The organism is Streptomyces sclerotialus (genome assembly GCF_040907265.1).
GTDB lineage: Bacteria > Actinomycetota > Actinomycetes > Streptomycetales > Streptomycetaceae > Streptomyces > Streptomyces sclerotialus.
In genome coordinates this window covers 5,975,177-6,897,922 of the sequence record NZ_JBFOHP010000002.1, presented here as the reverse complement: position 1 = coordinate 6,897,922, position 922,746 = coordinate 5,975,177, and the positions used below count along the sequence as shown (strand labels likewise).

Below are 922,746 nucleotides of genomic sequence, written 5' to 3'. Positions count from 1 at the left end.
CGCTGGTCGGGTACTTCGTCCTGGCCCTGTGTCCGTTCGCCCGTGAGCCGTACGAGGAGGTGCTGCGGATGCTGACCAGCGGTATCCCAGGAAGCCGGGCCGTCGCGCGGGTGAACCGGTCGTCGCTGCACCGGGCTCGCTCCCGCCTCGGGGAGGACGTGCTGGAGACCGTGTTCCGCACCGCGACGGCGAACGCAGCCTCGCCTACCCGCTGGCCAGCTCCAGCGGCCTCGGAGACCTGGTCATCGCTGACCGCGGCTTCTGGTCGGTCGAGTTCGCTCACGCCTTCACCTGGCGGGCGCGGATCTGCTGGTCAGGCTCCAGTCCAACCACCTCGGCACCGCCCAGGAGGAACTTCCGGGCGGCTCGTGCCTGTCGATGGCGCGGCCGGGCAAAGAGGTCCGGCTCCGAGCCGCACGAGAGGGCCGAGCCTGCCCAAGCACGCGATCCAAGCCGAAGAGCACCCGCCGGGCCGGGAGGCCGGCATGCGAGGGGCAGCAGAACCCGCCGCCCTGAGTGCCTGCGTCTGAGCCCGTTGCTTGGCGTCCCTTTGCCGTCGCAGGGTGGTGGCATGATGCAGCGTCATGGTGAGCTTTACAGATCTCAAAGGTTTACCGCCCGCCTACAGCCGCACGGTCGCCCTCAGCGGAGTGATGGTCGCCATCCCGGGCCAGGTCCTGGTGGACAGTGATGACGTCATCGGCCGTCTCAGCGGCGTCCTCGCTGCTCGCGATGGCGTCTTGACCACTGGTCCGGCCGACCGGGACACGGTCGCTGACTGATGGGCACGCTGTTCTGGGTTGCGGGCGTGGTGATCGCGCTGTGCGTTGCGGTGTTCCTGGCGGATCGCGTTCTGCTGGCGATGGAGGCCCGGGGCTGGATCTACTGGCGCAAGACCAAGCGCCTGTCGTCCATCGGCGTCGATCTCGTACAGGAAGGCAGCCCTGGGGCTCAGGCCGCCAAGCGGGCCATGGAACAGGAACGTGTGCGCAAGAACGTCCGGCCGGCAGCAGACCCACCAGCGCCTCTTCGTGTGGACCTGGACGCCGGAACGGTGCACATTCGCCGTCAGGACGGCGATGCGCGAGAACAGTGAACAGTGGCGTGACGTCGGCCCGAGACGTCCTGTGTCCCGGCCCGGGTTCGGGCAAAGGGCCGCTCAACTGCCTGTCGTATCGGGGGTGTTAAGCTGCGGATCTTCACGGACAGCGGTCGTCATGATGGGGGCGGAAGGCTGCATGGGGACGGGAACGGCAACCGGCGGCCTGTGGGGTCGCCTTGCGTGCTGCTGGGCGATCCTCTTCGCCGGTCTGCATGTCTACTGGGCTGTGGGGGGCGCGCGTGGCCTGAGCGTCTCTGCCGGGCAGGAACTGGCCAGCGAACGTCCGCTGTGGTTCGTTGCGCTCGGTCTGTGGGGCATGGCAGCTTTGTGCCTGGTCGGTGGCATGTTGGGGTGGCTGCTCACCCGGTCATCACTGTCAGGGTTTCTCGGAGCAGCGGTGAAGTGCCTGGGCTGGGGGGCAGCCGCGCTGCTCATGATCCGCGGACTTGCGATCGAGGTCGTCATACTGGCCGATGCCGCGTTTCTGGACAGTTCCGTCAGCGCGGAGCAGAGATTCTGGTCGCTGGTCTTGTGGAATCCATGGTTCGTCCTCGGAGGGTTGGTCTTCGGGCTGGCCGCCTGGGGAAGCCACCGGCGTCGCCCGGCTGCCGCTGTCTGAACCGACTCGCCACGATTGACGGTCCGGATCAGGCAGCCTCCGGCATCATCACGTAATCGTGGGCACGTCACGGCGCTCGGCGGGACGGACCCTGCAGGCGGGTGAGCCGGCGCGTCGTGAAGGTGATGGCGGCCCAGGCGATCAGCGCTTCACCTGCCTCCGGCAGACGTTCGTGGCCGCGACACTTACAACCGCATCGGCCTCCCGAGGCCCCCACCGCCCGCACCGCACCCGTACCGCGATCCTCCACCGCCCTCCACCCCACCCATCTATACATCGCATGTATACGTGGCATGTATAGTCCCCGGCATCCGGCGAACCCGCCTCACGTTGGAGAACTACGCATGGCTTCGAAGAAGAACCTGGTCGCCAACCGCGCCGCCCTCGCCCACAAAGTGCGGTACGCCATGGGCCACCCGCAGCGGATAGCGCCGTACGTCAAGCGGGCGGCCCGGGACCGCTGGCTGGCCTTCAAGCACCCCGACCACGTCGGCTACTACCGGGCCGTCATGGCGTCCGACACCCGGCGCAACCCCGAGGCCGCCGTCGGCAGCCAGACCCACGACCGCTGGCTCGCGCTCGGCCGGATGCAGTTCGACTACCTCCGCGAACACGGCCTGAAGCCGGAGTCCCGCATGCTCGACATCGGCTGCGGCAACCTCCGCGCCGGGTGGCACTTCATCGAGTACCTCGACACCGGCAACTACTACGGCATCGACATCTCCCCCGACATCCTCATCTCCGCCAAGCAGACGCTGACCACCCAGGGCCTCCAGGCCAAGCTCCCGCACCTGACCATCACGCAGGACCTGACCCTGGACTTCCTGCCCGACGCGCACTTCGACGTCGTGCACGCGCACAGCGTCTTCTCGCACTCCCCCATCGAGGTCATCGACGAGTGCCTGGCCCACGTCGGACGGGTGCTCGCCCCCGGCGGCTTCTTCGACTTCACCTTCGACCGCACCACCGGGACCGAACACCACGTCCTGCGCGAGGACTTCTACTACCGCACCGAGACCCTCGTCGATCTCGCCGCGAAGCACGGCCTGACGGCCCGCTTCATGGACGACTGGGAGACCCGCCGGCACGGCCAGTCCAAGATCCGCGTCACCGCGCCCTGACCGGTCAGCGGTTCCGGGGCGCTGTCCAGTCCAGCGCACGACCGGTCAGCGGGCGCGGAACCGCGCCCACACCGTCTTCCCCGGTGCCCCGGCGCGCGGCCGCATCCCCCAGGCGTCGGCCAGCGCCGCGACCAGGAGCAGCCCCCGACCGGACTCGGCGTCCGCGGGGGCCTCGGCCACTCCGCCGACGACCGGGGCCCCCGGATCGGGCATCCGCTCACCGCGGGTATCGGTCACCTCGACACACAGCCTGTCGCCGCCCTCTTCGGTGAGCCGCAGATGGAAGTCCCTCCCCGGTACGTGTCCGTGCCGCACGGCGTTCGCGGCCAGCTCGGCGGCGATGAGGGTCACCACCTCGTTGGCCGTCGAGTCGTACGGGTGGCCCCAGTCGTCGAGCCGGTGCGAGACGAGCCGCCGTGCGAGGCGTGCGCCTCTAGGGGTGGAGGTGAACCGCATACCGAAGTCACGCTCACCGGCTGCGGGTTGCCGTCCCGCTGTCACGTAAGGAGGAATTGCTCCGTTCATGCGAGAGACCCTCCCGGCGTGTGCGTACGGTGACCAGCAGGGAGGCGCTGACGGGTACGGACTGTACGCGTCGGCGCAGGTCTTGTACGCGGCACGACGCGTGCCCGTGGACGGAGCTGCGCGTTGGGGCTACGAACGCGTGGCTCGCAACGGTGCGGGAGGGTCGGTACATGGACGATCAGCAGCTGCCGGGGCACGAGGGCGCAGGCGAGCACGAGTACGAACCCGGCTCAGGCACGCTGCACGTCTTCGGGCAGCAGCTCAAACTGTGCCGTCTGCGTGCGGGGATGGAGCGGTCCCGGCTCGGAGCGCTGACGGGGTACTCCGCGTCCACGATCGCCTCGTTCGAGCAGGGCCGCCGCATTCCGCCCCCGAAGTTCATCGACAAGGTGGACGACGTACTGGACGCGGGCGGAATCCTGAAGGCCGGCAAGGAGGAGGTCGCGCGGGCACAGTACCCGGCGTTCTTCCGCGATGCGGCGCGGTTGGAGGCGGAGGCGGTTGAGCTGAATTCGTACGACACCCATGTCGTCAAAGGGCTCTTGCAGACGGAGGAGTACACGCGGGCACTCCTGGCAATGCGGCGGCCGCTCCTGGACGAGGAGACGATCGAGCAACGGGTCGCCGCACGTTTGGCTCGCAAGGACATCTTCCATAGGCAACCTGCCCCTCTACTGAGCTTCGTGGTGGAGGAGCCCGTGCTGAGACGTCCTCTCGGCGGCAAGCTGGTCCAGCGGGGACAACTGGAACAGATCTTGCTCACCGGCCAGAAGCGCAACGTCGAGATCCAGGTCATGCCACTCGACCAAGAGGACAACGCCGGGGTGGACGGACCCTTCACCGTACTGACTCGGCGAGGAGGCGAGCAGGTCGCTTACATGGAGGCGCAAGGGCGGAGCACACTGGTGACCGACCGACAAGCGGTCCATGCCCTTGCGGCGCGCTATGGGATCATCCGTGCGCAGGCTCTCACTCCGCGTGAGTCGCTGGCCTTCGTCGAGAAGTTGCTGGGAGAGGTATGAACGTCGAAGAACTCGGACAGACGACCGTTGCCGAGTCGGCCTGGTTCAAGAGCAGCTACAGCGGTGCTGAGGGCGGCGACTGTGTCGAGATGGTGGCGAGCGCGGAAGCGATTCACATCCGTGACTCGAAGGACAAGGCGGGGCCGGTGTTGTCCATAGGCCCCGCCGGATGGGCGGCATTCGTCGCGTTCGCCGCGCGGGGGTGACCGCGCACGGCAACGGGGGGCGGCGTCCCGCCCCCGAGAGTCGCTGGCCCACGTCGAGAAGCTGCTGGGAGCGAGATGAGCGTCAACGAATGCGTCGGGGCACTGCCCGAGCGGGCCTGGTTCAAGAGCAGCTACAGCAGTGGTGAAGGCGGCGAATGCGTAGAGATGGCGCAGAGCGCCGGCAAAGTCCGCATCCGTGACTCGAAGGACAAGGCGGGGCCGGTGTTGTCCATAGCCCCAGCCGGATGGGCGGCCTTCGTGGAGTTCGCCGAGCAGGCCTGGATCAAGAGCAGCTACAGCACCGGCTCGGGCGGCGAATGCGTAGAGGTGGCGCAGAGTGCCGACATGGTCCGCATCCGTGACTCGAAGGACAAGGCGGGGCCGGTGTTGTCCATAGGCCCCGCCGGATGGGCGGCATTCGTCGCGTTCGCCGCGCGGGGGTGACCGCGCGGCGCCGCCTTCGTGCGCGTCAGGACTTCTTGACCGGGCGGCGGTCCTGGGGCCGCTGAAGGGCACGGAAGTCGTCGAAGAAGCCGTAGTTGTGGGCCGGCAGGCCGCCTTCGGGCCGCTCCACGGTGCGGTTCGCGTAGAGGCTGTTCAGCAGCCAGGGGTCCTTCTGCGGCCCGAAGTCCTGGGCCATGGCGGCGGCCTGGGTCACGCCGTACGTCGCCACGGCCAGCTGCCCGGTGTCCCGGAACTTCTGCACCTGGTTCCGCAGGAAGTGCTTGTGGTTCTCGAACCAGGGGCTCATGGCGAGGAAGTCCTGCCACTGCTTCGCCGGTACGGGGTGCGCGAGGGCATCCTTGATCACCTGCCATACCGGGGTGTCCGGCGCGAGGTGGTAGCGGCTCGCGTACTCGGCCGGGACGGTGTCCGTCAGGTGCTGCTTCCACAGCCGCACCAGAGAGAACTCGGTGACCAGGAACTTCTGGTCCTTGCGCAGCCGGGGCAAGGTGTAGTCGAGGTAGGCCTGCACCTTCTCGGGACCGTCCACATGGGGGTGGATGTACGCGCCCTCGATCTCCGGCGTGGCGCGCGCGTAGGCCAGCCAGCGGTCGGTGGCCTTCGTGCGCTTGTCCGGCTGGTCGAGGAAATTGAGCGCGCCCATGTAGAGGTGGGTGCGGCAGCCCTTGGGGAAGTGCTTCTTGCGGTACGCGATGACGTGTGCGGCGACCTCCTCGTAGAAGGCGTTCAGCGCGCCCGAGTCGCGGTCCTGCTGCACGCTCTCGATGAACGGCTCGTTGCCGATGGCCAGGACGTCGACGGTGTCGAGGACGGCGTGCAGGACGCGGTCGACCCGGTCCAGCTCGGCGGTCATGTCGGGGCTGTCGGGCCGGGGCAGCGCCCGGTTGTTGTACGGGAACTTCAGCGACAGCACCGTGCGATAGCCCTGCTTCCGGGCGTCCAGCAGCTTCTTGACGGCCCGCTGCTGGGTGGCGTCGGCCTTGACCTCGGGCATCGGCACGAACCCACGGAGCCAGCCGGTGGTGAGGTCGCTCAGCTCGTCGAACGTCACGCTGTCGGGGTCCTCGTTGAAGTTCGCCCCCAGCGCGCCGCTCGGTGCCGCGGCCGCGCTTCTTCCGGCGACGTCCTGGCCGGTGTCGTGTTCCGCTGACCGTTTTCCACCGGCCGGAGTCGAGCACCCCGCAGCCACCAGAGCCGCCCCGCCCGACAGTGCCAGTAGACGCCGACGCGTAACCAAGTCCCACTCACTTTCCTGCTGGCGCATGCGTTCGACCGCGACATGCCGTCGGCCGCCGCGGTCCCACCGGTCACCGTAGTCCCTGGACTGGGCCCCGGCCCCGCCCGGCCACGTCACCCGTACGCACTCTGCCCTCAAGTACATCCGTGCCCGCCGGTCGGGCAAGGACCGGCGGGCACAGGAGGGAGACCTTATGGGGTTATTCGTCGCCCTTCCGCTCGTGGTGCCGTGGCAGCCGGCCGTGGCGCAGCCCGATCCAGACGTCGCGGGCGCGGCGGCCGGCGCGGGTGCGGCTGTGGGCCACCAGCTGGCGGGCCTGCGCTTCGTCCTCGACCATGTGCGAGGAGCCGCGGAGCGGCTTGCCGGCGGTCTCGCGCAGGAAGAACGCCGAGATCACACCGATGATGCCGGCCGCCATGAGGTAGTAGGCAGGCACCATCTTGTCGCCCGTGGACTCCACCATCGCCGAGGCGATCAGGGGGGTCGTACCGCCGAAGAGCGAGACGGAGACGTTGAAGGCGACGGAGAGGCCGCCGTACCGCAGATGGGTGGGGAAGAGGGCCGGCAGCGTGGACGCGCTCGTGCCCGCGAAGCAGACGAGCAGCAGGCCGAGGATCACGCAGCCGATGGCGGGCATCAGGATGCCGCCCTGCTTGATGAGGAGGAAGGCGGGGATCGCCAGTACGACCATCGCGGCGCCTGCCCAGAGGAACATCGGGCGGCGTCCGAAGCGGTCCGAGGACCGTCCGACGGTGGTGATCGTCAGGACGACCAGGACCATCGTGCCGAGGACGAGCAGCTGGGCGGTCAGGCTCGGTTCGCCGAGGGTGCTGGTCATGTAGGTGGGCAGGTAGGAGGTGACCATGTAGTTGGTCACGTTGTAGAGCAGCACCAGGCCCATGCAGATGAGGATGGCCTCCCAGTGGTGCGTGAACAGCTCCTTCAGACGGCCCTTGCCGGACATCCGGGCCTGCTCGACCGGGTCCTCCTCCGTGCCGCCGTCCTGCGCCTCCTTGTGCTTGGCCTCGACCTCCTGGAAGGCCGGGGTCTCCTCCAGCTTCATCCGCATGTAGAGGCCGATGAGGCCGAGCGGCCCGGCGACGTAGAAGGGGATGCGCCAGCCCCACGAGAGCATCTGGTCCTCGCTGAGCACGGCGGTCAGCACGGTGACGAGGCTGGAGCCGAGCGAGTAGCCGACGAAGGTGCCGAAGTCGAGCCAGCTCCCGAGGAAGCCGCGTTTGCGGTCCGGTGAGTACTCGGCGATGTACGTCGTGGCGCCCGCGTACTCGCCGCCGGTCGAGAAGCCCTGGACCAGCCGGCAGAGGAGGAGCAGCAGCGGCGCTGCCAGGCCGATGGCGTCGTAGCTCGGCAGGAAGCCCACCGCGAAGGTGCTGATCGCCATCATGATCATGGTGGCGGCGAGCACCCGCTGCCGGCCGATGCGGTCGCCCAGCGGTCCGAAGACCAGGCCGCCGAGCGGACGCACCAGGAACGCCGCGGCGAACGTGGCGAACGTGGAGATCACCTGCGCGCCGGGCGAACTGGAGGGGAAGAAGACCTTGCCGAGGGTGGCGGCGACGTAGGCGTAGACGCCGAAGTCGAACCACTCCATCGTGTTGCCCAGCGCCGCGGCCGACACCGCCCGCCTGACCTGGGGTTTGTCGACGACGGTGACGTCCTCGGGGTCCACCGAACTCTTACGTCGGCGCAGCAGCGTGCGCACCATGCGCTCGGTCCGTACGCTGCCCGATCCGTACCCGGCGGACTGCGTTGCCTTGCGCGCTTGCCTGGATCGTTCGTTCTGCCCGTGTTTCATGGCTCCGCGTACTCGTCGTCGGTCGGGTGGCATGGGCGGGTGCCGTCCGGAGCGCGGATGACCGCAACGACTGGCACGCTTTCGTCATCCTATTGCCGCTTTGCCCCACTGGGCACTGTTTGCCAACTCGCGCGCCGTGCGTACCGTAAGCTCCCACCTGTCCCCGCCTTACCCGCATGGACGCAGGCAAACGACCTTGCGGGGGTTCCGGTTCCGGTCGGGCGGCGCCGCGCGCGCCGGACTCTCCGTCACCCGATAGGACGCGTCGCACCGAGCGCGCCGCGATCGGCCGACCGGGGGTGCTCCTCCCGGGTCAGCCGCGGAACACCGCGGGAGTCACCCCGTACACCCGCTGGAACCAGCGGGTGAAGTGGGGCTGGTCGGCGAAGCCGGTGGCGGCAGCGGCCTCGGCCGGGGTCGCGCCGGTGCGCAGCAGCGACCGGGCGCGGCGCAGGCGCAGTTGGCGCTGGTAGTCGCTGGGGGCGAGGCCGTACTCGGCACGGAAGGCCCGATAGAGCGCGAACCGGCTGCAGCCGGCGGCGGCCGCCAGCAGCTCGGCGGGCACCGGGTCCAGGTACCGCTCGTCCAGGAACGCGCGCGCCCGCCGGGCGGCCTGGCGCCGCGCCCGGTCGGTGGGCGTACGCACGGCGAGGGCCGCGGGCCGCGAGCCGGTGGCACCGCGGCGGGCCATGGCCGTGACGGCGGCGGTCAGGCGTTCGTCGCGGATCAGCGGATCGGTGGTCCCGGCCAGCGCGGCGTGCAGCCGGGCCAGCGCGTCCGCGAGCGCGGGGTCGGTCAGCACCGGGTGCGGGAACAGCGGCAGGGCACCGGACCGGCCGTCGGTGACGTCGGCGAGCACCTCGCTCACCACGGAGGGGCCGAGGTGCACGATGCGGTACCGGTAGCCCAGCTCCGCCGCGGCCCGGCCGTCGTGCACCTCGTCCGGATTGAACGCCATCACCATCCCGGCGCCGCTGGTGTGCGCGCCGCCGCGGCAGCGGAAGCGCTGGGCGCCGGCGTCGGTGATGCCGAAGGAGTACGTGTCGTGGCTGTGCGGCGGGTAGACGTGGTCACGGAAGTGTGCGTGCATGGCCTCCACGGGACGGGTGCCGTCCCGCCAGTACCGCACCCAGTTGCCGTGCGTCGCCATGGACGCATTATGGCCCGGGGCGCGCACCAGCGTTCAAGACGGGGCGGGGTGCCGGGGGCCAGAGTCGGGGCATGCCAGGGAAGAAGGGCGTGCACAGCCCGTATCTGATGTTGTCGGTCACGATGGTGCTGTGGGGCAGCGCCTTCGCCAGTTCCAAGTCGGTGGTGGAGTACGTACCGCACTCGGTCGCCGCTCTGCTGCGCTTCGGAGGTGCCGCGCTGGCGCTGCTGGTGGCGCTGCGGCTGCTCGGCGACCGCCGGAAGGAGGCCGCCGTACCGCCGGGTGCGGGCCGGCGTGCGGCCCTGGCGGGCGTCCTCGGGGTCTTCGCCTACAACAGCGCCTTCTTCTGGGGGCTTTCGCTCGCGCCCTCCCTCGATGCCGGAATTCTCATACCGGTGATGAGCCCGGTACTCACCAGCCTGTTCCTGCTGGTCACCAAGCGCGAACGGGCCTCGTGGGCGCGGCTCGCGGGGCTGGCGCTCGGGCTCACCGGCGCGGTGATCTTCTTCCTGGGCGCGGGCGGCAGCGCCGGGGGAAGCCCGACGCGGCTCGCCGGTGACGCGCTGTTCCTGCTCAGCGCGGCGTGCTGGGCCGCGTACACGCTGGCCGGGCCGCGCGTGCTGGCCGGTGTCGACCCGCTGCGCGCCACGACGTACGCCACCTGCGCGGGCGCCGTACTGCTGGGCCTGGTCGCAGCACCCGCCGTACCGGACGTGCACTGGGGCGAACTGCCGTCGGGCGTCTGGCTGAACGCGGTGTACCTGGCGCTGGGCGCCGCCGCCGTCGCCAACCTCCTGTACTACCGCGGAGTGGCCGCGGTGGGCCCCGCCTCGGCCTCCCTGATGATGTTCACCGTCCCCGTGATCAACACCCTCTGCGGCACGCTCTTCCTCGGCGAGTCCTTCGGCGCGGTACAGGCCGTGGGCGCGGTGGTGCTGCTGTGCGGTGCGGTACTCGCCGCGACACAGGGCCGGTTGCCGTGGCGCCGCCCGTCCGCGCCGGCGCCCTCCGCACCGGCTCCTCCCGGTGAGCCGGCGCGCCGGTGACCGCTGCGGCGCCGCCACATCCGGTACGTCCCTCGGGCACCGCCATATCTCGCGCGTGACGGGGCACTGGAGCCGTCGTCCGACGGAACGGAGGCGGCGACGAGATGACGGAACGACGCGCGGCACAGCGGCAGCGGTCCCCGGGCCCCGACGGGAGACCCGGGGACCGGCCCGTGCCGGACACCGGATTCCTCGGACACCCCAAAGGGCTCGCGGTCCTGTTCTTCACCGAGGCCTGGGAGCGCTTCTCGTACTACGGGATGCGCGCCATCCTGCTCTTCTACATGTACGAGCGGGTCGCCGACGGCGGCCTCGGCATTCCGCGCGCCACCGCGACCTCCCTGATCGCCGTGTACGGCGCTTCCGTCTACCTGGCCGCGATCGCGGGCGGCTGGGTGAGCGACCGGCTGCTGGGCGCGTGGCGCGGCACGCTGTACGGCGGTGTGCTGATCATGTGCGGCCATCTCTGCCTGGCGGTGCCGGCCGGCGCGCCCGCGCTGTACGCGTCGATGGTGTGCATCGTCGCCGGTACGGGGCTCCTCAAGCCCAATGTGTCCACGTCCGTGGGGAGCCTCTACGGCGCCGACGACTCCCGCAGGGACGCGGGCTTCAGCCTGTACTACATGGGCATCAGCGTCGGTGCGGTACTCGCGCCCCTCGTGGTCGGCACGCTCGGGCAGCGGTACGACTACCACCTCGGGTTCGGCGTCGCCGCCGCCGGGATGGCCGTGGGCCTGCTGGTCTACGTACGCGGCCGCCGCCACCTCAGCCCGGCCGACCTCCGCCCCGCCCATCCGCTCCGGCGGGCCGACCTGCGCGCCGGCCCCCTCGTGGGGCTCCTGGCCGCGCCGGCCGTCCTGGTCGCCGCCGCGCTGGTCCTGTCCGCCCGCGGCGCCCTGACCGCCGGTCTGGTCGTGGACGTCATCAGCGTGTCGGCCGTCGCCCTGCCGGTCGTACTCTTCACGCACATGCTGCGCAGCCCGCGCACGACCGCCCGGGAGCGGGCCGGTGTCCGGGCCTACCTCCCCCTCTTCGTCGCCGCCGTGTTCTTCTGGCTCATCCAGGAACAGGGGGCGAGCGTGCTGGCCCAGTACGCCGACCGGAGCACGGACCTCGACGCGCTGGGCTTCCCCATCCCCTCGTCGTGGTTCCAGTCGACCGGGTCGCTGGTGCTGATCTGCCTCACGCCCTTCGCCGCCGCGCTGTGGATGCGGCTCGGCCCGCGGCAGCCCGGCGCGCCCGCGAAGTTCGGCCTCGGGCTGGTGCTCGCCGGGCTGTCGTACGCCCTGCTGGTGCACCCGGCGCTGCAGCCCGGCCGCAGCAACCCGCTGTGGCTCTTCGGCAGCTTCGCCGTGGTCACCGTCGGCGAGATCCTGCTCTCCCCCATCGGCCTGTCGGTGACCACGAGCCTCGCGCCCGCCGCGTTCAGCGGCCGCACAATGGGGCTGTGGCTCGCCTCCAACGCGGCAGCGCAAGGGATATCCGCGCAGGTCGTACGCCTCTACGACCGCCACAGCGCCGCCCAGTACTTCGGCGTGGTCGGCGGTGTGAGCGTGGCCCTGGGCATCCTCCTGCTCACCGCAGCGCCCGCGCTCACCCGCCGCATGTCAGCGGCCCGAGGCCCGGCCGTCTGACCTCCGCCTAGTAGCGCTTCGGGGCCGGCCCGGGCTTCTCCCCGCGCTCCGACGGCTGGTCCGCGTTCACCTCTTCGGCGCTGCGGTCCCGCTCGTCCTCGGCGGGCTCGCGCCGCTGCGCGGGCGCCGGCTCCTCCTCTCGCCGCTCCCCCTGCCGGCCCCGGCCCGTACCTGCCTCACCCATACGTCCTCCAGCCACGTGACGAACGGAACCGGCAACGCCGCCGGCCCCACTCCATCCCCTCACGAGCAGCCGCCCCCGGCGAGACGCGGCCACCCCGCACTGCTCCGTACGGCGGACGGACGACACCGCACACGCGCCCGGCGACTCCCAGTAGGATCGCGCCGGCGACAGCCGAGCAACGGGGGCGAGCATGGCGACGCACACAGGACGGCTCTTCCGCACCAGACGGTTCTGCGCACTCCTCACGACCGCTCTCCTGCTGACCGGCTGCGGCTCCGGCTCCGACGCCCCGCCCGACAGCAGGGTGAGCCTCACCGTCACCGGCGGCATCGCCGGCGTCCAGCACGGCATCGAGGTACGCCCCGACGGCTCGGTCTCCCTGCACGACCGCCAGGGCACTCACGCAGCACGCGCCCTCTCGGCCACCGAGCGGAAGAAGCTCACCTCTCTGCTCGGCACCGCCGAATTCCCGAGCTTCCGCTCCCGCTTCGTCTCCGGCCGGTCCTACGACCTCTTCGAATACCGGCTGACCTACGGCGGCCGCACCGTGACCACCGACCGCACCACGGACCTGGGCCCCACCGACGACCTCATCGACCACCTGAACCACTGCCTCCAGGAGCGTCGATCCCGGTCAGGCGGGTGATGGTGCGGGTGAGGTGGGTGGCGTAGGGGCGGAGACGGGGATGCAGGTCGGTCCAGTGGTCGGGGTGCTGGTCCAGGTAGACGGCTCGGGCGCGGGCCGGGACGGGGCGGTGCCGGGGCGGGAGGCGGGGTAGCGCCCAGTCGACGGCCGCGTCCTTGGTGGTGAAGGTGCCGGTGGCGAGGGTGTGCCAGATACGGGCGAGGGTCAGGACGACGTTGCGGGTGTCCTCCTCCAGGTCGGCCAGGAGTTCCGGGATGCCGGTGACCATGGCACGGCGGAGGTCGTGGGGCGGGACGGGCGCGAGTGTGTGGTGCGGTGGAGGTCCGGCCAGTGGGGTGTTGCCCAGGAGCACCATCGTGATCAGCGGTGCGAGGTCGGGGCTCGGGGACGGTGCCGGCACCACGCCGCGCTCGTACTCGGGGCGCAGCCACTCGCCGTACTGGAATTCGCAGCGCGGCGGGTAGCGCCACGGGCGGACGTCGTCCTGGACCACGACGGTCAGTTCGACGGGCCGGACGGGGCCGGGCCGGTCGCTCGGGCCGGAGATCCGCAACAGGCCGTCCACCAGCGCCCGCCGCTCGTCCGGCGTGGTGCGCCGACGCGTGACGGCGAGTACGTCGACATCACTGCGCGGTCGCGTACCTCCGAGGACGGCGGAGCCGTGCCGGTAGACGCCCGCGACGGCGTCCTCGCCCAGCACGGTGTGCACCAGCTGCGCGGTGTCTTCGGCCTGTGTCAACCAGCCCTCGCCTCCCGTCCGTTGCGTCTCCCGGTCGAGTCTCTCAAGGGCTTCGGCCGAAAGGGGGGCGACTGGGGCCGCGCTCGGTGGGCACACGTCACGGCACAAGCCGGGCGACGGGAGATCGGGCATGGAAGCTTCAAGCATCATCGGCGCCATCGTGATCGGCATTGTCATCGGCGCCCTGGGCAGGCTCGTCGTTCCGGGGCGACAGCACATCGGCATCCTGTGGACGATCCTGATCGGCATCATCGCCGCCTTCGTCGGGGCGTGGCTCGCGATGGGGCTCGGTGTCGCCGCCACCAGGGGCGTCGACTGGATCGAGTGGATCATTCAGATCGCCCTGGCGGCCCTCGGCGTCATCGCCCTGGACCGCGCCAAGGTACGCCGTTGACCGAAGACCTGTGGACCGATCGAGACGATCGAGACCTGTGCGCCCCGCCCGGGCTCACAGGTCGAAGTCCGCCCACAGGCCGAAGTCCGCTCACAGGTCGAAGTCCCCGGGGTCCAGTCCCAGTGTCTGGCACACCTCACGGACGACGGCCCGCTCGCTCTCGACGAACTGGCCGTCGGCTCCGCCTATGACGATGCCGATCTGTATGACGGCCCTGGCCTCGGACGGCTTCTTCACCTTGGCCACCTCGTGCAGTACGGCGGCCTTTCCCGCGGTGAAGTCGGGGGCCAGCCGGTCGAGGCTCTCCTCGAAACGGCGCTGGAGATCGTCCGCCGCGAAGTTCTGCAGCACCTCGTTCGTGGCGATCAGCTGTGTGACCCGGCTCCGTTCGGCCGGGTCGATGATGCCGTCGGCGGCGGCGACCAGGGCGCACATGGCCATGCTCGCGTCACGGAAGGCACCGCTCCTCAGCTCGTTCTTGCGTGCCGCGAGCTGCGCCTGCATGGCCGAGACGGACTCCTTGAGGCGGTCCCATACGGTGGGGCGTACCTCCGGAGCCACCGGCGGTACCCGGCAGTGGTCGAGGTAGTCGCGCAGCACCGCCAGGTGCTGGTCGACCGTGGGGCTGTCGATGCGGTAGTAGATCTGTTTGCCCGCCTTGCGGGCGTCCACCAGCCCACCGCGCAGCAGCAGGCGCAGATGCTCGGAGGCGGTGGAGGGCCGCAGTCCGCTGCGTTCGGCGATCTCTCCGGCGGTGAGCTCGCCGACGCCCGAGAACTGCGCCAGCATCTGCTGACGGGTGTCGCTCGCGAGTGCCTTGAGGAAGACCGCTGTCGCCTCGTCCATCGCCGCCTCCTCATGGCGCTGTTGACCATGGCGCTGTCCACGCCGTCGCACACCGCACGGACACGCCGATGCCCCGGTCGGCGGCCGGACGGTCGTGTGGAGGAGTTCACCCTCTCATGCCCGCAGGTCACCCTCTCATGCCCGCGGGCGCACCACCGGCCCGGCTTCCCCGCACGGCCCTCACCCTTCTCAGACAGCTTTCAGACGGCTCTCAGACGCCGTGGCTAGGGTGCACGGGCTTTTCGATCCCTCACGCATCCATTCCCCTTCAGACGGCAGAGCTGCCTTTCAGGTTGCTTCAAGGAGGCCCTCACGTGACTCCTGACCGGGCGGACACCGGAGGCGGGCTGCGGACGGCGCCGCCGCCCCCGCTCCCTGACGCCCCGAAAACTGCACAGCGGACCGCACAGCACGCGCACGCACCGGGCAAGCGGCGCGACGCGTTCTTCGACAACGCCAAGTACCTGGCGATCGTGCTGGTCGCCGTCGGCCACTCATGGGAACCGCTCCGCGCGGGCAGCCCCACCGCCGCCGCCCTGTACGACTTCGTCTTCGCCCTGCACATGCCGGCCTTCATCATCGTCTCCGGCTACATGTCGCGCAGCTTCGAACCGAGCGGAGTGCGGCTCCAGCGCCTGGTCACCGGCGTCGCGGTGCCGTACCTGGTCTTCGAGACCGGGTACTCCCTCTTCAAACGCTTCGCGGACCACGACCCGGGCTTCGCCGTCAGCCTGCTGGACCCGTGGTACCTCACCTGGTTCCTGATCTGCCTCTTCGTCTGGCGCCTGACGACGCCGCTCTGGAAGGCGGTGCGGTGGCCCGTACCGCTGTCCCTCCTCATCGCCTGCCTCGCGTCCGTCTCCCCGAGCATCGGTGACGACCTGGACATGCAGCGCCTCCTGCAGTTCCTGCCGTACTTCGTCCTCGGGCTGAACCTCCGGGCCGAACACTTCGCCCTGCTGCGCAGCCGGCGCGCCCGGACCATCGCCGTGCCCGTCCTCGCCGCCGCCGTCGCCTTCTCCTTCTGGGCGGCGCCGCGCATGAACTCCTCCTGGCTCAACCACCGGGACGCGGCGCAGGAACTGGGCGCGCCCTGGTGGGCGGGGCCGGTGATGACGCTGGCGACCTTCGGCTGTTCGCTCGTGCTCGTCGCCTGCTTCCTGTCGTGGGTCCCCGGCCGCAGGCTGTGGTGCACGGCCCTGGGCGCGGGCACGCTGTACGGCTACCTGCTGCACGGTTTCGTCGTCCAGGGGTCCCGCATCTGGAACTGGTACGACGCCGCCTGGGTGCACACCGGCTGGGGCATGGCCGCGGTCACCGGTATCGCCGCCGCGGTGGTGACCCTGCTGTGCACGGCCCCGGTACGGCGCCTCTTCCGCGGCGTCATGGAGCCGACGATGAACTGGGCGTTCAGAGCGGATCCGGTACAGGCCGCCGCACGGCAACGAGCGCACTGAGGTCAGGCCGCCGAGCCGCCCAGCTTCCCACCTGCCCAGCCGCCCAGCCGCCCAGCCGCCCAGCCGCCCAGCCGCCCAGCCGCCCAGGGGCACGATCGCCGTGATCTTCTACAGTGTTGTAGATTTTGCGTGCGAACGATGCGAACGACGCGCACGATGCGAACGACGGATCACGGAACACCGACGGAGGAGAGCGACGTGGCGATCACCCTGGCCAAGGGCGGCAATGTCTCACTCAGCAAGGAAGCACCGGGGCTGACCGCGGTCGTCATCGGCCTGGGCTGGGACGTCCGTACCACCACGGGCACCGACCACGACCTCGACGCCAGCGCACTGCTCTGCGGCGAGTCCGGCAAGGTCGTCTCCGACCAGCACTTCGTCTTCTACAACAACCTCAAGAGCCCGGACGGCTCGGTCGAGCACACCGGTGACAACCTCACCGGCGAGGGCGAGGGCGACGACGAGCAGATCAAGGTCGACCTCGCCGCCGTGCCGGCGGACGTGGCCAGGGTCGTGTTCCCGGTCTCCATCCACGACGCCGAGGCCCGCGCGCAGAACTTCGGCCAGGTACGCAACGCCTACATCCGGGTGGTCAATCAGGCGGACGGCCAGGAGATCGCCCGTTACGACCTGAGCGAGGACGCCGCGACGGAGACGGCGATGGTCTTCGGCGAGCTGTACCGGCACGGCGGGGAGTGGAAGTTCCGCGCCGTCGGCCAGGGTTACGCGTCCGGCCTGGCCGGTATCGCCACGGACTACGGCGTCAACGTCTGACGCCGCCGCCGACGGCGGTCAGGGACAGGTCCGCGCCGGGTCGAAGGCCGTCACCGGGAGCGGTTCGCCGTCGTAGCGTTCGATGTCGACGAGGGTGGTACCGGACGTCGGCCCCTGGGCGAGGCGGGACGTACCGATGTCCCGGGTGAGCACGTTGGGGTTGCCGTGCTTGTCAAGGCTGCCGTCGGCGCGGGTGCCGGCCGGGTCGTACCAGGCGCCGGTCGGCAGGGCGAGGACACCGGGGCGGATGTCGTCGGACAGCACGGCGCCGGCGAGGCACGCGCCCCGGTCGTTGTAGACCCGCACCACGTCGCCGTCCGCGATCCCGCGTGCGGCGGCGTCCTGGCGGTTGACCGTCAGGGCTTCCCGGTCCCGTACCTTGGCCGACCTGCTGTGCGTGCCGTGGTCGTACTGGCTGTGCAGCCGGTGCGCGGGCTGCGGTGAGATCAGGTCGAAGGGGTGGCGCCGCTGTGCGTCGCCCTCCCATTCGCGGGGCTCCAGCCACACGGGATGGCCCGGGCAGTCGTCGTAACCGAAACCGGCGACCGTCCGGGAGAACACCTCGATGCGGCCGGACGGCGTGGCGAGCGGATGGGTGTCGGGGTCTTCCCGCAGGAGCCTGTACTGATTGGGCCGGTCCTGCGGCGGCGGTGTGACGAGGTGCCCCCGTCCGTCCGCCCAGAACTCCGCGAACTCGGGGAGGGTCACGCCGTCGTCGGCCAGCCGGTCGCGGGTCCGCTCGTACAGTTCCTCGACCCACTCGTCCGCCGACCGCCCCTCGGTGAACTCCTTCTGCAGCCCCAGCTTCCCGGCGATCGTGGCGAAGGCGTCGTAGTCGGTGCGGCTCTGCCCCGGCGGTTCGGTGGCCCGGTGCATGGCGGAGAGCGTCAGGTCGGTCTTGCCGGCGGCGAAGTCGTTGCGTTCCAGCATGGTCGCGGCGGGCAGCACGATGTCGCAGTGGCGGGCCAGCGGGTTCCACCAGGGCTCGTGGCAGATGACGGTTTCCGGGCGCTGCCAGGCCCGGACCAGGCGGTTCAGGTCCTGGTGGTGGTGGAAGGGGTTGCCGCCGGCCCAGTAGACGAGCCGGATGTCCGGGTAGCTGAGCCGTCGGCCGTCGTAGTCGAACGGCTCTCCCGGGTGCAGCAGCATGTCGGCGATGCGCGCGACCGGGATGAACGTCTCGACGGGGTTGTGGCCCTGGGGCAGGGCGGCGACGGCGTGCCGCCGGCGCTCCACCCCGGTCTGCGAGATGCCCAGCGCGGCGGCGAAGCCCCCGCCCGGGCGTCCCATCGAGCCGGAGAGTGCCGCCAGCACGGTGGCCGTCCAGTACGGCTGCTCGCCGTGGTCCTGCCGCTGGACGGAGAGGCTGACGTTGAGGACGGTGCGGTGCCGGGCGATCCGCCTGGCCAGGCGGATGATGGTGGCGGCGTCGACGCCGGTGAGTTCCGCGGCCCAGCCCGGGGCCTTGGGGAGGCCGTCGCTCCGGCCCAGCACGTACCGCTCGAACACCTCGAAGCCCGTGCAGCACCGCCGCACGAAATCGGCGTCGTACCGCTCCTCCGTGATCAGTACGTACGCCAGCGCGAGCATGAGCGGCACATCGGTGTTGGGCCGCAGTGGCACCCACTCCGCTTCGAGCGCGTCGTCCGCGTCCGACCGCCACGGCGAGACGTTGACGAACGCCACGCCGTTGTCCCGGCAGCGCCGCTGCTGGTCGACGTTCTGGTGGCGGCCGACCCCGCCGGAGTTCGCCTGGGCGTTCCTGGCGGCCAGGCCGCCGAAGGAGACGACCAGCTCACCGTGGTCGGCGATCTCCTGCCAGAGCGGACTCTGCTCGACGGCGTTCCACGGCCCGCCGCCGATCACGTGCGGCATGACCGCTTCCATGGCCGCGGCGCTGTAGGAGCCGACGGAGGAGGTGAATCCGCCGAGGACGTTCAGGAAGCGGTGCACCTGGCTCTGGGCGTGGTGGAACCGCCCCGCGCTCCCCCACCCGTACGACCCGCCGTAGATCGCCTCGTTGCCGTACGTGTGGCGTACCCGGTCCAGCTCGGCGGCGATCAGTCCGGCGGCGTCGTCCCAGGAGACGGGGACGAAGGGCTCGGCGCCCCGGCCGCCGCCGTCGTACCGCGGCCCGTGCTCCAGCCAGCCCCGGCGCACCATGGGCTGGAGGATCCGGTTGGGGGCGTGGTGGGCGGCCGCCACGCCCCGCCCGATGGGCGAGGGGCGGGGGTCGTCCGCCGCGGGCTCCAGCGCCTTGACGTCACCGTCACTGTCCGTGACGACCTCGTAGTTGCCCCAGTGCGTGGCCGTGGGAGAGCGCAGCTGCCGGGGGCTGCCGTCATCAGGGTTCGAGGTCGAGGTCACTGTTTCGCCTCACGTCTGTCCGGTCGTGCGGGGTAGCGGGTCTGCGGGTCGAGGTGGTATCGACCGGGTGCCCGGCAATCACCGCAGGTATCAGCCAGGCGTCGGGTACGCCCCGAACGGATGCCGAAGCGGAGCCGTGCGCGCGGCGGTGTGCTGCCCCTCGCGGACTACCGTTCCGGCGGCGGCGTCGTGCTCTCGCGTACCACGAGGCGGGTCGGTACGAGGGTCGTGCCGCGGGCCGGTTCGTTCCGGCGGACCTGGCGGAGCACTCCCTCGACGCAGCGGCGGCCCACCTCGGCGAAGTCCTGGTGGACGGTGGTCAGGGGCGGCAGGAAGGAGCCGGCTTCCGGGATGTCGTCGAAGCCGATGACGGAGACGTCGTGGGGGACCGAGCGGCCGCGCTCGTGGAGGGCGCGGAGGAGGCCGAGGGCCATCTGGTCGTTGGCGGCGAACACGGCGGTGCAGTCGCGCTGTTCGGCGATGCGGAGTCCGGCGCGGTATCCGGACTCGGCGGTCCAGTCGCCGCGCACCGGCTCGGGCACGGCGCGGCCCGCCTCGGCCAGCGCGGCCCGCCAGGCGTCGGACCTGCGCTGTGCGGCGTAGGACTCCTCGGGCCCCGCCAGGTGCCACACCGTGCGGTGGCCCAGGTCGAGCAGGTGGCGGACGGCGGCCCGGGTGCCGCCCGTCTGGTCGGTGTCGACGACGGTGTAGCGGTCGCCGGCGTCCGAGTCCGCCACGACGACCGTCACGTGCGGTGGCAGCGTGAGGCGGGCGGCGTCCAGGAGGTGCACCTCCATGATGACGATGACCGCGTCGACGGCGAGCTCGCCCAACCGCGTGAAGGCACCGCGTACTTCGTCCTGGCTGGGCACGGCGACGGGGAGCAGGGTGACCGCGTAGCCCTCCTCCGCCGCTGAGGTGGCGATCGCCTCCAGTGTGCGGACGTTGCCCGTGGTGGAGAGCGTGAAGGTGATGACGCCGATGGTGCGGAAGTCGCCGCGCTTGAGGGCGCGTGCCGCGCTGTTGGGGCGGTAGCCCAGTTCCTTCATCGCGGCGAGGACCCGCTGCCGGGTCTCCTCGTTGACGCCGGCGAAGCCGTTCGCGACGCGGGACACCGTCTGCGAGGAGACGCCCGCGACCCGCGCGACGTCGGCCATGGACGCGTTCTGCGTACCGCGCCAGGTGCCGGTCCTGCCCCGCGCCGGGGCGCTGTCCGTTGCTTCCACCGTCTCCCTCACCCGTTGCGCCGTTCCGCTGCCGAGCGACGACCCTTGACCGCCGTCAGCGACGCAGTGTAGACATGCCGCCACCGAATGTTTACGCAAACATAACACCTTGCGGCAGCCCGCGAAGGCCCCTTCGCGCGCCACGATGTTTGCGTAAACATCGAGCTGCCGCCCGTGGGAACCAACGAGCGAGGGACGCGTGATGACGACGCTGCAACCATCGGCGGCCGCAGGGCGGCGCCCGGACAGACCACCGGCACGAGGCGGCCGCCGCTCCCCCGCACGCAGCCGCCGCGCCCTCGTGGGATGGGGTTTCCTCGGCCCCTTCGTGACCGTCTTCGCCCTGGTCTTCCTCGCGCCGCTCGCGTACTCCGGCTACCTGAGCCTGTTCCGCGACCAGCTCATCGGCGGCACCGCCTTCGTGGGCCTGGAGAACTACCGACAGGCGCTCGGGGACAGCGAGTTCTGGGCCGGGCTGGGGCGCGTCTCCCTCTTCCTCGCCGTACAGGTGCCGATCATGCTGGGCATCGCCCTGTTCGCCGCGCTCGCCCTCGACAGCGGACGCCTCTACGGCAAGGACTTCTTCCGGATCTCGGTCTTCCTGCCGTACGCGGTACCCGCCGTCGTCGCCTCCCTCATGTGGGGCTTCCTGTACGGCACCCGCTTCGGCCTGGTCGGCGACCTGAACGACGCGTTCGGCATCTCACTGCCCGACCCGCTCTCGCCCGATCTGGTCCTCGCCTCCCTCGGCAACATCGTGACCTGGGAGTTCGCGGGCTACAACATGCTCATCCTGTACGCCGCGCTGCGCGTCGTCCCGCACTCGCTCTACGAGGCGGCGGAGCTCGACGGCGCGGGCCAGCTCCGTGTCATCACGGCCATCAAGCTCCCGGCCATCCGCGGCGCCCTCGTCATCGCCGCTGTCTTCTCGGTGATCGGCAGCTTCCAGCTCTTCAACGAGCCCAGCATCCTGCAGAACCTCGCCCCGAACGCCATCACCACCTCGTACACCCCCAACCTCTACACGTACTCACTGTCCTTCTCGGGCCGGCAGCACAACTACTCCGCGACGGTCGCCATCGTCATGGGCCTGATCACCATGGCCGTCGCCTACGTCGTCCAGCTGCGCGGCATGCGCAAGGGAGCGTGAACCGATGAGCGGCCCCGCCACCACCGCCTCCCGGCCCGGCACACCACCCCACAGACCCGCGAGCCGCCCGCCCCGCCCGCGGGCGCCGCGCCGCCACACCCCCGGCCGCCCCCGGCGCAGTGTCCCGCTCACCCTCCTCACCGGCCTCGTCCTGCTCTACAGCCTGCTACCGCTGGTGTGGCTGCTGCTGAGCGCGACGAAGACACAGCAGGGCCTGGCCGGTTCGTTCGGCCTGTGGTTCGACGGCGACTTCGCCCTGTGGGACAACGTCGCCGCCACGTTCACGTACCAGGACGGCGTCTTCGTCCGATGGCTGCTCAACACCCTCCTGTACGTGGCCCTCGGCGCGGGCGGCGCCACCTTCCTGGCCGTCCTCGGCGGATACGCGCTCGCCACGTTCGACTTCCCCGGCAAGCGCGCCGTCCTCGCGGTCGTCATCGGCGCGGTCGCCGTACCGGGGACGGCCCTCGCGGTGCCGACCTTCCTCATGTTCAGCGAGATGGGCCTGACCGACACCCCGTGGGCGGTCATCATCCCGTCGCTGATCTCGCCGTTCGGCCTCTACCTGATGTGGGTGTTCGCCGCCGAGGCGATCCCCGCCGAGCTGATGGAGGCCGCCCGCATCGACGGCGCGGGCGAGCTGCGCACCTTCTTCCGGGTCGCCCTGCCGCTGCTCGCGCCCGGCACCGTCACCGTCCTGCTGTTCACGACGGTGGCGACCTGGAACAACTACTTCCTGCCGCTGATCATGCTCAAGGACCCGGACTGGTACCCGCTGACCCTCGGCCTCAGCAGCTGGAACGCGCAGGCCGCCACGGCCGGCGGCGAGGCCGTCTTCCACCTGGTCGTCACCGGCTCGCTGCTCACCGTCGTGCCGCTGATCGCCGCCTTCCTGCTGCTCCAGAAGTACTGGCAGTCCGGACTCGCCGCCGGAAGCGTCAAGGAGTGATCACACGATGCCCGCATACTCTCTTCCCCTCCGCCGCCGGCTGCGCGGCACGGTGCTCGCCTGCGTCCTCGCTCTCGGGGCCACCGCCTGCGGCGGCTCGGGCGACGGTGCCACCGGAGCCGCTCAGAAGCAGGTCGGCCCGGCGGACATCCGGAAGGCCCTGAAGAAGGGCGGCACCCTCACCGTGTGGGCGTGGGAGCCCACGCTGAAGAAGGTCGCCGCCGACTTCGAGAAGGAACACCCCGGCGTCCACGTGAACCTGGTCAACGCGGGTACCAACAACGACCAGTACACCGCACTCGAGAACGCGATCTCCGCGGAGAAGGGCGTCCCCGACGTCGCGCAGATCGAGTACTACGCACTCGGCCAGTACGCGCTGACCAAGTCCGTCACCGACCTGCGCGCCTTCGGCGCCGGCAAGCTCGCCGGCGCCTACTCCCCCGGCCCGTGGAACTCCGTGAAGTCGGGTGCCGGCATCTACGGCCTGCCGATGGACTCCGGGCCGATGGCGCTCTTCTACAACAAGAAGGTCTTCGACAAGTACGCCATCGAGGTGCCCACCACCTGGGACGAGTACGTCGAGGCCGCGCGCAAGCTGCACAAGGCGAACCCGAAGGCGTACATCACCAGCGACAACGGTGACGCGGGCCTGACCACCAGCCTGCTGTGGCAGGCCGGGTCGCACCCGTACCAGGTCGACGGCACGAAGGTCCGCATCGACTTCACCGACCGGGGCGCGCGGCAGTACACCAGAACCTGGCAGCAGCTCATCGACGAGAAGCTCCTCGCGTCCTTCACGCCCTGGAGCGACGACTGGTACAAGGCGCTCGGTGACGGCACCCTCGCCACCCTGCCGGCCGGCTCCTGGATGCCCGCCAACTTCGCGTCCGGCGTGCGGGACGCCGCGGGCGACTGGCGCGCGGCGCCGCTGCCGCAGTGGACCGAGGGCGCCGAGGCCGGCGCGGAGAACGGCGGCAGCTCCCTCGCCCTGCCCACACTCGGCAAGAACAAGGAACTCGCCTACGCGTTCGTGGAGTACGCCAACGCCGGCAAGGGCGTGCAGACCCGCATCGACGGCGGGGCGTTCCCGGCGACCACCGAGGACCTGAACTCCGAGGAGTTCCGGAACACCGAATTCCCGTACTTCGGCGGGCAGCAGGCCAACAAGGTCTTCGCCGAGGCCGCGGCGAACGTCGGCACCGACTGGAAGTACCTGCCGTACCAGGTGTACGCCAACTCGGTCTTCAACGACACCGTCGGCAAGGCCTACGTCTCCGGCACCCCGCTGTCCGAGGGCCTGAAGGCATGGCAGGACGCGTCCGCCAAGTACGGCACGGAGCAGGGCTTCACCGTCCGGAAGTGACCGCAGCCCGGCCGCACCCGAACACCACCGGAAGGACCCGCATGACCTCCCGCCACCCGTCCCGGTTCCCCTACGCACCGGGCAGCGACGGCACCCCGCGTCTCTCCTACGGCGCCGACTACAACCCCGAGCAGTGGCCACGGGCGGTGTGGGAGGAGGACGTCCGGCTGATGCGCGAGGCCGGCGTGAACATCGTCTCCCTGGGGATCTTCTCCTGGGCCCGCCTCCAGCCGGCCGAGCACACCTGGGACTTCGGCTGGCTCGACGAGGTGATGGACCTCCTCCACGAAGGCGGTATCCGGGCCGACCTGGCCACCGCCACCGCGTCCCCGCCGCCCTGGCTCACCACAGCGCACCCGGAGGTCCTCCCGGTGACCGCCACCGGTGAGACGGTGTGGCCGGGCGCGCGGCAGCACTGGCGGCCCACCTCGCCGGTCTTCCGCACCCACGCACTGCGTCTCGTGCGCACCCTCGCCACCCGGTACGCCGGCCACCCCGCGCTCGCGGCCTGGCACGTCAACAACGAGCTGGGCTGCCACAACGTCTACGACTACTCCGACGACGCCGCGCGTGCCTTCCGTGCCTGGCTGCGCGCACGCTACGCCACGCTCGACGCGCTCAACGACGCCTGGGGCACGTCCTTCTGGTCACAGCACTACAGCGACTGGGAGCAGATCCTGCCCCCGCGGCTCGCCGCCTCCCACCCCAATCCGACACAGCAACTGGACTTCAAGCGGTTCTCCTCCGATGCGCTCAAGGACCATCTGCGCGCGGAGCGGGAGGTACTGCGGGAGATCACCCCGGACGTGCCCGTCACCACCAACTTCATGGTCATGCCCGGCATCAAGGGCATGGACTACGCCGACTGGGCCGGCGAGGTCGACTTCGTCGCCAACGACCACTACGTCGTGCCCGGCCCGCAGGACCGTGACGAGCTGTCCTTCTCCGCCAACCTCACCTCCGGCATCGCGGGCCACCGGCCGTGGTTCCTGATGGAGCACTCCACCAGCGCGGTGAACTGGCAGCCCGTCAACGTGCCCAAGCGCCCGGGTGACCTCGCCCGCGACTCGCTGCTGCACGTCGCGCACGGCGCCGACGCCGTGTGCTTCTTCCAGTGGCGGCAGTCCGCGGCGGGCGCGGAGAAGTACCACTCGGCGATGGTGCCGCACGCCGGGCCCGACAGCGAGGTGTTCCGCGCGGTCACCGGCCTCGGCCGGACGCTGCGGGCGCTCGCGCCGGTGGCCGGCTCCGAGCGTGAGCCGGCCCGCGTCGCGGTGCTCTTCGACTGGGACTCGTGGTGGGCGAGTGAACAGGACTCCCACCCCACGTCCCGCCTCGCCTACCACCGCGAAGCCCTCGACTGGTACTCGGCGCTGCTCCGCCTCGGCATCCGTACCGACGTCGTGCCCGCGCACCGCACCGACCTCGCCACGTACGACCTCGTGATCGCGCCCGTACTGCACGTCGTCCCCGCCGCGCTCGCCAAGGAACTGACCCACTACGTGGAGGGCGGCGGCCACCTCGTCACCACCTACTTCTCCGGCATCGTCGACGAGAACGACCACATCTGGCTGGGCGGCTACCCCGGCGCCCTGCGCGACCTGCTCGGCATCCGCGTCGAGGAGTTCGGGCCGCTGCCGGACGGCGAGTCCGTCGCCCTCGACAACGCGACGACCGGCACGCTGTGGACCGACCGCATCACCGTCACCGCGCCCGACGTGGAAGTCCTCGCCCGGTACCGCACCGGGGCGTACGCGGCACGCGCCGCGGTGACCCGCCGTACGCCGGGGCGGGGCTCGGCCACGTACGTCTCCACCCGCCTCGGCGCCGACGGTCTCACCGGACTGCTGCCCGAGCTGCTGGCGCCTGCCGGGGTGACCGGTGAACTGCCCTCGGCAGCGGCCGGCGCGGTGGAACTGACGGTGCGTCGGGACGCGGCGAACCGCTATCTGTTCCTGGTCAACCGCACCGACGAACCCGTCGCGCTGCCCGGCCTGACGGGCGACGTGCTCGCCGGCCCGGCGGCGGACGACGGCCTGGTCCTGCCGCCCCGGGAGGTCGCCGTCCTGCGGCAGCCCCGCCCTGAGCGGTGACAGCACGCACCCACCCGCACCAACGACCCGCCCAGTGGACGAGTTGGGAGTACACGTTGGCACGCCGTACCCGCACGAGACGATTCCTCGGAGTCACCGGAACCGCAGCGCTGGCGACCGCGGCCGCCCTGCTCACGGTCCCGCCACCGGCCGCGGCGGCGCCCTCCGCCGTCACCGTCCGGCCCGACCCTTCGTACCAGCAGGAGAAGTTCGAGGGCTGGGGCACCAGCCTCGTCTGGTTCGCGAACGTCACCGGCGGCTATCCCGAGCCGATCCGCGAGAAGCTCGCGGACCTCCTCTTCGGCGACGACGGCCTCGCGCTGAACATCGCCCGTTACAACATCGGCGGCGGCAACGCGCCCGACGTCAAGGACTACCTGCGGGCCGGCGGCGCCGTCGAAGGCTGGTGGCAGGCGCCGGAGGGCACCACCCGCGACGACACGGACTGGTGGGACGCCGACGACCCGGCGGACTGGAAGCCGGACGCCGACGCGACACAGCGCTGGTGGGTGGAGCGGATCAAGGACGACGTGGACCACTGGGAGACGTTCAGCAACTCGCCGCCGTACTTCATGACGGAGAGCGGCTACGTCTCCGGCGGCTTCGACGCCGGTACCGACCAGCTCAAGGAGGAGTCCGTCCGCGACTTCGCCGCCTACCTCGCGGGCGCCACCGAGCGCCTGGAGAAGGCCGAGGGCATCACGGTCGACACCGTCGACCCGTTCAACGAGCCCGACACCACCTACTGGAGCACCCGGCTGGGCGCCGACGGCGAGCCGGTCGGCGGCCGCCAGGAAGGCGCCCACATCGGCCCCGAACTGCAGCAGAAGGTCATACGTGCCCTCGCGCCCGCACTGAAGAAGGCGAAGACCCGCGCGCGGATATCCGCGATGGACGAGACCAACCCCACCATTTTCGCGCGCAACTGGAACACCTACCCCGCCGACGTACGCGACCGCGTCACACGGATGAACGTCCACACCTACGGCACCGGCGGCCGTACCACGGTCCGCGACCTCGCCAAGGCCGCGGGCAAGCCGCTGTGGATGAGTGAGGTCGGCGGCGACTGGGGCGACGGGCAGTCCTTCACCGACATGCGGCCCGGCCTCGGCCTCGCCCAGCAGATCGTCGACGACCTGCGCGAACTGGAGCCGCGTGCCTGGGTGTTCTGGCAGCCCGTCGAGGACTACGACAACATGAAGCCGGGCGGTGAGTCCGCGAAGGGCGGCAACTGGGGCAGCATCCAGATCCCGTTCAGCTGCACCGCGGAGGACACCCTGGAGACGTGCCCGCTCCGCACGAACACGAAGTTCGACACGGCACGCAACTTCACCCACTTCATCAAGCCCGGCGACCGCCTGGTCAAGGTCGACGACACCGCCAGCGCCGCCGCCGTCTCCCGCTCGGGCGACGCCGCCACCGTCGTCCACGTCAACCGCACCACGGACACCCGAACGGTGACCCTCGACCTCTCGAAGTTCCGGCGCATCGCCCCGGGAGCCACCGTCACCCCGGTCGTGACCAGCGCGGACGGCGGACTCCAACGGCACGACGCCCTGCCGGTCAGCGGCCGCAAAGCCACCTTCACGGTGCCCGCGCAGTCGGTGACCTCCTTCCTCGTCGACGGGGTGTCCGGCGTCGCGAAGGACGCACCGCTGCTGCGCGAGGGCCGTACGTACGAACTGACCGGCGTGCAGAGCGGCAAGGCCCTCACCGCAGCCGACGACGGAAAGCACCTGGTCGTCACCGGTGCGGACCCGTCCGGAACCGACCGGCGGTGGCGGCTGCGCCAGACCGGCGGCGGTGACCACAGCAACCGGCAGCAGTACGTCTTCACCGATGCGGCGGGCGACAGGCGCCTGGCCGTCCGGGACGACGTCCCGGTCCTCGAACGCGACACCGGCCGGCGCGACGCGGCCACCCAGTGGACGATGTCGACCACCGGCGACGGCACCTGGACCCTGGTCAACGCCGCCACCGGCAAGCTCCTGGAAGTCGGCGGCCAGGCCACGCACGACGGCGCCGCCGTCACCACCTGGCAGCCCAACTCCGGCGCCAACCAGCGCTGGAAGCTGACCGACGTCACCTGACGGGCTGCCAGGCGCGCGGCACGACGGGCACGTCCGTGTCGGTGGCCGCCCCGGACAGCCGGGGCGGCCACCGGGTGCCGTCCGGTGTCGTTCAGTGCCGCTCAGTGGATGTGCGACCCGCCGTTGATGTCGTAGGTGACGCCGGTGAGGTAGCCGGACGCGGGGCGGGCCAGGAAGGCGATGACGTCGGCGACGTCGGTGACGCTGCCGGCGCGGCGCATCGGGATGTCCTCGATCATGGCGGCCTTGCGTGCGGGGTCGAGCTTGCCCGCGGTGATGTCGGTGTCGATCAGGCCGGGTGCGACGGAGTTGACGGTGACGCCGGAGGGACCGAGTTCGCGGGCCAGCGCGCGGGAGAAGCCGAGGAGTGCCGCCTTGGCCGCCGAGTAGGCGACGCCGCCGAAGACGCCGCCACCCCGTTCGGCCGAGACCGACGACAGGTGGATGATGCGGCCGAAGCCGCGCTCGGCCATGCCCGGGGCCACCCGGCGGGTGATGAGGAAGCTGCCGCGCACGTTGACGTCGAAGATGCGGTCCCATTCCTCGGCCGAGACGTCGAGGAAGCGGGTCGGCGAGGTGATGCCGGCGTTGTTGACCAGGGCGCCGACCGGCGGCAGCGCGGCCTCGGCGGATGCCACCGCGGCGTCGACCCCGTCCGGGTCGGTCACGTCGGCGGCGAGGCCCAGCGCCTGCACGCCGTGCGCCTCGGCCACCTGAGCGGCGGCGTCCTCGGCGGCCTCCTTGTCCAGGTCCAGTACGGCGAGGTGGTAACCGTCGGCGGCCAGCGCGTGCGCGGTGGCCCGGCCGATGCCCCGGCGGGAACCGGCGCCGGTGACGATGGCGGTGCGGGGGGTGGCGGAGGCGGTGGTCATGTGTACGTCCTTCGGGATTCAGTGTGCGGGCGGGAAGGCGTTGCGCAGCAGGCCGGAGAGCACCGCGCCGGCCCTGGCGGCTTCGGCGGGGCGCTGGTCGTCGGTGACGTCGTGGGTTTCGAGTTCGAGGCTGTAGTGGCCGTCGTAGCCGGTCGTCGTCAGGTGGCGGACCAGGGCGGCGAAGTCCACGTCCCCGCGGCCGATGCTGCGGTGGATGTCGCCCGGTACGGCGTCGCGGAGGTGGACATGGGCGAGGCGGCCGCCGAAGGCACGCGCGGCCTCGACGCAGTCGCCACCGGAGGCCACGACGTGGCTGGTGTCCAGCACCATCCCGACCGGGGCGGTGCCCGACGCCTCGGCCGGCCGCCGGGCACGGGTGAGGTCGCTGCACAGCCGGAGCACGTGCGGGGCCTCGGCGTACAGGGCCACGCCCACGGAGGTCGTGGCCTGCGCCGCGAGCGTCAGGGCACGAGCGACGGCCCGTACGGCGTCCTCGTCGTCGGCGTGGTCGCGGCTGTGCGTGCCATGCGCTCCGCAGGGCAGTGTGATCGCCGGTGCGCCGGTCGCCTGAGCGAGGCGGATCAGGGGGCGCAAACGGTCCTCGATCAGTTCGGGGGCCGACGCCAGTTCTTCCAGCGGGCCGATGTCGGCGTTGACCGTGCGGACACGCAGTCCGCTCGCCCGCACCACGTCGGCGATCGGCTCGACGCGCTGCTCGGGCAGCGGAACGGGCACGTGGTCGCAGACGCCGGGCAGGGCACCCAGGTCGACCTCGGTGAAACCGCCCGCGGCGATGTGGCGGAGGGCATCGTCCAGGGGCAGGCCGCGCAGCGAGATGGTGCTGCAGCCGACCCGCGGGTCGATGGCGGCCGTACCGGTGCCGGTGCCGGGTACCGCCGCCGTCACAGTTCTTCCCGTACGCGGGCCTTGATGGCGGCCACCGACAGTCCGTACCGGTCGTGCAGAGTGGGCAGCGCGCCCGCGGCCAGGAACTCGTCGGGCAGGCCGATGGGCACGATGCGTACGCCCGCTCCGGCACAGGCCAGGCAGGAGGCCACGGACTCGGCCAGGCCGCCGATGACGGTGTGGTTCTCCAGGGTGACCACGAGCCGGCCCTTCGCCGTCTCGCGCAGGATCGCCTCGGTGTCCAGCGGCTTGACGGTCGGTACGTGCAGGACGGCCACGTCGACGTGGTCGGCGGCCAGTTCCTGCGCCGCGGTCAGGGCACGTGTCGTCATCAGGCCCGTCGAGATGAACAGCACGTCGCGGCCGGTGCGCAGCTCCGCGGCCTTCCCGAGTTCGAAGCGGTAGCCGTACTCGTCGAGCACGGTCGGCACGGCGCCGCGCAACAGCCGCAGGTAGGTCGGTCCGGGGCTGGCGGCCAGGGCCGGTACGGCCTGTTCGATGTCCACGGAGTCGGCCGGGTCGACGATGGTGAGGCCGGGGATGCCACGCAGGATGGCCAGGTCCTCGGTGGCCTGGTGGCTGGGTCCGTAACCGGTGGTGAGGCCCGGCAGCGCGCCCACCACATTGACGTTGAGTCCCGGCTCGGCGATGTCCAGGCACAGGAAGTCGTAGGCGCGGCGGGTGGCGAAGACGGAGTACGTGGAGGCGAACGGTACGAGTCCCACCTCCGCCAGGCCGGCGGCGGCGCCCAGCATGGACTGTTCCGCCATGCCCATCTGGAAGAACCGGTCCGGGTGGGCCTCCCGGAAGATGTGCATGTCGGTGTACTTGGCCAGGTCGGCGGAGAGCCCGACGATCTCGGGCCGCTCTTCGGCGAGCCGGGCCAGCGCGTGCCCGAAGGGCGCCTTGGTGGTGCGCTGCCCCTCCTCCGCGATCGAGGCGATCATCGCTGAGGTGGTGAGCTTGCGGGGCGTGTTCGTGGCGGTGGCGGGGGCGGTCATGCGTCGGTTCCCTTCCGGGCGGAGTGGTAGGACTGGTCCAACTGGTCGCGGGCGACCTGCCATTCGTGCTCCTCGACCCGCATGAAGTGCGCCTTCTCGCGGGTCTCCAGCAGGGGCACGCCGCGCCCGATGCGGGTGTCGCAGATCAGTACCGAGGGCGAGCCGCGGTGGGCGCGCAGGGTGTCGAAGGCGGTGACGAGCGCGTCGATGTCGTTGCCGTCCACCCGGATCGCGTGCCAGCCGAACGCCTCCCACTTCTCGGTGACGGGCTCGGTGCGCAGCACACCCGCGGTCGGGCCGTCCGCCTGGAGGGCGTTGACGTCGACGACGGCGGTGACGTTGTCCAGGCCGTGGTGGGCGCCGGCCAGCGCCGCCTCCCAGGTGGAACCCTCGTCGAGTTCGCCGTCGGAGAGCAGGTTGTAGACACGTGCCGGGCTGCCCTGGTGGCGCAGGCCCAGTGCCATGCCGACCGCGACACCGAGGCCGTGGCCGAGCGAGCCGCCGGAGATCTCCATGCCGGGGGTGTAGGAGGCCATGCCCGACATGGGCAGCCGCGAGTCGTCGCTGCCGTACGTGGACAGCTCTTCGACGTCCAGGATTCCGGCCTCGGCCAGCGCGGCGTACAGGGCGATGGCGTAGTGGCCGATGGAGAGCAGGAACCGGTCCCGCTCCGGCCACGTGGGCTCGTCCGGACGGTAGTTGAGTACGTCCTTGTAGGCGACGGCGAGGACGTCCGCGACGCCGAGTGCCTGGCCGATGTACCCCTGGCCCTGGACCTCGCCCATGTCCAGGGCGTGCCGCCGGATGCGGTGGGCCGCGTCGTGCAGGGCGCTGACGCGTTGCGTGCGGTCGGTGCCGCCGGCGGCGTCCGTACGGGCGGGGGCGGCCGCGCGGCCGGGGCTGAGGGTGGTTTCGGTGGAGGTCACTTCCCGTGCTCCTTGGTGATGAGGTGACGACGCACGCGGGGCGGGCGTCGGGATCGGTCGAGGCAGGGGGCCGCCGGTCACCGGCCTCCGGCTCCCGCGGGGGCGGATATCGCCGAAGGCGCCTCTTCGCTCTCGGCGCGGACGGCCGCTGCCCGGTCCCGTGCGCCCCAGGTCTCACGGGTCACGAGCGTCGCCAGCAGTCCGAGCAGGCCGTAGAAGCTGAACAGGACGGCGGGGCCCGCCCAGCCGGTGGCGGAGTACAGGGCGGTGGCGATCATGGGGGTGAAGCCGGAGACGACCGCGGAGAGCTGGTAGGCGAGGGAGGTGCCGGCCGTACGGGTCTTGGTGGCGAACAGCTCGGAGAACCAGGCGCCCTGCACGCCGGCCAGGGCGTTCTGGCAGACGCAGTAGCTGACGACGAAGGTCAGCAGCACGAGCGCCGCGCTTTCGGTGCCCACGAGCAGGAACATGGGCACGCCCCACAGCAGGGTGACCGCCGAGCCCAGCAGGTAGACCGGGCGCCGCCCGATGCGGTCGGAGAGGCCGCCCCAGAAGACGGTGGCGAGTATGCCGAGGGCCGCGGCCGTCACCAGGGCGGTGAGGGAGACGGTTCCCGAGACGTCCGGCGCGGTGTCGTCGTCCAGGTAGGACAGGACGAAGGTGACGGAGACGGCGTAGCCGGCGGTCTCGGCGGCACGGAGGCAGAAGGCGCGCAGGACGTTGCGCCAGTCGTCGCGGAGCACCTCCAGGAGCGGGTTCTTGGCGACCTCGCCGGACTCCTTGAGCTCCTCGAACTCCGGCGACTCGTCGATCTTCAGCCGGATGAGGATGCCGACGACGATCAGTACGGCGCTCAGCAGGAAGGGGACCCGCCAGGCCCAGGAGCCGTCCAGCGTGCGGGTGCTGACCAGGAACGCGAGGTTGGAGAGCAGCAGCCCGACGGGGAACCCGGCCTGCGTGATGCCGGTGTAGAGGCCGCGTTTGCGCCATGGCGCGTGCTCGAAGGTCATCAGGATGGCGCCGCCCCACTCGGCACCGAAGGCGAGCCCCTGCACGATGCGGACGACGACCAGCAGGATCGGCGCCCACAGGCCGATCTGCTGGTACGTGGGCAGACACCCGATGAGGACGGTCGCGACGCCCATGATCAGCAGGGAGCCGACGAGGACCGGCTTGCGGCCGATGCGGTCCCCGAGGTGGCCGGCGATGATGCCGCCCAGGGGGCGGGCGGCGAAGCCGATGCCCAGGGTGGCGAACGACAGCAGCGTCGCGGCCAGCGGCTCGGAGCCGGGGAAGAAGACGTCCCCGAAGTAGAGCGCGGCCGCCGTACCGAAGCCGATGAAGTCGTACGTCTCGATGACCGCGCCGACGCCGCAGCCGACGGCGACCCTGCGGCGTTCCGGTGAACCTTCCGCCCGTGGCCGGGCCGGTGGTGGCTGGGGTGGTGGGATGGAGCTGACCATGCGGATCCTCCTCGATCGCCATGCGTCCGCCTGCGCTGTTGACTGTTAACAGTCAACAGATGCCGTCGATACTGGGCGCCGCTGTGGCGCTTGTCAACGCTCCGGAAGCACCTTCTTCACTTGGGCGTTACACGCGGTTGCCGCGGCGACGGAGGAGGCGCGGGCACGCGATGACCACCACGTCCGCATGGTCGGACGTCATGCCGGACGTGATGCCGGACGTGATGCCGGACGTTGACTGTTGACAGTAGACTTCCCGGGACCGCGGGCCGCCGTATCCGCGCAGGCATCACCGCACAGCACTGAAGGGGGAAACGGCGTGACCGTACCGGCATTGCCGAATCTGGACCGGTCGACGTTGCGCGAGCGCGCGTTGGTCGCCTTGCGCGCCGCGATCACCACGGGCCGTTACCGCCCCGGCGACCACCTGGGCGAGGTGGAGATCGCCTCGCGTATGTCCGTCAGCCGCGGCACCGTGCGGGAGGCGCTGCGTCACCTGCAGCAGGAAGGGCTGGTCGTCGCCGGCGCCCGCGGCATGCTGCGGGTCCGCGCCCTGTCACCGCGGGAAGTGCGCGAGCTGTTCCAGGTGCGGGAAGCCCTCGAAGGCCTCGCCGTCGCGCAGGTCATCGCCTCCCCCGACCGCGCTGCGGCGGTGACGGCGCTGCGCGAGGCGCTGCACCGCCTGGAGAAGGCCTTCGGTCCGTCCGGCGGCCTGGAGGACCAGGTGGAGGCCGATCTCGCCTTCCACCTTCTCCTCTGCGAGCTCTCCCGGAACTCGATGCTGGTGACGACGTGGCGCCACCTGGAGGGCCCCACCCGCGTCGTCGTGATGAGCGCCGCCGGCGAGCAGCGCAAGGTCACCATGTCCGCCGCCCACCACGCACCCATCGTCGACGCCATAGAACGCGCGGACACCGACGCCGCACTGGCCATCCTGCACGACCACATGAGCAGCGCCATGGCCAACCTGCAGACCTCGGCCCCCGGGAACGACGCCTGACGAGCGCGGCGGGACGGACCGCGCTCGTCTTTCAGCCGTTCAGCTGCCCAGCTCCGCCTCGAACTCGGCGGCCTCCAGGATCTGCTTGACCGTGGTCAGGTAGCGGGCGGCGTCCGCGCCGTCCACCAGACGGTGGTCGTAGGAGAGCGACAGGTACGTCATGTGGCGCACCGCGATCGTCTCGCCCAGCTCCGGGTGGTCCACGACCACCGGACGCTTGACGGTGGCACCGATACCCAGGATGGCGACCTGGTTCGGCGGCACGATGACGGTGTCGAACAGTGCACCGCGCGAGCCGGTGTTGGAGATGGTGAAGCTCGCACCCGACAGGTCGTCCGGGCTGATCTTGCTCTCGCGGACCTTGCCGGCCAGCTCGGCGGTCTTCTTCGCGATGCCCGCGATGTTCAGGTCACCGGCGCCCTTGATGACCGGGGTCATCAGGCCCTTCTCGTTGTCCACCGCGATTCCGACGTTCTCGGAGTCGAAGTAGGTGATGGTGCCCTCGTCCTCGTTGATCCGGGCGTTGATGACCGGGTGGGCCTTCAGCGCCTGGACCGCGGCCTTGACGAAGAACGGCATCGGCGACAGCTTCACGCCCTCACGGGCGGCGAAGCCGGCCTTGGCCTTCTCACGCATCCGCATGATCTTGGTGATGTCCACCTCGACCACGGAGGTCAGCTGCGCCTGGCCGTGCAGGGCCTTCATCATGTTGTCGCCGATGACCTTGCGCATCCGCGGCATCTTGACCGTCTGGCCACGCAGCGGCGAGGCCTCCAGGACCGGAGCCTTCGGCGCGGCGGAGGCGGCCGGGGCAGAGGGCGCGCCGGCTCCGGTGGAGCCGGTGCTTGCACCGGGGGCCGGAGCGGCGGTCTTCGCGGCCTCGGCGGCGGCGATGACGTCCTGCTTGCGGATGCGGCCACCGACGCCGGTGCCCCGGACCGTGGTGAGAGCGACCCCGTGCGCCGATGCCAGCCCGCGGACGACCGGGGTGACGTACGGGGCGGAACCTGCGGTCATCGGCGGTGTGACGTCCGTGCTCACGGTCAGCCCTCCAGCCCGTAGTGCCTGACGGCTTTCCGTACGGACTCCGGGTCGACCTCGCCCCGCCGGGCCAGCGTGGCCAGCGCCTGCACGGCGATCGACGGGGCGTCCACCCCGAAGTACCGGCGGGCGTTCTCCCGGCTGTCGGACAGGCCGAAGCCGTCCGTACCGATGGACACCCACTCCTGCTCGACCCAGGGGGCGATCTGGTCCGGTACGGCCCGCATCCAGTCGCTGACCGCGACGACCGGGCCCTCGGCACCGGCCAGCGCGCGGGTCACGTACGGCGTCCGGTCCTCGCCCTTCAGGCGTGCGGCGTCGCACTCCAAGGCGTCCCGGCGCAGCTCCGTCCAGGACGGCGCGGACCAGACGTCGGCCGCCACGTTCCAGTCCTCGGCCAGCAGCGCCTGGGCGTCGAGTGCCCAGTGGATGGCCGTACCGGAGGCGAGCAGCTGCAGCCGCGGCGCTTCCCCGGCGGCGTTCCCGGCCGCCTTGTACCGGTAGAGGCCGCGCAGGATGCCCTGCTCGTCCAGTCCCTCGGGCATGGGCGGCTGCACCTTGGTCTCGTTGTAGACCGTCAGGTAGTAGAAGACGTCCTCGGCGTTCTCGCCGTACATCCGGCGGAGGCCGTCCTTGACGATCACCGCGACCTCGTACGCGAAGGCGGGGTCGTAGGAGACGGCGGCCGGGTTGGTGGAGGCGATGAGGTGCGAGTGGCCGTCGGCATGCTGCAGGCCCTCCCCCGTCATCGTCGTGCGCCCCGCCGTCGCGCCGATCACGAAACCGCGGCCGAGCTGGTCGCCCAGCGCCCAGAACTGGTCGGCCGTCCGCTGCCATCCGAACATCGAGTAGAAGATGTAGAACGGGATCATCGGCTCGGCGTGCGTCGCGTACGAGGTCGCGGCAGCGGTCAGCGAGGCGAGCGAACCGGCTTCCGTGATTCCCTCGTTGAGAATCTGACCGTTCTTGGCCTCCTTGTAGTAGAGGAGCTGATCGCGGTCGACCGGGTCGTACGTCTGGCCGAGCGGCGAGTAGATCCCCGCACTCGGGAAGAGCGACTCCATGCCGAAGGTACGGGCCTCGTCCGGGACGACGGGAACCCAGCGCTTACCGGTCTCCTTGTCCCGCATCAGGTCCTTGACCAGCCGGACGAACGCCATGGTCGTGGCGATCTCCTGACTGCCCGACCCCTTCTTCAGCGCGTCGAAGGCCTTGTCGGCGGGCATGGGGAGGGGTTTCGGAGTGACCTTGCGGGCCGGGGCCGGGCCGCCCAGCGCGGCGCGCCGCTCCCTCAGGTACGCGATTTCGGGGGAGTCCGCCCCCGGGTGCGCGTACGGCACCAGCTCGTCGTTCAACCTGCTGTCGGGAATCGGCAGTTCGAGCAGGTCGCGCATCGCCCGGAACTCCTTGCCCGACAGTTTTTTCATCTGATGGTTGGCGTTGCGTGATGCGAAGCCGGGGCCGAGCGTCCAGCCCTTGACGGTCTGCGCCAGGATGACGGTCGGCGCACCTTTGTGCTCGACGGCGGCCTGGTACGCGGCGTACACCTTGCGCGGCTCGTGGCCGGCCCGCGACGTGCCGACGATCTCCTCCAGCCGTGCGTCGGTGAGCCGCTCCCCGAGGTGGCTCAGTTCCGGCCGCCCGCCGAGGAAGTGCTCACGGATGTACGCACCGTCGCGGGCGGCGAAGGTCTGGAACTGCCCGTCGGGGATGCTGCCGAGGTGCCGTACGAGCGCGCCGTCCGTGTCCTGTCCGAGCAGGTCGTCCCAGGCCCGGCCCCACAGCGACTTGATGACGTGCCAGCCCGCGGCCCGGAACTGCCGCTCCAGTTCCTGCACGATTTTGAAGTTGCCGCGGACGGGGCCGTCCAGGCGCTGGAGGTTGCAGTTGATGACGAAGGTCAGATTGTCCAGACCCTCGCGCGCGGCGAGCGCCAGCGCGGCGGTCGACTCGGGCTCGTCCATCTCGCCGTCGCCCAGGAACGCCCAGACGTGCGAGTGCGAGGTGTCCTTGATGCCGCGGTGGTGGAGGTAGCGGTTGAACCGTGCCTGGTAGATCGCGGAGAGCGGGCCGAGGCCCATCGATACGGTCGGGAACTCCCACAGCCAGGGCAGCCGCCGCGGGTGCGGGTAGGACGGCAGTCCCTGCCCGCCCGCCTCCTGCCGGAAGCGGTCCAACTGGCCTTCGCTCAGGCGGCCTTCGAGAAACGCGCGGGCATAGACCCCGGGTGACGCATGCCCCTGTACGTACAGCTGGTCACCGCTGCCGTCCGCCTCCTTCCCGCGGAAGAAGTGCTGGAATCCGAGCTCGTAGAGCCAGGCCGCCGAGGCGAAGGTGGCCATGTGGCCGCCGAGTCCGCCGCGCTGGTTGCCGCGGGTGACCATCGCCGCCGCGTTCCACCGGTTCCAGGCGGTGATCCGCGCCTCCATGGCCTCGTCGCCCGGGTACTCGGGCTCGGCGGCGGTGGGGATGGTGTTGATGTACGGGGTCTCCAGGAGCGGCGGAAGGCCGATGGCGTTTCGTTCGGCGTGCTCCGCGACGCGGCGCAGCAGGTAGGCGGCCCGGTGCGGACCGCCGGTGCGCGCGGCGCCGTCCAGCGATTCGCGCCACTCGGCGACCTCGGCCGGGTCGCTGTCGGGCAGTTGGTCGAGCTGGGACACGGTGATCCCCTTTCACGTTCCTGGGTGAGGAACCGGAGGTGCCGCGCGCTTCCGCGGCATCTCCGGCGGTCGGACGGACGGCCGGCGATGGGGGTGGACCGGTCGACGGCGACCTCAACTGGCGCCACCACATGGGTGACTTCACTTCCTGGCCTTCCGAATTACGGAACCTCTGTTCCGCACAACAGAACGTAGAGACCGCCGATCGCCACGGTCAATAGCTACCGCCGAGTAATGATCGATGATCGATCAAACGGGCCACTCGCCGCCCCCTCGCGCTCGCTTGCCTTCGCTTGCCCTCCGCGTGTCACCTCGCACAGCAACCTCTTGAAAGGCGAACGCCCCGGGGCCCGGCCTGCTCGGCAGGCCGGGCCCCGGGGCGGTGGCGGTCGGAAGTCGGTCAGGCTGTCGGCGAAAGGTCCGGCCGACGACGGTACGGCGGACAACCGTCAGGCTGTCGGCGAACGGTCAGACCGACAACGGTACGGCGGACAACCGTCAGGCTGTCGGCGAACGGTCAGACCGACAACGGTGAGGCTGTCGGCGAACGGCCAGACCGGCCGGGGACGTCGGGGCCGCTGAGGCCGCCAGGGCCACCGCAGCCACGGCGGCCGCCGGAGCCATCGGATTCGCCGAGGTCACCGACCCGACCCGTTCGATCTCCCGTCCAGGTTCGCCTTGGCGACCGCGGCCGCGAGGTGTTCCTGTACACCCGCGGGCAGCACGTCCCCCTGGACGGTGCCGACCAGGTCATGGGCCAGCCGGTGCAGCTTCGTGTTGGTGTTCTGGGAAGCCGTGACCAGCACCTGCCAGGCCGCTTCGGGGCTCAGACTGAAGGAGGCCATCAGGATGCCCCGGGCCAGGTCGATGGTCGGCCGGGTCTGCATGGCCCGCCGCAGTTGGGCGACCAGGGTGTGCAGGTCCTGGCCGGTGTGGGGGTCGGTACCCACGCAGGGGCCGCCGTCGGGTGCGGCAGGATGTGTCATGGTCTCGCCGTCTGGGTTCGGGGGCGTGAAGAGTTCCCGCGAGCCGGTCAGGTCGAGCACCCGCTCGACCGCCCGGCTCCCGGAACGCATGGTGACTGTCTTGCACTGCTCCATGGCCCGCCGGTGCAGGCTGAGCAGCAGATTGAGGCCTGAGCAGTCGCAGAACTCGACCTCGCGCAGGTGCAGGTCGATGCCGCTGACCGAGTAGCCGAGGGCATGGCGCAGGTCGGGCCGGAACCGCTGGGCGGCATCCAGGTCGAGCTCCCCCCGTATCGACACGCTCACCCGGTCGCCGTCCGGTGCGATGCCGATCGTCGCGGGCACCGGCGGGACCGACGCCGGGGTGCGGGGGCTCGTGGGCACGACTGCTTCCCCGCCGAGGGACTGCTCAGAGTGCGCAGGCTCCGGCATGACCTCTCTCCCTCGTCTGTGCCAGACCGCCGGTATCAGGCTGCCCTCCGCAGACTACACACGTCAATAAATACCTGAAACTCAGTACGTGCTTTTGAATGCGCGTATGCTCGGTCGCTAGAGTTGGCACATGGATGGAGTGCCCGAGCCACACACCGGATGGACGTTCGTCACCAATCACGCCCGAGTACTGGCGGCCATTGCCGACAACCACAGTGCCCGCATCCGCGACATCGCCGTACACTGCCGCCTCACCGAACGCGCCGTCCAGAAGATCATTTCCGACCTGGAGCGGGACGGCTACCTCTCCCACACACGGGAGGGACGGACGAACACGTACCGGATCGATCCGAGCAAGGTGCTGCGCCACCCGGCCGAATCCGGTCTGACCGTGGCAGCGCTGCTCTCACTGCTCGTCCAGGACGAGGTCGACCGCTCGCCGGTCACCGACACCAACGTCCGCTCCCACGCCAGGACCTGACCCCGACGCCCGGGGCCCGTACGGTGTTCGCGCCCGTACGGTGATTCACGTCCGTACGGTGATTCACGCCCGCATGGTGATTCACGTCCGCATGGTGATTCACGTCCGCACGGTGATTCACGTCCGCACGGTGATTCACGTCCGCACGGTGATTCACGTCCGCACGGTGATTCCCCGCTCTGCGTCACTCCGCCTCGTCCGGTGTCCGCGTCGTCCGGTGTCTGCGCCCTGCCGCAGCGAGCTGCCGCAGTGAGCTGCCGCGGGGAAGGGTCCGCCCCCCGTGAGCGGCGGCCGAAAAGCAGTCGCCGAGCAGCCCGGTGTTCCGGTTCACAGACCGGATGGCCAACCCTCCGTACCCGCTGCGCAGTGTCACCGACGACGAGTTCGTGCCCTGGGCGCGGATGATCGCCGGTACCTACGGCACGGACCGCTCCGAGGAGGAGCTGGCCGACCAGCGGGCCGCGACGGAGCTGGAGCGGACCCTCGCCGTGTTCGACGAAGACCGGCCGGTGGCCGGTGCCTCCGTCTGCAGCCGGGTACTGACCGTCCCCGGGGGCGTCATGCCGGTGGCGGGCGTCGCCTTCGTGGGCGTGGCCCCGACGCACCGGCGCCGCGCCCTCCTCACCTCGATGATGCGCCGGCAGCTGACGGAGCTGTACGAGAACGGCCGGTAGCCGATCGCCGCACTCCGGCCTTCCGAAGCCGGCATCTACGGACGTTACGGCTACGGCCGCGCCACGCTCGGGAACCGGCTGCGCTGCGACCGGCGTGCCCTGCGCTTCCGCCCGAGCGTGGATTTCGGCAACGGAACCGTCCAGTTGCCGGACGTCAACCGGTCCCGCCCCGTCAACGAGAAGGTCCACGACGAGGCGCGAGCCGCGACGGCCGGCCGGCCCGACCGGCAGGAGAGCCACTGGCGGGTCCGCCTCGCCGACCGGCCGCAGACGCGCGGCACGGCCACGTCCCTGCGTTCCGCGGTGCATCAGGACAGCGACGGCCGAGCCACCGGCTACGCGCTCTACCGCCACCGGTCCGTACCCGACGCACACGGCGGCGACAGCACCGGTGTAATGCAGGTGCTGGAACTGGCGGCTCTCTCGCTCCAGTCGTACGCCGCGCTGTGGCACTTCCTCGCCGGGATCGACCTGGCCGCCTGGATCGAGTACGAGGGCGCAGCGGACGAACCGCTGCCGCACCTGCTCGCCGAGCCTCGGACGGTCCACTCCACCCTGACCGATCGGCTCTAGGTGCGGCCGGCCGACATCGACCGAGCCTTGGCAGGACGGCGTTACGCGATGCCGGTCGACCTCGTCCTGGACGTGCAAGATCCCTTCTGCCCCTGGAACACCGGGCGCCACCGGCTCCGGGCGGAGGGCGAGAACGTCAGCTGTGAGCCGACGTCCGCCCCCGCCGACCTGCGTATGACGGCAGCGGAACCGGGCGCCGCATTCCTCGGCGGCAGCACACCGGCGGCCCTCGCCGCCGCGGACCTCGCCGCCGCGGGCCTCGCCGCCGCGGGCCTCGTCGAGGAACTGCGTCCCGGCGCACTGCGCCTCGCCTCGGCCGCCTTCCGCGGAGAACGCGAACCCTGGTACCCCGGCGGCTGGGCCTCCCCGCTCTACTGAGCGTCCGCCTATGGACCCAGCGCCTTACGCGACCGTGCTGACGTACCGACCTCCGGACTCGCTACCGCGCCCCGTTGGGGCATGCCCTGACCAACTGCATGCCGGCGCTGCGCAGCGGTCGCAGGTCGGGCTCGCGGTTCTGGGCGAGCGCCGCGCGCACCTCGCCTGCCGCCGCGCCTACGGCGGAGGCGGCCTCCCGCACCTCCGCGCCGGACGACCGCTCCGTGAGTTCAGCGACCGCCGCGTCGAGAGCATCCACCGCCGCGTCCGCCTCCTGGTCGAGGGCGGATTCCAGTACGGCATGCTCGAGGTCCCCGATGGCGTCGGACACGGCCAGCGCGAACCGCGCACAACCCACGGCCCGGTCCTGCCCCTCCGTCATGTCGCACCCCGCGAGCAGCGCGACCGCCAACACCACCGCCACGGCACCTGCTGACCGGCGCATGCCGTCACATCCCTCCGGTGAACCGTCAGGTGAGCCAGGTGAGTCAGGCGAGCCACGAGAGGGAAACACCACCGCCCGCCCGTCCCGGAGAGATCCTACGAACGTCGACTCCGTCCGAGGAGACGTTTTCCCGCACATGACGCCAAAGACGGTCACCTTCCGCCATAAACGGCACATCCCAGCCAGCCTGCCGCCCGAGGGGGTGACCGAGGTCGACCGAGGCGAACCGGCTTGCCCTGGCGACCACCTTGGCAACCGCCTTGGCGACCATCACGTTGACTACTACGTTGACCACCAGGCGAGACGAGGTGTCTTGGCATGCGGATGCGAGCGTAGGTTGAGTGGGCGTCGGGCTGGGTGCCGGGATGGGCGTGGTCCGGCGGCTGACCGCGTTCCGACCGCAGATGAGGAGCATGCGCCATGGCTTCCCCCGTTCCGTCCGCCGGGCCCTCCGTAGCGGAAAGCCCCGTCGAGAACCGCCGCGGGCGGCCCTGGCTGATGCTCGTACTGGGGACCGCGGCGCAGACGGCGTCGTTCGTCTTCGTCTACGGCGTGCCCTACCTCGTACCCACGCTGCGCGAAAAGGACGGCCTGACGCTGACCCAGTCGGGCCTCCTGGTGGCCTGTCCGACGGCCGGGCTGCTTCTCACGCTGGTCCTGTGGGGTGCCGCCGCCGACCGGTACGGGGAGCGCCGTGTGCTGACCACCGGGCTGGGGCTGATGACGCTCGCCCTGCTCGGCACCCTCCTGGCACACGGCCCCGTGGCATGGGGAGCGATGTTCGTCGCGGCGGGCGCCGCCGGGGCTTCGGTGTCCGCGGCCAGCGGCCGGGTGGTACTGGGCTGGTTCTCGGCGCGGCAGCGCGGGCTGGCGATGGGGGTACGGCAGACCTCCACGCCCCTCGGCATGGGCCTGGCGGCACTGGTGATGCCGCCCCTGGCCGCGCACAGCGGTGTTCTCGGCGCGCTCGGCTTCGCCGCGGCGCTCACCGGCGCGGTGACGGTGCTGGTCGCCCTGTTCGTCGTGGATCCGCCACGGGCCACGGCTGCGGAGAAGACCGGGCGGCGCACCGCGAACCCGTACCGCGATCCCCGGCTGTGGCGGACCCATGGCGGCAGCGCGCTGATGGTGTGGCCGCAGTTCACCGCCGGCGCGTTCGGGCTGGTCTTCCTGACCGACGTACTGCACTGGTCGGCGACGGACGCCGGACGGCTGATGGCGCTGGGCCAACTGACGGGAGCGGCCTGCCGGATCGGCGTGGGCCGGTGGTCGGACCGGATAGGCAGCCGTTTGCGCCCGATGCGTCAACTGGCGTGCGTCGTAGGGGTGCTGTCGCTCTGTCTGGCCGTGTGTGCCGTCCGGCCGGGCTGGGCGGCAGGGGTCGTACTGGTACTCACGTGCGGCCTGTCCGCCAGTACCAACGGCCTGTCCTTCACCCAGGTCGCCGAACTGGCCGGGTCCGACTGGGCCGGGCGCGCCATGGGCGTACAGAACACCGGGCAGAACCTCACCGCTTCGCTGACCCCGCCGGTCGCCGGTGCCCTGATCACGGCCACCGGGTACGCACCCGCATTCGTCCTCGCCGGCGTCTGCGCGCTGGCAGCCACCGTGGTCACACCCCGCGAGGACGGCTGAAGAGGAACCTCGCGGTCAGACATTGCGGGCGCTGCGATCCGGCCACGCTGGACGCCCGGGCCGCGGACAGTTGCGATCAGCCGCCGTTGCATATGCCGTTCTCCCAGGCCCAGGCGGCGATTTCGACGCGGTTCCGGGCGGCGAGCTTGCGCTGGATGCTGCCCAGGTGGGTCTTGACCGTGGAGAGGGACACGTACAGTTCGGCGGCCAGTTCCTCGTTGGTGCGGCCTCGGGCGACCAGCCGGACGACGTCGGTCTCCCGCGGGGTCAGGGGTTCGGTGGGGCGGGCGGTCCCCTGGGCCGGCGTCGGCTCCGGCGACCGGGACCCGCCCCGGGCGGCCCTCCCCTCCGCGCCGTTCGGCCCGGAAGCGGTGTCGGGGGGAGTCATGTGCTGCAGGAGGCGGACGGTGATGGAGGGGGAGATCATGGCGTTGCCCGAGGCTGCCGCGCGTACGGCCTCGACGAGGAGCGCCGGGGAGCCGTCCTTCAGGAGGAAACCGCAGGCACCGTTGCGCAGCGCCCGGTAGACGTACTCGTCCAGGTCGAAGGTGGTGGCGATGAGGACGTTCAACGGTTGCTGCGCTCCTGGACCCGCCAGGAGCCGGGTGGCCTCCAGTCCGTCGAGGCCCGGCATACGGATGTCGAGCAGGCATACGTCGGGGCGCAGCCGCCGCGCCTCCTCGACGGCCGCGGTGCCGTCGGCCGCTTCGGCGACGACCTCCATGTCCGGCTGGGAGTCGAGGATCATGCGGAAGGCGGAGCGGATCATTTCCTGGTCGTCGGCGATGAGCAGCCTGATCGTCATGCCGTCAGGGTCGCAGAGTGTCGTCGTCGGCGGCGGTCCGGAGGGACGCGGGTGAGCTCCGGAGGGATGCGGATGAGCTCCGAAGGGATGCGGGTGAGCTTCGGAAAGACGCGGGTGAGGTTCGGAGGGATGCGGATGAGAAGGGAACATCCGCGCAGACGGTCCAGCCGGTACCGCCCCGCCGGCCGGCGGTGAGCTGCCCGCCGAGTGCTTCGACCCGCTCCGCCAGCCCAATGAGGCCGTAGCCATTTTCCGGGCCGTACTCCTTCTCCGGGCCGTAGCCCTTCTCCGGGGCGTACCCCTTCTCCGGGCCGTAGCCCTTCTCCGGGGCGTACCCCTTCTCCGGGGCGTACTCGTTTCTCAGGTTTCTCAGGTTGTCCTCCTTCTCCAGGTCGTGCTTCTCCAGGTCGTACTTTCCCAGGTCATGCTCCTTTCCCAGGCAGTCGTCAGCCTTGTGGCCGTCAGGCTTGCGGCCGCTGTACTTGTGGCTGCCGGACTTGCGGCCGTCGGACTTGTGGCCGTCGGACTTGCGGCCGTCGGCGTCCCGGCCCGTTCGTACGAGGTGTTCGGCGCGTGCGGTCCGGCCCCGCCCGTCATCGGTCACCGACACCTGGAGCCGTTGCGGGGTGACGTCGTCGCGCAGGCGGACGTCGATGGTCACGGCGGTCGTTCCCTGGGCGTGCTTACGGACGTTGGTCAGCGCCTCGCGCACCACGTGGTGCACGGTGGTGCTGGTGCCGGGCGGCAGGCCGTGGTCGGCGAGCCGGGGGTCGAGCGCCAGCGTGGCGGCCGGGCCGGTGGCGGAGAAGTCGGCCGTGAGCTCGCGCAGTGTGCCGAGGTCACCGGCGGGGCGGGTGGCGGCGGTCCGGCCGCTGTCGCGTAGTACGGAGACCATGCTGCGCATCGAGTCCATCGCCTGCGACCCGGCCTTTTCGATGCCGGCCAGCATCCGGTCCAGCTCCTCCGGCTCCGGGGCGTTGCCCGCGGCGGAGGCGAACCGTACGGCCTTGGTCTGGGCGATGATCGCGGTGACGTGATGAGCCACGAAGTCGTGCAGTTCTCGGGCGTATTCCAGCCGCTGGGCCTGGAGACCGGCGTCGTGCTCACGCGCCCGGAGGGTGTCCAGGAGACGGAGGTAGAGGCCGAGCCCCGCCATGAGCAGCGCCCCGAACCAGATGAGGGGGACGACGAAGGTGCCTACGGTGGGCCACTGCTCGGCGGGCAGCCGGAACATGATCACGGTGGTGGTGACCGCCACGCCCAACGCCAGCACCGATGCCGGGAGCAGCGGACGCTGCCACAACGCACGGGCGATGTTCAGCAGCAGTGCGCACAGTTCTATGAAGCCGAAGGTGACGTCCGGTCGCTGTCCAAGCTGCGCGTTCACCAAGGTCACCAGGCAGGAGGCCGCCACAGCGGCGAAGCCGACCAGCGTGAAGCGGTGACGGGGTACGGCAAGGGCCGCCAGGGACAGTCCGCCGGAGACGATCCAGGCCGCTGCCACCAGCACGGAGTGGGTGTCGAGCCCCTCCAGCACGAGGCCGACGAGCAGGACGCCCGCCGCCAGGCAGCGCAGAGCCTGCCGAAGGCGGGGCCGGTCACCGAAAAAGTGGTTCATGCCATGGAACGCTACGGCGTCCGGCCGGGCCGCCGCCTCGGCCGAACGGCCGAGTGCCCGCGGCGGCGGGGCGGCGACGGATCGGCGTTCCGGCTGATTCGCCGGACCCCGGCCGCGTCCGATGATCGGTGAGCAGGTGCCGGCGGATCACCGCCACCGCACGAGCTCGCACCTTTCCTCGCACGAGCAACCGCCGGAGTCGACCATGATCACGCACAGCCGCGACATGACCACGCAGCCCGAGACCGCGCCGGTGGTGGCGTCGGCCGAGAACCTGACCAAGGTTTATGGGGAAGGCGAAACAAGGGTCGAGGCGCTCAAGGGTGTCTCGGCCGCCTTCCGCAAAGGGGAGTTCACCGCGATCATGGGACCCTCCGGGTCGGGCAAGTCCACCTTCATGCACTGCCTGGCCGGCCTGGACACACCGACCTCCGGTACGGCACGGATCGGCGGCATCGAGCTGGGCACGCTGAACGACAGACAGCTCACCCGCGTACGGCGCGAGCGCGTCGGGTTCGTGTTCCAGGCGTACAACCTGCTGAGCACGCTCACCGCTCGCGAGAACATCACCCTGTCGTCCCGCCTCGCCGGCCGTACCGTCGATCCGGAGTGGCTGGACCTTCTGGTGACAGCGGTCGGGTTGAACGACCGCCTCGACCACCGGCCCGATCAGCTCTCCGGCGGGCAGCAGCAGCGCGTCGCCTGTGCCCGGGCGCTCGCCCCGCGTCCCGCGGTGGTCTTCGCCGACGAGCCCACCGGAAACCTCGACTCCCGCGCGGGCGCCGACGTCCTGGCGTTCCTGAAGATATCGGCGCGCGAGTTCGGCCAGTCCATCGTGATGGTCACGCACGATCCGGTGGCCGCCGCCTACGCCGAGCGTGCCCTCTTCCTCGCCGACGGCCGCATCGTCGACGAGATGGCCGGCCCCACGGCGGACGGCGTACTGGACCGGCTGAAGTCCCTGGACGCCCGTGAGCCGGCCGGCACCCGCTGACGCGGAGTCGCACCTGCCGGGCCACGACTGCCGCTCCCGCCGGGCCACGATTGCCGCGCCCCGCCGGGCCACGGCCTCGACTCCCGCTCGCCTGACCTCTCGTCCTCCCTCTCCCGAAGGCCTCCGATGTTCCGTACCGCCCTGCGTTCCGTGCGGCGCCACAAGTTGCGTTTCGCGCTGCCCGTCCTCGCCGTCCTGCTCGGTGTGGCCTGTGTCAGCGGTTCCCTGCTCTACAGCCAGTCCCTGCGGCAGGCGATGACCGATGAACAGGCTGCCTCGCGCCCCGATGTGTCCGTCGAGGTACGCGCCGATCCGGACGCTCCGGGACCGCACTCCTCCGACGCCGCCCCGCCGCTGGACGAGGACTTGAGAGAACGGCTGGCCGCGCTGCCCTGTGCCGCGGCGGCGCGCGGCACTCTGGAGGGGCGCGCGCTCCTCGTCGGCCCGGACGGCGAGCTGGTCGGCTCTCCGTCGGCCGGCGGAGGCGTCAACTACGTACCGGACCGCCACGGCGCCGATCCGCGGTACCCGATGACGTCAGGGCGCGGGCCGCGTTCCGCCGACGAGGTCGCCATCGACCAGCAGTCCGCCGACAGCACCGGCTACCGGGTGGGCGACGAGGTACGCGTCATCGTGAACGGCAAGGTCCGCGACGTCCGGCTCGCCGGCGTCTTCACGGCACATGACCCGCGGCTCGCCGGCGGCGGCACTCTCACCGCTTTCGACAACGCCACGGCCGGGCGGCAGTTCGCGCCCGCACCCGGCGCGTACGCCTCCCTCACCCTGACCGCCGCCTCCGGCACCTCCCCCGCCGTCCTGGCCGAGCGTGCCGCGAAGCTGCTGCCGTCGGGGCTCCAGGCGGTCACCCGGGCCCAGTTGGACGCCGAGGCCGCCGACAGCCCGGACAGCAAGAAGCTCGGCACGCTGCTGCTGATCTTCGCAGGTATCGCCCTGCTCATCTCCAGCTTCCTGGTCGGCAACACCTTCGCCATGCTCAGCGCCGCCCGGGCTCGCGAGCACGCCCTGCTGCGTGCCATCGGGGCCACCCGCCGCTACGTCCTGCGGATGGCGCTGACCGAAGCGGTCCTGGTCGGAGCGGTCGCCTCCCTCGCGGGGTATGCGGCGGGCATCGGCGTCGCCACCGCGCTGGGGAGCCTTTTCGGTGCCACCGGCGACGTGGCCACCGCCGCCGCACCGCTGCGGCCCCTCTCTCCCACCCCACTGCTGGCCGCCTTCGGTGTCGGCATCGGCGTCACCTGCCTCTCCGCTTACGTCCCCGCGCGCCGGGCCGCCGCCGTGCCTCCGGTGGCGGCACTGCGTACGTCCGTGCCCCCGACCAGCGCCTCGTTGCGCCGCCGTCACCGCATCGGGTTCGCGGTCACCGCGGCAGGCGTGCTGCTCGTCCTCGCCGCCACCGGCAGCACCGACCTCTTCGCCCTCGCCGTGCCGGTCCTGCTGGCCGGGCTGATGATCCTCACCCCGCTGCTCGCGCTGGGTGTCACCCGGCTGCTGCGTACCCCGATGATCCGGCTGGCCGGTGTGCGGGGCACGCTCGCGCTGGCCAACGTGCGCCGCAATCCGCGGCGTACGGCCGCCACCGCCACCGCTCTGACCGTCGGTCTCACCCTGATCAGCGCCGTCACCGTGGCCCTGTACTCGCTGAGTGCCATGGCCGAGCGGGAGGCGGAAGCCGGCATGCCGACGGATCTGCGGATCACCGCGGTCGACTTCGCCGAGATCGGTGACGACACGGCGGACCGCGTCGCCCGGCTGCCGCACGTGGCAGCCGTCACCCCGACCGTGGACGCGCCGCTGGAACTCGCCGACGGGTCCTTCCTCCCTGCCACGGCCATCGACCCGGGCGCGGTCGGCCGGATCGACGGCATCACCGTGCGCGAGGGCTCACTGGACCGCCTCGGCCAGGGCATCGCCGTCACCGCCGAGACCGCCGCGGCACACGGCTGGCAGGTCGGCGACCGGGTGACCGGAGCCCTGGACCTGAGTTCCGGGGAGAGCGGCGAGAAGGCCGGCGCGGCTGACACGGCCGGCCACCGCATCGTCGCGGTCTACGACGGTCCCGAAGCCCTGTCCCCCGCGCTGCTGCCCACCGATGCCCTGCCCTCAGCAGGCCGCACCGGGCCGGGCGGGCTGCCCGCCGCCGCACTGACGTCAGTCCTGGTGGAGGCGGAGCCCGGCCACCTCGGTGCGTTGAAGGAGGAGATACGTCAGGCCCTCGACAACCCGGCCCTGCTCGTGCAGGACCACGCCGACGCGGGCCGGGAAGCCGCGCGTGCCTACGCGCCCATGCTCACCACCATGTACGCCATGCTGAGCGTCACGGTGGTGATCGGAGCCCTGGGCGTGGCCAACACCATGGGCATGGCCGTGTTCGAACGCATACGGGAGGTCGGCATGCTGCGCGCCATCGGCCTGGACCGCCGCGGCGTCGGCTCCCTGCTCCGGTTGGAGTCGGTGGTGGTGTCCCTGCTGGGATCGGGGCTCGGTCTCCTGGCCGGCAGTGCGGTCGGCGCGGCGGCCGTCGCGAGTCAGGAGGGCGCCGTCCTGGTCATGCCGTGGGGCCGACTGCTGGTGTTCTTCGCCGCGACCGCCGCGATCGGGGTACTCGCCTCCCTGTGGCCAGGACGCCGAGCCGCCGCCATACCGATCCTGCGGGCCATACGTACGAACACCGAATGAACACCACGGCTCCGCACGACACGCCCTCACCGGAAACGGCCTCACGCGCCACGGCTCCACACGACACGACCCCACCGGAAACGGCCCCACACGCCACGGCTCCACACGACACGACCCCACCGGAAACGGCCCCACACGCCACGGCTCCACACGACACGACCCCACCGGAAACGGCCCCACACGCCACGGCTCCACACGACACGACCCCACCGGAAACGGCCTCACATGCAACGGCTCCGCACCCACAGGGGCGCGGGACACGGCGCACAACCGACATCCGCTCCCCGTAGGCGCGGGCCACGGCAAGCACCCGCCCCCCCCCCCCGCGTCCTCGCTCATGAGGCGGTGGCGTCGCGCCACAGGCTCCAGGCGAGTCCGAGGCCGGCGAGGGCCACCGCCACCCGCAGTGGGGTTTCGGGGACCCGTCGGACGACTGCCGGGCCGATCCAGGCGCCCGCGAAGCAGCCGAGGCCGAGCATGAGCGCAGCGCCCCAGTCGACGGGGGCGAGGAAGGCGTAGGCGAGGGCCGCGGTGATGTTGGCGGCGCCGGTGACGATGTTCTTGACGGCGTTGGTCACCGGCAGCGGCTCGGCCGCCGACAGGGAGAGCACGGCCAGCATGAGTACGCCGGCCGCTGCGCCGAAGTAGCCGCCGTACAGACCGACCAGCAACACCGCTGCCGCCATGGGAAGTTGAGGTACGGCGGTGCCGCCGGTACCGCGCCGTGCGATCAGGCGCCGCAGGGGTTCGCGTGCCAGGATCAGCACCGAGCCGAGGGCGATGAGCCACGGTACGGCCAGCTCGAAGGCGGACGACGGTGTGCCGAGGAGCAGCGCGGCGCCGATCGCCCCGCCCAGTGCGGCGATGCAGGCGAGCCGGACGAGTCGGCGGCGCTGGCCGCGGAGCTCCGCGCGCGAACCGGCGGCGGTGCCCACGGTGTTGGAGAAGAGGGCCACGGTGTTGGTGACGTTGGCGGCGACGGGCGGAAGGCCGGCGGCGAGCAGCGCGGGATAACTGAACAGCGAGGCGAGCCCGGCGATCGAGCCGGCGAGTCCGGCGGCGACCCCGGCAGCGAGGAGGAGCACCGCGGAGGCGAGGGCCGGATGTCCGGCGATCAGCTCTGTCATATGACCGGGCCCCCGGGCGGCATGGTGTGCGGCATGTTGTACGGCGTGACCACCTGGATGGCCGAGGGCAGCGGTGGGCCTCCGTCGGGCAGCGCTCCGTGGGCCCGCATGATGATCTGGCAGGCGCGGCGCATGTCCTGGCGGAGGTCGTGGTGGAGGACGGCGGAGAGGCGGCCTTCGCGCAGCAGCCGGGTGTTGTCCTGGTCGAGGTCGTGCGCGATGAACACCGCACACTCCCGGCCCAGGTCCTCGAAGGCGTCCACGGTCGCCGCGTTCCCGCCGCCCATCGAGTAGACCGCGTTGATGGCCGGATCGCGCTCCAGCGCCGCCAGGACCAGCTCCCGCTGGGTGGCGTCCAGACCGTCGCTGTCGGTGACCTCCACCAGGGTGCGGTGCGGCTGGGTGGTGCGCATGGCGCTGCGGAAGCCCATCTCGCGCTCCTCCTCACCCCGGAAGAAGCCCCGGCTGATGGTGGTGAGGACGTTCTCCGGACGCTCGCCCAGCCACTGGCCGACGAGGTAGGCGGCCGTGGTGCCGGCGGCCCGGTTGTCGATCCCCACGTACGCGCGGCGCGCACTGCCGGGCAGATCGGTGACCAGCGTGACGACGGGGATGCCGGCGGCCGTCAGCCGGCCGACGGCCGCGACGACCTCCGGGACATCCGGCGCCTTGAGGACGACGCCCTGCGAACCACGCTCACCGATCCTGTCCAGCGTCGCGACCAGCTCACACACCCGCCCGGTCTCCCGGAAGTGGAAGCGGGCACGCACCACCGCCGGGCGCAGGGCGGGCAGTTCGGCCTCCAGCGCGGCGCGCACCGCGGACGAGAACCGTTCCGGCGCCTGCATCACCATGTCGATCATGAACGTGCGGCCGCCGATCCGCACCTGCGTCCGCTGCCGCTCCAGGTCCCTGACCGCCTGGTGCACCTCCATGACGGTGCTCTCCCGTACGCCGCCCCGGTCGTTGAGGACCCGGTCCACGGTGGCCTCGCTCAGTCCGGCCTGACGGGCGATCTCCCTGATCGGATAGGGATGCCGCATGACTCTTTCCAGGAATCGTTGGAGGCCTTGAGGGGCCTCGAGGAGACGTGAGGGCTTTTTGATGGCTCGATGAGGATTGTATGAGGTTGACGAGTTGATCAGACTGACAGGAAGGCAAGCACGGCGAAAGGACCGTCATGTCCCTCACGGATGCGGGATCACGTGCGTGGCTGAGCGAGGACGACTGCGATCTGGAGTCGTTCCGTTCGCTGGTCGAGCAGCGCACCGATCCCGGCGAGCATCCCTCCGCCGAGGGGATCGAGCAGAACGTGCCCCTGTACGACAGCGCCCGGCTGCGTGATCTCACCGGCACTCCGGAAGGGCGCCGTGCCGTACAGGAGGAGCTGGTCCGGGCCCTTCTCGACGGCCCCGGCATCGTGGTCCTCCAGCGCGCCTTCACGGATGCCGCCGTCGTGGACCGGGCGTCAGCGGCCTTCGACGCGCTGATCGAGGAGGAGCGTGCGGCGGGCGGGGCGCGCGGCGACCACTTCGCCGCGCCGGGCGCCAACGACCGGGTCTGGAACGCGCTGGACAAGATGGCCGTCCGGGAACCGGAGGCGTTCGCCGACTACTACGCCAACGACATGCTGGCACTGGTGGCCGAGGCCTGGCTCGGCCCCGCGTACCAGGTGACCTCGCAGATCAACGTGGTCAACCCCGGCGGCGCCGCCCAGCAGGTACACCGCGACTACCACCTCGGCTTCCTCACCCAGGAGCAGGCCGCGGCCTACCCGGCGCACGTCCACCGCCTCTCCCCCGTCCTGACCCTGCAGGGCGCGGTGGCCCACTGCGACATGCCGGTCGAGTCGGGACCGACGCTCTACCTGCCGCACTCGCAGAAGTACGAACCGGGCTACCTCGCCTGGCGGCGCCCGGAGTTCGTCGCGTACTTCGATGACCACCACGTCCAGCTCCCGCTGCTCAAGGGCGACGCGGTGTTCTTCAACCCCGCGCTCTTCCACGCCGCGGGCCGCAACCGCTCGGCGGACATCAGGCGGATGGCCAACCTGCTCCAGGTCTCCTCCGCCTTCGGGCGCGCGATGGAGACCGTCGACCGGGAGGCGATGGTCGACGCGGTCTTCCCGGTGCTGCTGCGCCGCAAGGCCGAGGGGGCCGGTGAGGACTGGCTGCGCCGGGTGGTCACCGTCATGGCCGAGGGGTATCCCTTCCCCACCAACCTGGACCTCGATCCGCCGGTCGGCGGGCTCGCTCCGCCCTCCCAGGCGGACACCGTCCGGCAGGCCGTGGCCGAGGAGTGGGCCCCGGGCCGGCTCCGCCAGGAACTGCGGGCCGGCGCGAAGCGCCGCCGGAGCTGACGCCAGGACCGAAGGAGAGACAGCACATGGGACTGCTCGACACCCCTCTGCTCAACGACCGGGTCGTCCTCGTCAACGGCGGCAGCCAGGGCGTCGGCGCGGGCGTCGTCCGGGCGGCCGTACGCGAAGGCGCGACCGTCGTCTTCACCGGACGCCGGAGCGAGGTCGGCGAGAAGCTCGCCGCGGACACGGGCGCGCGCTTCCTGCGGGCCGACCTGGCGGACCCGGTACAGGCGGGGGGCAGCGTCACGCACACGGTGAGGGCACACGGGCGCATCGACTGCCTGGTCAACGCCGCCGGGCTGACCTCCCGCGGTTCGCTGCTGGACACGACGCCGGAGCTGTTCGACGCGCATATGGCGGTCAATCTGCGGGCGCCGTTCTTCGCCATGCAGGCCGCGGTGGCGGACATGAAGGGCCGGAAGGCGCCGGGCACCATCGTCAACGTCGGCTCCAACTGCGCGCACGGCGGGCCGCCCCACCTGGCTCCGTACTCCGCCGCCAAGGCCGGTCTCGCCGGACTGACCAAGAACGCCGCGCACGCCCACCGCTGGGACCGCATCCGTATCAACGGCCTCAACATCGGCTGGACGGACACCGAGGGCGAGGACGCGACCCAGCGCGCCTACCACGGCGCGGGCGACGACTGGCGCGAGAAGGCCGCCCGGGCACAGCCGATGGGCAGACTCGGCCAGGTGGACGAGATCGCCGACTTCGTCGTCCTCCTGCTCTCCGACCGCAGTGGTGTGGTGACCGGCTCGGTCATCGACTGGGACCAGAACGTCGTCGGCGGACTCGACCAGACCGGCCCTCGGGGCTGAAAGGGCGTCATTTCATGCGCATGGGCATCATGGGGCTGGGCCGCATCGGTTCGTTCCACGCGGAGACCCTGTCCGGGCTGGACGTGGTGGACTCGCTGGTGGTCACCGACCCGGTGGCCGCGACCGCCGCCTCCGCGGCAGAGCGGTTCGGAGCCACCCCGGCCGACTCCCCCGAGGCGGTACTCGCCGCCGGTGTCGACGGCGTCGTCATCGCCGCCGCGACCGACGCACATCCGGAGCTGATCCTCGCTGCCGTCAAGGCCGGTATCCCCGTCTTCTGCGAGAAGCCGGTGGCCCGCGGCACCGAGGAGAGCCTGGCGGTGCTGCGCGCGGTCGAGGGCAGCGGCGTCGAGGTGCACATCGGCTACAACCGGCGGTTCGACGCGGGCTGTACGTCCGCGCGGGCGGCCGTGCTGAGCGGCGAACTCGGCCCGCTGCACACCGTACGGTCCACCACGCTGGACCCGGCGCCCCCGCCGCCCGCGTACGTGGCGGTCTCCGGCGGCATCTTCCGCGACTGCAGCGTGCACGATTTCGACCTCGTCCGCTGGGTCACCGGCCGCGAGGTCACGGAGGTGTACGCCGCCGGCGGCAACCGTGGCGCGGACTTCATCGCCGCAGCCGGCGACGTCGACACCGCTTCGGCGCTGCTCACCCTCGACGACGGGACGATCGCCGTCGTCTCCAACACGCGTCACAACGCCCGTGGTTACGACGTGCGCCTGGAACTGCACGGCATGAAGGACAGCATCGCCGTGGGCCTGGAGGACAAACTGCCGCTGCGCTCCGCCGAGCCCGGCGCCACCTTCCCCGGCGGTCCCCCGCACCAGTTCTTCATGGACCGCTTCGCCGCCGCCTACCGCGCCGAACTCACCGCCTTCACCGAGGTCGTCGCGGGTGCCCGGCCCTCCCCCTGCACCGTTGCCGACGCCGTCGAAGCGAGCTGGATCGCGGAAGCGTGCACCCTGTCGTTGCGCGAGCACCGACCCGTGACGATCGACGAGGTGCGTGCCGCATGACGGACGAGCCCATGCGTATCGGCATCCTCGGCGCGGCCCGCATCGCCGAGCGGGCCCTCGTCACACCGGCCCGTACGGCCGGCCACCGCCTCGTCGCCGTGGCCGCCCGCGACCACGCCAGAGCCACCGCCTTCGCGCGGCAGCACGGTGTCGAGCGGGTGGCCCGCTCGTACGCCGACCTCATCGCCGACCCGGAGGTCGAGGTCGTCTACAACCCGCTGCCGAACGGCCTGCACGGGCCGTGGAACCTGGCGGCGCTGGCCGCGGGCAAGCACGTACTGACCGAGAAGCCGTCCGCGAGCAACGCGGCGGAGGCCGCCGAGGTCCAGAAGGCGGCGGCCGGGGCGGGCACCGTCTTCATGGAGGGCTTCCACTACCTGTTCCACCCGGTCACCCGCCGGCTGCACGCACTGCTGGACAGCGGGGAGCTGGGCGAACTACGGCACGTGGAGACCGTGGTGGCGATGCCCGCGCCGGCGGAGAGCGATGTGCGCTGGTCGCTGCCGCTGGCGGGCGGTGCCCTCATGGACCTCGGCTGCTACGGCCTGCACGCCCAGCGGATGCTCGCTCCGTGGGCGGGCGGCGCGCCACGGCTGGTCACCGCGCGCGGTGGCGAACGGGCCGATGCGCCCGGGGTCGACGAATGGCTCGACGCCGACCTGGAGTTCCCGGGCGGCGCGACCGGCAGCGTCCGCTGCCACATGGCGTACGACTCGTGGCAGGCGAGCTGCCGGATCGTGGGGACGCGGGGCGAGGCCACCGCGGCCGACTTCGTACTGCCGCACCAGGACGACCGGATCACCGTGCGCACGGCCGCCGGCGAACGCACCGAGGAGCTCGGGCGCCGGTCCTCGTACGCCTACCAGCTCGACGCGTTCGCGGCGCACCTGCGCCATGGCGCGCCGCCGGTCCTCGGTGCCGAGGACGCGCTGACCACCATGGCGCTCATCGACGGCTGTTACCGGGCGGCCGGGTTCCCGGTCCGGCCGCGTACGGTCCTTCCGGCCACGGGGTGAGGGACAGCGGGGAGCGGGTCGGCCGCGGTGCCGTCCCGCCCCCCTTGCCGCCTACCGCAGCAGTTCAGCGGCGGTCCGGTACGCCGCGTCGGCGGCCTGACGCACCGGCAGCGCACGGTGTGCGTCGGAGAGGATCTCCACTCCCCAGGGTCCGTTCCAGCCGGCCGTGCGGAGCGCGGTGACGAGGTCCGGCAGCGCGAAGGAGCCCTCGCCGCACAGCCGGCGGTGCCGGACCGTGTCCTCGACGAGGGTGCCGACGACCTCGCTGTCCGCGTCGCTGAGCTCCACGCCCACGATGCGTGACGCAGGTACGTCCGCCAGATCGGCCGGCGGGGTCTGCGCGCGTTCGGTGTGCCAGACGTCGATGATGAGGCCGCCCGCCGGGTGACCGGCCGCCGCGACGAGTTCCAGCCCGTCGCGCACGGTCCTGATGTTGGACCAGGGCAGGAACTCGATCCCGAGCCGGGCTCCCACACCGTCCGCCTGTGCGGCCAGGCCGGCGAACTCCTCGGCCCACACGTCGAGGTCCCACGGCCCGTCCCCGACATCGGGGCCGACCTTGATGTGGCGCGCGCCGAGCGTCTCCGCGGCCCGCAGGAGGTCCCGGCGCACCACGTCCGACGCGGCACGCCGGGGTCCTTCGGTCCACCAGTCCAGCAGGAACTCCAGCTCCACGTGCACGAGCCCGTTGTCCTCGAAGAGAGCGCGGACGCCCGGGAGCCCGTACGTACGCTCGGCCTCCACCAGGTCCGCGTAGAGCAGGCCGAAGCCCGTGAACCCGGCGGCACCCGCCGCTTCCGCCCGCTCCCGCAGCCTCAGCGGGCTGCGCTGGTCGCGCGAGTCGGGCGCGGCGGCGCCCGCGGTGGTCCAGCAGGTGGCCAGCAGGTCCTCGGTGGTCATATCCGGTGCTCTCCCTCAGCGGACGACATCGGCGCACTCACAGTGCCGGCCCTTCAGCGCACCCGCAGTGCCGGCCCGCGCCTACGCCGGTGTCAGCGGCCCTGGAGTGCCCTGACGTTGTCGCCGAAGGTCCAGCCCTTGGAGCCGTCCCAGTTGAGGGACCAGGTCATCAGTCCCTTCAGGCGGTTGCCGTAGGTGTTCCAGGCCTGCGCTACCTGACTGGTGGTCAGGTAGCCGCCGCCCGCGCCCGGTTGCGCGGGCAGGCCCGGTACCTGCTTGTCGTAGGGGACCTTGATGGTGGTGCCCTGGACTACCAGCCCCTTGTTCAGGCAGTCCGTCTGCGCGGTGAACCCGGCGACCGTGCCGGCGGAGTAGGAGTCGCCGGAGCAGCCGTACATGCTGCCGTTGTAGTACTGCATGTTGAGCCACCACAGGCGCCCGTTGTCCGCGTACTTCTTGACGACGGGGAGGTACGCGCCCCAGATCGAGCCGTACGTCACGCTGCCGCCGGTGACGTAAGCGGTCTCGGGGGCCATGGTCAGGCCGAAGTTCGAGGGCATCCGGGCGAGGACGCCGTCGATGATGCGGATCAGGTGGGACTGCGAGGCCGAGAGCTGGTTGATGTTGCCACTGCCGGTGAGGCCGGTCTCGATGTCGATGTCGATGCCGTCGAAGTTGTACTTCTTCAGGATCGGCACGATGGTCTCGACGAACCGGTCGGCGACCGCGGCGGAGCTGAGGTCGATACCGGCCGCGGCGCCGCCGATGGACATCAGGAGCGTGGCGCCGTTCGCCTTCGCCTGGCACATCTCGGCGGGCGTCGCGACCTTCACCGTGGCGTCCATGCCGTCCTCCCAGAGGACGGTGCCGTCCGAACGGATCACGGGGAACGCCGCGTTGATCACGTTGTAACCGTGGGCGCCGATGCGCGGGTCGGTGATCGGGATCCAGCCGAGGCCGGGGTGGACGCCGTTGGCCGCGCCGTCCCAGTTCTCCCAGTACCCCTGCAGCACTTTGCCGGTGGGGCGGGACTTCACCGGGCAGGTGTCGGCCTGCGGCACGGCGGGTGCGGCGGCAGCCGGAAGCTGCGCGGCGAGAACGAGCGCAAGTCCAGTACCCAGCAGTCGGAGGGCCTTACCGATCATGGGGTGTCCTCTCTTGCCGCGACGGGTGGGGGAGCGTCACGGCCGGGATGAGTGGCCACACCGTAGATTGGTCCAGACCTGAGGTCAATGGGTCTGGACCACTTGCGGCGGCCGGGCCGCGAAGGATTCCCGCCGTTCTCGGCGCGCCCGCGCCCCGCCGTCAGGGTGCCGGTGCCCGGAGTTCGCCGACTTCCGGGCGGCCCGCCGGGGTGACTCAATCGCGCTGCGTGCTCCGCCTGGACTGTCGACCGGCTTCGTTGCCCGCTGCTTCACTTGAGCGGCCGGGCTCCGGTGCCGAGGCAACCCGCACGGGGCTTCTTGTGCTGCACGCGATATCGATGCCGTACGCGTCACCGATGCCGTACGCGCTGCCGATGCCGCACGCGTGACCGACACCGCGGGAAGGGACCTTGGGATGACCACCGCCCAGACGCCGGAACAGCAAGGGCAGCCGGAACAGAACGGAGGCCGGGCGCAGTTGAGCCTCGGCGTCGCCGCCGCACGGAATCTGACGACCACCACCAAGACCGTGCCGCAGATGCAGGGCATCAGCTCGCGCTGGCTGCTGCGCATGCTGCCGTGGGTCGAGGTGAGCGGCGGTACGTACCGGGTCAACAGGCGCCTGGTGTACGCGGTCGGTGACGGCCGGGTGACCTTCGTCCAGGAGGGCGCCGATGTCCGGGTCGTCCCCGCGGAACTGGGGGAACTGTCGCTGTTACGCGGCTTCGACGACCCCGAGGCGCTGCGCGCCCTGGCCGAGCGGTTCCAGCAGCGGGAGTACGAGCCGGGCCAGGTGATCGCCGAGGAGGGGCAGCCCGCCGACCAGGTCCTCCTGATCGCACACGGCAAGGTGGAGCGCCTCGGGACCGGCAAGTACGGCGAGCAGACCCGGCTCGGCGTCGTCGCCGACGGCGGGTTCTTCGGTGGTCAGGTGATCGGTGCCGAGCCCGGCAGCTGGGAATTCACGGCGCGTGCGGTGACCGCCTGCACGGTGCTGGCCCTGCCGCGCCAGGCGTACGAGGAAGTGGCCGGGCAGCACGAGCGGCTGCGCGACCACGTCCAGCGGCGCCAGGCCGAGGGGCAACGGCCGCAGAACAGGCGCGGCGAGGCCGATGTCGCGCTCGCCGCCGGGCACACCGGCGAGCCCGTGCTGCCGGGCACGTTCGTGGACTACGAACTGGAGCCCCGCGAATACCAGTTGAGCGTCGCGCAGACCGTGCTGAAGGTGCACAGCCGGGTCGCCGACCTCTACAACGACCCGATGAACCAGGTCGAGCAGCAACTGCGGCTGACCATCGAGGCGTTGCGCGAACGCCAGGAACACGAGCTGGTGAACAACCGCGAGTTCGGGCTGCTGCACAACGCCGACCACAGCCAGCGCATCTCGCCCCGCTCCGGCCCGCCCACCCCGGACGACATGGACGAGCTGCTGAGCATGCGGCGCCAGACGAGGTACTTCTTCGCGCACCCGCGCACCATCGCCGCCTTCGGCCGGGAGTGCAACAAGCGCGGGCTCTACTTCGGCGACACCGACGTCAACGGCCACCGCATCCCCTCCTGGCGCGGCGTACCGATCTTCCCGTGCGGCAAGATCGAGGTCACGCCCCAGGGCACCTCCGCGATCCTCGCGATGCGTACCGGCGAGGCGGCCGAGGGCGTGGTGGGCCTGCGCCAGACCGGCATCCCGGACGAGTACGAGCCGGGCCTGAACGTACGGTTCATGGGCATCAACGACCAGGCCGTCATCTCCTACCTGGTCAGCACCTACCACTCCGCGGCCGTACTGGTCCCCGACGCCCTCGGCGTGCTGGAGAACGTCGAGGTCGCCCGGCCGGCCGACTGACGCCCCGCCGCACTCCCGGCCCCGCCCTGGTGGCGGCGCGCCCTGAGCAGGGGAGACCTCGTTCGCCGTCGCCGCGATCCTCGTCGCCGCCGCCGTCACCTGGGCTCTGCGCGCCCTGCCCTTCGCCGTGCTCGCGCCGCTGCGCGCGAGCCCGACCGTCCAGTACCTCAGCGGGCGCATGCCCGCCGGCGTCATGGTGATCCTGGTCGTCCACTGCCTGCGCGACCTGCCCCTCACGGAACCGCGCGCCACGGGCCCCGCTCGCCGCTCCGGCCGTCACCGCCGGCCTGCACCTGTGGCGCCGCAACGCCCTGCTCAGCATCCTCGGCGGGACGACCGTCCATGTCGCCCTGGCCAGCACGGTCTTCGCCCACTGAGGACCGGCTGTCCGCATCCCCCGCCCGGGGTCGCGCGTCGGCGTTGCCGTTTCCGCAACAACTGTTGTCGTTCCGGCGCGGTGGTCGCAGTCTGCTGCCCGACCGGCCGAAGGCCGGCGACAGCAGCGAACGGAGGCCACACGATGACCGCTTACCGAGACGCCGGCCCCACCCCGAGCGGCGGCGGCAACCGGCCGCCGGGCAACCGCGTCCACCACGTCCGGGCCGGTGAGCTGGACGGCCACACGGCCATCAGCGGCAGCACGGTCGGCTCGAAGAAGCTCTGGATGGGACTGGTGGAGAACCCACCGCTGAGCGCGACGGACAACCACCACCACGGCGCGTCGGAGGCCGGGATCTACGTGGTCAGCGGCCACCCCGTGTTCGTCTTCCACGACGGCGAACAGGAGGTACGGATCTCCGCGGGCCCCGGCGACTTCCTCCTCGTGCCGCCGTTCGTCCCGCACCGCGAGGAGAACCCCGACCCGGACGAGCCCGTGGTCGTCGTGATCGCACGGACCACGCAAGAGCCGGTCAAGGTACCTCTTCCCGAGCTGTACCAGCTCAAGGAGACGGACCCGCACCAGGACGAAGAAGCGGCCCGGGCGCTCGGCTGACCCGCGCCGCCGCGAGGCCGCCGGCCGGGATCACTCCTCCCGCGGCGGCCCGCTCGTCCCCCGTACCACCAGCTTCGGATCGATCACGGCCTCGCGCGGCTCCCGGTCCCCCGCCGCCAGCCGCTCCACGGCGAACCGCACCGCGTGCTCAGCCATGAGTACCGGGTCCTGGCGGACCGTCGTCAGGCCGACCGGCATCACGTGCGACAGGTGACTGTCGTCGTAGCCGACGACCGACACCTCGCCCGGGACGTCCACGCCGGCCCGGGCGAAGGCCATCAACACGCCCATCGCGCACCGGTCGTTGCCCGCCAGGATCGCCGTGGGCAGCGGCTCCCCCCGGTCGCGCTCGGCGAGCAGCAGGCGCCCCGCCTCGATACCGGCGCCCTCGTCGTGCGCACCCGGGATCACCCGTATCCCCTCGGCCAGCCCGTGCCGGCGCATCGCGGCGCGGTAGGCGCGGCGCCGCTCCACCGAGCCGGACTGCCGGCCGCCGTCGATGTGCACGATGCGCCGGTGGCCCAGTTCGGCGAGGTGGTCCATGGCCTGCCGAACGCCCTTGCTCTCGGCCGAGTGCACGCTGTCGACGCGTGCCCCCGGCACCCTCCGGCCGACCGAGACGGTCGCCGTGCGGTGCCCCAGCGCGTCCAGGTCCGCGGTGTCGGACGACGCGCCCAGCAGGATCAGCGCCTCGCAGCGGTGGCTGATCAGCGCTTCGATCGACTTGGCCTCGTCGCGGCCGGGCGCGTTGGCGGAGAGCAGTACGTCGTAGCCGTGGCGCTCGGCCTGGGGGTAGAGGCTCTCCACGAGGTCCGCCTGGAACGGCTGGTGCAGGGTGCACATCACGCCCAGCGTGCGGCTGTGGCCACGCGCGAGCAGCCGGGCCGCGTTGTCGGGGCGGTAGCCGATCTCGGCGGCGACGCGCAGCACCCGGTCGCGGGTCTCCTGGCTCGCGCCCGGCCGGCCACGGAAGACGATCGAGACCAGTGCCCGGGAGACGCCTGCTTCCGCCGCAACGTCCGCCATCGTGGGGCGCTGCTTGCCCGATACATCCACCCGTGCTCCCGCCCTTCGACTCCGCCCACCTTACGAGCAGGCTCGCAATCCCCCGGCAACAACCTATTGACATGACATTTGAGCAAGGCTCATCGTACTCAACTAGCGCGCTCTAGTAGAGCGCGCTAGCCCGCCTCCCCCTGGGAACTTTCCGGAGTCCCACAGCGAAGGGAAAAGCCGCCATGGACATCAGGGACGACGCCGGCCCGGCCCCCGCCCCGGTCGCCGCCGCCACCGGCACCGCCCCGCGTGCGGTGACCCGGCGACTGCGGCTCATCACCGTCATCGCCACCTTCGGCGGACTCCTCTTCGGTTACGACACCGGCGTCATCAACGGCGCCCTCCCCTACATGACCGAGGACCTGGGCCTGTCCCCGGTCACCGAAGGCATGGTCACCAGCTCGCTGCTGCTCGGCGCGGCGTTCGGCTCGCTCTTCGGCGGCAAGCTGTCGGACGCCCGCGGCCGGCGCCGGAACATCCTGCTCCTCGCCGTGCTCTTCTTCGCCGGAGCGCTGGCCTGCACCCTGGCCCCGACCACGGAGTTCATGATCGTGGCGCGGTTCGTGCTCGGCCTCGCGGTCGGCGGCGCCTCCGTGACCGTGCCGGTCTACCTGGCGGAGATCTCCCCCGCGGAGCGCCGCGGCGGCCTGGTCACCCGCAACGAACTGATGATCGTCAGCGGTCAGCTGGCCGCCTTCACCTTCAACGCGGTCATCGCCGGCGTGGGCGGGGAGGCGGCCGGCATCTGGCGCTGGATGCTGGTGGTGGCCACCCTGCCCGCCGTGGTGCTCTGGTTCGGCATGCTGGTGATGCCGGAGAGCCCGCGCTGGCTGGCCTCCAAGGCGCGGTACGCCGACGCGCTGGAGGTGCTGAAGCAGGTCCGGTCCCAGCAGCGCGCCGAGGCGGAGCTGCGCGAGGTCACCGCGCTCGCCGTCGAGGACGAGAAGGCGAAGCTGGGCGGCTGGTCCGACCTGAAGGTGCCGTGGGTGCGCAAGCTGGTCGGGGTCGGCATCGGCATCGCGATCGTCATGCAGATCACCGGCGTGAACACGATCATGTACTACGGCACGGCGATCCTCACCGACGCCGGTTTCGCCGCCGACGGTGCCCTCACCGCGAACATCGCGAACGGTGTGATCTCCGTGCTCGCCACCTTCGCCGGCATCTACCTGCTGGGCAGGGTGAACCGGCGCCCCATGCTGATGGCCGGTCAGCTCGGTACCATCGCGGCGCAGTTGCTGATCGGCGTCTTCTCCCTCGTACTGCCCGCCGGCGACGGCCGCGCCTTCGCGGTCCTCGCCATGACCGTCACCTTCCTCGCCTTCCAGCAGGGCGCGATCTCCCCGGTGACCTGGCTGATGCTCTCCGAGGTCTTCCCGCTGAAGCTGCGCGGCTTCGGCCTCGGCATCGCGGCCTTCGCCCTGTGGATCACCAACTTCCTGGTGGGCCTGACCTTCCCGGTCCTGGTCGACGCGATCGGCGTCTCCCACACGTTCTTCGTCTTCGTCGCTCTCGGGCTCATGGCGCTGGCGTTCGTCCACCGGTACGTCCCCGAGACGGGCGGCCGCACCCTCGAAACCCTGGAGACGGAGCTGAAGGCCCGCTTCTCCTGACCCTTGTCCCCTGTTCCCTTGTCCCCTCCCCCTGTCACGTCCTGGGCCGCCACCGGCCCGGGAACCCGAGAAAGGATCTGCCATGACTGTGCGCGTGGGCGTCATCGGCGCCGGCTGGATCGGCCAGGAACACATCCGGCGTCTCACCGACGTCGTCACCGGCGCCGAGGTCACCGCGGTCACCGACATCGACTCCGCACGCGCCGAGCGAGCCGCGGCACGGACCGGGGCCCGGGTGTACGCCACCGGCGCCGAGCTGATCGCGGCGGACGAGGTCGACGCCGTACTCGTCACCTCGTGGGGCCCGACCCACGCCGAACACGTACTGACCGCGATCGCCGCCGGTAAGCCGGTGTTCTGCGAGAAGCCCCTGGCCACCACGGCCGAGGACTGCCTGAGGATCGTCGAGGCCGAGATGGCGCACGGCAGCCGTCTCGTGCAGGTCGGTTTCATGCGCCGCTACGACCAGGGCTACCGGCAGATGAAGGAGGTCATCGCGGCCGGCCGGATCGGCGAGCCGCTGGTGGTGCACTGCGCCCACCGCAACCCGACCGTTCCCGAGTCGTACACCTCCGACATGGCCGCGCTCGACACGGCGGTGCACGAGATCGACGTACTGCGCTGGCTGCTCGACGACGAGATCGTCTCCGCCCAGGTCGTCACGCCGCGCGCCACGAGCAAGCGGTTCGCGCACCTGAAGGACCCGCAGATCATGCTCTTCGAGACCGCGCAGGGGGCCCGGATCGACCTGGAGGTCTTCGTCAACTGCCAGTACGGCTACGACATCCAGTGCGAGGCGGTCGGCGAGGAAGGCCTCGTGCGGCTGCCCGACCCGGCCTCGGTCGGGGTGCGCACGGCGGGGCAGCACAGCACGACGGTGCTCACCGACTGGGTGGGCCGCTTCGCCGACGCCTTCGACACCGAGTTCCGCGAGTGGATCGCGCAGCTCGCCACGGGCGACGGCCCCACCGGCCCGTCCGCGTGGGACGGTTACGCCGCGACCGTCATCACCAGCGCCACCGCGGAGGCCCTCGACTCGGGCCGCGTCGTCGCCACGGACATGAAGCCCCGCCCCGCCTTCTACGGAGGGACCGCCTGAGCCTGCCCGACGCGGGCGGCGCGAGCTGCTGCACCCACGACGGTGTCCCCCGCGCCTGAGGGGGCCGCCGCCGTGGGTCCGGGCTCGGCCGGTGTTTCAGCTGCCGCCGGTGAGGGTGGCGTGGAGCAGTGCCGACAGGTCGGCCGGTGCCACCTCGCCGAGTTCGCCGAAGGCGCCGGAGCGCCGCCCCAGCACGATCCCGATGACCGCCGCGACCACCATCTCGGCACGCAGCCGGGGGCGCGGCAGCCCTTCCGCGGTGAAGCGCCGGTGCAGCGGCTCCACCAGCCGGGCGTGCAGCGCGGCGCGGGCGGCCTCGTCCGCCTCCGGGTCCCCCAGGCGCTGGACGGCGACCTGGAGGATGGGGACGAGCCCCCGGCGGTCGGCCCGCTCCAGGACCCGCAGCAGGCGCGCCGGATCGAGCAGGTCGTCCAGTTCGGCATCGCCCCGCTCGGCCTCCAGGGTGGCCAGGTACAGCTGTGTCTTGCCCCCGAAGTAGCGGGCGATGAGGGCCGCGTCCACGCCCGCGCGCCGGCCGATGTCCCGCGTGGTGGTGCGGTCGAACCCGCGCTCGGTGAACAGCTCGCCCGCCGCGCGCAGCAGCAACTCGCGGCTGAGCGCGGAATCCCTGCGGCGAGCCTCTTGTCTCCCGCTCACCGGTGCCCCTTCGTGTCGTGTCCGTCCGCGTCGGGAGCTCACGCTCCGTTGCTCGTCACCCTACGTGCCTCGGCGGCCGGTGCCGTACCGGCCGGTCCGGACACCTGCCGGGGCGGGGTGGTGGTGCGCTGGGCGCGGGCCAGCAGGTAGCCGGCCAGGGCGGTGACCACCCAGACCACGCAGCCGGCGAGCGCGGCGGCCCGGTAGCCGTCCTCCGCCGGCAGCCCGCCGCCACCGGGGTGCGCCGCGAGCACGGCCGCGCTGAGCGCACTGCCCATGGAGTACCCGATGTACTTCACCACCTGGTTGAAGCTCATCGCGCTGCCGGTCTCGTGCGGCGGTACCGCGCCCACGATCAGCGCGGGCATCACCGACATGGTGACGCCGGCGCCCACGCCGATGAGCCCCATGCCGACGAGCACCTCCCACAGCCCGTCGTGCGCGCAGGCGAACAGCACCGTCGCGCACAGGGAGACCAGGCAGCCCAGGGGCAGCAGCCGGGCGGGCGGCACGGTACGGGAGGCCAGCCGCACGAGGCGGCCCGCGACCATGCTGCCCGCCGAGAAGGGCACCAGCGCCAGACCGGCGACCACGACCGAGGCGCCGAACCCGTACCCGGCCGCCTCCGGCGTCTGCACGAACTGCGTCACCAGCGACAGCATCACGTACATCGCCACGCCGGAGAGCAGCGCGGTGAGGTCCGCCGCGAGCACCGCCCGGTCCCGGACCAGCCGCACGTCGACCAGCGGGTGCGGGGTGCGCAGCTCGTGCAGTACCCACCAGACCAGCAGCAGTACGGAAACGGCGACCAGCCCGAGCAGCCGCGCGGAGCCCCAGCCCCAGTTCTCCCCCACGGTGGTCGCGTAGAGCAGTCCGGCCATTCCCGCGGCCAGCAGTACCGCTCCCAGGACGTCCAGCGGACGCTTGGGCCGGTCGGGCGATGCGGGATGGACCACGGAGATGGCGGCCAGCGCCAGCGCCGCGGCGATCGCCGCGAACCAGAACCCGGCGTGCATCCCCAGGTACTCGGCGAGTATGCCGGTCAGCGGGTAGCCCAGCCCCACGCCGGCGGCGGAGGTGAGGGACAGGGTGGCGACGGCGTGCCGGGCGCGCTCGGGCGGCAGTGCGTCCCGCGCGGTGGCCATGGCGAGGGGGGTGAGCCCGATGCCGACGCCCTGCAGCGCCCGCCCCACGACCAGGCCGGCGAAGCCCGTCGGCAGTGCCGCCAGCAGGCTGCCCACGAGCACCACCGCCAGCCCGCCGAGCATCACGCCGCGTCGCTGCGGCCCGTCGCCCAGTCGCCCGATCAGCGGCGTGGCCACCGCGCCGACCAGCATGGTCACGGTCAGCGACCACTGGGCGACGCCCAGGGACACCTGGTCCACCCGCGCGATCGTCGGGATGAGCGGTGCGCCGAGACTACTGATGACCGCCACCAGCATCCCCACCGAGAGCAGCACGGGCAGCAGTGCCCGCTCCCTCCGCGAGGGGGTCGTATCTGCGGCTTCCACTGCGGAGTCCTCCTGTCGGCACGTTGTCATCAGCTGATGTCATCATACGATGACAAGTGACACTGCCGGTCGGCGCGCACAAACGGTCGGCACGGTGATGTCCCACTTCCTCAAGAACCCTTCGGACCCGCAGTACCGCGAGGACGCACGCCGGACGGCCCGGCCACGGAGGGCCGGCAGCCCCTATCGGCCTGACGGCCACAGGTACAGCCACAGGTACAGCCACACGTCAGCCACGTATACGCCCGCGTCGGCACACGCATACGCCCGCGCCGGCAGCGGACCGGTCTCCCCGCTGCCTGTCCGGGGGGGGACACAGGCTCTCAGCCGGTGCTGGTCCGGAAGCGGCGCCGGTACTCGGTCGGAGTGGTGTCGAGCCGGCGGCGGAACGCCCTGACGAGGGTGTCGACGGTGCCGAACCCGCAGGCGGACGCGACGCGTTCGAGTGTGGCGTCGGTGGATTCGAGCTGGTGGCGCGCCATCTCGACGCGGACCGATTCGATGTAGGCGTGCGGCGTCATGCCGAGTTCGGTCTTGAAGACCCGGGTGAGCTGCCGGTCGCTGACGTGGGCGCACGCGGCGAGGTCAGCGACGGTGAGCGGTTCGCCGATGTGGCGCATGATGTGGTGGCGGAGGTCCTCGATACGCCGTGTCGTGGCCACCTGCTGCAGCGGAGCACTGAACTGACTCTGCCCGCTCGGCCGTTTCAGGTACATCACGAGCTGCTGGGCGACGCGCAACGCGATGGCCTCGCCGAGGTCGTCGGCGATGAGGGCGAGTGACAGGTCGAGGCAGGCACTGATACCCGCGCCGGTCCACACATCGCCCTCGCGAATGAAGATCGGGTCGGCGTCGACCTCGACGGCCGGATGGTCGGTGGCCAGCTGCTGCGCGGTCGACCAGTGCGTGGTGGCGCGCTTGCCGTCGAGGAGCCCGGCCGCCGCGAGGATGTGCGCGCCGACGCACACGGAGGTGACCCTGCGCGTCCGGCCGGCGAGTCGTTTCACCCAGCTCACCACGGCGGGATCGACGAGCGGACGTACGCAGCGATCGCCGTCGACCTCGACCGAGCCGGGCACGACGAGTGTGTCGATGCTCTTCGCCGACAGCACCTCGAAGGTCGTGTCGGGGAGGATGCGGACGCCGGCGGCGGTGGTGACCGGGCCCATGGTCTCGGCGGCCAGCACCACGTCGTAGCCCGCCGCTTCGTCCGTCTCGCGTCGCGCGAGGGAGAACACCTCCGGCGGCCCGGTGACGTCGAGCAGGTCGACGCCATCGAAAAGGACGATGACGATCAGTCGTCTGACGGTCTCCACAACACTCCCCCGTGGTCGGCAACTTCCGTACCGGTAAGCGACATCCATGTCAGCATCTGCATGTCGGTATCTGCATGTTAGATGACATTGCCGACACATGGTCCTGCCCGTAGCGTCATAGGCGCAGGTCACCGCACCGGTGGGCTGCCTCCCCCGACACGCGATCCCCAGGCGGTTCCCCATGCCCAGAACGACGCTGCGTCAGCTCAACGGCCTTGACGACACACCCGCGAAGCTCGCCGACTCCACCCTGGTCCTCATCGACTACCAGAACACCTACACGACCGGTGTGATGGAACTGGACGGCTGGCAGGACGCGCTCGACGCCGCCGCCCAACTCCTGGCGCGGGCCCGCCAGGAGGGCGCGAAGGTCATCCACGTCATCAACGACGGCGGCGAAGGCACCCCGTACGACATCCGGGCCGAGATCGGCCAGATCCACCCGAGCGTCGCGCCGGTCGACGGTGAGCCCGTCGTCGTGAAGCAGGCCCCGAACGCCTTCCTCGGTACCGACCTGGACCAGCACGTCGATGCCGCGGGCAGGAACAACCTCGTCATCGCCGGGTTCATGACGCACATGTGCGTGGCGTTCACCGCCCAGGGCGCCTTCCTGCGGGGCAACCACCCCACCGTCGTGGCCGATGCCAGTGCCACCCGCGCGCTGCCGGTCGCAGGCACCGAACTGGACGCCGGCCAGGTGCACAGCAGCGCTCTCGCCACCATCGCCGACCTGTACGGAGTCGTCGTTCCGTCGCAGAAGGAGATCGTCTGATGAAGCTGCTCCGTACCGCCGCCGCCCTGGGCACCGCCGTCGTGCTCGCGGCCACCGTCACCGCGTGCGGCGGAAGTTCCGAGGCCGCCTCCAAGGAGGACAAGCCGACGTCTCCCGCCGCTGAGAAGAACATCGCGAAGGACACCACGACGCTGCGGCAGCTCAACGACTTCAAGGAGACTCCGGCCAAGCTCTCCGACGCGACGCTCATCCTCGTCGACTACCAGAACACCTACACCGAGGGTGTGATGGAACTCGACGGGTGGAAGCCGGCGGTGGACAACGCCGAGGCGCTGCTGAAGCGGGCCCGCAAGGCCGGCACCCCGGTCATCCACATCGTCGACAAGGGCTACGACCTGAAGTCGGAGGCGGGGCAGATCATTCCGGCGCTCGCGCCGGTCAAGGGCGAGCCGGTCGTCGAGAAGAGCGTCCCCAACGGCTTCCACGGCACCGACCTCGCCGACGAGGTCAAGAAGGCCGGGAACGAGAACGTCATCATCGCCGGCTTCATGACGAACATGTGCACCCTGTTCACCACCCAGGGCGCCTTCCTCAACGGCAACAAGCCGACCGTGGTGGCCGACGCCTCCGCGACCCGGCCGCTGCCGCTGAAGGGCAACCCGAACGGCATCCCCGCGAAGCAGGTACACGAATCCGCCCTCGCCACGGTCCAGGACCTCTACGGGGTCGTGGTGCCGTCGCAGAAGTCGCTGGCCTCGTAACTCGCTGACGCCGGGATGCGCGCCCACTACGCATCCCTGAGGCCGAGCTGATCAAGCAGCTCAGCCCGGTGATCGTCGTCGAGAACAACGCCGTCGGCGAGATGGTCTTCAACACCGACCTCAAGGTCGCTGACGCCCTCAAGGGCAAGGAGGACCTGCTCTCGGACGAGATCCTCCAGCAGATCGGCGGCACGGCCCCCAGCACCGAGACCGCCGCCTTCAGCGCGGCGGCCGCCGGTACCTGCCCGATCACCGGACACACCGCAGCAGTGTGATCACCGGACACACCGCAGTGGTGTGATCACCGGAACCACCGCAGTGGTGTGACGACCGGGCGCCCCTCCACCCCCACCCCCTGGGCCGGAGGGGCGCCCCCACACCTGCTCCGCCGTGTGAGGCCGTGCCCCTAGGATGCAGACACCACCAAGGCCATGATCACTAAGGGGCATGTGAAGGTGCACGACACGCCGGCCGCCGCATCGGACACCGCCTCATCGGACGCCGCCTCATGACGTCGGCACTCGTCGTCGGCGGCGGGCCCAACGGACTCACCGCCGCGGCGCTCCTGGCCAAGGCCGGCGTACGGGTCACTCTGCTGGAGGCCGCCGACGAGGTCGGCGGCGGCACCCGAAGCCACGAAGCGCTGCTGCCGGGACTGCTGCACGACCACTGTTCCGCCATCCACCCGATGGCGGTCACCTCCCCCGCGTTCCGCTCCCTCGGTCTGGAACGGCACGGACTGCGCTGGCGCCTGCCGGAGGTCGACTGCGTGCACCCGCTGGACGACGGCTCGGCCGGGGTGCTGCTGCGTTCCGTCGAGGACACCGCCCGCACGCTCGGAGCCGACGCGGGCCGGTACCGGGCCTTCATGGCCCCTTCGCGGCGGTGGGACGAGCTCGCCGGTGACGTGCTGGGGCCGCTGCTCGGCGTTCCCGCGCATCCCCTGCTCCTCGCGCGATTCGGCGCGCCGACCGTACTCCCGGCGGCCCTCCTCGCACGCGTCTTCCGCACCCCGCAGGCCCGGGCGCTGTGGGCCGGCGTCGCGGCACACGCCCTGCGCCCGCTCTCCCACCCGTTCAGCTCGGCCATCGGCCTCGGTCTCCTCACCGCAGGCCACCGCGCCGGCTGGGCCGTCGCCGAAGGCGGCTCGCGGGCCATCGCCCGCAGTCTGGAGAAAGCCCTGCGCGCGCACGGGGGCGAGGTGCGCACCGGCGTCCGCGTCACGGACGCCACGCAGCTGCCGCCCGCCGACGTCACCCTCCTCGATCTGGACCCCGGCCAGGTCGCCCGCATCTACGGCGACCGGCTGCCCGGCCGGGTACGCACCGCCTACCGGCGGTTCCGCCGCGGACCCGGCGCGTACAAGGTCGATCTGGCCGTCGAGGGCGGTGTGCCGTGGACCAACGAGCACGCGCACCGCGCCGGTACGGTGCACCTCGGCGGCACCCTGCCCGAGGTCGCCCAGGCCGAGCGGGACGTGGCGGCCGGGCGGATGCCCGCGCGGCCGTTCGTGCTCGCCTGCCAGCAGTACCTGGCCGACCCCTCCCGGTCCGCCGGGGACGTGCACCCCGTCTGGACGTACGCCCATGTCCCGCACGGGTACGACGGCGACGCCACCGAGGCCGTCCTGAGCCAGCTGGAACGCTTCGCACCGGGCGTCCGGGAACGCATCGTGGGCATGCGGGTCACCCGGCCCGCCGACTTCGCCGCCGCCAACCCCAACTTCGCCGGCGGCGACATCCTCACCGGCGCGGAGACCGTCCCCCGCCTCGTCTTCGGGGCACGGCCCACGCACAACCCGTACTCGACCGGCCTCCCCGGGGTCTTCCTGTGCTCGGCGGCCGCTCCCCCGGGCCCCGGCGCACACGGCATGTGCGGCGCCGGCGCCGCGAGATCGGCGCTGCGCCATCTCGGTGTCCCGGCGGTGTGAGCTTCAGTGATCGGTACGGCCGGTACGGCCGGCCTCGTCGGTACTGCTGAGCCGGCCGGCCAGCCGTTCGGCGCGAGCGGTCGCGTCGTCCGCGGCGCGCCGCGCCTCGCTCGTCGCCCGTTCGGCCTTCCGCAGCCGGTCGCCGGCCTTACGCTGCGCCGCCCGCGCGTCCTTCTCCTCGCGCCCGGCGTCCTTGAGCAGCCCCTTGAGTTCCGCGATGCGCTGCTGGGCCCGGTGCCGTCGGTCTTCGGCGTCCTCCGCCGCCTGCCGCGCCGTCCCGAGTGCGTCCTCGCGGGAGTGCAGCGCGTCCCCGGCGTCCGCCGCCTGCCGCTGGGCGCGCCGCCACTCCTCCCGCCGCTCCCGGCGGGCGCGAGCGGCGGCCAGGTCCGTCACCCGGTCGGCGGAGCCCTTGCCACCGGCCTTGGCTCCGGTCCTGCCACCGGCCTTGGCGCCGGTCTTCGCCGAGGCCGCCGACTTCCGGGGGCGGTCGTCGGCGGCCTGCCCAGTACGGTGGTCCGTCGACGGGGCGGGGGCCGTCCCGGTGACGGCGGGGAATCCGGTCGGGGCGGTCAGCGCCCGGGTGAGCCGCCCCTGCGCCCACTGCTCCGCGGCCTCCGGGTCGGCGAGCACCGCGTGCAGCGTTCCCTCCACCTCGCGCTGGGCCGCCTGGCCGAGGCGCTGCCCGGCCCGGTCGGCCAGCTGTTGCGCCTGCCGGGCGAGCGCGGAGACGAGCTGCCGTTGCCGCGCGGACAGCTCCCGCAGCTGCCCGCCCGCCAGGTCCCGGTGCGCGCGCCGCATTTCCGCACCGAGCTCCAGCAGCGGACCGACCTCGTCCGGCTGCTCCCGTACCAGGAGGTTCCCGGCCCACGCGGCCAGGGTCGGCCGCCGCAGCCGGCGGATCTCGGCCGCCAGCCCGCGGTCACCGGACTGCTGGGCCGCCTTGGCGCGTGCGTCGCGGGCGGCGGTGAACTCGCCCGGCGGCAGTCCGTACAGCTCATCGGCCACCGCATCCAGCTCCACCGGACCTCCTGCCTGCGCGGCGTCGACGCCCGCGTGGCCCTCGCACACTGACACGCTCCTCAAGCGTGACAGCAGGTGTACGGACGCGCACGCACAGGCGCGGGACCTGCCCCGCACGGCGCCGTCAGCAGTTGGTTACCGCTTCCGGTTCCGGTTCCGGTCCCAGGTGGTCGAGGAGCTGGAGGTGGTGCAGCTCCGCTATGGGGGCGAGCAGGTCCGGATGGCGCAGCAGTGCCGCCGCCCGGCGATCGCTTTCATCGGGCGCGGTCAGGCGGCGGAATTCGACCGCCACCCCGTCCATGTGCCAAGAGCCGGCGAGGGCGGTCACCGCGGCCACGGCCAGCTCCGGACTGCTGAGCAGGGACGCCGCCCAGCTCGCGACCACCTCGTCCACCCAGGTGCGCCATGCGTCCTCGTCCGCGCTGTCCGCGCGGTCCGCGCCGTCCGGCCCGGCGGCATCCGCGCCCGTCAGCCAATCGAGGCGGGCCGATCCGCCCGGCCCGGCCATCGTCACCAGCTCGATGTCCACCGGTGTCGGATAGCGCAGCCACGCCGCGACCGTCACGGCCTGACGCGCCTGCGCCTCCACGAGGGCGCAGCTCAGGGGGCCGCCACTGGAGGGGTACGCATACGTCAGCCACTGGGCCGTGGCAGCGATGAGGGGAGAGAGATCTGCGGGCATTACCGAGCCGTCCGAGTCCAAAAGGGGCCGAAGGATCCCAGAACGGTATCGCCGCGGCCTCCTGCCGGAAATGACGCACATCACGGCAAGCGCGTGGCCTCCGGTCCCCTCGCTTTCGTGCTGCGTCGGGCGGTGAAACCGGAACTCGTGGGTACGCGCGGGGTGGCACACGACGAACGGTACCCCTCGCACCACAGGTCACTGATGAGAGGCATGTCATGCTCCTTCCCCTCCTGGGTCTCCTGTTGACGGAGGGTCTGATGGGCGCTTCGGCTCACGCGCCGCCTTCCGTCACGTTGCCGGCCGCCGTCCTCATCGGCTGCTGGCTCCTCGCGTTCGCCGTCCGTGAGCGGGCCCGCAGCCGGCACCACCGACCCACAGGAGCCGAATGATGGAGGTCACCTGATGGAGGTCACCGCTTCCGCCCGCAGGCGCACCGGACTCCGCGACGCCGACGGCATGGCCGTCGCCTCGTTCGTCATGGGCCTTCTCGGGCTGCTGGTCCTCAACCTCGTCCTCGGGCCGGTCGCCATCGTCCTGGCCTGCCTCGCGCTGAAACGTGCCACGAGCCGCCGCCCCCGCGCACTGCTGGGCCTGGGCCTCGGAGTCGCCGACCTGGTGGTGTACGCCGTCCTGGTCGCAAGCGACAACGCAGCGTCATGGACGTTCAGCGGATAACCGAGGCCGTTCAGCGGCTGGCCATGGACGTGCAGCGGCCAGCCATGGCAGTGGAGGAAGGCCCGGCCGGGGCGCGGACGTGAGCAGTAGTAGCTGCTGTGGCACCGCTACCCGGGGTCACGAGGAAAGCGGCGCAGCAGCAGCCGCCACACCGCAGTCGCCGAGACCTGCTGCAACGCGGTCCGCTCGCGCTCTCCCCCGGTCACGGCCCACAGTCCGTCGGCGGTGCCGAGAACCCGCAGGGTGCCCGTGTGCGGGGTGCCCGCCGCATCGGGCCACCGCGTCACCACCTCCCACCACCGCGCGCCGTCCGCGGCGGAAGCCCCGACCGCCTCCAGCACCGGGTGCCCGGCCGGCGGACCGCCGTACGGTGCGGCACCGAACAGTTCCGCCACCTCCGCGGCGGGCACCGGAACCGCAGCCGCGCCGGGCACCGGCCGGGGCGCGAGCCCGACCACGCGGGCCACCGCGGCCGGCACGGAACCCGGGGCCATGCCGGCCAGTTCCACCAGGTCGTCGGGGACGTCCAGGAGCAGTGCCGCGGACTCCGCGCCCAGCCGGCCCGCACCGTGCACGCCGCTGCCGTCCGCTGCGGCGCCGCGGACGGAGAGTACGCACACCGGCTCGGCCATGGCGTCCACCACCGGTGCGACGGCCGGGTGCGGCTTCCCGTCGGACAGCACCCCGGCGTCCGACATCGCACGCAGCGCTTCGCCGTCGGCCCGCTCGCCTTCCGCCCAGTCGTAGAACGCTTCGAACAGCTCCGGGGACAGGCGCAGCCGTCCGCTGCCCCCGTCGAAGTGCGTCGCGGTCATGAGGACACTCCCCGAGGACGGAAACAGCCGGCCATCGAGGCGAACAGGTCCGCCTTCACGTCGTAGTCGAACGTGGCGGCCGAGGCGGTCACGGTGAACCCCTGGCGCCCGGCCGTCCACGACCACTGCTCCGCGGTGATGGCCCCGGCCTCGGGAAGGACGTGGTGGAAGAGCCGCCGCGTGCCGGAGCCCGCCGGCTGCTCGTCCATCAGGAAGTACTCCTGGAGGTGGTCCTCCAGCGCCCGGCCGACGGCCCGCTGCCACTGCCGCTCGTCCTCGATGTCCTCGGCCGTGACGACGACGTTGGCACGGAACGCCGCGCCGTCTCCCGGCTCCGCCGCGATCAGGGCGACCGGCGGTCCCGGCGGCTCCACCGTTTCCCAGTGCGCCGGAAGCGCGATATGGAATTCCTGCTCGTCGTACGGCCGCAGTGCGCTGCCGGTCATGCGAGCTGCCCCGCCCGTTCCTTGATGAAGGCGGCCACCTGGCGCGCCCTGCCCCTGGCCACATCGAATACGTAGGCGTCGCTCGCGGTCCGTACGACCAGCCTGGGGAATGGCGAACGCATCCGGATTCCGGGTCGCGGGCGGCCGTCCGCGCCCGCCCGCGCGGGCACCACCTCCACATCGGTGACCTGCTCCGCGGGAATCGTCACCACGGTCGGCTTTCCGCGAAGCGCATCCTCCCGCTTGGTCGCGGCGAATCCCAGGCCTTGCGGATACCAGGCCAGCTCGCCCTCGACCGTTCCCTTGCGCGTCAGTCCGTGAGCCTGCTCGTCGGTATCCGGATCGTGCACCCAGCCGCCTTTCCACTGCGCCACGGGCCCGGAAACGTTCCCGAAGCTCCTGCCCATCTCCTCCCGGCTCGGCACGGCGGGAGTCGCCGCGGCGAAGGACTCCGCCAGGGTCCCCAGAGCGCCCTGGAGCGACGCTTTCGGGACAACCCTGACCCGGCCCTGCCCCCGAAAATGCGCGCCTGCTATTGAGGGGGATGTCGGATACCGGGCGAATATCGAAGTGCGGGTGTCGTCACGCCCTCACTGGCCGGCGAGGCCGGTGTGGGCGATGCCTCGGACGATCTGCCGCTGGAAGAGCATGAACACCACCAGGAGCGGAAGTCCGGCGATCACGAGGGAGGCCATGATCTGCGCGTACCGGACGCCGAACGAGGACTGGACGTTGACCAGGCCCACGGGCAGCGTCATGCCGTTCGGGTCGGTGGTCACCAGGAACGGCCACAGGAAGTTGTTCCAGGTGGAGATGAAGGTGAAGATCGCGACGGCGGCGAGCACCGGCCGCGACAGCGGCATCACGATCGTCCAGAACACCCGCCAGCGTCCCGCCCCGTCGACGAAGGCCGCTTCCTCCAGCTCGCGCGGTACCCCGTCGAAGAACTTCACCAGGATGAACACCATGGCGGGGGCGGCCACTTGCGGCAGGATCACTCCCCAGTAGGTGTCGACGAGGCCGAGCTGCACCATCTCCGTGAACAGCGGAGCGATCAGCACCTGCGGCGGGACCATGATGCCGGCGAGCACCAGGCCGTACAGCAGCCTGCGGCCGCGGAAGTCGGTACGGATGAACCCGTACGCGGCCATGGCGCACAGCACCACCGTCAGCAGGGTCGTGACCACGGACACGAACAGCGAGTTGACGGTCCACTGCAGCAGGTCGCCGGATTCCCACACCTTCGCGTACGCCTCGAAAGTGATCTTCGAGCCGATCCACTCCAGGGGGGTCTTCGTCGTCTCGCCCTCCGGTTTGAGGGACGTGGCGACGGCCCAGACCAGTGGCAGCAGCCAGGCCGCGACGAGGAACAGGGCGACGACGAGCAGGGCGGTCCGGCCGGGGGTCAAGCGCGGACGTCTGCCCGACGCGCCGCCCGTATGTGTGGTGGTAGCGGTGCTCACTTGGCGGCCTCCTCAGCTCGGCGTCGCCGGGCCAGCACGGGCTGCGCCAAGGAGACGAGCAGGATCAGGGCGAAGAAGATGTACGAGACAGCCGAGGCGTAACCGATCCGGTAGCCGGTGAAGCCCTGCTGGTACACGTACTGGAGGATGGGGCGGGTCGAGTCGTCGGGGCCGCCGCCGGTCAGCAGGTAGACCTGGTCGAAGATCTTGAGCGAGGCGAGCACCTGGAGGACGAGCAGGAGCCCGGTGGTGCGGTTCAGCAGTGGCAGCGTGATGTGCCACAGCCGCCGCCAGGCGCTCGCCCCGTCCAGCTCCGCCGCCTCGTACAGGTGCGGCGGAATGGCCTGGAGGGCCGACAGGTAGAGCAGGAAGTTGAAGCCGACGGTCCACCAGACGGTGGTCAGGACGATGGAGAGCATGGCGTAGCGCTCGTCGGTGAGCCAGCCGATGCCCGGTTCGAGGCCGACGGAGGCCAGCAGCTGGTCGGCCAGGCCGAAGCCGGAGGGGTAGATCATGTAGAGGAACAGCATGCAGACCACGCCCGACGGCAGCAGGAACGGCGCGAACCAGCCGATCCGCCACAGCCACTGCACCACGCGCAGCTCGTTGGCCAGCAGGGCGAGCACCAGGCCGACGACGACGAGCGGGACCGTGGACAGCACGGTGAACCACACCGTGTTCCACAGGGACGCCCATACGGCGGGGTCGCCGAACGCCTCCGCGTAGTTGTCCAGGCCGACGAACTCACCGCCCACGCCGGTGATGTCGACATCGGTGAAGCTCATGCCGAGGCCCGAGACGAGCGGCCAGATCAGGAAGAGGGCGTAGACGACCAGGAAGGGCGCGACGAACACCAGGCCGTGCTCGGTCCAGCTGCGCCGGGCCCGGCCCGTGGTGCGGGTACCGCTCGCGGGGGTGGCCCGGCCCGCGTGGGACGCGGGCGCCGAGGTGGGGCTGAGCGTGGTCATGACGCGACTCCGGCGAGGGGGTTCGGGGTGTCGAGGAGCGCGCGCAGCCGCTGCTTGGCCTCGTCCAGCGCGCCGCGCGGGGTACGGGAGCCGGTGAGCACACCGGAGAAGACCGCGCCGAGCTCGATCCACATGCGGGAGGCGGAGCCGGTGAACCAGGCAGGCTCGTCGAGGGCGACGTCGTCGATGACGTCGCGGTACTCCGACTGGGGTTCCAGCTTCAGGTAGGCGGGGTCCTTGAGGACGGGCGCGTACGCGGGCACGTGGCCGCCCTCGGCCCAGTCGACCGAGTGCTTCAAAAGCCAGGCGACCAGGGTGTGAGCGGCCCGGTCGGGCGCGCCGCCGCGGTCCGCCTGGTGCGGCAGTACGAAGGCGTGGCAGTCGGCCTGGGCGGTGGGGCGGCCGAAGAGCGGTGGCACCCGGGTCATGGAGAACTTCAGGCCCGTGGGGCGGAAGGAAGGGATCTCCCACTCGCCGTTGAGGTGGAAGGCGGTCCGGCCCTCGTTGAACAGGCCGATGGAGGCGGTGTAGTCGGCGCGCCGCACCCACAGCCCCTCCTCGACGAGGGACGCCATGTATTCCAGTACCTTCAGCGCCTTGGCGTCGTCCAGGGCCAGCCGTCTGCCGTCCGCGGAGAGCACCTTGGCGCCGGTCTGCGAGTAGAAGGTGGCGAACAGCCGCCACGGGATGATGCAGTCCACGCCGAGCGTCTCGGTGACGAGGCCGGGCCGCCCGGTGACTTTCTTGGCCGCGCGCAGGGCGTCTGCGAACTCCTCGGCGCCGCGGATGGGTCTGAGCTTCCCGCCCGCCAGCAGCCCGGCCTTCTCGCACACCTCGGTCTGGTAGTAGAGGACGGTCGGGTGGGTGTCGAGCGGTACGGCGAACTGCCGGCCGTGTGCCTGCCCGCGCCGCCAGATGTTCTCGGGGAAGTCCCGCTGCCGTACGCCCAGTTCGGCCAGCAGGTCGAGGTCGAAGGGGTCGAGGAGGCGGCCGGGGCCGAACCCGGCGAGCCGGGCGAGGTGCAGCACGGCCAGCTCGGGCGCCCGTCCGCCCGCGCCGGCCATGCCCAGCTTGGTGTAGTACGGGGCGCCCCACTGGAGGGTCGCGGCCTGCACGTCGATCTCCGGATGCGCCGTGCTGAACTTCCGGAGCAGCGACTGCATGGTGAGCCCGTCACCGCCGCCGAACAGATGCCAGTAGCGCAGCCTGGTCCTGCCGGAAGCACTGGCCGACGGGGCGGCGCACCCCGCGGCCAACGGGCCCATAGCGGCCAGGGCCCCGAGGCCACCGGCGAGAACGGCCCGGCGCCGGGGCGGCGGGGTCACCCCGGCCGTCCGGGAGGTGTCGAGTGGTTGCATGGCGGCTCGCCCTTCGAGGAGTGGGTGGACCGGGGTCCCGGGCAGCGGCTCCGGTCAGGACAGCCGGATCACGGTCCAGGAGAGCGGCTCAAGGGTCACGGCCAGCTCGCCGTCCCTGAGCACGGCGCCCACGCCGGGGTGCGGCGTGACCCGCTCGGGGTCGGTGAGGGTGTTACGGGCGTCCGGGTCCGCGTCACTGAGCACGCTGTGCTCGGTGACCTGCGTCACCGGCAGGCCGTGCAGGGTGACGTGGAGCGGCAGCGACTCGCTCCGGCTGCGGTTGACGGCGAACACGGTGACCGCCCCGGTGCCGGTGTCCCGCACCGCCGTGGCGTGCAGCAGCGGCACCTCGCCGTACTTCCGCGTCTCGTACGTGGGCGAGTCCACGCGCAGGTCGAGCACCTGCCCGCGCCCGTACCGGGACGCCTGCGCGAAGGGGTAGAACGTGGTCTGCCGCCAGGCGGGGCCGCCCGGCTCGGTCATGATGGGGGCGATGACGTTGACGAGCTGGGCGAGGCACGCCACGGCCACCCGGTCCGCGTGCCGCAGCAGCGCGATGAGCAGCGAGCCGAAGACGACGGCGTCCGTGACGGAGTAGTTGTCCTCCAGCAGGCGCGGGGCCTCGGGCCAGTCGAGCGGGCCGGCCGCGGTCTCCGCCTGGAAGCGGCTCTGGTACCAGACGTTCCACTCGTCGAAGGACAGGTTGATCTTCTTCTTCGACTTCAGCCGGGCACCGACGTGGTCGCAGGTGGCGACGACGTTCTCGATGAACGACTCCATGTCGACGGCCGAGGCGAGGAACGAGTCGCGGTCGCCGTCGAGTTCCTCGTAGTAGGCGTGCAGCGAGACGTAGTCCACCAGGTCGTACGTCTCGGCCAGCACCGTCGCCTCCCACGCGGCGAAGGTGTCCATGGCCTGGCTGGAGGAGCCGCAGGCGACCAGCTCGACGTCCCCGTCCAGCTGCCGCATGGCGCGGGCGGTCTCGGCGGCCACCCGCCCGTACTCCTCGGCCGTCTTGTGCCCGGTCTGCCAGGGCCCGTCCATCTCGTTGCCCAGGCACCACAGCCGGATCCCGAACGGTTCCTTGTCGCCGTGCGCGACCCGCCGGTCCGAAAGCTCGGTTCCGCCGGGGTGGTTGGCGTACTCCTGGAGCTGCAGCGCCTCGGCCACTCCCCTGGTGCCGAGGTTGACGGCCATCATCGGCTCGGCCTGCGGCCCGGCCTTCCTGACGAAGTCCACGAACTCGCTCAGCCCGAAACGGTTCGTCTCCGTGGACCGCCAGGCCAGGTCGAGACGGCGCGGACGCTCGTCGACCGGCCCGACGGAGTCCTCCCACCGGTAGCCGGACACGTAGTTGCCGCCCGGGTAACGCAGCGCGGTGACGCCGAGTTCGCGGACCAGGGCGAGCACGTCGCCGCGCAGACCCGCCTCGTCCGCGGTGGGATGGTCCGGCTCGAAGATGCCGGTGTAGACGCAGCGCCCCAAATGCTCGACGAACGAACCGAACAGCCGCGGGTCGACCTCGCCCACGGTGAAGGCCGGATCCAGCACGAACCGAGCCGGCCGTACACCGGCAGACGGGGCGGTCCGGTCCTGGGGTGCGGAGTGCGACATGGTGCCCTCTCGGTAGTACGGATGGCGGGGCGGAGCACGTCGACGCACAGCGCGTCGCGTCCACGAGTCCGGTACATCCGTCATTCGACATCGTTCGTTCGAGATGCCGAACAACGCACGTGACTTCGAACCGGAAAGTAGACGCGACGGAAACCCAACGTCAATGCCTTGGACGGAACTTGTCGCCCCGAACCCCTCCGTCCGCACCCCCGAAGACGGCGGACCGCGTCACCGACTCACCGATCCTGGACAGGCGGGCAGTAGCCGGTCTCCTCGCCGATCGTGTTGATCTCGGCGTTGGACCGCGGGTCCCCCGCGTAGTCGACCTGGTCCGTACAGCTCACGCCGTCCTTCTTGGGGGTACCCGAGGGCTTGCCCTCCTTCTGCGGCGCCGGGCAGTGACCGGTCTCCGCGCCGATCGAGTTGATCTCGGCATTGGACCGCGGGTCCCCCGCGTAGTCGATCCGGTCCGTACAGCTCACGTCGGACTCCGCGGGCGTACCTGACGTCGCGTCATCGGACGCACCCTGGGTCTTCTCGGCCGCGGAAGTGGGGGACTGCGAGGCACTCGGCGAGGAGTGCGCGGCACTCGAAGAACTCGAAGAAGAGGAGGGCGCGGAGTCGGTACCACCGTCCTGGCATGCGGTGAGTCCGAGCGCGGCGACAGCGATCACCATGGCGGCGGCGGCCTTGCGGGCGTAACGGACTGTGGTGCGGTGCGACATGGGTCTTCCCCGTTCTCCAAGTGGTGTTCCGGACTCGTGAGAACAAGACTGGGGATCGTGGCTGATGATCCACCGCTGTACGGCTAACGTCCCGCTAACGTCCGAAGGCGCAGTTCAACGGCTCAACCGGCCCACGGCTGTCAACGGCTGTCAATGACTGTCAACGGCGAAGCTCGGCATCCAGCATGCGGATCAGCTCGCCGACCCGTCCGCCACCGGCCGGCGCCGCCGGGAACCGCTCGAGCACGTCCACGACGACCGGTGTCGCCCGGCGCGCCGCTCGTCCGACGTGTGCGGCACCGACGGCCCGCTCATCGCCGGCGATCAGCTCGGCCGCTCTGGCTGCGTAGGCGCCCGCTCCGAGGATGTGCTTGACCTGGGTGGCCTTGGCCAGCGGATGCAGATAGGCGGCGCCCGCCGCGGACATCGCCGCCCGCGCCGCCTCGCGCCCCGCGGCAGTGTCCGCGCTCTTGGCCGCCTTGAGTGCCGCCCAGGCCGTGTCACGCAGGGACGTGCCGCGCTCACCACCCCGAGCGAACACCCACGCGGTATCGATCGCCTTTCGCGGCCGCGAATCCTCCGGCTGATCGGCCTCGAACACCTCGAGCACCGCCTCCGCACACGCCGCGGCGAACGCGGTGACCTCACGAAGATCCTGCTCACTCAGAACGATCTCGCTCACTTCTCCTGCCATGGCCCCATCTTGGTGGAGGTAAAGCTGCGGTAACACTCTTCCGGTCCCCCTCCCCCAGCAGGCCTTTTACTGGCACCGTCTGGCACAGGTGTGCGCTTGCGTTCCATGAGGCGCATGCCCGTTCCAGTACGACCCGGGTGCGGTTCCGCCCGGGATCCCCACGCGTACGGCCGTACCCCCACACGGCCGGGAACGAGGAGCACCAGTGCGAGGCACCACCCCCCACACCTCCATATCTGCGGCAATCGCCGAAGCCCGGAGCGCGTTCCGCGCGCCCTTCGCCGGGTGTCACCGCGACAGACGCGGTGCGAAAGGCGCCATCGACGGATAGCCACTGGACGTAGCCGCCGACGCGGTCGGCGAGGAGCGTACTCATGTGGCCTTCCCGGCCTGCCGGGAGGGCCACTGTCGCATGCCGGATCATTCCGCGTTTTCGGAGTATTGCGTTCCAGTGCAAACCGGGCTTTTGGGCTCGGCACCCCCACGATATCGGCCCCGTACGCGCGGCCGCGGATTCAGGAGTACTGAGTGCGAGGCACTCCCCACATAGCGAACAGGCCGGAAGCCGAGGGCTTCCCCCATATCTCTCATATCTCGTCCATGACACACCCCTCGCGCCGCGCGGAACAGTCGTCGCAACCAGTGTTCATCGGCAATTCAGGGTGGCGCAGGAAACTCTCGCGCTTGCTCGCGGTCGCCGTCGGCTGTGCGTGCGTCGGGTATCTGGTGCTCGTCGGCATGCTGATCGGCGGGCTGTTGCAGCCCGTCGGGTCGCAGCCGCCCAGCACCACGGGCCCGCTACCGGCCGCCCCCCAGCGGCCGGTAGCCGGAGAGCCCGGCCCGGGGCCCGACCGGCCGGTCGCCGGAAGGTCCAGCCCGGGCCCCGACGGAGCGCAGCGCATCGACGCTCCGCGCGGGGGCGCTGAGAGGTGAGCCGGCATGCGATGCGCCGGCCCCCGCGCGGGCACTGGGCGCTGCTGCTGCTCGTCCTCACCGTGGTCATCACCGCCCTCGCCTTCGAGGGGTGGACCACGCACGAAGTCGACTCGGCGCGCTCGAAGCGCCCGTGCAGCACGCCCATCCCGCGCGCGGCGGACACCGGAGATCCGGTACTCCGGATCGGCGACGGCCGGATCGAGACGGCGGGCATGCCGGCCGGTACCGTGGCGCTCACCTTCGACGGGGGCCCGGACCCGCAGTGGACGCCGCGCGTGCTCGGTCTGCTGCGCGCGTACCACGTGAAGGCCACGTTCTTCGTCCACGGCTCGCGCGCGGCCCGGCACCCGGAGCTGATGCGGCGGATCCGCGACGAGGGGCACGAGATCGGCTCGTACACCTACACCGGTGGCGACCTCGGCGCCGCCTCTCCCCTGCGGGCACGCCTGGAGCTGTCCCTCACGCAGACCGCGCTGGCGGGCACGGCGGGTGTCCGCACCCGGCTGCTGCGGCTGCCGCACACCACCGCGGCCGACACGCTCTGCGGCGCCGAGTGGGCGGCCGCCGAACGGGCCGCCGCGGAGGGCTATCTGCTGGTGGCCGCCGACCGCACATCGCGCAAGCCGTGGCAGGGCGTGGTGTCGCAGTTCAGTCAGACGGAGCTCGGCTACCGTGAGGCGAAGGCGCTGCTGCGGGACCGGAGCGTACAGCGGTTCACCACCGTCACCGGCGGGCTCGGCCGTCCCTTCCGGAACACGCAGGCCCCGCTCGCCCAGCGGCTGGAGGGCAAAGGACTGATCTGGGCGCAGGACCTCGGGCACGCCTTCACCACCGTGATGGCCTGGGCCCTCGGTGTCGCGGGCGCGCTCAGCGTGCTGCGGCTGCTCATGCTCGTCGTCTTCGCCCGCGCACACGTACGGCGACTGCACCGGTTCCGGCCCGGCACCCCGCGGCTGAGAGCCGTGACCGAGCCGGTGACGGTACTGGTGCCCGCGTACAACGAGGAAGCGGGCATCGCCGCCACCGTCCACTCGCTGCTCGCCTCCACCCATCCGCATCTGCAGATCGTCGTCATCGACGACGGCTCGACGGACGGCACGGCGGCGATCGCCGAGAGCATCGGCGACCCCCGTGTGACGGTGGTGCGGCAGCCCAACGGCGGCAAACCCAGCGCCCTCAACACCGGTCTGGCGCACACCCGGTACGACATCGTCGTGATGGTCGACGCCGACACCGTCTTCGAGCCGGAAGCGCTGGCCCGGCTCGTCCAGCCGCTCGCCCACCCGGCAGTCGGCGCGGTCAGCGGCAACACCAAGGTCGGTAACCGCCGTGGGCTGCTGGGGAGATGGCAGCACCTGGAGTACGTCATCGGCTTCAACCTCGACCGGCGGATGTTCGAGGTCCTGGAGTGCATGCCGACGGTACCGGGAGCCATCGGTGCCTTCCGCAGGGACGCGCTGATGGGCATCGGCGGTGTCAGCGATGACACGCTGGCCGAGGACACCGACCTCACGATGGCGCTGTGGCGGGCCGGCTGGCGCGTCGTCTACGAGCAGTCGGCCGTGGCCTGGACGGAGGTGCCCGGCTCGCTCGGCCAGCTGTGGCGGCAGCGCTACCGGTGGTGCTACGGCACGCTCCAGTCCATGTGGAAGCACCGGCGCTCGGTCCTCGAGATGGGGCCGGCGGGGCGCTTCGGCCGCCGGGCGCTGTCCTACCTCTGCCTCTTCCAGATCCTGCTGCCGCTGTTCGCGCCCGTGGTGGACGTGTTCGCGCTGTACGGCGTGCTGTTCCGGGACCCGACGCAGGCGATCGTCGTCTGGCTCGGCTGCCTCGCCGTACAGATGGTCACCGCCGCGTACGCGTTGCGGCTGGACCGGGAGAAGCTGAGCGCGATGTGGACGCTGCCGCTCCAGCTCTTCGTCTACCGGCAGCTGCTGTACCTCGTGGTCATCCAGTCGGTGATCACCGCCCTGCTCGGCACCCGGCTGAAGTGGCACACCATGCACCGCGCCGGCACCGCCGATCCCTACCTGCTGGAGGACGTCCCGGACCGGGACCTGTTGACGAAATGACCGACGGACCGACGGGCGTACCGAGCTACGCCGACCGCCCCTCCTCCCACTACGGGCCGCGACGCGCCCACGCCCGCAGACCCCGGAAGCGACACCGGCTGTGGCGGGCCGCGTTCGGCCTCGTCGCCGCCGTCCTCGCGGGCGCCGTCGGCACCTACGGCTGGGCCGAGGCCAAACTCAACCGCGACGTCGACCTCGACTCGTACGGGAACCGCCCCCCGCGCGGCAAGGGCACCAACTACCTGATCGTCGGCTCCGACAGCCGTGCCGGGCTCTCCCAGGACGACCTGAAGGACCTGCACGCGGGCGGAGGCGGCGGCCGCCGCACGGACTCGATGATCCTGCTGCACACCGGCGCCCACGGCACCAGCATGGTCAGCCTCCCCCGCGACTCCTGGGTCACCGTGCCCCGCCGTACCGACCCGACAACGGGCAAGACCTCAGGTCCCACCGGGGACAAGCTCAACGCCGCCTTCTCCTACGGCGGGCCCCAACTCCTCGCCCGCACCATCGAGTACAACACCGGGCTGCGGATCGACCACTACGCGGAGATCGGCTTCGCGGGCTTCGTGAACATCGTCGACGCCGTCGGCGGCGTCCGGATGTGCCTGGAGCGCGGCATCAAGGACGAGAAGTCCGGCGCCGACCTCAAGAAGGGCTGCCAGACCCTCGACGGCAAGCAGGCACTCGCGTTCGTCCGCCAGCGGCACCAGGAAGCCGAGGGCGACCTGGGACGCACGAAGAACCAGCAGAAGTTCCTCGCGTCCCTCGCCCACCAGGCCGCCGAGCCCGGCACCCTCCTCGACCCGGCCGAGATCTACCCGACCGTCGACGCGGGCCTGGACACCCTCGTCGTCGACAAGGGCACGGACCTGCGGGACCTCACAAGGCTGTTCCGCGCGGTCCGGAGCGTCACCGGCGGCAAGGGCAAGCAGATCAACGTCCCCGTCTCCGGCATCGGCGTCCCCACCCGCAAGGGCAGCGTCATCACGTGGGACGAGGAACAGTCCCGGCGGCTCTTCGCCGAACTCAGACACGACCGCCCGGTGACGACACCGACAAGGCGCCCGAGCAGATAGCGGGACCGGCGGCCGGTGGCTGCTGGCTCCCAGCACCTCGGCCGCCCTTGGGCTCGCGGCGCGCAGCCGCCCGCCCCACCCTGGACCAGGTCCCCCTCACCCCGGGCCACGGCCGCTCGGACCCGCGCGTGCCGCACGGCCTTCCGTGGGAGCGGGCGCTCTCCCACCGTGGCGCGGAGGTGTGGGGCGCCCACGCGGTCAGGCGAGGTGGTGGACCTCCTGCAGGCCGTAGACCGGGGTGGGGAGGCCTTCGTAGCGCGCCTTCAGCTGCAGGGCGAGGTAGAGCGAGTAGTGGCGGGACTGGTGCAGGTTCCCGCCGTGGAACCACAGACCCGGCTGCTGGGTGGGCTTCCACATGTTGCGCTGTTCGCCTTCCCACGGGCCGGGGTCCTTGGTCGTGTCCGAGCCCAGTCCCCAGCACTTGCCGACCCGGTCCGCCATCTCCTGGCCGCACAGGTCGGCGACCCAGCCGTTCATGGAGCCGTAGCCGGTCGCGTAGACGACGAGGTCGGCGTCCAGTTCGGTGCCGTCGGCGAGTACGACACCGGTACGGGTGAGGTGGTCGACCTGGCCGTGGGCGAGCTTGATCCGGCCGTCGGCCACCAGCTCTGCCGCGCCCACGTCGATGTAGTAGCCGGAGCCGCGGCGCAGGTACTTCATGAACAGGCCCGACCCGTCGTCGCCCCAGTCGTGCGCGAAACCGGCCTTGGCGAGGCGTGCGTAGAAGTCGGCGTCGCGTTCGCGGATCTTGTCGTAGACCGGGATCTGGAACTCGTGCATGATCCGGTAGGGCAGCGAGGCGAACACCATGTCGGCCTTCTCGGTGGTCACCCCGGCGCGTACTGCGCGTTCGGAGTAGAGGTCCCCGAGGCCCAGCTCCATCAGGGACTCCGACCGTACGACGTGCGTCGAGGAGCGCTGCACCATCGTCACGTCGGCGCCGTGCTCCCACAGCGCCGCGCAGATGTCGTGCGCGGAGTTGTTCGAGCCGATGACGACGGCCTTCTTGCCCGCGTACCGGTCCGGGCCCGGGTGCTGTGAGGAGTGGTGCTGCTCGCCCGCGAACTGGTCCATGCCGGGGAACGAGGGCAGGTGGGGCTTGCCCGACACGCCGGTGGCGAACACGAGGTGGCGCGGGGTGAGGACGACCTCCTCGCCGTCCCGGTCCACCAGGACCCGCCAGGTCCCGGTCGTCTCGTCGTACGCGGCCGAGGTGACCTCCGACCGCGTCCAGTACGGCACGTCCATCACGCGGGTGTACATCTCCAGCCAGTCCGCGATCTTGTCCTTCGGCGCGAACACCGGCCAGTTGTCCGGGAAGGGCAGGTAGGGAAGGTGGTCGTACCAGACGGGGTCGTGCAGGCACAGGCTCTTGTACCGCTTGCGCCAGGAGTCGCCCGGCCGGTCGTTGCGCTCCACGACCAGGGACGGCACGCCGAGCTGGCGCAGCCGGGCACCGAGCGCGATACCGCCCTGCCCGCCACCGATGACCACCACGTACGGCTGCCGGTCGTACCCCAGCTGTGCCTGCTCCAGTTCCCGTTCCTCGGCCCAGGAGCGGCGGTCGGCGATCGCGCCGTGCCGCGTGCCCTTGGGCCGCAGGTCGCCCCGCGGTTCGGGGAAGTCCTTGAGCTCGCGAAGGCTGGTCAGCAGCGTCCACGCGCCCTCGTCCGTCAGCCGCAGATGGCCCTTCCCCCGCCCCACCGCGGTCTCGAACTCGATCCACGCCTCGGTGACGCCACCGGCCTCCGCCGGGGGCTCGGTGGTGCGGAACCCGGACGGCTCGGTGGTGGCGAGGCAGCCGGTGAGCAGGTCCGCGACGCCGGCCCGCCCCTCCACGGTCTTGATGTTCCAGGTGAAGGCCACCAGGTCCCGCCAGTAGCTGTCGGTGGCGAACAGCGCGGCCGCTGCCGCCACGTCCCGAGCCGCGAGTGCGGACTCGAAGCGGGCGAGCCAGTCGTCCACCCGCGCCTGAGGTGAACGGTCCTGCTGCACCGCGTCCAGCGTCTGTGTCATCGGAACTCCCTCCGACCGGCATCCATGCTGTAGCGCCGATCACACTGTGTCCGGGGGTCCGGCGGCAAGGGTTGCGCCGAATTGCACACGTGCAGGACCGTGGCGGTCGCCCCGGCCGGCTCCTATCCTGAACCGGCCGACGCGACGGTGCGCCAGGCCGGGAGGTGGTACGCGTGCACGGCGCCGTCCCACCCGGCCGGAGCCTCCCGATCCACGCCCGGGACCTGGTCCGGATGCACGAAGCGGTCATGGCCGGCACCCGCCCGCCGGTACGTCCGCGCGACATCGTCTCCCACTCCTGGTCGCGGATGCGGCAGCTCGGCCTGATCGCGGACCGCGTCAACGAGCGCGACTTCTTCGCGGCGGACGAGGTCGCGCGGCGGCGGTCCGCCTCACCGTTGCGCGACGTCGTCGACCGCATCGCCGGTATGTTCACCGCCACCTCGGACGCGGCGACCATGATGCTCGTGGTGACCGATGCCGACGGCGCCGTCCTGTGGCGGGCGGGCGCTGCCGCGGTCCGCCGCCGGGCCGACGCACTCGGGTTCACCGAAGGCGCGGACTGGACCGAGGCCAAGGTCGGCACGAACGCGATCGGCACCGCGCTGGCCGAGGCCGCGCCGGTCGAGCTCCTCGCCGGCGAGCACTTCGAACAGGGCCAGCACGCTTGGTACTGCAGTGCTCATCCGGTCCACGACCCGCGCACCGGTGAGGTGCTCGGAGTCATCGACATCAGCGGCCCGGCGCTGTCCCTGCACCCCGCGGTCGGCGTGCTGGTCGAGACGGCGACACGGCTGGCCGAGGCGGAGCTGTGGCGGTCGCACCAGGAACGGCTGGCCGCGCTGCGGCAGCTGGCCGAACCGCTGCTGGCCGGGGGCACGGGCCCGGCCCTGGTCGTGGACGACGACGGCTGGGTCGCGCACCGTGCGGGCGTCGCCGTGGGCGACCGGATCGCCGCACCGCGGGCCGGCCAGGCCGTCGCCGTACCCGGGCTCGGCGCCTGGCTGCCGGAGAAGCTGGCCGACGGCTGGCTGGTCCGCCCGGTGGGCAGCGGCCGCACCGTGCTGCTCGATCTCGACCTGTCCGGGACGCCGGTACTGCGGGCGAGTTCCGGCGACACCGCCTGGTGCCGGAGCATCACCAGGCGCCACGCCGAGATCCTGTCCCTGCTGCACGCGGCGGGCCCGGCCGGCCTGACCGCGGCCGCGCTGAGCCGGTCGATGTTCGGCGATCCCGGCCACCTCGTCACGGTGCGGGCGGAGGTGAGCCGGCTCCGCCGGCTCCTCGGAGCCGTCGTGGCCACCCGTCCCTACCGGCTCGCCGAGGGCGTACGGCTCACCCTTCGCCCCGGACGGTGAGAGGCTGCGCCCGCTTCGCGTGACCGGCCGGGACGGCCCGAGGCGACGCCCGGGAGTACAGACGTCGCCGGACCCTGCTCCCCGTCGGTGCCGCCGGCCTGCCACTGCCTCGGAGCGGTCGGGAGCACTCGGTGTCCGGTCCGGGGCGTCGGCCGTGTCCCTCGTCCAGAGCGGCTTGAGCCGGTACGTCAGCAGGTAGATGAGCGAGCCCGCACCGGCGGCGACGAACGCCCTCAAGGTCGCCGGCTTCCGGGAACGCCTTCGCGAACGGTCCCGTGTAGAGGTCGGACCGCCAGAAGGGCACCGACGCGGCAGCGCCGCCGACCCACGCCACGAAGCCCCGGTCCAGCACCCGGGACCGGTCGTAGAGCTCGGGGATACGGCGTGTGTCGGAACGGCCGCCGAGGCAGTGGTCGAGCGGCAGCACCGCGGCGAAGGGGGCGATGGCGACGACGGCGGCGGCGACACGATGGCGGCGACGGCGGCGGGGAGTCATGGGTCATGCCGTACTCCTGACTGGGGCGTGTTCCAGCTCACCCTCCGAATGCCGGACGGGACCCGCCGCGCCGCTGACCGGTCCCTTAGGGTGACCCGTGCAGCTGGTTCGCCCCGTCCGCCAGGCGGGAGGCGTCGTAAGAGGGAACCCGGTGGGAATCCGGGACTGCCCCGCAGCGGTGAGCGGGAACGACCGCCGTCATACGCACTGGGCCCGAAGGGCCTGGGAAGCGACGGCCAGTAGGTGTCCTCGTCGGTACCGATGAGGACGTGCTCGCGAGTCCGAAGACCTGCCACTGCCCGTGCACGGACGACTCGTGCGCGGACATCCCGGTGACCCCGAGGGCGGGTCGGCGTGCATACCAGGCGGCTGGCCGCGCATTGCCGCGCGAGGCCGGACCGCCTGGTCCGTCACCCTTCGCGCTCTCGTCCCGTTGCCGGGATCTCAGGGATTCATCTCGCGAAGGAGATCTCCGTGACAGCGAAGTCCGCAGCCGCGGCAGCACGGGCCACCGTGTACGGCTACCCCCGCCAGGGCCGGAACCGCGAACTGAAGAAGGCCGTCGAGGGCTACTGGAAGGGCCGGGTGACCGCCGACGTCCTCCGCGGCACCGCCGCCGGACTGCGCCGCACCAACTGGCAGCAGCTCGCCGGGGCCGGCATCCACGAGGTCCCCACCGGCGACTTCTCGTACTACGACCACGTGCTGGACACCACCGTCATGGTGGGTGCGATCCCCGACCGCCACCGGGAAGCCGTCGCGGCGGACGCCCTGGACGGCTACTTCGCCATGGCGCGCGGCACCCAGGACGTCGCACCGCTGGAGATGACCAAGTGGTTCGACACCAACTACCACTACCTGGTCCCGGAGCTGGGCCCGGACACGGTGTTCACCGCTGACTCCGCCAAGCAGGTCACCGAGCTCAAGGAGGCCGTGGCCCTGGGCCTCCCGGCCCGGCCGGTCCTGGTCGGCCCCGTCACCTACCTCCTGCTCGCCAAGCCCGCCCCGGGCGTGGCCCCGGACTTCGACCCGCTGACGCTGCTGGACCGGCTGCTCCCGGTCTACGCCGAGGTCCTCGCCGACCTGCGTGCCGCCGGCGCCGAGTGGGTACAGCTGGACGAACCCGCCCTCGTCCAGGACCGCACGCCGGCCGAGCTGAACGCCGCCGAACGCGCCTTCCGCGACCTCGGCGCCCTCACCGACCGGCCCCGGCTGCTCGTCGCCTCCTACTTCGACCGGCTCGGCAACGCCCTGCCGGTACTCGCGAAGGCGCCGGTCGAGGGCCTGGCGCTGGACTTCACGGAGGCCGCAGCCGCCAACCTCGACGCGCTCGCCGCCGTCGGCGGACTGCCCGGGAAGCGCCTGGTCGCCGGTGTCGTCAACGGCCGCAACGTCTGGGTGGGCGACCTGGAGAACGCCCTCGCCACGCTCGGCACCCTCCTCGGCCTCGCCGACCGCGTCGACGTGTCCGCCTCCTGCTCCCTGCTGCACGTCCCGCTCGACACGGCCCCCGAGCGGGACATCGACCCGCAGATCCTGCGGTGGCTGGCCTTCGCCCGCCAGAAGACCGCCGAGATCGTCACCCTCGCCAAGGGCCTCGCGCACGGCACCGACACCATCGCCGCCGAACTCGCCGCGAACCGCGCCGACCTGGCCACCCGTGCCCACTCCCCCCTCACCCGCGACCCGGCCGTCCGCGCCCGTACCGCCGCCGTCACCGAGGCCGACACCCGCCGCTCGCAGCCGTACGACAACCGGGCCGCGGCCCAGCGTGCCCACCTCCGCCTGCCGCTGCTGCCCACCACGACCATCGGCTCCTTCCCGCAGACCGGCGAACTGCGCACCGCCCGCGCCGATCTGCGGGCAGGCAGGATCGACACGGCCGGGTACGAGGAGCGCATCAAGGCCGAGATCCAGGAGGTCATCTCCTTCCAGGAGAAGGCCGGGCTGGACGTCCTGGTGCACGGCGAGGCAGAACGCAACGACATGGTGCAGTACTTCGCCGAGCAGCTGACGGGGTACCTCGCCACGCAGCACGGCTGGGTGCAGTCCTACGGCACCCGCTACGTCCGCCCGCCGATCCTGGCCGGTGACATCTCCCGCGCCGAGCCGATGACCGCGCGCTGGACGACGTACGCCCAATCGCTGACCGACCGGCCCGTCAAGGGCATGCTCACCGGCCCCGTCACCATGCTCGCCTGGTCCTTCGTCCGCGACGACCAGCCCCTGGGCGACACCGCCCGGCAGGTCGCCCTCGCCCTGCGCGACGAGGTGAACGACCTGGAGGCGGCAGGCGTTTCCGTCATCCAGGTGGACGAGCCGGCGCTGCGCGAGACGCTGCCGCTGCGCGCCGCCGACCGCCCGGCGTACCTGGCGTGGGCCACGGAGGCGTTCCGGCTCAGCACGTCCGGCGTGCGTCCGGAGACCCAGATCCACACCCACATGTGCTACGCCGAGTTCGGCGACGTCGTCCAGGCCATCGACGACCTCGACGCGGACGTCATCAGCCTGGAGGCCGCCCGCTCCCACATGCAGGTCGCCCGCGAACTGGCCGCCCACGGTTACCCGCGCGAGGCCGGCCCGGGCGTGTACGACATCCACTCCCCGCGCGTACCGAGCGCGGAGGAGGCGGCCGGCCTGCTCCGTACCGGCCTTCAGGCCATCCCCGCCGAACGGCTGTGGGTCAAACCCGACTGCGGCCTGAAGACCCGCGGCTGGCCCGAGACCCGCGCCGCGCTGGAGAACCTGGTCGCCGCGGCGCACACCGTCCGCGCGGAACTGCTCACGCGCTGACCGCGGGCGCCCTGCCGCAGGGCACACAAAGCACACACGGGTCCGGGGCACCGACGAGTGCCCCGGGCCCGGCCCCGGCGCCGACGTGCCGGCGTCCTCGGACGCGACGGCGAAGCCGTACGCCGCCCCCGGCGCACCCCGCCATGCCGGTCCTCGGCATGCCGGCCCTCGGCATGCCGGAGGAGCACCCGTATGTCCGTCCTGACCAGCGCGTCCGGGCGGTCCCCGCACGGTGACCGTTCGTGCGTCATCTGCCGACTGCGCTTCCGCCTGGGCTGAGGTCGCGTCTGCCGCCTTCGCGGAATGCGCAGGGAAAGCGCCCGATGAGCCCGCATTGAGGGAGAACGGCCGATGATCACCTTGTCGGCCGCCGGCTACGGACGCCCGGGCGGCCCCGGTGAGCGGATCCCCGCCCACGCGCCCCTCGCTGCGCATCGGTAGGGTTACGCTGAATCGAGCCACCCCGGCGGCCACACGACGCCGCCCCGGTCGCCCAGAAGGAGCCCTAGCCCCATGACACGCAGGTCGCCGTTCCGGGTGCCCGTCGCGGTGATCACCGCGAGCGCGGCACTGCTCACGCTCAGCGGATGCATGACGGTGCACGGTGAGCTGGCGGTCATCCCGGCCGTCCCGGCCAAGGGCGAGGCACAGAAGGCCCTGGAGCAGTTCGTCGCCGGGTACAACAAGGCGAACACGGCCGACGACCCGGCGGCGACCGCCACGTACGAAACGGGCCCGCTGCAGGACATCGACGAGGCCGTCATCAAGGTCGAGCGCCGGACCAACGCCCCCTTCGGTCCGCTGGAACTGCGTGATCCGAAGTTCATCATTCCGAAGATGGCGGGCTGGCCGAAGTTCTTCATGGCCGATGCGCTCAGCAACCGCAGGAACGCCCGCTGGCTCCTCACCTTCACCCGCAACAGCCCGCAGGACAAGTGGAAGGCCGCTTACCTCCTGCCGACGCCCGCGAAACTGCCGGAGTTCGCCACGGACAAGGACGGCTACGCCGAGGCGGTACCGGCCGACGCGGGGGCCGCCGGCCTGACGATCGCCCCGGGCAAGCTGAGCGCGGCCTACGCGAACTACCTCAAGACCGGCGAAGGCGACATCTTCGCACCCGGACCGGCCACCGACCGCGTGCGGCAGGACCGCGCGGCCGTCGCCAAGCAGCCGGGCCAGCGCATCGACACCATCGACCAGGCCTACAAGTTCCCGGCGATGGCGCTGCGTACGAAGGACGGCGGCGCGCTGGCCTTCTTCGGGACGCGTTTCTTCCAGCACAAGACGCTGTCGGAGGGCAGCACGATCGGCATCACCCCGAAGATCGAGGCGGTGCTGGAGGGGCCGAAGAAGAAGACCAACAGGATGAGCTTCACGAACGTCTCCGAGCAGCTCGTGAAGGTGCCGGCCAAGAAGAACGGCGGCCAGGTGACCTTCCTCCGCCAGCTGCACAAGCAGACAGCCGCCAAGGCCGAGTGACATCTGCCCCGCGCCGAGCGACACCGCCGGCGTGACGCGCCGAAGCGGCCGGCGGGGGCGTCTCCCCGCCGGCCGCTCGGTATCGGTACTGGCGTGTGCCGGTATTGACGGTATTGCCGGTATATGTCCCGGTGCGGTCCGGGGTCAGGCGGTGCCGAGACGGCCCTGGACCCATTCGTGGAACTCGCCGATGTGGTGTTCGCTCGGCACCAGGACGCCGCCCTTGGCGTACAGGCGCGAGCTCATCGCCGGCTGGCAGCGCTCGCAGGCGTCGAAGTCCTGCCGGTTGACCCGGTCGAACAGCTCGACGGAGCGGCTGACGTCCTTGCCGGACGCCACGACGTGCGGCAGGTACAGCCAGTCGCACTCCACGATCGTACGGTCGGCCGCCACCGGGTACATCCTGTGGAAGATGACGTGGTCGGGGACGAGGTTGATGAACACCTGCGGCCGCACCGTGATCGCGTAGTACCGGCGGTCCTGGTCCTCGGAGACACCCGGAATGCGGTCCAGGCCCTCCGAGCCGTCGACGGTGAAGCCCTGGACGTCCTCGCCGAACTCCGCGCCGTGCCCCACGTAGTACTGCGCCGCGAAGCCGTCGGCGAACTCCGGCAGTACCTCGGTGAGTTCGGGGTGGATCGTCGCGCAGTGGTAGCACTCCATGAAGTTCTCGATGATCAGCTTCCAGTTCGCCTGCACGTCGTAGACGATCCGCTTGCCGAGCTCCAGGTTCTCGATGTCGTACGCGCTGATCGACTCCGCGTCGCCCAGGCGCGCCACCACGTCCTGGATCACCGACTCCTCGAACGACGGCGGGTTCTCGGCCAGGCACACCCACACATAACCCAGCCACTCACGGACCGCCACGTGCGCCAGGCCGTACTCGGTCCGGCCGATGTCCGGCATCTTCGTGAGGTTCGGGGCCGCGACGAGCTTGCCCGTGAGGTCGTACGTCCAGGCGTGGTACGGGCACTGGAACGCCCGCTTCACCTCGCCGGACTCCTCCGTGCACAGCTTGGCGCCCCGGTGCCGGCACACGTTGAAGAAGGCCCGGACGGCGTTGTCCCGCGACCGGGTCAGCAGGACGCTCTCCCGCCCGACGTCCACGGTCCTGAACGCGCCCGGCTTGGCCAGATCCGCGGAGCGCGCCGCGCAGAACCACATCGACTCGAAGACGCGCTCCTGCTCCAGGCGGAAGATCTCCGGGTCCGTGTAGTGGTCACCGGGGAGAGTCGCGATCAGGCTCTCCGGAAGTCCGGTCGTAGTCATAGTTCACCTCGAAGAGAAGTGCCTTGGATAAGTCTCGAAGAGAAGTGCCTTGGATAAGTGGGGAAGGACGGTGGAAACCGCACACGGGGGCTTGCGTTCAGCTCCCCGGGCCGGACGGCTGCGCGAGCTGCTCCGTCGCGGCGTCGAGGAACCGGTCGGCGAGCCGGCCGACGGAGGAAGAACGGACCCGCACCCGGAACAGCGTGGTGCGCTGAGACGCCGACGGCTGCGGCGTGCTCGTCACCGATCGCGGTGCACCCGGGGCCCGAGGGCTCATCACGCCTCTCCTGGTGCGCCCGGGGAGAGGCCCGCGGCGCGTTCCGCCGCCTCGACGACGTTGGCGAGCAGCATCGCCCGCGTCATGGGGCCGACGCCGCCGGGCATCGGCGCGAGCCAGCCGGCGACCGCGGCGACGTCCGGATGTACGTCACCGAGCAGGCCCTCGTCCGTGCGGGTGATGCCGACGTCCAGGACGGCGGCGCCCGGCCGGACCATGTCCGCAGTGATCAGCCCCGCCGAACCGGCCGCCGCGACGACGATGTCCGCCTCGCGGACGTGCCAGGGCAGGCCCTTGGTACCGGTGTGGCAGAGCGTCACCGTCGCGTTCTCCGACCTGCGGGTGAGCAGCAGTCCGATGGGCCGGCCGACCGTGACGCCGCGGCCGATCACGCAGACCCGGGCTCCGGCGAGCGGGACGTCGTGGCGGCGCAGCAGTTCGACGATGCCGCGCGGGGTGCAGGGCAGCGGGCTGTCGACGCCGAGGACCAGACGGCCCAGGCTGACCGGGTGCAGGCCGTCGGCGTCCTTCGCCGGGTCCATCCGCTCCAGTACGGCGTTGGCGTCGAGCCCGCGCGGCAAGGGTAGTTGGACGATGTAGCCGGTGCAGGCCGGGTCGGCGTTCAGTTCGTCGATGACCGTCTCGACCTGGTCCTGGGTGGCGTCGGCCGGCAGCTCACGGCGGATCGAGGTGATGCCGACCTGTGCGCAGTCGCGGTGTTTGCCGCCCACGTACGCGTGGCTGCCGGGGTCGTCACCGACCAGCACCGTACCGAGGCCGGGCACGGCGCCGTGCCCGGCCAACACCGCTACTCGCGCGGTGAGTTCGGCGCGGATGGCGGCCGCGGTGCGACGTCCGTCAAGGATGTTCGCGCTCATGTTCCTCCCCTTCCTGGATGGACCCGGCCTAGCCGCGAAGGCGCCGCATCTTCGGGTCGAACAGCGGTTCCTCGGCGACGACCGCCGGGACGGCCTGGTCGAAGTAGCCGATGTGCAGGGCGCGGCCGGGCGTGGCCAGTTCGGCGGGCAGCCATGCGTAGGCGATGCCCTTGCCGATCGTGTATCCGTACGCGGCGCTGGTGACGTAGCCGACGGCGCAGTCCCCGTCGTAGACCGGTTCCTTGCCCATGACCACGGCAGTGGGGTCGTCGATGGTCAGGCAGGTCAGGCGGCGCCGCACCTGCTCCGCGCGCAGCTTCAGCGCTTCGCGGCCGAGGAAGTCGCCCTTGTCCATCTTGACCGCGAAGCCCACGCCGGCCTCGTACGGGTCGTGCTCGTACGTCATGTCGGTGCCGAAGGACCGGTAACCCTTCTCCAGCCGCAGGCTGTTGAACGCGCCCCGGCCGGCCGCGATGCCGCCGTACGGCCGCGCCGCCTCCCGGAGTGTGTCCCAGAGCTTCAGGCCCATGTCGGCGGTGGTGTACAGCTCCCAGCCGAGCTCGCCGACGTAGGAGAGCCGCATCGCGGTGACGGGGACGGAACCGATGTACGCCTGCGTCGCGCGGAAGTAGCGCAGTCCGTCGTGGGAGAAGTCCGCGTCGGTCAGCGGCTGGAGCACCTCCCGCGCCTTCGGGCCCCACAGGCCGATGCAGCAGGTCCCGGCGGTGATGTCGCGCACCGACACGGAGCCGTCCGCCGGGAGGTGCCGGGTGAGCCAGTCCAGGTCGAGCGCGCCGTTCGCGCCGACCTGGAAGCGGTTGCGTCCCAGCCGGGCGACCGTCACATCGCTGCGGATGCCGCCGTCCACGTCCAGCATCAGTGTGTACGTGACCGAGCCCACCGACTTGTCGACGTTCCCCGTCGTCAGGCGCTGCAGGAAGGCCGCGGCGCCCCGCCCGGTGACCTCCAGCCGCTTCAGCGCGGTCATGTCGTACAGTGCGACGCCCTCGCGGGTCGCCTGGGCCTCGGCGCCCACGATCGGCGACCAGTGGCGGGCTGCCCAGTCGTTCGGTGTGGGGATCTCCCGCCCCGCCAGCAGGGGCTCGTTGGCCGCGTACCACTGGGGCCGCTCAAAGCCCGATGCTTCCAGGAAGTACGCGCCGAGCTCCTGCTGGCGGGGGTGGAAGGGGCTGGTGCGCAGGGGTCGTGGCGCACCAGCCGGCTGGAGGGGGTGGAGGATGTCGTAGACCTCGTCGAAGTTCCGGCAGTCCCGCGCCAGGACGTACTCGGGAGCCAGCTGGTGCGGCTCGAACCGGTTGACGTCGCACTCGTGCAGGTCGAACGAGGAGCAGTGCCCGTCCACCAGCCACTCGGCGACGGCCCGGCCCACGCCCGCGGAGTGGGTCACCCACACCGCCTCCGCCACCCAGAAACCCTTCACCTGCGGCGACTCGCCCAGCAGTGGCATTCCGTCGGTGGTGAAGGAGAACAGTCCATTGATCCCCTCTTCGACCTTGGCCTCCTGCGTCGCCGGGAGCAGCGACTGCGTCTCGGTCCAGGCCTCGGCGAAGTCGTCGGGGGTGAAGCGCAGGACGGAGGGCATCTCTTCGGCCTCGTTCACCGAGACGATGTCGTCGGCCGACACGGGCATCGCGCGGTGCCCGTAATAGCCGATGCCCAGCCGGTCGTAGCGGTCCCGGTAGTAAAGGTCGGCGTCCTGGTGCCGCAGGATCGGACGTACGGCCTCCTCGTCCTGACCCGCCAGCGCCGGCACCGGCCCCGTCCAGGCCAGCTGGTGGGCGAGCGGGGTCAGCGGGAGGTCCATGCCGACCATACGGGCGACCTTCGGCCCCCAGATGCCGGCACAGCACACCACGATGTCCGCCGCGAGCTCGCCGCGGTCGGTGACCACCGAGGTCACCCGTTCACCGCCGGTTCCGTCGTCCTCGGTGCGGATGTCCAGGACCTCGTGCTCGCCCAGGAGGCGCGCTCCGCGCTCCTCGGCCGCCTTCAGCTGCGCCTCGACCGCCGGCACCGCTTTCGCCAGGCCATCGGTCGGGATCAGCAGGCCGCCCAGGACCCGCTCGGCGTTCACCAGCGGATGCAGCCGGACGCATTCCTCCGGGTCCAGCAGCCGCGCCTCGACGCCCCACGACGTCACCCAGCCGTGCCGGCGCTGCAACTCCGCCAGCCGTTCCGGCGACGTGGCGATCTCCAGTCCTCCCACCGGCAGGAAGCACGGCTCCCCGGCCACCTCCAGTGACGAGAACTTCTCCACCGTGTAGCGGGCCATCTCCGTCAGGGCTTTCGAGGCGTTCGTCTGGAACACCAGGCCCGGAGCGTGTGACGACGACCCGCCGGTGGCCGGCAGGGGTCCCTGATCGACCACCGTCACCTCGGTCCAGCCCCGGACGGACAGCTCGTCGGCCAGCGCCGCCCCCACGACACCCGCACCGATGATGACCACGCGCGGTCCCGCCATCGCCACCACCCTCCCATCAAGAAGTCGGAAGTTGCTCAATACGCAACACGCCTCGAGTTGCGCAACACACAGTGCAGCCCGCCCAGACCCCTGTCAAGAGGTGATCCCGGAGCGTCGAGAGCGCGCCGTCCGGCGGACCGAGGACGGTCACCCCGCCGGCCCCGACGCGGCAACTCCCTGATGAGCGAGGTCGATCAGAGCCCTTGACCGCAGGCCGCCCCATCCGGACCATGTTGCGTATCGAACATGCTGTTGCGTAATGCGCACTTACCAGGAGGCCTCAGTGTCCCTTCGACAGCAGCCCCACCGCGAGTTCGTCCTCACCGTCTCGTGCCCCGACCGCTCCGGCCTCGTCCACGCCGTCACCGGCTTCGTCGTCCAGCACTCCGGCAACATCCAGGAGAGCCGGCAGTTCGACGACCCCCTCCAGGACCGCTTCTTCCTGCGCATGCGCTTCAGCGTCCCGGACCCGGACATCACACTGGACGTCCTGCATTCCGGCTTCGCGCCCGTGGCGGAGGCGTACCGGATCTCCTGGAACCTGTACGACGCGTCGACGCCGACCCGTACGCTGATCATGGTGTCGAAGTTCGGCCACTGCCTGAACGACCTGCTCTTCCGGCGCAGCACCGGCGCCCTCAACATCGAGGTGCCGGCGATCGTCTCCAACCACCGCGACTTCGAACCCCTCGCGGAGAGCCACGGGATCCCGTTCCACCACATCCCCGTGACCAAGGAGACGAAGCCCGAGGCGGAGGCGCGACTGCTGGAGCTCGTCGACGAGCTCGACATCGACCTGGTGGTCCTCGCCCGCTACATGCAGATCCTGTCGAACGACCTGTGCAAGCAGCTCGAAGGCCGGGCGATCAACATCCACCACTCGTTCCTGCCGAGCTTCAAGGGCGCACGGCCGTACAACCAGGCGCACGAGCGCGGCGTCAAGCTCGTCGGCGCCACGGCACACTACGTCACCCCGGACCTCGACGAGGGCCCCATCATCGAACAGGACGTCGTCCGCGTGGACCACTCACAGGGCCCCGACACCCTGGTCACCCTCGGCCGCGACGTCGAGGCACAGGTCCTCGCCCGGGCCGTGAAGTGGCACAGCGAGAGCCGGATCATGGTCAACGGCAACCGCACGGTCGTACTCCGCTGACGTTCTTCGCTGACCGGCGGCCTCGCCCCTCGGCGGGCGCCCCGTCGGGCGCCCGCCGAGGGGCCTCCGAAGGCCCTCCGAGAGCCCTCCGAGGGCTCCCTTTCCGGTCAGCGCTTCCGCCGACCGGCGCCCGTATAGTTCCGCTATGAGCAACTACAGCACCGAGCCCGCGGGCGCTTCCGGCGGCGTGCAGTCCGTCGACCGGGCTGTCTCCGTGTTGGAGCTACTGGCCCAGCACGGCGAGGCCGGCGTGAGTGACGTGGCCGCGGCGCTCGGCGTGCACAAGTCCACCGCGTTCCGTCTGCTCGGCGCCCTGGAAGCGCGCGGGATGGTCGAGCAGGAGAGCGAGCGCGGAAAGTACCGGCTGGGCTTCGGGATCGTACGGCTGGCCGGTGCGGTGACGGCCCGCATCGACGTCGCCAAACACGGCCGGAAGATCTGCGAACGCCTCGCCGGGAAACTGGGCGAGACGATGAACATCGCGGTGCTCGAATCCCACCACGTGATCAACCTCGACCAGGTACGCGGCCCGTCCGCCATCACCGCGCAGAACTGGGTCGGACGGCTGACGCCGGTCCACTCCACGGCGAGCGGAAAGGTCCTCCTGGCCCACCTCTCCCCCGAGCGCCGGTCCGAACTCCTCACCGGTACCAGGCTCGCCCGGATGACGCCCCGCACACTGACCTCGAAGAAGAAGCTGGAGGCAGCGCTGGCGGAAACCCGGGAGCGCGGTTACGCCGTCACGGTGGAGGAGTACGAGGAGGGGCTGAACGCCATGGCGGCACCGGTCCGCTCCCGCGACGGCGAGACCGTCGCGGCGCTGACCGCCTCCGGGCCGGCCTTCCGCTTCACCGAGGAACGCATGCACGAACTCGCACCTGCGCTGGTCGAAGGAGCGGACGAGCTCAGCCGCCGCCTCGGCCACCTGGGCTGAAGCCCGGGCAAGCCCCTCAGAACAAGGGCGTACCCGGCGTCACGGCCGTGACGTCGCGGCCCCAGCGGGCGGTCACACGTACCGCGTCGGCCGTCGAGGCGACGTCGTGCACGCGCACGCACCAGGCCCCCTGCGTGGCGGCCAGCACGGACACCGCGGAAGTGGCCGCGTCCCGCTGGTCCGCCGGACGGGGCAGGCCCGTCGCCGGGTCCGCCAGCAGCTGCCCCAGGAAGGACTTGCGGGCCGCGCCCACGAGAACCGGATGGCCGAGCGCGGCGACCTCCTGGAGACGTCCCAGCAACTGCCAGTTGTGCTCAGGTGACTTGGCGAACCCCAGCCCCGGGTCGAGCACGATGCGGTCCGGCGCGATCCCGGCGTGCACCGCCGCTTCGACCCGCCACCGCAACTCGTCGACCACGTCCGCGACGACATCGTCGTACACGGCGTTCGCCTGCATGCCGGCGGAGTGCCCGCGCCAGTGCATGGCCACGTACGGCACCCCGGCCTGAGCCATCAGCGGAAGCATCGCGGGGTCGGCGAGACCGCCCGAGACATCGTTGACCAGCGTGGCGCCGGCCTCGACGGCGCGAGCGGCGACCTCGGCCCGCATGGTGTCGACACTGACGTATGCACCCGCGGCGGCGAGCTCACGGACGACCGGCAGCACACGTCGCAGCTCCTCCTCGGCCGACGGGCGCACCGCACCGGGGCGGGTCGACTCGCCGCCCACGTCCAGGATGTCCGCGCCCTCGTCGAGCAGCGCGAGACCGTGCGCGACGGCCCGCCCCGGGTCGTACCACCGCCCGCCGTCGGAGAACGAGTCGGGCGTGACGTTCACGATTCCCATGACGAGCGTCCGGGCGGGCCGGGGAAGCCCGCCCGGGTACAGCGCGGGAACTCCCTGGCTCGGCCTGGTCGCCGTGCTCATGCGGTTGCGCCTCGCGCCACCGAGGTGGCGAGCTGCTTGCGCCGGCGCGTGAAGAGCTTGGTCCGGTCCACGCCCAGTACGGCGACCGGCTCGCCGGCGCGACGGTAGACCGCGAGGAAACTGCGGTCGGCAGGGCTGCCGTCCTCGACGGTCACACTGTCGGCCCGCGCCGCGTTCCCGACGAACTGGATGCGTACTCCGTACTGATCGGACCAGAAGTAGGGCGGGCGCGGCGGGGCGGGCGGGGCGGTGCCGCCGGACAGCAGGGCCGCTACGGCCGCCGCCGGGCGCTCGTTGGCGCCGGTCCAGTGCTCGACCCTGCGATGGGTGGCGGAAGCCGCGTCGTACCAGGCCGCGCAGTCACCGACCGCGACGACGCCCGGAACGCTCGTGGTGCCGTCGGCCCCGCACCGCACACCGTTGTCGAGCGCGACGCCCGACCCTTCGAGCCAGTCGGTGCAGGCGACCGCGCCGATGCCCACGACGACGATGTCGGCAGGGATGCTGCGGCCGTCGTCGAGCACCACCGCTCCCACCCTGCCCCGCCCAGCCGCTCCCCCGGAAACCTCCGTGGCCTCCGCCCCTCTCAACCCCGAAGGCAACACGGCCGGTGACGCCCCCTTACCCACCAGCCCCCGCACACCAGTACCACACAGCAGGCGAACACCATGATCGGCATGAAGCACGGAGACAGCTGCCGCCATGTCGGGCCCCAGCGGACCGGCGAGCGGCGTGGGCCCGGCCACCACGAACGTCACGTCCAGCCCCATGACGGCGGCGGTCGAGGCCACCTCGGCGCCGACGAAACCACCACCGATGACGACCAGCCGACCACCGCGCGCCAGGTCGTCCCGCAGCCCCCGCGCATCGTCGAGCGTACGCAGCACATGCACACCGGCCGGCCCGTCACCACCGGGCAGGGTCCGCGCGGCCGCTCCCGTGGCGATCACGACACCATCCGCGCGCACCGCCCTCCCGTCGGCGAGCCGCACCGACCGCTCCCCCGTTTCCAGACCGACGGCGCACGCCCCGAGAACCCACTCGGCGGCGAGATCCTCACCATCGGCCTCCAGCGCGAGTTCGGCCTCGGCCACCTTCCCGGTGAGGAACTCCTTCGACAACGGCGGTCTGTCATAGGGCCGGTGGGTCTCCGCACCGACGATGACGAGACGCCCGTCATAGCCCTGCTCACGCAGCGAACGGGAGGCGGAGAGCCCGGCGAGCGACGCACCGATGACAGCCACCGTCCTCATGCCACACCTCCGGCCAGCCGGGCGGCGACACAGGGCGGCAGGTTCGGCGGGGCATCGGACAGCGCGACGTAGACCGTACCGTCCTCGAGGAGCACCTGGTGCGTACGCACGGGCAGCCTGGCCGGCGGCGCGTCCACGGCACCGGTACGAAGGTCGAACTTCGAGGCGTGCAGCGGGTATTCCACCTCACGCCCTTCCAGCCAGCCGTCGGGCAACGAGGCGTCCTGATGGGTGCAGGTGTCGTCGATCGCATAGACCTCGCCGTCCTCGGTGCGGAACACCGCAACGGGCGGACCGGTCTCGAGCCGGCAGGACTCGCCTCGCGGAATGCCGGCGAGACGACACGCGGGATTCATCATGACACCTCGTTGCGCATAAAGAAACAGAGAGCGTCTTCCGCAACGAGTCTGCGACCGCCCCTGGGGGCTGTCAAGGCACTTGGGGGATCAGCTCACCGGCGGCGACTACACCGACCTGAGCCGGCTGTGGCTGAACGCCCGCCACCTCAGCCGGTGCAAGGCGCGGCTGCGACAGGCGGTCCAAGGGGGTGAGCTCGCCGTCGGGTGCGGCTGGGGTGTCAGCCACGAGGAGGCCGACGAGGCAGGGCGACGACGCCTGACCGGCCGCGTGCCTGCGGCAACGGATTTCTGCACCATACCCACGCTGTCCGCGTGGCTGGGCGGCGAGGGGGCGCAGTGGTGTGCGGACCACGGTTTCGCCGCCTGACCCGATTGCTGCGTGAGTACACTCGCCCACCATGCGTGAGGCCAGTCGGTACACAAGACGGCAGGGAATACAGGTTCATCGGCCGTGCGCCGATGGCTCCGTGCGGGGCGGTGAGGGTCGAGGACGCCCCGATCAGGTTGCGGTGACCGGCAGTTCGGCCGGGGCGTGAGGCGCCGCTCGAGACGGGGCCGGCATGCGCTGTCCCGTGACCCGCGCGGGCACTGGCTGCTGCTGGTCCTCGTGCTCCCTGTGACGTTCGGTGCCCTGCTCTTCGAGGGCTGGACCACCCATGAGGTCGATGCCGCGAAGACCCGGCGTGACTGCACCACGCCCGTGCCGCAGGCCGTGGACGAAGGGGGCCCGGTGGTGCGCATCGACGGCGGTACGGTGAAGTCCGCCGCGATGCCCGCCCGTACCGTGGCACTCACCTACGACGGCGGACCCGACCCCGTATGGACTCCGCGCCTGCTCGGCCTGTTGCGCCGGCACGATGCGCACGCCACCTTCTTCCTGCGCGGCGCCGAGGCGGCCGAACGCCCGGACCTGGTACGGCGGATACGCGCCGAGGGGCATGAGATCGGCTCGAACACGTACACCGGCGCCGCCATGGGCGAGGCATCGCCGTTGCGTGCGCGGCTGGAGCTGTCGCTCACGCAGAAGGCGCTGGCCGGCTCAGCAGGCATCAGCACCCGGCTGCTGCGCCTGCCGCTGACCAGCGCGGTGGACACGATGTGCGGCCCCGAATGGCCGGCGGCGCGGGACGCCGCGGCGCAGGGGTACACACTGGTCGCCGCCGACCGGTGGTTCCGCAAACCGGCGCAGGGCGTGATCCGGCAGTACGCGCAGAGCCGTATCGCGTACGAGGAGACGGAGAAGCTGCTGGGCGACCGGAGCGTGAAGGAGTTCACCACGGTGACGGCCGGGGCCGGGCTGCCCCGGGCCGACCGGCCGGTCTCCGTCCTGGAACGGTGGCAGGGCACGGGCCTGATCTGGGTTAAGGCCCTCGGCCACGCGTTCGTGAGCATCATGACCTGGGTCCTGGTGACCGCCGGCGCGCTGGGCGTGCTGCGGCTGGCGCTGCTCGTCCTCTTCGCCCGTGCCCACGTCCGGCGTCTGACCCGGTTCCGCCCGGGCGCGCCCTGGCTGCGGGAGGTCACGGCCCCGGTGACCGTCCTGGTACCCGCCTACAACGAAGAGGCGGGCATCGAGTCCACCGTCCGGTCGCTGCTCGCCTCCTCGCACCGGCAGCTGCAGGTCATCGTGATCGACGACGGGTCGACGGACCGGACGGCGGACCTCGCCACCTGGATCGACGATCCGCGTGTGCAGGTGATCCGCCAGGCCAATGCGGGGAAGGCCGCTGCCCTCAACACGGGCCTGGCCCACGCGAGATGCGACATCGTGGTCATGGTCGATGCCGACACCGTCTTCGAGCCGGATGCCGTGCACCGGCTCATCCAGCCGCTCGCGCACCCGGCCGTGGGTGCGGTCAGCGGTAACACCAAGGTCGGCAACCGGCGGGGCCTGCTGGGCAGATGGCAGCACCTGGAGTACGTCTTCGGGTTCAACCTGGACCGCCGGATGTTCGAGGTGCTGGAGTGCATGCCGACGGTGCCCGGCGCCATCGGCGCCTTCCGCAGGGACGCGCTGATGGGCGTCGGCGGGGTCAGCGCGGACACCCTCGCCGAGGACACCGACCTCACCATGGCGCTGTGGGAGGCCGGTTGGCGGGTGGTCTACGAGGAGAGCGCCCTCGCCTGGACGGAAGTACCCAGCTCGCTGCGCCAGTTGTGGCGGCAGCGGTACCGGTGGTGTTACGGCACGCTGCAGGCCATGTGGAAGCACCGCCGTGCGGTGGCCGAGGTGGGCCCTGCCGGGCGGTTCGGCCGCCGCGGGCTGAGTTACCTCACGCTCTTCCAGGTGGCCCTGCCCCTGCTCGCGCCGGTCGTCGATGTGTTCGCGCTGTACGGGGCGCTCTTCCGCAGCCCCGTGCAGTCGGCCGGGGTGTGGCTGGCCTTCCTCGCCCTTCAGCTGGCCGTCGCGGGGTACGCGCTGCGGCTGGACGGGGAGCGGGTGCGGGCGTTGTGGTCGATGCCGTTCCAGCTCCTCGTCTACCGGCAGCTGATGTACCTGGTGGTCATTCAGTCCGTAGTGGCGTTCCTTCTCGGCACCCGGCTGAAGTGGCAGCGCATGCACCGCTCGGGCACCGCAGCCGAGCAGATCGGCGAGCAGCCCGGGCAGCAGCCGGTCGCGTACGGGAGCCTCCCGCCGCGGTGACCGGGGGTGCGCGTCAGCCCTAGCACAGCCATCGTGTCCTTCCGGGAGGATCTCCGGAAGATCCGGTGCGGAGCCTCGTGAGGTGCACACTGCCGTCCATGGACGATCGGTTGGACGGGTGGCCCTTCGGGAACCGGTACGGCGGTGACCACATCGCCGGCGGTGGTGACCACATGGCCGGCGGTGGTGACGACGGCGTCGGGGTACGTACCGGCAGCCACGTCCTCAGGGCCCCCAGGGGAAGGACCGCCCCGGCCCGCCCCGGCCGGCGGCGACGGTTCGCGCGGACGGCCGTCCTCCTGACCGGCGCGCTGCTCCTGACGGCCTGCGGTACGTACCTCTGGGCCGACACCAGGCTCAGCCGCGACGTCGACCTCGGCAGGATCGCGGACCGCCCGCCGCCGGGCCGCGGAACCAACTACCTGATCGTGGGCTCCGACAGCCGTGTGGGCCTGTCCGACCGGGCCAAGGAGGACCTGCACACCGGCGGTTCGGCCGACGCGGGCCGCCGCACCGACTCGATGATCCTGCTGCACACCGGCGCGCACGGCACCACGATGATGAGTCTGCCCCGCGACTCCTGGGTGACCGTCCCGCCGTACATCCGCCCCGATACGGGCAAGCGCTACCGAGCGTCGAAGAACAAGCTCAACGCGGCGTTCTCGTTCGGCGGCCCCGACCTCCTCGTCCGGACCATCGAGTACAACACAGGCCTGCGCATCGACCACTACACGGAGATCGGCTTCGCGGGTTTCGTGGGTGTCGTGGACGCGGTCGGCGGCGTACGGATGTGCGTGGACAGGGACATCAAGGACGAGAAGTCGGGGCTGGACCTGAAGAAGGGCTGCCATACGCTCGACGGCCGCAACGCCCTCGCGTTCGTCCGCCAGCGCCACCAGGAGGCCCGGGGCGATCTCGGGCGCAGCCGGAACCAGCAGCTGTTCCTGTCCGCGTTGGCCGAGAAGGCCGCCGCCCCGGACACTCTCCTCGACCCGACGAAGGTCTACCCGACCATGAGGGCGGGACTGGACACACTCGTCGTGGACAAGGACACGGACCTGCGGACCCTCACCTCACTGTTCGAGGCGGTGAAAGGCGTCACGGCCGGGAACGGCAAGCGCCTCAATGTTCCCGTGTCCAGCGCCGGCTTCCAGACCGCCAAGGGCAGCGCCGTGCAGTGGGACCTGCCGCAGGCGAAGAAACTCTTCGGTGAGCTGCGGGACGACCGGCCGGTGACCGTCGACGGAGGCGACGGAGGCGAAGGAGGCGAAGGAGGCAGCTGAGTCGACCGGCCGGCGGCCGCAATGCCTACTCACGACCGCAACGTCTCCGAAGGCGACTCCCCGAACCGTTGGCGGTACGCGAGTGAGAAGCGGCCCGGGTGGAAGAAGCCCCAGCGGGACGCGACGGCGGTGACGGTCGTGGCGCCCGGGTGGGAGGCCAGGAGTTCCTTGCGTACGCGGTCCAGGCGGACCTCGCGCAGGTACGCGATCGGTGTCGTGTCGAGGTGCCGGCGGAAGCCTTCCTGGAGGGCCCGTACGCCGACGCCGACGCATTCCGCGATCTCCGCGACCGTGAGCGGCTCGGCGGCGTGCCCCTCGATGACCTCCATGGCGCGGCGGACCGCGGGCGGTGCGACGCGCGGCTGTTCGCCGAGCAGCGCCGGCGTGTAGTTGTGGGGCTGGGTCATCAGCAGCTGGGTCATGAGGAGCGATTCGAGCTGCTTCATCACGATGGGCTGGCTCGTCATGCCGGCAGGCCCCTCCGCCTCCCGGCGCATGAGGTCGACGACGTTGAGCCAGGAGCGGGAGCCCGGTGTCGTGAGGTTCATGCCGAGTGAGAAGAGGATCGGGCGGCGTACGGTGCGGCCGAGCAGACTGCCCAGGTGCGCTTCCAGGGACGTTCGGTCGAACCACACGATCAGCTGCGGGTTGCCGCCGCCCCAGCGCATGTCCAGCTTTCCGGTCGGAGAGGGGACGGAAGCGAGTTCGGGGGTGGAAATGATCTCCTCGCGGCCACAGGTGATCTCGGCGTGACCCGCGAGCGGGATCTGGACGAGGAAGAAGCTCTCCAGGTCGCCCGGTGTGATCCGGACTTCCGTTCCGTAATCGAGGTAATACAGGCCCGTCCGGTCGAAGGACGCACCGTGCAGCCGGGCGTCGAGCGTCGCCGAGCGCTGCGTGATGCGCAGCTCGTGCGGGCAGAAGGCGCGGCCGACCTCGGCTCGCGCCTCCCAAATGTCCGCCGTGTGGAACTGCTGGTGATTCGCCAGGGGGAGAAGGGGGAGCTCTTCAGCGGGCATGTGCACCTCCACCTGAACCTCCGTCGCCGAGACGCGCGGTCGGGACAGTGACTCTCGTGATCCGGATAGCGGCGATGATCTTGCCATACCAAGGTTGACTCCCGACCGCCGCGGACCCGAGAAGAAACCAGGGAATCAACGATGCAGGGAGTGCCGGGCCGGACTGCGCTCGCCACGGGCGGAATCACGCCCAGCAGGCAGCCGGTCACATGCGTGCTGCGTCGCGTGCTGCGTCGCGTGCCGAGCGCGACCGGCGCGGCGACGGCCGCCGGCGCGGTGAGAAACGCCGACGCTGTGAGAAGCGCCGGCGCGGTGAGAGCCGCCGAGGCCGTACCCCGCACGTCGCGGCGCCCTCGCCGCTGCGGCCCCGGCCCGCCGACCCGGCCGGGCCCCTTCAGCCAGCCGGGTGACCCGGGACCCCTCCCCCGGTCCCATGGGTGACCCAGCTTCCCGCGGCTGCCCGCCGGCCCCCCTCCGGCGGGCAGCCGCATTCCGCATGACCGAACCCCCACTCGTTGACGCCACCACGTCACCGAAACGCTGAACCAGCACACGGCAACCCGCGGCACTGCACCGTACGGCACGGCATGTGCACCGCACGGCACCTGCACCGCACCGCTCGACACCGCACGACACCGCACGACCGAACCCCCGGAGGCCCCCCTCATGCGCAAGATCACCATTGTCGGAGCAGGCCAGGCAGGCCTCCAGCTCGGTATCGGCCTGCTCGACCACGGTTACGACGTCACCATCGTGTCCAACCGCACCGGGGATCAGATCCGCGCGGGCCGGGTCATGTCCAGCCAGGCCATGTTCGGCACCGCGCTGGCCCACGAGCGCAACCTCGGCCTCGACTTCTGGGGCGGCGCCTGCCCGCCGATCGCCGGGCTCGGCGTGAACGTCGCCGACGGCCAGGGCGGCCGGGCGCTCTCCTTCGGCGCCCGCCTGGAGGCCACAGCGCGCTCGGTCGACCAGCGCGTCAAAATGCCGCTCTGGATGGGCGAGTTCTCGCGCCGCGGCGGCCGTCTGGACATCCGCGAGGCCGGCATCGAGGACCTGGAGCACTTCGCCGCCGAGTCCGACCTGGTGATCGTCGCGGCCGGCAAGGGCGAGATCGCCGGGCTGTTCGAGCGGGACGCCGAGCGTTCCCCGTACGGCGCTCCGCAGCGCGCGCTGGCCCTGGCGTACGTCACCGGCATGGCGCCGCTGCCCGACCGCCCCGGCGTCAGCTTCAACGTCATCCCCGGTGTGGGCGAGTACTTCACCATGCCCAGCCTCACCACCAGCGGCCCCTGCGACATCATGTTCTTCGAGGGCATCCCGGGCGGCCCGCTCGACTGCTTCGACGGGCTCACCCCCGACCAGCAGCTGGCAACGTTCCAGGAGCTGCTGCGGACGTACGTCCCGTGGGAGGCCGAGCGCTGCACCGATGTCGCGCTCACCGACCAGAACGGCACCCTCGCGGGCCGCTTCGCGCCGACCGTCCGCAAGCCCGTCGCCACACTGCCCTCGGGCAGGCAGGTGCTCGGTCTCGCCGACGTCGTCGTCCTCAACGACCCGGTCACCGGGCAGGGGTCCAACAACGCCTCGAAGTGCGCGGCCTCCTACCTCGCCACCATCCTGGACCACGGCGAGCGCCCGTACGACGCCGCCTTCATGGAGCTGGCCTTCGGCCGCTTCTGGGACAACGCGCGGTCCGCCACGGCCTGGACCAACGCCATGCTCGGCGCCCCGCCGCAGCACGTACTGGAGCTCTTCGGCGCGGCGAGCACCAACTCCCGTGTCGCCGCGCGCTTCGTCAACGGCTTCGACGACCCGCGCGACTTCTTCCACTGGTTCATGGACCCGGCCGCCGCGAAGAACTACCTGGCGGAGGTCAGCGTATGAGTGCCGCGCCCGTCGGGATCAGCAACCTGCCGGCGCGTCAGCGGCGCGGCGGCCGTACGTGACGAGAGCAGGACGGCAGGACCATGAGAAGGATCGCGGTGATCGGCGCCGGGCAGGCGGGTGCCCAGCTCGCCCTGGGACTCCAGAAGCACGGCTACGACGTCACCCTGGTCACCGACCGCGGCCCCGACGAGATACGTCACGGCCCGGTGATGTCCAGCCAGTGCATGTTCGACACCGCGCTGCAGAGCGAGCGCGAACTCGGCCTGCACCACTGGGAGGACCAGGCCCCGGACATCACCGGCATCGCGTTCTCGCTCATCGGCCCGCACGGCACACCGGAAGTCTCCTGGCGCGCGCCGCTGGAGGGTCCCGCGCACTCCGTCGACCAGCGGGTCAAGTGCGCTGCCTGGACAGAGCAGTTCGCGGAGGGCAGCCGCGGCGAGATAGTGCTGCACGACGTGGGCGTCAACGACCTCGAGTGGTACGCCCGTACGCACGATCTCGTCGTGGTCTCCACCGGCAAGGGCGAGCTGAGCCGGCTCTTCCCGCGCAACGCCGAACTGTCCCCGTACGACCGGCCGCGCCGTGTGCTGGCTCTGACGTACGTCACGGGAGCGGCACCGCGGGAGGGGGCGGCCGCTGCCCGTGAGGCCGCTCCCCGTGAGGCCGCTGCCCGTGAAGCCGCTGCCCGTGAAGCCGCCGTCCACTACCGCATGGTCCCCGGCGTCGGCGAATACATCTCCTTCCCCGCCCTCACCACCACCGGACCCTGCGACATCATGGTCTTCGCAGGCGTCCCCGGCGGCCCGATGGACTGCTGGGACGACATCCACACGCCCGAAGGCCACCTCACCCGCTCGCTGGAAGTCCTCCACCGGTTCTTCCCCGACGAGCACGAGCGCTACCGGAACGCCCGACTCACCGACGCCGGCGGTGTGCTGCGCGGACGGATCACTCCGACCGTCCGGCACCCCGTCGCCCGCCTCGCCTCCGGTCGGCACGTCCTCGGCATGGCCGACGCCGTCGTGCTCAACGACCCGATCACCGGCCAGGGTTCGAACAACGCGGCCCAGGCCGCGACCCACTACCTCCACAGCATCCTCCGCCATGGCACCGCCGAATTCACCCCGCAATGGATGCAGCGCACCTTCGACAACTTCTGGCGCGGCTGGGCGCAGTGGGCCGTCGGCTGGACCAACTCACTCCTGACCGACCTGAGGCCCCACCACCGTCAACTCCTCACCGCGGCGGCCGACGTCCCCTCGGTCGCCGGCGCACTCGCCACCGGATTCGACGACCCGCGCACGCTGTACCGCTGGTGGTTCGAGGAGGCCGAGGCACACCGCTTCCTCGCCGAGAAGCGCGCCCGGCACGCCGCCCGCTTCGACAGCCGCGAACTGCGCCGCGCGCTGGGGCAGTACGCCACCGGTGTCACCGTGGTGACGGCCCGCTCCCCTGACGGCCGTAACGTCGGCATGACCGCGAACTCCTTCACCTCCGTCTCCCTGGACCCGCCCCTCGTCCTGTGGTGCCCCGGCAAGAACGCCCCGAGCCTGCCGGACTTCACCGACGCCTCGCACTTCGCCGTCCACGTACTGGCCGCCGACCAGCACCACCTCTCCCGCCAGTTCGCCACCCCGGCCGACGACAAGTTCCGCGGTGTCCCCACCACCCCCGGCATCGCCGGCACCCCCTCCTGGACGGCGCGGTCGCCCGCTTCCAATGCCGCACCGTCCAACGCATGGACGCCGGCGACCACGTCATCTTCCTCGGCGAGGTCGAGCAGTACGAGTCCGACGGCGGCGCTCCTCTGGTGTTCCACTCGGGGTACTACCACGTGGCGACGGAGCACCCGGACCTGTGAACGTGTGGGCGGCACCGCGCTGGTGCACGGGACGCCACCACATCACCCGGGCTCAGTTCCCGGCACCGCGGCGGAGTCACCGTCGTTCGCGGTCCGGGTCCGTCGGGCCCGAGGCCGTCACGGTGTGCGGTAGCCGCGGAAGGTCACCTGCGTACGCGTCCGGAAGCCGAGCCGCTCATACAGGGCGATCGCGCCCGTGTTCGCCTCGGCCACATGCAGGAAGGGACGTTCGTTGCGCGCCGTGATGCGTGTGACCAGCGCGCTGATCAGGCGCGCTGCGTGGCCGCGGCCCCGTGCCTCCGGAGCGGTGCACACGGCGCTGATCTCGGTGCATCCCGGAGGGCGCAGTCGTTCACCCGCCATCGCCACCAGCGTGCCGTTGTCGCGGATACCGAGGTAGGTGCCGAGCTCGTGGGTGCGCGGCCAGAAGGGCCCCGGTTGGGTCCGCGCGACGAGGTCCGCCATTTCCGGCACGGCGTCCGCGCCCAGTGCCACCACATCTTCCGCCACACCATCCACCGCGCCTTCCACCACACCGGTGCTGCCGGGCACGGCATCAGCGCTGTCGGAACAGCCGGTGCCGGACCAGGTCATCTGCCGCCCTTCGAGCGCGAAGACCGGCTCCCAGTCCGGTGGCGGGGCGGCCGGACAGCTGAACATGTCGGCCAGCTGCCCCCGGCCGAGCAGCCGGGCGAGATCGGTCCAGTCCGCCGCGTCCGCGTCGGCGGGAACGGCGGCGAAGGTCGCGACACCCGGCAGGTAGGTGGCAGCCCGGCCGAGCCGGCGGGCCAGGCGGGCGTGGTGACCGCGGAGCGACGTCCCCACCGGGTCATCGAGCGCGACGGCGTCGCTGTCCACCCTCATACAAACCTTTCGTGTGTTGCGTGTGTGGCAAGGAAGCCGGCCGTCAAGGATGCCACTCGAGAGCGGAGCGTCCTCGGCCGGGCACGCCCGACGCGCCTTCACGGCGATGTGAGGTCAGGGCTCCGCCCGCCGGGGAGCTTTACGCGATGCCCAGTTCTGAGCGGCTGCAGGTCCAGGATGGCCTGTAGTAGCAGGGGCGCGCGATGGCCGCGCGGCCCTACCGTGAAGGCGACCCTACCGGCGAGCTGCCGGCGCACTGCGACCGAATCCGTGAACGGCTCATCGCCTCGCCGGTCTCCTACCGGAAAGCTCTCCGAATCATGATCATGAAGAGCACCAGTGCGCTCTCCGGCACTTACTCATGGTCCGCAGTGGATGTGCCGTTCCTCCGCCAGGTCACGAGGCTGGCAGGGACCCCTGAAGGACGGCGGCTCCATCAGCACCTGTCGTGGCGGGGCACTTCCGGACAGCCGTCACTGACGCACGGAGTACCGCTGCGACTGCATTCGGGGTGGCGGGCGCGTCTGGCCGCATTCGTCACCGCTTACCACCGGCTGATCGAGACCATCGTGGCCGCCCACCCCACCGACGAGCGCCTGCAGCAGGTGATCCACATCCCTGACGCCTGGGCTCGGGACGTTGTGGCCGCCGACGATGCCCGGGTGCACTTTTTCCGGGTCGATCTGCTGCCGCAGCCCGACAACGGGATCAAGGCTCTGGAGACGAACGCCAACAGTCCGGCCGGACTGCGAAGCACCGGGATCGACCGTGCCTGTTGGCGGCCGTTCCTCACCGAGCGGGGGATCCGGCTCCCCGGGGCGTTGCCGTCGGACGCACGGATGTGGGCCGGTCAGTGGTTCCTCGATCTCGCGGAGCAGGAGACCGGCACCCGGCCCGAGACGGTGGCCGTGCTGCGTCCGCGAAAGACCGCCAGCGGCAGCACGGACGGCATCGTCGCGGACCTCGGCCAGGCCGGAGTGCGAGTACTCGTCGGCGATCCACGTGACCTGCGTACGGAGAACGGGGGCGTGACGCTGGACGGCGAGCCGGTGCGCTGTGCCTACCTCAAGGTCAGGATCGCGCACCTGCTGCGCATGCGCCGCGACCTCGGCCCGTTCGTCAAGGCGGTACGTGATCGCACGCTGTTCGTTCAGAACGGCCTCTGCGGCCGACTGATCGGGGAGAACAAACTGTGCCTTGCCGTACTGTCCGACCCGCGGTTCGCCGGCCTGTTCCCGCCCGCGGAATACACCCTCGTCAAGCCCAGTATTCCCTGGTCACGCAATATCGCCAGGTGCGACGCCGCGACCGTACAGGAGATCCGGGCCTGCCCGGAGCGGTACGTACTCAAGAAGCCGTTGGACTCACGCGGGGCGGGGGTGGTGGTGGGCAGGGAGGAGCCGGTCTCCTCGGTGTGGGAGGACGCCGTCTCTCTGGCGATCGCGGAGCGGTGGCTGGTACAGGAATACTGCCCTGCCCCCTGGATCGGCATGGACCCGCACGGACAGCCGAGCAAGCACGATCTCGCGCTGGGGGTCGTCGACGGTCAACTCGCCGCGGCGTTCAGCAGGACCGGTACGGAAGAGCGCCTCAACACCGCGCTTTCCGGGCGTATTCATCCCGTCTACCTATGACTGCCGACCGGTACGGTAAAAATCATCCGTACAGTCGTCCGATATCTCTACAGGCAACAGGACAACTCGACCGGGCTCGAGGGCTCTTGGCGACGCTGCCGGACCTCTTTACAATGGGCGCTTCCGCAAGCATGACGACCCGTGCAGCCGCAATTGCCTCACTGGAACCCTGGGCAGCCCGCCCGGATCTGCGTCACCAGCGCACATTCAACTGGAGGGCATCGTGTCCGTCTCGGTCGAAAAACTCTGTGATGTAGCGAGCGAGCTCCTGCGCACCACCCGCTACATGACGCTGGGCACCGCTTCGACCGCAGGAGTGCCGATGGCGACTCCGCTGGCCCACGCCTGGGACGACCAGGACGCTTTCTACTGGATTTCCGCAACGGACGCCGTGCATTCTGCGAACATCGAGCGCAATCCGGTGGTTTCGATCGTCGTATTTGATTCCAACCCGTCCGACGGGGGCGGCCAGGGTCTCTACGCATTCGGCCGGGCCGAGGTGCTCCAGGGCGACGCGCTGACCGAAGGCTGCGAGCTCTACTTCTCCCGCCGTTACCCTGACCCGGCCGCGCGTGCGAAGCGGTACCAGCCGCCCGCCCAGTTCCGGGACCCCGCACCCAACCGGCTGTACCGGGCGCGGATCGAGTCGTACTCGGTACTGAGCCCCGAGGGCCACCCCGTGCATGGAAACGGGGTCAGCCACCGGGTCACCATCCCGTTCCGGACCGGGCGCCTCAGCGGTACCACGTGAGCCTCCCACCCGGCACGAGCGCCGTCCTCGGTCTCGACATCGGCGGTACGGCGATCAAGTCGGCCCTGGTCGCCCCGGACGGCACACCGCTGACCCCGGTCGCACGCCACCCGGCCCGGACCACCAGACGCAGGCCGGAGGCAGCCGTCGACGCCGTGCTCGATCGCGCCGCGGCCCTCCTCGACGCAGCGGTGGCGGAGGGCGTGGTGGTCCGCGCCCTCGGCGTCGCGGCCTGCGGGGTGATCGACGAGTCGGCCGGTGTCGCCGTCTTCTCGGCTTCCTTCGGCTGGCGGGACGTACCGCTGCGGAGGCTGCTGGCCGAGCGCACCGGCCTGCCCGTCGTACTGGGACACGATGTACGGGCCGGAGGTGTCGCCGAGGCGCGGCTCGGGTCCGGCCGCGGGCACGAGGTGTTCCTCTTCATGCCCGTCGGCACCGGGGTCGGGGCGGCGATCATGCTCGGCGGACGGCCGTTCACCGGGGAGCACTCGCGGGCCGGCGAACTCGGGCATGTGGTGGTGCGGCCCGGCGGCGACAGGTGCGGCTGCGGCCGGCGCGGCTGCGTGAGCACGCTCGCGGGTGGGCCCGCTGTCGTCAGGCGTTACCGGCAGCTGGCCGGATCGGACGGCGGGGCCCCGGCGGATGCCGCCGCTGTGGCCCGGCTGGCCACCGAGGGGGACCGACTCGCGGCCAGGGTGTGGGCGGATGCGGTGGCGGCGTTGGCCGATTCGCTCACCGTCTGCCTCGCGCTCTTCGCGCCTTCGGCCGTCGTCGTGGGCGGCGGACTCGGCCGGTCCGAGGCATTCCTGCTGACTCCCCTGCGTGAACAGCTCGCCGAGCGGCTGCCGTCGCGGGTGATGCCGGAGGTGCTGCCCGCCGCCCTGCAGGACGATGCGGGCTGCCTGGGGGCGGGACTGCTCGCCTGGGAGGCGCTCGGTGACCACACCGCCACCGCACCGAAGGCCTGAGAAGACAGGCGGAGAGACGCATAATGCCCGGCGAATTGAAACCCTTTCGAGTTGATCCGCGCCCATGCAGGCGCATTTCATACTTGCCGAATTAATAGGCCGAAAAGCGTCGCCACGGCAGCCTTGTGTTCAATCCTCCCAGCCACGCACACTCAGCCGAGGAATGGTTCCTTGGTGAGCACCACAAGGAATCAATTCTCCTTCACGCAATTCACGTGATTTCCCTCCGTTCACGCGAGGAGACCTGCATGGCCACTCCCAAGGTCATCGGAGGTAACACTCCGATCAACGACTGGAAGCAGCACGAGGAGGAGGAGAACGGAATCGGCATCTACATCGATGTCGACACCTCGGCAGGAAACTTCGCCAAGACCCCGGTCTACACGGCCAACTTGTGCGGTCGAGACTCCATGTGGACGACCACCGGCGGAAACACCATCTACACGCCCACTCCCAAGGGATTCCGGATCTACGTGAGGTGGCAGGACGGCCGCCCGCTGACGGTGGAATACGCCGTCAGCCATGACTGGTACATCAGCTGGATGGCCATGGAGGTCTGAGTTCCACACGCCGACGGCCCGGTAACGCCGCCCTCGCCCGCTTCTTCGCCGGACAAGGGCGGCTCCCGTGGCGACCGCGACGAGTACGTTCACCACGCCGCCACGCGACCGCGCCCAGGCACGAGCGACCGGTCCAGGAGGTTTGATGGACGTACAGGCCCTGCACGTGTGCGAACTGCAGCGGTTCCGCGGACGCGCCGTCCCGTACCCGGCGGACCGTTCCGTGGCCGGCCTCGTCGAAGCCGCCGCGATACGCCACCCCGAGGCACCTGCGGTCGAGTACGGCAACCAGGTCCTGACCTACCGCCGGCTGATGACCGGCGTCGTTTCCCTGGCCGGCCGGCTGGCCGCCTCGGGAGTACGGCGCGGCGCACTCGTTCCGCTGGTGATGCGCAACGGCCCCGAACTGCCGCTCGCCATGCTGGCGGTTGTGAAGGCCGGCGCCGCGTTCGTACCGCTCGCCGAGCAGTGGCCCGAACCGCGGTTGCGCACCATGGTGAGCGCCTGCGCGCCCGAGGTCGTCCTGTTGTCCCCGGGCGGCCCCGAGGGGGTCTGTGACGGAGTCCCCTCCTTGACGGTCGACGTGCTCCGGCCCGGGGCCGGACCGGAGGGCCCGGCCCATCCGCCGGTCGGCCCGGAAGACCTTGCTTACGGCTTCTACACGTCCGGCTCGACCGGCACACCCAAGTGCGCCCTGAACCTCCACAGGGGGCTGGTCAACCGCCTGCACCACATGAGCCGTCGCTTCCTTGACCCGCACGAGCGGCCCATCGTTCTGCAGAACAGCCGGCATACCTTCGACTCGTCCCTGTGGCAGCTGCTGTGGCCGCTCAGCTGTGGCGGCCGGGTCGTCATCCCCGAACGGCAGGGCCTGCTCGACCTGCCCGCGACGGTAGCGGCCGTCGAGCGGCACCAGGTGACGATGACGGACTTCGTCCCGACGATCCTGAACTCGCTGGTCGAACTGTTGCGCTCACGGCCGGACCTGGTCCCGCGGCTGGCCTCGCTGCGTACGCTGCTGGTCGGCGGCGAAGAGATCAACCACGGCAGCGTCCGGGCGCTGCAGGAGATGCTGCCGGGCTTGCGGATCACCAACACGTACGGCCCCACAGAGGCCGCCATCGGCATGGTGTTCCACGATGTGGCCCGCGACGACTCCGCGCCCCTTCCGATCGGACGCCCCATCGACAACACGTGGGCCGCTGTCCTGGACGGGGAGCTGCGGCCGGCTGCCCCTGGCACGGTCGGTGAGATCTGGATCGGCGGCGACTGTCTGGGCGCCGGTTACCTGGGCGACCCCGAGCGGACCGCTCGGGCGTTCGTGCCGAACCCCTTCCCGCAGCTGCCGGGACCTTTGATGTACCGCACCGGGGACCGGGGCCACTACGGCGCCGACGACCTGCTCTACTTCGACGGGCGCGCGGACCAGCAGGTGAAGATAGGCGGCGTGCGCGTGGAGCTCTCCGAGGTCGAGCAGGCGCTCGCCGCGCATCCGCAGGTACGTGAGGCCAAGGTGGTGGTCCACGAGCACGGTGGCAGGTCACACCTGGCGGCATTCGTCACCGCGCACAGCGGTCCGTCGGCGAACGGTTTCCCTGCGGCCGGCGCCCTGACAGCCGCCGAACTGAAGCGCCACGTCAGGACACTGCTGCCAGGGGAGCTGACGCCCAGGCGGTTCACCGTCCTGGAGTCGATGCCGGTCAACGGCAACGGCAAAGCGGACCGCCGGGCGCTCGCCGACCTGCTCGACGCCACGGCGCGGGCGACCGCGCCCGCTGCGGTACCGGCGCGCAACGCCACGGAGCGGACTCTGCTGGAGCTCTGGGCGACGGTCCTCCCGGCGCCCGTGAGCAGCCCGCAGGACGACTTCTTCGAGAGCGGCGGCGACTCACTCTGCGCCCTCCAGCTCGCACTGGCCATCACCGAACGATTCGGCACCGCCTTCTCCGTCGGTGACGTGGTGGCCATGTCCACGGTCGATGCGCAGGCAGCCCACCTGGGGGCCGCGACGGCGGGACACGGACGCACGGCCGCTCCCCCGCAACGCCCGCTGGCCCCGTCCGACTTCCCGGCGGACCTGCACCTGCCGGCGGACATCGACGTCACCGCCGCCCACGCCCCCTCCCCTGTGGTCGAACGGGTACTGCTCACCGGAGCCACCGGTTTCATCGGGGCCCAGCTGCTGCACGACGTGCTCCGGCGCACCGGCGCGACCGTCCACTGCCTCGTCCGCGCCGACAGCCCGCAAGCCGCCCTCCGGCGCCTCACCGCGCATCTCCAGCGGTACCGACTGTGGTCGGACGAGACGGCCGGCCGTATCGACGCGGTCCCCGGCGACCTCACCCGGCCCTGGCTCGGCCTGACGCCTGCGGACCGCCGACGGCTGTCCGAAGACGTCGACACGGTGGTGCACGCCGGCGCCCTGGTCAATCTCGTACGTGGCTACGCTGCCCACCGCGGCACCAACGTGACCGGTACGGTCGAGCTGCTCCGGCTGGCGGCCACCGCCCGGCCCAAGCACGTGCACTTCGTGTCCACCCTCTCCGCCTGCCCGGGCCAGGTGAGGGAGGCGGTGACGCCGGCCGCCGGAGAGGTGGCTCCTTCCCTCGTACCGGAGGCGCGGTTCGACGGCTCGGAGCCGCCCGGAACCGGTTACGGCCAGTCCAAGTGGGTGGCGGAGCGGCTGGTGCAGGAAGCGGCGGACCGCGGGCTGACCGTTGCCGTCCACCGTCTCGGTGAGGTCATGCCCTCGGCCCGCACCGGTGTCCCCAATGCCGGGGCGTGCATCGAACTGCTGGTCAGGGCATGCCTACGGACAGGCACGTACGTCACCGGCGACGTGTCCGTCGACTACACACCGGTCGACCATGTGGGAGCACTCCTGCTCACCGCCCTCACCGACCACCGGGACGGCTACTTCCACCTGCTGCGTCCGCACGGTCTCGCACTCGACGAACTGCTGGGCGCCTTCGGGCACGCCTTCGGTCTGCACAAGGCGACCTATGAGGAGTTCTGGCACCTCCTGCACGCGGCGTCCATGGACGATCCGCGAGACGGGGACCTGGCCCGTGCCCTGGCAGTCCTGCCCGTGCCGTCGAACGGGCACGAGGACGTACCCGGGCAAGGACTCGCCGAGCTGTTCCACGACAGCACCGCACTGTTCAGCACGGACCGTGCAACCGAGCTGGCCGAGCGCGCCGGACTGCGTACGGCCCCCGTGGGCCCGGCCGAGATCGAGCTTTATGTCGCTCACCACCGGGAACGCTTCCGGTGAACGCGCCCGAGCGCATCGCGTCGACCGTTGACGCCCCATGAACACCTATGCTGCGCGCTGACGCAGTGAGCCCCCCCGGGCCGGCCTCGGCAGGATCACGGTCGGCCCAGCGGCCGGCGCCGGGGCTCTCCGGCGGGCTGCCACCGGCAGCACGCCCGGCGCGCAGCACCTCTGACCGAAGGGTGAGCAGTGCGATCGGTGCACATCCGCGTGTCCTGCCGACGGGCGCTGCGAGCACTCCTCGCCGCAGCGGTCATCGGCCTCACATCATGTTCACCCGCCGGGAGGACGGAGGGGCCCGTCACACTGACCTTCGCGTCGTGGGTGCCCCACATCGAGAAGGCCGTCCAGACGTGGAATGCCACGCACGACCGGGTGAAAGTGGAGTACCAGGCCATCTCGGGCGATGACCAGACGAAGATCCAGACGGCGATCGACGCCGGCGCCGGTCCCGACGTCACGCAGATCAGCCAGTTCCTGGTACCCGACTATGCCATCAGCGGCCGGGCCGCACCCATCAGCTCCTACATCGGTGACGCCGCCGGCCGGTTCTCCCCGGCCGCGTGGCGGTCGGTCGCCTTCGGTGGAGAGGTGTACGGCGTCCCGCAGGACACCGGTCCGACGGTCCTGTACTACCGGAAGGACCTCTTCGCCAAGTACGGCATCTCCGTGCCGCGTACGTGGGAGGACTTCCGGGTCACCGCCGCGGCCGTGCGCAGGGCCGACCCCGGCGCCTACTTGGCAGCGATCCCGCCGAACGATGAGCGGTGGTGGCAGGGACTGTTGTGGCAGTCCGGCACGCAGTGGTCCGGGATCCACGGACAATCGTGGCTGGCCTCCATCAACACTCCGGCATCACAACGTGTGGCCAGGTACTGGCAGGCGCTGCTCGACGGCGGTCTGGTGGTACCGCGCCAGGCTTACGGTCCCGCCACCTGGAACGCCATCCAGCGGAACGAGATCCTCACCATTTCACACGCTTCCTGGTTCTCCGAGGTCCTCTCGACCAACGTGCCCGACCAGGCCGGCAAGTGGGCGGTGGCTCCGGTTCCCACCTGGGAGGGTTCGGAGGCGACCGGTGACACCGGGGGCAGCGCCGGCATCGTCTCCGCCGCGTCGGACCACCCTCGCGAGGCCGCGGAATTCGCGCTCTGGCTCAACACCGACCCGGACAGCCTTCGGACCCTGGTCAACGTCTCGGGGCTCCTGCCCGCGGCCACGGCAGGCCTGCGCCTCGCCGCCACTGCACCGGGGGCCGAGTACTTCGGGAACCAGCAGATCAACCGCGTCTTCGTCGACGCGGCGAAGAGACTGTCGACGAGCTGGTCCTACGGCCCCGGCATGGAACATTCGTACGCGGTGTTCAACGGCGGCCTGGCCGAGGTGGTCGACGGACGACGCAAGCTGCCTCGCCTGATCGAGGAAGTACAGACCGCGACCGTCGAGCTGCTGACAGCGAAAGGACTCAGTGTGACCGTGCCCCACCACGCCCATGACACCGCTGACACCGCGCTGTCGCGCCAGGAGACACGGACATGAGCGGCCCACGGGGACGCACCGCACGCAAAGCCCGGCCCGCCACCGGCCGTCAGCGCCGGACCGACCGCGTGGCCTATCTGTTCCTCGCCCCCTTCCTCGCACTGTTCATCGTCTTCACCGTCCTGCCGATCGCCCTCGCCGCGTACGACAGCCTCTTCGCCGTCCGGTATTCAGGGCTGGGCCTCGGCGGAGGCACGCTGCGCTTCGTCGGCCTCCAGAACTACGGGGCCGCGCTGACCTCGCCCGACCTGCTCTCCGGCGTACTGCGGATGATCGTGTTCGGGCTGGTGCAGGTGCCGGTCATGCTCGGCGTCGCCCTGGCTCTCGCCCTCGTCCTCGACTCCTCCGCGTACCGTCTGCATTCCGCGCTGCGCACCGTCTACCTACTGCCGTACGCGGTGCCGATCGTGATCGGCACCCTCGCGTGGGGCTTCCTCTACACGCCACAGATGAGCCCGTTGAGCGATGCCGTCAAGGCGCTGGGCGGCCCTGCCGACCTCTTGGGCGAGACCACCGTGCTGTGGTCGATGGGCAACGTCGTGACGTGGTCCTACACCGGCATCAACATGACGATCCTCTACACGTCCCTGCGCGGTCTGCCGCGCGACGTCTACGAGGCAGCCCGTCTGGACGGCGCCGGAGAATTCCGGATCGCGTGGTCGGTCAAGGTTCCCCAGTTGGTGCCCGCACTCATCATGACCACCATCATGTCGGTCATCGGAACACTCCAGATCTTCACCGAGCCGACCATTCTGGGGAACCTGACACCGGCCATCTCCCCCACCTACACGCCGAACATGACGATCCAGACGGTCGCCATCGGGCAGCAGAACCCGCAACTCGCCGCCGCGACGGCGATCGTCCTCGCCGCGGTCACCTTCCTCCTCTCCCTCGGATTCCTCACCTTGGCCGAGCGAAGGAGCTCCCGGTGACCAGTGGTACGCGCAAGCCCCCCGGAGGACGGTCACCCCGCCCCCACGCTCCCGGCCGCCTCGCGGAAAACGGGCCGCGCAAGCGGCTGTGGTGGGGCCTGACCACAGTGCTGTTGCTCATCATCGCGGCGTACTTCCTGCTGCCGGTCTACTGGTTGTCCCTGGCCGCGGCGAAGAGCCGCTCGGACCTCTACGGCACTCCCGGGCTCCTCCCCGGAGAATTCCGCCTGTGGGACAACCTGGCCGCCCTGAGCGACTACGACGGCGGCATCTTCTGGCGCTGGATGCTCAACTCGGTGCTGTACACCGGCGGTGGCGCCGTCGCCTGCGCGCTCATCTGCGCCCTCGCGGGCTACGCACTCGCGGTCTACGACTTCCGGCTCAAGAGGCAGGTGTTCGCCACCATCATCGCCAGCGTGCTGATCCCGAACACGGTGCTGGCGCTGCCCGTCTTCCAGCTGGAGCGAAAACTGAACATGGTGGACACCTATGGGGGAATGCTGCTCCCCCTCCTGGTGCTGCCGTTCGGGGTCTACCTCGCGCGGGTGTACGCGGAGAGCTCCCTCCCCGTCGAACTCCTCGAGGCCGGCCGTGTCGACGGCGCCGGCGAGTTCCGGCTGTTCCTCAAGGTCGGCTTCCGGCTGATACTGCCGGGCGTCCTGCTCGTTTTCCTGTACGCCTTCATCAGCATCTGGAACAACTTCTTCCTCCCCCTGATCCTCCTCTACGACGAGCGGCGTTATCCGTTGACGCTCGGCCTGAACAGCTGGAACGAGAACGGATTGACCGAGCCCCAGCTGCAACACCTGGTCGTGGTGGGTTCCTTCGTGTCGATGATCCCCCTGGTCATCCTGTTCCTGACGTTGCAGGACCACTGGAAGTCGGGGATCACAGTGGGCGGCCGGACGTTCTGACGACGATCCGGTCACCGTACTGGTCGGCGAGGTCACTCCCGCCGACACCCGACTCGAACCGCTCGCGGAGAAAACGGCACACACCCACCACGCGGTGCTGCCGGCCCACCACGGCCCGGTAGTGGCCTCGGCGGCCTTCGGGCAGGCCGCCGACGCCACCGAGGCCGCCCGCTGCCCCGAGCAGGCTGTCGCGCCGGCACCTTCCCCGAGACGGCCGGCCCGCCGCCATCGCGCCAGAAGACCCTCCGGAGGGTGGATTGCGCCGATCAGGTGATCGCCCCGGGCGCAACGCCGACCGCGGGAATAGCCGCCCGGCCATCGTCCTTGTCCGAACCATGACTGTCACCGAAGACATCGGCACCATCGGTATCTGGACCGGAGCGTACGGGGCACGGTACTCGGACGACGCGACGCGCCGAGCGGAGATCGCGGACGCCGCGGCGGAGCTGGACGAACTGGGCTACGGAACGCTCTGGCTCGGGGGAAATCCGGGCGTGGCGAACGCCGTACCGGTCCTGGAGGCCACCCGGAACCTCCGCGTCGCCACCGGCATCCTCAGCATCTGGGAACACGAGCCGGCCGCCGTCGCCGCTCAGTTCGCGGAGGCCGACGCCGCCTTCGGCCACCGCTTCCTGCTGGGGCTGGGCGTCAGCCACGCGCAGCTCGCCGACGCGTACGCCCGCCCGTACTCCGCCATGAAGGAGTTCCTGACCGGTCTGGACGAGGCACCGGTACCCGTACCGGCCGGCCGACGGGTGCTGGCCGCCCTCGGCCCCAAGATGTTGAAACTCTCCCACGACCGGGCGGCGGGCGCGCACCCGTACCTGGTCACGGTCGAGTACACCGCCCAGGCCCGGGCAGTGCTCGGCGAGCACGCGACGCTCGCCCCGGAGCACAAGGTCGTCCTCGACACCGACCTCTCCCGCGGCCGCCGGACAGCCCGCGACTACCTCTCCTTCTATCTGCCGATGCCCAACTACACCAACAATCTCCAACGGCTCGGCTTCACCGAGGACGACTTCAAGGACGGCGGCAGCGACCGGCTCATCGACGCCCTCTTCGCCATCGGCGACGTCGACACGGTCCGCCGGCGCACCGACGAATTCCTCGCGGCCGGCGCGGACCACGTCGCACTCCAGGTCGTCACCGCCGACCCACTGGGCGACATCCCACGCGCCGAATGGCGACGACTGGCGGAAGCCCTGCCGCTCACCTCCCGCTGACCACCTACGGTGCAGCTGACCACCTACGGTGCAGCTGACCGCCTACGGCGCAACTGACCGCCTACGGCGCAGAGGACACCGCATCCCGCAACGGTCCCCTTTGCAGGAGACCTGACGCCCCGGCGATGGCATCCGAACGCTAGCCGCCTGCGAGCGCGCGGCTTCCGCCGTCCGGTCGACCGCGGCCTGCGGCGGGAAGCGGTGCCCGCCGTGTTCCACTCGGCCCCCGCGGTGGCGACCCCTCACAACAGTGGGGCCGCCTCTCGGCAGGAGCCGATGCGCCGGCGGTCGAAAGCATCTGCCGGCGGTCACCCGACGTTCACCGCGGAGTCGGCCAGGGGGCATGACCGGCACGGAAGTGCTCCTCGATCTGTTCGAGGGAGCGATTGCGGGTCTCGGGGATCTTCTTGGCGGCTGCCGCGGCGGCGAGCACGTTGACCGCGGCGAAGAGCAGGAAGGTGGCGGTGCCGCCGACGCCGGCCAGCAGGATCGGGAAGGTGAAGGTGACCAGGGCGTTGACGAGCCAGAGCAGCAGTACGGCGGCGCCCATGCCGAGGCCGCGGATCTTGATGGGGAAGATCTCGGACAGCATGACCCAGGTGACGGGCGAGACGGCCGCCTGCGTGGAAGACGAGGAAGGCCAGCATGCAGGCCAGGATGGAGTGACTGCGCAGGGTCGATGCGCCGGTACCAGGCTCGGCGTGAAAGGAGAAGGCGACGCCGATGGCGATGAGCGAGGCGACGATGCCGAGTTGGTCGGTGAGCAGGAGAGGTCGGCGTCCGATGCGGCCGATGAGGTAGAGGCTCAAGGCGGAGGTAGCGACGGCTACGACACCGTTGGCAATGGTCACGGTGAGCACGGCCTGCGAGCCGAGCCCCGTCTGGTGCAGGATGGCCGGCGCGAAGTACATGATCGTATTAATGCCGGTGATCTGCTGGATGACGGCGAGTCCGATGCCGATGAAGAACACCCGGCGTACCCACGGCACGGCCAGCTCCGACCAGCCACCGCCGGTGCAGACCGCCTCCTTCTCCTCCTCGATGACCTCGCGCATCCGGTCCAGTCCGGCGTCCACCACGCCGGCATCACGGATGCGGAACAGGGCGCTGCGCGCTTCGGTGAAGCGTTCCTTCGAGGCGTACCAGCGCGGGGGCTCCGGCATCAGCAGCATGCCGAGGTAGAGCAGGGTGGAGGGGATGGTGGCCAGCGCCAGCATCCAGCGCCAGGTCCGCGCGCCGCCCCAGGTGGCGGCCAGGGCCGCATTGGAGCTGTACGCGATCACCTGACCGTTGACGATCATGAGTTGGTCGACGGCGACCAGCCGTCCTCGCGCGCGGGCGGGGGCGATCTCCGCGAGGTGGACGGGGACGGTGGTGGAGGCCGCGCCGACCGCGATGCCGAGTACGGCACGGGCCACCACCATGATCCCGGTGTCCGGGGCGAGGGCGGTGCCGAGGGCACCGATGATGAAGACGAAGGCCAGGGCCAGGAAGTTGTGGCGGCGACCGTAACGGTCGAACAGGCGACCGCCCAACGCGGCGCCCGCGGCGGCCCCCAGCAGCAGGGACGCGGTGACCAACCTCTCGGTCACGGGTGTCAGGCTCAGCCCGCCGGCGGACGCGGACATCGTCATGAACGGCAGGGCACCGGCGATGACGCCGGTGTCGTAGCCGAAGGACAGCCCACCCAGGGTGGCGACGGCGGCGATGGCCGTCATCGACCGCCCTCCCTTGACGGGCTGCGGTGGGGAGGCGGCGTGGGCGGCATCGGCGAACCCTGGGAACGGGGCGGCCCGGCGGGACGTGCGCCTCAAAAGCCCCTGGCAGAACGCGTCGTTCGGAGCGCGGTCGGTGCCCTCGTCTCCCGACACTGCGGTGCGCGCTGCCCTAAAGTCGCGGCATGCGGCGAAGGACAGGAATGGCCATGGCTGGGGTTGCGTTCCTGGCCTGGGGCGAGTGGTTGAACTGGCGTTGGTCTCGAGCTCTCGTGGGGAACAGTGGGGGCGTTGCCGAGGCGGTGGTCGTGTTGGGTTACCGCAACCCCCAAGCGACGGCGAACTTCATCAACCGATGGCGGGTACGCGCGGCAATCCGCTCCGTCGCCGCTGACAGTGCGCACGGCACTCGCGTGATCTTCAGCGGCGGTGCGCCCAGCGGTACCGCCACCGAGGCTCAGTTGATGGCTGACTACGCGAAGTCGGTGCTCGCGTTCGACGGCACAGTGATACTCGAAGATCAAAGCGAGACGACGTGGCAGAACATCAGGAACGTGATCCCACTGCTCGAGGACGTCGATCGCATCAAAATCGCTTCCCAGCCTGCTCACGCTCTCAAGGCCCGCGCGTACTTGCGGCGGCAGCGCCCTGATCTCGCCGAGAAGCTGGTGCGTGCGGATGACTACCGCCCTGGCGAGTGGATGCTCCTCAAACCACTGCTCGCTCTGTACGGACTTTGGGCACTCCGCAGCCTCAAGGCCGGCGAACGGAAGCTCTCGCTGCAGACAGCCGCTGTCGCGCCGGCGTCGCACGCCGGACCGCCTTGGACGGTGAAGCCGATCCCGTCGTGGTAACCGGGTGGATCAATGAAGCGCAAGCCGAGCAGCACGTCGCCCAGCAGCAGCTCCGCACGGTCACCAACCCACAGGGCCTGACGTGGAGGTACGACTACGATCCGGCGGGCCGCCTGGCAGCGGAAACGGACTTCGACGAACGCACGCTGTCGTACACCCACGACGCGGCCGGCCGGTTGGCGAGCCATACGGCCGCGGCGGGAGGCGAATCCGCTTCGAGCGAGACGTCCTCGGCCGCACGGTGACGAAGGACACGGCGGGTGCGCTCACGCGGTACACGTACGACGGGTCGGGCGGCCTGGCGGAGGCAGTGGGCCCGGACGCGACGCTGACACTGGAGCGCGACGCGATGGGCCGGGTGACGACGGAAACAGTCAACGGCCGCACACTGAACTACATCTATGACGGGAACCTGCACATCAGCCGCGAAGATTCCCCTCAGCCCCGTCCCCCGTCCCGCACTTCGCCGACGCCTCTCCCAGCACATCGCGCTCCCTCCTTCGCGGCCGGAACATGCTCGCACGGAACGTGATCAAGTCGTGAGCGTGGGGCCAGGGCCCTCCCAGTTGCGCGCCAGCCCTTTCCCACTCGACCCACGACCGGATCTGGCGCGACGACGCGGATACCAGGCGAGCGCCTTGCCCCGAGGCGGCGCGTCACCCCGGTACCGCCCGGCCCGACGGAGTACACCTCGATACCGGTTCCCGGAGTCGCCGCTGCGCCACCGGATCCAGCCGATGGGCCGCGCTGCCGCAATGCCGCTGACCAGCCCAAAAGTCGCTGTGCGGCGTGATCGGGCGCTGCAATGCAAGCACTGGACCCGTGCGCCGGGTCGCAGCCGGCACCTCCTGGGTAGGGTCAAGCGGGGAAGAATCGGTGAATGGGGGCTGCTGCTCATGGGGTGGCGTGAGGAGATTGCTACGGCACTGGGCGAGGCGATCACGGCCATGGGCGGCACAGGTAAACCTCCTCGTTGGCAGCGCGTGGGGCGCGCAGTGCGTACCGGTGAGCCGGGACAGTACGCGGTCGACCTCCGTGGCTCCGACATCGGACCGGATCAGCTGGACGGACTGCGGCTCGCGGGCCCGGAGCCGGTCGGCATCGAGGCCGACGGTTTCTCCGTGTCCCAGGTCGTACAGAACGGCTCTTTGCTCACGGTGAAAGTGGCGGAGTTCGCCGACCTGACGAACCCCTACTTGTGGATACTGAAGCAGCCACCGACCTTTCTCATCGAGGCGCTACGCGACGGGATTGCAGGACTGCAAGAGGCTCCTCTGGCCGACGCGCTCGCCGCCGGAACTATCGGCGGGGAGGTGTTTCCAGCCCCCGACCCACCCGGCTTTCATCCTGCGCAAGGCGATGCCTACCGCGCGTGCCTCGGCAAGGGTGTACATCTGGTGTGGGGGCCGCCAGGCACGGGGAAGACCACGGTGCTCAAACGCGCCATCGGCGACCTCATTGCTCGTGGCAATCGCGTTCTACTGGTCTCGGCCACCAATGTCGCCGTGGACAACGCCCTGCTCGGGGTGGTGAAGGAAAACCGGCACAGCCCCGGTGACATCGTCCGGGTAGGTCCTCCACAGCTGAGAGAAGTCGCCGAGAACCGCGAGATCTCGCTCCCTCTCATGGTCCGTGACCGGCTTTCGGCGACAGCCGAGCGTCGTCGCGCCGTCGAGACCTCGCTGGTGGAGATGCGGGAACGGGCCGCGGAGCTCAACGCCCTGGATGCGGAACTCGCACGCTTCGATCCTTCCGCGTACTTCGCGGCACTGAAGTTGCTGCGAACGCCGGGCCAAGATCTGGACTCCCTACGGGAGCGGGTCTCGGAAGCCGAGGCACGGGCGGAAAGATCAGCGGGCCGGTGCCGAGCCGCCGAACAGGACGTCACGGACGCGGAGTCGTGCGTTGACGAGGCTCAGGAATCGCGTCAGCAGTGGGCCGACGCCGCAGAACTGCGCAAGGAGCAACTCCGCGTCCGGCAGGCAGCAGACCGGAAGGAGGCCGACGTCCTGATGGCGGAAGGTGACCTTCAGGAGCTGCAGGACGAACTACGCCAGCTCGACAGCAAGGGCGCCGTGGCTCGATGGCGCGTCCGCGAGAGGCGCCAGAAACTGCTCGATCGGCTTGCGGACACCCAGGGCAGCATTGCCGACAAACACGATGAAGCCCGGAAAGCACGGTCCACCGCGAACGCCCACGTCACCACGCTCGACATACAGCTGGCAGATCTGATCGCTGGAATCGCCCACTCACCAGAGGAGATCAACGCGTTCGACACGGCGCTCCGCGAGGCACGGGCCACGAGAGACATCGCCAGGGAGCAGGCGTCTGCCTGCCGTCGGGAAGTCGCCCGTCTGAAGCAGCTCGCGGAGCAGGTCGAGGAGGCAGAAACCCTCACTGCCCACGCTGAACAGCGACAGTGGCCGATGCGCCACGCGCGCGCGGAAGCGCTCCGCCCACAAGTGGCGGCCGACACCGAACAACGCCCCTCTCTGGAGAAGCAGTTCCAGCAGCTCCAGGGCGAGTACGAACGCCTCGCACGCAATGCTCAAGGCGAGATCATCAAGGCTGCCAAGCTCGTGGCCACAACCCTGGCCCGGTTCCGTACGAACAAGGCGGTCTACGAAGGTCCATACGATGTTGTCCTGGTCGATGAGGCAGGTGCAGCCACCCTGCCTGAGGTGCTTCTCGCCACTGCAAAGGCGACGCGGACAGCCGTCCTGCTCGGCGACTTCATGCAGCTCGGTCCCGTCATCGAGCAGAGGCTGAAGGATCTCGACCGCCCGGACGTGAAGCGATGGTTGCTTCCCGACGTCTTCCAGCACTGCGGGATACGAGACCCACAGGAAGCACAGCGGCATCCGGCCTGTATCACCCTGTTCGAACAGCATCGTTTCGGCCCGGCGGTCATGCGACTGGCCAACGCGCTGGCGTACGGCGGCGTGCTGAAGGGCGGCACACAATCTCTGGCACCGAGACCGCTGGACGACCCCGAGATCGTCGTGGTCGACACGGACGGACTGCATGAACTGGCCAGAGCGCACCTGACCGGCAGCCGCAAAGGCTGGTGGCCGGCCAGCGCGCTGATCGCCAGAGCTCTGGTAGAACTCCACCGCGAAGGCGGCGAAGAAGCAGGCGTTGTCACACCTTACGGCGTGCAGGCGGAAGCCACTCTGGAGGCGTTGCGGGACGTAGAAGCCCAGGGCGGATCACTGGCCGAAGTGGGTACAGCGCACCGCTTCCAGGGCCGGGAGTTTCCGGTGGTCATCTTTGACACCGTTGAAGGTGCAGACAGCCGCGAATTATGGATGGCGCTGGCGCGCCGAGGGACGGGCGCCAGCACCTGGGAGCGGGACGGTGTACGGCTGTTCAATGTCGCGGCAACTCGCGTCCAGACCCGCCTGTACATCATCGCCAGCTGGGAGCGCATCAGCACGGCAACCGGCGACAGGGCATTCACGCACCTGGCCGAGTTGGTCAACACCCCCGGAGTACGTCGGCTCCAGGCCAAACGCCTGATCACACCGCCCCAGGAAGACAATCGACTGCTGGGCGGATTCGGCTCCGCGCTCGCCGAGGTCCTGGGCCGACACGTCGAAGTGACAGACATCCAGGACGAGCGCTCCTTCTACAGCACCTTCGAAGACGAGATCCGCAAGGCCCGCGCATCGATATGGCTGTGGGCCCCTTGGGTCGCCAACAGGGTACGCAGCATCCTTCCCCTTCTGCGTGAGGCAGTGCAGCGCGGCGTACGAGTCACGGTCTTCATACGCGACGACACCGACCAAGTTCAGAACACCCCGAAGAATCAAGCTCTCATCGCAGATCTGCATGCCGTGGTGCACACGGTGGTCCCCGTCAACGTCATGCACCAGAAGATCGTGGTGATCGACGAACACACGGTGATGATCGGCAGCCTCAACACGCTCTCTCAGCACTGGACCCGGGAGGTGATGGTGACCATGCGCGGCGGGTACTTCGCTCGCAAGATCCTCGAACATGAGCATGCCGAGCTCTTCGCTCAACCACCGAAATGCGGCCGCTGTGGAGGCAGCTACATCGAGCTCCGCCGACGGAAAAACGGCACCTGGTACTGGCGCTGTTACGAGGCCTCCTGCAAGACGACGCCGACGGGCAGGAGCAATGCCTGGAACAAGGACATCCGGCTGTGAGGCACCTTCGGGCGCTCAGGCTGGCGCCCCCTCATAGCCGAGTGATCGCCGGAGAGGCTGCTGACCGTCGTGGCCCAGGTGAGTGCCATGCTCGTTCGCATGGTGCAGAGTCCAGAATGCACCCGGCCTTTCCAGAACACCCGTAGCGACCCGAGATGGCCTCACGCCTGCTGACCTCGGAACGTGTTCGCTCCGTGGTCGGGCGTGATCTCGTGCTCGTACGAATGATCTACCTGCTGACCACACGGATCTTCGCGTGACTCGCGCTGTGCTGATCCACCACAGCGAAGAACGCTGAGATCCTTACCTGCGGCACGAGATCACGGCGCTGCGTCGCCAGGCCGCCGCGCCCCGACCTGCTGACCTCTTCCCTTGCACCCTGCTCGCACCCAATGTCTCGCAATGTATTGCCGCCCCCCGGTTGGCGTACGGCCGAGAAGTATTGACAGCTGAGGCGCCGGCTCACCTACGACTCGGCACGGATGACCATACGGGCCGAGGCCGCCCCGGCCCCCACGGGCCAAAGAGCTCCACCAACGACACCCACCACCCCCCTCTCAGAGGGTCCTTGGGGCAATAGTGCGTGTTCAAGGGGGACTTGGACCGATGCTCCACGAATTCCACCACTAATGACTGAATTGATTGGCAACGTTATGCAGTAGCGACCGTCATAGCCAGTAAGCACAGTTCATTCGCTTCATCACGGCCGCCCCCGTATCTCCTTCACTGCGGATCAGAGAGATTCTTGTTGCCATTACCGGGAAGTTCACAGACTCCGACTGGTGTGCGATGATCGTTTGCCTTGTCACGGAGCCAGGGGCACGCGCCGCGCACGCGAGCGAGGCGTCACAGCCCGGGGGAAGGCACGATGTCGGATCTGAAGAAGGACGCGGAGAGTATCCGCACGGGGGCGCAGGCGTTGCGCCGGGTTACGCATCACACCCACCGTCCGGTGCAGGCGTTTTCGCAGCAGGCGCACGATCTGTCCGCGCTCGGCGCCCTCGGGTCGCTGTTGGGCGCGAAGGACGACATCGCCGAGGCCATGGGCACCCTGGACCGGCTCACCCGCGAGTTGAACGAGGAGTGGCGAGAGCAAGCCACGGCGATGACGGAGATCTCCGACGCCTTCGACGCGCTCGATGCGCTGCTGGGCGGGGACGACAAGGGCTGAGCCGGCGCGCACACGGATCGGCAGCACACATTTCTGACGGGGGAGGATCCACGGCGCCGTGGTCGACCTGAATCCATTGCACTACATCAACCAGGTCAACCACGCCATGGGCGAGTCCATGGCGAGCGTCCTGGAGTTCCTGGGTATCTCCGACCCGGCCGTCGACCCCGACGGCGTCCGCGAGATCGCCAAGAAGTGGCGGGAGTTGGCCGGGGCGTTGGAGGACGCCAGCCGGGATGCCGGCGCGGCACTTGAGGACGTGGAGTGGGAGGGCAAGGCCGCCGAGGCGTTCCATCTGCGGGCGAAGAAGGCGCGTGATCAGGCCGATCAGATGGCCGGCTCGCTGCGCAACGGCGCGAAGGCGCTGGATCAGTTCGCGGACGAGGCCCACGAGATGATCACCGAGATCGGTGTGATCTGTGTGGAGATCGTCGAGATGGAGGTGGCCGGGCTGGCGTTGTCGGTGCTGACCGCGGGGATGTCGACGGTGGCGACGACTCTCGCGTCGGGCGCGCGGGCAGCGCGGATCATCGCGTTGATCGCGCGGATCGAGGAGTCCGGGGCCGCGCTGGCTCGCACGATCCGTGCGGTGGTGGAGGTCATCCGGGGCCTGTCGCGGGCGCTGCGCGCGCTGAAGGAGATCAAGGGCGTCGCCACCGTGGGGCGGATGGCCGGCGAGGGCATGAAGTTCTCCGTCCTGGATGCCGCGCTGCAGGACCCGGACGCGTTCAAGGACCCAGGCAAGTTGGCGCACGTGCTGGGCGAGGGTGCTGTCCTGGGCGTCGGCGGCGGTGTGCTGGGCAAGGCCCTGGGCAAGGGGCTCAAGTCGCTCAAGCCCAGTGAGCTGGGCCGCCTCGGCAAGGCGCTGGGTATGGAAGGCTCCGGGCTGTCGCGGGCGAAGTTGCGACCGGCGGCGATGGAACAGTTGCGGGCGTCGATCCGCTCGGCGTTCAAGCGCTGCGAGCTCGACCCGATCGATGTCGCCACCGGCGACATGCTACTGCACCAGGTCGATGTCTCGCTGCCCGGCACCCTGCCGCTGCTCGTCGAGCGCACGCACCTGTCCTCCTACCGCTACGGCGGTTGGCTCGGTACCACCTGGGCCTCGACGCTGGATCAGCGGCTGCAGGCCGACGACGAGTCCATCACCTACGCCGCCCCCGACGGTGCCCGCCTCGTCTACCCCATGCCGGGGCCGGACACCACCGAGCCCCTCCAACCGCTCACCGGCACCGGCCCCGCTCTGACCTGGGACGACGAGACCGACGGCGGGTTGCGCCTGACCGACTCCGACGCCGGCCTCGCGTACGTCTTTCACTCCCCGCGTCCGATCGACGACGAGACGGCCGTGGACCTGCCCTTGCAGGCGATCGTCGACCGCAACGGCAACCGCATCGCCGTCCACTACACCGACGACGGCACCCCGTACGAGATATCCCACTCCGGTGGTTACCGCCTCGCGCTCGACCGCCACCGCACCCTGCCACGCATCGCAGCGATCCGCCTCCTCGACCCGAAGCATCCGGAAGCAGCGGGCACCACCGTCGTCGCCTACGGCTACGACGAACACGGCCACCTGACCGAGGTGACCAACTCCTCCGGACTGCCACTGCGTTTCACCTACGATGCCGTCGGCCGCATCACCTCCTGGACCGACCGCAACAACTCCGCGTACCACTACACCTACGACGAGGCCGGCCGGGTCATCCGCACCGAGGGCAGCGCCGGGCACCTCACCGGCACCCTGGTCTACGACGACGCCACCCACACCACCGAGGTCACCGACTCCCTGGGGCATGTACGGCGCTACGAGCACAACGACGCCTACCGCCTGATCCGCGAGACCGACCCCCTGGGCAACACCACACACCAGGACTGGAACGAGGATCATCGACGGATCGCGGTCACCGACCCACTCGGCCACACCACCAGGTACACCTACGACGACCGCGGTCATCCGACCGGCGTCATCCGCCCCGACGGCCACACGATCACGGTCACCCACAATGATCTCGGCTTGCCCGTCGAGGCTGTCAACGCCGACGGCGCCACGTGGCGCCGCGAGTACGACACCCGCGGCAACCTGACGGCGGTGACCGACCCCACCGGCGCCACAATCCGCTGCACCCACACACCCGAAGGCCACCTCAGCACCGTCATTGATGCGCTTGGCAACACCACTCGTGTCGAGTGCGACAGGGTGGGCCTGCCGCTGAAGGTCATCGACCCTCTGGGCGCGGTGACCAGCTACACCCGCGATGCCTTCGGCCGCCCGACATGCATCACGGACCCGCTCGGCTCGATGACCCGCCTGGAGTGGACACCCGAGGGCAAGCTCGTCCGGCAGCAGGATCCAGACGGTGCAGTGCAGCTGTGGACGTACGACGGCGAAGGCAACTGTCTGACCCACACCGACGCGCTCGGCCAGACAACCACCTTCGAATACACCGACTTCGACCTTCTGACCGCCCGCGTCGATCCCGACGGTAGCCGCTACACCTTCACCCACGACCACGAGCTACGCCTGACCCAGGTCACCAACCCCCAGGGCCTGAAGTGGGACTACACCTACGACCCGGCTGGCCGCCTGACAGCCGAGACCGACTTCGACGACCGCACCATCACCTACACCCACGACGCCGCAGGCCGCACCACCGCACGCACCACTCCCCTCGGCGATGTCGTCCGCTACACCTACGACGCGCTCGGTCGGCTCACGGAGAAGGACGCCGCCGGACTCCTCACTCGATACAGCTACGATCCGACCGGGCGAATGCTGGCAGCCGCCAACACGCACCACGAGCTGGCTCTTACTTACGACTCCGCAGGCCGCCTCACCGCTGAGGCGGTCGACGGGCGTACCGTCCGGCACACTTATGACGCCGTGGGGCGCCCCGTGCGCCGCACGACGCCGACGGGTGCCACGACCAGCTACGCGTACGACGCGGCAGGTAACCGCACCGAACTGGTCACTCCCACCGGGCATGCCCTCAGCTCCAGCCACGACCTCGCCGGGCAGGAACTCCTGCGCACCCTGGACGATGGCACCCTGACCATCGCCCAGTCCTGGGACCCCACCGGCCGCCTGGCCCAGCAACGCCTGGTCAGTGGGACGGGCACCCCCCGCACCCGCGACTACAGCTACCGAGCCGATGGCTACCTCGCGCTTCTGGAGGACAGCCACGGCGGCCCCAGCCGCTACGCCCTCGACCCGCTTGGCCGGGTCACGGGTGTGAGCGCGCGCGAGTGGTCCGAAACCTACGCCTACGACGCCGCCGGCAACCAAACCGCGGCTGCCTGGCCGGACACCCACCCAGAAGACGACGCCCGCGGCGAACGGAACTACAACGGCACCCGTCTCAACACCGCGGGCAGTATCCGCTACGAATACGACGCCGCTGGCCGCCTTACTCTCCGGCAGAAGACTCGCCTCTCCCGCAAGCCCGACACCTGGCACTACGTCTGGAACTCCGACAACCAACTTACGGAGGTCACCACACCTGACGGAACTCGCTGGCGCTATACCTACGATCCTCTCGGGCGGCGAACCGCGAAGCTGCGTCTCGCTGAGGATGGTGATTCGACCGTCGAGCAGACCACGTTCACCTGGGCCGGCTCGGTCCTCATCGAGCAAGTCACCACCGCTCCGGAACAATCGCAGAGCTCCGTCGCCCTCACCTGGGACCACGATGGCCTGCACCCGGTCGGGCAGACAGAACGTCGTCTGGATGCGATCACACAGGAAGAGATCGACGCCCGATTCTTCGCGATAGCCACAGACCTCGTCGGCACCCCGACCGAGCTGATCGACACCGCCGGCAACATTGCGTGGCACACGCGCACCACTCTGTGGGGCACTACTACCTGGTCCCGACAGAGCTCCGCATACACCCCCTTGCGTTTCCCGGGGCAATACTTCGACCGGGAAACCGGCCATCACTACAACGTTCACCGCTACTACGACCCTGCCACCGCCCGCTATCTCACACCTGACCCGCTCGGCCTTACCCCAGCCCCCAACGCGGTAACGTACGTGCGCAACCCCATGGCATGGGCGGACCCCATGGGCCTGGCGCCTTGCCTCGCCCTGGGGCTGAGTAACAAGGGGGAGCTAGCGCGATTCGCGGATGAACATGGTTTCAGGAATCTCATGCATATCCATGACAGAAACGATGTGTTGGCCATGGTGCGGCATATCGCGCACGAGCAGCCGAGCCGAAATATTCACGTGCGGCTGGACGGATTCATGATGGAGAGCGGAAAGAAGGGGACGCCGCAGGAACTATTCGAGGACTTCTATAAGGCTGGGCGAGTCGGCGGAAATTGGATCACGACACAACGTGAGATGAACATCCTGGGAGAAGCTGTGCGACGCGGCGACAGGGACTGGAGCTCCATAACCTTCTGGCAGAATGGCGAGCGGGTCCATCTGACCCAGCCAGACTTTGCTGCACTGCGCCGCGCCGCGGGCATGGTTTAGGGCACCGCAAGGCCGTGGGGCACGCAAATTAGCGCGCGAAGACGAATACGGAGCATCAAGAATGCAAATCGCCAGCTGGGAACGCGAATTTCAGGTTTGGCACTACACGTTCAGCTATGCGCAGCTTTTGCTGCGAAGCGGGCAGCGAAATGACATGGACAAGCGCATCGACGTGCTGTTCTCGAGAGTTCGCCACATGGAGCTCCCGCACGAGTTGAATGGGCTCACCATCGATGAACTCCCAGTTTCGGAGAAAGACCTACCTGCAGGCGCTTCCATCGAATACGGCGTCCCATGCAAGCTTTTCCTGATCAACGGCGGAATTGGGAAAATTTACGCCGGAGGCTGCAAATGGCATGAAGATTATGAATGGCTCGATGCGCCATCGCATTTCGGTCCTCTTCGAGGGGTCAAGTGACGGATCACCGCACAAGAACGTTCTCCGTGGATACTCGGTGTTCACATCGCGCATCCGAGAGGCATCCTCTGTGCGGCGAGGAAGGTAATACAACTCTGGTGAGCCTCTGAGGAGTGTGGACTCCAGGATTCCGTCGAGGCCCTCTCCAGGAGGGTGCGCGTGTGGATCTCTTCCCCGAAGAATTCCCGGACTCTCCAACATGCCAGCCCTATGCCTTTTGACACCGACCCTGCTTCCGTGGTGCAGCCGTGGCCGTCGCCGTCCTGCGCCTCGGTCGGCGCAGGACGGCGACGGTCACGGCTTACCGCGTCAGATGGTTCGGGCCGCGGAAGGGGAAGCTGGCCTCGCGAATCGAGTCCAGGCCGAGCAGCACCATCAGTACCCGGTCCACGCCCATGGCCCGTTCTTCGACATCGGCCAGTCCCGCGCACTGCCGTGGAAGCGTCGCCCCCGCGCCCTCGGGCTGATGGCCGCACTCACCGACCCACGGCGCGGCTTCAATGCCGTCGTCATCGGTGAACCCCAGCGCGCCTTCTACGGCAGCCGGTTCGGCAACACCTTTCCGCACTTCACCCACTACGGCGTTCCGCTAGGGGTGCCGGAGGTCGGTGGGGCCATCGATCCGGACAACGAGGCGCACGACCTGATCACGTCCGTGTTCTGCGGCATGTCCAAGGACGAGCGCAACCGCACCAAGATTCGCGTGCATTCGGCGATGGCCGCCCCGGCCCCCATGGAGGGCCGGTTCCTTGGGCGGCCGCCCGCCCTACGGCTACCGGCTCGTGGACCTGGGCCCTCATCCCAACCCCGGCAAGGCCGCCACCGGCAAGCGTCTGTACGGTCTGGCGCCCAACGCGGACGCTGCCGCCATCATGGTGCGGATCTTCGCCGAGTCCCTACGTGGACTGGGGATCTTCGCCATCGCCGAGAGGCTGACCCGGGGACGGCATCCCCAGCCCGTCCGCCCACGACCCGGCCCGCAACCGCCACCGCCACCGCCACCGCCAACGGGACACCCGGGCCTGGGCCAAGAGCGCGGTCCGCGCCATTCTCGGCAGCCCCCGCTACACCGGCCGCCAGGTCTGGAACCGGCAGCGCAAGCACGAGAGCCTGCTGGACATCGAGGACGTCACCCTGGGCTATACGACCGTAATGCGCTGGAACAACCAGCATGGCTGGGTCGTCTCCAAGCAGCTCGTGCACACCCCACTGATCGACGACGACACCTTCGCCCGGGCACAGGCCCTCCTGAGCGTCCGCGCCACCAGCGGTACTTCGCACACGGCGCACCGCACTGCCCACCCCTACCTCTTCCGCGGTCTGATCACCCACGGGCTGTGCGATCGCCGGATGCAGGACCAGTGGTCGCACGGCGACGCCTACTACCGCTGTCGGTTCCCCGAGGAGTACGCCCTGGCCAACCGCGTCGAGCACCCCCGCAACGTCCATCTGCGGGAGAGCTGGCTCGTCCCGCCGCTGGACGACTGGCTGCGCAAAGTCTTCGCCCCGCACCGGCTGCACGGCACCATCGACCTGATGACCACCGCCGCGGACGCCCCCAGCCGGGAAGACGCGGCACTCGTTGCGGCTCGGGCGACGATCACCGACTGCGATGCCAAGCTCGCCACGCACCGTGCGACCCTCGAAGCGGGCGCAGACCCCCTCCTCGTCACCCGCTGGATCGCCGAAACCCAGGCGAAACGCGCCGCCGCCGAAGCCACCCTGCGCGCCGCCACCGGCGGGCCGGACACGCCGATGAGCCGGGACGAGATCGCCCGGCTGGTGCACGGGATCAGCGATCTCGTTGCCGTCGTGCGCCGGCCCGCCCCGAGGACAAGGCCGAGATCTACCGTCAGCTGGGGCTCCGGCTCACCTACGATTCCGCACGAAGACCGTGCGGGCTGAGATCACTCCCGTTCCGCACAGGCCACAGAGCCCCAGCAACGGCAAATCCCCACGGTCTCGAAGAAACCGTGGGGAAATGATCTGTGTCCGAGGGGGGACTTGAACCCCCACGCCCGATAAAGGGCACTAGCACCTCAAGCTAGCGCGTCTGCCATTCCGCCACCCGGACTAGGTGTCGTCGGCGCGGGGCCTTGCCCGCGGCGACATGGACAACAATACCAAGGTTTCGGAGTGGGTTTCACACCCGTATCCGGAGGGCATAAGTGGGGCTTATGAGTACGCCCGGGGAGCGGGACACGAGGGGGCGGCGCCCCATTTGCGCTGGTCACGACGTGTAATGCGCGGCAGTACGTACTGTGATCGTGGCGCGAGTCGGCAGGTGAGCGGGGGGGGCGGGCGGGTGGGCCGGGGGCCACCTGGCGACCAGCCGGCCCGAAGCGCCGCAGCGGCCCGTTTTCCAAGGGCGTCCCAAGAATCGGTCGATCGTTGCGCACCCTCTGGACATCGATCAGCCGGTGCGGGATAACAAGGTTCATACAGTATTCGTCGACTGTATGCAGTCGGCAGTCGCGTGCGGCGGAGATGTCTGTTCTGTTCCCTGCTTCACAGCTTCGCCTCCCCTCTCCCCCGTCGCCCATCGCCCCCCCCCACGAAGGGACGCGTTTCGTCATGGCCAAGGTCAATGATCAAGGTGTTCAGTCCGCCGAGTCCTCTCAGCCTGCTTCTGAGCCCATCTCCCGGCCTACCTCCCGGCCCACCTCCCAGTCCGCCCCCCGATCCGATGGGTCCGCCCCTCCCTCCCCGTCCACCCAAGACCTCATTTCCGGAGGTCATCTCGTCGCCAAGGCGCTCAAGGCGGAGGGAGTCGAGGTGATCTACACGCTCTGCGGGGGGCACATCATCGACATCTACGACGGGTGTGTGGACGAGGGCATCGACGTCATCGACGTACGGCATGAGCAGGTGGCGGCGCATGCTGCTGACGCGTATGCGCGGATCACCGGTAAGCCGGGGTGTGCCGTGGTGACCGCCGGGCCCGGTACCACCGATGCGGTCACCGGGGTCGCGAATGCGTTCCGGGCCGAGTCGCCGATGCTGCTGATCGGCGGGCAGGGGGCTCACACGCAGCACAAGATGGGGTCGCTGCAGGATCTGCCGCACGTGGACATGATGGCGCCGATCACCAAGTTCGCCGCCACCGTGCCGGACACCGCGCGCGCCGCCGACATGGTGTCGATGGCGTTCCGCGAGTGCTTCCACGGGGCGCCCGGGCCGTCGTTCCTGGAGATACCGCGCGATGTGCTGGACGCGAAGGTGCCGCGGGAGAAGGCGCGGGTGCCGAAGGCGGGGCAGTACCGCGCCTCGACGCGGTCGGGCGGCGATCCGGACGCCGTCGAGAAGCTGGCCGATCTGCTGATGCACGCGGAGAAGCCGGCGATCCTGCTCGGGAGTCAGGTGTGGACGACGCGCGGGACGGACGCCGCGGTGAAGCTCGTACGGACGCTGAACGTTCCCGCCTACATGAACGGTGCGGGGCGTGGGACGCTGCCGCCCGGCGATCCGCACCACTTCCAGCTGTCGCGGCGGTACGCGTTCGCCAACGCCGACCTGATCGTGATCGTCGGGACGCCGTTCGACTTCCGTATGGGGTACGGGAAGCGGCTCTCGCCCGACGCGACGGTCGTGCAGATCGATCTGGACTACCGGACGGTGGGGAAGAACCGGGACGTCGATCTGGGGATCGTGGGGGATGCCGGCCTGGTCCTGAAGCAGGTGACCGAGGCGACGAGCGGTCGCGTCAACGGGGGTGCGGTCAAGCGGAAGGCGTGGCTGGATGAGCTGCGCGCCGCCGAGCAGACGGCGATCGGGAAGCGGCTGCCGCAGCTGCGGTCCGATGCTGTGCCGATCCATCCGTACCGGCTGGTCAGCGAGATCAACGACTTCCTGACGGAGGACTCGATCTTCATCGGGGACGGTGGGGACATCGTCACGTTCTCCGGGCAGGTCGTGCAGCCCAAGTCGCCGGGGCACTGGATGGATCCGGGGCCGCTGGGGACGCTCGGCGTCGGCGTGCCGTTCGTGATGGCGGCGAAGAAGGCGCGGCCGGACAAGGAGGTCGTGGCGCTCTTCGGGGACGGTGCGTTCTCGCTGACGGGGTGGGATTTTGACACGCTGGTGCGCTTCGACCTGCCGTTCGTCGGGATCGTCGGCAACAACTCCTCGATGAATCAGATCCGTTACGGGCAGCGCGCCAAGTACGGGGACGCGCGGGAGCGGGTCGGCAACACGCTCGGGGACGTGCCGTACGACCAGTTCGCGCGGATGCTCGGCGGTTATGGCGAGGAGGTCCGCGATCCCGCCGATATCGGGCCGGCGCTGCGGCGGGCGCGCGAGTCCGGGAAGCCGTCGCTGATCAACGTCTGGGTCGATCCCGACGCGTACGCCCCCGGAACGATGAACCAGACCATGTACAAGTGAACATGCAGGTGAGGAGCCCTGTCATGGCCAAGGATCGAAGCGACCGAACGGCCGGGGACCGGAACGATCGACCGGCCGGGGTCCGACGTGACCGAACGGCCGGGGAGCGGAACGACCAACCGGCCGGGGTCCGACGTGACCGAACAGCCGGGGGCCGGAACGACCAACCGGCCGGGGACCGGAGCGGCCGACCGGCTGGGGACCGGAGCGACCGACCGGCCCAGAACCGGAGCCGCCGGTCGGCCGAGGAGCGCCCGGGGAAGGCTCTCGCCGGCGTGCGCGTCCTCGACATGACGCACGTGCAGTCCGGCCCGTCCGCCACTCAGCTGCTCGCCTGGCTGGGCGCTGACGTGGTCAAGCTGGAGGCGCCGAGCGGTGACATCACCCGCCGGCAGCTGCGCGACCTGCCCGACGTCGACTCCCTCTACTTCACGATGCTCAACTGCAACAAGCGGAGCATCACGCTCAACACCAAGACCGAGCGCGGGAAGGAGATCCTGACGGAGCTGATCGGGCGCAGTGATGTGATGGTGGAGAACTTCGGGCCGGGCGCCGTGGACCGGATGGGGTTCTCCTGGGAGCGGATCCAGGAGATCAATCCGAGGATCGTCTATGCCTCCATCAAGGGGTTCGGCGAGGGGCCGTACACCAAATTCAAGGCGTACGAGGTGGTGGCACAGGCCATGGGCGGATCCATGGCCACGACCGGCTTCGAGGACGGGCCGCCGCTGGCCACCGGGGCGCAGATCGGCGACTCGGGGACCGGGGTGCACGCGGTGGCCGGCATCCTCGCCGCGCTGTACCAGCGCGAGCACACCGGGCGGGGCCAGCGGGTCAACGTGGCCATGCAGCACGCCGTGCTGAACCTCTGCCGGGTCAAGCTGCGCGATCAGCAGCGGCTGGCGCACGGGCCGTTGGCGGAGTATCCGAACAAGGACTTCGGCGACGAGGTACCTCGCTCGGGCAATGCCAGCGGTGGCGGGCAGCCGGGGTGGGCCGTGAAGTGCGCACCCGGCGGGCCGAACGACTACGTGTATGTGATTGTCCAGCCCGTCGGCTGGCGGCCGATCACCTCCCTCATAGGCCGGCCCGAACTGGCCGACGATCCGGAATGGGCGACACCGGAGGCCCGGCTGCCCAAACTCGGCAAGATGTTCCAGCTCATCGAGGAGTGGAGCAGCACCCTGCCCAAGTGGGAGGTGCTGGAGCGGCTCAACGCCCACGACGTCCCGTGCGGACCGATCCTGTCGACGAGGGAGATCGTCGAGGACGCGTCGCTGGCCGAGAACGGCATGGTCGTCGAGGTCGAGCACCCCGAACGCGGTCGTTTCACCACGGTCGGCTCCCCCTTGAAGCTGTCCGACTCCCCCGTCGACATCGAGCGCTCGCCGCTGCTCGGTGAACACAACGAGGCGGTGTACGTCGGCGAGCTCGGGCTGGGTGACGAGGAAGTGGCACTGCTCAGGGCGGACGGGGTGATCTGACCGATGGCGCAGCAGAGCACAGGAACCACGGCGCAGCAGGGTACTGGAACCATGTCAGAGGGCGCAGGAACCGTGGCAGCAGGCGCAGGAACCGTGGCAGCGAGCGCCGGAGCCAGGGCAGCGGGCACGGCCGCCGTGGCGGACGTGGCCCAGGACGCCGTGACGGACGCGGACCAGGACACCGTGACGAACGCGGACAGGAACGCCGTGGCGGACGTGGACAAGGAGGCCGTGCGGGCCGTGCTACGGGCCGCGCGCGCCGAGGGGCGGAGCGCGCTCACCGCTCCCGAAGGCAAGCGGATCGCGGACGCGTACGGGATTCCGACGCCGGCCGAGGGGCTGGCGGAGTGCGCGGACGAGGCCGTCGCGCTGGCGGACCGGATCGGGTTCCCCGTGGTACTCAAGATCGTCTCGCCGGACATCCTGCACAAGACGGATGCGGGCGGGGTACGGGTGGGCCTGGGTTCGGCGGCGGAGGTGCGGGACGCCTTCAGTGCGATCGTGAGCAATGCCAGGGCGTACGACCCGGCGGCGCGGATCACCGGCGTGCAGGTGCAGCAGATGGTGCCCGCGGGCGGCCAGGAAGTGATCGTCGGGGCGGTCACCGATCCGACGTTCGGGAAGGTCGTGGCCTTCGGGCTCGGTGGCGTGCTCGTGGAGGTGCTGAAGGACGTCACCTTCCGGCTGGCGCCTGTCTCGCGGGCGGACGCCGAGTCGATGCTGGACGGTATCCGGGCGGCGGAGGTGCTGCGCGGCGTACGGGGCGGGCCGCCCGTGAACCGCGACGCGCTGGCCGGACTGCTCGTCCGGGCCTCCCACCTGGCCGCCGACTTCCCGGAGATCGCGGAGGTCGACCTCAATCCGGTGTTCGCCTCGGCGGACGGCGTGCTCGCCGCTGACGTGCGCGTACTGCTCGGTGCCGGTCCGGGCACGGCGCGCCGGCGGTACTCGCGTGCGGAGATCCTCGGTGCGATGCGGCGGCTGATGCGGCCGCGGTCCGTGGCGGTCGTCGGGGCCTCCGGCGAGCCGGGGAAGATCGGCAACTCGGTGATGCGCAACCTCATCGACGGCGGCTTCCCCGGGGCCATCCATCCGGTGAACCCCAGGGCCGACGACATCCTCGGCCGGAAGGCGTACCGGACGGTGCTGGACGTACCGGGTGAGGTGGACGTGGCGGTCTTCGCGATCCCCGCGAAGTTCGTGCCCGCGGCTCTGGAGGAGGTCGGCAGGAAGGGGATTCCGAACGCCGTGCTGATCCCGTCGGGCTTCGCGGAGACCGGCGAGCACGCGCTGCAGGATCGCATCGTGTCGATCGCCGAGGAGCACGGCGTACGTCTGCTCGGGCCGAACATCTACGGCTACTACTCGACCTGGCAGGACCTGTGCGCCACCTTCTGCACGCCCTACGACGTGAAGGGGCCCGTCGCGCTGACCTCGCAGTCCGGAGGCATCGGCATGGCGATCCTGGGCTTCGCCAGGTCCACGAAGACCGGCGTCTCGGCGATCGTCGGGCTCGGCAACAAGTCGGACGTGGACGAGGACGACCTGCTCACCTACTTCGGCGAGGACGAGAACACCAGGTGCATCGCGATGCACCTGGAGGACCTCAAGGACGGCCGGGCCTTCGTCGAGGCGGCGCGGGAGACCGTACGCAAGAAGCCGATCGTGGTGCTCAAGGCGGGGCGCACCGGCGCGGGGGCACGGGCCGCCGGCTCGCACACCGGCGCGCTCGCGGGCGATGACGCGGTGTACGACGACATCCTGCGGCAGGCGGGCGTCATCCGGGCGCCGGGCCTGAACGACATGCTCGAGTACGCGCGGGCGCTGCCGGTGCTGCCCACACCGCGCGGGGACAACGTCGTCATCATCACCGGCGCCGGCGGCTCGGGGGTGCTGCTCTCCGACGCGATCGTGGACAACGGGCTGTCGCTGATGGCGATCCCGGACGACCTGGACGCGGCTTTCCGGCGCTTCATCCCGCCGTTCGGCGCGGCGGGCAACCCGGTCGACATCACCGGCGGCGAGCCGCCTTCGACCTATGAGGCGACGATCCGGCTGGGCATGCGGGACCCGCGCATCCACGCGCTGGTGCTGGGTTACTGGCATACGATCGTCACCCCTCCCATGGTCTTCGCCGAGCTAACGGCCCGCGTCGTCGCGGAGTTCCGCGCCCAGGGAATCGAGAAGCCGGTGGTGGCGTCGCTCGCCGGGGACACCGAGGTCGAGGAAGCCTGCGCGTACCTCTTCGCGCGCGGCGTGGTCGCGTACCCCTACACCACCGAGCGCCCGGTCGCGGTGCTCGGCGCGAAATACCGCTGGGCCCGGGCCGCGGGGCTGCTGTGAGGCGCCCTCTACATCCCGAGTCCTGTGCATCCATCCAGCTCGTCTGCATCCGTCCAGCTCATCTGCATCCATCCAGCTCGTCCGTATGTGACCGACAGGGAGGCGAAGTGAGATGACCGCCGAGGAGATCACGGCCCCGCGACCAGGACGGGTACGTGACATCACCGACGAACAGGGAAGGGTCTACCGGGTCGGTGCCACGGACCGGGAGATCCTCGGCTATCCGCGCTGGACCATGGTGCTGCTCCCGTGGGTGGCCATGATGGGGATCAGCGTGTTCGAGTACGCCTACGGTGCCGCCGAAGCGACGCTCTCCGAAGCACATCACTGGAGCCACACCGGCACGTTCTGGGTGCTGAGCGTATGGGTCTTCTTCCAGGCGGCGGTGGCCTTCCCCGCCGGCCGGCTGCGGGAGAAGGGCTTACTTTCCAGCCGGGCGGCCATGCTGACCGGCTCGGGCCTGGCGCTGCTGGGCTTCGTCAGCCTCGCGCACGCCCCGTCCATCTGGTGGGCGATCGCCGGCTTCGGTGTGCTCGGTGGCACCGGCTCCGGCCTCGTGTACGCCACGTGCATCAACACGGTCGGCAAGTGGTATCCGGAGCGCCGGGGCGGCAAGACGGGGTTCGTCAACGGCGGCTTCGCCTACGGGGCCGTGCCCTTCATCTTCCTCTTCTCGTACGGCTTCGACGCCGGGAACTACCGGCAGGTGCTCGACCTGGTGGGCCTGTACGTCCTGCTGGTGACGGCGGTGGCGGGGATGTTCTTCAAGGACCCGCCGAAGAACTGGTGGCCGGCGCACGTCGACCCGCTCGCACGCCCCACTCAGGGGCGTACCGCGCAGGCACTGCGCAAGAATCCGCCCGCCGCGGGCCAGTTCACGCCCCGCGAGGCGATACGTACGGGCATGCTGCCCCTCATGTGGGCCTGCCTGCTCTGTACTGCGGGCGTCTCCATCTTCGGCATCTCCTTCCAGGTGCCGTTCGCCAAGGACGTCGGATTCGGTCCCCTTGTCGCGGCGTCCTCCATGGGCATCATGTCCGTCGTCAACGGCACCGGGCGCGGTGTCGTGGGCTGGCTCTCGGACCGCCTCGGGCGCCGGGTGACGCTCACGTACGTGTGCCTCGTCCTGGGGCTCGCCCAGTTCGGCGTCCTGTGGGCCGGTGAGACCGCCGACGAGCCGCTGTTCCTGGTCTTCGCCTTCGTGTCCGGCTTCGGCGGCGGCGCGTTCTTCCCGCTCTTCGCCGCCCTTGTGCCGGACTACTTCGGGGAGAACAACAACGCCTCCAACTACGGCCTGGTCTACAGCTCGAAGCTGGTCTCCGGGCTGATCGGCGGCGGCCTGGGCGCTGCGGTGGTGGCGTCGTGGGGCTACGAGGGCGCGTACGCGACGGCCGGCTGTGTGGGGCTGCTGGCGGCCGGGCTGTCGCTGTTCCTGAAGAGGCCTGCGAACCGGCCCGGGGTGACGGTCCGCGCCCCCTAGGCTCTCCGTATGAGTGTACGAGCCAGTGACCTGGAACCGACCGGACCGTTCCCGCCCGGTCTCACAGTGCGGCATCCGCGCCCCTCGGACCACTCGGTGCTCCAAGGGGCGCTGACCGACTGGTGGGGCGGTCAGGGCGGCGAGGCAGGCGCCCAGCAGCGCCGTCTTCTGGTGCCCCGGCTGTTCCTCCAGCACTTCTCGGAGACGAGTCTCCTCGTGGAGGAGCCCGGCCCGGCGGGCTCGGAGGGCGAGACGCCCGGCGGAGCCGATGGGGCCGTGCTACGGGCGTTCCTCATCGGCTTCCTGTCCCAGACCGACCCGGGGACGGCGTACATCCACTTCGTGGGTGTGCACCCGGAGGCGCAGCGCGGCGGCCTGGGCAGCGCCCTTTACCAGCGCTTCTTCGACATCGCCCGCGGCCACGGCCGGTCCCGCGTACGCTCCGTCACCAGCCCCGTGAACCGGAACTCCATCGCGTACCACGCCCGGATGGGCTTCCGGATCGAGCCGGGCGACCGTACGGAGGACGGTGTGGCGGTGCACTCGGACTACGACGGCCCGGGGCTGGACCGGGTCTCCTTCGTGCGGGACCTGTGACGGCCGTGCCCGGTGACGGCGTCAGACGTTCTTTTCTTCCGCTTCCGCTTCCGCGTTCTGTGCGATCGCTTTGTGGTGCCGGACGACCTCTTCGATGATGAAGTTGAGGAACTTCTCGGCGAAGGCCGGATCGAGTCTGGCGTCCTCGGCGAGCCGGCGCAGCCGGGCGATCTGAGTGGCCTCGCGGGCCGGGTCGGCGGGCGGCAGGCTGTGCCGGGCCTTGAGCTCGCCGACCTGCTGCGTGCACTTGAAGCGCTCGGCGAGCAGGTGCACCAGCGCGGCGTCGAGGTTGTCGATGCTGCCGCGCAGGTACAGCAGCCGCTCCCGCGCCGCCTCGTCCGATACGGAGGCCGCGTGGGAGCGCGGGTCTCCGCCGGCCGTGGTCGGCACCGCGGGCGTCCACTCGCTCATGTCGTGTCGCCAATCTGGGTCGGGTAGTGCGTGATCGTGGGGCACACTACCCGGCCCGGACGAGGAGTACGTAAGGGACGGAACCGCGGTCTCACGGAGTGGTTCGTCCGGAGCGGCGGTCGGCCGTGTGACGCGCGGGCCCGGCTATCCCCGCAGGCGGCGGAGGTGGGAAGCGGAGCGGCGGGCGGTGGTGAGGGAGCCTGCGGGGTTGACCGCGGGGTCCACGGCGTCGTCACGTTCGACGAGCCAGTTGTGGTACTTCCGGCCGGGGAGGCGACCCACGCGGCTGATGAAGCGCCGGTAGTCGATGTCGCCGTCGCCCACGTCGACCATCCGGTAGCCGTCGCGCTCCGCGTCGTCGTGCTCGCCGTCCTTCACATGGAAGAGCGGGTAGCGGGCCGGGTCGGCGAGCACGTAGTCGAGCGGCTCGAAGGGCGCGGGAGTGCCGTCCGGACGCCTGGAGAAACGGTACTGGGCGACGTAGGCCCAGTAGATGTCCATCTCCAGCCGTACGAGGTCGGGGTCGGTCTCCGCCAGGAGTACGTCGTAGAGCCGCACCTTCGGGTTGTCCGTGGCGAAGGCGAACTCCTCCGCGTGATTGTGCTGGTAGAAGTGCATGCCGCGGGCCTTCGCCGCCGCTCCGTAGGTGTTGAAGTCCTCGGCGGCGCGCTTCCAGCCGTCGACGGTGTTCCCGTAGCGGTTGGGCCCGGACGCCGTGCCGACGTACGGCAGGCCCAGGGCCTGGGCGTCGTCGAGCACCTTCGTGAGGTTGGTGGCGAAGGTGTAGGCGTTCGGATCGGACGAGTAGTAGCCCACATGGCTGCCGATGCCGCGCAGCCCGTTGTTCCTCATCAGGCGCTTCAGCTGGGCCAGGCTGATGGGCCCGGCCGAGCCCTGCGTGTACCCGGCGAACTCCACCTCGTCGTACCCGTAGCGGGCCAGCTCTTCGAAGACTCTGGCGAAGCCGAGGGTCGAGGTCTTGTCGCGGAGTGTGTAGAGCTGGATGCCGAGGCGGCCGGGCGGGACGACGGGGCGGTGGCCGTGCGCGGTGGCGGGCCCGGGCCGTCCGCCGGACTGTGCGGCCTGTGCCTGCGAGGCGCCGAGGACGGCTGCCGCGGTGGCGCCGGCGGCCACGCCGAGGAACCCGCGGCGGGCGAGGGTGCGGGCGAGCTCGGGGTGGCGGGAGGTGCGCGGGTTGGGAACGTCGCTGGTCATTGCGGCTCCAGAGTGGATTGTCAGTGCCGTGCGGCAAGCTTGAGGAGCAAGGACTTCACGTCGGTCGCGGCGAAGGGGGTGGTGAGCGTGCCTGCGGTGGAGCAGATCAGGACGGGCCCGTCGTCCTCGTGGTCCGGGATACGTCCGTGACTGCCGCGCACGGGCTCGGGGTCGAGGGGGACGACGGCCATGCGGTAACGCATGCCGGTCTTCTTGCGGGCCAGCGCGGTGGCGGCGCGTAGCCGTACGTAGGGGTCGCGCGGGTCCATGAAGAGCTCGGCGGGGTCGTAGCCGGGCTTGCGGTGGATCTCGACCAGGCGCGCGAAGTCCGGTGCGCGCTCGTCGTCGAGCCAGTAGTAGTACGTGAACCACGCGTCGGGATCGGCGACGGCGACGAGTTCGCCGGCGCGCGGGTGGTCCAGTCCGTGCTGCTTCTTCCCCGCGTCGTCGAGGAGTTCGGCGATTCCCGGCAGGTCCGCCAGGGCCTCCCGGGTCGCGTCGAGGTCTTCGGGACGGCGGACGTAGACGTGCGCGATCTGGTGGTCGGCGACGGCGAACGCACGGGACGCGGTCGGGTCGAGGTACTCCATCCCGTCCTGGGTGTGTACCTCCAGCAGACCGGCGCGGCGCAGTGCGCGGTTGATGTCGACGGGGCGGCGGGCGCGGGTGATGCCGTACTCGGAGAGGGCGACGACGGTGACGCCGGCCGAGCGGGCGTCGTCGAGGAGGGGGGCTATGACGGTGTCGAGTTCGGCGGCGGCCGCGTGCGAGCGGGGGTCGTCGGGTCCGTACCGCTGCAGGTCGTAGTCGAGATGCGGAAGGTAGCTGAGGGTGAGGTCGGGGTGGCGAGTACGCAGGAGATGACGGGTGGCTTCGGTGATCCACCGGGAGGAGGTGATGGAGGCCGTGGGCCCCCAGTAGGTGAAGAGCGGGAAGGGACCGAGCAGTTCGGTGAGTTCGTCGTGGAGGGCGGGCGGCCGGGTGTAGCAGTCGGGTTCCTTGCGGCCGTCGGCGTAGTAGATGGGCCGAGGAGTGACGGTCCAGTCGACGTCCGCGCCCATGGCGTACCACCAGCAGACGTTGGCGACGGTGTAGCCGGGGTGGGCGCGGCGGGCCGCGTCCCAGAGTTTGTCGCCGCCGACGAGGGCGTTGTGCTGCCGCCAGAGGTGCACCTCACCCACGTCACGGAAGTACCAGCCGTTGCCGACGATGCCGTGCTGGGAGGGCAGTGCGCCGGTGAGGAACGTCGACTGGACGGTGCAGGTGACGGCCGGCAGGACGGTACGCAGCGGTACGTACGAGCCGCCTGTCGCCAGCGCCTTGAGGTGCGGCATGTGGTCGAGGAGCCGGGGGGTGAGGCCGACGACGTCGAGGACCAGGAGGGGCTGCGGCGGTGACGCGTCGGCCGGGGGCTCCGCGGTGGCGCCGGTGCTGCTCTCGTGCGCGGTCATGGCAGTTCCTTGAGGCCGAGGTCGGTGAGCAGGTCGCGGGCGAGGGCGAGTTCGGCGGCGATGCCGTCGGCGAGCCGGGCGCGGGTGCGCGGTCGCAGCTCGGGCGGCAGGGCCTGCCAGGTGTAGGTCTCGACCTCCAGGTGATGGGTGCGTGGCGGTGCGGCCGGGCCGACGAGGCGGGCGAGGGTGTCCTGGAGTACCGGCAGGGTGGAGGTGAGCGGGGGCTGCGGCGGCGCGTGGAGCGGCACGTGGAAGTGGGCACGCCAAGGCGTCCCGGTGGGCAATCCGGTGGGCAGGCCTAGCGCCCCGTCGTCCCCTTCCTGGCCGAGGGCTCCGCCTTCCTGGCCGGGGGCTTCCTCTCGCCGGCCGAGGGCTTCGTCGAGGTCGTCCGTGGCGAGGAGCACGCCGTCGGCGGTCCGGGTGCGGGCCTGGTGCAGGAAGCGTGGTTCGGCGAAGGCGGCGAGCGCGGCCCGTACGTCGGCACGTTCGGGGTGCTCGGCGTGCAGGGCGGCGGACAGCTGGCTCTTGACGACGGGGATGCCCGCACGGTCCAGCGCGTCCAGCGCCGGCCCCGGTTCTTCGAAGGAGGTGGCCAGATGACAGGTGTCGACGCAGACACCGATGCGGTGGGCGGGGACGCCTGGCTCACCGGTCAGGGCGTCGAGGGCATCGGCCAGGGTCTCGACCGTGCAGCCCGGCTCCGGCTCCAGGCCCACGCGGACGCTGCGGCCAGTGGTGTCCTGAAGCGCGTCCAGGCGCGCGGCGAGCGTGCGCAGCGCGTCCAGTGCGGTCGTGCGCCGGTGGTCGTCGAAGTTCGTACGCCAGGCGAGCGGAAGGGTGGAGATGGTGCCCTCAGCGACGTCGTCGGGCAGCAGCGCGGTGAGCAACCGGGCGAGATCGGCGGTGTATTCCAGGCGGGCCGGTTCGGTCCAGTCCGGGCGGTACACCCGGTACTTGACGTCGCTGTCGCCGAACCCTTCGTACGGGAATCCGTTGAGCGTGACGACCTCCAGGCCGCGCGAGTCCAGCTCCTTGCGCAGGAGCCGGAGCGCCGAGGGGTCGACGGTCAGCACGCGGGCCGCGGCGCGGGCCAGCCACAGGCCGATGCCGAGCCGGTCCCGGCCGAGCCGTTTGCGTACGGGCTCGCAGTGATCGCGGAGTTGGGCGAGTACACCGTCCAGGGTTTCGGCTGGATGGACGTTGGTGCAGTACGCGAGGTGGACGGTGGAGCCGTCGGGGTGCCGGAAGCGCATCGGTCCGCCGCCTCCTCATTCCCCGCCGCGGAGGATGGAGTTGCCCTCGTGCAGGGCGCCGGGGTCGGCGATGTCGAGGTTCAGCCGGCCGCTCTGGCCGTAGAACGCGACGGGGTTGCGCCACAGCACCTGGTCCACGTCGTCGTCGGAGAAGCCGGCGGCGAGCATGGCCTCGCCGACGTGACGGGTCTTGAGCGGGTCGCTCCGTCCCCAGTCCGCCGCGGAGTTCACGAGCACCCGCTCCGTGCCGTGCACGCGGAGGATCCGCACCATCCGCTCCGGGTCCATCTTGGTGTCCGGATAGATGGAAAAGCCCAGCCAGCAGCCACTGTCAGTGGCGTCCCCTACGGTTGTCTCATTGAGATGGTCCAGGACGACGCGATCGGGGGGCAGGTCGGATTCGCGCAGGACGTCGAGGGTGCGTTTGAGCCCGGCGGCCTTGTCGCGGTGGGGGGTGTGGACGAGGGCCGGGAGGCCGTGGTCCACGGCGAGTTGGAGCTGAGCGGCCAGGGCATTGTCCTCGGCCGGGGTCATCGAGTCGTAGCCGATCTCGCCGACGGCGACGACCGAGTCTTTTACGAGGTAGCGGGGCAAGGCGTCGAGGACGGGGGTACAGCGGGGGTCGTTCGCCTCTTTGGGGTTGAGCGCGATGGTGCAGTGATGGGCGATGCCGTGCTGGGCGGCCCGGAAGGGCTCCCAGCCGAGAAGGGAGTCGAAGTAGTCGAAGAAGCTCGCCGGTGAGGTCCGTGGCTGTCCCAGCCAGAAGGCCGGCTCGACGAGGGCGCGCACGCCCGCCGCGTACATGGCCTCGTAGTCGTCGGTGGTACGGGAGGTCATGTGGATGTGCGGATCGAAGATACGCATCGGGGTTACGCCTCCTCGGAAGACGGGATGGCGGACGGGCCGGTGGAGGGACCGGCGGACGGGCCGGCGGGTGCGCCGGCAGAGAGGGGGGACAGCTGGGTGAGAGCGAGAACGCGCGGGAGATCGTCGGGTACGGGACGACCGGCCGAGGTGCGTTCACGGGCGTAGTCGCCGAGCATGCGGGCGAGTTCGGCGTCACCGCGGGAACGTTCGGCGAGACCGGTGACGGCGTCCACCGACACGCCGGTGAACAGGCACTTGAGTACGGCGTGCCGCCAGGCGTGCGCATCGAGGTGCTGTGCGGCGTACGGGCCCACGGCCGCGGCGACCAGCCGCGTGTCGTTCGTCCGCAAGGCGTCCTCGACGAGCGGCAGGCCGTCCCGGCCCTCCGTACCCAACGGCAGCTGCGGCAGTGCGAGGAGCACGGCCCGGCGTTCGGCGGCCGTGCCGTGCTCGTACAGCCGGGTGACGGTGGCGCCGTCGGCTCGGGCGGCGCACAGGATCAGCACCCGCGCGACCTCGGCGGCCTCCGGGTCGGCATGATGCGGCGGTTCCCTCCGCACGCAGTGCCGCCCGGCGGACGCGAACCGCATCTCCCATACGGGAGGGGTGGATGGCCTCGGGGCGGGGCGGGCCGGGGTGACTTCGGTGTCGGCGCCCGCGGGGGTGACTCCGGCGGTGGGGGCGGTTCCCACGGGGGATGCGGCTCCGGTGGCGTGGGCGGTGGCTTCGGCGAGGGCCTCGTCCAGCCAGGCGCGGGCACTGCCACCGAGGCGGTCTCGGAGCGCCTTGTCGAGACGAGCGACCCAGGCGTCGTCGGGGGTCAGCACGGGACACCTCCGTTGCGGCCGGCGGGGGCGGCCGGGTGCCCTGGCGGTCGCACTGGGGCTCCCGCGGCCGGGGCCGACCCCGGGGCTGGGGCCGACCCCAGGGCTGGGCTCGGGGCCGATTCCGAGGGCGGGGCCGATTCCGAGGCCGGGGCCGTTTTCGAGGGCGGGGCTGGCTCCGTCGCCGGGTCCGGGCCCGCGGCTGGGGGCGGGGGTGGGGTCGAATTTGGGGGTGGGGCGGCGGAGTTGGGGAGGTGGGAGCGGAGGTAGTGGAGGGAGGTGCGGGCCTGGGTGGGGCCGGCGTGGGAGTGGCGGGGGAGCTCGACGCTCACCAGGCCCTGGTAGGCGGTATCGCGGAGGGCGGCGAGCACGGGCGGGAAGTCGATCTCGCCGTCCCCGAAGGGGAGGTGCTCGTGGACCCCACGGCGCATGTCCTCCAGCTGGACGTGCCGGGTCCAGGGGGCGGCGGCACGTACGCAGTCGGCGGGCGGCAGCGGTTCCAGGCACTGGCAGTGGCCGATGTCCAGGGTCAGCCCGAGTACGTCCGGGTCGGGCGCGCCCATGAGCGTACGGAGGCGGTGGAAGCCGGCGAGGTCGGAGAGGAGGTGGCCGGGTTCTGGTTCGACGGCGAGCGGCAGGCCGGCGTCGGAGGCTGCCTCGGCTACCGGGGCCAGGGCGGCGGCCAGGCGCTGCCAGGAGTCGGGGTCCGGGCTGCCGGGGTCGCGTACGCCGCTGAAGCAGTGGACGGCGGTGGCGCCGAGGTCCGCGCCGATGCGGACGGCGGTGCGTAGGAGGGCGGCGCGGGCCGCGCGGGCTTCCGGGTCGGGGTCGATGAGAGTGGGGTGGTGTTTGCGGCGCGGGTCGAGTACATAGCGGGCGCCGGTCTCGATGGCGACGGCGAGGTTCGTGGCCCGTAGCGCTTCGGCCACTCGCGCGGTGCGGGCGGCCAGGCCCGGGGCGAGGGGGTCGAGGTGCATGTGGTCGAGGGTGAGCGCGACGCCGTCGTAGCCGAGATCGGAGAGGAGGGAGAGGGCGTCGGTCAGGCGGAGGTCGGTGAGGCCGTTGGTCCCGTAAGCGAGGCGTAGGGGTCGTCGCGGGGCGGGAGTGGCGGATGCCGAGGGGGCGGCGAACGTCGAGGGGACGGCGGACACCGAAGGGACGGCGGACACCGAAGGGGCGATGGACGCCGAAGGGGTGACGGACGCCGAGGGGGTGGGGAGGGGCGAGGGCGACGCGTCCGGAGGTGTGGACTGGGCCGGGGGTCGTAGGGGGCGGGTGGCCTCGGCAGGGGGCCGCGGGGGTGTGGGGGTCATGTCGGACTGACCTTCCGGGACAGGCGACGGGCGACGGGGATGAGCGCGAGCACCGCGGCTCCGGTGGCCGGGGCACCGGCTCGCGCGGCGAGGGCCGCCTGTAGCGGGATCATCGCGCGGATGCCGCCGCCGACGGCCCGCTGGAGGAAGTGGGGCGAGGGGTTGAGCGTGGCGACGAGGAGGGGGCGGGCGGCGGTGGCGGCGTACCCGGCCGCGAGGAACCGGGTCACCAGCGCGGTGGAGGTGGGCCGTGTGGAGGTGAACCGTGTGGGAGTGGGCCGTGTGGGAGCGGGGGCGGTGGCAGGGGGCTTGGTGGCTGGGGGTGAGCCCGGGGTTCGGAGGTGGAAGGGGGGACGCGCCGCTGTGGTGTGGGCGAGGGCGGTGACGGCGGCCAGGGAGAGAAGGGGCAGGGAGGAGGAAGAGCCTTGGGCCTCGCGGCGGGAGACCGTGGTGATGGTGAGTGTGTGGGCGCCGAGCAGAGCGGCTGCGGGGAGGGCGTGAAGAGCGGCAGGCCGTGCGGGAGAGCCGGGGTCGGTGGTGGCGATGGCGCCTTGGAGGAGGTCGAGGGTGCGGGCGCAGGCCATGGCTGTGGGACCGGCGGGGGTGTTCTTGAGGTACAGGTCGTAGGCCCAGACGGTGGCGGCCAGGGCGGTGGCGGTGGCCAGGGCCGGGCGGCCGGCAGCCGCCGCGCACGCCAGACCGGCAGCCGTCAGGCCGCCGGCTGCGGCGAGTGCCGCGCCGGGGGCGATGCGGCCTGAGGGGATGGGGCGCTGCGGGCGTTCCAGGGCGTCGATGTCGCGGTCGGCCCAGTCGTTCAGGGCCATGCCGGCTTCGTACAGGAAGAGGGAGGAGAGGGTGGCAAGGGCGGTACGGGAGTTGGGGCGCAGACCGGCTGCCGCGGCACCGGCGAGGAGGTCGCCGGGGACGCTGGCCGGCGCCGAGACGCGGAGCAGCTCCGCCCAGTCGCGGAGGGGGTGGGAGGGCTGCCGTGGCTCCTCGCCGGCTTGTCCTGTCGGCCCGTTGCCGGGTCGGGCGGCTCGCCGGACGGTTCGCCGGGCGGCTCGCCGGGCGGTTCGCTGGGCAATTCGCCGGGCAGCTCGCCGGGTCGGGGTCCGGGCCGATGCCGAGACCGGGGCCAGGCCCGAAACCGGGACCGAGGCCGGAACCGATGCCGAGGTCGAGGTCGAGTGCGGGGTGGCGTCCGACCCGGTGCCGCCGTCAGTCCCGGTGCCGCCGTTAGTCCCAGTGCCGCCGTTAGTCCCAGTGCCGCCGTCCGCCTCGGCTGCCGGGTCGGCATGGGCGTGGGTGCCTCGAAGCCAGCCGCTCAAGCGGTCCCGATGGCTCGAGCGGTTTCGACGGCTCAAGCGGTTCCGGCGGCGTGTGCGGCCCCGGAAGGGGCCGGTGCCGTGGGGTAGGCCGCCGGGGGTGTTCAGGTCGGTCATGCGGTGGCGGGGAGGGGTGGAGGGGCGGAGGAAGTTCGGGAGGGGCGGGAGGGGGATCATGCTTGGGCCTCCCGCAGGCGGGCGGCGAAGGTGGTGGTGAGGGCGGTGTACTGGTCGGCCAGGGCGGCCGGGCCACCGTCCGGGTCCTTGAAGTAGAAGCCGAGCCCGGGGAGCGGGCCGCTGAGGCCGGCCGCGTGGGCGGCAGCCACCAGGCGGGCCAGGTCGAGGACGAGCGGGGCGGCGAGGGCCGAGTCGCAGCCCTGCCAGATGGTCTGGAGGATCACCCGGCTGCCGAGGAAGCCGTCGACGGCGATGTGGTCCCAGGCCGTCTTCCAGTCGCCCAGTGCCGGGACGTTGTCGATGTGGAGGTCGCCGGGCGGCAGTTCGCCGAGGGTGTCGCGGAGTACGGCGGCCTTGCCCGCCTCCTTCGCGGCGGCCGCGGCCGGGTCGGCGAGTGCCGCGCCGTCTCCGCCGCCGAGCAGGTTCGTGCCGGACCAGGCCCGTACGGTCAGCGCGCGCTGCGCCATCATCGGGGCGAGGACGGAACGCAGCAGGGTCTGGCCGGTCTTGCCGTCGCGGCCCGCGTACGGGAGGCCGCTGCAGCGGGCCATGTCCCGGAGGAGGGGGTGGTGCAGGCCGGTGGAGGGGGTGAAGTTGACGTACGGGCAGCCGGCACGGAGTGCGGCGAGCGCGTAGAGGGAGCTGGTGGGGAGGTGGTCAGTGGGCGGCCGCTGCCCGCGCGACGGCGCCGGGTCCGGCCGGCCGGTGCCCGACTCACCGGAGCCCCACTGCCCGGTGCCCGACTCGCCGGAGCCCGGCTGACCGTCGTCCGACTGCCCCACATCTGCCTGGCCGGAGACCGGTGCCGGTAGGGCTTCCGTGGAGGCGACGTTGATGACGATCACGCGGTCCAGGGCGTGGGTGCGGCGGAACGTGCGCAGGTCCGTCGCGAAGGCGGCCACCAGGGCGTCGTCGTCGCGGGTGTCGCCCGGCATCGGGCCGCCGGGGCGGATCTCGGCGTCGGCGGCGGCGAGTTCGGCCTGTACGGAGCGGGGCAGGCCGTGCGGCAGGACACCACCGGCGGCCAGCTGTTCGGCGCGTTTCGGCAGCGGGCAGGAGGTGATGTCGTGGCCGCCGAACACCAGGGAGGCGAGCGGTGGCAGCGGGACGCCGGCGAAGGCCGCCGTCTCGGTGATCATGCCCGTCGGCTCGTGCAGGCCCGCGGCGAGTGCCGCGCAGCCGGCGACGACGGTCGTGGCGACCGAGCCCCGCGCGCCGATCAGCCACACCCCGGTGCGGCCACCACCCGAGCCGGTCCCATCTCCCGCATTCGTACCAGCCGCACTCGTACCAGCCGCACCCGTATCCGTACCCATGCACCCTCCCACATCCGTGCCCGAAGCGCCGTCCCTGCGCGCGTACCTACGCCGTCCCTGCGCCGTACCTGCGCCGTACCTGTCGGAAGTCCCGCCCTTGGCCGAAGCTCAGCCGTCAGGCAGCAGCCCGCCTCCTCACCCCAGCGGCTTGATCCGGATGTGCCGGAACGCGACCTTGTCCTCGGGGCCGTGGTTCTGGATGCCGAGGTAGCCCTGGCGGAGGGAGCGTGCCGGGTCGCGGTTGGTGAAGTCGTTGATCTTGCGACCGTTGAGGAACACCTTCAGGCGTTCGCCCTGGACGCGGATCTCGTAGGTGTTCCACTCCCCCGGCGGGTTCAGGGCCGCGTCCCTGGCCTTGATGTCCGCGGCCTTGAAGCCGTAGACGGAGCCGGTGGTGTGGTCGGGGGTGTCGGTGGCGTCGATCTGGATCTCGTAGCCCTTGTTCACCGCGGACCAGGGGTCGTCGGAGGCCGGGAAGCCGACGTAGACGCCGGAGTTGTCGTCCCCGGACTCGCTCGCCATCTTCCAGTCCAGCTTCACCGAGTACGCCTGCTGCTCCTTGGCGGCGTACCAGAGCATGCCCATGCCACCGTCGGAGGTGAGCGTCCCGTCGTCCTCGTTCAGGGTGAAGGAGCCGGGGCCCGCCTGCTTCCAGCCCTCCAGGCTCGTCCGCGTACCGTCGAAGAGCGGCGTGTAGCCCTGCTCCGGGCGGCAGTCGGCCTGGGCGAGGCCCGCGGCGTAGCGGATGCCGCCGAGGAGGTGGGTGCGGAAAGCTGGGTCGGCGTAGGACTCCTTGGTGTGGCCGGCGCCGGTGTAGAAGGCGCGGCCGCCGCGGTACTCCTGGCACCAGGCGAGCGGGTGGTCGTCGCCCATCGTGCCGCCGGTGTACGTCGTCTCGTCGAGGGTGGCGAGGACGTGGGCCCGCTCGCGCGGGTTGGTGCGGTAGTTGTACCACTCGTCGGTGCGGTCCCAGGCCGCCGCGAGGTGTGCGGTGGCGGGGTGGGCGCGGTCCTCGACGCGTACGGTGGCGGGCTGGATCGCCGGGTGCGACTGGAAGTAGGCGCCGGCCAGGCCGCCGTAGAAGGGCCAGTCGTACTCGGTGTCGGCCGCCGCGTGCACGCCTACGTAGCCGCCGCCCGCTGCGATGTACTTCTCGAACGCGGCCTGTTGGGTGGCGTTGAGGACGTCTCCGGTGGTCGACAGCCACACGACCGCGTCGTACCGGGCGAGGTTGCCGGGCGTGAAGGCGCCGGCGTTCTCCGTCGCGTCGACGGCGAAGCCGTGCTGCGCGCCGAGGTCCTTGACCGTGGCGATGCCCTCGGGGATCGAGTCGTGGCGGAAGCCGGCGGTCTTGGAGAAGACCAGGACGCGGGCGCCGTCGGCCGCCGTCCCGCCCGGTTGCGGTGCGGCGGCGCCGGGCAGCGCCGTCGTGGCGAGCAGGGCCGCGGCGGCGGCAGCGGTGACGCCGAGCCGCCGTACGGCCTGCCGTCTCGCGGTGGACTGGTGCGGGTGCATGTGCGGAGTCCTTCCTCCAGCGGCGGGGGGGTGGCTGGGCAAGGGGCCGCTGAGCGGGTGTGTTCAGGTGAAAGGCCGCTGAGCGGGTGTGATCGGGTGAGGGGCGGACGCTACGGGTGGTCCGCCCTACGGGTGGTCCGCCCGCCCCTCACCGGTCGTGCGCTACTTCGTCGTGATCTCGAAGTCGTCCACGTCGTACAGCGCTCCCGTGCTGCTGCCCTTGAAGACGAGGTAGAGCGTCGTCGTCCCGGCGGGCGGCTTGGCGATGGCGGTGCTGACGTCGGTGTACGTCTCCCAGCCGCCGGTCACCGGCACCTTGGCGGTGCCGAGCAGCCTGCCGTCGGGCTTGCCGCTGCGGACCTCCAGCGTGCCGCCGGCGCCGGCCGAGGCGACCCGCGCGGTCAGCTCGGTGGCGTTGGAGACGATGTAGGGGGTGAAGCCGATCCAGTCGCCGTTGTGGATGTCACCGACGGTCTTGCCGCCGTGTGCCGGCGTGTGGTCGACCGCCTTGACGCCCTTGGACGTCTTGAAGTGCTCGGCCTGGCGGTGCTTGGGCTGGGTGACGTTCTGGTCGTGAGTGGTCAGCGCGGGCTGGCCGTTCGCGCCCTTGTCGGTGTACTCGGCGTCGAAGACACCGAAGATGTTGGCGTTGGGGTCGTGCTCGCCGTCGGCCAGCGTCTGGATGGTGCCCTCGCAGCCGTTGGCCGAGGTCACGGCGTGGCCGTGGTTGTCGTGGCCGAGGATGTGGGTGACGGTGACCTTGGAGCAGTCGATCTGCCCGTCCTCGGGGTCGGTGACCTTGACCTTGAAGGGCACCTTGTCGCCGAAGGTGAAGAGCTGTCCGTCACCGGGGAGTTCGAGCGTGACCTTGGGGGCGGTGTTGCCGACGGTCAGGTGGACGCTGGCCGAGCCGGTGCGGCCGGAGGAGTCCTTGGCGGTGACGGTCGCCGTGTAGGTGCCGTTCTTCTTGTACGTGTGGGCGGGGTTCTGCGCCGTGGAGGTGGCGCCGTCGCCGAAGTCCCAGGCGTAGGTGAGCGCGTCACCGTCCTGGTCGGTGGCGGTCGCGCTGAACTTCGCCTTCAGGGGCGCCTGGCCCGAGGTGCGGTCGACCTTCGCCTCGGCGACCGGCGAGTGGCCGTCGGTGGCGTTCTCGATGCGGTACAGCGCGGAGTGCTCGTCGCCGCCGAACCAGCTCAGCCCGTAGTCCAGCACGTACAGCGCGCCGTCCGGGCCGAAGGACATGTCCATGATCTGGGTGCCGCTCCAGGGGACCGGGTTGATCGACTGGACCTTGCCGTCGGCGTCCTGCTCGATCCGCTTGATCCACTGCCGGCCGAACTCCCCGGCGAAGAAGTCACCGTCGTAGGACTCGGGGAACTTCACCTTGGAGTCCGACGCGGCGTCGTAGCGGTAGACCGGGCCGGCCATCGGGGACTCCGAGCCGCTGCCGAACTCCGGTACGGAGTCGTTGTCGTACGGGATCCAGGCGGGCTGGGCCGGGGGCAGGTCGGTCAGGCCGGTGTTGTGCGGCGAGGTGTTCTTGGGCGCGGCGCAGTCGAAGGGCTCGCCGGAGGTGCCGGTGGCGAAGTCGTAGTCGACGTAGGCGTCGTTGTCGCCGGTGCAGTACGGCCAGCCGTAGTTGCCGGCCTTGGTGACACGGGCGAACTCGACCTGGCCGGCCGGGCCGCGGGTGGGGCTGGCGGCGCCAGCGTCGGGACCGTAGTCGCCGACGTAGACGATGCCGGTGGTCTTGTCGACGCTCATCCGGAAGGGGTTGCGGAAGCCCATGGCGTAGATCTCTGGCCGGGTCTTCTCGGTGCCGGGCGCGAAGAGGTTGCCCTCGGGGATGTCGTACGAGCCGTCGGCGTTGACCTTGATGCGCAGGATCTTGCCGCGCAGGTCGTTGGTGTTGCCGGAGCTGCGCTGGGCGTCGTACGCGGGGTTGCGGTCGGCGCGCTCGTCGATGGGCGTGTAGCCGTCGGAGGAGAACGGGTTGGAGTCGTCGCCGGTGGAGAGGTAGAGGTTGCCCTGCGCGTCGAAGTCGATGTCGCCGCCGACGTGGCAGCAGGTGCCGCGGGAGGTGGCGACCTCCAGGATCTTCTTCTCGCTGGCGGTGTCCAGCGTGCCGTCGGCCTTCAGGACGAAGCGGGAGAGACGGTTCACGCCGTCGAACTTGGCGAAGTCGGCGGCGGTGCCGTTGTCCGGCGCGTCGCCCGCGGGGGTGTCCAGCGGGGGCGCGTAGAAGAGGTAGATGAAGCGGTTGTCCTTGAAGCCGGGGTCGACGCCGACGCCCTGGAGGCCCTCTTCGTCGTGGGTGTAGACGGGCAGCTTGCCGGCGACCTTGGTGTCACCGGCGGCGTTGGTCAGCCGGAGCGTGCCGTCGCGGGAGGTGTGCAGGACGGAGCGGTCGGGGAGGACGGCGAGCGACATGGGCTCGCCCACCTCCGCCGCACCCTTGGCGAGGGTGACCTGCTGGAAGTCCTCGGCGAGCGGGGCCGCGTCGGCGGCCGGGGCGGCGACCGAGGGGGTGCTGCCGAGCGAGAGCGAGCCGGCTGCGAGCAGGCCGCCGGCGAAGAGTGCGAGTGCGGAGCGGATTCTGAGACGTCTTCTGTGCACGCGGTGCCTCCCGGGCGGGTCGATTGCCGTGCGGTGGGCGGTGCTGGGGAGTTCAGTGCGCTGTGCGAGCCGTCATGTACGTGTACGTGACACAAGAGGCGAAGGTAGTCGCATCGGCTCGCTACGGATAGACCTTTGCAGTCGCTGGTACGTACTTCTGCCCGCAGAAGGACAAAGAAGGGCGAGCTGTCAGCTGTCCGAGCTGCCGAACGCCGCGTCGAACGACGCCGTCGGCGGCTCGTAGTCGTACGCCTTGAGCCTGGTCAGCGCCTCGGGAGCGCCCTGCCGGCGGTCCATGCCCGCGTCCTCCCACTCCACCGACACCGGCCCGTCGTAGCCGATCGAGCGCAGCATCCGGAAGCAGTCCTCCCACGGGACGTCGCCGTGCCCGGCCGAGACGAAGTCCCAGCCGCGCCGCGGGTCGCCCCAGGGGAGATGGGAGCCGAGCCGGCCGTTGCGGCCGTCCAGGCGCTTCCTGGCCTCCTTGCAGTCGACGTGGTAGATCCGGTCGCGGAAGTCCCAGAGGAAGGCGACCGGGTCCAGGTCCTGCCACACGAAGTGGGAGGGGTCGAAGTTGAGGCCGAAGGCGGGCCGGTGGCCGACGGCTTCCAGGGCCCGGTGGGTGGTCCAGTAGTCGTACGCGATCTCGCTCGGGTGGACCTCGTGGGCGAAGCGGACGCCTTCGGCGTCGAAGACGTCGAGGATGGGGTTCCAGCGCGTGGCGAAGTCCTCGTAGCCGCGCTCGATCATCGCCTCGGGGGCCGGCGGGAACATGGCGACCAGGTGCCAGATCGACGAGCCGGTGAAGCCGATGACGGTGTCGACGCCGAACGCGGCGGCCGCGCGCGCCGTGTCCTTGATCTCGGCGGCGGCGCGCTGCCGTACGCCCTCGGCCTCGCCGTCGCCCCAGATGCGGGCGGGCAGGATCGCCTCGTGGCGCTCGTCGATGATGGCGTCGCAGACCGCCTGGCCGACCAGGTGGTTGGAGATCGCCCAGCACTTGAGGCCGTACTTGTCGAGCAGCGCGTGGCGCGAGTCGAGATAGGCGGGGTCGGCGAGCGCCTTGTCGACCTCGAAGTGGTCGCCCCAGCAGGCGAGTTCCAGCCCGTCGTAGCCGAAGTCGCGAGCCATGCGGCAGACCTCCTCCAGAGGGAGGTCTGCCCACTGACCGGTGAAGAGAGTGAACTGGCGTGGCACGGTACGGGACCTCCTCAGGCCGATACGGGGGTGTAGACGCAGTTCTTCGCGGCGCTCTCCTCCACCGCTGCCAGTACGCGCTGCACACGCAGCCCGTCGGCGAAGGTGGGCGCGGGGTCGGTACCGGCGGCGATGGCATGCACCAGGTCGCGGGCCTGGTGCACGAAGGTGTGCTCGTACCCGAGGCCGTGGCCCGGCGGCCACCAGCCCTCCAGGTACGGGTGGTCCGGCTCGGTGACCAGGATGCGGCGGAAGCCGGCCGCGACGGACGGTTCGGTGTGGTCGTGGAAGGACAGCTCGTTGAGGCGTTCCAGGTCGAAGGAGAGCGAGCCGCGGTCGCCGTTCATCTCGATGCGGAGCGAGTTCTTTCGTCCGGCGGCGACCCGGCTGGCCTCGAAGGACCCCAGCGCACCCGAGGCGAAGCGGCCGGTGAACAGCGCCGCGTCGTCCACGGTCACCTCGTCCGTACCGCCCGAGGGCAGCGGCCGGTGCCGTACGAACGTCTCGGTGACGGCCGAGACGCCCGTCAGCGGCTCCCCCGCCAGATGCTGCGCGAGGTCGACGATGTGGGCGCCGAGGTCGCCCAGGGCGCCGGAACCGGCGCTGTCCTTGCGCAGCCGCCAGGTCATCGGTGCCTGCTCGTCGACCAGCCAGTCCTGGAGGTACGTCGCGCGCAGGTGGCGCAGCCGGCCGATCCGGCCCTCCGCCACGAACCGGCGGGCGAGCGCGGTGGCCGGCGTACGGCGGTAGTTGAAGCCGGTCATGGCGATCCGGCCGCGGGCCCGCGCCGTCTCGGCCGCCGCCACCATGGCCTCCGCCTCCGCGACCGTGTTGGCCAGCGGCTTCTCGCACAGCACGTGCTTGCCGGCTTCGAGGGCCGCGACGGCGATCTCGGCGTGGCTGTCGCCGGGTGTGCAGATGTCGACCAGGTCGACGTCGTCGCGGGCGATCAGGGCCCGCCAGTCGGTCTCCGCCGCGCCCCAGCCGAGGCGGTCGGCGGCGGCGCGTACGGCACCGGCGTCCCGGCCGCAGACGGCGTTCATGGCCGGGCGGAGCGGCAGGTCGAAGGCGCGGGCGACGGTGCGCCAGCCCTGGGAGTGCGCCGCGCCCATGAAGGCGTAGCCGACCATGCCGATCCCCAGCGCGGGGCGGCCGTCGGAGGTGGGGTCCTTCGCGTTGTCGTCCATGCATCACCTCATCGGTGGTGGTCAGGTGTGGGGGTACGGGGCGCGGCCGGGCTCACGAGGCTCCGGCGGGGCGCTCCGTGTCAGTTGAAGCCGGTCGGGAGGTAGTCGTCGACGTTGTCCTTGGTGACGACGGCGGAGTACAGGGTGATGGAGGCGGGGATCTCCAGCTCGGCCATGCCGCCGATGCCCTTGCCCTGGCCGAGCGCGCGGGCCAGGTCGATGGCGGAGGCGGACATGGTGGGCGGGTAGAGCACGGTGGCCTTCAGGACGGAGTTGTCCGCCTTGATGGTGTCCATGACCTTGCGGGAGCCGGCGCCGCCGACCATGAGGAAGCCGTCGCGGCCCGCCTGTTCGATGGCCCGCTCGGCGCCCACGCCCTGGTCGTCGTCGTGGTTCCACAGGGCGTCGAAGTCGGGGTGCGCCTGGAGCAGCCCGGCCATCTTGGACTGGCCGGACTCGACGGTGAACTCGGCGGCCTGCCGCCCCACCTTCTTGATGTTGGGGTAGTTCTTCAGCGCGTCGTCGAAGCCCTGGGTGCGCTGCCGGGTCAGTTCCAGGTTGTCGATCCCGGCCAGCTCGACGACCTTGGCGTTCTTCTTGTCCTTGAGCTGCTCGCCGATGTAGTGCCCGGCATTGAGGCCCATGCCGTAGTTGTCGCCGCCGACCCAGCAGCGGTAGGCCTGCTGGGAGGCGAAGACCCGGTCGAGGTTGACGACGGGGATGCCGGCCCGCATGGCCTTCAGCCCTACCTGGGTGAGCGCCTTGCCGTCGGCGGGCAGGACGACCAGCACGTCGACCTTCTTGTTGATCAGGGTCTCGATCTGCCCGATCTGCTGCGCTGTGTCGTTCGACCCCTCGGTGATCTCCAGGGTGACGTCCTCGTACTGCTTCGCACGGTCCTTGGCGTTCTGGTTGATCGCGTTCAGCCAGCCGTGGTCGGCCTGCGGTCCGGCGAAGCCGATGGTGACCTTCTTGCCGGGCTTGTCGTCGACCCCGCCGGCCTGCTGCTGCTTGCCTGTGCCGGCCGAGGCGTTGTTCTCGTTGCTGGTGCAGGCGGTGAGGAAGGCGCCCGCGGAGACGGCGGCGGCGCCGAAGAGCATGTTCCTGCGGCTGGTTCCGGGAATCCGTGGGGTGTGCTCGGTCATGGCGTGCGGCCCTTCTGTACCAGTACGGCGGCGACGATGATGGCGCCCTTGGCGATCTGCTGGACGGCGGTCTCCAGGTTGTTCAGGGCGAAGAGGTTGGTGATGGTGGTGAAGACGAGGACGCCCAGGACGGAGCCGGTGATGGTGCCGCGGCCGCCGCTGAGCAGGGTGCCGCCGATGATGGCCGCGGCGATGGCGTCGAGCTCGTAGAGGTTTCCGTTGGTGTTCTGTCCGGAGCCGGTCAGCACGATCAGCAGGAACGCCGCGATGCCGCAGCACAGTCCGGACAGCAGGTAGAGCAGCAGCCGCTGGCGGCGTACGTCGATGCCGGCCAGCCGGGCGGCCTCGGGGTTGCCGCCGACCGCGACGGTGCGCCGCCCGAAGGTCGTACGGTTCAGCAGCAGCCAGCCGATGACGGTGACGACGGCGAAGACCAGCACGATGGGCGGGATGCCGAGCAGGTACGCGTCCCGGCGGCCCAGCGCGAGCACCGGGTCGACGGACACGACCTGGGTGCGGCCGTCGCTGATCTGGAGTGCCAGGCCGCGGGCCGAGGCCAGCATGGCGAGGGTGGCGATGAAGGGCACGATCCCGCCGAGCGACACCAGCAGGCCGTTGACCAGCCCGCAGCCCAGGCCCACGCACAGCGCGCACAGCAGGATGCCGCTGAGCCCGAACTGCTGGGTGGCCACGGTCGTCGCCCAGACGGTGGCGAGCGCGACCATCGCGCCGACCGACAGGTCGATGCCGCCGCCGATGATGACGAAGGTGACACCGACGGTGACGACACCGATCACGGATGCCTGGGTGAGCACGAGTTGGAGGTTCTGCACGCTCAGGAACTGCTCGGGCTTGGTGAGCGCGCCGACCAGGACGAGCGCGGCGAGCACGCCGAGCAGCGAGAGGTTGCGGATGTCGGGACGGCGCCGGGCGCGGGTGCCCGGTGCTTCCTTGGCGGGCGGCACGGCCGGGCCCGGCGGTGCGGAGCCCGCCTCGGCCGGGAGGGCGTGTCCTTCGGAGGTGTTCACGGGCGGTCTCCTCGCGGTGTCGGGGCCGGCGTCTCCTCGGGCGCGGTACCTGCCGGGGCCGGTACGGGCCCCGGTCCTTCGCTCATGACCAGGTCGAGCACCCGGTGCTCGTCCAGTGCCGCCGCGTCCCCCTCGTGCACGACCCGGCCCTCGCGCAGGACGAGCACCCGGTCGGCGAGCCCGAGCACTTCGGGCACCTCGCTGGAGACCAGCAGCACGGCCATGCCCTCGTCGGCCAGCCGCCGGATCACCGCGTACAGCTCGGCACGCGCGCCGACGTCCACGCCGCGGGTCGGCTCGTCCAGCAGCAGGACCCGGCAGCCACGGAGCAGCCAGCGGGCCAGTACGGCCTTCTGCTGGTTGCCGCCGGAGAGGGTGCGGACCGGGCGGTCGGGGTCGTCGGGGCGCAGCGACAGGTCACGGGTGGCGGCGCGGGCACCGGCCCGTTCGGCGTGCCGGTCCAGCCAGCCGGCGCGTGCGAAGCGGGGCAGCGAGGAGAGGGAGACGTTACGGCTGACGGACTCCAGGAGCAGCAGCGCCTGGGACTTGCGTTCTTCGGGGGCGAGGCCGATTCCGGCGCGTACGGCGGCGGTGACGCTGCCGGGGCGCAGCGGCCGGCCGTCGACCAGTACCCGGCCCGCGGTGGGCCGCCGGGCGCCGAAGACGGTCTCCAGGATCTCCGAGCGGCCGGAGCCGACGAGCCCGGCGAGGCCGAGGATCTCGCCGGGGTGCAGCTGGAAGTCGACCGGCGCGAACTCGCCCTCGCGGGCGAGGCCTTCGACGCTGAGGACGGGGGCCGGGCGGTCGGTGGCCGCGCGCCGTTCGGGGAAGACGTACTCGACGTCGCGGCCGGTCATCAGGGCGACGATGTCGCGGGTGGGGGTGGCGTGCGCGTCTAGGCCGCGGGCAGCCGTACGGCCGTCCTTCAGTACGGTCACCCGGTCGCCGATCCGGCGGATCTCCTCCAGGCGGTGGGAGATGTAGACGACGGCGACGCCGGCGGAGGTGAGGGCCGTGACGATACGGAAGAGGTTGTCGACCTCGTCGGGGTCGAGCGCGGCGGACGGCTCGTCCATGACGATCAGCCGTACGTCGTGCGAGAGGGCGCGGGCCATCGACGCGATCTGCTGGCCGGCGGCGGAGAGCTCGCCGACGGGGGTGGCGGGATCGATCTCGGGGTGGCCCAGCCGGGCGAGCAGCTCGGCGGTCCGGTCGCGGGCCTCGCCGGTGCGGACGAAGCCGCCGGTGGCGCGTTCGTGGCCGAGGAAGACGTTCTCGGCGACGGACATGTGCTCGACCAGGTCCAGTTCCTGGTAGATGGTGGCGATGCCGAGCCGCATCGCGGCGATCGGGGACTTCAGGGTGACGGTCTCGCCGCGCCAGCGGATCTCGCCGCCGTCCGGCTGGTGCGCTCCGGCCAGCACCTTGATCAGGGTGGACTTGCCCGCACCGTTCTGGCCGAGCAGGCAGTGCACCTCCCCCGCCACCACGTCCAGGTCCACGCCGTCCAGCGCGCGGACGCCGGGGAAGGACTTGGTGATGCCGGTCATGGTGAGCAGCGGTCCGGTGGCTTCGTGCGCCGCGGACGGCGGAGGTGCGGGGCGGTGCGCTGGTGCCATGGCGGGCCTCCTCGGCGGTACGCCGGCGAGCGGGCAGGGCGGATCAGGGCGGAGCGCGTACGGGCGTGCGGCATCGCGAACTGACGATGCGTCACTCAGACAGTGCAGTGATGGCGCAGAGGTGGTGCACGTGCACAGGTGGAGCGGAGGCGGTACGGCGGTGGTGCGGCGGTGCTTCCCCGGTCCCTGCGGTGCCGGGGACATGACTCAGGCCGGTGAGAACAAGTGGTCGCTGATCAGCCGGGCCGCGCCGGTCACACCGGCCAGCGGGCCCAGCTCGCCCAGGACGATAGGGAGGTTGCCGGTCGCCAGGGGCAGCGACTGGTGGTACACCTGCGTGCGGATCGCGGCCAGCAGTGTGTGGCCGAGGCCGGTCACCCCGCCGCCGATCACCACGAGGCCCGGATTGAAGAAGCTGACGAGCCCGGCGATGACCTGCCCGGTGCGGGTGCCACCGGCCTTGATCAGTTCCAGCGCGGTGGCGTCGCCGGCGGAGGCGGCCACGGACACGTCCGAGGCGGCGAGCGCGCCCGCCGCCTCGAGCCGGGCCGCGAGCGTGGCCGACCGGCCCTCGCGCGCCGCGTCCTCCGCGTCCCGGGCGAGCGCGGCACCGCCGAAGTAGGCCTCCAGGCAGCCGGCATTGCCGCAGGCGCAGCGGCGGCCGTCGGGCTCGACCTGGATGTGGCCGATGTCGCCGGCGCTGCCGGTGGTGCCGCGGTAGACCGCGCCGCCGACGACGATGCCGCAGCCGATGCCCGTACCGATCTTGACGCAGAGGAAATCCTGCGAGGTGCGGGCCACCCCCGCGTGCTGCTCCCCCAGCGCCATCAGGTTCACGTCGTTGTCGACCATGACCGGGCAGCCCAGCTCCTGGCTGAGCGCTTCCCGTACGGGGAAGCCGTCCCAGCCCGGCATGATCGGCGGTGCGACGGGCACGCCTTCGGGGAAGCGGACCGGGCCCGGCACGCCGATGCCCGCGCCGTCGAACCCCTCGGCGAGCCCGCTGTCCTTCAACTTGTCCGCCAGCGCGAGGACTTGCTCGAAGACGGCGACCGGCCCGTCCCGGACGTCCATCGGCTGGGTGAGGTGACCGAGTACCTCCAGTTCGGCGTTGGTGACCGCCACGTCGACCGAGGTCGCGCCGATGTCCACGCCGAGGAAGCGCAGCGAGGGCGCGAGCCGGATGTTGTGGGAGCGACGGCCGCCGCGGGAGGCGGCCAGGCCGTCGGCGACGACGAGGCCGGTCTCCAGCAGCCGGTCGACCTCCACCGCCAGCTTGGAACGCGACAGGTCGACCTGGTCACCCAGCTGAGCACGGGAGTTGGGCCCCTGGTCGCGCAGCAGGTGAAGGAGCCGCGCCTGGTGCGCGTTCGCGGGCCTGGCTGTCATGCGCCTCACGCCGCCCCTCCAGCCGTCCTCGGCATAGACCGTCATCGAGAGCCACCGGCGGGAGTTGGCGGGAAACCGCACACCGTCTCGCCGGGCTTTCGAGGGGAACGTAGCAGCGCTTGTCCGCACGAGGAAGTACTACGGACCGAATCCGTACGGACTTTCTCCTGACTCAGGACAAAGCCCGGCTCAGAACCCGGCCCGACTCAGGACAAGGAAGGGTCCGGCGCGCCACGACCGGCGCCTGCCCGCCTGGACGGGACGCCCGTGACGGCTCAGGCTCGCATGCCGCCGTCGACGCGGAGGACCGTGCCGGTGACGTAGGAGGAGCGGTCGCTGAGGAGCCAGGCGGCAGCCTGGGCGATCTCGTCCGGATCGGCGGCGCGGCCCAGCGGGGTCCGGGCGTTGAGCTGCTCGATGGTGCCGGGGGATTTCTCGTCCCACTCGTACAGCATCTCGGTGAGTGTGGTGCCGGGCGCGATGGCGTTGACGCGGATGTTTTCCGGGCCGTAGGTGACGGCTGCCGACGCGGTGAGGCTGTTGACCGCCCGCTTCGCTGCGCCGTAGGCGGGCAATGCGGGGTTGCCCATCAGGCTGCCGACGCTGGAGGTGTTGACGATGGCCCCGCGCTTCGCGGTGGCGCGGATGGCGGCGATCTCGGCGGTCATGGCCAGCCACGGGCCCTTGAGGTTGACGGCGCAGACGTGGTCGAACTCGGCCTCCGAGAGCTGGTCCATCGGGCCGGGCGGCTGGCCCGTCGCGCCGTTGTTGAAGGCCACGTCGAGCCGGCCGTACAGCTCCACGCAGCGGTCGACGGCGGCCCGGACGCTTGCCGGATCGGCCAGGTCGCACACCACGTGGTCCGCGGTGCCGCCGGCCGTCCGGATCTCCTCGGTCACCGCTTCGAGCTGGGTCTGCGTGCGGGCCGCGAGCAGCACTCGGGCCCCCTCCCGGGCGAACAGCCGTGCCGCTGCCGCGCCGATACCGCGACCGGCGCCGGTGAGGAAGGCGACCTTGCCGGCGAGCAGGCCCGAGGCCGTGGTGGAGGTGGTGGAGGTGTTCGGTGTGTGGGTCATGCTGAGGAGCCTGTGTCCGGCCACCGCGATCATCCAGGCACCGGCAGTACCTGGCTGGGCACCGTCACCCCGCGCACACTGGGGGCATGGATCGACGAGAACTGGCTGCCTTCCTGCGCAGCAGGCGCGAGCGCATCACCCCTGGCGACGTGGGGCTGCCTGCCGGGCCGCGCCGCCGCACCCCGGGACTGCGCCGCGAGGAGGTGGCGCAGCTGGCGTTCATCTCGACCGAGTACTACACGCGCCTGGAGCAGGGCCGCGCCCCGCATCCCTCCCGTGAGGTGCTGGGCCAACTCGCCCGTGCGCTGCGCCTGTCGGACGCGGAGCGCGACCATCTCCATCACCTCGCCGGTGCGCCTCCCGCACCCCCGGCCGGGCCTTCGCGGGAAGTGCGGCAGAGCATCGTCGACCTGCTGCACCGGCTGCCGGAGGCCGCGGCCGTCGTGTTGTCGGCGACGTATGAGGTCATCGCCTGGAACGAGCTGGCCGCTGCCTTGCTGGAGGACTTCTCCGTCCTGTCGCGCCGGGACCGGAACCTCATCCGACGCGCCTTCCTCGGTCCGTACCGGCACGGCCGACGGCTGTACGGCGTCTCGGACGCGGACGAGTTCACCCGGACCTCGGTCCAGCACCTGCGCGCCGCGGCAGCTCGCTATCCCAACGACCCTGAAGTGACCGGCCTGGTCAAGGAGCTCCTCGCCGGCAGTGAGGAGTTCGCCGGGCTCTGGGCCACCCACGACGTGACCGCTCGGCCCACCCTCTGCAAGACTTTCGCGCACCCCCTCGTCGGCCCCGTCGCCGTCAACTGCGACGTCCTGGACATCGCTGACCGGGACCAGCGAGTCGTCCTCTACACCGCTGCCCCCGGCTCACCGTCGGAAGAGGCACTGCGGCTGCTGTCCGTCGTCGGCACGCAGCGCATGGGCGTACCCGGCTGACCTGCCCCCAGCCGTGGCCGAGATGCTGTGGGCACCGGTCCCGGGGCGCTCACCGCCTGGCAGAGCGTCTACGACCGCTTCGTCCCGTGTCGCGACGCGGGCGCCCTCGAGGCACCGCTCGACGGAACGATCACGACGACGGCGCCCTCCGCCCCGCCACATGGCCACGGCTGGAGACAGGCCCTACTTCGCCCCCTCGCGCTCGTGGTACGTGCGGCGGGTGTGCTCGGTGTGGGCACGCATAATCTCGGTGGCGCGCTGTCCGTCGCCCTTGGCGATGGCGTCGATCAGCTCGCGGTGCTCGGCCCAGGACCGCTTGCCGCGCTGCCGGGCGACCGGGGTGTAGTACCAGCGCACCCGCCGGCCGACCTGCTCGGCCAGCCCGGCCAGTACGGTGTTGCCCGCCAGGTCCATCACCTTGGCGTGGAAGGCCGCGTTGGTGGCGACGGCGAGGTCCACGTCGTCGTCACGGACCGCCTGTTCACCCCGGTCGCACAGCGCCGCCAGCTCCTCGACGCCCGCCTCCGAGGCGTTGGCGGCGGCCAGCCGGGCCGCCTCGGCCTCCAGCAGCGTGCGCACGCCGAGCAGCTGGTCGGCCTCCTCCTCGGTCGGCTCGTGCACGAATGCGCCCTGGGCAGGGCGCAGATCGACCCAGCCGTCGGTGTTCAGCCGCTGCAGCGCCTCGCGCACCGGCTGGCGGGAGACGCCCAGATGCCCGGCGAGCTCGCTCTCGACGAGGTGCTGACCCGGCTGGAGCGCGCGGGTCGTGATCAGTTCGAGCAGCGCTTCGTAGACCCGTTCGCGCAGCGGGCCGGGGCGTTCGAGCTTCGGCACGGTCCCCTGCGGCAGTCCAGCGGACAGCATCGCGGTCCCCCTCTACGACTCGGATCCGAAACGATCCAGGTGATCCAGGATGATCCAGGACTCACCGGATTGGTTATCGTCTACAGTCTACCGAGCGCCACCGACCCGCCACCGCACGCTCCGGTGATCTGCGTCACCCGGACACTCCGGGCACGGCTCCGTTTTCCCCGTGTCGCCGCGACTTCCCTGTGTCGACCCCGACTGCACGGGTACGCGGGGAGCCCTGCACGTTCCCAGAGAGGAGGAGCCCGGACCATGTCGAAGATCGAAGAGTCGGTCGAGGTTGCCGTCCCGGTGACGAAGGCCTACAACCAGTGGACACAGTTCGAGGAATTCCCCCGCTTCATGGACGGGGTCGAGCGCATCGAGCAGCGCACACCGAAGCTCACGCACTGGGTCACCAAGATCGGCGGAGTGACCCGCGAGTTCGACGCGGAGATCACCGAGCAGATTCCCGACGAGCGGATCGCCTGGACCACGGTGGCCGGTGAGACGCGCCAGGCCGGTGTGGTGACCTTCCACCGCCTCGACGACCAGCACACCAAGGTCATGCTCCAGCTCGACCACGACCCCGAGGGCATCGCCGACACGGTCGGCGACAAGCTCGGCTTCATACGCAGCAAGGCCACCACGGACCTGAAGAACTTCAAGAAGTTCATCGAGTCACGTGGCACGGAGACCGGCGCCTGGCGCGGCGAGGTCTGACCCGGACACCGCCGCCGCGGAACCTTGGGTACGGCGGCCCGGCCGGACTCACCTCCGGCCGGGCCGCCGGCGTGTGCCCGGACGCCGTCGGGTCTCCGCGTGCGTACGCCGGAACATCCCCTGGAGAACGGGCGTTGCGGCGACCATGGAACCGCGACTCACACTCCCGGACGGCACCCGGATCGCCCACGACGCGACGGACACACCGGGCACCGGTGCGGGTACCGGTACCGGCACTGAGGCACCGCTCGCCGTGTACGCCCACGGCATGTCGCTCAGCCGCGACGTCGAGGCCGGGATGGACCTGTTCGGCTGGGACGCGGTGCGCCGGCTGCCCGGCCGGCGGCTGGTCCGCTACGACGCGCGGGGACACGGTGCGTCGACGGGCGGCGCGGACGCGTCCGGCTACACCTACCGGCACTTCGCCGACGACCTGCTCGCACTGCTCGACCGCCTCTCCCCCGGCCGGCCCGTCACCGGCATGGGGTCCTCGCTCGGCAGTGCGACCGTACTGACCGCCGCGGTACGGGAACCCGCACGCTTCGACCGGCTCGTCCTGCTGATCCCGCCGACCGCCTGGGAGACCCGCGCCGCGCAGGCCGGCCTCTACCGCAAGCTCGCCGACGCCACGGAGAAGGGCGGCCCGGAACTGCTCGCCAAGGTCACGGCAGCGGCGCCCGTGCCGTCCTCCCTCGCCGGCGCCCCCGGCTACCCGGCGCGCTCGCTCGGCGTGCACCGCGAGGCGCTGCCTTCCCTGCTGCGCGGTGCCGCGCTGTCCGACCTGCCGGCCCGTGCGGAGATCGCCCGGCTGACCCGGCCGGCCCTGGTGCTCGCATGGGCCGACGACCCGGGCCATCCCGTCTCCACCGCTGAGCAGCTCGCCGGGCTGCTGCCCGGGGCACGGTTGCACGTCTCGGAGGACGCCGCCGACATCCGCACCTGGGGCGACCGCATCGCGGAGTTCCTGGCCGACTGAGCGGACGGCCGACCGAGCGGACGGCCGACCGGGCGGCGGGGCCGGGCGGACGGCTGGGCGGTGGGGGCTGTGGCCGCCGATCTCGCGTACAGGACAATGAGGGGCGAGGGCCGTTCCGGCGGCTGCCACCACCTACAGAACCGGGACTGATCAGTATGGGCAGGGTCACCGAGCGACGGCGCGTCATCCGCATCCGCGACGGAGCCGTGAGCACCCGCCCGGACACCCTGGTCGCCGAGGAGCCGCTGGAGATCCGGCTCGGCGGCAAGCCGCTGGCCATCACGATGCGCACCCCCGGCGACGACTTCGCGCTCGCGGCCGGCTTCCTGGTCAGCGAGGGCGTGCTCGGCAGCGCGGCGGAGCTGGCGAACATCGTGTACTGCGCGGGCGCCACGGAGGAGGGCAGCAACACGTACAACGTGGTCGACGTGCAGCTCGCGCCCGGCGTCGCGGTCCCGGACATCTCCCTCGAACGCAACGTCTACACGACGTCCTCCTGCGGGCTGTGCGGCAAGGCCAGCCTGGACGCCGTGCGGACCACCGCGCGCTTCGCGCTGAAGGACGACGACGGCATGACCGTCGAGCCGGCCACGCTCTCCGTACTGCCCGACCGGCTGCGCGCCGCCCAGCGGGTGTTCGACCGCACCGGCGGGCTGCATGCGGCGGGGCTGTTCTCGGCCGACGGGGAACTGCTGGACCTGCGGGAGGACGTGGGCCGGCACAACGCGGTCGACAAGGTCGTCGGGCGGGCACTGCAACAGGACCGGCTGCCGTTGTCCGACACCGTTCTGATGGTCTCCGGGCGTGCCTCCTTCGAACTCGCCCAGAAGGCCGTGATGGCGGGCATCCCCGTACTCGCCGCGGTCTCCGCGCCCTCCTCACTCGCGGTCGATCTGGCGGCGGAGACCGGCCTGACCCTGGTCGGCTTCCTGCGCGGCAGCTCGATGAACATCTACGCGGGCGAGCACCGCATAGCCCTGGACCCGCTGGGCTGAGGGCCTGTCAGACCCGGCGGGGGCCCCCGGGTCTGACGGTCCGACAGCCGCCGCTCTCAGGTGCCGCGGTCGTCCAGGCCCGGTGCGGCTATCCGGGTGAGCAGGTCGACGAGCTGGTCGCGTTCGGCGGGGGTGAGGGCCGCGGTCAGTTCCGCGTTGGCCGTGTCGCCGAGTTTTTGAGTACGGCGCAGCGTGCGGGTGCCGGCCGGGGAGATGGTGACGGCGTTCTTGCGGCGGTCGCGTGGGTCGGGCGCGCGGACGACCAGTTCCTCCGCGACCAGGTCGTTGACGATCGTGACCATGTCCTTGGGGTCGATGCTCAGGCTGCGGCCCAGGTCCGCCTGGGAGACCGGGCCCAGTTCGGCGACGGCCGACAGCACGGCGTGGTGCATCATCCGCATGCCCTCGCGGGCGAGCGCCTCGGCGACGAGCCGGTGACCGCGGGCGGCGGCGCGGCCGAGGAGCCAGCTGGGCAGAGCACGAATGCGCGCGGGTGTGTAGGGGGTTTCGGCCATGCCTTCAGCGTATCGAGCGGACGCAAAGCCATTGGGGGCTCCAACGTTTCTGCCGTCGGCGGGCCTGCCACCTCCCCACGGCGTACGAGAGGTACACGTGCGGCGTGCGGGCAGGCCCGCTTCCGGCCAATCCGAGTGACGCACACTCCTTGCCGGGGCGCCTGCGGGACAAGTACCTTCCTCCGCACGAACATGGGACGTGGGATGTCCATACGTGGGATGTCCAGATGACCCGTCCGGCGGGCCACCGGGAGCCTCCCGGACCCGTCGCGCGGCCGACGCCGATGCCTCGCCGATGCCTCGAAGGGCAGGTCGGACCATGACGTCAGATCCGAGCGCACTCAACAGTCCCGGCCCGAGACCCGGGCGACGCCGCTGGTGGGCCACGCTGGCCACAGCGGCGATCGCCTTCCTCCCCCCGATTCCCGCGAACGCCCAACCCCCCACCGAGGCCGCCCCCGTCGGTCTCGACCAGCAGGTGCTCTTCAAGGCCTCCCAGGAGAAGGGCTACTCCTGCTTCCGTATCCCCGCGATCGTGACGACCCCGCGCGGCACGCTCCTGGCCTTCGCCGAGGGCCGGGTGGACAACTGTGGGGACGCCGGCGACATAGACCTGGTGATGAAACGGTCCACCGACGGCGGCCGCACCTGGAGTCCGCTCCAGGTCGTCAATGAGGGCGGCGGCGACACGCACGGCAACCCGGCACCGGTCGTGGACCGCCGCACCGGGCGCGTCGTCCTCGCCGAGACCTACAACAAGGGCCGGGACGACGCCGCCAACTGCGACGTGCCCTGCGACCGCAGACCGCACATGCAGATCAGCGACGACGACGGGCGCACCTGGTCGAAGCCGAAGGACATGACCCCCGCGCTCCGGCCGCCGTCGTGGAACTCCTGGTACGCGACCGGCCCCGTGCACGGCATCCAGCTGACCCGCGGGCGGCACGCCGGGCGGCTGGTCTACACCGTCAACGCCGAAAGCTACGGAGGCGGCCGTATAACGGCCAACCACGCCGCCCTCATGTACAGCGACGACGGCGGCAGGACCTGGCGCACCGGTGCGCTCGACACCTGGCGCACCGCTTCTGACGGAACGTTCCGTCAGAAGCCGTCTGAGATGACGCTCGTGGAGCGCTCGGACGGGACGATCTACGTCAACGGGCGCGAGCAGGACGGCACCGACCTGGGCCACCGTACGGCGGCCGTCAGCCGGGACGGCGGCAAGTCCTTCGCCCGGCCGTTCGAGGCCATTCCCGACCTGTACTCGCCCATGGTCCAGGGCTCGATGCTGCGGCTGCAGCCGCGGTCGCCCGGCAGCCCGGGCCGGCTGCTGTTCGCCGCGCCGGCCGACCCGGACCGGCGGCGCACCATGACCATCCGTTCCTCGTACGACGAGGGCCGTACATGGGAGGGGGTGGACCGGGGCGCCCGGATCACCACCGACTGGTCGGGCTACTCGGACCTGGCGAACATCAGGCCTGGCGAGGTCGGGCTGCTCTACGAGGGCGGCGCGGTGGACGCGCGGGACGAGATCCGCTTCGCGCGGTTCACCGAGGAGTGGCTCGGGCCGCGCCGCGGTCCGGACCCGACCACGCCGGACCACGGGTTCGGCGCCCGGCCGGCCGCCGTCCTGGGCGGCGCCCGCGCCACCGAGGGCCGTTTCGGGCAGGCGCTGGCGTTCGACGGCAAGGACGATGCCGTCCGGCTGCCGTTCCGCTCCTCGCTGCCGCTGGGCGACCGCGACTTCACGTGCAGCCTCTGGTTCCGGTACGAGGCGAAGAGCGGCGAGCAGCCGCTGCTGTGGATGGGCGGCGTGGGCAGCAGGGCGCCGCAGGTGGCGCTGCGCGCCGACCCCGCCAAGGACCGGCTGACGGCGGACCTCACGGCGCTGACCGGCGCCGGGCCCGCGAAGTCGGCGCAGGTCACCGCGGCCGGCGCGGCCAACGACGGACGCTGGCACCACCTGGCGCTGCGCCGGTCGGGCGGCCGGCTGACGCTCACGGTGGACGGGACCAGGACCACGTCGGTGGCGGACGTTCCCGGGTCGGTCAGCCGGAACGACACGTTCGGGGTGCACCTCGGCCAGAAGCCGGACTCCCGGTCGCACTTCACCGGCGCGCTGGACGACGTACGCGTCTACCGGCGGGCCCTGAGCGACCGTGAGCTGGCCGATGTCCGCGAGCGCAACCTGCCGGCCGCGGCGCCGGCCGTGCTCCGGCTGCCGCTGGACCGGGTGCGGGGGAACTGAGGGGGTGCGGAGGGGGCGGCCGGTCAGCGGGTCTGGGTGCGCTGCGCCAGGTCCGGATAGCCGACGATCAGGCCGTCCCCGTCGCACTCCAGGTCACGCTGGAAGGCGCCCGAGGTGTACCGCACCCGGGCGCCTTCCTCCGTACGGGCGAGGTGCTCGTACCGCTGCGGGGAGGGCTGGACCGCCAGCTCCGGCACCGACACCCACGCCATCACGAAGTCGTGTTCACCCGGGGAGCGGTGCAGCCCGTGGCGCAGCAGCGGCATCGTGTTGGTGAGGGGGCACAGTCCGAGGTCGCAGTCGAGCGCGGCGGCCAGTCCCGCCAGCGGCTCACCGCCCGCCGTCCACCGGCCCTCGTCGTCCCGCCGCAGGTCCAGCTCGCGGCTGCCGGCCGCGCTCTCGGCACGTACCCGCAGCCGCCGCGTCACGAAGTCCTCGCCGGTCTCCAGCTCGTACGTGATCCAGTAGGCCTCCGGTACGGTGCCCACCGCCCGGCCGTGCGCGGACAGCGTCCGCTCGCCGAGGTCGACCCACGCGGTCTCGATGCCCTTGCTCGCGGTGACGTCCCAGGTGAGAACGTGATGGCCCGTCATGCAGGCACCCTAGCGGCGCGCTCCCACCGCGTCGTCGGCCGACACGGCGCCGGGCCCGCCGTCCTGGCCGGGCCCGCCGTCCGCCGCCTGCTCCGCCGCTTCGGCCGCCGCCGCCTGGCGGGCGTACCGCTTGGAGATCACCGCGCACACCATCAGCTGCATCTGATGGAAGAGCATCAGCGGCAGCACGGCGAGGCTGGCCTGCGCGCCGAACAGCACGCTGGCCATCGGCAGCCCGGCCGCCAGGCTCTTCTTGGAGCCCGCGAACGTGATCGCGATGCGGTCGGCGCGCGGGAAGCCGAGCTTCCGCGAGCCGTACGTGGTGAGCGTCAGCATCACGGCCAGCAGGACGGCCTCCACGGCCACCAGCTCCACCAGCCGCCAGAAGGAGACCTTGCTCCAGATGCCCTGGACCATGCCGGTGCTGAACGCGGTGTAGACGACCAGCAGGATCGAGCCGCGGTCGACGTAGCCGAGCACCTTCTTGTACCGGGTCAGGAAGCCGGATATCCAGCGGCGGAGCAGCTGTCCGGCGAGGAACGGCACCAGCAGCTGGAAGACGATCGAGAGCAGCGAGTCGGCGGAGAAGCCGCCGCCGTCGCCGCCGAGCAGCACCGCCGCGAGCAGCGGCGTGATCACGATGCCGACCAGGCTGGAGAAGGAGCCCGCGCAGATCGCCGCCGCGACGTTGCCGCGCGCGATGGAGGTGAACGCGATCGAGGACTGGATCGTGGAGGGCACCAGGCACAGGAAGAGCAGCCCGGTGTAGAGCTGCGGCGTCAGCAGGTACGGCACGAGGCCGCGGGCCGCGAGGCCGAGCAGGGGGAAGACGGCGAAGGTGAACGCCAGCACCGTGAGGTGCAGGCGCCAGTGGCGCAGTCCGTCCATCGCCTCACTCGTGGACAGCCGGGCGCCGTACAGGAAGAACAGCAGGGCGACGGCGCCGGTCGAGGCGCCCTCCGCGCCGGTGGCCACGGGGCCTCTGGCGGGCAGCAGCGCCGCCAGCACGACCGTGCCGATGAGCGCGAGGATGTATCCGTCCACGGGGAGCCAGGAGGGGATCTTCAGCTGAGGGCGGCGCATGGTCTCTCTATCGGTCGGCGGCTCGGGCCGGGGCGTGGTGTCTGTCGCGCCCCGGGGCATGGACGGTGCCCTCTCCAGGGTGCGCCTGATCACGGCCATCGGGAAGCCCTCTTACCGTAGTCACTGCCATGTCGGAACGTGATGGGCGGGTACGCTCGTGGTGTGTTCGATCCGGTACAGCTGCGGACCTTCCTGGCCGTGGCGCAGACCCTGAGCTTCACGCAGGCCGCGCAGCGCCTCGGTGTGCAGCAGTCGACCGTCAGCCAGCACGTACGGAAGCTGGAGGCGGCGGCCGGGCGCCGGCTGTTCGCGCGGGACACCCACGGGGTGGACCTGACGGAGGACGGCGAGGCGATGCTCGGCTTCGCGCGCACGATCCTGGAGGCCAACGAGCGGGCCGCGGGCTTCTTCGCGGGGACGCGGCTGCGCGGCCGGCTGCGGTTCGGCGCGTCCGAGGACTTCGTGCTGACCCGGCTGCCGGAGGTGCTGGAGGGCTTCCGCCGGGACCATCCGGAGGTCGACCTGGAGCTGACGGTCGAGCTGTCGGGGACGCTGCACGAGCGGCTGGCGGCCGGGCGGCTGGACCTGATCCTGGCCAAGCGGCGGCCGGAGGACCCACGGGGACGGCTGATCTGGCGGGACAAGCTGGTGTGGATCGGCAGCGAGCGGCTGCGGCTGGACCCGCAGCGGCCGGTACCGCTGGTGCTGTTCCCCCAGCCGGCGGTGACCCGGGGCCGTGCGCTCCAGGCACTGGAGGCACAGGGCCGCGAGTGGCGCATCGCCTGTACGAGCGGCAGCCTGAACGGCCTGATCGCGGCGACCCGCGCCGGGCTCGGCGTGATGGCGCACTCGCTCGGCATGATCCCGCCCGGGCTGGTCCGGGTGCCGTCCCGGGCGGGCCTGCCCGACCTCGGCGGCGTCGACTTCGTCCTGGTGCACGGCCGTCCCGACGGACCGGCGAGCCGCCCGGCCGAGGCACTGGCCGCCGCGATCCTGGCGGGCGGCGACCGGCTGCACCTCTGACCGCCGCGACGGTGCACCGGCGATCAGAAGCCGCTGTCGTCGAACTGGTCCAGGAGAACGTCGGCGGGGGTCTCGTCCGGTACCGCGCTCGCGCCGTTGAGCGGCTGTTCCGTCCAGATCACCTTGCCGCCGGGGACGTACCGGGTGCCCCACCGCTGCGCCAGGTGCGCCACCAGGAACAGCCCGCGGCCGCCCTCGTCCATGCTGGTCGCCCGGCGCAGGTGCGGCGCCGTGCTGTTGCCGTCCGCCACCTCGCAGACCAGGCTGCGGTCGCGGAGCAGCCGGAGGCTGATCGGCGGCGCGCCGTACCGGATCGCGTTGGTGATCAGCTCGCTGAGGATCAGCTCGGTGCTGAACCCGATGTCGGACAGCCCCCACTCGCGCAGCTTCGCGCCGCACTCCGCGCGCAGCCGGCCCACCTCCGCCGGGTCCTGCGCCACCTCCCAGTCCGCGACCCGCGACGGATCGAGCAGGCAGGTGCGGGCGATCAGCAGCGCGATGTCGTCGGACGGGTGCTCGGGCACCATGGCCTCGACGGCCGCCCGGCACATCTCGTCCGGGCTGCGCCCTGCGGCGCCCGCGAGTGCCGTGCGCAGCATGGCGAGGCCGGTGTCGATGTCCTGGCCGCGGTCCTCGACCAGGCCGTCGGTGAACAGCACCAGGTCGGTGCCCTCGGGCAGGCGCAGCTCGGTGGTCTCGAAGGGGTGGCCGCCCAGGCCGAGGGGCGGGGAGGGCGGTACATCCGGATGGCTGACCGTGCCGTCCGGGCCCACGAGGGCGGGGCCCGGGTGGCCCGCCCTGGCCATCGTGCACAGCCCGCTGACCGAGTCGTAGATGGCGTACAGGCAGGTCGCTCCGGTGACGCCTTCCCAGCCGCGCCGCGCCTGGCCGGTGTCCTCCTCGCTGTCGATACGGGTGACCAGCTCGTCCAGGTGGCCGAGCAGTTCGTCCACCGGCAGGTCGAGCGAGGAGAAGTTGTGCACGGCGGTCCGCAGCCGTCCCATCGTCGCCGCGGCGTGCAGCCCGTGCCCCACCACGTCCCCGACCACCAGCGCCACCCTGGCACCCGGCAGCGGGATGACGTCGAACCAGTCGCCGCCCACCCCGGCCTGGGCCGGCAGGTACCGCCAGGCCACGTCCAGCGCGTCCTGCTCCGGGAGGCCGCGGGGCAGCAGGCTGCGCTGGAGGGTTACGGCCATGGCGTGCTCGCGGGCGTAGCGGCGGGCGTTGTCGATGCAGACCGCGGCGCGTGCGGTGACCTCCTCGGCGAAGGACAGGTCCTCCTCCTCGAAGGGCGGCGAGTCCGCCGACCGCCAGAAATTGACCATGCCCAGGACCACGCCGCGGGCCCGCAGCGGAACCGTCACCAGGGAGCGCACGCCGGCCTCCAGCAGCGCGGCGCCCCGGACCCGGTCCTGGTCGGACCACTCGACCGCCCGGGTCAGGTCCGCCACGAGCGCCGCCCGGCCGCCTTCCAGGGCCCGCACCTGAGGGGTGGTCGACACGAAGTCGATCAGCTCACCGACGGGATAGATGCCGGGCTCGCCCGGTCCGCCCTTGGCCGCCGTCCGCCGCATCCGCCACCCGGAGTGCACCGACGGCTCGTCGCCCTCCGTCACCGCCTCCAGCAGGTCGACGGTGACGATGTCGGCGAACCGCGGCGCCGCCACCTCCGCCAGCTCCTCCGCCGTGCGCACCACGTCCAGCGTCGTACCGATGCGCACACCCGACTCGTACAGCAGCTTCAGCCGTTCCCTCGCGAGCTCGGCGCGGCCGGTCAGCGCGGCCAGTTCGGTGGTGTCGCGCAGGGTGGTGACGCTGCCGCGCGGTCCGCCGGCGCGTTCGGTGGACCGTACGTTGACGGCCAGCAGGCGGTTGCCCGCGTGGTGCACCTCGTCGGTGGCCGACCGGCCGGACCGCATGAGCTCCACCAGCCGGTCCGGCAGCCCGATCTCGTCGACGGTCCGCCCCTCGACGGCGTCGGGCAGGTCCAGCAGGCGCCGCGCCTCGTCGTTGACCAGTTGCAGCCGGCCTTCCGGGCCGAGGATCACCACGCCTTCCCGTACGGCGTGCAGGACCGCGTCGTGGTGCTCGTACATCCGGGTCATCTCGGCCTGGCCCAGGCCGTGCGTCTGGCGGCGGAGCCGCCGCGTCACCAGGGCCGTGCTGCCGGCGGCCACTACCAGCCCCAGTCCGGCGGCGCCGAGCAGCACCGGCATCTGGCGGTCCACGGTGTTCTCCGCGCGCTCCAGGGTGATGCCGGCCGAGACCCCGCCGACGAGGGAGCCGTCGGGGCGGTTGACGGGGGCCGTGGTGTCCACGGCGGGCCCGACCGGGCCGTCGTCGATGACCTCGGTGAACGGACGGCCGTCGCGGGCGGCGTCCATGGCCGCGCCGAAGGCGCCGACCACGTGCTTGCCGATCAGTTTCCGGTCGGGGTGGGTGATGCGGATGCCGTCCAGATCGAAGACGACGAGGTAGTCCAGGCCCGTCCGTTTGCGCACGGCCTCGGCCTGCGGCTGGAGCACCGCCGTGGGGTCGCGGCTGTCCATGGCCCGGGCCACGGCGGGCGAGGACGCGAAGGTCTCGGCCACGGACAGGGACCGCCGCTCGGCCGCCTGCTTGCTGTCCCGCTTGGCCTGGAGGGCCAGGGCCGTCACCGCGGCGACCACCAGCAGCACCACGATCACGGCCTGGAGGATGAAGACCTGCCCGGCGAGGCTGCGCGGATTCAGCAGGGAGCGCGGCCACGCCCATGACCGCTGCCGAATCCGACGAAGTCCCGTCATATCCAATTCTTAACACTGCTGCCCCCCCCACGCCGCAGAGCCGCGCGCCCGGCTCACACCTGACCGGCCGTCACCCGGGGAGCGCCGGCACCGGCTCGGGGACGGGCCCCGGACGGCCTGCGCAGGGCGACGCCGGTCGCCGTGCATGGATCGGTGGTACGGGGTACCTCGGACACCGGGCGGTCACCACCTGGCGCGGACCGGGGGCCGGCTGTCGGGGCGGAGCCCCCGGCAGGCTGCCTGCTCGGCGTCCCGCGTGACAGGACCGGACGAGGGTCGTCAGGAGGAGTCCGGCGGCCCGGTGGCCGTACCGGCCCGGCCCTTCCCGGGGTGCGGGCCGGCAAGGGGTGGGGCAGCGTGGTTGCCGTCCCGCCGAACGAGACGAAGGAGTGCCGGCATGGCTGACAAGGGCGCGATGGACAAGCTCAAGGGCAAGGCCAAGGAGATGGCCGGCAAGGCCACCGGCGACCGCCGGATGAAGGGTGAGGGCCGCGCCGACCAGACCAAGGGCAAGGCCAAGGACGCGGTGGACGAGACCAAGAACCAGGCCAAGGGGGTCAAGGACTCCCTGACGGACCGTGACCGCACCGACGAGACCTGACGTCCCGCTCCGCACCACGCGGCCCGGCGCCCCGCTCCTTCACGAGCGGTCGCCGGGCCGTCTCGTGTCCGCCCTTCGGCCGGACACGCTGTGCGGCGACCGGAAGGCCGCGGCACCGACGCGAACCGGTCAGCGATGCAGACCCCCGTCCAGCACCACCGACCGCCCCACCTGCACAGCGCGGGGTGTCACACATGAAACAGGCCACCCACCCAGTCAGTCAAATATCCTTTAGTGAGTGAGGGGCACCTAACGATCCTTTGGCACTCGGTAGAGTGGGGCGATGCCCACCTCGGAGAGAGACCTCGCAGTATGAAAGATTCCACGCCATTTGCAGCGAAACTGAACCTGCTGTTCCAGGCCAGTGCGTATCTGCACCCGGACCGGCCGGGTGAGCGTGTCGAGTACACGAACAAGCAGGTGGCGGACAAGATCGCCGAGGACGAGGGCAAGGGGAAGATCACCGCGGCGTACATCGGCATGCTGCGGCGGGAGGACGGCCCCAACCCGTCGCTGGAGAAGGCCGGGCTCCTCGCACGGTTCTTCAAGGTCCCGCTCGACTACTTCACCGACGGGCCCACGGCCGACGCGGTCCTGGAGGAGCTGCGCCGCCTGGTCGCCTCCCGCGCCGCCGAGTCCGCGCCCGCGCCGGCCGGCGACGACGAGCAGATCAGCCTCCTCGCGCGCAGTGCCCGCCGGCTGTCGCCCGACAGCCTGCGCCTTAGCCTGGAGTTCGTCCAGAGACTGGGGGATCTGGAGGAGAAGGCACCCGACCGGCCCTGACGCATGAGGATCGACAGCAGTGAAGCATCGCCGCACGCGGCACATCGAGACCGTGCTCGACACCCTCGATCTGCCTGAGCCGCTGACTTTTGACGCTCTCTTCGAAGCCGTGCGGGACCAGCACGTGCGGCCGCTGAAGCTGCACCGCGATCCGCACCCGATGATGCTCAGCCGCCCCTGCGGCCTGTGGTGGCGCGGCCCGGACGGCACCGACCACATCTGGGTCGCACCGGAGACCCGCGGCGCCCAGGAACTGCACATCCTCGGTCACGAGATCGGGCACATGCTGCTCGACCACCCGCCGATGGAGCTGCCGCCCACCATGGCGCCCGACATACCCGAGCCGCCCCCGGAGGCGGCCCAGCCCTTCAAGTACCTCCCGCCCGAATACCTCGACGCGGGCCCCGCCCTCCTCGGCCGCGCCCGCGCCCAGGCCGCCCGGCAGGATCCCGAGTACGTCCGCCGGGAGGACGAGGCCGAGGCGTTCGCCTCGCTCCTGCGCCGGCGGGCCGCCGCCGGCACCCGGACCGGCTCCACCGACCCCTTCCTCGACCGGCTGAGACACAGCCTGTGACCACTAGGCAGCCCCACCTGTGACCGACGACGACGCGATAGCCCTGCTCACGATCATTCCGCTGTGGGGCGTGTGCCTGTACCGCCTGCGCCACCGTGACACGGCCGGCAAGCGTGCCCTCCTCTACACCTTCCTCGCCCTGGCGATCGGCGCCACGCTGCGCCTGAGCCTGCTCTCGGACCTCCTCGACGACCTCACCGGCATCCAGAACAGCGCGGTCCTGCCCAAGCACCTCTCGGTCAGCGTCTCCTGCGTGCTGCTCACCGGCTGGGTCGACTCCTGCGTACTGCCCCGGGTCCCCGAACCGCGCTGGCGCAAGCTCACCTCCCCGCGGGCCCGCATCATCGTCATGGCCCTCGCCGCCACCGGGCTGTGCGCGCTCTTCCCGTTCACCGCGCCCGCCGACGCCACGCCCGACGGGAACGTCAACTTCATCGGCGCCCAGGCCGGGCACCTCCCCGGCACCGCCTACCTGGCGTTCTACCTCCTGCCGATGGCGTTCGCGCTGCTGCTGTGCGCCCTGTTGTGCAGGGTGGCGAGCCATCACCCGGACAGCACCCGGCTGTTCAAGCTCTGCATGCGCTTCATGGCCGTCGGCTGCTGGTTCGGCGCCGTCTACCCCTGGTACCGCGGTTTCTTCCTCGTGTACGGGCTGACCGGCGCTTCGCTCCCCCTCGACCCCGACGCCGTCGACAAGGTGGCCAGCCTCATCCAGGTCGCCACCATCCTGCCCGTCATCGCCGGCAGCAGTGTGCGCGTGGTCGACATGGCCGCCGACCGTATCCGCTACCGCCGCTGGCTCCTCGCGATCCGCCCGCTGTGGCTCGACCTCATCGCGGTGCTCCCCGAGGACGTGATGGCCGCGAAGCTCACCGCCGCGCCGTCACGGGCCGCCGACCGCAGGCGGTTCCGGAATCTGTGGCACCGCCTCGACCAGCGCGTACTGGAGATCAGCGACGCCGCCTACGAACTCCTGCCGTGGATCGACGGCGACCTGCCGCGCCGCGGCCTGGCGGCGGCGCGCGCACGCGGGCTGCACGGCGCGGACGCCCGCGCGGCCGCCGAGGCGGTGTGCCTGCGCGTCGCGCGCCGCGCTGCCGCCCAGGACGCACCCCCCGCCGAGGACCGTCCCGCCGCGCCGTACTCTCCGATCCGGATGTCCACCGACCTCGCGACCAACGCCCGGTGGCTGGCCCGCGTGGCCGGCCACTACACCTCGCCCCTCCTCGACGAGATCGAGGAGACGCTGACCGCCTCAAGGACGACGCACCGATGAACGCCACCCCCGCCCCCGCCCCCACTCCCGCGCCGGCCGACGCGACCGCCGCCCCCACCCGCCGGACGCGCGTCGCCCGGGCCGTCACCGACGGCATGGACCCCAAGAACGTCATCCTGCTGGTCTGCCTGGCCGTCGGCGCCGCCCAGGAGAACGTCCTGACCGGACTGGGCTGGGCACTCGAAGCCATCGTCTTCTCGGCACTCATCCCGCTGGCCTACATCAAGCGCGGCATCAAGGCCGGCGACTGGGAGGACCGGCACGTGGGCCAGCGCGCCCGCCGGATGCGGCTCATCCCCGTCATCATGGCGTCGGTCGGCGCCGGCGTCGCCCTCATGCTCTGGTTCGACGCACCGCGCCAGATGATCGCGCTGGTCGCCGCCATGCTCGCCACGCTCGCGGTGATCCTGCCGATCACCGCGGCCTGGAAGGTCAGCGTGCACACCGCGGTCTCCGCCGGGGCCCTGGCCATGCTCGCCGTCACGTACGGGCCGCTCACCTGGATCGCCGCGCCGCTCGTCGCCGTCATCGCCTGGTCCCGGGTCGCCCTCCGCGACCACACACTCGCCCAGACCGTCGTCGGAGCCCTCGTCGGCGTCGCGGCGGCCGGCGCCGTCTTCACCTGGGTGAGCGGCTGACGGGAGCGAGTCAGCCACATTCGGGCTTGTCCTGGCCGGATCCAATCGGAAAGATTTGGTGCAGAAACAGTCCCTGTGGCGTGATCGTTCCGCATGTTACTCACGGGTTCATGTCCGGGGTTCTCCGAAGTAGCCCGTTTTCGCCGGATGACCTGGGCCTATGACGACGGTTCGGGCGTTTGGCAGCCACTGCCGTTTAGTGGTTCTCGTGGGGTACGGTCTCGGCGCTGCTAGGAGCACCACGAGGAGCGGTCATTGCGCGAGTACTCCGTCCCCCCACTGGCGACGGCGCCCCGGGTCGGTGGTCTGGCGGACGTCGTCTTCGAGAACGCCGAGTCCGGCCCCGACCGGGTCGCGCTCTGCCGTAAGGACGCCGCGGGACGCTGGGAGGAAGTCAGCGCCGCGCGGTTCCGCGACGAGGTGATGGCGCTCGCCAAGGGCCTGCTGGCACAGGGCGTACGATTCGGCGACCGCGTCGGCATCATGTCGCGGACGCGGTACGAATGGACCCTGTTCGACTTCGCCCTGTGGTCGATCGGCGCGCAGCCCGTACCGCTGTACCCGACCTCCTCGGCCGAGCAGGTCTTCTGGATGCTGCACGACTCGGCCGTCTCCTCCTGCCTGGTCGAGCACGAGGACCACGCGATGACCATCGGGTCCGTCATCGACCGGCTGCCGCACCTGCGCCTGCTCTGGCAACTGGACGCGGACCCGGTCACCGAGCTGACCGAGGCCGGCCGGCACATCGAGGACGACGTGGTGCACCGGCACCGCATGGCGGTCACCCCGGACGCCCCCGCGACCATCATCTACACCTCCGGCACCACCGGCCGCCCCAAGGGCTGCGTGATCAGCCACGCCAATTTCATGGCCGAGGCCGACAACGTCGTCGAACGGTACGAGAAGGTCTTCCACTCCAAGCCGGGTGACGAGGCGTCCACCCTGCTCTTCCTGCCGCTGGCGCACGTCTTCGGGCGGATGGTGCAGGTCGCCGCGATTCGCGGCCGGGTCAAGCTCGGCCACCAGCCGAACCTCTCGGCCACCGCACTCCTCCCGGACCTGCAGTCCTTCAAGCCGAGCTTCATCCTCGCGGTGCCCTACATCTTCGAGAAGGTGTTCGCGGCGGCACGCCGGAAGGCCGAGAGCGAGGGCAAGGTCGGCCCGTTCGACAAGGCCGTGGACGTGGCGCGGCGGTACGCCGAGGCGTTGGAGCACAAGGCCTTCGGCACCGGCTCAGGGCCTGGCCCGGGCCTGCGCATGCAGCACCAGCTCTTCGACAAGCTGGTCTACAGCAAGGTGCGGGAGGCGATGGGCGGCCGGGTGCGGCACGCGATGTCGGGCGGCTCGGCGATGGAACGCCGGCTCGGCCTCTTCTGGGAAGGCGCGGGCGTCACCATCTACGAGGGGTACGGCCTGACGGAGTCCACCGCGGCGGCCACCGCGAACCCGCCCGAGCGGACCCGGTTCGGCACGGTCGGCCTGCCCATCCCCGGTACGACCGTGCACATCGCCGACGACAACGAGGTGTGGATCCACGGCGGCCAGGTCTTCCAGGGCTACCTCAACGACCCCAAGGCCACCGACGCCGTGCTGCACGACGGCTGGCTCGCCACCGGCGACCTCGGCCAGCTCGACGAGGACGGCTACCTCACGATCATCGGCCGCAAGAAGGAGGTCCTGGTGACCTCCGGCGGCAAGACGATCTCACCGGTGCCCCTGGAGGAGCGGGTCAGGGCGCACCCGCTGGTCGCCCAGTGCATCGTCGTCGGCAACGACCGGCCGTACGTCGCCGCGCTGGTCACGCTCGACGCCGAGGCCGTGACGCACTGGCTGCAGATGCGCGGCAAGCCGTCCATGCCGCCGACCGACCTGGTGCGCGACCCGGATCTGGAGACCGAGATCCGGCGCGCGGTGGTCGCCGCGAACACGCTCGTCTCGCAGGCCGAGTCGATCCGTACGTTCCGGATACTGGCCAGCCAGTTCAGCGAGGAGCACGGGCTGCTGACGCCGTCGCTGAAGCTGAAGCGGAAGGCGATCGAGACGGCGTACGAGGCCGAGGTGGCGGCGCTGTACGGGTGACGGCGGATCCCACGGGCGGATCTCCTGGCGTGCACGGGAATGCCTGACTCCAGATGATCGTTGAGTCCGGTAGAACCTGTACGCCGACAAGAAGGATCGAATCGCTCGTGAGCAAGGTCCCCCACATCACCCTCAACAACGGCGTCACCATGCCGCAGCTCGGCTTCGGCGTCTGGCAGATCCCGGACGACGAGGCGTTCAAGGCTGTCGGCCACGCCCTGGAGGCCGGGTACCGCAGCATCGACACCGCCGCGATCTACGGCAACGAGGAGGGCACGGGGAAGGCCCTCGCCGCGTCCGGCATCGCCCGTGACGAGCTGTTCGTCACCACCAAGCTGTGGAACACGGAACAGGGCTACGACTCCACCCTGCGCGCGTTCGACGCCTCGCTGGCCAAGCTGGGCCTGGACTACGTCGACCTGTACCTCATCCACTGGCCGCTGCCGGCCCGGGACACCTACGTCGACACCTACAAGGCGTTCGAGAAGATCCAGGCCGACGGCCGCGCCAAGGCCATCGGTGTCTCCAACTTCCAGCCGCCGCACCTCCAGCGGCTGCTGAACGAGACCTCGGTCGTCCCCGCGGTCAACCAGATCGAGCTGCACCCCGAGCTCCAGCAGAGCGACAGCCGCGCCTTCCACGCCGAGCACGACATCGCCACCGAGGCCTGGTCCCCGCTGGGCCAGGGCAAGGGCCTCCTGGAGAACGCCACGATCGGCAAGCTCGCCGAGAAGCACGGCAAGACCCCCGCGCAGATCGTGCTCCGCTGGCACCTCCAGCTCGGCAACGTCGTCATCCCGAAGTCCGCGACCCCGTCCCGGATCAAGGAGAACTTCGACGTCTTCGGCTTCGAGCTGGACGCCGACGACATGAAGACCATCGCCGGCCTCGACGCGGGCAACCGCCTCGGCCCGGACCCGGACACCTTCGACCTGGCCTGAGCCCCGGCTCACCGCGCACGGCGCCGCCGCCCCCATGATGGGCGGCGGCGCCGTCGTCGTCCTCCGGGCCTCGGCTGCCCATGGGCCGGGCTCCGCCACGGACTCCTCATCCGTATGGCCTACACCGAAGGAGCGCCCCGCGTCGCCTGCGCGCTCTGGAAGCAGGAGCAGGACGACCAGCGCAAAGAGTGTTTGCCATGCACAAGCAACAGCTGTACGACATGGACACGTCCACGGTGGAGTGGCGCAAGAGCAGCAGGAGTGGTCCCGAACAGTACTGCGTCGGGGTAGCCGAGCTGGGCGGTGGCGCCATGGCGGTGCGGGACTCCAAGAATCCCCAGCGCAGTGACCTGCGCTTCACCCCCGAGGAGTGGGCCGCGTTCCGCGACGGCGTGCGTGACGGCGAATTCGGCTGAACGGGGACGCTTCGCGGGCGGGACCCGGCCACGGGCGGGTCAGGCGTAGTTGACGCCGTTCCTGCTGAGGACGAGGAGTTCGCCGATGTCGAGGAGGGACCTCCCGTCCTCAGCGGAATCGTCCGGCGCAGCGGACGACGCGGCGTCGGACGAAGCGGCGTCGGACGAGTCGGCCGGTGCCGGCGGAGGTGCCGCCGCGGCGGCGCCCGCAGCGCCCAGTACGACGAGGGCCGAGAGCACGGTCGCGGCGACCGCTGTACGCACACGCATGAACGTTCTCCTTCGATCGGAACGTCACTTCCTTGACCCGGTGCGGATACGGGGTAACGGGTACGCCGCCGGGACCACCCGAACAGCCGCGGGGAGAGGGGGCACGGCGCACCCTCCGGCCCAACTGTCATACGATCTGCGTCGGTCGACGGAGCTTGGGGGCAAAGGTGTCGGGGCGGGGAAAGCGATGGCTGGCCGTGGCGTGGGGAGCGCTGGTGATCGGCGGGGGCGGGATGACGTTGTGGCTGAACGGCGGCCCTGACACGCCCGCGCCGGAGCCGGACTTCGGGTGGTTCCCGATGTCTCCCGGGCCGTCTCCGGTCGGGGCCTCGCCCGAGCCGTGCCCGGCGCACCGCACGCCGTCCCCGCCGCCCACGCCGCAGCCCAAGGTCGGGCCGACGGATGACACGGACACACGGTTCGGTGAGTACGACGAATCCCGCCTGACGGTCATCGCCGTCGATTGCGCGGAGGCCGCCGACTGACGGTGCATCAGAAGGAGTGGCGGCCGGTCACTCCGCCCGGCCCGCGTGGACCGTCTGGGCCGAGAGCAGGAACGCGTCGGGGCGGTGGGCGATGCCGGCCTCGTCCTCGGGGTCGGTGAGGCGGGCCAGCACCGCACGGTCCGATGCGTCGAGCAGGTCGCCGTACATGTCGGCGGCGCGGGAGAGCCGGGCCGCGACATGGTCGCGCGCGGCGCCCGTGAGCGGCGCCGGCAGGTCGAGCAGGAAGGTGCGCGCTGCGGTGTCGCGCAGTCCCGCGGCGGCCAGCATCGCCGGCCAGTCCTCGACGGTCCCGCGGTGCCCCGGCAGCGCCGCGCGCATCTCCGCGAACCACTCCTCCTGCGCCGCGTCCATCCTGGCCTGCAGCCCCGGCCGCCCGATGCCGATGTCCCGCGGCAGCATCCGGTCCGGCAGCCCGCCCTCGGCCACCGCGAGCACACCGCCGGGCCGCAGCCGCCCGGCCAGCAGCGCCACCGCAGCCTGCTGGTCGCCGACGTGGTGCAGCACCTTGCTGGTCCAGACGAGGTCGGCCGCGCCCAGCCCTTCGAGGCCGCCGGGCAGCTCCGCCTCGTGGGTGCGGACCCGGTCGGCCAGGCCGAGCCGCGCGGCGCGGTCGCGGACCCGGGCCAGCAGCGCCGGTGCGGGGTCGACCGCCACCGCCTCGGCACCGGGGAAGGCCCGCGCCAGCAGGCAGGTGAGGACGCCGGGGCCGGAGCCGACGTCCCAGATCCGGCGTACGGGCGCCTCTCCCGTCGCGTGCTCCTCCGCGCCGCCCAGGAGCGTGCGCAGCCAGTCGGCGGCCTGTTCGTACATCGGCGTGGCGATCTCGGCCTGGCGCTCCAGGACCGGGGCCAGTTCGTCCCAGTCCACCTGCGTGGCGTCGGGCCCGTGGCCGTGGCCGTGGCCGTGGGCGGGTCCGTTTCCGTGTCCGTCGCCGTGGCCGTGCGAGTGGGGGTGCGGGTGCGCGTCGGTCATGGCACGAGCCTCCGGCACCGGCCGCCGGAGGGCAACGACCGCCGCGGCCCGGCAGGCGGCGGAGCCGGGCGGCCCCCGGGCGCTCAGGCCAGGTCCGTCACCGTCACCGTGACCGTGAACGACGCGACGCCGTGGTGTTCCGGACCCTCCGGCGCGAACGCGCGCTCGACCGCGGCCGTCACCTCGGCGCGTACCGCGCGGGTGACGTCCAGCGCCCGGTGGCCGCGGCGTACCGCGAGGTGGACCCGCAGCCGCCACAGGCCCGGTGCGTCGCCCGGCTCCGCGCGGACGCCCGCGACACGTGGTCCCTCGGCGGGAGCGAGCAGCGGGACCGCGCCCCGTACGAGGTCGCCCAGGCCGGGGCGGAGGAACGCCACCCCGGACGTGTTCCGGGCGGCTTCGGCGGCGGTCCGCTGGAGGAGCGTCCGCAGCTCCCGGTCGGTCCTGCCCCGCCCCTCCGCCTGCTGTGCGCCGCTCATGCCGACTCCTCCCCCGCGTCCGCTTCGATGAGGTCGACGACGGCGACGTCCACGGTGGAGACGGCCATGCCGACCGCCTCGTCCGCCGCAGCGCGCACCCGCCGGCGTACCTGCTCCGCCAGCTCCGGCAGTTCCCGGCCCGGCCCCACCGCGACCTCCAGGCTCACCGCCATCGGGCCGCCGGGCGCCGTCAGTGTGACCTTGCAGCTGCCCGCGAAGACGGCGGGCAGCGTCTCGGCCGCCGCGCGGAACGCCTTCGCGGCCGCCGCCTCGGTGATCCAGGCGTCGTCCGCCGGCTCGCCCAGCGGCAGCGTGCGGCCGGGCCGCAGTTCGGTTCTGACCAGGTCCATCACCCGCGCCGTGAGCCGCTCGGCGGCTTCGGCGTCCGCCGCTTCGGCGGCCTCGCCGGCGGCGCCGTTCCGGGCCTGGCGTACGTAGTCGTCCAGCACCCCGAGCTGCGCCAGGGCTTCCTGGCAGTGCGGGCAGCCGGCCGTGTGCGGGTCGTCCGGTGCCTCCTCCGCCGTCTCCCAGACCTCCGAGAGCGTGCGGCCGCACGGCAGCGCCGGGTCCTCTTCGTACGCGTCGCCTACCGCCATGCGCCCATCGCCTCCGTCAGATAGCGGCGTGCCCGGAAAACCCTGCCGCGCACCGCCTGGTGCGTGCTGCCGACGATCTCGGCGATCTCGTCGTAGGACAGCCCCTGCAGTTCACGCAGGACCCAGCAGGCGCGCTGTTCGGGGGTGAGTCCCCGCATGGCGTCGCCCAGCGCCCGGACGGCCGCGTGCGACTCGGCGGCGCGTACCGGTGACGAGGCGTGCTCGGGCGCGGGCGGCTCGGGCACCGAGCCGAGGTCCTGGGTGGGGCGGCGGGCACGCAGGACGTTCAGGCAGCGGTTGGTGACGATGCGGTACATCCACGTCGAGAACGAGGCGTCGCCGCGGAACTCCGGAATCCGCCGCCAGGCGTTGACGAACGCGTCCTGCACGGCGTCCTCCGCGTCGGTCCTGCTGCCCAGGAGACGGGTCGCCAGGCGCAGCAGCGACGGGCCGTGCCGCCGTACGAGCACCTCGAACGCCCCTTCGTCCCCCTCGGCGGCCCGCGCGGCCAGGAGGCCATCGCCGGGTTCGGGCACCCGTCCGCTCCTCTCCGTCGGTACCGCGGAACATCCGTGCCAGGCATCACTGCCCCGTGGCCCATTGGGGCACGCCTCGCGCCCGATGTCCCGGTACGGCACGCAGAAAGGGCTCCGATTACGCCCATTATCCGATCCTTCGCCCGGTACGGAGGCCCTGGCGCGGTACGGAGACGTCGCCGGACGGGGCAGGATGGGGCCTGGGCCGGAAGCGGAACGGTCCGTACGGAAAGGAAGACCAGCACGATGGAGGTCGGCGATGAGCGCCGGGTACCGGGGCAGCAGACGCCGGAGCGGACCGGACCGGACACCAAGGCGGGGCGCTCGCTGCCGGGCTGGCGCCAGTGGCGCACCGCCCTGCGCCGTACGCCGCTGTCCGTGTGGAACGACGACCTGACGGACTGGGCCGCGAGCCTGACGTACTACTCGGTGCTGGCGCTGCTGCCCGCGATGATCGTCACGGTGTCGCTGATCGGGCTGGCCGACCCGCCCGCGACCGGGCAGCTGATCGCCCACATCAGCGCGCTGGCACCGGCCCAGTCCGGTGACACCCTGCACCGCGCACTGGTCTCCATGTCCCATCAGCGGACCGCCGCCTGGCTGGTGGTGGGCGGCGCGACGGTCAGCGCCGTGTGGTCCTCGTGCAGCTACCTCGCGGTGTTCCGGCGGGCGCTGCACGCCATGCACCGGGTCAAGGACGACCGGCCGCCGTGGCGCAAGGCGCCGCGCATCCTCGGTACGGCGCTGGTGCTGCTCGCCTCGCTCATCGGCAGCGCGGTGGCCCTGCTGGCCAGCGGGCCGCTGGCGCGTGCGATGGGGCGGGCCGTGGGCCTGGGCCATGCCGCCGAGGCGACCTGGAACGTGGTGAAGTGGCCGTTCCTGCTGTGCATCGTGACCGTGCTGGTGCTGGTGCTCTTCCGGTCGGGGCCGCCGGCCTCGCGCGGGGTGCGGCGCGGGGCGCCCGGCGGCGTCCTCGCGGTCCTGCTGTGGCTGGTCTCGTCGGCGGGGTTCGCGCTCTACGCGTCCGCAGTCGGCACGTTCAACCGGCTGTACGGTTCGCTCGCGGGGCCGGTGGTGTTCCTCATCTGGCTGTGGTTCTCCCACCTGTCCCTGCTGACCGGCGCGCAGTTCAACGCGGAGCTGACGCGCGCTGCACCGCACCTCGCGCGGGGCCGGGTCAGCGGGCCCCGTGGCCCGCTGCGACGGCTTCGATCCGCTGTGCGAGGACGAAGTCCCGCTCGGTGACCCGGCCGCCCGCGCTGTGGGTGTTCACCGCGATGGTCAGCTTGTTGTAGCCCAGCGTCTGTTCGGAGTGGTGGTCCAGCTCCTCCTGGATCTGGGCCACGTGGATGACCATCGCGGCCGCCGGGAGGTGGCTGTCGAAGCCGTACGTCCTGGTCAGCAGGTTGTCGGCCACGGACCAGCCGGGCAGCTCCGCCAGCCGGTCCTCGATCTCCTTGTCGGTGAGCGGGTCCACCTGACCGTTCATGCCGTGCCGCCTCTCAGCCGTCGCGTGCGTACGTGCGTTCCAGCTTTTCCCCCAGCCTCGCACGCCGAACCCGCTTTCGCGCCAATGTGCGCACGGGTCGGCGGGGTACCGGGGGGGAGTCAGCCCTCCTGGCGCGCGGCGACCAGCGCGGCCACCCGCTCGACCGCGAAGGCGTAGCCCTGGACGCCGCAGCCCGCGATGACGCCGTCGGCGCGGTGCGAGACGTAGGAGTGGTGCCGGAACTCCTCGCGGTGGTGGATGTTGGAGATGTGCACCTCGATGACGGGCAGGCCGTCGCAGGTGTTCAGGGCGTCCAGGATCGCGACCGAGGTGTGGGAGTACGCGGCCGGGTTGATCACGATGCCGGCGTGCGCCGTGCGGGCCTCGTGGATCCAGTCGACGATCTCGCCCTCGTGGTTGGACTGCCGGCAGTCGACGGTGCCGCCGTGCGCCTCGGCGGTCCTGGCGCACAGCGCCTCGACGTCGGCGAGGGTGTCGGAGCCGTAGATCTCCGGCTGTCGCTGCCCGAGGAGGTTCAGATTGGGGCCGTTGAGGACCAGGATCGGCGCGGTGGCGAGGGTACGGGGCATCGTGCTCTCAACTCTCCGTTCGGTACGGCGCTGTCAGGGCGCCAGTATCCCCTCCGGCGCCTCTTCGGCCGCCGCGGGGCCCTCGGCGGCCTCGCGCTCGCGCACCGTGCGCCGCGCCCGCATCCACGCGTACACCAGGATGCCGGCGAAGAGGAACAGCACGCCCTGGTAGATCGCCGCGTACCCGGCGCCGGCCACCAGCCAGAAGGTGAAGCCGAAGGCGACCAGCGCGAGGATCAGGTCGCGGGCGAAGCGGCCTGGCCGTACCTCGTCGCGGCGGCCGGTGAGCAGGTAGTAGATCTGCGCGGCGGCGGCGAGGAGGTAGGGGACGGTGGCCGAGAAGGTGGTGATCAGGACGAGGATCTCGAAGACGCCGCCGGCGCCGGAGACGTAGTTGATCACGGTCAGCGCGCTGGCCAGGACCGCCGAGGCGAGCACGCCGAAGGTCGGCACGCCGCGCCGCTTCTTCTGGAAGGCGGCCGGGAAGAGGCCGTCCTGCGCCGCGGCGTACGGGGACTGGGCGCTCATCAGCGTCCAGCCGTTCAGCGCGCCGACGATGGAGATCACCGCGGCGGCGGCGACCAGCATGCCGCCCCAGTGGCCGCCGAACATCACGTTGATGGCGTCGGAGAACGGCGCCTTGGAGTCGACCAGCTTGTCGTGCGGGACGGTGCCGAAGACGGAGACCGTGCCGAGGAGGTAGACGACCGCGGCGCCGACGACGCCGAGGACGGTGGCCCGGCCGACGTTCCGCTGCGGGTTGCGCACCTCGCCCGCGCTCATCGCGGCGGACTCCAGGCCGAGGTAGCTGTAGAGCAGGAAGGCGGCCGCCGCGGACAGCCCGCCCAGTGCGCTGCCGCCGCCCGCGTTGAACGAGCCGAGGTTGTCCGCGTCGAAGAAGAACAGCCCCGCGACCGCGATGAAGAGGAGCGGGATGAACTTCAGGATCGTGGCGACCAGCTGGACGGCACCGACGTAGCGGGTGCCCGCGAGGTTGGACAGCGCCGGGAGCCAGAGCGCGGCCAGCGCGACGGTCAGGTCCAGGCCCGTGGAGGCGTGGCCGGGGAAGAGCACGTGGACGTAGCCGACGGCCGCGACGGCGAGCGCCGCGTTGCTGACCCAGGCCATGGTCCAGTACGACCAGGCGGACAGGAAGCCGGCGAAGTCGCCGAACGCCTCGCGGGCGTAGACGTACGGGCCGCCGGTGTCGGGGTGGCGCTGCGCCAGCCGCCCGAAGACCAGGGCGAGCGCGATGGCGCCCAGGGTCAGGACGCCGAAGGCGACGAGGCTGACGGTGCCGAAGGGGGCGACCGAGGCGGGCAGCAGGAAGATGCCGCCCCCGATGATGTTGCCCATCACCAGGGCGGTGGCGGTCCCCAGACCGAAGCGGCGGGTGTGCCGGTCGTGCATGGCGCGTGGTGGCTCTCTCTTGTGCTCTGCGCCCGAGGTCGCCGGGCGCCCTGCGCACCGGGGCCGGGGTCCGGCATCCGGGCGCGCCGCGCCCGGCCGGGTGGCAGCGGGCGCCCCACCATGGTCCGGGACCGCGGAGGCCGCCTCCAAATCAGCGCTGTTTGTCCTGCGGGCCGCCACCGGCAGGCGGAAAAGCTTCGGGCCCGGCGTCCCGCCGCCGCATTTCGTCCACGACGGGCCGAACGCCCCCGGCGGCCGAAGGCTCTCCGGTGACCAGCGGTTTCCCGGCGGCCGACGGCCTCTCCGCGTCCGGCCGCGTCCCGGTGGCGGGCGGTTCCCCCATCGGTACCGCCGGCCCGCCGCCCTCGGTCAGCCAGCGGCGGAAGACATGGTGCAGGCGCTCGGCACCGACCAGTTCCGTACCTTCCGCCACGGGCGGGGTGAGGCCCTCGGGCCACAGGAGGAACGGCCGGGACTGCTCACCGCCGAGACCGCCGTGCGAACCGATCTGCTCCTCGAACGCGTGCACCTCGCCCGTCTCCGGGTCGCAGGACGAGTTGATCATGATGTCGGCGACGTGCGGGAAGCCGTCGGTCCGGCGTACCGCGTCCGCAGCGCCCGGCCCGAACGGCGCCAGCGGGTCCTCGCCGATCACCAGCCCGCTGTCGAGGTGGTGGGCGCCGCCGCGCGGTCCGAGCACCACCGCGCCGTGCTCCTCGGACCGGACGAGCAGGAAGCCGATGCCGGGGTGCTCGGCGAGCGTGCTCAGCAGCGCCGGATTGCGCCGGTCGATCTGCTCGCGGGTGGCCCGGCCCGCTGTCGACGGGAAGGACACCAGGCCGAGGTTGCCGGAGGCGAGCACGATCGGCTCGGCGGCCCGGCGCGCTCGCCGGGTGGTCTCCTCGGGCTCCTCCTCGGGGCGGCGCAGCGCGGCGCGCGCGGTGTTCCTGGCCTCGGCGCCGGTGGGGCTGCGGCGCGCCCGCCGGGACACCGGCAGTCCGCAGCCTGCCCGCACCAGGTCCTCCAGCGTCAGCCCGTACCGCCCGGCGAAGGTCTCGCCCGGGCTCTGGCCGTGGTCGGAGAGGAGCACGATGCGGTAGGGACGCGGGGCGTGCCGGGCCACCTTGGCGATCAGCGCGAGCGAGCGGTCCAGGCGCCGCAGCACCAGCCGGGCGTCCCGGCTCTCCGGTCCCGAGTGATGCGCGACCTCGTCGTACGCGACCAGGTCGGCGTAGATGGCGGTACGGCCCACGAGCATGTCGCCGATCACCGCGGCGACGACCACGTCCCGTTCGACGACGGTGGCGAAGGCCCGTACGAAGGGGTAGAGGCCGCCGCGCTTGACCCGGGGGCCGTCGCCGCGGAAACGGGCCCGCAGCGACTGGCCGATCTCGCGGAAGACCTCGACGAAGAAGGAGGCGGCGGTGCGGGTGGCGTTCGCCGGGTCGGAGAAGTACGCGAAGTAGCCGGCCCGGGAGCGGTTGTACCGGCCGCGCCGGGCGGCGACCGAGAGCACCAGCGCGAGCTGCGCGGCGCCGCCGCTGAAGAGGTTGCCGCGGCTGGCGCCGTCCACGGTGAGCAGACCGCCCCTGCCGGTCCTGACCACGGCGCGGCGCTGGAGCTCGGCGGCGCTGGTCGGGCGGTTGCTGACGATCACCTCGCCGGTGTCCTTCTCGTACCAGCGGAAGGCGGGCAGGTCATGGTTGGTGCCGTGCAGGATGCCGAGCTGGCTGGCGCCGGTCTGGCTGGACCAGTCGGTGCGCCAGGGGGTGAGCGTGTGGGTCGTACCGGCCCAGGCCGCGACGGTGGGCATGACGGGGTCGGGGCCCGCCAGCGCGTCGGCGAGCACGTCGTGCCCGACGCCGTCGAGCTGGAGGAAGAGGGTGCCGGCCGGGGCGCCCGCCGGGTCCTGCACCACCGGCCTGCGGCGCCGGAGGGCGAGCCGGGCCAGCCGCCGGCGGTAGGCGTCGTCGTCCCCGACGGCGAGGGCCGCGCCGGTCGCGGAGGAGACGGCGGACATCACGGCGGCGACCACCACCGCGGTCTCCGGGGAGGCGGCGCCGCGTCCGTCGGGGATCAGCCAGAGCGCGACCAGCAGCAGGGAGCCGTTGAGCGCGAAGACCAGCAGGCCGAGCACGAGCGCGGGCACCAGCAGCAGGGTCCGGACGAGCAGCGGCCACACCAGGGCGCCGAGCAGGCCGTAGGCGCCGGCGGCGAGTGCCGCGGTGATCGCGATGCGGGTGGCGCTGTCACCGTCGGCGGACTGCAGCCGGAAGTCGGGCAGCGCACCGGCGAGCACGAGCATGGCGACGGTCGAGACCGCCCAGACCGCGATCATCCGCAGCAGGCCGCTGCCCGCGCTCCGCCACCGGGGTCGCCGCACTCCGCACTCACCTTTCCTCGCCGATGTCCGGCGCAGCCGATGTCCGGTACCGGTGTCCGGTACGCGCCTCAGCGTGCCACACCGCCCGGAGAGACCGGATCGCGGCGTTACGGCACGGGTGCGCATCGGGCATGAGGACGGTGACGGCAGAGCGGGCGGCCTCGCGGGCAGCCTCGGGAAGTGTTTCCGCCCGGCGGTCCGATGCGTGGATTTGGCAGGATGAGGCGTGATCACTTTGCATACGCAGCGGCTTGCACTGCGCCGCTGGCTCCCCGGGGACCTTGAGCCGATGGCGGCCGTGAACGCCGATCCCGAAGTGATGCGCTGGATCGGGAGCGGCGCGACGCGCAGCCTGACGCAGACCGCGTCCGGGATCTCCGCCTGGGAGCAGGAGTGGGACATCGAGGGCTTCGGGCTGTTCGCCGTTGAGCTGCGGGATTCGGGGGAGCTGGCGGGGTTCACCGGCCTGTCCGTACCGCACTTCCTGCCGGAGGTGCTGCCCGCCGTGGAGATCGGCTGGCGGCTGGGGCGGCCGTACTGGGGACGCGGCATCGCCACGGAGGCGGCACGGGCCGCGCTGGACTACGGGTTCCGCGAGCGCGGCCTGGAGCGGATCATCAGCATCGCGCAGCGCGGCAACGAAGCGTCCGAACGGATCATGCGGAAGCTGGGCATGCGCCCGTACCGCGAGACGGTGGACCCGACGTGCGGCCGGGCGGTCCGGGTGTACGTCATCGACGCGCCCGGCTCCGCCGTCGGCCGGCCGGCTCCGCGGTCGGCCGACGTCAGCGGTACGGGTGGCTCCGGCACGGCTGACAGCTAACGGCCGACCCGCGCCCAGACCGTCTTGCCGATCTGCCGGTCCCGCACGCCCCAGGCGGCGGCCAGCGCCGCGACGAGCACGAGGCCGCGCCCGGTCTCGGCCTCCGCGTCGGCTTCCCCGAGGACCGGGTACGTCTCCCCCGCGTCCGACACCTCCACGGTGATCTCCTTCTCGCCGTCCAGCCCGATCCGGACCTCGAAGAGCCGGCCGGGAACGCGGCCGTGCCGGACGGCGTTGGCCGCCAGCTCCGAGACGACGAGGACGACCGTGTCGGCCGTGTCCGGCGCGACGCCGTGCGCGAGCAGCGCCCCGCGGACGGCCCGGCGGGCCGCACCGACGGACCGCGGTACGGACGTGAACGTTCGCCGCCAGGGGTGACCGGGATGACTTTGCGCATTCATGGGTCCACTGTCAGTGGCAGTCACTACGCTCGGTAGTGGTTTCGCGTCGAGCGTTGACCGACTGTTGAAGCACGTTGAGCGGCACATCGAGGGGGTGGCTGCAATGGGGCAGCCGAAGAAGAAGGCCGTGAGCCCGGCACAGCAGTACCTCGCGGAGGTGCTCCGCCTCCTGCGCACGGCCCGCGGCCTGTCACAGACCGAGCTGGGCACGCTGATGAGCTACACGGGCGCGGCGGTGAGCGCGGTGGAGACGTGCGCGAAACCCGCGACGGACGAGTTCCTGGAACGGGCGGAGGAGGCGCTGGAAGCGGGCGGGGTGATCCTCGCGGCGGCGAAGTACCTGCGGTTGGAGCGGTATCCGGAGCATTTCCGGGGCGTGGTGCAGCTGGAGCAGCAGGCGCTGAGCCTGTCCTCGTACTGCACGCAGCTGATCCACGGACTGCTCCAGACCGAGGAGTACACGCGTGCGCTGCTGGGCTGCGCCTTCCCGCCACTGGAAGAGGAGGAGATCGAGGATCTGGCAAGGGCACGGATGGAGCGCTGGGCGCTCCTCGACCGCAAACCGATGTGCTGCATCAGCATCATTCACGAGGAGGCCGCTCTGCGGCGGCGGCTCGGCGGCCTGGACATCATGCGGCGCCAGTATGAGCACCTCATCGAGTGCGCTCAGCGTCCCAATGTCGCGCTCCAGGTGATGCCGATGAGCGAGGGCGAGCACGCAGGGCTCCCGGGCCCCATGACGGTGATCGAGACCTCGGAGCCCACGACCCTGGTCTACACGGAAGTGGAGGGGCAGAGCACTCTGGTATCGCGCCCGGAAGACGTCGGAGTACTGACGCGGCGCTATGCCATGATCGGGCGCCAGGCCCTCCGGCCGGAGGACTCTGTGAAGCTGATCGAGCAGTTGAGGGATGAGCTATGAGCGACCTGAAGTGGTTCAAGAGCAGCTACAGCGACTCCACGGGCGGCGAGTGCGTCGAGGTCGCCTATACGTGGCGCAAGAGCTCGTACAGCGACTCCTCTGGAGGTGACTGCGTCGAGGTCGCCCTCGCGCCGGCCACTGTCCACGTCCGGGACTCCAAGGACCCCGAGGGGCCGTCCCTCGGGGCCGGGCCGGACGCCTGGGCGGCCTTCATAGCCTTCGCGGCTCGTCGCTGACCGTAAGGCGTACGCTCGGGAGCGGGCGCGGCAGCCGCCGCGCGCGCACGGAGCGTACGGAGGTCATAGGTGTCGGTGGAGGTCACCTGGTGGGGGCATGCCACCACGACGGTCGAGGACTCCGGCACCCGGCTGCTGACCGACCCGCTCTTCGTCCGGCGCCTGGCCCACCTGCGGCGGCGGCGCGGCGCCGTACCGGACGGCCGCGCGGCGACGGCCGACGCCGTCCTCATCTCCCACCTGCACTCCGACCACCTCCACCTGCCCTCGCTGGCCCGGCTCGCGCCCGGCACCCGGCTGATCGTGCCGCGCGGCGCGCAGGACGCGCTGCCGGGGCTGCGCCGCACCGCGGCCGCGCGCGGGCTGCCCGTGACGGAGCTCGGCGTCGGCGAGGAGACGGTGGTCGGCGAGCTGACCGTGCGGGCGGTGCGCGCCGAGCACGACGGGCGGCGGCTGCCGTACGGGCCGCACCGCGTCCCGGCGCTGGGCTATGTGGTCCGGGGCTCGGCCACGACGTACTTCGCGGGGGACACCGGGCTCTTCGACGGGATGGCGGACGAGGTCGGGAAGTGTGACGTGGCGCTGCTGCCGGTGGGCGGCTGGGGTCCGTTCCTCGGGCACGGGCACCTGGACGCGCACCGCGCCGCGGTGGCGGCGGCCCGGCTCGCGCCGCGCGACGCGGTGCCGGTGCACTACGGCACGTACTGGCCGATCGGCATGGACGCGGTGCGGCCGCACGAATTCCACGCGCCGGGGCAGGAGTTCGTACGGCAGTCGGCGCTGCTGGCTCCCGAGGTGACGGTGCATCAGCTGCAGCACGGGGCGCACGTACGGCTGGCGGCAGGCCGGTGAACGTCCGCCCGGCGGCCGGTGCGCTCACTGAACTCGCCTCCCAAGCACCGCAGTTGACCGACCAGCTGGCGGCTCTGGTGCCGCCGGAGACCACCCAGCAGGCGGCCGGTTACCCCTCCCTCTTCGTCCTGGTGGTCCTCGGCTCGCTGGTGCCGGTGGTCCCGACGGGCGCACTGGTCAGCTCCGCCGCTGCGGTCGCCTTCCACCACACCGCGCCGTTCTCGCTACTGCTGGTCTTCCTTATCGCGTCGGCCGCCGCGTTCCTCGGCGACATGGGGCTGTACTGGCTGGGGGCGCGTGGGGTGCGGTCGAAGAACGGCTCGCGCTGGCTGGAGCGGCTGCGCGAGCGGTCGGCGCCGGAGCGGCTCGCGCAGGCCCAGGCCCGGCTGGACGAGCACGGCGTCCTGGTGCTCGTGCTGTCCCGGCTGGTGCCGGCCGGGCGCATCCCGATCATGCTGGCGTGCCTGCTGGCGAAGCTGCCGGTCCGCTGGTTCGCCCGCGGCGACCTGCCGGCCTGCCTGGCCTGGGCGGCGACGTACCAGCTCATCGGCATACTGGGCGGCTCGCTCTTCAGTGAGCCGTGGCAGGGCGTGGCCGCGGCGGTGGGCCTGACGGTCCTGCTGAGCGCGGCACCGGCACTCTGGCGCCGGATCCGCCGGATCCCGCGGCCGCACGACCGGTCGCTCTGACGCGCACCGCCGGACGACGAGGCGGGCGTACCGTCCTGTCGGTGCGTCACCCGCCTGACGACGATGCTCGTGCATCGGGCCCGACGGCGTGTCACCCGCCGCCCGTTGCGGCCCCCTCCACCCCGGCCTCGATGCCGCGCCCAGCTCCCACCACGACTCGGCCACGTCGACCTGACGCGCACCACCGGACGACGATGCTCGTGCACCGGGCTCGACGGCGCGTCACCCGCCGCCCGTTGCGGCCCCCTCCCCCCGGCCTCGATGCCGCGCCCAGCTCCCACCACGACTCGGCCACGTCGACCTGACGCGCGTCACCGGACGACGATGCTCGTGCATCGGGCCCGACAGCGTGTCACCCGCCGCCCGTGGCAGACCCCTCCCCCGGCCTCAGCGCGGCGCCCAGCTCCCGCAACGAGTCGGCCACGTCGGACACTTCGAGCGGGTCCGGGGCGGCCAGCAGGCGCCGTCGGCGGTCACCGTCCGCGGCGAGCAGCGCTTCCGTGCTCAGCCGGACGCGCAGCGCCTTGGGGTCGTCGCCGAAGCGGTGGCCCCCGCGGGCCGCCCAGGGAGCCAGCGCCCGTTCCAGCGCGGCGGGTCCCGTCACGCCGTGGGCGGCGAACACGGGACGCAGCGGTTCGAGGTCGGCGTACAGGTGGCTCCCGGCGTGCGGCGGCCGGCACACGGCTCCGGCGGCGGTGAGCGTGCGGTGCAGTCCGGCGGCGAGCCGGCCGTGCAGCCGGGCCGCCGCCGCGGTGCGCTCGCGGACGGCGGCCGGCTCGGCGAGCGCATGGCCGACGGCGGCGGCGAGCGGCCCCGGCAGCGGGGTCGCGAGCCCGGCCAGCGCGTCGAGCGTGGCGGCGCACAGCGCCTCGCCGGGGCCGGTGGCGGGAAACCGGGCGAGCGCGGCGGGCCAGGAGGCCGGTACGAGCGTGGCCCGCAGGTCGGCGAGGACCACGACGCTGCCGGGCAGCATCTCGCCAGGACTCAGCACCACCGTGTCGTGCGGATCGTGCAGCAGGTCGCGGCGGGTCTCGTCGCTGACGATCCACAGCCCCTCGTCGGCCGCCGCCTCGCACACCTCGTGCAGCTGCTCGGGCGGCGGGCAGGTACCGGTGGGGTCGTCGGCCACGGACAGCAGCAGCACCCGCGGGTCGCCGCCCGCGTCCCGGGCCCGGTGCACGGCCTCCAGGAGGGTGAACGGGTCCGGTACGCCGCCGGACTCGGCCGGTACCGGCGCCGGGTGCACGGCGCGGCCCAGCAGCCGGGCCTGCGGCGCGTACCACGCGGCGCACGGCCGCGGCAGCACGACGTCACCGCCGGCCGCGGCGAGCAGCGCGAGCAGCAGGGCGGGCGCGCCGGGCCCGGCCAGTACGCGGTCGGCGGCGGTCCCCAGGCCGCGGCGCTCGAAGTAGCCGCAGGCCGCGGCGCGCAGCGGCCGGGCGCCGCCGGGCGGTTCGGGCACGGTGCGGTCCGCGGCGGCGGCGAGGTGCGCGGCCAGTTCCGGGAGGACGGGCAGTCCCATGGGCGGATCCGGATCCGGGCGCGGCTCCGGGGCGCTCGGCTGCATCCGTACCTCCACTCTCCACGGCAGGTCGTCGGGGCCCGCGCGGTGCACGGGCCCCGACCACCCTCGCAGATCACGGGGGTGCCGGGCGGGAGGACACGTCACCGCCCGGGGCGCGGGCCTGCCGTCAGCGCCGGCCGTCCTTCTCCCGCAGGACGCGCAGCTCCCGTTCCAGGCCGCGGCCGCGCGTCTCCACGACGGCGGCGGCCAGGTCGTGCAGCTTGCGGTTGGTGCGCTGGGAGAGCCGGCGCAGCATGCCGAACGCCTCCTCCGCGTCGCAGCCCAGGACGTACATCATGATTCCGCAGGCCTGGTCCACGACGGGGCGGGAGCGCAGCGCGGCGTCCAGCCGGCCGACCTCGGCCAGTGCCCGGCGGTAGTTGCGGTCGCGGGCCAGCCCGGTGGCGGCGAGGTCGCCGAGCGCCGCGGTCGCGCAGTCTCCGGTGTCGGCGGTCAGGCCGGGCCGGAAGCCGTAGACGGTGACGGTGACCGCCATTCCGTCGCGGAGGTACGGCAGGGTGGTGCTGGAGCGTACGCCGGCCTCCAGCGCCTCGGCGCGGTAGGCGGGCCAGCGGTCGTCGTGCAGCAGGTCTCCGGAGGCGACGGGCCGCCCGGAGGTGAGGGCGGCCTGGATGGGCCCTTCGCCGGTCTCCCACTGGACGCTGACCAGTGAGGACAGGTCGGGGTGGGTGACGGCGGCGGGCGGGTCGGCCGCCGCCTCGCCGGTGGTGACGGTGGCCGTGGCGCCGCAGCTGTCCGGGGTGCACCGCGCGGCCACGTCCGCGAGGTTCGCCAGGCTCCGGGCGGACGAGACCTGCGGGTCGCCGGATTCGTCCACCGGGCAGAGGGTGTGGGTCGCCATTGCTAGTCATTCCCTCGGTCGGTGCGTCGAGCGAGCGGCGCAGCATGCGTGCTGCGCCGCGGCCGTCCCCGCATATGTCGGGGGCCCGGCCCGTAGGGGGTCGGATTCCCTCCGGGAGGGCACGGAAACGCCGGTATCACGCCGGTGTCCCGCCGTTCGGAGGGCGAGCGCCGAGGACCGGCCCACCCGCCCCTCGTTTCCCGAGCGTACGTCTTCCGGACGTGATGGGTTCCGGGCGGAGCCGGTACCGGCCGGTCCGGATACGGTGTGGACATGGCCGGGGTAGAACAGTCAGCTGGCGGAGAGCTCGCGGACTTCCGCAAGCGGGTGGAGGAGCTGCGGAGCGCGCGCACGCTTCCGTCGCACGAGCAGCAGTCCACGCTGGACGCTGCCCTTTTCGAGCTGCAGCACGTCGTCGACGTGCTGCTGCCGCGGTACGAGGGGCTGGCAGCGGCCGGCCGCCAGAACGGCTCGCGTGCGGGGACGGAGGAGCAGCAGCTGCTGCGGGCGCTGTTCCAGCGGACGCCGTGCGTGGTCGCGCTGCTGGACCCGGACACGGTGGTACGGCGGCTGAACTTCGCCGGGACCATCCTCTTCGGGATGCGCGCGGGGTACGCCACCGGGCGTCCGCTCACCGGTTCCCTGGCTCCCGAGGTCCGGGCCGCCTTCCGGTCGCAGGTCGCCGCGGTGGCCCGGAACGAGGGCGACCGCAGCATGGTCGTCCGGCTGCTGCGGACGCCGGACGGGCCCGGCGAGCCGCTGCGGGCGACGATGACGGCGCTGCGCCCGCCGCAGGAGCCCGGCACCGCCGTCCTCACCGTCTTCCACACGGGAGGCGGTGCTTTTCCGACGCGCGAAATACCGTCACTTAACGGGATGTGGCGCGAGGACGAACAGCGGGAGGACCGTACGGAACAGCGTCGCGGCGGCCACCCGGCACCGCCCGCGCAGCGCGCCGCGCCGTCGGCCCGGCGGCTGCCGGACACGCCCCGGCCCGTCCCGCGCGCGCACCTCGCGGAGGTGACACAGGGCGCCGAGCTGATGGACCTGCTGGACGACACGACCACCGCGCTGCTGTCCGGTCCGGCGGGCGCGGCGCCGGACGCCGGCCGTCCGCCGGCCGCGGTGGAGCGGGCGGTGCGGGAGCTGAACGGCCGGTTCGCCGACTGGGTGGTCCTGGACGAGGCGGCAGCCGGAGCGGACTCGGAAACGGACGGGCACGCGCCCCCCGTGCTGCGCCGCGCGCTGGTCCTCGGTCCGGAGGACAGCGACGACCTCACGGCGGCCCTGGCCGGGCAGGACCCCGCGGGCTGTCCGCTCGCCGAGGACACCGCGCGGACCGGCAGCTCGGCCCTCCAGGTGCGGCCCGACGACATGGCGGCCTTCGGGCACGACCCGGAGGGCGCACCGCTGCTGGCGCGCGCCGCCGTCACGTCGCTGCTGTGCGTACCGCTGCGCGAGCCGGGCGGTCCCGTACGGGGTGTGCTGACGCTCTTCCGTACGGGCGCCCGGCGCGCGTTCAGTCTCGCGGAGGCCGGTGTCGTCGACCGGTTGTCGCGTCACCTGGGGCTGGCGCTGCGCGACGACCGGCCCTGAGGGCCGGCCGGGCGCCGCGGTCAGGATGCCGCGTACTCGCTCTGCCGCGCGCCGACCTGGTCGGCGAGGCGGCGGCAGGTCCGGCTGATGATCCGCGAGACGTGCATCTGGGAGATGCCGAGCCGGTCCGCGATCCGGCTCTGCGTCATGTCGCAGAAGAACCGCATGTAGAGGATCTCCCGCTCCCGCTCCGGCAGTTTGCGGAGCTTGGGCTTGACCGCCTCACGGTCCAGCACGAGGTCGAAGCCGGACTCGGGGGAGCCGAGCGTGTCGGCCAGTGAGTAGCCGTCGTCGGCGCCGGGCAGTTCGGCGTCCAGGGACAGCGTGGTGAAGCTCTCCAGCGCCTGGCTGCCGAGCAGCACCTCCTCCAGGGACATGCCGGTGTGGTCGGCGATCTCCTCGGGGGTGGGCCCGCGGTCGTCCACGCTGCGGGTCAGTTCCTGCCGCGCGGCACGGACGCGGTTGCGCAGCTCCTGCACCCGGCGGGGTACGTGCAGTCCCCACATGTGGTCGCGGAAGTGGCGCTTGACCTCGCCGACGATGGTCGGCACGGCGAAGCTCTCGAAGGCGCAGCCACGCTCGGGGTCGTACCGGTCCACCGCCTTGACCAGGCCGAGCGCCGCGACCTGCTGGAGGTCCTCGGCGGCCTCGCCGCGGTTGCGGAACCGCAGCGCGAGCCGTTCGGACATGGGGAGCCAGGCGCAGACGACGCGTCCCCGCAGCTCCTCGCGCTCGGGGCCGTCCGGCATGGAGACCAGCCGCTGGAAGTCCCCCGCGGTGTCGGGTGCGTCGTGGTGGGAATGGCGGCCGCGCTGCCGGACGCCGGGGGGAGGTTTGCCTGCCGAGGCCCGGCGCGGCTTGCTGCGGTGGGCCGGTTTGCCGGGCGGCCGGCTCGGTGCCTGCTCGCTTCGCCGGCGGGCGCCGCGCTGCTCGGTGCGTTCTATGGTCGTGTGCTGTTCTTCGGCCTGGGATGTCATGGGCATGGTCTGGGCTCCCTGATCCGTCGACTCAGAGTCCGTCGACCCGCGGAAGCGCTGCCGGTACAGGCGCGCCCGTCATCAGTCACACGACTTCCGCGGGCGTGCCTCCGGTCCGAAGCACGGTTAGTCGCGTGCCCGGCCCCCCTGCCCGTAAACACGGTCAGGCGAAGACAGTTCGCCGTGCGCGCCGTACATCCGCCCCCGGCCGGCCCCCCGACCGGCCGTACTCCCCGCAGTGGTTACCGCTCACCGTTTTCCCACACCCCCCGCCCGGTACGAAGAACCGCCAACGGCGCCTCCTGCGCCGGCCCCAGCCGGTTCAGCCGTCCGTCCGGAGTCCGGCCACGGGCGCTTCGTAGTACCGGACCGTGACCGGCGCCGGCCCGCCCCAGTCCTGCTGTTCGCTGCGGACGGGCAGCCAGCCCTGCCGCTCGTACAGCGCTGTCGCGGCCGTGTCGGCGGTGTGCACGGCCAGTACCGGCGGCAGCCCGCCGGATGCCGCGGCCGCCGCGGCCGTCACCGACCGCAGCAGCCGGCCGCCCAGGCCCTGACCGCGCGCCGCCGGGGAGACGTAGAGCCGGCTCACCTCGCGCCCGCGCAGCGCCGCATGGCCGACGACGCGGCCCTGCCCGTCCTCGGCGACCCACGCCCCGGTCAGTCCGTCAGGGGTCAGCCAGCCGGCCGGATCGGCCGGCCAGGTGTACGGATATCCACTGTGCACATGCACCGCGCGCAGCACGCGTACCAGCTCGGGAAGGTCCGCCGCGGTCCGTGGTCTGATCATCCGGCCATCGAACCACGCGGCGGGCATGGCGGGGGGCCTCCCGGGTACAGCCTCCAGCATCCCCCGCAGGAGGCCGGCCATGGGTGCAGGAGAAGGAAGAAGGCGATCAGGCAATGGCACAGTTGGTACGGGAAGTCATGACGCCGGCCGTGACCGCGGTGCATCCCGACGCGTCGCTCGTGGAAGCGGCGCAGCTCATGCGCGCACACGACATCGGTGACGTCCTGGTCGCGGAGGACGGCAAGCTGGTGGGCGTGGTCACCGACCGGGACATCGTGCTGCGCGCGGTGGCGGACGGGGTGGATCCGCTGAGCGTGCCCTGTCACTCGGTGTGCACTCCGGAACCGGTCACCGTCGGTCCGGAGGAACCGGTTTCGGCCGCGGTGACGCTGCTGCGCAGGAACGCGGTACGGCGGCTGCCGGTCGTCCGGGACGGTGCTCCGGTGGGCATGGTGAGCATCGGCGACCTGGCCCGTGAGCGGGACCCGGACTCCGCGCTGGCGGACATCAGCCGCGCCGCACCGGACGGGGCGCCGGACCGGCGATGACGCGTCCGGGACCGCTGCCGTCTGCGGTGGTCCCCCTGGGGTACATGTGGCTCATGCGCACTGTACTGAGCACCTGGGACCACAAGACGTTCAACGGGGTCGCCACCCGGCACTGGCCCGGCGCCGATCGGGTACTGCCGAAGCTGAGCCGGGCCGCCGACCACGGCCTGCTGTGGCTGGGGTCGGCGGCCGCCGCCGCGGCGTGCGGCGGCCGGCCCGCGCGCCGGGCCGCGCTGCGCGGCGTCGCCTCGCTGGCGGTCGCGTCCCTGACCGTGAACACCCTGGGCAAGCGCTCGGTACGGCGGGAGCGGCCGCTGCTGGACGCGGTGCCGGTGATACGGCAGCTCGCCCGGCAGCCCTTCACGACCTCCTTCCCGTCGGGACACGCCGCCTCCGCCGTGGCGTTCGCGACCGGTGTGGCGTTCGAGAACAAGTGGTGGGGGCTGACGGTGGCGCCGGTCGCCGCCGCTGTCGCCTTCTCCCGGGTCTACACCGGTGTCCACTACCCGGGCGACGTGCTGGCGGGCGCGGCGCTGGGCGCGGGCGCGGCGTTCGCGGTCCGCGGGTTCGCGCCGACCCGGGCCCAGATGGCGCCGCCCGCCAGGCCGCGGGCCGACGCGCCCGCGCTGCCGGACGGCGACGGGCTGTACGTCGTCACCAACCAGGGTTCGGGCCAGCGCACCGGCGCGCACAGCGACCAGGCCCAGGTCATCCATGACGTGCTGCCGCGGGCCGAGGTGACCGAGTGCGGCCATCAGGGCGCGGTGCCGCTGGACAAGGCGCTCCAGGTGTCGGCCGAGCGGGCCGCCGAGCGCGGGGGTGCGCTCGGCGTGCTGGGCGGGGACGGCACGATCAACGCCGCGGCCACGGTCGCCAAGCGGCACGGCGTGCCGCTCGCGGTGCTGCCGGGCGGCACCCACAACCACTTCGCGTACGACCTGGGCGTGGAGACGATCGCCGAGGCGGCCCGGGCGGTGGAGACCGGCGAGGCGGTGGCGGTGGACCTGGCGCGGTTCCGGCTGGGCTCGGGGCAGGAGTCGACGTACTTCCTCAACACCTTCTCCATCGGCGCCTATCCGGAGCTGGTGCGGATCAGGGAGGAGTGGGCCGGGAAGATCGGCGCCTGGCCGGCCGGGGTGCTGGCGGCCTGGCAGGTGCTGCGGACCGCGGCGCCGGTGACCGTGGAGATCAACGGCAGGCGCCGCGAGCTGTGGACCCTGTTCGTCGGCAACTGCGCCTACCGGGGGCTGGGTTCGGCGCCGGTACGGCGGCACGACCTGGCGGACGGCGTGCTGGACGTACGGATGGTGCACGGCGGCCGGCTGGCCCGCACCCGGCTGCTCACCGCGGCGCTGACGGGTGCGCTGAAGCACTCCCCCGTACTGAGCGAGGCCCGGCTGCGGACGCTGCGGATCGGCGGCCTCGCGCCCGGCACCGACCTCGCCTACGACGGCGAAGTGGCGCCCGCATCGCCGGAGTTGGCGTTCGACAAGGAGAACGAAGCACTGATCGTCTACCGCCTGCTCCCCGACTGAACCTCCCCACCCGCTCGAATAATGAGACGGGACTCTCATACTCCGAGATAGCGACGTACGGTACGGAGCACGGTGCGGAAGCGCACCGTGCCCGCACCGAGCATGCGAAGGAGCAGCCATGTCGCAGGAGTCCGCCGTCTACACCCACGGCCACCACGAGTCCGTACTGCGCTCACACACCTGGCGCACCGCCGCCAACTCCGCCGCTTACCTGCTGGACTCGCTGAAGCCGCACATGAAGGTCCTGGACGTCGGCTGCGGCCCCGGCACCATCACCGCCGACCTGGCGGCCCTGGTGCCGGAAGGCTCGGTGACCGGCCTGGAGCACGCGCCGGGCGTGCTGGAGCAGGCCCGGGCGGTGGCGGACGAACGCGGCCTGGCCAACGTCCACTTCGCGGTCGGCGACGTCCACGCACTGGACTACCCGGACGACACCTTCTGCGTCGTCCACGCCCACCAGGTACTGCAACACGTCGGCGACCCCGTACAGGCGCTGCGCGAGATGCGCCGGGTCACCGCACCGGGCGGCATCGTCGCCGTGCGCGACAGCGACTACGCCACGATGACCTGGCACCCGGCGGTCCCGGGCATGGACGAGTGGCTGGACCTGTACCGGCGCGTGGCGCGCGCCAACGGCGGCGAACCGGACGCCGGGCGCCGGCTGCGCGCCTGGGCGCTCGCGGCCGGCTTCGCACCGGACGCGGTCACCTCCTCCGCGAGCGCCTGGTGCTACGCGACCGACGAGGAACGGGCCTGGTGGAGCGGCCTGTGGGCGGACCGCACCCTGGCCTCGTCCTACGCGGACCGGGCGACCGGGGGCGGGCACGCGACGCGGGCGGAACTGGAAGCGATCAGCGCCGCCTGGCGGGAGTGGGGGACCCGGGAGGACGGCTGGTTCGGCGTGCTGCACAGCGAGATCCTGTGCCGCGTGTGAGGACTCTCTGGAGGTCCGTCCGGCGATCCCTTCGGATGATCGCGTCGTCACGCCGGGACAACTAGGCTCCTCCCCATGGACATTCTGGGAACCTCACTGCGCGTGTGCGTCGACGACCTCGATGCCGCGATCCCCGTGTACGAGCGGCTGACGGGCGCAGAGGCGCAGCGCTTCCAGCGCGGTGGCGTCGCCGTCGCCGCGGTCGGCTGCTTCTTCCTGATGAGCGGCCCCGAGGCGGAGCTGTCCGTACTACGCAAGATCACCGCGACGATCGCGGTGACCAACGTGGACCAGGCCGTGGACGACCTGAAGGCGGTGGGCGGCCAGGTCATCGCGGGTCCCCTGGCCGGCTCCGCCGGCCGCAACATGGTCGCCCGCCACCCGGACGGCTCGATCTTCGAGTACGTGGACCGGGTGGCGATCAGCTGACGGCGGTCAGGAGAGGGAGAGGTCGAGCACGATCTTGCCGCGGGCACGGCCCGACTGACTGCGGCGGAAGGCCTCGGCGGCCTGCGCCAGCGGAAGTGCCGTGTCGATGTTGACGGTGAGCTTGCCGGCGTCGGCGAGCTCGGCGAGCGCGGTGAGGTCGGCGCTGTCGGGCCGCACCCACACCAGGTGGCCGCCCTTGCCGACGACCTCGTTGTCGACGACCGACGCCACCCGCTTCGGGTCCTTGAGCACCTGCTGGGAGACGTCGACCGCCTCGCCGCCGACGAAGTCGGCCGCCGCGTCCACGCCGCCGGGAGCCAGCGCGCGCACCCGGTCGGCGAGGCCGTCGCCGTACGTCACCGGCTCGGCGCCCAGCGAGCGCAGGAAGTCGTGGTTGTGCTCGCCCGCCGTGCCGATGACGCGGGCGCCCCAGGCCACCGCGATCTGCACGGCGAACGCGCCGACGCCGCCCGCCGCCGCGTGCACCAGCACCGTGTCGCCGCTGCCCACGCCGAGCCGCTTCAGGGCCTGGTACGCCGTGAGCCCGGCCAGCGGCACGCCGGCCGCCTGCTGCCAGTCCAGCGCCGCCGGCTTGCGCGCGAGGGTGCGCACCGGCGCGGCGACCAGCTCGGCGAAGGTGCCGTGCTGCACCTCGTCCTTGCGCACGTACCCCATCACCTCGTCGCCGACCTGGTACTCGGTGGCGTCCATGCCGACCGCCTCGACGACGCCCGCCACGTCCCAGCCGGGGGTCAGCGGGAAGTGCACGTGCATGATCGGGTCGAGGTAACCGGCGAGGATCTTCCAGTCGACCGGGTTGACGCCGGCCGCCTTCACCCGGATCAGGACCGAGTCGGGCGCCACCTTCGGGTCCGGCTGGTCGGTGAGTTCGAGGACGTCGGGGTCGCCGTAGCTGCTGCTGGTGATTGCCTTCATGTCCCGGTGAACGAGCGGCGGCCGCTGATCATTCCGTCCGGCGCGCGTACGGGTGAGGTCCCGGCCCGGGGGCGGGCGCTCAGGCGGGCCGCATCCGGTACTCGTACCGCTCCGGGAGGGGATGCTCCGTCCGCGCCCGGGCCCGCACCTCGTCCGTGATCCGCCCCTCCCCCGCGACGAGCCGTTCGGCGATGGCGTACCAGGTGTCGCTGAGCGTCTCGTCGCCCTCGCGGAGGTCCGCGACCTCGAGGCCGTCGTCGAAGACCGCGCGGGCGCCGGTCACGTCCCCTTGCGCGAGCCGGACCTGCGCAGTGAGCAGCCGGAAGCGGCCGCGGACACGGTCCTCGGGGCGCAGCCGGGCGAGGACGGCCGCCGCTTCGTCGGCGCGGCCCGCCGCGATCAGGGCGGGCACCGCCTCCCTGGCCAGCGCGGGCAGCACCGGGAGCCAGGAACGGGCCCGCCGGGCCGCCTCCCTGTCCGCGCCGTCCCCCGTCGCCGCGCGTTCCGCCCGGCCGGCCTGTTCGTCCGCGCACGCGACGGCCTCGGCGTACCGCTGGGCCGCCCGGCCCGTCTCCCCCGCCGCGGCCTCGGCCACCGCCAGGCAGTACAGCGGCCAGCAGCTCCGGCCGGCGGCCAGCGCGCGCTCCCAGCTGCGGACGGCCTGGGCACGGTCGCCCGCGTGCCACTGGGCGACGCCGAGGTGGAAGTCGGTGGTGGGGCCGGGCCGCGCGGACTCCAGGAGATCGCGCCAGGCCGGTGCGACCAGCGACGGACCCGGTACGCCCGGCTCGTCGGGCAGGTCCCCGGTCCGCAGCAGCTCCCGCCACGGCTCCTGTTCCGCGCCCAGGGTGTCCTCGGTGAAGGGCAGGCCCGGCAGGTCGTACCCGGCGCGGGCCACCTCCAGCGCGCCCCACCCGGACCCGGTGGCCAGCCGCTCCTTCGGGTCGAGGTCGGCGTACGGGCGCCAGGCGGCGTACGCGGCGTCCACGGCGGCGCGCGGCAGTACCGCTTCGAGACGGTCGGCGACCGCACCACGGGCCGCGCTCCAGTCCGCCCCGTGCACCGTGCGCGGGTCGGCGGCCAGCGGCCCGTACGCCTCCAGCCACGCGAACTCCGCCCCGGCTTCGAGGGGTACGTACTCCAGCTGGGTGCGCGCCGGTCCGGCCTGGATCTCGGCGTATCCGGAGGTGCCCGGCTCGGTCAGCCACTCCTGCCAGTGCCGGCCGGCCCGGCCCGCGCCCCAGAGGAAGAGCTTCCGGCCGCGCAGGGTGTCGGTGGAGGTGTGCACGAGGCCGTGGCCGCCGGCGTCGAGGGAGGCGATCCACCGCCGCTCCGCCGCCGCGATCTCGTAGAAGTAGTCGGCGGGGTACTCGCTGCGCAGCGGGTACGTGCGGTCGACGCCGCCGGACTCGGGGACCGGGACGCGGCGCAGCGTGCGCTCGTATCCGAAGTGCCACGCCTCGTCGGCGGGGGCGAGGACGCGGGTCCCCGCGTCCTCGGGGACGGCGATGTTGGACCACCAGTAGACGGGTGCGGTGTGGTGGTGGGGATTCTGTATGCGAACGCCCACATACAGAAAGTCGGATCCGTCCGGCAGCCAGAGGTCGACCTGGAAGGGCAGGTCGCGCAGGCGCTCCCACTCCCACAGGCGCAGCATCTCCCCGCCGTCCGGCGCCGGCACGCGTGCGGCGTGGACGGGAGCGCAGGAGAGCGTGGTGTGTCCGGTCGCGCCGATGTTCCATTCGATGCCGCCGGAGAACCACGCGCCGTTGAGCGCGAAGTCGGCGGGCTGGAACACGGGGTTGCGGTAGAGCAGTTCGCGTCCGGTGGGCTTGTGGTGCAGCGAGTGGACGCGGCCGCCGAGGCCCGGCAGGACGGTGGCGCGCAGCCGGTCGTTCTCGATGACCAGCGCGTCGAGGTCGGTGGGTGTGCGGTGCCGGCCGTAGCCGTCCCGGCGGCGTACGGGGAGCAGCGAGTCCAGCGGGCGGTACCCGAGCTGCCGGGCCATGTCGGCGGGCAGGCCCGCGTCCTGGGGGACGGTGACGCGGTGCACGTCGCGGGGGCCGGCCAGCGCGGGCAGCGGATTGTCCGGGCCCAGGGCAGCGGCGGGCAGGGTGAGGGTGGTGCGTCGCACGCTCGTGGCCACAGCGCCTCGCAGTCGGAGCGGGCCGCCCCGGTCGCGGCGGCCGTCTGGTGACCATGGAACCTTCTCACGGCCGCCCTGAACAGGGCGGCCTCCGGTCAGCGTTGCGCGAGAAGAATTCGCGCGACAAGCCGTCCGGGGATGATGGATGCTGAACTCGTACACCGTACGAGACGTGCGGGGCAGGCCCGGCGAAGGCGAGGACGAGGGATGGTCACCGAGCACACCTACCGTGTGATCGTGCGCGGCAAGTGGGACGGGCTGACCGAGGAGGCGCGGGCCCGGCTGCTGGCGGCGGCCGGGGACCACGGCCTGGCACAGGTGCGGTTCACCCCGGAGGGCTCGCTCGCCTACGACACCCCGCTGTCGTCCTTCACGTACCGGTACGTCGTCGTCTCGGACGCGGCGGACGGCGAGGAGATGGCCGCCGCGCTCGCCGAGGAGAAGGCCGAGGAGGCGCTGCGCGCTGCCGGGTACGGCTGGCGCGACCTGCGGTCCTCGGCCACGGACATGGACACCATGAAGGTCAACCGGCGGCGGCGCTGAGGAGGCGGGCCGGCGATGGGCGGATCACGGCACTCGAGGACGGTCCATCTCGCTGGTGATCGCCCAGCGCTCATGGTCCCGCCAGGCGCCGTCGACGAAGAGGAAGTCGGGCGAGTAGCCCTCCTTCCGGAAGCCGTTGCGCCGGGCGAGCGCGATCGACGCGGTGTTCTCCGGCTGGACGTTGACCTCGATGCGGTGCAGCCCGAGCGGCCCGAAGGCGTACCCCAGGACCAGCTGGAGACCCTCGCTCATCAGCCCGCGGCCCGCCGCGTGCGCGAAGGCTCCGTAACCGGCGGCGCCGCAGCGGAAGCCGCCGTGCACGATGTTGTTGATGGTGAGGTAGCCCGCGATCCGGCCGTCGGCGAGCTCGCAGATCAGGAAGCCCTCGCGCTGCGGCTCCCGGAGCCGGTCGAGGTAGGCGTCGTAGGCGGCCTCGTCGGCGGGCGGGAAGAGCCAGGGCCGGTGCAGCCCGGTGCTCTCCCGCGCCCGTGCGGTGAACTCCGCCCGGTCCTCGGACCGGAACGGCCGGATGCCCACGCGCGGACCGCGCGCGAGGTAGAGGTCGGACTCCGGTGCGGTACCGGCAGCGGAACGTCGGTCGTCGGCCATCGTCGGATGATATCGGCCGGGTGTACGAGGCACCCCGTGCCCCGGAAGGTCCTGTCCTCACCACCACGCGGGTGCGTCCGCGCCCCACTCCCCGGGCGGCCGGGCCCAGTTGACCGGTCCGCCGTCGAAGGAGACGGGTGGCAGCGCGTGCCGCAGGCGGCCCGCGGGGCTGTCGCACTCGGCGAGCCGCACGGCCGGGTCGTACGCGTCGGCGGGGGCGGGGACGCGCCGCGGCAGGACGTCGGTGAGCAGCGCCGCGGTCCGGGTGAGTGCCAGCGTGGCCAGCCGTGCACCGCCCGTACGGGACCGTTCGGTGAGCGCCCGCAGCACGGCGGCGGCGAGCAGGTAGCCGGTGGCGTGGTCCAGCGCCTGCGCGGGCAGCGCGCCGGGGGTGCCGTCGGCCGCCGCCTCGGTCACGGCGATGCCGGTGGCGGCCTGGACGAGGCTGTCGAAGCCGCGGCGGGCGCCCCAGGGGCCGTGGTCGCCCCAGGCGGACAGCCTCGCGACGACGATGCCGGGGCGGCGCTCGGCGAGCGCTTCGGGGGCCAGCCCGAAGCGGTCCAGGGCGCCCGGCCGGTAGCCGGTGACCACCACGTCCGCGGCCGACAGCAGCTCCTCGAACGTCCCGCGCCCCGCCCGCGAACCCAGGTCCAGTACGGCGGAGCGCTTCCCGAAACCGGTGTCGGCGTGCGCCTCCCGGCTCTCCGGCAGGCCCGGTGCGTCAAGACGCAGCACGTCGGCGCCGAGCAGCGCGAGCGTACGGGTGGCGACCGGCCCGGCGATCACCCGTGTCAGGTCCAGCACCCGCAGCCCGGCGGCGGGCAGCAGCGGGCCGCCGGCCAGGCCCGGCGGCCGGACCGGTGGCGTGCCGGCGCCGATCCTGTCGAGGGTGAGCAGCGGCTGCCGGGCCACGGCCGCGCCCTGCGGGTGGCCGGACCACTCCTCCGGGGCCCGCACGGCCACGGCGAGGCCGCCCGCCGCGTACACCGTCTCCTCGGTCTCCGCCGCGCCACGACCGGCCAGTTCGGCGGCGAGCGTTTCGGGCCCGGCGGTGTCCGGCAGGCCGAGGGCCGCGAGCAGCCGGTCGCGGTGGTGCGGATAGTTGGCGTGGGTGCGCACGTGGCCGTCGGCGGTGCGCCAGAAGCCGGAGAGCGGCGCGAACGACGCGGGTGCCCGGCCGTCGATCCGCAGGTGCCGCTCGCTGAGGAAGGCGGTGGCCACGGCGCCGTCGTCGACCCGTACGGCCGGCAGCGCACCACCGGTGCGGGCCGCGGCGAGCTCGGCGCCGGCCAGTGCGCACCCCGCGACGGCCGCTCCGGCCAGGTCCATGACCGGCAGCCGCGCCGGCAGCAGCCCCCGCGCACCGCCGTGGCGCACCCGCCCGGCCAGTCCGGCCTCGCCGCCGAGCGCGGCCCAGACCAGGGCCGTCGCGTCCGCTCGGTGCCCCGTGTCGTCGTCCATCCGGCCAGTGTGGCACTGAGTGCCATTCGCGGGAAGGGCACTGATCGGGACGGTGGCCGGAGCCGGATCGGCGCGAAGCGTTCCCCCGCACCCGGCACTTCTCGGCCAGGCACGGACCGGGCGGACGGGGTCAGTCGGGCACAGCGGTCCCACCCGGCAGGCGCCACACCCCCGCACTCCGCCCCGTACGCCCTGCTCAGCGTCCCTCTAGCAGACACTCCGGAAACTCGTGTCAGTAAGCGACGGCTTGGCCGAACTTGGCGTAGTGATTTCTCCTGACAAGACGTGAAATGAGAAAGGCACAACCGAGTTAGCGCACCGGAGGTACGCCGTGTCGGAAGCCATATCGGAAGCGGTGCCGGGAACCGTCGCGTTCCCGCAGGACCGCACCTGTCCCTACCACCCGCCCACCGCCTACGCGCCCCTGCGCGAGCAGGGGCCGCTCTCCCGTGTCCACCTCTACGACGGACGGGAGGTGTGGGTTGTGACAGGGCACGCCGAGGCACGCGCCCTGCTCACCGACCAGCGGCTGTCGTCCGACCGGCTGAACCCCGACTTCCCGGTCCCCAGCGCCCGGTTCGAAGGGCTGCGCGACGAGGACCGCAAGAGCCGCGCCACGCTCCTCGGGGTGGACGACCCCGAGCACAACGTCCAGCGGCGCATGCTGATCCCCAGCTTCGGCCTGAAGCGGATCGCGGCGATGCGCCCGCGCATCCAGCAGATCGTCGACCGCCTGCTGGACGACATGGCGACTGCCGGGCAGCCGGCCGAGCTGGTCACCGCGTTCGCGCTGCCGGTGCCGTCCATGGTCATCTGCGAGCTCCTCGGTGTCCCGTACGCCGACCACGAGTTCTTCGAGGCCGCGTCGCGGCGGCTGCTGCGCGGGCCGACCGCGGACGACTCGCGTAAGGCCCTGGACGACCTGGAGGCCTACTTCGGCGAACTGATCACCCGGAAGGAGGCCGAACCGGGCGACGGGCTGCTGGACGAGCTGATCGCCGACCGGCTGCGCACCGGCGAGCTGCCGCGCGACGAGCTGGTGGGCATGGCGATGATCCTGCTGATCGCCGGGCACGAGACGACCGCCAACATGATCTCGCTGGGCACGTTCACGCTGCTCCAGCAGCCCGAGAAGCTGGCGGCGCTGCGCGCGGACCCGTCGCTCATGCCGACCGCGGTCGAGGAGCTGCTGCGCTACCTCTCCATCGCGGACGGGATGCTGCGGGTGGCGACCGCGGACATCGAGATCGGCGGGGTGACCGTCAAGGCCGGTGAGGGCGTGGTCCTGTCCACCTCACTGATCAACCGTGACGCCGCGGCGTACGCGTCGCCGGACGAGCTGGACTGGGACCGCTCCGCGCGGCACCACGTCGCGTTCGGTTTCGGCATCCACCAGTGCCTCGGACAGAACCTCGCCCGTGCCGAACTGGAGATCGCGCTGCACTCGCTCTTCGCCCGGTTCCCCGGCCTCCGCCTCGCGGCCCCGGCCGAGGACATCCCGTTCAAGCCCGGCGACACCATCCAGGGCATGGTGGAACTCCCCGTCGCCTGGTAGCAGTTGGTACACCGCTCACCGCACCACGGCCGGCCCCGTCCCCGACACGGCAGCACCTCCCACCGCGCCGGGCCGGCTCCTCCGCAGCAGCCCCCCTACGGACCGAGGGAAGCCACCATGCCGAACCCGTACATCGACATCGACACGAGCGTCTGCATCGGCGCGGGCCAGTGCGCCCTCACCGCGCCCGACACCTTCACGCAGGACGACGACGGCTTCAGCGCGCTGGTGCCGCGCGCCGCCGACGCGCCCGCCGACCCGCTCGTCCACGAGGCGGCCCGGGCCTGCCCGGTGGGCGCGATCACGGTGAAGGACTGACGGGCCCCGCGCCCGGCTACCGCCCCGCCAGCGGGAGTTCGACCGTGCCCGTGTCGTCCGGCGCGCTGACGACGGTCACCGGCTTGACGCCCCGGTTGCCGTAGTACGCCGTGTCGCTCGCCGCGATGACGAACCGCAGGCGGTGGCCGGGCTGGTAGCGGTGCACGACGGCCGGCAGCTCGACGGTGAAGGGACGGGTCACGTCCGGCACCCGCGCGGGCGCCACCAGCCGGTGCACCAGCGTCTTGGACCCGTCCGGCGCGACGTCGTACAGCTTGGCGAAGAGGACCAGCTTGTCGGCGGCGTCACCGGAGTCCTGCACCTTCTCCGTACGCGGTGAGACGACCTCGAGGGTGGCCTTCGGGGCGCCCACCACGTCGACGGGCCCGCCCTCGACCGGCTCCGAGGTCCAGTCCAGGTACGTGCCCCTGATGTCGTACGGAGCGGGGTCCGGCAGACCGAGGAGACCCGCGAGCTGGCTCTCCGAATGACTGGTGGGCAGCAGCCGGTTGCGGTACTCACGGCTGCCGCGCGCCACCTTCGCACGGTCGTCGACGAGCTTGCCGTCGCCGGACAGGTACAGCTTCCAGGAGTCGCCGCTCGCGGGGAAGGCGGCCGACGTGCCGTACGTCTGCCCGGCGGGCATCCAGTCGCGGTAGTAGGCGAACGCGGGCCCCGTGTCGATGCCCTTCCTGTGCTGGAGGTAGCGGTCGAACCAGGCGAGGATGCGCTGCCCGACGTAGCTCGTCTCCAGATTGCCCTCGGCGAGGTTCAGTTCGCCGGACGCCGGGTCGGTCATGCCGCCGCTGTGACCCCAGGACTGCCAGATCATCTTGGTCTCGGTGCCCTGCGCCTTCAGCGTCCGGTACGTGGCCGCCGCCTCGTTGAGGTTGAACAGGCTGTCCGCCTGGCCCTGCACCAGCAGGGTCGGCGCCTTCACGTCCTTCAGGTACGAGACCGGGCTGACGCTGCGCGCGTAGTCGAGCATCCGCTTCGTCCTGTCGGCGGGGTAACGCCCCGAGTCCAGCAGGCGCTTGGTCTCGCAGGCCTTCGCGACGAAGTGCAGACAGCCGGCGCCGCCGAGCCGGGACGGGTCCAGGCTCGGATTGAGCAGCCCCTGCGCCTCGCCGATCAGGAAGAAGCCGTTCGTCCACTGCTTCTTGTAGACACCGGGGACGTCGTTGCTGACGCTGCCCGCGGGCTGGTCGGCGTTGTTGGGGTCCAGCGCGTACGCCAGGTCGTTCCAGGTGATCATCGGCACGAGCGCGTCCACGCGGTCGTCGACGGCCGCGGTGGCCATCTGGATGGCGCCGCCGTACGAGCCGCCGATCATTCCGACGCGCGGGTCGGTGGCCTTCGTCCCGTCCGCGCCTTCTTTGGTGACGTAGTCGACGCGGGTGCCGTCGTCGGCGGTGCGGGTGCCGGCGAGGAAGTCGATGAGCCGGCCGGCGGCCTTGCCGTCGATCGTCGGGTCGTCGAGCGAGATCGGGCAGCCGGACTTCCCGAAGCCGAGGCCCGAGTAGGAGAGCGCGACGTAGCCGCGGGCGGCGAACGCCCGGGCCGTGGCGGCGGTCGAGCCGTCCACCTTGTTGCCGCCGAAGCCGTTGGTGGTCAGGATCGCGGGGGCTGGGTGCGCCGCGTCGACGCCTGCCGGACGGTACAGGTCGGCGTCGACCGTGCAGTCGCGGTCACCGGCCCGCACGGTCAGCTTCACGGCGGTGACGTCGAAGGGGTCGGCGGCCGCTGCCGGGCCGGCGAGCGCGAGCGGGGCCGCCAGGGAGACCGCGGCCAACAGGGCGAGTGATGTACGCAGAACGGGGCGGGACACTGCTCGGTACACGCTGACCTCCACAGGGACACGCCATACCTACCAGTCAGTACGGCGCGCTCATGGTCCGGCATGCGTTTTGAACATGTCAACGGAGTCGACACAACTTCTTACCGGCGCGTCAGCTACGGCCGGTCGCACGGTCGTTGACCGGTTCGTCAGAGCAGCGGCGGCACGTCGAACGTCAGGGTGCCCGCGTCCGCGTCCAGGGTGGCCGGCACGCCCAGCGGCACCGTGAGCGCCGAGTCGCCGTGCCCGAACCCGAACTCCTCGACGACCGGCACCCCGAGCCCGCCCAGCCGGTCCGCCAGCACCGCGCGGATCCGGTCGTACGGACCGCAGCGCGCCCAGGAACCGAGCACGACCCCGGCGACGCCGGCCAGCGTGCCGGAGCGCAGCAACTGGGTCAGCGCCCGGTCGACGGAGTACGGCTGCTCCCCCACGTCCTCCAGCAGCAGGAGGCCGCCGGCCGCGTCCTGGCGGGCGGCCGGGGTGCCCACCTCGCTCGCCAGCAGCGCCAGGCAGCCACCGAAGGTGACGCCGTGCGCCCGCCCGGGGAAGAGCGTGCGCGCCGTGCCGGGTGCCAGGGTCGTCACGGCCGTGTCCCCGGGGGTGAAGAGCGTGCGCCGCAGGTGCTCGCGGGTCGGCTCGTCCTTGAGGAAGACCTCGCCAGCCACCGCGGGGCCGTGCAGCGTCGCCACCCCGGCGCGCAGCGCGAACGCCTCGTGCACCACCGTCACATCGCTGAACCCGATCAGCGGCTTGGGCCGCGCCGCCCGGACCGCCGCCCAGTCCAGCAGGTCGACCATGCGCTGGGCGCCGTACCCGCCGCGCGCCGCGAAGACCGCGGCCGTCCCGGGGTCGCACCAGGCGTCCTGGAGATCACGGGCGCGGCACTCGTCCGGCGCCGCGAGGTGAGGCAGCCCGGGGTGGCCGGTGCCCACATGGGGCGACAGGACCGGGTCGAGGTCCCAGCCGCGCAGGATGTCCAGACCCGCGTCCAGCCGCTCGGGGGCGACCGGGCCGCTGGGCGCGACCACGGCCACCCGGTCCCCGGGGCGCAGCCGCGGCGGCCTGGCCGCGGGACGCACGGTCACCGCGGCCCCTCTCCCGCGCGCCCGCCCCGCGCTCGCCCGGGACCGGTCACATGCCCAGCCACTCGCTCGGCTACGGTCACTTGCCCAGCCACTCGCTCGGCTACGGTCACTTGCCCAGCTCCAGCATCGGCACGTCCGTACGCGCGATGCCGAAGGTCTGCGCGTACAGCGAGAGTTCGGCCTCGACGGCGCGGACGATGGTCTCGTCCCGGCGGAAGCCGTGCCCCTCCCCCTCGAACGTCAGACAGGCGTGCGGGATGCCGCAGCGGGCCACCTCGGCGAGGAACCGCTCGGCCTGCGCGGGCGGGCAGATCACATCGTCCAGGCCCTGGAGCAGCAGGAACGGCACGGAGATCCGGTCGGCCTGGTGCAGCGGCGAACGGTCCCGGTACCGGTCGGGGACCTCGGCCGCGGGGCCGACCAGCGACTCCAGGTACCGCGACTCGAAGTCGTGGGTCTCCCCCGCCGGCCCAGCCCGCCAGGTCCAGCACCGGGTAGCTGATCGTGCCGCAGGCGTAGAGGTCCGTACCGGCCAGCGACGCGGCGGTGGTCCAGCCGCCGGCGCTGCCGCCGCGGACGGCGAGCCGGGAGCGGTCGGCGGTGCCCTCGTCGGCCAGCGCCCGGGCGACCGCGGCGCAGTCCTCGACGTCCACCACGCCCCACTGCTCGCGCAGCCGCTCGCGGTACTCCCTGCCGTACCCCGTCGAGCCGCCGTAGTTGACCTCCGCGACGCCGAAGCCGCGCGAGGTGAAGTAGGCGATCTCCAGGTCCAGGACGAGCGGGGCGTGGCCGGTCGGGCCGCCGTGCGCCCACACCACGAAGGGCGCCGGCTCGCCGTCCGGCGCGGTGTGCGTGGGGCTGTGCGGCGGGTAGACGTGGGCGTGGATCTCCCGGCCGTCCGGGCCGGTGAACGTGCGCTCCTGCGGCTCGGGGTAGTACGCCGGGTCCAGCACGTCGGTGTGCCGGGCCGCTATCACCCGCGCGCGGCCCGTCACCGTGTCCAGTTCCACGATCTCGTACGCGCTGCGCGGGCTCGCGGCGATGCCGATGACCCGGCTGCCGTGCGCGGCGAGCGAGGGCGCCCACTCGGTCCACGGCCCCACCGCGTCGACCAGCTCGCCGCTGACCGGGTCGAGGATGCCCAGCGCGGTGGTGCCGTGGCCGTGGAGCACCGCGACGGTGCCGTCGGCCAGCGGCAGGAACCAGCGGTGGCCGATCTTCCACAGCGGCCCGCCGAACTCCTCCCGTCGCCCCGGACACAGCCGGGTCGCCGAAGCGGCCCCGCCGTCCACCGCGTCGGGATGCATGCGCTGCAGCTCCCACCAGCCGGCGGGGTCGGACACGAACAGCAGTGAACCGTCGGCGGCCCACTCGATCTGCGCGACGGACTCGTCGGTGCCGCCCACGAGGGGCCGGATGCCGGTGAAGCCACCGCCCTCGGTGATCTCCGCGTGCATCACGACCGTGCCGTCCCACGGCATCTGCGGGTGGTCCCAGGCGATCCAGGCGACGCGGCGGCCGTCCGGGGAGAGCCGCGGGCCCGTGACGAAGCGGTGCCGGTCGTCGCTCAGCTCGCGCACGGCCGCGCGGTCCTGCGCCGCCGAGCCGTCCAGCGGCACGGCGGCGATCAGCCGACGCACGTCCGAAGGGCCCTCGCCGGTGAACTCCTCCAGTACGCACCAGACCTCACCGCGGTCCGGCAGCACCACCGGGTCCGCCCACCGCAGGCCGCCGCCCACGGCGGAGAGCGGGGTGAGCGGCCGGGGCTCGCCGCCCCCGTCCGGCGCGTACGCGTACAGCCGCTGGTCGGCGAAGTGGACGAAGACGAGGAGCGGCGCGCCCTGCGCGTCCTGGGCACCGGCCCAGGGCTGGCCGCCGTACTCGATGACCCGGCTGCGGACGTTCCACGGCGGTGGCAGCACCGACTCCTCGGCGCCCTCCGGACGGCGCCGGACCAGCGCGCGGCGGCCGCCCTCCTCGGGCCGCGGCGCGGTCCACCAGACCTCCTCACCCACCACGCCGAGGTACTCCGGACGGCCGTCGTGGGCGGCCACCAGGCGGGCGTCGATGGGTGACGGCCAGGTCCCGTAGGGCGCCGTGGTCACCATGGCGGTGTTCCTCTCAGTCCGTTCGTCTCCGGCAGCGCGCGGCGGGCCGCTCCCGCGCGCGCTCATCCCCTGCTGTGCACCATGAAGTCGTCCAGCACCCGCACCCCGAAGTGCAGCGCCTCCACCGGCACCCGCTCGTCGACGCCGTGGAAGAGCGCCTGGTAGTCGAAGCCCTCGGGCAGCTTCAGCGGCGAGAAGCCGTACCCCCTGATGCCCAGCCGGGAGAACTGCTTGGCGTCCGTGCCGCCCGACATGCAGTACGGCACGACCTTGGCCTGCGGGTCGAAGCGCTCGACCGAGGCCCGCATCGCGGCGTACGTCGGCCCGTCCACCGGGGCCTCCAGTGCCACCTCTCCGTGGTGGAACTCCCACGCCACGTCCGGCCCGGTGAGCCGGTCGAGCGTGGCGCGGAACTCCTCTTCGCCGCCGGGCAGCACCCGCCCGTCCACGAAGGCCGTGGCACTCCCCGGGATGACGTTGACCTTGTAACCGGCGTCCAGCATCGTCGGGTTGGCGCTGTTGCGCACCGTCGGCGCGACCAGGTCGGCGGCCGGCCCGAGGGCGGCCAGCAGCGCGTCGACGTCCCGCGCGAGGGCGTGCGGGTCGGTGGCGTCCAGCCGGGCCTCGACCCCGTGCAGCGCGGCCAGCTCGCTCAGCGCGGCGCGGACGGTGGGGGTGAGCCGCACCGGCCATTCGTGTGCGCCGATGCGGGCGACGGCGGCGGCGAGCCGGCTCACGGCGTTGCTGCGGTTCACCTTGGAGCCGTGGCCCGCCTTGCCGTTCGCGGTGAGCTTCAGCCAGGCCGTGCCGCGCTCCCCCGCCGCGATCGGGTACAGCTGGAGACCGTCGTTCGCGTGGAAGGTGAAGGCGCCGGACTCGCTGATGCCTTCCGTACAGCCCTCGAAGAGGCCGGGGTGCGCGTCGGCGAGGAAGCCGGAGCCGTCCTCGGCGCTGGCCTCCTCGTCGGCGGTGAAGGCGAGCACGATGTCCCGCCGGGGGCGGACCCCGGACCGCGCCCAGGCCCGCACCGCTGCCAGCACCATCGCGTCCATGTTCTTCATGTCGATCGCGCCGCGGCCCCAGACCACGCCGTCCCGGACCTCGCCGGAGAAGGGGTGCACGCTCCAGTCGTGCGGCGCGGCGGGCACCACGTCCAGATGGCCGTGGACCAGCAGCGCGTCGGCGCACCGGTCGGTGCCCTCGATGCGGGCCACCACATTCGTCCGGCCGGGGCTGCGCTCCAGCAGGATGGGCTCGATACCCGCCTCCGCCAGCCGCGCCGCGACGTACTCGGCGGCCGGCCGCTCCCGGCAGTCCCCGCCGCCCCGGTTGGTGGTGTCGATCCGGATCAGCTCCGAGGTGAAGCGGACCACCTCCTCCAGCGCCAGGTCGTCGACGGCACTGTCCGGCCGGGCGGCCGGCGCGGTTCTTTCGCCGTCGATCAGCTCCGCCTCATCGGTCATCTGCTCAGCCATACTGCTCCTCAACGGCGGACGAGACGAGGGTGGTGACCGCTTTGAAGCAGCGGATACCTTCGTACATGGTCGGGCTCTCGTAACGGACGCGGCGGGTGCCGCTGCGCTCCACGCCCGGCACGACCGTGGCGGCGCCCACGAGGTGCTCGGCGTCGAACTCCACCTCGACGGTGAACGGGCCGCGTCGCACGGGCTCGTGCCGCCGCGCCAGCGCCGCCGCTTCCCTGGCCCCCGCCCTGATGTCGGCGGCGGTGCGGGCCGGCGGGCGGCACACCGCCGCGTACCGCGACACGTAGTCCTTGACTGCGATGCCCCGCGCGTCGGGTGCGTACCCCTTCGCGTCGGCGCACGTCCGGTCGTCGCCGGTCACCAGCACCACCGGGACGCCGTACTCGGCGACCACGAGGGAGTTCAGGTAGCCCTCGCTCGCCGGGGTGCCGTCGACCCAGACGCCCGTGATCGAATTGGCGAGGTAGGTGTGCGCCAGCACGCCTTCCGTGCCGGCGCCGGTGTGATAGCCGACGAAGGCTATGCCGTCCACGTCGCCGTGCTGCACGCCCTCGACCATGCTCAGCGACTTGTGCTTCCCGGTCAGCAGCTGCGCCCGCTCGTCCAGCTTCTCCAGGAGCAGATTGCGCATCGTCCAGTGCGCCTCGTTCACGAGCACCTCGTCGGCACCGCCGTCGAAGAACCCGGCGATCGCCGCATTGACGTCGGAGGTGAACAGGTGACGGCAGCGCTCCCACTGGCTCGCCCCCGGCAGCACGTCCGCAGGCCAGGTCACGCCGGTGGCGCCCTCCATGTCCGCAGAGATGAGGATCTTCACCATGCACCAGTCCTATCGCAGGTCACGGGCCTGACGCCGACGACCCCCGCACGGCGCGGGGATCTTCACACCTCGTCACGTTACGCGAGGCGATCCGCCCGGGCCATGCCTGTGGAAAACTCCTGAGGTCCAGTCCACCGAAGAAGCGGGAGGAGCAGTGCCCGGACCCGTCGGCGAGGTCGTGACCTGCGGTGACGATGTCCCCTCTCGGGTCGCGGCGCGCCGCCTCCGCGGCACGCGGGTACCAGAGTGCTGCGGCTTCCCCTTCCCTACCTTGGCGAGCGCCGGTGCTTCCCCATTCACTCCGTCTTTTCCGTTACGTCTCCGCACACGACCGCTGGACCCCGCAGGAGGTCTGCGAGCAGCTCGGCATGACCGCCGACGAGGTGGCAGAGGCCCAGGAGGAGCTGCTGCGCCTCGGTCTGCTGCGGCACTCCGAGGAGCAGCGCACGGCCCCACGGGCGACCGCCCCCGAGGCGGCGCTGCTGCGGCTGCTCGCCGCCGAGGACGAGCTGACCGGCCGGCTCGCGGAGCGGATCCGCGACGTGCACGGGCAGATCAGGGAGTTGCGCGAGGCGTTCCTGCCCCTCCAGCTGGCCCGGGCGGCAGGCCCCGGCCTGGACCTCGTCACCGGGGACGAGCGGATCACCTCGATGCTCAACGACATCGTGGACACGGCCTCGTCCGAAGTCCTCGCCATGCATCCGGGGCGGGTACTGCCCACGGAGGACCTGGACTTCCGCACCCGCCGCTACCGCAAGCTCCTGGAGCGCGGGGTGATCGTACGCAGCATGCACCTGCACCCGATGACCCGGCTCGCGCAGACGACCGCCCACCTGGAGGACCTTCGGGCGGCCGGTGCGCAGGTGCGTCTCGCCACCGCCCTGCCGTTCCGCCTGGTGGTCGTCGACCGGGTGCAGGCGCTGGTACCGGCGCTGCACATGGACGTCCCGGACACCATGATGGTGGTCAGGGGCGAGGAGCTGACATCCCTTCTGACCAAGGTCTTCACGATGTTCTGGGCGACCGCGACGCCGCTGGGGAGCTTCGGTCCGGGCGGCGGAGGCACCGAGCTCACCCCGCAGCACCGTGCCACGCTGCGGCTGCTGGCCGCGGGGCGCAAGGACGAGGCGGTGGCGCGCGAACTCGGCATCTCCCTCCGGACGCTGCGGCGGCTGACGGCCGATCTGATGGCGCGGCTCGGGGCGAAGAGCCGCTTCCAGGCCGGGGTCGAGGCGGTGCTGCAGGGACTGCTCGACTGAGCCGGACCGTACGGGCGGCGGGTCAGCGCGCACCCGAAGGCGCTTCGGCCAGCGCCGCGCCGAAGCGGCGCATCCCCTCGGCGATGCCCTCCGGTGGGTAGCTGCTGAAGGAGAGGCGCAGCGTCGCACGGTCGGGCTCGCCGGGGTAGAAGGCGGCGCCGGGCACGAAGGCCACGTCGTGCCGGAGCGCCGTCCGCAACAGTGCGGCGCTGTCCGTGCCTTCGGGCAGCCGCACCCAGAGGAACATGCCGCCGTCGGGGTCGCTCCAGGTGGTGCCGGGCGGCGTGACCTCGGCGAGGGCCTTCGTCATGGCGTCGCGGCGCGGCAGGTAGGTGTCCCGGAGGGTGCGCACCCGGGCGTCGAGGTCGGTCCCGGCCAGGTAGTGCGCCACCGCGGCCTGGTCGACGGTGGAGGTGTGCAGGTCCGTGGCCTGCTTGGTGATGGTGAGGGCGCGCAGCAGTTCCCCGGGGGCGCGCAGCCAGCCGAGGCGCAGGCCGGGCGCGCCGATCTTGGAGAAGCTGCCCAGGTGGACCGAGTTCTCCTGGCCGCCCGGGTACGCGCTGAGCGGCGGCAGGGCCTCGCCCCGGTAGCGCAGCTCGCCGTAGGGATCGTCCTCCAGGATCCAGAACCCGTGCTCGTGGGCGAGCCCGGCCACCTCGCGGCGCCGTTCGCCGGTCAGGGTGCGGCCGGTCGGGTTGGCGAAGGTCGGCACCAGGTAGAGCAGCGTGGGCCGGTGCCGCTCGACGGCCTCCCGCAGGGCGGCCGGGTCGAGGCCGTCCTCGTCGCTGCGGACCGGCACGACGGTGGCGCCGGCCAGCCGGAAGCACTGGAGTGCGGCGAGGTAGGTGGGCTCCTCGACCAGGACGACGTCACCGGGCTCCAGGAGGGCGGTCGCGACGAGGGAGATGGCCTGCTGGGAGCCGGTGGTCACCAGCAGGTCGTCGGCCGTGGACGGAAGGCCGCGCACGGTCAGCCGGCGGGCGAGCAGGCCGCGCAGTGCCGGATCGCCCTCGGTCGGCGAGTACTGCAGGGCGCGGCGTCCCGTGGCCGGCGAGAGGACGTCGTGGAAGGACCGCCGGAGCCCGTCGAGGTCGAAGAGTTCGGGCGAGGGCAGGCCGCCCGCGAAGGAGATCACCTCGGGCCGGTCGATGAGCGCGAGCAGGTCCCGCACGGGGGAGCTCTGCACGCCGCCCAGCCGGCCCGCCATCGGGCTCTTGGGGGCAGTGGTTCGGGGGATGGTGGTCATACGGTGTCCTCCAGGCACAGTTGCGTCGGCGATGCGGTGAGCACGCAAGGGGTCAGCACGTCCACGCGCAGGGGGGCGGGTGCGGCCGGGTGCCGGCGGTCACCTCGGGCGCGGTCGGCCCGGCCGTCACGAGGTGGCCTGCCAGGTACCGCAGTTCTTCGGGGTGTGCACCACTCTGCCCTGCCGGTACGGCGGTCACCGGCCGGAAGACCGGCAGCGAGGTGCCGTGGCACGGAGCGGCCAATCCGGTACCGGGCGACGGGAACGCGGCCGACGGACGGTGCTCCTCGGTACCGTGATGGTGTGACCGGAACCTGGGAGCACACCGACGCGGGCGTGCTGCGCCTGCCCTCCGGGCGGCTGGTGCGCGGCCGGGGGCTGCGCCGGCCGCTGCCCGCCGGGCCGTCGCCCGCGTACGGCATCTATCTGCTCGGCAAGCGGCCACCGGAGCTGCCCTGGGAGTCCCGGTGGCTGCGCTGGCCGGACTTCTGGCTGCCCAGCGACCGTGCTCAGGCACGTGCGGCGCTCGGTGAGGCGTGGGACCGGGCCGGTGCCGAGCGGGTCGAGGTCGCCTGCGACGGGGGCCGCGGCCGCACGGGCACGGCCCTGGCCTGTCTCGCCGTGCTGGACGGCGTACCGGCGGACCGGGCGGTGGAGTTCGTGCGCCGCCACTACGACCGGCACGCCGTCGAAACGCCGTGGCAGCGGTGGTACGTCCGCCGCTTCGCCGGCTGAGGCTCAGGGGAGCAGCCGCTCCACGAGCAGCAGTGCGCCGATCACGATCATGGCGGCGCCGGAGAGGCGGGTGACCGCGCGGGCGACGACGGGCCGGGCGCGCAGCACGGTGCGGGCCAGTACGCCGACGCCCGTGTAGACCGCGCCGCAGTTGGCCATGTGCACCAGGCCCAGCACGCCGATCTGGGCCGCCAGGGGCCAGCTGCTGCCGCCCGTGTGGGCGGCGGCGAACTGCGGGAGCAGGGCGATGTAGAGCAGCAGCGCCTTGGGGTTGAGGCCGCTGATGCCGGCGCCCTTGAGGATCCGCGCCCCGGGCGCCGCACCGGCCGGCACCTCGGCCGGGTCGGCCGACGCGGGTGCCGCGGGTGCCGCGGGCCGGGCCAGGGTCGTGACCCCGAGCCAGATCAGGTACAGGGCGCCGAGCACCGTCAGGGTGGTGAGCACCGGAGGGTTGTCCGCGACCACGGCTGCCACACCGGCGACGACCACGAGGGTGAGCCCCACGTAGCCGAGCATCAGGCCGCCGACCGCCGGGAGGACGGACCGGTCGCGGAGGCCGGCGGTGATGGCGTACGCCCAGTCCGCGCCCGGCACGAGGACGAGGAGGACGGACACCGCCCAGAAGGCGGCTATGGAACTGGCAGCCATGACGTGGTTCTCGCTGGTTCTCTCTGTGCGGACGGCGGCAGAGAGGGAGATTAGTCGCGAGAGACCGGAAAGTGTTCCCCGACAGTGTCGTCCCGGTAGCCATCTGTGGAAGGATTTTCCCCATGGACGACTTGGACCGGACAATTCTTGCGGAGCTCCAGGAGGACGGCCGGCTCACGGTCACGGAGCTGGCGGCGCGGGTCGGGCTCAGCCTCTCGCCGTGCCACCGCCGGCTGCGTGAGCTGGAGCGCAGCGGCGCGATCCGCGGCTACCGCGCGGTCGTGGACGCCGAGGCGGTCGGGCTGAAGTTCGAGGCGCTGGTCTTCGTGACCATGCGCCAGGAGGACCGCAGCACCGTCTCCGCCTTCGAGGAGGCCGTCGCGGACATCCCTCAGGTGCTGCAGGCGCAGCGCCTCTTCGGCGACCCCGACTACCTGCTGCGCATCGTCAGCACCGACCTGCCGGCCTTCCAGCGGCTCTACGACGAGAAGCTGGCCACGCTCCCGGGCGTGCAGCGGCTCAGCTCCACCCTCGTGATGAAGCACGTGGTGTACGAGCGGCCGCTCCCGGCGTGACCACCGGACGGCCCGGGGCGCGGACGGCTCGACGGCCGCCCGCGCCCCGGGCCGTACCCGAAGGCCTCAACCGGCGGTGTCGGCACCCGTGGGGAGCGGCGGCTCGGCCTCGATGCGGGCCAGTTCCCCGTCGGTGAGCAGCCGGGAGCGGATGAGGAAGCGGACCCCCTCGGGGGCCTCCAGCGAGAAGCCGCTGCCCCTGCCCGGTACGACGTCGACGGTGAGGTGGGTGTGCTGCCAGTAGGCGAACTGGTCGGCGCTCATCCAGAACGGCACGTCCTCGGAGACGTGGCCGAGGAGGACGTCGGCGGCCCCGACCTTGAACTCACCGCGCGGGTAGCACATCGGGGCGCTGCCGTCGCAGCAGCCGCCGGACTGGTGGAACATCACCGGACCGTGCGTCTCCGTCAGCCGGCACACCAGATCCTCGGCGGCCGGCGTCAGTTCGACACGTCGGGTGCGGGTCCCCATCAGAAGAACCCGAGCTTCTTCGCCGAGTAGCTGACCAGCAGGTTCTTGGTCTGCTGATAGTGGTCGAGCATCATCTTGTGGTTCTCCCGGCCGATGCCGGAGTTCTTGTAGCCGCCGAACGCCGCGTGCGCGGGGTAGGCGTGGTAGCAGTTGGTCCACACCCGGCCGGCCTTGATCTCGCGGCCGAGGCGGTAGGCGGTGTTGCCGTCGCGGGTCCACACGCCGGCGCCGAGGCCGTAGAGCGTGTCGTTGGCGATCTTCAGGGCTTCGTCGACCGAGTCGTACGTGGTCACCGAGACGACCGGGCCGAAGATCTCCTCCTGGAAGATCCGCATGTCGTTGGTGCCGCGGAAGATCGTCGGCTCGATGTAGTAACCGCCCTCGTAGCCCTCGACGGTCCGGGAGGCACCGCCCGTGACCAGCTCGGCGCCCTCCTTCTTGCCGATGTCGATGTAGGAGAGGATCTTCTCGAACTGGTCGTTGCTGGCCTGCGCGCCGATCATGGTCGCCGGGTCCAGCGGGCTGCCGCTGGTGATCGCCTTCGTCCGCTCGACGGCGCGGGCCATGAACTCGTCGTAGATCGAGGCGTGGATGAGCGCCCGGGACGGGCAGGTGCACACCTCGCCCTGGTTGAGTGCGAACATCACGAAGCCCTCGACGGCCTTGTCCAGGAAGTCGTCGTCGGCGGCCATGACGTCGGGCAGGAAGATGTTCGGGCTCTTGCCGCCCAGCTCCAGCGTGACGGGGATGATGTTCTCGCTGGCGTACTGCATGATCAGGCGGCCCGTGGTGGTCTCGCCGGTGAACGCGACCTTGGCGATCCGCGGGCTGGACGCCAGCGGCTTGCCGGCCTCCACGCCGAAGCCGTTGACGACGTTGACCACGCCCGGCGGCAGCAGGTCGGCGATCAGGTCGATGAGGACCAGGATGCTGGCCGGGGTCTGCTCGGCGGGCTTGATGACCACGCAGTTGCCGGCCGCCAGCGCGGGAGCGAGCTTCCAGGTGGCCATCAGCAGCGGGAAGTTCCACGGGATGATCTGGCCGACGACGCCGAGCGGCTCGTGGAAGTGGTACGCGACGGTGTCGGCGTCGATCTCGGAGATCGAGCCCTCCTGGCCGCGTACGGCGCCCGCGAAGTAGCGGAAGTGGTCCACGGCCAGCGGCAGGTCGGCGGCCAGCGTCTCGCGGACCGGCTTGCCGTTCTCCCAGGTCTCGGCGACCGCGAGCTTTTCGAGGTGCTCCTCGATGCGATCGGCGATCTTGTTGAGGAGGTTGGCGCGCTCCGTGGTGGAGGTGCGGCTCCACTTCGGCGCGGCCGCGTGCGCGGCGTCCAGCGCGAGCTCGACGTCGGCCGCGGTGGACCGCGCGACCTGCGTGAACGTCCGGCCGTCCACCGGTGAGGGGTTGTCGAAGTACTGGCCCTTCACCGGCGCGACCCAGTCGCCGCCGATGAAATTGTCGTAACGCTGCTCGAAGCTGACGACGCTGCCTTCTGTGCCGGGCTGCGCGTACACCATTGTGGCGCTCCTCGGGAGTACGGGTACGGGGTGCGGCCCACTCTCACCCCGTGAGGTTGGCGAAAGGTTGGCGCGGTGTGTCAGCCGCGCAGCGCGGTGTTCAGTCGCGCAGCGCGGTGCTCAGGCGGCCCGCCGCGAGGGCCCGGCGGGGGTCGCCCGGTGGCAGGACACAGAGCGCGTGCTGGTGGATCTCGGCGTCGTGCGGGGCGCGCGCTCCGTAGTCGAGCGCGTGTTCCGGTACGGCGCTGGCCAGCACCGCCTCGCGCACCGCGACCTCCAGGTGCTCGCGCCAGGCGACGATGCCCGGCGCCTCGGACTGCGGCAGCAGCGGGCCTCTGTACCGGGACAGCGCCCCGTCCAGGTCGCCCGCCGCCAGCGCCCGCAGCACCTCGGCGGCGTCGCAGGCGACGGGCGTGGTCAGCGCGTATCTGCGGGTGGCGACCGCGCCGCCGAGGGCGCGCCGCAGGTGGGACACCTCCGCCTTGAACGTCGAGGCGGTCACCGGGCGTTCGCCGTACAGCGCGTCCCGCAGCCGCTCCGGGGTGTACCCCGCCGGCTCCAGCGCGAGCAGGGTGAGGATCTCCAGCTGGCGGGGGCGCAGCCGCATTCGGGCGCCGCCGCGTACGGCCTCCTCCGTACCGAGACAGGTCAGCCGGACGCCGGACGCGCCGGTCGCCGCCGTACCGCTTCGCCGTCGCTCACCGAGGTCGGCGCGGAGCCGGGTCTCGATGGTGGAGACCAGGGTGCGGACGGTGGACATGGCGAGCGGGTGCGAGCGGTCCCAGGTCGTCGACAGGTCCAGGACACCGAGGATGCGGCCGTCGGGGGCGTGGATCGGGGCGCAGTAGCAGGCCCAGCCGTGCAGCGCGGCGACCAGGTGCTCGGCGGAGAAGACGGCGCTGGGACGGCCGGTGCGCAGCGCGAGGGAGAGGGCGTTGGTGCCCATGGCCTGCTCGTCCCAGCGGCCGCCGGGCGCGAAGTTGACCCGCTCGGCGCGCCGCCGCATGACGCGGCCGCCGCAGGTCCACAGGAGGGTGCCGGACTCGTCCGTGACGCCGGCGACGAATCCGGCGTCGTCGGCGATGCTGTTCAGCTCGTCGGCGAGGTCGTCGACCGGCCGCCGCAGCGGCGACTCCGCCCACCGGGGCCGTACCTCACCGCCGTCGGTGACCGGGGCGCTGCCGACGCCGGGGTCCACCGTATGCAGCGAGCGGACCCAGGACTCGGTCACCTCGCGGCGCAGCGGTGCCTTCCCGTCCACCGCCCGCCGGGCCGTCCGCAGCTCCGGGACCCAGCGGGACCATTCGTTCTCCAGCGCGGCTCTGCGCTGCCGGAGGTCACTCCGCACTGCTGACATGGGCGTTCCCGAACGTTGTCGTCTTCAGCAGGGTCATCGACCTTGTCGTCTCCAGCAGGGTCAACCAATAATCGTCCCCCGGCAGCTTCCGTAGCGCACCTGTCCGACCGGACAGGATCTCCCCGTCCCGGTGGACGGTATTGCGCCCACCCCCGCCGCCTCTAGCGTTGTGCGCATGTGACGAGGGTGTTATTGATCGGTGAACCGTAAAAATACTGCGCTCCGCGCCCGGAGCACAGACCCCCATTCCAGGAGGGTGCATGCCGCTGTCGAACGGCACCGTGACGGCCGGCGGTACGGAAGCGGCCCCCGCACAACTGGCCAAGTTCCATGCGCCCGAGGTCGTGTTCGGGCCCGGTTCGCTGGCGGAGCTGGGCCACTGCGCGCTGCGTATCGGAGGCCGCCGCCCGTTCCTCGTCACGGACCCGGGCCTGATCGAGGCGGGCTGGGTGGACGAGGCGGTCGGTCATCTGCGGCAGGTGGGGCTGCGCCCCGTGGTGTGGCACGCGGTGACGCCGAACCCGAAGGACCACGAGGTGGAGGCCGGTTTCCAGTGCTACGCGGAGAGCGGCAGCGATGTGATCATCGCGCTGGGCGGCGGGTCGTGCATCGACGCGGCGAAGGGCGTGGCGATCCTCGCCAGCAACGGCGGCCGGATCCTGGACTTCGAGGGCGTGGACCTGGTGGGGCTGCCGATCCCGCCGACGGTGATGGTGCCGTCCACGTCCGGTACGGGCGCGGACGTCTCACAGTTCGCGGTGATCACGGACACCGCGGAGCAGGTGAAGATCACGATCATCAGCCGGACGCTGGTGCCGGAGATCTCGCTGATCGATCCGCGGCTGCTGACCACCATGCCGGACTGGCTGAACGCCGCGACCGGCCTGGACGCCCTCACGCACGCCATCGAGTCGTTCGTCTCCCGGGCGCACAATCCGCTCACCGACACCCTCGCGCTGCACGCCGTCCAGCTGATCACCGGCCACCTGGTGGGCACACAGGTACGGCCCAAAGAGGTCAGCCCGCGGCTGGCGATGGCGCAGGGCTCGCTGGAGGCGGGGATGGCCTTCACCAACGCGATCCTGGGCGCGACGCATGCGATGAGCCACCAGGTCGGCGGCCTGCTGGACGCACCGCACGGCGTGGTCAACGGCGTGCTGCTGCCGCATGTGATCCGCTTCAACGCGGCGGCCCGCCCGGACCGCTTCGTCGCGCTGGCGGAAGCGGCCGGACTGCCCACCGACGGGGTACCGCCGGAGGAAGCGGCACTGGCGCTGGCCGAACGGGTCCGGGCGCTCGCGGACGACGTGGGCGTGCCGAAGGGCCTGGCCAGCCTCGGCGTCGCCGAGACCGATCTGCCGCGGCTGGCCAGGACCACGCTCAAGGACGCCTGCCTGGCCACCAATCCGCGGGACGCCGGGGCGCAGGACATCGAGGCGCTCTTCCGCGCGGCGCTGTGAGGCGGTCGCGATGAACTACGCAGGTCAGGGACCAGGAACAGGTGTCGGGACGGATGCAGGTCAGCGGCCGGGCGCCGGGACGGATACCCGTCAGGGTCCAGGCGCCGGGACGGATCTGGGCGCGCTCACAGGTCTGCGCTCGGGAAAACGGTCCTTCTACCCGGCGTACGTCCGCTCCACCGAACGCCTGGAGCGGGCCGTGGAGGCGCTGGACGGCATCTCCCGCGCCCTGGTCCGTACGGCCGAAGGCCCGCGGGCGCTGGTCGAGGCGGTGGTACGGGCAGCGGCCGAGCACCTTCAGGCGCGCCGGCTGCTGCTGGCGGTGGCGGACGGTGCGCTGCGCGCCGCCCGGCCGCGGTTCCTGCTGCTCGCCGACGACGTGCTGATCGACGACGAGACCAGGCTGCCCGCCGACGTACGCGCGCACCTGGTGGTGCTGCGGACCCGGCCGTGGGAGGCGGAGGCGGCGGGCGGCGGCGACGGCTGGGTGCGGGCCCCGATGACGCTGGACGACGAGCCGGTGGGCGGCATCGCGGCACAGCCCGGCAGTGGGCTCGAAGTGGCCGACACCGACCTGGCGATCCTGCGCGTCCTCGCGAACCAGGCGGCCGTCGCACTGCACAACTCCTACCTCTTCCACTCCGCGACCCGGCTGCGCGGCCGTACGGAACAGCTCTCCGAGGCCGCCGCCCGGCAGGCGAAGGACCTCGCGGCACGCAGCGCCGAGCTGGCGGAGACGCAGGCGCGGCTGGTCGAGGCGATGCAGCGGCAGGCGCTGGACGACGAACGCCACCGCATCGCCCGGGAGTTGCACGACAGCGTCACGCAGTACGTGCTCAGCGCGGGCATGACGATGGAGGTGTGCCGGGCCGAACTGGCCGCGCTGGGCGGCCCGGTGGCGGATGTCGCCGACCGGCTCTCGGCCGCCAAGGACCTCAACCGGCAGGCCGTGGAACAGCTGCGGGCCGCGATCTACGCGCTGCACCACACCTCCGACGAGCCGCCGGGACCGCTCCCGGTGATGCTGGAACGCCTGTCGTCGGTCCATCTCCGGTCCGAGCTGGAGGTGCGCGTACGGGTGGCGGGCAGTCCCGTGCCACTGCCACCGCATGCCGAGCAGTCACTCCTGCGGCTGGCCGGCGAGGCGCTGTTCAACGCGGCGGCGCACGGCGGGGCCGGCCGGGCCGTGATCCATCTGGGATACCGCCCGGACACCGTCGTGCTGAGCGTGTCGGACGACGGTACCGGCGACCCGGCGCAGCTCCGGCGGGCGCTGCGGCTGTGCCGGGCCGCCGACCTGTCGGGCCGCCACCGCGGGCTGGCCAACATGCTGGCCAGGGCCGAGGAACTGGGCGGCGCCCTGTCCATCCGGCGGGCGCGGCTGGGCGGCATCCAGCTGCGGGTGGAGATTCCGCTGCCGGTCCGTGCCGATCCGGAGGACCCCGATGACCAGTGAGACGACCCCGATGACCACAGAGCAGCGCACGTCCGACGCGCCGGCCGCCGCGGCCGCCGAGGCCACCGCACGGGTGCGGGTCGTCCTCGTCGACGACCACGCGATCGTCCGGCAGGGGCTGCGCTCCATCCTGGAGCGGGAGCCGGATTTGGAGATCGTCGGGGAGGCCAGCACGGCGGCGGAGGCCGTCGCCGTCACCGAGCGCACCGGCCCCGACATCGTGCTGCTGGACCTGAAGCTGTCCACCGGGGCCGACGCGGAGGGCCTGGAGCTGTGCGCGCGGCTCACCGAGCGCCATCCGGGCCTCGCGGTCCTCGTCCTCACCACCTTCCTCGACGACGCGCTGGTGGTGGGCGCGATCCAGCACGGCGCGCGCGGCTATGTGGTCAAGGACGTGGACACCACCGAACTGCTGCGCTCCATCCGGGCCGTGGCCCGCAACGAGAGCGCCTTCGACTCCCGCTCGGCGGCCGCGATGGTGCGGTCCATGCGGCCGCCGGCCGACCGGCCGGTCTTCACCGAGCGGGAACTGCGGGTGCTGGAACTGCTCGCCCGGGGGCTGAGCAACCGCGACATCGGCACCCGGCTCTACATCTCCGAGACCACGGTGAAGTTCCACGTCCGCAACATCATGCGGAAGCTGGACGCGGCGAGCCGGGCCGAGGCGGTGTACGAGGCGAGCAAGATGGGTGTGATCTGACGGGGCCCGCCCGCTGTGCTCAGGCCGGATCGAGCACCAGCCAGCCGCCGTGGAAGTCCGTGACGGTGAAAGGGCGCCCGGTGGCCCGGCCGAGCGCGGTGAGCTGGTCCCGGTCGAAGCTGCGGACGTGCCCGTACGCCGCGGTCGGCTCGTCCTCGTACGGCACCGCGATCACCACCCGCCGCCGGGCCAGCCGCAGGGCTTCGGTCACGACCGCGGTGCCGTGCCGAGGGTCGAGATGTTCCAGCAGGTGGATGGCGGTGACGGTGTCCACGGAGCGGTCCGGGAGCGGCACCCGCGCGGCGTCGCAGGCGAGGGTGCGCAACGGCGTCCCGCGGGCCTCCGCGACCGCTTCGAGCAGCCGCATCGTGCCGGGTGACACGTCGGAGGCGAGGACGGTGTGCGTGTCCCGCGGCCGCCGTCCGACGAGCAGCAGGGCGAGGAAGCCGAAGCAGGCGCCGAGGTCCAGGACGGTGCCGGGCGGCACCAGGTCCAGGGTGCGGCGGTAGACCGGCGTGAACCCGGCGATCGAGGAGTGCCCGGCGGGCTCCGCCGCCTCCCAGCAGGCGCGGATGCGGGCCAGGGTGTTGTCGTAGAACCGGCTCCAGGAGCGGACCGGGCCGTCCACGCAGGAGCGCACCACCCCCGTGAAGACCCGCTCGAAGACGTCGGGCCCGGACAGCCAGCCGGGCGCGAACAGCTCCCCGGCGAGCAGCCCGGCCAGATCGTTGTCGAGCGCTTCCGGGGCGATCCGGTGGGTCACCTCGATCCGGTGGGCACGGCGGCGCAAGCAGAAATGGTCCGTCCGTACGACCGGGGGTTCCGGGGCGCCGGCATTCTCGCGGGTGCCCGCGCGGACCACGCTGACCAGATGGTCGGCGTAGTGGCCAGGGCGGTGCGGGGCGAGCGGGTCGATGGCGGTGGCGGCGAGCCGGAGCCGGTCGGGCGCGGTCACCGGCCCGTCACCTCCGCCGCGATGCGGTCGGCCGTGCGCCGCAGCCCGGCGAGGTCGCCGACGACCTGCACGCGGTCGCAGAACTCCGCGTACCGCGGCAGGTCGCACGCGCCCAGGCCCCAGGAGTAGCGCGGCTCGGGGGTGAGCCACAGGGTCTGCCGGACGCGGCGGGTCAGCTCGGCGAAGGCGTCGATGCCCGGGTCGTTGCCGTTGCCGCGGCCGTCGCCGAGTACGAGGAACGTGGTGCGGCGGTTGAAGGCGCCGCCGTGGTCCGCCAGGAGCAGGTCGAAGGCGCGGCCGTAGTCGGAGTTGGCGTCGGTGTCGAGCAGGCCGCCGGCCGGGAGGCCGTCGAAGACCAGGCCGAGCGCGCGCTCCAGCGGGTGCTCGGCGAACAGCTCGGTGATCTCGGTCGGTTCGTCGACGAAGGCGAAGGTCCGCACCTGCGCGAAGAGCGACTGCAGGCCGTGCACGAGGTGCAGGGTGAAGCGGGCGGTGGACCGTACGGAGAGCGAGACGTCGGCGAGGACGACGAGGCGCGGCTTGTCCTCGGCGCGGGTGACGGTGACCGGGCGGAACGGTACGCCGTCGTACCGCATGTTCCGGCGCATCGTGCGGCCCGGGTGCACCCGGCCGCGCGGGGTCGGGCGCTTCCGGCTGGTCAGCGCGCCGTGCAGGGACCGCGCCACCCGGCGCAGCGCCTCCTCCAGTTCGGCCCGCTCGTCCTCGTCGACGCGCTCGGCCCGTACCTGCTCGGCGATCCGGGTCTCCACGGCGGCCGACTCCAGCTCGGCGAGCCGGTCGAGGTGGCGTTTCAGCAGCTCGGGAAGGTTGTCGAGGGTGCCTGCGAGACGGCGGCGCAGCGCGTCCAGCGCCTCCCGGTCCAGGTCGTCCGTGTCGTCACCGGTCGCGAGCCACCCGAGGAGGGCGTCCTGCTGGGCGACCGACAGTTCGGTGTCGATCCGGTGGCCGGTCGCGGCGGACAGCTCGCCGGGGATGCCCGCGCCGTGCAGCCGCTCGGTCTCCAGCTGCACGGAGGGCACGTCCTCACCGCCCGCCCGCGCGCCGTCCTTGGACAGCACGATCTCGTCCGTCATCGACGCCAGGTCGATCTTGTTGGCCTCCTGGTGGAGGTTGTACTGCTCGGCCAGGTCACGCTGGTCGAAGTAGTCCCGGATGTCGGCCGGCTTGCCGTGGCTGTGCCCCTGCTGCGGGGTCTCCGAGGGCTCCTCGGAGACGGTGAAGGACTCCAGGGCTCCGGTGTCGGTGAGGTCGTCGTGCTCATGGGTGTGCCCGTGCCCGTCGTCCCGTTCGCCGAGCGGGCGCAGCGAGAAGAACGCGGTGAACAGCTCGTCGAACACCGCGTCGTCCCGCCGGTCCTTCACCAGCGCCAGCCGCAGCGCCTCGCGCAGCGTCTCCCGGTCGGCCAGCACGCCGGGCTGGGCCGCGCAGCGCATCGCGTCCATCGCCTCCGACACCGACACCCGCAGGCCGTACAGGCGCAGGATGCGCACGAACCGGTGCAGGCCGCTCTCCACGTCACCGCCCCCTCACGCCTTGCGGCGGGTGATCGCGGAAAAGGCGCGGGCGCCCTGGCCGGAGCTGTCGTGGTCATGGTGGTGGCCGTGTCCGTGGCCGTGGCCGTGTCCGTGTCCGTGTCCGTGTCCGTTGTGGTGATCGTCCGGTACGGGCAGCTCCGCGTTCGGGTCGACGAGCCGGGGCAGCACCTCCAGCGCCCGGTCCATGTCACGCTCGTACTTCAGGACCACGTTCGCAGTCTCGGCGAGCACCTGGGCGTCCAGCTCCTCGACACCGAGGACGGCGAGGGTGCGGGCCCAGTCGACGGTCTCGGAGATGCTGGGGCTCTTGCGCAGGTCCAGCTCGCGCAGCCCGCGCACGACCTCCACCAGCCGGCGCACCGCGGCCTCCGGCAGCCCGGTCTCCTTGGACCGCAGGATCGCCAGCTCCCGTTCCGCGTCCGGGTAGTCCAGGAAGAGGTGCAGGCAGCGGCGCTTGAGCGCGGCGGACAGGTCGCGGGTGTTGTTGGAGGTGAGCACGACGTACGGCGGGACCTTCGCGGTGTACGTACCGATCTCCGGCACCGAGACCTGGAACTCCGCCAGGCACTCCAGCAGCACCGCCTCCAGCGCCTCGTCCGCGCGGTCCACCTCGTCGATCAGCAGCACGGCGGGCTGCTCGCCGCGGATGGCGTCCAGCAGCGGGCGCGGGGCGAGGAAGCGGTCGGAGAAGAAGACGCTGTCCTGCCCGCCGATGCGCTGCACGGCGCTCGCCAGGTCGGGTGCGTCGGCGGTGATCTCGCCGATCTTGTCGCGCAGCATCTGGGTGTAGAGCAGCTGCTTGCCGTAGTCCCACTCGTACAGCGCCTTGCTCTCGTCCTGGCCTTCGTAGCACTGCAGGCGGAGCAGGCGGCGGCCGGTGGCCGCGGCGAGGGTCTTGGCGAGCTCGGTCTTGCCGACGCCGGCCGGGCCCTCCAGCAGCACCGGCTTGTCCAGCCGGGACAGCAGGAACACGGTCGTGGCCAGGCGCCGATCGGCGATGTAACCGTGGGCGGCGAACCGCTCGGTCACCTCCTCGACCGAGGCGAACACGGTGGTGGTGTCGGTGAGCGCCTCATCGGTGAGCGCCTCATCGGTGGGTGTTTCGTCGGTGGGTGTTTCGTCGGTGGGTGTTTCGTCGGTGGGGGCGGGTGTGGCGGGCACGGCTCCTCCGTCCGTCCGGGGGCGGGGCACGGGGCCGGTGTGCGGCCGGCCCCGCCCGACGCGGCTGTGGGTCGGACTCGGCTGCGGTTCAGCCGAGCAAGTCGTCCAGGTCACCGGTCATGCAGTGCTCGACGACCGGCCGGACGGTGTCGAAGGTGCACTCCTTGGCGTTGCCCGGGGTGCAGGCGTCGCCGAGGACGTGGTGCGTGATGCGGTCGACGTCGGCGGCGTCACCGCTGATCACGGAGGCCTTCGCGTAGTACGCGGTCGGGCCCTGGCCCAGGCGGTTCTTGGCATACGAGTCCTGCTTGACGTCCACGAACCGCTCGGGGATGCCGACGTCGCGGAGCAGCCGGATCCCGGCCTCCAGCGCCGCCTCGGCGGCCCGCACCTTGGTCATGCCGTGCGTGTCCACGCCCATCGCCTCGGCGATGTCGGCGAACCGCTCGTACTGCGCCGGCATGTTGAAAGCCCACACCCGGGGCAGCGCGATGGCGTTGTTGAGCCCGTGGTGGGTGTCGTAGAACGCGCTGACCGCGTGCGAGATGGAGTGGATGATGCCCAGGCCGCCGGAGTTGAAGGCCTGCGCCGCGATGTACTGCGCGTACATCATGCCCTCGCGCCCGGCCAGGTCCTGGCCGTTCCACACCGCCTGCCGCAGGTGCTGCGCGGTGAGCTTGATCGAGTGCAGCGCGTTGCCCAGCGAGGGCTGGAAGTTGAGCCGGGAGACGTACGGCTCGGAGGCGTGCGCGAGGACGTCGAAGCCGCACTGGGCGGTGTAGTCCAGCGGGCAGTCGTAGTACAGCGTCGGGTCGTCGATCGCGAGGGTGGCGACCGAGGCGTCGTCGAACGCCACGTACTTGTGCGGGTTCTCCGGGTCGGTCGTGGTGTCGGTGATGACGTAAGCCCACGAGGTCTCCGAGCCGGTGCCGGCGGTGGTGGAGACCGCGATGTGCGGCGGGTTCTTGGGGTTCTCCGACTTGTTGAAGCCCTCGAACTCGTTGACGCTGCGGCCGTCGTGGGCCACCGAGATCCGCGCGCCCTTGCAGGCGTCGTGCGAGGAGCCGCCGCCGATCGAGACGAAGGAGTCGCACTTGTTCCGCTGGTACAGCGCCACGGCGTCCATGACGTTGTAGTCCTTGGGGTTGGACTCGACCTGGTCGTACACCACGACCTCCAGGCCGTGGTACTTCATCGACTCCACGATCTTGTGCACGGTGTCGCTGCCGCGCAGCCCGGTGGTCATCACCAGCACCCGCCGGAAGCCCAGCTTCTTCGCCTCGGGGCCGATCAGCTCGTGGGCTCCGGGGCCCAGCAGCGCCCGCGGGAACGGGTGGAACTCCTTGATCGGGAACGGCTTGAGAAGTTCGTCTACCTGCATCGGGACACGTTTCCTCTCCGCGGTGGGGAGCTCGGACGGGCCGAACGTAGGGGGCCCGCTTCCCGCCCCGGAAGCGGTGCGGGAGCGATCCCGGTCGGCCGGACGCCCGGACGGCACGGACGCAGGGCACGGGCCCCGTCCGATCGGAGGGGGCGACGGCGGCCGAAGGCACGGCGAGACGGGACGGGCCGCCGCCCTAGCGTCGTTCCAGGAGCCCGACGGCTCCCCCACTCACCCGTCCAGAGAGGACTTGAGATGTACGAGGACGCCCGTACCACCGAGCCCGCCACCGCCGCCGACCGGCCCGCCACCGCAGCGGAGGACGGCATCGTCGAAGAGGTCCTCGTCGAGGAGGTCTCCATCGACGGCATGTGCGGCGTCTACTAGGCCACCGCCGTGCCCTCCCCCTGTGGCCCCTTCGACGCCGGACGGCCCTACCGGCTCAACCCGAGTGTCGCACTGCGCCCCGAGCCGTTCGGGGCGCTGGCGTACCACTTCGGCAACCGGCGGCTGTCCTTCCTGAAGGCACCCGAACTCGTCGAGCTCGTCACCGGGCTCGACCGGCACCCCAGCGTGACCGAGGCGCTGGACCGCGTCCCCGGGCAGCGGCGCACCGCCTTCCTGCGCGCCCTCGCCTCGCTGGCCGCCGCGGACATGATCATCCCGCAGTGATGCGGACGAGAAGCAGAACCTGATGCGGAAGAGAAGCGGAAGAGAAGCGGAAGAGGAGTCCGGTGATGACCACCCTCTACGAAGCCCCGCCCGAAGCCCCGCACGACGGGCCGGTCCCGGCCCTGGTCGAGCAGTTCAAGGGCGGCCTGCACGCCCCGATCTGCCTGACCTGGGAGTGGACCTACGCGTGCAACCTGTCCTGCGCCCACTGCCTGTCCTCCTCGGGCCGGCGGGACCCGATGGAGCTGACCACCGACGAGATCAAGTCGGTGATCCGGGAACTGCAGCGGATGCAGGTGTTCTACGTGAACGTCGGCGGCGGCGAGCCGACCGTACGCCCGGACTTCTGGGAACTGCTGGACTACGCGATCGCACACCAGGTGGGCGTGAAGTTCTCCACCAACGGGCTGCGGCTCACCCCGGAGCGCGCCGCGCGGCTGGCCGCCACCGACTACGTCGACGTCCAGATCTCCCTGGACGGTGCGACCCGCGAGGTCAACGACGCGGTACGCGGGCCCGGTTCGTACGACATGGCGCTGCGCGCGATGGAGAACCTGGCGGCGGCCGGCTTCGCCGACTTCAAGATCTCGGTGGTGATGACCCGTCAGAACATCCCGCAGCTCGACGCCTTCGCCGCCCTCGCCGACCGGTTCGGGGCGCAGCTCCGCCTCACCCGGCTGCGCCCCTCGGGCCGCGGCGCTGACGTGTGGGACGAGCTGCACCCCACGGACGCGCAGCAGCGCGAGCTGTACCGGTGGCTGGTCGCCAACGGCGAGAAGGTGCTGACCGGCGACTCCTTCTTCCACCTCAACGCGCTCGGCTCGACGCCGATACCCGGCCTGAACCTGTGCGGCGCCGGGCGGGTGGTCTGCCTGATCGACCCGGTGGGCGACGTGTACGCCTGCCCGTTCGCCCTCCACGACGCCTTCAAGGCGGGGAACGTCCGCTCGCCCGGCGGCTTCGACGAGGTGTGGCGTTCCTCGGCGCTCTTCGCGCGGCTGCGCGGCGAGCAGGCCGCCGGCGCGTGCACGTCCTGTTCGGCGTTCGACGTCTGCCAGGGCGGCTGCATGGCCGCGAAGTTCTTCACCGGGCTGCCGCTGGACGGCCCGGACCCGGAGTGCGTCAAGGGCCACGGCACCGCCGCGCTGGCCGCCGTCGACCGGCAGGCGCTGCCGCCGCAGGGCAAGGACCACTCGCACCGTACGAGCCCCACGCCGCGCCCGGTGTCCCTGGGCATGCCGTCCGTACGCGTCCCGGCCAAGCCGTGCGACACCAGCCCGCTCTTCGACGTGGACCCGCGGTGAGTGAGCAGTCGCCACGTCGCGCGACCGGACACCGAACAGAGACGACGAAAGAGAGAAGACCATGAGCGGTTGGTTCGAGACGGTGGCGGAGGCCCAGCGCAGGGCCAGGAAGCGGCTGCCGAAATCCGTCTACAGCGCGTTGCTCGCCGGTTCCGAGAAGGGCGTCTCCTACGACGACAACACCGCGGCCTTCGCGCAGCTCGGGTTCGCCCCGCACGTCGCCGGGCTGTCGGCCAAGCGGGAGATGGCGACGACGGTCCTGGGCGAGCAGCTGGCGCTGCCGGTGATCATCTCCCCGACCGGTGTGCAGGCGGTGCACCCCGACGGCGAGGTGGCCGTGGCCCGCGCGGCCGCGGCCCGCGGCACGGCGATGGGCCTGAGCTCCTTCGCCAGCAAGCCGCTGGAGGACGTCGTCGCGGCCAACCCGCGGACGTTCTTCCAGATGTACTGGATGGGGACCCGGGACGCCATGCTCCGGCGGATGGCACACGCCCGCGAGGCCGGGGCCAAGGCGCTGATCGTCACGCTCGACTGGTCCTTCTCGCACGGCCGGGACTGGGGCAGCCCGAAGATTCCCGAGCGGCTGGACCTCAAGGCGATGGCGCGGTTCGCCCCGGAGGCGCTCGCGCGCCCGCGCTGGCTGCGTGACTTCGTCAGGTCCCGCAGCCTGCCCGACCTGACGACACCCAACCTCAGCGAGCCGGGGCAGGACGCGCCCACGTTCTTCGGGGCCTACGGCGAGTGGATGCAGACCCCGCCGCCCTCGTGGGAGGACGTGCGCTGGCTGCGCGAGCAGTGGGACGGGCCGTTCCTGCTCAAGGGCGTCTGCCGGGTGGACGATGCCCGGCGCGCGGTGGACGCCGGGGTCACCGCGATCTCGGTGACCAACCACGGCGGCAACAACCTCGACGGCACCCCGGCCCCGATCCGCGTACTGCCGGCCGTCGCGGACGCGGTGGGCGACCGGATCGAGGTGCTGCTGGACAGCGGTGTCCGCCGGGGCAGCGACGTGGTCAAGGCGCTGGCGCTCGGCGCGAAGGCCGTCATGATCGGCCGCGCCTACCTGTGGGGCCTGGCCGCGAACGGCCAGGCGGGGGTGGAGAACGTGCTCGACATCCTGCGCGGCGGCATCGACTCCGCCCTGCTGGGCCTCGGCCGCTCGTCCGTCCACGAGCTGACCCGCGACGACGTGGTGGTCCCGCCCGGCTTCACCCGCACCCTGGGCGCGGTCTGAGATGCCGGCCGCGCACCTTGCCGGCCTGGCCTGGCCGGACCTCACGGACCGCGGCCCCCTCGTACTCCTCCCCCTCGGCTCCTGCGAGCAGCACGGCCCGCACCTGCCGCTGGACACCGACGCCGCGGTGGCGGGCGCCGTCGCCGAGCGGTCCGCGGCGCGGCTCGTGGCCGCGGCAGCCCCGGTGGACGTGGTGGTCGCGCCGGTCCAGCCGTACGGGGCGAGCGGCGAGCACGAAGGGTTCGCCGGCACGGTCTCCCTCGGGCAGGCCGCGCTGGAACTGCTGGTCCTGGAGCTCGGGCGCTCGCTGCTGCGCTGGGCCGGGCGGCTGCTGCTGGTGAACGGCCACGGCGGCAACGTCGAGGCGCTGTCCCGGGCGGTGGCACGGCTGCGGTACGAGGGCCGGGACGCCGCCTGGTGGCCGTGCGTACCGCCGGGCTCCGACGCGCACGCCGGGCGCACCGAGACGTCGATGATGCTGCGGCTGCGGCCGGAGGCGGTACGCACCGGCCGCGCGGTCGCCGGGGCCACCGATCCCCTCGGCCAACTGCTGCCGCGGCTGAGGGCGAGCTCCGTCCGCGCGGTCAGCCCCTCGGGCGTACTCGGTGACCCGGCCGGGGCGCACGCGTCGGAAGGGGAACGGCTGCTCGCCGGGATGGCCGAGCGGCTGGCGGCGGACGCGGGCGGCTGGCAGGTGGACGAGGGCGGCCGGCTGGGTTCCCGGCGCGCACAGCGGCCCGGCGCGGTGCCGGAGGGAGCACGATGACGCGGCCGGAACGGCGGGTGGCCGTGGTCACCGGCGCCGCACGGGGCATCGGCGCCGCGGTCGTACGGCGACTGGCGGGCGAGGGCTGGGCGGTGGTCGCGGTCGACGCCTGCGCGGACGACCCCGGTGTGCCCTACCCCCTGGCGAACCCTCAGCAACTTGCCGCCCTGGAAGACGAGTTCACCGACGTACGCGCCGTACGGGCCGACGTGCGCGACGCCGGCGCGCTCGGCCGTGCCGTCGAGCTGGCCGAGCGGGAGTTCGGCGGGCTGGACGCGGCGGTGGCGGCGGCCGCGGTCATCCTGGGCGGCGGCCCGGTCTGGGAACAGCCCGAAGCGGACTGGCGGACGCTCTTCGACGTGGACGTCACCGGCGTACTGAATCTGGCGCGCGCCGCCGTGCCCGCGCTGCTGCGCAGGCCCGAGCCCCGGCACGGCCGGTTCGTGGCACTCGCCTCGGCGGCCGCGCACCGCGGCCTGTGGGGCCTGGGCGGCTACTGCGCTGCCAAGCACGCCGTGCTGGGCCTGGTCCGCGGCCTCGCCTGCGACCTCCAGGGCACCGGCGTCAACGCGGTCGCGGTCTCCCCGGGCTCCACCGACACCGCCATGCTGCGCGCCACCGCCGACCTCTACCACCTCGACGACACCGCCGACCTGGCCAGGAGCCAGCTGGTCGGGCGGGTGCTGGCGCCGGAAGAGATAGCCACGGTGGTCGCGTGGGCCTGCGCCCGCGAGGCCGGGGCCGTCACCGGCTCGGTCCTGCACGCGGACGGAGGCTTCAACGGATGACCAGCACGGCCAGGACGGCCAGGACGGCCGAGACGCCTGCCCCCACCCCCCTGCCGGGTCCCTGGGACACCCGGCTGCCCGTCGGCTTCGCCGTCGAACTCGCCGCCGACGCGCACCGCTCGCGTGACGGGCGGCTGCTGCTCGGCGGCGCGCCGCCCCGCCTGCTCCGGCTCGGGCCGACGGCCGCGCGGCTGCTCGACGGGGGCCGGTTCACCGTGACCGGCCCGACCTCGGCGGCGCTCGCCCGGCGGCTGCTGGACACCGGCGTGGTGCACCCGCGGCCGCCCGCCGGCGCCGTACCCGCGCGCCCGGAGAACGGTACGGAGAACGCGCACACCACCGTCGTCGTCCCCGCCCGCGGCCGGGCCGGCCTCGTGGACCGGTTGCTGGCCCGGCTGCGGGCCGACCCGCAGACCGCCCGGCTGCCGGTGGTCGTCGTCGACGACGGGTCGCGGGAGCCCGCGGCGCTGGCGCGCGCGGCGGCCCGGCACGGCGCCACCCTGCTGAGCCACCCCCGCAACCTCGGCCCCGCCGCGGCCCGCAACACCGGGCTGCGGCACGCCACCACCCCGTACCTCGCCTTCCTCGACTCCGACGTGGCGCCCGAACCGGGCTGGCTGGCACCGCTGCTGGCCCAGTTCGCCGACCCCGCTGTGGCGCTCGCCGCGCCCCGCATCATCGCGGCGCCCCTGGGCCCCGGCGTGCGGCGCGGCGTCCTAGACCGGTACGAAGCCGTCAGGTCGCCGCTGGACATGGGCCCGCGGGAAGGACCCGTCGTACCGCTGTCGGCGCTCGCGTACGTGCCGAGCGCGACGCTCGTCGTGCGGCGGGCCGCGCTCGGCGCCGGCTTCGACCACCGGCTCCGCGTCGCCGAGGACGTGGACCTCTGCATGCGGCTGTACGCGGCGGGCTGGCGGCTGCGGTACGTACCCGGCGCCACCGTGGGCCACCACCACCGCACCGGCCTGCGCGGTTGGCTCGGGCAGCGCGCCGGGTACGGCACCGGTGCCGCCGAACTGGCCCTGCGGCACCCCGGGCAGGTGCCGCCGCTGCACGCCGCGCCCTGGTCGGTGGCCGCCTGCGCGCTGCTGCTGCGCGGGCGGCCGCTGCCGGCCGCCGCCGCGGTGGCGCTGACCGGGGTGACCGCGGCGCGGCTGGCCCGCCGGATGCCGGACGCCGACACGCCGGTACGGGCTGCCGCGCTGCTCACGCTCGCCGGGCTGCGCGGCACCGCCGAACAGCTGCTGCGCTGCGCGACCCGGCACCACTGGCCGCTGGCGCTGGCGGCCGGCGCGGCGAGTCGCCGGGCCCGTCGGGTACTGCTCGCCGCCGCGCTGGCCGAGGGGCTGCTCGACCACCGGCGGGCCGCCTCGGGCCTGGATCCGCTGACGCACGTGGCGGTCCGGCGGCTGGACGACTTCGCGTACGGCTGGGGCGTGTGGCGCGGCGCGCTGCGCCGGCGGACCGCGGGGCCGCTGCTGCCGCGCATCGTACGGGCCGCCACCGTGCCCGCCCGGCGCCCCGCCGGTGGCCGGTCAGCCCCGTCACGGCAGGCCGCGCGCCCCGCGCACCAACCTTCCGCCAACCTCCCCGCGCCACATTGAGCGCACTCCCCGCTCGCCTGAGCGCATCACCTGTCCCGACGCCCGCCCCCGGAGGCCCCCTCATGTCCGTCCCGCCGCCCACCGAAGAGTCCGCCGTCGCCGCAGCGACCGGCCCGGCAGGTGATCCGCGCCCGCAGACCGACGACGAACTCACGGCCTTCTGGGCCGGGCAGGCCAGGCGGCTGCACTGGGAGACGCCGTGGGCCGAGGTGCTGGACTGGTCCGACGCGCCGTTCGCGCAGTGGTTCTCCGGCGGCCGGCTGAACGTCGCGTACAACTGCGTCGACCGCCATGTCGCGGAAGGCCACGGCGACCAGGTCGCCTTCCACTGGGAGGGCGAGCCGGGCGACACCCGCACGATCACCTATTCCGACCTCCAGCGCGAGGTCTGCCGGACCGCCAACGCGCTGCTCTCGCTGGGCCTGACCGCCGGAGACCGGGTGGCGGTCCAGCTGCCGATGATCCCCGAGGCGGTCTTCGCGATGCTCGCCTGCGCGCGGCTCGGGCTGCCGCACAGCGTGGTGTTCGGCGGGTTCTCACCGGCGGCGCTGCGGTCCCGCATCGAGGACGCCGAGGCGAAGCTGCTGATCACGGCGGACGGGCAGTACCGGCGGGGTACGGCCGTACCGATGAAGGACGGTACGGACGAGGCCACCGCGCACACGCCCAGCATCGAGCACGTCCTCGTCGTCCGGCGCACCGGCAGCGACGTGGCGTGGACCGAGGGGCGGGACCTGTGGTGGCACGAGCTGGTGGACGCACAGCCGGACCAGCACGAGGCGACGGCGTTCGACGCCGAGCACCCGTTGTTCCTCCTCTACACCTCGGGCACGACCGGTAAGCCCAAGGGCATCCTGCACACCACCGGCGGCTACCTCACCCAGGCCGCGTACACCCACCGCACCGTCTTCGACCACCGTCCAGGCCAGGACGTCTACTGGTGCACCGCCGACATCGGCTGGATCACCGGGCACACGTACCTCGTGTACGGGCCGCTGGCCAACCGCGCGACCTCCGTGCTGTACGAGGGCACGCCCCACACCCCGCACGAAGGCCGGCACTTCGAGATCATCCAGAAGTACGGGGTGTCGATCTACTACACAGCGCCGACGCTCATCCGGTCGTTCATGAAGTGGGGCGAGGACATACCGGCCCGGTACGACCTGTCCTCGCTGCGCGTCCTCGGCAGCGTCGGCGAGCCGATCAACCCCGAGGCCTGGCGCTGGTACCGCGAGCACCTCGGCGCCGGACGGGCGCCGGTCGTGGACACCTGGTGGCAGACCGAGACCGGCGCCATCATGATCTCGCCGCTGCCTTCACAGGCCGGGGCGAAGCCGCCGAAACCCGGCTCCGCGCAGGCCCCGCTGCCCGGCACATCGGTGCGGGTGGTGGACGACCAGGGCGTGCCGGTCGGCAAGGGCGAGAGCGGCTACCTCGTACTGGACCGGCCGTGGCCCGCGATGCTGCGCGGGATCTGGGGTGACGAGGAGCGGTTCCGGGAGACGTACTGGTCACGGTTCGCACGCCAGGGTTACTACTTCGCGGGCGACGGCGCGCGGTACGACGAGGACGGCGACATCTGGCTGCTGGGCCGGGTCGACGACGTCATGAACGTCTCCGGGCACCGGATCTCCACCGCCGAGGTCGAGTCGGCGCTGGTCTCGCACCCGAGCGTGGCCGAGGCCGCGGTGGTCGGCGCGGCCGACGCGACGACCGGGCAGGCCATCGTCGCGTTCGTCGTCCTGCGCGGCAGCGCGGCGGGCGCGGGCACGGACATCGCGGGCCCGCTGCGCACGCACGTGGCCCAGGAGATCGGGCCGATCGCCAAGCCCCGGCAGATCACGGTCGTGCCGGAGCTGCCGAAGACCCGCTCGGGCAAGATCATGCGCCGGCTGCTGCGGGACGTGGCGGAGAACCGCGAGATCGGCGACGTCACGACCCTGGCCGACGCCTCCGTCATGGGCTCGATCAACGCGGGCCTCGACGGCCGGTGACGCGTCCGCTCCCCGCCCGCCCCTCCCCGAAAGGCACCCTCACCCATGCGCTTCGTCCTCGTGGGCCCGCCCGGTGCGGGCAAAGGCACCCAGGCCGCCCTGCTCAGCGAACGGCTCGGCGTGCCGCACCTCTCCACCGGCGACCTGTTCAGGCAACACCTGGCCGATGACACCCGGCTGGGCCGCGCCGCCCGCCGCTACCTCGACGCGGGCGAACTCGTCCCCGACGAGCTGACCGACGACATGGTCCGCGGCCGGCTGGCCGAGCCGGACGCCCGCGACGGTTTCCTGCTCGACGGATACCCGCGCACCGTCCGGCAGGCCGACGTGCTCGCGGACCTCCTCGCCGCGGACGGCACCGCGCTGACCGCCGTACTCGAATTCGCCGTGGCCGAGGAGGTCGTGGTGGACCGCCTGCTCGGCCGCGGCCGTCCCGACGACACCGAGGACGTCATCCGCAACCGGCTGCGGGTGTACCGCAGGCAGACCGCGCCGCTGCTCGCGACGTACGCGGACCTGCTCCTGACGGTCGACGCCGACGGCACGGTGGCGGAGATCGCCGAACGGGTACGGAACGCCGTCGCCGCCGCCGCGGGCCGTGCGTGAAGCCGGTACCGCCCTCACACCTCCCGGGGCCCCGCCAGCAGCCAGTTGGTGGGGACCTCGACGGGGGTGCCGTCGGAGCCGGTCTCGGTGGTGATCAGGGGGAGGCGGCCGGAGCCGGACATCTCCAGGCCGTGTGCGGCCAGCAGGTCCGGTACGGCACCGTCGGGCATCTCGGCGGGCGCGATGCCGTGGGAGAAGATGGCGCGTACCTTGGGCGGCGGGCCGTCCGGGCGCTGGACCAGGGACATCAAAACCGCCTTCGCGGCCTCGGAGGGCTCCACGAGGAAGACCCGGCCGCGTCTGCCGAGGAGACGGGCGATGCCGGCGACGACGCGCGGCCGGTCCTCGGGTGCGCACTGGTGCAGTACGCCGCGTACGTAGACGTTCGCCTCGCCCACGTCCTCGTGCAGCGCCTGCACCTGTGCGGCGTCCGCCGCGTCCACCTGGCGGTATTCGGCCACCTGCGCCGGATCCTCCCGACGGGCCCGGTCAATTGCGGACGCCGAGACGTCAACACCGATCACGCGCGGATAGCGTTCGGCCAAAAAGCGGGTCTGTGTACCGTTCCCACACCCCAGATCGATCACCGGCAGCGCCGGGTCGAAGTGGTCGGCGAAGAGCGGGAGGTGGCGTGCGGCCGCCAGGGCCGGCGCCGCGTCCCAGAAGACCTCGCCCTCGCCTGCCGGCGCATCGCGCCAGAAGCCTTCCCATGCCGTCGGACCGTGGCTCGATGCGCTCATGGCCAATTGCTACTGCCCGGTCTCGGCACCCCGCAAGAGTGGCAACGATTCTTTCAGAAGTGGTGGACGCTCTTTCACCTGATGTTCGAACGTGATACTGGACGCGCCTGCGGCAGCGACTGCTCGAACCACACCGTCTTGCCCGTGGCCGTCCGGCTCGTGCCCCACTCACGGGCCAGCCGGCTCACCACCCGCAGGCCGCGCCCGTACTCGTCCTCGTCCCGCACGCTCAGCAGCTGCGGCAGGCTGTGGTCGTCGTCCGACACCTCGCAGAGCAGCGCGTCCGTCCGCACCAGGCGCAGGACGACATGCTCGGAGTGGGCGTGCCGTACGGCATTGGTCACGACCTCGCTGACCAGGATCTCGGCGGTATCGGCCGCGGACTCCAGACCCCAGCGCGCGAGCTGGTCACGGACCAGCCGGCGGGCCCGGGAGACCTCGCGCGCCGCTATGGGCAGCCGCCACTCGGCCACGTCCGCACGCGCGATGCCGTTCAGCCGGGCCATCAGCAGCGCCACGTCGTCCTTGCGGCCGCCCCGCCCCGCGTTCAGCGTGGCCGCCAGCGACCGGATGATCGTGTCGCAGGCGTCGTCCATGGAGGCGGCCGGATGGGCGGCGGACTCCGCGAGCGCGGCCAGCCCGACGCCGATGTCCTTGCCGCGCACCTCCACCAGGCCGTCCGTGCACAGCACGAGCCGGTCACCGGGCGCGACGGGCACGGTCACCGCGTCGAACGGCACGCCGCCCACCCCGATCGGCGCGCCCGTCGGCAGGTCCAGCAGCTCGCTGCGCCCGTCCACGGCGCGGACGACGACCGGCGGGATGTGCCCGGCGTTGGCGATGGTCAGCCGGGACCCGATCGGGTCGTAGACGACGTACAGACACGTCGCGAGGTAGTTGTCGCCGAGGCGCTGGGCGAGGTCGTCCAGACTGCGGAGCAGCTGCGCGGGCGGCATGTCGATGGCGGCCATCGTCTGCACGGCCGTCCGCAACTGGCCCATCATCGCCGCGGAGTTCAGACCGTGTCCCATGACGTCGCCGACCACCAGCGCCGTACGGGAACCGGGCAGCTTGATGGTGTCGAACCAGTCGCCGCCGACCCGGCCGAGGCGGGTGCCGGGCAGATAGCGGGTGGCCGTGTCGCAGCCCGCCATCCGGGGCTCGATGTGCGGGAGCATGCTGTCCTGGAGCGTCTCCGCGACGTTCTCCTGGTACGTGTACATGCGGGCGTTGTCGAGCACCAGGCCCGCGCGGGCCGCCAGTTCGGCACCCGTGACCCGGTCCATGTCGTTGAACTCCGCGCGCTCCGGATGGCGCAGCAGGATCATGAAGCCCAGGACGACGTTCCGTGCCTTCAGCGGGACGACCAGCATGGAGCGCAGGTTGATCAGCGGGCTGATGTCACGCTTCTCGAACTGCGCGGCGATGGCGTTGCCCATCTCCTCGCTGATCCGCGGGATCAGCACGGGCTCGCCGGTGGTCATGCACTGGAAGAACGGGGTGTGCGCCGGGAACGGCATCGACTCGCCGACCGGCACCACGTCGTCCCAGCGGCCCGGCTCGTCGTTGTGCTCCACGGCGACGCGATGCCACATCGTCGTGGTGTCCGGCGGGCCGTCGGGGAAGCCCTCACCCGCGATGACCTGCTCACGCAGGTACGTCCCCGCGACGTCCGTGAAGCGGGGCACGACCGCCTCGCTGACCTCCTGGATCGTCCGGGCCAGATCGAGGGAGGAGCCGATGCGGCCACTGACCTCGTTCAGGAACTCCAGCCGCTCGCGGACCGCGGCGTACTCCAGATCCGACTCCAGTTCGGCGGCGGCCGCCGCGGCGGCCTGCGGATCACCGGCCGCCCCGGAGGCGGCGCGGAGCAGCCGTGCCCGCCGCTCCACCCGCCGGGGCACGCCCCAGTCGGGCGTGACCGGGAAGCGCTCCTGCTGGCTGATCTCCAGTACGGGATAGCCCAGTTCGAGCACCTGGGAGACGATCCGGGCGCTCTCCTGCGGGCTCATGCTCGGCAGGATCTCGGGCAGCCGCCGGGCCAGCTCCTGGGAGCCGGGGAAGTCCGTGTGCAGCGCGAAGGCCGGCGCGAACCGCTCGCCCTCCCGGCCCTCGTCCGCCGCGCCCTCGCCGTGCAGCCGACCCGCGTCGGCCGCCAGCACGAGCAGCCGCTCGGCGCCCGGCCCGACCAGGGGGTACGCCCACCACAGTATGTCGACCCTGCCGCGCTCCGGATCGGCCGTACGGGCCCGCCCGGCCCGCGGGTAGGAGGTCTCGCCGCCGAGGGCCGACTCCAGGTCGGGGCCGTGCCCGTCCTCGGCACCGTCCGGACCGCGCCACTCGTCGGAGCCCAGCGCGCCCGAGACGGGCATCAGGTCGACGGCGGGCGCGCCCACCGCCTCCTCGCGCGAGGGACCGAAGAGCCGGCATGCGCCCCTGCTCCAGTGGGACACCAGGCCGCGGGCGTCGACCACGACGACGGCCAGGGGAATCCGGCCGGGCTCGGGGCCCCGCGGCGCGGGCACCCCTGGTGCCGCGCTCACCATGTCGTCGCCGTGCGACGGGCCACGCTCCATGGGCGGTTGCTCCTTCGTACGCGTCCGCATGATCTGCGTCCCGCTACCACGGTACGGCCACACGCTGCCTGGCGGGGCGCATTCCGGGAAGTGCGGTACGGGGCGCGAACACCGTCCTGCCTCGCATTACTCCACGGCACGCGCGTCTTTCCCATCCCCCGCTCACCTCCCGCCGGCCCCGTGGACGACCGTCGTCCACGAGCACGGGACCGTAGCGGAAAGAAGCGCCGCGCGGTGGCCGCAGAAGCGCGAAGGTGCATATTTCCGCCGAGTGCGCATCCCTGATGCACGTGCGCTCCGGAAGGCGCGCCTGTCCGGCTCACCGTGGCGTGCCTCCGGAGCCCAGCGGTCAGTCCTCGTGCCCCAGTTGCAGATCGCGCTCCGTGCGGCCGCCGCCCGCGACCTGGAGGACCGTGGCGACCGGTGGGTAGCCCGCGGCGACCACGGTGTACTCACCGGCGGCCATGTCCACGAAGCGGAACAGGCCGTCGGGTCCGGTGGTCGCGGTGTCCACCACGTTGCCGCCCGCGTCCAGGAGCGTGACCCGGGCGTCCTCGACGGGCCGTCCGCCGCCCGCCCGTACGGTGCCGCGCAGCACGGCGCCGCCCGCCAGTTCGACGTCCTGGCGGGTCTCACGGGACGCGTGGACGGTCACCGGCAGGGCCGCCGGCCGGAAGGCGGGGGCGCTGGAGGCGAGCGTGTACTCCCCCGCCACCAGCTCGCCGATCACGTACCCGCCCTCACGCCCGCTGCGCGTCGTCGCCACCACCTCGCCGCGCACGTCCGTCAGCGTCACCATGGCGTCGCGTACGGGCGTGCCGTCGGCCGTGGTGACGGTGCCCGCGAGCCGTCCCGCGCCGCCCAGGACGACGTCCAGGTCGACCGGCCGGTCCCCGACGGTGACGGTGACGGCCTGTGGCTGGTGCCCGCCGGCCGACGCGATCAGCACGTACGCCCCGGAGCCCGGGGTGCTCAGCGCGTACCGCCCGTCCTCACCGGTCGCGCCGCGCCCGATCTGCCGCCCGGCGACGTCGATGAGGGTGAGCGCGGCGCGCGGGACGGCGGAGCCGTCGTGATGCCGCACGGCGCCGCAGACCGGTACGCCGGCCGGGGCGTACCGGTCGGCGGCGGCGGATGCGGTGCGGGCGGCGGGGACCGTCGCGACGGCCTCGCCGCCGCCCCCGCCGGGTGCGCTCTGCGGGCCGTGCGGGGAGTAGGCAGCGTGGGACACCGAGGAGTTCTCCTTGAGGAAGAAGGCAAGCAGGAGCCCGAGGAGGAGCACGGGCACGAGAGGACGGAAGAGGCCGGGCACGGCCTCCGCGTAGGCGGCGGGGTAGCCGTCGTGGAGCGGGCCCGCGGCGCGTCCGGCGAGCACGGCGCCGAGGACGGCCGTACCGGCGGCGGCGCCGAGCTGCCGGGCGTACGTACTGGCGGCGAGGGCGGTGGCGCCGTCGGCGGGGCGCACGGCGTGCCGCAGGGCGACGGGGAGGACCGGCAGGACGAAGCCGGCACCGAGGCCGAGGATGCCCGCCCAGAGCGCGCACGTGGCGCGTGCGGTGTCGGGCTGGAGGTGGGACAGGAGCCACATACCCTCGGCGGCCAGCGCGCAGCCCAGTACCGGGAACAGCTTGTGGTGCCCGGTGCGTCCGGCGAGCCGGCCGGAGACGGCGGCACCGAGGAGGATGCCGCCCGCCATCAGGAGCAGCGGCAGCCCGGCCCCGGTGGCCGGGGCGCCGGGGCCCTGGAGGAAGACCGGGAGGTACACGACGGCCCCGAAGAGCGCGGCGCCGGTCACGCCGCCGACCACGCCGTTGGCGAGAAAGGCACGGTCGCGGAGGAGGCGCGGCGGCAGGATCGGTTCGGCGGTGACGTGTCCGACCGCCACGAGGAGCAGGGCGCTGCCGAGCGTGCCGCAGCAGAGACCGAGGACGACGCGCGAGTCCCAGGCGTACTCCGTGCCCGCCCAGCAGGCCAGCAGGAGCGCGCACACGGAGAAGAGCGCGAGCAGCAGGACGCCCACCGGGTCGGTGCCCGGACGGCGGGCGGGCCGGGGTGCCTTCAGGGCGACGGCCACCACGAGGAAGGCGGCCAGCCCCAGGGGGACGTTCACGGCGAAGCACCAGCGCCAGGAGGCGTGTTCGGCGAGGAGGCCCCCGACGAGCGGGCCCGCCACTGTGGCGAGGCCGTAGCCGGCGCCCGTGAGGACCAGGGCGCGGACGCGCGCCCGGTGCGGCGCGGTGTCCGCGGCCAGCGCCTGTACGCCGCCCATGATCCCGCCGGCGCCGAGGCCCTGGAGGGCGCGGCCGGCGAGCAGTCCGTCCACCGTGTGCGCCCGTGCGGCCAGCGCGGATCCGGCCACGAAGACGAGGAGGGCGAGGAGGAGCGCCGGCTTGCGCCCGAAGCGGTCACCGGGTCTGCCGAACAGGGGCAGCGCGACGGCCGAGGCCAGGAGGTACGCCGGGACCACCCAGGACATCCGGCCGGCGCCGTGCAGCCGGCCGGCGATCTCCGGGAGCGGCACGGCCACGACGGTCTGGCCCAGCGCCGCGAGCAGCAGCGCCGGACCCAGGCCGAGAACGGCCGCGAGGCGGACGCGGCGGGGTCCGGGCCGGTCCTCCTCGGCGGGGCCGGGCTCCGCGAACCGCCCCGCTCCCTCCGTGGCCGTCGTCCTCCCGGACGCCGGCCCCGACGCCTCATCCGGCTCCGCCAGGGTGGTCACACGCACGTGCTGCTCCCCTCGTCACGCCTGTAGCCGCGCCCTGTTCTCGCATCGGGCGACAAGTGCGATCAAGCGTGACGAAACGGCGTGTACGGGTGGGATCGGCCGTCAACCGCCGTACGGGGGAGCCGCGTCGGGCCCTCATCAGGGCTTTAAGCCGTCGGCCCCGGGCGGCGCGCGTCATGCGGACGCGGTGGGAAACCACCCGATCCGGTGAGCGCTCGGAGCCCGGCCCCCGCTCCCCGGCGGGCGCCGTTCACCCCTGGGCGGGCGCCGTCACTTCTTCATGTGCGCCTCGAGGTTGGTGAGCAGCGCGTCGTAGATCCGGCCGAGGCCCTTGGGCGCGAAGGTCCGCTCGAAGAAGCCGCCGACGCCGCCCGCGCCCTGCCAGGTGGTGGTGACGACGACCCGGGCGCGCTGCTCGCCCGCCGGGGTGACGGTCCAGGTGGTGACCATCGAGGAGTTGCGGTCCTTCTCGACCAGCTGCCCGTCGGTCGGCTCGTCGACGTCGAGCAGGCAGTCCCGCACGCGCTTGCTGGTCGCCTGGAGCTTCCAGTGCACCAGGGTGCCCTTGCCGTCACCGCCCTCGCGGACCTCGTACTCGCTGAAGTGCTCGGGCAGCAGCTTCGGGCGGGTGCCGGAGTAGTCCGCGAGCGCGTCGAAGACGTCCTCCGGGTCCGCCGCGATCTCGCGCTGGGTGGTGGCTTCGACCTGGCCCATGTGTGCTGTCCTCCAGGGTGCTCGCTTGCTGGTGGTGCGGTGTGCGGCAAGCCAACCACTCCGGCGCTGCGCGCCCAAATCCGGGTTGACAGCACCGAAGGGAACGCCTGTTCTATTATCTTCGGCGGGGGGCCGCAGCACCCATGAGGAGGCGCGATGCGCTGGGAGAACTTGAGCGAAGGCTCGGCGGACCCGTCAGGTCCGCCGCGGACGCCCGCGCTCTTCGGTACGGACGTGGTCAGCCGGACCATCGACACCCCGGAGTTCCGCGGAGTGACGTTCCACGAGGTACGAGCCAGGTCGATCGTGAACCGGGTGCCGGGCGCCTCCCGTATGCCGTTCGAATGGACGGTGAACCCCTACCGGGGCTGTACGCACGCCTGCGTGTACTGCTTCGCCCGGCGCACCCACAGCTACCTCGACCTGGACACCGGGCTCGGCTTCGACAGCCAGATCGTGGTCAAGGTCAACGCGCCGGACCTGCTGAGACGCGAGCTGTCCGGAAGACGCTGGCGCGGCGAGCACATCGCCATGGGCACCAACGTCGACTGCTACCAGCGGGCCGAGGGCCGGTACCGCCTGATGCCCGGCATCATCGGCGCCCTCCGCGACCACGCGAACCCGTTCTCCATCCTCACCAAGGGCACGCTGATCCTCCGCGACCTGGACCTGCTGCGCGAGGCGGCCGAGGTCACCGACGTCGGCATCTCGATGTCGGTCGGCTTCCTGGACCGCGAGCTGTGGCGCACGGTGGAGCCCGGCACACCGTCCCCGGAGCGCCGCCTGGACACCGTCCGCACCCTCACCGCGCACGGCATCGGCTGCGGCGTCCTGATGGCCCCCGTCATCCCCTTCCTGGGCGACCACCCCGACCAGCTGCGCGCCACCGTGCGCGCCGTCGCGGCGGCCGGCGCGTCCTCCGTGACGCCGCTGGTGCTGCACCTCAGGCCGGGCGCCCGCGAATGGTTCATGGCCTGGCTGGCGCGGCACCACCCCCTCTGGTGCGGCGGTACGAGCGCCTGTACGCGGACGGCGCGTACGCCCCGAAGTGGTACCAGCGGCGGATCACCCGCCAGGTGCACGAACTGGCCGCCGAGTACGGCATCGGCCCCGCACGCGCCGCGGCGCACCGCCGCATCACGCCTCGCCCGGCCCACCGGGTACCGGCACAGGCCGGGCCGGCGGACGCGGCCGGCCCCACGGGCGCGGCGTCCGGAGCCACCCAGCTGACGCTGCTCTGACCACACTTCCGGCGCCCACGGGACGGTGATCGTCTAGGGTGACGAGTCGCCCACCGGTGGCGGGCGGCGTACGGGGAGACACGCCACGGCACCCGGGCCGACGGGAGCCGGGGGCGCCGCGGAGCACAACAGGGGGATGGCACATGAGTGTCCGGCAGCGCATCAGTACGGCCCGTTCCGGGATACCCGGCCCCTTCGCCGCTGCCGCCGCGCTGACCACCCCGACCCGCCCCGACCGGATCGAGGACCCGCTGATCGCACGGGTCCGGGTGGCCCGTACGGCGCTGGGGCTGGCGGCGACGGCGTGGCTGCTGTTCACGTATCCGCTGCGCGAGGGGCGCGCCGACTACCTGTTCGACCAGGCACTGAACCTGCTCTTCGGGTGCGGTGTCCTGTTGGTGAGCGGCACGGTGGGAGTTACCGTGTTCTGTCTGGCCGCCCGGCAGCCGCTGGGCCGCATGTACGCCCGCCGGGTAGGCGGCCCGCTCCGTGCGCTGGCCGCGCTGCCTCTGGGGGCAGGGCTGGTCTGGCTGATGTCCGCCGTCCTGCGGGGCGAGGTCGTCTCGACCTCGATGATCGGTGCGCACGATGTCTTCGGGGGCTTCTTCGGCACCACGGTCGGCACGCTGCTCACCGGACTGTTCATGGCCGCGCTGTTCCTCCTGGGCGGCCTCGTGTGCGTGGTGGTACTGGTCTCGGCCGCCTGCTTCACGCTCGTGGCCGCCGTCCGGGGCCTCAACTCGTGCTTCCGCACCGCGGACGTCCACGAGCTGCTGCCCCCGGTGCTCTCCCCGCTCCTGGTCTGGTCGCTGTTCGTCGTGCAGCTCGTCGACGGCCCCGACGTGGTCGCTCCGCCCGAGGTCTTCCTCCCCTTCCTCCTCGGCGGCCCGCTGTCCGTCACCGCCCTGGCCTTCTGGGAGGTGCGCAGGCTGCGCACCCTGTACGGCGTGACGCTGCGGTCGACGTGGGGGCGCTAGTGGCTCGTCTCACATTGTTGACCGGACAATCGACGTGCCTGCCGTCGGTCAGCAGACCGGCTTCAGGACCTGATCTTGGAGGTGGTCGTGGGACGTCGAGCGAGCGCGTTCGTCCGGCCGGCGAGTATGGAGGAAGGCCGCAAGCTGCAGCGGATCAACAAGCCTCTGAGGTGATCAACCGCTTAAGGCAGTCACGGCCGACATGCGGAACGCGGCCACCAGTCGGCTGCTGTCCGCGGCCCGGGTTGCCACGACGATGTGGCTCGGTTCGACGCCGTGCAGCGGGATGGCGGTGAGGTCGGGTCGGTTGCCGCCGGTGTGCAGGGCGGCCGGGATGATGGCCACGGCCTGCCCGGCGGCTATGTATTCGAGCTTGTCCTCGATGGTCTCGACCGAGGGTCCGTCGGGTGCGGGGCGGCCTCCCGGCCGCGGGTCGATGCGCCAGTACGCGTCCCATTCCGGATCCGGGAAGCGGGGGATCGGCTCGCCCTCGATGTCGTCGAGCGTGACCGACTCCTTGCCCGCCAGCCGGTGTCCGACCGGTACGAGCAGCATCTTCGGCTCGTTGTAGAGAACCGTCACGTCCAGGCCGTCGCTCTGCAGCGGCAGCCGGGTGATCGCCGCGTCGACCCGCCGGTCGAGCAGGGCCTCGCGCGGCTCGTTCCACTTCAGGTGCAGCGTGCGTACATCGGCGTCGGGGTGTTGATGCCGCAGGTTCCGCACCACCGGGGTGACGATCAGGCCCGCGGTGTAGCCGACGGTGATCCGGGTGGGCCGCGCGGCGGCCCGGGCGGCGGCCGTGGCCTGCTGGGCCGAGCGCACCAAGGCGCGTGCGTGGGGGAGGAAGGCCTCACCCGCTTCGGTGAGCCGCGTGCCTTGTCGCGTCCGGTCGAAAAGCCGCGCACCCACCTGGGCCTCGAGCCGGCTGATCTGCCGGCTCAGCGACGGCTGCGCGATGTGCAGTTCGGCCGCGGCTCGGCCGTAGTGCAGATGTGACGCGACGGTGGTGAAGTAGCGCACCAGCCGAAGGTCGAGATCCGTCATGTCTGAATGGTATGACGTGTTCCGGAACAGGTCTTTGATGACCGGGAGTCCGCGTCCCTACCGTGAGATCCATGGCAAACGACAACGAAATCGCGGTCCGGCGCTTCTACGAGGCACTCTCCACCGGTGACAGCGCGCTGGTCGACGAGGCCCTCGCCGCCGGCTGGGAGGCCGTCCCGCCCCTGCGCACCGGGGGCGGCCCAGAGGGATGGAAAGCGAGCATTGCTCACCTTCGTGGTGTGTTCAGTGACCTGACCGTCGAGATCGAGCACGTCGTCGTGGACCGGGACATGGTCGCAGTGCGGGCGGTCAGCCGCGGGAAGCACACCGGCGAGCTGCTCGGCGTCGAGGGCACCGGCCGCGAGGTCGAGTTCCGGGCGGCCGACTTCCACCAGGTGGCCGACGGCCGCATCGTGCGCACCTGGCACCTGGAGGACTACTTCTCGATCGCCACCCAGATCGGACTGGAGTTCACCCGTGGCGCTTGACGGAAAGACGGCGGTGGTGACGGGGGCGGTCCGGGGCATCGGATACGCCTACTGCCGGCGGCTCGCCGCGGACGGCGCGCACGTGGTCGCCGTCGACGTCGACGACCCGGTGGACGCCGTGAGCGAGCTGCCGGGCGGCGGCGACAAGCTGGGACTGGTGTGCGACATCAGTGAGCCGTCGCAGGTCGACGCCGTGACCCGCACGGTCCTCGACCGGTACGGGCGCTGCGACATCCTCGTCAACAATGCCGGCGTCTTCCCCTTCACCGATCTCGAGCACATGTCGATCGAGCTGTGGCGCAAGGTGCAGGCGGTCAACGTCGAGTCGATCCTGCTCTTCGCCCGGGCGTTCGCGCCGGGGATGCGGGCCGCAGGGTGGGGGCGCATCGTCAATACCGGCTCAGGCATCACCCTGACCCAGAACCGCGACCTCGCGTACCTGACCAGCAAGGGCACCGTGCACGTGCTGACCCGGGCGCTCGCCAACGAACTCGGCGAGAGCGGCATCACGGTCAACGCGATAGCACCCGGTCTGGTGGCGACCCAGGGCTTCCTGGGCCGGGCCCGGCCGGGCGGCCCGACAACCGACGAGGTGTTCGCCCGTGTGACGGCCCTGCAGACCATCAAGCGCCAGTCGGACGCGGCGGACCTCGGTAACGCCCTGGGCTTCCTGGTCTCCGACGACGCCGACTTCATCACCGGCCAGATCCTGCACGTCGACGGCGGCATGACACGTACGGGAGCCTGACATGCTCGAAGCCATCGCCGACCGTTTCAGCACCTCGCCACGCTCGCCCGTGCTGCACTACCCCGCCGAGCACGGGCTGGACTTCGAGGACGTCACGTTCCCCTCCGAGGACGGAATTCCACTCGAAGGCTGGTTCGTGCCGCCCCCGGCTCCGACCGGATCGTGATCGTCAACCATCCACGGTTCTTCAGCCGTTCGGGGCTGCCGTCCCATCTGGAGCCCTGGCGGTCGGTCAACGGCGAGACCGGCAATGACATCGAGGTCGACTTGGTGCCGGACATCGCGCTCCTGCACGCCGCCGGCTACCACGTCCTCGCCTACGACCTGCGCAACTTCGGCCTCAGCGGCGCCGCCAACGGTGGCGTGACCACCAGCGGCAGATTCGAGTCGCGCGACGTCGTCGGGTCCCTGCGGTATGCGCGGTCGCGTCCTGACCTGCGCGGGTCGCGGATCGCGCTGTTCAGCCGCTGCCTGGGCGCCGATGCCACGCTGTTCGCGATGCAGCGGGCCCCGCAGGAGTTCACGGACGTCTGCTGCCTGGTCGCGTGCCAGCCGCTGTCGCCGCGCGCGGTTCTGGAGCGAACGCTCGAGCGGCGCTGCATCCCGGCCGAGCGGATGGAGGAGCTGGACCGGCTGATCAGACTCCGCACCGGCTTCGGCCTCGACGAGATGTCCCCGGTCGAGACCGGCGCGGCCGGCAGTGTCCGGGTGCCGACGCTCGTCTACCAGGTCCACGACGACCTCATGACGCGGCCGGCCGATGTCCAGTCCATGTTCGACGCCATCCCCTCGGACGTGCCGAAGGAGTTGTTCTGGATCCACGGCACCACGCGCCGCTGGGACGGATACCTGCACTTCCAGAAAGACCCGGACCGCATTCTGGAGTGGCTTGCCGGCCACATGGGCTAGTGGTTTGTCCTGCGGACTTGGCCGGGTATTCGGTCCGCTGCCGGATCGGTGACTCGGGCGCGAAGCGGACCTTCGGCTCGGCGCGGCCGTTCCGGCAGCGTATGAAGGCGGCGATGGCGGCGTTCTGCTCGTCGTGGGTGCGGTGGCCGGTGCCGTTCAACGCGAAGTAGCGCAGGGCCGCAAAGGCCGACTCGATCCAGTTCAACCACGAGCCGTAGGTCGGTAAGAAGACCAGTTCGATGTCGTTATCAGCCGCCCAGGTGCGGACCTCGGCGTGCCGGTGCGGGGAGAAGTTGTCCAGCACGATGTACAGCTTCTCCCCGGCCCAGCGCTTGCGCAGTGCCTTGAGCAGGCCGAGGAATGCGCGCCACCGCTTGCGCTGGCGGATCCGGTAGTAGATCTTGCCGGTGGCCAGGTCGAGGGCGGCGAGCATGTGCATCACCCCGTCGTAGCGGTTGTAGGTCGCCCGCAGCCGACGGGACACCCGTCGATCACCCGGTCAATGATGCGAGGCGAGTCACTAGCCGCGGAGCGGCCCGCCTCGTACGCTGCTCCGGTGCGGATCGGGGAACTGGCCGCGGCCACGGGGACGACCCCGCGGGCGCTGCGCCACTACGAACAAGAGGGGCTGATCGGCTCCGTACGCGAGGCCAACGGCTACCGCGACTACGACGAGCGGGCGGTCGCGCGCGTCCGGAACATCCGGCACCTGCTCGACGCCGGGCTCACGCTGGCCGACGTGCGCTGCTTCGCGGGCTGCCTGGACGGCGACATGACGACCGCGCCGCCGTCCCCCGAGGGCCTGCGGATCGCCCGGGAGCGGCTGGCCGCGATCGACGCGCGGCTCGCCGCCCAGACCGAGGCCCGCGACCGGCTGGCCCGCGCGCTGGCCGCGGCACAGGCCCCGCCCGGGCAACCGCTCACGCCACCATCGCTCCCCCGTCCACCGGCAGGATCGCGCCCGTGACGAACGCGGCCTCCGGGGCGGCCAGCCGCAGCACGGCGGCCGCCACCTCCTCCGGACGGCCCAGCCGTCCCAGCGGGGTGTGTGCGAGCTGCCAGGCGCGCACGGCCGCCAGCCGGTCCGCCGAGAGCCCCTGGTGTTCGCCGATCGGCGTCTCGACGGCGCCCGGCGCGACGCCCACCACCCGTACGCCACGCGGCGCCAGCTCCACCGCCCAGCTGCGGGTCAGCGTGTCCAGACCGGCCTTGCTCGCGGCGTAGACGGCGTTGCCGGGCCAGGCCCGCTGCCCCACCGCCGTCGAGATGTTGACCACCACGCCCCCGGCGCGTTCCAGGTGCGGCAGCGCCGCCTGGGTCAGCAGCACGGGTGCCACCAGGTTGGTCGCCAGCTGCGGCCCGATCGATTCCGCCGTGAAGGACCCCAGCGCCCCGCTCCGCACGATCCCCGCGTTGTTGACCAGGACGTCCAGCCGTCCGTACGTCCCGGCCACGTGGTCCGCGATCCGGTCCGCCGCCCCGTCGGCGGTGATGTCGGCCGCGTACGGCGTGATCCCGGGGCTGCCCGCCGCGGCCTCCGCCAGCGGCTCCGGCCGCCGCCCGACGGCCACCACGCGCGCCCCCGCCGCCGCGAAGGCCCGTGCGGTGGCCCGCCCGATGCCGGTCCCGGCTCCGGTGACCACCACGACCCGCCCGTCGCATTCCTGTTGCTGTTCGCTCATGCCGGCGAGTCTGGAACCCTGCCACCTACGTCAAGGTCAACCCACGGGCGGCCCGGCCCGGAAACGTCCACGACACCGGGCCACCGCGCACCTAGCCTGCCCCCATGGGTGAGCTGCGGATACGACGGATGACCGAGGACGACATCGGCGCGGTCTGCGCGATCAGGATCCGCGGCTGGCAGTGGGCCTACGCCGGGCTGGTACCGCAGGCCTACCTCGACGGGCTGGACGTCGCCGAAGAGACCGAGCGGCGCCGGGAGTTCTTCACCGAGGCGCCCGCCGAGGTGGTCGACCTCGTGGCGGAGCGCGCCGGTTCGGTCGCGGGATGGGCCGCCTTCGGGCCGTACCGCGACGCGGCGACCGGCCGGCGGGACGACGCGCAGGCCGAGCTGTACGCCCTGTACGTCCGGCCCGAGCAGGTGGGCACGGGCATCGGCCGCGCACTGATGGACGCGTCGCTCGGCCTCACCCGGGCGCACGGCTACTCCGGGATGCGCCTGTGGGTGCTCCGGGACAACAGCCGCGCGCGGCGCTTCTACGAGCGTGCGGGCTTCGCCCCGGACGGCGCTGCGGAGGCCGAGGAAGTCGCGGGCGCCCTCGTACCGGAGGTCCGGTACGCGCGGCCCCTGTAGTCCGGCTCGGGCCCGCCCCGAGGCACGGCAGGTGCTCAGCCCTTCCCGTTGCCCCTGCTGCGCCTGACGTCCAGCCGTGCCAGCGAGGCCGCCGCCGCTGCCGCCAGGCGCGGGTGGTCCAGGGCCGAGGTCAGGGCCGGGACGGCGCGCCGGTCGCCGAGCGCGCCCAGGCCCTCCACGCAGGCCAGGGCGACGCGCCAGTACGGGGTGTGCGGGGTCAGGAGGCGTTCGAGGGTGGAGATCAGCGCCGGGACGGACTCGGGGGCACGGAGGTCGGCCAGCAGGCGTACGGGGTGCAGGGCGTAGGCGGTGCGGAGGGGGTTGGTGGCGAGGGCCGCGGCGGCGCGCGCCGTGCGGGGGTCGCCGAGCCGGGCCAGCGCGTGCGCGGCCGTGGCGCAGCGGACCGGGTCGCGGTAGTTCAGCAGCAGGACGAGCGTCTCGAAGGCGCGGCGGTCGCCGGCGCAGCCGAGCGAGAAGGCGGCGATCTCGCGGATCCACAGGGGCCGCTCGACGGCGGTGAGCATTCTGGCCAGCTCTTCTCTGCCCGCCGGGGTGTTCTTGCGGGCGAGGCCCAGCAGGCGTTCGTAGGTGACGAGATCGGCCGGTGACCGCAGCTCGCCCCGTACCCGGTCGGTCAACTCGTGGAATTGGTCTTCCATTTGCGATGCTCCTCCCCCGCTGCCTCGGCGTGGCCCGCGCCACAGATTAATTCCCCCTTTTCCCCCTGGCGCTTGCCATTACCCGCGAGTTAATCTGCCGGTACGAGCAGCACCCCTGCTCCGGCGGCCTGGTGACGCAGCCGCCATGAGTGAAGTCGGTTCGGCACCGCACAGCACGACACACAGCAGAGTGACCGGCAGCGACCCCGGGACAGGGTCCGCCGCACAGCTCCCTCCGTACGCGCCCTTCGTCCGCGTCGGCCGCGTGTGCGCCTCACCCTCAGTCGTCACTTCTCCCCTGCCCGCAGGGGAACACCCTCTGGAGTCTCGTGATGGGCTTCTCGTCCACCCCTGATTCGCCCCTGTCCCCCGCCACCGCCGCATCCGGTATCGCGACCGTCGCCGTCGTCGGCCTGGGCACGATGGGCACCGGCATCGCCGAGGTGCTCGCCCGCGCCGGCCGTGAGGTCATCGGCATCGACATCGACGACGCCGCGGTCCGCCGCGCCGTCACCGCACTGGAATCGTCCACCGCCCGCGCCGTGCGCCGCGAGCGGATCACCGAGCGCGAGCGGGCCGGCGTGCTGGCCCGGTTCCGCACCTTCTCCGACCTGCAGGCCGCCGCCGAGGCGGACCTGGTGATCGAGGTGGTGCCGGAGGACTACGAGCTCAAGCGGCAGATCATCACCGCGCTGGACGGCATCGTCCGCCCGGACGCCGTGCTGGCCACCGGCACCAACTCGCTCTCGGTGACCCGGCTGGCCGCCGACTCGCAGCGTCCCGAGCGCGTGCTCGGCCTGCACTTCTTCAACCCGGCGCCCGCCATGCGGCTGGTCGAGGTGGCCTCCTCGGTGCTCACCGCGCCCACCGCCGTCGCCGCCGTCACCGAGCTCGCCCGCGAGCTGGGCAAGGACCCGATCGCGGTGGGCGACCGGCCCGGCTTCGTCGCCGACGGCCTGCTCTTCGGGTACCTGAACCAGGCCGCCGCGATGTACGAGGCGAAGTACGCGACCCGTGAGGACATCGACGCGGCCATGAAGCTGGGCTGCGGCCTGCCCATGGGCCCGCTCGCGCTGCTGGACCTGATCGGTATCGACACCGCCCGTACGGTGCTCGAGGCGATGTACGCGGCCTCGCACGACCGGCTGCACGCTCCCGCGCCCATCCTCGGCCAGCTCGCCGAGGCGGGGCTGACCGGCCGCAAGGCGGGCCGCGGCTTCTACACGTACGAGACGCCCGGCTCCGCGACGGTCGTGCCGGACGCCGAGAGCCCCACGGACCGGCACGAGCAGGCAGCCTCGCGCACGGTGCGCAGCGTCGGCGTGGCCGGGTCCGGGACGATGGCGAGCGGCATCGCGGAGGTCTTCGCCAAGTCCGGTTTCCAGGTCGTGCTGGCGGCCCGCAGCCAGGAGAAGGCGGAGGCGGCCAAGGCCCGCGTCGAGAAGTCGCTGAACCGGTCGGTGGCCAAGGGCCGGCTGACCGAGGAGGCCCGGGACACGGCGCTGGCGGCGATCACCCCGGCGGACACCCTGGACGCCTTCGCCGACGTGGACCTGGCCGTCGAGGCGGTGGCCGAGGACCTGGAGATCAAGCAGCAGCTGTTCGGGACGCTGGACAAGGTCTGCAAGCCGGGCGCGGTGCTGGCCACCACGACCTCCTCACTGCCGGTCGTGGCGTGCGCGCGGGCCACCTCGCGGCCCCAGGACGTCATCGGGGTGCACTTCTTCAACCCGGCACCCGCCATGAAGCTGGTGGAGGTCGTGCGGACGGTGCTGACCGCCGACGACGTGCACGCGACGGTGCGCGCCGTGTGCGCCAAGGTCCGCAAGCACCCCGTGGACTGCGGCGACCGGGCGGGCTTCATCGTGAACGCGCTGCTCTTCCCGTACCTGAACAACGCGGTGAAGATGGTCCAGGAGCACTACGCCTCGCTGGACGACATCGACGCCGCGATGAAGCTGGGCGGCGGCTACCCGATGGGCCCGTTCGAACTGCTCGACGTGGTGGGCCTGGACGTCTCGCTGGCCATCGAGAAGGTGCTGCACCAGGAGTTCCGCGACCCGGGCCTGGCCCCGGCGCCGCTCCTGGAGCACCTCGTCGCCGCGGGCTGCCTCGGCCGCAAGACCGGCCGCGGCTTCCGTGAGTACGCCAAGCGCTGACGCCGGGGGTGGCTGGGGCGGGCTGCTCGACCCTCTGGGCGGCTCGCCCGCGGCCTTCCGGCCGCCCGTTCCCCGGGCGAATGCCGCAGGCCGCGGGAATATGAAGTACCGTCCCCACATGTCCCAGCCCGCTCGTACGCAGCCTTCCGACGGAAACGACACCACCCCCGGCTCCCGCCGCGCGGCCGCCCAGCGGCTCAAGATGCGCCGCGAATTGGCCGCGGCGGCGATGGAACTGTTCGCCACGAAGGGCTACGAAGCGACGACAGTCGACGAGATCGCCGCGGCGGCGGGCGTCGCCCGGCGGACGTTCTTCCGCCACTTCCGCTCCAAGGAAGAGGCGATCTTCCCCGACCACGACGACACCCTCGTACGGGCAGAGGCGGTGCTGGACGCGGCACCCGCGCACGAGAACCCGCTGGACACGGTGTGCCGCGGCATCAAGGAAGTCATGCGCATGTACGCGGCCTCGCCGGCCGTGTCGGTGGCCCGCTACCGCCTGACCCGTGAGGTGCCCACGCTGCGCGAGGCGGAGATCGCCTCGGTGGCCCGCTACGAGCGCCTCTTCACCCGGTACCTCCTGGGCCACTTCGACGAGGGCGCGCACCGCGAGGGCAACGACGACCCGCTGCTGGCCGAGGTCGCCGCATCCGCGGTGGTCACCGCGCACAACCACGTACTGCGGCGCTGGCTGCGGGCGGGCGCGCAGGGGGACGTGGAGGCGCAGCTCGACCACGCCTTCGCGATCGTCCGCGAGACGTTCGGCACGGGCATCGGGGCCGGCCGTACGCCCGCGAGCCCGCCACCCGCCGCGACGGCGGCCCGGGAGGGCGAGGTACTGGTGACGGTGGCCCGTACGGACGCCCCGCTCAGCGAGGTCATGCGCACGATCCAGAAGGCGCTGCGCGAGCACAACAGCTGAGCAGCGGACCGCGGAAGCGCCGTCACGCCCTGGGCGTGGCGGCGCTTCGTCATGCGACCCGCGAGTAACAAACATCACCCCCTCCCGCCTCACAGCACCGGATCGTCCGCTTTGCGGTGGTTCTTGTTGCTCATGCGTGCCGCCCAGGTGTCATCTGAGGGAAATTGTTGGCACGCAGTGCCTTGTCGACTGGCACGCGGTGTCATACGTTGATGTTGTCCGGGCGGCCGGTACACCCGATCTTCGGCGTACCGGTTGTCCCCGCGTACCACTGGTCCGCGCGCCCGGATGCCTGCGTCACAGGCAACCTCCCGCGCACACCCGCGCCTGCCGAGCACCACCTCAGCCGAACCGACGGCACCGCCTTCGCACCACCCCCGACGTTCCCTCAAGCCGTTCCCTCAACAGGCTTCGCCGGAGGCACACCGTGAACCACATTCTTGACGCGATCACCGCGCCCGACAGCACCCGCGAGGACTTCGCGAACCTGTCCCTCCCCGAGTCGTACCGCGCGGTCACCGTGCACAAGGACGAGGCCGACATGTTCGCCGGCCTCCCCAGCAAGGAGAAGGACCCGCGCAAGTCGCTGCACGTCGAGGACGTGCCGGTGCCGGAGCTCGGCCCGGGCGAGGCCCTGGTGGCCGTGATGGCCTCCTCGGTCAACTACAACTCCGTCTGGACCTCGATCTTCGAGCCGCTGTCGACCTTCGCCTTCCTGGAGCGCTACGGCAAGCTCTCGCCGCTCGCCAAGCGCCACGACCTGCCGTACCACGTCATCGGCTCCGACCTGGCCGGCGTCGTGCTCCGCACCGGCCCCGGCGTGAACTCCTGGCACCCCGGCGACGAGGTCGTCGCGCACTGCCTCTCGGTCGAGCTGGAGTCCTCCGACGGCCACAACGACACGATGCTCGACCCCGAGCAGCGGATCTGGGGCTTCGAGACCAACTTCGGCGGCCTCGCCGAGATCGCGCTCGTGAAGTCCAACCAGCTGATGCCCAAGCCCGACCACCTGAGCTGGGAGGAGGCGGCGGCCCCGGGGCTGGTCAACTCCACCGCCTACCGCCAGCTGGTCTCCCGCAACGGCGCCGGCATGAAGCAGGGCGACAACGTCCTGATCTGGGGCGCGTCCGGCGGCCTCGGCTCGTACGCGACCCAGTTCGCGCTGGCCGGCGGCGCCAACCCGGTCTGCGTCGTCTCCAGCGAGGACAAGGCGGAGATCTGCCGGAAGATGGGCGCCGAGGCGATCATCGACCGCAAGGCCGAGGGCTACAAGTTCTGGAAGGACGAGCAGACCCAGGACCCGCGCGAGTGGAAGCGCTTCGGCAAGCGCATCCGCGAGCTCACCGGCGGCGAGGACATCGACATCGTCTTCGAGCACCCAGGGCGTGAGACCTTCGGCGCCTCCGTGTACGTCACCCGCAAGGGCGGCACCATCACCACCTGCGCCTCGACCTCCGGCTACATGCACGAGTACGACAACCGGTACCTGTGGATGTCGCTCAAGCGCATCATCGGCTCGCACTTCGCCAACTACCGCGAGGCGTGGGAGGCCAACCGCCTGATCGCCAAGGGCAAGATCCACCCGACGCTGTCGAAGACGTACTCCCTGGAGGAGACCGGCCAGGCCGCGTACGACGTGCACCGCAACCTCCACCAGGGCAAGGTCGGCGTCCTCGCGCTGGCCCCGGAGGAGGGCATGGGCGTCCGCGACCACGAGAAGCGCGCGAAGCACCTCGACGCCATCAACCGCTTCCGGAACGTCTGAACCGTCTAAGAGGGCGAAGACACATGACTGAGCGTCAGAAGGATCGTCCGTGGCTGATGCGGACGTACGCCGGGCACTCCACCGCCGAGGCGTCCAACGAGCTGTACCGGCGTAACCTCGCCAAGGGCCAGACCGGCCTGTCGGTCGCGTTCGACCTCCCGACGCAGACCGGTTACGACCCCGACCACGTGCTCGCCCGCGGCGAGGTCGGGCGGGTCGGGGTCCCGGTCTCCCACCTCGGCGACATGCGCCGGCTGTTCCAGGACATCCCCCTGGAGCAGATGAACACCTCGATGACCATCAACGCCACCGCGATGTGGCTGCTGGCGCTGTACGAGGTGGTCGCCGAGGAGCAGGGCGCGGACATCTCCAAGCTGTCCGGGACCACGCAGAACGACATCGTGAAGGAGTACCTGTCGCGGGGCACGCACGTGTTCCCTCCCGGGCCTTCGCTGCGGCTGACCACCGACATGATCACGTACACGGTGGCGCACATCCCGAAGTGGAACCCGATCAACATCTGCAGCTACCACCTGCAGGAGGCCGGGGCCACGCCGGTGCAGGAGATCGCGTACGCGATGTCCACCGCCGTCGCGGTGCTGGACGCCGTACGGGACTCCGGGCAGGTGCCGGCGGAGAAGTTCGGCGACGTCGTCGCGCGGATCTCCTTCTTCGTGAACGCGGGCGTCCGCTTCGTCGAGGAGATGTGCAAGATGCGCGCCTTCGGCCGCATCTGGGACAGGATCACCCGCGAGCGGTACGGCGTCGAGAACCCCAAGCAGCGCCGCTTCCGCTACGGCGTCCAGGTCAACTCCCTCGGCCTCACCGAGGCGCAGCCGGAGAACAACGTCCAGCGGATCGTGCTGGAGATGCTGGCCGTGACGCTCTCCAAGGACGCGCGGGCACGTGCCGTACAGCTCCCGGCCTGGAACGAGGCGCTGGGCCTGCCCCGCCCCTGGGACCAGCAGTGGTCGCTCCGCATCCAGCAGGTCCTCGCGCACGAGTCGGACCTGCTGGAGTACGAGGACATCTTCACCGGGTCGCACGTGATCGAGGCGAAGGTGGACGCGCTGGTCGAGGAGGCGCTGGCCGAGATCGACCGGATCCAGGAGATGGGCGGCGCGATGGCCGCCGTGGAGTCCGGCTACCTCAAGTCCCAGCTGGTCGCCTCGCACGCGGAGCGGCGCGGCCGGATCGAGTCCGGCGAGGAGAAGATCGTCGGCGTCAACTGCTACGAGTCCACCGAACCCAACCCGCTCACCGCAGACCTGGACACCGCCATCATGACGGTGGACCCGGCCAACGAGGCGCGGGTGGTGCGGGCGCTGCACGAGTGGCGGGACGCCCGCGACGAGGCCCGCGCCCAGGAGGCCCTGTCGGCGCTGAAGAAGGCGGCGGCCGGGGACACCAACCTCTTCGCGGCCACCCTGGAGTGCGCCAGGGCCGGTGTGACGACCGGGGAGTGGGCCTGGGCCCTCCGGGACGTCTTCGGCGAGTTCCGGGCCCCCACGGGCGTCTCCAGCGCCCCGCTGGCCGTCCCCGCCGAGGAGGGCAGCCCGCTCGCGGCGGTCCGCGAGAAGGTCGCCCGTACCGCCGAGGAGCTGGGCAGCGGCAAGCTGCGCCTGCTGGTCGGCAAGCCAGGGCTGGACGGGCACAGCAACGGTGCCGAGCAGATCGCCGTACGGGCCCGCGACGCCGGCTTCGAAGTGGTCTACCAGGGCATCCGGCTGACCCCCGAGCAGATCGTCTCGGCGGCCGTCGCCGAGGACGTGCACTGCGTCGGCCTGTCCATCCTCTCCGGCTCGCACGCCGAGCTGGTGCCGGACGTACTGGCCCGGCTGCGCCGCACCGGCGTCGACGACATCCCCGTCATCGTCGGCGGCATCATCCCCTCGGCCGACGCGGCAGCGCTGCGCGAGGCCGGTGTCGCCGCCGTCTTCACCCCGAAGGACTTCGGTATCACGGAGATCATCGGCCGTATCGTCGACGAGATCCGTACCGCGAACAAGCTCGACCCCCTGGAGGTCCCCGCATGACCAGCCCCGTGAACCGTCTGCGTCCGCGCCGCTCCTGCCTCGCGGTCCCGGGCAGCAACCCGCGCTTCCTGGAGAAGGCCCAGGGCCTCGCCGCCGACCAGGTCTTCCTGGACCTGGAGGACGCCTGCGCGCCGCTCGCCAAGCCGGACGCCCGGCACAACATCGTGAAGGCGCTGAACGAGGGCGACTGGACCGGCAAGACGCGCGTGGTGCGGGTCAACGACTGGACCACCCACTGGACGTACCGGGACGTCATCACGGTCGTCGAGGGCGCGGGCCCGAACCTGGACTGCATCATGCTGCCGAAGGTGCAGGACGCCCAGCAGGTCGTGGCGCTGGACCTGCTCCTCACCCAGATCGAGAAGACGATGGGCTTCGAGGTCGGCCGGATCGGCATCGAGGCGCAGATCGAGAACGCCCGGGGCCTGAACAACGTCAACGAGATCGCGGAGGCGTCGCCCCGCATCGAGACGATCATCTTCGGCCCGGCCGACTTCATGGCGTCCATCAACATGAAGTCGCTGGTCGTCGGCGAGCAGCCGCCCGGCTACTCGGCGGACGCCTACCACTACATCCTGATGAAGATCCTGATGGCGGCGCGCGCCAACGACCTCCAGGCGATCGACGGCCCCTACCTGCAGATCAAGAACGTGGACGGCTTCCGCGAGGTCGCCGGGCGCGCCGCGGCGCTGGGCTTCGACGGCAAGTGGGTGCTGCACCCGGGCCAGGTCGAGGCGGCCAACGAGGTCTTCTCGCCCTCCCAGGAGGACTACGACCACGCCGAGCTGATCCTCGACGCGTACGAGTACTACACGTCCGAGGCGGGCGGCAAGAAGGGCTCCGCGATGCTCGGCGACGAGATGATCGACGAGGCCAGCCGCAAGATGGCGCTGGTCGTGGCCGGCAAGGGCCGGGCCGCGGGCATGCGGCGCACCAGCAAGTTCGAGGCCCCGGAGGCGTAAGACATGCAGTTCGGCCGCACCTACGAAGAGTTCACCGTCGGCGACGTGTACAAGCACTGGCCGGGCAAGACGGTCACCGAGTACGACGACCATCTGTTCTGCCTGCTGACGATGAACCACCACCCGCTCCACATGGACGCGAACTACGCGGAGTCCACGACCGACTTCGGAAAGAACGTGGTGGTCGGCAACTACATCTACTCCCTCCTGCTCGGCATGTCCGTGCCGGACGTCTCCGGGAAGGCCATCGCCAACCTGGAGATCGAGTCGCTGAAGCACGTGGCGCCGACCTTCCACGGCGACACGATCTACGGCGAGACGACCGTCCTGGACAAGACGCCGTCGAAGTCGAAGAACGACCGCGGCATCGTGCACGTCGAGACCAGGGGCTACAAGCAGGACGGCACGCTCGTCTGCGTCTTCCGCCGCAAGGTGATGGTGCCGACGGCCACGTACATCAAGGAGCGCGGCGGCGAGCAGCCCGGCCGCCCGGAGCTGAAGACCCCCGCGGCGAAGGAGAAGTAGCCATGGCGCGCCTGGCACAGACCGAGGGCCTGACGGACATCCAGCGGGAAATCCTCTCCACCGTCCGCGATTTCGTGGACAAGGAGATCCTTCCGGTCGCCACCGAGCTGGAGCACAAGGACGAGTACCCGGCGCAGATCGTCGAGGGCCTCAAGGAACTGGGCGTCTTCGGGCTGATGATCCCCGAGGAGTACGGCGGCCTCGGCGAGTCGCTGCTGACGTACGCCCTGACGGTCGAGGAGATCGCCCGCGGCTGGATGTCGGTGTCCGGCATCATCAACACCCACTTCATCGTGGCGTACATGCTCAAGCAGCACGGCACGCAGGAGCAGAAGGACCACTTCCTGCCGAGGATGGCGGCCGGTGAGATACGGGGCGCCTTCTCGATGTCGGAGCCGGCGCTCGGCTCGGACGTCTCGGCGATCTCCTCCAAGGGCGTACGGGACGGCGCGGAGTACGTCCTGAACGGCCAGAAGATGTGGCTCACCAACGGCGGTTCGTCGACGCTGGTGGCAGTGCTCTGCCGGACGGACGAGGGGCATCCGGAAGGCACGCCGCCGCACAAGTCGATGACGACGTTCCTCGTGGAGAAGGAGCCCGGATTCGGCGAGGTGCGCCCCGGACTGACCATCCCGGGCAAGATCGAGAAGATGGGCTACAAGGGCGTCGACACGACCGAGCTCATCATGCAGGACCTCCGGATCCCCGCGAACCGGGTGCTCGGCGGCGAGACCGGACGTGGTTTCTATCACATGATGGACGGCGTCGAGGTCGGCCGGGTGAACGTCGCGGCGCGTGGCTGCGGCGTCGCACAGCGTGCGTTCGAACTGGGTGTGGAGTACGCACAGCAGCGCCACACCTTCGGCAAGCCGATCGCACAGCATCAGGCCATCCAGTTCAAATTGGCCGAAATGGCGACAAAGGTTGAGGCGGCCCATGCCATGATGGTCAACGCCGCCCGCAAGAAGGACTCGGGTCAGCGGAACGACCTGGAAGCAGGGATGGCGAAGTACCTCGCCTCCGAGTACTGCAAGGAGGTGGTGGAGGACGCCTTCCGCATCCACGGCGGATACGGCTTCTCCAAGGAATATGAAATCGAACGCCTGTACCGCGAGGCGCCCATGCTGCTCATCGGTGAAGGTACCGCTGAGATCCAGAAAATGATCATTGGGCGCCGGCTACTGGAGGAGTACCGAATCCAGGGCTAAATGTCCGTTTCGGGGTGTTTTCTTCGAGAAGAAGATCACACCCCGTCACGGCACTTCGGCCACGGATTGGCGTTGGCTCTTGGCCAGTTGCCGCTCGCAACCGATAGCATCCCCGGAAAGCCGCGCGTCCCCCATTCCTACGCGGCATCCTCCGCTACGAAGGTCATCCATGCCCCACAGCCAATCCTCTGCTCACCGCGGTCGCGTCCGCCTCGCGCGCGGAGCGTCGCCGTGGCTCCTGCCGACCGTCGCGACGGCAGCGGTCAGCCTGGCCCGCTCCCGGCGCTCGGGACGCTGGGCCGCCGTCGCCGTGCCCACCACCGCCCTGGCGGCGGGCATGCTGTGGTTCTTCCGCGACCCCGAGCGCGACATCGCGCAGGGCCGCGTCATCTCGCCGGCCGACGGCGTGGTGCAGAGCATCATGCCGTGGAAGGACGGACGCACCCGCGTCGCGATCTTCATGAGCCCGCTGAACGTCCACGTGAACCGCGCCCCGCTGGCCGGCACGGTCACGTCCGTCGAGCACATCCCCGGCGGCTTCGTTCCCGCGTTCAACAAGGAGAGCGAGAACAACGAGCGGGTCGTCTGGCACTTCGACACCGAGCTCGGTGACGTGGAGATGGTGCAGATCGCCGGTGCGGTGGCCCGCCGCATCGTTCCTTACGTCCCGCAGGGCACCAAGGTCGAGCAGGGCGAGCGCATCGGTCTGATCCGCTTCGGCTCGCGCGTGGACGTGTACCTGCCCGAGGGCGTCGAGGCCGCGGTCGAGGTCGGCCAGGCCACCACAGCGGGGGTGACTCGTCTTGACCGTGATTGATCCCGATACCCAGGCGGGCTGGGTGGCCGAGGAAGAGGAGGACGACGACATGCCGCTGTCCACGCGGCTGTCGATAGCGGACACGCTCACCCTCGGCAACGCGATCTGCGGCTTCATGGCCGTCTACTTCACGACCACCGGCGTCCTCATCCCGCACCTCACGGGCATGGACGACGGCGGCATGGCGCGGCACAGCGCCGCCATGGCCGTGATCCTGATGCTGCTGGCCTCGGTCTTCGACCTGTTCGACGGCCTGGTCGCACGCAAGCTGCGGGCCTCGGCGATGGGGGCCGAGCTCGACAACCTCTCCGACCTGATCAGCTTCGGCCTGGCACCCGCGTACTTCGTCGTGACCTGGGGCATGGTCGCCCAGGACGCGAACCAGCGGGTGTCGGTGGTCGCGGCGGTGGTGGTGCTGCTGGCGGTGATCCTCCGCCTGGCGCGCTTCTCGTGCGTACCGGTACCGAACGGCATGTTCCAGGGCATGCCGGGCCCCTTCGGGGCGCTCACCGTCGTCGCGATCGTGCTGCTGGAGCTGCCCTTCCTGCCCACGCTGCTCGCCATCATCGGCGTCGCGTGGCTGATGGTCAGCCGGGTGGAGTACCCGAAGCCGCGCGGGCGGCTCGCGGTGGCGGTGCTCTCCTGGATCGTGCTGAGCATGGGATTGCTCGCGGCGTGGGCGCTCGACGCGCCGGGCGGCCAGCTGCTGCTGCAGACGGGCTGCGCGCTCCAGATCGTGACGGGCGCGATGATCCCGCTCTTCGCGACGGCCCGCCGGGTGAACACGTTCCGGGACAACCGCCGCGAGGCGAGGGCAGCGCAGCTGCCGTAAGTTCCGGCGGCGGGTGACCGACGTACGGAGGCCCGGTACGAACCCAAGGTTCGTACCGGGCCTCCGGCGTTGTGGGGGCCGCCGCCGCGAACGGCGCCCAGGGGGCGCGGGGAACTGCGCGAGCGACCACTGCGGCGCCGCAGTGGGCCCACGACGGGACCGGCCCCGCGAGGCCGGTGGCCCCTGCGGGAGCGTGTGGGCCGGGCGCGCAGTTCCCCCCGCGCCCCTGACGGGGCTAGGCCAGGAAGTCCCGGGCGAGGGACTCCGCCGCCTGCTCAAGGAGCGGGCCCGCGAGGGCCATGCAGCGCGCAGGGTCCGGCTCCAGCGCCGTCAGCGGGTACGCGCGTTCGATCCCGGCCTGGAGGAGCGCCGACGGCGGCAGGAGCAGCCGTCCGCAGACCGCGACGACGGTCAGCCCACGGGCCCGCGCCGCGGCAGCGACCCCCGCCGGCGCCTTACCGTGCAGCGTCTGCTCGTCCAGCGAGCCCTCGCCGGTGATGACGAACGTGGCCCGCTCCAGGGCCGGGCCGAAGCCGAGCACGTCGAGCATGACGTCGATGCCGGGCCGGAACTGGGCGCCCAGCCCGACGAGCGCGCCGTAGCCGATGCCGCCCGCGGCCCCCGCGCCGGGCGCCACCGCGTACTCGGCGGCCTTCGGGCCCACCGCCGCTTCCAGTACCTTCGCGTAGTGGGCCAGCGCCGCGTCCAGCGTGGCGACGTCCGCCTCGCTCGCGCCCTTCTGCGGCCCGTAGACAGCGGGTGCGCCCTTCGGTCCGGTCAGCGGGTTGTCCACGTCGCTGGCCAGCACGATCTCCGTGGCGGCCAGTCGCGGGTCCAGGCCGCTGAGGTCCGCGGTCGCGAGGCCGGCGAGCGGTCCGCCGCCCGGCGCGACGGGCTCGCCCGCACGGTCCAGGAAGCGCGCGCCGAGCGCGGCGAGCATGCCGGCGCCACCGTCGTTCGTGGCGCTGCCGCCCACGCCGAACACGATGTTCCGGGCACCCGCGTCCAGCGCGGCGAGCAGCAGCTCTCCCGTGCCGTACGTGGTGGCCGTGAGCGGTGCGAAGACACCCTCCGGGAGGTGCTGGAGGCCGGACGCCTCGGCCATCTCCACCACGGCCGTACCGTCGGCGCTCAGCGCGAACGTGGCCGTGACGGGCGTACCGGTGGGCCCGGTGACCCGCGCCTCGTGCCGGGCGAAGCCGGCGGCCAGCGCCGCCGCGACCGTGCCGTCGCCGCCGTCGGCGACCGGGACGGCCGCCACGGACAGCTCCGGTACGGCACGCCGCAGGCCGGCCGTGACGTGCTCGGCGACCTGGACGGCCGTCAGCGAGCCCTTGAACTTGTCCGCGGCGATCAGCACGTGTGCTGCCGGTGCCCCTGTCGTTGCTGCGTCCACGTCCGCCACCCTGACTCCCCTTGCCGTCGAACTGCAGTCGCGCCGCTGTGACCCTATCCGGCGGCGGACGGGGAGAACAGAGACACCGCTCCAGTTTTCCGCGAAGCGGATATTTTTTTCCGCTTCCGTACGGTCGTACGGTACCCCGGCTCCGCGCACGGCGTCCCGGGTCGGCGTGTTCGCGTCCGCACGCACCCCGGCGGTCTTCGGTACACCTGAAGGCATGAAGCCGTCGCACAGCAGTGCCGCCCCGACCGCTCCGCGGCCCGGCCTGGCCGACCGGATCCACGGCGGCTGGCTCGGCCGGATCGCCGGGAACATGCTCGGCAAGCCCGTCGAACGCGGTGACCTCTGGACCCGCGAGCGCATCGACCGCTACCTGCGCCGCGCCGGCGCGCTGCCGCTCGCCGACTACCTCCCCCGCCGCCGAGCGCCGGGGACGCCGCGGAGCTGCGCCCGGAGTGGCGGGAGTGCGTACGCGGCGGGGTCGACGGCAGCTGCCGCGACGACGACGTCGACTACTCCGTGCTCGTCCTGGACCTGCTGGAGACCCACGGCACGGACTTCACCACCGAACAGGTCGGCACTCTCTGGCTGCGCCGGCTGCCGTACCTGCAGACCTTCACCGCCGAGCGCGCCACGTACCGCAACCTCGCCGCCGGCATCCATCCCCCGCTCGCCGCCACCACCGACAACCCGTACCAGGAGTGGATCGGCGCGCTGATCCGGGCGGACGTCTACGGCTGGGTGTCACCCGGGCAGCCCCGCCGGGCGGCCGCGCTGGCCCGCCGGGACGCGGTCCTCTCGCACACCGGAAACGGCGTGTACGGCGCGATGTGGGCGGCGGCGCTGATCGCGGCGGCGTTCGAGGCGAGCGGTCCGCGCGAGGCCGTGGAGGCGGCGCTGGCCCGCATCCCCGCGAGCAGCCGGCTGGCCCGTACGGTGCGGCACACCGCGGCACTGTACGAAGCAGGCGCCGGGTGGTCCGACACGCTCGACGAGATGGAGCGCGAACTCGGCCACCTGCACTGGATCCACGTCGTCCGCAACGCCGCCGTCCTCACCGCCGGGCTGCTCTACGGCGAGGGCGACTTCACCTCGACGATCGGGCTGACCGTACGCGGCGGCCTGGACACCGACTCCAACGGCGCGACGGCCGGTTCGGTCGCGGGCGTGCTGTGCGGTGCGGCGGCCATCCCGCCGCAGTGGACGGAACCGCTGCACGACCGCCTGCGTACGGCCGTGTTCGGCTTCGACGGCGTACGGATCAGCGAACTGGCCGCACGGACGTACCGGCTGGCGGTCGCCGGCGGGGCGCCGCCGGAGTGACCGGTCCTGCCCTCAACTCGCCGGTTCTGTCCAGTGGTAGGTCTGGTGTGCGGTGCGTCCGTCCGACGTGGTGCTGATGTGCTCCAGCACGTCTTCCAGCAGGTCCACGTCGCCGGTGCGGACCAACGGCCCGGTGCTCGGGCCGTGGACGACGTGGGGGGCGGCGCCGCCCGTCACGGCGAACGCCGCCGCCAGGCCGAACGCCGCGTACGCCGGGCGTCTCATCGTGGTGCTCCGTCCGTCGTTACGGGTGGGACCCATGGTGCCAACAGCGCACGCGGTGCGGGCGTTAGGCTCGCGGGGTGACCTTGGATTACGCCGCATACATCGCAAGCCTGCCGCGGGTTCTCGCGGGCGCGGGCACCGTCTTCCGTGACGGCGCCGGGCGCGTCCTGCTCGTCGAGCCCAACTACAAGGACCACTGGATCCTGCCCGGCGGGACGGTGGAGTCCGACCAGGGCGAGTCACCGCGCCAGGCGGCCCGCCGGGAGACCGCCGAGGAGATCGGCCTGGACATCGAGCCGGGCCCGCTGCTGGCAGTTGACTGGGTACGCGGAGAGCAGCGCCCGCCGCTGGTGTCGTACCTCTTCGACGGCGGGGTGCTGGACGAGGACCAGCTCGCCGCGATCCGCCTCCAGGAGGAGGAGCTGCTGTCCTGGCGCCTGGTCGAACAGGCGGAGCTGGCCGACTACGTGGACGCGCGGATGGCGCTGCGGCTCGGCGCGGCGCTGCGGGCCCTGGCCGACGGCCGCGGACCGGCCGAACTGGAGGACGGCGTACCGCCGCAGCGCCCGGCGTAGCCCGCGGGCCGCGGCGGCCGTCGTGTCACACGGCCGCCGCGTCACACGGTCCCGGTCACCCGCTCGCGCGTCACACGGCCGTCGCCCGCTCGAAGTCCAGCAGGTGGCGCTTGCGTTGCAGGCCGCCGCCGTAGCCGGTCAGGCTGCCGCTCGCGCCGACGACGCGGTGGCAGGGCACGATGATCCCGACCGGGTTCTTGCCGTTGGCCAGCCCCACGGCACGGGCCGCCGACGGCTTGCCGAGCCGGCCGGCGAGCTCCCCGTACGAGACCGTCGCGCCGTACGGGATCTCGCACAGCGCCGCCCACACGCGCCGCTGGAAGGGCGTGCCGTCGAGGTGGAGCGGCAGGTCGAAGGCGGTCAGCTCGCCCGCGAAGTAGGCCTGGAGCTGCTTGATCGCGGTGGCGAAGGGCTCGGCACCGGGCTCCTCGGGATGCCCGAAGCTCTCCTGCGGCGGCCGGTGCCGCTGGTCGGTCATGTAGAGGCCGGTGAGCGCGCCGTCCTGGGCGACCAGGGTGAGCGGCCCGACCGGCGTACCGGTCATGACGGTGTGCGTACGCACGGGGACGGTGCCGGCGGACAGGGCGTGGACAGACATGGCGTATCCCTCAGTACGTCCCACCGTCGGTGGGGAGATGGTTGATCGGATGGTCGTCGGTGGCCCAGAGGTACTGGACCGCGTAGGCCCGCCAGGGGCGCCAGGCGGCGGCGCGTGCGTGCAGCGCTGCCGGTGTGCCGGGCAGCCCCAGTCCCTGCGCCGCGCGGCGCACGCCGAGGTCGGTGGCGGTGAAGGCGTCGGGGTCGCCGAGCGCCCGCATCGCGATGCACTCGACCGTCCAGGGGCCGAACCCGGGCAACGCGGCGAGGGCGGCGCGGGCCTGCTCGCGGTCGCCGCCGGGCCCGAGTTGCAGCTCTCCGGCGGCCAGCGCGGCCACCAGTCCGGTGAGCGTGGCACGCCGGGAACGGGGCATGGCCAGGGTCTCCGGGTCGAGTCCGGCCAGCGCCGCCGCGCTCGGGAAGAGGTGGGTGAGGCCGCCCTCGGGGTCGTCGATCCGCTCCCCGTAGGCGGCGGCCAGCCGCCCCGCGTGGGTACGGGCCGCCGCGGTGGAGACCTGCTGTCCGATCACCGCCCGTACGGCGAACTCGTCCGCGTCCACCGTGCGCGGCACCCGCCGCCCGGGCGCCTTGGCGACGAGCGGCGCCAGTACCGGGTCCTCGGCCAGCAGCCCGTCCACCGCCTCGGGGTCGGCGTCCAGGTCGAGCAGCCGCCGGCAGCGCGCGATGGCACCCGCGAGGTCCCGCAGGTCGGTCAGGGACAGCCGGCACTCCACGTGCTCCGGGCGCGGCGTGAGCGCCACGATGCCGTGCCCGTACGGGAGGCGCAGGGTGCGGCGGTACGCGCCGTCCCGCCACTCCTCGACGCCGGGGACCGCGGTGGCGGCGAGGTGCCCGAAGAGGTTGTCCGGGCACAGCGGCTTGCGGAAGGGGAGACGGAGGGTGAGCGTGGTGCGGGCCGGCGGGCCCGGTGCTCCGGGTCGCGCCGCCGGGGCCACGGGGCGCGTGGGCCGCGCCCGCTGCCGCAGGTCGCCCGGCGACAGCGCGAAGACCTCCCGCACGGTGTCGTTGAACGCGCGGATACTGCCGAAACCCGCGGCGAAGGCGATCTCCGCCATCGGCAGCGCGGTGGTCTCGATGAGCAGCCGCGCGGTCTGGGCGCGCTGGGCCCGCGCGAGGGCGAGCGGTCCGGCGCCCAGCTCGGCCAGCAGCTGCCGTTCGACCTGCCGCGGGCTGTACCCGAGGCGCGCGGCCAGCCCCGGTACCCCGTCCCGGTCCACCACCCCGTCGGCGATCAGCCGCATGGCCCGCGCGACCAGGTCGGCGCGCTCGTCCCACTGCGGGGAGCCGGGCGCGGCGTCCGGCCGGCACCGCTTGCACGCCCGGAACCCGGCCTGCTGCGCGGCGGCGGCGCTGGGGTAGAACCGCATGTGGGCGGGTTTGGGAGGGACCACCGGGCAGCTGGGCCGGCAGTAGATCTTCGTCGTGGTGACGGCGGTGAAGAACCACCCGTCGAAACGGGCGTCCTTGGACTGCACGGCGCGTACGCACCGCTCGGTGTCGGTGTGCATGCCTCAAGGATTCCGCAGGCGGCAGCGGGTGGCTGGCGAGAATCCGACATGAACGTGGCGGCCCGGCCTACCCCTCCAGCGCCGCCGCGAAGGCCGCACGCGCCCGGTCGTCGAACACGACGAAGCGCACCTCGTCGAACGGTCCGGTGCCGCCGGCGAGCGCCTCGCGCACCGTCCGCACGGCGATCCGCGCCCCGTCCTCCAGCGGCCAGCCGTACACCCCCGTCGAGATCGCGGGGAAGGCCACCGTCCGGGCGCCCAGCCCGGCCGCGACTCCCAGCGATTCCCGGTAGCAGGAGGCGAGCAGCGCGGACCGGTCCTCCTCCCGCGAGTACACGGGCCCCACCGTGTGCACCACCCACCGCGCCGGCAGCTCCCCCGCCGTCGTGGCCACGGCCTGCCCGGTCGGCAGCCCCCGCCCGTACCGCGAGGCCCGCAACGCCCGGCACTCCTCCAGGATGCGCGGCCCGCCCTTCCGGTGGATCGCCCCGTCCACGCCCCCGCCGCCCAGCAGCGAGGAGTTCGCCGCGTTCACGACGACATCCACGTCCTGCTCGGTGATGTCCCCCGGCACGAGCGTCAGCCGCCCGTCCTCGCCGTACTTCTCCGCGGTTTTGCCCATGGAGGCATCATGACGCAGCCGACGCGCCTGCCGCAGGACACGCGGCTCCCGTCAGCGCCTGGTCTGCCGGATGCGCCGCCAGGCCGCCCTGGCGGCGTTGTGGCCGCACATGCCGTGGACGCCGCCGCCTGGCGGGGTGGCGGAGGAGCAGAGGAAGACGGCGGGGTGGGAGGTGGCGTAGGGGATGCGCCGGGGCTTGGGGCGGAGGAGGGTCTGCAGGCCGGAGAAGGCGCCTACGCCGATGTCGCCGCCGACGTAGTTGGCGTTGCGCGCGGCCAGTTCGGGCGGGCCGGCGGTGGCGCGGGCCAGGACGAGGTCGCGGAAGCCGGGGGCGAAGCGTTCCAGCTGGGCCTCGACGGCGTCGGTGAGGTCGCCCGTCCAGCCGTTGGGGACGTGACCGTACGCCCAGAAGGTGTGCTTGCCCTCGGGGGCGCGGCTCGGGTCGGTCAGGGTCGGCTGCGAGGTGATCAGGAAGGGGCGTTCGGGGGCGCGGCCCTGATGGACGTCGCGCAGGGCGCGGCCGATGTCGTCCGCGGTGGGGCCGACGTGGACCGTACCGGCCCGGCGGGCCTCCTGCGAGGTCCACGGGACGGGCCCGGACAGCGCATAGTCGATCTTGAAGGCGGCGGGGCCGTAGCGGTAGTGGGCGAAGGCGTTGCCGAGGCCCGCGATGCGCGCCAGCGCCGTCGGTGAGGTGTCGAAGATGTACGCGCGGGCGGGCGGCAGGTCGTCCAGCCGCTTGACCTCGTACTCCGTGTGGATCTCGCCGCCCTGGTCCCGGAGGTACCCGGCCAGCGCGTCGGGGACGGCCTGCGAACCGCCGCGCGCGACGGGCCAGCCGTGGGCGTGCGCGGCCAGCGCGAAGGTCAGGGCGATGGCACCGGTGGCGATGCCGGTGAGGGGATGGATGACGTGGGCCGCGCAGCCGGCGAGGACGGCGCGTGCCTTCTCGTCCCGGAAGCGGCGGTTCAGCACGGACAGCGGGGGGATGCCGGCCAGGCCGAAGCGGGCGAGCGTCACCGGGTCGCGGGGGAACCCTTCGAGGACGCCGCGCATCATGTCCCGCGCGAGCGTGTCCCACTTGCCGCGGAAGGGGTCGACCAGGCGGCGGTACGCGCCGGCGTCGCGGACGCCGAAGGACCTCGCGGTCTCGCCGACGGAACGGGACAGCACGGCGGCGCTGCCGTCCGGGAACGGGTGCGCCATGGGGAGTTCGGGGTGCAGCCACTCCAGGCCGTACCGCTCCAGGGGGAGGTCACGGAAGGCGGGCGAGCCGATGCCGGTGGGGTGGACGGCCGAGCAGGGGTCGTGCCGGAAGCCCGGCAGGGTCAGCTCCTCCGTACGGGCGCCGCCTCCGATGGTGTCGCGGGCCTCGAAGACCTCGACGGACATGCCACGGCGGGCCAGTTCGACCGCCGCGGTCAGGCCGTTCGGTCCGGCCCCGATCACCACGGCATCGAGCATCGTCGGCACCTGCGCCACTCCCCTCGTGTCGGTCCTCCGCGTCGAGGACCGGTCGGCGGCTGCCGGCAGGGGTCAGTCGGCGGCTGCCAGCAGGTCGAGGATACGCCGGGCGGTCGCCGCGTCCCGCGCCGCCGTGAACGGCAGGGTGTTGCCCCCGGCTATGCGGAACGGCGCGCCGGACAGCGTCATGCTGCTGCCGCCCGCCTCGTGGACGAGCAGCAGGCCGGCCGCGTGGTCCCAGGGGTTCTCCCAGGTGAAGGCGATGGCCTCCAGCGTGCCGCGGGCGATGGCGAGGTACTCCAGGCCCGCCGAGCCGCAGGGGCGCGCCGCGATGCCCTCGCAGACCAGGCCGGACAGCGCGCGCTTCTCGGCGACGGTGGTGAAGTCGTGGTGGGACATGGCGACTTCGAGGGTCTTGCCCTCGTGCGGCGAACCGGCCAGCAGCTTCCGGCCGTTCAGCCGGGCACCGCCGCCGCGCACCGCGACGGCCATCTCGTCCAGCGCGGGCGCGTACGTCCAGGAGGCCAGCAGCTCGCCGCGGTGGGCGAGCGCGACCAGGGTCGCGAAGCCGGGGTCGCCGTGCACGAACTGCCGGGTGCCGTCGACCGGGTCGACGATCCACACCGGCGCGTCGCCGTGCAGCGCCGCCAGCACCGCGGGGTCGGCGTGCACCGCTTCCTCGCCCACCACGGCCGAGCCGGGGAGCAGCGCCGTCAGGGCTGCCGTGAGGTGTTCCTCGGCGCGCCGGTCGGCGACGGTGACCAGGTCGTGCGGGCCGTTCTTCTCGACCACCTCGTGGGCGGCGAGCTGCCGGAAGCGCGGCAGGATCTCCGCCGCCGCTGCCTCGCGGACGGCCTTCTCGACGGCGTCCAGGTCGACCGCTGCGAGGACCGCGTCGGCCGCCGTCCCGGCGGTCGCGCCGGCCGCCCCGGCCGGCCCCGTCACGTCCGTCCTGTCCGCCCTGTCCGTCCTGTCGTCGTTGTTTGCAGGAATCGCAGGAATTGCTTCGATCATGTCTCCATGGAAACACGGGGCACTGACACGGCAGCTGGAATGCAGGTGAACCGGGGGTGAAGCGGGTCAGGCGCGTTCGGCGGTGACCAGCCAGGCGGTGCTGCGCATCCAGACCCCGCCGCCGGGCCGCTCGTACCGGCGCAGGGCGTCCGCGAGGGCCGTACGGGCGCGACCGGCGGCCGGCCCCGCGGCCTCCAGAGCGGCGCGCCCCGGGCCCGACTCGCACAGGAAGCGCGTCGCGTCCTCGGCGTCATCGCCCCAGCGGCCCTGTGCCGCCGTCTCCCCCGCCCGTACGGAGCGGAAGCCGGCGCCGGTGAGCACGTCCTCGATGCGCGCCGGATCGGCCAGCGAGAACATACCGGGCGCGCCGGGCGAGAAGTCGGGGCCGGGCCCCGGTACGTGAGCGGCGAGGCCGGCGAAGACCTGCGCCCAGTCGTTGCGCCCGGGGTCGGCCATGCACACGAAGGCGAGCCGGCCACCGGGCCGCAGGGCGCGGCCGACGTGGCGGAACGCGGCGGACGGGTCGGCGAAGAACATGATGCCGAAGCGGCTGACGGCGGCGTCGAAGGCGGCTTCCGGGAGCGGGTGCGCCTGTGCGTCACCCTGCTCGAACGCCACGTTCTCCAGGCCCTCCGCGGCTGCGAGCGCCCGCGCCCTGGCCAGCATGGGGCCCGAGAGGTCCAGGCCCAGGACGTGCCCCTCGCGGGCCGTGCGCGCGGCGAGCCGGCTGGTCTGCCCGGCGCCGCAGCCGATGTCCAGTACGCGGGATCCGGCCTCGATCCCGGCCGCGGCCAGCAGCGGACCGTTGAACCCCTCGTTCACCGCGTTCCAGCGGTCGTGGTGGTCGGCCCAGTGGGCCCCTTCCGCGCCGTTCCACGCGGAGAACTGCCCGGTGTTGACGACCTCGTGCATCACGATCTCCCCTGTCGTTACGGGTCATCGGCGCCTAGAATGGGCGCCTGCCCAAACAGTATGGGCGATCGCCCATACTGGCAAGGACTGCGCCCGGGGCCGGGCCGGCACGGACTGCGGACGACAGGGAGGACGTACGGATGTCACCGCGAGGTGTGGCCATCACCGATGTCAGGGAGCGGCTGTTCGACGCCGCCGAACGGGTGCTGCTCCGGGACGGCCCGGGCGGGCTGACCAACCGGGCGATCACGGGAGAGGCCGGCTGCGCCAAGGGCCTGCTCTACCACCACTTCTCCGACCTGGACGACTTCACCGCCCAGCTCTGCCTGCACCACTTCGAGCGCGCGGCCGCCCGGGCGACCGCGGTCCTGGGGCGGCCGGGCGCCGCGACGGTCACGGAGAACGTCACCGCCGCCGCGCATGCCCTGCTCGGCACGAGCGGCCCGCGGATCGCCGCCCTGGCCCTCACCCGCGCGCCGGTGACCGAACGGGTACGCGCCGCCATGCGGGACGGCGCCCCGGGGCTCGGCACCGTGGAGGAAGCGCTGACCGCCTACATCGAAGCGGAGCAGGCCCTCGGCCGCGTCGCCCGGGGCACCGACAGCGCCGCGCTGGCGCTCGCCGTGGTCGGCACCACCCACCACCTGCTGATGACGGGCTGGACGTCAGCGCCCGATCCGGGCGAACGCGTATCCGCCCTGGTCGAGGCCTTGCTCGGGAACGTCGCCCCGGGCGGCGCATGACCGGAGGCGCTGCGGCCGGCCGGCCGAAGCGGTCGAGCGGTTACCGAGGCGCCTCTCAGCGGCCGACCGCGTACCCCTGCATGCCGCGCGGGTTGGCCCCGGCGGAGAGCACACCGGTCTCCGGGTCGCGGGCGACCGCGCACAGCCGCCCCTCGGACCAGGCGTCACCCACCGTCACGTCGTGACCACGCGCGCGCAGCCCCTCGACGACCTCCCCGCCGATCCGGGACTCCACGGTCACGCTGCCCGGCCGCATGGCGCGCGGGAAGAACGATCCCGGGAAGGAGTCGGTGTGCCAGTTCGGCGCGTCGATGGCGCCCTGGAGGTCGAGCCCGCCGCGTACGGGGGCGCGCTCCGTCACGGCCAGGAAGAAGTGCAGCTGCCACTGGTCCTGCTGGTCCCCGCCGGGCGTACCGAAGGCCATCACCGGCACCCCGCCGCGCAGGGCGAGGGACGGCGTCAGGGTGGTGCGGGGGCGGCGGCCCGGGGTGAGGGAGTTCGGCAGCCCCTCCTCCAGCCAGGCCATCTGCAGCCGCGTGCCGAGCGGGAAGCCGAGGCCCGGGATCACCGGGTTGGACTGCAGCCAGCCGCCGGAGGGCGTCGCCGAGACCATGTTGCCCCAGCGGTCGACGACGTCGATGTGGCAGGTGTCGCCCCGGGTGGCCCCACTGCGGTCCACCTCGGGGGCGACGGCGGGCGGCGCCGCGGCCTCTTGTGCCGCGGCCTCTTGTGCTGCGGCCTCCCGTGATGCGGCGCCCGTCCCCTTGGCCACGGTGGGCTCGCCCGCGCCGCTCCCGGAGACGCCCAGCGCGTCGAAGCCCGGCTCCCCGGCGGCGACCGCGGCGGCGTGCTTGCTGAGGCGCGGGGCGCGGCCCCCTGGGCTGCCGGGGCGCAGCTCGTACGAGGCGGTGTCGGTGATCAGCTCCCGGCGCGCGGCGTTGTACTCCGGGGAGAGCAGCGTCTCCACGGGGACGTCGGCCGCCCCGGCGTCCTCCGCGTCGCCGTACCAGGCCTCGCGGTCCGCCATGGCCAGCTTGGTGCCCTCCACGAGGGTGTGGACGTACTCGGCGCTCCCGTGTGCGGGCAGTTCCCCGGGGAGCAGCGCGAGCTGCTGGAGGAATGCCGGGCCCTGGGACCAGGCGCCCGCCTTGGCGACGGTCCAGCCGTTCCGGTCGTATGTCACGGGCGCCTCGTACGTGGCCCGGAAGGCGGCGAGGTCGTCGCCGGTCAGGGTGCCGGCGTGCCGCTCGCCCGAGGTGTCCATGGCCGGGCGCGCGGCCTGCGCCGCCATGGCCTCGCCGATGAAGCCCTCGCGCCAGATCCGGCGGGCCGCGTCGATCTGCGTCTCGCGCCCGGGACCGGCCGCCTCGGCCTCGCGGACCAGCCGCTCCCAGGTGTCGGCGAGCGGCCGGTTGCGCAGGAGGCCGCCGGGGGCCACGGAGCGGCCGCCGGGCAGGTACACCTCCGCCGAGGTCGTCCACTCGGTCTCGAAGAGCTCACGGACGGTCTCCACGGTCTCGCCGACGCGTTCGACGGCCGGGTGGCCGTGCCGCGCGTACCCGACGGCGTACGACAGGACCTCGGCGAGCGTCTTCGTGCCGTGGTCGCGGAGCAGCACCATCCAGGCGTCGAACGCGCCCGGCACGGCGGCGGCGAGCGGCCCCGTACCGGGGACCAGGTCGAGGCCGAGGGAGGTGTAGTGCGCGACGGTGGCGCCGGCCGGGGCGGGCCCCTGGCCGCACAGCACCTGTACGGGGCCGCCGGCCGGGGCGAGGATGATCGGGACCTCGCCGGCCGGGCCGTTCAGGTGCGGCTCGACGACGTGCAGCACGAAGCCGGCGGCGACCGCGGCGTCGTAGGCGTTGCCGCCGCCCTCCAGGACCGCCATGGCGGACTGGGAGGCCAGCCAGTGGGTCGAGGAAGCCATCCCGAACGTGCCGTTGAGGGTCGGGCGAGTGGTGAACAAGCTTGCTCCTGTCGGTGGATCGGTGGTCATTCGGCTGCCAGGTGGCACGCCACCCGGCGGCTCCCCGGCAGCTCCCGTAGCTCCGGCGCTTCTGTGCGGCAGCGGTCGACCGCCACCGGGCACCGCGTATGGAAGTGACAGCCCGGAGGCGGTGCGAGGGGGCTCGGGAGGTCGCCGCTGAGGACGATGCGTTCGCGGGTGCGCTGGAGTGCGGGGTGCGGTACCGGGGCCGCGGAGAGGAGCGCCTGCGTGTACGGGTGCAGGGCGGCCGCGAAGAGGCGGTCCGTCGGGGCCTCCTCGACGATGCGGCCGAGGTACATCACGGCGATCCGGTCCGCCAGGAACTCCACGGCGGCCAGGTCGTGGGTGATGAACAGGCAGCCGAAGCCGCGGTCCCGCTGCAGGTCGGCGAGGAGGTTGAGGACCGAGGCCTGGACGGAGACGTCCAGCGCGGAGGTCGGCTCGTCGGCGATCAGCAGGTCCGGACCGACGGAGAGCGCGCGGGCGAGGGAGATGCGCTGGCGCTGGCCCCCGGAGAGCTCGTGCGGATGCCGGTCGGCGTGTTCGGGGCGCAGCCCGACCTGGCCGAGCAGCTCCTCGACGCGGGCCCGCAGGCCGGCCCTGGGGACCAGGCGGTGCAGCCGCAGCGGCTCGGCGACGATCTGCCCGACGGTCATGCGCGGGTCGAGCGAGGAGGACGGGTCCTGGAAGACCAGGTGCATGTCGGTGCGGAGGGGGCGCAGGGCACGGCGTGAGAGGTGGGTGATGTCGGTGCCCTTGAGGGCGACACGGCCGCCGGTCGGCTCGTCCAGGCGGACCACGCAGCGGCCGACGGTGGACTTGCCGCTGCCGGACTCCCCCACCAGACCGAGGACTTCACCGCGCCCGATGGTCAGGCTGACGCCGTCCACGGCCCGTACGGTGCCGCCGGGCGCGGTGAAGTGGCGGCACAGGTCGCGCACTTCGAGGACGGGCGTGGCGCCCGCTTCATATGCGGAGGCGCCCGGCCCTCCCTCGCGCGGGGCCGGGATCTCGTGCACGGCGCTCATCGGGCGGCCTCCTCGTACGGGGTGGTGACGGGGTGCCAGCAGGCCACCTGGTGGTCCGGGTCGGGGGTCAGCCGCGGCCGCGCCGTCCCGCACCGGTCGTCCGCGTGCGCGCAGCGTTCGGCGAAGGTGCAGGCGTCCGGCTGGACGGTCAGGCTGGGCACCAGTCCGGGGATCTCCGGCAGCCGGCGCTTCCCTTCCTGGCCGGGCCGCAGTACCGCACTGAGCAGCCCTCGGGTGTACGGGTGCCGGGGTGCGGTGAACAGCTCGTCCACCGGCGCCTGTTCGACGGCCCGGCCCGCGTACATCACGAGCACCCGGTCGGCGGCATCGGCGACGACGCCGAGGTCGTGGGTGATGAGGACGATGGCGGTGCCGAGGCGTTCGCGCAGCGTCTGGAGGACTTCGAGGATGCCGGCCTGGACGGTGACGTCGAGGGCTGTGGTCGGCTCGTCGGCGATGAGGACGGCCGGGTCGCAGGCGACCGCGATGGCGATCATGACGCGCTGCCGCATGCCGCCGCTGAGCTGGTGCGGGTACTCCGCCACCCGGCGCTCCGGCGCGGGGATGCCGACCAGCGCGAGCAGTTCGACGGCGCGCTCCCTGGCCTCCTTGCGGCTCAGGCCCTGGTGGCGGCGGAGCACCTCGCCGATCTGCCGGCCGATGGTGAGGACCGGGTTCAGCGAGGTCATCGGCTCCTGGAAGATCATGGCGAGGTCCTTGCCGCGGACCTTCGCCAGCTCCTTCTCGGCGGCCCCGGCCAGCTCCCGGCCGCCGAGCCGTACCGAGCCGGTGACGGTCGCGGTGGCCGGGAGCAGGCCCATGACGGCCATGGAGGTGACCGACTTGCCGCAGCCCGACTCGCCGACGACGGCCAGGACCTCGCCGGCCGCCACGTCGTACGACAGGGAGTCGACGGCGTGCACCGTACGGGTGTCGGAGCGGAAGGAGACGGAGAGGTCGCGGACGCTCAGTACGGGCGCGTCGGACGCGCCGGGCGCGTCAACGGCGTGGTGCACGGTGCTCATCGGGTGCCTCCGCGGGGGTCGAGGACGTCCCGCAGGCCGTCACCGAGCAGGTTGAAGGCCAGCGTCGCGGCGACGATGGCGAGGCCGGGGAAGACCGCCATCCAGGGCGCGGGACCGAGGAAGGGCTGGGCGCCGGAGAGCATCACGCCGAGCGAGGGGGCCGGCGGCTGGACACCGAGGCCGAGGAAGCTCAGCAGCGCCTCGCCGATGATCGCGGCGGGGATGCCGACCGTGGCCTGCACGATCAGCGCGGAGGTGGCGTTGGGCAGGATGTGCCGGAAGAGGACGGTGCCGTCGCCGCCGCCGTTGACGAGCGCGGCCCCCACGTAGTCCAGGTGTTTCAGGCGCAGCGTCTCGGCGCGGGCGATGCGGATGACGGCCGGCACCTGTGAGATGCCGATGGCGATGGTGGCGTTGAGCAGGGACGGGCCGAGGACGGCCGCCAGGCCCACCGCGAGGACGAGGAACGGGAAGGCGAGCAGGGTGTCGGTGAGCCGGGAGACGGCAGAGTCGGCGTACCTGCCGTAGTACCCGGCGGCCAGGCCCAGCGGTACGCCGACGAGGAAGGCCAGCAGTACGGCGAGCAGGCCCACCTGCATGGAGGCGCGGGCGCCGTGGATCACCCGGGAGAGCTGGTCGCGGCCGAGGTCGTCGGTGCCGAGCCAGTGCGCCCAGGAGGGCGGCGCGAGGGCGGCGCCGAAGTCGGCGCGTGCCGGGTCGTACGGGGCGATCAGCGGGGCGCAGAGCGCGGCCAGCACGAAGACCGCGGCGATCACGGCACCGGTGAGCGCGAGCCGGTTCCGGCGCAGGGCGCGCAGCCGGGTGCGCAGGGTGCCGGCGCGCGGCGCCGCCGCGGGCCCGTCCGGGGCGGCCGGGGTGCCCGTGCCGGCCGCGGAGCCGGTGGTGTCCGGGGTGGCAGTCATCGGGCGCCTCCGAGCCGGATCCGCGGGTCGATGACCGAATACAGCACGTCGACCGCGAGGTTGATGAGGATGTAGGCGGCGGAGGTGCACAGCACCACGCCCTGGAGCATCGTGTAGTCGCGGGTGAAGACGGCGTCGATGGTGAGCTTGCCGAAACCGGGCAGGACGAAGATCTGCTCGGTGACGACGGCGCCGGAGATCAGGTGGCCGAGCTGGAGGCCGAGGACGGTCACCACCGTCACCAGGCTGTTGCGCAGCGCGTGCCCGCCGATGACCTGGCGCCGCGAGAGCCCCTTGGCGCGCGCTGTGCGCACGTAGTCCGCTGAGAGGTTGTCGAGCATCGCGCCGCGGGTCTGCCGCATCACGACGGCCGCCAGCCCGGAGCCGAGGACGACGGCGGGCAGGACCATGCGCCGCAGGTTGTCGACCGGGTCGGTGCCGAAGGGCACGTAACCGGAGGCCGCGAAGACCGGTACGGCGATGGCGAAGGCCAGGACGAGGACGATGCCGAGCCAGAAGGTGGGGACGGAGAGGCCCAGCAGGGCGATCGCGTTGGCCAGCCATTCCGTGGCCTTGCCGCGCCGGACGGCCGCGAGCACCCCGGCGCCGATGCCGAGGACGACCGCCAGGAGGAGGGAGAGCGCGGCCAGTTCGAGCGTCACCGGGAGGGCGTTGCGGATCGAGTCCAGGACGGGGAGGCCGGTGCGGGCGGAGGTGCCGAGGTCGCCGGTGAGGGCGTGGCCGACGAACCGCCCGTACTGGATCACGATGTTGTCGTTCAGCCCGTACGCCTCGCGGACCGCGGCCAGCGCCTCGGGGCTGCGTTCCTCGCCGGCCAGCGCGAGGGCCGGGTCGCCGGGGAGCGCGCGGATGCCGGCGAAGACGACGACGCTGACGAGGAAGAGGGTGATGACCGATTGCCGGAGCCGGGTGAGGAGGTATCTGCTCATCGGGCGTACCCCGCATCCTTGACGCGCACCAGTCCGTCGCCGTAGACGCGTACGCCGGCCACGTCCTGCCGCGCCACGACGTAGTTCTTCTGCCGGTAGAGGTAGATCAGGGCGTGCTGGTCGCGGATGTGGTCGGTGAGCTGCCCGTAGACACGGGCGCGTGCCGCCGGGTCCTGGGTGGTGCGGCCCTCCGCGATCAGCCGGTCGATGTCCGGGTCGGAGATGCCGTAGGTGTTCATGGCGCCCGCCGTGCCGACGAAGGAGGCGATGTTGCCGTCCGGGTCGAGCCGCCCGGACCAGCCGCTGACGTACGCGTCGTACTGCCCGGCGTCGGTCTCCTCCAGGAGCGTCGCGTACTCCATGGGCCGCAGCCGTACGTCGAAGCCGGCCTCGCGGGCCATGGCCTGGATCACCTGGCCGAGGCGGCTGTCCTCGGGCGAGGTGGAGACCTTCAGCTCGATCCGGACGGGCAGTCCGACGCCGGCCTCCTTCAACAGCCGCTTGGCGCGCGGGAGATCGCGCTCCGGGCAGTCGGCGGTCCCCGGTGCGATGGCCGACTCGGGTGAGACAGGCCCGCAGGCCGGCTCGTACATGCCCTGGAAGACGACCTTGTTGATCAGTCTGCGGTCCAGGGCGAGCGCGAAGGCCTCACGGACGCGCGGCTCGCGGGCGAGGACCGTGTGGAGCTTGCCCGGCTTCTGCCCCGTGCCGTGGACGTTGCCCGTGTTGAAGCCGAGGCCCTGGTAGCCCAGCGAGGGCGAGTTGAAGAGCTGGAGCTGTGACTCGGTCAGCGAACTGCGTACCTCCACCGGGCCCATCTGGTCGCCGACCTGGACGTCGCCGGAGCGGAGGTTGGCCAGCCGGACGTTGCCGTCGGTGATCGTCTTGTAGACGACCCGGTCGAGGTGGACCGTGTCCGCGTCGTAGTAGCGGGGGTCCTTCGCGAGCACGATGCGGTCGCCCGCGACGCGCTCGACGTACTTGAACGGGCCGACGCAGGAGGGGTGGTTGGTGAAGTTCTTGCCGTACCTCTCCAGTGCCGTGGGCGACATGACCATCCCCGCGCGGTCGGCGAGCACGCCGGTGAGCGGGACGTACGGCTCCTTGAGGCGGATGCGGACGGTGTACTTCCCCGTCGCCTCGGCCTTGACCAGCGGGCCGAGTTCGGTGGCGCGGGCCGATCCGGGAAGGGTGCGGTGGCGTTCCAGGGAGCGCGCGACGGCGGCGGCGTCGAGCCGGGTGCCGTCACTGAACGTCAGGCCGTGGCGCACCCTGATGGTCACCGTCCGGCCGCCGTCGGAGGTCTTCGGCAGGGCCGCCGCCAGTTGCGGTACGACCTCGCCGGTGCGGTCGGTGTCGTACAGCTTCTCGCACATGCCGGCGAAGACGGTGCGGCCGACGAGGGTCTGGGCCAGGGTCGGATCCAGTTTGTCGGGGTCGGCCTTGAGGGCGACGGTGAGTGTGCCGCCGTCCCGTACCGGGCGCGGGTCGGTCATCCGGACCCCGCCCACCTCGGTGGCGGACGAGGTCAGCGACCCGCACCCCACGGTTCCGGCCATCAGCCCTGCCGCCCCCAGAACAGCCGCTGTTCGGCGCACGTGGTCCTACCTCCCGCATGAGTGGTGCAGACGGCGAACGATCAACTTGCGTGGGTGGTGCGTCACACGATCGGCCGGCTCGCATGACGATGCGGTCGCGAACGATCACGAGGAACGAATGCAGCAGACCGTATTTCGCATACAGATGACCGGCAAGAGGTTGTCCCGGATCTTGGGCAGTTTCTGGTTACAGCTAAATAACCGGGCCCGACAACTCGCCCGAGTCCCCCGCCGCCACCCGCCCCGCCCTGCGTACGCTGGCCGCATGAGCAGCACGGTCGACTCCCCCGACGGCGCGGCCCGGCACCCCCTGGTCGCCCTCCTCAGCGGCGCCGGGATCTCCACCGACTCCGGCATCCCCGACTACCGCGGCCCGAACGGGGTGTGGCGCCGCGACCCGGAGGCCGAGAAGCTCGTCACGTACGACTACTACATGACCGACCCCGAGATCCGGCGCCGGTCCTGGCTGATGCGGCGGGACGGCCCGGCGCTGCGCGCCCGGCCGAACGCCGCGCACGAGGCCGTCACCCGGCTGGAGCGCTCCGGCGTCCCCGTCCGCGTCATCACCCAGAACGTCGACGGGCTGCACCAGCTCGCCGGGACGCCCGACCACAAGGTCCTGGAGCTGCACGGCACCGCCCGCACCGCGGTCTGCACCCAATGCCACGCCCGGACACCGATGACCGACGCGCTGGCCAGGGTGACCGCCGGTGACCCGGACCCGAAATGCCTCGACTGCGGCGGCATCATGAAGTCGGCGACCGTGATGTTCGGCGAGAGCCTGGACCCGGAGGTACTGGACGCGGCGATCACGGTGGCGAAGAGCTGCGACGTCTTCGTGGCGGTGGGCACGAGCCTGTCGGTCCAGCCGGCTGCCTCCCTCGCGGGCCTGGCCGCCGAGCACGGCGCCCGCCTGATCATCGTCAACGCCGAACCCACCCCGTACGACGCACTGGCCGACGAGATCATCCGCGACCCGATCGGCGAAGCCCTCCCCCGGCTGCTGGACCGTTTGCACCCGTGACCCGGCAGCTCGCCCCCTTTGCCGGGAATGACAGGTCCGGCGTTACGGTTGTCCGGGCGGACGGCCGGTCGGGCGGCCCGCGAGAACGTGGAGGGTGAGCGCCGTGCAGAGCAGGCATCACGGTGAGTACAAGGTGCCCGGCGGCAAGCTGGTCGTCGTCGATCTGGAGGTGACGGACGGCGCGCTGCGCCACGTCCGGGTCGCCGGGGACTTCTTCCTGGAGCCGGACGACGCGCTGCTCGACATCAACGCTGCGCTGGAAGGCGCGCCCGCCGACACCGGGGCGCGGGGCCTGGCGGACCGCATCGAGGCCGCGCTGCCCGCCGGCGTCGCCCTGATCGGCTTCACCGCGGAGGCGGTCGGCATCGCGGTCCGCCGGGCCGTCGCGCAGGCCACCGACTGGACCGACCACGACTGGCAGATCATCCACGAACCGCCGCAGGAGCCCGCGCTGCACATGGCGCTGGACGAGGTGCTGACCACCGAGGTCGCCGAGGGGCGGCGCCCGCCGACGCTCCGGGTCTGGGAGTGGGACCGCCCCGCCGTGATCATCGGCAGCTTCCAGTCGCTGCGCAACGAGGTGGACCCGGCGGGCGCCGAACGGCACGGCATCACGGTCGTCCGCCGGATCAGCGGCGGCGGGGCCATGTTCGTGGAACCCGGCAACACCATCACCTACTCGCTCTGCGTCCCCGAGTCCCTGGTCCACGGGCTGACCTTCGCGGAGAGCTACGCGTACCTCGACGACTGGGTGCTCGGGGCCCTCGGCGACATGGGCATCAACGCCTGGTACAAGCCGCTGAACGACATCGCGACGGACGCCGGGAAGATCGCCGGCGCCGCCCAGAAGCGGATCGTCGCCGGCTCCGGCGCCGTCCTCCACCACGTGACCATGTCCTACGACATCGACGCGGACAAGATGGTCGAGGTCCTGCGCATCGGCAAGGAGAAGCTCTCCGACAAGGGCACCACCAGCGCCAAGAAACGCGTGGACCCGCTCCGCCGCCAGACCGGCCTGCCCCGCTCCGAGGTCATCACCCGCATGATCGCCTCCTTCCGCGCCCGCTACGGCGGCACGGACGGCACGGTGACGGAGGCGGAGTTCACCCGCGCACGCGAACTGGCGGCGGGCAAGTTCAGCTCTCCGGAGTGGACGACGCGGGTGCCGTAAGAGCGGCACCCCGCGCGGCGGTCGACGCACGGGCCACGGCGCGCGCCACCCGTAATGCAGGGGCGCGCCCGTAGGCAGGCCGGGCGCGCCCGTAGAAGGTCACGGAGTACGCAGCATCGTCGTGGTCGAACGCGGCGAGCTCGGCAGCGGCAGCTCGGGCAAGCCCATCGGCGGGATACGCGCCCACTTCTCCGGCCCGCTCGACATCGAACTCGGCAACCGGAGCCTGCGCGCCTACCAGGACTTCCCGCGCCGCCCGGGCGCCGACATCCGCCTCGAAACGCCGGCTGTCGGCGGGCGGCAACCGGCGGCGGCCGCGAATCCGGCTCCGATGCCTGGCGCGGCTACATGCGCCCGGCCGCCAACACCATCAGCTACTCCAGCCACCTCGCGCCGGCCCAGGACGTCAGCTTCCTTCAGTCCCGCTGACCGCCGCCTCCCCGCACCGGCGCCGCCCCTGCCCGTAGCGAAACCGTACTTCCCCATGTCCGGTGCCGCGGAGGCTTGCTCAACCTGGGCCTGAGGGGTGCCGAGCCGGGCCCTTCACGGGCTCACGAGGGGCCGTGGGCGCCAGCCACGATGAGAATAATCGGCGCCGAACCGAGCAGAGGGAGGAATCGTGGCGTTGCCCACGGCATCGGATGCGGACGCCGTGCCTGAACGCGCCGACGCCCAACCGGTCATCGAAACCCGAGGGCTGCGGATGCGCTACGGCTCGAAGGACGTGCTGCGCGGCGTGGATTTCCACGTACGCCGTGGCGAGGTGCTCGCGTTGCTGGGACCGAACGGGGCCGGCAAGACGACCACCATCGAAATCCTCGAAGGGTTCCGCAAGCGCTCGGCCGGTGAGGTCCGTGTGCTGGGAACCGACCCGGACGACGGTGACGAGGCGTGGCGGGCCCGACTGGGGATCGTGCTGCAGTCCTGGCGTGACCACAGTTGGTGGAAGGTCCGTGAACTGCTCGATCACCTCGGCCGCTACTACGCGCCGTACGGCACACCGCTTCGCAACCGGCCTTATGACCTCGACGAGATGATCGGCCTGGTCGGGCTGACCGAGCATGTGAACGCCCGGGTCGGTGCGTTGTCCGGTGGGCAGCGGCGCAGGCTGGACGTGGCCGTCGGCCTGATAGGCAACCCGGACCTGCTCTTCCTCGACGAGCCGACCACCGGTTTCGACCCGGAGGCCCGCCAGGAGTTCCACGGGCTGGTGCAGCGGCTGTCGGATCTGGAGGACACGACGATCCTGCTCACCACGCACGACCTGGGCGAGGCCGAGAAGCTGGCCGACCGGATCGTGATTCTGGCGGGCGGCCGGATCAGGGCCGACGGCACGGCGGCCGAGCTGGCGCACCAAGTGGTGAGCAGGACCGAGGTCCGGTACACGCTCCACGGCAGGCCGCGAGTGGAGTCGGTCGAGGACGCGACCCGGTATGTGCGGGGACTGTTCGAGGAGCACGGCGACGCGATCGGTGACCTTGAGGTGCGCCGGGCGAGTCTGGAAGACGTCTACCTGGCCATGGTGCGGGAGATGGAGGAGGCATGAAGCCAGGCGCGGTCGCTCTGCGTACGGGGCTGCAACGTGGCTGGATCGAGTTCCGGCAGACGGTGACCAACGGGGGACAGCTCATCGGCTGGCTGTTCTGGCCGGCCATCGCGCTGGCCGTCATGTATTTCATGCGGGACACCACAGTGCCCGGCACCGACTTCTCCCTCGGCACCCATGCGGTCCCCGGGATCCTCGGGATCAACACACTCTTCACCGGCCTGGTCGGGCTGGCGTTCACCTTGATCACCGACCGGGAGGACGGCACGTTGCTGCGTGCCAAGGCGACGCCGAACGGCATGCTCGGCTACGTCACCGGCAAAGTGCTCGCGCAGGCCGGTACCACCGTGGCGGTGCTGCTCATACTGCTGGTTCCGGTGGCGTTCCTCTTCGACGGCCTGCAGTTGGACGCGGTGTCGTCGTGGGTGACCCTGGTGTGGGTGCTCGCGCTCGGCATGCTGGCGATCCTGCCGGTCGGCGCGATCCTCGGCTCACTCTTCCGCAGCACCCAAGGACTTGTTCCGATCATGGTCCTGATCATGGTGCTCGTCGGCTTCTCCGGGGTGTTCTACCCGGTCACCGCGCTGCCCGAGTGGGTGCAGTGGATCGCGCAGGTCTTCCCGGTCTACTGGCTCGGCCTCGGACTGCGCGCCGCGTTCCTGCCGGACGCCCTGGCCGCGTCGGAGATCGGCGAATCCTGGCGGTTCCTGGAGATGGCCGGCGTGCTCGGGGTGTGGGGAGTCGTCGGCTTCCTGGTGGCACCGGGCGTACTGCGCCGGATGGCGCGACGTGAGTCCGGCTCGGCCGTGGCGGCCCGCCGCGAGAGCGTCGCCAGGCGAGCGGCGTGAACCGAACACATGGGGAGGCACAACGATGAGCACGGCGTTCGCACAGCGGAACAATCTCGATCCGCGCCAGTTCTGGCTGCACGGCAAGGAGCCCGACGAGCCGGTCAGCTTCGACGAGCAGTCCGGGATGTGGAACGTCTACGGACATCAGGAAGTGCTCGATGTCCTCGCCGACACCACGACCTTCTCCTCCGACACCGCGCGGCTGGTGCCCATCGAGGGTGAGTTCTCCCGGGGCAACCTGCTCAAGATGGATCCGCCCGAGCACAACAAGTTGCGCAAGCTGGTCGGCCACGCGTTCACCTCGAAGATGATTGCGAGCCTGGAGCCGAGGATCGTCGATCTGACGCACGAACTGCTCGACACATCCGCCGGTTCCGGGCGGATGGAAGTGGTCGAGGACCTGGCGTACCCGCTGCCGGTGATCGTCATCGCCGACCTGCTCGGCCTGCCCAACAGCGACCGGGACCTGTTCAAGCGGTGGGTCGGTGAGGTCTTCGAGCGGCCCGAGGGATTCACCCGCGGCGAGCCCACACCGGAGTCCACGCAGAACGCCGTGGACCAGATGGGCAAGCTGATCGCCTACCTGCACGAGCACGCCACCGAACGCCGGGTGAAACCGAGGAACGACCTGCTGACCAGGCTCGTCGAGGCCGAGGTGGACGGTGAGCGGCTGAGCGACACCGAGGTGGCGAACTTCGGTGCCGTGCTGCTGATCGCGGGGCACATCACCACGACGATGCTGCTGGGCAACACCGTGCTGTGCATGGACACGTTCCCGGAGGCGCGGGCGGCCGTGCAGTCGGACCGGTCGCGGATCCCCGGGATGATCGAGGAGTCCCTGCGGTACCTGAGTTCGTTCGCGGCCATCTCGCGCTGCACCAACCGGCCCGGCCGGGTCGGTGGCAGAACCATCGAGGCCGACCAACTGGTGCTGCTGTGGCTCGCGGCCGCCAACCGTGACCCGAGGCGGTTCGACCGGCCGCACGAGTTCGACATCACCAGGGACCCCAATCCGCATCTGGCCTTCGGGCGCGGCGTGCACTACTGCATCGGCACTCAGCTGGCCCGGATGGAAGGCAGGGTGGCGATGAACGTGCTCTTCGACCGGTTCCCCCACTTCCGCGTGGATCCCGATGACGCGCCGCAGTTCCAGCCGAGCCCGTACATGACGGGCGTCACCAGGCTGTCGCTACTGACCGACTAAGGGAGGAAGAGCATGCTGGGCAGGGTTGGAGTACGGCCCGCTGAGGTCGACAACCATCCGTGGGCCGAAGTCGTCGACGCGGTCGCCGAGTTCGAAGACCTCGGTTACGGCACGGTGTGGACGGCCGAAGGGTTCGGACGGGACGCGCCGACCCAGGCGGCACTGCTGCTGTCCGCGACGTCACGGATCACCGTGGCCAGCGGCGTCGCCAACATCTACCGGCACAACCCGTACACCTTGGCGCAGGCGCACCGCACGCTGACCGAGGCCTTCCCGGACCGGTACCTGCTCGGCCTCGGGGTGGGCGTGCCGCATCTGGCCGAAATGGTGGGCGGGACGTGGGGCCCGCCCGGTGTGATGATGCGTGACTTCCTCGACCGGATGGACGCGGCGATGTACGCGGCCACCCCGCCGCGGACCGAACTCAGAACGGTCCTCGGCGCGGTGGGCCCGAGAATGCTCGCGCTCGCCGGGGAACGTACCTGGGGAGCGCACCCGTACTTCCTGCCGGCCGAACACACCGCTTACGCGCGGGAGATCCTCGGCCCGGACAAGGTCCTCGCCGTACAACAAGGCGTCGTGCTGAACTCGGACGGAGCAGCCGCACGCGAGACCGCCAGGGAGAACGTGCGGTACTGGATCGAGCACAGCTCCCAGCTGCCGTCCCGCTGGCACGCGGTGCGTGACCTGCTCGGCTTCACCGAGGACGACCTGCTCGACGGTGGCAGTGACCGGCTCGTGCACGCGATGGTCGCCCACGGTGACGTCGGTGCTGTCGCCCGACGGGTACAGCAGCAGTTCGACGCCGGCGCCGACCACGTCTGCATAGAGATCCTCTCCGCCCCGGGGGCCGAGCCCACCCTGGCCAGGAAGCAGTACGCGGAGCTCGCCGCCGCTCTGGTGTGAGCGCGCTCGTCGGTGGTCATCGGGGTGCGGACCCCGATGACCACCGACGAGGGATCATGCCGGGGCCCCGACTTCGGCGGGGTGGTCGGGAACGGTCCCGGACCTGCGGGGCAACGCGGCGGCGACGAGCACGGCGAACAGTCCGACGAGGACGCTGATGATCAGCATCGTCGTCACGGCGGACCACGTCGGAAGGGTGGTCGACGGGATCACGTCGCTGGCCAGCGTGGCGCCGCCGACCTGCGCGCCGAGGCTTCCGCCGACGGCGCGGACGACGAACATCAGCCCGGTCACGCTCGTCACCCTGGCAGCCGGGACCGCCGTCACGACGAGGTTCATCGCCTGCGTCAGCCCGAGCCCGATGCCCAGGCCCATCAGCGCCGACGAGGTGATGAGCAGGCCGAGTGACGGCCGGTCGAGCAGCAGCACTCCCGGCGCGCCCAGGATCGGCACGCACGACAACACCATGAGCGCCTTCGCGCCGACCAGACGTTCCAGCGGACGGACGACGAACGCGCTGACGCCGGCGAGCACACCGGACGGCACCAGGATCCAGCCTGTCACGGTCGCGTCGGACGCGAGCCCGTAACCGGTCGCGGTGGGAGCCGCGGTGATCGTCGGGAGGGCGGTGTACGTGGCGAAGACGGCCCAGCCGACGGCGAACGAAACGGCACAGACGACGAAGACGGTCCGCCCGCGCACCCGCAGATCGATCAGCGGATTCGCCAGCCGCCGCTGCGTCATGACGAAGGCGGCGAGCAGCACCGCCGCGCCGGCTGCCGTGGCGATGAACCCGCCGGAAGCCCAGCCCCACGTCGGGGCGAGCGTCAGACCGGTCAGCAGCACCAGCAGGCCGCCGCTGAGCAGTCCGGCGCCCAGCCAGTCCACGCTGCCGCGTGTCGTGGCCACGGTCGCCGGAAGCGCCGGGAAGGCCAGGCCGATCAGGGCGACCAGGAGGACGAACGGCAGCCAGAAGAGCCAGCGGTACGACATCACGGACGTCAGGGGGCCGGCCAGCAGCGGACCCGCGACGACACCCAGCGACGAGGTCCCGATGATCAGTGCGTTGCCGCTCTTGACCCGGTCCTCCGGCAGGGCCTCGCGCATCAGGCCGATCGACAACGGCGTGAGTCCCAGTCCCGCGCCCTGCATCATCTGGCCGATCGCCAGCACGGGCACGTTCGTCGCCAGCCCGGCCAGTGCGGTGCCGAGCGCAACGACCGCCAGAACGATGAGGAACAGTTTCTTCTTGTCGTAGAGGTCACCGAGGCGGCCGATCAGCGGGGTGCACACGGCCCCCGACAGCAGCAGTCCCGTGAACACCCAGGCGATGGACGACGACGTACCACCGACGCCCGCCTGGATGAGCGGGAGCGCCGGTGCGAGCATCGCTTCGAGCGTGCTGTAGACGAACGTGACACCACCGACGACGATGAGCATCGGCATGAGGACTCCGTAGGGGATCAGGCCGGGACGGCTTCGACGACCGACGCGGCTCCTGCGGTGGGCACCACGCGGCGCAGTGCGAACCCCGCAGTGGCGAGCAGCCGGCGGTACTCCTCGGCCGTGCGGTGCCTGCCGCCGAACTCCAGGAGCAGGTCCAGGTCCACGACCTTGCCGAGATGCGGCGAGTTGTCATCCGGCAGGACCAGTGCCACCAGCAGCAGTTCGCCGTTCTCGCCGATGGACGCCCGCACCGAGCGCAGGATGTCCACCGCCTTGTCCTCCGGCCAGTCGTGCAGGACGTGCTTCAGTATGTAGGCGTCCCCGCCGGTCGGCACGGCGTCGAAGAAGGACCCGCTGTGGATGGTGCAGCGGTCGGCCACTCCCGCTTCCGCCAGCACCGGCGGTGCGCTCGCGGTGACCGACTCGATGTCCAGCAGTACGCCGTTGGCGTCCGGCGTGGCCTGCAGGATCGCGGCCAGCAGCCGTCCCTGCCCGCCGCCGACGTCCACGATCGTGCGGAACCGGCTGAAGTCGTACGCCTCCAGGATGGTGGGGATCTCGATGCTGGAGCTGAACGTCATCGCCTGGTTGAACAGGTCGGCGTACTCCTCGTCACGGGCCAGGTACTCGAACACTCGCATGCCGCGCAGTTTCCAGAACGCCGGCTCACCGGTGACGACCGAGTGGGTCAGCCGGCCCCAGGTCTCCCACGTGATGGGATGGCCGGCCATCAGCACCAGGGCACGCACGGAGTTCGGTGCGTCGGAGCGCAGTGCGTCGGCCATCGGTGTGAGGGTGAAGCGTTTGCCCGGCTCTTCGGCGAAGATCGCCCGCGTGGTGAGGGCGCGGAGCAGACGGTAGACGCCGTCCGGGTCCGCCTCGACCTTGGCGGCGATCTCTTCGGCGGTCCTGGGGCCTTCGGCGAGCACGTCCGCGATCCCGAGTTTCGCGGCGGTGTAGATGGCTTGCGCGGTACAGCCTCCGACCACCATCTCCATGAGGTCGTCGGTGGGACTCTGGGTTTCGACGTCACCGGGCATACGCACTCCTTGCGGGTGTGGGCTCGTGTCCGTTCCGAGACGTCAAACTAACGAGCCGTACCGGTAGCGGGCGGACACGCCGAAGAGCTGCCGACACCGCCACTGCCGCAGGTCAGCCCCCGTCTGCTGCCGTGGTGCTGTTTCGCTACGGAAGCCGGAACCCGCGCGGCCGCCGCAGGGCGTGCGGCGGCCGCGCGGGTTCCCCGGTGCCGGTACCGGTCAGCCGTGCCGGGTCACCTGCCGTGCTCCCCCTTCCCGGTGCTGAGCTGCTCGGCCAGGCGCCGCAGTTCGGCCTCGTCGAGTGCGGCATGCGCACCGAACTCGCGGGCGAGCGCGGCCCGCAGCCGCTCACTGACGGAAGCCTCCGCCGGGTCGGCGACCGTGACCACCACGCGGCCGATGAGGGCCCGGTCCTCCTTGAGCGCGTAGGCCTCGGCAACCCGGTCGAACGGCAGGACGTGGGTGACGGTGGGGGTGACCTTGCCGGAAGCGAGGTGCTCGGCGGCGACACGGAGCACTTCGTCCCGGCGGTCCGCGTGCCGCAGGAAGAACTTCTTGGTGTTGAAGCTGTGGAAGCTCTGGTTGTCGACGAGCCGTGACAGGTCCGGCCCGGAGGATGCCTGGAGCCCGAACACCGCGATCTCGACGTACCGGCCGTCCGGGGCGAGGACGTCGATGCCCTGCTGCGCGGCACCGTCTCCGAGGGTGTTCACCACGACGTCGACGCCCGCACCGTCCGTGCGCCGCAGCACTTCGCCGACCACGTCGGCGCGGCGGTGGTCGATGGCGTCCCGCACCCCGAGCCCGGCCAGGTGGGCGATCTTGTGCTCACCGCCCGCCGTGGCGATGACCTCGGCACCCGCGAGCCCGGCCAGCTGCACCGCGATCAGACCGGTGGTGCCGGTGGCCGCGGGGATGAGCACCCGCTCGCCGGCCCGCACCCCTGCCCGCTCGAACGCCAGGTACATGGCCAGGAACGGGACCAGGAAGCCGCACGCCTCCTCATGGCTCACGTGCGGGGGCTTGGCCACTGCGAAGTCCTCACCGGTCACCACCACCGAGGCCTGGCCCCCCATCTCGGGCCGGGTCAGGGCGATCACCTCGTCCCCGGGGGAGAACCGGGTCACCCCCGGCCCGACCCTGCGGACCACCCCCGACACCTCCACGCCGGGGGTGAAGGGGAAGTCCGGCATCATCGGGTAGAGCCCCTTGGCGAGCAGGAAGTCCGAGAAGTTGATCGGGAACGCCCTGACCTGGACCTCGATCTCACCCCGGCCGGGCGCCACCGGCTCGATCGGCACGATCCGCAGATGCTGCGGGCTGCCGGGCCGCTCGAACCGGACGGCTCGGAACCCCGCGGGCGCGCCCTGCGCAGGGGTGGGGCCGGGGCCGGGCACCGCGTCCGGTACGGGGGCGGGCGCGGTCTCCCGCGTGCTCCGCTCCGGCCGGGGGCGCGGCGCGGGCTCCGGAGCGACGCGGTTGCCGTACTCCTCGACGATGTGCGCCGTGAGCGCGTCGACCGACGGATGCTCGAAGACCACGATCGTCTTCAGCACGACGCCGAGGGCGTCGTTGAGCTGGTTGGTCAGCTCGACGGCGACGATCGAGTCGATGCCGAGGTCGGACAGCGGGAAGTCCGGCCGGACCTCGCTGACCGGCAGGCCCAGGCATCCGGCCACCCTTTCGGTGATGAGCGCGCGGACCTCCTCGTCGCTGCGTCCTCCTGGTGCCACGGACCCGGCGGAGCGAGCGGCGGCGGCCACGGCGCCGGCCGTGCGGGACTCGGCGGACGCGGGCTCCGCGGACGTGCGTCCAGCGGACGCGGGCTCTGTGGTCGCGGCCCGGCGCACCGGGCGAACGGCTGCCGCCGGGTGCTCCCCGGCGGTAGCGACGATCACCCGTTGCGGGAGGGCCCCCGGCCCGGCCGGCGTGCCGAGGACGGCCACGTCCCGGAAGCCCGCCCACTCCAGCCGGTCGCGCCACATGTGCGGGTCCAGCAGGGGCGAACCGGGGAGCCTGCGATGGGCGTCGTCGAACCGCCACCAGCCGTCCAGCAGGCCGAACGTCACGGTGTGGAACGGCTGTACGGCGGTCACCTCGCTCAGCACCAGCCGCCCGCCCGGAGCGACCAGGCCCCGCACCTCCTCCAGCACGGCGTCCAGGTCACGGGTGGCGTGCAGGACGTTCCCCGCCACCACCACGTCGTACCGCTCCCCGGCGAACCCCTGCGCGTCGGCGGGGCGCTCGATGTCCAGGACCCGGAACCGCACACCCGGCCGTTCCAGCCGGGCCCGGGCCTGCCGGAGGAGGCCCGCGGAGACGTCGGAGACGTCGTACTCCACCGCCGTGCCCGCCTCGGCCAGCGCGGACAGCACGGCCTCGGTGGTACTGCCCGTCCCCGCGCCGATCTCCAGCACCCGCAAGCTGTCCCCGGCCTGGGCGATGACCTGCCCGGCGACCAGCGCGTTGCAGTGGTCGACGAGCGACTCGCCCCGGTAGACGGCGGTGACCAGGTCCGCGGACCCACCGGGGAACAGCACCTCGGTGGCCTCCCGGGCGCCGGTGAGCACTTCGGGCATGGCGTCGAGACAGCGCACCACCAGGTCCAGCCGGGCGCCGAGGTTCGGGAACCGGGCGCGGAGCGGCGCCGGGTCGGGCGGCGCGGGCCGCGCGGCCGTCACCGGGACGGTCACCGCTCCCCCGTCCTGTACGAGGTGGCCGCTGCGCACCATGAGGTGCACCAGCGCCGTGACCAGCCGCCGGTACCGGGGCAGTGCGCCGAGCAGGTCCGGCAGGTCCTCGACCCGGTACCGCTCGTGGGGGCGGGCGAACAGGCCGAGCCCGCCCATGGCATGCGAGAGGGCTTCCCCGATGAAGGCGTCCAGCGCCTCCCGTTCGGCGGGGTCCCCGTCATGAGCGGGAACCGGAGGAGCCGCGGGGGCCACCGGGCCGCGCTCGACACCGATCGCGGCAAGTACCGGCTCGTCCGCGCGCAGCGCCACCACTCCGCGCTCGCCGCAGGCCAGTACACGCTCGATCGCGTCGATGCCGTCCTCCGGTTCGATCGGCCGGTATCCCCTGGCGCTGAGGCTCTCGTGGTGGTCGGCGACCCGGCCGACCCGCGCCCACGGACCGAACCCGATGAACTGCACGGGGAAGGGCAATGACGTGGCGAGCCGGTGTGCGTGGGCGTCCTGAGCGGTGGAGGCGGCGGCGTAGTTGGCCTGTCCCGCCGCACCGGTGAACGACTGCACCGAGGACAGCACCAGAAGGAAGTCCAGCGGATCGGCCGCGAACACCTCACCGAGCACGCGCGTCCCGTCGGTCTTGGGGGCGAGGACGGCGTCGAACGCCTCGTCACTCAGCCGCTCCACGATCCCGTCGCGCAGCACCATCGCCGCGTGCACCACTCCGTGCAGCGGGCCGTGCGTGCGCGCCTTGGCCGCCACCGCGCGCATCGCGTCCAGGTCGGTGACGTCCGCCTGGTGGTACGTGCCCCGCCCGCCCAGCCGGGCCAGCCGGGCCAGCGCCCGGTCGATCCGTTCGTCCTGCGGGCGGCGTCCGACGAGGAAGATCCGGGCGGAGACGGTCTTCGCGAGGTGTTCCGCGAGAGCGAGGCCGATGCCGCCCGCCCCGCCGACGATCAGGTAACTGCCGCCGTCCCGGAACACCTGCCGCGCGGGCGGTGGCAGCTGGACCGGGCGCAGCCCGCGGACCAGCCGACGGCCGCCCAGGAGAGCGACCTCCCGGTTGTCCTGGTGAGCGGGTTCCGCCAGCAGCGCGTCGGCGGCCTGCTCAGCGCTCATCGCCGGGTCCGCGAGATCGACGCAGCTCACCCCGGCCCGCGGGTACTCCTTGGCGAGGGCCTTGCTCATCCCGGTCAGCTCAGCGGCGGTCGGGTCGGTGACCCGCCTGCCCCACACGTCCTGTGCGCCGGAGGTGACCGAGCGGATGGACCGCACCTGCTGGATCATGTCGGCCTCGGCAAGTCCGCGGACCAGCCGGAACAGTGCCTTCGCGCCCTCACCGGCGCCGGCCGCCAGGGCCAGGAACCACAGATGCCGCACCTCCCCGAGCCCGCGCAGGCGGTCCGCCAGGCCAGGGCGGGCGATCTCCGCCACGCTGAGCAGGCGCACCGGGTCCTCATGGCGAGCGGCCAGCGCGTCGGCCAGTTCGGCCGAACCGGCCGAGTGGACGATCAGGGCAGACCCGTGCACCGGCTCGGCGGGCGCCGCCTCGGCACGCCGCCAACAGGGCCGGTAGAACAGGCCGTGCCGCTCCGCGCGCACGACGACCTCGCGCAACAGCACGCACGGACGGCCGGTCCCGTCCAGCACCGTCACATCGTGCCCGCCCGCACCCCGTGCGCGCACGTGCACGTATCCCGTGGCCGGCGCCGGGGCCAGCAGCTCGACCGACTCGGCCGCGAACGGCAGCCGGGTGGTGCCCGGCTCCGCGCCCGTGAGCACGGTGACGGCCTGCAGCGCGGCGTCCAGGACGGTCGGGTGGAAGGTCATGCGGTACGGCACGGGGGCCTCGGCGGTGAACCGGGCCAGCAGCTCCCCCTCACCGACGGCCGCGTGCTGCAGTCCGCGGAACAGCTCGCCGTAGACGATGCCGATCTCTTCGAAGGTGCGGTAGATCTCCTCCCGGCCGTGCTCCTCGGCACACCTGCGCCGGACGGCGTCCAGGTCGTACGGCGCGGGTGGTTCCGCGGCACCGCCGCCGGGCACCCACAGTCCGGTGCTGTACGTGGTGCCGTCGGCCGTACGGAGCTCGTGGGCGATGCCTCCGTCCCGCTCGGTGAGACGGATCAGCACCTCGCATCCCTCGTCGGGCACCACCAGCGGACGCAGCCAGGCCATCCGGGTCAACCGGCGTGGCCCGCCACGGTGTGCGGCCAGCGCGGCAGCGGCCAGCTCGGCCTGCACGACGCCGGCGAGCACGGGCGAGCCGTGCACCCGGTGTTCGTCGACGAGGCGGTCCCCGCGGCGCAGACGGGTGCGGTAGACCGTGCCGTCGCCGTCCGGCGTGCCCGGCCCGTCCACCAGCGGGCGCGGTCCGGGCCCGGTCGACCCCGGTACCCAGTAGCGGTCGCGGGCGAACGGATACGTGGGCAGGCTGAGCCGCCTCGGGGACCGCCCCGCGTGCAGAGCCGTCCAGTCGGGCACGGCCCCGGCGACCCATCCCTCGGCCAGCTCGTCCGGGCCGCCCACGACGGCGGGTCCACGACCGCCTTCGGCCACGCCCACCCGGGTGTGCGGCCCTGGCACGCCGGTGGCGGCGAACGCCGCCAGTTCGTCGGCGAGTTCGGCTGCCGATCCGGTGACCACGGCAAGGCGGTGCGCCATCGGTTCACGGCCGTGCTGGAGCGTGTACGCGATGTCGGCGAGCCGGCCCGCCGGGGAGGGCGCGTCCTGGTCGCCCGGTGCCGTCTCCGTGGCCAGCTCGGCCACCGTCCTGGCGGGCAGCGTGTCCGGATGCCCGCCGGGCAGGCCTGCCGCATCCAGCCGGCCGGCGAGCAGACGGGCTTGGTGCCTGGTCATTCCTAGGTCGGCCAGCGGTTCGTCGTACGGCACCTCTTCCGGGTCCACGCCGAGGACGGCAGCGACCTCGGCGACCAGCTCCGGACCCGGCTCCGCCGGCTTCGGCCCGGCCTGGTCATGCGGTCGTACCGCCTCCGCGAGGAGGGCGGCGTACGCGCGCAGTCGTTCCTCGCCCTGGGCGGAGAGTACGAACACCTGCTTGCCGGACGGGGCGGGCCCGGCCTCGGGAGCGACGTACTCCTCCAGGAGCACGTGCCCGTTGACCCCGCCGAAGCCGAAGGAGCTGACCCCCGCGCGACGGGGCAGTCGGGTGCCGTCGGCGGCCTTCGGCCGGGGCCAGGGCATGGTGCGGTCCACAATGGACAGCGGGGAGCCGTCGAGCCGGATCTGCCGGTTCACCTCGTCCAGGTGCAGGTTCCCGGGTATACGGCCGTGTTTCATGGCCAGCACCACTTTGAAGATCCCGGCCAGTCCGGCGGCCGCTTCGAGGTGGCCGATGTTCGACTTGACCGAGCCGATGAGCGTGGTCGGTTCGGTGAGCCGCGGCAGCCCGGCACGGTCGCGCAGCTCGGTGAAGGCCCGCTTCACCCCGTTGACCTCGATCGGGTCACCGAGCGCCGTGCCGGTGCCGTGGAGCTCCAGGTATCCGACGGTGGCCGGATCGGCGTCCGCCTCCTCGAAGGCGCGCACGATGAGGTCCGCCTGCGCGTTCGGGTTGGGCGTGGTCAGGGTGTTGACCTTGCCGCCGTGGTTGACGGCGCTGCCCCGGATGACCGCGTGGATGTGGTCGCCGTCCCGCTCCGCCTGCGCAAGCGGCTTGAGCAGCAGGGCGCCCACCCCTTCCGCCCGCACGTACCCGTCGGCTCCCGCGTCGAAGGTGCGGCAGCGGCCGGTGGGGCTGAGCATGCCCGCGCGCGCGAACGAGATGAAGACGGTCGGTGACAGCAGCAGGTTGACCCCGCCGACGAGCGCGGTGTCGCAACTGCCAGCACGGATCGATTCCACCGCGGAGCGCAGCGCCACCAGCGAACTGGAGCATGCGGTGTCGATGGGGAAGCTCGGTCCGGTGAGGCCGAGCAGGTACGACACCCGGTTGGCGAGAATGGCGTGGAACATGCCCGTGGTGGTGAACGCCTCGACCGGCACCCCTGCCTCGCACAGCAGGTCGTAGTAGTCGTGGCCGGCGGCGCCGACGAACAGGCCGGTGCGGCCCTTCGCCAGGTCGGACGGACGGTAGCCCGCCTCCTCCACCGTCTTGTACGCGGTCTCCAGGAACAGCCGCTGCTGCGGGTCCATCAACTCGGCCTCGCGTGGCGAGATGCCGAAGAACCGGGCGTCGAACCGGTCCACCTGGGGAACGAAGCCGCCCCACCGGCTGTTCGTCCGGCCCGGACCGGCGGTGGAGTGGTAGTAGTCGCGCCAGTCCCACCGGTCGGCGGGGATTTCGGTGACCATGTCGTGTCCGGCATCCAGATGGCGCCAGAACTCGGACAGGTCGGAGCTGCCCGGCAGCATGCCGTGCATGCCGATGATCGCGATCGGTTCGGTCCCGGACGGGCGGGCGGGGGGTTCATGGACCGTGACCGTGGTCGCCGCCGGACCGGGGGCCGGCCGGCGGGCCGGGGTGAGCCGGGCCGCCAGTTCCGCCGAGTAGGTACCGGCCAGATGGCGGGCGACGTCCTCCACCGTCGTGTACTCGAAGAACAGCGCCGGGGTGAGGTCCACTCCGAGCCGCTCCACCAGCCGGTTGGCCAGCGTGGTGAAGGACAGCGAGTCGAAGCCGTAGTCCCCGATCGGCCGTTCCCGGTCGATCCGCGACGGATCGAGCTTGGTGATGGCCGCCACCTCCGTGACGAGCACCTCCGCGACGGCGGCGGCGAAGTCGCCGGAGTCGTCCTCCGCCGCTCCGGCCCGCTCCCCGGGACCGGCCGCGGGCACCACCGCGGGCACGGATGACACGGCGGTGGCGGGCCCGGCCGTCCCGCCGAGTGCGCGCGCCAGTACGGCTCCGTCACCCGGAGCGACCAGAAGCTGCCGGTCCTCGCCGGCGAGCACCGAGGCCAGTGCTGCCAGTCCCGTGCCGGTGGCGAGCGGGTGCAGTCCGAACGCCACCCGCAGCGCCTCGGCGGCCTCGGCGTCCACCCCCATCCCGCCGTCGGCCCACAGCGGCCAGCCGACCGAGACGGTCCGGCCGGGGCGCTGCTCGGCGAAGGCGTCGAGGAAGGCGTTGGCGTAGGCGTACCCCGCCTGTCCCGCACTGCCCACAGCGGCGGCCACGGAGGAGAACAGACAGAAGAAGTCCAGCTGGTGGTCTGCCACCGCCGCGTCGAGGTGCACGGCACCGAGCGCCTTCGCGGCGACGACGTCGCGCAGCCGCCCGGGATCCTGGTGCACCAGGTATCCGTCCCGCAGCACGCCGGCGCAGTGGAACACTCCGTGCGGCGCGCCGAACGCGGTCTCGGCCGCGCGCACCGCGGTGCGCGCGCCCTCAGCGGTGGACACGTCGGCGCGGACGTAACACGCCTGGCCGCCCGCTGCCCGCACCTGGTCGATGATCCTGGTGACGCGCTCGTCCTCGGCGGAGCGGCCGGCAAGCACCACCCGGGCACCGGCGGTCTCCGCGAGCCGGCGGGCGACATGGGCGCCCAGACCACCGGCACCGCCGGTGATCAGGTAGACACCACCGTTCCGCACCGCCGGGGCCGTCGCGGGCGCGGGAGTGTGACGCCGCCACCGCCGCACCGTACGGCTGCCGCCACGGTGGCGTACCTCGACGCCGTCAGCCGTACCGAGCGTCTCGGCCGCCAGTTGCTCCGGCGTGGCGCCGGCGACCAGCACGTGCGAGATACGGGGGCTTTCCCTGGTGAGCGTACGCAGGAAGCCCCCGAGGGCCTGGTACCCGGGCACGCCGTCCGGAACGGCGCACACCAGCCGCACGGGCCGCTTGTCACCGGAGCGCAGCATCGCCCGGACGAGGCGGGACAGCGGCAGCAGTCCGTCGGCCAGCTGTGCCTCCAGGTCGCCCTCCCCGGCCTGCGGCCATGCGAAGAGCACGGTGTCCACCGGTCCTGCCGCCGCCAGCAGGGCATCGAAGTCCGCGTCGGAGTCCGGGTGCGGCGCGAAGGGACCCGCTTCCGTGCCGTCCTCCGGGCGGGGCACCGCCACGGACGAGGTCACCGGCGCTCCGGCCTGCCGGGACAGCTCACCGGTCAGCCGCGCGCCCGCGTGGTCCGTGGGCGCCAGGACCAGCACGGAATCCGGGACGGTGGTCGCGCCCAGCTCCTCCTCGGTCCATTCGGGGCGGAAGCAGGACCACGTCTCTCCGCCGGTCCAGGGACGGACCCAGAAGTCCAGCGCCCGCAGCACGGTACGGCCGGACTCGTCGGCGAGGTGCACCTCCAGCTTGCAGCCCTCGGCGGCCGCCTTGCGCACCACCACGTGCGCCACGGCGGTGGCGGGTACGTCCCCGAAGATCTCGATGGTGCCGATGCTGAACGGCAGGTACAACCGCTCGAACCGCTGCCCCAGCAGCCACAGCGAGGCCTGGAACGCGGAGTCGAGCAGGCCGGGGTGGAGCACGCAGCCGTGGCCGCCGGCCGGCAGGCGGAGTTCGGACAGCGCCTCGTCACCGTTCCAGTGCAGCCGCTCGACGCCCTGGTAGAAGGGCCCGAGGTCGAGGCCGCGCTCGCGGACCGCGGAGTAGAGGCGTTCCCCGCTCGCCGTCTCCGTGCACCGGGCCCGGATCGCCGGCACGTCCAGGGGCGGCAGGTCGTCGGCAGGCGCCGTCTCGACCTTGCCGGTGACGTGGGTGGCCCCCGGGCCGGTGACCTCGTAGTCGCCGTGGTCCCCGGCCCGTAGTGCCACCCGCAGGGTGCGGGGCTCCGGCACGGCGATCGGCGTCGACCACACGTTGTTGCGCAGCCGGACCACGCGGCCTGCGCCCGGCTCGGCGTGCGCCGCTGCGCGGACCAGTTCCACGCAGCCCGCGGCGGGGAAGACCGGGGTCCCGTCCACCTTGTGCTGCGCCAGCACGCCCTCGTCCCCGGTGAACTCGACGGTGACGCCGTCCTCCGACCGTTCACGTACCCAGGGGTGTGCGGTCTGCGGTGCCGCAGGCGGGGCGCTCAGGGGCGCTGCCGTCGCCACGCGGGGTGTCTCGGGCAGCCGGCAGCGCTCCCGCGCGAACGGGTAGCCGGGCAGCCGCACGTGCGGCGCCGGGCCGTCGTGCAGCGACTCCCACGGCACGTCGGCACCCGCCGCCCACGCTCCGGCCACCGCGGCCCAGTCGCGCCGGGCGAGCGCCTCGGGCAGCCGCGCCAGCAAGCGCGTACGGGCGTCGCGGTCCCGTACGGTGGTCCAGTGGTCGCCCGCCGGCTCCCGGCCCGCGGCGAAGGCGGCGAGCCGGTCCGCGAGTGCCGACGGATCGCCGACCAGGAGAGCCAGCCGCTCGGACTGCGGCTCGCGGCGCACCTGAAGCTGGTAGGCGATCTCGGACACGCGCAGCTCGTCCGCACGGGCCCGGATCGCCTCGGACAGGTTGGCGCAGTGCTCGGCGAGCCGTGCACGGTCGTCCGCGGAGACCACGACCAGGTGCTCGCCGTGCTCGGTGCCGCGCGGGTGCTCCTGGCGCGGTGCCTCCTCCACGACCACGTGCGCGTTGGCGCCGCCCGCCCCGAAGGCGCTGATGCCCGCGCGCCGGGGCAGACCGCGCCCGGCCGCGCGGGGCCAGTCGGCCACCTCGTGCTGGACGGTGAACGGCGTGGCGGAGAAGTCGATACGCGGGTTCGGCTCCGCACTGTGCAGAGAGGGCACGAGGGTGCCGGACTCCATCTGCAGGAGCACCTTGGTCAGTCCCGCCATGCCCGCCGCCGACTCGAGATGCCCGACGTTGGTCTTCACCGAACCGATCGCGCAGCTCCCCGCCGGTACCCCGGCGAAGGCCCGGGTGAGCCCCGTGATCTCGACCGGGTCGCCGAGGGCGGTGCCGGTGCCGTGCGCCTCGACGTATCCGACGGTGGCCGGTTCGACCCCGGCGTCCGCGAGCGCGGCGGAGACGACCTCGGCCTGCGCGGCCGGGCTGGGCACGGTGTACCCGGTGGTGCGGCCGCCGTGGCCGACCGCGCTGCCCTTGATCACTCCACGGATCGGGTCGCCGTCCGCGAGGGCGGCACGCAGCGGCTTGAGCAGCGCCGCGCCCACTCCCTCACCGGGCACGAACCCGTCCGCTCCGGCGCCGAAGGTATGGCAACGGCCGGTACGTGACAGCATCTGGAGGCTGCACAGCCAGTCGTACTTGGCCGGGTGGAGGTAGAGGTTGACGCCGCCGACGAGAGCCATCCGGCACTCTCCGCGTGCCATGCTGCGCGCCGCGAGGTGGATGGCCGTCAGCGAGGACGCGCAGGCGGTGTCCACCGGCATGCTGGGCCCGTGCAGGTCGAGCCAGTAGGAAACCCGGTTGGCGACGGACCACTGCGGCGACGGCGGCACCACCGGATTGCCGGCGCGCTGCTGGTCCGGCCCCCACAGCAGGTGCGTCTGCGTGGTGACACCGACGAACACGCCCACCGAGCGCGCGCCCGGCACCTCCGGGTCGCCGAGGCGGCGCGGTGGGTACCCGGCGTCCTCGAACGCGTGCCACGCGGTCTGGAGGAAAAGACGTTCCTGCGGGTCCATCAGCTCCGCCTCGCGCGGGGAGATGTTGAAGAACAGCGGGTCGAACGCGTCGACGTCGTCGAGGAACGCGCCCGACTCGCAGTAGGTCTCGGGGCCGGGGGTCCAGCGGGACCGTGGTATCCCGGTCACGCAGTCGCGGCCCCGCAGCAGATTGCGCCAGAAGGCGTCCAGGTCCGGGGCTTCGGGATAGCGCCCGGCGAGCCCGATGACCGCCACGTCACCGTCCGCCACGTCACCGTCCGCCACGTCACCGTCCGCCAGACCGGCGGCACCGGGCACCGTCACGCCGGCGCCGGGGCGCTCGGCCGCTGGACGGTCGTCGGTGACGCGGACGGCCGGGGACTCCGGCGTGGTGGCGGCTGCGCCGTAGTGGGCGGTCAGTTCCGCCGGGCGCAGCTGCGCGATCCGTTCCGCGGCGGCTCCGAGCGTGCGGCTCTCGAAGAGCAGCGTCTCGCCGACGGAGCCGATCCGCGCCTCGGTCCGGGCGTTGAACTCGCTGATCACGATGGAGTCCAGTCCGTACTTGTCCAGCGTCAGGTCCAGGTCCACGTCCTCGGCGGGGACCCCACGCAGCTCCCCGATGACGTCGGCCACGTGCTCCTTGGCCCAGGCGACCAGCTGGTCCTGGTCGGCCTCCGGTGCCGGGGCGGTGTTCCGCTCCGCCGGTTCACCGGCCGGGGTGACCGGGCCCGGGGCGGGGTCGAGCAGCTCGGGCACCCGGTGCGGGACGCCGTGGACGAACGACCGGGCGCCGGTGGCACCCGCGAGCAGGCGGTCGAGTACCGCCAGTGCGGTGGCGGTCGGCATGGGCAGCACCCCCGCCTCGGGGCTGAGCACGCCCCGGTCCGTGACGGTCATGCCTCCGTCGCGCCATACCGGCCAGCCGATCGACAGGGTACGCCCGGACCGTTCTCCCACGGTTCGCAGTGCTTCCCGCACTTCGGCGAACTGGTCCAGGAAGGCGTTGGCGGCCGCGTAGTCGGCCTGTCCCGGGTTGCCGACCGCGGCGACCATCGACGAGAACAGCACGAACAGTTCCAGCGGCTCGTCCCGGGTGGCCTGGTCCAGGTTGACCGCGCCGAGCACCTTCGGTGCGAACACCGCGCGCAGGTCTGCGGAGGACTTCTGCGCCAGGTACCCGTCCCGCAGCACACCGGCGGCGTGCAGGACCCCGGTCAGCGTGCCGAAGCGCTCACGTACCCGGCCGACCACCTCGCGCGCCTCGGTGGGGTCCGACACGTCTGCCTGGAAGTAGGCCAGCCGGTCCGGCCCGCGATCCCCGGAATCCGGCGAACGGCCCACGACGGCGACCCGCACCCCCGGTACGGCCAGCAGATGCTCGGCGACCAGCCGGCCGAGGCCGCCGGTGCCGCCGGTGAGCAGGTAGACACCGCCGGGGCGGACGCCCGGAGCTCCGGGGGTGGCGGGAGCGGCCGGCCGGGCGGGGACGTAGCGGCGGGTGAGCCGGCCGCCCGCCGCGTGCCGGACGAGCTCCGTGCCGTCCGACCGCCCGAGTTCCTCGGCGACGAGCTCCCAGGTGGCGCGGGCACCGAGGTCGCCGGGGACCGCGACCACGCGGAACGGTACGGTGTGGGTCTCCCGCGCCAGGCTCCTGGCGAGGCCGGTGAGGGCGGCCAGTTCGGGCGAGACCAGACCGCCCACCAGCGGGCCGACCGCGAGCACTCGCGTGCCCCGGCCGTACACCGCGTTCGCCACCCGCAGTGCCGCGACGGCCGTGTCGGTGGCGGACCCGGTGCAGCAGAGGACCACCGCATCGGGCGGCACGCCTTCGTCGAGGGTCCGACGCCACGCTCCGGGGTCGTCGTCCGGCAACGCCGCCATGTCGACGGTGCGTACCCGGCCGGGCAGGCACTCACCGGGGAGGTGCGTGCCGGCGGCACCGGACGGGACGAGCACCAGCACCGAGTCCACGGCGGGCGCGGGCACCCGCTCGGTGGTCTCCCACTCGGCACACAGCTCGACGACGCCTTCCTCCGCGGTCGCCTCCGCGGCGCCGGAGGCGACGGGTCCCGGCCCGCTCCCGTCGGCGGATTCCGGGGCGGCAGGCGCCGGCACTCCCCGTCCGGCCGGCGGGACCCGGTGCTCCACGCTGTCGAACCGCGTCGTGGGCAGGGGAACCTTGGCACCGGCGGTGGCCACCGGGTGGTCCGCCCAGCGCACCTCCACCCCGCGCCGCCACAGCTCCGTCAAGGGCTCGGTGAACGGGTCGGCACCGGAGGTGACCAGGACGTCGCCGACGCCCTCCCCCACGCCCACCACCGAGTGTCCGTCGGGCGCCGCCACGGCGGACCCGGGGAGCTCGGCGAACCGGGTCCAGGCATCGGCACCGGCCAGGTCGTCCGGCAGGCCGCTGAGCCGGCGCAGTGCCGGATAGCGGTCCTCGTCCGCCAGGTCGGCACGGTCGGGGTGACGGGGGGCGACGGCTTCGCCGGCCAGCAGGCCGAGCACGTCGCCCGGTTCGACCACGCCGTCGAGCAGCAGGTCCAGCAGTTCCACCGCGCTCGTGTCCGCCATGTGCCGGGTCAGTGGCAGGCCCCACTTGCGGTTCAGCCGGTCCGAGGCGTTCTGCGTGGCCAGGGCGACCACGAGCGGATCGGTGATCCGGTCCGGTTCCCGCGTCAGTTCGTCGTCCCGGCCACGCTCCCGCAGCGCCCGGCGCCAGTCCGCCAGGTTGTGCTGGTACGTCCGCTGGGCGTCCAGTCTGCTCGCCAGCTCCACCAGGCGGGTCAGCTCCGCGGTGTCCACCGCCGCCCCGCGCAGCCGAGCGAGATAAGCGGCATCCACCCTGAGCGGGGTGACCACTCGGCCGGTACCCGGCACGGCCAGCGGCAGCGAGGGGGCACGCAACGTGCCCTGTGCCGTTCCGCCCGCGGCCAGGTCGGCCGCGGTCCGCGGGTCCAGCGCCCCCAGCGCGGCCAGCGCCGGCCAGATGCCCGGCCCGCTCGCCAGCACCTGAGCCGGCCGCAGGCCGAAGCGCAGCAGCGCCGACGTCACCGCGGTGGTGTACGCGCACTGCTGCCGCGGACCTCCGTCGGCCGCACGCAGCATCTCGGCCAGCGGTGCGTCGATCACCTGGGAATACGTGTCCACGAACGCCTCGACGCCGTCGGGGACGTCCAGCAGGCCGACCCGCAGCGCCCAGGGACCGTCCGGCGCGGTCTCCGGCGCCTTCCCCGCCAGCAGGGCCGTGATGTCCTCGATCCCCGTGACCACGCCCCCGATCCGGTGCGGCAGATGCGTCCGGCCGACCGCGAGCGTGGTGCACATGTCCCCGACCGGGCTCCGCGGGCGGGTCCGCCGCCAGCTCTCGGTGAGCTTCTCCAGCGACGTCGCCGAGGCCGCGGACAGCAGGAACGGCAGGGGGCCTGCGGGCCCGGACGGGCGTTCGCCGGGCAGGTACTCCTCGACGACGAGGTGCGCGTTCACCCCGCCGAAGCCGAACGAGCTGACCCCGGCCAGCCGGGGCATCCCCGGAGCGGACGGGTGCCAGTCGGCGTTGTCCGAGGCCAGGCGGAACGGTGAGCCCTCCAGCCGGATGAGCGGGTTGAGCGTACGCATGTGCAGGTTGGGCACGATGCGGCGCTCGGACATCATCATGAGTACCTTGATCAGCCCCGCGACGCCTGCCGCGCCCTCCAGGTGCCCGATGCTGGACTTGACGGCGCCCAGCGTGCACCAGCCGGTGCCGCGCGAGGCCGGTGCGAACACCTGGCGCAGCGCCTCCACTTCGATCGGGTCGCCCAGTGACGTGCCGGTGCCGTGGGTCTCGACGAACGTGATGTCCGCCGGACTCACGCCCGCCCGCTCGATCGCCTCGGAGACCACCTCGCGCTGGGAGGCCACGGTGGGCGCGGTGATGGTGGCACGCTTGCGCCCGTGGTTGACGGCGCTGCCGCGGAGGACCCCGTAGACGTGGTCGCCGTCGCGTACGGCGTCGTCGAGCCTGCGCAGCAGCACCATGCCGACACCGTCGCCGGGCACGAACCCGTCGGCGTCCCGGTCGAAGGTGCGGCAGCGGCCGGTGGGACTGAGCATCTTGGACTTGGAGAATCCGATGTACTTCCACGGGTGCAGGTTCAGGTTCACGCCGCCCGCCAGCACGTGGTCCGCCTCGCCCGTGGCCAGCGCCTGCATCCCCAGGTGCACGGCCACCAGCGACGAGGCGCACGCGGCGTCCACCGCCAGACTGGCACCGCTCAGTCCGAACACCTGGGACAGCCGGTTGGCCAGCAGGCAGTCGTAGACGCCGAGGACCGAGTGACTCTCCACGGTGTGTCCGGGACTGGTCAGCTCGGCCATGTGGTCGCGTTCCATGTTGCCCACGTAGACCGAGGTGCGGGACGCGCCCAGCGCGGCGACCGTGGTGCCGGCGTCCTCCACACAGTGCTGGGTGACCTCCATCAGCAGCCGCTGCAGCGGATCCAGGAGACGGGCCTCACGCGGTGAGACGCCGAAGAACTCGTGGTCGAAGTCGTACGGGCGGTCGATCAGGCCACACCATTTGCTGACGGAGCGATCGGGAGCGCTCCGGTCCGGGTCGTACAGCTCGGAGGCGTCCCACCGGTCGGCAGGGATCTCGCGGACGGCGTCGATCCGCTCGGTGAGGTTGGTGAGGAACTCACGGTGATCGCTCGCTCCGGGGAGGCGGCATCCGATGCCGACGACCGCAATCCCTGCGTTCCGCGGCTGCTTGCTCATTGGCTCACTCCTGCGAGATGGTCGGCTGCGGCAGTCATCAGCCGGTCCGCGATGTGGTCGATGTGGCGGTCGGGCCAGCGCTCCAGGTCCGTACCGGCAACCCAGTCGTTGAAGGCGGCGAGTGCCGGTCCGCACTGGATCTGGAAGTCGACGCGGCGGTCCTCGTCGCCCTCGATCGCCAGGCGCTGGCTCTCCGCGAGGTACCAGCGGAACACCAGGGCCATCCGGTGGTGCGGATCGCGTTCGGCGCGCTCCGCCTCCCCCGGGTCGTGCGCTGCGAAGTACGCCCGGGTGTCACGCCAGACCTCTTCCAGCGGGCGGCGGAACCACCGCTGTTCGAGCATGTCGCGGGTCCGCTCGTCGAGCTCCTCCAGCGAGGCGTGCGCACGGTGGAGTTCGAGCAGCTTGCGTGCCCGTGCCGGGAAGAAGACACCGTGCCGCAGCACCTGGGTCTGCCCGCCCGTCTCAAAGGCCCCGGCACTCGGGACGTAGTCCGTGTCACCGGCCCCGAGGCGCTCCAGCATGTCCTTGGCCACGCCGCTGATCCCCGACTCGGCCGTGCACAGGTTCACCGACCCGGTGAGGACGAAGTCCGCACCGAGCAGGAACGCGGCGGCGACCGCCTCCGGCGTGCCGAGCCCGCCCGCTGCGCCCAGCCGCACTCGTTCCGCTCCGCGGCGCGCCCGCAGCCGCAGCGCCGTGGGGAGCAGCACCGTGAGCACACCACGGTCGGTGTGACCGCCGGAGTCCGCCTCCAGGCAGATGTCGTCGGCGGCAGGCAGGAGCGCGGCGAGCTCGGCCTGCTCCGCTGTGACCGCGCCCCTGCCGCGCAACGCGCGCACCAGCTTCTCCGGCACCGGACGCAGGAACGCCTCGACCGCCTCGGGCCTGGTGACCTTGGCCAGGACACGGTGGCGCGCCACCACCTCGCCGTCGGCTCCCCGGGCCAGGCCACGCAGCCGGTAGCGCGCGAGTGCCGGAGTGACATCGGTGGCACCCGACGCCTCCAGCACGCTCACTTCATGGGAGAGCAGCAGGTCCACCAGCCGCTCCGCGCCCGGTCCCGCCGGCAGGTTCACCCCGAAGGTGCGGTCGCCCACCTGGGACCGCAGCCGGCCCAGCGCCGCGTCGACCGCCTCCGGAGCCAGTCCCCCCGCGCCGTAGAAGGCGAGCAGTCCGGCTCGGGCGGCCCTGGCGACCATGGCCTCGGACGCGATGCCGCGGAACATGGACCCGCACACATAGGCGTGCCGGACCCCGTACTCGGCACGGAACCGGTCGCTGCCCAGGGCACGTCCCGGTGCGGAGGTACCGGTCGTGCCCGCCCCGCGGCCGCCGGTGACCGGCTTCCGCTCCGGTGGCGCCGCCGGGGCGGGCACGGTCGGTCCGGCCGCGCGGATCTTGTCCACCAACCTGGTGAGCACCGTCCCGGGGCCCACCTCCACGAGCTCGGGAACCCGCTGGGAGAGCAGATACCGCACGCTGTCCTCCCAGCGCACGGGCTGGACGAGCTGGGCCGTGAGTACGGGGCGGATGTCGCCGTCGGGGTACGGCGCACCGGTGGTGTTGGCGATCACCGGCAGCCGGGGCGCCCGCAGGTCCGCAGTCGCGAGGAAACCGGCGAAGTCCCGCGCGGCGGCCGCCATCCGGCGGGAGTGGAAGGCGCCGCTCACACGCAGCGGGACGTACCCGGTGGCACCGGCGGCCAGGAAGGCGGCCCTGGCGCCGAGCACCGCCTGGCGGGGGCCGGACACCACCACCTGACCGGCGCCGTTGAGGTTGGCGACGTCGACGGCGGACAGCTCGCCGTCCGACAGCACGCCTCGGACCTGGTCCTCGTCCAGCCCGACCACCGCGGCCATGGCACCCTCGGGCGCCGCGGCCATCAACGCGCCGCGCTTGCGCACCAGTCGCAGCCCGGTGCCGAAGTCGAAGGCGCCCGCCGCCCACAGAGCGGAGTACTCGCCGAGGCTGTGGCCCGCGAGGAACGCCGCCCGGTCACCGTGTTCGCGCTGCCAGGCGCGGTAGTGCAGCGCGTTGGCGACGAACAGCGCGGGCTGGGTGAACTCGGTACGGTCCAGCTCACCTCTCGGGTCGTCCCGGCAGAGCTCCTCGACCGAGTAGCCGAGGATGTCGTCCGCCTCCGCGACCAGGTCGGGGAACTCCTGGAACAGCCCGTCGGCCATTCCCCGCCGCTGGGAGCCCTGGCCGGGGAACAGCAACGCCACCGGCTCGACGGGCCGGCGGGCCGGGGCGGGGGCAGGGGCAGGGGCCGGGCGGCAGATCTCCCTGATTTTCGCCAGCGCCGTGTCGGGAGGCACGAAGGGGTGGAGCAGTGCCTCCGCCCGCGCTCCGGAGCCGGTACGGAAGGACTGCGCGGCGAAGTTCGCCAGCGTCGGGGACGGGCCGAGGTCGACGTAGCGCACCCCGTCGTGCTTCGCCTCCAGCGTCCGGATCGCTTCCTGGAAGCGGATCGGGCCGCGCACCGTGTTCCACATGTGCTCGGGCGTGACCCGGTCGGTGACCGCGCCGGTCGCGCAGGAGACCAGCTCCACCTTGGGGGCGCTCAGCGGGATGGCCGCCATCATCCGCTGATACGGCTCAGCCACCACATCCACCTGGGCGGAGTGGAAGGCGTAGCGCACCGGCAGGCGTTGACAGGCCGTGCCCTCGGCGCCCAGTGCCCGCTCGGCCGCGTCCAGCGCGTCGGGGGCGCCGGACACCACGAAGTGCCGCGCGTAGTTGACCGCCGCCAGCTCCAGCCCCCGCCAGCGGGGCAGTTCCGGGTCGAACCGGGTGACGTCGGTGAGCACGGCGAGCATACCGCCGGGCGGGCACAGGTCCTCGGTGAGCCGTACCTGGGCGGCGACCGCGCGGGTGAGGTCTTCGCGGTCCAGCACCCCCGCGGCGGCCGCGGCGGCGTACTCGCCCAGACTGGTGCCGAGTACGTAGTCCGGCGTGATGCCCTCGGCCAGCAGCACGTCCAGCAGGCCCAGTTCGACCATGAGGATCGCCGGGTGGGTGTGGGCGAAGCGGTCGAAGGGGTCGCGCAGCCCCCTGTCGGTGCGGTACAGCTCGTCCAGCTGCCCCGGCAGCCCGGCGTCGGCGAACATGGTGTCGAGCGACCGCAACGTGTGGTCGAACACCGGATGTGTCGCGCGCAGTTCCCTGCCCATGCCGTAGAACTGCGAGCCCTGCCCCGCGAACATGAACACCATCGGGTTCGCCACGGTGATTCCCTCCTCAGTGGTCAGGCGGACGACGACGTAGCAGCGGGCAGGCCGGCGTCCGGGCTCATCGTCGCGGAGCCGGATGGCGGCGGCGGGCCATCCGGCTGCCCTGCCGCTCCCCGTGAACCCGCTGGTCGGCGCGTGGTCGGCGCGGACCTTATGGGCCTGCTACGGGACCGGCCGGGGGCGCCGGGGTCCGGTAGCGGTCACGCAGCCGGTGCTTCAGCACCTTGCCCGCGCCGGACAACGGCAGTTCGTCGAGGAAGTCGTAGCCGCGCGGGACCTTGTAGCCCGCCAGCCGGCTGCGCAGGTGGGCGTCGAGTTCGGCGGCCGTGGGCCGCCGGCCGGGGGCCGGCACCACCACGGCGTGCACCCGTTCGCCGTACCGGTCGTCAGGGACACCGATCACCGCGCAGGACGATACGCAGGGATGCGCGTGCAGGGCGTCCTCCACCTCGGCGGACCAGACGTTCTCGCCGCCGGTGATGATCATGTCCTTGATCCGGTCGACCACGTACAGGTAGCCGTCGGGGTCCAGGAAGCCCGCGTCGCCGGTGTGCATCCAACCGTCCCGTACCGCCTCGGTGGTCGGTCCGGGCATGCCCCAGTACCCCTGCATGACGTGCCCGCCCCGGCAGAGGATCTCCCCGACCTGGCCGGCAGGTGCCTCCTCGCCGTCCGAGGTGGCCACGCGGACCTCGGCGTGCGGCGCGGCCCGGCCGGCCGAGTAACGGTGCGGCCCGCCGTGGTCGGCGGGACCGAGCAGGGTGACCGCGGGCGACAGCTCCGTCATGCCGTACGCCTGCACCAGTTCGACGTGCGGGAGCAGGCGTACCACCCGGTCCAGCAGCTCCCTCGGCATCGGCGAGGCCGCGTACACCAGTCGCCGCAGGCCGGCGAGGGCTTTCGGGTCGAAATCCGGGTGATCGAGCAGCAGCCGCAGCATCGTCGGCACCAGGAACAGGTCGGTGACGCCGTGCTCGGGCAGCGCGCTGAGCAGCGCGGGCGGGTCGAAGCCCGGGAGGGTCACCTGGGTGTTGCCCGCCACCGACTGCATGACCCAGTGTGCGAGGTCACCGAGGTGGAACATCGGCGCGGTGTGCAGGAAACGGCCGCCGGGGGTGGCGAGGAACCCCGATGCCAGGCAGCCCAGCGCAGAGGTGAGCAGGTTCGTGTGGCTGAGCATGACGCCCTTCGGCGCACCCGTCGTGCCGCCGGTGTAGAACAGCGCGGCCAGCGCGTCACCCTGCCGGCGCGCGTCCGGCACCGGTGCGCTCGCGGCGATCAGCTCCTCGTAGTCCCAGCAGCCCTCGGGGGCCGGGCCCTCGCCCGCGTACACGACCTGCCGGACACCCGGGCAGTTCTCGCGCAGCGCCGGCACCGTACCGGCGAACGCGTCGTCCACGATGAGCACCCGGGCGTCGCAGTCGTTCAGTGCGAGCGCCACCTCCGGTGCGGCCCACCGGGTGTTCACCGGGGCGAGTACCGCGTCCGCCCACGGTACGGCCATGAGGTGTTCGAGGTAGCGGTCGGAATTCAACGCGTACATGGCGACCCGGTCGCCGGAGGTGACGCCGAGCGCGCGCAGCCCGGCCGCCAGCCGGGCCACGCGGTCGACGTGGGTGGCGAAATCACGCGCGCGGCCGCCGTGGACGGTGGCGGTCCTGTCCGGGTACTGCTGGCGGGCCCTGTGCAGTGGCTGGGTCAGATACATCGGGGCCCCTTATCGGTGGGGTGCGCAGAAGAGGGGAGCGGGCAGCGGGAACTCCGCCGCGGTGGCGCCGCATTCGAGCGCCCACAGCGCGGCCTCGGGGCCCTGCTCGCGGGCGTACCGGCGGATGAGTTCCGGATCGGGTGCCAGGGCCGCGACGTCCGCGACGCCGCTCGCGAACGCGTCGACGTCCGGTCCGGGCGTGGCCGCGCCGTCGTACGGGCGGGTGCGCTCCGCCATGGACCGCACGGTGCCGGCGTCGAACCGCCCGGTGAGTCCGAGTGCCGCATAGGCCCGCTCGCCTGTGACGGCACCCATGAACGCGGACGCCGCAGGGCCGGGCGTGACCGCTTCCCGGCGGCCGACGGCCCGCTCGCGGCGGGGCGGCACACCGGAGGCGGCCCAGCGCGCCGCCCACTGGGCGACGATGCCCGCGGCATTGCGGTCGGCCGGGTTGTGCAGTCGCATCATGTCCCACTTGTTGGCCATGGCCACCACGACCAGATCGAGGTGCGGGTAGACCCGCGCGTCCCACCAGTACCCCCACGGGTAGGCGGCGGAGTGGCCCCACCACCACAGCCGGCCGTCGCGCTCCGGGTCGCTCATCTCCAGGCCCGTCCCCGCGAACGTGTCCGGGGTGACCGGGCTGGACCGGGTGACCCTCGGGCGCAGCATCGCCTCCAGGCCCGCGGGGCTGACCACGCCGTCCGCGCCCTTGCCGGTACGCAGCAGCGACTGGAACAGCCGGGCGTAGTCGAGGGGTGAGGTCACCAGCCCCGCGCCCGGGTAGGTCGCCGAGTGGTAGACGGGCGAGGGTACGCACCACGGCCCGAACCCCATGTACCCGGTGGCGTGGCCGGCGGAGTCCACCAGCTCGTCCCACCGGGACGGCTGTCCGGAGCCGGTGGGCAGGGCGGAGGAGTCCATGGCCAGCGCCTTGAAGACCGAACGGTCCACGTAGGACGCGTAGTTCTCACCCGTGACCTGCTCGACGGCGCAGCCCACCACGGACATCCCGAAGCTGGAGTAGGCGAACCGGCCCGGCGGGCCGTAGAGCGGGCACACCCCGCCGTACTCCGGAGTGGTGCCGGCCTCGTGGCGCAGCGCGACGTACTCGGCGATCGGGCGGGGCCGGGTCAGCTCGGCGTCGATGATGTCGGTGCGGTAGCCCCCGATGTGCGCGGTGAGCATCCCCGCCGTGATGGGCTGCTCGGCCTCCGGGTTGGCGGGCCGGGCACCCGGGGGCAGGAACGGTGCGATCGGGCCGTCCACCTCGATCTCCCCCGCTTCGGCGAGGCGGGTGAGCGACAGCCCGACCAGCGGCTTGCTCAGGGAGCCGGCGGTCGCGGACGAGGAGCCCGTCATCGGCACTCCGCCGGCCAGGTCCGCGTACCCCGCGCCCATTCCCCGCAGTTCGGTGCTCGTGGCGAGGGCGACCGCCACACCGGGGGTGCTCGTGGCGGCCAGGATCTCCGGCAACATCTCTTCCAGCGCGTCGGCCAGGTCGTGGAACATGCGCCCTCCGGGCGGTCAGGACGCGCGGGTGGCGTCGATGCGGGTCATGACGTCGGCGAGCGAGGTGCACGCCGGATCGGTGATCGCGGTCAGCGCGGCGGTCAGGCCGCGCCCGACGCGGTCCACCTGGTCCCTGTCGAACCGGCCGTTGTCGAACATCAGCCGCACCGCGGGCTGGGGACCGTCCTCGACGATCAGCGTCAGCGGGTAGTTGTTGGAGTCCGCGACCCGCAGCGCCCCGGCCGGGCCGCCGCCGTGCAGGGCCGCCCGGACCTCGTCGGCGACCGGATAGTTCTCGAACACCACGACCGTGCTGAACAGCGGTTGGCGCCTGCTGACCTCGGCACAGCGCGCGACGGTCGTGAGCGGGGTGTGCTCCGAGGGCATCCGGCCCCGCGCTTCCTGGATGTCGCGGAGCCAGCCGTCCAGCGGACCGGCGGACCTGATACGCACGCGCAGGGGCAGCGTGTTGATGAACATGCCGATCATCTGCTCGATGCCCGCCAGTCCCGACCGGCCGGAGACGGTGGCGCCGAAAACCACGTCGTCCGTACGGGCGTGGCAGGCGAGGACCAGTCCCCAGGCGGCCTGGAAGACGGTGTTGCGGGTGAGCCGCGCGGCCCGGACGAACGCCGTCAGCCGTTCGCCGAGCCCCGCCGGCAGTCCGACGTCGTACAGCTCGTGGCCACCGGGCCCACCGGGGTCCCGGCCGGGCGGCAGCGGGGTGGGCCGGGTGAATCCGGCCAGGTAACGCGTCCAGAACTGCTGGTCCGGCGTGCGGTCCTGGTCGGCCAGCCAGGCCAGGTAGTCGCGGAACGGCCTGCGGGCCGGGCGTCGCACCGGAGCGTCGTCGCGGATGGCTCGGTACAGCGTCAGTACGTCGTCGACGAGGATCGCACTGCTCCACCCGTCGATCACCAGGTGGTGGGCCTCCATCAGCACGCGCCATCCGTCGGGGCCCTCGTCGATCAGCGTGATCCGCACCAGTGGGCCCTGCTCCAGGTCGAACTCCCTGCCGGCAGTGAGCAGTTCGTCGAGCGCCCGGTCCCGTTCGGCGGCCGGCCGCGCGGACCAGTCCAGCCGGGCGACGGGGAACCGCACCCGTTCGGAGACCACCTGGAGCGGCCGGTCCACCAGCCGCCACATGACCCGGGTCCGCAGCACCGGCACCCGGCTCGCCGTCTCCTGCCAGGCCTGGGTGAACGCGTCCGGGTCCAGCTCGCCCGCCCGCCAGGACAGGCGGGTCGTGTAGAGCCGGGAGTCACCGCCCTGCACCGTGTGGAAGAGGATGCCCTCCTGCACCGGGGAGAGCGGGTAGATGTCCTCGATGCCCCGGCACGAGCCGAACTGCCGCGCCAGGTCGGCAGTGGACAGTCCGGCCAGCGGGAAGTCCGCGCCGATGCGGAAGCCGGTGTCCGGACGAGCGGCGGCCCCGGCGATCTCGGCCAGGGCCGTGACGATTCCGGCGGCCACCGCTTCCATGCTCGTCGCCTCGAACGCCCCGGTGTCGTAGGACACCGCGACCCGCAGCCGGTCACCGGCCACCCACGCGACGACCTCGACCGGGTAGGGGCGGGGCCGGGTGCTCGCACCGAGAGCGCGCACCGGCTCACCGACGGGGGTGAACCGATCGTGTCCGGAGCCGGTGTCGTCCGTACGGCCCAGGTAGTTCAGCTGTACCTCGGCGCGGGCGAGCCCGGCCAGCAGGCCGTCGGCGCCCAGGCCGGACAGCAGACCGTAGCCGATGCCGCGGCCGGGCACCGCCGCTGCCGCCTCCCGCACCGCGGCCAGGCAGCCCACCACGTCCTCCTGGTCGTCGACCCGTACGGCGACCGGATGCACGGCGGTGAACCAGCCGACGGTGCGTGTCAGGTCGACATCGGTGAAGAGCGGCTCCCTGCCGTGGCCCTCCACGTCCACGAGGACGTCCGGTGAGCCGGTCCAGCGCCGCAGCGCCAGCGCGAGTGCCGCCAGTACGGTGTCCTTCGCCTCGGCCTGGAAGGCGGCAGGCACCTCGGCGAACAAGGCGCGGGTGGCCTCCTCGGAGAGCTCGGCCCCGACGACCGCCATGGCCTCGCGCGTGCCCGCCTCCCCCGGCTTGCCGCGCTCGCGCGGGAGCGGCCGCGGGACCGTGGGCAGGAGTGCCCGCCACGTTTCCGCCTCCCGCCCGAGCTCCGGGTCGGCGGCCCGCTCGTGCAACCGGTTCGCCCAGGTCCGGAAGGACGTGGTCTTCGGAGGCAGGTCGCCGCCCTGGCAAAGGGTGACCAGGTCCTCCAGCAGCACCCGCCAGGACACCACGTCCACGCACAGATGGTGCACGGCGAGCACCAGGATCCGGCCGGTCAGCGTGGCGCGCAGGACCACGCCGGCACCGAGGTCGAAGCCGTCGACCGCGTGGCGCAGTGCGGCCTCGACTCCGGCGGCCGGCTCCAGGTGCTCGATGTGGTGCCGGGGCTTGTGCGGGCGGATCTCCTGCACCCAGCCGTCGTCGGTCCGGAAGAACGCGGCGCGCAGCTGGTCGTGGTGCGCGACCAGTGCGTCGAGTGCGGCGTCCACGGTGGACGGCTCGAGGCCGGGCGCCAGGTCGAGCACCGTGTACTGGGTGAGGTGATCGCGCTCCGGATCGCCCTCCGCGAAGAAGGCGTGCTGGACCGGTGTCAGCGGGCTCCTGCCGGTGATCTCTTCCTGCTCCGCGACCGGTGCCGTGCCGTCCTCGGACAAGGTCGCCTCGGCGGCCAGGTCGGCCAGGACCTGATGCCGGAACAGCTGGTTGGGCGTGATCCGGTAACCCGCAGCGCCGGCGCGCGAAGCCACGTCGATGGCCCGCAGCGAGTCCCCGCCGAGGGCGAAGAAGTTCTCGTCGGCACCGACCTCGTCCAGCCCGAGCACCGCACACCAGATGTCGGCGAACACCCGCTCCTCCCGGGTGCGCGGCCGCACCAGCGCCTCCCGCGCGGTGACGGCGGGCTCGGGCAGCGCCCGCTGGTCCACCTTGCCGTTGCGGTTGAGCGGCAGCGCGTCGAGCCGCACGATCACGCTGGGCACCATGTACTCGGGCACTCTCTCGGTCAGGTGCGCGCGCAGCCGGGGGACCACGGACTCGTCCGCGGCCACGACGTAGGCGACGAGCCGGTTGTCCCCGGACGGGCCGCTACGGGCGACGACGACCGCCTCCCGCACCTCGGGGTGGGCTGTGAGGTGCCCCTCCACCTCCCCCGGCTCGATCCGGAAGCCGCGGATCTTCACCTGGTGGTCGGCACGGCCGACGAACTCCAGGTTGCCGTCACCGATCCAGCGCACCAGGTCGCCGGTGCGGTACATCCGGCTGCCGGGACGGCCGAAAGGATCGGGCAGGAACCGCTCGGCGGTCAGTCCGGGCTTGCCGTGGTAGCCACGGGCCACGCCCGTGCCCGCCAGGTACAGCTCACCGGTCACGCCCTGGGGCACCGGGGCGCCGTGCCGGTCGAGGACGTACATCCGCGTGTTCCAAGCCGCGCGCCCGAGCGGGACGCGGGTGATTCCCGGCTCCAGCCGCCAGAAGTTCGTCTGGCCCGACACCTCGGCCGGCCCGTACTGGTTGTGCAGCTCCACCCCTGGCAGCACCTCGTGGAAGCGGTCCACCAGGCCCGGTGTGATCGCCTCGCCGCCACAGTGCACCTGCCGCAACGACGTGCACTGCGCGGCCCGCGGCGTACCGAGGAACGCGCGCAGCATCACGGGCACGAAGTGGACCAGCGTCACCTGCTCGTCCTGGATGAGCCTGGCCAGGTAGTCCGGGTCCCGCTGGCCTCCGGGGCGGGCGACGACGACGGTGGCGCCCGCGGTCAGCGGCCAGATCACCTCCCACATGGACGCGTCGAAGGTGAACGGTGCCTTCTGCAGCAGCCGGTCGCCGGGGCCGAGGCCGTACTCGGCGGTGTCGCACGCGATGAGGTTCGCCGCACCGCGGTGCGGGGTGAGGATGCACTTGGGCTCGCCCGTCGAGCCGGACGTGTAGACGGCGTGCGCGATGTTGTCGGGAGTCACGCCGGTGACCGGTGCGGTGGTGGGCAGGCCCGTCAGCGCCTTCAGGTCCGGGTCCAGCTCGACGACGGGGACGACGTCCCGCGGCAGGCCGGGCCGCCCTTCGCGCTGTGTGACCACGGCCAGGGCGCCGGTGTCGGCCAGCAGGTGGCGCAGCCGCGACTCCGGCTGCTCCGGGTCGAGGACGACGACGACAGCGCCGGCCTTCATCACCCCCACGAGCGCGACGACAGCCTCCACCGACCGCTCGGCGCAGACCGCGACGATGCGCTCCGGCCCGGCACCGAGCGCGCGCAGCCGGTGCGCCAGGGCATTGGCGCAGGCGTCGAGCCGGCCGTACGTCAGCTCACGGTCCGCGTCGCGCACGGCGATCCGTTCCGGCCTGCTGCGGGCCTGTCCGGCGATCAGGTCGTGCAGGCAGGACTGGTCGGCGTCGGGCCGCGCCGTGTCGTTCCACTCCTCCAGCACCCGGACCCGCTCCCGCTCGCTGAGCAGCGGCAGCTGGGAGACCGGGGTGTCGGGGGCGGCGACCGCGGCCCGGGCGAAGGTGCGGAAGCTGTCCCCGAAGCGTTCGATGGTTTCCGCGTCGTAGAGGTCGGTCGAGTATTCCAGCCGCGCCACCAGTCCGTCCGGCCCTTCGGCCAGTCCCATGGCGAGGTCGAAGTGGTTGGTGCCGGTACCGGTGGGGAACGCGGACACCTCGACGTCCGGCAGGGTCGGCGCGACCTCGCCCACGCCGCCCTCGACCTGGGCCAGCAGCAGGTCCGCCGACCGGCTGTTCCGCTCGGTGACCTGGAAGCTGATCTGGTGAAGCGGGTGGACGCTCAGCTGCCGCACCGGCTGCAGCCGTTCGACCAGCATGTCGAACGGCAGCTTCTGGTGGTCGAAGGCGTCCAGCGCCGTACGCCGGACCCGGCCGACCAGTTCGCGGAAGGTGGGGTCGCCCGACAGGTCGGTACGGAGGTTGACGCTGTTGATGAAGAACCCGATCAACGGCTCCAGCTCAGCGAGGTCGCGCCCGGCCACCGGCGAGCCGACGACCACGTCGTCCTCCCCGGTGTAGCGGGCCAGGAGCGCGTCCAGCACCGCGAGCAGCACCATGAACAGCGTGGCGTGCTCCGCCGCCGCCAGCTCCCGCAGCGCCGCGGTGGTCCCGCCGTCCACCGTGAACAGGTGCTCAGCGCCCTTGTACGTGGGCACGACCGGGCGGGGCCGGTCCCGCGGCAGGGTGACGATCTGCGGCGCGTCGCGCAGGGCCGCGACCCAGTGCTCCAGGTCGGCAGCGAAGCGTTCGCGGGTGGCCGCGGAGCGCTGCCATGCGGCGAAGTCGGCGTACTGCACGCGCAGTTCGGGGAGGTCGCAGGCGCGCCCCGCGAGGTGGGCCTCGTAAGCGGTGCGCAGTTCACGGAAGAGTACGCCCAGCGACCAGCTGTCGACGACGATGTGATGCATGCTCAGCAGCAGCACGTGGTCGTCGGGGGCCATGGCGAGCAGGGTGACGCGCAGCAGCGGCCCGCTTTCGAGGTCGAAGGGCCGCGCCGCCTCCTCGCGGGCCAGTCGGCGCGCCGCCGTCTCGGCGTCGGGCTGCCCGGTCAGGTCGGCCACGGTGACCGGAACCGGCGCCGGATCGTCGATCACCTGCACGGGTTCGGTGCCGTGCGTGGTGAACCTGGTGCGCAGCACCTCGTGCCGCGCGACCACTTCGGTGAACGCGGCACGCAGCGCGGACACGGCGAGCGGCCCGCGTATCCGGTAGGCCAGCGGGGCGGTGTAAACGGGGCTGCCCCCGATCAGCCGGTCCAGTACCCACAGCCGCTGCTGGGCGAAGGAGAGGGGAAGCGGGTGATCGCGAGAGGCCCGCCCGATCGTGTCCGACGCGAGACCGTCGCGGCGCAGGAGCAGACCGAGGAGTTCCCGGCGGCGCGCCGCCGACTGATTTCCTGCCGTCATGTGTGCATCGTCGTGGAGCCGTACGGCGCCCGGGGGGCACCCGGTTGACGCGCCACCGGAGGGAAATCTCCTGATCGGCCCGGGCCGCCGGGCCGGCCTATGGGCGCGCTACGGAAAAGCGCTCCCGGACGGGACGGCGCGCGGCGATTCCGTAGTCGACTCGCGGCCACCGCCGCAACACGCGGCCCACCTGCGGATTCGCCCGGACATGACGCCGAGCCCGTGTCGTCTCCCCGGCAGGTGTGCCCTCCAGCATGGGCGTGAAGCCCAGCCGGAGGAAGTATGACGACCGAAGTCACCTCACCGTCGATCACAGGCGAGGCCCTGCCCGCCGACCAGTTCCAGCTGCACGAGAGCGAAGGCACGCTCGACATCGAACGTGTCCTGGATGTCCTGAACGGCAGACTGGCCGCCTATCGGGTACGGCATTTCGTGCCCGCGGCCGAGTGCGCCACCCTCACACGCAATTTCTGGGACTCCCCGCACCGCACCCCGCGGCACGGCGAGGGTGCCGACGGCGTCGAGGCCTACATTCTCGGCGCGTCACACATCGAGCGGTCCACCCTGGACTACTTGACGGCCGCCGAGGCCGCGCGGGAGGCGGTGGACGCACTGTACGCCGGCGCGTCCGACCCGATCGCGCGACTGCGGGATGCGCTGGCCGGGCGGCTCGACGTCGCCCGCGCCGCCGAGCACGACGGCCGGAAGGCCGGTTCCTCCAAGGCGGTGTGCTGGAACAACGACTCCCGTGAGTTCCTGCTGCTGCCTCACGACGATCTCGCACAGCTCAGCGACCCGCTGCAGGCGGACTTCGAAGTCCAGCGCATCCGGCGGGTGATGGCGGTCAACGTCTACCCGCACGTCCCCGGTGGGCGCGGTCAGTTGCGGCTGTGGAACGTCGCGCCCGACGACCGCACCCGCGCGCGCCTCGGCGTCCGCCACAGCGGCTACCCGTACCCACCGGAGCTGCTGACGGACCACGCCTCGCTGACCGTCCCGGTGGCGACGGGCGACCTGTGTGTGATCAATGGCAATCTGGTGCACGCCGTGCTCGGCGGCGGCTCGGCGGCCGAGCGCGGCAGGCTCCTGCTGACCTGTTTCACCGGCCTGGCAGGTGATGAATTCCTCTGGTGGACCTGACCTCCGGGACACGGGACCGAGGCGGGACCGCGTGCGGAGGCCGGCCGCCGGCTACGCCTCCTCCGCGGTCATCCGCTCCCGCAGGCTCTTGGGCCGCATGTCCGTCCACACCGCGTCGATGTGGTCCAGGCACTCCTGCTTGGATCCGGCCGTTCCGGTCTCCCGCCAGCCCGCCGGCACCTCCCGGTGCGCAGGCCAGATCGAGTACTGCTCCTCATCGTTGATCACGACGGTGTAGCGGGTCCCGCTCTCGTCGCCGGTGCCGTTGCCCGTACTCATGTCGTTCCCTCTCCCATCTGTGCTGTCACTGCGTCCCGGAATTCGCCGAACGACGGGGTCTCCCACACCTGCACCATGTCCACCTCGACGCCCAGTTCGCGCCGCAGGTAGGACACGATCCGGGTCACCATGATCGAGTCACCGCCGAGCTCGAAGAAGTCGTCGTCATCGGTGAGCGCCGGCACGTCGAGCACCGCACGCCAGGAGTCGGCGATCACCGCCGGGGCGCCGGTGGGGGCGGCCGTCACAGGGTCGGTTCCTGCTCGGTCAGACATAGTTGCTCTCCGTCCGCAACTGGGCGGCGCCGTCGAATCGCTGCGCATCGAGGGGGCTGACGTCGACGAACGGCTCCTTGTTCAGCACCAGGTCACGCACGATCTCTCCGGCCGCCGGCCCCTGCATGAAGCCGTGCCCGGAGAACCCGGTGGTGTAGAGGAAGCGGCCGACGTCGGGGGACTCGCCGATCAGGGCGTTGTGGTCCGGCGTCACTTCGTACAGGCCCGCCCATCCGCCGGTGATACCGGTGCCCAGCAGACCGGGCACCCGCGTGGCCATCTTCTCCGCGAGCTTGGACAGCCATTCGTCCGTACGGTTCATCCGGAAGCCCGGCAGCTCGTCCGGGTCGGACATGCCGAACATCAGGCCCCGGCCCTCGCGGCGGAAGTAGAAGGCCGAGGTGAAGTCGAGTGTCATCGGCACCCGCACGTCCGGGTCGACCGGCTCGGTGAACGCCAGCTGCCTGCGGTACGGGGTGACCGGCAGCCGCACGCCCACCATCTCCCCCACCGCGGACGACCAGGCACCCGCCGCGCACACCACCGTCGATGTCTCGATGCGGCCGCCGGTGGTCTGCACGGCGCGGATCTCGCCGCCGCGGGTGTCGATCCCGAGCACCTCGCAACCGGTCAGGAGCGTGGCGCCGTGGCGTCTGGCACCGACGGCGTACCCGAGGACGACCGACTCCGGCGTGCAGTAGCCGTCCTCCGGCGAGAACGCAGCCGCCAGCAGTCCGTCCGTCTCGATCAGCGGGGACAGGCGCTTGGCCTCGTCCGGCCCCACCATCCGGCTGGGCACGCCCAGTTCGTTCTGCAGGGCGACGCCTGCCTCGAAGGAGGCCACGTCCTCCGGACGCGACAGCAGGAACAGGTAGCCCACGGTGTGCAGGTCGATGTGCTGCCCCGGCTGCCTGCCGAAGTGATGGTAGGCGGCCAGGCTACGGGCACTGAGCTGGATGTTGAGCGCGTCGGAGAACTGCGCGCGGACCCCGCCGGCGGCCTTGCACGTGGAGCCGGACCCCAGCTCGTCCCGCTCGACCAGGACCACGTCGCGTACGCCCGCCTCGGCGAGGTGGAACGCGACGCTCGTGCCCATGACCCCGCCACCGACGATCACCACCTCGGCAGAGGATGGAACGTCCATTCCAGACTCCCTCACGCTCGCTCGCACAGGCCGGTCCTCATCGTCGCCGGGTGGCCTGACACCTCTCGGCCGTCTCGGGTGCCGCCCCCGTGCGACGGAGCCCGAGACCAGACGGCCGTCCGGTGAGGCGGCAGTGGATTCGGTACGGGAACCGACGTGGTCGCGCGTCCGATGGGCGTCCCGGCGCCGTCCGCCGTGGGACTCCCGTATCCCCCCTGCCGGAGCGGCCCTGAGCAGAGACGATCGCCCGGCCGGGACGTCGGCGGCTGCCACCTCCGTGCGCATGTCCCGGGACACCATGACGTCTCGTGGCAGGCGCAAGAGCAACAGCGAGCGCGACCATCGGTCGCGCCTTCAACGGTCCTCCGCACACAGCCCACGGCGGGTATGCGTGCGCCGTCTTCGCCCGGGCTTCCGGTCTGGAGCCGCCGGTGGCTGTGACGCTGCTCGCCGCACCGCCGCTGGAAACCCCGATGGCGGTCGCGGGCGTCGGCAAGCGTGTCTGCGTCCGTACGAGTGACACCCTGGTCGCCACGGTTTCCTCGGTGGCCCGGTCGCCGGGGGCGGTACCTCCGGTCGACCTCACCACCGCACGGATCGCGGCCCACGGTTTCCCCGGCCGCACCGGGCACCCGTTCCCGAGCTGCTTCGTGTGCGGCCCCGACCGGGCGGACGGGCTGCACCTGGCTCCCGGCCCCGTTCCCGGCCGGCCGCACACCGTGGCCTGTCCCTGGACCCCGCGCAGCGACGACCCGGACATGTTGTGGTGCGTGCTCGACTGTCCCGGCGGCTGGGTCGACGGGCGTCCGTCCCCGTTGGTGCTCAGCAGGCTCTCGGTCGTCATCCCCGGCCGGGTCGAGCCGGGCGCTCCCCACGTGGTGGTCGCCACGCGGCTCGGCGCGCACGGCCGCACGGTGAGCGTCGGCAGCTCGGTCCACACCCCGTCCGGACAGCTGATCGCCACCGCCGCCGCGGTATGGACGGCGGTCCCCGACGGGCTGCGGTACAGCGACTGACCCACCCGGCCGGCGAAGCAGGAGAGCCCAGCAGAGGAGGACTGCATGCATCACGCGAGCACCATCACCGCCGCGTTCGCCCGTCAAGTGGCGGCCCGGCCCGACGCCGTCGCGGTCAGCGCACCCGACGCCACCCTCACGTACTCCGAACTGGACGCGCGCGCCGGCCTCCTGGCCGGGCGGCTGCGCGGACTCGGTGTGGTCCCCGAGTCCCGCGTCGCCGTCGACCTGCCACGGTCGGCCGACCTGGTGGTGACTCTGCTGGCCGTACTCAAGGCGGGCGGCTGCTACCTCGCCCTGGACCCGCAGCAGCCCGAGGAGCGCCGCGCGCTGGTGCTCAAGGACGCGGGCGCACAGGTGGTGGTGACGCCCGATCTGCTGGCGGCCACCGCCGGGACGCCCCCGGACACGGTGCCGCCGCCGGACACCGTCCCCGAGAGCACGGCGTACGTCGCCTACACCTCCGGTTCGACCGGCGTCCCGAAAGGCGTGTGCGTCCCGCACCGCGCGGTGGCGCGGCTCGTACGGGGGCAGGAGCTGCTGCCGATACGGCCCGACGACGTGTTCCTGCTCCTGGCACCCGTGGCCTTCGACGCGTCGACACTGGAGCTGTGGGGTCCGCTGCTCAACGGCGCCCGCCTGGTCGTGGCTCCCCCGGAGGACCTGTCCCCGGCCGATATCGAGGAACTGGTCCGGCGGGAAGGCGTCACCACGCTGTGGCTGACCGCCGGGCTGTTCCACTCGGTGGTGACCGCTCACCGGCTGCGGGGCATGCGCGGGCTGCGCCACCTGATCGCCGGCGGCGACGTGCTCTCCACCGCTCACGTCGACCGAGCACTGCGTGAACTGCCGGACACCCGGCTGGTCAACGGGTACGGCCCCACCGAGAACACCACGTTCACGGCCTGTCATGTGCTCACCGAGCCGGTCGGCGAAGGCCGGGTGCCCATCGGGGTGCCGGTCACCGGTACCACCGTGCACCTCCTCGACGACCAGCTGCGGCCGGTACCCGACGGCCAGGCCGGGGAGCTGTACGCGGGCGGGTCCGGTCTCGCGCACGGCTACCAGGGCGACCCGGCGCTGACCGCGGCGCGCTTCCTCCCCGACCCGTTCGGCGCCACCGCGGGCGGGCGGCTCTACCGCACCGGGGATGTGGCCCGTCGCCGTCCCGACGGGGCGCTGGAGTTCCTCGGCCGCACCGACGCCCAGCTCAAGATCCGCGGCTTCCGGGTCGAGCCGAACGAGATAGAGGCGGCCCTGTGCACCCACCCGGAGATCGACGACGCCGCGGTCGTCGCCCAGCGGCCGCACGGCGAACAGCTCCTCGCCGCCTTCTACGTGACCGAGCGCACGCTCACCACGGCCGAGCTCCGCGCCCATCTCGCCGCACTCGTGCCGCGCTACATGATCCCCGCGGTCTACCTGCGCGTCGACGAGCTGCCGCTGAACCGCAACGGCAAGACCGACCGGGCCCGGCTCGCCGCGACGACCCTGCCCGGTCGCCCGGAGCTGAGCACCGACTACCGCCCCCCGGGCAACGAGCACGAGGCGTGGCTCGCCGAGCTGTGGGCCGACCTGCTGCAGATCGACGAGGTGGGCGTGGACGACGACTTCTTCGAGCTGGGCGGGCATTCGCTGATGGCCACCCGGATCACCGTCGAGATCGACGAGCGGTACGGACGCGCGGTACCCCCGGTCGCCTTCTACGAACACCCGACCATCGCGGAACTCGCCGAGATGCTCACCACCGGGGAGGAGAACCAGTGAGGATCACCGCTCCGTCCCACGACGCCGGCGTCGACCTCGGCACGGTCGACCTGGCGGACCACGACTTCTACGCCGCCGGGGACCCGCACCCGGTCTGGGCCCATATGCGCCGCCACGCCCCTGTGCACCGCAGCACGCTCCCGGACGGGCGCTCCTTCTGGTCGGTGACCCGCTACCACGACGTCGACGCCGTACTGCGGGACCACACCAGGTTCACCTCCAGCAGGGGCACACTGCTCTCGGTGCTGGGCGGCACGGACCCCGCGGGCAACAAGATGATGGCCGCCAGCGATCCACCGGTGCACACCGCGCTGCGCAAGCCGATGTCCAAGGTGCTCTCCCACCGCGCGCTGCAGCCGCACAACCCGCAGATCCGCCGCGTGGTGCACCGCATGCTCGCGCCGCTGCTCGACGGCGGCGTGTGGGACGTCGCCGCGGCGGGCTCGGGCTTCCCGATGGCGTTCACCGGCACGCTGATGGGCCTCCCGGAAGAGGACTGGGCCCAGCTGGCCCGGCTGACCACGACGGCCGTCGCACCGCAGGACGCCGACTACCGGCGTTCCGAGGGGCACGGCACGCTGGCCGCGGCCCACCACGAGCTGTTCGCGTACTTCTCCGGGCAGGTGCGCAGGCGCCGCCGCGACCCGGGCGACGACCTGGTGGGGTTCCTGGTCGAGATGGAGGCGGACGGCCGCAAACTACGCCACGACGAGATCGTCTACAACTGTTACAGCCTGCTGCTCGGCGCGAACGTGACCACACCGCATGCCGTCGCCGCGACCGTCCTGGCGCTCATCGAGAACCCGCGGGAGTGGGACCGCTGGCGGGCCGACCCGCCGCTGACCCCCACCGCGGTCGAGGAGGGACTGCGCTGGTCGTCCCCGGCCAACCACTTCATGCGCTACGCCACCCGCGACATGGTGCTGCACGGGCAGCGCATCCAGGAGGGCGAGGCGGTGGTGGCCTGGCTCGGCTCGGCCAATCGCGACGAGGACGTCTTCGCCGACCCGTACCGGTTCGACATCACCCGCAGCCCCAACCGGCATGTGGCCTTCGGCTTCGGGCCGCACTACTGCATCGGCGCACCGCTGGCGAGGATCGCGCTGGCCGCGCTGTTCCACGTGCTCGTCACCGCCGTGGAACGGTTCACGGTCGCCGGTCCCGTGGAGCACCTGGCGTCCAACTTCGTGGCCGGCATCAAGAGCCTGCCGCTGACCGCGCGGCTGTCCCCGGAGGCGGGCCGCGCCATCGAGGCGGCGGTGGCCGAGGACGGGCCGGTGGTCGTGTGAAGCCCCGGCGCGACAAGACCTTCCTGCGGCCCCCGCGTGACGACTGCCCGACGCGGCTGTTCTGCTTCCCCTACTCCGGGCTCGGTGCGTCGATGTTCAACCGGTGGCCCCGCCGGATCACGGACGGCGGCTCGGACATCGAGGTGTGCCTGCTGCAACCGCCCGGCCGGGAGAACCGCCTGCGCGAGCCGCACTACGGCACCTACGAGGAGCTGGCCGAGCAGCTCGCCGACAGCCTGGAGCCCTACCTGGACCGTCCGTACGGCTTCTTCGGCCACTGCGGGGGCGCGCTGGCCGGGTTCGCCACCGCGGCGATGATTGCCGGCAGCCGGCTCCCCGCCCCGGCATGCGTGTTCGTCTCCTCCCAGGTCGCGCCGCACCTGGGGCCGTACGGCCGGTACCTGTCGATGACCGACCAGCAGCTGACCGTCGAACTCGAACGTCTGACCCGCGCCATGGGAGGCGAGCCGCACCCGGCCATCCTGGCGATGAACCTGCGGGTGATGCGTGCCGACATCACAGCCAACCAGCTGTACCGCCTCGACGAGCCGGTCGTCCTGCCCAGCGACGTGTGGTCGATCGGCTGGCGGTACGACGTGGAGATCCGCCCGCAGCAGATGGTCGGCTGGGCCACGTACGCCGCGCCAGGACAGTTCCGGCACGTCGAGCTCCCCGGGACGCACCACGCGTTCCTGACTGCGCCCGAGGCGCTGCGGCGGGAGCTCGCCGCAGGTTTCGCCCGCACTACCGAGAGGCAGATCCGATGACTGAGCAGAACGGCACCGCCGCGACCGGGCCCGTGCGCTCGTACACCGAGTGGGACCCGCTGGAGGAGGTCATCGTCGGGATCGTCGACGACGCCAGCTTCCCGCCCTGGCACGAGGCGCTGCCTCCGGTGCTGCCGCAGGACATGCACGAGACGTTCCGCCGGCACGCGGGCCGGCCGTTCCCGGCCGAGCGGGTCGAGGCCGCGCGCCGGGAACTGGACGAGTTCGCGCACATCCTCGAAGCGGAGGGCGTGACCGTACGGCGCCCGGAACCGATTCCGCAGCGCACGACCTACAGCACACTGCACTGGTCCAGCAGCGGCATGTACGCCGCCATGCCGCGCGATGCGCTGCTGGTGGTCGGCGACGACATCATCGAGTGCCCGATGGCCTGGCGCTCCCGCTACTACGAATCGCTGGCCTACCGGCCGCTGCTCAAGGAGTACTTCCGGGGCGGCGCCAAGTGGAGCGCCGGCCCGAAGCCCGAGCTGCCGGACGAGCAGTTCGACCAGGAGTGGACGGACGGACCCGGACCGGACGGCTCCCCGCGCCTGGTCGTCACCGAGTTCGAGCCGACCTTCGACGCCGCGGACTTCACCCGCTGCGGCCGCGACATCATCGCGCAGAAGAGCAACGTGACCAACGACTTCGGCATCGAGTGGCTGCGGCGCCACCTCGGTGACGAGTACCGCATCCACGTGTTCGAGTTCAACGACACGCACCCCATGCACATCGACGCGACCCTGGTGCCGATGGCCCCCGGGAAACTGCTCATCAACCCGGAGCGGGTGCCGAAGGTCCCGGACCTCTTCAAGGACTGGGACGTCATGGCCGCTCCCCAGCCGGTCATGCCGGACGCTCACCCGCTGTACATGACCAGCAAGTGGATCAACATGAACATCCTGATGCTGGACGAGGACCGGGTGATCGTGGAGCGTCAGGACGAGCCGATGATCCAGGCGCTCAAGAACTTCGGCTTCACCCCGGTCCTGTGCAACTTCCGGAACTTCAACAGCTTCGGCGGCTCGTTCCACTGCGCGACGCTCGACGTGCGCCGCCGCGGATCGCTGCGCTCGTACCTCTGAGGAGTCACCGTGCGGATCTGGAAGCACACGCCCAAGGACGCCTTACTGCTCGGCTACAGCATTGCGCAGCCGGTGCTGACCGTCCGGGCGGCGACACTGTGGGACTCGTCCCCGGTATGGGCCGGGGTGGGCGGCGGGGTGCTCGTCGCGGTGCTGACCGCGTACAACATCATCGTGGTCTCCCATCTGTTCACCCATGTCCCGTGGTTCACGTCCGCCCGGCTGAACGCGGTGGGGTCACTGCTGAACTCCGTCAACATCGGGCAGTCCGTGCAGGCGTACCACCTGACGCATGTGCGGAACCACCACCGCTTCAACAACGACCCGATCGGCGAGGACGGCACCACCCGAGACACATCGTCGACCTACCGCGACGGCCGGGACGGTGAACACGCCCCACTGCTCCGCTACATCGTCCTCGGCGCGCTGGAGACGTTCGCGGACCGGGGCAGAGAAGTGCTGATGGTGCACCGGCTGTGGCGGGTCGGGCCGCGCGAGCGGAAGCTGCTCTCGCTCGCGCACAACCGGGAGCCGAGACGCACCCGCGAACTCCGTCAGATACAGGCCGACCGCGCCGCGCACTGCCTGGCGCTCGCCGGGCTCGCCTGGATCTCCTGGCAGTGGACGCTGCTGGTCTACCTGCCGGCCTTCTTCGTCGCGCTGGTACTCGTCAACGTCCAGAACTACTACCGGCACTACGGTGCCGACCCCTCCGACCGGACTGCCGACTCGGTCAGTTACTACGGCAGGTTCTACAACCTCATCGCGTTCAACGACGGTTACCACCAAGAACACCACCTCAGCCCGGCCAGCCACTGGTCGCAGCTGCCGGACGTACGCGAACGGCGCCTCGACGGCCTGGACTCCCCGCCCCGGATCATCAGTCCCGTGCCCGCCATGCTGGGCTTCCTGCACCGCAGCCGTCCGCTGCTGCACCGCCGCGAGGCCGGGAGCACCCGGTGACCGCCCTCGTCCACCATCGGATCGCGGCGCGCGCGGCCGCCCGGCCCGAGGCCCCCGCGGTCGCGAGCGGCGCCGGAGTGCTGCGCTACCGGGAGCTGGAGGAGCGCGCCAACCAGCTGGCGCACCACCTGGCCGGTCTCGGCGTCGGGCCGGAGTCGCGGGTCGCCGTCCACCTGCACCGGTCCGCCGAGTCGATCGTCGTGCAGCTCGCCGTGCTCAAGGCAGGCGGGGCGTACGTCCCGGTGGACCCGGCCCAGCCGCCCGGCCGGATCGAGCACGTACTGGCGGACGCCGCGCCGGCGGTCCTGGTCACCCAGGGACCGGCGCCGGTGCCGGCCCCGGCCGGATCGGCGCTCCTGGACCTGACCCGCGACGCGGCGGCCGTCGCCGCCCGGCCGGTGCACGCACCGCACGTGCCGGTACTGCCGGACAACCTGGCCTACGTCATTCACACCTCGGGCTCGACCGGGACTCCCAAGGGCGTCATGGTGCCGCACTCCGGTCTGGCCAACCTCGTCGCGTGGCACGTGCGCCGTTACGGACTCGGACCGGGCGAGCACACCGCGCACGTCGCGGCACTCGGCTTCGACGCCTCGGTATGGGAGGTGTGGCCCACCCTCTCCTCGGGCGCTCTGCTGCACCTGCCGGACGAGGAGGACCGGTCGCGGCCGGACCGGCTGCTCGCGTGGCTGGCAGCAGAGGGGATCACCGTGACGTTCCTGCCCACGCCGCTGGCGCAGGAAGTGCTCCGGCTGCCCGCCCCGTCCTCGCGGCTGCGCACGGTGCTCACCGGTGGGGACGCGCTCACCGCCGCCCCTGCTCCCGGCACTCCGTACGCCCTGGTCAACCACTACGGGCCGACCGAAGCCAGCGTCGTCACCACGGCGGCCACCGTACCGGCGGGGGCACCCGGCGTGCCGCCCATCGGCAAGCCGGTCACGGGGGTCCGGGTGCAGCTGCTCGACGAGGACGCGCAGCCGGTCGCCGACGGGGCGCGCGGCGAGCTGTACGTCGGCGGGGCCGGGATCGCCCGCGGCTACCTGGGCCGCCCCGGCCTGACGGCCGAGCGGTTCCTGCCCGACCCGTCGGGGCCGCCGGGCAGCCGCCGCTACCGCACCGGTGACCTGGCCGCCAGGCTGCCGGACGGCGCCCTGTGCTTCCACGGCCGGACCGATGACCAGGTGCAGGTCCGTGGCTTCCGTGTCGAGCCCGCCGAAGTCACAGCGGTGCTGTCCGAGCACCCCGAGGTGGCGCGGGCCGCGGTCGTCGTCCGGTCCGGCCGCCTGCTCGGGTACGTGGTGCCGCGCGCCGGGGACGGCCACGGACTGGCGGAGGCAGTACTGAGACATGCCGCGGCACGGTTGCCCGAGCACATGGTGCCCGCGCTCGTCCGCGTACTCGATGAGCTGCCGCTGACCGTCAACGGCAAGATCGACCGGGACGCCCTTCCCGACCCGCTGCCGCCGGCGCCGGACACCGTCGTCGGTCCCAGGGACGCGCTGGAGGAGCTGATCGCCGAAACCTGGTACGACGTACTGGAGCTGCCCGACCGCCCGGCGCACGTCCACGACGACTTCTACGCCCTGGGCGGCCACTCCCTCCTGGCGAGCCGGCTGACCGTCCGCCTGAGCGACCTGTTCGGCGTGGACCTGCCTCTTCAGACCACGTTCGGCGCCGCCACGATCGCCGCCCTGGCCCGGGAGGTGCGTGCGCGGGAACCCGCCCCCGGGCACCTCGCCGACGTCATGGCCCGGCACCGCCAGGTGGCGGCGATGTCCGACGAGGAGGTCGAGAAGCTCCTCGCCGAACTGGGGGATGCCTGAGGTGGTGCGGGCCGGGCCGGCCGGTCAGCTCTTGCGCGGTACGACGTTGACCAGCCCGGGCGGGCGGACGATCACACGGGTGACCTCGGCGCCCCCCAGCGCCTCCACGACCTTCTCCGAGGCCAGGGCCAGGGAGCGCAGCTCGTCCTCGCCGATCGAGGGGGCGACCTCCAGGCGGTCGCGGACCTTGCCCGCCACCTGCACCACGCAGGTCACCTTCTCGTCCGCGGCCAGCGCGGGGTCGGCCTCCGGCCAGCCGTGCTCGATCACCGAGGCCGTGCCGCCGAGTCGCTCCCACGCCTCCTCCGCGGTGAACGGCGCGAAGCAGGACAGCATCCTGGCCAGAGCCTCGGCACCCTCGCGTACGGCGGGGTCGGCCGGCCCGGGCCCGGTGTCGACGGCCTTGCGCAGCGCGCTGGTCAGCTCCATCAGCCGGGCGACGGCCACGTTGAAGCGCTTACGCTCCATCAGCCCCGTGGTCTCGGCCACCAGCCGGTGCACCCGCCGGCGCACCTCCAGGTCGCCCTCGTCGGCCGTGCCCCGGCTCTCCGGCGCGACGTCGCCGCAGAGCCGCCACACCCGCGCGAGCCACTTCACCGAGCCGGTCGGGGACACGTCCGCCCAGTCGATGTCGTCCTCGGGCGGGCCCGCGAACACCATGGTGACCCGGACGGCGTCAGGACCGTACCGGGCGATCTGGTCCTGGAGGTTGACCAGGTTGCCCAGGCTCTTGCTCATCGCCTTGCCATCCATGATCACCTGGCCCTGGTTGGTCAGCCGGGTGAAGGGTTCGACGAAGTCGACCATGCCCAGGTCGTAGAGGACCTTGGTGATGAACCGGGCGTACATCAGGTGCCCGGTGGCGTGCTCCTTGCCGCCGACGTACTCGTCGACCGGCAGCCACCGCCGCACGCCCTCCGGGTCGAACGGGCCGTCGGCGTAGTCCGGGTTCGGGTAGCGCAGGAAGTACCAGGACGAGTCGACGAAGGTGTCCATCGTGTCGGTGTCCCGCTCGGCCTCCGCACCACAGCGGGGGCAGGGCACCCGGGCCCACTCGACGGCGCTCGCCAGCGGCGACACCCCGCTCTCCGGGCGGAGCTCGTACCCGCTCTCCGGCAGGCGTACGGGCAGCTGGTCGTCGGGGACCGGCACCTCACCGCAGGAGGAGCAGTGGACGATCGGGATCGGCGTGCCCCAGTACCGCTGCCGGGACAGCAGCCAGTCGCGCAGCCGGTAGTTCACCGCCGCCTCGCCGGCACCGCGCTCGGCCAGCTCGGCGGTGACGGCGGCGATCGCCTCCTGCTTGCCGAGGCCGTCGAACGCACCGGAGTTGACCAGCGTGCCGTCCCCGGTGGTGGCCACTCCGGTCTCGGCGGGGTCCGGCTCGCCGGTGTCCAGGACCACCCGCACGGGGAGGCCCATCACCTTGGCGAAGTCCAGATCACGCTGGTCATGGGCGGGCACCGCCATGACCGCGCCGGTGCCGTAGCCGGCGAGCACGTAGTCGGCGGCGTAGATCGGGAGCTTCTCCCCGTTGAGGGGGTTCACCGCACAGCGGTTCAGTGCGACGCCGGTCTTGGGCCGGTCCGTGGCCAGCCGCTCGACATCACTCCGGGCGCGCACCTTCTGCAGGTACTCGTCGAACTCGGCCCGCTGCTCCGGAGCGCACACCTCCGCCGCCAGCGGGGAGTCGGCGGCCACCACGAAGAACGTGGCGCCGTACAGGGTGTCGGGCCGGGTGCTGAACACCCGTACGGGCTCGTCCCGGCCCTCGACCGCGAAGTCGATGTACGCCCCCTCGGAGCGGCCGATCCAGTTGCGCTGCATGGCCAGGATCTCGTCCGGCCACTTGCCCTCCAGCTCGGCCATGTCGTCGAGCAGCCGCTGCGCGTAGTCCGTGGTGCGGAAGAACCACTGCGTGAGCTCACGGGGCTCGACGTCCGTGCCGCACCGTTCGCACTTCCCCTGGAGGACCTGCTCGTTGGCGAGCACGGTCTTGTCCACCGGGCACCAGTTGACCCCCGCGGACTTGCGGTAGGCGAGCCCCTTCTCGAACAGGCGGAGGAACAGCCACTGGTTCCAGCGATAGTACTCGGGGTCCGACGTGTGCAGCCGGGTGCGCCAGTCGAAGGAGACCCCGATACGACGGAACGACTCGGCCTGGACGTCGATATTGCCGTAGGTCCAGTCCCGGGGATCCAGGTTGCGCCTGAGGGCGGCGTTCTCCGCCGGCAGACCGAAGGAGTCCCAGCCGATCGGGTTCAGGACGTTGTCGCCGCACAGCCGGGCGAACCGGGCCGAGGCGTCGCTGATCGAGTACACCTCGGCATGGCCCATGTGCAGGTCACCGGAGGGGTACGGGTACATGCTGACGAGGAAGGAGCGGAGCCGCTCGCCGTCCTCGTCAGCGGTGAGGCCCTGTGCCTCGAACACCCGGCGCTCCTCCCACACCCGGATCCACTTGTCGATCACGGAGTGCGGGTCGTACCCGTCGTGGCTGATCGTCTCTTGCGCGGGCACTTTCTACCTCATCGCTGAATGTGTGTACGGACAGGGAATGACAAGCGGCTGCGAAGCGGAATGTGTCCCGACCTGGGCCCGGCAGCATAGGAAAGCACGCTACTCACAGGAATGCTCCTAGTCCAATACCCTCCACCCCCATGCACAGTTGGGGACCCGCGACACGGACACCACCGTGCCGGGCGGCCTGGAACCGCGGTGGCCGGAAATCCACGGCAGGGCATCGGTCACCTTCGCTCTCGCGCCGGCGGAGCCGGGAGAAATCCGGTCCGGAGGAAGTACTCCAGGTACCGGTCCAGCAGTTGTACGTCGACTTCGGCGGCCGGCACGGCGGCGCCCGCCAGTGCGCGCTCGGTGTTGTCCCGGGCGAACACGACGGTGCCGAGCGCGCCGGAGACCTCGGTCTGCGCGGCGACCAGGCTCAGCGAGGGGTCCCCGGCGGCTGCCGAGGACAACCGGTCCTGCCACTGCGCGGCCGGGAGCAGCGCCAGCGGGTGGCCCGTCGCCCGCAGCCGGTCGACGACCAGGCCGACCGGTACCGGCCGCGGGTTCGTCAGGTGGAACGTGGTGCCGAGGGAGCCGGACCGGCGCGAGAGGTGAACGATCGCGCCCGCCACGTGGTCGACCGGCACCAGGTCGGCGGCGAGCTCGACATCGGGGGCCGCACCGATGCGGCACATCGCACGCACGAGGTTCCAGAACGCGTCGTCCGTGCCCGCGGCACCGGTGCCGGAGTGGCCGCTCACCCGGCCCGGACGGTACGTGACGACCGGTACGCCGCGCTCGCCGGCGGCACGGACCAGTTCCTCGGCCACCCACTTGCTGGCCACATAACCGTTGGGCAGCACTTCGGCCGGCGGCACCCGCCGGTCCTCGGCCAGCACCGGCGGGTTGTCGCCGGTGCCGTAGGCCAGGCCGGTCGTGGACACGAAGTGCACCGGCTTCAGCCGCCGGGTGGTGGCCAGGCGCAGGATCTCCTGCGTGCCGGACACGTTCGGTGACCGCAACCGGCCGTAGGACTCCAGGTGGTTCACCCGCGCGCCGTTGTGGTGAATGGTGTCCAGCGTGACCGCCAGGCCGGCGAACCGCTCCTCGCCGAGGCCGAGCAGCGGGAGACCCAGGTCCCCCGCGAGGACGGTCGTCCGTGCGGGCACCGTGTCGTCCCACAGCCGGAACGACCGCAGTACGTCCTCGACGCGCTGCGTGGCCACCGCGTCGTCAGCCGCCCGGACCAGGCAGTACACGTGCGCGCGCGTACGGTCCAGCAGCTCGCGCAGCAGGAAAGCGCCCACGAAGCCGGTGGCGCCGGTGAGCAGCACGTGCCGCGGGTCGGCGACACGCTCCGGGACGACCGGTTCCGTACCGTCCACGGTGATCGCCGGATCGAGCCGGGCATCGGCGGCGAGCGGCAACTCACGCCCGCCGGTGCCGTGCTCGGTGGCACCGGCCACGCGCTCGGCCAGCTCGGCCATCGACCGCGCTTCGAACACGGCGCGTACGTCCGCCCCGGTGCCGAACTCCCGGCCCAGCCGATAGGCCAGCTCGGCGGCGCGCAACGACGTTCCGCCCAGGTGGAAGAAGTCGTCGTCGGCCCACACCCGTTCCAGGCCGAGCAGTTCGGCGACGCAGCCGGTGACGGTCCGCTCCGCACCGGTGCGTGGCGGTACGCGCCGCCCCGCCCGCTCCGGTGCCGGGGCCACCGGCGGCGGCAGCGCCCGAGTGTCGACCTTGCCGTTCTCCGTCAGGGGGAGAGCGGGCAGGCACACGTACCGGGACGGCACCAGCTGCCGGGGCAGCGCCGCGGCTGCCGCGCTCCGCACCGCCGCCACGTCCACCCGCGCCCCGGGCAGTGGCACGACGTAGGCGACGAGGTGGCGGAGATCCGCTTCGGCGTGCTCGGTGACATGGGCCTGCGCCACGTCCGGATGGCTCTCCAGCACCGCCTGGATCTCGCCGGGCTCGATGCGCACACCGTCCCGCTTGAGCTGCCGGTCCGCCCGGCCCGCGTAGTACAGGCTGCCGTCCCGGCACCTCCGCACGAGATCCCCGGTGCGGTACAGGCGTGCCCCGGGCACGGTGCTGAACGGGTCGGGTACGAACCGCTCCGCGGTCAGGGCGGGCCTACCGGGGTAGCCGCACTCCGGGGTGACTGCGTTCCCGCCCTGGTACAGCTCGCCCCGGCTGCCCGCCGGCAGCGGCCGCAGCGCGGCGTCGAGGACGTGGCCGCGTACCCCGGGCCTGGGCACGCCGACCGGCACCTCGGCCGGCACGTCCTCCTCCGGTGGGAGGGACCAGGTGGTGGCGTAGATCGACGCCTCGGTCGCACCGTAGATGTTGACCAGGGTGACGTCCGGCGCGAACTCCCGCACCCGTCGGATCAGCTCCGGGGTGAGCGCTTCGCCGGTGCAGAACAGTGCCCGCAAGTGCGGCAGCGCCGGCGGGCCGGCGGCCAGGAACGCGCGGACCAGCGAGGGCACCAGGAACATCGCGGTCACCTGCTGCGCCTCGGCGAGCCGGGCCAGGGCCCGCACGTCCGCGACCGCGTCCGGTGGCACGACGACCACCGTGGCGCCGGAGCACAGTGGCCAGAACAGCTCCATGACGGAGACGTCGAACGTCAGCGGCGCCCGGTGCTGCACCCGGTCGCCGACGCCGAGCGGCAGGATGCTCTGCTGGTGGCGGACCACGTCCACGACGCTCCGGTGCGGAATGGTGGCCGCCTTGGGCCGGCCGGTGGATCCGGATGTGTACATGACGTAGGCGTAGTCCGCGCCGGACCCGTGCCCGGCGGGTTCCCCACCGGGATCCTTCAGCCGTGCGTGCCAGCCGGGCTCCAGCGGCACCACGGGCCCGGCCGTCGGCGGCAGGGCCGGTGCGAGCCCGGCGGAGGTGACCACCGCTGCGGGCGCGGTATCGGCCAGCAGGAACTCGGTGCGGGCGAGCGGCACATCGGGGTCCAGCGGTACGTAGTACCCGCCCGCCCGGAACACGGCCAGCGCGACGATCGCGAAGTCGATCGAGCGGCCGAGATACACGCCGACCGCGTCACCGCGGCGCACGCCCTGATCACGCAGTACCCGGGCGAGCAGGTCCGCCCGCTCCCCCAGCTCCCGGTAGGACACCGATTCGGCGCCGCACACCAACGCGGTCGCCTCGGGCACGCGGGCGATCCGATCGGCGAGCAGCTCATGCACCGTGCCCGCCGGCTCGTCGCCCGGCGCGGTCCCCGCTGCCCGTGTCAGCTCCGCCTGCTCGCCGTCCACCAGCAACGGCAGCTCGGAGAGCGGCCGTTCGGGGTCGGCGCAGGCCGCCGACATGACCTGTGCCAGCCTGCGCAGCAGCCGGTTCGCCGCGAGTTCGTCGAACACGCCGGTGTTGTAGGCCGCGACCAGTTCCAGCCCGGCCGGTTGCTCCCACGCCACCAGGTCGAGCTTCTCCTTGGCGGCCCCACTGTGCAGCTCGACGACTTCGCCGTGCACCCCCGGCAGGTCCAGCAGCGACGCATCGGTGGCGTTCTGGAAGCCGAGCCGCACCTGGTCCAGCGGGTTGCGGCCGGCATCACGGTCGATACCGAGTTCGCGCACCAGCCACTCGAACGGCAGCCCGGCGTGGCGGAACGCGCGCAGCGCCTTCGCCCGTACCTGATGCAGCAACGCGCGGAAGGACGGATCGTCCGCGCAGTCGGTACGCAGCACGAGCTGATTGACGAACAGCCCGATGAGGTTCTCCAGCTCGGCCGCGTCCCGGTTGGCCGACGGGAACACGGTGGCCACCTTCGGCACACCGGTGAGCCGGTGCAGCACCGCGTGCAGCGCCGTTTTGAGCATCATGAAGAGCGACACCCGCTCGGCGCGGGCGAACGCCCGGACCGAGCGCAACTCAGGCTCGAATACGAGGAGTTGCGTCACACCGCCCGCGTGGCCCCGGTCGCCCCCGGCCGGCAGGACCCGGGGCAGCTCGAACGGCGCCAGGTCGCCCGACAGCTCCGCACGCCAGTGGTCGAGATCGGCGGACGCGCTGCCGCCGGCGGTGAACCGGTCGCGCTGCCACAGGGTGTAGTCCGCGTACTGGACCGGCAGCACGGGCAGGTCCGGCCTGCCGCCGGCGACCCGTGCCCGGTAGCACTCCGAGAGGTCCCGGAAGAAGACACTGATGGACCAGCCGTCCCAGACCAGGTGATGCACCGCCAGGAACAGCAGGTGGTCGTCGTCGGCGAGCCGGTACAGGTGGAACCGGCCCATCGGCCCGGCGGGGTCGATGTACTGCGTGGCCCGCTCCGTGGCGTCCGCCAGGGCGGCCGGGTACCGTTCCGCCGGCGCCGCCCCGGTGAGGTCCGTGGTGGCCACCGCCGGTGCCCCGGCCGCCCGGACGTACTGCAACGGCCTGCCCTCGGGGGCGTGGATGGTGGTGCGCAACACCTCGTGCCGCGCCACGATGTCGTCGATGGCCCCGGTCAGTGCGGCCCGGCGGAGCGGCCCGCGCAACCGCACCGCCATCGGCGTGGTGTAGGTGGGCTCGCCGGGGCGCAGCTGGTCGGCGATCCAGATGCCGTCCTGGGCGAACGACAGCGGCACGGGCCCGCCGGACGTGGCGCGGCGCTGGATGAGCCGGCCCACGGCGCTCACCTGCTCCCCTCGTCGGCCCCCGCGGCGACCGCGAGCGGTGCGGCGTCAGCCGTGCTGTCCAGGTACCAGACCCGGAGCAGGCCGTCGTCGCCGACGTGCGCACTGCCCGGCAGCTGCCAGCTGGGGGTCCACTTGAGGCGGTCCTCGTAGGAGTAGCCGGACGCCAGCAGCACCCGGCCGTTCTCGTCCCGGTCCAGGATGGTGCCCTCGTACAGCGTGATCTTGCCGATGTCGGTCATCACGGTGAACATCGGCTTCGCCCGGCCCGACGTCAGTCCGGACGAGGTGAGCCTGCGGGCCAGCCGCAGTCCCTCGTCCAGCGTGGTGCGGTGGTGGTCCATGCCGCGGAGCGGTACGCAGTGGAACAGGTAGTGCATCTCGATGCGCAGCCCGCGGAGCTCCTCGACCAGGTCGACCAGGGTTCCCAGGTCGTCGTTGACGCCCCGCAGCAGCACGGTCTGGTCGTAGACGGTCACCCCGGCCTCGAAGAGCCGCTGGTAGGCCTCCCGCACCTCGGGAAAGAGCTCACCCGGATGATTGACGTGGGTGGCGATCTCGATCCGGAACGTCGATCTGGGCCGCAGGGCACGGACCATCCGGTCGTCCACGCGGCGCGGGTCCTGCAGCGGGACCCGGGTGCCGATGCGCACCATCTCCACGTTGGGCGCGTGCCGCTCCAGCGCGTCCAGCAGGAAGTCGAGCTGTTTGACCAGCATCAGCGGGTCACCGCCGGTGACGAGGACCTCGCGTACCTCCGCGTTCTCCGGCGCCGTCCCGCAGTACCGGGCTATCAGTTCGAGTTCGTCCTCGCGCAGGGTGAAGGTGTCGTACTGGCCGCGGATGCACCAGCGGCAGTGCGCCGCACACACGCTCGTCGGCTCGACCAGCACGGTACGCCGGTACAGCTTCTCCACCCCGCGCAGCACCCTGCCCTCGAAGAGCGCCTCGACCTCGGAGTGGTAGTGCCGGTCGACCTCCAAGGGCTTGCTCGACGGCTCGGCCGGGTCCACGAGGTACTGCCGCCGCAGGAAGTCGGCCGGGGTCCCGGCCAGCTTCTCGCGCAGGAACGGCGAGGTCTTCTCGTGGAACACTCCGTTGGTCGCTCCGGCCATGACGTGCTGCCTCCTCGCAATCAGGGCTTGCCCACGGGGTCGGGGCGGTGACCGCCACACGGCGGTGTGCATCCGGTCCGCCTTCCGCGGGGGTGCGCCTTCGCACCCCGGTCGGTCATGGTTCTCCCCGCTGCGGTCGGATCAGAGGTTCCATCGTGGTGGGGGAACGGGTCGCGCGCGGGCGCGCGACGGCCGGGTCCGCCCCGCGAGCCGCCCTGGTGACGCGCGGGATCACGCGGCGAAACAGGGCTCACTGCGGTTTTCCTACGGGACCCGGGGCAGCGGATCACCCACCGGCCGGTCTCGTGCCCGAGCTCCGTAGCGCATCCGCCGCAGCGCCGTCGCGGCGCGGTTGACCAGCGTGCCCGGTGCCGCGCTCACCGCAAGAGGTGTTCGCCGGCCGTCGGGACGCCGGACCACTATGGGTGACCGAGGAACGCGTTCGAGCGTCCTCGGCAGAGCAGCGGCTCGACTTGGAAAGGACCGCTATGTCAGGCAACACCACTCTGAGCAGCCCCGCACGTACCGTCGCGGACGCACTGTCCGGGACCGGCGAGCACCTGGTGGCTTCCCGGGAACTGTCGGAGATCATCGGTGCCACCGTCGAGGACTGGCGGCGGTTCGCCAGGAACTGGGACGACCTCAAGATCGACACGTTCATGGCGGACGGGGGTACCTATCGCTACCGCCGCTACGGCCAGTACGAATACAGCCCGAGCACCGAAGAGCTCACTCTCCTGCCGCACGAACCGTACCGGCAGGAGAAGTTCTTCAACCACCTCAACGGTGGCGTCGACCGGGTGTACGAGCCGCTCACCGACGCCTTCACCAGCGACCCGCTGCTGCCCCGTCTGCTGACCTCGCTCGGCCGGATCTTCACCGAGGTCGACGACACCCGCCGGTGGCTGATCAAGCTGCATCCGGTGCGCATCATCGCCGGCGAGAAGATAGGCCGGCCCGCACCCGAGGGCCGCCACCGCGACGGTGTCACCTTCGTCGGCTCGCTGCTGATCGACCGGCTCAACGTCACCGGTGGTGAGAGCACCACGTACGACGAGAAGCAGAACCTGCTGCGCACCGTCACCCTGTCCGAGCCCGGTGACCTGCTGCTCGGGGACGACCAGCGCACCTATCACCAGGTCACGCCGATCGAAGCGGTCGACCCGGGTCAGGTGGGACACCGTGACGTCCTCGTGCTCAACTACTGTGCGCTGCCCGGGAGGCTGTCATGATCACCCGCGCCCTGGGCAGCCACGGCCTCACCGCCTCGGCCATCGGCCTGGGCTGCATGGGCATGTCGCAGGATTACGGGCCCGCCGACGACAGTGAGTCCGTACGCACCATCCAGCAGGCGGTCGACCTCGGGGTGACGCTCATCGACACCTCGATGAGCTACGGCGCCGGGCACAACGAGGAGCTCGTCGGCCGCGCCGTTGCCGGCAGGCGTGATCAGGTCGTACTGGCCACGAAATTCGGCATCTGGCGGGAGAAGCAAGGGGACCCGCCCAGCCTCGACGCCCGTCCGGACCGGATCCGCACCTTCTGCGAGGACTCGCTCGCGCGCCTGGGCACCGACTGCATCGACCTGTACTACCTGCACCGGGTCGACCCGACGGTGCCGGTGGAGGAGAGCGTCGGAGCCATGGCCGAGCTGGTGGCCGAAGGCAAGGTGCGCTACCTCGGTCTCTCCGAGAGCAGCCCGGAGGAGCTGGAGCGGGCCGCGGCCGCGGCCCCGATCAGTGCCATCCAGTACGAGTGGTCGCTGTTCTGGCGGGAGCTGGAGGACGATGTGGTGCCTCTCGCACGGCGGCTCGGCATCGGCATCGTCGGCTTCAGCCCGCTCGGCCGGGGCTACCTCACCGGCAAGCTCAAGCTGGAGGAGCTGGGCACCGACGACGACCGCCTTCCCGACCAGCGTTTCCAGGGCGACGCGTTGGCGACCAACAACGCAAGCCTCGCCGAGCTGGCGAAGCTGAGTGAGGAACTCGGCATCACCCCGGGACAGCTGGCTCTCGCCTGGCTGCTGGCACAGGGTGACGACGTAGCAGCCATCCCTGGTACACGCAGCCCGGTCAGGCTCGCGGAGAACGTCGCCGCGGCGGACGTGACCCTGTCCCCCGAGGTCCTCGAACGGCTCGACGCCGTCGTGTCCCGCTCGGCGTGGGCGGGGGACAGGTTCTCCTACGCCGTCCCCCGCACTTCCCGCACGTAACCTCGGCGCCTGGGCCCGGTGACGGCCGGCTCAAGCGGTGCTCACGAGATGTGCCGTAAGGGGCTGTCGGCCTCCCACATGGTCGGCAGGTACCCCTCGCGCAATTCCTTGGCCAGGACCGACAGCGACAGCCGAGGATCGGTGAGCGCCCGGGTCGCCACCGCGGCCAGCGCCGCGGGCAGCCCTTCGCACAGGGCCAGGATCTCGCGCATGGCACCCGGCTCGGCCATGGCGCGGGCCGCGCCCAACCGGCGCTGAAGCAAGGTCAGCGAGTCGGCCTCCGGCAGTGTGTCCACGATGAGCGGCCGGGCCCCTTCCGAGGCGACCAGCCCGCAGAGCGGGTCGCGGCTGGTCACCAGCGCCGCGCAACCGCGCGAACCGGGCAGCAGCGGACGCACCTGGTCGGTGCTGACAGCGTTGTCGAGTACCATCAGCACGCGCTTGCCGGTCAGCAGGCTGCGCAACAGCGCCGACCGGCTGACCAGGCTGTCCGGCACTTGTCCGGGCCCGACCCCCAGCGCGAGCAGGAAGTCGCGCACCACGTCGCCCGGGCGGGAGTCGCCCAATTCGGCGTAGAGCTGCCCGTCGGGGAACTTCTCGGCGACGCGGTGCGCCCAGTGCACCGCGAGGCTGGACTTGCCGACCCCCGGCCTGCCCGGCAGGGTCGCGATCACCACTGCCGGCTGGGCCTGGCCCTGCTCCCAGATCGCGTCGAGGTGGGCAAGCTCCTCGCTCCGGCCGGAGAAGCCGTTGACGTCGGCCGGAAGCTGGGTCGGAACCGGCTGCGACGGGTCCACGCTCGCCTGCAACGGCGGCACCGACACCAACTGCGCCCGCGCGGGCACACCACGCAGGATGGCCTGATGCGTCTCGCGCACCAACTCCCCCGGGTCTACGCCCAGTTCGTCGGCCAGCTGGTTGCGCAGCGTCTCGAACAGCTCCAGCGCGACGGCGGGCTGGCCGGAGCCCGCCAGTGCGGTCATCAGCCGGGCGTGCACGGACTCGTGCAGGGGGTTGGACTCCGCGAAGCGGTACAGCGGAGTGAGCACCTCCTCGTGCCGGCCGATGCCGGCCGCGGAGTCGGCGTACTCCAGCAGCGCCGTCTCCAGCTCGCGCCGGAGCCCCGCCATCATGGGCAGCTCCTGCACCCCGGGCAGGTCCGCGAGCGGCTTGTCCCGCAACAGGCCCATGGCCTGCCGATAGGTGATCACCGCGGCCTCGGTCCGGCCCGCCTCGCAGTCGCGCCGGGCGGAGGCCACCAGCCGGCGGAAGACCAGCAGATCGAGCTGGCCGTCGTCCACCTGCAGTGCGTACCCACCGTTCATCGAGACCAGCACCGGTTCCTTCCGGTCCCTGGGCTGGATCCGCCGACGCAGCCGCGACATCTGCGAACGGACCAGGTCCACCTTGGGGACCGGCCCCTCGCCCCAGGCGGCGTCGATCAGGGAATCCAGGCTGATCGGGACGCCGGGTGAGATCGCGAGCAGCGCGAGCATCGTGCGCTGCCGTTCCGAACCGAGATTGACCGGCTCGCCGTCGACCGAGATCGACTGCGGCCCGAGCACACGGAGACACAGGTCGTGGGCGAGCATCGGCCCCAGTGACCCGACGCGCACGAGCTCGTGCGTCTCGGCCGGGGACAGCTCCAAGGCCGCCGCGATACGGCGGAGCGTGCTGACCCTCGGCCGCGTCACCCGCCGTTGCTCCAGGTCGCGGAGGCCGGCCACGCTGATCTTGGCGCGCTCCGCCATTTCCCGCTGGGTGAGACCAGCGTTCCGTCTCAATTGATGAATGAGTTCAGCGAGCTCCCAGGGCGCCTCGTTACCGAACATCGAGCCCCCTGGCGCCTATGTCCTGTAAACGCGAAGATGCCCAATGTAAACATCGCATAAACACCCCGTAGAATCGACGCGCTAAGCACATGCCCCGTGAGTTCGATTTCGCGAAGCCGTGGTCGGCCGGCTCCGGATCCGAAGAATGGCACCGGGCATGCGCTGGTCAAGGACTGGTCAAGCCTCAAGCTAGCACAGCGACACGTGAATCGGGGGCCCCGGCGGAAGGTTTAATTCCTTGCATACGAAGCCGCCCCGACCGGTACCCATGCACCACCGGCCCAGCGAGGGAGAACACCGAACTTGGACGACCACACGAAATCGCTGGGCCGGCACCGGTTTTCCACCGGTGAACTCAATGCATGCCGTCCGGGCCCACTCGGTTCGCCAATACCGACCCGCGCGTAGGGTTTCGGAGTTGCCCCGATATTCCGGACACCGAACCGTTTTCGACCTGCCGGGTCACCTGGCACATACGCACACACCTGGGCCGAGTCATCCGGTCTGCCGTCGCCCTGCCGGAGGCGGCGGCCCCCAGGACGAGGCCGCCGACCCCGCGGCGCGACGGACACATACCGAACCGGCTGTCACCGGACGGACGCCGAGCTGTCACGGGAAGCCCGTGCGACTCATGGGCGGGCCCCATTGCGCAGACCCGAGCGCGCCGGTCATCGGAGCCGGGAGTCCGGGTTCCACCGGAAACCGCAGGTTTCTGCGCCGAACGCCTCGCATGAATCTACCGCCCGGCCCCTCTTCCCCGGGGCACCGACGGCGTACGGAACGCGCCCCGTGGTCCGAATCGGTGACCGATACTCCTCTCCCCTTCGTGCCGCAGCCCGTCATGCGGAGCGCATTCGTCGCGGCCGGATTCCCGGACTCCGCACCACCGCACGCGAAGCCGTGGTCGCAGCGCGGCGCTGCCGGCCGAACACGATCAGCGACAGTGGAGCCACCGCCTCCGGGAATTGGCGGGGTCCGCACCGGGAGCCGCGCAGGGCGGCACAGCCGCGGTGGCCGGAAGAGCTTTTGCGACCAGGAAAGATGCCACCGGCCCGGCGGCGGGAAGGCCACTGTCCGCCGGTACGCCACGGAGTGACCGAATGGGATGAGCGGTGCGGCCGGGAAACGGTACAAGCGGATATTCACTGCCGGTCGCGGGAAATAATTCCCGTTTCCGAATGGGCGGAAGTAACACCCCGCGAATCCGGTGGAGTAAACGGCTACAAGAATTACTTCCACCCGGGAAAACATCGGACAGGTACGTGGCACATTACTCTCGGCACCGGATGTCCGAAGCACTCGGAAAGCAGCCACCGGCCCTGGACGAACGAAGCAGGGGAATCCAACTTCACGCAGCGGCTCGGGTCCGGCATGTCGCAGAAGGCTCGGAGGGAGCCCTCGTGGCCCATGGCGTCAATGACGGAGCCGGCCTGCGGGATGCAGGCCGGCTCCGTGGCGACGGTCGTGAAGGAGGTCCAGGTACTGACTTGGTGCTGACTTCGTGCCGGCCTCTCCGGGCGAGTGGTTCACCCGCGCCCGCGAGCCCTGGTCCCCGCCATCAGCGCCACGTACACCACCAGCGAGGCGGCCAGGCCCACCGCCCAGCCGTAGTCCGCGAGCGGCTTGAGGAAGGGGAGCAGCCCGTCGGCGGGGAACGGGCCCTTTCCCGGTGCGGAGTACGAGCCGCCGACCGCGAGCAGGCCGCCCGTGGCGAAGGCGAGGACGGCCCGCCAGTTCCAGCCGGCCGTGTACCAGTAGCGGCCGCCGGGCCGGTAGAGGGCGGCGAGGTCGAGGACGGTACGGCGGACGAGCCAGTAGTCGGCGATGAGGATGCCGGCGACGGTGCCGAGGAGGCCGCCGACCACGCCGAGCCAGGTGAAGATGTAGAGCTCGGGCGTGGCGGTGAGCTTCCAGGGGAGGACGAGGACGCCGATCACGCCGGTGATCAGCGCGCCGCGGCGGAAGGTGAGGAAGCGCGGGGCGAGGTTGGCCAGGTCGTACGCCGGGGAGACGACGTTGGCCGCGATGTTGACGCTCACCGTCGCGATCAGGACCGTGACCAGCGCGAAGAGCAGGCCGAAGACGTTGTCGGCCTTGCCCGCGAGGGCTACCGGATCCCAGATCGGCACGCCGTACACCGCCTGGGAGCCGGAGGTGACCAGGACGGAGAGCAGCGCGAAGGCGGTCATGGTGGTGGGCAGGCCGAGGGTCTGGCCCCAGACCTGGGCCCGCTGCCCGGCCCCGAAGCGGGTGAAGTCGGGGATGTTCAGGGAGAGCGTCGCCCAGAAGCCGATCATGCCCATGAGGGACGGGAAGAAGACCGGCCAGAAGTCGGCGCCCCAGCCCAGCTTGCTCGGCTGGTCCAGGAGCGGGCCGAGGCCGCCCGCCTTCGCGGCGATCCAGATGAGCAGGACCACCGCGCCGACCAGTACGAAGGGCGCCGCCCAGTTCTCGAAGCGGCGCAGGGTCTCCATGCCCCGCGCGATGATGGCCAGTTCGAGCGCCCAGAAGACGGCGAAGCAGAGCCAGAGCGTCCAGGGATACCCGGCGACAGGCGCAGCCTTCTCCCACCCCCCACCGAAGATCTTGCCGAGCAGGATGTAGATGCCCTGGCCGCCGATCCAGGTCTGGATGCCGAACCAGCAGCAGGCCACGGCGGCCCGCAGCAGCGCGGGGAGGTTCGCCCCGCGCAGCCCGAAGGAGGCGCGGGCCAGGACGGGGAACGGTATGCCGTACTTGGGTCCGGCGTGCCCCGTGAGCAGCATCGGGAACAGCACGATGACGTTGGCGAGGGCGATGGTCAGGACCGCCTGCTTCCCGTCCATGCCGAGTGCCACCAGGCCGGAGGCCAGCGTCCAGGAGGGGATGTTGTGGGCCATGCCGACCCAGAGCGCGGCGAAGTTGTACGTGGTCCAGTGGCGGTCGGCGGCGGGCACGGGGCGCAGGTCGGCGTTGCTGAACGGGCCGTCGGCGGGTATCGCGTCCGGCGGGAGTTCGACGCGGCCGTCGGCGCCGGGCGGCCCGTCGTCGCGGCTGCCCGGTGGCACGGCAGGGCTTCTCACCCCGCCGCCAGGGCCGGGATGACCTGGGTGCCGTACGTGTCGATGGTGGCTTCCTTGTTGTCGTGCATGGCGTACAGGGCGAACTGGTCGACGCCCAGGCCGCGGAGGGTGCGGAGCTTCTCGATGTGGGCCTCGGGCGGGCCGAGGACGCAGAAGCGGTCGACGATCTCGTCGGGGACGAAGGCGGTGTCCGGGTTGCCGGCCCGGCCGTGGTGGGCGTAGTCGTACTTCTCGCGGGTCTTGATGTACGCGGTCAGTTCCTCCGGGACCATGCCGGAGTGCTCGCCGTAGCGGCTCACCAGGTCGGCGACGTGGTTGCCGACCATGCCGCCGAACCACCGGCACTGCTCGCGGGCGTGTGCCAGGTCCGCGCCGATGTACGCGGGGGCCGCCACGCAGATCGTCAGCGCGTCGGGGTCGCGCCCGGCCTCGGTGGCCGCGTCCCGTACCGCCTTGACCATCCATTCGGTGAGGAAGGGGTCGGCGAGCTGGAGGATGAAGCCGTCGGCGAGGCGGCCGGCCATGGCCAGCGCCTTGGGCCCGTACGCGGCCATCCAGACCGGCAGTTTCCCGTCGCGGACCCACGGCAGCCGCAGCGGCTGCCCGTCGACGGTGGCCTCGCGGCCCTCGGCGAGGTCGCGGATGACGGTGATGGCCTCGCCGAGGCGGGCGAGGGTGTTCGGGCGGCGCCCGGCCACCCGCATCGCCGAGTCGCCGCGCCCGATGCCGCAGACGGTGCGGTTGCCGTACATCTCGTTGAGGGTGGCGAAGGTGGAGGCGGTGACCTCCCAGGTGCGGGTGCCCGGGTTGGTGACCATCGGTCCGACGGTCAGCCGCTCGGTGTGTTCCAGGATGCGGCTGTGGATGACGAACGGCTCCTGCCAGAGCACGGCGGAGTCGAAGGTCCAGCCGTAGCGGAAGCCCTGCCGTTCGGCGCGGCGCATGAGCCCGACCACGGCGGAGCCGGGCGGATCGGTCTGCAGGACGACTCCGAAGTCCATCTCTTCAACTCCCTGGTGTAGAGCCGGTGATGATGACCGACGTCCCGGGTGGTGCTCGGGCGGGGTCAGGAGAGGTACTGGCAGGTGGCCCGCGGGGTGTACTGGCCGTGGCCCGCGTGGCCGGTGAACTCGCGTCGGTCGATGACGAGTTCGCCGCGGGAGAGGACAGTCTCCACCTGACCGGTGACCCGCCGCCCCTCGTACGCGGAGTAGTCCACGTTCATGTGGTGGGTTTCGGCCGACATGACCTGCTCGGCGTGCGGGTCGTAGATCACGATGTCGGCGTCGGCGCCGGGTGTGATGGTGCCCTTCTTCGGATACAGCCCGAACATCCGCGCGGGCGTGGCGCAGGCGATCTCGATCCAGCGGCGGCGGCTGATGTGGCCGTCCAGTACGGCCTGATGGAGCAGGTCCATGCGGTTCTCGACGCCCGGCATGCCATTCGGGATCTTCGAGAAGTCGCCGCGGCCCAGCTCCTTCTGGCCACGGAAGCAGAAGGGGCAGTGGTCGGTGGAGACGACCTGGAGGTCGTTGGTGCGCAGGCCGCGCCAGAGCGCGGCCTGGTGTTCGCGCGGCCGCAGTGGTGTGCTGCAGACGTACTTCGCGCCCTCGAAGTCCGGCTCGGCGAGGTTGTCGGTGGAGAGGAAGAGGTACTGCGGGCAGGTCTCGCCGAAGACGGGCAGGCCCTTGTCGCGGGCCTGCGTCAGCTCGGCGACGGCTTCCTCGGCCGAGACGTGGACGACGTAGAGCGGGGACCCGGCGACCCTGGCGAGCTGGATCGTCCGGTGCGTGGCCTCGGCCTCCAGCAGCGCGCGCCGCACCTCGCCGTGGTAGCGCGGATCGGTCCGGCCCTCGGCCAGCGCCTGCTGGACGAGCACGTCGATGGCGATGCCGTTCTCGGCGTGCATCATCACCAGTCCGCCGTTCCCGGCGGCCCGCTGCATCGCGCGCAGGATCTGCCCGTCGTCGCTGTAGAACACCCCGGGGTAGGCCGTGAACAGCTTGAAGGAGGTCAGTCCTTCTGCGACCAGCAGATCCATCTCCTTCAGTACATGCTCGTTCACGTCGGAGAGGATCATGTGGAAGCCGTAGTCGATCGCGCACCGGCCGTCTGCTTTGGCGTGCCAGGCGTCCAGGCCCTCGCGCAGCGAGTTCCCCTTGCCCTGGATCGCGAAGTCGATGATCGTCGTGGTGCCGCCCCACGCCGCCGCGCGGGTGCCCGTCTCGAAGGTGTCCGAGGCGAAGGTGCCGCCGAAGGGCATCTCCATATGCGTGTGAGCGTCGACGCCACCCGGGATGACGTACTTGTAGGCAGCGTCGATCACCCGGTCCGCGGTCCACTCCTGCGTACCCGGGGCCGCGAGGGCCGCGATACGGCCATGCTCGATGAGCACGTCAGCGTGGACCTCATCGGCTGCCGTGATGACGAGGCCACCAGTGATCAGCGTGCGGGTCATCCTTCGCCCCTCCCTGTGCCGGGCGCCCGTCCGCCTTCCCGGCCTGCTTGTCGATGGGTCTGAGTGTGCGCCTCACCTGCCGCGCCCCGGCATCATGTCGGCGTGTCGGGTGCGTCGCCCACGAGGCACCCCTGGTCACCTTCGCCAACGGGACTCCTGAACGGGCTCGCTCCCCCCCCGGCCAGGACGCCTGCGTGGCTCTCGTCGGCGGCGGTGATGACCAGGCCGACCCGGATGAGCGTCCGTGCCATGGCTGTCGCCCCCTCCCCGCTACTCGCGTCGCGGCACGGGATTCAGGGTCGTCGCACGCCGGGCGGCTGGCAATACCGCAGAGCCTGAACCCTCAGCCCTGACGGTGGCCGGCGTGGCACACCGGCCGCCCGCCGGATGACCGACGGCGGCGTGGCACGCGCCGATGACAAGGCAGGCACGCCACAGCCGGGCCCGGTGCTCGCTGTCGGTCGGGACACCGGGGTGCCTTGGCTCAGCCTCGTGCGTCCATCAAGGCGGTGACATAGGCGTCCAGCCGTTCCGCCACGACTCGCGTCGTCAGCTCCGTCCTGCCTGCCTCCCGCCATGGCTGCGCCACCTGCCGCACTTCTTCCGAGCACGCCAAGGCGTCTCGCACCTGCCAGTACAGCCGCTCGCTCGCGGCCGCGGCCAGCGCCCCGCCGGCCTCCTCGTACGCCTCGGCGAACCGCAGCCCCCACACCGGGCCATGCAGCAGCGCGAGATTGGTGGAGCAGTGCGCCACATCGAGATCTGCCGGGCCCCAGGAGGTCGCTGCCCAGTCGACGACGCCGGTGATCCGGGCACCGGCCGACCGTGAAGGCGGCACGTCGAACAGCACATTGCCGGGTTGGAAGTCCCGGTGCAGGAATCGCCCTTCATAGGGTGGCGCGGGTTCGCGGATCACGTCGATCGCTGCGGCCCATGCCGCCTCGTCGGCGCCCTTCGGCATGACGACGGTGTCGGCGGTCGTCAACGTCACATACTCACGGGGCGGCTCGAGGGGGCGCACCGCGTGGATCGCCACGAGTTGACGGGCCAGCAGGGGGACGCGCGTCCTCAATCCCTCGTCGCCGAGGACCGTCCGGCCCGCCAGATGGGTCATCAGGAGCGATGGATACTCGCAGTGCGCTGCAGTCGGATCGACCGCGATCAGCCCAGGAGCCGGCACGCCGGTGCTCGTGAGGAGGGTCAGGGCGTCGGCCTCCCGGTTCAGCCAGTCCTCGGCGTGCCCCACGTAGCGCGGGTCGACGAAGCTCCGCAGTACCACGTCACGGGTGGCTCCGTGCCGCGTGCCGATGGTCAGCCTCAGCATGTCGGCAGTGATGCCGCCGCGCAGCGCCTCGGCTTCGACGATCCGTTCGCCGACATCCAGGTGCCGGCGCACCCAAGCCAGTGTCAGCGGTCGGACAGCCGCCGCCTCACCGTGGTCGGTCACCGTGCCACCTCATCATCCGGCCGGTGACCCGCGCAAAGGTCTTCGTCGGAGGTGGTGGCAACACTGCTCTGCCCCTCTCGCGGCTGCGGCAGGCGAAAATCTCGCCGGAGTCCTGATGTGTCCGGCGGCGGCATCCCGTTCGGGAGAGCGGGCCAAGGCCTCCTTCAGTGCGGCGCGCGCGTTCTCGCTCAGGGGCGCTGGGTGGCGGGTGAGCCGTCCGGTGGCAGCCGGGCGCCGGCACGTCCGGCGAGTGCGAGCCCGATGCGCTCCAGGACGTGGCCAACCGCATGGTGAAGCGCGTACGGGGCGGTCAGCTGCGCGAACGACTCGGCGAGCGTGCGACGCGGGCATCAGGCGTGTTCGGGTGCCGGCACCCGGCCGCGCTCACCGATCAGCGGCCAGCACTGCCGCGAGGCCCTCTTGCAGGTCTTTGACGAAGTACTCGGGAACCTCCAGCGACGGGAAATGTCCCCCGGTTTCGGGCGACCTCCACCGGACGATCCGCCGGTACCGCTCCTGTGCCCAGGGCCGCGGACACTTCTCGACGTCGCGGGGGTACATGGTGAGTGCCGACGGGACGTCGACCCGGAGTTCGGGGTCGAGCGAGTTGTGGCTTTCGTAGTAGATGCGGGCCGTCGATGCGCCGGTCCGCGTCAGCCAGTACAGGGTGACGTCGTCGAGGACGCGGTCTCTGGAGATCGTCTCGAACGGGCTGTCCCCGGTGTCCGACCACTCGGCGAACTTGTCGAGGATCCAGGCAAGAAGCCCGACCGGTGAGTCGACGAGCGAGTAGCCGATGGTCTGCGGCCGGGTGGCCTGCTGCTTCGCGTACGCCGCGCGGTGGCGCCAGAAATCGCGGGTCTCCTCGGTCCACTTGCGCTCGGCCGCCGTCAGCCCGTCCGTTGACAACCCGGGCGGCGCCTCCGCGAACGTGGTGTGGATGCCGAGGACGTGCTCCGGGAACCTGCCGCCGAGGACCGTGGTGATATTGCCTCCCCAGTCGCCGCCGTGGGCTACGAACTTGCCGTAGCCGAGCCTTCCCATCAGCTCCACCCATGCGGCAGCGATCTTCTCGGTCCCCCACCCGGTGGTGGCCGGCCTGTCGCTGTAACCGAAGCCTGGCAGCGAGGGAACCACGACGTGGAACGCCGGCGCGTCCGCGTCTTTCGGATCTGCCAGCTCGTCCACTACATCGACGAACCGGACAATGCTGTCCGGCCAGCCGTGCGTCAGGAGCAGAGGAGTGGCATCCGCGCGCGCGGACCGGCGGTGCAGGAAGTGGATGCCCAGATCGTCGATGGTCGTGCGGAACTGGCCGATCCGGTTGAGGAGCGCTTCGAACGACCGCCAGTCGTACCCGGTGCGCCAGTAGTTCACGACGTCGACGAGGTCGGCGAGCGGAACGCCCTGTTCCCACCGGCGGGGGCCGGGCGCGGCGCCATGGACCGTCTCGGCCTCCGGCAGTCGCGCCGCGGCCAGTCGCGCGCGCAGATCGTCGAGGTCGGCGTCGGTCGCGTGGGTTTCACATGCTTGCACGTCGCTGGTCGGACGGGGCATGAGGCCTCCTGGCCGTCGTGGAACCGGCTACGACCTGTCGCGAACCGGCTATGACGGTTCTAGCAGGACTCCGAAGCACGCCGCAACCGGCTAAGGTGGTTCCATGCGTGCCGGATTCCCTGACTTCCGCCTCGGTAAGGTGCTGGCGACCAGCTTCACCGGGACTCTGTCGGAGCGTCATGGCGTCCCCGTGGAGCGCATCCCCACGCCGCGCCGACTCATCGACTGGCTGACGGTGAGCGGCCTCGCCGTGGACTCCTGCACCACCGCCCAACTCGACCTCGCCCGGGAACTGAGGGAGTCGATCCACGCCGCCGCGACAGCGGCCGCGGTCCAGGACGCTCTCCCCGCATCGGCTGTCCACGTCATCAATGACTGCAGCGCCCAGGGTCGGGCCGCGGCGATCCTGACGGCCGAGGGCAAGCGGCGATGGCGGCTCAGCTCGGCCTCCTGTGTGGAGGACGCCCTCAGCGTGATCGCCGCCGACGCGATCAGCATCATCGCGGGCGAACGCGACGGAAAACTGGCCCTGTGTGCCTCACCGACCTGCCGAGCCGCCTTCTTCGACGCCAGCCGGAGCCGCACCCGCAGATGGTGCGACATGAACACCTGCGGGAATCGTCAGAAGAAAGCACGCTTCCACGCCAACCAGCGCAGAAACCCCGGATCAGCGGAGTGATCATTACCTCGGTGCACCCAAGTGGGCCGGTGCCGTCCCAGGCCGCCGCCTGGGCGCCGGTCGCGAAGGTGCCGGAGGGCGCCGTCCCGCCGGAACGGGCGCTCTCGTCATCCTGCGGCCGTCACGCAGAGTGGATGGTCGGTACGTGGTGTCGCCCTCTCCGGCTCGGAGTGCATATGTGCCGTTATGCCGGGAACATGGACGGTAACCGTGAGGCGCGAGGAGGCGGCATGGACAAGCAATCCCGGCCCGAGCCCGATGATCTCCGTACTCCGGACCGCAGTCTGCACAGCGGTCCGGCGGCGGACGTGAGCCCGGAGGACCTGGTGATGGCGACCGGGCGTGATCTCACGCCGAAGAATCTGGAATGGGCGCGCCGCAAGCTGGCCGACGAGGGGCGCGCGGCCGTGGAGAAGATCCTGCCCTGAAGGTGGTGGAGGCGGGAGGGCCTGCCGGCGGCTGCCGACGGGCCCTCCGGCGCGTGCGGCCGGGTCAGCCCACGGGCTGCGGCCGCGGGACCCGGAACGCTGCAGTACCGATTCCTCCGGGTGCCGACAGGCTCCGGGGAACGGCAGCCGGAGCCGGCTCCGCCGTCCTGTGGTGGCGAATGAGGTCCGCCTCCGTGTAGCGGCGGCAGTCGTGGTGCCACCGGAGGATGCCGGACAGCCAGTCGTGCATCTCGGAAATGTAGTTGCCGAGGGACTGTCTGGCCTCCTCCGACAGGCCGAAGTCGGCGTAGAGCACCGGGAGTTCATGGGCCACGATGTGCTCGAACTGGTCCAGCCGGCTGTTCATGAGGTCGTCGACGATGCGCAGTCCGGTGGGATAGTCGACGTCGAAGAAGTTCTGGACCACGAGGATCGCGTTGTGCACCTCGCCCTCGTACTCGATCTCCTTCTGGTACGAGAAGACGTCGTTGAGCAGGCAGGCGTAGTCGATGACGGCGTTCTCCAGCGCCCGCCACGGCCCGCTCTCGTAGATCTCCTGGGGGACGGCGTTGCCGTGGCTGATCCGGGAGAGGTTCAACGTCATGTCGGAGCCGAAGGTGTGCCGGCGCATCTCGATGTAGTCGACCGGGTCGGGGATGCGGTTCTGCACCATGTTGTCCAGCTCCCAGAGCCAGCTCCTGGTCATCACCCGTACCGCATCACGGAAGCGGCGGCGGTTGTCCGCGCTCATCGGGCCGGCCGTGCGCTGCCACAGATCGGCCAGGCCGCGTTCGAGTGCGTGCGTGGCCGGCGGGGGCGGGCTGCAGTCCAGCGGCATGCAGGCCGCCAGCCGCTCGTCCATCGCCTTCGCCCCGGCCAGGTCGCCCCGGCGGCCGAAGACCACGGGGTAGTAGTCGTCGCCGTACGTGCCCCAGGCCAGCCAGGCCGAGCTGAGGTCCAGCTCCTCCAGGGTGGCGTCCGGGTCCAGGCCGGCGGCGCACAGCGGCAGGTCGTAGTCGAGGAGCTTCTCCTCGGTCCAGACGCGCGAACCGGGAATGCCGGGCTGCTCGTCCAGGATGCCCGTCCGGTGGGCCCACGCCACGAGGTTGCGCCGGGAGGTGTCCAGGTGCGGGCAGAGCTTGGCGGGCAGCGGCTGTCTGAAATGCGGCAGCCGGGACGGGCCGACCTTCCGGAACGGTACGTGGGTGAAGGTGCGGGCGCGGGCCGCCTCGGCGCGCGCCGTGGTCGGCGCGCCCTGGGTGACGTTCAGCGCGGAGAGGCCGAGGGCGCCCAGCGGCAGCGAGAAGAAGCGCGGCGGCGCGGCGGAGGTGCCCTCCTCCCCCGCGCCGTTCATGTACCGGCTGGAGACCATGTGCCATTCCTGGCCGCCCGACTGCCAGTCCTGGAGGCCCTTGACGTAGGCCAGGACCGCGGCCTGCTCGTCCGGGCCGAGGGCGTGCTCGGCGAAGAGCGGCTCCAGCTCGGTGAGCGCGGTGTGCTCGAACTGCTGGAGCCGGGAGGTCAGCAGGTCGTTGACGGCTTCGGCGGCCTCCTGGGTCGAGCAGCCCAGGAAGCGCTCCAGGACCAGGATGCCGTTGCTCAGCTCGCCTTCGTCCTCGACCTCGCGCTGGTAGGAGAAGATGTCGTTGCGCAGGTGCACGGCGTCGGAGAAGGCGTCGCGCAGCACCCGCAGCGGCCGGGAGCCCGCGACGCGGGCGGGGACCTCGGCCCGCGCCGCGTACTCGATCAGCCCGGCCGACCAGGGGGCACCGCCGACCTTGCGGCGCATTTCGATGTACTCCACCGGGTTCGCCACCCGGTGTGCGTTGATGTTCGACAGCTCCCAGAGGGATTCGTTGAGGAGGTTGACCGTGCTCTCCGCGAACCGCTCGCGCCACTTCGGGGACATCGCGGGGACCGTACGGGTCCACAGGTCGGCGAGCCCGGCCTCGACGGGGTTGGTCGGCTCGGGCATGCCCTGGGCGAGGTCCATCGGCATGAAGGCGGGCAGCCGGTCGAGGTAGGCCTTGCCGCCGGCGCGGTCGCCGGTGCGCTTGAAGATCTCCAGGAAGTGGTCGTCGAAGAAGAACACCCAGACGTACCAGTCGGTGACCAGGGCGAGGTCGTCGGCGGTGCAGTCGGGGTGGGTGTAGGCGCACAGCAGGGCGTAGTCGTGCGCGTCGAGGTCGCGCTGCTCCCAGATGCCGGACCCTTCGAGCATGTTCATCTCGCGCGCCCATTGCCTGCTGTGCGTGCGGGCCGCTTCGAGGTGCGGGTTCAGGCGCGCCGGATACGGCGTGTAGAAGTCCGGCAGTTGGAAGGGCTGTGTCACGGGTCCCCGGCCTTTCTCGACGGTGCCGGGGGGCAGGCATGACGGGCACCCGCGAACGGATGCCCGCGCCCCCCGGCGTGCGTCCGGGGACTACCCATCCGGCGGCCCGAAAAGCGGGATACCGGAGGAGTCACCCGTACGAGTGATCGAGATACAGCCGTACCGGATCAGGCGTCAGCGGACGTTGATCGCGGCCCAGGCGGCGTTCACCGCCTTGTACTCGGCGCTGGTGGCGCCGTAGAGGTCGGTCGCCGCCGACAGCGTGGCGGTGCGGGCCGCCGCGTAGTTGGTCGTGGAGGTCATGTACGTGGTCAGCGCGCGGTACCAGATCTTCTCGACCTTGGCGCGGCCGATCCCGGTGACGGCCTTGCCGTCGTAGGTCGGGCTGTTGTAGCTCACGCCGTTGATGGTCTTGGCGCCGCTGCCCTCGGAGAGCAGGTAGTACCAGTGGTTGGCCGGGCCCGAGGAGTAGTGGACGTCGATCCGGCCCAGGTCCTTGGACCAGTAGTCGCGCGAGGCGCCGTCCTTGCTGGGCTTGTCCATGTAGCGCAGCGGGGTGCCGTCCCCGTTGATGTCGATCTTCTCGCCGATGAGGTAGTCGCCCGGGTCCTTGGTGTTCTTGGCGTACCACTCCACGGAGGTGCCGAAGATGTCGGAGGTGGCCTCGTTCAGGCCGCCGGACTCGCCGCTGTAGCGCAGGCCCGCGGTGTTCGAGGTGACGCCGTGGCTCATTTCGTGCGCCGCCACGTCCAGGGAGGTGAGCGGGTTGGCGTTGCCCGACCCGTCGCCGTAGGTCATGCAGAAGCAGCTGTCGGACCAGAAGGCGTTGACGTAGTTGTTGCCGTAGTGGACCCGGCTGTACGCGCCGACGCCGTCGCCCTTGATGCCGCTGCGGCCCAGTACGTTCTTGTAGAAGTCCCAGGTGGTGGCGGCGCCGTAGTGGGCGTCGACGGCGGCGGACTGGCGGCCGCCGCCCCAGACGTCGTCGGCGTCGTTGAAGAGGGTGCCGGTCCCGGAAGTGCCCTGGTTCAGGTCGTACGTGCGGTGGCCGCCGCGGGCGCCGTCCTTGAGGTCGAACGTCGCGCCGTTGGGCGTGGTGCCGAGGGTGACGGTGCCGTTGTAGTCGCCCGTGCCGGTGCCGGTCTCGATGCGCTCGTCGGCGAAGAGCTGCTTGCCGGTGGCGGCGTCGGTGACGACGTGCAGCTCGCTCGGGGTGCCGTCCTTCTGGACGCCCTCGACGACGGTCTCGTACGCGAGGACCGGCTTGCCGGTGGCCGCCCAGATCACCTTGCGCGGCGCCCGCTCGGCGTCGGCCTCGGTGTTCTCCTCGGCCGCCGAGGCCTTCAGCGCGGTCTTCTCCGCGCTCGCCGCGGGGAGTTCGGCCTTGGTGGTCGGCACGGCTATTCGGGCCGTGGTGGCCTTGGTGACCTTGCGCGCGCCGCTCTTCTTCTCGTGGACGACGAGGTCACCGCCGAGGACCGGCAGGCCGTCGTAGGTCCGCTCGTAGCGGGTGTGCACCGTGCCGTCGGCGTCCTTGATGACGTCCCGGGCGACGAGCTTCTCCTTGCCGCCGAGGCCGATGGCCCGGGCGGTGGCGCCGGACTGGGCGTCCTGGACGGCGGCGGCGCGCTGGCCGGCCGACAGGGCGACGGCGCCGGTCTCCTGGCCGGTCTGCGCGCCGGCCGGTGCGCTCTGCACGCCGAGTACGACGGTGGCCGCCGACGCGACCAGGGCCGCGGCGCGGAGGGCGTACGTGCGTCTGTGGGAGGTGCCTCTCACTCGGTCTCCTTGGTACGGGGCCGCGGGGTGGCGGCCCGTCGAGGGGGGCGGGCGGCCATGGGTCGTGGCCGCCGCTGTACGAGTCGTACGGAGTGGTGCGGGTGGTGCCGAGGCGGAGCGGGGTTCCGCCTCCGAACAGGCGGAACCAGACCCTCCCGTTGTGAAGCAGCGGTCGGGACGGACAGAGCGTGCCACCTTCCGACCGTTTCGAACAGATCAGCAACGTAAATTTGACCGCCCGTTATCCGTACAGCGATCACCGCGTCACGGTCACCGGCCTCGCAGATGCTCCGCCGCCGGCGAGCCGACATGGTCCAGGAGGTCCCGCGGCCGGCCGGTGACCAGGACCCCGCCGCCCCGGCGGCCGCCCTCCGCCGAGGCCGGTCACCCGGTCCGCGTGCCGGACGACGACCATGTCGTGCTCGATGACCAGCACCGTGCTGCCCGCGTCGACCAGCCGGTCCAGCAGCGCCGGCAGCCCGTCCACGTCGGCCCTGTGCAGCCCGGTGCTCGGCTCGTCGAAGACGTACGTCATGCCGGTCAGGCTGGAGCCGAGGTGGCGTGCGGTCTTCAGCCGCCGGCTCTCGCCGCCGGAGAGGGTGCCGGTCTCCCGGTCCGGGCTCAGGTGACCGAGGCCGCTGTCGGCGATGCGTGCCGGCCCCGCCACCCGCGTCGTGCGGGCTGCTTCGTCGAGCCGTGCGCCGTCGCACTCCGGGGAGACGTCCTCGCGCACGAAGCGGCGCACGGCGTCCCGCAGCCGGTCGCTCAGGCCGGAGGGGTCGCGGTGGACGTACTGCCGCTGGAAGCCGACGACCAGCCCCTCGTAGGAGTTGTCGTTCGACGCGCGGGCCCGCCCGACCTTGCGCCCGGTGTCGCCGCGGTCCGCCGGGCGCGCGCTGCCCGCGGCCGACGCGGCCTCCTACATGGCCGAGTCGGTCACCGGTCACCGTGCCCGGCACCGTGCGGTGGTCACCCCGCACACCTCGTCCGAGGACGCGGCGCGGCGGGTGCCGCCGGGCAGCGGCGTGCTGGAACCGCTGCCCGACGGCCGTTGCCGGCTGCTCACCGGCGGTGATGCGCTGGACTGGCTCGCCTTCCGGCTCGCCCTGCTCGGCGTGGCGTTCGAGGTGCACGAACCGCCCGAGCTGATCGCGTACCTGCGGAAGCCGGGCGGCCGGATGGTGGCCGCCGCGTCGGGCGGCGGCCCCGCCTGACCGTGCGTACGGTCACCAGATCGCGTCGACCCACTCCGGGTGGTCGATGAACGGGTTCCTGTTGTGCTGGTACGTGTCGAAGATGACCTCGTTGCGGTTCTTCTCGAAGTCGTCCGGCGGGTCCTGCTCGCTCCAGGTCTTCAGGACGCTGAGCCGGCCGATGGCGGGCGCCGAGCCGTTGTCCACCTTGTCGTTGGGCTCCAGGTCGGGGAAGCCGTCGTCGCCGTCGTAGCGGACGGCCATGTAGAGGATCATGCGGGCGACGTCGCCCTTGACCGCGTCGCGGGGCTCGAAGGAGTCGCCGTCGGTGTAGTTGCCGGGCGCCTCGCCGACCTCGCTGCCGCCGTTGTCGAAGTCCTTGTTGCCGCGGGTGCTGTTGACCGAGACATCGGTCGGGCGGAGGTGGTGGATGTCGGTGCCGGGCCCTGTGGCGGTGCCGAAGTCGCCGTGCGACTTGGCCCAGACGTGCTCGCGGTTCCACTGGTCGGGGTCGCCGCCGTTGTCGTCCTTGCTCTGCGAACGGCCGGTGTAGAGCAGGATGACGTTCGAGGAGTTCTCGGGGTCCTGGTCGGTGGCCTTCAGGGCGTCCCAGACCTGGCTGTAGCTGAGCTTGCTGACGCCGGAGCTGATGATGGTGTGCAGCGCGGACTTGAGCTCCGGGCCGGTCTTGCCGAGCGCGTCCTTGTAGTACGTGTCGTCGTACGCGGTGGTGACGTACGCCGCGGCGGAGGCGGCGGGGGTACGCGGGGCCGGTTCGGGCGCTGCGGTGGCCGGTACCTGGACGGCCAGGCCGAGCAGGGCGGTACCGGTGAGTGCCGTGACGATTCTGCGCCGAGCGGTGGTACGGGATGTGTCCACGAGTGGTGTCCTCTCCCCCATGCGCGTGGACCGGTCCGCCGGAGTGTGGGGGGTGCGGACCGGGGCCGGCCGGTGAATGACCGGCCGCAGGCAGCCTGCCACCGTCACAATTCCCACCGGGTGACCATTGCGGTGTGATTATGTGTCAAGAAAGTGGAGATCTACATGCGTAGAGCGGCAGGGACCGGAGAAGACCGGTCCTGCCCGGTCAGCGCGAGATCTCCGCGAGTTGCGGGAACTCCTGCGAGAGCAGCACGCACACCAGCGAGACCAGCACCGCGGCCACGATCACCCCGAGGCAGCCCAGCACGTCCCGCAGCGTGCTCGCGAGCGGGCCGAGCCGGGGGCGCAGCGGTGCGGGCGGCAGCCGGCGCGGCGCGCTACCCCTGGACGCGGTCGACATGGGAGTCGTCCGAGGCGGCGCCGGCGTTCCTGGGCCGTGGCACGCCGTCCGCACGCGGCACGCCGTTCGTCCCGTCCATCCCGTACTGCGCGGCCTGGAGTTCGTACATGGCGCGGTACAGGCCGCCCGGTTCGGACATCAGCTCGCGGTGGGTGCCGGCACCGGCCAGCCGGCCGTGGTCCAGTACGTAGATCAGGTCGGCGGTGGCGGTGGCCGCCAGCCGGTGGGTGATCAGCAGGACGGTCGTGCCGTCGTCGGCGAGCGAGCGCAGCGACCGGAAGGCCTCGACCTCGGCCTGCGGATCGAGGGCCGCGGTCGGCTCGTCGACGATCAGCAGTGGCGCGCCGCGGTACCGGGCGCGTGCGCTGCCGAGCCGCTGCCACTGGCCGCCGGAGAGGTCCGTACCGCGCTCGAAGCCCTTGACCACCAGGCTGTCCCAGCCGTGCGGCAGCCCCTCGACCAGGCCGGCGGCGCCCGCCTCGGACGCGGCCCGCTCGATGCGTTCCTGGTCGGGCAGCTGGTCGCTGCGGCCGATGTGGACGTTGGCGCGTGCGGTCATGGGCCAGCGCGGGAAGTCCTGTCCCAACACCGCCACCTGGTCGAACACCGCGTCCCTGTCCGCCTCGCGCAGATCGACGCCGTTCCAGGTGAGCCGTCCGGCGGTCGGCAGGTACAGGCCCGCGACGAGCTTGGCGAGCGTCGTCTTGCCCGAGCCGTTCGCACCGACCAGGGCGACGACCTTGCCGTGCGGGATCGTCAGGCTGACGTCGCGCAGCGCGGGTTCCGGTGCGCCGGGGTAGGTGAAGCTCACGTCCGTCAGCCGGATCTCGGTGAGCGGCCGCGGGACCGGGGTGCCGCCGGCCGGGATGGCATGCCGCTCGGCGCCCTCGCAGGCGTCCTGGAGATCCTTGAGGTACATGGCCTCTTCGTAGAGGCGGTTGACCTGGAGGACGAGGGCGGTCAGGCCCGCGCCCGCGCTGCGTACCGCGATCACGGCCGTGCCGGCCACCGCCAGCGGCATGCCGCCGCCGGTGAGCAGCAGCCACAGGACGCCGTAGGCGGCAACCGTGGCGAGGCCGGAGACGGCGGCCGCCACGGTCTGGGTGACGGCCTCGGCGGTGGCCAGCCGCTGCTGTTCCCGCTCCATCGTCGCGGACATGTCGTCGTAGGCGTCGGTCAGCATCCGGCCCGCGCCGTGCGCGCGCAGTTCGGGGGCGCAGTCGTGGTCGGTGATCTTCTGGGTGACGACGGAGATCGCGCGCCGGTGCTCGATCCAGGCGTGCCGCGAGGCGTACTGCCGGCGCGCCGAGAGGACCGCCCCCCACCCCTTGGGCGCGGCAATCAGCACCAGCATCAGGACGAGCAGCGGGTGCAGACAGGCCAGTACGACGGCGGAGGCGAGCAGCGCGATCAGGGCGTTGACGACCGTGACGGAGGACCGGAGCATCATGCGGACGGAGTCGGTGCCGAAGCGCCCGGCGTCCAGCGTGCGGTGGAAGTCGGCGTCCTCCAGCGCCGCCAGCTCCACCCGGACGGCGCCGCGGTAGAAGCGGGCGGTGCAGACCCGCTCGACCTTGGGCTCCAGGCGTCCGGAGGCGGCGACCGAGACCGCCGAGAGGAGCGCGGCCACGGCCGCGACGGCGCAGCCGGCGAGCAGCGCCGGCAGCGCCTGGCGTAATCGCTCCACGGTCGGCCCGCCGGCGAACAGCGCGACCAGCACCCGGTTGGTCGCCACCAGGACGAACGCGCGGGTCAGCCCCTGCCCCACCTCGGCACCGAGCAGTGCCAGCAGGGCGCGCGGGTCCTCCCGCCAGGCGGCCCGGCCCACGAGGGCCGCCATCGCGGGGAACTGCCGTGCCATCTGCCAGAACGTCAGCCGCAGCAGCGGCTGTTCGTGCCGGGTGAACGACAGGTCGTAGCGCAGCGCGCCGCCGAACATCAGCCGTTCACTGCGCGTCACGGGCAGCGCACCCGGCTTCCCTCGCCGGATGCGCCTCATTCCTCGGCTCACGGGCCCCACCCCCACAACCGTCCGCCACCGTCACCGGACGCCTGTTCTCATTGTCCGGGGGCCGCGCGCAACGGGGACCTGTTTTCGGCTCGGTGCGCAGGGGGCACGGAGTGCCGCGATCAGCGGGGTGGCCTGCCCCGTCACATATTGATCATGTGCCCCGCGAGTCCGTGCACGGCTTCCTTGACGGCCTCGCCGAGGGTCGGGTGCGCGTGCACGTTCCTGGCCACCTCGTGGACGGTCAGGTCCCACTGCTGAGCCAGCGTCAGTTCCGGGAGCAGTTCGGTCACTTCGGGGCCGATGAGATGGGCGCCGAGCAGCTCGCCGTACCGGGCGTCGCTGAGGATCTTGACGAATCCGGTGCTGTCGCCGAGGCCGTGCGCCTTGCCGTTCGCGGTGAACGGGAACTTGGCGACCTGGACGTCGAAGCCCTGCTCGCGGGCCTGCTCCTCGGTCCATCCGAAGCTGGCGATCTGTGGCTGGCAGTACGTCGCGCGCGGGATCATGACGTAGTCCAGCTCCATCGTCTCGGCGTCCGCGATCGTCTCCGCGGCGACGATGCCCATGGCCTCGGCGGCGTGCGCGAGCATCAGCTTCGCGGTGACGTCGCCGATGGCGAAGAGGTGCGGCACGCTCGTACGGCAGCGCCCGTCGACATCGATGGCGCCGCGCTCGGTGAGCTTCACGCCGGTGTTCTCCAGGCCGTAGCCCTCGACGCGCGGCTGGAAGCCGATCGCCTGGAGGACCTTGCCGGTCTCCAGGGTCTGCTGCTGCCCGCCCGTGCTGACGTGCACCTTCACCGTGCCGCTGCCGTCGTCGTCGATGCCCTCGACGCGGGTCCCGGTCAGCAGCTTGATGCCCAGGCGCTTGTACCGCTTGGCCAGCTCGGCGGAGACCTCGGCGTCCTCCAGGGGCACCAGCCGGTCCAGGAACTCCACGATCGTGACGTCCACGCCGTAGTTGCGCAGCACGTAGGCGAACTCCACGCCGATCGCGCCGGCCCCCGCGATGACGATGCTGCGCGGCAGCTCCGCGCTGAGGATCTGCTCCTCGTACGTCACCACCCGCTCGCTCAGGGAGGTGCCCGGCAGCAGCTTGGTGGTGGCGCCCGCGGCGATGATGCAGTGGTCGAAGGTGACGGTCTCGGAGCCGCCGCCGGACAGCGCGACCTGGAGGGTGTGCGGGTCGGCGAAGGTGCCGCGGCCCTCGTACTGCGTGATCTTGTTCTTCTTCATGAGGTAGTGCACGCCCTTGACGCGCCCGTCCGCGACCTTGCGGCTGCGGGTGTAGGCCGCGCCGTAGTCGAAGGTCACCTCGCCACTGGACCGGATGCCGAAGGTCTTCGCCTCCTGCGTGAAGAGGTGCGCCAGCTCGGCGTTGCGCAGCAGGGCCTTGGAGGGGATGCAGCCCACGTTGAGGCAGACCCCGCCCCAGTACTTCTCCTCGATGACCGCCACGCTGCGGCCGAGCTGGGCCGCGCGGATCGCGGCGACGTACCCACCGGGGCCCGCGCCGAGGACGACGACGTCAAAGTGTGCACTCATACGGGCAGCGTAGGTCGGCTCCTGCGGCGTGCGCAGGGCATTGAAGATCCACGATGCGCCCGGCGCCGGACCGGGCCACCCTGGAGGAGGCCCCGACGCCCGGCCGCCCACCCTCCTGGAGGCCCCGGTGGACATGCAGGCAGCCGACGACCTGACCGTGACGGCGCTGGTGACCGACGCGATCGCCGCACCGTCGATGCACAACGCCCAGCCCTGGCGGTTCAGCTGCTCACCCGGCTGCCGCACGCTGCGGCTGTGGGCGGACCCGGAGCGCGCGCTGCCGCAGGCGGACCCCGACGACCGCGCGCTGCACATCGGCTGCGGGGCCGCCCTGTTCAACCTGCGGGTGTCGGCCGCCCACGCCGGCCTGCCCGTCCGTACGACGCTGCTGCCCGACCCCGAGCGGCCCGCGCTGCTGGCCGCCGTGGAGCTGGCGGCCGAAGGGGAGGCGGACGGGGGTACGGAGCGGCTGCGCCGGCTGCACCCGGCGGTCCACGAGCGGCACACCAGCCGGTACCCCTTCGAGGAGACCGGCCTGAGCGCCGCCCAGCTCACCGCGTTGCGGCACGCCGCCGAGCAGGAGGGCGCGACGCTCTCCTTCCCGGTCGGCTGGCACCTGCAGCTGGTGCTGGAGCTGGCCGACGAGGGCGAGCTGCGGGACCGTACGGCGGTGCGGGACGACGCGGCCGGGGGCGGCGCGGGCGCCGGTACGGACCCGCCGGCCGGCGGCGCGGGCGACGACCGGGAACCGGCACCGGCCCGCCCGGACCTCGCGCAGTGGACCCGGATCGGCGCGGCGGCGGAGACGGCGGACGACGGGGTGCCCGCGTACGCCTTCGGGCCGCGGCGGCGCGGCGGGCGGGCCCCGGTGCGGGACTTCGCGGCCGGTACGGAGGTGCCGGGACGGGAGACCGCCGCCTTCGAGAGCCATCCGCACCTCGCGCTGCTCAGCACCGAGCGGGACCGCCCCGAGGACTGGCTGCGCGCGGGCCAGGCGATGCAGCGCACCCTCCTCGCGGCCACCCTGGACGGGCTCTCCAGTTCGTTCGTCACGCAGTCCCTGGAGTGGCCGGAGCTGCGCTGGCCGCTGCGGGAGCCGGTCTCCGGGCACGGCCTGGTCCAGATGGTCCTGCGCTTCGGGTACGGGCCGCGGGGTACGGCGACGCCCCGGCGTCCGGTGGAGGAAGTCCTGGAGTTCGACCCGGCGTAGGCCGTCCGGCCAGACGGGACCTGCGCCGTACGGCGGGACACGGCGTAGGCCGCTCGGCGCACCGCGTCCGGAAAGGGGGAAGCCCCGGCCAGACGGGGGAAGCCGGCCGGGGCTGGTGTGGGGGGCGCGGCCGCGGTTGCCGCGGGTGCGCCGGAGAGCGAGGCCGTCGGCGGTGCCGTGTCCGTCCCTCACTTCCCTTGAATAGTAAACCATCGTTAGCGGCCGGGGCGAATCGGGGGCCGCCGGGTGGCACGGGGGGACGGGCCGCGGGCCGTATCGGGCCGTACGGCACCTCGCGACGGCGCCGCGTGGCCGTCGTGATCGGCTTGATCCGGTCCGCCGTGGGCGTACGCCGGTGAGGTGGCGTGTGCCCGGTCCGGGCGCATGTACGCCCGACAGCGCCGGTCGCCCCCTGAGGTGTGCGTGTTCACTCCGTCACAGCGGGTCGGCAAACGGGTTGCCGATGGTTGGCGCGGCGGCGAGCGGGAATGACCGCTCCCGTCGGCAGGCCGTGCGTGATCGCACCGGCCACGGGTGGAGGGGGCGACGCAGTGACCGGAGTCCCTCCGCCACCGTCAAGGGAGGGAGTGGGAGCCATGCACGCGAGCAGGAACCGCGCCACGCGCGTCGAGTACGCGCTGCCGCGGGAGGTCGCGTCGGCCCGCTGGGCCAGGAGGCTGACCAGTGGTTTCCTCGGCCATCCGGCGATGCCCGCCGGGGTGTCGGGCCGGGTGGACGAAGCGGTACTGATCGTGTCCGAGCTGGTCACCAACGCGGTACGGCACGGCAACAGCCGCTGCCGGCTGCGGCTCAGCGCCGCGTCGAGCGGCGTCACCATCGAGGTGCACGACGACGACCCGCGCACCCCCACCGTCAAGCCGCTCACCGAAGAGGCGGTCGGCGGCCGGGGCATGGCCATCGTGGAGCTGCTGGCCCGGCAGTTCGACATCACCGCGGACCGCGGTGGCGGCAAGACCGTACGGGCGGTCCTCGCGGGCACGTGAAGGGCCGCGGGCAGTGCGCCGTCGCCGTGCCGCGCAGGCACCACCGGGGCCGGGACCCCGCCCCGACATCCGCGACGACATCCGCGACGACGACCGCGCGAGCCGCCGCCCGGCCCTGCCGCTCAGCCGGCCTTGCGGCGTGACGCGGTCCGTTTCGCCGGGGTCTTCTTCGCCGCCGTCTTCTTCGCCGAGCCGCCCTGTCCGGCGGCCGCACTCTTCTTCGAGGTCTTCGAGGTCTTCGAGGTGTCCGGCTTCGCGGCAGCCGGCTTCTTGGCCGCGGCCTTCTTCCCGGCCGGCTTCGTGGCGGACCGCGCGGCGGCCTTACGGGCCGGCCGCTCCGTACCGCCCTCCGCCGCCTTGCCGTCCTCCCCGTCCTCGCCGGACTTCCGGCGCAGCCGGGTGACGGACCCGCCGGAGCCCTCCTCCTCGTCCGTGCCGCGCTCCTGCTGAGCGGCCCGCACGCTGTCCTCCAGTGCCGCCATCAGGTCGATGACCTTGCCGCCGCGCCGGGGGCCTTCCGAGGGCACGGCCGGCTCGCCGCCCTCCAGCTTCGCGGAGACCAGCTCCTCGACCGCGTCCCGGTAGTCGTCGTGCAGCTCGGCCGGGTCCAGCTCGCCGAGCGAGTCCATCAGGGTCTCGGCGAGGGTCAGCTCGTTCTCCCGGATCTGGACGTTCTCCTTGGGGGCCAGCCCCTGCGGGGAGCGGATCTGGTCCGGCCACAGCAGCGCGTGCATGACGATCGCGTCGTCGTGCACCCGCAGCATGGCCAGCGTCTCGCGGTTGCGCAGCGCCACCTTGCCGATGGCGACCTTCTGGTGATGCACCAGCGCGTCGCGCAGCAGGACGTACGGCTTGGCGGCGGACGGGCCGTTGGCGCCGAGGTAGTACGCCTTGTCCATCTGGAGCGGGTCGATGTCGGCGGCGTCGACGAACGCCAGGATGGTCAGCGTCTTGGCGGTGGGCAGCGGCAGCTGGGCGAGGTCGGCGTCGGTGAGCGGGACGATCATGTCGGAGGCGGCCTGGTACCCCTTGCCGATCTCGTCCTGGGACACCTCCTCGCCGTCCAGCTCGCACACCTTGCGGTAGCGGATGCGGCCGCCGTCCTTCTCGTGGATCTGGACGAAGGAGACCGCCGAGGCGCTGTCCGTCGCGCTGTACATCTTCACCGGGATGCTGACCAGGCCGAAGGAGATCGACCCGTTCCAGATGGATCTCATGCGCGCACCCCTTGACGTTCGTCCTTTATGTCATGATTCGTGGGACTCTCAGGGTATGCCGATCACCGAGATCGAGGGACGCCGGCTGACGGTCACCCGTCTGGACAAGGTGCTCTACCCGGCCACCGGGACGACCAAGGGCGAGGTGCTGCACTACTACGCGCTGACCGCGGGCGCGATGCTCGCCCACCTCCACGACCGCCCGGTCTCCTTCCTGCGCTACCCCGACGGCCCGGACGGCGAGACGTTCTTCACCAAGAACGTCCCGCCCGGTACGCCCGCCTGGGTGAAGACCGTCGATCTGACCCGCCGGAGCGGCAAGACCGGCCGCCAGGTGGTGCTCCAGGACACCGCGTCCCTGATGTGGGCGGCGAACCTGGTCGTCGAGCTGCACACCCCGCAGTGGCGCACGGACGACCCCGGGGTGGCCGACCGGCTGGTGCTGGACCTGGACCCCGGCGCGCCGGCCACGGTCGTCGACTGCTGCGCGGTCGCCGGATGGCTGCGCGAGCGGCTGTCGGCCGACGGCCTGAACGTGTACGCCAAGACCTCCGGGTCCAAGGGGCTGCACCTGCTCGTGCCCATCGAGCCCACCCCGTCGGACGACGTCACCGCGTACGCCAAGGGCATCGCGGTGGAGGCCGAGCACGCACTGCCCGAGCGGGTGGTGCACCGGATGACCAAGGCGCTGCGGCCGGGCAAGGTCTTCATCGACTTCAGCCAGAACAGCGCGGCGAAGACCACGGCCACGCCGTACACGGTGCGCGCCCGCGCCGAGCCGACCGTCTCCACGCCGGTGACCTGGGACGAGATCGACGGCTGTACGGACCCCGCCGACCTGCACTTCCTCATCGGCGACATCGCGGAGCGCCGGGAGCGGTACGGCGACCTGCTCGGCCCGCTGATCAACCTCAACCGCGCGAAGCCGCTGCCGCATACGAAGCGGCGGCGGTGAGGGGGCGGTCAGTCCAGCCGCGTGAGGTCGGGGCGGAGGCGGTGCCAGGTGGGGTGGCGGAGGCGGCCCTGCGACGTCCAGCCGGAGTGGCCGACCTCGGCGACCAGCCGTGGCTCCACCCAGTGCGCGCCCGGCACCTCCACGGGGCCGGTGAACGGGGACGTACCGCGCGCGAGGACCTCGAAGTACCGGGCCAGCTCGCGCCGTTCGTGGCCGGAGAGCCCGGAGCCGACCGAGCCCGCGTACCGCAGCCCGTCCGCCTCCTCGATCCCCGCCAGCACGGAGCCGGGCAGCCCGGTGATCCCGCCGCGCCCCTCCCACCAGCCGCCGATCACCACGTCGAGGGTGTGGACGTGCTTGGTCTTGCGCCAGTCGGCGGACCGCAGGCCGGGGGTGTAGGGGGAGCCGAGCCGCTTGGCGACCACCCCCTCCAGGCCGTTGCGCAGCGTCGTCTCCCACACCTCGGAGCCCTGACCCACGACATGGCCGGGGGTGGACCACGCCGGGGCCGCCAGTTCCAAGCCGGACAGCAGCTCCCTGCGCTCCTCGTACGGGGCGTCCAGCAGCGGCCGTCCGTCCAGGTACAGCAGGTCGAAGAGGACGAGGTGGACGGGGTGGCCGGTCAGCAGCCGGCCGGCGCGGCGCGCGTCCGAGACGTTCATACGGCGCTGGAGCCGCCCGAAGTCCGGCCGCCCCTCCTCGTCGAGCACGACGACCTCGCCGTCCAGGACGGCGGGCCTGCCGCGCAGCGCGTCGCCGAGGGCGGTCAGCTCGGGGTAGGTCCGGGTGGCGTCGTTGCCCGCGCGGGTGACGAGCCGCAGGGACCCGTCGCCCGGTGCCTCCGCGAGGCAGCGCACGCCGTCCCACTTCACCTCGTACGCCCAGGCCGGGTCGGCGCCGTCGGCGGGCAGCGGCCCTGGCGTGGCGAGCATGGGCCGCAGCCCGGGCGGAGGTATGGCCATACCTCCGATGATCAGCGGTCGGGCCGACCCTCGCGACTTCGGCCGACGTCGTCGGCGGGTCCCCGCCGTAGGGTTCGCGCCGGTCCCCGACTGTCCCACCGCGTGGGCCGCTCGCGCAGTTCCCCGCGCCCCTGGGGGGCGCGGGGAACTGCGCGAACCCCTGCGGCGGTCAGCCGGTGAGCTGTTTACGTGCCTCCTGGAGCGCTTCCGCGAGGAGCCCCGCGCCCTCCTCCGCCTCCGCGACGGTCAGCGACAGCGGGGGCGCGATGCGCAGGGCGGCGCCGTTCAGGCCGCCCTTGCCGATGAGCAGTCCGCGTTCGCGCGCCGCTTCCGTGACGGCCGCGGCGGCCCGGGGTGACGGCTCGTCCGTGCCCGGCTCGACCAGCTCGATGCCGATCATCAGACCGCGCCCGCGTACCTCGCGTACGACGTCCAGGCCGGCGGTCACCGCCCGCAGCCGCTCGATGAGCAGGCCCCCGACGCGCCGGGCGTTGCCCTGGAGGTCGTGCTCGAGGAGGTAGGTGAGGTTGGCCAGGCCCGCCGCCATGGTGACCGGGCTGCCGCCGAAGGTCGAGATGGAGTGGGCGGAGAGGCAGTTCATCACCTCGGCGCGGGCCACCACGCCGCCGATGGACATGCCGTTGCCGATGCCCTTGGCGAAGGTCAGCAGGTCGGGCGGGCCGCTCGCGGCGTGCGCCTGCCAGCCCCAGAAGTGGTCACCCGTACGGCCCCAGCCGGTCTGCACCTCGTCGCTGATCCAGAGGATGCCGCGCTCGGCCAGTACCTCGCGGAACGCCGCGTACAGCCCGTCGGGCGGTGCGGTGAAGCCGCCGACGCCCTGGACGGGCTCGGCGATCAGCGCGGCCACCCCGCCCGCCGTCTGCTGGAGCACGTCCTTGAGGTCCGCGACGCACGCCTCGATGTACTGCGCGTCGCTGAGGTGCGCGAACGGGCCGCGGCTGCGCACCCCGCCGTGCACCCACAGCGTCTGGAGCGGCGAGAGGCTGGTCGGCGACCAGCTCTGGTTGCCGGTGATGCCGACGGCCGAGAAGGACCGGCCGTGGTAGCTGTTGCGCATCGCCAGGATCTGGTTCGAGCGGCGGTACGCGGTCGCCAGCAGCAGCGCCGCGTCGTTGGCCTCCGTACCGGACGTGGTGAAGAAGACCCGCGCGTCGGGGATGCCGGACAGGGCCGTGATCCGCTCCGCCAGCTCCACCATCGGGCGGGAGAGGTAGAGGGTCGAGGTGTGGACGATGCGGCCGGCCTGCTCGGCGACGGCCTTGGTGACCTCGGGCAGCGCGTGTGCGGTCATCGTGGTGAGGATGCCGCCGAAGAAGTCGAGGTAGCGGTTGCCGTCCGAGTCCCAGACGTGCCGGCCCTCGCCGTGGGTCAGCTCGATGGGGCGGTCGTAGAGCAGGCTCAGCCACTCGGGGAGGACGGAGCGGTGCCGGGCGTGCAGGTTCGCGGCGTCGTTGAGGTGATCGGTCACGGCCGGACCAGCCCTTCGTAGGCGTCGGGACGGCGGTCGCGGTAGAACGCCCACTGCTGCCGGACCTCGTCGATCAGCCCGAAGTCCAGGTCGCGGACGACCAGTTCCTCCTTGCTGTCACTGGCCACGTCGCCGACGAACTGCCCGCGCGGGTCGACGAAGTAGCTGGTGCCGTAGAAGTCGTTGTCGCCGTACTCCTCGACACCGACACGGTTGATCGCGGCGACGAAGTACTCGTTGGCGACCGCGGCGGCCGGCTGCTCCAGCTGCCAGAGGTAGGCGGAGAGGCCGCGGGAGGTGGCGGAGGGGTTGAAGACCAGCTGCGCGCCGTTCAGGCCGAGCTGCCGCCAGCCCTCGGGGAAGTGCCGGTCGTAGCAGATGTAGACGCCGACCTTGCCGACCGCGGTGTCGAACACCGGCCAGCCCTTGTTGCCCGGTTTGAAGTAGTACTTCTCCCAGAACCCCTTGACCTGTGGGATGTGGTGCTTGCGGTACGTACCGAGGACGTGGCCGTCGGCGTCGATGACGGCGGCGGTGTTGTAGTAGAAGCCGGACTGCTCGACCTCGAAGACCGGGACGACGATCACCATGCCGGTCTCGCGGGCCAGCTCCTGCATCCGGCGGACGGTCGGACCGTCGGGCACCGGCTCGGCCCAGCGGTAGTGCTCCGGCTCCTGCACCTGGCAGAAGTACGGGGCGTTGAAGACCTCCTGGAAGCCGATCACCTTCGCGCCCTGTGCGGCCGCGGCGCGGGCGTGCTCCTCATGTTTGGCGATCATCGATTCGGTATCGCCGGTCCAGGTCGCCTGCACGATTGCGGCACGTACAACATCGGCCATGAGCTGCTCCTTTGTCAGGGCGTCAGACAACCGGTACGCGCGGGCTCTACGCGTGTGGAGGTGACCGTAGGCCGCCTTCCGCACCGTGGCAAGACCATCTCTGCCGCGCCGTCCGGCCGATTCCGCGCCCGCCGGGAACGGGTGCACGAGCGACCGTGCACCGTGGTGCGCACGGGTCAGCGGACACCGATGAGGCGGTCGGACACCCCGGCCGTCCGCAGCGCGTGCACGAGATCCCGCCGGCGGTGCTCGGAGACCGAATCCGCCGCCTCCAGCAGCAGCGGCAGCAGCACCTCGGGCGCGTCCGTGGTGCCCGCGAGACCGGCCGCCTCCGCCGCGGTCCGCGCCCGGACCATCGCGGCCAGCAGCTCCCGCGCCTCGGCCGTACGGCCCGCCGCCCGCAGCGCCAGCGCGGCGTCCCCCACCTCGCCGACCGGACGGGCCACGCCCTGCCGCAGCAGGCTCACGCAGTCCTGGACGCGGCCCGCGGCGGCCAGCGCCCCGGCCGCGGCGGCCAGCGGCTCCGGCGGCAGACAGGCCACCTCCCACAGCAGCGTGGACACATCGGCGGCGAGGCCGCTGCGCTCCAGCTCCTCGGCGATGTACGGCAGTTCCTCGGCGGGGCGGCGCGCCGCCGCGCACAGGACGGCGTGCGCCTCGCCGCCGCGCTCGGCGGCCCGCAGCTCCGCGAGGTGGGTCACGGCGGAGGTGACGGCCTGGCGCGCCTGGGGCGGCAGCGGCGGCAGGGACGACGGTCCGCTACCAGAACCGGCCGCCGGCCGCTCGCCCTGCTTGGCCGATTCCCGACCGTCGCCCTCTCCGGCGCCTCTTCTCGCGGCCGGTGGCTCCTGCTCCGCCTCGGGGGGCTCCGCCACGAACTCGTACGCCGCGGGGGGATCGGGCTCGTACACGGCGTCCTCGGCCACCGGCACGTACGCCGCCGGCCCCCCGACCAGGGGGGCGTGCGGTGCGAGGGCCCCCTCGGCGGACTCCGGGACGACCGCCCCTTCGGCCCCCTCGCCCCCTTCCTGCTCTGCGATCCGCTGCCGCAGCTCCCGCACGCGGGCCTGCGCGCGGGCCACGTCGTCGGCGGCCCAGGCCAGTTCGCCGCTGAGCGCGGCCGTGTCCGTCGCGGGGTCGGCCTGTTCCAGCGCGGCGCGCAGGTCACGCTCGCGGTCGGTGGCGTGGCGGAGTTCGCCGAGCATGGCGTCCAGGCGCTCGCGGACCACTTCCGGGCCGCCGGTCAGCGCGTCGTACGCGGCCATCGCCGTGCCGTGCAGCTGCCGGGCACGGGCCCCGGCCTCGGCCGCGGCCTGTTCGCCGTGGCGCCCGGCCAGGTCGTGCAGGAGCGACTCGACCACGTCCCACGGCGGCACCTCGCGCCCCTCCAGGCAGGCCCGCAGCCCCTCGGGGTCGCGCTGCGCGAACACGCCGTACCAGCCTTCGGCCGGGTCCAGCGCGGCCGTCAGCTCGCCCAGGAAGTACGCGAAACCGTCCACGGAGTCCCGCAGTCGTGCCTCTGCCATGCCGTCCCCTCTCCCCCCGTGGCCACCCGCGCGCCGCCGCGCCGGTGCCGCGATCGCACACCAGCCGTGTCACGTCCTCTGTCACAGAGCGACTACGGGGAGTTTTCCATTCCTGACGGGGGGAGGGCGCGGGGATCACGGAAACACGGCGTGATCACCACGGTCGACAGGGAAACTTGCAAGTTTTCCTGTCGTCTTCCTACGCTGGCGTCATGCCAGGCAGGGAGCACGAGGAACTCGCCACGGACCTCGGCGCGGCCGTCGGGCTGCTGATGCGCCGGCTGCGCGCCGAGTCGCCGGGCGACGGGATCACGCCGACCCAGCGCGCGGTCTGCGCCCGGCTGGACCTCGAAGGCCCCGCCACCACGGCGGCGCTGGCCAGGGCGGAGCTGGTCCGTCCGCAGTCGATGCGGATGACGCTGGCAGCGCTGGAGGAGCGCGGCGTCGTCGCGCGCAGCCCGCACCCCACCGACGGCCGCCAGGTCGTCTTCGCGCTCACCGAGGAGGGCCGCCGGGTACTGGCCGGTCTCCGGCGGGCCAAGCAGGACTGGCTCGGCGTGGCCCTCGCCGAGCACACCACCCCCGAGGAGCGGCGCGTACTGGCCGAAGCGGCCGCGCTGCTGAAACGACTGACGGAGAACTGACCATGACCGCCACCACGCTCGACCCGAAGACCGCCCTGGTCCTCATCGACCTCCAGAAGGGCATCGTCGCGCTGCCCACCGCACACCCCGCCGCCGAGGTCGTCGAGCGGAGCGCGCGGCTGGCCGCCGCGTTCCGCGACCGCGGCCTGCCCGTCGTGCTGGTCAACGTCACCGGCGGCGCCCCCGGCCGCACCGAGGGCCCGGCCCGCGCCGGCAACCCGCCGGCCGACTGGGCCGACCTGGTCCCCGAGCTCGATCAGCAGCCGTCCGACCTCCTCGTCACCAAGAAGACCTGGGGCGCCTTCCACGGCACCGCGCTGGACATGGAGCTGCGCCGCCTCGGCGTCACGCAGATCGTGCTGGGCGGTATCGCGACCAGCATCGGCGTGGAGTCCACGGCCCGCAGCGCGTACGAGCACGGCTACCACGTGACCGTCGCGACCGACGCGGTGACGGACATGGACGCCGAAGCGCACCGCAACAGCGTGGCGAAGATCTTCCCGCGGCTGGGCGAGACGGACACCACCGACGCGATCCTCGAGCTGCTGGGCTGACCGCCGACGGGCCGCCCGCCCGGCGGCTCACGCCCCCGCTCTCAGCCGCGGCCACTTCTCGTGCCACCGCAGGTCGTCCTCCAGCTGCGAGGCGAGGGAGACCAGCCGGGCCTCGCCGCCCTCCGGGCCCAGGAGCTGGGCGCCGAGCGGCAGTCCGGCCGAGCTGAAGCCCGCCGGCACGCTCACGCCCGGCCAGCCGAGCACGTTCCACGGCCAGGCGTACGGGCAGGCCGCGATCATCGCCCGGTCGGTGCGCCAGCCGTTCATCGCGACGAGCGTGCCGACCCGCGGCGGCGGAGTGGCGGTGGTCGGTGTGAGCACGACGTCGTACCGGCCGAAGATCGCGCCCACCCGCTTCTGCTGGCGCGCCTCGGCGGCCCGCGCCAGTTTCAGCGCGCGCCCGCTCAGCAGCCGGCCCAGCCGCGCGGCGTCCCGGGTCCTGCGGTCCAGCAGGGAGCGGTCCGGCACCCGTTCGGTCCACTCCCGTACGCCCGTGGTCGCGCGCGGTACGAAGGCGAGGCCGATCAGCCCGTAGTCCGGCTCGGCCTCCTCGACGAAGTGGCCGAGGCGGGCGAGGGTGCGGGCGAGGTCCGTCACGGCGGCGCGTACTTCGGGGTGGAGCGGGCGCGGCGTGCCGGTCCAGGCGGCCTTCCAGGACAGCGCGATGCGCAGCCGTCCCGGGTCCCGGCCGACCGCGGCGCGGACCGCGACCGGCGCCGGGCGGTGCAGGTCGTGCCGGTGGCTGCCGCTGGACACGTCCAGCAGCAGCGCCGCGTCCTCGACCGTACGGGCCAGCGGGCCGAGGGTGGTGATGCCCTGGAACGCCTCCGGTTCGGGCCAGGTGGAGATCCGGCCGCGCTGCGGTTTGATGCCGACCAGGTGGGTCCAGGCCGCGGGTATGCGGACCGAGCCCGCGCCGTCCGTGCCGAGCGCGGCGGGGACGAGCCCGGCGGCGACCGCGGCGGCCGAACCGCCCGAGGAGCCGCCGGGGGTGTGCGCAGGACTCCAGGGATTACGGGTGTCGCCGAAGGCCGGGCCTTCGGTGAACGGCCACTGGCCCAGTTCGCAGGCGTTGGTCTTGCCGACCACGATCGCGCCGGCCGCGCGCAGCCGCCGTACCACCTCGGAGTCCTCGGTCTTGGGCGGGAAGGTGCCCACGCAGCCGAACGCGGTGGGCTCGCCCGCCACATCGGTGTCGTCCTTGACCGCGACCGGCACGCCGAGCAGCGGCAGCCGCTCCCCCGCCGCGAGCCTGCGGTCGGCGGCCTCGGCCTCGGCGAGCGCCGCCTCGGCCCGTACGAGCCGGAAGGCGTTCACGGTGCCCCTGGTCGCCTCGATGCGCTCCAGCGAGCGGCCGACCAGCTCCACTGACGTGGTGTCACCGTCACTGAGTGCCCTGGCCTGTTCGGCCAGCCCCTCGAACCTGTCCCCCATTGCCCTCACGCCTGCCTCTCGCCCTGACGTTCCGTTCCGACGGAGGGGCGCAGAGTAACCACGTGCCCGAGCCGGTATCAACCGTCTCCGGCGCGCTGCGAACACCGGAGACGGCTGTTCCGTATACGGTCAGCGGCCGTTCGCGTGGCCGTGGGGGTGGACGACCATGGCCGAGCCGCCGCCGCGGCGCACCTTCTCGGCGGCCGCGAGCCAGCGTCCGTCCGGCAGCCGCTGGACGCCGGTGGCCGCGCCGATCTCGGGGTTCTTCTTGAAGGAGTGGCCGAGCGCTTCCAGTTCCTTGCGCAGCTCGCCGTCGTACAGGCCCGGTTCGAGCTCGGTCTGCGCGGCGTTGCGCTGGCTGGCGCGGGGCGCGGCGATGGCGTCGACGAGCGGCAGGCCGCGGTCGAGGTGGCCGAGAAGCGTCTGCAGAACTGTCGTGATGATGGTGGCTCCGCCGGGCGAGCCGACGGCCAGCACCGGCTTGCCGTGGTCGAGGACGACGGTCGGCGACATGGAGGAACGGGGCCGCTTGGCGGGGCCGGGGAGGTTCGGGTCGGGGACGCCGGGGGTCGCCGGGGTGAAGGAGAAGTCGGTCAGTTCGTTGTTGAGGAGGAAGCCGCGGCCGGGGACGGTGATGCCGCTGCCGCCGGTCTGCTCGATGGTGAGGGTGTAGGCGACGACGTTGCCCCACTTGTCGGCGACGGTGAGGTGGGTGGTGCTGTCGCCCTCGTACGTGGTCGGTGCGGCCTTGTCGCCGGCCGCGCAGGGCTCCGGGTGACGCGGGTCGCCGGGCGCGACCGGGCTCTTCAGCACCGCGTCGTCCTTGATCAGGCAGGCCCGGGAGTCGGCGAACTTCTGCGAGGTCAGTTCCTTGGTGGGCACCTGCTGCGCGGCCGGGTCGCCGACCCAGCGGCCGCGGTCGGCGAACGCGATGCGGCTGGCCTCGATGTAGCGGTGCAGGTACTGCTTCTCGCTCAGCTTCGCTACGTCGTAGTTCTCCAGGATGTTGAGCGCCTCGGCGACGCTCGTGCCTCCGGAGGAGGACGGCGCCATGCCGTAGACGTCCAGGCCGCGGTACTTCGTCTTCGTCGGCGCCTGGACCTTGGTCTCGTACGCGTCCAGGTCGGCGGCGGTCAGGTCGCCGGGCCGCACCTTGCGGGTGGCACCCGGACGCACGGGCGGCTGCTCGACGGTGCGGGTGATGTCCTCGCCCAGCCGTCCGCGGTACAGCGCGTCCACGCCCTTCTTCGCCAACTCGTCGTAGGTGCGCGCGAGATCGGTGTTGCGCATCGTGGAGCCGACCACCGGGAGCTGCCCGCCGGGCAGGAACAGCTTCGCGCTGGCGGGGAAGTCGCGGAAGCGGTCGGCGTTGTCCGCGGTCTGCTTCCGGAAGGTCTCGTCGACGGTGAAGCCGTCGCGGGCGATACGGGTGGCGGGCGCGAGGACCTGGCCGAGGGACCGGCTGCCCCACTTGTCCAGCGCCTTGTCCCAGGTGGCGGGCGTACCGGGGGTGCCGACGCTCAGGCCGCTGGTGACGGCCTCGTCGAAGGGGATCGGCTTGCCGTTCTCCAGGAAGAGGTCCTTGCCGGCGGTCAGCGGCGCGGTCTCGCGGCCGTCGATCGTCTGCACGGAGCGCTTCTTGGCGTTGTAGTAGACGAAGTAGCCGCCGCCTCCGACGCCCGCGGAGTACGGCTCGGTGACACCCAGCGCCGCCGCGGTGGCGACCGCCGCGTCCACGGCGTTGCCGCCCTTCCTCAGTACCTCGATGCCGGCCGCCGAGGCGTCGGGGTCGACGCTGGAGACCGCGCCGCCGGAGCCCACCGCGACCGGGGTCTTGGGCGGGGCTTCGGTCGCGGGGGCCGCCGCGGGCCGGGCACTGGCCGGCACGGAGGCCAGCGAACCGGCCAGCGCGGCCGTCACGGCCAGCACCGACAGGCGTCGGACATGCGTCATCTCTGCCATCCCTCCATCGGACCCTCCATCGGTATCGCGCCAGGGGCCGGAGCCTACCCGCGGCCCCACGGGCGCGACAGGGCGACGAACCGGGACAACCGCACCAGTACTCGGCCGCCTCTCGATGCCCACCCGAACGGCCGCTACCCTCCCGGCCCATGGACAACCCCCTCCTCCCCGTCATCGCCGCCGCCGCTGCCCTGCTCCTCGGTCTCGCGGGCGGCTGGGCCTTACGGTCCGCCGCGAGCCGCCGCCGACTGGCCCGCGAGCGCGCCTTCTTCGGGCTGCCGGACGGCGCCGAGTGCGTCCTGGTCACCCACCGGGACAGCACCTCGGCGCACTGGAGCATCCCCCGCCACGACGCGCTGGCGCTGCTCGGGCTCGCCTCCGTCATCGAGACCTGCGGGGCGCACGCCGAGGTGGCGCCGCACGACACCGGGCTCCAGGGCTTCGGCGCGCGCACGGAGTTCTGCGTCGGCGACCCGACCGCGCACCGGCGGCTCGCCGCCCATCTGGCGAACCTGCTGCCGGGCGTGCGGGTGCAGCCGGGCGACGCCTCGGGGGCCGGGCGCGGGACGTTCACCGTCGGCGGGACGAGTTACGCGATGGAGCCGGGCGCCGTGGAGTACGTGCTGCTGGCGCGGCTGACGGCGGGCGAGGGCGGCCGACCGGTGTTCCTGGCTGCGGGCCAGCGGCCGGTCACGCACCGCGCCGCCGTCCGCCACCTGGTGCGCAACCGGGCCCGGCTGGCCCGCAGGCACGGCGCCGACGGGCAGTTCTGTCTGCTGCTGAAGGTGGTCAACTCGCAGTCGTACGGGCCGGACGTGGTGGAGCAGGTCGCGGAGGTGACGAAGGAGGCGCTGACGAAGGCGGCCGCACACAAGGCATGAGATCTTTACTGTTGCGTAACCTACCGACGGGTTACCTCCGGTAACGGCCGCACCTTACTCTCCAGTCACTTCGACACCGACCCCTCCGGTGTTCCCCCACGCCGAGACTGGAGCAGTAGATGACGCCCTCCCGCACGACGCTGCGCGCCGCGATCGGTACCGTCTCCGCGGCCGTCCTCGCCACCACCCTCACGGCCACGGCCCCCGCCGCCCAGGCGGCACCGGCCGCCGCCACCGCCCCCGCTTCCGTGCGGTTCGTCGACATCGAGGGCGACGGCGGCATCACGCTCAAGGCCAACGTCTTCACGCCCGGCGACGCCGACGGCGGCGAGAAGTACCCGGTGATCGTCCTGCCCACCAGCTGGGGCATGCCGCAGATCGAGTACGTCGCACAGGCCAAGAAGCTGGCGGACTCCGGGTACGTCGTCGTCGGGTACAACTCGCGCGGCTTCTGGCAGTCCGGCGGGAACATCGAGACCGCGGGCCCGCAGGACGTCGCCGACGCCCGCAAGGTCGTCGACTGGGCGCTCGCCCACACCCCGGCCGACCCGGACAAGGTCGGTATGGCCGGGGTGAGTTACGGCGCCGGGATCTCCCTGCTCGCCGCTGCCTTCGACCCGCGCATCAAGGCGGTCGGGGCGCTCAGCGGCTGGGCGAACCTGATCGACTCCATCTACAGCGGGCGCACCCAGCACGCCCAGGCCGCCGGGCTGCTGGCCGGCGCCGGCCGGATCACCGGGCGGCCCAGCGCCGAACTCCAGACGATCATGAAGGACTTCCTCGGCTCCAACCTGGACAAGGAGGACGAGATGATCGCGTGGGGGAAGAAGCGCTCCCCCGCGGCCTACCTCGACCGGATCAACGAGAACGGCGCGGCGATCATGCTGGGCAACGCCTGGGGCGACTCGATCTTCCCGCCGAACCAGTACGCCGACTTCTTCGAGAAGCTCAAGGGCCCCAAGCGGCTGGAGTTCCGGCCCGGCGACCACGCCACCGCGGAGGCCACCGGCCTGCTCGGGCTGCCCAACGACACCTGGACGCACACCAAGCGCTGGTTCGACCACTACCTCAAGGGCGCCGACAACGGCGTCGACCGCGAGTCCCCGGTGCTGCTCAAGTCCCGCTCCACCGGCGCCTACGAGGGGTACGCGAGCTGGAAGGACGTGCCCTCGGCCCAGCGGCGGATCCCGCTGAACGGCACGCACGAGATCGCCACGAACCGCAACAGCGGCGCGGACGGCGGCACCATCTTCCTCTCCAGCATGCTGGACCAGCTCTTCCGGCTCCCGCCGACGGCCTCGATCCCACTGCTGCCCCGCTCGGCCGCGGCCGTCTGGCGGTCCGAGCGGTACGAGACACAACAGCGGGTGCGCGGCACCACGAAGCTGCACACCACGGTCACCAGCACCGCCGGGAGCGGTACCGCCGTCGCCTACCTCTACGACGTCGGCCCGCTCGGCACCGGCAAGCTCATCACCCACGCGCCGTTCACCTTCCACGACAAGCAGCCGGGCGAGCCGTTCGCGATGGACCTGGACCTCTTCTCCACCGCGTACGACGTGCCCGCCGGGCACCGGCTGGCGCTCGTCGTGGACTCCGTCGACCCGCTCTACATCGAGCACAACCCGGACGGCGCGAAGCTCACCTTCTCCTCGCCGGCCGCCGACCCGTCGTGGGTGTCGGTACCGGTGCGGGACTGACACCGGCCGGGGGACGCGCCGTCAGAGCGGGGGATTGCCCGGCATCAGATTGCCCGGCTCGGCGGCGCCGACCTCGCCCTCGACCTTCGGGTTGCGCCGCTGGCGCCTGCCCACCCAGTTGGCGAGCCAGGACAGCAGCATGCACATCCCGATGTAGATCGGGGAGATGACCAGGACGACGGGGATGAACGGCAGGTCGTAGTCGAGGTTGGAGGCGATCAGCTTCCCCGCGTGCAGGAACTCCTCGTAGGTGATGAGGAAGCCGAGCGAGGTGTCCTTCAGCGCGACGACGAGCTGGCTGATGATCGTGGGCAGCATGGCCCGGACCGCCTGCGGGACCAGGACGTGCGTCATGACCTGTGTCTTGCGCATGCCCAGCGCGTACGCCGCCTCGCGCTGGCCGCGCTCGACGGAGTTGACGCCGGAGCGGAAGACCTCGGCGAGCACCGAGCCGTTGTAGAGCGTCAGACCGACGACCAGCGCGGTCAGCGGCTCGGCCCGCAGCGCCACGTAGATGAAGAAGATCATCACCAGCACGGGCATGGCACGGAAGAACTCCACCAGCAGGGTGCACAGCCGGCGGACCGGCCGGTGGTCGGAGAGCCGCCCCGCGGCCAGCACCGCGCCCAGCGCGAGCGAGAGCACCGCCGCGACCGCGAACGCCTTGAGCGTGTTGCCCAGCCCCCGCAGCAGCAGCTCCTGGATGCCCTGGTACTCGAAGGGCGTCCACTTCCGCCCCTCGAACTGGCCCGTGTCGACCAGGAGGTAGCAGACCCAGGCGAGGACGGCGAGGATCACCAGGGTCGCCATGACGCCGTAGAGGCGGTGGCGGGCGCGGGTTCTCGGGCCCGGTACGTCGTAGAGGGCGGTGCTGCTCATCGGACGACTCCCCAGCGCTTCTCCAGCACGTTGAACAGCGCGCTGATGGTCAGGGTCACGATCAGATAGCCGACGGCGATCCAGAGGAAGGACCAGATGATGCTGTAGCCCAGCTCGTTGAGGGTCTTGTAGGTGCCGAGCAGCTCGACGACGCTGAAGGAGCCGGCGATCGCGGAGTTCTTGGCCAGCGCGATCAGGGTGGAGCCGACGGGCGGGACGACCGTACGGAACGCCTGCGGCAGCACCACCGTGCCCAGCGTCTGCCCGAACGTCATGCCCAGGCTCCGGGCCGCCTCCCCCTGGCCCGTCGGCACGGTGTTGATGCCGGAGCGCACCGCCTCGCAGATGAAGGCGGAGGTGTAGCAGCCCAGCGCCAGGATCGCGAAGACGTCGAAGGGCAGTGCCAGACCGAAGCGCGGCAGGCCGAGCAGCACCGCGAAGAACAGCAGCGTCAGCGGGGTGTTGCGGAGCACCGTCACCCACACCGTGCCGAAGACGCGCAGCGAGCCGACCGGTGCGACCCGGAAGCCCGCCATGATCACGCCGAGTACGAGGGCGAGCAACGAGGCGAAGACGGTGAGCTCGACGGTGCCGAGCAGGCCCTTGCCGTAGAGGGACCAGTTGTGGGTCAGTACGTCCATGGGTGACGGGGCTCCCTCAGCTCACCGTGTAGCGGTCGATCCTGGGCGGCTTCGGCGCGGGCACTCCGGACAGCCCGAGGGTGGCGTCATAGGCCTTCTTCCAGTTGCCGTTCTTCTCGTCGGCGGCGAGCGCGTCGTCCAGCGCGAAGCGCAGCGCCGGGTCGTTCAGCGGGAGGCCGACGCCGTAGGGCTCCTTCGAGAACGGCTTGCCGACCAGCTTCATCTCGTCGGGCGCCTTGGCGGCGTAGCCGAGCAGGATCGCGTCGTCGGTGGTGACCGCGTCGACCTGGTAGGTGAGCAGGTTGTCGACGCAGACGGAGTAGGTGTCGTACGCGACGAGCACCGCCTCGGGGTAGTCGGCCTTGATGCGCTGGTACGGGGTCGAGCCGGCGGCGGAGCAGACCCGCTTGCCGGCCAGGTCCCCCGGTCCCTTGATGTCCCGCTCGTCCTTGCGTACCAGCAGGCCCTGGCCCGCCAGGTAGTACGGGCCCGCGAAGCCGACCTGCTTCTTGCGCAGGTCGTTGATGGTGTAGGTGCCGACGTAGTAGTCGATCTGGCCGTTCTGGAGGGCGGTCTCGCGGTTGGCCGAGGCGATCGTCCGGTAGTCCAGGGTCCTGGGGTCGAAGCCGAGCGCGGCGGAGAGCATCTTGGCGATCTCGATGTCGAAGCCGCGGTACTCGCCGGAGGCCGGGTCGCGTTCGCCCAGGTAGGGCTGGTCCTCCTTGACGCCGACGACCAGGTGGCCGCGGCTCTCGGCCTTCTTCCAGGTCGACGAGTCGGGCAGCTGGAAGCGGGTCTGTACCGGGTACTTCGGGAGCTCGTCGCCGCGCGGGCCCTTGGCGGGCGGGCTGCCGGGCTTGCCGCAGGCGGCGGCGAGGACGGCGAGCAGGCCGAGCAGCACGGCCGCCGCGGCCCGAGGAAACGTCTTCACTGCGGTCACCCCCCGCTTCAGTGCTTGAGGATCTTGGAGAGGAAGTCCTTGGCGCGGTCGCTCTCCGGCGCGGTGAAGAAGTCCTCGGGGGTGCGGTCCTCCACCACGCAGCCGTCCGCCATGAACACCACGCGGTTGGCGGCCGAGCGCGCGAAACCCATCTCGTGGGTGACCACGACCATCGTCATGCCGTCCCGGGCGAGCTGCCGCATGACCTCCAGCACCTCGTTGATCATCTCCGGGTCCAGCGCCGAGGTCGGCTCGTCGAAGAGGAGCGCCTTGGGTTCCATGGCCAGCGCGCGGGCGATGGCCACCCGCTGCTGCTGGCCGCCGGACAGCTGGGCCGGGTACTTGTCGGCGTGGGCCGCGAGCCCGACCCGGTCCAGGAGTTCACGGGCCCGCTGCTCGGCCTCCTCCTTCCGCTTCCTGCGTACCTTCACCGGCGCGAGCACGACGTTGGCCAGCACCGTCTTGTGCGCGAAGAGGTTGAAGGACTGGAAGACCATGCCGACGTCCGCGCGCAGCCGGGCCAGCTCGCGGCCTTCTTCGGGGAGCGGTCGGCCGTCCAGGGTGATGGAGCCGGACTGGATCGGTTCGAGGCGGTTGATCGTGCGGCAGAGGGTCGACTTGCCGGAGCCGGAGGGGCCGATGACGACGACCACCTCGCCGCGGCCGACGGTGAGGTCGATGTCCTGGAGGACGTGGAGGTTCCCGTAGTACTTGTTGACCCTGCGCATCTCGATCAGCGCGTCACCGGCCATATGCAGCCCTGCTCACTCTCGTCCGTACCAGCAGAGAGTTCGCAAACTACCCCAATCAACACCTCACGGGCGATCGGGGACACGCCCGGAACGGCAGCGGGAAATCCCCGCCGGATGGGCGGTTTTCTCCCGAGTCCCTAGGTACACAGAACGCGCCTGCGTACCTAGCCTGTCGGGCATGGGTGAGCACCGGCCTGTCTTCCAGCGCATCGCCGACGACCTGCGGCGGCAGATCGACGAGGGCGTCCTCGCGGTCGGCGCCCGCATCCCCTCCCGCGCCGAGCTGAAGCGGGCTTACGAGGCCAGCGACCAGACCGTGGACCGGGCGGTACGGATGCTGAAGGCGGCAGGGTACGCGGAAGGCCAGTTCGGGCGCGGGGTGTTCGTCGCGGACCGGGCGCCGCTGGGCACCCTGCTGCGCTCCACCGGCGCGGTCGACTCCCCCTTCGCCGCGCGTATCACCCTTGCGAAGTGTCCGGACGGCACGCCGTTGACGTGGGAGGCGACGTCCACGACCGAGCGGGCGACGGAGCCGGTGGCCCGGCGGCTGGGGATCGCGCAGGGCGACCCGGTGGTCTGCTCGGCCTACGAATACCTCGCCGACCGCCAGCCCGTGCAGCTCGCCACCAGCTGGGAGCCGCTGGCCATCACCGAGGGCACGGATGTGGTGTTCCCGGAGTGCGGGCCCTACGCGCGCCGCGGCGTGCGCGGACGGATGGCCGCGATCGGCATCCGGGTGGTACGCGCCGAGGAGCGGGTCGGCTCACGGCCGGCCTCCAGCGCCGAGGCGGAGTCCCTGGGCTGCCCGGCGGGCAGCTGCGTCACGGTCGTCGAGCGCACCCACTTCGACGCGGACGGGCGTGCGGTGGAGACCTCGGACATCGTCGTACGGGCCGACCGCTGGCAGCTGGCGTACGACATCGCGTTCGTCTAGCCGGGGCACCGACGGCCGCTCAGCTGCCGGCGACCTCGGTGTAGAGGCGGGAGAGTTCGGGGGCGCCGCTGGCCGCCCATTCCAGGCCCGCGGCCACGACGTCCACCTCACGCCCGGAGGGCATCCGCACCACCGGCTGCCCGTCGGGCCACATCTTCCAGGCGGCGCCCCGGACCGTGCGCACGAGGACCGTGCCGAGGTAGAGACCCGCGTCGTTGCCGAGCCAGGGCTCCACCTCCGGGTCCTCGCGCCAGACCGGGCGCAGCTGGTCCAGGTCCGCCAACGACCGCGGGGAGTCGTCCAGTTCGACGCCCTCCGACTCGGCCTGGGCACGTAGCAGCTCGCACTCCGACAGCAGTTCGGCGATGGCCTCCGGGTCGGCGTTCACCCCGCCGGGGGCTACGGGATGCTTGCGCCACTTGTCCAGGAAAGACATGTTCATGTGGTGCAGCGTCCCACTCCCACCCGGGCGGCGGCCACAGGCGCGCGGTGCCCGGGTCGTCCGGTCGTCACTCCGTCCTTCCTTGACGCCCCCCACCCGTCTCTCTACGTTCATGGCGCTCGTGTCGGCTCGACCGGATCGTGCTCATCCCCTGGCTCACCCGCCTCCCGAGGAGACGTCTGATGCGCGTACGACAATGGAGCACCACCGTTCCGTTCGCTCTCGCCCTCACGGTCGCGGGGACCGCCGTCCCGGCGACCGCCGCCGTTCCACAACGCGACGCCGCGCCCCGGCCGTTGGCGAGACTCTTCGACAACACCGCGGTCAGCGACGACACCAGAACCGGCGGCGCGGACTTCGACGGCGCCGGCAACTCCCTGTCGGCCCAGGACCTCGCCGCGGCCGGCTGGACGCCCGGCCGGCCGCTGGACATCGACGCGACCCGGCTGACCTGGCCGCGCACCGCGCCCGGCAAGCCGGACAACGTACGGGCCGACGGGCAGGCGGTCCTCCTGCCGGGCAGCGGCACCGCACTGACCTTCCTGGTCGCCGCGACCGGCGGGGACGTCACCGGCACCGGCACGGTCCGGTACCAGGACGGGTCGCGCAGCACGTACGAGCTGACCGCGCCCGACTGGCGGACCGGGCCGCTCAGCACCAAGGCGGTGGCGCTCCCGCACGTGAACTCCGCGGCAGGACAGCGCGCGGAAACGGTCCGGCTGTACGCGGTGACGGTGCCGGTGCGTCGCGGTCTGAAGGTGCGCTCGGTCGTCCTTCCCAAGGACCCCGGGCCCGGCCGTGACCTGCATGTCTTCTCGGCGGCGCTGCGCCGTGACACCCCTGGCTGGACCGGGAGTTGGGCGGCCAGCAGCGCCGGCTACACCAAGGTCGGGCCGTGGCGGGACCAGACGCTGCGGCTGGTGGTGCACGCCGGGGCCGGCGGCAAGCAGGCCCGCATCCGGCTGGAGAACACCTTCGCGGCCACACCCGTGGACATCGGCGCGGCGAGCGTCGCCGTCCAGGGCAGCGGCGCGCAGGCGGCCGGCAAGCCCGTACCGCTCACCTTCGGCGGCGAGCGCGGCACCCGTATCCCCGCCGGAGCACAGGCCTTCAGCGATCCCGTCCGGTTCACCGTCCCCGCCGACACCAACCTCCTGGTGAGCTTCCACCTCGCCGGTCCGGTCGGCGCCGCGCCCGTGCACAAGGAGGCCATCCAGCGGTCGTACGTGACCGCGACCGGCAGCGGGGACCGTACCCGCGACGCGGACGCGGCGGCCTTCACCGGCACCCTCACCACCTGGCCGTTCCTCTCCGGCGTCGACGTCACCGGCGGACCGGGGTCGATCGTGGCGCTGGGCGACTCGATCACCGACGGCGTGAAGTCGACGCAGGGCGCCAACCGGCGCTGGCCGGACACCCTGGCGCGGCGTTTCCAGAACCAGACCGCACTGCCCAAATACGGCGTGATCAACCACGGCATCTCGGCGAACCGCATCGTCACCGACCGCTACAAGGGCGACGGGATCAGCACCGACACCGGCGGCGTCAGCGCGCAGCACCGGCTGGAGCGGGACGTACTGGCCCAGACCTCGGCCCGTACCGTCGTGGTCTTCGAGGGGATCAACGACGTGCGGTCCGGCACCTCGGCCGCCGAGGTGATCGAGGGCCTCCGGAACATCGCGCGGCGGGCGCACGAGCGGGGGCTGCGCGTGGTCGCCGCGACGGTCGCGCCCTGCGAGGGCTACCCCGACTGCTACCCGGAGGTCGACCAGCGGCGGCAGGCGGTCAACGCGTTCATCCGGAACAGCGGCGGGACCGTCGACGCCGTACTGGACTTCGACGCGGTCATCCGTGACCCGCAGCGGCCGCAGCGGATGCTGCCGGCCTACGACAGCGGCGACCACCTGCACCCCGGCGACGAGGGGCTCAAGGCCCTCGCGGAGTCGGTGGAGCTGCGCAAGCTCGTGCCGTGACGGCGGCGCGGGGGCGTCGGCGGACGCCCCCGCCCGGCCCTCACACGTCCAGGTCGACGACCACCGGCGCGTGGTCCGAAGCGCCCTTGCCCTTGCGCTCCTCGCGGTCGACGTAGGAGTCGGAGACGGCCTTGGCGAACGGCTCGTTGCCGTAGACCAGGTCGATGCGCATGCCGCGGTTCTTCGGGAAGCACAGGGCGCGGTAGTCCCAGTACGTGAAGGGACGGTCGTACTTCAGGGGGCGCGGCACGATGTCCGTCAGGCCCGCGCCCCGCAGGTCGGCGAGGGCCGCGCGCTCGGCCGGCGTGACGTGCGTGGCGCCTTCGAAGGCCGTGATGTCGTGGACGTCGTCGTCCGTCGGCGCGACGTTGTAGTCACCGAGGACGGCGAACGGGCGGCTGCCGGCGGCGTCGCCCGCGACCGCGGCCTTCAGCGCCTCGAACCACTGGAGCTTGTAGGCGTAGTGCGGGTGCTCGACCTCGCGGCCGTTGGGGACGTACACCGACCAGACGCGGACCGGGCCGCAGGTCGCCGAGACGGCGCGCGGCTCGGCGACGCCGTCGTACGTCGGGTCGCCGGGCAGGCCCTCGACCACGTCCGCCAGGCCCGCCTTGGACAGGATGGCCACGCCGTTCCACCGGCCCGTGGCGTGCACCGCCGCCTCGTACCCCAGCTCGCGCAGTTCGTCGAAGGGGAACTGCTCCTTGGAGCACTTGGTCTCCTGCACGCACAGCACGTCCGTGCCGGTGTTCTCCAGCCAGGCCAGCAGCCGGGGAAGGCGGGCGGTGATCGAATTGACGTTCCAGGTCGCGATGCGCATGAGTGCCAACCTACCGTCCGCCTCCGACAGTCGCCGTCCTCAGCCCAGGGACGCGGCCTGACCAGGGGTGAGGCGGCCGTGGTCGGTGCCGCCGAGCTGGTCGATCATGCGGTCGTAGACCGGCCGGGCGTGGTCCTGGAGCAGGCTGTCGTGGACGTCGATGGCGTGCCGCGGCTTGACCTCGCGCACGTAGTCGATGATCTCGGAGACCTTGTTCCAGGGGGCGTGCACGGGCAGCAGCAGGGTGTCGACCGGGCGGCCCGGGACGGTGAGCGCGTCGCCGGGGTGGAAGACGGTGCCGTCGACGAAGTAGCCGACGTTGGTGATCCGCGGGATGTCGGGGTGGATCACGGCGTGCAGCTGCCCGTGCACCTCCACCTCGAAGCCGGCCGCGGTGAAGGTGTCGCCCTCGCCGACGGTGTGCACCCGGCCGGGGAACGCGGCCGAGATCTGCTCGGCGACGGATGACAGGGTCCAGATCTCGGCGGCGGGGTTGGCCTCCATGGCGGCCCGCAGCCGGTCCTCGGCGAAGTGGTCGGGGTGCTCGTGGGTGATCAGGATCGCGTCCGCGCCGACGGCCGCGTCCTGCTCGCTGAAGCCACCGGGGTCGATGACCAGGGTCCGCCCGTCCTTGGCCAGCCGGACACAGGCGTGGGTCTTCTTGGTGAGTTCGAGTGCCATGGCCCCATCCTGCCGCGCGGACCTGTGCGACCGCGGAACCGGCGGGGTCGGTCCTCCGGCAGGGTCACTCCTCCGGCGTGGTCTCCTCGCGGATGACGCGCTGGGCGATCGTGAAGGCGGCGCCCGCGGCCGGCATACCGGCGTAGACCGCGGTGTGGATCAGGGTCTCCTTGATCTCCGCGGGGGTGAGGCCGTTGCGGAGCGCGGCGCGGACGTGGACGGCCAGGTCGTCCAGATGGCCGCCGGTGACCAGTGCGGTGAGCGTGATGACGCTGCGGGTACGGCGGTCCAGGCCCGACCGGGTCCACACCTCGCCCCAGGTGAAGCGGGTGAGGAAGTCCTGGAAGTCGCCGGTGAAGTCGTCGGCGGCGGCCTCCGCGCGGTCCACGTGCGCGTCGCCCAGCACCGCGCGGCGGACCTTCATGCCCTCCTCGTACGAGCCGGTGCGCACCATCTGGGGCTGCTCGGCGGCGGCTTCGATGGCGACGGCCGGCGGCTGGGGCTGTGCCTGCGGCGGGGCCGGGTCGAGGACGGGCTTGGGCGGGGTCGCGCCGAGCGCGGCCTGGCCGGCCGGCTTGTCCTGCCAGGCGGTGGAGAAGTGCCGGATGAGCAGTTCGGTGACGGCGGCCGGCTGCTCGACCGGGGCGAGGTGGGAGGTGCCGGGCACCAGGGCGAGACCCGCGTCCTGTATGCCGGCGACGAGGGTGCGGGCGTCGGCGGTCGGGGTGACCAGGTCCTCGGAGCCGACGACCACGAGGGTGGGCGCCGAGATCCGGCCGAGCTCGTTGCGGATGTCGAAGGCGGCCAGCGCCTCGCAGGCGGCGATGTAGCAGCCGGGGTCGGTGGTGCGCACCATCTGTACGGCCCACTCGATGATGGCGGGCTGGGCCGCGGCGAAGCCGGGCGTGAACCACCGCTCGGGCGCGCTGCGGGCGATCGGATCGAGGCCGTTGGTGCGGATCACCACGCCGCGCTGCCGCCAGGCGTCGGCGGTGCCGAAGCGGGGGGAGGCCGAGACCAGCGCGAGCGAGGTGAGGCGCTGGGGGTGGGCGAGCGCGAGCTGGGCGCCGATGGCCGCACCCATGGCGCAGCCGGCGTAGCCGAAGCGGTCGATGCCGAGGCCGTCGAGGGTGGCGATCAGGCGGTCGGCGAGCTCGGCGACCGAGGCGGCGGGGTAAGCGGGAGAGCCGCCGTGGCCCGGCAGGTCGAAGCGGATGACGCGCCACTGGCGGGTCAGTTCGGGTATCTGCCGGTCCCACATGTGCCAGGTGGTGCCCAGTGAGGCACCCAGGACGAGTACGGGCGCGTCGTCGGGGCCGTCGATCCGGTGCTGCAGGGTCTTCTCGCTCACCCGGCCACGCTACCCAATCAAACCGCCCACTCCTGACACCCGGGTCAGCAATCGGACGTCACCGTGGCCGGATCAGTCGGTCATGGCGGTGGAATCGGCTCATACCCGGCTGGCCGGGATCGCCCGAGTGTGATCAGGTCGGCGTTCTCCATCAGAGTTTCGCCACCGGAACCCGGCCGTCCGCGCTGTCCGCTGCGGCCGGCGGCGGCTCAGAACCTGGTCGTGGACACCACGTACACCACGGGGTGGCCGTCCTCGGCGAAGTCGACCGTTATCCGCTGCGTGGGCCGCGGCGCCTTCTGCTCGTGCACCATGCCCGCGTAGCCGTCCCCGATCGTGAAGTCCCACTTGACCCGCTTCGCCTGCTCCGGCGAGATCGTGACGTCGTCCTTCTTCAGGTCGGCGCGGGTGCGCCCGTAGTTCCCCAGGAACTGGTCCAGGCCCTCCTGGGAGGTACGGAACGTCACGTACAGCGAGCTGGTCCGGAAGGAGTTCGTCTCGAAGAAGGCGACCGGGTACGAGTAGGCCGGTATCCGCACGTCGTAGATGCGCCGCTGCACCTTGGAGGGCCAGTGCCAGGTGAGGCCCGCCATGGCGGCCCGCTCCTCCTTCTCCTGGCCGCTGTCGCGGCTCTGCGCGGCGGAGATCGCGAGGTACCCGGCCGGGATGACGATCAGCAGGAAGACGACGAACGCGGTCAGCCAGCGGCGGCGCCGGCTCGGCGGCGGCGCGTGTGCCCCGCCCTCGGGGGCTGCGGGCCCGTCGGGGCCGGAGGGGCCGGACGGCCCGGGGCGGCCCGGGTCGTCGGCGGCCCCGTCGCGGTCGGGGCGCTCGGGGTGCTCGCTCACAGGTGCCTGTTCCAGGTCGGTCATCGGCGGCCGGCCCGCTCGTAGCGTTCGTAGCGCTCCACGCGGCGGCGGTTGGCGCGGCGGAAGCGGCGGGCCACCAGCCGGGCGAGGTCGGCCGCGCCGACCATGCCGGCCTCGGGGCCGAGCTGGGCCAGCGCGATACGGGCCTCGGGGCGGTAGCCGCGCCCGGTGAGGGTGCGCCGGAAGGCGTCCCGGGCCGGGCCGATGAGCAGGTCGTCGGCGGCGCTGACGCCGCCGCCGATGACGAAGCAGGACGGGTCGAGCGCGGCGGCGAGGTTGGCGATGCCCACGCCCAGCCACTGGCCGATCTCCGCGAGCAGTTCGACGCACATCGCGTCGCCCTCGCGGGCCAGCTCGGTGATCAGCGGTCCGGTGATGTCCGGGATGTGCCCGCCGACCCGCTCGATGATGTTGTACGCGACCGGGGAGTCGGCGGCGGCCAGCTCGCGCGCCTCGCGCACCAGGGCGTTGCCGGAGCTGTACTGCTCCCAGCAGCCTCGGTTGCCGCACGGGCAGCGGTGGCCGCTCGGCACGACCTGCATGTGCCCGAACTCGCCGGCCACGCCGTACTTGCCCCGCTTGACCTGGCCGTCCTCCAGGATCGCGCCGCCGATGCCGGTACCGAGCGTGATCATCACGAGGTGGTCCTCGTTGCGCCCGGCGCCGAAGCGCCACTCGGCCCAGGCCGCGGTGTTGGCGTCGTTGTCGACCATGACGGGCACCGCGAGGCGGCCCGCGAGCCGGTCGCGCAGCGGCTCGTTGCGCCAGTTCAGATGCGGGGCGAAGAGGACGCGGCTGCGGTCGGCGTCGACCCAGCCGGCCGCGCCGATGCCCACCGCGTGCACGTCGTGCCGGTCGGAGAGGTCCAGCACCAGTTCGGTGATGGTGTCTTCGACGACCTTGGGGCTCTTGGACTTGTCCGGCGTCTCGGTGCGGACCTTCTCCAGGATGTTCCCGTCGGCGTCCACGACGCCTGCCATGACCTTCGTGCCGCCGATGTCGATGCCGACGGTGGGCACGCGGGGCGCGCTGAGGTGCGAACGGCGTTCCCGGGTGCCGACCGTGCGCAGCACGGTCGCCCGCGCCGATCCACGGTGCACCCTGTCCCGGTACGTACTCATGCTCGGCTCGTCACGTCCCTGTGCGGTCTCGGGAGGCCATGGGCCTCGGGTCACATCCGGGCAGGCGCAGCCCACCTGCCGTGCGATTGTGCATCAAAGCCGCCCCACGGCGCACCGCAACCCTCTGACCTGTGGGCTTTCTCAAAGTCCGGGATCTTCGGGAACCGCGGGCGCCGGTGCGCCGCGGGCTGCCGGGCCGCCGCCCGGTCAGTCCTGGCCGAGCCAGAGGTCGGGGCCGAAGACCTCGTAGTGGACCGCCTCGGCGGGGACGCCGCGGCGCAGCAGGTCACCGCGGACGGCGCGCAGGAACGGCAGCGGGCCGCACAGGTAGGCGGTCAGCCCCTCGGGCAGGCCCAGGTCGGCGACGGTGGGCCGGCCGGCCGTGGCCTCGGGCGCCGCGTCGCCGGGCTCCTCGTAGAAGAGGTGCAGCTCGGCGGCCGGGAGCGCGCCGGCCAGTGCGCGCAGCTCGTCCCGGTGGGCGTGGGCCTCCGGGCTGCGGTCGCCGTGCAGCACGACCACCGGGCGGGTGGAGCCGGTGGCGGCGAGGTGGCCGAGGATGGCCAGCACGGGCGTGCTGCCGATGCCGGCGGAGGCCAGCAGCAGCGGGCCTTCCCCCTCGGGCAGCACCACGTCGCCGAAGGGCGCGGAGACGGAGAGCACGTCACCGGGGCGCGCGTGCGCGTGCAGCCAGGAGGAGACCTCGCCCGCCGGGTCGCCCGCCGCCCGCTTGACGGTGATCCGCCACTGGGGGCCGCCGGGGGCTGCGGAGAGGCTGTACTGGCGGATCTGCCGGGCACCGTCGGGCAGCTCCACCCGGACGCTGACGTACTGGCCGGGGGTGAAGGGGCCGGCGGGGCCGCCGTCGGCGGGCCGCAGGAGGAAGGAGACCACGTCGGGGGTCTCCTCGTGCCGCTCGGCGATCTCCATGGGCCGCCAGGTGCCGCCTTCGGGGACGCCGGCCTCCTGGTAGAGGCGGGTCTCGGTGGCGATCAGGGCGTTGGCCATCAGCCAGTAGACCTCGTCCCAGGCGGCGGCGACCTCGGGGGCCACGGCGTCGCCGAGCACCTCGGCGATGGCCGCGAAGAGGTGCTGGTGGACGAGTTTGTACTGCTCGGAGGTGATGCCGAGGGAGGCGTGCTTGTGGGCGATACGGCCGAGCAGCGCGTCGGGCCGTGCGTCGGGGCGCTCCAGGAGCAGTCCGGCGAAGGCGGCGATCGACCCGGCGAGGGCCTGCTGCTGCTCGCCGGTGGCCTGGTTCCCGCGGTTGAAGAGGTCGCGCAGCAGTTCCGGCCGGTCGGTGAAGAGCTTGCGGTAGAAGAGCTCGGTGATCTCACCGATGGCCGCGCCGACCGCGGGGAGGGTGGCGCGGACGACGGAGCGGGACTGTTCCGAGAGCACGACGACTCCTTAATTTGCTTCTTGGATTCGCATTTATCTGCGTGGGTGGCCGCATCCCTGCGGTGGACCTACGGAATCCGGGGCCGCGCCCGGGTCACTCCGGCGGGCGGTCCGCCAGGCCGACCAGCACCGGGCCGGTCGGCGAGGAGACCAGGTCGGCCACGGTGAGCGGGTCGAGGGTGGCGTAGAACGCCTCCTGCGCCTCACGCAGCGCGCGCCGCAGCCGGCAGGCACCACGCAGTGGACAAGGGGCGTCGCCCTCGCAGGTCACGACCTCGCCCGGGCCCTCCAACTCGCGTACCAGCCAGCCCACCGAGGCCTGCCGGCCGAGCACGGTCAGCCCGAGCCCGCCGCCGCGGCCCCGCCGGGCCTCGACGACACCGAGGTGCTGGAGGCGCGTGACGGCCTTCGCCGTGTGGGTGTACGGGACGTTCATCGCGTCCGCGACCTCACGGGTGGCCGGGTACGCGCCTTCTTCGGAAACCGCCAGGCGCATCACGGCACGGAGCGCCAGGTCGGTGAACTTCGTCAGCCGCACGACCGCACCGTATCAAATACACATACAAGAATCGCCTTTGGGGCGTGTGGCCGGGAATGCCCCTTTGAGGCGCTGCACCGCCCCCGCGTCCGGCAGTTGGGGGACCCGAAGAAAGCCCAGGTCACAGGCGTTTTTCTGGGGCGGTATGCCCCTGACGGGCGTACTCGACGGGCCGCGGTGGCCGCAGTGGGTTGTGATGGGACACGTTGATGTTCCGCCCTCTGTGAGGAGAACGCTATGCGCATCCGTACCACCGCAGCTGCGGCCGTCCTGGCCACTGCCGCCATCGTCGGTGGCGCCGGCGCCGCCGCCGCCGACTCGGGCGCTCAGGGCAGCAGCCACCAGTCGCCGGGGCTCATCTCCGGCCCCGTCCAGGTGCCGGTCCACGTGCCCCTCAACGTCTGCGGCACGGGGGTCCACGTGATCTCGCTGCTCAACCCCACGAGCGGGCAGTGCGCCAACAAGTGACCTGACGCCTCGTCCCACCGTGGTGCCGGCCCCTCGTGGGCCGGCACCACCCTTCTGACGTCAGGCCCCCGCCGTCACCGCTTCAATCACCGCGGAGCGCCGTACCAGCGCCACTTCGTGAGCCGCGGACGGCCGGGCAGCTCCGTACGGCCGGTGCACCACAGCAGCGCCGACCAGCGGTCGGGGCCGTCGGGCGCGTCCGGGAAGAGCCGGGCCAGCACCCGGCCGCACAGATCCTCCGGCGGCGTGAAGGCGAGACCGAGTCCCTCGGCGATGTCGTGCGTATGGACCAGGGTCTCGACGACCCCCATCGCCGCGAATCCCTCCGGGTCGGACACCCCGAAGACATGGTAGGCGCGCTTGTCCGGCGACGCCGTGCGGACGACGGCTGCCAGGATCCCCCCGCTCGCCTCCAGCAGCCCGAGCAGCCCGGCCGGGCCCGCCGCGCGGTCGGCGAAGAACGCGTTCCCCGGACCGCCGGGCCGTGCCTGCGTCCACCGGAACGGCACGTGCGTGTCCACCGGCGGCACGTCCGGGCTCAGTTGGGCCGCGTAGGCGAAGTGGTCGTCCGCGAGGTGCTCGGCGGTCTCCCAGCAGTCCCATTCCAGGGAGCCGGCCGGCACGCTCCAGTCCGCGGCGACCGCGCTGCGCAAGGTGCTGACCGCCAGGCGTACGGCCTGCTCGACGTCGGCGGCGATGACGGGGCCGACGGGTGTTCCGGTTGAGTGGGACATGACCGGACGCTACCAACGCCCACCCGTTCGGAGTACATGTTTTACCGGCCGTCAGGTGGTACCGGACGACGCACCGGAGGAGAGTCGGACCATGGCTGCGCACGCACGGGACGAACGGCAGTACGACGTCGTGGTCATCGGCGGCGGGGCGGCGGGGCTCAGCGGCGCGCTGACCCTGGCACGGGCACGCCGCTCCGTCCTGGTGCTCGACGACGGCCGGCCGCGCAACGCGACGGCGGAGCGTACCCACAACTTCCTGTCCCGCGACGGCACTCCCCCGGCCGAGCTGCTGGCGGCCGGCCGCGCCGAGGTGACCGCGCACGGCGGCGAGATCGCACCGGGCGTGGCGGTGGCGGCCGAACGGCGGGCCGGCTGCTTCCGCGTCTCCCTGGAGTCGGGTCCGCCGGTCACGGCCCGCCGGCTGCTGGTCGCCACCGGCCTCGTCGACGAGCTGCCCGACGTGCCGGGGCTGGCGGAGCGGTGGGGCCGGGACGTGCTGCACTGCCCGTACTGCCACGGCTGGGAGGTACGGGACCGGGCGATCGGGGTGCTGGCCACCGGGCCGCTCGCCGCCCGGCAGGCCCTGATGTGGCGCCAGTGGAGCGCCGATGTGACGCTGCTGCTGCACCTCTCGCCGGAGCCCGGCGCCGAGGAGTACGAGCGGCTGGCCGCCCGCGGCGTCTGCGTGGTGCCGGGGCCGGCGGCCGGCCTGGAGGCGGTGGACGGCCGGCTGGCCGGGGTGCGGCTGGCGGACGGCCGGCGGGTGCCCTGTCAGGCTCTGGTGGTCGAGCCGCGGTTCACCGCACGCGCCGGTGTCCTCGCGTCCCTGGGGGTGGCCGCCGAGGAGGAGCGGTCGGCCGGGGAGGTGGTGGGCAGCTCCGTACCGGCGGCTCCCTCGGGCGCCACGGACGTCCCCGGGGTGTGGGTGGCCGGCAACGTCACCTCCCTGAGCGACCAGGTCATCGGTGCCGCGGCGGCAGGGGTACAGGCCGCCCAGGAGATCAACTCGGACCTGGTCGACGAGGACACCCGGCAGGCGGTCGCGGCCCGCCGGGGGCCGGGCTGAGAATGTCCCGATTCCCTGGGCACCCGGCCGGGCGGCTACGCTCGGGCTGGCGGACACAAGATCCGTAACGGCTTCTCGGAGTGAACAGGGGGCGGGCGATGCGCGAGGACGCACTCGTACAGGTCGGCACCGGTACGTACCTGGTGCACGGCTCGAACACGAACTGGGTGATCCTGGAGGACGGCGACGCCGTGACGCTGGTGGACACCGGCTACCCCGGCGACCACGACCAGGTGGTGGCGTCGCTGGCCGCGCTGGGCCACCGGCCGTCCGCCGTGGCGGCGATCCTGGTCACCCACGCGCACAGCGACCACATCGGCTCGGCCGACCGGTTCGCGCGCGACCACCGGGTCCCGGTACTGATGCACGAGGCGGAGGTGCCGCACGCACGGCGGGAGTTCCTGCACCAGGTGTCGGTCGGAGAGGTGGCGAAGAACGCCTGGCGGCCCGGCGTCCTCCCCTGGATCGTGCACGCCGTACGGTCGGGCGGCCTCACGGACGTACGGGTGACCGACCCGCAGCCGTTCCCCGGGGACGGCGCGCTGGACCTGCCGGGCCGCCCGGTACCGGTGCACACGCCGGGGCACACCGGCGGGCACTGCGCGTACCACCTGCCGGAGACCGGCGTGGTGATCACCGGCGACGGGCTGGTGACCGGCCACCCCACGGCACGGCTGCGCGGCCCGCAGCTCCTCCCCCGGATGTTCGACACCGACCGCGCGCGGGCGCTGGAGTCGCTGGCGATCGTGGAGAAGCTGGACGCCGACGTCGTGCTGCCCGGGCACGGCCCGGTGCACCGTGGCGCGGCCGCCGCGGCGGCGCGGCACGCCAGGGAACTGGAGCTGTCGAAGCGCTGACGTACCGCGGGCGGCGCCGTGCGGCCGTCGCGCGCCGTCAGTCCGTCACGCGCAGGACGAGCTTGCCGCGGGTGCGGCCCGTCTCGCCGCGGCGGTGCGCCTCGGCCGCGTGCGCCAGCGGGAGCACGTCCTCCACCGCCACCTTCACCACGCCCTCGTCGATCAGCTCGGCGATCCTGGTCAGGGCCGCGCCGTCCGGTTCCACGAGGAAGCCGCACGCCCGCAGGCCCAGCTGGCGGGCGGTGTCCACCAGCTCGGGCGCGACGCCGGAGGGCACGGCGATCAGCAGGCCGCCGGAGCGGAGCGTGCCCAGCGACCGGGTGCTGGTGTCGTCCTTGTCGTCGCCGACCAGGTCGATGACGACGTCGACGTCGCTCACCGCCTCCTCGAACCGTACGGCGGTGTAGTCGACCAGCTCGTCCGCGCCCAGGCCGCGCAGCCAGTCGTGCTTGGCAGCGCTCGCGGTGCCGATGACATGGGCACCGAGGTACTTGGCGAACTGCACGGCGAAGTGGCCGACGCCGCCGGCCGCCGCGTGGACCAGCACCCGCTGCCCCGGGGTCACCTGGGCCGCGTCGACCAGCGTCTGCCAGGCGGTGAGCGCGGCGAGCGGCACCGCCGCCGCGTGCTCGTGGTCCAGCAGGGCCGGCTTGCGGGCGAACTGCCGGGAGGGGGCCGTGACGTACTCGGCGTAGGCGGCGGCCTGGCGCGGGAACCACGGCATCCCGTACACCTCGTCGCCCACCGCGAGGGTGTGCACGCCGAAGCCGACCGCCTCGACCACGCCGGAGACGTCCCAGCCCACGGTGAACGGCGGGTCGCCGAGCACGCCGAGGCCGCCGCTCTGGCGGGTCTTCCAGTCGATGGGGTTCACGCCGGCCGCGTGCACCCGTACGAGCACCTCGGTCGGCAGCGGTTCGGGCCGCGTCACCTCGGTCATCCGCAGCACGTCCGGGCCGCCGAGGGCGTCCTGGGTGATCGCGCGCATGGTGGTCTCGCCACTCGGGGCACTGGTCATGTCGGGCCTCCTGTGCGGGTGCGGTACGGGGCGGGCGCCGCGGGGCGCGGACGCCCGCACCGCGAAGCTACCGCCGGGAACCGGTGCCCTCGCGGAAGCCGCCCCGCGCGCCGCACCGGTACCCGCGTACCCTCGCCGCGCTCCCGGCCCGTACGCCGCACAGGCTCTCAGTGCCGGGGGTGGCCGCCCAGGTGCTCCGGGGACGGCGCGCGCTCCAGTTCGTGGCTGAGCTGCTCCAGCTCGCTGCCGCCGGCCATCTGGCGGGTCAGCTCCTCCAGCGCGATCTCCGACTTCAGGTGGCTGCCGGCCATGGTGCCGCGCTTGAGGAGGACGAAGCGGTCACCGACGAGGTAGGCGTGGTGCGGGTTGTGGGTGATCAGCACCACGCCGAGGCCCGCGTCCCGGGCGGCGGCGACGTACTTGAGGACCACGCCGGACTGCTTGACGCCGAGCGCCGCGGTCGGCTCGTCCAGGACGAGCACCTTCGCGCCGAAGTAGACCGCGCGGGCGATGGCCACGCACTGCCGCTCACCGCCGGAGAGAGTACCGATGGGCTGGTCCACGTCGCGCAGGTCGATGCCCATGCGCAGCAGCTCGGACCGGGTGGTCTCGCGCATCGTCCGGGCGTCGAGGTGCCGGAAGGGGCCGACGCCCTTCGTCGGCTCGGAGCCGAGGAAGAAGTTCCGCCAGACCGGCATCAGGGGGACGACGGCGAGGTCCTGGTAGACGGTGGCGATGCCGCGGTCCAGGGCCTCGCGCGGGGAGGAGAGCCGGGTCTCCTCGCCCTCGACGGTGAAGGTGCCGGCGTCGTGCTGGTGCAGCCCCGCGATGATCTTGATGAGGGTGGACTTGCCGGCGCCGTTGTCACCGAGGACGCAGGAGATCTCACCGGGGTGCACCTCCAGCGAGACCCCTTCGAGGGCCTTGACGTTGCCGTAGAACTTGCTGACGTCCCTCAGCTCGACGAGCGGCGTACGGGACGCGTCGGTACGGGCGTCCCCGTCGGTCGCGGTACTCACTTGTTCGCCTCCGCTCGCTTGCGTACCCAGGCGTTCAGGAGCGTGGCGAGCAGCAGCATCGCTCCGAGGAAGAACTTGTACCAGTCCGGGTTCCACTGGGCGTACACGATGCCCTTGCTGGTCATGCCGAAGATGAAGGCACCGACCGCGGCGCCGATCGCCGAGCCGTAGCCGCCGGTCATCAGGCAGCCGCCGACGGCCGCCGCGATGATGTAGAGGAACTCGTTGCCGACGCCGTCGCCGGACTGGATCGCGTCGTAGGAGAACAGCAGGTGCTGTCCCGAGACCCAGGCGGCGAAGGCGACGCCCATGTAGAGGCCGATCTTGGTCTTGGTGACCGGGACGCCGACCGCGCGGGCCGCGTCCGCGTTGCCGCCCACCGCGAAGATCCAGTTGCCGACGCGGGTGCGGAGCAGGATCCAGGTGGCGAGCGCGATCAGCGCGATCCACCAGATGATCGTGACCTGGATGTCCACGCCGCCGATCGTGAGGTGGGAGGCGAAGAGCACCCGGGCCGACTCGAAGCCCTCCATGTCGGCGATGGACTTCGTGGAGACCGTGCCGCTGATCAGCTTGGTGAAGCCGAGGTTCAGGCCGGTCAGCATGAAGAACGTACCGAGCGTGATGATGAAGCTGGGCAGCTTCGTCCGGGTCAGCAGCACGCCGTTGAACACCCCGATGGCGAGGGTGACCAGCAGGGACACCCCGACGCCCACCCAGGTGTTGGCGGTCATCTGGTAGCTGAACATCGACGAGACCAGCGCCGAGCTGACGACCATCACGCCGGCCGACAGGTCGAACTCGCCGCCGATCATCAGCAGCGCGACCGGTACGGCCATGATGCCGATCGTCGAGGAGGCGTACAGCACCGTCGAGAGGCTGCCGGCCCGCAGGAAGGTGTCGGCAGCGAACGAGAAGAACAGGAAGACGGCGATCGCGCCGACCACCGCGCCCAGCTCGGGGCGGCCCATCAGGCGGCGGGCGAGCGAGCGGTGCACGAGGCGCTCGTCCGGGCCCTCGGTCGGCTTCGTGGGCTGCGGTTCCGCTGGTGGTGCGGCGGTGCTCATCGGGTCCCCCGCTTCGTGTATTCGGCCAGCGCGCCGGCGTCCTTCCTGGTGACCACCTGAGGTCCGGTGAGCACGGGACGGCCGCCGCCGAGGACGTCGGAGTTGTACTTGTACAGCCAGAGCAGGTCCACCGCCTGGTAGCCCTGGAGGTAGGGCTGCTGGTCGACGGCGAAGCCCAGCGAGCCGTCCTTCAGGCCGTCGGCGACCTGCGCGTTCAGGTCGAAGGTGTCGATCTCGGCGTCGCTGTTCGCCTGCTCCTTGGCCTTCACCGCGGTGGCGGCGAAGGGCGCGCCCAGCGTGACCACGGAGTCGATCTTCGGGTCGGCCTGGAGCTGGGACTCCACGGAGGACTGCACGTCGGGCATGTTGGTGCCCTCCACGTACAGCCGCTTCAGCGTGCCGTCGAAGGTCTTCTCGGCGCCGTCGCAGCGCTGCTCGTGGCCCACGTTGCCCTGCTCGTGCAGGACGCACAGGGCCTTCTTCTTGTGGCGCTTGTTCAGCTCCTCGCCGACCGCCTCACCCGCGATGGACTCGTCCTGGCCGACGTGGGTGAGCGCGCCGTACTTCTCGGAGACCTCGGAACCGGAGTTCACGGTGATCACCGGGATGCCGGCCTTCTCGGCCTTGGCCAGCGCGCCCTTCATGGCGTCCGGCTTGGCGAGCGTGACGATCAGCCCGTCGACCTTCTGGTCGATGTAGGACTGCACGAGCTGCGCCTGCCGGCTGCCCTCCTCGTCGTGCCCGTAGACGAACTTGATGTTGTCCTTGGCGGCCGCCTGCTCGGCGCCGTTCTGCACGATGTCCCAGAAGGTGTCGCCGTCACCCGAGTGGCTGACCATGGCGAAGGTCCACTTCGGGGTGTTCACGGCCGCCCGGCCGCCGGCCGCCTGGGCCTCGCGCGCCTCCTCGGCCCGCTTGCCGCCGGTGGCGCTGCAGCCCGCCAGGGCCAGGCCGAGCACCCCTGCCAGCACCGCGCCGAGCGCGCGTGCCCCTGTCCGAACCCTTGCCACGAGGTCGTGCCCTTCTCGTTGGATCGCTGGATCGCTTCTCTTCGGATCGGTGGATCGCTGTGGATCTCACTGTCCGTGGTCATTCCGTGGGCCCGACGGATCGGGCCCAACCGCCAAGTATCCGTTATGCCTGTTCGTCCTGGGGTCAGCGGGTCCCGCGAGCGGTGTACTTCTCCAGCGCGGGTACGTCCTTGCCGGTGACGACGGCGGGCCCGGTGAGCACCGGACGGCCGCCGCCCAGTACGTTCGCATTGGTCCGGTTCAGCCAGAGCAGATCGACCGCTTCGTACCCCTGGAGGTAGGGCTGCTGGTCGACGGCGAAGGTGATGTCCTTCGCCTTCAGGCTCCTGACCACGGCGGCGTTCAGGTCGAAGGTCGCGATCTGCGCGGCGCTGCCGGCCTGCTCCCGGGCCTTGACCGAGATCGCCGCGAGGGGTGCGCCCAGCGTGACGATCGCGTCGACGTCCTTGTCCGACTGGAGCTTCGCCTCGATCGACGACTGCGAGGACGGGGCGTTGGTCCCGTCGACGTTCAGGTTCTCGACCGTACCGTCGAAAGCTTTCTTCACACCGGCGCAGCGGTCCTCCAGGGAGACGTTGCCCTGCTCGTGGATGACGCACAGCGCCTTCTTGCGGTCCCGCGCGTTCAGCTCCTCGCCGACCGCCCGGCCCGCGACGGACTCGTCCTGGCCGATGTGGGTGAGGGCGCCGTACGGCGCGGAGAACTCACCGCCGGAGTTGATGGTGATCACCGGTATGCCGGCTTTCACGGCGGCCCGGACGGCCGACTTCAGGGCCTGCGGCTTGGCAAGCGTCACGATCAGCCCGTCGACCTTCTGGTCGGTCATGCTGCGGACCAGCTCCGCCTGGCGGGACCCCTCCTTGTCGTTGGCGTAGAGGAATGTCACACCGTCCTTCCTCGCCGCCTGTTCGGCGCCGGTCTGGACGATGTCCCAGAAGGTGTCGCCCTCGCCGGAGTGGCTGACCATGCCGATCGTCATGCGGGGCGCGCCGGCGGCCTTCCCGGAGGCGCCGGACGCGGCCCCCTCGGACCGCTTCCCTCCGGAGCCGCTGCAGCCGGCGGCGAGCGCGAGCGCCGCGAGGACCGCCGCGGCGGCGCGCACCCTCCGGCGGGTCGTACGGGTCGTACGTACGGTACGCATCGTGGACCGCCTCCGTTCCCCCGCCGCCCGGTTGCGGCAGGAGGAGTTCTAGCGGCGTGCGACACACCACGTCAATGGTTTGTCAGAACATTCGTACGCGATACGCCGCGAGCGGGCACGGCGGGGCCGTCACCGGGTGGTCGCCTCCACCTCGCGCAACTCCCGCAGCAGTTCGCTCTGCCCGGCCAGCAGCTCGGTCAGGATGCGCCGGGCGGCCCGCAGCAGGTCCGCGACGTCGCCGCCCGCCAGCGCGTAGATCACCGTCGAGCCCTGCCGGGTGGCCGTGACGATGCCCGACCGCCGCAGCACCGCCAGTTGCTGGGAGAGGCTGGGCGGCTCGACGTCGATCGCCGCCCGCAGCTCCCGGACCGGCATCGGGCCGTCCTGGAGCAGCTCCAGCACCCGGATCCGCACCGGATGCCCCAGCATCCGGAAGAACTCGGCCTTCGCCTGGTAAAGGGGCACCTGCACCGTGGTCAGCTCCCGTCCGTCACCTCCGTGCGACGAGTCCACCACCGTCCACGTCCGGCGCACCCGCTGCCGCACTCCTTGAGGACACTGTCCCACTGTGTGCCCGTGCCGATGAATACCGGCTGCGGAGCACTGGGGATTCCCCGGCCGGCTCCGGTCCGGCACATCCCGGCCCCCGTGGCCTCAGGGCCGTACGAGGAGCTGGAACTCGAAGGCGTACCGCGAGGCGCGGTAGACGTGCGAGCCGAATTCGACGGGGCGGCCGGTGTCGTCGAAGGTCGTGCGCTGCATCGTGAGCAGCGGGGCGCCCTCCTCCTCGGCCAGCCGCTCGGCCTCCGCCGCGTCGGCCACCCGGGCGCCGACCGCCTGCCGGGCGCTGTGCAGGGTGATCCCGGCGCCGCGCATGAGGCGGTACAGGCCGGTGGTCTCCAGCTGCTCGGTCTCCAGGTCGATCAGCCCGAGGGGGAGGTGGTTGCGCAGGTGCGCCATGGGCTCGCCGTGGGTGAGCCGGAGCCGTTCGACGAGCGCGACCTCCGCGCCCTCGGCGACGCCGAGCGCGGCGGCGACCTCGGCGGTGGCCTCGGTGGTGGTGTTGAGCAGCACCTTCGTGGCGGGCTTCTGGCCGGCCGCCTCCAGGTCGTCGTAGAGACTGCTCAGCTCCAGCGGGCGCTTGACCTGGCTGTGCACGACCTGGGTGCCGATGCCGCGGCGGCGGACGAGCAGCCCCTTGTCCACCAGCGACTGGATGGCCTGCCGGACGGTCGGCCGGGACAGGCCCAGCCGGCCCGCCAGCTCGATCTCGTTGCCGAGCAGACTGCCCGGGGCCAGCTTGCCGGTCTCGATCGCGGCCTCCAGCTGCTGGGACAGCTGGAAGTACAGCGGGACCGGGCTGCTCCGGTCGACGCTGAACTGGACAGGGCCCTCGGCGCCCTCGGTCACTGCTTCTCGTTTCCCCACGCGGTCGAGGGTATCCGCCCACGCCCATGACGGGAAGTCCAGAGGTCACAATGTCCTGACATAGGATTGCTGCGCTCCGGCCTCTCCGGCTCCCGGCCCGACGGTACGTTCCTGCACGGGCGCGCGGCGGCCGGCCGGCTCCTGACGCCTGGCCATCTCCGCGTCCTGACGCGCCCGGATCGCGAGAAACGGGTGGCCACAGAGGTGGCAGACGGCACAATGGACGGATGCCGGAGTACGCCGAACTGCACCTGTCCGACCAGACGTTGGTCCGCCTCACCCTCGCCCCCGTCGGGACGCCGGCGCCCACCGTGCCGGCCGCCCGGCCGGATCTGCCCGACGGCGCGGGCACCGTCGAGCCGGTGGGCCGGGCCCGCGAGCGGGTGGCCGCGCTCGCCGGGGACGGGCTGCGCGCGGTGCTCAGCCCGCTCGGCCCGCTCCTCCAGGAGGTCCACGACTCCGTCGCGCGCACGGAGAACCCCCCGCACGACCTCTCCGTGGAGTTCGGCGTGCAGATCGGGCAGGACCTCAAGCTCGGCATCGCCGGGGGCAGCACCCAGGCCGCCATGAAGATCACCGCCAGCTGGCAGCTGCCGGGCACCGCCCCCCAGGACGGCTGAGCGTGCGGTGGTTCGGCGCGGGCCCGGACGCCACCGGGGAGGACGCCGCGCCGGACGAGCGGGCCGGGCTGGTCACGGTGTACGGCACGGACGACGGCCCGGCGGGCGGCGGACAGCGGCCCGCGCGGCCGGCGCCCGCCGCCGCGCCGTTCGCGGCCACCCCGGTCGGCGGCGGCGCGCTCGGCACGTACCCCGCCGGTTCCCGTACGGCGCCGCGGAGCGGTGTCCGCACGGTCGGCGCCGGCGTCTGCCTCACCCCGCGGCACGTCCTCACCTGCGCCCATGTCGTCAACCTCGCGGTCGGCCGGGACCGCCTGGAGCACGCGCACCCCGGCGCCGTGGAGCTGACGGTCGGCTTCCCCGGCGCCGCCCACGGCGCCCGCGGCACCGCCCGGCTCACCCACTGGATACCGCCGCGCGACGAGCAGTGCCCCGAGCGCCCCTCCCCCGTACCGCCCGGTGCCCGGCGCTGGCGCGGCGACCTCGCCGTACTGGAGCTGGCCTGCGACCCGCCGCCCGGCGTCGCGCCGCCCCGCTGGGCCCCGATGTCCGGCTCCCAGACGGTGCGCGCCCGGTACGGCACCGGCGATCCCGAGCACACCGCGTACGGCCGGGTCGCCTCCTTCGAGGGCGGCATCGGCTACGTGCACGGGGGTTCCACCGGCGCGGCGATCCGCGGCGGTTACAGCGGCGGCCCGGTCTGGTCGGTGGCCGACCAGCGCGCCGTCGGGCTGGTCGTCGCCATGGTCACGCACGGCACCGGACCGTACGACCCCACCATGACCAACAGGCTCAGCTGGTCGTTCTCCTGGCAGGTCGTCAAGGAGGAGCTGACCGCCGCGGGCGCGGGCGGCCTGCTGCCGGAGTGCGCGGACCGGGTGCACCGGCAGCGCGCCCCCGACCGGCTCCGCGAGGACCTCCGCCTCCTCCTGGACCGCGCGCTGCCCGACGAGGCACACGTCCGCAAGCACGCGGCACGCTTCGCCGAACGGTGCCGCCTGCCGCACCCCGAGGACGGCTCGCTGCCGACCCTGGAGGAGTGGACGGAGGTACTGATGACCGTCGACCGGGCGGTGCCCGCGCTCGCCGAGGTGCTCACCCCGTACGACCCGGCGGGCGCCCGCGCGCTCCGCGACCTGGCCCGGCTCACCCCGCGCCTGGCCGACCGCTGGATGTCGCCGTTCGAGGAGCAGGCGCTGCTGCACCTGCTCGGCACGCTCCCGGACGACGTCCGGCGGCGCGTCCCCGAGGCCACCCGCAGCGCGTTCCCGTACCCGCTCCCCGACGAGGTCGTGGACGGCACGGGCCTGAGCGACCCCAGGGTCTTCGCCGCGTACGCGCGGCGCTGGGTGACCGCCCTGGAGAGCCGCGCGGGCGACGGTCGGCAGGTGCCGGCCGGTACCCCGGGCGTGCCCGCCCTGCTGCGCGCGGTGGAGTTCGTCGCCGCCCTCAGCAATCCGCTGGACCGGCGCGACGCACTGCGGCGGTGGAACGAGCGGATGGCGGGCCACCTGGGCATCGACGGCGCCACGCTGGCCGACCGGCGCGCCGACGCCGACCAGTGGGCACAGACCTCGGTGAGCGCGCCCCCGCGGCTGGTGGTCGAGCTGACCGGCGGCACGGGCCACGGCCGCACCCGCCGGTACGACGTGGGGTTCTGGACGGACGTGGGAGACGGGCGGCTCCAGCCCGCCGCGGGCGCGGGCGCCGACCCGCTGGCCCCGGCCGAGATCGTCAAGATCCTGCACAAGCACCTCGACCGGCTGGCCGGTGCCTCGGTCGGGCAGGCCTGGCCGACCGTCGAACTGATCGTGGAACACGGCGACCTGGAGATCGACCTGGACTCCCTGGGCGCGGCGGACGCGGGCCCGCTGCCGCCCAAGGTGGTCGGCACCCGCTACCCGATGGTGCTGCGCTGCCCCAGCATCCGGCGGCTGGCCGACAGCGACGGGGTGTGGCGGCGGCGCTGGCGGGCATTGGGCAGGAAAGGCGCGCTGCGGCTGGACGCGGCGCACGACGACCCGGGCCGGGTGGCCGGCCTGCTGGACGAGGACCTGGACGCGTCCGTCGTGGTGATCGGCACCCCGCACGGCACCCGCGCCAGGACCGCCACGTGGTGCCTGGCCTGCGGGGTGCCGGTACTGCTGTGGGACCGGGCCGGGCACGCCGCCGACGGCGCCGGCGTCTTCCGGCTCGACCCGCCCTCGCGGGTGCACCAACTCCCCGACACAGTGCGGGAGTACCGCGCCAAGGCCCGCAGCTCCCCCGACGAGCACCGGGCCCGGCCGGTCCTGGTGTGGGACGACCCGGGCCGCCCGCTGCCGCTGACCGCGCATCTGACCGACCCCTCCGAGCGAGCGGAACTGTAGGAAGCCCAGGGAGCCATGAGCACCGAGAACGCATCCGCCGATCCCCACCAGGCCCCGGACGCCGCCGTCCCCGGGCCCGCCCGGCCGGTCCGCGGCTCCGGCGCCGCGGACGGCTGGCGGCTGTTCCGCGGCGACGGCGTGGCCCGCCGGCCCGCGATGCCCGAGGCGCCGCCCTGGCGCCGCTTCGGCCACGCCCGTACGGAGGCGTCCGGCGGCGCGGGCCCGGGCGGCGGCCCGTACCTGATCGGCCCGGAGCAGGCCGACGTGGTGAGCGCCGCGCTGCACCTGCGCCGCCCGCTGCTGGTCACCGGCCACCCCGGTACGGGCAAGTCCTCGCTCGCCCAGGCCGTCGCGCACGAGCTGTCGCTCGGCCCGGTGCTGCACTGGCCGGTCAACAGCCGCGCCACGCTGCAGGACGCGCTGTACCGCTACGACGCGGTGGGCCGGCTGCGCGAGGCGTCGCTCCGCCGGGACCGGGACGAACCGGAGCCGCACATCGGCACGTTCGTCCGGCTCGGCCCGCTCGGCACGGCCCTCGCGCCCCGCGACCGGCCGCGCGTGCTGCTCGTCGACGAGCTGGACAAGGGCGACGTGGACCTGCCCAACGATCTGCTCGCGGTCTTCGAGAGCGGCGAGTTCGAGATCCCGGAGCTGGCCCGGCTGCCCGAGGACCAGGCCGACGTGGACGTGCTCACCGCCGATCCGGGCGTGACCGAGCCGGTGCACCGCGGCCGGGTCCACTGCCGGGAGTTCCCGGTCGTGGTGATCACCAGCAACGGCGAGCGGGACTTCCCGCCCGCCTTCCTGCGCCGCTGCGTCCGGCTGGACCTGCCCGACCCGGACGAGACCCGGCTGCGCGAGATCATCGCCGCCCATCTCGGCCCGGACGTCCTGCCCGAGGTCGACGACCTGCTCACCGCGTTCCTCAACCGCCGCGCGCTCGGCGAACTCGCCACCGACCAGCTGCTCAACGCCGTCTTCCTGCGCGCGGGCGGCGTGGACATCGACGCCGAGGCGGTACGCAAGGCCGTACTGCACCGGCTCGGCGGGACGGTGTAACCACGATGCCGGAGCGGGCCCGCCGCATCCTGGGCGACAGCGGACTGCCGCTGTCGCCGCAGGAGTTGCTGGACGCGCTCTGGCTGGCCACCCGGTTGCCCGCGCCCGAGGAGGAGACCGGGGCCCCGGAGCCGCCGTCCGAGGACGGCGGCACGCCACCGGAGTCCGGCGGCACCGAGCGGCCGGCCGGGCCCGCCGGGCCGGCGTCCGGGCTGCCGAGCCGCGCCCCGGGCCGCACCGCCCACCCCTCACCGCCCGCCCGTACGCCCCGCCGCGCGGACGCCGGACACGGCCTGCACGGCGGCTCGCAGCACACTCCCCCGCCCGGCCGGAAAGGCGGCCGCCCGGCGATGTCCGTACGCGCCCCCCGAAGGCAAGGCCGTCACCGACGCGCTCGCCCTCTCCCGCGCCCTGCGCCCACTCCAGCAGCAGCGCCCGAGCCCGGTCCGTACGGAGGTCGACGAGGCCGCGACGGTCGACGCGATGGCCGAGACCGGGCTCCCGGACGTCGCGATCCTCCCGGCCCGCGAACGCTGGCTGGATCTGGCCCTGGTCATCGACGACGGCACGTCCATGCTGCTGTGGCAGCGGCTCTGCGGCGAGCTGCGCGGCGTGCTGGAACGACTCGGCGCCTTCCGGGACGTCCGCGTGTACGGGCTGCACACCCGCGGCGGCGGACGGCCTGCGCTGCGCGGCAGCCCGTTCGGGGACGGCCCGGCCAACGGCGATCCGGCGGTGCTCGCCGACCCCTCCGGCGCCACGATGGTGCTCGTCGTCACCGACGGCATCGGCTCGGCGTGGCGCAGCGGCCTCATGACGGACGTGCTCGCCGGGTGGGGCCAGTGCGGCCCGACCGCCGTGCTCCAGGTGCTGCCGCCGCAGATGTGGAAGGGCTCGGGGGTACGCGCCGACCGGTGGGAGGTCACCTCGCGCGGCCGGGCCTCGGCCAACGCCACCTGGCAGGTCACCGCCTCCGGACTGCCGCCGGAGCTGGCCTCCTTCCGGGGCGTGCCGATCCCCGTACTGGCCCCGCGCCCGGCCTCGGTCGCGGAGTGGGCCCGGCTGGTCGCCTCGCCCGGCGGCACGGCCGTACTGCCCCTGCTGCGCACCGCGCCGGCGGCGGACGACGGGCTCGGCGAGGTCACCGCCGCGGCGTCCGCTCCGCCGCCGGGCGCCGACGCCGCGGCCTCGGCCGTGCTGCGCTTCCGGGACACCGTCTCGCCCGAGGCGTACCGTCTCGCCGCCCACCTCGCGGCGCTCGCACCGGTGTCGGTGCCGGCCATGCGGCTGGTGCAGGAGTCGGTGCCCTGGCCGGCCGAGACCGCGCACCTCGCGGAGGTCTTCTCCGGAGGGCTGCTGCGCGCGGTGCCGCGCCCGGCGGAGTACGACGTGCCCGAGCGGCTGCGGCAGTTCGACTTCCCCGCCGCGACGAAGGCCATACTGTTCGACACCGTCCCCACCGCCGAACTGCTGGAGACCGGGCTGACGGTGGGCCGCCGGATGGACGAACTGGTCGGCCGCTCCCCCGACTTCCCCGCCTGGCTCGCCCACCCGCACGGCCCCGACCGGCTGCCGGCCCACGCCAGGGCCTTCGCCTGGGTGAACGACGCGCTGCTGGTCCGGCTGGGGATCGGACGCGCCGACACCACCCTGCCGCGGCGGCCGGCGCACGCGCCCTGGCAGGAGACCCCGGCGGACACCGGCCGGCCCCGCGTCACCCCGCCGTCGCCCGTCCGTGTCCCCCCGGCCGCCGCCAGGCAGCCGGCGCGCGGCGTCCTCCCCGGCCCGCGCGTCCCCGACGGCGCCGCCTCCGTACCCTGGCCCGGTGCCGTACCCCTGGACGGCGCGCGCGGTGAGCTGCTGCTGAAGGCGGCGGTGCTGGAATCGCTGGACCGCGGCCCGCACGCGCACAGCGAGCTGCCCTCCTATCTCTTCCTCGCGCCGCCCGGCGGCGGCAAGACGACGCTGCTGCGGCAGCTGGCGGCGCGCGCCCAGGAGCTGGGCGCGCCGCTGGCCTGGCTGGACCTGGACGGCCCGGACGGCACGTACGCCTCGGTCACCGAACTGGCGCTGGAGGCCGCCCGCCAGTTCCACCTGCCCGTCCCCCGGCAGCCGGCGCTCACCTTCCCCTCCTTCGCCGGGCTGCTCATCGCCTTCGCCCTGGCGCCCGCGCCGCGGCCGCTGCGGGAGCTGGGCGAGGCGGCACGCGGCGTGCTCGGGCGCTTCCCGCTCGGCGACATCGCCGGGACCGTGCGCAAGGGCCTGCAGACCGGCCTCGACGCGCTCGCCGACGGGCAGCCGCCGCCCGGCATCGGGACGCTGCTGCCGCTGATCGGCGAGCCGCGGCTGCGGCTGCGGTCCCTGGAGCGGGCGCTGGCCGCGGTCGCCCGGCGCAGCGGCGGCACCCACCGCGACCTGCTGGAGCACCTGCGGCGGCAGCTCGCGGGCCGCCCGGGCGACGCGGGGATCGTCGACGAGGTGCTGCTCCGGGCACTGCTGTCGGACCTGCGGACGGCCTACCGAGACGGCTCCCCGCACCGGCGCGCCACGCACTGCCTGCTGCTGCTGGACAACGCCGACTGCCCGGTGGGCGAGGAGTTCCTCCAGGCGCTGGCCGAGGCGCGGGCGCTGGACAGCGGGTTCACCCCGGCCTGGGACCCGCTGCTGGCCGTGGCCACCGCCGGGACCGTGCCCCGGCAGGTCGACCCGGAGCAGCTGGCCGGGCCCGACCTGCGGTACCAGCTCACCCACTGGCGGCTGACGCACCGTCAAGAGACCCGGACGGCGGACGACCTGGTGGTCGCGCAGCTCGCCGGGGCGTCCCTGGAGGAGGTCACCGAGCTGGCCGCCGAGATGCTGGACAGCACCCGCGGCCTGCCCCGGCCACCCGTCGCGCGCCCGGCTGCCTGGCTCGGCCGCCTCGTGCACGACCTGACGCGCGGCCACCCCGGCGCGGTCGCCGCGCTGCTGGACGCGCTGCCCCTCTTCCCCGAGGACACCGACTGGGCGTACCGGCTGCGCAGGCTGCTCACCCCGGCCGGACAGCGGCCCGACGGCGACGGCTGGGACCTCGCCGGGGACCTGCTCGACACACTGCTCCGGGACGTGCCTCCGGAGGTCCGGGAGCTGCTGCCGCGGGCCGCCGCCGCGGTCGACCTGGACCACGCCTTCACCGCCTGGGGGCTGTGGGGCGACACCGGCACGGGCACGCAGGGCGCGCTGGCGCACTTCCGTTCGCACGGCCTGCTCACCCCGCCGGTGCAGGACAGCCAGTCCGACCAGCTGCACCCCTTGCTGCGCCACCTGCTCCTGCGCGATCTGGCGGGGCGGCCGGAGAACGACGCGTTCACCTGGTGGCACGCGCACGACGCACTGCGGCTGCGGGCCCGCGACCACGGCCAGGGCGCGGTCGCCGCGTACCACGCGCTGGCACTGGGCGACCTGCCCGCCGCAGCCGCGTTCCTCGGCCGGGTCTTCGAAGGGACGACCGACCCGGCCGCCAGGAACGAGGCGTTCGACCTGGTCCGGCGTGCGCCCGTGCGCGACTACGTCCTCTTCTCCGAGGACTCACCGGTCCGCAGGTACCACCGCCTCGTCCGCCCGTTCGCCCAGTCCGACCCGTCGGTGCTGATGGCACGGGCCCTGAGCGCCGCCTGGCTCGGCCCGGAGCCGGCCCGGCCCCCGGCCGGCCCGCCGGCGGCCGCCGACCGCCCCGGCGCCCTGCCCGGCCACCCCTACTTCGACCCGCTGACCGACCCGTACGGCACCCTGCTCCCCGCCCTGACGAACGCCCTCGCCGTCCTCGACGTCCGCTACCCGGGCGGCTGGGGCACGGCCTGCGCGGCCCGCTACGACCCGGACGGCTGACGCCGCGCCGGGGCGGCGGGCGCCGGGGTCACTTCATCCATTCGTCCTCGTACTTCTCGTACGTGCCGTCGTGCGTCGCCAGGTGGACGAACTGGTCGACGTACTCCTTGAACTGGGTGTCCTTGCGCGGCAGTGCGTAGGCCTTCTCGGCGAAGGTGAAGGGCTTGTCCGGGTGCACGGAGCACAGTTCGGGGTGCAGCTTCGACTGATAGAGGGTTTCGCTGGCGTCGGTCATCATCACGTCGGCCCGGCCCTCGACGATCTCGTCGAAGATCGTGTTGTTGTCGTTGTGGACCTTGATCTTCGCCTTCTCGATGTGGGCCCTGGCGAACTCCTCGTTGGTCCCGCCCGGGTTCACGACGACCGTCGTCTCCGGCTCGTCGATGTCCTTCAGCGTGCGGTACTTCTTCTTGTCCTCGCAGCGCACGATCGGCGTCTTGCCGTCCGTGCGGGTCGGCTCGCTGAAGGCGAGCTTGCGGGCGCGCGGCAGGGTGATCGAGACGCCGCCCACGGCTATGTCGCAGCGTCCGCCGTCGAGGTCGGCGACCAGGCTCGCCCAGGTGGTGGGCACGAACGTCGCCTTGGCGTCCAGGCTCTTCGCCAGGTCCCGCGCCATGTCGATGTCGATGCCGCTGTACTTCTCGGTCTTACGGTCGTAGGACGTGAAGGGGCGGTAGTCGCCGGTGGTGCAGACCCGCAGGGTGCCGCGGCGCGGGACGGTGTCCAGGAGGCTGGGCGCGGGCTCGGCCACCACCTTCTTCTTCGTGGCCTTCGCCGCCGGCGCGGCGGACGCGTCCGGCGAGGCGTCGCCGGCGAAGGCGGTGGGCGCGGCGGCGGTGGCGGCGAGAAGGCAGGCGAGGGCGGACAGCGTGACGGCACGCTTCATGGCGGACTCCTGATGCGGCGGGGGCTGCGGGCAAGCTCAAGGGCCGGCCTGGCCGACCGGGCCAGGCAAGATCAAGAGCTTAAGCCCGCACCGCCTTTCAGCGCACGCGTACCGGGAGGCGGACGGGGCCGCGCATGAGGATGCCGGGCCGCCAGGCCAGCGTGCCGGGGTCGGCGTCCAGGGCCAGGTCCGGGCAGCGTTCCAGGAGGGTGCGGACGGCGATCCGGCCCTCCAGGCGGGCCAGCGGGGCGCCGAGGCAGTAGTGGATGCCGTGCCCGAAGGCCAGGTGGCCGCGGGTGTCGCGGGTGATGTCGAAACGGTCGGCGGTCTCGAACCGGGCAGCGTCCCGCGCGGCCGAGGACAGCCCGACGACCACCGTGTCCCCGGCGGGCAGCACCGTGCCGCCGATCTCCACCGGCTCGCCGGCGTACCGCCAGGTGCTGGTCTCCACGGGCCCGTCGTACCGCAGCATCTCCTCGACGGCGTTGTCGAGCAGACCGAAGTCGGCACGGAGCGCGGCGAGCTGGTCCGGATGGCGGAGCAGCGCGAGCACGCCGTTGGCGATCAATCCCACGGTGGTTTCGTGACCGGCCACGAGCAGGAGGAAGGCCATGCCCACCAGTTCCTCGCCGGAGAGCCGGTCGCCGTCCTCGTCGGTGGTCCGGACGAGCGTGCTGAAGAGGTCGGGGCCCGGGGAGCGCCGCTTGGCCTCGACGAGCTGTGCCATGTAGCGGGCGAGCTCGGCCTCCGCGCCGTTCCCGCCGTCCCTGCCGGACGGCCCGTTCGCGGTGACGAACGCGTTCGACCAGTGCCGGAAACGTTCCCGGTCCAGGTCCGGCACGCCGAGCAGCTCGCAGATCACCGTCATGGGCAGCGGGTAGGCGAGCGATTCGACGAGGTCGGCGCGGCCGTCCTGCGCCGCCTTCGCCAGCATGGTGTCGATCAGGCCGTCGGTGATCTGCTGGACGGCCGGGCGCAGCGCGTCGACGGCACCGGGGGTGAAGGCCCTGCTGACCAGTCTCCGCAGCCGGGTGTGGCGTGGCGGGTCGCTCTGCAGCATGTTGGCGAGGAGCTGGCCGGCGCCTGCCGCCGGCTGCCACTGCGGGTGGGCGGACCAGTCCTTTCTCAGCCGTGGGTCCACGAGGGCGGCTCTGGCCTCGTCGTGGCCGACGATCAGCCAGACCTCCTGGCCGTCGGACAGCCGCACCCGGTGCACCGGGCCCCGGGCGCGGAGTGCGGCGTAGTGCGGGTGCGGGTCGCTGTTGAAGTCCGGTACGAGCGTGTCGAGTTCGACGATGTCGGTCACGTGTGCTCCCCCTTGCCGCCGGGCCACCGGTAATTCGGTTGGTCACGTCCGGCACACGAGGCTACGGTGGTGTCATGCCTCACCACCAGATCTACGGCTGACACCGCCCCGGCGGCGGTTCCGTCCCGCCGCGCCGCCCGCCCGCGCCCGCATTCGCCCTGGCGCCGGGCCGCTGTGTCCTGCCCTCCGTAGACCTGAAGTGAGTGATCTTTCATGACCTCTCGTACGTCTCGTACCTCCCGTACCTCCGGTACGTCGCCGCGCCGTGCGCACATCGCGATGATCGGTAATCCCGTCATCAGCCACACCCTCCCCGGCATCGAGATCATCCGGGAGCTGGTGGCCCGCGGCCATCGCGTCACGTACGCCAACGACCCGTTCCTGGGCGACCTGGTGACCGCGACCGGCGCCGAGCTGCGCCCGTACCGCTCCACCCTGCCCCCGGTGACCGGCGGCACCTGGCCCGAGGACCCGGTCGGGGGGATGACCGTCTTCCTCGACGACGCCGTCCAGATGCTGCCGCAGCTGCACGAGCTGTACGACGACGACCCCGCCGACCTGTACCTGTACGACATCGGCGGCTACGCGGGCCGCGCGCTCGCCGAGTCCCAGGGGCGGCCCACGCTCCAGCTCTCGCCCACGTACGTGGGGTGGAGCGGCACGGGCGAGGACGACATCGACGCGCAGATCCGGGCACTCCCCGGGGCCGACGCGTACTTCGCGAAGTTCGCCGACTGGCTGGCCGGCAACGGGGCCACGACGCGGGAACCCGGCGAGTTCTCCGGGCGCCCCGCGCGGGCGGTGGCGATGATCCCGCGGGCCATGCAGCCGCACGCCGACAAGGTCGACACCGAAGCGGTGACCTTCGTCGGGCCCTGTTTCGGCGACCGGAGCGACCAGGGCACCTGGACCCGCCCCGCGGACGCCGGGAAGGTCCTGCTGATCTCGCTGGGCTCGGCCTACACCCGGCTGCCGGAGTTCTACCGGCGGTGCCTCGCGGCCTTCGGGGACCTGCCGGACTGGCACGTCGTCCTGCAGATCGGGAAGCACACCGACCCGGCGGAGCTGGGCACGGTCCCGTCGAACGTCGAAGTGCATTCCTGGGTGCCTCAGTTGGCGATCCTGGAGCAGGCCGACGCGTTCGTCACGCACGCCGGGATGGGCGGCTCCAGTGAGGGGCTGTACGCGGGCCTGCCGATGATCGCGGTGCCGCAGAGCGCCGATCAGTTCGGCAACGCGGACCAGCTGGTGTCGCTGGGCGTGGCCCGGCGGATCGACACCGCGGACGCCACTCCTGAGGCGCTGCGCACCGCGCTGCTGACGCTGACCTCCGATCCGGAGGTGGCCCGGCGGTCGGCGGAGCTGCGTGCCGAGCTCCGCACCGAGGGCGGTACGGCGCGGGCCGCCGATGTCGCGGAGTCGTTGCTGCCCTGACCGGGCGGAGGGCCGGTGCCGGTCGGTACCGGCCCTCCCACGGCGCCGGCTCCGGGCCGCCACCTATCTCCAGCGCGCTGCCGGTGATCATGTCTTCCTGGCCGCCGGCCAGGCCCCGGCGGCCGGCCTCGGCCAGGACGCCGTGCCCCGCGCCCGCTTCCGCCCGGCCCAGCTCGCCCGGCCGTCCGCACGGCGGCCCTGGGGCTGTCACGGATGCTGCGCGGGGGCGTCCGAGCCCTACGTGCCTCAGGCGTCGTACAGGTCCAGTGAGCCGAGGCCCGGCGTCATGGACGGCGGGGCGGCGTCGGTGAGGAGCGGGAGGAGGGCGGCGGCGCGCTTGGTGACCGTGTCGCGGTCGCCGGCGGAGAGCGCGGAGCCCATGCCGACCGCGACCGCGCCGGCGGCGATCCACTCCGGGGCGTTCTCGACCGTCACCCCGCCCGTCGGCACCAGCGGCGCCTGCGGCAGCGCCGCGCGCACGTCCCTGAGCCAGCCGGGGCTGTGGCCGGAGGCCGGGAAGAGCTTCAGCGCGTCGGCGCCCAGCTCCAGGCCGTGGACGATCTCGGTGGGTGTGCTGACGCCGGCGAAGACCGGGACGCCGTACCGATGGCCCGTACGGATCACCTCGGCGTCCAGATGGGGCGAGACCAGGAAGCGGGCGCCCGCGTCCACGGCCATCCGTGCGGAGGCCGCGTCCAGGACCGTGCCCGCGCCTATGATCGCGTCGTCGCCCAGCTCACGCGTGAGCGTGGTGACCGCCTCCAGCGCGAACGGCGTGGTCAGAGAGATCTCCAGGCTGGTGATGCCGGCCGACAGCAGTGTGTCGGCGGTGGCGCTGGCCTCGTCGTAGGTCTCACTGCGGACGATGGCGAAAACGCGCTGAGCCAGTGCGGCCCGGGTGATCTCCCAGCGGTACACGACAGCTCGCCGCCCTTTCCTGATCCGTCCCGCACACGGCTTCGTGGCCGTGCCCCCCGGGAACTGTTCCGGTGCGCCGGTGGTCGGGCTCCGCCGCAGGTGGCCGCCTTGAGGCCACTTTCGCCGCCGATGCCCGCCCGGTCGCTGTTTCCACCGAAACGCTACCGGCAACGGCTGACAATCCCTCAGTGGGGGGTGCGCCCCGGATGTCTGGCGCCGCCCGCGGGCCCGGTACGCCGGAGTACGGGCCGTCGGGCGCGACTTCGGACGCGACGGGAAGCGGCCAGGGAACGCGGCGGCGGCCGGGGCGCACGCCCCGGCCGCCGCACTGGTCCCGGCCGCGTCAGCAGCCGCGGTCCACCAGGTCGAAGGTCTCGTAGTGGTCGGCGGTGTAGTAGTCCTCGTCGGTCTGCTCGCCGGTGACGATGCGGCGGGCGCCGCGGTCCGGGGAGCCCGGGGTCTCGACGGTGTACTCGTGGTAGTAGCCGCTGGGCTGCTGCGGCAGGACGCCTTCCCGGTTGGAGAAGACGCCGCCGTCCTGCGGATAGGGGTAGGGGCCGCCCTCGGCGATGAGGTCCAGCGTCTCGTGGGCCTCGGCGGGCAGCTTCGAGTAGCAGATGTCGCCGACGGCGGCCGCGTGGACGGGCGCGGCGTGCGACACCGCGGCGGCGGGAGCGGTGGCGGTGGGCGTCGCGGCGACGGCGGGGCCCGCGAGGAACAGGGCCGAGGCGAGGGCGCCGAGGGCGCCGATCCGGGTGATCCGTGGGGGGATTCTCATGGCGTACAGCATGACGCGCGTAGACATGTTCCTGTCAATGCAAGTGCCGGAAATTCGCCGGGAGTTCACAGGAGAAGGGCGGGCAGGGACGGCGGACCGGTGAGCGCGTCGCCGTTTTTGCCTCAGAGGCAAAACTTTTGCCCCTTCGGTCCGGTCTGGCTATACCAGAGTCATGACCGAACCTCTGGACCACGAGGCCGACAGCCCGGCCGAGGAGCTGCCCGTCGTCGCGCCACGCCTGCGTGACCTGCGGCGACGCGCCGGCCTCACGCTGGAGACCGCGGCCCGGCGGGTCGGTCTGTCCCCCGCGCACCTCTCCCGCCTGGAGACCGGGCGCCGCCAGCCTTCGCTGCCGATGCTGCTCTCCTTGGCGCGGACGTACGCCACCACGGTATCCGACCTGCTCGGCGAGACGGCACCGGAGCGGGAGCCCGTGTTCCGGGGCGCCGAGGCCGAGCCCTCGGAGGCCGGCGGCTGGACGTACTGGCCGATGGGCGGCGCCGGGCGGGCGATGCAGGCCCTGCGGGTCTTCGTCCCGGCGCACGACGGCCAGGCCGGGCTGGTGCGGGTGCACCCCGGCGAGGAGTGGCTGTACGTCCTCAAGGGGCGCCTGCGGCTCACCCTCGGCGAGACGGTACAGCTCCTGGACCCCGGGGACGCGGCGCACTTCGACTCGCTCACCCCGCACCGCATCGCCGCCGCCGACGGCAGCGGCGCGGAGCTCCTCTTCGTCCACACCCTCATGCAGAGCGCCACGGCCGAGCTGTGCCTGGGCGGCAGTGCCCGCCGCGGCCTGTGACCCGCTCCCCAGGAAGGACCAGCACCGTGACCGAGCAGCCCGCCTCCCCGCCGGCGTCCGCCGGGGCCCGCAGGAACGACGTCGAGGACCGGGCCCCGCGCGGCCTGTCCGTACGCGTCTTCCTCTACGTCGTCGGCACGCACGTCCTCCTGGCGTTCCTCAGCTTCATCGTGGTCATGCTGAGGTCCGCCACCTGAGGACACCTGAGGAGCCGCGCCGCGCCTACCGCGTCACCACCCCCGGGTAGAAGTCCCGCCGCCGGCCGCTGCCGTCCCTCAGCCGGTACAGCAGGCTCGACGGGTACTCCACGACCCAGTAGCTCGCCGTCGCGAACGGCACCGCCACCAGCAGGACGACCGCCACGGCGCCCCAGAAGCCGCCCGGGCGGCCCGGCAGCAGCCCCCACCGGAACAGCTGGAGCATGACCGGCTCGTGCCAGATGAAGAGGCTGTAGCTGACCAGGCCGAGGTGGGTGAGCCAGCGGGCCCGCAGCAGCCCGTGCCAGCGCACCGTGCCACGTACGTGCAGGACACCGAGGAGCAGCGCCACCCACAGCAGCGAGGCGAGCGGGTGGTAGAAGGTGAACGTGACGTTCTCCGGCCGGGAGTCCCAGGACAGCCAGTACACCCCGGCCACCGCCAGGACGGCGAGGGCCGTTCCCGGTACGGGCCGCAGCCGGCCCCGCCCGCCGAGCGCGACCGTCAGGACCGCGAGGCCCATGCCGGCCGCGAAGCCGCCGAACCGGGCCTGCGGGCCGAAGTACACCGTCCAGTCGGTGTGCGGGACGCCGTACCCGTACCGCGCGACGGCCACCCACACCACCGGCAGTACGAACAGCACCAGGCAGCCCCCGGCGCACACCGCGGCGCGCGCGCCGCGGCGGCGCAGCGGACGGCAGGCCCGTACGGCGAGCGGCCCCAGCGCGACGAGCACGAGGTAGAACGCGACTTCCAGGGACAGCGACCAGGCCGGGCCGAGGGTGTAGAAGATCTGCCGCTGGTCGAAGACGTGGGTGAAGGTGAGGTGCTCGGCCAGGTCGAGCCAGTTGCCGCCCGGGCCGGGGTTACGGCTCGCCCAGACGACGAGGACGGCGAGGAAGTACAGCGGGACGATCCGCACCGCACGGCGGAAGAGGAAGAGCCGGCCGGGGCGGGTGGTGCCGCCGTCGATCGCGGCCCGTGCGTACGAGAGCGTGAGCAGGTAGGCGGAGACCACGAAGAAGAAGTCGATGACTTCGAGGGAGAGCAGCGCGGCGAGGTACGGGCCGGCCACCGGCGGGTGCGCGCCGGCCGCGTCGTACACGTGGTACTGCTGCCAGACGTGGAAGACCACCGTGCTCAGCGCGGCGATACCGCGGAAGCCCTGAAGTTCCTTCGCCTTGCTCCGGACCGCCGTCGACTCCTCGCCGCGTGCACCGGATCGCGTCACCGTCACGGGCGCTCCCCCGCCGCCGCGGTCTGTGCGGCCGCCGCGCGCGGGGTGACCCGCCACCGCCGGTCCCCCAGCGCCTCCTTCACGCAGGCCTGGCGCGCGAGCAGGTTCTTGAAGTGTGTGTAGAAGAACGTCGAGAGGACCGCGTAGCTCCAGAACCAGCCGAGGCTGCGGCGCAGTTCGGGCGCGGCCAGCCGCCAGGCGAACGCCGCCTGCACCAGGCCCGCCGAGAGCGTGCAGGCCGTCGCCAGCAGACAGACCGGCACGGTCCAGTCCAGCCCGCCCGGGCCGCCGGCCTGCCACACCGCGTACATCAGGACGGGCAGCATCTGGAGCGTCAGCCAGGGCTGGACCTCGCGCCAGCCCAGCAGCACGAGCAGCCCGGCCTTCTGGCGGGGCGTGAACCGCGGCGACCGCAGGCTGCGCCACAGGTGCTTGAGCGAGACCTGGAGCCAGCCCTGCGCCCAGCGCGAGCGCTGGTTCCACAGCGGCTTGAGCATGGTGGGGGCCAGCTCCCGGGAGATCAGGGTGCGGTCGACGGCGAAGCGTGCGCCCTCGCCCAGCGCGCGCATCGTGGAGTCGATGTCCTCGGTGAGCATCGAGCCGTGCATACGGGTGCGGGCGAGCAGGTCGGTGCGCCAGAAGCCGTTGGAGCCGCCGAAGACGCCGAAGCCGTAGAGCCGGGTGCGGCCGGGGTGGCTGACCGCGTAGATCGCCTCGAACTCCACGGCCACCAGCTTCGCCACCCAGGAGCTGTCGCCGTTGCGTACCACGCAGTGGCCCTGGACGACGTCGTAGCCGTGCGAGAGCCAGTGCCAGGCGTGCCGGAAGGCGTCCCGGGCCGGGTGATGGTCCGCGTCGAAGATCCCGACGAACTCGCCGCGCACCCGGGTCACCGCCGCGTTGACGTTCTGCGCCTTGGAGGTGGAGCCCGCGACCGGCAGCAGCACCAGCCGGGGATCGCGCGCCGCGATCTCACGCAGGGTGTCCTCGATCGGCAGCGGGTGCGGCGTGTTGTACGCGAGCACCACCTCGAAGTCGTCGGGGTAGTCCAGGCGGAGGAAGGACTCCACGGTGTCGACGATGGTCGCGGCCTCGTTCGGCAGGTACGCGGCGATGATCGCGGCGGCGGGCGGGTACGGCTGCGCCGGCTTCTCCGGGCGGTGCGGCGCGTCCAGCGAGAAGAGGCACTCCACCACGATCAGCGCGGCCGAGACCAGCAGCCCGGCCACCACCACCCAGTACATCACCGAGCCCAGGTCCCAGCCCCAGCCGTACGTCTGCCGGTAGACGAGGAACGGCAGGCCCGCGCCGAGCAGCAGGACGGCCGGCGTGGACCAGGCCGTCAGACGGGCGCGGAGGGCGGCGCCGAAGGGGGTGCGGCGGCGGTGCGGGGCGCGCATCCAGGGGGCGTACGCCACCGGGCGCAGGTCACGGTGGCCGGCGGCCTCGGCGGCCGCGGCGAGGGCGTTCGCCATGGCCTGGTCGGGCCCGGTGCGGTCGGCGAGCGGCACGAAGCCGATGGCCGGGGTGAGCCGCACGTTCTCGTCGGCGACGACGAAGCGGGTGGCGGCGACGGCGTGCGCGAACTTCTCCAGACCGCGCCGGGCGGTCTCCTCGTCGACGCCGGGCAGCAGCATCAGCAGATGACCGGCCTCGTCCCGGCCGAAGCGGTCGCAGGTGCCGCCGAGCCGTTCCGCGACGCCGGCCAGCCGCTCGGCGACCTCGCGGCGCACGCGGTGGCCCAACCGGTGTTCCAGGGCGCTCATCTCGGCGACGGCGACCACGGCCATGACGCCCGAAGGGCCGGCGCGGCGCCCCGTGCCCGGGCGCCGGCACTCCCGGTCCAGCTCGTCCAGGAAGTGCCGGCGGGAGTACAGCCCGGTACGCGGATCCAGCAGCAGCTGTTCCACCGGTACGGGGACGCGGTGCAGCTTCGCCTCGATGCGGGCGGCGAGTTCGACCGGGTCGGAGCCGTCGGGGACGCAGTCGTCGGCACCGTGCCGCAGCAGGTCGGCGACCTCGGCGGGGCCGGACCCGGAGGTGACCATGACGAGCGGCAGCGCGCGGCCCGCGGGTGCCGCGCGGACCTCGCGGATCACCTCCAGGCCGCCGCGGTCGTCGGCCAGGGCGACCACGGCGTCCGGCGCGGTCTGCCGTACCTGCGTGCTCACCCGGCCCGGCACGACCTGCCGTACCTCGTGGCCGGTGGTTCGCAGGGTGTGCGTGAGCCGGTCGAGCCGGGGGCCCGGCATGCCGACGGCGAGTACCCGGCCGGCGACGGGGCCGGCCACGTTCACCGGTGGACTCAGCGTGCCGACGGACGAGTTGCCGGACAGGCCGGCTTCGTTCTCCGGGTGCGATATGAGCACCTTGTTGGTTCCTTCCTTGCGTGAGGCGCGCGAAGAACCGGGCCGGGCCGCGACATGGGCGGCCCCGGGCCCGGGCTGTTGTGGGTCTCTCAGCCGCGGTGGCCGGTTCTTCGGCGGGACACGCACGGGCCGGCGCAGCGGGCGCCGGCGCGGGAAGGACGTGCCTGGGGAATGCGCATCTGTGTGGTCCCATCCTGTGCGGATCGTGGGGGGAGGACCGGTTGTCCGGGTGATGTCCTGTCCGGGTGGTGCGTCGTGCTCACCGGCGCACGCGTGGGGGCGGACACCGGCTTCACCAGCCTCACCCGGCACTGTGACACCACACCTACGGATGCGTAACGCACTGATTAAGGACCCGTGTGCGCGGCCACGCGCTCACAGCGCGGCACGGACACGGGCGAACGCCTGGTCCAGGACCGCCGGATGGGCCGCGGCGTTGATCCGGAAGCAGCGGCCGTACCGCTCCCCGCCGAACGCCTCCCCCGGCAGTACGTGTACGCCGCCGCTGCGCAGCGCCTCGGCGAACCGTCCGGCGTGGTCGCCGTGCGGGAACCCCGCCCAGACCAGGTACGTGGCCTCCGGCGCCGGCACCTCGGCCGTCAGCGGAAGGTCCCGCAACGCCGTCAGGAGCTGCGTCACGCGCCGGGCGAGGTCGGCACGTCGAGGGCCGCCCAGTCGTACCGGCAGCCGCGCGCGTCCCGCGCCAGGGGAACCGGCAGCGGGGTGCGCCCGGCCTCCCGTACGACGGTGAACAGGTCGCCGTAGGCCGGGGTTTCGACGTATCACCGGGGAGCCGGGCGGCAGCTCCGGACGCAGCACCGTGCGCAGCCCGGCCGGCACGTCCGTGGTGCAGCGGACGGCCGCCACCGCGGCGCGGTGGTGCGTACGCAGACAGGTGCGGCAGGCCGCCGCCTGCTCCTCGCACAGCCCGTACCCCGTCTCCCCGAGCGCGACGGCCCGCTCCAGCGCGTCCCGCAGGAACGGGGACGTGCTGACGTCCATTTCGGCGACGCCCAGGCGCCTTGGAGCTCTTCCCCGGCGGCCGGTTCTTGAACACGGTACCCACGCTGGATCTTCCAGCAGGTGCTGAGCGAGGGCGGGCAGCGCCTGGTGCGCCGGCGCGTTGCACACCAGGTCGCCGTCCTGCGGTCCTTCCAGCGGGTAGGGGTGGAAGACGCTGTCGTGCTGGAAGCCCTCAGGATCGAGATGGATCACCTGCATGCCGCGGGCGCGGGCGGCGACCTGGCGGCGGTCCGCGTGCAGTCCGATCACCAGCAGCGCCTTGGCGCCGTCGACGAACTCCACGTCGGGGACCATCTGGTCGTAACGGCGGACGAAACATTCGGCCAGTCCGGCGCGGGCGGCGAGCACGTCGAAGTTGTGGGTGAGGACCGGGCCGGTCATGTACCCGGCGTCGTGCAGCTCCTTCAGCGCGTGCAGGGCGGGGTGGGGCGGGCCTGGAAGCAGGCGCGGTACATCTCCACGTATTCCTCGGTCTTCTCCTCCGAGGAGGTGAGGAACTCCCGCAGCAGCGGGTCGTCCTGCGGACGCAGGACGAAGTCGTGGGTGCCGGGGCGTCGTCCTCCCGGGTGGTGACTCGATAGATCTCGTGCAGCCGGTGCAGGGCGGGGATGCCGGCCTCCCAGCTCGTGCCGCACCCGATCTCGACCTGGAAGGGCAGGTAGTCGGCCAGCGGCGACAGGTCGGGGATGCGCTGGAAAGTGCCAGGGGTGGCCTTGTGGCGGATGCCGCTGGCCAGCACCTCCCACGGGCGGCGGCGCAGTGCCGGCGGCGGGGCATAGTCGGCGGAGGTGATCTGCACGTCCAGGGAGGTGTATCCGCCTGGCAGGATGTGGCCCGCGCGGAGGTCTTCGGGGTGCGGGCGGGTGTGCAGCATCCGGTGTGACGTGCAGGTCGCTGTGCGTGAACGTGCTTCCCCCGGCGTCCAGCCGCCGTCGCGCAGGGCGGCGCGGACCGCGTCCCAGTGCACGTCGATCTCCTCAGCCGGTGCGGCGGCGTGGTGGTACAGGTACAACTGGCGCAGCGCCAGCGCGGATGCGCCGGTGGTGGGGGCGAGCCCGTACCGGTAGCGGTAGTGCACCATGCGGCGCCGTGCGTCGCCGGACTGCCACGCGGACTGTGTGGCGGTCTCCTGCTGCTGGGTGCGGCGCCAGATTCCTTCCTCTACGTCGCGGGGCCGGTCGGCGCCGGAGGTAGCGAAGTGCCTGTGCCACAGCTGTTCCTGCTCGGGAGTGAGCTGGTCGACCACGATGAAAGGCATGTCCATGAGGGGACCTCTCGCTGTGAGGAGGAGTTGTACTCCAGGCCCGGGCGCTGGTGCTCGCTGCGGCCGGGACCACTACAGCACCAGGTCCGCCCGGAGGCTGCCCAGCCGGTGAAGCACGGCGCACGGCGGCGAACCACAGCAGCAGGCCCCGGTGGGGGCCCGGCGAAAACCCGGCGAATTGCGCGATGCTGTTCCTGTCGGCTGGCGCGCCCCGTAGGCTCAACAGTTTCGATGGTCATGGCGGAAGGGCCCGGAATCGGACAGGCCGGGAAGCGGCTGCCCAAGCAGCCGAATGTGCTCCTGAGTGACTTAATGGAACGCGCGGAGCTGTCCAATGCCCAGCTCGCGCAGAAGGTGACCGCGCGGCACGGGCTGCGGGGCACCGGCACATCAATCCTGATGAAAGCCGGGTGCGGCGCTGGCGACGCGGCGAACACCCGAGGGCGCCCGTGCCGCAGCTGATCGCGGATGTGCTCGGCGCACACCTCGCTCTCCCCCTCACGCCTGCGGACGTGGGCTTTCCAGGGCCGCAGCAGCCCCCTGGCTACGGCGCTGACGTGCCCTGGCAGCACGCCGCCACCATCGCCGCCATCGCTCGCCTGACCCGGAGTGATCTGATGCTGCCGCATAACCGCACCACCGACGACGCCGCCCAGATCCAGGCCGCCAAAGCATTGCTGGAACCGTTGCGGCGCTGGCCCTCCGCGAAACCAGCCGCCCTGCGGGAAAGGCCGTTGCCAGGGAGCTTGGCACCGCCCAGGTCGAGGCCGTCGAACAACTCACCGCTTCTTTCCGGGATGCAGACAACCGGCACGGCGGTGTGCTCTCCCGCCGGGCGGCCGTAGCGCAGATGAGCGAGAGCAACGATCTGCTGGCGACCTGCTCCTACACCGAGGACACCGGGCGCCGACTGTTCCGCGCCGTGGCCGACCTGGGCAGCGTCGCTGGATGGATGTCCTTCGACGCCGGACGGCACTCCAGCGCCCAACGGCTCTTCGTCGCCGCGGTGCACGCGGCCAGCGAGGGCGGGGACCGGCAGCTGGGAGCGCACATCCTCCAATGCATGGCCCGGCAGATGTCCCACCTCGGACACGTCGAGGACGCCCTCGAACTGGTCGCCCTCGCGCAGTACGGCGCACGTCGGCACGCCAGCCCCGGAACCCGCGCCGTCCTCGCCGCCCTCCAGTCCCGCTTCAGCGCCATGTGCGGCGAGCTAGAAGAAAACCGGCGAGCCGCCAGGGAGACCGAAGACGCCTTCACCCGGATCGTCCCCGACGACGAACCGCCGCACACCCGCTTCTTTGACGAAGCGGAGCTGTCGGCCGCTCTCGGCGTCGCCCACCAGATCGCCGCCAAGCAAGCCACTGGCAGGCATCGCGCCGAACGTGCCGAGCAGTCCCTCGCCATGCTGGCCAATGCGCTGCGGCTGCGTCCCGAGGGACGCCTACGGTCCAAGACGTTTGACCACATCGGCCTCGCTCGTACCCATCTGGCTGTTGGTGAACTTGCCGGGGCCTATCAGGAGGCGACCACCGCGCTCACGATCGCCGAGGGGCTGCACAGCACACGCGTCGCGGACCGGCTCAGTGAGCTGTACGAGGAGACCGAGCCGCACGCTTCCGACAGCGCCATCAGCGATCTGCGGGACCGCCTGGAACACGCGGTCGCCGCCGCACACTGAACCGCCTGCCGCGGTGCCGTTACAAGGTCCTGCAAAGCAACACCGCCGGAGGCGACATCCGGCGCGGAGCTGCGGCACCAGCGCCTCGGGAGTGCCGGGGTGTCCGGCGGCGCGCTCGGGGACGACGCTGACCTCGACGAGACCGGGGTGTGCTCGGCGCTGACCAAGGCGCCAGGCGGCAGCTCAGCACCGAACGCGCCCTGTACGGTCAGTCGATCGGTCCCCAGGCCCGATGCGGCACATGCCCGGAGGCGTTCCGCCCGGCGCCCACCGTTGGCGGCGCGCCGGGGCGCCTCGCTCGCAGAAGGCACACCGCCACGACGAGGACGATCGCCACAGGAAGGAGGAGCATGGCGGCGAACATCAGGGTGATGACCGCTACCGCGGTCTTTCCATCCTGCACGGCGCCGATGCCGGTGGCGGCGAAGGCGCCACCGAGGACGATCGGCGGCAGCAGCCAGGGCCACGGATGCGGTTCGGGAACGGGCTGGGAAGTCCGTCCCTCCTGGAAGGCGGCGTACCAGTAGCGGGCGCCCCACCAGGCGACGGCGTACGCCGACAGCGCAGCCGAGCCGAAGCCGATCAACGGCCCGGGCTGCTTGTACATACTCACGGCCGTGGCGCTCAGCGCCACGCCCATCAGGGCCATGAACGGCGTGAGGAGCGACCCCATGACCAGGCGATGTCGGCGGTTGCCACTGAGAGCGCTGGAGCGCAAGAACATGATCAGCACCCTAACCATGCGTGCTTGGTAGTTCTCACGCGGGCCTCGGGCGTCGCTCGGACCAGCAGGCCACGGCCGTGAACGCCGAGGCGCCGAGCGCCAGGACGGAGGCCGCGGTCCAGCCGAGGGGCCCGGCTCCGAGAAGGGCGTAGTCGGTCAGGAGCGAGACAGGGAGCGCGAGGAAGGCCCAGCCCAGGGCCGTGGCGCGCACCAGGCCGTTCGTCCGGCCGCTCAGCGCCGACCAGATGGCCAGGCCGAGCAGCAGCCGGCGGCAGCACACGCATGTCTCGGTGCTCTCGCGGATGGATCCGCTCGCGAGCGGATCGGGGTGGTAGCGGAAGGTGGGCAGGTCGGCGCTCACGGATGCAGTCTGCGCGCGAGGCAGCCTCATGATCAAGCGGTGAGGTCGTATTCCCGTTGGCCGGGTGTCGGATGGAGTGATCGCCGCGGCAATCGAGCCCCTGGACGGCTTCGCACGAACACTCCGGCTTCCCGGGACGACTCACTGACCGGCACCGCCGGGTGCACCACCCGCGAGATCGGCCTCGACACCGGCATGAGCCGCGCCCAGGTCTTGCCTGCTCAGCGGCGTGGTGCCGGTAGGAGGCTTGGGAGGTGGAACGGCTTCGGGGGAGCTGGCGGCGTTGTTACCGAGGTATTTAGTTCGCTACCGCGGCGGGGTCAGCGTCGCTGGGGCGAGTGTTACCTGCGGGGACTGAGCTGGACGGTCGACACAAGTCGATCCAGCCGCTGGGCGAGCGGCTGCCGGATGGTGCGCACCAGCTTGCCCCGGCCGCGAGGCACGCGGCGGCCACTTGCCGCACCCCTCAAGGCAAGACATAGAAAGGTCGCTGGCTCAACGCCCGGGGGCAGCACGATAGGCGGTCACGGCCTGGCCGAGTGCCGGAGCCAGCAAGCCCGCCGCTGCGACCCACCACCGCCAAGCCCCGTCCTCGTGCACGAGCAACAGCACACCCATGCACACCAGCGCCGTCACCAGCCCGGCCAGCAGTGATTTCGACACCGTCGTCGGCCAGCCGGCCCCGAAGTCGAGAAGCTCGGTACGCCGCCCCGGGTCAGCATGCGCCGGTACCGGCGGAGCCTCGCGGACGAACTGGTCGGCGGCCTGCGCCGGCACCGCCCCCGGCAATTGCCAGCCGTCATCGCCGACGAACTCCGCCAGAACGTCCTTGCCCCGCCGTCGGACGGGATGCCACAGCAACCATCCCTTCGCGTTCAAGAGAGCGGCAGCCGCATGAACGGTAGACATCTGCGAGTGGAACGGCAGTCGGTACTCGTCACCCTCCACTTCCAGGAGCACGCACGCCAACCGCCGGCTCCTCTCCCGGCGCCTACGCTCGGCGGCCGGGCCGACGCCCTCGCCCTGTGGGGCATCGACGTGCTGTCCCGTACCCGTCACGGTGACGCGGCTGGCCACCCACCCGGAGTCGACGGTGCGCGACGGGCGCCGCATACTGCCCTGCACCCACCAGCCGATGACCAGCGCCAGCGTCACCAGCAGCCAGAATGCGGCAACCGCCGATGCCGTTCCCCACTCCACGGTTCTTCCGGCCAACTGCCGTTCGACCTCGGAGCGCTGGTCGTCGCCGACGGCACCCAGCTCCGGACGGTCCGGTGCGTACCCCACGTACAGTTCACTGCCGATATCCTTCCGGCGATAGACGTCCGCGGTGAAGGTCGCCGGCACACTGGGCCGCCCGGCATCGGCCGCAGGGAGCAACACGCGGTAATCGGCCGTCGCGCCTTCTCGTCGCCCCCGTCCCTGGACCTCTTCGTTCTCGATCGCGACGATGGGGCGCTTCTCTATCGTCACGCCGGCCTCGACCAGCGCGGCATTCTTCTCGGGGTAGCGCGGATCGGCGGCGCCCAGAGCGATCCACAGGGCCAGCAGTGTGGGAACGGACGCGAGAACAGCGACATAGCGGATTGCCTGTCCCCGCCCCCCGGCCAGCCGTGCGGGGACCGTGCCCGGGCCCTGCCCCGGCGTCACCGACGCCGCCCGCGCGGCGTTCGCGTACGACTGCGAGCGCGACAGGCTTCCGGCACGTACCGCCGCCGTTCCGACGATCAGCACACACGCGCCGAGACACCCCGCGCAGCCCCAGACCACGAAGTCACGGAGCCGGCCGGAACCGAGGAAGAGCCATACGGCGGTCAGCACCACTAGCGCGATCGGTGCCACAACGGCCACCAGTTGGCCGCTTCGCCTCCATATCGCCCCGCGCGTCCCGGCTTCCCCCGCCTTCCCCGAGCCCACCTGCGCCAACCAGTTCGGCATTCGCCTGTCGTCGCTGTTGTCGTTCACGCAGGTTTCCAACGCGCGCCCCCGTGTTGCTGGCCTGTGGCTGCTCTCGGTGATCCTCCTCAGGAGGGCTCCTGCCGGTCAAGCCCGGTCAGCGCCGTGGTATCAAGGGCTCCGCGGCGGGCGTGAAGGCCGCTGTGCTTGCGGTCCCGTCACGGGGCCCTCCTCGACGACGCGGCGACCAGTGGCGCGCTCGTCCGGTTCACCACCTATCACGAGGCCGCCGGGTGACGTGACGGCACTCAGCACGCAGCCCCGGCTCATCGCTGTGTTCCAGCGTCGGGGGATGGCAGCCGTCCGGATCGCCCGCGTCTCGTTGTCGATGCTGCGGGCGTGATGCATGGGGTGCTCACTCGTACTCGTACAATTCACGGCTGTCGTTGTACGCCTCGTCGAGTACGAGGCGGTAGTGTTCCGCGTCGCCGGGCTTGATGTGCCGCTGGTCGACCCACCGGTCGTAGAGGTCGAGGATCTGGTGGTGGCCGTCCGCGAAGTACTTGCGGTGCGCGCTCACGGCAGGGCGCGCGGCGATCGTGCCAGCGGCGGGGGTGGTGGTGATCTGATGGGACGCCGCGCGGTAGGCGCCCTTGCTGGCCTTGAACGCGGCGTCGTCGAACGCTGTCAGGTCGCCGGGCTCGCCACGGTCCCAAAGATCCTTGCGGGTGGTCATCAAGGCGGCGATCATCCGACCGGCCGCTTTCAGCTCCAGTTCCGTGCCCAGCGGCGCGTACTTCTTCCCGTGCACAGCGGGCTGTACGGCGTCTTGGTCCAGGCGCTCCAGGTAGTAGGCCAGATAGGCGCGCTCGGCGTCGTACAGCACGGCGAAGGACTCGGGGTTGCTCGCCAGTGCGCGTACGACGTTGGTGAGGGCTTGACTGTCCCAGCGCCGGCTGAAGACGGCGTGGGCCTCGCCGGGGTATGGGTAGGCTGCGGCCCAATTGCCGCTCTCGTGCATGTCCTCGTAGTGTGCCTCCTCGCTCAGCACTGCCGGGATGGTCTTGTGGGTCGTACCGGTGATGTCCCGATGCGCATCGGCGATGTAGGCGGCGAGAATGCGGGCCAGGTAGGGCTTGAGGCCGTCCGGGACATCCGTTTCCCCGTATTCCTCGCCGACGGTCATCACGGCTGCGTGCGCGACGCGCGCCATGGGCATGGTGTGCAGCCGCCCCTCGCCCGCCGCGGCCGCCACCAGCGCGCGCCCGGCCACCTCCACGCCGTCCTTGCCACCGCACAGCGGCTTCTCCTGGCTGCCGAGCAGCTTCTTCACCCGCCCGATGCGGGCCAGGTCCTGGCCAGGGTCCAGGGCGCGGGTTGCCGCGCGGGGGTCCTTCGCCAGTTCGCGGGCCGAGGCCGGAGCAGCCTGGCAGCTGGGCCCTCCGGCCTTGGTGAGGGCCGGTACCAGGGCGGCGGCCGCGCCCAGGACGAGAATGACCGCCAGGATCCCGAGCCATCCGCGGCGGCTGATGTTCGGTATGCGCTTGTTTGCGCCGATCTCCATCACTGGCCCCCGTGCTGCTCGTCCGTGGCGTATGACGCTGATCATTCTCAGGGGGACTCGCGCAGGTCAAGCCGGGCCAGCGTCGTGGTACCAAAGCAGGAATCGAAGCGACGGGCGTCGAGAGAGCCACGACCAGAAAGAACTGATGGAAACCGAAAGGCAGCACATACCGTCCTCACGTACCGCGAAGCCGCTGGACGAGCCCGTGCTGCGTCCGAGGGGCCAATCGCGTCCAGGGCTGGACATCGTCCGCAACTGCCGGGTCGGCTATGACGGTTCTGCACTGGTGTTTGAGGACCGAGGCGGTACACGACGCAGCTTTCCCGTAGGAAAGAGCGGCATTGTACGAGCCGTCCTGGTGGACTCCCAGGCGCCGGACGTCAGTGGCCGGGTAGGACCGCCGATTCCGGGCGGCTGGGGCGAACTGCTGTTCTGCGACGCGACGGACAGCGTGGTGGCCCGGCTGCGCCTGGACCACTGGGTACCGGAGGCCGACCGTCTTGCCGTCCGGCCGACTGGCGGCGAGCGGCTACTGGCGCGCAGCGGCGCTGCGGCGTTGCTGAAGAAGGCGGGCATCCCGGTCACGATCGTCCAGGAGCGGCAGCAGGTCACTGGTCCCACGATGCGGGTGCCGAATGCGCTTCCCACCTGGTACGCGGCAGTGCGAGGCGTTGCTGTGGTGATCTGGGCGGTGTCGTGGGCGCTGGGGCTGATGTTGAAGTCTGACGCGCCGTGGCTGCTTGTGCCGGCGGCCGCAGCGGCACTGGCCGGGCCTGCGGCGTACCTGGCGGTCCGAGCGGCGTCCCGCAAGCAGAAGGCGGGCCGCGAGGGCATCCGTATCGCACCCGCGCCCGCGCAGAAGTCCGGAGCATCGGTGCGGTTCTGCACCACGGCATCGGTTTATATCGAGGCGCGCGACCTCGTACTCGTGGACGGTGCCGGAGGCGAGCGCCGACTGGCACGCTCCGGTGCGCACGGGGTCACTTCGCTGGTGCTGCGGACGGGCCACAAGGGTAGTGAGCGGCTCGGTGTGGAGTTGGCCGGGCCGGACGGACAGGTGCGGGCCGCGCTGCCGTGGCAGTGGTGGTTCGCCGGCTCCGAGGGCGAGCAGCGCTGGCAAGAGCTCAAGGCGGCCACCGGCTTGCCGGTCGAGGAACGTGCCCTGCGGAAGGGCGCGTCGTGGCCGGCTGATCCCGTGGCTCAGGCCGATGCCCACCTGATGCGGCCGCTACCGGGGCCGTTGGCCCGTTCGGCGAGTGCCTTTCCCGAGTCGACGCTGGGCGGCGCGAACAAGTGGATCATGGCCATGATGGCCGTCTTCAGCCTCGGTGCTGGGGCGACCCTGTTCGGCTCGCCGCATCTTCGCGTGGGCGTGCTGGTGCTGTCCGTGCTGGCGTTGTGCGGAGCGCTGCTGCCTGCCCTTGCGCACCACGTAGTCGGTCGTGTGCGGCTGGATCGCCCTGCACCGGGGCTAGAGCCCGTCGAGTGACGGAGCTGGAGGGTCGCCCACATCCGATCCGCCCCGACGTGGGAGCCGTCGAGCAGCAGACCGGCCTACTCGATCACGGGCGGTGGCGGCCAGACCGCACGCATCTGCACGGCTGCGCTGGAGGAGTCCTTCAGGGCCGGATCTGGCCCAGGAGCACCATGGCGACCTCCGCCACCGCCAGGGCTGCCAGGCCGTAGCCGACGAACCGGGGGCCGCCGCGCGGCAGGAAGAGCCCCACAAGGGTGGCCACCGCGATCACCGGCACCCCTGCCCACCCCAGCACCATCACCGCTGGTACGAACGGGGAGTTGTTGATGCCCCCTGAACAGGAGTTGCACATCACGGCAAGCAGCGGGCCCGCGAATGCCGTAAAGAAGGCGACAAACACGATCAGCAACGCGAGAAACGCCCGCCACAGCCACTCAGCTACCAGCGTCCGACGCACTCCGGGGCGACCGACGTCGTCCAGCTCCGGGGATACAGGATCAGGCGCGGCAGACATCTTTCCCATACGAGGACGCTAGAGCGGTCCCGCCGGTGTCCGGTATCCGTCGGCGTACTCACTCGCCCGCCAACCAGGAGCCCGAGGCGGAAGGCCCGGCAGCGTGCTCCGCTCAAGAAGATAAGCATCCGTACCCACGCTGCGGGCGCCACCTCGTTAGAGGGCCCTCCCATGAGGACGACCTTCGCGCTCCTGGCTGCGCTCACCGCCGTCTCCGCGACGGGTGCGGATGGAGACCCGGGGACCCGGCGGCGCTCTCCCGGCGCCTGACGGACCGCGCGCGTGGGTGTATGACCGGATGGTGGACCTGCCCGGCCACCACCCTCTTCCTGACCGGCTACACCCATGCGTGAAGATTCCCCCGTCGGCGACCGACACATCGCCAGGAACCTGGGCCCCGCGCACCTCCGGACATGGCGCACTGGCACCGACGCGAAGCGGACGACGGTGGCCCGCCTCGACCAGCCCCCGCCTGATCGACCCGGCCCCCACACCGCCTGAAGGTGGCGACCGCCGCACACTCACACACAGAACCAGGTGTACCTGACCATGCTCGATGTCCACGACCCGCACCAGCGCTCGGTGATCAGATTGGCCCTGCCCGCCACCGCGGGCCAGCACGCCGGCGTCCTCGGCGATGCCCAAGAGTTCGGGCGCACCGTCCGCCCGGACACCGGGGAGGTGTGACAGATGGGCCTGTTCGACAAGCTGACCGGCACGCGGTACCCCGACAGCGGAATCGCACCGCGCTCGGCCGCCGACCTCCGGGCCGCGCTGCTCGATCTGAACCAGCCGGACAACCCCTGGGTCGTACGCAATGCCACCACCAAGGGCGTCGATCTGGTGGCGGAGTGGCGGACGAGGGAACCGGCCTGGCAGGCGTTCTTCGTCCAGCACCGGCTGAGCCGTGAGGTGCAGATTTCACATGCGCCTGGCCGCCGCAGACCGTGTGGTGCGCGCTGTCGACCAGCAGTGGGAGGTCACCTGGGTCGGTGACACCCCCAGGCGGGCGGTGCCACGCCAATACGGCCGCGGACCGGCGAAGACGGTCTCCCGGCACTGGACGATCGGCGAGGGACCGGACGGCCGCCTTCAGGCGACGGAGACATTCCGTTTCAACAGCTCGGACATGAAAGATCCTCTACGGGACGCGGTCCTTGCAGCCGGATGGACCTGGCGCGGGGTGATCTTCGGCAATCTGTGAGCAGCCGACGGACATCAGGATCTGACACGGCTATCAGTGAAGTAAACGGCGATGGGTGTAGCTCGCAGGCTCTAAGAACCGGAGGCAGGGTAGCGCGCTGTGGTGGGGCGGTGCGGTCGGGTCTCAGTGCGATGGTGCCGACAGGGCGCGTCGGTCGGGTTCTTGTTGAGGCGGTGCTGGATTGGCGACCCAAGGCTTCCACGTGTGCCGACCCCGCCGGCCGGATGCTCAGTACGGCAACGACCGGGCCGGGACGCTGTTCATCTCCCTGGTTGCACGGGCACGATGTCGACCGCGCTCACGCTCTCAGTGCTCGACAGGTCGTCGGCACGCCTTCAGCGCTCGACTTGTCGTACCTCACGACCGAATTCCACTTCTTGCCGTTCTCTGTCCATTAGTTCTCCATGCTGTGCTCCTTTGGCAAGATCCGCCCTGAGCAGGACGGGCTCTACAGGTTATGGGCGGGGTCTGACACACGGCGATGGTGGCAGGTCAGCCGTCCGGGCTGGCGCCGGCTGTCCCCGTTGTGGGGTGGGCGAGCGCGGCCGCCGGAGCAGAGGGGCGGGTGATGGCGGGAACCTGTGGCGGCGCCGCACGCCAAAATGGACTTCGACGAGAAGATCAAGGACACCCTGACTCGCGAAACTGGAAGTACATGGCAACACGCCGCAGGGGCTCGGTGAGGCCCGATTGACGCACTTCGGGTGTAGCCGAATCTCAAACCGAAACCCTAGGAGGAGCACCCAGTGTCGGTATATGCAGAACTAAGCCGAAAAGAATCCAGAGGCATGAAGCTTGTCGCCACGTTCACGTTGCTTCCGGTACTCTGCATGGCCTTCGTCGACATCGGCGGAAGGGTCAGCGACATCGACTGGTTCACCCGCGATTTCGTGGCATGGCCCCTCATGCTCGCACCGGCGGGATTTCTGTTCGTGTTCGTAACGTACCGGGAATCAACCTTTAGTTCACCGAGCGGCTCGCACCTTAACCGGACGACCAAGGTCGTTTCTGGCATGTACCTGGTCTTGAACCTCATCACGGCGCTCGCTTACAGCTGGCTGGCCGTGTTTTCCGTACTCATCTGCCTCTCGATCCTAGTGACAGGTCCAATTCTGAAAAGGCGAGCACCTAGGTGACCGATTCCGATCTCGCGCAGCAACCGCCCGGAGCGCTGCTACTGCTGCCCCATGGCCAGCGGATCGTCCTTGAGCCCGCTGAGCTTGAGGTCGCGGTCGCCGGCCATCATGGCCGCGTACTTGGCGGTGTCGGGCAGAGCGCGTCGATGGCCTGCTCGGTCTCCGGCTCCATGCTGACGTCCAGACGCCGGTTGATGGCCTGGAGTCGGAGCGACCGCGCTTCGGGGCCACGTGATGCTGGGAAAGTGCCCTGGGGCTGATGCGGGAACACCTGGATGACCTGGGCCAGGAACGTGTCCCCAGTGAGACCATGCCCCATCACACGCAGGGCCACCGTGTGCGGCGCGGGATGATCCCCACATGGAGAACGTCATAGATGTCGATGAGGTGGCTGCCGTCCTGGCTGAGCGGGCCGTGGCCTGGAGGTCGACCAGCCTCGAAGTAGGCCAGCTGTCCTGGAGAGATACAGCGGCGCCCTGGCCACGACCTACAGACAGGGCTCGGGAGCAGGACCCCGACTCGGTCGGTGGTGATATCCGGTCCGGCGGGAGCCGAACTGTCGGTTGTGGTCTTCCGGGGCGGCTGGGCCGACGTGGACTTCATCGCCGACAGTGACGACGCCGGCTGTCTCCCGGCTTCGGACATCACCTCGGCCTCCACCTTCGGGACTCGGATGGATCAGTGGGTGAGGCGAGCCTTCGGCGTCCTCAGCACTCAGTGAAGGGCTCCGACCAAGCAGCCCCGGACTGCTCGGTCCGCGGCTGCTCGCTTCGTACGCCCACAGCTGCCGGCAAGGACCGCAAGTTCCGTCGCCGACTGCGCACTGTCGTGCAGCGCCCCATAGCCACAACAACCGACCCAAGCAGACGGCAAACACCTGCCTGGTTCGGACACATGCCTAGGTTGTGATGGCGAAGATTCACAGGTGAGGGTCGGGACCAGGCAGAATCACGTAGTGGACGATGGCGCTACGGGTCGTGATGACGCGTACCGTCTCGTCCATTTCGTACCTGTCGGCCTGCGGCCACGACCACGGGACCTGGCAGGCCCGTTCCAGCGCGGCACGCAGCTCCTCCCGGTCCGGGAGAGGAAGGCCGCGGATCACCCGGCCCACCGAGGCTGCGAACCGCGCCGGGATCGCGGTCACCGTCCGAAGACCTCCGACATGCTCATCGCGCCGTCTTCCGGTCGCCCGGCAGCGTTCCAACGACGGTAGGCGCCGCGCGCCAGCTCCAAAGCGCGCTCCTCGCGGTGGGGCCCCGCCGGTGTCTCCGCCGCCTGCAACACCCGCGCCACGTACTCATCCACCGGCAGTCCATACCGGTCGGCGGACCGGTTGACCTTGGCCGCCAGGTCCTCATCCACGGAGACCGTCAACTTAGCCATGCGTTGAGAGTAGCGAGCGGCGCTCCGCCGCGGCAGGGGAGCTCACACGGGTGTTACGAAGGACGGATCGTTTCCCAGGAGTGATGCCGAGCGCGGGCGCGGAGCAGAGGGGCCAGTGATGGCGGGGACCTGTGGCGGCGCCGCACAGGCTCAGACCGGGTCGTAGACGGTCACAGGCACGCCGCGGCGGGCCAGGTGGTCGTGCAGCAGGGGCAAGATCTGGTCCCACGATCCGCCGGCCAGACCACAACCGATGCGCGGCATATGGACGCTGGCCTCCCACTGCAAGCAGTGGCTGCCCACCTCTTCCAGCGCCTGAGCAATCGCTTCATAGCGCACCGGCGCATCGGTGCGGCCGCGCCGTGCTGTTCCGTGCTGGCCGATCATGTTCGCCACCCGCAGGTCGACGTCGACGTCGACGAACTGCACCGCTCCCAATCGGAAGCCGGCCTCTGTTCCCTGTCGTGCCCAGGCCCGATATGCCGTCTCCGGACCGGGCCAGCGGCGCGAGATCGCGGTGACAAAACCCCTGCCCCAGCCACCCTGATCATTGCAAACATGGACCAGCAGTTTTCTCCCCCCGCCCAGCGGGGCTGTCGCATCACCCGTCACGTACCGCACCAGTTCAGCTATCCGGTCAGCCTAGAAGACCCCACCGGCACCGTGCCTCCAGGCGCTAGGCCAGCGGCTGGCGAAGGAGTCGCCGTCAGGAGCCCTTCAGCCGCGCGGCCATCTGTTGGCCAACCGCCTGGGCGCCCGGGCACGGGATCCCTGACACGACGACACAACAAGGGACGGCGATGACCCGGACCACCCCGCCGCGGCCCCTGGACATCGAGCAGATCTTCCCCGAGCTGGCGGCCCACCGTGCGACCAGTACCCGCCTCCACCCCCGGCCCGGGGCGCCGAAACCCCACGACAGCTCCATCGGCGGGCCGCTGTTGTGGCCGGCGGACGAGCCCTGGCCCACCTGCCAACACGCGCACCCGCGCAGCCGGGGCCGACGAGTACCGGATGTGTATCGCGAGCGGGCCATGCTGCGCGAGGCGGAGAATCTTGCTCCCGGGACCGGTTTCAGCGAAGAGGACCGGGCGCTGCTGGCCGGCCTGCGCGAAGAGCACCAGGTCTCCGACGTCGGTGAGACCGCGCCGGTCCCGCTGTTGCCGGTAGCCCAGTTCTTCACCAAGGGCGTCCCCGGGCTGGAGGCACCGCGAGGTACCGATCTGGTTCAGGTGTTGTGGTGCCCGTTTGATGGTCACGGCCCACAGGGGACGGTCGCCGTCGACGTGCGGTGGCGCGACTCCTCACGGTGTGGGCAGGTCCTGGCGACGCCCCCGCTCCCGGAGGTCGTCGGATTCGACGGCTACGTACCGGAGCCCTGTGCCATCGCCCCCGAACAGGTCGTGGAGCACGAATACATCGAACTGCTCGACGCCGACCTGCAAGAGCGCATCGAGGAATGGGAGATGCGGCTTGAAGAGGAGGCCGAGGACGATGACGAGGGCCTCCTCAGCTACCAGGGCGACCTGTCCATCGCCCCCGGGTGGAAGGTCGGAGGCTTCGCGGCGTGGAACGTGACCGGCCCGGCAGAGATCACCTGCTCGTGCGGCAGTCCCATGCGGCTCTTCCTCACCATCGCCACCTATGAATGGGGCGGCATCGTCTCCAGCTGGACCCCGCTGGAAGACCGCCGGACTCCCGCCCCTCAGGACAACAAGCACCCCACGGCGGTCCTTCCTGGCAGGGACGGCGCGCTGAACGTCTTCGCGTGCGCGACCGACCCCCGGCACGAACACCTACTCGTTCCGCAGTGACCTGACCGTTGGGCTTGCTCACGATCAGCAGCTCGCCCTCCGAAGCTACGCCCGGAGCACCCGCACGCCCGCCGCGGCAAAGGCGGCCGCCAGGAGCTTGTGCTGGGGCGTACGAAGCTCGATCGCCTCCCCGGTGTGCAGAAACACATCCAGCGAGCCGTCGGCGAGCCACGGCGCCGGGACGGTGTGCACCGCGCCGAGGACGTCGGCCGGGGCGACGTCCAGGGCGGCGTCGGCCGGGCCGCGCAGTTGCAGGGCTGAGTCGGTGAGCGCCGCAGCGCCGGCGCGGACGGGACCGCGGTCCCAAGCGGCCGGCCCCGTGACTGTGTCGTCGGCTGCATCCCCGTTCAGGCCGACGTTTACCGCGTAGTGGGTGCCGGCAGGGAGAGTGGCCGCTGCTGTCCGGGCCCCCGCGCGCAGGGTGCGCCGTTCGCGTAGGCGTGCCACCAGGACGAAGGGCAGCAGCAGGAGGACGATGCCCAGCGCCCCCGCGGCGGGTGGATCGGAACAAGGTGCTCGGCAAACTGCAGGACCCCGCCGTCCTGGTGCGGGTGCAGATTCTGGTGCGCTGCTCCTCTACGCGGGCCGGGCGCCAAGCAGCGGCTGAGCCATATCGCGGCCGCGCTGGATGTATGGGCCGGCGGCAACCGGCTCCTGCACACCGGGCAGCGGCTGGGCCCCTGGCGGATCGGTCCGGACAACGCGCCCTACCGCAAGAGTTTTGACAAGCGGTGGAGGACGGGACAGATCACCGGTCCGCGCCCCTCGTGGGTGCGGGTGGATGAGCTGGCCGGACTGCTCAAGCCGCCCACCCGGCATTGCGTGCTGCCGGTCTTGGCCAGCGACCTTCCCACCTGCACCCCGGGCACGAGCGGCGTGATGCTGCAGGGCTGGTATCAGGGCCCGGACGGGCGGGAACGGCTGATCGCCTCGCCCCTGCCGGAGACCCTGTTCAGCCTGCGGGTGGGCAAGAGCAATTACGGCAAGACCGAACAGGCGTTGTGCCAGTTCAAGGGGGCTGGCGCACGCCGGCGAGGGAGGCCTGTACATCGACCCGCATGGCGATGCCTACCTCCGGGCCAGAAAGTACCTGGCCCACAGCGCGATCATGCGGCGGGTGTGGCACCTGGACCTGACCGGCCGCCACGGCGACCAGGCCCGCATCGGCACCTGGAATCCGCTGGGCGCCGAGCGCGGCCAGGACCCCGAGCGGGTACAGCAGGCGGTCGTGGACGCCTGCGCCTCCGTGCTGGGCTGGAGCGATGCCACCCATCCGCGGGCGCTGACGGTGCTGACCAAGTGTGTGGAGGCCCTGGTGGAGGTCAACCGCCAGGCGGTGGCCGAGCAGCATCCGGAGCGCCAGACGACGTTGCTGCAGGTCCCGACGCTGCTGGGGGACGCTCTCTTCCGTGCCTGGGTCATCGGCTCACTGCCGGCGGAGACAGCCCGCTGGTGAAAGAGCGAGTTCCCCACGCTGCCGGCGGAGGCCATGCCCACCGTCACCAACCCCATCGCGCGGCTGGCGGCCAACAAGGTCCCCCGGGCGCTGCTGGGCAGCCCGATGAGCAGCTACAGCGTCCGGACCGCGATGGATGAGGGCAAGCTGGTGTGGATCCGCCCCTCCGCTTCCGGCCCCACCGACCGGCTGCTGGTCAACCTGTTGTTCCAGGACCTGTACCGGGCCACGCTCGCCCGCCGGGAAATGCCCGAGGAGCACCGCCGTCCCTTCCATGTCTTCGTCGATGAGCTGATCAGCATCGACGGGGCCTCCGGCAGCGTGCTGGCCGGGATCAGCGAGGAGCTGCGGTCATTCGGGGCCCGGCTGCATACCATGACTCAGCTGCTGCAGCAGGTGAGTACCGCGACACGGGAGTCGATCGTGCAGAACTCCTCGACCCTGTCCAGCACCGCAGGCTCCCGGGACGCGGTGATGCTGATCGCCAAGGAGTGGGACGACCTGGTGGATCCAGGCGAGATCACCACCCTGCCGCGCTTCCACCACTACCTGACCCTCACCAGCAACGGCCGCCGGCTCGGGCCACTGCGCATCCGTGGCCCGAGCTGGAGGAGGTCTTCTCCAGCCTGGCCCGGTCGAAGAAGATCCAGGCGCTGCAGCGCGCAGCCGACACCAATCTCGCAGCGGCCGCGGTCGGTGAACTGGCCGAGCGAGCCCGCGCGCACGACGCCGCATTCGCCGGGTCCTCGCGAGGACAGCGGGCTGCGGCGGTCCCCTGGAGAAGGCACCGGCCGCGGCGGACGGGGAAGGTCCGGTCTCCCCGGAGGTGTTCTGACGCCGCCCGGCGGCTGACGTGACCACAGGCCAGAACTATCTCCGTAAGGGCTCACAGCTCAGATGTCTGTGAGCCCTCAGCCTGCGGCAGCAATGAGACGGATCTTGAAGAGCGCCGCCCACACGACCTGCGGCAATGCCGACTTGGCGTCACTTTCTGGCCGATAACTATCGGGCCATGGTGTACGCGACGCGAGCCTCGATAGCTTCCTGTTCCATGACCGAAACCCACCACGAATGCCCGGACCTGGACCGGCTACTGCGCCTCATCGGCATCCTGGGATCCCCGGCCGACCCTGGCTTTTGGGACCGCTGGCAGACCGAGGACGGCGGCTACGGCTTCAAGAAGATCAAGGCGGGCATCGCCCAGCTCGCCCAGCCCGCCGACGAGCGGCACAGCTACTGGGCGCGGGACTTCGCCGACTACGTCCTGATGCTCTTCGCCACCGAGACCCCAGAGGAGGAAAGAAAGCTGGCCGACGAGATCGGGCGCCACATCACCTCGGGCTCGCACATGGCCGTCGGCACCCAGTTCCTCGCGGATTTGCGCGCCACTGCCTGGCAGGTGTGGCGCGACCACCACGGCGTCGACTCCGCTGCCGTAATCCGGCAGTGGGGGCAGGTGCCCTACCCCGGCGAACGCTCGTAAGCCCTGTTCGCTACTTTGCGCCGTAGGCCATAGGTAGGAAACCGAGGCATACCAGCGGAGCGGTACGGCTCGTCGCTGGTGTCTGAACTCTTGATCAGTAACTGTCTGTGGTCAACGGAAGCGAGCCAGGGAACAGCGTTCGGCCAGCCTCCGACGGCCGGCAGGGGCTAGCTGACCGGCCGTCGAGTCCGCCAGACGGGAGTCGCTGCCTGCGCAAGGCGCCGGCACAGCCGGCCGGGGCAATCCTTCAGTGCGGCTTCGTGCTTGAGCGGCGGAACTGGGCGGCTTTGGCGCGGTTCCCGCACGTGGCCATCGAGCACCAGCGTCGACGGCGTGCCGCTGACCGGTCGACGAACAGGGCGCTGCACGGTGCCGACGCACAGACTCGTACGGTGTCGCGTGCGCTCGTGCCCATGAGTTCCGCGGCGTCGAGCGCGATGTGGCACAGGGCGTCCCGCGCATCGGACGGTGCGGTTGCGGTCCGCAGAACCGGAATGCGCTCACGTACATCGAGATACGGCGGGCGGTCGGCCGCGCGTGCCAACCACGCGTTGATGACCTGCGCCGACTCCGCCGGGACGCGCTCCTCGGCCAGGACCGCTCTGATTCCCTGATCGATTGCCTCGCGCAGTTCCTTGGCCTGCCGGAGCAGCCCGTGGTCCACGGCCAGGGGGTGCGCGCTGATTTCCGCGGCAACGAACCACTCCGCGAGGTCTGCAGGGCTTTCCAGGAGCTCCCGCCAAGTGGTGGCGCGCTCTCGGACCGTGTTGACGAAGTCGACGCCGGGGCGCCCGCCGAACCACGCCCAGGGTCGAGTGCCTTCAAGCTGACTCCCGTTCATAACCACATGATAGGTTACCCGCTCAGTAACCGAATAACCGGTTATGTAGTTACCCAGGAAGGAAGGAGCGGTCCGATGGTTCACGGACCAGGGACAACGGAGGCCCGCTCGGCAGGGGCCCGGATATGGCTGCTGGCGCTGGGGATGTTCGCGATCGGCACCGACCTGTTCATCGTCTCCGGGCTGCTCCCCGCAGTCGGGCACGACCTACGCCTGTCAACCGCCGCCGCCGGCCAGACAGTGACCGCCTTCGCGATCACCTACGCCATCGCGGCGCCGGTCCTCGCCGGCGTCACGTCGAAGGTGGACCGGCGGGTTCTGCTCTTCGCCGTCCTGCTCGTCTTCGCCGTCGGCAACGCCCTCTCGGCGCTCGCGCCGTCCTTCGCCGTTCTACTGACCAGCCGGATCGTCGCGGGAGCGGGCGCGGCGCTGTTCGCGGCGACCGCATCGGCGGTAGCTGCGCGGATCGCCGTGCCGGAGCGACGCGGCCGGGCGCTGGCGATCGTGTACGCGGGCATGACCAGCGCCATCGCTCTCGGCGTCCCCCTGGGGAACGCGATCGGAAACCTGTCGTCCTGGCGGTGGGCCTTCACCTTCGTCGTCCTCCTGGCCCTCATCACCGCGGTCGGGCTGTGGTTCACCCTTCCGCCCCTGCCCGGCTCCGCGGGGACCGGCATCCGCGACCGGCTCACGGCCATCCGCATCGGGCGGGTCCCCACAGCCATGCTGACGACCATCCTGTGGGTGGTCGGAACATTCGTGGTCTACACCTACCTCGGCAGCATCCTGGTCACCGTCACTCATGCCAGCGCTTCCGACCGCACCTGGCTGTTGCTCGCCTTCGGTATCGGCAGCTTCGCCGGAGTCATGGCCGGGGGCCGCCTCGCGGATCGCACCAGCCCCACCGCCGGCCTGACAGTGACGATCGCGTTGCTCGCGGTCGTCCTGGCAGGGCTCGGCATCGCCGTGCACTCCCTCCCCGGAGCCGCTGTGGCACTCGCCATCTGGGGGCTGGTCCACTGGGCGAGCTTCCCGCTCATCCAGCACCGGCTCCTGGCCATCGGCGGCCGCAACGCCGACATGCTCCTGGCCCTCAACAACAGCGCCGTCTATATCGGTCAGACCGTGGCCGCCGTCGTCGGCGGTCTTCTGGTGGGAGCAGGGCTGCTCTCCCGGCTCCCGCTGGCCGGAGCCGCCTTCGAAGTCCTGGCCCTGCTCGCTCTCGCGCTCAGCGCGGGTGCACACCGCTCAGCCACTCACCCGGAAACGGACGTGGCGCATGCCGAACGCCAGACCGCCACGAGCTGAAACGCTGCCCACTTGAGGCCTTACGGCCCGGTACCGCAAGCCCCGATCACCACAGACGCCGGACAGCGTCGGCGCACGGAAGGTGATCGAATCCAACCTGGAAATCGCCGCAGGCTCCTGACCCCGCTTACCTCCTCCGGCAAACGATCACTGCGTGAGCGGGAAGCGATCTTTCGCCTCCTCCTGTCGCCGCAGGCTGTACGTACTCGTGAACACCCCGTGGTTGCGGCGGCCGTAGCCGATCTGCCCCTCGCCACCCCCTTCTCGTGGGCGCCCTCGATGCCCGGCCAGCGTGCCGCTGGTTAGGTGCTGCCGGCTTCATCCCTTCCAGCACTTCGCCACGGCCTGCGCGTGAGCCACCCGGTGGTCGAGCCTGTCGCCCCGGGCCCGGAATCGGCCGCGCGCGGACTCGGTCATGGCCGACCGGCCGAAGAGCGCACCCTGCCGTTTCCAGGCCGTCCGCAGCGGGGCACCGATGTCGTCGGCGGGCAGGTCGGCCAGCGCCAGGCCGACCTGCCACAGCAGGACCAATGGCAGCAGCGCCAGACACAGGAGCAACGACGGAACCGTCCCCTCCCGTCCGTGCAGCACCGTCCCATCGGGCAGGTGAATCTCGCACAAGGGCCGCCATCGCTTCTTCCGCGGCGGCAGGCGCAGTTCGGCCAAGCGCCCCCGCCGCCTCAGCCGGCCGCGGCACGGTCGAGGTCGATGTAGAGGCGGATGCCTTGACGGCCCTTGGTGCGGCGGCGCACCCGGACCGATCCCTGGATCTCCTTGGGATGGCGGACGTGGATGCCGCCGCACGGGATGACGATGTCGCCCGACCGCCACACGAACACGTCGTGGGTGTCCGGCAGCGGGGTGACGGTGGCCTCCGGGGAGGAGGCCAGCAGCTCCCGCACGCGGTCCTCGACGACGGCCGCCGCCTCGCCGGGGATGGCGCAGCCGAAGTCGAAGCGGGCGGAGTCGTCGCTGATGTGACAGCCGCGGGTGGACCGGGTCCGCCCCTGCGACTCCAGGTATCGCCGGTGGCGTGGAAGAGGAAGTGCGCCAGGGTGTGCATCTGCATGTTGCGGAACCGCCGGTCCCAGTCGATCTCCATCGTCACCTGGTCACCGGGGGTCAGCGTGCACGGCTCGGCGAACTCGTGGCAGACGCCCGACGAGCCTCCGACGCTGATCCCGCGTGCCGCGAGGCCCGTACGGCCTGGCACGCCTGGGCGTCGCTGCCGCGGTGGACACCGCTCATGCGGGTCCGGGCGGCGTCGATGTTCGGTCTTCACGCGGGTCACGTCGGGGATCCCGGGGTCGGACACGAGGTGGACGGGGTGCCCCAGGAGCCGTCCGGTGACGGCCAGGCCGAGGCCCCGCGAGCCGGAGGTGGACTCGACCACCGGCTGCCCCTCGGCCGGCAGGCCCCGTTCCCGCGCCAGGAGCAGCAGGCCCAGCCCCAGGAGGGACTTGAAGCTGGTCTCGGTGGCGGTGCTGCCGTGTACGGCACGCAGCCGTGACCGGCCGGCCGGCGGCCCGCAGTCGATCGTCGTGACCCGGGCCAGCTCCTCGATGACCTCGTAGGGGTCTTCTCGCTGTGCGACGGGGTGCACGGTGCTCACTTCGAGCCCTCCAGAAGGTTCTTGGCCCAGTAGATGGAGACCAGCAGGAGCGCGATCCCGCCCAGCTGGACCAGGCTCAGCCGCTGGTCGAAGAGGAAGAATCCGTAGCCGGCGGCGGCGACGGGCTGCAGGAGCACGAAGAGCGCGGTCAGTTGGAGCGGCAGGAACTTCACCGCGTGTGCCATGAGGGTCTGGCCGAACACCTGCGAGGTGATCGCCAGGCCGATGAGCAGCAGCCAGCCCTGTGCGCCGGTGGGCCAGATCTTCTCCCCGAGCAGGCCGGCGACGGCGAAGCACGCCACGGCGCAGACCAGGCTGAGGGTGGCCATGATGCGGGTGGCCTCGTGGCGGTCGCGCAGCCCCTTGGCCACGACCAGGAACAGGGCGTAGAACACCGCCGTGGCCAGGGCCAGGAGGTCGCCGCGCAGGTGCGTGGGGTCGAGGCCGGTGCCGAGGATGACCAGGACGTACAGGCCGCCGAGGGCGAGGACCGCGGGGAAGGCGAGCTTCCAGGGCAGCCGGTCGCCCCAGAGGAAGAAGGCGAGCGGCGCGATGACGAACGGCATCAGGTTGGCGAGGAGGTTGGCCTCCGCCAGCGAGGTGGAGAGGAAGGAGATGTTCCACAGGCACAGGTCGGCCGCGAGGAACAGCCCGCCCAGCGCGACGAGCGCGAGGTCCCGCCCGCTCATGCGCGTGCGCCGCCGTACGCCCCCGGCCCTCTTCTCCGCCGGCGAGCGGCGCGTCATGGCGACGGAGACCGCGAGGAGCATGGGCGTGGCGAACAGGGAGCGGTAGGCGCCGGTGGCCACGGGGCCGACCTCGCTGACCCGGACGAAGACGCCGCCCAGGGCCAGGCAGCACACGGCGACCAGCACCATGATCTGGTAGCGGGCCCGGCCGGCCTTCCGGGATTCCGGTGGGGTCCCGCCCGTACCGTGCCCGGTGTCCGGGGTCTCCGGCGCCTGCCGGTCGTGGCCGGGGGTCGTGGTCGCGCCGCTCATGGACGGCTCGCCTCCTCGAGGGTGAACGTGGACCCGGTGTAGCCGTGGGCGTCCAGCGCGCCGCGGCACCCCGCGACCCGTGCGTCGTGGTCGGACTGGTGCCGGGAGAAGACGAGGCCGGCCAGCGTGCCGCTGTGGGCGACGCGGATACCGAGCGCCCCGAAGTCCCGCTGGAGCGCGGTCAGATCGCTGAGCGACTCCTTCGGCAGCCGGTCGTTGTGCAGCTCCGCGCTGCGTGTGGCGATCCGCGCGGCGGCCGGTCCGTCGCCGGCGCGCAGGGCCGTGTCCAGTTCGCCGAAGAGCTGCTCGTGGACGTCCGCCGTGCCCGGGTCCTCGGGGAGTTGGCGGTGGAAGTCCTCGGTGTGCACGTAACCGCCCTCGTCCACGCCGACGATCGTCCACCGCAGGTCGGTGTGGTACGCGGTGATCAGCTGCTGGGAGCGCTGGGCGCACGCCGCGATGCCGGGGTGCACCAGGTAGTCGCCGTACTCCAGTCGGCGCGCTGCGGACAGGGCGAGGGCGTGGGCGGCCTCTTCCGGGATGTCGGGGCACGCCTCGGAGAGGCACAGCAGCGCGCCGGCGAGTATGTCGGTGGTGGAACTGGCGTGCCCTTTCGCCACCGGAATGTCGGACTCGATCTCCAGTACGCCGCCGTGGCCGCGCTGCCGCAGATCGGTGCTGAGCGAGGTGTGGACGCGCAGTGCCTTGACCCGGCCGGCGGGTCTGACGGTGAGCGGGGCCGCCCCGGACCGGTTCTCCCGTCCGATGCGGGCCTGGCAGCGGAGTTCTTCCACCGGGGCCGTGAAAAGGAAATGGCCGTATCCGGCCGCTCCGCGCGTATACCTCTGGAGTAATTCCCCGAAGGTGCCGTGGACGGTACGAGTAATCCTGGTCCGCATGGCGAGAAGTTGTACTCGAAAGCCGGGCCCCACGGCAATCCAACAATTCCTTTGTGCAGCCAGAAAGAACCCTTTGAGGCCACCGAATGTCGCGCATAACCGGATTAATATGAACCACGTTGAGGTGATGTGACCGCCTTTGCCCCCACCGCCGTCCCGGCAGGCCCGCGGGACGCCCGCCGCGCGACGGGCCCGCATGTTGCCCACTTCACTTCAACTCCCTACTGTGCGCCTGTGCTTGAGCCACGCCCTCTCCGCGTCCTGCGCGCCGTCGCCCGGACCGGTTCCTTCGCGTCGGCCGCGCGCCCTGGACTGCACCCAGCCGGCCGTACGCCGGCAGATAACGGCACTGGAGAATTCCGCACGGTCCCCGCTGGTCGTACGCAGCGCGAATGCCGGAGATTCCGGAGAGGAAATATGGCTCACCGCGGCCGGAGAAATCCTGAACGGCCGTTCCGGGCGTATTCTGACCCGGCTGCACGCCGCCGAGGAGGAATGGGCGTACCTCACCGAGGCACGCCTCGGCCGGGTCCGGCTCGTGTCCTTCCTCAGCGGTATGTCGGACCTGGTGCCGACGGCGCCGGCAGGGCTGCGCGCCGCCCGTCCCGGCCCCGAGGTGACCTTCGCCGAGGCCGCGCCGCCGCGCTCCGTGGAGATGCTGCGCGAGGGTGACTGCGACATCGCGCTCGCCTTCCGCTGTCCGGAGCTCCCCAGGGCCGGCCGCCCCCCCCAGCGGACGACTGGGACGGCCTGGTCGTCCATCCCCTGCCGACCGACCGCCTGGTCGTCGCGGTCCCCTCGGGGCACCGCCTCGCGGGCACCGCGGACACCGGGGAGATCACGCCGGCGCAGCTGGCCGACCAGACCTGGATAGCGGGGTGCGCGCGGTGTCACGGCCATCTGGTCGACCTCTGCCCGGCCGAGGGCTTCGCACCCCGGATCGACATGGTGACCGACGACCACCTCACCGCGGTCGCCCTCGTCCGCACGGGGCTGGGCGTGGCCGTCCTGCCGGAGCTCGCCCTCACCCCGGCGACCGGCGCCGTCCGGCTGCTGCGGCTCGCGCCGGCGGTGCCCCGCGAGATCGCCGCGCCGCCCCTGCCGGAGTACGCCGCCCTGCCCGCGGTCCGGGCCATGCTCGCCGAACTGACGTCCGCCGCCACCGTCCAGGCCGCCGCTCTGCCGTCCCTGTCCGCCCTCCCCGGCCGGGCACCTGACGGCACCGCCGCCCGTGCGGTCCGGGAGACACCGACGGCACCCGTCGGCCGGCGTTGCCGCCCCGCCGGCCCGTGCTGCCGCCACACTGGAGGGGACCACGCGGGGCGCCGCCCCGCCCGCCGTCCGAGGAGGCCGCCCATGGCCCGTTCCGCGTCCGACGTCCTCGACACCGCCGTACGGGAACTGACCCCCGCACCCGGCGCCAACCCCCTCGTCCCCGCCATCGCCGCGGGCGAGGCCCCGCGCGAGGTGTTCGCCACGCTCGCCCTGGAGCAGCACCACGTCATCACCTCGGACCGCCGCAGCTTCCGCCACCTCGCGGGGCGGGCCGCCGCCGAGCCGCCGGTCGCCGCCTTCTTCACCCACCTCGCCGACGGCGAGCGCATCGTGCTGGAGCACGTCCGCACCCTCGCCACCGCCTGCGGCCTGAAGGAGCAGGAGACCGCCGGGTACGAACCGCGGCCCGGCTGCCAGGCCTACCCCGCCTACGCGGCCTGGCTCGCCCTCGGCGCCGAACCGGCCGACGCCGTACTGGCCTTCGCCGCCAACTTCCGGGCCTGGGGCGACTACTGCCGCGCCGTCGGACAGGCGATGCGGCACCGCTACGGCTTCACCGACGAGGCCTGCGCCTTCTTCGACTTCTTCGCGACCCCCGCACCGGACCTGACCGACCGCGCCCTGACCGCGCTCCGGCACGGCCTGGACTCCGGGGCCCTGGACATCCCCCTGGCCCACCGCTACGGCCGTCTCCTCCAGGCGTACGAGGAGATGTTCTGGCGGACGGCGGCGGAAGCGTGAGTCACGCCAGCCAGTGCCGGCCGTACAGCGTCCTCGCCTCGCGCAGGTTCTCGGTGACGTTCTCCGCGACGGCCTCCGTGTGCGGGCTGTACGGATGCTCCCACTGGGCCCACAGCAGGTGCACCAGCGCGTAGGTCGCGAGGAAGAGGTAGTGGGGGTGGGTGTAGGTCTTCAGGCTCGCCGTGCTGCTGTAGAAGGGGGAGAAGGACTCGCCGTGGTACCGCTCGTTCCTGGCCGTGTAGAGAAGTCCGCCGAGGAGCAGCCGCGACCGGGCCCGCGCGCTCAGCAGCACCTCTTCCGCTCCGATCCGCAGCCGCTCACCGGCCAGCGCGCGGCGCAGCAGCATCGCCCGCCGGCGGTTGGCGTCCAGGTCGGCGCCCGGGGCGTGCGCCAGGTCGAGGAAGGTTCTGAGCTCGGCAGCGGTCGCGTCCTGGGCGCCGCCCGTCAGCCGCTGCCCGACCCTTCTGCCCTTCTCGGTGGCGGCCTCCAGGACGACCTTCTTGAAGAGGTACTCGCACGTCTGGCTCGGCACCTCCGCGGTCATCGCCTCGAACACCGCACCGTCCAGCGCCACGTGGTCGCTGACGTACCGCAGGGACTCGGTGATGTTGCGGCGCCTGCCCGTCCTGGTGGCCACGGTCCGGACGGCCGTCGATTCGAAGACCTTCCACACCGAGTCGAAGGCCAGGTCGGGCCGGTGCGGCAGCGCGTCGTACGCCTCCAGCAGATGGGAGACCTGGGTGTTGTACCAGGGGTCGTCCGAGTAGGCGAGGCCCAGGGGCACGAAGAGCCGGGAGCCCGTGCGGGAGACCCGGTCCCGGAACTGCTGCTCGACGGGGAGGCTGCGGCGTTCCGCCAGCACCCCCGTGCGGCTCCACTCCTCGATGATGCGCAGTCTCTCGCGCCGGTGATGCGTCCTGTCGCCCATCGACCGTTCCCCCCGTGATCGTTCCCCTACTGCCTGGCCGGCTCATCATGCGGCATGGCGGCCCGTTGCGGGCGGGACAGGAGGAAAGACCCGTTCCCCGGCCGGGGAACGGGTCTTCGCGGCGGCGCTTCCTACGGGCGTACGAGCAGCTCGCCCGTGGGCTCCGTCAGGGCGCCGGCGTCGTTGATCTTCCGGCCGCGGAGCCAGGTGGAGCGGACCACGCCGTGCAGGGTCCTGCCCGCATAGGCGGTGATCTTGTTGCGGTGCTGGAGGTGCGCCGGGTCGACCGTGAAGGTCGCCTCCGGGTCCAGGACCGCGAAGTCGGCGTCGCGGCCCGGGGCGATGGCGCCCTTGCGGTCCAGGCCGACCAGGGCCGCGGGGGCCGCCGCCATCCAGCGGACCACGTCCTCCAGCGAGTGGCCGCGGGCCCGCGCCGCCGTCCAGATCGCGGGCAGGCCGAGCTGGAGGGAGGAGATGCCGCCCCAGGCGTCGCCGAAGTCCGGGGTCTTCAGGTCGGTGGTGGAGGGCGAGTGGTCGGAGACGATGCAGTCGATCGTGCCGTCGGCCAGGCCCTGCCACAGCGCGTCCTGGTTCGCGGACTCACGGATCGGCGGGCAGCACTTGAACTCCGTCGCGCCGTCCGGGATTTCCTCGGCGGTCAGGGTGAGGAAGTGCGGGCAGGTCTCGACCGTGAGCTTGACGCCCTCCGCCTTGGCCGCCGCGATGAGCGGCAGCGCGTCGGAGGAGGAGAGGTGCAGGACGTGCACCCGGGCGTCCAGGCGCTTGGCCAGCGCGATCAGGCCGGCGATCGCCTCGTCCTCGGAGACCCGCGGGCGGGAGGCGAGGAAGTCGGCGTACTTGGGACCGCTGACCGGCGGCGCGCTCTCCAGGTGGCCCGGGTCCTCCGCGTGCACGATCAGCAGGCCGTCGAAGCCGGCGATCTCCCCCATGGCGGCGGCCAGCTGCTCCTGGTCCAGCTGCGGGAACTCGTCCACGCCGGAGGGCGAGAGGAAGCACTTGAAGCCGAAGACGCCGGCGTCGTACAGCGGACGCAGGTCCTTGACGTTGCCCGGTACGGCGCCGCCCCAGAAGCCGACGTCGATGTGCGCCTTGGACCGGGCGACCTCGCGCTTGATGTCGAGGTTCTCGGCCGTGGTGGTCGGCGGGAGGCTGTTGAGCGGCATGTCCACGAGGGTGGTGATGCCGCCGGCCGCGGCCGCGCGGGTGGCGGTCCAGAAGCCCTCCCACTCCGTACGGCCCGGGTCGTTGACGTGGACGTGGGTGTCGACGAGCCCGGGGAGGAGGACGTCGTCGCCGAAGTCCTCGACCCGCGCCCCGGCGGGGGGCTCGGCGTCGTGCGGCAGCACCTCGGCGATCCTGCCGTCCCTGACCGTGACGGACGCCGCGCGCGTCCCCTCCGGTGTGATGACTCGCGTGGAGCGGAGCATCAGCTCTGCGTCGGACACCCGGTCCCCTTCCTCGTGTACGTGTTCCTCGTGGTGCATGCAGTGACGGGATCTTCCGCACTGCGGAATTCAACGAACTGTTGAAGAGTCTTCACTTCGGGCGGCGGCCCGTCAAGACCCCTCAGGAGCCCTCGGCGGCCGCCACCCGCACCTCGTCCGCCGCGGGCGCCGGAGTGGCCGATACCTCCCTGACCTGCGAGGGGATGATCGAGTCCGGGATCGCGCCGCCGACCACCCGGCCGTTCCGGGACACCGCGTAGTACAGCGCTCCGGCCACGCCCATGCCGAACACCCAGGAGAACGGCGCGACGGCACCGAAGGCGGGCACCAGCGCGAGCACGGCGGAGACCGCGGCGGACGGCACGAAGGCGAGGACCGCCTTGGGGTTGTAGCCCTTGCGGTAGTGGTACGCGCCCGCCGCGTCGGCCGCGAACAGCGCGTCCACGTCGATCCGGCCGCGGCGGATGAGGTAGTAGTCCACCAGCAGGATCGCCACCAGCGGCCCGAGGAACGCGCCGAGGCCGCCCAGGAAGTACTGGATCACCAGCGCCGAGGAGTACAGCTTCCACGGCAGCACCACGACCGCGAGGACCGCCGTGATCAGCCCGCCGCGCTTGAAGTTCAGGTACTTGGGCGCGAGGTTGGCGAAGTCGTACGCGGGCGAGACGAAGTTGGCGACGACGTTGATGCCGATCGTGGCCACGATGAAGGAGAGGGCGCCGATCACCGTCACGACCGGGTTGTCGATCTTCTCGATCACCTTCACCGGGTCATAGATCGCCTCGCCGAACACCGAGATCGTGCCCGCCGTGACGAGGACGGCGACCACCGCGAAGGCGGTGAAGTTCACCGGCAGGCCGATGAGGTTGCCGCGCCGGTAGGAACGGTGGTCGGGCGTGAACCGCGCGAAGTCGGCGTAGTTCAGGACGAGCGTGAGGAAGGTGGCGACCGTGAGGCTGACCGCGATCAGGCTCTCGCGCGCCTGCTCCGCGCCGCTCAGGCCGGTCAGGCTGCGGGTGAGCGAGATGTCGCCGCCGGCCTCGACCAGCAGGTAGACGGCGAGCGCGAGGACGACGAGCCAGACCACCGGCCCGGTCGCGTAGTCCTGGACCTTGCGGATGAACTCCATGCCGCGGGTCAGCAGGACCGCCTGGAGCCCCCACATGAGCATGAACGAGGCCCAGCCCAGCGTGGACAGGCCCAGGAACGAGTTGTGGTGGTACGCGGCGAGGCCCGGCGCCACCTGGATCGCGAGCAGCACCACCGCCGTGGAGGCGAGCCAGGTCTGGATGCCGTACCAGGCGACGGCCATCACGGCCCGGAGGAGCGCGGGGATGTTCGCGCCGTACACGCCCCAGCTCGCCCGTGCGAGCACGGGGTACGGGACGCCGGTGCGGTGGCCCGCGTGCCCCATGCGGTTCATCAGCCAGTACACGATCGTGATGCCGGCCAGCAGCGCGAGGAAGACCTCCCAGGCCGGCAGGCCGAGCACGAAGAGACTGGACGCGAAGGCGTAGTTGCTGATCGCGTGGGTGTCGGACATCCACAGCGCGAAGACGCTGTACGTGCCCCACTTGCGCTCCGGGGCCGGGGCCAGGTCCTCGTTGAAGAGGCGGGGGTCCGGCTGCGGGGGTGGTGATGCCACATGAGCCTCCCGGGGTGGGACCCAGATACTGCAGACATCAGATGCCTGATGTCTAGAGACAGAGCTACAGCTCAGATGTCAGATGCCTGATGTCTCCGCGGAAAAATCTGCGTTACGCGCGGACGGAACGACCGAAAGGGACAGATGCGTACTGAGCGGCCAGGAGCCGATGCGCTTCGGACGCGGTGCGGCGAAACTCCGTACGGCGCTGGTGGCGAGCCCCAGCCCGGCCACCGCCTCGGCGAACTTCACGGCGGCCGCGACGCCGTCGACGACCGGTACGCCCAGCTCGCCCGAGACCCGCTCCTGGAGCCCGGCCATCCCGCCGCAGCCCAGGCAGATCACCTCGGCACCGTCCCGTACGGCCTCGCGGGCCGTCTCGACGATGATCCGGGCGGTCCGCTCCGGGTCCTCCTCCAGCTCCAGTACGCCCAGGCCGGTGCCGCGGACGCCGGCGCAGCGCTGCAGCAGGCCCGCGGTCAGCAGCCGGTCGCGGATCTGCGGCACGGCGCGGTCCAGGGTGGTGACGACGCCGTAGGAGTGGCCGAGCATCATGGCCATCTGGGCGGCGCTCTCGGTGATGTCCAGGACGGGCACGTCCAGCAGTTCCTGGGCGCCTTCCCGGCCCGGCTCCCCGAACCCGGCCATGACCAGGGCGTCGAAGGGGGTGTCCAGGGTGGTGAGGCGGTCCAGTACGGCCGCCGCGCTGAGGTAGCCCTCGAAGTGGCCCTCGATCGACTCCGGGCCCCAGAGCGGCTCGGTGGCGATGATCTCGGTGCCGGGGGACGCGACGGCGGTGGCGGTGGTGCGGATCGATGCGGTCATGGAAGCCGTGGTATTCGGGTTCATGACAAGAATGCGCATGACACTCCAGGAAGCCGGAGGCTCCGAACGCGGGAAGCGGTACGGGGTCTTGGTGCCGGCCCGGGAGGGGCGACGGCAGCGGGAAGCCCGGCGCTTCGGTGAATTGGAGGATTCCACAGAATGGGCGGTAGCTTTCGAGTTGCAGAACGTAGCTTCGCCCACTAGGACCGTCAAGGGATCCTGACGAGTAACCCAGGTCGCACCCCCGGTCAGCCGCCAAACGGGGGCTGACCGGCGGGAACGACTGTGCGATAGACAGTGTGTCGACAGGAGGGGAACGGTAGGCTGCTCCCGGTCGGACGCGGAACTCTCCCTCTGCACGCGCCGGGCCCGACACCACCTGATCCGAAAGGAACGCGACGTGCCGCCGTCCAGCGCCAGCACTTCCGACGCAGCCAAGCCCGCAGCCGCGAGCGGGGGCGTCCAGTCCCTCGAGCGCGCCTTCGACCTGCTGGAACGGATGGCAGATGCCGGCGGCGAGGTCGGCCTCAGCGAGCTGTCGGCCAGCAGCGGGCTGCCGCTGCCCACCATCCACCGCCTGATGCGCACGCTGGTGGCCTGCGGATACGTCCGCCAGCAGCCCAACCGCCGGTACGCGCTCGGCCCCCGCCTGATCCGCCTCGGCGAGAGCGCCTCGCGGCTGCTGGGCACCTGGGCCCGCCCGTACCTGGCCCGCCTGGTCGAGGAGACCGGCGAGACGGCGAACATGGCGCTGCTGGACGGCGACGAGATCGTGTACGTCGCCCAGGTCCCGTCCCGGCACGCGGTACGCATGTTCACCGAGGTCGGCCGCCGGGTGCTGCCGCACACCACGGGCGTGGGCAAGGCGCTGCTGGCGGGCCACGCGCCGGAGGAGGTCCGCGCGCTGCTCGGGCGGACGGGCATGCCGGCCGCGACCGAGAAGACCATCACCGAGCCGGACGCCTTCCTGCACGCCCTCGAAGAGGTGCGCGGGCAGGGCTTCGCCGTGGACGACAACGAGCAGGAGATCGGCGTGCGCTGCATCGCCGTGCCGGTCCCGGACTCGCCCACCGCCGCGGCCATCTCGATCTCCGGCCCGACCGGCCGGGTCACCGAGGCCGCCACGGACAAGATCGTGCCGGTCCTCCAGGAGGTCGCCCGCGAGCTGTCGGTGGCACTGGCGAACCAGAACCCGGCATAGCGGGCAGCCGCACACCGCGGACGTACGAAGCGGGGCGCGGGGCTCGTCGCCCCGCGCCCCGCTTCGTGGGCTATCCCCCTCAGCCCCGTGGCAGATCGCCGAAGAGGTCGATGACCTTGCGTACCTCGGTGAGCGTCGGCGACAGCGCACTGACCGACCCCACGGCCCCCGCGATCAGCAGCAGTGAGCGGCGCAGCCGTGGCACTTCCGGCGTGCCGCCGGTCACCATCGCGTCCAGCGCGGCCAGCTCGTCCTCGGCGACGCCCCGGTCGGGCAGCTCCGCCGGGTAAGCGGCCAGTTCACGGCGGAGCCGGGCGACGGCGACGCGCAGCGCTTCGACGCGCGGATCGTCCTCGACCCCGGTCTCCTGCCTCGGCCTCGGCCTCTGCCTCTGCCACTGCTCCACAACGACGGCACCCTCCACGGCCGTTGGTTCGCACCGCACCACATCGCCCCCTCACCCGGCCCCGCTCCATCGGGAAGCCGCGGATCAGTTAACGCCACGGTGCGCTATTCGCGCCATACGGAGAGCGAAATTCAGTTGGACCTCCGGACGGCCACGAGATGACGCCCGACCGGCCCGACGGCTGCCGGGCCCCGTCCTCGCGCCCCCGCGGCCGGGAGCGCCGCGACCGTGACCGGCGCCGTTCGCCTCGTACTCATGGGCAAATCTGTCGCAGAATCGTCGCTGCTCCGGATATCACTTGACTTTCGGTGCGCGCCCGTGGTGCGCCCGGCGCTCTACGAGTACGCGCACCACCGCGTGCCGCAATGCGCCGGGATGCGGTAAGCCAGTCCCCATGACGAGCTCCGGCGCCGACGCGCACCCCACCACTCCCCCGCTCCCTCCGCACCCGGCCGCCGGGCGGCCGCCCGTCGCCGGACTGCTGCTCGCGGCCGGCGGCGGACGGCGGCTGGGCGGGCGCCCGAAGGCGCTGCTGGACTTCCGCGGCCGGCCGCTGGTCGAGAACGCCGCGCGGGTGCTGCGGGAGGGCGGCTGCGGGCCGGTGCACATCGTGCTGGGCGCGGCGGCGGGCACCGTCCGCGAGCGGGCCGAGCTGTCCGCGTACGCCGTCACCGAGAACCCGGACTGGGCGGCGGGCATGGGCACGTCCCTCCGTGCCGGGCTCGCCGCGCTGGCCGGTACGGGCGCGGGCGCCGTGGTGGTCTCGCTGGTCGATCAGCCGGGCATCGGGTCCGCCGCGGTGGCCCGGCTGGTGGCGGCGTACGAGGCGGGCGCGGACCTGGCGGCGGCCGCGTACGAGGGACGGCGCGGGCATCCCGTGCTGTTCGGCGCGGAGCGCTGGGCGGCGGTGGCGGCGGGCGCGGCGGGCGACCGGGGCGCCCGGGACTATCTCGCGGCGCACGCCGGAGCCCTCACGCTCGTGGAGTGCGCCGACGTGGCCGAGCCGTACGACATCGACACCCCGGCCGACCTGCCCCGGCTCGACGCTTCTGGACGGGGGGCCGGACAGTGATGGAGCGTGACCGCGATGGCACTCAGCGCCATTCGATCACCTCATCTGTCGATCAAAAGAATCTCGACGTCAACAAACCATTGAACTTCCGCTATAAGGAAACTACTCTCCACTGGTCAGAAGCGCCCTGAACCCCAGACGGCGCCCGCGACCGTATCTCGGAGCCCTCGGCACCCAGTGCCGCCAGGGCGACCCGGCGGCCGTCAGGCACCGCCGCTGAATTGGAGTGACAGCCCATGTCCGCACCAGCGCCGTCCCCGCTGGCCATCGTCGACGCCGAGCCCCTGGAGCGCCAGGACGAGGTCCTCACCGAGGCCGCCCTGGCCTTTGTGGCTGAGCTGCACCGCCGGTTCACCCCGCGCCGCGACGAACTCCTCGCCCGGCGCGACGAGCGCCGTGCGGAGATCGCCCGGACCAGCACGCTGGACTTCCTCCCCGAGACCGCGCACATCCGCGCGGACGACTCCTGGAAGGTCGCCGAGGCCCCCGCGGCCCTCAACGACCGCCGCGTGGAGATCACCGGTCCCACCGACCGCAAGATGACCATCAACGCGCTCAACTCGGGCGCGAAGGTCTGGCTCGCCGACTTCGAGGACGCCTCCGCCCCCACCTGGGAGAACGTCGTCCTCGGCCAGCTCAACCTGATCGACGCCTATGAGCGCCGGATCGACTTCACCGACGCGCGCAGCGGCAAGTCGTACGCGCTGAAGCCCGCCGAGGAGCTCGCGACCGTCGTGATGCGCCCCCGCGGCTGGCACCTCGACGAGCGCCACCTCCAGCTCGACGGCAAGGCCGTCCCGGGCGCCCTCGTCGACTTCGGCCTGTACTTCTTCCACAACGCCAAGCGCCTGCTCGACCTCGGCAAGGGCCCGTACTTCTACCTGCCGAAGACCGAGTCGCACCTGGAGGCCCGCCTCTGGAACGAGATCTTCGTCTTCGCCCAGGACTACGTCGGCGTCCCGCAGGGCACCATCCGCGCCACCGTCCTCATCGAGACGATCACCGCGGCGTACGAGATGGAGGAGATCCTCTACGAGCTCCGCGACCACGCCTCCGGCCTGAACGCCGGCCGCTGGGACTACCTCTTCTCCATCGTCAAGAACTTCCGTGACGGCGGCGCCAAGTTCGTCCTCCCGGACCGCAACGCGGTGACGATGACCGCGCCGTTCATGCGCGCGTACACCGAACTCCTCGTCCGCACCTGCCACAAGCGCGGCGCGCACGCGATCGGCGGCATGGCGGCCTTCATCCCGTCCCGGCGCGACGCCGAGGTCAACAAGGTCGCGTTCGAGAAGGTCCGCGCCGACAAGGACCGCGAGGCCGGCGACGGCTTCGACGGCTCCTGGGTGGCCCACCCCGACCTCGTCCCGATCGCGATGGAGTCCTTCGACAAGGTCCTCGGCGAGAAGCCGAACCAGAAGGACCGCCTGCGCGAGGACGTCGACGTCAAGGCCGCCGACCTGATCGCCATCGACTCGCTCGACGCGAAGCCCACCTACGACGGGCTCGTCAACGCCGTCCAGGTCGGCATCCGTTACATCGAGGCGTGGCTGCGCGGCCTCGGCGCCGTGGCCATCTTCAACCTCATGGAGGACGCGGCCACCGCCGAGATCTCCCGCTCCCAGATCTGGCAGTGGATCAACGCGGGCGTGGAGTTCGAGAACGGCAAGAAGGCCACCGCCGACCTCGCCCGCGAGGTCGCCGCGGAGGAACTCGCCGCCATCCGCAAGGAGATCGGCGAGGAGGCCTTCGCCGCCGGCAAGTGGCAGCAGGCCCACGACCTCCTCCTCCAGGTCTCCCTCGACACCGACTACGCCGCCTTCCTCACCCTCCCGGCGTACGACCAGCTGCGCTGACGCGCCACGTACACCGAGCGCCCCCGCCGCACCCCGCGGCGGGGGCGTTCGCGTCGCGCCCAACTCCCCGCGTCCTGACGGGTATACGTCAACTCGCGGGTCTGGTAGGAAAGCTTCCTAACGATTGGGGAACCCCCCACGGAACTCTCCTGTCTGGAGGCGATCCACCATGCGCACCCGATCGAAAGCCGCGGTGACCGGCAGGACGGCCGCCGGTGCCGTCCTCGGTATCGCCCTCCTCACCGCGCCCGCGGCGGCACACGCCGCGCCGGCCGGGCTCGACGATCCGGCGAAGAAGGAGATCGCCATGCAGCTGGTGTCCAGCGCGGAGAACTCCTCGCTGGACTGGAAGGCGCAGTACGGGTACATCGAGGACATCGGGGACGGCCGCGGGTACACCGGCGGGATCATCGGGTTCTGCTCCGGTACGCACGACATGCTGGAGCTGGTGGAGCTGTACACCCAGCGGAAGCCGGGGAACGTGCTCGCGAAGTACCTGCCCGCGCTGCGGGAGGTGGACGGCAGCGATTCGCACGAGGGGCTGGACCCGGGCTTCACCAAGGACTGGAGGACCGCCGCCAAGGACCCGGCGTTCCGGAAGGCGCAGAACGACGAGCGGGACCGGGTGTACTTCGACCCGGCGGTGAAGCAGGGGAAGGCCGACGGGGTCGGCGTGCTGGGGCAGTTCGCGTACTACGACGCCATCGTGATGCACGGCGGCGGGAACGACGCCACCAGCTTCGGCAGCATACGGAAGAAGGCCCTGGCGAAGGCCGAGCCGCCGGCCCAGGGCGGGGACGAGAAGACGTACCTGAGCGCCTTCCTGGACGCGCGCGTGTGGGCGATGAAGCAGGAGGAGGCGCACAGCGACACGAGCCGGGTGGACACCGCGCAGCGGGTCTTCCTCACCAAGGGGAACCTGAACCTCGACCCGCCGCTGGACTGGAAGGTGTACGGGGATCCGTACCACATCGGCTGAGCGGCGGTCACGGTGTGCGGCGGGCGGGGCGGCTCGCGCGCCCCGCCCGCCGCACGGCCGTCAGTGGGCCGCTGCCGGTTCCTCCGCCGCCGTGCGGGCGCGCTTGCCCAGGTGGTTGAAGACCAGGTTCAGGGTGACCGCCAGGAGGCAGCCGGTGGAGATGCCCGAGCCGAGGACGATCTGCGCCCAGGACGGGAACGCGTCGTAGAAGCCCTTGGAGAGGGCGGGCGCGAGGCCGGCGCCGAGGGTGACGACGACGATCAGGGCGTTGTCGCCGCGGTGCAGGTCGGCCTGGAGCAGGGTCTGGATGCCGCTGACGGCGATGGAGCCGAAGAGGAAGAGGCTGACGGCGGCCAGTACCGGCATGGGGACGACGGAGATCAGCGCCGCGGCGGCCGGGCTGAGGCCGATGAGGACGAGGAGACCGCCGCTCAGGGCCACGACGAAGCGGCTGCGGACGTTGGAGATGACGACCAGGCCGATGTTCTGCGCGAACGCGCTGGCGTGGAAGGCGTTGAAGAGCGGGCTGAGCGCGGAGCCGAGGCTGTCGGCGCGCAGGCCGCGGGCGATGGTCTTCTCGTCGACGTCCTTATCGACGATCTTGCCCAGGGCGATCATGTCGGCGGTGGACTCGGTGAGGATCACGAGCATCACCACGCACATGGAGATGATCGCGGGGAGGGAGAACTGGGGGGCGCCGAAGTGGAGGGGGGCCGGGACGCCGAACGCGGTGGCGCCGTCCAGCTTCGAGAAGTCGGCGAGGCCCATCGGGATCGCCAGCAGGGTGCCGAAGAGCATCGCGAAGAGCATGCTGATCTGCTTGAGGAAGCCGCGCGTGAAGCGCTGGAGGAGCAGCATCATCACGATGGTGGCGGCGGCCAGGGCGATGTTCTTCGGGTCCGGGGTGCCGGACGGCGCGCCGTCCACGACCCACTCGTAGGCGACCGGGATCAGGGAGACGCCGATGAGGAGGATGACGGAGCCGGTGACGACCGGTGGGAAGAAGCGTACGAGGCGCGAGAAGTACGAACTCACCAGGAAGCCGAAGAGGCTGGAGACGATGACGGCGCCGAAGACGACGGGCATCCCCGCCTGCACCCCGCCCTCGGTCGTCAGGATCGTCAGCATCACGCCGACGCCCGCGAAGGAGACGCCGTTGACGAACGGCAGCCGGGAACCGATGAAGTTGCCGAGGCCGAGCGTCTGGAGGAGCGTCGCGATACCGGCCATCAGGAGGCTGCCGCCCATCAGGACGGCGGTGTCGGCGGCGGACATCTTGGCCGCGACCGCGACGACGAGCGGTACGGAGACGGCACCGGCGTACATCGAGGCGACGTGCTGGAGGCTCGCGACGAGCATGCGGCCCGCCGGCAGCACCTCGTCGACGGGGTGAACGGCGGCGGTGCCGCTCGTGGGTGGCGCGGGGGCGTCGGACGGGACGCGGGCAGAACTCATGGGTGGCGCTTCTTCCGTCTCGTACGGGATGCGGCCGGCGCCGCCCGTGGGCTCCGTGCGCGTACGGATGCGCACGGCATGCACGCGGCATGCGTACGGCGTGCGCACGGATGCGTACGGGAGCCCAGGGCGGGCCGACCTCAAGACTGGAAAGTAACTTCCGTCTGCGCTGTGGCGGGACGACGTTACGTCAGTGCACCCCGGCAGCGGAAGACCCTTCGGCCGGCCGCTGTGACGGAATTCCATCCTCCAGAAGTCCCGCCGACGCCTCCTGTTCACCTTCACGGCCTGCGCGAAGGTGGTTGAAAAGCAGGTTGAGGACGATGGCGACGAGACAGCCGGTGGAGATGCCGGAGTCCAGCACGACCAGCAGGTCCTTGGGGAAGTTGTGGTAGAAGTCGGGCGCCGCGATCGGTATCAGGCCGATGCCGACGGCCGCCGCGACGATCAGCGCGTTCTCGCCCTTCTCCAGGGCCGCGGTCGCCAGGGTCTGGATGCCGCTGGCGGCGACCGAGCCGAAGAGCACGATGCCCGCGCCGCCCAGGACCGGCAGCGGGACGAGGGAGATCACGGAAGCGGCGACCGGACAGAGGCCGAGGACGATGAGGATCAGGCCGCCGGTGGCGACGACGAAGCGGCTGCGTACCTTGGTCATCGCGACCAGGCCGATGTTCTGTGCGAACGCGCTGCACGCGAAGCCGTTGAAGACCGGGCTGATCGCCGTGCCGAGGGTGTCGGCGCGCAGGCCGCCCTCGATGGTCCGCTCGTCGGCGGGCCGTCCGACGATCTTCCCGAGCGCCAGCATGTCGGCGGTCGACTCGGTCATGCAGACCAGCATCACGATGCACATCGAGACGATCGCGGCGATCTCGAACTGCGGGGCACCGAAGTGGAAGGGGGTCGGGAAGCCGACGACGTCGGCCTCGGCGATCACGCTGAAGTCGGTGATGCCGACGGGTATCGCGATCAGGGTGCCGGCGATCAGGCCGAGCAGGATGGATATCTGCTGGAGGAAGCCGCGCAGGGTGCGCCGCAGGACCAGCACGATCACGAACGTCAGGGCCGCCATGCCGATGTTGGTCAGCGAACCGTAGTCCGGTGCCGCCGCGTTGCCGCCCTGGGACCAGTTGAAGGCCACCGGGAGCAGCGAGACGCCGATCAGGGTGATGACGGTGCCGGTGACCACCGGCGGGAAGAAGCGGACCAGCTTGGAGAAGTACGGCGCGACGAGGAAGCCCAGTACGCCGGCGACGATCACCGCTCCGAAGATGATCGGCAGCGCGTTCTCCGGGCTCTGCGCCTTGCCGATGGCGACCATCGGGGTCACACCGGCGAACGAGACGCCGTTGACGAACGGGAGTTTCGCGCCGATCTTCCAGAAGCCGAGCGTCTGGAGCAGGGTCGCGATGCCGGCGGTGAAGAGGCTGGCGCCCATGAGGAACGCGGTCTCGGTCGCACTCAGCCCGCAGGCCGGTCCGACGATCATCGGCGGGGCCACCACACCCGCGTACATCGCGGCCACATGCTGCAGGCCGCTGGTGAACATTCTGAAGGGCGGAAGGGTCTCGTCGACCGGGTGTTTCCGGTCCCCCTCCACGTGCTGCCCGGGAGTTGCGGCCACTGCGGGCCTCCTTCGATTTCTGTGCCACCGGGCCGGTGGCACGAGCCTGTCACGGAGGGCTTGCCATGTGATGCCGTGCGGGTGCGGGTGGGATGCAGATACAGGTGGCGCTCGTGGCGCACGTGGGGGGAGGTGCGTGGGTGACGCTGAGGGAGCGGAAGGGGTGGGATACCGGCCCCAGGGACGCGGGTTCGTGCCCGCGTCCCCGGGAGCGGCGCTCGTGGATCCCGCTCGGATCCACAAGCTCAGCCGGAGGCCGTCCCCTCCGGCCGAGTCTGCGGTCGTACTGCGCCGGGGCGGGTCAGCCCGCGGCGGCGATCCGGGCGAGCCGCTGCGACTCGTCCCGGGCGGTGCGTGCGATGGCGTCCTCGTCGACGGTGAGGAGGCGGGCGTCCTCGACCACCGGCTTTCCGTTGACGAGCGAGAGCGTCACCGGGGCCGCGGCGCCGAAGACCAGCGCGGTGACCGGGTCGGCGATGGTGGAGTGGCCCAGGCCGTCCAGCTTCCACAGCACCAGGTCGGCGAGCTTGCCCTCCTCCACCGAGCCGATCTGCGCCGCCCGGCCGAGCACCCGCGCGCCGCCGTACGTGCCCAGGCGCAGCGCCTGACGGGCGTTCAGGGCGGCCTCGCGGTGCGCGCCGAGGCGGTTGATGAGCAGCGCGTTGCGCAGTTCGGTGTGGAGCTCACCGGACTCGTTGGAGGCGGTGCCGTCCACGCCGAGGCCGACCGGGACGCCGGCCGCGAGCATGTCGGGGACGCGGGCGATGCCGGCCGCGAGGCGCGCGTTGGACGACGGGCAGTGCGCCACGCCGGTACCCGTACGGCCGAAGGCGGCGATGTCGGAGTCGTTCATGTGGACGCAGTGCGCCATCCACACGTCCTCGCCGAGCCAGCCGGTGGACTCGAAGTAGTCGGTCGGGCCCATGCCGAACAGCTCGTGGCAGAACTTCTCCTCCTCCACGGTCTCGCTGCCGTGGGTGTGGAGGCGTACGCCCTTGCGGCGGGCCAGTTCGGCGCCCTGCTTGAGGAGGTCGGTGGAGACCGAGAACGGCGAGCAGGGCGCGACGGCGACCTGCGTCATCGCGTCGAAGGAGGCGTCGTGGTGCCGGTCGATGGTCTCCTCGGTGGCCGCGAGCGCGCCCTCCAGGGACTCCACGGCGAAGTCCGGCGGCAGACCGCCGTCGGACTCCCCGCGGTCCATCGAGCCACGGGCGAGCGTGAAGCGTACGCCCATGTCGGACGCGGCCTTGATGATGGCGCCCGAGAGGTCGCCGGAGCCGCGCGGGTAGACGTAGTGGTGGTCCATGGCGGTGGTGACGCCGCCGCGGGCCATCATCGCCAGCGAGCCCTGCGCGGCCGCCGCGGCCATCGGCTCGTCGATGCGGGCCCAGGTGGGGTAGAGCGCGACCAGCCAGTTGAAGAGGTTGTGGTCGGTCGCGAGGCCGCGGGTGATCCACTGGTAGAAGTGGTGATGGGTGTTGACCAGGCCGGGGGTGAGCAGGTGGCCGGTGCCGTCGACACGGCGGACGACACCGTCCAGGCCCTCGGGCGCGGGACCCGCGCCCACCGACTCGATCCGGTTGCCGGCGACGACGACATGTCCGCTCGCGTACTCGGTGTCGTCGGCGTCGACGGTCGCGATCGCGCAGTTCTCGATGATGATGCGCGCGACCGCGCTGTCAGGGGATGCCGATGCTGCCATGGCGGTTCCTTCGATCTTTGGCGGTTTTGGGCACGGCATGGCCCTACGGGATTTGAGTGCCGGAGCCGGGCGAGGCAGCTGACAGTACTGCCGCCCGTGTGGTGCTCCGGGTGCCGAGATGATGGAAGAACAGGTTGAGCAGGACCGCGACGAGCGCTCCGGCGCTGATTCCGGAGCCGAGGACGGTCTGCGCCCAGGCGGGGAAGTCCGCGTAGAAGGTCGGCGCGGCGAGCGGGATGATCCCGGCACCGAGCGACACGGCCACGAGGATGATGTTGGAGCTGTCGTCCAGGCCGGCCTCGGAGAGCGTGCGGATACCGCTGACCGCTATGGAACCGAAGAGGACGATGCCGGCGCCGCCGAGGACGGGCATCGGGACCAGGTTGACGAGCGCGCCGAGCACGGGGAAGGCGCCGAGGACGATGAGGGCACCGCCGGCGACGGCCACGACGTAGCGGCTGCGCACCTTCGTCAGCGACACGACACCCACGTTCTGGGCGAAGGCGCTGGTGGGGAAGCCGCCGAAGACCGGTCCGATGAGGGTGGCGATGCCGTCCGTGCGCAGGCCGCGGGTGATGGTCCGGCTGGTGCACTCACGGTCGCAGATCTCGCCGAGGGCGAGCATGCCGGCCGACGACTCGGTCATCAGGACGAGCATCACGATGCACAGCGAGAGGATCGCGGCGGGCTGGAACTCGGGCGGGCCGAAGGCGAAGGGGGTGGGCAGCGCGGCGACGGGCGCCTCGCGGATCGCGGAGAAGTCCGCCATGCCGAAGGGGATCGCGGCGAGGGTGCCGATGACCAGGCCGAGCAGGAGCGCGATCTGCTTGATGAAGCCCTGGAAGAAGCGCTGGATGAGCAGGATGACGACGAGCGTGAAGCCGGCCAGTGCCAGGTACTTCATGTCGCCGTGGTCGGCGGCGTGCGCGTCGCCGCCCTGTGCCCAGCCGACGGGTACGGGCATCAGCGTCACCCCGATGAGGGTGATCACGACGCCGGTGACCAGCGGCGGGAAGAATCTCAGGAGCTTGCCGAAGAAGGGGCCGACGGCCAGGCAGAAGACGCCGGCGACCATGACGGCGCCGTAGATCGCGGGCAGCTGGTGCCCTTCGGCGCTGGTCTCGGCGATGGCGAGCATGGGGGTGATGCCGGCCGAGGAGGCGGCGTTCACGAACGGCAGCCGGTTGCCGGCGAACTTGCCGAGGCCGAGCGTCTGCAGGAGCGTGGCGAGGCCGGCGATGAGGAGACTCGCGGCGATCAGCCGGGTCTGCTGGGACGGGTCCAGGTGGGCGGCCTGGCCGATGATGAGCGGAGGGGTGACCACACCGGCGTACATGGCGGCGATGTGCTGGAGGGCGGCGGGGACGAGCCGCTTGGGCCCCAGCTTCTCGTCCACGGGGTGGACGGGGGCGGGCGGTACGGGGTGTTTCTCTACGTGCGCTTGCTGTGCCATGGGTCGTTCCCCTCAGGATTCGCGGCCCCCTCCCGCCGTGCGGGTGAACGGGAGGGGGAAACGAGGCACTTCGCGGCGTGGGAGAGCCGTCAGAGGTTGGTCATGTCCACCGGGATGCGTGCGTCGACGCCGTCGCGCAGGATGGTGGCTTCGATGAGCCCGTACGGGCGGTCCGCCGCGTAGTAGACGGCTCCGTCCTTCGCCTCGTTGTCGAGGCCGAAGGGGGAGAGGTCCTGGCGGAAGTGGTGCTTGTTCGGCGCGGAGAAGCGGATCTCGTCTATCTCGCTGCGGTTGTTGATGACCCGCGAACCCATTTGGTAGAGGGTCTGCTGCAGCGAGAGGGAGTACGTCTCGACGAAGGCCTGGAGGATGTGCTTCTTGGCCTGCTCGTAGGACTTGTCCCACTGGGGCATCCGCTGTTCGTCGGACGTCCAGTTGTGCCGCCACCAGGTGGACAGCGAGGTGGCGAGGATCCGGTCGTAGTCCTCCTGGAGCGTCGTGTACTTGTCCTTGATGTAGCCCCAGAACTCGGAGTTCGTGGAGTTCATCACGGTCAGGTCCTTGAGGCCCGAGAGGATCTCGAACTTCTCGCCGTCGTACGTGATCTGCGCGAGGCGGACCTCCTGGCCCTTGCGGACGAAGGAGTGCTTGACCTCGTCGGCGCCGATGAACTTGGAGTTGGCGTCGGAGCCGGCGATGCGCTCCCAGGCGTACTCCTCGATGCGGATGCGCGCCCGGTGGATGGACGGCTGGCTGTCGACGAAGTGCCGGGCGAGGTGGATGCCGTACTGCTCGGCGGACTCGATGCCGTATTCCTTGGCGAACGCGAAGCAGGTGTTCTTCGTCGTGTCCGTCGGCAGGCAGTTGGCGTTGGACCCCGACAGGTGGACCTCCTCCAGGTCGCCGGAGAGGGCGACGGAGACGTTGAGGTCCTTGATGTGGTGGGTGTCCCCGTCCCGGGTGATCTTGACGACCCGGTTTTCCGCCTTGCCGTACTGGTTCTGGCCGAGAATCGTGGGCATGTCGGTGCTAGCTCCCTCGGTATACGGAGTAGCCGAACGGGTTGAGCAGCAGCGGTACGTGGTAGTGCTCGCCCGGCTTGACGGCAAAGGTGATTGCCACCTCCGGGAAGAAGGCTCCGCTGTCCCGTAGCGCGGGGGCGTCCTGCTGTTCCTCGGCTTGCTTGTTCGAACTCTGCTGGTGGGCAGAGAAGTACGCCTCGGTCTCGAAGTCGAGGCGCACATGGGTGGTGCCTTCCGGCAGGGCCGGCAGGTCCTTGCAACGCCCGTCCGCGTCCGTCTTGGAAGCGCCGTGTGCGGTCCACGCCCCCTCGAAGCCGGAGCGCACCGAGAGCGTGAGGGCCACTCCCTCGGCGGGGCGGCCGACGCTGGTGTCCAGGATGTGCGTGGACACCGACGTACGGTCGGCAGCCGTGTCGCTGCTCATGCTGCGTCTCCTTCGGCAAGACGGGTGAGGCGGATGCGGTTGATCTTGACGAGCTCTCCACGCACGATCTCTCGTTCGTGTTCCGGCGCGTTGTCGATCCTGTTACGTACGGCGTCCCGCATCTGCTCGCCGGTCAGGCCGGTGGCGCAGATGAGGAAGACGTGCCCGAAGCGCTCGTGGTAGGCCAGGTTCAGTTCGAGCATCTCGGCCTTGAGCTCTTCGGAAGCCCCCGCCATCCCGCGCTGCTCGCGCGAGGAGGTGGGGTCACCCGGCTTGGGGCGGCCGATCGGCGGGTGCCCCGCCATCGCCTCCGCCAGGTCCTCGGCGGTCAGCTCGGCCATGGCGGCGTCACTGGCGGCGAAGAGGGCGTCGGCGTCGGCGTAGGGGCGCTGCGCGAGGATCTTGCTCCCCCACGCCTCGCTGGCACACACCTCGTGCAGCGCGGCCCTGGCCTCGCTGACGTCGGCGGTGTTGAACCGGGTGAGCCCCGGAGTCGAACTCGAAGACACGGGAAGCCTCCGTGGCTGCGTCGTGCTGTGCGTTGAACGGGCTGGCCATAGCTAAGTCCCCCGGCAACACCACGTCAACACTTTGTTGAAAACTCGGCAACACAAAAGCCGCCGCTCCGGAAACCCGGAACGACGGCTTGTGCCACTTTGCCGCGAGGTAAAGGACGGACACCCGTCAGCTTTCGCTCTTGGCCGCGTTCTCCCTGTTCAGGTAGTTGTAGACGGTGAACCGCGACACCCCGAGGGCACTCGCGACCGTCTCCACGCCATGCCGTACGGAGAAGGCGCCGCGGGTCTCCAGGATGCGCACGACCGACTGTTTGGTCTTGCGGTCCAGCTCGGCCAGCGGGCAGCCGTGCCGGCGTTCCAGGTCCGCCAGCAGATGATCGAGGGAGTCGGAGAGGTGCGGCAGCCGTACGGCGACCCGGTCGGCCCCCTCCCACGTCAGCACGACGTCGTCACCCCGCGCCAGCTCCGGCGCGACCATCTCCCCGCCCATCGCATCCACCAGCGGCTTCACCGCCCGGACGAACGGGTGGTCGGCAGGCCCGGTCACCGCTCCGCCTCCTCGCCGCCGCCGGCCGCGCCGTCGGGGACGACGTTGACCTGGAGCGAGACGCGGGTGGCACCGGCCGCCAGGGACTGCCGCAGCAGCGCGTCCACCGCGGTGAGCACCCGCTCCGCCTCGCCCTCGGCGGTGTTGCCGAAGGGGCCGACGTCGACGGCGTCCAGCTCGGCGCCCGTGACGACCTCGCGGGCCACCACGGCGTGGTCCGGGGCCTCGTCCAGATCGAACGGTTCCGTCGTGAACTCAACTCTCAATCGCACACCGTCAACCTACTGCCGACCTCGCGCCGGTCACCACAATCGGCCGCCGGAGACCCCTTGACAGCTTTTCCCTCCGGGGGCAGTCTTCCAATAAGCAGAAAGAAAGTTTCGTAATACGGAAGGCGCTTACCCCGCATGGGCTTCACCGACACGCGCTTCGACGTCAACCTGTCGATCCTCTTCACCGAGCTCCCGCTGCTGGAGCGGCCCGCCGCGGCGGCCGCCGCCGGTTTCACCGCGGTCGAGCTGTGGTGGCCGTGGGTCGACGCGCCGGTGCCGGCCCAGGCCGAGCTGGACGCGCTGCGGGACGCGCTGAACGACGCCGGTACCCGGCTGGTCGGCCTCAACTTCTACGCCGGGCAGCTGCCCGGGCCCGACCGCGGCGCGCTCTCCCTGCCCGGCGAGGAGTCCGAGAAGTTCCGCGCCAACGTGCCCGTGGCGGTGGAGTTCGCCCGCACGATGGGCTGCAAGGCGCTCAACGCGCTCTACGGCAACCGCATCGAGGGCGTCGATCCGGCCCTCCAGGACGAGGTGGCCCTCGCCAACCTCACGCTGGCAGCGCGTGCCGCCGACTCCATCGGCGCGACCCTGCTGGTCGAGGCGCTGAACCGGCCCGAGTCGCCGCGCTGCCCGATCGTCTCGGCGCCCAAGGCCATCGAGGTCGTCGACAAGGTCAACGCGGCGACGGGCCTGGGCAACGCCAAGTTCCTGATGGACCTGTACCACCTGGCCATGAACGGCGAGGACCTCAACGAGGTCATCGACACGTACACGGACAAGACCGGGCACGTGCAGATCGCCGACAACCCCGGCCGCGGCGCGCCCGGCACCGGCCACCTGGACTTCACCGACCTGGTCAACCGCCTGAAGAAGGCCGGTTACGACGGCTGGGTCGGCCTGGAGTACAAGCCCGGCGACCGCCCGAGCGCCGGCGCCTTCGAGTGGCTCCCCGCCCCGCTGCGCGCCGCTGACCAGCACTGATCCCGACCGTCGAAAGGCAGCACTCGTGAGTACTCTCCCCAAGGTCGCGTGGATCGGTCTGGGCATCATGGGCTCCCCGATGGCGGAGAACCTGATCAAGGCCGGCTACTCCGTCACCGGCTACACCCTGGAGCAGGACAAGCTCGACCGGCTCGCCAAGGCCGGCGGCACCGCGGCCGCCTCCATCGCCGAGGCCGTCAAGGACGCCGACGTCGTCGTCACCATGGTCCCCGCCTCCCCGCAGGTCGAGGCCGTCGCCTACGGCCCCGACGGCATCCTGGAAAACGCCAAGGCCGGCGCGCTGCTGATCGACATGTCCTCGATCACCCCGCAGACCTCCATCGACCTCGCCCGCGCCGCGGCGGAGAAGAACCTCCGCGTCCTGGACGCCCCCGTCTCCGGCGGCGAGGCCGGCGCCATCGAGGCCGTCCTCTCCATCATGGTCGGCGGCGAGCAGGCCGACTTCGACGCCGCCAAGCCGCTGCTGGAGGCCCTGGGCAAGACCATCGTGCTGTGCGGCCCGCACGGCGCCGGCCAGACCGTCAAGGCCGCCAACCAGCTCATCGTCGCCGTCAACATCCAGGCCTGCGCCGAAGCCGTGGTCTTCCTGGAGAAGTCCGGCGTGGACCTCGGTGCCGCGCTGGACGTCCTCAACGGGGGACTGGCCGGCTCCACCGTCCTGACCCGCAAGAAGGACAACTTCAAGAACCGCGACTTCCAGCCCGGCTTCCGCATCGACCTGCACCACAAGGACATGGGCATCGTCACCGACGCCGCCCGCAACGTCGGCGCGGCCCTGCCCGTCGGCGCGGTCGTCGCCAACCTGGTGGCCTCGCTGCGCGCCCAGGGCGACGGCGGCCTGGACCACTCAGCCCTCCTCCGCGGCGTCGAACGCCTCTCCGGACAGCCCGTCAAGGACTGACGGACGGGCCGGGGGGAGCGACCGATGCCGATGCCGACGACGACCGCCGCTGCGGTGGCCGCTCGGATCGTCCGGGACGAGGGTGCCGATCACGCCTTCGGGTGCCCGGACGCGCCCGGCCACCCGCTCTACGCGGCGCTCGCGGCGGACGGCATCGGCCGCCTGACGGCCCGGCTCCCCCAGTCCGCCGTGCACATGGCCGACGGCTGGGCCCGTACGGGCGGCCGGACCGGAGTGGTCGTCGCGGGCGCGGCGTCCGGGCCCGGACTGGTGCCCGGCCTGCACACCGCGCGTGCCGACGGCGTACCGCTGGTCTGCCTCGCCGCGGGCCCCGGCTCCGCCGGACCGGCCCGGCCGGTGACCAAGCGGGTCCTGCGGGCCGCCTCGCCCGCCCGCCTGCCCTGGGCGCTGCGCGAGGCGTTCCGTACGGCCCGCGAGGGGCGGCCGGGACCGGTCCTGGTGGAGCTGTCGGCGGAAGCGGCCGAGGCCGACGTCGCCGGCGGACCGGCGGCCGGCGCACCACTGCCGGTACGGAGCGGCGCGCCCCGGCCGGCGCAGGTGGCAGCCGTGCTGGAGCTGCTGCCGGCCGCGCGCCGGCCGCTGCTGCTGGCGGGCGGCGGGGTGCCGGAGTCAGGGGCCGGCACCGCGCTGTGCGCGCTGGCGGAGTGGCTGCGGACACCGTTCGCCGACACCCCCAGGGGCCGCGGCTGCGCGGGCGACGGGCACGGCTGCTACGTGGGGACCCTCGGGAGCCCCGCGGCGGACCGGGCGCTGGAGGCGGCGGACTGCGTGCTCGCGATCGGCACCGGACGGAGCGCCGGCCTCCTCGCGGGGGTGCGGACGGTGGTCCAGGTGGACGCCGACCCGTCGGCGCTCGGCGGGTACGGCACGTCAGGACTCGGGATCGTCGCCGACGCGCGGCTGTTCCTGGAGGCGCTGCTCGGCGCGGCCCGTGCGGGCACGCGGCGGCGCTCCCGCTCCTGGGCCGGGCCCGCCGGACCCGCCGGGGCCGCGGTCCGGGCGGAGGGGCCGGGCGGTGGCCCGATCCCGGCCGCGCGGGTGCACGCGGAGATCGACGCGGTCTTCGGTACGGACCCCGACACCTGCTTCGTCCTCACGGAGGAGGTGTACGCGGAGTGGGGCGGCGCGCGGTTACCGGTCCGCCGACCGCGGCGGCTGCTGCTCCGGGGCCGCGGCGGACCGCCGGGCTGGGAGATCCCCGCCGCGCTCGGGGCCCGGGCCGCGCTGGCCGCCGTGGCACCGGACGCCGTGGTGGTCGGCATCGGCGCGGGTGACGGACTGCCGTCCCCGTCCGACGAGTTGGCGGTCGCGGCGGAGTACGGAGTGCCGTACGTGCAGCTGCTGCTCGGCCGGGACGAGCGCGGTCCGGACACCGTGCGCATCGCCGAGGCGTACGGCTGCTCGGGGCGCCGGGTCACCGGCCGGGAGGACCTGCGCTCGGCACTGGCGTGGGCCCGCAAGGAGACCGTCTCCACGCGGCGCCCGGCGCTGGTCACCGTCCTGGCCGCGCCCGAGGCCTGACGCCTCGCACACAGACTCCGGCGGCGGCGCCGACACCTGTCCTGTCGCGCCCAGGTGCCGCCGCCGGGACCCTTTTCCGGCCGCTCCGTGCGGTGGTAGAAGGACCCCAGCAAGTTTTCAACAAACTGTTGACGTTTGGTTGGAGCCCTCCATACGCTCCAACATGCGGAAGTCGGCTTCCGCGCTCTTCGTACGGAAGGTCACCATGTCGAAGCCCACGCTGACGGCGCGCACACTCACCACGGAGTCGGGCGCCCCCGTCGCCGACAACCAGAACTCCGCCACCGCCGGCGTCGGTGGCCCGATCGTCCTGCAGGACCAGCACCTCATCGAGAAGCTCGCCCGCTTCAACCGGGAGCGCATCCCGGAGCGTGTGGTGCACGCCCGCGGTTCCGGCGCCTACGGCTACTTCGAGGTGACCGACGACGTCACCGGCTTCACCCGCGCCGACTTCCTCAACACCATCGGCAAGCGGACCGAGCTGTTCATCCGCTTCTCGACCGTCGCCGACAACCTCGGCGGCCCGGACGCCGCGCGTGACCCGCGCGGCTTCGCGGTCAAGTTCTACACCGAGGAGGGCAACTACGACCTCGTCGGCAACAACACCCCGGTGTTCTTCATCAAGGACCCGCTGAAGTTCCCCGACTTCATCCACTCCCAGAAGCGCGACCCCTTCACGGGCAAGCAGGAGCCGGACAACGTCTGGGACTTCTGGGCGCACTCCCCCGAGGCGACCCACCAGATCACCTGGCTGATGGGCGACCGCGGCATCCCCGCGTCCTACCGCCACATGCACGGCTTCGGTTCGCACACGTACCAGTGGACCAACGCCAAGGGCGAGCAGTTCTTCGTCAAGTACCACTTCAAGACCAACCAGGGCATCCGCTGCCTGGACGCCGACCAGGGCGCCGAGCTGTCCGGCAAGGACCCCAACAGCCACCAGACCGACCTGCTCCAGTCCATCGAGCGCGGCGTGTACCCGTCCTGGACGCTGTACGTGCAGATCATGCCGGCGGCCGAGGCGGCGGACTACCGCTTCAACCCGTTCGACCTCACCAAGGTGTGGCCGCACAAGGACTACCCGCTGCAGCGCGTCGGCCGGATGGTCCTGGACCGCAACCCGGACAACGTCTTCGCCGAGGTCGAGCAGTCCGCGTTCTCGCCGAACAACTTCGTGCCCGGCATCGGCCCGTCCCCCGACAAGATGCTCCAGGGCCGGCTCTTCGCCTACGCCGACGCGCAGCGCTACCGCCTGGGCGTCAACCACACCCAGCTGCCGGTCAACGCCCCCAAGGCGACCGTCGCCAACAACTACGGCCGCGACGGCCTGATGGCGTCCAACTCCCAGGGCCGGCACGCCAAGAACTACGAGCCGAACAGCTACGACGGCCCGGTCCAGACGAACGATGCGCTGTCCGCCCCGTTCGCGGTCACCGGCCACACCGGCACCCACGAGGCGCCGCAGCACACCAAGGACGACGACTTCTTCCAGGCCGGCGAGCTCTACCGGCTGATGTCGGAGGAGGAGAAGCAGCGGCTGGTGGCGAACATCGCCGGCGGGCTCTCGCAGGTCTCCCGCGACGACGTCATCGAGAAGATGATCGCGCACTTCAGCGCGGCCGACCAGGACTACGGCAAGCGTGTGGAGGCCAAGGTCCGCGAGCTGCGGGAGGACTGACAACGGTCCGGAAGGGCCCGTGAGGGCCCGTAAGGGCCCGTAAGGGTCCCTGAGGACCGGTACCGGTCCGACAAGCTGCGTGAGGGCTGACGGGAGGTCAGCAACCTTGCGCGTCCGTACCGTCCGGCCCGTTGAGGGGTGGCCGGGCGGTACGGACCGGCCGGCGGCCACGGCCGCCGGCCGACGGTGGCTCCGCGGTGCAACGGGAGAAGCCAGTGCGGTGGTACGGGCGCGTCTCATAGGGAAGGACGCGTCCTCTCCCCCGCACCGCGGAGCACCCCGTCCCCAGCTACCCCTCCTCACAGACTCCGTCCGGTGGCGCGTGTCCTGTCGCGCCTGTAACCCGTGCCACCGGGCGGGAACCACCCGCAGCGCCCGGCGCCTCCGTACGGTCACGGAGGTGCCGGGCACTGTGTCTTTCTCGTCGCGTTTCGCCGCGCGAACGACGTGTTCCGGGGGACCATGGACGGTGATGGACCGACCAACCCGCCGGGAGCCGAACATGGCCGACAGCGTGCCGGTGCGCTGCCCTACGTGCCGCCGCGAGAACGCCTTCACGCCGCCCACCTTCCCGTGTGCCTGCGGGGCGCCGCTGACCATGCCCGTGCTGCGCGGCGGGGTGCCCGTGGAGATCCAGCACCGCACCTGGCAGAGCTCCTGGGTCGAGGTACGGTGCGAGTCCTGCGGCCGGCTGGACGAGTGGCCGGCACCGGAGTCGGCGTGCGCCTGCGGCACGGTCGTCCGGGTTCCGGTGGTGCCGGCGCCGGGCCCGCCGGCACCGGAGACCATCCCGCCCGGGCGTGCGGCGCAGCGCTACCGCTCCCCCGTGCGGCCGGCCGTACTGCGGCCCGCCTTCCGGCCCGTGACGATACGGACGGCCCGGGACTGCGTCACCGCCGCCGTGCAGTACCTGAAGTGGCTGGGCTTCACCGAGCTCGTACGGGCTCCGGAGCGCAGCTCGTCGGGGGTGGACGTGCGCGGCAGCGGGCTGGTGGCACAGGTCGATCCGACCACGCGGCCGACGCGGCTGCGGGAGATCGAGACGGTGTGGCTGAACGGGCTCAACGACTCCGCGCTCGCGGTGTTCTTCTCGCTGGCGGGGTACGCCCAGGATGCCCGGGCCCGCGCGGATGCGCTGCACTTGCCGCTGTTCGTCATGGATCTCACGGGTACGCCGCAGCCGGTGAACGATGCGGCGGATGAGTTGATCCGGAACGGACCGTGATCGGGGGGGGGCGGCCTCGGTTGCGTCGTGGTGGCGGGGCCGGGGGCTGCGGGGTGGGGTCCTGGACCCATGATTTACGGCCCGTGCGGCGCCGTCGCCCCTCCCTCCCCCGTTGGGCCACACATCACGGGCAGTCGTCCAGGACCCCACCCCTCCGCCCCCGTCCCCTCCCGTCGCTGGAAGGGCCGCGCCCCGGTGGGGCCCGTTGATTGACGTACACGCGGGCGGCTCGTTGGGCGGGGCCGCCACCCCGACGGCCCGTCTTTCCACCCACCACCGACGGGAGGGGACGGGCCGGAGCGGTAGGGGGTCCGGACTGCTTCGCTTTACGTCCGGACCCCCTGCCGCGGAGGCCCGTCCCCGTAACGCCAAGCCCCGCGCAGCGGCACCGCGCGTCACAGGACGAACCCCTCGGGGAAGGGGTCCCGCGGATCCAGTACGTAATTCGCCATGGCGGTGATCCACGCGCGGCCCGTGAACTCCGGGAGGACGGCGGGTAGTTCGCCTACTTCCGTGGTGCCGACGAGCCGGCCCGTGAAGCGCGTGCCGATGAATGACTCGTTCACGAACTCAGCGTGGAGAGGGAGTTCGCCTCGGGCGTGCAGTTGCGCCATCCGCGCCGAGGTACCGGTGCCGCACGGGGAGCGGTCGAACCAGCCGGGGTGGATGGCCATGGCGTTGCGTGAGTGCCGGGCGTCCGAGCCGGGGGCGAGGAACTGGACGTGCTTGCAGCCGGAGATGTGGGGGTCAGTGGGGTGGGTGGGCGGGTTCTGGTCGTTGACCGCCTGCATGATCGCCAGGCCTGCGGACAGGATGTCGTTCTTGTGGGCCCGGTCGAAGGGCAGGCCGATGTCGGCCAGTTCCACGATCGCGTAGAAGTTGCCGCCGTACGCCATGTCGTAGCGGACCTCGCCCAGGCCCGGTACGTCCACCTTGGCGTCCTGTTCGAGCGCGAAGGCGGCCACGTTGCGCAGGGTGACCTGCTCGGCGGCGCCGTCGCGGACCCTGACCCGCGCCTCGACGAGGCCGGCCGGGGTGTCCAGCCGGACGACGGTCTCCGGTTCGGTGACCGGGACCATGCCGGTCTCGACCAGGACGGTGGCGACACCGATCGTGCCGTGTCCGCACATCGGCAGGAAGCCGCTGACTTCGAGGTAGAGGACGCCCCAGTCGGCGTCGGGACGGGTGGGCGGCTGGAGCAGGGCGCCGCTCATCGCGGGATGGCCGCGCGGCTCGTCGACGAGGAAGCGGCGCAGGCCGTCGAGGTGTTCCACGGCGTACCGGCGGCGGTCGGCCATGGTGGCGCCCGGGACAGGGGCTACGCCGCCGGTCACCACCCGGGTGGGCATGCCCTCGGTGTGGGAGTCGACGGCGCTGAGGGTGCGGATCGAGCGCATCAGGCGGCCGCCGGCTTCTCGAGGGCGGTGATGGCGCGGGCCATGTCGGCATGGACCTGGGCGCGGTGCTCGGGGACGAGCGGGCCGCGCGGTGGGCGGCAGGGGCCGCCGTACCGGCCGACCTGGTCCATGCCCGCCTTGATGGCCTGCACGAACTCGGTGCGGGAGTCCCAGCGGAAGGCGGCGACCAGCGGCTCGTACAGGGCCTTGGCCTCCGCCAGGTGACCGGCCCTGGCGAGGGCGTAGAGCTTCGCCGATTCGGCGGGGAAGACGTTCGGGAAGCCGGCGAACCAGCCGACGGCACCCATCAGCAGGCTCTCCAGGACGACGTCGTCCGCGCCGCTGATGACGTCGAGTTTCGGTGTTTGTTCCTTGATCTCCAGTACGCGGCGGACGTCGCCGGAGAACTCCTTGACCGCTACGACGTTGTCGATCCGGGCGATTTCGGCGAGGAGTTGTGGGGTGAGGTCGACCTTGGTGTCTGTGGGGTTGTTGTAGACCATGACGGGGAGGCCTACGGCGGCCACCGCCTCGAAGTGGGCGAGGACTTCGCCGGGGTTGGCGCGGTACATCGTCGGCGGCAGGCAGAGGACGCCGTCGGCGCCGTCCTCGGCTGCCAGCTCGGCCCAGTGGCGGGCCTGGTGGCTGCCGGCGCCGTGCACGCCGACGATGACGGTGCCGTCCCCGTTCGCCGCTTCCACCGCCGTCCGGGCGACCGCGCGGCGCTCGGCGTCCGTGAGGGAGGAGTACTCGCCCAGGGAGCCGTTCGGGCCGATGCCGTCGCAGCCGCTGTCCAGCAGCCAGCGGCAGTGCTCGGCGTAGCGGTCCAGGTCGACCGCGAGGCCGGCGGGCGCTGCGGGGTCCTCGCGGTACGGGAGCGCGGTGGCGACGACCACGCCGCCGAGGCCTGCGGGGCGGCGGGAGGCGGTGCTTGTCATGCGGTGCTCTCCTTCGGGTCGGGTTCCGGTCCGTCGGGGGTACGGGCCAGCTCGCCCAGGCGGATGGGCTGGGCGAGGGGGCGGCGGTGCGGCGCGGCGGGTGGCAGGCCCTCCGCCGGGCGGCCCGGCGGAGGGCTGTGCAGGCGGGCGGTGAGTTCGGCGACGGTGGGGCCGCAGATCCTGGCCTGGCAGGGGCCGAGGCCCGCGCGGGTGGCGAGTTTGATGACGCGGGGCGCGGCGCCGGACGCGTCGGTGGCGGCGCTGCGGAGCGTGCCGTAGTCCGTCTCCTCGCAGCGGCAGATCACCGTCTCCGGGCGCAGCCAGCCCGGCCAGGCGGGGCCGACGGGGTGGGCGGCGGCGAGCCGCGCGGCGAAGGCGCGGCCACGCTCGCGGTTGCGGCGGACCCGGTGCAGCGCGGGGGCCGCGGGGTCGCCGCCGGCCGCGCACCAGCCGGCCAGTGCGCCTTCGGTACGGGCGGCGGGCGCGCCCGCGATACCGGTGATCTCCCCGGCCGCGTAGACGCCGGGCATGGTGGTGCGCTGGTCGGCGTCGACGGCGACGAACTCGCCGGCCGGGGTGCGCAGCAGTGCGCACCCCGCGGCGAGCGGGAGTTCCAGCTGCGGAGTGAAGCCGTGGGTGACGCAGAGCGCGTCCACGGGGACGGTCCGCTCGCTGCCCGGGACCACCGACCAGTCGGGCCGCAGCCGCGCGGTGACCGCTTCCTCGACGCGGCCGTCCCCGCGTGCCTCGATGACGGTCCGGCCCATGCGGTACGGGACCCGGTGGCGGACCAACAGGGCTGTGCAGCGGGCCAGTTCGGCGGCCTTGGCCGGTTGCGCCGCGAGTTGCCAGGGGCGGCGCGTCCAGCCGGCGGCCACCGTCTTGGGCGTGTTGGCCTCCAGTACTTCGCGTACGCCGGCGCCTGCCGTCAGCAGGGCGGTGGCGACCGGGAGCAGGAAGGGGCCGCTGCCCGCGAGCAGCACGTCGTCGCCGACCGCCAGCCGCTCGCCCTTGACGAGGGCCTGCGCGGCACCGGCCGCGTACACCCCGGGCAGCTCCCACCCGGGGAAGGGCAGGACGCGGTCGTGGGCGCCGGGGGCGAGGACCAGGGCGTCGGGGGTGAGGACGCGGCGGGGCCGGTCGTTGCCGTCGGCGGGGCCGGTCAGGGTGTGGACGCGGGGCGGGCCCGGCTGCTCGGGGTCCGGCCGTTCCAGTGCCCAGACGGACGTTTCCGCGAGCCAGGTGCAGTGGGGGTGGTCCAGGACGCGGCGGCGCAGTCGGGCGAAGTGGGACCCGCCGTCGCGCGGCCCGCCGAACTCCTCGGGGAGCGTGCGGTGGTACTGGCCGCCGGGCCGCTCCGCCGCGTCGGCGAGGGTGACCCGGGCCCCGGCGGCCAGCGCGGAACCGGCGGCGGCGAGGCCCGCTGGTCCGGCCCCTACGACGACCACGTGGCGGCGGTCCTCCGTGCGGGGTGCGGCCGTCATGCCCCGGCCTCCCCGTTGTCCGCCGCCGCACGCGTCTGGGTGGTCACCACGTCTCCGTCCGTTGCGCGGCGGCGGCAGGCGCGTACGTCGGGGACGCCGTTGACGGTCAGTACGCAGTCGAAGCAGACGCCGATGCCGCAGAACACGCCGCGCGGGGCGCCCGAGCGTGCCGTGCGCCAGGAGGTGCGGCCGGCCGCGAGCAGTATCCCCGCGATGCTCCGGCCCGCGACGCCCTCTACGGGATCGCCGTCCACGGTGATCTGCAGGGGCCGTTCGGGGGCGCCGGGCGCGGTGCGGACCGGTCGGGGACTCATGCGCTCTCCTCACTCGGGGCCGTCAGCGGTGCGCCCAGTACGGCCGGGCGGTCCACCCGGAACGGGGCCGGGTCGATCTCCGGTTCGGCGCCGCTCACCAGGTCACGCAGGAGGCGGGCGGTGCCGAGCGAGAGGCCGATGCCGGCGCCCTCGTGGCCGCTCGCGTGCCACAGGCCCGGCAGCCGCGGGTCGGCGCCGATGACGGGGAGGTGGTCGGGTACGTACGGGCGGAAGCCGCCGTAGGCGCGCATCACGGCCACGTCGGCGAGGCCCGGGAAGAGCCGGAGGGCCTTGGCGGCGACGGCGGACAGCACCTCGGGGCGCAGCCGGTCGTCGAAACCGGCGCGGCGGCGGGAGGAGCCGAGCAGCACGCTGCCGCCGCGGGTGGCCTCGACGACCGCCGAGGTCTGCAGCTCCTCGGCGCTGCTGCCGACCGCGCCCACGTAGTCCGCGTCGTAGACCTTGTGGAAGACGGTGGGCGGCAGCGGGGTGGTGACGAGGATGTCGCCGCGGCGCGGGCGGACGTCGACGGGGGCGCCGAGGCGGGTGGCGAGCCGTCCGGACCAGGGGCCCGCCGCGTTGACGAACAGGTCGGCGGCGAGGTCGCCTTCGGTGGTGCGGACCGCGGTGAGCCGGCCGCCGCGGGTGCGGGCGGCGAGGACTTCGCAGCCGGTGCGGAGGGTGGCGCCGTGCGCGAGGGCGTCGCCGAGCAGCGCGGTGGCCGCGGCCGCGGGCTGGACCTGGGCGTCCTCGGGGTAGTGCAGGGCCGCGGTGTGGTCGCGGGTGAGGTGCGGCTCGGCCGCGGCGAGCGCGGCGGCGTCCAGGGGGTCGGCCCGTACGCCGGCCGTGCGCTGGGCGGCCGCGAAGCGGGTGAGCTCCGCGGCGCCGGTTCCGGTGGTGGCGACGACGATGCCGCCCTTGGGGTCCCACTCGACGGCGCGTACGGCGTCGGCGGCGCGGGGCGAGCGGCCGGCCACGGCGGCCAGTGTCTCCGGCCAGAGGCGGCGGGAGAGCTGGGCGAGCCGGAGTTCGGGGCCCGGCCCCTTGTCGGAGACGAGCACGTTGCCCTCGCCGTGTGCGGTGGTCGCTTCGGCTGCGCCGCCCCGGTCCACGACGGTCACCAGGAAGCCGTCGGTCAGGGCCAGTTCGCGGGCGCAGGCCGCGCCGATGATGCCGGCGCCGAGCACCACCACTCGCGTTCCGTTCATCGACCGCATGGGCCGCTCCTTCGTTCGCTTTACCGAACGCTGTGAGGCTAGGAGCGGCCCAGGGGAATGGTCAATGGGAGGAGCGTGATTCGGCCTGTAAGAAAGTCAGGACCCGGGAGCGGTCGCCTCTCAGGCGTGCGGGCCCGGGGGCGTGTGCGGGGCCGTGTGTGCGTCCGCGCCCTCCGGTCGCCGGTCCGTCCGGTACTGGAGCAGCAGGACGGAGCGGACCGGTCCGCCGAGCGCCGTGTAGGCGTGCGGCCGCGAGGCGTCGAAGCCGATGTAGTCCCCGGGCCCGAGCTCGATGCGCTCGCCCTCGACGTCCACCGCCAGCCGGCCGGCCTGGACGACGGTGTGCTCGGTGCCGACGTGGCCCAGCGAGTCCTGCCGGGCGCCCTCGCGTACCTGCTGGTCGTACACCTCGAAGCCGCCCTCGCCCAGCTCGAAGCGGCGCAGCGGCCGCAGGTCGACCGCGTCACCGCTGAGCACCTCCACGTCCGCGGCGCGCACCACGGTCGGGCCGTCGGCCGGGCGGGTGTCCAGCAGCCCGGAGATCGGCACCTCCAGCGCGCGCGAGAGGCTGAACACCGTCTCGATGGTGGGGTTTCCGGTACCGGACTCCAGCTGCGACAGCGTCGCCTTGCCGATCCTGGAGCGCCGGGAGAGCTCGGAGAGCGAGAGTCCCCGCTGCGCCCTGGCGCGCTTCAGGTTCGCCGCCAGCATGTCCCGGATCGAGCCCTCGGGGACGCTCACCTGTCCCGCCCTTTCCACCGCGGCCGGCCGCGCGCCCGTTCCGTCGAGCGAACGGTGGCAGCCGTACGTGCCGTTCGTCTTGCCGAACAGTCTACGGAGTGCCCCGCCCGCGGGAAGGGCGCACGGACCAGCCGTGATCCAGCCGGTACCGTGCGCCCGTTCTGTCGCGTCATACCCCATTCGCCCCTGGCGGAACGGCGGGCGAGAGTTATCCCACAGCGGCCGCCTCGCCCTGTGCGGCGGCCGGCGGCATCGGGCCGGCCGACGAGCCGCCGTCCACGGCGATCTCGGCGCCGGTGAGGTAGGCCGAGGCGTCCGAGGCGAGGAAGGCGACCAGACCCGCGACGTCCTCCGGCAGGCCGATGCGGCCCAGCGCGACGCCCGGGTGGGCGCCCGACTCCGGCATGGCGGCGACCTCCGCGACCATCGGGGTGTCGATGACGCCGGGGTGCACGGAGTTGACCCGGATGCCGTACCGGCCGAGCTCCAGCGCGGCGATCTTCGTCAGGCCGCGCAGCCCCCACTTGGAGGCGCCGTAGCCGCCCGTCCGGGGGATGCCGGTGAGGCCGCCCACGGAGGAGATGTTGACGATCGAGCCGCCGCCGGCCGCGACCATCGCCCCCTGGACCGCCTTGATGCCGAGGAACGGGCCGACGAGGTTGATCCGCAGCGTGCGCTCGAAGTTCTCCACGGACTCGTCGGCCAGCGGCATCGAGCGGAGCACGCCCGCATTGTTGATCAGTACGTCCACGCCGCCGAACTCCGCTGTCGCGGTGGCCACGACCGTCTGCCAGCCCGCCTCGTCGGTGACGTCGAGGTGGACGTAGCGTGCCGCCTCGCCGATCTCGTCGGCCACCCGCTTCCCGGGCTCGTCCAGCACGTCGGCCAGGATCACCCGCCCGCCGAGCCGGGCGAACAGGCGGGCCTCGGCCGCGCCCTGGCCACGGGCCGCACCCGTGATGATCGCGGTCTTGCCTTCGAGCGTGAGCACAGGGCTTTCCTCCATCACCTCGTCAAGGCCTTTCAATCAGCCATATGACGAGGCGTCAGGTCAAGGGCTCTGCGCGATCAGCCGTCCCGGGCGCCGCCTGCCGGGGCCTTCCCCTCCGGCCGGGTGAACTTGGCCGGGTAAGTCCTTGTGAGCGCAGCACCCTTTTCCTCGCCCGTGCACGGCCGCCGCCGGCCCGGACGATGCGGTTCGCCCGCTTCTCGGCACAATGACCGCATGTTCGATCACCGCGCCCTGCGCGCCTTCTGCCTGGAATTCAACGGCTCGGTGGAGGAGTTCCCCTTCCCCAGCGCCCCCGACCTGGCGGTCTACAAGGTCGGCGGAAAGATCTTCGCTCTCTCCTCGCTGGACGCCGCCGACCCGCTCACCGTCAGCCTCAAGTGCGACCCGGAGGAAGCGGTACGGCTCCGCGCGGCGTACCCCGAGGTCGTCCCCGGCTACCACCTCAACAAGCGGCACTGGAACACCGTCTCGCTCGCCGGGGCCCTCCCGGACGGCCTGGTCCGCGACCTGATCGAGGACTCCTACGACCTGGTCGTCGCGGGCCTGCCCCGAGCGGAACGGCTGCGGCTGGACCGGCCTTGAGCCCCGGCGGTCCGAGAGGACCTTGAATTATGTAGACCAGTCGGTCTAGGGTCCTCGCCATGACACGTTCAGGGGGACAAGAGACGCGCGCACGCATCCTGCGTACCGCCGCCGAGCTGTTCCGGCGGCAGGGGTACGGCGCCACCGGGCTCAACCAGATCCTCACTGCGAGCGGCGCGCCCAAGGGATCGCTGTACTTCCATTTCCCGGGCGGCAAGGAGCAGTTGGCGGCCGAGGCGATGGCGCTGGCCGGGAGCGATCTGGGCCGGCGGATGGCCGTGGCGGTGGCCGCTGCGGACGGGCCGCGCGCCGCGGTGACCGCGCTCGGCGGCGTGCTGGCCGACGGGCTGGCGGACTCCGGCTACCGGGACGGCTGCCCGGTCGCCACCGTCGCGCTGGAGCGGGCGGGCGAGGCGGGGCCGGTCCAGGACGCCTGCGCGGCGGCGTACGAAGGCTGGCTGGCGGAGCTGCGGGAACAGCTGAAGGGGTGGGGAGCGCCCGAGGACACGGCCGCCGAACTGGCCGACCTCGCGCTCTCCTCCGTACAGGGCGCCCTGCTGCTCGCCCAGGTGCGCCGGGACACCGGCGTCCTGCACACCATCGCCGGCCAGGTCGGCGCGCACATCGAGGCACGGCTCGCGACGGCCGCCACCGGAGGGGAAGCATGAAGGTCCACCACCTCAACTGCGGCTCGATGACCACCATCGAGGCGACCTACGCGGGGCCGCGCCCGCTGCCCGTCGTCTGCCACTGCCTGCTCGTCGAGACGGCAGCGGACGGGCTGGTGCTGGTCGAGAGCGGGCTGGGTACGGAGGACGTGCGCCGTCCGCAGGACACCCTGGACCCGGTGTGGCGGGAGCTGGCGTCGCCCGCGCTGGACCCCGCCGAACCGGCCGTACGGCAGGTCGAACGGCTCGGGTTCCGGGCCGAGGACGTCCGGCACGTCGCGGTGACCCATCTGGACGTGGACCACACCGGCGGGCTGCCCGACTTCCCCGCCGCGCGGGTCCATGTACGGGCCGAGGAGCTGGCGGCCGCCGCGGCGGAAGCCCCCAGCCGCCGCTACCGCCCCGCCCACTGGGCGCACGGCCCGCGCTGGGAGACGTACGAAGGGAGCGGCGGCGACACCTGGGCCGGCTTCGCGGGCGTCCGCGAACTGGCGGGGCTCGGCCCGGACTTCCTCCTCGTGCCGCTGGGCGGGCACAGCGCGGGGCACGCCGGGATCGCCGTGCGCGCCGGGGACCGGTGGCTGCTGCACGCGGGGGACGCCTACTTCTACCACCGGGAGATCGCCGCCGAGGACCCGTCCTCCCACCCGCTGCTGGACTTCATCCAGCTCGACGCCCAGGTGGACGCGGGGCTGCGGATCGCCAACCAGCGAAGGCTGGCCGGGGCCGCGCGCGAAGAGGGCATCACGGTGCTCAACGCGCACGACCCGTGGACGTTCCTACGCCTGGCCGGGTGAGCCGCCGGCCGTCTCCCCCGCCAGCCGGGCGCGGAGTTCGACCTTGCGGACCTTGCCGCTGACCGTCATCGGGAAGGAGTCGAGGATGTCGAGGTAGCGGGGGATCTTGTAGTGGGCGAGGCGGTCGCGGCAGAAGTCGGCGAGCTCCGCCTGCGTGAGGGTGGCCGCCGGGTCCTTGAGGATGACGCAGGCGGCGATCTCCTCGCCGTACTTCTCGTCCGGTACGCCGACGACCTGGACGTCCGCGATCTTCGGGTGGGAGTAGAGGAACTCCTCGATCTCCCGCGGATAGACGTTCTCGCCACCCCGGATGATCATGTCCTTGATGCGGCCGACGATGCGGAGATAGCCGTCGTCGTTCATGACGGCCAGGTCACCGGTGTGCATCCAGCCGTCCGCGTCGACGGCCTCGGCGGTGCGCTCCGGCTCCTCCCAGTAGCCGAGCATCACGCTGTACGCACGGGTGCACAGTTCGCCCGGTTCACCGCGCGGCACCGTCTCCCCCGACGCCGGGTCGACGACCTTCACCTCGACGTGCGGCAGCACCCGGCCGACGGTCTCCGTGCGGTGCTCCAGGTCGTCGTCGCGGCGGGTCTGGGTGGAGACCGGCGAGGTCTCGGTCATGCCGTAGCAGATGGAGACCTCCGCCATGTGCATCTCGGCGACCACCCGCTTCATGACCTCCACCGGGCAGGGCGAGCCCGCCATGATGCCGGTCCGCAGCGAACTCAGGTCGTACGAGGCGAAGTCGGGGAGGTTCAGCTCGGCGATGAACATCGTCGGGACGCCGTAGAGGGAGGTGCAGCGTTCCTGCTGGACGGCGCGGAGCGTCGCGGCCGGGTCGAAGGCGGGGGCCGGGATGACGGAGCAGGCGCCGTGCGTGGTGATCGCGAGGTTGCCCATGACCATGCCGAAGCAGTGGTAGAAGGGCACCGGCAGGCAGACCCGGTCCTGTTCGGTGTAGCCGACGGTCTCGCCCACCCAGTAGCCGTTGTTGAGGATGTTGCGGTGGGAGAGGGTGGCGCCCTTGGGGAAGCCGGTGGTGCCGGAGGTGTACTGGATGTTGATCGGGTCGTCGGGGGTGAGGGTGGCCGCGATCTCCACCAGGCGGGCGGCGGGTACCGCGGTACCCGCCGCCAGCAGTTCCTCCCAGGTGGGGTCGGCGATGTACACGACCTCGCGGAGGCGGGCCGCGTCCGGGCGCACCTCCGCCACCATCCGCCGGTAGTCGCTGGACTTGTGCGCGGTCGCGGAGACCAGCACCTCGATGCCCGACTGGTTCAGCACGTAGGCCAGTTCGTGCACCCGGTAGGCCGGGTTGATGTTGACCATGACGGCGCCGATGCGGGCCGTGGCGTACTGGACCAGCGTCCATTCGGGGCAGTTGGGCGCCCAGATGCCCACCCGGTCACCCTTGGTGACGCCCTTGGCGAGCAGGCCGAGCGCGACCTCGTCGACGGCGCGGCCGAACTGCTCGTACGTCCAGCGCCGGCCGCCGGTCACGTCGACCATCGCCTCGCGGTCGCCGAACCGCTCGATGGCCAGCTCCAGATCGGCGCCGATCGTGCGGTCCAGCAGCGGGCGGTCGCGCTCGCCGCTCTCGTAGGACAGCGGACGGCCGTCCGGTGCCGTGGTCTTCTCGGGGGCGCTCATCGGTAATCCTCCTCGCGGTACTCGGCGCCGCGGTCGCCGTGGGCGGTGCGCTCGCGCAGCTCGATGCGGCGGATCTTGCCGGAGACGGTCTTGGGCAGCTCGGCGAACTCCAGGACCCGGACGCGCTTGTACGGGGCCAGCACCTCGCGGGAGTGCGCGAAGAGCGCCTCGGCGGTCTCCGGGCCCGGCTCCCAGCCCGCGGCCAGCACGATGTACGCCTTGGGCACGGCGAGCCGCAGCGGGTCGGGCGCGGGCACGACGGCGGCCTCGGCGACGGCCTCGTGCTCCAGCAGCGCGCTCTCCAGCTCGAACGGGCTGATCTTGTAGTCGGAGGCCTTGAAGACGTCGTCGGCGCGGCCGATGTACGTGAGGTAGCCGTCGCCGTCCCGGGATCCGATGTCGCCGGTGCGGTAGTAGCCGCCGGCCATCGCCTCGGCGGTGCGCTCCGGGTCGCCGTGGTAGCCGGCCAGCACGCCGACCGGGCGGCCGCGCAGGTCGAGCGCGATCTCGCCCTCGTCGCCCGGCTCGCCGGTCACCGGGTCCAGCAGCACCACGTCGTAGCCGGGCGTGGGGCGGCCCATGGAGCCGGGCTTCAGCGGCTGGCCCGGGGTGTTGGCGACCTGGACGGCCGTCTCGGTCTGGCCGAAGCCGTCGCGGATGGTCACGCCCCAGCTCTGCCGTACCTGCTCGATGATCTCCGGGTTGAGCGGCTCGCCGGCCGCGACGACCTCGCGGGGCGCGGTCTTCAGCGCGGACAGGTCGGCCTGGATGAGCATCCGCCAGACGGTGGGCGGTGCGCAGAAGCTGGTGACGCGCGCCCGGTCCATCTCCGCCATCAGCCGCGCCGCGTCGAACCGGGCGTAGTTGTGGAGGAAGACGGTGGCCTCGGCGTTCCAGGGCGCGAAGAGGTTGGACCAGGCGTGCTTGGCCCAGCCCGGCGAGGAGATGTTCAGGTGCACGTCGCCGGGCTTGAGCCCGATCCAGTACATCGTCGCCAGGTGGCCGACCGGGTACGAGACGTGGGTGTGCTCCACCAGCTTGGGGCGGGCCGTCGTCCCGGAGGTGAAGTACAGCATCAACGGGTCGTCCGGCGCGGTCTCCCCCGTGGCCTCGAAGGTGTCGGGGCTGTCGTACGCCTCCTCGTACGACAGCCAGCCCGGCGCCGCGCCGCCCACCGCGATGCGGGTGTAGTCGCCGGGTACGCCGTCGAACTTGGCGGTGTCGGCGGACCGCACGATCACATGGCGGGCCCGGCCGCGCTCGACGCGGTCGGTGAGGTCGGCGGGGCCGAGCAGCGGCGTCGCGGGGATGACGACGGCGCGCAGCTTCATCGCGGCGAGCGCGGTCTCCCACAGCTCGGCCTGGTTGCCGAGCATGACGATGATGCGGTCGCCGGCGCGTACCCCTTTCGAGGCAAGCCAGTTCGCCGCCCGGTTCGACCGGCGGCGCATCTCCTCGAAGGTCAGCCGGGTCTCCCGGCCGTCCTCCTCGACGATGTGCAGCGCGAGCCGTTCGTTGTCACGGGCGATGGCGTCGAACCAGTCCAGCGCCCAGTTGAAGCGCTCGAAGCGGGGCCAGCTGAACCCCTCGCGTGCCGCGTCGTAGTCCTCCCGGTGCCGCAGCAGGAAGTCCCGTGCTGCCCGGAACCGCTCCGTCGCGCTCGTCCCGCGCGTGTCCGCCATGTGTCCTCCTCATTGCCCCACGGCTTCCGGCCATCGTGTAATCAGTGACCCAGGTCTCACCACCCCCGAACGGGGGGAAGCGGAGGTTGACGGGTGGAGAACGACGCGGAACGGAGCGGATCCGCGGAGGTCAGGGCGGCACTCCAGCGGCTGCGCAGGGCCAGCGGCCTGCCCGTGGCCTTCGGCGGCCTGCTCTCGGGCACGAACCGCTTCCGCATCGGCGAGACGACCGGTACCGCCACCACCGCGCTGCGCGGCCTGCACATCCACTCGGGCAACGGGCTGGGCGGCAAGGCCGCGGCCCGCTCCCGGCCCTTCGCCGTGACCGACTACCAGGCCTCCGTGGTGATCAGCCACGAGTACGACGCGGCGGTGGCGGCCGAGGGGCTGAAGTCCGTGCTGGCGGTGCCGGTGGTGGTGCGGCGGCGGGTGCGCGGCGTGCTGTACGGGGCACTGCGGCAGCCGCTGCAACTGGGCGACCGGCCGCTGTCCGCCGCGCTGGAGGCGGCCAGGGAGCTGGAGCAGGCGCTGGTGGTGCAGGACGAGGCGGAGCGGCTGCTGTCGGTGGCCCGGCAGCCGACGGCCGCCGACCCGGTGATGTGGGAAGAGGTCAGGGAGGCGCACAGCGCGCTGCGCACCCTGGCCCAGCGGGTCGGCGACCCGCTGCTGCGGCAGGAGATGCTGGCGGCCTGCGGCCGGCTCGCGGCGGCCTCGGGCGGATCCCGCGAGGACAGCACGGTGAGCCTGTCGCCGCGCGAGGTGGACGTGCTCTCCTGCGTGGCCTCCGGCGCGACGAACGCCGCGGTCGCCGAGCGGCTGGGGCTGCGCCCGGAGACGGTCAAGGGGTACCTGCGCTCCGCCATGCGCAAGCTGGGCGCCCACACCCGGCTGCAGGCCGTGGTCGAGGCCCGCCGGGCCGGGCTGCTGCCCTGACGCCCACCGCCGCGGGCCGCGCGGACACCACTCCCCCGGGGCTCCGGGCAGGCCACGGCCGCCATCCTGCGAGACGCTGGAGATGGTCGTCGGTCAGTGTGGCGTGAGTGAGGAGGGCCGCCCGTGTCAGGTCCCGCGACCGGGAGCGAGACTGCGTCCGTGGTGCTCGCCGGGCTGACGGCCGGCGTCTACGTCCAGGACGGCTTCGGCCGGATCTCCCTGGTGAACGCCAGGGCCGAGGAGCTGCTGCACCGCCCGGCCGCCGAGCTGCTGGGCGCCGACCCGCACGAGCTGCTGCACCGCAGACCGGACGGCACCCGGCTGCCGCGGCCGAACTGCCGTCTGCTGCAGGCGTTCCTGGCGGGCGAGAGCGTGTCCCTGGACGGCTGCCAGTGGTTCGCGCGCGGGGACGGGGAGCTGATCTGCGTCGGCGGGCTGTCCGTGCCGTACCACGTGGACGGGGCGCGGGACGGCGCCGTCGTGATCTTCTTCGAGCGGCCGCCGGAGGAGGAGCACGAGCCCGCCGACGCGGAGAACGTCGCGGCCCTCACCGACCTCGCCGACCGGCTGACCATGGTCGCCGAGACCACCGCGGTGCTCACCTCCACCCTGGACCTGGACGAATCGCTGAAGCGGCTCGTACGGCTGGTCGTGCCCCGATTGGCGGACTGGGCGGTGGTGGATCTGCTGGAGGAGCAGAACTCGCTGCGCCGGGTCGCCGTCGTGCACCACGTGAAAGGGCAGCACGTACGGGTCGACGAGCTGGCCGGCCCGATGCCGCCGGTGCTGGAGACGTCGCGGATGCCGCTGTCCAGCGTGCTGCGCGGGGCCGCGCCGCGGATCGTCTCGCCGGACGACTACGCGGGACCGCCGGACTCCGGCGTCGCCGTCCAGCAGCGCGAGATGTTCCAGGCGATCGGCATGCGGTCCGCGGTGATCGCGCCGCTGCGCGGGCCCGGCAAGGTGCTGGGCGCGCTGACCCTGGTCCGTACGGAGCAGCAGAAGCCGTTCGACGCCGCCGAGCTGGCGCTGGTCGACGACATCGCCCGCCGGGCCGGGCTCGCCGTGGACAACGCGCAGCTGTACGAGCGGCAGCGGCGGGTCGCCGAGACCATGCAGCGCCATCTGCTGCCGCCGCTCCCCCACCTCGAGGGCCTGGAGATGACGGTGCGTTACCACCCGGCGCCGCACGCCTCCCGGGTCGGCGGCGACTGGTACGACGTGTTCCGGCTGCCCGGCGGGGCGACGGCGCTGGTCATCGGGGACGTGGTGGGCCACGACCTGCAGGCGGCGGCCTGCATGGCGCAGGTACGCAACATGCTGCGCGCCTTCGCCTGGGAGCACACCGAGGCGCCGTCGGTCACCGTCGACCGGCTGGACCGGGCGATGGTGCACATCAGCGACGTCCAGCTGGCGACCATGATCCTCGCTCATGTCGAGCGGGACGGCGACTGGCGGCTGCGCTGGACCAACGCCGGGCATCCGCCGCCGCTGCTGGTCCACGACGACGGCCGGGTGTGCTTCCTGGAGCAGGACGCCGCCGACCTGGTACTCGGTACGGAGCTGTCGCCGGAGCGCACCGACTTCGTGCAGGCACTGCCGCCGCGCAGCACGGTCGTGCTCTACACCGACGGCCTGATCGAGGCGCGTGGCCTGCCGCTGAGCGAGGGCCTGGAGCAGCTGGCCGGCTTCGCCGCCGCGCTCGCCGACCACTCCCTGGACGAGTTCTGCGACCAGCTCATCAGCCGGGCCCTGTACGCCGCGAACGAGGACGACGTGGCCCTGCTGGCGCTGCGCGTACCCGGTGACTGAAGCCCCGGGCACGCGGTCGCCCGCGTGCCCGGGTACTACTGCGCCGAGGGCGCGGGCATGCCGAAGTCCAGTACTTCGTTGGCTTCCCGCTCGGTCTTCTCGGCGTACTCGCGCGCCTCGGTGGCGACGTCACCCTGCTCGGCGAGGAGCTGGTCGTAGATCGGGGTGAGGGGTCTGTCCGGCGAGTTCATCGTGCAGTGTTCCTTCGTTCTCGGACATGGCGACAGCCGCCCACGGATGGCGCGGACGGCCGGCCGCCGATCTTATCGTCCACTTACCGGCAGCGGCACCCGCTGTCTCAGGCAACGGAACCGATACGGCGTGCGGTGACCGACGTGTCGTGATGGATCGGGGTATGCGCACCGGTGAGGGGCACGCCCGTGCCCCCGCGCCGGGCGGCGACGATCTCGGCCGCGATCGACAGTGCGGTCTCCTCGGGCGTACGGGCGCCGAGGTCGAGGCCGATCGGGGAGCGGAGCCGGCCGGTCTCCAGGTCGGTCAGGCCCGCCTCGCGGAGGCGGCGCAGCCGGTCCAGGTGGGTGCGGCGGGAGCCCATGGCGCCGACGTAGGCGACGGGGAGCCGCAGGGCGCGCTCCAGCAGCGGTACGTCGAACTTGGCGTCGTGGGTGAGCACGCAGAGCACCGCGCGGGAGTCCAGCTCCTGGGTGTCGAGGTAGCGGTGCGGCCAGTCGACCACGATCTCGTCGGCGTCGGGGAAGCGCGCCTTGGTGGCGAAGACGGGCCGGGCGTCGCAGACGGTGACGTGGTACCCGAGGAACTTGCCGGCCCGCACCAGGGCTGCGGCGAAGTCGATGGCCCCGAAGACGAGCATTCGCGGGGGCGGCACGGACGACTCGACGAGCAGGGTCAGCGGGACGCCGCACTGGCTGCCGTCCGCGCCGATCTCCACGGTGGCCGTGCGGCCGGCGTCCAGCAGGGCACGGGCGTGCGCGACCGCGGTGCGGTCCAGCGCGGGGTGGCCGCCGAGGCTGCCGGTGTGGCTGCCGTCGGCGCGGACGAGGAGGGCGCGGCCGAGGAGTCCGGCCGGGCCGGAGACGATGCGCGCGAGGGCCGCCGCCTCGGCGGTGACGGCGGCGGCCACCGCGGCCACGAGCGTCCTGGAGGTGCTGTCCACCGGGGCCGGGGGGTCGTCCGGCCCCTCCGATGGCTCCAGGGCGCCCGCGCGTACCGGGGTGACGAGGATGTCGATGATGCCGCCGCAGGTCAGGCCGACCGCGAAGGCGTCCTCGTCGCTGTAGCCGAACTGCTCCAGGACCGGTTCGCCGGTCTCCAGGGCCTGTTGGCACAGCTCGTACACCGCGCCCTCCACGCAACCGCCGGAGACGGACCCGATCGCCGTGCCGTCGCGGTCGACGGCGAGGGCGGCGCCCGGTTGCCGGGGCGCGCTGCCGCCGACGCCCACCACGGTGGCCACGGCGAAGTCGCGTCCCTGCTCGACCCACCGGTTCAGCTCGTCGGCGATGTCCAGCATGTCCAGCTCCTTTTCTGCGAGGGCGCGGAGGGCCGATGCGGCCGCTCCGCCCGGGCACGGTGCCCGGCGCGGGTGGGCTGCCCTACCCGATGTCGTTGAAGGCGAAGTTGGCGATGAACACCAGCGAGAGGATCCACATCAGCGGACCCGGCTCGCGCCACTTGCCCTGCGCGAGCTTGATCGCGCAGTACGAGATGACGCCCACCGCCACACCGTTCACGATCGAGTACGTGAACGGCATGATCACCACGGTCAGGAAGACCGGGATCGCCACGGACCGGTCGCGCCAGTCCACGTGCCGTGCGTTCTGCATCATCATCGAACCGATGACGACCAGCGCGGCGGACGCGACCTGGGCGGGCACGATCTCCGCCAGCGGGGTGAAGAGCAGCGCCGCGCCGAAGAGCAGGCCGGTGACGGTGGCCGAGAGGCCGGTACGGGCTCCCTCGCCGACGCCGCTGGCGGACTCGATGAAGACGGTCTGGCCCGAGGCGCCGGAGACGCCGCCGATCGCGCCGCCCGCGCCGTCGATGAGCAGCGCCTTGTTCAGGCCCGGCATCCGGCCGAGGTGGTCGGCGAGCTTGGCCTCCTGGCCGACGGCGATGATCGTCGCCATGGCGTCGAAGAAGCCGGCCAGGACCAGGGTGAAGACGACCATCGCCACGGTGGTGGCGCCGAGCTCGGCGAAGCCGCCGAACTCGATCTTGCCGAACAGGCCGAAGTCGGGGGTGGAGACGACGGTGTCCGGGAGCTCCGGCGTGGCCAGGCCCCACTGCTTGTCGCCCAGCCCGAAGGCCGCGGTGACGATCAGCGAGAAGACGGTGCCGACGGCGATGCCGATCAGGATCGCGCCGGGCACGTTGCGGGCCAGCAGCATGAAGATGACGACGAGGGTGATGCAGAAGGCCAGGACGGGCCAGCCGGAGAGGTGGCCGTGCACGCCGAGGGTGACCGGCGCCGAGGCGTTGCCGATGCCGACGAACCCGGCCTTGACCAGGCCGATCATGGTGACGAAGAGCCCGATGCCGATGGTGATGGCGTGCTTGAGGCCGAGCGGGATCGCGTTCATGATCTTCTCGCGGAGACCGCTGATCACCAGGAGCATGATCACCACGCCGTAGATCACACACATGCCCATGGCCTGCGGCCAGGACATGTCGCTGATCACCTGGGTGCCGAGGACGCCCGAGACGCTCAGGCCGGCGGCGAGGGCCAGCGGCACCTTGCCGACGATGCCCATGAGCAGCGTCGCGAGGGCGGCCGCGAAGGCCGTCGCCGTGATCACGGCACTGGGGGCGAGCGTGCCGCCCACCGCGTCCTTGCCGCTGAGCAGGACGGGGTTGAGCAGGAGGATGTACGCCATCGCCATGAAGGTGGTGATGCCGCCGCGCAGCTCCCGGCCGAGGGTCGAGCCGCGCTCGGATATGTGGAAGTACCGGTCGAGCCACGACCGGCCGGCGGGCTGGCGCGTACCCGCGCCGGCGTCCTCCGCCGTGGTCGGCTCGATGGTGGGCTGGGTCATGGTGCCTATCTCCCAAGGTTCATAGGGGCACTCACAAGGGGGGAATTGTGAGATTTGGGATGGAGCGGGCCGCACGACCCGGGGGACGGCCCGAGACGAACGTTTTTCAGCCAGATGCGGCGCCGAGGACGGATCCTAGGAGGCGTGGCTGACGTGGGGGAAACTCCGGGCGGTACGAACCGCGGGAGGACGGACAGGACACCCCAAACCGTCCGCACCGCCCGGAGGACTCACGTGCCGGTGAGGTGTTCGGGCCGCACCGGCGTCTTCGTGAGTGCCAGACCGGTCGCCGCCCGGATCGCGGAGAGGACTGCCGGGGTCGACGACAGGGTCGGCGCCTCGCCGACGCCACGCAGCCCGTAAGGCGCGTGCTCATCGGCAAGTTCGAGGACATCCACCGGAATGGTGGGGGTGTCCAAAATCGTGGGGATCAGGTAGTCGGTGAACGAGGGGTTGCGTACCTTCGCGGTCTTCGGGTCGACGACGATCTCCTCCATGACCGCCACGCCCAGGCCCTGGGTGGTGCCGCCCTGGATCTGGCCGACGACGGACAGCGGGTTGAGCGCCTTGCCGACGTCCTGCGCGCACGCCAGCTCGATGACCTTGACCAGGCCGAGCTCGGTGTCGACCTCGACGACCGCGCGGTGCGCCGCGAAGGAGTACTGCACGTGGCCGTTGCCCTGGCCGGTCTTCAGATCGAACGCCTCGGTGGGGCGGTGCCGCCACTCCAGCTCGACCTCGACGGCCTCCTCGCCCAGGACGTCCACGAGGTCGGCGAGCACCTCGCCGCCGTCGGTGACGACCTTGCCGCCCTCCAGCAGCAGCTCGGCGGTGGCCCACGCCGGGTGGTACGTGCCGAACTTGAGCCGGCCCATCTGCAGGACCTGCTCGCGCACCGCCTCGCAGCTGTTCTTCACCGCGCCGCCGGTGACATAGGTCTGCCGGGAGGCGGAGGTGGAGCCGGCCGAGCCGACCTGGGTGTCGGCCGGCTGGATGGTGACCTGCTGGACGCCCAGCTCGGTACGGGCGATCTGCGCGTGGACGGTGACGCCGCCCTGGCCGACCTCGGCCATCGCGGTGTGCACGGTCGCGACCGGCTCACCGTTGATGACCTCCATGCGGACCCGCGCGGTGGAGTAGTCGTCGAAGCCCTCGGAGAAGCCGACGTTCTTGATGCCGACGGCGTAGCCGATGCCGCGGACGACGCCCTCACCGTGGGTGGTGTTGGACAGGCCGCCCGGCAGCGCGCGGACGTCGGCGCCCTCGGTGGTCTCCCACTGGTTCTCCGGCGGCAGCGGCATGGCCTTCACGCGGCGCAGCAGCTCGGCGACCGGCGCCGGCGAGTCGACGACCTGCCCGGTCGGCAGCAGCGTGCCCTGCTCCATGGCGTTGATCTGCCGGAGCTCGACGGGGTCCATGTCGAGCGCCTTGGCCAGCTTGTCCATCTGCGCCTCGTACGCGAAGCACGCCTGGACCGCGCCGAAGCCGCGCATGGCGCCGCACGGCGGGTTGTTCGTGTAGAGCGCGATGGCCTCGATGTCCACGTCGTCGACGGCGTACGGGCCGACGGCGAGCGAGGAGGCGTTGCCGACCACGGCCGGGGAGGCGGAGGCGTACGCGCCGCCGTCCAGCACGATCCGGCACTTCAGGTGGGTCAGCTTGCCGTCCTTGGTCGCGCCGTGCTCGTACCAGAGCTTGGCCGGGTGCCGGTGGACGTGCCCGAAGAAGGACTCGAACCGGTTGTAGACGATCTTCACGGGCTTGCCGGTACGGAGCGCCAGCAGGCAGCCGTGGATCTGCATCGAGATGTCCTCGCGGCCGCCGAAGGCGCCGCCGACACCGGAGAGCGTCATCCGGACCTTCTCCGGCGGCAGACCGAGGACGGGAGCGATCTGCTTCAGGTCGGAGTGCAGCCACTGGGTGGCGACGTAGAGGTCGACGCCGCCGTCCTCGGCCGGCACGGCGAGGCCGGACTCCGGGCCCAGGAACGCCTGGTCCTGCATGCCGAACTCGTACTCGCCGGTGACGATCACGTCAGCGCGCTCGGCGGCCTCGTCGGCGTCGCCGCGGACGATCGGCTGGCGGTGGACGATGTTCGGGTGCGGTACGTGGTCCGCGTGGTGGTCCTTGCGGCCCGGGTGGAGCAGCGGCGCGTCCTCGGCGGTGGCGCTGGCCTCGTCGGTGACGACCGGCAGCTCCGCGTAGTCGATCTTGATCTTGGCTGCGGCGCGCCGCGCGGTCTCCGGATGGTCGGCGGCGACCAGCGCGACCGGCTCGCCGTGGTGCCGCACCCGGCCGTTGGCCAGTACCGGGGTGTCCTGGATCTCCAGGCCGTAGTTCTTCACCGCGGTCGGCAGATCGTCATAGGTGAGGACCGCGTGGACACCGGCCTGGGCGAGCGCCTCGGAGGTGTCGATGGAGCGGATCTCGGCGTGCGCGACGGTGCTGCGCAGGGTGTAGCCCCACAGCATGTCCTCGTGCCACATGTCCGAGGAGTACGCGAACTCACCGGTGACCTTCAGGGTGCCGTCCGGGCGGAGCGTGGAGGCCCCGATGCCGGCCGGGGTGGTGCTGCCCTGGGTGAGCTTCGTCGGTGTCCGGGTGACTCCGGCCATGGTCAGGCCCCCGTTCCTGCGGTCTCGGTCTCGCCGCGGGCAGCCGCGAGGCGGACCGCGTCGAGGATCTTCTCGTAGCCCGTGCAGCGGCACAGGTTGCCCGACAGCGCCTCGCGGATGTCGGCGTCGGACGGCTGGGCGTTCCGCTCCAGCAGCTCGTCGGCGGCGACCAGCAGGCCCGGCGTGCAGAAGCCGCACTGCACGGCGCCCGCGTCGATGAAGGCCTGCTGGATCGGCGAGAGCCGTACCTGCTCACCCGCCTGGCTGTCGCCCGTACCGGTGGGCCTGGCGGCCCAGCCCTTGGCCTCGTCCAGCGTCGTGCCCTTGCCGCCGCAGACCCCCGTACCGCAGCCGGCGCGCTCGGCGCGCTGCTGGGCGAAGTCGGCCAGGCCCTCGACGGTGACCACGTCGCGGCCCTCGACCTGCCCGGCCGCGACCAGGCAGGAGCACACCGGCACCCCGTCCAGGCGGACCGTGCAGGAACCGCACTCGCCCTGCTCGCAGGCGTTCTTCGAACCCGGCAGGCCCATCCGCTCGCGGAGCACGTACAGCAGGCTCTCGCCTTCCCAGACGTCGTCGGCCGTCTGCTCGCGGCCGTTGACGGTGAACTTCACGCGCACTGTGCGCCTCCCTGTGCAGTGCGGCCGTTGCCGCGGTAGGACTCCCAGACCCAGCCGAGCGTGCGGCGGGCCATCACGCCGACCGCGTGCCGGCGGTACTTCGCGCTGCCGCGCACGTCGTCGATCGGGTTGCAGGCCCCGGTCGCCAGCTGGGCGAACTGCTTCGCCACGGACACCGGGACCGGCTCGCCGGACTCCCAGAGCCCGGCCTCCTCCAGCGCCGCGGCGAGGAAGGTCTCGGCCTCCTTGGCGCGTACCGGGGTGGGCGCCGCGGACCCGATGCCGGTCCGTACGGTCTTCGTCTCCGGGTGCAGCGCGATGCCGAACGCGCACACCGCGATGACCATGGCGTTGCGCGTGCCGACCTTGGAGAACTGCTGCGGCCCGGTGGCCTTCGGCAGGTGGACGGCGCGGATCAGCTCGTCCGGCGCCATGGCGTTGCGCTTCACGCCGACGTAGAACTCGTCGATGGGGATCATGCGGACGCCACGGGCCGCCGACTCCACCTCGACCTCGCCGCCGGAGGCCAGCAGCGCGGGGTGCGCGTCGCCCGCGGGGGACGCGGTGCCGAGGTTGCCGCCGACGCCGCCGCGGTTACGGATCTGCGGGGAGGCGACGGTGTGCGAGGCGAGCGCCAGGCCGGGCAGCTCGGTCCGCAGGTTCTCCATGATCTGCGTGTACGGCACGGAGGCACCCAGCCGGACGGTGTCCGCACCGACCTCCCACTCCCGCAGATCACCGATGCGGTTCAGATCCATCAGGTACTCGGGGCGGCGGTGGTCGAAGTTGATCTCGACCATCACGTCCGTGCCGCCCGCAATCGGCACAGCGGTGGGGTGCTCGGCCTTGACGGCGAGCGCCTCCTCCCAGCTGGCGGGGCGAAGGAAGTCCATGTGTGGCTCTCTTCTACGAAAATCGTGCCGTAATTACTACGGTCTTCGGTGTCAACGGGGCCTACGGCAACAGGAGCGCCGCCGAAGCCATCCGGCCGCCGTCCCTCGGGTTGTTCCTCTGCCGTTCACGCGATGTGACCCAGTACACGCGCCCGGCGGCTGCCCGGTGCAGTCACCGAAACCATGAAGCGGTTGGCTGGCCAGGGCACCCGTCTTGTAGATTCGAACGAAAAGCGGGGCGCGGCAACCTCGCGGTATTCCACCGGCAACACGAGACGGAAAGATCGGCGGGCGAAGGTCATGCGGCTCCGCGCACTTCTGGACACCGACTCCCTTGGCCTGCGGCTTCTCGGGGGCGAGGACGAACTGGACCGCACGGTGCGGGGTGTGATGACCACCGACCTGCGGGATCCCAGCCGCTACCTCTCCGGGGGCGAGCTGGTCCTCTCCGGCCTCGCCTGGCGGCGGGAGCCCGGGGACTCCGAGAATTTCGTCCGGATCCTTGCGACGGCCGGGGTGGCCGGGCTGGCGGCCGGCGAGGCGGAGCTCGGCTCCGTCCCCGAGGACCTGGTCCTGGCCTGCGCGCGGCACCGCCTGCCGCTCTTCTCCGTCTCCGAGGCGGTCTCCTTCGCCTCGATCACCGAGTACGTCGTACGGCAGGTCTCCGGCGAGCGCGCCGGCGACCTGGCCGCCGTCGTGGACCGGCACCGCCGCCTGATGACCTCGGGCCCGGCGGGCGGCGGCCCCGAGGTCGTCCTGGACCTCCTCGGCTCCGACCTCGACCTGCGCGCCTGGGTGCTCTCCCCCACCGGACGGCGGATCGCGGGCGCGGTGCCCGACGACGAGGCCGGGGGCGTCGGGGAGGCCGCGGCCGCCGCCCAGCTGGCGGGCGAGCACCTGGCGGCGGCCCGCAGCGGGCGCCGCAGCCCGCACCGCGTCCTGCTCGGCAACACCACCTACTCCCTCTTCCCCATCCGCAGCGGCGGCCGCGACCTGCGCGAGACCGTGCTCTCGGACTGGCTGCTGGCGGTCGAGGCCGACGCCGGTGACTGGCCGGCCGAACGGCTGGACCTGCTGCACGGCGTCACCCAGCTGATCGCCGTCGAGCGGGACCGGCGCGACGCGGCCCGTACGGTGCGCCGCCGGCTCGCCCAGGAGGTCCTGGAGCTCGTCCAGACCGGCGCCCCGCCCGCCGAGATCGCGGCCCGGCTGCGGGTCGCCGCGCCCGTGCTGCTGCCGGGCCTGGGCACCGCGCCGCACTGGCAGGTCGTGGTCGCACGCGTGGAGTGGGAGGGCGGCGACGTCCCCGGTGGCCCGGTCGCCCAGTCCCTCCTCGAAGAGATCCTGGTCGACCCCGGCAGCGCGGGCCCCGACCCGGCCGACCGAATCGCCGTGGCGCACACCGGGGACGAGGCGGTCGCGCTGGTACCGCTGCCCGCCCTGCACGACGACGACTCCGACGCCAAGACCGAGGGGCTGCACGCCGACGCGCTGCTCGCCGCGGTCCAGGAGCCGCTCTCCCGCGGGCTGGCCGACGACGGCCGGCTCACCCTCGGCGTCAGCGCCGCCGTCCACTCGGCGGAAGGCCTGCGCGGCGCCCTGGAGGAGGCCCGGCACGCCCGCCGGGTCGCGGCGGCCCGGCCCGGCCCGGTGTGCGCCGCCGGCCACGAGGAGCTGGCCTCGCACGTCCTGCTGCTGCCCTTCGTCCCCGACGACGTGCGCCGCGCCTTCACCGCCCGGCTGCTGGACCCGCTCCGGGACTACGACCGGCGGCACCGCGCCGAGCTGATCCCCACCCTGGAGGCGTTCCTCGACAGCGACGGCTCCTGGACCCGCTGCGCCGGCCGGCTCCACCTGCACGTCAACACCCTCCGCTACCGCGTCGGCCGCATCGAGCAGCTCACCGGCCGCGACCTGTCCCGCCTGGAGGACAAGCTGGACTTCTTCCTGGCCCTGCGGATGACGTGAGCCCGGTCCGGCAGGTGCCGCCCGGCCCGTGATCACGGCTCGATAAGGTTTTCCCATGGCAATGACGGACGGGCCGGAGGCGGCCGCCGAGCAGGGACCGGCGGAACCGGCGGCCCCCGCCTGGCAGGCCCCGAGCGAGGTCGAGCAGCAGCTGTACGACGCGAAGGCGCGCGGCGACTGGTCCGCGTACTTCGACGTACTGGCCCGCACCGAGCTGTTCATCGCCGACTCCCGGGCCGCGGCCGACGCGCACCCGGGGACGGTGCGCTTCCAGCCGTACTGGGACCAGCGGACCGGTACGCCCTGCCTGGCCGCGTTCACCATCGGCATGCTGCCCGCGCCCGCCCCCGACCCGGTCTTCTGGTGCGGCTCGCTGGACTGGTACGCGCGCAACTGGGAAGCGCACGACCCGCCGTGGCTGGCCGTCAACCCCGGCAGCCCGTGCGAAGCGTACTTCCCGACCTCGCCCGAGCACCGCGCCCTGTGGCAGCGGCACGCGGCGGCGGCCGCCGCCTCCGGGCAGGAGCAGATCAGGCTGCGCGCCCTGCACGTGGGCGGACCGCTGCACGGCCCGGTGGCGCACGGCCTCGCCTGCGGGGCGCTGCTGTTCGTCAACAACGGCGAGCCGTGGAACGCCATGGCGTACCACGGCGGCGGCTACTACCCCGCGAAGAAGCTGCTCGCCGACCACTGGGGCGTCACCGACCGGGCGACCTGGCAGCAGGCCCAGGAGCGGCTGACCGCCGCCGACATGGTCAGCGAGGTCTGGGAGTTCGCGCTCGCCGTACGGCGCTCGCTCGCACTGGACTTCGCGGGTGCCGTGAGCGTGGACCACTGGCGCAGCGTGGCCGAACGGGTACTGCGGCACAACGCCGAGAGGGGCGCCGAGGTCAAGCTCACCCCGGAGGGCGTGACGAAGACCGAGCCGCCCGGTGAGGCGGAGGTCGCCTCGCAGGTCGCGGGCGTGCAGCGGCTGATCGGCCGGATCGCGCGCTACGAGGCGCGGTTCCGCGCGGACGGTGTGCTGCCCGAGGGCAGGTTCGTCCGCTCCGTCGAGGCGTGGGACCACGGGCGCGCCTCGTGCATGGCCCGCTGGGGTCTCGGCGCGCGCTACTGCGACCTCCAGGAGGCGGAACAGGCCGTGCTGCACGCCGGCCGGGCGAGCCGGAACGCGTACCGCTCCTGGGAGGACTTCTCCGCCGGCTTCATCCTCGGCCGCTGCCTCCAGTTCGACGAGGAGGAGTTCGGCCACTGGTACGCGGACATGGTCACGGCGCACCGCATCCTCACCACCGACCCGGCCAGCCCGTGGCGGAACATCCCCTGGGAGTGACGCCCGGCCGCCGGTGACACCCGCGCTTCGACGCATGCGTCATCCGGCGCTCGTCCCGGCGCCCGCTGCCCGCCCCCCGATCCGGTGGTCCGGTCCCCGTCAGGCGTCCACCGGCGCGTCCGTCAGCGGGACCGGCTGACGGGATCACCGGACGGCGCGAACGGCAGGCAGCCGGCGCGTCCGCCGGGCCCGCCCCCGGATCATCCGATCGGGCGGCTTTCCCCCACCGCCGCGACCGCCACCGAAGCGCCAGGTCAGGGCATCCGGCCCCAGCTGCCCCCCGGTCACGCACCCCTCCCGACGGCCGCAATCGCCTCCGCCGGCGGCCTCGCTCCGCGCTGTACACGGTCCACGGGAGATTGTGAAATCATTCACCCAGCCCCTTGGCCCCACGCCGAAATTCGTGCTGAGATTCGCCCACTGCTTCCAGTCCAGCTCAAAGGTGCGCTCGGGGAGGGCAACGTGGCGGATACCGCCATGCCGGAATCTGCGGAAACCGACGGGTCGGAAGGATCTGTCGAACGACTGCCGGTGCCGGAGGCACCGGGGGCGGCAGTGCCGGCCGCCAGGACGGCCGACCGGACCGCCGACGGGGACGGCCCACTGGACCGGGCCGTATGGCGGCTCCGCTCCCGCGGCTGCTGGGAGGACGCGGCCGCACTGCTGGAACCACACGCCGCCGGGCACGCGCCCGCCGCGCTGCGCCGCGCCGCACTGCTCGTCGAGCGCTGCATGTTCACCTGTGCCGGCTGGGCCGAGGCCGAGGACGCCCTGCGGTACGCCGAGGCCCGCGCGGCCACCGACGACGAACGCGGCGACGCGGCCTGCGAACGCGGCCATCTCGCCTACGCGGCCACGGTCCTGGGCGTACGGGACCGCGCCGACGAGGCCAGGGCGGCACTCGGCCGCGCCGCCGCCCTGCTGCGCCCGGCAGCGCCGGGGCGCGCGCTGCTGGACTTCCGGCGCGGCCTGATGGCCGAGCACCTCGCCGACAGCCCGCAGTCGGCCCGCGCCGCCTACCGCCGCGCACACGCCGCCGCCACCGCGCACGACGACCTGCTGCTGCTCTCCTTCACCTGGCGCCACCTGGCCGGACTCGCCCTTCGCGACGGGGAGTTGGCCGAGGCCCGGCACGGCTTCGCCGAATCCCTCCGCATCCGCGAGGAACTGGGCTACCTCATCGGCACGGCCCCGGCCCTCGCCGCCCTCGCCGACGCCGCCCCCGAAGAGGAAGCCCCCCGCCTCCGCGCCGAAGCCGCCCGCCTCTTCCGCCTCATGGACGGCATCCCCACCTGGCTCGCCGACCACCTGCCGACGGCGGCCTGAAGCAGCACCCCGAGGACCCGGCCGGGTCCGGGAGGACGCGGCCGGCGCGCGGCCCGCGCAGAGGGGACCACGGAGCGCCGTTCGTGGCTCAGTGGAGGAAGCGGGTGCCTGTGAGGTGGTCGCGGGTGATGCGTTCGGCGAGGGGGTGGTCCTGGGCGCCGAGGGCGTCGAGGAGGGCCATGTGGTCGGCGGCGTCGGCCAGGAGGTCGGCGACGCCCACCGCCGCGCCGCCGCAGGGCCAGGCCGTACGGCGGTGCAGGTCGTCGGCGACGAGGGGCAGCTGGCGGTTGCCGGTCAGGGCGAGGAGGGCGCGGTGGAAGGCGCGGTCCGCCTCCGCGTACGCCACGCAGTCGCCGTGGCCCGCGGCCGTGACGGTCGCGGCGGCCAGTGGGCGCAGCTCCTCCCAGCGTTCGGCGGGCAGCGTGCGGGCCAGCCGCAGGACGGCCGGCACCTCCAGCATGGCCCGCACCTCGGCCAGCTCGGCGAGGTCGCGGGGGGTGCGTTCGGCGACCCGGAAGCCGCGGTTGGGGACGACCTCGACCGCGCCTTCGACGGCGAGCTGCTGCATCGCCTCGCGTACCGGGGTCGGTGACACGCCGAAACTCTCGGCGAGCGCGGGCGCGGAGTAGACGGCGCCGGGCGCCAGCTCGCCGGAGAGCAGGGAGTCCCGCAGCGCCGCGAGGACCTGCGCGCGGACGGAGTGCCGCTGCGGCTTGCGTACGGGCGCGGCGGGGGCCGGCCCGGCCACGGCGTGGGTCAGGGCGGCGGGCTCGGCGTCCGCGCGCGTGCCGACGCCCGGCGCCGGTGCGGCCGGTACCCGCTGTGCGCCGTCCGCGTCGGCCGGGTGGCGGCCGCGTACGGCCTCGGCGTGCCCCTGGGCGGGCACGCGGGCGCGTATCCGCGAGGGCTGCTCCGCCGCGCGCTGCTCCATGGGGTACCTCCTGACGTCCTTGTGCACCATAGGCGGCCCCCGCCGCAGGTCAAACCCCGGAGTCTTCCGCTAAGGTAAGCCTTACCTGCCAACGACAGCGATTCGGTGGTCCCCCGCATGTCTTCTTCCGCGCTCGCCGCCCCGCCGTCCCCTTCCCCCGTGACCAGCTCCTATGCCCGGCTCACCGAGGTGTTCCCCCATCTGCGGATCACCGAGCTCGGCCCGGAGGACAGGGACCCGACGGGCGGCGGCTGGCTCAGCGCGGCGGAGCTGGCGGCCGGCGGCGAGGCCCTGGAGACCTTCCTCGCCTGGGACGGCGCGCAGGTGGTCGAGAACTACGGCAAGCAGGCCCGGCCCGACGTGGTCGCCGGCTTCGGTCTGCACCGCTACGCCTGGCCGGCCTGCCTGTTGATCACCATGCCGTGGTTCCTGCACCGCAGGGTGCCGCGGCTGCCCGCCGGCGCCGTCTTCTTCCCGCGCGAGCTGGGCCGCACGGCCGTACGGATCACGACCTTCGCGTGCCTGCCCGGGGACCCGGCGGCCGCGCTGCCGGGCGCCGTGGTCGTGGCCGACGAGGAGGCGCTGCGCGCCGAGGTGCGGGCCGCGGTCGCCGAGCACCTCGGGCCCGTACTGGACGGCTTCCGCACCCGTGTGCGGCGCGGTCCGCGCGCCCTGTGGGGCATGGCGACGGACGAGATCGTCGAGGGCCTGTGGTACCTGGGCCATCTGCTCGGCGAGGAGCCGCGCGCGGTGGCCGAAGTGGAGCGGCTGCTGCCGGGCGCGACGACTCCGTACGTCGGCGGCGCCGGCTTCCGCGAGCTGACCGGGCCGGCCGGGGAGTCCCTGCAGACCCGGGACCGCGCGAGCTGCTGCATGTTCTACACGGTGCGCCCGGAGGACACCTGCGTCACCTGCCCGCGCACCTGCGACGCGGACCGGATCGCGCGCCTCACCGCGAGCGCCTGACGGAAACCACCCACCACGCCCGTCACCCGATCGGGTGGCGGTAATCGAACTCAACTGCCGCTCATCTCAAGGGTGTACGAACAGTTTGCCCCTCCCGGCGGCCCACCGCGCCCCCTTGGCGTTCTCTTGCCCCGAAAGCCCCTGCGGAACCAGCCGGCTCCGCCAGGATGTCGCGCGAAAACGCGTACCGCGATGCAAGGGGTCCCAGATGGCAATGACGGACATATCGCTGGACTGGCTCGTCCCGGGAGCCCTGCTGCTCATCGGCGTCTCGGGGGCCGTGGCGGTGGTCCTGCGCGGCAAGCGCGGCGCGGAGAAGGCGGGGGCCGACGACTCCTGGGAACGCAGCGAGGAGCGGCGGCGCCGCAAGGAGGCGGTCTACGGCTCGGCGTCCTACCTGCTGCTCTTCTGCTGCGCCGCGGTGGCCGCCGCGCTCTCCTTCCACGGCCTGGTCGGCTTCGGCCGGCAGAACCTCGACCTCTCCGGGGGCTGGGAGTACCTGGTCCCGTTCGGCCTGGACGGCGCCGCGATGTTCTGCTCCGTACTGGCCGTGCGCGAGGCCAGCCACGGTGACGCGGCGCTCGGCTCCCGGATGCTGGTGTGGACGTTCGCGGGCGCGGCCGCGTGGTTCAACTGGGTGCACGCGCCGCGCGGCCTGGACCACGCGGGGGCGCCGCAGTTCTTCGCGGGCATGTCGCTGTCGGCCGCGGTCCTCTTCGACCGCGCGCTGAAGCAGACCCGCCGGGCGGCGCTGCGCGAGCAGGGCCTGGTGCCCCGGCCGCTGCCGCAGATCCGGATGGTACGCTGGCTGCGCGCCCCGCGCGAGACCTTCGCCGCCTGGTCGCTGATGCTGCTGGAGGGCGTACGGAGCCTGGACGAGGCGGTCGAGGAGGTACGCGAGGACCGTCGCGAGCGGGAGCGGACCCGGCGGCGCCGGCGCGAGCACCGGAAGCTGGACCGGGCCCGGGTACGGGCGCTGAACCGGCAGCACCGCTGGGGCCGCGGCGCCCGGCAGGTACCGGCGGTGGAGACCGGGCGGCCCGTGGCACAGCAGTCCGAGGCGCCGGCCATCGAGGGCCAGGCGATAGGCGCTCCGGCGGCCGGGGGCCGGAGCACCGAGGGCCCCGCACTCGACGGCCGCACGGTCGAGGCCGACGCCGCCGCCGGCACCCGGTCGGGGCTCCGCCCCACGCTGAAGGCCGTGACCGGCCGCGCCGGCGGCTCCGAGGGGCACGGCCGCCGGACCGTGGACCTCACCGCCGAGGACGACACGCAGACGATCCCGCGGCTGGATTCCCTGGAGGAGAAGCTCGCCGAGATCGAGCGGCAGTTCGGCTGAGCGGACCGGAAGCGCGATGCGGCGGGCCGTCCCCGAGGGGGCGGCCCGCCGTTCGTCGACCGTGCCGGGCACCGGCCCTCAGGCCGTGGTGCCGCCCAGTTCGAACCACACGCTCTTGCCGACCCCGTGCATCCGTATGCCCCAGGAGTCGGCGAGCGAGCGGACCAGCATGAGTCCTCTCCCCGAAGTGCCTTCGGTGGTCGGTCTGCGGGACAGTGGCCGCCGGGACACGAAGTCCCGTACCTCCACCCGCAGGCGGTCGGTCACCGTGGCGGTCACCACGGCGCCCCGGTCGGTGTGCACCAGAGCGTTGGTCACCAGCTCGCTGATGAGCAGCTCGGCGATGTCCGACCTGCCGGTCTCCCCCCAGTGGAGCAGCAGTTGGCGCAGGTCCTTGCGGACGTCCGCCACCGCCGTGAGGTCGGCGCGGCGCAGCCGCGCCGGATGGCCCTCGGCCGCTGCCCCTCGGTCCATGTGTCGATACGGCCGTCGACAGGTCCGGTGATCGGCCCGTCGACCCGTCCGTGCAGTTGCTCGCCCCGTACAGGCTGACGCTTCATCCTCCCCGCCCCGAGCGTTTCCGTGTCCCCGATCTTCCGGACAACCTCACGGCGATCCATGCCCAACGGGTTGCTTTCCAAGCTTCGCCCCATGCTTCCGCATATGCCATGCGATGCCCGGTTGGTACCGACCAAGGACCGGCCGGGCGGTCATGACAAGGGCGGGAGGACGGCTGTGGCGCCGCCGTCCGTAGGGCGAATTCGTTCCCGCTGCCGACCGGTCCGCTGCGCAGCCGGTGCGCCACTTCCCGGTGGAGCCGTCGAGACGGCGGGTACGCCGAGCGGCCCGGTGCGACTACGTCCCGCGTCCGGCCGACTACGTCGGGTCGGCGCACGCCGGAAGCTCCTGACCGCTCCCGCCGACGCCGGGCACAGGTGCGGGGCATGTGCCCGGCTGCGCGGTGACGACTCACATGCGCGGGATGTTGCGGAGGTTGGACCGGGCCATCTGCACCATCCGGCCCACTCCGCCGTCCAGCACGATCTTGCCCGCGGAGAGCGCGAATCCGGTCACCATGTCCGCGCTGATCTTCGGCGGGATGGACAGCGCGTTCGGGTCGGTGACGACGTCGACGAGCGCGGGACCGTTGTGCTTGAAGGCGTCCCGCAGCGCGCCCCGCAACTGCTTGGGCTTCTCCACCCGGACGCCGTACGCGCCCGCCGCCCTGGCGATGGCGGCGAAGTCGGGGTTGTGGTTGTCGGTGCCGTACGAAGGCAGCCCGGCCACCAGCATCTCCAGCTCGACCATGCCGAGCGAGGAGTTGTTGAACAGCACGACCTTCACCGGCAGCTTGTGCTGCACCAGGGTGAGGAAGTCGCCCATGAGCATGGAGAATCCGCCGTCGCCCGACATCGAGACGACCTGCCGCCGGCGGTCGGTCAGCTGCGCGCCGATGGCCTGCGGCAGCGCGTTGGCCATCGAGCCGTGGGTGAACGAACCGATGACGCGGCGGCGCCCGTTGGGCGTGAGGTAGCGGGCCGCCCAGACGTTGCACATTCCCGTGTCGACCGTGAAGACCGCGTCGTCGGACGCCTCCTCGTCCAGCACGGAGGCGACGAACTCGGGGTGGATCGGCACGTGCTTGTCGACCTTGCGGGTGTAGGCCTTCACCACCCCCTCCAGCGCGTCGGCGTGCTTCTTCAGCATCCGGTCCAGGAACCGGCGGCTCTTCTTCTCCGCGACCAGCGGGGTCAGGCAGCGCAGCGTCTCGCGGACGTCGCCCCAGACGGCCAGGTCCAGCGTGGAACGGCGGCCGAGGTGCTCGGCGCGCACGTCCACCTGCACGATCGGCACGTCCTTCGGCAGGAAGGCGTTGTACGGGAAGTCCGTGCCGAGCAGGATCAGCAGATCGCACTCGTGCGTGGCTTCGTAGGCGGCGCCGTACCCGAGCAGACCGCTCATGCCCACGTCGTACGGATTGTCGTACTGGATCCACTCCTTGCCGCGCAGGGCGTGCCCGACCGGCGACTTGATCTTCTCGGCCAGTTCCATGACCTCGGCGTGCGCGCCCGCCGTACCGCTGCCGCAGAACAGCGTCACCTTGCCGGCCTGGTCGATCATGCGGGCCAGCTGTGCGATCTCGGCGTCGCCCGGCCGTACGGTCGGCCGTGAGGTGACGAGCGCGTGCTCCTCGGCGCGCTCGGGGGCGGCTCGCCCGCGATGTCGCCGGGCAGCGCGACCACCGAGACGCCGCTGCGGCCCACCGCGTGCTGGATCGCGGTCTGCAGGACGCGCGGCATCTGGCGGGTGTGGGAGATCAGCTCGCAGTAGTGGCTGCACTCCTGGAAGAGCTGGTCGGGGTGGGTCTCCTGGAAGAAGCCGGTACCGATCTCGCTGGAGGGGATGTGCGAGGCCAGGGCCAGGACGGGGGCCATCGAACGGTGTGCGTCGAACAGGCCGTTGATCAGGTGGAGGTTGCCCGGGCCGCAGGACCCGGCGCAGGCCGCGAGCCGGCCGGTGATCTGGGCCTCGGCCCCGGCCGCGAACGCCGCGACCTCCTCGTGCCGGACCTGCACCCATTCGACGGCAGAGGTGCGGCGGATGGCGTCGACGACCGGGTTCAGGCTGTCGCCGACGACGCCGTAGAGCCGCTTGACCCCGGCCCGCGCCAGGATGTCGACGAACTGCTCGGCCACGGTCTGCTTCGCCATCGCGCGCACGCCCTTCGGGTGGGGATCAGTGGCTCGCGCCGCCGCCGGGCGTTTTGCCCGGCTTCGCGGCATCGGTTCGGTTCTACCACTCCACCCGGGGCGGCCCCGGAAGGCGTGCTGCGGGGCGGGCACCGGCGTACCCCGGCCCGCCCCGTCAGCTGTCCCAGACGGCCGCTGCCGTACGGTCCTTCGCGTACCCCTTGATGCGCAGCTGGGCGTCGGCCAGGAAGGCGGCCAGGCCCGGCGGCTCGGTCTCGGCCCACCGCCCGGCCAGCCGCGCGGCGAAGTCGGGCGCCTCGCGCAGCGGCTCGGCCAGGCCCGCGCTGCACAGCAGGAGGGTGTCGCCGGAGCGGGCCACGGAGGCCCGGAAACGGAACCCAGCGCCGACGGCTTCGCGGGCGTCCGGCTGCTCGGCGGCGTCGGCGGCCCCGGCGAGGCCCAGGTCCATGGTCGGCTCCGGACCGGCGACGCCGAGGTCCATCGTCGGCTCCGGGTCGGCGAGACCGCGCTGCGCCGGAATGCCGGGCGGCGGCGCGCCGTACCCGACGACCGGTCCGCCGGCCGTCCGCTCCGGCGGCAGCGGCTCCAGGTCCTGCCAGACGCCGTCCCGCAGCCGGAAGAGGCCACCTCCGCCGAGGCCGAAGAAGACCCGGGTACGGCAGGCGGGATCGGCGGGCAGCAGCAGGCAGCGCAGCGAGGCGGTGTAGTCGCGCGGTTCCAGGCCCAGCTCGGCGGCGCGGGCCCGCAGCCGGCCGTACCCCCGGTCGGTGAGCCGCTGCAGCCCGGACTTGAGGGCCCCGCGGTGTCCGCTGCGGATGTCGTCGGCCAGCCGGGCGCTGGAGCGGCCGACGGCGGCGCCGATCCAGTGGCAGGCGTCCCGCGCCGCGCGGTGGCCCTCGGGCGAGCGTGGCGCGCCGGAGGCGACGGCCACCAGGATCAGGGTCTGCCGGCCCGCGCCGAAGCGGGCGGTGAGCAGGGCGTCCCGGCGCGGGTCGCCGCGGTACCGGGCGGAGTCGCCGCGTACGGAGACGGCGCGCACCGTGAGCGTGCCGTACTGCGCGCCGTCCAGCTCGGTGTCCGGCACCAGCCCGGCGAGGTCGGCCGGGTCGGCCGCGGGCAGCGCGACCGGCTCGGACGCGTACGTGGGCGGCCGGTCCCCGACGAACTCCACGGCGGGCGCGGGGCCGGGCGGGGGAGGCGCGGCGGGCGGCGGCTGCGCGACCCGTCCGGCACCGGTCGCGCGGACCGTGCGCAGGGCGGAGTCGACCCGGTCGTCGAGCGAGTCGCGCGCGGCCGAGGGCCCCGCGTCGGCGGGCTTCCCGTCACCCGCTCCGTACAGCTCGCGCCACCAGTCGTCCTCATGTCCGCGGGTGTCCCCCTGCTGGCTCATGCCCCGTATTGTCCACGGACGGCCGGGCGGGAAACAGAGCACGAAAGGGTGCTCGACGACGTGTCAGCCGAGCGCGGCGCCGCCCTCCAGGGACAGCAGCGCGCGCTTGCGGTCCAGGCCGCCCGCGTAGCCGGTGAGGGAGCCGTCGGCGCCGATGACGCGGTGGCAGGGGCGCAGGACCAGCAGCGGGTTGGCGCCGATCGCGGTGCCGACGGCCCGGACGGCGGGCCGGGTGGCACCGATGCGGCGGGCGACCTCGCCGTAACTGACGGTCTCGCCGTACGGAACGCCGTCCAGCGCCGCCCAGACGCGCTCACGGAAGGCCGTGCCGCGCGCGGCCAGCGACAGGCCGAACTCCCGGCGCTCGCCGGCGAAGTACTCCGTCAGCTGCCGCTCCGCCTCGGTGAAGGCGGCCGGTTCACGGATCCAGTCCGCCGCGGGCACGACGCCGCCCTTCTGGTCAGGCACGGAGAGCGCGGTCAGCACCGTGCCGCCGGGGGCGTCGGCCGACGGCTCGCCCACGAGGGTCAGCCGGCCGAGCGGACTGTCGAGCAGTGTGTAGAGCGGCATGGTCGCCGGTGTCCTTCGGGTCGTGGTCCTCGGAGTGGTGGGCGGCACCGGCCCTGGGGCCCGCGTGCCGGAGGTACTGCAGGGCGTACGAGCGCCACGGCCGCCGGTGCTCGGCGCCGGGGCCGGCGTCCGGTCCCACGTCGGGGTCGCCCAGCGCGCGCCTCCTGATGACCGCGGCGGCGGCCGGGCCGACGCCGGGGAGCGCGGCGAGGGCGCGTTCGGCGGCGTCCCGGTCCGCGCCCGCCGCGAGGTCGACCGTGCCGTCGGCGAGCGCGGCGCAGAGCGCCCGCAGCCCCTCGTCCAGGTCGGCGCCGGACAGCTCCTGGGGTGTCGGGAAGAGGTGGGTGAGGGTGCCGTCGGGCGCGTCCAGGGGCTTGCCGTACGCCCGCACGAGGGCGGCGGCGCGCTCCGGTGGCCCGCCGAGCACGGTCCGTACCGCCAGCTCGGCGGGGTCGGCCGCGCCCGGCGAGCGCAGCCCGGGGCGGGCGGCGACCAGCGGCCGCAGCAGCGGGTCGGCCGACAGCCGCGCTGCGACCGCGTACGGATCGGCGTCCAGGTCGAACAGGCGGCGCAGCCGCTGGCTCGCGGTCGGCAGGTCACGCAGGTCGGTGAGGTGCAGCCGGCAGTCGAGCCAGCCGGAGGCGGCCGGTCCGCCGGGCCTGCCGGGCCGCTCGCCGACCTCGGCGACGGCGGTGCCGTACGTCAGGCGCAGGGTACGGCGGTACGTACGGGTGCCGGGCGCGCCGGTGATCTCCTCGATGCCGGGTACGGCCGCTTCCTGGAGGTCGTCGAAGAGCTCCCGGGCGGCGTAGGGGCCGCGGAAGGCCAGCCGCAGCGGGATGCCGCCGGGGGTACCGCCGTCGCGCGCCGTACGGGCCGCGGCCGTGCGGCCGCGGGCGGCGGCGCGCAGCGCACTGGGCGTGCTGCCGTAGATCTCCCGCATCGTGGCGTTGAACTGGCGGATGCTGGCGAACCCGGCGGCGAAGGCCAGCTCCGTGACCGGCAGCGCCGTGGTCTGCAGCAGGATGCGGGCGGTGTGCGCGCGGCGGGCGCGGGCCAGGGCGACCGGGCCCGCGCCCAGCTCGGCGGTGAGCTGGCGCTGCACCTGCCGGGCGCTGTAGCCGAGCCGGTCGGCGAGGCCGCCGACGCCCTCGCGGTCGACGACACCGTCGTCGATGAAGCGCATCGCGCGGCCCACCGGGTCGGCCCGGACGTTCCAGTCCGCCGAGCCGGGGACGGCGTCCGGGCGGCAGCGGCGGCAGGCCCGGAAGCCCGCGCCCTGGGCGGCGGCAGCGGACGGGTAGAACCGTACGTTGACGCGCTTCGGGGTGACCGCCGGGCAGCTCGGGCGGCAGTAGATCCCGGTCGTCACCACGGCGAAGAAGAATTCTCCGTCGAAGCGCGCGTCCCGGCTCGCCACCGCCTCGTACCTGCTGCTTTCGTCCTTCACACCGTCCAGTGTGCGGGATCGCGGCGGCCGCTTCCGGCGGGAATCGGACATGGCGTTCGGGCCGCCCGCGCGCGAGCGACCCGAAGCCCCTGTCTCACCGCCGCTGCCCCCGCTTCCGCTCGCCCATGTGGCGGCCGAGCGCCTGCTTCTGCTTCCAGTCCCTGCGCAGCTCGGCGCGGAGCCGGGCGTCGGTCCTGGCGGCCAGGTACTGGTTCTCGCGGAGCAGCTTGCGGTAGCTGTCCAGGCGGCGTTCCGCGAGCTCGCCGGCGTCCACGGCCGCCAGCACCGCGCAGCCGGGCTCGGTGGTGTGCGCGCAGTCGTGGAACCGGCAGCCGTCGGCCAGCTCCTCGACGTCGGTGAAGGTACGCGCGAGGCCGCCCTCCGCGTCCCACATGCCGACCCCGCGCAGCCCGGGGGTGTCGATCAGCACCCCGCCGGCGGGCAGCACCAGCAGGTCACGGGTGGTCGTGGTGTGCCGCCCCTTGCCGTCCCGGTCGCGTACCGCGTGCACGTGCTGCACGTCGGTGCCGATCACGGCGTTGGCGAGGGTGGACTTGCCGGCACCGGACCGGCCGAGCAGGACGGCGGTGCCGCCGGACAGCACGGCGGTGAGGACGTCCAGGCCCGCGCCCGTGGCGGCGCTCACCGCCAGTACCTGCACGCCGGGCGCGGCGCCCTCGGTGTCGGCGACGAGGTGGGCCAGGCCCGCCCCGTCCGGCACCAGGTCCGCCTTGGTCAGGGCGACGAGCGGGGTCGCGCCGCTCTCCCAGGCCAGGGACACGAAGCGTTCGACGCGTCCGAGGTCGAGGGGCTCGGCGAGCGAGACGGCGACGACGGCGGTGTCGACGTTGGCGGCCAGGATCTGGCCCTCGGACCGCTTGGAGGACGCGGAGCGCACCAGGGCGGTGCGCCGCGGGAGCAGGGCACGGACGACGGCGTCCGGGCCGCTGCCGGGATCGATGACGGCCCAGTCGCCGGTGCAGGGCACCTTGAGCGGGTCGCCGGTGGCCACCGGCGCGGTGGACGCCAGGACGGTACGGACGCCGTCCGCGTCGGGCACGACGGCGTCCACCCTGCCGCGGTCGATGCGGACCAGGCGGCCGGGCAGCAGGCCGCGCTCGGCGTACGGGGTGAACTCCTGCGCACGGCCCGCGTCCCAGCCGTAGGCGGTGAGGGGGTGCGCAGCGGTGATGTCGGACAACGGGATGGACCCTTCGAAGCGGGTGGTCCCGGCGGCGGGCACGCGGCAGTGGCGTGCCGGGAAGAAGGAGAGGTCAGCCGGGGACCACGGAGGCGGGATTGATGATCTTGCGAATGCGGGCAGCGCCCAGCGCAATGACAGCCATCGGTCCACACCTCCTCGTTCGTCGTCCGTGAAGTCCACGGGTGCCGTGGACGTTGCTCACCTTAAGCGGGGCCGCCCGGCACCGCCAGCGCTTTTCCCGTCGGGCCCGGACGCGCCCTTGCCGAGAACGTGTTGACGGACCGTCAGCAAAAAAATTAGTTGCTTGAGTTCCTGGTTTCGGTCCATGGGGCACGTGAGTAAGGTGTGGCGTCAGCCAGGGCCCCCGGAGGATTTCCGGCTGCGGCGCCGGCTCGGAATTCCATATCGCCAGGTGACGGGGAAGGATCGGCACGCAGCATGGCCGCTGGCCTGTTCGAAGGGCAGTACGTATGGCATCCGGCGGCCGACGATCGCCGGCTGGCGAGTGCCTGCGTGGACGTACGCGCCGGACGCTACTTCAGCGCACGCGAGGTACTGAAGGAGACCCGCCGCGATTTCGGCGTACGGGCCCACCGTTCTCTGGTACTCGCCTCCGAAGCGGCCGATTCGGACCTGACGGAGCGCTGGCTCGCCGAGGAACCGGGCACCGAGGCCGCCCTGTTGTGGGCGCGGGTCGCCGCGCTGCGCGCCTGCCGCGCCGCCGAGAAGCAGGACCGGCACGCCACCACGCTGAGCCGGATAGCGCTGACCGCCTGCGACCGGGCGGCGGAGCTGGCACCGCTGGACCCCACTCCGTGGGTCGCCAAGCTCTCGCTGGCCCGCTTCCAGCGCCATCTGGACCCGGCTCCGGAAGGGCTGATCACCGCGCCGCCCGGCCCGTGGTCGCTGTTCTCGCACATCCTGCGGCTGGACCCCTGGCACCGTGAGGGCCACCACCGCTTCCTGGCCTGCTTCTTCGCCCGGCACGGCGGTTCGGCGGGCGCCGCCTGGGACGTCGCCGCCTTCCTCGCCCAGCGCGCGCCCGCCACGTCCGCGCTGCGGCTGCTGCCGCTGGTGGCCGTGGTCGAGGAGTACGACCCGCGCGCGCCGCTGGCCGACCGTACGTGGGAGCAGCCGCAGTGGCGGCAGACGGCGCTGCGGATCTACCGGCACTGGCTGCCGGAGGTGGCCGGCTACCGCTTCACGCCCGTGCTGGACCTGGCGTACCTGGCGCACGCGCTGTGGATGGCGCGGCACGAGTTCGAGGCGCGGGCGGTCTTCACCGCCATGGGCCCGTACGCCTCACGGATGCCCTGGAGCGCGTTCGGTGATCCGGCCGAGCAGCTGAGCAGGGCACGGCGCCGGTGCGGGCTGCCGGTCCCGCACGCGCCGGACTCCTCCTGAACCGGTCCCGATCCGCCGGCTCCCCCCACTGTTGCCGGCCGCACCGCCCACCCCCCAGAAAGGTACGTCCGTGTCCGACTCCGCGTCCGATTCCGCATTCCTCTCACGGGTGCGCACGCGAAAAGCACGTACTCAGCAGCCGACGGCTCAGCCGGGCGGCCTGGACGACGACGCCACACTGCACGCGATGGGATATCCGCGGAAACTCACCCGGAGATTCCGGGCCTTCGACAATTTCGCGATCTCCTTCACGATCATCAACATCATATCCGGGATCTTCTCGTCGTTCGGTTTCGGCATGAATGCCGGCGGGCCGCGCATCCTGGTGTTCGGCTGGATCGCCGTCTCGATCCTCGTGCTGTTCATCGGCGCCTCGATGGCGGAAATCACCTCCGCCTATCCCACGAGCGGCGCGCTGTATTTCTCGGCGGGCAAACTCGCCAAGCGGCACCGCGGCGCCTGGTCCTGGTACACGGGCTGGCTGAACTTCGTGGGCCAGGTCGGCGGGACGGCCGCCACCGGCTACGCGGCGGCCACCTTCATCCAGGCGTTCCTCGCGATGCAGTGGCCGTCCTACGAGGTCTCCGAGCAGCGCACGGTCCTCATCACGGCGGCGATCCTGCTGGTCCAGGCGCTGGCCAACACCTACACCGTGCACCTGGTCGCGATCCTGAACCGCATCTCGGTGTGGTGGCTGCTGATCGGCATGGTGGTCATCGTGACGGCCCTGACCGTGCTGCCGGAACACCACCAGCCGGCCTCGTTCGTGACGCATTTCGCCAACAACACCGGCTTCACGAACGGGCTTTACGGTGCGCTGCTGGGCCTGCTCGTCACCAGCTGGACGTTCACCGGATTCGACGGCAGTTTCCACATGTCGGAGGAAACGGTGGGCGCCACCGTCAACGCGCCCAAGGGAATCATGCGGGCGATCGGCTACTCCGCCGTCACCGGCCTGATCCTGATGCTTGCGCTGGTCTACGCGATCACTGATTACCGTACGGAAGCGAGTGCTGACGCACCGCCCGTACAGATTCTCATCGATGCGCTCGGCACCGGCACCGCCAAGTTCCTGCTGCTGATCGTGATCGGCGCGATGCTCTTCTGCGGCCTGGCCAATATGACGAGCAACACCCGGCAGATCTTCGCCTTTTCGCGGGACGGCGCGATGCCCGGCTCCCGCTGGTGGCACTCGGTCTCCGCGCGTACCCGTACGCCCGTCAAGGCCGTCTGGCTCGCGGCCGCCTGCTCGCTGGTACTGGTGATCCCCGGCTGGTGGTCGCACACCGCCTTCACCGCCATCGTCAGCGTCAACGTCGTCGGCCTCTTCCTCGCGTACGGCGTGCCGATCTTCCTGCGGCTGCGCCTGGACACCTTCGAGCCGGGGCCGTGGAACCTGGGCCGCTGGGGCAGGCCCGTCGCGGCCGTCGCGGTGGTCTGGATCGTCCTCAGCAACGTGCTCTTCATGCTGCCGCAGGCCTCCCCCATCACGCCCGGTTCCTTCAACTACGCGCCGATCGCGCTGGCGGTGGTGCTGATCATCGCCACGGTGTGGTGGTTCGCCACCGCCCGGCACCGCTTCCAGGGCCCGGTCAGCTACGGCCGCCCCGACGAGGTGGCGGCGATGGACCTGATCTGACGGACCGCGGCCGGCGCCGACGGCTCCGTGCCGTCGGCGCCGCCGTGTCACCGGCCCCGGACGGTGACGCCGAGGATCCGCGCCCCCGTCTCCGTCCGCGGCCGGTGGCTGCTGCCCGGCGCGAACACCACGTACGTGCCGGGCCCGTGCCGCTCGTCGCCCTCGATGACCTCCCCGTCGAGCACGAAGTACCGCTCCTCGGTGGGATGGTGGTCCACCACGGGCCACTCCGCGCCCGGGGCGAACTCGATCAGCCAGCTGCGCGCGTGCTCGGTCCGCTGGAACCGGCGGGCCACGACGCCGGGGCCGATCTCCTGCACCTGCGCGTCCTCGATGTGCAGCACCGTCTTCAGCGCTTGTCCTGCGCTCTGTTCACTCATGGCGCCAGCCTCGCCGGACGCGGCGCGCCGGACGAGAGTCTGAAAAGACATCACCGGGTACTTTTCTGTCATGACTCCGCACCGCGTGGTGGCCCTGCTCCGTGAGCCGCAGGGCGCCTTCGAACTCGCCGGTGCCGCCGAGGTGTTCGGCGCACCGCGGGACGGCACGCCGCCGTACTACGACTTCTCGGTGTGCGCCGAGCGGCCCGGCCCGCTGCGCACCACCGCCGGGTACACGATGCTCGTCGAGGCCGGGCTCGGCGCGCTGGAGACCGCCGACACCGTGCTCGTTCCGGGCTGGCTGCCGACCGGCGTGCCCGCCTCGCCCGCCGTACGGGACGCGCTGCGGGCCGCGCACGGCCGGGGCACCCGGATCGCGAGCATCTGCAGCGGCGCGTTCGCGCTGGCCGAGGCGGGGCTGCTGGACGGCCGCGGCGCGACCACGCACTGGCGGCGCACCGCCCGGCTCGCCGCCGAGTTCCCCGCCGTACGGGTCGAGGCCGACGTGCTGTACGTGGACCACGGGGACGTGGCGACCAGCGCGGGCAGCGGCGCCGGCATCGACCTGTGCCTGCATCTGGTGCGCAAGGACCACGGTGCCGCGTACGCCGCGCGGATCGCCCGCGGCATGGTGCTGCCGCCGCACCGGGAGGGCAGCCAGCTCCAGTACGCGGCGGAGCCGTCCGCGCCGGCCCGCGCGGACGCCTCGCTGGCGCCGGTGCTGGAGTGGGCGCTGACCCGGCTGGGCGACGGGCTGAGCGTGGCCCGGCTCGCCGAGCGGGCCGGGCTGTCCGAGCGGACGCTCGCCCGCCGGTTCGCCGAGCAGCTCGGCGTCAGTCCGGGGCAGTGGCTGCTGGCCCGGCGCATCGACGCGGCGCGGGTCCTGCTGGAGGAGACCGACCTCGCGGTGGACGCGGTCGCCGCCCGGGTCGGGCTCTCCTCGGCGGTCAACCTGCGGCGCCGCTTCCGCGCGGCACTGGGGACGACGCCGGGCGCGTACCGGCGGGTGTTCGGCGAGCGGCGGTGAGGCGGGGGCGGCGAGGCGGGGGCGGTGATCCGCCTGTCCCGCCCGGGCCCCGGCGCGCTCACTCCTCCTTCCGGGGGGTGATGCCGCCCCTCTTCCTCGGAGTCCTGGCCGCCGTCCTCCTCGGCGCCCTCCCCGCCGTCCTCCTCGGGGTCCTCGTCGTCCAGTTCGTGCTCCCGCTCGGCCTCCTCCCGGGCGTGGCGCAGCAGTTCGGCCTCCTCGCGGCGGCGCTCCTCGCGTTCGGCGCGGCCCGCCGCGGTGGCGAGCGAGGGCCAGACGCGGTCCAGGGCCGCGTTGACCGCCGCGCCGACCAGCACCGCGAAGGCGGAGACGCCGATCCACAGCAGGACCGCGACCGGCGCGGCGAGCGAACCGTAGATGGTCGGGCCCTCGACCGTGGAGGCGAGGTAGACGCGCAGCAGCGCGCTGCCCAGTACCCACATCGCGAGCGCGACGACGGCACCGGGGATGTCCTCCTGCCACGGGGAGCGGACCGGGACGGACACGTGGTAGAGCGTGGTGAGGAAGACGACCGAGAGCAGCAGGACGACCGGCCAGTACAGCACCCGGACGGCGTTCTCGCTGGCGGGCAGCAGGTGCACCACCGTGTCCGGGCCCGCGACCATCAGCGGCAGCGCGATCGCGCCGAGGACCAGCGCGACGAGGTACAGGAAGAACGCCAGCAGGCGGGTGGCGACGATGCCCCGCTCGCCCTCCAGGCCGTACATGATCGTGATGGTGTCGACGAAGACGTTCAGGGCGCGGGAGCCGGACCACAGGGCGATGGCGAAGCCGATCGAGATGACGTCGGGCCGCCCGCCGCGGAAGACGTCGTCCAGCAGCGGCCGGGCGATCTGGTCGACACCCTTGTCGGAGAGCACGGCGGCGGACGCGTCGAGGATGTTCTGCCGGACGGTCTCGATGGTGTCGTGGCCGATCCACGGCTCCATGTAGCCCAGCAGCCCGATCAGGCCGAGGAGCAGCGGGGGCAGTGAGAGCAGGCAGAAGAAGGCGGCTTCCGCCGCGAGTCCGGTGACGCGGTACTCCATGCAGGAGTGGACGGTGTCCTTGAGCAGCAGCCAGCCGAGGCGTCGTTTCGATACATGGCGGTACAGGACGCGAGCCCTGTGCAGACGGCCCCGGGGACGCTCGGCTGGTTCGTTCGCTTGCTGCACCTCCTCACCGTATCCGGCAGGAAAGGTACGGCTCGCACCATGACCGGCCCGGTCGTGGCCGGTCATCGGCGGGGCGCGCGGCGGGCGGAGGGGGCGCGGCGGGGGCGCCGTGCCTCTGCTCGGGGTGAGAGGCTCGGCGGCCGGCCGCCGCGCCCGGCGCGGAAGCGGTGCCGCGCCGACTCGGCACCGCTTCCGACAGGACAGCCGGACGTGACACGGGCGGCCCGGCACGGAGGCACGGGCACCCGGGGCACGGGGACGGCTCGCGCCCAGCATTTCCGCCCCTGGCAGGGCGGACAACCGTTGCACGACGTTGCAACGGATCTCCCGATTCCGCCCTCCGCCGGGGCCCGGCAGCGGCACCATGGGCCGCGGCTATTCACCAGAACTGCACAAGCGGAGCGACGTTGAGCACACGGCATCACGACAGGACCCGGACCCCCGTCCTGGCAACGCCGCCGGCCCCCCGGGAAGCGGCCCGCCGGCTGGCTTCCGTACGAGAGGCCGCCCTTGCGGGGGACCAGCCACCCGACGGCCTCCGTACGGTGATCGGGGAATCCTGGCGGCGGGTGCTCGACAGGGGCCTGGACCCGGACCGGGACCGCCGCGAACGGCCGCTGTCCCTCGCCGAGCTGGAGGAGCGCCGGCACCGTTCGCAGCTCGCGCAGCTGCTGCCGGTGCTCCACTCCCACCTCCTCCCGTCCGCCGAGGCCGCGCAGCAGATCCTGGTGGTGACCGACCCCGAGGGCCGGGTGCTGTGGCGCGAGGGCTCGGCGGCGGTACGCCGGATGGCCGACCGGCACGGTTTCGAACCGGGCGCCGACTGGACCGAGGACGTGGTCGGCACCAACGGGATCGGTACCGCGCTGGTCACCCGGCAGCCAGTGCTCGTGCACTCCGCCGAGCACTACGTCCGCACCCACCACAAGTGGACCTGCGCGGGCGCTCCGCTGCACGACCCGCGCGACGGGCGGCTGCTGGGCGTGGTGGACCTCAGCGGCCCGGCGCACTCCTTCCACCCGACCACGCTCCCGCTGGTCACCGCGGTCGCCAGGCTCGCCGAGTCCGAGCAGCGCACCCGCCACCTGGCGGCGCTGGACCGGCTGCGGGCGAGCGCCGTGCCGCTGCTCGCCCGGCTCGGCGGCCGGGCGCTGGCGGTGGACCGGGACGGCTGGACCGCGGCGGCCACCGGCACGGCACCGCCCGAGCGGGTGGCGCTGCCCCGTTCCCCGCAGGCCGGCCCGCTCTGGCTGCCCCGGTACGGCTCCTGCGTGCTGGAGCCGCTGCCGGGCGGCTGGCTGGTACGCATCGGGGACACCGGGCCGCTGGACCCGGCGCCGAGCCGGGTGGTGCTGGACGTCAGCGGCCGGGACGGCTGGACGGTGACGGTCGGCGGCCCGGCCGGCAGCTGGTCGCACGAGCTGAGCCCACGCCACGCCGAGCTCCTCTTCGTCCTGGCCACCCACCCCGACGGGCGTACCGCCGCGCAGCTCTCCCTCGACCTGTTCGGCGACGCCCGCCGCACCACGACGGTCCGCGCGGAACTCTCCCGGCTGCGCCGCACCCTCGGCTGCGTCCTCTCCCACCGCCCGTACCGCTTCGCCGACGGCATCGAGGTCGACCTGGTCCGCCCGGACCGTCCCGCGGCGCTCCTCCCCCACTCCACGGCACCGGCCGTGCTGGCGGCCCGGACCGAGTCGGCGCCGCCACGCTCGCCGGCACCCGACCGGGCGCCCTGATCCGCTCCTCGGTATGACGGCCCCCGGTGTGCCGCAAGCCTGTCCGTCCCCTCCCGCGCCCGCGGCTGCGGTTCGCGGTGGAACCGGAACGTGCGGTGGCGGGAGTCGGCGGTTTCCCGCGGTGCGGTCGCCGTTCCGGTCCGCCTGGCGTGCGCAGGCCGCTGGCGCGCATCCGATCCGGGGACCGGCGGCCCGCGCCGGTCCCCGCCATGATTGGGTGACCGCCATGACCGTCACTGTCACCACGTGGTACCTGGAGCAGACCGCCCCCTCGGATCTCGTGCCCGCCGCCGAGCCGCCTGCCGAGCAGGACGTCCGGATCGTCCGGTCCGGGACGCCGTTGCCGGAGTTCAGCCGCTTCCTCTACACGGCGGTGGGCGGGGACGTCACGTGGACCGACCGGCTGCCGTGGACGTACGCGGAGTGGGCGGCGCACCTCGGGCGGCCCGGTACGGAGACCTGGGTGGCGTACGAGCGGGGGACGCCGGCCGGGTTCATCGAGCTGCAGGCGGACTCCGAGGGGTCGGTGGAGATCGTCTATTTCGGGCTGATACCGGCGTTCCGGGGGCGGCGGATCGGCGGTCACCTCCTCTCCTACGGGCTCGCGCGCGCGTGGGACCTGGCCGAGCGGTGGCCGGAGTGCGCGCCGACGAAGCGGGTGTGGGTGCACACCTGCAGCAAGGACGGGGAGTACGCGATGGACAACTACCGGCGGCGCGGTTTCCGGCTGTACGACACGACCGTGGAGGAAGAGCCCGAGGTCGCCACGCCGGGGCCGTGGCCGGGCGCCTGAGCCGGACCTCCTCGGCGCCGGTCACGGCAAGCGGAACGTGACCGGCGCCACAATGTCTCACAAAGCAAGACATAGCCGTCCGTATTTTGGACAATGGTGGACTGGCCCAAGACCGTCGTGACACGCTTCCGTCATGTCTCGAGCTGGAATTGCCTTGGTGAGTCGGCGCCACGTCGACCTTGCGCGCGTGTCCAGCGCCATCTGTCAGGCGCGCTGACGCTGTACCCCACGGGGACTCATCACCCCTGACAGCACCCAGCTCCACCGACTTTCCCTCGCCGTCCCCATCGTCGCGGACGTGCGACCACCCCTGATCCGGCAAGCCATGCCAAGGCGCGCTGCGACGCGTCGCGAACAGGCATGTCTTCGCAGGTCACAGTGGGTGCACCCGGCCTGAAACCGCTTCAGCCCGCATTTCCTGCAGCCGCCGAGAAGGACGTATTCACCATGGCCGCCACTCCCGAACGCCCCGCCACGACCCGCCGCAAGGCCGGACGCCACCGCGGTGAGGGCCAGTGGGCCGTTGGTCACTTCACTCCGCTCAACGGCAACGAGCAGTTCAAGAAGGACGACGACGGTCTCAATGTGCGGACACGCATTGAGACGATCTACTCCAAGCGCGGCTTCGACTCGATCGACCCCAACGACCTGCGCGGCCGGATGCGCTGGTGGGGCCTGTACACCCAGCGCCGGCCCGGCATCGACGGCGGCAAGACCGCGGTCCTGGAGCCGGAGGAGCTGGAGGACAAGTACTTCATGCTGCGCGTGCGCGTGGACGGCGGCCGGCTGACCGTCGCCCAGCTGCGCGCCATCGGCGAGGTCTCCGAGCAGTACGCCCGCGGCACCGCGGACATCACCGACCGGCAGAACATCCAGCTGCACTGGGTACGCATCGAGGACGTGCCCGCCATCTGGGACAAGCTGGAGTCCGTCGGGCTGTCCACGACCGAGGCGTGCGGCGACTGCCCGCGTGTGATCATCGGCTCCCCCGTGGCCGGTATCGCCGCCGACGAGATCATCGACGGCACCCCCGCCGTGAACGAGATCCACGAGCGCTACATCGGCAGCAAGGAGTTCTCCAACCTGCCGCGCAAGTTCAAGACCGCGGTCTCGGGCTCCCCTGTCCAGGATGTGGTACACGAGATCAACGACGTGGCCTTCGTCGGCGTGAACCACCCCGAGCACGGCCCCGGCTTCGACCTCTGGGTCGGCGGCGGCCTGTCCACCAACCCCAAGCTCGCGCAGCGGCTGGGCACGTGGGTGCCGCTGGACGAGGTCGCGGACGTCTGGGCCGGAGTGGTCGGCATCTTCCGTGACTACGGCTACCGCCGGCTGCGCAACCGCGCCCGCCTGAAGTTCCTGGTCGCCGACTGGGGCGTGGAGAAGTTCCGCCAGGTGCTGGAGGACGAGTACCTCCAGCGCAAGATGGTGGACGGCCCGGCGCCCGAGGCGCCGACCTCGAAGTGGCGCGACCACATCGGCGTCCACAAGCAGCAGGACGGCCGCTTCTACGTCGGCTTCGCACCGCGCGTCGGCCGCGTCGACGGCAAGACCCTCACCAAGATCGCCGAGCTGGCCGCCGAGCACGGCTCGGACCGGCTGAACACCACCGTCGAGCAGAAGATGATCATCCTCGACGTGGCCGAGGACCAGGTCGACTCGCTGGTCGCCGGGCTGGAGGCGCTGGACTTCCAGGTCAAGCCCTCGCCGTTCCGGCGCGGCACCATGGCCTGCACCGGTATCGAGTTCTGCAAGCTGGCCATCGTCGAGACCAAGGGCCGCGGCGCGTCCCTCATCGACGAGCTGGAGCGCCGGATGCCGGACTTCCAGGAGCCGGTCACCATCAACCTCAACGGCTGCCCGAACGCCTGCGCCCGTATCCAGACCGCGGACATCGGTCTCAAGGGCCAGCTGGTCCTGGACGCCGACGGCAATCAGGTCGAGGGCTTCCAGGTGCACCTGGGCGGCGCGCTGGCCCTGGAGGCCGGCTTCGGCCGCAAGGTGCGCGGCCTGAAGGTCACCGCCGACGAACTCCCCGACTACGTCGAGCGGGTGCTGCGCAACTTCGAGGCGGAGCGCACCGAGGGCGAGCGGTTCGCCCAGTGGGCGGCCCGCGCCGAAGAGGGTGCTCTCAAGTGACGGAACGCGCAGCACCGTTCTTCTGCCCGTACTGCGGGGACGAGGACCTGCGGCCCTCCGAGGAGGGCCACGGGGCCTGGGAATGCCGGTCCTGCAGCCGTGCGTTCCGGCTCAAGTTCCTGGGCCTGCTGGCCCCGGGCGTGTCCGGCAAGTCCCCTTCCGACGGAGGTGAGTCGTGACCACCGCAACCACCGCAGCCGACCTTCAGCAGCTCGCCGAGCAGGCGGGCCGCGACCTGGAGGACGCTCCGGCCCTGGAGATCCTCGAGTGGGCCGCCGAGACCTTCGGTCCGCGCTTCTGCGTCACCTCCTCGATGGAGGACGCGGTCGTCGCGCACCTGGCCTCGCGTGCCTTTCCCGGCGTGGACGTGGTGTTCCTGGACACCGGTTACCACTTCCCGGAGACCCTCGGCACCCGGGACGCGGTCGCGGAGGTGATGGACGTCAACGTCATCACCCTGACGCCGCGTCAGTCCGTGGCCGAGCAGGACGCCGAGTACGGCCCGAAGCTGCACGACCGCGACCCCGACCTGTGCTGCGCGCTGCGCAAGGTCAAGCCCCTCGAAGAGGGCCTGGCCGGGTACGACGCGTGGGCGACGGGCCTGCGCCGGGACGAGTCGCCCACCCGGGCGAACACCCCGGTCGTCGGCTGGGACGCCAAGCGGCAGAAGGTGAAGGTCTCGCCGATCGCGAAGTGGACGCAGGCGGACGTGGACGCGTACGTCACCGAGCACGGCGTGCTCACCAACCCGCTGCTCCAGGACGGCTACGCCTCGGTCGGCTGCGCGCCCTGCACGCGGCGCGTGCTGGAAGGCGAGGACGTCAGGGCCGGCCGCTGGGCCGGCAGCAACAAGACCGAGTGCGGACTGCACGGATAGGGCCGCTGACCGCACGATGACGGACACTCAGGAGATACGAATGACGGGCGCCACGATCTGGCTGACCGGTCTGCCGAGCGCGGGCAAGACGACCATCGCGCACGAGCTGGCCGGGAAGCTGCGCGGCGAGGGCCACCGCGTCGAGGTGCTCGACGGCGACGAGATCCGGGAGTTCCTCTCCGCGGGTCTCGGCTTCAGCCGGGAGGACCGGCACACCAACGTGCAGCGGATCGGCTTCGTCGCCGAGCTGCTGGCCAGCAACGGCGTCAAGGCCCTGGTGCCGGTGATCGCGCCGTACGCGGACAGCCGGGAGGCGGTGCGCAAGCGCCACCAGCAGGAGGGCACGCCCTACCTGGAGGTGCACGTCGCCACGCCCGTCGAGGTCTGCTCCGAGCGGGACGTGAAAGGCCTGTACGCCAAGCAGGCGGCGGGCGAGCTCACCGGGCTGACCGGTGTGGACGACCCGTACGAGGCTCCCGAGTCGCCCGATCTGCGGATCGAGTCGCACACCCAGACCGTGCAGGAGTCCGCGGCGGCGCTGTACGCGCTGCTCACCGAAAGGGGACTGGCATGACGACGGCAGCAACGACCCGCACCGGTACCGGCCCGGTACCGGAGGGCGACGACTCTCCGTACGCGCTGTCCCACCTGGACGCGCTGGAGTCGGAGGCGGTCCACATCTTCCGCGAGGTGGCGGGCGAGTTCGAGCGCCCGGTGATCCTCTTCTCCGGCGGCAAGGACTCCATCGTCATGCTGCACCTGGCGCTCAAGGCGTTCGCGCCCGCGCCGGTGCCGTTCTCCCTGCTGCACGTGGACACCGGGCACAACTTCCCGGAGGTCCTGGAGTACCGGGACCGTACGGTCGAGAAGCACGGGCTGCGCCTGCACGTCGCGTCCGTACAGGACTTCATCGACCGCGGCGAGCTGCGCGAGCGCCCGGACGGCACCCGCAACCCGCTGCAGACCGTCCCGCTGCTGGACGCCATCGACAAGGGCCGCTACGACGCGGTCTTCGGCGGCGGCCGCCGGGACGAGGAGAAGGCCCGCGCCAAGGAGCGCGTCTTCTCCCTGCGGACCGAGTTCGGCGGCTGGGACCCGCGCCGGCAGCGCCCGGAGCTGTGGCAGCTCTACAACGGCCGGCACTCCCCCGGTGAGCACGTCCGGGTGTTCCCGCTGTCCAACTGGACCGAGCTGGACGTCTGGCAGTACATCGGCCGGGAGAACATCGAGCTGCCCGCGATCTACTACGCGCACGAGCGCGAGGTCTTCGCCCGCAACGGCATGTGGCTGGCGCCGGGCGAGTGGGGCGGCCCCAAGGAGGGCGAGCGGGTCGAGAAGCGGCGGGTGCGCTACCGCACCGTCGGCGACATGTCCTGCACCGGCGCCGTCGACTCCGACGCGGCCGACAACGACGCCGTGATCGCGGAGATCGCCGCGTCCCGGCTCACCGAGCGGGGCGCCACGCGGGCCGACGACAAGATGTCCGAGGCCGCCATGGAGGACCGTAAGCGCGAGGGGTACTTCTAACCATGACCACTGTTACCGACGGCGTCCTGGACGCCGGCGCCACCTCCCTGCTGCGCTTCGCCACCGCCGGCTCCGTCGACGACGGCAAGTCCACCCTGGTCGGGCGGCTGCTGCACGACTCCAAGTCGGTCCTGACCGACCAGCTGGAGGCGGTCGAGCGCGCCTCCGCCAGCCGCGGCCAGGAGACACCGGACCTGGCGCTGCTGACCGACGGGCTGCGGGCCGAGCGCGAGCAGGGCATCACCATCGATGTCGCCTACCGCTACTTCGCCACGCCCCGGCGGCGGTTCATCCTCGCCGACACCCCGGGCCATGTGCAGTACACCCGCAACATGGTCACCGGCGCTTCGACCGCCGAACTGGCGGTCGTCCTGGTCGACGCCCGCAACGGCGTCGTCGAGCAGACCCGCCGGCACGCGGCCGTCGCCGCGCTGCTGCGCGTGCCGCACGTGGTGCTGGCCGTGAACAAGATGGACCTGGTGGACTACCAGGAGTCGGTCTTCGCGGCCATCGCCGAGGAGTTCACGAAGTACGCCGCCTCGCTGGGCGTCCCGGAGATCACCACGATCCCGATCTCGGCGCTGGCCGGGGACAACGTCGTGACGCCGTCCGCCAACATGGACTGGTACGGCGGCCCGACGGTGCTGGAGCACCTGGAGACGGTCCCGGTCGTCACCGACCCGTCGAACGACGCGGCGCGCTTCCCCGTGCAGTACGTCATCCGGCCGCAGACCGCCGAGCACCCCGACTACCGCGGTTACGCGGGCCAGATCGCCGCCGGCGTGCTGCGCGTCGGCGACGAGGTGACGGTGCTGCCGTCCGGCGCCACCTCCACCATCGAGGGCATCGACGCGCTGGGCGAGTCCGTGGACGTGGCCTGGGCGCCGCAGTCGGTGACCGTGCGGCTCGCCGACGACATCGACGTCTCGCGCGGCGACCTGATCGCCCCGGCCGCCGCGGCCCCGGCCGTGTCGCAGGACATCGAGGCGACCATCTGCCACGTGGCGGACCGGCCGCTGGTCGAGGGCCAGCGGGTGCTGCTGAAGCACACCACCCGTACGGTCAAGGCGATCGTCAAGGAGATCCGCTCCCGGCTCACGCTGGACGACCTGTCCCAGCACCCGGCGCCGGGCGAGCTGGTCGCCAACGACATCGGCCGGATCAGGGTCCGCACAGCCGAGCCGCTGCCGGTGGACGCCTACGCGGACTCCCGGCGCACCGGTTCGTTCCTGCTCATCGACCCGTCCGACGGGACGACGCTGACCGCCGGCATGGCGGGCACGGCGTTCGCCGAGGACGCCGAGGCGGCCCGCGCCCAGCAGGCCGACGACGAGGGCTGGGACTTCTGACCATGGCGGGCGAGGCGTTCTCGACGTTCGCGAAGGAGGGCGGCCGGATCGGCAGCGGCCTCCTCGGCAGCGGACAGGGCGGAGTCGGCCGATGTGTGCGCTGACCCCGCTCCGCCTCGCCCTGCCCGCCGGCCCCTTCCGAAGACCACCTGACCTGCCGGGCGCGCCCTAGCCAAGGGGCGCGTACCGTCCCGGCCCACCGAGAGGAAACCCTCCCGTGCTGCCTGCCGCTCGCCCCCGCTCCACCGCCCGCCGCCTGCTCGCGGCGGCCGCCACCGTCCCGCTGCTGATCGGGGCGCTGGGGGCCTGCGGTTACGGGTCCAAGGCGCCGAAGAGCACCGAGGCGGTGGCGGCGAAGGGGCCGAAGACCGACGGGCTGGACGCGGTGAAGATCGGCTACTTCGGGAACGTCACGCACGCGACGCCCATGGTGGACCGGCAGCAGGGCTTCCTCCAGAAGGAACTGGGCGGTACGCAGGTCAAGCCGTACATCTTCAACGCCGGGCCCTCGGAGATCGAGGCGCTGAACTCGAAGACGATCGACATCGGCTGGATCGGGCCGTCCCCCGCGATCAACGGCTACGTGCAGTCGCACGGCGACAACCTGAAGATCATCGGGGGCTCCGCCTCGGGCGGCGTCTCGCTGGTCGTGAACCCCAGGAAGATCAAGTCCCTGAAGGACCTCAAGGGCAAGCGGATCGCCTCGCCGCAGCTCGGCAACACCCAGGACGTGGCGCTCCTCAACTACCTGCGCGAAAAGGGCTACCAGGTCGACCCGGACACCGGGAAGGGCGAGGTCGGGGTCCTCCGGCAGGACAACAAGGAGATCCCCGCCACCTTCCGGCAGGGCGGCGTCGACGGCGCGTGGGTGCCCGAGCCGACCGCCTCCAAGCTGGTCGCCGAGGGCGGCCGGAAGCTGCTGGACGAGAAGCAGCTCTGGAAGGACGGCAAGTTCGTCATCACGAACATCGTCGTCCGCAAGCAGTTCCTCGAGGAGCACCCCAAGGCCGTCGAGGCGGTACTGCGCGGCTCGGTGAAGACCAACGACTGGATCAAGGGCCACCCGGGCGAGGCCGCCCAGGCGGTCAACACCTCGCTCGCCGACCCCAAGGTGTCCGGCACCCGGCTGCCGGACCAGGTCCTGAACTCCGCCTTCCGGAACGTGCAGGTCACCGACGACCCGCTGGCCTCCACCCTCAAGGACCAGGCGGACCACGCGGTCAAGGCCGGACTGCTCAAGAAGCCCGATTTGAACGGCATCTACGACCTGCGGCTGCTCAACAAGGTCCTCAAGGCCGAGGGCAGGCCACCGGTGGACGCCGCCGGGCTCGGCGCACAGTAACCGATCGATCCGTACGGTCCCCAGGAGGTGACACCGATGACGACCCCTACCCTCACGAAGCAGGCCGCCACGGCCGGCACGAAGGAGACGGCGGGCTACGCGGCGCGTATCGACCACGTCTCGAAGTCCTTCGGCCGCCCCGGCGCGCAGCAGCACGTACTGGACGACATCACGGTCGATGTCGCGCCGGGCGAGTTCGTCTGCCTCCTGGGCGCGTCGGGCTGCGGCAAGTCCACGCTGCTCAACCTCGTGGCCGGGCTGGACGAGCCGACCACCGGGACCATCGACGTGCCCGGCAGCCGCCCGGCCCTGATGTTCCAGGAGCACGCGCTCTTCCCCTGGCTCACCGCCGGCAAGAACATCGAACTGGCCCTGAAGCTGCGCGGCATGCCGCGCGCCGAGCGCCGTAACGAGGCCGAGCGGCTGCTGGAGCTGGTCCGGCTCAAGGGCGCCTACGGCAAGCGGGTGCACGAGCTGTCCGGCGGTATGCGGCAGCGGGTCGCGATGGCCCGCGCGCTCGCCCAGGACAGCGGGCTGCTGCTGATGGACGAGCCGTTCGCCGCGCTGGACGCCATCACCCGTGACGTGCTGCACGACGAGCTGACCCGCATCTGGGAAGAGACGAATCTGTCCGTCCTCTTCGTCACGCACAACGTCCGCGAGGCGGTCCGGCTGGCGGAGCGCGTCGTGCTGCTGTCCTCCCGGCCCGGCCGCATCGCCCGGCAGTGGGAGGTCGACATCCCGCAGCCGCGCCGCATCGAGGACGCCGCCGTCGCCGAACTCTCCGTAGAGATCACCGAACAGCTCCGTGGGGAGATCCGCCGCCATGGCCAGCACTGAGACCACCACCGAGACCCGCAACGCGGCCGACGCGAAGGCGGCGGACGCGCGCGGGAGCGAGACCGCCGGGCTGGAGGCCGGGCTGGACGCGCTGGAGACGCATGTCGTCAGCCGGCCGCCCGTGCTGCGCACGCTGCTCTCCAAGGCGCTGCCGCCGGTCGTCGCCGTCGTGATCGTGCTGGCGCTCTGGCAGCTCGCGTACCACTTCGAGGTCAAGCCGCACTACCAGCTGCCCAGCCCGGTGGACGTGTGGGGCTCGCTCCGCGAGAAGTGGCTGGAGGGCACGCTCCTCAGCTACGTGTGGGAGTCCGTCTCGCGCGGCGCGCTCGGCTTCGTCGCCTCACTGATCATCGGTACGCCGCTGGGCCTCCTGGTCGCCCGGGTCCGCCCGGTGCGCGCGGCGATCGGCCCGATCCTCTCAGGCCTCCAGTCGCTGCCGTCGGTGGCGTGGGTGCCCGCCGCGATCATCTGGTTCGGCATCACCGACGCCACGATCTACGCGGTCGTGCTGCTGGGCGCCGTGCCGTCCATCGCCAACGGCCTGGTCTCCGGAGTCGACCGCATCCCGCCGCTGTTCCTGCGTGCCGGCCGGACGATCGGCGCGACCGGGATGAAGGGCGTACGCCACGTGCTGCTGCCCGCCGCGCTGCCCGGCTACATCTCAGGCCTCAAGCAGGGCTGGGCGTTCTCCTGGCGCTCCCTGATGGCCGCCGAGCTGATCGCCACCTCGCCCGACCTGGGCGCAGGCCTCGGCCAGCTGCTGGACCAGGGCCGGGTCGGCTCCGACATGTCCCTCGTGCTCGCCGCGATCCTGCTCATCCTGATCGTCGGCATCGGCATCGAGCTGCTGATCTTCGCCCCGATCGAGCGCCGCGTGCTGCGCAGCCGCGGTCTGCTCACCCATACCCGCTGACCCCCGCCGAATCCTCCGAACGGAAGCACCATGCGACCCCACCTGCTCGCCCCCACATCGGGAACCGCCTCGGCGGCCGGCCGATGCGCGCGGCCCGCGCTGCTGGTGATCGCGCACGGCAGCCGGGACCCGCGGCACGCGGCGACCGTCGGCGCGCTGTGCGCACGGGTCCGCGCGCTCCACCCGGAGCTGCGCGTCGAGGTCGGCTACCTGGACTTCAACGCGCCGAGCGTGCCCCAGGTGCTGGAGCGGCTGCACGCGGACGGCGTACGGGACGTGGTGGCGCTGCCGCTGCTGCTCACCCGCGCCTTCCACGCCAAGACCGACATCCCTTCGGTGCTGCGCGAGGCGTGCGCGCGGCTGCCCCGCCTGACCGTCCAGCAGGCCGATGTCCTCGGCCCCGCGCCGCTGCTGGTGGGCGCGCTGGAGCGGCGGCTGACCGAGGCGGGGCTCGCCCCCGCCGACCGTGCCTCGACCGGGGTCGTACTGGCCTCGGCGGGCTCTTCGGACCCGGAGGCGATCGCAGTGATCGCTGAAATCGCGCGGGAGTGGCGGCGTACCACTGGTTGGTATGCCGTGCGGCCTGCGTTCGCCTCCGCATCCCTTCCCCGTACGGCGGACGCCGTGCGGGAACTGCGGGCCGAGGGCGTCGCGCGCGTCGCCGTCGCGCCGTACGTCATCGCGCCCGGCCGGCTGCCGGACCGGATCGTGGCCGGAGCCCGGGAGGCGGGCGCCGATGTGCTCGCCGACGTGCTGGGCCCGGCCCCGGAGCTGGCGCACCTGCTGGCCCTGCGGTACGCGGAGGCCCTGCAGCGGCCGGCGGCCGCGCTGACCGCCTGAGCCGGACGCGGTCCGCGAGCCAGGCGCTACTCCTGCCAGTGGGCGGGGCGGGCCAGGGACTCGGGCAGCGCGGTCCGCGCGTCCCCCCTGGCCGCGTTCAGCTGGATCTGGGTGAGGAAGACGCTGCCGGTCAGGTCGGCGCCGCTCAGGTCGGCGTCCCGGAAGTCGGCGCCGATGACGTCGGCGGACCGCAGGTCGGCACCGCTGAGGTCCGCGGCGATCAGGCATGCGCCGCGGAGGGAGGCACCGCGCAGCTCGGCATTGCGCAGCCGGGCTCCGAAGAGGTCGGCGCCGCGGTGGTTCTTCTTCTTGCCGGGCACGCCGGCCCGCACCAGGTCCCCGGCGCGCAGGAGCAGCGTGTTGACCTCCTGCCGGACCGCCTCGGTGTCCAGCTCCGCCAGCACGTCGGCGGGGCTGAGCGTGAGCCGTTCCAGGTCCGCCAGCGCCGTGCGGAGCCCGGTGTGCACCGGCCGGCACTCGGGCCGGTCCAGCGCCTCGGTGACGTACGCGAGCAGTTCGTGCAGCTGCCGCATCACGGGGAAGACCGCGAACATCTGCCGGGCGGTGTCCGGGTGCTGCCGCCAGTCCCGGCCGCCGAAGGTGACCTGCGAGACCTGCTGCCCCGCGCCGAAGCAGTCGAAGACGGTGCAGCCGCGGAAGCCCGCCTCGCGCAGCCGGTCGTGGATGCCGCAGCGGAAGTCCGCCTGGAGGTTGGCGCACGGCGTCCCGCCTTCCTTGTCCGCCGCGAAGTCGTTCGAGGCGGCGAAGGGCAGGGCGACGCAGCACAGGCCGAAGCACTGCGCGCAGTCCGCCTGGAGGTCGGCTGGGGGCATGGGGGTTCGTTCTCCTGCCGCGGGGGTGGGCGCGGCTCCCTACCGCGCCCGGGTCGAACTGTCATTCTCCCCCACGGCCGCCGGGCTCAGCGCACCCCGAAGTGGTGCACGGTCGTCGTCCGGTAGGTCTGCCCCGGGCGCAGCACCGTCGAGGGGAACGACGGCCGGTTGGGCGAGTCGGGGAAGTGCTGGGTCTCCAGGCAGAGGCCGTCGGCCTGCCGGTAGAGGGTGCCCGAGGTGCCGCGCAGGGTGCCGTCCAGGCCGTTGCCGCTGTAGAACTGCACGCCGGGTTCGGTGGTGGCGATGTCCATGACGCGGCCGGACGCCGGGTCGGCGAGGGTGATCGCGGTCTCGGGGCGTGCGGTGACGCCCTTGTCCAGTACGAAGTTGTGGTCGTAGCCGCCGCCGAAGACGAGCTGCCGGTGGCCCTTGCGGATGTCCTGGCCGATCGGCTTGGCCCGCCGGAAGTCGAAGGGGGTGCCCGCGACCTTCGGCAGCTCACCGGTCGGGATGAGGGTCTCGTCGACGGGGGTGTAGCGGGACGCGGCGATGCGCAGGGTGTGGCCGAGGACGTCGCCGTTCCCCTCGCCCGCCAGGTTGAAGTAGGTGTGGTTGGTGAGGTTGACGACCGTGGCCTTGTCCGTCGTCGCCTCGTACGTGATGCGGAGGTCGCCGCGCCGGTCGAGGACGTAGTCGACGCGGACGGTCAGGGTGCCCGGATAGCCCATCTCACCGTCCGGACTGACGCGCCGGAGAGTGAGACCGGTGCCGGAGTCCCCGGCGTACGGCTCGACGTCCCACACCCGCTTGTCGAAGCCCTGGTCCCCGCCGTGCAGGCTGTTCGGGCCGTCGTTGACGGGCAGCCGGTACGTCCGGCCGTCCAGGGTGAAGGTGCCGCGCGCGATGCGGTTGCCGTAGCGGCCGATGAGGGCGCCGAAGTACGTTCCCGCGGTGAGGTAGGGGGCGAGTTCGCCGAAGCCGAGCGACACATTGGCCCGGCGGCCGTGCCGGTCGGGGAGCTCCAGGGTCTGGACGATGCCGCCGTAGGACAGCACGCCGAGCCGGGTACCGCCGCTCGCCACCGTCCAGCGGTCGACGCGGGTGCCGTCGGGGAGGGTGCCGAAGTGCTCCTTGTACGGCCGTCCGCCGCCCGCGGCGGGTGCCGCGGCGAAGGCCGGTCCGGTGCCGACGGCGGTGGCCGTGAGTCCGGCGGCCGCCGCGGCCACCACGGTACGTCTGCTGGTCGTCATGGCTGTCTCCTAGGGAAGTCCGGGTGCGGGGCAGGGCGGCCCCGCGTGGTCAGGAACCGGCCTTGCGCTTGTTGTAGATGTCGAAGCCGACCGCGGCGAGCAGCACCAGGCCCTTGATGACCTGCTGGTAGTCGGTGCCGATGCCGACCAGCGACATGCCGTTGTTGAGGACGCCGAGGACGAGGCCGCCGATCACGGCGCCCATCACCGTGCCGACACCGCCGCTCATCGAGGCGCCGCCGATGAACGACGCGGCGATCGCCTCCAGTTCGAAGTTCAGGCCGGCCTGCGTGGTGCCCGCGTTCAGCCGCGCCGCGTACACGCAGCCCGCGAGCGCCGCCAGGACGCCCATGTTGACGAAGACCAGGAAGGTGACGCGCTTGTCCTTGACGCCGGAGAGCTTCGCGGCGGCCTTGTTGCCGCCCAGCGCGTACACATGGCGCCCGATGACCGCGTTGCGCATGACGTACCCGAGGCCGAGCAGCAGCGCGCACATCACCAGCATCACGACCGGTACGCCGTGGAAGCTGGCCAGGGTCAGCGTGAAGGCGACGACGGCCGCGGTGAGCGCGACGCACTTGGTGACCCACAGCCCGGTGGGCAGCACGTCCAGCTCCAGGGCGAGCTGGCGGCGCCGGTCCCGCCACTCGCGCAGCAGCAGGAAGACGACGGCGGCGAGCCCGAGGAGCAGCGTGGGGTTGTGGTACTGGGTGTACGGGCCCATCTCGGGGATGAAGCCCTTGGCGAGGTTCTGGAAGCCCTCGGGGAACGGGGCGATGGACTGGCCCTCGAGCACGATCTGGGTCAGGCCGCGGAAGAGCAGCATGCCGGCCAGGGTGACGATGAAGGACGGGATGCCGACGTAGGCGATGAAGAAGCCCTGCCAGGCACCCGCGACCGCGCCGATCAGGAGTGACAGCACCAGTGCCAGGACCCAGGGCACGTCCTGTTTCACCATCATCACCGCCGACATGGCGCCGACGAAGGCGACCAGTGAGCCGACGGACAGGTCGATGTGGCCCGCGATGATGACGATCATCATGCCCATGGCCAGGATCAGGATGTAGCTGTTCTGCTGGATCAGGTTGGAGACGTTGTTCGGCAGCAGCAGCGTGCCGTCGGTCCATATCTGGAACAGCACGACGATGAAGGCCAGCGCGGTGAGCATGCCGTACTGGCGCATGTTGTTCCGCACGCTCCGCACCAGCAGCGCGCCGGCCGAGCGGACGGCGGACGGCGCCGCGGCGTCGGAGTCCTTGGGTGGAGTGGTCGTGGTCGTCATCGCGGGCCTCAGCTTCTGTTCATGGTCATCTGGCGCATCAGGACTTCCTGCGTGGCATCGGCGCGAGCGACCTCACCGGTCAGCCGGCCCTCGGCCATCGTGTAGATCCGGTCGCACATGCCGAGCAGTTCGGGCAGTTCGGAGGAGATGAAGAGCACCGCCTTGCCCTGTGCGGCGAGCCGGTCGATGACGGTGTAGATCTCGTATTTGGCGCCGACGTCGATGCCGCGGGTCGGCTCGTCGAGGATCAGCACCTCGGGGTCGGCGTGGATCCACTTGCTCAGTACGACCTTCTGCTGGTTGCCGCCGGAGAGCCGCCCCACCTGCTCGAAGACCGTGGGCGCCTTGATGTTCATCGACGTGCGGTAGCGCTCGGCGACGGACCGCTCGTGGTGCTCGTCGACGGCGCCCCGGCGGGTCATGCCGCGCAGCGAGGCCAGCGAGACGTTGCGGTGGATGGTGTCGATCAGGTTCAGGCCGTACTGCTTGCGGTCCTCGGTGACGTACGCGATCCCGGCGGCGATGGCGGCCGGCACCGTGGCGGTGTTCACCTCGCGGCCGCCGACCTGGACGGTGCCGCCCTCGTGGATGCCGTACGAGCGGCCGAAGACGGACATCGCCAGTTCGGTACGCCCTGCGCCCATCAGGCCCGCGATGCCGACGATCTCGCCGCGCCGGACGGTCAGCGACGCGCCGTCGACCACCTTGCGGGCCCGGTCGACGGGGTGCCGTACGGTCCAGTCCCGCACGGTCAGCGCGATCTGCCCGGCGTCCTCGCCCGCGTACTCCGTGCGGTCGGGGAAGCGGTGGTCGAGGTCGCGGCCGACCATGCCGCGGATGATGCGGTCCTCGGACAGCTCCGGCTCGGCCTCCGGGGTCGCGCGGACGGGCAGCGTCTCGATGGTGCGGCCGTCGCGCAGGATCGTCACCGCGTCGGCGATCTCCCGGATCTCGTTCAGCTTGTGGGAGATGATGATGCAGGCGATGTCCTGGTCCCGCAGCTCGCGGATCAGGCTGAGCAGGGTGGCGCTGTCCTCGTCGTTGAGGGCCGCGGTCGGCTCGTCGAGGATGAGCAGCCGTACCTCCTTCGACAGCGCCTTGGCGATCTCCACGAGCTGCTGCTTGCCCACGCCGATGTCGGCGACCGGAGTCTGCGGGTTCTCGCGCAGCCCGACCCGCTTGAGCAGCTTGGCGGCGCCGCTGAGGGTGGTGGGCCAGTCGATGATGCCGCGCCGGCCCTGCTCGTTGCCGAGGTAGATGTTCTCCGCGATCGAGAGGAAGGGGACGAGCGCCAGCTCCTGGTGGATGATGACGATGCCGCGCCGTTCGCTGGCGTTGATGTCCTTGAAGGCCACCGGCTCGCCCGCGAAGCGGATCTCGCCCTCGTAACTGCCGTGCGGATGCACCCCGCTGAGGACCTTCATCAGCGTGGACTTGCCCGCGCCGTTCTCGCCGCAGATCGCGTGGATCTCGCCGGCCCGCACGGTCAGGTTCACCTCGGAGAGGGCCGTCACCCCGGGGAAGGTCTTGGTGATGCCGCGCATCTCCAGTACGGGACGCTCCGGCACGGTGCCGCGGCCCGTCACTTCAGCTGTCCCGCGGTGAAGTAGCCCTCGTCGACGAGGAGCTGGGTGTTGGACCTGTCGACGGAGACGGGGTCGAGCAGGTAGGCCGGGACGACCCGCTTGCCGTTGTCGTAGTCGGTGGTGTTGTTGACCTCCGGCTTCTTGCCGGTGAGCACCGCGTCGCCCATCTGGACGGCCTGCTTGGCGAGCTTGCGGGTGTCCTTGAAGACCGTCTGGGTCTGCTCGCCCCGGGCGATGGACTTCACCGAGGCCAGCTCGGCGTCCTGCCCGGTGACGACCGGCAGGTCCTTGCCGCTGTAACCGGCGCTCTTCAGCGCGGAGATGATGCCGAGCGACATGCCGTCGTACGGGGACAGCACGGCGTCGACCTTCTCCTCGCCGTAGCTCTTGCTGATGAGGTCGTCCATGCGCTTCTGCGCGATGCCGCCGTTCCAGTCCTGTGTGGTCGCCTGGTTCATCTGCGTCTGCTTGCTGCGCACGACGAGCTGTCCGGAGTCGAAGAAGGGCTTGAGGACCTTCATGGCCCCGCCCCAGAAGTACTTCGTGTTGTTGTCGTTCGGCGAACCGGCGAACAGTTCGACGTTGTAGTGCTCGCTCGCGCCCTTGTCGGGTTTCTTCAGCTTCAACCGGTCGAGGATGTACTGCCCTTGGAGGCGGCCGACCTTCTCGTTGTCGAAGGACGCGTAGTAGTCGACGTACGGCGTGCCCATGATGAGCCGGTCGTACGAGATCACGGGGATGCCCGCGTCGTGCGCGCGCTGGAGGACGTCGGTGAGCGCGGAGCCGTTGATCGCCGCGATCACCAGCAGCCGGTGCCCCTTGGCGATCATGTTCTCGATCTGGGCGACCTGGTTCTCGACCTTGTCGTCACCGTACTGGAGGTCGGTCTTGTACCCGGCCTTGCGGAACTGCTCCGCCATGTTCTTGCCGTCGGCGATCCACCGCTCGGAGGACTTGGTGGGCATCGCCAGGCCGATCGTGCCGCCCTTGCCCGTCTCGGGCTTGTAGCGGCTGCCGCCGCGGGCCTCCTGTCCGCAGGCGGTGAGCGAGCCGATGAGGAGGACGGCGGCCAGAGCGGCGGCTCGTCTGCGGGTGGGCATGGGTGGTTCCCTTCGAGGTAGGGCTGGGGCGAAGCATCAGGTGCCCGGCCGCGGGGCCGGGCGGAGCGGCGGGAGGGCCGGGCTCACGGGTGCAGCAGGACCTTCCCCGCGCCCGGCCCGCCGGCGATCTCCATCGCCTCGGCGAAGCCGTCCAGCGGCATGCGGTGGGTGACCAGCGGCAGCAGGTCCAGCAGCCCGGCGTCGAAGGCGCGTACGGCGTGGGCCCAGGCGGCGGGCGGGGCGCCGAAGACGGTCCGCACCTCGGCCTGGCGGACCACCAGTTCCGTGGGGTCCAGGCCGGTGGCGCCCGGGGCCGGGAGGCCGGTGAGGACCAGCCGGCCGCCACGCCGCAGCAGCCCGAGCGCCGCGCAGGCCGCTTCGGCCGACCCGGCGGCCTCGATCACCACGTCGAAGTCGTCCGGCAGCGCCTCGTCCGCCGTACGGAAGGACGTCGCCCCGAAGTCGAGCGCGAGCTTCTCCCGCTCCCGGCCGGTGCCGACGGCCAGCAGCTCGGCGGGCGAGGCGGCGGCGAGGAACTGTACGGCGATCATGCCGAGCGTGCCCGTGCCGACCACCGCCACCCGGTCGCCGGGCCGGGCCTCCGCCTTCAGCGCGGCGGCCGCGACACAGGCGGCGGGCTCCAGCAGCGCGGCGGCCGTGAGGTCGGCGCCGTCCGCGAGCGGGTGCAGCAGCCGGGCGGGCAGCACCAGCGTGTCCGCCATCGCGCCCGGCTGCGTGAACCCGGTCTCCTCGTACCCGGCCGTGCACAGCGTGGTCTCGCCCGCGTGGCAGCGGGCGCACACCTGGCAGTTGCGGAAGCCCTCGCCGACGGTCTTCCGGCCGAGCAGTGCCTCCGGTACGCCCGCGCCGACCGCCTCGACGGTGCCGGACCACTCGTGCCCGGGAACCACCGGGTACCGCACGTACCCGGCAGGCCGGTTCCCCTGCCACAGCTCGCGGTCGCTGCCGCAGACACCGGACGCGTGCACCCTGACGCGCGCCTCGCCCGGGCCGGGCTCGGCCGGGGCCGCGTCGGTGAGGCGGTACGCGCCGGGCCCGTCCAGGACGAGCGCGCGGCCGGTCACCGGCCGGCCCTGGCGGGGTCGCGCTTCTCCCAGCCCTCGGCCCAGAGGTCGAACCGGGCCTGCTGCTGGGGGAACTCGGCGGCGGCCTCGGTGTCCAGCTCGACGCCGAGGCCCGGTGCGTCGGACAGTTCGAAGTAGCCGTCGACGACCTGCGGGGCGCCCTTGACCACCTTCTTGATCTCCGCGTCGGCGAAGTCGTTGAAGTGCTCCAGGATCTTGAAATTGGGGGTGCAGCCGGCGACCTGGAGGGAGGCGGCGGTGAGCACCGAGCCGCCGACGTTGTGCGGCGCGACCAGCATGTAGTGGGTCTCGGCGGTGGCGGCGAGCTTGCGGGTCTCCAGGATGCCGCCGAGGTGGCCGACGTCGGGCTGGATGATGTCGGCGGCCTGCGACTCGAAGAGCTCGCGGAACTCGATGCGGTCGTGGATGCGCTCACCGGTGGCGACCGGCATGTCCACCTTCGCGGCGACCTTCTCCAGCGCCTTGAGGTTCTCCGGCGGTACCGGCTCCTCCAGCCAGGCGGGCTTGAACGGCGCCATCTCGTGGGCCAGCCGGACCGCGGTGGACGGGCTGAAGCGGCCGTGCATCTCCAGCATCAGCTCGCGCTCGGGCCCGATCGCGTCGCGTACCGCCTCGATCAGGGAGACCGCGTACACGGTCTGTTCGTGGTCGAGCTCGAAGTGGCCGGTGCCGAACGGGTCGATCTTCAGGGCCTGGTAGCCGCGCTCCACGACCGCCTGCGCGGCCTTGTGGTACGCCTCCGGGGTGCGCTCGGTGGTGTACCAGCCGTTGGCGTACGCCTTGACCCTGTCGGTGACCTTGCCGCCCAGCAGCTGCCAGACGGGCACCCCCAGCGCCTTGCCCTTGATGTCCCAGCAGGCCATCTCCACGCAGGCGATGCCGGACATCACGATCTCGCCGGCCCGCCCGTAGTCGCCGTACTTCATGCGGCGCACCAGGTCCTCCACGGCGAACGGGTCGGAGCCCGCGATGTGGTTGGCCTCCGCCTCGCGGAGGTAGCCGAGGAGCGCGTCGGTGTGGCCGAGCATGCGGGTCTCGCCGACTCCGGTGAGCCCCTCGTCGGTGTGGACCTGGACGTACGTCAGGTTGCGCCAGGGCGTTCCGACGACGTGAGTGGTGATTCCGGTGATGCGCACGGGAGGTGCCCCTTCGCGGCTCGCGGTGTCCGACTGCTTCGCGTTCGAGATTTCGTCACACGTTCGAAATGCTGCGAGATAGGTAATGCCACGACGCGAGCGGTGTCAACGGTCTGGGCACGGATTTCCCGGATACGCAGGGGTGTTGACGGCACGACGGGGCGACAGCCATCCTCACCGGGCGATATCCCGAGCACTGTCCGGTATTTCGAACAGCCTGTCAGGAGCGCACCATGCCCACCACGGCACCCGCATCCGCCACCCCCCGGCGCCGGCCGCGAAGACGCGCGCGGCTCACCCTCCTCACCGGGACGCTGGTCGCCGCGCTCGCGGTGCCCGCCCTCGCCGCTCCCCCGGCGGCGGCGGACGTCACCGACTACACCCTGGACGTCACGGACGGCGGCACGGGCCCCGCCCTCGACGACACCATGTACGGCGTCTTCTTCGAGGACATCAACCGCGCCGCGGACGGCGGCCTGTACGCCGAGCAGGTCCAGAACCGCTCCTTCGAGTACGACCGGGCCGACAACGCCGCGTACACACCGCTGACGTCGTGGGAGACGACCGGGTCGGCGAAGGTCGTGAACGACGACGGCCGGCTGAACGCGCGCAACCGCAACTACCTCTCCCTGGGCGCCGGTTCCTCCGTCACCAACACCGGCTACGGCACCGGCATCGCGGTACGCAAGGGCGAGCGGTACGACTTCTCGGTCTGGGCCCGCGCCGGCGGGGCGGCGGGCGCGCCGCTCACTCTCACCCTGCGGGACTCCTCGGGCGAGCTCGCCGCCGCCCGCCGCGTCACCGCGCGCGGCGGCTGGACCAAGTACACGGCGTCCTTCACCGCCACCCGCACCTCCGCCGCCGGCCGGCTCACCGTCGCGTCCGGCGCCCCCGTCGCACTCGACATGATCTCCCTCTTCCCCCGCGACACCTACAAGCACCGCCCGAACGGGCTGCGCAAGGACCTCGCCGAGAAGATCGCCGCGCTCGACCCGGGCTTCGTGCGGTTCCCCGGCGGCTGCCTGGTCAACACCGGCAGCCACGAGGGGTACGACGAGGCGTCCGGCTACCAGCGCAAGCGCTCGTACCAGTGGAAGGACACCATCGGACCCGTCGAGCAGCGCGCCACCAACGCCAACTTCTGGGGCTACAACCAGTCCTACGGCCTCGGCTACTACGAGTACTTCCAGTTCGCCGAGGACATCGGCGCGATGCCGCTGCCGGTCGTCCCGGCCCTGGTCACCGGCTGCGGCCAGAACAAGGCCACCGACGACCCGGCGCTGCTGAAGCGGCACGTCCAGGACACCCTGGACCTGATCGAGTTCGCCAACGGCCCGGTGACCTCCGAGTGGGGCAAGAAGCGCGCCGAGATGGGCCACCCGAAGCCCTTCGGCCTCACCCACCTGGCGGTCGGCAACGAGGAGAACCTCCCCGACGAGTTCTTCGCGCGCTTCAAGGAGTTCCGCGCCGCCATCGAGGCGAAGTACCCCGACATCACCGTCATCAGCAACTCGGGCCCCGACGACAGCGGCACCACCTTCGACCGCGCCTGGCAGCTCAACCGCGAGGGCAAGGTCGACATGGTCGACGAGCACTACTACAACAGCCCGCAGTGGTTCCTGGAGAACAACGAGCGGTACGACTCCTACGACCGCAACGGGCCCAAGGTCTTCCTCGGCGAGTACGCCTCCCAGGACAACCGCTTCCGCAACGCGCTGTCCGAAGCCGCGTTCATGACGGGCCTGGAACGCAACGCCGACGTCGTGAAGCTCGCCTCGTACGCCCCGCTGCTCGCGCGTACCGACTCCGTGCAGTGGCGCCCCGACATGATCTGGTTCGACGGCCGGAAGTCCTGGGGCTCGACGAGCTACGAGGTCCAGAAGCTGTTCATGAACAACACCGGCGACCGGGTCGTCCCGAGCACCGCCTCCGGCACCCCGGCCACCACCGCGCCGATCACCGGCGCCGTCGGCCTGTCCACCTGGGCCACCACCGCCGCGTACGACGACGTGAAGGTCACCGGCGCGGACGGCAGGACGCTGTTCGAGGACGACTTCTCGGGCGGTGCCGGCAAGTGGACCGAGGCGGCCGGACGCGGCTCGTGGAAGGCCGAGGACGGCGCGTACGTCCAGTCCGACGCCGCGGCCGAGAACACCCTCGTCACCGCGGGTGACCCCGGCTGGCGCGACTACGACCTGCACGTGAAGGCCACCAAGCGGTCCGGCAAGGAAGGCTTCCTGGTCGCCTTCGGCGTCCAGGACACCGGCAATCACTACTGGTGGAACCTCGGCGGCTGGGGCAACACCCGCTCCGCCGTGGAGAAGACCACCGACGGCGCCAAGCAGACGATGGCCGGGACCGAGGACGGCACGAAGATCGAGACCGGCCGGACGTACGACCTGAAGGTGCAGGTCCGCGGGCGGCAGGTGACGCTGTACCTCGACGGCAGGAAGTGGGGCGGGTTCACCGACGACGCCGAGGCCGAGCCGTTCCGCCAGGTCGTGACCGAGGACAGGAAGACCGGCGAGCTGATCGTCAAGGTCGTCAACGCGCAGGACTCGGCCGCCCGTACGCGCATCGACCTCGGCAAGCGGAAGGTGGCGCCGACCGCCCGCCTGACCACGCTCCAGGGCGACCCGGCCGCCGAGAACACCGCGGAGGACCGGCCGATCGCGCCCCGCCACTCGACCCTGCGCGGCGTCGCCCCGCAGTTCACGCACACCTTCCCGGCCCACTCCGTCACCTTCATGCGGATCAGGAGCCACGGCTGACGTTCCCCGGGCGGCCGCCGGACCGGCGGCCGCCCCACCGAGCCCCACGAGGAGAGCACCATGCACGCACCCGGCCGAAGAGGCGTCCTACTGGGCACCCTGGCCATGGGCGCGGCCGCCGCCCTGCCGGGCACGGCACACGCCGCCACCGGCCGGCGCCGCCCCGCGGCGCCGTACCCCAACCCCCTCGTCCGTCAGCACGCCGACCCGCACATCTTCCGGCACACCAACGGCTTCTACTACTTCACCGCGACCGTCCCGGAGTACGACCGCATCGTCCTGCGCCGCTCCCGCACGCTGCGCGGCCTCGCGGACGCGCCCGAGGCGGTGCTGTGGCGCAAGCACACCACCGGCGAGATGGGCGCCCACATCTGGGCGCCGGAGATCCACCACATCGACGGCCGCTGGTACCTCTACTTCGCCGCGGGCAGCGCCGAGGACGTCTGGAAGATCCGGATGTACGTCCTGGAGAACCGCCACCCCGACCCCTTCAAGGGGACCTGGACGGAGAAGGGCCGCCTCCTCACCCCCTGGGACACCTTCTCCCTCGACGCCTCCACCTTCACCCACCGCGGCGTCCGCTACCTGACCTGGGCCCAGCAGGAGCCGGGCATCGTGAACAACTCCAACCTCTACCTCGCGCGGCTGCGCAACCCCTGGACGCTCGGCAGCCCGCCGGTACGGCTCTCCTCCCCGGTCCTGGACTGGGAGACCCGCGGCTTCAAGGTGAACGAGGGCCCCTCGGTCCTCATCCGCAACGGCCGGGTCTTCATGACGTACTCCGCCAGCGCCACCGACAGCAACTACTGCATGGGGCTGCTCACCGCGGACGCGCGCGCCGACCTGCTCGACCCGGCCTCCTGGACCAAGTCGCCGGTACCGGTCTTCACCAGCAACGAGACCACCGGTCAGTACGGCCCGGGGCACAACAGCTTCACGGTCGCCGAGGACGGCCGCACCGACGTGCTCGTGTACCACGCACGGCAGTACCGGGACATCACCGGCGATCCTCTGCACGACCCCAACCGGCACACCCGCATCCAGAAGCTGGGATGGCACGCGGACGGCACGCCGGACTTCGGGGTGCCGGTGGCGGACACGGTCCCGTAGGGCCGTCTGCGGGCCGGGCGGCCCGGCCGGCTCTCTCAGGCGCGGCCCGGAAGGGTGGACGCACGGACGACCAGCTCCGGCGCGAGCACGACCTGGCGGTGCTCGTGGGCCGCCGCCAGGTCGCCGGTCTCCTCGAGGAGCATCTCGGCCGCCGTCCGGCCCATCTGCCGGGCCGGCTGCCGTACGGAGGTGAGCGGCACGGCGGCGGCCGCGGCGAACTCGATGTCGTCGTACCCCACCAGCGCGATGTCCTCCGGGACCGCCACCCCGGCGCCGTAGAGCGCCTGGAACACCCCGAGGGCGAGCAGGTCGTTGGCGCAGAACACGGCGGTCGGCCGGGGCGACATGCCCAGCAGCCGGGCGCCGGCGTCCCGGCCCGCCGCCACGTCCATCCGCTCGGTCTCGATGTGCCGCAGGGCCGACTCCGGCAGGCCCGCCTCGCGCAGCGCCTGCAGCGCCCCGGTCCGCCGGTCCTGGCACTGGGTCAGGAACATCGGCCCGCTGACGTAGACCAGCCCTTCGTGGCCCTGCTCGACCAGGTGCCGGGCCGCCAGCGCGCCGCCCGCCACGTCGTCCACGGAGACCGAGCAGCCCTCACCGCTGCCGAGGACGCGGTCGACGAAGACGAGCGGGATGCCGCGGGGCCGGAACCGGGCGAGCGTGCCGCCGGTGAGATCGGCCGGGGTGATCAGTACGCCGCGCACCTGCTGCTCGGCGAAGAGGGAGAGGTACTCCGCCTCCTCGGCCGGGCTCTGGGCGCTGTTGCAGAGCATCACGCCGAGCCCCGCCTTGCGCGCGGCACGCTCCGCGCCCGCCGCGACGTCCACGAAGAAGGGGTTGGCCATGTCCAGCACGAGCAGCGCGATGATCCGGCTGCGGCCAGCGCGCAGCTGGCGCGCCGACTCGCTGCGGACGTAGCCCAGCGCGGTGATCGCCGCCTGTACGCGCTCCCGGGTCTCCTTGGCGACCATGTCGGGACGGTTGATCACGTTGGAGACCGTGCCGATGGAGACGCCGGCCTGACGTGCGACATCCTTGATACCCACCGTATGCGCCACGCGTGCCATGCTACGCACTCCGCTTCACGCGCTCGAAGCCGCCGGCCGCCACGCCCCGTGGGGGCGGGCGCGGCGGCCGGCGGCGGTGCCCGGCCGGTTCCCCGGCCGGGCGGCGTCGGGGAACCTACTCGACGATCTTCAGCAGCTTGTTCGGCGTGCCCTCACCCGGGTTGGCGATCTTGTCCGGGGTGGCGCCGTCGGTCAGCGCCTTGGCGACGTCGGCGGGCTTGGCGTCCTGGTGTCCGGCCAGGTAGACCGCGGCGGCGCCCACGACGTGCGGGGTGGCCATCGAGGTGCCCGAGATGGTGTTGGTGGCGTCGTCACCCTCGTTCCAGTCCGAGGTGATGTCGGTGCCGGGGGCGTAGAGGTCGACGACGCTGCCGTAGTTGGAGTAGTCGGCCTGGTTGTCGTCCTTGTCGCTGGCGGCCACGGTGATGGCCTCCTTGACGCGGGACGGCGAGCCCTGGCCGGCGTCGGTCGACTCGTTGCCGGCCGCGACACCGAAGGTGACACCGGCCTCGATGGCCTTCTGCACGGCCGCGTCGAGGGCCTCGTCGGCCCCGCCGCCGAGGGACATGTTCGCGACCGAGGGGCCCTTGTGGTTCTTGGTCACCCAGTCGATGCCCGCCACGACCTGCTCGGTGGTGCCGGAGCCCTGGTCGTCCAGCACCCGGACGCCCACGATCTTGGCCTTCTTGGCGACACCGTGCGCGGCGCCGGCGATGGTGCCCGCGACGTGCGTGCCGTGGCCGTTGCCGTCGTCGGCGTTGTCGTCACCGTCGACCGCGTCGAAGCCGGAGGACGCGCGGCCCTCGAAGTCCTTGTGCGTGGTGCGCACGCCGGTGTCGATGACGTACGCGGTGACACCCTCACCCGCGCTGTCCGGGTAGGTGTACTTGCTGTCGCCCGCGGTGTCCTCCTGGTCGATGCGGTCCAGGCCCCACGACGGCGGGCTGTCCTGGGTGGCGTCGATGGAGAACTTCTTGTTCTGGACGACCTTGTCGACGGCCGGGTCGGCCGCGAGCCGCTTGGCCTCGGTCTCGTTCAGGCCGGTCGCGGAGAAGCCGTCGAGGGCGGCGCTGTAGGTGCGCTCGACCTTGCCGCCGTACTCCGCGGCGAGGTCCTTGCTCTCGGCCGTACGCGCCTGGTCCTTGAGCATGACGATGTAGCTGCCGCTGACGGCGGACTTGGCGCTCGCGCCGTAGATCTTCCCCTCTGCGGGGGAGGCGTCGGCGGTGACCGCGGTGACGGCCGCGATGCCGGTGGCGGCGACGACGGCGGTTATGCCGGTGATCAGCCGCTTCTTGCTGGAACGCTTGTGAGCCATGGCGAGGGTTCTCCTCGTTCGTGGTGTGGGGGGAAAGCGTTGCGTGATCACCCGGGGAAACGAGAAGATCTCCTCCGGGCTGGCTCGAAACCCTGACTGATTGACGCGTCCAATTCAAGGCTCCCCCGCGGGTGTGACATAGGCAACAACCCTGCAAAAATGCAAATCCCGTCACACTCGGTCAAATTGAGCACTCAAGCTGACGGTGGTTGCCTCAACTCGCGTCACAGTGCAGCAACATGGGGAAATAAATGCCCTGTGAGAGACGCGTGACACTCAGCTCTGGTAAAGGGCGTAAAGGGCGTGGAGACTCAGCGCTGGTACCGGGCGAGCACGAGGTTGCCGTCCTCGACCAGCCGGCCGCGCAGCTCCGCCAGACCGATCGCGCCGCTGTAGTACTCCTGCAGCCCCGGCGTGGCGATCTTGTCCTTCCACTCCGGATAGCCGCGCACGGACTGCGCGGGCGCGGCGTGCAGCGTGCCGGCCAGCGCCGTACCGGTGGCCCAGCCGTACTTCCGCACCCGCAGCCGGGGATCGCGGAGCGCGGCGGTGCCCGTGGGCAGCATCCAGTCGCCGAGCGCGAGGCGCACCATGTTCGCCGGGCGCAGCAGAAAGGCGACGAACGCCATCGCCTCCTCCTTGCGCGGGCAGTCGGCGGCGATCGACAGCGTCTGCGGGCTCACGCCTTGGGCGTGCGCGCTCCCCGTGGGCGCCGGCAGCACCGTCCACGCGAACCCTTCAGGGGCTTGCTGAACGATCTGCTGCCGGTACGAGAACCCGAGCGGCACCATCGCGTACCGCCCGGCGAAGAACCCGGGGAGCGTGTCCGAGCCGCCCATGCCCAGGGTGGTGCGTGCCGCGCTGCCGTCGACGTTCACCTGGTCGTGGACCGTTCGCGGCACGACCTGGTCGGCGGCGTCGAAACGGATCTCGGCACGGCCGTCGGCGCGGCGGTGGAAGAGCCGGCCACCAGTCGACAGCGCGAGGTTGAGGGTCGCCGACACCGGTTCCTTGAGCGGCCAGGCGACGCCGTACCGCCGCCCGTTCCCGTCCGTGTCCCGGTCCCGGCGCCCGTCGCGGTCCCCTCCGCCGCCCCCTTCGCGGCTCAGCTCCTTGGCCGCCGCACGGAATTCCTCCCAGCTCCAGGGGTCCTCCGGGGTCGGCACGCGCACTCCGGAGGCGGCGCGCAGCAGCTTCCGGTTGGCGATCAGGACGCGCGGCTCCTGGAGGAACGGCACTCCGTACACCCGCCCGCCGAAGGTGCCCGTCCGCCAACTGTGCTCCGGGATGTCGGCGGTGAGCCGGTCCGGCAGCAGACCGGTGAGATCGGCGAGGTGACCGCCGTACGCGAAGTCCGCGAGGTCGTCGGAGGCGTCGTGGATGATGTCGGGCGCCTCGCCGCCCTCGAAGGCGGTCAGCAGCTGGTCGTGGACGGTGGGCCAGGCGCCCTGTACGTACTCCACCGGACTGCGGGGGTGCAGCCGGTTCCACTCGGCCACCAGCGCCTTGTTGGCCCGTACGGACTCCGCCTGCCAGGCCAGCGACTGGAAGCGCAGGGGGCGCCGGGAGCCGGACGCCTTTCCGCCCCCGGAACAGCCGGCGAGTACGGGGGCGGCCGCGACGCCCAGCGAGGCGGCGGCGCCGAGAAACGTACGGCGGCGCATCGCAGCGCGCGGCGGCGTGGGCATCAGTGCTTCACCGCCCCGGCCAGCATGCCACCCGTGATGCGGCGCTGGATGACGGCGAAGAGGACCAGCCCTGGCAGGGTGGCGAGCAGGGCGGCGGCCGCGAGCGGACCGAGGTCGGCGACGCCCTCGGCGCCGAGGAAGTGCGTGAGGACGACCGGCATCGTCTGCTTCTCCGGCGACTTGAGCAGGACGAGCGCGAAGAAGAACTCGTTCCATGCGGTGATGAAGGCGAACAGCGCGGTGGCGACGATCCCGGGCATGAGGAGCGGCGCGGTCACGGACACCAGGGTGCGGACCCGGCCGGCCCCGTCCACGGCCGCCGCCTCCTCCAGTTCGGCGGGCACGGCACGTACGTACCCGGTGAGCATCCACAGGGCGAAGGGCAGTGACCACACGAGGTAGACGAGGGTGAGCCCGCCGAGCGAGTCCACCAGGTGCACCGCCTTCAGCAGCAGGAACAGCGGAATGATCACCAGCACCAGCGGGAACGCCTGGCTGACCACCACCCACCCGGTCGCGGCGCGCGCCATCCGGGTACGGAAGCGCGCGAGGACGTACGCCATCGGCGTGGCCACCACGACGGCCAGCACCGCGGCCCCGGCCGCCGCCGCGAGGCTGTTGGCGGCCGAGCGCAGCAGCGGCTGCTCGTCGAACGTGGCCCGGAAGTTGGCGAGGGTGGGCTCGTGCGGGATCCAGGTGGGATCGATGCTGCCCAGCTCGCGCGGGGGCTTGAAGGCGGTGGAGAGCAGCCACAGGAACGGCAGGAGCAGGAAGAGCAGATAGCCGAGCAGGGCCAGGTACTGGCCGGCGCGGGCGGCGGCGGTACGTCCGCGGCGGGCGGTCATCGGTCGTCCTCCCCTGCCCGCAGGCGGCCTGCCAGGTAGACAGCCAGCAGGACGGCGATGACGGCGACCATCGCGAGCCCCATCGCCGCCGCGTAGCCGAACTGCCCGTACCGGAACGCCTCCTCGTACGCGAACAGCATCGGCAATCTGGTGCGGCCGCCGGGCCCGCCGTCCGTCAGCACGAAGACCAGCGCGAAGGAGTTGAAGTTCCAGATGAAGTTCAGCGCGGTGATCGCCAGCGCCACCGGACGCAGCGCGGGCCAGGTGACCGTACGGAACCGCCGCCAGGCGCCGGCCCCGTCCATGGCCGCCGCCTCGTGCAGCTCGCGCGGCACGTTCTGCAGGCCGGCCAGCAGCGGCACGGTCGTCTGCGGCAGACCGGCCCAGACGCCCACGACGATGACGGCGGGCAGCGCGGTGGCCAGGCCGCTCAGCCAGTCGCGGCCCTCGCCGAGCCCGAAGCCGCGCAGCGTCTCGTTGAGCACGCCCGCGTCCGGGTGGTAGACGAGCCGCCACATGATGCCGACCACGACCTCGGGCATCGCCCACGGCACGATGGCCAGCGCCCGGGCCGGCCAGCGCAGCCGCAGCTTCTCGTTGAGCAGCAGGGCGAGGCCGAGCGCGAGGAAGAACTGCGGGACGGTGACGCCCACCGCCCAGACGAGCCCGATGCGGAAGGACTCCCAGAAGAGGGTGTCCTCGAGCAGGTCACCGAAGTTGAGCAGCCCCACCCAGCGGGTGGGCTCGGTACGTCCCGACTGCGCGTCCGTGAAGGCCAGCGACACGCCGTACAACAGGGGGCCGACGCTCAGCACGAGGATCGGGATCAGCGCGGGCAGCACGAGGAACCACACGCCGCGGTCGCGGCGCGGTCCGGCACCGGCCGGGCGGCGGGCGGACCGCCGTGGCGCGGTCGCGAGGGTCACGGCAGGGCTCCTTGGCGCGGCTCGGTCCGAAACGTCCGGTACATCCGATACGGAACGGCCGCGCGCGCCCGTACGCGCGGACAGCCGTCGTCATCGTCGTGACCCCGGGGGACGCCGTCAAGACGCCTCAGCAGGGAAGACCGGAAGGATCTGTCCGGGAGGGGGGAGCGGCACACGCGGGAGGGCTGGCAGCGGCACACGCGGGAGGGCGGGGAGCGGCACCCGCCGAACTTTGGGTGTCGGACCCGCCTGAGAGACTGTGGGGGATCGAGACATCGGGGCGGCCCGGGGAGCCGGAGCGCGCCGGGGTGCTCACGGAGCGCAGGAGGCAGCACCATGACCGAGGCGAGTGGCGGAGCCGGTTCCGCGCCGGGCACGCCCTTCACGGAGTCGCGCGCACGGGACGTGCTGGCCGCGGCCGGGCGGCCGGACGCCGCGGCGGACGCGAAGCTGCTCGCCCTCGGCGAGAACGCCGTCTTCGCGCTCGGTGAGACCGGCCCCGTGATCCGCGTGGGCCGCAGCGCCGAACTGCTCGCGCGCGCCGAGCGGGAGCTGCGGGTGGCGCGCTGGCTGGCCGAGGCGGGCGTACCGGCGGTGCGCGCCGCCGAGCCGGCGGCCCGGCTGGTGGACGGCCACCCCGTCACCTACTGGGAGCGGCTGCCCGAGCCGGTACGGCCCGCCGGGCCCGCCGACCTCGCCGAGCTGCTGCGGCTGGTGCACGCCCTGCCCGAGCCGCCGTTCGAGCTGCCCCGGCGGGAGCTGCTGGGCGGCGTGGAGCGCTGGCTGCGGCTGGCGGGGGACGCGGTGTCGCGGGAGGACGCGGAGTACCTGCGCGGCCGGCGGGACGCGTTCGCCGCCGCGGCGACGGCCCTGGAGCCGCACCTGCCGCGCGGCCCCCTCCACGGTGACGCGCTGCCGCGCAACGTCCATGTCGGCCCGGACGGCCCGGTCCTGGTCGACCTGGAGACCTTCTCCCGCGACCTGCGCGAGCACGACCTGGTGGTCATGGCCCTCAGCCGGGACCGGTACGGCCTGGGCGCCGAGGCGTACGACACGTTCGTACGGGCCTACGGCTGGGACGTACGGGACTGGGAGGGCTGCGCCGTACTGCGCGGCTCCCGCGAGACCGCCAGCTGCGCCTGGGTCTCCCAGCACGCCCCGGGCAACCCCGCGGCCCTGAAGGAGTTCCGCCGCCGCATCGCCTCCCTCCGCGAAGGCGACGCGTCGGTGCGCTGGTACCCCTTCTGACAGCCGCCTGCCCGCTGTCCGGTGTCCCTGCGGACGGCCGCGCGCCCGATATTCGGTACCGGGCGCGGGCTGTCGCGGGCTAACGTCCCGCCCCATGCCCGACAACACGCCTCCCGCACCTTCCGCATCTCCCGCAGACGTGGCGCTGCCGACGCCCGGCCACGGACCGGGCTCCGGGCCCGGTGGTGACGGGCCGCCCCGGCTGACCCGGCTCGACTTCCACGGGCCGCTGTCCGAGGAGCGGGCGGGGCGGATGGTGCAGCGGCTCGCCGCGGCCCGCCCGGCCACCGTGCTCGACATCGGCTGCGGCTGGGGGGAGTTCATGCTGCGGATGCTCGACGCCACGCCCGGCGCCACCGGCATCGGCATCGACCTCGCCGCGGACGACCTGGCCAGGGGCCGGGCGAACGCCGCGGCCCGCGGCCTCGCCGACCGCGTGGAGTTCGCCGAGGAGTCCGGGCACGGGACCACGCGGGGCCCCGCCGACCTCGTGCTCTGCCTCGGCGCCGGCCATGCCGTGAGCGGTCCCGAGTCGCCGCACAACTTCCGCACCGTACTGCGCGAGCTGCGCCGGCTCGTCGCCCCCGGCGGCCGCGTGCTGTACGGCGAGGGCTTCTGGCAGCGCCCGCCGGCCGCGGCGGAGCTGGCGCGGATGTGGCCGGATGCCGCCCCCGAGGAACATGTGAGCCTGGCCGAACTCGTCGACCTCGCCGTCGACGCGGGCTTCCGCCCGGCATGGGTGGAGACGGCGAACGGCGACGAGTGGGAGGCGTTCGAATCGGCCTACCGCTGCGACGTGGAGGAGTGGCTGGCCGCCCACCCCGGCCATCCGCTCGCCCCCGAGACCTGCGCACGGGCCGACGCCCACCGCAGGTCCTGGCTCGCCGGCTACCGCGACCTCCTCGGCATCGCCTACCTCACCCTCGTCCCGGCCGAGCCCCTGCCGAATCCGTAAGAGCCTGTGTCCTCACCCCGGCCGGGCGCCCGCCGCCTGGCACTTCCCCAAGCTCTCGGCTTCGCTCGAGCAGAGGAGACCCCATCCTCGCGGCGATACCGAAACGCCCTGGTAGCTCCTCCCCCAAGGCCTTGAGGGCCAGGGAGGTGCCCCCTCGAGGCTTCCAGCCGCCTTGCGATCGCACGCACCGGACGACGTTCGCTGATCCGACCGGGGCGATGGCACAGGCTCTCAGCGTCCCGGTCTTTCCTGCCCGGCCCGCCCCTTCCCGGTGTCCGCCGCGAGCCGACCGTCCCCCTGCGGAATCAGCCCCGCGGTATCAGCGGCCAGGCCGGCTCGACGCGGGCCGACGGGTCGGTACGGCGCAAGTAGCGCTGGAAGGAGGCGGCCTGGTCGGCCGCCGCCGTGCGCTGGAGGCCGTGCAGCGCGGGCAGCGTCAGCCCGGCGACCTCCGGGTGCTTCGCACCTATCCGGCGGGCCACGCCGACCGCGGCCACGGCGTCCGCGCCCGCTTCGTGCGCCGCGTCCAGCACCACGCCGTAGTGCGCGCACAGCGCCTGGAGCGTGCGCTTGCCCTTCCGGTAGGGGTCGAGGTGCTTGTCGAGGACGAGCGGGTCGACGACCGGCGCCGGGTCCGCGCCGAGCCGGTCGGACAGCGGCGCGACGCCGTGCCGGCGGCACTCGCGGTCCAGCAGCGAGAGGTCGTACCGGGCGTTCATCACCACGAGCGGGATGCCCGTGCCCAGCGCCGCCGCGAGCGCTTCCGTGATCTCCGCCAGACCTGCCGCGGCCGGGCGGCCGTGCCGCCGCACGAAGTCGGTCGAGTAGCCGTGAATGGCCGCCGCTTCGGACGGTATCGGCACTCCGGGGTCGAGGACCCAGCTCAGTGCCGGTGCGGCCACTCCGGCCGCGTCGAGCCGGATGACGGCGGCGGTGACGACCCGGTCGGTCTCGACGTCGGTGCCCGTGGTCTCCAGGTCGAAGCCGACCAGTGGTTCCTTGTGCCAGCTCATGCGGCCTCCTTCGATGGTGCGTCCCCCGTGTCGCACGCGACCGCCCGCCGCGTCCCGCACGGCCGCGTTCCCGTGTTCCCTCACTCTCCCACGCACCACTGACAACGCCCCCGGCTTCTGCCCTTCGCGCCCCTCGTCCCCAGGGTTTCCCTCATGGACCTGCAACTGGCCGGACGGCGGGCGTTGGTGACGGGAAGCAGTGGCGGCATCGGCGCGGCGGTCGCCGGGATGCCGGCGGCCGAGGGCTGTGACGTACTGGCGCACGGGCGGAACGCGGACGCCGCGGCGGAGGTCGCGCGCCGGGCGGCGGCGCACGGCGTACGCGCGGAGGTGGTACTCGGCGACCTGGGTGAGCCGGACGGCGCGGCGCGGGTGGCCGCCGTGGCCCGTGACTCCGGCGTGCACCTCCTGGTCAACAACGCCGGACCGTTCGCCGAGCACGACTGGGACGGCGTGCGGCCCGCGGACCGGCAGCGGGCGTTCGAGGGGAACGTGTTCTCGGCGGCGCGGACGACGCAGGCGCTGCTGCCCGCGCTCCGCGCGCACGGCTGGGGCCGGGTGGTCGACATCGGCAGCCGGGCGGTGCGCACGCCGCTGCCGAACATGGTCGAGTGCTCCGCCGCCAAGGCCGCGGTGGTGAACATGACGACCACCCTGGCCCGGCACCTGGCCGGCACGGGGGTCACGGCGAACCGCGTCAGCCCGGGCGTCATCGAAACGCCCTCGACGCGCCGGATGTTCGAGGAGCGCGGCGAGCCGGCGGCAGAGGCCGCGGCCCGGTACGCGCCCAACCCCGTCGGCCGGCTGGGGCGCGCGGAGGACATCGCGGGCGCGGTGCTGTACCTCGCGAGCCCCTCGCCGACTACGTGAACGGCATCGAGATGCGGGGCGACGGCGGGATCAGGGGCACGCCCTGAGCCGGTGGCCGCCACGGGCGGGCGGGGCGGCTCACGACACCGGCCGCGCGTCCGCCCACACGCTCTCGAACTCCTCGCGGTACACCTCGAAGAGCCCGTGGTCGCTCTCCCGGCCGTCCTCGTGCCGGACGACCTCCCGGCCGCCGCCGCGCAGCACCAGGACCGGCACCTCCATGCCCCGGCTCCTGCGCAGGTAGGACTGGACCACGGCTATGCCGTCCGGGCCGTCGCCGTCGACGAGGTACGCCGTGAAGCGCGGGGTCTCGTCGAAGACCTGGATCTCGAAGGCGCCGGGGTCGCGCAGCCGGGCCCGCACCCGCCGCATGTGCATGATGTTCATCTCGATCGACCGGCTCATCTCGCCCTTCTTCAGGCCCAGCTCCCGCTCGCGGCGGCGGACCGCGCTGCTGGCCGGGTTGAGGAAGAGCAGCCGTACCCGGCAGCCGGACTCGGCCAGCCGGACCAGCCGGCGGCCCGAGTAGTTCTGGACGAGCAGGTTCAGCCCTATGCCGACCGCGTCGAGCCGCCGCGCGCCCCCGAAGAGGTCCTCGGCGGGCAGCTGGCGCTGGAGGCGCACCCGGTCGGGGTGGACGCCCACGACGTCGGCGTAGCGGTCGCCCACCAGGTCCTCGACCGCGTCGATGGGCAGCCGCCCGGCCGTACGGGTGCCGATGCCGGAGCCCAGTATCTCCAGGAGGCGCGCGGAGGCGCGTTCGGCCTGGGCGAGCACCGTCTCGGAGAGCGCGCGGTTGCGGGAGACGATGTTGCGGGCGACCTCCAGCTCGTCGAGGGCCAGCTCGACATCGCGCCGGTCGTCGAAGTACGGCTCGAAGCAGGGCCAGTGCTGGACCATCAGCTCGCGCAGCTGCGGGAGGGTGAGGAAGCTGATGATGTTGTCGTCGGCGGGATCGAGGAGGTACCCCTTGCGGCGGCTGACCTCGCGCACGGCGACGGCGCGCTGCACCCACTCCTGACCGGCGGGCCCGGCCGCCGCGACCACCCATTCGTCGCCGTGCACCGGCTCGTAGATGGGGCGCAGCACGGCCGCGACGACGGCGCGCAGCCGTTGTTCGACGAGATTCAGCCAGATGTAGGCACGCCCGGCGCGTCTGGCGCGGGTACGTACCTCGCTCCAGGCCTCGGCACCCCACTCCAGCTCCGCCCCGATCTCCAGGGGGCGTGCGAGGGACACCGCGCCGGGCGGTGCGTCGATGGAGCCGCCCTCATGACCATCGTCACCAGGAGGCAACTCCAACCCGCCCGAGCTCACCTGTACACCGCCTTCCGAACCCCCACGCCAACGATCAAGGCACCCTACTGCGGGTCCGGGAGGGGGTGCAGCCGGATGCGCCGACTCTTCCACCAACTCCCCTTATTCGCCGTGCCCGTTGTGTCCGGAAAGGGAAACGGGCGTGAGCGGAGTCATAGTGGGGCCACCGGGAGCCACGCCGGAGTCCCGGCGGACTCTCCCCTCGTCACGCCCCTCGTCAGGAGGCCGGCGGGACATCGGAGGCCACCGGGAAGGAGGCCGAAAGTGATTGCTCAGGAGTCGCGACACGCCCAGGACACCCCTTCTCTCGCGCTATGTCGCTATACATGAGGATTGCGGTCGGACACCTGATCGTTCCCCCGGTCGGAGGACCCTCTTTCGCGGCAGGTTGCCTGCCTTTCGGCGAAGATCTCGCGAACGTCCCACTGTTCGCCGCTCATCGGGGAAGAATTCCGGTTCGGTCCGCGGTCGTCAGTCCGTCGCGGCGCCCCTCTAGGAAGTGGAAGAGTCGACGCATGCAGGTCTGGCCGGGACAGGCGTATCCGCTAGGTGCCACGTACGACGGTGCGGGCACCAATTTCGCGGTGTTCTCCGAGGCGGCACAACGTATCGAGCTGTGTCTGCTGCACGACGACGGTTCGGAAACGGCGGTCGAGCTCCGCGAGTCCGACGCGTTCGTCCGTCACGCGTATCTGCCCGGCATCATGCCGGGGCAGCGGTACGGCTTCCGGGCGCACGGCCCGTACGAGCCGGACCGGGGTCTCCGCTGCAATTCCGCGAAGCTGCTGCTGGATCCCTACGCCAGGGCGGTCAGCGGCACCATCGACTGGGACGAGGCGGTCTACGGCTACCACTTCGGCAAGCCGGACAGCCGTAACGACCTGGACTCGGCCCCGCACACGATGGCGTCGGTCGTCGTCAACCCGTATTTCGACTGGGGCGACGACCGGCCGCCACGTACGGACTACCACGAGACCGTGATGTACGAGGCGCACGTCAAGGGCCTGACGATGCTGCACCCTGAGCTCCCCCAGGAGCTGCGCGGCACGTACGCGGCGCTGGCGCACCCCGTGATCATCGACCATCTGCGGGAGCTGGGGGTCACGGCACTGGAGCTGATGCCCGTACACCAGTTCGTCAACGATCACCGTCTGGTGGACGAGGGACTGGCGAACTACTGGGGCTACAACACCATCGGCTTCTTCGCGCCGCACAACGCGTACGCCTCCTGGGGCGACCGCGGCCAGCAGGTGCTGGAGTTCAAGTCGGCGGTGCGCGCGCTGCACCAGGCGGGCATCGAGGTCATCCTCGACGTGGTCTACAACCACACCGCCGAGGGTAACCACATGGGCCCCACGCTGTCCTTCCGTGGTCTGGACAACCTCTCGTACTACCGGCTGACCGACGACCCGCGGTACTACATGGACACCACGGGCACCGGCAACAGCCTCCTGATGCGCAGCCCGCACGTACTCCAGCTGATCATGGACTCGCTGCGCTACTGGGTGACCGAGATGCGGGTGGACGGCTTCCGCTTCGACCTCGCGGCGACCCTCGCCCGGCAGTTCCACGAGGTGGACCGGCTGTCGTCCTTCTTCGACCTGGTGCAGCAGGACCCGGTGGTCAGCCAGGTGAAGCTGATCGCCGAGCCCTGGGACGTCGGCGAGGGCGGCTACCAGGTGGGCAACTTCCCGCCGCTGTGGACGGAGTGGAACGGCAAGTACCGCGACACCGTGCGCGACCTCTGGCGCGGCGAGCCCCGTACGCTCGCGGAGTTCGGGTCCCGGCTGACCGGCTCCTCCGACCTCTACCAGGGTGACGGGCGCCGGCCGCTGGCCTCCGTCAACTTCGTGACCTGCCACGACGGCTTCACGCTGCACGACCTGGTGTCGTACAACGAGAAGCACAACGAGGCCAACGGCGAGGAGAACCGGGACGGCGAGAGCTTCAACCGCTCCTGGAACTGCGGCGCCGAGGGCGAGACGGACGACCCCGAGGTGCTGGAGCTGCGCGCCCGGCAGATCCGGAACTTCATCGCCACCCTGATGTTCTCGCAGGGCGTGCCGATGCTCAGCCACGGGGACGAGTTCGGGCGCACCCAGCAGGGCAACAACAACGCCTACTGCCAGGACAACGAGCTGGCGTGGGTGCACTGGCCCAAAGAGGGCGAGGGCGGCGAGGGCAAGGAAGCGCTGGAGCTGCTGGAGTTCGTGCGCCAGATGGTGTGGCTGCGGCGGGACCACCCGGTGTTCCGGCGGCGCCGCTTCTTCCACGGCCGCCCCATGGAGGGCACGCACGACGAGCTGTCGGACATCGCGTGGTTCACGGCCGAGGGCGAGGAGATGCGGCAGCGCGACTGGCAGGCGGCGCACGCCAAGTCCCTGATGGTGTTCCTCAACGGCAGCGCGATCTCCGAGCCGGGCAAGCGCGGGGAGCGGATCTCCGACGACTCGTTCCTGCTGCTGTTCAACGCGCACGGCGAGGAGAAGGAGTTCACCGTCCCGATCGACCACGGGCGGCAGTGGCAGGCCGTGGTCGACACCGCGGACCCGAAGGCGGTCGCCGAGGGCGGCCCCAAGGTGCGCGCCGGCGACACGCTCACCCTGGTGGGGCGGAGTCTGATGGTGCTCCAGCGGCCGGCCTGACTTCCTGGCCGGCCGGAGCCGCGTCCTGGCCTCCGGAGGCCGTGTCCGTGCCGCCGCCCGGCCGGGCTCCCGCGTACGCCGGGGCGCCCGGCCGGGTACGGAGGCGGACGGTCAGCGCCAGGCACAGCACGAGGACGGCGGCGGCGACCGCGACGGCGAAGGCGGCGGCCGGGCCGTACGACTCGGCCAGCCGCCCCGAGAGGGCCAGCGCGAGCGCCTGCCCGCCGACGACCGAGCTGGTCAGGAAGGCCATCGATTCGGCCATCCGGCGGGCGGGCACCAGCCGTTCGGTGAGCGCGAAGATCGTGATGAGGTGCGGCGCGAAGGCCGCGCCGAGGACCACGACCACCGCGTACAGCGTCCCCAGGGAGCCGACGAACAGCAGCGGTACGGAGAGCACGGTCAGGCCCGCCGCGGCGGCCCGCCAGCGGGTCGGCAGGCCGATCCGGGCCGGTACGAGGGCGAGCGACAGTCCGGCCACGGCGCTCATCACGCCCATCGCCGCGTAGACCAGGCCCGCGTGGCCGGGGGCGCCGAGCCGTTCGGTCAGTGCGGTGATGCCGGCCTGCGAGGCGCCGAACATGGCGCCCTGAAGGGCCATGGAGACGCGCAGGGCGTGTACGGCTCCCGGAATGCCGGGGCGGCCGCGCCGGGCCGCCCTGCGGCGTTCTCGCGCCTCGGCGCACCGCCGCCGCCAGGGACCTCGTGCGGTGTGCCCGCGCGCGGGGGACGCGTCCGCCTCCCGCGTCCCCGGAGCCGTCACACCCGAGGTCGGGTGCAGCGCGAACGCCGTACCGCACGTGGCCAGGAGCAGCGCCGCCAGTCCCAGCGCGGCGGCCGGACGGGCGGCCGCCGCGGCCACGCCCACCAGCGCCGGACCCAGCACGAAGGAGACCTCGTCGAGGGTGCCCTCCCAGGAGAGCGCGGCGTTCACCGTGCGCTCGTCCGCTCCGGCCCGCCGCACCAGGGCGACCAGCCGGGTCCTGGCCAGCGGCCCCACCTGGGGGACGGTGAGCCCGGCGAGCAGCGCCAGGAGGGCCAGCGGCAGCGTGGCCACGTGGGACAGCGCGGCGAGTACGAGGGCGGTGACGGCGAGGGCGTTGGCCCAGCAGGCGGCCAGGACCACCGGACGCTGGCCGCGCCGGTCGGCGAGCCTGCCGATGAGCGGCCCGGCCACGGTCTGCCCGGCGGCCAGCGCGCCGCCCGCCACGCCCGCCGTCGCCAGGCTGCCGCTGGTCTCGGCGACCAGCAGGACGCTGCCGAGCTGGCACATGGCAGTGGGCAGCCGGCCGAGGAAGGAGACGGCGGGCAGCACCGGGCCGCTCGTCGCGAGCACGGTGCGGTAGGTGGCCAGTACAGCGGTCATCGCCCGACGCTATCGGCACGGCCGCCCCGGCCAGTATGGGCAGGACGTACGAACGAAAATCGGGGCACACCCCGCCCGATCGGATGAAGCAACAAGGCACCGCGCGGGTACGTGTGTCCCCATGACGCCCGAATTCAGCGCGCCGCCCACCGCCACCTACCGGTTGCAGCTCCAGCCCGGCTTCCCGTTCGCCGCGGCCGAGAAGGCCGTGCCGTACCTGGCCGACCTGGGCGTCTCGCACCTGCACCTCTCCCCCGTGCTCGGCGCCGTCCCCGGTTCCGCGCATGGGTACGACGTGGTGGACCACTCCGTGGTGCGCGCCGAACTGGGCGGCGAGGAGGGGCTGCGCGCGCTGGCGCGGGTCGCCGCCGCGCACGGCCTGCGGCTCGTGGTGGACCTGGTGCCCAATCACATGGCCCGGCCCGCCCCCGTCTCCTTGAACGGGCCGCTGTGGTCCGTTCTGCGGGACGGTCCCGCCTCGCCGTACGCCCGCTGGTTCGACATCGACTGGGAGGGCGGGCACGGCGGGCGGCTGCTGATGCCCGTACTGGGCGGCCGGCTGGCCGACGAGCTGCCCCGGATGCGCATCCAGGGGGACGTGCTGCGCTACCACGAACACGCCTTCCCCATCCGCCCCGGTACGGAGCGGCTGCCGCTCCCGCAGCTCCTCGATGCGCAGTGGTACCGGCTCTCCTGGTGGCGGCTGGCCCGCACGGAGCTGAACTACCGGCGCTTCTTCACCATCTCCGAGCTGATCGCGGTCCGCGTCGAGGACCCAGAGGTCTTCCGGGCGACGCACGCGACGGTGCTGCGGCTCGTCGAGGACGGCGTGATCGACGGGCTGCGCATCGACCATCCGGACGGGCTCGCGGACCCCGCGGGCTACCTGGCGCGGCTGCGGCAGGCCACGGGCGGCCGCTGGACGGTCGTGGAGAAGATCCTCACCGGCGACGAACGGCTGCCGCGGAGCTGGGCGTGCGCGGGCACCACGGGCTACGACGCGCTGCGCCACATCGACGGGCTCTTCGTGTGCCCGGAGGGCGCCGACCTGCTCTACGGGGTCTACCGCGACACCGTGGCCCCCCTGGCGGACCGGGGCGGCGACTGGGAGGAAACGGTACGGCAGGCCGCCTACGAAGTCGTCACCCACGAACTGTCCGCCGAGATCGACCGCTTGGTGCGTACGGCCGCGCGCATCAGCGAGCGCGCGCCGCACCACGGCGACCACGCCCCCTGGGCCCTGCGCCAGGCGCTGCACGAACTGCTCGTCCGGCTGCCCGTGTACCGCCCGTACGCACAGGACCCGTGGTGCGCCGAGCGGGACGCCGAGATGCTGGACGCGGCGGCGGAGGGCGCCGCCGCGTCCTTCGAGGTACCCGAGGAGGCCCGCTCCGTCGCGCTGGTACGCGATCTCGCGCTGGGCCGTCCGGGCGACGGCTCCGAGGGCGACGAGGCGGCGGACCACGCCGACTTCGCCGCCCGCTTCGCGCAGACCGCCTCGGCACTGCACGCCAAGTCGGTCGAGGACCGCGCCTTCTACCGGTACACGCCGCTGCTCTCGGCCTGCGAGGTCGGCGGCGATCCCGGCTGCCCGGCGGTCACCGTGGACGCGTTCCACGCCTTCTGCTCCCGCCTGCAGGAGGCCTGGCCGGCGTCCGGGACGGTCCTGTCCACCCATGACACCAAGCGCAGCGCGGACGTCCGGGCCCGCATCGCGGCGCTGAGCGAGTGCCCCGAAGGCTGGCGTGAGGTCCTGTCCCGCCTGAACACCCGCACGGCCCTCGCCCTGGAGAGCCCGGAGCCCGACCCCCAGATGGCGTGGACGGCCTGGCAGACGGCCTTCGGGCTGGCGCGCCCGGAGACCGCGGCGGACACCGGCGCGGCGGCCTCTCCGGGGCCGGACACCGGCGTCCCCTCGTCGTGCGGGCACGACGGCATCTCCTTCGGACGGCTCGCGCCCGCCGTCCTGAAGGCCGTGCGGGAGGCCGGGCTGCACACCACCTGGACCGAGCAGGACTCCGCCTACGAGGAGTCGGTCACGGACTTCCTGGAGGCGGGGCCGTGCAGTCCCGGTGCCGCGGCGGAACTGGCCGCGTTCGCCGACGAGCTGGCCCCCTTCGTACGCGCCAACGTGCTCGGCGCGGCGCTGCTGCACCTCACGATGCCCGGCGTGCCGGACCTCTACCAGGGCACGGAGCGCGAGTTCACGGCGCTGGTCGACCCCGACAACCGGGCGCCGGCGCGCTTCTCCCCGGAGTTCCTGGCCGACGTGGACGGCGGCGGGGCCGCGGCCGGTGACCCGCACGGGTACCCGGACCTCTCCGCCGAGAAGCTGCGGCTGACCGCCGCCGCGCTGCGGCTGCGCCGGGCGCATCCGGAGTGGTACGGCCCGCAGGGCACGTACCGGCCGCTGCGCAGCACCGGAGACCCGCACGGCCACTGCGTGGCGTTCGCCCGCGCCGACCGTGCGGTGACCGTCGCCACCCGGCTGTCGCTGCGTCTCGCGGAGTCCGGCGGCTGGCACGCGGCCGCCCTGCGGCTGCCGGACGCGCCATCCGGGGTCTGGCACGACCTGCTCACGGGCCGGGACTTCGAGGGCCCGTCCGTGCCGCTGGCCGCCCTCCTGGACCGGCTGCCGGTCGCGCTCCTCGTGCTCAGGGCCCCGTGAGCACGTAGGCCATGCTGCCGAAGGTGACGTGGTCGCCGGGCTGCACGACGACCTCTCCGAGGACGCGGCGGCCGTTGACGTAGGTGCCGTTCATGGAGCCGAGGTCGCGCAGCAGCCAGGTGTCCCCCGCGGCGCGGAGCTGTGCGTGCGAGCGGGAGACCGTGTCGTGGTTCAGGCGCAGCCCCGCGCCCGGGGCGCGGCCGATCAGGAGGGGGTACGGCCCGGGGGCGGGCAGCAGGAGCTTGGGGAGGCGCTCCGTGCGCCAGGCTCTGCGGAGCGTGAGGTGGAAGGCGGACGCCTTGCCCACCGCGCGCAGCACGGCGGCCTCGAAGCGGCCGCGGGTGGCCAAGTCACCGGTCGCCCGCTCCAGTTCGCTGCGGTGGCGGGCGCTGAGCACCAGTTCCAGGCGGCGCAGGAAGGTGTCCTGGGACAGCCGTCCGTCGGCCGCGCCCTCGCGCAGCAGTTCCAGCGCGCGGTCCCGCTCGGCATCCGACAACCGGGCCGGCACTGCCGGGAATTCGAGCGATGACATGTTCATGATTCTCCGGCCCGGCCCGTGTTCCTGTCCAGACGAGGCCCGTCCGACACCCGGCCTCCACCTCGGAGGACGGCATCCGGACCCGATCAGTTCCGAAGAAATTCCCTGGCGCTCCGCACAGGGGAACGGTTAGTGTCCACGGCACAGCACGGAAGCACGAGCGGAAGGAGGCGGAACGGCATGTACGGCACGGCTATCGACCTGTTCGCGCGCTCCCGCGCCGCCCGCTCCATACGCTGACGGGCCGTCGGGAGCGTGCCTCCCGAGAGGACCCGACTCCCATGACCGACCTGGTCATCCGCGCGCTCACCGAAGGCGACGCGCATCTCTTCCACACGCTGCACGACCCCACAGCGCCGCTGCTGGGCCACGACCTCTTCGGCCGTCCCTACGCCACGCGCGCGGCCGGCGGCGAGTACCGCCCCGACTGGACGTGGGTCGCGCTGCGCGACGGCGTCGTCGTGGCGCGCGCCGCGTGGTGGGCCGGCCCCGACGACATCCGCCCGCTCGCCCTGGACCGGCTGGACTTCGCGCCCGGCGAGGCGGCCGCCGCGACGGAGATCCTGCGTACCGCGCCGCTGTCGGCCGAGTACGCGCTGATGCTGCCACCCGGGTGGCGCGAGCAGCCCGCCGTACGGGCAGCCGCCGAAGCCCGCACCGCCGCCGTACGGGCAGCCGGGCTGCGCCCGATGGTCGAGCGCTTCCGGTACACCTGGACACCGCGGTGCGGCGTGCCGGCGGCCCCGGGACGGCTGGTCTTCCGGCCGGAGCCGGACGACGACGTGATCCTGGACGTGCTCCGCGAGGTGGAGCGGGGCTCACTGGACGCGCACGCCCGTCGGGCGATCGCCGAGGGCGGCATCGAGCAGGCCGCCCGCGAGGAGCTGGAGCTCTTCCACTGGTGCCCGTCGCCGCGCGAGTGGTGGCGGCTGGCGTACACGCCCGGGGGCGAGCTCGTCGGCCTGCACGTCCCCGCGCGCAACCACACCTCGCCCGTCGTGGGCTTCATCGGGGTGGTTCCCGGCCAACGCGGCCACGGTTACGCCTACGACCTGCTGGCCGACTGCACACGCCAGCTGGCCTCGCTCGGCGTGGACCGGATCGTCGCCGACACGGACCAGCACAACACCCCAATGGCGGCGGCATTCGCCAAGGCGGGGTATCCCGTCACCCAGGAGCGTGCTTTCTTCGACAGGTAGGCGTGCGGACGCATCGGTGTCCCGGGGGCGTGCCGCCGTGCCGTGGCGAGGAGGGAGAGGCCGTCGTGCTCTTCGAGGTGTGGGCGCCGGACGCCGGGCGGGTCGAGCTGGAGTGGACGGGCGGCGACGGGGGTGGGCACACGGCCCCCGTAACCGTCCCCCTGACCCGCTGCCCCTCCCGTACGGGCTGGTGGCAGGGGGACGCACCGGCCCGCCACGGGGACCGGTACGCCTTCCGGCTGGACGGCGGCGGGCCGCTGCCCGACCCGCGCGCCGCCCGGCTGCCGGACGGCCCCGGCGGCCCCGCCGCTGTCGTGGACCACGCCCGGTATGCCTGGCGGCACGACTGGCAGGGCCGCGGGCTGCCCGGCGCGGTCCTCTACGAGCTGCACATCGGGACGTTCACGCCCGGCGGCACGTTCGACACGGCGGTCGAACGGCTGCCGCACCTGAAGGACCTCGGCGTCACGCACCTCGAACTGATGCCGGTCTGCCCGTTCCCCGGTACCCACGGGTGGGGGTACGAAGGCATCGCGCCCTGGGCGGTGCACGAGCCGTACGGCGGCCCGGACGGACTGAAGCGCTTCGTGGACGCCGCGCACGCCCACGGGCTCGGCGTCGTCCTGGACGTCGTGCACAACCACCTCGGCCCGTACGGCAACCATCTGCCCGCCTTCGGGCCGTACTTCACCGACACCCACCACACCCCCTGGGGCGCCGCCGTCAACCTCGACGCCCCCGGTTCCGACGAGGTGCGCGCCTACTTCCTGGGCAGCGCCCTGTCCTGGCTGCGTGACTACCGCATCGACGGGCTGCGCCTGGATGCCGTGCACGCGCTGCACGACACCCGGGCGCGGCACTTCCTCGCCGAGCTGTCGGAGGCGGTGGACGCGCTCGGCACGCAGCTGCGCCGGCCGCTGTTCCTGATCGCCGAGTCCGACCTCAACGACCCGCGCACCACGGCGCCCCGTCCGTATGGGGGCCACGGCCTGCACGCCCAGTGGAACGACGACTTCCACCACGCCCTGCACGCCGCGCTCACGGGAGAGTCCCAGGGCTACTACGCCGACTTCGCGCGCGCCCCGATGGCGGCCCTGGCGACCACTCTGACCAGTGGCTTCTTCCACGCCGATACGTACTCCAGCTTCCGGGAGCGCAGGCACGGCGCGCCGCTCGACATACGCGCCACCCCCGCACACCGATTGCTCGGCTACACGCAGACGCACGACCAGATCGGTAACCGCGCGCTCGGCGACCGCCTCTCGGAGCAGCTCTCGCCCGCCCTCCAGGCGTGCGCCGCGGCCCTCGTGCTGTGCGCCCCGTACACGCCGATGCTCTTCATGGGGGAGGAGTGGGGCGCGGGCACGCCCTGGCAGTTCTTCACCGACCACACCGACCCGGAGCTGGCGGCGGCGGTACGCAACGGGCGGCGCCGGGAGTTCGCCGCGCACGGCTGGCAGGCCGAGGACATCCCCGACCCGCAGGACCCGGCCACCCGGGAGCGGTCCTGCCTGGACTGGAGCGAACCGGAGCGGGCGCCGCACAGCGCGCTGCTCGACTGGTACCGCACGCTTCTCGCACTCCGCCGCGACCTCCCGGCCCTCACGGACCCGGACCTGACCCGTACGCGCGTGGCGTACGACGAGGAGGACCGGTGGCTGCGGCTGGACCGGCTGACGCCCCGAGGCCCCGGGAGCGTGCACCTCGCGGTGAATCTGCACCCTTCCCGTACCGCGGCGGTCCCGCTGCCGTGCGAGGGCGTACAGACGCTCACAGGCCGCCCTGCGCCCCCGGAACGGGGCGCGGACGGCCTGCTGCGGCTGGAGCCCGCCGCGGTGGCGGTGCTCAGGAGCTGACGGCCCCCTGCGCGACGGCCGACTCGCGGTCCTCCGGCTCGCCGTCCAGCTCGCGCTCGCTCGCCTCGACCGCGACCTGCTCAGCGGTCAGGTCGAGGCTGCGGTTGAGCAGGTAGTACAGGCCGCCGCCGATGATCAGCCCGGGTACGAAGGACAGGTCGGCGCCGCCCAGCGCCTTGGCGGCCGGGCCTTCGTAGGCGTGCGTGGCGAAGAACGGGATCATCGTGACGAAGCCGACGGCGTAGGAGACGATGCCGCGCCAGGACCAGCGGCCGTAGATGCCGCCCTGGGAGTCGAAGATCGCGGTGACCGCGTAGTGGCCGCGCCGCACGCAGTAGAAGTCCACCAGGTTGACCGCGGTCCACGGCACCAGGAAGTACAGCATCATCAGCACGAAGGTGTTGAAGCTCTCCAGGTAGTTCTCCGGGAGCAGCATGGCGACGGTGAAGATCACGACGCCCACCGCCGTGATACCGGCGACCCGCAGCCGGACGGTCGGCTTGACCGTACGGAAGGCGTCCACGGCGCTGGTGGTGGTGAGCATCGCGCCGTACGCGTTGACGGCTGTGATGCCGATCAGGGCGACGGAGGAGACCACCACGGCGAAGGTGCCGAAGCCGGGCAGGACGGCGTTGCCGACCTGGCGGATACCGGTGATCGCGCCCGGCTCGGGCAGCGCGGAGGACAGCAGCGCGCCGAGCGACATCAGCCAGACGGCGGAGCCGGCCGCGCCGGCGTAGGTCCACCAGATGACCTTGCGGGCCGAGACGTCGCGCGGCAGGTAGCGGGAGTAGTCGGAGACGTAGATCGCGTAGCTGATCTGGTAGCCGGCCGCGGCGGAGAAGACGACCAGGAAGGAGGTCCAGGTCGAGCCGCCTCCGGAGGCCGCGGCGTGCGCGGTACCCGGGTCGAGCTGGACGATCGCTCCGACGGTGAGGACGCCGAAGACGGCGATCAGTACGTACGTCAGCCAGCGCTGGACGAGGTGCAGCAGGTCGTGGCCGACGACCGCGAGGACGATCGCGACGGCGATGATCAGGGCGTACCAGAGGGTGGTGCCACCGGGCAGGACCGTCTGCAGCCCCTCTGTGGCCAGCACCACGTTGAAGACGTTGAAGCCGACGTACACGAAGACGACGGCGGCGAACGGCACGATGGCGCCGCGGGTGCCGAACTGGGCCCGCGACTGGATCATCTGCGGCAGGCCCATCCGGGGGCCCTGGTTGGCGTGGAATGCCATGAAGAAGGTGCCGAAGCAGGCGCCGAGGACGACGGCCAGCACGGACATACCCAGGCCCAGGCCCAGTTCGGGGCCGAGGAAGCCGGTGACCATCGTGGTGAGCACGAAGTTCCCGGTGAACCAGAACGGCCCCTGGTGCCAGACCTTGCCGTGGCGCTCGCGCACGGGCACGTAGTCGATCGATCGTTGTTCGATGACCCTGGGGGCGGCCATGGGTCCTCCTCGGGTGGTGCGGTGATCGGCTCGGAGGCCGTACTGGGGGCGGTGGGTGGCCGGCGGGGGTGGTGCGGCCTGCGGCTGAGCGCGGTGGTGTGAACCTACGGGCCCGTTCGGAGCCGCTTCGATCGCCCGATCGTCCATCCGATAGTTATGTGGTGGACACTATGTCTATGCCGCTGTACCTCACCGACCTCCTCGCCCGTGCCGACCTGAACCTCTCGGTCACCGGCGACCCGGCGCCCGGGCTGCTGGACCGCACGATCGAGGCCGCCACCGTCTCCGACCTGCTGCATCCCGGAGAGTGGCTGCAGGGCGGCGAGCTGCTGATGACCATCGGACTGCTGCTCCCGATGGAACCGGCGGACTGCCGGGCGTACGTCGCCGACGTGGCGGCCGGCGGCGCCGCGGCCCTCGCGCTCGGTCTCGGGCACGGGCTCCCGTACCAGGCGGCGCCGCAGCCCCTCGTGGACGCGGCGCAGGAGGCCGGGCTGCCGCTGCTCACCGTCCCGGACGAGGTGCCGTTCATCGCCGTCACGAAGGCGGTCTTCGAGGCGCGCGCCCATGAGGAGCGGCAGGTGCTCCAGCGGGCCTTCGCCACCCAGCGCCGGCTGACCGCCGCGGCAACGGACAACGGGCTGCGCCCGATGCTGGCGGAGTGGACGGCCGCCACCGGGGTCGGCGCCGCCGTCCTGGACCCCCTGGGCCGGCTCCTCGCCTCGGGCGGACCGGACGCCGAGCCCCTGCTGGACGACGCCCGTGACCTCATCGACCGGGTGGCCTCCCGGGGGCTGCGCGGCAGCGCCGCCAGTACGGCCGGCGGACGGCAACTGGAAGTGCAGCCGCTCGGCGCCCGTAGGCTGCGCGGGCTGCTCCTCCTGAGCGGCGGCCCCGACGCCTCGGCCCGCGCCGTCGTGCCCGGCCTGATCTCCCTGCTCTCCCTGGAGCTCGAACGGCGCCACCTCATGGACGAGCCGGAACGGCGCCGGCGCTCCGCCCTGCTCGCCGAGCTGCTCGCCGAGCCGGAGGCCGGCCAGGAACGGGCGGCGGGCCGCGCGCGGGACATCCTCGCCTCGGTGGGCCTGGCCGCCGACCGCGTCCGTGGCGTCGTGGTCGAAGCGCCCCGGGAGACCGCCCAGGAAGCGGCCGCCGACCTCGCCCTGGCCGTACCGGGCGGACTCGTACGGGTCACCGAGGGCGGCGGTCTGGTCGAGGCCGTGGTCGGCGAGGAGCTGGACGTACGCGACGTCCTCGGCCGCTTCGCACCCGGCTGCCCGGCCGGCCTCGGCCCCCTGGCAGCCCCGGAGGCGGTACGGACGTCCCTGCGGCAGGCCACCGGACTGCTGGGCCTGAGCCGGGCCGCCGGCGAGCCGGTCGAGGCCCGCGAGAGTCAGGCCAGCCGGCTGCTCCTGGAGCTCGGCGACCGGCGCACCCTCCTCGGCTACGCGGACACCGTCCTCGGCCCCCTCGACCTCGCGGACAGCGGCGAGGAACTGATCTCGACGCTGGCCGCCTGGCTGGAGTCCGGCGGCTCCTGGGACACCACCAGCCGCCGCCTCGGCGTCCACCGGCACACCGTCCGCAACCGCCTCGACAAGGCCATGGCCCTCACCGGCCGCCGCCTCGACGACGCCGACGACCGCTTCGACCTGTGGCTGGCGACCCGCATCCGGCGCGGCGGTCGGGTGTGACGCGGGAACACCGGCCGGCACACGCTCCTCAGCGCGCTCCTCAGTGCCGTGCGCGGCTCGGCTGGACGCGGGTGGGCTCGCCGGGCGCCTTCGGGTGGTCGGGCGGGTAGGGCAGGTCGCCGAGTTCGGTGTCGCGCTCAGCGAGTGCGAAGACCCGTTCGAGCCCGAAGGCGTGATCGGCCATGTCGGCGTGCACGTCGCCCCGTTCCGCGTACCGGGCCGGCATGGTCGCGAGGTCGAAGTCGGCCGGCCGGGCGTCGTCCAGTTCGTCCCAGCGCAGCGGCGCGGACACGGTGGCCTGCGGCCGCGGGCGTACCGAGTAGGCGGAGGCGATGGTGCGGTCCCGCGCCATCTGGTTGTAGTCGACGAAGATGCGGGCGCCGCGCTCCTCCTTCCACCACGCCGTGGTCACCTCGTCCGGCATCCGGCGGGCCAGCTCGCGGCCGATGGCGATGGCGGCGCGCCGTACCTCGGTGAACGTCCAGCGCGGCTCGATCGGCACGTAGACGTGCAGGCCGCGGCCGCCGGAGGTCTTCGGCCAGCCGCGCAGCCCCAGCTCGTCCAGGAGCCCGTGCAGCTCCCGGGCCGCCCGTACGGCGTCCTCGTAGTCGGTGCCCGGCTGCGGGTCGAGGTCGATGCGCAGCTCGTCGGGGTGGTCGGGCCGGTCACGGCGGACCGGCCACGGGTGGAAGGTGAGGCAGCCCAGGTTCGCCGCCCAGATCACGGCGGCGATCCCGGTGGGACAGATCTCGTCGGCGGACCGGCCGCTGGGGAAGGTGATGTGCGCTGTCGGGAGCCAGTCGGGCTTGTTCTTCGGGGCGCGCTTCTGGAAGAACGACTCGCCGGTGACGCCGTCCGGGTACCGCTCCAGGGTCGTCGGCCGGTCGTGCAGCGCACGGGCGATGCCGTCGCCGACGGCGAGGTAGTACCGCGCCACGTCGAGCTTGGTGAAGCCGCGCTCCGGGAAGTAGACCTTGTCCGGGTGCGACAGCCGTACGGTACGGCCGCCGGCCTCGATCTCCACCGCCGCGCCGCCCGCACCTTTGGCACCACGGGCCGATCCGGCACCTTCAGCACCGCTCGCCGGTCCGGCACCTTTCGTACCGCCCATGGGCGCCACGGTAAGGGCGCGCGGCCGGGCGCGCTCGTCGGGCGACGTAAGGGACGTACGCGCACAATCGAGGCATGGATCTCCCGGTGATGCCACCCGTGAAGCCGATGCTGGCGAAGCCGGCGGCGAAGATCCCGCCCGGCATGCAGTACGAGGCCAAATGGGACGGCTTCCGGGCGATCGCCTACCGGGACGGCGACGAGGTCGAGCTCGGCAGCCGTACCGGCAAGACCCTCACCCGCTACTTCCCCGAGCTGGTCGAGGCGCTGCGCGCCAACCTGCCCGCGCGCTGCGTACTCGACGGCGAGATCGTGATCGCACGCGGCGACCGGCTGGACTTCGACGCGCTCACCGAGCGCATCCACCCCGCCAAGTCCCGGGTCGACCTGCTCGCCGAGCGCACCCCGGCCGGCTTCGTCGCGTTCGACCTGCTGGCGCTGGACGACGAGGACCTGCTCCGCGCGCCCCAGAAGGAGCGGCGGGCCCGGCTGACCGAAGCGCTGCGGGGCGCCGAGGCCCCCGTGCACCTCGCACCCGCCACCACGGACCGCGACGTCGCCGCTGAGTGGTTCACGCAGTACGAGGGCGCCGGCCTGGACGGCGTGCTCGCCAAGCCGCTGGACATGCCGTACCGGCCCGGCGAACGGGTCATGGTCAAGATCAAGCACGAGCGCACGGCCGACTGCGTGCTGGCCGGCTTCCGGTACCACAAGAGCGGCCCGGTGGTCGGCTCACTGCTGCTGGGCCTGTACGACGCGGCCGGCGCGCTGCAACACGTCGGGGTGTGCGCCGCGTTCTCCACGAAGCGCCGTGCGGAACTGGTGGCGGAGCTGGCGCCGCTGCGCATGGAGTCGGCGGCGGGCCACCCCTGGGCCGACTGGGCGGACGAGGAGGCGCACGAGTCGGCCCGGATGCCCGGCGCGCCCAGCCGCTGGAGCGGCAAGAAGGACCTGTCGTGGGTGCCGCTGCGCCCGGAGCGGGTCCTGGAGGTGGCGTACGACCACATGGAGAACGGGCAGCGCTTCCGCCACACCGCCCAGTTCCGCCGCTGGCGCCCGGACCGCACCCCGGAAAGCTGCACCTACGCCCAGCTGGAGGAGCCGGTCCGGTACGACCTGGGGAAGGTGCTCAGGCGCACGGTGGACTGAGACCTCGTGTCACCGGTGCCGGGTGTCACCGGATACCTGGTGTCACCGGCCCCGTCCCGGGGTCAGCCCTCGTCCGGAGCCAGCCGCAGGGAGATCGAGTTGATGCAGTAGCGCTGGTCCGTGGGGGTGGGGTAGCCCTCGCCCTCGAAGACGTGGCCGAGGTGGGAGCCGCAGCGGGAGCAGCGGACCTCGGTGCGGACCATGCCGTGGGAGCGGTCCTCGATCAGCTCGACGGCGTCGGAGTCCTTCGGGTCGTAGAAGGACGGCCAGCCGCAGTGGCTGGCGAACTTCGTGTCCGAGCGGAACAGTTCGGCGCCGCACGCCCGGCAGGAGTAGACGCCGGGGGTCTCGGTGTCGGTGTACTCACCGACGAAGGCGGGCTCCGTGCCGGCCTCGCGCAGGACGTGGTACTCCGCGGGGGTCAGCTCGGCGCGCCACTGCTCGTCGGGCTTGTCGATCTCGTAGGCCATGGTCTCGCTCCTTCGGGCCGGTGGGTGTGCCGGCCCTGTGGGTGTCCGGTGGGGCGCGTCAGGCGCCGAGGCGGGCCAGGATCTCCGGTCCCAGCTCCGTCACGTCGCCCGCGCCCATGGTCAGAACAAGGTCACCGGGCCCGGCCATTCCTGCGACGACGTCGGGAATCGCGGTCTTGTCGTGCTCGGCGGCCACCGTCGCGCCGGCCGCCTCGGCGGCCTTGACGATCAGGTCGCTGGTCACGCCGGGGATCGGGTCCTCGCGGGCCGGGTAGATGTCCAGGACCACGGAGGCGTCGGCCAGCGCCAGCGCCTGGCCCATCTCCCGGCCCAGCTCCTGGGTGCGGGAGAAGAGGTGCGGCTGGAAGACGACGAGCACGCGGGAGCCGGCGGCGGCGCCCCGGATCGCCTCCAGGTCGGCGGTCATCTCGGTGGGGTGGTGCGCGTAGGAGTCGATGACCTGGATGCCCTTGGCCTCGCCCTTGAGCTGGAGGCGGCGCTTGACGCCGGTGTACGAGCCGATGGCGGCGGCGAGGTCGGCGGCCGGCACGCCGAGGGCCACGCCGGCGGCCAGTGCGGCCACGGCGTTCAGCGCGTAGTGCCGGCCGGGGACGGAGACGGTGAAGGCCAGGCGCTCACCGGTGGGGAGCTCCGCGGTGACCTCGCTGGTCAGGCCGCGCGGGGTGATGTCCAGGACCCGCAGGCCGGCGTCGTCCGCCTCGCCGTACGTGACGACCGTGAGGTCCGCGCGGTCACGGACACGGGTGGTCAGCTCGCGGGCGCCGGGGTGGTCGGCGGAGATCACGAGGGTGCCGCCGGGGCGCACCTTGCCGACGAACGTCTCGAAGGACTCGTAGATCTCGTCCATCGAGGCGTAGTTGGCGTGGTGGTCCAGCTCGACGTTGAGGATGATCGCGACTTCCGGCGCGTACTTGTGGAAGCTGCGGTCCGACTCGTCGGCCTCGGCCACGAAGATCTCGCCCGCGCCGTGCCGGGCGTTGGAGCCGGGCGCGTCCAGGTCGCCACCGATGGCGTACGAGGGGTCCAGGCCCAGGGTGGTGAGGGCGACGGCCAGCATGGAGGTGGTGGTCGTCTTGCCGTGCGTGCCGGCGACGGCGAGAGGGCGGGCGCCGTCCATCAGGGCGGCGAGGGCGTCGGAGCGGTGCACCACCGGGATGCCGCGCTCGGCCGCCGCGGCCAGCTCGGGGTTGTCGGCGCGGATGGCGGAGGAGACGACGACGCTGGTGGCGTCCGCTGCGAGGTGCTCGGCGGCATGGCCGATGTGGACCGTGGCGCCGGCCTCGCGCAGCGCCAGGACGGTCGCCGACTCCCTGGCGTCGCTGCCCGCGACGGCGGCGCCGCGCTGCGCCAGGATCTTCGCGATGCCGGACATGCCGGCGCCGCCGATGCCGATGAAGTGCGGTCGGTCCATCGCGGCGGGGATGCCGGGTGCCATCGTGACGTCTCCCTGGTCGGTCTGCTCGGACGGGCGGCCGGCGGACGCCGGTCAGCTTGTCGGTCGGGCACGATTCTCGCACCCCGCACCGACAATCCAGGCCACGGCCGGTCGGCACCCGCCACCCGGCCGCCTCAGCGCCGGATCAGCCCCTGTGCCGTCGCCGCCGCGACCGCGGACGTACGCGAGTCGACCCCGAGCTTGGTGTAGATGTGCACCAGGTGGGACTTCACGGTCGCCTGGCTGAGGAAGAGCCGCTTGCTGATCTGCGCGTTGGACAGGCCGTCGGCGACCAGCTGGAGCACCTCGGTCTCACGGCGCGAGAGGGCGGCGGCCGGGGCGCGCATGCGGTCCATCAGGCGCAGCGCGACGGCCGGTGCGAGCGCGGACTTCCCCGCTGCGGCGGCACGGACCGCGGCCGCCAGCTCCTCCGGCGGCGCGTCCTTGAGGAGGTAGCCGGTGGCACCGGCCTCGATCGCGGCGAGGATGTCGGCGTCCGTGTCGTACGTGGTGAGCACCAGGACCCGGGGCGCGCCGGCCCGGGCGGTGATCTCGGCGGTGGCCTGCGGGCCGCGCATCTCGCCGGCGAACTGGAGGTCCATGAGGACCACGTCGATGCCGGGCCGGGCCGCGAGCGTCACGGACTCCTCGGCGGTGGGGACGTCGGCGACCACCTCGAAGTCCGGCTCGGTCTCCAGTACGGCCCGCAGACCGGCGCGTACGACAGGGTGGTCGTCGGCCAGGAGGAGACGGATTCTGTCGGTCATGTGCGGGCCTGTCCGGAGGAGTCGGGCGGGGCGGTGGCAGCGGCGGGCGGGTGCGCGAGGGGCAGGGTGACCGCGACGGCCGTGCCCTCCCCCGGCGCCGACTCGACCACGAAGGTGCCGTGCAGGGCCCGCGCCCGGGCGCGCATGGCGGCGAGACCGAAGCCGGAGCCCGCGGTGTCCGCACCGGGAGCCGGGACCTCGGCGGGCCGGAATCCCGTGCCGTCGTCGACGACGTCGAGGGCGACCTCGGTGCCCATGTAGCTGAGCGTCAGCTCGGCCCGGTGCGCCGCGGCGTGCTGCACCGTGTTGGCCAGCGCCGACTGGGCGATGCGCAGCAGGGCGACCTCCTGCGGGGTGGGCAGCACGGCGGGCGTGCCGGACACGTGGCAGTGCACGGCGAGACCGCCGGCGCGCGCCGTCGTGGCGCACAGCCGCTCCAGGGCGGCGGGCAGCGAGTCCTGGTCCAGGCCGGGCGGGCTCAGGGCGTGGACGAAGCGGCGGGCCTCGGCCAGGTTGTCGACGGCGGCCTCGCGGGCGTGCCGTACGTGGCCGAGCGCGCTCTCGGGGCGGTCGGGCAGGGAGCGTTCCGCGGCACGCAGGAGCAGCTGGATGCTGGACAGGCCCTGGGCGAGGGTGTCGTGGATCTCGCGGGCGAGCCGCTCACGCTCGGCCAGGACGCCCGCGGTGCGTTCGGCGGCGGCCAGGTCGCTGCGGGCCTCGGTCAGCTCCTCGACGATGCGGCGCCGCTGCTCGCTCTCCCGGTACAGCGCCTGGTACCCGAGGACGACGGCGACAGCGACGGCCGCCCCGAGGGCGGGCCCGAGGACCGTACCGACGGTGAGGGTGCCGGCGTGCCACCCGAAGCCCGCGACGGCGACGGCGGTGGTGACCGCGACGAGGGACAGCGCCCACCTCAGGGGCAGCAGATGGAGCTGTACGAAGAAGAGCGGGAAGGCGAGCCAGACGCCGTCCGGGGTGAGCAGGACCAGGGACGCCCATACGGCCAGCACGGCGGCGAGCCAGAGGGCGGCGGCAGCGGGCGCCGCGGAGACCTTCGGGAGGACGGGGCCGAGCGCGTACACGAGGGCGAGCACGGCGGCCGCTCCGATGACGGCCGGCGCGTCGGACGCGTGACCGGCGACCGCGCGGACGGCGGCGAGCGCCAGCAGCGCGGCGACCAGCAGATGCAGGCAGAGGCGCAGCACACGGAGGACGGGGGTGAGGGAGTGCGGGTTCACGACGCGTTCACGTGCTCATTCCGGGTCTTCGTGTGCTCGTACGGTGCTCCGCTCACCTGTACCGGGCTTCATGGCGTACCGGTGCCGGGGCGGGCCCAGGAGGCCGACGGGGCGCTTCTCAAGGCTAGGCGGCGCCCGGCGCTCCGGCATCAACCGAAAGATTGACCGGTCCCGCGCCCTTTCGATCCCCGTGAAGCCGTCCCGGGCGCGATGCCCGGCACCCCCTGTGGCGGCGAGGTTGGGAGCAGCCGCCGGGCACCGGGCCCGGCACCGTGCGCAGAGGATGTCCGAGGACCGTGTTCGTCGCCTGGAGAGACCTGAGATCCGCCAAGGGCCGGTTCGCCCTGATGGGGTCCGTCATCGTGCTGATCACCGTGCTGGTGGGGCTGCTGTCCGGGCTGACGGCCGGCCTCGGCCGCGAGAACACCTCGGCCGTCACCTCGCTCCCCGCCGACCACCTCGTCTTCTCCGCGCCCGCCGGGAAGGACGACGTGGCGTTCACGGACTCGCACATCGATGCGGAGACCGCCGAGAGCTGGGCTTCCGTACCCGGGGTGGAGCGGGCCGAGCCGCTGGGCATCGCCACCACGAAGGCCGGGTCCGGGGCGCGGACCGCGGCGCTCTCCGCCTTCGGGGTACGTCCCGGATCCCCGCTGGCCCCCGAGGCGGAGCGGCTCGTGCCCGGTGCCGCCGTGCTCTCCGGGAAGGCCGCCGAGGAGCTGGGCGTACGGGCCGGGGACCGGTTCACGCTGGCCGGGCAGCGGCTGCGGGTCGCCGCCGTGTCGGGCGAGGCGATGTACAGCCACACGCCCGTCGTGTGGACGGCCCTGGACGACTGGCAGCGGGTGGGCGGCGGCCCGGCCGCCACCGAGGCGCAGGGCGGCGCGACCGTCCTCGCGCTGACCACCCGGGACGCCGATCCGGCCGGTCTCGCGGCCGCCGACAAGAAGCTCGGTACCCGGACGGTGACGTCCGCCGACGCCCTTCGGGCCATCGGCTCCTTCACCGCCGAGAACGGCTCGCTGCAACTGATGCGCGGCTTCCTCTTCGCCATCTCGGCGCTGGTCATCGGCGCGTTCTTCACCGTGTGGACCATTCAGCGCAGCGGCGACGTGGCCGTACTGAAGGCGCTCGGCGCCTCGACGCGCTACCTCCTCAGGGACGCGCTCGGCCAGGCCGTCGTCCTGCTCGTCGCCGGTACGGGCCTGGGCACCGCCGTCGCCGCCGGGGTGGGCGCGGCGGTCGGCGGCACCGTGCCCTTCGTGCTGGAGCCGGCCACCGTTCTGGTCCCCGCTCTGATCATGATCGCGCTGGGTGCGGTGGGCGCCGCGCTGTCCATCCGCCGCATCACCGCCGTGGACCCGCTGACGGCCCTGGGGAGCGCCCGGTGACGCCCCGCGACCGCCGCCGCCCCCGTACCGCCCTGAACGCCCCGTGGAGCGCCCGATGAGCCTCGACCTGACCGACGTCACCCTCACCTACCCCGACGGCGACGGGCGGCTGACCGCGCTGGACGCGGTGTCGCTGCACGTGCCCGCCGGCTCGATGACCGCCGTGCTCGGCCCCTCGGGGTCCGGCAAGTCCAGCCTCCTGGCGGTGGCCGCCACGCTGATCGCTCCGGACCGCGGCACCGTCACGATCGACGGCGTGGCCACCACCGGGATGAGCCGGGCGAAGCTGACCGCGCTCCGCCGCGACAAGATCGGCATGGTCTTCCAGCAGCCCAACCTGCTGCCCGCGCTGACCGCGGCCGAACAGTTGCAGGCGATGGCCCACCTGGCCGGGCGGTCGCCCCGGGCGGCCGCGGCACGGGCGGAGGAGCTGCTGGCCGCGGTGGGCCTGGCGGAGCAGGCGGACCGGCGGCCGCACCAGCTCTCGGGCGGCCAGCGCCAGCGGGTCAACATCGCCCGGGCCCTGATGAACGACCCGGCCGTCCTCCTGGTGGACGAGCCGACCAGCGCGCTGGACCAGGAGCGCGGCGCGGCCGTCCTGGACCTGCTGACCACACTCACGCACCGGCGCGCCACGGCCACGGTGCTGGTCACGCACGACCGGTCGCACCTGGAGACGGTGGACGCCGTCGTGGAGGTCCTGGACGGCCGTATCGGCGCAAGGACGCCGACGGGCACCTGACGTCCCGCTCGGGGAAACCCCGACGGCCCCTGTCTTTCCACCCACCACCGACGGGAGGGGACGGGCCGGAGCGGTAGGGGGTCCGGACGTAAAGCGAAGCAGTCCGGACCCCCTGCCGCGGAGGCCCGTCCCCGTAACGCCAAGCCCCGCGCAGCGGCACCGCCCGCCGCAGGCGAAACGGCGCCGCACCCGGCAACGGACACGCACCCGGCAACGGACACGCACCCGCACCCGACACCGAAGGCGCACTCGACACCGAAGGCGCACCCGGCACCGGAGACGCACCCGGCACCGGAGACGCACCCGGCAACGGCCCCGGCGGCCGCTCAGCCCCCGGCTGCCTCGCCCCGCTCCCCCGCCTGCTCCCCGGGAGCATGCGAGAACAGCTTCAGTACGGGCACGCCGACCTTGTGGCGCGCGCGGGAGGCCCAGTCGCGGTGGAAGAACTCCTCCACGAAGTGCGGGGCCGTCAGCACGATCACCTCGTCGGCGCCCGTCTGGTCGACGACCGAGCGCAACAGGTCCAGCGGATGGTTCTCGACCACCTGTCCGATGGCCTCGGCGCCCGCGTCCCGCAGCTGCTGCAGGGTGTACGACAGGGCCCGCTCCGCAGGCGGCTCCGCCTGCTCGCCCTCGGGCTCGTCGCCCTCCCGTACCGCCTCGTCGAACTCGCCGAGGGCGACGTCGTCGATGGCCCGCAGCAAGACGTCCTGCTCGCCGCGCGGCTGCATGAGGACGACGAAGGAGACCTCGTCGTCGCCGTGCAGCGTGGTCACGAACTCCACGTCCGCGGGCGTGAGAGGCTTCTCGATCATCAATACGCTCGTGAACACGACGCGTGCCCTTCTTCTCCGCTTCACTGGACCGCTCCGGGGAACGGTCCGACAGAAACCATCCTGCCCCGCCACGGGACGGGGCCTTCGTTCCTTCAGTGTGCCCAATGGACGCTAAGCGGAACGACGAATTCCGCCGAACGCCGAGGACGTGCGGTGACACGGTTCACGGCCGGCAGTACCGGGTGAACAGGAACCCGTCGTCCTCCAGCACGGACGCCAGCCGGAACCGTTCCGGGACCGCCAGGCCGGGCGCGTTCATGATCCGCGGCGCGTCCCCCGCCGCCACCAGCGGCGCCAGCGACAGGCACAGCTCGTCCAGCGCGCCCGCCGCGGCGAACTGGCCGAGCAGCCGCGGCCCGCCCTCCGTCAGCAGCCGGGTGTACCCCCGGCCGGCGAGCGCGCCGGTGACCCGCGCCGGGTCCACGGTCGCTCCTTCCCCGACGAAGACCACCTCCGCACCGGCCGCACGCGCGGCCCGTACGCGGTCCTCGTCGGCTGCCGCGCCGGTGAGCACCACCGTGGGCACGAGCGGCCGCGTGAACAGCGGCAGCGAGAAGTCCAGGTCCAGGCTGGCGGTCACCACGGCGATCGCCGGGGCCGGTCCCTGCCCGGCCGCGGCCCGCCGGGCGGCGAAGGCCTCACGCGCCTTGGCCGGCCGGTAGCCCTCCTTGCGCACCGTCTCGGCGCCGACCACCACCGCGTCGGCCAGCCCCCGCAGCACCCCGAAGATCCGCATGTCGGCGTCGCTGGAGAGCGGCTGCGAGCGGCCTTCGTGATGCGCGGCGCCGTCCACGGAGGACACCATGTTGGCGCGCAGCCATCCGTGTGCCGCCTCCGTGTGCGCAGCCTCCGCGGGCTCCGGATACGCATAGGCCTCCGCCAGCTCGTCCAGCGTCCACTCCCGGTCTTCCATCCACCCCCGGTACCCGTTCGGCGGCGAGCATCCCACCACGTCGGCGGTTCCTTCGGGCGGTACGGTTCCGGACGGCGCGGACTGGGTCGGAGAAGGGAACAGACGTCGCATAGGCCGCAGTGTGGCACGGACACGGCCGTGTGACATGCCTCGCTCAGCTGTCCGGCCCCTGCTCCGCAGCGACTACCCTGGAGCGCTGTGTCGCCTTCGAACCCCTCGTCGCCCTCGCAGCCCGCTCCGATATCCGGTCCGGCCGCCGCCGGCGCCCCGGACGACGCGGCCCCGGCCGCGCTGACCGCGCGCGCCCCGCACGTCCCCGCCGACCGGCTGGTCGCGGAGATGGTGCCGCCGCCGCGCTTCCAGAGCGCGCGCTTCGAGACGTACATCCCGGACCCGGCACAGCCCAGCCAGGCCGAGGCGGTACAGGTGCTCAGCTCCTTCGCGGCGAGCATCGGGGGCCCGGCGAGCCCTTCGGGGGGCAGGCGCCGCTGGTTCTCGAAGAAGCCCGAGGCGCCCAAGGGGCCGCGCGGCGTCTACTTGGACGGCGGTTACGGCGTCGGCAAGACCCACCTGCTGGCCTCCCTGTGGCACGCCACGCCGGCCGCCCCGGAACTCAAGGCGTTCGGCACCTTCGTGGAGCTGACCAACCTGGTCGGCGCGCTCGGCTTCCAGGAGACGGTCCGCACCCTCAGCGGCCACCGCCTGCTGTGCATCGACGAGTTCGAGCTGGACGACCCCGGCGACACCGTGCTGGTCTCCTCCCTGCTGGCCAAGCTGGTCGAGCACGGCGTGGCACTGGCCGCCACCTCCAACACCCTTCCGGGCAAGCTCGGCGAGGGCCGTTTCGCCGCCGCCGACTTCCTGCGCGAGATCCAGGGCCTGAGCGCGCACTTCCGGCCGCTGCGCATCGACGGCGAGGACTACCGCCACCGCGGCCTGCCCGAGGCGCCCGCGCCGTTCGACGAGCAGACCGTCACCCGGGTCGCGTACGCCACGCCCGGCGCCTCGCTCGACGGCTTCCCCGCGCTGCTGGACCATCTCTCGAAGGTGCACCCGAGCCGGTACGGCGCGATGTGCGACGGCATTCGGGCGGTGTGCCTCACCGACGTGCAGGCGGTGCCGGACCAGTCCACGGCGCTGCGGCTGGTCGTGCTGGCCGACCGGCTCTACGACCGCGAGGTGCCGGTGCTGGCGTCCGGCAAGCCGTTCGACGAGCTGTTCAGCGAGGACATGCTCAAGGGCGGCTACCGCAAGAAGTACTTCCGCGCGATCTCGCGTCTGACGGCACTGGCACGCGACGCGAAGCAACTGACGGAGAAGTGACCTCAGGCGCCCCCCGCCAGGGCGCCTGAGCCCCTGCCACGGCTTCCCGCGCCACCTCTACGCGCGTGGTTCCCGGCGGCGTTGTGACGTGGTACACACGTGCGGTCACATCACCTGTCCGCCAGCAGGGAGTTGCCTCATGTCCGCAACACGACGTCAGATCCTCGCGAGAACCGGCGCGGTGGGAGCGGGGATCGTCTTCTCCGGCGCCGTCCAGGAGATCTTCGCCGGCACCGCCAGCGCCCAGCCGATGGGCCGGAACGGCTACGGACCGCTGGCCCCCGATCCGGACGGTCTGCTCGACCTCCCCAAGGGCTTCCGCTACAAGGTGCTTTCGAAGGAGGGCGACCCGCTGCTCTCAGGAGAGGGCAGGATACCAAGCAACTGTGACGGCATGGCGGCCTTCCGCGGCCGCCGGGGCCACACCCACCTCGTGCGGAACCACGAGAACCGCCGCAGGTCCCGTGCCGCCGTGCCCACCGTGCCCGGCCTCACGTACGACCCGGTGGGCGAGGGCGGCTGTACGGCCATCGAGGTCGACGCGCACCAGCACGTGGTCTCCGAACGGGTCGCCATAGCCGGCACCTCCACCAACTGCGCGGGCGGCCCCACCCCTTGGAACACCTGGTTGACCTGCGAGGAGACCGAGTTCAAGGCGGGCGAGGAGGGGTACACCAAGGACCACGGCTTCATATTCGAGGTCGACCCGTACGACCCGCGCCGCACCGGGGCCGTTCCGCTCACGGACATGGGGCGCTTCCAGCACGAGGCGATCGCGGTCGACCCGCGGGACGGCACGGTCTACGAGACCGAGGACGCCTTCGAGAAGCCCTTCGGGCTCTTCTACCGCTTCCACCCGAACAAGCCGATGGGCGGCATCGGTTCGCTGCGCGCGGGCGGGCGGCTGCAGGCGATGCGCGTCCCCGGGGTACGGGACCTCTCCGCCATCCAGGAGACGGGCGCGACGTTCGACCGCATCGAATGGGTGGACGTCCCGGACCCGCTGGCGAAGCAGACCGCCATCCGCTTCCAGGACTTCGGGCGCAAGGGCATCACGCACGCCCAGAAGCTGGAGGGCTGCTACTGGGGCGGCTCCTGCGTGTACTTCGTGTCCAGCTTCGCGCACCGGGACGAGGGCTCCGCCGCCGACCACTACGGGCAGGTGTGGAAGTACGACCCGAAGGCGCGGCGGCTGACACTCGTGGTCGTCTTCGGGCCCGACTCGGACCTCCAGCTGCCCGGCGAGTCCCCCGACAACATCTGCCTGGCGCCCAGCGGCGGCCTGATGGTGTGCGAGGACGGCGACGGCGCGCAGCACGTCTTCGGTGTGTCGCGGAAGGGCGCGGTGTACCCGATGGCGCGCGGCCGGCAGAACATCGGGACGCCGGAGAAGCCGGAGTGGGGCGAGTTCGCCGGCGTCACCTTCGCGCCGGACGGACGCACGATGTACGTGAACTGCTACACGCCGGGCACCACGTTCGCGGTGACCGGGCCGTTCTGACCCCGGTCACCCTGAGAGCCTGTGTCAGGAGTGATCCGCACCGCCTGTCCGGTCAGCCCGAACAGGCGGTGCGCTGGGCCTCCTGCCACTCGCAGCGCGGGCACAGGACGACGCCCCGCGTGGACTCCGGGTACTCGGTGGGCTCACGGCACAGGACGCACTCGGCGAACGGCTCTCCCCCGGAGGCGGCGGGCGTCTCCGCTTCGGGGGCGGACGGCGCATCTTCGGGGGCGGGGCACTGACTGGCGGACGACATGGTCCCGAGCCTACGGCCTGGCTCCGGGTCCCGGCCGCGCTCAGCCACGCCGTGAGCTGAGCGCGCAGGCCACCGCGACGGCCGCCGCCGCGATCAGGACGGCGGCGCACAGCGGCAGCCAGGGGACGGTCACCGTGCCGTGCGGCGAGCCGGTGACCAGCCCGCTGACGGCGGCGTTCGCGGGCGACACCGCGACGACGAGCAGCAGCAGGGCGGCCAGCGCGCCGCTGGGGATCGCCCATCCGGGGCTGCGCACCACCGGCCGGTTGGCCAGCGCCCCGACGGCCGTACCCAGCAGGACGCAGCAGAGGGCCGTCAGCGCCGCGGCGAGGGTCGCCTCTCCCATCGGCACCCGGACGCGGTGATCGGCGCTGTGCGGGTCGGAGACGAGCGCGGTGAAGGCCGTACCGAGCGCCCCGAGCACCGTCGTGGCGAGCGCGGCGGCCGCGACGGCCGCCAGGTGCGCGCGGCCGGGCCCGGCGGCCGCCGCGGTGCAGACCCGGGCGGCGGGCGGCTCACCGGTCACCGCGGCCCGCACCAGCCACGCGGCCACGGGCAGCAGCGGGGCGGCCGTGTACGCGAATCCGTCGAGTACCGGGTCGCCCGCCCGGATGCCGATCGCCACGTACGCGGCGTACAGGACGGTGGGCGGCAGCCAGCGGTGCGCGCCGATGAGCAGCGCGAAGTGGTAGCGGAGCAGAGGAATCACAGGGAATCCGGCCTCGGTGCGGTCCTGTCGGGACGGGCTTCTTCGGGGGTCACGGCGTGGATGTGCCAGGGCGGGCGGGCCGTGAGCAGCGCGTGCAGCAGGGTGTCGGAGTGCGCGGCGGGCACGGTGAGCCGGGTCGTACCGTCCGGACCGGGTGCGGTGACCGGCGCCCCTGGAAGGCCGGGCGGCGGGACCGCACCGGGCGGGCCCTGCGCCTCCACGGTGACGCGCGGCCCCGGAGCGGCGTCCGGCGCGTACGGGGACGCGTCCTGCCGCAGCAGGCCGGTGTCCACGACCCGGTAGCAGGCGTCCGCCGCACCGGCCAGCCGGGCCGGATCGTGGTCGACGAACACGACGGTGCCGCCCGCCGCGACGCGCTCGGCCACCGCGCGGTCGAGCGTGCCGCGCGCGGCGCGGTCCAGGCCGGTCCACGCCTCGTCCAGGACGAGCAGCTCGGGCTCGGCGAGCAGCGCCTGGGCGACGGCCACCTTCTGGCTGGTGCCCTTGGAGAGCTCGTCGAGCGGCGTACGGGCGTGTCCCGCCGCGCCGAAGCGCTCCAGCCATTCCGTGGCCCTGCGGGCCGGCGCGGCACCCCGCAGCCCGTGGACGCGGCCGAGGTGGCTGAGGTATCCGAGAGCGGTGAAGGGCAGCGCGGCGGGGAAGCGCTCCGGTACGTACGCGGTGCGAGGGCGCCCCGTGACGCGACCCGTGGTCGGCGCGTCGATCCCCGCGAGCAGGCGCAGCAGCGTGGACTTGCCGCTGCCGTTCGCCCCCTCGAAGCGCAGCAGCGACGCGCGTGCCACCTCCAGGTCGATGCCGCGCAGCACCCAGGGGCCGCGCAGTCCGTAGCGCCGCCCCACCTTGTGCAGCCTCATGCCGGTGTCCGCCTCCGGGCCGGTGTCCGCGCCTCAGCCGTTCGAGGCCTGGGCGGGCTTGGCCTCACTCGGACGTACGATCACGAACCCCTCGCCGTCCAGGCGCAGCTGCACGGCCTCGCCCGAGCCGCCGCGGATCATCGACCCGACGCTCTGCGAGCGGTGCAGCGAGGTGTTCAGGGCCGCGCTCCAGCCGACCACCGCGTCGGTGTCGACGAAGACCGGCAGCTGCGGGCTGACGGGGATGACGATCGGGTTGCCCTCGCACATCACGCCGAGCTGGCCGTGGCCGGTGAACACGGAGTTGAAGAGCCCGCCGCCGGTCATCCCGGCGCCCTTCACGACCTTTATCTCGTAGGACAGGGTGGCGTCGAAGCACAGGACGTTGCGGCCGTTGAGGGTGATGCTGTCACCGGGGGCGAGGTCGACGATGAAGCAGTTCTGCGCCTCGTGGGCGAACCACACCTCCCCCTGGCCGCGCACGGCCATCAGGGCCAGCCCCTCGCCGGTGACCGCGCGCTTGAGGAACTTGCCGACCCCCTGGCCCTGCTTCTCGAACTGGAGGTTGCCGCGGAAGGCCACCATGGAGCCCTGGCGCGCGTAGCACTCGCCGTCCACCGCGTACTTGATCGACTTGGCGTTCTGCAGCGTCATACCGGGGGCGGTGGCCGGCGTGACCAAGTTCTCGGACGAGAAGAGTTCGCTCTGCATGACGAGGATGATCACCCGGAACGCTGCGCTCCGCCAAGGCCGTCCCGCCGGACGGCGGGCCGCGGGCGGCGCGGGCTCCCGGCGGGAGTGTCGGTGGCGGCTGGCAGACTGACGACGTGAGCAACACCGAGACCACCGTGAGCAGCACCAGCACCCCGGGCACCCCGGACGCGCCGGACACCCCCGCAGGGGCGGACGGCGGGACGCCGTCCGCCGCTCCGCGCCGTGCGGAGACCGACCGCGACGCGGCGCCGCAGTTCGTGCTGCCGCTGGTCGTCCGCCTGGAGAAGACCGCACCGCCGGCGCGTACGGACGCGCTGGAGACGGCCGCGCGTGCGGTGCTGACACTGCTCTCGGACGCGCGTGCGCAGGGTGCGGGCGAGTGGGCCGCTGCCGTACGGGACTGGCAGGACGCCCGCATCCGCAAGGTCGTGCGCCGGGCACGGGGCGCCGAGTGGCGCCGCGCCGAGGCACTGCCCGGCATCACGGTCAGCGGCGGCTCCGCCGAGGTGCGCGTCTTCCCGCCGGTGCCGCTGGACGGCTGGCCCAAGGAGCTGGCCAGGCTCCAGGTCTCCGGGACGGAGCTGGACGGCCCGGAGCCGCCGGCCGCGCCCGGTCCGGACGGTCCGGTGCTGTGGCTGAGCCCGGAGCTGGAGATGTCGGCGGGCAAGGCGATGGCCCAGGCGGGCCACGGTGCGCAGCTCGCCTGGTGGGAGCTGTCCGGGGCCGAGCGGGACGCCTGGCGGGCGGCGGGCTTCCCGCTGTCCGTGCGGACGGCGGATCCGGACCACTGGGCGGACCTGACCCGCAGCGGCCTCCCCGTCGTCCGCGACGCGGGCTTCACGGAGATCGCTCCCGGTTCCTGCACGGTCGTCGCCGACCACCCGGCGCTGCGGTAGGCGGCCTCGGGACCTCACGCGGCCCCGGCGCCGGGCACGGCCCGGAGGGGCCGTCCAGGTGTCCTCACAGCCCGTTCCACGTGCGTCGGTTGCGGGCCACCGTGTGGATCCGCTCGACGGTCGCGGGGGCCAGGACGCCGCCGAGCGCGCCGAGCGCCATGACCGCCTGCGCGCCGGCCACGAGGCGTACCTCCGGCTCGGTGGCCGCGTCCGCCTCCTGCGGCTCCGGCAGCCGTTCGACGTGGCGGGGGCCTACGAGGACGAGCACGGGGCGGACGGACACCGGGAAGCCGCAGCCGCGGGACAGCGCGTACGTCGCGCGCACGGCACGCTGACGGGCCCTGCGCACGTACGGCTGCGGGCGCCTGCCGCGCCCCGGGCGCACGTCGGTGGCGTCGGCCCGTACGCGCGCGCCGCGTACCGGCTCCGTGGCGAGGCAGAAGACGCCGCCCGGCCCGATGAGGAGATGGCTGATCTCGCTGCCGGGCGGCAGCGGCAGGGAGTGCAGCACGTGCCAGCCGCCGCGGCCCAGCCGCTCCAGCTCCGCGCCCACCGCGCTCTCCGCGGCAAGCCGGCGCCGCCAGTCGTCCTGCACGGGGCGGCGGCCGAGCAACCGGGCGCCGAGGAGCGCGGGGCCGTCCAAGGGGTGTTCGGCGAGGAAGGTGCGCAGGATCTCGCCCGGACGGTTCGGCGCGAGGTCGTCGTCCGGAGGGAGGAAGAGCCGGTCGGGGTCGTCCGGTGTCAGCTTCACGGACATCACCCCTTGCGGGACTCGCCTCCGGCGGGAGACCGCCGCACTGCGGGACCCGCCCCTCACCCATGGGACCAGGCGCGTGCGGGGCGGGGCAAGAGCGAGTGCGGCTACGCCAGAAGGGGCCGGTGAACGTCCACAGAGGGGTGGGAACGGGCGTCCGGGCGTGGTACATCGTGACGATGCCGATGTCGACGTTGAAGGAAGCGGACCTCGCGGATCCGTCCCGGCTCGAAGCCGCGCTGCGCGCCAACCTGGCGGCGTTCGCGCGGCGCGAGGTGCCCGTACCGGAGGGCGTACGCAGCGCCGCCGTCTGCCTCACCGTGGTCCCGTTCCGCGACGAACCACACGTCCTGGTCATCAAGCGGGCGCCACGCGGCCGCAACGCCGGACAGTGGGCACTCCCGGGCGGCCGCCTGGACGAGGCGGAGACGGCGGAGACGGCTGCGCTGCGGGAACTGGCCGAGGAGACCGCCGTCGAGGCCGGCCCCGGGGAGGTCGCCGGGCTGCTGGACGACTTCCGTACCGACTCCGGGTTCGTCATCACGCCGCTGGTCGTGATCCCCCGCGGACCCGTACGGCCGCGGCCCGACCCGAAGGAGGTCCAGTCGCTGCACCACGTACCGCTGCGGCGGCTGATGAAGCCGGACCTGCCGCGGTGGGCCACGGCTCCGGACGGCGGACCGCTGCTCCAGATGCCGCTGCGCCCGGGGATGGTGATCCACGCGCCGACCGGTGCGCTGCTGTGGCAGTTCCGGGAGGTGGCCCTTCTCGGGCGCGCGACCCGGGTCGACATGGTGACCCAGCCGGAGTTCACCCGGCGGTGAGCCCGCGGCCGGCCGGGCCCCGCCGAGCACGTACCGTTCCTTACGCCCACCGGTTCGTGCGCTGCGCATTCGTACGCCGCGCAAAGGCCGGGAAAAGCTCAGATCCGGCTCTGAACCCGGTGCGTGGACGGTTCGTCCTCCTCAGAGGGGTGATGAGTACGGAAACACCCGGGAGTCGGAGCGTAGGGGGAACGATGGAGCAGCCAGGGCGTACCGGGCATACGGAAGACCGGGAGCGGCGGGCCCGCCGGGAGAACCGGGTCCGGCTGGGCACCGGTATCGGATGGCGGCCCGAGATCGCCGACGGGATCGCGGGCCTGCCCGGCATCGACTGGGTCGAGGTCGTCGCGGAGAACGTCTGCCCCGGCCATCTCCCGCCCGCTCTCGAAGCGCTGCGCGCGCGGGGCACCACCGTCGTCCCGCACGGCGTCTCGCTCGGGCTGGGCGGCGCCGAGCGGCCGGACGCCGGGCGGCTCGCCGCGCTGGCCGAGCGCGCCGAAGCCCTCGCCGCGCCTCTCGTCACCGAGCACATCGCCTTCGTACGGGCCGGCGGCGAGCTGACCGGCGGGCCGCGCATGGAGGCGGGGCACCTGCTGCCCGTGCCCCGGACGTACGACGCACTGGACGTGCTGTGCGAGAACGTACGCATCGCGCAGGAAGCGCTGCCGGTCCCGCTCGCCCTGGAGAACATCGCGGCGCTCGTCAACTGGCCCGGCGAGGAGCTCACCGAAGGACAGTTCCTCGCCGAACTCGTCGAGCGGACCGGCGTGCGGCTCCTCATCGACGTGGCGAACCTGCACACCAACCGGGTGAACCGGGGCGAGGACCCGGCGGCCGCCCTGGACGCGCTGCCCGTCGAGGCCATCGCGTACGTGCACGTCGCGGGCGGGTTCGAACGGGACGGGGTGTGGCACGACAGCCACGCGCACCCCGTGACGCAGCCCGTCCTGGACGTACTGGCCGAGCTGTGCGCCCGCGTCAGTCCGCCGGGCGTCCTCCTGGAGCGCGACGAGAACTTCCCTCCCGTGGACGAACTCGCCGCCGAACTGGACGCCGTCCGAGCCGTCGTGAAGGAGGCCGCGCCCCATGCCCGAGCGACTGCCTGAGATGCGGCCCGGCGAGCGGGGAACACCCGCTCCTGAAGGCACCGAGGCGGCGCGGCTGCGGCTGGCCGCGGCACAGGAAGAGCTGCTGGCGGCGCTGGTGGCGGACGGACCCGACCCGGCGGGGTTCGACACCGAGCGGCTGTCCGTGCAGCGGCGCGCGCTGGCCGGCAAGCGCGCTGACGTGGTCGCCGCGGTGGCGCCGGAGCTGCCCGGCATACTCGGAGCGGACTACCGCACCGCCTTCCTGGACTACGCGCAGGGCCGGCCGATGCGCGGCGGCCACCGCCGCGACGCGCTGGACTTCGCCGGTCATCTGCTCGCCCTCGGCCTGCCGGCGCATCCCGCCGCGCGGCGGGAGCTGACACAGTGGTGGCGCGAGCGCGCGGGCCCCACCCCGCCGTCGGACCGTCCCGCCGCGCGGCTGGCCCGGCTGGCCCGCACGCTCACCGGCCTGCTGCCCCGGCCCGGGGGCGGCGCGGCGGGCGGCGGCCGGAGCGGGCCCCTGAACGTGCCGGAAGGTGCCTCGCGGGTGGAGTATGTCGACAGACCCCGGAGTGGGAGGTAATCACGTTGTCCTTCGCGCAGTTGGTGTACCTGGCCGTCGCCGCCTCCTCAGTGGTGCTCATCGCCGGTACGGTCCACACCCGCCGCGCCACGCCGTCCCCCCGGACGGTGCTCGTCGACGTGCCCTCGCACGACCTCTGGGAGAACGCCTTTCTCGCCGGCGGTCCCGGCCGGGTCGCCGACGCGGCGATCGCCGGGATGCATGGCGACGGCAGGCTGGTGATCGGCGGCCCCGGCACGGTCACCGCGCGCCGCCCGGCCGTCTCGCACGACCCGGTCGAGTCCGCGGTCCTGGAAGCGCTCGCGCGGACGCCGGGCGGCTCACTGGCGCGGCTGCGCCCCACGGTCATGCGCAGCGCGGCCGTCCAGCAGATCGGCGACCGGCTGGCGGACCGCGGTCTGCTGCGCCGCCCGGAGGCCGGCCGGCCGTGGCGGCAGCTGGCCCGGCTGCAGATCGGCGCGTGCATGGGCGTCTTCTTCCTCGGCATCTTCCAGTCGGTGACCGGCGCGCTGGACGACGGTGCTCCGCAGTACCCGCAGAACCTGCCGTTCGTGCTCAAGGTGACGCCCGCGGTATTCGCCGGGATCTTCATCGGCACGCTGTGCCGGAATGCCGTACGCCGCCGCATCACGAAGACCGGGAAGCGCGCCCTGAAGCGCTTCCGCACCGCGAACAGGGCGGCCGCCGCCGGCCCGGCGGGCCGGCCCGCCGCGCTCGCCGTGGCCGTCGGGGGTGCGGCGCTGCTGACGGACCAGGTGCTGCGCGAGTACCTGCTGGAGGCACAGCGGGCCGCTGCAGGGACCGCGGCCGCCGCCGCGGTGGCCTCGTCCGGAACAGGGGCGGGAACGGGCTGGAGCGCCGCGGGAGACACCGGCGGGATGTGGTGCGGCTCCTCCGGGGGCGGTACGGGCTGCGGCGGCTCTTCGTGCGGCGGCTCCGCCTCGGGCAGCGGGACGGGCGGCTCCTCGTGCGGCGGCGGCTCCTCCTCCGGTGGCTCGTCCTGCGGGGGCTCCAGCGGCTGAGCCACCCCTTCGAGGGCACGGTGTACGCACGGCCTCCAAGGGCGGCGCGCGCAGCACACGGTATGCGGCGGGCCGACGGCCCCTGGCGCAGCGGGATCGCTGCCCGTATGCGGGGCCGGTCCGCCCCCGTATGCGGTGAGCCGGTCCGCCCCGTATGCAGTGTGTCGGTCCGGCCTCGTATGCGGCGGGCCCGGAAACCAGTCAACGTACCAACGTTCGACGTCCGTTGAGCCGGGCTTCGAGGAACGCGGGGTGCGGGCGGGACCGGCCGGATTAGCGTGCGGGACCGCACCAGGAGGCACCATGCGATCCGTCACCGGAACAGGTCTCGTCGTCGCCGCACTCGTCGCGACGGCAGCCGCACTGCTCTTCCCCATCCTGTCCTTCGCCGGACTGTCGGCGGCCGGCACCGACATCAACGCGGGCACCGTGGCCACCCGCTTCGGCCCGCTGTCCGCCCTCGACCGCGACTTCGTCAACAAGGTCCGGCTGGCCGGGCTGTGGGAGCTGCCCGCCGGACAGCAGGCGCAGGAACGCGGCACCACCAAGGCCGTACGGACCGCGGGCGAGCACCTCGTGACCGGCCACGAGGAACTCGACCGGAACGTACGGCAGGTGGCAGCGCAGCTCGATGTCGACCTGCCCAACCAGCCCAACGCCCAGCAGCGGGGCTGGCTCTCGGAGCTGGAGGCGGTGCGCGGCACCGAGTACGACCGGAAGTTCGCCAACATCCTGCGGCTGGCCCACGGCAAGGTCTTCACGGTCGTCGCCCAGGTCCGTGCGACCACCCGCAACTCGCTGGTCCGCGGGCTGGCGGACGCCGCCAACACGACCGTGCTCGACCACATCACCGTGCTGGAACGCACCGGCGTGGTGGACTTCGACAGCATCGCCCGGGACACGCAGGCCACCGGCTCGCCGACGCCGCCGGCCGCGCCCACGCCCGCACCGCCCGCCCCCGTACCGCCGCCGCCCGCCGCCGCGCCGTCGGCGCCGCCCGCAGTGCCCGAGGCCGCCACGCCGTCCGCGACGTACCCCCTGCCGCCGGCCGCCTCGGCACCTCCGCCACAGGCCTCCGACCGCGGGGAGGGCAACGGACGTGGGGAGGGTGACGGCCGCGGGAACGGCGACGGACGTGGGAACGGCGCGGGCCGTGAGAACGGCCAAGGGCGTGAGAACGGCCAAGGGCGTGAGGGCCGCGGCGAGCGGGAGGGAGTAGGCGGCCCCGGGAGCCGTGAGAATCCTGCGGGCCGCGCCGGCTCCGGGGGGCGCGCCGGCTCCGAAGGCCGCGCCGGCTCGTCCCACGGGTAGCACGGCGAGGGGACGGGATGCCCCGTCCGGGCGTGCGGTGGCCTCGAGGCACCCACCGCGCGCCCCCTTGCGGTCTCTTCCGGGGCATCCCTTCCGACACCGGCGCCCGGTGCTTTACATCGTCAAACCCCCGCTCAAGTATCCCTTTTGTCACACCCGGTGACGCCATTCGGAGGCGGCACGGTGACCCACGAAGGGACGGCTTGTGAAGGCAGTAGCGTTGTTCGGCACCATCGGGTCACTGGTTCTGGGCAGCCTGGCAGCCGCTCCGGCGGCCGGGCTCCCCGCAGCCGCGCCAGCTCCTGCACCCGCACCCGCACCCGCCCCCACGCCCGCGAAGATCTCCTGGGGCCGCTGCCCCGCCGTGGAGCACCTGCCGTCCGGCGTGCAGTGCGGCAAGGTCCGCGTACCCCTGGACTACGCACACCCCGAGGGCAAGAAGATCGACCTCACGGTCAGCAGGCGGCGCGCCACCGGCCCCGAGAAGGAGCGGCAGGGCGCGCTCCTGTACAACCCCGGCGGCCCCGGGGGCAGCGCGATGGCCTTCCCCCTGTACGCCGAGCTGCCCGAGTGGCGCCGCACGGCCAGGGCGTACGACTTCGTGGGCTACGCGCCGCGCGGGGTGGGCCGGTCGGCCCCGCTGTCCTGCGAGGACCCGAAGAAGGCGGCCGCCGAGGCGCCCTCGGACAACCCGGTGCATCCCTCGGAGCGCTTCAAGCAGCGGAAGATCAAGGAGGCGCGCGAGTACGCCGAGGGCTGCGCGCGCCGGGCCGGGGCGGCACTGAAGCACTACGACACGCTGAACAACGCGCGTGACCTCGAGATGCTGCGGGCCGCACTGGGCGAGAAGAAGCTCACCTTCATGGGCGCGTCGTACGGCACCTACCTGGGAGCGGTGTACGCGACGCTCTACCCGGGGCACGTGCGCCGCATGGTCTTCGACAGCGTCGTGAACCCGGACCCGGACAAGGTCTGGTACCGCAACAACCTCGAACAGAACATCGCATTCGAGAGGCGCTGGAAGGACTGGCGCACCTGGGTGGCCAAGCACCACAAGACCTACCGCCTCGGGACGACGGCGGAGGCGGTCGGCCGGTCGTACGACCGGGCGGCCGCACAGCTGCGGCGCAAGCCGGCGGGCGGCAAGGTCGGCCCGGCGGAACTCCAGTCCGCCTTCCTGACGGCCGGGTACAGCGACCACTACTGGCCCATCCGGGCGGCGGCGCTGGCCAAGTACCTCAAGGGCGACCCGAAGCCGCTGATCGCGCAGGCGGCGCCGGACCCGGCGGACGCGGTGTCGGACGAGAACGGCGACGCGGTCTACGCGGCCGTGGAGTGCAACGACGCCGCCTGGCCGCGGGACTGGGCCACGTGGGACCGCGACAACACCATGGTGGCGCAGATCGCGCCCTTCGAGACGTGGGACAACGCCTGGCTGAACCTGCCCTGCGCCTTCTGGCCGCGCTCCGCGCAGGAAGAGCACCGGCGCCCGCTGGACGTCCGTACGGTCCCCGGGGCGCTGCCCCCCGTACTGCTGCTGGCGGCGGAGCGGGACGGCGCCACGCCGTACGCGGGCGCGCTGGAGCTGCGCCGGCGGCTGGCGGGGTCGAAGCTGGTCACCGAGCGCGACGCGGGCACGCACGGCATCGCCTTCAGCAAGAACGACTGCGTGAACAAGTACACCGAGGACTACCTGCTCACCGGGCGGGTCCCGGCGGACGACGCGTCCTGCGCGCCGCACGCGGAGCCCGAGCCCGGTGAGAAGTGAGCCCTGGCACGCCCTCGGTGAACGTGCCCCCGGTGCCCCCTGGAGCGCCCTTGGGGCCGGTCAGGCCAGACCGGCCACCAGCTCCGACACCGGCTTGCGGCGGCCGGTGTAGAACGGGACCTCCTCGCGGACGTGCAGCCGCGCCTCGGAGCCGCGCAGGTGACGCATGAGGTCGACGATGCGGTACAGCTCGTCGGCCTCGAAGGCGAGGATCCACTCGTAGTCGCCGAGCGAGAAGGACGGCACGGTGTTGGCGCGCACGTCCGGGAAGCCGCGGGCCATCTTGCCGTGGTCCGCGAGCATCCGGCGGCGGTCCTCGTCGGGCAGGAGGTACCAGTCGTACGAGCGCACGAACGGGTAGACGCTGACGTAGTCACGCGCCTGCTCGTCGGCCAGGAAGGCCGGGATGTGCGACTTGTTGAACTCGGCGGGGCGGTGCAGCGCCATGTTCGACCAGACCGGCTCCAGGGCACGGCCGAGCTTGGTGCGGCGGAAGAGGTTGTACGCCTCCTGGAGCGCGTCCGAGCTCTCCGAGTGCCACCAGATCATCACGTCGGCGTCGGCGCGCAGACCGGACACGTCGTACGTGCCGCGGACCACGACGTCCTTGGCGGCGAGCTGCTCGAACAGCTCGTCGACCTCTTCGGCGTAGCCGCTGCGGTCCTCCGGGAGGGCGGCACGCAGCTTGAACACCGACCAGAGGGTGTAGCGGATGACCTCGTTCAGGTCCTTCGCCTTCTTGCCGGCGTTCGGGGTCTTCTCGGGCGCGGGCCCAGGGGTGGCGTCAGTCATGTCGTCCATTCTCACTCGCCCGCCGGGGTGCCCGGCGCCGGGGTCGCCGCGTCGCGCGGCATCAGGGTGGCCAGTACGGCGTCGGCGGCCTTCCTGGCGCTCGCGATGCAGGCCGGGATGCCGACGCCTTCGTAGAGCGCGCCGCACACCCGGAGGCCGGGGCGCCGGCCGACGGCTTCGTGGATGCGCGCCACCCGCTCCAGGTGGCCGACGGGGTACTGCGGCAGGCCGCCGTTCCACCGGGTGACCGTGGTGTCGACGGGCCGGGCGGCCAGGCCCACCGCCTCCCCCAGGTCGCGCAGCGAGAGGTCGACCAGCTCGGCGTCCTCACGGGCCAGGTCGGCGGTGTCCCCGTGGCGCCCGACGGAGGTGCGGAGCACGAAGAGGTCCGGGTCGGCGGCGTCGATCCAGCCCCACTTGTTGGCGGCGAACGTCGCCGCCTTGATCTTGTGGCCGTCGACCGGCGGCACGAGGAAGCCGCTGCCGGTGAGCTGCCCCTCGACGTCGGCACGCCGGAAGGCCATGGTGACCAGCGCCATGGAGGCGTACTCGACGCCGTCCAGCTCCGTGGCGGCGGCCGGGCAGTCGTGCCGGAGGATGCGGGCGGCGGCGGGCGCGGGGCAGGCCAGTACGACCGCGTCGGCCGCCATGACGCGGTCCTCGACACGGACCTCCCAGCCGTCGTCGCCGCGCCACCGCACCTCCTCCACGGCCGTGTTCAGGAGGATCCCGCCGCCCTTGGCCCGTACCGCGTCGGCGACCGCGCCCGGCAGCGTCCCGATGCCGCCGTCGATGCCCATGAAGACCGGCCCGGAGGCAGCGGGCCCGGTCTGATGCTGAGTGGCCGCCGAGCGCGCCTGAATGGCCCGTACGCCCTCCGTCAGAGAGCGGTGCGTACGCGCGGCCTCGAAGAGCTGCGGGACGGCGGCCCGCATGGAGATGCGGTACGCGTCGCCCGCGTACACCCCGCCCAGCAGCGGCTCGACGAGCCGGTCGACGACCTCACGGCCCAGGCGCTCGGCGACGTACGCGCCGACCGCCACGTCCTCGCCGACCTCGGTGCGCGGCAGTTCCGCGTCCTCCTCGATGCGCGCGAGGCCGGCCTCGGAGAGCACTCCGGAGGCGGCCAGCGGCGCCGCCCCCCGGGCACGCCCATGACGTGGCCCTTGGGCATCGGGCGCAGGGCACCGCGCGTCCAGAGGGACGCGGTGGCCGTGGTCGGCGGCTGCAGCCGGTCGCCGAGGCCGACGGCCCGCGCGAGCTCGACCGCCTCCGGGCGCCTGGCCAGCATGGACTCGGCGCCGAGGTCGACCGGTACGCCCGCGACCGCGCCGGCCTTCAGCTTGCCGCCGAGCCGGCCGGACGCCTCCAGTACGGTCACCCGCGCGCCGCCGTCGAGCGCGCGGTGCGCCGCGGCGAGCCCCGAGATGCCGCCGCCGATCACGACGACGTGGCCGGGCGCGTGGCCCGTACGACCGGGCGCCTGGCCCGTACCGGTATGCGCAGTGCTCATGCCCCCACTCTCTCAGAGCCCGGCGGGCGCCCCGACGCGACCTCCCGCGGGGTGGACCGCCCGGCTCCGGCGGACCTCTGGGCGGCCGTCCGGCTTTCACCTATGCTCACGGCGCACGTACGGACCGACCTGAGGTGGAGGCGGATGGCCCTGCTCGACCCGCAGGCCGGGCCGCCCGGGCGCCGCGGTCCCGAGCGGTCGGCGGCCGACCGGGTGCTCGCGCTGCTCGGTGCCTTCGACGACGCGCACCGGAGCCTGACCCTGACCGCGCTGGCCCGCCGGGCCGGTCTGCCGCTGGCCACCGCGCACCGGCTCGCGGGCAAGCTGACGGACTGGGGCGCGCTGGAGCGCCGCGCGGACGGCCGGTACGAGATCGGGCTGCGGCTGTGGGAGATCGCCGTGCTCGCGCGGCGTGGCGTGGGGCTGCGGCAGGCCGCGCTGCCCTTCATGGAGGACCTGTACGAGGCGACGCACGAGAACGTGCAACTCGCCGTGCGGGACGGCCTGGAGACGGTCTACATCGAGCTGATCTCGGGGCGCTCCGCAGTCGGGGTACGCACCCGGGTCGGCGCGCGCTGGCCGCTGCACGCCACCGGCGTGGGCCTCGCGCTCCTGGCGTACGCACCGCCCTCCGTGGTCGCACAGGTGTGCGCCGCGCCGCTGCGCCGCTTCACCGAGCGCACGATCGGCGACCCGGCCCTGCTGCGGTCGGTCCTCGCCGACGTGCGCACCTCCGGAGTCGCGGTCAGCGAGCGCCAGATCACGATGGACGCGGTGTCCGTGGCGGCGCCCGTACGCGGTCCGGACGGGCGCGCGGTCGCCGCGCTGTCGGTCGTCGTCCCGGTGAGCGAGGGCCGCGCGGCCCTCCTGGCACCCGCGGTACGCGTCGCCGCGCAGGGCATCGCCCGCAGCCTGCCCGTCCTCTGAAGCGGTCCTTGCGTACCTGGCGTACCTGAAGCGTCCGTCGCACGCCTGAGGCGTCCGTCCGCGCGCCTGAAACGGCCCTTGCGTACGAGACGGGCGGTGCGCAACCCCCGTGCACGCATGTTTCCAGCTGCTGGAAGGGCCCCTTGCCCGCTTCCGAGGCGCGTCGCACAGTTCCTGGACGCAGGGGCCCGCCGGGCCCCGGTACGGACGGCTGTGCGTCGAGGAGGCCATGTCATGCCCGTTCCCACCGCGTTCGCCCGCGACCAGTGGTACGTCGCCGCGTACGGCAGCGAGGTCGGCGGCGAGGAGATCCTCGCCCGTACGGTCTGCGGGGAGCCGATGGCGCTCTACCGCACGCCGGACGGCCACGCCGTCGCGCTCGCCGACCGCTGCGTCCACCGCCGCTACCCGCTCTCCGAAGGCACGCTGGAGGACGGCCGGCTGGTCTGCGGTTACCACGGCTTCACCTACGACCGGGCCGGCGCCTGCGTCTCCGTACCTGGCCAGACCCGCGTGCCGCGCACCGCGCGCGTCACCTCGTACCCGCTCGCCGAGCTGGACGGGTTCGTGTGGGTGTGGATCGGCGACCCGGCGCGCGCCGACGTGTCCGCCGTACCGCGCGCCCCCTGGCTCGCCGACCCCGCCTGGACGGTCGTCCGCGGCATGGAACCGCTCAACGCCCGCTACGGCCTGCTCGTCGACAACCTCCTGGACCTCTCGCACGAGACGTTTCTGCACGCCGGGTACATCGGCACCCCGGAGGTCGCCGCCACCCCGATCACCACGGAGGCCGACGAGGAGCGCGGCATCGTCCGGGTGAGCCGGCACATGGACGACGCCGAGTGCCCGCCCTTCTACGCCGACTCCACGGGCCTGAAGGGCCGCGTCAGCCGATGGCAGGACATCGAGTACCACGCGCCCTGCCTGTACCTGCTGCACAGCCGCATCGCGCCGGTCGGCTCGGTACCGGGCGCCGACGGCAGCGACCCGGACGCCTTCCACACCGAGGTCGCGTACGCCATCACGCCGTCCACGGAGACCACGACCTACGACTTCTGGCTGGTGGCGCGGGACTTCGCCCGTGAGGACGAGGGCGTCAGCGCCTTCCTTCACGACTTCAACCGCACCGTCGTCCTTCAGGACGTGACGGCGCTGGACATCCTGGAGCGCGTCACGGCCGAGGAAGAAGGCCGCCGGGTCCAGGAGCTGAGCATCGGCATCGACGCGGGCGGACTCGCGGCGCGCCGGGTGCTGGAACGGATGATCGCCCGCTCGGCGAAGCGCGATGAGGGCGCGCCGGCGGCCGGGGTGCCGGGCGCGGCGACGGCCGCTGTGGCGGTCGCGCCGGAAGCGGGGGCGGCCCGATGAGTGACGCCCTCCTCGGACTCCTCGTCGCGGGCAAGCGGACCGTCGCCGAGGGCGTGTGCGAGCTGTCGCTGCGCCGCCCGGACGGCGGCGCGCTGCCCGCCTGGACCCCCGGCGCCCACCTGGACCTCCACCTGACGCCGGACCTGGCCCGCTCGTACTCCCTGTGCGGCGACCCGGCAGAACGGACCGAGTGGCGGGTCGCGGTGCTGCGTGAGACCGCGGGCACGGGCGGTTCCGCGTACGTGCACGACCGGCTCGCGGCCGGCGACACGGTCACCGTCTCGGCGCCCCGCAACCACTTCCCCTTCGAGCCCCCGGCCGGCCCTGCCGCCCGCTGTCTCTTCCTCGCCGGCGGCATCGGCATCACCCCGCTGCTGCCCATGATCGCCCGCGCACAGGCGGCCGGGACGGACTGGCGGCTGCTCTACGGTGGCCGGACCCGCGCCTCGATGGCGTACGCCGACCGGCTCTCCGCCTACGGGGAGCGCGTCACGCTGCGCCCCGAGGACGAGCACGGCCTCCTGGACCTGGCGGGCTACCTACGGCCCGCCGACACGGCCACGGACACGGACACGGCCACCCACGTGTACGCCTGTGGCCCCGAAGCGCTGCTCGCCGCCACCGAAGAACAGTGCCGGGCGGCGGGACTCCCCGCCGACTCACTGCACGTGGAACGCTTCCGCCCGGCGCCCGCCGAGGGCCCTTCCTTCGAAGTGGAGCTGGCCGACTCGGGGCGCACCGTCCGCGTACCGCCCGGGCGTTCGATCCTGGAGACGCTGGAGGAGGCCGGCGTACAGGTGCTCTCCTCGTGCCGTGCGGGCACCTGCGGCACCTGCGAGACCGAGGTCCTGTCCGGCACCCCCGACCACCGCGACCACCTCCTCACGGACGCGGAACGCGCGGCGGGCGACACCATGCTCATCTGCGTGTCCCGCTCCCACGGTCCCCGCCTGGTGCTCGCCCTCTGACCGCTCCGTCAGCGGTCCGTGCGCCAGTCCTCCGTGAGCCGCCCCTCGTCGTCCCACCGGCGCTCTTCCCGCCTCCGGAAACCGTCCTCGGAGAACCTCGAAGCCAGGGGCGGCGCGCTCGGTGATGTCGAAGAACGGCCACTCGTCCTCGGCACCGTACTCACGCGCCCAGAGAGCCGCACGGCGCAGGTACTCCCGCATGAGCAGAGCACGCGACCGCCGGTGACTGTTCGCCTTGTCCCAGCCGCCGCACCAGTCCACTGTTGCACTTCTCCAGAACGACGCGTGGCAGATCGACACCCGCTACGGACACCGGTGCGGCCTTCGACGACATGACGTCATCCTTGAGCATCTCGAGCGCCATCTCCACCAGCTCTTCGGCGGCTCGCGCCGCTGTGCGGCCTCACCGGCCGTGGAACGTCGTCGATCAACGGAGGCCACAGACGCGTCCGCTACAGCCTGGCCTGAACATACTTCGCGATTTCCACCAACTGCGGCTCATCCTCCGCCGGCATGAAGTAGTCATTCTCCCGGATGCGCGCGAGGAATTGGTCAGGGAGTTTCACGTGGTGGGTCCAGACGTAGAACCAGAGGTCACCTCGCCAGAGCCACTCTCCGTCGGAGAGAATCGAATCACCCCCCAATACGGTCTCCCCGGATCCCAGAACGTCTTCGGAGGAACCCATGACGCTGAAGATCTCATGCCCCGCCAGTAGGTACTCCGTGATTTTCTTAGCGTCTTCGTAAGGTACGGGAGAGAGGAAATCCCGTACGCTCCCCACCGGCGTTCCGAACGAGGGCGCCCAGAGCTCCTCGAAGAAGTCCGCGATCTGCATGCTAGTCACCTTCTGTCAGCGCACCATGGGCAGGAACGTCCGCCAGTATCCCCCACCGAAGATTGTCGGGGTTTGCCCGGGGCCCAGCCTGCCGCTCACGCCGACTTTGTTCGTAGGAGCCATCACAGGGACTCCCAGTTCATTGGCGACGGACTGGGCAGCGGGGATGTCCAGCGCGCCCTCAGCAACCGTGCCGGTGTGGCACGACACCAGTCGCACGGGGCCCCCGTCGTAACTCGGATTGGCACGAATCGCATCAGCGATGTGCGTCGGATGAGTGTCCCCCGCGGGGAAGCCAGCTCCGGCCTCATTGACCCGGCCAGGCTCGAAGAAGCCTTGGTTGTTTCCATGTACGACCACGTCGTGATATCCGTCGAGGGGCTTCACGTAGTCGAAATTGACTCGGGTGTTCCTGTCGTAGCCGATAGCCGTCCTACCCTCCCTGAAGTAGACCGGGTCACCGGTGGACAGGACCAGATCACCGGGCTCCTTGGGCGGTGCCGGAATCGTGGATTCAGGCGCGACTCGGGCTTCGTAGCCTCGTCGGGTGCCCATGTCGGCTGCGTCCCGCCCGAAGGCGTCGACCGGTTCCGAAGGATGCGAGCCGTCGTGACCGTCAGGTACGTGATCCGCACCGCCGTCAGGTGCGTGCCTTCCGCTGCCGTCAGGCGTGTGGTCGCTGCCCACGTGCTCGTCGGAGGGGGGATGATGGCCGTCCGGGCCGTGTGCATGCGGCCCGTCGGGCGTGTGACCGGTGGCGCGCCCGGCATCAGAGGCATGATCCCCGCCATGCACCGTTCCGTCACCGGAGTGGCCGCTATGGACAGGCTGGGCATAAGCGCCCCGGTCAGCCGAAGCCCCGGTGGAGTGCGTGGTTTCACGGGCGGCGCTGTCACCAGTACGGCCGGCATCGTCCAGGGCACGCGAGCCCTCTCCGACGAGAGCCGGTTCCTTGACCGGGCTGTCCACATGGGACATCTCGGTCGGCTTGATGTTGGAGTCACCCAGCCGCTGAGGCGCATCGACAGCATGCTGGACGGTGTTGCCGTGCTCGTCCAGCAGGTTGCCGTCGCCGTCGAAGTAGCGGGCCGGCTCGCCCGGGTCGGTCGGCAGCTTGGCGGCGTTCTCCGGCAGGGCCGGGACATCGTCGGGGAGCTTGACGTTGCCGTCGGGCAGCTTGGTCGCGCCCGCCGGTACGGCCGCGCCCTCGGGCAGGCTCACCGTGCCGTCGGACAGCCTCACAGAACCCTCGGGCAGCTTGATCGCGTCCGCGGGCAGGGCCGGCACATCGATCCTGCCGATGCCCTTGATGCTCTTGGCGATGTCGCCGATCTTCGACAGGCCCGCGCCCGCGCCCTTGGCGACGTAGGTCATGGGGTCGATGACCTTGCCGGCCTTGCCCGCCACGGAGAGGGCCTTGGCCACCGCGCCGGCCTTGCCCGCACCGGCGGCCGCGCCGCCGGCGCCGCCGGTGAAGACGGTGGTGACCACGTTGAAGGTCACCGCCCCCGCCGCCCGGCCGGGATTCTTGCCCCACTCGTCCCAGGCCACCAGCGCCTTGCCGGTCTCCTTCATCGCGGTGCGCGAATCCCGCAGCCAGCTCGGCATCTTGTCATCCGGCAGCGCCCAGAACGCGGTGCCCACCCCGGGGATGGAGGAGATCGCCAGCCCGGTGGCCAGCTGCGCCAGGCCCTTCCAGGCCTGGCCCATGGCATCCCAGCCGCCGAAGCCCACCAGGGTGCCCAACCCCTTGATGGTGCCCCAGATCCCGTCCACGATCAGGCCGTCCCACACAAAGGACTTCACCCAGTGGCCGACCTCGTACCAGTGGTGCTTCTCCTCCACCGGGTTGCCCCAGGGGAGCTTGGCGTTCTTCATGTCCTCGGCGGAGAAGCCGTACTGGTTCTTCTTCTCCGAACCGTCCCCCGCCACCATCTTCGGGCCGTTCCACAGGGCGACGATCTTGTTGTGGCAGGTCCGCTCGGCCGCCCAGAAGGCCGCCACGGTGGCGGTGATGTCGTCGCGGATCCGGTTGTGCTCGGCGATCAGATCCTCGTCGTAGTCGCCGTCCTCATCGTCCTTGTGGTCCCGGATGAAGGCCTCGGCCTTGCGCTTGAGCGCTTGCAGCTTCGGCACCAGGGGGCGGATCTCCTCGGCATAGGCCGACAGGGCCGAGGCCACCGTCTCCAGGCCGTCGGCGAACTCATCCGCCCGGGTCTGCACCGGCTTGGTGGAGGCGAACAGCTGCCCGGCCTCGGGCGCCTTGTAGTACGCCGACAGGCCCTGGAAGCGGGAGTGGACCTCCGCACCGGTGGTGCGGAGGTGCCCGGCGTCCGCCTTCAGCGCCGCATGGTCCTTCTCCAGCTCCGGCAGGTTGCCGGTGTACTGCGGAATCTGCTCGGGCTTCAGGTCGATCTTCACCGCTCCTGGGCCCCCGGCTTCGTCGGATCCACATCCACCGCGCCCAGCGCCTTGCGCTGCGCCTCCGCGGCCATCTCCAGATCCCCGTCGGTATAGGCGGTGGTGGCATCCACCGCGCCGTTGAGGGACTTGCCCGCCCGCATCGCGATGAACTTCAGATCGTTCAGGGTGTGCTCGGAGAACTGCGACAGCGCCAGCGCCACCAGCCCCCCGGCCGGCTTCTCCCCCTTGCCCCCGCCGCCGTGCGCCTCGCCCTCGGCGGCGATGGTGCCCGCATGGGCCGCCGCGGACTGCAGATGCTCCCCGTACGCCTTGGTATGCGTCTCGATCTTCCCGGCCACCTCGCCGGTCGTCTTCAGCACACCCGAAATGCCCTGCGGATCCAGATCCCAGCCGGCCATGCGCTACCCCTGCTCCCCGTAACCAGCCACACCCACCGAAAAAGGTCAGCCGATGTTGTCCACCGCGGCCTTCGCCTTGGACAGCGTGTGCTGCGCCGTCCCGTCGTTCTTCTCCAGCGTCGTCCTCAGCAGCTGGATGATGTTCTTGACCTCCTGCGAGGCCCGGTTCCAGCGCATCTCCTTGCCGTGGTACTCATCCGCCACGCCATCGGCGGTGAAGTCCGCCATCGCCGCCTTCACCTGACCGTCCCGCGCCGTGATCACCTGCTCCAGCCGCGCGATCACCGTCTGGATGTTCCCCTGCGCATCCGCCGACGCACCCGTGTCGTACGAACGACGATCCTGACCCGCACCCATGAACGCTCACTCCCGTCATGCCGTCAGGCACCGGCCCGCCGGGCGGGCCGGATGATGATTGGTCAGCGGCCGCCGAAACGGGCCGCGTCGAAGTTGGCCGCGGACATCTGCTGCCGCGCGTTGTCGCCGTGCTCCTGGTCACCGGAGCTGAACGCCGACTCCATGCCGGACTGACCGCCCAGGATCGCGGACAGCGAGCTCTGCAGCGACGAAGCGATCTCGTCCGAACGCGCCTTGAACTGGTCGAAGGCCGCCTTGCCCGAACCGTTGAACTTGCCCTCCAGCGGCGCCGCCGCGTCCACCAGCTGACGGATCAGCGAACCCAGGTCCTCACTCGACCCGCGCGACTTCGACTGCAGGTTCGACAGCACCTGCGAACCCATGTCGAACTTCATCAGGTTCCCCCTGCCACGAGCTGAACGGTTGATTGCGGATACATCGTGGCAACCCAGGGGCATCGGTGCCAACAGTGGACACAGTGCTGTGACAGACGCGTGACGCGGCGCGGGGCCGGGGTAGCGGGTACGGCAAGCCGTAGCCTTTTGCGGTGCCGGGCGGGGGCCACGTCCGGCTGTCGGTGGAGCGGGAAAGCGGAGCGGGAAAGGGGCCGTCATGGCGGAACGACTGGTGGTCATCGGCGGGGACGCGACCGGGATGTCCGCCGCGTCGCAGGCCCGCAGGCTGCGCAAGCCCGACGAGCTGGAGATCGTCGCGTTCGAGCGCGGCACCTTCACGTCGTACTCGGCCTGCGGCATCCCGTACTGGGTCGGCGGGGTCGTGGACGAGCGGGACGCGCTGATCGCTCGGACCGCGCAGCAGCACCGGGAGCGGGACATCGACCTGCGGATGCGGACGGAGGTCACCGAGCTCGACGTCGACAAGCGGCGGGTGCGCTCGCGCGACCTCGAAACCGGCGCCGAGGAGTGGACGGAGTACGACAAGCTCGTGATCGCGACCGGCGCGACGCCGCTCCGCCCGCCGCTGCCGGGCATCGACGCGCCGGGCGTGCACGGCGTGCAGACCCTCGACGACGGGCAGGCGCTGCTGGACACGCTCTCCCGTACGGAGGGGCGGCGCGCGGTCGTCGTGGGCGCCGGGTACATCGGTGTGGAGATGGCCGAGGCGCTGATCCAGCGCGGGTACGAGGTCACGGTCGTCAACCGTGGCGCGGAGCCGATGTCGACGCTGGACCCGGACATGGGCTGTCTGGTGCACGACGCGATGACGGGACTCGGCATCGAGATGGTCAACGGTGCCGAGGTGACGGAGATCCGTACCGGGGACGACGGACGGGCCTGTGCGGTGGTGACGCCGGAGAAGGAGTACCCGGCGGATGTGGTGGTGCTGGGGCTCGGTGTACGGCCCGAGACCACGCTCGCCGAGGCGGCCGGGCTGCCGCTGGGCGCGTCCGGCGGGATCCTGACCGACCTGGCGATGCGGGTGCGCGGGCACGAGGACATCTGGGCGGGCGGTGACTGCGTGGAGGTGCTGGACCTGGTCTCCGGGCGGGACCGGCACATCGCGCTCGGTACGCACGCCAACAAGCACGGGCAGGTCATCGGCTCGGGGGTGGGCGGCGGCTACGCGACCTTCCCCGGTGTGGTCGGCACGGCCGTCAGCAAGGTCTGCGACCTGGAGATCGCCCGTACCGGGCTGCGCGAGAAGGACGCGCGGGCGGTGGGGCTGCAGTACGTGGCCGTCACGGTCGAGTCGACGAGCCGGGTCGGGTACTTCCCGAACGCCGCGCCGATGACGGTGAAGATGCTCGCCGAGCGGCTGTCGGGGCGGCTGCTGGGCGTGCAGATCGTCGGGCGGGAGGGCGCGGCGAAGCGGGTGGACATCGCTGCGGTGGCGCTGACGGCGAAGATGACGGTCGAGCAGATGACGGCGCTGGACCTGGGCTACGCGCCGCCGTTCTCACCGGTGTGGGACCCGGTGCTGGTGGCGGCGCGCAAGGCCGTGCAGGCGGTACGGGCGGACGCCGCGCCGCAGTAGCGGCAGGGGGGCCGGGGCGCCGGCCGTGCGGCGGGCGCCCCGGCGCGCCTCAGCGCGCCGTCTGCTCGTGGACGTACTCGACCAGGCGGGTCAGCGCCTCGGGGTCGGTGTTCGGGAGGACGCCGTGGCCGAGGTTGAAGATGTGGCCCTCCAGGCCGGCGGCGGCGTCCAGCACCTCGCGGGCCTTGGCCTCCACCGCCTCGCGCGGGGCGAAGAGGACGGCCGGGTCGATGTTGCCCTGCAGCGCCTTCCCGGGGCCGACCCGGCGCGCCGCCTCGTCCATCGGCACCCGCCAGTCGACGCCCACGACGTCGGCGCCGGCCTCGCCCATCAGGCCGAGCAGCTCGCCGGTGCCCACACCGAAGTGGATACGCGGGACGCCGTAGCCCGCGACGGACTCGAAGACCTTCGCGGAGGCCGGCATGACCGAGCGGCGGTAGTCGGCCGGGGCGAGCGCGCCGACCCAGGAGTCGAAGAGCTGTACGGCGCTGGCGCCGGCCTCGATCTGCACCTTCAGGAAGGACGCGGTGATCTCGGCGAGGCGGTCCAGGAGGTCGGCCCACAGCTGCGGGTCGCCGTACATGAGCGCCTTGGTGTGCTCGTGGTTGCGGGAGGGGCCGCCCTCGACGAGGTAGCTGGCGAGGGTGAAGGGGGCGCCCGCGAAGCCGATGAGCGGAGTGGAGCCCAGCTCGCCGACGAGCATGCGGACCGCCTCGGAGACGTACGAGACGTCCTCGGGGGTCAGGTCGCGCAGCCGCGCCAGGTCCGCGCGACTGCGGATCGGCTCGGCGACGACCGGGCCCACACCCGGCTTGATGTCCAGGTCGATGCCGATGGCCTTGAGCGGGACGACGATGTCGCTGAAGTAGATCGCGGCGTCGACGTCGTGCCGGCGGACCGGCTGCAGCGTGATCTCGGTGACCAGCTCGGGCCGCATGCAGGAGTCGAGCATGGCGATGCCCTCGCGGACCTTGCGGTACTCCGGCAGTGAGCGCCCGGCCTGGCGCATGAACCACACAGGGGTGTGCGGGACCGGCTCCCGTCGGCAGGCCTTGAGGAAAGCGGACTCGCGTGCGCTCTCCGGGGCGAACGAGGCGGTTGGCTGCTGGCCCGTCATCGGGGTCTCCCCTGCTCGGTCGGCGTGGAGAGCGCGGGCAACGTCGTTGGCACTCACGCCTCAAATCTTCGCACGCGCGGTGGGAGCCCGGGGCCGAGCCCCGGTCTGCCGGACGGCGGGCGGCCGGCCGGGGCTCGGTCCCAGGCTCCAGGACACCTCCGAACGGGCGACCCGCCCAGCGGGTGTCCTCCGCATATGAACGGCGCATTGCGCCTAACCTTCCCAGCATGGCAGCGGCTCACGAACACCTCGCGGACAGCGCGGACGACACCCCGATCGCCTTCCGTCAGGCGGTCGAGGCCCTCCACGCGACCCGGCTGCGACCCGAGATCGAGATCGCGCCGATGCCCGCGCCGAAGCGGCTGGCGCCGTTCGCGTACGCGCTGGAGGCGACGGTCGTCGAACGGGACGCGGAGGGCGACACGGACCTGGCCGACGGGCGGCTCGTCCTGCTGCACGACCCGGCGGGCCACGACGCCTGGCACGGCACCTTCCGGGTGGTGACGCTGGCCCGCGCCGAGCTGGAGCCGGAGATGGCCACCGATCCGCTGCTGCCGGAGGTGTGCTGGTCCTGGCTGACGGGGGCACTGGAGGCGCGCGGCGTGCCGTACGGGGAGCCGAGCGGCACGGTCACGCGTGCGGGCTCGTACTACTTCGGCGGCCTCGGTGACCGGGCGCCGGACAGCCAGATCGAGCTGCGCGCCTCGTGGACGCCGGCCGAGGGGCCGCACGGGGTGCGGGACGCGGGGGTGCATCTGACGGCGTGGTGCGACCTGCTGTGCCAGGTGGCCGGGCTGCCGCCGGCGCCGGTCGAGCCGACGACGCGGGGCGGCGTGGTGCCGCTGCCGCAGCGACGGGGGCCGCAGCCCCGCTGATCACGTCTCTTCGCCACGCGCCACTCGGCTCGCGCCGCCTCCGGGGCGGTTCCGGGCCGTACGCGTGCTGCCCCGACCGTCGATCACCCATCCGATTTGCCCGGTTTGATCCCAATTAAATCGTGATCAAACTCTAAAGTCCGGCCGGATTACTGCCGAAGAGGTCTGTGACCCTTCAAACACGGGAGCACTCCGGCTCACTCCCCTGAAGCCGGCTTCCGTCCCCGCCACTCCCCAGGAGGCCCGGTGTCTGTTCTCCTCGAGCAACCTTCGAGCCTGGTCGCCTACCGCCCGAACAAGCCGACGGCCATGGTCGTCGTGGCCGACCCGCGCGTCCGTTCCACCGTGACCCGCCACCTGTGGGCACTCGGAGTACGCGACGTGATCGAGGCATCGTCCATCGCGGAGGCCCGCCCCCGCGTCGGCAACCCGCGTGACATCTGCGTGGCCGACGTCCATCTTCCCGACGGCTCCGGCCTCACCCTGCTGTCCGAGACCCGGGCGGCGGGCTGGCCCAACGGCCTGGCGCTCTCCGCCGCCGACGACATCGGCGCGGTACGCAACGCCCTCGCCGGCGGCGTCAAGGGCTACGTCGTCACCGGCACCCGCACCAACCTCGGCATCCCGGGCCGTCCCGGCGCCGCGCCCATCGGCGCCGGCGCGGCCCGCATGCACCGCCGCCCGCCCGGCGCCCCCGGCCACCCCGGCGGCTACCGCGAGCTCTCGGGGCGCGAGGTGGAGGTGCTGAGACTGGTCGCCGAGGGCCAGTCCAACAAGGCCATCGGCGTCTCCATGGGCCTGTCGGCCCTGACGGTCAAGAGCCACCTCGCCCGCATCGCCCGCAAGCTCGGCACGGGCGACCGGGCCGGCATGGTCGCCGTCGCACTGCGTACCGGGATCATCCACTGAGTACCAGGACCGTCCGCTGAGAACCGGGACAGTCCGCTGAGCACCGGGATCGTCCTTCGAGGCCGTCCGGCCGCCCGCCCGCCCCGTCCATCGAGCCTTTACACAGGCGCAGCGTCCGTCGAGGTAACGTTCCCTCGGCGGACGTGGTGCATACACCGATACCCTTGACTGGTGACCGACGCCCAAAAGACCGCAGAAGACTCGACACTGCGAACCCCCGGGGACGCAACGGAAGACCCCCGGCCGGCGCCGGTTCCGCTTCTCGAACCCCGCGAGGGCATCCCGCCCGTGACCGCGACCGACGAGGACCTCGCGCAGGTCGTCGCGGCTTTCGCGGCCGGCAGCGGCCCGGTCGCCGTCGACGCCGAGCGGGCCTCCGGGTACCGCTACGGCCAGCGCGCCTATCTCGTCCAGCTGCGCCGCGAGGGCGCCGGCAGCGTCCTGATCGACCCGGTCGCCTGCCCCGACCTGAGCACGCTGGGTGAGGCGATCGCCGACGCCGAGTGGGTGCTGCACGCGGCGACCCAGGACCTGCCCTGTCTGCGTGACATAGGGATGGTCCCCGCCTCGCTCTTCGACACCGAGCTGGCCGGGCGGCTGGCCGGCTTCGCCCGGGTCGGCCTCGGCGCCATGGTCGAGAACGTCCTCGGCTACGCGCTGGAGAAGGGCCACTCCGCGGTGGACTGGTCCACCCGCCCGCTGCCCGAGCCCTGGCTGCGGTACGCCGCGCTCGACGTGGAGCTGCTGGTCGACCTGCGGGACGCGCTGGAGGAGGAGCTGGACCGGCAGGGGAAGCTGGACTGGGCCCGGCAGGAGTTCGCGGCCATCGCCGCCGCTCCGCCGGCACCGCCCCGGAAGGACCCCTGGCGCCGTACGTCCGGAATGCACAAGGTCCGGCGACGGCGGCAGATGGCAGTCGTACGGGAGCTGTGGACGGCCCGCGACCGGGTCGCGCAGAAGCGGGACGTCTCGCCGGGCAAGGTGCTGGGCGACGCGGCGATCGTGGAGGCCGCGCTGAACGTCCCGACGAACACGCACGCGCTCGCCGCGCTGCCCGGCTTCGGGCACCGGATGGGCCGCCGGCAGTTGGAGCAGTGGCAGGCGGCCGTCGACCGGGCCCGGGCGCTGCCCGAGTCCGAGCTGCCGCAGCCGGGCCAGCCGCTGAACGGCCCGCCGCCGCCGCGCGCCTGGGCCGACAAGGACCCGGCGGCCGCGGCGCGGCTCTCCGCGGCCCGCGCGGCGGTGACCGCGCTCGCCGAGGAGCTGCACCTGCCGCAGGAGAACCTGATCACGCCGGACACGGTGCGCAGGGTGTGCTGGGAGCCGCCGGAGCCGACCTCGGCGGCGGTCTCCGAGGCGCTGGCCGGGTACGGTGCTCGGCCTTGGCAGGTCGAGCTGGTGACGCCGCTGCTGGTGGAGGCGCTGAGTACCTCGTCCGCGGGCTGACGCCTGCCGGACGTCTTGTCCTCGATCGGCCGAATTCGCCGGACGGGCTGGTGGTGCACCGGCCCGTCCGGCGTTTTCGCCCCCACGGGCCGGCTTCTGCTCAGTCCGTGTCGACGTGGGTGCGGAGCACCTTCTTGTCGGCCGCGTCGATGTCGTACGTCGTCTTGTTCCAGTCGTCGGTGGTGACGACGTCGACGGACCAGATCTCCTTGCCCTGGTCGTTGTCGTCCAGCTCGATCGAGCTGACCGTGCCCTTCTTCTTGTCCGTGGCCACCTTGGCCGCCTCCTGGGCGGTGACCGTGGCCTTCTTGAGCCAGCCGGCGAGCTTCTTCTTGTCGTCGCTGTCCTCGTCGCTGTCGGTCCGGGGCTTGGCCGCCTTCCCGGAGACCGCGTCGACGCTGACCATGCTCTTGGTGCCGTCGGTCGTGGCGACCTCGGTCTCCCAGACCGGCTTGTTGCCGGAGTCACGCTTCAGTTCCGCCTTGACGGGCTTGGAGCCGGACACGGCGCCGGTGGCGGCCGACAGCGCCTTGTCGTAGGTGATCTTGGCCTTGGGGATGAGGGCCTTGCGCTCGGTCTGGTCCTCGGTGAGCTTGCCGGTCGCGCCGGGAGAGGCGGTGGCGGCCGCGGACTTGCCGCCGCCGGACGGCGACGGGGACGAAGAGCCGCCACCGCCGCTGCTCTTGTCGTCGCCGCACCCGGTGATCAGCGCGCCCGCCACGGCGACGGCACACACCACGCCGGCCGCGCGGAGCCCCGCCGTACGGTTCCTGTGCGCGAGCATTCCGCTTCGCTTCGTATCCATGGGGGCAGAGTAGGGCCGGTACGTCCCTGTACGTCCGCGACGCAGCGAAGACCGGCCGAAGCCACCCGGAACGCGTGAAGCCTCATGACATCCCCGGAGCAACACCCCTTGAATGTGACGTTCGCCGCTCCGGCCGAGGGGGCTGGGCAGGCTGGTTACCCGCAAGTAGCATGACGGTGGGCAGCACGCCATGAGCGTGCCCCGCAGCAGTGCCACCCCGCACCTGGAGGAGAGCCAACGTGCCTCGTACCGCTAGGGACGTCGTCTTCGTCGACGGCGTCCGCACCCCGTTCGGCAAGGCGGGCCCGAAGGGCATCTACCACGAGACCCGCGCCGACGACCTGGTCGTCAAGTGCATCCGGGAGCTGCTGCGCCGCAACCCGGACCTGGACCCGGCCCGTATCGACGAGGTCGCGCTCGCCGCGACGACGCAGATCGGTGACCAGGGCCTGACCCTGGGCCGGACCGCCGGAATTCTGGCCGGTCTGCCGCAGTCCGTACCCGGTTTCTCGATCGACCGGATGTGTGCGGGTGCGATGACCGCCGTGACGTCCGTCGCGGGCGGCGTCTCCTTCGGCGCGTACGACATCGCCGTGGCCGGCGGCGTCGAGCACATGGGCCGGCACCCCATGGGCGAGGGCGTCGACCCGAACCCGCGGTTCGTGAGTGAGAAGCTCGTCGACCAGTCCGCCCTGTTCATGGGGATGACCGCCGAGAACCTGCACGACCGGCTGCCGCACCTCACCAAGCAGCGCGCCGACGAGTACGCCGTGCGCAGCCAGGAGAAGGCGGCCAAGGCGTACGCGGACGGGAAGATCCAGGCCGACCTGGTGCCGATCTCCGTGCGCCGGACCAACGAGGAGGCGGGCGAGACCGGCTGGGGTCTGGCCACCGCCGACGAGCCGATGCGGCCGGGCACCACGCTGGAGAACCTCGCGGGCCTCAAGACCCCGTTCCGCGCGCACGGCCGGGTGACGGCCGGTAACGCGGCCGGTCTGAACGACGGCGCCACCGCCTCGCTGATCGCCGCCGAGGACGTGGCGCGCGAGCTGGGCCTGCCGGTCAAGATGCGCCTCGTGGACTACGCGTTCGCCGGTGTGGAGCCGGAGGTCATGGGCATCGGCCCGGTCCCGGCCACCGAGAAGGCGCTGGCCAAGGCCGGCCTGACGATCGACGACATCGGCCTCTTCGAGATCAACGAGGCGTTCGCCGTCCAGGTGCTGTCGCTGCTGGACCACTACGGCATCGCCGACGACGACCCGCGCGTCAACCAGTACGGCGGCGCGATCGCGTTCGGCCACCCGCTGGCCTCCTCCGGCGTGCGTCTGATGACGCAGCTGGCGCGGCAGTTCGAGGAGCAGCCGCACGTCCGCTACGGCATCACCACCATGTGCGTCGGCTTCGGCATGGGCGGCACCGTGATCTGGGAGAACCCGCACTTCGAGGGGAACAAGTGACTACCACCGCAGAGCTTCTGAAGGGCGCGGCCGAGCTCTTCCCCGACGAGGTCGTGACCCAGGCGCACGTGCGCCACTTCGACCTCCCGCTGGGCGCCGGCCGGTTCGCGCTCATCACGCTGGACAACGGCCTGGACCACACCAAGCCGACCACCTTCGGGCCGCAGTCGCTCGCCAACCTCAACGTGGCGATCGACCAGGTCGAGAAGGAGGCCGCGGACGGTGACATCGTCGGTGTGGGCATCACCGGCAAGCCGTTCATCTTCGCCGTCGGCGCCGACCTCAAGGGCGTCGAGCTGCTGAAGAAGCACGAGGACGCGCTCGCCATCGGCAAGGGCGGCCACGACGTCTTCAAGCGGCTGTCCGCGCTCGCCGTGCCGACCTTCGCGTACTACAACGGCGCGGCCATGGGCGGCGGCGTCGAGGTCGGCCTGCACTGCTCGTACCGCACCGTCTCCAAGGCGCTGCCCGCCTTCTCGCTGCCCGAGGTCTTCCTCGGCCTGGTGCCCGGCTGGGGCGGCTGCGTGCTGCTGCCGAACCTCATCGGCGCCGACCGCGCGGTCTCAGTGATCATCGAGAACTCGCTCAACCAGAACAAGCAGCTCAAGGGCCAGCAGGTCTACGACCTGGGGATCGCCGACGCGATCTTCGAGGGCGCCGACTTCCTGGAGCAGTCGCTGCTGTGGACCGCCTCCGTCCTCAAGGGCGACGTCGAGGTCGTCCGTCCCGAGCTGGACCGCGGCGACGCCTGGGACCAGGCCGTGGCGCGCGGCAAGGCCATCGCCGACGGCAAGGTGCACGGTGCGGCCCCGGCCGCCTACCGCGCGCTGGACATCATCGCCAAGGCCAAGAACGGCGACCTGCGCCAGGGCTTCGACGCCGAGGACCAGGCCCTCGCGGACCTGATCATGGGCGGCGAGCTGCGCAGCGGCATCTACTCGTTCAACCTGGTGCAGAAGCGCGCCAAGCGCCCGGCCGGCGCCCCGGACAAGAACCTGGCCCGCCCGGTCACCAAGGTCGGCGTGGTCGGCGCCGGTCTGATGGCCTCCCAGCTGGCGCTCCTCTTCGCCCGCCGCCTGGAGGTGCCGGTCGTCCTGACCGACATCGACCAGGAGCGCATCGACAAGGGCGTGAAGTACGTCCACGACGAGATCGACAAGCTGCTGCTCAAGGGCCGCGTCAACCAGGACAAGGCGAACCGCCTCAAGGGCCTGGTCTCCGGCGTCCTGGACAAGGCGGACGGCTTCGCGGACGCGGACTTCGTCATCGAGGCCGTGTTCGAGGAGATGAGCGTCAAGCAGCAGGTGTTCGCCGAGGTCGAGGCGGTCGCCCCGGCGCACGCCATCCTCGCCACCAACACCTCCTCCCTCTCCGTCTCGGAGATGGCGTCGAAGCTGAAGCACCCCGAGCGGGTCGTGGGCTTCCACTTCTTCAACCCGGTCGCGATCCTGCCGCTGCTGGAGATCGTCCGCGGTGAGAAGACGGACGACGCGTCGCTGGCGACGGCCTTCTCGGTCGCCAAGTCGCTGAAGAAGACGGCCGTCCTCTGCAAGGACGCGCCCGCCTTCGTCGTGAACCGCATCCTCACCCGCTTCATGGGCGAGATCCAGAACGTCATCGACGAGGGCACCCCGGTGGCCACCGCCGAGAAGGCGATCGAGCCGCTCGGTCTCCCGATGTCGCCGCTGGTGCTGCTGGAGCTGGTCGGCCCGGCCATCGGCCTGCACGTCTCGGAGACCCTGAACCGCGCGTTCCCGGAGCGCTTCACGGTCTCGCCGAACCTCAAGGCCGTCGTGGACGCCGGCAAGCGCGGCTTCTACGTGTACGACTCGGGCGCGCCCCAGCTGGACCCGGAGGTCGCGGCGCTCCTCCAGCAGGGCGACACGGTCCTCACCGAGCAGCAGGTCCGCGACCGCGTCCTGGACGCCGTCGCGCAGGAGATCGGCCTGATGCTGGACGAGGGTGTCGTCGCCGAGGCGCAGGACATCGACCTGTGCCTGATCACCGGCGCCGGCTGGCCCTTCCACCTGGGCGGCATCACGCCGTACCTGGACCGTGAGGGCGTCTCCGAGCGGGTCAACGGCAAGAAGTTCCTCGCCCCGGGCGTCGCGAGCGTCCCCGCGTAGGTCCGCGGAGCGGGCGTACGCCCCCCACGGGTCACTGCCCCGGCACCATCCCTCAGTGGTGCCGGGGCAGTTCCGTATGTGCGGGTGCGACTCTGTGCGCGACGTCGCCGCTCAGTGGTGCCAGGGCAGCCGTACCGGCTCCGCGGGCAGCCGGCCCGCCAGGATGTCCGTGAGGAGGCCCGCGAGGCCGTACGGGTGGACCGCCTCCTCGGGCGCCGCCAGCTCCTCGGCCGTCCACCACCGGTGGTCCACGATCGTCGCCCGTTCATGGGCCTCGAAGCCGCCGGTGTCCACGTCGTGCCGGGCGACCCGGTACACGTAGAAGACGTCCTCGAACATCCCGGCGCGCCAGCCCAGGTCGGCGTGTCCGGAGGTGCGGGCGACCGGTCCGGTCAGCGCCGTGTGCGGCACCGACAGGCCGGTCTCCTCGGCGAGTTCACGCGCCGCGGCCCGCGCGGTTCGTTCCCAGCGGTGCACTCCCCCGCCGGGCGTGATCCAGCAGTACCCGGCCGCGGGCTCCCCGGGGACCAGCGGCGACCGGAAGAGGAGTGTCCGGCCGTCGCCGTCGATGAGCAGGACCCGGGCGGAGCGCCGGGTCCCGGACCGTCTGAGTATCGGCATCGGCGCAGCCTACAGCGCACCGGTCCTGGCGGGCGCGCACCGCCGCGACGCTGACGGCCCGTCACTCGGCCTTGCGGGCCGCCATGAGAGCTTCCAGGGCCTCGGTGACCCACGCCTCGGTGGCCTCCTTGGTGACCCCGAGCCGGGTCAGGACGCCGTCGCCGTCCTCCTGTTCCAGCAGGGCGAGCAGCAGGTGCTCGGTGCCGACGTAGTTGTGGCCCAGCCGCAGGGCCTCGCGGAAGGTCAGCTCCAGGGCCTTCTTCGCCGCGGCGTCGAACGGGATGAGGGCGGGCAGCGTGCCCTCGGCGGCCGGCGGCAGCGCGGCGGTGACCGCCTCCCGCACGGCCTCGGGCGTGACGTCCTGGGCGATCAGGGCGCGCACGGCGAGCCCCTCCGGTTCGGCGAGGAGGCCGAGCGTCAGGTGCCCGGTCGTGATCTCGGCGTGCCCGGCCGCCCTGGTCTCGTTCTGGGCGCTGACGATCACGTTGCGGGCGCGCGGGGTGTAGCGGCCGAAACCCTCGTTCGGGTCGAGGTCCGAGGTCGCGGGACCCTTCGGGACGAAGCGCTTCTGGGCCGCCTGCTTGGTGACGCCCATGCTCTTGCCGATCTCCGTCCAGGAGGCGCCCGAGCGCCGCGCCTGGTCCACGAAGTGGCCGATCAGGTGGTCGGCCACGTCACCGAGGTGGTCGGCGGCGAGGACCGCGTCGGTCAGCTGGTCGAGGGCGTCGGTGTGCACCTTCTTGATGGCCTCGATCAGGTCGTCGAGGCGTACGGGATGCGTGCTGCGTACGGGTTCCACGGAATCTGCCATGCGTCAACCATAGGTTGACGATCTCCCTACCGTCAACCCCGGGTTGTCGATCGGTGCGTAACGGCAGCCCATACCGCCGCATCGGTGCCACGATGAACCCATGACAGCGACAACCACCCTCATCGTCGACGGCGCCAACGTCGTCGGCTCGGTGCCCGACGGCTGGTGGCACGACCGGCGGGGCGCGGCCGAGCGGCTGCGCGACGGACTCGTGGCGTACGCCGGGAGCGGCCTGCCCGGGATCGCCGATCCGCCCGTGGAGCTGGTGCTCGTCGTGGAGGGCGCGGCGCGCGGCGTGCCCGGCGTCGAGGGCGTACGGGTGGAGTCGGCCGACGGCAGCGGCGACGACCGCATCGTGGAACTGGTCGCCGGGCTGCCCGCCGGACGGCCCTGCGTGGTCGTGACGGCCGACCGCGGGCTGCGCGCCCGGGTGGAGGCGCTGGGCGCCCAGGTGACCGGCCCGCGCTCGGTACGCCCGGCCGGCACCGGCGGCCGGGCGTACCGAGGCTGAGGGCTCGTCAGTCGCGGCGGCCCATCCGGCTGTGCGACCGTCCGTACACGAAGTAGAAGACGAGGCCGACGGCCATCCAGACGGCGAACCGCAGCCAGGTCTCCGCGGTCAGGTTCACCATCAGCCACAGGGACGCCAGCACCGACAGCACCGGCACCAGCGGCACCAGCGGGGTACGGAAGGAACGCGGCAGGTCGGGCCGGGTACGGCGGAGGATGATCACGCCCACCGCGACCACGACGAACGCGAACAGGGTGCCGATGTTGACCAGTTCGGCCAGCACGTCGATGGACGTGAACCCCGCGACCACGGCGACCACCACGCCGAGCGCGATCGTGGACCGGTAGGGCGTGCCGAAGCGCGGGTGGACCGTGGAGAACACCCGGGGCAGCAGCCCGTCGCGGCTCATCGCGAAGAAGACCCGGCTCTGGCCGAGCAGCAGGATCATGCAGACGGAAGTGAGGCCGACGGCCGCGCCGAAGCTGATCAGGCCGGCCCAGAAGGGGTGCCCCACGTCCTTGAAGGCGTCGGCGAGCGGCGCGTCCGTGGACAGCTGACTGTACTTCCGCATGCCGGTGACGACGACGGACACGGCGACGTAGAGGACCGTGCAGATCAGCAGCGAGCCGAGGATGCCGCGCGGCACGTCGCGCTGCGGGTTGCGGGCCTCCTCGGCGGCGGTGGCGACGATGTCGAAGCCGATGAAGGCGAAGAACACCACGGCGGCCGCCGCGAAGACGCCCATCAGGCCGAAGCTCGCCGGGGTGAAGCCGAACACCAACTGGGCCAGCGGCGCCTGCCAGCCGCTGCCGCCCTCGCTGGGCACGGACTCCGGCACGAACGGCTCGTAGTTGGCGCCGTTGACGAAGAAGGCGCCGACGATGATGACGAGCAGCACGACGGTGACCTTGACGCCGACGACCACCGCGGTCACCCGCGAGGACAGCTTCATGCCGGCGACCAGGACGGCCGTCAGGACCAGGACGAGGATGCAGGCCAGCAGGTCGAACCCGAACTGCCCCTCATGGGTGCCGGAGAGTCCCTGCGGGAGGTGGAACCCCGCGGTGTCGAGCAGCGAGCGGATGTACCCGGACCAGCCGACCGACACCACCGCACACGCCAGCGCCAGTTCCAGGACCAGGTCCCAGCCGATGATCCAGGCGGGGAATTCGCCCAGCGACGCGTAGGAGAAGGTGTAAGCGGAACCGGCGACCGGGACGGTGGAGGCGAACTCGGCGTAGCACAGCGCTGCCAGCGCGCAGACCACACCGGCGACGATGAAGGAGACGGCGACCGCCGGGCCCGCCGACTCCTTGGCGATCTTGCCGGTGAGGACGAAGATGCCGGTGCCGATGATCACGCCGACGCCGAAGACCGTGAGGTCCAGTGCGGACAGTGACTTCCTGAGCGCGTGCTCGGGCTCCTCCGTGTCCCGGATCGACTCCTCGACCGTCTTGGTCCGGAAGAGGCCGCGGCGGCGGCCCTCCGGCTCTGGCAACGAACTGCTCATGTGCGAACCTCCGCCTGGGCGACCGTCATGAATCACCGACTGACCGAGTTTCGGTAATTACCGGAATGGCTCATGAACGGCTTGCCCGGGCGGGCCCGAGATCACTCGATATGCCGATGGGCCGCTCAGCACTCGGCGGAGTGCTGACCGGCCCGTCACGGGCTCGGGTCAGTCCTGGGCGACCTGGGCCGGCTCGGCGGTACGGGCGCCCCCGGCGTCCTCGTAACGGCCGTCGATCTTCGCGACCAGGCCGGTGACCTGACGGGCGATGTCCGGCGCGGTGAGGCCGATCTCCGCCATGATCTCCTTGCGCGACGCGTGGTCGAGGAACTTCTCGGGGATGCCGAAGTCACGCAGCGGCACGTCCACGCCCGCGTCCCGCAGCGCCTGCGCGACCGCGCAGCCGACACCGCCGGAGCGGATGTTGTCCTCGACGGTGACCACGACGCGGTGCCGGTCGGCCAGGCCCGGCAGCGCGGCGTCGACCGGCTTGACCCAGCGCGGGTCGACGACGGTGGTGGAGATGCCCTGCTTGTCGAGGAGGCCGGCGATCTCCAGGCACATGGGGGCGAGCGCGCCGACGGACACCAGGAGGACGTCCGGGCGCTCGGCGGAGCTCTCGCGGAGGACGTCCATGCCGCCGATGCGGCCGACGGCCTCCACGGCCGGGCCGACCGCGCCCTTGGAGTAGCGCACCACGGTCGGCGCGTCGTCGACCTCGACGGCCTCCCGCAGCTGGGCGCGTACCTGGTCGGCGTCGCGCGGCGCGGCGATCCGCAGGCCCGGGACGACCTGGAGGATCGACATGTCCCACATGCCGTTGTGCGAGGCGCCGTCGGTGCCGGTGACGCCGGAGCGGTCCAGGACGAACGTGACGCCGCACTTGTGCAGCGCCACGTCCATCAGGACCTGGTCGAAGGCGCGGTTCAGGAACGTGGCGTACAGCGCGAAGACCGGGTGCAGGCCGCCGGTGGCCAGGCCGGCGGCGGAGACCGCGCCGTGCTGCTCGGCGATGCCCACGTCGTAGATGCGGTCGGGGAAGGCCTGGGCGAACTTCTTCAGGCCGACCGGCTGGAGCATGGCCGCGGTGATCGCGACGATGTCCTCGCGCTCCCGGCCGAGCTTGACCATCTCCTCACCGAAGACGGAGGTCCAGTCGGCGCCGGAGGCCGACACCGGGAGGCCGGTGTCCGGGTGGATCACACCGATGCCGTGGAAGCGGTCGGCCTCGTCCTGCTCGGCGGGCTCGTAGCCGCGGCCCTTCTCGGTGAGGCAGTGCACGATGACCGGGCCGCCGAAGCGCTTGGCACGCTGCAGCGCGGACTCCAGCGCCTCGATATCGTGGCCGTCGATGGGACCGACGTACTTCAGTCCCAGGTCCTCGAACATGCCCTGCGGGGCGATGAAGTCCTTCAGCCCCTTCTTCGCGCCGTGCAGCGTCTCGTAGAGCGGCTTGCCGACGACCGGGGTGCGCTCCAGCAGGTCCTTGCCGCGGGCGAGGAAGCGCTCGTAGCCGTCGGTCGTACGCAGCGTGGCGAGGTGGTCGGCGAGGCCGCCGATGGTCGGCGCGTACGAACGCTCGTTGTCGTTGACGACGATGACCAGCGGGCGGTCCTTGGCGACCGCGATGTTGTTCAGCGCCTCCCAGGCCATGCCGCCGGTCAGCGCGCCGTCACCGATCACCGCGACGACGTGGTCGTCGCTGCCGCGGACCTGGTTGGCCTTGGCGAGGCCGTCGGCCCAGCCCAGCACCGTGGAGGCGTGGCTGTTCTCGATGACGTCGTGCTCGGACTCGGCGCGCGAGGGGTAGCCGGACAGGCCGCCCTTGGCCCGCAGCTTGCCGAAGTCCTGGCGCCCGGTGAGCAGCTTGTGGACGTAGGACTGGTGCCCGGTGTCGAAGAGGACCTTGTCCTTGGGCGACTCGAAGACGCGGTGCAGGGCGATGGTCAGCTCGACCACGCCGAGGTTCGGGCCGAGGTGTCCGCCGGTCTTGGAGACGGCGTCGACAAGGAACGTACGGATCTCTCCCGCGAGCTGCTCCAGCTGCTCCGGGCCCAGCCGGTCCAGATCGCGCGGTCCCCTGATGCGGGTCAGCAGGTCCCGCCCGTCACCCGCCACCGCCCCAGCATGACGCGCTGCGCGCGGCACCTTGTCCACTGTGCCTCCTTGCATTCGAGCGTTGTTCGAACCCGTCGCCGGTTCGAGCTTGATCGAGCTTGCCGATCAGTCGAGTCTAATGTTCCGCTCCGCGCACCGATGCGCGGCCCGTGCGATCTATATCACCCGTACGGCCCCGCCGGACACGTCATGCCTGGCAGGGCCGTTACGGGCGGACGGAAGGGACACGCACGGGCCCTCCGGGGGCCCGTGCGTGTCCGATTCCGTGGCAGAGCTGTTACGTGCGGCCGGCCGTCTTCTGGGTCCGGCGGGAGACCGAGTCGATCACGACGGCGGCCAGCAGCACCGCACCCGTGATCATGAACTGGATCTCGCTGGCCATGCCCAGCAGGTTCAGCCCCTGCTGGATGGACTGGATGACCAGCATGCCCAGCAGCGCCGACCAGATCTTGCCGCGGCCGCCGAAGAGGCTGGTACCGCCGATGACCGCCGCGGCGATCACGTTCATGAGCGTGTTGCCCGCGCCGAGGTTCTTCGTGGCACCGCCCTGCAGGCTGGCGATGAAGAGCCCGCCGAACACGGCGAGCATCCCGGAGATCGCGAAGACCGTGATCCGGACCTTGTCGACGTTGATGCCGGCCCGGCGGGCCGCCTCCGCGTTGCCGCCGACCGCGAAGATCTGCCGGCCGTAGCCGGTCCGGCGGACCACGAAGTCGGCGATCACCAGGACGGCCAGGAAGAGCACGAGGGCCAGCGGCAGGCCGCGCGCGCCCGCCGGCTCGTTCAGCACGTACGCGACGACGAAGGCGATCACCGCGACCACGGCGGTGCGCAGCCCCACCTCGCTCAGCGGCCGCGAGGGCAGCCCGGCGGCCTTGCGCCGCTTGGTGTCCAGCAGCAGCGAGCCCGCGTACGCCAGGACGGCGACCAGCGCCAGGCCGTACGCCGCGGCCTTGTCCTCGAAGTAGTAGCCGGTGAGGTAGGCGACCAGGCTGTCGTCCGGCGTGTTGATGGAGCCTTCACTGCCCATCAGCCAGATCTGCAGGCCGCTCCAGCCGAGGAAGCCGGCCAGGGTGACCACGAAGGCGGGCACGCCGATCTTGGCGAAGAAGAAGCCGTGCAGCGCGCCGATGAGCAGCCCGCAGGCGAGGGCGATCAGTACGGACAGCCAGTCGTTCAGGCCGTTGGTGACGCTGAGCACGGCCCAGACCGCGGCGCCCACACCGGCCACCGAGCCGACCGAGAGGTCGATCTCCCCCAGCAGCAGGACGAAGACGATGCCGACGGCCATGATGCCGAGGCCGGAGGTGTAGACCCCGATGTTGGCGAGGGAGCCGGCCGACAGGAAGCTGCTGGTCTGGAGCTGGAAGATGACCGCGATGACGATCAGACCGAGGACGACCGGCAGCGACCCCAGCTCGCCGCCGCGCATCCGCCGGGTGAAGTCGGTCCAGTAGCCCTTGAAGCCCTGCTCGCGGACGAGCAGGCGGGGGTCGACGGCGGCGGCCGGTACGGCGCTCTTCTCCACCGGCTGCTCCGCCGGGGCGCCCGCCGCGCTCTTGGTGAGGTCGCTGCTCATGACGCGCCCTGCTCCTTCTTCACCTGGTCCGTACGCGCCTTGCGGCGGGTGACGGCGTTGTCCGAGGCGCCGGTGATCGCGGCAATGATCTCTTCGTGGGAGGTGTCCGCCACGGGGAAGACGCCGTTGTTGCGGCCGAGGCGCAGCACCGCGACGCGGTCCGCGACGGCCTGTACGTCGGCCATGTTGTGGCTGATCAGGATCACGCCGTGGCCGCGCTCGCGGAGCCGCTCGACGAGGTCGAGGACCTGCGCGGTCTGCTCGACGCCGAGCGCCGCGGTGGGCTCGTCGAGGATGACGACCTTGGGGTCGCCGATCAGCGCGCGGGCGATGGCGACGACCTGGCGCTGGCCGCCGGAGAGCGCCGCGACGGGGATGCGGACGCTGGGGATGCGGATGGACAGGGTGTCCAGCAGCTCCTTGGCGCGCTTCTCCATGGCGATCTCGTCCAGGACGGAGGCGCGGCGCAGCTCGCTGCCGAGGAAGAGGTTGGCGACCACGTCGAGGTTGTCGCAGAGCGCGAGGTCCTGGTAGACGGTGGCGACGCCGAGCTCCTGGGCGTCGTGCGGCCGGTTGATGCGGACCGGGCGCCCTTCCCACTCGATGGTGCCTTCGTCGATGGGGTGGACCCCGGCGATGGTCTTGACGAGGGTCGACTTGCCGGCGCCGTTGTCGCCGACCAGGGCGACCACCTCACCGGCTTCGATCTCCAGCGTGACGTCCGTGAGCGCCTGGACGGCGCCGAACCGCTTGGAGACCGAGCGCAACGCCAGCACGGGCGCAGCGGACACGTGAATCATCTCCTTCGCCGCCTGTCGGGCGGGAATGGTGCGTACGAGGCTGCCTGGCGGCCCGCGCCTCTCGGAGCGCGGGCCGCGGCCGGGGCGGGCGCGCACCGTCCGTGCGCGGGCCGCCCGAGGGGGCTACTTGATGCCGGCTTCCTCGCAGGCCTTCTTGTAGTCCGCGGTGCAGATCTGGCTGGCCTTGTAGACCTTGTCCTTGATGATCGTGTCCTTGATGTCGTCCTTGGTCACGATCTCCGCGTCGTACAGCTTCGCGGGGATGCCCTTGACGTCACCGCTGAGGCTGTCGACCTTGTCGGGGGTGACGGAGCCGAGCTTCTCGCCCTTGAGGAGCTTGACGGCGACCTCGGCGGTGGTCTCGGCCTGCGGCTTGATCTGCTTGTAGACGGTGAAGGCCTGCTCGCCCTTCAGGATCCGCTGCAGACCGGCCAGCTCGGCGTCCTGGCCGCCGACCGGGACGTCGACCTTGCGCTGCTTCAGCGCGGTGATGATGCCGCCGGCCATGCCGTCGTTGGCGGAGTAGACGCCCTGGAAGCCGTCCTTGCCGACCGCGTCGATCGCCGAGTTCATCTTCTTGTTGGCCTCGTCCGGCGACCAGTCCGGGATGTCCTGCTCGTAGACGACCTTCTTGACCTGCTTGTCGAGGACGGCGTGCGCACCCTTCTTGAAGAAGGGGGCGTTCGGGTCGGTCGGCGAACCGTTGATCATGACAACGTTGGCGTCCTTGGCGTCGCTGCCCAGGGCCTTGACCAGGCCCTCGCCCTGGAGGCGGCCGATCTTCTCGTTGTCGTAGGAGACGTATGCCGAAATGTCGCCCTCGGCGAGGCGGTCGTACGCGACGACCTGCACGCCCTTCTTGGCGGCCTGGTTCACCCAGGACTTGGTGGCCTTGTAATCGACCGCGTCCAGGATGATGACCTTGACGCCCTGCGTGATCAGCGCGTCGAACTGCTTCTTCTGGGTCTCGGTCTCCTGCGCGGCGTTGTTGTACTTCACGACGCAGTCCGAGCAGAGCTCTTCGATCTTCTGCTCGATGAAGGGGCGGTCGAAGGTCTCGTAGCGCGTGGTCTTGTTCTCCGGCAGCAACAGACCGATGGTCTTGTTGTCACCACCGTCGTCTCCGCCACTGCCGGCCTTGCCGCAGGCGGCCACGGTCGCGGCCATGGAGACCGCGGTGGTGGCTATGACGACGCGACGCACAAATGCGTTCATGGGGATGGCCCTCCCTGACATGGCCGCGTCCTTGCGGCCGAGGTGCTTGGAGTCAACTCGGCCGCCCGCAGGGCGTCAAGGAGTAAATCCTTAACGAGATGACAACGGTGCCATCCGTTAGCTGTGTGAACTCAGAGTGCGCCTCAGCAGCGCTGAGGCACCCCGTTCGCTTCAGGCAATGGCGGGAGTGTCCTGGCCGAGCGAACCGTCCAGCAGCGTGGAGTCCCCCATCTCGCTGAGCACCAGCGCCAGCGCGCCCAGTACCTCGGCCCGGCCGCCCAGCGTGCCCGGTACGACGCTCAGCTGCCGCGCCGCGCTCGGAATGGCGTACCGGGACACCGACTCCCGTATCGGCGCCAGCACCAGCTCCCCGGCCTCGGCGAGGTCCCCGCCGAGCACCACCCGGCTGGGGTTCAGCAGGTTGCACAGGTTCGCCACGCCGCTGCCGATGTGCCGGCCGACGTCCGCGATCACCCGGCGGCAGCCCGGGTCGCCCTCGCGGGCCAGCTGGACGACGCCCGGCATGGTCAGATCCGGGCCGTGGGCCGGCTGGAGCAACGGCAGCACGTACCGGGCCGAGGCGAAGGTCTCCAGGCAGCCGCGGTTGCCGCAGCGGCACACCGGCCCCGACTCGTCCAGCGTGATGTGCCCGATCTCGCCCGCCGTGCCGCCCGGGCCGCGGTAGATCTGCCCGCTGATCACCAGCCCGGCGCCGACGCCGCTGGCCACCTTGATGTACGCGAGGTCGGCGGCGCCCCGCCCGGCGCCCCACACCAGCTCGCCGAGCGCGCCGAGGTTGGCGTCGTTGTCGACGTGCACGGGCACGCCGAGCCGGTCCGACAGCTCCTCGCCGGGGTTCGTGCCGGTCCAGCCCGGCAGGATCGCGGTCGAGCCGAGCGTCCCGGAGACCACGTCGATCGGGCCCGGTACGCCGAGGCCCACCCCGACGACCTTGGACCGGTCGATGCCGGTGGTCTCCACCAGCCGGCTGACGAGCTGCTCGGCCCGGTCGAAGCCCTCTGCGGCGGAGGCGTCCACGTCGATCGGCTCGGACTCCTCGGCGAGCACCTGGTGCGCGAGGTTGCCGACCGCGACCCGCAGGTGCGAATGGCCGAAGTCGACGCCGACCACGACCCCGGCGTCGCCGGAGAGGGAGACGCTGCGGGCCCGGCGGCCGCCCGCGGAGGTGGGCGTGACCTCGACGGTGCCGCCGTCCTTCAGTTCCCGCACGATGTTGGAGACCGTGGCCGCCGACAGCCCTGTGGTCCGGGCGATCTCCGCCTGGGTGAGCGATCCCGCCATCCGTACGGCGCGCACGACCCGCTCAAGATTGGCCCGGTGCAGCGAGGACTGCGACCCCGGAGTCTCCATCGACTCATCCACTCCCGCCTGCCGCGGGCGGCACGACGACCGCCCGCCGGCCGGGCCGCGTCAACGGGGCCCGGCTTGTCTCCAACATGTGAATCTAAGCTGAGCTGCCCGGGTCCGCTCCCGTCAAGTCCTCGACCGCAGGAGGGCGTATATCCACGCACGACGGCCGACCCTCCGCGTGGACACGCCCAGGGGCCTCCCGCCGCGCGCCGGCGGCGGAAGGCCCTCGAAGGTCCGGACGGACGGCCGGCCCGCTACTTCACCGCCCCCGCGGTCAGACCCGCGACCACCTGGCGCTGGAAGATGATGTACGCCGCGAGCACCGGCAGCATGGCGATGGTCAGGCCCGCGAACAGCCCCGACCAGTCACCCTTGTAGCCCTGGCTGACCGCCAGCGCGACCAGACCCTGGGTCAGCACCTTCTTGTCGGGGTCGCCGACGTTGAGGACCGTGGGCAGCAGGTACTGGTTCCACTGCCCCAGGAAGTTGAAGATGCCGACACTGATCAGGCCGGGCTTGGCCATCGGCAGCATCACCTGGAAGAAGGTCCTGGCGTGCGAGGCCCCGTCGATGAGCGCGGCCTCCGCCACCGACGACGGCAGCGTGCGGAAGAAGCCGCTCAGGAAGAAGACGGTGAACGGCAGCGAATAGGCGATGTAGACCAGGATCAGGCCGTGGTACGTGTCCAGCAGCGCCATGTTCTTCATGACGAAGAACAGCGGCACCAGCGCGAGGATCACGGGGAAGCCCATGCCGCCGACGAACAGGAAGTAGATGAAGCGGTTGCCGCGGAACTCGAACCGGGCGAGGACGTACGCGGCCATCGAGCCGAGCAGCATCGTGCCGACCAGCGAACCGCCCACCACGATCAGCGAGTTCGCGAAGTACTGGGCCATGTTGGCCTTTTCCCAGGCCCGCGCCCAGTTCTCGAAGTGCAGCGCGGAGGGCAGCCCCCAGGGGGAGCCGAAGATCTCCGTGTCGTCCTTGAAGGAGCTGACCACCGCCCACAGCAGCGGCATGGTGACGAGGACGCCCCAGATGACCAGCACACCGTGCGAGAAGACGTTCAGTACGCCGCCCTCGCCGCCGTTCCGCCGGGGGCCCCGGCCGTCGGCGGCGACGTGCGGCTCCGGCGCGGCCGCGCCGCCCGCTCCCGTACCGCCGGCCCGCGCGACGCCCGGCGCTGCGCCCTTCGTGACGCCCTGGAGCTCGGGGGGATCGGTCTGTGCGGTCATCAGAACTCCAGTCGCTCTCGACGGCCCAGCCGCATGACGACGGCCGCGAAGATCAGGGTGACGATGAGCAGCGAGACGCCGATCGCGGTGGCGTAGCCGGCCTGACCGTCACGGAAGGTCTTCTGGTAGACGTACAGCGGCAGTACTTCCGTCGAGTAGTCCGGGCCGCCCGGGCCGACGCTCATGATCTGCACGAACGCGAAGGCCGACACGTCCAGGGCCAGGATTCCCATGTAGATCCAGCCGGTCTGCACGGTGTCCCAGAGCAGCGGCAGGGTGATGCGGAAGAACGTGTTCGCGCGGCCCGCGCCGTCCAGCAGCGCGGCCTCGTAGAAGTCCTTCGGGATGGAGCTCATCCCGGCGGAGAAGAGGACGACGTAGAAGCCGACGTTGGCCCACACCATCGCCGCCATGACGCACCACAGCGCGAGCTGCGGGTCGCCCAGCCAGTTGGGCCGGACACCGTCCAGACCGACGGCGGAGAAGAAGGAGTTGAGCGCGCCGCTCTCCGGGTTGTACGCGAACTGGAACAGCAGGGCGACGATCGGCACCGACAGCACCTGCGGGAAGAAATAGAGAATCTTGTACGCGCCCGAACCGCGCACCCCGCCGATGACCGCCTTCTTCGTGCGGCGGCCACCGACGTTGAGCATGAACGCGAAGAACAGCGCGAGCGAAATCGTCACCACCGGCAGCAGCACCAGCAGGGTCACGCTGTTGCCCACGGCCGCCCAGAACACGCCGTCCTGGAAAAGCCGCGTGTAGTTGTCGATCCCGACCATCTCGAAATCGGGGCTCAGACCCGTCCAGTCCGTGAAGGAGTAATAGATGGCCTGCACGAACGGGGAGATCACGAAGACCGCGTAGATGGCCAGCGGAAGGACCAGGAACCCGGCGATGAAACGGTATTTACCGTGCTGCATGACGTACGATTCCGTTCTTATCCTGCGGCGGCTGCCGCTGGTGACACAGCGAATTCGTCGGTCAGCGCTTGTACTTCTTGATGCTGGCGTCCTTCCGGGTCTCGTCCGCGTACTTCTGGATCTTGTTGATGGCCTCCGCGGGCGTCATCCGGCCGGCCATCATCTCGCCGATGCAGCCGACGCCGATCTTCTCCTTCTGCAGGGCCACGTACCAGTCCTGGAGGCGCGGGTTGAGGACGTTCTTGCCCGCCTTCTCCAGGGCCGCCTGCGCGGACGACAGGCCCGGCGGGAGCGTCAGCCCCTCGGTCCCGCCGTTCAGCGAGGTGAGCGAGGAGACCTGCTTGGTGAAGTTCTTGGACGCCTTCTCCCCGAGCATGATGCGCAGCAGCTCCATGCCGCCCTCGGGGTTGTTCGCCTGCTTGGGCACGATGAACGGCTCGCCGCCGGACGCCCACAGGGTGCCGAACGGCATCTTGTCGGAGGAGTCGAGGCCGGAGGGGGCACCCACGGCGAGGTCGAAGTCGCCGGCCTTGTCGATCTGCTTGCCGGACTCGTTCTCCACCCAGGAGCCGTTGGGGATGAACAGCGCCTTGCCCTCGGCCCACGCCTTCTGCGACTGGAGGTGGTCCAGGCCCGGGCTGCCCTGGAGGATGTACCCCTTCTTGTAGAGCTCGTAGTACGCCTCGAACGCGGCGCGGACCGCGGGGTCCTTCCAGGCCCCCGGCTCCAGGTTGTCGATCCGGCGCAGCACCTCGGAGCCGCCGATCTTCGCGATGAAGGGGTAGAGGCTGAACGGCACGTAGTACGGGTACTTGCCGGGGTACGTCCAGCCCGCGACGCCCTTCTTCTTCGCCTTCGCGCAGAGCGCGAGCATGTCGTCCCAGGTCTCGGGGTACTCCGCGTCCAGCTTCTTGAGGTTGGTCCTGGAGTACCACACGCCGTAGACCGTGTAGGCGTAGTAGAGCGTCAGGATCTCCGAGCCGCCGAACTGCCCCATCTCCACGACGCCGGGCCGCAGCGTGTCGCGGACCTTCTTCTTCGGGTCGTCGATCGACGGCGCGTCGAGCAGCGGCGTCAGGTCCGTCAGCTGGTCCTTGCCGACGAGGGTGCTGAAGTCCATCTGTTCCGCACCGGAGTTGTCGACCAGGTCCGGCGGGTTGCCGCCGTTGAAACGGGGCTGCAGGGTGGACTGGATCTTCTGCGTGGAGGCGTGCTTGATCTTGCCCTTGGTCTTGGGATAAGCGGCCACGTACAGGGCCTCGGCGTCCTTGGCGTATTTCTCACCGAAACCGCCGTCGAAGATGACCACGTCCAACGGCGCGCTGTCATTGACGGCGAGCGGGTTCTTCGCGGACTTGGTGCCCTTCTCTACCTTGTCACCGCCGCCGCTGTCACCGCCGCTCGCGCACGACGCGAGCACGCCCATCGTCGGAACGGCGAACACTCCGAGCGCCACGGACCGCTTGATCAGATCGCGACGGCTGGTTTCTGAGGTGGATCCCATGCTCAAGTCCTCGCCTTCTCCAGGACTCAGGCGGTGTACCGGAGCCACCCCGGCACCGCGGGTCAGATGCAGCTGAGTTGTACGGGATGTGCACCGGGTGCGCTAGAGATACGCAGGGAAAACGTGTGGTCCCCGCTGAAGTCCCCCGGATCCGGACGGCTCGAAGCGCACAGCCATTCGGACGCCGACAGGTATAGTCCACTTCACGCGAGCGGGGCAAGATCGAAAGCAGCTTTTGCCGCCAGTCTTTCCCGAGTTGAGACCTCCCCGGCATGCACGGAAGAGGCGGGCAACATTTCCGCCACCTCATCCGGCTCCCTTGACACCAAAGGCCGCACGGCTGTTGGTTATCTCTGCACCGCAGATATGACAACGATGTCAGCAGACGATGCCGGAAGAGTGGAGAAGCTCGCGTGCGGCTCAGACACCTGCGTGGGATCAACCGCCCCGCCGCCCTGGCGGCGGCCGCCCTCCTGATCGTGACGGCCCAGGGCGCGGCAGTGGCCGCCCCCTCCGCCCCACCCGCATCCCCCGAAGCGGCACAGGAATTCAGCTCGTCCTTCGAATCGGGTGAGCCCGCGCCGGACTGGCGCGACACCGTCGAGACCACCCCCAGCGGCACCCCGAAGTCCTCCGGAGTCCGCCCCGAGAGCGGCCCGGCACCCGGCATGACCAGCCGCGTCGACACCGGCCCCACCGACTCCCCCACCGCGAAGCAGAACGCCGGCTTCACGGGGACCCGCGCGCTGCGTTACGGCGGCACCCACACCGCCGAGGGCCACGGCTACGCGTACAACAAGCTCTTCGACGTGGACGTCACGGTCGGACCTGACACCGTTCTCTCCTACAAGCTCTTCCCCGAAATGGCCGGATCCGCGCGTGACTACCGCGCCACCCAGGTCTCCGTCGACCTCGCCTTCACCGACGGCAGTTACCTCAGCGACCTGAAGCCGGCCGACGCGAGCGGCGCCCCGCTGACCCCGCAGGGCCAGGGCGCGGCCAAGACCCTCTACGTCAATCAGTGGAACGACAGGACCGCACGGATCGGAGCGGTGGCCGCCGGGAAGACGGTCGACCGCGTCCTCCTCGCGTACGACGCGCCCCGGGGCACCGGTGACTTCCGCGGCTGGCTGGACGATGTGTCGCTGGCGCCCGCGAAGCCCGAGGAGCCCCTCGCACACCTCGCCGACCACGTCTCGACCGTCCGCGGCACGCACTCCAGCGGCAGCTTCTCCCGCGGCAACACCTTCCCCGCGACCGCCGTCCCCAACGGCTTCAACTTCTGGACGCCGGTGACCAACGCCGGCTCGCAGGACTGGCTTTACGAGTACGCGCGCAAGAACAACGCCGACAACCTGCCGACCCTGCAGGCCTTCAGCGCCAGCCACGAGCCCAGCCCCTGGATGGGCGACCGGCAGACCTTCCAGGTGATGCCGTCCGCCGCGAGCGGCACCCCCGACGCCTCCCGCACCGCCCGCGCGCTCCCCTTCCACCACTCCCGTGAGACGGCGAAGCCGCACCACTACAGCGTCACCTTCGACAACGGGCTGAAGACCGAGATCGCTCCCACCGACCACGCCGCGATGATGCGGTTCACCTTTCCCGGTGCGGACGCGAGCCTGATCTTCGACAACGTCAACAACAAGGGCGGGCTGACGCTCGACACCGAGAACGGCGTGGTCACCGGCTTTTCCGACGTCAAGAGCGGGCTGTCCACCGGCGCCACCCGGATGTTCGTGTACGCGGTCTTCGACGCGCCGGTCACCGCCGGCGGCAAGCTCTCCGGAGGCGGCGGCGCCGACGTGACCGGCTATCTGCGGTTCGCGCCCGGTGCCGACCGTACGGTCACGATGCGCATCGCCACCTCGCTCATCAGCGTGGACCAGGCGAAGGACAACCTCCGCCAGGAGATCGCGGCGGACGCCTCGTTCGCCTCCGTCCGGGACCGGGCCCGCGCGCAGTGGGACGACATCCTCGGCCGCATCGAGGTCGAGGGCGCGAGCCGTGACCAGCTCACCACCCTGTACTCCAGCCTTTACCGGCTCTACCTCTACCCCAACTCCGGTTCGGAGAAGGTCGGCGGCAAGGTCCGCTACGCCAGCCCCTTCTCCCCCGCGACCGGTCCCGACACCCCCACGCACACCGGCTCGAAGATCGTCGACGGCCAGGTCCACGTCAACAACGGCTTCTGGGACACCTACCGGACCACCTGGCCCGCGTACTCCTTCCTCACCCCGGAGCGGGCCGGGAAGATGGTCGACGGCTTCGTCCAGCAGTACAAGGACGGCGGCTGGATCTCCCGCTGGTCCTCCCCCGGCTACGCGGACCTGATGACCGGCACCAGCTCCGACGTGGCGTTCGCCGACGCCTACGCCAAGGGGGTGCGCTTCGACGCGAAGGCGGCGTACGAGGCGGCGCTGAAGAACGCCACGGTCGCCCCGCCCAGCTCGGGCGTCGGCCGCAAGGGCATGAACACCTCCCCCTTCCTCGGCTACACCTCGACGAAGACCAAGGAAGGCCTGTCCTGGGCCCTGGAGGGCTACCTCAACGACTTCGGCATCGCCCGGATGGGCCAGGCGCTGTACGAGAAGACCCACGAGAAGCGCTACAAGGAGGAGTCGGCGTACTTCCTGAACCGCGCCCGGGACTACGTCAAGCTCTTCGACGACCAGGTCGGCTTCTTCCAGGGCAAGGACGAGAAGGGCAACTGGCGGCTGTCGCCGGACGCGTACGACCCGCGCGTCTGGGGCCACGACTACACCGAGACCAACGGCTGGTCCTTCGCCTTCACGGCCCCGCAGGACCTGAAGGGGCTCGCCAACCTCTACGGCGGCCGGGCGGGCCTGGCGAAGAAGCTCGACACCTACTTCGCCACGCCCGAGACCGGTACCAAGGAGTTCGCGGGCAGCTACGGCAACGTGATCCACGAGATGACGGAGGCCCGCGACACCCGGATGGGCATGTACGGCCACAGCAACCAGCCCTCGCACCACATCGCGTACGCCTACGACGCGGCCGGGCAGCCGTGGAAGACCCAGGAGAAGGTCCGCGAGGTGCTGTCCCGGCTCTACCTCGGCAGCGAGATCGGCCAGGGCTATCCGGGTGACGAGGACAACGGCGAGATGTCCGCCTGGTACGTCTTCAGCGCCCTCGGTTTCTACCCGCTGGTGATGGGTCAGCCGGAGTACGCGATCGGTTCACCGCTCTTCACGAAGGCCACCGTCCACCTGGAGAACGGCCGTGACCTGGTCATCAGGGCGCCGAAGAACAGCGCGCGGAACGTCTACGTGCAGGGCGTGAAGGTCAACGGCAAGCCGTGGAACTCGACGGCGCTGCCGCACTCCGTACTCGCCCGCGGCGGCACGCTCGACTTCGCCATGGGCCCGGAGCCGTCCCGCTGGGGCACCGGCGCGCACGCGGCCCCGACGTCGATCACCAAGGGCGACGCGGTGCCCGCCCCGGCCGGTGACGTCACCGCACCGGACGGCTCGGCGCTCTTCGACAACACCTCGGACACGTCGGCGTCCTTCGGGACGGCGGCCGCCGACCTCACGGAGGCGTCCCGCGTCACCTCGTACACGCTGACCTCGGCGGCCAGGGCCGACGCGCCGGACGGATGGGTGCTGGAGGGCTCCCGTGACGGCCGGCGGTGGACCACCGTGGACCGCCGTTCCGCCGAGAGCTTCACGTGGGACAAGCAGACCCGCGTCTTCTCGGTCGGGCATCCGGGCACGTACCGGCACTACCGTCTGGTCCCGAGCGGCCGGGCCACTCTCGCCGAGGTCGAACTGCTCTCCTGACCCCGCGCCGCGCCACAGGGCCGCACCGGCCGGAAGGAGGGTGCGGCCCTGTGCGGCTCGGGACTGCTCAGAGGAGACCGTTGAGGAGGCTGCTGAGCAGGCCGCTGCCGTAGCCGTGGCCCCAGCCGCCTCGTCCCCAGTCGCCCCAGTCGCCGCGGCCGTCGTCGCGGCCGCCGTCGTCCCGGCCCTTGCCGTCGTCCCGGCCGCCGTCGTCCTTGTCCTTGCACTTGCAGTCACGGTCGTGGTGGTGCGACGCCGTGCTGGCCGGTGCCTTCGGGGCGGCCTGGGCGACGCCGGAGACCGGGACGACGACGGCGGCGGCGAGGACGGCGGCCGCAACGGAACGGCCGATGGTCTTGCGCATGTGAATTCTCCTGTCGGCGAAGAAGTCGGACGACGCAGATCTACCGCGCCTCGCCGTCGTCACCACCATGCTCCGCGTGACTCCACTCCACCGGTCTATGCGGAAGGGCCGCACCCCGGTATCGGGGTGCGGCCCTTCCTGCTGCTACGGGCTAGCCGTTGATCACTTGCGGATCAGGCTGCGCAGCACGTACTGCATGATGCCGCCGTTGCGGTAGTAGTCGGCCTCACCGGGGGTGTCGATGCGGACCTTGGCGTCGAACTCCACGTCGCCCGCCTTGACCTTCACGGTCTCCGGGATGCCGCCGTCGTTCAGGGCGGTGATGCCGGTGATGGAGAAGGTCTCCTCGCCGGTCAGGCCCAGGGACTGGGCGGAGGCGCCCTCGGGGAACTGCAGGGGCAGGACGCCCATGCCGATCAGGTTCGAGCGGTGGATGCGCTCGTAGGACTCGGCGATGACGGCCTTGACGCCGAGGAGCGCGGTGCCCTTGGCGGCCCAGTCGCGGGAGGAGCCGGAGCCGTACTCCTTGCCGGCCAGGATGACCAGCGGGATGCCGGCCGCCTGGTAGTTCTGCGACGCGTCGTAGATGAAGGAGACCGGGCCGTCCTCCTGCGTGAAGTCACGCGTGAAGCCGCCCTCGGTGCCCGGCGCGATCTGGTTGCGCAGGCGGATGTTGGCGAAGGTGCCGCGGATCATGACCTCGTGGTTACCACGGCGGGAGCCGTAGGAGTTGAAGTCGCGACGCTCGACGCCGTGCTCGGTGAGGTACTTGCCGGCCGGGGTGTCGGCCTTGATCGCACCGGCCGGGGAGATGTGGTCGGTGGTGACCGAGTCGCCCAGCTTGGCCAGGACGCGGGCGCCCGCGATGTCCTCGACCGGGGACGGCTCCATCTGCATGCCCTCGAAGTACGGGGGCTTGCGGACGTAGGTGGACTCGGCGTCCCACTCGAAGGTGTTGCCGGTCGGGATCGGCAGCGCCTGCCACTGGGCGTCACCGGCGAAGACGTCCTCGTAGGACTTGGAGAACATGTCCTGGCCGATGGCGTTGGCGACGACGTCGTTGACCTCGGCCTCGGAGGGCCAGATGTCCTTGAGGTAGACCGGGTTGCCCTCGGTGTCGTTGCCGATGGCCTCCTCGGTGATGTTCACCTTCATGGAGCCGGCGATGGCGTACGCGACGACCAGCGGCGGGGACGCCAGGTAGTTCATCTTGACGTCGGGGTTGATCCGGCCCTCGAAGTTGCGGTTGCCGGAGAGCACCGAGGTGACGGCGAGGTCGGCCTCGTTGATCGCCTTGGAGATCTCCTCGTCCAGCGGGCCGGAGTTGCCGATGCAGGTGGTGCAGCCGTAGCCGACCAGGTTGAAGCCCAGCTTGTCCAGGTACGGGGTCAGGCCGGCCTTGTCGAAGTAGTCGGTGACGACCTTCGAGCCGGGGGCCAGGGTGGTCTTGACCCAGGGCTTGCGGGTCAGGCCCTTCTCGACCGCCTTCTTCGCCACGAGCGCCGCGGCGACCATGACGTAGGGGTTCGAGGTGTTGGTGCAGGAGGTGATCGCGGCGACGGTCACGGCGCCGTGGTCGATCTCGAAGACCGAGCCGTCGGCGGCGACGACCTGGGTCGGCTTGCTCGGCACGCCGTTGGTGCGGGCCGGCGCGTCGGAGGCCGGGAAGGACTCCTTGCCCGCCTCCTCGTCGTCCGAGACGTAGTTGCGCACGTCCTGCGCGAACTGCTCGGCGGCCTCGGCCAGGACGATGCGGTCCTGCGGGCGCTTCGGGCCGGCGATCGACGGGACGACCGTCGAGAGGTCCAGCTCCAGCTTCTCGGAGAAGTCGGGCTCGGCGGCCGGGTCGAGCCAGAGGCCCTGCTCCTTGGCGTACGCCTCGACCAGCGCGACCTGCTGCTCGCTGCGGCCGGTGAGCTTGAGGTAGTTCAGGGTCTCGTCGTCGATCGGGAAGATCGCGGCGGTGGAGCCGAACTCCGGCGACATGTTGCCGATGGTGGCGCGGTTCGCGAGCGAGGTGGCGGCGACGCCCTCACCGTAGAACTCGACGAACTTGCCGACGACACCGTGCTTGCGCAGCATCTCGGTGATGGTCAGCACCAGGTCGGTGGCGGTCGTGCCGGGCTTGAGCTCACCGGTCAGCTTGAAGCCGACCACGCGCGGGATCAGCATGGAGACCGGCTGGCCGAGCATCGCGGCCTCGGCCTCGATGCCGCCGACGCCCCAGCCCAGGACGCCCAGGCCGTTGACCATCGTGGTGTGCGAGTCGGTGCCGACGAGGGTGTCGGGGTAGGCCTGGCCGTTGCGGACCATGACCGTACGGGCCAGGTGCTCGATGTTCACCTGGTGGACGATGCCGGTACCGGGCGGGACGACCTTGAACTCGTCGAACGCGGTCTGGCCCCAGCGCAGGAACTGGTAGCGCTCCTTGTTGCGGCCGTACTCCAGCTCGACGTTCTGGGTGAACGCGTCGTGGGTGCCGAACTTGTCGGCGATGACGGAGTGGTCGATGACCAGCTCGGCCGGGGCGAGCGGGTTGATCTTCGCCGGGTCGCCGCCGAGCTCCTTGACGGCCTCACGCATGGTGGCGAGGTCCACGACGCAGGGCACGCCGGTGAAGTCCTGCATGATCACGCGGGCCGGGGTGAACTGGATCTCCTGGCTGGGCTGCGCCTGGGAGTCCCAGTTGCCCAGGGCCCGGATGTGGTCGGCGGTGATGTTCGCGCCGTCCTCGGTGCGGAGCAGGTTCTCCAGCAGCACCTTCAGGCTGTACGGGAGGCGCGCTGCGCCCTCCACCTTGTCCAGCCGGAAGATCTCGTACGACTCGTCGCCCACCTGCAGGGTGCTGCGGGCGTCGAAGCTGTTCGCCGACACGACAGTCTCCTTCATGCATGAATTCGCGCGTACCACCGCAATCCTGCCGTCACCGGCCCCAGCCGATCAGCTAAGGTAAGGCTTAGTTAGGGGAGCCTTACTAGCGCGGCAGCGGTACGCCTCTCGGCAGATATCTCGATGTCGAGATAACTCTAGTACATCGCCGCCGCGCGGTCATGCTCTGCCCACCCGCTGTCCGCTTCGCGCGCCGTGCACCCCGGTGTCCGGTTCCGCCGGGGTCGAGGGAGCGGGTGGGCCCTCACCAGGGACGGCCCGCCGGCAGGCCGGCGAGGTGGGGCGCCGAGAGATGGAGGACCTCGTAGCGGTCGGTGTCGTCGGTGCCGTCGGGGACGGTGTCCGACCAGAGGACGAAGCGCAGCAGCTGCCAGTCGCGGGGGTCGACGGCGAGGGCCGCGGTGTGGACGCCGGGGTGCCGGGCCAGCTCGTGCAGGGCGTCCGTCTCCTGTTCCAGGAGGCGGACGAGGGCCAGGCCGTCGGGGTCCGGGCCGGGGCCCGCGGGGAGGGTGGTGAGGCGGCGGGCGGCGGCGCGCGGCGGCGTCCCGCGGGCCGGGCCGGCCAGGACGGCCGCGCCCGTCCAGTGGCGTACGGCGGGGCGGCCGAAGTCGCGGACGATGTTCTGGAAGCCGCCCCCGCCGAGCAGGAAGCGGCCCATCGCGCCCGTGTCCCGCCAGAGGTAGAACGGGGCGTACTGGTTGACCGGCGAGCCGTGCACGCCGCGTTCGCGGAGCAGATACGCCTTCAGGGCCAGTCCGGCGCGGTCGTCGAGCACGTGCCCGCCGGCCGCCACCCGCTCACGGATGATGCCCATGTCGTGGCCGGCGGGCAGGGTGATCTCGTACTGCGCGGCGTACATCAGCGGCTCCCGGTGGCGGCATGGCCGGCGATCAGGGCGAGCACGCCGGTGACGGCCTGGTCGAAGGCGGCCGGCGAACCGGCGGCGCGGGCCAGGACGTAGCCGCCCTGGACCACCGCGACCACGCTCGCGGCCGTGACGGCCGGGTCCAGCTCCGCGTCCAGTTCGCCGCGCTCGCGGCCCTCGGCCAGCACCTCCGCGAGGCGGTTGCGCAGCCAGTCGAAGGTCTCGTCGACCGGTGCGCGCAGCGCCGGGTCGGCCATCACGTCCGGGTCCTGGGTGAGCCGCCCGACGGGGCAGCCCTTGAGGGTGTCGCGCTCGCGGCGCAGGTACGCGCCGACCCGGTCCAGCGCCGTACCGGGCCCGTCCAGCAGCCGCGCCACCTCGGCCCGCATCTCCCCGGCGGTCCGGCGGATGGCGGCCAGCGCGAGGTCCGGCTTGCCGCTGAAGTGGTGGTACATGCTGCCCTGGCCGGCGTTGGCGCGCCGCAGGATCGCCTTGGGGCTGGTACCGACGTAGCCGCGCTCCCACAGCAGTTCGCGGGTGCTCTCGATGAGGCGCTCCGAGGTACTGGCCGTCGCGCCGCCGGGCGGTGTGGTCTCCGGTGTCATACGGGCAGCATACATACCAGTAGGTACAGAAGTGGGAACGGATCGCACGGCTGCGGGGAGACCGCCGTGTCACGTTTCCCCGGGTGCGATCCGTCGGGGGGTGAAGCAGCCGGCAGGCCGAGCAGGCCACTGACGGAGGAGCACACCATGCAGGCACGGATGAAGAACCCTGCGGGCCCTCTTCCCCGAGACGGTGCCGGCCGTACAGCAGCTGCTGAAGGCGGCCAGGTCCGGCGGGGTGCCCGAGTCGACCCTCGAACTGGTCCACCTGCGGGCGAGCCGGATCAACGGCCGCAGCTTCTGCGTCGTCGGCGGGGCGCTCAACGCCAAGAAGGCGGGCGAGACCGACGGGCGGCTCCACGCGCGGTGGCGGCCTGGCGCGAGGCGCCGTTCTTCACGGACGCCGAACGCGCCGCGCCGGCGCTCGCCGAGGCCGCGACCCGGCTCGCCGACCGGCCGGACCCGGTGCCGGACGAGATCTGGGACGCGGCCGCCGACCACTTCGACGCGCGGCAGCTGGCGTCGATCGTCCTGATGACCGGCCTGACCAACCTCTTCCACCGGATCAACGCGGCGACGCGGCAGGCGGCCGGGCCGACCTGGTGAGCGTCAGCCGGTACCCAGCGGCCTGCCCAGGCCCGTACGGACCAGGGAGACGATCTCATCGTCCGAGAGGCCGAGGGCACGGGCCTGGGTGATCAGGCCGGCGGCGGCGTCGGTGAGGCGGGCGCGGGCGGGGGACGCCGCGCCGGTCACCACCGCGCCGCGGCCGCGCCGCAGTTCGATCAGCCCCTCCTCCTTCAGGCGCTGGTAGCCCCTCAGGACGGTGTGCACGTTGACGCCGAGGGAGCCGGCGAGGGTGCGGGCCGCGGGCAGCCGCTCCCCCGCGCGGACCGAGCCGTCGGCTATCGCGCCGCGTACGGAAGCGGCGATCTGGTCGCCCAGCGGTACGGAGGAGGCCGGGTCGATACGGACGAGCATCAGGCAGCACCCTCCGGGCCGTCCGCGCGGTCGACGAGGGTGTTCAGCAGGGCGGCTGCGGTGGCCGCGTCGCCGACCGTCACCACGAACTCCTTGCCGCCCGCCAGCCGCAGGGACAGCGCCTCGCCGGACCGGAGGACGAAGCCGCTGCTGCCGGGCCGCATCCGGTAGCCCCAGCCGCCGAACTCCCGCAGCGCGGCGATCTCCCGGCTGTCGGCCTCCCGGATGCGCGTCAGCGGTATGCGCATCCGGGGGTACGGGAGGAACGGCGGGGTGACGGTGAGGCCCCGGCGGTCGGCGGTGACCCGCAGTCCGGCGAGCGGGAGGACGACCAGCGCGCCGAGCATCAGCCCCGGCGCCGCCGACCAGCCGACGGCCGGGCCCATGACCAGGCCGGCGAGGAGGAGCGCCAGGCCGAGGGCGTACAGCAACGGCGAGCTGATCGTCCGGGACCAGCCGGCGACCTCGGAGTCGGCGAGGGCGAGGCGGGGCGCGCCGCCGCGGACGCCGTCGTCCGGCAGCGGTGCGTCCTTGCCGGCCAGCAGCCAGCCGAGCACGCCGGCCGCCGCGCCGGCGCCGAGGACCGCGGCGATCTGCCACGGCGGGAGGGCGGCCGCGGCCTCGTCCCCGCCGGCCGCCGCGTTGACGTGGAGCGTGACCGTGAAGGCGTATCCCAGCACGCCGGCGAGGGCGTAGCCGAGGGTGATGACGGCGCGGGCCTGTCCGGGCGCGGAGCCCGGGCGCCGGTCCGGGGCGGGCGCCGGGCGCCGGTCCGCGCCCGGTACGCCGTCCGCACGAACCCCCTCCGCCGTTCGCCGGGCGGCGCCCCTACGCCGTCCGGCCGTCGGCACGAGGACGAGGAGCCCGAAAACTGCGCCGAATACGAGGAGCAGGCCGAGCCCGACGGAGAGGAAGCCGCCGGCCGAGGAGAAGCCGTCGGCGTGTCCGTCGGCGCGGAAGTGCGTGGCCAGCGTGTCGGGCAGCCGTTCGGCGAGCCTTCCGTACGCCGTTGCGACGATTGCGGCGGCCACCGGAAAGGGTGCCGTCGCGACGATCGCCCGCCGGACGGCAGCGCCCTTGCCCGTGCCCCCTGCGTCACCCTGCTGTCCTGCGGCGATTCCCCCGTGACCGGCCATGTCAGGACTCCCCCTCCTGTGCGTCCGCAGGCGTCGCGGCACTCCTGTCACTGCCGCCGTACGGCCTATTGTTTGCATAGTAGTAGAACAAGAGGTGATTGAACATCCATCTCATATCTGAGATACCGTTCTCCTCATGGCAGACGACTACCTCGTACGCATCGGCAAGCTCATCCGTGATGCCCGCCAACACCGGGGCTGGACACAGACGCAGCTGGCAGAGGCGCTCGGCACCAGCCAGAGCGCGGTGAACCGCATCGAGCGCGGTAATCAGAACATCAGCCTTGAGATGATCGCCCGAATCGGCGAGGCGCTCGACAGTGAAATCGTCTCCCTGGGGTACGCAGGACCCATGCACCTCCGCGTCGTCGGCGGCAGGCAGCTGTCCGGCAGCATCGACGTCAAGACGAGCAAGAACGCCTGTGTGGCCTTGCTCTGCGCGACGCTGCTGAACGCCGGCCGCACCACACTGCGCCGCGTCGCCCGGATCGAGGAGGTCTACCGCATCCTCGAAGTGCTGGGCTCGATCGGCGTCCGTACGCGCTGGATCAACGACGGCAACGACCTGGAGGTCGTCCCGCCCGCCGAGCTGGACCTCGACTCCATGGACACCGAGGCGGCCCGGCGCACCCGCAGCGTCATCATGTTCCTGGGTCCGCTGCTGCACCGCATGGACCACTTCAAGATCCCCTACGCGGGCGGCTGCGACCTCGGCACCCGTACGGTCACCCCGCACATGACCGCGCTGCGCCACTTCGGCCTGGAGGTCACCGCCACCGAGGGCACGTACCACGCGCACGTCGACCGGGCCGTGGCGCCCAAGCGCGCGATCGTGCTGACCGAGCGCGGCGACACCGTCACCGAGAACGCGCTGCTCGCCGCGGCCCGGCACGACGGCGTCACGGTCATCCGCAACGCCTCCTCCAACTACATGGTCCAGGACCTGTGCTTCTTCCTGGAGCAGCTGGGCGTACGGGTCGAGGGCATCGGCACCACCACCCTCACCGTGCACGGCGTCGCGCACATCGACCGGGACGTGGACTACGCGCCGTCGGAGGACCCGGTCGAGGCGATGAGCCTGCTGGCCGCCGCCGTGGTCACCGAGTCCGAACTGACGATCCGCCGGGTTCCGGTGGAGTTCCTGGAGATCGAGCTCGCGGTCCTGGAGGAGATGGGCCTGGACCACGAGCGCAGCGAGGAGTACACCGCCGACAACGGCCGTACCCGGCTGATCGACCTCACCGTCCGCCCCTCCAAGCTCAGCGCCCCGATCGACAAGATCCACCCGATGCCGTTCCCGGGCCTGAACATCGACAACGTGCCGTTCTTCGCGGCGATCGCGGCCAGCGCCCAGGGCCAGACCCTCATCCACGACTGGGTGTACGACAACCGCGCGATCTACCTGACGGACCTCAACCGCCTCGGCGCCCAGGTCAAGCTGCTCGACCCGCACCGTGTCCTGGTCGACGGCCCGACCCGCTGGCGCTCGGCGGAGATGATGTGCCCGCCGGCCCTGCGCCCCGCCGTCGTCGTCCTCCTCGCGATGATGGCCGCCGAGGGCACGTCCGTCCTCCGCAACGTCTACGTCATCAACCGGGGTTACGAAGACCTCGCCGAGCGCCTGAACTCCCTGGGCGCCCAGATCGAGATCTTCCGGGACATCTGAGTGGCGGCTGCGGTCCAGGGGCCCCGGCCCGCGGCACCCGGGCGCGTCCCGCACGCGCCCGGGTGCTCGCGGGATGAGGACTTCTTCATCTCCGGCTCATCGTGACGGTGCGGTACGTCCCGCAGGCTCGTCGCCATGGCCTTCTCGCAACGCATGGCGGCGCTCGCCGCGGTCGTGGCGATACCGCTCGGTATCGCGGCGACCAGCTACGCCCTCACCGACAGCCCGGAATCCCCCAAGGTTCCCCCGAAGGTCGAGCTGGACAGCGGTTCCCCGTCGGCCGGCCCGACGCGTCCGGAGCCGGCGCCCAGCGACGAGGTGGTCCCGCGGCCCCCGGTGAGCGACGACAGCTCCGGGCACACCTCCCACGAGCCGGCCGACGATGCCTCCGATGACGGCGCCGACGACTCCTCCGACGACGGTGACGACCGCGGTGCCGGAGACCGTGACGACGGATGACGCGGCACCGCGCAGGCGCATATCCGCCCGCGTCCGCATCCTGCTCTGGCTCCTGGTGGTGATGGCCGTCGCGCTCACCGCCGTGGCCGCCACCACCCGTTCCATCCTGCTGCGCGACGTGGAGCACCGGATCACCCGGCTGCTCGCGCAGGAGACGGGCGAGTTCGCGCACTTCGAGGAACAGGGCTTCGACCCGGAGACCGGCCGCAGGTTCACCGAACCCGACCGGCTGCTCCGGGTCTTCCTGGCACGGCAGTACGCCGACGCCGACGAGGAACTGATCGGCCTGGTACGGCGGGCGGGCCGCGACCCCGCGAAGCTGGTCCAGCCGCGCGAGATCCCCACCGGGCGGCCGCTGCGCGACGACGCCGCGGCCCGCCGGGCCATCTTCGCCGCCGAGGGGCCGACCGGCACCCTGCACCGCGCCGGCGGTGAGATCCGCTGGGCCAAGGTCGACGTCGCCCGGCACGGTGACAGCCCCGAGGCCGCCTTCGTCGTCGCCTTCCACCCGGAACGCGAACGCGCCAAGGCCGACGAGGTGTTCCGGATCCTGCTCGCCATCTCGGGAGTCGCCCTGCTGATGACGACCGGCATCGGCTGGGCCGTCGCCGGCCGCATACTCAAGCCCGTACGGGTGGTGCGCACCGCCGCAGCGCAGCTCACCGAGCAGGATCTGACCCGGCGGATCCCCGTGCAGGGACGGGACGACATCGCCGCGCTGGCCGACACGTTCAACGGGATGCTGGACCGCCTGGAGCGCGCCTTCGCCGCGCAGCGCGAGTTCGTCGACGACGCGGGGCACGAACTGCGCACCCCCATCACGATCGTGCGCGGCCACCTGGAGCTGATGGGGGACGATCCGGCCGAGCGCGAGGAGACCGTACGCCTGGTCACCGACGAGCTGGACCGGATGAGCCGGATCGTCGAGGACCTGCTGCTCCTCGCCAAGGCCGAGCGGCCGGACTTCGTGAGCCCGGAGCCGGTGCAGCTCGCCGAGCTCACCGCCGACGTCTTCGTCAAGGCCCGTACGCTGGGCGAGCGCCGCTGGGTGCTGGACGGGGTCGCCGACCGCGCGGCCCGGCTGGATCCGCAGCGCATCACCCAGGCGATGGTGCAGCTCGCGCAGAACGCCGTGCAGCACACCACGCAGGGGCAGACGATCCGGATCGGCTCGCGCGCCGTGGGCCGCCGCGTCGAACTGTACGTCGCCGACTCGGGCCCCGGCGTGCAGCCGCAGGACGCCGCGGTGATCTTCGAGCGGTTCCGGCGCGGTACGGCCCGCCGCGGGGCACGTACCAGCGGGGCCGGGCTCGGCCTGGCCATCGTCCGCGCGATCGCCGAGGGCCACCGGGGCCGGGTCCGGCTGCACGGCACCGAGGGCGGCGGGGCCACCTTCGTCCTGGAGATCGAGGACGCCGAGAAGAACACGGAGAGGAACGGGGCGGACAGTTGAAGCGGATACTCATCGTCGAGGACGAGGAGCGGATCGCCTCGTTCGTCGAGAAGGGCCTGCGCGCCAACGGCTTCACCACGACGGTCGTCGGCGACGGCGACGAGGCCTACGAGTACGCGCTCACCGGCGGCTTCGACCTGATGGTGCTCGACATCGGGCTGCCGGGCCGGGACGGCTTCACCGTACTGCGGCAGCTGCGCGAGGACCGGGTCACCGTGCCGGTCATCGTGCTCACCGCACGCGACTCCGTACGGGACACGGTGGCGGGCCTGGAGGGCGGCGCCGACGACTGGATGACCAAGCCGTTCCGCTTCGAGGAACTGCTCGCCCGGGTGCGGCTGCGGCTGCGCACGGCGGCGCGGGCGCCCGAGGTGACGGTGCTGCGCAGCGGCGGACTGACGCTCGACCTGCGGACCCGGCGGGCGCGTTCGGGCGACCGGCTGGTGGACCTGACCGCCCGGGAGTTCGTGCTGCTGGAACTGTTCCTGCGCCACCCTGGGCAGGTCCTCTCGCGCGAGCAGATCCTCTCCCACGTCTGGGGCTACGACTTCGACCCCGGCTCCAACATCGTGGACGTCTACGTACGGGCGCTGCGCAAGAAGCTGGGCGCCGAGCGGGTGGAGACGGTACGCGGGATGGGGTACCGGCTGCCCGCGTGAAGTTCCCTTCATGTACGGCTCATCGATGACTCACGGCACCGCCCGACGCTGTGAGGGTGAGAGTCGACCTCCGCCACGCCGCGGCCCTGTGCGTGGCCCTCAGCCTCTGCGCCCTGCTCGTCGTGCCCGGGAACTTCCCCGGGCTCACCGGTGACGCGCGCCTGACCCTCGCCGTCTTCGCGCTGGCGGCCTGCGCCTGGATCGGCACGCCGATCGACGACACGTACATCGCCCTCGGCGCCGGTCTCGCGCTCACGGCGACCGGGGTGATCAGCAGCGAGACGCTGTTCGGCACCCTGGGCGACGCCACGGTGTGGCTGCTCATCTGCGCCTTCGTGCTCGCCGCCGCCGTGACGCGCACCGGGCTCGCGGGGCGGGCCGCGGCCTTCCTGGTCAGCGGGGCGCGCAGCGTCCGCCAGTTGACCCATCTGACGACCGCGGCCCTGGTGGTCACGGCCTTCGCGGTGCCGGCCACCTCGGGCCGCGCCGCGCTCGCGCTGCCGGTGTTCCTGGCGCTCGCCAAGGTGCTCGCCGGCCGCAGGCGCCTGGTCGTCATGCTCGCGCTGCTCTTCCCCACCGTGATCCTGCTCTCCGCGGTGGCGACCCTGATCGGCGCCGGCGCGCACCTGATCACCGTGTCGGTGCTGTGGGAGGCGACCGGTGAGCGCATCGGCTTCACCCGGTGGCTGCTGCTCGGCCTGCCGCTCGCCGTCGCCTCGTCCCATCTGGCCGCGGAGGCCGTGCTGCTGACGACGACCCGGCGGGCCGACCGCCGCGGCCCCGTGCGGATCACCGCCGAGCAGATCCAGGAGCACAGCGACAAGCCGGTCACCGGCCCGCTCAGCACCGACGAGACCCGCTGCGCGCTGCTGCTCGGCACGGTGGTCGCCCTGTGGTGCAGCGAGCCGCTGCACCAGGTGCCGCCCGCGGTGGTGGCCCTGACCGGCGCGGTCGTCGCGGCCTCCCCGGCCCTGGGCACGGTACGCCTGAAGGACGCGCTGAAGTCCGTGCCCTGGTCGCTGCTGCTGTTCATGGCCGCGACGATGGCGATGGGCGTCGCGCTCGCCGACTCCGGCGCCGCCCGGTGGCTGGTATCCGGCCTGCCCGTCGCGGTACCGCCCGGCCTCTTCCTGGCCGCCGTGGTCGTCCTCAGTACGGCCGCCCATCTGGTCCTGCAGTCCCGCTCGGCCCGCTCCTCGGTCCTCGTGCCGCTCGTCGTGGCCGCCGCCGTGGGTGCCGGGGTCAATCCGGTGGCCGCGGCGCTCGCGTCGACCGCGGCGGCCGGGTTCTGCCACACCCTGCCCGCCTCCGCGAAGCCGGTCGCACTGTTCGCCGAGATTCCCGGGGCGCCCACCTACACCCCGCGTGACCTGCTGCGGCTGTCGGCCGTACTGGCCCCGCTGACCGCAGCGCTGGTCCTGCTGTTCGCCCTCGCGGTGTGGCCACTGCTCGGCGTACCGCTCCTCGACTCCCCAGCCGCTCCCTGAGCCCGGCCCTTCCGGAAGGAACACCGTCATGCTGACCCGATTCGCCGTCGCCCCCAGCGGTTTCAAGGAGTCGCTCTCCGCCCAGGACGCGGCGAGGGCCATCGCCGCCGGTGTACGCCGGGTGGTCCCCGGGGCCGAGGTCGACCTGATCCCGCTGGTGGACGGCGGTGAGGGCACGGCCGCCGCGCTGGCCGCCGCGACCGGCGGGCGGCTGGTGTCCCGGCCCGCGACCGGCCCGGTCGGCGAGCCCGTCGGCACCCACTTCGCGCTGCTGGACTCCGGCACGGCCGTCGTCGAGATGGCCGCCGTCGCCGGGCTCTCCCTGGTGCCGCACGGGCGCCGCGACCCGGGAGCCACCACCACGTACGGCGTGGGCGAACTGATCCGCGCCGCCCTCGACACGGGCGTACGCCGCATCCTCATCGGCTGCGGCGACTCCGGCACGTCCGACGGCGGCGCCGGCGCGCTCCAGGCCCTCGGCGCCCGGCTGCTCACCGCGAAGGGGTACGAACTGCCGCCCGGCGGGCGCGAACTGGGCCGGCTCGACCGGATCGACCCGGCGCTCCTGGATGCCCGCCTCAAGGACGTCGAGCTGGTCGTCGCGTGCAATCCCTTCAACGTCCTGTGCGGCGAGCGCGGTGTCGCCCGCGTCTTCGGCCCGCAGAAGGGCGCGACGCCGCGGCAGGTGGCGGAGCTCTCGGCCGCCCTGGAACGCTGGGCGTACGTCCTGGGGCGCGATCTGTCCTGCGGCACCGACCTCCGGCTCGGCCCGGGGACCGGCGCGTCCGGCGGCCTGGGCGCGGGGCTCGCGGCCCTCGGCGCCCGGCTGCTCCCCCGCTTCGACGTCCTCCTCGACCACCTGGACCTGGACGCCCGGCTGGCCCGCGCCGACCTGGTGGTCACCGCCGAGGGCGCGCTCGACCACCAGACGCCGCGCGGCAAGGTGCCGGCCGAGGTGGCCCGGCGCGCCAAGCGGTTCGGACGCCCGGTCCTGGCGCTCGCGGGCACCATCGGCGAGGGCGCGCACCAGGTCGAGGCCGTGGGCGTGGACGCGTACAGCTCGATCCTGCCGGCCCCCGTGTCGCTGCACGAAGCGCTCGGCAGAGGCGCCGAGTTCCTCACGGACGCGACCGAGCGGGCCCTCCGGATGGTGCTGCTCGGGGCCCGGCTGGCCGCGTGACCGGTACGGGAGCCCCGGACCGGTTTCCGCGGAAGGACAAGAACCCCGGTCTCCGTGCGGGGAGACCGGGGTTCGTCGCGAGCGCTGGGCAGGCCTTGCACCTGCATTTCCCCGCAGGAAGCGGAGCGTCTTTCCTTGGACCACCAACGCCGGGCCGTGCGCCGGGTTTCCGGCGGCGAGCTCAAGATCGACTGTACCCCACGGCGGCGGCCTTCCGCATCTCCGGCTGTGCCACCAGCGCCCGGCGGACGAAGTCGATCAGGAGTTCCCGCAGCACGGAGACCGTCATCCGCGGCGCTCCGGTGCGGACCTGGACCGCGACGCCGTCGGTGAAGGCGGTCAGCCGGAGCGCGACGCCCTCCAGGTCGACGTCGGAGCGGAAGACGCCCTGCCGCCGGCCGCGCAGCACGATGCGGAGCACGGCGTCCTGCCGGCGAGCGCAGAACTCCTCGTGCGCGGCGCGGAGTTCCAGGCGCACCACCGCCTCGGCCCAGTACCGGGCCCGCAGCCGGGGCTGCCGCGGACGGTCCAGGTCTCCGCCGCGGTGTACCTGCCGGCCTGCCGGTCGCTGGGCCTGACGGCGGAGCGCGCGGCGGTGGCCGCGGCGGACGCGGGGCGGAAGGACGGCGGGGCGGCCGCCGCGGGCGGGGTACCGGTCAGCGGTACAGCTCCCGCGCGATGATCGTCCGCTGCACCTCCGTGGCGCCCTCGTAGATGCGCGGCGCGCGCACCTCCCGGTAGAGGTGTTCGAGAAGGTGGCCGCGGCGCAGCGCGCGGGCACCGTGGACCTGTACGGCGGCGTCGACGGCCTCCTGGGCGGTCTCGGTGGCGAGCAGCTTGGCCATGGCGGCGCGCTTGGCGATGCCGGGCGCGTCCGCGTCGTAGGCCGCGGCCGCCGCGTACACCAGCAGCCGGGCCGCCTCGACGCGGGTCGCGAGGTCGGCGAGGCGGTGCGAGACGGACTGCAGGTCCTTCAGCGGTCCGCCGAACGCGGTGCGGGTGGCGGCGTGTTCGAGTGCGGCGTCCAGCGCCGCCTGGGCCATGCCGACGGCGAAGGCGCCGACGCTGGGCCGGAAGAGGTTCAGGGTGCGCATCGCGACACCGAAGCCGCGGCCCGGCTCGCCCAGGACGTCGGCGCGGGTCACGGGCACGCCGTCGAAGACCAGGGTGCCGATGGGGTGCGGGCTGAGCATCTCCAGGTGCTCACCGCTCAGTCCGGGCCGGTCGGCGGGGACGAGGAAGGCGGTGACGCCGCGGGCTCCCGGCACCTCGCCGGTGCGCGCGAACACGGTGGCGAAGTCCGCCTCGGGCGCGTTGGAGATCCAGCACTTCTCGCCGGTGAGCCGCCAGCCGTCGCGCCCGCTGGTGCGGTCCGGCTCGGCGGCCAGGGTGAGCGCCGCCGCGTCGGAGCCCGCGCCGGGCTCGCTCAGCGCGAAGGCCGCGACGGCGCGCCCGGCGGTGACCTCCGGCAGCCAGCGCGCCCGCTGCTCCCCGGTGCCGGACTGGAGTACCGGGTACGCGCCCAGCCCCTGGAGGGCCAGCGCGGTCTCCGCCTCCGTGCACTCCTGTGCCAGCGACTCCCGCAGCAGGCAGAGGTCCAGGGCGCGGACGGTGCCGCCGGCGGGGAAGAGGCGGCGCAGCAGGCCCAGCTCGCCGAGCGCGGCCACGAGGGGGCGGTTGACCCTGCCCGGCTCGCCCTTCTCGGCGAGCGGGCGCAGATGCGCGGCGGTCAGGGCCCGGAGTTCGGCGCACCAGGCCACGTCCTCGGGGTCGAGCGCGAATGCGGTCACGGGGCGACTCCCTCAACACGGTCTGCTTTATCGCGGTCTGTTGACTGCCGTCACGAACACGTTACGCTGACGAGGCGTCCGTACGGCAGCCCCCGGCGGCCCCGGACACCACGGCCGAGCGTCACGAGGGGGCGCATGCGTCATGGATCTCCAGCCATCGGCCCACGCCGACACCTTCGCCCGCGACCACCTCCCGCCACCCGGTCAGTGGCCCGTGCTGACCGATGCGGGCTACCCGCCCCGGCTCAACTGCGGCACCGAGCTGCTGGACGGCTCACTGCACCGGTTCGGCGCCGGACGGCCCGCCGTACGCCACGGCGACGGCACGGTCTGGACGTACGGAGAACTGCGCGTACGCGTCAACCGCCTCGCCCACGTCCTCAGCGACGACCTCGGGGTACGGCCCGGTGAACGGGTCCTGCTGCGCGGCCCCACCTCACCGGAGCTGGCCGCCTGCTGGCTGGCGGTCATGAAGGCGGGCGCGATCGCCGTGACCGTGCCGGCCGCGCAGCGCGCCCACGAACTGGCCGTCATCTGCGACCTGGCACGGATACGCCACGCGGTGTGCGACGTCCGGTCGGTGGACGACCTCACCAAGGCGGAGGTGCCCGGCCTCACGGTCACCGCGTACGGCGGCGAGGCGCCCGAGGACCTGCTGCGCCGGGCCGCCGGCAAGCCCGCCGACTACCCCGCGGTGGACACCGCGGCCGACGACGTCGCGCTGATCGCCTTCACCTCCGGCACCACGGGGCGCCCCAAGGGCTGTATGCACTTCCACCGGGACGTGCTCGCCATCGCCGACACCTTCTCGGCACACGTCCTGCGCCCCGAGCCCGACGACGTCTTCGCCGGCACCCCGCCGCTGGGCTTCACCTTCGGCCTCGGCGGGCTGGTGGTCTTCCCGCTGCGGGCCGGAGCCTGCACGCTGCTCACCGAGGCGGGCGGCCCCCGCGGACTCCTGCAGCACATCGCGGCGCACCGCGTCTCCGTCCTGTTCACCGCGCCCACCGCCTACCGCGCGATGCTGTCCGACCTGGCCGGACACGACGTCACCTCGCTGCGCCGCTGCGTCTCCGCCGGCGAGAACCTGCCCGCCGCGACCTGGCACGCCTGGCACGCCGCGACCGGACTGCGGCTCATCAACGGCATCGGCGCGACGGAGCTGCTGCACATCTTCCTCTCGGCCGCCGACGAGGAGGCCCGTCCGGGGACGACCGGGGTGCCGGTGCCGGGGTACGAGGCGCGGGTGGTGGACGCGGCGGGCGCTCCCGTACCGGACGGCGAACCGGGGCTGCTGGCCGTGCGCGGCCCGACCGGCTGCCGCTACCTCGCCGACCCGCGCCAGCTGGAGTACGTACGGCACGGCTGGAACGTCACCGGCGACACCTACGTGCGCGAACCGGACGGCTACTACCGCTATGTCGCCCGCGCCGACGACATGATCATCTCGGCCGGGTACAACATCGCGGGACCCGAGGTGGAGGAGGCGCTGCTGCGGCATCCGGCGGTGGCCGAGGCCGCCGTGGTGGGCCGTCCCGACACGGAGCGCGGCCAGGTCGTCGTCGCCCACGTGGTGCTCGCCGCCGGCCTCCCCCGTACGGACGAAACCGTCCTGGCCCTGCGGGAGTTCACCAAGGCCGAGATCGCCCCGTACAAGTGCCCGCGCGAGATCGTCTTCCACGACGCGCTCCCCCGCACCCCGACCGGCAAACTCCAGCGCTTCCGGCTCCGCGCGTCCCTCTAGAGTGACGACGTGAGTGATCCGCAGCCGCAGCGCACCCCACGGTCCCTGATCGTCAGTTTCTACGGCGCGTACGGACGCGACGCGAAGGGCGAGCCGCTGGGTCCGGTGCCGGTGGCCGCGCTCATCACGCTGCTGGGCGAGGTGGGCGTGGACCCGCCGTCGGTGCGCTCGGCCGTGTCCCGGCTGAAGCGCCGCGGGCTGCTGGTGCCCGCGCGCACAGCGGCGGGCGCGGCGGGGTACGCGCTGTCGGCGGACGCGCGTGAGCTGCTGGCCGACGGTGACCGGCGGATCTACGGACGGCCGACGCCCCGCGCGGGCGACGGCTGGGTGCTCGCGGTGTTCTCCGTCCCCGAGGAGGAGCGGCACAAGCGGCACCTGCTGCGCTCCCGGCTGGCCCGGCTCGGCTTCGGCACCGCGGCGCCCGGCGTGTGGATCGCCCCGGGGCACCTCTACGAGGAGACCCGGCACGTCCTGCGGCGCCTGCAACTCGATCCGTACGTCGACCTCTTCACCGGCGCGCACGCCGGGTTCGCGCCGACGGCGGAGGCGGTGGCGCGCTGGTGGGACCTGCCCGCGCTCGCCGCCCGGCACCGTGCGTTCCTCGACGCGCAGGAGCCGGTGCTCGGACGCTGGAGCCGCCGGCGCAATACGGAGCCCAGGACGGCGTACCGCGACTACCTGATGGCCCTGGACGCCTGGCGGCTGCTGCCGTACGCCGATCCGGGCCTGCCCGCCACCCTGCTGCCGGACGACTGGCCTGGTGGCCGTGGTGCGACGGTCTTCGGCCGTCTGCACCGGAGACTGCACGCGGCGGGCGCGGAGTTCGTCAGCGAGGTACTGGGCGAACGGAGCACGCCGGGCGCCCGGTGAGCACAGCACCTCCCGCCGATGGCCTTCCCACCGATGGCGCTTCCCACCGATGACGGTTTCCGCATGACGTTTCCCGCCGCGCGATGTGACGCGGCCCATCCCGAACGCCCTACGTCCCCGAGGAGTTGCCGTGCAGCGTTCCCAGACCCCGGCCGTCACCGAGTTCCCCGTGGCGGACGAGAAGGCCGGCCCTTACGGCATCGCGGCGGGCCCCGACGGCGCCCTGTGGCTCACCCTCGTCCACAGCGGCCGCATCGCGCGCCTCGGCCGCGACGGCGAACTCCGGGAATTCCCCCTGGACCCGTCCACGTGCGGCCCCACGGTCATCACGCCGGGACCCGACGGGGCCCTGTGGTTCAGCCGGTTCCAGGACCACCGGATCGGCCGGATCACGGTCGACGGCGAACGGACGGCCTACCCCACGCCGACACCGGACAGCGGCCCCTACGGCATCACCGCCGGCCCGGACGGCGCGGTGTGGTTCACGCAGCTCCAGGCCGACCGCATCGGCCGCGTCACCGGCGACGGCGAGATCACCGAATTCCCCCTGCCCACCGAGGGCGGCTGCCCTTCGGCGATCACCGCGGGCCCGGACGGGGCCCTCTGGTTCACGCTCAACCAGGCGAACGCGATCGGCCGCAGCACCGTGGACGGCGACGTCACCCTGTACCCGCTGCCGACTCCCGGCGCCGCGCCGGTGGGCATCGCCGGTGACGGCACCGCCCTGTGGTTCGTCGAGATCGGGGCGGGACAGATCGGCAGGATCTCGGTGGACGGCCGGATCGAGGAGTTCCCGCTCCCCGATCGCACGGCCGGACCGCACGCCGTGGTCGCGGCCTCCGCCGGGGAGTGCTGGTTCACCGAATGGCGGGCGAACCGCGTCGGTCACCTCACCGCGAACGGCGGGATCACCGAGATCACCGAGTACGCGCTGCCGTCGCCGTCCTCCGAACCGCACGGCATCACCGTGGGTCCCGACGGCGCTCTCTGGGTGGCGCTGGAAACGGGGTCGGTCGCGCGGGTGGCTCTGTAGGACGCGGGGGCTCTGTAGGACGCGGGTGTTCTGTGACTCTGCAGGACTCTGTGGGGCAGGACGCGGTGCGGGGCCGGCGGGCCGGCTTCCGCATGGGGGGTCCGGCGTGCCTCGGGGCGGGGGAACGGCCGCGGGTGGCGGCGCGTCCCGCCATGGGGCACGTCGTGCGGAGCAGTCGTCGTGGCGGGCGTCGGGCGCCCCGGACGGCGTACGGGCGGTCTACGGGCCGCGTCTTCCGGTCGCGCGGGACCGCAGCGGGTGCCTCCTGGGCGCCGGTACGGCAGCGGGGCGAGGGACACCGGCGGAGCGGGACAGGCATCCCGTCCGGCGGCGGGAGCGCGGTACCGAGGAGCGCGCTCCGTGCGAGGCGCGCGTCAGCGCATCCGGGGGTAGCCCGCGGCCATCTCGACCGGGCGGGGGCGGGAGGCGGCCACCGCGGCGACCACGTCACGGAAGGAGCTGCACATCCGGGTACCGGCCACCGCGGCCAGCTCCCCGAAGCGGCCCACGCCGTAGGTGACGGCGATCGGGGCCATATGGGCGGTCACGGCCATGCGCATGTCGCCGACGGTGTCCCCCACGTACGCGCTCTCGCGCGGCGAGACACCGAGCTGCGCGACGGCGCGCAGCGCCATCTCCGGGTGCGGCTTGCCGCGCCGCACCATGTCGTGGCAGATGACCGGGCCGACCAGGTCGCGGATGCCCATCACGTCCAGCAGCGCCTCGGCGCTGCGCGAGACCTTGGACGTGGCGACGGCCAGTTCTATGCCGTGCGCGCGCAGCGCCGACAGGCCCGAGGAGACGCCGGGGAACAGCAGGCGCGGCCCCTCGCGGAGCACTTCATGGGCGAACAGTTCGCGATAGCGACCCATCGCGGTGAGCACCGCCTCGTCCGTCTCGGGACGGCCGAGCAGCTGGCCGAACGCGGCGGGGGCGGGCTTGCCGACCGCGGCGGCGGCCTGCCGGGGCGTCACCCGGCGGCCCTGCTCCGCGACCACCTTGGACAGCAGCCGGCCGATGGCGGGCAGCGTGTCGGCGAGGGTGCCGTCCAGGTCGAAAACGACAGCCCGGATCGGGACCGTGCCGGCGCCGCGCTGCGCCCCCCCGAGACCTTCGCCGACGTCCGCTGAATCGCGCATTGCTCGATACCTTTCCGATGCGTTGACGGGCCGGCCGGGGTCCAGGACTCCCACCGGCCATGCGGGTTGAAAACGATGGCATGTGTGAAGAGTGGAACGGTTCCGTCGGTGCGCAACGCCGCGGGGGCCTGGCGGGGAAGCGTCCTAACGGGGTTTCATGGAGGCAACGCGTCCCGTTGCTCGCCTTTGCAGATTTAAAAACCGCCTGCGCTGTTTGTCAATGCGCTGAGCCACACCTCACACACAACCCGTACACGGCCGCAACGCCTGGGACGCCCGGGACGAGCCACTGTCACGTGCGTCACAGGTCATGGATCACAGGGGTGCGGCTTCGGCCAACGGTTCTTCCGGGGCGCGGCCGGTTACGGCACCGGATCACGCCAAGCCGTTGCAAAGTTGAAACCGCATGGTTGGTTTTCTCTATAGTCTTTGACCATCGAACCACCCAGCCGTCGGCCCCAGCGGCCGCCGGACCACCGGCTCCGCCACCACCTGAGCCGGACGAGAGACAGGACGGACACAGTGCCCACGCAGCACCGCGCGATCCAGAGCCGCCAGGCGCTCATCCGCTCGGCCGCCCAGAGCTTCATCGACAAGGGCGTCTCCGCGTCCGGCATGGTCGACATCAGCCGGCGCGCAAGACTCAGCAAAGGCGCCCTCTACTTCCATTTCGAGTCCAAGGAAGAGCTGACCCTCGCCGTACGGGACGAGGCGCTCGGCGCGCTGCGGGAGCTGGAGGAGCAGCTGCTGCGCACCCCCGACCCGGTGCTGAGCGCGTCCCGGGAGTTCGCCGTGGCCCTGCTGGAGCGGGTGGACCGGGACGTCGTCGTCCGGGCCGGGCTCCAGATACGTCCGGAGACCGACCCCGAGCCCAGCGGCGCCCTGCTGCATCGCCGGTGGTGCGCGCTCTTCCTGGAGAAGGCCGCTGCCGACCGCTCCGCGGCGCGGCTGCCCCCGGAGACCGACCCGCAGCGCCTCGCGCGGGCGCTGACCACGATGCTGGTGGGACTGCTGGAGCTCGGCCACGCGGACCGGACGTGGTGGAGCCGGGAGGCGGTGACGGACCTGTGGCGGCAGCTGGTGCCGGCCTCCCGCGCGGTGCCCGCCGGGCGCGCATTACGTGCCAGCGCCCCGGGCGGACCGCGGGCCGCCGCCGTACCGCAGCCCGCCCTGCGCGGCGCCGGGGTGCGCGACACCGCCGGCTTCGCCGCGCGCCGTATGCCGCCGCGCTGAGGCGGCGCCGCGGCGAGCCGCGGCACCCGCGTACTCCCCCGGCACCCGCTGCCGGCCGTCCGCTTACGGACGCGGCGGTCGTCGGGCCGACGGCCGCCGCGTCCGGGTGCGGGCGGGAACCCTGTCAGGGCGGGCCCCGCCGGCTGCCGCGCGGCCCGCCCCCCGGCGGGCCGCACGGAGTTCACAGTTCGACCAGCACCGCTCCGGTATGGCGGCCCTGGACGAGTTCACGCAGCGCCTCCGGGGCCTGGTCCAGGCCGCGCAGCCGGCTGTGCGCGAAGATCAGCGTGCCGTCGCGCAGGCCGCGCCCGAACTCCTCGGTCCACTCCTGCACCAGCGCCGGATGGTCGCGTACCGAGAAGCCGCGCAGCGAGACCCGCCGGGAGACCACCAGGCCGGCGTCCAGCTCGACCGGCGCCGTCAGCCCGTCGCCGCCCTCCCCCAGCTGCGCCGACAGCGCGCCCACGAGCGCGAACCTGGCCCCGGTACGGGCCGATTCGAGCGCCGCCGCCAGCTGCTCACCGGCCACGGTGTCCAGCAGTACGTCGATGCCGTTGGGCGCCGCGCGGCGCAGCTGCTCACCGACCGGCCCGGCGCCGCGGAGCACCACCTCGTCGTAGCCCAGCTCCTTCACCAGGTACTCGGCCTTGTGCGCGGAGCCGGTGGAGCCGATGACCCGGCGCGCCCCCAGGCGCCGGGCTATCTGGCCCGCGATGCTGCCGACGCCGCCGGCGGCACCCGTGATGAACACGGTGTCACCGGGGCGGACCTGCGCGACGTGCACGAGGGCGCCCCAGGCGGTGGCGCCCTGCGAGAGGTGGGCCGCCGGGTCGGGCAGCGCCTCGGGGTCGATCCGGCGCGCCCGCGCGGCGTCCACCAGGGCGTACTCCCGCCAGCCGTAGTCGTGCCGGACGAGGTCGCCGGGCGCGAAGCCGCCGCCGGGCGCCTCGACGACCTCGCCGATCGCCGCGCCCCACAGCGCCCGGCCGGGCACGAACGACGGAATGGGCAGGTCGGCCGAGCCCATCATCGTGCGCATCACCGCGGTGACGGCCATGACCCGGTTACGTACCAGTACCGTGCCCGGGACCGGCACCGGGAGCGGCGCGTCGGCCACCGTGAAGTGGTCCGGGGCGAGGGCGCCGTCGGCGCGGGCGGCGAGGCGGACCTCGCGGTGGGTTGCGGGGTGGACGGGCGCGGCCATGGGGGGAGGCTCCTGGGGGTAGGGGGCTGCCGGGGTGCACAAGTCCCGTACGCACGCGCCGCGTCGGGGCTCGACGGCCGACCGAGGGTGACCGGTACGACCGGAACGAAGCTTTCCCAAATCTCCACGACAGATCAATACCGTCTGGTTGGATTATTGTTTGCGCCGTCAATAGAATTCGGCCAGATCCGCCGAAGGCGGACCCCAGTCAGGAGCGAACACGCGGAGGACGGCCGGTGGCCAAACAGGAACGGGCAGTGCGCACTCGACAGGCCGTCCTCGTGGCGGCGGCCGAGGTCATCGGCGAGCGCGGGTACGAGGCGGCCACCATCGCGGAGATCATCCAGCGGGCCAAGGTCACCAAGGGCGCGCTGTACTTCCACTTCCCGTCGAAGGACGCACTGGCCCGCGCGGTGATCGCGGAGCAGACCGAGATGCTGGTCCCGCAGCCGAGCGAGTCGCGGGTGCAGGACGCCATCGACTTCAGCCACCGGGTCGCCGAGGCGCTGCGCACCGATCCGGTCCTGCAGGCCGGCACCCGGATCGCCATCGAGACCACCTTCAACTCCGAGCCGTTGGTGCCGTACCAGGACTGGATCACCATCGCGACCGGCATGTTCACCGAGGCGCGCGACCGGGGCGAGCTGCTGCCCGCGGTGAATCCCGCGAAGGCCGCGGAGTTCTTCGTCTCGGCGTACATGGGCGTGCAGCTCTTCTCGCTGGCCGCCAGCAACCGGGACGACCTGCACGAGCGGATCGTCCAGCTGTGGCGGCACATCCTCCCCGGCCTGGCGTCGCCGGGCGCGATGAGCCACCTGGACCCCAACGGCCGCCTGGCGCGCGAAGCCGCCTGATCACGCCCGTCACCTGCGCTCGGTGGCCCTCCGGCCCACCCCTCCCGCCATGCACTCCGGCCGATTTCCACCCGGCCGGAAAGGACCATCGAGTCGTATCCCTTCCGTCACACGTAACACTTCTACCCAAAGATTCACTCTGAAGCACTAGAAAACAAACCATCCGGTTTGTATCTTGGGCGCGTCGACGCACGTCCACCGGCGCAGAGTACGGGCGCGGCCAGCGCCCGCCAGGGAGGGAAAACCCATGACCGTCGCTCTGACCGTGCCGCCTTCGGCGCCCGACCGCGGTACGGGACCGACCGGCCGGGACCCCGGCCTCACCTCGCTGCGACGGCTGACCACGACGGTGCCCCGGGAGTACGTGCACCGCAGCGCGATCACCGAGGTCTTCCTCACCGACTGGCGCAGCAGCGGCCCGGACAGCTGGACCGTCACCGCCCAATGGCCGCGCGCCCACTCCTTCTACGGGCCCGCGCACGGCATGCACGACCCGGTGATGCTGGCGGAGACCGTCCGCCAGAGCGCCATCCTGCTCAGCCACGTCGGGCACGGCGTGCCGCTCGGCCATCCGGCGATCTGGGGCCGCCTGCGGTACTCCGTCTCGCCCGCGGCGCTGACCCTCAACAGCACCCCCGCCGACCTCGAACTGCACGTCAGCGACCACGACATCGTCCGAAGAGGCCGCCGGCTGTCCACGATGCGGCAGGTCTTCCGCATCCTCCGGGACGGCCGGGACCTGGGCAGCGTCGAGGGCACCCTCAGCTGCCACACCCCCGCGGTGTACCGGCGGCTGCGCGGCGCGCACGCCGACCTCGAACGCGCCCTCGCCACACAGCTCCCGCTGCCCGAGGCCGTCGACCCGGCGCTGGTCGGCCGGGACCGGGCCACGGACGTGGTGCTCGCCCCCTCGGCCGGGGAGAACCGCTGGCAGCTGCGGGTCGACACCTCCCACCCGGTGCTCTTCGACCACCCCGTGGACCACGCCCCCGGCATGCTGATGATCGAGGCCGCCCGGCAGGCCGCGTACGCCACCATGGGCACCGCCCCGTCGATCGCCGCCGCGATGGACTGCTCCTTCGTCCGCTACGCCGAGCTGGACGCCCCGTGCTGGATACGGGCCGAGGCCGCCCGGCACGACTACGCCGGCCTGCCCCGCGTCGCGGTGACCGCGGAACAGAACGACCGCCCTGTTTTCACCGCCATGGTGACCTGCGCGCCCGTCGGCTGAACGGCCGCCCGCCACGGCCGCGTTCGCCGGCCGCTCCGCCCGGCCCGTCCGCCGGGCACCTCACCGCCCCAGCGACAACCGCTGTTTGGGGCCGTCCGTACGCCCGGTCGGCGGGGTGCGGCTGCCCGCCCGGTACGGAGCCGGCCACGGCGCGGCACGGCCGGAATACCCCTGTTCCGCGGCCGCGTGCAGGGTCCAGTGCGGGTCGTAGAGGTGCGGCCGGGCCAGCGCGCACAGGTCGGCGCGTCCCGCGAGGACGAGCGAATTGACGTCGTCCCAGGACGAGATCGCCCCGACGGCGATCACCGGAATTCCCACCACGTTGCGGATGCGATCAGCGAACGGCGTCTGGTACGAGCGTCCGAACGCGGGCTGCTCGTCCGCCACGACCTGTCCCGTGGAGACATCGACGGCGTCGGCCCCGTGCACGGCGAAGGCCCGCGCGATCTCCACCGCGTCCTCGGCGGTGGTGCCGCCCGCCGCCCAGTCGGTGGCGGAGATCCGTACCGTCATGGGCCGTCCGTCCGGCCAGACGGCCCGGACCGCGTCGAAGACCTCCAGCGGGAAGCGCAGCCGCCCGTCGAGGTCACCGCCGTAGGCGTCGGTGCGCAGGTTGGTGAGCGGCGAGAGGAAGCCGGACAGCAGATAGCCGTGCGCGCAGTGCAGTTCGAGCAGGTCGAACCCGGCGCGCGCGGCACGCTCGGCGGCGCGTACGAAGTCCTCCCGTACGCCGGCCAGCTCGTCGGCCGTGAGCGCGTGCGGCACCTGGTTGACGCCCGCGCGGTACGGAAGCGCCGAGGCGGCCACCAGCGGCCAGTTGCCCTCCGGGAGCGGCTGGTCGATGCCCTCCCACATCAGCCGGGTGGAGCCCTTGCGGCCCGAGTGGCCGAGCTGGACGCCGATCGCGGCACTGGGCGCACTGGTGTGCACGAAGTCGGTGACCCGGCGCCACGCTGCCTCGTGCTCCGGCGCGTACAAGCCCGTGCACGCGGGCGTAATGCGCCCCTCGGGACTGACGCAGACCATCTCCGTCATCACCAGTCCCGCGCCGCCGAGGGCCCGGGCGCCGAGGTGGACGAGGTGGAAATCGCCCGGCGTGCCGTCGGGCCCCGCGCTGTACATGTCCATCGGAGAGACGACGACGCGGTTGCGCAGGGTGAGACCGGCAAGCGTGAAGGGCGTGAACATCGGCGGAGTACCCGGCTCCACACCGGCCTCCGCCTCGACCGCGGCGACGAAGCCGGGATCACGCAGCCTGAGGTTGTCGTGGGTGACCCGGCGGCTGCGGGTGAGGAGGTTGAAGGCGAAGCGGTGCGGCGGCTGGTCGGTGTACTGCGCGAGGTTCTCGAACCACTCCAGGCTGGCGCGGGCCGCGCGCTGGGTGGACTCGACGACGGGCCGCCGCTCGGCCTCGTACGCGGCGAGCGCACCGGGCAGCGTGGAATGCTCCTCGAGACAGGCGGCGAGCGCGAGGGCGTCCTCGACGGCGAGCTTGGTGCCGGACCCGATGGAGAAGTGGGCGGTGTGCGCGGCATCGCCGAGCAGCACGACGTTGCCGTGCGACCAGCGGGCGTTGGTGACCGTACGGAAGGCGGTCCAGGCCGAGTTGTTCGAGCGCAGCGGGCGGCCGCCCAGCGCGTCCGCGAAGATCTTGGCGCACTGCTCGACGGACTGCTCGACGGGGCAGGCGTCCCAGCCGGCCCGCCGCCAGACGTCCTCGTGCGCCTCGACGATGACGGTGCTCGACCGCTCCCCGTACGGGTAACCGTGCAGTTGCAGCACCCCGTACGCCGTCTCCGCGATGTCGAAGCGGAAGGCGCCGAAGGCGAGGTCGGCGGAGAGCCAGATGTAGCGGCAGCGGTGGGTGACCAGCTGCGGGCGGAAGACGTCGGCGTGCGCATCACGGGTCGCGCTGTGCACGCCGTCGGCGGCGATCACCAGGTCGTGGTCGCGGGCGAGGACCCTGGCGGGCGGCGCCTCGGTACGGAAGCGCAGCCGTACCCCGAGCTCGCGGCAGCGGTCGTGCAGCAGCTGGAGGAGACGGCGGCGCCCGATGGCGGCGAAGCCGTGGCCGCCGGAGGTGAGGGTGTGGCCGCGGTGCACGATGTCGATGTCGTCCCAGCGCACGTACTCGCGGCGCAGCGCTTCGTGGACGACCGGGTCGGCCTGCTCGATGCCGCCCAGCGTCTCGTCCGAGAGGACCACGCCGAAGCCGAAGGTGTCGTCGGGCGCGTTGCGCTCCCAGACGGTGACCTCGCGGGCCGGGTCCAGCCGCTTGAGCAGGACCGCCGCGTACAGACCGCCGGGCCCGCCCCCGACGACCGCGATCCGGCCGCCGGGCAGCGCCCCTGTCTCCGGGCTCATTTCCCCTGCCACTTCGGGCTGCGCTTGGCGGTGAACGCGGCGTGGAACTCCGCGTAGTCCGCGCTGTTCATCAGCAGCGCCTGGGTCGCCGCGTCCATCTCGACGGCCGCCGCGAGCGGCATGTCCAGCTCGGCGGTGAGCAGCGCCTTGGTCTGGGCGTGGGCGAGCGCCGGCCCGGCCGCGAGCCGGCGGGCGAGCGCGGCGGCGGCCTCGTGGGCCTTGCCCTCCTCGGCCAGTTCGCTGATCAGCCCGATGCGCTCGGCCTCGGGGGCGCGTACGGCCTCGCCCAGCATCAGCAGCCGGGTGGCGTGCCCGAGACCGACCACGCGGGGCAGCAGGTACGCCGCGCCCATGTCGCCGCCGGACAGTCCGACCTTGGTGAAGAGGAAGGCGAAGCGCGCCGAGGGGTCGGCGACGCGGAAGTCCGCGGCGAGCGCGAGGACGGCCCCGGCCCCGGCGGCCACCCCGTGCACGGCCGCGACCACCGGGAACGGGCACTCCCGCAGCGCCCGTACGACCTGCCCGGTCATGCGGTTGAAGTCCAGCAGCTGCCCGGTGTCCATCTCCAGCGTGGCGCCGATGATCTCCTCGACGTCGCCGCCGGAGCAGAAGCCGCGGCCCTCGCCGCCGAGGACCAGGGCGCGTACGGCACGCTCGCGGGAGAGTTCGGCGAGCAGGTCACGGAGGTCGGCGTAGGCGCCGAAGGTGAGGGAGTTCAGGGTGTCGGGGCGGGCGAGGGTGACGGTGGCGACACCGTCCTCCCTGGTCACGCGGAGGTGTTCCCATGCATCGGTGGTGCGCGCTGAACCTGTGAACGGACTCATGGGCGTCGTGCCCCCTTCGGCCGGAGGGCTGGTGCCTGCCCGGCGAAGTTATCACGCTGATGTGACCGCCGTCACGAGTACGCGATAAGACAGCTGGCGTGAGGAGGCCCGGGGACGCTCCGCGTCACCACGGTCGGTAACAGGCCGTTTGCGGCGGAGATTCGTACCGTTATAGGAGGACATGCCGCCCTCGGACCGCCCCCATCCACCCCGATCTGCCCCGTACCGTCCCCGTGAACGGAAGCGCACCTTGCCGGAGCCAGCCGCCCCGTCGTCCTGGCGGATCACGCTGCCGCACACCACAGCCGCGGTGCCGATCGCGCGTGCCCTGATCCGCAAGGCCTTCGCCGACATGCGGGTACCGGCGGACAGCGACACGGCCGAGCTGCTCACCGCCGAGCTGGTGGCCAACGCGGTCGAGCACACCGCGGGCGACAAGCCGATCGAGCTGGTCGTCGAGGTCCTGCCGAGCGGTCATCAGCACGTGGAGGTGCACGACAACGATCCGGCGCCGGTCGAGGGGCTGGGCGACGACGCCTTCCCGGAGACGGACCTGCTGGACGAGGGCGGCCGGGGCCTGCTGCTGATCCGCACCCTCAGCGCGGACTCCGGCTACCGGCCGACCGAGCAGGGCAAGGTGGTGTGGTTCCGGCTGCCGGCGGAGCCGCCGGCTTGAGGTGGGGGTTATCCACAGGGGGGCGAGGGGGCGGGTCGGGGGCGGTACGGTCGGGGGGTGCGGTGGAGGTGGGGGAGGGGCCTGCCGCCGGTGGTTGGGGAGAGGGAGGGGCCCTGCCAGGGAAATTCACCCCTTCGGCGTCACTCAGCCCACCGATTCCACCCCAGCCCCCCCAAGCCGCGAATGCCGCCGCCCGTACAGCGCGTACACCAGCGCGCCGACCACCAGGAAGGCGGCGAACTGCAGCCAGGTGGCCGGGCCCGTGCCGTAGATCAGGTACAGGCAGAACGCGATGCCCAGCAGCGGGCTGACCGGAAAGAGCGGCACCCGGAAGCGGCGCGGCAGGTCGGGCCGGGTGCGGCGCAGCCGCATGACGCAGACGTTGACCACGGCCATGACCGCGAGGGTCCCGATGGTGGTCAGATTCATGACCACGTCCAGCGGCACCACGGCGGCCGGGATCGCGAAGACGACGGCGACGATCCAGGTGCCCTGGACCGGCGTCGACGTCTTCGGCGAGATCCGTTCGAAGACCCGCGGGATCAGCCCGTCCCGGGACATCGACATCAGGATGCGGGTCTGGCCGTACATCACCGCGAGGACGACGGACGCGATCGCCACCACCGCGCCGAAGGCGATGATCCCGCCGCCCAGCGCGGACCCGGTGACCCGGTCGACGATCAGGGAGAGCGCGGCGGGCTTGTCGGCCACGTCGTCGGCGGAGAGCGCGCCGATCGCGGCGAGGGCGACCAGGCAGTACAGCACGGTGACCACGCCGATGCAGATCAGGATCGCGGCGGGCACGTTCCGCCGCGGATTCCTGACCTCCTCGCCCGCCGTGGTGACCGCGTCGAAGCCGATGTACGAGAAGAACGCGACGGAGGCGCCGGACGTGACGCCTGCGACACCCTGCGCGGCGAACGGCGACAGATTGCCGTCCTGGAACGCGGTGAACGCGATCGCGCAGAACAGGACCAGCACGCCGATCTTCAGGACGGCCATCGCCGCGGTGGCCCGGGCGCTCTCCCGGATGCCGCGTACCAGGAGCGTGGCAGCGAGCAGCATCACGACGACGGCCGGGACGTTGACGATGCCGCCGTCACCGGGCGGCGCGGACAGCGCGGCGGGCAGCTGCCAGCCGACCAGGCTGTCCAGCAGCTCGTTCAGGTACTGGCCCCAGCCCACCGAGACCGCCGAGACCGACACGCCGTACTCCAGGAGCAGGCACCAGCCGACGAGGAAGGCGGTGCGCTCGCCGAGCGTGGCGTACGCATAGGAGTACGAGCTGCCGGAGACCGGGATCGCGCCGCCCAGCTCCGCGAAGGAGAAGGCGGTGAAGACGCAGGTGATCGCGGCGAGCACGAACGAGACGACGACGGCCGGGCCGGCCTCGGCGACGGTGTCGGACAGCCCGACGAAGATGCCGGTGCCGACGATCGCCCCCACCCCGAAGCAGACCAGCTGGAAGAGGCCCATGGTGCGCTTGAGGCCATGGCCTTCGAGGTCCGTGCCGGATTCGGCGACGAGCAGGTCAGGGGACTTGATGCGCAGTCCGGACACGGACATGGGGTGGTTCTCTTCCTGGTGGTGCGAGGTGCCCGGTGCGGGTGAGCGGACACGAGAAGGGGACGGGCCGGTGGGCCCGTCCCCCGAGGTTCGATTGCGATGGTAACCGAATCGGTGCATGATCGCCCATTAGGGCGTATTTGTATGCGACCCATGCGATCCCTGCGGCCGGCCGCGACCGGGCCGCGGAGGTCAGCGGAGGTCAGCGGCCCAGCGTGGCCACCATGACCGCCTTGATCGTGTGCATGCGGTTCTCCGCCTCGTCGAAGACCACGGAGTGCTCCGACTCGAAGACCTCGTCCGTGACCTCCAGCGACTCCAGGCCGTGCTGGGCGTAGATCTCCCGGCCCACCGCCGTGCCGAGGTCGTGGAAGGCCGGCAGGCAGTGCAGGAACTTCACGTCCTCCTTGCCCGTGGCGCGCAGTACGTCCATCGTCACGGCGTACGGGCTGAGCAGCGCGATCCGCTCGTCCCAGACCTCCTTCGGCTCGCCCATCGACACCCAGATGTCGGTGGCGACGAAGTCCGCGCCGCGCACGCCTTCGGTGACGTCCTCGGTCAGGGTGACCCGGGCGCCGCTCCGCTCCGCCAGCTTCCGGGCGCTCGCGATCACCGACTCCTCGGGCCAGAGCTTCTTCGGCGCGACGATGCGTACGTCCATGCCGAGCAGGGCGCCGGTGACCAGGTAGGAGTTGCCCATGTTGTAGCGGGCGTCACCGAGGTACGCGAAGGCCAGCCCGGACAGCTCCCGGCCGGGGCTGTGCTCGATCATGGTGAGTACGTCGGCGAGCATCTGGGTGGGGTGCCACTCGTCGGTGAGGCCGTTGTAGACGGGCACGCCGGCGTGGGCCGCCAGCTCCTCGACGTTCTCCTGCGCGCTGCCCCGGTACTCGATCGCGTCGAACATCCGGCCGAGCACGCGGGCCGTGTCCTTCACCGACTCCTTGTGCCCGATCTGCGAGCCGGAGGGGTCCAGGTACGTCGTGCGGGCGCCCTGGTCGGCGGCCGCGACCTCGAAGGAGCAGCGTGTACGGGTGGAGGTCTTCTCGAAGATCAGGGCGATGTTGCGGCCCTTCAGCCGCTGCTCCTCGGTACCCGCACGCTTGGCGGCCTTCAGCTCCGCGGCGAGGTCGATCAGGCTGCGGAACTCCTCGGCGGTGAAGTCCAGCTCCTTGAGGAAGTGGCGGCCCGTGAGGTTGATCGCCATGGCAGGCTCCTAGGTCGCGGCGAACGGGAACGGTCGAATGATGGAATCATATACGACTAACCGTATGTCTATACGAAGGGTACCTCCGGACACCCGTCCCAGGGCGGCGGCGGCCCCTGGGCCGGGACTGCCGCCGCCCACCCGGCCCCGCCGCTCACCCGGCCCCCGCACCTCCCGGCCCGCCGCTCACCCGATCCCCTCCACCCGGCCCCGGCCGCTCACCCGATCCCGTCACGCTCCACCGGGCAGCTCATGCAGCGCGGTCCACCGCGCCCCCGCCCCAGTTCGCTCCCCGGGATCGTGATGACCTCGATGCCGCGCTTGCGCAGAAACGTATTGGTCGTGACGTTCCGCTCGTACGCCACGACCACCCCGGGCTCCACCGCCAGCACGTTGCAGCCGTCGTCCCACTGCTCGCGCTCCGCGGCATGCACGTCCTGCGTCGCGGTCAGCACCCGCACACCGTCCAGGCCGAGCGCCGCCGCGATCGCCCGGTGCATGTGCTCCGGCGGATGGTCGGTGACCTTCAGCTCCTGCTCGTTCGCGCCCGGCTCGATCGTGTACGAGCGCAGCATCCCCAGGCCCGCGTACTGGGTGAACGTATCGCCGTCCACCATCGTCATCACCGTGTCCAGATGCATGAAGGCCCGTCGTTTGGGCATGTCCAGCGCCACGATCGTCTGCGCCGAACCGGCCGCGAACAGCCCGCGTGCCAGCATCTCCACCGCCTGCGGCGTGGTCCGCTCGCTCATCCCGATCAGCACGGCGCCGTTGCCGATCACCAGTACGTCGCCGCCCTCGATGGTCGACGGGTACGCCGCCTGGCCCTCGGACCACACATGGAACCGTTCGTGCGTGAACAGCGGATGGTGCCGGTAGATCGCCTCGTAGTGGACCGTCTCGCGCTGCCGGGCCGGCCACCGCATCGCGTTCACCGACACCCCGTCGTACACCCACGCCGAGGTGTCCCGCGTGAAGAGATGGTTCGGCAGCGGCGGCAGCAGGAAGTCGTCCAGGTCCATCACATGGAAGCGCACCGAGGTCGGCTCGGGCGTGCGCTCCAGGAACTCCCGCTTCGTCATCCCCCCGATCAGCGCCTCCACCAGCTCCGCGAGCGGCAGCTCGGCGAACGCCGCGCGGATGTGATCGGTCGCCAGCGGCCCGTACTCCTTCTCGTCGAAGACCCGGTCCAGCACCAGCTCCCGCGCCTCGGGGACCCGCAGGCTCTCCGCCAGCAGGTCCCCGAACAGGTGCACCTCGACGCCGCGGTCGCGCAGGGTGTCGGCGAAGGCGTCGTGCTCGGCCCGCGCGCGGCGTACCCACAGCACGTCGTCGAAGAGCAACGCGTCCTTGTTGGACGGGGTGAGCCGCTTCAGCTCCAGGTCGGGACGGTGCAGGATGACCCGGCGGAGATGACCGACCTCTGAGTCGACATGGAATCCCATCCCCCCATCCTGGCCGGATTCGACGATGATCACTCGGCTTACACCGAGCCGGGTGCGGCGCGGTCCGCTCCGCGGCGCTTCCCGCACCCCACATTCACCACCGGGGTACGGGCGGGGACGCGCGAGCCGCCTGCTCGCACAGCCCCGCCCGCCCGGCGCAAGGGCTTCCCCGGCCGACGGGTCGTACCACCCCAGCCGGCTCCTGCCTCACTGGCCCTTACCGCAGCTGGCTCTGGACCTGCGAGGAAATGATCTCCAGGTGGTCGAGGTCGTCGAGGTCCAGCATCTGGAGGTAGATCCGGGAGGCACCCGCCTCCGCGTACCGGCCGATCTTGTCGACCACCTCGGCCGGCGAACCCGCCAGACCGTTGGCCTTCAGCTCCTCCACCTCGCGCCCGATCACCGCGGCACGGCGCGCCACCTCGGCGTCGTCCTTGCCCACGCAGGCGACCAACGCGTTGGAGTACACCAGGTCGTCGCCCTTACGGCCCACCTCCTCGGCCGCGGCCCGCACCCGCCCGAACTGCCGCCGGGTGTCGTCCAGCGAGGCGAACGGGATGTTGAACTCGTCGGCGTACCGGGCGGCCAGCCGCGGGGTGCGCGTCGCGCCGTGCCCGCCGATCAGCACCGGCACCTTCGTCTGCGCGGGCTTGGGCAGCGCCGGGGACTTCTCCAGCTGGTAGTACGTCCCGTCGTACGAGAACTCCTCGCCGACCGGCGTGCCCCACAGTCCGGTGACGATCGCCAGCTGCTCCTCCAGCCGACCGAACTTCTCCTTGGGGAACGGGATGCCGTACGCCTTGTGCTCCTCCTCGAACCAGCCCGCGCCCAGGCCGAGCTCGACCCGGCCGCCGGACATCTGGTCCACCTGCGCGACCTGGATCGCGAGCACGCCGGGCAGCCGGAACGTACCGGCGGTCATCAGCGTGCCGAGCCGGATGCGCCTGGTCTCACGGGCGAGCCCGGCGAGGGTGATCCAGGCGTCGGTGGGGCCGGGCAGCCCGTCCACCGCGCCCATCCGCAGGTAATGGTCCGACCGGAAGAACGCGTCGAAGCCGAGGTCCTCGGTGGCCTTGGCGACGGTGAGGAGGGTGTCGTAGCTGGCGCCTTGCTGGGGCTCGGTGAAGATTCGCAGATCCATGCCTCCCATCTTCCCCCGCCCCCTCCCCCCACCCCCGCACCACCACCCCTTCACCCCGCCCGGTCCCCCACCGTTCCCCCGGGAGCCCGAACTCGTCGTACGGCAGACGACGGAGTCGCAGCGCTCGGCGTCGCGGGTCAGGCCGGGTCGTGGTCGTGGAGGCGGTCCCGGACCAGGAGTTGCTTGAGGATCGCGGCGGCGCGGTCCCGGGACTCGTCGGCCGCGTCCATCGCCTCCACACACGTCCAGTACAGTCCGTCCTCCTCCGCCGCGCAGACGACGCCCACCAGCGCTTCGCACACCTCGGCCAGCAGTCCGCACAGGTCGGTCAACGCGACCTTGTGATCCTGGACTTCGGACAGCTGGGCCGCCCTGGGGCCGTAGGATCTCGGTACCGGACACAGCACTGCTGCGCCCGACCGGCCTCCCGCCTCGCCCAGCCTTCGCGCTTTGGCCCGCACCTCGAACGGTCCGGATATCGCCAGGAGACTGCCGACCGCCTCCGCCAAGGCCTGCGCCTGCCACGCCTCTATGACGATGTCCTGGACCGTCCGCGCCTGGGCCAGACCGTGCCGACTGGCCGCGATGATCCGCACCGCATCCATGCACGACCCCTTCCCTTGCCCCTCGTCCACTGCCTTGCGCACACCTTCCACTACCCAGAGTGAACTGAAACCGCCGAAAGCGCTAGAGTAATTCGCAAATCTGTGGACAACTAAGGCGAGTTTGCGAGATCCATCACTCCGGAGAGTGACGATCGGGTCGATTCGCGGGGAATCGTTCCTCATTGCGCTCGATCTTCGCGGCCAGCGCGGCCGCCGCGTCGATGCCCAGTACGCCGCAGAACTGGAGCAGGTACGCCAGCACATCGGCCACTTCGTCCTCGACGCGGGCGGCGGATTCCGGATCGGTCATGATCTTGGCGGACTGCTCAGGGGTCAGCCACTGGAAAATCTCGACCAGTTCGGACGCCTCGACGCTGAGCGCCGCGGCGAGGTTCTTGGGGGTGTGGTACTGCTGCCAGTCGCGGGCCGCCGCGAAATCGGCCAGCCTGCGCTGCAGGGTCCGAAGATCTTCACTCATGCTCCCAGGTGTAGCACCTTGATTCCGGGCAGCCGCGCGGCGGCCGAGGCATCCGTCACCGTCCCCAGCAGCCGGACGTGTCCGCGCGCCGCCATCCGTACGGCCAGCTCGAACAGCGCTGCCGACTGCCGCCGGTCCAGGCAGCGGTCCAGTCCGTCCGCCACCACGGTCAGCACCTGACGGGCCGGCAGCACCTCGGCCACCGGGTCGACGGCGAGCACGCCGGGGCCGGTCAGCAGTACCAGCGCCAGCGCGAGGTAGCGCAGTTCGCCGTCGCCCAGCCGGTCCACCGGCATCGCCCCGAGCCCACCGCCCCGCTCCAGCACGGCCCGCACCGCCGCCGCGTCGCCGCGACGCACTTCGTCCCGCTGTACCTCGTCGTGCCGTACGCCGGTGTCCGTCCCCACGTCCGTCCGTACGCCGGTCCGTACGTCAGCCCGTACGTCCGTCACCGGGCCCGAGCAGCCGGCACGCACCGCGTCGACGAGCGCCGCGTGACGGGTGGCGCACTCCCGGCTCGTGCGCTCCAGTACGGCGGCGAGGTTGCCGCAGTCCGGGCGCAGCCGGGCCGCCTCCGCGTGCTGCTGCTGCGGCGGCCGGCCCGCAGGGCCTGACGCACCACCGGAACCCGCCTCGGCGTTGCTGCCGGGACTCGCCGCAGCAGCCGCCCCCGCACCGGCCCCCGCCCCCGTCCGCCCCGTTCGGCCCACGCCCCGTGTGCAGGCCCGTACGGCCTCGGGCCGTGGGTCGCAGGGGAAGGAGGAGCGCAGGGCGATCAGGGTCTGTTCGGCGGCGGCCAGGACGAGGCGCTGGCCCGCTGTCGTGCCCGCGACGCGCAGCGGCAGCAGTGCGGTGCCCAGCCGGTCGTCGGGGAGCGGCGCGCGGGTGACCGGCACGGGGCCGGCGGTGTGCCACGCGGCCTGGACGGTGCGGCGGCCGGGGTCGGTGAGGGCTGTGGTGAACAGGGTGCGGCCGCTGCCGGTGAGCCGTTCGCCGGCGAACCGCAGCTCGGGCTCGGTCTGTACGGCGACGTCGAGGCGCACCGGGCCGGCCGGCCCGTCGACGGTGCAGCCGATGCGGAAGCCGCGTCTGCCCTGCTCGTCCGGCGCCGCGCGGTCCGGTACGCAGGCCGCAGCACCGCCCGGTACGGCGCCGAGCGCGCGGTCCAGCGGGTCGCCGGCGCCGAGCCGGACGAGCAGGCCGTACGCCTGGAGGGCGCTGGACTTGCCGCTGCCGCTGGGGCCGGCGAAGAGGGTGAGCGGGCCGAGCGGGTAGGTGGCGCCGCGGTGGGACTTGAAGGCGGAGAGCCGGAGTTCGGTGATGAGGGGGCGCGGGGGCGGTACGGTCGCCTCGGTGTCCGGTGCGGCGAGGCCGGGCCGGTCGGCTCTCACCGGCACGGGCGGGCTCGGGTCCGCCGTGCGGGTCGTGGTGTCCTCGTCGGTGCCGTCGGTGCGGCTCCAGGGGTCCATGGCAGGAACGCTAGAGAGCCGGCGTGCGAAGAACCGTTACGCCGGAAAGCCCTTCCTACGAACGGGGGACGCGGGCGCGGCGCCTACGGGTGCGGCCCGCGCCCTTCGGGAGTGGCCCGTCGTCGCACATCAGGGCGCGGTTCGGCGCCCGCGCACCTGCCGGCGCGCCCCCGCGCTCACTGGTGCGGGACCGTTCCCGCGCGCGGCTCGTCGACCTCGGTGCCCACCGGGGCGAGCAGGAAGACGTTGGTGTCGACGCGGTGCATGCCGCTGCCGATGCCGAAGACGACGCCGCTGGAGAAGTCGAGGATGCGCTTGGCCACGTCGGTGTCGGCGCTGCTCAGGTCGAGCAGGACGGGCACCTGGGCCATGAGGTGTTCGGCGACCTCGCGGGCGTCCGCGAAGGTCTGGACGCGGATCACGATGAACCGCCGGGAGGCCTCGCCCGGCTCGTCGTCCGGGAGGGCCCGGTGGTCGGGCCACGAGGGCCACTCGCGGCCACCTCGCAGCGGGACGACCTCAGCGAGGCCCTCCCACTGTTCGTCGGTGGCGTCGGGGCGGGTCACCGGATCACCTCGCTCGCAAGGGCGCTGGGCATCTGCGATATCTGCATCGAGCAATTCTAGGGATATACATACAAAACTGACCGCGCGTGACACGCGTTCGGCGTCATCCGCTGCCCCCATCCTGCACCATGACGCCTGGCCAGCGCATACTCTGCGACATTTGTCCGACCTTCCCCGGACGTACGGACCAGGCGTACGGATCAGGTGTACGGACCGGGCGTACGGACCAGTCGAAAGGATCCATCCTGAACTCCCCCTTCGCGGAGGCGCTCTCCGCGGTTCTGCTCGTCGTCGTGCTCGTGTGTGCGGTGGTACGGCCGTTCCGGCTGCCGGAGGCGGCCGTCGCGGTGCCGGCCGCGGCTGTCGTCGTCGCGGCGGGGGCGATCCCGCTGGACCACGCGCGTGAGGAGGCCGCGCGGCTCGGCCCGGTGATCGGCTTCCTGGCGGCGGTGCTGGTGCTGGCGCGGCTGTGCGCCGACGAAGGGCTCTTCGAGGCGTGCGGCGCCTGGATGGCCCGCGCGGCCGCCGGCCGGCCCCGGAAGCTGCTGGCCGCGGTGTTCGTTCTCGCCTCGGCGATCACTGCCGTACTGAGCCTGGACGCCACCGTCGTGCTGCTGACCCCGGTCGTCCTCGCGACGGCCGCCCGGCTGGGCGCCCGTGCGCGGCCGCACGTCTACGCCTGCGCGCACCTGTCGAACACCGCCTCGTTGCTGCTGCCGGTCTCCAACCTGACCAATCTGCTCGCGTTCACGGCGAGCGGGCTGAGCTTCACGCGGTTCGCCGCGCTCATGGTGCTGCCGTGGCTGGTCGCCATCGGTACCGAATACCTGGTGTTCCGCCGGTACTTCGCCGCCGACCTCGATGCGAAGTCGCCGTCGGCGAGTGCTGCGGAGGCGCCGGAGGTGCCGATGTTCGCGCTGGTCACCGTGGTCTGCACGCTGGCGGGTTTCGTCGTCGCCTCCGCGTTCGGCATCGAGCCGGCATGGGCGGCGGCCGCCGGCGCGCTGGTGCTCGCGGTGCGTACGCTCAGCCGCCGCCGGACGACCGTCCGTGCGCTGCTGGGCTCGGTCTCGCTGCCGTTCCTCGCCTTCGTCCTGGCGCTGGGCATCGTGGTGCGCGCGGTGGTCGACAACGGGCTCGCCGACGCGCTCGGCCGTCTGGTCCCGGACGGTACGTCGCTGCCGGCGCTGCTCGGCGCCGCGGCGCTGGCGGCCGTACTGGCCAATGTGATCAACAACCTGCCGGCCGTCCTCGTCCTGGTCCCGCTGGCCGCGCCGGCCGGTCCGGGTGCGGTGCTCGCGGTCCTGCTCGGTGTCAACATCGGTCCGAATCTGACCTATGCCGGTTCCCTGGCCACGCTCCTGTGGCGGCGCATCCTGCACACGCACGACACCGATGTGATGCTGAAGGACTTCACCCGGCTCGGGCTGATCACGGTGCCCGCCACGCTGTCCCTGGCGGTGGTGGCGCTCTGGGGGGCGCTGCGGGTGCTCGGCGGCGGCTGACGGCGGGCGGAGCGACGGGCCGGACCGCCGACGAGGGGACCGGGGCGGTGCGCGGCGTGTGCCCTGCGCGGGCGCGAAGCGCAGGTCGCGTGCCGGGTATGTGCCCGTCCGCCGCAGGGTATGGACAGGCTGTTGTCATGGACGCTTAATGTGACTCGCCATCAGCGCGCCGGGGCGCCGGGCGCTGCCCTGCTGTCCGAGGAGTCCGATGAGATCGAGACCGCGTCTCGCCACCGGTGTCATAGCCACGGCGGCGGCCGCACTGGTCGCCGCCGTCCTGCCCGCGACCGCCACCGCCCGGCCCGCTCCCGACCGCGCCGAGGCCGTGCGCAGCGCCGACTCCGCGCTCGCCGCGCACGCCACCCAGCTCGCCGTCACCGCCGCCCAGAAGACCTCCGTACGCGATGTCGTCATCGACCCCGACGGCAGCCGGCACGTCCGCTACGACCGGTCCTTCGGCGGACTGCCCGTGCTCGGCGGCGACCTGGTGGTCCACCTCGCCCCCGACGGCACGTACCGCGGCGCCTCCCGCGCCACCCGCAGCGACCTCGCCGTCCCCACCGTCGAGCCCGCGGTCAGCGCGACGAAGGCGGCGGGGCTGGGCACCGCCGCGCTGCGTACCGCGCACCGCGGCACCACGCTGCGCAAGGTCGCCGCCAAGCCGCTGCTGGTCATCGACGCGCTGCACGGCGCTCCGCAGCTCGCCTGGCGGACCACGGCGGCCGGGCAGGACGCGAAGGGCAACCCCGAGGCACACGTCGTGCTCACCAACGCCCTCACCGGCAAGGAGATCGACTCCTGGGACCGGCTGAACACCGTGGCGGGGGACGGGAAGTCGCTGTACGGCGGGACCGTGCCGCTGGAGACCAGCAGGTCCGGCGACACGTATCAGCTCAAGGACGCCACCCGCGGCGGCACCTACACCGGCGACGCGCGGAACAGGACCGACTCCTGCATCCTCGGCATCTGCTGGGGCCGCGCCCCGGCCGACCTCTTCACCGACGCCGACAACCACTGGGGCAGCGGCACCACCGCCGACCGCGCCTCGGCCGCGGTCGACGCCCAGTACGGTACGGACACCACCTGGGACTACTTCAAGAACGTGCACGCGCGGAACGGCATCGCCGGGGACGGCAAGGGCTCCTACAACCGCGTGCACTACGGGAACGGCTACAACAACGCCTTCTGGGACGACACCTGCTTCTGCATGACCTACGGGGACGGCGACGGCAAGGTCTTCGGGCCGCTGGTCGCGCTCGACGTGGCCGGGCACGAGATGTCCCACGGCGTCACAGCGGCGACCGCGAACCTCACGTACAGCGGTGAGTCCGGCGGCCTGAACGAGGCGACGTCCGACATCTTCGGCACGCTCGTGGAGTTCTACGCGAAGAACGCGAACGACCCCGGTGACTACCTCATCGGCGAGAAGATCGTCCGGCCGGACTTCGGGCAGGCCGCGCTGCGCTACATGGACAAGCCGTCCAAGGACACCAAGTCGGCGGACTGCTGGAACTCGTCGGTGAAGAACCTGGACGTGCACCACTCGTCCGGGGTCGCCAACCACTTCGCGTACCTGCTCGCCGAGGGCAGCGGCCAGAAGGTCATCGGCGGGGTCACGCACACCTCCCCCACCTGCAACGGAAGCACCGTGCAGGGCATCGGCAAGGACAAGCTCGGCACGATCTGGTACCGGGCGCTGACGGTCTACATGACCTCCGGCACGAACTACGCCGCAGCGCGCACCGCCACGCTGAACGCGGCGCGGGACCTGTACGGCGCGGACAGCGCCGAGCGGAACGCGGTGGCCGCGGCCTGGTCGGCGGTCTCCGTCGGCTGAGCCGGTACGCCCCGCGGGGCCCGTACCGGCCGGGCGTCCCCTCCGCCCGGCCGGTACGGTTGCCGACCATGGCCGAAAGCACCCTGTGGACCCTGTCGATCGCCGCGGTCACCGGCGGTACCGCCGTGCTGGCCAGCTGGGTCACCAGCCGCGGCAGCACGCGGGCCGCCCGCATCCAGGCCGAGACCGCGGCCGACTCCCAGCGCCGCGAACGGCTCCGGGAGAGCCGCCGCACCGCCTACTTGGATCTGATCGAACAGACGCACCGGATGGGCGAGTTGTTGTGGGAGGTCTCGGACGTGCTGCGGGAGCCGGACGCCGATGGGAGCACGGCGACCCTGGAGCAGCTCCGCGAGCGGCAGGTGGCGGAGTACGCCAAGATCCGCCGCTGTGTGCGGGTCGTGGAGCTGGAGGGGCCGCTGCCGGCGGCCGCCGCGGCGCTCCGCATCCAGAAGTCGACGGGCGACTTCCACGCCGCGATCAAGCAGGCGCTGGCGGCCGGCCCGGGCGGGGCGGACTGGGCCGCCGCCGAAGCACGGTTCGACGCCGCGTACTCCCCCTTCTGGGCCGCGCTGGAGGCGTTCGTCGACACCGCGCGCGACGCCCACCAGGGGAAATAATCCCGATCCCTCAGCGGCGGTGCGCCTGCGAGGGCAGCACGCCGTAACGGGCGCGGTAGGCGGCGGCGAAGCGGCCCAGGTGCGTGAAGCCCCAGCGGCCCGCGATCTCGGTGACCGACCCGGCGGGGCCGTGGCAGGCCAGGTCGCGGTGGGCGCGCTCCAGCCGCAGCCGGCGCAGGTACGCCATCGGCGTCGTCTCCAGGTGCTGCTGGAAACCGGCCTGCAGGGAGCGGGGCGCGACCCCGGCGAGCCGGGCCAGTTCCCGCAGCGTGAAGGGGTGCGCGGGGTCGGCCTGCATGGCGTCGACGGCCCGCTTGACCGGGCGGGGGCAGGTGCGCGTCGCCGGAGAGGCCAGCTCCTCGCGGTACTGGTGCGGGGCGGCGTACAGCATCGTCGTGAGGAGCGAGTCCGCGAGTCCGGTGGCCACCGGCGGGTGTGCCAGGAGGCCGGTGGGTGCGCGCAGTTCGCCGGCGACGACCCCGGCCAGCGCGGTCAGGGTCTGCCCGCGGCCCCGGTGGGGGTCCAGGCCGCCGGGGAAGTGCAGGGGCCGTACCGAGTGTTCGAGGTGTTCCTCCAGAGCGCTCTCCACGGCCTGCCGGTCGAAGCTCAGGGCCAGTACCTCGGCCTCGGCGTCCAGTTCGCCGGTGAGGGCGCCGGTCGGTTCGAAGACCGGGACCCGGCCGTCGGTAGCCGTGGCCCGGAACACCTCGCCCCGGTGCGACTGCACCGCCTGCCCGCTGACCGGCACGTTGACGTGGTACGCGCTGCCCAGCCCCTCGCTCTTGCTGAGTACGTCGGTGCCGTAGCTGACCGTGGCGAAGGTGACCTGGCCCAGTCGTACCGCGCTCGTGGTGAAGGCGAAGTCCGCGGGGTCCGTGAGGGGGTCGAGCGCCACCGGATAGGACAGGGTGTCGGCGATCCAGGCGCGGGCCCGCTCGACGTCGGTGGTGCGGAACGCCGGCACGGGGCCGCTTCCCACCGCTGTCGTCCGCGGTGCCCTGCCGCCGCGTTCCCCGGGCATCACTGCTCCCTTCTTCGGCCGTCCGCCGTCAGCGCACGGTGAGCAGCCGACTGCGCTTGGTGTACTTACCCTACGCATAGTGGATATCGGCGGGCTTGCCCCGGGCATTGACTGTTCTGATGGAGGCTTTTCCCGCGCCGCGCCTCGCCATGGACGCGGCGGATCCGGACGGCCCGCGAGGCCCGTCAGCCGCTCCTGCGGGCCCTGAGCGCGAACGGCTGCTGACCGGGGCGCTGCTGGATCTTGCCTCGTCCGCCGACCGGGAGCCGGCCCGGCACGCCGCGGCCCTGATCGGTTACGTGGGCCTGCTGGGCGGCCGGACCGCGCCGGAAGCGGTGGCCGTGCTGGCCGGGCGGCCACCCGTCACCGCCGCCTCGGGACAGCGGGCCGAGGCGCTGGGTGAGCTGGAGGAGAAACTCGGTCAGGGCCCGGTACGGGACTGCCTGGCCGGCGCTCCCGCGGACGAGGTACCGCTGGCGGACGCGGCGGCCACCACCCGCTGGCCGCGGTTCGCCGCGCGGGCGCAGGAGCTGGGGATCCGCCGGGTCAGTGCGGTGCCGCTGACGGTGGCCGGGCCGGAGGACACGCCGGCCGCGGGCGGCCGGCTCGGGCCGGCGCTGGGCGCGCTGGTGCTCTATCACGACTCGGACGCCTCCCTGCCGCCGGAGCGCGCGGTTCCGGCGCGGGCGCTGGCCGAGGCCGCCGCGCTGCACCTGCGGCACCGCCGCACCCGGGACCAGGTCGGCCAGCTGGAACAGGCGCTGCGCAGCCGGATCGTCATCGAGCAGGCCAAGGGGATGCTCGCGGAGCGTTTCGGCGTTCCTACGGACGGGGCGTTCACGGAGCTGCGCCGGTACGCGCGTGCGCACCAGCGCAATCTCCACGACCTCGCGCGCTCGGTCGTGGACGGCTCCCCGCCCGACCCGTTCCGCAAGAAGGGCCCCAAGGAGAGGCGTTAGCGGGCGGCGTCCTCCTTCAGCAGGTCGGCGCACTTCTCGCCGATCATCATCGTGGTGATGCAGGGGTTGACGGTGACCAGGTCCGACATGACCGAGCCGTCCGCGACGCGCAGTCCCTGGATCCCCTTGACCCGGAGCCGGGCGTCCAGCGGTGCCATGGCGTCGTCGTCCGCGCCCATCTTCACCGTGCAGGCCGGGTGGTAGACGGTGTTGTGCGTCTTGGCGATGTAGTCCAGCAGCTCCTCGTCGGTCCGGACGTCCGGGCCGGGGGCCAGTTCGGCGCCCGCCCAGTCCGCGAGCGCCGGCTGTGCGGCGATCTCCCGGGCGAGGCGCAGCCCGTAGGTCATCACCCGTACGTCGTGCTCGTGGGTGAAGTAGCGGGGGTCGACCTTCGGCTTGTCGCGGAAGTCGCGGGTGCGCAGCCGGACCGTGCCGCGGGAGCGGGCGCGGGTGACGTTCGGGGTGAGGCAGAAGGCGTTCTCGGAGGTGGGGTAGCCGTGCCGGGCGGTGTTCAGGTCGAAGGGCACGGAGCCGTAGTGGAACATCAGGTCCGGGCGGTCCAGGCCCGGTTCGGTGTCGGCGAAGATGCCGATCTCCCACCATTGGTGGGAGCTGGTCACCATGGGCTGTTTCGCCTCCCACATGATGACGCCCTCGGGGTGGTCCTGGAGGTTCTCGCCGACGCCGGGTGAGTCCACGAGGACGTCCACGCCGGTGTCGCGCAGGTGGGCGGCGGGTCCGATGCCGGAGAGCATCAGCAGCTTGGGGGTGTCGATGGCGCCGCAGGAGACGATGACTTCGCGGCGGGCACGGACGGTACGGGTGTGGATCAGGTCGGGGTCGAGGTAGCTCGCGCCGGTGCAGCGGCGGCTCTCGTCGATGATCAGCTGCTTGGCGCGGACGCCGGTGCGGACCTCCAGGTTGGGGCGGCGGCCGAGGATCGGGTGGAGGTAGGCCACGGACGAGGACTGGCGGATGTTGTGCTCGTCGGAGTTGATCTGGAACCAGTTGGCGCCGCGGAGCACGGTCGTGCCGGTGTTGAACGGGGTGGTGGGGATGCCGTGCTGGGCGCAGGCCGCCAGGAGGGCGCTGCCGCAGGGGTCGGCACCCTTGATGGTGCGCAGGGTGACGGGGCCGGTGCGGCCGTGGTGGTCGCCGGGCGCGTCGTTGGACTCCAGGCGCCGGTAGAGCGGGAAGGTGTCCTTCGCGCCCCAGCCCGTACAACCGCCCGCCGCCCAGTCGTCGAGGTCCTCGGCCGGGGCCCAGAAGGCGATGCAGGAGTTGTGGGAGGAACAGCCGCCCAGCACCTTCGCTCTGGCGTGCCGCATGAAGCTGTTGCCGTTCTCCTGGGGCTCGACGGGGTAGTCCCAGTCGTAACCGGATTCCAGCAGGCCCATCCAGCGTTCCAGGCGGAGCACGTTGTCGTCGCCGACGTCGGAGGGGCCGGCCTCCAGGAGGCAGACGGTGACGGCGGGATCCTCGCTGAGCCGGGCGGCGACGACGTTGCCGGCCGTGCCGCCGCCGACGACGACGTAGTCGAACTCTTCGGCTTCACCGGACATGGGTGGGCGTCCTCTCCTCGTTGTCGGATGCGGGCTGCCGGGCGGCGTGTTCGGCGAGCACGCCCGTGCGGTGGCGCTGGACGAACCAGTAGTAGGCGAAGCCGCCGAGGGCGACGGCGCCCACGAAGAGGACGGCGCCCCAGCGCAGGTACCAGTGGTGCGGCGGGGTCGCGTTGTAGACGGCCTCGCGGGGCCAGGCGAGGTTGACGATCATGCCGATGCCCCACAGGACGGCGAGGACGTTGACCGGCAGGCCCCAGCGGCCGAGGGAGAAGCGGCCGGGGGCCGGCCGCCAGCGGCCGCGCAGCCGGGCGATCAGCATCGGCGTGGTGACCAGCAGATAGGCGCCGTAGATCATGATGATGCCGATGCTGGTGACGACGGAGAAGATCTGCGGCTGGCGGATGTTGATCAGCAGGACGCCGAGGGAGAGCGCGCCGACGAGCACGGCGGGCAGCACGGGCGTTTGAAACCGCGGGCTGACCCGGGCGAGCAGCGCGGCGGCGGGCAGGTTGTTGTCCCGCGACATGGCGAAGGCCAGCCGGATGGCGGCGGTGTGCACGGCCAGCGCGCAGACCGTCACGGCGATCAGGACGCACCACAGCATCGCCTTGCCGACGGTGTCGCCGAGCACGTCCAGCACGACGTACTGGAGGCCGTCGGTGGCCAGTCCCTCGCCGTTCAGGCTGCGCACGCTCATCAGGGCGAGCAGCAGGATCAGGCCGCCGAGGACGAAGGAGGCGAGCAGCGCGCGGAGGATGGCGCGGGGCGCGTTGCGGGAGGGGTCGAGGGACTCCTCGCCCAGCGAGGCCGCGGTGTCGAAGCCGTACATGACGTAGGCGGAGGCGAGCGAGGCGGTGAGGAAGGCGCCCAGGTAGCCGAAGCTCTGGCCGTTCCCGGCGTGGTGGGTCTCCAGGACGACGTCCGGGCCGCGCACCACGTGCACGGCGAACAGCACGATCAGCACGACGGTGGCGATCAGCTCGATGAAGACGCCCGCGGTGTTGATGCGGGCCATCAGCTTCACGCCGAAGGCGTTGACCAGGGTGGTGAAGAGGATCAGGACGCCGGCGAGCAGCACGCCGTTGGTGGCGGTGTCGTACCGGCCGCTGCCGTCCCCGACGATCTGGAAGGCGCTGGAGATCTGCGGCAGCGTGAGCTGGTACGCGAGCGCCACGGCGGAGAGCGAGACGATGGAGGCGACGAGCATCATCCAGCCGGCGAGCCAGCCGATGTGCGGGTTGCCGAGCCGTTTCGCCCAGTTGTAGACCGAGCCGGCGACGGGGTGGCGGGCCGCGAGCTCGGCGAAGGACAGCGCGATCATCAGCTGGCCCGCGAAGACCAGGGGCCAGGACCACCAGTAGGCGGGGCCGCCGTGCCCGTAGCCGAAGTAGAAGAGCTGGAAGGTGCCGGTCAGGATGGAGATGTAGCTGATCCCGGCGGCGAAGGTGTGGAAGTTGCCGAGGGTGCGTTTCAGTTCGGGCCGGTAGCCGAACTCGGCCAGCCCGGCGTCGTCCTGCGCTGATCTTTCGTCGTCGGAGAGCGGCAAGGGCGTTCCTCCTCAGTCGAACCAGTACTGCGCCTTCGGTGCGGTGTTGCGCCAGACGTGCTTGGTCTCGCGGTACTCGGCGAGCCCGCTGGGGCCCAGTTCGCGCCCGGTGCCGGACTGCTTGAAGCCGCCCCACTCCGCCTGCGGCAGGTAGGGGTGGTAGTCGTTGATCCAGACGGTGCCGAGCCGCAGCCGGGCGGCGACCCGGCCGGCGCGTACGGGGTCGGTGGTCCACACGGCGCCCGCCAGTCCGTAGACGGTGTCGTCGGCGAGCCGTACCGCCTCGTCCTCGCCGGTGAAGCGTTCGACGGTGAGGACCGGGCCGAAGGACTCCTCGCGCACCACGGACATGCCGGAGGTGCACTCGTCCAGGACGGTCGGCAGGTAGTAGTGGCCGTCCGCGAGGGCTGGGTCGTCCGGGCGCGCGCCGCCGCAGCGCAGGACGGCGCCCTCGGCGAGCCCGGCGGCGACGTACGCCTCGACCTTGTCGCGGTGCGCCGCGGAGATCAGCGGTCCGGTGCGGGCGTCCGGGTCGAAGGGGCCGCCGAGCCGGATGCCGCGGGCCCGGCGTACCACCTCGTCGACGAAGCGGTCGTGCAGGGCGTCCTCGACCAGCAGCCGGGCGCCGGCCGAGCAGACCTGCCCGGAGTGCAGGAAGACGGCGGTCAGGGCGTGGTCGACGGCGGTGTCGAAGTCGGCGTCGGCGAAGACGATGTTGGGGTTCTTGCCACCGAGTTCCAGGGCGACGCGCTTGACGGTGGCGGAGGCGGCGGCCATGATCCGCCGCCCGGTGGCCAGGCCGCCGGTGAAGGAGACCAGGTCCACGTCGGGGTGGTCGGTGAGCGGCGCGCCCGCCTCCGGTCCGCTGCCGAGGACGAGGTTGGCGACGCCGTCGGGCAGCCCGGACTCGGCGAGCAGCCGCATCAGGTGGATCGCGGTGTGCGGGGTGAGCTCGCTGGGCTTGAGGACGAAGGTGTTGCCCGCGGCGAGGGCCGGGGCGACCTTCCAGGCGGTCTGCAGCAGCGGGTAGTTCCACGGGGTGATCAGCGCGCAGACACCCACCGGCTCCTGGACGACGCGGCTCTCGACCGTGGCGCTGCCCGCGTCGACGGTCCGGCCGCCGTCGCCCTCCTCGGTGACCAGCTTGCCGAAGTAGCGGAAGCAGGCAGCGATGTCGTCGATGTCGAACTCGCTCTCCACCAGGCGTTTCCCGGTGTCCAGCGATTCGGCGCGGGCCAGGGCCGGCTTGTCCCGCTCCAGGAGGGAGGCGACCCGCAGCAGCTTGGCGCCGCGCTGGGCGGCGGTGGTGTGCGGCCAGGGCCCGGTGTCGAAGGCGCGCCGGGCGGCGGCCACGGCCGCCCGGGCGTCCTCGGCGCCGCCCTCGTCGACCACCGCGACGAGGGCCTGGTCGGCGGGGCAGCGGATCTCGCGGGTGCGCCCGCCGGCCGCCGCCTGCCACCGCCCGTCGATGAACAGGTCAGGCACGCTTGTCCTCCAGCTGCTCGGTGACCCACTGGTGGAAGGCGCCGATGTGGTGCTCGCTGGGCACGAGGACGCCGCCGTCCCGGTACGCACGCGAGTCCATGGCCGGCTGGGTCCGCTCGCACGCCTCGAAGTCCTGCTGGTTGACGCGGTGGAACAGCTCGACGGAGGGGGAGACGTCGGCGCCGGACCCGACCACCTCGGGGAGGTAGAGCCAGTCGCACTCGACGACGGTGCGGTCGGCGGCCATCGGGAACATCCGGTGGAGGATCACGTGGTCGGGCACGAGGTTGACGAAGACCTGCGGCCGTACCGTGATCGCGTAGTACCGGCGGTCCTGGTCCTCGGCGATCTCCGGGAGCCGCCCGAAGCCGCCCTTGCCGTCGACCGTGAAGCCCTCCGCCTCGGGGGCGAACTCCGCACCGTGCCCGACGTAGTACTGGGCGGCGAACCCGTCGGCGAACTCCGGCAGCACGTCGGTCAGTTCGGGGTGGATCGTGGCGCAGTGGTAGCACTCCATGAAGTTCTCGATGATGAGCTTCCAGTTGGCCGCCACGTCGTAGGTGATGCGCTTGCCCAGGGCCAGGCCCTCGGTGCGGTACCGCTCGATGGAGGCGGCGTCGCCGAGCCGCTCGACGGCCGCGCCGATCACGGTGTCCTCGAAGGAGGGCGGCGCGTCGGCCAGGCAGACCCAGGCGTAGCCGAGCCATTCGCGCAAGGGGACGGTGACCAGGCCGCGTTCGGTGCGGTCGAGGTCCGGCATCGACGTCAGATTGGGCGCGGCGACGAGCTTGCCGTCGAAGTCGTAGGTCCAGGCGTGGTAAGGGCATTGGAGGTTACGGCGGGCCTGGCCCGACTCCTCGGTGCATAGGCGGGCGCCGCGGTGCCGGCAGATGTTCAGGAAGGCGCGGAGTTCGCCGCGGCGGTTGCGGGTGATCAGTACGTTCTCCCGGCCGACCTGCACGGTGCGGAAGGCACCGGGCTTGTCCAGGTCGGCGCTGCGCACCGCGCAGAACCACAGGCGCTCGAAGATCTTCTCCTGCTCCTGCCGGAACGTCTCCGGGTCGGTGTAGGCGGTGCCGGGCAGGGTGGTGAGCAGCGAAGACGTGGGCGCGAGTTCGGGTGTGGTCGTCATGTGTACGGTCTCCTCAAGCGGGCTCGGGGTGGTCCCCTACTTGCGGATGCGGGTCATGCGCGGGTCGAACAGCGGCTCCTCGGCGACGGTCGCGGGAACCTTGTCGCCGAAGTACTCCACGTGCACGGCGGTGCCGGGGACGGCGGCCGCGGCCGGCAGCCAGGCGTACGCGACACAGCGGCCGACGGTGTAGCCGTAGGAGGCGGAGGTGACGTAACCGGCGGGCGCACCGTCCACATACACCGGTTCCTTGCCGAGGACGACGGCGGCGGGGTCGTCGAGGGTGAGGCAGGTGAGCCGGCGGCGGGCGGTCTCCGCGCTGCGGCCCTCCAGTGCGGCGCGCCCGATGAAGTCGCCCTTGGCGGGGCGGACGGCGAAGCCGACGCCCGCTTCGTAGGGGTCGTGTTCGGTGGTCATGTCGTGGCCCCAGGCGCGGTAGCCCTTCTCCAGCCGGAGGCTGTTGAAGGCGGACCGCCCGGCGGCGATCACGCCGTGCTCCTGCCCTGCCTCCCACAGCGTGTCCCACAGGCGCAGGCCCAGGTCGGCGGTGGTGTAGAGCTCCCAGCCCAGCTCGCCGACGTAGGACAGCCGCATGGCGGTGACGGGTACGTGGCCGAGGTAGGTCCGCTTGGCCTTGAAGTAGCCGAAGCGCTCGTGGGAGAAGTCGTCGCGGGTGAGCGGCTGGACGAGGTCGCGGGCGAGCGGGCCCCAGACGCCGATGCAGCAGGTGCCGGAGGTGATGTCCTGGATGTGGACTCCCTCGGGTGCGTGCCGCAGCAGCCAGTCCAGGTCGGAGCCGCTGTTGGCGCCGATCTGGAAGCGGTCGGGCGCGAGCCGGGCCACCGTGAGGTCGGAGCGGATACCGCCCGTCTCGTCCAGCAGCAGGGTGTACGTCACCGCGCCGGGCTTCTTGTCCAGCTGGTTGGTGGTCATGCGCTGGAGGAAGGCGAGCGCACCGGGGCCGGTGACCTCCAGCCGGCGCAGTGGCGTCATGTCGTACAGCGCGACCTTCTCGCGCGTGGCTTTCGCCTCGGCCGCGGCGATCGGCGACCAGTAGCGCGCGGCCCAGGCGTCGCGCTCCGGCAGGTCCAGGCCCTCGGCGAGCGGGGCGTTGGCCTCGTACCAGTGCGGGCGCTCCCAGCCGCCGCCCTCCAGGAAGTACGCGCCCAGCTCCTGCTGGCGGGCGTGGAAGGGGCTGACCCGCAGCGGGCGGGGCTGCGCCATGGGCTGGAGGGGGTGGATGACGTCGTAGACCTCGACGAAGTTCTGGGCGCCGCGGTCCTCGATGTACGCGGGTGAGCGCTGGGCTTCCTCGAAGCGGTACAGGTCGCACTCGTGGACGTCGGTGGACGGGCGGCCGTCGGTCATCCACTCGGCGACGGCCTTGGCCACGCCCGCGGAGTGGGTGACCCAGACCGCCTCGGCGAGCCAGAATCCGCGCAGGTCGCGGGATTCGCCGAGGACGGGCATGCCGTCGGGGGTGAAGGAGAAGACGCCGTTGAAGCCCTCCTCGACGCGGGACTCCCCCAGCGCGGGGAGCAGGCCGACGCTGTCCTGCCAGCTCGGCGCGAAGTCCTCCTCGGTGAAGGGCAGCGAGGACGGCATGACCGGCGCGTCGTCGAAGGCGGGCACGGTGAAGGGGTCCACGGGCATCGGGCGGTGCGCGTAGGAGCCGATGCCGATGCGGTCGGTGTGTTCGCGGTAGTACAGGTCGCGGTCCTGGAAGCGCAGGATCGGCTTGCTCGCCTCGGTCACCGGGTCGTTGACGCCTTCGAGCTCGGGCAGCGGCGCGGTCCTGGCGTACTGGTGGGCGAGCGGCAGCAGCGGCACGTCCACGCCGGCCATCTTCCCGATCACCGGGCCCCAGAAGCCGGCCGCGGAGACGACGTGGTCGGCGGGGAAGGTGCCGCGGTCGGTGACGACGCCGGTGACCCGGCCGTCCGCGCGCTCGATGCCGGTGACGGTGTGCCGCTCCAGGAAGCGGGCCCCGCGCGCTTCCGCGCGGGCGATCTGGGCGCGGCAGGCGAGGACGGCACGGGCCAGGCCGTCCTCGGGGGTGTAGAGCCCGCCGAGGACCTTGTCCTCGTCGAGCATCGGCCAGTACTTCTTGCACTCGGCCGGGGTGATCAGTTCGGCCCGTACGCCCCAGGAGGCGGCGAGCCCGGCCTTGCGGTGCAGGTCGGCCCAGCGCTCGGGGGTGGTGGCGAGCTCCAGCCCGCCCAGCGGGTTGAAGCAGGGCAGCCCGTCGACCTCGAGGGAGGTGAACTTCTCGACGGTGTACGCGGCGAACTCGGTCATGGTCTTGGAGGGCCCGGTCCGGAAGACCAGCCCGGGGGCGTGTGAGGTGGAGCCGCCGGGGGCCGGCAGCGGGCCCTGTTCGAGGACGGTGACGTCGCGCCAGCCGCGTGCGGTGAGTTCGTCGGCGAGCGAGCAGCCGACGATGCCGGCGCCGATCACGACCACGCGGGCCTGGGTGGCGGGTGTGCGGGACATGCCCCTCCTTCGGGTCGGGCAGGACGTACGGACCGGTCGCGGGCGGTCGGCCCTCAGAGGACGACCACGGAGCGCAGGACGCGGCCGTCGCGCATCGTGTCGAAGGCGGCCTCCACCTCGTCCAGCGAGATCCGCTCGGTGACGAACCCTTCGAGGTCGAGCCGGCCGCTGAGGTAGCGGTCGATGAGCACGGGGAAGTCCCGGCTGGGCAGGCAGTCGCCGTACCAGGACGACTTCAGGGCGCCGCCGCGCGAGAACACCTCGATCAGCGGCAGGTCGAGACGCATGTCCGGCTCGGGCACCCCCACCAGGACCAGCGTCCCGGCCAGGTCGCGCATCTCGAAGGCCTGGCGGTAGGTCTCGGGCCGCCCGACGGCGTCGATGACGACGTCGGCGCCGTGGCCGCCGGTGAGCTGGCGGACCGCCTCGACCGGGTCGGTGCCGCGGGAGTTGACGGTGTGGGTGGCGCCGAAGCGGATCGCGCCGTCCAGTTTGCGGTCGTCGATGTCGACGGCGATGACTCTGCGGGCGCCCGCGATCGAGGCCCCGGCGACCGCCGCGTTGCCCACTCCCCCGCAGCCGATGACGGCGACGGTGTCACCGCTGCCGACGCCGCCGGTGTGCACGGCGGCGCCGTACCCGGCCATCACACCGCAGCCGATCAGCCCGGCGGCCTCCGGACGCGCCGCCGCGTCGACCTTGACCGCCTGCCCGGCCGCGACCAGCGTCTTCTCGGCGAACGCGCCGATGCCCAGGGCGGGGTTGAGCGGCGTCCCGTCGAGCAGGGTCATCGGCTGGGCCGCGTTGCGGGAGTCGAAGCAGTACCAGGGGCGGCCGCGGCGACAGGAGCGGCAGGCACCGCAGGGCGCGCGCCAGGCGAGGACCACGTAGTCACCGGGGACGAGGTCGGTGACGCCGGGCCCCACCTCCTCGACCACCCCGGCCGCCTCGTGTCCGAGCAGGAAGGGGAAGCCGTCGTCGACGGCGCCTTCCCGGTAGTGCAGATCCGTGTGGCAGACCCCGCAGGCCTGGACGGAGACGAGTGCTTCCCCCGGGCCGGGGTCCGGTACCAGAATCGGCTGCACCTCGACCGGTGCACCCTTTTTCGTCGCGACCACAGCACGGACTTCGTGTGGCATGCCCCTACCCCTCAGTGTTGCGCACTGCACGACTCGTTGCGCGATGGGAGACATACTGGGAACGCCCCACGGCGCCGTCAAGGGGTACGAGTTAACCCTTGGTAAAAGGGCCGGTACGGTCGGCGCACACGAAAGCGGGGCCGGTGGACACCGGCCCCGCAACGTCCCTGCGTACGGTCGAACCGCCTACCCGGCGGCGCTCAACTCCCGTACCCCATCCGGCGGGAGAGTTCCTGGGCCGCCTCGACCGTGCGCTTGGCGACCTCCGGGATACGCTCGGGCTCCAGCCGGTAGGCGGGCGCCGAGACGCTGATCGCGCCGATGACCTGGCCGTCGTGCGCGCGCACGGGTGCCGCGACCGCGTGCAGCCCCAGCTCCAGTTCCTCGATCGCCACGGCGAAACCGTTACGCACCACCTCGGCCAGCTGGGCACGCAGCTCGGCGACGGAGGTGATGGTCCGCTCGGTCAGCCGCGGCAGCTTACGGGCGAGCGCCGCGTCCTGCACCGGGCCCGGCTGGAACGCCAGCAGCGCCTTGCCGCTGGAGGTGGCGTGCAGCGGGGTACGGCGGCCGAGCCAGTTCTGCGCGGTGACCGAGGCCGGGCCGCGGGCCTGCATGATGTTGACCGCGGCGCCGTTGTCGAGGACCGCGATGTTGGCCGTCTCGCCCAGCTCCTCGGCGAGCTGCCGGCACATCGGCGCGCCCTCCTGCGAGATGTCCAGGCGCACCGCGGCGGCACCGGCCAGCCGCAGCACCCCGGCGCCGAGGTAGTACTTGCCGCGCTCCTGCTCCTGGGAGACCAGGCCGCGGTTCTCCAGCACGCCGAGCAGCCGGAAGGCCGTCGACTTGTGGACGCCGAGCTCGTCGGCGACCTCGGTCACCCCCGCCTCGCCGTGCCGGGCGAGGATCTCCAGCACGGTGACCGCGCGGTCCACCGACTGCACCGAACTCCCCGCCCCGCGGGCCGATTTCTCCGCTGAGCTGGCCTCCGGAGTGCCCTTCGCCTTGTCCGTCATCCGATCTCACCACCTGGCGCGACCCGATGCGGGCCGGCATCTGAAGGGAGGCGCTTGACGCGCAAGCTCCCGGCTTGGATTCTGTTGCGCAGAGCGCTTCGCCGTGCGCATCGCGGAACTCAACTATACCGAACAGTAATGAGGGGTGCCCCGTGATTCCCGTCTGCCACCTCACCGACCTGCCCGCAGGCGAGTCCGTACGCATCGACACCGCACCTCCGATCGCCGTCTTCAACGCCGACGGCGAGATCTACGCCATCGACGACACCTGCACCCACCAGGACGCCTCCCTCGCCGACGGCTGGCTGGAGGGCTGCCTGGTCGAATGCCCGCTGCACGCCGCGTCCTTCGACCTGCGCACCGGCATGCCGACCTGCCTGCCCGCCCGGCGGGCCGTCCGCACCCACCCCGTCACCGTGGAGGACGGCATGATCTACGTCCACCACGCCGCCGAGGAAGGCACCGCCGCATGAGGACGGTCACCGTCGTCGGAGCTTCGCTGGCCGGACTGTACGCCGCGCGGGCGCTCCGCTCCCAGGGGTTCCAGGGCCGCCTCGTGATCGTAGGGGACGAGCACCACCGCCCGTACGACCGGCCGCCGCTGTCCAAGGACTTCCTGAAGGGCGAGACCGGGCAGGAGCAGCTGGCCCTCGCGGACGCCGAGGAAATCGCCGAGCTGGACGCCGAGTGGGTGCTGGGGACCCGTGCCGCCGGGCTCGACGACGAAGGCCGGACGGTACGGCTGGCAGGCGGCCGGGCCCTCGCCACGGACGGGGTGGTCATCGCCACCGGCGCCACCCCGCGCCGGCTGCCCGGACCCGAACTGTCCGGGGTGCACACCCTGCGCACCCTCGACGACGCGCAGGCGCTCCGCGCCGACCTGGCCGGCGGCCCTGGCCGGGTCGTGGTGATCGGCGGCGGGTTCATCGGCGCCGAGGTCGCCTCCTCCTGTGCCGCGCTCGGCCATGACGTCACGGTCGTCGAGGCCGCGCCGCTCCCGCTGCTGCCGCAGCTCGGCGAGGAGATGGCCGGCGTCTGCGCCGCTCTGCACGGTGATCACGGGGTGGCGCTGGTCACCGGTACGGGCGTGGCCGCACTGCGGGGCGAGCCGGGCGGCCGGGTCACCGGGGTCGAGCTGGCCGACGGGCGGCTGCTGCCCGCCGACACGGTCGTGGTCGGCATCGGCGTCCGCCCGAACACCGACTGGCTCGCCGGGTCGGGCATCGCCGTGGCCGACGGGGTGGTCTGCGACGCCGGATGCGTGACCGCGCTCCCCCACGTCGTCGCGGTCGGCGACGTGGCCCGGGCCGGCGGCTCCCGTACCGAGCACTGGACCAGCGCGACCGAACAGGCCGCCGTCGCCGTGCACAACCTGCTCGCGGGCGCCACCCTCATGGCGCACCGCGCGGTCCCGTACTTCTGGTCCGACCAGTACGGCGTGCGGATCCAGTTCGCCGGGCGGCGGCTGCCCACCGACACCGTGCGGATCGTGGAGGGCTCCCCCGAGGACCGCAGCTTCCTGGCCGCCTACGAGCGCGACGGGCGCACCACCGCCGTCCTCGCGCTGAACCGGCCGCGCCCGTTCATGAAGCAGCGCCGCGAGCTGATGCGTGCGGCCCAGCCGGTCGCGAGCTGAGCCTCCGCCCCACCGGGGCAGGACGGACGAGGGCGGGGTGCCACGGGGCACCCCGCCCTCGTCGTCACGGTGCGCGACATGGCACGCCCATGACCACCCAAAGGCCTCTCGTATACCGGCACTTGGCGTCCCCTATACCTCCCGCCCGATCGGCCAGGTCCGGCCCGCCGGGCCCTGTTGACGGATGACATCCGCACGTCACATGCTCGATACATAGGTGCTCGATACACATGACCCTGGGTGTCCGGCCGGTGACCCCTGCCGGTTTCCGGCCGCCCCCCGACGCACCGGCCCAGGGTCGGATTCGGAGGAGCAGCATGTGCGGAATCGCCGGATGGGTCGCCTACCAGCGTGACCTGCGGACCGAACAGGCCACCGTCGACGCGATGACCGAGACCATGTCCTGCCGGGGCCCGGACGACGCCGGTACCTGGGTCCAGGGCCCGGCGGCCCTCGGCCACCGCCGGCTCGCCATCATCGACCTGCCGGGCGGCCGCCAGCCGATGAGCGTCGACACCCCCGACGGCCCGGTCGCGATGGTCTACTCAGGAGAGGCGTACAACTTCTCCGAGCTGCGCAAGGAGCTGGCCTCGCGCGGCCACCGCTTCGTCACCGACTCCGACACCGAGGTCGTGCTCCACGGCTACCTGGAGTGGGGCGAGGCCGTCGCCGAACGCCTCAACGGCATGTACGCCTTCGCCATCTGGGACAGCCGCGAGCAGAAGCTCGTGATGATCCGCGACCGGATGGGCATCAAGCCCTTCTACTACCACCCCACCGACGACGGCGTGCTCTTCGGCTCCGAGCCCAAGGCCATCCTCGCCAACCCCCAGGTCACCCCCACCGTGACGCTGGACGGGCTGCGCGAGCTGTTCGCCTTCGTCAAGACGCCCGGCCACGCCGTGTACGAGGGCATGCGCGAGGTCGAGCCCGGCACCGTCGTCACGCTGACCCGCAACGGCCTGCGCACCCGCGTGTACTGGCAGCTGGAGACCCGGGAGCACACCGACGACCAGGAGACCTCGATCGCGCACGTGCGCACGCTGCTGGACGACATCGTGCGCCGCCAGCTCGTCGCCGACGTACCGCGCTGCACCCTGCTCTCCGGCGGCCTGGACTCCTCCGCGATGACCGCGCTGGCCGCGCAGCAGCTGGCCGCCGAGGACAAGACGGTCCGCAGCTTCGCCGTCGACTTCGTCGGCCAGACCGAGAACTTCACCCCGGACGCGCTGCGCGACACCCCGGACACCCCCTTCGTGCACGACGTGGCACGTGCCTCGAGGACCGAGCACCAGGACATCGTCCTGAACTCGGACCAGCTCGCCGACCCCGAGGTGCGCTCCAAGATGATCCGGGCCCGGGACATGCCGATGGGCCTGGGCGACATGGACGCCTCGCTGTACCTGCTGTTCAAGGCCATCCGCGAGCACTCGACGGTGGCCCTGTCCGGCGAGTCGGCGGACGAGGTCTTCGGCGGGTACAAGCAGTTCTTCGACCCCAAGGCGCGCGAGGCGGACACCTTCCCCTGGCTCGTGCAGTTCGCCGAGCACTTCGGTGACGACGGCAACATCCTCACCGACCACGTCACCAAGGCCATGGACCTGGGCAGCTACATCCAGGACAGCTACGACACGGCCGTCAAGGACGTCCGGCGGCTCGACGGCGAGAGCGACTTCGAGTACCGCATGCGCAAGATCTGCTACCTGCACCTCACCCGCTTCGTCCGGGTCCTGCTGGACCGCAAGGACCGGGCGAGCATGGCCGTCGGCCTGGAGGTCCGGGTGCCGTTCTGCGACCACCGGCTCGTGGAGTACGTCTACAACACCCCGTGGAGCCTGAAGTCGTTCGACGGCCGGGAGAAGAGCCTGCTGCGCGAGGCCACCGCCGACGTCCTGCCGAAGTCGGTGTACGACCGGGTGAAGAGCCCGTACCCCTCCACGCAGGACCCGAAGTACGCCGTCGCGCTCCAGGGGCACCTCAAGGACCTGCTCGCCAAGCCCTCGCATCCCGTGTTCGACCTGGTCAGCCGGGACTGGCTGCAGCGCGCCGTCGAGGTCGACGTCCCGCAGATCACCCAGGCCTCCCGGCGCGGCCTCGAACGCACCCTGGACCTGGCCCTCTGGATGGACATGTACTCCCCGGCCATTACACTCTCTTGACCTGATCGAGGCAGTTCGATGGACGAGAGATAGGCGGACGGTGGCGTGGCGGTCGGCGAGGAGACAGCGCTGAGCGCGGTCGGCGAGGAAGCCGCCCTGGAGCTGGTCGTGACCCTGCACCGGCTGCTGCGCAGCCTGGGCAGGGCCGTCCCTGACCGCCGCATCCCGCCCACCCAGCTCATCGTCCTCGCCCTGCTGACCCAGCTCGGCCCCTCCCGCATCGGCGTACTGGCCGACCGGATCCCGTGCTCGCAGCCGACGGCCACCGCCGCGGTGGCGAGCCTGGAGTCGGCCGGGCTGGTACGCCGGGAGCCGGACCCGACCGACGGGCGCGCGGCACGCGTGGTCGTCACCGAGGAGGGGGTCCGGGCGCTGAACGACGTGGCGCACAGTGAGGCCGAGGCGCTCGCCGGGCGTCTCGGCACGCTGCCTCCGGAGGACGTGCGGCGCGTCCTCGAAGCGGGCACGCTGCTGCGGCGGCTCACGGAGCCGGGCGACTGATCCTGCCGCCGCACCGTCTTTTCCGGCCGCACCGTATTTTGGGCCGGTCCGTCTTTTTCCGGCCGGTCTTGCGGCCTAATAGCCCTGCGGCGGGCTGCCCGCATCGGCCTGCTGTACGCGGGAGATGTCGCCGTACTGGGCCTTGATGTAATTCACCGCCGCCGCGCAGTTCGCCACCGGGTCGTTGATGTCCCATGCGGTACCGGGCTGATGGTGCGTCCGGAATGTCGGCCAGGTCGTCTGGAAAAGTCCCCGGGAAGGCTCGCCGGCCGCCGCGTTGGCGTCCCATCCGTTGAAGGCGCTGGGGTTGAAGCCGGATTCCCTGCGGGCGATCGTCCACAATCCCCCGTACCAGTGTCCCGGTGATCCGGTGACCCGCAGACAGGCCCGGATCCAGCCGGCCGGCCCTGCCGCCGTCAGCTGCCGCCTGGCCGCTTCGCGCCGCTCGGCGCGCAATTCGGCGCGCCGCCGTTCGAGCGCCGCCGATCTGGCCTCCGAGCTGGCCCGGGAGGCCCGCGCCGCGGCCTCGTACCGCTGCTCCGTCAGCCCTGCCGCGACGAAGGTGGCGACCTGCCCCTCCAGCGCCGCCGGGGAGACCCGGGCCTTCCGGCAGGGCGTGGCGGGCGCCCGACGGCCCGCCCGTGCGGTGTCCTGCCGGGTTTTCCCGGCGTGCACCGCGGCTTCTTCCGTTCGCGTCCCGGCCTCACCGGGGCGCATATCCCCCATTCCCTCGAAGGCGATCGCGGCAGGCATTATCAGTGCGAGGACAGATGAAAGGGCGGTGGTCGCAGTCCTGGCCATGTGCATGGGAGATCATCGCCTTCCCGTCGAGCCGCCGGCTCTCTTGAGAGGCGTCCTATCAGCCGGCAGAAAGACCCGCCGAGAAGGAGGGCCGGGTCGGGCGGGTCCGAGCGGAATGACGATATCTTCGAAGTTTCGCGTGACGAGTGCGGGCGCACGGGCCGGACGGGGCGGGCGGTACCGCACGTGCGGAGTGGTCCGGCGGGTCTATCGTGGCCCCATGTCCGCCCCTGAGCTGATCCGTATCGTCTCCCGCTCCTCCCCCATGGCCCTGGCCCAGGTCGAGCGCGTCCGTGCCGAACTGGCCGCGCTGCACCCGGGTGTGGCCACCGAGGTCGTCCCGGTCACGACCACCGGTGACCGCTGGATGGGTGATCTCTCACAGGTGGAGGGCAAGGGCGCGTTCACCAAGGAGGTCGACGCCGCCCTTCTTTCGGGCGAGGCCGACGTCGCGGTGCACTGCGTCAAGGACATCCCGGCCGACCGGCCGCTGCCCGCCGGTACGACGTTCGCCGCTTTCCTGGAGCGGGACGACGTGCGGGACGCCCTCGTCCACCCCGGCGGGCTCACCCTCGACCAGCTGCCCGCCGGCACCCGCATCGGCACCTCCTCCGTACGCCGCCGGGCGCAGCTCGCCGCCTCGCACCCGCATCTGGAGACGGTCCCGATGCGCGGCAACGCCAACCGGCGGATGGAGAAACTGCACGCCGGGGAGGCCGACGCGCTGCTCCTCGCGGTCTCCGGGCTGCACCGCATCGGGCGCCCCGACGTCATCACCGAAGTCCTGTCCGTCGAGACGATGTGCCCGCCGATCGGCGCCGGCGTGCTCGCCCTGCAGTGCCGCGAGGACGACACCACGACCGTCGACGCCGTCTCCGGGCTCGGCCACCCGGACACCTACCGCGAGACCCAAGCCGAACGCATGTTCCTGCACGTCCTCCAGGGGCACTGCAACTCCCCGATCGCCGGGTACGCCAGGGCCGAGCGCGGCGGCGACCTGTCGCTGCGGGCCTGCGTGTTCACCCCCGACGGCAAGACCGTCCTCAACGCGCACGAGTGGGCGGGCCGGCTGGACCCGGCCACCCTCGGCACGTCCGTCGCCGTCGCCCTCCTCCGCCAGGGCGCCCGGGAACTGATCGACGGCATCCCGCACTGAGGCGGGTCCCGCACTGAGGCGGGAGCGCCGTCCCGCCCGTGTCAGGGCCGCAGTCCCTCGGTCACCACCGCCTCGGCCGTGCCGCGCAGCTTGATGCCGCGGTTGCGGGCGTACCGGCGCATGCATTCGAACGCCTCGGCGGGTGAGATCCGGCGCTCGGCAGCGAGCATGCCCTTGGCCTGTTCGATGACGACGCGGCTCTCCAGCGCGTGCTCCAGCTGGCTCACCGTGGTGCGGTGCCGGTTCAGCTCCTCGGCCTGGGCGAGGTAGGTGACGGCCATGTCGGTCAGCACGCGTACGGCGTCGAGGTCCTCAGGGGGCCAGGGCCGCTGTGCGGTGTGGTAGAGGTCCAGCGTGCCCAGTGGGTGTCCGTCCATGTGCAGCGGGACACTGGCGGTCGCGGCCAGGCCGAGACCGAGGGCCCGCTCGCCGTAACCGGGCCAGCGCATGACGTCCCGTTCCAGGTCGGTGCTGATGACCGGCCGTACGGTGCGCAGCGCTTCGCTGCACGGCCCGGGCTGCTCCACCTGCACCGCGGCCAGCTCGGCGGCCATCCGGTCCAGTGCGGCGACGGGCCGCAGCCGGCCGTCGCGGACGAGGGAGACACCGGTGCTGCGCACCGCGAGCGCCGCGGCGGACCGCCCGGCCAGGTTCTGGAGCGCGACGCCGACGGGAGGCCGGGTCGCGAGGAGGGCCGCGAACCGCGACACCTCACCCAAGAATCGTTGATGGTCAGCCATCGGCTCGGCTCCCTCTCCCCCCCCGGCTCACGCGTGCCGTATGCCTGCGTCCGACGGTAGACGCAGGACCGGCAGGTGAGGAGCCCGCAAACGGTCCGACCGTGCCCCCTCAAATGGGGTGGTTCTCCGGGTCGGCGGGCAGTAGTCCGGTCCGGGTCGCCGCGACGACCGCCTCCAGTTGACTGTGCGCGCCCAGTTTCATCAGGACCTTCTTCACGTGTCCGCGGGCCGTGTGCCGGCTGATGACCAGGCGCTCCGCGATCGCCTGTGGCCCCAGGCCGTCCCCCAGCAGCCGCAGTACCTGGAGCTCACGGGCCGTCAGGCGGACGGGGGGCACCGGCCCGCGCGTCTCCCGGCCGCCGCCTGCCGGGCCGAGCAGCGCGACGAGGGCGGTGCCCTCGACGAGCAGCGGCCCGCCGGCCGGGGCGCGCAGCGCGGCCAGGATGTCGGGGAGCCGGCTGTCCTTGGACAGGAAGCCGGCGGCGCCGGCCGCGGTGGCGGCCGCCAGCACCGCGGGGTCGGGGTCGGCGGTGAGGATCAGCACCCTGGCCTCCGGGTGGGCCGCCTTGAGCGCGGCGGTGCCTTCGATGCCGTTGATGCCGGGCAGGTGAACATCCATCAGGACGGTGTCGGCCCCCGCGGCGGCGAGCGGCAGCGCGGCCTCGACCGTGCCGACCGCGCCCACGCACTCCAGGTCCGGCTGGGAGCCGATGGCCAGTTCCAGGGCGTCCGCGAGCGCCCGCTGGTCCTCGACCACCAATACCTTGATCATCGTGGCCACCCCGTCCTTCCGGCTGTCGCGTGAGGGGCCTGGTCCCCCCTCTCGTCACGCGCGGCTTCACGAGTGCCCGCCCCGCCGGACCGGACGCACGCGAGGACCGGCTTCCGCTCTGGCAGCGGGACGGCGCACGGAGGACAGTAGGGCACGACGGGCGGCGGGGGATCGGGAGGACGTCCCATATGACCACGTACTCGTTCACTCTCTATGTCGCCGGACGGACGCCGCGCTCCGAGGAGGCGGTGTCGAATCTGCGGCGCTTGTGCGACGGGCTACTGCACGGAGCGTACGAATTGCAGATCGTCGATGCCGTCGAACGTCCGGAACTGGCCGAGGAGGGACGCGTCCTGGCCACACCGACGGTGATCCGGCTGGCCCCGCCGCCGAAGCGGCGGGTGATCGGCGACCTGTCCGACCACCGCCGCGCCGCCGCTGCCCTGGGCCTGCCCGGCCCGCACGAATTCTTGACAGAGGTGCAGCCATGACGACCGGCAGGGAATCTCTCCGACGTGTCCCCACGGCCATCAACGGATTCGACCATGTCGCACTGGGCGGCTTGCCCGCGGGCCGGAGCACCCTGGTCACCGGCACGGCCGGCAGCGGGAAGACGCTGTTCGCGCTGGAGTTCCTGGCGCGCGGGCTCCAGTTCCACGACGAACCGGCGGTCTTCGTCTCCTTCGAGGAGCCGTCGGCGGACATCCGCCGCAACGCCGCCTCGCTCGGGTTCCCCCTCACGGAGTGGGAGGCGGCGGGGAAGTGGGTGTTCGTCGACGCGTCCGCCGTGAGCGACGACGAGGTGCTGACCGTGGGCGCCTTCGACTTCGGGGCGCTGGCTGCGCGGATCAGTCACGCGGTGCGCGCGGCCGGCGCCAAGCGGGTGGCGCTGGACTCGCTCGGTGCGGTGTTCATGCGCTTTCCCGACCCGGGGACCGTCCGGCACGAACTGTTCCGCATCGCCGTCCTGCTGGAGGCGCTCGGCGTGACCTCCGTGATCACTGCCGAGCGGGAGTCGGAGTACGGCGGCATCTCCCGGCATGCCGTGGAGGAGTTCGTCCTCCACAACGTCATCGTCCTGCGCAACACGCTGTACCAGGAGCGGCGGCGCCGGACCGTCGAGATCGTCAAGCTCCGTGGCTGCCCGCACCGCACCGGCGAATGGCTGTTCACCATCGATCCGCAGGACGGCATCGTCGTCATCCCCCTGGCGTTCCTCGCCCCGCACGAGGGCCCGGTGATCCACGACCGGATCTCCCTGGGCGTCCCCGAGCTGGACTCGATGTGCGGCGGCGGGGTCTACCGCGACGCGGTCGTCCTCCTCACCGGGCCGACGGGGGTGGGCAAGACGCTGGCCGCCCTGCGGTTCGCGGTGGCCGCTACCGAGGTCGGCGAACGCTGTCTGCTGTACACCTTCGACGAGACGCGGCAGCAGCTGGTCCGCAACGCCTCGGGATGGGGGCTGGACCTGCCGGCGCTGGAGGCCTCGGGGCTGCTGCGGGCGGTGTCCGAGTATCCGGAGACCTCTTCGCTGGAGGACCACTTCATCCTGCTCCGCCGGTCGGTCGAGGAGTTCCGCCCCACCCGCCTGGTCATCGACAACCTCTCCGCGCTGGAGCGCATCACCACCGCGCGGGCGCTGCTGGACTTCGTGATCGCGCTGGGAGGTGTGCTGCGGCCGCGCCGGATCACCACCTTGCTCACCACGCTGCCCGCCGACCGCGTCCCCTGGCAGACGGCGTCCATCAGCACCCAGATCGTCAGCCTCACCGACACCACGATCCTGCTGCGCTACGTGGAGTCGCCGGGCCGGACGAAGCGGGCCGTCGCGGTCCTCCAGACCCGTGGCTCGCCCCACGACCACCACGTACGCGAAGTGACCATCGACGCCGCCGGCATGCACATCGGCGCGCCGCTGGTCGGGGTCTCCTCCGTACTGGCCGGGTACGGCGCCCCGCTGGTCGCCGCCGACACGGCTGGCCGGAGCGACAGCTCCCCGCCCGCACCGCCGGCGGACGCCGATGGCTGACAGCGGCCGCCCCGGTGCCGATGACGACCACCTCCATCAGGTGGTCGTCGCGGTGGCGGCGGACGGCATCCTCGCGGTCGACGAGGACGGCCGGGTGGTGCTCTGCAACCCGGCGGCCGAGGAGCTGTTCCGCCGCCCGGCCGACCGGCTGGTCGGCTCCGACTTCGGCTTCCCGCTCGTCACCGGAGAGACGACCATCGACCTGATGCTGCCGGAAGGCGGTACCCGGGTGGTGGAGATGCGGGTCACCACCGCGCTCCTGGAGGACCGCAAGCTCTACGTCGCGGCGCTGCGCGACATCACCCGCAGGCGGCAGACCGAACGTGCGCTGAAGGCGGCGCTGGAGCGGCAGAACGTCATCGTGGCGGTGGCGGCGCACCAGCTGCACAACCCGCTGGCCACGATCGCCGTCCTCGTCGACCTGCTCCGCGACACCCGGGCCGTGCTCCCGGACAAGAAGCGGGACGAGGCGGTGGAACGGATCGCCGAGCGCACCGCCCACCTCCAGAACCTGGTGCGCAAGCTGCTCACCGCCGCGCGGCTCGATGCCGCCGGGCCGCACGCGGCGCCCGAGAGGATTCCCGTGCTGCCGTTCCTGGTCGAACGCCTGGGTGACATCGTCGAGCGGGCCGACGAGGTGCGGCTGACGTGCCCGGCCGACCTGGTCGCGCAGGTGGACCGGGCCGCCTTCGCGGAGATGCTCGCCAACATCCTGGAGAACGCCTTCGCCTACGGCCGGCCGCCGATCGAGGTCCGGGCGGCGGCCAAGGACCGTCAGTGGCTGAGGGTGTCGGTGCGCGACCACGGTGACGGGGTACCGGAGGATTTCGTACCGCACCTGTTCAAGCGGTTCAGCCGGGCACCGGGCACCGAGCGGCAGAGCGAGGGCACGGGGCTCGGCCTGTGGGTGGTACGCAGCCTGGCCCGGGCGAACCGCGGCGACGCCTGGTACGAACCGGTTCCGGGCGGCGGTGCGTGTTTCCGGCTGCGGCTCCCCCGGGCACCGGCCGGCGACGGGAGCCGCGGTGCGGACCCGGCCGGCGGTCCTCACGCCTGACGGACGCCGGCGGCTCCGGTCAGGACGCGGTGGACCAGGCGGGCGCCGGTGCGGGCCGTGCGGTGGTCGGTGTCCAGGTCCGGGTTGAGCTCGGCGACGTCGCAGACGGCCAGCTGCCCGCTCGTGGCGACCTTGGCGCAGACGTGTTCCACCACCTCCAGCGGGACCCCGTACGCGGCGGGGGCGCTGACGCCCGGTGCCACGGCCGCGGGCAGGACGTCCAGGTCGATGCTGAGGTGCACCAGGTCGCAGCTCGCGAGGAAGTCGTCCACGAAGGCGTCGACGCGGTGCATGCTCAGCAGGCCGCAGCCGGTGTCGGGGAGGTAGCGCACGCCGAGCCGGTCGGCGGTGCGGTACAGCCGCTCGGTGTTGCTCGGCGCGCTCACCCCGAGCACCCAGTAGTTCAGCTCCCGGCCCCTGGCCTCCTCGTCCGCCGCCATCTGCAGGAACGGCGTGCCGGAGCTGGGCCGGACGTCGTCGCGCAGGTCGAAGTGGGCGTCGAGGTTGAGCACGCCGAGGCGGGCGCCGTCGCGCAGCGCACGGCTGCCCGCCAGTCCGAGGTAGCTGCCGTACGCGAGCTCGTGGCCGCCGCCCAGCACGGCCACCGGGCGGCCGCGGTCGAGGAGGGCGGCGACGGCGCGGCCCAGGCGGCGCTGCCCGGCCTCCAGGTCGCCGTCGCGTACCTCGACGTCCCCGGCGTCGAGCGCGCGCAGCGGCGTCTGCAGCGCCATCGGGGCGAGCGCGCGGCGCAGCGCTCCGGGGCCGTCGGCCGCGCCCGGCCGACCCTTGTTGCGGCGTACGCCCTCGTCGCTGCGGAAGCCCACGAAGGCGGCGTCCCGGTCGCCGGCCGCGCTCCGGTGCCGGTCCCCGGCCTGGCCGGTGGCCGGGTACGGCGTCACCGCGTGGTGCCAGCGCAGGTGCTCGGTGCCGGGGCCGTCGTCGCGGCCGGTCCACGGTTCGGCGGCGGCGTCCACCGCCGGCTCCGGGTGCGTGCCCGGGTCGGGTCCGGTGCCGGGGCCCCGGCCCGGGTCCGGGTCGATGGCGCGGGCGGCCTGCTGCACGGTGCTCGTCACGGTTCCTCAGCTCCTCGGTGTTCCGCCGCCATCACACCCGCGTACCGGCCGGCGGACCAGTACGGGCGGCCCGGTTCCTCGGATCCGAGACCCACTAGGATTCCGGTGCCCGCGTCACCCGCGAGGAGCGTGTGACCACGAGTGCGAGGGACGGTGAACGGCTTGGCCGGTGAGGTGGCCGACCTCGCGCGGCGGTACCACGAGCAGGCGTCCCGTTCCGTGCCCGCGTACCAGCGCGTGAAGGACCTCGTGACCGAGCAGATCATGAGCGGGCGGTGGCGGGAGGGGGACGCGCTCCCGTCGGAGAGCCAGTTCGTCGCGTCGCTGGGGCTGTCCCGGATGACGGTGAACCGCGCGCTGCGGGAGCTGGCCGCCCAGGGCCTGATCCGCCGGGTGATGGGCGTGGGCAGCTTCGTGGCGCTGCACAAGGGCAGTTCGGCGCTGGTGGAGGTGCACAACATCGCCGACGAGGTGCGCCATCGCGGGCACCGGTACCGCGCCGAGGTGCTGTACGTACGCGCGGAGACCGCCGACGCGGAGGTCGGCGCGCAGTTCGGGCCGGGCGCCGGGCGCCGGGTCTTCCGGTCCCGGGTGGTGCACTTCGAGGACGACGTGGCGATCCAGCTGGAGGACCGGTACGTCCATCCGGACTTCGCGCCCGGCTATCTGGAACAGGACTTCACCCGGCGTACCCCCTTCACGTTCCTGTCTGAGGTGGCGCCGCTGGGCAAGGGCGAGCACGTGGTGGAGGCGGTGCTGCCGTCGGCGGAGGAGTGCGCGGTCCTCGGCGTGCCCGAGTCCGAGCCGTGCCTGCTGATCCACCGCCGCACCTGGTCGGGCGACGCGCTGGTGAGCATCGCGCGGCTGCTGCACCCGGGCTCCCGCTACCGGCTCCAGGGCACCTTCGACAACCGCTGAGCCCGTTCTGCGGGCCGTCCTACGGGGCGTCCTACGGGGCGGGCGCGCGTCCCGAGACCGCGTGCGTCAGCCGGGCCGCGCCCTTGCGCAGCAGGTCGCGTACGTACGCCTCGTCGCGCGGCCGGTGGTGGCGGTACCAGGTGCTGCTGAGGGCCGCGACGGGCCGCCCGTGGTGGTCGAACGCCGCCACCCCGACCGACCGGAAGCCCGCCGAGATCAGCTCGGTCTCCTCCGACCAGCCGCGCGCCCGGTCCCTGGCCAGCAGGTCGCGCAGTTCGCCCAGCGACCGGGGGCCCTTGCCGGTACGGGTGATGAGATCGCCGGGGCGCGGGAAGAGCGCCTTGAGCTGGGCCTCGCCGACGTGGGCGAGGAGCGCCCGGCCGCTGGCCGTGAGGTGCGCCGGGAGCCGGACGCCGACCTCGGTGACCAGCGGGACCGCGGCGGCGCCCGGCCGTCCCTCCGCGGGCTGCTCCTTGAGCAGGTACACGGTCTCCGCGCCGTGCAGCACCCCGAGGTGGACCGGCTGGGCGAGGCGGGTCGCGAGGGTGCGCAGGATCGGGCGGGCCAGCCGTTCGAGCGGTTCGTGCCGGAGGTAGGCGGAGCCGATCTCGAAGGCGGCGACGCCCAGCCCGTAGGCCTGCTCGTGCGGGAGGTAGGTGACGAAGCCGCGCCCGGCCAGCACGGTGAGGATGTGGTACGCCGACGAGCGCGGGATGCCGAGGTCGCGGGCGAGCGTCGCGACGCGTACGGGGCCGGAGCGGCCGGCGAGGTGGGTGAGGATGTCCAGCGCGCGGCCGACGGCCGGCGAGGTGCTGGAGGCGGCTGCCGCCGTACCGGGCTCCCTCATCGCCGCGCCCCCTGCCCCGCGGCCCCGCCCACTCCCCGGATCGACTCTTGACGGTCCTGTCTATACAGGCATATACATGCGGCGCCTGTGGTCAAGTGAGACGCGACGACAGCCGCTCCCGCCAGGCAACGGCCCATGTCGCACGCCAGGGACGGGCGTGCTGTTCCCGAAGGAGAGGGCATCTTGTGAGCACCGAAAAAACGACCTTGCAGCGAGGGCTGAGGTCCCGGCACATCCGATTCATCGCCCTCGGGTCGGCCATCGGCACCGGGCTCTTCTACGGCTCCTCGGAAGCCATCCAGGCCGGCGGCCCCGCGGTGCTGCTGGCCTACCTGATCGGCGGCGGGGCCGTCTTCCTCGTCCTGCGCTCCCTCGGCGAGATGGCGGTGAACCACCCCACCGCCGGCTCCTTCGGCGAGTACGCGACCCGGCACCTGGGGCGGCTGGCGGGCTTCACGACCGGCTGGACCTTCGCCTTCGAAATGGTCATCGTCTGTATCGCCGACATCACCGCGCTCGGCGTCTACATGGGATTCTGGTTCCCCGACGTACCGCGCTGGATCTGGCTGCTCGCCGCGATCGGCGTCATCGGCATTCTGAACCTCTTCCCCGTGAAGGTCTTCGGCGAGCTGGAATTCTGGCTCTCGCTCGTGAAGATCGTGGCCATCTGCGCGATGATCGTGGCCGGTCTCGCCCTTCTCGTCCTGGGCATCGGCGGCGGTGGGACGCATGTCGGAGTGTCCAACCTCTGGGACAACGGCGGATTCTTCGCGCACGGCGTCCAGGGATTCGTCCTGTCCTTCGCGGTCGTGATGTTCGCCTTCGGCGGCACCGAGATCATCGGCGTCACGGCGGGCGAGGCCGAGAATCCGGAGAAGACGATCCCCAGCGCGGTGAATTCCATCCCGCTGCGCATCGTGCTGTTCTACGTACTGACCCTCGCCGTCATCATGTCGCTGAACCCGTGGCAGGAGATCGGCTCGGACGCCAGCCCGTTCGTGCAGATCTTCGCCGGGCTCGGCATCAAGTCCGCCGCCGCCGTCCTGAACGTCGTCGTGGTGGCCGCCGCGCTCTCCGCCATCAACAGCGACATCTTCGCCGCGGGCCGCGTCATGTACGGCATGGCCGAGCGCCGCCAGGCCCCGTCGGTCATGCGCCGGCTCTCGCGCAACGGCGTGCCGACCCTGACCGTCGGCATCATGATCGGTTCGCTGCTGCTCGGCGTGGTGCTGAACTACCTGATACCCGACCGCGTCTTCCTCATCATCTCCTCGATAGCCACCTTCGCCACCGTCTGGGTATGGCTGATGATTCTGGCCACGCAGTACGCGGCACGCCGGAAGATGTCCCGGGAGGAAGTGGCCGGACTCGCCTACAAGGTCCCGTTCTGGCCGTACGGGCAGATCGTCGCCATGGTGTTCATGGCAGCCGTGCTGGTGCTGCTCGCCTTTTCCGCGAGCACCCGAATCGCGCTGATCGTCGGGGCCGTGTGGCTGGCTCTGCTGTCGGTGGTTCATTTCCTCTGGGTCCGTCCTCGTTCCGCCGCACCGGCCGCCGCGGAGAACGCGCCAGCCGAGGCCCGGGAGAACGCCGGGGCCTGACGGGCCCCGGACGTGAAGGGAAAGGCCGCCGACGTCATCGGCGGCGGCCTTTCCCGACGGGGAACGGTTACGCGGAGGGAGCCTCGCGCATCGGGATACGCACGCCCCGCTCGTCGGCAACCGTGTCGGCGATGTCGTATCCGGCGTCGACGTGCCGGATGACCCCCATACCGGGGTCGTTCGTCAGCACCCGGCGGATCTTCTCGCCCGCGAGCTTGGTGCCGTCGGCGACGGACACCTGACCCGCATGGATCGACCGCCCCATGCCGACCCCGCCACCGTGGTGCAACGACACCCAGGACGCACCGGAGGCGACGTTGACCATGGCGTTGAGGAGGGGCCAGTCCGCGATGGCGTCGGAGCCGTCGAGCATGGCCTCGGTCTCCCGGTAGGGCGAGGCCACCGAACCGCAGTCCAGATGGTCCCGGCCGATGGCCAGCGGCGCCCGCAGCTCACCGGACGCCACCATCTCGTTGAACCGCTCACCGGCCTTGTCCCGCTCCCCGTACCCCAGCCAGCAGATCCGCGCCGGCAGCCCCTGGAAGTGCACCCGCTCCCCGGCCATCTTGATCCACCGGGCCAGCGACTCGTTCTCCGGGAACAACTCCAGGATCGCCTTGTCCGTGGCGGCGATGTCCTTCGGATCACCCGACAGCGCCGCCCACCGGAAGGGCCCCTTACCCTCACAGAACAACGGCCGGATATAGGCCGGCACGAAACCGGGGAAGGCAAACGCGCGGTCGTACCCGGCGAGCTGCGCCTCGCCCCGGATGGAGTTGCCGTAGTCGAAGACCTCCGCCCCCGCGTCCATGAAGCCCACCATCGCCTCCACGTGCCGGGCCATGGACTCCCGGGCACGGATGGTGAACCCGGCCGGATCCTTCGCCGCCGCCTCCGCCATGTCCTCGAACGCCACGCCCACCGGCAGGTAGGACAGCGGATCGTGCGCGGAGGTCTGGTCGGTGACGATGTCGATCGGCGCGCCCTCGGCCAGCATCCGCGGCAGCAGCTCCGCCGCATTGCCCAGCAGCCCGATCGACAGCGGCTTGCGCGCATCGCGGGCCTCGGTGGCCAGCTGCAGCGCCTGCGCCAGATCGTCGGCCTTCACATCCAGGTACCGGTGCTCGATCCGCCGCTCGATCGCCCGCGGATCGCAGTCGATACAGATCGCCACGCCGTCGTTCATCGTCACCGCCAGCGGCTGGGCACCGCCCATCCCGCCCAGCCCCGCCGTCAGCGTGATCGTGCCCGCCAGGGTGCCGCCGAACTTCTTCGCCGCCACCGCCGCGAACGTCTCGTACGTGCCCTGCAGAATGCCCTGGGTACCGATGTAGATCCACGAACCGGCCGTCATCTGCCCGTACATCGTCAGCCCCAGCTGCTCCAGCCGCCGGAACTCCTCCCAGTTCGCCCAGTCCCCCACCAGGTTGGAGTTGGCGATCAGCACCCGCGGCGCCCACTCATGGGTCTGCATCACACCCACCGGACGGCCCGACTGCACCAGCATCGTCTCGTCCTGCTTCAGCGACCGCAGCGTACGCACCATCGCATCGAACGAGCGCCAGTCCCGCGCCGCCTTACCGGTCCCGCCGTAGACCACCAGCTTGTCCGGATGCTCGGCCACCTCCGGATCCAGATTGTTCTGCAGCATCCGCAGGGCGGCCTCCTGCTGCCAGCCGAGAGCGGAGAGGTCGGTGCCGCGGGCGGCACGGACGGGGCGGGGACCTGTCATGGTGTTGTCCTTTCGGAGTGTGGAGTGGCCGGGTGTCAGCGGAGCCGGCCGGCGACCGACTCGGCAGCGCGCAGGGCCTCGCCCGAGGCCACGTACTGCACGGCCGCCTCGATCTCGGGGGCGAGGTAGCGGTCGGTGCCGGGGCCCTGCACGTCGGCGCGCAGACCGGCGACGACCGCGGCGGTGGCGGGGGCCGGGGTGAGCGGGGCGCGGAGGTCCAGGGCGCGGGCCGCGGTGAGGAGCTCGATCGCGAGCACGCGGGTGAGGCCGTCGAGGGCCTTGCGCAGCTTGCGGGCCGCGGCCCAGCCCATGGAGACGTGGTCCTCCTGCATGGCGGAGGACGGGATGGAGTCCACGGAGGCGGGCGCCGCGAGCCGCTTGAGCTCGGACACGATGGCGGCCTGGGTGTACTGGGCGATCATGTGGCCGGAGTCGACGCCGGGGTCGTCGGCGAGGAACGCGTTGAGGCCGTGGTTGCGGGCCACGTCCAGGAAGCGGTCCGTACGGCGCTCCGCTATCGAGGCGACGTCCGCGACGGAGATCGCGAGGAAGTCCAGGACGGCGGCGACGGGGGCGCCGTGGAAGTTGCCGTTGGACTCGACGCGGCCGTCGAGGGTGACGACGGGGTTGTCGACGGCGGCGGCCAGCTCGCGGGAGGCCACCAGCTCGGCGTGGCCGAGGGTGTCCCGCGCGGTGCCGTGCACCTGGGGCGAGCAGCGGAGCGAGTACGCGTCCTGGACGCGGGTGCACTCCGGGCCGCGGTGGCTGGCGACGATCGCGGAGTCGGCGAGGACGGCGCGCAGGTTCGCGGCGCTGTCGGCCTGGCCGGGGTGCGGGCGCAGGGCCTGGAGGTCGGCGGCGAAGACCGCGTCCGTGCCGAGCTGGCCCTCGACGCTCATGGCGGCGCTGATGTCCGCGGTGGCGAGCAGGCGACGCAGGTCGTGGGCGGCCAGGACGAGGGTGCCGAGCATCCCGTCGGTGCCGTTGATGAGGGCCAGGCCCTCCTTCTCGTGCAGGGTGACCGGCGCGATGCCGGCGGCGGCGAGCGCCTCGGCGGCCGGGCGCAGCTCGCCGTCGGCGTCGCGGACCTCGCCCTCACCCATGACGGCGAGCGCGCAGTGGGCGAGCGGGGCGAGGTCGCCGGAGCAGCCGAGCGAACCGTACTCGCGGACGACCGGGGTGATGCCGGCGTTGAGCAGCGCGGCGTACGCCTCGGCGGTCTCCAGGCGGACACCGGTACGGCCGGTGGCGAGGGTGGACAGGCGCAGCAGCATGAGCGCGCGTACCACCTCGCGCTCGACCTCGGGGCCGGAGCCCGCGGCGTGCGAGCGGACCAGGCTGCGCTGGAGCTGAGCACGGAGTTCGGTGGGGATGTGGCGGGTGGCGAGGGCGCCGAAGCCGGTGGAGACGCCGTAGTGCGGGGTGACGTCGTCGGCCAGGGCCTCGATGACCTTGCGGCTGCGGGTGATCTCCTCCTGGGCTGCGGGGGAGAGCGTGACGGGGGCGTCGTGGCGCGCGACGGCCACGACGTCGCCGGCGGAAAGTGCGCCGACATCAATGACAACTACTGGTGACATGCCTCAATGAAGCACCAGGTCAGACCCGCTGTTCCAGGCTCCACAGGAGCATTGTGTCTGGTATCCCAGACGTTTGCGAGGGGTGTGGCCGCCTTGGTGACGCCCTTCGGGGAGCGCCCCGTCAGGGGCCGCGGGGAACTGCGCGAGCAACCACGACGGCGCGGCACGAGGCCGCCTTCCCGCACCCCCACGGCGGAAGCCGGCGGCCGCACGAGGCCGCCGGACCGCACCCCGACGCCGGTTAACCTCAATCGCATGGCAATCGTTCCCGCAGCCGCCCAGGTCCTGGCGATCCTGCGGTATCTCGCCGGCCAGCTCGGGCCGGTCCCCGCGGCCGCGATCAGCCGCGACGTGGGACTGCCCCGTTCGACGACGTACCACCTGCTCGACACCCTCGCCCAGGACGGCTTCGTGGTGCACCTGGCGGACGAACGGCGGTACGGCCTGGGCGTCAGCGCCTTCGAGCTGGCCTCCGGCTACAGCCGTCAGGCGCCCTTCCAGCGGCTGGCCCGGGCGCCCCTCACCGCCCTGGTCGACCGGACGGGGCACAGCGCGCACCTCGCGGTGCTGCACGGCCGGGAGGTCATCTACGTCATCGAGGAGCGGGCGCCGGGCCGGGCGCCGCTGGTGACGGAGGTCGGCGTGCGGCTGCCCGCGCACCTGACGGCGAGCGGCCGGGCCATGCTGGCGCGGCTGCCGCACGCCCAGGTACGCGCGCTCTTCCCGGACCCGTCCGCCTTCGTGGTCCGCCACGGGCACGGTCCCGGCTCGCTCTCCGCGCTCCGCCACCTGCTGGTGGAGGTGCGGCGCCGCGGCTACGCCACGGAGGAGGGCGAGGTCACCCCGGGATTCTCCTCGGTCGCCGCGCCGGTGCTGGACCACAGCGCGCACCCGGTCGCCGGGGTGGCCGTCACGTACCCCGCCGCCGAGGTACCGGCGGACCAGCGGACGGGCATCGCCGAGCAGGTCGCCCGTACCGCCCGCGACCTGACCCTGCGCATCGGCGGCACGCTGCCGGTTCCGTAGCAGCGGTGGGTACGGGGCCGTCATGGGAACAGTACGGCCGCCGCCTCACCCGTGCATGCGCGCGCCCTTGACGATCTTGTCGACGGCGTTCTTCGGGCCGTACACCGCGATGCCCACGAGGTCGAGCGCGTCCTGGCCGACCGCCCGCACCGCGGCCCGGTTGTCCCGGTCGTTACCGGTCGCGAAGAGGTCCGAGGTGAACACCGAGAGGGCGACGCCCCGGCTCAGCGCACGGCCGTGCGCGGCGGTCAGCGTCTCCTTCGTCCCCTCGAAGACCAGCACGGGCTGGCGGAACATCCGCAGGTAGTCGTTGCCGTCGGCGTCCTCGTACGGCTCCCCGATCACGTCGGGAATCTCCGTACCGATGCCGCTGACGAGGAAGGCGGTGACGTTCAGCCGCTGCCAGGTCTCCAGGTCCGCACGGAGCAGGACGGCGATCTTGGTGTCGAAGCGGACGGGTGCGGACGCGTCCGGAGACGCGGTGTGCGGTGCGGTGTTCGGGGCGGTGTTCGGGGATTCCATATCGTGGATCCTTCCGGACCGGCCCCGGCCCGGTCTTGTACGTTCTTTGCATGGTCCGCCGTATTCCTCCAGAGGTCAGGGCCTGGCGCCCGGCGGTGACCGGCATCGCCGAGGTCTACCACGCACATCTGACCGGCCACGCCTATCCCCTGCACACGCACGGCGCGTGGACGCTGCTCATCCTGGACGACGGCATGGTGCGGTACGACCTGGACGGGCACGAGCACGGTGCCCTGCGCACCGGGGTCACGCTGCTGCCCCCGCACGTGCCGCACAACGGCTCACCCGCCACCCCGGAGGGCTTCCGCAAGCGCGTGCTCTACCTCGAACCGGAGGCGGCGGGGCTCGGCGAGGAGTACATCGGGCTCGCGGTCGACTCGCCCGTACTGGAGGACGCCGCGCTGCGCCACCGGATCCACCGGCTGCACGACGCCCTCGTCCTGCCCGGCGAGGAGCTGGAGTCCGAGAGCCGGCTCGTGTTCGTCGCCGAGCGGCTGCGGCGGCACCTGCGGCGGCGGGGCGGACCGGCCGCACCGGCCGCGGCTCCCGGTCTCGCCCGGCAGCTGCGGGACCTGCTCGACGCGCGGCTGTCCGAAGGGCTGACCCTCAAGGAGGCGTCCGGCCTGCTGCACGCCCATCCGGCGCACCTGGTACGGGCGTTCAGCCGCGAGTTCGCGATCAGCCCGCACCAGTACCTCACCGCGCGCCGCGTCGACCTCGCCCGGCGGCTGCTGCTGGACGGCATGGCCCCTCGGGACGCGGCTGCCGCCGCCGGCTTCCACGACCAGCCGCATCTCACCCGGCACTTCACGCGCATCCTCGGCGTTCCGCCGGGACGCTTCACGGGCCGGAGCCCGGCGCCCGTCACAGGCCGGTGCCCGGCTCCAACGCCGTCACGCTGAACTCACCACCGCAGACCCGCAGTTCGTCGGTGCGGAGGGTCATCGCCTCCGTGGACCCGGGCGGGTAGGTCTGGAGGAGGTACGGGCTCTTCCAGCACGGCTCGTCCTTCAGCCCGTCCTGGATGGTGTGCAGCACGGCGTACGCGCTGCCGCCCGGCTTCAGGGTGACGGCCTTGCCCATGGCGCCCTCGCGGGTGGCGGGCTTGCCGATCATCTGGCCGTCGCGCTGGATCAGCGAGACGCCGGGGAACCCCTTGAGCGTGCAGGAGCTCTTGCCGTTGTTGGTGAACACCAGCGGGGTGTGGATGTTGCCCGCGCCGACATCGGCGCGCCCCAGGCGCAGCCCCAGCTCGGAGGCCGTGCAGCGGTCGGACGAACTGTCGGCGGACGCGGAGGCGGCGGTACGCGCGGAGGCGGTACGGGCGACGGTCGCCTCGGTCTTGCCGGACGAGGCCTGCGAGTCCCCCTGCGCGGCGTCCTGCCCACCGGTGCTGCCGCCCTCGGGCGCGGCGGAGGAGCCGCTGGACGACGGGCCGGCCGACGACGCCGAGCCGGATTCGGCACCGGAGGACCCGGCACCCGCGGCACCGGTCCCGGAGTCGCAGGCGGTGAGCGCGATCGCCGCGGCGGCGGCGACCAGCGTGGCGGTGGCGGCCTTGCGGCCGCGGCGAAGGCTGGTGTGGTACGACATGGGGCCATCTCCTCGTCGGATCGGTGCGTGCGGTCTTCGGTCCCGCACCATCCACCTTGCCGAGTCCCACTGATGCACCACTAACAAGCCACTAACGCGCCGTTCACGCCACCGGCCCACGCGGCCGCACAGCCGTGCCGGCAACTCGTCCAGCTCCTCCTGGCCCGGCGCCACGGTCGTCGGACCGGCCGTCAGGCGGTCGTCGGGCCGCTCGTGAGGGAGACCTCCGCGCCGTTCTGCCGCGTCCCCCACCCCGTCTTCGCGCAGGTGGCGATGCCGTACCAGCGGAGCCAGCGCAGCAGGGTCCAGGCGAGGACGATCGCGCCCGGCATCGCCAGCCAGGTGACCAGCCGGGAGCGGATGCGTTCGTCGGAGCGGATGATGCTCAGGTACCGCAGCCCCTGCGCCCAGCCGATGAGGAACGGCACGACCAGCATGGTCGCCGGCGGCATGTTGCGGTACACGAGCGGTTCGACGACCAGCATCCACACGGTGACCATCTGGGTGAGCACCATCTGGATCCACCGCATGGTGTGCAGCCAGAACGCGGGCCGCGCCGGGGAGAGGTACCGCATCCGCCAGACGGAGCGGATCGTGGAGCCGCGCATCCACCGCAGGTACATGCGGTTGAAGTGGGACCACTTCTCCGGCATGGCGGTGAAGCAGATGGCGGAGGGCTGCTGGACCGTGAGGCCGCGCTCCTGCGCGTACAGGGTCAGCATGGAGTCGTCGGAGAAGTTCACGGGGCGGCCCATGAACGTCTCGTTGAGGTAGCCGTCGAGGTTGTCGCGGATGATGCCGGCGCGGTACGCGGCCAGCGGACCGGAGTTGACCATGACGGCGCCGACCGCGGACTGGCCGGAGCGGTCGACGAGCTGGCAGACCACGAACCACAGGTCAGTGATGCGCACCAGCCAGTTGGCCCGGTTGTTGGTCGCGATGACGATGCCCGCGACGGACTGCACCCGTGGCCGGGAGAACGGTACGAGTGCCTGCTCCAGTGCGTTGGGCGCGAAGCAGCTGTCGCTGTCGCAGGTGACGTAGACGTCGGCCTCGGGGCTGACCCGTACGGCGTGGGCCTGGGCGTGCCGCTTGCCGCCGTTGGGGACGCGCTGCCAGGTGGTGGTGACGCCGGCCTGCCGCGCGGCCCGCTCCCACCAGGCCCGTACCTCGGCGTAGTCGCCGCTGGTGGAACCGTCGTCGACGATGTGGACGGAGTCCGGCAGGCGGGTCTGGCGGAGGAAGGACGCGAGGCCGAGGCGGAGGTAGCCGGGGTCCTCGTTGTAGACGGGGACGAGGATGGCCACGTGCAGCGCTTCGAGCTGCCGGGTGAGGCGGGACGTGAGCTTCCGCGGGCGTTCGAGGTGGTACATGAACGTCTGCAGCAGGAAGATCAGGAACAGTGCGATCCAGACGACCGTGAGGCGGCTGGCCAGCGCGCCGTCGTGGGCGATGGCGAACGCGCTGAGCGCGTGGTGGCCGGCCCACGCGGCCGCCGCCAGCATGACGACGATGCCGAGCAGAACGGTCGCGGACCGGTGCTGATGAGCGGCCAGCACCGGTTCGCGTCGGCGTCTGCCGCCGCTCGTCGACGGAGTCGACGGAGTCGACGGCCCGCCCGGCACCGGTCAACGGCACCGGCAAGCGGCACCGGGAGCAGGGCCGTACGGTGTGCGAAGGGGCCCGCCGGCCTGCTCCGTGACTCCTGAGTCGCGTCACTCGCGTGGAGCGGAGCTTGGGCGCGAGGCACTTTCCACCCGGCCCCCGTGGCGCCACGGGGGCGCGGGACAGCGCTGCGCGGAGCCCGGTCCGGCCCGCCCCGGGCGCTGGGCCCGCCGCCCGCCCCCAGCGTGACCGGCGCGCGTTGCCGCGCCGCGGCGGCCCGGTCGGTCGCTGCGGGCCGACCAGGCCCACCGTCAGCGGTCGTTGTTCGCGACCCTGCCGCGTACCAGGTACCAGCCGCCGACCAGCGCGGCCGCGATCAGCGGCACGCAGGCCACCGACCACGCGGCGTCTCCGCCGTCCACGCACATCAGGACCACGACGGCGGCCAGGAAGGCGAGGGTCAGCCAGGAGGTGAAGGGCGCGCCCGGCAGCCGGAAGGCGGGCTGCTCGACCTCGCCGCGTGCGGCCCGGCGGCGCAGCACCATCTGGCAGATCATGATCATCACCCAGGTGCCGATCATCGTGATCGCCGAGAAGTTCAGGACGATGGAGAACGCCCGCTCCGGCACGACGTAGTTGAGGACGATGCCGAGGATGTAGCAGGACGCGGTCAGCAGGATGCCGCCGTACGGCACGCCGCGCTTGTTCATCAGCGTGGTGAACTTCGGCGCCGACCCCGCGAGCCCCATCGACCGCAGCACGCGGCCCGTCGAGTACAGGCCCGAGTTGCAGCTCGACAGCGCCGCCGTGAGGATCACGAAGTTCATCACCCCGCTGACGCCGGGCACGCCCAGCTTGCCGAGGAGCGTGACGAACGGGGACTCCCCCGCCTTGTACGCGCTCCAGGGCAGCAGCAGGACGAGCAGCAGCACGGTACCGACGTAGAAGACGACGATGCGCCAGGAGACGGAGTTGATGGCGCGCGGGATGACCTTGCGCGGGTTCTCGGTCTCACCGGCCGCGATGCCGACCATCTCGATCGCGGCGTACGCGAAGACCACGCCCTGGATCAGCACCACGGAGGCGAGCAGGCCGTTGGGCATCATGCCGCCGTTGTCGGCGATCAGCTGCGGGCCGGTGCTGTGGCCGTCGACGGGGTGCCGGCTGGCCAGCAGCCAGCAGCCGATGGCGAGGAACGCGAGGATCGCGGCGACCTTGATGATCGCGAACCAGAACTCGAACTCGCCGAACCAGCGCACCGAGATGAGGTTGGCGGCGAGCACCACGAGCAGCGCGAAGAGCGCGAGCGTCCACTGGGGGATGCCGCGGAAGGCGCCCCAGTACTGGAGGTACATGGCGACCGCGGTGATCTCCGCGATGCCACTGCACACCCAGTGCAGGAAGTAGACCCAGCCGGCCGTGTACGCCGCCTTCTCGCCCAGGAACTCCCGGGAGTACGAGACGAACGAGCCGGAGGTCGGGCGGTGCATGACGAGCTCGCCCATGGCGCGGGCGATGAAGAAGGCGAACAGGCCGGTGATCGCGAAGACCACGACCAGGATCGGGCCCGCCGCGTGCAGCCGCTCGCCGGCGCCGAGGAAGAGGCCGGTGCCGATGGCGCCGCCGACCGCGATCATCTGGACCTGGCGGTTGCGCAGGCCCGCGGCGTAGCCGCCCTCGCGGACCGGGGCGCCGGAGGCCGCGGCGGTCCCGGAAGCCGGGGTGGCCCCGGAAGCAGCCGGCGTGGGCGGTGCCGTCCGCTCGGCTTCTGCTGTGTGCTCCATGGTTCTCCGTGCATAGCGGTACGCCGCACACCGCCCTCCCGGAGCGTGCGCGGGTCGCGCGCATACAGCACGGCGTACCTGTTGAAGTGGGCCGGCGCCGGTAGGCAGGGCCGGTTTGTCCATAGGGTGTCCGGGCCACCCTAAACCGTTAGCTCAGGCAACTATTAACTGGCGGGTAGCTACCGGTCGGCTACCGCGCCGCTACTGCGCCGCGCGCAGCCCGGTGAGCGCCGCGGCCTGCCCGGCGCCGCTCTCCGCCAGCACCTCCGCCACCGTCTGCGCAGGCCTGACCTGCGCGAACGTCACCCTGCCCGAATCGTCCACGACATACCCGACGACGGCCGGGCGCGGCAGGCTGTTGTAGTGGAAGTGGGTCGAGAAGTAGTAGGCCCCCGTGTCGTACAGCGCGACCAGATCACCCGGCGCCAGCTCCGGCAGCTCCCGCCCGCGGGCCACCAGGTCCCCCGCGAAGCAGCACGGCCCCGCCACGTCCTGCACCAGGCCGGGCGCCGTCTTGGGGCGGCCCTGCGCGTCGAAGGCGCCGACCCGCAGCGGCCAGGACTCGGGCACGAAGACCGTACGGGTCGCCACCTGCGCACCGGCGTGCGTGACGGCGATCCGCCGGCCACCGGAGGTCTTGGTGTACTCCACGTGCGCGGCGATCAGCCCCTGCTTGGCCAGCAGCGCGCGGCCGAACTCCGTCACCAGCGCGTACCGCCCGTCGAACAGCCCCGGCACGGTCTCCCGCAGCAGCGCCGCGTACTCGGCGAAGGACGGCGTGACCTCCTCCGACGCGAAGTTCACGGGCAGGCCGCCGCCGATGTCGAGCGTGTCGATCTGCTGCCGCCCCGCCTGCGCGTTGATCTTCTCGGCCAGTTCGTACACCACCCGTACGCCCTCGGCCATCAGCTCCAGCGGCACGCCCTGCGAGCCGGTGTGCGTGTGCAGCCGGGTCAGCCACGGACGGGCACGGAAGGCGTCGAGTATCCACTGCTCCGCGCCCTCGTCCCGCAGCGCGACGCCGAACTTCGAGGTGGCCGTCGCCGTGCTCATCGCCCCGATGGAACCGGTTCCGACCTGCGGGTTCACCCGAATCCCGACCGGCGAGAGCACCGGCCCGGCCGCCTCGGCGACGAGCGCGTCGATCCGGGCCAGCTCCTGCGCGTTGTCGGCGTTCACCGCGATGCCGTGCGTGAGCGCGTCCCGCAGTTCACCGGCCGTCTTGGCCGGCGAGTCGAAGACGATCCGCTCGGCGGGCACCCCCGCCGCACGCGCCAGCTCCAGCTCCCCGGGGCTGGCCACCTCGGCGCCCACCCCCTCCTCGTTCAGCAGCGCCAGTACCGGCACCAGCGAGGCCGCCTTCACGGCGAAGGTGTGCAGCACGGGCCCGGCACCCTCGCCGGCGAACGCCTCCCGCAGCTCCCGCACCGTAGCCCGGACACCGTCCACGTCGAGCAGCCCGAGCACGGGCGCGTCCGGGCCGACGAGCCCCTGCTCGACGGCGGCGCGCACGGCCGCTTCCCTGCGGGCGACGGAATCAAGAGCCATGAGGGGGCCTGCCTTCTGTACGGGGGAAGGGGGAGGGACCGGGCGGAGAGTCGGAAGCCGACCTCGTCCTCGTCACTGTGCAGTCCGACGCAAGGCGGTGTCTGCGTGCCGGAGCACGAAGTCATGTCCCCGGTCACTGTCGGAGCGCACAACGGCCGGGCGGCGGCCCGGTCTCCGTGGTGCAGGAACACAACAACCGGACGGCCGCCTGGTGTCCCCGCACAACGGCCCACACAACGGCCCGCCCAACGGACCCCGACCGCCCCTCACCCCGGCGGAATCGATCCGGGCCGAACCGCTTCCTGGCCTCGTTCAGCCCGGCGGAATCAACCCGGCCCTCCGCAGCCCCAGCTCGGTCAGCAGCCGCACATCCGGATCCTCCAGGTCCAGCCCGAACAGCTCCCGCACCCGCCGCAGCCGGTAACGCAACGTATTGGGGTGGATCCCCAGCCGCCGCGCGGTAGCGGCCGCATCCCCGAAGAACGCGAGGTGCACGGCGACGGTCCGCGGCAGATCCGTCCCGTGCTCCGCCTCGTACGCGAGCAGCTCACGCACCGCGTCCGTCGCCGACGGACTGAGCGCGGCCACCGCGTCGACCACCCGCAGGGCGTCCAGCGCGTACCGCACGTCCGTCGCGGAGGCGACCTCGGGCGCGCCCCGCTCCCGCAGGACGCGCAGCACGAGAGCCGCCTCGGCCCGGGACCCGGCCGCCTCCCCCAGCCCCGCGCCGACGGGCCCGACGGCGACCAGCGGCCGTACGCCGCTGCCGCGCAGCACGGTGGCCAGCTCGGCCCCGAAGCGGTGGGCCGCACCGGGCGCCGGGTCGGTGAGGAGTACGTCGAGCCGGTCGCCCTCGCGGTGGCCGAAGGCCGGGGTGTGGTGCACGGCGGCGCGCAGGGACGCGAGGTGCAGGGCGCGGTCGAGTACGTCGGGGGCGGGCACCGGAGCCGCGGCCGTGACGGTGAGGACGGCGCAGGCGACCTGCGGTTCGACCTCCAGGGCCGCGGCCGAGGCCGGCACGTCCGGCTGCCGCCCTTCGAGAAGGGCACGTACCGCCTGCTTGCGGCGGGACGCGGCGGACCTGGACCGCAGCCGGTGGTGCAGCAGATGCGGGACGGCGGTGACCGCCGCGGCCCGCAGCGCGTCCCGGGCCCGCTCCGGCAGCGGATCGCCGTCGGCAGCGGCCCACAACGACCCCAGGATCTCGTCCCCGGCCCGCACGGCGATGGCGAGCCGCTCAGGAAACCGCCCGTCGGCAGGCCGGTGCACCACGTCCGGCGTGGCCCACAAGGTACTCAGAAACCCGCTCTCGGCCAGCTCCGCCACCCGCCACCGGGGCACCCGCCGCCCCAGAATCGTCAGCCGCCGCAAGGGATCGGCAGTGTCAGCGGTAGGCGAATAAGCGAGCACGTTCGAGTCCGGGTCCTCAATGGTGATCGCCCCGCCGACCAGCGCCGCAAGCGCCACGGCGAGCCCCGGCAGATCCCCGAGCGCCACGTCGACGGCCGCCTCCGACCGCGCCCCGCTCCGGCTGAGCGCCGCCCGCAGCAGCCCTATCAGCTCCCCCCACTCGATCCACGCCGCCCGCGCGAGCAGGGCGGTCCCGCACTCACCGGCCTCCGCGAGCAGCCGCTCCGACACCCCGCCCGCACCCCGCCGCATCACCAGCGCGGCAGCCCCGGCCCGGTCCGCGTCCCGCAACACCCCAGGCGCATCCGCCGACGAGGTGTCCACCCCCACCGCGACGAGGATCTGCCCCGATGCCTCCAAGGTCTCCCCGGCATCGAACACCCCGACCCCGCGCACCGGCACCGCCAGCCCCTGCGGCGCGTGCACCACCTCGACGATCTCCATGCCCCCGGCTCCTAGCACCTGCCCGAGCGAGGGCGCCCCGCCCTGCGAGCCGGCAGCGAAGGAATCGTCGGAGGTCGGGGAGTCCATGGGGCCAGTGTCGCCGATGAGAGGAAGGCGACGCAGCTTCCGCTTCAGGACGACGGCACCTTCGCCCACGGCCGGACGCCGAGCACTCCCGTGGGGCCGAGGTCGAGCTCCGGCGTCACCGTCACGGGCGGGGCGCCGACCTCAACCCTGACCCTGACGTACGGAACGTTCACGGCGACGCCGGCGCCGGTGGTGTTGCGCCACATCAGGCCGGCGGAGGCTGCCTCGCCCGGCTACAGGCTCACCGGCCGGGGCGGGGCGTCGATGCCGGTCACGGTGGCGATACCGCCGCCGGGGGCCGGGTCCCTCTCCTCGTCGAGCAGGGCGAGCTCCGGGGAGCCGTCGAGGCGGTACGGTCGCGTCCCGCAGTTCTCCAGGCGCAGCCCTACGACCCGGAGCCCCATGGCCGCTTCGCCGTCGTCGGCCGTGATCCGTACCCCGGACGGCGGACAGGTCCCCGCCTCGGCCGGCACCTCGGCCGAGGGGACGCGCCTGACCTGCTCGATCCGCACGCGTACCCGATCGGACGCATCCGGCGGCCCGGTGTCGATGCGGACGGTACGCCGTACGGTCCGGCTGGGGCGCACGGAGCGCACCGTCTGCTGCGCATTGCCCAGCACCACTCCGGACTCGGCCAGCAGCGCGAAGTCGACCGTGCACGTGAAGGGCTCGACCTCGGGGTTGGTGACCTCGAACTCGGCGGAGACCACGGACGTCCCCGCCTCGCGGGCTTCTCCACCGCCGCTCATGCCGGTGATCCGGACGCCGTCCTTCGCCAGGTCGGCGGGGTCGCCGGGGGACGTCCGGGCCGCCGGCCGCGCCGGCCTGCCGCGGACCGTCACCCGGCGCACCGGCGGTCTCGATTCCGCACCCGGCCAGAAGCAGGGCACTCGCGAGAACGACGGGCAGGGCGCGGGGGGATGCTGGTACGCATCCTGTCGCCTCACCAACGACCGCCCGCCGCCGACCGTGGTGGAAGCCACACCTCCTGTCACGGACGTGCCACAAAATCGGCCGTGCACGCCGAGCGCGTGCCTGCGAGCTCAGCCTTGCTTCCCCTCCGGCACCAGAATCGCCACGCACTCCACATGATGCGTCATCGAAATACATCACAAGGAGCGGGAGACAACATATCCGCAGGGCGCCTCGGCTCTGTCGGTCGCCTCGAACAAGCGTCACGACCAGCCAGGACAGCGCTCTTGCCAAGCCGAACCAGCGAGGTTCTTCGGCGCTTTGCAGTTGAGGGTGTAGTCGGGCTGCGCACCTTGCGGCCGGTCGGCGCTCACTCAGCCTTCCTCGTCGTCGTGTTCCTTTTCCGTCCCGCGCCGACGGCGCGCTCGCTCGGCGAGCGCGCTGGAGAGCTTGCCCTTTACCGAGCTGGCCCTGTCGAGGGTCTCGTTGCCGAGGCTTCTGGCGGCATCGACGCCCTTTGCTCCTGTCTTGAGCGCCTTGTCCCTCGCCTCCGCGGCCGCTTCCCCCCATCGTCTCGCCTCCGGTGAATGGCGACCAGACTCGATGCCGAGCCGCCCGTGGAAGTCATCGATGCCGGTCGCGACATGGTTGCTCGACTGGACTACGGCCGGGGACTTGGTCGGGTGCAGCAGCACCTTCGCGTTGGCCGTGCCGGCAGCCGCATTCATACAGGCCACCAGACGCTCGGTTCTCCGCGATATGTGTTCCAGCCGGTCCAACCGGGCGGCCTTCAATCCGAGGCGATGCCCATCCAGCTCCTCCGGAGACGCGTCCAGCACCCGATCGAGTTCGAGCACGGCGATCGCGTCCTGCAGTTGGAAGCAGCGAGCCAGAACAGCCAGCCACTCCCGAACCGCGGACTCAGCGCCCTTGGCCGTCGTGGCGAGATCACCGACCTTGGTCTTTCGCTCGATCTTCTCCGCGAGTGCGTCGAGTTGTCGCAATGCGTACGCCTGCGTTTCTGCGATCGTCGCCGGCGCGGCCTGCACCTTCGACCACGTAACCTCGTCGACCCTGCCTCTCTTCTCTCGGATGGTCATGGCCTCCTCGATGACGAAACCCCCTCCGGTCATGCGGGCCAACACAGCATCCTTCTGGGCACGCAGCACGTCATCGACCTTCTCGTCGATCGTGGCGAGATAGTCGGTGATCTCATCCATGGTCTGTTGCATCGCAACCTGCGCCATGATCCGAGCAGCACCAGCAACAATCGCCGGGTTGGTCAGAAGCGATCGGGGACCCTTCACGAATTCGACGAATCCCCTGATCTGACCGTTGTGCCTTCTCACCACACCTGTGCTGAGACCCGTCTTCGAGCTTTCCCTCAGCCCGTACTTCCTGACGAGCTGTGCCGACTCGGAAGTCAACTTCACCCAGCGACCGGAGTCGGCGGCAATCACCGCACCTTCCTGCCCGACTACAGCCCCGGTACCGACGACGGACTTGAGCCGTTGCAGTCCGAGGTCTTTCGACGGCAGTCCCTCAGAGGCGAGGAAGCGTTCGACATCCGTCGCATTCCCGATGACCGCCAGTCCATCACCATCACTGATCAGTTGAACCTCGTTGTTCATCACCCGCTCCTGAAGTGGCTTTTCGCAGTTGAGGGTAATCGGGGTGCGCCCGACGATCACAGGGCAGGAGCCGAGGTCTTCCGATGAAGAGAGGTTGAGTGCCGGCCGGACAGGACCAGGGTGCACTGCCCTTGCGCCAGCGCGAAGCCGGCGCCCGGGCCGGCACCAGTTCTTCATAAGGGAAAGAAAAGGTCAGCGCATCGTTGGACCGGTGAAGGGGAAGCAGATACAGGTGCCGGAAGCTCCGCCGATTCCCAAGCCGTTGCCAGCACCCAAGGCCAGGGTGCCGGAAGGACAGGGCCCCCTGTTTAGACAGAACCTAAACCTCCGGCCGGATCTTACTGCCGATGTGGGCGAGGCGGATCGTCCGCTCCTCCGGGACCAGGCGGAAGTGGATGCGGCCGACACCCGGGGTGAATCGGGCGTGCAGGTCAAAGGTGCGCGTTTCCCCGTCCAGATCGGTGAAACGGCACACGCGCTTACGGGTCTCGCCCTCCGGGCTCACCTTGGTCCGCCACTCGGGCTCGGCCACGCTCACCGGGTCCCACGCGGCGACGGCTTCCTCCAGACGCTCCAGAGCCCGCCGTACGGGTACCACCCACTGCGGGTTCAGGCCTCTGAGCTGGCCCTCGACCCGCGGCAGGAACGTGAGGTGCGGATAGAGATCGGCGCAGCTGTCCCAGATCCTCGAGCCGGTGGTGACGCCCTTCCGGCGCGCCACCCGGATCCAGTCCAGATGCACGTCGAGATGCGGCTCGGCGGACAGATGCCGGACGTCGACGGTATCGTGCCGCATTTCCAGCGTGCCGTCGTCGTCTTCGGTGAGTTCGCTGCGCTCCAGGGTGACGCTGTCGGCCTGCCACTGCCGAGCCACCGGAAGGCTGACGGCGATGCCGTCCATGAAGTGCGCGGCGCCCAGGCCGTGGACGACCTCGCCGTTGTGACGGTATTCCAGATGGTCGGCGGCGTCCTCCGCGGGGAAGACGCTCCGCACAGGCGAGCGGCCCTGTAAGGCCCGGAGGCGCTGCCAGAGGGCGCGGTTTCGCGGACTGGCGCCGATCCACTTGTTGACGGGATAACCATCGGCGATGTCCAGTGCCTTGACGTCCACCTCGCTCACGAGGGCCGTGCCTCCCGCAGCTGCGGCGGCACGCACGACGGCCACGAAGTCAGCCATGGCCCGCTCGGCCTGTGCCGGGTCGGAGGCCGTCCCCCAAGACTTCTCATTCAGAAACAGCAGTGGCACTCTTTCCCCCTGTGTCGTCCCGTGCCGTCAGTCCAGCAGCTGGTCGAGCGAGTTCTCCCACTCGTCGAAGAAGCCCTCTGGCCATTGTTCGAGCATGCCGTCCCTGTCGATGCGGGGGGTGACGACCTCGGTGCCCGCCCCATTGCCACGGAAGTAGTGCACGACTGCGTCATGCGGCTGAAGAGCGCCGCGTTTCACGGCGACGCGGACGCCGTTCAGCACGTGGTCGCTGTGCGTCTCGACGATCAGCTGGGCACCGGTGGCGGCGGCCGCGGAGAGCAAAGCGGCCATCCTGCTCTGCCCCCTCGGGTGCAAGTGGGCCTCAGGGTTCTCCAGCAGAATCAGGCTCTCGGGCGTCGCGGTGAGGCAGGCGACGACGATGGGCAGCGCATAGGTCAGACCGAAGCCCACGTGGGTGGGCCGGCGGCGGCGGGTGGCGTTGATGCCGGCGGTGCCGCCGAAGCCGTAGGAGAGACGGACCGAGTCGGTGCCTTCGACGGGGTCTGTCTCAATGTTGACCCCCGGACACAGCTCCTGCATCCAGGCGATCGTCTGGTCCAGGAGCTGGGGAGACGTGGCACCGCGATGCCGGAGCGGACCGTCCGGCACTTCCGTGGGCACGTCCTGCTCCGTGTGGTGGCGTAGGTAGTTGACGGTGTGCTCGCCTCGCACGCCGAGGAACCCGCGCGCGATGGCGATCTGGTGGGAGCGCGGGTAGGTCACCGCCGGGGTGATGCGGTCGGCGTGCAGGTACTGAAACGGCTGCTCGGCCAGATGCGAGCGGACCGACCTCTCCGCCAGGGGCATGACGTCCCGGTCCGGATGACGAATGTCGTATGCGGCGGCCCACGTGCGTTGCTCGCCGTCCTCCTCGATGACGAAGCCGACGAGCGGCTCGTCGACGGCGGGGAGTTCTTCCACGGGGCCGAAGTCTTCGTGCAGGACGTCTTGCGCGGTGCCCAGGTCCACGAGATCGCCGTTGAGCAGCAACCCGCCTCCGGCGCGTTTGGTCCGGATGAGCATCTGGGTCTCGTACGACTGCCGCAGCAACCCCAGTGCCTGCAGAACGCTGCTCTTGCCCGAGGAATTGAGACCGGTGAGGAGGGTCAGCGGGCCGAGGGGAAGTTCCAGACGCCGGAACGCCTTGAAGTTGATCAGCTTGATGTGATTGATCACTGCTCGGTGTCTCTCCGTGCCTCGCTGAGCGCATTCTCGAACAGTTCCCTGACGGCGTCGAACCGCTTGCGCACCTTCCTGGCGTCTCCAGTGCCCACAGAGATGGCACGCTCGAACTCCGCGTCCTCCATGAGCTCCGCGAAGGCGTCGAGGACGTCGGCCTGCCGCAGCGCCTCACGATCGTTGTCGCCGAGGCTCGCGAGATTGACGGCGACCGCCTCGAAGAGCGCTTTGTTGATGGGTGACTTGCGCTGTTGGTTTCGGCGGTACTTCCGGAAGGCGTGGGGACCGAAAATCTCCCTGGCCGCGAGCATCGCCGTGACGAACTCGGTCCGCAGCCGGTCCTCGTCCGCGCTGTCGAGACGGTTCACTTGGTGCATCGCCTCGGCGAGGAACGCGTCGAAGTCACCGGGCTTGTATGCATGGAGGGAAGTCATCCGGAAAGCCAGGAAGCGGAGGACCATCTCCCGGTCGGCCATCCGGTCGCCGACGACGCTGTAACCGGTGGCCTGCTGGAACTCCTTGGTCTCTGCGAGCTCCGCGAGGAGCGTGCGGGCCCGTCCCGGGATGAGCGCGTGCCGAATCTCCTGCCGGGTCAGGGGTTCGCCTCCGGTGTTGATGCGCGCGAAGACGTTGAACATCACCGGCTCGGGTGTGCCACGTCGGATGACGTGAACGACGACCTCCGTCTCACGCAGTCTGATCTGGAGCTTCCCGGAGAGGTCCGCGAAGCCAGCCTCATCGAAGTTACGCAGGTACTCCAGGCCCGTCAGCTGCAGTGGATCGGCGCCGACCGTCTGCGGCTCCAAGAATCGGGCGATGGACGTGAGGCGCTGGATACCGTCGACGATGGCCCAACTGCCGTCCTTTTTTTCGGCGGCGTAGAAAGACGGGATGGGGATGCGCAGCAGCAGTGACTCGATGAGACGGCTCTGCTTGCCATCGGTCCAGATGCCCGCCTTGCGCTGGAAGTCCGGGGCGAGGTCGATCATCTCGTTGCGCAGCCGGGACAGCAGCAGATCGACAGTCGTCGTCCGGGTGTCGATGTCGATGTGCTCGGGATCGAAGGGAGAGGTGATCTGCTCGATCACCTCCTCCTCGGCCTCCTCACGCTCGATGTCGGTCGGCCGACCGTCAGCGGTGACCTCCACGGAGAACAGAGAGGAATCAAGCTCCCCTGCGTCGGCCGCCGCATCCTGATACCGCTCGAAGACCGACCGTTGGCCCCGCGTACGCCCCTGACTCTCCTCCAGCGCCACCATGTCCTCTCGTCGCCCTCCCCCTCGTGCTCGTGTCTTGCGGAAATCACCGTGTCTGCTGCGATCGTCTCTCAACCCTACCGTCCGTGATTCGGCGGTGACGGCCGATCGACTCGAGCAGTGGGGCAGTGGGTGTGATGGGGGACTGTACGGACGGCTCGGCTCTTCGTACGTGGCTTTTCGTCCCTCACGAGGTCGCGGCACAGCGCTTCTCATCCGCGCACCGCAGCGCGAAGCCGCAGATGAGACGCGCAGCGGAAGCCTGCGAGAGGCCCCACGCGGTGCACTTCGGGAAACAGGTCAAGCGCCCCGGTCGGACCCGAACATTTCAAAGAAAACGCAGGTCATCCCCGCTTCGCCCGCTCCAGAATCGCCACGCACTCCACATGGTGCGTCATCGGGAACAGGTCGAAGGCCTGGAGGCGCTTCGGGACGTAGCCGGCCGCGGCGAAGTAGGAGAGGTCGCGGGCCAGGGCGGCCGGGTCGCAGGCGACGTAGGCGATGCGGCGGGGGGTGAGGGAGGCGAGGTGGTCGACGGTCTTGCGGCCGGCGCCGGCGCGGGGCGGGTCGAGGACGACGAGGTCGACGTCGGTGATGCCGGTACGGGGGAGGATCTGGTCGACCTTGCCGTGTTCGATGCGGACGCGGTCGTCGTCGGCGAGGTTGTGGCGGGCGTCCTCCACCGCGCGCTTGCCGGACTCGATGCCGAGGACGGCGCCCTTGTCGCCGACGCGGTCGGCCAGCGCGCCCGCGAAGAGGCCGACGCCGCAGTAGAGGTCCAGGGCCATGTCGCCCTTCTTGGGCATCAGGCCGCGCATGACCGCTTCGACGAGGAGGTCGGCGGCCTGCGGGTGGACCTGCCAGAAGCCGCCGTTGCCGACGCGCCAGGTGCGGTCGGCGGCGCGTTCGCGGACGAAGGGGCGGCCGTGGACGCGGTGGACGCCCTTGTCCTTCTCGCCGACGCGCATGACCGAGACCGGCTTGTCGAGTTCGACGAGGGGGAGGCGGCCGCCGGGCTTCGGGGTGAGGATGACCTGGCGGTCGTTCGAGCCGGTGGCGGCGATGGCCTCGACGGTGGCGATCCCCGGCCACTCGCGCTTCTCGATGCCGAGTTCCGAGACGCCGGGGGCGGCGATCAGGCAGCGGTCGATGGGCTGGACCTCGTGGGAGCGGTGCTTGCGGAGGCCCGCGCGGCCCTCGGCGTCGATGGCGTACTGGACGCGGGTGCGCCAGGACGGGACCTCGCCGGCGGGGACCTTGTCGCCGGGGGCCGGTACGACCGTGCCGTCCCAGCCGGCCTCCTCGGGGGTGAGGCCCGCGAGGCGCTGGAGCTGTTCGGCGATGACCTCGCCCTTGAGGCGGCGCTGGGCGCCCGGCTTGGCGTGCTGCCAGTCGCAGCCGCCGCAGCGGCCGGGGCCGGAGAAGGGGCAGGGGGCCTCGACGCGGTCCTTGGAGGCGGACAGGATCCGTACCGCGTCGGTGCGGAGGAAGCGGGCGCCTTCCTCGCCGTCGGTGACCTTGGCGATCACGCGCTCGCCGGGGAGGGCGTGGCGTACGAAGAGGACCTGGCCCTCGTCCGTGCGGGCGATGCAGTGGCCGCCGTGCGCCACGGGGCCGACCTCGACCTCGTACTCCTCGCCGACCAGGGACTTCCGCTCGGTGCCGGCCTGCGGGTTCTTCGGTTCTTGCGGCATGGCGAGCGAGCTCCAGAGAAAGTGCGGAAGGGGGGTGCGGCGGACAACAGCCTTCTAGTCTACGGCCCGCCGTACCCCCCTCATGACCACCGGGGAGCGTGCTCCCTACTTCTTCGTGGCCGCCTTCTCCTTCTTCGGCTGGGCGACCGGGCCGCGGCGGACCGAGCCGGGCGCGTTCCACTCGGCGCGCTTGCGGGCGCGGACCTTGGCGGCCTCGGAGGAGTCCAGCTGCCAGGGGACGGAGGTGACCATCACGCCCGGGGTGAAGAGCAGCCGGCCCTTCAGGCGCAGCGCGGACTGGTTGTGCAGCAGATGCTCGTACCAGTGGCCGACGACGTACTCCGGGATGAAGACGGAGACCGCGTCGCGCGGGCTCTCCTTGCGCAGCGACTTCACGTACTCGATGAAGGGGCGGGTGATCTCCCGGTAGGGGGAGGCCAGGACCTTCAGCGGGACCTCGATGCCGCGGCGCTCCCACTCCTCGCGCAGCGCCCTGGTCTCGGCCTGGTCGACGTCCACACTGACCGCTTCGAGGGAGTCGGAGCGCATCAGCTTGGCGTAGTTCAGGGCACGCAGGGTCGGCTTGTGGACCTTGGAGACCAGGACGATGGAGTGCACGCGGGAGGGGCGGGCGACCTCGTCGTCGGGCGAGTCGGCCGCGGCGATCTCCTCGGCGACCCGGTCGTAGTGCTTACGGATCGCGGTCATCGTCACGTAGAAGATGACCATGCCGAGCAGGGCGACCCAGGCGCCGTGGCTGAACTTCGTCACCAGGACGACGACCAGGACGAGGCCGGTGAAGGTGGCGCCGAACGCGTTGATCGCGCGGGAGCGGTGCATCCGGCGGCGCTTGGCCGGCTCCTTCTCCGTGGTCAGGTGGCGGTTCCAGTGCCGGACCATGCCGATCTGGCTGAGCGTGAAGGAGACGAAGACGCCCACGATGTAGAGCTGGATCAGGCGCGTGGAGTCGGCACCGTAGATGTAGACGAGTATCACCGCGGCGCCGGCGAGCAGCACGATGCCGTTGGAGAACGCGAGCCGGTCGCCGCGGGTGTGCAGCTGGCGCGGCAGGTAGCGGTCCTGCGCGAGGATCGAGCCGAGCAGCGGGAAGCCGTTGTAGGCGGTGTTCGCGGCGAGGAAGAGGACCAGTGCGGTGGCGGCGGCCAGGATGATGAAGGGCAGCGTGCCGTCGCCGAAGACGGCGGCCGCGACCTGCGAGATCACCGGGTTCTGGGTGTAGCCGGAGCCGACCGGGTGTCCGTTGTGCAGCAGGTCGGTGGCGGGCTTCTCGGCCATCTTCACGCCGGTGACCATGGCCAGCACGATGATGCCGCAGAACATGGTGACGGCCAGGCCGCCCATGAGCGCCAGCGTCGTGGCGGCGTTCCGCGACTTCGGCTTGCGGAAGGCGGGCACGCCGTTGGAGATCGCCTCGACGCCGGTGAGCGCCGCACAGCCGGAGGAGAACGCGCGCAGCAGGAGGAAGACCAGCGCGAAGCCCGCGAGGCCGCCCTGCTCGGCGTGGATGGTGTAGTCGGCGGTGGGGGCCTTCATGGAGTCGCCGAGGATCACGCCGCGGAAGGCGCCCCAGATGATCATGGCGAAGACGCCGACGACGAAGATGTACGTCGGGATGGCGAAGAGCTTGCCGGACTCCTTCACACCACGCAGGTTCATCAGGGTCAGCAGGACGATCATCGTGATGGCGCAGAGCGTCTTGTGCTCGACCACGAAGGGGATCGCCGACCCCAGGTTCTCCACTCCGGAGGAGATGGAGACGGCGACGGTGAGGACGTAGTCGACCAACAGCGCACTGGCCACGGTGAGCCCCGCCTTGGGGCCGAGGTTGGTGTTGGCCACCTCGTAGTCGCCGCCGCCGCTCGGGTACGCGTGCACGTTCTGCCGGTACGACGCCACGACCGTGAACATCAGCACCACGACGGCGAGCGCGATCCACGGGCTGAAGTGGTACGCGGACACGCCTGCCACGGACAGGACGAGCAGCACCTCCCCGGGCGCGTACGCCACGGAGGAGAGCGGGTCGGAGGCGAAGACGGGGAGTGCGATGCGCTTCGGGAGAAGGGTCTCTCCCAGCTTGTCGCTGCGCAGTGCGCGCCCGATCAAGATGCGTTTGGGCACGTCGGTCAGTTTGGACACGCAGAGGATGCTAAGCCTTCGTCAAGGCCGCCGCCCACCCGCCACCCGAGGGGGTAATGCGGCTGCCGGAGGACACCGCCCGACTGGTCCGCACGGCTCTCACGGGCCCCTCCGGGGGTACGGAATCCGTTGTTCCCACGGCTCGATCCAGCCGCGTACGGACCTTTTCCGCACCCCTCGAAAGGCGGAACTGCCTGCCCCGAGCGGGGTGTCCGCACCCTCACCCCCGTGGAGGGTGCCGACATCCGATCCGCTGCGGGGCGCGCGGACCCCTGACGCCGCGCCGCCCGCCGTACACCCGCCGGTGCGCCCCGATCGTGGCATTCGCCACGGCCTCGGCACATTGCCGGTTCCCGGCAATCTTTACGCGTTTTTGATGGCGTACCGGCCTGCGCTTGCCCTGCCGGACGGCGCGTGGGGAGCCGACACGGACCGGACGGCCCGGGGATTCACAGCGGCCGGTCCGGCCAGCCCAGTACGCGCGCGCCCATCGCCGCCGTCTCCAGCGTGTAGCGCTGCAGTCCGTCGGCCGGGTCGTAGCCGGTCAGCTCCTTGATGCGGGCCAGCCGGTAGGAGAGGGTGCGCACGCTGACCTGGAGCCGGCGGGCCGCCTCGGCGTTGACGTACGCCGTCGCCGCGCAGGCCCAGATCGTCTCCAGCAGCGGCCGCGCGCCGCCGCGCCCCTCGGTCAGCGGCCCCAGCACGCTGCGCACGAGGTCGGCCATGGCGGCCCGGTCCCGCAGCAGGACGGGGAAGACCAGCAGGTCGGCCGCGTACAGCACGGGGTCTGCCAGCTCCAGCTGGACCGCGAGCTCCAGTGCGCCCAGTGCCTCTTCGTACGAGGTGACCACGCCGCCTGCGCCGGCGTGCGGCCGGCCGAGCGCGACCCGCTGCGCGGCGCGCCCGCCGGGGCCTTCGGTACGCGCGTACGTCGCGAAGGCGTCCAGGGCGCCGTCCCGGCCGCCCGGCGCCACGCACACCAGCCGCCCGTCCTTGGTGGCGACCAGCACGTCCCGGTCGCCGAAGCGGCCGAGCAGCTCGCGCTCCACGCGCCGGGCCACCGGGTGCAGGTCGTCGAAGCGCTCCGGGCCCTCGGCGACGGCCACCGCGTGCTCCCCCGCCAGCCGCAGCCCGAAGCGCTCGGCCCGTTCGGCGAGGCGGCCCAGGTCGCTGCGCCCGTAGAGCAGGTCGTCGACGAATTCGCGGCGGGCTGCCTCCTCCTGCCGGACCGCGAGGCGCTGCGCCCGCTCATGGCCCTCGCCGAGCGCGGCGACCGCCGCCTCGACGGCCGCGAGCAGCGCGTCGCCCGTACGGGCCCGCTCGACGGCCCCGGCGGCCCGCGCCACGCCGGGCAGCGTGCCCCACAGCCTGCGGGTCTCCGCCAGGTAGCGGCCGATCAGCTCGCGCAGACCCACGCCGTCCTCGGCGGCCTGTTCCCCCAGCTCACGCAGGGCGTCCAGCTCCTCGCGGCGGGGCAGCCGCCCGGTCCGCGACACCTCGCCGAGGAGGTCGGCGTACCTGCCGAGGCCGTGCGGTTCCGCTGCGCCGCGCTCCACGTGTTCGTGCTCCCTGCCGCTGCTCGTTCCGGCCCCCCGTGGGCCGCCTCCGGGGCTTTGATTGCCGATTCCCGGACAGCAGGACGGTATCAATCCTGCCGGATCCCGGCAGATTGCCTCCGGTCCTCTCCGGCTCTCTTCGGTTTTCTCCGGCTCTCTTCGGTCTTCTCCGGCTCTCTCCGGACCTCTCTGGCTCTCTTCGGTCCTCTCTGCCTCTCTCCGGTTCACTCCGGCGGGTGCCCGGCGGGGTACGGCCGGCGCCCCAGCAGCTCCCCCAGCCCCTCGCGGGTGGCGGCGATGACCACGCGGTCCTGGGGCCGCAGGACGTAGCCGGGCGGCAGGTCGCGGAGCAGCCGGGCGGGCTCCCAGTCCTGGCCGCCGTGGGCCGGCCCGGCCTCCGGGTCCTCGGCCGGGTCGGGGGACGCGCCGCTGTTCACGGCCACCACGCGCAGCCGGCCGGCCCGGAACACGTCCTCGGGCTTGCGGCCCACCAGCTCGGCCTGGCCGCGTACGTCCACATGCGCGACGAGCAGCAGCCGGCGTTCGACGGGGATGGCGCCGAGTATCTGGCGGCCCATCATGGCGCCGGCGAAGGCGGGCGCCGCCAGGAACGAGACGCTGCGGCTGCGGGTGACGGCCGTGGGGTGGGCGGCGCGCAGGGTGCGGTAGACGGCGGTGGCGAACCGGTCGTCGAAGAGGCGCAGCGTCACGCGCAGCTGCGGCTTGACCGACCTGGCGTACAGCGACGCCTCCAGGTTCGTACTGTCCTCGCTGGTCAGGGCGAGGAGGGTACGGGCGCGGGCGATACCGGCCGCCTCCAGCACGCCGTCCTCGGTGGCGTCGCCCAGGACGGTCGGCACCCGCAGCCGGCGGGCCAGCGGGATGCCCCGTGCCTCGGGGTCCTCCTCCACGCAGACGACCGGGACGCCCATCTCGCGCAGCCGGGACAGGACGCGGGTGCCAACCTTGCCGAGGCCGAGGAGGACGACGTGCCCGGAGAGGCCGCGCGGCGGGCGGCGCAGCGAGGCGGCGTTGCGGAAGGTGCCGAGCGCTTCGAGGGCCGCGGCGACCAGGACCGGCAGCAGGAGCAGGCCGGTGACGCCGGACAGCAGTTGCAGCACCTTGCGGGCCATGGGGTCGTCGAGCGCGGGTTCGTTGATCGCGAAGAGGTCGAGGAGGGAGAGGTAGACGGCATGCATCGGCTGCTCCCCGGTGAGCAGCATGGAGAGGACGGCCAGGGTCAGCACGGTGGCGACCAGGCCGGCGACGGCCCAGCGCAGCCGCGGCGAGAACAGCGAGCCGAGCGGGGCGCCGCGGCCGTTGAGGCGGCGCGCGGGTGGCCTGCGGCCGCGGTAGGAGACGGTCTCCAGCGCGACCGTGGCCCGGCCGGTGGCCGCCGCGGCCGCGGCGTCGTCCGGCAGCAGCGTGGGCCCGTCGTCCTCGGCCTGGTGCCGGTGGCCGTGGCGGCCGCCGTGCCGGTGCCGGCCCGGCGGGGGCGGGGCCGGTGCGGGCCCGCCCTCCTGGGCCTCCTCGTCCGAGGCGGAGGGGGAGAGCAGGGCGAGGGTGGCCAGGCTGCGGTCGGCGCGCGGCGACGCCGCCGCGCCCGGGGTGTGCTCCACTGCGCGCAGCAGCAGTCCGTCGACCTCGATGACCTTGGAGGTGCCGGCCACGGCGGTGGCGGTGAGCGCGGGCGCGACCGTGTCGGCGTCGGAGAGGACGGTGGTGGAGGCGTCGATGTCGGAGGTGTCGGACCAGACCACGGCGGCCGCCTGGTCCAGCAGCTCCTCCAGGTGCTGTCCGAGGCGGCGGTTGTAGAGGCGGATGACCAGCCGGAGCCGGGGGTTCATGCGGCGGGCGCGCAGCGCGGCGTGGATGTTGGTCTCGTCGTCGTCGTAGACGAGGGCCAGCGCACCGGCCTCCTCCACCCCGGCTTCGGTGAGCGTCTCGTCGTCGGGCTCCGGCGCCTGCAGTACGTGGAGCGGCCCGGTGTCCTCCGGAACGTCCGGCCCGCCCGTACCGTCGGCGGGTCTCCCGCCGTCCGCCGTGCCCGTACGGCCCACGGCCGCGGTCACCCGTCCGAAGAGCGCGCTCGCCCGGCCGAGCCCGCCGCGCGCCGGTTCGGGGACGCGGGGGCCGTGCGGGTCGCGTACGGAGGGTACGACGAGGGTGACCCGCCGGCGGTAGACCTCGCGGAGTTCGACGGCGAGCCGGTGGGCCAGTGAGTCGTCGCCGCACACCACCATGTGCGGCGCCGGCGGGTTCGGTTCGGACTGCTGTGGCACGGGTGACAGTGAGGACACGTCGAACAGGATGCCTGTTCGAAGATCATCAAGTCAGCCCGTTCCGCCCTGACGGAAGGAGTTCGCGATGACCGACCGCACCGGCGCTTCGGACCAAAGGCCCGGCCATCCCGCGCCGCCCTGGCGGGCCCGCGGCACCCTGTGGCTCTCCCTCTTCACCGCGCGCGAGGCGCTGCCGCTCCCCGCCGACCTCGCGCCCCTCGGCAGCCGGCACGCGCTCGCCGTGCTGCTCGTGCGGTACGAGGAGGGGACGCTGCGGTACGACGAGCTCGCGGTCGGCTCCCCGGCCCGGCGCGGCCGGCGGGTGGGCGTGTACTGCCACCGCATCTGGGTGGACTCGGCGGCATCCCTGCGCGGCGGCCGCCTGCTGTGGGGCATCCCGAAGGAGATGGCCCGCTTCACCTGGGACGAGGGAACCGTACGCATCGCCGACGACACCGGGACGCTCGCGGCCCTCCGCGTGGCTCCGCCCGTCAGGGGGCGCCTCCCCGTGCCGTACCTGCCCGGCAACGCCTTCGGGCGGATCGGCGAGGACCGGACCTACCTCGGCGGGCGGCTCGCCGGCCGCCTGGGAACCGGCCGGATCGGCGTCCTGGAGTGGACCGGCCGGCTGCCGGAACTGAAGCGCCCGGAGCCCCGCTGCACGGTCACCGTCTCCCCCGCGCGCTTCTTCTTCCCGGCGGGCACCCGGCTGGGCCGGGCCGGCAGCCCGGGCGGGCCCCGCTGAACAGGGGCCGGCACGTCCGGGAAGGGCAGCAGTCCGTACGTCCGGCCTGCCGGTTACGGTGGTGTCGCACATCAGCGGGGGCAACTTCCCCGTTGCCGCATAAGCTCGTGACCGGGCGTTGCCGGGGCCGGGTGCCCCGGACGGGCCGGTACGCCGGAAAGAAAGTTGTGAGCAGGGTGTTGAGGCAGGCCAGCGGGCCTACGAGGAGTGCGGGGTAAGCGGGACGATGCACATCGTCATCATGGGCTGCGGGCGCGTGGGATCCGCGCTCGCACAGACCCTGGAGAACCAGGGCCACACGATCGCCGTGGTCGACCAGGACCCCACCGCCTTCCGGCGGCTGGGCTCCTCCTTCGGCGGCCGCCGGGTGACCGGCGTCGGCTTCGACCAGGACACGCTGCGCGAGGCGGGCATCGAGGAGGCCGGTGCGTTCGCCGCGGTCAGCAGCGGCGACAACTCCAACATCATCGCCGCCCGGGTGGCCCGCGAGATGTTCGGCGTGGAGAACGTCGCGGCCCGCATCTACGACCCGCGCCGCGCCGAGGTCTACCAGCGCCTGGGCATCCCGACCGTGGCGACCGTCCGCTGGACGGCGGACCAGATGCTGCGCCGGCTGCTGCCCTCGGGCGCCGAGCCGCTGTGGCGGGATCCCAGCGGCGGTGTGCAGCTCGCCGAGGTGCACATCGACGCGTCCTGGGTCGGCCACAAGGTCAGCCGCCTCCAGGAGGAGACCGGCGTACGGGTCGCGTTCCTCACCCGGCTGGGTGAGGCGATACTGCCGACCTCGCAGACCGTCCTGCAGGAAGGCGATCTGGTGCACGTGATGATGCGCACCGACGAGGTGGAGAAGGTCGAGGCGGCGTTCGCCGAGGGGCCCGAGGAGGCAGGCGCATGAGGGTCGCGATCGCTGGTGCGGGAGCCGTGGGACGTTCCATCGCGGGCGAGCTCCTGGAGAACGGCCACGAGATCCTGCTCATCGACAAGGCGCCGACGGCGATCTCGGTGGAGCGGGTGCCGCAGGCCGAGTGGCTGCTGGCCGACGCGTGCGAGATCACCTCGCTGGACGAGGCGGCGCTGCAGCGGTGCAACGTCGTCATCGCGGCGACCGGTGACGACAAGGTCAACCTCGTCGTCTCGCTGCTGGCCAAGACCGAGTACGGGGTGCCGCGGGTGGTCGCCCGCGTCAACAACCCCAAGAACGAGTGGCTCTTCAACGAGGCCTGGGGCGTCGACGTGGCGGTCTCCACGCCGCGCCTGATGTCCGCGCTGGTCGAGGAGGCGGTGAGCGTCGGCGACCTCGTACGGCTGCTGCGCTTCAGCCACGGCGACGCCAACCTCGTCGAGCTGACGCTGCCCCCGGAGGCGGCGCTGGCGGGCACCCAGGTGGGCGACGTGGAGTGGCCCGAGGACACCTCGCTGGTGACGATCATCCGCGGGACGCGGGTGCTCACGCCGAACAAGGAGGACGCGCTGGAGGCCGGCGACGAGCTGCTGTTCGTCGCGGCGCAGGCGCGGGAGGAGCAGCTGGAGGACCTGCTGTCGATGCGGAGGCCTACGGAGTAGGCGGCGCGCCGACGTACGAAGGGCCCGGGACCGTCGTGGTCCCGGGCCCTCGTCGTACGCGGGTTGCTCAGGCGCTGGGCGCATCGGCCCCGGCGGCCTCGGCCTTCTCCTTCTCCTCCAGCTCCGCGATCACGTCGATCGGGGCCGGGGCCTTCGCGAGGAAGATCCAGGTGAGGTAGACGCAGAGCAGGAACGGGGGGATGCCGAGCGCGACCTTGACCCAGCCGAGCTGCGTCGCGTCGCCCCACCAGTACAGCGGGAAGAGGATCGCGGACTTGGCGAGCAGGATGATGCCCCAGGCCCAGGTGGACTTGGTGTACGCCGTGAAGCGGCCGGGGTTGCGGGTGCGCCAGGAGAGGTTCTCGCGCAGGATCGGGCCGAGCAGGACGCCGATGAGCGGGTACCGGAAGACAGCCGAGAGGATGTAGACGACCGCGAGGCCCAGCGTGTAGAGCATACCGGGCAGGTAGAAGTTCTTGGCGTCGCCCGACATCATCGCGAAGACCGCGCCGAAGGCCACGCCGAAGACGCCGCTGAAGGCGTGCTTGAGCGTCTGCCTGCGCGCCAGCCGGACCAGCGCGAGGACGACCGTGAGGCCGAGGGCCACGATCGCGGCGGTGTGGATGTCCCGCTTGATCGTGTAGATGAGGACGAAGACCAGGCCGGGCACGGTGGTGTCCACCATGCCCCAGAACCCGCCGAACGCCTCCAGGAGGGCCTTCTCGGCGGATTCCTTGCCGGGCGCGTGCGCTCCCCGGCGACGGCCGGGCGGCGCCGCCGCTTCGCCCGCGGGCTGGTCCTCGTTGCTCGTGGTCGTCTTCTCGAACGACGTCACCGGCTACTCCTGTCCGAGCGGTCGGAGTTCGTACTTCGGATTGAACAGCACCCGGCGTCCGTGGCTCATGGAGATCCGGCCGGAGGCGATGAGCTTACGGCCCGGTTCTATGCCGGTGATGGCGCGGCGGCCCAGCCAGACCACGTCCAGCGCCGCCGAGCCGTCGAACAGCTCGGCCTCCAGCGCCGGCACCCCGGCCCGGGGACGCAGCGTGACGTGCCGCAGCGTGCCCGTGACCTTCACGATCTGGCGGTCGTCGCAGTCGCAGATCCGCGTACAGCCCGCGTCCTGCGCGTCCTGCTGCAGCTCGGCGGACTGCAGCTCCTCCTCCGAGGAGGACAGCCTGTCGAGCATCCGGCGGAAGCGTCCGGCCGGCTTCTCGGAACGGGTCCCAGCACTCATACAGCCAGCGTACCGGCCGCCTCCCGGCCGGATCACGGGCCCGAGCCCGGGAAGCGGGCCCACCAGGGCAGATTCCGGATCACTGTTCGAAGCGGTAGCCCATGCCCGGTTCGGTGACGAAGTGCCGCGGATGCGACGGATCGGCCTCCAGCTTGCGCCGCAGCTGGGCCATGTAGACCCGCAGATAGTTGGATTCCGTGCCGTACGAGGGGCCCCAGACCTCCTGGAGCAGCTGCTTCTGGCTGACCAGGCGGCCCGTGTTGCGGACCAGGACCTCCAGCAGGTGCCACTCGGTGGGGGTGAGCCGGACGTCGCGGCCGCCGCGGTTGACCTTCTTGGCGGCGAGATCCACGGTGAAGCCCTCGGTCTCGACCAGGACGGCGGCGTCGGCCGGCCCGGTGGGCTCGGCGCGGCGCACGGCGGCGCGCAGCCGGGCCAGCAGCTCGTCCATGCCGAAGGGCTTGGTGACGTAGTCGTCGGCGCCCGCGTCCAGCGCCTCGACCTTCTCGTCGGAGGTCTGCCGGGCGGAGAGCACCAGGATCGGCACCCGGGTCCAGCCGCGCAGGCCCTTGATCACGTCCACGCCGTCCATGTCGGGCAGGCCGAGGTCCAGGACGACCACGTCGGGGTGGCGGGCGGCGGCGAGCCGGAGCGCGGTGGCGCCGTCGGGCGCGGCGTCCACCTCGTACTTGCGCGCCTTGAGGTTGATCACGAGGGCGCGGACGATCTGCGGCTCGTCGTCGACCACGAGCACCCGGTTCATCGGGCCTGCCTTTCCCGCGGACGGCCGGTCGGCCGCCGCAGTCGGTGTACGGGGAGGGGGCGCGGTCATGTCGTCGCCCGGGCGGGGAGGCCGGAGCTGACCGGCGGGTGGCCGGGCGCGGCGCGCAGGGTCAGGACCATGGTCAGACCGCCTCCCGGGGTGTCCTCGGCGGCGAGGGTGCCGCCCATGGCTTCCGCGAAGCCGCGGGAGACCGCGAGGCCGAGGCCGACGCCGGCGCCGCGCGGGGCGTCCCCGTACCGCTGGAACGGCTCGAAGATCCGGTCCTTGGCGGGGTCGGGGACACCGGGGCCGCGGTCCACGATGCGCACCTCGACGCGCTCGCCGAGCGCGCTGGCGGCGACCGTGACACGTGCGCCGTCCGGGCTGTACTTCACGGCGTTCTCGACGAGGTTGGCGACGCACCGCTCCAGCAGGCCGGGGTCGACGGCGACGATGGGCAGCTCCTCGGGGATGTCCAGGCAGACGCTGCCTTCGGGGACGCCGCCGAGCGCCATCGGGACGACCTCGTCCAGGTCGGTGTCGCGGATCAGCGGGGTGACCGTGCCGGTCTGCAGCCGGGACATGTCCAGGAGGTTGCCCACCAGGTGGTCCAGCCGGTCGGCGCCGTCCTCGATGCCCGCCAGCAGCTCGGCCTCGTCCTCGTCGGACCAGGCCACGTCGTCGGAGCGGAGCGAGGTGACGGCGGCCTTGATGCCGGCGAGGGGGGTGCGCAGGTCGTGGCTGACGGCGGCGAGCAGGGCCGTGCGGATGCGGTTGCCCTCGGCCAGCTCGCGGGCCCGCTCGGCCTCGCCGACCAGCCGCTGGCGGTCCAGGACGACGGCGGCCTGGGCGGCGAAGGCGCCGAGCACCCGGCGGTCCTCGGCGGGCAGCTTGCGGCCGGTGAGGGCGAGGGTCATGTGCTCGTTGACGGGCATGTCCACATCCGCGTCCTCGGGGCGGCGCGGTGCCGTGCCCTCGCCGACGCTGCCCGCGCAGGTCCAGGGCTCGACGTCGCTCGCGCGTTCGAGGAGGGCGACGGCGTCCATGGCGAAGGTCTCGCGTACCCGCTCCAGCAGGGCGTCCAGCGTGGTCTCGCCGCGCAGCACGCTGCCGGCCAGGAAGGACAGGATCTCCGCCTCGGCACGCAGCCGGGCCGCCTGGTGCGTACGGCGGGCCGCGAGGTCCACCACCGAGGCGACGGCCACCCCCACCGCGAAGAAGATCGCGATGGCGACGATGTTCTCGGGGTCGGCGATGGTGATGCTGTGGGTGGGCGGTGTGAAGTAGAAGTTCAGCAGGACCGAGCCGACCGCGGCGGCGGCGAGCGCGGCGAGCAGCCCGCCGAGCAGCGCGGCCGCCACGGTCAGGAACAGGAAGAGCAGCACGTCGTTGGCGAGCCCCGGGCCGTTCTCCAGGTTGTACAGCAGCAGCGTGAGCAGGACCGGGCCGAGTACGCCGGTGAGCCAGCCGGCCAGCACCCGGGAGCGGCTGAGCCGGGCGCCGCGCGTCCCCGGCAGGCCGCGCCCCTTGGCGACCTCGTCGTGGGTGACGATGTGGACGTCCAGGTCGGGACCCGAGTCGCGGGCGACGGTGGCGCCGACGCCCGGCCCGAAGACGTACTGCCAGGCCTTGCGGCGGCTGGAGCCCAGCACGATCTGGGTGGCGTTCACCCCGCGCGCGAACTCCAGCAGGGCGCTCGGGACGTCGTCGCCGATGACGTGGTGGAAGCTGCCGCCCAGGTCCTCGACCAGGGTGCGCTGTACGGCCAGCTCCTTGGGCGAGGCGCCGGTCAGTCCGTCGCTGCGCGCGATGTAGACGGCCAGCACCTCGCTGCCGGAGCCCTTGGCGGCCATCCGCGCGGCACGGCGCAGCAGGGTCTTGCCCTCGGGGCCGCCGGTGAGGCCGACGACGATGCGTTCCCGTGCCTGCCAGGTGGAGCGGATGGAGTGCTCGGCACGGTACTGCTGGAGGTACTCGTCGACCCGGTCGGCCACCCACAGCAGCGCCAGCTCACGCAGCGCGGTGAGGTTGCCGGGCCGGAAGTAGTTGGACAGCGCGGCGTCGACCTTGTCCGAGGCGTACACGTTGCCGTGCGCCATGCGGCGGCGCAGCGCCTGGGGCGACATGTCGACCAGCTCGATCTGGTCGGCGCGGCGGACCACCTCGTCGGGGACGGTCTCGCGCTGCCGGACGCCCGTTATCGACTCCACCACGTCACCGAGTGATTCCAGGTGCTGGATGTTGACGGTGGAGATCACGTCGATGCCGGCTTCGAGCAGCTCTTCGATGTCCTGCCAGCGCTTGGCGTTACGGGAGCCGGGGACGTTGGTGTGGGCCAGCTCGTCGACCAGCGCGACGGCGGGCGCCCGGGCCAGCACCGCGTCCACGTCCATCTCGGTGAACACCGTGCCCCGGTGGCTCAGCTCCCGGCGCCCGAGCTCCTCCAGACCGTGCAGCAGCACCTCCGTACGCGGCCGGTCGTAGTGCTCGACGAACGCGACGACGACGTCCGTGCCGCGCTCCAGGCGCCGGTGCGCCTCGGAGAGCATCGCGTACGTCTTGCCGACGCCCGGTGCCGCGCCGAGATAGATGCGAAGCTTGCCGCGTCCCATGGCCCCATTGTCTTACCTGTGAGCTGCCCATGACCGGGCCGTTTCCGCTGCCGACCTTACCGAGCGGGAACGGGACGAAGGCCGCATAGGGGGAGCGGGCGGGCCGGTTTTGACGCGACCCTGACGGGCCGCTCGGGCGGCGGGGTTGTCGGTGCCGCGGTGTCGGTACCGCCCACTACTGTGTTGAGAAGGGGACCTCAATGCACCCCTATAGGGGGAGCGAGGGGCGAAACGGTACGGCATCGCGCGGCCCGCGCCGCCCCTGCCGTACGGGGCGTCGCGGGCCGCAGGGATGCGTACGGACGCGGTCAGCGGATCTCGGTGATCTCCGGGCCGCGCTCCAGGCGCTCCACGCCGCCGCCGAAGCGGGACTGCGAGGCGTCGTCCTGCTGGACGCCCTCGGGCACCATCTGCGCGTCGTCGGGGAGCTTGAGGACGATCGGGTCGCGGGGCGCCATCGGGCCCTCGCCGCGCACCACGACCGTGTCCCGGAAGATCTGCTCCAGCAGCCCGGCGGCCTGCGGCTGCACCGCGCCCTGGCCCGAGATCACGCCGCGCAGGAACCAGCGCGGGCCGTCCACGCCGACGAAGCGTACGACCTGCACGCCGTTGGTCCCGTCCGGCAGCTGGACCGGCACCTGGGCGCGCAGCTCCCAGCCCAGCGGACCGTCGACCTCGTCGATGACCCCGCCCTGCTGGGTGATGCCGGAGGCGATCTCCGCGCGGACCTCGCCCCAGATGCCCTCGTTCTTCGGCGCCGCGAACGCCTGCAGCTGCACGGCGCTGTCCTGCAGCACGATGGTCGCGGCGACGATCGCGTCACCGGCGACCTCCACCCGCAGCTCCATGCCCTCCACGCCCGGCACGAAGAGGCCGCCCAGGTCCACCCGGCCCTCGCCCGGATTGCCGACCTCGGAGATGTCCCAGGGGCCGTCGGGGCGCGGGGCCGGCGGGAGGCTCACGCCGTAGCTCTCCTCGTCCTCGGCGGACTCGTCCGACGTCGCCTCCTCGGCAGGATCGACCGCCTCGACCGCGTCGTCTGGAGCCTCGTTCTTCTTGCGACGTCCGAACACGTCACTGTCCTTCCCGGTCGGCACCGACCGATGCGTATCCATTCCCGCCCGTGGGGCCGCCCACCGCCGCATGACCGCCGGTGGACCCGAATCCCCCCTCGGCCCGCGCCGAGCCGGGAAGCTCCGCCACCTCGTGGAAGCGCACCTTCTCGACCTGCTGGACGACCAGTTGGGCGATCCGGTCGAACCTCTCGAACCGCACGGTCTCGCGCGGGTCCAGATTGACCACGATCACCTTGATCTCCCCACGGTACCCGGCATCCACCGTCCCGGGGGCATTCACGAGCGCCACACCGCAGCGGGCGGCGAGGCCCGACCGCGGGTGCACGAACGCGGCGTACCCCTCGGGCAGCGCGATGGCCATCCCCGTGGGCAGCACCGTGCGCTCCCCCGGGGCCAGTTCGGCCGCCTCGGTGGTGACGAGGTCGGCCCCCGCGTCGCCCGGGTGCCCGTATGCGGGCAGCGGAACCTCCGGATCGACCCGCCGGATCTGTACGTCCACCGGAGTCCGTACCGGCTCTGCCTGATGGGCCACGTCTGCCTGACGGGTCACGGGTTCACCTCGAATGCGCGGGCGCGGCGTACCTGGTCGGGGTCGGCCATCGCGGCGCGGATCTCCTCCGGCCGGCCGTTGTCGATGAAGTGCTCGACCTTCACCTCGATGAAGACCGCCTCGGCGCGGACCGCCACGGGACCCTCGGGGCCGCCGATCCGGCCTTCGGCGCGCGAGTAGATCTTCCGTCCGTGCACCGCGGTGACCTCGGCGTCCAGGTACAGGACCGTGCCGACCGGTACCGGCCGCAGGAAGTCGGTCTCCAGGCGGCCGGTCACCGCGATCGCCTGCAGGAGCCAGTTGAGCGAGCCGAGCGTCTCGTCCAGGGCCGTGGCGAGCACACCGCCGTGCGCGAGGCCCGGAGCGCCCTGATGGGCCTCCTTGACGGTGAACTCCGCGCTGACCCGCACGCCCTCGCCGGCCCGCGCCTCCAGATGCAGGCCGTGCGGCTGCTCCCCTCCGCATCCGAAGCACCGGTCGTAGTGCGCGCCGAGCAGCTCGCCGGGCGCCGGCGCTCCGGGGTGCCGCACCGGCGCGGTGGCGTCCGCGGGCGGCGTCAGCGATGTTCTGTCTCCACTCACAGGTGGAGACCCTACCCGCGCGCGCGGAGCACGCGCGCGCACGTGCCAAGCTGGAGCCATGCAGTCGTACGAAGAACGTCTCACCGCTCCCCGCTCCTGGTGGGTGATCGCCGCCGCCGTCGGCGTCGCCTGCGCCCTGATGCTGCTGCCGCTCGGGACGCTCCCGATGCTCGGCGGGCTGATCGGCGGAGCGGCGCTGGCCGCGGTCGCGGTGAGCTCGTACGGTTCCGCGCGCATCCGGGTCGTGGCCGGGTCGCTGATCGCGGGGAACGCGAAGATCCCGGCCGAGGCACTGGGCGAGGCGCACGTCCTGGACGCCGAGGGGGCGCGGGCGTGGCGTACGTACAAGGCCGACACCCGCGCGTTCATGGTGATGCGGAGCTACATCCCGACGGCAGTGCGGGTCGAGGTGACCGATCCGGCGGACCCGACGCCGTACGTCTACCTGTCGACACGGCATCCGGAGGAGCTGTCGGCGGCCCTGGCGGCGATCCGGGCCTGAGGGCGGTACGAGGGGGAGCTGCGGGGCCGGGGTCAGTCGTCCCGGCCGGGCTCCTGGCGGCCGGTGAGGCCTGGCTCCCGGCGGCCCGTGAGGCCGGGCCGGGCGCGGCCGTTGAGCCGCTTGCGGGCGGGGGCCGGGGGCGGGTCCGGGAGCGCGTCCCAGGGGATCTGACGGCGCCGCAGGTCCTGGCGCACCTTGCCGGCCAGCTTCGCGGTGTCCCGGCGGTTCATGAACGCGCCGACCGCGGCGCCCACCATGAACGGCGTCATGCTCGGCAGGTTCCGCATCATGCGCTTCATGATCTGCTGGCGCAGCTCGCGCTTCATCTGGCCGCCGAGCGCGAGGTTCAGCGTGGCGGGTCTGGCGACGTCGACGCCGCGCTCCTCCGTCCAGGCCTGGACGTACGCCAGGCCACGGGCTCTGAGGCCGCCCTGCGGACGCAGGCCGTACACCTCGTGCAGCTCGGCGATGAGCTTGATCTCGACCGTGGCGACGCCGACGACCTCGGCGGCCAGCTCGGCCGGCATCGCGGGCGGTACCGGCATCATGGCCGCGGCGCCCACTCCGGCACCGACGGTCGCGGTGCCCCTCGTCGCCCCCGCGACGAGCTTGTCGGCCAGCTCCTCGGGGGTCAGGCCGGGGAACTGGCGGCGCAGCGTGGCCAGGTCACGGACCGGGATCCGCGGGGCGGCGTCGATGATCCGGTCGGCGGTCCAGGAGAGACCCGACCGCACCGTGACGCCGCGCTTGCGCGCGCCGTCGACCGTTCTGGCCGCGAGCGTGGCCGCACGGCCACGCTCCCTCAGCGCTTCGGTGCCCCGCTCCGCGGGGAGGGCGGCCTGGTCGGCGGGCACGGGCGCGGTTTCCTCGCGTGTTCGTGCGCCGGCCGCCGGACCGGTCTCACCCTGCTTGCCTCTACGGAACGGTTTCACTGAGCTTCACCTCACGCTGTCGTCCCGGTGACCGCAGCTCTGTGCGGCGTCTGCCCGGGAGACCACCGGTCTCCCTCGCGGGGCCGTACGCGCCACGGTCTCGGCCCGCCCTCAGGCCGCGCAGTCGCGGCAGATGGGCTGACCGTTCTTGTCCTCCGCCGCCAGCTGGCTGCGGTGGTGGACCAGGAAGCAGCTCATGCAGGTGAACTCGTCCTGCTGCTTGGGCAGGACCCGTACGGCGAGCTCTTCGTTGGACAGGTCGGCGCCGGGCAGCTCCAGGCCTTCGGCCTGCTCGAACTCGTCGACGTCGACGGCCGAGGCGGACTTGTCGTTCCGCCGCGACTTCAGCTCTTCGATGCTGTCCTCGTTGAGGTCGTCATCGGTCTTGCGTGGTGTGTCGTAATCCGTAGCCATGGTCGCTCTCCCCCTCTGGGTGTCTGCGGTGTCTCAGCGCTCGTAACGCGTGAGAGGCCGGACTTGTGCCCGACCTGAGGCGGAGATTTTGCCTCACATCAAGGTCTGTTACTCAATCGACACCCAACCGCACCCCTGAAGAGGTGATCGGATTGGATGGCGATAGGACCGTACACGGTCCTAAAGTCGCACCTCGCGCTTGCCATCACGTGTACTTCCCGTGATCGGACCCCCGGGAAACCCGGATTTTCCCGGCCTTCCGAGGGTCCTGACGATCACGGAGAGTAGACGGCCCGGAATTCGCGCCTGTGAGCGATCACACACGTCCGGACCAACGAACGGACCGGTCGAATTCCGCGCAAAGCGAACTCGGGGCGAAGGATGACCGGCCGCCCCTGGCCGCGTCAAGCCGGACCCGCGGAAGCGGTGGCCGGAACTCTCACACCGGCAGCACCACGCGCATGTCCAGGCCTCCGCCCTCCCGCGGCACGGCCGTGATCGTGCCGTCGTGCGCCCGGACGACGGACCGCACGATGGACAGGCCGAGGCCCACCCCCTTGTCGCTGCCCGTGCGCTCCGTACGCAGCCGCCGGAACGGCTCGAAGATGTTCTCCACCTCATAGGCGGGGACCACCGGTCCCGTGTTGGAGACCACCAGCACCGCCCACCCGGGCTGCGCCTCGGTGGTCACCTCCACGAAGCCTTCCTCGGGCACGTTGTACCGCACGGCGTTCTGTACGAGGTTCAGCGCGATGCGCTCCAGGAGGACGCCGTTGCCCTGTACGAAGACCTGCTTGCGTACGCCGCGCAGCTCCACGCCCTTGGCCTGGGCCTCGCCCCGGGACTGCTCGATGGCCTGCGAGGCCACCTCGGCGAGATCGACCGGTCTCCGGTCCACGATCTTGTTCTCGCTGCGCGCGAGCAGCAGCAGGCCCTCGACGAGCTGTTCGCTGCGCTCGTTGGTCGCCAGCAGGGTCTTGCCCAGCTGGGACAGCTCCGGCGAGGCGTCCGGGTCGGCGAGCTGCACTTCGAGGAGCGTGCGGTTGATCGCCAGCGGCGTACGCAGCTCGTGCGAGGCGTTGGCCACGAAGCGCCGCTGCGACTCGAACGCGCGGTCCAGCCGGTCCAGCATCTCGTCGAACGTGTCGGCGAGCTCCTTGAGCTCGTCGTCCGGACCGCCCAGCTCGATGCGCCGGTGCAGGTCGGAGCCGGCCACCCGCTGCGCGGTCCGCGTGATGCGGCCCAGCGGCGACAGGACACGGCCCGCCATCGCGTACCCGAAGGCGAACGCGACGACGGTCAGGCCGACCAGCGCCATCAGGGAGCGGTTCAGGAGGTTGTTCAGGGCCACCGCGCGCTGCTGCGAGATGCAGGTGTTGATGGCCGAGTTCAGCTCGTCGACGTTGTTGGTGGCCGCGCCGGGGCAGCGGTCGGTGACGATCCGGAAGTCCGAACCGATGATCTTGAAAGGCAGCTGGTTGCCGTCCTGGAGGGCGTTGGCCGCCAGCATGTAGATGATGGCCAGCAGCACGATGCCCGCCATCAGGAACATCCCGCCGTACAACAGGGTGAGCCGTATGCGGATGGTCGGGCGCAGCCAGGGGAACGGGCGGACCGGCGGCTTCGGGTCCCAGGTGGGCTTGGGCGGTGCGGGCGGCGACTGAGGCGCCGCGGGTGTCGAGGCCATGCTGCTCAGATCCGGTAACCGGAGCCCGGTACGGTCACGATCACCGCGGGCTCGCCCAGCTTGCGGCGCAGCGTCATGACGGTCACCCGGACCACGTTCGTGAACGGGTCGGTGTTCTCGTCCCACGCCTTCTCCAGCAGCTGCTCGGCCGAGACGACCGTGCCCTCGCTGCGCATCAGGACCTCCAGCACCGCGAACTCCTTCGGCGCGAGCTGGACCTCCTTGCCGTCGCGGAAGACCTCGCGGCGGTTCGGGTCGAGCTTGATGCCGGCCCGCTCCAGGACCGGCGGCAGCGCCACGGTCGTACGGCGCCCGAGGGCCCGTACGCGGGCGGTCAGCTCGGTGAAGGCGAAGGGCTTGGGGAGGTAGTCGTCGGCGCCGATCTCCAGGCCCTCGACACGGTCGCTGACGTCGCCGGAGGCGGTCAGCATCAGGACGCGGGTGGGCATGCCCAGCTCGACGATCTTGCGGCAGACGTCGTCGCCGTGGACCAGCGGCAGGTCGCGGTCCAGCACGACGACGTCGTAGTCGTTGACCGCGATGCGCTCCAGCGCGGCCGCGCCGTCGTACACCACGTCGACCGCCATGGCCTCCCGGCGCAGTCCGGTGGCCACCGCATCGGCGAGCAGCTGCTCGTCCTCGACGACGAGTACACGCACGTCGCTAGTCCTTCCTCACGGCCCCGTCGAGCAGGGCACACACGATTTTTCGAGCACATCCATCCTGCCCCGAGAAGCCGTAAACCGGCTGTAAGCGGAGGTGCGGAGGCACATGGCGGGACTGCGGCTACCCGATTGGCAGCGATTCACCGCCTCCTTGAGGTTTCCGTGAGGTTCGGCATGGGGAGGACGATTGCACACTCGCGATCACGCCCTGCACGACGCCGTACCCGCGACCGGACGGCAGCCCGCAGGGACCACGCCGTGATCTCCCTCTGCCACACCCCCGTGGACGAGGGGCCCACACCCGTCGGCACACCCCCGTGCCACCGACCCACGACGAGGGGGCGCACCATGGACGCGTTCACCGCAGGCATTCTGCAGCGCATAAAGAACACCGAAGCCGACCTGGACCGGGCCCGCGAAACCGGCGACGACTTCCTCGCCGACGTCGAGCAGGCCGAGCTGGAGGACCTGCAGCGACTGGCCTCCGAGCACGGTGTGGAGGTCGGCGCGCCCAGCGCCTGACCCCGCACACGCGCGAGGAAGCGCCCCGGCACCGAGGGGACGGTGCCGGGGCGCTTCGTCGTGTCCGGACGCGTACACGGGCCGTACGGCGCGTACGCGGACCCGCAGGCCTGCCCGGGCCCCGGTCAGTCGTGCCAGGCGCCCAGGTCCTCCAGCAGCGGCTGCAGCGCCTCGAAGACGGCCGGGGACGCGGCGACGGTGAGCTCGTGGGACACCGGGGCGCCGGGGCGGCCGCCGGTACGCGCGCCGGCCTCACGGGCGATCAGCTCGCCCGCCGCGAAGTCCCACGGGTTCAGCCCGCGCTCGTAGTAGGCGTCCAGCCGGCCGCAGGCCACGTCGCACAGGTCGATCGCGGCCGAGCCGCCCCGCCGTATGTCGCGCACCTGCGGGATCAGTGAGCCCAGCACGGCCGCCTGCGCGGCGCGCCGCTCGGCCACGTAGCCGAAGCCGGTGCCGACCAGCGCCTGGGAGAGCGGCGGCGCGGGCCGCACCCGGACCGGCGCGTTGTTCAGGAAGGCGCCGCCGCCGAGGACGGCGTGGCAGGTCTCGCCGCGCATCGGTGCGGCGACCACCCCGACGACCGTCTCGCCGTCCTTCTCGGCGGCGATGGACACCGCCCACGAAGGCAGCCCGTAGAGGTAGTTGACGGTGCCGTCGATCGGGTCGATCACCCAGCGCACCCCGCTGGAACCCTCGGAGCTGGCGCCCTCCTCCCCCAGGAAACCGTCCTCGGGGCGGCGCTCGGAGAGGAAGCCGGTGATCAGCTTCTCGGAGGCGATGTCCATCTCGGTGACGACGTCGATGGGGCTGCTCTTCGTGGCGGCGACCCCGAGGTCGGCGGGGCGGCCGTCGCGCAGCAGCTCACCGGCCCGGCGGGCGGCCTCCAGAGCCAGCGAGAGAAGTTCGTCCTTCAGTTCACCGCTGTGCAGCGGGGCGTCCTTCAGGGGATCGGACACGGTGCTCCTTGTTCGTACGAAGAGGTGGCTCTCAGGGGGCTGCCGAGCCCCTAGGCTCCCGCCGGCGCGCCGGTCCGGTCGGCACCCGCCGCGGCGGGCCGGGGGCTGCGGGCGGGGCAGCAGCCGACCGGGCAGAGGTCGTGGCTCGGCCCCAGGGCGCCCAGCGCGCAGCGCTCCGGGGAGCGGCCGCGCTCGGCCGCCGCGCGCTCCAGGAGCAGGTCGCGGACGGCCGCGGCGAACCGCGGGTCGGCACCGACGGTGGCGGAGCGGGCGACCGGCAGGCCCAGCTCGGCGGCCTTGGCGGTGGCCTCCGTGTCGAGGTCGTACTTGACCTCCATGTGGTCCGAGACGAAGCCGATGGGGGCCATCACGACGGCCGGGACGCCCTGGGTGTGCAGTGTCTCCAGGTGGTCGCAGATGTCGGGCTCCAGCCAGGGGATGTGCGGGGCGCCGCTGCGGGACTGGTAGACGAGCTGCCAGGGATGGGCGACGCCGGTCTCCTCCCGGACCGCCTCGGCGATCACCTCGGCCACGTCCAGGTGCTGGGCGACGTACGCGCCGCCCTCGCCGTCCTCGGTGTGCTCCTCGGGGCGTCCCGAGGTGTCGGCGGCGGCGGTGGGGATGGAGTGCGTGGTGAAGGCGATGTGGGCGCCCGCGCGGACGTCCTCGGGCAGCTCGGCGAGGGAGGCGAGGACACCGTCGACCATGGGGCGGACGAAGCCGGGGTGGTTGAAGTAGTGCCGCAACTTGTCGACCTGCGGCACCTCCAGCCCCTCGGCCTCCAGGGCGGCGAGCGCGTCGGCCAGGTTCTCGCGGTACTGGCGGCAGCCCGAGTACGAGGCGTACGCGCTGGTGGCCAGCACGGCGATGCGGCGGCGGCCGTCGCGGACCATCTCGCGCAGGGTGTCGGTGAGGTACGGCGCCCAGTTGCGGTTGCCCCAGTACACGGGCAGGTCCAGGCCGTGCTCGGCGAAGTCCTTGCGCAGCGCGTCCAGGAGCTCACGGTTCTGCGCGTTGATCGGGCTCACGCCGCCGAACAGGAAGTAGTGCTGTCCCACCTCCTTGAGGCGCTCACGGGGGATACCGCGGCCGCGCGTCACGTTCTCCAGGAACGGGACCACGTCGTCGGGGCCTTCGGGCCCCCCGAAGGAGAGGAGGAGCAGGGCGTCGTAGGGAGCAGGCACTGGCTGTTCGGGCATGTTTCGATCCTCCCACCCGCCACTGACAGCCGGAAAACCGGAGGCACCGTTCGCGTGCCACCCGTAAGCTGTATCGCTGCAGTACGTTCCTTACTGCCGTCCTGACCCGGCTCACCGCGGTCCCCGCGGATCCTCACCTGGCGGAGCGCCCCCTTGCCCAGTCCCTACCGCGCCCTGTTCGCCCGGCCCGGCACGAAGTCCTTCACCGCCGCCGGGTTCCTGGGGCGCATGCCGCTCTCCATGACCGGCATCGGCATCGTCACGATGGTCTCCCAGCTCACCGGCCGGTACGGGCTGGCGGGCGCGCTCTCGGCGACCGTCGCGCTGTCCGCCGCGGTGCTCGGCCCGCAGATCTCCCGGCTGGTGGACCGGCACGGCCAGCGCCGGGTCCTGCGCCCGGCCACCCTCGCCGCGCTCGCCGCGCTCGCCGCCCTGCTGGTCGCCGCCCAGCAGCGCTGGCCCGACTGGACGCTCTTCGTCTTCGCGGCCTGCGCGGGCTGTGTGCCCAGCGTCGGCGCGATGGTCCGCTCCCGGTGGGCGGAGGTGCACCGCGGCTCCCCCGAGATGCTGCACGCCGCGTACTCCTGGGAGTCGATCGTCGACGAGTTCTGCTTCATCGTCGGGCCGATCCTCGCCATCGGGCTCTCCACGTCGTGGTTCCCCGAGGCCGGGCCGCTGCTGGCCGCCGTCTTCCTGGCGGCGGGCGTGTTCTGGCTGACCGCGCAGCGCGCCACCGAGCCCGTACCGCACCCGCGCGAGCACCACACCAAGGGCTCCGCGCTCCGCTCCCGGGGCCTGCAGGTCCTCGTGGTCACCTTCACCGCCACCGGCGCGATCTTCGGGGCGATCGACGTGGTGACGGTGGCCTTCGCGGAGGCGGAGGGCCACAAGGGCGCGGCCAGCCTCGTCCTGGCGATCTACGCGCTGGGGTCCTGCCTGGCCGGCGCGGTCTTCGGGATGCTGCGTCCGGCCGGCCCGGCGGCCCGCCGCTGGGTACTGGGTGTCCTCGCCATGGCCGTGAGTATGATCCCGCTCCAACTGGTCGGGAACCTGCCGTTCCTGGCCGTGGCGCTCTTCGTCGCGGGCCTGACCATCGCACCCACGATGGTGACCACCATGGCCCTGGTCGAGCAGCACGTACCACGCGCGCAACTGACCGAGGGCATGACCTGGACGAGCACCGGGCTCGCGGTCGGGGTGGCGCTCGGCTCGTCGGCCGCCGGCTGGGTGGTGGACGCGGCCGGGGCCCGTACGGGGTACGTCGTGCCGGCCGTGGCCGGAGCGCTCGCGGCCGCGGTCGCGTTCCTCGGATACCGCCGGCTGCGGCCGGCGCCGACGCGGGCGGGGGCACCCCTGCCCCCGGTTACGGGAGGGCTGGGCACGCATGACAGTGGTTCGAGCGACGCGGGAGAGCGTGTGGCGTAACTGGGCGGGGAACGTCGAGGCCCGCCCCGTACGGAGCGTGGCACCGGCCTCCACGGAGGAGCTGGCGGCGGCGGTACGGGAGGCGGCCGCCGACGGGCTCACCGTGAAGGCGGCCGGCACCGGCCACTCCTTCACCCCGGCCGCCGCCACCGAAGGCCTCCTGATACGCCCTGAGCGGCTGACGGGCATACGGAAGGTGGACCGCGCCGCCGGCACCGTCACCGTGGCCGCCGGCACGCCCCTGAAGGACATGAACGCGGCGCTCTCCGGGCACGGCCTGTCGCTGGCCAACATGGGCGACATCATGGAGCAGACGGTCGCCGGGGCCACCAGCACCGGCACCCACGGCACCGGCCGGGACTCCGCCTCGCTCTCCGCCCAGATCGTCGGCCTGGAGCTGGTCACCGCCGACGGCTCCGTACTGCGCTGCTCGGCCCGGGAGAACGCGGACGTCTTCGCGGCGGCCCGGCTGGGCCTGGGCGCGCTCGGCGTCCTCACGGAGCTGACCTTCGCGGTCGAACCGGAGTTCCTGCTCACCGCCCGGGAAGAGCCGATGGCCTTCGACCGGGTGACCGAGGACTTCGACGCCCTCGTCGCGGAGAACGAGCACTTCGAGTTCTACTGGTTCCCGCACACCGGGAACTGCAACACCAAGCGCAACAACCGCAGCCAGGGCCCCGCCGCGCCGAACGGCACCGTCAGCGGCTGGGTCGACGACGAGCTGCTCTCCAACGGCGTCTTCCAGGTCGCCTGCGCCGTCGGCAGGGCACTGCCCGCCACCATCCCCGGCATCGCCAAGCTGTCCAGCCGCGCGCTCTCCGCCCGTACGTACACCGACATCCCGTACAAGGTGTTCACCAGCCCGCGCCGGGTGCGCTTCGTGGAGATGGAGTACGCCGTCCCCCGGGAAGCGGCGGTCGCGGCACTACGGGAGCTGCGCGCGCTGGTGGAGCGCTCCGGCTTCCGCATCAGCTTCCCCGTGGAGGTGCGCACCGCACCCGCCGACGACATCCCGCTCTCCACGGCCTCCGGGCGGGACACCGCCTACATAGCGATGCACATGTACCGGGGCACGCCCCACGAGGCGTACTTCACGGCCGCCGAGCGCATCATGACCGCGCACGGCGGCCGCCCGCACTGGGGCAAGCTGCACACCCGGGACGCGGAACACCTGGCGGCGGCGTACCCGCGCTTCGGGGAGTTCACCGCCCTCCGGGACCGGCTGGACCCGGAGCGGGTGTTCGCCAACCCGTACCTCCGGCGCGTACTCGGGGACTGAGGCGCGGCGCCGGTCCCGGGCGGGCCCCGGGACCGGCGTCCGGCTTCAGGAGGAGCCGGGGGCCGGGGTCTGTCCGCCGTCCCGGGCGCTGCCGGTCCCCTCCCCCGCGTCCTGGTCGCCGCCCGCACCGTCGTCGGCACCGTCGGTCGGCGTGGGCGTCGGCTCCACGGAGGAGTCGTCGCCGTCGCTCGGCGACGGACTGGGCGTCGTGGACGCGCCGTCCGAGCCGCTTCCCGTCCCGGTGTCCTGGTCCGTGTCCGAACCGGACGGGGAACCGGTGCCGCCGTCCGTGGCGTCCGGCTGCGGCGTCGGCGACTCGGAGGCGCCGCCGCCCTGCTCCGTGTCCCCGGTGGACGTGCTCGGCGACGGCGTCGGCGTCGTCGGGGCGCTGCCGCCGCCCCCGCCGGACCGGAAGAGGTGGGAGACCGACGTGCCGTTGCCGCCCGCCGCGTCGTGCCCGGTGGCCAGCTCGAAGGCGGTGACCCCGGCCATCGCGAGCAGGAAGACCGCGAGCCCGACGAGCCAGGTGCGGCGCCGGCCGCGCCACCGGGTCCCGTAGAGGGTCCGGCCGGCCTCCTCGGCCGAGGTCTCCGCCACGGAGGCACCGGCGGGCGGCTCCGCCGTGCGCAGCGCCACCGTACGCGCGTCGTGCCGCGGTACCGGACGGGTCTCGTCCTCCGCACCCTCGGGTGCGGTGGGGCACAGCGCCCGGGTGGCCACCTCCGACAGGACGGGCAGCGCCCGTGTCGCGTCCCCCGCTCCGGAAGCGCCGTCGGCGCTCGTGGCCGGCCCCCGCTCGGCGGCCCGGTCCATGGCCGCCGCGACGGACGTGATCTCGTCCTCCGCGCCGTCCCTGCCGAACGTGGGCAGCACCATCGTGGCGTCGGCCGGGCTCCCCGGGGGCGTACCGGACGCGGACCGCGTACCGGTCGGCGTACCGGACCGGGTGGTGCTCCGACCGAGCTCCTGGCGGCGGCGCGGCCTGGGCCGGGTGCTGACCGTCGCCTCCTTGACCTGTTCACCGGTGCGGCGGAAGAGGTGCTGGAAGATCGACCCGCCCGTGGTGGCGACCACGCTCACCACGCCGGCACCGATGACCGTTCCGTAGACGCCCAGCCGACCGGCCAGGTAGGCGGCGACCGCCGCGGCGAGCGCACTGCCCGCCACCTGGGGGACGCTCAGGTCGAGCCGTTTCTCCTTCCCGGTCTTCTTTGTCTGCCTATCGGTTGTGTCGTCCATTCCACGCCCTTGATCGACGCTTCGATCGGTCTTGCACACAGAAGGGACATTTGGGCGGACTGGATAGTTCCACTTCTGACGGTTTTGTGAAGCAGGCCACATTTCTGGTGAATCTCGCCCACCGCCCCGGAAGTAGAGAGGTCGACAAGGCGACCCAGCTCCGCTGTCCAGCGAAAACTTGGCGGCGCGGCGCACCGCTCCGGTGGTCCGAATGGAGTACTGTTGCGAATCCTGGCCCCGGTTTCCCGTCCGGCTGCCCGGACCCACGGGAGGGGCCTACCAAGGCGGCACTCGCCCCGGGGCGCCGTCACTCGGCACGGGGTGCTGGTAGACAGGGCAACCGGTACGGTCACCGGAGGTTGCAAACTGGTTACCGTGTCATAACGGCGTTTCAGGGCCACAGCCTGACACGCCGGGCAACTCGGCAATGTTGTGGCAGGCTGCACCCGGGCAGGCCACACTCGACTAGCGGAAGCAGCGACGCACGTGACGTCGGCAGGCACCACCCGGGAGGTCCCCATGCCCGAACTGCGTGTCGTGGCCGTCTCGAACGACGGCACACGGCTGGTGCTCAAGGCTGCGGACAGCACCGAGTACACGCTGCCGATCGACGAGCGGCTGCGTGCCGCGGTGCGTAACGACCGCGCACGCCTGGGCCAGATCGAGATCGAGGTGGAGAGCCACCTCAGGCCACGCGACATCCAGGCCCGTATACGGGCCGGTGCGTCCGCCGAGGAGGTCGCCCAGCTCGCCGGCATCCCCGTCGACCGGGTGCGGCGCTTCGAGGGCCCCGTACTGGCGGAACGCGCGTTCATGGCCGAGCGCGCCCGGAAGACACCCGTACGCCGCCCCGGCGAGAACACCGGTCCGCAGCTGGGCGAGGCGGTCGCCGAGCGGCTGCTGCTGCGCGGCGCCGACAAGGACAGCGTGCAGTGGGACTCCTGGCGCCGGGACGACGGCACCTGGGAGGTGCTGCTGGTCTACCGCGTCGCGGCCGAGCCGCACTCCGCGAGCTGGACGTACGACCCGCCCCGGCGGCTCGTGCAGGCCGTGGACGACGAGGCCCGTGCGCTGATCGGCGAGACCGACGACACCCCGGAGCCCAGCTTCCCGTTCGTGCCGCGGATCGCCCGGCTGCCCCGGGACCGGCCGCTGGACCGCTCCCTGGACCAACCGCAGTCCGCCGAGCGTCCGGCGCCGCCGGACGACGAGGACGACGTGCCCGCGGCCTCGGCCGAGGACCTCGAGGAGCGGGACCCGCGCGACTCGCTCACCAGCCTCCTGGAGGCGGTGCCGAGCTTCCGCGGCGACCTGGTCGTCCCCGAGCCGAAGACGCCGCCGGACGACGAACCGTCGACGGAGACCGAGGTCGAGGAGCCGCCGGCGGCGAGCGCCGGCGCGGGCTCCGCGTACGCCGACGTACTGATGCCGCGCTCGGTCGCGGGGCACCGGGACCGGCTGAAGGGCACCACCGACCGCCAGGCCGAAGCGGACGGCGTCCGCCCCGGCCGCCGCGCCGCCGTGCCCAGCTGGGACGAGATCGTCTTCGGTACGCGGCGCAAGAAGCCGGACGCCTGACCGCCCAGCGGTCAGGCGGCGACGGCCAGAGGCCCGGTTACGGCTTCGACAGGCCGGACCCACGGTGCAGAAACGGTCCTCTGGGCACACCGCCCAAGGCCGTGCCTCGAGACGGCTCACGTGGCGTCCCGGCGACTGCGTGCACCCGCGCCTTCTTCCGGAGCTTCTTCCGGAGCCCCTTTCGGAGCTTCTGAGCGGCAGGCCGGTGCTCCGGAGGCCGTACACCGTGGCCGTACGCCGTCCACGGCGAGCGGCCGTGGACGGTGAGCGGCCATGGACGGCGAGCGGCCATGGACGGCGAGCGGCCATGGACGGCGCCTGCACGCCCGCCACCGGTACGGACCGGCAGCGGTGTGCACCGACAGCAGGCAGCGGACAGCGGACGGACTGCGGCAGCAGACAGCGGTACGGACCAGCCCCGGTAGTGGGCCGGTGACGGTCAGCCCGCGTCCGGGCCCGTCGCGACCGGGCGCGACGGGTCGGCCGACCACTCGCTCCAGGAGCCGACATACAGGGCGGCCGGTACGCCCGCCACGGCCAGCGCCAGGACCTCCTGGGCCGCCGAGACCCCCGAGCCGCAGTAGACGCCGACCTCGGCGCCCGGCACGGCACCCAGAGCGGTGAAGCGCTCGGCCAGTTCGGCGGCCGGCCGGAGCGTGCCGTCGGCGGTGACGTTCTCGGTCGTCGGCGCGGAGCGCGCCCCGGGGATGTGGCCGCCGACCCGGTCGATCGGCTCCACGTCGCCCCGGTAACGCTCCGCCGCCCGCGCGTCCAGAAGCACCCCGCGACGGGCCAGAGCGGCCGCCTCGTCGGCGTTCAGCACCGGCAGCGCACCGGGCGCCACCGTGAAGTCCCCGGGCTCCGGAGCGGGTTCCTCGTCGGTCAGCTCACCGCCCGCCGCCCGCCACGCCGCCAGGCCGCCGTCCAGTACGCGGACGGACTCGTGCCCCGCCCAGCGCAGCAGCCACCAGGCGCGGGCCGCCGCCCAGCCCTGCGCGCCGTCGTACACGACCACCTCGCTGTCCTTGGAGACCCCGGCCGCGCGCATCGCGGCGGCGAAGACCTCCGGGTCCGGCAGCGGATGGCGGCCCGCGTCGCCCGCGGGCCCGGCCAGTTCGGTGTCCAGGGCGACGTAGACGGCGCCGGGCAGGTGGCCCTTCTCGTATTCGGGACGCCCGGGCGGGCCGCCGAGCTGCCAGCGGACATCGAGGAGCACCGGAGGCGTACCGCCCGCAAGCTCGCTCGCCAGTTCGGAAGCGGAGATGATGGCATTCATGGGCCCATCCTCGCGCAGTCACGGCCGGGCCACGCCGACCGTGGCCGAGTCCGTGCGGGTGTGCCTGAACCCGTTCATGACGTTCATGAGGAGGTCCGTCACGCCGGACGGTGACATCGGCAGAAACGAACCTGCGTCATCACATCGGGCGCTCTCCGGCCCGCCGCACACCCGGTTCGCGCGACCGGCGGCGCGGCCGACCCGCGCCACGCACCCGAGGGTGCGAGCATCTGCCCAGCACAGCCCTTACCCGTACGGTCCCACCCCCTTATGGCCCGAGGAGCGAGCGACGATGACGACCGAGGCAGCGAGTCGGCGGGTGCCCGGCACCCCTTGCTGGGTGAGTCTCATGGTGCACGGCCTGTCCGCGACACAGGACTTCTACAGTGCGCTGTTCGCCTGGGAGTTCCGCCCCGGGCCGCAGCAACTCGGGCCCTACGTACGGGCGCTGCTCGCCGGCCGTGAGGTGGCGGGCATCGGCGTGCTGCCTCCGGAGCGGCACCTGTCCATCGCCTGGACCCCCTACCTCGCGAGCGACGACGCGGACGCCGTCACGGAGCGCATCCACGCCTGCGGCGGCACGATCGGGGTCGGCCCGCTGGACGCCGACCGGGCGGGGCGGATGGCGCTCGCCTCGGACCCGCAGGGCGCGGTCTTCGGGATCTGGCAGGGGCACACGATGAAGGGCACGGCGGTGGTCGGCGAACCCGGCACCCTGGCGTGGAACGAACTGGTGACCCAGGAGGCCGCCACGGCCGCCAGATTCTACGAGCACGTCTTCGGCTTCGAGGCGGAGGCGGACGGCGGGCCCGGCTCCGACCACGTGACGCTGCGCCTCAAGGGGCGCCCGGTGGCGGGCATCCGGGGCGTGGGCGATGCGCTCCCCGGAGACCGGGGGCCGCACTGGACGACGTACTTCGCGGTCTCCGACACGGACGCCGCGGCCCGCCGGGTCGTGGAGCTGGGCGGACGGGTGACCGGCGGTCCCCAGGACTCGTCCTACGGGCGGCTGGCGGTGGTCGCCGACCCGGAGGGGGCCGAGTTCACGGTGATCCAGCGGCCTGCGGGATGACCGCGAAGGGCACGCCTGCGTGGTGACCGCGGAGGGCACACCTGCAGGGGTGACCGCAGGGAGCCGTACCGTTCGGCCGCTCTCCCCTCACTCCGCCACGTCGACCGGGACGGCCGGGTCGACCGGGTCGGGGTCGGCCGGGTCGACCGGGAGGACGTCCGGGGAGAGCGCCGCGGCGTGCGCGGACGCGGCGGTCTGGCGGCGCCTGTGGTGGCGTCGGCAGAGGACCTCGTACCCGACCTCGGTCCCGGCCGCGTACACGTCCCCCACGACCACCTGGTCGCCCTCGACGACCATCTGCCCGCCGACCGTACGGGCGTTGTGCGTGGCGCGGGCGCCGCACCAGCACAGTGCCTCGACCTGAAGCACCTCTATGCGGTCGGCCAGTTCGACCAGCCGCTGGGACCCGGGGAAGAGCTTGCTGCGGAAGTCGGTGGTGATCCCGAAGGCGAAGACGTCCAGTTCCAGGTCGTCCACCACACGGGCCAGCTGCTCGATCTGGTCGGGGGTCAGGAACTGCGCCTCGTCGGCGATGACGTAGTCGACCCGGGCGCCGGAGCTGATGCGGCCGACGACGTAGGCGTAGAAGTCCAGGTCGTCGGCGACCTCGACGGCGTCGACGGCGAGACCCAGCCGCGAGGAGAGCCGGCCGCTGCCGGCCCGGTCGTCCCGGGTGCAGATGATGCCCTGCAGACCGCGTGCGGAGCGGTTGTGCTCGATCTGCAGCGCGAGCGTCGACTTCCCGCAGTCCATCGTGCCGCTGAAGAACACCAGTTCAGCCATGGGGGATGTGGTCGCCTTTCGGGCGCGCGCCGGACCGTACCGACGTCCATCGGGTCGTACAAGGGGGTTATGGGAAGGGGGTCACGAGGGGGCGGAGCCAGGAGGACACGGCCGCTCGCCACGGCCGCTCGCCGTATCGATTCGCCCCCCCACTTCCCCCATGGGGGAACGGAGAGCCCCTGCTCAGCACAGTAACGGGTGCCACTGACAACGCATGCCGTGCGCGTCAGGTGCGGACTTCCAGGAGGGGGACGAGCTGTTCGACCGGGGTCATGGAGCCGTGCATGCCGACCATCGCCGATTCCCGCGGTTCGTTCTCGCTCGCGATGATCACCATGTCGGCATGCGCGGCGGCCACCACATCACCGATCCTGCTCCGTACCCGGTCGTCGACGTGCGGTCCGAACCACCCGGCGGCGATCGCCTCCTCGCGTCCGGCCACCCACATCCGGTCGCCGACCACCTCGCGCCAGACCGCGAGCACGTCGTCGGCCGCGCCCGGATGCGCGTACACATGGCGGCAGCGGCCCTCGCCGCCCAGCAGGCGCACGCCCGCACGCAGTTCCCAGTCCTCGTCGAAGTCGACGCGGGACTCGGGGTCGAACGGGATGTCGAGCATGCCGTGGTCGGCGGTGATGTAGAGGGCTGAGCGGGGCGGGAGCTGCTCGGCGAGGCGCTCGGCGAGCCGGTCCACGTACATCAGCTGGCCGCGCCAGGCGTCGGAGTCGACGCCGTAGCGGTGGCCCTTGCCGTCGACCTCGGAGTAGTACGTGTAGACGAGCGAACGGTCGCCGGCGGCCAGCTGCTCGGCGGCCAGGTCCATCCGGTCCTCACCGGAGAGCCGGCCGTGGAACGTGCCGCCGCTGAGCGCGATCCGGGTGAGCGGGGTGCGCTCGAAGTCGGGCGCCGAGACCTGGCAGGTGTGGATGCCCGCGGCGTGCGCCTGCTGGAAGACCGTGGGGTACGGCTGCCAGGCGTGCGGGTCGGTCCAGGGGTACCAGCGCAGCTGGTTCATCAGCGCCCCGGTGGCCGGGTCCTGGACGGTGTACCCGGCGAGGCCGTGCGCGCCCGGCGGCAGGCCCGTGCCGACCGAGGCGAGCGAGGTGGCCGTGGTGGACGGGAAACCGGCCGTCATCGGGCGCCCGGTGCCGTTCATGGAGGTACCGAGCAGCGAGGTGAGGAACGGCGCCTCGTCCGGATGCGCGCGCAGCACCTCCCAGCCCAGCCCGTCGATCAGGAAGACGCAGGCGCGGTCGGCGGGCGCCAGCTCCAGGCTCGTCGGCTGCGCGTGGGCCAGGCCCTGGCCGGCGGTGACGGCGGGCAGCAGGTCGGCGAGCGAGCCGGTGCCGTAGCGGGGCACCGGCGCGGTGGCGAGGTCCAGCGGTTCGGGCCAGGCGGACGCCGGGTCCACGGCGTAACCCGCCATCAGCGGGCGCCGGAGGCTGCGGTGGCTTCGGAGAGCGCCTGGGCGAAGGCGAGCGTCTGCCGGACGGTGTCCGGGCCGTCGCCAGCCTCGCTGACGCGCAGCGAGAGGTCGTCGGCGGTGGAGGAGCCGGTGTAGCCGTGGTCGGCCTCGCAGTTCGGGTCGCCGCAGCTGGCGGGCTCCAGGTCGAGCCGGGAGACGGCGCCCCAGCCGATGGTCAGCACGACCTCGCGGGGCAGCTGGCCCGGGGTGTACGCCTCCGGGTTGGCGACGACGCGGCTGAGCACCACGGAGGAGATGCGGCCGAGCTTCACCGACTCCGTGGAGGTGGTGGCGTACGGCGTCGGCGACGTGGCGTCGGCGGCCTGCTCGTCGGTGTGGCTGACGATGAAGCGGGTGTCCGTGAGGACCAGGACCGTGACGTGGCGGCGTACTTCGTTGGCGTCGAAGGTCGTCTCCTGGTGGACCACGTACGACACCACGGGCTCGCCGCCGATCGCGGCCTGCACCGCCTCGGCCACGAGTGCCGGGTAATAGCCGCTGCGCTCGATCGCCGCGCGCAGCCCCTGGGTCGTCGTACCGGTCTTAGCCATGGGATCCATCCTACGGGGCGCCGGGCCCGGTACGGGCCGCAGGCGGGCGGGCCGGGGGTCAGTACACGGGGAGGCGGCGGGGGCCGAGGTCGGTGGTGGCCGGGGGGCGTGCCAGGCGTACGGAGGCGCTGAGGACGGAGAGCCCCTGGGGGGCGACGACGACCGGTTCCAGGTCGATGCCGACGACCTCGGGGTGGTCGTCGACGAGCCGGGAGACGCGCAGCAGCAGTTCCTCCAGGGCCGCGCTGTCCACGGGCTGCGAGCCGCGCCACCCGAAGAGCAGCGGTGCGCTCCGGATGGAGCGGATCTGTTCGGCGACGTCGCGGTCGGTGGCGGGGATGAGGCGGTGTGCGGTGTCGCCGAGGAGCTGGGAGGGGGCGCCGGCCAGCCCGAAGGAGAGGACGGCACCGGCCGCGGGGTCGATGGAGGCCCGGATGAGGGTGTCGACGCCGCGCGGGACCATGGCCTGCACCACGGGGCGCAGCTCTTCGGGCTTCCCGAGGAAGTCGGTCAGCTCCTGATAGGCGCGGCGCAGGGCGCGTTCCCCCGGGAGGTCGAGGCGCACGCCCCCGAGGTCGGCGCGGTGCCGCAGGTGCGGCGCCGTGGTCTTCAGGGCGACCGGGTAGCCCAGGGCCTCGGCGGCGCGCACGGCGGCGTCCGCGTCGGGAGCGGGGAGGGCGGCGCGTACGCGGATGCCGTAGCGGCCGAGCAGGGCCGCGGCCTCGTCGGCGGGCAGCGCCACGGAGCGGTGGGGTTCGGCGTCGGCGGTGAGCTCGTCGAGGAGCCGCTCGATGTCGGCGCCTGCCGCGGCCTCCTGGATGTCGTCGTACTCGGGGACCTTGCCGGGCGCCGCGGACTCGCGGCGCCAGGTCGCGTACCGGACGGCCTCGGCGAGGGACCGTACGGCCCGCTCGGCTGCGGGGTAGGCGGGGATGCGGGGCAGCCCGGAGGGGCGCTCCCGCGGCGTCCCGGAGGTGTCCTCGGCGGCTTCCTGCTCGCCCGTGCTTCCCGGCGTCTGCGGAGATTCCGCCGTGTCCGAGAGCGCCCCCGCCAGTTCGTCCATCGCCAGGTGGACGACGGTGACCGGCTTGGCGGGGCCTTCGGCCGCGGCCTCGCGCAGGGCCGTGGCGAGGGCCGCGATCTCCTCGGGGTCCGCGCTGCTGCCCTCGGCGACCCACGGGATCGCGGTGAGGAGGACCGCGTCGATGCGGTCACCGGCGAGGGCGTCGGCCAGTGCGGCACGGAACTCGGCCGTCGTGGCGGCGAAGGGCAGTACATGAGGGCGCTGCGGGCGCAGCCCCTCGGTGAGGCACGCGTCGTACGCGAGGAGGGCGAGCGCTTCGGAGTTGCCGAGGATCGCGACCCGGGGGCCGGCGGGCAGCGGCTGGGAGGCGAGCAGCAGTCCCGCGTCGATCAGCTCGGTGACGGTGCCGACCCGGATGACGCCGGCCTGCCGCATGAGGGCGGAGACCGTGGCGTCGGGGATGCGGGTGGCGGGGACGGTGTGGCCGAGCGGGACGGTGCCGCTGTGCCGGGCGCCCTTGACGACCACGACGGGCTTGGCGGCGGCGGTGCGGCGGGCGAGCCGGGTGAACTTGCGGGGGTTGCCGATCGACTCCAGGTACAGCAGGGCGACGTCGGTGGCGGGGTCCTCGTACCAGTACTGGAGCAGGTCGTTGCCGGAGACGTCGGCGCGGTTGCCGGCCGACACGAAGGTGGAGACCCCGGCGATGGCGCCGTCCCCGGAGCCGCGCTCGTGGAGGGCGCTGAGCAGTCCGATGCCGATCGCGCCGGACTGGGTGAAGAGGCCGACGCGGCCCGCGCCGGGCAGCCGGGGCGACAGGGAGGCGTTGAGGCGGACGCCGGGGGCGGTGTTGATCAGTCCGAAGGCGTTCGGGCCGACCAGCCGCATGCCGTACGAGCGGGCCTGGCGCAGCAGTGCGCGCTGCTTCTCGCGCCCTTCGGGGCCGGCCTCCGCGTACCCGGAGGTGAGGATGACCAGCCCCTGGACGCCGTGTTCGCCGCAGTCGCGGACGACGTCGGGGACATGCTCGGCGGGTACGGCGACGACGGCCAGGTCGACGGGGCCGGGGATGTCCCGGAGCGAGCGGTAGGCGGGTACGCCCTCCGGGTCCAGCGTGCTGCCGCCTTCGGGGAAGGCGCGGTTGACGGCGTACGTGTGGCCGGTGAAGCCGGCGTCCAGGATGTTGCGCAGGGCGGAGCGACCGACGCCTCCGGGGGCGCGCCCCGTACCGATGACGGCGACCGACCCCGGGGCGAGCAGCCGCTGTACGGAGCGGGCCTCGGCGCGGTGCTCGCGGCCGCGCATGACGGCGACGGACTGCTCGGTGGGTTCCAGGCCGAATTCGAGGCGGACGACGCCGTCCTCGAAGGTGCGCTTCTGGGTGTAGCCGGCGTCCGTGAACACCTTGATCATCTTGGTGTTGGCGGGCAGGATCTCGGCGACGAAGCGGCGGATGCCGCGCTCGCGGGCGACCGCGGCGATGTGCTCCATGAGCGCGGAGGCGACGCCGCGGCCCTGCTGGTCGTCCTGGACGAGGAAGGCGACCTCGGCCTGGTCGGCGTCAGGCCCGGTGGCGGGCCGGCCGTCGGCGCTGATGCGGTCGTACCGGACGGTGGCGATCATCTCGCCGCCCACGAAGGCGGCGAGCCCTACCCGGTCGACGTAGTCGTGGTGGGTGAAGCGGTGCACGTCGCGGTCGGAGAGCCGGGGGTAGGGCGCGAAGAAGCGGTAGTACTTCGACTCGTCGGAGACCTGCTCGTAGAAGGAGACCAGGCGTTCCGCGTCGTCCGGGGTGATGGGGCGGATCCGGGCGGTGCCGCCGTCACGCAGCACCACGTCGGCTTCCCAGTGGGCGGGGTAGGCGGCGGCATCCGACGGCGTCTCCATGCGGACAGCGTACGACCGGCTGCGTATCAGGGGGCGGCCGAAGTGCCGGAGGGCGCCTCGGACACGACCGTACGTACCCCGCGGCGGGACGGTGCGTACGAGCGGGTCTCAGCATGCGTACAGCCTGGGCGTGACGCAGGCTTGGGCTTCTAGGATCCGAGCGCTCGTGCGGGCTGGGCACACCGGACCACCGGTGCCCGCGTGAGACACTGGTCTAGACAACTTTTCCGACCCGAAGGGCAACACAATGGCTGAGCGCCGCGTCAATGTCGGATGGGCCGAGGGTCTGCACGCCCGCCCCGCCTCGATCTTCGTCCGTGCGGCCACCGCTTCCGGCGTGCCGGTCACGATCGCCAAGGGCGACGGCAACCCCGTCAACGCCGCTTCCATGCTCGCGGTCCTGGGCCTGGGCGCCCAGGGTGGCGAGGAGATCGTGCTGGCTTCGGACGCCGAGGGCGCCGACGCCGCGCTGGACCGCCTGGCGAAGCTCGTCTCCGAGGGCCTCGAGGAGCTCCCGGAGACGGTCTGACCCTTCGGGCAGGCCGGCGGCCGCACGCCGCCCGGCACCGCCTTCACGGCCCCGCCACGGTGACTCCCGCAGGAGTCACGGGCGGGGCCGTTTCGCACGGTGGCGGGCCGGACCCGTCACCCGCCGTCCCGCCGCTGCAGTCGCCGAGGAATTCTTCACCCGCCCCGCCTGCAGACGGCTTACGCGGCACACCCGAATTTCCCTTTTCGAAGCCGCGCGAGAATATTCGGGCACGCCGAACCAGGGGGGCTGAATTCCCCAGGAGTTGTATACGGCAGCGGTGTTAATTCTGGACGCGCGCCATGTTTACGGGCTGTTTCGCTTCCCTCACCCCCGGCGCGGGATGGCGCAGCCGGTAGGCGGGCAGTGCGCGCTCCACATGTGCGGTGGTCAGCGCACGGGCGCGTTCGGCGTCGCCGCGCGCCACCGCGTCCACGATCGCGCCGTGCTCCTGCCAGTACCGGCCCACGTCACCGGGCGGCGTCCGGCCCAGGTCGACCGCGTACACCCAGTCGATCTTGCGGCGCACCTGGGTGAGCAGCGCCGTCATGCTGGCGCTGCCCGTCGCCTGGGCGAGCGTCTCATGGAACCAGCCGTCCAGCTGCCGCAGGTCGGCAGGGTTGCCGTGGGGGGCCCTCGCGCGCCCGATGCGCACCAGACCGCGCAGCACCTTCAGGTGCGCGGTGGAGCGGCGGGTCGCGGCACGGGCGGCGCCCAGGGGCTCCAGGAGGAGCCGGATGTCCAGGAGGTCGGCGGCCTCCTGCTCGGTCGGCTCGGCCACGCACGCGCCGGCGTGCCGCCGGGTGGTGACGAACCCCTCGGACTCCAGGGTGCGCAGCGCCTCTCTCACGGGGACGCGGGAGACGCCGTACCGGGAGGCGAGCAGCTCCTCGATCAGCCGGGAACCGGGCGGGAACACACCGGAGACGATGTCGTCGCGAATCGCCGTGCAGACCGCATGCGCCGAAATGTTCCCTCGCATCGTCCGTGCCTCCGCCGCAATCCTCTGGAAACGCCGCCGGGCGACGCCTTTTCCGCGACTCTATGACACCGGACGGCCATTTCCGACGGCCGTGACGAATTCATGGATAATTTTTGGCCGGTGAACGGGTATTCGCGGGGAAGCGGGGACGCGAGCGCGTCCGGAAACGCCGGAACCCCGGCCGGTGGGCCGGGGTTCCGAGGGGCACGCGGGGTGCGCCGTACGATGCGGGCCGCCTCAGACGTTGACGCCGTGCGAGCGCAGGTACGCGATCGGGTCGATGTCCGAGCCGTAGTCCGGGCCGGTGCGCGCCTCGAAGTGCAGGTGCGGGCCGGTGGTGTTGCCGGTGTTGCCGGACAGCGCGATCTGCTGGTTCGCGGAGACCTTCTGGCCGACCGAGACGCTGATGGACGACAGGTGGCCGTACTGGGTGTACGTGCCGTCGTCCATCTTGAGGACGACGTTGTTGCCGTACGCGCCGCCCCAGCCGGCCTCGACGACGGTGCCCGCGCCGACGGCGTGGACGGCGGTGCCGGAGGCGGCGTGGAAGTCGATGCCGGTGTGGCTGCCGGAGGACCACAGGCCGCTGGAGGCCTTGTACGGCGTGGAGACGTAGCTGCCGGCGATCGGCGAGACGTAACCGGAGGCGCTGAGGGTGGTACGGGCGTCCGAGCGCGAGGCGCGGGTCTCGCCGGCCTTCTTGGCCGCGGCCTTCTTCTCGGCGGCCTCGGCGGCGGCCTTGCGCCGCTCCTCCTGGGCCTTCTTCTTGGCGGCCTCGGCGCTCTTGACGGCGGCGTCCTCGACCTGGGCGCGGGCGGCGGCGACCTCGGCGGCCTCCTCCTGCGCGTCGGCCTGCGCGACGATGTTGTCGGCGACCCGGTCACCGGTGTCGGCGATGGCGCGGGTCAGACCGGCGTCGGTGACGGTGGCGGCCGGCTCCTCGCCCGCGGCCAGCGCCGGGGAGGCGATGGAGACGGCGACGCCGGTCGCCGCGGCTATGCCGGCGATGTTGCGGGTGGTCCGGGCAGCACGGCCGGGGCGGCGATGCTTGCCGGTGGCACGGGTGAACGCCATGACCGGCGCACTCCTTTCCTTCCTTCTCGCCTACCGGGTTAGCTGACGGGTTCGGAGCAGGAAGGTCTCCTACGGCCCCCTCCGGAGAGGGCGCCGATTCACCCCAAGGGACATGTGGGTCCCCGGCTCCCCTGGCTCGCGCCGTACGGGGACTCGGCGATGACTGCCCGGCGGCCGCGGGTGCGGCGCACTTCTGTCGAACAGCCGGACCGACGCTAAACGGGACATCTCGCGATCAGCAAACAGAATCGGGAGTTTGTGCCGGACGCCACACGGGGCACAGGCAACCACCTACTGCATTCCGGACAAAAGCGAAGATCCCGGGCCGCATTGGCGACCCGGGACCCGTTATGTCCTGGTATACGGGCGGCGTTGACAGGCTTCACGCCACCGTCGACGGCACCGGTACGACGTGCTCCGGTCCGTGCTCGCACCCTGCCGGGCAGGCGACGTTCACACCCGCTACCGCAACGGCCGGCAGCGGTCCGCTTCCGCCGCCGGTCCCTCCTGATCAGCCCTTGACGACCGACACCTCGCCGATGCCCAGCTTCCGTACCGGCTCCGCGATCTGCGCCGCGTCACCGACGAGGACCGTGACGAGCCGGTCCACCGGGAAGGCGTTGACCACGGCGGCGGTCGCCTCGACCGTGCCGGTCTCGGCCATGCGCCGGTACAGCTCCGCCTGGAAGTCGTCGGGGAGGTGCTGCTCGACCTGGTCGGCGAGCGTCCCTGCGACGGCCGCGGCCGTCTCGTACTTCAGCGGCGCCACACCGACCAGGTTCTGCACCGCCACGTCGCGCTCGGCGTCGGTCAGCCCCTCGGCGGCCAGCGTCCGCAGCACCTTCCAGAGGTCGGCCAGCGCCGGCTCCGTGGACTCGGTGTCCACCGAGCCGCTGATGGCCAGCATCGCGGCGCCCGTGCCGTCAGCGGAGGAGCGCAGCACCTGACCGAACGCCCGCACGCCGTAGGTGTAGCCCTTCTCCTCGCGCAGCACACGGTCCAGCCGGGACGTGAGCGTGCCGCCCAGGCAGTAGGTGCCGAGCACCTGCGCCGGCCACACGCGGTCGTGCCGGTCGGCACCGATCCGGCCGATGAGCAGCTGCGTCTGGACGGCGCCGGGCCGGTCCACGATGACGACACGGCCGGTGTCGTCGGCGACGATGGGCGAGGCCGCGACCGGCTCGGCGGTGGAGCCCGTCCACGCCCCGAGGGTCTCCGCCAGCGCCGCGTCCAGGTCCACCCCGGTGAAGTCCCCGACGACCACGGCGGTGGCCGTGGCGGGGCGTACGTGCGCCTCGTAGAAGGCACGCACCGCGGCGGCGTCGATACGCGCCACCGTCTCCTCGGTGCCCTGGCGCGGCCGGGACATCCGGGAGGCGGCCGGGAACAGCTCCTTGGACAGCGCCATCGCGGCCCGCCGGCCGGGATTGGCGAGCTCGTGCGGGATCTCGTCCAGGCGGTTGCGCACCAGGCGCTCGATCTCGCTGTCCGGGAAGGCCGGGGCACGCAGGGCGTCGGCGAGCAGCCCGAGCGCCTTGGTGAGACGGGAGGCCGGCACTTCGAGGGAGACGCGGACACCGGGGTGGTCGGCGTGCGCGTCCAGGGTGGCGCCGCACCGCTCCAGCTCGGCGGCGAACTCCTCGGCGTCGTGCTTGTCGGTGCCCTCGGAGAACGCGCGCGCCATGATGGTGGCGACGCCGTCCAGGCCCTCGGGCTCGGCCTCCAGCGGCGCGACGAGGTTGATCTCGACGGCGACGACCTGCTGGCCCGGCCGGTCGGCGCGCAGCACCGTCAGGCCGTTGCCGAGCGTGCCGCGCACCGGTGCCGGGAACGCCCACGGCTTCGGCTGTCCGGCCTGCGGCTGCGGGTGGAAGGTCATGGTGGGGGTCACGGCGTCGGTCACTGGGCCGCCTCCTCGGTCTCGGTCTCGTGCTGGGCGGCGGCCGCGTCGGCCTCGGTGGCCTCCACGGCGGCGGCCTCGGCGGGCCCGGTCGGCTCGTAGACCAGCACCGCACGGTTGTCCGGGCGCAGCCGGGCCTGGGCGACCGCCTGCACCTCCTCGGGAGTGATCTCCAGGACGCGCTGTACGGCGCTCAGCGCGAGCTGCGGGTCGCCGAACAGCACCGCGTACCGGCACAGTTCGTCCGCGCGCCCGGCGACCGTCTCCAGGCGGTCCAGCCACTCGCGCTCCAACTGGGCCTGCGCGCGCTCCATCTCCTCGGCGGTCGGCCCCTCCTCGGCGAAGCGCTTCAGCTCCTCGTCCACCGCCCGCTCGATGGCGGGGACCTCCACGCCGGCCGACGTCTTCACGTCCAGCCAGCCCAGCGAGGGCGCGCCCGCCAGGCGCAGCAGTCCGAAGCCCGCCGCGACGGCGCTGCGGTCGCGGCGCACGAGGCGGTTGTAGAGCCGGGAGGACTCGCCGCCGCCCAGGATCGTCAACGCGACGTCCGCGGCATCAGCCTCACGGGTGTTGTCGTGCGGCAGCCGGTACGCCGCCATGAGGGCCCGCGAGGGCACCTCCTCGTGCACGACCTCGCGCAGCTCCTTGCCCATGATCTCGGGCAGCGAGCCGTCCCGCGGCGGCTGCTTGCCCTCGTGGCCGGGGATGGTGCCGAAGTACTTCTCCACCCAGGCGAGCGTCTGCTCGGGGTCGATGTCGCCCACGATGGACAGCACGGCGTTGTTGGGCGCGTAGTACGTACGGAAGAAGTTCCGCGCGTCCTCCAGGGAGGCGGCGTCCAGGTCGGCCATGGACCCGATGGGCGTGTGGTGGTACGGGTGGCCCTCCGGGTAGGCCATCGCCGTCAGCTTCTCGAACGCCGTCCCGTAAGGCACGTTGTCGTACCGCTGGCGGCGCTCGTTCTTCACCACGTCGCGCTGGTTCTCCAGCGACTCCTCGTCCAGCGCGGTCAGCAGCGAGCCCATCCGGTCCGCCTCCAGCCACAGGGCGAGCTCCAGCTGGTGGGCCGGCATGGTCTCGAAGTAGTTCGTGCGCTCGAAGCTCGTGGTGCCGTTGAGCGAGCCGCCGGCGCCCTGCACCAGCTCGAAGTGACCGTTGCCCTTGACCTGCGCCGATCCCTGGAACATCAGGTGCTCGAAGAGGTGCGCCAGGCCCGTACGGCCCTTCACCTCGTGGCGGGAGCCGACGTCGTACCACAGGCAGACCGCCGCGACGGGGGTCAGGTGGTCCTCGGAGAGCACCACGCGCAGGCCGTTGGCCAGCCGGTGCTCGGTCGCTGTCAGGCCGCCGGACCCGGCTTGTTCTGTGGCCGTGTGACCCATGGGCATGTACGTCCCTTCGATCCGCTTGCGAGGAAGTTCTGTCACTGTATGCAAGCGCGCCGACATCTGGCGAAGTTCCCGCCCGGCACCCCGCCGCAAGGAGATTCCCCGGAACGAGGCCCGCCGCACATCCGGCTCGGACGGGCGTACGGACGGGTCGCGGTCGGCGTTGTCAGACCCGCGGGCCACAATGGTCCGCAACAGGCTCAGCCGTTGAGCATCCAGCACCGGCCGCTGAGCCTGCCCGGCAGGACGGGAGCACCCGCCCCGGCCCGCCGGCCAGCAGACGCCGTAGCCGTAAGCGAAGCAGAGTTCGAGCGAAGGAGCCGCAGCCGCGATGGCCCGCCGCAGCACGAAGACCCGACCCTCAGGGGGCACCCCGGAGCCCCAGGACTTCGAGGAGCGGATCCTCGACATCGACGTCGTCGATGAGATGCAGGGTTCCTTCCTGGAGTACGCGTATTCGGTCATCTACTCGCGCGCCCTGCCCGACGCACGCGACGGCCTCAAGCCCGTGCACCGCCGCATCCTGTACCAGATGAACGAGATGGGCCTGCGCCCCGACCGCGGGTACGTGAAGTGCGCCCGCGTCGTCGGCGAGGTCATGGGTAAGCTCCACCCGCACGGCGACGCGTCGATCTACGACGCGCTGGTGCGCATGGCGCAGCCCTTCTCCATGCGGCTGCCGCTGGTCGACGGCCACGGCAACTTCGGCTCGCTCGGCAACGACGACCCGCCCGCCGCCATGCGGTACACCGAGTGCCGGATGGACTCCGCGACGTCCCTGATGACGGAGTCCATCGACGAGGACACCGTCGACTTCCAGCCCAACTACGACGGCCAGGAGCAGGAGCCGGTCGCCCTCCCGGCGGCGTACCCGAACCTCCTCGTCAACGGCACCTCCGGCATCGCCGTCGGCATGGCGACGAACATGCCGCCGCACAACCTCGGCGAGGTCATCGCCGCCGCCCGGCACCTCATCAAGCACCCGAACGCCGACCTCGAGACGCTGATGAAGTACGTCCCGGGGCCTGACCTGCCCACCGGCGGCCGCATCGTCGGCCTCTCCGGCATCCGTGACGCGTACGAGAAGGGCCGCGGCTCCTTCAAGATGCGCGCCACCGCGACCGTCGAGAACGTCACGGCCCGCCGCAAGGGCCTGGTCGTCACGGAACTGCCCTTCACGGTCGGCCCCGAGAAGGTCATCTCCAAGATCAAGGACCTGGTCGGCTCGAAGAAGCTGCAGGGCATCGCCGACGTCAAGGACCTCACCGACCGCGAGCACGGCCTCCGCCTCGTCATCGAGATCAAGAACGGCTTCAACCCCGAAGCCGTCCTGGAGACCCTCTACAAGCTCACGCCCATGGAGGAGTCCTTCGGCATCAACAACGTCGCGCTGGTCGACGGCCAGCCCCTGACGCTGGGCCTGAAGGAGCTGCTGGAGGTCTACGTCGACCACCGCTTCACGGTGGTCCGGCGCCGCAGCGAGTTCCGCCGCACCAAGAAGCGCGACCGGCTGCACCTCGTCGAGGGCCTGCTCACCGCCCTTGTCGACATCGACGAGGTCATCCGCCTCATCCGCTCCAGCGAGAACAGCGCCGAGGCCAAGCAGCGTCTGATGGAGCGCTTCGGGCTGAGCGACATCCAGACGCAGTACATTCTCGACACCCCGCTGCGCCGCCTCACCAAGTTCGACCGCATCGAGCTGGAGTCCGAGCGCGACACCCTCCGCGCCGACATCGACAAGCTGACCAAGATTCTCGAATCGGACGCCGAGCTGCGGAAGCTGGTCTCCTCCGAACTGGCCGCGGTCGCCAAGAAGTACGGCACCGACCGCCGCACGGTCCTGCTGGAGTCCTCCGGCGCCACCGCCGCCGCGGTGCCCCTGGAGGTCGCCGACGACCCGTGCCGCGTCCTGCTGTCCTCCACGGGCCTCCTCGCCCGTACGGCGGGCGGCGAGGGCGCCTTCGACACCGACGCCAAGCGCGCCAAGCACGACGTCATCGTCTCCGCCGTGCCCGCCACCGCCCGCGCCGAGGTCGGTGCGGTCACCTCCGCCGGACGGCTGCTGCGCCTGTCGGTCATCGACCTGCCCCAGCTGCCGGAGACCGCCTCGGCCCCCAGTCTGTCCGGCGGCGCGAAGGTCTCCGAGTTCCTGACGCTGGCGGACGGCGAGGAGCTGGTCTGCCTCACCACCCTCGACGAGTCCTCACCAGGCCTCGCCCTCGGTACGGAACAGGGCGTGGTGAAGAGAGTCGTCCCCGACTATCCGGCCCACAAGGAAGTGCTGGAAGTCATCACCCTCAAGGACGGCGACCGCATCGTCGGCGCCGTCGAGCTGCGCACCGGCGAGGAGGATCTCGTCTTCATCACCGACGAGGCCCAGCTGCTGCGTTACCCGGCCTCGCAGGTACGCCCGCAGGGCCGCGCCGCCGGCGGCATGACCGGCATCAAGCTCGGCTCCGACGCGAAGGTGATCTCCTTCACCGCCGTCGACCCGGCGGCGGACGCGGTGGTCTTCACCGTCTCCGGCTCGCACGGCACGCTGGACGACGGGGTCAGCACTGCCAAGCTCACCCCGTTCGACCAGTACCCGCGCAAGGGCCGGGCGACCGGCGGCGTCCGCTGCCAGCGCTTCCTGAAGGGTGAGGACCACCTCACCCTGGCCTGGGCCGGCGCCGCCCCGGCCCGCGCCGCGGACGCCAAGGGCAACCCGGTACCCCTCCCGGAACCGGACCCGCGCCGCGACGGCTCGGGCGTACCCCTCGCAAAGCCGGTGACCGCGCTGGCGGGCCCGGTGTAAGCACCACCGGTGTAAGCACCACAGCAGGCCACAGCCCTGGCGTCGTACGGGCCCTCCTGGGACCCGTACGACGCCGGAGCCGTGGTGCGGGGTAGGAGCGGCAGAGTCAGGGGCAGGGGCGGCGTGCGGCCCTTCCCGGCCGTCTACCGCTCGTCGTCCTCGGTCTCCTCCGGCTCCTCGTCGGAGGCGGTCGACGGTACGTACCGCAGCACGCCCCACATCGCGTGCGGGTCGGTCTCCCCGGGCGCCGTGTCGCGGCAGGCGTCCAGCTCCTTGCGCAGGCCCGGCCCATCGATGCCGGACCCGATGAGCACCAGCTGCGTCAGCCGTTCCTCCCCCTCGTCCCACTCCCCGGGGTAGAACCGCAGGAAGTTGCCGACCGCGTGCACGGTGAACTTCTGCCCGCTCCCCTCCACCCCGAAGTGCACGAACCCCTTGATGCGGTACAGCCCCGCGGGCCGCGCGTCCAGGAACTCGATCAACCGCCGCGGGTGCATCGGCTCGGCCGAGGTGAACTCGACCGTCTCGTAGGCCGAGTGCAGATGCCGCCGGTGACGGTGCCCGTCACCGCACTCCCGCCCGCCGTCGTCACTGCCCCCGTCAGCAGCGCTGCACCCGTCACCGGTGCCGGTACCGCCCTCGCCTGCCGTGCACTCCTCGTGCTCGGCCTCCTCCCTGAGCAGGTCCTCGAAGGAGAGCTGCCCCTCGGACACGCCTTCCCGGGGGCGCCGCTCGAAGAGCAGCTCCGGATCGACCCGGCCGTACGCGGCGGGCACCACGGGCGTACCGGGTGCCAGTTCACCGAGGGTGCCCAGCAGCTCCGCTCGCCGCGCGTCACCGATCCGGTCGGCCTTGTTGAGGACGACCAGGTCCGCGATGCCCAGGTGCCGGTCCAGCTCCGGGTGGCGGACGCGGGTGTTCTCGAACTCCGCCGCGTCGACCACCTCGACCAGCCCGCCGTACACGATCCGGTCGCTCTCGCCGGCCAGGACCATCCGGATGAGCTCCTGCGGCTCGGCCAGGCCGCTCGCCTCGATGACGATGACGTCGATGCGGGAGGACGGCCGCGCCAGCCGCTCCAGGTACGTGTCCAGCTCGCTGGTGTCGACCGCGCAGCACAGGCACCCGTTCCCCAGCGACACCATCGAGTCGACCTGTCCCGCGACCAGCATCGCGTCGATCTCGATCGCCCCGAAGTCGTTCACGACCGCCCCGATCCGGGTGCCTCCGCTCCGGCTCAGCAGGTGGTTGAGCAGGGTGGTCTTGCCGGACCCCAGGAATCCGGCGAGCACGACGACCGGAATCTGCGGCGCCACGGCGCCCCCGGCAGCCGGAACCGCATCCCGATCCGCACCCGGGCTCCGCCCCGGGTCGTCCTGCCCCACGGCCAGGCCCCCACCCGGCCTCTGCCCCGGGGCGGTCGGTCCTCCAGCCAGGTCCGGGCGCGGGGCGGCCGGGCTCCCCTCCGGGCCCGGGCCCGAGGCGGTCGGGTGCTGCGTGCTGCTGGTCAAGGGGGCGCCTCCAGTGTGTCCGGTCGGTCCGCGGTATGCGGTCGGTCCGCTGGGCACGGACGATCCGCCGTGCGAGCACGGGCCGCTGCGCACGGTCGGGCCGCGCACGCCTGCCGGTGCCGGCCGTGGCGTACGTCGGTCGGGTGCGGCGGGCACGGACCGGCCGGCGGACGGTCACCGCGAGGCGCACCGCCGCCCGGACGCCCCGTCGGAAGACCCGTCGGGAGATCCGGAGGTCCTGAAGAATCCGGAAGCCCTGGATGCTCCGTGAGCCCGTCGCCTGCTCCAGGATATTGGCCCCACCAGCCGCCTCCGAGCCACCCGCGGACGGCTGTCCGCGGCCCGCCCAACCCCTCGCACCACCTGCGACGGACACCCACTCCTTCCTCGGCCACCTCCCGTACGACGCCGTCGAGCGGAAGCGGAAGCCGAACCTCCCGCCCTCGCCCGAACGGCGGAAAGCGGTCATTCGGTGCCGGTGGCCCGGAGCCGGGCCACGGCGAGCACGGGCTCGGCAGCGGGGATCGGCCATTGCTGCCGCGGTGTCCTCCGGGGGTGCGGTACTCAGGTTAGGGTCACCTATGTGAGTACCTGCGCAACCGCCTCCCGCATGGCGGCCGAACCCCTGGCCGGTACGGCGGCCACCGCCCGGACCTGGCTGCTCATCGAGCAGAGCGGCCCCTGGGGCGCCGAGGCACTCACCGACAGCCGACTCGACCCGGCCGTCGGCCGCGCCCTGGAAGCCGCTTCCGCGAACACCGGCGTACGCGTGGCCCTCATACGCCGTCCCGGCCGCCACGCCGACCACCAGAGCCGCGCCCCGCGCCAGGCTCTTCTCGCCCACACCGCGCCGGGCCGGTCCTGGATGCGCGCGACCCGCACCGCCGATCCCGCCGCCCTCCTCGGCCTGGACTTCACGGCGCTGGGCGCGGGCGAGCACGGCGGGATCTGGGAGGCGTACACAGGCGGGCCGCCGGTCCTCGTGTGCACCAACGGCAAGCGTGACCGCTGCTGCGCCGTGCTCGGCCGGCCGCTCGCCGCGGAGCTGGCGGCGGACGGCATGGAGGCGTGGGAGGTCACGCACATCGGCGGTCATCGCTTCTCCCCCACGCTCTTCGTGCTGCCGTACGGATACGCGTACGGCAGGGCGGAAGGGCCGCTCGTGAAGGACGCCGTCGTGGCGGCGCGGGACGGCCGGATCGTCACCGACCACTGCCGCGGCCGCTCCACCTGGGACCGCCCGGCACAGGCCGCCGATCTCGCGGTCCGCGACCTGATCCGCGAGGACCGCGCCGACGTCCTCGATGTCACCGCCACCGAAGTCCGCTCGCGCGCGGACGGCACGGCACCTTCCTGGACCCTCAGGCTGGCCCATGCCGACGGCCGTGCCTGGCACGTCACCGTCGAGCAGCGCACCGCCGATACCGCCACCCCGGCCAGCTGCGGGGCCCCTCTCGGTCCGCCGGCGTACATGCATGTCACGGACATCACTGCCCTCACCCCCGTCGTCGGTGCGGCCCGGTCGCCGCTGTCACTCAGTCACTCTCTGTGATCACATCTGAAGGTTAGACGACTTCGGCCCGGGCGTGGTGGGCCTGTGGACAACTCTCGTCGGGCCCAGATCACCGGCCGGTCTCCGCCGGCCGGCGGCCCGCCCCGGCCCCCGCGGCTACCCCACCCCGACCGCCCCGCTTACTGTTCGTTCATATGGGCGACAGAGACGGAGAGAGAGCAGGCGGGCCCGACGCGGCCGGTGAGTCGCGGGGCGGCGGCCGGACGCGGCTGCGGCTGCGCTGGCCACGCCGCGTGTTCGCACAGGTCCTGCTGGTGCAGCTGGCCATCGCCGCCGGCGTGACGGCGCTGGCGACCGGCCTCTTCCTCGCGCCGCTCAGCGCGCAGCTCGACGACCAGGCCATGCGCCGTGCCCTGGCCATCGCCCAGACCACCGCGGCCCAGCCGCGTCTGGACGACGCGCTGGCGGCCTCCCGTCCCTCCTCCGGCGGGCCCGTGCAGGCGACCGCCGAGCGGATCCGCCGGGCGACCGGCGCCGAGTACGTCGTGATCATGGACAAGCGTGGCGTGCGCTGGTCGCACACCGAACCGGAGGAGATCGGCCGGCACGTCTCCACGGACCCCAGCGCCGCCCTCTCCGGCCGGGAGGTCATGCAGATCGACGAGGGCACCCTCGGTCGCTCGGCACGCGGCAAGGTCCCGTTGCGGGACGACCACGGCCGCATCGTCGGCGCCGTGTCCGTCGGCATCGCGTACGAGAGCGTGCAGCAGCGGCTGCTGTCCACCGTGCCCGATCTCCTGGCGTACGCGGGCGGGGCGCTCGCGGTGGGCGCGCTGGCCGCCTACCTCGTCGCCCGCAGGCTCCAGCGCCGCACCCACGACCTCGCCTTCTCCGACATCTCCGCGCTGCTCGCCGAGCGGGAGGCGATGCTGCACGGTATCCGTGAGGGGTTCGTCGCGCTGGACGGGCAGGGGCGCATCCGGCTGCTGAACGACGAGGCGCAGCGGCTGCTCGACCTGCGCGCCGAGGACACCGGCCGCCCCCTGGAGTCCGTACTGCCGCCGGGCCGCACGACGGACGTCCTGGCGGGCCGGGCCTCCGGCGCCGATCTGCTCACCGTCAGCGGGCAGCGCGTCCTCGTGGCGAACCGGATGCCGACCGACGACGGCGGTGCCGTGGTCACCCTGCGGGACCGTACGGAGCTGGAGCGGCTGGGGCGCGAACTGGACGGCACCAAGGGGCTGATCGACGCCCTGCGCGCCCAGGACCACGAGCACGCCAACCGGCTGCACACGCTCCTCGGGCTGCTCGAACTGGGGCTGTACGAGGAGGCGGTCGAGTTCGTGACGCACGCGGTCGGCGTGCACCGGGCGACGGCCGAGCAGGTCACCGAGCGGGTGCACGACCCGCTGCTGGCTGCGCTGCTGGTGGGCAAGGCGACGGTCGCGACCGAGCGCGGCGTCTCGCTGAGCATCGCGACGACGACCCGGCTGCCGGACCGGGTGGTCGACCCGCACGGTCTCGTCACCGTGGTCGGCAACCTGGTCGACAACGCGCTCGACGCGGCGGCCGGTGAGCGGGACGGGCAGGTCGAGGTGGAAGTCCGCGCCGAGGGCCGTACGGCGCTCGTGCGGGTCAGCGACAACGGCCCCGGTGTGCCGGAGGAGCGGCGCCAGGAGATCTTCACGGCGGGCTGGACGACGAAGGAGCCGCCGGCCCACGGGCAGCGCGGGATCGGGCTGGTCCTCGTGCGGCGGCTCGCCGAGCGCTACGGGGGCCGCGCGGAGGTGGACGAGCGTCCGGGTGGCGGTGCGCGGTTCACGGTCACGCTCCCCGACGCGCTCGCGGACGCCCTCTCCGGAACGCATGGCTCCCCCGCGGACGGGGAGCCGCTGCCGCACCCCATGGGAGGCGCACGATGATCGACGTGCTCGTCGTCGACGACGACGCCCGGGTGGCCGGCATCAACGCCGCGTACGTCGCGAAGATCGCCGGCTTCCGGGTCGTCGCGCAGGCGCACTCCGCAGCCGAGGCGCTGGCCGTCCTGGAGAGCACGCCCGTCGACCTCGTCCTGCTGGACCACTACCTCCCGGACGAGACGGGGCTGCACCTCGTGGCGCGGCTGCGGCAGCACGGCCTGCACACGGACGTGATCATGGTGACGGCCGCCCGTGACGTCGCCACCGTACGGGCCGCGATGCGGCACGGCGCGCTCCAGTACCTGGTCAAGCCGTTCACGTTCGCCGGGCTGCGGTCGAAGCTGGAGGGCTACGCGGCGCTGCGGCGGACCTTCGAGGACGGCGGGCAGGCGGAGCAGTCCGAGGTGGACCGGATCTTCGGTGCGCTGGGCGCCGCCAACGCCGGCCCGGCCGAGCTGCCCAAAGGACACTCCACGGCCACCGCCGACCGCGTACGGTCCGTCCTGCGCTCCGCCGACAGCTCACTGTCCGCCCAGGAGGTGGCCCGGCAGGCCGGCCTGAGCCGGCAGACCGCCCAGCGTTACCTGAAGCTCCTGGAGCGGGCCGGGCGCGTCAGGCTGACGCTGCGGTACGGCGAGACCGGCCGCCCGGAGCACCGGTACGACTGGGTCTGAGCCCGCTCGGGGCGGGTGTGCGGTCTCATGCCGCGCCCGCGCCCGTCAGCGCCCGCACCTCCGTCTCCGCGTGCCGGGCCGCGGCGTCCGCCGTCTCAGGGGAGGTGACCGTACCGAGCCAGCCGCACACGAAGCCCAGCGGGACGGAGACGATGCCGGGGTTCTCCAGGGGGAAGAACTGGAAGTCCAGGCCGGGGAAGATCGCCGCTGGGCTCCCGGAGACGACCGGTGAGAGCACCACGAGGACGAGCGCGGGGAGCAGGCCTCCGTAGACGGACCAGACGGCGCCCCGGGTGGTGAAGCGGCGCCAGAAGAGGGCGTAGAGCAGCACGGGGAGGTTCGCCGAGGCGGCGACCGCGAAGGCGAGGCCCACGAGGAAGGCGACGTTCAGGTCCTGCGCGAGCAGGGCGAGGCCGATGGCCACCGCTCCGACGAGCGCGGCGGCGACGCGGGCCACGGCGACCTCCCGGAAGCCCGCGCGGCGCTCCGGTGAGGCCCCGCCCCGTTCCGAGCGGCGACCGCGCCGCAGGGCGCCGTACAGGTCGTGTGCGACCGAGGCGGACGAGGCCAGGGTGATGCCGGCGACGACGGCGAGGATCGTGGCGAAGGCGACCGCGGCGACGACGGCGAAAAGGATCGTTCCTCCAGCGGAGCCCGGCCCGCCGCCCAGGTCGAGGGCGAGCAGCGGTACGGCGGTGTTGCCGGCCGGATTGGCGGCCCGTACGGCGCCGGTCCCGAGAACCGCCGCGGCACCGAAGCCGAGCACGATCGTCATCAGGTAGAAGCCGCCGATCAGGCCGATCGACCAGACCACGGAGCGGCGGGCGGCGCGGGCGGTGGGCACGGTGTAGAAGCGGGACAGGATGTGCGGCAGGCCCGCGGTCCCGAGGACGAGCGCGAGCCCGAGACTCAGGAAGTCCAGCCGGGCGGTCCAGCTGCCGCCGTACTTGAGGCCCGGCGCGAGGAAGTCCGCACCGTGGCCGCTGCGTTGCGCCGCCGTCGTGAGCAGCGTGCCGAGCTCCCCGTGGAAGCGGATCAGCACGAGGAGGGTCAAGGTGAGGGCGCCGCCCATGAGGAGCACGGCCTTGATGATCTGGATCCAGGTCGTGGCCCGCATGCCGCCGAAGATCACGTAGGTGACCATGAGGGCACCGACGCCGATGACCGTCCACGTACGCGCCGTGTGGTCCGTTCCGCCGAGCAGCAGGGCGACGAGGCTGCCGGCGCCGACCATCTGGGCCACGAGGTAGAGCACGGAGACGGTGACGGACGAGGCGCCGGCGGCGATGCGTACGGGGCGGTGGCGCATACGGGAGGCGACGACGTCGGCGAGCGTGAAGCGGCCGCAGTTGCGGACCAGTTCGGCGACCAGGAAGAGGACCAGGAGCCAGGCGACGAGGAACCCCACGGAGTAGAGCAGGCCGTCGTACCCGAAGAGGGCGATGAGACCGGAGATGCCCAGGAAGGAGGCCGCCGACATGTAGTCACCGGCGATGGCGAAACCGTTTTCCATGGGCGAGAAGAGTCTGCCGCCGGCGTAGAACTCCTCTGCGGAGCCGTGTCTGCGGCGGCCGGCCCAGGCGGTGACCGCGAGGGTGACGGCGACGACGGCGCTGAAGAGGACCAGGGTCAGGATCTGGTGTCCGTCGGCCGCCGCGGAGGCGGCGAGGACGGGAGGACGGCTGGTCAACGGACGTGACCTCCTGTCATCTCCTGGGTCTCCCAGCGCAGTTCGAGCGCGGCACGGTCCCGGCGTAGCCGGGCGTGCCGGGCGTAGGCCCAGGTGAGCAGGAAGGTGGTGACGAACTGCCCGAGGCCGGCGAGCATGGCGACGTTGAGCGGACCCACCACTTGACGGGCCATCAGCCCGGGGGCGGCGACGGCGGCGATGACGTACGCGAGGTACCAGGCGAGGAAGAGGCCGGTGGCGGGGACGACGAAGCTGCGATAGCGGCGTCGTACCTCCTGGAAGGCGGCGCTGCGCTGCACCGTCAGGTAGACGTCGGCGTGGGCGGGCTCACCGGGCGCCCCAGGAACGTCCGTGCGCTGCGCCGGAAGGCCGGGCCACGCCAGGGCGGAGGGCGTCGGGCCGGCCGGGGCGTCGGCGGGCACCGGCTCCGCGTCCTCCGCGTGCGTACGTGCGGCCGGCTCCTGCGCCGGTGCCTCCTCCCCCGCGTCCTCCCGTTCGGCCGTCCCTCGTGCGCCCCGTCCCGAGGCGAGGGTGTCGTACCAGGGGTCGTCGAGCCGTACGGCTCCGGCCGGGCGGCCGTCGCGCTTCTCCACCGGGTTTCTCCTTGATCCACGGCCTGTCTGGCCGTGGGCCCAAGGATGGACAGACTTGGTGGTTCCCGGACATCCATTGCGAATCCTTCACCCCATCAGGTGACGGACCAACTGGGAGGTTTCACAGCCCCGTTGAGCACCTACCGGAGAGCTGCCGGGGTGCGCCGGGTCACCCCGGGGGCTGCGCGATGCCGTGCCGGTACGCGTAGTGGATCGCCTGTGCCCGGTCACGCAGCCCGGCCTTGGCGAAGAGGTTGTTGATATGGGTCTTCACCGTGGCGGTGGAGACGTGCAGCCGGCGGGCGATCTCGGGGTTGGACAGCCCTTCGGCGACCAGCGCGAGCACTTCGGTCTCACGGGCGGTGAGGCCGTCGGGCGGATTCGCCTCAGCATGCGCGGCAGGTGCTGCCCTCGGTACGGGCGGGGTCTCGGCGAACCGTTCCAGCAGCCGCCGCTGGATATGCGGGGAGAGCCCCGCCTGCCCCGACACGACGTCCTCGACGGCCCGTACGATCTCGTCGCCGTCGGCGTCCTTCGTGAGGTACCCACGGGCGCCGGCCTGGAGCGCAGGGAAGAGGGATTCGTCGTCGGCGTACGTCGTCAGCACGACGACCTGGGTGGCGGGGTGCCGCTCCCGGATGCGGCGCGTCGCCTCCACGCCGTCGCAGCGCGGCATCCGGAGGTCCATCAGGACGACGTCCGGCGCCAGTTCGGCGGTCATGCGCACCGCTTCGTCCCCGTCGGCCGCCGAGCCGACGACCTCGATGCCGGGCAGCAGCCCCAGCAGCATCACGATGCCCTCGCGCACCACGGTCTGGTCGTCGGCGACCACCACGCGCGCGGTCACGCCGGCACTCGCAGCCACACCACGAAACCCTCCTCGTCGGGGCCGGACTCCAGCGTCCCGCCGAGCAGTTCGGCGCGCTCCCGCATCCCCCGCAGACCGTATCCGGAGCCGCTGGCCGCGAGCTCGCCGGGCGCGCCGCCGCCCCCGAAGTCACGCACCCGCAGCGCCACCTCGCCCGCCGCGTACTCAAGGCGCAGCTCCGCGCGCGCCCCGGGAGCGTGCTTGCGGACATTGGTCAGCGCCTCCTGGGCGACCCTGCGCACCGCGAGGCCGGCTTCCGGGGGCAGCGTGCGGCTCTCCCCCACCACGTCCAGCCGTGCGCCCTCCGTGGCGGCCAGTTCGCGCAGGAAGGCCTCCACGGGCGCCATCTCGCCCCGCAGCGCGGACAGGGCCTGCCGGGTACCGGCCAGCCCCTCACGGGCCATCTTGCGGGCCGCCGTCACCCGTTCGAGTACCTCTTCGCGGGAACCCTCCAGGTCAGGGCTGCGTTGGATGAGCAGACGGGCGGCTTCCAGGTGTACGAGCTGGGCGCTGAGGCTGTGCGCGAGCACGTCGTGGATCTCGCGGGCGATCCGGCCGCGCTCGGCCAGCGCCGCTGATTCGGCCTCGGCGGCACGGGCCTCGGCCTCGGCCGCGCGGGCGGCGCGTTCCTGGGCGAGGAGGCGCTGGGCGTTGCCGCGTGCCTCGGCGTCCATCCGCAGGACGTAGCCGGCGAGGGCCAGCCCGGCGGTGGTGATCGCTGTGGACCACAGGCCGTCGTCGTTGAGCAGGGCGTACGCGGCGAGGGCGACGGCGGTGCAGGGGATCGCGGCGGCCGGCGGCAGGCGCTCCAGCGCCGTGACGGCGCAGGCGCACCAGAGCACGACGGCGGGCACCGTCAGCCCCGCCTCGTGGAAGCCGAAGGCCCCGGCCTCCATGAGGAGCAGCAGGGCCACGGAAGGCCACAGCAGGTGGCGGAGAGTGGCCCGGAAGAAGGCCCAGAAGGCGACGCCGGCGGCGAGGATGCCGGCGGCTCCGGCGGAGGCGACCCAGCCGCGTACGTCCGTGTCATGGGCCGCGCTCCACAGCAGGGCGCCCAGCACGACGCCGCGCACGGCCCAGCCGAGCCGCCGGCGCACGGGGCTGGCGCCCTCGCGGGACAGCGCTTCACGCAGCGGCCAGCGCGTCCAGGAGTGCAGGGACACGGTCAGCGGCACGGACGCACGCTCCTGTTCCTCGTGGATCACCTGGGGGCAGCAACACCGTACGCCGGGGTGAACGCGCCCGCCCTCCAGGCCAGCGCTCCGGACCGGGCGAGCAGCAGGGCGGCGACGGTGAGGGTGATGGCCTGGCCGTTCAGATGGACGCCGAGGAGCGCGCCGATGCCCACGAGGCCGAGGCGTACGGCGACGCCCACCACCCAGACCACGGCCGTCACGGCGCGTCCCTTGGACCACACCACGCCGTCCTGGTCGGTCCACAGGCGCGTGGTCCAGGCGACCCCCGCGCCCGTGGCGAGCCCGGCGGCGATACCGGCGCCGAGGAGGACCGCGGAGCCGGCGGGGTGGGCGGGGTCCAGCACCGAGCCACCGGACCGGCTGAGCGCCACGTAGCCCAGTACGGCGGGGAGCACCCACCAGCTCCTGCGGTCCGCGGCGACCTTCCGCGCGCCGAACTGCCGGACGACGACGAGGGCGGCGACCGCCGCGATGACGAGGATTGCGGGCGCGCCGCCCATTCGAGCCTCCGTTTGCGGGGACGATTTCGACGCTTCCCACGCTAGGAACGCGCGGCGGCGTACGGATCGGCCCGCGGGTGGGACCCGGGTGGAGATGCGGCGAGGGCCGTCCACCCGTGGGTGGACGGCCCTCTCGCGAGGCGGTGCTCAGGTGTCGATGCGGGAGAGGTCCAGCGACGCGGCGGAGTTGGTGATGAACTCCTTGCGCGGCGCGACCTCGTTGCCCATGAGCAGGTCGAACGCCTTCTCGGCGGCTTCCAGGTCGCTGATGTTGATCCGGCGCAGGGTGCGGTGGCGCGGGTCCATCGTGGTCTCGGCGAGCTGGTCGGCGTCCATCTCGCCCAGGCCCTTGTAGCGCTGGATGCTGTCCTTGAAACGGACCTTCTTGCGCTGGAGTTCCAGCAGGGTCTGCCGCAGTTCGTTGTCCGAGTACGTGTAGATGTACTTGTCCTGGCCCTTCTTGGGGTTGATCAGCTCCACGCGGTGCAGCGGCGGCACGGCGGAGAAGACCCGGCCCTGTTCGATCATCGGGCGCATGTACCGCTGGAAGAGCGTGAGCAGCAGGGTACGGATGTGCGCGCCGTCGACATCGGCGTCGGCGAGGAAGATGACCTTGCCGTAGCGGGCCGCGTCGATGTCGAAGGTGCGGCCCGAGCCGGCCCCTATCACCTGGATGATCGCGCCGCACTCGGCGTTCTTCAGCATGTCCGAGACCGAGGACTTCTGGACGTTCAGGATCTTGCCGCGGATCGGCAGCAGCGCCTGGAACTCCGAATTGCGGGCGAGCTTGGCCGTACCGAGCGCCGAGTCACCCTCGACGATGAACAGTTCACTGCGGTCGACGTCGTCACTGCGGCAGTCGGCCAGCTTGGCGGGCAGCGAGGAGGACTCCAGCGCGGTCTTTCTGCGCTGCGCCTCCTTGTGCTGCCGGGCGGCGATACGGGTACGGGCGGCGGCCACGGCCTTGTCCAGTACGGCGCGGGCCTGCGCCTTCGCGTCGCGCTTGGTGGAGGTCAGGAACGCCTTGAGTTCCTTGGCCACCACGTTGGCAACGATGCGGTTGGCCGCCGACGTACCGAGCACTTCCTTGGTCTGGCCCTCGAACTGGGGCTCGGCCAGCCGGACGGTGACGACCGCGGTGAGGCCTTCGAGGGCGTCGTCCTTGACGATGTCGTCCTCGGCGACGCGCAGCAACTTGGCCGAGCGCAGTACCTCATTGACCGTCTTGGTCACGGAACGTTCGAAACCCGTGACGTGGGTGCCGCCCTTCGGGGTGGCGATGATGTTCACGAACGACTTGATGGTCGTGTCGTACCCGGTGCCCCAGCGCAGCGCGACGTCCACGCCGAGCTCCCGGGTCACCTCGGTGGGCGTCATGTGGCCGCGGTCGTCCAGGACCGGCACGGTCTCCTTGAAGGTGCCCTGCCCCGAGAGGCGCAGCACGTCGCAGACGGCCTTGTCCTGGGCGAGGTACTCGCAGAACTCGCTGATGCCGCCGTCGTAGTGGAAGGTCTCCTCGGTCGGGCCCTCGGACTCGATGCCGCGCTCGTCCCGTACGACGAGGGTGAGGCCGGGCACGAGGAAGGCGGTCTGGCGGGCGCGGGCGTGCAGCGTCTCCAGGGAGAGCTTGGCGTCCTTGAGGAAGATCTGACGGTCGGCCCAGTAGCGCACCCGGGTGCCCGTACGCGTCTTCGGGATGCGCTTGCCCTTGATGAGGCCGCCGGTGGGGTCGAAGGGCGCCTCGGGGCCCGACTCGGTGAAGATGCCCGGGACGCCGCGCCGGAAGCTGATCGAGTGGGTCTTGGAGTTGCGGTCGACCTCCACGTCCAGGCGGGCGGAGAGGGCGTTGACCACGGACGCGCCGACGCCGTGCAGGCCGCCGGAGGCCGCGTAGGAACCGCCGCCGAACTTGCCGCCGGCGTGCAGCTTGGTCATGACGACCTCGACGCCGCTGAGGCCGGTTTTCGGCTCGACATCGACGGGAATGCCGCGGCCGTTGTCCTTGACCTCCACGGAGCCGTCGTCGTGCAGGACGACCTCGATGCGGTCGCAGTAGCCGCCCAGGGCCTCGTCGACGGAGTTGTCGATGATTTCCCACAGGCAGTGCATCAGACCGCGGCTGTCGGTGGAGCCGATGTACATGCCGGGGCGCTTGCGGACGGCCTCCAGGCCCTCCAGTACGAGCAGGTGCCGCGCGGTGTAGTTGGATCCGTCCCGGTCTGCCCCGGTCAGCACGGCGGTGGACGGCACGGACATCTCGGCGGTCACGCGGTTCGCTCCTCGCTGAATTTCTGGCGGTCCGCGTTCCGCGGACCCTGGTGTGGCGGTGTCGCCGGTCAGAGGGTACCGAGGCCCGGTAGAGCCGATGTGACGCCACCCGTAAGCGGGCCCATGCTAGTAGGTTTTCGCTCGTACGTTCTATTCCTCGTGTGCGTGACGTGAACATCACGTTCCCTTCGAGGCATGAACCATTTAGGCTCCGGGCACGTCCTCATCAACGACCGGCAACCCAGCCGGCGAGGACAAGGCCCGACAGACCCCTTGAAGACCACCACGCAATACGGCTCATTCGCCGCCACCCGGCAGCACCCGGCCACCTCGGAAAAAAAATTTCGAGGAAAAGCCACGAGCGGGAACGTTTTCGGCCTGGTTGGATGTTGACCCTGGTACGACAGCTCGTCGAGCTAGAGAAGAGGCGACGTGACTACTGTTCTGACCCCCGCGAGCCCGCTGACGGCCGCTGACCGCTGCGACCGCTGCGGCGCACAGGCATATCTGCGCGTCGTCCTGATGTCCGGCGGCGAACTGCTCTTCTGCGCCCACCACGGTCGCAAGTTCGAGCCAGAACTCAAGAAGATCGCCGCGGAGATACAGGACGAGACGGAGCGGCTGACCGCCACTCCGGCGTCCGCGTCCGAAGAGGAACGCTGACACATCGCACCGACGACGAGCGAGTAACGGCTACGAGCCGTGCGCGGGCGGTTTCCCCCGGTATCACGCCGGGGAGGCCGCCCGCACTCGTACTCGTCCTCACCTGACCCACGGCGTCCGGCGTCCGTGGCCCCGTCAGGGGCCCGCACCGCCCCGCCCGGGACTTCCCCCCGTCGAGGGACGCCCCGGGCCCTCACACGGCTTCCCAGCCACCCTCCTGCCCCCTTCGTCACCCGCGGCCCGCGAAGCCGCCTGAGCCGCCCTGGGCCATCACCGCCTGCTTGGCGGCGGAGACACGGGTGTAAACACCCGGCTTGCCCGGCTCACCGCAGCCGGTGCCCCAGGAGACCAGTCCCACCAGCCGGCCGTTCGCCACGAGCGGTCCGCCGCTGTCCCCCTGACAGGCGTCGTGCCCACCCCGCTCCGTGCCCGCGCACAGCATCGAGGCCGGGTCGTACGTACCGTCCACGCTCTTCGGGTAGGCCCGTCGGCAGGACGAGTCCTGCATGACCTGCACCTGTGCCGCGCGCAGCACCGACGAATACGTACCGTTCCCGGTCGTGTCACCCCACCCGTAGACCGCCGCCGACGTACCCGGCCGGTAGGCGCGGTCGTACGTGCCCGCCATCGGCAGCGCCCGCACGGGAGCGGTCCCGCGCAGCTTCACCACGGCGAAGTCCCCGGCATTCGTGGTCGCGTCGTAGGAGGGATTGATCCAGACGCTGCGGGTCGCCATCTCCCTGCCCGTCTGACCCCGCAGATCGGTACGCCCGACGATCACTCGCAGGTCCTGCACCGCGTCCGGCGACGCGCCCAGCACGTCCTTGCCCATGCAATGCGCTGCGGTCAGTACCGTCGAAGGACCCACCAGGACACCACCGCAGAACTGCCCGGAGCGTTCGTCCCCGAAGCGCTCGCGGCTCGACAGCGCCACGACCCAGGGGCTCGACGAAGCCGACACCTGCCGCCCCCCGACGATGACGCTGTCGGCGGCAGCTGGCCCCGGCACCCCGAGCGCGGCGACGACCGGCGCAATGACGGCGAGGACCGTGGTGACAGCGCGGGTGCGGTTGCGCATACCGACTCCTGACTCTGGGGGAGCTTGCGTACACCCAGAGTGAGTCAGCGCGTCGCGCGCCGCACCCCGGACACGCCGAGGGCCCGGCCACCCGCCGTAGCGGGTGACCGGGCCCGTATGCCCTTTGACCTGCGACGTCAGTCGAGGTAGTCGCGCAGCACCTGCGAACGCGAGGGGTGCCGCAGCTTCGACATCGTCTTGGATTCGATCTGACGGATACGCTCACGCGTGACGCCGTAGACCTTGCCGATCTCGTCCAGCGTCTTGGGCTGGCCGTCGGTGAGGCCGAAGCGCATCGAGACGACACCCGCCTCACGCTCCGAGAGCGTGTCAAGGACCGAGTGGAGCTGTTCCTGCAGAAGAGTGAAGCTGACCGCGTCGGCCGGCACGACGGCCTCGGAGTCCTCGATGAGGTCACCGAACTCGCTGTCGCCGTCCTCGCCCAGCGGGGTGTGCAGCGAGATGGGCTCGCGGCCGTACTTCTGGACCTCGATGACCTTCTCGGGGGTCATGTCGAGCTCCTTGGCCAGCTCCTCCGGGGTGGGCTCGCGGCCCAGGTCCTGGAGCATCTGGCGCTGCACACGGGCGAGCTTGTTGATGACCTCGACCATGTGCACAGGGATACGGATCGTACGCGCCTGGTCGGCCATGGCGCGGGTGATCGCCTGGCGGATCCACCACGTCGCGTACGTGGAGAACTTGTAACCCTTGGTGTAGTCGAACTTCTCGACCGCACGGATCAGACCGAGGTTGCCCTCCTGGATCAGGTCCAGGAAGAGCATGCCGCGGCCGGTGTAGCGCTTGGCCAGGGAGACCACGAGACGGAGGTTGGCCTCCAGCAGGTGGTTCTTGGCGCGGCGCCCGTCCTCGGCGATGATCTCCAGCTCACGCTTCAGCTTCGGCGCGAGCTTGTCGGAGTTCGCCAGCTTGTCCTCGGCGAACAGGCCCGCCTCGATGCGCTTGGCGAGCTCGACCTCCTGCTCGGCGTTGAGCAGCGGGACCTTGCCGATCTGCTTGAGGTAGTCCTTGACCGGGTCGGCGGTGGCGCCGGCCGCGGCGACCTGCTGCGCGGGGGCGTCGTCCTCGTCCTCGTCCGACAGCACGAAACCCGCGGCCTCGGTGCCCTCGGCCGCCTCGGGCGCGTCGCCCTTGCCCGGCGCAGCCGCCGGGGTCTCCTCGAGGTTCTCCTCTTCGAGGATCTCGTCGACGGCGTCCTTCTTGGCGGCCTTCTTCGCCGTCGTCTTCTTCGCGGCCGTCTTCTTGGCCGTCGCCTTCTTGGCGGTGGCCTTCTTGGCCGTCGCCTTCTTCGCCGGGGCGGGCTCCGCCTCGGCACCGGGCCCGTCCGCCGCCGCGGCCGAGGCCAGGGGCATGGCCGGCGCGGCCGCGGTGGTCTTCTTCACCGCGGCCGTCTTGGCCGCGACGGTCTTGGTGGCGGTGCGCTTTGCCGGACTCTTCGCTGCGACGCTCTTGCGGGTGCGCTTGGGCGCCTCTGCGGCACTGACCATCAGCGTCACACCCTCCTCGTCGAGGATCTGGTTGAGGCTGCGCAGAACGTTCTTCCACTGGGTTGGCGGAATCTGGTCAGCCTCGAAGGCCCGACGCACGTCATCGCCGGCGATCTGCCCATCAGCCTTTCCCCGCTCGATGAGCGCCATCACAGACTCGGACTCGGCGATCTCCGGCGGGAGCGTACGGGATGTGCTGGCCGACACGAACAACCTCTCGGAACGATGGAAACGGCTTCCGACCCCGTCCACTATGGACCGGAGCCGACGACCGTCGACGGGGGTGGGCCGACGGCGCAAGGGCAACCAGGGAGTTGAACAGCGCCGCGAACGGTCGCCGTATTCCCTCCTCGGCTATCACCTCTTAAGTCATCGCGCTTCCCCGCAGAGCGTTACGCCCAATCCGCGTGGCCCGAGTCACACCCCATAACGCCGCATTTCCAGCGATGTGGGGGCGTACTGGAGGGAAACCGGCGATAGACGGTGCCCCCGCTGACCCCGGGCCTCGAGAGAAGCGAGGGGGAGGCCGGGCGGGCGGCCGGCGCCGGTACCTTTCGCCGCGCCGACGACTGCGCGGGCGGCGCGGCCGGGCAGTCGGCCGCTCCGCGCGGCGACGGACGGTTCGGCGGCGCACCGCCGCCCGGCGACGTACTGTCCGGCGACCGCCCCACTGACGCGTACGGGCCCTGCGGCACGTACGCGGTCCATCCTTCTTCTCCCTTGTCCTGCGTGCGATACGTGCGGTGCGTGTGGCGCATCCTTGCTTCGCCGTACCGCTGCTCCGCTGCATCGAGCGATCGCCGGCTGGGCTGCCGGGCCGTGTCGCGTGCTGCTTGCCGCCTGCTGCTTGCCGTTCGTCGTGCGCTGCTGCTCATGCCGCGTCGCGGGCCTTCGTGCAGGCGCCTCGCGGGAGGGGTCCGGCGGGCGGGCGCCTCGGCCTTCGCCCCGCGGAGGCGAAGGCGCCTCCGCCGAGAGCGGCCGGTCGGGTGCGGGTGCGGATGCGGGGCGCGAGGTGCGGAATGCAGCACGGCGTACGGTTTCTGCCGGGTGGGAGCCCGGAGTGTCACTGGCTGGGCCCGGCCCCGCTCGGCGCTCGGCGCACGCGGCAGAGCGGCGTCTTCAGTGCTCGCGGGGTGCGGGCACCACGTGATCCGCTCCACCGCCCGCGCCGGGCACCCCGGTTTCCCCGTCGCTCGCGAGGAGCTGGCGCATCGCGGCCTCCGCGCCGGCCGCGTCGCCCGCACCGATCGCGTCGATGATCTTCATGTGCTGGCCGACGGACGTCTCCACGGGGTGCTCGCAGCCGAGGGACGAGCCGCCGGAGACCTGGAGGGCTGCGGAGACGATGCCGGAGAGGTGCTCCAGCATGCGGTTACCGGTGAGCTGGAGGAGCAGCGAGTGGAACTCCGCGTCCGCGCGGGCGAACGTCAGGGAGTCGCCCTGCGCCGCTGCATGACCCATGATCTCGACCATGTCGGCGAGGCGCTGCTGTACGTCCTCGCGGCCGTGCCCGGCCGCGAGACGGGCGGCGAGCGGCTCGATGGTCCAGCGCAGCTCGCACAGCTCCCGGCGCTGGTCGTCACGCTGGGGCCCGTACGCCCGCCACTCGATGATGTCGGGGTCGAGGAGGTTCCAGTCGCTGACCGGGCGGACCCGGGTGCCGACGTTCGGGCGCGCGCTGACCAGGCCCTTGGCCTCCAGGACGCGCAGCGATTCACGGACGACGGTGCGGGAGACCTCGAAGCGCTGGCCGATCTCTTCGGGTACGAGCGGACGGTCGGCCCCGAGGTCACCGGAGACGATCATCTGGCCGAGCTGCTGGACCAGTTGGCCGTGCAGGCCACGGCCGCGGCTGCCGGCGGTGCGGCGGCCGACCCGGCCCATCTCGCTGTCATGGCCGTCCCATACGGGAGCCACGCGGTCGGCGCGCTCGCCGCCGACGGCGTCGGCGTAGGGGTAGCGGTCGAGCTCGCCCGGGCCGGTGAGGCCGGAGTCGGCGGGGCGAGTCGCGGTCATCATGGTGTGCGCAAGGGTACTCACGCATCCTTTGTCGGCGACGTGCCGGAGAGCCTTGAGGTCTTTGGTGAAAAGCACACGAAAGGGTGATCGCCCATCACCCTACAATTGACGCTTTATCGGAAGGAACCAGACGCATTGCGCGAACTTCTAGACAGTTCGCGCAGTTCACAGCACCGAAGGTGTCGGCACCTCATGCGTTCGCGCCGCGCCCGGCCTGTCCCTCACCGGCCCTCACCTCGACTTTCCCCTGTTCTTCGCCTTCTCACCCGATGCCCGGCTCGCGCTTCGCCGCGCGCCTCACCCCACCCTTCTCCGCAGGGCCGTCAGGACATACGCGCAGAGCAGGACAGCGAGTGAAACCCCCATCGCACCGACCACCGGCTGCGCCGCCAGCCGCCACGCGGTGTCGGTCAGCTCGCCGACTCCGGACGGCCACCGGACCGCGGCCGTCGCCTGCATCCGCGCCGGGAAACCGACCACCGATCGCGTCGTCGGATCGCTCAACACTCCCTGTACGAGCGGAACCACGGCGACGGGCACCGCCAGTACCGCCGCCAATCCCATGGCCGTCGACCGGAAGATCCCGGCCGCCAGGAGGCCCGCCCATGCGGCCCCTACCAGAAGGGCGCCCCAACCGAGCGAGAGAAGCGGCCAGTCGGCGACCGACGGCAGCGCCTGCACACCGAAGACATAACCCACGGTCACACCGTTGACGAAGGCTGAAGTGATCGCCAGGAAGAGCACGCTCACCGCGCTGACCAGCAGCTTGGCACCCAGCAACCGCAACCGGCGCGGCACGGAGCCCTGTTCCGGCGCCAGCGCCGGGTACCGGAACTCCTGCCCGAACGCGAGCGCTCCGATCAGCCCGGCCCCCACTGCGGCGGGCGGGAACGGCAGCCGGTCCGGCCACCCCGCCAGCGCGCGTGCCGCCGACACGTCACCGCCGCGCGCCAGCACCCACGCCAGAGCGAGCGAGACCACCAGTACGAGCAGCCCTACGCCCCGCGCCGTACGGTCACTGGCCGCGCGCCGCACCTCGTAACGCACCGGCCACGCCGGTCCCGGTGCGGGCAGCCGCGGCAACTCCAGCCGAGCTGCCTGAATCCTGCCGCGCACGGTCGAAGAGGGGCGCGGCGTACGAGGAGCCGCGCCGTCGGCCGTCTCCTCGGCCGCTGTTCCATGCGGCGTTCCATGCGGCGTTCCATGCGGCGGGATGACGGGCGACTTCCCGGTCGAGGCGCCGCTGCTGTCGTCGGCGGACACGACCGGAAGTTCGAGCGTCGTGGTGAGTTCGCTGCCGCGATCCGCCACCGAGAGGGCCCGTCCCGACGCGGTGACGCCCCTTCCCGCCCCCGCGAGGCCGCCGGCCCGCCCCGGACCCTGCTCACCACCGGGCCAGGAGACGAGCGCACAGTGCCCTCCGGCGTCCCTGCGCACCACTTCACCGGTGTACCGGCGCTCCCTGGTCGTTCCGGTGTGCGCCTGAGCGGTCACCTCGGTGCTCGTCCCGGCACTCGTCTCGGCGTTCGCCTCGGTGCTCGTCTCTGCACTCGTCCCCGTACTCGTCCCGGCGTTCGCCCCGGTGCTCGTCCCAGTGTGCGCTTCGGCGTTCGCCTCGACGGGGGCCCCTGAGCCGCCGGCGTCGGAGTACGCCTCCGCGTACCTGGCGTCGTTCTTCTCGTACTCTTCCTCGCCCTTGCCGGCCTCCGCGGTCACCACCGCTCCATGACCGGCCGTCAGCCTCGTCGCCGGCCGGCCGTCGGTCCGGTTGAGGGGGATGACCGGCCTCGCGTCGCCCACCTCGTCCGCGAGCTGATGCATCAGGATGCCGTGCCGGAACGCCGTGTCCCCCACCAGCGCGCAGCTGCTCCCGTACACGGCGATGCGATTACCGCTCTCCCGTACGACCTCCAGCGCCTGTTCCGCACGCGGGTCCACGGCCGGGTCGGCGCGCTGCCACTCGTCGACCAGGATCGCCGCCAGCCGGTCGGCGTGCGGGGTCTGCACGCTGACGCGTGGCCGCAGTCGCGTGTGCGCGAAGGCCCCGACCTCCTGGTCAGCGACCAGCCTGCCGTCCTCGATCGTGACGATCCGGTCACCCAGGCGGGCGGCGGCCTTGGCGTCCGAAGCCGTGACGAGCACGCTTCCGCCCTGCGCGGCGAACCCCCGCAGCAGTCCGTACAGCCATGCCGCCTCGCGGGGCGAGACCCCGTCAGCCGGTTCGTCCAGAATCAGCGTGTGCGGATCGCCGAGCAGCGCAGCCGCCATACCCAGCCGACGGTCCATCCCCCGCGAGAACTCGCCCAGCCGCTGCTCCTCCAGGCCACTGAGGCCGACGATCTCCAGGACCTCCTCGGCACGGTCCGGCGGGACCCCGGCCGCCGCGGTGAGCATCCTCAGGTGCGACCGGGCCGTACGAGCGGGGTGGCCCGGTACGTCGCCGAGCAGCACGCCCAGCTCCCGCGCCGGATTCGGCAGGCGGTGCAGGGTACGGCCGCGGAAGAGGGTGATGCCTCTCCCTCGCTCCATCCGCAGCATCAGACGCAGGGCCGTGGTCTTGCCCGCTCCCCTGGCTCCCAGGAGGACGGTGACCTCACCGGCCGGCGCCTCGAAGCTCAGGTCGTCGACGGCCGGTGGCAGGCCGCGACGGGCTTCGCTGGTCAGTCCGACGGCCTGGATCATCGCAGACCTCGCTCGGTCCACAGCCGCCCGGCAACGGGCCCGAGGGCAGGAGCCGGGACAGGTGGGACGACGGCGCTCGGGGAGAGCGCGAGAGCAGGGCCGTACGGGAGGGTGGGGCCGGACGGGAGGGTGAGGGCGGATGCGAGCGCTGCGGGGACTGGAGGACTCACCCCGCCACGGTAACCCGGAATGTCCCATTTGACCGCAATGTCGAGCTGCTTGCTGTGCTCGTGCCCCCGGAAGGACTCCTGCTCACACCTCCGGACGGAGCAGGCCCCCTCCTCGACTCATACCTCGGGGCGGAGCATGGGCGGATTCAGGAGCGTGGCGCCTCCCGCCCTGAACAGCTGGGCCGGGCGGCCTCCCTGACGGGTCGTCGTACCGCCGGTCGGGACGAGGAACCCTGGCGTGCCGGTCACCTTGCGGTGGAAGTTCCGGGGATCCAGGGCCACGCCCCAGACCGCTTCGTACACCCGGCGCAGCTCCCCGACGGTGAACTCCTGCGGGCAGAACGCGGTGGCGAGCGAGGAGTACTCGATCTTGGAGCGGGCCCGTTCGACGCCGTCCCCGAGGATGCGCGCGTGGTCGAAGGCCAGGGGCGCGGCCTGTTCGCCGTCCCGGACGAGGCCGTTCTCCTGCTCCAGCAGCGTGTCGACGGGGGCCCAGCGGGCGCTGTGCGCATCGCCGCCCGCCCGCGGGGCGGGCAGGTCGGGGGCGAGCACCAGGTGGGCGACGCTGACCACCCGCATCCTCGGGTCGCGCTTGGGGTCTCCGTACGTGGCGAGCTGTTCGAGGTGGGCACCGGGGACCGGCTGGGGGCCCGCGGGGCCGTGCGCGTGCAGGCCGGTCTCCTCGGCGAGTTCCCTGGCCGCCGCGGTCTCCAGATCCTCGTCGGCCCGTACGAATCCACCGGGCAGCGCCCACCGCCCCTGGAACGGTGACTCACCGCGACGCACGGCCAACGCGCACAGCGCGTGTTTGCGCACGGTGAGCACGACCAGATCGACGGTGACGGCGAACGGGGGGAAGGCCGACGGGTCGTAGGGAGGCATGTCGCGATCATAGTCGTCCGCTTGACGATAAACAGGCCGTCCTCTGCTTCACGCCCCCAGTTGCAGGCCATCTGCCGCCTCCTCCACCATTCCCAGGCCACGGCTGCTGACATGTACGGAGAAAGGCTGCTCCGCAACGGCCAGACCGGTGACATGCATGGCGCCCAGGGGCGTGCCTGCGAACGGCCGTACGGCGAGCGTGCCGCCCGGGACGTCCGGGCGGATGCCCACCAGGGTGAGAAGGGCGTACACCGCGCCGGCGGCCGCCACCGCGGCCGGTCGGCAGGCCGTGGGATGCGGCACGGGAGCGCCGTCACCCGTGCGCTGCTGCCCCGCGTACATCTCCGGAAGGCGGTACCCGAAGCTCTCCGCGGCGTCCAGCAGCCCTCTGATCAACGACGTCGCTTCCGCTTCGCGGCCCGCGGCTGCCAGCGCCGACGCGGCGACGGCGGTCTCCTGGACCCGGACCGCCCCGCTGCGGTGGCCGAAGGGGTTGTAGCCGTCCTCCTTGCTGCCGAGGCCGCGCAGCCCCCATCCGGTGTCCAGTACGGGGCTGTTCAGCAGTTTCGCGACCTGTTCCGTGCGGACGCCGTCCAGCAGACCGGGGGCGTGCGTCCCACCGCCGAGCAGTCCGGTGTCCAGGAGGTGAGCGGCGCCGGACACGAGGCGCGTGAGCGATCGCCCGTCGGGCGCGCACAGGGCAGCGGGGCGGCCACCGCCGGGGTCGTCGATCCAGAAGTCCTCCCGGAAGCAGCGGCGCAGTTCGGCGGCCCAGTCACGGAGCGCGTCGGCTCCGGGGCGGTTGCAGGCTTCGAGGAGGTCGGCGCCGAGCAGTGCGGCACGGTGGGCGTGCGCCTGCGTCTCGCAGCGGTAGGGACCGGCGGGCGCCGGATCAGGTACGTACCCGGCGCGAGCCGTGGCATCGGAGGCAGGCTCTGCCGTACGGCGCAGCCAGGCGAGGCATCGTTCGGCGGCGGGCAGCAGCCGTTCGACTTCGGGGGCGGGCAGGCCCCACCGACGGGCCTCGGCGAGGACTGCGGGGAACAGCAGGGTCGCCTCGATGCCCGTACAACTCGGCGGTGCATACGGGCCGGCGTCGCGCAAGGGGCCAGGGATTCGTCCGAAATCCGGCCCTGGGTCCGCATGTTGGCTGCGGGCGAGGGTGCGGAGGGTGCTCGCGGCGAGCCTGGTGCCCAGCGGGAGGAGCATGCGGGCCGCGGCCAGGGCTTCGGCCGGGGCCGGACCGCACCGCCAGGGCACACCGGCCGCGAGTCCGGTGTCGGCAGGAACCGAGGGGTCCCGGATCAGCAGGCCGTGCAGATCGTCGAGCGCGGTGGCGAGCAGGGTTCCGGCACGGGGGTCGTCGCACCGGAGCCGGGCGGCCGACCAAGGGCGGGGCGGGCGAGCGGCACTCGCTCCGGTGTGCGTGGGAACGGCGCCGCCTGTGGATGCCGGGCGCGCCGGCCCGGTGGCGCCGCCGCGGATACGCAGTTCGACGGCGCGGTGGGCGCCGGGTGGCAGTTCCAGGCCCCAGCGGAGCAGCCCGGCAGCGGCGAGCGCGTCGTCCGGCGGCGGATCCGCCGTGACGGTGGCGTGGACCGTGTCGCTGGTCCAGCGCAGTCCGGCGTCATGGACGGAGGCGGGCAGGTCGGGCCCGGGGAGCCCGAGGGCGACGGCGCTCAGCTCGGCGAGGTCGGTGGCGAAGGTGATCTCCAATGGGAGGCGCAGGACTCGTGGAGTGTTGTTGTGCAGGGTGATGCGTTCGGTGCCGTCGGCATTGCGCAGGCGCTCGACGAGGAGGCCGGGGTCGGGCCCGGGATCGTGTGGCGTACGGATGGTGCCCGTGAAGCGGACGCGGTCGGCGCCCAGCTGCTTGGCCTGCACGGTGAGCGGCTGGGCGCCTGCCACTCGTAGGACGCAGCGGGCGAGCACACGTCTGCCGGAGAGGTAGAACCCTTCCATGCCGCTGCCGGTGAGCTGCCCGTGGGTGCTGGAGGAGATGACGAGCGCGGGCAGCGCGACGCAGGTCAGGGCGGTGTGGACGGGTTGTGGCTCGGGTGGCCGGGGAGGGGGCGCGGCGCGTTGCCGTGCGGGGGCCGGGTGGGTTTGCGGAGTGGTGGGGAACATGCCTGCCATGGGGGGTGCTCCCTGAGAGGGTGGGGATTCCGGACGGTCTGCGCCACATAGGGAAACGCTGCGGCCGATGCGCAGGTCACGCCGGAATGCGTGCTCGGGCGGGCTCATCGTGGGCTCCGGTCGTCCCGGCGGCCTCCCGTGGGACCGGTACGCGGATGGGGGCGGCCTGTGTGAGGGCGGGCCGCGGGGCGGGTGCGCGCTCGGGGGCCCGCAGGGCGATCGAGGCGCGGGCGGCGGAACGGTGTGCGGCCGGTGCGCGGGGCGGTCGTTCCGCTGCCGGACTCGTCGTCAGCGGTGGTGGGCAGGTCGGCGGGGGTGTCGGATGTGCGGCTCGTCGCCTGCTCCGGCTCCGGCGCGGTGCCGGCCCCGGAGATGGAGTCGGTCCCAGGGATGGTGTCGGCCCCGGGGGTGGCTGCAGAGGCTGCGGGGCGGGCCGTGGCACGAAGGCAGCGGCGGAGTTTCTCGGGGTCGAGGTCTTCGTCCAGGCCACGGTGGAGGAGCTGGGCGAAGAGGTAGTCGGGGTCGAGGGTGAGGGCGCGGCACAGGGCCACCCGGGCGGAAGCCGCGTCGCCGGTCGCCCAGGAGACCCAGCCGGCCAGGGTGAGCGGGGCGGCGGCATGGGTTTCATAGGCGTCGGGGCAGCGACGGGCCAGCGCGCGCCAGAGCCGCAGGGCCGGCGCGGCGTCCGGGCCCTCCATCCACGCGGCGGCACGGTCCCTGGTGAGGCGGTCCTGGAGCCCGAGGATCATCTCGGCGGCCTCGCCATGGCTGAGGAGGGCGTCGTCGCAGGCGTCCTTGGCGCGGTGGCTGCCGGACGGCGGGTCGTCGCGGAAGGTGTGGAGGGCGCGCGTGAGGAGGGCGAGGGTCTCTTCTCGTACCGTTTGGGGGTCCTGGGTCGAGAGCATGCGCGGGACGAGCGCGGCCGCCGCGGCGTCGAGGGCTTTGACCTGGTCAACAGCGCGGGAGCCGGTCAGCGGGGACAACCGGGCTTCGATCTCCTTGAGCGATCCGCGGACCTGGACGCCGGAGTAGGCGGCGGCCGCTGCCATGACGGACGTACCGGGCACGGCGAGGGGTGTGCCGGCGGCGGGGCAGCAGCGCTCGTCGGGGCAGACGTAGGACCAGAAATGACCGTGGGAGATGCACAGGGCTTCCATGACGGGGACGTCCCGGCTGCCGCAGGCGATGCGCAGTCGCTGGGCGAGCGGTTCGAGGCGGTCCCGTACTTCCCGGCCGGTCTCGGCGGTCGACGGGTCCTGGCAGAGGAAGGCGATGATGCCGCTGGGCGGCGTACCGCGCTCCCGGCCCGAGGTGATCAGGCAGTCGGCGAGCTGGTCGGCGATGTAGGGCCACTGGCCGGTGTCGGTGGGAATGCCGAGCCGGACCCGGCCGCCGAAGCGTCCGCGATCGCCGTGGAGGGCGACGAGGACGACGCTGTCGTCGGGATAGAAGCCGAGCAAGTACGGCAGAGCGTCCGCGAGTTCGGCGGGGCCGCGCAGGGTCACCCGGGTCTCGGGGGTGTTCCGGGAAGTGGTGGGGCGGGGGTCTGCCGGGTTGGCCGGCTCGATGTGGTGGGTCATGGGTCGAAGGTGCCGTGGTTCGCCGCGCCGCTGCGACCCCTGTGGATAACTCGCGGGTGACGGGAGTTGTCCACAGGACGATGCGGCCGGTCGCGCGGTGTCAGTGGCATCGGGTTGCATGGAGTCATGAGCAACGAACAGCTGCGTGCCTCGGCCGATGCCGTCCTCTCCCGTCTCGTCGGGGATCCGGGCGGCACCGCCCGGCTGCGCGAGGATCAGTGGCGGGCGATCGAGGCGCTGGTCGCCGACCATCGCCGCGCGCTGGTGGTGCAGCGCACGGGCTGGGGCAAGTCGGCGGTGTATTTCGTCGCGACCGCGCTGCTGCGGCAGCGCGGCAGCGGCCCGACGGTGATCGTCTCGCCGCTGCTGGCGCTGATGCGCAACCAGGTCGAGGCGGCCGCGCGGGCGGGCATCCGCGCGCGCACGATCAATTCCTCCAACACCGAGGAGTGGGACACCGTCCAGGCCGAGGTGGCGGCGGGCGAGGTGGATGTGCTGCTGGTGAGTCCGGAGCGGCTGAACAATCCGGACTTTCGCGACCAGGTGCTGCCCAAGCTCGCCGCTGCGACCGGTCTGCTGGTGGTCGACGAGGCGCACTGCATCTCGGACTGGGGCCATGATTTCCGGCCCGACTACCGCCGGCTGCGTACGATGCTCGCCGATCTGCCGCCGGGCGTCCCGGTCCTGGCCACGACGGCTACGGCCAATGCCCGGGTGACCGCCGACGTGGCCGAGCAGCTCGGCACCGGCGGCAGCTCGGACGCCCTGGTCCTGCGCGGCCCGCTGGACCGGGAGAGCCTGAGCCTGGGCGTGCTCCAGCTGCCCGATGCCGCGCACCGCATGGCCTGGCTCGCCGAGCATCTGAACGATCTCCCGGGCTCCGGGATCATCTACACGCTCACGGTGGCCGCCGCCGAGGAGGTGACGGCCTTCCTGCGGCAGTGCGGGCACACGGTCGCCTCGTACACCGGCAAGACCGAGAACGCGGACCGCCAGCAGGCCGAGGAGGATCTGCTCGCCAACCGCGTCAAGGCGCTGGTCGCCACCTCCGCGCTCGGTATGGGGTTCGACAAGCCCGACCTGGGGTTCGTCGTCCACCTCGGTTCACCGTCCTCTCCCATCGCGTACTACCAGCAGGTCGGCCGTGCCGGGCGTGGCGTGGAGCATGCCGAGGTGCTGCTGCTGCCCGGCCGGGAGGACCAGGCGATCTGGGAGTACTTCGCCTCCATCGCCTTCCCTCCCGAGGAGCTCGTGCGCCGGACGATCGACGTGCTCGCCCACGCCGACAGGCCGCTGTCGCTGCCCGCGCTGGAGCCTCTGGTGGAGCTGCGCCGCTCCCGCCTGGAGACGATGCTGAAGGTCCTCGACGTGGACGGCGCGGTCCGGCGGGTCAAGGGCGGCTGGACCGCCACGGGACAGCCGTGGACGTACGACGCGGAGCGGTACGCATGGGTGGCGCGGCAGCGGGAGGCCGAACAGCAGGCGATGCGTGAGTACGCCGCGACCGCCGGCTGCCGGATGGAGTTCCTGCAGCGGCAGCTGGACGACGAGGGCGCGGCGCCCTGCGGCCGCTGCGACAACTGCGCGGGGCCGCGGTTCACCGCCGACGTGTCACCCGCGGCGCTGGACGCGGCGCGCGGTGAACTGGGCCGGGCGGGCGTCGTCGTCGAGCCTCGTCGTATGTGGCCGACGGGACTGCCCGCGATCGGTGTCGACCTCAAGGGCCGCATCCCGGCGGGTGAGCAGGCCGCGGCGGGGCGGGCCCTCGGCCGGCTCTCGGACATCGGCTGGGGCAACCGGCTGCGGCCGCTCCTCGCGCCGCAGGCCCCGGACGGTCCCGTGCCGGCCGATGTGCTCGACGCCGTGGTCGGCGTACTGGCCGACTGGGCGAAGGGGCCGGGCGGCTGGGCGAGCGGTGATCCGGAAGCGCCCGTCCGGCCCGTCGGGGTCGTCACCATGGCTTCCCGTACCAGGCCGCAGCTGATCGAGTCCCTCGGCGCCCGGGTGGCCGAGATCGGCCGGATGCCGCTGCTGGGTTCGATCGCGTACACGGATGCCGGTGGCGACACCCCCCTGCCGCGGTCGAACAGCGCTCAGCGGCTGCGCGCCCTCGACGGGGCGCTGGCCGTTCCACCGCAGCTCGCCGAGGCGCTGCGCGCAGCGGGCGGCCCGGTGCTCCTCGTGGACGACTCGACCGAGACCGGCTGGACGCTCGCGGTGGCCGCGCGGCTGCTGCGCCGGGCGGGGGCGGGAGGTGTACTGCCGCTGGTGCTCGCCGTGCAGGGCTGACCGAGGCCGGCTGCCGGGAGCCAGGCGCTCCATCGGGGCCGGCGCAAGGTCCGACGGCCGGCGGGCGGACGGGGGCCGTGTTCCCTGAGGTCGCCCTGTGCGGAAAGAGGCTCGTGCGCCGGTGCGCGCTTCGGCGGGCGGCTGAGCGGGAAGGATGAGGACGACGCACTCGTCGATTCCGGAACACCGCGGCGGATTTTTCATTGCCGCATGCGTGTACGACCGCGAGAATCGGAGTGCTTCCCCATTCCAGCCGTCCGCGGCTCAACAGGAGTGTGTCGTGGTGCGACGGTGCGCCCGGCCGCTCCGGCTGCCGCCGCGTCGACGAAGGGAGGACCGTGACCTTCGGCATCACTGCGCCCCTGACCACGTCCCAGCCTTCCTCGGCCACATCGGCCGCCCGGCTGGGCCGGATGCTGGAGCCCTCGGAGTGGGCCTCGGCGGCGATCCCCTTGCTGAGCAACCCTCGTGAGATCGTCACCGGTCTCCATGACCGTCATCTGCCCGGACCGTCCACCGCCGTGGTCGCGGTGCTCGATCCGGAGGAGCGGGTGACGGCGAGCGCGTCCTTCGTCCTGCGTACGGACGCGCCCGACGGCTGGGACTTCCGCAACGCGCTGCTGACGCAGCTGCGCCGGGTGATACCGCACGATCTGCGGTTACGCGTACCGGTACGGACGGCCGTGCTGCTCTACTGCCGCGACGGCGAGCCGTTGTGGACGGAGGCGGACGGCGCCTGGATGTGGGGGCTGCGCGACGCCTGCACGTTGCACGGGCTGCGCTGCGGCGCCTACATCACGCTGACCCGCGACGGCTGGCAGGTGTTCGGCGAAGGCCGCGGCGGGCGGAGGCCGTACATCGGGTCACGGCCGGAGCGTCCTCAGCCGTCGGAGCCGACCCATGAGCGGCACGGCGGCGGTGTGCCCGCGAGGCCACCGCGGCGCACGGGAGGCGGAGCGGTGGAGGCCCGTCGGCGTACTGCCGCCCGCTGAGCCGGTACGGACGGCCGGCCCGCGCTTCCGGACAGCCGCAGGCACGTCCGTACGGTGCACCGGGCGCGGCCGGCGGCGTCGGGAACGCCGGAGGACAGCGGGCGGTACGGAGCGAGCCCGGCGGCCTTGGTGACCGGGCCGGGTCGCTCCGAGCCGGCTCGCTTACGCCTTCGCGCCGATGAGGGCGTTGATGCGCTGCGGGTCACCGCAGACGATCAGCAGGGCGCCGGCCCGGGCCATGGCGGCGGGCAGGGCCTTGGCGACCGCGTCGTCCGAGCCGCCGTTGACCGCGACGACCACCACGGGACGGCCCTTGGCGCGCTCGGCACCGGCATCCGCGTAGAACACGTCGTCCGCGGCGTCGTGCTGCGCCCAGTAGGACGCCTCGCCGAAGGACAGCTCGTGCGTGGCCCAGGGGTGCTGGTCGCCGGTGGTCAGGACGAGCACCTCGTTCGGGGCGCGTCCGGAGTCCAGCAGCAGGTCGACCGCCTCGTCGGCGGCATCGACGGCACCCTCGGCCGGCGCGGGGATCAGCTGCAGCTGCGCTTCGGCAGCGGCGGCACCCGGCGCGGCCGGCTTGGGAGCCGTGCGCTGCGGGGGCGGGGCGGCGGCCGGTCCGCGGGAGGGGCCGGGCTTGCCGGGACGGGCGCTGGCCGCGGGGGCGCCGCGCGGAGGCGCGGGGCGGGGACCGGGACCAGGTACGGGACGGGGGGTCGACGCGGTGCGGCCGGCGGCCGGAGTTGCGCGGGGACCCGGGACACTCTCGTGAATCTGAGGCTCCTCGGGGATGAGAGGCATGAAGTGATGTCTATCAAACGTAGGTACGGGACATGTCAGGGGGTACCGGATTCACATCCGTACCGCTCAGAAGTCGAAGCCGAGTTGGCCACCGGCCTCCAGAGCGGCTGCTTCGGGGGTGACACGCACCTTCTTCAGGTGCTGCCAGCGGGGCAGGGCGTCCATGTAGGACCACGACACCCTGTGATGTGGGGTCGGGCCCCACTCCTCCAGGGCCGCGCGGTGCACCGGTGAGGGGTAACCGGCGTTGTCCGCGAAGCCGAAGTGCTCGTGTTCCAGGCCCAGTTCGGCCATCATCGTGTCGCGCTTCACCTTCGCGATGACGGAGGCGGCGGCGACGGCGACGCAGGACTGGTCGCCCTTGATGACCGTACGGACCCTCCAAGGGGCGCCGAGGTAGTCGTGCTTGCCGTCGAGGATGACCGCGTCGGGCCGGACCGGAAGGGCCTCCAGCGCGCGGACGGCGGCCAGCCGCAGGGCGGCGGTCATGCCCAGGTCGTCGATCTCCTCGGGACTGGCGTGGCCGAGGGCGTGACAGGTGACCCAGTCGCTCAGCACGGCGGCGAGTTCGTCGCGACGCTTGGGGGTCAGCAGCTTGGAGTCGGTGAGTCCGGCGGGCGGGCGGCGCAGTCCGGTCACGGCGGCGCAGACGCTCACCGGGCCGGCCCAGGCTCCGCGCCCGACCTCGTCCACTCCTGCGATGATCTTGGCGCCGGTCGTGGCGCGCAGCGATCGCTCGACGGTGTGAGTTGGGGGCTCGTAGGGCATGGCGCCAGACAGAGTACGCCCCCGCCCGCAGCCGCTTCGCACCGCGGGTGCCTCTCGTGCGATTCGTCCCGCACGGCCGGTGTCCTCACCGCCCGGAACGGGGCGCTCGGAGCCTTCCCGCGACGGCCCCTGGTACTTCGTACGCATGCCCTTGGCTTTCAGCGGGCGATCACGAGGACCGTGGTGCCGCGGTCCTTGTGTCGCCGGTTCTCCTCGTTGTCACCGGCGCGGTCACCGGGCCCGGAGACCCGGAGGTCTCCGGCGGTGCGGGCCGGTTCCCTCGGCGCCGGTCACCGGACAGCGTGCCCGAGGCCCCGGTGGCGCCGGGACTGTCAAGGGTACGCCGCACGAGCGTCAGGAGGGTCCGGCCGGCATCCAGGAAGGGAGGTCCTCGGTGTGGGCCAGCCACTCCTGCGGCGGCGCGCCTGTCGGGCCGGCCGCCACGATGCCTCCGACGATCGCGCAGGTGGTGTCCACATCGCCGCCCGCGTGGGCGGTGGTCCAGAACGCCTGCTCGTAGCTGCCGAGGTTCCGCGCGGCGGCCCACAGGGCGAACGGCACGGTGTCGTGCGCCGTGGTGCGCCGGCCGCAGCCGAGCACCGCGGCGACGGTGCCGGCGTCGCCGTAGTCGAGCATGTCGCGGGCGCGGCGCAGCCCCGCCTGGACGGCGCTGCGCGGGATGAGTTCCACGACGGCGTCGAGCAGCGCTTCGGGACCTGCGGCGCGGCCCGGGTCGGCGACGAGCGCGGCGGCGGCCGCGACCGCCATCGTCCCGACGACCGCCTCACGGTGCTGGTGGGTGACGTACGCGGAGATCTCCGCCTGGTGGGTGGCCTGCTCGGGATCGTCGGCGTACCAGGCACCGAGCGGGGCGATGCGCATCGCGGCACCGTTGCCCCACGACCCCTGGCCGTTGAAGAGCGCCGACGCCAGCTCGCGCCAGTCCCGGCCGTCCCGCACCTGCCGGAGCAGACGGTCCACGGCGGGGCCGTACGCCCGGTCCTCGTCGTGGCGCTCGGCGAAGGAGCGGGCGAGGGCGTCCTGGTCGATGCGGCCGTGCTCGGTCAGCACGGTCAGCACCGAGGCGGCCATCTCGGTGTCGTCGGTCCACCGCCAGGGAGCCGGCGGCAGTGCGCGGCGCTTGAGCGCGGGGTAATGGGCGGGCACGAAGAACTGGGAACCCAGGGCGTCGCCCACGGCGAGCCCCCGCAGGCTCTCCAGGGCCCGCGCGAAGCGCTGTGCGTCACGGTGATCGGCGGTCATCGAGTGCACTCTAACCGCTGGCGCCGTACGACTGCGGTGTGCACCAGCTCTCGAACGGCCGGTCCAGGCGGTACCGCCCGTCCGGCCCGAGCAGCAGGGTGCGGTGATCCGCGTTGTGCGGATTGGAGAGCGACTCGAATTCGGCGACGGTCCAGTGGAACCACCTCATGCAGAACAGCCGCATGGTCAGCCCGTGCGTGACGATCAGGACGTTCGGCGGGTGATCGGGGGCCTCGAAGCTGCGCCACAGGCTCTCCAGGAACGCCCCGACGCGGTCGTAGACGTCCGCCCCCGACTCACCCTGGGCGAAGCGGTAGAAGAAGTGGCCGTAGGCGTCGCGGTAGGCCTTCTGGAGCCGTACGTCGTCCCGGTCCTGCCAGTTTCCCCAGTCCTGCTCGCGCAGCCGCGGCTCCTCGCGCACCCGGACCAGGTTCTCGTCCAGGCCGAGCGCCCGGAACGTCTGGTGCGTGCGACGGTACGGAGAGACGTACGCGGATATTCGCTCGTCCCCGAACATGGCCCGCAGCCGCTCGCCGGCCTCCTCGGCCTGCTTGATGCCGCGCTCGGTCAGGCTCAGGGCGTGGTCCGGCTCCCGCTCGTACACCGTGTCGTCGATATTTCCGTCGGACTCTCCGTGTCTGATGAGGACGATGCGTCGGGGGCGTGCCATGCCGCCAGCCTAAAACGCGGCGACGGCACCCGCCCGGAGCGCCACCGCTCGCGGCCCCCTGTCCCGCCGCGGGCGCGGGGGCCTGCGGGAAGCGCGGCCGCCCGACCGCGAAGCACGGGCAGCCACGCGAACGAGGAGAGCAGAGAGAGTAAGGAGAACAGGATGGTCAGAGTGGTGAGGACGATGAGAGACGTCCGGAGAATGTGAGCGGGCATTGCTGCCTCCCCCGAGGCCGCACTGGTCGGCCGATCGGCCGGACAGCCGATCGACCCGGAACGTAACGCAACTACTGTCGCGTTACGCTGCCGATGGTGACACGCCTCGTCGACTGACGCAACTGGAGTAGCTTTTGCCTGTGGAAAACGGACCGTCCGGAGCCGGGCACGACGTCGGCACCGGCCGGCCTGGCACCCGGCGGCCCGGCGGACGTACCGCCCGCACGCGCGCGGCCGTCCGCGACGCCGTGCTGGCCGGGCTCGCCGAGCACGGCTACCCCGGACTGACCGTCGAGTACGTCGCCGAACACTCCGGCGTGCACAAGACGACGCTGTACCGCCGCTGGGGCGGGGTCGACGGGCTGCTCGTCGACACGCTCGGCCTGGCCGGCGAGGACAGCTGGACGCCGCCCGACACCGGCACGCTCGAAGGCGACCTTCGCGCGCTCGCGATGGAGGTGGTGCGCTCGTTCGCCGATCCCGGAACCGCCGCGCCCAGCTCTGCCGTCATCGCCGCCGCCTTCCAGTCCGAGCAGGCCGCGCAGGCGCTCCGCGCGTACTACGCCGAACGATTCGCACGCTGCGAAGTGATCGTGGACCGGGCCGTCGACCGCGGTGAGCTGTCCGGCCCGCGATCGGCCGTCGACGGCGGTGCGCTGGTGCGCGCCGCCGCGGCACCGCTCTTCCTCCGGCTGTTCATCACGCGCGAGGGACTCGACGGGACGGCGGCCGAGCAGGCGGTGGCCGTCACGCTGGCAGCGGCACACGCCGGAGCGTTCACGACGAGCGGCTGATCACGAATTCCGCCGGACGAGCACCCCGGCAAGCAGCGGACCGGCTCCAGGCCGCCGACCGAGGCGACGGTGATCACCAGTGCGGCGAAGTACGCCGTACGCAACGCGGAGCTGCACCGCATCGTGTACGGGTCGGCGAACGCCCCCGCGCTGGAGTTGTGCAAACAGGCCAACCGACGCGTCATCGACCTGATGTGTGCCTTCGTGGCGGAAGGTGCGGAGGCCGGTGCCTTTCAGGCGCGCGATGCGCGGCTCGCGTTCCGGATGGTCCATCACGCGGCCGACGGGCTCCTCGACGACCTCATCGCCGAGGGGGGCGACCTCGACATGGGGCAGGTCACCGCGACGGTGCTGGAGCTGGCCCATCGGGCGCTCGGCGACGCCGGCTACCGGGCGGGCGGCTGAACGGCATCCAGGGAGTACGGCGCCGGAGCGCGCACCCGTGTCCGTCGGCACGCGTGTCTCACACCGTCCAGGACGGCTCCAGGTCCACCACGTCCCCGGTGACCCCCGCGATGTCCGCGGCCATCTGGGCCCGCAGAGCGAGCCGTTCGATGCGCTCGGGGCGGTACTTGCCGCGCTCGGCGGCCGACTGCCACAGCGACAGGACCAGGAACTCCTCCCCCGGGGCGCGCCCCAGCAGGCCGCGCAGCATCCCTGGGGAGCCCGCCATGGCGGGGTTCCAGACCTTCTCCTGCATCAGCTTGTAGTGATCGACCCGGTCCTGCTTGACCTGGCAGTACGCGAGCCGCAGGACGTCGGCGTCCGCGAAAACGGGGCGGAAGCCGACCTTGACGTCCAGCTCGTGCTCGAAGAGGCGGGTCTGGCTGTTCTTGTACGTGCCGATCTGGGCGGCGGCCAGGCGGTCGTGCGATCTCGCCATGAACGAGTCGTAGAACGCTCTGCTCTCCCAGAAAGCCACGAGGTGCGCCACGCCGGGCCGGGTACGGCTCCAGCCGCCTCCCTGCCCCCGAAAGCCCGGCTCCCCGGGCAGCCCCGCCCATTTGCGCTGCCCCCGTTCGAACCCCCGGCGGTCCACGACGGTGCAGCGAATCCACTTGACCAGCACCGCGCCATCGTACGGCCCCTTGTGTCCCTCGTGTTACTACGCGTCACAGAACGCGCACCTCAACTCACGCGCCCTGCACCCGCAGTTCCGGCGCGCGTGCCGGTTCCGGGCTCCGGCGTACGACCCGATTCCCGCCGCGCGCCCGGCGGTTGTCAGTGACGGCCGTTACGCTCCGGGCAAATGAACGCACTGCGTGTCGCACCGCCGTGGCAGCATGGGTGACTCATGTGAAGCAGCAGGTTGGGTAAGTCTGGGGAAGCAGCCGGTGTTTGGCCACCGGAGCGGTCCCCACCGGAACACCGGCGGCAGGCGGGCAGCTCCGGGAACGGTGCCCAGGTCCGAGGAAGGGAAGTCTGGTGAGCAGTCTCAACAAGGGGATCGACAAGGCCGAGGTCACGCTGAAATGGGACCCGAGCCCCCAGGGTGAGCCCGCCAACGACCTCGACATCATCGCCGCGACGTACCTCAAGGACTCCGTGTGCGGCGAGCCCGACTACCTCGTGCACTTCGACCAGCGCTCCCCCGACGGGACCATCACGCTGAACCGGGACAGCAGGACCGGGCAGGGTTTCGGTGTGGACGAGGCGATGACGCTGGAGTTCTCGCGGCTGGCGGACCGGTACGGCCGGGTGGTGGTGGGTGTCGCCATTCAGCAGCGGAACGGGAAGCGTACCTTCGGCGACATACCGAACACGCTGGTCCGCATCCTCGAGGGCTATGACGTGCTGGCGGAGGACGACTTCGGTGCGGTCGCCGACTCCACCGCCGCGGTGGTCGCGGAATTCGTGCGGGACGAGGACGGCGAGTGGCAGCTCGTGCGCGGGGTCCGCGGCTTCGGCGGTGATCCCGACGAATTCGCCTCGTGGATGGGGCGCAGGCCCGCCGCCGGGTGACGTGGAACGAACACCGGGGGCGGTGGCGGCGAGACCCCGCCACCACCGCCCCCAGCGGCTACTTCACGCCCCCTGAGGGGCGGATCGTCAGCTGCAGCCGCTGGTGGAGCCGCAGCCCTCGCAGAGGTAGCAGCTGCCGGCGCGCTGCATCTTCGTACCGCAGGAGAAGCACAGCGGGGCGTCGGCGTTGATGCCCAGCTGCATCTCGACCAGCTCCGCATTGGTGTGCGCCTGCTTCGGGGCCGGCGCGGCGGTCTCCTCGACGACCTCCTCGGTGGAGGTCGGCGCGGAGTTCTGGGCCGCCGGGGTCAGCGGCGCGGACTGCGCCAGACCCTGGATGTCGACCTCGTCCTCGGCCGGCTCGTACGAACCGGTCTCCAGGTGGCGCTGACGCTCCTCGACGGAGTGGATGCCGAGCGCCGAGCGGGTCTCGAAGGGCAGGAAGTCCAGCGCCAGGCGGCGGAAGATGTAGTCGACGATCGACTGCGCCATCCGCACGTCCGGGTCGTCCGTCATGCCGGCCGGCTCGAAGCGCATGTTGGTGAACTTCGAGACGTAGGTCTCCAGCGGCACGCCGTACTGGAGGCCGACCGAGACCGCGATGGAGAAGGCGTCCATCATGCCCGCGAGGGTCGAGCCCTGCTTGGACATCTTCAGGAAGACCTCGCCCAGGCCGTCGTCCGGGTAGGAGTTGGCCGTCATGTAACCCTCGGCGCCGCCGACGGTGAAGGAGGTGGTGATGCCGGGACGGCCCTTCGGGAGACGCTTGCGGACCGGGCGGTACTCGACGACCTTCTTCTCGGCGACCGGCTCGGCCTTCTTCTCCTCCTCCTTCTTCTTGGCGGAGAGCGGCTGGCCGACCTTGCAGTTGTCGCGGTAGATCGCGAGCGCCTTCAGGCCGAGCTTCCAGCCCTGGAAGTAGACGTCCTCGATCTCCTCGACGGTGGCCGACTCCGGGACGTTGACCGTCTTGGAGATCGCGCCGGAGAGGAACGGCTGGGCGGCCGCCATCATGCGGACGTGGCCCATCGCAGAGATGGAGCGCTCGCCCATCGCGCAGTCGAAGACCTCGTAGTGCTCCGGCTTGAGGGCCGGCGCGTCGATCACGTTGCCGTGCTCGGCGATGTGGGCCACGATCGCCTCGACCTGCTCGGGCTGGTAGCCCAGGCGCTTGAGGGCCTTGGGGACCGTGTTGTTGACGATCTGCATCGAGCCGCCGCCGACGAGCTTCTTGAACTTGACCAGGGCCAGGTCCGGCTCGACGCCCGTGGTGTCGCAGTCCATCATCAGGCCGATGGTGCCGGTGGGGGCCAGCACGGAGGCCTGCGCGTTACGGAAGCCGTTCTTCTCGCCGAGGCGGATGACGTCCTGCCAGGCCTCGGTGGCCGCGGCCCACACCGGGGTGTCCAGGTCGTCCATGCGCGTGGCGGCACCGTTGGCGTCCGCGTGCTGCTTCATGACGCGCTTGTGGGCGTCGGCGTTGCGGGCGTAACCGTCGTACGGGCCGACGACCGCGGCCAGCTCGGCGGAGCGCTTGTACGAGGTACCGGTCATCAGTGAGGTGATGGCACCGGCCAGCGCACGGCCGCCGTCGGAGTCGTAGGCGTGACCGGTGGCCATGAGCAGGGCGCCGAGGTTGGCGTAGCCGATGCCCAGCTGGCGGAAGGCGCGGGTGGTCTCGCCGATCTTCTCGGTCGGGAAGTCCGCGAAGCAGATGGAGATGTCCATCGCGGTGATGACCAGCTCGACGACCTTGGCGAAGCGCTCCGCGTCGAACGACTGGTTGCCCTTGTCGTCGTCGCGCAGGAACTTCATGAGGTTGAGCGAGGCGAGGTTGCACGAGGAGTTGTCCAGGTGCATGTACTCGCTGCAGGGGTTCGAGGCGGTGATCCGGCCCGACTCCGGCGAGGTGTGCCAGTGGTTGATCGTGTCGTCGTACTGGATACCGGGGTCGGCGCAGGCCCAGGCGGCCTCGGCCATCTTGCGGAACAGGCCCTTGGCGTCGACCTCCTCGATGACCTCGTTGTCCATGCGGCCGCGCAGGCCGAACTTCGAGCCGGTCTCGACCGCCTTCATGAACTCGTCGTTCACCCGGACGGAGTTGTTGGCGTTCTGGTACTGGACGGACGTGATGTCGTCGCCGCCCAGGTCCATGTCGAAGCCCGCGTCGCGCAGCGCGCGGACCTTCTCCTCCTCCTTCACCTTGGTCTCGATGAAGGCCTCGACGTCCGGGTGGTCCACGTCCAGGACGACCATCTTGGCGGCGCGGCGGGTGGCGCCGCCCGACTTGATCGTTCCGGCGGACGCGTCGGCGCCGCGCATGAAGGAGACCGGCCCTGAGGCGTTGCCGCCGGAGGAGAGCAGCTCCTTGGAGGAGCGGATGCGGGAGAGGTTCAGGCCGGCGCCGGAGCCGCCCTTGAAGATCATCCCCTCTTCCTTGTACCAGTCGAGGATCGACTCCATGGAGTCGTCGACCGAGAGGATGAAGCAGGCGCTGACCTGCTGCGGCTGCTTGGTGCCGACGTTGAACCAGACCGGCGAGTTGAAGCTGAAGATCTGGTGCAGGAGGGCGTAGGCCAGCTCGTGCTCGAAGATCTCGGCGTCGGCCGGGGAAGCGAAGTAACCGTTCTCCTCGCCGGACTTCCGGTACGTCTTCACCACGCGGTCGATGAGCTGCTTGAGGCTCTTCTCACGGTCCGGAGAGCCGACCGCACCACGGAAGTACTTGCTTGTGACGATGTTGACCGCGTTCACCGACCAGAACTCGGGGAACTCGACGCCACGCTGCTCGAAGTTGACCGAGCCGTCGCGCCAGTTGGTCATGACGACGTCACGGCTCTCCCACGCCACCTCGTCGTACGGATGCACGCCGGGGGTGGTGTGGATGCGCTCGATACGCAGACCCTTGCTCGCCTTGCTTCCCTTGCGGGAGCCTCGCGCCGGGCCGCTCGTCGTCTCTGTCATGCCGCCTCCCTGTACAGGCGTAAACGCCCTGATGTGCACACTTCTTCCCGTGGCACGGTGTATGTCTTGCTGCGCCGGGGCTCCTGCTCAGCCCCGGCGAGGTCCGGATGCGCGCCGAGCTCAGTCGGCGGCGGGGGCGGGCACGGGGACCGCCGAATTCTCGGCCTCCCCGCAGTTCCCGCAGTGGTGCGAGGGCGGCCGCTGCTCACGCAGCTCCGCGATGGCCGCCTCGAAATCCTCGAGCGAATCGAACGCCCGGTACACGCTCGCGAAGCGCAGGTACGCGACGAGGTCCAGCTCCTGCAGCGGGCCCAGTATGGCGAGCCCGACGTCATGGGTGGACAGCTCGGCGCTGCCGGTCGCGCGGACCGCCTCCTCGACCCGCTGGCCGAGCTTGGCGAGCGCGTCCTCGGTGACCGGCCGGCCCTGGCACGCCTTGCGCACGCCGGCGATCACCTTGTCGCGGCTGAAGGGCTCGGTGACCCCGCTCCGCTTGATCACCGTGAGTGACGCCGTCTCGATCGTCGTGAACCGCCGGGAGCAGTCGGGGCACTGCCGGCGGCGCCGGATCGAGGTGCCGTCGTCGGTGGTGCGGCTGTCCACGACCCGGCTGTCGGGGTGCCTGCAGAAGGGGCAGTGCATGGCTTCACCCTCCTCACCCTCGAAAACGGACGTACGCCACTGAATCCGGCGTACGGCTGATAGCCCGGACAGGGCCCGAACGGGGGCCTCCGGAGCGACCACAAGCATAGGCGATCCGCAGGCCGTGAAAGACCATGGACCACAACGTCTGGTGGCTGTCGCCCATCCAAGCACTACATGTGGTGCCGGGCGAGAAAATGCACACACCGCGTGTCGCGGCGGCGCAGCAGCCACGAGCGTACGTGAGACCCCCCGGTGACCGCTGCGGCGGGGCGGCAATGACAGACTTGGGCAGGTCACGGCGGTGGCGCCGTGATCGTCCGCGGAACCTCGGCGGAACGGGCACCCGGCGCGGGGAATTCCCGGCCGGAACGGTACCGTAATGCCCGTTATCACCTTTCGGCGGCCCGTCGGCTATACACCCGTTCTCCTGATCAGGTCAGCTAATCCGCGAATTTTCACTCGAACGTGTGTTTGGCGCAACCTTTCGAAAGCAACTACCGTTGGCTAACTAGGGAGAACATTCCGAGAGGGGCCGACGTGACCACCACCGCAGACAGCGCCATCATCGCCGCACAGAGCCACTCCCAGGGCCGCTTCGAGCCGACCCAGAAAACACCGATGGACGAGGCCACGACGCACCCGGAGGGCCAGAAGCCGGCGCGCTCGCTGCCCGGGCGCCCTCCAGGAATCCGCGCGGACAGCTCCGGCCTCACCGACCGGCAGCGACGGGTGATCGAGGTCATCCGGGACTCCGTCCAACGCCGGGGATACCCGCCGTCCATGCGCGAGATCGGCCAGGCGGTGGGCCTGTCGAGCACGTCGTCGGTGGCCCACCAGCTGATGGCCCTGGAGCGTAAGGGCTTCCTCCGCCGCGACCCGCACCGGCCGCGTGCCTATGAGGTCCGCGGCTCCGACCAGCCCGCCGCGGCCCCCGCCGACACCACGGGCAAGCCCGCGGCCTCGTACGTCCCCCTGGTGGGCCGGATCGCCGCCGGTGGCCCCATCCTCGCCGAGGAGTCCGTCGAGGACGTCTTCCCCCTCCCCCGGCAGCTCGTGGGCGACGGCGAGCTCTTCGTGCTGAAGGTCGTCGGTGACTCCATGGTCGAAGCCGCGATCTGCGACGGCGACTGGGTCACCGTCCGCCGCCAGCCGGTCGCGGAGAACGGCGACATCGTCGCCGCGATGCTGGACGGCGAGGCCACGGTCAAGCGCTTCAAGCGCGAGGACGGCCACGTGTGGCTGCTCCCGCACAACGCCGCCTACCAACCCATCCCCGGCGACGAGGCGACCATCCTCGGCAAGGTGGTGGCGGTGCTCCGCCGGGTCTGAGTGCCGCGGCCGGCCCGCGACGCCTCTCCCCGGAGCCGACCGCTCCCCCGGAGCCGTTCGCGGTGAACGCTACGGGCCCCGTATACCGACCGGTGTACGGGGCCCGCGTTCGTGCGTACGGGCATGGCTCGCCCATGCTGCGCGCGTGGGCTACCGGCGTACGGCCGGAGGCCCCGGAGGCCTCAGGAAAGCCCGCACCGCCCTCCTAGGCGTCTGCCGTGGCCGGCTCCTCCGCCGTCCCCTCCGGGACCTCCTCGGCGGCCTTCTCGGCCGCCTGGGCCGCCGCGTCGATGGCGGCCAGAGAGCGGCGCACCTGATTGCGGTCGGTGGTGTACCAGAAGCCGGGCATGGAGGCGCGCAGGAACGAGCCGTACCGCGCCCGCTCGACCCGCGGGTCCAGGCAGGCGACCACACCACGGTCACCGGAGGCACGGATCAGCCGTCCCGCGCCCTGGGCCATCAGCAGCGCCGCATGCGTCGCCGCGACCGCCATGAAGCCGTTGCCCCCGGCTTCCTCCACGGCCTTCTGGCGGGCGCTCATCAGCGGGTCGTCGGGGCGCGGGAACGGCACCCGGTCCATGACCACCAGCTGGCAGTTCGGCCCCGGTACGTCCACGCCCTGCCACAGGGACAGGGTCCCGAACAGACACGTACGGGGATCGGCCGCGAACGCCCGGATCAGCTCGCCGAGCGTCTCCTCGCCCTGCAGCAGGATCGGCACGTCCAGGCGGCCGCGCAGCTCCTCGGCGGCGGCCTGCGCGGCCCGCATCGAGGAGAACAGCCCGAGCGTCCGCCCGCCGGCCGCCTCCACCAGCTCCGCCAGCTCGTCCAGCATGTCCGTACGGGTGCCCTCGCGCCCCGGCTGGTTCAGATGCTTCGCGACGTACAGGATGCCCTGCTTCGCGTAGTCGAACGGGGAGCCGACGTCCAGGCCCTTCCAGGGCGGCGCGTCCTCACCCTGGGTGCCCTCGGGGGCCAGGCCCAGCGAGGCCGCCACGCCGTTGAAGTCGCCGCCGAGCTTCAGGGTCGCCGAGGTCAGTACGACCGAGCGGTCCTCGAAGAGCTTCTCGCGCAGCAGCCCGGACACCGACAGCGGGGCGACGCGCAGCGAGGCACCGAAGCGGTCGTGCCGCTCGTACCAGACCACGTCGTACTCGGAGCCGTTCGCGATCCGCTCGGCGACCGCGTGCACGTTCTCCACCGAGGCCAGCGCCTGCTTACGGACGGCGTCCTCGTCCTGGACCGACTTGTCACGGGTCGAGCCGAGCGCGGAGATCACCGTACGGGCGGCGTCACGCAGCGCCATCAGGCAGTAGCCCAGATCCTCCGGGATCTCCTCCAGGCGGCCGGGCAGCGCCAGCTCCATCAGCCGCTCGAACGTCTCGGCGGCGGTCTGCAGCTGATCGGCCGCCTTCTCGTTGACGAGCTTGGCCGCCCGCCGGACCGCGCGGTTGACCTGGCCCGGGGTGAGCTCCCCCGTGGCCACGCCGGTGACCCGGGAGACCAGCTCATGGGCCTCGTCGATGATCAGCACCTCGTGCTGCGGCAGGACCGGCGCGCCCTCGATGGCGTCGATCGCGAGCAGCGCGTGGTTCGTGACCACCACGTCGGCGAGCTTGGCGCGCTCGCGGGCGGCCTCCGCGAAGCACTCCGCGCCGTACGCGCACTTCGATGCGCCCAGGCACTCCCGCGAGGACACCGAGACCTGGCCCCAGGCCCGGTCGGAGACGCCGGGGGTCAGCGCGTCCCGGTCGCCGGTCTCCGTCTCGTCCGCCCAGTCCCGCAGCCGCAGCAGATCCTTGCCGAGCTTGCTGGTGGCCGTGGCCTGCTCGAAGGGGTCGAACAGGCCCTCCTCCTCGTCCTGCGGCACGCCCTCGTGCAGGCGGTGCAGGCAGAGATAGTTCGACCGGCCCTTGAGCATGGCGAACTGCGGGCGGCGGCGCAGCTGCGGATGCAGCGCGTCGACCGTACGCGGCAGGTCGCGCTCGACCAGCTGGCGCTGGAGCGCCAGGGTGGCCGTGGCGATCACCACTCGCTCACCGTGTGCCAGCGCCGGCACCAGATAGCCGAGGGACTTTCCGGTGCCGGTGCCGGCCTGGGCGAGCAGGTGGGTGCCGTCGTCGACGGCCTCGGCGACCGCCTCGGCCATGGCGACCTGGCCGGGGCGCTCGGTGCCGCCGACGGCGGTGACGGCGGCATGGAGCAGTTCGGGGAGGGAGGGCTTCGTCATAGCGGTGCCAGCCTACGCGGGCCCACTGACACTCCGCCCGGTCCCGGCCGCCCCGTGGCCGGTCGCACGGTCGTGTCAGGGGGCGTACAGCGGATTCGGGATCATGCCGTGTACGGCGGCGTGCGGGCGGTGCGGGCGATCACGGTAACCGTCCAGGTGGAGACGGTTGCGGTTGAGGCAGAGCCGTTCGATCTCCGGCGTGAGCAGGTCGAACATGGCATGGCGCTCCTTGAGGTGCGGGAAGCGCTCGTGGTGGCGCAGGATCTCGGCCCGCACGAGTGACCAGAAGTCGCCCTCGGGTACGCCCAGTTGTTCCTCGCACAGCGGCGCCAGATAACGGAACACGCCGACGAACAGCCCGGAATGGATGAACTGCGTCAGGAAGGCGGGCGGTTCGGTGAGCAGGATCTCGCGTACGTCCGCGGGCATGGCGGCCAGTTCCGGCAGCGGGCCGTCGGTGGTGTTGACGTCGTCGACGAAGTCCTTGACCGCGAGGCGGGTGGGAACGTCCTGCGCGTCGAAACAGACGATCGCGTTCTCGCCGTGCGGGGAGAAGACGGTGCCGTACTGGTAGAGGAAGTGCAGCAGCGGCGGCAGCAGGGCGGCGAAGAGGTGGCGCAGCCAGATGTGCGGCGCGAGTCCGGAACGGTGGACCAGCTCGGCGGTGAGGGCGCGGCCGTCCCGGTCGGTCTGGAGCAGCGAGGCGAGGGTGCGGGCACGCTCGCCCGGGTCGAGCAGCGGGTGGATCGGCTCGCGCCAGATGCAGCCGAGGAGCTCCTTGTACTGGTACGGGACGCCGGGGATGCGGTCGTACAGGGGGTGCTCGACGGTGACGGACGCGGTCTCGCCGAGGAGGATCACTCGGGTCTCGTCGCGGAGGAACGGGTCGGCGTCGCGCACGCCCTGGACCCAGGCGGTGACGGCGGGGGCTGCGAGGGTGCGTTCGGTGGGCAGGCCGCGCCAGACGAGGGTGTTGAGGACGGACAGCGGGAGCTTGACTGTGCGGGCGTGCGGGCGGCTGGTGTTGAGGAAGGTCCGGATGGACTGCTGCGGCAACCGGAGGTCGTTGTCAGTGGTGAGTGGGACGATGAATTTGCCGGCGATGTGAGGGGCGTACAGCGGGGCGATGGTCTCGTCCCACTGCCAGGGGTGGACGGGGAGGTAGAGGTAGTCGGCGGGGTCGAGGCCCTGGCCGGTGAGGGTGCGGGCGAAGGTGTCGCGGAGGTCGGGGGTGAGTTCTTCGGAGTAGAGGCGGTCGGGGGTGGCCAGCGGGCCCGTGCCGCGGTAGCGGGCGAGGTCGCGGTGGGCGGCGATCCAGGGCAGCCGGCAGGGGGTGCGGGCTTCGGGGGCCCAGCGTTCGGCGTCGGCGGCGGAGAAACCGAGCCGTCCCTTGTTGGCGATCAGCCAGGGGTGTCCCGTCTGGTGGCCTTCGAGGGCCGCGTAGTCCAGGTCGGCCAGCTCGGCGGCGGTGAGGGCGGTGGCGTCCAGGCGGGTGTCGGCGGCAAGGGTGGCGGTCAGTTCACGGATGAGGTGGCCGGTGGTGTCACCGCTCAGGCCCAGGACGGTGTCGTGGGCGTGGAAGAGGAAATGCAAGGGGTCGCCGGTGGGCGTGAGCGAGTCCGGGTCGACGCGCCAGTGTCCGTACGCGCCGCGGCGGGCGTGGAAGCGGTAAGTGACGTCGGGGGTGAGGGGAAGGCGGTAGCGCGGGGTGCCGCAGGGGGCGGTGCCGTCCGGCTCGGGGGTGATGACCTCCTCGTACGCCAGTTCCGCGAGGGTCTTGGCGAGGAGGCGGCGGGCGGCGTGCTGCCAGGCGGCGTCGGACGGGCCGGCCGAGGCGGACGGGCGGGGCGGGCCGGACGGGGCGGTGGCGCCCGTCAGGCCTGAGGCGCCCGTCGGGTCGGTGGGGCCGGTGGTATGGGCGGGCCGGGCGGACGATGACAAGGCTGGCTCCTCGGTGCTCGGGGTGAGCGGCATAAGGGAATTCGCAGCGGGTCGTTGACGGAGGGAGCGGATACGGGGGTGCCGTGACCGGAGCTGGCCGGGGTCCGGGGCCGGTGGCGGGTCACAGGACGGTGCGCAGTGCGCGGTCGCGGATCATCAGGGCGGCGCGCTTGTCGGGCAGGTCGGTCTCCGCGGCGAAGCGGAAGCCGGCGCTGAGGAAGGCTGCTACGGAGGGGGTGTTGCGCAGGTCGGGTTCGGCCACGATCCGGTCGCACCGGGGGCGGTGGTCCAGGATGAGGTCGGCGGTGGCCCGCAGCAGGGACGTGCCCAGGCCGCGGCCGCGGTCGGCGACGCCCCCGATGAGGAGGTGGATGCCGGTGTCGTGCGGGCGGGCCGGGTAGTGGCGGGCGAGCGGGTCGAGGTCGGCGCGGTAGATCTCCCAGTAGCTCATGGGGACGCCCGCCAGCACGCCCAGGCAGGGCACGCTGCGGCCGTCGCCGTCCAGCTGGGCGCGCAGGTGGGCGGCGGTCCTGCCGGGCGGTCCCGCCAGCTCCCAGAAAGCGGCCACGGCGGGGTCGTTCATCCAGCCGGAGATCAGCGCGAGGTCGCGCTCCAGCCGGACCGGTACGAGCTGGAAGGTACCGGCCGCTGTCTCGGCGGGCCCCCACCCGGCGAGTCCGTCGAGGAGCGGGCCGGCCGCCGGGTCACCGGGCGACAGCCGCGGCTCGGTGTCCTCGGCCCCCAGGGCAGCGAGCTCGGGGGGCAGCTTGAGGTCGAGGGTGTCGCCGAGCACGTCACCGGGGGCGGAGGCGGCCTCGCCGAGCACGTCCCCCGGGGCGGGAGCGGCCTCGCCGAGCACGTCCCCCGAGGCGGGAGCGGCCTCGCCGAGCACGTGGTCGGCGTCGGGCGGGGCCTCCCCCGGGGCCGGGTCGGCCGCAGGCCCACCGCCGGCTGCGGGACGCGGCACAGGCCTGATGACGGGAGCCGTGGCGGTGGCAGGCGCCGTGGCGGTGGCAGGCGCCGTGACGGTGGCAGGCGCCGTGACGGTGGCAGGCGCCGTGACGGTATCGGAAGCCGTGACAGTGGCGGGAGCCACGGCAGTGGCGGAAGCCGTGGCAGACGCCGTGGCGGCGGGAGCCGTGGCAGACGCCGTGCCGGCGGCGGGAGCCGTGGCAGGCGCCGTGGCGGAAGGCGGTTCGGCAGGGGGCACGGCGAGTGCTCCTCTCGTGGCCTCGGAGGGACACGGATCAGTGGCCTCGGGGGTCACGTGGCGAGGGGGTTGGGGATGGTGACGTAGACGGACTGGGTGTCGACCGGGCCGACGAGTTCGTCCAGGCCGTGCAGCCGGGTGAGGAGGTTGGCCTTGCACCGCAGGGCCGGGGTGGCGAGGAGGTGTTCGGGCAGCGGCGAGCGGTGCGCCGCCGGCTCGGCGGCGGCTCCGGCCAGGAAGCGCCGGAACGCCGCGAGGAGCACGCCTTCGTCCGCGAGCTGCTGGGCGCCGAACGCGCCGATCAGGCCGAGGACGTTGTTGATGCCGAGGTAGTAGGCGAACCGCTCGTCGGTGACACCGTCGGGGACGAACGTGTCGCTCTCGACGCCGATGCCGGGCAGCCGCCGGTCCAGTTCGGCGCGGTGCGACTCGCGGAAGTAGTAGCCCTGGTTGTCGCGGTACCGGCCGCCCGCCGGCCAGCCGTCCGCGTCGAGCAGGACGAGGGTGTTCTGCTGGTGCGCCTCCAGGGCCACGCCCGCGGTGCCGTCCAGCCAGAGGACGGGGCGGACGACGGTGTGGAGGTAGCGCAGGAACCACTCGGCGGCGACGGCTCCGGTGGGCCGCCCGGTACGCGCGGTCAGCGTGCCGATGAGATCGGCGAGGCGGGAGCGCATGCCGTCGTGGCCCGGCCAGGGCCGCGGGGAGGTGAGCCCGGCGAGGCACACGGCGTCGTGGTCCGGGCCGAAGGGGTTGTGACGGAGGATGACGTCGAGGCCGCGTACGGGGGTGCCGTCGGTGCCGGTGACGGCGAGCCAGGCCGGGTCGCGGACGATGTCGAAGCCCGGGTGCGCCGCGCGCCACTCCTCGGCGAGGCCGCTGCGGAGGAGGCGGTGGACCTCGACGCCGCGCTGCAGCTCCTTACGGAGGTTCTCCCGGCGGGAGTTGGTGATCCGGAGCCCGACGGAGAGCTTGAGCATGGCGTCCGCGCCGGGGCGGTGGACGGTGCGTACGGAGGAGGTGGGGTGCCAGTGCGCGCCGTGCTGTCCGAGGTCGTGCAGCAGGCCGGCGTCCAGGAGCGTGGCGACCTCGGGACGGTGCCGTACCTCGCGGGCCTGCCAGGGGTGCAGCGGCAATGCGGCCGTATCGGCCGGGAGCGTGAGGCCGTCGCCAGCGAGGCCGGCGGTGAGGTGGTCGGCCGGCACGGTGCGGCCGCGGGCGGTCCAGGCGGAGTCCGTGGCCAGCACGGAGCGGTGCACGGCCAGCCAGTGCAGCGGGAAGGAGCCGCGCAGCTCCGGGGAGTACGCGTGGATCTCCCCTTCCGAGAGGCCTTCGCGGCTCTTCGGGGTGGGGTGCAGCGGGTGGCCCAGGATCAGTGACTGCTCGCCTTCGAGGAAGCGGTCGCGGTGCGGGGACGCGGCGCTGGACCGCCGCTCGGCGAGGATGACGGCGGTGCACCGTACGGAGTTGGCCACCCGGCCGATCAGCTCGGCGGCGTCCTCGGCGGAGATGTCCTTCTCCCGGGAGGCGGTGGTGCGGCCGTGTGCGGGGGCTGCTCCGTTCCTGCGCGCCGGTCCGTGCGCCGGCATGCCACTTGGCGCCGGTACGTGCGCGCTCACACCGTTCACCGCGGGCCGGTCGGCGGCCGGTGTCTCCCACGGCGCCGTCGGCGCCGTCCCGTCCACCGCTCCGCCCACCGTCGCCTCGCGGCGCAACAGGGCGGCGAGGGTGACGGCGTCGAGGGGCGGGGCGCCTGCCGGGGCCTGTTCCAGTACGGGCGGGCCGAAGCGGTGGCAGCCGGTGGCCGACCAGTAACGGACGGGGACGCGGAGGGCGGTGCCGCTGGCGTCGAGCGGGAGGCGCAGGTGTGCGCCGGCCGGACGCGGGATGCCGGTCTCCCGGACCCAGCAGCGGAGGAGGTTCTCGGTGCCCGCGGCGTCCGCGGCCCTGGCCGGGTCGGGGTGATCCAAGGGGTCGGGCCCCGCCACGGCAGCCGCTGCGAGACGCGTAGCGGGTCCGGCCTCGACGGTGTCGACCGACACCCCGCCGCCTTCCGCCGGCAGGCCCGCCTCGCACACATGGCCGATACGCCGTGCCTGACGCGGGACGCTGGGTTCGTCGGCGGCCGGCGCACCGGACGCCGTACCAGCGCTGTCATCGGCGTCGTGTCGTACGTCGGGCGACGGCTCCGCCTCCCGGTCGGGGCCGGCCACCTCACTGCCGCCCTGCGGGGTAGCCGCTGAAGCGGCGGCCGGCGAGGCCTCCGACGATTCAGCGGAAGGCGAGGCCTCCGGCGACTCGGCGGAAGGGGCCGTGGCGGACGCTTCCGCCGAGGACGCCGCCGCGTCCGGGCCCTCCGCCGGGGGCTGTGTCGCGTGCGTTTCGTCCGCCGGGGTGCCCGCCGCGGGGGCAGCGTCCGGAGAGGGGCCGGCCGGCCCGTTCGTCGCGGGGCCAAGGCGTTCGGTCATGGGGTGGTGCCTCGCATCGTGGGGAGTGGGGAACCCGTCGGTCCGGGGGTGGCGCTGACCGCCGCCGCGATGGCGTCGGCGAGGCGGTCGAGTACGGCGTCGGCCTGTTCGTCGGTGAGGGTGAGCGGCGGGAGCAGGCGGACGACGGCGGCGCCGCGGCCGCCCAGCTCCACGATCAGTCCGCGGTCGAGGCACTGCTGCTGGACCTCGGCGGCCAGCTGGGAGGCGGGCGGCGGGGCTCCGTCGGCGCCCACGGGCCCCTCCGGGTCGACCAGTTCCACGCCGAGCATCAGGCCGCGGCCACGGACGTCGCCGATGCAGTCGTGGTGCGCGGCCAGGCCGCGCAACCGGGCGAGCATCCGTGCGCCCAGCTCGGCGGCGTGGGCGGCGAGGCCGTTCTCGCGTACGTACGCGAGCGTCGCGGCGCCTGCCGCCATCGCGAGCTGGTTGCCGCGGAAGGTGCCGGCGTGCGCGCCGGGGCGCCAGGTGTCCAGCTCCTCGCGGTACACGATCACCGCGAGCGGGAGGCTGCCGCCGATGGCCTTGGAGAGGACGAGGACGTCCGGGACGATGCCGCTGTGGTCGACGGCCCAGAAGGCGCCGGTACGGCCGACTCCGGTCTGCACCTCGTCGACGATGAGCGGGACGTCGTGCGCCGCGGTGATCTCGCGCATCCGGCGCAGCCAGCTGTCGGGCGCGGGGATCACGCCGCCCTCGCCCTGCACGGGCTCCACGATCATGCCTGCCGGGCGCGGCACGCCGCTCTTGGGATCGGCGAGGGCGTTCTCCGCCCAGCGGGCGGCCAGTTCGGCGCCGTGCTCGGCGGCTTCCTCTGCGGAGCGCCCGTCGGCTCCCTCTCCTGCGCCGCGTCCGCCGGTCCCGAAGGGGCAGCGGTAGGCGTACGGATACGGGAGGCGGGTCACTGAGGTGTCCCGCGCGCCCCCGGATGCGGCGAGCGCCCCCGCCGTCATGCCGTGGTACGCGCCGGAGAACGCCATCAGACCGCCGCGGCCGGTCGCGGTCCGTACGAGCGTCAGCGCGGCCTCGACGGCGTCCGTGCCCGCCGGGCCGCAGAACTGCACCTTCCCGTGCTCGGCCAGCTCCCTGGGCAGGGTGGCGAACAGCTCGGTGGTGAAGGCGTCCTTCACCGGGGTCGCGAGATCCAGGACGTGCAGCGGGGCGCCGGAGTCCAGGACGGCACGGATCGCTTCCAGTACGACGGGGTGGTTGTGCCCCAGTGCCAGGGTGCCGGCACCGGAGAGGCAGTCGAGGTAGCGGCGGCCGTCCGCGCCCTCGATCGTCAGCCCGCGGGCGCGGACCGGGACGACGGGCAGCGAACGCGCGTACGTACGGGCGGCGGATTCGCGGAGCGACTGCCTCCGCAGGATCTGCTCATGGGCCAGCGGCGGTGCCATCGGCGGAGGCTGGATCAAGGCCACGGCGGTGTTGTCCTCCTGCTGTTCAACGGGCCACCGGAGCACTGTTCGGCGCCGGTCGCCGGCTGCGTGGGCCGTCCCGTGAACACGGGGCGACCGTCCCCCGTACGTACCAACGACGTCACGGGCACCGGAACACGGCCTCGGCAAAGATCCTTGACGACCGGAACCGCGGACCCGCCCGGTGCCGTCCCCCACGGCACCGGCATAGTGGGGCTCTGCATTCCGGACCGGCCACCACAACCAGCGGAGCGGTCCAAACAAGTCCATACCGATCGTCAACGGTCGCCGAACGATCACCTTCATGGTCGCCGCGATCGCCGTACGGTCGCTGAACACACCCAGGGGGAAGCCACTCATGCGATCCATCCGCCCGTCCGCCGCCCGGCCGCGTGCCGGCCGGAGAACCACACGCGGTATGCGCCCCGCCGTCGCCGCGGCCGCGCTGGTCGGCGCGCTGGCGTTGACCGCCACCGCCTGCGGCCCCTCGGAGGACGACGCCGGTTCGCAGCCGGACCAGACCGCCGTGGACCAGCCGGGCGGCGGCAAGCTGAAGATCCCCCAGGAGCTGCAGGACAAGCTCAAGGACCTCGGCGTGAACCTGGACGACTGGAAGCACGGCGAGTGGAAGAACTGGGACAAGGACAAGTGGCTGCGTGAGGCGGGCCAGTTCGTCAACCCCTACATCAAGGGGCTGTGGGACCCGGACCGTATGAAGGACGCCGAGCAGCCCGACAAGCACGTCGAGCCGGAGGACATCTCCGGCGACCAGGGCGTCACCGACCCCGAGCCGGCACCCGTGACGGCACAGCCGGTGAGCGCGCCGTACAGCACCGACGCGCCCGGCGTCGGCAAGGTGTTCTTCGACAGCCCCGAGGGCTCGATGGTCTGCTCGGGCGCGGTGGTCGAGGACCCGGCGAACCCCGGCAAGTCGAACATGGTGTGGACGGCGGGCCACTGCGTGCACGCCGGCAAGAGCGGCGGCTGGTACCGGAACATCGCGTTCGTGCCCTCGTACAACGACAGCGGCAAGTCGGCGGCCGAGCTGCAGGGCGCCACGAAGGAACAGCTGGCCCCGAAGGGCGTGTTCTGGGCCGACGCGGCGCAGACCTCGCAGCAGTGGATCGACGAGGGCGCGAAGTCCGGCGGCCAGGGTGCGCCGTACGACTTCGCCGTGCTGCACGTGAAGCCGGAGGCGGGGAACACCAAGTCGCTGGAGGAGACGGTCGGCACGGCGTACCCGGTGCAGTTCAACGCGCCGGCCGTGCCGAAGATCCCCTCGATGACCGCGCAGGGCTACCCGGCCGTGAAGCCGTTCGACGGCCAGACGATGCAGGAGTGCCCGTCGAAGCCCGGCCGGCTGTCGCTGGACGCGGCGCAGCCGACGATGTACCGCATCGGCTGCACGATGACCGCCGGGTCCTCCGGCGGCCCCTGGTTCGCCAAGGACCAGCAGGGCCGGACGGCGCTGGTGTCCAACACCTCGATCGGCCCCGTGACGGCCGACTGGCTGGCCGGCCCGCACCTGGGCGCGGAGGCCAAGGGCGTGTACGAGGCCGTCAGCAAGAAGTTCGCGAACCAGTGACCGGCACGGCGACCCCGTAGCGGACATGCGCGAGGGCCCGCTCCCCAACGTGGGGAGCGGGCCCTCGTACGTCGGCCGTACGCGCTGCCGGCCCGTGCGGGTCAGCCGCCCGCGGCCGCCGGGACGTACGGCTGCAGCTCAGCGGCCAGCTCTTCATGGACGCGGGCCTTGAGGACGGTGCCCTCCGCGGTGTGCTCCTCGGAGATCACCTCGCCCTCGGCGTGCGTCCGGGAGACCAGCTGGCCGTGGGTGTACGGCACCAGCGCCTCGATCTCGACGCTGGGCCGCGGCAGCTCCTCGTCGATCAGGGCGAGCAGCTCGTCGATGCCCTGGCCCGTACGGGCCGAGACCAGCATGGCGTGCTTCTCCTGGCGCAGCAGGCGCTGCAGCACGAGCGGGTCGGCCGCGTCCGCCTTGTTGACGACCACGATCTCCGGCACGTCGGTCGCGCCGACGTCGCGGATCACCTCGCGGACGGCCGCCAGCTGCTCCTCGGGCACCGGGTGCGAGCCGTCGACCACGTGCAGGATGAGGTCGGAGTCGCCGACCTCCTCCATCGTGGAGCGGAACGCCTCGACGAGGTGGTGCGGGAGGTGCCGGACGAAGCCGACCGTGTCGGCCAGGGTGTAGAGCCGCCCGCTGGGCGTCTCGGCCCGCCGGACGGTCGGGTCCAGGGTGGCGAACAGGGCGTTCTCCACCAGGACGCCGGCGCCGGTGAGGCGGTTGAGCAGCGAGGACTTGCCCGCGTTGGTGTAACCGGCGATGGCGACCGAGGGGACCTTGTTGCGCCGGCGCTCCTGGCGCTTGATGTCGCGCCCGGTCTTCATCTCCGCGATCTCCCGGCGCATCTTCGCCATCTTCTCGCGGATCCGCCGCCGGTCCGTCTCGATCTTGGTCTCACCGGGACCACGGGTGGCCATACCGCCGCCCGCCGAACCGGAGCCACCGCCACCCATCTGCCGGGACAGCGACTGACCCCAGCCGCGCAGCCGGGGCAGCATGTACTGCATCTGCGCCAGCGACACCTGCGCCTTGCCCTCCCGGGACTTGGCGTGCTGGGCGAAGATGTCGAGGATCAGGGCGGTCCGGTCGACCACCTTGACCTTGACGACGTCCTCCAGGTGGATCAGCTGGCCGGGGCTCAGCTCACCGTCGCAGACGACGGTGTCGGCGCCGGTCTCCAGCACGATGTCGCGCAGCTCCTGCGCCTTGCCGGAGCCGATGTACGTCGCCGGGTCCGGCTTGTCGCGGCGCTGGACCACACCGTCCAGCACCATCGCGCCCGCGGTCTCGGCCAGGGCGGCCAGCTCCGCGAGGGAATTCTCCGCGTCGTGGACCGTCCCGGAGGTCCATACGCCCACCAGCACCACGCGCTCCAGGCGCAGCTGCCGGTACTCGACCTCGGTGACGTCCTCGAGCTCGGTGGAAAGGCCCGCCACACGGCGCAGGGCCGCGCGGTCGGAGCGGTCGTACTGGTCGCCGTCACGCGCCCCGTCGATCTCGTGGCTCCAGGCGACGTCCTCTTCCATCAGGGCGTCGGCCCGAAGGCTCTCGTGGAGGCGCTGTCGGTCCTGCTGAGGAAGGGAAGAAGAGGAGGTCATTTGATCCTTTGTGTCGTTGGGACGTCCCGGAACGGGCCCTTGTCAGGCCCGGGGACTCTCGATCGTGACAACGTCCGGACGCCCCGGGAGATTCCCGGCGGTCCCGGCGTCGGCCCGACGATGGTCGCACGGCGGGTGAAGCCCGTCACGCGAGTTTTCCTGCCCGGCCATTGTCCCTGGTGAGCACAGCGGTGCCGGTCCCGGGGTACAGCGGTGCCGGTCCCGGGGTCAGGAGGAGTGCGCCTTGGGCCCCGCCTCCTGCCCGCCCTTCTTGACGTGCCAGTCCGGGTGGCCGGGCATCGGGGGCGTACGGGTCCCGTACAGCCAGCCGTGCAGGAAACCGGACAGGTCCTCACCGTGGACGCGGGAGGCCAGCGCGACGAAGTCGGCGGTGCCGACGACGCCGTCGCGGTGCTGCTGGAACCAGGCGCGCTCCAGACGGTCGAAGGCGGCGGCACCCATGCGCTCCCGCAGCGCATACAGGACGAGCGCGCTGCCGTCGTAGACGACGGGGCGGAAGATGCCGGTCTTCTGGCCCTTCTCCGGCACCTTCGGGGCCGCCGGGGGCCCGCCGGCCGCCCGCCAGGCGTCGGACTCCTCGTAGGCGCGCTTCATGCGCTCCTCCATGGCGGCCGTGCCCCGGCTCGCGCGGTCCGCGTAGAGCGCTTCGTACCAGGTGGCGTGCGACTCGCTGAGCCACACGTCGGACCAGGTACGGGGCGTGACGCTGTCACCGAACCACTGGTGTGCCAGCTCGTGCACCATCAGTGACTCCACGTACCAGGCCGGGAGCTTGTCGTTGGTGAAGAGGTGCTTCTCGAAGAGGGAGAGCGTCTGGGTCTCCAGCTCGAATCCGGTCGAGGCGTCGGCCAGCAGCACGCCGTACGTCTCGAAGGGATAGCGGCCCACCTTGCGCTCCAGCCAGGCGATCTGCCCGGGTGTCTTGGCGAGCCAGGGCTCCAGCTTGTGGCGCTCGGCTGCCGGTACGACGTCCCGCAGGGGCAGCCCGTGCGGCCCCTGGCGCCGTACGACAGCGGATTTCCCGAGGGACACCTGGGCCAGCTCGGTGGCCATCGGGTGCAGCGAGCGGTACGTCCAGGTGGCGGCGGGGCCGCGGGCGCTGCGCCCGAGAGGCACGCCGTTGGCGACGGCGGTGATGCCCCTAGGCGCGGTGATCCGGAAGGTGAAGTCGGCCTTGTCGGAGGGGTGGTCGTTGCACGGGAAGACGCGGTGCGCGGCGTCCGCCTGGTTGGCCATCACCAGCCCGTCGCCCGTACGGACCCAGCCGCCGTCCTTGGCGCCCTTGGGATCGCTGGTGTGCCGGACGACGATCCGCATGACCTGGCCCGGCCCGACGGATCGCGCCGGGGTGACCACGAGGTCCTCGCCGTGCGTGGCGTGGCGTGCGGGGGCGCCGTTGACCTGCACGGACCGCACGGTGCCACGGGTGAAGTCGAGGTTGACGCGGTCCAGGTGGCCGGTGGCCCGGGCGGTGATCGTGGTGACGGCGTCCAGCGGGACGTCGTTCCTCCCGGAGTACTCCATGGCGATGTCGTACGCGGCGACGTCGTAGCCGGGGTTGCCGAGGTACGGGTAGAGGCGGTCGCCGAGCCCCTCGGGGCCGGGCTCCGGCGCGCCCGCCGCCAGGAGGGCGCCGACGGCCAGCACTGCCGGTACGGAGCGGCGGCAGGCCACGAGGCGGTGCGGCGCGGAGGGGCGTGGCAGGTCCGGCGCCTGGCGGGTGGGGGACACGGTACGGCGGGACGTAAAGGGCATGCGGTTACCGCTACCAGCACGGCCGTCCCGCTGAGCGGCGGCGCGGCAGCGCAGCACCCGAACGAGCGGTTCCGGCCGCTTCCCGGGCGCGTCGCCGGGAAGCGGCCCTGTCACTTCCGGGAAGCGGGCGGCCGGCCTTCAGAAGCGGAGGGACGCGGCCGGCTGGTCGCGTCCCGCGCGCAGCACATCGAAGACACCCGGCACCTGGCGCATGGCCCGCATCAGGGAGGGCAGTTCGGCGGCGTCCGGAAGGCGCAGCGTGTACGTGTGCCGCACCCGCTGCTCGCGCGGCGGTTCCACGTCGGCGGAGACCACGGCGGCGCCCTGCGCGGCGATGGCTTCGGTGAGGTCGGCCAGCAGCCGCGGCCGGCTGAACGCCTCGGCGAGCAACGTGACCCGGCAGCCCTGGTCCGGCGCGGCCGAGCGGCGCCAGTGCACCCCGACGGGCGGCCGCCCGGCCGCCGCCATCCGGGCCACGGCCGGGCACAGGGCGCGGTGCACGGTCACCATGCCGCCGCGTACGGCGAAGCCGGTGACCTTGTCGGGCGGTACCGGCGTGCAGCAGCCGGCCAGCCGGACCGTCGCGTCGGGGAGGTCGGCGACGGCGGGGACGGACGGGCGCGGGCGATGCTCCTCGGAGGCCGCACAGGCGTCTTCAGGGGCGGCGGCGCCCGCCTCGAAGGCACGGCCCCGCCCGGTGGCCGGGGACGCCTCTGCGGCCCCCTCGGCGGCGTGGTCCGCGCCGCTCTCCGGCCGCTCCGAGATCTCTCCGGCCGCTTCCCGTTCCGCGCGCTCGGCGCCCGGGTGGGTGGTGAGCCAGCGGGAGATGGCGAGGCGGGCCGCGGGTGTGCGCGCGTACTCCAGCCACTGCGGGGAGGGGCCCGCCGCGGAGTCCGGGGCCATCAGCAGATGCAGGCTGTCACCGTCACGGAGGACCGTCGAAAGGGTCGCCAGCCGGCCGTTCACCCGCGCACCGATGCAACAGTGCGCCCCGGCGCCATGGAGCGCGTACGCGGCGTCCACGCAGCTCGCGCCCGCCGGCAGCCGGAACGCACCGCGGCCGCCGGAGTCCTCGGCCGCCTCCCGTGCCGCGTCCGCTCCCCCGCCGAAGCCGCCGCCCGCGCGGAACACCGTGATCTCCCGGTCCTCCGCCAGGTCGTCGCGGAGCGAGGTCCAGAACGTGTCCGGGTCGGGCGCGACCCGCTGCCACTCCAGCAGCCGCGAGAGCCACCCGGGGCGGGTCGGGTCCACCCGCTCCCCGTCGTGCGTCTCCACGCCCTCCCACGGACCGGACGGGGTGCCCTCCGCGGCCACGTGCGGATTGCCCAGCGCGATCACCCCCGCCTCGGCCACCCGGTGCATCTGATGGGTGCGGATAAGCGTTTCGGCAATGTCGCCGTCCTCGCTCATCACGGCCGTGTGCAGGGACTGGTACAGGTTGAACTTGGGCGCCGCGATGAAGTCCTTGAACTCCGAGACGACCGGCGTGAAGCAGGTGTGCAGCTCCCCCAGGACGGCGTAGCAGTCCGCGTCCTCCGCGACCAGGACCAGCAGCCGCCCGAGATCCGCGCCGGTCAGCTCACCGCGCCGTATCCGCACCCGGTGCACCGACACGAAGTGCCGCGGGCGGACGAGGACTTCCGCGTCGATACCGGCGTCGTGCAGCACCGCGCCCATCCGCTCCGCGACGGCCGCGAGCGGATCGGGGCGCTCGGCGTGCTGCAGCACGAGGGTGCGGGTCGCCGCGTACTCCTCGGGGTGCAGGATCGCGAAGACCAGGTCCTCCAGCTCGGTCTTGAGCGCCTGGATGCCGAGCCGCTCGGCGAGCGGGATCAGCACGTCACGGGTGACCTTGGCGATCCTGGCCTGCTTCTCGGGGCGCATCACCCCGAGGGTGCGCATGTTGTGCAGCCGGTCGGCGAGCTTGATCGTCATGACCCGGACGTCGTTGCCGGTGGCCAGCAGCATCTTGCGGAAGGTCTCGGGCTCGGCGGCGGCACCGTAGTCGACCTTCTCCAGCTTGGTGACGCCGTCGACGAGGAAGCGCACCTCCTCGCCGAACTCCGCGCCCACCTGATCGAGCGTCACGTCCGTGTCCTCGACCGTGTCGTGGAGCAGGGAAGCGGTCAACGACGTGGTCTCCGCGCCCAGTTCGGCGAGGATCAGGGTCACCGCGAGAGGGTGGGTGATGTAGGGCTCGCCGCTCTTGCGCATCTGCCCGCGGTGCGAGGACTCCGCGAGGGCGTACGCCTTGCTGAGGACGTCGAGGTCGGCGTCGGGGTGGTGGGCGCGGTGGACCTTGGCGACGTGCTCCAGGGCGTCGGGCAGGCCGTCACGCGGGGCCGGACCCAGCAGCGCCGCGCGGCCGAACCGGCGCAGGCCTCTCAGCTCCAGCCGGGGGCGGCCGCGTTTACGGGCCGCATCCCCTGCCGGGTGAAGCTCTGCGGGCGCACCGCTGGGTTCAGTGGCCTCTGCGCTCATGGGGCACCTCCGGCAGCATCGACCGGCGGCCGGACGCGATCAGGCGGTGACGGCGGTGTCCGGGCCGGTGCTTGATGCTACCGAGCCCATCACGCACCGCTCACCGCCTCTCGCCCAGAGTGAAACGGATCACCCATTCGAGCGAAACTTCTACGACGGCCGTGACTGTCCGGAACCGGCTCCCGGGTGCTTCTCGGGAGCCGGCCGGACGCCGGTCTCAGGCGGTGGCCGCGCCCGTCCAGGAGGGGTCGATGGTGCCCTCCGCGACGATCACCGCGGGGCCCGTCATCTCCACCGTGCCGTCCGGCAGCTCGGTGATCGCCAGGCTGCCGCCGAGCACGTCGACGGTGTACGTGACCGGGCTGCCCGTGACCGCGGGGTCGGCGCCGTCCCGGCGGGCGGCGGCGACGGCGACCGCACAGGCACCCGTGCCGCAGGAGCGGGTCTCGCCGGAGCCGCGCTCGTGCACCCGCATGGCGACGTGGCGCGGGCCGCGGTCGACGACGAACTCGACGTTGACCCCGTCCGGGTAGACGGCGGCGGGGCTGAACGGCGGAGCGCTGAGCAGGTTCCCGGCGTGGCCGAGGTCCTCGACGAAGGCGACGGCGTGCGGATTGCCCATGTTCACGTTGCGGGCGGGCCAGCTGCGGCCGTCGACCGTGACCGTGACCTGCTCCTCGGGGAGCTCGGCGCGGCCCATGGTGACGGTGACGTCACCCGTCGCGCCGCCCGCCGCATCCTTGGCGAGGTGCACGCGGCGCACTCCGGCGCGGGTGGCGACGGCCAGGTCGCCGGCCTCCACGAGCCCGGCGTACTGGAGGTAACGGGCGAAGACGCGGACGCCGTTGCCGCACATCTCGGCGATCGAACCGTCGCCGTTGCGGTAGTCCATGAACCACTCGGCCTCGTCGGCCATCGCGCGCGCCTCCGGATGCGCCGCGGACCGCACGACGTGCAGCACGCCGTCGCCGCCGATACCGGCCCGGCGGTCGCAGATCCGCGCCACGAGGGCGGCGGGCAGCTCCAGCCGGCCGTCGGGGTCGGGGACGATCACGAAGTCGTTCTCGGTGCCGTGGCCCTTGAGGAAGGCGATGCGCTCGTTGCTCACCCTTGAATCGTACGGGGCACCACCGACAGCGGCCGCATCCGGGCGCGGGCGGTGCGGGCGCACCGGGAACGGGCGTCCGGCGCGGCCGGACCAGGCGCGCGGCCGGGTCAGGTGCGCAGTCGGGCCACGCGCCAGATCGCGAGGGCCGCGAGCACCAGGACGACCGCGACGTACACCGCGACCACCCGCCAGTCGGCGCGGCGGCCCGAACCGCGGGCCGGCAGCCCGGGCCAGGTGTGGCCGACCCGGCGGGCGGCCATCATGCCCCAGCCGGCCGCGCAGCAGCACAGCAGCAGTCCGAGCATCGCGAACACCGCGCCGCCGTCCCCGCTGAATTCGAACGCCAGCGGGAAGGCGAACATCAGTGAGCCGACGGCGGCCAGCCCCACGATGGGGGCGAGCTGCCAGAGGCGGAGGCGGCGGGGTGGCCGCAGCTCCCGGAAGGACGCAGCGCCCTCGGCGGGCCGGTCGTCCTCGGACTGCGCGTCGGGCCCGTCCGAGCCGTCCAGCGCGTCCCCGGCAGCCAGTCCGCCGTCGTCCGCGGGCGGGCCGTCCGCCGGGCGGGGGTCGCTCGTGAGCAGGTCGTCGTCGGCGAGGCGGTCATCGGGAGTGAGGCCGTCACGGTCCGGAGGAGCCGGGTCCCCGCCCGGTCCGGCCTCGGCGGCGAAGGTCCCGTCGTCCGGGAGGTCCCGGTCCGGCAGGTCCCGCGCGTCCGAAGGTCCGGTGGCGGCGGCCGGCCCGGGGTCGTCGTCGAGGGCGGGGGCGCGGCCGGGCATCGCTTCCCTTCCGCCGCGCTCTTCCTCGCGCCGTACCTCCGGCTGATGCGCTCTGCTACGAGGGCGGGCCTCCATCGCCAATGCCCTCCCAGTTCCAGACGCCACGGCTCGGTCGATGGTCGATAATGACACGCCCTCAGGGGGCCCGATGACGGCCGGAGCGTCCCGATGCCAGGACGTGATCAGGCTGTGACCGGTCGTTCGAGCAACGCCAGCGCGCGCTCCGGAAGTTCCTTCCGGGCCTCCGCCGCGCCACTGAGCCAGTGGACCCTCGGGTCCCGCCGGAACCACGAGTCCTGCCGGCGCGCGAAGCGCTTGGTGGCGCGTACGGTCTCGGCCCGCGCCTCGTCCTCGGTGCACTCCCCCGAGAGGTACGCCAGCACCTGCTGGTATCCGAGCGCGCGGGAAGCCGTACGCCCCTCGCGCAGGCCCTGCGCCTCGAGAGCGCGTACCTCCGCTACGAGCCCCGCCTCCCACATGCGGTCCACCCGTACGGCGATCCGCTCGTCCAGTTCGGGGCGTGCCACGTCGACGCCGATCTGCACGGTGTCGGCGTAGACCTCGCGCTGGTCACCGGGGCCCGGCAGGTTGGCCGTGAAGGGCCGCCCGGTGATCTCGATGACCTCCAGGGCGCGGACGATGCGGCGGCCGTTGCTCGGCAGGATGGCGTGCGCCGCCTCCGGGTCGGCGACGGCCAGGCGGGCGTGGAGTGTCCCGCTGCCCTCGCGTTCCAGCTCGGCCTCCAGCCGCGCCCGCACCTCGGGGTCGGTCCCGGGGAACTCCAGGTTGTCCAGCGCGCCGCGTACGTAGAGGCCGGAGCCGCCCACGAGGACGGCGGTGCGCCCCTGGGCGAGCAGCCGGTCGATCTCGGCGCGGGCCAGCCGCTGGTACTCCGCGACGCTCGCCGCCTGGGTGACGTCCCAGATGTCCAGGAGGTGGTGCGGGACGCCGGCCCGCTCCTCGTGGGTGAGCTTGGCGGTGCCGATGTCCATGCCCCGGTAGAGCTGCATGGAGTCGGCGTTCACGACCTCGCCGCCGAAGTGCTGGGCGAGGGCGACGCCCAGGTCGGACTTACCGGCCGCGGTGGGGCCGACGACGGCGATGACCCGCGGAGCGGGAACTGCGTTGTTCACCGCGCCAGTCTGTCAAACCGCGCGGCCGGTTTCGAATGAGCCATCGTGCTGCCCGCTCCCCGGAGGGCAGGCCACGGTACGAACGAGTCCGGGGTTTGGCCCGCAAGAGTAGGGTAAAGGGCAGGTATGGGCGCTTTTGAACCATGCGTCCACGGACCAAGGAAGGTGGCTCATGGGCCTGCTGGACAATCTGAAGGCCAAGGCCGGCCTCCTCAAGGGCAAGGCCGGTGACCTCGCGCACCAGCACGGGGACAAGATCGACCGGGGCCTGGACAGGGCCGCGAGGACGGCCGACGCCAGGACGAAGGGCAAGTACAGCAGCCAGATCGGTAAGGGGACGACCAAGGCCAAGGAGTCCCTGCGCCGGATGTCCGAAGGCCAGGGCGGGCACGGGCCGGCTGCGGGCGGCCGGACCGGGGAGGACCGCCCGGGCACCGAGAGGCGGCCGGGCGACCCGATGTGACGCCGGGAGGACCGGACAGTCCGGTGGCCGGGGACCGCGCGGTCCCCGGCCACCGTCGTTCATCGGGGGCCGTGCTTCTGTGCGGCCCGTGGCGGGCCGGTCAGGACCACGTGGCCACGAAGTACCCCACCCCGTACGGCGCCTCCTCGTACAGCAGCGCGCCGCCCAGCCCGGCACCTTCCGCCGCACCGGCCAGCACCTGCCAGCTGGAACGCCCCGACACCATGAGCGACTGCGCCGGCTCCTCGTCCAGCGCGCCGAGTGCGGCCGCGTCCGCGGTGCCCAGCATGCGCGCCAGCTCCGCGTCGAAGCCCTCGGCGCGCTCGTCGAAGTAACCGGGCGCCTTGACCGTGCGGCAGGCGCTGCCGTCGCCCATCACCAGCAGGGCCACGCGCTCGGCCGACGCCGCGAGCTGGCGGCCGGCGCCCAGGCACTTCTCCGGTTCGAGCGGCTCGCCCACCCCAAGAGCCGTCACAGGTACGCCCTGCCAGTCGGCGCGCTCCAGGAGCCAGGCCCCGACGGTCAGCGAGGGCGGCAGCTGCCTTCCCTCGGCGGCGCCTTCGCCCTCCGGTGCGCCGAGCCGTACGGAGAGGTCCACGCCGAACCCGGCGAACGACCCAGGGGCCCCTTCCTTGAACGCCCCGCCGTCCGCGGGCTCGGCGGGGCCGACGACGACCAGCCGGTCGGCCCGCGCGGCCGCGAGCACGCCGACGGCATCCGAACAGGCGGCCCGCAGACCGTCCAGTTCGGCCGCGGCACCGCCGGCGACCTCGGGGACGAGCAACGGCGGACAGGGACACAGAGCAGCAGCTACGAGCATGCTCCGCAGCGTATCCCCGCCGCCGTACGCCACCCGGCCGCGGGCCTCCGGCCGGCGCGGTAGCCGGTCCGGGAGGCGTCCGTGCGGGCGCGTACCGGGCCGGGAGCGGGCCGTGGCCCTTCCCCGGCGTCGGGACCGGGCCGGAGGCTCAGGAAGCCGGGCAGCAGCCGCCGGCCGGCTCCACGGGCGCGGGTGCCGGGGCGCCCACCGTCGGCAGGCCGAGCATGACGCCCGCGGGCTGCGCCGGAGCGGCGTTGCGGCGCTCCCATGCGTCGCCCGAGCGGGTCCGGCGGACCGAGACGGCCTCGCCCTCGGCGAGGAGGTGGTGCGGCGCCGCGTACGTGATCTCGACCGTCACCATGTCGCCGGGGCGCACCTCGGCGGCCGGCTTGGTGAAGTGCACGAGGCGGTTGTCGGGCGCGCGCCCCGAGAGGCGGTGCGTGGCGCCGTCCTTGCGGCCCTCGCCCTCGGCGACCATGACCTCGACGGTGCGGCCGACCTGCTTCTTGTTCTCCTCCCAGGAGATCTCCTCCTGGAGGGCGACCAGCCGCTCGTAGCGGGCCTGGACGACCTCCTTCGGGATCTGCCCCTCCATGGTCGCGGCCGGGGTCCCGGGGCGCTTGGAGTACTGGAAGGTGAAGGCCTGCGCGAAGCGGGACTCGCGGACCGTGTGGAGGGTCTGCTCGAAGTCCTCCTCGGTCTCGCCGGGGAAGCCGACGATGATGTCCGTGGAGATGGCCGCGTCCGGCATGGCGGCACGGACCTTCTCGATGATCCCGAGGAAGCGCTCCTGCCGGTAGGAGCGGCGCATGGCCTTCAGGACGGTGTCGGAGCCGGACTGCAGCGGCATGTGGAGCTGCGGCATGACGTTCGGCGTCTCGGCCATGGCGGCGATCACGTCGTCGGTGAAGTCGCGGGGGTGCGGGGAGGTGAAGCGGACCCGCTCCAGGCCCTCGATCTTCCCGCAGGCGCGCAGCAGCTTGGAGAACGCCTCGCGGTCGCCGATGTCGGAGCCGTAGGCGTTGACGTTCTGGCCGAGCAGGGTGATCTCGGAGACGCCCTCGGAGACCAGGGTCTCGATCTCGGCGAGGATGTCGCCGGGACGGCGGTCCTTCTCCTTGCCGCGCAGCGCGGGGACGATGCAGAAGGTGCAGGTGTTGTTGCAGCCCACGGAGATGGAGACCCAGGCCGCGTAGGCGCTCTCGCGGCGGGTGGGCAGCGTGGAGGGGAACGCCTCCAGGGACTCCGCGATCTCGACCTGCGCCTCTTCCTGGACGCGGGCGCGCTCCAGGAGGACCGGCAGCTTGCCGATGTTGTGCGTACCGAAGACGACGTCCACCCAGGGCGCCTTCTTCACGATGGTGTCGCGGTCCTTCTGGGCCAGGCAGCCGCCGACGGCGATCTGCATGCCGGGCCGCGCGGCCTTCTTCGGGGCGAGCTGGCCGAGGTTGCCGTAGAGCTTGTTGTCGGCGTTCTCGCGCACCGCGCAGGTGTTGAAGACGACGACGTCCGCACCGTCGGCGCCCTCGGGCGCGGGCACGTACCCGGCGTCCTCCAGCAGACCGGCCAGCCGCTCGGAGTCATGGACGTTCATCTGGCACCCGTGGGTGCGCACCTCGTATGTCTTCGCACTCATCTCAATCGACCAGGGTACGTGTTCCCGAAGGCCGTCCGCCCCCTCCGGGGGCATCCCGGAGGGGGCGGACGGGGAGCGGGCTCGCTCAGCGGGTCACGGGCGGGCCGGCTTCAGTTCGATGTCGTGGTGGATGTCGCCCCGGGAGGGGTCGACCGCCACGAAGCGCGCCGTGGGGGCGTGCGCGGAGCCGGAGGCGATGACGGTGTAGCCGCCGGGCTCCAGGCCGGTGATGCGGTAGCGGCCGCCCACCGCGCGGACGCCGGCCCGGCGCTTGCCGCGGTCGCTGACGACCGTGATCCACGCCTCGCAGCCGCCGGGGTGCTCCGGGCAGTGCAGGGAGCCGCTGACGGTGCCCGTGCGGGCCGGGGAGGCGGTACGGGCGCCGGAGGACGCCGCGCGGGTCCGGGACCCGGCAGCGGGCGCCGGGGCGGCCGCCGCGGCCTGCTGGGCGGCCGGGGCGCCGGCCGCCGTGCCGGAGGGCACCGGGACCTGCTTGGCACCCGGACCGCTGTCGTGCCGGGTGTGCGCCAGCCAGGCGGCCAGCGCGGCCTGGGTGCGCCGGTCCAGGGTGGCGGCGGAGTGGCCGGCGGCACCGGGCCTGGCCGCGGGTGCGGGCTCCGCGGCCGGCTCCGGTTCCGCGGACGCGGTGGTGACGGTCAGGCCGCGGTCGTCGGCGTAACCGGCCAGCGCCTCGTCCAGCGCGGCCAGCTCGCGCAGCGCCACGTGGAGACGGTCGGCGCGGGGCCCGGCGGGCGCGCGCAGCACGCCCTCCAGCTCGCGGATGAGCGGGCTGACCCGTACCCAGGTGCCGCCGGGCTCTCCTGTGGCGAAGCGGTGGTCCAGGGCGTGCAGCGATGCCACGAAGGTGGAGGTGATCCGCTCGACGCGCCGGCCCAGCTCGGGGGCGAGGTCGATGTCGATGTCGGCGGCCGCGGCGAGCGAGCGGGCGTGGCCGGTGGCGGCGGCGAGCAGCGCGAGGCGGTTCTCCGCGCCGCGGCCGCGGACGCCGATCGGCATCCGTACGAGCGGCCGGGCCACGCCGCGCACCTGGTACAGGGCGGCGTCGACGCCGCGGGCCGCGCCGCGGAGCCGGACCGGTGCAGCGGGGTCCTGCCAGCGCTCGGCGACCTGGGAGACCAGGTGTTCCAGCGCGGAGACGTAGCCGCGCTCGGCCTCCTGGGCGATCTTGCGGCTGGAGACGGGGAAGACCAGCGCGGCGCAGGCGGTGGCGATGAGGATGCCCAGCCCGTTGTCGAGCAGCCGCTCGCTGAGCAGGGTCTCCATGCCGGTGTAGGGGGTGGACAGGCCGTAGAGCTGCACGAGTGCGGTGACCAGGCCGGCGACCCAGTAGGCGTACTGGCGCTGCATGCCCCAGGAGCCGAAGGTCAGGCCGGCCACGATGACCAGGAGTGTCCAGTAGATGTGGCCGGGGCCGATGAGGCGGAGCAGGAGGACGCCGATGACCGCGCCGACGATGGTGCCGGCCATACGGTGGCCGAACTTGCGCAGCCGCTCCTGGGTGGTGTTGGTGCCGAACAGCGTGATCATCACGCCGACCAGGCCCCAGTAGAAGCGCTGCGGATTGATGGCGTCGGTGATCGGGCACACGATGGCGGCGGCGAGCCCGGCGTGCACGGGGGCGCGCAGGTACGGGATCGCCCGCCGCCAGCCCTTCTCGTCCTGTGCCGCGATGACGCGGCGGGCGACGGCGCCGGTGCCGGCCGGGCGGTTCTGCTCCAGCGCGACGGTGGGCTGGAAGGGCACCTTGGCGCGCGCGGTGGGCGCGTTCCGGCCGAGGTCGAGCCAGTGGGCGAGGGAGTCGGCGAGCGTGTCCAGGAGGTGGCCGACCCGGCGGGCCAGCGCGGCGGCCTCGGCCTCCTCCGCGCCGGTCTCCGGCGCCTCCAGTACGGCGGTGGCCTGCTGCTGGATGAGCTGGGCGGCCGGGCGCAGCGCGTCGGCGCGGCCGAGCGGGGTGTCCCGGGCGATGACCAGGCCGACGACCATGGCCTCCCTGAGGTGCGCGGGCGCCTGGAGGCGGGTGAGCTGCTGTACGCACTGGCCGATGCCCTTCAGGGCCAGCTCGGCGTCGAAGAGGTGCCGGTGGAGGAGTTCCGCGGTGTCGGGGTCGGCGGCGACCTCGGGCTGGGCGAGGCGGCCGTCGATGGTGACGGTGGTGACGTTCAGGCGGCGCAGGCTGCGCCGCATGCGCTTGACGGCGACCTCGTGGTCGGCGTCCGGGTCCAGCGCGTCGGTGGCGGCGTCGGCGACCCTGCGGGCCTCGACCACGAAGGCGCGCTGCGTACGGAGGAGGTCCTCACGCGGCATCGGGTAGCACAGCGCGAGACGGGTCAGCAGGACGGCGGCGGAGGAGACCAGGGCGACGAGGAACATCTCGTCACAGAGGTTCAGCGGGACGTTGGCCATCATGCCGACCATGAAGGCGTTGAAGAGCAGCATGCCGCCCAGCAGCGCGAGGGTCCCGAACCGGGCGAGGAAGAACGTCACCGCGAGCGCGACCACCATGATGCTGAGTTCGAGCACGCGGTACTGGTGCAGCCAGGCGGCGAGCGGCAGCGCTGCGGAGAACGGGAGCGGCATCCACAGGATGGCGCGGGTCAGCCGCTGCCAGGTGTTCTCGGCGATGGCGAACGCGCTCATCAGGCCCATCATGCCGCCGGCCATCATGCCGAGCATGGCGGGCATGTCCAGCGCGACGGACATCCCGTAACCGGTCGCGAGTCCGGTGACCATGGCGACCAGCGTCCGCCACCCCGCCTGCAGCTGGCCGAGTCCGGGGTCGGCGGCGAGCACCCAGTCCCACCAGCGTCTCGGCCCGCCGACGCGCCGGGGGGCGATGGCGCTCTCGCGGGCCGGGCCGGGGCCGTCGCGGCCTTCGGTGACGTCCGGGGTTGTGGTGGCTGGCGTGGTCAACTGACCTCCGGTTCGATGGCGTGCAGCACGGTCGTTACGGCATCCCGGGCGGCGCCCACGGCGCGCTCCGGATCGTCGACGTTCGAGCGCAGCCCTTCGAGGAGGGCCGCGGCCATCCGCTGCCGCGCGCGCTCCAGCAGCTCCCGGCCCGCGGGCGTCAGCGACGTCTCGATGCAGCGCCGGTCATGGGCGCTGCGCTCGCGCTGGACGAGTCCGCGCTCCTCCAGCTCCTGCAGGACCACGGTGACCCGGGGCTGCGCGATGCCGGTGTACGCGGCGAGTCCGGTGACCCGCCGGGGGCCGCCCTCCAGGGCGTCCAGGAGCGAGACGTGCGTGCGCGGCAGCCCGAATTCACCGAGCCGGAAGAGTGCCTGGGAGAGCCTGCCGATGCTCCTGAGGAGCCCGCGAGCGGCGTTCTCGATGCGCTGTTCGTCGGACGTCGACGATGAATGCATATAGCAATTATATAACAGGGGTATGCATCGTCCGGCAACGGGACGCCGCACCTCACGGGATGTACGGCCGCCGCTCACCCCTCCCCATCGAAGGCCGCGGCTGGCAGGATTCCCGCCATGGTCCACAGCCTTCCCCGGCCCGGCGGACGCCGGGCACTGCAGACGGCGGTCGCGGCGGCGGCCGTCGCCGGGCTGCTGCTGTGGTGCCTGCTGCCGAGCGGACCGCCGCCCCCCGGGGGCCGGATGACGCTGGCCACAGGGGTGCCGACCGGGGTGTACGCCCGGTACGGGGAGCTGCTGAAGCAGGACCTCGCACGCGACCTCCCCGACCTCGACGTGACGCTGGTCCGCAGCGAGGGGTCCGTCGACAACATCCGGAAACTGGTCTCGGGGCGCGCCGAGTTCACCATCGCGGCGGCCGACGCGGTCGCCACGTACCAGGTGCAGGGCGGGCCTGACGCCACCCGGCTGCGCGCCTGTGCGCGGCTCTACGACGACTACATGCAACTGGTCGTGCCCAAGGGCTCCAAGGTCCGCTCGACGCGCGACCTGAAGGGGCTGCGGGTCGGGGTCGGCGCCGACGGCTCCGGGGTGCAGCTGATCACCCGGCGGCTGATGCGCGCCGCCGGACTGGACTTCGACCGGGACATCCGCGCGGAGCGGGTCGGCATCGACACGATGCCGCGGCTGATGGAGAACGGGGAGCTCGACGCGTTCTTCTGGTCCGGCGGGCTGCCGACCTCGGCCGTGAAGCGGCTGGCCGACCGCTTCCCCGTACGGCTGGTACAACTCGGCGACCTGGTGAAACCGCTGCACGCGCAGGGCAGGGGCAGCCGCTACTACCGGGCCGCGGTGATGCCCGCTGACGCGTACCCGGAGACGCAGGACGACCGGGCCGTGAAGACCATCGCGGTGGCGAACCTGCTGGTCACCACCGACCGCGAGGACAAGGACCTGACCAGGGCCGTGACCCGGACGGTGATAGACAGCCGGGACCGCATCGGGCGCGAGGTGCACGACGCCCAGAAGGTCGATCTGCGCACCGCCGTCTTCACCGATCCGCTGCCGCTGCACGAGGGCGCACGGCGGTACTACGTGTCGGCCAAGCCGTGAGGGTCCGTGACGGCGCCTGGCGGGGCCGTCAGGGGGCCGCCGGCACGTCGGTGTGCGGGCGGTCGCGCGGGACGGTGACAGTGACGCACAGGCCGCGTGGCGCGTTCGGGGCGTAGGAGATCTCCGCGCCCCCTGCGGCGAGCATGGCGCGGGTGATCGACAGGCCCAGTCCGGATCCGGAGACGTTCTGGTGGCGGCCGCTGCGCCAGAAGCGGTCCCCGATGCGCTCCAGTTCCTCCTCCGTGAGGCCGGGCCCGTGGTCGGCGACGGTGATGCGGACCCACTCGCCGTCGGGGGCCGCGGCGACCGTCACCTCCTCCCCGGCGGGGGTGAACTTCAGGGCGTTGTCGACGACCGCGTCCAGGGCGCTGGAGAGCGCCACCGGGTCCGCCCAGCCGGTGACCGCGCCGTGTCCCTCGTACCGCAGCGTCACGCCCTTGTCGTCGGCCAGCGGGCGCCAGGCGCCGGCCCGCTCGGCGGCCAGCGCGGCGATGTCGGTGAGCTGCAGGTCGGCGGGGACGTGCTCGGCCAGCGCCAGGTCCAGCAGGCCGTCCAGGACCCGGGCGAGGCGCTTGCCCTCCGTACGGACGGAGGCGACCTCTTCGTTGTCCTCGGGGAGTTCGAGCGCGAGGAGCTCGATGCGGAGGAGGAGGGCGGCGAGCGGATTGCGGAGCTGGTGGGAGGCGTCGGCGACGAAGGCGCGCTGCTGTTCCAGCACGTCCTCGACGTTGTCCGCCATCTCGTTGAACGACCGGGCCAGCCGACGGAGTTCCGGCGGTCCGGAGCCGGCGACGACCCGGGAGTTCATCCGACCCGTGGCGATGTCGTGGGTGGCCGCGTCCAGCGTCCGTACGGGCCGCAGCACCCACCCCGTGAGCCGGAACGCTGCCCCGACGGCGACCAGCATGGCCAGCGACTCCCCGGCCGCCAGCCACAGCCAGCGGTGCAGGATCCGCGACCGCAGCTGCCCGGTGGGCGAGTCGGTGAAGACCACCGCGACGACGTCGCCGTCCCGGATGACCGGCGAGGCGACCGGCAGCCGGCGGTCGTCCCAGGGCCACGCCTGGTGCGGGTCGTGGCTGCGCCGCCCGGCGAGCGCCTCTTCGAAGGCCTGCCGCCCCTCCCCCGACCGCGGTACCCGCCAGTCCGCGGGCGCGGCAGCCATCGGGGTCCGGTCACGGTAGAAGACACCGGCACGGATGCCGTACAGGTCCTGGTACCGCCGCAGCTCCGTACGGAGTGTGCTCAGCCGCTCGTCGTCCGCGGGGGCGCGCCCGTCGGCACCGGGGCGGGCGGTGACGAACTGCGCCAGTGAGGCGAAGCGCGCGGCGTCGTCGATCCGGTCCACCACCACCCGCTGCTGCTCGGCCGCCGCCTGGCTGCCGGCCAGCGGGAAGCCGAGCGCGAGCAGCACACCGGCCAGCAGGACGATGAGGAGCGGGAGGAGGCGGGTGCGCACGGTGCCGGGCGGCCGTCAGGGAGCCGGGGGCGTGGGAGCGGGCGCCACGAGCCGGTAACCGACGCCGCGCACCGTCTCGATGAGCGCGGGCATGCGCAGCTTGGAGCGGAGCGAGGCGATGTGCACCTCCAGGGTGCGCCCCGTCCCCTCCCAACTGGTCCGCCACACCTCACTGATGATCTGCTCCCTGCGGAAGACCACACCCGGGCGCTGCGCGAGCAGCGCCAGTAGGTCGAACTCCTTACGGGTCAGCGGGACCGTACCGCCGTCCACCGAGACCCGCCGGGTGGCCAGTTCGATGGTCATCGCGCCGACCCGCAGCAGGTGCTCGCCGGCCGCCTCTTCGGACGCGTGCTCCCCGGAGCCGTGCACGGTGCGCCGGCTGACCGCGTGGATACGGGCCAGCAGCTCACCGGTGTCGTAGGGCTTGACCACGTAGTCGTCCGCGCCGAGGTTCAGGCCGTGGATCCGCGAGCGCACGTCGGAACGCGCGGTCACCATGATCACCGGCGTGCTGGTCAGCTTCCGTATCCGGCCGCAGACCTCGAATCCGTCCTGGTCGGGCAGGCCCAGGTCGAGCAGGACCACCGCGAAGGGCTCCCCGGCGTCCGGTACGAGCGCGTGCAGCGCCTCTTCTCCGCTGCGCGCGTGCACCACCTCGAAGCCGTGCTTGGCAAGCACCGCGGACAGGGCGGCGGCGACATGGTTGTCGTCCTCCACCAGCAGCAGCCGCATCGGCCCCTCCCTTCCACCGGCTCGCATCCCAGGCCATCAGGGCATCTACCGCGATCGACGGCGGGCCCGTCAAGAGGCAGCCGAGCCGGTGAGGACATCTGTTACGCAGCCGGTACCCGCCCGTAGGGAACGGACCGTTGCCCTCCGCAAACCGGGCGCCGGACGCGTCCACGCACCCCGCGCCCCGTTCACCCAGAGTGTCCCTTTGCAGCCGGATCGTTATGCTCAATTTCCGCTCAGATGTAATGACGCTGATCGCAGTGCGTCACTACTGTCCTCTCAACCGAGGAGGACGGAGCTACCCGCCGATGAGCGAAGTATCGGTGACCAAGGACCCCGGGGGCCCCGCCCCGGCGGCGGACGACGATCTGGTCGTGCTGGCAGGCGTCAACAAGCACTTCGGCGCGCTGCACGTGCTTCAGGACATCGACCTGACGATCAAGCGCGGCGAGGTCGTCGTGGTGATCGGCCCGTCCGGGTCCGGCAAGTCGACGCTGTGCCGCACGATCAACCGACTGGAGACCGTCGACTCCGGGGACATCACCATCGACGGCAAACCGCTGCCCCAGGAGGGCCGGGAGCTGGCGCGGCTCCGTGCCGACGTCGGCATGGTCTTCCAGTCCTTCAACCTCTTCGCGCACAAGACGGTCCTGGAGAACGTCACGCTGGGCCAGCTGAAGGTCCGCAAGGCGGACAAGCGCGCGGCCGAGCAGAAGGCCCGTGCGCTGCTGGACCGGGTGGGCGTGGGCACGCAGGCCGACAAGTACCCCGCACAGCTCTCAGGAGGCCAGCAGCAGCGCGTGGCGATCGCCCGGGCGCTGGCGATGGACCCGAAGGTGATGCTCTTCGACGAGCCGACCTCGGCCCTGGACCCAGAGATGATCAACGAGGTGCTGGAAGTCATGCAGCAGCTCGCCCGGGACGGCATGACGATGGTCGTCGTCACGCACGAGATGGGTTTCGCGCGCTCGGCGGCGAACCGCGTCGTCTTCATGGCGGACGGCCGGATCGTCGAGGAGGCCGAGCCGACGCAGTTCTTCGACAACCCGCGCAGCGACCGCGCCAAGGACTTCCTGTCCAAGATCCTGCACCACTGATTCCGCAGTGGCCCCGATGACTGCCCACACCTGCTGAACCGAAGGAACTTCACCATGAGGATGCGTAAGACGGCCGCTGCGGCCACGGTGGTGCTCGCCCTGACCGCGACGGCCACGGCGTGCGGCGGCAAGTCCGGTACGGCCGGTGACAAGCCCAAGGGCGAGAAGGTCTTCAGCGGCGACTACAAGGTCGCGAAGGACGTGAAGCTCGACTCGCCGACGCTGAAGAAGGCGCAGCAGCGGGGCAAGATCATCATCGGTGCGAAGGCGGACCAGCCGTTCCTCGGCTTCCAGGACTCCGACGGCAAGCGGACCGGTTTCGACATCGAGATCGCGAAGATGATCGCCGCCGACCTCGGCTTCTCCACGAAGCAGATCGAGTTCAAGACGGTCGACTCCAACGTCCGCGAGACCTCGATCTCCAAGGGCCAGGTCGACTACTACGTCGGTACGTACACGATCAACGACGAGCGCAAGAAGCAGGTCGGCTTCGCGGGCCCGTACTACGTGGCCGGCGCCGACCTCCTGGTCCGCAAGGACGAGAAGGCGATCACCGGACCCGACAAGGTCAAGGGCAAGAAGGTCTGCTCGATCGTCGGCTCCACTCCGCTCCAGGAGATCAAGAAGGCGAAGTACGGCGCCGAGACCACCGAGCTCGGCAAGTACTCCGACTGCGTCAAGTCGCTGCTGGACGGCCAGGTCGACGCGGTCACCACCGACGACGCGATCCTCAAGGGCTACGCCGCCGAGCGCCCGAGCAAGCTGAAGGTCGTCGGCAAGCCGTTCACCGAGGAGCCCTACGGCGTCGGCATGAACAAGGACGACAAGGAGCTGCGCGAGGCCATCTCCAAGGCCATCGAAGCGCACATCGAGAACGGCGACTACAAGAAGGCGTACGAAGGCACGCTGGGCAAGTCCGGCTCCGCGTACGAAGAGCCGAAGACGCCGCTGCCCCGTTACTGACGCGCCCCGCGCTCCCTACGCCAACCGCCTCACCGACCGCCCCGTACGCCCGCCGCGGTGGGTGTACGGGGCGCGGTCCCGCGCGCCCGTCCGCCGCCTCCTTCTGACCGCAACCGCGGAGACCCCATGAACGTACTCCTCGATCACCTACCAGAGTTCCGCGACGGCTTCCTGGGGACCATCGCGCTCACCGCGGCCAGCGCGGCGCTCGCCCTCGTTCTGGGCATCCTCATGGCCGGCTTCCGCGTCTCACCCGTACCGCCGCTGCGGGCCTTCGGCACGGCCTGGGTGACCCTCCTGCGCAACACCCCGCTGACGCTGCTCTTCCTGGTCGCGTTCTTCGTCGTACCGCTGATCCTCTTCCCCGGCATCAGCCCCTTCGTGCTCGCCACGCTCGCGCTGGGCTTCTACACCTCGTCCTTCGTGTGCGAGGCGGTGCGCTCGGGCATCAGCACCGTGCCGCTGGGCCAGGCCGAAGCGGCCCGCAGTATCGGCATGACCTTCATGCAGACCCTGCGCATGATCGTCCTGCCGCAGGCCACCCGTACCGTCATCCCGCCGCTGAGCAGCATATTCATCGCGCTGACGAAGAACTCCGCGATCGCCGGCGCGTTCAGCAACACCGAATTGTTCAACGTTTCCAAGCTGCTGAGCGACAAGGGCTTCGCCATCGGGTGGATCTTCCTGTGGATCGCCCTCGCCTACCTCGTGATCACCTTCACCATCAGCGGCGTCTTCCGGCTGCTGGAGCGCCGCCTGGAGGTGGCCCGATGACCGCCAGTGTTCTCTACGACGCTCCCGGCCCCAAGGCCAAGGTGCGCAACCGCGTCTACGCCGTGGTCGGCTCGCTCGCCATCCTCGGGCTGCTCGTCTTCGCCGTGCTCCGCCTGGACGCCAAGGGGCAGCTCAACCCCGAACTGTGGGACATCCTCAACTACGCGAACGTCCGCACCAACATCCTCAACGGCGTCCTGACCACCCTCCAGGTCTTCGCGGTGGCCGCGGTCCTGTCGCTGGTGCTCGGCGTCCTGCTCGCCGTCGGCCGGCTCTCCGACCACAAGCCGGTCCGCTGGCTGGCCACCGGCTTCATCGAGCTCTTCCGCGCCATCCCGCTCCTGATCACCATTTACGCCCTGTGGGTGCTCTTCCTCAGCTACCAGTCCGAGCTGGGCTTCACCGGTGAGGGCACCCAGTTCTGGGCCCTGGTGATCGGCCTGACGGTCTACAACGGCTCGGTACAGGCCGAGGTCCTCCGGGCGGGCATCAACGCCGTACCCAAGGGCCAGCGCGAGGCGGCGTACGCGATCGGCATGCGCAAGACCCAGGTCATGACGACGGTCCTGATGCCGCAGGCGATCCGGGCGATGCTGCCGACGATCATCAGCCAGCTCGTGGTGACCCTGAAGGACACCTCGCTGGGCTTCGTCATCACCTACGAAGAGCTGCTGTACACGCTGCGCCTGATGGCACAGAACACCACCATCAACGAGCAGGACACCTACCTCCCCCTGATCGTGGCCGGCGGTGTCATCTACGTCGCCATGTGCCTCGCGCTCTCCGCGCTCGCCAACTGGATCGAGCGCCGCGGCCGCCGCGCCAAAACCGGCATCGCGGTCGCCGAGGCGGGGCAGGCAGTGACGGCCGGCGACGCGATGGGCGCCATCGACGGGGCGACGACCCCGGGCCCGGTGGACAAGACCGGTTGATCCGGCACCTCCTGGTGCGGGCCTTCTCCCGGAGCACGGTCGTCGACTGACGGCATGAAAGGTTGCGGAGGCAGCGGCGCGGGCGCCGCTGCCTCTGTCACTTGACGCGGCACACCCGCACTAGGTTGCATACGCTGTGTGATCGCGCACCGGGCCTCAACTGCCAGTTCCCGTACGACCCGCAAGAACCTGCGGCTGAGCCCCGGTCAGTTCAGCTCGCGCCGCCCGGTACGGGCTGCCGCGTGGCCCCTTCAGGCGCTTGCAGGGGGGCTACCCGGGCCTTCCGGCGGCATCGCGAGAGCATCGGCCGGCCGCCGGGCGCCCGCCCCGGGTACCGCCGGACCGGCGACGCGTGCCGCACACCTGCGCTTCCGGGGAGCATCGTGGACCCGGTGATCGTGGCCGGGGCCGGCCCGGTCGGCCTCTCCCTCGCCGTCGCCCTCGCACGCCTCGGCGTCCCCTGCATCGTGCTGGACGAGACCGACGGCCGCGACGAGGTACGGCCCGCCCGCACCGCCGTACTCCGCCCCGACACCGCCGCCTTCCTGGCCCGGCTGGGCTGCGCCGAGACCCTGGGCGCCGAGGGCACCCGCTGGGCGGCCTGGCGCACGGTCCAGCGCCGCCGGCTGCTGGACCGGGTCGTCTTCGCGGCCACGGGGGCCGTCGCGCTCACGACCGAGGAAGCCGACGGCAGCGGTTACGTCGCCGAGCCCGGCAGCGACGGCTCGCACGCCCCCCTCTCGCCCGTGCACGTACCCCAACACGCCCTGACACGCGCCCTCCGCGACGCCCTCGACCGTGAACCGCTCGTCCAGGTCGTCACCGACAGCCGCGTCATCGAGCTGGCCCAGGACCGCGACGGGGTAGGCGTACACACCCGCGGCCCCAAGGGCACGTGGTGGCGGGGCAGTTACCTCATCGGCTGCGACGGCCCCCGATCGACCGTACGCAAGCTCCTGGACATCCGATTCCCCGGGCGCACCGCCGTCGAACGGCACGCCGTCGCCGCCCTGCGCACCGAACTCCCCTGGCCCGGCGAGGCCCTGCTGCACCGCGCGCCCCCACGCCGCGGCGCCGCCGGAACGGGCAGGACCGGCGTCAGGGGCGGGCCGGCCGGCGAAGTGACGGCCCGCCCCCTCCCGGACGGCGTCTGGCGGCTGGACTGGCTGCTGCCGCCGGGCCGCGACCTGGTCACCCCGGACGCACTGGTGGCGCGCATCAGGGACACACTGGCGGGCTGGACGGAGCCGCGTACGGACGGGGCCGCGGCACCTGAAGGGAGCGCCTCCCGCGCCTTCGAAGAGGACCCGAGCGCCCCGGGGAACGGCTCACTCGTCCCTCCGTACGAACTGCTCGACACCGGTGTCCACACGGTCCACCACCGGCTGGCCAGGCGCTGGCGCTCCGGGCGGGCCTTCCTCGCCGGGGACGCCGCGCATCTGCTCGGCGCGCTGGGCACACAGGGCCTGGACGAGGGCCTGCGGGACGCCGAGAACCTCGCCTGGAAGCTGGCCGCCGTCTGGCACCACGGCCCGTCCGACACGCTGCTGGACAGCTACCAGACGGAGCGCAGGAACGCCGTCGCCGCCCGGCTGCGCGCCGCGGACCAGGCGCTGCCACTCCTGCGGGACGGCGGCGCCCGGGGGCGGCGGCTGCGGGGCGTGGTCACGGCGGCCGGACGCGGCCGGATGACGCTGCTCACGGACGGGCACCTGGGACGCGGACCGCTGGGCGCGGCCCCGGTGTACGACCGGTCGCCGCTGGCCCCGGCCGTCGCGCCGGACGGCGCTGTCCGGGTGGACACCGCACCAGGGGCGCCGGTCGCGGACGTCACGGTGACGGCACCGGACGGCTCGGCCGTACGGCTGCGCGAGCGGCTGGGGGACGGCCTGCTGGTCGTCCTCGTCGCGCCGGGCACGGGGGTGTGGGACCGCAAACACTGGATGTCGGCCGGGCTCATGCCACGGCTGGCCGACGCGGTGGCCGCGCTGCCACTGCCCGCGGAGATCCTGGTCGCGGAGGACTACCCGGGCGCCGCCGCCCACACCGTGCTCCTGATCCGCCCCGACGGCCACCTCGTCACCGCCCTCGCCGGCGTCCGCCCCGCCGAACTCCGCGCCTGCGCGGAGGCGCTGCGCGGGGGTGGAGAGCGGGCGGGTGCGGTCGTGGACACGGGGGGAGGTCGACGGGGCCGGGACGGGCGAGGTGACCGGGGACGTGGCCGACGACGTACCTGCGGACGCGGCCCGAAGCGACGCCCCCGGAAAGGACGCCCCTGGCGGGGACGCAGCCGGAGAAGAGAGGGGGGCGTACGACGTGCCGCCGCACACACCTCCGGCATCCGGACGGTGAGGTCGGGACGGCGCATTCAGGGCGCGTTCAGGGCGGCCATTTCGGGGCGGGGGACGCGCCCGAGCGTCCGGGGGCGTGGCGGTGTCACCCCGGCGCCCGGGGGCGTGGCGGTGTCGGCCGGGCGCCCGGGGAGGGGTATCACGGTTGACCGTGCCTGCGCGCCATGCTTCACTACGGAGCGTGACAGACACCGACTCGCACTTCTGGCGCAGGGTCCATCTGGACCTGGTCCGCTACGCGGGCTGCGTGTGTCGTCCGTCCTGTTGACCGGCTCCTGATCCGGACCCGGTCGCCGATCCCCCTTCCTCTCCGCGCGGTGCGCGTGCCTCTCGGCATCCGGCCCGACCTCGCCGTACGTACGTCTGCGCTCGCGCCCGGGGACACGTGTCGCGCCTGCGCCAGGGCCTCCGCGCGTGCCCGGGCCGCCGAGCTGACGGGCTTGTCGGCCGAGCTGACGGCTCGTCGGCCGAGCTGACGGCTCGTCGGCCGAGGCTGATCGGCGTCGTGCCGCTCCGGCCGACGCCCACGGCGTACGCCGCGCGCTCCCTCACGATCATTCAGGACGGTTCTCATGACCGACACATCCGCCACCACGACCGCCGTACGCATCCCCACTCCGCCGCACCCCGCCGACGGCCTGGGCCCCACCGCCTCCGAACTGCTCGGCTTCGTCCGCCGGACGGCCGCGGACGCGGACCTCATCGCCTCGCTCCCCCTCGACCCCGAGGGCCGTACCTGGATCCGGCTGGACGGGCCGGGCGGCAGCGAGGCATGGCTCATCGGCTGGCCGCCCGGAACGGGTACCGGCTGGCACGACCACGGCGGCTCGCGCGGCGCTTTCGCCGCCGCAGCGGGCGAGCTGACCGAACAGTCCCTCGCCGCCCAGCTGCCCACCGAAGGCTGGAAAACGCTGGAGCTCGCGGACGACGTGGACCGCGAACGACGGCTCAGCAACGGCCGCGGCCGGGCGTTCGGCCCGCACCATGTGCACCAGGTCTTCAACGCCTCGTCCGCGGCCCACGCCGTCTCCGTGCACGCCTACTACCCGCCACTGCCCCTCATGCGGCGCTACAGCCGCAGCGGCCCCGTACTGCGGCTCGAAGAGGTCGAGCGCCCGGAGGTCTGGGCATGAGCGCGATCGACGACCTCCTGGCGCAGGCCCGTGCGGAACTGGACCGGGTGGAGCCGCACGAGGCCGCTGCCGCCCAGCGGGACGGCGGGCTGCTGGTGGACATCCGTTACGCGGCACTGCGCGAGCGGGACGGCACGATCCCGGGCGCGCTGGTCGTGGAGCGCAACGAGCTGGAGTGGCGGCTCGATCCGACGGGCGACCATCGCGCGCCCGAAGCCACGAGCCACGGCCTCCGCGTCGTCGTGGTCTGCAACGAGGGGTACGCGTCCAGCCTCGCGGCCGTCTCCCTCCGCCGGCTCGGCCTGCGCCACGCCACCGACCTGACAGGAGGCTTCCAGGCGTGGCGGGCGGCGGGGCTACCGGTCAGCCCACCCGGCGCATAGCCTCCGGGGGCCCTCCCCCCCCCCCCCTCCCCACCCCCGGATTCAGTGCTCTTGCAGGTCTTCCCCGGCTCAGCGCCCGCAGCGTTCTGCTCGTTCCCCGCTCGCCACACGCCGAGCTCTGCTTTCCGCTCCCCGCTCACAGAGCTCGGCTCGGTCCTGACACCTCCCGCGCAGAGCTCTACTCCCCGCTCCTCTCTCACCACGCCGGGCCCTGGCACGCAGGCTCGGCTCTCCCGTCCCGCTCGCGGGGGCCGGCGTGCGCGGTCTCAGTCCCCGGGCAGGTAGTCGTCGAGCAGGTCGGGGTCGTCGGTGCCCTCCGCTTCGAGGGCCTGGCGGACGACGCGGAGGGCCAGGCCCTCCGGGTAGCCCTTGCGGGCGAGCATGCCCGCGAGGCGGCGGAGACGCTTGTCCCGGTCCAGGCCTCGCGTGGACCGGAGCTTGCGGTCGACCAGTTCGCGGGCGGTCCGCTCCTCCTGTTCCGGGTCGAGCTGTCCGACGGCCTCATCGATCAGCGTCGACTCCACGCCCTTCGTACGCAGCTCCCGGGCCAGCGCACGGCGGGCCAGGCCGCGGCTGTGGTGCCGGGACTCCACCCACGCCCCGGCGAACGCCGCATCGTCGATCAGCCCGGCCTCCTCGAAGCGGGAGAGCACCTCGTCGGCCGCCTCGTCGGGGATGCCCCGCTTCTGCAGCGCGTCCGCGAGCTGCTTCTTCGTGCGTGGGTTTCCGGTGAGGAGGCGCAGGCATATGGCCCGCGCCTGCTCCTCGGGGGTGCGCGGCGGCCCGTCCCCGGCCCTCGACGGGGAAGGGCCACCGCTGTCCGTGCTGCCGCCATCGGCGACGGGCGCGGCGTCGTACTCGCCGCTGTCTGGCCAGTGCGTTCGGCGGGTCACGGCGGACTAGCTCTTGGCCGCCGCGGCCTTGGCTGCCTTGGCGCCCTTGGCCGCGGGGGCCGGAACGGCCTTGGCGGGCTCGGCCGCCTCGCCGGCCGCCGCGTCGGCGCCGGGCTCCGCCGTCAGGTCCTCGGGCTTCACGCCGATGCCCAGCTTCTCCTTGATCTTCTTCTCGACCTCGTTGGCGAGGTCGGGGTTGTCCTTCAGGAAGTTACGGGCGTTCTCCTTGCCCTGGCCGAGCTGGTCGCCCTCGTAGGTGTACCAGGCACCGGACTTCCGGATGAAGCCGTGCTCCACGCCCATGTCGATCAGGCCGCCCTCGCGGCTGATGCCCTGGCCGTAGAGGATGTCGAACTCCGCCTGCTTGAAGGGCGGGGCGACCTTGTTCTTCACGACCTTGCAGCGGGTGCGGTTGCCGACCGGCTCCGTGCCGTCCTTCAGGGTCTCGATGCGGCGGATGTCGATGCGCACCGAGGCGTAGAACTTCAGGGCGCGGCCACCGGTCGTGGTCTCCGGCGAGCCGAACATCACGCCGATCTTCTCGCGGAGCTGGTTGATGAAGATCGCGGTGGTCTTGGACTGGTTGAGCGCGCTGGTGATCTTCCGCAGCGCCTGGCTCATCAGCCGGGCCTGGAGGCCGACGTGCGAGTCGCCCATCTCGCCCTCGATCTCGGCCCGCGGCACCAGGGCGGCGACGGAGTCGATCACGATGAGGTCCAGCGCGCCGGAGCGGACCAGCATGTCCGTGATCTCCAGGGCCTGCTCGCCGTTGTCCGGCTGCGAGAGGATCAGGGCGTCGGTGTCGACGCCGAGCTTCCGCGCGTACTCGGGGTCGAGGGCGTGCTCGGCGTCCACGAACGCCACCTGGCCGCCGGCCTTCTGCGCGTTGGCGACGGCGTGCAGGGTCAGGGTCGTCTTACCGGAGGACTCCGGGCCGTACACCTCCACCACGCGGCCGCGCGGGAGGCCGCCGACGCCGAGGGCCACGTCGAGCGCGGTCGACCCGGTCGGGATGACCTCGATGGGCTCGTTCGGCCGGTCACCCATGCGCATCACTGCGCCCTTGCCGAATTGCCGTTCAATCTGTGCGAGCGCGGCGTCCAGCGCCTTCTCGCGGTCAGTGCCTGCCATGGGTTCCACCCGGTTCGCTTGAGTCGATCGCTTCACGTCCATGACGCTAACGCCTGCCACTGACAATGCGCCCGGACCCGGCCCCGGCCTGTGGATAACTTCCCGGGAACCCCAGAAAATGGGGGCCGTAGCCCTCATAAGAATGGATGTTCGATTTCGATGTCAAGCGCGCCACGCCGCGCCTGAGCCCGCCCGCTCCGACCGGTACCACGGCCGCCACTCCCGCTCAGCCACCGCCGTCCGCTCAGCCGCCGTCGGTCCCGCCGTCCCTGTTTCCGCCGCTCTCGCCGCGACTGCCGCCCTCGCCGCCCTCGCCGCCCTCGCCGCGACCGTCGGTGCCCCGGTCCTGGCCCTCCGGCCGGTCCTGGTCCGCCGTCCGGTCCTGGTCCGCCGTCCGATCCCGGTCCGCCGTCCGATCCTGGCCCTCCGCGACCTGCTGCTTCTCGGCCTGCTGCTTCTCGGTACGCCGGCGCTCCTTCAGCGGTGCCGCCACCTGCTCGGCGCGGAGCGTGTGGCGCACCTTGGCCAGGAGCGAGGCGCCCCGTCTGCGGCGGCCGCGGCCCAGGACCCGCGGGTCGTCCGTGACCTCGTACCGCTTGACGTACGCGCCGAGGAAGGCCTGCAGGGTCGCCGTCGCCGGGATGGCGATCAGCGCGCCGACCGCGCCCAGCAGCGCCGTGCCGGCGATCACCGATCCGAAGGCGACCGCCGGGTGGATGTCCACGGTCCGCGCGGTGATCCGCGGCTGCAGGAGGTAGTTCTCCAGCTGCTGGTAGACGACCACGAAGCCGAGCACCCAGACCGCGTACCAGGGATTCACCGTGAAGGCGATCAGCATCGGCAGCGCGCCCGCGAGGTACGTGCCGATCGTCGGGATGAACTGCGAGACCAGGCCGACCCACATGCCGAGTGCGGGTGCGTAGGGCACGCCCAGGATCTCCAGCAGGACGTAGTGCGCGATGCCGGAGATCAGGGCCATGAGGCCGCGGGAGTACAGGTAGCCGCCGGTCTTGGCGACCGCGAGCTCCCAGGCCCGCAGCACCTCGGCCTGCCGGGTGGGCGGCAGTACGGAGCACAGCGCGCGGCGCAGCCGGGGCCCGTCCGCCGCGAAGTAGAACGAGAACAGCGCGACGGTGAGCAGGTTGAACAGCGAGCCCAGGACGGTCGCGGAGACGGCGAGGACGTTGTTGGCGCTGTCCTGGACGTACCGCTGGAGCCAGTCGGACTTCAGGAGGTTGTTCTGCACCTCCACGCGTGAGAGGTGGGTGTGGAACGTCTCGTTCGTCCAGCTGATCACGGAGTCGAGGTACTGCGGGAACTCCCCGACCATCGTGGTGATCTGTCCGGCCAGCATGGAACCGAGCAGGGTCATGAAGCCCACTCCGGCGACCAGGATGGCGAGGAAGACCAGCCCGGTGGCCGCCCCGCGCCGCATCCCGCGTGCCGCCATCCAGTCCACCGCCGGCTCCACCGCCAGCGCCAGGAAGAACGCGATGAGGATGTTCAACAGCAGCGAGATGAGCTGGTGGAACGCCCAGCTCGCCAGCTGGAAGCAGGCCAGCAGGGCGAGTGCGAGCACCATCGCGCGCGGCAGCCAGCGCGGCATCCGTGCGGCGCGCGGATCGTCGGGTCGTCGGTCGTCGGGGCCGGTGGGCTTCGGAGTCGCGGACACGGGCCAAGTCTCGCGCACGGGTCGGACATCGCGGGCTCTGACCCACGCCGCGGAGCGGTGCCGTCAGAGATCGCAGCCTGCGGGGCGCGGTACGGTCAGCGCTTCTCGTCCGGCACGTTCATCACCGCGCACACCACGCGCCAGACCTCCTTCGCGCTCCAGCCCGCCGCGAGTGCTTCGTTGACCGTCCGGCCACCCAGGTCGGACATCACATGATCGCGTGCGAAGGAGTCGGCGTACGCCGTCCCGAAGTGATCCGCCATCCGCTGCCAGAAGTCCGTCAACCGCATGACCCCAGTATCCCGCTCCTGAGGGTGCTGCCGTGCGCGAGCCGCTGACCGGCCGCGGGTTCCGCCCTACCGTCGGTCCATGGCCGAAACCGCAAGCCCACCGATGACCCCTCTGGCGCGCGCCGAGCACTTCGTCTGGCTCACCGCGCGGGCCCTGGAACAGCGCCGCTTCGAACATCATTTCCTCGGCGGCGATGCGGACGCCGTCGAGACCGCACTGAACGCGTACCGCAACGACGACGACGGATACGGTCACGCCCTGGAGCCGGACCTGCGCGGTCCGGTGAGCCAGCCGCTGCACACCGCGCACGCGCTCGGTGTACTGGACGCCATCGGGCGCTGCAGCGGTCGCCGGGTGGAGCGGATCTGCGGCTATCTGACGCGTGTCTCGACACCCGAGGGGGCGCTGCCGGCCCTGCATCCTTCGTTGCGCGGTTATCCCGCGGCGCCGTGGATCCCGATCGTGGACGATCCGCCCAGCGATCTGCTGGCGACCGGTCCGGTGGTGGGGCTGCTGCACCGCAATGAGGTGTGGCACGCCTGGCTCTTCCGGGCCACGGACTACTGCTGGCAGGCGGTGGAGTCCCTGGAGAAGACGCATCCGTACGGTGCCGAGGCCGCGCTCGCCTTCCTGGACGGCGTACCGGACCGGGTGCGCGCGGCTGCCGCCGCCGAGCGCCTGGGCCGGCTGGTGCGGGACCAGGGTCTGGTGGTCGTCGATCCGGAGCGGGTGCGGGAGATCCCCGTGGCGGAGGGGTACGGGCCCGGTGAACATCATTTCGCGTACGACTACGCCCCCACGCCGGCGTCCCCGGCACGCGGCTGGTTCACGGACGCGGAGATGGACCGGGCGCTGGACCACCTCGCCTCGCTCCAGGAGGAGGACGGCGGCTGGCCGATCAACTGGCGGGCGTGGGCGCCGGGCACCGCGCTGGAGTGCCGTCCGATGGTGACGCTGAGGGCGCTGCTGACGCTGCGCGCCTACGGGCGCGACATCGGTTGACTCCTCTCCGAAGGCGGCGGGTCGGCATGCGCCGTCCCTGAGGGCGGTACGGGAGCACTGTCCCTGAGGAGCAGCGCGCACAGGGCCAGGGTGGTGCCTCGTGGTGAGGCGAGGTCGATGCCGGAGGTGAGCTCGGCGATCCGGGTGAGACGGTTGTCGACGGTGTTCGGGTGCAGTCCGAGTGCCTGTGCTGTCGCGCGGCGGTCCTGGCGGGTCTCCAGGTGCGTGCGGAGGGTGTCGATCAGTTCGGGGCGGCCGTCGAGCGGGTCGAGAAGGGCGGCGATCATCGGGCTGCTCTCGTCGTGGCGCGAGAGGTGGTATTCGAGCAGTACGTCGGCGAGCCGGTGCAGGTCCGGGGGCCGGCCGGAGGCGTGCGCGATGCGGATCACTTCGGAGGCGGTGCGGGCCGCGTGCGGGATGCCCGCGGGGCTCTCGGCCCGTGCGGCGGCGCAGCGCACCGGGCCGTCGCAGGCGCGGGCCAGCCGCCTGGCGAGGCCGTCGGCGGGTTCGGGTGCGCCCGGTACGAGCGCGTGGCCGCCGGTGGCGTCCAGGCCGGCGAGTACGTCGGTGCCGAATGCGCGCTCCAGGGCCGTCTGGAGGCGCCGCAGACGGCGGCGGACGGCGACGGGTGCGGTGGCGGCCGGCCCGTCGGCCGGCGGCAGGCGCAGTGCGAGGACCGTGACGGGCCCGTCCAGGCCCAGTTCCTCCAGCGTGGTCCGGTCGGCGGGCGGCGTGCCGTCGATGAGGGCACGGGCCAGTGTGCGCCGCTCCTCATGCCGCTCGGCGTCCAGCGCGGCGCGTTCGTCGAGGTAGGTCTCGGCGACCGCCCCGATGACGCCGCCCTGGCCGCGGAGCAGGAAGTCGGCCAGCTCGACGAGGGCTGCCTCCTCGCCCGGGGCGGCCTCTTCGCGGAGTGTCTGCCACAGGGCGTACGTGCCCAGCGCGTGCGTGCGGAGCAGCAGGTGCAGCGGCAGTCCCTCCTCGGCGCGCTGGGCGGCGCGTTCCCTGAAGAGCGCGTGGTCCCCGCGGCGGCCGTCCTGGCCGCGCGCCCGCCGCATGAAGAGGCGCAGCCCGTGCCGCGCGGTGGCGGCGATCTCGACGTCCTTCATGTCGTCGGGCAGCTCGGCGTAACCGGGAATGCCGCCGAACACGTCGCCGGTCATCTCACGGGCCAGTGCGTTGACCCGTGTCTCGCAGCGCAGGGCCAGGCGACGGGCTGCTTCCGAGAGCGGCACTCATGCCTCCTTCGTACGGACGCGGCGCCGCCCCGTACGGGAGGGCGGCGGGGTTGTGACGCGTCACAGTACCGGCGGCGCGGCGGTGTGACAGCGCCGGATGTCCCCTGGTCCGCGGGCGGCTCAGACTCGGTGCACCGGCCGGGGAAGGCCGCAGCGTACCGGCCGGCATCCGATCCTTCGTAAGGAGCCGCTTTCTATGACGCAGCACAGCCTCGACGACTATCTCGCCTACGTGGACCGTGTGTGGGAGGGGCAGGACTCCCTGCTCGGCCATCTCTCGGGGGCGTACACGGGTGACGCTCTCGTACGCATCGGCGAGCGGACCGGGTTCTTCCCCGCGTTCGCCAACGTGGCGGTGTTCGACACCGGGTCGGACGGGCTGGTGCTGGTGGACTCGGGGGACGTCCGCACGGCCGGACAGCTGCACACGGCGGTGACGGGGTTCGGCTCGGCGGCGGGCGGTACGGCGCGCAAGGAGGTGCGCAGCGTCGTCTACACGCACGGGCACGTGGACCATGTCTTCGGGGTCGGGCCGTTCGACGAGGACGCGCGGGCGCGTGGCGTCGCCCTTCCTGAGGTGGTCGCCCACGAGGCGGTCACCGCGCGCTTCGACCGCTACACGGAGACCGCGGGGTACAACTCATGGATCAACCGGCGGCAGTTCGGGGTGCCGTCGCTCAACTGGCCGACGCGTTACCGCTACCCGGACACGACGTACCGGGACCGGCTCACGCTCCGCTACGGGGATCTCACCTTCGAGCTCTTCCATGCGCGCGGTGAGACGGACGACGCCACCTACGTATGGATCCCTGAGCTGAAAACGCTGTGCACGGGTGATCTGTTCATCTGGAACTCGCCGAACGCCGGCAACCCGCAGAAGGTGCAGCGCTATCCCGAGGACTGGGCGCGGGCCCTGCGCGCGATGGCGGAGCTGGGGGCCGAGGTGCTGCTTCCGGGGCACGGCGTGCCCGTCATCGGGGCGCCGCGCGTCGCGCAGGCTCTCGGGGACAGCGCGGAGCTGCTGGAGTCGTTGTGCACCCAGACGCGGGAGCTGATGAACGAGGGGCTGCGCCTGGACGAGGTACTGCACCGGGTGCAGGTGCCGGAGGAGCTGCTGGCCAAGCCGTACCTCCATCCCGCGTACGACGAGCCGGAGTTCGTGGTCCGCAACCTGTGGCGGCTGTGGGGCGGCTGGTACGACCAGAACCCGGCGCACCTCAAGCCCGCGCCCGAAGGGGAGCTGGCCGCCGAGCTGGCGGAGGCGGCGGGTGGCGCCGCCGTGCTGGCGCGCCGGGCGGCGGACCTGCTGGGCCGCGGGGAGCTGCGGCTGGCCGCCCACCTGGCGGAGACGGCGGCGCTGGCGGCGCCCGAGGACCGCGAGGTGGCCCGGGTCCGCGCGGAGGTGTACGCGAAGCGGGCCGCCGCCGAGTCGTCCACGATGGCCCAGGGCGTCTTCCGCTGGGCCGCTGCCGAGTCGGCGGCGGTGGCCGAGGGGACGGACCTCACCACCGAGCTGACGCGCAGCGAGGGAGGCCGTAGGCGGGCGGCCGGCGGCATTGCGGTGGGTGTCGTGGCGGGCGCGGACGAGGACGGCTGCTCATGCGGCCCGGCGGACGGTGGCGGGGCCACGGCGGGGCGGCTTCGGTGACGTCCTCCGCCGGGTCCGCGCCGGTCGTCGCCCCCGGCGCGGCCGGTGTCGTGCGGGGGCACGCCTGGCGTACGACCTGGCTGCTGCTGGCCTTCATGCTGGTGAACTTCGCCGACAAGACGGTCATGGGCCTGGCCGCGAACCCGGTGATGCGGGATCTGGGGCTGACCCGTGAGCAGTTCGGGACGGCGTCGTCGGCGTTCTTCGCGCTCTTCAGTCTCGCGGCGCTGGCGGGGTCGTTCCTCACCCGTACGGTGCGTACGTCCGTACTGCTGCTCGGCATGGCGCTCCTGTGGTCGGCGGCGCAGCTGCCGATGCTGATCGGCGCAGCCGGCTTCGGGGTGCTGGTCGCCACGCGCGTCCTGTTGGGTGCGGCGGAGGGCCCGGCATCTCCGGTGGCGCTGCACCACCTGTACGGCTGGTTCGAGCAGAAGGACCGCACGCTGCCGACGGCGGTACTGCTGGCGGGGGCGGCGGCCGGGGTCGCGATCGCGGCTCCCACGCTGGGCGTGGTGATCGACCACTGGGGCTGGCGGTGGGCCTTCGGGGTGGTCGGCATCGTCGGGCTGGTCTGGGCGGCGGTCTGGCTCCGGTACGGCGCCGAGGGGCCGCTGGCGCCTCCGGTGGGCAGGCGGCGCGCACCGGAGCCGTCCGCCGCGGGAGCGCGTACGGAGGCGGCCCGTGTGCCCTACCGGAGGCTGCTGCTGTCGGGGACGTGGCTGGCCGCGGCGCTGGGCTCGTTCGCCGCGTACTGGACGCTGTCGGCCGGGCTGACCTGGTCGGCGGACTACTTCCAGGAGGTGGGCGGGCTCTCGCTGCGCGGCGCGAGTTTGTTGATCATGCTGTCCGCGCTCACCAAGGGCGCCGCGATGCTGGTCCACGGGGTGCTGGTGCAGCGGTCGGTCAAGCGGGCGGCAGCCGGGCTGCCGCCCCGTCTCCCCTGGCCCTCGGGGGTGAAGACCGGTCTGATGATGATCCTGGCGGGCGCTGCCACGGTGTGGTTCGCGGCGACGGACGTGCTGTGGCTCAAGATCGTCCTGCTGCTCGGGCCGCTGGCCGTCACGGACATCATCCTCACGGTCGCGGCGACCGCGGTCTCCCGGATCTCCCCCGCCGACCGGCGAGGCGTCACCCTGGGCGCCCTGACCTGCGTGTTCGCCCTGGCTGGAGTGCTCGCACCGCTCGTCATGGGGCACATCGTGGACACCGGGGCGACCGTGGCCTCCGGGTACTTCGGCGCGTACGGGCTGATGGCCGGCCTGGTGACGGTGGCCGGGGTGGCCGTCACGTTCTTCCTGCGCCCGGAACGCGACGCCCGGCGGCTGGGCACGGAGCGGCCGGGCGACGGGCCGGACAGCCGGCCCTAGAAGGCCCGCGGCGGGGCGCCCGTAGGCCGTGCGCCCCGCCGCCCTTCGTATCAGCCGCCGAGCGCCCGTACTCCCGCCGTCACCACCACGGCGACGGTGACGACCAGCAGGAACGGCGCGCGCAGCATCAGGGCGAGGGCCGCCGCGCCGACGCCGGCCACCTTGGCGTCCAGCACGAGGCGGGCGCCTTCACTGAGCGTCTCCTGGGCGGTGAGGGCGGCCAGCAGCACCACCGGCAGCAGCGCGGCGAGCCGCTTGACGAGGGGGCGCTCCAGCAGGCCGGCGGGTACCAGCAGGCCCGCGTACTTGAGCACGTAACAGCCGACGGCCGTGGCGCCGATCGCGATCCAGGTGTTCACCGGCTCTCCTCCTGTGCGTGCGGGGCCTTACGGGAGCGGACGCCCTGGAGCAGCAGCACGGCGGGCGCGGCCAGCGCGGCGACCAGTACCGGCACTCCGGCGGGCAGCACCGGCAGGGTGGTGAGCATGAGGACGACGGCGAGGCCGGCGGCGGCGCGCTCCACGGTGGACCTGAGCATGGGGCCGAGGAGCGCCAGGAAGGCGGCGGGCCCGGCCGCGTCCAGCCCCCAGGCGCCGGTGTCACCCAGCGCCTCGGCGCCCAGCGCACCGGCCAGCGTGGTGAGGTTCCACAGGATGTAGAGCGTCAGTCCGGTGACGGTGAAGCCGAGGCGGGCGCTGCGCCTGTCGGGCTGCGCGAACGCGACGGCGGAGGTCTCGTCGATGACCCAGTGGGCGGCGAACGGCTTCACCAGCGCCCGGTGGCCGAGCAGCCCGGAGAGCCGCAGTCCGTAGAAGGCGTTGCGGGCGCCCAGGAAGAACGCGCCGGCCGCGGCGGCGAACGGGTTGCCGCCCGCGCCCAGCGCGCCGACCAGGGCGAACTGCGACGCTCCGGTGAACACGAGGAGGCTGAGCAGGCAGCTCTGGAGCACGCTCAGGCCCGCGCCCGCCGAGGTGACTCCGAAGGCGAAGCCGGAGAGGCCGACGGCGACGCCGACGCCGAGCGCGTCCCTGATGACGGCGGCGTCGGACTTGCCCGACGCGTCCGAGGAGGCGCACGGCGGGTCCGGTATCCCGTGAGGTGTGGTCTGTTCGATCTGTTCAGGCACGTCGCCAAGCTAGGCGGGACGGCCACCGCGGTCTTGTACGTTCTTGCGGCCGCCCTCGTGTGGCCGAGCTCCGGAAAGCGGCCGGCCCTGCGAAGGGAAGCGGCCCTCCGAAGGGAAGCGGCCCTCCGAAGCGGACCGGCGTCCGGAGGCACCGCGCTCCCGCCGGTACGCACCGGGCGGCACCCCGACGATCCGCGTGAAGTGCCGGTTCAGATGCGGCTGGTCGGAGAAGCCGACCGCGGCAGCGGCCTCCGCCGGCGTGCTGCCGCTCTCCAGGAGCCGCCGGGCACGGCGTACCCGGGCATTGGTCAGCCAGGCGTGCGGCGGGATCCCGTAGGCGTCCTTGAAGGCGCGCAGCAGTGCGAACGAGCTCGTGCCCACTTCCGCGGCGAGCTCTTCCAGGGACGGCGGCTCGGCCAGCCGTTCCCGCAGGACGTCACGGGCGCGTGCGGCCCGCAGGGCACCGGCCGTTCGTGGCGTGCGCGCCGGAAGGAAACCGCCGTATCCGCGCAGCAGCCGGGCGACGAGGATCCGCAGCACACTGTCGGCGGCCAGCGCGTCGCCCTCCTCCGCCGCCCGGTGCACCTCGTGGATGAGGCGGGCGGCGCTCCGGTCCAGCACGGAGGTCTCCGCGAAACCGGGGGTACCGCGGAGCGTGGTGGTCTCGGCGGCGATGCCGGCGACGAGCCCCGCGGACGGGTACAGCGTCGAGTACGTCCAGCCCTCGGCGACGCCCGCCCGCGCGGTGTGCGGCACCTCCGGGTTGATCATGACGACGCTGCCGTCACCGGCCCGCACCGTCCCCCCGGGCAGCCCCACCTCCTCGATGCCACCGCTCACCGCGCCCAGCACGAACCCGTCGTGACTGTGGCGGGGAAAGGTGTGGCGCACGTACCGGGCGCGCAGCAGGTCGAGGCCGGGCAGCCCGGAGTGCCGCCAGTGCCGTGCCCACTCGCCGGACGCACGTCCGCCGGCGCCTCCGCTCCCCCGGCCCTCCGCCGGGCCGCCCCCGCCGCTGCCCATGCCCCCATTCTGCGTCCGGCGTGCCGCCGCTGACCTGCGCGTCCACGGTCCGGACGGCTCGTCGGCCGACCGTTGTCAGTGGCCCGAGGCACGATGGGTGCATGGCGAGGACCGCGCTCGATTCCTTCTCCCCCGCGACCAGAGGCTGGTTCACGGGGGCCTTCCACGCGCCCACCGCCGCCCAGGACGGCGCCTGGCGGGCCATCGACGAGGGCTCCGATGTCCTGGTCGTCGCGCCGACGGGCTCGGGCAAGACCCTCGCCGCCTTCCTCGCCTCGCTGGACTCCCTCGCGAGCACCCCGCCGCCCGCCGAGGCCAAGAAGCGCTGCCGGGTGCTGTACGTCTCCCCGCTCAAGGCCCTCGCGGTCGACGTCGAGCGGAATCTGCGCTCCCCGCTGACCGGCATCCGCCAGGAGTCGGTCCGGCTCGGGCTGCCGGAGCCCGACATCCGGGTGGGCATCCGCTCCGGCGACACCCCCGCCGCCGAGCGCCGCTCGATCGCCAACCGCCCGCCGGACATCCTGATCACCACTCCCGAGTCGCTGTTCCTCATGCTGACCTCGCAGGCGCGGGACGCGCTGGCGGGCGTGGAGACGGTGATCCTGGACGAGGTGCACGCCGTCGCCGGGACGAAGCGCGGCGCGCATCTGGCGCTGTCGCTGGAGCGCCTGGACGAGCTGTTGCCCCGCCCGGCCCGCCGCATCGGCCTGTCGGCGACGGTCCGGCCCGTGGAGGAGGTCGCGCGCTATCTGTCGCCGCGCCGCCGGGTGGAGATCGTGCAGCCGCCCTCGGGGAAGGAGTTCGACCTCTCGGTCGTCGTGCCCGTCGAGGACCTGGGGGAGCTGGGCGGCTCGCCCGTGAAGGAGACGGGGCCCGACGGCGGCGACACGGGCGGCGACAAGCCGTCCATCTGGCCGCACGTCGAGGAGCGCATCGCCGACCTCGTACAGGCGCACCGTTCGACGATCGTCTTCGCGAACTCCCGGCGCCTCGCGGAGCGCCTGTGCAACCGGCTGAACGAGATCGCGTACGAGCGCGCCACGGGTGAGCCGCTGCCCGAGGACCACTCGCCCGCCGACCTGATGGCCCAGTCCGGCGGCGCGAAGGGGGCGCCCGCCCTCCTGGCCAGGGCGCACCACGGCTCGGTGTCCAAGGAACAGCGCGCGCAGGTCGAGGAGGACCTGAAGGCGGGCCGGCTGCCGGCCGTGGTGGCCACCTCCAGTCTGGAGCTGGGCATCGACATGGGCGCCGTGGACCTGGTGGTCCAGGTGGAGTCGCCGCCGTCGGTCGCCTCCGGACTGCAGCGGGTGGGCCGCGCGGGCCATCAGGTGGGCGCGGTGTCCAGGGGCGTGGTCTTCCCGAAGTACCGCGGTGACCTGGTGCAGGCGGCCGTGGTCACCGAGCGGATGCGGGAGGGGGCCATCGAGGCCCTGCGCGTACCGGCCAATCCGCTGGACGTGCTGGCCCAGCAGCTGGTCGCGATGGTGTCGATGGACGCCTGGGACGTCGAGGAGCTGCTGGCGGTGGTGCGGCGGGCCGCGCCGTTCGCGGGGCTGCCGGAGTCGGCGTACACCGGTGTGCTGGACATGCTGGCCGGGCGGTATCCCTCGGACGCCTTCGCGGAGCTGCGGCCGCGCATCGTGTGGGACCGCGTGGCGAACAGCGTCACGGGACGGCCGGGCGCCCAGCGGCTGGCCGTCACCTCCGGCGGCACGATCCCCGACCGCGGCCTCTTCGGCGTGTTCCTGGCCGGCGCCGACCCCAAGAAGGGCGGCGGCCGCGTCGGGGAGCTCGACGAGGAGATGGTGTACGAGTCGCGGGTCGGCGACGTCTTCACGCTCGGTACGACCTCCTGGCGCATCGAGGACATCACCCGGGACCGGGTACTGGTCTCGCCCGCCCCCGGTGTGCCCGGCCGGCTGCCCTTCTGGAAGGGCGACCAGCTCGGCCGCCCGCTCGAACTGGGCCGCGCGCTCGGCGCGTTCCTCCGGGAGATCGGCGCGCTGGAGCCGGAGGCGGCCCGGGCCCGGCTGTCCGCCGCCGGGCTGGACGACTGGGCAGCGGGCAACGTGCTGAGCTACCTCGCCGAGCAGCGCGAGGCCTGCGGCCACGTCCCCGACGACCGCACGATCGTCGTCGAGCGCTTCCGGGACGAGCTGGGCGACTGGCGGGTGGTGGTGCACTCGCCGTTCGGTGCGCAGGTGCATGCCCCCTGGGCACTGTCCCTGGGCGCCCGGCTCAGCGAGCGGTACGGCATGGACGCGCAGGTGATGCACGCCGACGACGGCATCGTGCTGCGGCTGCCGGACGCGGACCTGATGGGCCTGGACCTGCTGGACACCGACCCGGACGCCGCGGGCGCGCAGTTCGACCCCGACCAGCCGCCGGTGGGCGCCGCCGACGTCGTCTTCGACAAGGGCGAGGTCGACCAGGTGGTGACCGACCAGGTGGGCGGCTCAGCACTGTTCGCCTCGCGGTTCCGGGAGTGCGCCGCCCGCGCACTGCTGCTGCCCCGCCGCAATCCGGGCAAGCGCACGCCCCTGTGGCAGCAGCGTCAGCGCGCCGCTCAACTGCTCCAGGTGGCGAGCGAGTTCGGGTCCTTCCCGATCGTCCTCGAGGCCATCCGCGAGTGCTTGCAGGACGTGTTCGACGTGCCGGGCCTGGCCGAGCTGATGGGGGACATCGAGGCGCGCCGCGTCCGGCTGGTCGAGGTGACCACCCAGGAGCCGTCCCCGTTCGCCCGGTCGCTGCTCTTCGGGTACGTGGCGCAGTTCCTGTACGAGGGCGACTCCCCGCTCGCCGAGCGCCGTGCGGCCGCGCTCTCCTTGGACTCCCGGCTGCTCGCCGAGCTGCTGGGCCAGGCCGACCTGCGCGAGCTGCTGGACCCGGAGGTCCTCACCGACCTGGAGCGCGAGCTGCAGTGGCTGACCGACGACCGCAAGGTCAAGGACGCCGAGGGCCTCGCCGACCTGCTGCGCATCCTCGGGCCGCTGACCGACGACGAGCTGGTTGAGCGGGGTGCGGACCCCGCCTGGGCGGCGGAGCTGGCGGCCGCCCGCCGCGCCATCCGGGTACGTGTCGCGGGCGCCGACCACTGGGCCGCGGTCGAGGACGCCGGGCGGCTCCGCGACGCCCTGGGCACGGCGCTCCCGGTGGGGGTCCCCGAGTCCTTCACCGAGCCCGTCAAGGACCCGCTGGGCGACCTGCTGTCGCGGTACGCGCGGACGCACGGCCCGTTCACCTCCGAGCAGGCCGCCGCCCGCTTCGGCCTCGGCACGGCCGTCACCGACGGGGCGCTGCACCGCCTCGCCGGAGCCGGCCGGGTCGTCCAGGGCGAGTTCGCGCCGTCCGGGGTGCACCAGGAGTGGTGCGACGCGCAGGTGCTGCGGCGACTGCGGCGGCGGTCACTGGCCGCGCTGCGGCACGAGCTGGAGCCGGTGCCGCCGCCCGCGCTGGCCGCCTTCCTGCCCCAGTGGCAGAGCGTCGGCGGCCAGGGGCTGCGCGGCATCGACGGGCTCATGCGCGCCGTCGAGCAGCTGCAGGGTGCGCCGGTGCCGGCCTCCGCCCTGGAGCGGCTCGTCCTGCCGTCCCGGGTGGCGGGCTACTCCCCCGCCATGCTCGACGAACTGACCTCCATGGGCGAGGTCCTGTGGGCGGGCGCCGGCGCCCTGCCCGGCAAGGACGGCTGGATCGCCCTGTATCCGGCCGACACCGCGCCGCTCCTCCTCCCGCAGCCGCATCCCTTCGAGGTGACGCCGCTGCACCAGTCGGTGCTGGACGCCCTCGCGCCCGGGTACGGCCTGTTCTTCCGGCAGATCGCCGACCAGGTGCGCGCCACCACGCACCCGGAGGCCACCGATCCCCAACTGGCCGAGGCGGTCTGGGACCTGGCCTGGTCCGGGCGGCTGACCAACGACACCCTCGCACCCCTGCGTGCCCTGCTCGGCTCGGGCCGTACGGCCGGCGCCACCGCGCACCGGGCCCGCAGGGCCACCCCGCGCGGCCGGTACGGCGGCCTCACCGCCGCCACCGGACGGACGGGCCGGCCCACCGCCTCCCGGTCCGGGCCGCCCACGGTCGCCGGCCGCTGGGCGCTGCTGCCCGCCCTGGAGCCGGAGCCCACCCACCGCGCGCACGCGCTGGCCCACACCCTCCTGGACCGGCACGGCGTCGTCACCCGGGGCGCGGTGGCCGCCGAGGGGGTCGAGGGCGGCTTCTCCGCGGCGTACCGGGTGCTGTCCGCCTTCGAGGAGACGGGCCAGGCCCGCCGCGGATACGTCGTCGAGGGACTGGGCGCGGCGCAGTTCGCGATGGACGGCGCGGTGGACCGGCTGCGCGCGGTCAGTACGAGCCGGGACCGTACGGCCGAGGAGTCCGCGCCCGGCGGCTCCTGGCAGCCGGTGGGGCCGGCCCGCGGGGGCGGCGCCCCGCGCGCCGTCGTGCTGGCCGCCGCGGACCCGGCCAACGCGTACGGAGCGGCGCTGCCCTGGCCCGAGCCGCCGGACGGCTCGTCGCACAAGCCCGGCCGCAAGGCGGGCTCGCTCGTCGTCGTGGTCGACGGCGAGCTGGCGGTCTACATGGAGCGCGGCGGCAAGACGCTGCTGGCCTGGCAGGCCGGGGAGGAGTCCGGAGGGGCGCGGGTACGACTCGCCCTGGAGGCGCTGGCGGCGGCCGTACGGAACGGCCTCGTGGGCGCGGTCACCGTCGAGCGGATCAACGGCTCCCCCGCCCTCACCTCACCCCTGGCCGGCGAACTGGAGAGCGCGGGCTTCCTCGCGACACCGAGGGGGCTGCGGCTGCGGACGTGAGCGCTGTGCCGCGGGCGTTCGGCCGGGTCCGGCCGAACGCCTGGCCCCGGCCGGAGAACCGGACGGCCGATCACGGTGCGCCACCGAGGTGCCCGAAGCGCCGCGAGCGCCCAGTCGCCCCGCCACCCCGCCCACCTGGCCGACAAGCCCCGGCACGCGCCGCCCCTGCACCGCGCGCGGCGCACCCCGTACCCCGCGCGCGGCATCATGGAGCCATGCCCGAAGGTGACACCGTCTGGCGCGCCGCCGCTGAACTGCACAAGGCGCTGGCCGGGCAGCGGCTGACCCGCACGGATCTGCGCGTGCCCAAGCTGGCCACGACCGATCTCGCCGGGCGTTCCGTGCTGGAGGTGGTGCCGCGTGGCAAGCATCTGCTGACTCGCGTCGAGGGCGGCCTGACACTCCACTCGCATCTGCGGATGGACGGCGCCTGGCGGGTGTACGCGGCGGGCGAGCGCTGGCGCGGCGGGCCCGACCACCAGATCCGTGCGGTGCTGGGCACGGCGGAACGCACCGCCGTCGGCTACCGCCTCCCCGTACTGGAACTGCTGCGCACCGCCGACGAGGAGAACGCCGTCGGCCACCTCGGCCCGGACCTGCTGGGGCCGGACTGGGACCCCGACGAGGCGCTGCGCCGGCTGCTGGCCGATCCGGACCGGGCACTCGGGGAGGCGCTGCTGGACCAGCGGAATCTGGCCGGGATCGGAAACGTCTTCAAGTGCGAGCTGTGCTTCCTGCTGCGCGCCTCGCCATGGCTGCCGGTGGGCGCCCTGCCGCGGCCGGAGCGGGCGGTCACGCTGGCGAAACGGCTGCTGGAGGCGAACAAACAGCGCCTGGACCGTACGACCACGCCGAGCGCGCGCCCGGACCGGCGCCTGTGGGTCTACAGCCGGGCCGGCCGGCCCTGCATGCGCTGCGAGACGCCGGTACAGGTCGCCGAGCAGGGGCCCGCACCACAGGCACGCGTCACGTACTGGTGCCCGCGCTGCCAGCCCGACCCTCCGGCAGAAGCCGGAAGCTGACGCCGGAAGCCGACCCTCCGGCCGGAGTCGGACCGAGCTCCCACGAGCGAGGGGACACGAACGACGGGATCAAGCCGTCACCGGCCCGCCCCCTCACCCCACCGCCGATGCCGCCAGGCCTCCGTGAGCCGGTCCGTGAGAGCGGGGCCGGTCGGTGAGCCTACGCAGCCGCCGCTGCGGCGCCAGCCGACCGGGCCGACGCGGCCGCCGCCACCGCGGCGCGTCTGGCGCGATACGCAGTGCACCGGCAGCAGGCTCAGACCCCAGCCGCCCGCTGCCATCGCACCTTCCACGACCCCCGCTCCCTCGGGCCAGAAGAACAGTCGCAGCACGGCCCACCACCACAGCATCCCGAGCAGCAGCGCGGCGGCCCAGCGGCCCGGTGCGGAGCGGAACAGCTCCGCCGGACCGTGGCCGGGTGCTCCCACCTGACCACGCGGCGGCGCTGCCGTCCGGCCGCTGCCTGGCGCCCCCACCCGGCCGCGGCCCGGTGTCCCGGGCGCCTCTGCGCCCGCGCCCCGGACCGGGTGCCGGGAGAAGAAGCCGCGCCGTGCCATGACTGCCTCCTCCGGTCGACGGTAGTCGGCCATGAAGATCCAGCGGGAGGGCGCACTGGGGCACGAACGGCGCGTTCCGCAATGCGCGACACGCGGTCGGACGGAACTGCTCTCCGACCGGTCCAACCCCGTTCAAGGCCGGTCAGCGGCTGTCAGGCCACGGCCGGAATCCGGCGGCACGTGCCGGAAACGGTCCCTCCGCCGGGTGCGCTTCAGGCCTCCTCGGCCTGGAACATCCAGTGGTGCTTCTCCAGGTCGGCGGTGAGTCCGATCAGGATGTCCTGGGTGACCGGGTCCGGCTCGTCGGTGACGGCGATACGTTCCCGCATCCGCTCGATGACGGCGCCCAGGGCCCGTACGAGAGTGCCCACCGCGTCGTTGTCCTTGATCCAGCCGGCCTCGACGGGGCCTGCGCCACTGGTCTTCGCGATCGTCTCGGCGCGGCCGTCGGGGTTCACGCCGATCGCGGAGGCACGCTCGGCGACCGTGTCGGCGTGGCCGCGGGCGCTGGCGACGACGTCGTCGAGCTGGAGGTGGACGGACCGGAAGCGCGGACCGACGACGTTCCAGTGGACCTGCTTGGCGATGAGCGACAGGTCGACCAGGTCGACCAGAGCGCCCTGGAGCGCGTCGCCGACCGTCTTGCGGTCGCTCTCGGACAGCGTGCTGTTGACGACAGGCATGCATTTACTCCCTGTTTCAGAGCGAATGGTCCGTTTCGACCATCGTTTAAACGATGCCTCACCGCAGGAAATGCCGCAGTTCGGGCAACAGGCCCTCCGCGTCACATCCAACGCGAAGACCCTGACGGGCGAGTGCCCGTCAGGGTCTTCTCCATGCATCGAATCGAACGGTCAGGCCGCTACGACATCCACGGCCTCCGCCGGAGCCTTGATCGTCACACGCTCTTCCGGAACGCCCGTCAGCGAAGCGACGGACACGGCGTTGAACGTCGGCCGCACCGGCGCCGGCACCGGCTCGCTCGCGGCCGCGGACTGGGCCAGCTCCGCGAGCGCCAGCTCGTCGCTGACCTCCCGCATGAGCTCGGACATCCGTACGTCCAGCGCGTCACAGATCGCCGAGAGCAGCTCGGAGGAAGCCTCCTTCTGCCCCCTCTCGACCTCGGACAAATAGCCGAGCGACACCCGGGCGGAGGAGGAGACCTCGCGCAGGGTGCGGCCTTGACGCTGACGCTGTCGGCGCAGCACGTCACCCAGCAGGCGACGGAGCAGAATCATCGCTGGCTCCCTCCTCGGACCTCGGATCCGGATCCATCTCGCCCCACCGTACCGCCTCGGGCGTCAGCCGTGCCGGGAGCGAGTTCGTGTTCACTCAGGGCTGTAAACATCAAATACCCCCGTGATGTTCCGTATCCTTTGCCCGCGCATTTTCTGTCAGTTCGCTCAACAGCAGATCCACTGCTGCGGTGACGCTGTCCCGACGGATCCGGTCGCGATCGCCGTGCAGCGCCAGTCGGCGCACTTTTCCCTCACCGCCGGGCCCCGTGGCCGCGACGTAGACCGTGCCGACCGGCTGCCCGTCCTGGGGGTCGGGGCCGGCGACGCCTGTTGTGGCAATACCCCAGTCGGCGCCGAGCACTCGTCGCACACCCTGTGCCATTTGCCGGGCGACATCGGCGTCCACCGCACCCCGGGTGGCCAGAAGCGCGCCGTCCACACCCAGTACGAGGCTCTTCAGTTCGGTCGCGTACGCCGTCACCGAGCCCCGGAAGCACCGTGAGGCACCGGGAACCGCGGTCAGCGCACCCGCGACGAGGCCGCCGGTCAGGGATTCGGCCACCGCAAGGGTCTGCCCGCGTTCGGTCAAGGCCGCCAGCGCCCGTGCAGCGCTCTCGAAGCCGCTGGAGGCGCCGGGGTGCCCAAGAGCCGCCGCACGGGCCTCAGCGCCCGTCCCAGCACCCTCCTGGGGCCCGTGCGCAGCCTCCGTACCACTCACCGCACCGGCCCCTGCCCGGAGGACGCCTCACCGGAGTGCTGCCGGAGGGCCTCCCGCGACTTGGCGAGCCCGGCCCTGCGCAGCACGACGGCCTGCTTCACGTAGTCCAGGCCCGTGACGACGGTCAGCACCACGGCCACCGCCATGACCCACCAGCGCAGCGTGGCCAGCGGGCCGGTCAGCACGAGGACGTACATCCCGACCGCGGTGCCCTGGGCGAGCGTCTTCATCTTGCCGCCGCGACTGGCCGGGATGACCCCGTGCCTGATCACCCAGAAGCGCATCAGCGTGATGCCGAGCTCCCGGAAGAGGATCACGCCGGTGACCCACCAGGGCAGGTCGCCGAGGATCGACAGGCAGATCAGCGCGGCGCCCATGATCGCCTTGTCCGCTATCGGATCGGCGATCTTCCCGAAGTCGGTGACCAGGTCGTAGGCGCGCGCCAGATGCCCGTCGAAGAGGTCGGTGATCATGGCGATGGCGAACGAGGCCCAGGCGAACGAGCGCCAGGCGGGGTCGTAACCGTCGCCGTGCATCAGGAGCAGCACGAACGCCGGTACCAGGACCAGCCGCAGCATCGTGAGGATGTTGGCGATGTTCCACAGCCCGGCCTGCCGCCGGACGGTCTTCGGCCGGCCGGCTCCGCCAGCAGCGGAAGCGCCGGCGGCGGAAGCCGGGACTCCGGTCATCTGCCCGCCTCCTCGGGACACCCGGCGCCGTGCTCGGCACCGAGCGGCAGCGGCTCGGCCACGAGGTCCACGCCCTCGGTCGCCACCACCTTTGCTTCGACCATACGACCGGGAACCAGGTCCTGGCCGGTCGTGAGCAGGGTGACGCCGTCGGTCTCCGGCGCCTGGTGCGCCGCGCGGCCGACCACGCCGTCCTCGTCGTCGACCCGGTCGACCAGCACGGAGACGGTCTCGCCCAGGCGCTCCTCGGCGCGCTGCGCGGTCAGCTCCTCGGCAAGCCGGGACAGGTGTGCCAGGCGCTCGGCCACCAGGTCGGGGTCGAGCTTGTCCTCGTAGCCGGCCGCCTCGGTACCGTCCTCGTCGGAGTAGCCGAAGACGCCGATGGCGTCGAGTCTGGCCTCGCTGATGAAGCGTTCCAGCTCGGCGAAGTCCTCCTCGGTCTCCCCGGGGAAGCCGACGATGAAGTTGGAGCGGGCACCGGCCTGCGGCGCCTTCGTACGGATCTGCGCCAGCAGGTCCAGGAAGCGGTCGGTGTCCCCGAAGCGGCGCATCGCGCGCAGCACGGCGGGGGCGGAGTGCTGGAAGGACAGGTCGAAGTACGGCGCGACCTTGTCCGTGCCGGTCAGCACGTCGATCAGGCCGGGCCGCATCTCGGCCGGCTGCAGGTAGCTGACCCGGATGCGCTCGATGCCGTCGACGGCCGCCAGCTCGGGCAGCAGCGTCTCCAGGAGACGGATGTCACCGAGGTCCTTGCCGTAGGAGGTGTTGTTCTCGGAGACCAGCATGATCTCCTTCACACCCTGCTCGGCCAGCCAGCGGGTCTCCCCCAGCACGTCCGAGGGGCGGCGGGAGATGAAGGAGCCGCGGAAGGACGGGATGGCACAGAAGGAGCAGCGGCGGTCACAGCCCGAAGCGAGCTTCACCGAGGCCACCGGGCTGTTGCCGAGCCGGCGGCGCAGCGGGGCGCGCGGCCCGGAGGCGGGCGCGACCCCCTCGGGCAGGTCCTCGGGCGCGGAGGCCAGTGCGTCCCCGTGGCCGGGGAGCGCGACCTCGGCGCTCTGGCGCTCGGCCGGGCTGATCGGCAGCAGCTTGCGCCGGTCGCGCGGGGCGTGGGCCTCGACGTTGCCGCCGCTCAGGATGGTCTGCAGGCGGCCGGAGATGTCGGTGTAGTCGTCGAAGCCGAGCACGCCGTCGGCCTCGGGGAGCGCCTCGGCCAGCTCCTTGCCGTACCGCTCGGCCATACAGCCCACGGCCACGACGGCCTGGGTGCGGCCGTGGTCCTTCAGATCGTTGGCTTCCAGGAGGGCGTCGACGGAGTCCTTCTTGGCGGCCTCGACGAAACCACAGGTGTTGACCACGGCGACATCGGCATCGGCGGCGTCCTCGACGAGGTCCCAGCCGTCCGCTGCCAGGCGGCCTGCGAGCTCCTCCGAGTCCACCTCGTTACGGGCGCAGCCAAGAGTGACAAGGGCGACGGTACGGCGTTCGGGCATGGGGCTCAGCCTACTTCGTCCCGGACGTCCCCATGTCTGGGAGGGTTCCCGCACGGCTCCGTGCCCCTTCGTACGGCCGCCCGCCGCCTCTCCCCGAGAGGCGGCGGGCGTTTCCCCGGCAGGCGGCGGGCGCTCGGTCAGCCGGCCTGCGGATCACCCGGGGTGTAGCTCAGGCGCTCGACGGAGCCCTTGTCGCCGATCTCCTTGACCTCCTTGCCGTTGACGTACAGCTGCACGGCTCCGGCGTTACCGAGGACGAGATCGATCCGTTTCTTGTCGGAGAAGGTCTTGGACTCGCCCTTGCGGAGCAGGCCGTCCTCCAGGAGCTTGCCGTTGGCGTCCTTGGCGGAGATCCAGCTCTGTCCGTCACGGGCGGTGATCTTGATGGTCACCTTGTCCTTCGGCAGCCCCGCGATGGCGCTGTCGGAGGGCTCGGGCTTGGGGTCGGCGGGCTTGGTTTTGCTCGGGGACGGCTTGACGGTCGGGCTCTCGCCGACGTGGCCGTCGGCGACGGAGGCCTCCTGGCCCCGGTCACCGTCGCTGAACAGCGTGAAACCGACGAAACCGACCACGGCGACGATGGCGGCGACCATGGCCGCCGTCCAGTTCGGGCGCCGCGGCTCGGGACGGATACGCTCCGCCTCGAAGAGCGGCGCCGCCGGGGTCGGTGCGGGCCGGCCGCCGTGCTCGGCGTCGTACTGAGCGATCAGTGGGGCCGGATCCAGCCCCACTGCGCGCGCGAGTGTTCGAATGTGACCACGGGCGTACACGTCCCCGCCGCAACGCGAGAAATCTTCCTGCTCGATCGCGTGCACGATGGGGATGCGCACCCGCGTGGTCGTACTGATCTCGTCGACGGTCAGTCCGGCGTCGACGCGGGCCTGCTGGAGGACACGACCGACGGAAGGCCGGTCGTCTTCAGGGGAGTTGCCGATGGACACGGGGGCGCCTTTCGAGCGTGTAGCCACCTGCTGGATGTTCAGTCTAGGGGTGTACCGAAAGGGTCGGGCAAGCGGGAGAGCGGACTTTGTACGCCATCGGTAGACCCCCCGGTCCGTGCCGGGGGCCCGAGGGTCGCGCATCGCTCCGTCTCTTCCTTCAACTTGACGTATCGGCAGAAGAAACGGTTGCTTGCGATCTCTTTCGAGCGGCGAGTCAGCTCTTTCGAGTGACTTGTCAGTGAGCCTCCCCCCGAATGACGGCAAGCACTCCTTCCAAATCATCCGGCTTCACCAGGACATCGCGCGCCTTGGAACCCTCGCTGGGCCCCACGATGTCCCTTGACTCCATCAGGTCCATCAGCCGCCCGGCCTTCGCAAACCCCACCCGCAGCTTGCGCTGCAGCATCGACGTGGACCCGAACTGCGTGGAGACGACCAGTTCGGCGGCCTGACACAGCAGGTCCAGGTCGTCGCCGATGTCCTCGTCGATCTCCTTCTTCTTGCCCTGCCCGACCGTGACGTCGTCGCGGAAGACCGGGGCCATCTGCTCCTTGCAGTGCCGGACCACCGCCGCGACCTCCGCCTCCTGCACGAAGGCGCCCTGCATACGGGTCGGCTTGCTCGCCCCCATGGGCAGGAACAGGCTGTCACCCTTTCCGATGAGCTTCTCCGCGCCCGGCTGGTCCAGGATGACCCGGCTGTCGGCCAGCGACGACGTGGCGAACGCCAGCCGCGAGGGCACGTTCGCCTTGATCAGCCCCGTGACGACGTCGACCGACGGGCGCTGCGTCGCCAGCACCAGGTGGATACCGGCCGCACGCGCCAGCTGGGTGATGCGGACGATGGAGTCCTCCACGTCCCGCGGCGCGACCATCATCAGGTCCGCCAGCTCGTCCACGATCACCAGCAGATACGGATACGGCGACAGCTCGCGCTCGCTGCCCTCGGGGGCCTGCGCCTTGCCGCTGCGCACCGCTTCGTTGAAGTCGTCGATGTGCCGGTACCCGTACGCCGCGAGGTCGTCGTAACGGAGGTCCATCTCGCGCACCACCCACTGCAGGGCCTCGGCGGCCCGCTTCGGGTTGGTGATGATCGGCGTGATCAGGTGCGGAATGCCCTCGTACGCGGTGAGCTCGACCCGCTTGGGGTCGATCAGCACCATCCGTACGTCCTCCGGAGTGGCCCTGGCCATGACCGAGGTGATCAGGCAGTTGATGCAGGAGGACTTACCGGAGCCGGTGGCGCCCGCCACGAGGACGTGCGGCATCTTGGCGAGGTTCGCCGAGACGTAGCCGCCCTCGACGTCCTTGCCGAGCCCGACCACCATCGGGTGGTCGTCGCCCACCGCCTCGGCCGACCGCAGCACGTCCCCGAGGTTGACCATCTCGCGGTCGCTGTTGGGGATCTCGATGCCGACCGCGGACTTGCCCGGGATCGGGTTGATGATCCGGACGTCCGGGCTGGCCACCGCGTACGCGATGTTCTTCGCCAGCGCGGTGATCTTCTCGACCTTCACGCCCGGGCCGAGCTCGACCTCGTACCGGGTGACCGTCGGCCCGCGGGTGAAGCCGGTGACCGCGGCGTCCACCTTGAACTCCTGGAACACCTTGGTCAGCGACTCGACCACCGCGTCGTTGGCCGCGCTGCGGGTCTTGCCGGGCCCGCCGCGCTCCAGGAGGTCCAGCGAGGGCAGCGCGTACGTGATGTCGCCGGCGAGCTGGAGCTGCTCGGCGCGCGGCGGCAGATCGGCGGCGGGCTCCGGCGCGGCCTTGGTGAAGTCGGGGACGCTCGACGAGGAGGGCTCCGGGGCCGGCTCGGCGTCGCGCGCGGGCGGCACCGAGGTCTGCAGGCCCTTCGTGGTGCCGCTGTCCTCGGGCTCGACCCGGTCGCCCTTGATGCCGCTGCTGAGGTCGGCCACCAGCGGCGAGGGCTGGATGCCGTGCAGCACCGCGCCGTCCAGGTTCGCGGCGTACCCGGCGGCCACGTCCACCGCGTCCTGGGAGCGCGTGTGCTCCGCTTCGGCGGCCGGGTCCGCCGCGTTCCGGCGCGGCTTGCGGCGCTTGGCGAGCGCGGCCTCCTCCGCGGCCTCGGGGGACCCCTCCAGGGCCTCGGAGCGGGGCCGGCGGCTCTTGCGGGCCGGCTGCTCCAGCGGCTCGTCGGCGAAGGCGTCGGCGTCCGGCTCGTACGTCTCCAGCAGGCCCAGCCGGATGCCGAGCGCCCGGAACCGCCGCGGAATGGCCGTGACCGGCGTCGCGGTGACCACCAGCAGGCCGAAGACGGTCACCAGGACCAGCAGCGCCACCGACAGGGTCTGGCCGACCATGAAAAGCAAGGGTTTGGACGCGGCCCAGCCGAGGTAGCCGCCCGCGTCCCGGACGCCCGCGACGTCCTTCTGGTCCGGGGAGCCGCAGGCGATCGCGACCTGTCCGAGTACGCCGACGACCAGTGCCGACAGCCCGATGACGATCCGCCCGTTGGCCTCGGGCTGTTCCGGGCGGAAGAAGACCCGGGCGGCGATGCCGCCCACCAGTATCGGGACGAGCAGGTCGAGCCGGCCGAACGCACCGGTGACCAGCATCTCGACGATGTCCCCGACCGGGCCCTTGAGGTTGGCCCAGGTACCGGCCGCGATCACCAGGGCGAGACCGAGCAGGGCGAGCGCCACGCCGTCCTTGCGGTGTGCGGGGTCGAGGTTCTTCGCGCTGCGCCCCATGCTGCGGAAGAACCAGCCGACACCGTGCGCGAGGCCCAGCCAGAGAGCGCGCACCGCGCGGTAGACACCCCCCGTGGGGGACGGTGCGGGCTTCTTCGCCACCGCCTTCTTCGCGGGCGCCTTCTTGGCGGCCGCGGTCTTCTTGGGCGGCGCCTTCTTCGCCGCCGACTTCCTGGCGGCGGGCGGCTTGGCCGCGGTCTTCTTGGCGGCGCCCCCGGGGCGCCCGGCGCGCTGCTTCGAGGGGCCCGCCGTGCTCTGGGAACCCTTGCCGGACGTACGTGAGGCCATGGTGACGAGGTTACAGGCGACACCCCGGGGTGACACGGGCGCTCGGCCCTTCACCCGTTCGTGTCGCAACCAACGCGCCATATGGGCGGTTGGCCCGCCCCGGGCTCAACTCCGGGGTCGTGCCGGGAGCTGTCGCCGGGTCAGCTCCGGTACGGCACCGCGCCGGTGCCGTACGGCCGGTGCGGCACCGTCAGTTCTGCGACGGTACGGACGGCGTGTCGCTGTTGCCCGCGCCCGGCTCCAGGGCGTCCAGCGCGCGGCGCAGACCGGTCAGCTTCCGCTCCAGATGCGCGGCCGTCGCCACGGCGGCGGCGTCCGCCGACTCGTCCAGCTGTTTGGACAGCGCCTCGGCCTGCTCCTCGACCGCCGCCAGCCGCGCGGAGAGCTCGGCGAGCAGCCCGGCGGCCTCCTTGGCCTCCTCGTCGCCGGCCGGCTGCCCGCCCTCCAGCTGGAGCCGCAGCAGCGACGCCTGCTCGCGCAGCTTGCAGTTCTTCATGTACAGCTCGACGAACACCGAGACCTTGGCGCGCAGCACCCACGGGTCGAACGGCTTGGAGATGTAGTCGACCGCACCGGCCGCGTACCCGCGGAAGGTGTGGTGCGGGCCGTGGTTGATCGCCGTGAGGAAGATGATCGGGATGTCGCGGGTCCGCTCGCGGCGCTTGATGTGCGCCGCCGTCTCGAAACCGTCCATCCCCGGCATCTGCACATCGAGCAGAATCACCGCGAAATCGTCGGTGAGCAGCGCCTTGAGCGCTTCCTCCCCGGACGATGCCCGCACCAGCGTCTGATCGAGCGCGGAGAGGATCGCCTCCAGCGCCAGCAGATTCTCCGGCCGGTCATCGACCAGGAGGATCTTGGCCTTCTGCACCATGGCCCGTCCTCCTCGCCCCGGCACTCCACCGGACGCCGCCCCAGGGGACGGCTCCGTCATGCCGCCCGTACTTGTGCCGGTCATGGTAGCCGCACCCCGCCTGTCGCCACACCCTGTCACCGCTATGTCACCGTGCACGTAGCAGAAACGCAGCAGGAGACCAGAAGGTTCCCCGAATACCGTGCTCCCACACGTCCGCGACCACACTGAGTCAGCATATGGGCGGTGGGGCGGTCTCTCCGTACACGCCCCGTCACTCCGCGCGCATCCATTGCTGCATCACCGCGAGCAGATGGTCGGTGTCCACCGGCTTCGTCACGTAGTCCGAAGCCCCGGACTCGATGCTCTTCTCCCGGTCGCCCTTCATGGCCTTGGCGGTCAGCGCGATGATCGGCAGGCCTGCGAACTGCGGCATCCTGCGGATCGCCGCGGTCGTGGCGTAGCCGTCCATCTCCGGCATCATGATGTCCATCAGCACCACTGTCACATCATCGTGCTGTTCCAGCACCTCGATTCCCTCACGGCCGTTCTCCGCGTAGAGCACCGACAGGCCGTGCTGCTCCAGGACGCTGGTGAGCGCGAAGACGTTGCGGATGTCGTCGTCGACGATCAGCACCTTCTCGCCGTGGAAGCCGCCGTTCTCGCCGGACGGCGCCACCAGGTCCTGTCCGTTGCCCAGCCACGGCTCGTCGGCCGACTGCTGCGGCTGCGCGGACGCCGGCTGGCCGGGCAGCGCCGCACGCTGCGGGGCTGCCGAAAGGCCGCGCCTGCGGCGCCGGTTGAGGCCCGATACCGCCGCGTCCGGGGTGGTCGGCTGCTCCTCCGCCGCCGCGCTGTCCGCCGCCTCCTGCTCGGCGATCTCCGCGTCGTGCGCCTCGGCGTCCATCGCGAAACCGCCCGCGACCAGCTGCGGGTAGCCCTGTGGCGGCAGCCCGCCCGGGTTGTACGGGAGGTACAGCGTGAACGTCGAGCCGCGGCCCGGCTCACTGGCGGCGTGGATCTCGCCGCCCAGCAGCCGCGCGATCTCCCGGCTGATGGACAGGCCGAGGCCCGTACCGCCGTACTTCCGGCTCGTCGTGCCGTCCGCCTGCTTGAACGCCTCGAAGATCACGCGCATCTTGCTGGACGCGATGCCGATACCGGTGTCGGTCACCGAGAAGGCGATCATGTCGGCGTCCGGGTCGCGCAGCGCGCCGTGCTCCAGCAGCTGCTCGCGGATCGGTACGGGGACGTCCGCACCGGCCGGCCTGATGACCAGCTCCACGGCACCGGAGTCGGTGAACTTCACCGCATTGGAGAGCAGGTTGCGCAGCACCTGAAGGAGGCGCTGTTCATCGGTGTGCAGCGTCGCGGGCAGCTCCGGGGAGACCCGTACGGAGAAGTCCAGGCCCTTCTCCGCGGTCAGCGGCCGGAACGTCGCCTCGACGTAGTCCACCAGCTGCACCAGCGCGATCCGGGTCGGGCTGACGTCCATCTTGCCCGCCTCGACCTTCGACAGGTCCAGGATGTCGTTGATCAGCTGGAGCAGGTCCGAGCCCGCGCCGTGGATCGTCTCGGCGAACTCCACCTGCTTCGGGGAGAGGTTCCCCTCGGCGTTGTCCGCCAGCAACTTGGCCAGGATGAGCAGGGAGTTCAGCGGCGTCCGCAGCTCGTGCGACATGTTCGCGAGGAACTCGCTCTTGTAGCGCATCGAGACCGCGAGCTGCTCGGCGCGCTCCTCCAGGACCTGCCGGGCCTCTTCGATCTCGGTGTTCTTCACCTCGATGTCGCGGTTCTGCTTGCGCAGCTGCTCGGCCTTCTCCTCCAGCTCGGAGTTGGACAGCTCCAGCGCGCGCTGCCGGCTCTCCAGCTCCGCCGAGCGCTCCTTGAGCTGCTCGGTCAGCTCCTGGGACTGGCTCAGCAGGATCTCGGTCTTGGTGTTGACCGAGATGGTGTTGACGCTGGTCGCGATCATTTCCGCGATCTGGCTGAGGAAGTCCTTCTGGATCTGGGTGAACGGCTGGAACGATGCCAGCTCGATGACGCCCAGCACCTTGTCCTCGAAGAGCACCGGCAGCACGATCACGTTCGCCGGCGGCGCCTCGCCCAGGCCGGACGAGATCTTCAGGTACCCCGACGGCACGTTCTCCACCAGGATGGTGCGCTTCTCCTCCGCCGCGGTGCCGATGAGCGTCTCACCGGGCCGGAAGGTCGTGGGCATCTCACCCATCGAATAGCCGTACGAGCCCGTCAGCCGGAGTTCGTACTCGCCCGCCTCGCCGCCGTCCGCGCCGATCTCCTGGGTGTCGTCGGCCGACGTCGCGAGGAAGAACGCGCCGTGCTGCGCGGAGACCGCGGGCGACAGCTCGCTCATGATCAGCTTGGCCACGTCCTTGAGGTCGCGGCGGCCCTGCATCAGACCGGAGATCCGGGCGAGGTTGCCCTTCAGCCAGTCCTGCTCCTCGTTGGCGAGCGTGGTCTCGCGGAGTGTGGCGATCATGGTGTTGACGTTGTCCTGGAGCTCCAGGATCTCGCCGGCCGCGTCCACGTCGATGCGGACGTTGTGGTCGCCGAGGGTCACCGCCGCGGCGACGGCGGCGATCGCGCGCACCTGACGGGTGAGGTTCCCCGCCATCTCGTTCACCGACTCGGTCAGGTCCTTCCAGGTACCGGCCACGCCGCGCACCTGCGCCTGACCGCCCAGCTGACCTTCCGTACCCACCTCGCGGGCCACCCGGGTGACCTGCTCGGCGAAGGACGACAGCTGATCGACCATCGTGTTGATCGTCGTCTTCAGCTCCAGGATCTCGCCCCGGGCGTCGATGTCGATCTTCTTGGTCAGATCACCCTTCGCGATGGCCGTCGTGACCATCGCGATGTTCCGCACCTGTCCGGTCAGGTTGGACGCCATGGAGTTCACCGACTCCGTGAGGTCCTTCCACGTACCGGCGACGCCCGGCACCCGCGCCTGACCGCCCAGGATGCCGTCGGTGCCCACCTCACGGGCGACGCGCGTCACCTCGTCGGCGAACGACGACAGGGTCGTCACCATCGTGTTCACCGTGTCGGCCAGCGTCGCGACCTCGCCGCGCGCCTCGACCGTGACCTTCTTGGTCAGATCGCCGTTGGCGACCGCCGTCGCGACCTGGGAGATGTTCCGCACCTGGCTGGTCAGGTTGTTGGCCATCAGGTTGACGTTGTCGCTGAGGTCCTTCCAGATGCCGGTGACGTCCCGCACCCGGGCCTGGCCGCCCAGCTGGCCCTCCGTACCCACCTCACGGGCGACCCGCGTCACCTGCTCGGCGAAGTCGGAGAGCTGGTCGACCATGGTGTTCACGGTCGTCACCAGTTCGAGGATCTCGCCCTTGGCGTCGACGGTGATCTTCTTGGACAGGTCGCCGCGGGCCACCGCGGTCGTCACCTCGGCGATGTTGCGCACCTGAGAGGTCAGGTTGTTCGCCATGCCGTTCACGGACTGGGTGAGGTCCTTCCAGGTGCCGCTCACCCCCTGGACCTCGGCCTGGCCGCCCAGGATGCCCTCCGTGCCCACCTCGCGGGCCACCCGGGTCACCTGCTCGGCGAAGGAGGACAGCTGGTCCACCATCGTGTTCAGGGTGTTCTTGAGCTCCAGGATCTCGCCGCGGGCGTCCACGTCGATCTTCTGGGAGAGGTCACCACGGGCGACCGCGGTCGCGACCTGGGCGATGTTCCGGACCTGAGCGGTCAGGTTGCCCGCCATACCGTTCACCGAATCGGTCAGGTCACGCCACACACCGGCCACGCCGGGCACCTGGGCCTGACCGCCCAGCCGGCCGTCCGTACCCACCTCACGGGCGACCCGCGTCACCTGCTCCGCGAACGCCGAGAGCTGGTCGACCATCGTGTTGATGGTGTTCTTGAGCTCCAGGATCTCGCCGCGGGCGTCCACGTCGATCTTCTGGGAGAGGTCACCACGGGCCACCGCCGTCGTCACCTGTGCGATCTGCCGCACCTGGGACGTGAGGTTCCCCGCCATGAAGTTGACGGAGTCGGTCAGTTCCTTCCACGTACCGCTCACGCCCGGCACCTGGGCCTGGCCGCCCAGCCGGCCCTCCGTACCCACGTCCCTGGCCATCCGCGTGACCTGGTCGGCGAACGAGGACAGCTGGTCCACCATGGTGTTCACGGTGTTCTTCAGCTGGAGCATCTCGCCGGAGACGTCGACGGTGACCTTCTGCGACAGATCACCGTTGGCCACCGCCGTGGTGACCTGCGCGATGTTGCGGACCTGGCCGGTGAGGTTGCGGAAGGCCGTGTTCACCGAGTCGGTGAGGTCCTTCCACGTACCGGCGGCGCCCGGTACCTGCGCCTGACCGCCCAGCTCACCCTCGACACCGATCTCCCGGGCCACCCTCGTGACCTCGGCACCGAAGGCGGACAGCTGGTCCACCATGGTGTTCACGGTGTTCTTCAGCTCCAGCATCTCGCCGGAGACGTCGACCGTGACCTTCTGCGACAGATCACCGTTGGCCACCGCCGTCGTGACCTGCGCGATGTCCCGCACCTGACCGGTGAGGTTACGGAACGCGTTGTTCACCGAATCGGTGAGGTCCTTCCACGTGCCCGCCGCGCCCGGCACCTGCGCCTGACCGCCCAGCTGACCCTCGGCGCCGACCTCGTTCGCCACCCGCGTCACTTCGTCCGCGAACGTGCGCAGCGTCTCGGTCATCGTGTTGATCGTGTCGGCCAGCTGCGCGACCTCGCCGCGCGCGGAGACCGTCACCTTCTGGGACAGGTCGCCGTTCGCGACCGCCGTCGTCACCTGCGCGATCCCGCGCACCTGGGCCGTGAGGTTGCCGGCCATCAGGTTGACCGAATCGGTCAGGTCCTTCCAGACGCCCGCGACGCCCGGCACCTGCGCCTGACCGCCGAGCTCGCCCTCGGTACCGACCTCCCGGGCCACCCTGGTCACCTCGGAGGCGAAGGAGGAGAGCTGGTCCACCATCGTGTTGACGGTGTTCTTCAGCTCCAGCATCTCGCCCGCGACGTGAACGGTGACCTTTCTGGACAGGTCACCCTTGGCCACCGCTGTCGTGACGAGAGCAATGTCACGCACCTGCGCGGTGAGCCGTGAGGCCATCGTGTTGACGGAATCCGTCAGGTCCTTCCACGAACCGGACATTCCGCGGACCCGGGCCTGACCACCCAGCTTGCCCTCGGTACCGACCTCACTGGCGACCCTCGTCACCTCGTCGGTGAACGCCGACAGCTGGTCCACCAGGCCGTTGACCGTACGGCCGACCTTCAGGAACTCGCCCCGCAGCGGATGCGCCGTCGTCCCGTCACTGCTGCGTGTCCGCAGGTCCATGCGCTGTTCGAGGTCGCCCTCGGACACCGCGGACAGGACCCGGCCCACCTCGGAGACCGGCCGTACGAGGTCGTCCACGAGCGCGTTCGAAGCGTCGATCGCGGCCGCCCAGGAGCCCTCGCAGGCCCCCACCTCCAGCCGTTCTGTGAGCTTTCCCTCACGTCCCACGACCCGCCGCACCCGGGCCAGCTCACCCGTGAGGTGCAGATTGCGGTCGGCGACCTCGTTGAAAACAGCCGCCACCTCCGCCATGACACCTTCGCCGGAGACGGTCAGCCGCTTGCGGAAGTTCCCGTCCCGCATCGACACGAGGGCGGACAGCAGGCGGTTCAGTGCCGCCGTGTCCACCTCGGTCGTCCCGTTGTTACGGGAGCGTCCGCCTTTCGCGCGCGTGCTTGCACCCCGCGCCGCTCCGCCAGACTCCACCGTGTCCCTCCCGCAGGGTCGACCGTTCTACCCGGGCCTTCTCTTGAAGCCTTCCCAGTGTTTCACCATGGCTCAACCAGGCCATAACAGTTCGGCAGCATCGCATACCCGTCCGTGGCGAGCCCGGGGCGGGAAACACACGTGACCGGCATCCATGCGGGCGTCGAAGGTAAGTACCCTGGGCTCCGGCTGTCCACCCGCACGGCCGGTGCGGTGGCGCGAGCACGACGGGCATTCGGAGGGGCGCCGCGACTATGGGGGAGCAGATCACCGACACACGCATGAGGAGACCAGTGATCACCGCGCGGGCCGCTGCCACCTTCGAGCCGGTAGGACGTTCGGTCGCCACGGCCCGGGCTTTCGTGCGCGACACCCTCCAGGGCTGGGGCCACGGCGACATCATCGACGACGCCGTCGTCCTCACCAGCGAGCTGGTCACCAATGCCGTCGTGCACGCCGGCACCGCCGCCGACGTGCTCTGCCTCCGCACCGACACCGGCGTCCGCATCGAGGTCGCCGACCGGTATCCCGAGCGCGAGGTGCCCGTACAGAGCTCCGGCCAGGCGCTCGCCCATCCCGACCGCGAAGGCGGCCGCGGCCTGCTGCTGTGCGGCGCGCTGGCCACCCGCTGGGGTGTGGAGTACACCTCCTCCCAGAAGCACGTCTGGTTCCAGCTCGACCTTCCCGAACGGCCCGCCGGCACCCGTACCGCCGGTCCCGCGCTCCCCGTGGACTCCCTCCCCGTCGCCGAGCACCGGGTCCGCGTCGCCGTCGTCCAGATCGACCGCGGCGGCTGCATCAGCTCCTGGAACGAGGACGCGCAGGATCTCTTCGCCTATGCGCCCGAACAGGTGATCGGCAAGCCCCTCACCGACTTCGCCGCCTGGCCACACACCCCCGGCACGGGTACCGGTATCGCCGAAGCCCTCCAGCTCTCCCGCTGGGAGGGCTCCTACGGCATAAGGGGCGCCGACGGCCGCGTCGTCCCCGTGTACGCCTCCCACCTCCGCGTACGGGACGCCGACGGCGAGCCCTCGACGGTCTGCCTCCTCGTACGCGACCACGAGCGCGCCGTGCTCCAGAGCCCGCCGCGCACCCCCTCCTCGGACTCCGCAGGCCAGCAGTCCGAGGGCCGCGGACCCGCGGACCCGTTCGAGGTCTTCATCGGCTCCCCCGCCCCCGACGACCTCGACGGCCTCCTGCAGCGCACGGTCGAACGCGCCCGCGACATGCTCGACGGCGACGCCGCGTACCTCCTCCTGGCCACCGACGACGAGACCGAGCTGGAGGTACGCGCCTCGACAGGCCTGCCCTCCGCCCGGCAGCGCTTCGCCCGCGTCCCTGTGGAGGCCGGCAGCGGCCGCTACGGGTCGGCGCGCATGCCCGCCGTCCACGAGGACCTCACGGCCGTACAGGGCGCCGTCCCGCTGCTCTCCGGTACGGGCATGCGCTCGGTCGTCACGGTGCCCCTCAAGGTCGAGGGCCGGCTCACCGGCTCCCTCGGGGTCGCCGCCGAGGCCCCGGGCCGCTACACCAACGAAGAGGCGCTCCGCCTCCAGTTCGCCGCCGACCGCATCGCGCTCGCCGTCGAACGCGCCCGCCTCACCGAGCTGGAACGGCTCCGCCGCGGCTCCCTCTCCTTCCTCGTCGAGGCCTCCGACCTGCTCGCCGGCACGCTGGACCGCAACCAGACGCTGGCCCTCATGGCCCAGATGACGGTCCCCACGCTCGCCACCTGGTGCGCCGTCTACACCGTCGCCGACCAGGCCTCCGAGCCCGAGCTCTCCTTCGTGCTGCACGAGGACGAGGACCGCATCGACGGCCTCAAGACGCTGCTCCAGAAGGTGCCGCCGCCGGAACCGGTGCCCACCCCTGGAGCGCGCGTGTGGAGCGCCCCCGGCGACGCCGCCCACGACGCGGCGCTGCGCACCTCCTTGCGCAGCCTCGGCCTGGGCGCCTCCGCACGCCCCTCCAGCGGCCCCGGCGCCACCCTCGCCACCGCCTCGGCGGTCGGCGGCGAGACCGTCGTCCTGCCGCTCGTCGCCCGTAACCGCGTCATCGGCATGCTCACCCTCGGCAAGCCCACCGAGGAGCACTTCCGCCAGGAGATCCTGGAACTCGCCGAGGACCTCTCCCGACGGGCGGCGCTGGCCCTGGACAACGCGCGCCTGTACTCGGAGCGCACGGCCATCAGCCAGTCCCTCCAGCGCAGCCTGCTGCCCCCGGAGCTGCCCGACGTGCCCGGCGTCGAGGTCGAGGTCATCTACCGCGCGGCAGGCGAGGGCAACGAGGTCGGCGGCGACTTCTACGACCTCTTCCCGATCCGGGACGGCGCCTACGGCTTCGCCATCGGGGACGTCTGCGGTACGGGCCCGGAGGCCGCGGCCGTCACCGGCCTCGCCCGGCACGCGCTGCGGCTGCTCGCCCGCGAGGGCTTCGGCGGCCCCGCGGTCCTGGAGCGCCTCAACGCCGCGATCCTCGACGAGGGCGCCCGCAGCCGGTTCCTCACGCTCCTCTACGGCGAACTGTGGCCACAGCGCGACGGCAGCGCCGTACTGAAGGTCGTCTGCGCCGGCCACCCGCTCCCCCTGCGGCTGCGCCAGGACGGCACGGTCGAGCCCGCCGCCGAGCCGCAGCCCCTGCTGGGCGTCATGGAGGACCTGGAGCTGTACGCCCAGACGGTCACCCTCGACCCGGGCGACGTCCTGCTCTGTGTCACCGACGGCGTCACCGAGCGCCGTGAGGGCTCCCGGATGCTCGGCGACGACGGCCTGGCCGACGTCCTCACGACGTGTACGGGCCTGACCGCCGGCGCGGTCGCGGCCCGCATCCTGCGCGCCGTGGAGCGCTTCGCCGCCGAACCGGCCTCGGACGACATGGCCATCCTCGCCATGCGGGTGCCGGAGGCGGTGCACGAGGGCCTGGCCCCGTAAACGGGCCGCCGGTTTCCGGCGGGGGCCGAGGACATCTCCTCGGCCCCCGCCCGTTTTCCGACACCACATATGCGAAAGGCCCCCGCCAGCAGGCGGGGGCCTTTCCCTTCGGAGCCCCAATACGGAATCGAACCGTAGACCTTCTCCTTACCATGGAGACGCTCTACCGACTGAGCTATTGGGGCGCGTCGACGGGTTTAACTATACCCGATCACAGGCGATGGTTCGAATCGCCGCCGAGCGCCCGGCCACCACTCCGCATAACGAGCAGCCGACACCACTCCACGTAAATCGGAATTACCCGGCACCATTACTCGGCGCCGGGATTACCGTCAGGCTCGGACCGCCGTCAGAACGCCGGCTGCAGCAGCCCGCCCAGCGCATTGCAGGCACTCACGATCCGGTGCAATTCACGGCGGCTCAGCGGTTCCTCGACGGGCAGTGCCAGCGTCTCGTCGCACGCCCGCTCCGTCTGCGGCAGCAGCAGGTCCCGCCGGTATTCCGGCATGCGGTACACGGGCACCGGTACGGGCACCCGGCAGGCCACGCCCTTGCCGCGCAGCGTGCGCGCGAAGGCGTCGCGGTCCGGCCGTCCGTTGCCCGGGACCCGCACCACGTACTGCTCGTACGTGTGCTCCGCGTGGTCCGTGGGTGTCACGACGCCGCGGAGCCGCCCGGCGAGGTACGTCGCGTGGGCCCGACGCCGCTCGGCGCCGGCCGGGGCCACGCCGGGCTCCTCCGTGCCGTGCACGAGCAGCCCGTGCCGCTCGCCCAGCTCCTGGAGCCGGGCCAGGTCGGCCTGCTGCCCGAAGCGGTGCACGGCGATGACGGCGGCGGTCCTGGAGTTCACCACGTCGGCCACGGCGGCCGGGTCGAGGCAGTAGGTGTGCGGGTCGATGTCGGCGAAGACCGGTACGGCTCCGGTACGCACGACGGCCTCGGTGACCTCGGCGTTCCCGAACGCCGGCACCACGACCTCGTCGCCGGTGCCGATACCGGCCGACTCAAGCGTTCCACTTGTCCCCATGCCTCCGGATGCTGGCGGCCGAACGTGAACAGCAAGTGACACGCGCCACTGCAGCAACCGAACAAAAAAGCTCCGGTCCCTGAACCAGAAGGTTCAGGGACCGGAGCTGAAGAATTGTTCGGCGGCGTCCTACTCTCCCACAGGGTCCCCCCTGCAGTACCATCGGCGCTGAAAGGCTTAGCTTCCGGGTTCGAAATGTAACCGGGCGTTTCCCTAACGCTATGACCACCGAAACACTATGAAGATAACAACTCCAGCCGACAAGGCGAGTTCGTTACTTCAGAACAAACACAGTGGACGCGAGCAACTGAGGACAAGCCCTCGGCCTATTAGTACCAGTCAACTCCACCCGTTACCGGGCTTCCATATCTGGCCTATCAACCCAGTCGTCTACTGGGAGCCTTACCCTCTCAAGGAGGTGGGAGCACTCATCTCGAAGCAGGCTTCCCGCTTAGATGCTTTCAGCGGTTATCCCTCCCGAACGTAGCCAACCAGCCATGCCCTTGGCAGGACAACTGGCACACCAGAGGTTCGTCCGTCCCGGTCCTCTCGTACTAGGGACAGCCCTTCTCAATACTCCTACGCGCACAGCGGATAGGGACCGAACTGTCTCACGACGTTCTAAACCCAGCTCGCGTACCGCTTTAATGGGCGAACAGCCCAACCCTTGGGACCGACTCCAGCCCCAGGATGCGACGAGCCGACATCGAGGTGCCAAACCATCCCGTCGATATGGACTCTTGGGGAAGATCAGCCTGTTATCCCCGGGGTACCTTTTATCCGTTGAGCGACGGCGCTTCCACAAGCCACCGCCGGATCACTAGTCCCGACTTTCGTCCCTGCTCGACCCGTCAGTCTCACAGTCAAGCTCCCTTGTGCACTTACACTCAACACCTGATTGCCAACCAGGCTGAGGGAACCTTTGGGCGCCTCCGTTACCCTTTGGGAGGCAACCGCCCCAGTTAAACTACCCACCAGACACTGTCCCTGATCCGGATCACGGACCCAGGTTAGACATCCAGCACGACCAGAGTGGTATTTCAACAATGACTCCACCATGACTGGCGTCACGGCTTCACAGTCTCCCACCTATCCTACACAAGCCGAACCGAACACCAATATCAAGCTATAGTAAAGGTCCCGGGGTCTTTCCGTCCTGCTGCGCGAAACGAGCATCTTTACTCGTAGTGCAATTTCACCGGGCCTATGGTTGAGACAGTCGAGAAGTCGTTACGCCATTCGTGCAGGTCGGAACTTACCCGACAAGGAATTTCGCTACCTTAGGATGGTTATAGTTACCACCGCCGTTTACTGGCGCTTAAGTTCTCAGCTTCGCCTGGTCGAAACCAAGCTAACCGGTCCCCTTAACGTTCCAGCACCGGGCAGGCGTCAGTCCGTATACATCGCCTTACGGCTTCGCACGGACCTGTGTTTTTAGTAAACAGTCGCTTCTCGCTGGTCTCTGCGGCCACCACCAGCTCAGAGGGAAAACCTCATCACCAGCAATGGCCCCCCTTCTCCCGAAGTTACGGGGGCATTTTGCCGAGTTCCTTAACCATAGTTCACCCGAACGCCTCGGTATTCTCTACCTGACCACCTGAGTCGGTTTAGGGTACGGGCCGCCATGAAACTCGCTAGAGGCTTTTCTCGACAGCATAGGATCATCCACTTCACCACAATCGGCTCGGCATCAGGTCTCACCCTTCAACGTGCGACGGATTTGCCTACCGCACGGGCTACACCCTTACCCCGGGACAACCACCGCCCGGGCTGGACTACCTTCCTGCGTCACCCCATCACTCACCTACTACAAGTCTGGTTCGTCGGCTCCACCACTCCCCTACGCTCCGAAGAGCTCAGGGCGGCTTCACGGACTTAGCATCGCCTGATTCGATGTTTGGCGCTTCAAAGCGGGTACCGGAATATCAACCGGTTGTCCATCGACTACGCCTGTCGGCCTCGCCTTAGGTCCCGACTTACCCTGGGCAGATCAGCTTGACCCAGGAACCCTTAGTCAATCGGCGCACACGTTTCTCACGTGTGAATCGCTACTCATGCCTGCATTCTCACTCGTGAACCGTCCACAACTCGTTTCCACGGCTGCTTCACCCGGCACACGACGCTCCCCTACCCATCACGATCCCCGTTGGGGGTCATATCGCAATGACACGACTTCGGCGGTGTGCTTGAGCCCCGCTACATTGTCGGCGCGGAATCACTTGACCAGTGAGCTATTACGCACTCTTTCAAGGGTGGCTGCTTCTAAGCCAACCTCCTGGTTGTCTCTGCGACTCCACATCCTTTCCCACTTAGCACACGCTTAGGGGCCTTAGTCGATGCTCTGGGCTGTTTCCCTCTCGACCATGGAGCTTATCCCCCACAGTCTCACTGCCGCGCTCTCACTTACCGGCATTCGGAGTTTGGCTAAGGTCAGTAACCCGGTAGGGCCCATCGCCTATCCAGTGCTCTACCTCCGGCAAGAAACACACGACGCTGCACCTAAATGCATTTCGGGGAGAACCAGCTATCACGGAGTTTGATTGGCCTTTCACCCCTAACCACAGGTCATCCCCCAGGTTTTCAACCCTGGTGGGTTCGGTCCTCCACGAAGTCTTACCTCCGCTTCAACCTGCCCATGGCTAGATCACTCCGCTTCGGGTCTTGAGCATGCTACTGAAGTCGCCCTCTTCGGACTCGCTTTCGCTACGGCTTCCCCACACGGGTTAACCTCGCAACATACCGCAAACTCGCAGGCTCATTCTTCAAAAGGCACGCAGTCACGACATACAGCAAGCTGTATGCGACGCTCCCACGGCTTGTAGGCACACGGTTTCAGGTACTATTTCACTCCGCTCCCGCGGTACTTTTCACCATTCCCTCACGGTACTATCCGCTATCGGTCACCAGGGAATATTTAGGCTTAACGGGTGGTCCCGCCAGATTCACACGGGATTTCTCGGGCCCCGTGCTACTTGGGTGTCTCTCCAACGAGCCGCTGATGTTTCGGCTACGGGGGTCTTACCCTCTACGCCGGACCTTTCGCATGTCCTTCGCCTACATCAACGGTTTCTGACTCGTCCCACAGCCGGCAGACTGCAGAAAAGAGATCCCACAACCCCGCACTGGCAACCCCTGCCGGGTATCACACCAATACGGTTTGGCCTCATCCGGTTTCGCTCGCCACTACTCCCGGAATCACGGTTGTTTTCTCTTCCTGCGGGTACTGAGATGTTTCACTTCCCCGCGTTCCCTCCACACTGCCTATGTGTTCAGCAGCGGGTGACAGCCCATGACGACTGCCGGGTTTCCCCATTCGGAAACCCCCGGATCAAAGCCTGGTTGACGACTCCCCGGGGACTATCGCGGCCTCCCACGTCCTTCATCGGTTCCTGGTGCCAAGGCATCCACCGTGCGCCCTTAAAAACTTGGCCACAGATGCTCGCGTCCACTGTGCAGTTCTCAAGCAACGACCAGCCACCCGTCACACACCACACTTGGCGGTGCTACACCGGGGCCGGCGTTTGAAGGACAGCCTCACGGCCGTGCCCTCAGACACCCAACAGCGTGCCCGACACATCCAGCCGATCCTCACGTTCCACGCCGAAGCAGTACTAGTGGTCTCGAAACCGAGTGTGCCGAGTAGTCAACGTTCCACCCATGAGCAACCAGCATCAGACGTTCGCTGATGTTCTGGCCTCTGAACCAGCCCCGAAGGACCGGCTTAGAAGTGCTCCTTAGAAAGGAGGTGATCCAGCCGCACCTTCCGGTACGGCTACCTTGTTACGACTTCGTCCCAATCGCCAGTCCCACCTTCGACGATTCCCTCCCACAAGGGGTTGGGCCACCGGCTTCGGGTGTTACCGACTTTCGTGACGTGACGGGCGGTGTGTACAAGGCCCGGGAACGTATTCACCGCAGCAATGCTGATCTGCGATTACTAGCGACTCCGACTTCATGGGGTCGAGTTGCAGACCCCAATCCGAACTGAGACCGGCTTTTTGAGATTCGCTCCACCTCGCGGTATCGCAGCTCATTGTACCGGCCATTGTAGCACGTGTGCAGCCCAAGACATAAGGGGCATGATGACTTGACGTCGTCCCCACCTTCCTCCGAGTTGACCCCGGCAGTCTCCTGTGAGTCCCCATCACCCCGAAGGGCATGCTGGCAACACAGAACAAGGGTTGCGCTCGTTGCGGGACTTAACCCAACATCTCACGACACGAGCTGACGACAGCCATGCACCACCTGTACACCGACCACAAGGGGGCGCCTGTCTCCAGACGTTTCCGGTGTATGTCAAGCCTTGGTAAGGTTCTTCGCGTTGCGTCGAATTAAGCCACATGCTCCGCCGCTTGTGCGGGCCCCCGTCAATTCCTTTGAGTTTTAGCCTTGCGGCCGTACTCCCCAGGCGGGGAACTTAATGCGTTAGCTGCGGCACGGACGACGTGGAATGTCGCCCACACCTAGTTCCCAACGTTTACGGCGTGGACTACCAGGGTATCTAATCCTGTTCGCTCCCCACGCTTTCGCTCCTCAGCGTCAGTATCGGCCCAGAGATCCGCCTTCGCCACCGGTGTTCCTCCTGATATCTGCGCATTTCACCGCTACACCAGGAATTCCGATCTCCCCTACCGAACTCTAGCCTGCCCGTATCGAATGCAGACCCGGGGTTAAGCCCCGGGCTTTCACATCCGACGCGACAAGCCGCCTACGAGCTCTTTACGCCCAATAATTCCGGACAACGCTTGCGCCCTACGTATTACCGCGGCTGCTGGCACGTAGTTAGCCGGCGCTTCTTCTGCAGGTACCGTCACTTGCGCTTCTTCCCTGCTGAAAGAGGTTTACAACCCGAAGGCCGTCATCCCTCACGCGGCGTCGCTGCATCAGGCTTGCGCCCATTGTGCAATATTCCCCACTGCTGCCTCCCGTAGGAGTCTGGGCCGTGTCTCAGTCCCAGTGTGGCCGGTCGCCCTCTCAGGCCGGCTACCCGTCGTCGCCTTGGTAGGCCATTACCCCACCAACAAGCTGATAGGCCGCGGGCTCATCCTGCACCGCCGGAGCTTTCCACACGGAGACCATGCGATCCCGTGTCGTATCCGGTATTAGACCCCGTTTCCAGGGCTTGTCCCAGAGTGCAGGGCAGATTGCCCACGTGTTACTCACCCGTTCGCCACTAATCCACCACCGAAGCGGCTTCATCGTTCGACTTGCATGTGTTAAGCACGCCGCCAGCGTTCGTCCTGAGCCAGGATCAAACTCTCCGTGAATGCTTCCCCGTGATCGGGGCGAACACCACGAGAGCGGAACAGATCGGAGGAATAGTCCGATCCGTTCACAGCGTCCTCGCTGTGTTGCCTCCCAAACTTGGGAGGACTTTCAAAGGAACCTCGTCCCAGCGGAGTTGCTGGAGACGGGGTATCAACATATCTGGCGTTGACTTTTGGCACGCTGTTGAGTTCTCAAGGAACGGACGCTTCCTTTGTACTCACCCTCTCGGGCTTTCCTCCGGGCGCTTCCCTTCGGTCTTGCGTTTCCGACTCTATCAGATCCTCGCGGCTCCGATTTTCGCCGGTGCGTTTCGGCCTTTCGGCTTCTTCGCGGTTCCAACTTTACCAGATCCGATTTCGTTCCGTTTCCGGTCCGAATTTGTTTCCGGTGGCCTTTGGAAGGGCCTTGCCTTTCGGCTGGTCCGACTTTATCAGATTGCTCTGGGCCGGATTTCCGTCCCCTTGCGGGTCCGGTCGCCCTGCGGTCCCGTGGACGCATAGGCGTTCCCGGTTCCCCTCAGGCGGAGCCGTAAACGTACTGGAGCGGGGCTCCTGGATGCAAATCCGGGCGCCCCGCTCCGCACACGCTTCCGACGGGTCGTCAGACCTCCACGACGACCGGCAGGATCATCGGCCGGCGGCGGTAGTTGTCGGACACCCACTTGCCCACACAGCGGCGCACGAGCTGCTGCACCTGGTGCGGCTCCATGACGCCGTCCTGGGCCGACTTGGCCAGTGCCTCGTCGATCTTCGGCAGGACGCCGTCGAAGTCGGCGTCGTCGATGCCGGAACCGCGGGCCTGGATGTGCGGCCCACCGGTGATCTTGCCCGTGGTGCTGTCGACCACGACGAAGACGGAGATGATGCCCTCGTCCCCGAGGATGCGGCGGTCCTTCAGGGCGCTCTCGGTGACGTCGCCGACGGAGAGGCCGTCGACGTACACGTATCCCGCCTGGACCTTGCCGGTGATCCGCGCGACGCCGTCGACCAGGTCGACGACCACCCCGTCCTCGGCGATGACGATGTGGTCCTTGGGTACGCCCGTGAGCGCGCCCAGCTCGGCGTTGGCGCGCAGGTGGCGCCATTCGCCGTGCACCGGCATGAGGTTCTTCGGCTTGCAGATGTTGTAGAAGTACAGCAGCTCGCCCGCCGAGGCATGACCCGAGACGTGCACCTTGGCGTTGCCCTTGTGGACAACGTTGGCACCCCATCGGGTGAGCCCGTTGATCACGCGGTAGACGGCGTTCTCGTTGCCCGGGATGAGCGAGGACGCCAGGATCACCGTGTCGCCCGGGACGATCCGGATCTGGTGATCGCGGTTGGCCATCCGGGAGAGGGCCGCCATCGGCTCGCCCTGCGAGCCCGTGCAGACGAGCACGATCTCGTCGTCCGGCAGGTCGTCGAGGGTCTTGACGTCCACGACGAGGCCGGCGGGAACGTTCAGGTAACCCAGCTCGCGGGCGATGCCCATGTTGCGGACCATCGAGCGGCCGACGAAGGCGACGCGGCGCCCGTACTCGTGGGCGGCGTCGCAGATCTGCTGGATGCGGTGCACGTGGCTGGCGAAGCTGGCCACGATGATGCGCTTCTGGGCGGTCGCGAAGACCTGGCGCAGCACGTTGGAGATGTCGCGCTCGGGCGGCACGAAGCCGGGGACCTCGGCGTTCGTGGAGTCCGACAGGAGGAGGTCGATGCCCTCCTCACCGAGCTTGGCGAACGTGGGGAGGTCGGTGAGCCGGCGGTCCAGCGGGAGCTGGTCCATCTTGAAGTCACCCGTGTGGACGACCATGCCGGCGGGGGTCCGGATGGCGACCGCGAGGGCGTCCGGGATGGAGTGGTTGACCGCGACGAATTCGCAGTCGAAGGGGCCGACGCGCTCGCGGTGTCCCTCGACGACCTCCAGCGTGTACGGCCGGATGCGGTGCTCCTGGAGCTTGGCCTCGATCAGGGCGAGGGTCAGCTTGGAGCCGATCAGCGGGATGTCGGGCTTTTCGCGCAGCAGGTAGGGGACGGCGCCGATGTGGTCCTCGTGCCCGTGGGTGAGCACGATGCCCTCGATGTCGTCGAGGCGGTCCCTGATGGACGAGAAGTCCGGCAGGATCAGGTCGATTCCGGGCTGCTCCTCCTCGGGGAAGAGCACTCCGCAGTCGACGATCAGCAGCCGGCCGCCGTACTCGAAGACGGTCATGTTGCGGCCGATCTCGCCGAGGCCGCCCAGCGGGGTGACGCGCAGGCCGCCCTCGGGGAGCTTCGGCGGCGCGCCGAGTTCGGGATGCGGATGACTCAAAAGACTCTCCTCACCACACGCGCCACGGGCCCATGAGGCACGTGGCGCGCATGACATTCGTGCACTTGCTGTTGTGGCTGTGGTGTTCGTCTTCAGCTGTGACGACCGCCTGGGTCGCGCGAGCCGTATTCAGTTGTGAAGTCTGGTGTTACAGGTGTACCCCGCCGGCGGCGAGATCGACCTTGAGCTGCTCGGTCTCCTCGGGCGAGAGGTCGACCAGCGGCAGCCGGAGCGGGCCGCCGGGGATGCCCTGGAGGTTGAGCGCGGCCTTGGTCGTGATGACGCCCTGGGTGCGGAACATGCCGGTGAAGACCGGCAGCAGCTTCTGGTGGATCTCCTTCGCCTTCGTGACGTCGCCGGTCACGTGGGCTTCGAGGAGGGCGCGCAGCTCGGGGGTGACGACGTGGCCGACGACCGAGACGAAGCCGATGGCGCCGACCGAGAGCAGCGGGAGGTTCAGCATGTCGTCGCCGCTGTACCAGGCGAGGCCGGAGCGGGCGATGGCCCAGCTGGCGCGGCCGAGGTCGCCCTTGGCGTCCTTGTTCGCGACGATGCGGGGATGCTCGGCCAGCCGGACCAGGGTCTCGGTGTTGATCGGTACGCCGCTGCGCCCCGGAATGTCGTACAGCATGACCGGCAGGTCGGTGGCGTCGGCGATCGCCGAGAAGTGCCGGAAGAGACCTTCCTGCGGCGGCTTGCTGTAGTACGGCGTCACGGCGAGGAGGCCGTGCGCGCCGGCGTCCTGGGCGGCGCGGGCCAGCTCCAGGCTGTGCCGGGTGTCGTTCGTGCCGGCTCCGGCGACCACGAATGCGCGGTCTCCCACCGCATCGACCACGGCCCGTACCAGCTGGGCTTTCTCCGCATCACTGGTGGTCGGGGACTCTCCGGTGGTGCCGTTGACGACGAGGCCGTCGTTGCCGGCGTCCACCAGGTGGGCGGCGAGCTGCTGCGCGCCGTCGAGGTCGAGAGCGCCATCCGCCGTGAAAGGCGTGACCATGGCGGTCAGTACCCGCCCGAAGGGGGTCTGCGGTGTGGAAGTCGGAGCCATGGGTCCCACGCTACTCGTAGCTCACCGCTGGTTGCTCCCCTGGGGAGGGCGGGATGTGGACCCGGCACTGCCTGCTCGGGGGTTCAGGCAGTGCCGGATCCGTGTGTTCAGCGTAGAGGAATTTCTCAAAACGCCGCAATACGGACACCTTCCCGCGAGGCCCTCCGCCGGGTCGCGGAGATCTCCGTCGCGCGGCTTACGGAGCGACCCGCCCGTTGGCGTTGAAGGCGGCGTACGTGAGCGGCATGAGCTTGGCCCAGTGGGCCTCCATCTGCTCGCCGACCATCTCGATCTCGCGCTGCGGGAAGGACGGCACCTTCGCCTGCTCGTGCTGGGTACGCAGGCCCAGGAAGTGCATCAGGGAGCGGGCGTTGCAGGTGGCGTACATGGAGGAGAAGAGGCCGACGGGGAGGACCGAACGGGCGACCTCGCGAGCCACACCGGCCGCCAGCATCTCCTGGTACGCCTCGTACGCCTGGCGGTAGGAGTCCTCCATCACCCGGGTGGTGAGCTCGTGCTGCGCCTCGGTGCCCTCGACGAACTCGTACTTGCCCGGGCGGCCCTGCTGGACGAGCTTGCGGTCGGTCGCGGGGACGTAGAAGACCGGCTCCAGCTGCCGGTACCGGCCGGACTCCTCGTTGTACGACCAGCCCACGCGGTGCCGCATGAACTCGCGGAACACGAAGATCGGGGCGCTGATGAAGAAGGTCATGCTGTTGTGCTCGAACGGGCTGCCGTGCCGGTCGCGCATCAGGTAGTTGATCAGACCCTTGGAGCGCTCAGGGTCCTTCTGCAGCTCCTCCAGGGACTGCTCACCTGCGGTGGAGACCCGCGCGGCCCACAGGACGTCGCTGTCGCCGGCGGCGTGCTTGACCAGCTCGACCGTCACCTCGCTCCGGAATGCGGGGGCTGCGCTCTCGGCGCTCTCGGCGGGGGTGTGGGACACCGGCGGTTCCTTCCGTTCATACATCGTGCTGCGGCGGGCACCCGTCCGACTGCTGCAGTGCTCATGCCGCTCATCGCTCGGGCGCGCCAAGCCTACGGCCCGGCGCTGACAAGCCCGGAAATCCGGCGTGATGTGGCGCGATGCGACAAAAGGGACCCCCCGGTGCGCACCGCACGCACGGCAGTTGATATTTTTCACAGAAGTCACGGAAAACGGGCACTCTCCGAGTGCCAGTGACGTTGAACCATGTGACACTGCCCACTTCGAGGTTCCTAGGAGAGCCCGCTCATGTTCCGCCGGCGAGAGCCCGTCCCGTTCGCCTTTGTCGCCGAGGCAGACCGGTTCCGCAGCAATGTCACTCCCCCGCCGCGTCAGCGGGCGAGCCGTTCGCAGATCTTCGGCCGCACGCTGCTGGGTCTCACCGTCGTCGCCGGTCTGACCGGCTCCCTGCTGTTCGGCGTGCCCGCCCTGCAGCAGGACACGGCAGGCGGCCCGGGCACCCATCAGTCCGAGGCCGCGCACGGCCGCTGAGCCGGGTGCGCGTTGCGCCGTTCGGGCGGGCAGCCCGGCGGACCGGCGCAGGACTGGTTCCGGCCGTCCTGGTGCCGCTAGCCTCACCGGTCACAGCTTTCGACCGTGTGCCCGTGCGTGACGCGGGCCGTGAGTGAGGATCCGCCGTGCCCCTGCCCTTTCTGACGGCCGACCGCGACCTCGACGGGGAAGCCGGAGACCCGGCTCCCCTTCCGTACGACGAGCGTGACCACTGGCGCCGTCCCTACCGCCCCGGACCGTGGCGGGTGGGGACGGCGGCGGTGTTTCTGCTGCTGGCTTCCTTCGTCCTGCTGTCCGCGCTGATCATCGGGCTGGCCGGGGCGCCGGTCGGTGCCGTGGTCTGCCTCGCGCTGGCGGTGGTGCTCATCGCGTTCGCGGTGCGGCTGCTGCGGGCCGGCGTCTGGGTGAGCGCCGCGGGGCTGCGCCAGGTGCGGCTGGTACGGACGACGACGCTCCCGTGGAGCGCGGTCACCTCGGTCCGTACGGTGCAGCAGCCGGTGCGCTGGCTGGGTCTGCCGCGCACGGTCCAGGGGCAGGCGCTGCTGATCGGTGGCCCGGGCGACGGTGAGCCGCGCACCCTCTTCACCGACCACGACGGCGACTTCATGACCCGGACCGGGGCGTTCAACCGCGCGGCGGACACGGTGACCGCGTGGGCGGCGGAGCACCGCGGCTGAGAAGCGGCCGGGCGGCTCACGGCCGCGCAAGAGCATGCGTACGGGGACGGGGCGCGAGCCGGAAAGCTCGCGCCCCGTCCCCGTACCGCCGCGTCCGTCCGTACCGCGGCGCAGGCCCGTCGTACGTGCGCTTCAGGCCGCCCGTACCGGCTTCCCGTCGTGCAGCGCGATCGCCCGCTGCATGGCCTTGCGGGCCCGCGGGGTGTCCCGCGCGTCGTGGTAGGCGATCGCCAGCCGGAACCACGCCCGCCAGTCCTCCGGCGCGGCCTCGGCCTCGGCCCGCCGCCTCTGGAAGACCTCGTCGGCGGCGTCCCGGTCGATCCGGCCGCTCGGCGTCCGCTGCAGCTCGTCGACGGGCAGCCCGCCCTCGGCCGCCAGCTCCTTCGCCAGCAGTCCGGCCTTCCGGGCGAACTGGGTGGTGTGCCAGAGGAACCACACCCCGATCAGCGGCAGCACCAGGACGGCGATCCCGAAGGCGACCGTGATCGGGGTGCCCTGCCGGATGAGCAGCACGCCGCGGTCGCCGACCAGGAAGAAGTAGACGACCAGGACCGCCGCGAGGACGAAGTAAGTGATCTTTGCGCGCACTGTACGTACTGCCCTACTGACTGCCGGCCGTCAGGCCAGATCGAGGAAGTTCTCCAGGCCCATGGTGAGCCCCGGAGTGTCCACCACGCGCCGCGCGCCGAGCAGGATGCCCGGCATGAAGCTGGAGTGGTGCAGCGAGTCGTGCCGGATGGTCAGGGTCTCGCCCTCGCCGCCCAGCAGCACCTCCTGGTGCGCCAGCAGCCCGCGCAGCCGTACGGAGTGCACGGGAACGCCGGCGACGTCAGCACCGCGGGCGCCGTCCAGGGCTGTCGCGGTGGCGTCCGGCGCCGGCGCGCAGCCGGCCTTCTCGCGCGCTTCGGCGATCAGCTGTGCCGTGCGGGCCGCGGTACCCGAAGGCGCGTCGGCCTTGTTCGGGTGGTGCAGCTCGACGACCTCGACGGACTCGAAGAAGCGGGCCGCCTGCTGGGCGAACTGCATGGTCAGCACGGCACCGATCGAGAAGTTCGGCGCGATGAGCACGCCGGTACGCGGCGAGGCGTCCAGCCAGGACCGCAGCTGCGCGAGGCGCTCGTCGGTCCAGCCGGTGGTGCCGACCACGCCGTGGATGCCGTTGCGTACGCAGAACTCGAGGTTCTCCATGACGGCGTCGGGGTTGGTCAGCTCGACGGCGACCTGGGCACCGGCCTCGACCAGCGTGTCCAGCTCGTCACCGCGGCCCAGCGCCGCCACCAGCTCCATGTCCTCGGCAGCCTCGACCGCCTTGACGGCCTCGGAGCCGATCCGGCCCCTGGCGCCGATCACAGCCACGCGCAGCTTGCTCATCGTCCTTGCTTCCTTCACGGTTTGTGGCGCGGTCCGGGGACCGCCGGATGCGATCAGGCGACCGCTTCGTGCAGCCGGGCGGCCTGCCGGTCCTTCAGCGGGCCGATGACGGACAGCGAAGGACGCTGCCCCAGTACATCGCGTGCGACCTCGCGCACGTCGTCCGGGGTCACGGCCGCCATCCGGGCGAGCATGTCGTCCACGGACATCTGGTCGCCCCAGCACAGCTCGCTCTTGCCGATGCGGTTCATCAGGGCGCCGGTGTCCTCCAGGCCGAGGACCGTGGAGCCGCGCAGCTGCCCGATGGCCCGCTCGACCTCGTCGTCCGCCAGTCCGTGCTCGGCGACCTCGTCCAGCTGGTCCCGGCAGATCTTCAGCACGTCGTGCACCTGGCTCGGACGGCAGCCCGCGTACACCCCGAAGAGCCCGCAGTCCGCGTAGCCCGACGTGTACGAGTACACGCTGTAGGCCAGGCCGCGCTTCTCCCGTACCTCCTGGAAGAGGCGGGAGCTCATGCCGCCGCCGAGCGCGGTGTTCAGTACGCCCATGGCCCAGCGCCGCTCGTCGGTGCGCGGCATGCCGGGCATGCCGAGGATGACGTGCGCCTGCTCGGTCTTCCGGCCGAGCATCTCCACCTGGCCCGCCGTGCGGATCGTCCGCGTACCGCCGCGGGGGGCCATCGGCACCGCGTCCGTACGGTCGAGCGCGCCGGCCTTCTCGAAGGCGCGGCGGACCTGGCGGACGACCTTGGCGTGGTCGACGTTGCCGGCCGCGGTGACGACCAGCCGGGTCGGGTCGTAGTGCTTCTTGTAGAAGCGGCGTATCCGGCTCGAATTCAGCGCGTTGACGGTGTCGACCGTGCCCAGCACGGGGCGGCCCAGCGGGCTGTCCCCGAGCATCGTGTGCGCGAAGAGGTCGTGCACGCAGTCACCCGGATCGTCGTCCGTCATGGCGATCTCTTCGAGGATCGCCCCGCGCTCGACGTCGACGTCCTCCTCACGGATCAGCGACCCGGTGAGCATGTCGCAGACCACGTCGATGGCCAGCGGCAGGTCGGTGTCGAGCACCCGCGCGTAGTAGCAGGTGTACTCCTTCGCGGTGAAGGCGTTCATCTCGCCGCCGACCGCGTCGATCGCGGCGGAGATGTCCAGCGCGCTGCGCCGCTCGGTGCCCTTGAAGAGCAGGTGCTCCAGGTAGTGGGTGGCGCCGTTCAGCGCCGGAGTCTCGTCCCGGGAGCCGACGTTCGCCCAGATACCGAAGGTCACCGACCGTACGGACGGCAGGGTCTCGGTGACGACGCGCAGGCCGCCGGGGAGGACGGTCCTGCGGACCGTGCCCGCGCCGCCCTCGCCCTTGAGAAGCGTTTGGGTACGGGCGACGGCCCGCCCCTCCGAAGAGGTGCGGGCCGTCGTCCGGGAAGTACGGGACGTCACTTGGCGGCGTCGTCCTTCTTCTCCTCGTCGCCTTCCTCGCCCTCGATCACGGGGATCAGGGAGAGCTTGCCGCGCTGGTCGATCTCTGCGATCTCGACCTGCACCTTGGCGCCGACCGCGAGCACGTCCTCGACGTTCTCCACGCGCTTGCCACCGGCGAGCTTGCGGATCTGCGAGATGTGCAGCAGCCCGTCCTTGCCCGGGAGCAGCGAGACGAACGCACCGAAGGTGGTGGTCTTCACGACCGTACCCAGGTAACGCTCGCCGACCTCCGGCATGGTCGGGTTGGCGATGCCGTTGATCGTCGTACGGGCGGCCTCGGCGGCCGGGCCGTCGGCGGCACCGATGTAGATGGTGCCGTCGTCCTCGATCGTGATGTCGGCGCCGGTGTCCTCCTGGATCTGGTTGATCATCTTGCCCTTGGGGCCGATGACCTCACCGATCTTGTCCACCGGGATCTTGACGGTGATGATGCGCGGCGCGTTCGGGGACATCTCGTCCGGAACGTCGATCGCCTCGTTCATCACGTCCAGGATGTGCAGACGCGCGTCGCGGGCCTGCTTCAGCGCGGCGGCCAGCACCGAGGCGGGGATGCCGTCGAGCTTGGTGTCGAGCTGCAGCGCGGTCACGAACTGCTTCGTACCGGCGACCTTGAAGTCCATGTCACCGAACGCGTCCTCCGCACCGAGGATGTCGGTGAGGGTGACGTAGTGCGTCTCGCCGTCGATCTCCTGCGAGATCAGACCCATGGCGATACCGGCGACCGGGGCCTTCAGCGGCACACCGGCGTTCAGCAGCGACATGGTCGAGGCGCAGACGGAGCCCATCGAGGTCGAACCGTTGGAGCCGAGGGCCTCGGACACCTGACGGATCGCGTACGGGAACTCCTCGCGGGTCGGCAGCACGGGCACGATCGCCCGCTCGGCCAGCGCGCCGTGGCCGATCTCGCGGCGCTTCGGCGAACCGACGCGGCCGGTCTCACCGGTGGAGTACGGCGGGAAGTTGTAGTTGTGCATGTAGCGCTTGCGCGTCACCGGCGACAGCGTGTCCAGCTGCTGCTCCATGCGGAGCATGTTCAGCGTGGTGACACCCAGGATCTGGGTCTCGCCGCGCTCGAACAGCGCGGAGCCGTGCACGCGCGGGATGGCCTCGACCTCCGCGGCGAGCGTACGGATGTCGGTCACGCCGCGACCGTCGATCCGCTTCTTCTCCCGGATGACACGCTCGCGGACCAGGCTCTTGGTCAGCGAACGGTACGCGGCGGAGATCTCCTTCTCGCGGCCCTCGAACTCCGGCAGCAGCTTCTCGGCGGCCAGCGCCTTGACGCGGTCCAGCTCGCTCTCGCGCTCCTGCTTGCCGGCGATGGTCAGCGCCTGGGCCAGCTCACCCTTGACGGCCTTGGTCAGCGCCTCCAGGACGTCGTCCTGGTAGTCCAGGAAGATCGGGAACTCACCGGTCGGCTTGGCGGCCTTGGCGGCGAGGTCCGACTGGGCCTTGCACAGCACCTTGATGAAGGGCTTCGCGGCCTCCAGACCGGCGGCCACGACCTCCTCGGTCGGGGCCTCGGCGCCGCCCTTGATCAGCTGAATGGTCTTCTCGGTGGCCTCGGCCTCGACCATCATGATCGCGACGTCACCGTCGGGCAGGACACGGCCGGCGACGACCATGTCGAAGACGGCGTCCTCGAGCTCGGTGTGGGTCGGGAAGGCGACCCACTGCCCGTTGATCAGCGCGACGCGCGTGCCGCCGATCGGACCCGAGAAGGGCAGACCCGCCAGCTGCGTCGAGCAGGAAGCAGCATTGATGGCCACCACGTCGTACAGGTGGTCGGGGTTGAGCGCCATGATCGTCTCGACGATCTGGATCTCGTTCCGCAGGCCCTTCTTGAAGGAGGGGCGCAGCGGCCGGTCGATCAGGCGGCAGGTGAGGATCGCGTCCTCGGAGGGCCGGCCCTCACGACGGAAGAACGAGCCGGGGATCTTCCCGGCCGAGTACATGCGCTCCTCGACGTCGACGGTCAGCGGGAAGAAGTCCAGCTGGTCCTTCGGGTTCTTGGAAGCGGTGGTGGCCGACAGCACCATGGTGTCGTCGTCCAGGTACGCGACGGCGGAGCCGGCGGCCTGCTTGGCCAGGCGGCCCGTCTCGAAGCGGATGGTGCGGGTGCCGAAGGAGCCGTTGTCGATGACGGCCTCGGCGTAGTGGGTCTCGTTCTCCACCAGGAATATCTCCTCGTCTGCGTCCGCTGCCCGTCTGGCAGGGGACCGTCTGCGACCCGCTGCCCGTGCGGCAGCGGATCATCGGTGGTGGAGCGCCTGCTGCGGGCCGGTCTTCGATCGAAGCACCCGGTGCGTGGCCCGGAGGCCTTGCGCGTCACCGGAGGCCACTACCGAGGACCGGCGGCTGATGGGCGCCCCACCTCTTTCGCTGTGTTGCGTTGTCTGCACGGCGCGCCGGTCGGTGGTGAGCGCGGCGCGCCGGCCACGGCGCTGTCGTTGCTGCGCCGTCGGTATGGCGTTGTGGGACCAGACTACAAAGCTTCTGTCCACCAGGGGGGTGGCAAAGCCGTCCGGTGTGTGATGCGGGGTGCATCTGAGCACTTCCCCGCGCGTACGGCAAAGGGAGCGGCTCCCGGCCCCGGGAACCGCTCCCTCCACGACGTCTTACTTGGCGCCCGCCGCACCACGGCGGATGCCGAGGCGCTCCACCAGCTGGCGGAAGCGGGTGATGTCCTTCTTCGCCAGGTACTGCAGCAGGCGGCGGCGCTGGCCGACCAGCAGCAGCAGACCACGGCGGGAGTGGTGGTCGTGCTTGTGCGTCTTGAGGTGCTCGGTCAGGTCCGAGATGCGGCGGGAGAGCAGCGCGACCTGGACCTCGGGGGAACCGGTGTCACCCTCCTTGGTGGCGAACTCGGCCATGATCTGCTTCTTCGTAGCGGCGTCGAGCGACACGCGGTACTCCTTGGGATTCCTCTGAGCCCCACCGAGCGCCTCTGGTCTGCTTCACAGAGGAGCTTCGATTACTCGGCTGGGCGTAGCCAGGGTAGCAGGAGGCGAGGAGTGCCCGTGACGGGGCGTAGCGGACCAGCGCCCTCCCGGGCCCGGCCACGTCAGAAGACGGGCATGGCGGTGAGGGTACCTGCTTGGAGGAGGAAGAGGCGGTTGCCGGCGGTGGCCATCTGCCAGCGTCCGGCCGTCCCCGGCGTGTACAGCCACGCCTGGCTCCCGTTATCCGCCCTGACCACCGATATCCCTTGGGCGCCGGTGCTGTCGACCGCCGTCCACACAGCGTTCCGCTGGATCACGGGAGCGTCGGTGAGCGGGTCGTTGTCGTCGTCCTTCCAGTAAGGCGCGGTCCACCCGTCGCCACCGTCCGTGTGCCGGCGCTGCACCTCACCACCGACCGTCACGTACAGGGCGGAGCCGCTCGCGGCCGGCGCGCCCCAGGCTTCCCCGGCAGGCGGTTTCCTCGACCACTGCTCGTCGCCATCGGTGAGCCGGAGGGCCCGCAGGGTACGCCCGCCCAGGTAGACGGTCCCGTCGTGCACGGCGGGGGCCAGGGCGTGTGCGGCCTGCCCCGGCTCGCGCCACACCGCGCGCCCGGTGGCGGTGTCGAGGGCGGTCACATCGCCGTGCGGGCCGGACAGTACGAGACGGCTGTCCTTACCCGCCACGGCGCGCCCTGGCGCCTTCGTCGTCATCCGGCCCGGTGCCGGCACGGTCCACCGAGCTGACCGCGACTCCGTCGACACGGCCCGTAGCCGGCCGTCCTCCGTCAGGACGTACACGGCTTCCGGGTCCGAGGCGAGCAGCACCGCCGCTCCTACGCGGGCCCGCCAGCGCTCCTTGCCGTCGGTGGCGCCCAGCGCGCGGAGCACGCCGTCACCGTCGGCCGCCAGGACCGTGTCGCCGGTCTTCAGGCACCCCCGGGCGGCCTCGACACCCGAAGCCGTCCACCGCTGCCGGCCGGTGCGCACGTCGTACGCCACCAGGCCGCCCTTCGTCGCTCCGGTCACGACCACGTCACCGACGGGCAGCGGTCCGGGTGAGTCCGGGGCCGTGGCAGCGGCTCCGGGCTTGGTCCACAGCGGTTCCGGTGCCACGCCCGGCCGGTACGTGGACAGCGGGGCGGCCGCCCACGACGCGGCGTCCGCCGACTCGTCCCTGCTCAGCCACCAGGCGACCGTGCCGCCGCCCACGGCGAGGACCGCGCCGCCGGCCGCCAGCGCTCCGATGAAACGGCGCCGGCCGGGGTGCCGTACGTCCACGGCCCCGGGCACAGTAGCCAGCTTCCTGGCCGCGGCCTCCCGCTCGGCGATGTCCGCGGCCAGCGCCCCCGTCGTCCAGCTGCGCTCCGCCCGCTGCGGCGGCGCGAGGTGGCTCGCCACCTGGTGCGGCAGCGGCCGCAGGCCCGGCTCCTTGGCCAGGCACGGCTCGACGATGGCGCGTATACCGGGCGGGACGGTGTCGAGGTGCGGTGTGCCGTGCACGACCTCGTACTGCACGGCGGCGACGTGAGCGGCGTCGAAGGCGGGGCGCCCGCTCGACGCGTACGCGAGGACCGCACCGAGCGCGAAGACGTCGGCGGGCGGTCCGGTGCGCCGGCCCAGCACCTGCTCGGGCGGGGCGTATCCCGGCGTGGCGGGGGCCTGCCCGGTGCTGGTGAGCGTGAGCCCGTGCTCGGGGCGGGCGATGCCGAAGTCGATGATGCGGGGGCCGTCAGAGGTGAGCACGATGTTGGGCGGCTTCAGGTCACGGTGCACCAGCCCGGCCGCGTGCACATCGGCGAGCGTGCGGGCGAGCGACGCGCCCAGGCCACGTACACCGTCCTCGTCGAGCGGTCCGTGCCGGCCGACGGCGTCGGAGAGGGTCGGTCCGGCGAGGAATTCCGTCGCGATCCACAACTGCCCGGTGCCGGTCTCCATGTCCAGTACCCGGGCGACGCCCGGACTGCGCACTGCCCGGGCGGCCGAGGCCTCGCGCAGGAACCGCTGGGCCATGTGCGGATCATGGGCCAGCTCCCGGCGCAGCACCTTGACCGCGGCCCGGCGCCCCTCCCTGTCCCGGCCGAGGTACACCTGGCCCATACCGCCGGCGCCCAGTACGGCGAGCAGCCGGTACGGGCCGAGACGCAGCGGATCGCCGCTGCCGAGAGGTCTCACGGGGACTGGTCCTTTCAATGTTCGAAACGGGGTAGGTGGTGCCTCGGCGCTTCATTCCAGCGGGATCGCGCACACGACGCCGCCACGGTGGGAAATGAGCCGTCCTTCCCAGCTGAGGAAGTCGGAGACGTACCACCCGTTGCCGTTCGGCCCCTGGAAGCTCCAGGCGGCGGTGTGGGACCGCCGGTCCACCGCGTGAGCCCAGACGTTGTCCATCTCGGGCGCGGTGTAGATGTACTTCTTGCCGACGACGGGCCGCACTGCGTAGGTCGGGGGCGCCGCGCCCCTCTCCTCCCACAGCAGCTTGCCCGTGTCGAGGTCGATGGCGAGCAGTCGCTTGCCCATCTCGCACACGTACACAACGCCGTCGTGGATCGTCGGGTCTCCGTAGTAGCGGTCGTCCTTCTCGACGTCCTTTCCCGGGGAGCGCCCCTCGCCGAAGCGCCAGGCGACCTTTCCGTCGGACAGCCGCAGCGCCACCAGTTCGCCGGAGCCGAACACCGCGAGCCGGTCGGAGAGCGCCGGCACGCCCGGCTCGACGCATTCCGATGTGGTGCGAGGGGCCGGCAGCGCACGGCTCCACAGCTTCTTGCCGGTCCGTGCGTCGCGTGCGGTCGCGGTGGCCGGAAGAGTGAGCACGACGTGGCTCCCGGTGGCCGAGGCGAACGCGTCGTCGTCGAGGCCGTAGGTGTTCGGGCCGGCGACCTCTCGCTGCCATTGCTTCCGGCCCGTGGCGAGGTCGAGACCGATGACGAACCAGTGGTCCTTCGTCTTCGAGTACAGGCCACCGCACGTCAGCAAGTAGAGCATGCGCCCATGCCGCGCGAGGAACTTGGTGTCAGTGATGTCCATGTCACGGAAGGTGGCGAGGGTGGTGTCGGCATTGCCTGTCGTGAGGTTCACCGATGCGACGCCGACCGAGTAGTCATCGGCCGTCACCGCGACGTACAGCCGCTTCCCGTCGCCGACGAGTTGCTGGTTGTAACTGTTCACGAGATCGTGGTTGGTCCAGCGTTCCTCTCCGGTCTTCACGTCCAGAGCCGTCAGCCCGTTACCGCTCGAGACCGCGACGAGGGATCCCGCAGCCGCCAGGGGGACGTCCTGCTCCTCGCCCGGGCGGTAGTCCCACGCCATGCGCGGCGGCTCTCCAGGAGACCGGGTGGAGCGCTCGGCAGCCGTTGCGGACTCGCCGGGCGAGGCGGAGCTGCTCAGCCAGGCCCAGCCGCCGCCTGCCGCGCCCAGCGCGAGCGCACCGCCGCCCGCCAGCGAGAGGATCTTCCGGCGCGAGGGCCGGGACGTCTCCCGCCGTGGAGAAGACGTCCCGGCATACGACGGGGCGGGCAGCCGCTGGGGCTGGATACGCCAGATCGCCGTGCCGCGCTGCGCGATGTCGGTCAGCACCGGGTCCGGCAGGTGATCGGCGAACTCGCCACCGCCGTCGTGCAGGAGACCCGCCAGTTCCACTACTCCGGGTCTGTGTGCCGCTTCCTTGGCGAGGCAGCGCTCCAGTACCGGGCGCAGGGTTTCCGGAAGGCCGTCGAGGTCGGGTTCGGAGTACCGCACTCGGTAGAGCAGCTCGGCGGCCGAGCCGCCACCGAACGGGCCGTGCCCGGTGGCGGCGAACAGCAGGACACCGGCGAGCGCGAACACATCACCGGCCGGCGGGTGTTCCTGGCCGGTGGCCTGCTCGGGGGACATGAAGGCGGGGGTGCCCACGGCGGCACCGGTACGCGTCAGCCGGTCGTCGCCCAGAGCGCGGGCGATACCGAAGTCGATGAGCTTGGGGCCTGCCGCGGTGAGCAGGATGTTGGAGGGCTTGAGATCGCGGTGGACGACGTCGGAACGGTGCAGCTGGCCGAGGGCCTGGCACAGCGCCGCGCCCAGGGCCCGTACGGAGTGCTCCGGCAGCGGTCCGCTGAGTGCCACCGCATCGTCCAGCGGCGGGCCGATGACGTACTCGGTGGCCAGCCAGGGGACTTCGGCCCACGGGTCGGCGTCCACCACCGTGGCGCCGTACCGTCCGCCGACGATCCGCGCGGTGTCCGCCTCCAGCTGGAATCTCGTGCGGAATTCGGGCTGGGCGGCGAACTCGGCGTGCACGGTCTTCAGGGCGACGACCCGGCCGCCGGCCGAGCGGCCGAGGTAGACGGTGCCCATACCGCCGCTGCCCAGGCGGGCGACCAGTTCGTACGCGCCGATACGCGCGGGATCGTCGTGCGCGAGAGGAGAAGCCATGGCGGATCAGTCCACTGGGAGGAGGTAGAGGGACGCGCGGTCGCGGATGAGCATGCAGCGCTTGCCCGTGACGATCTGCCGCCCGTCCCCGGCCAACCCGCGCTCGCCTTCCATGACATCGGCGAATCGCCACAGCAGCTTGCCGTTCCGGGCGTCCAGCACATCGACCGTCGCCTCGTTGTTGAGGAACACCGAGCGTCCCGAGGGGGTGATGCCGAGTCCCCTCATGACCATGGAGCCGGAGCTCATGCTGTTCGGGGCCGACCGCCACTTGCGCTTTCCTGTGGTGGCGTCGAGCGCGCAGACAACGGCTGAGTCAGTGGTGTAGACCGTACGGCCGTGGTCGTGCGCGATGCCGATGCCCTCGCCGTTCTTCGGCGCGTACGTCCACTCCACCTTTCCCGTGTCGATGTCGATCGAGCGGAGTGTCTCGCGGGAGGAGGAGAGCAGCCGTCCTCCGGAGGTGACGGCGTAGTTCATGCCGCTGTTCACCCCCTTGAACTCCTTCTTCCACTGAAGGCCGCCGTCGCTGCGGCGCAGCGAGAAGAACTTCACCGGGGGATTCGACACCCCGACCGCACCCTCCCGCGACAGCAGGAGACGGTCGGGGAGGATCGTGACCCCGCCGCCGAAACTCGTGGCGCCTTCGGCTTTCGCGGGCAGCGGCACGCGCCAGTCCTCCCGCCGCTCGGCCATGTCGTAAGCCACGAGGACCTCGGAGCTGTCGCCCGAAGTGGTGAACCAGAGCGTGCTGCCCTCGGCGCCTGCCAGCGAGAAGTCCTCGTACTTCTTGTCACGCCAGCGCACCTGTCCGGTGCGCGGCTCGACCGCGCAGAGATTGGAGGACGGGACGAGCACGAGCGCGCCGGGCATGAGCTGGAGTGCGTGCACGATGCGGCCCGTGCGATGGTCGCCTCGCTGGCCGCCCTGCACTCGCCCGACGACCTGGTCGTCGCGGTGGCCACCGGCGCGGAGGCCACGGGCCGGTGGGACTGGGTCAAGTGGCTGCCGCAGCGGTTCAGCTCGCCGCGGATGGAGTCACCCATGCGATCGACCAGGGTGAGGTCGTCCGCAAGGTTGGTGATGACCGCAGCGACGCCTCGACGACGCTGGTGAAGAAGGCCGGCACCAACCGCATCGGTCCCCTCCAGCTCCAGCAGTTGGTACTGATCGAGCTGGCGCTCGCCGTGGTGCTGATGACTGCCGCGGTGGACATGCTGCTGCTGGTGCCGGGGATCGTGGTGGCCGTGGCGCTGGTGCTGCTCGCGGTGTTGCGTCGGCGGCGGTTGTCGGTGCGGGACTGGCTGGCGACCGTGCTCGCGCTGCGGGCGCGGAGGAGTGCGGCCGTGCCGCTCGGTCAGGGGGCGGATCCGAGTCTGGCACCGGCTGCGGAAGCCGTCCCCGGGCTGCGGACGTACGGGTATCTCGATCGGGATCGGCGGACGGTCGGGATGGTCGGGGACGGGACGTTCCTCACGGCTGTGGTGCGGGTCGAGGCCAAGGGGAGCGCGTTGCGGCCCGCGGGTGGCGCACGGGCGCTGCCGTTGACGGTGCTGCACGACGCGCTCTACGTGGACGGGATCAAGCTCGAGTCCGTGCAGGTCGTGCAGCACGTGCAGCCGGCGCCCGCGCCGCACCTCCCGGAGCATGCGGTGGCCCGGCAGAGTTACGTGCCGCTGCAGCAGCAGACGGGGGCGCCGGCGCTGCGGCTGATGTGGGTGGCGTTGAAGTTCGATCCCGAGCTGTGCCGGGAGGCGGTCAAGGCCCGCGGCGGCGGGCTGACGGGCGCGCAGCGCTGCCTGACGCGCGCGACCGATCATCTGGCGAGCCGCCTCACGGGAGCCGGGTTCCTGGCCACCGTCCTGGACGAGCAGGAACTGATTGCGGCGCTGGCGACCTCGGCCTGTGCCAATCCGGTCGCGACCGCACGGGCGGGCCTGCCCGATGCCGCGCCGGCGCGGCGTACGCACGAGACCTCGCGGGTCTGGAGGTGCGACGACCGGCTGCACACGACGTACGGGGTCGGGCGTTGGCCCGAACTCGGCCGGTCGGCGACGCCGCTGCCGCGCCTGGTGTCGGTGTTGACGTCGGTGCCGACGCTGGCCTCGACGTTCAGCCTCACCGTGACGGCCGGTGACCGGAACGGGGCAGCCGGAATCAGCGGGCACGTACGACTGACCGGGCGCTCGGATGCCGAACTTTCCCGGGCCCGGCGCCAGTTGGAGGTGGCGGCGCGTGAGGCGAAGCTGGGGCTGGTCCGGCTGGACCGGGAGCAGCTGCCCGGTGCAGTGGCGACGCTGCCGCTGGGAGGTGCGCGCTGATGGCTTCGGCGACTTCGGCCCTGCGGGGCCTTTACGGTCGGCGTCGGGAGCGGCACGTGCTGCCGGTCGGTCATCTCGGGGCGCTGACGCTGCCGCTCGGGGACGACGGTCTGACGGTCGGGCACGACGCGGAGAACCGTCCGGCGGTGCTGGGTCTCTACCACCCCGCGCCGTTCGACGTGCTGCTCATCGGTGGGCTGTGGACGGCGCAGGCGCTTGCGCTGCGGGCGGCGGGTACGGGGGCGCGCGTCGCCGTCGAGACGGGGCGGCCACAGCTGTGGACGAACCTCGCGCACGCGGCGGGCGCGGGCCAGGAGTGTCTGACACTGCACGACGTGGGGCGGGTGCCGCCGATGGGTGCGACCGTCGGCAGCCCGGTACTGGTCGTACGGGACTGCGGTATGCGGCCACCGCGCGGGCGGGTCTCCTCGGCGCCGTGGCAGTCGGTCCTGACGCTGCTGCCGTACATGAGCCCGGTGGCGCCTCGATTGATGAACGCCGCGCATCTCGTCGGCCTCCAGCGGATCTCGCCCGATGAGGCCGCGCACGCGGCGCGCATTCTGGGGCTCTCGGAGACGGATGTGGCCGCGCTGCCGTCGATCGGCGACGGGGTCACCTTGTGGTGCGGTGACGATCAGACGCGGCAGTACGTGATGACGCAGCCGACGGAAGCGGAGAGAGGGCTGCTCGGCAATCCTCGGCGGGTTGACTGAGGCCGAGAGCTGCGCGGCGGAGCGGGACGACCACGGACCGAGAGGGCAACCGCGGACTGAGAGTCGATGCGGGAGGTCGGCCCAGGCGGCGAGCTGGTGGAGCCGGTGCCGGGGGGGCCGGTGAGGCCGGTCGGTGGGAGTCGGCTCGGCTCAGGGGTTGTGTTGGGCGGGGGCTTCGTGGCGGGTGTGAGAGGTTCGCGCACGCTTGTGGGGCGTTCGGGGTAGTTGCGCGTTTTGGAGCGGTTGGGGTGATTGGGTTCAGCGGGGGCGCTGGACTTGGTGTTTCTCGTGGGCGGGGGCTCCTTGTTTTTCTTCGCGGCCACGGCCTGCGGGGGGACGTGCGTAACCTGAGGCAACAGACAGGTATCGGGCAAAGACGGGCCTGCCGGGCTGTCGCCGGTGGCGTTTAGGCTTGGGTCCAAGCGACAGGGGAACCCACGGGAACGCCCGGCGTGTCAGGGGGATCCAGCGATTCGGCGTACGTGTGTCGGTGATGCGCGTGAACGGTGTCGCGTCGCGGGATTCAGAGGTGCCAGACCACAGCAGGAGGCGTAGTGAGCAGCGATCGGGACGAGATCCGCACGGGCGGCATCACCCCCGGCGAGGATCAGTCCGACGCGGATCCCGAAATGACGGGTGAGTTCACCATCGACTACACCCCGCCTGCTTGGTACACGCAGAACGCCGATTCGGGGGCGGGTTCCGGGAGCGGGGCCGGGGCGAGTGGCACGGTGCCGCCGCCTCCGCCGCCGTCGGGTGAGCCGCTGTTCCCTCCGGTGGTGACGCCGTCGATGCCTGACGCACCGAGCGCCGGTGCCGGGGCCGGGGAGCAGGCGGGGCCGGGCGGGCAGCCGACCGGTGGGGCGACCATGCATTTCTCGTCCGCCGCGCTGCGCGCCGAGAACAAGGAGCGGGCGGACGCGGAGGACAAGGCCGGTGACGCTGCCGGGGCGGCGCCGGAGGGTTCCGCGAACGGTTCCGCGCAGGGCAAGGACGAGGACGCCTCCGGGGCCCAGGGCGGTTCGGAGTCGGCGGTCGAGCAGCCTGAGCCGTTGAGTGAGGATGCCGCGCCCCTGACGCCGCCGCACGGTCAGCCGGCCGCCGGCGCGTGGTCGCCCGCCCCGCCGCAGGGGTCCGGGTCCTCGTTGCCGCCGCTGCCGCCGGAGTTCCGGCCCGCCGAGCCGCAGGGGCAGAGCACGCCCGCGGGTCCTGGCGTACCGCAGTCCAGTGCGTGGCCCCCGGCCGGTCAGGCGCCGTCGGAGGCGCCTGCACCGCTGCAGGGTGGTTACGGGTTCCCGCCGCCGGCGGGTGCCGCGTCGGGGCAGCAGGGCGCGCCCGGGGCTCAGCCCGCGCCGGGTGGCGGGACGCCCGGTGGCGGAACGCCGGGTGGCGGAACGCCCGGTGGCGGAACGCCGGGCGGTGGGGCGTCGGATGGTGGGGCGCCGGCCGTGCCGAACCAGGCCGCATCGCAGGATCAGGCCGCTCCTCAGGAACAGTCCGCTGCGCAGGATCAGGGCGCATCGCAGGGGCAGGCTGCTCCGCAGGGGGGTTACGGCTACCCGGCTCCGGTGCAGCCCGCTCCTCAGCAGGCGGCCGCGCAGGCGACGCCGCCTCAGTCGGTTCCGCAGCAGCCGGCTCCGCAGCAGCCGGCTCCCCCGCAGCCGATGCCGGGACAGGCCGCCCCCGGTCAGCCCCCCGTCGGGCAGGCTCCCGTCGGCCAGGTGCCTGGGCACGAGGGTCCGGGGCAGGCGCCCGGGCAGGCCGCGCAGGCGCCCGACCAGGCTTCCGCGCAGGCGGCATCGGGCGCTCAGCCGGGAGCGCAGGCAGCGTCCGGTGCTCAGCCGAACGCACAGACCGCACAGACCGCACCCGGCGGCGCTCAGCCGGACGCAGCGCAGCAGCCCGAGGGACAGTCCGCAGGCACCGCCGGGCAGCCCGCGAACGCCGCCGGGCAGCCGGCAGGCACCGCGGGACAGCCCGCAGGCGCCGCCGGGCAGGCCGTACCGCCCGGTGCGCCCGCCCCCTCGCCGCAGGCGGGGCAGGGGTGGCAGCCGGGCGCGGGGGCGCAGGGTGCGCCCGGTCAGGCCGCCCAGCCGGGGCAGCCCGGCCCGCAGCCGCAGCCGCAGCCCGGTCAGCCGCAGCCCGGTGCCCAGCCGAGTCCGCAGCAGGGCGGTCAGCCCGGTGCGCAGCCCGGCCCTGTGCCCGGTGCGCCCGGGCCGCAGCCCGGTTACGGATACCCGCAGCAGTCCGGGTACGGCTATCCGCAGCCGTCCGGTTACGGATACCCGCAGCAGCAGCCCGCCGGCCCGGGGCAGCCGAACCCGCAGCAGGGCCTGCCCGGTGCGCAGCCCCACGCCCAGCCCGGCCCGTACGGTCAGCCGCCGCACGGGCAGCAGCCGGGGCCGCAGGGGCACATCGGCGGACCGGGCGGCTCGCCGAACGGCGACCCCCGCGCCGGTGCCTGGTCGGCCTCCGCGCCCGGCCAGGGCCAGCCGCAGGGCCAGCCGCAGAGCGGGAACGGTCCGGCCGGTGCGCCCCTCGGGTACACCGCCGCCGTGGAGCTGTCCTCCGAGCGACTGCTCAAGGGCAAGCAGAAGGCGCGGAAGCCGGGGGCCAACCAGCCCGGCAACTCGCGCTTCAAGATCGGAGGCAAGAAGGAGGAGGCCGAGCGCCAGCGCAAGCTGGAGCTGATCCGTACGCCGGTCCTCTCCTGCTACCGCATCGCGGTGATCAGCCTCAAGGGCGGCGTGGGCAAGACCACGACGACCACCGCGCTCGGCGCGACGCTGGCGACGGAGCGGCAGGACAAGGTCATCGCGATCGACGCCAACCCGGACGCCGGTACGCTCGGGCGCCGCGTGCGGCGGGAGACCGGCGCCACCATTCGCGACCTGGTGACCGCGATCCCGTACCTCAACAACTACATGGACATCCGGCGGTTCACCTCGCAGGCGCCGTCCGGGCTGGAGATCCTCGCCAACGACGTGGACCCGGCCGTCTCGACGACGTTCAATGATGAGGACTACCGCCGCGTCATCGACATTCTGGGGCAGCAGTACCCGATCATCCTGACGGACTCCGGTACGGGCCTGCTCTACAGCGCCATGCGCGGCGTGCTGGACCTGGCGGACCAGCTCATCATCATCTCCACGCCGTCGGTGGACGGTGCGAGCAGCGCCAGTACGACGCTGGACTGGCTGTCGGCGCACGGCTACGCCGACCTCGTCTCGCGCAGCATCACGGTCATCTCCGGGGTGCGCGAGACCGGCAAGATGATCAAGGTCGAGGACATCGTGTCGCACTTCGAGACGCGCTGCCGCGGCGTGGTCGTCGTGCCGTTCGACGAGCATCTGTCGGCGGGTGCCGAGGTCGACCTCGACATGATGCGGCCGCGGACCCGCGAGGCGTACTTCAACCTCTCGGCGATGGTCGCGGAGGACTTCGCGCGGGCGCAGTCGGCGCAGGGGCTGTGGACGCAGCAGGAGCACGGCGGCCACCAGCCGCCGAACGCCGCGCCGCCGATGCCGGGCGGTTACCAGCAGGCGCCGGGACAGCCGGTCCCGGGCCAGCAGATGCCGGGTCAGCAGGTCCCCGGCCAGCCCGCCCCCGGGCAGCCCCAGCCCGGCCAGTACCCCGGACAGCCGGGACAGCCGGGACAACCGGGCCAGTACCCAGGGCAGCCCGGTCCGCAGCCGGGGTGGCAGCAGCAGCCTCCCCAGCAGTACCCGCAGCAGCAACAGCCGCAGCCCGGCGCGGAGTACGGTTACGGCTACCCGCAGCAGCCCGCGCAGCAGGGACAGCCCGGACAGCCTGCTCAGCAGGGACAGCCCGGACCGCAGCCCGGTCAGCCCGGTCCGCAGCCGGGGTGGCAGCAGCCCCCGCAGCAGCCGCAGCAGTAGTCAGTAGGAGGAGTCGCGGCGCGTCGCCCCACGGCGGCGCGCACATGACTGAACCCCCTTGCCGAGCAAGGGGGTTCAGTCATGAGAGGTGCATGTGCCGCAGGCGTCTCAGATGTACCAAGCGTCTCAGATGTCCCAGGCGTCTCAGACGTCTCGGGAAGCGGTGGGCGGGCCCTGGCTGACCACCGCGCGGGCCTGCTTCACGTCCAGGGCCATGCGCTCCAGCAGCGCGTCGAGGGTCTCGAACTTCTCCTGGCCGCGGATGTACGCGACGAAGTCCACGGCGACGTGCAGGCCGTACAGGTCGAGCCCGACGCGGTCGATGGCGTATGCCTCGACGGTGCGGATCTTGCCGTCGAACTGCGGGTTGGTGCCGACCGAGATGGCGGCGGGCATCGCCTCGCCCTCGACGTGCAGATGGCCCGCGTACACGCCGTCGGCGGGGATGGCGGTGTGCGGCAGCGTCTCGACGTTGGCGGTCGGGAAGCCCAGTTCGCGGCCGCGCTGGGCACCACGTACGACGACGCCCTCCACGCGGTGCGGGCGGCCGAGCACCTCGCTCGCGCCGGCCATGTCGCCGGCCGCGACCAGCCGACGGGTGAGCGTGGAGGAGAACGGCTCGCCGCCGCCCGCCGCGCCGCGCTCGAAGAGGTCGACGACCTCGACGTCGTAGTCGTAGGTCCGGCCGAGCTCGGCCAGCGTCTCGACGGTGCCCGCGGCCTTGTGCCCGAAGCGGAAGTTGGGGCCTTCCACGACCAGCTTCGCGTGCAACTTGTCGACCAGCACCTTCACGACGAAGTCGGCGGGCGCCAGCTTCGAGAACTCCTTGGTGAAGGGGAGGATCAGTACGGCGTCCACGCCCAGTTCGGCCATCAGCTCGGCGCGCCGGTGGTGCGGCGCGAGCAGCGGCGGGTGGGTGCCGGGCCGGACGACCTCGCTGGGGTGCGGGTCGAAGGTGACCACCACGGCCGGTACGCCCAGCTCGCGGGCGCGCGCCACGGCCTTGCCGAGGATCAGCTGATGTCCGCGGTGCACGCCGTCGTAGGAGCCGATGGTGACGACGCTGCGCCCCCAGCCCTCGGGGATGTCCTCCAAGCCACGCCAGCGCTGCACTGTGCCCGCTCCTTGCCCGAACTCTTGTCTGTTCACTACACCGATACGGCATTGCGCAGGTCTAAGACTGCCATGCCGGAGGGTGTGGTTCGCGCGAAGGGTGGGCTCACCTCGGCCGCCCGCGCGGAGAGCGGCCGATGCGCGCAGGCGGGACCGGGTGTGCGGGCCGGTCCGGACGGAGCTCAGGCCGGGTGCGGGGCGCCTTGGACGGGCGCGCGGACGGCACCGTGCGCCATGGGACGCGTCAGCCAGGCCTTGGGACTCCTCACCACGGGCGAGGGCGAGGACGGAGACGAGGAAGGCGGCGAGGGCGGAGGCGGGGGCTGGACCAGGGACGGTGACACGGGCTGGGGCACGGACTGAGGCAGGGACTGGTGCGGGAGCGTCGGGGCGGGGGGGCGGTGGGAGGTCGGCCGGGTGGCGGGGGCCGAGCATGGCGCGGGCGCTGGGGCCCACGACAGCGGCCCACTCCGCCGGCGCCGCCGCCAGCCATGTCCGTACCATCGCTGCGAACTCCGGCAGCAGACGGCCCAGCTCGACCAGGCGCCGGTCGAAGCGGGCCGCGCCCTCGGGCGTCCGTACGTGGAGCATGCCGGTGCGGTGCACGAGGTCCCGGGTCTGTGCTTCCGGGCGGCGCCCTGCCCCCTGGGCGGCAGCGCACAGCAGCGCGTCCAGCACGGTGGCGTCGGGCACAGTGGCGTCGGGCACGGGGGCCGGCCGCCCGCCGACGCGCTCGCGCTCCAGCAGCACGTCCAGCAGTTCCTGGCGGAGCGGACGGGAGGCGGTGCTGCCCGGCCCGGCCAGTACGGGCACCAGTGCGCACCGTACGGGCGCCGCGTGGCTGGTCAGCAACCGTACGGCGAGCGGCTGCAGCACGCTGCGGGCGCCGGGCCCGGCCTCCAGTCGGTGGGCCACGAAGTCCGCGACGGGGCGGGCCGCCGTCCAGGGGAAGCGGATGGCGTACTCGTCCACGAGGGCGGCGGCGCGCTGGGCGAGCGCGGGGGTCGAGACGCCGGCGAGGGTACGGAGTACGGCCTCGGCACCGTCGGTCGAGCCGTCGACCGCCCCGTCGGTCGCGCCCTCGGGGGCAGTGGTGGCGCGCGCCGGTCCGCCCGCGCCCCCCGTCGCCGAGGTGTCCGCCCCGCCCCCTGCCGTGGCCGACCGGCGCAGCCGGGTGCGGAAGGCGGCGAGCACCGGTTCCGGGTGGCTGGTGAGCGCGGCGGCGAACGCGGCGGGCGGCAGCCCGGGGTCGCCCGCCGTGAAGCGGGCCAGCGCGCGGTCCAGGTACCGGGAGCGGGTGGCCCGGTCGCCCACGAGCAGGGTGAGCGCGCGTCCGTGTACGTACGGGTCGCCCGGCCGGTCGAGGAGCGTACGGGCGGCCTGGCGCAGGAGTTCGCGGTCCGGCTCGGTGACGGCGTGGGCGGCCGCGGCCGGTGCGTACGTGGCGGCGGCCGCCCGGCGCGCCGGCCGGTCGTCGCGGGACCAGCGGTCCACGGCACGGCAGAGTGCGGCGGGCTCGTCCTCGGCGAGGGCGGTGAGGAGTTCGTCGGCGCGCGGGTGGGCGGCCGCGGCCAGCGCCTCGGTGAGGCCGTCGGTCGCGCGGCGGCGGTGGGTGTGCAGGAGGGCCTGGGCGGCCGCCGCGACGGTGGGTTCGTGCGGCGGGGTGCCGCCGGCCGCCGCCTGTACGGCGCTCCGCCCGCGCTGCAACGGCCGCTCGTCGTCGAACCAGCGGCACAGCAGCGGCTGCACCCGCCGGGGGTCGGCACGCAGCAGTGTCACCGCGAGCCCGAGGAAGCGGGGACGCCGGGCGTCGGCCTGCGGTTCCGGCTCACCGGTCGCCGCGTGAGCCGCACGTGCCTCATGGATCTCATAGATCTCATGGGCCTCATGAGTCTCATGGGCCATAGGGGTCGCATGGGCCGTATGGGCTGTAGAGGTCGCATGGGATACGGGGGCCGCATGGGCCGCGGAGGCCGGGGGCACAGCGGGAGCGGCGGCGGCCACGGGACCGGCAGACGCGGGCACCCCGGCCGCAGGTCCGGAGGAGTCCGCTCCCGGCCCTCCGGCCCCCGCTCCGCCGACTTCCGATGCGCCGATGCCCGGTTCCCCGGTCCCCGATCCCCCGGCTCCCGCTTCCCCGGGCCCCGGTCCCCCGGCGCTCGGCGTCGGCCCGGGCGGGG

General features: G+C 72.0%; 740 protein-coding genes, 2 tRNA genes, 3 rRNA genes, 23 pseudogenes and 2 riboswitches (1 of these 770 running past the window's edge). Of the genes and pseudogenes, 329 read left to right on the top strand and 439 right to left on the bottom strand.

Annotated features, from left to right (window positions below):
* The first annotated feature begins 2 nt into the window (after positions 1-2).
* From AAC944_RS30365 to AAC944_RS30350, 4 genes are all read left to right on the top strand, one after another.
* Positions 3-530 carry a transposase domain-containing protein gene (locus AAC944_RS30365; RefSeq protein WP_078888804.1) on the top strand — a complete coding sequence of 176 codons (528 nt, stop codon included), beginning with the start codon at positions 3-5 and terminating at the stop codon, positions 528-530.
* 251 nt (positions 531-781) lie between these two features.
* A complete protein-coding gene (locus tag AAC944_RS30360; protein ID WP_030620489.1) occupies positions 782-1,096 on the top strand; it encodes a hypothetical protein in 315 nt (104 codons plus the stop codon).
* 121 nt (positions 1,097-1,217) lie between these two features.
* Complete coding sequence (locus tag AAC944_RS30355; protein WP_107054213.1) at positions 1,218-1,721, top strand: DUF3995 domain-containing protein; 504 nt, start codon at positions 1,218-1,220, stop codon at positions 1,719-1,721.
* Between the two features lie 344 nt (positions 1,722-2,065).
* Complete coding sequence (locus tag AAC944_RS30350) at positions 2,066-2,842, top strand: class I SAM-dependent methyltransferase (RefSeq protein WP_030620484.1); 777 nt, start codon at positions 2,066-2,068, stop codon at positions 2,840-2,842.
* A 45-nt stretch (positions 2,843-2,887) separates the two neighbouring features.
* Here AAC944_RS30350 and AAC944_RS30345 read toward each other — a convergent pair whose 3' ends face one another.
* The gene (locus tag AAC944_RS30345) at positions 2,888-3,298 is read right to left on the bottom strand and encodes an ATP-binding protein (protein ID WP_037772878.1); all 411 of its coding nucleotides are present in this window, start codon (positions 3,296-3,298) and stop codon (positions 2,888-2,890) included.
* Between the two features lie 239 nt (positions 3,299-3,537).
* Between AAC944_RS30345 and AAC944_RS30340 the strand changes: the two genes are divergently transcribed.
* The 3 genes from AAC944_RS30340 to AAC944_RS30330 all read left to right on the top strand — a co-directional run bounded on the left by AAC944_RS30340 (position 3,538) and on the right by AAC944_RS30330 (position 5,039).
* Positions 3,538-4,389, top strand: coding sequence for a helix-turn-helix domain-containing protein (locus tag AAC944_RS30340; RefSeq protein WP_030620478.1), 852 nt, complete (start codon positions 3,538-3,540; stop codon positions 4,387-4,389).
* Positions 4,386-4,595 (top strand): DUF397 domain-containing protein, encoded by a 210-nt coding sequence (locus AAC944_RS30335; protein ID WP_030620476.1) that lies wholly within the window; start codon positions 4,386-4,388, stop codon positions 4,593-4,595. The genes AAC944_RS30340 and AAC944_RS30335 overlap by 4 nt, the downstream gene beginning before the upstream one ends.
* A 75-nt stretch (positions 4,596-4,670) precedes the next feature.
* Complete coding sequence (locus AAC944_RS30330; RefSeq protein WP_037772877.1) at positions 4,671-5,039, top strand: DUF397 domain-containing protein; 369 nt, start codon at positions 4,671-4,673, stop codon at positions 5,037-5,039.
* 25 nt (positions 5,040-5,064) lie between these two features.
* Here AAC944_RS30330 and AAC944_RS30325 read toward each other — a convergent pair whose 3' ends face one another.
* The 3 genes from AAC944_RS30325 to AAC944_RS30315 form a co-directional block, all read right to left on the bottom strand.
* A complete protein-coding gene (locus AAC944_RS30325; RefSeq protein WP_368396516.1) occupies positions 5,065-6,111 on the bottom strand; it encodes a hypothetical protein in 1,047 nt (348 codons plus the stop codon).
* A gap of 385 nt (positions 6,112-6,496) precedes the next feature.
* A complete protein-coding gene (proP, locus tag AAC944_RS30320) occupies positions 6,497-8,023 on the bottom strand; it encodes a glycine betaine/L-proline transporter ProP (RefSeq protein WP_037772876.1) in 1,527 nt (508 codons plus the stop codon).
* 403 nt (positions 8,024-8,426) lie between these two features.
* A complete protein-coding gene (locus AAC944_RS30315; RefSeq protein ID WP_030620462.1) occupies positions 8,427-9,263 on the bottom strand; it encodes an AraC family transcriptional regulator in 837 nt (278 codons plus the stop codon).
* A 71-nt stretch (positions 9,264-9,334) separates the two neighbouring features.
* On the opposite strand from AAC944_RS30315, the gene AAC944_RS30310 reads away from it, so the two are divergent.
* Entirely contained in the window at positions 9,335-10,309 is a 975-nt protein-coding gene (locus AAC944_RS30310; protein WP_030620460.1) for a DMT family transporter, read from the top strand.
* A 173-nt stretch (positions 10,310-10,482) separates the two neighbouring features.
* Entirely contained in the window at positions 10,483-11,943 is a 1,461-nt protein-coding gene (locus tag AAC944_RS30305; protein WP_030620457.1) for a peptide MFS transporter, read from the top strand.
* Positions 11,944-11,950: 7 nt separating this feature from the next.
* Here AAC944_RS30305 and AAC944_RS30300 read toward each other — a convergent pair whose 3' ends face one another.
* Complete coding sequence (locus tag AAC944_RS30300) at positions 11,951-12,127, bottom strand: DUF1674 domain-containing protein (RefSeq protein ID WP_107054212.1); 177 nt, start codon at positions 12,125-12,127, stop codon at positions 11,951-11,953.
* Positions 12,128-12,317: 190 nt separating this feature from the next.
* Here AAC944_RS30300 and AAC944_RS30295 point away from each other — a divergent pair, with 190 nt between their 5' ends.
* Positions 12,318-12,773, top strand: a complete 456-nt coding sequence (locus tag AAC944_RS30295) for a hypothetical protein (protein WP_030620454.1) — start codon at positions 12,318-12,320, stop codon at positions 12,771-12,773.
* On the opposite strand, the gene AAC944_RS30290 is transcribed toward AAC944_RS30295, so the two are convergent.
* A complete protein-coding gene (locus AAC944_RS30290; protein ID WP_051872143.1) occupies positions 12,718-13,512 on the bottom strand; it encodes an aminoglycoside adenylyltransferase family protein in 795 nt (264 codons plus the stop codon). The genes AAC944_RS30295 and AAC944_RS30290 overlap by 56 nt on opposite strands.
* A gap of 130 nt (positions 13,513-13,642) precedes the next feature.
* Here AAC944_RS30290 and AAC944_RS30285 point away from each other — a divergent pair, with 130 nt between their 5' ends.
* Positions 13,643-13,906 carry a GlsB/YeaQ/YmgE family stress response membrane protein gene (locus tag AAC944_RS30285; protein WP_030620449.1) on the top strand — a complete coding sequence of 88 codons (264 nt, stop codon included), beginning with the start codon at positions 13,643-13,645 and terminating at the stop codon, positions 13,904-13,906.
* 90 nt (positions 13,907-13,996) lie between these two features.
* Here AAC944_RS30285 and AAC944_RS30280 read toward each other — a convergent pair whose 3' ends face one another.
* Together AAC944_RS30280 and AAC944_RS30275 are read right to left on the bottom strand one after the other, a co-directional pair.
* Complete coding sequence (locus AAC944_RS30280; RefSeq protein WP_051872160.1) at positions 13,997-14,410, bottom strand: tellurite resistance TerB family protein; 414 nt, start codon at positions 14,408-14,410, stop codon at positions 13,997-13,999.
* A gap of 117 nt (positions 14,411-14,527) precedes the next feature.
* A pseudogene (locus tag AAC944_RS30275) lies at positions 14,528-14,752 on the bottom strand (ArsR/SmtB family transcription factor); the annotation flags it as partial.
* Positions 14,753-15,066: 314 nt separating this feature from the next.
* Between AAC944_RS30275 and AAC944_RS30270 the strand changes: the two are divergent.
* Positions 15,067-16,209, top strand: coding sequence for an acyltransferase family protein (locus tag AAC944_RS30270; RefSeq protein WP_368396513.1), 1,143 nt, complete (start codon positions 15,067-15,069; stop codon positions 16,207-16,209).
* 198 nt (positions 16,210-16,407) lie between these two features.
* Positions 16,408-16,983: a TerD family protein gene (locus AAC944_RS30265; RefSeq protein WP_030620439.1), complete on the top strand. Its 576-nt coding sequence runs from the start codon at positions 16,408-16,410 to the stop codon at positions 16,981-16,983.
* A gap of 18 nt (positions 16,984-17,001) precedes the next feature.
* Here AAC944_RS30265 and AAC944_RS30260 read toward each other — a convergent pair whose 3' ends face one another.
* Positions 17,002-19,350 (bottom strand): molybdopterin-dependent oxidoreductase, encoded by a 2,349-nt coding sequence (locus AAC944_RS30260; protein WP_196943184.1) that lies wholly within the window; start codon positions 19,348-19,350, stop codon positions 17,002-17,004.
* Positions 19,351-19,517: 167 nt separating this feature from the next.
* On the bottom strand, positions 19,518-20,507 hold the full coding sequence (locus tag AAC944_RS30255; RefSeq protein ID WP_030620434.1) for a LacI family DNA-binding transcriptional regulator: 990 nt from the start codon (positions 20,505-20,507) through the stop codon (positions 19,518-19,520).
* Positions 20,508-20,778: 271 nt separating this feature from the next.
* Between AAC944_RS30255 and AAC944_RS30250 the strand changes: the two genes are divergently transcribed.
* From AAC944_RS30250 to AAC944_RS30230, 5 genes are read left to right on the top strand one after another with little or no spacing between them, the layout of a single operon-like run.
* Positions 20,779-21,726 carry a carbohydrate ABC transporter permease gene (locus AAC944_RS30250; protein WP_030620432.1) on the top strand — a complete coding sequence of 316 codons (948 nt, stop codon included), beginning with the start codon at positions 20,779-20,781 and terminating at the stop codon, positions 21,724-21,726.
* 4 nt (positions 21,727-21,730) lie between these two features.
* On the top strand, positions 21,731-22,675 hold the full coding sequence (locus AAC944_RS30245) for a carbohydrate ABC transporter permease (RefSeq protein ID WP_030620429.1): 945 nt from the start codon (positions 21,731-21,733) through the stop codon (positions 22,673-22,675).
* Positions 22,676-22,682: 7 nt separating this feature from the next.
* Positions 22,683-24,038, top strand: a complete 1,356-nt coding sequence (locus tag AAC944_RS30240; protein ID WP_030620426.1) for an ABC transporter substrate-binding protein — start codon at positions 22,683-22,685, stop codon at positions 24,036-24,038.
* Between the two features lie 41 nt (positions 24,039-24,079).
* Positions 24,080-26,131 (top strand): beta-galactosidase, encoded by a 2,052-nt coding sequence (locus AAC944_RS30235; protein WP_030620423.1) that lies wholly within the window; start codon positions 24,080-24,082, stop codon positions 26,129-26,131.
* A gap of 56 nt (positions 26,132-26,187) precedes the next feature.
* On the top strand, positions 26,188-28,221 hold the full coding sequence (locus tag AAC944_RS30230) for an RICIN domain-containing protein (protein ID WP_030620420.1): 2,034 nt from the start codon (positions 26,188-26,190) through the stop codon (positions 28,219-28,221).
* Positions 28,222-28,322: 101 nt separating this feature from the next.
* Here the strand turns inward: AAC944_RS30230 and AAC944_RS30225 are convergent, their stop codons facing one another.
* The 5 genes from AAC944_RS30225 to AAC944_RS30205 form a co-directional block, all read right to left on the bottom strand.
* A complete protein-coding gene (locus AAC944_RS30225; RefSeq protein ID WP_030620417.1) occupies positions 28,323-29,093 on the bottom strand; it encodes an SDR family NAD(P)-dependent oxidoreductase in 771 nt (256 codons plus the stop codon).
* Positions 29,094-29,111: 18 nt separating this feature from the next.
* Complete coding sequence (locus AAC944_RS30220) at positions 29,112-29,999, bottom strand: sugar phosphate isomerase/epimerase family protein (protein WP_196943175.1); 888 nt, start codon at positions 29,997-29,999, stop codon at positions 29,112-29,114.
* The gene (locus AAC944_RS30215; RefSeq protein ID WP_030620413.1) at positions 29,996-31,000 is read right to left on the bottom strand and encodes a transketolase family protein; all 1,005 of its coding nucleotides are present in this window, start codon (positions 30,998-31,000) and stop codon (positions 29,996-29,998) included. Before AAC944_RS30215 ends, AAC944_RS30220 begins: the two co-directional genes overlap by 4 nt.
* Positions 30,997-31,926, bottom strand: a complete 930-nt coding sequence (locus tag AAC944_RS30210) for a transketolase (protein ID WP_078888799.1) — start codon at positions 31,924-31,926, stop codon at positions 30,997-30,999. Before AAC944_RS30210 ends, AAC944_RS30215 begins: the two co-directional genes overlap by 4 nt.
* A gap of 77 nt (positions 31,927-32,003) precedes the next feature.
* Positions 32,004-33,389 carry an MFS transporter gene (locus AAC944_RS30205; protein ID WP_030620409.1) on the bottom strand — a complete coding sequence of 462 codons (1,386 nt, stop codon included), beginning with the start codon at positions 33,387-33,389 and terminating at the stop codon, positions 32,004-32,006.
* Positions 33,390-33,708: 319 nt separating this feature from the next.
* Here AAC944_RS30205 and AAC944_RS30200 point away from each other — a divergent pair, with 319 nt between their 5' ends.
* A complete protein-coding gene (locus tag AAC944_RS30200; protein WP_030620405.1) occupies positions 33,709-34,389 on the top strand; it encodes a GntR family transcriptional regulator in 681 nt (226 codons plus the stop codon).
* Between the two features lie 39 nt (positions 34,390-34,428).
* On the opposite strand, the pseudogene sucB reads toward AAC944_RS30200, so the two are convergent.
* The 3 genes and pseudogenes from sucB to AAC944_RS30185 form a co-directional block, all read right to left on the bottom strand.
* A pseudogene (sucB, locus tag AAC944_RS30195) lies at positions 34,429-35,391 on the bottom strand (2-oxoglutarate dehydrogenase, E2 component, dihydrolipoamide succinyltransferase); the annotation flags it as partial.
* A 41-nt stretch (positions 35,392-35,432) separates the two neighbouring features.
* Entirely contained in the window at positions 35,433-38,090 is a 2,658-nt protein-coding gene (aceE, locus tag AAC944_RS30190) for a pyruvate dehydrogenase (acetyl-transferring), homodimeric type (protein WP_030622048.1), read from the bottom strand.
* Positions 38,091-38,728: 638 nt separating this feature from the next.
* Positions 38,729-39,439 carry an ANTAR domain-containing protein gene (locus AAC944_RS30185; protein WP_051872257.1) on the bottom strand — a complete coding sequence of 237 codons (711 nt, stop codon included), beginning with the start codon at positions 39,437-39,439 and terminating at the stop codon, positions 38,729-38,731.
* 178 nt (positions 39,440-39,617) lie between these two features.
* Between AAC944_RS30185 and AAC944_RS30180 the strand changes: the two genes are divergently transcribed.
* From AAC944_RS30180 to AAC944_RS30165, 4 genes are all read left to right on the top strand, one after another.
* On the top strand, positions 39,618-39,968 hold the full coding sequence (locus AAC944_RS30180) for a helix-turn-helix transcriptional regulator (RefSeq protein WP_030622051.1): 351 nt from the start codon (positions 39,618-39,620) through the stop codon (positions 39,966-39,968).
* 338 nt (positions 39,969-40,306) lie between these two features.
* On the top strand, positions 40,307-40,642 hold the full coding sequence (locus AAC944_RS30175; RefSeq protein WP_368396510.1) for a GNAT family N-acetyltransferase: 336 nt from the start codon (positions 40,307-40,309) through the stop codon (positions 40,640-40,642).
* 117 nt (positions 40,643-40,759) lie between these two features.
* Positions 40,760-41,215 (top strand): putative GNAT family N-acetyltransferase, encoded by a 456-nt coding sequence (locus tag AAC944_RS30170; RefSeq protein WP_368396509.1) that lies wholly within the window; start codon positions 40,760-40,762, stop codon positions 41,213-41,215.
* 27 nt (positions 41,216-41,242) lie between these two features.
* A complete protein-coding gene (locus AAC944_RS30165) occupies positions 41,243-41,593 on the top strand; it encodes a sterol carrier protein domain-containing protein (RefSeq protein WP_368396508.1) in 351 nt (116 codons plus the stop codon).
* Positions 41,594-41,654: 61 nt separating this feature from the next.
* Here the strand turns inward: AAC944_RS30165 and AAC944_RS30160 are convergent, their stop codons facing one another.
* Positions 41,655-42,038 (bottom strand): hypothetical protein, encoded by a 384-nt coding sequence (locus AAC944_RS30160; protein WP_196943245.1) that lies wholly within the window; start codon positions 42,036-42,038, stop codon positions 41,655-41,657.
* 420 nt (positions 42,039-42,458) lie between these two features.
* Here AAC944_RS30160 and AAC944_RS30155 point away from each other — a divergent pair, with 420 nt between their 5' ends.
* A complete protein-coding gene (locus AAC944_RS30155) occupies positions 42,459-43,673 on the top strand; it encodes an MFS transporter (RefSeq protein WP_030622054.1) in 1,215 nt (404 codons plus the stop codon).
* Between the two features lie 76 nt (positions 43,674-43,749).
* On the opposite strand, the gene AAC944_RS30150 is transcribed toward AAC944_RS30155, so the two are convergent.
* Together AAC944_RS30150 and AAC944_RS30145 are read right to left on the bottom strand one after the other, a co-directional pair.
* Complete coding sequence (locus AAC944_RS30150) at positions 43,750-44,478, bottom strand: response regulator (RefSeq protein ID WP_030622056.1); 729 nt, start codon at positions 44,476-44,478, stop codon at positions 43,750-43,752.
* 4 nt (positions 44,479-44,482) lie between these two features.
* On the bottom strand, positions 44,483-46,096 hold the full coding sequence (locus tag AAC944_RS30145) for a sensor histidine kinase (protein ID WP_051872258.1): 1,614 nt from the start codon (positions 46,094-46,096) through the stop codon (positions 44,483-44,485).
* Positions 46,097-46,322: 226 nt separating this feature from the next.
* Between AAC944_RS30145 and AAC944_RS30140 the strand changes: the two genes are divergently transcribed.
* Positions 46,323-47,090, top strand: coding sequence for an ABC transporter ATP-binding protein (locus AAC944_RS30140; RefSeq protein ID WP_030622058.1), 768 nt, complete (start codon positions 46,323-46,325; stop codon positions 47,088-47,090).
* Between the two features lie 126 nt (positions 47,091-47,216).
* A complete protein-coding gene (locus tag AAC944_RS30135) occupies positions 47,217-49,787 on the top strand; it encodes an ABC transporter permease (protein WP_030622059.1) in 2,571 nt (856 codons plus the stop codon).
* A 335-nt stretch (positions 49,788-50,122) separates the two neighbouring features.
* On the opposite strand, the gene AAC944_RS30130 is transcribed toward AAC944_RS30135, so the two are convergent.
* Together AAC944_RS30130 and AAC944_RS30125 are read right to left on the bottom strand one after the other, a co-directional pair.
* Entirely contained in the window at positions 50,123-50,914 is a 792-nt protein-coding gene (locus AAC944_RS30130; protein ID WP_030622060.1) for a sulfite exporter TauE/SafE family protein, read from the bottom strand.
* Positions 50,911-51,957, bottom strand: a complete 1,047-nt coding sequence (locus AAC944_RS30125; RefSeq protein ID WP_368396507.1) for a LacI family DNA-binding transcriptional regulator — start codon at positions 51,955-51,957, stop codon at positions 50,911-50,913. Before AAC944_RS30125 ends, AAC944_RS30130 begins: the two co-directional genes overlap by 4 nt.
* A 137-nt stretch (positions 51,958-52,094) precedes the next feature.
* On the opposite strand from AAC944_RS30125, the gene AAC944_RS30120 reads away from it, so the two are divergent.
* The 4 genes from AAC944_RS30120 to AAC944_RS30105 are packed head-to-tail and all read left to right on the top strand — an operon-like array spanning position 52,095 to position 56,129.
* Positions 52,095-53,273, top strand: coding sequence for a phytanoyl-CoA dioxygenase family protein (locus AAC944_RS30120; RefSeq protein WP_030622062.1), 1,179 nt, complete (start codon positions 52,095-52,097; stop codon positions 53,271-53,273).
* Between the two features lie 26 nt (positions 53,274-53,299).
* Positions 53,300-54,094, top strand: a complete 795-nt coding sequence (locus tag AAC944_RS30115) for an SDR family oxidoreductase (protein ID WP_030622063.1) — start codon at positions 53,300-53,302, stop codon at positions 54,092-54,094.
* A gap of 14 nt (positions 54,095-54,108) precedes the next feature.
* Positions 54,109-55,113, top strand: coding sequence for a Gfo/Idh/MocA family protein (locus AAC944_RS30110; RefSeq protein ID WP_030622064.1), 1,005 nt, complete (start codon positions 54,109-54,111; stop codon positions 55,111-55,113).
* On the top strand, positions 55,110-56,129 hold the full coding sequence (locus AAC944_RS30105; protein ID WP_030622065.1) for a Gfo/Idh/MocA family protein: 1,020 nt from the start codon (positions 55,110-55,112) through the stop codon (positions 56,127-56,129). The genes AAC944_RS30110 and AAC944_RS30105 overlap by 4 nt, the downstream gene beginning before the upstream one ends.
* A gap of 51 nt (positions 56,130-56,180) precedes the next feature.
* Here the strand turns inward: AAC944_RS30105 and AAC944_RS30100 are convergent, their stop codons facing one another.
* Positions 56,181-57,029 carry a sugar phosphate isomerase/epimerase family protein gene (locus AAC944_RS30100; RefSeq protein ID WP_030622067.1) on the bottom strand — a complete coding sequence of 283 codons (849 nt, stop codon included), beginning with the start codon at positions 57,027-57,029 and terminating at the stop codon, positions 56,181-56,183.
* 92 nt (positions 57,030-57,121) lie between these two features.
* Complete coding sequence (locus AAC944_RS30095; RefSeq protein WP_030622068.1) at positions 57,122-58,174, bottom strand: chitinase; 1,053 nt, start codon at positions 58,172-58,174, stop codon at positions 57,122-57,124.
* A 415-nt stretch (positions 58,175-58,589) separates the two neighbouring features.
* On the opposite strand from AAC944_RS30095, the gene AAC944_RS30090 reads away from it, so the two are divergent.
* From AAC944_RS30090 to AAC944_RS30080, 3 genes and pseudogenes are all read left to right on the top strand, one after another.
* Entirely contained in the window at positions 58,590-60,017 is a 1,428-nt protein-coding gene (locus tag AAC944_RS30090; protein ID WP_030622069.1) for a family 2B encapsulin nanocompartment shell protein, read from the top strand.
* A gap of 76 nt (positions 60,018-60,093) precedes the next feature.
* Positions 60,094-60,394: pseudogene (locus AAC944_RS30085) on the top strand (branched-chain amino acid transporter permease).
* 143 nt (positions 60,395-60,537) lie between these two features.
* Entirely contained in the window at positions 60,538-61,011 is a 474-nt protein-coding gene (locus AAC944_RS30080) for a cupin domain-containing protein (protein WP_051872259.1), read from the top strand.
* 30 nt (positions 61,012-61,041) lie between these two features.
* Here AAC944_RS30080 and AAC944_RS30075 read toward each other — a convergent pair whose 3' ends face one another.
* Positions 61,042-62,037 carry a LacI family DNA-binding transcriptional regulator gene (locus tag AAC944_RS30075; RefSeq protein WP_030622074.1) on the bottom strand — a complete coding sequence of 332 codons (996 nt, stop codon included), beginning with the start codon at positions 62,035-62,037 and terminating at the stop codon, positions 61,042-61,044.
* 212 nt (positions 62,038-62,249) lie between these two features.
* On the opposite strand from AAC944_RS30075, the gene AAC944_RS30070 reads away from it, so the two are divergent.
* Together AAC944_RS30070 and AAC944_RS30065 are read left to right on the top strand one after the other, a co-directional pair.
* Positions 62,250-63,680, top strand: coding sequence for a sugar porter family MFS transporter (locus AAC944_RS30070; RefSeq protein WP_030622075.1), 1,431 nt, complete (start codon positions 62,250-62,252; stop codon positions 63,678-63,680).
* A gap of 82 nt (positions 63,681-63,762) precedes the next feature.
* Positions 63,763-64,779: a Gfo/Idh/MocA family protein gene (locus AAC944_RS30065; RefSeq protein ID WP_030622078.1), complete on the top strand. Its 1,017-nt coding sequence runs from the start codon at positions 63,763-63,765 to the stop codon at positions 64,777-64,779.
* A gap of 96 nt (positions 64,780-64,875) precedes the next feature.
* Here the strand turns inward: AAC944_RS30065 and AAC944_RS30060 are convergent, their stop codons facing one another.
* The 3 genes from AAC944_RS30060 to AAC944_RS30050 form a co-directional block, all read right to left on the bottom strand.
* Positions 64,876-65,436 carry a TetR/AcrR family transcriptional regulator gene (locus tag AAC944_RS30060; protein ID WP_030622080.1) on the bottom strand — a complete coding sequence of 187 codons (561 nt, stop codon included), beginning with the start codon at positions 65,434-65,436 and terminating at the stop codon, positions 64,876-64,878.
* A gap of 38 nt (positions 65,437-65,474) precedes the next feature.
* A complete protein-coding gene (locus AAC944_RS30055; protein ID WP_368396506.1) occupies positions 65,475-66,947 on the bottom strand; it encodes an MFS transporter in 1,473 nt (490 codons plus the stop codon).
* Positions 66,948-67,270: 323 nt separating this feature from the next.
* Complete coding sequence (locus AAC944_RS30050) at positions 67,271-68,263, bottom strand: GlxA family transcriptional regulator (protein ID WP_030622085.1); 993 nt, start codon at positions 68,261-68,263, stop codon at positions 67,271-67,273.
* Between the two features lie 181 nt (positions 68,264-68,444).
* On the opposite strand from AAC944_RS30050, the gene AAC944_RS30045 reads away from it, so the two are divergent.
* The 4 genes from AAC944_RS30045 to AAC944_RS30030 all read left to right on the top strand — a co-directional run bounded on the left by AAC944_RS30045 (position 68,445) and on the right by AAC944_RS30030 (position 71,687).
* Entirely contained in the window at positions 68,445-69,035 is a 591-nt protein-coding gene (locus tag AAC944_RS30045) for an isochorismatase family protein (protein WP_030622087.1), read from the top strand.
* A complete protein-coding gene (locus AAC944_RS30040; protein WP_078888878.1) occupies positions 69,035-69,757 on the top strand; it encodes a cysteine hydrolase family protein in 723 nt (240 codons plus the stop codon). Before AAC944_RS30045 ends, AAC944_RS30040 begins: the two co-directional genes overlap by 1 nt.
* Before the next feature lie 68 nt (positions 69,758-69,825).
* On the top strand, positions 69,826-70,032 hold the full coding sequence (locus AAC944_RS30035; protein ID WP_030622092.1) for a hypothetical protein: 207 nt from the start codon (positions 69,826-69,828) through the stop codon (positions 70,030-70,032).
* A gap of 233 nt (positions 70,033-70,265) precedes the next feature.
* The gene (locus tag AAC944_RS30030) at positions 70,266-71,687 is read left to right on the top strand and encodes a phytoene desaturase family protein (RefSeq protein WP_030622094.1); all 1,422 of its coding nucleotides are present in this window, start codon (positions 70,266-70,268) and stop codon (positions 71,685-71,687) included.
* Between the two features lie 3 nt (positions 71,688-71,690).
* Here AAC944_RS30030 and AAC944_RS30025 read toward each other — a convergent pair whose 3' ends face one another.
* Both AAC944_RS30025 and AAC944_RS30020 read right to left on the bottom strand, forming a co-directional pair.
* The gene (locus tag AAC944_RS30025) at positions 71,691-72,755 is read right to left on the bottom strand and encodes a single stranded DNA-binding domain-containing protein (protein ID WP_051872260.1); all 1,065 of its coding nucleotides are present in this window, start codon (positions 72,753-72,755) and stop codon (positions 71,691-71,693) included.
* Positions 72,756-72,831: 76 nt separating this feature from the next.
* Positions 72,832-73,389 carry a hypothetical protein gene (locus tag AAC944_RS30020; protein WP_030622096.1) on the bottom strand — a complete coding sequence of 186 codons (558 nt, stop codon included), beginning with the start codon at positions 73,387-73,389 and terminating at the stop codon, positions 72,832-72,834.
* A 405-nt stretch (positions 73,390-73,794) separates the two neighbouring features.
* Between AAC944_RS30020 and AAC944_RS30015 the strand changes: the two genes are divergently transcribed.
* Entirely contained in the window at positions 73,795-74,067 is a 273-nt protein-coding gene (locus AAC944_RS30015; RefSeq protein WP_030622098.1) for a hypothetical protein, read from the top strand.
* Between the two features lie 107 nt (positions 74,068-74,174).
* Here the strand turns inward: AAC944_RS30015 and AAC944_RS30010 are convergent, their stop codons facing one another.
* The 9 genes from AAC944_RS30010 to AAC944_RS29970 all read right to left on the bottom strand — a co-directional run bounded on the left by AAC944_RS30010 (position 74,175) and on the right by AAC944_RS29970 (position 82,138).
* Positions 74,175-74,882 (bottom strand): ESX secretion-associated protein EspG, encoded by a 708-nt coding sequence (locus tag AAC944_RS30010; protein WP_030622099.1) that lies wholly within the window; start codon positions 74,880-74,882, stop codon positions 74,175-74,177.
* Positions 74,879-75,328 carry a hypothetical protein gene (locus AAC944_RS30005; protein ID WP_030622100.1) on the bottom strand — a complete coding sequence of 150 codons (450 nt, stop codon included), beginning with the start codon at positions 75,326-75,328 and terminating at the stop codon, positions 74,879-74,881. The genes AAC944_RS30010 and AAC944_RS30005 overlap by 4 nt, the downstream gene beginning before the upstream one ends.
* Positions 75,325-75,678 (bottom strand): hypothetical protein, encoded by a 354-nt coding sequence (locus AAC944_RS30000; protein WP_490368272.1) that lies wholly within the window; start codon positions 75,676-75,678, stop codon positions 75,325-75,327. Before AAC944_RS30000 ends, AAC944_RS30005 begins: the two co-directional genes overlap by 4 nt.
* Positions 75,679-75,918: 240 nt before the next feature.
* Positions 75,919-76,791 (bottom strand): carbohydrate ABC transporter permease, encoded by an 873-nt coding sequence (locus tag AAC944_RS29995; RefSeq protein WP_030622104.1) that lies wholly within the window; start codon positions 76,789-76,791, stop codon positions 75,919-75,921.
* Positions 76,788-77,759, bottom strand: coding sequence for a carbohydrate ABC transporter permease (locus tag AAC944_RS29990; RefSeq protein WP_030622107.1), 972 nt, complete (start codon positions 77,757-77,759; stop codon positions 76,788-76,790). Before AAC944_RS29990 ends, AAC944_RS29995 begins: the two co-directional genes overlap by 4 nt.
* A complete protein-coding gene (locus AAC944_RS29985; RefSeq protein ID WP_107054231.1) occupies positions 77,756-79,117 on the bottom strand; it encodes an extracellular solute-binding protein in 1,362 nt (453 codons plus the stop codon). The genes AAC944_RS29990 and AAC944_RS29985 overlap by 4 nt, the downstream gene beginning before the upstream one ends.
* 54 nt (positions 79,118-79,171) lie before the next feature.
* On the bottom strand, positions 79,172-80,731 hold the full coding sequence (arfA, locus tag AAC944_RS29980) for an arabinosylfuranosidase ArfA (protein WP_051872261.1): 1,560 nt from the start codon (positions 80,729-80,731) through the stop codon (positions 79,172-79,174).
* Between the two features lie 236 nt (positions 80,732-80,967).
* A complete protein-coding gene (locus AAC944_RS29975) occupies positions 80,968-81,456 on the bottom strand; it encodes a hypothetical protein (RefSeq protein ID WP_030622115.1) in 489 nt (162 codons plus the stop codon).
* Between the two features lie 160 nt (positions 81,457-81,616).
* Entirely contained in the window at positions 81,617-82,138 is a 522-nt protein-coding gene (locus tag AAC944_RS29970; protein WP_438272765.1) for a putative immunity protein, read from the bottom strand.
* A 956-nt stretch (positions 82,139-83,094) separates the two neighbouring features.
* Here AAC944_RS29970 and AAC944_RS29965 point away from each other — a divergent pair.
* Together AAC944_RS29965 and AAC944_RS29960 are read left to right on the top strand one after the other, a co-directional pair.
* Positions 83,095-85,158, top strand: a complete 2,064-nt coding sequence (locus AAC944_RS29965) for a bifunctional polysaccharide deacetylase/glycosyltransferase family 2 protein (protein ID WP_037773155.1) — start codon at positions 83,095-83,097, stop codon at positions 85,156-85,158.
* Entirely contained in the window at positions 85,155-86,237 is a 1,083-nt protein-coding gene (locus AAC944_RS29960; protein WP_078888879.1) for an LCP family protein, read from the top strand. Before AAC944_RS29965 ends, AAC944_RS29960 begins: the two co-directional genes overlap by 4 nt.
* A 198-nt stretch (positions 86,238-86,435) precedes the next feature.
* Here the strand turns inward: AAC944_RS29960 and AAC944_RS29955 are convergent, their stop codons facing one another.
* On the bottom strand, positions 86,436-88,253 hold the full coding sequence (locus AAC944_RS29955; RefSeq protein WP_030622133.1) for a flavin-containing monooxygenase: 1,818 nt from the start codon (positions 88,251-88,253) through the stop codon (positions 86,436-86,438).
* Between the two features lie 173 nt (positions 88,254-88,426).
* Here AAC944_RS29955 and AAC944_RS29950 point away from each other — a divergent pair, with 173 nt between their 5' ends.
* The 3 genes from AAC944_RS29950 to AAC944_RS29940 all read left to right on the top strand — a co-directional run bounded on the left by AAC944_RS29950 (position 88,427) and on the right by AAC944_RS29940 (position 94,379).
* Complete coding sequence (locus AAC944_RS29950; RefSeq protein WP_368396505.1) at positions 88,427-89,611, top strand: GAF domain-containing protein; 1,185 nt, start codon at positions 88,427-88,429, stop codon at positions 89,609-89,611.
* A gap of 582 nt (positions 89,612-90,193) precedes the next feature.
* Positions 90,194-90,418, top strand: a riboswitch (cobalamin riboswitch).
* A 163-nt stretch (positions 90,419-90,581) separates the two neighbouring features.
* Entirely contained in the window at positions 90,582-92,900 is a 2,319-nt protein-coding gene (metE, locus tag AAC944_RS29945; protein WP_030622139.1) for a 5-methyltetrahydropteroyltriglutamate--homocysteine S-methyltransferase, read from the top strand.
* A 513-nt stretch (positions 92,901-93,413) separates the two neighbouring features.
* A complete protein-coding gene (locus tag AAC944_RS29940) occupies positions 93,414-94,379 on the top strand; it encodes an SCO2278 family lipoprotein (protein ID WP_030622142.1) in 966 nt (321 codons plus the stop codon).
* 144 nt (positions 94,380-94,523) lie between these two features.
* Here AAC944_RS29940 and AAC944_RS29935 read toward each other — a convergent pair whose 3' ends face one another.
* The 3 genes from AAC944_RS29935 to AAC944_RS29925 all read right to left on the bottom strand — a co-directional run bounded on the left by AAC944_RS29935 (position 94,524) and on the right by AAC944_RS29925 (position 99,285).
* Positions 94,524-95,648 carry an aromatic ring-hydroxylating oxygenase subunit alpha gene (locus AAC944_RS29935; RefSeq protein ID WP_030622145.1) on the bottom strand — a complete coding sequence of 375 codons (1,125 nt, stop codon included), beginning with the start codon at positions 95,646-95,648 and terminating at the stop codon, positions 94,524-94,526.
* A gap of 276 nt (positions 95,649-95,924) precedes the next feature.
* On the bottom strand, positions 95,925-96,803 hold the full coding sequence (locus AAC944_RS29930) for a bifunctional methylenetetrahydrofolate dehydrogenase/methenyltetrahydrofolate cyclohydrolase (protein WP_030622147.1): 879 nt from the start codon (positions 96,801-96,803) through the stop codon (positions 95,925-95,927).
* Between the two features lie 28 nt (positions 96,804-96,831).
* Entirely contained in the window at positions 96,832-99,285 is a 2,454-nt protein-coding gene (locus AAC944_RS29925) for a GcvT family protein (protein WP_030622148.1), read from the bottom strand.
* A gap of 283 nt (positions 99,286-99,568) precedes the next feature.
* Between AAC944_RS29925 and purU the strand changes: the two genes are divergently transcribed.
* On the top strand, positions 99,569-100,441 hold the full coding sequence (gene purU, locus AAC944_RS29920; RefSeq protein WP_030622151.1) for a formyltetrahydrofolate deformylase: 873 nt from the start codon (positions 99,569-99,571) through the stop codon (positions 100,439-100,441).
* Between the two features lie 145 nt (positions 100,442-100,586).
* Entirely contained in the window at positions 100,587-101,375 is a 789-nt protein-coding gene (locus tag AAC944_RS29915; protein WP_030622153.1) for an IclR family transcriptional regulator, read from the top strand.
* 16 nt (positions 101,376-101,391) lie between these two features.
* Here the strand turns inward: AAC944_RS29915 and folP are convergent, their stop codons facing one another.
* The 3 genes from folP to AAC944_RS29900 are packed head-to-tail and all read right to left on the bottom strand — an operon-like array spanning position 101,392 to position 103,915.
* On the bottom strand, positions 101,392-102,303 hold the full coding sequence (folP, locus tag AAC944_RS29910; RefSeq protein WP_030622155.1) for a dihydropteroate synthase: 912 nt from the start codon (positions 102,301-102,303) through the stop codon (positions 101,392-101,394).
* A complete protein-coding gene (locus AAC944_RS29905; protein ID WP_030622158.1) occupies positions 102,300-103,556 on the bottom strand; it encodes an NAD(P)/FAD-dependent oxidoreductase in 1,257 nt (418 codons plus the stop codon). Before AAC944_RS29905 ends, folP begins: the two co-directional genes overlap by 4 nt.
* Positions 103,553-103,915, bottom strand: coding sequence for a bifunctional 3-phenylpropionate/cinnamic acid dioxygenase ferredoxin subunit (locus tag AAC944_RS29900; RefSeq protein WP_030622160.1), 363 nt, complete (start codon positions 103,913-103,915; stop codon positions 103,553-103,555). Before AAC944_RS29900 ends, AAC944_RS29905 begins: the two co-directional genes overlap by 4 nt.
* A gap of 79 nt (positions 103,916-103,994) precedes the next feature.
* Here AAC944_RS29900 and AAC944_RS29895 point away from each other — a divergent pair, with 79 nt between their 5' ends.
* From AAC944_RS29895 to AAC944_RS29885, 3 genes are all read left to right on the top strand, one after another.
* The gene (locus tag AAC944_RS29895; protein ID WP_030622163.1) at positions 103,995-104,282 is read left to right on the top strand and encodes a hypothetical protein; all 288 of its coding nucleotides are present in this window, start codon (positions 103,995-103,997) and stop codon (positions 104,280-104,282) included.
* A 165-nt stretch (positions 104,283-104,447) separates the two neighbouring features.
* A complete protein-coding gene (locus AAC944_RS29890; RefSeq protein WP_030622165.1) occupies positions 104,448-106,559 on the top strand; it encodes a bifunctional polysaccharide deacetylase/glycosyltransferase family 2 protein in 2,112 nt (703 codons plus the stop codon).
* A gap of 98 nt (positions 106,560-106,657) precedes the next feature.
* Positions 106,658-107,842, top strand: a complete 1,185-nt coding sequence (locus tag AAC944_RS29885) for an LCP family protein (RefSeq protein ID WP_078888880.1) — start codon at positions 106,658-106,660, stop codon at positions 107,840-107,842.
* 29 nt (positions 107,843-107,871) lie between these two features.
* On the opposite strand, the gene AAC944_RS29880 is transcribed toward AAC944_RS29885, so the two are convergent.
* On the bottom strand, positions 107,872-108,861 hold the full coding sequence (locus AAC944_RS29880; protein WP_030622169.1) for an AraC family transcriptional regulator: 990 nt from the start codon (positions 108,859-108,861) through the stop codon (positions 107,872-107,874).
* 666 nt (positions 108,862-109,527) lie between these two features.
* On the opposite strand from AAC944_RS29880, the gene AAC944_RS29875 reads away from it, so the two are divergent.
* Together AAC944_RS29875 and AAC944_RS29870 are read left to right on the top strand one after the other, a co-directional pair.
* Positions 109,528-110,748 carry a styrene monooxygenase/indole monooxygenase family protein gene (locus AAC944_RS29875; RefSeq protein WP_030622171.1) on the top strand — a complete coding sequence of 407 codons (1,221 nt, stop codon included), beginning with the start codon at positions 109,528-109,530 and terminating at the stop codon, positions 110,746-110,748.
* An 83-nt stretch (positions 110,749-110,831) separates the two neighbouring features.
* Positions 110,832-112,748: a styrene monooxygenase/indole monooxygenase family protein gene (locus AAC944_RS29870; protein WP_438272764.1), complete on the top strand. Its 1,917-nt coding sequence runs from the start codon at positions 110,832-110,834 to the stop codon at positions 112,746-112,748.
* Here AAC944_RS29870 and AAC944_RS29865 read toward each other — a convergent pair.
* The gene (locus AAC944_RS29865) at positions 112,733-113,479 is read right to left on the bottom strand and encodes a GNAT family N-acetyltransferase (protein WP_030622177.1); all 747 of its coding nucleotides are present in this window, start codon (positions 113,477-113,479) and stop codon (positions 112,733-112,735) included. The two genes, AAC944_RS29870 and AAC944_RS29865, sit on opposite strands and share 16 nt — an antisense overlap.
* Before the next feature lie 203 nt (positions 113,480-113,682).
* On the opposite strand from AAC944_RS29865, the gene AAC944_RS29860 reads away from it, so the two are divergent.
* The 9 genes from AAC944_RS29860 to AAC944_RS29820 all read left to right on the top strand — a co-directional run bounded on the left by AAC944_RS29860 (position 113,683) and on the right by AAC944_RS29820 (position 125,274).
* Positions 113,683-115,113 (top strand): hypothetical protein, encoded by a 1,431-nt coding sequence (locus AAC944_RS29860; RefSeq protein WP_030622180.1) that lies wholly within the window; start codon positions 113,683-113,685, stop codon positions 115,111-115,113.
* A gap of 223 nt (positions 115,114-115,336) precedes the next feature.
* The gene (locus AAC944_RS29855) at positions 115,337-115,864 is read left to right on the top strand and encodes a pyridoxamine 5'-phosphate oxidase family protein (RefSeq protein ID WP_078888881.1); all 528 of its coding nucleotides are present in this window, start codon (positions 115,337-115,339) and stop codon (positions 115,862-115,864) included.
* Positions 115,861-116,832 carry an ROK family protein gene (locus AAC944_RS29850; RefSeq protein ID WP_030622183.1) on the top strand — a complete coding sequence of 324 codons (972 nt, stop codon included), beginning with the start codon at positions 115,861-115,863 and terminating at the stop codon, positions 116,830-116,832. The genes AAC944_RS29855 and AAC944_RS29850 overlap by 4 nt, the downstream gene beginning before the upstream one ends.
* 248 nt (positions 116,833-117,080) lie before the next feature.
* Positions 117,081-117,392 carry a hypothetical protein gene (locus AAC944_RS29845; RefSeq protein WP_030622185.1) on the top strand — a complete coding sequence of 104 codons (312 nt, stop codon included), beginning with the start codon at positions 117,081-117,083 and terminating at the stop codon, positions 117,390-117,392.
* Positions 117,393-117,537: 145 nt separating this feature from the next.
* On the top strand, positions 117,538-120,666 hold the full coding sequence (locus AAC944_RS29840) for a non-ribosomal peptide synthetase (RefSeq protein ID WP_051872263.1): 3,129 nt from the start codon (positions 117,538-117,540) through the stop codon (positions 120,664-120,666).
* A 324-nt stretch (positions 120,667-120,990) separates the two neighbouring features.
* Positions 120,991-122,205 (top strand): ABC transporter substrate-binding protein, encoded by a 1,215-nt coding sequence (locus AAC944_RS29835; protein ID WP_051872264.1) that lies wholly within the window; start codon positions 120,991-120,993, stop codon positions 122,203-122,205.
* On the top strand, positions 122,202-123,137 hold the full coding sequence (locus AAC944_RS29830) for a carbohydrate ABC transporter permease (protein ID WP_030622192.1): 936 nt from the start codon (positions 122,202-122,204) through the stop codon (positions 123,135-123,137). The genes AAC944_RS29835 and AAC944_RS29830 overlap by 4 nt, the downstream gene beginning before the upstream one ends.
* On the top strand, positions 123,134-124,051 hold the full coding sequence (locus AAC944_RS29825; RefSeq protein WP_196943250.1) for a carbohydrate ABC transporter permease: 918 nt from the start codon (positions 123,134-123,136) through the stop codon (positions 124,049-124,051). The genes AAC944_RS29830 and AAC944_RS29825 overlap by 4 nt, the downstream gene beginning before the upstream one ends.
* A gap of 335 nt (positions 124,052-124,386) precedes the next feature.
* Positions 124,387-125,274 (top strand): LLM class F420-dependent oxidoreductase, encoded by an 888-nt coding sequence (locus tag AAC944_RS29820; RefSeq protein WP_030622199.1) that lies wholly within the window; start codon positions 124,387-124,389, stop codon positions 125,272-125,274.
* 319 nt (positions 125,275-125,593) lie between these two features.
* On the opposite strand, the gene AAC944_RS29815 is transcribed toward AAC944_RS29820, so the two are convergent.
* Together AAC944_RS29815 and AAC944_RS29810 are read right to left on the bottom strand one after the other, a co-directional pair.
* Entirely contained in the window at positions 125,594-125,866 is a 273-nt protein-coding gene (locus tag AAC944_RS29815; RefSeq protein WP_368397330.1) for an MFS transporter, read from the bottom strand.
* Positions 125,867-125,951: 85 nt separating this feature from the next.
* A pseudogene (locus AAC944_RS29810) lies at positions 125,952-126,992 on the bottom strand (sugar porter family MFS transporter); the annotation flags it as partial.
* A gap of 182 nt (positions 126,993-127,174) precedes the next feature.
* Here AAC944_RS29810 and AAC944_RS29805 point away from each other — a divergent pair.
* The 6 genes from AAC944_RS29805 (at position 127,175) to AAC944_RS29780 (ending at position 138,084) form a co-directional block, all read left to right on the top strand.
* On the top strand, positions 127,175-127,843 hold the full coding sequence (locus tag AAC944_RS29805; RefSeq protein WP_051872266.1) for a YdcF family protein: 669 nt from the start codon (positions 127,175-127,177) through the stop codon (positions 127,841-127,843).
* Positions 127,813-128,088, top strand: a complete 276-nt coding sequence (locus tag AAC944_RS29800; RefSeq protein ID WP_196943260.1) for an RHS repeat domain-containing protein — start codon at positions 127,813-127,815, stop codon at positions 128,086-128,088. The genes AAC944_RS29805 and AAC944_RS29800 overlap by 31 nt, the downstream gene beginning before the upstream one ends.
* A gap of 510 nt (positions 128,089-128,598) precedes the next feature.
* Entirely contained in the window at positions 128,599-132,015 is a 3,417-nt protein-coding gene (locus AAC944_RS29795; protein WP_368396504.1) for an AAA domain-containing protein, read from the top strand.
* A gap of 868 nt (positions 132,016-132,883) precedes the next feature.
* On the top strand, positions 132,884-133,186 hold the full coding sequence (locus AAC944_RS29790) for a hypothetical protein (RefSeq protein WP_030622209.1): 303 nt from the start codon (positions 132,884-132,886) through the stop codon (positions 133,184-133,186).
* Between the two features lie 58 nt (positions 133,187-133,244).
* Positions 133,245-137,666, top strand: coding sequence for a DUF6531 domain-containing protein (locus AAC944_RS29785; protein ID WP_051872267.1), 4,422 nt, complete (start codon positions 133,245-133,247; stop codon positions 137,664-137,666).
* A gap of 61 nt (positions 137,667-137,727) precedes the next feature.
* Positions 137,728-138,084: a hypothetical protein gene (locus AAC944_RS29780; protein WP_196943254.1), complete on the top strand. Its 357-nt coding sequence runs from the start codon at positions 137,728-137,730 to the stop codon at positions 138,082-138,084.
* Between the two features lie 301 nt (positions 138,085-138,385).
* On the opposite strand, the gene AAC944_RS29775 is transcribed toward AAC944_RS29780, so the two are convergent.
* Positions 138,386-138,661: a hypothetical protein gene (locus tag AAC944_RS29775; RefSeq protein WP_196943261.1), complete on the bottom strand. Its 276-nt coding sequence runs from the start codon at positions 138,659-138,661 to the stop codon at positions 138,386-138,388.
* Between the two features lie 371 nt (positions 138,662-139,032).
* On the opposite strand from AAC944_RS29775, the gene AAC944_RS29770 reads away from it, so the two are divergent.
* Complete coding sequence (locus AAC944_RS29770; protein WP_196943259.1) at positions 139,033-139,989, top strand: recombinase family protein; 957 nt, start codon at positions 139,033-139,035, stop codon at positions 139,987-139,989.
* 84 nt (positions 139,990-140,073) lie between these two features.
* Here AAC944_RS29770 and AAC944_RS29765 read toward each other — a convergent pair.
* A tRNA-Leu gene (locus AAC944_RS29765) sits at positions 140,074-140,158 on the bottom strand.
* Between the two features lie 650 nt (positions 140,159-140,808).
* On the opposite strand from AAC944_RS29765, the gene AAC944_RS29760 reads away from it, so the two are divergent.
* From AAC944_RS29760 to AAC944_RS29740, 5 genes and pseudogenes are all read left to right on the top strand, one after another.
* Positions 140,809-142,467 carry a thiamine pyrophosphate-binding protein gene (locus AAC944_RS29760; protein WP_030622213.1) on the top strand — a complete coding sequence of 553 codons (1,659 nt, stop codon included), beginning with the start codon at positions 140,809-140,811 and terminating at the stop codon, positions 142,465-142,467.
* A gap of 260 nt (positions 142,468-142,727) precedes the next feature.
* Positions 142,728-143,951: pseudogene (frc, locus tag AAC944_RS29755) on the top strand (formyl-CoA transferase); the annotation flags it as partial.
* Positions 143,952-144,158: 207 nt separating this feature from the next.
* Entirely contained in the window at positions 144,159-146,294 is a 2,136-nt protein-coding gene (locus AAC944_RS29750; protein WP_030622216.1) for an acetate--CoA ligase family protein, read from the top strand.
* 112 nt (positions 146,295-146,406) lie between these two features.
* Positions 146,407-147,774 (top strand): OFA family MFS transporter, encoded by a 1,368-nt coding sequence (locus AAC944_RS29745; RefSeq protein WP_030622218.1) that lies wholly within the window; start codon positions 146,407-146,409, stop codon positions 147,772-147,774.
* 9 nt (positions 147,775-147,783) lie between these two features.
* A complete protein-coding gene (locus tag AAC944_RS29740) occupies positions 147,784-148,371 on the top strand; it encodes a GNAT family N-acetyltransferase (RefSeq protein WP_051872269.1) in 588 nt (195 codons plus the stop codon).
* 21 nt (positions 148,372-148,392) lie between these two features.
* Here AAC944_RS29740 and AAC944_RS29735 read toward each other — a convergent pair whose 3' ends face one another.
* The 18 genes from AAC944_RS29735 to AAC944_RS29650 form a co-directional block, all read right to left on the bottom strand.
* Complete coding sequence (locus tag AAC944_RS29735; RefSeq protein ID WP_030622222.1) at positions 148,393-148,782, bottom strand: chorismate mutase; 390 nt, start codon at positions 148,780-148,782, stop codon at positions 148,393-148,395.
* A 144-nt stretch (positions 148,783-148,926) separates the two neighbouring features.
* Positions 148,927-149,997, bottom strand: coding sequence for a sugar phosphate isomerase/epimerase family protein (locus AAC944_RS29730; protein ID WP_030622224.1), 1,071 nt, complete (start codon positions 149,995-149,997; stop codon positions 148,927-148,929).
* A 20-nt stretch (positions 149,998-150,017) separates the two neighbouring features.
* Positions 150,018-151,448, bottom strand: coding sequence for an alkaline phosphatase family protein (locus tag AAC944_RS29725; protein WP_030622226.1), 1,431 nt, complete (start codon positions 151,446-151,448; stop codon positions 150,018-150,020).
* Positions 151,445-152,701: a metabolite traffic protein EboE gene (gene eboE / locus AAC944_RS29720; RefSeq protein WP_030622229.1), complete on the bottom strand. Its 1,257-nt coding sequence runs from the start codon at positions 152,699-152,701 to the stop codon at positions 151,445-151,447. The genes AAC944_RS29725 and eboE overlap by 4 nt, the downstream gene beginning before the upstream one ends.
* 15 nt (positions 152,702-152,716) lie before the next feature.
* Positions 152,717-153,565, bottom strand: coding sequence for a TatD family hydrolase (locus AAC944_RS29715; RefSeq protein ID WP_030622230.1), 849 nt, complete (start codon positions 153,563-153,565; stop codon positions 152,717-152,719).
* 5 nt (positions 153,566-153,570) lie between these two features.
* Entirely contained in the window at positions 153,571-154,395 is an 825-nt protein-coding gene (locus tag AAC944_RS29710; protein ID WP_368396503.1) for an EboA domain-containing protein, read from the bottom strand.
* Complete coding sequence (locus AAC944_RS29705) at positions 154,389-155,705, bottom strand: sugar phosphate isomerase/epimerase family protein (RefSeq protein ID WP_368396502.1); 1,317 nt, start codon at positions 155,703-155,705, stop codon at positions 154,389-154,391. The genes AAC944_RS29710 and AAC944_RS29705 overlap by 7 nt, the downstream gene beginning before the upstream one ends.
* The gene (locus tag AAC944_RS29700) at positions 155,702-156,658 is read right to left on the bottom strand and encodes an SCO3242 family prenyltransferase (protein ID WP_030612640.1); all 957 of its coding nucleotides are present in this window, start codon (positions 156,656-156,658) and stop codon (positions 155,702-155,704) included. Before AAC944_RS29700 ends, AAC944_RS29705 begins: the two co-directional genes overlap by 4 nt.
* A 545-nt stretch (positions 156,659-157,203) precedes the next feature.
* Positions 157,204-158,523: an inositol-3-phosphate synthase gene (locus AAC944_RS29695; protein ID WP_078888475.1), complete on the bottom strand. Its 1,320-nt coding sequence runs from the start codon at positions 158,521-158,523 to the stop codon at positions 157,204-157,206.
* Between the two features lie 135 nt (positions 158,524-158,658).
* Entirely contained in the window at positions 158,659-160,038 is a 1,380-nt protein-coding gene (locus AAC944_RS29690; protein ID WP_051871632.1) for a ThuA domain-containing protein, read from the bottom strand.
* Between the two features lie 162 nt (positions 160,039-160,200).
* Entirely contained in the window at positions 160,201-162,654 is a 2,454-nt protein-coding gene (locus tag AAC944_RS29685) for a PQQ-dependent sugar dehydrogenase (RefSeq protein WP_030612648.1), read from the bottom strand.
* 189 nt (positions 162,655-162,843) lie between these two features.
* Positions 162,844-163,851, bottom strand: coding sequence for a sugar phosphate isomerase/epimerase family protein (locus tag AAC944_RS29680; protein WP_030612662.1), 1,008 nt, complete (start codon positions 163,849-163,851; stop codon positions 162,844-162,846).
* 14 nt (positions 163,852-163,865) lie between these two features.
* Complete coding sequence (locus tag AAC944_RS29675; protein WP_030612665.1) at positions 163,866-165,038, bottom strand: Gfo/Idh/MocA family protein; 1,173 nt, start codon at positions 165,036-165,038, stop codon at positions 163,866-163,868.
* Between the two features lie 80 nt (positions 165,039-165,118).
* Complete coding sequence (locus AAC944_RS29670) at positions 165,119-166,183, bottom strand: substrate-binding domain-containing protein (RefSeq protein ID WP_030612669.1); 1,065 nt, start codon at positions 166,181-166,183, stop codon at positions 165,119-165,121.
* Positions 166,180-167,148 (bottom strand): ABC transporter permease, encoded by a 969-nt coding sequence (locus AAC944_RS29665; protein ID WP_030612672.1) that lies wholly within the window; start codon positions 167,146-167,148, stop codon positions 166,180-166,182. The genes AAC944_RS29670 and AAC944_RS29665 overlap by 4 nt, the downstream gene beginning before the upstream one ends.
* Positions 167,149-167,207: 59 nt before the next feature.
* The gene (locus tag AAC944_RS29660) at positions 167,208-168,830 is read right to left on the bottom strand and encodes a sugar ABC transporter ATP-binding protein (RefSeq protein WP_051871634.1); all 1,623 of its coding nucleotides are present in this window, start codon (positions 168,828-168,830) and stop codon (positions 167,208-167,210) included.
* A 207-nt stretch (positions 168,831-169,037) separates the two neighbouring features.
* The gene (locus AAC944_RS29655; protein ID WP_030612676.1) at positions 169,038-170,219 is read right to left on the bottom strand and encodes an ROK family transcriptional regulator; all 1,182 of its coding nucleotides are present in this window, start codon (positions 170,217-170,219) and stop codon (positions 169,038-169,040) included.
* Between the two features lie 275 nt (positions 170,220-170,494).
* Entirely contained in the window at positions 170,495-171,328 is an 834-nt protein-coding gene (locus tag AAC944_RS29650) for an SDR family NAD(P)-dependent oxidoreductase (RefSeq protein WP_037771934.1), read from the bottom strand.
* A 53-nt stretch (positions 171,329-171,381) separates the two neighbouring features.
* On the opposite strand from AAC944_RS29650, the gene AAC944_RS29645 reads away from it, so the two are divergent.
* Complete coding sequence (locus AAC944_RS29645; RefSeq protein ID WP_030612682.1) at positions 171,382-172,233, top strand: helix-turn-helix transcriptional regulator; 852 nt, start codon at positions 171,382-171,384, stop codon at positions 172,231-172,233.
* A 183-nt stretch (positions 172,234-172,416) separates the two neighbouring features.
* Here the strand turns inward: AAC944_RS29645 and AAC944_RS29640 are convergent, their stop codons facing one another.
* Positions 172,417-173,097 (bottom strand): GntR family transcriptional regulator, encoded by a 681-nt coding sequence (locus tag AAC944_RS29640; protein ID WP_030612685.1) that lies wholly within the window; start codon positions 173,095-173,097, stop codon positions 172,417-172,419.
* Positions 173,098-173,352: 255 nt separating this feature from the next.
* Here AAC944_RS29640 and AAC944_RS29635 point away from each other — a divergent pair, with 255 nt between their 5' ends.
* From AAC944_RS29635 to fdhD, 3 genes are all read left to right on the top strand, one after another.
* The gene (locus tag AAC944_RS29635; RefSeq protein ID WP_030612687.1) at positions 173,353-173,802 is read left to right on the top strand and encodes an SRPBCC family protein; all 450 of its coding nucleotides are present in this window, start codon (positions 173,353-173,355) and stop codon (positions 173,800-173,802) included.
* 145 nt (positions 173,803-173,947) lie between these two features.
* Entirely contained in the window at positions 173,948-174,778 is an 831-nt protein-coding gene (locus tag AAC944_RS29630) for an alpha/beta fold hydrolase (protein ID WP_078888476.1), read from the top strand.
* A 155-nt stretch (positions 174,779-174,933) separates the two neighbouring features.
* Positions 174,934-175,773, top strand: coding sequence for a formate dehydrogenase accessory sulfurtransferase FdhD (gene fdhD, locus AAC944_RS29625; RefSeq protein WP_030612692.1), 840 nt, complete (start codon positions 174,934-174,936; stop codon positions 175,771-175,773).
* 56 nt (positions 175,774-175,829) lie between these two features.
* On the opposite strand, the gene AAC944_RS29620 is transcribed toward fdhD, so the two are convergent.
* Positions 175,830-176,288, bottom strand: a complete 459-nt coding sequence (locus tag AAC944_RS29620; RefSeq protein WP_030612695.1) for a MarR family winged helix-turn-helix transcriptional regulator — start codon at positions 176,286-176,288, stop codon at positions 175,830-175,832.
* 319 nt (positions 176,289-176,607) lie between these two features.
* Here AAC944_RS29620 and AAC944_RS29615 point away from each other — a divergent pair, with 319 nt between their 5' ends.
* Positions 176,608-178,536, top strand: coding sequence for an exo-alpha-sialidase (locus AAC944_RS29615; RefSeq protein ID WP_030612698.1), 1,929 nt, complete (start codon positions 176,608-176,610; stop codon positions 178,534-178,536).
* Between the two features lie 23 nt (positions 178,537-178,559).
* On the opposite strand, the gene AAC944_RS29610 is transcribed toward AAC944_RS29615, so the two are convergent.
* Together AAC944_RS29610 and AAC944_RS29605 are read right to left on the bottom strand one after the other, a co-directional pair.
* Positions 178,560-179,129, bottom strand: a complete 570-nt coding sequence (locus tag AAC944_RS29610) for a putative glycolipid-binding domain-containing protein (protein ID WP_030612702.1) — start codon at positions 179,127-179,129, stop codon at positions 178,560-178,562.
* Positions 179,130-179,138: 9 nt separating this feature from the next.
* Complete coding sequence (locus AAC944_RS29605; RefSeq protein WP_051871635.1) at positions 179,139-180,212, bottom strand: bile acid:sodium symporter family protein; 1,074 nt, start codon at positions 180,210-180,212, stop codon at positions 179,139-179,141.
* 162 nt (positions 180,213-180,374) lie between these two features.
* Between AAC944_RS29605 and AAC944_RS29600 the strand changes: the two genes are divergently transcribed.
* Positions 180,375-181,235 (top strand): LysR substrate-binding domain-containing protein, encoded by an 861-nt coding sequence (locus AAC944_RS29600; protein ID WP_030612708.1) that lies wholly within the window; start codon positions 180,375-180,377, stop codon positions 181,233-181,235.
* 23 nt (positions 181,236-181,258) lie between these two features.
* Here AAC944_RS29600 and AAC944_RS29595 read toward each other — a convergent pair whose 3' ends face one another.
* On the bottom strand, positions 181,259-184,024 hold the full coding sequence (locus AAC944_RS29595) for a SpoIIE family protein phosphatase (RefSeq protein WP_078888477.1): 2,766 nt from the start codon (positions 184,022-184,024) through the stop codon (positions 181,259-181,261).
* A gap of 397 nt (positions 184,025-184,421) precedes the next feature.
* On the opposite strand from AAC944_RS29595, the gene AAC944_RS29590 reads away from it, so the two are divergent.
* The 8 genes from AAC944_RS29590 to AAC944_RS29555 all read left to right on the top strand — a co-directional run bounded on the left by AAC944_RS29590 (position 184,422) and on the right by AAC944_RS29555 (position 191,332).
* Positions 184,422-184,625: a CsbD family protein gene (locus tag AAC944_RS29590; RefSeq protein ID WP_030612714.1), complete on the top strand. Its 204-nt coding sequence runs from the start codon at positions 184,422-184,424 to the stop codon at positions 184,623-184,625.
* A gap of 312 nt (positions 184,626-184,937) precedes the next feature.
* Positions 184,938-185,408 carry a hypothetical protein gene (locus AAC944_RS29585; RefSeq protein ID WP_051871636.1) on the top strand — a complete coding sequence of 157 codons (471 nt, stop codon included), beginning with the start codon at positions 184,938-184,940 and terminating at the stop codon, positions 185,406-185,408.
* Between the two features lie 19 nt (positions 185,409-185,427).
* On the top strand, positions 185,428-185,982 hold the full coding sequence (locus tag AAC944_RS29580) for a hypothetical protein (protein ID WP_030612718.1): 555 nt from the start codon (positions 185,428-185,430) through the stop codon (positions 185,980-185,982).
* Positions 185,983-186,001: 19 nt separating this feature from the next.
* Positions 186,002-187,258 (top strand): MAB_1171c family putative transporter, encoded by a 1,257-nt coding sequence (locus AAC944_RS29575; protein WP_030612721.1) that lies wholly within the window; start codon positions 186,002-186,004, stop codon positions 187,256-187,258.
* On the top strand, positions 187,255-187,896 hold the full coding sequence (locus tag AAC944_RS29570) for a hypothetical protein (protein ID WP_368396501.1): 642 nt from the start codon (positions 187,255-187,257) through the stop codon (positions 187,894-187,896). The genes AAC944_RS29575 and AAC944_RS29570 overlap by 4 nt, the downstream gene beginning before the upstream one ends.
* A 255-nt stretch (positions 187,897-188,151) precedes the next feature.
* Positions 188,152-189,975, top strand: a complete 1,824-nt coding sequence (locus AAC944_RS29565; RefSeq protein WP_030612727.1) for an AMP-dependent synthetase/ligase — start codon at positions 188,152-188,154, stop codon at positions 189,973-189,975.
* Between the two features lie 107 nt (positions 189,976-190,082).
* Entirely contained in the window at positions 190,083-190,916 is an 834-nt protein-coding gene (locus AAC944_RS29560) for an aldo/keto reductase (protein ID WP_030612729.1), read from the top strand.
* A gap of 197 nt (positions 190,917-191,113) precedes the next feature.
* The gene (locus AAC944_RS29555) at positions 191,114-191,332 is read left to right on the top strand and encodes a DUF397 domain-containing protein (protein ID WP_030612733.1); all 219 of its coding nucleotides are present in this window, start codon (positions 191,114-191,116) and stop codon (positions 191,330-191,332) included.
* A 39-nt stretch (positions 191,333-191,371) separates the two neighbouring features.
* On the opposite strand, the gene AAC944_RS29550 is transcribed toward AAC944_RS29555, so the two are convergent.
* The 5 genes from AAC944_RS29550 to AAC944_RS29530 form a co-directional block, all read right to left on the bottom strand.
* Entirely contained in the window at positions 191,372-191,602 is a 231-nt protein-coding gene (locus AAC944_RS29550; protein ID WP_030612736.1) for a hypothetical protein, read from the bottom strand.
* A gap of 512 nt (positions 191,603-192,114) precedes the next feature.
* The gene (locus AAC944_RS29545; protein ID WP_030612742.1) at positions 192,115-193,080 is read right to left on the bottom strand and encodes a class I SAM-dependent methyltransferase; all 966 of its coding nucleotides are present in this window, start codon (positions 193,078-193,080) and stop codon (positions 192,115-192,117) included.
* Positions 193,081-193,163: 83 nt separating this feature from the next.
* Positions 193,164-193,559, bottom strand: coding sequence for an Asp23/Gls24 family envelope stress response protein (locus tag AAC944_RS29540; protein WP_196942927.1), 396 nt, complete (start codon positions 193,557-193,559; stop codon positions 193,164-193,166).
* Entirely contained in the window at positions 193,556-194,155 is a 600-nt protein-coding gene (locus AAC944_RS29535; RefSeq protein WP_030612746.1) for an Asp23/Gls24 family envelope stress response protein, read from the bottom strand. Before AAC944_RS29535 ends, AAC944_RS29540 begins: the two co-directional genes overlap by 4 nt.
* Positions 194,146-194,691 (bottom strand): RNA polymerase sigma factor, encoded by a 546-nt coding sequence (locus AAC944_RS29530; protein ID WP_030612748.1) that lies wholly within the window; start codon positions 194,689-194,691, stop codon positions 194,146-194,148. The genes AAC944_RS29535 and AAC944_RS29530 overlap by 10 nt, the downstream gene beginning before the upstream one ends.
* A gap of 246 nt (positions 194,692-194,937) precedes the next feature.
* Between AAC944_RS29530 and AAC944_RS29525 the strand changes: the two genes are divergently transcribed.
* The gene (locus AAC944_RS29525; protein ID WP_051871637.1) at positions 194,938-195,936 is read left to right on the top strand and encodes a YihY/virulence factor BrkB family protein; all 999 of its coding nucleotides are present in this window, start codon (positions 194,938-194,940) and stop codon (positions 195,934-195,936) included.
* On the opposite strand, the gene AAC944_RS29520 is transcribed toward AAC944_RS29525, so the two are convergent.
* The 4 genes from AAC944_RS29520 to AAC944_RS29505 form a co-directional block, all read right to left on the bottom strand.
* On the bottom strand, positions 195,869-196,180 hold the full coding sequence (locus AAC944_RS29520) for a 4a-hydroxytetrahydrobiopterin dehydratase (protein WP_030612753.1): 312 nt from the start codon (positions 196,178-196,180) through the stop codon (positions 195,869-195,871). The genes AAC944_RS29525 and AAC944_RS29520 overlap by 68 nt on opposite strands.
* Before the next feature lie 119 nt (positions 196,181-196,299).
* Positions 196,300-196,770, bottom strand: a complete 471-nt coding sequence (gene aroQ / locus AAC944_RS29515) for a type II 3-dehydroquinate dehydratase (protein ID WP_030612755.1) — start codon at positions 196,768-196,770, stop codon at positions 196,300-196,302.
* Positions 196,771-196,803: 33 nt separating this feature from the next.
* On the bottom strand, positions 196,804-198,180 hold the full coding sequence (locus AAC944_RS29510) for an amino acid permease (protein ID WP_030612758.1): 1,377 nt from the start codon (positions 198,178-198,180) through the stop codon (positions 196,804-196,806).
* Between the two features lie 151 nt (positions 198,181-198,331).
* Positions 198,332-200,518 carry a phage holin family protein gene (locus tag AAC944_RS29505; protein ID WP_051871670.1) on the bottom strand — a complete coding sequence of 729 codons (2,187 nt, stop codon included), beginning with the start codon at positions 200,516-200,518 and terminating at the stop codon, positions 198,332-198,334.
* A gap of 271 nt (positions 200,519-200,789) precedes the next feature.
* Here AAC944_RS29505 and AAC944_RS29500 point away from each other — a divergent pair, with 271 nt between their 5' ends.
* Positions 200,790-201,386 carry a GNAT family N-acetyltransferase gene (locus AAC944_RS29500; RefSeq protein WP_196942929.1) on the top strand — a complete coding sequence of 199 codons (597 nt, stop codon included), beginning with the start codon at positions 200,790-200,792 and terminating at the stop codon, positions 201,384-201,386.
* Here AAC944_RS29500 and AAC944_RS29495 read toward each other — a convergent pair.
* Positions 201,383-201,787 carry an ATP-binding protein gene (locus tag AAC944_RS29495; RefSeq protein ID WP_030612765.1) on the bottom strand — a complete coding sequence of 135 codons (405 nt, stop codon included), beginning with the start codon at positions 201,785-201,787 and terminating at the stop codon, positions 201,383-201,385. The genes AAC944_RS29500 and AAC944_RS29495 overlap by 4 nt on opposite strands.
* 103 nt (positions 201,788-201,890) lie before the next feature.
* Here AAC944_RS29495 and AAC944_RS29490 point away from each other — a divergent pair, with 103 nt between their 5' ends.
* From AAC944_RS29490 to AAC944_RS29475, 4 genes are all read left to right on the top strand, one after another.
* Complete coding sequence (locus AAC944_RS29490) at positions 201,891-202,709, top strand: helix-turn-helix domain-containing protein (protein ID WP_030612768.1); 819 nt, start codon at positions 201,891-201,893, stop codon at positions 202,707-202,709.
* Positions 202,706-202,945 carry a DUF397 domain-containing protein gene (locus tag AAC944_RS29485; RefSeq protein ID WP_030612770.1) on the top strand — a complete coding sequence of 80 codons (240 nt, stop codon included), beginning with the start codon at positions 202,706-202,708 and terminating at the stop codon, positions 202,943-202,945. Before AAC944_RS29490 ends, AAC944_RS29485 begins: the two co-directional genes overlap by 4 nt.
* A 69-nt stretch (positions 202,946-203,014) precedes the next feature.
* Positions 203,015-203,797: an MBL fold metallo-hydrolase gene (locus AAC944_RS29480; RefSeq protein WP_030612773.1), complete on the top strand. Its 783-nt coding sequence runs from the start codon at positions 203,015-203,017 to the stop codon at positions 203,795-203,797.
* Between the two features lie 53 nt (positions 203,798-203,850).
* Entirely contained in the window at positions 203,851-204,486 is a 636-nt protein-coding gene (locus AAC944_RS29475; RefSeq protein ID WP_030612776.1) for a DedA family protein, read from the top strand.
* Between the two features lie 352 nt (positions 204,487-204,838).
* Here AAC944_RS29475 and AAC944_RS29470 read toward each other — a convergent pair whose 3' ends face one another.
* Positions 204,839-206,053, bottom strand: a complete 1,215-nt coding sequence (locus AAC944_RS29470) for an aminotransferase class I/II-fold pyridoxal phosphate-dependent enzyme (protein WP_030612779.1) — start codon at positions 206,051-206,053, stop codon at positions 204,839-204,841.
* A 124-nt stretch (positions 206,054-206,177) separates the two neighbouring features.
* A complete protein-coding gene (locus tag AAC944_RS29465; protein ID WP_051871638.1) occupies positions 206,178-206,912 on the bottom strand; it encodes an ANTAR domain-containing response regulator in 735 nt (244 codons plus the stop codon).
* 273 nt (positions 206,913-207,185) lie between these two features.
* Here AAC944_RS29465 and AAC944_RS29460 point away from each other — a divergent pair, with 273 nt between their 5' ends.
* The gene (locus AAC944_RS29460; protein ID WP_030612785.1) at positions 207,186-208,508 is read left to right on the top strand and encodes a PAS domain-containing protein; all 1,323 of its coding nucleotides are present in this window, start codon (positions 207,186-207,188) and stop codon (positions 208,506-208,508) included.
* A gap of 20 nt (positions 208,509-208,528) precedes the next feature.
* Here AAC944_RS29460 and AAC944_RS29455 read toward each other — a convergent pair whose 3' ends face one another.
* Both AAC944_RS29455 and AAC944_RS29450 read right to left on the bottom strand, forming a co-directional pair.
* Positions 208,529-209,491: a SigB/SigF/SigG family RNA polymerase sigma factor gene (locus AAC944_RS29455; protein ID WP_368396500.1), complete on the bottom strand. Its 963-nt coding sequence runs from the start codon at positions 209,489-209,491 to the stop codon at positions 208,529-208,531.
* Between the two features lie 316 nt (positions 209,492-209,807).
* The gene (locus tag AAC944_RS29450; protein ID WP_051871671.1) at positions 209,808-210,272 is read right to left on the bottom strand and encodes a GNAT family N-acetyltransferase; all 465 of its coding nucleotides are present in this window, start codon (positions 210,270-210,272) and stop codon (positions 209,808-209,810) included.
* A 113-nt stretch (positions 210,273-210,385) separates the two neighbouring features.
* Here AAC944_RS29450 and AAC944_RS29445 point away from each other — a divergent pair, with 113 nt between their 5' ends.
* The 4 genes from AAC944_RS29445 (at position 210,386) to AAC944_RS29430 (ending at position 213,718) form a co-directional block, all read left to right on the top strand.
* Positions 210,386-210,820, top strand: coding sequence for a CBS domain-containing protein (locus AAC944_RS29445; RefSeq protein ID WP_030612794.1), 435 nt, complete (start codon positions 210,386-210,388; stop codon positions 210,818-210,820).
* 53 nt (positions 210,821-210,873) lie between these two features.
* Positions 210,874-212,355, top strand: a complete 1,482-nt coding sequence (locus AAC944_RS29440; RefSeq protein ID WP_030612797.1) for a bifunctional phosphatase PAP2/diacylglycerol kinase family protein — start codon at positions 210,874-210,876, stop codon at positions 212,353-212,355.
* A 118-nt stretch (positions 212,356-212,473) separates the two neighbouring features.
* Positions 212,474-213,289: a class I SAM-dependent methyltransferase gene (locus tag AAC944_RS29435; RefSeq protein ID WP_030612800.1), complete on the top strand. Its 816-nt coding sequence runs from the start codon at positions 212,474-212,476 to the stop codon at positions 213,287-213,289.
* A 75-nt stretch (positions 213,290-213,364) separates the two neighbouring features.
* Entirely contained in the window at positions 213,365-213,718 is a 354-nt protein-coding gene (locus AAC944_RS29430) for a VOC family protein (protein WP_030612803.1), read from the top strand.
* A 6-nt stretch (positions 213,719-213,724) separates the two neighbouring features.
* Here the strand turns inward: AAC944_RS29430 and AAC944_RS29425 are convergent, their stop codons facing one another.
* Positions 213,725-214,654, bottom strand: coding sequence for an NADP-dependent oxidoreductase (locus AAC944_RS29425; protein ID WP_030612806.1), 930 nt, complete (start codon positions 214,652-214,654; stop codon positions 213,725-213,727).
* 79 nt (positions 214,655-214,733) lie between these two features.
* The gene (locus AAC944_RS29420) at positions 214,734-216,800 is read right to left on the bottom strand and encodes a DUF5107 domain-containing protein (protein WP_030612808.1); all 2,067 of its coding nucleotides are present in this window, start codon (positions 216,798-216,800) and stop codon (positions 214,734-214,736) included.
* Between the two features lie 207 nt (positions 216,801-217,007).
* Here AAC944_RS29420 and AAC944_RS29415 point away from each other — a divergent pair, with 207 nt between their 5' ends.
* The gene (locus AAC944_RS29415) at positions 217,008-217,343 is read left to right on the top strand and encodes a DUF6204 family protein (protein ID WP_030612811.1); all 336 of its coding nucleotides are present in this window, start codon (positions 217,008-217,010) and stop codon (positions 217,341-217,343) included.
* A 24-nt stretch (positions 217,344-217,367) separates the two neighbouring features.
* On the opposite strand, the gene AAC944_RS29410 is transcribed toward AAC944_RS29415, so the two are convergent.
* Together AAC944_RS29410 and AAC944_RS29405 are read right to left on the bottom strand one after the other, a co-directional pair.
* Entirely contained in the window at positions 217,368-217,952 is a 585-nt protein-coding gene (locus tag AAC944_RS29410; RefSeq protein WP_051871639.1) for a GNAT family N-acetyltransferase, read from the bottom strand.
* 57 nt (positions 217,953-218,009) lie between these two features.
* Complete coding sequence (locus tag AAC944_RS29405; RefSeq protein WP_030612818.1) at positions 218,010-219,413, bottom strand: CoA transferase; 1,404 nt, start codon at positions 219,411-219,413, stop codon at positions 218,010-218,012.
* 343 nt (positions 219,414-219,756) lie between these two features.
* Here AAC944_RS29405 and AAC944_RS29400 point away from each other — a divergent pair, with 343 nt between their 5' ends.
* Positions 219,757-220,968, top strand: a complete 1,212-nt coding sequence (locus AAC944_RS29400) for a cytochrome P450 (protein ID WP_030612821.1) — start codon at positions 219,757-219,759, stop codon at positions 220,966-220,968.
* 117 nt (positions 220,969-221,085) lie between these two features.
* Positions 221,086-221,286, top strand: coding sequence for a ferredoxin (locus AAC944_RS29395; RefSeq protein WP_030612824.1), 201 nt, complete (start codon positions 221,086-221,088; stop codon positions 221,284-221,286).
* A gap of 16 nt (positions 221,287-221,302) precedes the next feature.
* Here the strand turns inward: AAC944_RS29395 and AAC944_RS29390 are convergent, their stop codons facing one another.
* The 5 genes and pseudogenes from AAC944_RS29390 to AAC944_RS29370 all read right to left on the bottom strand — a co-directional run bounded on the left by AAC944_RS29390 (position 221,303) and on the right by AAC944_RS29370 (position 228,620).
* Positions 221,303-223,126 carry a CocE/NonD family hydrolase gene (locus AAC944_RS29390; RefSeq protein ID WP_368396498.1) on the bottom strand — a complete coding sequence of 608 codons (1,824 nt, stop codon included), beginning with the start codon at positions 223,124-223,126 and terminating at the stop codon, positions 221,303-221,305.
* 146 nt (positions 223,127-223,272) lie between these two features.
* On the bottom strand, positions 223,273-224,211 hold the full coding sequence (locus AAC944_RS29385; protein WP_030612830.1) for a S66 peptidase family protein: 939 nt from the start codon (positions 224,209-224,211) through the stop codon (positions 223,273-223,275).
* A gap of 106 nt (positions 224,212-224,317) precedes the next feature.
* Positions 224,318-226,319, bottom strand: a pseudogene (locus AAC944_RS29380) (S9 family peptidase).
* Positions 226,320-226,381: 62 nt separating this feature from the next.
* Positions 226,382-227,794: a M20/M25/M40 family metallo-hydrolase gene (locus AAC944_RS29375; RefSeq protein ID WP_030612836.1), complete on the bottom strand. Its 1,413-nt coding sequence runs from the start codon at positions 227,792-227,794 to the stop codon at positions 226,382-226,384.
* Complete coding sequence (locus tag AAC944_RS29370) at positions 227,787-228,620, bottom strand: M55 family metallopeptidase (protein ID WP_030612839.1); 834 nt, start codon at positions 228,618-228,620, stop codon at positions 227,787-227,789. Before AAC944_RS29370 ends, AAC944_RS29375 begins: the two co-directional genes overlap by 8 nt.
* A 287-nt stretch (positions 228,621-228,907) precedes the next feature.
* On the opposite strand from AAC944_RS29370, the gene AAC944_RS29365 reads away from it, so the two are divergent.
* Positions 228,908-229,882, top strand: coding sequence for a LuxR C-terminal-related transcriptional regulator (locus AAC944_RS29365; RefSeq protein ID WP_196942931.1), 975 nt, complete (start codon positions 228,908-228,910; stop codon positions 229,880-229,882).
* Between the two features lie 22 nt (positions 229,883-229,904).
* On the opposite strand, the gene AAC944_RS29360 is transcribed toward AAC944_RS29365, so the two are convergent.
* The gene (locus tag AAC944_RS29360) at positions 229,905-231,128 is read right to left on the bottom strand and encodes an aminotransferase-like domain-containing protein (RefSeq protein WP_051871640.1); all 1,224 of its coding nucleotides are present in this window, start codon (positions 231,126-231,128) and stop codon (positions 229,905-229,907) included.
* Positions 231,129-231,431: 303 nt separating this feature from the next.
* On the opposite strand from AAC944_RS29360, the gene AAC944_RS29355 reads away from it, so the two are divergent.
* Positions 231,432-231,863: a protein-tyrosine phosphatase family protein gene (locus AAC944_RS29355; RefSeq protein ID WP_030612847.1), complete on the top strand. Its 432-nt coding sequence runs from the start codon at positions 231,432-231,434 to the stop codon at positions 231,861-231,863.
* 3 nt (positions 231,864-231,866) lie between these two features.
* Here AAC944_RS29355 and AAC944_RS29350 read toward each other — a convergent pair whose 3' ends face one another.
* Positions 231,867-232,511, bottom strand: a complete 645-nt coding sequence (locus AAC944_RS29350) for a LysE family translocator (RefSeq protein WP_030612850.1) — start codon at positions 232,509-232,511, stop codon at positions 231,867-231,869.
* A 122-nt stretch (positions 232,512-232,633) separates the two neighbouring features.
* On the opposite strand from AAC944_RS29350, the gene AAC944_RS29345 reads away from it, so the two are divergent.
* On the top strand, positions 232,634-233,086 hold the full coding sequence (locus AAC944_RS29345; RefSeq protein ID WP_030612853.1) for an Lrp/AsnC family transcriptional regulator: 453 nt from the start codon (positions 232,634-232,636) through the stop codon (positions 233,084-233,086).
* 66 nt (positions 233,087-233,152) lie between these two features.
* Here AAC944_RS29345 and AAC944_RS29340 read toward each other — a convergent pair whose 3' ends face one another.
* From AAC944_RS29340 to AAC944_RS29330, 3 genes are all read right to left on the bottom strand, one after another.
* A complete protein-coding gene (locus tag AAC944_RS29340) occupies positions 233,153-233,557 on the bottom strand; it encodes a DUF779 domain-containing protein (protein ID WP_030612856.1) in 405 nt (134 codons plus the stop codon).
* Entirely contained in the window at positions 233,557-235,074 is a 1,518-nt protein-coding gene (gene adh / locus AAC944_RS29335; RefSeq protein WP_030612859.1) for an aldehyde dehydrogenase, read from the bottom strand. Before adh ends, AAC944_RS29340 begins: the two co-directional genes overlap by 1 nt.
* Before the next feature lie 100 nt (positions 235,075-235,174).
* The gene (locus AAC944_RS29330; protein ID WP_030612862.1) at positions 235,175-236,431 is read right to left on the bottom strand and encodes a GAF domain-containing protein; all 1,257 of its coding nucleotides are present in this window, start codon (positions 236,429-236,431) and stop codon (positions 235,175-235,177) included.
* A gap of 260 nt (positions 236,432-236,691) precedes the next feature.
* Between AAC944_RS29330 and AAC944_RS29325 the strand changes: the two genes are divergently transcribed.
* Genes AAC944_RS29325 through AAC944_RS29315 form a run of 3 tightly spaced genes read left to right on the top strand, consistent with a single transcriptional unit; the run spans position 236,692 to position 240,047 of the window.
* Positions 236,692-237,891, top strand: a complete 1,200-nt coding sequence (locus tag AAC944_RS29325; protein WP_051871641.1) for an iron-containing alcohol dehydrogenase — start codon at positions 236,692-236,694, stop codon at positions 237,889-237,891.
* A gap of 10 nt (positions 237,892-237,901) precedes the next feature.
* Entirely contained in the window at positions 237,902-239,347 is a 1,446-nt protein-coding gene (locus AAC944_RS29320) for a MadS family sensor histidine kinase (protein WP_078888481.1), read from the top strand.
* A complete protein-coding gene (locus tag AAC944_RS29315) occupies positions 239,337-240,047 on the top strand; it encodes a MadR family response regulator transcription factor (RefSeq protein WP_368396496.1) in 711 nt (236 codons plus the stop codon). The genes AAC944_RS29320 and AAC944_RS29315 overlap by 11 nt, the downstream gene beginning before the upstream one ends.
* Before the next feature lie 19 nt (positions 240,048-240,066).
* Here AAC944_RS29315 and mftM read toward each other — a convergent pair whose 3' ends face one another.
* The 4 genes from mftM to mdo form a co-directional block, all read right to left on the bottom strand.
* Entirely contained in the window at positions 240,067-241,002 is a 936-nt protein-coding gene (gene mftM, locus AAC944_RS29310) for a mycofactocin oligosaccharide methyltransferase MftM (RefSeq protein ID WP_037771939.1), read from the bottom strand.
* Complete coding sequence (locus tag AAC944_RS29305; RefSeq protein WP_030612877.1) at positions 240,999-242,537, bottom strand: VWA domain-containing protein; 1,539 nt, start codon at positions 242,535-242,537, stop codon at positions 240,999-241,001. The genes mftM and AAC944_RS29305 overlap by 4 nt, the downstream gene beginning before the upstream one ends.
* A 12-nt stretch (positions 242,538-242,549) precedes the next feature.
* A complete protein-coding gene (locus AAC944_RS29300; protein WP_368396495.1) occupies positions 242,550-243,719 on the bottom strand; it encodes an AAA family ATPase in 1,170 nt (389 codons plus the stop codon).
* An 88-nt stretch (positions 243,720-243,807) separates the two neighbouring features.
* Entirely contained in the window at positions 243,808-245,100 is a 1,293-nt protein-coding gene (mdo, locus tag AAC944_RS29295; RefSeq protein ID WP_030612885.1) for an NDMA-dependent methanol dehydrogenase, read from the bottom strand.
* Positions 245,101-245,355: 255 nt separating this feature from the next.
* On the opposite strand from mdo, the gene mftA reads away from it, so the two are divergent.
* From mftA to AAC944_RS29250, 9 genes are all read left to right on the top strand, one after another.
* Positions 245,356-245,487, top strand: coding sequence for a mycofactocin precursor MftA (gene mftA / locus AAC944_RS29290; RefSeq protein ID WP_063759915.1), 132 nt, complete (start codon positions 245,356-245,358; stop codon positions 245,485-245,487).
* Positions 245,488-245,496: 9 nt separating this feature from the next.
* Positions 245,497-245,772 (top strand): mycofactocin biosynthesis chaperone MftB, encoded by a 276-nt coding sequence (gene mftB / locus AAC944_RS29285; RefSeq protein WP_030612888.1) that lies wholly within the window; start codon positions 245,497-245,499, stop codon positions 245,770-245,772.
* Between the two features lie 65 nt (positions 245,773-245,837).
* On the top strand, positions 245,838-247,076 hold the full coding sequence (gene mftC, locus AAC944_RS29280; RefSeq protein ID WP_037771940.1) for a mycofactocin radical SAM maturase: 1,239 nt from the start codon (positions 245,838-245,840) through the stop codon (positions 247,074-247,076).
* Positions 247,077-247,137: 61 nt separating this feature from the next.
* Complete coding sequence (mftD, locus tag AAC944_RS29275; RefSeq protein WP_030612894.1) at positions 247,138-248,310, top strand: pre-mycofactocin synthase MftD; 1,173 nt, start codon at positions 247,138-247,140, stop codon at positions 248,308-248,310.
* A gap of 1 nt (position 248,311) precedes the next feature.
* Positions 248,312-249,076 carry a mycofactocin biosynthesis peptidyl-dipeptidase MftE gene (gene mftE, locus AAC944_RS29270; protein ID WP_051871642.1) on the top strand — a complete coding sequence of 255 codons (765 nt, stop codon included), beginning with the start codon at positions 248,312-248,314 and terminating at the stop codon, positions 249,074-249,076.
* A complete protein-coding gene (locus AAC944_RS29265) occupies positions 249,073-249,864 on the top strand; it encodes a mycofactocin-coupled SDR family oxidoreductase (RefSeq protein ID WP_030612897.1) in 792 nt (263 codons plus the stop codon). Before mftE ends, AAC944_RS29265 begins: the two co-directional genes overlap by 4 nt.
* A complete protein-coding gene (gene mftF / locus AAC944_RS29260) occupies positions 249,861-251,468 on the top strand; it encodes a mycofactocin biosynthesis glycosyltransferase MftF (protein ID WP_063759916.1) in 1,608 nt (535 codons plus the stop codon). Before AAC944_RS29265 ends, mftF begins: the two co-directional genes overlap by 4 nt.
* 62 nt (positions 251,469-251,530) lie before the next feature.
* Positions 251,531-253,462 (top strand): acetate--CoA ligase, encoded by a 1,932-nt coding sequence (gene acs, locus AAC944_RS29255; RefSeq protein WP_030612902.1) that lies wholly within the window; start codon positions 251,531-251,533, stop codon positions 253,460-253,462.
* 45 nt (positions 253,463-253,507) lie between these two features.
* Positions 253,508-254,068, top strand: coding sequence for an adenylate kinase (locus AAC944_RS29250; RefSeq protein ID WP_030612905.1), 561 nt, complete (start codon positions 253,508-253,510; stop codon positions 254,066-254,068).
* A 14-nt stretch (positions 254,069-254,082) separates the two neighbouring features.
* On the opposite strand, the gene AAC944_RS29245 is transcribed toward AAC944_RS29250, so the two are convergent.
* The 4 genes from AAC944_RS29245 to AAC944_RS29230 all read right to left on the bottom strand — a co-directional run bounded on the left by AAC944_RS29245 (position 254,083) and on the right by AAC944_RS29230 (position 260,823).
* Positions 254,083-254,808, bottom strand: a complete 726-nt coding sequence (locus AAC944_RS29245) for a class I SAM-dependent methyltransferase (RefSeq protein WP_030612907.1) — start codon at positions 254,806-254,808, stop codon at positions 254,083-254,085.
* Positions 254,809-254,882: 74 nt separating this feature from the next.
* Entirely contained in the window at positions 254,883-257,384 is a 2,502-nt protein-coding gene (locus tag AAC944_RS29240) for an ATP-binding SpoIIE family protein phosphatase (RefSeq protein ID WP_037771942.1), read from the bottom strand.
* Positions 257,385-257,733: 349 nt separating this feature from the next.
* Complete coding sequence (locus tag AAC944_RS29235; RefSeq protein ID WP_107054121.1) at positions 257,734-260,109, bottom strand: MFS transporter; 2,376 nt, start codon at positions 260,107-260,109, stop codon at positions 257,734-257,736.
* Positions 260,110-260,379: 270 nt separating this feature from the next.
* Positions 260,380-260,823, bottom strand: a complete 444-nt coding sequence (locus AAC944_RS29230) for an SRPBCC family protein (RefSeq protein ID WP_030612915.1) — start codon at positions 260,821-260,823, stop codon at positions 260,380-260,382.
* A gap of 156 nt (positions 260,824-260,979) precedes the next feature.
* Here AAC944_RS29230 and AAC944_RS29225 point away from each other — a divergent pair.
* Positions 260,980-262,064, top strand: a pseudogene (locus AAC944_RS29225) (Rv2578c family radical SAM protein).
* A 143-nt stretch (positions 262,065-262,207) separates the two neighbouring features.
* Positions 262,208-263,041, top strand: coding sequence for a hypothetical protein (locus AAC944_RS29220; RefSeq protein WP_030612921.1), 834 nt, complete (start codon positions 262,208-262,210; stop codon positions 263,039-263,041).
* Between the two features lie 174 nt (positions 263,042-263,215).
* Here AAC944_RS29220 and AAC944_RS29215 read toward each other — a convergent pair whose 3' ends face one another.
* Positions 263,216-264,085, bottom strand: coding sequence for a LysR family transcriptional regulator (locus AAC944_RS29215; protein WP_030612931.1), 870 nt, complete (start codon positions 264,083-264,085; stop codon positions 263,216-263,218).
* 71 nt (positions 264,086-264,156) lie between these two features.
* Between AAC944_RS29215 and AAC944_RS29210 the strand changes: the two genes are divergently transcribed.
* The 4 genes from AAC944_RS29210 to AAC944_RS29195 are packed head-to-tail and all read left to right on the top strand — an operon-like array spanning position 264,157 to position 266,230.
* Positions 264,157-264,573: an ester cyclase gene (locus AAC944_RS29210; protein ID WP_030612933.1), complete on the top strand. Its 417-nt coding sequence runs from the start codon at positions 264,157-264,159 to the stop codon at positions 264,571-264,573.
* On the top strand, positions 264,563-265,321 hold the full coding sequence (locus AAC944_RS29205) for an SDR family NAD(P)-dependent oxidoreductase (RefSeq protein WP_030612934.1): 759 nt from the start codon (positions 264,563-264,565) through the stop codon (positions 265,319-265,321). The genes AAC944_RS29210 and AAC944_RS29205 overlap by 11 nt, the downstream gene beginning before the upstream one ends.
* 1 nt (position 265,322) lies before the next feature.
* Positions 265,323-265,487 (top strand): hypothetical protein, encoded by a 165-nt coding sequence (locus AAC944_RS29200; RefSeq protein ID WP_368396494.1) that lies wholly within the window; start codon positions 265,323-265,325, stop codon positions 265,485-265,487.
* Complete coding sequence (locus AAC944_RS29195) at positions 265,484-266,230, top strand: alpha/beta hydrolase family protein (RefSeq protein ID WP_368396493.1); 747 nt, start codon at positions 265,484-265,486, stop codon at positions 266,228-266,230. Before AAC944_RS29200 ends, AAC944_RS29195 begins: the two co-directional genes overlap by 4 nt.
* 160 nt (positions 266,231-266,390) lie before the next feature.
* On the opposite strand, the pseudogene AAC944_RS29190 reads toward AAC944_RS29195, so the two are convergent.
* Positions 266,391-266,714 (bottom strand): annotated as a pseudogene (locus AAC944_RS29190) (transposase); the annotation flags it as partial.
* 72 nt (positions 266,715-266,786) lie between these two features.
* On the opposite strand from AAC944_RS29190, the gene AAC944_RS29185 reads away from it, so the two are divergent.
* Positions 266,787-267,197 (top strand): MerR family transcriptional regulator, encoded by a 411-nt coding sequence (locus tag AAC944_RS29185; protein WP_030612940.1) that lies wholly within the window; start codon positions 266,787-266,789, stop codon positions 267,195-267,197.
* Here the strand turns inward: AAC944_RS29185 and AAC944_RS29180 are convergent.
* Positions 267,151-267,912 carry an SDR family NAD(P)-dependent oxidoreductase gene (locus AAC944_RS29180; protein WP_030612943.1) on the bottom strand — a complete coding sequence of 254 codons (762 nt, stop codon included), beginning with the start codon at positions 267,910-267,912 and terminating at the stop codon, positions 267,151-267,153. The two genes, AAC944_RS29185 and AAC944_RS29180, sit on opposite strands and share 47 nt — an antisense overlap.
* A gap of 104 nt (positions 267,913-268,016) precedes the next feature.
* Here AAC944_RS29180 and AAC944_RS29175 point away from each other — a divergent pair, with 104 nt between their 5' ends.
* On the top strand, positions 268,017-268,544 hold the full coding sequence (locus AAC944_RS29175; protein WP_078888482.1) for a GNAT family N-acetyltransferase: 528 nt from the start codon (positions 268,017-268,019) through the stop codon (positions 268,542-268,544).
* A gap of 35 nt (positions 268,545-268,579) precedes the next feature.
* Here AAC944_RS29175 and AAC944_RS29170 read toward each other — a convergent pair whose 3' ends face one another.
* The gene (locus AAC944_RS29170; RefSeq protein WP_030612946.1) at positions 268,580-269,203 is read right to left on the bottom strand and encodes a HEAT repeat domain-containing protein; all 624 of its coding nucleotides are present in this window, start codon (positions 269,201-269,203) and stop codon (positions 268,580-268,582) included.
* A gap of 332 nt (positions 269,204-269,535) precedes the next feature.
* Here AAC944_RS29170 and AAC944_RS29165 point away from each other — a divergent pair, with 332 nt between their 5' ends.
* The 9 genes from AAC944_RS29165 (at position 269,536) to pssA (ending at position 280,429) form a co-directional block, all read left to right on the top strand.
* On the top strand, positions 269,536-271,362 hold the full coding sequence (locus AAC944_RS29165) for a 3-hydroxyacyl-CoA dehydrogenase family protein (protein WP_078888483.1): 1,827 nt from the start codon (positions 269,536-269,538) through the stop codon (positions 271,360-271,362).
* Between the two features lie 118 nt (positions 271,363-271,480).
* Positions 271,481-272,284, top strand: a complete 804-nt coding sequence (locus AAC944_RS29160; protein ID WP_030612950.1) for a TetR family transcriptional regulator — start codon at positions 271,481-271,483, stop codon at positions 272,282-272,284.
* Positions 272,285-272,711: 427 nt separating this feature from the next.
* Entirely contained in the window at positions 272,712-274,049 is a 1,338-nt protein-coding gene (ccrA, locus tag AAC944_RS29155; protein ID WP_030612952.1) for a crotonyl-CoA carboxylase/reductase, read from the top strand.
* 23 nt (positions 274,050-274,072) lie between these two features.
* Positions 274,073-276,085, top strand: coding sequence for a protein meaA (locus AAC944_RS29150; protein ID WP_030612954.1), 2,013 nt, complete (start codon positions 274,073-274,075; stop codon positions 276,083-276,085).
* Positions 276,082-277,047 carry an HpcH/HpaI aldolase/citrate lyase family protein gene (locus AAC944_RS29145; RefSeq protein ID WP_030612956.1) on the top strand — a complete coding sequence of 322 codons (966 nt, stop codon included), beginning with the start codon at positions 276,082-276,084 and terminating at the stop codon, positions 277,045-277,047. The genes AAC944_RS29150 and AAC944_RS29145 overlap by 4 nt, the downstream gene beginning before the upstream one ends.
* Before the next feature lie 3 nt (positions 277,048-277,050).
* Positions 277,051-277,572, top strand: a complete 522-nt coding sequence (locus AAC944_RS29140) for a MaoC family dehydratase (protein WP_030612959.1) — start codon at positions 277,051-277,053, stop codon at positions 277,570-277,572.
* A gap of 2 nt (positions 277,573-277,574) precedes the next feature.
* Positions 277,575-278,780: an acyl-CoA dehydrogenase family protein gene (locus tag AAC944_RS29135; RefSeq protein ID WP_030612961.1), complete on the top strand. Its 1,206-nt coding sequence runs from the start codon at positions 277,575-277,577 to the stop codon at positions 278,778-278,780.
* A 169-nt stretch (positions 278,781-278,949) separates the two neighbouring features.
* Positions 278,950-279,597, top strand: a complete 648-nt coding sequence (locus AAC944_RS29130; RefSeq protein WP_030612964.1) for a phosphatidylserine decarboxylase — start codon at positions 278,950-278,952, stop codon at positions 279,595-279,597.
* Complete coding sequence (gene pssA, locus AAC944_RS29125) at positions 279,584-280,429, top strand: CDP-diacylglycerol--serine O-phosphatidyltransferase (RefSeq protein WP_030612967.1); 846 nt, start codon at positions 279,584-279,586, stop codon at positions 280,427-280,429. Before AAC944_RS29130 ends, pssA begins: the two co-directional genes overlap by 14 nt.
* 235 nt (positions 280,430-280,664) lie before the next feature.
* Here pssA and AAC944_RS29120 read toward each other — a convergent pair whose 3' ends face one another.
* Positions 280,665-281,789, bottom strand: a complete 1,125-nt coding sequence (locus AAC944_RS29120) for a glycerate kinase (protein ID WP_030612970.1) — start codon at positions 281,787-281,789, stop codon at positions 280,665-280,667.
* Between the two features lie 259 nt (positions 281,790-282,048).
* Here AAC944_RS29120 and AAC944_RS29115 point away from each other — a divergent pair.
* Positions 282,049-283,154, top strand: a pseudogene (locus AAC944_RS29115) (ADP-ribosylglycohydrolase family protein).
* 12 nt (positions 283,155-283,166) lie between these two features.
* Here the strand turns inward: AAC944_RS29115 and AAC944_RS29110 are convergent.
* Positions 283,167-283,379: a hypothetical protein gene (locus AAC944_RS29110; protein ID WP_030612976.1), complete on the bottom strand. Its 213-nt coding sequence runs from the start codon at positions 283,377-283,379 to the stop codon at positions 283,167-283,169.
* Positions 283,380-283,456: 77 nt separating this feature from the next.
* On the opposite strand from AAC944_RS29110, the gene AAC944_RS29105 reads away from it, so the two are divergent.
* Positions 283,457-283,954, top strand: coding sequence for an NUDIX domain-containing protein (locus tag AAC944_RS29105; protein ID WP_030612979.1), 498 nt, complete (start codon positions 283,457-283,459; stop codon positions 283,952-283,954).
* Positions 283,955-284,024: 70 nt separating this feature from the next.
* Here AAC944_RS29105 and AAC944_RS29100 read toward each other — a convergent pair whose 3' ends face one another.
* From AAC944_RS29100 to AAC944_RS29075, 6 genes are all read right to left on the bottom strand, one after another.
* Positions 284,025-284,552: a methylated-DNA--[protein]-cysteine S-methyltransferase gene (locus tag AAC944_RS29100; protein WP_030612982.1), complete on the bottom strand. Its 528-nt coding sequence runs from the start codon at positions 284,550-284,552 to the stop codon at positions 284,025-284,027.
* A gap of 10 nt (positions 284,553-284,562) precedes the next feature.
* Positions 284,563-286,080 carry an AlkA N-terminal domain-containing protein gene (locus tag AAC944_RS29095; protein WP_030612983.1) on the bottom strand — a complete coding sequence of 506 codons (1,518 nt, stop codon included), beginning with the start codon at positions 286,078-286,080 and terminating at the stop codon, positions 284,563-284,565.
* A gap of 67 nt (positions 286,081-286,147) precedes the next feature.
* Positions 286,148-286,702, bottom strand: a complete 555-nt coding sequence (locus AAC944_RS29090) for an O-acetyl-ADP-ribose deacetylase (protein ID WP_051871644.1) — start codon at positions 286,700-286,702, stop codon at positions 286,148-286,150.
* Positions 286,703-286,753: 51 nt separating this feature from the next.
* Positions 286,754-288,166 (bottom strand): phytoene desaturase family protein, encoded by a 1,413-nt coding sequence (locus tag AAC944_RS29085; RefSeq protein WP_030612988.1) that lies wholly within the window; start codon positions 288,164-288,166, stop codon positions 286,754-286,756.
* A 72-nt stretch (positions 288,167-288,238) separates the two neighbouring features.
* Positions 288,239-289,180 carry an inositol monophosphatase family protein gene (locus AAC944_RS29080; RefSeq protein ID WP_030612993.1) on the bottom strand — a complete coding sequence of 314 codons (942 nt, stop codon included), beginning with the start codon at positions 289,178-289,180 and terminating at the stop codon, positions 288,239-288,241.
* A 66-nt stretch (positions 289,181-289,246) separates the two neighbouring features.
* Entirely contained in the window at positions 289,247-290,092 is an 846-nt protein-coding gene (locus AAC944_RS29075) for a class I SAM-dependent methyltransferase (protein WP_030612996.1), read from the bottom strand.
* Between the two features lie 140 nt (positions 290,093-290,232).
* Between AAC944_RS29075 and AAC944_RS29070 the strand changes: the two genes are divergently transcribed.
* Positions 290,233-290,835, top strand: coding sequence for a TetR/AcrR family transcriptional regulator (locus tag AAC944_RS29070; protein WP_030612999.1), 603 nt, complete (start codon positions 290,233-290,235; stop codon positions 290,833-290,835).
* 55 nt (positions 290,836-290,890) lie between these two features.
* Here the strand turns inward: AAC944_RS29070 and AAC944_RS29065 are convergent, their stop codons facing one another.
* The 6 genes from AAC944_RS29065 to AAC944_RS29040 are packed head-to-tail and all read right to left on the bottom strand — an operon-like array spanning position 290,891 to position 298,346.
* Positions 290,891-292,801, bottom strand: a complete 1,911-nt coding sequence (locus tag AAC944_RS29065; protein ID WP_030613002.1) for a gamma-glutamyltransferase family protein — start codon at positions 292,799-292,801, stop codon at positions 290,891-290,893.
* Positions 292,802-292,827: 26 nt separating this feature from the next.
* On the bottom strand, positions 292,828-293,850 hold the full coding sequence (locus tag AAC944_RS29060) for an ABC transporter ATP-binding protein (protein ID WP_078888485.1): 1,023 nt from the start codon (positions 293,848-293,850) through the stop codon (positions 292,828-292,830).
* A complete protein-coding gene (locus AAC944_RS29055; RefSeq protein ID WP_051871645.1) occupies positions 293,847-294,875 on the bottom strand; it encodes an ABC transporter ATP-binding protein in 1,029 nt (342 codons plus the stop codon). Before AAC944_RS29055 ends, AAC944_RS29060 begins: the two co-directional genes overlap by 4 nt.
* Entirely contained in the window at positions 294,872-295,798 is a 927-nt protein-coding gene (locus tag AAC944_RS29050; RefSeq protein WP_078888486.1) for an ABC transporter permease, read from the bottom strand. The genes AAC944_RS29055 and AAC944_RS29050 overlap by 4 nt, the downstream gene beginning before the upstream one ends.
* Positions 295,795-296,748: an ABC transporter permease gene (locus AAC944_RS29045; RefSeq protein ID WP_030613013.1), complete on the bottom strand. Its 954-nt coding sequence runs from the start codon at positions 296,746-296,748 to the stop codon at positions 295,795-295,797. Before AAC944_RS29045 ends, AAC944_RS29050 begins: the two co-directional genes overlap by 4 nt.
* Entirely contained in the window at positions 296,745-298,346 is a 1,602-nt protein-coding gene (locus AAC944_RS29040; protein ID WP_368396492.1) for an ABC transporter substrate-binding protein, read from the bottom strand. Before AAC944_RS29040 ends, AAC944_RS29045 begins: the two co-directional genes overlap by 4 nt.
* A 265-nt stretch (positions 298,347-298,611) precedes the next feature.
* On the opposite strand from AAC944_RS29040, the gene AAC944_RS29035 reads away from it, so the two are divergent.
* From AAC944_RS29035 to AAC944_RS29005, 7 genes and pseudogenes are all read left to right on the top strand, one after another.
* Entirely contained in the window at positions 298,612-299,370 is a 759-nt protein-coding gene (locus AAC944_RS29035; RefSeq protein WP_030613018.1) for an SIR2 family NAD-dependent protein deacylase, read from the top strand.
* Positions 299,371-299,473: 103 nt separating this feature from the next.
* Positions 299,474-300,541: a lipoate-protein ligase LplAB gene (gene lplAB, locus AAC944_RS29030; protein WP_030613020.1), complete on the top strand. Its 1,068-nt coding sequence runs from the start codon at positions 299,474-299,476 to the stop codon at positions 300,539-300,541.
* A 103-nt stretch (positions 300,542-300,644) separates the two neighbouring features.
* Positions 300,645-300,824 (top strand): annotated as a pseudogene (locus AAC944_RS29025) (sarcosine oxidase subunit beta); the annotation flags it as partial.
* 420 nt (positions 300,825-301,244) lie between these two features.
* Complete coding sequence (locus AAC944_RS29020; protein WP_051871646.1) at positions 301,245-302,087, top strand: ABC transporter ATP-binding protein; 843 nt, start codon at positions 301,245-301,247, stop codon at positions 302,085-302,087.
* Positions 302,084-302,935, top strand: coding sequence for an ABC transporter permease (locus tag AAC944_RS29015; RefSeq protein ID WP_030613024.1), 852 nt, complete (start codon positions 302,084-302,086; stop codon positions 302,933-302,935). The genes AAC944_RS29020 and AAC944_RS29015 overlap by 4 nt, the downstream gene beginning before the upstream one ends.
* Positions 302,936-302,960: 25 nt before the next feature.
* Positions 302,961-304,142: a cytochrome P450 gene (locus AAC944_RS29010; protein ID WP_030613026.1), complete on the top strand. Its 1,182-nt coding sequence runs from the start codon at positions 302,961-302,963 to the stop codon at positions 304,140-304,142.
* Positions 304,143-304,154: 12 nt separating this feature from the next.
* Positions 304,155-305,048 carry a TIGR03620 family F420-dependent LLM class oxidoreductase gene (locus AAC944_RS29005; protein ID WP_030613027.1) on the top strand — a complete coding sequence of 298 codons (894 nt, stop codon included), beginning with the start codon at positions 304,155-304,157 and terminating at the stop codon, positions 305,046-305,048.
* 54 nt (positions 305,049-305,102) lie between these two features.
* Here the strand turns inward: AAC944_RS29005 and AAC944_RS29000 are convergent, their stop codons facing one another.
* From AAC944_RS29000 to AAC944_RS28970, 7 genes are all read right to left on the bottom strand, one after another.
* Entirely contained in the window at positions 305,103-306,494 is a 1,392-nt protein-coding gene (locus tag AAC944_RS29000) for an MFS transporter (RefSeq protein ID WP_051871647.1), read from the bottom strand.
* 17 nt (positions 306,495-306,511) lie between these two features.
* Positions 306,512-307,534: a methyltransferase gene (locus AAC944_RS28995; RefSeq protein ID WP_051871648.1), complete on the bottom strand. Its 1,023-nt coding sequence runs from the start codon at positions 307,532-307,534 to the stop codon at positions 306,512-306,514.
* Between the two features lie 233 nt (positions 307,535-307,767).
* Positions 307,768-323,472, bottom strand: a complete 15,705-nt coding sequence (locus AAC944_RS28990; protein ID WP_030613033.1) for an SDR family NAD(P)-dependent oxidoreductase — start codon at positions 323,470-323,472, stop codon at positions 307,768-307,770.
* Complete coding sequence (gene fabD, locus AAC944_RS28985; RefSeq protein WP_196942935.1) at positions 323,469-326,702, bottom strand: ACP S-malonyltransferase; 3,234 nt, start codon at positions 326,700-326,702, stop codon at positions 323,469-323,471. The genes AAC944_RS28990 and fabD overlap by 4 nt, the downstream gene beginning before the upstream one ends.
* Before the next feature lie 157 nt (positions 326,703-326,859).
* Positions 326,860-328,416, bottom strand: a complete 1,557-nt coding sequence (locus AAC944_RS28980; protein ID WP_030613042.1) for a long-chain-fatty-acid--CoA ligase — start codon at positions 328,414-328,416, stop codon at positions 326,860-326,862.
* A gap of 9 nt (positions 328,417-328,425) precedes the next feature.
* Positions 328,426-329,928, bottom strand: coding sequence for a serine hydrolase domain-containing protein (locus tag AAC944_RS28975; protein WP_030613045.1), 1,503 nt, complete (start codon positions 329,926-329,928; stop codon positions 328,426-328,428).
* A gap of 15 nt (positions 329,929-329,943) precedes the next feature.
* On the bottom strand, positions 329,944-335,901 hold the full coding sequence (locus AAC944_RS28970) for a non-ribosomal peptide synthetase (RefSeq protein ID WP_030613048.1): 5,958 nt from the start codon (positions 335,899-335,901) through the stop codon (positions 329,944-329,946).
* Between the two features lie 282 nt (positions 335,902-336,183).
* Between AAC944_RS28970 and AAC944_RS28965 the strand changes: the two genes are divergently transcribed.
* Complete coding sequence (locus AAC944_RS28965; protein ID WP_030613050.1) at positions 336,184-337,041, top strand: hypothetical protein; 858 nt, start codon at positions 336,184-336,186, stop codon at positions 337,039-337,041.
* A gap of 51 nt (positions 337,042-337,092) precedes the next feature.
* Here the strand turns inward: AAC944_RS28965 and AAC944_RS28960 are convergent, their stop codons facing one another.
* The 3 genes from AAC944_RS28960 to AAC944_RS28950 are packed head-to-tail and all read right to left on the bottom strand — an operon-like array spanning position 337,093 to position 338,739.
* Complete coding sequence (locus AAC944_RS28960; RefSeq protein ID WP_037771948.1) at positions 337,093-337,320, bottom strand: MbtH family protein; 228 nt, start codon at positions 337,318-337,320, stop codon at positions 337,093-337,095.
* Positions 337,317-337,595, bottom strand: a complete 279-nt coding sequence (locus AAC944_RS28955; protein WP_196942937.1) for a phosphopantetheine-binding protein — start codon at positions 337,593-337,595, stop codon at positions 337,317-337,319. The genes AAC944_RS28960 and AAC944_RS28955 overlap by 4 nt, the downstream gene beginning before the upstream one ends.
* Positions 337,588-338,739 (bottom strand): NAD(P)/FAD-dependent oxidoreductase, encoded by a 1,152-nt coding sequence (locus tag AAC944_RS28950; RefSeq protein ID WP_030613059.1) that lies wholly within the window; start codon positions 338,737-338,739, stop codon positions 337,588-337,590. The genes AAC944_RS28955 and AAC944_RS28950 overlap by 8 nt, the downstream gene beginning before the upstream one ends.
* 431 nt (positions 338,740-339,170) lie before the next feature.
* Between AAC944_RS28950 and AAC944_RS28945 the strand changes: the two genes are divergently transcribed.
* The 7 genes from AAC944_RS28945 to AAC944_RS28915 are packed head-to-tail and all read left to right on the top strand — an operon-like array spanning position 339,171 to position 347,449.
* Positions 339,171-339,755 (top strand): hypothetical protein, encoded by a 585-nt coding sequence (locus tag AAC944_RS28945; RefSeq protein ID WP_368396491.1) that lies wholly within the window; start codon positions 339,171-339,173, stop codon positions 339,753-339,755.
* Positions 339,756-339,800: 45 nt separating this feature from the next.
* Positions 339,801-341,522, top strand: coding sequence for a non-ribosomal peptide synthetase (locus tag AAC944_RS28940; RefSeq protein WP_030613065.1), 1,722 nt, complete (start codon positions 339,801-339,803; stop codon positions 341,520-341,522).
* Positions 341,519-342,811 (top strand): cytochrome P450, encoded by a 1,293-nt coding sequence (locus AAC944_RS28935; RefSeq protein WP_030613068.1) that lies wholly within the window; start codon positions 341,519-341,521, stop codon positions 342,809-342,811. The genes AAC944_RS28940 and AAC944_RS28935 overlap by 4 nt, the downstream gene beginning before the upstream one ends.
* Positions 342,808-343,578 (top strand): thioesterase II family protein, encoded by a 771-nt coding sequence (locus AAC944_RS28930; RefSeq protein WP_030613071.1) that lies wholly within the window; start codon positions 342,808-342,810, stop codon positions 343,576-343,578. The genes AAC944_RS28935 and AAC944_RS28930 overlap by 4 nt, the downstream gene beginning before the upstream one ends.
* Positions 343,575-344,663 (top strand): amidinotransferase, encoded by a 1,089-nt coding sequence (locus AAC944_RS28925; protein ID WP_030613074.1) that lies wholly within the window; start codon positions 343,575-343,577, stop codon positions 344,661-344,663. Before AAC944_RS28930 ends, AAC944_RS28925 begins: the two co-directional genes overlap by 4 nt.
* Before the next feature lie 9 nt (positions 344,664-344,672).
* The gene (locus AAC944_RS28920) at positions 344,673-345,626 is read left to right on the top strand and encodes a fatty acid desaturase family protein (RefSeq protein ID WP_030613078.1); all 954 of its coding nucleotides are present in this window, start codon (positions 344,673-344,675) and stop codon (positions 345,624-345,626) included.
* Positions 345,623-347,449: a non-ribosomal peptide synthetase gene (locus AAC944_RS28915; RefSeq protein ID WP_051871649.1), complete on the top strand. Its 1,827-nt coding sequence runs from the start codon at positions 345,623-345,625 to the stop codon at positions 347,447-347,449. The genes AAC944_RS28920 and AAC944_RS28915 overlap by 4 nt, the downstream gene beginning before the upstream one ends.
* A gap of 24 nt (positions 347,450-347,473) precedes the next feature.
* Here the strand turns inward: AAC944_RS28915 and leuS are convergent, their stop codons facing one another.
* The 3 genes from leuS to AAC944_RS28900 all read right to left on the bottom strand — a co-directional run bounded on the left by leuS (position 347,474) and on the right by AAC944_RS28900 (position 355,706).
* The gene (leuS, locus tag AAC944_RS28910) at positions 347,474-349,969 is read right to left on the bottom strand and encodes a leucine--tRNA ligase (protein WP_030613084.1); all 2,496 of its coding nucleotides are present in this window, start codon (positions 349,967-349,969) and stop codon (positions 347,474-347,476) included.
* 227 nt (positions 349,970-350,196) lie between these two features.
* A complete protein-coding gene (locus AAC944_RS28905) occupies positions 350,197-354,594 on the bottom strand; it encodes a non-ribosomal peptide synthetase (RefSeq protein WP_051871650.1) in 4,398 nt (1,465 codons plus the stop codon).
* On the bottom strand, positions 354,591-355,706 hold the full coding sequence (locus AAC944_RS28900; RefSeq protein WP_051871651.1) for a radical SAM protein: 1,116 nt from the start codon (positions 355,704-355,706) through the stop codon (positions 354,591-354,593). Before AAC944_RS28900 ends, AAC944_RS28905 begins: the two co-directional genes overlap by 4 nt.
* A gap of 488 nt (positions 355,707-356,194) precedes the next feature.
* Between AAC944_RS28900 and AAC944_RS28895 the strand changes: the two genes are divergently transcribed.
* Positions 356,195-356,938: a 2OG-Fe dioxygenase family protein gene (locus AAC944_RS28895; protein ID WP_030613093.1), complete on the top strand. Its 744-nt coding sequence runs from the start codon at positions 356,195-356,197 to the stop codon at positions 356,936-356,938.
* Positions 356,935-357,918, top strand: a complete 984-nt coding sequence (locus tag AAC944_RS28890; protein WP_030613096.1) for an aldo/keto reductase — start codon at positions 356,935-356,937, stop codon at positions 357,916-357,918. Before AAC944_RS28895 ends, AAC944_RS28890 begins: the two co-directional genes overlap by 4 nt.
* 41 nt (positions 357,919-357,959) lie before the next feature.
* Here the strand turns inward: AAC944_RS28890 and AAC944_RS28885 are convergent, their stop codons facing one another.
* The 6 genes from AAC944_RS28885 to AAC944_RS28860 all read right to left on the bottom strand — a co-directional run bounded on the left by AAC944_RS28885 (position 357,960) and on the right by AAC944_RS28860 (position 368,274).
* Positions 357,960-359,750 (bottom strand): BTAD domain-containing putative transcriptional regulator, encoded by a 1,791-nt coding sequence (locus AAC944_RS28885; protein ID WP_078888491.1) that lies wholly within the window; start codon positions 359,748-359,750, stop codon positions 357,960-357,962.
* Between the two features lie 1,526 nt (positions 359,751-361,276).
* On the bottom strand, positions 361,277-362,797 hold the full coding sequence (locus AAC944_RS28880; RefSeq protein ID WP_030613099.1) for an NCS1 family nucleobase:cation symporter-1: 1,521 nt from the start codon (positions 362,795-362,797) through the stop codon (positions 361,277-361,279).
* A gap of 11 nt (positions 362,798-362,808) precedes the next feature.
* Positions 362,809-363,813, bottom strand: a complete 1,005-nt coding sequence (locus AAC944_RS28875; protein ID WP_030613102.1) for a TIGR03842 family LLM class F420-dependent oxidoreductase — start codon at positions 363,811-363,813, stop codon at positions 362,809-362,811.
* Positions 363,814-363,878: 65 nt separating this feature from the next.
* A complete protein-coding gene (gene hydA / locus AAC944_RS28870; RefSeq protein ID WP_030613105.1) occupies positions 363,879-365,270 on the bottom strand; it encodes a dihydropyrimidinase in 1,392 nt (463 codons plus the stop codon).
* A 484-nt stretch (positions 365,271-365,754) separates the two neighbouring features.
* The gene (locus tag AAC944_RS28865; protein ID WP_030613108.1) at positions 365,755-366,717 is read right to left on the bottom strand and encodes a phosphotransferase family protein; all 963 of its coding nucleotides are present in this window, start codon (positions 366,715-366,717) and stop codon (positions 365,755-365,757) included.
* A gap of 384 nt (positions 366,718-367,101) precedes the next feature.
* Positions 367,102-368,274 carry an epoxide hydrolase family protein gene (locus tag AAC944_RS28860; protein WP_030613111.1) on the bottom strand — a complete coding sequence of 391 codons (1,173 nt, stop codon included), beginning with the start codon at positions 368,272-368,274 and terminating at the stop codon, positions 367,102-367,104.
* Between the two features lie 103 nt (positions 368,275-368,377).
* Here AAC944_RS28860 and AAC944_RS28855 point away from each other — a divergent pair, with 103 nt between their 5' ends.
* Both AAC944_RS28855 and AAC944_RS28850 read left to right on the top strand, forming a co-directional pair.
* Positions 368,378-368,953: a CGNR zinc finger domain-containing protein gene (locus tag AAC944_RS28855; protein WP_030613114.1), complete on the top strand. Its 576-nt coding sequence runs from the start codon at positions 368,378-368,380 to the stop codon at positions 368,951-368,953.
* A 230-nt stretch (positions 368,954-369,183) separates the two neighbouring features.
* Complete coding sequence (locus AAC944_RS28850; RefSeq protein WP_030613117.1) at positions 369,184-369,381, top strand: hypothetical protein; 198 nt, start codon at positions 369,184-369,186, stop codon at positions 369,379-369,381.
* 64 nt (positions 369,382-369,445) lie between these two features.
* On the opposite strand, the gene AAC944_RS28845 is transcribed toward AAC944_RS28850, so the two are convergent.
* The 3 genes from AAC944_RS28845 to AAC944_RS28835 form a co-directional block, all read right to left on the bottom strand.
* Entirely contained in the window at positions 369,446-371,713 is a 2,268-nt protein-coding gene (locus AAC944_RS28845; protein ID WP_030613120.1) for a terpene synthase family protein, read from the bottom strand.
* 174 nt (positions 371,714-371,887) lie between these two features.
* On the bottom strand, positions 371,888-373,492 hold the full coding sequence (locus AAC944_RS28840; protein WP_030613123.1) for a M4 family metallopeptidase: 1,605 nt from the start codon (positions 373,490-373,492) through the stop codon (positions 371,888-371,890).
* A gap of 256 nt (positions 373,493-373,748) precedes the next feature.
* A complete protein-coding gene (locus tag AAC944_RS28835; RefSeq protein WP_030613126.1) occupies positions 373,749-374,237 on the bottom strand; it encodes a P-loop NTPase family protein in 489 nt (162 codons plus the stop codon).
* A 124-nt stretch (positions 374,238-374,361) separates the two neighbouring features.
* On the opposite strand from AAC944_RS28835, the gene AAC944_RS28830 reads away from it, so the two are divergent.
* On the top strand, positions 374,362-374,706 hold the full coding sequence (locus AAC944_RS28830) for a WYL domain-containing protein (RefSeq protein WP_368396490.1): 345 nt from the start codon (positions 374,362-374,364) through the stop codon (positions 374,704-374,706).
* Between the two features lie 12 nt (positions 374,707-374,718).
* Here the strand turns inward: AAC944_RS28830 and AAC944_RS28825 are convergent, their stop codons facing one another.
* The 4 genes from AAC944_RS28825 to lpdA form a co-directional block, all read right to left on the bottom strand.
* Complete coding sequence (locus tag AAC944_RS28825; protein ID WP_051871654.1) at positions 374,719-375,585, bottom strand: endonuclease I family protein; 867 nt, start codon at positions 375,583-375,585, stop codon at positions 374,719-374,721.
* A 187-nt stretch (positions 375,586-375,772) separates the two neighbouring features.
* Entirely contained in the window at positions 375,773-375,967 is a 195-nt protein-coding gene (locus AAC944_RS28820; RefSeq protein WP_030613133.1) for a hypothetical protein, read from the bottom strand.
* Positions 375,945-377,927 carry an ABC transporter ATP-binding protein gene (locus AAC944_RS28815; RefSeq protein ID WP_030613136.1) on the bottom strand — a complete coding sequence of 661 codons (1,983 nt, stop codon included), beginning with the start codon at positions 377,925-377,927 and terminating at the stop codon, positions 375,945-375,947. The genes AAC944_RS28820 and AAC944_RS28815 overlap by 23 nt, the downstream gene beginning before the upstream one ends.
* Before the next feature lie 191 nt (positions 377,928-378,118).
* On the bottom strand, positions 378,119-379,522 hold the full coding sequence (gene lpdA, locus AAC944_RS28810; RefSeq protein ID WP_030613140.1) for a dihydrolipoyl dehydrogenase: 1,404 nt from the start codon (positions 379,520-379,522) through the stop codon (positions 378,119-378,121).
* A 127-nt stretch (positions 379,523-379,649) separates the two neighbouring features.
* Between lpdA and AAC944_RS28805 the strand changes: the two genes are divergently transcribed.
* Positions 379,650-380,732: a nitroreductase family protein gene (locus AAC944_RS28805; RefSeq protein WP_438272763.1), complete on the top strand. Its 1,083-nt coding sequence runs from the start codon at positions 379,650-379,652 to the stop codon at positions 380,730-380,732.
* A 596-nt stretch (positions 380,733-381,328) separates the two neighbouring features.
* Entirely contained in the window at positions 381,329-381,736 is a 408-nt protein-coding gene (locus AAC944_RS28800; RefSeq protein ID WP_030613147.1) for an ATP-binding protein, read from the top strand.
* A 122-nt stretch (positions 381,737-381,858) separates the two neighbouring features.
* Here AAC944_RS28800 and ku read toward each other — a convergent pair whose 3' ends face one another.
* Positions 381,859-382,953: a non-homologous end joining protein Ku gene (ku, locus tag AAC944_RS28795; RefSeq protein WP_030613150.1), complete on the bottom strand. Its 1,095-nt coding sequence runs from the start codon at positions 382,951-382,953 to the stop codon at positions 381,859-381,861.
* 55 nt (positions 382,954-383,008) lie between these two features.
* Here ku and ligD (AAC944_RS28790) point away from each other — a divergent pair, with 55 nt between their 5' ends.
* Positions 383,009-383,908: a non-homologous end-joining DNA ligase gene (ligD, locus tag AAC944_RS28790; RefSeq protein ID WP_030613152.1), complete on the top strand. Its 900-nt coding sequence runs from the start codon at positions 383,009-383,011 to the stop codon at positions 383,906-383,908.
* A gap of 8 nt (positions 383,909-383,916) precedes the next feature.
* On the opposite strand, the gene ligD (AAC944_RS28785) is transcribed toward ligD (AAC944_RS28790), so the two are convergent.
* From ligD (AAC944_RS28785) to AAC944_RS28770, 4 genes are all read right to left on the bottom strand, one after another.
* On the bottom strand, positions 383,917-384,870 hold the full coding sequence (gene ligD, locus AAC944_RS28785) for a non-homologous end-joining DNA ligase (protein ID WP_030613155.1): 954 nt from the start codon (positions 384,868-384,870) through the stop codon (positions 383,917-383,919).
* 169 nt (positions 384,871-385,039) lie between these two features.
* Positions 385,040-386,359, bottom strand: coding sequence for an aspartate aminotransferase family protein (locus AAC944_RS28780; protein WP_030613157.1), 1,320 nt, complete (start codon positions 386,357-386,359; stop codon positions 385,040-385,042).
* Positions 386,356-387,198 (bottom strand): nitrilase-related carbon-nitrogen hydrolase, encoded by an 843-nt coding sequence (locus tag AAC944_RS28775; RefSeq protein WP_030613160.1) that lies wholly within the window; start codon positions 387,196-387,198, stop codon positions 386,356-386,358. The genes AAC944_RS28780 and AAC944_RS28775 overlap by 4 nt, the downstream gene beginning before the upstream one ends.
* A gap of 176 nt (positions 387,199-387,374) precedes the next feature.
* Positions 387,375-388,724 (bottom strand): hypothetical protein, encoded by a 1,350-nt coding sequence (locus AAC944_RS28770; RefSeq protein ID WP_051871655.1) that lies wholly within the window; start codon positions 388,722-388,724, stop codon positions 387,375-387,377.
* Positions 388,725-388,936: 212 nt separating this feature from the next.
* Here AAC944_RS28770 and AAC944_RS28765 point away from each other — a divergent pair, with 212 nt between their 5' ends.
* Together AAC944_RS28765 and AAC944_RS28760 are read left to right on the top strand one after the other, a co-directional pair.
* On the top strand, positions 388,937-389,368 hold the full coding sequence (locus tag AAC944_RS28765) for a MarR family winged helix-turn-helix transcriptional regulator (RefSeq protein WP_030613166.1): 432 nt from the start codon (positions 388,937-388,939) through the stop codon (positions 389,366-389,368).
* A 2-nt stretch (positions 389,369-389,370) separates the two neighbouring features.
* Entirely contained in the window at positions 389,371-389,922 is a 552-nt protein-coding gene (locus AAC944_RS28760) for an isochorismatase family protein (RefSeq protein ID WP_030613169.1), read from the top strand.
* A gap of 27 nt (positions 389,923-389,949) precedes the next feature.
* Here AAC944_RS28760 and AAC944_RS28755 read toward each other — a convergent pair whose 3' ends face one another.
* Both AAC944_RS28755 and ggt read right to left on the bottom strand, forming a co-directional pair.
* Entirely contained in the window at positions 389,950-391,356 is a 1,407-nt protein-coding gene (locus tag AAC944_RS28755; RefSeq protein WP_030613171.1) for an amidase, read from the bottom strand.
* Positions 391,357-391,485: 129 nt separating this feature from the next.
* On the bottom strand, positions 391,486-393,309 hold the full coding sequence (gene ggt / locus AAC944_RS28750) for a gamma-glutamyltransferase (protein WP_030613176.1): 1,824 nt from the start codon (positions 393,307-393,309) through the stop codon (positions 391,486-391,488).
* Between the two features lie 158 nt (positions 393,310-393,467).
* Here ggt and AAC944_RS28745 point away from each other — a divergent pair, with 158 nt between their 5' ends.
* Both AAC944_RS28745 and AAC944_RS28740 read left to right on the top strand, forming a co-directional pair.
* Positions 393,468-394,199, top strand: coding sequence for a hypothetical protein (locus AAC944_RS28745; RefSeq protein WP_030613179.1), 732 nt, complete (start codon positions 393,468-393,470; stop codon positions 394,197-394,199).
* Between the two features lie 119 nt (positions 394,200-394,318).
* Entirely contained in the window at positions 394,319-395,899 is a 1,581-nt protein-coding gene (locus AAC944_RS28740; RefSeq protein WP_030613182.1) for a CocE/NonD family hydrolase, read from the top strand.
* A gap of 21 nt (positions 395,900-395,920) precedes the next feature.
* Here AAC944_RS28740 and AAC944_RS28735 read toward each other — a convergent pair whose 3' ends face one another.
* From AAC944_RS28735 to AAC944_RS28720, 4 genes are read right to left on the bottom strand one after another with little or no spacing between them, the layout of a single operon-like run.
* Positions 395,921-396,778, bottom strand: a complete 858-nt coding sequence (locus tag AAC944_RS28735; RefSeq protein ID WP_030613185.1) for an amino acid ABC transporter permease — start codon at positions 396,776-396,778, stop codon at positions 395,921-395,923.
* Complete coding sequence (locus AAC944_RS28730) at positions 396,775-397,419, bottom strand: amino acid ABC transporter permease (protein WP_030613188.1); 645 nt, start codon at positions 397,417-397,419, stop codon at positions 396,775-396,777. The genes AAC944_RS28735 and AAC944_RS28730 overlap by 4 nt, the downstream gene beginning before the upstream one ends.
* Before the next feature lie 16 nt (positions 397,420-397,435).
* A complete protein-coding gene (locus AAC944_RS28725) occupies positions 397,436-398,350 on the bottom strand; it encodes a glutamate ABC transporter substrate-binding protein (RefSeq protein ID WP_030613191.1) in 915 nt (304 codons plus the stop codon).
* A 17-nt stretch (positions 398,351-398,367) separates the two neighbouring features.
* Positions 398,368-399,111: an amino acid ABC transporter ATP-binding protein gene (locus AAC944_RS28720; protein WP_030613194.1), complete on the bottom strand. Its 744-nt coding sequence runs from the start codon at positions 399,109-399,111 to the stop codon at positions 398,368-398,370.
* A 178-nt stretch (positions 399,112-399,289) separates the two neighbouring features.
* Between AAC944_RS28720 and AAC944_RS28715 the strand changes: the two genes are divergently transcribed.
* Positions 399,290-400,045: a GntR family transcriptional regulator gene (locus AAC944_RS28715; protein ID WP_030613197.1), complete on the top strand. Its 756-nt coding sequence runs from the start codon at positions 399,290-399,292 to the stop codon at positions 400,043-400,045.
* Between the two features lie 19 nt (positions 400,046-400,064).
* Here AAC944_RS28715 and AAC944_RS28710 read toward each other — a convergent pair whose 3' ends face one another.
* The gene (locus AAC944_RS28710) at positions 400,065-400,487 is read right to left on the bottom strand and encodes a DUF6278 family protein (protein ID WP_030613199.1); all 423 of its coding nucleotides are present in this window, start codon (positions 400,485-400,487) and stop codon (positions 400,065-400,067) included.
* A gap of 182 nt (positions 400,488-400,669) precedes the next feature.
* On the opposite strand from AAC944_RS28710, the gene AAC944_RS28705 reads away from it, so the two are divergent.
* Positions 400,670-402,460, top strand: a complete 1,791-nt coding sequence (locus tag AAC944_RS28705; protein ID WP_030613203.1) for an SGNH/GDSL hydrolase family protein — start codon at positions 400,670-400,672, stop codon at positions 402,458-402,460.
* Positions 402,461-402,500: 40 nt separating this feature from the next.
* On the opposite strand, the gene AAC944_RS28700 is transcribed toward AAC944_RS28705, so the two are convergent.
* From AAC944_RS28700 to nsrR, 7 genes are all read right to left on the bottom strand, one after another.
* Positions 402,501-403,280 (bottom strand): exodeoxyribonuclease III, encoded by a 780-nt coding sequence (locus tag AAC944_RS28700; protein ID WP_030613206.1) that lies wholly within the window; start codon positions 403,278-403,280, stop codon positions 402,501-402,503.
* 39 nt (positions 403,281-403,319) lie between these two features.
* A complete protein-coding gene (locus AAC944_RS28695) occupies positions 403,320-403,961 on the bottom strand; it encodes an MBL fold metallo-hydrolase (protein WP_030613208.1) in 642 nt (213 codons plus the stop codon).
* Between the two features lie 64 nt (positions 403,962-404,025).
* On the bottom strand, positions 404,026-405,312 hold the full coding sequence (gene pcaDC, locus AAC944_RS28690) for a bifunctional 3-oxoadipate enol-lactonase/4-carboxymuconolactone decarboxylase PcaDC (RefSeq protein ID WP_030613211.1): 1,287 nt from the start codon (positions 405,310-405,312) through the stop codon (positions 404,026-404,028).
* A gap of 209 nt (positions 405,313-405,521) precedes the next feature.
* Positions 405,522-406,184: a hypothetical protein gene (locus AAC944_RS28685; protein ID WP_037771954.1), complete on the bottom strand. Its 663-nt coding sequence runs from the start codon at positions 406,182-406,184 to the stop codon at positions 405,522-405,524.
* Complete coding sequence (locus AAC944_RS28680; protein ID WP_030613215.1) at positions 406,181-407,302, bottom strand: ROK family glucokinase; 1,122 nt, start codon at positions 407,300-407,302, stop codon at positions 406,181-406,183. Before AAC944_RS28680 ends, AAC944_RS28685 begins: the two co-directional genes overlap by 4 nt.
* 207 nt (positions 407,303-407,509) lie before the next feature.
* Positions 407,510-408,700 (bottom strand): globin domain-containing protein, encoded by a 1,191-nt coding sequence (locus AAC944_RS28675; protein ID WP_030613217.1) that lies wholly within the window; start codon positions 408,698-408,700, stop codon positions 407,510-407,512.
* A 94-nt stretch (positions 408,701-408,794) separates the two neighbouring features.
* Positions 408,795-409,238, bottom strand: a complete 444-nt coding sequence (gene nsrR / locus AAC944_RS28670) for a nitric oxide-sensing transcriptional repressor NsrR (protein WP_030613219.1) — start codon at positions 409,236-409,238, stop codon at positions 408,795-408,797.
* Positions 409,239-409,475: 237 nt separating this feature from the next.
* On the opposite strand from nsrR, the gene AAC944_RS28665 reads away from it, so the two are divergent.
* Entirely contained in the window at positions 409,476-409,706 is a 231-nt protein-coding gene (locus AAC944_RS28665; RefSeq protein WP_030613222.1) for a chaplin, read from the top strand.
* 86 nt (positions 409,707-409,792) lie between these two features.
* On the opposite strand, the gene AAC944_RS28660 is transcribed toward AAC944_RS28665, so the two are convergent.
* Positions 409,793-410,440 carry a maleylpyruvate isomerase N-terminal domain-containing protein gene (locus tag AAC944_RS28660; protein WP_030613225.1) on the bottom strand — a complete coding sequence of 216 codons (648 nt, stop codon included), beginning with the start codon at positions 410,438-410,440 and terminating at the stop codon, positions 409,793-409,795.
* A 91-nt stretch (positions 410,441-410,531) separates the two neighbouring features.
* Here AAC944_RS28660 and AAC944_RS28655 point away from each other — a divergent pair, with 91 nt between their 5' ends.
* The gene (locus tag AAC944_RS28655) at positions 410,532-411,506 is read left to right on the top strand and encodes an NAD(P)/FAD-dependent oxidoreductase (RefSeq protein WP_030613228.1); all 975 of its coding nucleotides are present in this window, start codon (positions 410,532-410,534) and stop codon (positions 411,504-411,506) included.
* A gap of 98 nt (positions 411,507-411,604) precedes the next feature.
* On the top strand, positions 411,605-412,363 hold the full coding sequence (locus AAC944_RS28650; protein WP_030613231.1) for an MBL fold metallo-hydrolase: 759 nt from the start codon (positions 411,605-411,607) through the stop codon (positions 412,361-412,363).
* 37 nt (positions 412,364-412,400) lie between these two features.
* Here the strand turns inward: AAC944_RS28650 and AAC944_RS28645 are convergent, their stop codons facing one another.
* The 7 genes from AAC944_RS28645 to AAC944_RS28615 all read right to left on the bottom strand — a co-directional run bounded on the left by AAC944_RS28645 (position 412,401) and on the right by AAC944_RS28615 (position 419,067).
* Entirely contained in the window at positions 412,401-413,381 is a 981-nt protein-coding gene (locus tag AAC944_RS28645; RefSeq protein WP_368396488.1) for an NADP-dependent oxidoreductase, read from the bottom strand.
* Between the two features lie 167 nt (positions 413,382-413,548).
* Positions 413,549-414,400: an ATP-binding cassette domain-containing protein gene (locus AAC944_RS28640; RefSeq protein WP_051871656.1), complete on the bottom strand. Its 852-nt coding sequence runs from the start codon at positions 414,398-414,400 to the stop codon at positions 413,549-413,551.
* A complete protein-coding gene (locus AAC944_RS28635; RefSeq protein ID WP_030613239.1) occupies positions 414,397-415,467 on the bottom strand; it encodes an ABC transporter permease in 1,071 nt (356 codons plus the stop codon). The genes AAC944_RS28640 and AAC944_RS28635 overlap by 4 nt, the downstream gene beginning before the upstream one ends.
* Positions 415,464-416,477, bottom strand: a complete 1,014-nt coding sequence (locus AAC944_RS28630; protein WP_030613241.1) for a sugar ABC transporter substrate-binding protein — start codon at positions 416,475-416,477, stop codon at positions 415,464-415,466. The genes AAC944_RS28635 and AAC944_RS28630 overlap by 4 nt, the downstream gene beginning before the upstream one ends.
* Before the next feature lie 145 nt (positions 416,478-416,622).
* A complete protein-coding gene (locus AAC944_RS28625; RefSeq protein ID WP_030613243.1) occupies positions 416,623-417,639 on the bottom strand; it encodes a sugar ABC transporter substrate-binding protein in 1,017 nt (338 codons plus the stop codon).
* Positions 417,640-417,768: 129 nt separating this feature from the next.
* Positions 417,769-418,110 (bottom strand): ArsR/SmtB family transcription factor, encoded by a 342-nt coding sequence (locus AAC944_RS28620; protein WP_030613246.1) that lies wholly within the window; start codon positions 418,108-418,110, stop codon positions 417,769-417,771.
* Positions 418,111-418,293: 183 nt separating this feature from the next.
* The gene (locus AAC944_RS28615; protein ID WP_037771956.1) at positions 418,294-419,067 is read right to left on the bottom strand and encodes a GntR family transcriptional regulator; all 774 of its coding nucleotides are present in this window, start codon (positions 419,065-419,067) and stop codon (positions 418,294-418,296) included.
* A 227-nt stretch (positions 419,068-419,294) separates the two neighbouring features.
* On the opposite strand from AAC944_RS28615, the gene AAC944_RS28610 reads away from it, so the two are divergent.
* The 4 genes and pseudogenes from AAC944_RS28610 to AAC944_RS28595 form a co-directional block, all read left to right on the top strand.
* Complete coding sequence (locus AAC944_RS28610) at positions 419,295-419,687, top strand: CU044_2847 family protein (RefSeq protein WP_030613251.1); 393 nt, start codon at positions 419,295-419,297, stop codon at positions 419,685-419,687.
* Between the two features lie 2 nt (positions 419,688-419,689).
* Positions 419,690-422,056, top strand: coding sequence for a VMAP-C domain-containing protein (locus tag AAC944_RS28605; protein WP_030613253.1), 2,367 nt, complete (start codon positions 419,690-419,692; stop codon positions 422,054-422,056).
* Positions 422,057-422,212: 156 nt separating this feature from the next.
* Positions 422,213-423,115, top strand: coding sequence for an AAA family ATPase (locus AAC944_RS28600; protein ID WP_051871679.1), 903 nt, complete (start codon positions 422,213-422,215; stop codon positions 423,113-423,115).
* A gap of 162 nt (positions 423,116-423,277) precedes the next feature.
* Positions 423,278-426,982: pseudogene (locus AAC944_RS28595) on the top strand (SAV_2336 N-terminal domain-related protein); the annotation flags it as partial.
* Between the two features lie 28 nt (positions 426,983-427,010).
* Here the strand turns inward: AAC944_RS28595 and AAC944_RS28590 are convergent.
* Entirely contained in the window at positions 427,011-427,868 is an 858-nt protein-coding gene (locus AAC944_RS28590; protein WP_030613258.1) for a transporter substrate-binding domain-containing protein, read from the bottom strand.
* 97 nt (positions 427,869-427,965) lie between these two features.
* The gene (locus AAC944_RS28585; protein ID WP_030613260.1) at positions 427,966-429,174 is read right to left on the bottom strand and encodes a cytochrome P450 family protein; all 1,209 of its coding nucleotides are present in this window, start codon (positions 429,172-429,174) and stop codon (positions 427,966-427,968) included.
* A gap of 213 nt (positions 429,175-429,387) precedes the next feature.
* Here AAC944_RS28585 and AAC944_RS28580 point away from each other — a divergent pair, with 213 nt between their 5' ends.
* Entirely contained in the window at positions 429,388-430,608 is a 1,221-nt protein-coding gene (locus AAC944_RS28580) for a macrolide family glycosyltransferase (RefSeq protein WP_078888495.1), read from the top strand.
* Positions 430,609-430,854: 246 nt separating this feature from the next.
* Here AAC944_RS28580 and AAC944_RS28575 read toward each other — a convergent pair whose 3' ends face one another.
* Complete coding sequence (locus AAC944_RS28575; RefSeq protein WP_030613264.1) at positions 430,855-431,526, bottom strand: bifunctional 4-hydroxy-2-oxoglutarate aldolase/2-dehydro-3-deoxy-phosphogluconate aldolase; 672 nt, start codon at positions 431,524-431,526, stop codon at positions 430,855-430,857.
* 343 nt (positions 431,527-431,869) lie between these two features.
* Positions 431,870-432,304, bottom strand: a complete 435-nt coding sequence (locus AAC944_RS28570) for a ribonuclease domain-containing protein (RefSeq protein WP_030613267.1) — start codon at positions 432,302-432,304, stop codon at positions 431,870-431,872.
* Positions 432,305-432,476: 172 nt separating this feature from the next.
* On the opposite strand from AAC944_RS28570, the gene AAC944_RS28565 reads away from it, so the two are divergent.
* Complete coding sequence (locus tag AAC944_RS28565; protein WP_030613270.1) at positions 432,477-433,103, top strand: helix-turn-helix domain-containing protein; 627 nt, start codon at positions 432,477-432,479, stop codon at positions 433,101-433,103.
* 26 nt (positions 433,104-433,129) lie between these two features.
* Positions 433,130-433,300 (top strand): DUF6126 family protein, encoded by a 171-nt coding sequence (locus AAC944_RS28560; RefSeq protein WP_196942944.1) that lies wholly within the window; start codon positions 433,130-433,132, stop codon positions 433,298-433,300.
* 25 nt (positions 433,301-433,325) lie between these two features.
* Here the strand turns inward: AAC944_RS28560 and AAC944_RS28555 are convergent, their stop codons facing one another.
* The 4 genes from AAC944_RS28555 to AAC944_RS36600 all read right to left on the bottom strand — a co-directional run bounded on the left by AAC944_RS28555 (position 433,326) and on the right by AAC944_RS36600 (position 438,564).
* Complete coding sequence (locus AAC944_RS28555; protein WP_368396487.1) at positions 433,326-434,537, bottom strand: acyltransferase family protein; 1,212 nt, start codon at positions 434,535-434,537, stop codon at positions 433,326-433,328.
* A complete protein-coding gene (locus AAC944_RS28550; protein WP_368396486.1) occupies positions 434,534-436,906 on the bottom strand; it encodes a glycosyltransferase in 2,373 nt (790 codons plus the stop codon). Before AAC944_RS28550 ends, AAC944_RS28555 begins: the two co-directional genes overlap by 4 nt.
* A 375-nt stretch (positions 436,907-437,281) precedes the next feature.
* Positions 437,282-438,310, bottom strand: a complete 1,029-nt coding sequence (locus AAC944_RS28545; RefSeq protein ID WP_063759917.1) for an aminotransferase class I/II-fold pyridoxal phosphate-dependent enzyme — start codon at positions 438,308-438,310, stop codon at positions 437,282-437,284.
* A 23-nt stretch (positions 438,311-438,333) separates the two neighbouring features.
* Positions 438,334-438,564, bottom strand: a complete 231-nt coding sequence (locus tag AAC944_RS36600) for a hypothetical protein (RefSeq protein WP_490368271.1) — start codon at positions 438,562-438,564, stop codon at positions 438,334-438,336.
* A gap of 1,039 nt (positions 438,565-439,603) precedes the next feature.
* Between AAC944_RS36600 and AAC944_RS36595 the strand changes: the two are divergent.
* Together AAC944_RS36595 and AAC944_RS28540 are read left to right on the top strand one after the other, a co-directional pair.
* Positions 439,604-439,657: pseudogene (locus AAC944_RS36595) on the top strand (hypothetical protein); the annotation flags it as partial.
* Positions 439,658-439,866: 209 nt separating this feature from the next.
* Positions 439,867-440,874: an NsdA family TPR-like regulatory protein gene (locus AAC944_RS28540; RefSeq protein WP_490368284.1), complete on the top strand. Its 1,008-nt coding sequence runs from the start codon at positions 439,867-439,869 to the stop codon at positions 440,872-440,874.
* A gap of 208 nt (positions 440,875-441,082) precedes the next feature.
* On the opposite strand, the gene AAC944_RS28535 is transcribed toward AAC944_RS28540, so the two are convergent.
* Positions 441,083-441,598, bottom strand: a complete 516-nt coding sequence (locus AAC944_RS28535; RefSeq protein WP_196942948.1) for a hypothetical protein — start codon at positions 441,596-441,598, stop codon at positions 441,083-441,085.
* A 34-nt stretch (positions 441,599-441,632) separates the two neighbouring features.
* The gene (locus tag AAC944_RS28530) at positions 441,633-441,959 is read right to left on the bottom strand and encodes a CbrC family protein (RefSeq protein ID WP_030613282.1); all 327 of its coding nucleotides are present in this window, start codon (positions 441,957-441,959) and stop codon (positions 441,633-441,635) included.
* A gap of 254 nt (positions 441,960-442,213) precedes the next feature.
* Between AAC944_RS28530 and AAC944_RS28525 the strand changes: the two are divergent.
* Positions 442,214-442,381: pseudogene (locus AAC944_RS28525) on the top strand (transposase); the annotation flags it as partial.
* Positions 442,382-442,454: 73 nt separating this feature from the next.
* Here AAC944_RS28525 and AAC944_RS28520 read toward each other — a convergent pair.
* Positions 442,455-443,924 (bottom strand): hypothetical protein, encoded by a 1,470-nt coding sequence (locus AAC944_RS28520; RefSeq protein WP_368396485.1) that lies wholly within the window; start codon positions 443,922-443,924, stop codon positions 442,455-442,457.
* Positions 443,925-444,270: 346 nt separating this feature from the next.
* Entirely contained in the window at positions 444,271-445,419 is a 1,149-nt protein-coding gene (locus tag AAC944_RS28515; RefSeq protein WP_030613288.1) for a hypothetical protein, read from the bottom strand.
* 145 nt (positions 445,420-445,564) lie between these two features.
* Here AAC944_RS28515 and AAC944_RS28510 point away from each other — a divergent pair, with 145 nt between their 5' ends.
* Entirely contained in the window at positions 445,565-446,908 is a 1,344-nt protein-coding gene (locus AAC944_RS28510) for a hypothetical protein (protein ID WP_196942950.1), read from the top strand.
* Positions 446,909-447,038: 130 nt separating this feature from the next.
* On the opposite strand, the gene AAC944_RS28505 is transcribed toward AAC944_RS28510, so the two are convergent.
* Positions 447,039-447,419, bottom strand: coding sequence for a hypothetical protein (locus AAC944_RS28505; protein ID WP_196942951.1), 381 nt, complete (start codon positions 447,417-447,419; stop codon positions 447,039-447,041).
* 540 nt (positions 447,420-447,959) lie between these two features.
* Here AAC944_RS28505 and AAC944_RS28500 point away from each other — a divergent pair.
* The 3 genes from AAC944_RS28500 (at position 447,960) to AAC944_RS28490 (ending at position 449,750) form a co-directional block, all read left to right on the top strand.
* Positions 447,960-448,097 carry a hypothetical protein gene (locus AAC944_RS28500; protein ID WP_196942952.1) on the top strand — a complete coding sequence of 46 codons (138 nt, stop codon included), beginning with the start codon at positions 447,960-447,962 and terminating at the stop codon, positions 448,095-448,097.
* A 3-nt stretch (positions 448,098-448,100) separates the two neighbouring features.
* A complete protein-coding gene (locus AAC944_RS28495; RefSeq protein WP_368396484.1) occupies positions 448,101-448,406 on the top strand; it encodes a hypothetical protein in 306 nt (101 codons plus the stop codon).
* A 996-nt stretch (positions 448,407-449,402) separates the two neighbouring features.
* Positions 449,403-449,750 carry a hypothetical protein gene (locus AAC944_RS28490; RefSeq protein WP_030613297.1) on the top strand — a complete coding sequence of 116 codons (348 nt, stop codon included), beginning with the start codon at positions 449,403-449,405 and terminating at the stop codon, positions 449,748-449,750.
* Between the two features lie 919 nt (positions 449,751-450,669).
* On the opposite strand, the gene AAC944_RS28485 is transcribed toward AAC944_RS28490, so the two are convergent.
* The 3 genes from AAC944_RS28485 to AAC944_RS28475 form a co-directional block, all read right to left on the bottom strand.
* The gene (locus AAC944_RS28485; RefSeq protein ID WP_030613300.1) at positions 450,670-450,897 is read right to left on the bottom strand and encodes a hypothetical protein; all 228 of its coding nucleotides are present in this window, start codon (positions 450,895-450,897) and stop codon (positions 450,670-450,672) included.
* Positions 450,894-451,136 carry a hypothetical protein gene (locus AAC944_RS28480; RefSeq protein ID WP_030613303.1) on the bottom strand — a complete coding sequence of 81 codons (243 nt, stop codon included), beginning with the start codon at positions 451,134-451,136 and terminating at the stop codon, positions 450,894-450,896. The genes AAC944_RS28485 and AAC944_RS28480 overlap by 4 nt, the downstream gene beginning before the upstream one ends.
* A gap of 150 nt (positions 451,137-451,286) precedes the next feature.
* Positions 451,287-451,565, bottom strand: a complete 279-nt coding sequence (locus AAC944_RS28475) for a macro domain-containing protein (protein WP_368396483.1) — start codon at positions 451,563-451,565, stop codon at positions 451,287-451,289.
* Positions 451,566-451,936: 371 nt separating this feature from the next.
* Here AAC944_RS28475 and AAC944_RS28470 point away from each other — a divergent pair, with 371 nt between their 5' ends.
* A complete protein-coding gene (locus AAC944_RS28470) occupies positions 451,937-452,950 on the top strand; it encodes a hypothetical protein (RefSeq protein ID WP_030613310.1) in 1,014 nt (337 codons plus the stop codon).
* A gap of 45 nt (positions 452,951-452,995) precedes the next feature.
* Here AAC944_RS28470 and AAC944_RS28465 read toward each other — a convergent pair whose 3' ends face one another.
* Positions 452,996-453,397, bottom strand: coding sequence for a hypothetical protein (locus AAC944_RS28465; RefSeq protein ID WP_030613313.1), 402 nt, complete (start codon positions 453,395-453,397; stop codon positions 452,996-452,998).
* Positions 453,398-454,058: 661 nt separating this feature from the next.
* Between AAC944_RS28465 and AAC944_RS28460 the strand changes: the two genes are divergently transcribed.
* From AAC944_RS28460 to AAC944_RS28450, 3 genes are all read left to right on the top strand, one after another.
* Entirely contained in the window at positions 454,059-454,406 is a 348-nt protein-coding gene (locus AAC944_RS28460) for a hypothetical protein (RefSeq protein WP_051871662.1), read from the top strand.
* A gap of 33 nt (positions 454,407-454,439) precedes the next feature.
* Entirely contained in the window at positions 454,440-455,258 is an 819-nt protein-coding gene (locus AAC944_RS28455; protein WP_051871663.1) for a type IV secretory system conjugative DNA transfer family protein, read from the top strand.
* A gap of 199 nt (positions 455,259-455,457) precedes the next feature.
* Positions 455,458-455,889, top strand: coding sequence for a hypothetical protein (locus AAC944_RS28450; RefSeq protein ID WP_196942953.1), 432 nt, complete (start codon positions 455,458-455,460; stop codon positions 455,887-455,889).
* 247 nt (positions 455,890-456,136) lie between these two features.
* Here the strand turns inward: AAC944_RS28450 and AAC944_RS28445 are convergent, their stop codons facing one another.
* Entirely contained in the window at positions 456,137-456,730 is a 594-nt protein-coding gene (locus tag AAC944_RS28445) for a CGNR zinc finger domain-containing protein (RefSeq protein WP_030613319.1), read from the bottom strand.
* 75 nt (positions 456,731-456,805) lie between these two features.
* Here AAC944_RS28445 and AAC944_RS28440 point away from each other — a divergent pair, with 75 nt between their 5' ends.
* Positions 456,806-458,038, top strand: a complete 1,233-nt coding sequence (locus tag AAC944_RS28440) for an MFS transporter (protein WP_063759918.1) — start codon at positions 456,806-456,808, stop codon at positions 458,036-458,038.
* A gap of 318 nt (positions 458,039-458,356) precedes the next feature.
* Here AAC944_RS28440 and AAC944_RS28435 read toward each other — a convergent pair whose 3' ends face one another.
* The 4 genes from AAC944_RS28435 to AAC944_RS28420 all read right to left on the bottom strand — a co-directional run bounded on the left by AAC944_RS28435 (position 458,357) and on the right by AAC944_RS28420 (position 461,445).
* The gene (locus AAC944_RS28435) at positions 458,357-458,704 is read right to left on the bottom strand and encodes a hypothetical protein (RefSeq protein WP_368396482.1); all 348 of its coding nucleotides are present in this window, start codon (positions 458,702-458,704) and stop codon (positions 458,357-458,359) included.
* A gap of 14 nt (positions 458,705-458,718) precedes the next feature.
* Complete coding sequence (locus tag AAC944_RS28430; RefSeq protein WP_051871665.1) at positions 458,719-458,940, bottom strand: hypothetical protein; 222 nt, start codon at positions 458,938-458,940, stop codon at positions 458,719-458,721.
* Between the two features lie 706 nt (positions 458,941-459,646).
* Positions 459,647-460,651, bottom strand: coding sequence for a DMT family transporter (locus AAC944_RS28425; RefSeq protein ID WP_030613328.1), 1,005 nt, complete (start codon positions 460,649-460,651; stop codon positions 459,647-459,649).
* The gene (locus tag AAC944_RS28420) at positions 460,648-461,445 is read right to left on the bottom strand and encodes a GHMP family kinase ATP-binding protein (RefSeq protein WP_368396481.1); all 798 of its coding nucleotides are present in this window, start codon (positions 461,443-461,445) and stop codon (positions 460,648-460,650) included. The genes AAC944_RS28425 and AAC944_RS28420 overlap by 4 nt, the downstream gene beginning before the upstream one ends.
* Positions 461,446-461,784: 339 nt before the next feature.
* Here AAC944_RS28420 and AAC944_RS28415 point away from each other — a divergent pair.
* A pseudogene (locus tag AAC944_RS28415) lies at positions 461,785-462,711 on the top strand (LysR substrate-binding domain-containing protein); the annotation flags it as partial.
* Complete coding sequence (locus AAC944_RS28410; RefSeq protein WP_368397328.1) at positions 462,685-463,566, top strand: thiaminase II/PqqC family protein; 882 nt, start codon at positions 462,685-462,687, stop codon at positions 463,564-463,566. The pseudogene AAC944_RS28415 and the gene AAC944_RS28410, both read left to right, overlap by 27 nt.
* A 1-nt stretch (position 463,567) precedes the next feature.
* Here AAC944_RS28410 and AAC944_RS28405 read toward each other — a convergent pair whose 3' ends face one another.
* From AAC944_RS28405 to AAC944_RS28390, 4 genes are all read right to left on the bottom strand, one after another.
* Positions 463,568-464,494 (bottom strand): hypothetical protein, encoded by a 927-nt coding sequence (locus AAC944_RS28405; RefSeq protein WP_030613337.1) that lies wholly within the window; start codon positions 464,492-464,494, stop codon positions 463,568-463,570.
* A 131-nt stretch (positions 464,495-464,625) separates the two neighbouring features.
* On the bottom strand, positions 464,626-465,960 hold the full coding sequence (gene allB, locus AAC944_RS28400; RefSeq protein ID WP_030613340.1) for an allantoinase AllB: 1,335 nt from the start codon (positions 465,958-465,960) through the stop codon (positions 464,626-464,628).
* Between the two features lie 121 nt (positions 465,961-466,081).
* Positions 466,082-467,605 carry an NCS1 family nucleobase:cation symporter-1 gene (locus AAC944_RS28395; RefSeq protein ID WP_030613344.1) on the bottom strand — a complete coding sequence of 508 codons (1,524 nt, stop codon included), beginning with the start codon at positions 467,603-467,605 and terminating at the stop codon, positions 466,082-466,084.
* Between the two features lie 78 nt (positions 467,606-467,683).
* A complete protein-coding gene (locus tag AAC944_RS28390; protein WP_030613348.1) occupies positions 467,684-468,469 on the bottom strand; it encodes an aspartate/glutamate racemase family protein in 786 nt (261 codons plus the stop codon).
* Between the two features lie 361 nt (positions 468,470-468,830).
* On the opposite strand from AAC944_RS28390, the gene AAC944_RS28385 reads away from it, so the two are divergent.
* Positions 468,831-469,631 carry an IclR family transcriptional regulator gene (locus AAC944_RS28385; protein ID WP_030613351.1) on the top strand — a complete coding sequence of 267 codons (801 nt, stop codon included), beginning with the start codon at positions 468,831-468,833 and terminating at the stop codon, positions 469,629-469,631.
* Positions 469,632-469,710: 79 nt separating this feature from the next.
* Here the strand turns inward: AAC944_RS28385 and AAC944_RS28380 are convergent, their stop codons facing one another.
* Entirely contained in the window at positions 469,711-470,037 is a 327-nt protein-coding gene (locus AAC944_RS28380; RefSeq protein WP_051871667.1) for a DUF5955 family protein, read from the bottom strand.
* 478 nt (positions 470,038-470,515) lie between these two features.
* Here AAC944_RS28380 and AAC944_RS28375 point away from each other — a divergent pair, with 478 nt between their 5' ends.
* The 3 genes from AAC944_RS28375 to AAC944_RS28365 all read left to right on the top strand — a co-directional run bounded on the left by AAC944_RS28375 (position 470,516) and on the right by AAC944_RS28365 (position 473,944).
* Positions 470,516-471,109 carry a nucleotidyltransferase family protein gene (locus tag AAC944_RS28375; protein ID WP_030613357.1) on the top strand — a complete coding sequence of 198 codons (594 nt, stop codon included), beginning with the start codon at positions 470,516-470,518 and terminating at the stop codon, positions 471,107-471,109.
* A gap of 236 nt (positions 471,110-471,345) precedes the next feature.
* Positions 471,346-472,965: a malate synthase A gene (gene aceB / locus AAC944_RS28370; protein WP_030613360.1), complete on the top strand. Its 1,620-nt coding sequence runs from the start codon at positions 471,346-471,348 to the stop codon at positions 472,963-472,965.
* Positions 472,966-473,134: 169 nt separating this feature from the next.
* Positions 473,135-473,944 carry a chitosanase gene (locus tag AAC944_RS28365; RefSeq protein WP_030613367.1) on the top strand — a complete coding sequence of 270 codons (810 nt, stop codon included), beginning with the start codon at positions 473,135-473,137 and terminating at the stop codon, positions 473,942-473,944.
* Positions 473,945-474,004: 60 nt separating this feature from the next.
* Here AAC944_RS28365 and AAC944_RS28360 read toward each other — a convergent pair whose 3' ends face one another.
* The 9 genes from AAC944_RS28360 to AAC944_RS28320 all read right to left on the bottom strand — a co-directional run bounded on the left by AAC944_RS28360 (position 474,005) and on the right by AAC944_RS28320 (position 482,958).
* Positions 474,005-475,399, bottom strand: a complete 1,395-nt coding sequence (locus AAC944_RS28360) for a nucleobase:cation symporter-2 family protein (protein WP_051871683.1) — start codon at positions 475,397-475,399, stop codon at positions 474,005-474,007.
* A 190-nt stretch (positions 475,400-475,589) separates the two neighbouring features.
* Positions 475,590-477,020, bottom strand: a complete 1,431-nt coding sequence (locus tag AAC944_RS28355) for a nucleobase:cation symporter-2 family protein (RefSeq protein WP_030613373.1) — start codon at positions 477,018-477,020, stop codon at positions 475,590-475,592.
* A 301-nt stretch (positions 477,021-477,321) separates the two neighbouring features.
* Positions 477,322-478,722, bottom strand: a complete 1,401-nt coding sequence (locus tag AAC944_RS28350) for an 8-oxoguanine deaminase (RefSeq protein WP_030613376.1) — start codon at positions 478,720-478,722, stop codon at positions 477,322-477,324.
* A gap of 43 nt (positions 478,723-478,765) precedes the next feature.
* Positions 478,766-480,175: a nucleobase:cation symporter-2 family protein gene (locus AAC944_RS28345; RefSeq protein ID WP_030613379.1), complete on the bottom strand. Its 1,410-nt coding sequence runs from the start codon at positions 480,173-480,175 to the stop codon at positions 478,766-478,768.
* 89 nt (positions 480,176-480,264) lie between these two features.
* Positions 480,265-481,197: a factor-independent urate hydroxylase gene (gene pucL, locus AAC944_RS28340; RefSeq protein ID WP_030613381.1), complete on the bottom strand. Its 933-nt coding sequence runs from the start codon at positions 481,195-481,197 to the stop codon at positions 480,265-480,267.
* A 7-nt stretch (positions 481,198-481,204) separates the two neighbouring features.
* Positions 481,205-481,621, bottom strand: a complete 417-nt coding sequence (uraH, locus tag AAC944_RS28335) for a hydroxyisourate hydrolase (RefSeq protein WP_030613383.1) — start codon at positions 481,619-481,621, stop codon at positions 481,205-481,207.
* Positions 481,618-482,130: a 2-oxo-4-hydroxy-4-carboxy-5-ureidoimidazoline decarboxylase gene (gene uraD / locus AAC944_RS28330; protein WP_030613386.1), complete on the bottom strand. Its 513-nt coding sequence runs from the start codon at positions 482,128-482,130 to the stop codon at positions 481,618-481,620. Before uraD ends, uraH begins: the two co-directional genes overlap by 4 nt.
* A 175-nt stretch (positions 482,131-482,305) precedes the next feature.
* Positions 482,306-482,686, bottom strand: coding sequence for a helix-turn-helix domain-containing protein (locus AAC944_RS28325; RefSeq protein WP_030613389.1), 381 nt, complete (start codon positions 482,684-482,686; stop codon positions 482,306-482,308).
* Complete coding sequence (locus tag AAC944_RS28320) at positions 482,683-482,958, bottom strand: YkoF family thiamine-binding protein (RefSeq protein ID WP_030613392.1); 276 nt, start codon at positions 482,956-482,958, stop codon at positions 482,683-482,685. The genes AAC944_RS28325 and AAC944_RS28320 overlap by 4 nt, the downstream gene beginning before the upstream one ends.
* A 135-nt stretch (positions 482,959-483,093) precedes the next feature.
* On the opposite strand from AAC944_RS28320, the gene AAC944_RS28315 reads away from it, so the two are divergent.
* From AAC944_RS28315 to AAC944_RS28295, 5 genes are all read left to right on the top strand, one after another.
* Positions 483,094-483,939, top strand: coding sequence for a TIM barrel protein (locus AAC944_RS28315; protein WP_368396480.1), 846 nt, complete (start codon positions 483,094-483,096; stop codon positions 483,937-483,939).
* 25 nt (positions 483,940-483,964) lie between these two features.
* Entirely contained in the window at positions 483,965-484,861 is an 897-nt protein-coding gene (locus tag AAC944_RS28310) for a 2-hydroxy-3-oxopropionate reductase (protein WP_368396479.1), read from the top strand.
* A gap of 24 nt (positions 484,862-484,885) precedes the next feature.
* Positions 484,886-486,403 carry a thiamine pyrophosphate-binding protein gene (locus AAC944_RS28305; RefSeq protein ID WP_051872252.1) on the top strand — a complete coding sequence of 506 codons (1,518 nt, stop codon included), beginning with the start codon at positions 484,886-484,888 and terminating at the stop codon, positions 486,401-486,403.
* A gap of 205 nt (positions 486,404-486,608) precedes the next feature.
* Positions 486,609-488,081 (top strand): catalase, encoded by a 1,473-nt coding sequence (locus AAC944_RS28300; RefSeq protein ID WP_030622042.1) that lies wholly within the window; start codon positions 486,609-486,611, stop codon positions 488,079-488,081.
* A 502-nt stretch (positions 488,082-488,583) separates the two neighbouring features.
* Positions 488,584-489,306, top strand: coding sequence for a hypothetical protein (locus AAC944_RS28295; RefSeq protein ID WP_368397326.1), 723 nt, complete (start codon positions 488,584-488,586; stop codon positions 489,304-489,306).
* A 395-nt stretch (positions 489,307-489,701) separates the two neighbouring features.
* On the opposite strand, the gene AAC944_RS28290 is transcribed toward AAC944_RS28295, so the two are convergent.
* From AAC944_RS28290 to AAC944_RS28260, 7 genes are all read right to left on the bottom strand, one after another.
* Complete coding sequence (locus AAC944_RS28290) at positions 489,702-490,703, bottom strand: proline racemase family protein (RefSeq protein WP_030622040.1); 1,002 nt, start codon at positions 490,701-490,703, stop codon at positions 489,702-489,704.
* Complete coding sequence (locus tag AAC944_RS28285) at positions 490,703-491,641, bottom strand: dihydrodipicolinate synthase family protein (protein ID WP_030622039.1); 939 nt, start codon at positions 491,639-491,641, stop codon at positions 490,703-490,705. Before AAC944_RS28285 ends, AAC944_RS28290 begins: the two co-directional genes overlap by 1 nt.
* The gene (locus tag AAC944_RS28280; protein ID WP_037773108.1) at positions 491,638-493,125 is read right to left on the bottom strand and encodes an FAD/NAD(P)-dependent oxidoreductase; all 1,488 of its coding nucleotides are present in this window, start codon (positions 493,123-493,125) and stop codon (positions 491,638-491,640) included. The genes AAC944_RS28285 and AAC944_RS28280 overlap by 4 nt, the downstream gene beginning before the upstream one ends.
* A complete protein-coding gene (locus AAC944_RS28275; protein WP_030622037.1) occupies positions 493,122-493,439 on the bottom strand; it encodes a (2Fe-2S)-binding protein in 318 nt (105 codons plus the stop codon). The genes AAC944_RS28280 and AAC944_RS28275 overlap by 4 nt, the downstream gene beginning before the upstream one ends.
* Complete coding sequence (locus tag AAC944_RS28270; RefSeq protein ID WP_030622036.1) at positions 493,436-494,647, bottom strand: NAD(P)/FAD-dependent oxidoreductase; 1,212 nt, start codon at positions 494,645-494,647, stop codon at positions 493,436-493,438. Before AAC944_RS28270 ends, AAC944_RS28275 begins: the two co-directional genes overlap by 4 nt.
* Before the next feature lie 129 nt (positions 494,648-494,776).
* Positions 494,777-495,397: a helix-turn-helix domain-containing protein gene (locus AAC944_RS28265; RefSeq protein ID WP_196943244.1), complete on the bottom strand. Its 621-nt coding sequence runs from the start codon at positions 495,395-495,397 to the stop codon at positions 494,777-494,779.
* A 208-nt stretch (positions 495,398-495,605) separates the two neighbouring features.
* Positions 495,606-496,388: a glucose 1-dehydrogenase gene (locus AAC944_RS28260; RefSeq protein WP_196943243.1), complete on the bottom strand. Its 783-nt coding sequence runs from the start codon at positions 496,386-496,388 to the stop codon at positions 495,606-495,608.
* 234 nt (positions 496,389-496,622) lie between these two features.
* Here AAC944_RS28260 and AAC944_RS28255 point away from each other — a divergent pair, with 234 nt between their 5' ends.
* The 3 genes from AAC944_RS28255 to AAC944_RS28245 are packed head-to-tail and all read left to right on the top strand — an operon-like array spanning position 496,623 to position 498,456.
* Positions 496,623-496,991 (top strand): MmcQ/YjbR family DNA-binding protein, encoded by a 369-nt coding sequence (locus AAC944_RS28255; protein ID WP_030622032.1) that lies wholly within the window; start codon positions 496,623-496,625, stop codon positions 496,989-496,991.
* A gap of 59 nt (positions 496,992-497,050) precedes the next feature.
* Complete coding sequence (locus AAC944_RS28250; protein ID WP_030622031.1) at positions 497,051-497,659, top strand: TetR/AcrR family transcriptional regulator; 609 nt, start codon at positions 497,051-497,053, stop codon at positions 497,657-497,659.
* Positions 497,656-498,456 carry an MBL fold metallo-hydrolase gene (locus tag AAC944_RS28245; protein ID WP_030622029.1) on the top strand — a complete coding sequence of 267 codons (801 nt, stop codon included), beginning with the start codon at positions 497,656-497,658 and terminating at the stop codon, positions 498,454-498,456. Before AAC944_RS28250 ends, AAC944_RS28245 begins: the two co-directional genes overlap by 4 nt.
* Here the strand turns inward: AAC944_RS28245 and AAC944_RS28240 are convergent.
* Positions 498,439-500,109 (bottom strand): AMP-binding protein, encoded by a 1,671-nt coding sequence (locus tag AAC944_RS28240; RefSeq protein WP_030622028.1) that lies wholly within the window; start codon positions 500,107-500,109, stop codon positions 498,439-498,441. The two genes, AAC944_RS28245 and AAC944_RS28240, sit on opposite strands and share 18 nt — an antisense overlap.
* A complete protein-coding gene (locus AAC944_RS28235) occupies positions 500,106-501,791 on the bottom strand; it encodes an AMP-binding protein (protein WP_030622026.1) in 1,686 nt (561 codons plus the stop codon). Before AAC944_RS28235 ends, AAC944_RS28240 begins: the two co-directional genes overlap by 4 nt.
* Before the next feature lie 93 nt (positions 501,792-501,884).
* Here AAC944_RS28235 and AAC944_RS28230 point away from each other — a divergent pair, with 93 nt between their 5' ends.
* Both AAC944_RS28230 and AAC944_RS28225 read left to right on the top strand, forming a co-directional pair.
* Complete coding sequence (locus AAC944_RS28230; RefSeq protein WP_030622025.1) at positions 501,885-502,724, top strand: LuxR C-terminal-related transcriptional regulator; 840 nt, start codon at positions 501,885-501,887, stop codon at positions 502,722-502,724.
* 123 nt (positions 502,725-502,847) lie between these two features.
* Entirely contained in the window at positions 502,848-504,536 is a 1,689-nt protein-coding gene (locus AAC944_RS28225; RefSeq protein WP_051872250.1) for a SpoIIE family protein phosphatase, read from the top strand.
* A gap of 35 nt (positions 504,537-504,571) precedes the next feature.
* On the opposite strand, the gene AAC944_RS28220 is transcribed toward AAC944_RS28225, so the two are convergent.
* From AAC944_RS28220 to AAC944_RS28195, 6 genes are all read right to left on the bottom strand, one after another.
* Positions 504,572-504,727, bottom strand: a complete 156-nt coding sequence (locus AAC944_RS28220; RefSeq protein ID WP_196943242.1) for a hypothetical protein — start codon at positions 504,725-504,727, stop codon at positions 504,572-504,574.
* A 107-nt stretch (positions 504,728-504,834) separates the two neighbouring features.
* Complete coding sequence (locus AAC944_RS28215) at positions 504,835-506,028, bottom strand: XdhC family protein (protein ID WP_030622022.1); 1,194 nt, start codon at positions 506,026-506,028, stop codon at positions 504,835-504,837.
* Between the two features lie 82 nt (positions 506,029-506,110).
* A complete protein-coding gene (locus AAC944_RS28210) occupies positions 506,111-507,550 on the bottom strand; it encodes an NCS2 family permease (RefSeq protein ID WP_030622021.1) in 1,440 nt (479 codons plus the stop codon).
* Positions 507,551-507,780: 230 nt separating this feature from the next.
* On the bottom strand, positions 507,781-510,165 hold the full coding sequence (locus tag AAC944_RS28205) for a xanthine dehydrogenase family protein molybdopterin-binding subunit (protein WP_030622019.1): 2,385 nt from the start codon (positions 510,163-510,165) through the stop codon (positions 507,781-507,783).
* Positions 510,166-510,167: 2 nt separating this feature from the next.
* Positions 510,168-510,785: a (2Fe-2S)-binding protein gene (locus AAC944_RS28200; protein ID WP_030622017.1), complete on the bottom strand. Its 618-nt coding sequence runs from the start codon at positions 510,783-510,785 to the stop codon at positions 510,168-510,170.
* Positions 510,776-511,678, bottom strand: a complete 903-nt coding sequence (locus AAC944_RS28195) for an FAD binding domain-containing protein (RefSeq protein WP_030622016.1) — start codon at positions 511,676-511,678, stop codon at positions 510,776-510,778. The genes AAC944_RS28200 and AAC944_RS28195 overlap by 10 nt, the downstream gene beginning before the upstream one ends.
* Before the next feature lie 300 nt (positions 511,679-511,978).
* Here AAC944_RS28195 and AAC944_RS28190 point away from each other — a divergent pair, with 300 nt between their 5' ends.
* From AAC944_RS28190 to AAC944_RS28180, 3 genes are all read left to right on the top strand, one after another.
* The gene (locus AAC944_RS28190) at positions 511,979-513,646 is read left to right on the top strand and encodes a PucR family transcriptional regulator (RefSeq protein WP_030622015.1); all 1,668 of its coding nucleotides are present in this window, start codon (positions 511,979-511,981) and stop codon (positions 513,644-513,646) included.
* 61 nt (positions 513,647-513,707) lie between these two features.
* Entirely contained in the window at positions 513,708-514,979 is a 1,272-nt protein-coding gene (locus AAC944_RS28185; protein ID WP_037773106.1) for a DUF1266 domain-containing protein, read from the top strand.
* Between the two features lie 531 nt (positions 514,980-515,510).
* On the top strand, positions 515,511-516,305 hold the full coding sequence (locus tag AAC944_RS28180) for a hypothetical protein (RefSeq protein ID WP_438272762.1): 795 nt from the start codon (positions 515,511-515,513) through the stop codon (positions 516,303-516,305).
* Between the two features lie 88 nt (positions 516,306-516,393).
* Here the strand turns inward: AAC944_RS28180 and AAC944_RS28175 are convergent, their stop codons facing one another.
* The gene (locus tag AAC944_RS28175) at positions 516,394-517,236 is read right to left on the bottom strand and encodes a GntR family transcriptional regulator (protein WP_030622011.1); all 843 of its coding nucleotides are present in this window, start codon (positions 517,234-517,236) and stop codon (positions 516,394-516,396) included.
* Positions 517,237-517,353: 117 nt separating this feature from the next.
* Between AAC944_RS28175 and AAC944_RS28170 the strand changes: the two genes are divergently transcribed.
* Positions 517,354-518,202 (top strand): (2Fe-2S)-binding protein, encoded by an 849-nt coding sequence (locus AAC944_RS28170; RefSeq protein ID WP_030622009.1) that lies wholly within the window; start codon positions 517,354-517,356, stop codon positions 518,200-518,202.
* A gap of 208 nt (positions 518,203-518,410) precedes the next feature.
* A complete protein-coding gene (locus AAC944_RS28165; RefSeq protein ID WP_030622007.1) occupies positions 518,411-519,541 on the top strand; it encodes a DUF2637 domain-containing protein in 1,131 nt (376 codons plus the stop codon).
* A 78-nt stretch (positions 519,542-519,619) separates the two neighbouring features.
* On the opposite strand, the gene AAC944_RS28160 is transcribed toward AAC944_RS28165, so the two are convergent.
* From AAC944_RS28160 to rsgA, 6 genes and pseudogenes are all read right to left on the bottom strand, one after another.
* The gene (locus tag AAC944_RS28160) at positions 519,620-520,015 is read right to left on the bottom strand and encodes an ATP-binding protein (protein ID WP_368396477.1); all 396 of its coding nucleotides are present in this window, start codon (positions 520,013-520,015) and stop codon (positions 519,620-519,622) included.
* A gap of 495 nt (positions 520,016-520,510) precedes the next feature.
* A pseudogene (locus tag AAC944_RS28155) lies at positions 520,511-522,252 on the bottom strand (pyruvate dehydrogenase).
* A gap of 154 nt (positions 522,253-522,406) precedes the next feature.
* Complete coding sequence (locus tag AAC944_RS28150) at positions 522,407-523,642, bottom strand: protein phosphatase 2C domain-containing protein (RefSeq protein WP_030622003.1); 1,236 nt, start codon at positions 523,640-523,642, stop codon at positions 522,407-522,409.
* Positions 523,643-523,705: 63 nt separating this feature from the next.
* Entirely contained in the window at positions 523,706-524,212 is a 507-nt protein-coding gene (locus tag AAC944_RS28145) for a methylated-DNA--[protein]-cysteine S-methyltransferase (protein ID WP_030622045.1), read from the bottom strand.
* The gene (locus AAC944_RS28140) at positions 524,103-525,713 is read right to left on the bottom strand and encodes a DNA-3-methyladenine glycosylase 2 family protein (RefSeq protein ID WP_078888873.1); all 1,611 of its coding nucleotides are present in this window, start codon (positions 525,711-525,713) and stop codon (positions 524,103-524,105) included. The genes AAC944_RS28145 and AAC944_RS28140 overlap by 110 nt, the downstream gene beginning before the upstream one ends.
* A gap of 43 nt (positions 525,714-525,756) precedes the next feature.
* Entirely contained in the window at positions 525,757-526,905 is a 1,149-nt protein-coding gene (gene rsgA / locus AAC944_RS28135) for a ribosome small subunit-dependent GTPase A (protein ID WP_438272761.1), read from the bottom strand.
* 399 nt (positions 526,906-527,304) lie between these two features.
* On the opposite strand from rsgA, the gene AAC944_RS28130 reads away from it, so the two are divergent.
* Together AAC944_RS28130 and AAC944_RS28125 are read left to right on the top strand one after the other, a co-directional pair.
* Complete coding sequence (locus AAC944_RS28130) at positions 527,305-528,270, top strand: hypothetical protein (RefSeq protein ID WP_030622000.1); 966 nt, start codon at positions 527,305-527,307, stop codon at positions 528,268-528,270.
* Between the two features lie 187 nt (positions 528,271-528,457).
* Entirely contained in the window at positions 528,458-529,909 is a 1,452-nt protein-coding gene (locus AAC944_RS28125) for an amino acid permease (RefSeq protein ID WP_030621998.1), read from the top strand.
* 47 nt (positions 529,910-529,956) lie between these two features.
* Here AAC944_RS28125 and AAC944_RS28120 read toward each other — a convergent pair whose 3' ends face one another.
* Positions 529,957-530,289, bottom strand: coding sequence for a cupin domain-containing protein (locus AAC944_RS28120; protein ID WP_030621996.1), 333 nt, complete (start codon positions 530,287-530,289; stop codon positions 529,957-529,959).
* 70 nt (positions 530,290-530,359) lie between these two features.
* Here AAC944_RS28120 and AAC944_RS28115 point away from each other — a divergent pair, with 70 nt between their 5' ends.
* A complete protein-coding gene (locus AAC944_RS28115) occupies positions 530,360-531,316 on the top strand; it encodes a GlxA family transcriptional regulator (protein ID WP_030621995.1) in 957 nt (318 codons plus the stop codon).
* A 205-nt stretch (positions 531,317-531,521) separates the two neighbouring features.
* On the opposite strand, the pseudogene AAC944_RS28110 reads toward AAC944_RS28115, so the two are convergent.
* Positions 531,522-532,488 (bottom strand): annotated as a pseudogene (locus AAC944_RS28110) (YihY/virulence factor BrkB family protein); the annotation flags it as partial.
* Between the two features lie 446 nt (positions 532,489-532,934).
* Between AAC944_RS28110 and AAC944_RS28105 the strand changes: the two are divergent.
* The 13 genes from AAC944_RS28105 to AAC944_RS28045 all read left to right on the top strand — a co-directional run bounded on the left by AAC944_RS28105 (position 532,935) and on the right by AAC944_RS28045 (position 544,847).
* Entirely contained in the window at positions 532,935-534,227 is a 1,293-nt protein-coding gene (locus AAC944_RS28105; protein ID WP_051872254.1) for a GAF domain-containing protein, read from the top strand.
* A gap of 226 nt (positions 534,228-534,453) precedes the next feature.
* Positions 534,454-535,020 carry a GNAT family N-acetyltransferase gene (locus AAC944_RS28100; protein WP_030621989.1) on the top strand — a complete coding sequence of 189 codons (567 nt, stop codon included), beginning with the start codon at positions 534,454-534,456 and terminating at the stop codon, positions 535,018-535,020.
* A gap of 133 nt (positions 535,021-535,153) precedes the next feature.
* A complete protein-coding gene (locus tag AAC944_RS28095; protein ID WP_351598321.1) occupies positions 535,154-535,237 on the top strand; it encodes a putative leader peptide in 84 nt (27 codons plus the stop codon).
* Positions 535,238-535,467: 230 nt separating this feature from the next.
* Positions 535,468-537,159 carry a nitrite/sulfite reductase gene (locus AAC944_RS28090; protein WP_030621988.1) on the top strand — a complete coding sequence of 564 codons (1,692 nt, stop codon included), beginning with the start codon at positions 535,468-535,470 and terminating at the stop codon, positions 537,157-537,159.
* Complete coding sequence (locus AAC944_RS28085) at positions 537,156-537,338, top strand: eL43 family ribosomal protein (protein ID WP_030621987.1); 183 nt, start codon at positions 537,156-537,158, stop codon at positions 537,336-537,338. The genes AAC944_RS28090 and AAC944_RS28085 overlap by 4 nt, the downstream gene beginning before the upstream one ends.
* On the top strand, positions 537,335-538,036 hold the full coding sequence (locus AAC944_RS28080; protein WP_030621985.1) for a phosphoadenylyl-sulfate reductase: 702 nt from the start codon (positions 537,335-537,337) through the stop codon (positions 538,034-538,036). Before AAC944_RS28085 ends, AAC944_RS28080 begins: the two co-directional genes overlap by 4 nt.
* A 40-nt stretch (positions 538,037-538,076) precedes the next feature.
* Positions 538,077-538,610, top strand: a complete 534-nt coding sequence (gene cysC, locus AAC944_RS28075) for an adenylyl-sulfate kinase (RefSeq protein WP_030621984.1) — start codon at positions 538,077-538,079, stop codon at positions 538,608-538,610.
* Positions 538,607-539,563, top strand: coding sequence for a sulfate adenylyltransferase subunit CysD (gene cysD, locus AAC944_RS28070; protein WP_030621982.1), 957 nt, complete (start codon positions 538,607-538,609; stop codon positions 539,561-539,563). Before cysC ends, cysD begins: the two co-directional genes overlap by 4 nt.
* 2 nt (positions 539,564-539,565) lie before the next feature.
* On the top strand, positions 539,566-540,912 hold the full coding sequence (locus AAC944_RS28065; RefSeq protein WP_030621981.1) for a sulfate adenylyltransferase subunit 1: 1,347 nt from the start codon (positions 539,566-539,568) through the stop codon (positions 540,910-540,912).
* A gap of 220 nt (positions 540,913-541,132) precedes the next feature.
* Complete coding sequence (locus AAC944_RS28060; protein WP_030621978.1) at positions 541,133-542,254, top strand: aliphatic sulfonate ABC transporter substrate-binding protein; 1,122 nt, start codon at positions 541,133-541,135, stop codon at positions 542,252-542,254.
* Positions 542,255-542,290: 36 nt separating this feature from the next.
* Positions 542,291-543,094, top strand: a complete 804-nt coding sequence (locus AAC944_RS28055; protein ID WP_030621975.1) for an ABC transporter ATP-binding protein — start codon at positions 542,291-542,293, stop codon at positions 543,092-543,094.
* Positions 543,081-544,007, top strand: a complete 927-nt coding sequence (locus tag AAC944_RS28050; RefSeq protein WP_030621973.1) for an ABC transporter permease — start codon at positions 543,081-543,083, stop codon at positions 544,005-544,007. Before AAC944_RS28055 ends, AAC944_RS28050 begins: the two co-directional genes overlap by 14 nt.
* Positions 544,008-544,037: 30 nt before the next feature.
* Entirely contained in the window at positions 544,038-544,847 is an 810-nt protein-coding gene (locus tag AAC944_RS28045; protein ID WP_078888871.1) for a sirohydrochlorin chelatase, read from the top strand.
* Between the two features lie 26 nt (positions 544,848-544,873).
* Here AAC944_RS28045 and AAC944_RS28040 read toward each other — a convergent pair whose 3' ends face one another.
* The 7 genes from AAC944_RS28040 to AAC944_RS28010 all read right to left on the bottom strand — a co-directional run bounded on the left by AAC944_RS28040 (position 544,874) and on the right by AAC944_RS28010 (position 553,140).
* Entirely contained in the window at positions 544,874-545,680 is an 807-nt protein-coding gene (locus tag AAC944_RS28040) for a pentapeptide repeat-containing protein (RefSeq protein WP_030621971.1), read from the bottom strand.
* An 86-nt stretch (positions 545,681-545,766) separates the two neighbouring features.
* Complete coding sequence (locus AAC944_RS28035) at positions 545,767-546,930, bottom strand: aldose epimerase family protein (RefSeq protein WP_030621969.1); 1,164 nt, start codon at positions 546,928-546,930, stop codon at positions 545,767-545,769.
* Positions 546,931-546,979: 49 nt separating this feature from the next.
* Entirely contained in the window at positions 546,980-548,212 is a 1,233-nt protein-coding gene (gene mmsB, locus AAC944_RS28030) for a multiple monosaccharide ABC transporter permease (RefSeq protein ID WP_030621967.1), read from the bottom strand.
* Positions 548,213-548,220: 8 nt separating this feature from the next.
* Positions 548,221-549,756, bottom strand: a complete 1,536-nt coding sequence (gene mmsA, locus AAC944_RS28025) for a multiple monosaccharide ABC transporter ATP-binding protein (RefSeq protein ID WP_037773127.1) — start codon at positions 549,754-549,756, stop codon at positions 548,221-548,223.
* 38 nt (positions 549,757-549,794) lie between these two features.
* Positions 549,795-550,898, bottom strand: coding sequence for a multiple monosaccharide ABC transporter substrate-binding protein (gene chvE / locus AAC944_RS28020; RefSeq protein ID WP_030621960.1), 1,104 nt, complete (start codon positions 550,896-550,898; stop codon positions 549,795-549,797).
* Between the two features lie 83 nt (positions 550,899-550,981).
* Positions 550,982-551,983, bottom strand: coding sequence for a zinc-dependent alcohol dehydrogenase (locus AAC944_RS28015; RefSeq protein WP_030621958.1), 1,002 nt, complete (start codon positions 551,981-551,983; stop codon positions 550,982-550,984).
* Positions 551,980-553,140 (bottom strand): mandelate racemase/muconate lactonizing enzyme family protein, encoded by a 1,161-nt coding sequence (locus AAC944_RS28010; protein ID WP_030621956.1) that lies wholly within the window; start codon positions 553,138-553,140, stop codon positions 551,980-551,982. Before AAC944_RS28010 ends, AAC944_RS28015 begins: the two co-directional genes overlap by 4 nt.
* 233 nt (positions 553,141-553,373) lie before the next feature.
* Here AAC944_RS28010 and AAC944_RS28005 point away from each other — a divergent pair, with 233 nt between their 5' ends.
* Positions 553,374-555,911, top strand: a complete 2,538-nt coding sequence (locus tag AAC944_RS28005) for an alpha-L-arabinofuranosidase C-terminal domain-containing protein (protein ID WP_030621954.1) — start codon at positions 553,374-553,376, stop codon at positions 555,909-555,911.
* A gap of 60 nt (positions 555,912-555,971) precedes the next feature.
* A complete protein-coding gene (locus AAC944_RS28000; RefSeq protein ID WP_030621952.1) occupies positions 555,972-557,021 on the top strand; it encodes a glycoside hydrolase family 43 protein in 1,050 nt (349 codons plus the stop codon).
* 35 nt (positions 557,022-557,056) lie between these two features.
* On the opposite strand, the gene AAC944_RS27995 is transcribed toward AAC944_RS28000, so the two are convergent.
* From AAC944_RS27995 to AAC944_RS27975, 5 genes are all read right to left on the bottom strand, one after another.
* Positions 557,057-558,079: a LacI family DNA-binding transcriptional regulator gene (locus AAC944_RS27995; RefSeq protein ID WP_196943240.1), complete on the bottom strand. Its 1,023-nt coding sequence runs from the start codon at positions 558,077-558,079 to the stop codon at positions 557,057-557,059.
* A gap of 124 nt (positions 558,080-558,203) precedes the next feature.
* Entirely contained in the window at positions 558,204-559,406 is a 1,203-nt protein-coding gene (locus AAC944_RS27990; RefSeq protein ID WP_030621949.1) for a S8 family peptidase, read from the bottom strand.
* Positions 559,407-559,717: 311 nt separating this feature from the next.
* On the bottom strand, positions 559,718-561,070 hold the full coding sequence (locus tag AAC944_RS27985) for an ABC transporter substrate-binding protein (protein ID WP_030621948.1): 1,353 nt from the start codon (positions 561,068-561,070) through the stop codon (positions 559,718-559,720).
* 23 nt (positions 561,071-561,093) lie between these two features.
* On the bottom strand, positions 561,094-561,939 hold the full coding sequence (locus AAC944_RS27980) for a carbohydrate ABC transporter permease (RefSeq protein ID WP_030621947.1): 846 nt from the start codon (positions 561,937-561,939) through the stop codon (positions 561,094-561,096).
* The gene (locus tag AAC944_RS27975) at positions 561,936-562,865 is read right to left on the bottom strand and encodes a carbohydrate ABC transporter permease (protein ID WP_030621945.1); all 930 of its coding nucleotides are present in this window, start codon (positions 562,863-562,865) and stop codon (positions 561,936-561,938) included. Before AAC944_RS27975 ends, AAC944_RS27980 begins: the two co-directional genes overlap by 4 nt.
* 336 nt (positions 562,866-563,201) lie before the next feature.
* On the opposite strand from AAC944_RS27975, the gene AAC944_RS27970 reads away from it, so the two are divergent.
* On the top strand, positions 563,202-564,113 hold the full coding sequence (locus AAC944_RS27970; RefSeq protein WP_051872248.1) for an aminoglycoside phosphotransferase family protein: 912 nt from the start codon (positions 563,202-563,204) through the stop codon (positions 564,111-564,113).
* 94 nt (positions 564,114-564,207) lie between these two features.
* Complete coding sequence (locus tag AAC944_RS27965) at positions 564,208-565,068, top strand: SAM-dependent methyltransferase (RefSeq protein ID WP_051872247.1); 861 nt, start codon at positions 564,208-564,210, stop codon at positions 565,066-565,068.
* A gap of 305 nt (positions 565,069-565,373) precedes the next feature.
* Here the strand turns inward: AAC944_RS27965 and AAC944_RS27960 are convergent, their stop codons facing one another.
* Positions 565,374-566,081: a 3'-5' exonuclease gene (locus AAC944_RS27960; RefSeq protein WP_030621939.1), complete on the bottom strand. Its 708-nt coding sequence runs from the start codon at positions 566,079-566,081 to the stop codon at positions 565,374-565,376.
* 153 nt (positions 566,082-566,234) lie between these two features.
* On the opposite strand from AAC944_RS27960, the gene AAC944_RS27955 reads away from it, so the two are divergent.
* The gene (locus tag AAC944_RS27955; RefSeq protein WP_368396475.1) at positions 566,235-566,951 is read left to right on the top strand and encodes an SDR family NAD(P)-dependent oxidoreductase; all 717 of its coding nucleotides are present in this window, start codon (positions 566,235-566,237) and stop codon (positions 566,949-566,951) included.
* A 78-nt stretch (positions 566,952-567,029) separates the two neighbouring features.
* Here AAC944_RS27955 and AAC944_RS27950 read toward each other — a convergent pair whose 3' ends face one another.
* Positions 567,030-568,268, bottom strand: a complete 1,239-nt coding sequence (locus tag AAC944_RS27950; protein WP_030621938.1) for a DUF5919 domain-containing protein — start codon at positions 568,266-568,268, stop codon at positions 567,030-567,032.
* A 515-nt stretch (positions 568,269-568,783) separates the two neighbouring features.
* Between AAC944_RS27950 and glgX the strand changes: the two genes are divergently transcribed.
* A complete protein-coding gene (gene glgX, locus AAC944_RS27945) occupies positions 568,784-570,913 on the top strand; it encodes a glycogen debranching protein GlgX (RefSeq protein WP_030621937.1) in 2,130 nt (709 codons plus the stop codon).
* Here glgX and AAC944_RS27940 read toward each other — a convergent pair.
* Entirely contained in the window at positions 570,867-572,279 is a 1,413-nt protein-coding gene (locus AAC944_RS27940) for an MFS transporter (protein ID WP_368396474.1), read from the bottom strand. The genes glgX and AAC944_RS27940 overlap by 47 nt on opposite strands.
* Before the next feature lie 121 nt (positions 572,280-572,400).
* Between AAC944_RS27940 and treY the strand changes: the two genes are divergently transcribed.
* Complete coding sequence (treY, locus tag AAC944_RS27935; RefSeq protein ID WP_030621934.1) at positions 572,401-574,947, top strand: malto-oligosyltrehalose synthase; 2,547 nt, start codon at positions 572,401-572,403, stop codon at positions 574,945-574,947.
* Here treY and AAC944_RS27930 read toward each other — a convergent pair.
* On the bottom strand, positions 574,934-575,479 hold the full coding sequence (locus AAC944_RS27930) for an FHA domain-containing protein (RefSeq protein WP_030621932.1): 546 nt from the start codon (positions 575,477-575,479) through the stop codon (positions 574,934-574,936). The genes treY and AAC944_RS27930 overlap by 14 nt on opposite strands.
* A 287-nt stretch (positions 575,480-575,766) precedes the next feature.
* Between AAC944_RS27930 and AAC944_RS27925 the strand changes: the two genes are divergently transcribed.
* Positions 575,767-576,684, top strand: coding sequence for a GNAT family N-acetyltransferase (locus AAC944_RS27925; protein WP_030621930.1), 918 nt, complete (start codon positions 575,767-575,769; stop codon positions 576,682-576,684).
* 65 nt (positions 576,685-576,749) lie between these two features.
* Positions 576,750-578,540 carry a malto-oligosyltrehalose trehalohydrolase gene (gene treZ, locus AAC944_RS27920; protein ID WP_030621928.1) on the top strand — a complete coding sequence of 597 codons (1,791 nt, stop codon included), beginning with the start codon at positions 576,750-576,752 and terminating at the stop codon, positions 578,538-578,540.
* Here the strand turns inward: treZ and AAC944_RS27915 are convergent.
* Positions 578,530-579,993 (bottom strand): purine-cytosine permease family protein, encoded by a 1,464-nt coding sequence (locus AAC944_RS27915; protein ID WP_051872246.1) that lies wholly within the window; start codon positions 579,991-579,993, stop codon positions 578,530-578,532. The genes treZ and AAC944_RS27915 overlap by 11 nt on opposite strands.
* A gap of 170 nt (positions 579,994-580,163) precedes the next feature.
* On the opposite strand from AAC944_RS27915, the gene AAC944_RS27910 reads away from it, so the two are divergent.
* Entirely contained in the window at positions 580,164-581,687 is a 1,524-nt protein-coding gene (locus AAC944_RS27910; protein ID WP_368397325.1) for a PucR family transcriptional regulator, read from the top strand.
* A 40-nt stretch (positions 581,688-581,727) separates the two neighbouring features.
* Here AAC944_RS27910 and ligD (AAC944_RS27905) read toward each other — a convergent pair whose 3' ends face one another.
* On the bottom strand, positions 581,728-582,798 hold the full coding sequence (ligD, locus tag AAC944_RS27905) for a non-homologous end-joining DNA ligase (RefSeq protein ID WP_078888870.1): 1,071 nt from the start codon (positions 582,796-582,798) through the stop codon (positions 581,728-581,730).
* 74 nt (positions 582,799-582,872) lie between these two features.
* Here ligD (AAC944_RS27905) and AAC944_RS27900 point away from each other — a divergent pair, with 74 nt between their 5' ends.
* Positions 582,873-583,946 (top strand): ATP-dependent DNA ligase, encoded by a 1,074-nt coding sequence (locus tag AAC944_RS27900; RefSeq protein ID WP_030621922.1) that lies wholly within the window; start codon positions 582,873-582,875, stop codon positions 583,944-583,946.
* 62 nt (positions 583,947-584,008) lie between these two features.
* Here the strand turns inward: AAC944_RS27900 and msrB are convergent, their stop codons facing one another.
* The 4 genes from msrB to AAC944_RS27880 form a co-directional block, all read right to left on the bottom strand.
* A complete protein-coding gene (msrB, locus tag AAC944_RS27895; RefSeq protein ID WP_030621920.1) occupies positions 584,009-584,416 on the bottom strand; it encodes a peptide-methionine (R)-S-oxide reductase MsrB in 408 nt (135 codons plus the stop codon).
* A gap of 58 nt (positions 584,417-584,474) precedes the next feature.
* Positions 584,475-585,872: a UDP-N-acetylmuramate--L-alanine ligase gene (murC, locus tag AAC944_RS27890; RefSeq protein WP_030621918.1), complete on the bottom strand. Its 1,398-nt coding sequence runs from the start codon at positions 585,870-585,872 to the stop codon at positions 584,475-584,477.
* 134 nt (positions 585,873-586,006) lie between these two features.
* On the bottom strand, positions 586,007-586,639 hold the full coding sequence (locus tag AAC944_RS27885; RefSeq protein WP_030621915.1) for a response regulator: 633 nt from the start codon (positions 586,637-586,639) through the stop codon (positions 586,007-586,009).
* Positions 586,636-587,877, bottom strand: a complete 1,242-nt coding sequence (locus tag AAC944_RS27880; RefSeq protein WP_037773105.1) for a sensor histidine kinase — start codon at positions 587,875-587,877, stop codon at positions 586,636-586,638. Before AAC944_RS27880 ends, AAC944_RS27885 begins: the two co-directional genes overlap by 4 nt.
* 296 nt (positions 587,878-588,173) lie before the next feature.
* On the opposite strand from AAC944_RS27880, the gene AAC944_RS27875 reads away from it, so the two are divergent.
* Complete coding sequence (locus AAC944_RS27875; protein WP_030621912.1) at positions 588,174-589,268, top strand: ABC transporter permease; 1,095 nt, start codon at positions 588,174-588,176, stop codon at positions 589,266-589,268.
* Positions 589,269-589,323: 55 nt separating this feature from the next.
* Entirely contained in the window at positions 589,324-590,010 is a 687-nt protein-coding gene (locus AAC944_RS27870; RefSeq protein WP_030621910.1) for an ABC transporter ATP-binding protein, read from the top strand.
* Positions 590,011-590,336: 326 nt separating this feature from the next.
* On the opposite strand, the gene AAC944_RS27865 is transcribed toward AAC944_RS27870, so the two are convergent.
* Entirely contained in the window at positions 590,337-590,843 is a 507-nt protein-coding gene (locus AAC944_RS27865) for an indole-3-glycerol phosphate synthase (RefSeq protein ID WP_078888869.1), read from the bottom strand.
* 166 nt (positions 590,844-591,009) lie between these two features.
* Positions 591,010-591,870, bottom strand: a complete 861-nt coding sequence (locus AAC944_RS27860; RefSeq protein WP_030621906.1) for a pyrimidine reductase family protein — start codon at positions 591,868-591,870, stop codon at positions 591,010-591,012.
* A gap of 87 nt (positions 591,871-591,957) precedes the next feature.
* Between AAC944_RS27860 and zapE the strand changes: the two genes are divergently transcribed.
* Entirely contained in the window at positions 591,958-593,082 is a 1,125-nt protein-coding gene (gene zapE, locus AAC944_RS27855; protein ID WP_030621905.1) for a cell division protein ZapE, read from the top strand.
* Between the two features lie 139 nt (positions 593,083-593,221).
* Positions 593,222-594,583, top strand: coding sequence for an alkaline phosphatase PhoX (locus AAC944_RS27850; protein ID WP_030621903.1), 1,362 nt, complete (start codon positions 593,222-593,224; stop codon positions 594,581-594,583).
* 52 nt (positions 594,584-594,635) lie between these two features.
* Here the strand turns inward: AAC944_RS27850 and AAC944_RS27845 are convergent, their stop codons facing one another.
* Genes AAC944_RS27845 through AAC944_RS27830 form a run of 4 tightly spaced genes read right to left on the bottom strand, consistent with a single transcriptional unit; the run spans position 594,636 to position 597,134 of the window.
* Positions 594,636-594,839: a hypothetical protein gene (locus AAC944_RS27845; protein WP_030621900.1), complete on the bottom strand. Its 204-nt coding sequence runs from the start codon at positions 594,837-594,839 to the stop codon at positions 594,636-594,638.
* Between the two features lie 40 nt (positions 594,840-594,879).
* Complete coding sequence (locus AAC944_RS27840) at positions 594,880-595,548, bottom strand: hypothetical protein (protein WP_030621899.1); 669 nt, start codon at positions 595,546-595,548, stop codon at positions 594,880-594,882.
* Positions 595,545-596,423: an ATP-binding cassette domain-containing protein gene (locus AAC944_RS27835; protein ID WP_037773101.1), complete on the bottom strand. Its 879-nt coding sequence runs from the start codon at positions 596,421-596,423 to the stop codon at positions 595,545-595,547. Before AAC944_RS27835 ends, AAC944_RS27840 begins: the two co-directional genes overlap by 4 nt.
* Positions 596,424-596,456: 33 nt before the next feature.
* Positions 596,457-597,134: an AIM24 family protein gene (locus AAC944_RS27830; protein WP_030621897.1), complete on the bottom strand. Its 678-nt coding sequence runs from the start codon at positions 597,132-597,134 to the stop codon at positions 596,457-596,459.
* Positions 597,135-597,250: 116 nt separating this feature from the next.
* Here AAC944_RS27830 and AAC944_RS27825 point away from each other — a divergent pair, with 116 nt between their 5' ends.
* Positions 597,251-598,033 carry a peptidyl-tRNA hydrolase gene (locus AAC944_RS27825; RefSeq protein ID WP_368396473.1) on the top strand — a complete coding sequence of 261 codons (783 nt, stop codon included), beginning with the start codon at positions 597,251-597,253 and terminating at the stop codon, positions 598,031-598,033.
* Between the two features lie 64 nt (positions 598,034-598,097).
* Here AAC944_RS27825 and AAC944_RS27820 read toward each other — a convergent pair whose 3' ends face one another.
* On the bottom strand, positions 598,098-598,784 hold the full coding sequence (locus AAC944_RS27820; protein ID WP_196943238.1) for a nuclease-related domain-containing protein: 687 nt from the start codon (positions 598,782-598,784) through the stop codon (positions 598,098-598,100).
* Between the two features lie 188 nt (positions 598,785-598,972).
* Between AAC944_RS27820 and AAC944_RS27815 the strand changes: the two genes are divergently transcribed.
* From AAC944_RS27815 to AAC944_RS27795, 5 genes and pseudogenes are all read left to right on the top strand, one after another.
* Positions 598,973-599,611, top strand: a complete 639-nt coding sequence (locus AAC944_RS27815) for an NUDIX hydrolase (protein WP_030621890.1) — start codon at positions 598,973-598,975, stop codon at positions 599,609-599,611.
* A gap of 266 nt (positions 599,612-599,877) precedes the next feature.
* Positions 599,878-601,282, top strand: a pseudogene (locus AAC944_RS27810) (MbnB/TglH/ChrH family RiPP precursor modification enzyme).
* A 5-nt stretch (positions 601,283-601,287) separates the two neighbouring features.
* Positions 601,288-602,304, top strand: coding sequence for a TIGR04222 domain-containing membrane protein (locus AAC944_RS27805; protein WP_051872243.1), 1,017 nt, complete (start codon positions 601,288-601,290; stop codon positions 602,302-602,304).
* Between the two features lie 303 nt (positions 602,305-602,607).
* Positions 602,608-603,372, top strand: a pseudogene (locus tag AAC944_RS27800) (DUF4142 domain-containing protein); the annotation flags it as partial.
* 448 nt (positions 603,373-603,820) lie between these two features.
* Complete coding sequence (locus AAC944_RS27795) at positions 603,821-605,383, top strand: alpha/beta hydrolase (protein WP_030621882.1); 1,563 nt, start codon at positions 603,821-603,823, stop codon at positions 605,381-605,383.
* 60 nt (positions 605,384-605,443) lie between these two features.
* Here the strand turns inward: AAC944_RS27795 and hemQ are convergent, their stop codons facing one another.
* Together hemQ and hemG are read right to left on the bottom strand one after the other, a co-directional pair.
* Positions 605,444-606,184 (bottom strand): hydrogen peroxide-dependent heme synthase, encoded by a 741-nt coding sequence (hemQ, locus tag AAC944_RS27790; RefSeq protein WP_030621880.1) that lies wholly within the window; start codon positions 606,182-606,184, stop codon positions 605,444-605,446.
* A gap of 2 nt (positions 606,185-606,186) precedes the next feature.
* Positions 606,187-607,688, bottom strand: a pseudogene (gene hemG / locus AAC944_RS27785) (protoporphyrinogen oxidase).
* A gap of 144 nt (positions 607,689-607,832) precedes the next feature.
* On the opposite strand from hemG, the gene AAC944_RS27780 reads away from it, so the two are divergent.
* The 3 genes from AAC944_RS27780 (at position 607,833) to AAC944_RS27770 (ending at position 610,951) form a co-directional block, all read left to right on the top strand.
* Positions 607,833-608,615: an IclR family transcriptional regulator gene (locus AAC944_RS27780; protein WP_051872242.1), complete on the top strand. Its 783-nt coding sequence runs from the start codon at positions 607,833-607,835 to the stop codon at positions 608,613-608,615.
* A 234-nt stretch (positions 608,616-608,849) separates the two neighbouring features.
* Complete coding sequence (locus AAC944_RS27775; RefSeq protein ID WP_051872241.1) at positions 608,850-609,983, top strand: aromatic ring-hydroxylating dioxygenase subunit alpha; 1,134 nt, start codon at positions 608,850-608,852, stop codon at positions 609,981-609,983.
* On the top strand, positions 609,980-610,951 hold the full coding sequence (locus AAC944_RS27770) for a PDR/VanB family oxidoreductase (RefSeq protein ID WP_030621873.1): 972 nt from the start codon (positions 609,980-609,982) through the stop codon (positions 610,949-610,951). Before AAC944_RS27775 ends, AAC944_RS27770 begins: the two co-directional genes overlap by 4 nt.
* 452 nt (positions 610,952-611,403) lie before the next feature.
* On the opposite strand, the gene AAC944_RS27765 is transcribed toward AAC944_RS27770, so the two are convergent.
* The 5 genes from AAC944_RS27765 to AAC944_RS27745 all read right to left on the bottom strand — a co-directional run bounded on the left by AAC944_RS27765 (position 611,404) and on the right by AAC944_RS27745 (position 615,361).
* Positions 611,404-611,787 carry a hypothetical protein gene (locus AAC944_RS27765; protein ID WP_030621870.1) on the bottom strand — a complete coding sequence of 128 codons (384 nt, stop codon included), beginning with the start codon at positions 611,785-611,787 and terminating at the stop codon, positions 611,404-611,406.
* Between the two features lie 15 nt (positions 611,788-611,802).
* Positions 611,803-614,208, bottom strand: coding sequence for a DUF8616 domain-containing protein (locus AAC944_RS27760; RefSeq protein ID WP_368396471.1), 2,406 nt, complete (start codon positions 614,206-614,208; stop codon positions 611,803-611,805).
* A complete protein-coding gene (locus AAC944_RS27755) occupies positions 614,205-614,609 on the bottom strand; it encodes a DUF6507 family protein (RefSeq protein ID WP_368396470.1) in 405 nt (134 codons plus the stop codon). Before AAC944_RS27755 ends, AAC944_RS27760 begins: the two co-directional genes overlap by 4 nt.
* 45 nt (positions 614,610-614,654) lie before the next feature.
* Entirely contained in the window at positions 614,655-614,966 is a 312-nt protein-coding gene (locus AAC944_RS27750; protein ID WP_030625554.1) for a pore-forming ESAT-6 family protein, read from the bottom strand.
* Positions 614,967-615,028: 62 nt separating this feature from the next.
* Complete coding sequence (locus AAC944_RS27745) at positions 615,029-615,361, bottom strand: hypothetical protein (protein WP_368396469.1); 333 nt, start codon at positions 615,359-615,361, stop codon at positions 615,029-615,031.
* A 217-nt stretch (positions 615,362-615,578) separates the two neighbouring features.
* On the opposite strand from AAC944_RS27745, the gene AAC944_RS27740 reads away from it, so the two are divergent.
* On the top strand, positions 615,579-616,961 hold the full coding sequence (locus AAC944_RS27740) for an FAD-dependent oxidoreductase (protein ID WP_030622446.1): 1,383 nt from the start codon (positions 615,579-615,581) through the stop codon (positions 616,959-616,961).
* 49 nt (positions 616,962-617,010) lie between these two features.
* Here the strand turns inward: AAC944_RS27740 and hemE are convergent, their stop codons facing one another.
* Complete coding sequence (gene hemE, locus AAC944_RS27735; protein WP_030622448.1) at positions 617,011-618,078, bottom strand: uroporphyrinogen decarboxylase; 1,068 nt, start codon at positions 618,076-618,078, stop codon at positions 617,011-617,013.
* Between the two features lie 227 nt (positions 618,079-618,305).
* Here hemE and AAC944_RS27730 point away from each other — a divergent pair, with 227 nt between their 5' ends.
* From AAC944_RS27730 to AAC944_RS27720, 3 genes are all read left to right on the top strand, one after another.
* Positions 618,306-618,953 (top strand): DUF3000 domain-containing protein, encoded by a 648-nt coding sequence (locus AAC944_RS27730; protein ID WP_030622449.1) that lies wholly within the window; start codon positions 618,306-618,308, stop codon positions 618,951-618,953.
* 246 nt (positions 618,954-619,199) lie between these two features.
* On the top strand, positions 619,200-619,862 hold the full coding sequence (locus tag AAC944_RS27725) for a response regulator transcription factor (RefSeq protein ID WP_030261220.1): 663 nt from the start codon (positions 619,200-619,202) through the stop codon (positions 619,860-619,862).
* 171 nt (positions 619,863-620,033) lie between these two features.
* Positions 620,034-621,308 (top strand): HRDC domain-containing protein, encoded by a 1,275-nt coding sequence (locus AAC944_RS27720; RefSeq protein ID WP_078888897.1) that lies wholly within the window; start codon positions 620,034-620,036, stop codon positions 621,306-621,308.
* A gap of 100 nt (positions 621,309-621,408) precedes the next feature.
* Here AAC944_RS27720 and AAC944_RS27715 read toward each other — a convergent pair whose 3' ends face one another.
* Positions 621,409-622,113, bottom strand: a complete 705-nt coding sequence (locus AAC944_RS27715; protein ID WP_078888898.1) for a PepSY domain-containing protein — start codon at positions 622,111-622,113, stop codon at positions 621,409-621,411.
* Positions 622,114-622,352: 239 nt separating this feature from the next.
* On the opposite strand from AAC944_RS27715, the gene AAC944_RS27710 reads away from it, so the two are divergent.
* Positions 622,353-623,570, top strand: a complete 1,218-nt coding sequence (locus tag AAC944_RS27710; RefSeq protein ID WP_030622457.1) for a thiolase family protein — start codon at positions 622,353-622,355, stop codon at positions 623,568-623,570.
* Positions 623,567-625,696: a 3-hydroxyacyl-CoA dehydrogenase NAD-binding domain-containing protein gene (locus AAC944_RS27705; RefSeq protein WP_030622459.1), complete on the top strand. Its 2,130-nt coding sequence runs from the start codon at positions 623,567-623,569 to the stop codon at positions 625,694-625,696. The genes AAC944_RS27710 and AAC944_RS27705 overlap by 4 nt, the downstream gene beginning before the upstream one ends.
* Positions 625,697-625,807: 111 nt before the next feature.
* Here AAC944_RS27705 and AAC944_RS27700 read toward each other — a convergent pair whose 3' ends face one another.
* Together AAC944_RS27700 and AAC944_RS27695 are read right to left on the bottom strand one after the other, a co-directional pair.
* A complete protein-coding gene (locus AAC944_RS27700; RefSeq protein WP_030622462.1) occupies positions 625,808-626,317 on the bottom strand; it encodes an NUDIX domain-containing protein in 510 nt (169 codons plus the stop codon).
* 61 nt (positions 626,318-626,378) lie between these two features.
* A complete protein-coding gene (locus tag AAC944_RS27695; protein WP_030622464.1) occupies positions 626,379-627,128 on the bottom strand; it encodes a Clp protease N-terminal domain-containing protein in 750 nt (249 codons plus the stop codon).
* Between the two features lie 100 nt (positions 627,129-627,228).
* Between AAC944_RS27695 and AAC944_RS27690 the strand changes: the two genes are divergently transcribed.
* Entirely contained in the window at positions 627,229-627,639 is a 411-nt protein-coding gene (locus AAC944_RS27690; RefSeq protein ID WP_030622467.1) for a hypothetical protein, read from the top strand.
* Between the two features lie 7 nt (positions 627,640-627,646).
* On the opposite strand, the gene AAC944_RS27685 is transcribed toward AAC944_RS27690, so the two are convergent.
* The 9 genes from AAC944_RS27685 to ngcE form a co-directional block, all read right to left on the bottom strand.
* Entirely contained in the window at positions 627,647-629,149 is a 1,503-nt protein-coding gene (locus AAC944_RS27685; RefSeq protein WP_030622469.1) for an amino acid permease, read from the bottom strand.
* 168 nt (positions 629,150-629,317) lie between these two features.
* Positions 629,318-631,306: a 1-deoxy-D-xylulose-5-phosphate synthase gene (gene dxs / locus AAC944_RS27680; RefSeq protein ID WP_078888899.1), complete on the bottom strand. Its 1,989-nt coding sequence runs from the start codon at positions 631,304-631,306 to the stop codon at positions 629,318-629,320.
* A gap of 238 nt (positions 631,307-631,544) precedes the next feature.
* Positions 631,545-632,846, bottom strand: a complete 1,302-nt coding sequence (locus AAC944_RS27675) for a sugar ABC transporter permease (protein ID WP_030622473.1) — start codon at positions 632,844-632,846, stop codon at positions 631,545-631,547.
* Entirely contained in the window at positions 632,843-633,646 is an 804-nt protein-coding gene (locus AAC944_RS27670; RefSeq protein ID WP_030261182.1) for an ATP-binding cassette domain-containing protein, read from the bottom strand. The genes AAC944_RS27675 and AAC944_RS27670 overlap by 4 nt, the downstream gene beginning before the upstream one ends.
* Before the next feature lie 123 nt (positions 633,647-633,769).
* A complete protein-coding gene (locus tag AAC944_RS27665) occupies positions 633,770-634,861 on the bottom strand; it encodes a substrate-binding domain-containing protein (protein ID WP_030622476.1) in 1,092 nt (363 codons plus the stop codon).
* Between the two features lie 171 nt (positions 634,862-635,032).
* On the bottom strand, positions 635,033-636,232 hold the full coding sequence (locus AAC944_RS27660; protein ID WP_030622477.1) for an ROK family transcriptional regulator: 1,200 nt from the start codon (positions 636,230-636,232) through the stop codon (positions 635,033-635,035).
* A 254-nt stretch (positions 636,233-636,486) separates the two neighbouring features.
* Positions 636,487-637,467: a carbohydrate ABC transporter permease gene (locus AAC944_RS27655; RefSeq protein WP_030622479.1), complete on the bottom strand. Its 981-nt coding sequence runs from the start codon at positions 637,465-637,467 to the stop codon at positions 636,487-636,489.
* On the bottom strand, positions 637,467-638,390 hold the full coding sequence (locus tag AAC944_RS27650) for a carbohydrate ABC transporter permease (RefSeq protein WP_030622481.1): 924 nt from the start codon (positions 638,388-638,390) through the stop codon (positions 637,467-637,469). The genes AAC944_RS27655 and AAC944_RS27650 overlap by 1 nt, the downstream gene beginning before the upstream one ends.
* Positions 638,391-638,451: 61 nt before the next feature.
* Positions 638,452-639,894, bottom strand: a complete 1,443-nt coding sequence (gene ngcE / locus AAC944_RS27645; RefSeq protein ID WP_030622483.1) for an N-acetylglucosamine/diacetylchitobiose ABC transporter substrate-binding protein — start codon at positions 639,892-639,894, stop codon at positions 638,452-638,454.
* 413 nt (positions 639,895-640,307) lie between these two features.
* Here ngcE and AAC944_RS27640 point away from each other — a divergent pair, with 413 nt between their 5' ends.
* Entirely contained in the window at positions 640,308-643,694 is a 3,387-nt protein-coding gene (locus tag AAC944_RS27640; protein ID WP_030622485.1) for a GH92 family glycosyl hydrolase, read from the top strand.
* 67 nt (positions 643,695-643,761) lie between these two features.
* Here AAC944_RS27640 and AAC944_RS27635 read toward each other — a convergent pair whose 3' ends face one another.
* The 4 genes from AAC944_RS27635 to AAC944_RS27620 form a co-directional block, all read right to left on the bottom strand.
* Complete coding sequence (locus tag AAC944_RS27635) at positions 643,762-644,058, bottom strand: hypothetical protein (protein WP_051872293.1); 297 nt, start codon at positions 644,056-644,058, stop codon at positions 643,762-643,764.
* 162 nt (positions 644,059-644,220) lie between these two features.
* Positions 644,221-646,932 carry an aconitate hydratase AcnA gene (gene acnA / locus AAC944_RS27630; RefSeq protein ID WP_030622489.1) on the bottom strand — a complete coding sequence of 904 codons (2,712 nt, stop codon included), beginning with the start codon at positions 646,930-646,932 and terminating at the stop codon, positions 644,221-644,223.
* Positions 646,933-647,191: 259 nt separating this feature from the next.
* The gene (locus AAC944_RS27625) at positions 647,192-647,806 is read right to left on the bottom strand and encodes a DUF4865 family protein (protein WP_030622490.1); all 615 of its coding nucleotides are present in this window, start codon (positions 647,804-647,806) and stop codon (positions 647,192-647,194) included.
* On the bottom strand, positions 647,806-648,417 hold the full coding sequence (locus AAC944_RS27620) for a TetR/AcrR family transcriptional regulator (protein ID WP_051872294.1): 612 nt from the start codon (positions 648,415-648,417) through the stop codon (positions 647,806-647,808). Before AAC944_RS27620 ends, AAC944_RS27625 begins: the two co-directional genes overlap by 1 nt.
* Positions 648,418-648,564: 147 nt before the next feature.
* On the opposite strand from AAC944_RS27620, the pseudogene AAC944_RS27615 reads away from it, so the two are divergent.
* Positions 648,565-649,023 (top strand): annotated as a pseudogene (locus tag AAC944_RS27615) (carboxymuconolactone decarboxylase family protein).
* A gap of 3 nt (positions 649,024-649,026) precedes the next feature.
* Here AAC944_RS27615 and AAC944_RS27610 read toward each other — a convergent pair.
* Together AAC944_RS27610 and AAC944_RS27605 are read right to left on the bottom strand one after the other, a co-directional pair.
* Positions 649,027-649,398, bottom strand: coding sequence for a GntR family transcriptional regulator (locus tag AAC944_RS27610; protein WP_030622495.1), 372 nt, complete (start codon positions 649,396-649,398; stop codon positions 649,027-649,029).
* Entirely contained in the window at positions 649,398-650,534 is a 1,137-nt protein-coding gene (locus AAC944_RS27605) for a DUF1648 domain-containing protein (RefSeq protein ID WP_051872295.1), read from the bottom strand. Before AAC944_RS27605 ends, AAC944_RS27610 begins: the two co-directional genes overlap by 1 nt.
* Before the next feature lie 136 nt (positions 650,535-650,670).
* On the opposite strand from AAC944_RS27605, the gene AAC944_RS27600 reads away from it, so the two are divergent.
* The 6 genes from AAC944_RS27600 (at position 650,671) to AAC944_RS27575 (ending at position 657,438) form a co-directional block, all read left to right on the top strand.
* Positions 650,671-652,200: a helix-turn-helix domain-containing protein gene (locus tag AAC944_RS27600; RefSeq protein WP_030622499.1), complete on the top strand. Its 1,530-nt coding sequence runs from the start codon at positions 650,671-650,673 to the stop codon at positions 652,198-652,200.
* Positions 652,201-652,335: 135 nt separating this feature from the next.
* Positions 652,336-652,659: a hypothetical protein gene (locus AAC944_RS27595; RefSeq protein ID WP_030622501.1), complete on the top strand. Its 324-nt coding sequence runs from the start codon at positions 652,336-652,338 to the stop codon at positions 652,657-652,659.
* Positions 652,646-654,112 carry a sensor histidine kinase gene (locus AAC944_RS27590; RefSeq protein WP_078888908.1) on the top strand — a complete coding sequence of 489 codons (1,467 nt, stop codon included), beginning with the start codon at positions 652,646-652,648 and terminating at the stop codon, positions 654,110-654,112. Before AAC944_RS27595 ends, AAC944_RS27590 begins: the two co-directional genes overlap by 14 nt.
* Entirely contained in the window at positions 654,109-654,771 is a 663-nt protein-coding gene (locus tag AAC944_RS27585) for a response regulator transcription factor (RefSeq protein WP_030622503.1), read from the top strand. Before AAC944_RS27590 ends, AAC944_RS27585 begins: the two co-directional genes overlap by 4 nt.
* A gap of 56 nt (positions 654,772-654,827) precedes the next feature.
* Complete coding sequence (locus tag AAC944_RS27580) at positions 654,828-656,258, top strand: SLC13 family permease (protein ID WP_030622504.1); 1,431 nt, start codon at positions 654,828-654,830, stop codon at positions 656,256-656,258.
* Positions 656,259-656,286: 28 nt separating this feature from the next.
* A complete protein-coding gene (locus tag AAC944_RS27575) occupies positions 656,287-657,438 on the top strand; it encodes a glycerate kinase family protein (protein ID WP_030622509.1) in 1,152 nt (383 codons plus the stop codon).
* A 181-nt stretch (positions 657,439-657,619) separates the two neighbouring features.
* Here the strand turns inward: AAC944_RS27575 and AAC944_RS27570 are convergent, their stop codons facing one another.
* Together AAC944_RS27570 and AAC944_RS27565 are read right to left on the bottom strand one after the other, a co-directional pair.
* Positions 657,620-657,970 (bottom strand): TetR family transcriptional regulator C-terminal domain-containing protein, encoded by a 351-nt coding sequence (locus tag AAC944_RS27570; protein WP_107054243.1) that lies wholly within the window; start codon positions 657,968-657,970, stop codon positions 657,620-657,622.
* Positions 657,971-658,094: 124 nt separating this feature from the next.
* Positions 658,095-659,228, bottom strand: a complete 1,134-nt coding sequence (locus AAC944_RS27565) for an acyl-CoA dehydrogenase family protein (RefSeq protein WP_030622513.1) — start codon at positions 659,226-659,228, stop codon at positions 658,095-658,097.
* Positions 659,229-659,370: 142 nt separating this feature from the next.
* On the opposite strand from AAC944_RS27565, the gene AAC944_RS27560 reads away from it, so the two are divergent.
* The 3 genes from AAC944_RS27560 (at position 659,371) to AAC944_RS27550 (ending at position 662,875) form a co-directional block, all read left to right on the top strand.
* Entirely contained in the window at positions 659,371-660,972 is a 1,602-nt protein-coding gene (locus tag AAC944_RS27560; protein WP_030622515.1) for an AMP-binding protein, read from the top strand.
* A gap of 9 nt (positions 660,973-660,981) precedes the next feature.
* Positions 660,982-661,842, top strand: a complete 861-nt coding sequence (locus AAC944_RS27555; RefSeq protein WP_030622518.1) for a PaaX family transcriptional regulator — start codon at positions 660,982-660,984, stop codon at positions 661,840-661,842.
* A gap of 130 nt (positions 661,843-661,972) precedes the next feature.
* Positions 661,973-662,875: a Vgb family protein gene (locus AAC944_RS27550; RefSeq protein ID WP_030622521.1), complete on the top strand. Its 903-nt coding sequence runs from the start codon at positions 661,973-661,975 to the stop codon at positions 662,873-662,875.
* A gap of 374 nt (positions 662,876-663,249) precedes the next feature.
* Here AAC944_RS27550 and AAC944_RS27545 read toward each other — a convergent pair whose 3' ends face one another.
* Positions 663,250-664,014, bottom strand: a complete 765-nt coding sequence (locus AAC944_RS27545) for an HAD family hydrolase (protein ID WP_030622522.1) — start codon at positions 664,012-664,014, stop codon at positions 663,250-663,252.
* Positions 664,015-664,536: 522 nt separating this feature from the next.
* On the opposite strand from AAC944_RS27545, the gene AAC944_RS27540 reads away from it, so the two are divergent.
* Positions 664,537-665,247: a TetR family transcriptional regulator gene (locus AAC944_RS27540; RefSeq protein WP_051872298.1), complete on the top strand. Its 711-nt coding sequence runs from the start codon at positions 664,537-664,539 to the stop codon at positions 665,245-665,247.
* A 181-nt stretch (positions 665,248-665,428) separates the two neighbouring features.
* Here AAC944_RS27540 and AAC944_RS27535 read toward each other — a convergent pair whose 3' ends face one another.
* Complete coding sequence (locus AAC944_RS27535; protein WP_030622526.1) at positions 665,429-666,451, bottom strand: MDR family NADP-dependent oxidoreductase; 1,023 nt, start codon at positions 666,449-666,451, stop codon at positions 665,429-665,431.
* Between the two features lie 257 nt (positions 666,452-666,708).
* Between AAC944_RS27535 and AAC944_RS27530 the strand changes: the two genes are divergently transcribed.
* Entirely contained in the window at positions 666,709-667,305 is a 597-nt protein-coding gene (locus AAC944_RS27530) for a ScbR family autoregulator-binding transcription factor (RefSeq protein WP_368396468.1), read from the top strand.
* 247 nt (positions 667,306-667,552) lie between these two features.
* Positions 667,553-668,536, top strand: a complete 984-nt coding sequence (locus AAC944_RS27525) for a ScbA/BarX family gamma-butyrolactone biosynthesis protein (protein WP_078888901.1) — start codon at positions 667,553-667,555, stop codon at positions 668,534-668,536.
* Between the two features lie 60 nt (positions 668,537-668,596).
* Here AAC944_RS27525 and AAC944_RS27520 read toward each other — a convergent pair whose 3' ends face one another.
* Both AAC944_RS27520 and AAC944_RS27515 read right to left on the bottom strand, forming a co-directional pair.
* Complete coding sequence (locus AAC944_RS27520; protein WP_030622533.1) at positions 668,597-670,900, bottom strand: bifunctional salicylyl-CoA 5-hydroxylase/oxidoreductase; 2,304 nt, start codon at positions 670,898-670,900, stop codon at positions 668,597-668,599.
* The gene (locus AAC944_RS27515; protein ID WP_030622535.1) at positions 670,897-671,724 is read right to left on the bottom strand and encodes an enoyl-CoA hydratase family protein; all 828 of its coding nucleotides are present in this window, start codon (positions 671,722-671,724) and stop codon (positions 670,897-670,899) included. The genes AAC944_RS27520 and AAC944_RS27515 overlap by 4 nt, the downstream gene beginning before the upstream one ends.
* Positions 671,725-671,974: 250 nt before the next feature.
* Between AAC944_RS27515 and AAC944_RS27510 the strand changes: the two genes are divergently transcribed.
* Positions 671,975-672,400 (top strand): ATP-binding protein, encoded by a 426-nt coding sequence (locus tag AAC944_RS27510; protein WP_030622537.1) that lies wholly within the window; start codon positions 671,975-671,977, stop codon positions 672,398-672,400.
* Positions 672,401-672,544: 144 nt separating this feature from the next.
* Here AAC944_RS27510 and AAC944_RS27505 read toward each other — a convergent pair whose 3' ends face one another.
* The 8 genes from AAC944_RS27505 to AAC944_RS27470 form a co-directional block, all read right to left on the bottom strand.
* Positions 672,545-673,966, bottom strand: a complete 1,422-nt coding sequence (locus tag AAC944_RS27505; protein ID WP_030622540.1) for an amino acid permease — start codon at positions 673,964-673,966, stop codon at positions 672,545-672,547.
* Between the two features lie 202 nt (positions 673,967-674,168).
* Positions 674,169-675,173 carry an ornithine carbamoyltransferase gene (argF, locus tag AAC944_RS27500; RefSeq protein WP_030622542.1) on the bottom strand — a complete coding sequence of 335 codons (1,005 nt, stop codon included), beginning with the start codon at positions 675,171-675,173 and terminating at the stop codon, positions 674,169-674,171.
* A 218-nt stretch (positions 675,174-675,391) separates the two neighbouring features.
* Positions 675,392-676,618, bottom strand: coding sequence for an arginine deiminase (gene arcA / locus AAC944_RS27495; protein WP_030622544.1), 1,227 nt, complete (start codon positions 676,616-676,618; stop codon positions 675,392-675,394).
* Between the two features lie 217 nt (positions 676,619-676,835).
* Positions 676,836-677,759, bottom strand: a complete 924-nt coding sequence (locus AAC944_RS27490) for an LLM class F420-dependent oxidoreductase (RefSeq protein ID WP_030622546.1) — start codon at positions 677,757-677,759, stop codon at positions 676,836-676,838.
* 137 nt (positions 677,760-677,896) lie between these two features.
* On the bottom strand, positions 677,897-678,364 hold the full coding sequence (locus AAC944_RS27485; protein ID WP_030622547.1) for a DUF6099 family protein: 468 nt from the start codon (positions 678,362-678,364) through the stop codon (positions 677,897-677,899).
* A 133-nt stretch (positions 678,365-678,497) separates the two neighbouring features.
* A complete protein-coding gene (locus AAC944_RS27480) occupies positions 678,498-678,842 on the bottom strand; it encodes a nucleotide pyrophosphohydrolase (protein WP_030622550.1) in 345 nt (114 codons plus the stop codon).
* Positions 678,839-680,311 carry an AAA family ATPase gene (locus AAC944_RS27475; protein WP_368396467.1) on the bottom strand — a complete coding sequence of 491 codons (1,473 nt, stop codon included), beginning with the start codon at positions 680,309-680,311 and terminating at the stop codon, positions 678,839-678,841. The genes AAC944_RS27480 and AAC944_RS27475 overlap by 4 nt, the downstream gene beginning before the upstream one ends.
* Before the next feature lie 176 nt (positions 680,312-680,487).
* Positions 680,488-680,877: a cell division protein SepF gene (locus AAC944_RS27470; protein WP_030622554.1), complete on the bottom strand. Its 390-nt coding sequence runs from the start codon at positions 680,875-680,877 to the stop codon at positions 680,488-680,490.
* A 245-nt stretch (positions 680,878-681,122) separates the two neighbouring features.
* Between AAC944_RS27470 and AAC944_RS27465 the strand changes: the two genes are divergently transcribed.
* The 3 genes from AAC944_RS27465 to AAC944_RS27455 all read left to right on the top strand — a co-directional run bounded on the left by AAC944_RS27465 (position 681,123) and on the right by AAC944_RS27455 (position 684,839).
* Complete coding sequence (locus AAC944_RS27465; protein WP_030622556.1) at positions 681,123-682,382, top strand: SLC13 family permease; 1,260 nt, start codon at positions 681,123-681,125, stop codon at positions 682,380-682,382.
* A gap of 208 nt (positions 682,383-682,590) precedes the next feature.
* The gene (locus AAC944_RS27460; RefSeq protein ID WP_030622559.1) at positions 682,591-684,219 is read left to right on the top strand and encodes a M4 family metallopeptidase; all 1,629 of its coding nucleotides are present in this window, start codon (positions 682,591-682,593) and stop codon (positions 684,217-684,219) included.
* A gap of 68 nt (positions 684,220-684,287) precedes the next feature.
* Positions 684,288-684,839 (top strand): hypothetical protein, encoded by a 552-nt coding sequence (locus tag AAC944_RS27455; RefSeq protein ID WP_030622561.1) that lies wholly within the window; start codon positions 684,288-684,290, stop codon positions 684,837-684,839.
* A gap of 10 nt (positions 684,840-684,849) precedes the next feature.
* On the opposite strand, the gene AAC944_RS27450 is transcribed toward AAC944_RS27455, so the two are convergent.
* Positions 684,850-685,860: an AraC family transcriptional regulator gene (locus tag AAC944_RS27450; RefSeq protein WP_063760013.1), complete on the bottom strand. Its 1,011-nt coding sequence runs from the start codon at positions 685,858-685,860 to the stop codon at positions 684,850-684,852.
* Positions 685,861-685,979: 119 nt separating this feature from the next.
* Here AAC944_RS27450 and AAC944_RS27445 point away from each other — a divergent pair, with 119 nt between their 5' ends.
* A complete protein-coding gene (locus AAC944_RS27445) occupies positions 685,980-686,819 on the top strand; it encodes an ANTAR domain-containing protein (protein WP_196943289.1) in 840 nt (279 codons plus the stop codon).
* On the opposite strand, the gene AAC944_RS27440 is transcribed toward AAC944_RS27445, so the two are convergent.
* The 7 genes from AAC944_RS27440 to AAC944_RS27410 all read right to left on the bottom strand — a co-directional run bounded on the left by AAC944_RS27440 (position 686,816) and on the right by AAC944_RS27410 (position 697,195).
* Complete coding sequence (locus AAC944_RS27440; protein WP_030622571.1) at positions 686,816-688,381, bottom strand: GMC family oxidoreductase; 1,566 nt, start codon at positions 688,379-688,381, stop codon at positions 686,816-686,818. The genes AAC944_RS27445 and AAC944_RS27440 overlap by 4 nt on opposite strands.
* On the bottom strand, positions 688,371-689,930 hold the full coding sequence (locus tag AAC944_RS27435) for an APC family permease (protein WP_030622577.1): 1,560 nt from the start codon (positions 689,928-689,930) through the stop codon (positions 688,371-688,373). The genes AAC944_RS27440 and AAC944_RS27435 overlap by 11 nt, the downstream gene beginning before the upstream one ends.
* A 12-nt stretch (positions 689,931-689,942) precedes the next feature.
* On the bottom strand, positions 689,943-691,415 hold the full coding sequence (locus AAC944_RS27430) for an aldehyde dehydrogenase family protein (protein ID WP_030622579.1): 1,473 nt from the start codon (positions 691,413-691,415) through the stop codon (positions 689,943-689,945).
* Positions 691,408-692,547: an aromatic ring-hydroxylating oxygenase subunit alpha gene (locus tag AAC944_RS27425; RefSeq protein ID WP_030622581.1), complete on the bottom strand. Its 1,140-nt coding sequence runs from the start codon at positions 692,545-692,547 to the stop codon at positions 691,408-691,410. The genes AAC944_RS27430 and AAC944_RS27425 overlap by 8 nt, the downstream gene beginning before the upstream one ends.
* A 36-nt stretch (positions 692,548-692,583) precedes the next feature.
* Positions 692,584-695,040 carry a GcvT family protein gene (locus AAC944_RS27420; RefSeq protein WP_030622584.1) on the bottom strand — a complete coding sequence of 819 codons (2,457 nt, stop codon included), beginning with the start codon at positions 695,038-695,040 and terminating at the stop codon, positions 692,584-692,586.
* A gap of 53 nt (positions 695,041-695,093) precedes the next feature.
* On the bottom strand, positions 695,094-696,179 hold the full coding sequence (locus AAC944_RS27415) for an S-(hydroxymethyl)mycothiol dehydrogenase (protein ID WP_030622586.1): 1,086 nt from the start codon (positions 696,177-696,179) through the stop codon (positions 695,094-695,096).
* Positions 696,180-696,379: 200 nt separating this feature from the next.
* Positions 696,380-697,195, bottom strand: a complete 816-nt coding sequence (locus AAC944_RS27410; RefSeq protein WP_030622589.1) for an IclR family transcriptional regulator — start codon at positions 697,193-697,195, stop codon at positions 696,380-696,382.
* 152 nt (positions 697,196-697,347) lie between these two features.
* On the opposite strand from AAC944_RS27410, the gene AAC944_RS27405 reads away from it, so the two are divergent.
* From AAC944_RS27405 to AAC944_RS27390, 4 genes are all read left to right on the top strand, one after another.
* Positions 697,348-697,668, top strand: a complete 321-nt coding sequence (locus AAC944_RS27405) for a bifunctional 3-phenylpropionate/cinnamic acid dioxygenase ferredoxin subunit (RefSeq protein WP_030622591.1) — start codon at positions 697,348-697,350, stop codon at positions 697,666-697,668.
* Entirely contained in the window at positions 697,665-698,831 is a 1,167-nt protein-coding gene (locus AAC944_RS27400; RefSeq protein ID WP_030622593.1) for an NAD(P)/FAD-dependent oxidoreductase, read from the top strand. The genes AAC944_RS27405 and AAC944_RS27400 overlap by 4 nt, the downstream gene beginning before the upstream one ends.
* A gap of 317 nt (positions 698,832-699,148) precedes the next feature.
* Positions 699,149-700,990 (top strand): asparagine synthase (glutamine-hydrolyzing), encoded by a 1,842-nt coding sequence (gene asnB, locus AAC944_RS27395; RefSeq protein ID WP_030622596.1) that lies wholly within the window; start codon positions 699,149-699,151, stop codon positions 700,988-700,990.
* 45 nt (positions 700,991-701,035) lie between these two features.
* The gene (locus tag AAC944_RS27390; RefSeq protein ID WP_368396466.1) at positions 701,036-701,491 is read left to right on the top strand and encodes a MarR family winged helix-turn-helix transcriptional regulator; all 456 of its coding nucleotides are present in this window, start codon (positions 701,036-701,038) and stop codon (positions 701,489-701,491) included.
* A 75-nt stretch (positions 701,492-701,566) separates the two neighbouring features.
* Here AAC944_RS27390 and AAC944_RS27385 read toward each other — a convergent pair whose 3' ends face one another.
* On the bottom strand, positions 701,567-702,166 hold the full coding sequence (locus AAC944_RS27385) for a transglycosylase SLT domain-containing protein (RefSeq protein ID WP_196943291.1): 600 nt from the start codon (positions 702,164-702,166) through the stop codon (positions 701,567-701,569).
* Between the two features lie 346 nt (positions 702,167-702,512).
* Between AAC944_RS27385 and hemC the strand changes: the two genes are divergently transcribed.
* Positions 702,513-703,448 carry a hydroxymethylbilane synthase gene (gene hemC, locus AAC944_RS27380; protein WP_030622603.1) on the top strand — a complete coding sequence of 312 codons (936 nt, stop codon included), beginning with the start codon at positions 702,513-702,515 and terminating at the stop codon, positions 703,446-703,448.
* A 41-nt stretch (positions 703,449-703,489) separates the two neighbouring features.
* Here hemC and AAC944_RS27375 read toward each other — a convergent pair whose 3' ends face one another.
* Together AAC944_RS27375 and AAC944_RS27370 are read right to left on the bottom strand one after the other, a co-directional pair.
* Positions 703,490-704,188 carry an ANTAR domain-containing protein gene (locus tag AAC944_RS27375; RefSeq protein WP_078888905.1) on the bottom strand — a complete coding sequence of 233 codons (699 nt, stop codon included), beginning with the start codon at positions 704,186-704,188 and terminating at the stop codon, positions 703,490-703,492.
* A 109-nt stretch (positions 704,189-704,297) separates the two neighbouring features.
* Positions 704,298-704,960 carry a response regulator transcription factor gene (locus AAC944_RS27370; RefSeq protein ID WP_030622608.1) on the bottom strand — a complete coding sequence of 221 codons (663 nt, stop codon included), beginning with the start codon at positions 704,958-704,960 and terminating at the stop codon, positions 704,298-704,300.
* 188 nt (positions 704,961-705,148) lie between these two features.
* Between AAC944_RS27370 and AAC944_RS27365 the strand changes: the two genes are divergently transcribed.
* From AAC944_RS27365 to AAC944_RS27355, 3 genes are read left to right on the top strand one after another with little or no spacing between them, the layout of a single operon-like run.
* Positions 705,149-705,451: a circadian clock KaiB family protein gene (locus tag AAC944_RS27365; protein WP_030622610.1), complete on the top strand. Its 303-nt coding sequence runs from the start codon at positions 705,149-705,151 to the stop codon at positions 705,449-705,451.
* Positions 705,448-706,989 (top strand): circadian clock protein KaiC, encoded by a 1,542-nt coding sequence (gene kaiC, locus AAC944_RS27360; RefSeq protein WP_051872303.1) that lies wholly within the window; start codon positions 705,448-705,450, stop codon positions 706,987-706,989. The genes AAC944_RS27365 and kaiC overlap by 4 nt, the downstream gene beginning before the upstream one ends.
* The gene (locus AAC944_RS27355; protein ID WP_030622615.1) at positions 706,982-708,046 is read left to right on the top strand and encodes a PAS domain-containing sensor histidine kinase; all 1,065 of its coding nucleotides are present in this window, start codon (positions 706,982-706,984) and stop codon (positions 708,044-708,046) included. The genes kaiC and AAC944_RS27355 overlap by 8 nt, the downstream gene beginning before the upstream one ends.
* Here AAC944_RS27355 and hutG read toward each other — a convergent pair.
* On the bottom strand, positions 708,037-709,119 hold the full coding sequence (gene hutG, locus AAC944_RS27350; protein ID WP_368396465.1) for a formimidoylglutamase: 1,083 nt from the start codon (positions 709,117-709,119) through the stop codon (positions 708,037-708,039). The genes AAC944_RS27355 and hutG overlap by 10 nt on opposite strands.
* 162 nt (positions 709,120-709,281) lie before the next feature.
* Between hutG and hutC the strand changes: the two genes are divergently transcribed.
* On the top strand, positions 709,282-710,037 hold the full coding sequence (hutC, locus tag AAC944_RS27345) for a histidine utilization transcriptional repressor HutC (protein WP_030622619.1): 756 nt from the start codon (positions 709,282-709,284) through the stop codon (positions 710,035-710,037).
* Between the two features lie 31 nt (positions 710,038-710,068).
* Here hutC and AAC944_RS27340 read toward each other — a convergent pair whose 3' ends face one another.
* On the bottom strand, positions 710,069-710,884 hold the full coding sequence (locus AAC944_RS27340; RefSeq protein WP_030622623.1) for an IclR family transcriptional regulator: 816 nt from the start codon (positions 710,882-710,884) through the stop codon (positions 710,069-710,071).
* Between the two features lie 185 nt (positions 710,885-711,069).
* Between AAC944_RS27340 and AAC944_RS27335 the strand changes: the two genes are divergently transcribed.
* Positions 711,070-712,485, top strand: a complete 1,416-nt coding sequence (locus tag AAC944_RS27335) for an amino acid permease (RefSeq protein WP_030622625.1) — start codon at positions 711,070-711,072, stop codon at positions 712,483-712,485.
* 67 nt (positions 712,486-712,552) lie between these two features.
* Here the strand turns inward: AAC944_RS27335 and hutU are convergent, their stop codons facing one another.
* Both hutU and hutH read right to left on the bottom strand, forming a co-directional pair.
* Complete coding sequence (gene hutU, locus AAC944_RS27330) at positions 712,553-714,217, bottom strand: urocanate hydratase (RefSeq protein ID WP_368396464.1); 1,665 nt, start codon at positions 714,215-714,217, stop codon at positions 712,553-712,555.
* A 35-nt stretch (positions 714,218-714,252) separates the two neighbouring features.
* On the bottom strand, positions 714,253-715,794 hold the full coding sequence (hutH, locus tag AAC944_RS27325) for a histidine ammonia-lyase (protein ID WP_030618526.1): 1,542 nt from the start codon (positions 715,792-715,794) through the stop codon (positions 714,253-714,255).
* A 255-nt stretch (positions 715,795-716,049) separates the two neighbouring features.
* Here hutH and AAC944_RS27320 point away from each other — a divergent pair, with 255 nt between their 5' ends.
* Positions 716,050-716,820, top strand: a complete 771-nt coding sequence (locus AAC944_RS27320) for an IclR family transcriptional regulator (RefSeq protein ID WP_030618527.1) — start codon at positions 716,050-716,052, stop codon at positions 716,818-716,820.
* A 45-nt stretch (positions 716,821-716,865) separates the two neighbouring features.
* On the opposite strand, the gene AAC944_RS27315 is transcribed toward AAC944_RS27320, so the two are convergent.
* Positions 716,866-717,342, bottom strand: coding sequence for a DUF2000 family protein (locus AAC944_RS27315; protein WP_030618529.1), 477 nt, complete (start codon positions 717,340-717,342; stop codon positions 716,866-716,868).
* 50 nt (positions 717,343-717,392) lie between these two features.
* Here AAC944_RS27315 and AAC944_RS27310 point away from each other — a divergent pair, with 50 nt between their 5' ends.
* Positions 717,393-718,244, top strand: a complete 852-nt coding sequence (locus AAC944_RS27310; protein ID WP_051872008.1) for an AraC family transcriptional regulator — start codon at positions 717,393-717,395, stop codon at positions 718,242-718,244.
* Here AAC944_RS27310 and AAC944_RS27305 read toward each other — a convergent pair.
* The 14 genes from AAC944_RS27305 to AAC944_RS27240 all read right to left on the bottom strand — a co-directional run bounded on the left by AAC944_RS27305 (position 718,207) and on the right by AAC944_RS27240 (position 739,687).
* Positions 718,207-718,935 (bottom strand): DUF4232 domain-containing protein, encoded by a 729-nt coding sequence (locus tag AAC944_RS27305; protein ID WP_030618534.1) that lies wholly within the window; start codon positions 718,933-718,935, stop codon positions 718,207-718,209. The genes AAC944_RS27310 and AAC944_RS27305 overlap by 38 nt on opposite strands.
* A 191-nt stretch (positions 718,936-719,126) precedes the next feature.
* Positions 719,127-720,494 carry a glycosyltransferase gene (locus tag AAC944_RS27300; protein WP_368396463.1) on the bottom strand — a complete coding sequence of 456 codons (1,368 nt, stop codon included), beginning with the start codon at positions 720,492-720,494 and terminating at the stop codon, positions 719,127-719,129.
* A 357-nt stretch (positions 720,495-720,851) separates the two neighbouring features.
* Positions 720,852-722,324 (bottom strand): amino acid permease, encoded by a 1,473-nt coding sequence (locus AAC944_RS27295; RefSeq protein WP_030618540.1) that lies wholly within the window; start codon positions 722,322-722,324, stop codon positions 720,852-720,854.
* A 201-nt stretch (positions 722,325-722,525) separates the two neighbouring features.
* A complete protein-coding gene (locus AAC944_RS27290) occupies positions 722,526-723,872 on the bottom strand; it encodes a type III PLP-dependent enzyme domain-containing protein (protein WP_030618542.1) in 1,347 nt (448 codons plus the stop codon).
* Between the two features lie 312 nt (positions 723,873-724,184).
* On the bottom strand, positions 724,185-725,813 hold the full coding sequence (locus tag AAC944_RS27285) for a PucR family transcriptional regulator (protein WP_030618545.1): 1,629 nt from the start codon (positions 725,811-725,813) through the stop codon (positions 724,185-724,187).
* Positions 725,814-726,046: 233 nt separating this feature from the next.
* Positions 726,047-726,664: a DUF4232 domain-containing protein gene (locus AAC944_RS27280; RefSeq protein ID WP_368396462.1), complete on the bottom strand. Its 618-nt coding sequence runs from the start codon at positions 726,662-726,664 to the stop codon at positions 726,047-726,049.
* A 435-nt stretch (positions 726,665-727,099) separates the two neighbouring features.
* Complete coding sequence (locus AAC944_RS27275) at positions 727,100-728,356, bottom strand: hypothetical protein (RefSeq protein WP_030618549.1); 1,257 nt, start codon at positions 728,354-728,356, stop codon at positions 727,100-727,102.
* A gap of 319 nt (positions 728,357-728,675) precedes the next feature.
* Positions 728,676-729,602, bottom strand: a complete 927-nt coding sequence (locus AAC944_RS27270) for a hypothetical protein (protein WP_196943135.1) — start codon at positions 729,600-729,602, stop codon at positions 728,676-728,678.
* 27 nt (positions 729,603-729,629) lie between these two features.
* Positions 729,630-730,778, bottom strand: a complete 1,149-nt coding sequence (locus tag AAC944_RS27265) for an AAA family ATPase (RefSeq protein ID WP_030618555.1) — start codon at positions 730,776-730,778, stop codon at positions 729,630-729,632.
* Complete coding sequence (locus tag AAC944_RS27260; protein WP_030618558.1) at positions 730,775-732,040, bottom strand: GmrSD restriction endonuclease domain-containing protein; 1,266 nt, start codon at positions 732,038-732,040, stop codon at positions 730,775-730,777. The genes AAC944_RS27265 and AAC944_RS27260 overlap by 4 nt, the downstream gene beginning before the upstream one ends.
* Before the next feature lie 341 nt (positions 732,041-732,381).
* The gene (locus tag AAC944_RS27255; RefSeq protein WP_030618561.1) at positions 732,382-733,731 is read right to left on the bottom strand and encodes a class I SAM-dependent RNA methyltransferase; all 1,350 of its coding nucleotides are present in this window, start codon (positions 733,729-733,731) and stop codon (positions 732,382-732,384) included.
* A gap of 105 nt (positions 733,732-733,836) precedes the next feature.
* Entirely contained in the window at positions 733,837-735,888 is a 2,052-nt protein-coding gene (locus AAC944_RS27250; RefSeq protein WP_030618565.1) for an APC family permease, read from the bottom strand.
* A 449-nt stretch (positions 735,889-736,337) separates the two neighbouring features.
* Positions 736,338-737,444, bottom strand: a complete 1,107-nt coding sequence (locus AAC944_RS27245; protein WP_030618568.1) for a PucR family transcriptional regulator — start codon at positions 737,442-737,444, stop codon at positions 736,338-736,340.
* Between the two features lie 224 nt (positions 737,445-737,668).
* Positions 737,669-739,687: an NAD-binding protein gene (locus AAC944_RS27240; RefSeq protein WP_030618571.1), complete on the bottom strand. Its 2,019-nt coding sequence runs from the start codon at positions 739,685-739,687 to the stop codon at positions 737,669-737,671.
* Positions 739,688-739,811: 124 nt separating this feature from the next.
* Here AAC944_RS27240 and AAC944_RS27235 point away from each other — a divergent pair, with 124 nt between their 5' ends.
* The 3 genes from AAC944_RS27235 to AAC944_RS27225 all read left to right on the top strand — a co-directional run bounded on the left by AAC944_RS27235 (position 739,812) and on the right by AAC944_RS27225 (position 742,034).
* Positions 739,812-740,471, top strand: coding sequence for an acetoacetate decarboxylase family protein (locus AAC944_RS27235; RefSeq protein ID WP_051872010.1), 660 nt, complete (start codon positions 739,812-739,814; stop codon positions 740,469-740,471).
* Between the two features lie 226 nt (positions 740,472-740,697).
* Positions 740,698-741,366, top strand: coding sequence for a potassium channel family protein (locus tag AAC944_RS27230; RefSeq protein WP_030618576.1), 669 nt, complete (start codon positions 740,698-740,700; stop codon positions 741,364-741,366).
* Positions 741,363-742,034, top strand: a complete 672-nt coding sequence (locus tag AAC944_RS27225) for an NAD-binding protein (protein ID WP_030618579.1) — start codon at positions 741,363-741,365, stop codon at positions 742,032-742,034. Before AAC944_RS27230 ends, AAC944_RS27225 begins: the two co-directional genes overlap by 4 nt.
* 67 nt (positions 742,035-742,101) lie before the next feature.
* Here AAC944_RS27225 and AAC944_RS27220 read toward each other — a convergent pair whose 3' ends face one another.
* The 7 genes from AAC944_RS27220 to AAC944_RS27190 form a co-directional block, all read right to left on the bottom strand.
* Positions 742,102-742,869, bottom strand: a complete 768-nt coding sequence (locus AAC944_RS27220; protein WP_078888728.1) for a DUF3159 domain-containing protein — start codon at positions 742,867-742,869, stop codon at positions 742,102-742,104.
* A gap of 3 nt (positions 742,870-742,872) precedes the next feature.
* Entirely contained in the window at positions 742,873-743,271 is a 399-nt protein-coding gene (locus AAC944_RS27215) for an OB-fold nucleic acid binding domain-containing protein (protein WP_078888729.1), read from the bottom strand.
* Between the two features lie 79 nt (positions 743,272-743,350).
* On the bottom strand, positions 743,351-744,034 hold the full coding sequence (locus AAC944_RS27210) for a response regulator (protein WP_030618587.1): 684 nt from the start codon (positions 744,032-744,034) through the stop codon (positions 743,351-743,353).
* Between the two features lie 65 nt (positions 744,035-744,099).
* Entirely contained in the window at positions 744,100-746,646 is a 2,547-nt protein-coding gene (locus AAC944_RS27205) for a DUF4118 domain-containing protein (RefSeq protein WP_030618589.1), read from the bottom strand.
* A gap of 308 nt (positions 746,647-746,954) precedes the next feature.
* Positions 746,955-747,719, bottom strand: a complete 765-nt coding sequence (locus tag AAC944_RS27200) for a DUF3710 domain-containing protein (protein ID WP_030618592.1) — start codon at positions 747,717-747,719, stop codon at positions 746,955-746,957.
* A 1-nt stretch (position 747,720) separates the two neighbouring features.
* The gene (gene dut, locus AAC944_RS27195; RefSeq protein ID WP_368396461.1) at positions 747,721-748,272 is read right to left on the bottom strand and encodes a dUTP diphosphatase; all 552 of its coding nucleotides are present in this window, start codon (positions 748,270-748,272) and stop codon (positions 747,721-747,723) included.
* Positions 748,269-748,853 (bottom strand): PaaI family thioesterase, encoded by a 585-nt coding sequence (locus tag AAC944_RS27190; protein ID WP_030618599.1) that lies wholly within the window; start codon positions 748,851-748,853, stop codon positions 748,269-748,271. Before AAC944_RS27190 ends, dut begins: the two co-directional genes overlap by 4 nt.
* A 58-nt stretch (positions 748,854-748,911) precedes the next feature.
* On the opposite strand from AAC944_RS27190, the gene AAC944_RS27185 reads away from it, so the two are divergent.
* A complete protein-coding gene (locus tag AAC944_RS27185) occupies positions 748,912-749,355 on the top strand; it encodes a DUF3093 domain-containing protein (RefSeq protein ID WP_030618602.1) in 444 nt (147 codons plus the stop codon).
* 32 nt (positions 749,356-749,387) lie between these two features.
* Here the strand turns inward: AAC944_RS27185 and AAC944_RS27180 are convergent, their stop codons facing one another.
* The 4 genes from AAC944_RS27180 to AAC944_RS27165 form a co-directional block, all read right to left on the bottom strand.
* The gene (locus tag AAC944_RS27180; RefSeq protein WP_030618605.1) at positions 749,388-750,209 is read right to left on the bottom strand and encodes a hypothetical protein; all 822 of its coding nucleotides are present in this window, start codon (positions 750,207-750,209) and stop codon (positions 749,388-749,390) included.
* A 189-nt stretch (positions 750,210-750,398) separates the two neighbouring features.
* A complete protein-coding gene (locus AAC944_RS27175) occupies positions 750,399-750,701 on the bottom strand; it encodes a DUF4193 domain-containing protein (protein ID WP_003982531.1) in 303 nt (100 codons plus the stop codon).
* Between the two features lie 439 nt (positions 750,702-751,140).
* The gene (locus AAC944_RS27170; protein WP_030618608.1) at positions 751,141-752,388 is read right to left on the bottom strand and encodes a sensor histidine kinase; all 1,248 of its coding nucleotides are present in this window, start codon (positions 752,386-752,388) and stop codon (positions 751,141-751,143) included.
* A gap of 5 nt (positions 752,389-752,393) precedes the next feature.
* Positions 752,394-753,047 carry a response regulator transcription factor gene (locus AAC944_RS27165; protein WP_030062975.1) on the bottom strand — a complete coding sequence of 218 codons (654 nt, stop codon included), beginning with the start codon at positions 753,045-753,047 and terminating at the stop codon, positions 752,394-752,396.
* Positions 753,048-753,401: 354 nt separating this feature from the next.
* On the opposite strand from AAC944_RS27165, the gene AAC944_RS27160 reads away from it, so the two are divergent.
* A complete protein-coding gene (locus AAC944_RS27160) occupies positions 753,402-753,575 on the top strand; it encodes a hypothetical protein (protein ID WP_169746148.1) in 174 nt (57 codons plus the stop codon).
* Positions 753,576-753,700: 125 nt separating this feature from the next.
* On the opposite strand, the gene AAC944_RS27155 is transcribed toward AAC944_RS27160, so the two are convergent.
* Entirely contained in the window at positions 753,701-754,531 is an 831-nt protein-coding gene (locus AAC944_RS27155) for an inositol monophosphatase family protein (protein ID WP_078888730.1), read from the bottom strand.
* Between the two features lie 50 nt (positions 754,532-754,581).
* Entirely contained in the window at positions 754,582-755,730 is a 1,149-nt protein-coding gene (locus tag AAC944_RS27150) for a ferrochelatase (protein ID WP_030618612.1), read from the bottom strand.
* A 153-nt stretch (positions 755,731-755,883) separates the two neighbouring features.
* On the opposite strand from AAC944_RS27150, the gene AAC944_RS27145 reads away from it, so the two are divergent.
* Both AAC944_RS27145 and AAC944_RS27140 read left to right on the top strand, forming a co-directional pair.
* Positions 755,884-757,155, top strand: coding sequence for an MFS transporter (locus AAC944_RS27145; protein WP_030618614.1), 1,272 nt, complete (start codon positions 755,884-755,886; stop codon positions 757,153-757,155).
* Positions 757,115-758,434, top strand: coding sequence for a D-arabinono-1,4-lactone oxidase (locus AAC944_RS27140; protein WP_030618616.1), 1,320 nt, complete (start codon positions 757,115-757,117; stop codon positions 758,432-758,434). Before AAC944_RS27145 ends, AAC944_RS27140 begins: the two co-directional genes overlap by 41 nt.
* A gap of 45 nt (positions 758,435-758,479) precedes the next feature.
* Here the strand turns inward: AAC944_RS27140 and AAC944_RS27135 are convergent, their stop codons facing one another.
* Positions 758,480-759,673 carry a hypothetical protein gene (locus tag AAC944_RS27135; RefSeq protein ID WP_030618619.1) on the bottom strand — a complete coding sequence of 398 codons (1,194 nt, stop codon included), beginning with the start codon at positions 759,671-759,673 and terminating at the stop codon, positions 758,480-758,482.
* A 486-nt stretch (positions 759,674-760,159) separates the two neighbouring features.
* On the opposite strand from AAC944_RS27135, the gene sepH reads away from it, so the two are divergent.
* Entirely contained in the window at positions 760,160-761,251 is a 1,092-nt protein-coding gene (gene sepH / locus AAC944_RS27130; protein ID WP_078888731.1) for a septation protein SepH, read from the top strand.
* A 439-nt stretch (positions 761,252-761,690) separates the two neighbouring features.
* Here the strand turns inward: sepH and AAC944_RS27125 are convergent, their stop codons facing one another.
* Entirely contained in the window at positions 761,691-762,527 is an 837-nt protein-coding gene (locus tag AAC944_RS27125; protein ID WP_030618624.1) for a sulfurtransferase, read from the bottom strand.
* A 292-nt stretch (positions 762,528-762,819) separates the two neighbouring features.
* Here AAC944_RS27125 and AAC944_RS27120 point away from each other — a divergent pair, with 292 nt between their 5' ends.
* Positions 762,820-763,599, top strand: a complete 780-nt coding sequence (locus AAC944_RS27120; RefSeq protein WP_030618626.1) for a VOC family protein — start codon at positions 762,820-762,822, stop codon at positions 763,597-763,599.
* 87 nt (positions 763,600-763,686) lie between these two features.
* Here the strand turns inward: AAC944_RS27120 and AAC944_RS27115 are convergent, their stop codons facing one another.
* The 4 genes from AAC944_RS27115 to AAC944_RS27100 form a co-directional block, all read right to left on the bottom strand.
* The gene (locus AAC944_RS27115) at positions 763,687-764,382 is read right to left on the bottom strand and encodes a thymidine kinase (protein ID WP_051872012.1); all 696 of its coding nucleotides are present in this window, start codon (positions 764,380-764,382) and stop codon (positions 763,687-763,689) included.
* 226 nt (positions 764,383-764,608) lie between these two features.
* Positions 764,609-765,808, bottom strand: coding sequence for an alkaline phosphatase family protein (locus AAC944_RS27110; protein WP_030618632.1), 1,200 nt, complete (start codon positions 765,806-765,808; stop codon positions 764,609-764,611).
* Complete coding sequence (locus AAC944_RS27105; RefSeq protein WP_030618637.1) at positions 765,808-766,398, bottom strand: DUF5998 family protein; 591 nt, start codon at positions 766,396-766,398, stop codon at positions 765,808-765,810. The genes AAC944_RS27110 and AAC944_RS27105 overlap by 1 nt, the downstream gene beginning before the upstream one ends.
* Before the next feature lie 58 nt (positions 766,399-766,456).
* Positions 766,457-769,309 carry a bifunctional acetate--CoA ligase family protein/GNAT family N-acetyltransferase gene (locus tag AAC944_RS27100; protein ID WP_030618640.1) on the bottom strand — a complete coding sequence of 951 codons (2,853 nt, stop codon included), beginning with the start codon at positions 769,307-769,309 and terminating at the stop codon, positions 766,457-766,459.
* A gap of 247 nt (positions 769,310-769,556) precedes the next feature.
* Between AAC944_RS27100 and AAC944_RS27095 the strand changes: the two genes are divergently transcribed.
* On the top strand, positions 769,557-769,838 hold the full coding sequence (locus tag AAC944_RS27095; protein WP_030618643.1) for an HPr family phosphocarrier protein: 282 nt from the start codon (positions 769,557-769,559) through the stop codon (positions 769,836-769,838).
* A gap of 283 nt (positions 769,839-770,121) precedes the next feature.
* Here AAC944_RS27095 and AAC944_RS27090 read toward each other — a convergent pair whose 3' ends face one another.
* The 4 genes from AAC944_RS27090 to AAC944_RS27075 all read right to left on the bottom strand — a co-directional run bounded on the left by AAC944_RS27090 (position 770,122) and on the right by AAC944_RS27075 (position 775,176).
* Complete coding sequence (locus tag AAC944_RS27090) at positions 770,122-770,820, bottom strand: GntR family transcriptional regulator (protein ID WP_030618645.1); 699 nt, start codon at positions 770,818-770,820, stop codon at positions 770,122-770,124.
* Between the two features lie 237 nt (positions 770,821-771,057).
* On the bottom strand, positions 771,058-771,894 hold the full coding sequence (locus tag AAC944_RS27085; RefSeq protein ID WP_030618649.1) for a M23 family metallopeptidase: 837 nt from the start codon (positions 771,892-771,894) through the stop codon (positions 771,058-771,060).
* A gap of 13 nt (positions 771,895-771,907) precedes the next feature.
* Positions 771,908-772,063, bottom strand: a riboswitch (cyclic di-AMP (ydaO/yuaA leader).
* 342 nt (positions 772,064-772,405) lie between these two features.
* On the bottom strand, positions 772,406-773,773 hold the full coding sequence (locus AAC944_RS27080) for a M16 family metallopeptidase (RefSeq protein WP_107054198.1): 1,368 nt from the start codon (positions 773,771-773,773) through the stop codon (positions 772,406-772,408).
* Between the two features lie 20 nt (positions 773,774-773,793).
* Positions 773,794-775,176: a M16 family metallopeptidase gene (locus tag AAC944_RS27075; protein WP_037772738.1), complete on the bottom strand. Its 1,383-nt coding sequence runs from the start codon at positions 775,174-775,176 to the stop codon at positions 773,794-773,796.
* 337 nt (positions 775,177-775,513) lie between these two features.
* On the opposite strand from AAC944_RS27075, the gene AAC944_RS27070 reads away from it, so the two are divergent.
* Positions 775,514-777,979 (top strand): DNA gyrase/topoisomerase IV subunit A, encoded by a 2,466-nt coding sequence (locus tag AAC944_RS27070; RefSeq protein WP_030618656.1) that lies wholly within the window; start codon positions 775,514-775,516, stop codon positions 777,977-777,979.
* A 143-nt stretch (positions 777,980-778,122) separates the two neighbouring features.
* Here the strand turns inward: AAC944_RS27070 and AAC944_RS27065 are convergent, their stop codons facing one another.
* Positions 778,123-779,295: a CobW family GTP-binding protein gene (locus AAC944_RS27065; RefSeq protein ID WP_030618658.1), complete on the bottom strand. Its 1,173-nt coding sequence runs from the start codon at positions 779,293-779,295 to the stop codon at positions 778,123-778,125.
* A 778-nt stretch (positions 779,296-780,073) separates the two neighbouring features.
* Here AAC944_RS27065 and AAC944_RS27060 point away from each other — a divergent pair.
* The 3 genes from AAC944_RS27060 to AAC944_RS27050 all read left to right on the top strand — a co-directional run bounded on the left by AAC944_RS27060 (position 780,074) and on the right by AAC944_RS27050 (position 783,596).
* Positions 780,074-781,042, top strand: a complete 969-nt coding sequence (locus AAC944_RS27060; protein WP_037772740.1) for a ferredoxin family protein — start codon at positions 780,074-780,076, stop codon at positions 781,040-781,042.
* A gap of 155 nt (positions 781,043-781,197) precedes the next feature.
* The gene (locus AAC944_RS27055) at positions 781,198-782,925 is read left to right on the top strand and encodes an ATP-binding protein (protein WP_078888732.1); all 1,728 of its coding nucleotides are present in this window, start codon (positions 781,198-781,200) and stop codon (positions 782,923-782,925) included.
* Positions 782,922-783,596 (top strand): response regulator, encoded by a 675-nt coding sequence (locus AAC944_RS27050; protein ID WP_030618665.1) that lies wholly within the window; start codon positions 782,922-782,924, stop codon positions 783,594-783,596. The genes AAC944_RS27055 and AAC944_RS27050 overlap by 4 nt, the downstream gene beginning before the upstream one ends.
* 25 nt (positions 783,597-783,621) lie before the next feature.
* Here the strand turns inward: AAC944_RS27050 and AAC944_RS27045 are convergent, their stop codons facing one another.
* The 6 genes from AAC944_RS27045 to AAC944_RS27020 form a co-directional block, all read right to left on the bottom strand.
* Positions 783,622-785,286 (bottom strand): solute symporter family protein, encoded by a 1,665-nt coding sequence (locus AAC944_RS27045; RefSeq protein WP_051872014.1) that lies wholly within the window; start codon positions 785,284-785,286, stop codon positions 783,622-783,624.
* Positions 785,283-785,879 (bottom strand): DUF485 domain-containing protein, encoded by a 597-nt coding sequence (locus AAC944_RS27040; RefSeq protein WP_030618671.1) that lies wholly within the window; start codon positions 785,877-785,879, stop codon positions 785,283-785,285. The genes AAC944_RS27045 and AAC944_RS27040 overlap by 4 nt, the downstream gene beginning before the upstream one ends.
* A gap of 169 nt (positions 785,880-786,048) precedes the next feature.
* Entirely contained in the window at positions 786,049-786,744 is a 696-nt protein-coding gene (locus AAC944_RS27035; protein WP_030618673.1) for a response regulator transcription factor, read from the bottom strand.
* Positions 786,723-787,910, bottom strand: coding sequence for a sensor histidine kinase (locus tag AAC944_RS27030; protein WP_030618675.1), 1,188 nt, complete (start codon positions 787,908-787,910; stop codon positions 786,723-786,725). Before AAC944_RS27030 ends, AAC944_RS27035 begins: the two co-directional genes overlap by 22 nt.
* Positions 787,911-787,948: 38 nt before the next feature.
* Positions 787,949-788,443, bottom strand: coding sequence for a hypothetical protein (locus AAC944_RS27025; RefSeq protein ID WP_030618677.1), 495 nt, complete (start codon positions 788,441-788,443; stop codon positions 787,949-787,951).
* A gap of 147 nt (positions 788,444-788,590) precedes the next feature.
* Positions 788,591-790,711, bottom strand: a complete 2,121-nt coding sequence (locus AAC944_RS27020; protein ID WP_030618680.1) for a DNA gyrase/topoisomerase IV subunit B — start codon at positions 790,709-790,711, stop codon at positions 788,591-788,593.
* A 432-nt stretch (positions 790,712-791,143) separates the two neighbouring features.
* On the opposite strand from AAC944_RS27020, the gene AAC944_RS27015 reads away from it, so the two are divergent.
* A complete protein-coding gene (locus tag AAC944_RS27015; RefSeq protein ID WP_030618681.1) occupies positions 791,144-791,374 on the top strand; it encodes a DUF7455 domain-containing protein in 231 nt (76 codons plus the stop codon).
* Positions 791,375-791,603: 229 nt separating this feature from the next.
* On the opposite strand, the gene AAC944_RS27010 is transcribed toward AAC944_RS27015, so the two are convergent.
* The 7 genes from AAC944_RS27010 to AAC944_RS26980 form a co-directional block, all read right to left on the bottom strand.
* Positions 791,604-792,452 carry a serine protease gene (locus AAC944_RS27010; protein WP_030618685.1) on the bottom strand — a complete coding sequence of 283 codons (849 nt, stop codon included), beginning with the start codon at positions 792,450-792,452 and terminating at the stop codon, positions 791,604-791,606.
* A gap of 137 nt (positions 792,453-792,589) precedes the next feature.
* A complete protein-coding gene (locus tag AAC944_RS27005) occupies positions 792,590-794,170 on the bottom strand; it encodes an RNA polymerase sigma factor (RefSeq protein ID WP_030618688.1) in 1,581 nt (526 codons plus the stop codon).
* A gap of 906 nt (positions 794,171-795,076) precedes the next feature.
* The gene (locus AAC944_RS27000; RefSeq protein ID WP_078888733.1) at positions 795,077-796,051 is read right to left on the bottom strand and encodes a FadR/GntR family transcriptional regulator; all 975 of its coding nucleotides are present in this window, start codon (positions 796,049-796,051) and stop codon (positions 795,077-795,079) included.
* Positions 796,052-796,273: 222 nt separating this feature from the next.
* Positions 796,274-798,658 carry an ATP-binding cassette domain-containing protein gene (locus AAC944_RS26995; protein WP_030618693.1) on the bottom strand — a complete coding sequence of 795 codons (2,385 nt, stop codon included), beginning with the start codon at positions 798,656-798,658 and terminating at the stop codon, positions 796,274-796,276.
* Between the two features lie 287 nt (positions 798,659-798,945).
* Complete coding sequence (locus tag AAC944_RS26990) at positions 798,946-799,710, bottom strand: NUDIX hydrolase (RefSeq protein ID WP_030618696.1); 765 nt, start codon at positions 799,708-799,710, stop codon at positions 798,946-798,948.
* A 48-nt stretch (positions 799,711-799,758) separates the two neighbouring features.
* Positions 799,759-801,837, bottom strand: coding sequence for a glycogen debranching N-terminal domain-containing protein (locus AAC944_RS26985; RefSeq protein WP_051872039.1), 2,079 nt, complete (start codon positions 801,835-801,837; stop codon positions 799,759-799,761).
* 113 nt (positions 801,838-801,950) lie between these two features.
* Positions 801,951-803,426 carry a DUF4192 domain-containing protein gene (locus AAC944_RS26980; RefSeq protein ID WP_051872017.1) on the bottom strand — a complete coding sequence of 492 codons (1,476 nt, stop codon included), beginning with the start codon at positions 803,424-803,426 and terminating at the stop codon, positions 801,951-801,953.
* A 126-nt stretch (positions 803,427-803,552) separates the two neighbouring features.
* On the opposite strand from AAC944_RS26980, the gene AAC944_RS26975 reads away from it, so the two are divergent.
* Entirely contained in the window at positions 803,553-805,715 is a 2,163-nt protein-coding gene (locus AAC944_RS26975) for a RecQ family ATP-dependent DNA helicase (protein WP_030618704.1), read from the top strand.
* A 338-nt stretch (positions 805,716-806,053) separates the two neighbouring features.
* Positions 806,054-806,707 (top strand): hypothetical protein, encoded by a 654-nt coding sequence (locus tag AAC944_RS26970; protein WP_030618708.1) that lies wholly within the window; start codon positions 806,054-806,056, stop codon positions 806,705-806,707.
* Positions 806,708-806,869: 162 nt separating this feature from the next.
* Here AAC944_RS26970 and AAC944_RS26965 read toward each other — a convergent pair whose 3' ends face one another.
* The 4 genes from AAC944_RS26965 to AAC944_RS26950 form a co-directional block, all read right to left on the bottom strand.
* Positions 806,870-807,505, bottom strand: coding sequence for a hypothetical protein (locus AAC944_RS26965; protein WP_030618711.1), 636 nt, complete (start codon positions 807,503-807,505; stop codon positions 806,870-806,872).
* 66 nt (positions 807,506-807,571) lie between these two features.
* Positions 807,572-808,273, bottom strand: a complete 702-nt coding sequence (gene rnhB, locus AAC944_RS26960; protein WP_030618716.1) for a ribonuclease HII — start codon at positions 808,271-808,273, stop codon at positions 807,572-807,574.
* A gap of 354 nt (positions 808,274-808,627) precedes the next feature.
* On the bottom strand, positions 808,628-809,536 hold the full coding sequence (locus AAC944_RS26955; protein WP_030618718.1) for an ADP-ribosylglycohydrolase family protein: 909 nt from the start codon (positions 809,534-809,536) through the stop codon (positions 808,628-808,630).
* 10 nt (positions 809,537-809,546) lie between these two features.
* A complete protein-coding gene (locus AAC944_RS26950; RefSeq protein ID WP_030618721.1) occupies positions 809,547-810,206 on the bottom strand; it encodes a histidine phosphatase family protein in 660 nt (219 codons plus the stop codon).
* A gap of 355 nt (positions 810,207-810,561) precedes the next feature.
* On the opposite strand from AAC944_RS26950, the gene AAC944_RS26945 reads away from it, so the two are divergent.
* Complete coding sequence (locus AAC944_RS26945) at positions 810,562-811,215, top strand: TetR/AcrR family transcriptional regulator (RefSeq protein WP_030618723.1); 654 nt, start codon at positions 810,562-810,564, stop codon at positions 811,213-811,215.
* A gap of 69 nt (positions 811,216-811,284) precedes the next feature.
* Positions 811,285-811,620: a hypothetical protein gene (locus AAC944_RS26940; protein WP_030618726.1), complete on the top strand. Its 336-nt coding sequence runs from the start codon at positions 811,285-811,287 to the stop codon at positions 811,618-811,620.
* Positions 811,621-811,678: 58 nt separating this feature from the next.
* Here AAC944_RS26940 and AAC944_RS26935 read toward each other — a convergent pair whose 3' ends face one another.
* Positions 811,679-812,284, bottom strand: coding sequence for a YdbC family protein (locus AAC944_RS26935; protein WP_078888735.1), 606 nt, complete (start codon positions 812,282-812,284; stop codon positions 811,679-811,681).
* A 356-nt stretch (positions 812,285-812,640) separates the two neighbouring features.
* Here AAC944_RS26935 and AAC944_RS26930 point away from each other — a divergent pair, with 356 nt between their 5' ends.
* The gene (locus AAC944_RS26930; RefSeq protein WP_030618732.1) at positions 812,641-813,177 is read left to right on the top strand and encodes a TerD family protein; all 537 of its coding nucleotides are present in this window, start codon (positions 812,641-812,643) and stop codon (positions 813,175-813,177) included.
* 87 nt (positions 813,178-813,264) lie between these two features.
* On the opposite strand, the gene AAC944_RS26925 is transcribed toward AAC944_RS26930, so the two are convergent.
* Both AAC944_RS26925 and nrdR read right to left on the bottom strand, forming a co-directional pair.
* Entirely contained in the window at positions 813,265-816,141 is a 2,877-nt protein-coding gene (locus AAC944_RS26925; RefSeq protein WP_030618735.1) for a vitamin B12-dependent ribonucleotide reductase, read from the bottom strand.
* Positions 816,142-816,261: 120 nt separating this feature from the next.
* Complete coding sequence (nrdR, locus tag AAC944_RS26920; RefSeq protein WP_030260734.1) at positions 816,262-816,783, bottom strand: transcriptional regulator NrdR; 522 nt, start codon at positions 816,781-816,783, stop codon at positions 816,262-816,264.
* Positions 816,784-817,323: 540 nt separating this feature from the next.
* Between nrdR and lexA the strand changes: the two genes are divergently transcribed.
* Positions 817,324-818,115, top strand: a complete 792-nt coding sequence (gene lexA, locus AAC944_RS26915; RefSeq protein ID WP_030618738.1) for a transcriptional repressor LexA — start codon at positions 817,324-817,326, stop codon at positions 818,113-818,115.
* Positions 818,116-818,320: 205 nt separating this feature from the next.
* Here the strand turns inward: lexA and AAC944_RS26910 are convergent, their stop codons facing one another.
* The 5 genes from AAC944_RS26910 to AAC944_RS26890 form a co-directional block, all read right to left on the bottom strand.
* Entirely contained in the window at positions 818,321-820,345 is a 2,025-nt protein-coding gene (locus AAC944_RS26910; protein WP_030618741.1) for an ATP-dependent DNA helicase, read from the bottom strand.
* 75 nt (positions 820,346-820,420) lie between these two features.
* A complete protein-coding gene (locus AAC944_RS26905; protein WP_078888736.1) occupies positions 820,421-822,319 on the bottom strand; it encodes an IucA/IucC family protein in 1,899 nt (632 codons plus the stop codon).
* Positions 822,320-822,407: 88 nt separating this feature from the next.
* A complete protein-coding gene (locus tag AAC944_RS26900) occupies positions 822,408-823,253 on the bottom strand; it encodes a GNAT family N-acetyltransferase (RefSeq protein WP_438272760.1) in 846 nt (281 codons plus the stop codon).
* Positions 823,254-823,549: 296 nt separating this feature from the next.
* A complete protein-coding gene (locus AAC944_RS26895) occupies positions 823,550-825,961 on the bottom strand; it encodes an IucA/IucC family protein (RefSeq protein WP_078888737.1) in 2,412 nt (803 codons plus the stop codon).
* A complete protein-coding gene (locus AAC944_RS26890) occupies positions 825,958-827,376 on the bottom strand; it encodes a diaminobutyrate--2-oxoglutarate transaminase family protein (protein WP_196943141.1) in 1,419 nt (472 codons plus the stop codon). Before AAC944_RS26890 ends, AAC944_RS26895 begins: the two co-directional genes overlap by 4 nt.
* Positions 827,377-827,755: 379 nt before the next feature.
* Between AAC944_RS26890 and AAC944_RS26885 the strand changes: the two genes are divergently transcribed.
* The gene (locus tag AAC944_RS26885; protein WP_030618753.1) at positions 827,756-828,982 is read left to right on the top strand and encodes a trypsin-like serine peptidase; all 1,227 of its coding nucleotides are present in this window, start codon (positions 827,756-827,758) and stop codon (positions 828,980-828,982) included.
* Between the two features lie 101 nt (positions 828,983-829,083).
* Here the strand turns inward: AAC944_RS26885 and hflX are convergent, their stop codons facing one another.
* The 6 genes from hflX to miaA form a co-directional block, all read right to left on the bottom strand.
* On the bottom strand, positions 829,084-830,583 hold the full coding sequence (gene hflX, locus AAC944_RS26880) for a GTPase HflX (protein ID WP_030618756.1): 1,500 nt from the start codon (positions 830,581-830,583) through the stop codon (positions 829,084-829,086).
* 228 nt (positions 830,584-830,811) lie between these two features.
* Entirely contained in the window at positions 830,812-832,359 is a 1,548-nt protein-coding gene (locus AAC944_RS26875) for a M1 family metallopeptidase (RefSeq protein ID WP_078888738.1), read from the bottom strand.
* Between the two features lie 138 nt (positions 832,360-832,497).
* On the bottom strand, positions 832,498-834,840 hold the full coding sequence (locus tag AAC944_RS26870) for a RelA/SpoT family protein (RefSeq protein WP_030618760.1): 2,343 nt from the start codon (positions 834,838-834,840) through the stop codon (positions 832,498-832,500).
* Between the two features lie 217 nt (positions 834,841-835,057).
* Positions 835,058-835,948 (bottom strand): diaminopimelate epimerase, encoded by an 891-nt coding sequence (dapF, locus tag AAC944_RS26865; RefSeq protein WP_030618763.1) that lies wholly within the window; start codon positions 835,946-835,948, stop codon positions 835,058-835,060.
* Positions 835,949-836,055: 107 nt separating this feature from the next.
* A complete protein-coding gene (locus tag AAC944_RS26860; protein WP_051872023.1) occupies positions 836,056-836,724 on the bottom strand; it encodes a hypothetical protein in 669 nt (222 codons plus the stop codon).
* Positions 836,725-836,906: 182 nt separating this feature from the next.
* Positions 836,907-837,857, bottom strand: a complete 951-nt coding sequence (miaA, locus tag AAC944_RS26855; protein WP_030618770.1) for a tRNA (adenosine(37)-N6)-dimethylallyltransferase MiaA — start codon at positions 837,855-837,857, stop codon at positions 836,907-836,909.
* A gap of 172 nt (positions 837,858-838,029) precedes the next feature.
* Here miaA and AAC944_RS26850 point away from each other — a divergent pair, with 172 nt between their 5' ends.
* Positions 838,030-838,320: an antitoxin gene (locus AAC944_RS26850; RefSeq protein ID WP_051872025.1), complete on the top strand. Its 291-nt coding sequence runs from the start codon at positions 838,030-838,032 to the stop codon at positions 838,318-838,320.
* A 100-nt stretch (positions 838,321-838,420) separates the two neighbouring features.
* On the opposite strand, the gene AAC944_RS26845 is transcribed toward AAC944_RS26850, so the two are convergent.
* The 4 genes from AAC944_RS26845 to AAC944_RS26830 form a co-directional block, all read right to left on the bottom strand.
* Entirely contained in the window at positions 838,421-839,140 is a 720-nt protein-coding gene (locus AAC944_RS26845; protein WP_030618776.1) for a class III extradiol dioxygenase subunit B-like domain-containing protein, read from the bottom strand.
* Positions 839,141-839,288: 148 nt separating this feature from the next.
* Positions 839,289-840,776 (bottom strand): tRNA (N6-isopentenyl adenosine(37)-C2)-methylthiotransferase MiaB, encoded by a 1,488-nt coding sequence (gene miaB, locus AAC944_RS26840; RefSeq protein WP_030618778.1) that lies wholly within the window; start codon positions 840,774-840,776, stop codon positions 839,289-839,291.
* A 93-nt stretch (positions 840,777-840,869) separates the two neighbouring features.
* Positions 840,870-843,707 (bottom strand): FUSC family protein, encoded by a 2,838-nt coding sequence (locus AAC944_RS26835; protein ID WP_030618782.1) that lies wholly within the window; start codon positions 843,705-843,707, stop codon positions 840,870-840,872.
* The gene (locus AAC944_RS26830) at positions 843,704-844,162 is read right to left on the bottom strand and encodes a MarR family winged helix-turn-helix transcriptional regulator (RefSeq protein ID WP_030618786.1); all 459 of its coding nucleotides are present in this window, start codon (positions 844,160-844,162) and stop codon (positions 843,704-843,706) included. The genes AAC944_RS26835 and AAC944_RS26830 overlap by 4 nt, the downstream gene beginning before the upstream one ends.
* Before the next feature lie 117 nt (positions 844,163-844,279).
* On the opposite strand from AAC944_RS26830, the gene AAC944_RS26825 reads away from it, so the two are divergent.
* On the top strand, positions 844,280-845,275 hold the full coding sequence (locus AAC944_RS26825) for a TAXI family TRAP transporter solute-binding subunit (protein ID WP_030618787.1): 996 nt from the start codon (positions 844,280-844,282) through the stop codon (positions 845,273-845,275).
* A gap of 28 nt (positions 845,276-845,303) precedes the next feature.
* On the opposite strand, the gene AAC944_RS26820 is transcribed toward AAC944_RS26825, so the two are convergent.
* Together AAC944_RS26820 and AAC944_RS26815 are read right to left on the bottom strand one after the other, a co-directional pair.
* The gene (locus AAC944_RS26820; protein WP_030618789.1) at positions 845,304-846,734 is read right to left on the bottom strand and encodes a HAMP domain-containing sensor histidine kinase; all 1,431 of its coding nucleotides are present in this window, start codon (positions 846,732-846,734) and stop codon (positions 845,304-845,306) included.
* A 15-nt stretch (positions 846,735-846,749) separates the two neighbouring features.
* Positions 846,750-847,469: a response regulator transcription factor gene (locus AAC944_RS26815; RefSeq protein ID WP_030618791.1), complete on the bottom strand. Its 720-nt coding sequence runs from the start codon at positions 847,467-847,469 to the stop codon at positions 846,750-846,752.
* 308 nt (positions 847,470-847,777) lie between these two features.
* Between AAC944_RS26815 and AAC944_RS26810 the strand changes: the two genes are divergently transcribed.
* The 7 genes and pseudogenes from AAC944_RS26810 to AAC944_RS26775 all read left to right on the top strand — a co-directional run bounded on the left by AAC944_RS26810 (position 847,778) and on the right by AAC944_RS26775 (position 855,102).
* A complete protein-coding gene (locus tag AAC944_RS26810; protein ID WP_030618794.1) occupies positions 847,778-848,566 on the top strand; it encodes an amino acid ABC transporter ATP-binding protein in 789 nt (262 codons plus the stop codon).
* Positions 848,567-848,620: 54 nt separating this feature from the next.
* Positions 848,621-849,529 carry a glutamate ABC transporter substrate-binding protein gene (locus tag AAC944_RS26805; protein WP_030618797.1) on the top strand — a complete coding sequence of 303 codons (909 nt, stop codon included), beginning with the start codon at positions 848,621-848,623 and terminating at the stop codon, positions 849,527-849,529.
* A gap of 126 nt (positions 849,530-849,655) precedes the next feature.
* Positions 849,656-850,303, top strand: a complete 648-nt coding sequence (locus AAC944_RS26800) for an amino acid ABC transporter permease (protein WP_030618799.1) — start codon at positions 849,656-849,658, stop codon at positions 850,301-850,303.
* Positions 850,300-851,235, top strand: coding sequence for an amino acid ABC transporter permease (locus AAC944_RS26795; RefSeq protein WP_030618803.1), 936 nt, complete (start codon positions 850,300-850,302; stop codon positions 851,233-851,235). Before AAC944_RS26800 ends, AAC944_RS26795 begins: the two co-directional genes overlap by 4 nt.
* A gap of 383 nt (positions 851,236-851,618) precedes the next feature.
* Positions 851,619-853,412 (top strand): annotated as a pseudogene (locus tag AAC944_RS26790) (FAD-dependent monooxygenase); the annotation flags it as partial.
* 746 nt (positions 853,413-854,158) lie between these two features.
* Positions 854,159-854,719: a cupin domain-containing protein gene (locus AAC944_RS26780; RefSeq protein WP_051872029.1), complete on the top strand. Its 561-nt coding sequence runs from the start codon at positions 854,159-854,161 to the stop codon at positions 854,717-854,719.
* Positions 854,716-855,102 carry a rhodanese-like domain-containing protein gene (locus tag AAC944_RS26775; protein WP_030618810.1) on the top strand — a complete coding sequence of 129 codons (387 nt, stop codon included), beginning with the start codon at positions 854,716-854,718 and terminating at the stop codon, positions 855,100-855,102. Before AAC944_RS26780 ends, AAC944_RS26775 begins: the two co-directional genes overlap by 4 nt.
* Before the next feature lie 266 nt (positions 855,103-855,368).
* Here AAC944_RS26775 and recX read toward each other — a convergent pair whose 3' ends face one another.
* The 4 genes from recX to AAC944_RS26755 form a co-directional block, all read right to left on the bottom strand.
* Positions 855,369-855,995 carry a recombination regulator RecX gene (gene recX, locus AAC944_RS26770; RefSeq protein ID WP_030618812.1) on the bottom strand — a complete coding sequence of 209 codons (627 nt, stop codon included), beginning with the start codon at positions 855,993-855,995 and terminating at the stop codon, positions 855,369-855,371.
* A gap of 6 nt (positions 855,996-856,001) precedes the next feature.
* The gene (gene recA / locus AAC944_RS26765) at positions 856,002-857,126 is read right to left on the bottom strand and encodes a recombinase RecA (RefSeq protein WP_030618815.1); all 1,125 of its coding nucleotides are present in this window, start codon (positions 857,124-857,126) and stop codon (positions 856,002-856,004) included.
* Positions 857,127-857,370: 244 nt separating this feature from the next.
* Positions 857,371-858,732 carry an AI-2E family transporter gene (locus tag AAC944_RS26760; protein WP_078888740.1) on the bottom strand — a complete coding sequence of 454 codons (1,362 nt, stop codon included), beginning with the start codon at positions 858,730-858,732 and terminating at the stop codon, positions 857,371-857,373.
* Between the two features lie 161 nt (positions 858,733-858,893).
* Positions 858,894-859,088, bottom strand: a complete 195-nt coding sequence (locus AAC944_RS26755; RefSeq protein ID WP_030618822.1) for a DUF3046 domain-containing protein — start codon at positions 859,086-859,088, stop codon at positions 858,894-858,896.
* Between the two features lie 79 nt (positions 859,089-859,167).
* Here AAC944_RS26755 and AAC944_RS26750 point away from each other — a divergent pair, with 79 nt between their 5' ends.
* The gene (locus tag AAC944_RS26750) at positions 859,168-860,091 is read left to right on the top strand and encodes a hypothetical protein (protein ID WP_030618823.1); all 924 of its coding nucleotides are present in this window, start codon (positions 859,168-859,170) and stop codon (positions 860,089-860,091) included.
* On the opposite strand, the gene AAC944_RS26745 is transcribed toward AAC944_RS26750, so the two are convergent.
* A complete protein-coding gene (locus AAC944_RS26745) occupies positions 860,070-861,326 on the bottom strand; it encodes a PucR family transcriptional regulator (protein ID WP_063759987.1) in 1,257 nt (418 codons plus the stop codon). The genes AAC944_RS26750 and AAC944_RS26745 overlap by 22 nt on opposite strands.
* Positions 861,327-861,525: 199 nt before the next feature.
* On the opposite strand from AAC944_RS26745, the gene AAC944_RS26740 reads away from it, so the two are divergent.
* A complete protein-coding gene (locus AAC944_RS26740; RefSeq protein WP_051872031.1) occupies positions 861,526-862,977 on the top strand; it encodes an alkyl sulfatase dimerization domain-containing protein in 1,452 nt (483 codons plus the stop codon).
* Positions 862,974-864,344, top strand: coding sequence for an MFS transporter (locus tag AAC944_RS26735; protein ID WP_196943143.1), 1,371 nt, complete (start codon positions 862,974-862,976; stop codon positions 864,342-864,344). The genes AAC944_RS26740 and AAC944_RS26735 overlap by 4 nt, the downstream gene beginning before the upstream one ends.
* Before the next feature lie 50 nt (positions 864,345-864,394).
* On the opposite strand, the gene AAC944_RS26730 is transcribed toward AAC944_RS26735, so the two are convergent.
* The 3 genes from AAC944_RS26730 to AAC944_RS26720 are packed head-to-tail and all read right to left on the bottom strand — an operon-like array spanning position 864,395 to position 866,493.
* Complete coding sequence (locus tag AAC944_RS26730; RefSeq protein WP_030618832.1) at positions 864,395-864,703, bottom strand: AzlD domain-containing protein; 309 nt, start codon at positions 864,701-864,703, stop codon at positions 864,395-864,397.
* Positions 864,700-865,434 carry an AzlC family ABC transporter permease gene (locus AAC944_RS26725; protein WP_196943145.1) on the bottom strand — a complete coding sequence of 245 codons (735 nt, stop codon included), beginning with the start codon at positions 865,432-865,434 and terminating at the stop codon, positions 864,700-864,702. Before AAC944_RS26725 ends, AAC944_RS26730 begins: the two co-directional genes overlap by 4 nt.
* Positions 865,435-865,479: 45 nt before the next feature.
* The gene (locus AAC944_RS26720; protein WP_078888741.1) at positions 865,480-866,493 is read right to left on the bottom strand and encodes an AraC family transcriptional regulator; all 1,014 of its coding nucleotides are present in this window, start codon (positions 866,491-866,493) and stop codon (positions 865,480-865,482) included.
* A gap of 101 nt (positions 866,494-866,594) precedes the next feature.
* On the opposite strand from AAC944_RS26720, the gene AAC944_RS26715 reads away from it, so the two are divergent.
* Positions 866,595-871,301, top strand: a complete 4,707-nt coding sequence (locus AAC944_RS26715; RefSeq protein ID WP_030618840.1) for an ATP-dependent helicase — start codon at positions 866,595-866,597, stop codon at positions 871,299-871,301.
* Positions 871,302-871,516: 215 nt separating this feature from the next.
* Entirely contained in the window at positions 871,517-872,323 is an 807-nt protein-coding gene (locus tag AAC944_RS26710) for an Fpg/Nei family DNA glycosylase (RefSeq protein ID WP_030618843.1), read from the top strand.
* Positions 872,324-872,400: 77 nt separating this feature from the next.
* Here AAC944_RS26710 and AAC944_RS36560 read toward each other — a convergent pair whose 3' ends face one another.
* The 10 genes from AAC944_RS36560 to AAC944_RS26660 all read right to left on the bottom strand — a co-directional run bounded on the left by AAC944_RS36560 (position 872,401) and on the right by AAC944_RS26660 (position 887,586).
* Positions 872,401-872,880: a hypothetical protein gene (locus AAC944_RS36560; RefSeq protein WP_438272759.1), complete on the bottom strand. Its 480-nt coding sequence runs from the start codon at positions 872,878-872,880 to the stop codon at positions 872,401-872,403.
* A gap of 212 nt (positions 872,881-873,092) precedes the next feature.
* Positions 873,093-873,563, bottom strand: coding sequence for a Dps family protein (locus AAC944_RS26700; RefSeq protein ID WP_030618849.1), 471 nt, complete (start codon positions 873,561-873,563; stop codon positions 873,093-873,095).
* Between the two features lie 171 nt (positions 873,564-873,734).
* Positions 873,735-874,118 (bottom strand): helix-turn-helix domain-containing protein, encoded by a 384-nt coding sequence (locus AAC944_RS26695; RefSeq protein WP_030618852.1) that lies wholly within the window; start codon positions 874,116-874,118, stop codon positions 873,735-873,737.
* Positions 874,119-874,227: 109 nt separating this feature from the next.
* Positions 874,228-874,707 carry a CinA family protein gene (locus AAC944_RS26690; protein WP_490368270.1) on the bottom strand — a complete coding sequence of 160 codons (480 nt, stop codon included), beginning with the start codon at positions 874,705-874,707 and terminating at the stop codon, positions 874,228-874,230.
* Positions 874,708-874,832: 125 nt separating this feature from the next.
* Positions 874,833-875,525: a CDP-diacylglycerol--glycerol-3-phosphate 3-phosphatidyltransferase gene (gene pgsA / locus AAC944_RS26685; RefSeq protein ID WP_030618859.1), complete on the bottom strand. Its 693-nt coding sequence runs from the start codon at positions 875,523-875,525 to the stop codon at positions 874,833-874,835.
* Complete coding sequence (rimO, locus tag AAC944_RS26680; protein WP_030618861.1) at positions 875,522-877,018, bottom strand: 30S ribosomal protein S12 methylthiotransferase RimO; 1,497 nt, start codon at positions 877,016-877,018, stop codon at positions 875,522-875,524. The genes pgsA and rimO overlap by 4 nt, the downstream gene beginning before the upstream one ends.
* Before the next feature lie 137 nt (positions 877,019-877,155).
* Complete coding sequence (locus tag AAC944_RS26675) at positions 877,156-877,959, bottom strand: helix-turn-helix domain-containing protein (protein WP_030618864.1); 804 nt, start codon at positions 877,957-877,959, stop codon at positions 877,156-877,158.
* A gap of 235 nt (positions 877,960-878,194) precedes the next feature.
* Positions 878,195-880,960, bottom strand: a complete 2,766-nt coding sequence (locus AAC944_RS26670) for a DNA translocase FtsK (protein WP_030618867.1) — start codon at positions 880,958-880,960, stop codon at positions 878,195-878,197.
* A 190-nt stretch (positions 880,961-881,150) separates the two neighbouring features.
* The gene (locus tag AAC944_RS26665) at positions 881,151-881,834 is read right to left on the bottom strand and encodes a response regulator (RefSeq protein ID WP_030618870.1); all 684 of its coding nucleotides are present in this window, start codon (positions 881,832-881,834) and stop codon (positions 881,151-881,153) included.
* Between the two features lie 253 nt (positions 881,835-882,087).
* Complete coding sequence (locus AAC944_RS26660) at positions 882,088-887,586, bottom strand: HAMP domain-containing protein (protein WP_078888743.1); 5,499 nt, start codon at positions 887,584-887,586, stop codon at positions 882,088-882,090.
* Between the two features lie 281 nt (positions 887,587-887,867).
* Between AAC944_RS26660 and AAC944_RS26655 the strand changes: the two genes are divergently transcribed.
* A complete protein-coding gene (locus tag AAC944_RS26655; protein WP_368396460.1) occupies positions 887,868-890,519 on the top strand; it encodes a SpoIIE family protein phosphatase in 2,652 nt (883 codons plus the stop codon).
* A gap of 112 nt (positions 890,520-890,631) precedes the next feature.
* On the opposite strand, the gene AAC944_RS26650 is transcribed toward AAC944_RS26655, so the two are convergent.
* The 8 genes from AAC944_RS26650 to thyX form a co-directional block, all read right to left on the bottom strand.
* Positions 890,632-890,704, bottom strand: a tRNA-Thr gene (locus tag AAC944_RS26650).
* A 164-nt stretch (positions 890,705-890,868) separates the two neighbouring features.
* Positions 890,869-891,546 (bottom strand): DegT/DnrJ/EryC1/StrS family aminotransferase, encoded by a 678-nt coding sequence (locus AAC944_RS26645; protein WP_030618879.1) that lies wholly within the window; start codon positions 891,544-891,546, stop codon positions 890,869-890,871.
* 116 nt (positions 891,547-891,662) lie between these two features.
* A 5S ribosomal RNA gene (gene rrf / locus AAC944_RS26640) occupies positions 891,663-891,779 on the bottom strand.
* 76 nt (positions 891,780-891,855) lie between these two features.
* A 23S ribosomal RNA gene (locus tag AAC944_RS26635) occupies positions 891,856-894,977 on the bottom strand.
* Between the two features lie 307 nt (positions 894,978-895,284).
* Positions 895,285-896,813, bottom strand: a 16S ribosomal RNA gene (locus tag AAC944_RS26630).
* Together the 16S, 23S and 5S rRNA genes form the textbook arrangement of a ribosomal RNA operon.
* Before the next feature lie 601 nt (positions 896,814-897,414).
* On the bottom strand, positions 897,415-899,100 hold the full coding sequence (locus AAC944_RS26625; RefSeq protein WP_030624878.1) for a ribonuclease J: 1,686 nt from the start codon (positions 899,098-899,100) through the stop codon (positions 897,415-897,417).
* Positions 899,101-899,248: 148 nt separating this feature from the next.
* Positions 899,249-900,148 (bottom strand): 4-hydroxy-tetrahydrodipicolinate synthase, encoded by a 900-nt coding sequence (gene dapA, locus AAC944_RS26620; protein WP_030624880.1) that lies wholly within the window; start codon positions 900,146-900,148, stop codon positions 899,249-899,251.
* A gap of 196 nt (positions 900,149-900,344) precedes the next feature.
* Positions 900,345-901,094, bottom strand: coding sequence for an FAD-dependent thymidylate synthase (gene thyX, locus AAC944_RS26615; RefSeq protein WP_030624882.1), 750 nt, complete (start codon positions 901,092-901,094; stop codon positions 900,345-900,347).
* Positions 901,095-901,382: 288 nt separating this feature from the next.
* Between thyX and AAC944_RS26610 the strand changes: the two genes are divergently transcribed.
* The gene (locus AAC944_RS26610) at positions 901,383-901,625 is read left to right on the top strand and encodes a hypothetical protein (RefSeq protein WP_030624885.1); all 243 of its coding nucleotides are present in this window, start codon (positions 901,383-901,385) and stop codon (positions 901,623-901,625) included.
* Between the two features lie 146 nt (positions 901,626-901,771).
* Complete coding sequence (locus AAC944_RS26605) at positions 901,772-902,323, top strand: SCO5741 family PH domain-containing membrane protein (RefSeq protein WP_030624887.1); 552 nt, start codon at positions 901,772-901,774, stop codon at positions 902,321-902,323.
* Between the two features lie 132 nt (positions 902,324-902,455).
* Here the strand turns inward: AAC944_RS26605 and AAC944_RS26600 are convergent, their stop codons facing one another.
* The 8 genes from AAC944_RS26600 to AAC944_RS26565 all read right to left on the bottom strand — a co-directional run bounded on the left by AAC944_RS26600 (position 902,456) and on the right by AAC944_RS26565 (position 913,216).
* A complete protein-coding gene (locus AAC944_RS26600; RefSeq protein ID WP_030624890.1) occupies positions 902,456-902,911 on the bottom strand; it encodes a tetratricopeptide repeat protein in 456 nt (151 codons plus the stop codon).
* A gap of 30 nt (positions 902,912-902,941) precedes the next feature.
* The gene (gene dapB, locus AAC944_RS26595) at positions 902,942-903,694 is read right to left on the bottom strand and encodes a 4-hydroxy-tetrahydrodipicolinate reductase (RefSeq protein ID WP_030624893.1); all 753 of its coding nucleotides are present in this window, start codon (positions 903,692-903,694) and stop codon (positions 902,942-902,944) included.
* 53 nt (positions 903,695-903,747) lie between these two features.
* The gene (locus AAC944_RS26590; RefSeq protein WP_030624896.1) at positions 903,748-905,127 is read right to left on the bottom strand and encodes a M16 family metallopeptidase; all 1,380 of its coding nucleotides are present in this window, start codon (positions 905,125-905,127) and stop codon (positions 903,748-903,750) included.
* Positions 905,124-907,343, bottom strand: a complete 2,220-nt coding sequence (locus AAC944_RS26585) for a polyribonucleotide nucleotidyltransferase (protein WP_030624899.1) — start codon at positions 907,341-907,343, stop codon at positions 905,124-905,126. The genes AAC944_RS26590 and AAC944_RS26585 overlap by 4 nt, the downstream gene beginning before the upstream one ends.
* A 444-nt stretch (positions 907,344-907,787) precedes the next feature.
* Positions 907,788-908,075, bottom strand: coding sequence for a 30S ribosomal protein S15 (gene rpsO, locus AAC944_RS26580; protein ID WP_030624900.1), 288 nt, complete (start codon positions 908,073-908,075; stop codon positions 907,788-907,790).
* Between the two features lie 158 nt (positions 908,076-908,233).
* Complete coding sequence (locus AAC944_RS26575) at positions 908,234-910,285, bottom strand: protein kinase domain-containing protein (protein WP_030624903.1); 2,052 nt, start codon at positions 910,283-910,285, stop codon at positions 908,234-908,236.
* Positions 910,286-910,336: 51 nt separating this feature from the next.
* Complete coding sequence (locus AAC944_RS26570; protein WP_030624906.1) at positions 910,337-912,520, bottom strand: protein kinase domain-containing protein; 2,184 nt, start codon at positions 912,518-912,520, stop codon at positions 910,337-910,339.
* 6 nt (positions 912,521-912,526) lie between these two features.
* The gene (locus AAC944_RS26565; RefSeq protein WP_438272839.1) at positions 912,527-913,216 is read right to left on the bottom strand and encodes an outer membrane protein assembly factor BamB family protein; all 690 of its coding nucleotides are present in this window, start codon (positions 913,214-913,216) and stop codon (positions 912,527-912,529) included.
* Between the two features lie 500 nt (positions 913,217-913,716).
* Here AAC944_RS26565 and eccE point away from each other — a divergent pair, with 500 nt between their 5' ends.
* The 4 genes and pseudogenes from eccE (at position 913,717) to AAC944_RS26545 (ending at position 919,453) form a co-directional block, all read left to right on the top strand.
* On the top strand, positions 913,717-914,841 hold the full coding sequence (gene eccE / locus AAC944_RS26560) for a type VII secretion protein EccE (RefSeq protein ID WP_051872429.1): 1,125 nt from the start codon (positions 913,717-913,719) through the stop codon (positions 914,839-914,841).
* A complete protein-coding gene (locus tag AAC944_RS26555) occupies positions 914,841-915,554 on the top strand; it encodes a hypothetical protein (RefSeq protein ID WP_030624918.1) in 714 nt (237 codons plus the stop codon). The genes eccE and AAC944_RS26555 overlap by 1 nt, the downstream gene beginning before the upstream one ends.
* A gap of 506 nt (positions 915,555-916,060) precedes the next feature.
* A pseudogene (locus AAC944_RS26550) lies at positions 916,061-916,231 on the top strand (SCO5717 family growth-regulating ATPase); the annotation flags it as partial.
* 1,044 nt (positions 916,232-917,275) lie between these two features.
* Positions 917,276-919,453: a nucleotide-binding protein gene (locus AAC944_RS26545; protein WP_368397321.1), complete on the top strand. Its 2,178-nt coding sequence runs from the start codon at positions 917,276-917,278 to the stop codon at positions 919,451-919,453.
* Between the two features lie 144 nt (positions 919,454-919,597).
* On the opposite strand, the gene AAC944_RS26540 is transcribed toward AAC944_RS26545, so the two are convergent.
* Both AAC944_RS26540 and AAC944_RS26535 read right to left on the bottom strand, forming a co-directional pair.
* Positions 919,598-920,566, bottom strand: a complete 969-nt coding sequence (locus AAC944_RS26540; protein ID WP_030624924.1) for a bifunctional riboflavin kinase/FAD synthetase — start codon at positions 920,564-920,566, stop codon at positions 919,598-919,600.
* A gap of 354 nt (positions 920,567-920,920) precedes the next feature.
* Positions 920,921-922,746: pseudogene (locus tag AAC944_RS26535) on the bottom strand (hypothetical protein); its annotated part runs 2,362 nt beyond the window's last position; the annotation flags it as partial.

Excerpts from the sequence above, each read along its gene's own strand:
- AAC944_RS29690 (WP_051871632.1), bottom strand. The coding sequence starts at position 160,038 with ATGCACCCGCACCAGTCCACCGCGAGACGGCAGGCCGTACGGCGGCTC.
- AAC944_RS29345 (WP_030612853.1), top strand. The coding sequence starts at position 232,634 with ATGGACGACTTGGACCGGACAATTCTTGCGGAGCTCCAGGAGGACGGC.
- AAC944_RS29160 (WP_030612950.1), top strand. The coding sequence starts at position 271,481 with ATGTCCCAGCCCGCTCGTACGCAGCCTTCCGACGGAAACGACACCACC.
- AAC944_RS29020 (WP_051871646.1), top strand. The coding sequence starts at position 301,245 with ATGCGCTACGGCTCGAAGGACGTGCTGCGCGGCGTGGATTTCCACGTA.
- AAC944_RS30345 (WP_037772878.1), bottom strand. The coding sequence starts at position 3,298 with ATGCGGTTCACCTCCACCCCTAGAGGCGCACGCCTCGCACGGCGGCTC.
- AAC944_RS29075 (WP_030612996.1), bottom strand. The coding sequence starts at position 290,092 with ATGCACGAGGTCGTCAACACCGGGCAGTTCTCCGCGTGGAACGGCGCG.
- chvE (WP_030621960.1), bottom strand. The coding sequence starts at position 550,898 with ATGCCCACCCGCAGACGAGCCGCCGCTCTGGCCGCCGTCCTCCTCATC.
- AAC944_RS27775 (WP_051872241.1), top strand. The coding sequence starts at position 608,850 with ATGCCCGTTCCCACCGCGTTCGCCCGCGACCAGTGGTACGTCGCCGCG.
- AAC944_RS30015 (WP_030622098.1), top strand. The coding sequence starts at position 73,795 with ATGGAGGTCACCGCTTCCGCCCGCAGGCGCACCGGACTCCGCGACGCC.
- AAC944_RS29050 (WP_078888486.1), bottom strand. The coding sequence starts at position 295,798 with ATGACTGCCACCCCGGACACCACCGGCTCCGCGGCCGGCACGGGCACC.
- AAC944_RS29090 (WP_051871644.1), bottom strand. The coding sequence starts at position 286,702 with ATGGGCAAAACCGCGGAGAAGTACGGCGAGGACGGGCGGCTGACGCTC.
- mftA (WP_063759915.1), top strand. The coding sequence starts at position 245,356 with ATGTACGAGGACGCCCGTACCACCGAGCCCGCCACCGCCGCCGACCGG.
- AAC944_RS27285 (WP_030618545.1), bottom strand. The coding sequence starts at position 725,813 with ATGGACTCCCCGACCTCCGACGATTCCTTCGCTGCCGGCTCGCAGGGC.
- AAC944_RS27310 (WP_051872008.1), top strand. The coding sequence starts at position 717,393 with ATGGTCCGCCGTATTCCTCCAGAGGTCAGGGCCTGGCGCCCGGCGGTG.
- AAC944_RS36560 (WP_438272759.1), bottom strand. The coding sequence starts at position 872,880 with ATGGCACGGCGCGGCTTCTTCTCCCGGCACCCGGTCCGGGGCGCGGGC.
- AAC944_RS29430 (WP_030612803.1), top strand. The coding sequence starts at position 213,365 with ATGGACATTCTGGGAACCTCACTGCGCGTGTGCGTCGACGACCTCGAT.
- AAC944_RS27770 (WP_030621873.1), top strand. The coding sequence starts at position 609,980 with ATGAGTGACGCCCTCCTCGGACTCCTCGTCGCGGGCAAGCGGACCGTC.
- AAC944_RS27910 (WP_368397325.1), top strand. The coding sequence starts at position 580,164 with ATGTCTATGCCGCTGTACCTCACCGACCTCCTCGCCCGTGCCGACCTG.
- AAC944_RS29620 (WP_030612695.1), bottom strand. The coding sequence starts at position 176,288 with ATGGCCGAAACCCCCTACACACCCGCGCGCATTCGTGCTCTGCCCAGC.
- AAC944_RS30330 (WP_037772877.1), top strand. The coding sequence starts at position 4,671 with ATGAGCGTCAACGAATGCGTCGGGGCACTGCCCGAGCGGGCCTGGTTC.
- AAC944_RS28650 (WP_030613231.1), top strand. The coding sequence starts at position 411,605 with ATGCGCGAGGACGCACTCGTACAGGTCGGCACCGGTACGTACCTGGTG.
- AAC944_RS30145 (WP_051872258.1), bottom strand. The coding sequence starts at position 46,096 with ATGAACCACTTTTTCGGTGACCGGCCCCGCCTTCGGCAGGCTCTGCGC.
- AAC944_RS27075 (WP_037772738.1), bottom strand. The coding sequence starts at position 775,176 with ATGGGTCACACGGCCACAGAACAAGCCGGGTCCGGCGGCCTGACAGCG.
- AAC944_RS27440 (WP_030622571.1), bottom strand. The coding sequence starts at position 688,381 with ATGTCCGGTGAAGCCGAAGAGTTCGACTACGTCGTCGTCGGCGGCGGC.
- AAC944_RS29350 (WP_030612850.1), bottom strand. The coding sequence starts at position 232,511 with ATGGCTGCCAGTTCCATAGCCGCCTTCTGGGCGGTGTCCGTCCTCCTC.
- AAC944_RS30235 (WP_030620423.1), top strand. The coding sequence starts at position 24,080 with ATGACCTCCCGCCACCCGTCCCGGTTCCCCTACGCACCGGGCAGCGAC.
- AAC944_RS29175 (WP_078888482.1), top strand. The coding sequence starts at position 268,017 with ATGGGTGAGCTGCGGATACGACGGATGACCGAGGACGACATCGGCGCG.
- AAC944_RS27600 (WP_030622499.1), top strand. The coding sequence starts at position 650,671 with ATGGCAGACGACTACCTCGTACGCATCGGCAAGCTCATCCGTGATGCC.
- AAC944_RS28040 (WP_030621971.1), bottom strand. The coding sequence starts at position 545,680 with ATGCCCCCAGCCGACCTCCAGGCGGACTGCGCGCAGTGCTTCGGCCTG.
- AAC944_RS27425 (WP_030622581.1), bottom strand. The coding sequence starts at position 692,547 with ATGACGACCACACCCGAACTCGCGCCCACGTCTTCGCTGCTCACCACC.
- AAC944_RS27205 (WP_030618589.1), bottom strand. The coding sequence starts at position 746,646 with ATGGGACGCGGCAAGCTTCGCATCTATCTCGGCGCGGCACCGGGCGTC.
- AAC944_RS28590 (WP_030613258.1), bottom strand. The coding sequence starts at position 427,868 with ATGAAGCGTGCCGTCACGCTGTCCGCCCTCGCCTGCCTTCTCGCCGCC.
- AAC944_RS28270 (WP_030622036.1), bottom strand. The coding sequence starts at position 494,647 with ATGAACGGAACGCGAGTGGTGGTGCTCGGCGCCGGCATCATCGGCGCG.
- AAC944_RS29535 (WP_030612746.1), bottom strand. The coding sequence starts at position 194,155 with ATGGCGGTAGGCGACGCGTACGAAGAGGACCCGGCGCTGCCGTGCGGC.
- AAC944_RS27315 (WP_030618529.1), bottom strand. The coding sequence starts at position 717,342 with ATGGAATCCCCGAACACCGCCCCGAACACCGCACCGCACACCGCGTCT.
- AAC944_RS27290 (WP_030618542.1), bottom strand. The coding sequence starts at position 723,872 with ATGGCTCTTGATTCCGTCGCCCGCAGGGAAGCGGCCGTGCGCGCCGCC.
- AAC944_RS28685 (WP_037771954.1), bottom strand. The coding sequence starts at position 406,184 with ATGACCGACCTGGAACAGGCACCTGTGAGCGAGCACCCCGAGCGCCCC.
- AAC944_RS28940 (WP_030613065.1), top strand. The coding sequence starts at position 339,801 with ATGCATCACGCGAGCACCATCACCGCCGCGTTCGCCCGTCAAGTGGCG.
- AAC944_RS27685 (WP_030622469.1), bottom strand. The coding sequence starts at position 629,149 with ATGAGCAGTTCGTTGCCAGAGCCGGAGGGCCGCCGCCGCGGCCTCTTC.
- AAC944_RS30300 (WP_107054212.1), bottom strand. The coding sequence starts at position 12,127 with ATGGGTGAGGCAGGTACGGGCCGGGGCCGGCAGGGGGAGCGGCGAGAG.
- AAC944_RS29545 (WP_030612742.1), bottom strand. The coding sequence starts at position 193,080 with ATGACCGACGCGCACCCGCACCCCCACTCGCACGGCCACGGCGACGGA.
- AAC944_RS27610 (WP_030622495.1), bottom strand. The coding sequence starts at position 649,398 with ATGCTCGTCCGTATCGACCCGGCCTCCTCCGTACCGCTGGGCGACCAG.
- AAC944_RS30175 (WP_368396510.1), top strand. The coding sequence starts at position 40,307 with ATGGCCAACCCTCCGTACCCGCTGCGCAGTGTCACCGACGACGAGTTC.
- ggt (WP_030613176.1), bottom strand. The coding sequence starts at position 393,309 with ATGACGCATGTCCGACGCCTGTCGGTGCTGGCCGTGACGGCCGCGCTG.
- AAC944_RS28150 (WP_030622003.1), bottom strand. The coding sequence starts at position 523,642 with ATGAGCCAGCAGGGGGACACCCGCGGACATGAGGACGACTGGTGGCGC.
- AAC944_RS28350 (WP_030613376.1), bottom strand. The coding sequence starts at position 478,722 with ATGGCAGCATCGGCATCCCCTGACAGCGCGGTCGCGCGCATCATCATC.
- AAC944_RS26715 (WP_030618840.1), top strand. The coding sequence starts at position 866,595 with ATGGCGAGGACCGCGCTCGATTCCTTCTCCCCCGCGACCAGAGGCTGG.
- AAC944_RS29165 (WP_078888483.1), top strand. The coding sequence starts at position 269,536 with ATGGGCTTCTCGTCCACCCCTGATTCGCCCCTGTCCCCCGCCACCGCC.
- AAC944_RS28165 (WP_030622007.1), top strand. The coding sequence starts at position 518,411 with ATGGCAATGACGGACATATCGCTGGACTGGCTCGTCCCGGGAGCCCTG.
- AAC944_RS29455 (WP_368396500.1), bottom strand. The coding sequence starts at position 209,491 with ATGCCCATGACATCCCAGGCCGAAGAACAGCACACGACCATAGAACGC.
- AAC944_RS27370 (WP_030622608.1), bottom strand. The coding sequence starts at position 704,960 with ATGATCAAGGTATTGGTGGTCGAGGACCAGCGGGCGCTCGCGGACGCC.
- AAC944_RS27605 (WP_051872295.1), bottom strand. The coding sequence starts at position 650,534 with ATGGCCGGTCACGGGGGAATCGCCGCAGGACAGCAGGGTGACGCAGGG.
- AAC944_RS28170 (WP_030622009.1), top strand. The coding sequence starts at position 517,354 with ATGTCTTCTTCCGCGCTCGCCGCCCCGCCGTCCCCTTCCCCCGTGACC.
- AAC944_RS27475 (WP_368396467.1), bottom strand. The coding sequence starts at position 680,311 with ATGGACCCCTGGAGCCGCACCGACGGCACCGACGAGGACACCACGACC.
- AAC944_RS28825 (WP_051871654.1), bottom strand. The coding sequence starts at position 375,585 with ATGGGGGAGAGGACACCACTCGTGGACACATCCCGTACCACCGCTCGG.
- AAC944_RS29265 (WP_030612897.1), top strand. The coding sequence starts at position 249,073 with ATGACGCGGCCGGAACGGCGGGTGGCCGTGGTCACCGGCGCCGCACGG.
- AAC944_RS30280 (WP_051872160.1), bottom strand. The coding sequence starts at position 14,410 with ATGCAGGCGCAGCTCGCGGCACGCAAGAACGAGCTGAGGAGCGGTGCC.
- AAC944_RS28360 (WP_051871683.1), bottom strand. The coding sequence starts at position 475,399 with ATGAGTTCTGCCCGCGTCCCGTCCGACGCCCCCGCGCCACCCACGAGC.
- AAC944_RS30335 (WP_030620476.1), top strand. The coding sequence starts at position 4,386 with ATGAACGTCGAAGAACTCGGACAGACGACCGTTGCCGAGTCGGCCTGG.
- AAC944_RS28600 (WP_051871679.1), top strand. The coding sequence starts at position 422,213 with ATGCCCGAGGCGCCGCCCTGGCGCCGCTTCGGCCACGCCCGTACGGAG.
- AAC944_RS29070 (WP_030612999.1), top strand. The coding sequence starts at position 290,233 with ATGTCACCGCGAGGTGTGGCCATCACCGATGTCAGGGAGCGGCTGTTC.
- AAC944_RS27595 (WP_030622501.1), top strand. The coding sequence starts at position 652,336 with ATGGCCTTCTCGCAACGCATGGCGGCGCTCGCCGCGGTCGTGGCGATA.
- AAC944_RS26850 (WP_051872025.1), top strand. The coding sequence starts at position 838,030 with ATGGGCCTGCTGGACAATCTGAAGGCCAAGGCCGGCCTCCTCAAGGGC.
- asnB (WP_030622596.1), top strand. The coding sequence starts at position 699,149 with ATGTGCGGAATCGCCGGATGGGTCGCCTACCAGCGTGACCTGCGGACC.
- AAC944_RS27625 (WP_030622490.1), bottom strand. The coding sequence starts at position 647,806 with ATGTACGCCGCGCAGTACGAGATCACCCTGCCCGCCGGCCACGACATG.
- AAC944_RS29080 (WP_030612993.1), bottom strand. The coding sequence starts at position 289,180 with ATGATCGAAGCAATTCCTGCGATTCCTGCAAACAACGACGACAGGACG.
- AAC944_RS26895 (WP_078888737.1), bottom strand. The coding sequence starts at position 825,961 with ATGACCGAACGCCTTGGCCCCGCGACGAACGGGCCGGCCGGCCCCTCT.
- AAC944_RS29325 (WP_051871641.1), top strand. The coding sequence starts at position 236,692 with ATGCCGCTGTCGAACGGCACCGTGACGGCCGGCGGTACGGAAGCGGCC.
- AAC944_RS27240 (WP_030618571.1), bottom strand. The coding sequence starts at position 739,687 with ATGGTGGTGTGCGGCGACGACTCACTGGCCCACCGGCTCGCCGTCGAA.
- AAC944_RS28300 (WP_030622042.1), top strand. The coding sequence starts at position 486,609 with ATGTCGAAGCCCACGCTGACGGCGCGCACACTCACCACGGAGTCGGGC.
- acs (WP_030612902.1), top strand. The coding sequence starts at position 251,531 with ATGTCCGTCCCGCCGCCCACCGAAGAGTCCGCCGTCGCCGCAGCGACC.
- AAC944_RS30350 (WP_030620484.1), top strand. The coding sequence starts at position 2,066 with ATGGCTTCGAAGAAGAACCTGGTCGCCAACCGCGCCGCCCTCGCCCAC.
- AAC944_RS28510 (WP_196942950.1), top strand. The coding sequence starts at position 445,565 with ATGGAAACCGAAAGGCAGCACATACCGTCCTCACGTACCGCGAAGCCG.
- AAC944_RS29650 (WP_037771934.1), bottom strand. The coding sequence starts at position 171,328 with ATGATCGCGGTGGCCGGACACAGGCTCCTCAGCATGACCCACACACCG.
- AAC944_RS30075 (WP_030622074.1), bottom strand. The coding sequence starts at position 62,037 with ATGGCGGACGTTGCGGCGGAAGCAGGCGTCTCCCGGGCACTGGTCTCG.
- AAC944_RS30140 (WP_030622058.1), top strand. The coding sequence starts at position 46,323 with ATGACCACGCAGCCCGAGACCGCGCCGGTGGTGGCGTCGGCCGAGAAC.
- AAC944_RS28665 (WP_030613222.1), top strand. The coding sequence starts at position 409,476 with ATGCGCATCCGTACCACCGCAGCTGCGGCCGTCCTGGCCACTGCCGCC.
- AAC944_RS28045 (WP_078888871.1), top strand. The coding sequence starts at position 544,038 with ATGCGACCCCACCTGCTCGCCCCCACATCGGGAACCGCCTCGGCGGCC.
- AAC944_RS29405 (WP_030612818.1), bottom strand. The coding sequence starts at position 219,413 with ATGGACGACGACACGGGGCACCGAGCGGACGCGACGGCCCTGGTCTGG.
- AAC944_RS30240 (WP_030620426.1), top strand. The coding sequence starts at position 22,683 with ATGCCCGCATACTCTCTTCCCCTCCGCCGCCGGCTGCGCGGCACGGTG.
- AAC944_RS27025 (WP_030618677.1), bottom strand. The coding sequence starts at position 788,443 with ATGGGCGGCGCGCCCGCAATCCTCGTCATCGCGGCGGTCGCCGCCCTC.
- AAC944_RS27355 (WP_030622615.1), top strand. The coding sequence starts at position 706,982 with ATGGCTGACAGCGGCCGCCCCGGTGCCGATGACGACCACCTCCATCAG.
- AAC944_RS29110 (WP_030612976.1), bottom strand. The coding sequence starts at position 283,379 with ATGAGACGCCCGGCGTACGCGGCGTTCGGCCTGGCGGCGGCGTTCGCC.
- AAC944_RS26985 (WP_051872039.1), bottom strand. The coding sequence starts at position 801,837 with ATGTTCCCCACCACTCCGCAAACCCACCCGGCCCCCGCACGGCAACGC.
- AAC944_RS28705 (WP_030613203.1), top strand. The coding sequence starts at position 400,670 with ATGCGCGTACGACAATGGAGCACCACCGTTCCGTTCGCTCTCGCCCTC.
- AAC944_RS29450 (WP_051871671.1), bottom strand. The coding sequence starts at position 210,272 with ATGATCAGACCACGGACCGCGGCGGACCTTCCCGAGCTGGTACGCGTG.
- AAC944_RS29220 (WP_030612921.1), top strand. The coding sequence starts at position 262,208 with ATGAGTGTCCGGCAGCGCATCAGTACGGCCCGTTCCGGGATACCCGGC.
- AAC944_RS26875 (WP_078888738.1), bottom strand. The coding sequence starts at position 832,359 with ATGCCCTTTACGTCCCGCCGTACCGTGTCCCCCACCCGCCAGGCGCCG.
- AAC944_RS29740 (WP_051872269.1), top strand. The coding sequence starts at position 147,784 with ATGAGTGTACGAGCCAGTGACCTGGAACCGACCGGACCGTTCCCGCCC.
- AAC944_RS27965 (WP_051872247.1), top strand. The coding sequence starts at position 564,208 with ATGCCCGACAACACGCCTCCCGCACCTTCCGCATCTCCCGCAGACGTG.
- AAC944_RS26780 (WP_051872029.1), top strand. The coding sequence starts at position 854,159 with ATGACCGACACATCCGCCACCACGACCGCCGTACGCATCCCCACTCCG.
- AAC944_RS29840 (WP_051872263.1), top strand. The coding sequence starts at position 117,538 with ATGGACGTACAGGCCCTGCACGTGTGCGAACTGCAGCGGTTCCGCGGA.
- AAC944_RS26830 (WP_030618786.1), bottom strand. The coding sequence starts at position 844,162 with ATGCATTCATCGTCGACGTCCGACGAACAGCGCATCGAGAACGCCGCT.
- AAC944_RS29495 (WP_030612765.1), bottom strand. The coding sequence starts at position 201,787 with ATGAATGCGCAAAGTCATCCCGGTCACCCCTGGCGGCGAACGTTCACG.
- AAC944_RS29035 (WP_030613018.1), top strand. The coding sequence starts at position 298,612 with ATGAGCAGCACGGTCGACTCCCCCGACGGCGCGGCCCGGCACCCCCTG.
- AAC944_RS29250 (WP_030612905.1), top strand. The coding sequence starts at position 253,508 with ATGCGCTTCGTCCTCGTGGGCCCGCCCGGTGCGGGCAAAGGCACCCAG.
- AAC944_RS26955 (WP_030618718.1), bottom strand. The coding sequence starts at position 809,536 with ATGACCGCCGATCACCGTGACGCACAGCGCTTCGCGCGGGCCCTGGAG.
- AAC944_RS30095 (WP_030622068.1), bottom strand. The coding sequence starts at position 58,174 with ATGATCGGTAAGGCCCTCCGACTGCTGGGTACTGGACTTGCGCTCGTT.
- mftE (WP_051871642.1), top strand. The coding sequence starts at position 248,312 with ATGCCGGCCGCGCACCTTGCCGGCCTGGCCTGGCCGGACCTCACGGAC.
- AAC944_RS29015 (WP_030613024.1), top strand. The coding sequence starts at position 302,084 with ATGAAGCCAGGCGCGGTCGCTCTGCGTACGGGGCTGCAACGTGGCTGG.
- AAC944_RS29330 (WP_030612862.1), bottom strand. The coding sequence starts at position 236,431 with ATGTCAGCAGTGCGGAGTGACCTCCGGCAGCGCAGAGCCGCGCTGGAG.
- AAC944_RS29845 (WP_030622185.1), top strand. The coding sequence starts at position 117,081 with ATGGCCACTCCCAAGGTCATCGGAGGTAACACTCCGATCAACGACTGG.
- folP (WP_030622155.1), bottom strand. The coding sequence starts at position 102,303 with ATGAGCACGGCGACCAGGCCGAGCCAGGGAGTTCCCGCGCTGTACCCG.
- AAC944_RS28345 (WP_030613379.1), bottom strand. The coding sequence starts at position 480,175 with ATGGCACAGCAAGCGCACGTAGAGAAACACCCCGTACCGCCCGCCCCC.
- AAC944_RS29660 (WP_051871634.1), bottom strand. The coding sequence starts at position 168,830 with ATGGCACCAGCGCACCGCCCCGCACCTCCGCCGTCCGCGGCGCACGAA.
- AAC944_RS28610 (WP_030613251.1), top strand. The coding sequence starts at position 419,295 with ATGCCGGAGTACGCCGAACTGCACCTGTCCGACCAGACGTTGGTCCGC.
- AAC944_RS30120 (WP_030622062.1), top strand. The coding sequence starts at position 52,095 with ATGTCCCTCACGGATGCGGGATCACGTGCGTGGCTGAGCGAGGACGAC.
- AAC944_RS27305 (WP_030618534.1), bottom strand. The coding sequence starts at position 718,935 with ATGTCGTACCACACCAGCCTTCGCCGCGGCCGCAAGGCCGCCACCGCC.
- AAC944_RS26700 (WP_030618849.1), bottom strand. The coding sequence starts at position 873,563 with ATGCCTGTCGTCAACAGCACGCTGTCCGAGAGCGACCGCAAGACGGTC.
- AAC944_RS28975 (WP_030613045.1), bottom strand. The coding sequence starts at position 329,928 with ATGTTCCACGACCTGGCCGACGCGCTGGAAGAGATGTTGCCGGAGATC.
- AAC944_RS27160 (WP_169746148.1), top strand. The coding sequence starts at position 753,402 with ATGGACGCGTTCACCGCAGGCATTCTGCAGCGCATAAAGAACACCGAA.
- AAC944_RS27900 (WP_030621922.1), top strand. The coding sequence starts at position 582,873 with ATGGATCTCCCGGTGATGCCACCCGTGAAGCCGATGCTGGCGAAGCCG.
- AAC944_RS27620 (WP_051872294.1), bottom strand. The coding sequence starts at position 648,417 with ATGACACCGGAGACCACACCGCCCGGCGGCGCGACGGCCAGTACCTCG.
- AAC944_RS30155 (WP_030622054.1), top strand. The coding sequence starts at position 42,459 with ATGGCTTCCCCCGTTCCGTCCGCCGGGCCCTCCGTAGCGGAAAGCCCC.
- rimO (WP_030618861.1), bottom strand. The coding sequence starts at position 877,018 with ATGCCCGAACGCCGTACCGTCGCCCTTGTCACTCTTGGCTGCGCCCGT.
- AAC944_RS29000 (WP_051871647.1), bottom strand. The coding sequence starts at position 306,494 with ATGCCGATGCTCATCGTCGTCGGTGGTGTCACGTTCGTCTACAGCACG.
- AAC944_RS27450 (WP_063760013.1), bottom strand. The coding sequence starts at position 685,860 with ATGCCCGGGGAACGCGGCGGCAGGGCACCGCGGACGACAGCGGTGGGA.
- AAC944_RS29675 (WP_030612665.1), bottom strand. The coding sequence starts at position 165,038 with ATGGACGACAACGCGAAGGACCCCACCTCCGACGGCCGCCCCGCGCTG.
- AAC944_RS27420 (WP_030622584.1), bottom strand. The coding sequence starts at position 695,040 with ATGTCCCGCACACCCGCCACCCAGGCCCGCGTGGTCGTGATCGGCGCC.
- AAC944_RS28570 (WP_030613267.1), bottom strand. The coding sequence starts at position 432,304 with ATGAGAATCCCCCCACGGATCACCCGGATCGGCGCCCTCGGCGCCCTC.
- ligD (WP_078888870.1), bottom strand. The coding sequence starts at position 582,798 with ATGGGCGGTACGAAAGGTGCCGGACCGGCGAGCGGTGCTGAAGGTGCC.
- AAC944_RS27915 (WP_051872246.1), bottom strand. The coding sequence starts at position 579,993 with ATGGCCGCCCCCAGGGTCATCGAACAACGATCGATCGACTACGTGCCC.
- AAC944_RS30250 (WP_030620432.1), top strand. The coding sequence starts at position 20,779 with ATGACGACGCTGCAACCATCGGCGGCCGCAGGGCGGCGCCCGGACAGA.
- mmsB (WP_030621967.1), bottom strand. The coding sequence starts at position 548,212 with ATGACGACCACGACCACTCCACCCAAGGACTCCGACGCCGCGGCGCCG.
- AAC944_RS28315 (WP_368396480.1), top strand. The coding sequence starts at position 483,094 with ATGGGCTTCACCGACACGCGCTTCGACGTCAACCTGTCGATCCTCTTC.
- AAC944_RS26815 (WP_030618791.1), bottom strand. The coding sequence starts at position 847,469 with ATGCGGCTGCTGCTGGTGGAGGACGACAACCATGTCGCCGCCGCCCTG.
- AAC944_RS28050 (WP_030621973.1), top strand. The coding sequence starts at position 543,081 with ATGGCCAGCACTGAGACCACCACCGAGACCCGCAACGCGGCCGACGCG.
- AAC944_RS29055 (WP_051871645.1), bottom strand. The coding sequence starts at position 294,875 with ATGAGCACCGTGCACCACGCCGTTGACGCGCCCGGCGCGTCCGACGCG.
- AAC944_RS28195 (WP_030622016.1), bottom strand. The coding sequence starts at position 511,678 with ATGGACTTCCTTCGCCCCGCCAGCTGGGAGGAGGCGCTCGCCGTCAAG.
- AAC944_RS29790 (WP_030622209.1), top strand. The coding sequence starts at position 132,884 with ATGTCGGATCTGAAGAAGGACGCGGAGAGTATCCGCACGGGGGCGCAG.
- AAC944_RS27445 (WP_196943289.1), top strand. The coding sequence starts at position 685,980 with ATGGAGGCTTTTCCCGCGCCGCGCCTCGCCATGGACGCGGCGGATCCG.
- AAC944_RS27715 (WP_078888898.1), bottom strand. The coding sequence starts at position 622,113 with ATGGATACGAAGCGAAGCGGAATGCTCGCGCACAGGAACCGTACGGCG.
- AAC944_RS30130 (WP_030622060.1), bottom strand. The coding sequence starts at position 50,914 with ATGACAGAGCTGATCGCCGGACATCCGGCCCTCGCCTCCGCGGTGCTC.
- AAC944_RS27635 (WP_051872293.1), bottom strand. The coding sequence starts at position 644,058 with ATGCGCAAGACCATCGGCCGTTCCGTTGCGGCCGCCGTCCTCGCCGCC.
- AAC944_RS30285 (WP_030620449.1), top strand. The coding sequence starts at position 13,643 with ATGGAAGCTTCAAGCATCATCGGCGCCATCGTGATCGGCATTGTCATC.
- AAC944_RS27260 (WP_030618558.1), bottom strand. The coding sequence starts at position 732,040 with ATGGTGGCGCTGGAGGAGAGTCAGGGGCGTACGCGGGGCCAACGGTCG.
- AAC944_RS29905 (WP_030622158.1), bottom strand. The coding sequence starts at position 103,556 with ATGAGGACGGTGGCTGTCATCGGTGCGTCGCTCGCCGGGCTCTCCGCC.
- AAC944_RS28130 (WP_030622000.1), top strand. The coding sequence starts at position 527,305 with ATGGCCGCTGGCCTGTTCGAAGGGCAGTACGTATGGCATCCGGCGGCC.
- AAC944_RS29485 (WP_030612770.1), top strand. The coding sequence starts at position 202,706 with ATGAGCGACCTGAAGTGGTTCAAGAGCAGCTACAGCGACTCCACGGGC.
- AAC944_RS29490 (WP_030612768.1), top strand. The coding sequence starts at position 201,891 with ATGGGGCAGCCGAAGAAGAAGGCCGTGAGCCCGGCACAGCAGTACCTC.
- AAC944_RS27480 (WP_030622550.1), bottom strand. The coding sequence starts at position 678,842 with ATGAGTGAAGATCTTCGGACCCTGCAGCGCAGGCTGGCCGATTTCGCG.
- AAC944_RS29865 (WP_030622177.1), bottom strand. The coding sequence starts at position 113,479 with ATGAGGGTGGACAGCGACGCCGTCGCGCTCGATGACCCGGTGGGGACG.
- adh (WP_030612859.1), bottom strand. The coding sequence starts at position 235,074 with ATGGTGTACGCGCAGCCCGGCACAGAAGGCAGCGTCGTCAGCTTCGAG.
- AAC944_RS27650 (WP_030622481.1), bottom strand. The coding sequence starts at position 638,390 with ATGCAGCACGGTAAATACCGTTTCATCGCCGGGTTCCTGGTCCTTCCG.
- AAC944_RS29985 (WP_107054231.1), bottom strand. The coding sequence starts at position 79,117 with ATGCAACCACTCGACACCTCCCGGACGGCCGGGGTGACCCCGCCGCCC.
- AAC944_RS30135 (WP_030622059.1), top strand. The coding sequence starts at position 47,217 with ATGTTCCGTACCGCCCTGCGTTCCGTGCGGCGCCACAAGTTGCGTTTC.
- AAC944_RS29590 (WP_030612714.1), top strand. The coding sequence starts at position 184,422 with ATGGCTGACAAGGGCGCGATGGACAAGCTCAAGGGCAAGGCCAAGGAG.
- AAC944_RS28730 (WP_030613188.1), bottom strand. The coding sequence starts at position 397,419 with ATGGACGTACTGACCCACAACTGGTCCCTCTACGGCAAGGGCCTGCTC.
- mftF (WP_063759916.1), top strand. The coding sequence starts at position 249,861 with ATGACCAGCACGGCCAGGACGGCCAGGACGGCCGAGACGCCTGCCCCC.
- AAC944_RS27100 (WP_030618640.1), bottom strand. The coding sequence starts at position 769,309 with ATGGAGACGCCGTCGGATGCCGCCGCCTACCCCGCCCACTGGGAAGCC.
- AAC944_RS28140 (WP_078888873.1), bottom strand. The coding sequence starts at position 525,713 with ATGTCCGATTCCCGCCGGAAGCGGCCGCCGCGATCCCGCACACTGGAC.
- msrB (WP_030621920.1), bottom strand. The coding sequence starts at position 584,416 with ATGGCCTACGAGATCGACAAGCCCGACGAGCAGTGGCGCGCCGAGCTG.
- AAC944_RS28710 (WP_030613199.1), bottom strand. The coding sequence starts at position 400,487 with ATGAACATGTCTTTCCTGGACAAGTGGCGCAAGCATCCCGTAGCCCCC.
- mftC (WP_037771940.1), top strand. The coding sequence starts at position 245,838 with ATGACCACCCTCTACGAAGCCCCGCCCGAAGCCCCGCACGACGGGCCG.
- AAC944_RS29375 (WP_030612836.1), bottom strand. The coding sequence starts at position 227,794 with ATGGCTGAGCAGATGACCGATGAGGCGGAGCTGATCGACGGCGAAAGA.
- AAC944_RS28950 (WP_030613059.1), bottom strand. The coding sequence starts at position 338,739 with ATGGACGTTCCATCCTCTGCCGAGGTGGTGATCGTCGGTGGCGGGGTC.
- AAC944_RS27295 (WP_030618540.1), bottom strand. The coding sequence starts at position 722,324 with ATGGAGCACACAGCAGAAGCCGAGCGGACGGCACCGCCCACGCCGGCT.
- AAC944_RS28035 (WP_030621969.1), bottom strand. The coding sequence starts at position 546,930 with ATGACGACCAGCAGACGTACCGTGGTGGCCGCGGCGGCCGCCGGACTC.
- AAC944_RS29965 (WP_037773155.1), top strand. The coding sequence starts at position 83,095 with ATGCGCCGGCCCCCGCGCGGGCACTGGGCGCTGCTGCTGCTCGTCCTC.
- AAC944_RS27275 (WP_030618549.1), bottom strand. The coding sequence starts at position 728,356 with ATGAACAACGAGGTTCAACTGATCAGTGATGGTGATGGACTGGCGGTC.
- AAC944_RS26670 (WP_030618867.1), bottom strand. The coding sequence starts at position 880,960 with ATGGCCTCACGTACGTCCGGCAAGGGTTCCCAGAGCACGGCGGGCCCC.
- AAC944_RS27700 (WP_030622462.1), bottom strand. The coding sequence starts at position 626,317 with ATGCCGATACTCAGACGGTCCGGGACCCGGCGCTCCGCCCGGGTCCTG.
- AAC944_RS28770 (WP_051871655.1), bottom strand. The coding sequence starts at position 388,724 with ATGGCAGAGGCACGACTGCGGGACTCCGTGGACGGTTTCGCGTACTTC.
- AAC944_RS27750 (WP_030625554.1), bottom strand. The coding sequence starts at position 614,966 with ATGGGTGCGGGTCAGGATCGTCGTTCGTACGACACGGGTGCGTCGGCG.
- ku (WP_030613150.1), bottom strand. The coding sequence starts at position 382,953 with ATGAGATCCATCTGGAACGGGTCGATCTCCTTCGGCCTGGTCAGCATC.
- AAC944_RS27010 (WP_030618685.1), bottom strand. The coding sequence starts at position 792,452 with ATGCGCAACCGCACCCGCGCTGTCACCACGGTCCTCGCCGTCATTGCG.
- kaiC (WP_051872303.1), top strand. The coding sequence starts at position 705,448 with ATGACGACCGGCAGGGAATCTCTCCGACGTGTCCCCACGGCCATCAAC.
- AAC944_RS30355 (WP_107054213.1), top strand. The coding sequence starts at position 1,218 with ATGATGGGGGCGGAAGGCTGCATGGGGACGGGAACGGCAACCGGCGGC.
- AAC944_RS30005 (WP_030622100.1), bottom strand. The coding sequence starts at position 75,328 with ATGACCGGCAGCGCACTGCGGCCGTACGACGAGCAGGAATTCCATATC.
- AAC944_RS27375 (WP_078888905.1), bottom strand. The coding sequence starts at position 704,188 with ATGGCTGACCATCAACGATTCTTGGGTGAGGTGTCGCGGTTCGCGGCC.
- AAC944_RS27365 (WP_030622610.1), top strand. The coding sequence starts at position 705,149 with ATGACCACGTACTCGTTCACTCTCTATGTCGCCGGACGGACGCCGCGC.
- AAC944_RS29570 (WP_368396501.1), top strand. The coding sequence starts at position 187,255 with ATGAACGCCACCCCCGCCCCCGCCCCCACTCCCGCGCCGGCCGACGCG.
- AAC944_RS27870 (WP_030621910.1), top strand. The coding sequence starts at position 589,324 with ATGAGCCTCGACCTGACCGACGTCACCCTCACCTACCCCGACGGCGAC.
- AAC944_RS26825 (WP_030618787.1), top strand. The coding sequence starts at position 844,280 with ATGGTCCACAGCCTTCCCCGGCCCGGCGGACGCCGGGCACTGCAGACG.
- hflX (WP_030618756.1), bottom strand. The coding sequence starts at position 830,583 with ATGACCTCCTCTTCTTCCCTTCCTCAGCAGGACCGACAGCGCCTCCAC.
- AAC944_RS29215 (WP_030612931.1), bottom strand. The coding sequence starts at position 264,085 with ATGACGGATCTCGACCTTCGGCTGGTGCGCTACTTCACCACCGTCGCG.
- AAC944_RS26995 (WP_030618693.1), bottom strand. The coding sequence starts at position 798,658 with ATGATCCAGGCCGTCGGACTGACCAGCGAAGCCCGTCGCGGCCTGCCA.
- AAC944_RS28860 (WP_030613111.1), bottom strand. The coding sequence starts at position 368,274 with ATGCCCCGTCCGACCAGCGACGTGCAAGCATGTGAAACCCACGCGACC.
- AAC944_RS29955 (WP_030622133.1), bottom strand. The coding sequence starts at position 88,253 with ATGACACAGACGCTGGACGCGGTGCAGCAGGACCGTTCACCTCAGGCG.
- AAC944_RS28405 (WP_030613337.1), bottom strand. The coding sequence starts at position 464,494 with ATGGGCGACAGGACGCATCACCGGCGCGAGAGACTGCGCATCATCGAG.
- AAC944_RS29360 (WP_051871640.1), bottom strand. The coding sequence starts at position 231,128 with ATGACCACCATCCCCCGAACCACTGCCCCCAAGAGCCCGATGGCGGGC.
- AAC944_RS29130 (WP_030612964.1), top strand. The coding sequence starts at position 278,950 with ATGCCCCACAGCCAATCCTCTGCTCACCGCGGTCGCGTCCGCCTCGCG.
- AAC944_RS28365 (WP_030613367.1), top strand. The coding sequence starts at position 473,135 with ATGCGCACCCGATCGAAAGCCGCGGTGACCGGCAGGACGGCCGCCGGT.
- AAC944_RS26720 (WP_078888741.1), bottom strand. The coding sequence starts at position 866,493 with ATGGGCAGCGGCGGGGGCGGCCCGGCGGAGGGCCGGGGGAGCGGAGGC.
- AAC944_RS29555 (WP_030612733.1), top strand. The coding sequence starts at position 191,114 with ATGCACAAGCAACAGCTGTACGACATGGACACGTCCACGGTGGAGTGG.
- AAC944_RS27745 (WP_368396469.1), bottom strand. The coding sequence starts at position 615,361 with ATGAAGTTCGACATGGGTTCGCAGGTGCTGTCGAACCTGCAGTCGAAG.
- AAC944_RS28990 (WP_030613033.1), bottom strand. The coding sequence starts at position 323,472 with ATGAGCAAGCAGCCGCGGAACGCAGGGATTGCGGTCGTCGGCATCGGA.
- AAC944_RS29525 (WP_051871637.1), top strand. The coding sequence starts at position 194,938 with ATGGAGGTCGGCGATGAGCGCCGGGTACCGGGGCAGCAGACGCCGGAG.
- AAC944_RS27990 (WP_030621949.1), bottom strand. The coding sequence starts at position 559,406 with ATGGCTCACAAGCGTTCCAGCAAGAAGCGGCTGATCACCGGCATAACC.
- AAC944_RS28255 (WP_030622032.1), top strand. The coding sequence starts at position 496,623 with ATGTTCGATCACCGCGCCCTGCGCGCCTTCTGCCTGGAATTCAACGGC.
- AAC944_RS28210 (WP_030622021.1), bottom strand. The coding sequence starts at position 507,550 with ATGACCCAGCCCACCATCGAGCCGACCACGGCGGAGGACGCCGGCGCG.
- AAC944_RS28055 (WP_030621975.1), top strand. The coding sequence starts at position 542,291 with ATGACGACCCCTACCCTCACGAAGCAGGCCGCCACGGCCGGCACGAAG.
- AAC944_RS27090 (WP_030618645.1), bottom strand. The coding sequence starts at position 770,820 with ATGCGAGGGAACATTTCGGCGCATGCGGTCTGCACGGCGATTCGCGAC.
- AAC944_RS28515 (WP_030613288.1), bottom strand. The coding sequence starts at position 445,419 with ATGGAGATCGGCGCAAACAAGCGCATACCGAACATCAGCCGCCGCGGA.
- AAC944_RS28890 (WP_030613096.1), top strand. The coding sequence starts at position 356,935 with ATGATCACCCGCGCCCTGGGCAGCCACGGCCTCACCGCCTCGGCCATC.
- AAC944_RS29230 (WP_030612915.1), bottom strand. The coding sequence starts at position 260,823 with ATGGGCCAGGTCGAAGCCACCACCCAGCGCGAGATCGCGGCGGACCCG.
- AAC944_RS29925 (WP_030622148.1), bottom strand. The coding sequence starts at position 99,285 with ATGGCGGGACCGCGCGTGGTCATCATCGGTGCGGGTGTCGTGGGGGCG.
- eboE (WP_030622229.1), bottom strand. The coding sequence starts at position 152,701 with ATGCGCTTCCGGCACCCCGACGGCTCCACCGTCCACCTCGCGTACTGC.
- AAC944_RS27665 (WP_030622476.1), bottom strand. The coding sequence starts at position 634,861 with ATGAACGCATTTGTGCGTCGCGTCGTCATAGCCACCACCGCGGTCTCC.
- aceB (WP_030613360.1), top strand. The coding sequence starts at position 471,346 with ATGTCCGCACCAGCGCCGTCCCCGCTGGCCATCGTCGACGCCGAGCCC.
- AAC944_RS29615 (WP_030612698.1), top strand. The coding sequence starts at position 176,608 with ATGACGTCAGATCCGAGCGCACTCAACAGTCCCGGCCCGAGACCCGGG.
- AAC944_RS27210 (WP_030618587.1), bottom strand. The coding sequence starts at position 744,034 with ATGAACCGGGTGCTCGTGGTCGACGACGAGCCGCAGATCGTCCGCGCC.
- AAC944_RS27455 (WP_030622561.1), top strand. The coding sequence starts at position 684,288 with ATGGCCGAAAGCACCCTGTGGACCCTGTCGATCGCCGCGGTCACCGGC.
- AAC944_RS27780 (WP_051872242.1), top strand. The coding sequence starts at position 607,833 with ATGGCCCTGCTCGACCCGCAGGCCGGGCCGCCCGGGCGCCGCGGTCCC.
- AAC944_RS27490 (WP_030622546.1), bottom strand. The coding sequence starts at position 677,759 with ATGGATCTGCGAATCTTCACCGAGCCCCAGCAAGGCGCCAGCTACGAC.
- AAC944_RS27655 (WP_030622479.1), bottom strand. The coding sequence starts at position 637,467 with ATGACCGCACAGACCGATCCCCCCGAGCTCCAGGGCGTCACGAAGGGC.
- AAC944_RS28205 (WP_030622019.1), bottom strand. The coding sequence starts at position 510,165 with ATGGCCGGAGTCACCCGGACACCGACGAAGCTCACCCAGGGCAGCACC.
- treY (WP_030621934.1), top strand. The coding sequence starts at position 572,401 with ATGACGCCCGAATTCAGCGCGCCGCCCACCGCCACCTACCGGTTGCAG.
- hemE (WP_030622448.1), bottom strand. The coding sequence starts at position 618,078 with ATGACGGGCCAGCAGCCAACCGCCTCGTTCGCCCCGGAGAGCGCACGC.
- AAC944_RS29820 (WP_030622199.1), top strand. The coding sequence starts at position 124,387 with ATGACTGTCACCGAAGACATCGGCACCATCGGTATCTGGACCGGAGCG.
- AAC944_RS27055 (WP_078888732.1), top strand. The coding sequence starts at position 781,198 with ATGGGCGACAGAGACGGAGAGAGAGCAGGCGGGCCCGACGCGGCCGGT.
- AAC944_RS28925 (WP_030613074.1), top strand. The coding sequence starts at position 343,575 with ATGACTGAGCAGAACGGCACCGCCGCGACCGGGCCCGTGCGCTCGTAC.
- AAC944_RS30160 (WP_196943245.1), bottom strand. The coding sequence starts at position 42,038 with ATGCGCCGGTCAGCAGGTGCCGTGGCGGTGGTGTTGGCGGTCGCGCTG.
- AAC944_RS28495 (WP_368396484.1), top strand. The coding sequence starts at position 448,101 with ATGGGCCTGTTCGACAAGCTGACCGGCACGCGGTACCCCGACAGCGGA.
- AAC944_RS29465 (WP_051871638.1), bottom strand. The coding sequence starts at position 206,912 with ATGGCGACCCACACCCTCTGCCCGGTGGACGAATCCGGCGACCCGCAG.
- AAC944_RS26755 (WP_030618822.1), bottom strand. The coding sequence starts at position 859,088 with ATGCGGTTGACGGACTTCTGGCAGCGGATGGCGGATCACTTCGGGACG.
- ligD (WP_030613155.1), bottom strand. The coding sequence starts at position 384,870 with ATGGCCATACCTCCGCCCGGGCTGCGGCCCATGCTCGCCACGCCAGGG.
- AAC944_RS27070 (WP_030618656.1), top strand. The coding sequence starts at position 775,514 with ATGGCCCGCCGCAGCACGAAGACCCGACCCTCAGGGGGCACCCCGGAG.
- AAC944_RS27985 (WP_030621948.1), bottom strand. The coding sequence starts at position 561,070 with ATGCGCCGCCGTACGTTTCTCGGCGCCGCCGCCTCGCTGGGCGTCGCG.
- AAC944_RS26860 (WP_051872023.1), bottom strand. The coding sequence starts at position 836,724 with ATGCCCGGCCGCGCCCCCGCCCTCGACGACGACCCCGGGCCGGCCGCC.
- AAC944_RS28220 (WP_196943242.1), bottom strand. The coding sequence starts at position 504,727 with ATGAACTCGCCGGACAGACCCCTCACCCCGATCTACGACCAGCTCCTC.
- AAC944_RS28005 (WP_030621954.1), top strand. The coding sequence starts at position 553,374 with ATGCCCACCACGGCACCCGCATCCGCCACCCCCCGGCGCCGGCCGCGA.
- AAC944_RS27230 (WP_030618576.1), top strand. The coding sequence starts at position 740,698 with ATGCACATCGTCATCATGGGCTGCGGGCGCGTGGGATCCGCGCTCGCA.
- AAC944_RS28090 (WP_030621988.1), top strand. The coding sequence starts at position 535,468 with ATGGCCGCCACTCCCGAACGCCCCGCCACGACCCGCCGCAAGGCCGGA.
- AAC944_RS28185 (WP_037773106.1), top strand. The coding sequence starts at position 513,708 with ATGACGGACGGGCCGGAGGCGGCCGCCGAGCAGGGACCGGCGGAACCG.
- AAC944_RS28775 (WP_030613160.1), bottom strand. The coding sequence starts at position 387,198 with ATGGCCGATGTTGTACGTGCCGCAATCGTGCAGGCGACCTGGACCGGC.
- AAC944_RS29815 (WP_368397330.1), bottom strand. The coding sequence starts at position 125,866 with ATGCTGTCCGAGATCTTCCCCATCAAGATCCGCGGCCTCGGCATGGGC.
- AAC944_RS26710 (WP_030618843.1), top strand. The coding sequence starts at position 871,517 with ATGCCCGAAGGTGACACCGTCTGGCGCGCCGCCGCTGAACTGCACAAG.
- AAC944_RS27940 (WP_368396474.1), bottom strand. The coding sequence starts at position 572,279 with ATGACCGCTGTACTGGCCACCTACCGCACCGTGCTCGCGACGAGCGGC.
- AAC944_RS30105 (WP_030622065.1), top strand. The coding sequence starts at position 55,110 with ATGACGGACGAGCCCATGCGTATCGGCATCCTCGGCGCGGCCCGCATC.
- AAC944_RS28755 (WP_030613171.1), bottom strand. The coding sequence starts at position 391,356 with ATGGGGGACAGGTTCGAGGGGCTGGCCGAACAGGCCAGGGCACTCAGT.
- AAC944_RS28970 (WP_030613048.1), bottom strand. The coding sequence starts at position 335,901 with ATGACGGCAGGAAATCAGTCGGCGGCGCGCCGCCGGGAACTCCTCGGT.
- AAC944_RS28960 (WP_037771948.1), bottom strand. The coding sequence starts at position 337,320 with ATGAGTACGGGCAACGGCACCGGCGACGAGAGCGGGACCCGCTACACC.
- AAC944_RS29435 (WP_030612800.1), top strand. The coding sequence starts at position 212,474 with ATGTCGCAGGAGTCCGCCGTCTACACCCACGGCCACCACGAGTCCGTA.
- AAC944_RS29610 (WP_030612702.1), bottom strand. The coding sequence starts at position 179,129 with ATGACGGGCCATCACGTTCTCACCTGGGACGTCACCGCGAGCAAGGGC.
- AAC944_RS26800 (WP_030618799.1), top strand. The coding sequence starts at position 849,656 with ATGAACGTACTCCTCGATCACCTACCAGAGTTCCGCGACGGCTTCCTG.
- AAC944_RS28390 (WP_030613348.1), bottom strand. The coding sequence starts at position 468,469 with ATGCGCATTCTTGTCATGAACCCGAATACCACGGCTTCCATGACCGCA.
- AAC944_RS28425 (WP_030613328.1), bottom strand. The coding sequence starts at position 460,651 with ATGAGCGGCGCGACCACGACCCCCGGCCACGACCGGCAGGCGCCGGAG.
- AAC944_RS29940 (WP_030622142.1), top strand. The coding sequence starts at position 93,414 with ATGACACGCAGGTCGCCGTTCCGGGTGCCCGTCGCGGTGATCACCGCG.
- AAC944_RS26570 (WP_030624906.1), bottom strand. The coding sequence starts at position 912,520 with ATGGCTTCTCCTCTCGCGCACGACGATCCCGCGCGTATCGGCGCGTAC.
- AAC944_RS29930 (WP_030622147.1), bottom strand. The coding sequence starts at position 96,803 with ATGAGCGCGAACATCCTTGACGGACGTCGCACCGCGGCCGCCATCCGC.
- AAC944_RS28635 (WP_030613239.1), bottom strand. The coding sequence starts at position 415,467 with ATGAGCACCGCCGCACCACCAGCGGAACCGCAGCCCACGAAGCCGACC.
- AAC944_RS29440 (WP_030612797.1), top strand. The coding sequence starts at position 210,874 with ATGCGCACTGTACTGAGCACCTGGGACCACAAGACGTTCAACGGGGTC.
- AAC944_RS26555 (WP_030624918.1), top strand. The coding sequence starts at position 914,841 with ATGGCTTCGGCGACTTCGGCCCTGCGGGGCCTTTACGGTCGGCGTCGG.
- uraH (WP_030613383.1), bottom strand. The coding sequence starts at position 481,621 with ATGAGCAGCGACACGGCTGCCGACCGTACGTCGGTGTCCACGCACATC.
- aroQ (WP_030612755.1), bottom strand. The coding sequence starts at position 196,770 with ATGCCCCGTACCCTCGCCACCGCGCCGATCCTGGTCCTCAACGGCCCC.
- AAC944_RS30125 (WP_368396507.1), bottom strand. The coding sequence starts at position 51,957 with ATGCGGCATCCCTATCCGATCAGGGAGATCGCCCGTCAGGCCGGACTG.
- AAC944_RS29415 (WP_030612811.1), top strand. The coding sequence starts at position 217,008 with ATGGTCACCGAGCACACCTACCGTGTGATCGTGCGCGGCAAGTGGGAC.
- AAC944_RS29210 (WP_030612933.1), top strand. The coding sequence starts at position 264,157 with ATGGCAAACGACAACGAAATCGCGGTCCGGCGCTTCTACGAGGCACTC.
- AAC944_RS27925 (WP_030621930.1), top strand. The coding sequence starts at position 575,767 with ATGACCGACCTGGTCATCCGCGCGCTCACCGAAGGCGACGCGCATCTC.
- AAC944_RS29745 (WP_030622218.1), top strand. The coding sequence starts at position 146,407 with ATGACCGCCGAGGAGATCACGGCCCCGCGACCAGGACGGGTACGTGAC.
- AAC944_RS30340 (WP_030620478.1), top strand. The coding sequence starts at position 3,538 with ATGGACGATCAGCAGCTGCCGGGGCACGAGGGCGCAGGCGAGCACGAG.
- AAC944_RS28445 (WP_030613319.1), bottom strand. The coding sequence starts at position 456,730 with ATGAACGGGAGTCAGCTTGAAGGCACTCGACCCTGGGCGTGGTTCGGC.
- AAC944_RS27695 (WP_030622464.1), bottom strand. The coding sequence starts at position 627,128 with ATGGCAGATTCCGTGGAACCCGTACGCAGCACGCATCCCGTACGCCTC.
- AAC944_RS30215 (WP_030620413.1), bottom strand. The coding sequence starts at position 31,000 with ATGACCGCCCCCGCCACCGCCACGAACACGCCCCGCAAGCTCACCACC.
- AAC944_RS29880 (WP_030622169.1), bottom strand. The coding sequence starts at position 108,861 with ATGCCCGCTGAAGAGCTCCCCCTTCTCCCCCTGGCGAATCACCAGCAG.
- hemQ (WP_030621880.1), bottom strand. The coding sequence starts at position 606,184 with ATGGACGACATGACTGACGCCACCCCTGGGCCCGCGCCCGAGAAGACC.
- AAC944_RS29975 (WP_030622115.1), bottom strand. The coding sequence starts at position 81,456 with ATGTCGCACCGCACCACAGTCCGTTACGCCCGCAAGGCCGCCGCCGCC.
- cysC (WP_030621984.1), top strand. The coding sequence starts at position 538,077 with ATGACGGGCGCCACGATCTGGCTGACCGGTCTGCCGAGCGCGGGCAAG.
- AAC944_RS29200 (WP_368396494.1), top strand. The coding sequence starts at position 265,323 with ATGCTCGAAGCCATCGCCGACCGTTTCAGCACCTCGCCACGCTCGCCC.
- AAC944_RS27320 (WP_030618527.1), top strand. The coding sequence starts at position 716,050 with ATGGCAATCGTTCCCGCAGCCGCCCAGGTCCTGGCGATCCTGCGGTAT.
- eccE (WP_051872429.1), top strand. The coding sequence starts at position 913,717 with ATGACTGCCGCGGTGGACATGCTGCTGCTGGTGCCGGGGATCGTGGTG.
- AAC944_RS27235 (WP_051872010.1), top strand. The coding sequence starts at position 739,812 with ATGACCGACCGCACCGGCGCTTCGGACCAAAGGCCCGGCCATCCCGCG.
- AAC944_RS26910 (WP_030618741.1), bottom strand. The coding sequence starts at position 820,345 with ATGACGAAGCCCTCCCTCCCCGAACTGCTCCATGCCGCCGTCACCGCC.
- AAC944_RS29875 (WP_030622171.1), top strand. The coding sequence starts at position 109,528 with ATGCGCAAGATCACCATTGTCGGAGCAGGCCAGGCAGGCCTCCAGCTC.
- AAC944_RS27675 (WP_030622473.1), bottom strand. The coding sequence starts at position 632,846 with ATGAGCAGCGACCTCACCAAGAGCGCGGCGGGCGCCCCGGCGGAGCAG.
- AAC944_RS29725 (WP_030622226.1), bottom strand. The coding sequence starts at position 151,448 with ATGACCGCGCACGAGAGCAGCACCGGCGCCACCGCGGAGCCCCCGGCC.
- AAC944_RS27170 (WP_030618608.1), bottom strand. The coding sequence starts at position 752,388 with ATGGCCTCGACACCCGCGGCGCCTCAGTCGCCGCCCGCACCGCCCAAG.
- AAC944_RS26655 (WP_368396460.1), top strand. The coding sequence starts at position 887,868 with ATGAGGAGACCAGTGATCACCGCGCGGGCCGCTGCCACCTTCGAGCCG.
- AAC944_RS27755 (WP_368396470.1), bottom strand. The coding sequence starts at position 614,609 with ATGGCCGGCTGGGATCTGGATCCGCAGGGCATTTCGGGTGTGCTGAAG.
- AAC944_RS28875 (WP_030613102.1), bottom strand. The coding sequence starts at position 363,813 with ATGGACTTCGGAGTCGTCCTGCAGACCGATCCGCCCGGCTCCGCCGTG.
- AAC944_RS29655 (WP_030612676.1), bottom strand. The coding sequence starts at position 170,219 with ATGACAGCCAGGCCCGCGAACGCGCACCAGGCGCGGCTCCTTCACCTG.
- AAC944_RS28995 (WP_051871648.1), bottom strand. The coding sequence starts at position 307,534 with ATGCCCGGTGACGTCGAAACCCAGAGTCCCACCGACGACCTCATGGAG.
- AAC944_RS28850 (WP_030613117.1), top strand. The coding sequence starts at position 369,184 with ATGGACAAGCAATCCCGGCCCGAGCCCGATGATCTCCGTACTCCGGAC.
- AAC944_RS26795 (WP_030618803.1), top strand. The coding sequence starts at position 850,300 with ATGACCGCCAGTGTTCTCTACGACGCTCCCGGCCCCAAGGCCAAGGTG.
- cysD (WP_030621982.1), top strand. The coding sequence starts at position 538,607 with ATGACGACGGCAGCAACGACCCGCACCGGTACCGGCCCGGTACCGGAG.
- AAC944_RS26990 (WP_030618696.1), bottom strand. The coding sequence starts at position 799,710 with ATGCCTCCCTACGACCCGTCGGCCTTCCCCCCGTTCGCCGTCACCGTC.
- fdhD (WP_030612692.1), top strand. The coding sequence starts at position 174,934 with ATGGGCAGGGTCACCGAGCGACGGCGCGTCATCCGCATCCGCGACGGA.
- AAC944_RS27515 (WP_030622535.1), bottom strand. The coding sequence starts at position 671,724 with ATGAGTCCGTTCACAGGTTCAGCGCGCACCACCGATGCATGGGAACAC.
- AAC944_RS29150 (WP_030612954.1), top strand. The coding sequence starts at position 274,073 with ATGACTGAGCGTCAGAAGGATCGTCCGTGGCTGATGCGGACGTACGCC.
- AAC944_RS30070 (WP_030622075.1), top strand. The coding sequence starts at position 62,250 with ATGGACATCAGGGACGACGCCGGCCCGGCCCCCGCCCCGGTCGCCGCC.
- AAC944_RS26565 (WP_438272839.1), bottom strand. The coding sequence starts at position 913,216 with ATGGCCGAGCGGCGGGAGGACTGGCGCGTGCCGCTGCCCGCGAAAGCC.
- AAC944_RS26775 (WP_030618810.1), top strand. The coding sequence starts at position 854,716 with ATGAGCGCGATCGACGACCTCCTGGCGCAGGCCCGTGCGGAACTGGAC.
- AAC944_RS27115 (WP_051872012.1), bottom strand. The coding sequence starts at position 764,382 with ATGGCTGAACTGGTGTTCTTCAGCGGCACGATGGACTGCGGGAAGTCG.
- AAC944_RS26845 (WP_030618776.1), bottom strand. The coding sequence starts at position 839,140 with ATGCTCGTAGCTGCTGCTCTGTGTCCCTGTCCGCCGTTGCTCGTCCCC.
- AAC944_RS26695 (WP_030618852.1), bottom strand. The coding sequence starts at position 874,118 with ATGATTCTGCTCCGTCGCCTGCTGGGTGACGTGCTGCGCCGACAGCGT.
- AAC944_RS26890 (WP_196943141.1), bottom strand. The coding sequence starts at position 827,376 with ATGGCACCGCCGCTGGCCCATGAGCAGATCCTGCGGAGGCAGTCGCTC.
- argF (WP_030622542.1), bottom strand. The coding sequence starts at position 675,173 with ATGGCGATCAACCTCACGGGCCGCCACTTCCTCAAGGAGCTGGACTTC.
- AAC944_RS30065 (WP_030622078.1), top strand. The coding sequence starts at position 63,763 with ATGACTGTGCGCGTGGGCGTCATCGGCGCCGGCTGGATCGGCCAGGAA.
- AAC944_RS28820 (WP_030613133.1), bottom strand. The coding sequence starts at position 375,967 with ATGTCGACCGCGTCCAGGGGTAGCGCGCCGCGCCGGCTGCCGCCCGCA.
- AAC944_RS29135 (WP_030612961.1), top strand. The coding sequence starts at position 277,575 with ATGGCGCGCCTGGCACAGACCGAGGGCCTGACGGACATCCAGCGGGAA.
- AAC944_RS28175 (WP_030622011.1), bottom strand. The coding sequence starts at position 517,236 with ATGGAGCAGCGCGCGGCGGAGCAGCCCTCGCGGATACGCGCCCGCGTG.
- AAC944_RS29340 (WP_030612856.1), bottom strand. The coding sequence starts at position 233,557 with ATGGGGACCCGCACCCGACGTGTCGAACTGACGCCGGCCGCCGAGGAT.
- AAC944_RS29140 (WP_030612959.1), top strand. The coding sequence starts at position 277,051 with ATGCAGTTCGGCCGCACCTACGAAGAGTTCACCGTCGGCGACGTGTAC.
- AAC944_RS29960 (WP_078888879.1), top strand. The coding sequence starts at position 85,155 with ATGACCGACGGACCGACGGGCGTACCGAGCTACGCCGACCGCCCCTCC.
- AAC944_RS28065 (WP_030621981.1), top strand. The coding sequence starts at position 539,566 with ATGACCACTGTTACCGACGGCGTCCTGGACGCCGGCGCCACCTCCCTG.
- AAC944_RS26610 (WP_030624885.1), top strand. The coding sequence starts at position 901,383 with ATGTTCCGCCGGCGAGAGCCCGTCCCGTTCGCCTTTGTCGCCGAGGCA.
- AAC944_RS28765 (WP_030613166.1), top strand. The coding sequence starts at position 388,937 with ATGCCAGGCAGGGAGCACGAGGAACTCGCCACGGACCTCGGCGCGGCC.
- AAC944_RS30205 (WP_030620409.1), bottom strand. The coding sequence starts at position 33,389 with ATGGTCAGCTCCATCCCACCACCCCAGCCACCACCGGCCCGGCCACGG.
- AAC944_RS29990 (WP_030622107.1), bottom strand. The coding sequence starts at position 77,759 with ATGACCACGCTCAGCCCCACCTCGGCGCCCGCGTCCCACGCGGGCCGG.
- AAC944_RS29180 (WP_030612943.1), bottom strand. The coding sequence starts at position 267,912 with ATGAGCGAACAGCAACAGGAATGCGACGGGCGGGTCGTGGTGGTCACC.
- AAC944_RS27690 (WP_030622467.1), top strand. The coding sequence starts at position 627,229 with ATGACAGCGACAACCACCCTCATCGTCGACGGCGCCAACGTCGTCGGC.
- AAC944_RS27860 (WP_030621906.1), bottom strand. The coding sequence starts at position 591,870 with ATGCGACGTCTGTTCCCTTCTCCGACCCAGTCCGCGCCGTCCGGAACC.
- AAC944_RS28580 (WP_078888495.1), top strand. The coding sequence starts at position 429,388 with ATGACCTCTCGTACGTCTCGTACCTCCCGTACCTCCGGTACGTCGCCG.
- AAC944_RS30090 (WP_030622069.1), top strand. The coding sequence starts at position 58,590 with ATGACCACCGCCCAGACGCCGGAACAGCAAGGGCAGCCGGAACAGAAC.
- AAC944_RS28410 (WP_368397328.1), top strand. The coding sequence starts at position 462,685 with ATGCTCGCCGAACTGACGTCCGCCGCCACCGTCCAGGCCGCCGCTCTG.
- AAC944_RS28450 (WP_196942953.1), top strand. The coding sequence starts at position 455,458 with ATGACCGAAACCCACCACGAATGCCCGGACCTGGACCGGCTACTGCGC.
- AAC944_RS28095 (WP_351598321.1), top strand. The coding sequence starts at position 535,154 with ATGTCTCGAGCTGGAATTGCCTTGGTGAGTCGGCGCCACGTCGACCTT.
- AAC944_RS30360 (WP_030620489.1), top strand. The coding sequence starts at position 782 with ATGGGCACGCTGTTCTGGGTTGCGGGCGTGGTGATCGCGCTGTGCGTT.
- pgsA (WP_030618859.1), bottom strand. The coding sequence starts at position 875,525 with ATGACCGGAGTCCCGGCTTCCGCCGCCGGCGCTTCCGCTGCTGGCGGA.
- AAC944_RS29445 (WP_030612794.1), top strand. The coding sequence starts at position 210,386 with ATGGCACAGTTGGTACGGGAAGTCATGACGCCGGCCGTGACCGCGGTG.
- AAC944_RS27140 (WP_030618616.1), top strand. The coding sequence starts at position 757,115 with ATGACAGTGGTTCGAGCGACGCGGGAGAGCGTGTGGCGTAACTGGGCG.
- AAC944_RS29860 (WP_030622180.1), top strand. The coding sequence starts at position 113,683 with ATGGCCGCGCGGCCCTACCGTGAAGGCGACCCTACCGGCGAGCTGCCG.
- AAC944_RS28900 (WP_051871651.1), bottom strand. The coding sequence starts at position 355,706 with ATGGCCGGAGCGACCAACGGAGTGTTCCACGAGAAGACCTCGCCGTTC.
- AAC944_RS29520 (WP_030612753.1), bottom strand. The coding sequence starts at position 196,180 with ATGAACGGTCAGGTGGACCCGCTCACCGACAAGGAGATCGAGGACCGG.
- AAC944_RS27460 (WP_030622559.1), top strand. The coding sequence starts at position 682,591 with ATGAGATCGAGACCGCGTCTCGCCACCGGTGTCATAGCCACGGCGGCG.
- AAC944_RS27955 (WP_368396475.1), top strand. The coding sequence starts at position 566,235 with ATGGACCTGCAACTGGCCGGACGGCGGGCGTTGGTGACGGGAAGCAGT.
- AAC944_RS30110 (WP_030622064.1), top strand. The coding sequence starts at position 54,109 with ATGCGCATGGGCATCATGGGGCTGGGCCGCATCGGTTCGTTCCACGCG.
- AAC944_RS29780 (WP_196943254.1), top strand. The coding sequence starts at position 137,728 with ATGCAAATCGCCAGCTGGGAACGCGAATTTCAGGTTTGGCACTACACG.
- AAC944_RS27105 (WP_030618637.1), bottom strand. The coding sequence starts at position 766,398 with ATGGCTAAGACCGGTACGACGACCCAGGGGCTGCGCGCGGCGATCGAG.
- AAC944_RS28895 (WP_030613093.1), top strand. The coding sequence starts at position 356,195 with ATGTCAGGCAACACCACTCTGAGCAGCCCCGCACGTACCGTCGCGGAC.
- AAC944_RS27050 (WP_030618665.1), top strand. The coding sequence starts at position 782,922 with ATGATCGACGTGCTCGTCGTCGACGACGACGCCCGGGTGGCCGGCATC.
- AAC944_RS29595 (WP_078888477.1), bottom strand. The coding sequence starts at position 184,024 with ATGACGGGACTTCGTCGGATTCGGCAGCGGTCATGGGCGTGGCCGCGC.
- ngcE (WP_030622483.1), bottom strand. The coding sequence starts at position 639,894 with ATGGGATCCACCTCAGAAACCAGCCGTCGCGATCTGATCAAGCGGTCC.
- AAC944_RS28115 (WP_030621995.1), top strand. The coding sequence starts at position 530,360 with ATGACTCCGCACCGCGTGGTGGCCCTGCTCCGTGAGCCGCAGGGCGCC.
- AAC944_RS27535 (WP_030622526.1), bottom strand. The coding sequence starts at position 666,451 with ATGGCCGCGCCCGTCCACCCCGCAACCCACCGCGAGGTCCGCCTCGCC.
- AAC944_RS28215 (WP_030622022.1), bottom strand. The coding sequence starts at position 506,028 with ATGCTGGACATCGCCGACGAGCTGAACCGGTGGGTCGAGCAGGGACGC.
- AAC944_RS28535 (WP_196942948.1), bottom strand. The coding sequence starts at position 441,598 with ATGTTCTTGCGCTCCAGCGCTCTCAGTGGCAACCGCCGACATCGCCTG.
- lpdA (WP_030613140.1), bottom strand. The coding sequence starts at position 379,522 with ATGAGTGCACACTTTGACGTCGTCGTCCTCGGCGCGGGCCCCGGTGGG.
- AAC944_RS29795 (WP_368396504.1), top strand. The coding sequence starts at position 128,599 with ATGCCGCTGACCAGCCCAAAAGTCGCTGTGCGGCGTGATCGGGCGCTG.
- AAC944_RS30010 (WP_030622099.1), bottom strand. The coding sequence starts at position 74,882 with ATGACCGCGACGCACTTCGACGGGGGCAGCGGACGGCTGCGCCTGTCC.
- AAC944_RS27505 (WP_030622540.1), bottom strand. The coding sequence starts at position 673,966 with ATGTCCGTGTCCGGACTGCGCATCAAGTCCCCTGACCTGCTCGTCGCC.
- AAC944_RS26975 (WP_030618704.1), top strand. The coding sequence starts at position 803,553 with ATGAGCAACGAACAGCTGCGTGCCTCGGCCGATGCCGTCCTCTCCCGT.
- AAC944_RS29085 (WP_030612988.1), bottom strand. The coding sequence starts at position 288,166 with ATGCTCGATGCCGTGGTGATCGGGGCCGGACCGAACGGCCTGACCGCG.
- AAC944_RS26810 (WP_030618794.1), top strand. The coding sequence starts at position 847,778 with ATGAGCGAAGTATCGGTGACCAAGGACCCCGGGGGCCCCGCCCCGGCG.
- AAC944_RS26870 (WP_030618760.1), bottom strand. The coding sequence starts at position 834,840 with ATGAGCGCAGAGGCCACTGAACCCAGCGGTGCGCCCGCAGAGCTTCAC.
- AAC944_RS30180 (WP_030622051.1), top strand. The coding sequence starts at position 39,618 with ATGGATGGAGTGCCCGAGCCACACACCGGATGGACGTTCGTCACCAAT.
- AAC944_RS27225 (WP_030618579.1), top strand. The coding sequence starts at position 741,363 with ATGAGGGTCGCGATCGCTGGTGCGGGAGCCGTGGGACGTTCCATCGCG.
- AAC944_RS29245 (WP_030612907.1), bottom strand. The coding sequence starts at position 254,808 with ATGAGCGCATCGAGCCACGGTCCGACGGCATGGGAAGGCTTCTGGCGC.
- AAC944_RS28545 (WP_063759917.1), bottom strand. The coding sequence starts at position 438,310 with ATGACCGGCCCGGTCCTCACCCACAACTTCGACGTGCTCGCCGCCCGC.
- AAC944_RS27080 (WP_107054198.1), bottom strand. The coding sequence starts at position 773,773 with ATGACCTTCCACCCGCAGCCGCAGGCCGGACAGCCGAAGCCGTGGGCG.
- AAC944_RS28715 (WP_030613197.1), top strand. The coding sequence starts at position 399,290 with ATGGGTGAGCACCGGCCTGTCTTCCAGCGCATCGCCGACGACCTGCGG.
- AAC944_RS29670 (WP_030612669.1), bottom strand. The coding sequence starts at position 166,183 with ATGACCGAGCACACCCCACGGATTCCCGGAACCAGCCGCAGGAACATG.
- AAC944_RS29425 (WP_030612806.1), bottom strand. The coding sequence starts at position 214,654 with ATGAAGGCAATCACCAGCAGCAGCTACGGCGACCCCGACGTCCTCGAA.
- AAC944_RS28160 (WP_368396477.1), bottom strand. The coding sequence starts at position 520,015 with ATGGACCGAGGGGCAGCGGCCGAGGGCCATCCGGCGCGGCTGCGCCGC.
- AAC944_RS30115 (WP_030622063.1), top strand. The coding sequence starts at position 53,300 with ATGGGACTGCTCGACACCCCTCTGCTCAACGACCGGGTCGTCCTCGTC.
- AAC944_RS28455 (WP_051871663.1), top strand. The coding sequence starts at position 454,440 with ATGCCCACCGTCACCAACCCCATCGCGCGGCTGGCGGCCAACAAGGTC.
- AAC944_RS28490 (WP_030613297.1), top strand. The coding sequence starts at position 449,403 with ATGAAGCTTGTCGCCACGTTCACGTTGCTTCCGGTACTCTGCATGGCC.
- AAC944_RS28235 (WP_030622026.1), bottom strand. The coding sequence starts at position 501,791 with ATGGCGGACACGCGCGGGACGAGCGCGACGGAGCGGTTCCGGGCAGCA.
- AAC944_RS29585 (WP_051871636.1), top strand. The coding sequence starts at position 184,938 with ATGAAAGATTCCACGCCATTTGCAGCGAAACTGAACCTGCTGTTCCAG.
- AAC944_RS28470 (WP_030613310.1), top strand. The coding sequence starts at position 451,937 with ATGACCCGGACCACCCCGCCGCGGCCCCTGGACATCGAGCAGATCTTC.
- AAC944_RS28745 (WP_030613179.1), top strand. The coding sequence starts at position 393,468 with ATGGACAACCCCCTCCTCCCCGTCATCGCCGCCGCCGCTGCCCTGCTC.
- AAC944_RS27970 (WP_051872248.1), top strand. The coding sequence starts at position 563,202 with ATGACCGAGGCGAGTGGCGGAGCCGGTTCCGCGCCGGGCACGCCCTTC.
- AAC944_RS28505 (WP_196942951.1), bottom strand. The coding sequence starts at position 447,419 with ATGGGAAAGATGTCTGCCGCGCCTGATCCTGTATCCCCGGAGCTGGAC.
- AAC944_RS29630 (WP_078888476.1), top strand. The coding sequence starts at position 173,948 with ATGGAACCGCGACTCACACTCCCGGACGGCACCCGGATCGCCCACGAC.
- AAC944_RS27110 (WP_030618632.1), bottom strand. The coding sequence starts at position 765,808 with ATGGCGGGTTACGCCGTGGACCCGGCGTCCGCCTGGCCCGAACCGCTG.
- AAC944_RS27960 (WP_030621939.1), bottom strand. The coding sequence starts at position 566,081 with ATGAGCTGGCACAAGGAACCACTGGTCGGCTTCGACCTGGAGACCACG.
- AAC944_RS29240 (WP_037771942.1), bottom strand. The coding sequence starts at position 257,384 with ATGGAGCGTGGCCCGTCGCACGGCGACGACATGGTGAGCGCGGCACCA.
- AAC944_RS27185 (WP_030618602.1), top strand. The coding sequence starts at position 748,912 with ATGCAGTCGTACGAAGAACGTCTCACCGCTCCCCGCTCCTGGTGGGTG.
- AAC944_RS29645 (WP_030612682.1), top strand. The coding sequence starts at position 171,382 with ATGGATCGACGAGAACTGGCTGCCTTCCTGCGCAGCAGGCGCGAGCGC.
- AAC944_RS29735 (WP_030622222.1), bottom strand. The coding sequence starts at position 148,782 with ATGAGCGAGTGGACGCCCGCGGTGCCGACCACGGCCGGCGGAGACCCG.
- hydA (WP_030613105.1), bottom strand. The coding sequence starts at position 365,270 with ATGACCCGCACGCTGATCACTGGTGGCCTCGTCATCACGGCAGCCGAT.
- AAC944_RS28460 (WP_051871662.1), top strand. The coding sequence starts at position 454,059 with ATGCGGCGGGTGTGGCACCTGGACCTGACCGGCCGCCACGGCGACCAG.
- AAC944_RS28245 (WP_030622029.1), top strand. The coding sequence starts at position 497,656 with ATGAAGGTCCACCACCTCAACTGCGGCTCGATGACCACCATCGAGGCG.
- AAC944_RS29915 (WP_030622153.1), top strand. The coding sequence starts at position 100,587 with ATGAGCAACTACAGCACCGAGCCCGCGGGCGCTTCCGGCGGCGTGCAG.
- AAC944_RS26805 (WP_030618797.1), top strand. The coding sequence starts at position 848,621 with ATGAGGATGCGTAAGACGGCCGCTGCGGCCACGGTGGTGCTCGCCCTG.
- AAC944_RS27255 (WP_030618561.1), bottom strand. The coding sequence starts at position 733,731 with ATGCCGCAAGAACCGAAGAACCCGCAGGCCGGCACCGAGCGGAAGTCC.
- AAC944_RS27980 (WP_030621947.1), bottom strand. The coding sequence starts at position 561,939 with ATGACCGCCCGCCGCGGACGTACCGCCGCCGCCCGCGCCGGCCAGTAC.
- AAC944_RS29635 (WP_030612687.1), top strand. The coding sequence starts at position 173,353 with ATGTCGAAGATCGAAGAGTCGGTCGAGGTTGCCGTCCCGGTGACGAAG.
- AAC944_RS27545 (WP_030622522.1), bottom strand. The coding sequence starts at position 664,014 with ATGCGCGATTCAGCGGACGTCGGCGAAGGTCTCGGGGGGGCGCAGCGC.
- AAC944_RS30150 (WP_030622056.1), bottom strand. The coding sequence starts at position 44,478 with ATGACGATCAGGCTGCTCATCGCCGACGACCAGGAAATGATCCGCTCC.
- AAC944_RS27930 (WP_030621932.1), bottom strand. The coding sequence starts at position 575,479 with ATGTCATCGCTCGAATTCCCGGCAGTGCCGGCCCGGTTGTCGGATGCC.
- dapA (WP_030624880.1), bottom strand. The coding sequence starts at position 900,148 with ATGGCTCCGACTTCCACACCGCAGACCCCCTTCGGGCGGGTACTGACC.
- rnhB (WP_030618716.1), bottom strand. The coding sequence starts at position 808,273 with ATGCCCTACGAGCCCCCAACTCACACCGTCGAGCGATCGCTGCGCGCC.
- AAC944_RS30295 (WP_030620454.1), top strand. The coding sequence starts at position 12,318 with ATGGCGACGCACACAGGACGGCTCTTCCGCACCAGACGGTTCTGCGCA.
- AAC944_RS27120 (WP_030618626.1), top strand. The coding sequence starts at position 762,820 with ATGACGACCGAGGCAGCGAGTCGGCGGGTGCCCGGCACCCCTTGCTGG.
- AAC944_RS27520 (WP_030622533.1), bottom strand. The coding sequence starts at position 670,900 with ATGAGCCCGGAGACAGGGGCGCTGCCCGGCGGCCGGATCGCGGTCGTC.
- AAC944_RS30100 (WP_030622067.1), bottom strand. The coding sequence starts at position 57,029 with ATGACCACCGAGGACCTGCTGGCCACCTGCTGGACCACCGCGGGCGCC.
- AAC944_RS27815 (WP_030621890.1), top strand. The coding sequence starts at position 598,973 with ATGTCGACGTTGAAGGAAGCGGACCTCGCGGATCCGTCCCGGCTCGAA.
- AAC944_RS30255 (WP_030620434.1), bottom strand. The coding sequence starts at position 20,507 with ATGGCCGACGTCGCGCGGGTCGCGGGCGTCTCCTCGCAGACGGTGTCC.
- AAC944_RS28190 (WP_030622015.1), top strand. The coding sequence starts at position 511,979 with ATGCGGCTCCGCGCACTTCTGGACACCGACTCCCTTGGCCTGCGGCTT.
- pucL (WP_030613381.1), bottom strand. The coding sequence starts at position 481,197 with ATGCCCACGATTCTCGGCCAGAACCAGTACGGCAAGGCGGAAAACCGG.
- AAC944_RS26905 (WP_078888736.1), bottom strand. The coding sequence starts at position 822,319 with ATGCCGCTCACCCCGAGCACCGAGGAGCCAGCCTTGTCATCGTCCGCC.
- AAC944_RS26885 (WP_030618753.1), top strand. The coding sequence starts at position 827,756 with ATGCGATCCATCCGCCCGTCCGCCGCCCGGCCGCGTGCCGGCCGGAGA.
- AAC944_RS26950 (WP_030618721.1), bottom strand. The coding sequence starts at position 810,206 with ATGGCACGCCCCCGACGCATCGTCCTCATCAGACACGGAGAGTCCGAC.
- AAC944_RS28680 (WP_030613215.1), bottom strand. The coding sequence starts at position 407,302 with ATGAGTACGTACCGGGACAGGGTGCACCGTGGATCGGCGCGGGCGACC.
- AAC944_RS27095 (WP_030618643.1), top strand. The coding sequence starts at position 769,557 with ATGGCTGAGCGCCGCGTCAATGTCGGATGGGCCGAGGGTCTGCACGCC.
- AAC944_RS29550 (WP_030612736.1), bottom strand. The coding sequence starts at position 191,602 with ATGCGTGTGCGTACAGCGGTCGCCGCGACCGTGCTCTCGGCCCTCGTC.
- AAC944_RS29695 (WP_078888475.1), bottom strand. The coding sequence starts at position 158,523 with ATGGGTACGGATACGGGTGCGGCTGGTACGAGTGCGGCTGGTACGAAT.
- AAC944_RS30225 (WP_030620417.1), bottom strand. The coding sequence starts at position 29,093 with ATGACCACCGCCTCCGCCACCCCCCGCACCGCCATCGTCACCGGCGCC.
- proP (WP_037772876.1), bottom strand. The coding sequence starts at position 8,023 with ATGGTGCGCACGCTGCTGCGCCGACGTAAGAGTTCGGTGGACCCCGAG.
- AAC944_RS27845 (WP_030621900.1), bottom strand. The coding sequence starts at position 594,839 with ATGTCGTCCGCCAGTCAGTGCCCCGCCCCCGAAGATGCGCCGTCCGCC.
- AAC944_RS26965 (WP_030618711.1), bottom strand. The coding sequence starts at position 807,505 with ATGCCTCTCATCCCCGAGGAGCCTCAGATTCACGAGAGTGTCCCGGGT.
- AAC944_RS28440 (WP_063759918.1), top strand. The coding sequence starts at position 456,806 with ATGGTTCACGGACCAGGGACAACGGAGGCCCGCTCGGCAGGGGCCCGG.
- AAC944_RS27415 (WP_030622586.1), bottom strand. The coding sequence starts at position 696,179 with ATGCCACACGAAGTCCGTGCTGTGGTCGCGACGAAAAAGGGTGCACCG.
- AAC944_RS28760 (WP_030613169.1), top strand. The coding sequence starts at position 389,371 with ATGACCGCCACCACGCTCGACCCGAAGACCGCCCTGGTCCTCATCGAC.
- AAC944_RS27765 (WP_030621870.1), bottom strand. The coding sequence starts at position 611,787 with ATGCAGATCGCGGACTTCTTCGAGGAGCTCTGGGCGCCCTCGTTCGGA.
- arcA (WP_030622544.1), bottom strand. The coding sequence starts at position 676,618 with ATGGGATTCCATGTCGACTCAGAGGTCGGTCATCTCCGCCGGGTCATC.
- nrdR (WP_030260734.1), bottom strand. The coding sequence starts at position 816,783 with ATGCACTGCCCCTTCTGCAGGCACCCCGACAGCCGGGTCGTGGACAGC.
- AAC944_RS27215 (WP_078888729.1), bottom strand. The coding sequence starts at position 743,271 with ATGAGTGCTGGGACCCGTTCCGAGAAGCCGGCCGGACGCTTCCGCCGG.
- AAC944_RS29460 (WP_030612785.1), top strand. The coding sequence starts at position 207,186 with ATGGCCGGGGTAGAACAGTCAGCTGGCGGAGAGCTCGCGGACTTCCGC.
- AAC944_RS27485 (WP_030622547.1), bottom strand. The coding sequence starts at position 678,364 with ATGGATGCGGTGCGGATCATCGCGGCCAGTCGGCACGGTCTGGCCCAG.
- AAC944_RS29870 (WP_438272764.1), top strand. The coding sequence starts at position 110,832 with ATGAGAAGGATCGCGGTGATCGGCGCCGGGCAGGCGGGTGCCCAGCTC.
- AAC944_RS29045 (WP_030613013.1), bottom strand. The coding sequence starts at position 296,748 with ATGAGCAGATACCTCCTCACCCGGCTCCGGCAATCGGTCATCACCCTC.
- AAC944_RS26665 (WP_030618870.1), bottom strand. The coding sequence starts at position 881,834 with ATGGTGCAGAAGGCCAAGATCCTCCTGGTCGATGACCGGCCGGAGAAT.
- AAC944_RS28125 (WP_030621998.1), top strand. The coding sequence starts at position 528,458 with ATGGGATATCCGCGGAAACTCACCCGGAGATTCCGGGCCTTCGACAAT.
- AAC944_RS27835 (WP_037773101.1), bottom strand. The coding sequence starts at position 596,423 with ATGAGGCTGCACAAGGTGGGGCGGCGCTACGGACTGCGCGGCCCCTGG.
- AAC944_RS28645 (WP_368396488.1), bottom strand. The coding sequence starts at position 413,381 with ATGACCAGTGCCCCGAGTGGCGAGACCACCATGCGCGCGATCACCCAG.
- AAC944_RS28735 (WP_030613185.1), bottom strand. The coding sequence starts at position 396,778 with ATGAGCAGCACCGCCCTCTACGACGTACCGGGCCCGAGAACCCGCGCC.
- AAC944_RS29900 (WP_030622160.1), bottom strand. The coding sequence starts at position 103,915 with ATGATGAATCCCGCGTGTCGTCTCGCCGGCATTCCGCGAGGCGAGTCC.
- AAC944_RS29060 (WP_078888485.1), bottom strand. The coding sequence starts at position 293,850 with ATGAGCGCCGTGCACGAGATCCCGGCCCCGCGCGAGGGAGGGCCGGGC.
- murC (WP_030621918.1), bottom strand. The coding sequence starts at position 585,872 with ATGGCACCCGGCATCCCCGCCGCGATGGACCGACCGCACTTCATCGGC.
- AAC944_RS29640 (WP_030612685.1), bottom strand. The coding sequence starts at position 173,097 with ATGCTGTCCGCTGGACTGCCGCAGGGGACCGTGCCGAAGCTCGAACGC.
- AAC944_RS28145 (WP_030622045.1), bottom strand. The coding sequence starts at position 524,212 with ATGCCGCTCTACACACTGCTCGACAGTCCGCTCGGCCGGCTGACCCTC.
- AAC944_RS29730 (WP_030622224.1), bottom strand. The coding sequence starts at position 149,997 with ATGACCAGCGACGTTCCCAACCCGCGCACCTCCCGCCACCCCGAGCTC.
- AAC944_RS27525 (WP_078888901.1), top strand. The coding sequence starts at position 667,553 with ATGACCGTCGCTCTGACCGTGCCGCCTTCGGCGCCCGACCGCGGTACG.
- AAC944_RS28740 (WP_030613182.1), top strand. The coding sequence starts at position 394,319 with ATGACGCCCTCCCGCACGACGCTGCGCGCCGCGATCGGTACCGTCTCC.
- AAC944_RS30030 (WP_030622094.1), top strand. The coding sequence starts at position 70,266 with ATGACGTCGGCACTCGTCGTCGGCGGCGGGCCCAACGGACTCACCGCC.
- AAC944_RS28000 (WP_030621952.1), top strand. The coding sequence starts at position 555,972 with ATGCACGCACCCGGCCGAAGAGGCGTCCTACTGGGCACCCTGGCCATG.
- AAC944_RS28965 (WP_030613050.1), top strand. The coding sequence starts at position 336,184 with ATGACGACCGAAGTCACCTCACCGTCGATCACAGGCGAGGCCCTGCCC.
- AAC944_RS29805 (WP_051872266.1), top strand. The coding sequence starts at position 127,175 with ATGCGGCGAAGGACAGGAATGGCCATGGCTGGGGTTGCGTTCCTGGCC.
- AAC944_RS30080 (WP_051872259.1), top strand. The coding sequence starts at position 60,538 with ATGACCGCTTACCGAGACGCCGGCCCCACCCCGAGCGGCGGCGGCAAC.
- AAC944_RS28565 (WP_030613270.1), top strand. The coding sequence starts at position 432,477 with ATGACCGAACCTCTGGACCACGAGGCCGACAGCCCGGCCGAGGAGCTG.
- AAC944_RS27400 (WP_030622593.1), top strand. The coding sequence starts at position 697,665 with ATGAGGACGGTCACCGTCGTCGGAGCTTCGCTGGCCGGACTGTACGCC.
- AAC944_RS30310 (WP_030620460.1), top strand. The coding sequence starts at position 9,335 with ATGCCAGGGAAGAAGGGCGTGCACAGCCCGTATCTGATGTTGTCGGTC.
- AAC944_RS28700 (WP_030613206.1), bottom strand. The coding sequence starts at position 403,280 with ATGCGCATCGCGACCTGGAACGTCAATTCGATCACCGCCCGCCTTCCC.
- AAC944_RS27830 (WP_030621897.1), bottom strand. The coding sequence starts at position 597,134 with ATGCAGAGCGAACTCTTCTCGTCCGAGAACTTGGTCACGCCGGCCACC.
- mftD (WP_030612894.1), top strand. The coding sequence starts at position 247,138 with ATGAGCGGTTGGTTCGAGACGGTGGCGGAGGCCCAGCGCAGGGCCAGG.
- AAC944_RS28290 (WP_030622040.1), bottom strand. The coding sequence starts at position 490,703 with ATGCGCTCGATCCGCACCCTCAGCGCCGTCGACTCCCACACCGAGGGC.
- AAC944_RS29395 (WP_030612824.1), top strand. The coding sequence starts at position 221,086 with ATGCCGAACCCGTACATCGACATCGACACGAGCGTCTGCATCGGCGCG.
- AAC944_RS29170 (WP_030612946.1), bottom strand. The coding sequence starts at position 269,203 with ATGGAAGACCAATTCCACGAGTTGACCGACCGGGTACGGGGCGAGCTG.
- dapB (WP_030624893.1), bottom strand. The coding sequence starts at position 903,694 with ATGAGCAAGCTGCGCGTGGCTGTGATCGGCGCCAGGGGCCGGATCGGC.
- AAC944_RS29100 (WP_030612982.1), bottom strand. The coding sequence starts at position 284,552 with ATGTCTGTCCACGCCCTGTCCGCCGGCACCGTCCCCGTGCGTACGCAC.
- AAC944_RS27575 (WP_030622509.1), top strand. The coding sequence starts at position 656,287 with ATGCTGACCCGATTCGCCGTCGCCCCCAGCGGTTTCAAGGAGTCGCTC.
- AAC944_RS29315 (WP_368396496.1), top strand. The coding sequence starts at position 239,337 with ATGACCAGTGAGACGACCCCGATGACCACAGAGCAGCGCACGTCCGAC.
- AAC944_RS28500 (WP_196942952.1), top strand. The coding sequence starts at position 447,960 with ATGCTCGATGTCCACGACCCGCACCAGCGCTCGGTGATCAGATTGGCC.
- AAC944_RS28285 (WP_030622039.1), bottom strand. The coding sequence starts at position 491,641 with ATGACAAGCACCGCCTCCCGCCGCCCCGCAGGCCTCGGCGGCGTGGTC.
- AAC944_RS27670 (WP_030261182.1), bottom strand. The coding sequence starts at position 633,646 with ATGATTCACGTGTCCGCTGCGCCCGTGCTGGCGTTGCGCTCGGTCTCC.
- ligD (WP_030613152.1), top strand. The coding sequence starts at position 383,009 with ATGCCGATCACCGAGATCGAGGGACGCCGGCTGACGGTCACCCGTCTG.
- AAC944_RS26750 (WP_030618823.1), top strand. The coding sequence starts at position 859,168 with ATGGCCGAAACCGCAAGCCCACCGATGACCCCTCTGGCGCGCGCCGAG.
- AAC944_RS29410 (WP_051871639.1), bottom strand. The coding sequence starts at position 217,952 with ATGGCCGACGACCGACGTTCCGCTGCCGGTACCGCACCGGAGTCCGAC.
- AAC944_RS27850 (WP_030621903.1), top strand. The coding sequence starts at position 593,222 with ATGTCCGCAACACGACGTCAGATCCTCGCGAGAACCGGCGCGGTGGGA.
- recA (WP_030618815.1), bottom strand. The coding sequence starts at position 857,126 with ATGGCAGGCACTGACCGCGAGAAGGCGCTGGACGCCGCGCTCGCACAG.
- AAC944_RS29145 (WP_030612956.1), top strand. The coding sequence starts at position 276,082 with ATGACCAGCCCCGTGAACCGTCTGCGTCCGCGCCGCTCCTGCCTCGCG.
- AAC944_RS27175 (WP_003982531.1), bottom strand. The coding sequence starts at position 750,701 with ATGGCTACGGATTACGACACACCACGCAAGACCGATGACGACCTCAAC.
- AAC944_RS28305 (WP_051872252.1), top strand. The coding sequence starts at position 484,886 with ATGCCGATGCCGACGACGACCGCCGCTGCGGTGGCCGCTCGGATCGTC.
- AAC944_RS26760 (WP_078888740.1), bottom strand. The coding sequence starts at position 858,732 with ATGCCGCGCTGGCTGCCGCGCGCGATGGTGCTCGCACTCGCCCTGCTG.
- hemC (WP_030622603.1), top strand. The coding sequence starts at position 702,513 with ATGTCCGCCCCTGAGCTGATCCGTATCGTCTCCCGCTCCTCCCCCATG.
- AAC944_RS29005 (WP_030613027.1), top strand. The coding sequence starts at position 304,155 with ATGCTGGGCAGGGTTGGAGTACGGCCCGCTGAGGTCGACAACCATCCG.
- AAC944_RS30020 (WP_030622096.1), bottom strand. The coding sequence starts at position 73,389 with ATGCCCGCAGATCTCTCTCCCCTCATCGCTGCCACGGCCCAGTGGCTG.
- AAC944_RS27410 (WP_030622589.1), bottom strand. The coding sequence starts at position 697,195 with ATGACGGACAAGGCGAAGGGCACTCCGGAGGCCAGCTCAGCGGAGAAA.
- AAC944_RS28660 (WP_030613225.1), bottom strand. The coding sequence starts at position 410,440 with ATGTCCCACTCAACCGGAACACCCGTCGGCCCCGTCATCGCCGCCGAC.
- AAC944_RS28955 (WP_196942937.1), bottom strand. The coding sequence starts at position 337,595 with ATGTCTGACCGAGCAGGAACCGACCCTGTGACGGCCGCCCCCACCGGC.
- AAC944_RS30040 (WP_078888878.1), top strand. The coding sequence starts at position 69,035 with ATGAAGCTGCTCCGTACCGCCGCCGCCCTGGGCACCGCCGTCGTGCTC.
- AAC944_RS28100 (WP_030621989.1), top strand. The coding sequence starts at position 534,454 with ATGACCGTCACTGTCACCACGTGGTACCTGGAGCAGACCGCCCCCTCG.
- AAC944_RS29830 (WP_030622192.1), top strand. The coding sequence starts at position 122,202 with ATGAGCGGCCCACGGGGACGCACCGCACGCAAAGCCCGGCCCGCCACC.
- AAC944_RS29885 (WP_078888880.1), top strand. The coding sequence starts at position 106,658 with ATGGACGATCGGTTGGACGGGTGGCCCTTCGGGAACCGGTACGGCGGT.
- AAC944_RS27740 (WP_030622446.1), top strand. The coding sequence starts at position 615,579 with ATGGCGGAACGACTGGTGGTCATCGGCGGGGACGCGACCGGGATGTCC.
- AAC944_RS28720 (WP_030613194.1), bottom strand. The coding sequence starts at position 399,111 with ATGGCCGGTGACGCGCTGATCGAGATGCGCAGGGTCAACAAGTACTAC.
- glgX (WP_030621937.1), top strand. The coding sequence starts at position 568,784 with ATGCAGGTCTGGCCGGGACAGGCGTATCCGCTAGGTGCCACGTACGAC.
- AAC944_RS29510 (WP_030612758.1), bottom strand. The coding sequence starts at position 198,180 with ATGCACGACCGGCACACCCGCCGCTTCGGTCTGGGGACCGCCACCGCC.
- AAC944_RS29540 (WP_196942927.1), bottom strand. The coding sequence starts at position 193,559 with ATGAGCGGCGCACAGCAGGCGGAGGGGCGGGGCAGGACCGACCGGGAG.
- AAC944_RS26645 (WP_030618879.1), bottom strand. The coding sequence starts at position 891,546 with ATGGGGACAAGTGGAACGCTTGAGTCGGCCGGTATCGGCACCGGCGAC.
- AAC944_RS29010 (WP_030613026.1), top strand. The coding sequence starts at position 302,961 with ATGAGCACGGCGTTCGCACAGCGGAACAATCTCGATCCGCGCCAGTTC.
- AAC944_RS28295 (WP_368397326.1), top strand. The coding sequence starts at position 488,584 with ATGGCCGACAGCGTGCCGGTGCGCTGCCCTACGTGCCGCCGCGAGAAC.
- AAC944_RS28120 (WP_030621996.1), bottom strand. The coding sequence starts at position 530,289 with ATGAGTGAACAGAGCGCAGGACAAGCGCTGAAGACGGTGCTGCACATC.
- AAC944_RS28980 (WP_030613042.1), bottom strand. The coding sequence starts at position 328,416 with ATGTATCTGACCCAGCCACTGCACAGGGCCCGCCAGCAGTACCCGGAC.
- AAC944_RS27660 (WP_030622477.1), bottom strand. The coding sequence starts at position 636,232 with ATGGAGACTCCGGGGTCGCAGTCCTCGCTGCACCGGGCCAATCTTGAG.
- AAC944_RS28855 (WP_030613114.1), top strand. The coding sequence starts at position 368,378 with ATGCGTGCCGGATTCCCTGACTTCCGCCTCGGTAAGGTGCTGGCGACC.
- AAC944_RS27885 (WP_030621915.1), bottom strand. The coding sequence starts at position 586,639 with ATGACCGACAGAATCCGTCTCCTCCTGGCCGACGACCACCCTGTCGTA.
- AAC944_RS29935 (WP_030622145.1), bottom strand. The coding sequence starts at position 95,648 with ATGACTACGACCGGACTTCCGGAGAGCCTGATCGCGACTCTCCCCGGT.
- AAC944_RS29705 (WP_368396502.1), bottom strand. The coding sequence starts at position 155,705 with ATGACCCCCACACCCCCGCGGCCCCCTGCCGAGGCCACCCGCCCCCTA.
- AAC944_RS26740 (WP_051872031.1), top strand. The coding sequence starts at position 861,526 with ATGACGCAGCACAGCCTCGACGACTATCTCGCCTACGTGGACCGTGTG.
- AAC944_RS28240 (WP_030622028.1), bottom strand. The coding sequence starts at position 500,109 with ATGAGCGCCCCCGAGAAGACCACGGCACCGGACGGCCGTCCGCTGTCC.
- AAC944_RS29095 (WP_030612983.1), bottom strand. The coding sequence starts at position 286,080 with ATGCACACCGACACCGAGCGGTGCGTACGCGCCGTGCAGTCCAAGGAC.
- AAC944_RS27150 (WP_030618612.1), bottom strand. The coding sequence starts at position 755,730 with ATGCCCGAACAGCCAGTGCCTGCTCCCTACGACGCCCTGCTCCTCCTC.
- AAC944_RS26980 (WP_051872017.1), bottom strand. The coding sequence starts at position 803,426 with ATGACCCACCACATCGAGCCGGCCAACCCGGCAGACCCCCGCCCCACC.
- AAC944_RS27085 (WP_030618649.1), bottom strand. The coding sequence starts at position 771,894 with ATGGCGTTCACCCGTGCCACCGGCAAGCATCGCCGCCCCGGCCGTGCT.
- AAC944_RS27340 (WP_030622623.1), bottom strand. The coding sequence starts at position 710,884 with ATGAGGGAGCCCGGTACGGCGGCAGCCGCCTCCAGCACCTCGCCGGCC.
- hutU (WP_368396464.1), bottom strand. The coding sequence starts at position 714,217 with ATGACAGGTCCCCGCCCCGTCCGTGCCGCCCGCGGCACCGACCTCTCC.
- AAC944_RS27125 (WP_030618624.1), bottom strand. The coding sequence starts at position 762,527 with ATGAATGCCATCATCTCCGCTTCCGAACTGGCGAGCGAGCTTGCGGGC.
- AAC944_RS30315 (WP_030620462.1), bottom strand. The coding sequence starts at position 9,263 with ATGGCGACGCACGGCAACTGGGTGCGGTACTGGCGGGACGGCACCCGT.
- AAC944_RS28655 (WP_030613228.1), top strand. The coding sequence starts at position 410,532 with ATGGCTGCGCACGCACGGGACGAACGGCAGTACGACGTCGTGGTCATC.
- AAC944_RS27135 (WP_030618619.1), bottom strand. The coding sequence starts at position 759,673 with ATGGACGACACAACCGATAGGCAGACAAAGAAGACCGGGAAGGAGAAA.
- AAC944_RS28695 (WP_030613208.1), bottom strand. The coding sequence starts at position 403,961 with ATGGCACTCGAACTCACCAAGAAGACCCACGCCTGTGTCCGGCTGGCC.
- AAC944_RS28480 (WP_030613303.1), bottom strand. The coding sequence starts at position 451,136 with ATGGCTAAGTTGACGGTCTCCGTGGATGAGGACCTGGCGGCCAAGGTC.
- AAC944_RS30045 (WP_030622087.1), top strand. The coding sequence starts at position 68,445 with ATGCCCAGAACGACGCTGCGTCAGCTCAACGGCCTTGACGACACACCC.
- AAC944_RS27560 (WP_030622515.1), top strand. The coding sequence starts at position 659,371 with ATGGATCTCCAGCCATCGGCCCACGCCGACACCTTCGCCCGCGACCAC.
- AAC944_RS29715 (WP_030622230.1), bottom strand. The coding sequence starts at position 153,565 with ATGCGTATCTTCGATCCGCACATCCACATGACCTCCCGTACCACCGAC.
- AAC944_RS29320 (WP_078888481.1), top strand. The coding sequence starts at position 237,902 with ATGAACTACGCAGGTCAGGGACCAGGAACAGGTGTCGGGACGGATGCA.
- mmsA (WP_037773127.1), bottom strand. The coding sequence starts at position 549,756 with ATGCGCGGCATCACCAAGACCTTCCCCGGGGTGACGGCCCTCTCCGAG.
- AAC944_RS28275 (WP_030622037.1), bottom strand. The coding sequence starts at position 493,439 with ATGAGTCCCCGACCGGTCCGCACCGCGCCCGGCGCCCCCGAACGGCCC.
- arfA (WP_051872261.1), bottom strand. The coding sequence starts at position 80,731 with ATGTCGCACTCCGCACCCCAGGACCGGACCGCCCCGTCTGCCGGTGTA.
- AAC944_RS28885 (WP_078888491.1), bottom strand. The coding sequence starts at position 359,750 with ATGTTCGGTAACGAGGCGCCCTGGGAGCTCGCTGAACTCATTCATCAA.
- AAC944_RS29505 (WP_051871670.1), bottom strand. The coding sequence starts at position 200,518 with ATGATCGCGGTCTGGGCGGTCTCGACCGTCGCCATGCTCGTGCTCGCC.
- AAC944_RS26925 (WP_030618735.1), bottom strand. The coding sequence starts at position 816,141 with ATGACAGAGACGACGAGCGGCCCGGCGCGAGGCTCCCGCAAGGGAAGC.
- mdo (WP_030612885.1), bottom strand. The coding sequence starts at position 245,100 with ATGCAGGTAGACGAACTTCTCAAGCCGTTCCCGATCAAGGAGTTCCAC.
- AAC944_RS29470 (WP_030612779.1), bottom strand. The coding sequence starts at position 206,053 with ATGCAGCCGAGCGCCCCGGAGCCGCGCCCGGATCCGGATCCGCCCATG.
- hutH (WP_030618526.1), bottom strand. The coding sequence starts at position 715,794 with ATGTCACCAGTAGTTGTCATTGATGTCGGCGCACTTTCCGCCGGCGAC.
- AAC944_RS28800 (WP_030613147.1), top strand. The coding sequence starts at position 381,329 with ATGCACGCGAGCAGGAACCGCGCCACGCGCGTCGAGTACGCGCTGCCG.
- AAC944_RS27730 (WP_030622449.1), top strand. The coding sequence starts at position 618,306 with ATGGCAGCGGCTCACGAACACCTCGCGGACAGCGCGGACGACACCCCG.
- miaB (WP_030618778.1), bottom strand. The coding sequence starts at position 840,776 with ATGAGTGCGAAGACATACGAGGTGCGCACCCACGGGTGCCAGATGAAC.
- AAC944_RS28280 (WP_037773108.1), bottom strand. The coding sequence starts at position 493,125 with ATGACGGCCGCACCCCGCACGGAGGACCGCCGCCACGTGGTCGTCGTA.
- AAC944_RS29605 (WP_051871635.1), bottom strand. The coding sequence starts at position 180,212 with ATGCGCCGCCCTCAGCTGAAGATCCCCTCCTGGCTCCCCGTGGACGGA.
- AAC944_RS28625 (WP_030613243.1), bottom strand. The coding sequence starts at position 417,639 with ATGCGTACCGTACGTACGACCCGTACGACCCGCCGGAGGGTGCGCGCC.
- AAC944_RS28250 (WP_030622031.1), top strand. The coding sequence starts at position 497,051 with ATGACACGTTCAGGGGGACAAGAGACGCGCGCACGCATCCTGCGTACC.
- AAC944_RS30245 (WP_030620429.1), top strand. The coding sequence starts at position 21,731 with ATGAGCGGCCCCGCCACCACCGCCTCCCGGCCCGGCACACCACCCCAC.